The sequence below is a fragment of the Mycetohabitans endofungorum genome (assembly GCF_037477895.1).
Classification (GTDB): domain Bacteria; phylum Pseudomonadota; class Gammaproteobacteria; order Burkholderiales; family Burkholderiaceae; genus Mycetohabitans.
This window is the reverse complement of record NZ_CP132744.1, coordinates 634,388-1,557,133: the sequence shown is the minus strand read 5'-3', so window position 1 is coordinate 1,557,133 and position 922,746 is coordinate 634,388. Positions and strand designations below refer to the sequence as shown.

Sequence of the window (922,746 nt, the reverse complement as noted above, 5' to 3'; positions counted from 1 at the left end):
ATGTCGTCGTGATCGGTGCGGGCCCCGGTGGCTACATTGCGGCAATCCGCGCCGCACAGCTCGGCAAGAGCGTTGCTTGTATCGAGAAGTGGAAGAACCCGGCCGGCGAACTCAAGCTCGGCGGCACCTGCCTGAATGTCGGCTGTATCCCGTCGAAGGCGCTGCTGGCCTCGTCCGAGGCGTTCGAGAATGCCTCGCATCACCTCGACGATCATGGCATTTCGGTATCGGACGTGAAGATCGATATCGCGAGGATGCATGCGCGCAAGGACGCGATCGTCAACAAGATGACCAAGGGCATCGAGTTTCTATTCCGCAAGAACAAGATTACGTGGCTCAAGGGACACGGCAAGTTCACCGGCAAGACCGACGCCGGTTATCAGATCGATGTCGTCGGTGAAGGCAGCACGGAGTCGGTGATCGCGCGCAACGTGATCATTGCAACTGGCTCGAAGGCGCGCCACCTGCCGTTTGCGAAAGTAGATAACCGGATTGTCGCGGACAACGAAGGGGCGCTGGCATTCGATTCGGTGCCTAAGAAGTTGGCGGTGATTGGCGCGGGCGTCATCGGGCTCGAACTGGGTTCGGTGTGGCGGCGCCTCGGTGCCGAGGTGACAGTACTCGAGGCGTTGCCGTCGTTCCTCGGCGCCGCCGATCAGGGATTGGCGAAGGAAGCCGCGAAGCAGTTCGCGAAGCAGGGATTGAACATTCACCTGGGCGTGCAGATCAGCGAGGTGAATGCGACCGATAACGGCGTAACGATCTCGTACGCGGACAAGGACGGTCACGCGCAGAAGCTCGAGGCTGACCGCTTGATTGTGTCCGTGGGCCGCGTGCCGAATACCGACGACCTCGGTCTCGAGGCGATTGGGCTGACGGTCAACGAGCGCGGATTCATCGACGTTGACGACCATTGCCGTACCAAACTGCCCGGTGTCTATGCGATCGGCGATGTGGTGCGCGGTCCGATGCTCGCGCACAAGGCCGAGGACGAAGGTGTACTGGTCGCCGAGGTGATTGACGGGCAAAAGCCGCACATCGATTACAACTGCATCCCGTGGGTCATCTACACGGAGCCGGAGATTGCGTGGGTCGGCAAGACCGAAGAGCAATTGAAGGCGGAAGGCCGACAGGTCAAGACCGGACAGTTCCCGTTCATGGCCAACGGACGTGCGTTGGGCCTCAATCGCGCCGATGGTTTCGTGAAGATGATTGCCGACGCGAATACCGATGAACTGCTCGGCGTGCATATCATCGCGGCGAATGCGTCCGATTTGATCGCCGAGGCGGTCGTCGCGATGGAGTTCAAAGCTGCATCGGAGGACATCGGGCGGATTTGCCATCCGCATCCGTCGCTTTCCGAAGTGATGCGAGAGGCGGCACTCGCCGTCGACAAGCGCGCGTTGAACATGTAACGCGAAGCCGGGTCCGCCTCGCGCCGAGGTGGATGCCGGGGCTGCCGGCCGGGCTGGCGTGAGCCCGCCATGCGACAGGCGGCGAAATGGGGCGGGTAACACCCGCCCATTTTCTTGCACCGATGAACGTCACCGAATACTACGAGAAGGAACTGGCTGAACGCGGCTATCAGGCCGATGTGGCGCAACAACGCGCGATCAGCCGACTGCAACGCTGCTATGACGACTGGGTAGCCTACAAGGCGCGGCGTTCCAATGCGCTTAGGCGGTGGATCATTCGACCGGAGCCGCCATGCGGAGTCTACATGTGGGGCGGCGTTGGGCGCGGCAAGAGCTTCCTGATGGATAGTTTCTATGCTGTCGTGCCGGTGCAACGCAAGACGCGGCTGCATTTTCACGAATTCATGCGCGAGGTGCACCGTGAGCTTGAGGTGCTTAAGGGTCGCGCCGATCCGCTGGACGAACTGGCACGATTGGTCGCGAAGCGTTATCGATTGATTTGCTTCGACGAGTTCCATGTTTCGGACATCGCTGATGCGATGATCCTTTATCGGTTGTTGTTGAAGTTGTTCGACAACGGCGTGCAGTTCGTGATGACGTCCAATTACGAACCCAGTACGCTATACCCCGAGGGGTTGCATCGCGACCGGCTGCTGCCTGCGATCGACTTAATCAACGAAAGGCTCGACGTGTTGAACGTGGATGCGGGCACTGACTACCGCCAGCGCACGCTGGCACAGGTGCAGACTTACCATACGCCGCTGGGCGCCCATGCCGACAGGGCATTGCGTGAGGCGTTCGCGCGGTTGGCTGGGGTACCAGACGAGAACCCGGTGCTGCATATCGAAAAACGCGAGATCAAGGCGCTGCGCCGCGCCGATGGTGTCGTCTGGTTCGATTTTGCGACGCTATGCGGTGGACCACGGTCGCAAAACGACTACCTGGAGTTGGCGACACGCTTTCACACGATCATTTTGTCGGACGTGCCGCAGATGGCGCCGCGTATGGCGTCTGAGGCGCGTCGCTACACGTGGTTGATCGACGTACTCTACGATTATAAGGTCAAGCTGTTGATGTCGGCCGCCGTGCCGGCCGAGCAGCTGTACGTGGAAGGGCCGATGGCCAATGAATTCGCGCGGACCGTGTCGCGCATTGTCGAGATGCAATCGAAGGAATATCTCGAAGCGCCGCGGCGCATCGTCGATACGTCATTGACGTGACAGTGCGCGGCCCCGTGGCCGTGCGTGGCGCGCCGTCGGCGTGCCGCAGTTCGATGGGCGCGTACCACGCGTGACTGCTGGCTGGCGGGGACATACTACGCGTGACTGCTGATTGACGAGGCGTGCAACGCGTTACTGCTGACGGTTCCATGTCTGTGAACGGCCGATCAGCGACACGCCGATATAACCGCGCACGACCAGCTTCTGGCCGTTGTCCTCGACGTGCATCTTGCACTTGTAGACCTTGCCGTTTTCCGGATCAAGGATATGGCCACCCTTCCAGCTGTCTCCGTCCTGCTTCATGCCGTCGATGATCGTCATGCCGAGCATCAACTGGTCTTTGCGCGCGTCCGTGCATGCGGTGCAGCGGCGATCGGGTTGGTCGTTTGTGGCCAGCCCCTTGACGATTTTGCCTGCCAGCGTGCTGTCGGCTTCCTGCGCGATCTGGACCAATGCCTTCGGTTGTCCTGTGTGGTCGTCGATTGTTTGCCAAACGCCAATCGGCGATGCGTTGTCGGCGGCGAGGGCGCTGGCATCCGATATGGGCAACGTAATCGCGACTAGCACGCCGCAGACCGCGCGGAGATTGAGCAACGCTTGTATCACGTCTTCCTCCTGATACGGGGCGTTATCGTCACGGGCCATGGTGGACCCGGTGCGATGGCGGTGTGCCGCGTCGCATGATGCAGGCGCGCGAACCGGCACATACTGACAGTGCGGTATGGCACGGCGTTGACGGTGCCACCGATCACGAAAAGCATACGGCAAAGCGGCGCTGCCGTTTGGTAGAACGACTTCTAAGCACACATGCGATCGCTGACATTGGCTCGTCGCGCCCAACCCGTGCCGGCCGATAGCATCCCCGAAGTGTTGGTCGATCGTAGTCAGTGGAATATGGCGGAATGCTCGCGAATTATTGCGGCGTTGTCATCAAAGCTGGAAGTGGCACGACACCGCGCAGCATCTGGGCTTTAGCCGCGCGGTACTATGGGAAAAGATGCATCAATACTAGATCTTGGACGAGGAACCCGAAACCCACGAATTTAAGTAATATTGACCCCACGAAAAAGCGCACACTCGGAAAACAAATGAATCAATTACCACGAGCAAGGGGTAGGGTGCTGACGGCGGTTGCCGCGGCCATCGTCAGTCAAGCAGCGACCGCGTGGGCCGGTGCGCCGTCACAGGAGACGGCCAGTAACGTCGCTATCACGCAGGAACCGGCTGCCAACGTTGTGTTGCCCGGCGCGGTGGCGCCCAGCGCCCCAACGGCTGACGAGGCGCACAATTCAACCGGCGGCAATGTCGCGGAATTGCAACGGTTGATCCACGCTTCGGCGTTGACCGAATTCCGCACGGCCTATAACGGCAGCTACGGTGCGAGCCTGCTGTTCTACGGCAAGGAGATGACCTATTACATTGCATTGTTCCAACAAAAAAACTTTTGGCGTGTGATCAAGACGCAGGACTCGGTCCGAGCCGAAGCCATCTATGCGGATTTAGTACGGCAGACCGTGCAACTGTCCGATATCGAAATTCGTCGTGCGCGGCTGGAGGCGCAGAAGGCATTCACCGACCGCATGATCGCGCTGTCGCGTGATCGAGCTGTGCGGCTGCAGGCAGACCTGAACGTGGCACGCGCGCAGGAGGCGGAAGTCACGACTCGCCAGAAACAGACCGCGGCGCAGGCGCAGGCACTGGGCGAGCAGAAAGCTGCTGCGCAAACGCAGCTGCGCGAGTTGCAGCGGCATATCCGTGACTTGCAACGTCAGACCGAAGCCGGCTTGCCGCGCTCGAAGCCCCGCTGAGCGGCGTGCCTGCCGCTACGTGACTGAGCTTCGCGCAGGCGATCGAGCGCACGGCGCTCGACACCGCGGGCAGCGGCAGTTGAACGCCGCGTATACGCATCGCTGGACAAGTCCTTGTGCCGCGGTGTCCGACGCCGCCGCCGCGCGCCGTTGCGCGGCGGCGGCGTCGCGCCATCGACAGCGGAGGGCGGATGGGTCTCGTCGCGCGCAATGAGCACTGAAATGTCCCAACACGCGATGAACAGCGCGGCAATCAATGGGCCGATGACAAAGCCGTTGATGCCGAACGTGGCCATGCCACCGACCGTGGAGATCAGCACGACCCAGTCAGGCAGCTTGGTGTCCTTGCCCACCAGGATGGGGCGCAGGAGGTTGTCCACGCCACCGATCACCAGTGAGCAGAACAAAACGAGCACGATCGCCTTCCACAACGGACCGGCCAGCAGGAAATAGATCGCCGCCGGTCCCCAGACCAGCGCCGAGCCGATCGCCGGCAGCAGTGACAGGAACGCTATCAACGTGCCCCACAGTAGCGAGCCGCTGATGCCGAGGATGAAGAAAATCAGGCCGCCGAGCAGGCCCTGCACCGCGGCCACCGCGATATTGCCCTTGACCGTCGCGCGCACCACGGTAGTGAACTTGCTGAGCAGCTTTTGCTTGTGCGAGTCGGCCAGCGGCACCGCTTCACGGATACGCAACGAGATGGCGCCGCCGTCGCGTAGCAGGAAAAACACCATATACAGCATGATGCCAAAGCCAACGGCGAACTGCAGCGTATTTTGGCCGATTTCGACCGCCTGCGCGGCCACGAATTGACTGATGCGGGCGGCCCCTTCGGTCAGCCTGGCTTGCAGGCTTTGCATGTCGGCCAAGCCGACGTCGTTCAGCCAGTGCTGCGCAAACGCGGGCAGCGCGCCGACCGCCTTTTGGAAATACAGCGTGATGTTCCACTGGCCGGTTTTAATTTGCTCGTAGGCGAATGAGACTTCCTGCACGAGCGTGCCAATCATCAGGCTCACAGGCAGGATCACGACCAGCACGCACAGGCTTAACGTCGCCAGGGCTGCGAGATTTGGGCGGTTGCCCAGCCGCATCGTCAGCGTGCGCTGTAACGGCTGGAATAGGATGGCCAAAATCGTGCCCCAAAAAATTGCGCCGAAGAACGGCAGCAGGATCCAGATGAGCGCGAACGATACCGCGAACAGTAGGATTTGAAAGCCTCTTTGATTCCGTGTGTCTTTGTTCATCATCCTGATCGGCCGTACCAGACGGGCCGCGCGTAGAGAGTAATGACGCTTGTCAAGCGCTTGTGCAGCGCAATCTTGACATGGTGCGTGCGGCGCGTCACGCGATTGCGCGACGCGGACGCGAAGACTAGCGTGGCGCTTGTCGCGCCGCTATGTTGATCGGCACATGCGGCCTAATGGCGTTCGGCGTTCCGTGCAATTGGCTCCTGAGCCGCCGTTATAGGACGTTTAGAACCACGTACTGAACGTGCCCAAACTTCGGATGCGCGGCATGGAATGGGGCACGGCGTCTGCTACTGTTGTATGCACACATTGCACGGAGAGCATTATGAACAGCACATTAGATCCCGACAACCATTTGCGGCAACCTCACGTGCCCGGCCATGATATCGAGGCGCTCGGCCCGGGCGATTCTTCGGACACCGGCAGCGACACGGTTGGCGCAAAGCGGTACGACTTCGATCGCGACACGGAGTTGGATAACCATGCGCTTGAAATGGGCATGGTGGAGCAACGCAGCGATACGGATCGGGCTGGCACAGGCGAGCGCGCCGCTGCCGATGGCGATGAGACGATAGAGCCGGATGCAGACGTGCTGCCGGATCGTATTGAGCACGTGCCTTCAAAGGATTCGGCTGACGTTGAAGTGAACGAATCTGCAGACGTCGGTGTACGCGTTCGTTGACATGGCGGCCGCGAGGCCGCGGGTGGCTGCCACGCTGCGCAATAACCCGTGAGCGTCTCAAATGAGGTGCGTGCTGTTGCAGTGGCTTTAGGTGTTGTTGCGGCACGGCACTTGCTACTGTCGTAGCCGAGCCGCGGTGGGGCTACGGCCAGGCTCACTCATGCCACTTTAATTGGAGAATCCATAATGAAGTTAACTACACTCGCTTGTATTGGTGCGCTGGTGCTTACTCCGGTGGTTCATGCTCAAACGCAGGCTGCGTCAACGACGGCCGCGAACCCGCTGTCAAGCGCGGACCGTGACTTCATACAGGCGGCCACGATGTCATCGTCAACCGAGATCGATGCGGGGAAGATGGCGCATAAGAATACGAGTAACCCAGACGTTAGATCCTTTGCGCGCCACATGATCGCCGATCATATGAGGCTGACGGTGCAGCTGAAAGCGGTGGCACCTCATGGTGTGGAAGTGCCTAAGGACAACTCCGACATTGCGCTACTCGAGTCACTTAAGCCGTTGACGGGCTCGGACTTCGACCATGCGTACGTGCGTAAAGTGGGTCTGGAGGCGCACCGCCAAGCCATCGCCGCATTTGAGAAAGAGGCCAAGGAGGGGGAAAATCCGTCGTTGAAAGAAGCAGCGCTAAAAGCTCTGCCCACCCTCAGAGAGCATTACTTGATGTCGCAGAAGCTTGCACAAAAGTTGGGGGTTGCCGAGTAAGCTGCGACGCAGGCCAGCCTGTGCCCGTACGGTAACGGGCGCAGGCCCGGCGCGACAGACTCGGTGTGTGTAGCGGCGGCTGCCGAGCCGTTACCGCCGGTTATTGCATGGTTATTGCGCGCCGCTGCAAGCGCGCATCGGCTTATCTGGCGAGATCGAGATGTTAGGAGACCGCGTCGTTAGAACTGGTAGTTAATCGACACGTCGCAGACGCCGTTGAGCCGAGATCGTGTGAGCGGACTGTCCACTGTGCTTCCCAGCATACGCTTGAAGGCGCCGTCGGCGCTGACGAACCAATGTTTATTTACGAAGTAAACCATCGTGATGCCGAAGCCCGCCGACTTCAGTCCGGCGCTTGCGTCATAGCGGCGATATCCGGAGCGCACGGCCTGATCGGCAGTCACGCCGAACCAACTGTTCATGTACTTCGAGTCTGCAAATGTCGCGGACGGACCCGCGAACCAATAGAACTTTTCTGAACTCCCCGGTAGGGGCATGTAGGTGCCCAGATCGAACGTCCAACCGTTCGAGCCGCCAAAGCTGCGTGTGGCTACGCCCCGGAGCGTCAGCGGAAACGCTTTTGAGACCACGTACTCGGCGGCGATTTTCATTTCTGGTGCCGGGTTGATGTTATCCAGACCAGCCAGCCGCGATGGGTCGTCGTGCGCGCGCCGGCCAAGATCGTATGCTGCCGCGACGCTCACGCGCCAATTCGGACCGTGCAGCACATTGACGCCGATGCCTTCGCCGGTCGATAAGAACGCAAGGTCGCGGTAGCGCACGTCCACGCTGGGGCCGACTAACGGGCGATACCGATTCTCACCCTCATAGCGCGGCGCGAATGTCGAGCCAATGCCGATCCTCGCTTGCCACTCTGGAATGGAGGACATGTACAGTTTTTGTAGTGGAACACCAGCCGAATACTGCCATTCGCCCAGCGGCGACGGGGTTTGCGCCTGCGTCGGCGCAGTGTAAATCGTCAATGCCATTGCGGCTGCGGCAAACAGGATGGCATCCCGTCGCAGTGAGCCGCGAACGCAACGCATTGAGCAGGGTCGTTGCTTCGCATTGCAGATGTCGAGCGCCATTGAATCTCCGATTGTTAAGCGGACGAGCGAGGTGAGCACATACTGTGCCAGCTGGACGCAGGGCCGTCCCGTCCCTGTATTGCGTTGCAGCCTCGCTGGGGTACCGCCATGTGCAGTTTGCGGCGAAGACTGGATGCGGCAACGACAGCGCAGTGTAGTGAAAAATTTGCCGTCATGGGGCGTTGTCTCGCGCCAGGCCACACGCCCGCTTACCTGGCTTCTCGGGCCGGCACTGGTTGATTGCGCACCGTACTATTGCCAGAACAAGTCGATCGCGATGAGCGGCCTGTATCGGATGCCACGCAGAGGCCACCGCGTCCTGCCGGGTATGACGGTTGCGCACACCGATGTGCCGCGCATGTCGCGCGGCGCGCTATACGGTGCGGTACCGGCGAGGAAAACATGATGACGAGCCCACGCGAACATATGATTGATTGGTTGAAGGATGCCTATGCGATGGAGCAGCATGCGGAGTCGATGCTCAAGGCGCAAGCGTCGAGGCTAGAACATTATCCCAAGCTCAAACAGCGCATCGAGCAGCACATTGACGAGACGCTGTCCCAGCAAAAGCTGCTCGAACAGTGCTTGGACCGGCTGGGCAGCAGCCCATCGACGATCAAGAACCTTGCCGCCCGGGCTGCCGCGTTTGGGCAGGCGCTCGGTGGGATGACCGTCACCGATGAGGTAGTCAAGGGCAGCATGGCCAGTTATGTGTTCGAGCACATTGAAATTGCCGCGTACACGGCATTGATTGCGGCCGCCCGCGTGGCCGGAGACGCGGAGACGCAACGTTGCTGCGAGCAAATCCTGCCGCAGGAGGTCGAGATGGCACGCTGGCTGCATGACAACTTACCGGACGTCGTGACCGCCTACCTGGCTCGTTCCGCGGGCGAGCGCGACGACGCCAAGCGTTGACGCTTGCTACGGGCACCCAAGGAACCCACTCATGGACAGGGCCAGCAGCTCGCCGAGCCGGCGCGGCTTCATTCGGATGCTCGCCTCCTATGGCGCACCAGCCGCCGCCGGCGCGCTGGCGACAGCGGCGGGCCGCACGCTCGGCGCAGCGCCGCAACACGGCGGCGTGCTGTGTTGCACCACGGGCACTAGCGGGTACGGTACGCAGTGGTCCTCGACGGCGTTGACGCCGGGGATGTTCTGCGCGGCGACGCGCATCGCCCTGATTTCGTCATCGCGCCATTGCTAGCCCCACAGGTGAACGATCCCGTTGCACATGAGGGTATTGTGCTTTGCAAACGTCCACTTGCGGTCCGCCAACTCACCCCTCAACCTCGCGCGCAATTTCGCGTCGCTTGCCGATGCGCCCGGTGGCGACGTATCTTTCGATGCTGTTCATCCGGGCGTAGTTCGCTGCGATGCCATTAATCCGCCTCGCTGAGTATGCCGACCAGCACGCCCGCGTCGTCAACCACCGGCACGCCGCCGATAGGGTGCTCAACTAACATCTTGGCGGCATCGCGCACCGTCATGGCAGGCGTCACGGTAATGACGCCCCTAGTCATCATGTCGATGGCTTTCATGGTCGTGTTCTCTCAAAGGTCGTGTCCTCTCAAAAAAGAACCAAATTGCAAAAGAATCAGATTGCCACGGATAGCTTGTCAGTTGGCGCGGGCGGTTGAGTTGATCGAAATCAAGCCTCGCCTTGAGGCGGCGTGTCGGTGTGCGACGTGTGATTGATTTCAGTCAAGGGCCCGGGCGCGGATTGAGGCGATCATTGATACGCGGAACGAATACTTGTGTTTGCGTCGTGTGCTCGGATGGCTGGTTACCGCAATGCTTATTGATTTGCATCATGGCGCACCGGCACGCGATACGCGGTGCTGCGCTTGTCGAGGTTGCGGCTTTGTACGACGGGCATCCGGCGAGCCAGCCTGCCGGGCGGCGAACCAGTTCACGAGGCGTATGCCAGAGGGAAAAATGAGTTATTTGACGTGGATGATCGGTGTGGGTGCGGCGCTGTGCGCGGGCTTTGCCAGTGCGATGTGGTTCGAGACGAATCGGGGTTCGATGCGCACCCCCTGTCCCGGGCGAATTGCGCCGACGGAGGAGTCGAAAAGGAGAACAGGATCTTGAAGGGGCGCACGAGCGACGCGATGCTTGGTGAGGCGGACCCGCACGCACTACGCCGTTACGCGACTTATCCGGAACGCGGGTGGTTCGTCGGCGCGTTCGACGAAGTGGCGCTGGCGGCCTGCTACGCCAGTGTGTCGCCCATCAGCGGCACTGGCTTGATCGACGGGGCGGGGACGGACAAGGCGCATATCGCGCTGTCGGTTGTCATACCGGCGCTTGCCCCCGGTAATGCCGCCTATCTGGCGTTTGCGCGCCGCATCGACGACGACATCGCGTTTCACCGGCAATGGGACCCGGCGCGATCCGGCGTCGCGGAGTTGCACTGGAGCGGCGAACTCGGCTTGCTCGGGGCAAGCGGCACCGCGCGGCTCGTTGCGTTGCTGCGGCAGCGGTTCACGTTCGCGCGCGATGCCCGCTGGTCGGTCTCGCTCGATTGGCGTGCCGCACACGACGAGACGTTACTCGACACGTTGATATTGAGCGGCTTCGCGCATCTCGAACTGCGCGGCGGCGCAGCGCCGATGCAGCGGCTTGACGGCATTGGTGGGGGCATGCGGTCGTCGGCGCTATCCCCGAACGTGGGCGAGCAGGGGCCAATGGACGCCGAGCAGTGGCGTTTGCCCGAGCTCGTCGCGCTGGCCCGCACACACGGTTTTGCATCCGTAGGAGCGGTGCTCGAGTACGGTGCAGGTCCATGCGGCCCGCGCGGCATCGCGCCGGGCGCGCCGCAATCGCCGGGCACGCTCCAGACGCTCGATGCATTGATCGCCGCGCGTGCCACGCGGATCCGTCTGCAAACGCGTTGCACACGCGCCGATGTGCTCGCCGAGCGAGTGGCGCTGGTCGAGCGGCTGCATGCGTGCGGCTACGTGCAATTGGGTATCGACGACTACGCGCAGCGCGACGATCCGTTGGTGTCGGCGCAGCGGTTTGGCCGTCTCGTATGCAAGCCGTTCGGTTTGTCCTCGCGTGCGACGCAATGTGTTGTGCCGCTCGGGCCGGGGGCGATCGGCGCCACCGCCGACGCCTATTTTCAGCACCTGGAGGAAGTCCCGTCCGTCCCCGTGCGTTCTATCGCAGGGCGCAAAGTCTACGCGCCCGGCTTGCGCGGATGGCGCTTGTCGGCCGACGACGCGATCCGTCGCACGGTCATCCAGTCGCTGGCCACCAATTTTTTTATTGACCGGCAGGCGATCGAACTGGCACACAACATTGAGTTTTCCGACTATTTCGCTAACGAGATCCGCGTGCTGTGCCGCTGCGCGAATGCCGGCCTGCTGTCATTAGAGGACAATTTCATCGAGACGACCGAGGCAGGGCGCGTGCGTTTGGGCAATTTATGCGGCATTTTTGACCGTTATCAACACCTGCACCATACGTGGCTGCGTTCACTGGCCGGCACGGCCCGCACGCTTGAGCCATTGCTTGCAGTGCGTTGAGTGCAGCATCTCATGTCGGGGAGGGGGGCTGGACGCGACGCGCGCTGGTTTCAGTGCGGAGATGCACGGGCTATCCGCTCGGTTGGCGTCGGCGCATCCACTTCGACGCTGAGCCAGCGAAATGCGTCGCGGGCGCGCACTGGCTTCGCGCGTTCGTCGATGCCAGCAGTGAAGACCAATGCGTCGAGTCCGCCTAGCGCTGCGTACAGTGAGCCGGTCTCTCGCACGATCTGATAGATGAATAGGTCGATCGCATGGGTAGCCCGCAGATCGAGGCTGACTTGCAGTGGCCCGTATGCCGCTGGACATGCCCGATACGCCCACAGCCCGGAGCGGGCGTATGTGCGATCAACGGCAATCCTATCTTGCTGCGGCCATTGGCCGAGAAATGGCTGCGGCCGGCGTGGGCCGCGCGGCCCGCGTCACCCGTTTCGCTCGGCGTCCACGCGAATGACCCGATCACTGACGCGTGGCTCCATACAACACCCAAAAACCGGACACACTACGTGCTATAGACTCGGACAATTCATGCGCTCACGACAATTTTTTATGTAATTGTTGACACTATGGAGACAGATCAGCATAATAGCGTTCTTCGCTGATTACGCAGCAAAGCCGCCCAGGTGGCGGAATTGGTAGACGCACTAGTTTCAGGTACTAGCGGGTAACTCCGTGGAGGTTCGAGTCCTCTCCTGGGCACCAACGGTTGCGCTGTCGTGATACGACGAAGTGGTACGAGAAACCCCGTAAGATAAAGGTCTTACGGGGTTTTTTGTCTTTTCAGCCGGCCAGCGGTAAGCCGGTGGTTCACCGGTGTCAACGTGCGCGCTGTCCGCCGCGCCGGCGCACCAAGCGCATCAGCCCTGCATTGGCCAAACCCGGTGTTAGAATCATTCTCCAGTGAGTTGGCCGGCGCCACTGTGCATCGGTCGGGCAGTGACGATGCGTGACACGCCAATCCGTGCGTCGCGCGCATTCACGATAACCATTCATCGACAAGGCTTTGAGCAAATACCCGTATCCGATTCCTAGCCGCGAAGAAATTCTCGGCGTATTGCGCACGACCGAACAGCCGCTTGCCGGCAATGACATTGCCGAAGCACTCGCGATCAAGCGCCAGGAGCGCGAAGGGTTTTTCAAGCGCCTCGGCGCGATGGAGCGCGATGGCCAGATCAAGCTCGACAAGCGTGGCTATTACCAGCTCACGCATCCGTCGAACTTTGTCGCCGGACGCGTTCAGGGCCATCGCGACGGCTACGGCTTCCTGATTCGCGATGACGCCGGTGTCGACCTATTCCTGTCCAATGCAGAGATGCAGAAGGTCATGCACAACGACCGGGTGCTTGCGCGCGTGACGGGTTATGACCGGCGCGGCCGTCCGGAGGCCCACATTGTTGAAGTCACCGAGCGGGCGAACAAGCGAATCATCGGCCGGTTGCTGAACGAGAACGGTGCATGGATCGTTGCGCCGGAGGACAAGCGGATCGGCCATGACATCCTTGTGACGCAGACGGGCAAGGTCAAGCCCAAGTCCGGCCAGGTCGTCTCGATCGAGTTAACGGATTTCCCGAGTCGTCATTCGCAGCCGGTCGGTAAGATCGTCGAGGTGCTGGGCGACATCGACGATCCCGGCATGGAAATCGAGATCGCTGTGCGCAAGTATGGCGTGCCGCACCGGTTCTCGGACGCGGCGCTGGCTCAGGCGGCCAAGCTGCCCGACGAGGTGCGCACAGCGGATCTGCGCCAGCGCGTGGACTTGCGTGATGTGCCGCTCGTGACGATCGACGGCGAGGACGCGCGCGATTTCGACGACGCGGTCTATTGCGAGCCAATCCGGATTGGCCGGCAGAACGGCTTTCGCTTGCTGGTCGCGATCGCCGATGTGTCCCACTACGTCACCGATGGCGATGGCCTCGATCATGACGCGCTTGAGCGTAGCACGTCGGTGTATTTCCCGCGCCGCGTGATCCCGATGCTGCCCGAGAAACTGTCAAATGGGCTGTGTTCGCTGAACCCGGACGTGGACCGTTGCACGCTTGTCTGCGACATGGTGATCAATTCGCGTGGCGACATCAAGGCATACCAGTTCTATCCGGCTGTGATGCATTCGGCCGCACGGCTCACGTACACTGAGGTGGCGGCCATCTTGTCGAACACGAAGGGGCCCGAGGCGGCGCAGCGCGGCGCGTTGCTGCCGCACCTGCAGCACTTGCACGGCGTGTTCAAGACGTTACTGCAGGCGCGCGAGAAGCGCGGCGCGATCGAGTTCGATACAACCGAGACCTATATCGTGTGCAACGCCCAGGGCAAGATCGAGCAGATCCTGCCGCGGCAGCGCAACGACGCGCACAAGCTGATTGAAGAGTGCATGCTGGCCGCCAATGTGTGCGCGGCCGATTTTCTCAAGCGCAACAAGCATCCGGGGCTGTATCGGATCCATGCGGGGCCGACCGAGGAGAAGCTGGCGAACCTTCGGACCTTCCTGCGCGGTTTCGGGCTGACGTTGGGCGGCGGCGATAAGCCACATGCAAGTGACTACGCGGCCTTGATGAAGCAGGTGCGGGAGCGTCCGGACGCATCGATGCTGCAAACGATGCTGTTGCGCTCGATGCAACAGGCGGTCTACAGTCCCGACAATATCGGGCACTTCGGCCTCGCCTATGACGCTTATGCGCATTTCACCAGTCCGATCCGTCGCTATCCGGATCTACTTACGCACCGGGCGATTCGTGCGATCCTGGCCGGCAAGAAATATCAGCCGCAACTTTGCGGCGACGTCGTGCTCAGCACTTCGCTGGCGCCTCAAGCACGTGCGTTGCAGCGAGAGGGCGAGCGCATGCATACAGGGGGCCGTTCGCACGATGCTATCTGGGAGGAACTCGGCCTGCATTGTTCGGCCAACGAGCGGCGCGCGGATGAGGCCTCGCGCGATGTCGAAGCGTGGCTCAAATGCTATTTCATGCGAGACAAGCTGGGCGAGGAATACGGCGGGATGATCAGCAGCGTGACGCCGTTTGGTATTTTCGTGCAATTGGATTCGCTGTTCATCGAAGGTTTGGTCCATGTCACCGAACTGGGCGCTGACTACTTCCAATACGACGAAATCAAGAATGAGTTGCGTGGCGAGCGCACCGGGATCCGCTTCCGTCTGTCCGAGCGTGTGCGTGTGCAAGTGAGCCGTGTCGATCTGGACGCGCGCAAGATCGACTTTCGGCTGGTGCGGGAGGTGTCGGTCAAGCCGGGGGCGCGTGCCGGCGCACGCGGCATACCGGCGACCGGTGGCGCTGCGGTCAACGTTAACGGGCAGGAGCCGCGCGTGCGCTCGCTCGTGGCATCCGATGGCGGTTCGCATGTGAAGCAGGCGGCGTCTGCGCCAAGTCCCCACGTCAAAGAGGCGCGCGCCGCCCGCGCCGCGGCGAAGAAACGTTCATCGGCCGGCACGGCCGCCAATGGCCGCACGCGCAGCAAGAAGCGATAGATAGATCGGGACGCAAGGCCGTCACAATACGGCGAATCGATGAAGGCACCGTAGTCGGCGCGTTGGCCACGCGCTCGGCTCCGAGGCGCGATGCTGTGGACTGGCATCGCGTGCGCCGCACTTTTTTTGAAAGCAGCGTTTATGGCACGTTTAAAGGTTCTATACGGATTCCATGCGGTTACGGCGCGCTTGCGTCATGATTCGTCCAGTATCGAAGAGATCTTGTACGATTCGACGCGGCGCGATCGCCGCATGCAGGATTTCCTGCAACTGGTGCAATCATCTGGGGTTCGATTGATTGCCGTCGAGGATGCACGGTTGCATGGCTTGGCCGGTACGCATCGGCACCAGGGTGTCGTCGCGCGCGCGACGGATCTACCGCTTGCGCAAAACTTGGCCGAGCTGCTCGACGCGCTGCCCGGGCCCGCGCTGTTGCTGGTGCTCGACGGAGTCACCGATCCGCATAATCTTGGCGCATGCCTGCGCGTGGCCGATGCGGCCGGCGCGCATGCGGTGATCGCGCCGCGAGATCGCGCGGTTGGACTGAATTCGACCGCTGCGAAGGTAGCCAGCGGCGCGGCCGAGACCGTGCCGTACATCACGGTAACCAACCTTGCCCGTACGCTGCGCGAGTTGAAGGACGCCGGCGTCTGGGTGATCGGCACGGCTGGCGACGCTCCGCGCAGCCTGTACGAGACCGCGCTTGATGGTCCAGTCGCACTGGTCATGGGCGCCGAAGGGGAGGGCATGCGCAGGTTAACGCGCGAGACGTGTGACGACTTGGTGTACATCCCGATGATGGGTAGTGTCGACAGCCTAAATGTATCGGTTGCCAGCGGCATTGGCTTGTTCGAGGCGGTCAGGCAGCGTAATCCCATCAAAAATCGATGATTTGCAGTGTGTATTGCGGCTTTGATTAGAGGTTGCAAATGCGTGCGCATGGGCACTATCTGTTTGCCGTGTTACGCTTATGTACGCTATTGGGTAATGTCGATTTCCTAATTGACACAACATCATCCTTCGCTCGCTTCTGGGAGACTCGCTGACAGTGTCGCAAGCCGCGTCTGCGTGCCGCACGCCTGGCGCGAGTGAAGCAAAAGAGACGGGGCCAGTCATAACGGCGGACACTAGGGGGCGAAGGGCAAAGTATTTCTGCGCTGTGTCGCTTATGCCGAGTTCCCTATCCTTCTTTTTCTAAAGATCTCCTATTTTACGTCAATCAGACTGCTTCTGCCGATTACCACAATGTAAAGACGGATGTAGCCATTTGGGCAAACTGCGAACGATGTTAAGCTTATTGAGGGCCGGATGTAACTCGGTACCTGTCCTTTCAATCAGGCTATGAAGTGTGCTATGAAAGGGGATTTACGCAGTATGGACAACGGAGATAATCATTAACCAAGTGCAATAAATCACTTGCTATTGCTGCTTTAACTGTGGCTTTTACGCAATACGGTTGTGGAGGGGGAGTGGTAAAATATCCAGTCCTGTAACGGACGTGCAGGGGTTATACGAGGGTGTAACCGACAAGGATCAGAAACTATCCGCTTTGATTCTTGATGATGGTTCATTTTTTGCATTTTACTGGAGCGAGGGCGGCTTGGAGCCCGGCGGGCTACTCATGGGCAATGTGAAAGCCTCGGGCGGCACGTTGTCATCGTCGGATGTGATTGACTATGACCTGACGCGTTCAAAAACACAGAAAGTTGCTATTTCTGCAACCTACGCGCCAAAGGATTGGTTGAATGGTACATCGGTCTATCCGGATGCGGGCGACGCAAGCTTTACCTTTACTACCCGATATAATGCGGACTATGAGCGGACGCCCACACTTACCACGATAGCAGGCGCTTACACAGGCACGACCCAAGGGTTACATGCGAGTAGTGCTACTGAGGTTTCCGTTGAGACTGACGGTTCTATAGCGTTTAATAGCGGCGCGTGCAGGGCGAAAGGGAAGATCGCGCCTCGTACTTCTTGGGACGTGTATTCTCTGACATTGAATTTTGACGAGTCTCCGTCTTGCTCATACTCTAGCCAAACGCTAACAGGTATTGCTACGGCGCTGGGTGACGAGGGGATACTCATAGTCGCTCGTGCAGCGGATACGTCACATCCGCTGCTGTTTGAGGGAAAAGCACCTAGCAGCGCCCAAGGCTAAAACTCGAAATCGGACTTAACCGACGGGCGGCGTCACACTTGCCGCCCGACTACATCATGCGGCCGATGACAGCGGATCCCGCTGATTGGGCGCGTCTTCCATTGGCGCTGCATAACGCGGATAGTTCACGTTCGTGGAAACGACCCAGCGGCCAGTTCGGTGCTGCCGACGCACCGTGTGCTGTGCGGGTGCTAAACGCGCTTCGGGCCATCGAACTATGCTGCGGTGATGCCGATGCGCAAAGCGAGGCGACTGTGTGCGCGCCGCTCGATAACTATCGCGTGATGATCCCGGCCATGACGCTGCCGGCGGCCGGCGACGATATGCATTGAATCGCGCCGCGGCCGCTCGGTTACACTGTTGCGTTCCTTGTATTTTTTCTGCCGTATTTTCTAGATGACTCAAGACGAACTCAAACGGCTCGTCGGCCAGGCGGCCGCTGACTATGTGAACGAGCAAGTGCCCGAGGGCGCGGTGATCGGCGTCGGGACCGGCTCGACCGCGAATTGCTTCATCGATGCATTGGCCGGCAGTCGCGAACGGTATCGCGGCGCAGTATCGAGTTCCGTTGCCACGACGAACCGGCTGCTATCGCACGGGTTTCGTGTATTCGAGTTGGGCGAGGTCGAATCGCTGCCGGTGTACGTCGACGGTGCAGACGAAATCGACCCGCATGGCGCGATGATCAAGGGCGGCGGCGGTGCGTTGACACGCGAAAAGATCGTCGCGTCGGTCGCCGACGTATTCGTTTGCATCGCGGACGGCAGCAAGCTGGTGCCCACGCTCGGGACGTTCCCGCTGCCGATCGAAGTGGTGCCGATGGCGCGTGTGGCGATCGGCCGCCGGATCGCGCAGGCGACCGGCGGCATGCCGGTGTTGCGGGTGAAACAGGATGGCACGCCGTATATCACCGACAATGGCAATGAGATCATTGACGTCAAGGGGCTCGCCATCGACGGCCCGGTGGCGCTCGAGCGCGACGTGAACCAATGGCCCGGCGTCGTGACCGTTGGGCTGTTTGCCGCGCGCGGCGCCGACCTGTGTTTGATTGGCACCGAGCGGGGGGTGCAGCGCATCGACTACGCGCGGCGTTGAACTGGGTTGCGCACCGGTGACGCGGTGCGCCATGCGGGGCGGTAGCGCGATGCGAGAGCGGGCACGCGGCGCACGACAGGCGACAACGCGCCGATTGCGCAATGTCGCGTTCAGCCGATTTGCTCCAGCGCCTCGTTCAGTTCAAGCCATTCGGCCTCGAGCGTGGCAATCTGGTCCGCGACTTCGGCCTGGCGTTTCAATGCGTCGGTCAGCTTCGCCTTTTGCGACGGCTCGTAGCTGGTCGGCGCCGCGATGAGCGCGTCGAGCGACGCCTTCTCGGCGTTTAACGCGTCCATCCGGTGCTCGATCTTGCCGATCTGGTTCTGCAGCGGTTTGCGTAGCTGTGCGCTCTTTTGGCGGGCTTGGGCATCCGCTCGGCGTTGCTCCTTGCGATTGATCAACGTGTCGGCACCGGCAAGGCCGGCCGTGTCGTCGCGCCGCGCCGTGCTGGGGTCGGCGGTTCGCGCATTGGCCTGCGAGCTGGCCCGCTTGACCGCTTCGCGCTGCTCGGCCGCGTGCTGCAGCAGCCAGTCACGATAATCGTCCAGGTCGCCGTCGAAGGATTGGATTCGATGCTGGGCGACCAGCATGAACTGGTCGGTGGTTGCTCGCAGCAGGTGCCGGTCGTGTGATACTAGGATCAGCGTACCTTCGAATTGGGCCAGCGCCATCGTCAACGCATGGCGTGTCTCAAGGTCCAGATGGTTGGTGGGCTCGTCCAGCAACAGCAGATTCGGGCGCTGCCAGACAATCAACGCAAGGGCAAGACGGGCTTTTTCGCCGCCCGAGAACGGGCGGATCGACGTGGTGGCCATTTCACCGCCGAAGTTGAAGCTGCCCAAAAAGTCGCGCAACTCCTGCTCGCGCGTGTCCGGGGCAAGCCGTGCCAGATGCTGCAGGGGGGTGTCGTCCTCTCGCAACGTCTCGAGCTGGTGCTGTGCGAAGTACCCGATCGTCAATCCTTTTGCGTTGCGTACGACACCCCCGATCGGCGCTAGGGTGCCAGCCAGCGTTTTGATCAATGTCGACTTGCCTTGGCCGTTTGCACCGAGCAAACCAATGCGCTGGCCACTCTGAATCGATATGTTGACGTCGTCGACGATCACAGCCGGCGTGCCGCCGCTGTCCGACGGATAACCGCAGCGAACCTGCTCCATCACGAGCATCGGGTTCGGTGCGGATGCGGGCTCGCGAAACTCGAACGTGAGCGGTGACGACGCGTGCGCCGGCGCGATGCGCTCCATTTTTTCGAGTGCCTTCATCCGGCTTTGTGCTTGCCGAGCTTTCGTGGCCTTGGCTTTGAATCGGTCGATGAAGCTATGCAGATGCGTGATCGTGCGCTGCTGCTTTTCGTATGCGCTTTGTTGTAACGCGAGCTGTTGTGCCCGCTGGACTTCGAATTGACTATAGTTCCCCCCGTAACGCTTGATCTGGCGTTGTTCCAGGTGCAGCGTGACATTGCATACCGAGTCGAGAAATTCCCGGTCGTGCGAAATGACGATCAGCGTGCCCGCATAGCGATGTAGCCAGTCTTCAAGCCATACGATGGCGTCCAGGTCCAGGTGGTTCGTGGGCTCGTCCAGCAGCAGCAGGTCGGAGCGCGACATCAGCGCCTGCGCGAGGTTCAGCCGCATGCGCCAGCCGCCGGAGAAACTGGCGACCGACGCCAGCGTCTGTTCGAGCGTGAAGCCCAGGCCGAGCAATAGCGCTTGCGCGCGCGCTGGGGCCGAATAGCCGTCGACATCCGCCAGTGCCGCATGCGCGAGCGCTTGCTCGGCGCCATTGTCGTCGGCGCACGCCGCGGCGATACGTGCCTCGATGTCGCGCAATTGCGTGTCACCGTCCAACGTGTAGTCGAGCGCGCTGCGCTCGACCGCGGGCGTTTCCTGTGCCACATGCGCGATGCGCCATGAAGGCGGTAGCGCGAGTTCGCCGGCATCCGGCTGCAGTTGACCGCGTAAAAGGGCGAACAGCGTTGACTTGCCCGCGCCATTTGCGCCGATCAGGCCGGCTTTTTCGCCCGGATTCAGCGTGAAGGTTGCTCCTTCGAAAAGCGACTTCGTGCCGCGCGACAGACTGAGTTGGTTGAAGCGGATCACGGCAGGACTATTATGGGGATGCGTGGAAAGTCATTATTGTAGATCGGCCCGGCATCGGACAGTCGTGCATCCGGCCGATGCCGGGCAGTCCGAAGTTGCTCTACACTGCGAGTGTTATCTCGTGTTCGTACAAGGAATCCAGATGAGCCAGCTCTATTCATTTTCCGCGCGCTCGCTGCAGGGCGACGACATTTCCCTGGAGCGCTACCGCGGCAAGGTTCTGCTGATCGTCAATACCGCCAGCGAATGCGGGTTCACGCCCCAATACGCAGGGTTGCAGGCCTTATATGAGCGATATGCGGCGCGCGGCCTGGAGATACTGGGCTTTCCGTGCAACCAGTTTGGCAAGCAGGAGCCGGGCGACGCGCAGCAGATCGGCGCATTTTGCGAGAAAAACTACCAGGTCAAGTTCCCGATGTTTGACAAGATCGATGTGAACGGCGCCCATGCGCATCCGCTGTATCGCTATCTGACCGAGGAAGCGCCCGGCGTGCTCGGGACCGAGGCGATCAAGTGGAACTTCACCAAGTTCTTAATCGATCGCGAAGGCAGGCCAATCAAGCGCTATGCGCCTGTCACTAAACCTGACGCGATCGAGCCGGATATCGAGAAGTTGCTTTGACGCGGCTGAACTTGTCAGCCTACGTGTTGGTGCGCCTTCTTGCATTTGTCGGCCGACGCACGTGATGGTGACGACGACCGAAGGCTTCTGCCCACTGACTAGCGGATGGCGAGACCATCGGTTGACCGCGTAACGCAGCTTTCTGCGCGGCTGCGTGTCCGTGCGGACACGCAGCCATGTGGGCGCCGCTGCTGCCATTAACGAACAGCTATCAGCGCTTCGAAAAAGCTGTCAGCGCTTTGATGAAGACCGTGACAACTTAGAACCGGTGCACGATCCCCGCGGCGGCGGCAAACTGACTCTGCGATGACGAGGGTGCAGCGTTCATCGCATCGCCGATCGACGCGGTGGCCTTGACTACGCCCGTGGTGCCGTCCGGTGCAACGCTAAACGTATTGCCGCTTGCGCGTTGGTAAGCCTGCACCATGTAGATACCGGTACGCTTTGACAGGCTATAGTACTGTGACAAATTGAACTGATTATACCGTGCTGCGTGCTCGATTCCGTTGGCCTTACTTGCGCGCGCATGGTTGTAGCCGGCAGCGAGATCCCACACCGGGCTCGGCTTCCAGTGCAGCACTACACCCGCCGCATTGAAGGTGGCCTGGTTACGGAAATGCGACAGAATACCGGGCACGTACTGTGTGTTCGCATAAGATAGCGAAACATCAAAGTCAGGCGTAAATTTCCACCCGCCTGTCACGCCGACGCGTTGTTGTGCCTGCGCGGTTTGATACCCATAGTTGATCGCCGACACGGGGGGCTTGCCGTTGGAGTTGGTTGCCGATTGCGCATCCCACTCGCCGCCGCCGACAGCGGCGTTATTGACGCGTTGGAATCCCGCAGCGATACCGAACGGTCCGTTGATATATTGCACGCCCGCACTCCACGTCGAACCACGGTACGCACTGCCGGGCACGCCCGCGAATGCATACGATCCTCCGAACTTCAGTCCATTGAGGTTGGGGGACATATAGACAATCGAACTGTTCGTGCGGTACGCTAGATTAAGGGAGCTGATGTCACCCGGGTGCGAGCCGTACGCTGTGAGCCACGTCGTTGGGCTATATGGCGCGAGCAAGGTGTAATAGGCCGTGTACTGGCGGCCCGCTGTCACGGTCCCGAACTCAGGATGTGCCATACCCACGAATGCTTGCCGACCGAACTGAGCGTTTTTTTCGAATAGGGCGTCACCGTTTGCGCCGTTGAAACCGGCTTCCAGCGTGAATAAGGCCTTCAGCCCGCCGCCAAGATCTTCGTCGCCCTTAAAGCCAATGCGGTTGCCTAACCAGACGCCGTGGGCCATTTTGATGGCCGACCGTCCGCCATTGACAGAGCCCGGCGCTGTCTGGCTAGTTTGATAGCCAATTCCGTTGTCCACGGCCCCATATAACGTGACGTTGCTCTGTGCCCAAGCGGCATTCGCGGCAAGGCCACTAAAGGCCACAATGGTCATCGCTCGCTTTTTCATTGGTTCTCCTTTCCTGTGCAGCTGACGCTGGTGGCGCGCTGTGTGTGGCGGTTCGGTTTGGACGGATCAAAGCCGTCAAAACGCAAGCTCGGCGGCAGCCTGTTCCGGACCCGATCACCCGGCAGGGCTGCACGCTACTCTATGTCCGGTCATTCGACGGACCGGGCAACCTTAATGGTAAGTGGCAAAAAGTACGGTGTTTCGCGTGGATGGCTTGTACAAAGCGGAATCTGGCGGACAGTGTACAGCTATTAGGAAAAGATTGCGGTTTGGCAAACACTTTGTGGCCTGACACTAAAGTCATCCGGGACCACGCCGTCAAAGGACGGTAACGTCGGCATTTCGAAGATAGATCCGATGGGTCGATTTGTACGAGCAATGCGATCAAATCCGTAGGCGTTACCATTAATTTGGAGCAGTGAGCATGACGAAGCTAGCATTGAAATTGCCCTTGGCCGCCACGTTTCTACTGTTGATGTTCAGCAGCGCCGTGCATGGATCGGCTCGTTGAACCAGTCGATCCATGCATATGACACGGTGTTGGAGCGCGATGTGCTCAACGAGCGAGAGGTGTCGAACACTTGTTTTATATAAAGGTCCAGGTGCCGAAATAAAAGGATGCGTTGCAGTGCAGCAAGACTCTTTAGGCATTGGGCCGGCACTAGTGCGTGTTTGAAGCAGCGGGACATGTCGTCGCCGAGCAATGTGCGGCGTCGTTGCGTACTTTGCCGGATGGCGATGCGCGCGATGATCAAGCGGTTCACGGCTGCGCATGCGACGATGGGTCAGGGTCACCATAAAGGCCTGGAGGCGTTCAAATCAGCACACGATGGTTCCGCCATGAGCGATCGTGTGGTGGCTGGCTTCGATTGCGTACCGGTTACCCGGTCATCGCATCGAGCCCGCGCCGCTATAGAATCGGCGCGAACAGCCGCGCGACGTGCATCGCCATGCGCCGCCACGCCGGCGTGCGCGCGTGTTCGCTGGCTTGGACCGGATCAGACAACGCGAAATCGGCCTCGAGCATGGCCGCGACCTCGGCGGCAAACGTGGAATCGACAGTCAATAGCATGATCTCGAAGTTCAGGCGAAATGACCGATTATCGAGGTTTGCGCTGCCGATCGCGGCGGCGACACAATCGATTAGCACGACCTTTTGGTGAAGGAAGCCGGGGCGATAGCGGAAGACCTGGATGCCCGCCTGCACCATGTCATGGGCGTAAAGCCGGGAGGCTTCGAAAACGACGATATGATCGCGACGCGACGGAATCAGCACGCGCACGTCGACGCCGCGCATCACGGCGAGCCTGAGGGCGGCGAATACGGCCTCATCGGGTATCAAGTAAGGGCTGGTGATCCAGATGCGCTCACGTGCCGCATGGATCGCTGCGACGAAGAACAGCGAGCAGGTTTCCTGGTGGTCGGCCGGACCGCTGGCGATGACTTGACAATGCATGTTGCCACCGCACGGGCGGACGGGTGGCGTGGTACGGGGCAGCCGCTGCGTGGCCCAGAACCAATCCTCGACGAACACGAATTCGATTTGCTTCACCACGGGCCCGCGCACTTCAATGTGCGTATCACGCCACGGCGATAACGGTGGTTTGCCGCCCAGGTATTCGATACCGACGTTGTGACCGCCAACGAAGGCGCGTTCGCCATCGACGACGACGATTTTGCGGTGATTGCGGAAATTGAGCTGGAAGCGGTTGACGAAGCGGCGGTTGGTGGCGAACGCATGCACCTGCACGCCACCGGCACGCAGCGCGCTGACGTAGGCCACCGGCAGGTCGATACTGCCGATGCTGTCATACAGCAAATGCACCTGCACCCCTTGCGCCGCCTTAGCCAGCAGCGCATCGCGCAGCATGTCGCCGACTGTATCGGCCCGAATGATGAAGAACTGGACAAGCACGTAGTGACGTGCTGCGTCGATTGCGTCGAGGATCGCCGCAAACGTCGCCTTGCCGTTGACCAGCGTGCGCACGTGGTTGCCGGCCAAAAACGGCATGCGCGCGAGCGACGACAGTGCGGTGATCGTCTGTACGCCCAGCCGATCGACCGGCACGCTGTCCAGCGCGTCGGATTGCGTGCCGATGTCGCCGACCAGGTCCGAACGTCGCTCCCGGATCGCTTCGTACTCGACGCGTCGCGCGTCGACATAACCCTCGAAACGGCTACGCCCCAGGAAAAGGTACGGAACCAGCGTCAGGTAGGGCACCGCGATGAGCGAAACCGCCCATGCGATCGCACCTTGCGACGTACGCGTGTGGAGAATCGCATGGCAGGCGGCGATGACGCCGAGCATATGCGCACAAGCGACCCATGTACCGAGATGGAGCCAATCTAATTGCATGCGGGAAAGCGAGCCGCTGACGGCTCGCGCAGTGCGGCATGCGTTGCATCTTACCTGTCATGGCTTTTTTTCGGCAGTGCCGATGTGGTGTGCATGCCGCAACGGCGCGTGTCTCGGGGCGATGTGGCGCCGCAGCGTGCGGTTGCGTCTTTTGTTCAGCGGTGCTGTATCATGACAGGGCTGTCTTGCATCATGATTTGCGATGCGGCAGGTCTGCCGTACGCAGCAAGAAGACGCTGTCGTCGCCGGCGTGGGTCGGCAGCCACGTCAGCGGCAGGCTGCCGAACGCGGCTTCGACGTGGTGCCGCTCGTTGCCGATCTCGACGACCAACAGGCCGTCGTCGGTCAGCCAGTCGCGCGCAGCGCCGATGATCCGGCGCACGATGTCCATGCCATCGGAGCCTCCCGCCAGCGCCATGGCCGGTTCATGGCGATATTCGGCGGGCAATGCTTGCATCGACCTCTCGTTGACATAAGGTGGGTTGGCTAAAATCAAATCGTATCGGCGTGGCGGCAGCGGCGCGAACAGGTCGCCTTCGAATAGCGTGATCCGCTCATTCAAGTCGTAGTCATCGACGTTGCGCTGCGCGACCTGCAGCGCGTGTGCTGACAGGTCGACCGCGTCGATCTCGGCGTAGGGGAACGCGTCGGCCGCCATGATCGCAAGGCAGCCAGAGCCGGTGCACAACTCGAGCACCGCGCCTAGTTCGTCAGGCGTGTCGATCCACGGCGACAGCCGCTCGAGTAGCAATTCACCGATGAGCGAACGCGGCACGATCACGCGCTCGTCGACATGGAAGCGATAGCCGTGCAGCCAAGCTTCGTGTGTCAGATAGGCGGCTGGTAACCGCTGCGTGACGCGCCGCTCGATGATGTCGAGTACCACGCCGATTTCGTCGTCCAGCAGACGTGCATCAAGAAATGGGTCCAGCGTGTCGAGCGGCAGGTGCAGCGTATGGAGCACCAGATACGCGGCTTCATCATAAGCGTTTGCGTTGCCGTGGCCGAAGGCCAATTGAGCCTGGTTGAAGCGGGTGACCGCGTAGCGCAGCAAGTCGCGGACGGTCGAAAATGAATGATTCATGGTAAGCGACGGCATGAGCGCCGGGTTGGGCGTTGGCGGGTAGGAAGGGGCGCGGCGGCGTCGGGCCGGGTTGGGGCTGGCGCCGCCACGGCAGCGCCAACCGCCCCGTACGTCATGCGACGAGACGCTCCAATACACCCCGATACACGTTTTTCAGCGGCTCAATGTGGGCCAACTCGATATGTTCATCGACTTTGTGAATCGACGCGTTACACGGGCCAAACTCGATGACTTGCTTGCAAATCCGTGCAATGAAGCGGCCATCGGAGGTACCACCGGTGGTTGAGAGCACGGGGCGTATGCCGGTCTCGGCCTCGATCGCCTGCTCGAGCGCGTTAGACAGCTCGCCGCGCGGTGTCAGGAACGGCATGCCGCTCAGGTTCCACGTTAATTCGTAGTCCAGCCCGTGGCCGTCGAGGATCGCGTGCACGCGCGCTTTCAACTCGTCGGGCGTCGTCGCGGTCGAGAAGCGGAAGTTGAAGTCGACGTTCGCGCTGCCCGGGATGATATTGGTCGCACCCGTTCCGGCATGCAGGTTCGATATCTGCCACGTGGTCGGTGGGAAGTATTCGTTGCCCTGGTCCCATGCCACGCGCACAAGGTCAGCCAGCGCGGGCGCGAGCAGATGCACCGGATTCTTGGCGAGGTGCGGGTACGCGATATGCCCCTGTATGCCACGCACGGTTAACTTGCCGGACAGTGAGCCGCGTCGCCCGTTCTTCACCGTGTCGCCGAAGCGCTCGCTGGAGGTCGGCTCGCCGACCACGCAGTAGTCCAGGCGTTCGCCGCGCGCTTCAAGCCGCTCGACTACTTTGACCGTGCCATAGCGTGCCGGTCCTTCCTCATCGCTGGTGATCAGCAGGCCGATCGAGCCGCGGTGCTGTGGATGGGCGGCGACAAATTCCTCAGCCGCGACGACAAAGGCGGCCAGCGACGCCTTCATGTCCGCCGCGCCGCGTCCGTATAGTCGGCCGTCGCGTTGCACCGGAACGAATGGATCGCTGCTCCATTGCTCGAGCGGCCCGGTCGGCACTACGTCGGTGTGGCCGGCGAACGCCAGCAGCTTGCCCGCCGGGCCGTCAGCGCCGCGCTTGAGCGCCCACAGGTTGGTGACATCGCCCTGGGCGATGGTTTCGCAGGTGAAGCCGAGCGCCACGAGGCGCTCGGCCATCAATGCCTGGCAGCCTTCATCCTCAGGCGTGACGGACGCTCGGCCGATTAGGGCCTCGGTCAGGGCAAGCGTGCGGCTCATGGGCAGGAAAGGTCAGAACAGCGTTTGATACTGGTCGGCCGAGAAGCCGACCGCCTTGATGCCGTCGTCGGCCACGAGCACGGGACGCTTGATGACCGACGGCTTGTCGATCATCAATGCGATGGCGCCGTCGGTTGTGCCGGCCGCCGCCTTTTGCTCGTCGCTGAGCGCGCGCCATGTCGTGCCGCGCCGGTTCACGAGTGTGTCCAGTGGCACTTGGGCGAGCCAGCCGCGCAACAATGCGGCGTTGACGCCGGCCTTCTTGACGTCGTGGAACGCGTACGCGACACCGTGCGTGTCGAGCCAGTCACGCGCCTTCTTCACGGTGTCGCAGTTCGGGATCCCGTAGACGGTCAGCGCGTTGCCGCGCGACTTGCTGGTAGCCATTTAATCGCCCCGCAGCAGTTCGTTGATGCCGACCTTTGAACGGGTTTTGGCATCGACTTTCTTGACGATCACCGCGCAGTACAGGCTGTATTTGCCGCCAGCTGACGGCAGGTTGCCGGCCACGACGACGGAGCCCGGCGGCACGCGGCCGTACATGACTTCGCCGGTCTCGCGATCATAGATCTTCGTGCTCTGGCCGAGATAGACGCCCATCGAGATAACCGAGTTCTCCCCGACGATCACGCCCTCGACGACTTCGGAGCGCGCGCCAATGAAGCAGTTGTCCTCGATGATCACCGGATTGGCCTGCAGCGGCTCGAGCACGCCGCCAATGCCGACCCCTCCGGACAGGTGAACGTTTTTGCCGATCTGCGCGCACGAGCCAACGGTGGCCCACGTGTCGACCATCGTGCCCTCATCGACGTAGGCACCGATGTTAGTGTACGACGGCATCAGCACGACGTTCTTCGCGATATACGAGCCGCGGCGCGCGATCGCTGGTGGCACGACACGAAAGCCGCCGGCGGCGAAGTCCTCGGGCGTGTAGTTTGCGAACTTGGACGGCACTTTGTCGTAGAACTGCGAGTAGCCGCCGGCAGCCATCGGTACGTTATCCTCAAGTCGGAACGATAGCAGTACCGCCTTTTTCAGCCATTGGTTGACGACCCAGTCGCCGTCTTTCTTCTCGGCCACGCGAAGCGTGCCGCGGTCCAGCTCGCCGATCACGTGCGCGACAGCCTCGCGGATATCGGTGGGGGCGGACTTCGGTGACAGCTCAGCGCGGTTTTCCCACGCGGTGTCGATGATCTGCTGCAAGGGTTGCGACATGGCTTGATAACTCGAGTGTGGTTGATATCGGTGCAATGCGTGCGCGCCGCGCGGCGGGCGTCGGCGCGACGCGCTACAGGCTTTGGCAGAATTGGACGATGCGCCGCGCGCCTTCGACGCATTCGGCGGTGTCTGCGACCAGCGCAATGCGCACGTAATCGCGTCCCGGGTTAGCGCCGTGCGCGGTGCGCGCGAGATAGGAACCCGGCAGGACGGTGACATTATAGTCGGCGTACAAGCGCCGCGCGAATGTGCAATCGTCCAATCCGGTGCGCGAAACCCGCGCCCACAGGTAAAATCCCGCGTCGGGCATCGCGACATCCAGCACGTCGGCCAGCATTGGGGTGACGGTGCCGAATTTCTTGACGTACTCTCGGCGGTTGTCGCGCACGTGCTGCTCGTCGCCCCACGCGGCGATGCTTGCGGCTTGGTAGACAGGGCTCAATGCCGAACCGTGATAAGTGCGAAACAATAGGAAGCGCTTCAGGATCGAGGCGTCGCCTGCCACGAATCCAGAGCGCATTCCCGGCACGTTCGAGCGCTTAGACAGGCTGGAGAACATCACGATGCGCTCGAAGCCTCGACCCAGTGCGTGGGCAGCCTGTAGCGCGCCGAGTGGTGGGTTGCATTCGTCGAAGTAGATTTCGGAGTAGCACTCGTCGGACGCGATGGTGAAGCCGAAGCGCTCGGACAGGGCGAAAATCTCCCGCCAGTCGTCCAGGCCCAACACGGCCCCGGTCGGATTACTTGGCGAGCACACGTACAGCAGCTGCGTGCGTGCCCACACATCATGCGGCACCGTGCCATAATCGCATGCGTAGCGGCGGGCCGGATCGCTGTTCACGTAGTAGGGTTGCGCACCGGCGAGCAGCGCTGCCCCTTCGTAAATCTGATAGAACGGATTCGGGCACAGCACGACTGGCGGCTGGCCCGCATCGCTTGTACGACTAGAGTCGATGACCGTTTGTGCGAACGCGAACAGCGCCTCGCGTGAGCCGACCACTGGCAGCACGTCGGTGGCGGGGTCCACCGCCGGTAATCCATAGCGGCGTTGCAGCCACGCCGCGATCGCGTGCCGCAACGGCGGCGTGCCGGCGGTCGCGGGGTACGAAGCCAATCCATCGAGCGACGCGCGGACGGCCTCGTGAATCAGCGACGGCGTCGGATGCTTCGGCTCACCGATGCCAAAACGAATCGGCGCATGGGCTGGCGAAGGGGTTACGCCGTCGAACAGCGCGCGCAGCTTTTCAAATGGATACGGTTGCAGCAGGTCGAGACGCGGATTCACTAGCAGGCCTTTGTGGCGGCGTCGGGCACGGCGTCGAGCTGCCATGTCGGCAGAAGGGACAGGTGCCGCCGCGTCGGTGCACGCGGCCGCCGCATTGAACGCGGGTTGATTCGCAAACGTATCATTATAACGTGCCTGCGCGCGCGGACGTGCCGTCGGCACGACATGCCGCGTGACGAACGGCCCGAGCCGGTTTGGGCCGCCAAGCGGCGATGGTATGATTGGCTCCGAACGTCCGGGCGCCGCATATAGGTGCCGCGTGGACTCCATGCAATCTCTCTAGAACAGCGAATATCGCCGTGCGTCTGACCTCGATCAAGCTCGCTGGCTTCAAGTCCTTCGTCGATCTGACTCATTTCCAGGTGCCCGGCCAGCTCGTTGGCGTCGTCGGCCCCAATGGCTGTGGCAAGTCGAACATCATCGACGCGGTGCGCTGGGTGCTCGGCGAATCACGCGCGTCCGAGTTGCGCGGCGAATCGATGCAGGACGTGATCTTCAACGGTTCGACCGCGCGCAAGCCGGCCAGTCGCGCCAGCGTCGAGTTGGTGTTCGACAATGGCGACGGGCGGGCGGCGGGCCAATGGAGCCAATACGCGGAAATCGCGGTCAAGCGCGTGCTCACGCGTGACGGCACGTCCAGCTACTACATCAATAACCTGCCGGCGCGTCGGCGCGACATCCAGGACATCTTTCTGGGCACAGGCCTGGGTCCGCGCGCGTACGCGATCATCGGCCAAGGGATGATCGCGCGGATTATCGAGGCTAAGCCCGAGGAGTTGCGCGTCTTCCTGGAAGAGGCGGCCGGCGTGTCTAAGTATAAGGAGCGGCGCCGAGAGACGGCGAATCGCCTCAATGACACGCGCGAAAACCTGACTCGCGTCGAGGATATCGTGCGCGAACTTGGCACGAACCTGGACAAGCTCGAAGGACAGGCCATGATCGCGCAGCAGTTCAAAGCGTTGCAGGCCGAGGGCGAAGAAAAGCAGCGCCTGCTGTGGCTGCTGCGCAAGAACGAGGCGCAGGCTGAGCAGGAGCGCCAGCAGCGGGCGATCGGCGCCGCGCAGGTCGAGCTCGAGGCACAGATGGCGAGGCTGCGCGAAGTCGAGGCGCAACTGGAGACGATGCGCGTCGCGCACTACGCGGCCAGCGATGCGATGCAGGGCACGCAAGGGGCGCTGTACGAGGCCAATGCTGAGGTCAGCCGGCTGGAAGCGGAAATCAAATTCATCGTCGAGTCGCGTAATCGTGCGCAGAACCAGATCGCGGCGCTCACCGCGCAGCGGGATCAGTGGCAGCGGCAGGCCGAGAAGGCACGCGACGAACTGGCCGATGCACACGCGTTGCTAGCCGAAGCCGAGGAGCGAGCGGCGCGCACGCAGGACGACGCAGCTGCGCAAAACGATGCACTGCCGGCGTTGGAAGCGCGGTGGCGCGATGCGCAGGCCAAGCTCAATGACGAGCGGGGCGCGATCGCGCAAGCGGAACAAGCGTTGAAGCTGGAGGCGGCGCATCAGCGCAACGCTGACCAGCAGCTGCAGCAGTTGCAGGTGCGGTTGGAGCGCCTGAGGAGCGAGCGGCAGGGGTTAGGTGCGCCGGACGAGGCGCAACTCGAAGAACTGCGCATGCAGTTGGCTGAGCACGAGCAGATTCTGGATGATGCGCAGCAACGGCTCGCCGACGCGCAACAGCAGGCGCCGCAGCTAGACGAGGCGCGCCGCGCCGCGCAGGAGCGCGTGCAACAGGAAAACGCACGGATCCACCAGCTCGATGCACGCTTGGCCGCGCTCAAGCAGTTGCAGCAAAACGTGCAGACGCAGGGCAAGCTCCAGCCGTGGCTGGATAAGCACGAACTGGCCGCGCTGCCGCGCCTGTGGAAGAAGTTGCACATCGAGCCTGGCTGGGAAATGGCGCTGGAATCGGTCTTGCGCGAGCGACTGGCCGCGCTCGAGATTTCGAATCTGGACTGGGTCAACGCGTTCGCAACCGACGCGCCGCCGGCCAAACTCGCGTTCTATGCGCCCCCGCCGGCCGGCAAGCCGCTGCAGACGCCGGCTGGACTGCGGCCGTTGCTGGCGCTACTGCGCATCGATGACCCGGGACTGCGCGCGGTGCTTGGCGACTGGCTCGCCAATGCGTTTGTGGCTGACGATCTCAGCCAGGCACTGGCCGTGCGCGCCCAGCTGCCAGAGGGCGGATGCTTCGTCGTCCAGGCCGGCCATCTGGTTACCCGTGTTGGCGTGCAACTGTATGCAGCTGATTCTGAGCAGGCCGGCATGCTTGCACGGCAACAAGAAATCGACAACCTCGGACGCGAGGTCCGCGCTCAGGCGCTATTGGCGGATGAAGCGCGCGGCGCCGCGGTGCGCGCTGAGGCCGCGCATACGCAGGCGACGCAGGCGCTGGCCGACGCACGGGCACAGGTCGAACGTGCGACGCAGCGGGTGCATGCATTGCAATTGGACGTGCTCAAGCTGACCCAGGCGCACGAGCGCTACACGCAACGCAGCGTGCAGATCGGCGAGGAACTCGATGAGATTGCCGCGCAGATCGACGAGCAGCAGGCCTTGCGCAGCGAGTCTGAGAGCAATTTCGAGCGTTTCGACACCGAGCTGGCTGAACTGCAGGCGCGCTTCGAAGAAGAGCAGTTGGCGTTCGAGGCGCTCGACGAAACCCTGGCAGACGCACGCCAGAGGGCGCGGGAATTGGAGCGCGCAGCTCAAGAGGCGGTCTATGCACAGCGCGATGTCGCGGCCCGCATCGAGGCGCTCACGCGCAGTATCCAAGTCGCGCTGGAGCAGGACGAGCGCGTCGCTGGTGCGCTGCAAGAGGCGCGCGCGGAACTCGAAACGATCAACGAACAAACGGCCCATACCGGGCTGCAACAAGCGCTGGCTTTGCGCAGCGAGCGTGAACACGCGCTGCAGGCCGCGCGTGCCGAACTCGATGCGCTGAGCGGCCAATTGCGGCAGGCCGACGAGCAGCGCCTGGCCGCGGAGCGCTCGCTGCAGCCGCTGCGCGACAAGATTACCGAGTTGCAACTCAAGGAGCAGGCCGCACGACTCAATCGCGAGCAGTTCGTCGAGCAACTGGAGGCAGCCGGCGTCGACGAGACGGCGCTGCAAGCTAAGCTTGGCGCGGACATGAAGCCATCGTACTTACAGGGTGAGGTGACGCGGATCAATAACGCCATCACCGCGCTTGGCCCGGTGAACATGGCGGCGTTGGACGAACTGAGCGCAGCCCGCGAACGCAAGCAGTTCCTGGATGCACAGTCGGCCGACCTGCAGCACGCGATCGAGACGCTCGAGGACGCTATCCGCAAGATCGATGAGGAGACGCGGGCGCTGTTGCAGGGCACCTTCGACGAGGTTAACCGGCATTTTGGCGAACTGTTTCCGCGGTTGTTCGGCGGTGGGCAGGCCAAACTGATCATGACGGGCGCGGAGATCCTCGATGCCGGCGTACAGGTGATGGCGCAGCCGCCGGGCAAAAAGAATTCGACAATCCACCTGCTGTCCGGCGGCGAGAAGGCGCTGACCGCGACGGCGTTGGTGTTTGCGATGTTCCAGCTCAATCCAGCGCCGTTTTGCTTGCTGGATGAGGTCGATGCGCCGCTGGACGACGCCAATACCGAACGCTTCGCAAATTTGGTGCGGGCGATGTCGGACAAGACGCAGTTCCTGTTTATCTCGCACAATAAGATCGCGATGGAAATGGCCCAGCAGTTGATCGGCGTGACGATGCAGGAACAAGGCGTGTCGCGGATCGTCGCGGTCGATATGGAAACGGCCGCGGGCTTCGCGCAGAACGCCGGGTAATGGGCAGCAACACGAACAAGCATTGCTGATGGAGTCTGCATGGATGAATTGACGCTCGGATTGATAGGTGCGGGCGCAGCGGTGGTGACCGGCGTGGTCGCGTACAACGCGTGGCAGGCAGCCAAGGTACGGCGCAGAATGCCCCGGCCGATGCCGGACGATGCGGCGGCGGAGCTAGCGCGCGCACCCGACGCAAACGAGGAGCGGCCGTTCATCGAGCCAGCGGCCCCGGGCGCGCGCCGCGAGCCCGGTTTTGGCGCGGATCAGGCCGAGGCACGCCGCGAACCGAGTTTCGGACCGTCGGCGGCGCCCGATACGCCGGTCGATCTGCAGGCGGAAGGTGGCGGCGATGGGGTTGGCGCTGCGCAGGCCAAGCCGTGCGCAGCGGACGATGGGCAGCCGGAACCGATCATACCGGCTGCGACGACGATCAGCGCCGCACCGCCGGCGCTCGTGGATCGGCGTATCGACTGCGTCGTGCCGATCCGCATCGCAGCGCCGGTCGCCGCAGAGAAGGTGCTGCCGCTCGCGCAACGGTTGCGGCGTGCCGGTGGCAAGCCGGTGTTCATCGAGGGCAAGGCCGAAGGCGGCGAGCACTGGGCGTTGCTGCAGCCGGGCGGTCGATACCACGAATTGCGTGCGGCGGTGCAACTGGCCAACCGCAACGGGCCGCTGAACGAGTTGGAATTTTCGGAGTTCGTGTCCGGCGTGCAGGCTTTCGCCGATGCGCTGGATGGCGCGCCCGAGTTTCCGGATATGATGGAAACGGTGTCGATGGCACGCGAACTGGACGGGTTCGCCGCGCAATGCGATGCTCAACTGTCGGTCAACGTGCTGTCTGACGGCGCGCCGTGGTCGGCCAACTATGTGCAGGCCGTCGCATCGCAGGACGGATTGTTGCTGTCGCGTGACGGCACGCGGTTCGTCAAGCTCGATGCCAAGCAAAATCCGGTATTCATGTTGCAGTTCGGCGACACCAATTTCCTGCGTGACGACCTGACATACAAGGGCGGCACGATGATCACGTTGCTGTTGGACGTGCCGGTGGCCGACGAAGACATCTTGCCGTTCCGGTTGATGTGCGACTACGCGAAGTCGCTCGCGCAGCGCATCGGCGCTCGGGTCGTCGACGACCAGCGCCGGCCGCTGCCCGAGACGGCACTGGCGGCGATCGATACGCAACTGATGACGCTGTACGCGAAGCTGGAGCAGGCGGGTATTCCCGCCGGCTCGCCGGCGACCCGACGGCTGTTCAGTAATTGACCCGCTCGGCGCGCCGGCGGCGGTGGGCGTCCGCCAGTCGGTGAGGAGATGCTCGGCGTGGCACTTGCGCGAGCCCGGTGCATAGCGCCGGGTTTTTTATTGGTGCCGTCGTGTTCCTGTAATAGCGCTTCCGGCGGATGCCGCCGCGTGTGGCTTCCTGCGATAATTTCACCATGAACAACCGATTTTGATGTCACGCATGATGTTTCCGCCATCCGCCGACCGTCCGGCCGAGCGCGCTGCCTGGCTGCGCACAGAGATTGATCGCGCCAATCACGCGTATTACGTGCTCGACCGACCGGAGATCCCGGATGCCGAGTATGACAAATTGTTCAATGAGCTCGAGCAGATCGAGGCGGACCATCCGGATCTGATCACGCCCGACTCGCCTACGCAACGTGTCGGTGGCGCGGTCGCCGAAGGTTTTGCGCCTATCGTTCACGACGTGCCGATGCTGTCGCTGAACAATGGGTTCGAGGACAGCGACGTTGACGCGTTCGACAAGCGCGTCAGTGATGGGTTGCAGCACGGTGACGTCGAATACGCGTGCGAGCTAAAGTTCGATGGCTTAGCGATCTCGCTGCGTTACGAGAACGGCCGTTTCGTGCAGGCGTCCACGCGTGGCGATGGCACGACCGGCGAGGACGTGACCGCGAACGTGCGGACCATTCGGTCACTGCCATTGACGCTCAACGGCGACGCAGTGCCGAAAGTCATCGATGTGCGCGGCGAAGTGCTGATGTTCAAGCGCGATTTTGAGCGACTCAACAAGCGGCAGCGCGAGGCGGGCCAGCGTGAATTCGCGAACCCGCGCAATGCGGCGGCTGGCAGTCTCCGGCAGCTTGATTCGAGGATCACCGCGAAGCGTCCATTGTCGTTTTTCGCGTACGGTATCGGCGTGCTCGACGGCGTGCCGATGCCGGACACGCATTCGGCGCTGCTCGATTGGTACGTCAGCATGGGTTTGCCGGTGAATCAAGAGCGAGCGGTGGTTCGTGGCGCGGCGGGCCTGCTCGCGTTTTTCCGCGATGTGGGCGCTCGCCGCGCGTCGCTGCCGTATGACATCGACGGCGTCGTCTACAAGGTCAACCGGCGTGATGAGCAGGACCGGCTCGGTTTCGTCTCCCGTGCGCCGCGCTTTGCGCTGGCGCATAAATTTCCGGCAGAGGAAGCGTTGACCCGATTGCTGGCAATCGAGGTACAGGTCGGCCGTACCGGCGCGATCACGCCCGTTGCACGGCTCGAGCCGGTTTTCGTCGGCGGCGCTACGGTGACCAATGCGACGCTGCACAATGAGGACGAGATACGTCGCAAGGATATCCTGATCGGAGACACTGTCATCGTGCGCCGCGCCGGTGACGTGATTCCGGAAGTGGTGGGCGCCATCAAGGAGCGCCGGCCGGCCGATGCGCGGCCTTTCGCGATGCCAACCCACTGCCCGGTTTGTGGCTCCGCAATTGAGCGGTTGCCGGATGAGGCAATCGCGCGATGTGCGGGCGGATTGGTCTGCGCTGCGCAGCGCAAGCAGGCGTTGTGGCATTTCGCACAGCGGCGCGCACTCGATATCGATGGGCTCGGCGAGAAGATCATTGATCAGTTGGTCGAGCAAGGCCTGACCCGTACGCCCGCGGACCTGTTTAACCTCGGCTTTGCGACGGTGGCGCAACTGGACCGTTTCGCGGACAAGTCCGCGCAGAACCTGATCGACTCGTTGGAGCGCGCGCGACATACGACGTTGCCGCGGTTCATCTATGCGCTGGGCATTCGACACGTGGGCGAGGCAACCGCAAAGGACCTGGCCCGGCATTTCGGCTCACTCGATGCGTTGATGGACGCTAGCGAGGAGGCGTTGCTCGAGGTCAACGACGTCGGCCCCGTGGTCGCGGAGGCGATCCGCCATTTCTTCTCAGAGCCGCATAACCGGATGGTGATCGAGCAACTGCGTGCAGCCGGCGTGCAGTGGTCCGAGGGGCCGCCGGCTCCCCGCAAACCGGCCGGGCCGCTCGCCGGCATGACGGTGGTGCTGACCGGCACGTTGCCGACCCTGTCTCGCGAGGCAGCGAAGGAGATGCTGGAGGCCGCCGGCGCGAAGGTCGCGGGATCGGTGTCGAAGAAGACGAATTACGTGGTGGCCGGAACCGACGCGGGCAACAAGCTGACGAAGGCCGAAGAGTTGGGCATTTCGATCGTGGACGAAGAAGGGATGCGTAGGCTTTTAGGGGGTGAACAGCAATGATCCGCGAAATTCTCAAAATGGGCGACCCGCGTCTGTTGCGCATTGCGAAACCGGTGGACAAGTTCGATACGCCGCAATTGCATCAACTGATTCAAGACATGTTCGAAACGATGCGCGCGGCCAACGGCGCGGGATTGGCCGCGCCGCAGATCGGCGCGGATCTGCAGGTCGTAATCTTTGGCTTCAGGCAGAACGCGCGCTATCCGGATGCGCCGGCTGTACCGGAGACCGTGCTGATCAACCCGATGATCACCCCCGTTTCGCTAGACATGGAAGAGGGATGGGAAGGCTGCCTGTCGGTGCCGGGGCTGCGGGGCATTGTCAGCCGCCTGTCGATGATCCGGTATGAAGGTCATGACCAGTACGGCCAGCCGATCGACCGTGTCGCCGAGGGGTTTCATGCGCGGGTAGTCCAACATGAATGCGATCATCTGATCGGCAAGCTGTATCCGATGCGGATTACCGATTTTTCGAACTTTGGTTTTACCAAAGTACTGTTCCCGGACTTGGATCCTTTGTCCGACGATTGACACAGGCCCACATCGCCGACGGCACCAGCTGCCTCAGAAGTGCTCGTCCGCGCGCAAGTAGCGCCATTTACCGGGCGGCAGCGCGCCAAGCACCAATTGGCCTATTCTGACGCGTTTCAGACCGACGACCTCCAGGCCGACTAAGTCGCACATACGGCGGATCTGGCGTTTGCGGCCCTCGTGCAGCACGAAGCGTAACTGTTCGCCGTTCTGCCAATCGACCTGCGCCGGCTTGAGCCGCACGCCGTCCAGCGACAACCCTTCGCGCAGCTGCGCCAGCTTATCGGTGGGGAAATAGCGATCCACCTGTTGCGTGTGCGTGCCGTAGCGCACGCGCACCAAGTATTCCTTTTCAACCTCGGACTGTTCGCCAATCAACTGCTTGGCGATACGGCCGTCCTGCGTCAGCACCAGTAAGCCGGTTGAATCGATGTCGAGCCGGCCGGCAGGCGCGAGTGAGCGCAGATGGGTGGCGGAAAAGCGCGTGGGTGCGGGATCCTCGCTCCAGCGATTTGCCGGTGTGACGAGCGCGACGGCGGGAAGATAGTCGTCTTCTGGCTGGCCGGAGACGTATCCGACCGGCTTGTGCAGCACGATCGTGACTTGCCGGGCTTGGGCCGCGCGTGCGTTGGGTAGGACGTCAATGCGCTGCGTGGCGGTGACCTTTGCGCCGAGCGTGTCGACAATCTGTCCGTCGACGCGGACCCAGCCCTTCTCGATCCATTCGTCGGCTTCACGGCGCGAGCATAGGCCTAGTTCAGACATCCGCTTTGACAACCGCATCTGGCCGGACACATCGGCCTCGATTCCGCGGCGGAGGTCGCGGCGCGGTACGCCCGTGCCGGCGCGCGGACGCGACGGACGCGTTTGGTCCGTTGGCGCGCGCTCGGCCTGTCGTGCACCGCCGCCTTGCTCGCGGGCACCGCGTGCAGGGCCTTGCTCGGCAGTGTCCCGCGCGCCGATGCGCTCGGCTAGCACCTGGGCCGGTGACTGGCGCGGTTTGTGACCAAGATGGCCGGGCTTGTCGCGGCGTGCCAGCGCTTGCGTGCGCGTACGCTTGCCGGCTCCCGCGCCACGCGCGCGGCCACCGTGATCTGTGCCGTGGGACTGCTCACCGATGGCCACCTCGCGTTGCCGCTTGGCGCCGTGAGGCGCTTTCGTCGGCGCGGTGTCAAGACGGCGCGCCGATGTGCGTTGTCCCGAGTCCGCGCGGGCAGGCGCCTCGGCCGCTGTTCGACGCGGCGCGGTGGCGTTGCCCGGCTGGTCGGCGTGCACGCTCCCGTGCCGCTTGCCGGCTGTAGGGGTGTTACCGCCGACGGGCGTGGCCGGGCGCGCGGCGGGGCGACGTCCAGCCGGCGCACGCGGGTCAGTGTCGCGGCCTTCTAACGATGCCTGCACAGCGGTGCGCCGAGTTGCGTCGCGCTTCGCGCCGGGTCGTACCGGCTGTCGCGATGGCGAGTCCGGTCGCGGATGTTTCGCGGTAAGTTTTACGCGCATAAGATTTAAACTGCGATCGCGCGCAGTAGTTCGGTTTCAAGTTGGATCTGCTTGCGGCTGTCAGCCAAGTCATTGCCATCAAGCAGGAAAACGTCCTCGACCCGCTCGCCGAGCGTGTTGATCCGGGCGGCCCGCACGCCGACGCGATGGTCGGCCAGCACGCGCGCGATCCCATACAGCAGCCCGAGCCGGTCGTTGGCAGAGATCGATAACAAATAGTACTGATCCCGTTCGTCGGCGCGAAGATCGACGCGCGGCGTGATCGGGAAAGTGCGCGACAGGCGTGACAGGCGGCCCTTGGCCGGCTCGGGCAACAGGTCGGGCGAGGTGAGCCGTGCTGCAAGTTGTTGCTCGACAAGGTTGGCGATGTCGCGGTAGTGCACGCCTTGGTCAGTGCTGACCACCAGGAAGTTGTCCAGCGCGTAGCCATGCCGCGTGGTGCTCACCCGCGCATCGAGCACGGACAGGCCGCTGCGCTCGAAATACGCGCAGATGCCGGCGAACAGGTCGGGCCGGTCATGCAAGTAGACGAGTACCTGTAATCCGTCGCCGATCGGCGATGGGCGCGCCCGCACAATCGGGTTAGCGCAGTGGACGTATTGGTAAAGGACGCGGGTCTGCCATGCAATGTCGGCCGCGTCATGGCGCAGAAAGTAGCCGACGTCGAGTTGGTCCCACAGCGCTTGGGGCGCGTCGTCCGGCACCGTTTGCAGCCGCAGCAGCGCGCGCGCTTCGTCCTTGCGCGTGCGCTGCTCGGCGTGCTGGTCCGGCTGGGCCCCCCCCAGCACGTTTAGCGTGATCCGGTACAAGTCTTCGAGCAGCTTGCCTTTCCATGCGTTCCAGACCTTCGGACTGGTGCCGCGGATGTCTGCCACGGTCAGCAAGTAGAGTGCGGTGAGCCGGCGTTCGTCACGCACGAGGGCGGCGAAACGGCCGATCACGGCCGGGTCAGACGTGTCCTGCTTTTGGGCGACCTGGCTCATTGTCAGGTGATGTTCGACGAGCCACACGACCAGCGCGGCATCCTGAGGGTTGACGCCGTGCTCGCGGCAAAAGCGTTGGGCGTCGGCCATGCCCAGCTTCGAATGATCGCCGCCGCGACCTTTCGCGATGTCATGGAACAGCGCGGCAATATACAGCACCCACGGTCGGTCGAAATTGGCGAACAGCTGGCTACAGAATGGGTACTCGTGCGCATGCTCTGCGATCGCAAAGCGCCGGAGATTGCGCAGCACCATCAGGATATGCTGGTCGACCGTGTACACATGGTACAGATCATGCTGCATCTGGCCGACAATGCGGCGGAAATTGAGCAGGTAGCACCCCAGTACGCTCGTCTGGTTCATCAGCCGCAATGCGTGCGTGATACCTTCCGGCTGCTTCAGGATCTCCATGAACAAGCGGCGGTTTTGCGGGTCACGGCGCCAGTTCCGGTCCATGATCTCCCGCGCGTTGTACAGCGCGCGCAGTGTCCGGGCAGACAAACCTCTGATGCCTCGCACCTGCTCGTACAGTAGGAATGCCTCCAAAATCGCGTTGGGCACGCGCTGGAACACCTCGTCGTCGACGATTTCCAGCATGCCCTGTTTCTCGACAAAGTGCTCGGACAACTGGCGTGTGACGCCACTGGTACGTGGGAAAAGCTGCGCCTCGATGTTCTGAATCAGGACCGTGGCCAGCTGCGTGACCGCCTTGGCGGCCCAGTAGTAGCGCCGCATCAATTGCTCGCTGGCGCGCTTCTCGCGCGTGCACCGGTAGCCGAATGCCTCGGCCAGCGCGGTCTGCAAGTCGAATACGAGAAGGTCCTGGCGTCGTCCGGCGAGCACATGTAGCCGGGCGCGCAGCATTTTCAGAAATTGCTCGTTGCGCCGCAGCTCGCGGCTTTCGCGCACGGTGATTAGCCCGCGCGCCTCGAGCTCCTGCCAGCTGTTACCAAAGCCAGCGGCGCACGTAATCCATAGGATTAACTGCAAATCACGCAATCCCCCGGGACTTTCCTTGCAGTTCGGCTCGAGGCTGTAGGGTGAATCTTGGAATTTCGCGTGCCGCTGGCGCATCTCGAGTATCTTTGCGGTAAAGAACGCACGTGGATCGAGCGTGTCGTCAAAGCGCGCGAGGAACACCTGCTGCAGCGTGATGTTGCCAACGATCCGACGAGCTTCGAGCAGCGACGTCTGCACGCTGACGTCCTGACGCGCGTCGTCGATGCACTGCTCGACGGTGCGCACGCTGCTGCCTAGTTCAAGCCCCAGGTCCCACGCCAGTCCAATAAAGCGCTCGATACTGGCCCGCAAGTTTTCGTCGGGCTCGTCATTGAGCAGTACCAGAATGTCGATGTCGGAATGCGGCGCGAGCTCGCCGCGCCCGTAGCCGCCCACAGCAAGCAGCGTCAATGCTGGCGGCATTGCGCACGCCTGCCACGCATCGACGAGCGTGCCATCGACCAGCCGCGCGAGCGAGCGCATTAGCGTGTCGACCTTGCCGGCATGCGCGAACCGTTTAAGCAATTGGGCCTTGGCTGCCTTAAATGCGGTTTTCAGCGACGAGGGGGGCACGGTGGCCATAGCGGCGGTGCTCATGGGCAAGCCTGTTTTATCGAATACGGGCACGGCGTGCGGGTGGCTCTGCGCGTGGCCGGCGTGCCAACGCCACATGAGCGTGCCAACGCCATATGATGACGTGAGGCAGGTGGCGTGTGACGGTGCATCGGTGTGGCAGCCGGTGCAGGTCGGCACGCTAAACTTACGCGGTGCCGGCAATCGTCGGCTTGGCTGGCGTGCCGGCCGACACGGTTAGCACTTCGTAGCCGGTTTGCGTGACTAGCACCGTGTGTTCCCATTGCGCGGACAAGCTACGATCGCGTGTCTTGACGGTCCACTTGTCCGGCATCGTGCGAATGTCGCGGCGCCCCGCGTTGATCATCGGCTCGACCGTAAAGATCATGCCCGGCTGGATTTGCACGCCCGTGCCGGGGCGACCGTAGTGCAGGATTTGCGGGTCCTCGTGGAACACAGTGCCGATGCCATGGCCGCAATATTCGCGCACGACACTGTAGCCGTGTGCTTCGGCGTGACGCTGGATCGCGTGCCCGATGTCGCCCAGATGCGCGCCGGGCTGCACCTGCTCGATGCCGAGCCACATGCATTCGTACGTGACCTGCACGAGCCGCTTGGCCAGGATCGATCCTTCGCCGACAATGAACATTCGGCTCGTGTCGCCAAAGTAACCGTCCTTGATCACCGTGATGTCGATGTTCAGCGTGTCGCCGTTCTTTAATTGCTTGTCGCCGGGGATACCGTGGCAAATCACATCGTTGACAGAGATGCAGGTTGCTTTCGGATACGGCGGATAGCCGGTCGGCTGGTAATTCAGCGGCGCGGGCACTGTGTGCTGTTCATCGACCATGTACTCGTGGCAGAGCCGGTCTAGCTCGCCGGTGGTGATGCCAGGTTTGATGAAAGGCGTGATGTAGTCCAGCACCTCGCTCGCAAGGCGGCAGGCGACGCGCATCTTTGCGATGTCGTGTTCGGTTTTAATCGTGACGGTCATAGGGGACACGCTGGGTAAAAGGCATAAAATTGTGTCACATTATCGCATCTTCGCTGTACGCAGACAGGTGCTTGCACGCACGGGGAAGCGTGGACATCGGCAAAGTGGGGCGGGATGTCGAGCCATGCTGCAGCGCTAAGACCGGCCAATGGATGGGCTAACGTATGCGTGATGTCTTGGTGATGACTAGGGCGTGGGCCTACAGCGTCTTGATAGCCCCGCCCACGCCCGTCCTCGATGCATAACCGAATGAGCTTGCCAATGGATTACGATTCAAACTCCACGATTAACAGCGTTCAAACTGCTTTATATGCAACGGAAAGCCAGCAAGCCGGTCGTCCCGCCGCTGCCGCGCCGCCTCGTCCTCCTGGCCTGACGGTACCTGCGAGCGCAGGCGAGCGGCCAAGCTCGATGACAGGTGCAGCGGCTGGCTCGGCAAGCCGTCCGATGATGCATTGGGCGACGAACCGGACAAGCCGTCCGACGACGTACCACGACCTGCCGCTCGAAATCATTCAGCAGCTGGCTGACCACGTGCCTTTCGACAATATTGGCAACCTGTCGACTGTGGACAGACGGACATATCGCGCATTGCAAGAAAGACGGCTGAGTTGGCTTTGCTGTCGACGGGCTAATTCTGCTCGTGACATGGATCTGGCGTCAATGCAACAATTGTTTGCCGAAATCGAGCGTATTCACGCGGAGCCGACGTTGCGCGCTGAGCCGCTTGACGCACTGTGGCCGCGGTTATCGGATCTGCCCGAAGAGCAGCAGCTAGCGGCGTTCCAACGATTTTTCGAGGCCGCAGGCCGTGTGCCGCGGCAAGGCTTGCAAATACAAAAAGATATGGTCCAGTCCATACTTAACTTTTCTGATCGGCTGCAGCGTCCTTTATATGAATTTGCGTATGCAGACGCCGAACGACGCAGCCGTGAACAAGGAAGCACCTGGGCCGCTGTGGCATCGCTGCTCAGATGTCGGTCAATTAGTGGGTCGCGGTACGAAAATGAATATCAAGCTTTTCTGGGCCGGCTTCCCGCGTTGGACGCGGCTGGTCAGGCCGATCTGCTCGTGGAATTGACAAAGCTACTGCCTGGTCTCCGCCGCGAAGCACAGGCGGAGACGAAAACCATCGAGTATTACCGGATATTGCAGCAATGGGTGCAACGCTTACCCGCGTCACACCAAGGTGCAGTGATCGGCATGCTGGCCAACATGATATGGGTGTTGCCCGCTGAGCACAGAGTCATGCACTATGCCGATCTGCGGCAATTAACGCTATTGTTGCCGGATCATCAATTGGGCGAGGCACTGCGCTACCTGCCGACTGCGCTCGCGGTATTGCCGATAGAACAACACGAGCATGAATTATTGCTACTCGAGCCTGCGATTCGACGCGCGTTGCCCGAGCATCGCATCTGGGTGGCGCTCGGGTTGCTTGAGAGTACGACGAAGCTGAATGAAGCGCTGTCAAGTCAGTTATGGCAGCGTGCACTGCGTCTGCTTGACGGCGGTGATGAAACGGACGTGCTGCTTGTACTCGAGGAAATGGATGATCGGTTTATCCCGTTCTTGCCGGCGCAGCAATGGGAAAACGCAAAAAACGAGATCCGGGCATTCGTTGAACGCAATCCGCTCAGCGAGGACGCGCGCGACGAGTTGCTGGAATATCTGGAGGAATGACATCGGTATGCGGAGCGGGCTACGGCAAAGCCCGCACATGAATTGATCCGAATGCGCTGATTACCGTGCTCGTGCAACTGGCGCGCTTGAGGGGCGTCGTGTACACGTGCTACAATATTGGGCTAGTCGGCTTATAACCGATTAATCACAAACCGGTGCGTCCAAGGGTGTTCGTGCCATACAGGCGCGGATGCGGCAACCGGTTTCAGACTCAACCCTTCGTGGAGAATTTCATGGCAGTTACGATGCGTCAGATGCTGGAAGCGGGTGTGCACTTCGGTCACCAGACTCGCTTCTGGAACCCGAAGATGGCGCCATTCATCTTCGGTCACCGCAACAAGATTCACATCATCAACCTCGAAAAGACGCTGCCGATGTATAACGACGCGCTGAAGTACGCGCGTCAACTCGCAGCTAACCGGGGCACGATTCTATTCGTCGGCACGAAGCGTCAGTCGCGCGACACGATCGCAGAGGAAGCGACGCGCGCTGGCATGCCGTACGTGAACAACCGCTGGCTCGGCGGGATGCTGACGAACTTCAAGACGCTGAAAACGTCGATCAAGAAGCTCAAAGACATGGAAGCGGCGATCGAATCCGGCGAAGTCGAGAAGATGAGCAAGAAGGAAGCGCTGATGTTCGAGCGCGAGATGGCAAAGCTGCAAAAATCGATTGGCGGCGTGAAGGACATGGGGGGCATCCCGGACGCGATCTTCGTGATTGACGTCGGCTACCACAAGATCGCCGTCACTGAAGCAAAGAAGCTCGGTGTGCCGATCATTGCGGTCGTCGACACGAATCACTCGCCAGAAGGCGTCGACTACGTGATTCCGGGCAACGACGATGCGAGCAAAGCCGTTGCACTGTATGCGCAAGGTGTCGCGGACGCGATTCTCGAAGGTCGCGCAAACGCGTTGAACGACGTCGTGCAGGCAGCCCGCGGCGACGATGAGTTCGTCGAGGTCAACGAGCAGGCGTAACCCTGCGCCAGCGTCCGGCCAGACAATGGGGCTTCACTGAGCCCCTTTTTTTTAGCTGGCGCGGCGGCTCCCAGCCCAGGTGCCGTCGCGGCGCGCGGCGCGCGTGGGCGACTAGCGGGACAACAGATTGTGGCCGCGCGCGGTGTCCGCGCGGCGTGTGGACAACCGGAATAGTCCGACAGATTGACAGGAGCGAACAATGGCGGCAATTACCGCAAGCATGGTGGCAGAACTGCGCGCGAAGACCGATGCGCCGATGATGGAATGCAAGAAGGCGTTGACCGAGGCCGATGGCGACATGGCCCGCGCCGAGGAGCTGCTGCGTGTGAAGCTCGGCAACAAGGCGAGCAAGGCGGCAGCGCGCGTGACCGCGGAAGGCGTGATCGTGTCATTCATCGGCGGCGGCGCCGGCGCGTTGGTCGAATTGAACTGCGAAACGGACTTCGTCGCAAAGAACGAGGATTTTATCGCTTTCTCAAAAAAGGTCGCGGAACTGGTTGCCACGCAGAATCCGGCCGACGTCGCCGCGCTGTCCACGCTGTCGCTGGACGGCTCGACGGTAGATGCAGTGCGGGCTGCGCTGGTCGGCAAAATCGGTGAGAACATGACGATTCGCCGCTTTTCGCGCTTTGAAACCACGCGCAAGCTGGCGTCGTACCTGCACGGCACGCGCATCGGTGTGCTGGTCGAATACGACGGCGCCGATGAGCAGGTCGGCAAGGACGTTGCAATGCACATCGCCGCGATGAAGCCGGTGTCGCTGTCGTCGGCCGATGTGCCGGCTGAGCTGATCGCCCAAGAGCGCAGCATCGCTGAGCAGAAGGCGGCCGAGTCGGGCAAGCCGGCCGAGATCGTCGCGAAGATGGTCGAAGGCAGCGTGCAAAAGTACCTGAAGGAGGTGTCGCTGCTGAACCAGCCGTTCGTGAAGAACGATAAGCAGACCGTCGAGCAGATGCTCAAGGCTGCGAATACGACGGTGCAACGCTTTGTGCTGTTCGTCGTCGGCGAGGGCATCGAGAAGCGCCAGGACGATTTCGCGGCCGAAGTGGCTGCGCAGGTCGCTGCAGCGCAGAAGCAGTAGGCCGTTGCGGCAGCGGCAGCGCCCATCCAGGCGTGGCGCCGCTCTCGCAGCGAGGCCGTGTTGCCGGGGCTCCGCCCACGTGGACGTCCTCCGGCTGGCTAGACGATCCGCTGCCGCGCCGGCACGTCGCATGCGTCTGGGTGAGCGTCGGGCAGCGCGATGCGTTTTTGCAGTGCTTGATCCGCAACGCATTTCCCCCCTACAGTTCTGAAGTCCTTTTCGGCGCGAACGGATATCTTCCATGTCAACTGTCTACAAACGCCTGTTGCTCAAACTCTCCGGCGAAGCCCTGATGGGCGACGATGCATTCGGCATCAATCGCACGATGATCGAGCGAATCGTCGCGGATATCGTCGACGTGGTGAACCTGGGCGCGCAGCTTGCCATCGTGATTGGCGGCGGCAATATCTTTCGTGGCGTAGCGGGCGGCGCGGCGGGCATGGATCGCGCGACGGCGGACTACATGGGGATGCTCGCGACGATGATGAATGCCTTGGCGCTGCAGGATGCGATGCGCCACGCAGGCATCGAGGCGCGCGTGCAGTCTGCGTTGCGGATGGACCAAGTGGTCGAGCCCTATATTCGGCCGCGCGCAATCCGGCAGCTAGAGGAAGGGCGCGTCGTCATTTTCGCGGCCGGCACCGGCAATCCGTTTTTCACCACGGACACCGCCGCTGCGCTGCGCGGCTCGGAGATCGGCGCGGAAGTCGTGCTCAAAGCCACCAAGGTCGATGGCGTCTACTCCGCCGACCCGAAGAAGGACCCGACGGCCACGCGTTATGCGACGATCAGCTTCGATGAGGCGATCAGCCGCAATCTGCAGGTCATGGATGCGACGGCGTTCGCGTTGTGCCGCGACCAGAAGTTGCCGATCCGGGTATTCTCGATCAATAAGCCCGGCGCCCTAAAGCGCATCGTGCAAGGCGATGACGAGGGTACGCTGGTACACGTGTAAACTCGCAGGATGGGACGAATGCCTGGCGTGGCCCATTCTCACGCGGCCGGCCGGCATCCGACTACATCGTTTCGGAGGTTTGAATGACTGTCGCAGACATCAAGAAGGGCGCGGAGCAGAAGATGCAGCGCTCGTTGGAAGCGTTTAAGAGCGATCTGGCGAAGATCCGCACGGGGCGCGCCCATACAGGCTTGCTCGACCATATCCAGGTCGACTACTACGGCTCAAACGTACCGATCTCGCAGGTCGCGAACCTGACGCTGGTCGACGCTCGCACGATTGGCGTGCAGCCGTGGGAGAAGAAGATGGTCGCGGTCGTTGAGAAAGCGATTCGTGAGTCGGATCTCGGTCTGAACCCAGCGACGCAAGGTGACTTGATCCGCGTGCCGATGCCAGCGCTGACCGAAGAGCGTCGCCGCGAGTTGAGCAAGGTCGTGAAGTCGGAAGGCGAAAGCGCAAAGGTGGCAGTGCGCAACCTGCGCCGCGACGCGAACGAGCAGTTGAAAAAGTTGCTGAAGGACAAGGACATCTCTGAGGATGATGAACGCCGGGCACAAGACGAAGTTCAGAAGCTGACCGACAAGTTCGTCTCCGAGATCGAGAAGTTGGTTCAGACTAAGGAAACGGAAATCATGACGGTGTGACGCAACGGCGGCGCCTTGGGCGCCGCCGCTTGCTTTGCATCGTCGCTGGCCGAGGCGGAACGACGAGACAATGACCTATACCAGTTCCACTGTGTGCACCCCGACCGTCACGGACGTGCCGCGGCACATCGCGATCATCATGGATGGCAATGGCCGCTGGGCGCAGCGCAGGCGGCTGCCGCGTGTTGCGGGTCATACGAAGGGGCTCGATGCGGTGCGCACAATCGTCGAGGCGTGTGTGGCGCGTGGCGTCGAATTCCTGACGCTGTTTGCGTTCAGTTCCGAGAACTGGCGGCGGCCGGTTGACGAGGTCTCGTTCTTGATGCGGCTGTTCATCAGCGCGCTCGAGCGTGAAATCGCGCGCCTACATACGAATGGCATCCGGCTGCGCGTGGTCGGCGACTTGTCGATGTTCGAGCCCCGGATCCAGGAGCTTGTGCGCCGCGCGCAAGCTAAGACGGCAGCCAATACCAGATTGACGCTGACCATCGCGGCGAATTATGGCGGCCGTTGGGATATTTTGCAGGCCACGCGCAAGATTGCGCAGCAATGCGTGGATGCCGGCGCGATGCAGAATGTGGATGAAGCGAGCTTCGCGCAACACTTGGCGATGGCGTATGCGCCGGAGCCGGACTTGTTCATTCGCACTGGCGGGGAGCAGCGCGTCAGCAATTTTCTGCTGTGGCAGCTGGCTTATACCGAATTTTATTTCACCGACGTGTTCTGGCCGGACTTTAATGATGCGCAATTGAGTAAGGCGATCGCTTCGTACCGCGAGCGCGAACGGCGCTTCGGGCGCACCAGCGCGCAACTCATCCGGCAGTCGCAAAACGTCGATTCGCTTTCATGCTAAGAACCCGTGTCGTTACGGCGATTGCCCTGCTGGCCGTTTTACTGCCAGTTACGCTGTTTGCCCCGTTGGGTGGTTTCGGTGCGCTGATCGGCTTTGTGCTGGTGTTTGCCGCGTGGGAATGGGCCAAGTTATTGAAGCTGCCGGGCGTCTGGCCGTTCGTCTATGCGGCGCTAGCCGGCGTGGTGCTGGTCGCCTACGTATTCGCGGGCGCGCCGCGCGGTGAAGCGGTATCGCGGGCGGCCGTGGTGTTCTGGATTGCCGCGGCGCCATTCGCGCTGCTGCGCAAGCCGACGTTGGCCGTTGGCGCGTGGCGTGGTTTCCTGCTGGTGGCCGGCCTGGTGTTGTTCGTCGCGTGCTGGCATGCGTTGGTGGCTGCGCGCGCGACTGGCGTCATATTCGTACTATCACTGTTATTGATCGTCTGGCTTGCCGATATCGGCGCATACTTTGCGGGCAGGCGCTTTGGCCGGCACAAGCTGGCGCCGGCGATCAGTCCGGGTAAGACGTGGGAAGGAGTGATCGGCGGATGGCTATCGGTCGTCGTGGTCGCGGCGCTTGCGCTTGCCGCGCATCCGGGCGTGCTGAGCGTGGCCGGCGCGCTGGTCGAGCGTCTCGGCGTCGTGGTCGCGGTGTTCGCGCTGAGCGTGCTGGTCGCCTTCAGCGTCGTCGGCGACCTGTTCGAGTCGCTGTTGAAGCGCCAGGCCGGCGTGAAGGATTCGAGTCAGTTGCTGCCTGGCCATGGCGGTGTGCTGGACCGGATTGACGCGCTGCTGCCCGTGCTGCCGCTGGCGATGCTGCTTTTGAGCTGAAATCATTGATGATGCAACATTGTGTGACCCTGCTGGGCTCGACGGGCTCGATCGGTGATAGCACGCTGGACGTGATCGCCCGGCATCCGGATCGATTTTCGATCCACGCGTTGACCGCGCACCGCAACTGGGAAAAACTCGCTGAGCAATGCTTGCGCTTCGCGCCACACGTCGCGGTGGTCGGCGATGCGCAAACAGCCACGCAGTTGCAGGCGAGGCTGCGCGAGGCGGACTGTGCGACGCGCGTGGACTACGGCCGCGACGCGCTGGCCGCCGCCGCGTCGGACGCCGCTTGCAATACGGTGGTTGCTGCCATTGTCGGTGCGGCTGGACTGGAGCCGACGCTGGCGGCGGCGCGTGCCGGCAAGCGGATCTTGCTCGCGAACAAGGAGGCGCTGGTGATGTCCGGCGCATTGTTCATGGATGCGGTCTATGCCAGTGGCGCCGCGCTGCTGCCCGTTGACAGTGAGCACAATGCAGTTTTCCAGTGCTTTCCGCGCGAGCCTAGTTTGCACGGCGCCGTGACCCGCATCCAGCTCACCGCGTCCGGCGGTCCATTCCGGTTGCGAGAACCGGCTACGCTGGTCGACGTAACGCCGGAGCAGGCGTGCAAGCATCCGAACTGGGTCATGGGGCGCAAGATCTCGGTCGATTCAGCCACGATGATGAACAAGGGCCTCGAGGTGATTGAGGCGCGCTGGCTGTTCGATCTGCGGCCCGAGCAGATTGACGTGTTGATCCATCCGCAAAGCGTGATCCATTCGCTGGTGTCATATGCGGACGGCTCGACACTCGCGCAACTGGGCAATCCCGATATGCGCACGCCGATCGCTCATGCGCTGGCGTTTCCGACGCGAATCGTGTCAGGCGTTGAACAGCTTGATCTGGCGCAGGTGGCGACGCTGACATTCGAGCCGCCTGACTATAAGCGCTTTCCGTGTCTGGCGCTCGCGATGCAGGCATTGCGCGACGGCGGCTCGGCGAGCACGGTATTGAACGCGGCGAACGAGGTCGCGGTCGAAGCGTTTCTTGCGCGACACATCGGATTTACCGCGATCGCGGCAGTCGTTGGCGACGTGCTCGAACAAGTCCAGGCCGATGTCGCCACGACGCTGGACGCAGTGCTTGACGTCGATGCGCAGGCGCGCCGTGCGGCGCAAAAGGCGCTGGCTCGCTACCGTACGCATGGCCAGGCTGGCGTGCGCGGCGTTGCGGTGGCCAGCCAGCTTGGCTGACACGCGTGTTCATTCGGTAGGCCGTGACGTGTGGCATATTGCAGCGAGGATCGCATGAGTTTGCTGATTCAACTGGTTTCGTTCATGGTGGCGATCGGCATTCTGGTCGTCGTACATGAATTTGGCCATTACCTGATCGCGCGCGCCGCCGGCGTCAAAGTGTTGCGCTTTTCCGTCGGCTTCGGCCGGCCGCTGCTGCGCCGGACCAGCCCGGTCACCGGCACCGAGTGGACGCTTTGTGCGCTGCCGCTCGGTGGCTATGTGAAGATGCTCGACGAGCGCGATACCGATACGCCCATCGCTGCGCAGGATCTGCCACACGCATTCAACCGCAAGCCCGTCGGCTGGCGCTTTGCCATCGTCGCCGGCGGACCGCTCGCCAATTTCCTGCTGGCTATCGTACTGCTGGCGGGCGTCTACGCGGGTGGCGTCGATGAGCCGGTGGCCATGCTGGCGGCACCCACTGCCGGTTCGGTCGCGCAACGAGCCGGCTTCGTTGGCGGCGAGACTGTGGTGGCGGTGCGGGCGCCGGACGGGACCACCGAGTCGGTGCGCTCCTGGAGCGATTTACGCTGGAAGCTGCTCGATGCGCAGTTCGACCAGCGCAACATCGTGCTATTGGCCAAGGTGGGTAACGATACGCTCGATTACTCAGTCGATTTATCGCGGGCAGCGCGCCCGGAGCAGGACGAGGATGTTATCGAGCGCCTAGGCTTCGAGCCGGGCGGTAAATTGCGGGTGGCTAGTGTGGAGCCGGGCAGTGCGGCGCAGCGCGCGGGGCTGGCTACGGGCGATGTGGTCGTCGCGCTCGACGGTAAAGCTGTGCAGGGCGCTCATGCGTTCATTGCGACGATCCAGGCCCACGCGCTCAAGCATTTGACGATCACGGTCGAGCGCGACGGCGCGCGCCGCGACATCGACATTGTGCCCGACAAACGGCTTGATGCGGCGGGCGGCAATACGGTCGGCCGCATCGGTGCGGCGATGGCTACGCAGGTGCAGACCGTGGACGTGGAATACGGCTTAACGGAAAGCCTGCAGCTGGGGGCGCGGCGCACGTGGGATATCTCGACCTATTCAGTGCGCATGTTCTGGCGAATGCTTAGCGGCCAAGCTTCGCTGAAGAACTTATCCGGACCGGTCACGATCGCTGATTACGCGAGCAAGAGCGCGCAACTGGGCGCGGCCTCGTTTGCGTCGTTTCTGGCACTGGTCAGCATCAGCCTCGGCGTGCTGAATCTGTTGCCAATTCCGGTATTGGACGGGGGGCATCTGTTATATTATTTGGTTGAAGCCGTGACGGGCAAGGCTGTTTCGGAGCGCTGGCAACTCATTTTACAAAGGGCAGGTCTCGTGTGCATCGTTGCATTGTCTGCGATCGCGCTGTTTAACGATTTGTCACGTCTGATTCATTTCTAAGTCGATGCCATGTACGCGCGGGTGGCGCGGTATGCATTGCAACAGCAAAAACATTGGGGAAGCAAGTTGTTCAAACATCACCGCTTTGTTCCTAAGACGGTTGCAGCTGCGTTGTTCGCGGCATACGGGATAGTTGCGCATGCTACGGTGCCGTTTGTCGTCAAGGACATCCGCCTCGAAGGACTGCAGCGGGTAGAGCCGGGCACCGTGTTTGCCTACTTGCCGGTCAAGCAAGGCGATACGTTCACCGACGACAAGGGTTCGGAAGCCATTCGTGCATTGTATGCGACCGGCTTCTTCAGTGACGTCAAGGTTTTGGCGCAAAACGACGTCGTGGTGGTCAACGTGCAGGAGCGTCCGGCCATCGGCTCGGTCGACTTCGCCGGCATCCACGAGTTTGACAAGGAAAACCTGACTAAGGCGCTGCGCGCGGTCGGCCTGTCCAATGGGCGCTACTACGACAAGGCGCTGGTTGACAAAGCCGAGCAGGAACTGAAACGGCAATACCTGACGCGCGGCTACTACGCAGCGGAGGTGAAGACGACGGTCACGCCGATCGACCGCAATCGCGTGTCGATCCTGCTCTCGGTTGTCGAGGGGCCAAGCGCGAAGATCCGCCAGATCAATTTCATCGGCAACAAGGCGTTCTCGACCAGCACATTGCGTGACGAGATGCAGTTGTCCACACCGAACTGGTTTTCGTGGTACACGAAGGCCGACTTGTATTCGAAAGAAAAGTTGACCGGTGACCTGGAGAACATCCGCTCGTACTACCTGAACCGCGGTTATCTCGAGTTCAATATCGACTCGACGCAGGTATCGATCTCGCCGGACAAAAAAGATATGTATCTGACGGTCACGCTGCATGAGGGCGAGCCGTACAAGGTATCGAGCATCAAGCTCGCTGGCAACTTGCTCGACAAGGAGGCCGAACTCGCGAAGCTTGTGCAGTTGAAGCCGGGCGAGCGATTCTCCGCAGAAAAGCTGCAGGCGTCCACCAAGGCAATCGTCGACAAGCTCGGTGAGTATGGCTACGCGTTCGCCAGTGTGAACGCGCAGCCCGACATCGATCAGGAGCACCATACCGTCAACTTGATTTTGCAGGTCGATCCGAGCCGGCGCGTTTACGTGCGCCGCGTGAACATCACGGGCAACAATAAGACGCGCGACGAAGTGATCCGCCGCGAGATGCGGCAATTCGAGAGTTCGTGGTTCGACAGCCACCGACTTGCGCTGTCGAAGGATCGGGTCAACCGGCTGGGCTACTTCACTGATGTGGACGTGACGACGGCGCCGGTGGAGGGCACGAACGACCAGGTCGATGTCGACGTGAAGGTGACCGAGAAGCCGACCGGCGCGATCACGCTTGGCGCAGGCTTCTCGTCAACCGACAAGGTCGTGCTATCGGCCGGCGTGTCGCAGGACAACGTGTTCGGCTCCGGCACGAGCCTGTCGGTGAACGTCAACACCGCTCGTACGTACCGCACGCTGGCCGTCACGCAGGTCGATCCGTACTTCACGATCGACGGCATCAAGCGGATCACCGACGTCTACTATCGCACGTACCAGCCGCTGTATTACTCGACCAATTCGAGTTTCCGGATCATCACCGCGGGCGGCGACCTGAAGTTCGGCATTCCGTTCTCGGAAGCCGACACCGTGTATTTCGGTGCCGGTGTCGAGCAGAACCGTCTAGACATCGACTCGGCGACGCCGCGGAGCTACATCGATTACGTGAACCAGTTCGGTCGCGTGTCAAATAACGTGCCCGTCACCATCGGTTGGTCGCGCGACGCGCGCGACAGCGCGCTGGTGCCCAGCCGCGGCTACTACACACAGGCGAACGCCGAATACGGCACGCCGATCGGCAAGGCGCAGTACTATAAGGCTGATCTGCAGGCGCAATACTATTATTCGTTTGCCCGCGGCTTCGTGCTGGGCCTGAACCTGCAAGGTGGCTATGGCAACGGGCTCGGCGGCAAGCCGTACCCGATTTTCAAGAACTACTTCGCCGGCGGTATCGGGTCAGTACGTGGCTACGAGCCGAGTTCGCTGGGTCCGCGCGACAAGGCGACAAACGATCCGATCGGCGGCTCGAAAATGATCGTGGGCAACGTCGAGTTGACGTTCCCGCTGCCCGGGACGGGCTATGATCGAACCTTGCGCGTGTTCACGTTCCTCGACGGCGGTAACGTATGGGGGACAGAAGGCAACAGTATCGGCGCGAACGGCTTGCGCTATGGCTACGGCTTGGGCTTGGCGTGGATCTCGCCGATTGGTCCATTGAAGCTGAGCTTGGGCTTCCCGCTGGCTAAGCATGACGGCGATCAATACCAGAAATTCCAGTTCCAGATCGGTACTGCATTCTGACAAACATCCATCGGCTTAAGAGGTGACTTTGCTGACCAGACGATTTTCCCGCTATATCGCAATGGGCGTGCTTGCGATGTCCGCCGGTGGCGCCGCAGTGGCCGCCTACGCGCAAGAGGCACGCATCGCGGCGGTCGATTCGGACCGCATCCTGCGCGAGTCGGCGCCGGCCAAGTCCGCGCAGTCTAAGCTTGAGCAGGAGTTCTCCAAGCGAGACCGCGGCCTGCAGGAGATGGCGCAAAAGCTCAAAGCGATGTCCGACAACCTGGATAAAAATGGTGCGTCGATGTCCCCGTCCGAGCGGCAGCAGCGGCAACGCGACCTCGCCCAGCTCGATACGGACTTCCAACGCAAGCAGCGCGAGTTTCGCGAGGACCTGAACCAGCGTCGCAACGAGGAGCTGGCTGGCGTGCTGGACCGGGCCAACAAGGCGATCCGGCAGATCGCCGAGCAGCAGCGCTATGATCTGGTGGTGCAGGAGGCGGTCTACGTGAGTCCGCGCATCAACATCACAGACCAGGTGCTGAAGGCGCTCGCCAACGGCACGTCGAATTGACTGGGGTATCGTCGCGCATGTCGATGACGCTAACCCAGTTGACGCAACGCTACGGCGGCACAGTCGTGGGCGACGCGGGCCGCATGATCGCGGGTCTCGCGCCGTTGGACAGCGCGGGCCCCGGCCAGCTTGCCTTCGTTGCCAATCCGAAGTATTTGTCGCAGGCCGGCTCGACGCGTGCGGCGGCGGTATTGATCAGCCAGCCGGACCTGGACAAGCTGCAAGCCGAGCATGACGTGACCGGCGCCGCGCCTGGGCCAGCCTTCGTCGTGACACCGAACCCATACGCTTATTTTGCGCGCGTTGCACAACAGTTTGCAGCGGCGGCGCTGCCGGCCGCGCCGGCCGGCATTCATCCCGGCGCGGTGGTGGACCCCGCTGCGAAGGTGGCGGCCAGCGCGACAATCGGCCCCCATGTGACGATCGAGGCAGGCGCGGTAATCGGCGAGCGCGTGCGCATCGACGCGCATGCTTTTGTCGGCCATGGTGCGGTGATCGGCGACGATTCGCGTCTGTATCCGAACGTGACCGTGTACCATGGCTGTCAGCTCGGCGAGCGCGTGATCGTGCATTCAGGTGCGGTGATCGGCGCGGACGGCTTCGGCTTTGCGCCGGACTTCGTCGGCGAAGGTGACGAGCAGACCGGCGAATGGGTGAAGATACCGCAGGTCGGCGCGGTGACGGTCGGCCCGGACGTGGAAATCGGCGCGAACACGACCATTGATCGTGGCGCGATGGCCGATACGGTCATCGAACAGGGCGTGAAAATTGACAACTTGGTGCAGATCGGGCACAACTGCCGGATCGGCGCCTACACGGTAATCGCCGGTTGCGCGGGTATCGCTGGCAGCACGACGATCGGTCAGCACTGCATGATCGGCGGCGCGGTCGGCATTGCCGGCCACGTCACGCTCGCCGATCGTGTGATCGTGACCGCGAAATCCGGGGTGTCCAAATCGCTACTCAAGCCGGGCATCTATACGAGCGCGTTTCCCGCCGTGCCCCACGGCGATTGGAACAGGAGCGCGGCGCTGCTGCGCAACATCGACAAGCTGCGCGAGCGGATCAAGACGCTCGAAGCCGCGCTTGACGCGGGCCATGCGCCGCGCGGCGACGCCGGCGAGTAGCCGTAATACACTGCACGCAATGCGCGACTTAGTCGCGCCGAAACACCATGAGCACTGAAGCAATAAACCTGGACATCCACAAGATTCTCACGCTGCTGCCGCATCGCTATCCGATCCTGCTCGTTGACCGTGTGCTGGAACTCGAACCGCACAAGCGCATTAAGGCACTGAAGAACGTGACGGTCAACGAACCGTATTTCACCGGTCATTTTCCGACGCGGCCGGTGATGCCCGGCGTGCTGATCCTCGAGGCGCTGGCGCAGGCAGCGGCGCTGCTCACGTTTGCCGAGGAGCCGCACGATTCGGACAATACACTGTATTACTTCGTCGGCATCGATGGCGCGCGCTTCAAGCGTGTCGTGGAGCCAGGCGACCAGCTGATACTGAACGTGTCGTTCGAACGGTACATGCGGGGTATCTGGAAATTCAAGGCGCGCGCCGAGGTCGAAGGGACGTTGGCGGCCGAGGCTGATCTGATGTGCACGGTCAAGCAGACGGAATCCGCCGCCTGAGTGCTGGCGTTCTCGTAACGCAAAACGAAGCAAGGGCGAAGGTATGACTTGTATTCATCCCACCGCGATCATCGAAGCGGGTGCGAGCCTGGACGACGCCGTCCAGATCGGCCCGTACGCGGTTATCGGCGCACACGTGCGCATCGGTGCGCGCACGATGGTCGGTTCACACACGGTCATCGAAGGCCATACGACAATCGGCGAAGACAACCGGATCGGCCATTTTGCGGCGCTCGGCGGTGCGCCGCAGGACATGAAGTACGCCGGCGAGCCGACGCGGCTCGAGATAGGCGATCGCAACACGATTCGCGAATTCACGACGATTCACACCGGTACCGCGCAGGACAACGGCGTCACCCGTATCGGCGACGATAACTGGATCATGGCGTACGTGCATATTGCTCACGACTGTCGGGTCGGCAACCATACGGTATTTTCGAGCAATGCGCAAATTGCCGGGCACGTCGACGTCGGTGATTGGGCGATCCTTGGCGGCATGTCCGGTGTGCATCAGTTCGTGCGCATCGGCGAACACGCGTTTCTCGGTGGTGCATCGGCGTTAGTGCAAGACTTGCCGCCCTATGTGATTGCGGCGGGTGAAAAGGCCCAGCCGCACGGCATCAACATCGAGGGGCTGCGCCGTCGCGGCTTCACCGCCGATGCGATTTCTGCGTTGCGGGCCGCGTACCGCACCCTTTATAAAAACGGCTTATCGTTAGACGAGGCGAAAGTGCAGTTGCGTGAGTTGGCGGGGCAGGGCGGCGACGGCGATGAGCCGGTCACGACGTTCCTGCGCTTTATCGAGACCGCCAAGCGCGGCATCATTCGCTGATGCATCGACGATGACGTTACATTCGAGTCCTGTCAAGCTCGCGATGGTGGCGGGTGAGCCGTCCGGCGACCTGTTGGCGGCGTCGTTGCTCGACGGGCTCGCCGCGCGTCTTCCGGCAGGCACCCAATACTATGGGATTGGTGGCCCGCGGATGGCCGCGCACGGATTCGACGCGCACTGGCCGATGGACAAGTTGTCGGTGCGCGGGTATGTCGAGGCACTGCGCCATATCCCGGAAATCCTGCGCATCCGCGGTGAATTGAAGCGGCAGCTGTTGGCCGAGCCGCCAAGCGCGTTCATCGGCGTCGATGCGCCGGATTTCAACTTCTCGCTTGAGGAGGCGCTACGGCATGCGGGTATTCCGACGATCCACTTTGTTTGCCCGTCAATCTGGGCGTGGCGGGGCGGGCGCATCAAGAAAATCGTCAAGGCGGTCGACCACATGCTGTGCGTGTTTCCGTTTGAAACGGCGATTTTGGACAAGGCCGGCGTGGCGTCCACGTATGTCGGTCATCCGCTGGCTGACGCGATTCCGCTGCAGCCGGACCGCCTGAGCGCGCGGCGCGCGAGTGGCTTGCCCCACGAGGGACCTGTCGTCGCGGTGCTGCCGGGCAGCCGCCGTTCCGAGATCGAGTTGATCGGCCCGACGTTTTTTGCGACGATGGACCTGATGCACAAGCGCGAGCCATCGTTGCGCTTTATCGTGCCCGCGCCGAACGCGTCCATCCGCGCGCTGCTGCAGCCGCTCGCGGACCACTACCCGACATTGCCGCTGACGCTGACTGAAGGCAACGCCCAGTTGGCGATGACGGCGGCCGACGCGGTGCTGGTCAAGAGCGGCACCGTGACGCTGGAAGCCGCATTGCTGAAAAAGCCGATGGTGATCTCTTACAAGGTGCCATGGTTAACCGGGCAGATTATGCAGCGGCAAGGCTATCTGCCGTACGTCGGTTTGCCGAACATCCTGGCCGGCCGGTTCGTTGTGCCCGAGATCCTGCAGCATTTCGCGACGCCGGAGGCGCTTGCCGATGCGACGCTGCTGCAACTGAACGATGAGGCGAACCGTCGCACGCTGGTTGAACTGTTCACCGAGATGCACGAACGATTGCGCTGCAACACCGCCGAGCGTGCCGCGGAAGTGGTCGTTGACGTCATCGACTCGGGCCTGTCGGGCAGGAGGCCTCGATGACCGGACGCCGTATGCGTGCGCCTGGCTGCGGTGGCGCGCCTGCTGTTGCGCAGCGCGGGCTGGACTTCGACGATCCGGCCGACCTCGTTTGCGGCGTCGATGAAGCGGGGCGCGGGCCGTTGGCGGGTCCGGTGGTGGCCGCTGCGGTGATTCTCAATCCCGCCGCACCTCGCATTCGCGGGCTCGATGACTCCAAGGCGCTGAGTCCGGCGACGCGCGAAAAGCTGTTCGACCGAATTATTGAACGCTCACTGGCCTATTGCGTCGCGTCGGCAAGCGTCGACGAAATCGATACGCTCAATATCCTGCACGCGACGATGCTGGCGATGCAGCGTGCGGTGCAGGGCCTTGCGCTCACGCCTGCGCTGGTCAAGGTCGATGGCAACCGCTGCCCGGTGCTGTCAGTGCGATCTGAGGCGGTGATTGGTGGCGATGCACTGGTGCCGTCGATCTCTGCCGCGTCGATTCTGGCGAAGGTCACGCGGGACCGGATGATGCATGCGTTGCATGACGAGTTTCCACATTATGGATTTGACGCGCATGTGGGCTATGGCACGCCGCGGCACCTAGCTGCGCTGCGTACCCATGGGCCGTGTGTGCACCACCGGCGCTCGTTTGCGCCGGTGCGCAACGCCTATCTGAGCCTCGGGTTGGGTGCGATGCCTGCGAGCGTGGTGGACGTGCCACCGGTGCGCGCCAGCGCCAGCGACGCTGCAGCGGATACGAGCGCGCAGCCAGCCGCGTGGGACAATGGGCGGCGCGACGACAGTCGTTTGGCTGACGACGCGCCGCCATGCTGAGCTGTGCGACGCTGCCCGCCGGCTGAACCGATGAAAACCATCACATCGCGGGACAATCCGCTGTTCAAGCACCTAAAGGCGCTGACAATCCTTGCACAACAGAAAAAGCGCGGTCAGGCACTGCTCGAAGGCCTGCACTTGGCCGAAGCTTATCTCGATGCGCTCGGCCAGCCGGCGCATTGCGTGCTGACCGAGGCGGCGCTGGCGCAGGTGCAGACCGCGCAGATCGTCGCGCGGCTCGATCCATCGCGGGTCGTGCTGTTTAGCGACGCGCTGTTCTCGCAGTTGTCGACGCTCGTGAACGGGATTGGCATTGCATTCGTGGTAGACGTGCGGCCACGGCCGCTGCCCGAACGCGTCGAGGCCACTTGCGTGGTGCTCGACGGCGTGCAGGACGCCGGCAATGTCGGCTCGATCCTGCGCAGCGCCGCTGCGGCCGGGATCGGCGATGTGTTTTGCTCGCCTGGCACGGCGCACGCGTGGTCGCCCAAGGTATTACGCGCTGGCATGGGCGCGCAATTCCTGCTGCGCGTGCACGAGCAGGTGGGGGCCGCTGACTTGCTGGCACGGCTCGCGGTGCCGGTGTTTGTCACCGATTCGCATGGCGCACAGCTGCTGTACGATGTCGACCTGAGCGGGCCGCTTGCGTGGGTGTTCGGCAACGAGGGCGCCGGTGTGTCGGCCGAGTGGCGCGCCGCGGTGAACCGGCGTGTGACCATTCCGCAGCCCGGCGGCATGGAGTCGTTGAACGTCGCCGCCGCTGCTGCCGTGTGCTTTTTCGAGCAATGCCGGCAACGGCGCGTCGCGTAGCAGCGCGCGCTCAGTACGATTGCCGCTCGAGCTTGATTTCCTGCAGGATCGTCGTCGCGATTTCCTCGATTGATTTGTGCGTCGACGACAGCCATTTAATGCCTTCGCGACGCATCAGCGCCTCGGCTTCATTGACCTCGTAGCGGCAGTTCTCCGGCGCAGCATACTTGCTGCCTGGGCGGCGTTCGTTGCGGATCTCGGCGAGTCGCTGCGGATCGATCGACAGCCCGAAGATCTTGTTGCGATGGGCATACAACGGTGTCGGCAGCTTGCCGCGCTCGAAGTCTTCCGGGATCAACGGGTAATTGGCCGCCTTCACACCGTACTGCATCGCTAGATAGAGGCTGGTGGGCGTTTTGCCGCTGCGCGACACGCCGACCAGAATCACATCCGCATCCTGCAGGTTGCGGTTGCTCTGGCCATCGTCATGCGCAAGCGAGAAATTGATCGCCTCGATCCGGTTCTTGTACTCCTCGGTATCGGCGGCTTGGTGGCCACGGCCGATCGCGTGGGTCGATTGCGTTTGCAATTCCTGTTCTAGCGGCTCGATGAAGGTCTGGAACATATCCATGACCAGCGCGTTCGAGCGTTTGACGATCTCGTTTGAATGGCTATCGACGAGCGTCGTAAAGACGACCGGGCGGCGGCCGTCCAGCGTGGCCGCCTCATTGATTTTCTGGACCGTTGCGTAAGCCTTCTCCGACGAGTCAATGAATGGCACGCGCACAAGGCGGAATTTTTGGTCGAACTGGGACAGGATCGAGTGCGCGAAGGTTTCCGCGGTGATGCCGGTGCCATCGGAGACGATGAATACAGTCGGTGCAGGCATGATGCTTGTCAAGTAGAGCGCCGCGAGGCAGGCCCGGATTTCCGTTGGTCAAAGGGCCTGAGCGGGGATTCTGGGGTTTTTTGCAGAGTAGCACGGTAGAATAGCGGCAACCTGTTTGACAAGCAATTGCAGGCGGTGTCCGCGAAACCGGCGGCAAGCTTTGTTCCATAAGGCCTTGCAGACCGCCGGCGGATGGACGAGGTGTCGCGCGGTGGGCGCAGGGTCCCCCGGCACAGGACGAAGCGATCCTCGCGGCACTCGCGATGGCTTGTCAAACAGGTTGCGCGAGGTGCGTGGCGACTTCCAGTGGAGCTGCGCGCACGGGGCCCACTCGCGCATGCCGGAAATTTTTTACCACTTAGGGGCTTTCATGTCTAACACCGCACATAACGGAGCATACGTCTTACCGTTCGAAGCACTACGAATGACAGATGTCGACTCGGTCGGCGGAAAAAATGCATCGCTGGGCGAGATGATCAGCCAACTGGCTGCGGCAGGCGTTCGCGTACCGACCGGTTTCGCGACGACTGCGCACGCGTTCCGCGAATTCCTTGCTTACAATGATTTGACCGAACGGATCGCCAAGCGCCTTGAGACGCTCGATGTCGACGACGTGAAGGCGCTGGCCGAGGCCGGCAAGGAAATCCGCCAGTGGATCGTCGACGCGCCGCTGCAACCGCGCCTGGATGCGGAGATCCGCGAGCAGTTCGACAAGCTGCAGGCGTCCTCGCCCCAGGAACTATCGTTTGCGGTGCGCTCGTCGGCCACGGCCGAGGACTTGCCTGATGCGTCGTTTGCCGGCCAGCAGGAGTCGTATCTGAACGTCGTGGGCATCGACGACGTGCTGGATCGCATCAAGCACGTGTTTGCGTCGCTGTATAACGACCGCGCGATTTCGTATCGCGTGCACAAGGGTTTCACACACGCCGAGGTGGCGTTGTCCGCCGGCGTGCAGCGAATGGTGCGCTCGGACGTTGGCGCGGCCGGCGTGATGTTCACGCTGGACACCGAATCGGGCTTTCGCGACGCTGTGTTCATCACCGCTAGCTACGGACTGGGCGAGACCGTGGTGCAGGGCGCGGTGAACCCGGACGAGTTCTACGTATTCAAGACGACGCTCGCGCAGGGACGGTATCCGATCATCCGTCGCTCGATTGGCTCCAAGCTGATCAAGATGGAGTTCACGCAGCCGGGCGAGCCGGGCCGCGTGAAGACGGTTGACGTGCCGGCGGAGCAGCGCAACCGCTATTCGATCACCGACGAGGATGTGATCCAGCTCGCCAAGTATGCGGTGATTATCGAGAACCATTACCAGCGTCCGATGGACATCGAGTGGGGTAAGGACGGTCGCGATGGCACGTTGTTCATCCTGCAGGCGCGCCCTGAGACGGTGAAGAGCCAGGCGGCCGGCAAGATCGAGCAGCGCTTCAAGCTGAAGGGCCAGTCGCAGGTGCTCGCGACCGGCCGGGCGATCGGTCAGAAGATTGGCGCCGGTCCGGTGCGCGTGATCCACGATCCTTCCGAGATGGAGCGCGTGCAGCCGGGTGACGTGCTGGTGGCGGACATGACCGATCCGAACTGGGAGCCGGTGATGAAACGCGCGTCGGCGATCGTCACGAACCGGGGGGGGCGTACCTGCCACGCGGCGATCATCGCACGCGAACTCGGCGTGCCGGCCGTGGTCGGCTGCGGTGACGCGACTGATGTGCTGAAGGACGGTGCACTGGTGACGGTATCGTGCGCGGAAGGCGACGAGGGCAAGATCTACGACGGCCTGCTTGAGACAGAGGTGACCGAAGTGCAGCGCGGCGAGTTGCCGAAGATCCCGGTCAAGATCATGATGAACGTGGGCAACCCGCAACTCGCGTTTGACTTCGCGCAGTTGCCGAACGCCGGCGTCGGGCTGGCGCGGCTCGAATTCATCATCAACAACAATATCGGCGTGCATCCGAAGGCGATCCTCGAATATCCGAATGTCGCCCAGGATTTGAAGAAAGCCGTTGAGAGCGTAGCGCGCGGTCACGCGTCGCCACGTGCGTTCTATGTTGACAAGCTGACCGAGGGCGTGGCGACGATCGCCGCGGCGTTCTATCCGAAGCCGGTGATCGTGCGGCTGTCGGACTTCAAGTCGAACGAGTACAAGAAGCTGATCGGCGGTTCGCGCTATGAGCCGGACGAGGAAAACCCGATGCTCGGCTTTCGGGGCGCGTCGCGCTACATCGCCGACGATTTCGCGGCCGCGTTCGAAATGGAGTGCCGTGCGCTCAAGCGCGTGCGCGACGAGATGGGCCTGACCAACGTCGAAATCATGGTGCCGTTCGTGCGCACGCTGGGACAGGCCCAGCGGGTAGTCGAGCTGCTCGCCCAATTCGGGCTCAAGCGCGGCGACAACGGCCTGCGGCTGATCATGATGTGCGAGGTGCCGTCCAATGCGATCCTGGCCGAGCAGTTCCTCGCGTATTTCGACGGCTTCTCAATTGGCTCGAACGACTTGACGCAGCTGACGCTCGGCTTGGACCGGGACTCGGGCATGGAATTGCTCGCCCATGATTTCGACGAGCGCGATCCAGCCGTGCGCTTCATGCTGTCGCGCGCGATCGAAACCTGTCTGCGGTTGGGCAAGTATGTTGGCATTTGCGGCCAGGGCCCGTCGGACCATCCGGATTTTGCTGCGTGGTTGACGAAGGAAGGTATTGCTTCGATCTCGTTGAATCCGGATACGGTGATTGAGACGTGGCAGGCGCTCGCGCAGGCGAACGACGCGCAGACGGACGACGCGAAGGCGGCATGACGCCGCGTCTGCCGGCGGGCCGGACGATACGCCGGCCGCCAGAAACCGCGCGCTGACGCGCGATCGGCTCGCAGCGCGAGCCAGCTTCGTGCTATAAGACACCTCGGTGACGGCACCGGGGTGTTTTTTTATTCAGGGGATCGCGATGGCGGGTTCGGGACTTATCTGGTGGATCGCGACCGGTGCGTTATTGGTGGTCGAGCTGACGACCGGCACGTTCTATCTATTGATGATTGCGCTGGGTTGCGCGGCGGGCGGTGTCGCGCATGGACTCGGCATGCCGGTGGCTGCGCAGCTTGCGCTGGCCGCCCTGGTCGCGCTGGCCGCCGTGACGGCGCTGCGGCGTTCCCGCTATGGTCGTCGGCAGCGCCGCGACGTGCGGGACGCCACGCGGGACGCCGATGTGCTGCTAGACATTGGTCAGACGGTGCGCGTCGAACATTGGGATAACGGCCGGGCACGCATCAACTATCGCGGTGCACAGTGGGATGTCGAGCTTCAGCCCGGCGAGAGCGAGCATGCGCACTGGTATTTGATTCGCCAGGTGCGCGACAACCGGCTCATCGTCGCCGCTCGCCCGGCCGCTCGCTCTTCTTCCACAGTCTGAAGGGATACTACGTCATGGAACTTTCGATTGTCGCACTGGTTTTGTTCGTTGTCGTGGTGGTGATCGCGACGCAATGCGTGAAGATCACACCTCAGCAGCATGCGTGGGTGCTCGAGAGGCTCGGCCGCTATCATGCGACGCTGACGCCGGGCCTAAACATCGTGCTGCCATTCGTCGATCGCGTCGCGTACAAGCATTCGCTGAAGGAGATCCCGCTCGACGTGCCGTCGCAGGTCTGCATCACGCGCGACAACACGCAACTGCAGGTCGATGGCGTACTGTACTTTCAGGTTACCGATCCGATGAAGGCCTCGTACGGTTCGGCGAACTACGTGATGGCGATCACGCAGCTTGCGCAGACGACGTTGCGCTCGGTCATTGGCAAGATGGAACTGGACAAGACGTTCGAGGAACGCGATTTGATCAACCACAGCATCGTGTCCGCGCTCGACGATGCGGCAGCGAACTGGGGCGTGAAGGTGCTGCGCTACGAAATCAAGGATCTGACGCCACCCAATGAAATCCTGCGTGCGATGCAGGCGCAGATTACGGCCGAGCGCGAGAAGCGAGCGCTGATCGCAGCGTCCGAAGGCCGCAAGCAGGAGCAGATCAACTTGGCGTCTGGCGCGCGCGAGGCGGCGATCCAGCAATCCGAAGGAGAGAAACAGGCCGCGATCAACCAAGCCCAGGGACAGGCTGCCGCCATTCTCGCGGTGGCCGAGGCCAATGCGCAGGCGATCCAGAAAATCGCCGACGCCATTCAGTCACGTGGCGGCATGGACGCGGTGAACCTGAAAGTTGCCGAACAGTATGTCAGTGCATTTGGCAACCTGGCCAAGCAAGGCAATACACTGATTGTCCCGGCCAATCTGGCTGATATGAGCACAATGATCGCGTCCGCGCTGAGCATCGTGAAAGCCAAGCGTGACGTGTAACCGAAGCGAGGTGTCGGACAAGCCGTCAGGCGCACGTGCCATATTGTCACACGTGGTGTGCCCCTATGTTGTTTTTCGTCAAACATTAGAGGCTGACTTAGTTGGTAAAAGTTGCCATTGTGTAGCCCGGCGAATAGGACGTCGCAGCGACGTTCTGCCAGAGCGATGAGTGCTGTACGGCGCTGTGCGTTTTTGTGCGAACTATGGTTGGCGAGAAGTGATCTAGAGATTACGTTATTCCACGCCCAACATCCGCTCAACTGAGGTATTTGACGCTTTCACGGTACTGCGTGTTCTCTTCCTGAAGCAGGTATCGGCTCGTAGTGGTCTGCGACATCTGACCCAGATTGTCGCGTACCGTGCGCAGATCGAGGCCGCCGTCGGCTGGCGTGACCTGGTGGTATGCGTCAGCCAGTGCGCCGACGCACGGTCCAATTCATCGGCGCGGTCGGTGAACTCGAGCCGCGCACACAGCCACGTCGCGGTACGGCTAAATATATCCTTGATCGCGTCTTGGAGGGCCGAGCGCGATAGACAGCGACGTTGGTCTTTAAAAGGCATGATTAGCGGCGTGGTTTCGGTCCGGTCGGTCAGCGGGGGCCGGCCACACGCTTGACGATAGCGAGCCAGCTCGGCGGTCAACTCCGGCGACGCCGGCACAATCCGCGCGCGTTTTCCTTTGCCGACGATCTCGAGCCACCATTGGTCGTGCCCCTGCACGCTCAGACGCCGCGAGAAGTTGCCCATTGCTGCGCCAGCGACCGCGGATGCGCAGGCCTTGTAGAAAAGCGTCGTCAGCCAGCAGCAGCGCGCATAGTACGTTTGCTGTGCCCCCGTCTGTTGAGGCAGTTGCTCAATGAAGCGTTTAACTTCCTCTTATAGCGAGAGCTGCAGGTAGCATGTGATGCGTGGTGCCAGCCGTCGGCCGCGTTGACGCAGTTCACGGACAGCTGTACGACGTGCCGCGATTCGTACCGTCGCGCCCGTTTAGGTGGGGCGGCACCATAAGCAATTTGATAGATGGCACGGGGCGCGCTCGGCATAAGCATAAAGATGCTCGCTAGCCATCAGCGCACTGACCTCACGGTGGAGCTTCTTTGTGGCTACCGCTTGCGATGTATGTCAATGGCACGGCGGGATTGTGCTTTTCGGGGAGGGCAGCTTCCGCCAGCCTCTATTTCTGTACAGCAGAAGTTGCTTCGTTATGGCGTTTGCTCGCTCAGGCCATGATATGCCGGCTAAAAATGGGCGTGACTTTGTTAAAGCGCTGTCTGACAGAAACAAGATTAAGTTCATTTCAAGGGTTAGACAATAAATTTAGTTGGAGAGGATTATTTATATCGGTGCAAAATATATTTCTTTAAGCCATATATTGAGCCAAATTGGGGGTGAATTGTTTCGGCTGGTCTTCGTTGATAAATTAATGATCTTAAATGCCAATAGTATTATTCGGCAACGTGCACAGCCCTCTTTATCGCATATAAAGCTGTGGGCCATTGGCAGGCATAGCCATTGCTGAAATAGGTGTACTGGTTTGCTGTGGTGTTCTGAAGGCGATAACGCTGCGGTTTATTGGTAAAAAGAGCGGCGTATCTGTGTAATTAAATTAAGGGCTCGGGTATAAATTAAGGGTAGTGAAGTGATTCCCGCCGTTTTTCAACTCAATGCCCAGCAAAAAGCGGTACGAGTGGCAGGTATGATGCCTGCCCAGCATCATTTTGGAAGTATTGGTCCACTTAGGGCTCGATCTGCTTTCTACCTGGCAAGTTAGCCATCGCCGTCGTGCGTCGTCAGCCCCGGGCCAGCCTTGTGTCTGGATAGGAGAATACAGATGTCTGCTTGCGTGATGGCAGTGACTGATCCGCTCAGTGCGGCTCAAACCGATCAGGGAATTGACCAACGGTTGCCCTTGGCAAGTCCAGTGTATTGTGTAGCGCGCTACACGATGATTGAAGATGCCATTGACATCGCGCAGTTTGAAGCCGCCTTACGTCAGGTAGTGGACGAAGTGGACCATCTGCGGTTGCAATTTGTCGAAAGTGAGGACCGTCTTCGACAATATATTGGTTCACCACAGTGGCCATTGCCGCTGATTGATTTCAGTGGGGAAGCCAATCCTCAGGCGGCAGCCGACGCATGGATGCATGCCGATTGTGAACAGCCGTTCAATGTTTTACACAAACCGCTCTTTCGTTATGCGCTGTTGCATACGGCACCGGATCGGGTGCTGTGGTATCAGCGCTACCACGCGCTCTTGATCGATGTGCACGGCGCTCATCTTATTGCGCAGCGCGTCGCGCACGTGTATCGCATGCTGTATGCGGGCATGTCACCTCCTTTCGAGCAATGGGCGCCCGCATTAGCGTGCGACGCGCAGTCCCCCGCTTCAGCCCTAGGGGCCTGTGATGACGCGTATCGGTTCGAGCGGGATGCGCATTGGCCGGAGCCGGCCACCCTGGCAAGCCGATGTGCGCCGGCGCTGCAGCCGGCACTGCGTCATACCATGGCGTTGCCGTCCCACGCGTTAGGCGATCATGCGGGCGATACCGCGCAATTGACCTTGTTGATAACAGCCGCGATGGCCGCGTATCTGTCTCGGCTGATCGGCGCGCACGACGTGGTGTTGGGCTGCTCCGCCTGGGGGGCGGCTGAGCCTTCTCCGCTCGGTAGTGGCGCCATGATGCCGCTTCGATTGACGGTGCAATTGGGCATGAGCCTGATATCGTTGATGCAGCAGGCTGAGCACGAGATCCAACGCGGGCGGCGGGGCTTATGTGACTCGAGTGACGCGTTGCTGCGCTCAACTAGACTGGCGTCCGGCCAGCCTCTGTTTAGAATCGCTGTTCATGTCATGCCGCTTGACGACGCCCTGACCTTTGGTGAGCTGACCTCGACGACGCATCCTTTGCTCAATGGTCCGGTTGACGATCTGAGGGTCACGGTCTGTCCGCGAGCAGACGACGGTTCGTTACGGATCGACTTTGACGCGAATCCGGCTTGTTATACCGCAGATGAGCTGGTTGCGCATCAACACCGGTTTGTTCGGTTCCTGCAAACGCTGGCCGCGGCTCCAACACAGCCGTTGGGCGACATCGATCTGCTCGATGCGAGCGAGCGGCAGCGACTGCTGCGCGACTGGAACGCAACGGCGGCATCATATCCCGATAACCTAAGCGTGGATCAATTGTTCGAAGCGCAGGTCGAGCGCACGCCGCAGGCGGAGGCTGTCGTGTTGGGCGCGCAGTCAATCACGTACGCTGAACTAGAGCGTCGGGCCAATCAACTGGCGTGGCATTTGCGCACACTGGGCGTCGGACCCGACGTCGTCGTGGGGTTATGCGTGGAGCGCTCGATCGAGATGGTGGTCGGCGTACTGGGCATCTTAAAGGCTGGAGGCGCGTATTTACCGCTGGATCCGAGCTATCCGCGCGAGCGCCTCGCGTACATGATGCAGCAGGCGCGCGCGCCGGTCCTGGTCACACAGTCGTCCCTGCAGCAAGCGTTGCCGCGCACCGCTGTACAGTGCGTGCGCCTGGATACCGACTGGGCGCAGATCGAGGCTGGGCCCGACACGCGTGCGGCCAGCGGTGTTTTGTCTGAGCATCTCGCATACGTGACCTATACGTCAGGCTCAACGGGCCAGCCTAAAGGGGTGATGACCCGGCATCGCGGTGCAGCCAATTACCTGAACTTTTTGGTTCGCCATTATCGTGTCACCGAAAAAGATGTAGTGCTCAATGTCGCGAGTCTGGCCTTTGACGCGTCGGTGCGTGACCTAATCGGCCCACTTATTGCCGGTGCACGCGTCGTGCTGATCCCGACCGCGCACGCTAAGGAGCCGCACCGCTATGTGGATGCGCTCCATGAGCAGCGTGTCACGGCATTGCTCAGTATGACGCCCAGCTTGCTGCGTAGTATCTGTCAGGCGGCTGAACATCGGGGCGTGGGTAGGGCACTGCGCACGATCTTGGTGAGTGGCGAAGCGCTGGACGCGCAGCTTGTCACGCGCGTGCATCAAACGCTCGGCGCGCAGGTGCAGGTGTTCAATCAGTACGGCCCGACCGAATGCACGATGACATCGACCTGGTTTGCGGCCGTACCCGACACACAGGGCGCGGTGCCGATCGGCCAGCCGTTGTCGAATGTGCGCGTGTATGTATTGGATCGACAGCTTAAGCCGTTGCCACCGGGTGTGACCGGCGAGCTATATATCGCGGGCGTGGGCTTGGCACGCGGTTACTTCAATCAGCCCGTGTTAAGCGCTGAGCGCTTTATCGCCAACCCGTTCGGGCACGGCGAGCGGCTGTACCGAACGGGCGACTTGGCCAGATGGCGGGTGGATGGTCAACTTGACTATGTTGGCCGCATCGACGATCAGATTAAGCTGCGCGGCCAACGAGTCGAGCCGGGCGAGATTGAGGCATGCTTGGCCCAGCACCCGCAGGTGCGCGATGCGGTGATGCTTGCGCGCGGCGACGGCGAGGACACGCGACTTGTCGCCTATGTCATTGCTGAATCCGATGCGCCCCTGGCCAGCACGCTGCATGCGCATGTGGCCGCTCGGTTGCCCGATTATATGGTGCCGGCCGCGTTTGTGCGGCTCGATGCATTTCCGTTGACGCCCAATGGCAAGCTCGACCGGCGTGCGCTGCCGGAGCCTGATATCGATGCGCTCGTGCACCAAGCGTATGAAGCGCCGCAAGGCGAGCTTGAGACGACGCTGGCTGAGATCTGGGCGGAGCTATTGGGTGTGAAGCAGGTCGGTCGGCACGACAGCTTCTTTGCGCTCGGCGGTCATTCTTTGTTGGCGGTGCGTTTGATGAACCGGGTGAGTGCACTCGGTGCCGATGTGCCACTGGCGACGCTGTTCGCATCACCGACGCTCGCTGCATTCGCTACCGCGGTTGAGGCGCAATGGCATCACGGCACCGATACGCTGCCTGAGATCACGCCGGTGTCGCGAGAAGGCCATTTACCGCTGTCGTTTGCGCAGCAACGGCTATGGTTTCTCGCGCAACTCGACGGTGTGAGTCGCACCTATCACATGCCGCTCGCGTGGCGTGTGCACGGGCCGCTGAATCGAGCCGCATGGCAGCAAGCGCTGGATGCGCTCCTTGCGCGTCATGACGCGCTGCGCTCGGTGTTCGTCAGCGTCGAGGGCCAGCCGCAAGTTCAGCTGCTGCCCGCCGACACAGGCGTGCCGATGAGCTGGCATGACTTGCGTGATGTGCCCGATGCGCAGGCTCAACTGGTGCGACTGAGCGCCGAGGCTGCACAAGCGCTGTTCGATCTGGCGCACGGGCCGTTGCTGCGCGCGTGCGGGATTCAGTTGTCGGATGACGAGCACGTGCTGGTGCTGACGCAACATCACATCGTGTCAGACGGCTGGTCGATCGGGGTGCTGGTGCGGGAATTGAATGCGCTATACACGGCCGCCTGTAGAGGCCAACCGGATCCGTTGCCGCCATTGGCAGTTCAGTATCCGGATTATGCAGCGTGGCAGCGACAGTGGCTCATGGGCGAGCGGCTGCAGGCGCAAAGCGACTATTGGCGTGCGACGCTGGCCGACGCACCGGTGCTGCTGGGGCTACCGACCGATCGGCCGCGTCCGGCGCAACAGTCGTTTGCCGGCGCACAGGTGCCGGTGCGCATTGATGCGGCCACCACGCAAGCGCTCAAGCGCTTAAGCGCGGAGCATGGCACGACGCTATTTATGACGATGATTGCCGCATGGAGTGCGGTACTCGCGCGCCTGTCGGGCCAGCACGACGTGGTTATCGGCACGCCCAGCGCTAATCGTAACCACCGCCAGATCGAGCCGTTGATTGGTTTTTTTGTCAATACGCTGGCGTTGCGCGTGGATTTGTCGGGCGAGCCCGATACCGCCCAGTTGCTCGCGCGCGTGCGGCGCGCGACGCTGGACGCGCAAGCGCATCAGGACCTGCCGTTCGAGCAAGTGGTGGAGATTGCGCAACCGCCGCGTCGAATGAATCATACACCGCTGTTCCAGGTGATGTTGGCGTGGCAGAGCAATGAGCCAGACGAGTGGTGCCTACCCGGGCTCACGGTCACGCCGGCTGAGCTGGAGTATGACGTCGTGAAGTTCGATCTCGAGCTGAACTTATCTGAGGCAGGTGAGGAGATCATCGGCAGCTTAGGGTATGCGACGGCGTTGTTCGATCAATCCACGATCGAGCGGCACGTCGGGTATCTACAGACGATGTTGCAAACAATGGTGGCTCGCCCACAGCAGCCGGTGGCCACGCTTGAGCTGCTGTCACCGGCCGAGCGCCAATTGCTGCTGCAGACATGGAATGCGACGCAGCAGGCGTATCCGTCGCACTGGTGCGTGCACCAGCTATTCGAAGCGCAGGTCGAGCGTACGCCCGAAACACCGGCGCTGGTGTATGAGGAACAAACGTTCAGCTATGCGCAGCTGAACGCACAGGCCAATCGCCTCGCACACCAGCTGATTGAGTGGGGTGTCAGGCCAGAGACCCGGGTGGCGATCTGTGTCGAGCGCTCGTCGGCGCTGGTCGTGGGGTCGTTGGCGATTCTGAAAGCGGGCGGGGCGTATGTGCCGCTCGATCCAGCCTATCCGGGCGAGCGGCTCACGCATATGTTGCAGGATGCGGCACCCAAGATCGTGCTGGCCGATGCGGCGGGCCGCGCCGCGCTGGGTGAGGCGGCCTTGGCTCATCGCACGGTGCTCGATCCAAACACGTTACCCCATCAGGCTGAGACAAATCCGTCAGTGCCAGGCCTGAAGTCCCGACATCTGGCGTACGTAATCTATACATCTGGCTCCACCGGCACGCCGAAGGGTGTGATGGTTGAGCATCGCAATCTTATTAATCTTTGTACATGGCATGGTCGTACGTTCAACGTGCAGAAGGGTTGTCGAAGCGCACTTACTGCAGGTGTGGCGTTTGACGCGAGCGTGTGGGAGCTTTGGTCAGGCCTAATTGGTGGGTATGAGTTTGTAATTCCACCTCGCACTATATCTAAGGACGTTTCAGCTTTGTTGCAATGGTGGCAACAACAGAATTTAAATGCGTCTTTCCTGGTCACGCCGCTAGCTGTTATGGCATTGGCTGATCAGAGAATGCCAAACAGTTTGCGTTATTTATTCACGGGAGGTGAACGTTTCCCTCATTTAAGACAAGTACTGCCTGCTGGGCTTACGTTGGTGGATCTCTATGGTCCGGCCGAAACAACGGTTGTAGTGGCTTGTGGGCAGTTGAGTACAGCAGATAGTCGGTCTTATATTGGTGGCCGCCCTATCGCGAACACACGGATTTATTTGCTGGATTGCTACGGGCAGCCGGTGCCACTGGGTGCGGTCGGCGAGTTGTATATTGGTGGCGCAGGCGTCGCACGCGGTTACCTGAAACGCCCAGAGTTAACCGCCGAGCGCTTTGTGCCGGATCCGTTTTCAGATGACGCGGGTGCGCGGCTGTATAAGACCGGGGATGTAGCGCGTTATTTACCGGACGGCAATCTAGAGTTCTTGGGGCGCAACGATGACCAAGTCAAGATACGCGGCTTTCGCATTGAGCCGGGTGAGGTTGCGGCGTGCCTCGTGCAACACCCGCAAGTGCGCGACGCGGTGGTGGTAACAACAGGTGAGGGCGTGGATAAGCGGCTGGTTGCGTATGTGCAGGCCGAAGCGGACGAGCAACTGGCGAGCACGCTGCGCGCACAGGTGGCGGCGAGGCTGCCCGAGTATATGGTGCCCAGTGCGTTTGTGCGGCTCGATGCGTTTCCGCTAACACCCAACGGCAAGCTTGATCGGCGTGCACTGCCGGCACCGGATGACGCCGCGCTGGCGCATCAAGCATATGAAGCGCCGCAAGGCGAGCTCGAGACGACGCTGGCTGAGATCTGGGCGGAGCTATTGGGTGTCGAACGTGTGGGTCGGCACGATAGCTTCTTTGCGCTCGGCGGTCATTCTTTGTTGGCGGTGCGTTTGATGAACCGGGTGAGTGCACTCGGTGCCGACGTGCCACTGGCGACGCTGTTCGCATCACCGACGCTCGCTGCATTCGCTACCGCGGTGGATGCGCAATGGCATCACGGCACCGATACGCTGCCTGAGATCACGCCGGTGTCGCGAGAAGGCCATTTGCCGCTGTCGTTTGCGCAGCAACGGCTATGGTTTCTCGCGCAACTCGACGGTGTGAGTCGCACCTATCACATGCCGCTCGCGTGGCGTGTGCATGGGCCGCTGAACCGAGCCGCATGGCAGCAAGCGCTGGATGCGCTCCTTGCGCGTCATGACGCGCTGCGCTCGGTGTTCGTCAGCGTCGAAGGCCAGCCGCAAGTTCAGCTGCTGTCCGCCGACACAGGCGTGCCGATGAGCTGGCATGACTTGCGTGATGTGCCCGATGCGCAGGCTCAACTGGTGCGACTGAGCGCCGAGGCTGCACAAGCGCCGTTCGATCTGGCGCACGGGCCGCTGCTGCGCGCGTGCGGGATTCAGTTGTCGGATGACGAGCACGTGCTGGTGCTGACGCAACATCACATCGTGTCAGACGGCTGGTCGGTCGGTGTGCTGGTGAGGGAATTGAATGCGCTATACACGGCCGCCTGTAGAGACCAACCGGATCCGTTGCCGCCATTGGCGGTTCAGTATTCGGATTATGCGGCGTGGCAACGGCAGTGGCTCTCGGGTGAGCGGCTGCGGGCGCAAAGCGACTATTGGCGTGCGACGCTGGCCGACGCACCGGTGCTGCTGGAGCTACCGACCGATCGGCCGCGTCCGGCGCAACAGTCGTTTGCCGGCGCACAGGTGCCGGTGCGCATTGATGCGGCCACCACGCAAGCGCTCAAGCGCTTAAGCGCGGAGCACGGTACGACGCTATTTATGACGGTGCTCGCCGCATGGAGCGCGGTACTGTCACGGTTATCGGGCCAAGACGACATAGTCATTGGCACGCCCAGCGCCAATCGCGGACATGCTGCGATCGAGCCGTTGATTGGCTTTTTTGTCAATACGTTAGCGTTGCGTGCCAACTTATCCGGCGATCCCAATACGAGCGAACTGCTCGCGCGCGTGCGGCGCGCGACATTGGACGCACAGGCGCATCAGGATCTGCCGTTTGAGCAAGTGGTCGAGATCGTGCAGCCGCCGCGTCGAATGAATCATACGCCGCTGTTCCAGGTGATGTTGGCGTGGCAGAACAATGAGCCAAACGAGTGGCGTCTACCTGGGCTCACGGCCACGCCGGCTGAGCTGGAGTATGACGTCGTGAAGTTCGATCTCGAGCTGAACGTGTCTGAGGCAGGTGACGAGATCATCGGCCGCTTAGCGTATGCGACGGCGCTGTTCGAGCGATCCACGATTGAGCGGCACGTCAGATATCTAGAGACGATGTTACGCGCCATGGTGGCTAGCCCACAGCAGCCGGTCGCAACGCTTCAGATACTGGGGCCGGACGAGCGTCAGTTGCTACTGCAGACACGGAATGCGACGCAGCAGGCGTATCCGGCACATCGGTGCGTGCACCAGCTATTCGAAGAGCAGGTCGAGCGCACGCCTGAGGCGACGGCGCTGGTGTTTGAGGACCAAACGTTCAGTTATGCGCAGCTGAACGCACAAGCCAATCGCTTGGCACACCAGCTGATTGAGTGGGGTGTCAAGCCAGACACCCGGGTGGCGATTTGTGTCGAGCGCTCGCCGGCACTGGTCGCGGGGCTGTTGGCGATTTTAAAAGCGGGTGGCGCCTATGTGCCGCTCGATCCGAGCTATCCGAGTGAGCGCTTGGCGCATATCCTCGCTGATGCGGCACCGAAGATTGTACTCGCGGATGCCGCTGGGCGTGCTGCATTGGGCGAGGCGGTGCTCGCCGAATGCACGGTGCTCGATCCGGCCACCCTGCCAGCGTTGCCGGACACGAATCCGTCGATCGCCGCGCTGACGGCCCGGCATCTGGCGTATGTGATCTATACGTCGGGCTCGACCGGCACGCCCAAGGGCGTGATGGTCGAACATGCGCAAGTGGTGCGGCTGTTCGAGGCGACGCAACCGTGGTATGGCTTTAACGAGCATGATACTTGGTGCCTGTTTCACTCGTTTGCGTTCGATTTCTCGGTCTGGGAGCTGTGGGGTGCACTGCGTTATGGTGGCAAGCTTGTCATCGTGCCCCATTCGATTGCCCGCTCTGCCGACGCTTTTTACCAGTTGATCTGTGAGCAGGGTGTCACCGTATTAAATCAGACCCCCAGTGCATTTAAGGCATTGATGGCTAGCCAAGCACATAGCGCTTTATCGGATCAATTGCGCTATGTGATCTTAGGCGGGGAGGCGCTGGAGCCGACGCTCTTACAGGCGTGGTATGCGACGCACGATGAGCATCATCCGCAATTGGTCAACATGTATGGGATTACCGAAGCGACCGTGCATGTGACGTATCGGCCGCTTCGGCAGCAAGACAGCGAACAAGCGGGCAGTCCGGTGGGCATACGGATTCCGGACCTGACGATCTATCTGCTGGACGCGCATGGGCAGCCGGTGCCGCTGGGTGCGGTCGGCGAGCTGTATATTGGTGGCGCAGGCGTCGCACGGGGCTATCTAAACCGTCCAGCGCTGAGCGCTGAGCGCTTTGTGCCGGATCCATTCTCAGATGAAGCGGGTGCACGGCTGTATAAGACCGGGGATGTGGCGCGGTATTTACCGGACGGCAACCTAGAATTCTTGGGGCGCAACGATGAGCAAGTGAAGATCCGCGGCTTTCGGATTGAACCGGGAGAGATTGCGGCGTGCCTCATACAACACCCGCAGGTGCGTGATGCGGTGGTGCTGGCAACCGGTGAAGGCTCGGATAAGCGGCTCGTGGCGTATGTGCAAGCCGAAGCGGATGAGCAATTGGCGAGCACACTGCGCGCACAGATGGCGGCGAGGCTGCCCGAGTATATGGTGCCCAGTGCGTTTGTGCGACTCGATGCGTTTCCGCTGACGCCCAACGGCAAGCTCGATCGGCGCGCACTGCCCGCACCGGATGACGCCGCGCTGGCGCATCAAGCGTATGAAGCGCCGCAAGGCGAGCTGGAGACGACGCTGGCTGAGATTTGGACCGAGCTATTGGGTGTCAAGCAGGTGGGCCGGCACGACAGCTTCTTTGCGCTCGGGGGCCACTCGCTGCTGGCGGTGCAGCTCATTGAGCGTCTGCGGCGTCAGGGCTTGAGTGTGTCGGTGCGGGCGCTATTTGAGGCACCGACGCTCAGCGCGCTGGCGCAGACGTTGGGTCAGCGTCGTGACGTGGTGGCGCCGCCCAACGCGATCACACCCGACACCACTGCGATTACGCCGTCGATGCTGCCGCTCATTGAGCTGACGCAAGCGGACATCGACAAAATTGTCAAGCAGGTGCCCGGTGGCGTAGCCAATATCCAGGACATTTATGCGCTGTCGCCGCCGCAAGACGGGCTGTTGTTTCACCATCTACTCGCGCGCGACGGCGATCCTTATTTGCTGATGCTGCAACTGGCCTTTGACACGCGAGCGCGGCTTGACCAGTATCTGCACGCGCTGCAGCAGGTGATCGATCGCCACGATATGTTGCGTACCGCGTTCGTGTGGGAGGGGCTGTCCACGCCCGCGCAAGTGGTGTGGCGCCACGCGCGGTTGCCGGTCACCGAGCTGACGTTAGACGTAGGTGACGGGCCGATCGCGGAGCAAATGGCGCGGCGCTTTGATCCGCGTCACACGCGCTTGGATCTGACGCAAGCGCCGCTGCTGCACTGTGCGATCGCCCAGGATAATGAGGGGCGCTGGCTGCTCATGCAGCGGTTGCATCATTTGATTGATGACAATACAACTCTCAAAATGGTACAGAATGAGGTGCGGGTCGTCCTTGAAGGTCGAGGTGACACCTTGCTGCCGGCGCAGCCGTTCCGCAATTTGGTCGCGCAAGCCAGGCTAGGGGTGAGTGAAGAAGCGCATGCGCGCTTCTTCACCGAGCTGCTCGCGGACGTGGAGCCGACCTTGCCGTTTGGGCTCGCGCAGGTCCGGCGCGACGGCAGTGAAGTGAGCGAGTCACACTGGAGGTTGCCACCGGCATTGAACGATCGGCTGCGTGCGCATGCGCGACACTTGAGCGTGAGCTTAGCATGCCTGTGCCATCTGGCGTGGGCGCAGGTGCTCGCCCGCGCGAGCGGCCAACAACGCGTGGTGTTTGGCACCGTGCTGTTTGGGCGGATGCAAGCCGGTAGCGGAGCCGATCGTGCGATGGGGCTCTTTATCAATACGCTGCCGCTGCGCGTGGATTTGGACGGCAGTGTACAGGCCGCCGTGCACGCGACGCATGCGCGGCTGGCGGCGTTGCTCGAGCATGAGCATGCGTCGCTGGCGCTCGTACAGCGCTGTAGCGGCGTGCCGGTCGATATGCCGCTCTTTAGTGCGCTGCTCAATTACCGGCACAATGCGATGGACTCAGGCGAGCGCAGCGGGCTACCAGGGGTGGAGCTGCTCGGCGCGCAGGAGCGTACCAATTACCCGCTGACACTGTCGGTGGACGATGATGGGCAGTCGTTGGGGCTGACCGCCCAGAGCGTGCCGTCGCTGGAGCCTGAGCGAGTATGCGCATATATGCAGCAGGCGCTGCACAGCTTGGCCGACGCGCTCGAGGCGACGCCCGACATTTCAGTACAGCAGCTGCAGGTGCTGCCTGAGGCGGAGCGCCAGTTGCTGCTTGAGACATGGAATGCGACGCAGCAGGCGTATCCAAAACATCGGTGTGTGCACCAGCTATTCGAAGCGCAGGTCGAGCGCACGCCCGAGGCACCAGCGCTGGTGTTTGAAGACCAAACGTTGAGCTATGCGCAACTGAATGCCCGGGCCAATCGCCTTGCGCACCAACTGATCGAGTTGGGCGTCAAGCCCGATGCGCGCGTGGCCATCTGCGTGCAGCGCAGTCCCGCGCTGGTCGTAGGATTGTTGGCAATTTTAAAGGCCGGTGGGGCCTATGTGCCGCTTGATCCGAGCTATCCGAGCGAGCGCTTGGCGCACATCCTCGCCGATGCGGCACCGAACATGGTGCTGGCGGATGCGGCCGGGCGTGCCGCGTTGGGCGAGGCGGCGCTCGCCGAGTGCACGGTGCTTGATCCGGCTACCCTGCCGGCGTTGCTGGACACGAATCCATCGGTAGCCGAGTTGACGGCCCGGCATCTGGCGTATGTGATCTATACGTCCGGCTCGACTGGCACCCCGAAGGGCGTGATGGTCGAACATGCCCAAGCCGTCAATTTTTTGTGCTGGGCGGTGCAAACCTTTACGCCCTTGGAGACGCAACATACGCTATTTGCCACCTCAATCAGTTTTGATTTGTCCGTCTACGAGTGTTTTGTGCCGCTCGCGCAAGGCTCGACCGTTCACTTGGTCAAGGACGCATTGGCGCTAATGCATCAGACGCAGCCTGTGTCACTGATTAATACGGTGCCTTCTGCGCTACAGTCCCTGCTGGCGCATCGGGCTAACTTATCTTCGGTCACCACGATGAACCTGGCGGGTGAGTCGCTGACAGCGCGCTTCATTGAGCAAATCTTTGAGCAAACGCCCATCCAGCGTCTCTGTAACCTTTATGGACCTTCGGAGAGCACCACCTATTCGACGTGGCGGCCGATGCAGCGTGGTGAGGCATGGATTGAGAGCATCGGCCGGCCGATTGCGAACACGCGCGTTTATCTGCTCGATGCGCACGGCCAGCCGGTGCCCCTGGGTGCGGTCGGTGAGTTGTATATTGGTGGTGCCGGGGTGGCCCGTGGCTATCTGAACCGCCCGGCGTTGACCGCTGAGCGCTTTGTGCCGGATCCGTTCTCCGATGAAGCGGGGGCACGGCTGTATAAGACCGGAGATCTGGCGCGTTATTTACCGGACGGCAATTTGGAGTATTTGGGGCGCAACGATGAGCAAGTGAAGATCCGCGGCTTTCGGATTGAACCGGAAGAGATCGAAGCGTGCTTAACGGCGCACCCGCGGGTGCGTGATGCGGTGGTGTTGGCAACAGGCGAAGGTCAGGATAAACGTCTGGTCGCATATGTGGTGGCCCAGCCCGATGAAGCCTTAGTCAGTACCTTGCGGGCACATGTCTCGGCTCGCCTGCCTGAGTATATGATACCCAGTGCGTTTGTGCGGCTCGATGCGTTTCCGCTGACACCCAGCGGCAAGCTGGATCGGCGCGCACTGCCGGCACCGGATGACGACGCGCTGGCGCATCAAGCGTATGAAGCGCCGCAAGGCGAGCTCGAGACGACGCTCGCGGCGATTTGGGCCGAGCTATTGGGTATCGAACGTGTCGGCCGGCACGACAGCTTCTTTGCGCTCGGCGGGCACTCGCTACTGGCGATGCGCCTGATGAGCCGTGTTCGTGATGTGCTAGGGGTGGAACTTGCCATTCGCACACTGTTCGAGGCTCCCACCCTCGCAGGCTTGGCACAACGTTTAGTCGAGCAGCCGGGAAGCCAGAAAAGCCAGGAAAGCTCATTTAGTGTGCTGCTTGCGCTCAAGCCCCAAGGTAGTCGTCCTCCTCTTTTTTGCATCCATCCGGGCATGGGATTGAGTTGGAGCTATATGAGTTTATCCCCTCACCTAGATAACGATCAGCCCCTCTATGGCCTGCAAGCCCGCGGATTCGACGGGGCACGACCGCTTGCTCCCACGATTGAGGCAATGGCCTCAGACTACCTTGAGCAGATTCGTCGCATTCAGCCTCAAGGACCGTACCACCTATTAGGGTGGAGCCTGGGAGGCATCGTGGCTCACAGCATGGCGGCGCAACTGGAGCAGCACAAAGAGTCAGTGGCGCTATTGGCGTTGTTGGATAGCCATCCCCGCCCTGGCTTATTGGATGATGTGCCCGAATTCGATGAAGCGACCCATTATGCTGCGCTGGTTGCTCAGTACGGTGAAAAATTAATTTCGGCCATGGACGAACCGTTACGCAGGAATGCCTGGGAAATCGCAAAAAATCATTGCCGTATTTTGAAAAACTTTTCTCCGCCCATCTATGGTGGCAACGCACTTTTTTTACATGCAACCCTCGTGGAAAATCAGTCCCACACGCCCGTACCTCGCGATGCATGGAAACCTTATGTGGGCGGGAATATAGAGATTTACGATATACATTGCGTCCATAGAAAGCTGCTCGAGCCGGAACCAGCCGCTGCGATCGGTCGTGTGATAGCGGGTAAGCTGAATAAATTGGCAGATCAACGGCGCGAATTGGCGTAACCTGCGACACAAGCTTGATGCCTGGCACAAGTGTCTATCTCCGGAAAGTGAAGAGGCTTTCGTATGAGTGACGTATTGGAGGATTCAAATGGGCTATTCGTAGTGCTCGTGAATGCCGAGTATCAACATGCGCTGTGAATCGCGCTTGGCAGTCCGTGGCAAAAACGGGTTCGTCGAAAGCTTCAACGGCAATCTGCGCGACGCATTGCTGGACCGCAAAGGGTTTCGCAGTCGTGCCGGGGCCAAGGTACTTATCGAACGCTGGCGGCAGTTTTACAAGGAGCGCCAGCCCCATAGCGCGCATCGCTACCAACCTCCGGCCATGGTCCGCCGAGCCTAGCTGAATTCCAATAATATCGACGTGAGACTCACTGCCTGATTGGTTACAAGTTCCGCCGTAGACCAGACTCATCCGCAGGTTGTGGCCGGTGCTGCACAGCACCGCGTGTATTGCATCGCCCAGCGCACCCTTAAGGTTCCCTGTCAGTGTCCCCCATAGACCGCTATGAGCGGGTAGTGCCGATGGGGATGCGGATCGGCCGGCAGACGTTGATGAGGACGGGAAGCTATACTAACTTGCCAAGCAGAGACACAGCAAGCTCATTGGCCGTCTATCTTCGGACGGATGGCTCTTCAAAATTTAGCTACCTTACGCGGTTCTGGATAGCTGCAGCCAACGCTCCGAAGGTCCGTCAATCCGTTACGCGCTCACGATCCTGACATTGTTGGCGCAACCAAAAGTAGAAGGGGCGGGCAGCGTCGCGGCGCACGCCGCTAGCGCGTCGTGTTTTTCAGCAGTTGTGCCTTTTCGCGTTGCCAGTCGCGCTTCTTTTCGGTCTCGCGCTTATCGTGCAGCTTCTTACCCCGGGCCAGGCCGATTTCACATTTCACCCGTCCATTCTTGTAGTGGAAGTTCAGTGGCACCAGCGTATAGCCGCGCTGCTCGACCTTGCCGATTAGCTTACGGATCTCATCGGCGTTGAGCAGCAGCTTGCGCGTGCGGACCGGATCCGCGTGCACGTGCGTCGAGGCGGTCTGCAACGGGCTGATGTGCGTGCCAATCAGGAATAGTTCGCCGTTGCGGATCACGACGTAGCCTTCCTTAATCTGGCCGCGCCCGGCGCGCAGCGCTTTAACCTCCCAGCCCTCCAGCACGAGCCCCGCCTCGTAGCGTTCCTCGATGAAGTAGTCGAAGAATGCTTTCTTGTTGTCGATGATGCTCATGAATGGGTTTGACCAACTCGGATAAAATTACGATTTTAGCAAAGCGACCCGGCGCCGAAGGCCGCGTCGCGTCCGCGCGTGCTCCGGGCTCGCCGCGACGCACGTGGCATCACGCGCCTCCTCGGTGCCCTTTTATGGCAGACGTCCAGAAAACTGTGTTGATTCGTTATTCCGCCGAACGCATGTTCGACCTCGTGACTGACGTCGCCGACTACCCGAACTTTCTGCCTTGGTGCGGCGGCGTCGAGATCCGTCATCAGGACGAAACAAGTATGGAAGCACGGATCGACATCCGCTTCAAGGGGATTCATCAGCATTTCGCTACGCATAACACGCAACGCCGCCCGGAACGGATCGATATGGAGTTCACCGAAGGGCCTTTCAAGCGGTTCACTGGCTATTGGAATTTCATCCCGCTGCGAGACGATGCGTGCAAGGTCGAGTTCGCGTTGCACTATGAGTTTTCCAGCATCATTTTGGAGAAATTGATCGGACCGGTGTTCAATCACATCGCAAACACGTTCGTCGAATCGTTCGTCAAGCGGGCCGGAGAACGCTATGGCAAGCGTTGATCCGCGGCTGCCGGGCGGCGATGGCGGCGCCATGCTCGAGGTGCAAGTGTGTTATGCGCTCCCTGACACCCAAACGCTCGTCGATGTGCGGTTGCCGCCCGGCGCGACGCTGCGTGAAGCCATCGACGCTAGCGGGATCGTCACGATGCATCCGCAGATCGACCTGGCTCAGCAGCGCGTTGGTGTGTTCGGACGCATCCGCGCGCTGGACTCGGCACTCGAGAATGGTGATCGCGTCGAGATCTATCGGCCGTTGACCGTCGATCCGAAGCTCGCACGGCAGCGCCGCGTCGATAAGGCTCGCCACAGCGGCTCGCTTGAAGGACGCAAATGGCGCGCAAAAGACGCGCGCTGAAGCGCGCCGCGTTTGATGCGTCCTCGTCAGCGGCGGTCGACACGTTAGTGCGCCGAGACTGGCGCGTCCTCTTCGATCGCATGCCGCGACTAGCCCGGGCGCGACGGCTGACGCGCGTGCTGGCGGACTGACCAGCTCACGCCCGCAACCAGCAGCACGATCGCGCCCCATTCGAGCGCGCGCGGCCAACGCTGCGCGTAGATGAATCCGTACACGAGCGCGAACAGCGTCTCGAACACAATCAACTGGCCCGACAGTGTCAAGGGCAGGCGTTTTGCCGCAGCGTTCCACAACGCATTGCCCCACCATGAACAGCCGATGGCGATGGCTAGGTTAAGCGCCCAGAATAGTTGCCAGCGCCCGGCATCGAGCGCCGGCTCCCCGACTGCGCTACCCGGCCCCAGCAGCAGCCCGGCCCATAGCAGCGCGCCGAGCACGCCGGTGATAAGGCCCGAGGCAATCGACCATTCGTTGCTGTCGAAATGTCCTGCCTTGCGCAGATAGCGCGCATTGGCGACGGCAAACCAGGTCCACGCCGCCAGGGCGCCCGCGGCGCACAACACACCGGCGATCCGGCTCGCGATCGTGCCGTGCGTGGCGGCCGGTGCGGTGAAGACGTCGATGTTGATGCAGGCGATGCCGGCGGTGATCATTAGCAGTGCAAGCGCAAGCCGCCGCAGTGGAACTGCATCGTGATCGGTGCGTCCGGCCAGTGTGACGGTCAACGGCAGCACGCCAACGATCAGCGACGATGGCGCAACGCCGACCAGTTGTACCGCTGCGGCGACCAGGATGTAATAGACAACGTTGCCTGTAAGCGCGAGCCTGATGAGCGCCATGAGATCCGCGCGCGTGAGCTTGGATAGCAGCCGGCGCGCGTTGGGCAGCGCGACCGCGACCGACACCAGGCCGTACAATAGATAGCGTCCGGCGGCCAGCAGCAATGGCGAGAAGTCCGGCAACAGGCTCGGGCCGAGAAATACGAAGCCCCACATCGCGCCCGCTAGCAGGCCGTATATCACCCCACGTTGCATTGCTGGCCCCTTGTCATCGTTGGCTGCGCCGCGCCCCGGTTGCGTGCGCCCGTCTTCTATGCTGCATATGCGGCTGCGCCGTTTTTCGTGTCGCATCCCGGTGGTGTGCGAGCGAAGCGGCGGGCGTGGGCAAACACTGAAGGCGCGCAGCATAACATGCGGCGCCGTTTGGCCCACTTGCCAAATCCTCCAGTCGGCGCGATGCGCACGGCGGCTCGGGCTTAAAAAGGGGACGCGTGCGTAACTGGCTGTTCGGACAGTGAAAATCCAGGAAACTATCGGTATAATCCGATTTTGCGCCTATAGGATTTGCCATGCGTCTGATCCAAAAAGCACTCACATTCGATGACGTGCTCCTCGTGCCGGCGTACTCGAACGTACTGCCGCGTGACACCAGTCTCAAAACCCGCGTGACTCGCAATATCTCCCTGAACATGCCGCTGATTTCCGCGGCGATGGACACGGTGACCGAAGGACGGCTTGCAATTGCAATGGCGCAGCAGGGCGGAATCGGCATCGTGCACAAGAACCTGACACCGGCCGAACAGGCGCGTGAAGTTGCGAAAGTCAAGCGGTTCGAGTCCGGCGTGTTGCGAGATCCGATCACCGTGCCGCCCGATATGAAGGTGCATGACGTGATTGCGCTGTCGCGCCAGCATGGCATTTCCGGCTTCCCGGTCGTCGACGGCGCGAAACTTATCGGCATCGTGACGAACCGCGACCTGCGCTTCGAGGAGCGACTGGACGAGCCGGTGCGCGCGATCATGACGCCGCGCGAGCGGCTGGTCACTGTCAGCGAAGGAACGTCGCTTGCGCAAGCCAAGGCGCTCATGCACCGCCACCGCCTGGAGCGTGTGCTGGTCGTCAACGAGGCGTTTGAGTTGCGCGGATTGATGACGGTCAAGGACATCACGAAGGCGACCGAGCACCCGGACGCCTGCAAGGACGAGCACGGCAAGCTGCGGGTTGGTGCTGCTGTCGGCGTCGGTCCGGAGAACGTGGCGCGCGTCGAGGCGCTGGCGGCGGCGGGTGTCGATGTGATCGTCGTTGACACTGCGCACGGGCACAGTCAGGGCGTGCTAGAACGGGTGCGCTGGGTCAAGCAGCATTTTCCGCATATCGATGTGATCGGCGGCAACATTGCGACTGCCGAAGCGGCCAGGGCGCTGGTCGAGCACGGCGCCGACGGCGTAAAGGTTGGCATCGGCCCGGGTTCGATCTGCACCACGCGGATCGTCGCGGGCGTCGGCGTGCCACAGATCACCGCGATTGCGAACGTGGCTGACGCGCTGCGGGGCAGCGGCGTGCCAGTGATCGCCGACGGTGGCGTACGCTACTCCGGGGATGTATCGAAGGCGTTGGCCGCGGGCGCCGACGCGGTGATGATGGGCAGCATGCTGGCCGGCACCGAGGAATCGCCCGGCGACGTATTCCTGTTCCAGGGACGCCAATACAAATCGTATCGCGGCATGGGTTCGGTTGGCGCCATGAAAGATGGCGCGGCGGACCGCTACTTCCAGGAAGACAATTCGGCCAACGTCGACAAGCTGGTGCCGGAAGGGATTGAAGGCCGCGTCGCGTATAAAGGCGGTGTCAACGCGATCCTGTTCCAATTGATCGGTGGGGTGCGCGCGAGCATGGGCTACTGTGGCTGCCGCACGATCGAGGAGTTGCACGAGAAAGCCGCGTTCGTCGAGATTACGGCGGCCGGCGTGCGCGAATCGCACGTGCATGACGTGCAGATCACGAAGGAAGCGCCGAACTACCACGTCGAGTGAGCGAACGCATGAAAGCCCTGTTGCGCGCGGTACTGATTGTTGATGCGCTGGTGACGGCGGCATTCGGTCTGTTGATGTTCGCGACCCCGTGGCGGTTGCTGTACGACACACTGCAGTTGGTGCAAGTGTCGCCAGCGATGGTGGGACAGTTATTCGGCATCGTGCTGTTAGCGCTGGCCGGATTGCAATTGCGCGCAGCGATTCATGGCGCGCTGACCGCGCCGGTTGCCGGCGCTAGTGGCCACGCGCTGTGGGTCTGTGGCGTGCTGATGCTCGTCTGGCTGGTCGCGGTGCGTTCACCGTCGCTGGCCGGCCTCGGTCTTTGGATCGGACCACTGGTAGGTGTTGCGTTGCTGCTGTATGGGCTGATCAACGTCCGGCTGGCCGCCTCGGTACGGCGGCGCGACCGGGCGGCCGCGCAGGGCGCAGCCTCCGCGGAGCGTGCGCGCAAACGTGCCGCCGCGACGGCGACGATGACACCGGCGCAGGCCGCAGACGTGCCGACCAGTCCAGCGAAATCAGCTGACCGGACGCCGGTGGCGCCGACGACGACGCGGTCCAGTGCATCGCCACCCAACGCATCGCCAACCACCGCGTCGATACCCGCGGGTAGTCCCAGGGCCGACGAACGTCGCGAGCCGCTCGTGCGCGGCGACAATGACGCAGATCGCGGCTGAACGGCGCCTAAAATTGCGGCTGAACGGCGTTCCGATACCCGCCTGGAACGTGCCTCCCGCTGTATTGCGCGCCGTGCTGTCGTCGGCTCCGTGCACAGCGCAGCTCGTCCCATTTTCACCCTATTGAGATTCACCCATTGCCATGCATGACAAGATCCTGATCCTCGACTTTGGCTCCCAGGTCACACAGTTGATCGCGCGCCGTGTGCGCGAGGCGCATGTCTACTCCGAGGTTCATCCCTACGATGTTGATGACGCATTCGTGCGCGAATTCAAGCCAAAAGGGGTGATTTTGTCCGGCGGTCCAAATTCGGTCACCGACACGGATGCGCCCCGCGTGCCGCAGGCTGTGTTTGATCTAGGCGTGCCGGTATTGGGCATTTGTTACGGCATGCAGGCGATGGCGTTGCAACTCGGCGGCAAGGTCGAACTCGGTCACGTGCGCGAGTTCGGCTACGCTGAGGTACGTGCGCGCAACCATACGAAGCTGCTGGAGGCGATCGAGGATTTTACGACACCGGAAGGCCATGGCATGCTGAAGGTCTGGATGAGCCACGGTGACAAGGTGATCGAGATGCCGCCCGGCTTCAAGCTCATGGCCTCGACCGAATCATGTCCGATTGCGGCGATGGCCGATGAGGATCGCCGGTTCTACGGATTGCAGTGGCATCCGGAAGTCACGCATACGCTCAAGGGCCGCGACATGTTGAACCGGTTCGTGCTCGAGTTGTGCGGCGCGAAGCCGGATTGGGAAATGGGGCACTACATCGCCGAGGCGGTAGAGCAGATCCGTGCGCAGGTCGGTAATGAGCGAGTGATTCTCGGATTGTCTGGCGGCGTGGATTCATCGGTTGCGGCGGCATTGCTACACCGCGCGATCGGCGATCAGTTGACGTGCGTATTCGTCGACCACGGCTTGTTGCGTCTCAACGAAGCAGAGCAAGTCATGGAGACGTTCGGACGGCACCTCGGGGTAAAGGTGATTCACGTCGACGCCAGCGACGCATTCATGAATAAGCTGGCCGGCGTGACGGATCCGGAGCACAAGCGCAAGATCATCGGTGCGGAATTCGTCGAGGTGTTCCAGAACGAGGCCCGCAAGCTGACCGACGCGAAATGGCTTGCGCAAGGCACGATCTATCCGGATGTGATCGAATCGGCGGGCAAAGGCAAGAAGGGCGCACACACGATCAAGAGCCACCACAACGTGGGTGGATTACCGGAGACGCTGAATCTGAAACTGCTCGAGCCGCTGCGCGAGTTGTTCAAAGACGAGGTGCGCGAGCTTGGCGTCAAGCTCGGCTTGCCGCCGTCGATGGTGTATCGGCATCCCTTCCCCGGGCCGGGGCTGGGCGTGCGGATCCTGGGCGAGGTCAAACGCGAGTTCGCCGATCTGCTGCGCAAAGCCGATGCGATCTTTATCGAAACGTTGCGCACGACGATGGATCCGGATAGCGGCAAGTCGTGGTATGAGTTGACCAGCCAAGCGTTTGCAGTCTTTCTGCCGGTGCGCAGCGTCGGCGTGATGGGCGATGGCCGCACGTATGACTATGTCGTCGCGTTGCGCGCGGTGCAGACGCACGATTTCATGACCGCGCATTGGGCACATTTGCCGCATGAATTGCTTGGGCGTGTGTCGAATCGCATCATTAATGAGGTGCAGGGCATCAATCGTGTGGTGTACGATATTTCGGGTAAGCCGCCGGCGACGATTGAGTGGGAGTGATCCCGCGTCCGGCATAGAACGACACCAAATAGCACGAAACCACTTCTAAGCCCGCGTAAATGCGGGCTTGAGGATGGAGACATACGAGGTAGATGCTGCCCGCAAACGTCGCCGGCATTTGCGGGTGTCGGTGTTCCCGAACGAAACGCAAGCCATTGAAGAGAATGCGAAGCGCGCAGGCATGAGCGTCGCCCGCTATCTGCGTGAAGTCGGCCAGGGCTACAAGATCATTGACGTCGTGGACTATGAGCACGTCCGCGAGCTGGCCCGCATCAACGGCGATCTTAGCCGCCTGGGCGGCCTGCTAAAACTCTGGCTTACTGATGACCCGCGTACAGCGCGGCTCGGTGACGCGACGGTCCAGTGGCGATCCGCTTGCCCAGTACGGCCCGGAACTGCATCCATGCAGGAGCGTCGTTGTTTTCGGTGCTCATTGGTCTAGCTCCTTCACTAGTTCGCTGTACCGTTTCGCGGCTATGTCCAGTTCGGCGCGCAGGGCCTTGTACCTGATACGCCCGGGCCGGTGGGGCGGCTGAGGCCGGTAAGGATATTATTCTTACCGTATTTGAGCGTTTGAGTTGATGAGTAAATTTAGCCGCTAAAAACGGCAGCGCTGAAATTGTCTTGAAAGCTCATTAATGAAAAACCAACCGCTGTCAGGTTTAGTCTAGTTCACTGGAGCTAATCATCCGCCCGAATGTGGGCTGAATAAGCTTCAGTACGCTTTACTAATCCAGCGATGGAGTGCTGCGATACGGCGGAGCAAAGGAGAGGGGGAAGGCCTTTCAGGTCGAGTTGTCCGGTAGCTTGGGAGTTCTGTTGGGCGCTATTCGATGGCGGTGGTCTTTTGGCCGATTTTTTATCCGCCAATCTCTAGATTGCACGATCCCAAAGGCGCAGCAGCGCCACCCAGCGAGCCTGCCGCCAGGCTGAGCGCAGGCCGATCCGTGGCTTCGCGGCTTTGAGATTCAGGGCTCTTTGGAGTAGACAGGATGGTAAACTTGGCCAAGCTGGGCGGCACCTGGCGGTTTCGCCGCACTGAGTTGGATCGTTGGATTGCCGCGCAGATAGCCGAGAAAAAGCAGGATAAGACATGAGCGCTCAGCAAAACCACAGCATCTCAGCGGCCTCGCCAAGAGAGGGAGCTGCACGCCCATGAACGCTGTAGAAATTGAACAAGCGATCACAGACCTTGCGGAGCAGCCTTTCGACCCCGCAGAGTTCCCCTATGCCTTTCTTGAGGCCTTCGGCAACAAGGCGACGACCATCAAGCGCCTTCGCGCTGGAGCGTCGAACAAGTCCGACTTGGGCGGCGTCCTCCAGACTAGCAACATCCACATCCTGACCTGCGATGCTGGGCGGGTGACGCAGACGTTGGCCGATCTCAAGGCCAGTCCGGCGACGTCCAAGGCTAAGGCGAAGTTCATCCTCGCCACTGACGGCGCGGACTTCGAGGCCGAAGATCTGACCAGTGGCGAGACCATCGCCTGTGCCTTCAAGGACTTTCCCGATCACTTCGGCTTCTTCCTGCCGCTGGCGGGCATCAGCACCGTCCGCCAGATTAGTGAAAACGCCTTCGACATCCGGGCTACCAGCCGTCTGAATCGCCTGTACGTCGAGCTGCTGAAAGACAACCCCGCATGGGGCACGGCGGAACGCCGCCATGACATGAACAACCTCATGGCGCGGCTCATCTTCTGCTTCTTCGCTGAGGACACCGATATTTTCGTCGGCAGGGGCCGATTCACCGAAACCGTCGCGCAGATGAGTGCCAAGGACTCGTCGAACACGCACGAAGTCATCGCCACGCTGTTCCGCGCCATGAATACCAAGCGCGAGGACCGGGCAGCCGCCAAAATTCCCCGGTGGGCCGAAGACTTTCCTTACGTCAATGGGCAGTTGTTCTCCGGCGGCGATGAGGTGCCGCGATTCAGCAAGATTGCCCGGTCCTACCTGCTGCACGTCGGCGGTCTGGACTGGACCAAGATCAATCCTGACATCTTCGGCTCGATGATCCAGGCCGTTGCTGAGGACCAGGAGCGCGGCGAGTTGGGGATGCACTACACCAGCGTTCCCAACATCCTGAAGGTGCTGAATCCGCTGTTCCTCGACGACCTGCGGGCGAAGCTAGAGGAAGCGGGCGACAACGCTCGCGTGTTGCTCAATCTACGCAAGCGCATTGCCAAGATCAGGGTCTTCGACCCGGCTTGCGGTTCGGGCAACTTTCTGGTCATCGCCTACAAGGAAATGCGCGCCATCGAGGCCGAGATCAACCGACGGCGCGGCGAGTCGAATCGTGCATCGGAAATCCCGCTCACCAACTTTCGCGGGATCGAGCTGCGCGACTTTCCGGCGGAGATCGCCCGCCTTGCGCTGGTCATCGCCGAGTATCAGTGCGACGTACTATACCGGGGTCAGAAGCTAGCCTTGGCCGAGTTCCTGCCCCTGCGCAACGAAAACTGGATCACCTGCGGCAACGCTCTGCGGCTCGATTGGTTGAGCATCTGCCCGCCGACTGGGACCGGCGTAAAGGTGCAGGCAGATGACCTTTTCCAGACGCCGCTTAATCAGGCAGAGATCGATTTCGAGAACGAAGGCGGCGAGACGTACATTTGCGGCAATCCGCCCTATGTCGGTAGCTCAAAGCAGTCGAAGCCTCAAAAGGCCGACATCCAGCGACTCTTCGAGTCTAGCGAGATCAAATACAAGAACCTCGACTACATAGCAGGCTGGTTTTGGCTTGCGTCGAAATTCTGTAAGGCTGTACGTGGTGGGGCAGCGTTTGTGACAACCAACTCCATCTGTCAGGGCGAGCAGGTCTATTTGCTATGGCCGACGTTGCTTGCGCATGGAGTGGAAATATACTTTGCGCAGACTTCGTTCAAGTGGAGCAATCTCGCAACGAACAACGCCGGAGTCACCTGCGTCATTGTCGGCATTCGTGCAATCCAGTCCGGTCGTAAGTTCATTTACTTCGACGGAACAAGAAAAGACGTAGCGCGAATTAATCCATATCTTTTGGAGTTTGCCGACGTATTTATTCCTAGACATGGGGAATCCATATCATGTCTACCCCGGATGCTAAAAGGAAACCAGCCTACAGATGGTGGAAACTTAATCCTCGCTCCTTGGGAGAAGCGTGACTTACTCCGAATCAGCCCAGAGGCGGCGGGCTTCGTTCGAAAGCTGTATGGCTCTAAAGAACTTATAGATGGCGCTGATAGGTATTGCATCTGGATTGAGGACTATCAACTAGGCGCTGCGAAGAGTATTCCACAGATCGCCCGCCGTTTAGCTGGTGTTACTCAAGCGCGCCTCCAAAGCCCGGCCGAGTCAACGCGCAAACGCGCAGACGACGCACACCGCTTCATCCAAATCCAAGACTACGGAAAGCGTGCCATCGTCGTACCCGAAGTGTCGTCTGAGAAGCGGGAATACATTCCCTGCGGGATTATTGACGCAGAATGTATTGCCACAAATAAGCTGTTTACAATCTACGAACCCGATATTTATGTATTTGCTCTTTGCTCGTCCCGACTTCATCGAGTTTGGGCAGAGACAGTGTGCGGAAAGTTAGAAGAACGCATTAGTTACTCCAACGTGCTCGGCTACAACACGTTTCCGGTGCCGACTCTAACCGAGAAGAACAAGGCGGACCTTAGGCGCTGCGCCGAGGATATCTTGCTGGCGCGAGAGCGTCACTTCCCGGCGACCATCGCCGACCTCTACGACCCCGACAAGATGCCTGCCGAACTCCGGGCGGTGCATGAGCGCAACGACGAGGTGCTAGAGCGCATCTACATCGGTCGCCGCTTCAAGAACGATACCGAGCGGCTGGAAAAGCTGTTTGACCTCTACACCAAGATGACCGCTGCGGCTGCGCCGGCCAAGGGCAAGAAGAGCAAAGCGGGAGCCAACGCATGAGCGACAAAATCAAGTCCGTACCGTCCGTTTCCGTCACTTACGCCCGCAATGGCGCATCGACCAAGGCCAATGCCTTTGGCATGCGACCCATGCAAGAGCGAGCCTACGAGAAGCGCGGCGAGCAATATCTGCTCATCAAGTCGCCACCGGCTTCGGGCAAGAGCCGTGCGCTGATGTTCGTGGCGCTCGACAAGCTTAAGAACCAGGGCCTCAAGCAGGCCATCATCGTTGTGCCCGAGAAGTCCATCGGCGCCAGCTTCAACGACGAGCCGCTGGCAAAGTACGGCTTCTGGTCCGACTGGCATGTTGAACCCAAGTGGAACCTGTGCAACGCGCCGGGCAACGACAACGGCGGCAAGGTCAAGTCCCTGGGTGTGTTCCTCGAAGGCGAGGACAAGGTACTGGTTTGCACTCACGCCACCTTCCGCTTCGCGGTCGATGCCTATGGCGTGGAGGCTTTCGACGACCGCCTGATCGCAGTCGATGAATTTCACCACGTTTCGGCCAACCCCGACAACAAGTTGGGCACGCATCTGGGCCAGTTCATCGCGCGGGGTAAGACGCACATCGTCGCCATGACCGGCTCCTACTTCCGGGGTGATGCCGAGGCCGTGCTCGCCCCGTCGGATGAGTCGAAGTTCGATACCGTCACCTACACCTACTACGAACAGCTCAACGGCTACGAGTACCTCAAGCAACTTGATATCGGCTACTTCTTCTACAGCGGGTCTTACGTCGATAACATCCTCAACGTCCTCGACCCGGCCGAGAAGACCATCATCCATATTCCCAACATCAATTCGCGCGAGAGCACGAAGGATAAGATGCGCGAGGTGGAACACATCATCGAGGCGCTGGGGGAGTGGCAGGGCATCGACGCCGCCACCGGCTTCCAGCTCGTCAAGCGCCCCGATGGCCGTATGCTGCGCATTGCCGATCTGGTCGATGACAATGCCACGAAGCGTGACCGGGTTTCCGCCGCGCTGAAAGACCTTGCGCAAAAGGACAACCGGAACCATGTGGACATCATCATCGCGCTGGGCATGGCGAAGGAGGGCTTCGACTGGATTTGGTGCGAACATGCGCTGACCGTCGGCTATCGTGCCAGCCTGACCGAGATCGTGCAGATCATCGGCCGTGCTACCCGCGATGCGCCGGGCAAGACTCGCGCAAGGTTCACCAACCTGATCGCCGAGCCGGATGCAACCGAGGCAGCCGTTACCGAGGCCGTCAACGATACGTTAAAGGCCATCGCGGCAAGCCTGCTGATGGAGCAGGTTCTTGCTCCGCGCTTCGAGTTTCAGCCCAAAAACTCCGACAGCGGCCCGACGCCGGGCTTTAACTATGGCGAGGGTGGCTACGACCCGGACCGCTGCAATATCGGTGTCAATGAGCAGACAGGGACTTACCAGATCGAGATCAAGGGCCTCGCAGAGTCCAAGAGCAAAGAGGCAGCGCGCATCTGCCAGGAAGACTTGAACGAAGTCATCGCAGCTTTCGTGCAGGACAAGCCCACCATCGAACGTGGTCTGTTCGACGAAGAGTTGGTGCCCGAGGAGCTGACGCAGGTTCGCCTGGGCAAGATCATCAAGGACAAGTATCCCGAGCTTGACGCTGAGGATCAGGAGGCCGTGCGCCAGCACGCCATCGCCGCCCTCAACCTCACGCAACAGGCCAAGCGGCTTGTCACCGAAGGCGAGGGTGAAGGATCGCCCAACACCGCCCTGCTCGACGGCGTGCGTCGCTTCGCGATGGACGTGCGCGAGCTGGACATCGACCTTATCGACCGCATCAACCCCTTTGGCGAAGCCTATGCCATCCTCGCCAAGACCATGAGCGAGGACAGCTTGAAGCAGGTCACGGCGGCCATCTCGGCCAAGCGCACCTCAATCACGTCTGAAGATGCCAAAGTGATCGCCAAGCGCGCTGTTGCGTTCAAACGCGAGCGTGGGCGGGCTCCATCGGTGACCTCGCAGGACGCCTGGGAAAAGCATCTTGCCGAAGGCGCGGCCGCCTTCATGCGTTTCAGGGCGGAGGGGCGCTATGAGTAACTCTGATCTTGACGACCTGGCGGCAGAGCTGGCCGAGTTCGCAACGCCTGAGAAGAAAAATGGACGCCCAGCCAGCGAGGAGCGTGTCATCGCTGGCTTCGAGGAAATCCAACGCTTCACCGAGCAGCATGGGCGGGCGCCGCAGCATGGTGAAGACCGCGACATATTCGAGCGCCTATACGCCGTGCGGCTCGACCGTCTACGCGCGCTCCCGGATTGCCGCGCCTTGCTTGAGCCGCTAGACCATCAGGGCTTGCTTGCCGGGGCGCCGACCGTTGCCGCTTCGGCGGACGAAACCATCGACATCGACGACCTGGCTGCCGAGCTGGCGGATGTTGCCGACGCGAACGATATCACGGTTTTACGCCATGTCCGCACCAGCGCCGAAAAGCGCGCTGCCGACGAGATTGCGGATCGCAAGCCCTGCGAGGACTTCGAGACTTTCCGACCCTTGTTCGAGCGCGTGCAAGGGGAAGTCAAAACCGGTATGCGCCAGTTCCAGCCCATAGAAGCGGGCCGCCGTGCGATTGAAGCCGGGGACTTTTTCGTTCTCGATGGCCTTACGCTCTACGTCTCTGAGGTCGGCGAGCCGCTGAAGACGACCGCCGGGGAGGTGGACCGCCGCCTGCGCCTCATCTTTGCCAACGGCACCGAGAGCAATTTGCTGCTGCGCTCGCTCCAGCGTGCGTTCTACAACGACCCGGCCGCGCGGCGGCTGGCTTCACCTGAGAGCGGGCAACTTTCCTTCGGCGGCGAGCTTGAAGCCGATGATGTCGAAAGCGGCACGATCTACGTCCTGTGCTCCCTATCCGATCATCCCTATGTCGCACAGCACCGCGACATCATTCACAAGATGGGCGTGACCGGTGGCAGAGTGGAGACGCGCATCGCTAACGCCGAACACGACTCCACCTACCTGCTGGCGAAGGTCGAAGTGGTGGCGACTTACAAGCTCGCGGGCATTAACCGCACACGGATGGAGAACCTGTTCCACAAGCTGTTTGCGCCCGCGAGGTTGAATATCACAATTAATGACCGCTTTGGTCATCCCGTGCAGCCGGAGGAGTGGTTTCTCGTTCCGCTGTTCGTCATTGATGAGGCCGTCGCGCGCATCAAGGATGGCAGCATCACCGGCTACATCTACGATCCCAGTGCCGCGAAGCTGGTGAAGGCATAGGACCGACAACCCGGCGGTCCCGCTGGAAGCAGGACATCTTCGCGGCCCGTACCGCGATCAGGGGGAAGGGAGGTGCGGCAGTTGGTCAGAGACCGTCGCCGCAGCGCTGGATGAGAAGTGCACCGCGCTCTGTGCCTGCGAGCCGCCGTGCATGGCCGCAGCACAGAGGCGGAGGTCCGCGAGATTCTTGAAAATGCGGTGAAGTCGGAAAAGCGTGTCCGCATGGGCGACGCGCTGGCGGAGCTTGGCCGCCGCGTGGGGTTAACGAACGATGATTTCGCACTGTTAGACCAGGTACGCGACAAGATGCCGGCGGAGCCGGTGGGGTTTGAATGATCGTCTTGGACACGAATGTCGTCTCCGAGGCGATGAAACCCGAACCCGATCCGGCCGTGCGGGCCTGGTTGAATGAGCAGGTGGCGGAAACCCTTTACCTTTCCAGTGTGACGTTGGCCGAGTTGCTGTTTGGCATCGGTGTGCTTCCGGACGGGAGGCGCAAGAAGGGCCCGGGCGTAGCCTTGGACGGCTTGCTCGAGCTGTTTGGCGAGCGCGTGTTGACATTCGATACCGAAGCGGCTCGCCACTATGCCGAGCTGGCGGTGAAGGCCCGTACGGCCGAAAAGGGTTTTCCGACGCCAGACGGATATATTGGTGCTATTGCGGTCTCCAAAGGATTTATCGTAGCAACACGCGATACCAGTCCCTTCGAGGCGGCCGGGCTTACTGTTATCAACCCTTGGGATTACCAGTCAATCCAGTGAATACCTGACACCGTGATTTCCTAGAGCGTGTTATGCACTTTGCAAGATGGGCGCGGCATGAACGCGCATGAGCATGGCAAAGACGGCGAAATGCAAGCCGACGAGCGTTTCAGGCAAACGCTCGTCGTCGCGAGCGAGTCTTCAAAAGCGATTGAGCCATCCGAGACTGCGCTCGACGACCCATCGGCGCGGCAGCAGGATAAAGCCCTTCTTTGCCTCTGACCACGCTCTAGTGCGAAGGGGGGAAATGAGCATAGTCGGTCCAGATATCAGAGTTGATCGATGCGCGCTAGCGACCCACTGCTGCTGCTAGCAAAGGATTCGCAAATGTCACAATGCTGGCTCAAAATAAGCACCCGTCAACAGGCCGAATTGGCAAGATTGTCCGGTTCCAGCGTGGGAGCGCTTGAGGTACCTCCAGACCGATTTATCAAGATGCCATCGACCTTTGTTCGCGCCCTGGTCCGTAAATAGGCGTTCCCGTCAATTAGGCGCTGCAAAAACGTCGAGTTGGGTTGCGGGCGACAGTGCGAACGAAGCTCGCATATCCCGCGCTTCCTCGACGGGCGAGCGTCCAAAAAACCGCTTGAACTCCCGACTGAACTGAGATGGGCTCTCGTAGCCCGCGCGCGCCGACGCGGACGCAGCCGTCAAGCCGTCGCGGATCATCATCAGCCGAGCCTGATGCAAACGTGTCGATTTGATATATTGGATCGGCGAGGTGAGCGTGACGGCGCGAAAGTTGGCATGAAAAGCTGGCACGCTCATCCCAGCTTCGTTTGCGAGAGAGCTGACATCCAATGGCTGGGCATAGTCGGCGTGGATCCGGCGCAGCGCCTTCGCCACTCTTCCAAATCGCCCCTGATGGGCGAGTGCTGTCCTCAGCGCTCCGCCTTGCTGCCCGACCAGCACCCGATAGCAAATTTCACGAACGATCGTGGGCCCTAATACCTGTGCATCAAGGGGTGACGTCAATGCCCGAAGCAGGCGGAAGGTGGCATCGGCCAAATCGCCGTCCAACGGCGTCGATAAGATTCCAAGCGGCGCTTCTTGCTGATGGCAACCTGACTGATCGATCATCAGAATGAGGTCGGCCAACTCGGTCAAGTCGAGCCGCAGCGATACGGCCAGCATTGGTTCCGACTCGCTCGCCTCAGTTTCCGTGGAGAACGGCAATGGCACCGACAAGACAAGGTAGTGCTGTGCATCGTAAACATAGACTTGATCGCCAAGGAACCCCAGCTTGCGGCCCTGGCAGACGATCACAATACTCGGCTCATATAACACGGGCGTGCGCCCTAACGGCCGGTTAGAGCGCATGAACCGCACGCTTTCCAGGGCGGACTGCGTGTATCCCTCGTTCGGCGCCAGCCGCTCGAGCAGGTTCACCATCTTTACGGAAATCGGATCGTCGGTAGCTGTCACGAGGGTCTTTCCTGGCGGCTGAGGCGAAGAAAATTGTAACCGCTCTAATCGATGGGCACGCCTCTATTTTGATAGGAATAGGCAATACCGTCATCGTCACGTGTATTCGCGCTCGCGCCCGCGGTTTTTAAGATGGGTCATCGGCTGCACGGTTCAGCTTAGGTGCCGGAAGACGCCGCAACCGCTACCTCGTCCGTTCATGGAAAGGGCACACGGCTTCTTCATCAAGCGAACCTCCACAGCTTATGAAATGGGGCACACAGCATGACGCATCGCGCTGACACCCGACGCGATAGCGCGTGCCGTGGCCTATGCGATTGAGCAGCCGGCTGACGTTGACGTCAGCGAGATCGTGGTGCGCCCGACCGCAAGCCCCTATTGAAATTTTTATCCCCTCAGGAGCATTCTCATGACTTCACAAACTTCCGCCATGCAGTCTTTCGACGGCAAGATCGCTATCGTCACCGGCGCCGCCAGCGGCATTGGGCTCGCCACCACGGAACTGCTGCATGCTCAAGGCGCCAGCGTGATCGCCGTTGACCGGTGCGCCGATGTCCAAGCGTTGACCAGGCCGGGAATTATCCCGCTCATTGCCGACGTCGCGCACGAGGAAAGTGCGGTACGCGCGGTGGCTACCGCAATGCAGCAGTTTGGTAAGCTCGACATTCTAGTCAACAACGCCGCGATCATCATCAACAAACTAGTCGTTGACATGACGCTCGAGGACTGGAATCGCGTGCAGGCCGTGAATGCCACGGGCGCATTCCTGTTCTCGCGTGAGGCCATGCGCGCGATGATGCCGGCGCGCACAGGCGCCATCGTCAACGTGGGTTCATACGCTTGCTACCAGGCGTTCCCGCTTATCGCTGCATACGCAGCGTCCAAAGGCGCGCTAGCCCAGTTGACGCGTGCCATGTCGCTTGAGGCGATCGATCATGGCATTCGCGTCAATGCGGTAGGGTCCGGCGACGCGGTAACGAATATCACGAACCACATTCACAAGGATGGTCCCGCATTCCTCGCCGAGCATGGCAAGAATGCGCCGATCAGACGCGCGGCGCAGCCGCGCGAAATTGCCGAAGTGATCGCCTTTCTGGCGTCCGACAAAGCCAGCTATATCGTCGGCGCAGTCGTGATGGCAGATGGTGGAATGAGCGTGGCGCTCAAGTAACGCTAGGCCTAGCACTCCATTTCATGGTTGCTTGAATGTCATTCAATTCAGGGCATTTGAGCTCACGGCGATGCCGTCTTGACGTGTGGATCCCATCGACCAAGCAATGCATCGCAAAACTCGAGTGCGCGGTTGCCGATTAGTCGATGGGCGATCAGAATCCGATGTTCCATTTCCTCAAGAACCTTGCAATGTCCGGAGACCTTCTTCAGGAACGCGCTACTACTCAAGGAGTTGCAATGGCTAAGGTCCCGATCCTCTATTACTCTTCGTATGGCCACATCGAAGCGATGGCCCGCCACATGCTCGTAGTGGGTGGGGCATGACCATCGGCAGCTTCGAGATTTAATCAACTTTTGACCCAGGAAATACCATGAGCACCGCCGCTGAATTGCTACAGCAGCACCTCCATTTGCTTGTTGACGACAATGCTGCGTGGCAGAAGCTGATTGCCGACGACATAGTGTGGGAATTGCCCTACGCAGTTGGTATCGGACATCCAACCCGGCTTAACGGCCGGGAAGAGGTTTTTAGCCACGCCTCCTGGTTCGTTGGCGCGGTCGCTGATTTCCGTTTCTTTGATCTGCGTATTGTCGCTGGGGCGAAGCCCCAGCACGCAGTTGCGCAGGTATGCGCCGAAGGCTTGATCAAACCGACCGGCCGAGTGTATCGGCAGGAGTACGTGGTGTTTTTGGATGCGCGGGCAGGCAAGATCGTGCATCTGCGCGAATATTTTGATCCGATACAGGCCGCGAAGGCGCTCGACGCTGCCATTGTCGGCCTTGACTGAACAGCGGTATTGACCACCTATGGAAAAGCTCGTGAAAGCTATCCGTGTTGCAGCCTACGGCGGTCCCGAATTGCTCGTGCTGCAGAGCGTTGAAGAGCCGCGTGCCGACGATGGAGGTGCTGATCGACATGGCTAGCACCGCAGTCAACTCGGTCGACTAAAGGATAGCCACGGGCATGATGAAGGCGTTCATTCCCCTGCCGTTGCCTTTTACCCCGGGCGTAGACGCGGCAGGAACGGTCATTGCGCATGGACGCAACGTGCTTGAAGCAGGCGGTATTCTCACTACGGTCCTGACCGCGTGGCAGGCACTGCATGACCACGGCAATCTGCGCGCCGGACAGAAAGTCCTGATTCACGGCGCGGTGGGCAGCGTGGGCGGTGCCGCTGTGCAAGTCGCGAAGATTGCCGGGGCGGGAGTCGTTGCTATGGCATTGGCACGCAACCTTGAATACGTCAAATCTGGGTGCATCGACGGTTATCGACTATGCCGCGGATGATTTCGAGCGAACGGTGCGTGGCGTCGATATCGTGCTCCATCTCGTGGGAGGCGATACGCAATCGTGAAGTAAGGCTCGCCGTGCGGCACCGTTGCCGGCGCCACGGCTGTACGGGAACCTTAGCAAACATCCACATCGCTTCCCACTCAGACATTGATGAGAGGCGTGTGTCACATTTTGTATGCGATAGGTTTGCCATGCTATTCGTCGTGCCTGCAATCCCCCGAAGGCCTGCACGCATTGCAATACGCGAGCTGCGACTGCCGTTCGGCGCCGGGGATGGCGAGTATGGTCTGTCGATGGCGATTGTGTCCAGCGATGTCGGGCGCGCCTTCAAGCTGGGCGAGCGCCTGCGCGCGGGCTTGCTGCACATCAACGATCAGACCATCAACGACGAGGTGGTCACTCCGTTTGACGGCGTCGGCGCATCGGGCAACGGCCGCAGTATCGGCGGCCCGGCAAACTAGGAGGAGTTCACTCAAGGGCAGTGGCTGACCGTTAAGGGACAGGCATCTGCCTGCCTACTCTGAAGAGGACTAGACCATGAATGCGTCGACAGGTTTGCACAATATCACGGTGGCGGTGGCACGTGCTCCGCAACAGCCTTTCACCATCGAACCGGCGCGCATCCGGGGGCCACAGGGGGACGAAGTTCTGGTGCGTGTGGTTGCCACTGGCCTGTGCCACACTGACCTAATCATGCGTGACCAGCACTACCCTGTACCGCTGCCGGCGGTACTCGGCCATGAAGGCGCGGGGATCGTCGAGCAGGTCGGCCCGACCGTCAAGAACTTGAAGGCCGGTGACCATGTGGTGCTGACCTACGGCGCCTGCGGTCATTGCAACCCTTGCGCCAGCGGCCACAAAGCTTACTGCAAGGATTTCTATCCGCTTAACTTCGGGAGCAGCGATGCCCATGGCCATACCGCGCTGCAGACACCCGAGGGCGAACCGCTACACGATCATTTCTTCGCCCAGTCCTCTTTTGCCACCTACGCGCTCGCGCGCGAGCACAACGCCATCAAGGTGCCCACTGATGCCCCGCTGGAGTTGCTCGGTCCCCTGGGATGTGGCATCCAGACCGGCGCAGGCGCGGTGATCAATTCGATGAAGGTGCGCCTGGGTAGCAGCTTTGCCGCCTATGGCGCCGGTGCGGTGGGGTTAAGCGCGGTGATGGCCGCACGCGTGGTAGGTGTGACCACCATCATTGCTATTGATGTCGTGTCTTCGCGGCTGGAACTGGCGAGAGAACTGGGGGCCACCCATACGGTGAACAGCCGAGAGGCTAATATTGTCGAGGCAGTACGTGAGATAACCGGCAGCGGCGCCGATTTCGCACTCGAATCCACTGGAAGGCCGGAAGTGCTCGAAGCTGGCATCGAGGCGCTGAGTGGCTTAGGCACCATCGGTATTGTCGGTGCGCCAAAGCTTGGCACCCGGGCCACCTTCGACGTCAACAATCTGCTGCTGGGCGGGCGTAGCATCCGTGGCATCGTCGAGGGCGACAGCGTACCTTCGGTGTTCATCCCTCAGTTAGTCAAGCTCTATCAGCAGGGCCGGTTCCCATTCGACCGCCTGGTCAAGTTCTATTCTCTAGAACAGATCAATCAGGCCGCTGAAGACAGTACCAAGGGGGTCACCCTAAAGCCCATCCTGCGCATGGCCGCGAACTGAGCGGTGCACGTCGATGTGTCCGGGAGAACAGGAAGAGGTCGGTGATAGTTGCCGTACTCGTAGAGCGTCTTGGACTTGAGCTTGTCCCTCTGTGAGTAACATAGCTGGATGAGCTTCTCGACCGAGATGCCGCCTTTTGCATTTTCTTCGAGAGCTTAATGGCTGCGGCATGCGCAAACACCGGCTCCTCGGTGTTCAAACACACGCGCCGCTCCTTGCGGCGACCGTGCTCGGTTTTAGTGCATGGGGAAATCGTAGACACCGTGCCGGCGTCTTGCAACGCGGGAGGAACTTCCATAGTGCGGATATCCCCAATCAGGGAGACTATGGCGAGAGCCGATTGAAAAACGTCCTGGGCTCAATCGATTAGGTGTCGGTGGCGGAGAGAGGGGGATTCGAACCCCCGATAGGCTATTAACCTATACACGCTTTCCAGGCGTGCGACTTAAACCACTCATCCATCTCTCCGAGAACAAGCGATTTTACCAGCATCGAAAATGCTAAACAAGGAGGCGGTGTTAGATTTGTCAGCGCAACGTGAGAATGTTCGGTCCGTGCAAAGTAAGCATGCATGCGCGGCGCAGCCGGGCCTCTAACTGGGCGCTGGGTTCCGGCGATGTCCGTCGGCAACGAAATGTAAACCAGCATGCCGCCCCCGCATCGCTAACTAAACGTTATACGAACTATTTCGTCCAGCGTGGTCGCTAGGTACATGGACCGGCAGTCGTTTGTCGTAGGGTTTAGCCGAACTGGGATGCGAAAGGACGTTCTCGTGGGACAACATATCCGGCTAAAATCGCCGCCCATGAAAGTACTGATCCATTGTCTCGTGGCCCTCGCGTGCGCCACAACCCTTACCGAAGCGGCGCCCCTGCGCATTCAGAACGCGACGGTCGATACGTATTTCTCACCGGATGGCGGAGCGGGCGCCGCCGCGGCGGCGCTGATCGACGGTGCCAAGCGCCGGGTCTGGCTGGCTGGCTATGCATTCACGTCACCCGACATCGCAAAGGCCTTGCGCAACGCCCGTGTGCGCGGTGTCCAGGTGCGCGTGGTATTGGACAAATCTAACGAGACCGGCAAATATAGTGGGGCAACCTATCTGGCTAATGCCGGCATCGACGTGCGGATCGACTCGCGCTATCCCATCATGCACCACAAGTTCATCGTGGTGGACGATGTGGTAGCGTTTGGTTCGATGAACTTTACCCGGGCGGGTGACCGCAAGAACGCGGAGAATTTCAACGTGTTTCGTGGTGCGCCGGCGCTGGCCAGCGCCTACGCCGCAGAGTTTGATCGACTGTATGCCGAATCCGCCCCATACCGCCGCTAAAGCGGGCGCACGCGTGGCGGATTGCCGTCAGCGGCTGGCCGCATCATGCGCCCGATCGAGTAATGCGAGGGCGGCAGCGGGATTCGTCCATGAGATTGCATCGCAGCTCCGTGTCAATGGAGCTGCGATGCAGTCCGCCTAGCGACGCAACAGCCGGAGCCCGTTGCCCACGACCAACAGGCTTGCACCGACATCGGCGAATACGGCCATCCACATCGTACCGTAGCCGGCCAGCGTGAGCGCCAGAAATGCGCCCTTGAGCCCCAGCGCGACAACGATGTTCTGCGTTAGGATGCGACGCGTGGCCTTCGATAGCCGGATGAATACGGCAACCTTGCGCAGATCATCGTCCATCAGTGCGACGTCGGCGGTCTCGATCGCGGCGCCAGCGCCTAATGCGCCCATGGCAAAGCCGATATCGGCGCGCGCGAGCGCAGGCGCGTCGTTGATGCCATCACCCACCATACCCACCGCATGGCGCGTTCCGGTCAGTGACTCAATCGCGCGGCGCTTGTCGTCTGGCAATTGGTTGCCGCGAACCTCGTCGATGCCGGCCTGGGCCGCGATGGTCTGCGCGGTATGCGGATTATCGCCACTCAGGATGAGCGTGCGCACGCCGAGTCGATGCAACTGTGCAACAGCCTCGCGACTGGTGGGCTTCAGGGTGTCGGCAAGCGCGAATAAGGCGAGAACGCGGCGTTCGTCCATGAGCATCACGACCGTCTTACCTTGCCGCTCCAAGCTGTCCAGCTTCGCATCGAGCTTCGCATAGCGGCATCCGAGCGTTTCAGCCAGGCGGCGGTTGCCGAGCCAGTAGCGCACGCCGTCGATAGTGCCGTGCACGCCGCGTCCGGGCAGCGCGCCAAAGTCGTCGACGACCAAGTGTTGCGGGCCGGCGGCACCGGCGGCGGCGATCGCGGCGGAGACAGGATGGTCTGAGCGGGCGGCAAGACTCGTCGCCAACTGGCGACAGCGCGCGGCATCCACTGTCGCACATGGCTCAAAATCGGTTTGCTGCGGACGCCCCACGGTTAGGGTACCGGTCTTGTCCAGTGCGAGCCATGCCAGGCGGTGCCCTTGTTCCAGGTAGCGGCCGCCTTTGACTAGGATGCCGTGGCGGGCGGCGACCGCCAGCGCGCTGACAATCGTGACAGGGGTGGAGATGACTAGCGCGCATGGGCAGGCGATGACCAGTAGCACCAGTGCTTTGTAGACCGACGCCGTCCACGCGGCATGGCCAAGCAGCGGCGGCACGGCCGCGACCAGCAGTGCCAATGCCAACACGACCGGCGTGTACACGCTCGCAAAGCGGTCGACAAAACGTTGAATCGGCGCCTTGGACGCCTGTGCTTGCTCGACCGCTTGCACAATGCGGGCCAGCGTGCTTTGCGTGGCGGGGAAGGTGACGCGATAGTCGAAAGAACCCGATGTATTGAGCGTCCCAGCATACACCGCGTCGCCGACCTGCTTGTCCACCGGCAGGCTCTCGCCGGTGATCGAGGCTTGATCGACCGCTGAGCGGCCCGACACGATACAGCCATCAAGCGCAATCCGCTCGCCTGGCTTCACGCGCACCCGTGCACCGGTTGGCACGGTGCGCGCGTCTACGACGCGCCAACTGCCGTCGGCTTGTTGCACGCTCGCCTTATCGGGCGCGAGCGCAACCAGACGCTCGATCGCACGTCGTGCGCGCTCCAGCGAAGCAGCCTCGATGCGTTCGGCGATCGTAAACAACACCATCACCATAGCGGCTTCCGGCCATTGACCCAGCGCGAAGGCGCCGGTCACCGCGACGCTCATCAACGCGTTGATGTTCAGGTTACCGTGACGAATCGCGATCCAGCCTTTGTGGTAGGTGCGCAGGCCAGCACCGAGCACGGCGAGCGCCGCGAGCGCCGCCGTAGTCCAGTCGGGTGCACCCAGCCAGGTCAACGCCTCAGCCGACAGCGCGGCAATGCCGGCCGCCACGAGCGGCCAGCGCCGTGCTGTATGCGTATGCGCCGGCGGCGGCACGGTGCGCGTATCGTCATGCGGTTGTATTTCGGGGGTGAAGCCGAGTGAAGCGAGCGCGGCGACGATGTCGTCCAACGCGTCGCGCGGGTGCTCAACGGTCAATACACGTTGCAACAGGTTGAACTCGAGACTTTCGGCGGGAACGATCGTGTGCAGCTTCGAACGGATCAACGTTTCCTCAGTCGGGCAGTCCATTTGCCGAATAAGGATGCGCGTGCGTACCGTGTCGGTAGCGGCCATCTCGTCGCCGTCGCGCGCGCGTGCCGCCGAAGACGAATCTGCACCTGGGCTGTAGGCTGCCTGCGTAACGGCATCGGCATGGCAAATATCGGCGTGCGACCGGTTGCCGGTGTGCGGGCTGGCACAGCATGTGTCGTGCTCCCGGGTGGTGGCATGGGCATGGCACGGCGCTTGCGAGCGGCGCTCATGCTCGATATCGACTGATGTCGCTTGTGGGCTTCTGGCGAAGTGGCGATCGACCATGCTGGATTCCTCAGGTGATTTATGCTGTAGTACACACCTTGAAGCCGCTTTAAGGTCAAGCGGATCTATGCGGGACAATGATGAAAATTGGTGAATTGGCAAAGCGGGCCGGGTGCACGCCCGAAACAGTCCGCTTCTACGAGAAAGAAGGGTTGCTGCCGGTGGCGGCGCGCACAGGCGCCAATTACCGCGCATACGGCGAAGCGCATTTGGACCGTTTGCGCTTCGTGCGCAATTGCCGAGCACTGGACATGACGCATGACGAGATTCGTGTGTTGCTGCAGGCCGCGGACGCTCCGGCGCGCGATTGTGGCGCGATCGATGCGCTCGTCGATGAGCATTTGCGGCACGTCAGCATGCGAATCGACGAACTGCAGCAGCTGCGCGCACAATTGAGCGCGCTCCGCGAGCGGTGTCACGGCGCGCGGTCCGTTCAGGATTGTGGCATCATGCGCGGTTTGGCAGCCATGGACGGTCCTACTCATGTATCGAGGCAGACTCATCTGGGATGAACGCGCGATGCAAGAGTTGAGCCAATCAGCCCTGTCCCTGATGAGCGGTTTTTCCCGACGCGCTTGCCGTCCGAATCATCCCGTTCTGGTTCTACGTTGTCTATGCTTGTTGAGCATGCTGCTGGCGCTCGTCGCTTGTAGCACGTTCGATCAGCAGAGCCCGGCACCGATCGTCGAAGGCATGGCGCAGGCAGTGCCCCTGCCTGAAGCGGTGCCGCCGGAACCGGCTGCGCCGCCGGTGCAACCTGAGCTCGAGCTGCGTGAGGCAAAGACGGATAGTGACCGTGCGGCACCGAAAAAGCCGCACCGATCACCGCAACGCGCTACGGCGACCGTGTTTTCGCCGCCGCCGGTGCAGCCAATGCCGGCGCCGCTGATTGCATCGCGGCTGCTGTATCCGGGCCAGGTCAAGGGCCTGCTCGATACCGAGGTGCAACGGCCGGATGGCAAGGCCATCGGCCATGCCGTGGACTTGGTGGTCGATGCCAACGGGATGCTGCGCGAGATCGTCGTCAACCTGACAGGGTTCATGGGAGTCGGGGATCGCAAGGTCGATTTCCCGGTTGGCGCGCTGCGGGTCAAGCCAGTGGGGCCGCGTGTGGCCGGGGCGTTGGAATGGGTGCCATCGCGCACGCCGCCGATCGATCCGGCCAAGCCGTCGCAAGCCGGCAGCCTGACATCGGGCGCTGTGCCGCTAATGGATACCACCGTGCAGCGCACCAACGGTTCGAAGGTGGGGCGCGTCGTTGACGTGCTGATCGATGCGGGGCTGCGGCCGCAGGCTGCGGTGCTCGAGCTGGGTAACCTGATTAGCGCAGACCGGCGGCGGATCGCCGCCGATTGGACAGCGCTGCGCTTCGTGGCTCGGGACAAGGCCATTCAACTGCTGTTGGACCTATCGGATCAGCAGCTTGATGCTTCGCCGTCCTATATGGCCGACCAGCCGATCCGTGCGGTATCGCCTGCGCCTATCGCCGCGCGCGGCACGCCGGCCGTAGCACGACAGCCGACGGCCCCGGCAGGGCGGGCATCCCGATGAGCAAGACTGTCATGCCGAATGCACGGAGCCTGCGTGCGCTGGATGGCCTGAACTTCTTCCTTGCAAACGTCCAGACGGGGTTCGGCCCGTTCATCGCCTCGTACCTGGCCACGCACAAATGGACCCAAGGAGAAATCGGCATCGCGCTGTCGGTCGGTACGATCACGGCAATGGTCAGCCAAGTGCCGGCCGGTGCGTTGATCGACGCGACGCAGAACAAGCGTGCCGCGGCGATGGCTGCGATCGTTGCGATTGCGATCTGTGCACTGCTGCTGGCTGGCAGCCCGACCACGATCCCCGTGCTCGCTGCGGAGGTGTTCCACGGCTTTGCCAGTTGCATGTTGACGCCGGCCCTCGCGGCGTTGTCGCTTGCGCTGGTCGGCCGCCACGCGTTGGGCGACCGGCTGGGCCGAAATGCGCGGTTTGCCTCGATCGGCAGCGCGGTGGCCGCCGGGTTAATGGGATTGTGCGGCGAATATGTATCAGTGCGCTCGGTGTTCTGGTTGACGGCTGCATTGACGCTGCCAGCCATTATTGCGTTATACATGATCGATCCCCTTCATCTGGGTCCGGCGCGCGCCGCGCGTGAACTGCCACAGCGGCCTGTGCCGGCGCCGCCGCGCGAGAGCATTGGCGAGCTGTTGCGGGATCGGCGCATGTTGACGTTTGCCGCATGCATCGTGTTGTTTCACTTATCCAATGCGGCCATGTTGAATCTGGCGGCCGGCGAAGTCACCGCGCATATGGGCGACAACGTGCAACTGGTGATTGCCGCTTGCATCATCGTGCCGCAGTTCATCGTGGCATGGCTCTCGCCGTGGGTCGGGCGCTCGGCGCAGCGATGGGGACGCCGGCCGATTCTGTTACTGGGCTTTGCCGCGTTACCGGTGCGGGCGCTGCTGTTTGCTGGCGTTACCACACCGAGCCTGCTGGTGCCGGTGCAAATCTTCGACGGGCTGAGCGCCGCGGTATTCGGCGTGATGCTGCCGTTGATCGCAGCCGATGTGGCCGGCGACAAGGGGCGCTATAACCTGTGCATTGGCGTATTCGGCCTGGCCGCCGGCATCGGCGCGACGCTGAGCACCGCGCTCGCCGGACTGGTCGCGGACCATTTTGGCAACGGCGTAAGCTTCATCGGCTTGGCGGCGGCCGGCGCGCTGGCCGTGCTGATAGTGTGGCTGGCGATGCCCGAAACGCGCGAGGCCGACGTCACGGACGCTGACACGACGCCCGCTGCTCGCGCGTGACGTGTGAAGGCATGGCGTGTGAAGACGCGAAACTCAATGGCATAATACGGTTTGTACCCATTGCGCAGCGCTTCGTCTTGGGTGACGGGCGGTGCGCGGTGGGTTCCCGGCCCGCCTTGCCTGTTTATCCATCCCCTCTTTGTACTGATGCAGCCATCGACTGCTCGTTTGGCCGAGCTCGACTTTTTTCGTGGCCTCGTATTACTGATCATCGTCGTCGATCACATCGGCGGCAGCATGTTGTCACGTGTGACGTTGCACACCTATGCGCTGTGCGATGCTGCCGAGGTATTCGTGTTCCTGGGCGGCTACGCTACCGCCATCGCGTGGACCACGCTCGCCGCGCGTCGTGATGAGGCCGCCGCGCGTCGACGTTTCATCCGCCGTGCGTGGGAAATCTACCGTGCTTTTCTCGTTACCGCTGGTTTGATGTTGCTCGTCAGCGCGATTCTGCGCGCGTTCAGCATCGACGCGCCCAATATGGCGTCGGCTGACCTGGACGGGTTGATTGACTCGCCTGCAGTGGTGCTGCGCGACATCTTATTGTTCCGGCGGCAGCCCTATCTGGCGTCTGTGTTGCCGATGTATGCGTTCTTTGCGCTGGCGGTACCGGTGATTATCCCGCTTGCACGCGGCTGGCCCTGGTTGCTGGCGGTGTGCTCGTTCGCGCTGTGGTGCCTGGCCGGTGACGCATACTGGCTGCTGCCGGCTGCACCGGGGAACCGGTGGGATTTCAATCCGTTCGCCTGGCAAGCGATGTTCACGCTCGGCGCGCTGGCGCGCTGCCAGCCGATCTACGCTGGCCTGCGTCGTTCGCGCGCAGGCTGGATCATTAGCGTCGTCGCGCTGCTCACGGTGCTCATCTGCGCGTACTGTAAATTGTCCATCAATGGGGCGTCGGACAGTGTCATGAAGCGCGACTTGCAGTGGCCTCGCGTGGTCAATTTTATCGCGCTCGCCTGGCTGGTGGCGAACATGGTGCAATATGGCTGGATGCGTCGGCTGGCCGGATCGGTGCCGTGGATCGGCGCCGTTGGCCGCAAGGGCTTGTTATGCTTCGTGGCGGGTACGGTGATTTCGCTCGGTGTCGATTCGGTACTCTATTGGTGGACCGACGGGTTGCTCGATGTGCCGCTCGGGTTCGTCGCCGACGCGGTGGCGATCGCCTCGTTGCTGCTCGTGGCTGGCTGTGCGGATCCGCTCACGCGGTGGTTCGGTGCAGCCGCTGCACGCCGCACGGCCGGCGCTGCTTGAGCGCGCGCGTATCATAGGGAGGAGGGCAGGCTCGATGCGCATCTTGCTGGAGTGGCTGACAGCGGTGCTCGGTTTGATGGCTGGGGCGCCTGCGATCGCCAGCACCGTGCTGATTCGCTCGTTTCATTCGGAAACCCTGAACCGGGACTGGTCGTACACAATCTACCTGCCGACCGGCTATGATCACGACGGCCCACGATTACCGGTTGTCTATCTGCTGCACGGAAACAATGACAATGCGAACGACTGGATCTCACAAGGGCGCGTGCAGGCTACCGTCGACGCGCTGATCGAGCGCAAAGATATCGCACCGATCGTCATTGTGATGCCGCAGGGTGGTACGCAATGGTACGTGGACCGGAAGGAGGCGATCGAAACCGCGTTCTTCTCCGAGCTGATGCCGGAAATTGACGCGCGTTTCAGGGTTTCCCAGCAGCGTGACGAGCGGGTAATCGGCGGTGTATCGATGGGGGGATTCGGCGCGCTGCGCTATGCAATGACCCGGCCGGACTTGTTCGGCTCGGCGATCCTGCTCAGTCCCGCCATCTACGCGAACGAACCGCCGCCGAGTTCGGCGGCGCGCTGGGTCGGGGTATTCGGCGCGGCGCAATTCGACCCGCAGGTCTGGCGCGCGTTGAACTATCCAGCGCAGTGGCGTGCTTACCTGCGGCAACCGTTGCGTGTGTCCATGTTCGTCGCGTCCGGCGACGACGATCTTGCGATCCAGGCCGAGGTGTGCAAACTGTACGCGAACTTACGTGCGTGCGGCAATCCAGCAGCGCTGCGCATCGTCGACGGCGGCCATACATGGGCCGTATGGCGCAACCTGCTCGGAGACGCTTTGCGCTATGCACTGGCCCGGCCACGAAGCCGTTAGTAGCGTGTCGTGCGCGTCATGTCTGACTGGTGCCTACGCGTTGCGGTTCAGCGCACGCGCCAGCCATTCCAATTGTTGCTTGATCGCTAGCACCGCCAAGCGGACAAGCGAGCGCACAAGCAATGTTGCCTGGCACAGAGTGGGATTGCTGCTTCAGTGCTCGTCCGTGAGCCGTTACGGCAACGATGACTTGGCGTTCGTCATGCGAGTCACGATGATCCGTGCCGGTCACAGGTATGCGCGCGCGACGTTGATCAACTGCACCCGGTTGCGCACGTTGAACAATGTACGCAATCGTCGCATGTGATAGTCGACGTTGTGTGGCGACAGGCCAAGGAAATAGGCAATTTCCTTGTCGCGACGACCTTGCACGACGGCTTGCAGGATCGATTGCTGCAACTCGGACAGCGCGATCCCTTCACGTTGTGGTGCCGGCGCCAGGCCAATCGCGCCTTGCGCGTGCGTCCAAATGAACTCATGAATGGCATGCGCAAACATCAATGTCTGGGCAACGAGCGTATCGCTGAGCCAGCGGATGTCATCCATCGATGAATTGAAACACAGGCAGGCCGTCGTATCGACGCGCGGCAGCGGGAAGCGGATCACCAGTCCGCTACGCCGCTTGTCTTCCTCCAGTAGCTCGATCAGTTGTCTGATGCGTTGGCTGCGCGATGGTGCGCGAGGCAAATTCACGCGCAGTTGCGCGGCGCTCCACGGCGACGGCAGGCCAGTGGACGATGCGCAATGGATCCTCGGGTCAAAATCGAAATAGCGCTCGCGGAAGTAGCGTGACAACCAACTGCGCGACTCGTAGTCCGTCAGCACGAACATTGACTTGTGATCGCTGCTTTTGCGCGGCACGATATAGCTGAATGAGTCGAACCCCAATTGCGCAAGCTTGCCCCGCATGAATTCCACACGATCTTGCACACTGGTATAGCGCAGCAGGGGGCTGGTCGTAAGAGGCTGGCGGGGATCAGCCTTCGGGGCGCCGATGTCTTGCTCTGTAAACAGCGTAAGGAAGCCGCCGGGTGGCAGCGCTACATGAGCCGTCGCAGCCACTGCGCCGTCAGACGGGTTTGGCTGTTCGCCGGATGCTGGCCGGGTAAGCCAGTACGGCAGCGTTTCGCATTCTTGCTCCATGGAACGGTGGCTCCAGCGTCGGTCGTGATGATGGGACTGCAACATCTAACGATCTTTTTTCGATTTATACGGGTGCAGCAAGCGAATCACACACGCTTGGCGGCACGCGCCGACGCGGGGAGCAGCGTTCGGCGGGCGGGCCTGAGCGTCGTCAAACTTCGGGTAGCGAGCAACGCGCTGCGACCGTATAGTGAACCAACATGGCGAAGTTTGCAGGTACCGGTCTGCGGTCCGTCATGGCGGTGCGCCCGGCGGCGCATCTATCCTTGTAGCGCCGTACCAGGCTTGGTGTCGTCAACCGCGTCTGCCCGGCTGGCGCCATCGGAGTCGGCGTGCGTGGCGCCGGAAACACAACTTATGAGTATTCCAGAAGTGTCGTGAACCGGTACATACGAGGTTTCGTAGTGGCGCGGCATCGGAAGGGCCACCGCGTTCGAGCCGCTCTCGTGACGAAAGATTTGCGACTGAGGCCGTCAGGCTGCGGTGGCGGACAGCGCGGGGCTCGCACGGTAGCGCAGTGTAGGCGCAACGGCATAAGCACTGGCAAGGCGGAACGCGTCAGTTCGTTGACCGCTGGGCGCATATTGCGTCAGACGCGAGACACGGCGCTGCACCGTGCACGAGCAGGGTGGGCACGATCAATGCTTAATTTTTTTGTAGCCTGTCGGTTGAGTCATATAGATTACGCAAAAAGAAACCATCTTGTTCAGCAATAGAGGCGTCCGTTTGCTGGCGTCCGTCGACGCGCCAGGCGAACACTATCAGAATTTTTATTGCTTTAAGCATGACCACGCGCGAAAACGTTTGACTGTATGCATCATCTCGCGTATCTTTGCTGACTGAAGTTTTCAAGATGTCCGATTGCTGTTCATCATCTGTCCGCGACCCACGCGGTACGCTCGTTGTCCTCTCCCTCTTGATCGCTTCCGTACTGCCGCACTAAGCGGGAAACATTTATTTTTTCTTTTGAGGGATTCGTCCATGGATACCGGTATCGTTAAGTGGTTCAACGACAGCAAGGGTTTTGGTTTCATCACGCCGGACGCGGGTGGTGAAGACCTGTTCGCGCATTTCTCCGAAATTACCGGAGAGGGATTTAAGACGCTGGTGGAGAACCAGCGCGTCAGCTATCAGGTCAAGCGTGGCCCGAAGGGTCTGCAGGCCGCGAACATCAAGCCGCTGTAAGCTTCATACGTGTAAGCTCAATACGTCCGGATATGTCCGGACGACAGGCTGCCTCGCGTCCGCGGGGCAGTAGTATTGCCCGCCAGTCTTCCGCGCCGTGCCGTCTTTTCGACCGCGCGGCCGTCGGTCCAGCGCTTCGCGCTCCCCTCTGAATGCGCTCGTCCACCCTGGGTGTTGCCCATTCGTGGCCACTGGCCGGCTGTGTCACATCATAAAGATAAAGACAATGCACAATCAAACTATTCGGATGTACCGCGGTTATGCGGTGCAGCCTTCCGCGCATCGATTACCCGATGGCTGTTTTTCTTCTAACGTCACGCTGGAACGGGCAAATTCGCCCATGTCCTCGCCATTGACGGCGGCGAAGACCGCAGCAACGTTATATTGTTTTTACTCGCTCGATTATTTTAGTTCTGAACAAGAGGCGGTTCACTATTCGAATCGCTGGGCCCAGCATTGGATCGATATGCGCGGTTGAGCACCGTTGCCCACGGTTGCCCCGAATACTGCGTATCGGCTGATCGAGGAGTGGCGGGTTTCAGGCGTCCAGCAGGGCCATGATGCGATCGGTTTCCCGGTCCGATTCGAAAGGCCCCTATGCCATGTTGCCGCAGCAGCGCCCGGACGGCATAAAACATTAGAAAACGGTTCATATCGACTTCGTGACGGCGGCCGACGAACAACTTGTCCAACACAACGCTGCGCCGTTTGGCAGATACTACTCGACGATGACTGATCCATTGTGGCGAATCCATTTCAGCAAGTCGTTCCTGCTCATCTCGACTCCTGGCGAGGCCATGCCCGACCCCGGTGCCGACCATCGGGCAGGCGCAACGGATCATGACGGCGGTGAGGTGGCGGTGCGATACAGCATGCACCGACGCGGTGCTGTCTGTGGCGAAGGCACAAAGCCGCAACCCCGTGGTCGCCGCTTAGCAGGTGTTGGTTCATGCTAAACTGCCGCGTATGTCCGTCTGGCGCAGAGCTTCTATCGTCTTACTGCTGATGCTGGGTTTGCTGATCCGGCTCGCGGTGGCATCCGTGAATTGCGATCTGTCGCAGTTCACGCCGCCGGTCACGCATGCACATTCCGCACATGTCAAGACCGCCGTATGCGACATCGATCCGCATGCGGTGTTGGACACCCGGGCGGTATCCTCGGACGCTTCATACGTGGCCGCGTCCGCGGGCGCGCGTGCCGGCCAGCGAGGCCATGGCGACCACGTATCACATCATGGCGCGGGCCAGTGCAGTGGTGGCGCAAACTGCTGCGTCGGCGCGCCGCTGCCGTGTGTCGGCACGATTGCCGACATTCGTGTATTTGTCAACCTCCGTTTGTTGCCTCAGCCATCCGTTGGCGCAATCCGCTTCCTGACTGGCGGTATTGAGCGACCTCCGAGCGCGTATCCCGTCTAAGTTCATTGTCCACTCGCCAGTGCTGGCGAAGCGGTGACTTGTCGGCCGGCCGTCACGCTGGCCCTTGGACCTGTTCGAGATCATCATGCGCAAGCTGTTCGCAGCGCTCGCGTGCGCCGTGGCTCATGTGCCGCAGCTCGTCCACGCCGAGCCTGCCTTTCCCGGGCCGGCCGACGCCAGTGCGTCGGTTCCGGCTGTCACTGTGCCACCGGCCTTTGCCGGATATCATCAGTACAACGATAGCGACGCCGTCGAGTGGATTCGGTTGAATCGTGCGCTCGCGCCGGGCCGCGGCGAGTTGGCCGGGCCGAGCCGTTCCACCCCGCAGGGGCGGGCCGCGGCGCATGACCACGCCGACCACGTTGACCGTGCCGGCCACGACGGCCAGACTACCCACACCGGCCGTATCAGCCATGCTGGCTACACAGATTCTGTGGGTCGTGCTAATCATACAGATCGCACGGATCACACAAATCACACCGGTCATCAGGAGCATACGCAATGAGGTCCCGGCGCGCTCGATGCAGAGCCGTATTGACTGTGGCGCTGGCCACGACGATGCTGGCGGGCTGCGCGGTACCGCCAGCCGATGGAGGCTTTGGCGCGATCGCTGACGCCGCGTCCAAGCGGCTTGGCAAGCAAGCTGTCTGGGTGCGTACCGACGAAGATCGGCAAGCGGCGGCGCAACGTACCCGCGAGCTACTTTTACGGCCGCTGTCGATCGATGATGCCGTCCAGGTGGCGTTGCTCAATCATCCCGGCTTGCAGGCCACCTATGCCGATCTGGGCATTGCACAGGCGGACTTGGCGCAGGCCAGTCGCCTGCCAAACCCCGGATTTCGCTTTAGCCGGACGCATTCGAACAACGACTTGAGCATCGAGCGTACATTCTCGCTCGGCCTGTTCAGCGCGCTGACGATGCCGGCGGTGATACGTATCGAGGGGGCGCGCGTGGAGCAAACCAATTTAGCTCTCGCCGACGCGATGCTGGCCGTCGCAGCCGACACGCGCCGGGCCTACATCGAGGCAGTGGCGGCACGGCAAGCACTGCAATATGCGCAACAGGTGGTGGACTCGGCGCAAGCAGGGGCAGAGTTGGCGCGCAGACTGCACAAGGCAGGCAATTGGAGCAAGCTGGATTATGCGCGGCAGCAGGCATTCTATGCGCAAGCGGCCGCGATGCTAGCCAAGGCGCAGCTACAAGTGTCAACCGAGCGCGAGAAGCTGACCCGCGTAATGGGACTGTGGGGCGAGGCGATCGACTACGCGTTACCCGACCGCCTGCCGGCGCTGCCCGCTGAGCGCGTGGCGCTTGTCGACTTGGAACCGTGGGCGATCGATCAGCGTCTGGACGTGCAGGCTGCACGACTGCAGGCGCGCCGCGTCGCCGCGTCGCTTGGCCTGACGCGCGCCACGAAGATGGTCAATGCCTTGGATCTCGGCTACATGGACAACAACGAGACGGACAAAGGTCACGAGCATGGCTACGAGATCAGTGTCGAGGTGCCGCTATTCGATTGGGGCGGCGCAAAGGTAGCACGTGCCGAGGCGACGTACAGGCAGGCGGTTGAGCGGCTCGCACAGGTGGCGCTGCAGGCACGCTCGCAGGTTCGGCAATCTTATGCCGCGTACGTCACGAGCTATGACGTCGCACGGCACTATCGCGACGAGGTACTTCCTGTGCGCAAGGCGATTTCCAACGAGATGTTGCTGCGCTACAACGGCATGCTCGCCAGCGTGTTCGATCTGCTGGCTGATGCCCGCGACCAGGCTGACGCGGTGAGCGCATCTATCGACGCACTGAAAGACTTTTGGCTCGCCGAAACGGAGCTGGAGCGTGCGCTCGGCGGCCGTCTGCCGACGGCGGTAGCGCAGCACGCCGGGGCGGTGGCGGCGGCAAGCGTTCCTGTAGCAAGTCAACCAACGACACACGAGCCGGCTGCTGCTCACCCGCGGGAGGGGCACTGAGATGGTCACGCGCCGACAATTCTTGAACGGCTCCGGCGCCGCATTGCTGGGCGCGGCGCTGGTTAGCAAAGCCGGCGCGGCGGCTTTGCCGGAGGCACCATCCAGTGCCAGTGTTGCGACCCAGCCGCCGTTGGCTCCGCGCGATGGCCGGCCGTACAAACCGGTCGTCACGCTCAACGGCTGGTCGCTGCCTTGGCGCATGCGCAATGGCTGGAAGGAATTCCATCTGGTAGCTGAGCCGGTGGTGCGCGAGATCGCACCGGGGATGCAAGCGCACCTGTGGGGCTATAACGGACAGGCGCCGGGCCCGACGATCGAAGCGGTTGAAGGCGACAAGGTGCGCATCTTCGTGACGAACCGCTTGCCCGAGCGCACCACCGTGCATTGGCATGGGATGCCGCTGCCGTGCGGGATGGATGGCGTGGGCGGTCTGACACAGCCGCATATCCCGCCCGGCAAAACGTTTGTCTACGAGTTCCAGCTCGAGCGGCACGGCACCTTCATGTATCACCCGCATGCCGACGAAATGGTGCAAATGGCGATGGGCATGATGGGCCTGTTTATTGTCCACCCGAAAGCGCGTGGCGTGATGCCAGTCGATCGGGATTTCGTATTCTTGATGTCCGCGTATGACATCGATCCTGGCAGCTTCACGCCGCGGGTGAACGAGATGACGGATTTCAACGTCTGGAGTTGGAATGCACGGGTGTTTCCTGGTATCGACCCGCTGCCGGTGCGCCGCGGCGATCGTGTGCGGATTCGCTTTGGCAACCTGACGATGACCAATCATCCTATCCATCTGCACGGGTACGCCTTCGAGGTGACGGGAACCGATGGGGGCTGGATCGCGCCGGCAGCGCGATGGCCGGAAGTGACCGTGGATGTCGGCGTTGGCCAGATGCGGGTGATCGAGTTTGAGGCATCGCGCCCGGGAGATTGGGCGTTCCATTGTCACAAGTCGCACCATACGATGAATGCGATGGGCCACCAGGTGCCGAACATGATCGGCGTGCCGCAACAGGACTTGGTCAAGCGTATCAACAAGCTGGTGCCCGACTATATGGCAATGGGCAGCACCGGCGGATCGATGGGTGAGATGCAGATGCCATTGCCAAATAACACGCTGCCGATGATGACCGGGCAGGGACCGTTCGGTGCGCTCGAAATGGGCGGGATGTTCACCATCGTGAAGGTCCGCGAGGGCCTGGGCCGCGACGACTACCGGGATCCGGGCTGGTACCGGCACCCCAGGGGAACGGTCGCGTACGAATACGCGCAGGACTCGGCCGCCGCGCGCGTAAAGTAATTACCATTGCTTGCCTACACAAGGAAAAAAACCGATAGTTCTCTTTCTCGGTCAATACAATTAGACAACAGCATTTTCTGCATCAACTAACAAAAGGAAAGCTAATGCGTTACTGTCGCTCCCGTCGCGCGCTGCTGCGTGCCTGTGCAATGCTCCCATGGATGCCGACGCTGGCAGCGTGCGCGGCGCAAGAACCGAGCGCCTCAGCGCCGGGGCCATCTAGGTTGCGAGGGCCGGCCACATTGCAAAGACCAGCCGCGTTGCAACTCGAAGCGCTTGCGGTACTGGAGGCGCGCATGGGCGGGCGCCTCGGGGTTTGCGCGATCGACACGGGTAGCGGTGCGCGGCTCGTGCACCGTGCAGAGGAGCGTTTTCCGTTCTGCAGTACGTTCAAGGCGGTGCTTGCGGCAGCCGTACTGGCCCGCAGCGGTGATACGCCCGACTGGTTGTCGCAGCGCGTTCGGTATGGCTCGGCTGATGTGGTCAGTTATTCGCCGATCAGCGGGCAACATGTCGGCGCCGGAATGCGCATTGACGAAATGTGCGCGGCAACGCTGCAGTACAGTGATAATACGGCAGCGAATCAGTTGATGAAGGTGCTTGGCGGAATTGATGCGGTAACAGCATTTGCCCGTTCAGTGGGCGATGCTACCTTCCGGCTGGATCGCTGGGAGCCGGAGTTGAACACAGCGATACCAGGGGACGTGCGCGACACGTCGACGCCGGCGGCGATGGCAGACACGCTGCGCGCGGTGATGCTGGGCAATGTGTTGCGTCCGTGGCAGCAGCAGCGATTGCAGCAATGGATGCTGGGCAATCGCACAGGCGACAAGCGAATCCGTGCCGGCGTGGCCGCGCAGTGGCGCGTTGCCGACAAGACGGGTACCGGGGAGTACGGCACTACCAACGACATCGGGGTCCTTTGGCCGCCCGAGCGGGCGCCGATTGTGCTGTCCATCTATTTCACCCAGCCGCAGCAGGATGCGCCGGCGCGCGACGAGGCGATCGAGCAAGCCACGCGTATCGTGGTTGACGCGCTGAGTTGAAGGCGTCCCCCGGCGAGTCGCCATTCGGATCGCTCGTGAACGAGACTTTGTCGGATATGCCATCAGGCGCCCAATTGGGCAGCCAGCTCAGGCGTTGGCGGGCGCTGCATCGCATTAAGCAGGCGCATGCTGCCGAGCTGTTCGGTGTCAGCCAGTCGACGATTTCTCGCTGGGAGGCGGGCTTACAACCCATGGAGTTGGCCGAGCGGCGGCGCGTGGCGCATACATTGTCGGCGCGGCTCGATTCGGCGGCTGATCATGCGCTTGCGCGACTGGTCCGCGGCAACCCGTTGCCGGTACACTTGATTTGCGATTTGACGCACCAGTTGTTGGCGTGCTCCGCGGCACGTGCTGCCCAGTTCTCCGTGCCTGTCAGCGAACTGCTCGGGCGTGCCTTGTGGCGTTACTCGACGTCGCAGATCGCACACCAGGAGGCGCAACTAGACACACTGGGCTGGCGCGATGCGGTGGCGCCACCGTCACTGGCTGTGCGACGAATACGAGCGCGCGCAGTCGGCGGAGGCGTTGGCGGTGAAGGCGCTGGACAAGCTTGAGACGATCCTGCAGCATAACCAGGGACGCAATCCGCCTGATTTCGACTATCAGTTCAATCTGGCGTATGGACGCCGGTACACGAGCACCCATCCACTCTTCGCCGAGATACGGCAAGTGCTTGATAGCGAGACGCTCGCACGGATCGCGCAACAGCGGTGAACCATTGTTGTGCCCCGCGTCTGCTGCGCTAGAGCGTGTGTTCCGCGCCGGCGTGCTGTTGCGGCGGTGTGTGGGTGGCCTTCAGCCGGCTCGCTGCGGCTAGCAGCGACTGGCCGGTTGGCGTCAGCATCGGGCGGCGATGGCCTTCGGTGAGCTCTTCCAACTCGATGAGTTGCCGCTCGAGCAGCGTGTCCAGTTCAGCGCGGTTCATGTCGATCTGCTCCGGTGCGTTGCGGATCAGCATCAACGTGGCGAATTCGTGTGGGCTCAGCATCTTCGTCTCCAAATCGTTCATGAGGCTGCGATCCTATCGCCTAGGATCACAAGATAAAGCGGCGAGATGACAGGCCGATAGCAGCGGCCGCCCAGCGCCCCGGCGAGATTACGCATCGGGGCGCGGGCTGTCGAGCGGACGCCGGTCCGCGCGATGACTGACGGCGTTCAGCCGATGCTGACGTCGATCCGGCGGGGCTTGGCCTCGTCGCGGCGTGGGATGGCCAGCTTCAGCACGCCGTCGCGCAACTGCGCGTCGATACGTGACGCATCCAGATCCGCACCCAGCGCGAACGTGCGGGCGAAATGCGGATCGCGCAATTCGGCGTGCTGGACCCGCAAGCCGGTGGGCGTCGGCACGACGGCCTCGGCTTCAAGTGACAGTGTGCTGTCCTGCACGCTCACGCTCAGCTTGTCGCGTGGCACGCCGGGCAGGTCGACCAGTAGCGTGACGCCGTTGCGATCCTCGAAAATATCCACGGCCGGCGCCACTGTCGTGCGGCGTGGTTGCGACGCCGTTGCGCTTTGTGCGGCGACGCTGGCGTTCTGTTGGGTGGGACGTTCGACCAGTTCGGTGGTGTTGCTCATGGTGTGCTCCTGGTTTGCGTCAATGCGGGTCAATAGGTCATTGCACTGTGATCGATCGCGGCTTAGATGCCTCGAGCTTGCCGATGGTCACGCTCAAGCAGCCGTTCACATAGCGCGCTTGGACCTTGTCTGGATCGGCCTGGTGCGGCAATTCGATGATGCGGCGGAATGTGCCGCTGAAACGCTCTTGCAGATAGGTCCGCGTGTCGTCGGGACGCTCCGTTTGCACGCGTTTGCGCTCGCCGCTGAGGATCAACAAGCCGTTGTCGATCGACACATCGATCTGCGCCGGATCGAGTCCGGGGGCAAATGCGACAATCTCGATCGACTCGTCCGTGCTGCCGATGTTGACCGCCGGGAATGCCCCGACGCGCGACGCGCGCAGGCTAGTCGGCATGTTGGCGAACAGGTTCGCGACCTGCCGTTGTAGACGATCGATGTCGTTGAAGACGTCTGTGCTAAAAAACAAATCACTCATGGTTTGCTCCTTCGATCCTTCGTCGAAGGGCCGAACCGGGCTACGCGCTCCAGTCCGCCCGTCAACACTGGATCCGTCGACAAACAAATCGAAACACGCAGTGCGTAATACGCGACTGCCCAAGTGATTCATAACATAGTTCTGCCACACGAAATTTCAAGAGGAGGCGCTCGACGCAGGTGCAGGTCGGCGGTGGATCAGCGGCAAGTTGGCGGTAAGCAAATTGGCGGTAAGTCAGTGGTCAATCGGCGGGACCGGTGACAAGGCGTGCCCCTGGTACATGCAGCATCCGAGCCGACGTGCGATTGCCGCCTATTTTGGTACGATTCAGTCTTTCATCGAACGGTAGCCGACTGTGAGACGCACGGACATTGCCCCGCTGCGCGCGGGTTGCGCCGCCCTGCTGGCCCGCATGGGGCCGCTCGCTACGAGATTCTGGCGGCGTGCGCGGCATCCGGGCCGGCGCGACCTGGCCTGGGTGGCCGCGGTGGTGCCGGCTTACGTGCTGATCCTGGTGCCGTTCACGCCCGGCATCGGCGATATCCGCAAGGCAAAGGTCGAGCAACCGGCGCAGGTGTTGTCCGCGGACGGCAAGTTACTGGCTCAGTTCAAGCCGTCCAATCGTGAATGGGTCGCTTTGTCCGACATCTCGCCGCACGTACTCGATGCGTTGGTTGCGACGGAGGACCATCGGTTCTATCAGCATCATGGCTTGGATTGGCGACGCACGGCAGCGGCGGCCGCACAGACGTTTTCCGGCGACCGGCAAGGCGGCTCGACCCTCACGCAGCAGCTGGCCCGCAACCTGTACCCAGATGAAATCGGGCGGGCGCCCACGCTCACGCGCAAAATCAAGGAGGCGATTACCGCCTTGAAGATCGAGGCCGTGTACACAAAAGCCGAGATCTTGGAAACCTATCTGAACACCGTCCCGTTCCTATACAACGCGTATGGGATCGAGATGGCGGCCCGCACCTATTTCGACAAGCCAGCCAGTGAATTGGATGTGTTGCAAAGTGCGACGCTGGTCGGCATGCTCAAGGGCAACAGCTACTACAACCCGGTCATCAACCCGGAGCGCGCGTTGCAGCGGCGTAACACGGTGCTCGCGCAGATGGCCAAGTACGGCAAGTTGGCGCCGCAGGCGTACGAATCGCTTGCGCGCCGGCCGTTGCGGCTGGATTTTGAGCGGCAGGTCGAGCCGCCTGGCCCCGCCCCCCATTTTGCGCAGCAATTACGCAAATGGCTGATCGCGTGGGCGGATCGCCACGACTACAATATCTACTCCGACGGCTTGGTCGTGCGCACAACCATCGATTCGCGGCTGCAGGCGATAGCCATGCAATCCGTCGTGCTGCACGGCAATCAATTACAAGCCATTGCCAACGCTGCTTGGTCGACCGCTTCGGCGTGCGTGGGCAGTCACGATTTCGTACAGACTTTCGTGCGCGACACACCGGATTACCGGGCGGCGCTCGACGCGGGGTTGACGAGCCCGCAGGCGCTGAAGCGGCTGCGGGCCGATCGCGGTTTCATGCAGGCGCTGTGTGACGAGAAAACACGTGTACAGGCGGACTTTGTCGCACTCGATCCGCGCGATGGCGCAATCAAAGCATGGGTGGGCAGCCGCGATTTCAACAAGGATCCATTCGACCACGTGCAACAGGCGCGGCGGCAACCCGGCTCAACGTTTAAGCCGTTCGTCTATGCCGCCGCGTTCGAGCAGGGCGCCCGTGCCGACGATACGATTGTCGACCAGCCAGTGTCGATTGCGCTGGAGGGAGGCGAAATCTGGCGTCCCGCCGACGACGTCCCGCCCAGTGGACAGCCCATGACGCTGCGCGACGCGCTGGCGTACTCGCGCAATCGTATCACCGCTCAATTGATGCAATCGGTCGGGCCCGCGAAGGTGGCCAAGCTTGCCCAGGCGATGGGCGTGCGAGACAGCATGCTGAACCCTGTGCCGTCGCTGGCACTCGGCACGAGTCCCGTCACGCTCAAGGAAATGGTGTCCGCATACAGTACCATCGCCGATGGCGGTCGCTATGTGCGGCCGATGATGGTCACTCGTATCGAGGACCGGGATGGCAACGTGCTGGCGCAATTCGCGCCGGATGCAGGCAAGCAGGTGCTGCCTGCCGACGTTGCATGGACGTTGCTCGATGTGATGCGGGGCGTGATCGATCAGGGTACCGGTACCGCGATCCGCACCCGCTTCGGCATTCGCGCGGACGTAGCCGGCAAGACGGGCACGACGCAAGACAACGCGGATGGCTGGTTCATCTTGATGCACCCGCAGTTGGTCGCCGGCGCGTGGGTTGGCTTCAATGACAGCCGTGTAACGCTGCGCAGCGATGACTGGGGACAGGGCGCGCACAGTGCGCTGCCGATCGTTGGCGATTTTTATCGACGTGCGCTGCGCGCGCGGCTGATCGATCCGCGCCTGCGGTTCGCGAGCGAGCCGCCGCCCGGTATCTTGCAGCGCACGCTCGCGCAGATTCGTGCCTGGCTCGCGCAAGTGTTTCCTGCGACGCACCAGGCCGAGCCCCCAGCGCCGCCGCGCCGGGCGCCGCGACGGATAGAGCCGTCAGCGGGTGAGATTGTCGTGCCGACGCCGGCGAGTGGCGTCGCCGTGGACGGTGCGAACATGGGGCTGCCGGCGGGCGCGCCGGTATCATCGGCGGTATCCGTCGCGTCGGCCTCGTCGGCCGTGTCGGCCAGCGTGCCGCCGACATCGACGCCGGGTTCGACATCCGAGGTACCCGTCGCGACTGCTGCGTCGCCGGCGGCGGCCTCTGGGGCGCCGGGTGCAGCGGCGTCGGTCGGCTCTGGCGGCGCAGCCGGCAGGCCGGCCACGTCGCCCGGCCCGTCGTCGCCGGAACCGGCTGCTTCGCGCGGCGTACCCCCCGTTCGGCAATGAGGTACCGTGGGCGCCGACGCCAAGCCCTGATGCAATGGATTCGGATGCCGTCGGCCCACGCGCCGGCGAGTAAAGCGCCTGCGCCGCCGAGCATCGACGTGCCGATGTCGGGCAGGGAGCATCGAACGGCGAGCGCCGGCGCATTGCGATAAAAAGCGCAGGCATCAACCAGAAGAACATAAACATCCAGACGCTATAGTCCGCGGCGTCGCCGGCGAGCCGCACGCCGATGGCGTCAATCACGGTGTAGACAGCGATCATTGCGAAGCCACTCGTGTAGCGGGTCATCGATGTCTCGGCTCGATCATATCGAAGCACGGATTCTCGATACAGGAGGATGTCTGTAAGTATGCCGATGGCGTTGACTACGTCGCTGCGTGCCAACGCGGTATGCGATCGGTAACTTGATGGAAATGCAATGAGGTGCCATTTACGATCTTCTCGGGCGCGGCGTGGTCGCCGCCCGATTTCACCTTAGTCGATACGACGGATCTGTTTTGGCGAGGGTTGCATCTTGCATTTTCATTGGGTCGCCGGCGGCTGAGGCCGTATGCTACGAACATGCCCTTCCGGCGTCCGTGCTGCCGGACGCACCGATCTGGCCAGGTATTGGCACGATCCGCCACCAGGAGACCACCATGAACCCTTTGCCTTCTTCACCAAACACCGGCGATGCTCGAAGCCGTGCGGCCGCGTTCTGTAGCCAATTTGGACTGTCGGCGCCGATCCTGCTGGCGCCAATGGCCGGCGCGTGCCCGCCGGCATTGTCGATTGCCGTGGCCAATGCAGGCGGCATGGGTGCCATGGGGGCACTGCTGACGCCACCGGAAGGTATTGTGCAATGGGCCGACGCGTTTCGCCGCGGCAGCACCGGGCGCTTCCAATTGAATCTATGGATTCCCGATCCGCCGCCTGAACGCGACCGGCACAACGAGCAGCGCGTGCGCGCATTCCTGGCGCAGTGGGGGCCTGGCGTGCCCGAGTCAGCAGGCGAGGCGGTGCCATTGGATTTCGCCGCGCAATGCGACGCGCTGATCGAGGCGCGGCCGGATGTCGTCACCTCGATTATGGGGGTATTTCCGCCCGCGTACGTGAAGCGCTTGAAGGACCACGGCATTGCCTGGTTCGCGACGGTCACGACGCTGGACGAAGCCCGCGAGGCACAGGCAGCGGGAGCCGATGCGATCATTGCGCAAGGCTTCGAGGCGGGTGGTCACCGTGGCGCGTTCGATGCGGCCCGGGCGGAACGGCAGGCCGTTGGCCTGTTTGCGCTGTTGCCTCGCCTGGCTGACCATATTCGCGTACCGTTGATCGCCGCCGGCGGTATCGGCGATGGCCGCACGTTGGCGGCCGCGCTGATTCTCGGCGCGAGCGCGGTGCAAATCGGTACTGCCTTCCTGCGTTGCCCGGAGGCGGCGCTGAACTCCGCATGGGCGGACGCGCTGGACGGATTGGAGCCGGAGGACACCGTACCGACGCGCGTGTTTACCGGCCGCCTCGGCCGTTCGGTGGCGACCGATTACGTGCTTGCAGCGGCGGCGCCGGATGCTCCGCATCCGGCACCGTATCCGGTACAGCGCGCGCTTACCGCATCGATGAAAAAGGCCGGCGCAGTGGCGCGCGACTATCACCGAATGCAGGTGTGGGCGGGGCAGGCTGCTGCAATGGCGCGAGCGGTCCCCGCGGCCGACGTGGTGCGCGGCGTGTGGGCTGGCGCACAGCGCTATTTATAAAAATATAAAAAGCGCGCTCGTTTGGTAAGGCGCTGCACGGTCCGAACCTGCTGACGCAGTCGGACTATACGCGCTATGTGAACTTTGGCGTCGTGCGTGATATTGGCGGGATGCTGTTCGGCAACCTGCTGTTCAGGTTGCGCTTGACGCCTGTTGCATCGAGCCTGCGCTTCTTGAGCGCGCAGCCGGTTCAAGCGGCGCTTGTTGCGGTCGTGGGAGCGGCCGTCTTCTATCAGAACGGCCGCGCATTTCTCCGGGAGCGCCAGGCACACCTTCCGCTCCTGAAGATATGCCATTAAGTATGGCGTCCGCACCAGCGCCTAATCCATAACCGGTTACTGGGCTAGCTGCTGTCCAGAATCCAATACTCATAGCAGACATGCCACCCCAACGTCCGAACCTACCTCGCCCACGACGTCCAACTCGGACGACGACGTGGTGTCGAGCACGTGTTCCAATTGACTGCTGGGGAGCGGGAAGTCCCGGTAGACCGCTTCAGTTGCAGGTGACGGCGCGACAGCGCGGGCGTCAGAGGTCTGCCGCATGACTGTTCGTTCTCGTGCCTTCGCCAGGTGCGATGCCGACTCGCGCCTGCGATGCATCAATGCCCACTTTCGCTCATGATCTGGCAACGTTCGTGGACGGCGCGACGCAACGGTCTGCTTCGGCCCGCCGCAGTGGCGCAATAACGTGTCGACTCCCGAACCTGATCTTCAGCTTTGTTCTAAACGCCACGAGAATCAATTCGTACGTTGTTCATAGCGACTATCACGAACAGACAGATCTGTATTGTCGAGTGTTAATAGCGATGCAGCCAGCGTGCCTGTGGTGATCACCGTTCTTTTCATCGATCAGGAGAAACAATGAAAAAGCACCTGTTGAAAGCGATAGCCCTGTCAGCCATGAGCGTTGGTCTCTGCGGGCAGGCGTTCGGCGAAGGCGTGTATGCGCCTTATGTCGACATGACGGCATGGCCCACGCCCTCGCTGGACGAGATCGGCGTGCAGCAAGGGATCCAGCAGTTCACGATGGCGTTCGTGTTGTCCGGCGGCAACCAATGCGTGCCGTCGTGGGGCGGCGTGCAGCCGATTGGACGCGGCCAGACGTCAGATTTGCTGACTTCCATCGCTAAGTCAATCAACAATTATCGAGCCAAGGGCGGTGAGGTGTCGATTTCGTTCGGCGGCCAAGCTGGCATGCCGTTGATGCAGGCATGTAGCAGCGCATCAGCATTGGTCGCGGCATATCAGACGGTGATCGATACGTATTCGTTGACGCATATCGATTTCGATATCGAAGGCGCGGCGCAAACGGACAGCGCGGCGCTGACGCGCAATTTCCGGGCGGTACGGCAACTGCAGCACACGATGCACACCAACGGCAAGACACTGCATGTGACGTTGACACTCCCGGTGATGCCATCGGGGCTTACCGCCGATGGCTTGCGCGTACTCAACGCAGCGCTGGACAATGGTGTGACGCTGGACACGGTCAACATCATGGCAATGGATTATGGCAATGGCACAACTGACATGGGCGCGGCGGCGAAGCGGGCTGCCACGTCGGTCTACGCGCAGTTAGATGCGGCGTACAAGGCGGCGGGCAGCCCGAAGACCGACGCCCAATTGTGGCAAATGATCGGCGTGACGCCGATGATCGGCAAGAACGACGTGCAAGGCGAGACGTTCTCGCTGGCAGACGCAAAGGCGCTGCTCGACAAGGCTCGCTCGGAGGGTATCGGACTGCTCAGCAACTGGTCGATCGGCCGGGATAAGGCTTGCGCGAGTAATGGCGGTGGCGCATCACCCAGTTGTTCCGGCGTCTCGCAGCCACCGTATGCATTCACGCAGGTGTTCCGGCAATTGAAGGGGCACTGGGGCACTGGCGTGACGCAGGATCCGTCATATGGTGGTGGCTCAAATGGTGGTAAACCGGCGCCAAGTGCGCAATGGTCCAGCTCGCAGATCTATACAACCGGCATGACCGTCAAGTACCACGGCGTGACGTATCGCGCAAAGTGGTGGACGCAAGGCGACGTGCCGGGTCAGTCGGAGGTGTGGGCGAAGGTCTGAGCATGCCGCTGTTGCGGCCCGCGCAACCGAGCCATCGTATACGCTCGATCTCGGTGCGCACAGCAGGAGACGGCGACGGGCCGGCGCGCAACGTAACCACGGAGGATTGGGATGCAATCAATGCGCGCCTCACGCCATTGCCAGCGTGGTGCCGTCCGCCGCTTTAATCGTCGTGCTCGCATAGGTTGTCAGCGGCATGTACGACACCGACACGGTCAATGACCAGTGCGCGTAGTTCAACCCGAGGCTGAAGATCAGTGTGAGCGACGACGATGCATTCACGCTGACCGAAGCGGGTCCCGGCTTGCCGGCACCGACGGCCAGTGCGCTGCCTAGGAAGCGTATACGCTCCCGTTGTATAACTGTATAAATATACAGGTATACTATCGCCGTTTAGCATCGCACAGCTGCCGTTCCAATTACCATGGTTCCGACGCGCCGGATCGCCCATCTCGACATGGATGCCTTTTACGCATCCGTCGAGTTGTTGCGCTATCCCGAGCTGCGCGGTAAGGCGGTGGTGATCGGTGGTGGCCGGAAGGCGGCGCCGCAGACGCTGCCGGACGGCACGCGCCGGTTTGCCCGCTTGCGCGATTACGCTGGACGTGGTGTGGTCACCACGTCCACGTATGAGGCGCGCGCGCTCGGCGTGTTTTCCGCAATGGGCATGATGAAGGCCGCGCAGCTCGCGCCCGACGCCATCTTGCTGCCCACTGACTTCGACTTGTATCGCCATTATTCACGGCTGTTCAAGGCCGCAGTGGCGACTTTCACTGACCAAATCCAGGATCGCGGGATCGATGAGATCTACATTGATTTGACCGCGTTGCCCGGCGACACGCGAGCGCTGGCGATGCGCATCAAGCAGGCGGTGTGCGACGCGACCGGTCTCACGTGCTCGATCTGCGTTGCGCCGAACAAGCTGCTCGCAAAGATCGGCTCGGAGTTGGACAAGCCGGACGGCATGACAATTCTGTCCATCGCGGACCTGCCGACGCGGATCTGGCCACTGCCGGTGCGCAAGATCAACGGTATCGGCCCGAAGGCGGGCGAGAAACTTGTTTCGCTGGGCATCGCCACGGTCGGCGATTTAGCGAAGGCCGATCCCGGACTGCTGCAAGCGCATTTCGGCCACAGTTATGCCGCCTGGCTGGCCGACGTCGCCCACGGCATCGATGAGCGGCCGGTGCAAGTCACGTCGGAGCCGAAATCGATGAGCCGCGAAACCACGTTCGAGCGTGATATGCACGTGCGCCACGACCGCGCCGCGCTCTCGGCGATCTTCACGGACCTGTGCGTGCGCGTGACGCAAGACTTGACGCGCAAGGGCTATGTCGGACGCACGGTCGGGCTGAAGCTGCGCTATGCGGATTTCTGCACCGTTACGCGCGATGTCAGCTTACCGGAGCCCACCGCGGATGCGGCCGTGATTCGGCGCGCCGCCACCGAATGTCTGAAGCGCGTGCCACTGGACAAGCGGCTTAGGCTGCTCGGTGTGCGGGTCAGTGCGCTGCGACCGGCGCACGCGCAGCGCTTGGCGCGCGCGCCGGTGCAACACGAACTGCCATTTGCCGAAGCGGGGACCCAGAAGTGAACTACCCCCGTGCTCCGTTTGTGGCGGACAGGCAGGCCGCACCGCGCTGCAAAGCGCGAACCGGCGCGCTATTATGCGGCGCACGAGGCTCGCGCGTATCCTGGTCAGTGCATGCCTGCTATACGGTCGGTCAGCGCGTTCAACTCGTAGATGAGCCGCGACAGTGCTAGTTTCAGTGCCAAGTTGATCTCGCTGAGCTCCCATTGCGCGACGCAAGCCGTCGGTGATCAACAGTCATGGTCGGTGGCGCGACGGATATCACCGCGCTAACTGACCGGAAATCCGACGCGCTCCATGGTGCTGATGTGGCGTGACAGTAATTGAGCGGCGCGCTCGAGATCATGGCCTTTCAACGCGTCGATGATCAGTTGATGATCGTGGTTCGAGCGCGATTGCCAGCCGCGCGCCCGGCCGACGGCGAGTACGAAGCGCGAACTGGTCAATTGCAGCACGTCCAGTGTCGCCAGCAGGCGGGGCATCGCGCAATGGCGCACCAGCGCATGGTGGAACGCACGGTTGGCTGCATCCCACGACGCAAGCGAATTGGCGGCGTCGCACGCGGCGTGGGCACTTTCAAGCGCCTCGAAATGTTCGGCGCGCAAGTGTGGCATGGCGTGGCGCAGCGCAAGCGGCTCGAGCACCGCCCGCATGTCAACGGCTTCCTTGATGGCGGCACGATCCAATGCGGTGACGCGCACGCCGCGTCTGTGCAGAATCGTTACCAGTCCGATTGCCTGCAGCCGTTGAAACGCTTCGCGCACAGGTACATGGCTCGCCCCAAATTCCTTGGCGATGTGGTCCTGTCGAAGCGCGGTACCGCCGGCTAACTCCCCGCTGACAATACGCTCGCGCAACCGGTCGACAATATGCTCGACCAAGCTCGGCGTGCGGGTATCGCTTAGGCGCCCAATGTCCATTTCATAGATTATCTATTTTCATGAGTAGGTAAACTGACGCCAATTTCGTTATAACATCCAGGACGCAATCGGCGTGAGCTTGGGAAGTCGGTAGATTATCTATTAAATAAGCTGAGTGGTCGAGACCACTGCGGCCGTGGCGCGCCAGCGGCGCGTGTCACATCTACCCGTAGCCGCCGGGTCGTTTGGATCCCATCCGCATAGGAGTATCTGCATATGTCGATTAGGCCAACAGAATCGTCGGCTCATTCCTCCAGTTTGTCCGGCGACGACGCAGCGCCAATCCGGCACGACTGGACGCGCGAGCAAATTACGGCGTTGTTCGATTTGCCATTCGATGACCTGCTATATCGCGCGCATACCGTGCAGCGACGTTATCATGCCGGCCGCGGCCTGCAAATTTCGCAATTGTTGTCCATCAAGACGGGTGGATGCCCGGAGGACTGCGGCTACTGTAGTCAATCGGTCCACGCCGAGACCGACCTGAAAGCGACCGCATTGATGAGCGTGGACGCGGTGTTGCAGGCCGCTGCGCAGGCCAAGGCCGCCGGCGTGCAGCGCTTTTGCATGGGGGCCGCATGGCGCAGCCCGCGCGAGCGCGACCTGGAGCGGGTCTGCGCAATGGTGGAGGGCGTGAAGGCGCTGGGGCTGGAAACCTGCGTGACGCTCGGCATGCTGACCGACGCACAAGCGCAGCGCCTAGCCGACTCCGGCCTGGACTACTACAACCACAACATTGACACGAGTCCCGAATACTATCCATCCGTGATCACCACGCGTACGTTGCAGGAGCGGTTTGACACACTTGAGCACGTGCGCAACGCGGGCCTGAAGGTTTGCTGCGGCGGCATTGTCGGCATGGGGGAGTCGCGCGAGGATCGAGTCGGCATGTTGCAGACATTGGCCAATTTGCCAGCACACCCGGAGTCGGTGCCGGTCAATTCCCTAATGCGGATCGAAGGCACGCGGCTCGCGCACGAGCGCGACGTCGACGGGTTGGAGTTCGTGCGCACGATCGCGGTGGCCCGCATCGTGATGCCGGCGTCCGTGATACGGCTCTCGGCCGGGCGTGAGCACATGAGCGACGAGCTTCAGGCGCTGTGTCTGTTTGCTGGCGCCGGCTCAGTGTTCATCGGCGAGAAACTGTTGACCACGCCCAATCCGGCTCCCCATCAGGACCGCGAGCTGATCGACCGGCTTGGCGCGACGAGCCAGGAATCGGCCCCGATCCAATGGATCGCCAAATCACGGCAATGATCTCCAGAAACACTCGCATGAAGCTGCTCGAATCGCTTGGGCGCGGCTTGTCGGCGCTCGATGCAAACCACTTGCGCTGGCATCGGCGCATTGCCGACAGTGCGTGCAGCGCGCGGATGAGCGTGGACGGGCGACGCATCGTGGGTTTTGCGAGTAACGACTACCTGGGACTTGCTGCGCATCCAGCGTTGATCTAGGTGTTGGGCGACGGCGCACGACGCTATGGTGCCGGCAGCGGGGGGCTCACCTGCTGGGTGGTTATTCGCGCGCGCATGCGCAAGCCGAGCAGGACCTGGCCGCGTTCTGTGGCGGCTTTGTCGACGATGCCCGTGCATTGTATTTTTGCACCGGCTACATGGCGAACCTGGCCGTGCTGACCGCGCTGGCCGGTCGCGATGCGGCGATCTTCTCCGATGCGCTGAACCAACCATGCTTCGCTGATCGACGGCACGCGGCTATCCCGCGCGTGCGTGCAGATCTATCCGCATTGTGATACCGAGACCCTGGATGCGATGGTAGGCGCGAGTGACGCGGCGACGTTGGACGACGCGGGTCTGTGGGTGCCGGCCATCCGGCCGCCGACGGTTCCGCCTGGCACGTCCCGGTTGCGGATCTCGTTGTCGGCTGCGCACACGGACGAAGACCTGGACCGGCTGGAGACGGTGCTGGCTGGTGTGGCGGTAACATCCTGATCGATACCGACGTCGGTGGCACTGGACCCAGCGGCGACGCAGGGGAAGCGAGTCGCGCCACCGATGCAACAGTCCGGCGGCGGTGCCGACCAAGCTCGTCAAAGTGCTGACGTAACGTTGGCAAGGTCAGTGTTAGGTGGGGTGGGGCACGGCATCGCACAGGCCGAACGGCTGCGGCATGGCACCATGCGCCTCGGGCCACGGTGTGAGTACCTCCGCGCCGGTCTCCGTCACCACGACCATATGTTCCCACTGCGCGGACCACGAGCCATCCTGCGTCACGACTGTCCAGCCGTCCGCCAGTTGCCGCGTGCCAGCCGACCCGGCGTTGAACATTGGCTCGATCGTAAAAATCATGCCGGGCTTCAGTTCGAGGCCGGTTCTCGGGCGTCCATAGTGGAGCACCTGCGGCTCGTCGTGATAGACGCGTCCGATCCCGTGGCCGCAATACTCACGTACGATACCGAAGCCTTCGCGTTGCCCGACGCGCTGGATCGCATGGCCGACATCGCCGAGCGTGGCGTCCGGACGCACAGCGGCAATGCCCGCCATCATCGCTTCGTACGCAGTGCACACTAGTCGCCGTGCCGCATCGTCTGGCTCGCCGACAAAGTACATGCGGCTCGTATCGCCATACCAGCCGTCCTTGATCACGGCGACGTCGATGTTCAGAATGTCGCCGTCCTGCAACGGGCGCGATGATGGAATGCCGTGGCACACCACGTGGTTCACCGACGCGCAGATCGTCTTCGGATAACTGTGATAGCCAACGTTGGCCGGCGTCGCTCGTTGCACGTTGACGATATAGTCATGGCACAGCCGGTCGAGTTCGTCGGTGCTCACGCCGGGCTTGACGTAAGGGCCGATCATCTGCAAGACGTCCGCGGCCAGCATGCCGGCACGACGGGCCATCGCAATTTCGGCGCGCGAACGGAGCGGGACTCGGGCAGCGCGCCGCATCATGCTGCCTTGCTGACGTCGTTGTCCAAGCCGGCAGTATGCCAAGGCGTGCCCGCCGCCTCGGCCTGCATTAACAGCCGGCATAGTCCGGTGTAGTCGAGCGTTGGGTTCAATTCCGCGAGCATCCCGATGCGCAGCCAATGTTCGGCCTGCGCGTTGATTGAGCGGCTCAGCGCGCCGCTTGCATAGCGCAGCGACTTGTGCATCTGTTCGGAGATTTTGACGATGCCCATCGGTGACCTGTTTGAATATATGTTTTGTATATGGTTCGTATAATACTGCACTGTCGAAACAAGTTAACCCCCCCGTAGCGGTAGCGGCGATGGCCCCGGATAGCAGGTGCGTCCGTGCTAAGGCTTGAGCTTAGCTTAGCCTCAGTCGTAGCGAACGCGCCAGTGAGACAGGCCTCGTACTCCCTGCTGCACGATTCCTTCGATCAATGCCCACTTGCATCAGCGGGGCTGACAGGTAGATGCCCGCCGGCACCCACGCAGACCGATGGATGTGTCGGAAAGGCTCGCCCAATCTAGGGGCCGGTGCACAAAAAATAATGAAAATTCAAGGCCGTTATAGTCCAAACGGTAATATCAGCCGATGGGTCGGATCGACGGCACATACTGCGGGAAGGCTCACGCTGTACGTCGATGATTGGGATCGTGCATTTCTGCGTTACGCTACGGGATCCGGACAAGGGCCGTGCCCTCACTTGGGCCGATATATGGAGGATCGACGGGACTTCACGATGAATGAAAACGTACGCCAACCCTTACCGCGCACCCATAAGCTCACGCACGTTTCACTGTCGCGCAAGCTCAAGTTGCAGCAGTTGATCCTGATTGCCAAGGTCATCGACAGTGGGTCACTGCTGCGCGCTGCCAATGAGTTGAGCATGACGCAGCCGGCGTTGACCAAGTCCATCCAGGAGTTGGAGGCATTCTTTGGCGAGGCCCTGTTCGAGCGCACGAACCGCGGCGTCGTGCCGACGGAACTGGGTCGGCTGCTAGGCCGTCGCGCTAAATCGATGATCACCGAACTGCGCTACCTAACCGATGAGGTCAATACGCTGCAAAGCGGTACAGCCGGGCACGTGATCGTCGGCACGCTGATATCAGCGTCGGCCCGGCTGCTGCCGGTGGCGATCTGCAAATTGAAGGAGCAGGCGCCGGACATGCTGGTCACGGTGCGCGAGGGGGCAACTGCGCAGTTGTTCCCGGCGCTGGCGACCGGCGACCTGGATATCGTGGTCGGCCGCCTGCCCGAGCGCGAGCTGCCGCTTGCCAATGCATTCCCGCTGCAACACGAGGTCCTGTTCGAGGAATCGATGTGCGTGGTGGTCGGTGCCAAGCATGCGGCAGGCCTGTCCGCACAACCGAGCCTTGCTGACTTAATGCACTTGCCGTGGATCGTGCCACTTGGCGATTCTCCAGTCCGCTTGCGAGCTGAACGGCTGTTCTATGACGCCGGCTTGCCGATGCCGGCTGATCGCGTCGAGTCGCTGTCAATGCTGACCAATCTCGGCCTGTTGCTCGAGCGCCCCTGCGCGGCGCTAATGCCGCGCGCCGCCGCGCGTCAGTTCGTCGATGCGGGTTTGTTGGCGGTTGTCAAGATCACCGAGGCGGCGGACTTTGGCGCCGTGGGGTTTTCGGTCCGGGCAAACAAGAAAATTAGCCCTGCATGCATGCGCTTCATCGCTTGCCTTCGTGAAAGTGCGGCCCTGGTTCATGGCGTGCTCGACGGCGGATAGATTGGTATAACGGTAGGGAATAGCGCATCCTGAAAAGGTTATTATTGTTTATGCTCAACGCCGCTTAGACTGGCTGCACTGATCTGATTCGTAGACCTGACGCGCGGCTCGGGCAGGTCGCCGCGGTGATGCGGCGCATACTGGGAGCGGGCCGCCGTGCCGTCTGCTGAATCAATATAACAGCCTTGTCAGGAGAGCCACGCATGACCGACCGAGTCGATCACTCCGCGCCGTGGTACCGCGGCGCCCGCATGCTGATTGCGCTAGCCGCTGCCGTACTGCACCCAATGCCGGTGCAAGCGGCCGAGCCGGGGCCGCTGAAAATCGGTTTCCTCGCGACATTGTCGGGCCCAGCCGGCGCGCTCGGCCAGGACCAATACGATGCATTCATGCTGGCTGTCGAGCAAAAAGGCGGCAAGCTGGGCGGTGTACCGGTCCAAGTGCTGCGCAAGGACGACCAGCTCAAACCGGATGTCGCGCTCCAGGAAGCACGACAACTGATCAATCGTGATGGGGTGAAAATCATCACCGGCGTGACGTTCTCCAACGTGATGATGGCAATCCACAAACCGGTGACCAGCGCCGGCGTGTTCCTGATCGGTTCCAATGCCGGCCCCACGCAGCTTGCTGGGCCGGGGTGCTCGCCGCTGTTTTTCTCCACCTCGTGGAACAACGACGAACTGCATGAGGCAGGGGGGCAATTGGTGCAGGACTTGGGCTATAAGCGCGTCTATGTGATGGCCCCGAATTACCAGGCGGGACGTGACGCGATCACGGGCTTCAAACGCGATTACCGCGGCACAATCGTCAATGAGGTGTACACGCAGGTTAACCAGCCTGATTACTCGGCCGAATTGGCTCAGTTGCAGGCTGCGCGTCCGGACGCCGTCTATGTGTTCTATCCGGGGGGCATGGGCGTGAACTTTGTCAAGCAGTATCGGCAGGCCGGTTTGCTGGGCAAGATCCCGTTGGTTTCGGTCTCGACGATCGATGGCACGACATTGCCGGCGCTCAAAGAAGTCGCAGTCGGCGCGATTACCGCTGCACCGTATGCGCCTGATCTGAAGAACGCCCAGAACGCGCAATTTGCCTCGTCATTCGAGTCCAAGTACGGGCGCAAGCCATCCATGTACGCGGCGCAGTCATATGATGCGGCAAACCTACTCGATGCAGCGCTGTCGGCCGTCAAGGGTAACGTGGCGGATCGCGATGCGCTACGTGCCGCACTGCGTACCGCGCGGTTTCAATCGGTGCGGGGCGCCTTCAGCCTGGAATCCAATCAATTCCCTCGTGCCGGCTTTTATCGCGTCGACGTCGTGCGCACTGCCACCGGTGCCGCGTTTGAGAGCAAGAACCCGATCGTGCCGAAGTCCCGCACGCCGATCTTGCAGCAGTGCAAAATGAACTGAACGGATGCTACGATGAACCTGACGTTGGCGATCATGCAGTGCCTCAATGGCCTGCAGCTCGGCATCCTATTGTTCCTGATGGCGGCCGGCCTCACGCTTGTGTTCGGTATTGCAAACTTTGTCAACCTGGCGCACGGCTCGCTTTACATGATAGGCGCTTTTGTCGGCGCGCTGGTGTACAACCTGACAAGTTCGTTCATGTTGGCGACGCTGGCTGTCGTTCCCGCCATGATGGTCGTGGGCATCACGCTGGAAGCGGGAATATTCCGCCGCCTCTATGCACGCAACCACCTCGATCAGGTGCTTGCCACGTTCGGGCTGATCTTGTTCTTCAATGAGCTGGCCCGCACTTTGTGGGGTCCTTCTCCCTACTATATGGAAGTGCCGCCCTCGCTGTCCGGCGCCATCGACGTATTCGGCATCAACTACCCTGCCTATCGGCTGCTCATCGTGGCCGCCGGTATTGGCATTGCCCTAGGCTGCTACGTCGTCATTCATCGCACCCGCATAGGCATGCTGATTCGTGCGGGCGCGACACATCGTGACATCGTTGCCGCACTAGGCGTCAACATGGGATTACTCAATGCGTTGTTGTTCGGCGTTGCCGCTGCGTTAGCGGGCGTTGCAGGGTTGCTTGCCGGCCCGATCTTGTCCGTGCAGTCTGGCATGGGCGAGCCCGTTCTGATCCTGACGATGGTGGTCATCGTCATCGGCGGGATCGGATCGATCCGCGGTGCTTTCTATGCGGCACTGATCGTCGGTGTGGTGGACACGCTCGGCCGTACGCTGCTGCCGGTAGCGCTGCGCGAGCTGCTGGAGCGCAGCGCCGCCGACAGCGCCGGGCCTGCGCTCGCATCGATGCTGATCTATATCCTGATGGCGGCCGTGCTCGCGTGGCGTCCACAAGGGCTTTTTCCGGTCAAATATTGAACAGGCGGATGATTATGTCGATCCCATTAGCCGCGCGCCGTACGGCGCGTTCAACATTGAGCAGCCACGAGCCAGCCGCGCGCGCGACGCTCGCCGGCAAGATGTCATGGTTGGTCATGGCCGTGCTGATCACGGTGCCGCTCTACGCACAGGCAACCCAGCAGCCGTTCTTATTGACGTTGGTCACGCGCATCGCGATTCTCGCCATCGCCGCCATGTCGCTGGATCTGATATTGGGCGTCGGCGGTCTTGTGAGTTTTGGACACGCGCTGTTCTTTGGGCTGGGCGCTTATGCCACCGGGATGCTCGTGCAACACGGCGTGAGCAGCGGTTGGCTGCATTTGCTTTGCGCGATCGCGGTCAGTGCACTGGTGGCTGTGGTGACTGGTGCCATCGCGTTGCGCACCCGCGGTATCGCATTCATCATGATTACGCTGGCATTTGCGCAGATGTTTTACTTTCTTGCGGTCGGTCTTCGCGAGTATGGGGGCGATGACGGCTTCGCGCTGGCTGCCGGCAGTCAGTTCGGCGCCGTGCAGCTGACTGATCCGCTCACGCTGTACGTCGTATCTGCATGCCTGCTGCTGGCGCTGCTCGCGTTCGGCAGACACTTCTTACACACTGCCATGGGCCTGACACTGGGTGGTATCCGGATCAATGAGTGCCGGATGCAGGCGCTTGGCATACCCACTACGCAATGCAAACGGGCTGTCTATGTCGTGGCTGCGGCATTGTCGAGCATCGCTGGCATGCTATACGCGAACCTGACCCAATTCGTGGCTCCGTCGTATCTGTCCTGGACGATGTCCGGTGACCTGATCGTGATGGTAGTGATCGGCGGCGCTGGCACGTTCATCGGCGCAGTGCTCGGCACGTTTGCGATCGTGTTGGCAGAAGAAGGGCTCAAGGCAGTGACGGAACACTGGATGCTCGTCATGGGGCCGTTGATCGTGGTGGCGGTACTCGTCAATCGCCATGGGCTGGCAGGGCTGCTCGAGTCGTTCGGCGCACGCATGGACCGCAGCCCCCGTGCGGCGGGAGAGCAGGTATGAGTTTGTTGCAAGTGACGGGATTGACCAAGCGTTATGGCGGCTTTGTCGCGACCGATCATTTCAGCATGACGATCGAGCCGGGCGAGATTCATGCAGTCATTGGGCCGAATGGAGCAGGCAAGAGCACGCTGATCGCGCAACTGGCCGGCGAGTTGCGCCCGGACGCGGGCACGATCAAGTTTGACGGCCGCGATGTGACATCGGCAAGCATCAGTCAACGGGCGCGGCTCGGCTTAACACGCTCATACCAGATCACGTCTGTGCTCCCGGACTATACCGCACTGCAGAATGTCATGCTCGCAGTCAATGCGCTCGGGCCGCGGCGCTTCAGCTGCTCTGGCGCGCTCGCGCGCCAGAGCCGCGTGCGCGAGCCCGCATTGGAGCTGCTCGAGCGTGTCGGGTTGGCGCAGCGCGCGCACGTGAGCGCGGCGCAGATGGCGCATGGTGAGCACCGCCAGTTGGAGCTAGCGATGGCGCTCGCCGGCCGGCCCAAGCTGCTGTTGCTCGATGAGCCCATGGCAGGCATGAGCCAGGCCGAGTCAGAGAACATGACGGCACAGCTGCACGAACTCAAAGGTCGTCATGCGATGTTGCTGGTGGAACACGATATGGACGCGGTCTTTGCACTGGCCGACAGGATCACTGTATTGGTCTATGGCAAGCCGATCGCTACGGGGCGTGCTGACGAGATCCGCATTGATCCCCGCGTACGCGAAGCTTACCTCGGTGATGACACGGCACCGCAAGGCAAAAGGGAACACGTATGACGGGCCAATTACTCGAAGTCGAATCGCTGGTAGCGTTTTATGGCCGTAGCCAAGCGTTGTTCGGCGTTGATCTGAGGGTCAACGATGGCCAATTCGTGACACTACTGGGTCGTAACGGGATGGGCAAGTCCACCACAGTCAAGTCGATCACCGGTTTGCTGCACAATTGCACGGGTGTCGTCCGGCTTGGTGGCAAGCCGGTGCATTCAAGTGCGTCCTATCGGATCGCGCGGGCCGGCATCGGTCTTGTGCCTGAGGGCCGACACGTCTTCCCGACCTTGACGGTGCACGAGAATCTTGTCGCGACAGCACGCGCCGGCCATCCGTGGCAAGGGGGGCCGTGGACGCTGGAGCGTGTTTACCAGCTGTTTCCAAGGCTCAAGGAACGCGAGCGTCATCTCGCTTCAAACCTGTCCGGCGGGGAGCAACAGATGCTTGCCATCGGCCGTGCGTTGCTCACCAATCCGCGCCTGCTGATCCTGGACGAAGCGACAGAAGGGCTGGCGCCGTTGGTCCGCGAGGAAATCTGGCGATGCCTTGCTGAACTGAAGCGGACCGGATTAGCGATCCTTTGCATCGACAAGAACCTCGCGTCGCAACTGGCGATTGCAGACCATCACTACCTGATGTCCAAAGGGCGCGTGGTCTGGCACGGCGACTCAGCACAGCTGCGGGCGCAGGCGGACAAGTTGAGCGCGCACCTAAGCATCTAGCGACGCGGCAGCCGGTGCAGCGTATCATGCGTTTCGAACTGACAGCGGGAATATCATGCCGTTTGACTTGACGTTTTCCGACCTCGCCGAGCGCGCTGTTCAGTACAATGCTCGCGCGTCCGTGGCCGACTTCGATGCGCAAATGCGCCTATACGCGCAGCTAGCCGAACGGTCACGGCAAGCCTGCCCGGCGATACTCGACCAACGCTATGGCATGGGGCAGGCCGAGCGCATCGATATCTTTCCGGCCGTCGCGGCCAGCCAGCCCGCGCCGCTCTTCGTCTACGTCCACGGTGGATACTGGCGTTCACAGCGCAAGGAAGACGCATGTTCGATGGCGCAAGCGCTGACGAACCACGGCGTGGCAGTGGCGATGGTTGAATACACACTGTTGCCTGAAGCGACGCTTGCCGAAGTCGTTCGCGAAGTGCGCAGCGCGGTCGCATGGTTGTATCGCCATGGCGGAATATATGGCATCGATGTTCAGCGGATCATCGTCTGCGGTAGCTCGGCGGGAGCGCATCTGGCCGGCATGCTGTATGGTGACGACTGGCAACGTGCGTTCGAGGTTCCGTCCGACGTCATCAAGGGGATCGTCGGCCTGAGCGGACTCTACGATATCCGGCCGTTATGCGACATCGACGTCAATGAATGGCTACGGCTCCATCCGGAGCAAGCGGCGTTGCTTAGCCCGGCGTTGCGGTTGCCGCACGACGGACCGCCGGTGGTATTGGCGGTCGGAGGCCTGGAGACAGCCGGCTTCAAGCACCAGACCTATCATTTTCATGAGCTGCTGGTCGCAAAAGGATTGCCAGTACGACTAGTACAGCAGCCGGATCGCAATCATTTTAACCTTGTCAACGAGCTTGCCGATCCGTTCAGCGAACTGTTCCGCGCTACGCTAGCGCTGCTGCAGTAGAGCGGGGCGGTTGCCGCCGATGATGCGTCATGCCGCGCCGGCAGAACGCGACATGACGCAACCGGATACCGCGTCTACCAGCTGTCCTGTTCTTACAACCGACGCAGTTGCTCCGAGAAAAACGAGCGGGTACGTTCGGCGATGACTTCTTTGTCAAAGTCGATGGTCGCGACGTGGAAAGAATTTTGAAGCACTAACAGCCGTCGGTCCGTCGAACTAATGCCATTCAGGATGATCTGCCCGTTCGCTGGCGGTACGACATGATCTTCCGGGGAAACCATGACCAGAGTCGGACAGACGATTTTTGGCAGCAGATCTCGTGTCACGTTCATCAAGCCGTAGATTTCCTTGATCGTGGATACCGGGATTTCGTGGTATGCCACCTCAGTAACATTCGGATCCTTGACGTCATTGCCTACACCGACAAGGTAGTCCGGCGCATCTTTTTTGTATGCCAGCTCAGCCAGCGTGTGGGTTCCGAAATAAAGGCACGCGTTGATCGGCACGGCGGCCTTGATTTGCTGAGCGTACTGTGCGGCCATGTACAAGGTGAGGCAACCGCCCATTGACAGTCCCGCCATGAAAATCGTCGTACACCGCTTGGAGAGCAGCTGCAGCCCGTCTTCCAGCGAGCGGATCCAGTCGGTCGCCGTGGTTTCAGCCATCGCGGCAGGCGAGTCGCCATGCCCTTTGAGCCGGGGCGCGTGGACCGTCCAGCCTTCCTTGTTGTGCAGATACTCGCCCAGATACCGCATTCCCGACGTCGTGCCGGTGTAGCCGTGTGACAGCAGCACACCCACTTCATTTCCTTCCAGTAGGAAGGGCTGCCCGTTTTCTCGATAGATTTCCGGCGTCATGATTTTCGTGCTCCTGTATTGATTGTGTTACTTATTTTTAAGGCCATAAACGATGGCGGCAAAGGCGATGGTTACCCTCTGAACAATGAGTTTACCGGGCTCCTCGACACCCATTACGGTGAGCTGCGGAAAGAGCAGGGCAAGCGCCATTGTCAGCAGCACGTTGAAAATGGCTCTTCCACACTTTGTGTGAACCTGCAGGTGACAATGACGATCAAGCCAGTATTGCATCACTCGGATAATCGGCGTGAATTTTTCTTTCCTTCAACGCCTGTTGCCCGCTTCCGGCATGCGCATTGTCGGGTGGGAGATGATCGGCCATCGGCTCATCATTGCACTAAGAGTCGCTAACGCAACCTGGACGTCAGGCCGTAAGGCGCGTATTCTAAGGTCATGGCAAGACGCAAAATCAGCAATGAATTATGGGCGGTGCTGGAGCCGTTGATTCCAGCGTTCACGCCCTCACCCAAAGGCGGGCGTCGGCGCACTGTTGACGACCGGGCGGCATTGAACGGTATTCTGTATGTCCTGCATACAGGCGTTCCATGGGAAGACTTGCCGCAGGAGCTTGGCTTTGGCAGCGGCATGACATGCTGGCGCCGATTGCGCGACTGGCAGGCCGCAGGCGTGTGGAGCAGGCTGCATCTGGCCATGCTTTGCCGGTTGCGTGAACATGACCAGATTGATTGGGAGCGAGCGAGCCTGGATGCGGCCAGCGTTGCCAGCCCCCGGGGGGCCAGGAAACCGGCCCCAACCCGACGAACCGTGGCAAACTCGGGAGCAAACGGCATCTGGTCGTAGATGCCCGAGGCGTTCCCTTGGCGATCACAGTCACGGGTGCCAACCGGCATGATTCGATGGCCTTCGAGCGCACCCTCGATACCCTCCCAGCCGTGCCGGGCTTGAGCGGTTTGCCGCGCAAACGCCCGGGCACACTGCATGCGGACAAGGGCTACGACTTTGCCCGCTGCCGACGCTATCTGAAGCAACGCGCAATCACTGCACGCATCGCCCGTCGAGGCGTAGAAAAGCGCGAGCGGCTCGGACGGCATCGCTGGGTAGTTGAGCGCACGCACGCCTGGTTTGCCGGTTTTGGTAAGCTGCGCATCCGCTTTGAGCGGCGTCTGGACATTCATATCGCCTTGCTCCGCTTGGCTGCTGCCGTTATCTGTTCGCGCTTCGTGGACGACTTGTGTTAGCGACTCTAAAACATCAAGGGCTCGTTGCGCACTGCACGGCGTGTGGAGCGACCAGTTCCCGGATACACGGAGGGTACCGGCGACGCGTTGAAGACCTGCCGTGTAGCGGCCATCGCGTCACGCTGGAAATCCAGGTGCGGCGCTTTCGTTGCGATAACACAATGTGCCGCCGGCAAACATTCGCCCAATGCCCAGCGCAATTCGGCCCACGTCAGCAGCGTCGCACAGCCCGAGCACAGACGGCGCTGTGGCATGTGGGCTTGGCGCTCAGTGGCGCCGCAGGCGCGCGCCTGGCGCAGCGGCTGGGCATCTCGATCAGCGGAGAAACGATGCTTCGTTTGCTCAAACGCAACGGCCAAAAGCACGTCGCGACGACATCCAACCCTGCCATAGTTGGCGTCGATGACTGGGCATTCAAGCGCGGTCATCGCTATGGCACCCTACTGGTCGACATCGAGCAACGGCGCCCATTGGACCGGTTGCCCGATCGTGATGCGACATCGGTGGCGAACTGGCCGTCAAAAGGGGCGAGGCCTGCGGCATTACGGTAGGGGGCAACTCGCTGCGCGAGCACTTCGAGGCCACGAACCATCGCGACGCTATTCTCTACGTTGAGGAGATCGTCGCGAGGAACGAGGCGCTGTCCGAATGGCAGATCCGTAACATTCACAGCCTCGTGCTGAAAGGGATCGATGACAAAGAGGCCGGTCGGTATCGCCATGAGAACGTGGTGATCGCGGGCGCTAGCACAACGCCGCTGGACATTCTGCATCTGCCGACCGGATTGCTGTTGAACTTCGAGTTGCTGAAGTCTGGCTATCCAACTGCCGTTATCCGTAAGGAGGATCGCCTTGCCAGGGTGCTCTCGACGCATACCTCGATGTGCTCGGTCTGCGTGAGGGTCAACGGCCCGACGAATTGCACCAATGAAGAAGGGGAAGCTGGGGTGAACTGAATGGTCGGCTACGACCTGGAAATTGTTCAAGTTGTAGCCTGACCACCCCACGGAAAATGCACGGAGTGGCGCCGCAGCATCGGCATGCGGCGTGCTGTAGCCGTTGGGAGCGCGCTGGTTTCGCGAAGCTGGCGGCATGTTCGGCATAATTAATGCGGCAGGACCTTAATGGTCATTTTGGCGCCATGAAGGCCCCGTGTAGCCCATTTAAGCCAAACTGAACCCCCATACAGACCAGCATGAAACCCATTACTCGGGAAATAGCATCGGTGCCAGACCTTCCCAACAAATGAAGCACCCGTGATGCGCTGCGCAAAGTCATCCACAGAATCAACGTAAGCGCAATATCGACGGTTAGCACGACGAGATGATCGATCAGACTATAACCACCCGTTCGGTGGATTGCTGAAGCATCGCTAACAATCATCGCGATTGCGCCTGGGCCAACGGTCACGGGCAAGGTGAGTGGAATAAAAGCCACATTTGCTGGAGGCGTTGATGCTATTTTCTTTTGTGTTTCAATCTCGTGATACTTTGGGAAGAGCATTCCAAAACCAATATAGGTAACAATCATCCCTCCCGCGACACGCATTCCCGGAACTGAAATGCCAAACGCATTCATAATGGCACTGCCTGCGTAAAAACAAGCTAGTAGAGATATCAGTACATAAAATGCGGTCAAATTAATCTGTTGATTGCGCTGCGTAGGGCTCATGTGAGCACTCAATCCGAGAAATACGCTAGCGCTGGTAATTGGGTTGATGATTGGTAAAAGCGTTATCAATCCAATTCCAACATAATTCAGATAGTCACTCATAATGTTGAACTCCTTTTCCGTGCGTAGCTCATGCCATTGGTTCCAGGTTGTGGACCGCCTAACAGTTTCCTCGCATATTCCGCGCCTGCTTTCAGAAGCATTGGCTGTGCCACCGGCAATAGTGTCAGCTATGCTGCTCAGTCTGTGTCATATCGCAGCACGCCAAATCCTTTACAGGAACGGCCGCTACGCTATGCAAATGGTGATTCAGCCACCAAGATGAATGCTGTGATGCAGCTTACAAGGCACTAGTTTAGCGTAGGGCAGTACATGCGTAGAGCTGGTAAGGACAACAGTGCGACGTGACTATTTTAAACTACTTAGTATGATAAGCACCAGTCGTGAACAATGGTGCATGCGGTTCAAGTTGCGTCCCGATGAAGTTCGACCGTTGCTTTGGAGTGCGCTAGGTCTTTTCTGGTTATCGTTAGCCTATTACCTAATCCGGCCTATCCGTGACACGATGGGTGCCGTGAGCGGCGTGCAAAAACTGACGTGGTTATTCAGCGCTACATTGTTGTGCATGCTGCTTATTTCATTTTTATTTTCAAAATTATTAAACAAAGTTCCTTTGCAGCGTGCAGTTTCGATCAGTTATCGAGTTTGCGTCGCGATCCTTGTAATTTTTGCAATTATAATGCGATCTTCTGTGCCAGAACAGGCATTTTGGATGGAGGATGTGTTTTTCATTTGGGTTTCTGCCTATAGCGTTTTTGCGATGACCCTGTATTGGATGATGACTATCGACAAGTTCAGCAAAGAGCAAGGCGGACGACTTTTTGGAATGGTGTCAGCCGGCGCGAATTTGGGTGCGCTGGCAGGCTCAGGTGTGAGTACTGCGCTGTCAGGCCTGCTTGGTCCAGGGTGGACATTGGCAATTGCAGCAATTTTACTCGAATTAGCGGCTCGCAGTACACTGCATCTTACATCAACGTCAACGGAACTAGATAAGAAACGTAGGAGGATAGTTTATCTGGGTAAGAGGAAGCATGCCGGCAGCATGACGAGCGGAGTCCAACAGGATGATAATAAAAATATAAACAGCCTTACAAAAATACTTCGCATTGTTCCAGCCCTACGGTCTTCCCACGTTGCGGGCCTATGCGTCTATGTTGTCCTCTTGTCGCTAACGTCAACAGCATTGTATTTTCATCAAGCTATAATAATACAAGGTCTAGATATTGATAATAAAGAACGTATTAAATTATTTTCATCGATTGACCTTGCCGTCAACGCTGTCACAATAATAATCCAATTGTTTTTAACTGGTCGCGTAATTCGTTCTTTGGGGATTTCCATTGCCCTTGCAATGGCGCCAGCAACAAGCGCCATAGGCTTTGGCATGCTTGCCTGGAAGCAGACAGTCGCAACCCTCATTGCATTTAGAGTAATTTCTCGTATCATAAATTTTTCAATTACCAAACCCGTTCAGGAAACACTATTTGCAGCTATAGACGAAAAAATAAGATATAAGATCAAGAGTTTTATTGATACAGTAGCTTATCGCTCAGGCGACCAATTGGGTGCTTGGGCCTATGCCGGTATGGGGATGCTAGGCTTATCCATAAGCGCAATTTCTTTTGTGATGGTACCATTGTCAATATTTTGGCTGCTTAACGGGGTTAGGTTAGGGCACCAATACGCGAGACTGGCAGCGGCACAACCGGATTCGGATTCTTCATAATGGCGTTTAGCGCCACGGCTTGAATTTGCCGTCCACTACATTCCACGTACACCAACAACGTGCGTTGCGGCGCCCGGTCCTCAACTCCTTGGCCAGCCGAATGCCGTAGCATTCCCACAGCTTCTCGCAGGCCAGCGTTGACCTGCCCCCTGCAAGCAGGGCCAGCCAGAACCTAGTAAAGTTCGTTTTCGGAGAAGAAGACGAACATGAAGAAGCGCTTTACGGAAGAACAGATCATCGGGTTTCTGAAGGAAGCCGAGGCCGGCAGGCCGGTCAAAGAGTTGTGCAGGCAGCACGGGTTCAGTGACGCGTCGTTCTACACGTGGCGCGCGAAGTTTGGCGGCATGCAGGTGTCGGAAGCACGCCGGCTCAAGGAACTGGAAACCGAGAACGCGCGGCTGAAGAAGCTGCTGGCCGAGGCGATGCTCGATATGCAAGCGTTGAAGGTTGTCGTCAAGGGAAAGCCCTGAGCCCGCAAGCCAAGCGCGAAGCAGTGGCGGCGATTCGGGAGAAGGTAAACATCTCGGAGCGCCGCGCCTGCCGGCTTGTCGGGCTTTCTCGCAGCGTGTTGCATTACGAGGCGAAGCTGGACCACGACAATGATGCGCTGAAGGCGCGTCTGGTGGAACTGGCGCACGAGCGTCGGCGGGTTTGCGGCGAAACACCGGGCAACAGCGGATGCTCCTGCCGCTTTCCAGGAGCTGGTATAAAAGGACTTTGCTAGAAGCCCGTTGGCCCTACTGAAGGGGGCAGGTCAGCGTCGGCCCAAAATCGGCATAGCGCTCGCGGATGATCGAGCGCGTGCGCTCGGCTGTTCCGGCATCCAGCCGGTTGTTGCTCGGTTTCGACCGCCGTCGCGACACGAGACCTTGCGGTCCGTGTTCGCGTAGTCGTTCGACCAGACGACGAATCTGTCGGCTCGTCAACATCTGAACTTAGCCAAAAGCGGACATTACAACTTAGCCGCTACATCCCTAAGATGCGATAATTCACGTTATGTAAAATATGGCATTATGTTGTTTAGCCTGGCCTCTGACGGTTGTCATGGACTAACTGGACCAGCAAAGCAAACAGCTGTTCGTAAATCCCTCCAACACTTCGTTTTTCTGCGCTTGGTTATCAAAAAGTGCGTATCGTCAACGTTATACGTTATACAGGCCTGCCCTTGGGAGGAAAAATGCGTATCAGTGACTTGCTGAATTCGGGGAGTGTCCCACCATGCGCTCACGAAGAAAAACAGAAAGGCGCCGACGTACAGCCTAGCAACTTACAGTCCCATGCGCGGCTAGACACGCTTGGAGGTCAAGACGGCCGCGTTACCAAAAGAAAGAAAAGCGCTGACTCCACTCGGTCCGCCATTAAGCAGTCGGGTCGATTTGCGCTGAAATCGTCGAGTCAGAACGGCGCGTTGGTGCTATCAAACAAAATCAGTGGTTTCGGCGTGGCTGCCCAGGAAACGCGTACCGGCTCGAATTCAGGGAACGTTGGTACCGGCACGAGCGCAACAAGCGTTAGTACTGGCACGACCGAACGAACCACTAAGCGCGCGTCCGATAAGAATCACACTGAAGACCCGACCATGTGGCTGGCCGCTAAAATTGCGACTGCAGAAGTCAGTACGGGAGGGCCCACTTTTTCGATGCTGGACTTCAGGCCGAAGCAGCCTCTCACAAGGTCTAAAGAATTGATCGGTACATTTCTTCAGCTTTGTTCCGACCCCAAGGCAGCGAAGTACGCAAGCCACTTGCGCCATTTTGTGAAATGGGCTGCAGAAGAGCCAGGCCGAGGAACGCTGGATGATGTAATAAATTCCGAGTTGACGCCGAAGAATCAGCCTACTATCAACGCTTGGCGGAAGGATCCACACAACCCTTACGCCCGCGAAGGTTACGCCGCATTTAATGCCTTACGGGCAACGTACGGTAAAACGGTCGACCCACACAATAAGCCGTTACCACGCTATGATACGTTGATGAACCTTAATGACGCTTAGAAAGCGACTTCCCTGCCGGGGATTTGTTGCTAGCCGTTGAAACTGCTGCAGCCGCACGCCGATTCGCGCAGCGATGCCGCCCGACCCTAGACCCGCACCGCTGGCGCGACGTAAGGACATTCGTAGCGCCGGCGCACCGTGCCGTTCTCGTCGACACTTTCCAGGTGCACGTTAAACTGCCACAGCCGCGCCATGTGTTTGAGCACCTCTTCGGTGTCGCTGCCCAGATGTCGATGGTCGGTCATGAAGTGACGCAGCGTGAGACTGCGATCACCTCGTGTATTCACTGACCATACTTGGATATTTGGCTCACGGTGATGGATATCATACTGGCGCGACAGCGCCTGCCGGACGTATTGGTAGCCGCTTTCGTCATGGATCGCGGAGACTTCCAGAGCCTCTTTCGAATCGTCGTCTAGGATCGAGAACAGCCGCATGTCCCGGATCAATGACGGCGACAAATATTGGGCAACGAAGCTTTCATCTTTGAAGTTGCGCATCGCATAGTCGAGTGCCTCGAGCCACGAGCTGCCCGCCAAGTCGGGAAACCAGCGCCGGTCTTCGTCGGTTGGCTGCTCACAGATGCGGCGAATGTCCGTCATCATCGAAAACCCCAGCGCATACGGGTTGATCCCGCTGTAATACGGTTTGGTCACCGGTGGCTGGTAGACGACATTGCTGTGCGAATGCAGAAATTCGAGCATGAAGCCGTCAGCCAGCTTGCCTTCGTTGTACAGCGTATTGAGCAGTGTGTAGTGCCAGAAGCAGGCCCACCCTTCATTCATCACCTGGGTTTGCCGTTGCGGATAGAAGTACTGCCCGATCTTGCGCACGATTCGTATGACTTCGCGTTCCCATGGCTCCAATAGCGGGGCATTCTTTTCGGCGAAATACAACAGGTTTTCCTGCGGCTCGGGCGGATAGCGGGTTTCATCCGCGTCGTCCACGGTTTCGGGCTTGGAGCGCGCTGGCAGTGTGCGCCATAATTCGTTGACTTGCGTCTGCAAATACGCCTCGCGCTCGCGTTGCCGCTCCAGTTCCCGCTGTAGCGACAACTTTTGAGGACGCTTATAGCGGTCCACGCCGTAGTTCATCAGCGCATGGCATGAATCGAGCAACTCCTCGACGCGGTCCAGGCCGTAGCGCTCCTCGCATTCGGCAATGTAGTGCTTGGCATAGACCAGGTAGTCGATGATCGCGTGAGCGTCGGTCCACAGCCGAAATAGATAATTGCCTTTAAAAAACGAGTTGTGGCCGTAGGCCGCATGCGCGATCACCAGTGCTTGCATCGTCATCGTGTTTTCTTCCATCAGATAGGCGATGCAGGGATTCGAATTGATGACGATTTCGTATGCTAGTCCCATCTGGCCGCGCCGGTAGCTTTTCTCGGTCGCAAGAAAGTGCTTGCCGAAAGACCAGTGCCGGTAATTGACCGGCATGCCGACCGACGCATACGCGTCCATCATCTGCTCGGCGCTGATCAATTCCAGCTGGATCGGATAGGTGTCAAGTTTATAGTGCTCTGCCACGCGCGCAATTTCAGCGTCATAGCGTTCAATTAGCTCGAAGGTCCAGTCCGACGGACTCGGCAATGGCCGGCGACCATTGCCATGGTCGCTCGGTCGTATGCGGGTATCCCCGCTAGCATCGTCACCGAGCATCGCGACACGTTCCTCGCTCGGCTGGCGAGATTTTGGGTTGGAGTTCATGCGGCCACCTGTTTTTCGAACAATTCGCGAAACACTGGATAGATGTCCGCCGCGTCATCGACCTTTTTCATCGTGAAATGAGGTACTGCGTCAGCCAGCTGGCTGTATTCGAACCATAGGTTCTGCACTTCCTGGGCTACCTGGATATACGCAAAGTACCGCGTTTTTGGCAGGATGTCGTTTTCCAGCAGCTTACGGCATTTTGGCGAATCGTCCGTCCAATTGTCGCCATCGGATGCCTGTGCGCCATAAATATTCCATTCTGTCGGCGAATAGCGCTCGTCAATGATCTTCTTCATTAGCTCCAACGCACTGGAGACCACGGTGCCACCGCTTTCGGTCGAGTGAAAAAAAGTATCCTCGTTGACCTCTTCCGCACGCGTGTGGTGCCGGATGAACACCACCTCGATCTTTTCATAGTTACGCGTCAGAAACAGGTATAGCAGGATGAAGAAGCGCTTGGCCAAGTCCTTGCGCTGTTCGTCCATCGAACCGGAAACGTCCATCAAGCAAAACATGACTGCCTGGCTGGATGGAGTGGGTTGCTTGACGCGATTCACGTAGCGCAGGTCGAATGGGTCAATGAACGGTATCCGCCAGATGCGTCCCTTCAGGTGATGGATTTCATCCTCGAGCCGTTTGATCTCGGCCCGGCGATCGCCCGGGTCGTCCTTCAACTCGTCCAGTTGCGCCTCGAGTTCGCGCAGCTGGTTGACCAACGGCGCACCAAGCGCGATGCGCCGACTCAGCGCACTGCGCAATGAGCGCACGACGTCGATGTTGTTCGGCGTGCCTTCGGCCGCCCAGCCGGCACGCTGGTTCTTCCAACTTGGCACCGCCATCAGGTGTGTCTTAACCAATCGTGGCAGTTCCAGGTCGTCGAAGAAATACTGCATGAATTCCTCGCGAGACAACTCGAACACGAAGTCGTCCTGCCCCTCGCCTTCGTTGCTCGCCTGTCCTCCGCTCCCACTCCCCCCACCGCCGGGCGGGCGCGGAATTTTGTCGCCTTTCACGTAGTCCGCGTTGCCTGGATGGACGATTTCGCGCCGCCCGCCCGGTGCATGATGGAACATCGGCTCGCCGATATCCTTCTTCGGAATCGTGATGCTCTTCGTACTCTGGATGTCCTTGATGCTGCGGTCGCGCACGGCCTCGGACACCGCTTCGCGGATATAGTGCTTGACCCGTCGCAAGAAGCGTTCGCGATTCGCAATACTCTTATTCTTGCCGGCAAGTCTGCGGTCGATGATCTGATGAAGCACGTTGCCGTCCCCCGCTGTCGTGAAAGGCGCGACCCGCGCACGCGGCGCGGCGACGCGCGCGGTGATGTTCGCCGCCGCGCCGGCACCGCCCCGGTACACAAGACGCCGCGTTGCTTATGGCGCCAATACGCTATGCACGCTTGCTGTTAGGAAGACTTGCGCACGCGTAGATACCAGTCGCACAGCAGGCGGACCTGCTTAGGCGTGTAACCCTTGGCGACCATCCGGTTGACGAAGTCCTCATGCTTGCGTTGCTCCTCGGCGGAGCCCTTCGCGTTGAATGAAATAACCGGCAGAAGTTCCTCCGTGTTGGAGAACATTTTCTTCTCGATCACAACACGCAGCTTTTCGTAGCTGATCCACGCCGGATTCTTGCCACCATTAGCTGCACGCGCACGCAGGACAAAGTTGACAATCTCGTTGCGGAAATCTTTTGGATTACTGATTCCCGCCGGCTTTTCGATTTTCTCCAATTCCGCGTTCAACGCCGCGCGATCGAAGCTCTCGCCGGTGTCGTGATCCCGGAACTCTTGATCCTGGATCCAGAAGTCAGCATAAGTCACATAGCGGTCGAAAATGTTTTGGCCGTATTCGGAATACGATTCCAGATAGGCAGTCTGGATCTCTTTGCCGATGAACTCCGCGTAGCGCGACGCCAGAAGCTCCTTGACGAACGATAAGTACTTTTGTTCAACTTCCGGTGGGAACTGCTCGCGCTCGATCTGCTGCTCGAGCACGTACATCAGGTGTACCGGGTTGGCGGCAACCTCAGCCGTGTCGAAATTGAACACCCGCGACAGGATCTTGAACGCGAAGCGTGTCGAGATGCCTGTCATGCCTTCGTCAACGCCAGCGTAGTCGCGATACTCTTGGTACGACTTCGCCTTCGGGTCGGTGTCCTTCAGGTTTTCGCCGTCATAGACCAGCATCTTAGAAAACAGACTGGAGTTTTCCGGCTCCTGCAAGCGAGTTAGCACGGCGAACTGCGCCATCATCTTCAGCGTGCCCGGTGCACAAACAGCGGAACCGAGCGACGAGTTCCGGATCAACTTGTCATAAATCTTGATCTCTTCCGAGTAGCGTAGGCAGTACGGCACCTTGATCACGAAAATCCGATCGAGCAGCGCCTCGTTATTCTTGTTGTTCCGGAATGCTTTCCATTCCGATTCGTTCGAGTGCGCAAGGATAATACCGTCGAACGGAATCGCGCCAAAGCCCTCCGTACCCTTGAAGTTGCCTTCCTGCGTGGCGGTCAGTAACGGGTGCAGCACCTTAATCGGAGCCTTGAACATTTCGACGAACTCGAGCAGGCCCTGGTTGGCCAGGCACAGTCCCCCCGAGTAGCTGTACGCGTCGGCATCGTCCTGCGCATACTGCTCCAGCTTGCGGATATCGACCTTGCCGACCAGCGATGAGATGTCCTGGTTGTTCTCGTCACCCGGCTCGGTCTTCGCAATTCCAATCTGACGCAGCACCGATGGATAGCGCTTGACCACGCGGAACCGGCGGATATCGCCGTTGTACTCGTGTAGGCGCTTGACGGCCCACGGAGACAGGATACTTTTCAGGTAGCGGCGAGGTATTCCATACTGCTCTTCGAGGATCGGGCCATCCTCGTCGTAGTCGAACAAGCCGAGCGGTGATTCGTTGACCGGCGAGCCTTTAATCGAGTAGAACGGCACTCGCTCCATTAATTGCTTCAAACGCTCCGCGATCGACGATTTACCGCCGCCGACCGGCCCAAGTAGATACAGGATCTGTTTCTTTTCCTCGAGCCCCTGTGCAGAATGGCGGAAATAGGCGACGACCTGCTCGATTACCTCTTCCATGCCATAGAACTCACGGAATGCCGGGTAAATCTTGATGACTTTGTTGGCAAAAACACGCGACAACCTCGGATCATTGCGGGTATCGACGTGTTCCGGCTCCCCGATCGCCATCAACATGCGTTCGCCAGCCGTGGCGTACGCGGCAGGATTGTTCTTGCACAGTTCGAGATACTCTTCTAACGAGAACTCTTCCTCTCTCGTCTTTTCGAAGCGGGTCGCGAAACTGTTGTAAATATCCATACCACCTCCTCGCCGATATTCAACGAGAGCTGCCGGTCAAGCGCCGCGGTGCACGCGTCGTATCACGCGCTCGGGCCGGTCGACCGGCATGCCCTTAGACTCATCCTAATCCTATTTCGGGAGAATTTCACCAACCGCACGTAGTGTTTGCTAAGATAATTTAACCGCTGGCGCGCCATACACCGAAGCCCTACAATATTGATCCCGCACCGTTCGCTGTGCAACGTTATCATGACATCGGTATTGGCTTGCTTTCAACCCTGGCCAGTCGCAGCGGTGGGCTGAGCTGACCCGCCGAACAATCGATGCCTTCGGCCCAAAGCGCGTTGACCAACGACCCACTGTTGGGATCATCGCCGACGCGGCCGATCATCGACGCCTGTGCCCCAAGCCGAGTGGCGACGACGGTCTGGTTAGCGCCCTTGCCGCCCGAAATCAACGCGAAGTTGTGTCCACTCAGCGTTTCGCCAGAAACGGAAGACGCGGTGCGCACCGCCAGGTCCACGTTTAAGCTGCCGACCGCGGTAACACGGCCGGTGCACGTATGTGGCCGTTGTACGCTCGTCATAGGGCCGCCGCAGTGGACTCGCGCACCGCCAACTGTGGCGTGACGACGCGCCGTTGTGGACCCCCTTGCACATTGCCGCTGATACGCTCGAACAAGGTCTGCGCCGCCGCCTCGCCAAGCTGCAAAATCGACTGGCCTACGGTGGACAGCGCCGGGTAAACATAGCGGGATAACTCGATATCGTCGAATCCGATAATCGACAACTCCTCCGGCACCTGGATCTTGCGCTTGGCCGCCGCTCGCAATGCGCCCATGCCCATTATGTCGTTGCTGGCAAAGATGGCGCTGGGCTTCACGCGGTCGAGCAGCCGGCTTGCGGCCACATAGCCGCCTGGGATCGTGAAATCGCCCTCGACGATGCCGTCCTTGACAATCTCAATGCCACGCTCGGCCATCGCGCGTAGAAAGCCCTGGACGCGCATCGCGCTGACCGCCATCTGCACCGGCCCGGTGATGCAACCGATGCGTACGTGGCCGAGTTCCAGCAGGTGGCAGGTGGCTAGATACGCGCCGCGCTCATGGTCGATCTGCACCAGATCGGCGCTCGGGCCCTCGATTTCCCGGTCCACCACTACGATCGGTACGCCAGCGGACGCCAGCACGCTGTCCGCGCCGGCCGACGCGACAATCAGCCCATCGATGCGCTTTTCCTGTAACACTCGCAGATAATTGCGTTGCTTGGTCGGATCGTCATCCGAATTGCATAAAAAGACACAATATCCGGTTCTTTCGCAGTGGTCTTCGATGCCGCGCGCCAACTCGGCAAAGTACGGATTCGTGCCGTTTGGAATGACCAGCCCGATCGTCGCCGTGGAACGCGCCTTCAGTGAACGGGCAACCGCCGACGGCACATAATTCAGTTGCCTGATCGCATGCTCGACCTTTGCCCGCACATCGGCACTGACCGGACGGGAATTATTCACCACATGCGAAACGGTGGTAAACGACACGCCTGCAAGTGCCGCCACGTCCTTGATCGTCGTCATTGCCAGTTACTCTTGAGGTTTGAAAGCGCCGATACCTAACATACGGTGCCCTCGTCCGCCAGCGCGTCGTCAAAGCCGCGGGTCGATGTGTCAACGTCGACATGTCGTTGCCGAGGAAACAGTGTTGCGCAAAGCGACGTTATTTCGAGCTGTGATGGTATGGAGGGGAGCCGGCGCGTCGCCCGGGCATATTCATCCTAGCTCGGTTCCGCCACCGCTCATTGACGACCGGAGCGCTGCGACGCGTGGGTAGCGAAGTGGTGATCGATCAGCGACAGCAGCGTATCGACGTCCACCGGCTTGACCTGATGGTGGTTGAAACCGGCCGCGCGGCTGCGAGCGATGTCGTCGAACTCGCTCAGCCCCGTCAACGCGATGATCAGCGCGTCACGTGTCGACGGATGCTCGCGCAGCCGGCGCGCGACGTCGTAACCACTCATGCGCGGCATCGCCAAGTCGAGCAGCACGATATGTGGGGCGAAATGCGTGGCGCATTCCACTGCGGTGGGACCGTCGAGCGTCGCCTCGACCTGGAAACCCTCGATTTGCAGCAGCAATGCCAGCCCCTCGCACGCGTCTTCGGCGTCGTCGACCACGAGCACGCGCAAACCATGTCGGGCAAGGGCCCCACCGGCCGCGGCCGTGGCGGATGACACGGAACTAGAGGGCTGGACAGGCTGCGATGCCATTGTGAAATCGGACGTTAGACAAATGTACAGTAGGAATGCTGCACTACAGAGTGCCATGCAGCACGGCGGTCGTTAAGGAAGCAAACGCTGTTCCAACGTGAAGGCAATTGCCGCAATCTGTGTTGGGGCATTCGCCTGCCATCGCGCTGCGTGTACCAATGACGACTTACGCGCCGCGCCGGGATGCCCCTGTGGTCGTCGGCCGAGGCGCGCGATAGGGCACCTTTACACCGGCTTTGCAGAACTTACCGGTCGAACTTTTGCAATATTGACCGGCACAGACTGGTACAACGCGCCATTGTTGCACATAAAGCATGCCACGCACCGCCGGCTCGCCGCGCAAGGTCCCCACGAAAGGTTGCCTAGATGCCAAGCCGACAGCTGACGCACGCCGCCTCAGGATCGCATCGCGGTTGATGCGGCCGCTCGTGGTGCGGTGCACCGTGTGCAGCGCCGTCAAATTCTCTATGATCGGGATACGGCGGCCTGTTTAAGCCGAATGGCCAGCTGATCGCTGCAGACGCCGTTGTTTCGTGACCACACACCAATGGCGGACGGAGGCGCGTGATGGCATGGAGACCGAACCGCTGGATCAGGCGTTGGCTGATCGCCACGTTCGTATGGGCGGTGCCCGTCGCGCTGATTACAATTCACGAGATCCAGGTCGAGATGGCCTACAACCGCACCGATCTGCAACGCACGCTCGGCAATTGGAAACTCAGCGCGCCCGAGCGTGCCATGGACGCGGCTGGCCGTTGCGCCGGGACCGCGGAGCAGGCCCGGGCGGCCGGATGCCCGGCCGTGGTTGTGTCGGCGCATGCGTCGGCATTGCAGGCAGCGCAGGACGACTATGCGAGACGTCGGCGCACGCTGCTGTCGTACCTGAGCCAGGCCATCTTCGGCTATTGGGTCGTGCCCTCGTCGTTTGTCTTCGCTGTCGGCCTAGTTGTCGTATTCGTGCGCTTGGCGTTGCGACGCCCCTCGCCTAAGCGGCCGAGGCGCACACCGACGGCCTCATCCGAGTTGTCTGGCGCACCGGCGCCTGCCCCGGGCTGTGCCGGACCCGACGCCAACACCAGACCCGATGGAATCGACAGTTGAGACACACCCGCATTGAGGGTCCTGTATCGCGCAATTGGGCGACCGTCCGGGTTATTTGGGGAACCATTACGCAGTTGGCCCGTTCCATGCTTCAGTGTCGTGGCAGTTCCCCGAAAGCAACCTAGGAGAATGAGATGGAAAGAAGAAAGTTCATAGTGACGACCTCCGCCCTACTCGCATCAGGCGGCCTCGCGCTCACCGGTTGCACGACGACCACCCAGACTTCTGCGTCGAGGGCATCCGGCAACGCAGCCAAGCGCCAGAGCATCAATACTTCGGTCAATGAAACGTTGGCACGCCTCTATACCACCGCCAACGGTTCGCGGGAGCTGGTCGCGAAGTCCCGTGGCGTGCTGGTGTTCCCGTCCGTCGTGTCCGCAGCCTTCATTGTCGGGGGCCAGTATGGCGAAGGTGCGCTGCGTGTCGGTGAAGAGACGGCTGGCTATTACAGTACCGCAACGGGCTCGTTCGGCTTGCAGGCCGGTGCGCAATCCAAGGCGCTGGTTTTTTTGTTCATGACGCAGGACTCACTGGACAAGTTCCGCAACAGCGAAGGCTGGGCCGTGGGCGCCGATGCGACCGTCGCGGTGCTGAAAGTCGGCGTGAACGGCAAAATCGATACCACCACGGCCACCGCGCCGGTGCAGGCGTTCGTGCTGACGAATGCGGGCCTGATGGCCGGCGTGTCGTTGGAAGGCACGAAGGTGACGAAACTGAAGCTCTAAGCCGCGCGCGCTCATGAGCCTGACCGTGACAGCGGGCCCGGTGGTGGCGCTGGTCGCCGACATTCTGATCCTGTTGATACCGCGACTATTGAATATCATTATCGCGTTGTATCTGATCATTATCGGCCTGTTTGGCTTGTTCGGTGACAAGCTGCATTGACACGGACGGTAGCTCAACGCATGGCCCCTGGTGGGGCCAGGTTGCCCGCGCGGGGCCGGCGGCTCGTCACGCAAAGCGACGTGGCGGCGTCAGCTTGCCGCGTCCACCGGGATGTGTAGTTTGGGCGGCGCTGCGCGATCGATAACTTTGAAGCGCGCGCGCCGCTGCGCGCGTACGACCATATGGTAGGCTTCTAGATACTGCTGCGCCATGCGGCGCGACGTGAAGCGTCGCTCGAAGCACGCTCTCACGCGTTCACGCGACAACGTGCCAACGCGGTTGACCGCCGCAACCGCACTGATTTCGTCCTCTACGATGAAGCCAGACTGCGCTTCGTCGATCACCTCTGACACCGAACCCCGGTTGAACGCGATGACCGGTGTGCCGCAGGCCATCGCCTCGATCATCACCAGACCGAACGGCTCGGGCCAGTCGATCGGAAACAGTAGTGCGTGTGCGCCAGACAGGAAGTGCGCTTTTTGCTCGTCAGCGATTTCACCAATGAACTCGACGTGCGGCAACGCCAACAATGGCCGTATGTCGCGCTCGAAATACTGCTGGTCGGCGGCGTCGACTTTGGCGGCGATGCGGATCTTCATGCCGCAGAGTCCGGCGATCCGGATCGCGATATCGACACGTTTTTCCGGCGATATCCGGCCAAGGAACGCTAGGTACTGTGGCTGCACGGGCTGTGGCGTGTACAGCATCTCGGGCAGGCCGTGGTAGACGGTCGTCAGCCACTTCGCCTGCGGCAGCGGCTCGCGCTGTGCGTCCGAGATCGATACGACCGCTGCGTTCGAGAAAGTGTCGAAGATCGGCTGTTGTTCCGGCAGGTCCAGCCGCCCATGCAGCGTAGTGATAAAGGGCGTGTCCTGGCGGCCGAACAGCGAAAACGAGTAGTAGTCCAGGTGAAAATGCAGCACGTCGAATTCTCTCGCTTGCTGCCGCACCCGTTCCATCAACAGCATATGCGGAGCGATCCGATCGCGAATAGCGGGATCGAGCCGCAGCGCCCGCGGCCAGACCGGCACAAGCTTGGCCCGAGTGTCCGAGTCTGCGCTGGCGAACAGCGTCACATCGTGGCCGAGATCGACCAGCGCTTCGGTGATATACGAGACGACGCGCTCCGTGCCACCATACAGCTTAGGCGGCACCGACTCGGTAAGTGGCGCGATCTGGGCAATCCTCATGCTTGTCTCCGATTTAGAAATTCCCGCGGTGATGCGGTCATCGGGCCTGCAACCGGGCGTGCCAGTATGACACACTGCACGTGCACGTTTGCACCCTGTTTCACCACGCAGCTGCCGCAGCACGGGCGCCTGCCGTGGAAACATCAGCGCGGTGGCCGGTCAATGCTGCCCCGGCACCGCGCGTGCGTGCCCGCGCAAATCGGCGATGAAGGTGTCGCGCCAGACGCCCAGGTCATTATCGCGCAGATGTTGCATGTTGGTCTGGTAGCGCTCTTGTCGCTCCACCAGTGGCATCGCCAACGCATGCTCAAGGGCCTCGGACATACCGATAATATCGTACGGGTTGGTGATCAGTGCCCCGGGCAGCTCCAGCGCCGCGCCGGCAAAGCGCGATAGGACCAGCACGCCAGGATCGTCCGGATTTTGGGCGGCAACATACTCCTTGGCCACCAGGTTCATTCCGTCACGCAGTGGCGTGACCAGGCCGATTTGTGACTCGCGAAATAGCGACATCAGCTTCCAACGGTCATAGCGCTGGTTTAAATATCGGATCGGCGTGTAGTCCAGGCCGGAAAACCGGCCGTTGATCCGGCCGGCCTCATATTCGAGGCTCTGCCTAATTTCCTGATACGACTGAACGTCCGAGCGCGTGGGCGGGGCCACCTGAACGAGCGTGACATTGCCGCGCCAGTGCGGCGCACGCTCTAGCAATTGCTCGAATGCCCGGAAGCGCTCGACAAGCCCCTTCGAGTAATCGAGCCGGTCCACGCTCATAATCAGCTTGCGCCCTTCCAAGCTTTGCTTTAGTTCCAGCACGTGTTGCCGGCTCTCGTGGCGACGCGCTTGCTCAGCGATGTCATCGGGGAAAACACCGATCGGGTAGGCAGCGCCGTGCAATACGCGCCCGTATGCCTCGATCCGGCCGTTGTCCCACACTTTGCCCTGCGCGTGTCGCTCGACATAATCGGCGAAGGCGCGCAGATCGACCGCGGTTTGGAAACCCACCACGTCATAGCTGCACAGCACGCGCACCAGTTCGTCGTGCGGCGGGATGTTCAGCAGAATCTGCGGCGATGGAAACGGGATATGCAGAAAAAAGCCGATCCGGTTCTGCACCCCAAGCTGGCGCAGCGCATCGCCGAATGGGATCAAGTGATAATCGTGGACCCAGATCACATCGTCAGGCCGCAGCAAAGGCAGTAGCTTCTGCGCAAGCCACCGGTTCACGCGCAGGTACCCTGCATAATCTGCGCGGTCGTAGACGGCCAGGTCATTGCGATAGTGGAAAACAGGCCACAGCGTCGCATTCGAAAAACCGCGATAGTATTGATCGTAGTCTTTGCGCGTCAGCCCGACGGTTGCGAACGTGACCTTGCCGTCCTCTACGAGCGTCGGCGTAGCGTTTGCGACCGTTTCGCCGACTACGTCGCCACTCCAGCCGAACCAGACCCCTCCCGTATCCTTCAGCGCGCCGAACACGCCGACGGCGAGTCCACCGGCGGATCCCTTGCTCTCAGTGGGGGTTGCGACGCGATTCGACACTACGACCAGTCGGCTCATTCGCTTATTCTCCGTCAGTTGCTGAATGGGACATGTCGGTTATGACCGATAGCGCGCCGCTGCGGTTCACTCAATGCGCGTCAATCGTCCCGGCGCATCGCCACCGGGTCGGCCTCCGTATGGGCAGCGGTCTTGGACGCTTCCGGTGGCGTGGCCTCGTGCATCGGCTGCGGTTCGGCCTGCAGTGCACGTTCACGTTCAGTGGACAGATCCGCCCGCATCTTCGGCAGGCACTCTGGATAATAGCGCTGGATGAAGGCAATCAATCCTTCTCGTACGCGGCAACGCAAATCCCAATTCAGGCCCGAATCGCTCGAGCTGACCAGTACCCGCAATTGCATCGCGCGATCGGTCGCGTCGGTAACTTGCAATACTTGGACACGCCCATCCCATTCCGGGGCATTGCTGACGATACGTGACAGTTCCTCGCGCAACGGCGGCAACGGCATCTTGTAGTCGACAAACAGGAATACCGTGCCGATGATCTGCGAACTGCTGCGGGTCCAGTTCGTGAACGGATTTTCTATCAACCATTGCAGTGGCACGATCAGCCGCCGCTGATCCCAAATTCGAACGGCGACATAGGTACCCGTGATTTCCTCAATCCGTCCCCACTCGCCTTGGATCACCACCACGTCGTCAAGTCGGATCGGCTGGGACAGCGCAATCTGCAACCCAGCGATCATATTGCCCAGCACTGGGCGCGCCGCGATACCGGCGACCAGACCGGCGACGCCCGCCGACGCGAGCAGGCTCGTGCCGACCTGCCGCACGTTGGGAAACATCATCAACATCGACGCGATGCCGAGCATCACGATCAGCGTCATCACCGACCGAGCAAGCACGCGCGTCTGCGTGTGGATGCGTCGCGCATGCAGGTTGTCGGCCGTGTCCAACGGGTTCGCGGCGACGATTGCATTGCCTACGCCGGCAACCGAACGTACGGCCAACAGCGTCAGCATGCCGATCAACGTCAGGCCACCAACATCGCGCGCGACGCGGATCAACGCCAACTCGTCCGGCGCCTCGTGCAGCACCAGTTCGATAGCCAGCATCGCCAGCGCGTAAAGCGATGGCCACTCGATCGCCCCCGTCACGACAGCCAAGATCGGATAGGGCCGCGTCACGCGACGCATGATCCGGGCGCCGACCCAGTGCCCGGCGCGCACGCACACCACCGCGATCACGGCAACGACGATCAGGCCGGTCCACGAATGCAGCGGCGAAGCAGCAATGTTGCTGATCGGTTCAAGCCAGCTCACCAGCGCTCCATCACTTGCCTGTTGAGCATGGATAGCTCTTGCCCAACCCCAGTGCGACGACCGTACTGGCGTTGTAGTCCTTTGCGTTTGGCGTATTTGCCAAATACTTGCGCACCGCGTCAGTCAACTCCGCCGCTTTCACGTTATCGGGCAAGCAAAAGTACTGCCCTACACGCGGCCCTGTCGTACCGCCGATGGCTTCGATCGTATTGAACACACCATCCGCTGCACCTTCGATGTAGGCTTCGCACGACACGCGCGATTTCACATCAGTGCGCTGGCACAGACGGTCCAGGTCTGCGCCGGTGAACGCGTAAGCGTTCATCGGCACACTGATCGCAAACATTGCGATGGCGCGGAGCAATGTCCGTAGCATGGTGTTCCTTATGTTGTAGTCAAGATCCGGCACGGCGTACCGCCGTGCCGGGCCGGGTTATTTTGTACTGCCTGCGTTACCTGCACTGCCACCGGCCGTGGCAGGCGGGCGTGAATCCTTTTGTCTTTGTTGCACCTGTATTTTCTCCAGTCGCGCGGCTAGGCTGTCCGCGATGTCTTTCTGGTTGTATTGTTTCGCAAAATCGATCGCGGTCAATTCCAACTGGTTCTTCAACGTCAGGTCGGCGCCCTCGTCAAGCAGCAGCTTCACGGTCGTGATATGGCCGCCGCGCGCGGCCATCATCAGCGGCGTGGTGCCGTTCGGCGATGCGGCATCAATGTATGCGGAATGATCGATCAGCAGCTTGACGACCTCATCCTGGCCGGTCGTCGCTGCGTAATGCAGCGGTGTCCAGCCCGACTTGTTGACTTCGGCCCCCTTCTCGATCAGCTGCTTGACCAGCTCAGTCTCGCCGTTGAGCGCGGCCAACATCATCGCGTTCTCGCCAGCACGATCCAGCTTCCCCAGGTCAGTCTTCGGTTGGTCCGCCAACAGCGCGGCGACCTTTTCGGACTTTTCTCGCGCGGCGAGTACCAGCATCGGCATGCCGCCAGCATCGACCAGGTTCGGATCGATACCGGCGGCGAGCAGCTTGCGCACCGCGTCGACATCGTCGAACTTCACTGCCTTGATCATCGCGTCGGCCGGGCTCGCTTGCGCTGTTGACGGGATCGCGGCCCCTATCCCCATCGTCAATGCGCACGTGAGCCATGCCCCGGCCAGCCAGCGCGCTGAGCAACGGTGCAATACCCGGGCGGCGGTAAACGATGAGCGAATGACATCGGAAAACCCAGCGAAATTATTCATACATGACATGAGTTATTTGTCTAATTTATCAATTATAGAAAATTAGATCTCAACATTTTGCGCTGCGGAACAGCCGAAAAAAGTTGGCCGACGTCGCCGCGCCAAGTTGCTCCACGTCGATGCCACGCAGCTGCGCGACGAAACGTCCGACATGGCTGACATACGCAGGTTCATTGGGCTTGCCCCGGTACGGCACAGGCGCCAGGTAAGGCGAGTCTGTTTCGATCAACAAGCGTTCGAGCGGCACTTTGCGAGCGACCTCCTGGATTTGCGTCGCGTTCTTGAATGTCACAATGCCCGACAGCGAAATAAAAAAATTTTGCTCGAGCGCCGCCTGCGCAACATCCCACGTTTCGGTGAAACAATGCATCACGCCGCCGACTGCGGCTGCGCCCTCTTCCTGCATGATCCGCAGCGTATCCTGTGCGGCGGCACGCGTGTGGACGATCAATGGCTTGTCGGCAGCGCGCGCAGCTTGGATATGTGTGCGGAACCGTTGCCGCTGCCATGCCATGTCGTCCAGTGTGCGGCCTTCGAGCCGATAGTAATCCAATCCGGTTTCACCAATCGCAACAACCTTCGAGTCCTGCGCGAGCGAGACCAATTCGGCAACGTCCGGCTCGCGCGCGTGCTCGTGATCCGGATGCACGCCCACTGACGCGAAGATATGTGAATGCGCATGGGCAATCGCCAGCACGGACGGGAACGTCTCGAGATCGACGCTGACGCACAGCGCATGAGTCACCGCACTGACGCGCATCTGCTCGAGCACGTCCGGCAGGCGCTCGGCCATTCCGTCGAAGTTGATGTGGCAGTGTGAATCGATAAACATCGGTACCCCGCGGCGCCGCCGCGCTATTGAAACTGACTTTACGCGCCAGCGGTGAGCCGGCGCCCGACAATGACCACGTCGCGCTCGATGCCATCCAGTGTCGCGATCCGCGGCAACCGGCCCCAATCATCGAAGCCGTAACGGCGGAACAAACGCAGGCTGGGCTCGTTGTGGCCAAAGAGGAAACCGAGCACCGTGTGCACGCCCAACGAGGGCACATGCTCGAGCGCCGCAGACAGCAATGTGATCCAAGCCCTTGCCCGCGTACCGACGCGTGCAGGTAGAGGCTCACTTCGGCCGTGTGGCGGTAGGCTGGACGGCCATAGAAGTCAGAAAAGCTCACCCATACGACTACCCTGCCGTCGCGCTCCACGACCCACAGCGAGCGCCTATCTGGAGCATATGCATCGAACCAGTCGTGCCGGCTATCGACACTGACAGGCTTCAGGTCCGCAGTCACTTGCCTGGGGGAAACCGTCGAATTATAAATCGCGATGACCGTCGGCAGATCGGCGCGTGTAGCGACGCGATAGGGCATGTGCGTCATGGGTTGCTCCCGAACATGCTCCGATAATGGATAAACAGCTCTTCGAAAACCAGTCGGCCATTCAGCGGATGCTGCTCGACGGCCCGTTGTTGCGTGATCCGCTTCAGGCACTGGGCGACCTGCAAAGACGTGGCACTTTGTGCAACATACTCGAGCGCGTTGCGGTGCGCTGGGAAGTAGCGTGGCTCGCCGCTCATCTGCATGGCTAGCACGTCATAGAGCCATCGTTGCAGCCAGCCGAGTACCGACGGCCCCGGCGCCTTTTGCAGGGCTTCGCCGCAGGCGAATGGGTCGCACGCCGGGCCGGCCGCAAGTTGCTCAAGCGTGAAGCGCTTGAGCGGCGCGTGCTCGTCGCGGGCAACGGCCAGCGCGGCCAATGGCGCGCCGCCGGCTTCTGCGAGTACCCCCGCCGGATCGTCAATGGACTGGCTACGGAGCCAATCCGAGGCACTCGCCGCGTCGGGCATCGCCAGCGGCCATTGTCTGCAGCGGCTCACGATGGTCGGCAGCAAACGCTCCACGTTCGCGCTCACGAGCAGGAACACCACGCCGGACGGCGGCTCCTCCAGCGTCTTGAGCAGTGCGTTGGCTGCCGCCACGTTCAGCGCCTCGGCCGGGAACAGTACCACCACGCGCCGACCGCCGCGGTGCGAGCCAATGCTGCAGAAATCGAGTAGCGCCCTGACCTGCTCGATTCTGATCTCCTTGCTCGGCGCCTTGGATTTCTTGCCGCCTGCGCCAGCACTTGCGCCATCGTCGTCGCCCGTGCGCTCACCGTTGGCATTCTTGCCGATATCGCTGCTCGCTTGCAGCGGCGTGGCCTCGGCGGCGACGGCCTCGGGGCAGACGAGCCTGAAATCCGGATGATTGCGTTGCAGGAACCAGGTGCATGCGGCGCACTGCCCGCACGCGCGTGCGTCATCACGAGGCTGCTCGCACAACAAGCTCTGCGCAAGCTCGCAAGCGAAATCCACCTTGCCGATGCCGGCCTGCCCGTACAGCAACAACGCGTGAGGCCAATGTTCACGCAGTGCCTGGATACGCGTCCAGTCGTCGTATTGCCATGGATACGGCATTTTCTATCGATCAAAGAGTGAGGAGAATAGCTTCGAGCTGTTCGCGCACTTCGGCGATCGAACATGTCGCATCGACGATCGCAAACCGCGCTGGTGCCTGCGCGGCGCGGCGCAGGTATTCGGCACGGGTGTGCGCGAAGAATTCGTTCGACTCGCTCTCGAACTTATCGGGTGCGCGAGCCCCGCCACGCCTTGCACTGGCGGTATCGGTCGGCACGTCGAACAGCACGGTGCGATCCGGTTGCAGCCCGGCCTGCACCCAGTGCTCGAGCACCTGCAGCTTGTCGATCGACAAGCCGCGCCCGCCGCCCTGGTAGGCAAATGTCGCATCCGTGAAGCGATCGGACAGCACCCAGTCGCCACGGGCGAGCGTCGGCTCGATCACCGCGGCGATATGCTCGCGACGCGCCGCAAACATCAGTAATGTCTCCGTTTCCAAATGCATCGGTTGGCGCAACAGGATTTCCCGCAGCGTCTCGCCCAGCGGCGTGCCACCCGGCTCGCGTGTGACGATGACACTGGCACCCTGCCGCGCGGCGCGCTCGGACAGCCGGTCGCAAAACCACGTCAGATGAGTCGTCTTGCCAGCGCCATCGATCCCTTCAAACGTAATGAATTTGCCGCGCGGCCGGGGCCCGTCGTGGCGGCTGGTCGTGATATCCATCATGTCACTGGCCCCTGATGTACTTGTCGACGGCCTTGTTGTGATCGCCGAGATTGTCGGAAAAATGACTGCTGCCGTCGCCGCGCGCGACAAAATACAACGCGCTGCTGGCAGCCGGGTGCAGCGCGGCTTCCAGCGACGCGTTGCCGGGTAGCGCGATCGGCGTGGGCGGAAGCCCGCCGCGCATATAGGTATTGTACGGGGTGTCAGTCTGCAAGTCCTGCTTGCGCAACCGGCCAGCGTACGATGTGCCAAGCCCGTAGATTACAGTCGGATCGGTTTGCAATGGCATCGACAGACGCAATCGGTTGACAAGTACCGCAGCCACCAGCGGCCGGTCTTGCGCGCGGCCGGTCTCCTTCTCGACAATCGAGGCCATTTTCAGCGCATCGTAGGGCGTCGCATAGGGCAGCCCCAGCGCGCGGCCCTCCCATGCCTGCTGCACCCGCAGATGCATCAACTGGTATGCACGGCGGTAAATGTCTAGGTCGCTGGTGTTCTTGTCGAACAGGTACGTATCTGGGAAGAACAGGCCCTCGGGTTCCTGCGCAGGCGCGCCTCGCAGCGCCGGCATGCGGCGTGCGGGCGGCGATGCCGGCGACGTGCCCGCCGCGCGTGGGTCGGTGGGTGCAATGTCGGCCAGAATCGCGCGCATCAATTGCGCGTCGCTGAGCGCGGCGGAATCATGGCGCAACGCCGGGTGCGCGTTGATCTCGTCGCGCATGCGGCGAAACGTCCAACCCTCGATGATCGTAACGACGTATTGGTTGACGTCGCCGCGCGCCACCTTCTGCAACACGCCGTATGGCGTGACCCCGGTCGAGAACGCGTAATTGCCGGATTTCAATTGCGAGGACAGGCCCAGCACGCGGGCCATTAGCACGAACAAGCGCGGCTCGACCGGCACGCCGCCGCGGCGCAATTGGACGGCGACGCTGCGCAGGCTGCTGCGCGGCTTGATCGTGACATCAAGTGGCGAAGGCGTGATCTGAAGGGGCGTGCGAGCCCAATACCAAACGGCGCCACACGCCGCGACGACGGCGACTGTCGCGACCGCCGCCGTGGCGAACAGCACTTTCTTGAACAGGGACATGCGAAACAGGGTTGAGCAAGACTCAATATAATACAGTTGCTAAATTTGGCGGTCTCCCGCCACAGTAGGCGAATCCAGCCGTTATACCTGTACCTTTGGCGCGTTTACGATGAGCGTGTAAGTCATTGATTTGTATACAGCAGATTTTTGCCTATGGCACAGGGTTTCAGCATAATCCGAGGCAGTAGCGAGTGTAGCTCAATGGTAGAGCAGGAAGCCTCCAAGCTTACGGCCGGAAAGTGCGCTGGAAGCGTCAAGGTAGCGGGAAGAGCGGCGGTGTCCGCGTCATCTACTACAACCGGCTTGCGAACGGCGAAATCTGGTTGCTCACGATCTACGCCAAGAGTGCACGGGAGAACATTCCCGGCCACACGCTCAAGGCAATCAAGGATGCCTAAGACCGAAAAAGAACTCATCGCGCGTGACGCGACGCGCGACATCGGGGCGGAGCTGCTGCTAGCAGTGAAGCATCGGATGTCGAATTGCCTTGATACGGAGTGAAAGATGGACAAAATCAAGACCCGGCCATGGGATTCGGCCGAGCACCTGAAGACCGAAGAAGATATCGCCGAATATTTTGAGGCATGCCTTCTAGAAGGCGGCGATGATCCGACATGCACTGCACAAGCACTTGGCGTGATTGCCCGCGCGCGCGGTATGACACAAGTTGCCCGCGATGCAGGCCTGACACGGGAGGGCCTATAAGGCGTTGTCAAGTGAGGGTGATCCGAGCTTCGGGACGATTTTAAAGGTCATCAAAGCGCTCGGGCTGCAATTGCACGCAACGGCGCATGCTTGATGCCGAAAAAGCTTTCGATTACTACCCAGCGGACTGAACCGACATCGTACTTGGATTGCATCCCGCCGTCTTTGGCCGCACCGCACACATGTAGGGCTGGAGCGCTCGAAGCTTGTCTATCTGTCGCTGGTCGGCGGCGGCAGGGAAAACGTGTTGCACCGGAGTCGGATTGCGGCCCGCAAACCCTTGCTCCCGCTTAGGTGCTTTTTGCGTTGCGAAACGGAAGCGGAGCTTCAGTGAGCAAGCGGGTGCTCGGCCAAGTACTGGCGCAGGGCCGCATTTACGCGAGTTTGCCAGCCTTTCCCGGTAGCCTTGAACGCCTCCACTAGGTCAGCGTCCAGGCGTATGGCTGTAAATACCTTGGTCTCTTCCGCCTTCGGGCGACCGCGAGGGCGCTTGGCGACCAGTGCGGCATATACTTTAGACGGTAAGACCTCACTTGCGGGTTTCGCCTGGGCAAAATCCTCATCGGTCCACTCACGGGTCTCCGGGTCAGCCGCGATGCCCGTGTTGATGGCAGCGTCTTCTTCCGGGGTGGGGCTAATGTGCCCGACTTTAAGTTTCGGCATATCGCTTTTCCTCACGCTTGTTGGCCTTGCGCAGACTGATAACACGGATGACATCACCGCGAAAGCAGTAGATCAGCACATGCAAGCGGTCACCGATGTAGCCCGTTGCTTCGAATCGTTGCTCGGCGTACTCCTTGCGTGTGTCCCCACGAACTACGGCCGTTTCCCACTCAAAGAACTCGGCATCAGCGAGCGACAACCCATGCTTATCAAGATTGCTGTCATCTTTGGTTGGGTCGAATTCGTAGTTCATGGAAGTTATTGTATAAACAGAAAACAAGGGAGTCAAGTGTTTTCTGTTTATACAATAAAGTGTCGCCTACAAGCGAGGTTCACTGACAGCTCGCTGTCTCGGGTCTCACCGCACACACGTAGCCTTGGAGTGCGTGAAGCTCCTCTATCTCTCGCTGGTCGTCGGCCGCGACGGCGAAAACACACTGCACCGGCATTGGATCATGGCCCGTAAACCCTTGCCCTACTTAGGGTGACTTTAGCGTTGCGGAACAAAATTCGGGGCATCAACCGGGCTTTCCAATCAGTGCTTCAGCAGGAATGTGTAGCCCGTGATGCAAGCGCCTAATCATGTTCAGACTAAGGTTGCGAGTACGGTTTAGCACTTCATACACTCGACTTGTACTACCCAAGTAAGGTTGCATGTCGGCCACTGACAAATTGCCTTGTTCCATGCGAAATTTGATCGCCTCAATCGGATCCGGCAATTCCAGCGGAAAGTGCTTGGCCTCGTAGTTCTCGACCAAGGTCGATAAAATTTCCAACTGGTCGCCTTCCGGGGTGTTGGGCGCCGGATCAGCATCCACCAGCGCGGCAATAGCTTTCAGCGCTTCGCTATAATCCTGCTCAGTGTGAATCGGACGAATTTCCATTTTGTTACTCCAGTTCCACCGCTAAGGCATCGATTTTGTCGTATTCGGCGTGAGTACCGACAAATTTGATGTAAACCACGCCTAGGCGGTAGGCGACGGCCACAATCAGACGATAAGCGTTTCCTTTGATGTTGAACACAACCCGGTTACGTCCAACGAAGCTGACTGACGCGTAACGTTCCTTGGTATCTTGCGTCGATGTCCATATGGTGCTACGGGCCTCTTCATGCCATGCCAACAATGCTTTCATGCATGCGCCATGGCAAGTTCCACCATCGAACACTGTCTAGGATGCGTGCACGGGCCGCCTCAGAGAAACGATTGGCCTCCATAAACTCGATGACCTGAGCCTTGGCGGATAATAATTTTCGATCGTTAATGGTCACGAACACAGAATATGTCTGAAGCCCGGTGAGCAAACGCAATAACGCCGCTTCGCCCCTGCCATTGATTAGATCCAACCCTTGCGGCCATACTCGCTGCGACAGCGCCTCATCCAGATAACGAATACTAGACAGCAATCCGAGCGCCGCCCCCTCACGCTGCGCCGCTGGCACACGCGCCAAATGGCGCTCGAACAAGGCCAACTCTTGTGCATGTTGGTCAGGTGGCAACGCCTCGATTCCCGCCACAGGCAAATGGCGCAATGCGATTCCCCACTGCTCGTCTGGCAGCGATAAAGCTAAGTCGCGCATTTGCGCGTAACGCACGGGCTGCTCCGTTTTTGGCAAGACCCATATGCTCTCCGCCAACGCACCAACTGCCACACCCTGATAAGCGGGTGGAAGGCGTAGAGCCTGTTCGCACAAAATCGCGTATTGCGCGGTTAGGCTCGGGTGTGTCATATCCGAATGCAAATGCCCCAGTAGCCCGGACAAGGCCGAAATCAGCTCCGCTTGCTGGGACACGTTCAACGACGGCAGCCGCGCCAAGATCGCCTGATAACGCTCGATGAACTCCGGTGAGCCGATGTTGAAATCGATCAATCCAATCGCCAGTGCCGGCCAGACATTGTCCTGCTCAGGCTCGCGCTGTGCCACTAAGGCGTGAGCGAAGTCAAATACTTCAAGACGCTGATACCATGGCAAATAACGAAATCTCAGCATCAGCGCCTTTTGTATTGGTAACCCATGCTTCGGAATGCGCTGCGCGGCTGCGAACAATCGCTTGAACGCTTCGCCTTGCTCGGCCTCCGGCAATGCTTGCAGACGCTGGCGCAACGCGTCAATCGGCTCGACGTGCTGCGCCGGATCGGCGAGCGTGCCATCCATCTCATTGAGCAGTTGATTGATTGACGCGAGACTTACGGCTTGGTTGGCTCGTTGCCAGTAGCGGTAGACTAACTGCCTGGTTTGCATCGCATGATACGTGCGACGATTGACTACTGAAAAATTTTTCACGTCTTGAACGGGCACGTAGTCACCGATCCGCTCAATCAGTTCGGGCGGCAGGTCATGATATGTCGTGGGCCGGCTGGCCGACGTGTTAGCTAAAGCGCTGCTTAGTGGCTGCCGTGGCGGTGGCACCGACGCGGCGGGTTGCGGGCACGACTCCAACGCGCGGATGTAGGCACTATAGTCGTTTAAAGCAGCATTCAGATCAAAGTCCATTCACAAACTCAGCAAGAGGTCCGACACACGCAGTGCGAAGCGCTGCTGCGCAGCAGGCTAGCGGAAAGCAGACGGATTAGCACAGCAATGAACAGCGAAAGCTAGACTTCTGGCGGATAAAGTAAGGTCAACAAATGGGACTGCTATATCGCACATTGACAATGTAGGCGAGCTAACCGAACGACATACGGCTCCAATAAGTGATGGCGCGGGCTTAGCTACATCCTGCCGTCGCTGGTCGCACCGTACACACGTAGCGCTGTAGCGCACGAAGCTTGTCTATCTCTCGCTGGTCGTCGGGCGCGACGGCGAAAACGCGCTGCACCGGGAGTGGATCACGGCCCGCAAACCCTTGTCCTACTTAGGGTGGCTTTAGCGTTGCGGAACAAAATTCGGGGCATCAACCGGGCTTTCCAATCAGTGCTTCAGCAGGAATGTGCAGCCCATGATGCAAGCGCCTAATCATGTTCAGGCTAAGGCTGCGAGTACGGTTGCGGCTTGGTTCCACCGGGCACAGCCCTCCGCCTGAGGCTGAGGCAAACTACTAGCACAAACTCGCCAGCCAGACCGCTGAAACGGTCTCAACTTAAACCAACTGGCCCCCGTGAAGCCGAGGCGGTTCAATGATTTCGGCTACGCTACGTAATCGTTGCGTATCCGCAATAAATGCTCGAGTACCGTTACACGTGTCTGCTCAGTGAAATGGTTACGGTCCATAAAAGCCGTAATTTCGTTGACTGCATCTTGCCCTTTTGAAGTTCTCAGCACATAGCTTACCTCGCTAAGTACCTTCAACAGTTCTGCTGTGCTGTTGCCGTCAAGCAGGCTCAACGCGCGCTGCCACACTTGCTTTGAGAGCGCATCGTCCAGCTTATAGGTACACCCGAGCAGGCTGATTGCGACCTGCACGCGCTGCGCCGGCAGCACACGCAGCAACGCCGGCTCCAGTAACTGAAGTTCGTGCGCGTGTTGCTCGCGCGGCAACTCAGCCAACCCGACTGGAAGATAGCGCAGTGCAGCTCCCAGCTGCTCGTCCGAAAGCGATAGTGCCAGCTGTCTCATTTCTGTGTACAGTACTGCACGCGCTGCTTCGGGCAATTCTTGTATAGCGGCGGCCAGCGCGCCGATCGATGCGCCTTGCTGTGACGGAGGCAGAGATAAAATTTGTTGCTGTAGTATTGCATAGGTTGAGAGAGCCTTGCTCCCGTCAGGGTCAATCCGATGGTCGGATCGCAGTCGTCTAGCCAATACAGGAATTAGCTCAGCTTTTTGAGACATATTCAGGTATGGTAGCCGGCAGAGCAACATTTCATATTTTTCAAAGTACCGAGACGGCGTCCATATAAAAACAAGCGCGTTGGCCAACTCAGGCCAAAAATTTTCTTGATCGGGTTGACGCCGTGCAGCTATTTCATAAGCAAAATTAAATACTTTGGACCGCTCGCTAGCCATGATGTAAATCAATGAAGCAAGCATCTTTTTTTGTAAAATAAGGCCCTGTTTTGGAAGGCGGTCGGCCGCCGCAAACAGTTGCTTAAACGCCTCGGTTTTTTGCACTCTGGATAGCCCCAATGATTGCGATCGTTGCCAAAGTGCTGCGATAGGCTCGGCCCGTAGATATGGTTCAGCTTGAATACGCTCGATGTCATTGATTAACTGCTGTAGCGACGCGAGATCGTAGACGTGAGCCGCTTGCTGGTAGCAGCGCCAAGCCCACCGCCGCTCTTCCATTAAATAATAAGTGCGCTTATTTACCAGTGAAAAGGCGGGGATATCGTCGAGCGATAAGTGGTCAGCAATCTGTAAAACGACTTCGGTCGGCAGCGCGGGGTAAGCTTCAAGCCTTTTTGCCGGTGTGTCGGGTGTGATGCTTACCGATCGTTTAATGCCTATAGATGGCGCAGCTGGAGCCTGCTGGTTGGCGTGCTTGTCCATTGCATAAATGGCCACTTGAGTGTTGTTTAAAGTGGAGTTTAAATCAAAGTCCATCGGCAAGCTCGGTAAGGAGTGAAACGCGCGCAACGCGAAGCGATGCTGTATAGCAGGTTAGCCAGAAACAGGGAAATTAGCATAGCGATAAGCAGCGATCGCTATTTTTGACGCATAACGCAATGCCGACGAGCAAGGGCCGCTACATCGTATGCTGGCAATGCTAAGATAATCTACCTTACTCGGCAAACTACAAGACGTTTGGCTCGAATATCAGTGACGCAGATTTCACTTGCATCCAGCCGTCTCCGATCGCACCGCACACACGTAACGCTGGAGCGCGCGAAGCTTGTCTATTTCTCGCTGGTCGTCGGCCGCGACGGCGAAAACGCGCTCTGCAACCGCTGCGTCGAGGTCTGCGTAGGCGGTGGCTCCATCGCCCACGCTGGCGGTGCCGGCAGTTCCGGACAGATCGTCGCCACGGGTTGGATAGTTTGCGACGGCGACACGCAGCCGCTCAGCACCAACGGCAAGAGCAGCACGGTAACGATGGCTGTCGGTTTCATGGGCTTGGCGTTCCTTTGTCAGTTGGGCATCCAGGGCTTCGATCCTTTGTGCTGCGGCTTGGCGGTTCTCCGCTGCCTTGCGCTCAGCGGCCAATGTAGCATCGGAAATGGCTTTTAAGTCAAGGGCGTGTCGCTCGCGAACAGCTGCGGCTTCGGCATGCGCGTGCGCGAGGCGAACACGGTAGTAAATTGACACACCGACACCCGAGAGCATGGCAGCGATGACAGCCGCAACAAGCGAGCAGGAAGGTTTGATCAGCATGGCAATGAAAACGCAACTGTCATGTTCAGTTTCATTTAAATGGGTTCCGATTCCGAAACGTTTCGCTTTGAGCATCTCGATAGCTGACGGGTAAAATGTAACTTTCGCCGCCCACTTTAGGATATGCATCGTGAAACACAAACTCATCGAGGGCTTCAGTGCAGAACAGATCGAAGAGGCGCGACTCCGTTACGCACAGATGCCCAAAAAACCCATTGTGGATATGACCCAGGTCATGTCCACACCTGAAGGCCGCCAGAGGGTTCAGGAAGGCCTGGATTACGTGCTCAGGGAGCATGCCCTTGCCTTCAAAATCCTCAAGGACCACTGACCCATGCTCAGCGCCGAATATGTGATTGCCGCTCACGACAATGTCTTGCGCGCCGAGGGCGGCCTGTCCGGATTCTCTGGCGGCGGCCCCGGTGCTGTGGATGCCGCATTGGCTCGCATTGACAACCGCCTCCATTACGAAAACGAAGAGATGGACGATGCGTTCGCGATCGCTGCAATGTATGCGGTCGCCATTGCGCGAGCCCATGCCTTTAATGACGGCAACAAGCGCACCGCTCTAATCTGCACGCTAGAATTTCTCAGGGAGAATGGCTATGTTATTCCCGCCGCCTCCGAGCAGAGCGAAATCCATCTGGCTGAGCTCATGGTGGGCGCAGCCGAAGGCGCGATTGACCACTCGCTGCTGCGCGACTACCTCGTCGCGCTCTACCTGTTCCCGTAGATAGGGGATCAGGTCTTGTAGCCCGTTGCCGCTGGTGATTGCACGCATGACCGCACCCTGTACGCCGGCCAAATACTGATCGGCAATCGACTTGATGAGGCCCACGTTTTCGGCTACCGAACTGGCAAGGATTTCCTTTGCGGTCGATGGCAGGGCTGTGGTTTTGAGAGACAGTCCACCGGACAGGTCACGTAGGCTGCTGTGCAAACTGGCACTGCTTGCCTTATCTGCACCCGCGACCATGCGCTTCACGATTGCCTTTGCCTTGAGCGCGAAACGCTTGCGTACACGCCGGGTCAGCGCGTTTGTCACGATGCGTGTCTGGCTCGATAGGCTGGCGTCCTGCGCAAAGAAGGTTTGCGCTGACGGGCTATCGAACAGCGCGACAATTTCTTTGTGACTGGCAGCCGTCATCTCGGCGACAAGCCGCTCCAGGTCCTGCTGATAGCGTGCCTGTAAGCCAGCACTCACGCGCAGCGGCTTGCCGCGTAGCACGGCTGGTTTGAACTGATCCGCCCACGCTGCCTTTTTGCGGGCCAGTAGCTTACGTGCCATCGTCATCCTCAGGCAATTCATCACCCGCCTTATCAGGCGGGTCAGCCGGCATGGCTTCCTCTATGCCGGTGTAGCCACTGGTGGGGTCCTGGGTGATTCGGCGGCGTTCATCGATGCCGTCGATGGCCCCGCACTGCACCAGAATGGCACCGGTTTCCGCTTCCATCTTGTTGACTTCGGCGCGCTCCTTTGCCGTCATCGAATCCAGCGGGTTCCATGCCACCGTCGTCTCAAATGGCACGACGCCAAACCTCGGCGCAATCTCCGAGCGGATGACCAGCAAGTGATGACGATCCAGCAGAGGCGTCAGGTCATGCGCCTGAATGCTTTCCAGTTCTTCGTGGTAACTCGCTTCTTCGAACTCGCCCGTTGCGTTAAAACCCTTGGGCGATGTGCCAAGCAGCTTGGTGGCCGGCACGTTCGCCGCCGCCGCGACAAGCTGATACTGCGTCATGATGACCGCATCGAAGTCCGCTAGCGCGGTGTCGAACTGCTCGATTTGCTCTTCCGTGCCAACAACCTTGATGCCGTGGTTGTCGCGATAGTGAGCCCAGGTCGCCATCCGCTGCTCAAACTTTGCCTGATTGGCGACAGCACTTTCCACGTCCATGTGAATGACCGTACTGCGCTTGGACATCGCGAGCAACGGAGCCTCGTTGGCCGTGCGCTCGGAAGCATAGACGCGCTCGAAAATCTTCTGCGGCACCGGCACGCCACCGTAGTAGTAAGTCGGTTTCAATACATCCGGAACTTCGCCAGTGCGCAAGATAATCAGATGCGAATGATGGATCGGCTTGCCATTGATGCGCCAGTAAGTCGGCTCGTAAAAGTGCAGGCTTGTCGGGTCGGTTATAGCCGTCGAGTTCAATTCTGGCACCACCCAGTATGGGTCGATTTGCCGGATGCCCTTATAGCTGCCTGGTGTCACGCCGTCTGGATTAAGAGTCGCTAACACAAGTCGTCCACGAAGCGCGAACAGATAACGGCAGCAGCCAAGCGGAGCAAGGCGATATGAATGTCCAAACGCCGCTCAAAGCGGATGCGCAGCTTACCAAAACCGGCAAACCAGGCGTGCGTGCGCTCGACTACCCAGCGATGCCGTCCGAGCCGCTCACGCTTTTCTACGCCGCGACGGGCGATGCGTGCAGTGATTGCGCGTTGCTTCAGATAGCGTCGGCAGCGGGCAAAGTCGTAGCCCTTGTCCGCATGCAGTTTGCTCGGACGCTTGCGCGGCGAACCGCTCAAGCCCGGCACGGCTGGGAGAGTATCGAGGGTGCGCTCGAACGCCATCGAATCATGTCGGTTGGCACCTGTGACTGTGATCGCCAAGGGAACGCCTCGGGCATCTACGACCAGATGCCGTTTGCTCCCGAGTTTGCCCCGGTTCGTCGGGTTGGGGCCGGTTTCCTGGCCCCCCGGGGGCTGGCAACGCTGGCCGCATCTAGGCTCGCTCGCTCCCAATCAATTTGGTCATGTTCACGCAACCGGCAAAGCATGGCCAGATGCAACCTGCTCCACACGCCGGCGGCCTGCCAGTCGCGCAATCGTCGCCAACATGTCATGCCGCTGCCGAAGCCGAGCTCCTGGGGCAAGTCTTCCCATGCAATGCCTGTATGCAGGACATACACGATGCCGTTCAATGCCGCCCGGTCGCCAACAGTGCGCCGACGCCCGCCTTTGGGTGAGGGCGCGAACGCTGGAATCAACGGCTCCAGCACCGCCCACAATTCATTGCTGATTTTGCGCCTTGCCATGACCCCAGGATACGCGCCTTACGGCCTGACGTCCAGGTTGCGTTAGCGACTCTAAATGGCTTGGCATAATATTCAGGGTCGGTTGACTGGACCACGAACATGGCGATGCGAATGCCGAATACACGCCCCATGCGCACGAACTCGCGCATGTGGTGGTTGATTCGGAAACGCTTATCCTCCCTGCGGATTGCGTCGATGACCCCCGCATCCACTCCTGTACCGTCGTTGACCGTAACCGTATAGCCATTGCGGATCGCATCCTTACCCGGCATCGTGCATGCCTTGTCAACCAGCCAATGCTGTGCAATCAGCGCGCAGAGTTGGTAGCCGATAAAGCTCTGTGACGCATACCAACCGACCTGCGCGGCTGGCATGTTTTCCTGTCGGAGCGTTGCAACGCGCTTGACGCTGTTTTCAAGTTCGTTCGCGTCCATGCCGACGTCGGCGGCGCAAAAATCATCGGCCACCGAGCGTTGAAACGTTGATGCCTGCAAATGTGCCCACGCCTCAGTCTGGCCGACACGCAGATCGTGCTTGGTCGTGAAAAAGCCCCCGGACTTTGGGGTCTCGGGGGCTTGGGGCGGCTCATCCTTGCGTCGTAACCAGTTGAACATGTCGGTTTTAATCCAGATCAAAGAAGCCGCGCTTGTGCACCATGATTTCGGCAAACGCGCGTGAGCACGCATCGACCTGGTCATCATGCGTTCCATTGGGGAACAGTCGCATTTCGTTAAGCAAGGCGTCGTTCCACGGACCGCGCAGCATGAGCACATTACCGACGTTGATCTGCGCGGCCAGCGGTTCGGCCCGTGTCGCCTTGTCGCCGGATTCTGGCGAGGTGGTGACCGCGTAGCCCGCCAGCTTGCGGGTCAGATATAGCGCCTGAGTCTTGCCGGCCTGACCTGGGTCTTGGGGCAGACTAATGCGCACCGATTTGCCATCGCGAGCGGCTGTGTTCGTCAGTGCCGCGTCCCGCTCGTCGGGACCGCAGCGCAACCTCACCACGTCAGCAATGACAAAGCGGCCATCCTCCAGCTTGCCCAGCTTCGCGCCTGCCGTATAGTCGCCGTCGATGGTCGCGGCCAAATCCCAACCGCGCACCCATTTGATCGTGCCCACAGGTAGCGCGTCGATTGTCGTGATTGCGTCCGGCTTGATGAGGCCACCATCCGGTGGAGATGGGCGTTGCAGGTATTGCCCTGCAAACACATAGGGAGCCGCCTGCTCCATCCGCCTCAGATCATCAATGGTGTGTTTCTCTGGCCATAGCGCCGTGCCATCGGCTTGAATTGCAGGCAAACAAACGTGCTCCCACGATTCTCCGTTGCCACCATCGAGCAACCAACCTGCCAAATCGTGCTCATGCAGGCGCTGCATGATCAGGATGATCGGCGTGTCCTTGCTGTTCTTGCGGCTCTCCAGCGTGTTCTGAAACCAATCGATGACGCCCTGTCGGATGACATCGCTCTTGGCTTCGTCGGGCTTGTGCGGATCGTCAATGATGATTGCGCCGCCAAAGCCCTCGCGGTGCTTACCCGCACCAAAGCCAGTAATCGTACCCCCGGCACCAGCGGCGTACATCACGCCGCCCTCGGTGGTGCTCCAGTGGCTTTTCGAATCCGAGGCTAAGCGGCAGGCTGGGAAAACCTGCTGGTAAGCCTCGTGCTGCACGAGCGAGCGCACGTTGGCGCTGTTATTTGCGGCCAGCGGTGCAGCGTAGCTCGCGTGGATGAACTCGGCATCGGGTACCTGTCCGAGTGTCCAAGCGATAAAGTTGACTACCGCGAGTTCAGTTTTTGAATATCGGGGCGGTACGTTGATGATTAGCCGGTTGGCCTTACCGAAGAAGACACGCATTAGCGCATCGCAGATTGCTTTGTGGTGCGGGCCGCGCAGCCATTTGTACCGGCGGCGCTGATAGAACATCCAGCGCGAGAAGAAGTACAAATCCGCTTGTGCCATCTTTGCAGCCGCGAAGTGTTCGTCCGGGCTGAATGGATGCATAGTCAAATCTCATCGGCGATGGTCTTGGCGATCTCCCAGAATTTATCTGGAGGCATGTTTATGCTTTGAATCGGCCCGCCGCCCGTGCCCCCTAGTTCCACGCCCTGTACCGGCTTGCCATAACCCCGCTCGATGATCGCCAGCGCAGCCGACAACCGGTTGCGCTCGTTCTTGCCACCCAACATGATCGATTCGATCGCCTCAAGCGCGTCGGGCGTTTTGGCTTTGCACGCGGCGATCAGGTCCAATTCTTCCTGCGTGCGTTTAGGACGGCCTTTGGGGTTGCCTGTTTGTCCCTTCTCGAACGGCTTGCCCCGCTGTTTTTTTGCTGTTCTTGCGCTGTTAAAAGTCATATTGGCTTCAAGTAAGCCTGTCGCTGGGTTCACAATCCGGGTGGTTTATGGATGACCGGCCGGAGTTGTGCGCCAGCGCACAATGTGTATAATTACACACATGAATAGCACCCACCTTATTCGGCTTCTGAAAGCCGATGGCTGGTTCCTTGCGAGCACGGTCGGATCGCATCACCAGTTCAAGCATGCAAGCAAAGCCGGTAAGGTTACAGTGCCACACCCGAAGAAGGACCTTCCGATGGGCACGGTGCGCAGTATCCTGAAACAGGCTGGCTTGAAGTGACCGGCGGTTTTTGAGAGGAAAACAATGCTCTATCCACTCTATGTCCATGTGGGCGACGCCAAGCATGCCCACGGTGTCACATTCCCGGATTTTCCAGGCTGCTTCGCTGCGGCCGACAACTGGGCCGACCTGCCGGCTGCCGTTCAAGAGGCAGTCGAAGCGCATTTTGACAGCGAGGAAGGGCCAATTCCGGAACCGTCACCACTCGAAGAACTGACACACCATCCTGAATACGAGGGCGGCGTTTGGATGTTATTCGACATCGATCTTTCCAAAATCAACGCAAAGGCGGTGCGGCTTAACATCAGCTTGCCCGAACGCTTGGTGCAGAAAATTGATTCCGCTGCACAAGAACGGAAGCTGTCGCGCTCCGCTTTCCTTGCGCTTGCGGCAGAGCATGAGATGCAGGATGGCGAGCGTCGATCCATGCGCCGATAGTACGCTTCGGGCGGCCTTTGGGAATGCCTGTTTGTCCCTTCTCGAACGGCTTGCCCCGCTGTTTTTTTGTTGTTCTTGCGCTGTTAAGGGCCATAACTGCTTAAAACTTGGAGTTTTATCGACTCAACCATGAAACTACAATGGGTACGTCAAGGAACTTGGCGGAAAAATATAACAAGCCAAGCAGCCAGATCGCCCAAAATCTTTGCGCTGGCATTTCTTTCAACATCATCCGCAACTACCACCAGCGAATCGCCCAAATCAGCGCCGCGCTACCGAACCCGGCTGCCAAAATTAACGCTGCATTAGCCAGTCGGCGTCCCACGATTCCAGCATCGGTCGAATTCATCTTTCCGTCCACCTTCACCTGATATTTCGGCGTATACTTGAACAACGTTCTTCCTCTTGGTGCTGCAAGGGGTGGAAACAAGAAAGCCCCGACCGCTACCAACGGTTCGGGGCTTTCGCTTTTACGGCGACTTTTCGGTGATTACTAAATGTTCATACCCTTCACGCCGGGTCAGCGGTGCGTCCTTGCCAGTAGGAGATAAGCTTGACGCACTGCCGGGGTTGTTGAGGACACTCGCCGGCTTGTCCTGGCCGGTGACCTGGCGGTCTGGATGGCCGATGAGTCGGTCAATGAAAAAAGCCCTGGCCGATTGACCCGGCTCAGGGCTTAAAAATCACGCCTTTCAACGCGTTGTTTCGTCTGGACGTTAAAATCCAGCCTTTCAAAAATGATACAAAAAACTGGGGAAAATGTAAACTTTTATTAAGTAAACTAAAAAGTTACTTAAGTGTTACGCTTCGGGCGGCCTTTGGGGTTGCCTGTTTGCCCTTTGACAAACGGCTTGCCACGCTGGTTTGTTGCTATGCTTGCGCTGTAAGGGCCAGTTACTCAGGGTAAAGCCTTCGGCTGCGCGCGCCGCCCGAGACTTGTCTTGTAGTCCATTTGTGACTACAATCGGATTGGTACACTGTTTAAGGAGCGTGACCATGAGTACCGCTGATACCTACGTCCGTGCTCGCATCGACACCCACACCAAGGAACGCGCCGCGAGCGCGCTTGAAGCGATGGGGCTATCGATTTCCGATGCCATCCGTCTGCTGATGCTGCGCATCGCTGATGAACACCGCCTGCCGTTTGAGGTGAAGGTACCCAACGCCACCACACGCAAAGCGATTGCTGAACTGGAAGCGGGCAAGGGCAAGAAGTTCACCAGTGTTGATAGTCTGATGGCGGATCTGCATGCGGACGATTGACCGATCGTCTGCGTTCAAACGCGATTACAAGCGGGAAGCCAAGGGGCAACACCGTGCCACACTGGATGATGCGCTCAAGCTGGTGCTACTCGCTCTCGCGACTGACCGGCCGTTAGCTGCACGCTACCGTGACCACGACCTTTCCGGCGATTGGGCAGGCTATCGCGAGTGCCACATCAAGCCCGACCTGCTGTTAATTTACCGAAAGTCGGATTCCGACACGCTCAGATTGGCGCGGCTTGGTTCACACAGCGAACTTTTTGGTTAAACAGGAGTAAAGCCTCGACGCACTGCCGGGATTGTTACGAACACTCGCCGGCTTGTCCTGGCCTGCGAGCGGTCTGGATGGCCGAGGAGTCAATCACGAAAGAAGCCCGCCGGTTTTCGCTCAGCCGCTCTGCCCGCTATTCGAATACCTGCGCATAAACAGGATTGCAGAAACCATGAGGGAACGGAATCGGCATGTTCCGCCTCTCTTTCACCACCAGCGAATCGCGTGTACGATGTAGCTAATACCGAAACCAAACCCAAAGCAAAAGGCCCCGGCTGCTAGGATCAATGCGGCATTAGCCAGTCGGCGTCCCACGATTCCAGCATCGGTCGAATTCATCTTTCCGTCCACCTTCACCTGATATTTCGGCGTATACTTGAACAACGTTCTTCCTCTTGGTGCTGCAAGGGGTGGAAACAAGAAAGCCCCGACCGCTACCAACGGTTCGGGGCTTTCGCTTTTACGGCGACTTTTCGGTGATTACTAAATGTTCATACCCTTCACGCCGGGTCAGCGGTGCGTCCTTGCCAGTAGGAGATAAGCTTGACGCACTGCCGGGGTTGTTGAGGACACTCGCCGGCTTGTCCTGGCCGGTGACCTGGCGGTCTGGATGGCCGATGAGTCGGTCAATGAAAAAAGCCCTGGCCGATTGACCCGGCTCAGGGCTTAAAAATCACGCCTTTCAACGCGTTGTTTCGTCTGGACGTTAAAATCCAGCCTTTCAAAAATGATACAAAAAACTGGGGAAAATGTAAACTTTTATTAAGTAAACTAAAAAGTTTACATTTTTTCATTCGGTTACATTCCGTTCTTTACCGGAACCAACTATCCGCATACGCTTGATGCGGGAAGCAAGGCAAAGGCATAGCTCACCACGATCGTCATGCGGCATCTGCAAATGCACCGTTTTCTGGACAAAGGGGCTTGCGCTTCGCCCAGCCTTGTACGATACTTGTATCACACTATCCAAGGAGCATAGCGCTATGGCCCTTTCAATTCGACTGCCTAGCGATGTGGAAGCCCGGTTGAAGAACCTGGCCGAACTGACTGGGCGCACCAAAAGCTTTTACATCACTGAGGCGATTTGCGAACACCTCGACGATCTTGAGGATTTGTACTTGGCCGAGCGTGAACTTGAAGCGATCCGCGCGGGAAAATCCGAAACCGCACCGCTCGAAGAAGTGATGAAACACTATGGCATGGAAGGTTGAACTATCGAGCCTGGCACGCAAGAACCTCAAGGAACTTGATCCGCAATGTGCCCGCCGTATCCTGGCCTTCCTACATGAGCGTGTCTCCGTACTGGACGACCCTCGCAGCATTGGCGAAGCCCTCAAAGGTTCGCGCTTGAGGGCTTTCTGGAAATACCGTGTCGGGGATTGCAGAATTATTGCCAGTATCGAGGACGGCGCTTTGCGCATTCTCGTTGTGCGAATCGGAAACCGTCGCGAGGTGTACCGATGAGCAGCAAAACGGATCAAAGAATTAGACCTGCTCCCGATCCTGCATCAAGCGGCGTGAGACCGCATACACGTTCTCCCGCACCCGGCGCACGGCTTTGAAAAAACCCATGCGCGAATAACCCAGTTCATAGGCTGCTCGCTTAACCGGGCGGACCCGACCCAGATAGAACGCCATGAATGTTTGTTTGGATCGTCCTTCCGGGTATGCTATCAACGCCACGTTGAATAAATTTAGCGCCGCATCCAGTTCCGCATCACGCTCATCGCCCAGCCCTGCCGGTTCTCTAAGCCGTAGCAAAATATTTTTTGGCCGCAATGGTGCATAAAGCCGCCGTGTCCTGCTCCACTCAACCCAACGCAAGCAAAACTCATGTAGCGCCTGGTTATCTCCGTTCATGCTTTCCCACTTCCGTTACCCTTACTGCCTGCAATATGGGATGCACGGGCCGGTACAGTTCCCTGTTGCCGCTCATGCTTTCGCTCCACAGACGCGGGCGATAATCTTCTTTATTTCGCCGAGGTTATCCAGCGCAGCAGCCCGGTTCGCTGGCGATTGTGCCTCAAGCAACGGGGCTGCATTTCCGGTCAGCAGGAACTGGCTCATCGGTCCGTCTACGGGCCCGGGCAGTAGCGCCTTGGCGTGCTCGGGCGTTAAACGGCCCGTCTCAACTGCACGTGTGATAACCGCCTGTTGTTCTTCCTTGTCGTACCCCAGCGAGGCGAACCACCTGACAGGCTTGGCTGCGTGGCGCGCGTCCGTTACCAGCCTCGTGTACGCCTCCAGGAACGCCATACGAGCCGCCACCCATTCCCCTTCGCTCAGAAGGCTGCGCACCAGGCCCCAAGCCTGCGCCATCTCATCGGTGATCACCACCGTCGCGTTGAGGTCACGCGGCAACATCGCCCACGCCTCCTGTGGCCCCGGACGGCCATCATCAATCCGTGAAAGGATCTCCGCGAGTGTGAGCCGACCTCTTAACTCACGCCGGCATTTCGATAGCGCGACAATCACTGCTTGCTCATCAAACGCGGCCAGATCGGCCACCAGCATCTTGGCCGCCGCCTCGCTTAGACTCGTGCCGCACAACTCGGCCGTGGCCGCCACCGCCTGAATCAAGTCAGCTGCCGCCATTAACCACCTCCGCATCCCGTAGGATTCGCGCCCACATATCGCCCGTCGCCTGCAACCGATCCGCCTCGCGTGCCTGTGTCTCGGTCACCCTGCGATTTGTCACCCACTCCGTTCTCAAAGCTTCGGCATCGGCCAGCAGGCAGTCCACCGGGTGCATCTTTTGCACGTAGTAACGCTTGTTGCTGTCCACGTACCAAGCGGCAACGCCTGGCGCTTCGTCCTTGCCAAGGCGCTGCAACAGCTGCGATAGCTGGCCGTTGACCTTTGCGTTGCGCACTGGCAACGCGCCGTACCTGCGCTGGTAGGCAGTCGCGTACGCGCGCCAGATCTCGGTTGTCGGCACAAGCGGCTTTTCCGCTTTAAGCTTTTTTGAGGGCGCCTCCGACGCAGTCGGGGGCAAAAGGATTTTGCTAGGGATCAGACAATCAGTCAATCCGTCAATCAGAGAATCAGAGATACAAGGGCCAAGTGCTTGCTGCTTGGGTTTGCAGCCCTTCTCCTCAAGGTCACAAGGACTTTCTACCTTGGTAGCAAGTTCTTGGCTCCAAGGTGGTATCTCACTCGGCGTTTCGTTCGAGTGTGGCTTCTGGTGCTTCAAAAACGACAGAATTTGAATGTATCCGACGCCAGAGACGGTGTATCGCACAATGAAACCCTTGGACTGCAAACTATTAAGCAGTGCATCCGCGTCCACATTGTCATACGGTAACGCTTTTACTTTTATTTTCTTGGGGCGGTCTTCAAGACGGCCTTCGCGGTCCGCCAGCATCCACAGATAAATGAAAAGGAGTCGGGCAAACGGGTCCAACTCGGCTAAATCCTCGTTTTCCATAATGCCGGGCTTGATGTTTCGTGCACGGGCCATGCTTAGCTCCATTCAACCGTCTATGATGTACGACGCTTATGCCGTCAGTTCCGCCTGTTTAAACATGGTGCCGTGTGTGCGCTTGGACTGCGCTTGCAACGGGCACCAGCCGGAGAGGTTGACCACGCAAGCGACGGTAAACGCTTGCGATACAATCAGTGTGCGATAGGCCTTTTTCACTCCGCCCTCCCCGTCAGCAGCTTCTTGAGCAGCATGTTTTCACGCTCGAGTTCGTCGGTTTTTTCGCGCTCCAGGCGCAACCGACGTTCCATCTCCGTTTCAAGCGGCGTGAGTTCGTAGCCCCGCGACCGTGCTAACCAGATCAGCGGTGCCTCGTTGTGGCACAAATCCATGAAGGCGTTTAGCTTGTCCTGGGGGAAATAATGTTGACCGCTTCTGGTGATGCGTGACCACTGCGCCACGTCGGCAACAATGCCCTGCTTTCCGACGATCTTTTTGTCGTCCAAGCCGGAGAGTTGCTGACACAAGCGGATGGCCGCTGTCATTGACGGCTGCGCATCGATGCAGCGTATGTCCACGCGCTGCATTTCCGACTTTAAGTTGAGTTCTCGCTGCATCAAAGCATCTCGCGGCAAATTGTTTGTCTCGTGTTGTGTCGTTGCTTCAACTAAAATTCTTGGTATGACACGAACGGTATCGACTTGCTCATGGAAAAGGACGCGAGCCACCGTATGAAAAATTGAAGCTTCTAATTTCTTCCATCCATACACAACGAGGCTCGCATGGACGTAAATTCCGTACTTGGCTACTTCAACGGCAAACCAAACGTGCTCGTTGCGAGCTTCGATAAATCGTGCCCGGCGGGGATGTCTTTGCTACGCCTTGAAGCCGGCGGCCGAACTGACAGAGCGCGAGTTGGAGCCGCCGCACCTCTTCTGTCCGCGTTGCTTTGACAAAAGAAGTGTCAAGTCCTCCAAGTTCGGACCGAGTTGGATCATCTGCTCTTCTGATGTTCCATACGCTCAACGCTGCTCGACGCTGAAAAACCGCTGCAAGCGGTTGGAGCTTCATGTTCATCCCGTAGAGAGAGCCGGCGACAAATCTGATGCTGTTGCTGCAATGTTAGGGGCAAGCCTCGGGGCACAATACGTCGAGTGGAGTTCGTGAATACGCACCCAATGCGACATACTGGTGTCATTTGACTGGCCGTTTTCGATCCGGCTGATAGTTGCTTGCGAGAGTTTTGTGCTTTGCGCAATACGGCTTTGGCTTAAGCCAGCAGCACGTAACTCGACGATCAAATCCTTGGCACTTTTCATTCAACTGCTCCTCTTGGCCGACCCACAATCTATACCCAAATGGATAATTCTGTCAATCCATTGATGGATAGCTATTTGGCTGCCAGTTATGCGCCAACGTATATTTCGTACATGGAACTTGCCGATCGATTAAAAGAGGTGATGCGAGAGCGACGTGTGAAGAGCCAATCAGCTCTAGGACGCATGTCTGGCGTGCCTCAGCCGACTATCAACAGACTTCTGCGCGGACATACCGAAAACCCGGATTCGGACACGATTGCCAAGCTCGCGATTGCCCTATCGATACATGCGGAATGGCTGCTCACAGGGCGTGGAGAGAAGGAGTTGCTTCATGCGACCCATCCTGGGACACGGATACGGGGCACTTGGCCATTCGCTTTTTCGCAACATCGCTTTGATGCCCTTCCTAGGGAACACAAAGATAGAATTGAGACGTATGCGCTTGCCACCGTAGAGATGTGGGAGGCATCACAACCTAAAAGGAATACGGGAACCCATTAAACGAGAGAATGCAAAAATATTTCGCTTCCCTACGGGAGAATTGTTGAATTTTGCAAAAAAATGATGGATAGAGAAAAAAATTCAATGATTTTTTGAATTTATAGAATTCTATTCATTCATTGATATTATTTTTGTTCTGTGCTATGTGCTGGTCAAACCCTGCCTTAGATCAATAAAGTAGAGCAACAAACTATAGCGTTCACTGGCCTTGCTGCATGATGAGACTTGTACAGTGGGCCACTATCGTGGCTATTGAATAAACTGTTCTCCCATCTGCCGTTCTCTAGATAAGCCCCAAGATCAAATCGAATCTTCGTCCGTGTGATCGGGTCAGCGAGCGCTGCTGGACCCTGAATGATTTACCTCGCGCGTTCGCGTGTCCGTAATACATGCCTTTCAGCCTGATAGATAGCCGCGCGCACCACAGTGTGCGCACGCGTGGTTGACAACGACACGCAAATTTATTCATCTACGTATTGACTGTATATATTCATTGACGTATAGTTGCTTCTATGGCGTTACCTGACGCGCACCGAGTGAGGCAGCTATGACTCTCTACACAAATGTGGATCAACTCCGGGACTACCACTACGCCCGCGAAAAGGCAGAAATGGATGACCGCGCAGACGCCGAGACGGAGCGTGACGAACTCATTGCGTCCATCGCCAAAGAGAGGTTCGCACGTAAGGTCAGCAGGCTGACGTATGACGATATTGTTGGCGGTATGCACAGCGCAATGCAGTCGAAGCACGGCGAAGCGCTGCGCGCCACATGGTTAGTGAGCGACGCTCAATTTGGCGCGATGGTCAAAAACATCGTGTTGGACGCGATGCGCGAGGATGCAGAAACAGAAGCTATCTGCGACGTCGGAAAATTAGAAACGGAGCGCTGAGATGCACAAGACCAGGACTTGCACCGAAAACAAGCGCCTTACCGGCCTAAACGATGCCAAGGACATCACCCCGCCGCTGTGGGATCGGATTCTTCTTCGGTCCGGAATGTCGGATAGAGCCGTCGCGCTCGCATGCTTTGCAATCACGCTAGGCGTATTGATTGTTGTGAATCTCGACAGGTAACAGCGTGCGCCTCATGCCGTTTGAGCAAAAAGGTTACTTCTTCAGAAGAACGATCTGATTAGGAGAGACGTCGTGCTAGCAACCGTCACACCGAGCATCCATTTAAGGAGCAACGCTTCGCCTTTGGCTTCCGCAAACCTTTTATCAAGTTCGCCCCTGACTTCCGCGAATCTTTTATCAAGTTCGCCCCTGAATTCCGCAAATCTTTTATCAATCTCGCCCCTGACTTCCGCGAATCCCTTGTCCACCTTGGCATCCAAGCGCATTTCGAGTTCACGCAGATCAGCCTTGGTCGCCAACGCGTCGAAATTGGCTTCAAAGATATCCGCAAACACCTCGGCCTCCGCTTCAGCCTGCGCGGGTGGCACACCGGCGGTCTTGAGCCGGTTGGCAAATTTCAGTGTGTCGAAGGCGATGGCGGCCATGGCGAAATGTCAGGAAACTGAGCCAGATACCACACAGCATAGCACAAATCTGTCCCCTTCCTTGTGGCGTCCGGAGACGCACGGGCATCCCGAACCCTGTCGTCTTTGACATGAGAAACACATGATCACTGATCACGGCCCCGACTACCGGCAGCAACAAGAGTTACAAGAATTTCTTCAATGGCACGAATCGCAAGGAGTCAAAGATGAGCATCGCAACGCTGATTCTCGGTCAGAGCGGAACCGGAAAGTCCACCTCCCTCTGCAAGATGGACCCGGCACACACCCTCTTGATCCAGACTATCCGTAAGCCGCTGCCTTTTCGTGCAGCAGGATGGGCTTATCACACGAAGGACAAGGCGGGCAACATCCTCGTATCGGATCAATCCCAAAAGATTATCACGATCATGCAGCATACCAGACGCAAGGTCATTGTGCTGGACGACTTCCAGTACATGCTTGCCAACGAATTCATGCGCCGCAGCGACGAACGGGGATTTGACAAGTTCACCGAGATTGGCCGCCACGCATGGGATGTACTCTGCGCTGCCGGCATGCTGCCCGATGACGTGCGCGTTTATGTGCTCAGCCATACCGAAGAAGATCAGTCAGGCACCACGAAGATCAAGACGATCGGAAAGATGTTGGACGAGAAGATTACGATCGAAGGGATGTTCACAATCGTTCTACGCACCGACGTGACCGATAGCGAATACACCTTCACCACACGTAACAACGGACGCGACACCGTTAAAAGTCCGATGGGTTTGTTCGGATCAGAGCGCATTCCGAATGACCTGTCAGCGGTTGATCACGCCATTACCGCCTTCTACGAACTGAACGAAACCGCCTGAACGGAAACACATCATGTATGCACTAGACACAAACGTAGCACGTCAAGCCGATGAACGCATCGTACGTATCACTGACATTGGAAAGTATGTTGGGATATTCACCCGCGCAGAAGATGTAACGAGCGCCAAAGGCACCTGTGGCATCGACTTTGCATTCGAGACACCAGAACGCTTGAGCGCAAATTTCACGCTTTGGACCATGAAAGCACAAGGCGAACCACTGTTCGGCTTCAAGCAGTTACAAGCGCTGATGGCGTGCTTGCATATCAAAAGCATCACTCCCTCTCACGCCACCGTGAAGAAGTGGGGCCGGGAAACGAACAGCGTTCAGGAGTTTGACACCGAGGTGTTCAAGGATCTCATGAACAAGCAAGTAGGCATTTTGTTTGAAACTGAGGACTATCTAAAAAAGGACGGAAGCATCGGAACCAAAGTCGTGCCCGCCGCCTTTTTTGAGGCCTCAAGCGGATTGATGGCTGGAGAAATCCTCGACAAAAAGGTTGAGCCGACGCAACTCTCGAAGATGATCCAGGCGCTTCGCCATCGTCCGTTGAAGCGCGTTGTGGGGCAAGCTTCTCAGCCGGGCGGCCCTATACCTGACGCTAACAGTTCGTCGGGCATAGATGACGACATTCCCTTTTGAGGAGTTGGTGTGAGTGACCTGACCTTATACCAAATTGCCAGTGAGTACCGACAAGCGGCCGATAGACTGGTGGAACTCGATATCGATGAGCAAACCGTAGCAGACACGCTTGAATCGATTAGCGGAGATTTAATCACCAAAGCTCAAAACGTTGCGTTCGTGATTCGCAACCTCGAAGCGTCGGCGGAGCAGATTCAAATCGCGATTGAACAAATGCAGACGCGTGCGCAAACCTATGCGAAACTTGCAGAGCGAATCAGAGCATATCTGCTGCAAAACATGCTAATGAGCGGCGTGCAAAAGCTCGAATGCCCGTACTTCAAGCTTGCCGTGCGTGAGAACCCTGCCAAGGTCGTCATCGATGACGAGCGCCAGGTTCCAATGGCGTACATGACAGATCCGCCACCTCCACCGCCAAAGCCAGACAAGAAGTTGATCGCACGAGCAATCAAAGATGGGGGCGACGTGCCGGGCTGTCGGATCGAATACAGCCAGCGCCTCGAAATCAAGCCTTAACGCAGATGTCTCATGCTTTGGTGAAACAACCGTCCGTCTACCCAAGGAGAATTGGCACCATGAACAACCCAAACGGTGAAGGCATGACCATTATCAAGAAATTCAAACTTATCGATGATCAATTTATTGAAGAGTTTGGTGTAAGGCTCTTCCGCATCCGCGCACTTGTCTCGTTCGCAGGCGTCAGCGCTGGTGATATCGGCGGTTACGTGGAGAAAGAAGAGAACCTTTCGCAAGCAAACAACGCGTGGGTGTTTGGCAATGCACGGGTATACGGCAACGCGCAGGTATCCGGCGACGCGCGGGTGTTCGACAACGCACAGGTATTCGGCTACACACGGGTGTCCGGCAACGCGCAGGTATTCGACAACGCACGGGTATTCGACTACGCGCGGGTGTCTGGCAACGCATGGGTGTCTGGCAACGCGCGGGTGTCCGGTGACGCTCTAGTGTCCGGCGACGCGCGGGTGTTCGACTACGCACGGGTATCCGGCTACGTGTGGGTGTCCAGCAACGCTTGAGTATCCGACTACGTACAAATGTGCGGCAACGTGCAGGTGTCCGGCGACGCACGCGTGTCCGGCAACGCGCGAGTGCACTGACTCTCCAAGAAGAATCGATACCGTGAACAACCCGAACGGTGAAGGCATGACCATTGTCAAGAAATTCGAACTTATCAATGATCAATTTATTGAAGAGCCTGGCGTGAAACTCTTGCGCATTCGTGTGCTTATCTCGTTCGCATGTGTCTGCGGGCGCTATCTGACAAACCACTTCTCGCCCGGCTGGAGGAAACAAAAAAAGGCAGTGGGCGATAAAAAACCTGGCATGGGTTGGAGAAAAAGCGTGATATGAAAAACAGCAATGCCATCCACATCCCCCAAACCCTGCCAAGACCCATGTTTCTCACACAGGACGAACTGGTCGAATTGACCGGTCGCAGCAAGCGTTCCGCACAGGAAACAACCCTGCGCATGATGGGCATCGAACACAAGGTTCGAGCAGACGGACGCCTCATCGTGTCGCGCCTTCACGTCGAACAAATCCTCGGCGTCGCATGTGTCACGCTCCGCGACGACCGTGATATTGATGCGAACTGGAGCGCTGCGTAATGCCTAAACCAAGGAACAAAGAAAACAAGGGACTTCCAAAGCGCTGGCGATTTTTGCACGGTGCATATTATTACCGTGTACCCACGGGGCACGAAGCTGCTTGGGATGGTAAGCAGTCTTTCCAGCTTGGCAAGACATTACCCGAAGCCTATCGTACATGGGCGGAACGCATCAAGCACATTGACGATGCCAGAACGATCGGCGATCTGCTTGAGCGCTACGCGCTCCAAGTCGTGCCTACAAAAAAGGTCACCACGCAGACAAACAATGCTGTCGCGCTGAAGCGGCTACGCGCGGTGTTGGGCAACGTGCCCCTCGCATCGCTGAAACCAAGGCACGTCTATCAATACCTCGATAAGCGGATAGCAAAAGTCGCTGCCCGGCGCGAAGTCGCAGTGCTGTCGCACGCGTACACGAAAGCCGTTGAGTGGGGCTATCTTGATCGGCACCCGTTCAAGGGCGAAGTGCGTCTCAAAGGCGAAAAGCCACGTGACCGGTACATTGAAGACTGGGAAATCATCGAGTGCCTGTCGCTGCCTGCGCGCCGGAAATCAGGAAGCGTTCGTGCGATCCAGGCGTATATCCGAATCAAGCTTCTTACCGGCCTGCGACGCGGCGACCTGTTGCGTATTACGGAATCCAGTCTCAAGGAAGATGGCATTCATGTGACACCCGGCAAGACCAAAAGCTCCACCGGAAAGCAGCTAATCATTGAGTGGTCCGATGAGCTACGTGCTGCGGTTGCCGCAGCCAAGGCCGCGCGTCCGGTCCATGTTGCACCGTGGCTCTTCTGCACAGGCCGGGGCGCGTGCTATTACAACGAAGAAAACGGACTCGCCAGGGGATGGGACGGGATGTGGCACAACTTTATGAACAAGGTCCTCAGGGTCACAAAAATCAAAGAGCGATTCACTGAACATGACCTGCGCGCGAAGTGCGCCAGTGATGCACAGACGTTAGAGCACGCCCGCCGCTTGTTAGCACACGCTGACGGCAAGGTTACAGAACGGATTTATCGCCGCAAACCTGAGCGCGTCAGACCGCTACGATAATCAATCTATGGCACACGGCCTATTCTATGGCACAAGGCATCTAATCCGGAATGGCTGAAAGCCTTGCCGGGTGTGCCATTGGCGGATATCGCCAATATAGCCAGAAAGCATATAATACTTGCTTGCCTAAGCCAAAGTCAGAATTGACAACGCAGCTTGAACATGAATACATTCTCTAAAGCCATCGGGCCAGGCGATGCGGGGCGTGACACCGACGCGTTCGACGCGCTTCACGCTGAACGGGGTGCTTATATAGTGCTCGACCAGTTCGGCGTGATCGATGTGCACGGCGACGACGCAGCGGGCTTCCTGCATGGTCAATTGACCAATGATATTCAAACGCTCGAAGCAGGCAGCGTGCGGCTGGCCGGCTTTTGTTCACCCAAGGGGCGACTGCTTGCCACGTTGCTGGTTTGGCGTGCCGGCGATGCGGTGCGCATGCTGGTTTCCGCGGATCTGGTCGCGCCGCTTCAGAAGCGATTGTCGATGTTCGTGCTACGTGCGAAAGCGCGGCTGATCAACGCCACCGACGGCCTTGCCGTGGTCGGCTTTGCCGGCGATGTCCGTGCCGCGCTATCGCAGTGTTTCGACGCGTTGCCCGACGGCGTGCACGTGAAGATTGACGCGGCCTGCGGGGAATTGATCCGCATGCCGGATGCGAACAGCATGCCCCGTTTCTTGTGGGTCGGGCCGAAGGCCGCAGTTGAGGCGAAGCTTGCCGCACTGGATGCGACGCATCGCGCGCGACGGGCCGATCCCGCACTGTGGGACTGGCTTGACATCCGCGCGGGCGAGCCGCGTGTGAATGCCGCGACGAGCGAGCAGTTCGTGCCGCAGATGATAAATTTCGAACTAGTCGGTGGCGTCAACTTCCGCAAGGGCTGCTATCCGGGGCAGGAAGTGGTCGCCCGTTCTCAGTATCGCGGCACGATCAAGCGCCGCACGGTGCTGGCACACGCCGCGCAGGCGCACGCCGGCGTCGAGGTGTTTCATTCGGAGGACCCTAGCCAGCCGTGCGGGATGGTAGTCAATGCCGCTGCGGCTCCCGAAGGCGGTGTCGATTGCCTGGTCCAGCTTAAGCTTGGCGCACTCGATACCGGCTCGATCCACGTCGGCTCTCCGCACGGCCCAACGCTGGCGTTTTTACCGCTGCCGTACCCGCTGCCGACGCAAGCGCCTTGAGCGGTCCGACGCAGAGGCAAACGGACTGCGATCCGCGTCAGGCGCCAATGAGACGCCAACTGCGTGCGCGCCCACGCCGTATCCGTGCCTGGCGCGCGCTTAGACCAGCTTAACCAGCTGCTTGCCAAAATTGCGGCCTTTGAATAAGCCGATGAAGGCATCCACCGCACTGTCCAGGCCTTCTGCGATGCTTTCGCGATAGTGTAAGCATTGGGCGGCCACCCATTCGCCAAGTTCGCGCAGCGCCTGCGGCCATACGTCGAGGTGCTCCGAGACGATGAAGTCCTGCACGCACAGCCGCTGCGTGACGATCAGCGCCGGATGCTTGAGCGGCGCGGACTCGCCGTTGTAGCCCGCGATCATCCCGCATAGCGCGATGCGGCCGAATGGATTCATCCGCGTAAGCGTTGCGTCGAACACCACGCCGCCAACGTTTTCAAAGCAGCCATCGACACCATCCGGCGTCGCGCGTTGCAAGTCCTGGTACCAATCGGCTGCCTTATAGTCAATGCACGCATCGAAGCCGAGCGTCTCGACGACGTAGCGGCACTTGTCTGCGCCTCCTGCGATGCCGACCGCGCGCGCCGCTCAGCTTGGCCAACTGGCCGACGACACTGCCGACCGCAACACTGGCCGCGCTGACCACTACTGTGCTGCCCGGCCGGGGCGCAATGATCCGGTTCAGCCCGTACCAGGCGGTGACGCCCGGCATGCCGACCGGGCCGAGATAGGCGGACAAAGGCACGCGCGTGTCGTCGATCTTTTCCATGTCAGTGCCATCTGACGTGCCATATTCCTGCCAGCCAAACTTCGCCAGCCCCTTGTCATCGACGTGCCATTGCGGAGGGGTCGATTCCACGACCTCACCGACCGTGCCGCCGAGCATGACTTGCTCCAACGGCTGCGGCGGCGCATACGATTTCGCGTCGCTCCTGCGGCCGCGCATGTACGGATCGAGGGACGGGTAATGATTGCGGACGCGAACCTGGCCAGGCGCGAGTGGCTCCAGCGGCATTTGCACGAGCCGGAAATTGTCGTGCGACGGCTCTGCGGCCGGACGCGACACTAGCCAAATCTGGTGATTCACTGCTGCTTGATTCGATGCACTCATATCTCCGTCCTGGGGGTGAACGTCAGTCGTGCGTCGGCGCCGGGTCGGCGTCCGGCACAGCCGGTTGCGGTACCACCCGCTGGTGGGTGATCTCGCGACCTACGGCTAATGCGCTCAGGTACTTGAACGTGCCCAGCGCCTTGGCGACGAAGCGTCCGTCGCTATCATGCACCTCACCCTCACAATAAGCCATTGTCGCGGAGCGGTGCAGCACCCGCGCCCGGGCCCGAAGTTCGCCGCGTCCGGGTTGCATGAAGTTGGTCTTCATCTCGACGGTGACCACGCCCGCGCCGCTACTCAACGAGCGCGCGGCCAGTGCCAGGCCCACGTCGAGCAGCGTCATCGTCACGCCGCCGTGCGCGACGTCCCATGTATTCAGGTGCAACGCCGTGAGTGGCAGCACCACCTCGCTGTGCCCGTGCGCCGCCTGGACGAGCCGTACGCCCAGATGGTCGACGAATGGACTGCTCAGCGCTTGCACTGCGGCCGGCGGTGTATCGTTCGCCACGGGCGCGGTATTAGGCTTCATAGTCGATGCACTGCCGCGCGTCGCGTACACTCGCAACAAACGCCTTGATTTTCTCGTGCTCGGGATGGACTGCATAGGCCTCAAGCGCGGCCTTGTCATCGAACTCGGACACGAGCACCACGTCATAGGTCGCCTCGAGCCCCGGCGTCGCGATGCCGACCTCGAAGCGGCGCATGCCGGACACGATGTTTCGACAGCCTTCAAGCATCGCTTTCAGTCGGACTGCGTTCGTTGCGCGATCCGCACCTTCGGCTTGCTCCTTCAATTTCCACATGACAATATGTTTCAGCACATCTGCCTCCTTGGCCGCTGATCCGACAATTTGAACTTGCATTGCATCGCGACGCGGCGATCATCGCGTCGCGGGGTGAACCAGCAAGCCCGCCATTTTGCCTCTGATCGGCGATTCTGTCGCATGCCGCCATGCGGCGGCCGCGTGGCAGCCATCGTGCATGGGCGCCCCGTCGATGCGTTGGAACACAATCTTGACATCGCTGAAATGCCGCACTGCATGCGCGATCAACGACGAGACCCACAACGAATTATCCGCTACCTGAACTAACTACCCTTCATCTAGCGAGTAAAGGTGCGCATCGTGTCGTCTTATGATGCATTTCGGTCCATCAGTACAATCGTGGGCTACGGCATTGCCATGCTCACACGGCTCGCTAAGGATCGGCAAGCCAACGACAGACGATTTACAATAGAAGCTGATACGACACCGGAGCGCTCATGGCGTTTTCCCAAAGCGACACCGTTGTTCACAAACAGCCGGCATTCGCGGGCGCAATCGATCCGAATCGGCCCGGCGCGTTCTCCCAGCTTGGCACGCAGTTCCTCACGCGGCAAAGCGCCGCGCCGTTGCCCGATCCGTATGTGGTCGCTGTTTCCACCGACCTCGCGCATGAACTCGGCCTGAGTGCCGCAGCACTGACCGACCCCGCATTCGCTGACTACTTCTGCGGTAATCTGACGCGATACCTGGAGCACGCGGCGTTGCCCTTCGCCAGCGTGTATTCCGGCCACCAGTTCGGCGTCTGGGCCGGCCAACTCGGCGACGGACGCGCGTTGACGCTCGGCGAGACCGAGCATCGCGGACAGCCCCAGGAAATACAGATTAAGGGCGGTGGCCGGACCCCCTACTCACGCATGGGCGATGGTCGGGCGGTGCTGCGCTCTTCGATCCGCGAATTCCTGTGCTCGGAGGCGATGCACTTTCTCGGCGTTCCGACCACGCGCGCGTTGTGTGTGATCGGCTCAGACGCACCAGTCTATCGCGAGACGGTGGAAACGGCGGCAGTCACGACGCGTGTCGCGCCCACATTCATTCGGTTTGGCCATTTCGAGCACTTCTATTCGACTGGGCAAGTGGAAGCGTTGCGTCGGCTCGCAGACCATGTGATCGAGCATGCATTCCCGTTCTGCCGCGATGTGCAGGATCCCTACCTCGCATTGCTGGCGGCCGTCTGCGAGCGCACGGCCGCGTTGATAGCGCATTGGCAAGCCGTGGGTTTCTGCCATGGCGTAATGAATACGGACAACATGTCGATCATTGGACTAACGATTGACTATGGGCCGTTCGGCTTCATCGACGGCTTCGACGCAAACCATATCTGCAACCACTCCGACACGTCTGGGCGATATGCGTACCAGCAACAGCCGCACGTGGGCCGCTGGAATTTGATGTGTCTGGCGCAGGCGCTCTTGCCACTGATCGGCGCGCACCGGGGCACGGCCGGGGATGAGCGTGCGATCGTGGATGCACGCGATGCGCTGCAGGAATACCAAGCCCACTTCGGCCCAGCACTGGAGGCACGTTTCCGTGCCAAACTTGGACTGACCACGGCCGAACCGGACGATGTCGCATTGATTAATCGTCTGTTGGCGCTTATGCACGCGAATCACGCCGACTTCACATTGACCTTTCGGCGCATGGCCGGTGTGCGCCGGCACGATGCTTCCGGTGACGCACCCGTGCGGGACTTGTTCGTCGATCGTGCTGCGTTCGATGCATGGGCAGCCGCTTATCGACAGCGGCTGAAAACCGAGCCCGCAGACGATGCGACGCGTCGCGCGGCGATGAACCGCGTCAATCCGAAATACGTTCTACGCAACCATTTGGCTGAACAGGCGGTCCGCGCAGCGAACGAAAAGGATTTCACCGAAATTGCGCGGCTATTGCAGGTCTTGTCGCACCCGTTCGACGAGCAACTCGAGTATGAAGCCTACGCGGCCCTGCCGCCGGATTGGGCCGCGTCGCTTTCGGTGAGTTGTTCGTCCTGAGCGGCTGCCGTGTGATGCACACGACCATCGCTACGGCAGCCGCACGGGTGACGGCGGCACGATTCGCATGGTCGTCGCCAACAAGTGTGTCCACACTCGTTCATTAGCAGGAGGCATTCCATCATGGCTGATATCCGCAACCCTTCCGGCCTGACAGACCCGGCGCACCCGGTCTCGTGTAGCGCGGCGGCAGGCGAGCCGCTCGCGGCGGCGGCACAACATACGGTGCGCAAGTCCGATGCCGAGTGGCGCGAGCAACTCGCGCCGATGGCTTTCGAGGTCACCCGCCGCGCGGCGACCGAGCGCCCGTTTACCGGCGCGTACTGGGATCACTGGGAACGCGGCGTCTATCATTGCGTTTGCTGTGGCACGCCGCTGTTCGAATCGTCGACGAAGTTCGATGCAGGCTGCGGCTGGCCCAGCTACTTCAAGCCAATCCATGGCGAGGTCATTATCGAGAAGACGGACCGCTCGCATGGCATGCTGCGCATCGAGGTGCGCTGCAACGTGTGCGACGCGCACCTCGGGCACGTGTTCAACGATGGCCCCGCGCCGACCGGGTTGCGCTATTGCATCAACTCGGCTGCGTTACAATTCGATCCCAGCTAAACCGATGCCCGTTTGCCAGATCCCGCCACCATGAAACTCCTGTTTGACCTGCTGCCCATCGCGCTTTTTTTCGTTGCATTCAAAGTTTGGAACATCTATGTCGCAACCGGCGTGGCGATCGCCGCCGTGCTAGTGCAGGTCACGTGGTCGGCGTTTCGCCATCGGCGCGTCGATCCGATGCTGTGGGTGAGCCTGGCGATCGTTGTCGTATTTGGCGGCGCGACCCTGGTGCTGCATAACGACACGTTTATCAAGTGGAAACCGACCGTGCTGTACTGGGCATTTTCGCTGGCGATGCTGTTTTCGCAATTTGTGCTGCGCAAGAATCTGATTCAGAAAGCAGTGAGCGCGCAAATCAAACTGCCCTCGCCGATCTGGGACCAACTCAACGTCGCCTGGGCGCTGTTCTTCGCGGCACTGGGCACCGCCAACTTGTTTGTCGCGTACCGGTTCTCGACCGATACCTGGGTCGACTTCAAGCTGTTTGGCACGACTGGCGCGATGCTCGTGTTCATCGTCGCGCAGAGTCTGTGGCTCGCCCGGCACATGAAGGAAGAATAAGCTGATGACCGATGTATTCTTGACCGCCTCGGCCGAGCAGCGCATCGCGCTGATCCGCGCGCGCCTAGGCGCCGCCCTGTCGCCGCTTACACTGGAGATCCGCGACGACAGCGCACAACATGCCGGACACGCCGGCGCGGTTGCCGGCGGTCACTATACAGTGACCGTCGTTTCGGCCGCGTTCGACGGCCATACCCGGGTGGCGCGGCACCGGCTAGTGTATGATGCGCTCTCTGATGCGATGCAGCGCGGTATCCACGCGCTGTCGATCAATGCATACACGCCAGAAGAATTCCATTCGTCTCCCCGTTAGGACGTTCTGATGATCTTGAGAAAAGCCCGCTTGTGGGCAGCGCTCGCAGGTTGCGTAGCGGCACCCGCATTTGCCCAGAACATTGCCGTAGTTAATGGCACACCAATACCGAAGGCGCACGCCGACGCGCTGGTCAAGGAGCTGACGCGCCAAGGGCAACAGGACTCGCCGCAGCTGCAGGTGATGGTCCGCGAGGAACTGGTCAATCGCGAGTTGCTGATGAAGGAAGCGCTGCGGCGCGGCATCGCGAACCGGCCCGACGTGAAGGCGCAGATTGCGCTGGCCGACCAGAGCGTCGTGATCCGCGCGCTGATTGAGGATTTCCTGAAGAACAACAAGCCGAGCGACGACGAAATCAAGGCGCGCTATGAGCAGTTGATCAAGCAGGCCGGTGGTAACGAGCTGCACTTGCATCACATCCTGGTGCCGGACGAGCAGCAGGCGAAGGATCTAATCGCCAAAATCAAGGCGGGTGCAAGCTTCGAGGAGCTTGCGAAGCAATATTCGAAGGATCCGGGCTCGGCCAAGAACGGTGGAGATTTAGACTGGGCGAACCCGCAAAGCTATGTTCCCGAGTTCGCGGACGCAGCGGGTAAGCTGAAAAAGGGCGAAGTGACGCCGGCCCCCGTCCATACGCAGTTTGGCTGGCATATTATCCGGCTCGACGACTCGCGGGCGATCCAGCCGCCCCCGCTGGACCAGGTCAAGACGCAAGTGGCGCAGCAACTGACACAGGAAAAGCTGCAGCAATTCAACGCCGAACTCCGCCAGCACGCGAAGATTCAGTAGTATGAGTGAGGTTGCCGCCACCCTCATACTGGGTGGTGGCGCGTCCCAGCTTACCAATGGCCGCCCAGCAGGCGGCCATTGGCTTATCCAACGATTGGCTTATCCAACGCCGCGATAAAGGTGGCCGGCACGATGCGCGTCCAATCAACCGATCCAGCGCCGCGCATTACGGTACAGCCGCAGCCACGGGCTTGCCTCGCCCCACTCTTGCGGATGCCAGCTCATTTGCACGGTTCGGTGTACGCGCTCGGTGTGCGGCATGAGGACGGTAAAACGACCGTCCGGCGTAGTCACCGACGTAATGCCTTGCGGCGAGCCGTTCGGGTTGAACGGGTAACGCTCGGTTATCACGCCGTGATGGTCAATATAGCGCATCGCGACCTGTACGCTCGACAGATCTCCTTGTTGCGAAAAGTCCGCATAGCCTTCGCCGTGCGCCACAGCGACAGGCAGGCGGGAGCCCTCGAGCCCGGCGAAGAAAATCGAAGGCGATTTTTCGATTTGCACAAACGAAAAGCGTGCCTCGAACTTCTCGGAGCGGTTGCGCACGAAACGCGGCCATGCTTGCGCGCCAGGAATCATCGACGCGAGGCTGCTCATCATCTGGCAGCCATTGCAGATGCCGAGCGCAAACGTATCGGGACGCGCAAAGAACGCGGCAAACATGTCCGACAAGCGTGCATTGAAGCGAATCGTCTTCGCCCAGCCCTCGCCGGCGCCCAGTACGTCGCCGTATGAGAACCCGCCGCACGCTACCGCACCGGCAAATTGCGCCAGATCGGCGCGCCCCTCGATCAGATCGCTCATATGCACGTCGTGCGCGTCGAAGCCGGCGCGGTGGAACGCGTAAGCAGTTTCCAGATGCGAGTTCACCCCTTGTTCGCGCAAGATGGCCACGCGTGGCCGCTTGCCACTCGAGATGAACGGCGCCGCGACGTCCTCTTGCGGGTCGAACGTCAGGTGCGGCACGATGCCCGGATCCGACGCATCGCTCAACGCCTCATACTCGGCGTCCGCGCACGCGGGATTGTCGCGCAGCCGCGAAATGCGCCAACTGACTTCGCTCCAGATTCGGTGCAGTTCGGTACGGGGCGCCTCGTAGATCTTCTTCGCGTCGCGATAGATCTCAATCACGTCGCGCTCGTTCAACTTGCCAATCACGTGGCTCGCGCCCGATAGACCGAATTCGCGCAGCGTCGCCAGCACGCCATCGCGCTCGACGGCGCGCACCTGCAGCACCGCGCCTAGCTCTTCGCAGAACAACGCGCGCAGCGTCAGGTCGTCGCGGCGTCCGGCTGTCTGGCGCGCCCAGTCCTTTGCATCACCATAGTCGAACTCGTGTCCCTGCTCGAGCGTGAGCATATCCACGTTCAATGACACGCCGACATGACCAGCAAAAGCCATCTCCGCCACCGTCGCAAATAGGCCGCCATCGGAGCGGTCGTGATACGCGAGCAGCCGGCCGTCGCGGTTGAGCAACTGAATCGCGTCGAAGAAGCGCTTTAAGTCCGGTGCATCGTCCACGTCCGGCACACTGTCGCCGACCTGCTGCGTGACCTGTGCGAGGATGCTGCCGCCGAGACGGTTGCGCCCGCGACCCAGATCAATCAGGATTAGCACCGAGTCGCCGACATCGGCCACGTTGCGCAACTGCGGCGTCAGATGGCTGCGTACGTCCTCCACGGGCGCGAATGCGGAAACGATCAGCGACACCGGCGCGACGACCTCCTTGTCGACGCCGTCCTCGCGCCACTGCGTGCGCATTGACAACGAGTCCTTGCCGACCGGAATGTCGATGCCCAGCGCCGGGCACAACTCCATGCCAATCGCCTTGACGGTGTCGAACAACGCGGCGTCCTCGCCGGCACTGCCGCATGCGGCCATCCAGTTCGCCGACAGTTTTAGACGATCCAGCGACGCAATTGGCGCGGCAGCAATGTTCGTGATCGCTTCGCCGACAGCCATACGTCCCGAGGCCGGTGCATCGATCACCGCGAGCGGCGTGCGCTCTGCCATGGTCATCGCTTCGCCACGGAACCCGGCATAGTCCATCGCGGTAATCGCACAGTCGGCCACCGGCACCTGCCAAGGGCCGACCATCTGGTCGCGCACGGACAGGCCGCCAACCGTGCGGTCGCCGATCGTGATCAGAAAGGACTTGCTGGCGACAGTCGGATGCCTCAGTACCTGCGCGGCCACGTCCGACAGGCTCAAGCCGGTGACCTCCACCGGCGCAAACGTGCGATGCACGCGCGTGACGTCGCGATGCATCCGCGGCGCCTTGCCGAGCAGCACGTCCATTGGCATGTCAACCGGCATGCGCGCCGGGTCGGCGGCATCGGCCACAGCATCGTCGATCAATTGCAACTGACGTTCGTCGGTCGCAACACCGACCACCGCCATCGGGCAGCGTTCGCGCCGGCAGATCGCCTCGAACGCGGGCAGACCATCGGCCGCGATCGCGAGCACGTACCGCTCCTGCGCCTCGTTCGACCAGATCTCGCGCGGCGACAACCCGCTCTCCTCGAGCGGCACGCGTCGCAATTCGAAGCGAGCTCCCTTGCCGGCACCGTCGACGATTTCCGGAAACGCATTGGACAAGCCGCCCGCGCCGACGTCGTGAATCGACAGGATCGGATTGTCGTCCCCGCGTTGCCAGCACGCGTTAATGACTTCCTGCGCGCGGCGCTGGATCTCCGGGTTGCCTCGCTGCACCGAATCGAAATCGAGTTCGGCGGTGTTGGCCCCGGTGGCCATTGAACTGGCTGCGCCACCGCCCATGCCGATGCGCATGCCGGGACCGCCGATCTGCACCAGCAGCGCGCCGGCCGGTACGTCGTGCTTGTGCGTATGCGCGTGCGAGATATTGCCGATGCCGCCAGCGATCATGATCGGCTTGTGATAGCCGCGTACGCGCCCGCCGATGTTCTGCTCGTAGACGCGGAAATAACCGCCCAGATTGGGTCGGCCGAACTCATTGTTGAACGCGGCGCCGCCGATCGGCCCATCGATCATGATCTGCAGCGGCGACGCAATGCGCTCGGGCCGGCCATAGCGGCCGGCGGCGTCATCGGGACAACGCTCGGCGAGCGGCTGCGCGGCGTCGCGCGCGTTTTCCCATGTCTCGATGGCGTCCGGCAACTCCAGATTGGACACCGAGAAGCCGGTCAGCCCGGCCTTGGGCCGCGCGCCGCGTCCGGTCGCACCCTCGTCGCGAATCTCGCCGCCGGCGCCCGTCGCCGCCCCCGGGAACGGCGAAATCGCCGTCGGGTGGTTATGCGTCTCGACTTTCATCAGCGTGTGCGTCAGCGCCTCCATTGGCGCATAGCGCTGCGTGTCGCCGCTGGCGAACCAGCGCTGTGCGAGGCCACCCTCCATCACCGCAGCGTTGTCCGAATACGCGACGATCGTGCGTTGGCCGCTGAGCCGGTGCGTATTCTTGATCATCTGGAATAGCGACATGTCCTGCGATTGGCCGTCGATCGTCCACTGCGCGTTGAAGATCTTGTGCCGGCAATGCTCGCTGTTGGCCTGCGCGAACATCATCAGTTCCACGTCCGTTGGGTTGCGCGCGAGCTTCGTGAACGCGTCGACTAGATAGTCAATCTCGTCGTTGGCAAGCGCGAGTCCGAGTTCGGCATTGGCCGCCGCCAGCGCGGCCCGTCCCTGACCGATCACGTCCACCGACTGCAGCGGCTTGCCGGGCAGCATGTCGAACAGCTGGCACGCCTCGTCACGGGTGGCCACCACGCTTTCGGTCATCCGATCATGCAGCACCGCTGCGACCTGGGCCCACGCCGCGCCGCTCAACGTCTTTTTCGTGCCGAGCAGCCCGGACAGGCCGCTCTTGAGCGTCACCGCGTACTCAATGCCGCGCTCGATGCGGTGCACGTTGTCCAGCCCGCAGTGCCGGGCGATATCGGTGGCCTTCGACGCCCATGGCGAAATCGTGCCAAGCCGCGGAATCACCAAGAAGGTTTCGCCGCCATCATCAGCCGGCGCCGGCTCGCCGTACTCGAGCAACGCGGCGAGCCGCGCCGTGTCGGCATCGCCGAGCCCAGCAGACGCATAAACGAAATGAACGTAGCGCGCACGCACGCCGACCACGGCCGGTTCGATGGCCTGCAGTGTTTGCAAGAGGCGGTTCTGACGGAAATCGGACAGTGCCGAAGCGCCGGGGAAGCACGAGAAGTGAGCCATGGGGCGTTGCATCGAAGGTTGCTGATCGTCTTGTCGACCAAAGCACGCTGCGCGGTATGCCGGGCGGCATGGCGCCACGCGCTGGGGGAAACCGCAATTATACCGCGCTGCGCCCGCCGACCGCGACAGCGCTCGCGGCCGGCAGCGCCAATGCTATGATTGCGCGCCTTCGCGCGGTGCGCCGGCCCCGCCAGCGCACGGATCCACGCGCTGACTGCGCCGATTGCATACCCGGAATTCGCGCCCCAGTCTCGGTCATCGACGTAACGCGCCAGATCACGATCATGCGACTCGGCGAGCGCGTGCGGATCGCCGGTGCGCTGCTGCTGCGCAGCGGGCGCCACGCAGACGCAATGCCACCCGCGGCCTTCACGGAATAGGCGATCTCACTGCTCGAACAGGGCCGCGCATCGGTGGATCCCAAGCGCCGCGCGCATTTGCGCGGCGCTGAACTGGAGCGATATGGTGCTGCTGTCGCCCGACGGACTGCTGCTGGTCGGCGCGACGGCCCACCCGCGAGTGTTCGTCGATTGCGCGCACAGCCCTGTCGCCTCGCTCTGTTACAGTGATAGCAGACCTGGTGTCGGGGGAATCGCCGGCTTTGCCGGTTGCGTCGCTGGCGGCGCCCTCGCCTGGGCGCCTCGCCGGCTAGCACCATCGACGGCCGGCTCGTGCGCCCGTGCGTCGGCGCCTGGCCCCTTCGTTGCTCATTGAAGGCCTCGCATGACTGATCCTGTTCTATCCGCCGCCGGGCACAGCGTGCGCGCTGCATCGTTAATCGATGCGCGTGAGCGCGCGGTGCCGCTGTACGACGTGGCTTCACTGCGCCTAATCGAGGCGCAGGCTACCCGTTCTCTGCCCACCCACACGTTGATGGCGCGTGCTGGCCATGCAGCCGCGTCCGTGCTGCTCTACGACGAAGTGCCGGTGCGCGCCGCGTGGATTGCAGTGGGGCCCGGCAACAACGGCGGCGATGCATTGGTCACCGCGTGCGAGTTGCATCGCGCCGGCGTGCGCGTGCAGGTATGCATGCCGTGCGAGGTGGTCCCGGACGACGCGCGCTGGGCGTTGCAACGCGCGCGCGAAGCTGGTGTGCCGATCAGTACGACGATTCCGGATACGCTGCAGGGGTTTGATTGGGCGCTCGACGGGTTGTTCGGCATCGGCCTGGGCCGGCCGTTAGAGGGCGATTTCGCGCGCATCGCCGCGTTGCTGTCCGAGCATGCGCGCCAACGTGTGCGCGTGCTAGCGCTCGATGTGCCGAGCGGGTTGGACAGCGATACCGGCAACGTGGCCCATGGCGGCACTGCGGTGCGCGCCACCGACACCTTAACGTTCATTGGCGCCAAACCAGGGTTGTACACCGCACACGGGCCAGATCTGGCGGGACGCGTGCGTATTGCACCACTGGAGTTGACCGCCGCGCTCACGATACCAGCAGGCATGCCGCCGTCAGGCGTATCGATGCTCAACGCACCGGCGCTGTTCGCGTCGCGGCTGCCCGAGCGCGCGTTGGCGTCGCACAAGGGCACGTTCGGCACGCTGGCCGTGATCGGCGGCGCAACAGGCATGTGCGGCGCCCCCATCCTGGCCGCGCGGGCTGCCCTGTATTGTGGTGCCGGCAAGATCCATGTCGGCTTGCTGGGTGATGGCGTACCGTCCTATGATCCCGTCCATCCGGAACTGATGCTCAGCCCCATCCACACGCTGGCTTTGGATGCGGCGAGCGCACTGGCCGTCGGGCCAGGGATGGGGCGGGACGAACGCGCGGCGCGCGTGCTCGCCGACGTCCTGTCATTGAACGTGCCGATCGTCGTGGACGCCGACGCACTGAATCTGCTCGCCCACGACGCTAGCCTGGCGGCCCGGCTCGCACAGCGGCAGGCGGCGGCGATCATCACACCGCATCCGCTGGAGGCAGCGCGACTGCTCAATGTGGAGGCAGCGAGCGTGCAGCGTGACCGGTTCGGCGCGGCTCGGCGCTTGGCCGAGCGGCTGAACGCGGTGGTGGTCCTGAAGGGAAACGGCACCGTAATTGCCGACGCGTGGAGTCCGGGCCGTCGGCCGCTGGCGATCAACCCGACCGGCAATGCTGCGCTGGCGACCGGGGGCACCGGTGACGTGCTGTGCGGGATGATCAGCGCATTTGCCGCGCAACGCATGCCGCCGTACGAAGCCGCACTCACGGCGGTTTACTTGCACGGCGCGGCGGCCGAATCACTGTGCGCGGACGGCGATGGGCCGGCCGGGTGCACCGCTAGCGAGCTTGCACCGCGGGTACGACGGCTGCTCAATACCCGCTTCTACACACATTGAACGCGGCCGAACGGACGACTCCAAGATGTCGTCGTGCATCGTTATACTTGGTGCCAACGCGTCAGATCCACAAGCGCCCGCGCCGGCACGCGCCACCATGCGCACCGGCGGCGGCTTTCCTTTCGTCACAGAGACAAGCAACGTCTATGAGCCTGAATTCGCTTCCCGCCTGGTCCGCCCTTGCCGCCCACTATGAATCGATTCGCGATGCTCATATGCGCGACTGGTTCGCCCCCGCGAACGATCCGGCGCCCACGCGGGCGGAGCGCTTTACCGTCAGCGGCGGCGGGCTGACGCTGGATTTCTCGAAGAACCGCGTGACCGACGAGACGATCGCGTTGCTCGTCCAGCTCGCTCGCGAAACGGGTGTGCAGGCGCGACGCGACGCGATGTTCGCCGGCGAGATCGTGAACCCGACCGAGCGCCGCGCCGCATTGCACACGGCTTTGCGGACCTCGGACGCGAATGCGCCGTACGCCGCGCAGATCAAGGCAGAGCGCACGAAAATGGCGGCTTTTGCTGAGCGGGTGCGCAACGGCCAATGGGTGGGCCACACCGGCAAGCCGATTCGACACGTCGTCAATATCGGCATCGGAGGCTCGGATCTGGGTCCGAAGATGGTTGCGCACGCATTGCATCACCTCGCAACACCGAAAATCCGCACACATTACGTGTCCAATGTCGACGGTGTTGACCTGCAGCGCGTGCTGGAACAGATCGATCCCGAACAGACATTGGCGATTGTCGTATCGAAGACATTCACAACGTTGGAGACGATGACCAACGCGCGCTCACTGCGCGACTGGTTCCTGCGTAGCGGCTGTGCACCGGACCAGTTGGCTCGGCATTTTATCGGCGTGTCGGCGAACCCGCAGGAAGTGGTGCGTTTTGGCATTGCACCCGACAACGTGTTCGAGATGTGGGACTGGGTCGGCGGACGTTATTCGCTGTGGTCGGCAGTCGGATTGTCAGTGATGATCGCGATCGGCCCCGAACACTTCGATCGATTGCTCGCGGGCGCTCATCTAATGGATGAGCATTTTCGCCACGCGCCATTGGAGCGCAACCTGCCGGTGTTGCTCGGGCTGCTCGGCGTCTGGTACCGCAATTTCTTCGGCTCACAAAGCTACGTTGTCGCGCCCTATTCGGAGGCGCTGCACTTCCTGCCGGCGTACCTGCAGCAATTGGAGATGGAGAGCAACGGCAAGTCCGTGACGCTGGATGGGCATTTCGTCGATTACCCGACTTCGGCGGTGACCTGGGGCGAACCTGGCACGAACGGCCAGCACGCGTTCTTCCAAATGTTGCACCAAGGGCCAACGATCGTGCCCATCGACTTCATTGTATCGCTCACGCCCGAGCATCCCCTGCCCGGTCATCACGAAAAACTGCTGGCGAATTGTTTTGCGCAAGGCGAAGCGCTGATGCTGGGGCGCACGCAGTCGGAGGCGGAACGCATCGCCGGGCCTGATCAGACAGCACTCGTGCCGCACATCGTTTTCCCGGGCAATCGGCCGACAAACACAATCTTGCTCGACGAGTTGAATCCGCAATCGCTCGGGGCCCTGATCGCGCTGTACGAGCACAAGACACTCGTGCAGGCCACCGTGTGGAACATTAACCCGTTCGACCAATGGGGCGTTGAACTGGGCAAGATGCTCGGCAAGGTCGTCGAGGCGGACCTGGTCTCCGCGTCGTCGGTCGATCCGCGCAAGCACGACTCGTCCACCAGCGCGTTGATTGCCCGCGCACGTGCGAAGCTCCGATCCTGAAAAAGCGTCATCGTATGCCGGTGCGCTGGTGCGGCATCCAGGCTTTTCGACCCAAAGTCTTATTAATCAGCGTCGCTGCTGGGCGATCCGACTATCATTAACACACCCCACAGCTTCGTTTAGGGACCAATCGCGTCGGCTGGTCCCCGCGATGCAGGCGGGCGTTGCATACCATCAACGCAATGGACTTAAAAGGAGCGGGCTGATAGACCACTGGCGTATTTCAGGCAAGTTACTTTGGAGCACTGAAATGGCGGCTAACGTTGCCACGGAACCGGCCCAGCCACGGTCAGCGAAACTGGTTGCACCCGCTGCCACCGGCATAGCCAGCAGCCCGTTCGCGAAACTGGCAAATCGTCACGTGCCGTCCATTGGATTGTCCGGCGCAGGCGGGAAGCGTCAAGCCATCGCGACCGTGATCAACGATGTCAAGCCTCGTGTGCCGCCGTTACGCCGAAATGGCCTGTCGGCAACCGATAGGGCTGAGTGAAGGCGCGGACGCGTGTTCGACGCCGATTTCAACGCGCATCAACACGCTGGAAACGACGCTCTTCCCAACCTGGATACCCTCCAGAAACATCCCCTACCCTATCGTTTCACTCTCCGTCAACGAGTAGGTTCGGCCGGGGCATGCTTGACGTGCAGCTTGCCACTGTTATGACGCGCCTGCCAGAGGTCATAGGCGGCCTGTCCGGCCAGCCACACATCGGCGCGGCCGCCGCGCTCGACGCCGAGCCATGCCTCGATACGCAGCGCCATTTCGGGCGAGATCGCAGCGTGCTCGTTGAGCACACGCGAGAGCGCGGAACGCGTGACGCCGAGCTGCTGCGCAGCCTGTGTGACCGTCAGGCCAAGCGCCGGCAGCACGTCCTCGCGCAGCGTGTCGCCGGGGTATGGCGGATTGAACATACGGCTCATGAAAACAACTCCTAATGATAGTCCTGGTAATCAACCAGCACGGCATTGGCACCTTCGAAGCGAAACGTCATCCGCCAGTTGCCATTGACCCATACCGAAAAATGTCCTTCAAGGTCACCATGCAGCGGATGCAACTTTCAGCCCGGCACGTTCATGTCGTCAGGTCCGGCTGCATCGTCGAGCTGGCGTAGCTGACGGGCGAGCCGTGCAGCGTGGTGCGGCTGGATGCCGGCTTTGCTGCCTTTCTCAAAGAAGTCGCGCAACCCTTTGTGCAAAAACGATTTGTTGGACGCCTCGAAGGCCCGCGTGCCGCACTCAGCTCGCAATTTGCGGCGGTGCGAGTGCGAGCCTCGCACCGCGATTACTGGCGTGCTACCCCGCGCAACAGTAAGTCTAGACGAGCCACCCTGCTTCGAGTGCCAAGATTGCGTCACAGCGCTGCGCAAGCTCCGTATCGTGTGTCACGAGCACCAGCGTTGCGCCGCTTGCGCGATTCAGCTCGAACAGCAGGTCGATTACCGCACGCCCGTTGGCCGCGTCGAGGCTGCCGGTAGGCTCATCGGCGAACAGGATGTCCGGTTCGATCACGAACGCGCGCCAGCGCGACGCGCTGCTGCTCCCCGCCCGACAGGTGCTTCGGATAATGGTGGACCCGCGCCGCAAGGCCAACATGCTCGAATAGCGAATGCGCGCGCCGCGCCACATCACGAGGTTGCGCGGCGCCGGTCAACTCCAGCGGCAACATCATGTTCTCCGACGCGCTCAGGTGCGGCATCAACTGGAACGACTGGAACACAAATCCGGCATGCCCTCTGCGCAGTGCGGTACACGCGTCTCATCAAGCTGACTGTCAGCCAGTGCGGGCATGCGGATTGCGATAGCACCGCGGGACGGTGACTTCATGCCGGCTGGGAAGCATGGCTCATCGATCGGACGGGATGACTGCTCAGCCGTTCAATCCGATGCCACCGTCCTCGAATGGTCCGACGCTGAGCGCTTTTATAAGGAGTAAACATGAAACACTTGCCGATTCTCGCCGTGTCGGTCGCCGTTGCCGCTTGCGCGGCTCAACCGCCGGCGGGCGTGCAACCGGTTGGCAAGAGTGCCCGCTCGCCTCAACAAGTCGCGCAATGCGTGTCGCAGAAATGGGCCGATCAGTCGCAGCAGCCCGTTACGCTACAGAACAGGCTCGCGGACGATCAGGCGTTCGACGTGCTGCTGCCGGGGGAACGTCCTGGAGGCGCCGCGGTGGTCATCCAACCCGACCCGTCCGGCAAGGGGTCGTGGGTCGGCATCCGCGGCATCGGTTATCCGGGCGCAACGGCTGACGTGAACGGCTGCCTGTAGCGGCGCGCCATGCAGCAGCAGCCGCTGGTGCAGCGGTCGCTGCTGCGCGGCGTCACTGATTCGCCGCGACCGGCGTGCCGCACAGCTTCACCCGCGAGCGGGCGCGCAGCGCATCGACATAGCTGGTCCATTCGGCGTCGCCGAGCACTTGGCCGATTTGCAGCTGCGCGCCGCTTAAGCGTTGCGGGTCGATGCTGGACGGCATATTCACCGTGTTCACGCGGTAAATCGCGTAGCCGGCATCACCCAGATCAACGCCGACGTAAGCGGGCAGCTTTTGCGGATCGACTTTAAATATCGCGGCAACCGCTTGCGGCGGTACTCCTTGGGTATCGGCCCGCGTCACTTTGGTGACTGCCGAGAATCCGGCCGTGGATGCCGATTTCCGAACTTCGGCCAGTTTCGCTTCACCTTGCTCGCGAGCCTTGTCTGCCGACAGCTGCGCGACCACCTTTTGCCGCACCTGCGCAGCGACCGTGTCGTACGGCTGAACGGAGGCTGGCTGGTAGTCCACCACGCGCGCCGATACGAGCGTATTGTTGCCGACGTCGATCGCCGGTGTGTTGTGCTTGGCCTTGACGGAGTCGTCAGCGAACACGGCGGCGAGCAGCTTTGGATTGTTTAGCGGGCTAGTCGGTGGCAATGCAGGATTGCCTTCCCGCGTTAATGTCGCGGTCTGGATCGTCAGCTTGAATTTGTCCGCAGCCGGCTTCAGGCTGTTAGCTTGCTCGTAGACGATGTTCGTGAACGCATCGGCTTGTTCCGCATAGGCCTTGGTGGCCTGTTCGGTCTTCAACTCGGCCGCAATTGTCGCGTTGACTTCGCCAAACGGCTTGATCTGTTCCGGCTTAATGTCCGTCACCTTGATGATGTGATAGCCAAAATCGCTTTGCACGATGCCGCTGACCTGATCCTTTTTCAGCTTGAAGGCGGCGTCGGAGAACGGTTTGACCATCATGCCCGGCCCAAAAAAGCCGAGGTCGCCGCCCTTGTCCTTGGAACCGGGGTCGTCCGAATTCTGTTGCGCCAGCTTGGCAAACTGCTCCGGATGCGCGGTAACCTGAGCGAGAATCGACTCGGCCTTCTGCCGCGCCTTGTCACGCTCCCCCTTGCTTGCACTGGCGGCGACTGCGATCAGGATGTGGCTGGCGCGCACTTCGCCGGGCGTCTTGAACTTTGTCGCGTTGTCGTCGTAGTACTTCTTCAGGTCCGCCTCGCTCGGCTGCGCGCGCTGCGCAAGCGCATCGGCCGACAGCGTCAAATACTCAACGGTCGCGCGCTCTGGCGTCGCGAACGCATCGTGGTGCGCATCGTAGTATTGCTTGAGCTGGACGTCGCTCGGTTGCACCTTGCCTGCATAGTCGGTCGCATGCAGTGCCAGGCCTTGCACCTCACGGCTCTGTTCCGACAGGCTGGCCAGCTGCTGCGCGAGGGCCTTGGGCGCGAACGCGCTTGCTTGGATGCCGTCCGGCAACTGGCGGCTCGCCAATTGGTAGCGTACACGCTCGTCGAACGATTCCGGCGTCATGCCCTGCATCGCCAGCAATTGCTTGTACTGGTCTACGTCATATGTGCCGTCGGGCTTGCGCAACGAGGCAATCGCCGGGATGCTCTGCTCCGCGCGCAGCACTGCTTGGTCAGACGCGCTCAGATGCAGATCCTCGGTCGCTTTGGCCAGCACGCGCTGCTGCACCAGACTGTCGAGGATCGCACGGCGTATTTCCGGTGTATCGATTGCCTTGGCATCGAAGCTTGCGCCCAGTACCTGGCGCGCGCGATCGAGCTGCTCGCGCATGGCGCCCTCGTATTCGGCCCGGGTAATCTTGCGGCCGGCGACGCTCGCGACGTCCGCGCTGTCGTCAAAGAAGTTACGAAAGCCCTGAACGCCGACGAAGCCGAGCCCTGGCACAATGAGGATCACCAGCAGGAACATCATCAGGCGCTTGTGGTTACGAAAGAAGTCGAGCATGAGATCGGTTGAGTACGTTACGCAGCCGGCAAGGCCGACAATCAATAAACGCTCGATATTACCTTACCGCGGCGAGCGGGCAAATCGCGTGGGCGGCAAAGCACCTGACTCCGTCCGTTGAAATGGGCGCGGCAGTACGGCACAACCCACGCGGGGCAATGCTCGATGACAGTGACAGTGTGAAGCTTGAGAGGAACTACGTGAGCCGTCACGCATTGCACCAGATTCCGCTACCGTGCCGGCAGATACAACACTAGCAGCAACAGATACGAAAACAAAAACCCGCAGAACCATAGCCATGCGGGTTTCAGGACGACAGCAGACTTCCTCGGACTGAGTTGGACGGCTTTGCGAAACGGAATGGTGGGTGCTGAGGGGTTCGAACCCCCGACCTACGCCTTGTAAGGGCGCCGCTCTACCAACTGAGCTAAGCACCCGTTCGACGTCGCGTCCAACAAAGTACGCTAGTTTAACGCATCTTTCAGCGCTTTACCAGCGTTTAAGGGGGGCTACGGATACGGCGATTCCTTGTATCCTGTTCTGCACGACGCTCTCATCCATCTTGCGCTTACGTCGCCGCAGGACGGCATTACGTTATTCGGGCGGACGCCAGGTACTTGTGAAGCAGCTGCAACGCTTGCACGGCCCTTATCGTCGGGTCATCTGCGCGAACGCGGACTACCCGCCGTATGAGGTGCCGATAGAGAACGCGAATGATCAGTGGAAGTTCGCTGTCATTGGGCGCGTGGCGTGGTTCGGGCGGCAGGTGTAGGGGCCACGTCAGGCCTGTAATGGACCGCTGGAAGCCGGCGGAAACACCTTCCCCTGAACAGCAGCGGATGTGCCGTGTCCGCCGCATGAGCGTACGTTAACGCAGTTGCACCAAGCGCGCACTTATCTATTACAGTTAATCAGGATAGGACGACACGGACAGCACCTGATCCATCGACCACGGGCAGGCGTCAGGGAACACATCCAAGCCGGTCTCCTCAACGGCCTTGGAAACCGCATCAGCCCACGTCCGAGTAATCCAGTTGTGATTGGACAAAGTTTAAGGCTAGGAGTGCGGCGTCCAATGCCCGCCGTTGCTCCTTGATTGTGCGTTGCCAGCTTGAACCCCGTCGGCCCGACTGATACTGCCACTTGAGCAGGTGAGCCAGGCCTTCGGTCGCTGGCGTCCACCGTTGTCACTGACCCTCGTTGCCTTGCTCGCTCCAAAAGTGCGGCACAGATAAGTGACTTGCAACAACGTCAGGAAGCTTTCTGGCAGCGAGCAATGGATGATGTGCTGTGTCGATCAAGTTTCTTATCTCTCAGCCTGCCATAGGGCCTTTAATGAGTCCAAGCACGCATGCGGCGGCGCAGAAAGCTCGCGGACTAGCGAAGCAGAATTGGAGCCCATGTCCGCTAGACTCTTGCGAGGAAGAAAAAATCACGGTCAATTGCATCTTTCAGCGCTTTCCCTGGCCGAAATTTGGGCATTTTGGTCGCCTTGATGTTGATAACGGCACCGGTGCGAGGATTGCGTCCCGTGCGAGCGGTGTGCTTGCCCACTGCAAACGCGTCGAAGCCAGCGAGTGTAACGCTGCCGCCCTTCTTTAGAGCGTGTTATGCACTTTGCAGGATAGGTGCGGCATGAACGAGCATGAGCATGGCAAAGACGACGAAATGCAGGCCGACGAGCGTTTCGGGCAAACGCTCGTCGTCGCGAGCGAGCCTTCGAAAGCGATTGAGCCATTCGAAACTGCGCTCGACGACCCATCGGCGCGGTAGCAAGATAAAGCCCTTCTTTGCCTGCAATTCGATGCCTTCATCCTGCGCGGCTTGCGCAGGCTCTTCTCCTATATAACCTTGGTCGGCAAAGGTAAGCTTCACGCTCTGCCCGCTCACAAGTTGCCCCTCTTGTGCTAACACCGGAACCTGCGCGCGCTTGCTCATTGACCGGCGTGACATGAATCGCCAGCCAATGCCCGAGCGTATCGACGGCCATATGCACGTTGCTTGCCCGTTTGCGCTTGTAACCATCGTAGCCTGCGCGTGGGCCACGCTCGCAGCTCGACTGCAACATACGCCCGTCCAGGACCACCGCACTGGGCTGACCTTGGCGACCCTGCGCAACACGCAGCACCGAACGCAAATCCTGAACTATCGCTTCGAAGCAGCCCGTTCGCAGCCAGCGTTGAGTTTGCTGATACACCGCTTCCCATGGCGGAAAGTTCGTCGGCAGCATACGCCACGCAGCGCCCGCACGAGCTAGCCAACGCAGCGCGTTGAACAACTCGCGCAATTCATACCGTCTTTGCGGTGCATCTGGCCCCATCAACGTTAAATACGCAGCAGCGAAGCGCCATTCTTCGTCCGTCACGTCGTTAGGATAGGCTCTACGTTTCTCCATCTCGATTCCACTCTGAGACTTGCTGAAAGTGCATAACACGCTCTAGGATGGAACCAATAATGGCCGTTGACTCTGGCTTAAGCATTTCTCCGTGGCGACAGTGAACATTATGAACCTCTATCTCCCCGAGCACATACGGTTTCCACGCATCAGGCGTGACGAGCGTTTCACCTCCCGCCTCTGCTACCGTGGCTCGAAACAATAGCGCATCCCCACCGTACCGCGATGGAGAATAATCTCTTACGATACGCCCATTATTCTTTCCAATTTTCTCGGTGTTTTCCAATAAATGCTTATCCATCGCCGAAACTAATTCGTTGCCATAGTGGGCGGCAAACACCTCTCTCACCATCGCCTGGTCAAATTGATTTCCTTGCTCTTCGAAAGCTTTTCCCGCAAAAGGGGTACTATCCAGTAACGCCAGCAACGCTACTTCTTCGCCTTGGTGTTCAAGTCGAACAGCCATGCTATGCGCCACATTGCCGCCGAAGCTCCATCCTAATAAGCAGTAAGGCCCTTTGGGTTGAACACGGCGCATTTGTTCAAGATAGTCTGACACCATCTCATCAAGGGTCGATGCAAGCGGGCTTGTTCCATCTAACCCACGAGCCTGCAAGCCATAAAGGGGCTGATCCGGGGGAAGGTAACTGGACAGACCCATATAGCTCCAGCTCAAACCAAATCCGGGATGAATGCAGAAAAGAGCAGGACGGCTGCCTGTGGGCTTAAGAGGAAGTAGAACGGAAAACGAGTCTCCTTGCATCCCGTCATGCTTAACTAAATGGCGTGCTAAGCCTGCGAGGGTGGATGCCTCAAACAGCGTGCGAATGGCAAGATCAACTCCTAACGCTGTGCGTACGCGATTGATCAGGCGCATGGCCAGCAGCGAGTGGCCCCCGAGTGCAAAGAAGCTGTCGTGCCGGCCCACACGTTCGACACCCAATAGCTCGGCCCAGATCACCGCGAGCGTCATCTCCAGCTCGCCTTGCGGCGCTTCATACGCTTGATGCGCCAGCGCGTCAGCGTCCGGTGCGGGCAGCGCACGCCGATCCAGCTTGCCGTTGGGCGTCAAGGGCCACGCATCGAGCCGCACAAACGCACTGGGTACCATATACTCAGGCAGGCTCGCCGCCACCTGTGCACGCAGCGTGCTCGCAAGGTGCTCATCCGCTTCGGCCTGCACATACGCCACCAGTCGCTTAGCCGAGCCCTCGCCTGTTGCCAGCACCACCGCATCACGCACCTGCGGGTGCGCCGTTAAGCACGCTTCGATCTCACCCGGTTCAATCCGAAAGCCGCGGATCTTCACTTGCTCATCGTTGCGCCCCACAAACTCCAGATTGCCGTCCGGTAAATAACGCGCTAAATCCCCAGTCTTATACAGCCGTGCACCCGCTTCATCGGAGAACGGATCCGGCACAAAGCGCTCGGCCGTCAGCTCTGGGCGGTTCAGGTAGCCCCGTGCGACACCGGCGCCACCAAGATACAGCTCGCCAACCGCACCTAGTGGCACCGGCTGGCTCTGCGCATCGAGCAGATAAACGCGCGTGTTCGCAATCGGCCGGCCAATCGGGGCTTCACCGCTGAAGTCACGTGCACCACGCCATACGGTGGCGCAAACGGTTGCTTCTGTCGGGCCATACGCATTGAAGACGGCGTAGTATTGGCTTAAATGCTGTACTAATGCCGCATCAGGAGCTTCACCCGCGAGAATCAGCGTCAAGGGCGTACTTAAGATAGGCAGTGCCTTGCCCTGTTGAAGCATCGCGGGTGGCAACGTCACGTGCGTGATCGCGTGGCTTGCCAAATAAGTCCAAAGCTCGCGCTGATCCCAACGGGCTGTATTGGGCGGCAAATACAATGTCGCACCGCTGCCAGACGCCATCAGAATCTCGGAGATACTCGCATCGAAACTGAGTGAGGCAAACTGCAATACGCGGCTGGTCGCGCGCACATCGAAGCGGGCAATCTGCGCGTGCACAAGGTTCATCACGCCGCGATGTTCAACCATTACGCCCTTCGGAGCGCCGGTGGAGCCGGAGGTGTAGAGCACATACGCAAGATGACGGGACGTCAGCTCCGGCACCAAAGGATTCGTGTCTGCCTGTTCCGCCAATGAGTTCGGGTCAAGCACCGTGCGGGACGCGAGCGCTGCGTCACCCAGAGCGGCCCGGCCCGCCGCATCAGCTAGCACGATTTCTGGTACCACATCGTATAGGATATGCGCGAGCCGCTCGCTCGGATAGGCTGGATCTAGTGGCACATACGCGCCGCCCGCTTTTAGGACCGCCAGCAGCCCCACCACCATTGCGGGACTCCGTGCCACACAGATCGCCACCCTCGCATCGGGCCTCACACCTAACTCAATGAGTTGGTGCGCCAGGCGGTTAGCCCGTGCATTAAGCTGCGTATAACTTAGCATCTGGCCTTCATAGACCAGCGCCGTCGCCTCTGGCGTACGCTTTACCTGTACTTCAAACAGTTGGTGAACGCACTGGTGAGCTGGGTACGCTTGCTGTGTCGCGTTCCATGTCCGAAGCAATTGTTCGCGCTCGGTGTTAGGCAGCCACTTTAACTGCTGAGCGGGCTGATTGGGCATGCAATCCAGTGCCTCGGCCAAGCTCTCGAGTACCTGCTGCATGTAACCGCAAACTCGATCAGGATTGCCAGGTTGTACGATCTGCACGGTCAGTCCGAGCGCGGTACCGTAATCTTCCACCGACAATATCAGTGGATAGTTGCTTCGCTCTTGTGCCCTCAAAAATTGGACGCCAGCCAATATTTCGCTGCTATCTGTCGAGAGAGTATTGTGACGGTAATTTAACAACGCACTAAAGAGTGGCGAGCCGGCGGGCACGCCACTACAACGCAGCGCGCGCACCAGTGGCGTATGTTCATGTTCGAGCAATGCCGCCAGTTGAGCGTGCGTGGCATATACACTCGACTCCACGCTACCATCCAGGTCCACGCGCAGCGGTAGGACATTCAAGAATAACCCCAGCGCCCGATCTGCGCCGTCGCCCGCTTGCATGCGCCCGAACAGCACGGTGCCAAATACCACGCGTTGTTGGCCGCTCGCGCGGGCGAGCACCTGTGCCCACGCCAGATGGCACAGACTCGCTAAACTCACGCCTAGGCGCCGCGCATGCGCACGCAGCCGATCGTTCAAAGCCGACGGCAGCATCCGGTGTGACTCGCTCACTTCACTGCCGTCGCCCTGTACCTGCGCGAGCCCAAACGGCAGGGTCGGCTCCACGTCCGCGAGCAGCTCGGTAAAAAAGCGCGTATACTCGGCTTCACTCACGCCTAGCCTGGCTTGCGCGACTAGATGGCGGAACGGCCACGCCGGCGGCAGCGTGTCGCCTTGCCCCCCGATAAACGCCTGCACCTCCGCGTGCATCACTTCCAGCGTCGAGTGATCGCTAATCAAATGGTGCAGCCGCTGCGTGAGCAGCCAGCGACCCTCGGTATCTTGCGCGATTGCACAGTGCAGCAGCGGCGCTTGCGTCAGATCCAAGCGCGTGTGACGCGGATTAAAGCGCCGCGCCAATTGTTCTTCGATCGGCCCATCAGCGGCGTCCAACGTCAGCTCAGTGACCGGCAACCGCGCGTGGCGCCATACCACTTGCGCGGGCGTGGACACACCTTCCCACACGAACGCGGTGCGCAGCATATCGTGGCGATCGATCACCTGCTGCAGCGCGTGCAGATACTGGTCAAGCCGCTCGCGCGTGTCAAAGGCCAGCTGCTCGATCAGCAGATACGGATCGCCGTCGCGCGCGAGTAAATGGTGAAACAGCAGCCCGTCTTGCAGTGGCGACAGCGCATAAATGTCTTGGATATTGGCTACGCCACCGGGCACCTGCTCGACAATCTGGTCTATGTCCGCTTGCGTCAGCTCAATGAGCGGCAGCATCGACGGCGTAATCGCCGTCGTGTCGGGCGTAATTGCGTTCGCAGGCACCGCCACGTCACGGTGCTGGCCCAACGTCTGCGCCAATGCGCTGAGAGTCGGCGTGTCGAATAGCGCGCGCACGGATAACCCGACTCCCCGACGCCGCAGGCGCTCAATGAGTTGCACCGCCAGCAGCGAGTGGCCCCCGAGCACAAAGAAGCTGTCGTGCCGACCCACACGCTCTACCCCGAGTAGCTCCGTCCAAATCGCCGCGAGCGTGGTCTCCAATTCGCCTTGTGGCGCTTCATACGCTTGATGCGCGAGCGCCTCGTCATCCGGTGCCGGCAGCGCACGCCGATCAAGCTTGCCGTTGGGCGTCAAGGGGAATGCGTCGAGCCGTACAAATGCATTGGGCACCATATACTCGGGCAGGCTCGCCGCCACCTGCGCGCGCAGTGTGCTCGCCAGTTGCTCATCCGCTTCAGCCTGCACATACGCCACCAGCCGCTTAGCCGAGCCCTCACCGGTTGCCAGCACCACCGCATCACGCACCTGTGGGTGCGCCGTTAAGCATGCTTCGATCTCCCCTGGTTCAATGCGAAAGCCGCGGATCTTGACTTGCTCATCATTGCGCCCCAAAAACTCCAGATTGCCGTCCGGTAAATACCGCGCCACATCCCCGGTCTTATACAGCCGTGCACCCGCTTCATCGGAGAACGGATCCGGCACAAAGCGCTCGGCGGTCAACGCCGGGCGGTTCAGATAGCCACGTGCCACCCCGGCGCCACCAATATACAACTCGCCGACCGTACCCAGTGGCACCGGCTGACCATGCGCGTCCAACAGATAAACGCGCGTGTTCGCAATCGGCCGGCCAATCGAGACCGCGCCGCTGAACTCACGTGTACCACGCCATGCTGTGGCACAAACGGTCGTCTCCGTGGGACCGTAGGCATTCAAGACCGTGCCTTGGTCGACCAAGTCTCGAACCAGCGTTACACTGGGCGCTTCACCTGCCAGAATCAGCGTCAAAGACGGACCGAGGCTGGGCAAATCTGCGCCATGTTGAAGCAGGGCAGGCGGTAAAGTCGCGTGCGTAATCGCATGGCTTGCCAAATAGTCCCACAGAGCCTGCCGATCCTGCCGAGCTATCTCGGGTGACAGATACAATGCTGCACCGCTGCCAAAGGCCATCAAGATTTCAAATGCACTCGCATCAAAGCTGAACGACGCAAACTGCACAATGCGGCTGGTTGGCTGCACTCCAAAACAGGCGATCTGCGCCAGAGCAAGGTTCACCACGCTCCGATGCTCGACCATCACGCCCTTCGGGGTACCGGTGGAGCCCGACGTATAGATCACATACGCCAGATGCCGGGCCGTTAGGCCCGCCACCGACGGATTCGTATCCGGCAACGCCGGCAGGATGGTGGGATCGAGCACCGTACATTCGGCCAGCGCCGCGTCGCCCAACGCAGCGCGCCCGGCCGCATCGGCGAGCACAATCGCCGGTGCTGCATCGGCGAGGATGTGCGCCAAGCGCTCACTCGGATAGCTCGGGTCTAGCGGCACATACGCACCCCCGGCTTTCAAAATCGCTAGCAGCCCCACGACCAGCGCGGCACTGCGCTCAACGCAGATCGCTATCCGCGCATCGGGCTTGACACCCAGCTCGATCAACTGATGCGCGAGGCGATTGGCTTGTGCGTTCAGCTGCGCATAGCTCAACGTTTGGTCTTCAAACACCAGCGCCGTCGCCTCGGGCGTGCGCTCGACCTGCGCTTCGAATAGCTGGTGCACGCACCAGTGCGCCGGATACGCCTGCTGCGTCGCATTCCATGTCTGCAGCAGCAACTGACGCTCATCCGGTGACAGCAACTCAAACGTTGACACCGGTTGCCGCGTATGGGTGGCCATCGCCTGCAACATCGTCTGCAGATACCCAACGTGCCGCTCAATCGTGGATCGGTCGAACAACGCCGTCGCATACCCTAAGCTGCCGATGATCTCCTCGTCTGCCTCAGATAAGTTCAGTTCGAGATCAAACCTCACTGCGTCATACTCCAGCTCAGCCGGCATGGCCGTGAGCCCAGGTAGGCGCCACTCGCCTGGCTCATTGTTCTGCCACGCCAACATCACCTGGAACAACGGCGTATGATCGAGCCGACGCGGCGGCTGCACGATCTCGACGACTTGCTCGAATGGCAAATCCTGGTGTGCTTGCGCGTCCAGCGTCGTGCGCCGCACGCGCTCGAGCAGTTGTGCCGTCGTCGGCTCGCCCTCCAAATTCACACGCAACGCCAGCGTATTGACAAAAAAACCAATCAACGGCTCGATCTGGCGATGGTTACGATTAGCGCTGGGCGTGCCGATGACCACATCACATTGACCCGACAGGCGCGCGAGTACCGCACTCCATGCGGCAAGCACCGTCATAAATAGCGTCGTGCCATGCTCCGCGCTTAAGCGCTTGAGCGCTTGCGTCGTGGCCGCCTCAATGTGCACTGGCACCTGCGCACCGGCAAACAACTGTTGTGCCGGGCGCGGCCGGTCGGTCGGGAGTGTTAGCAGCACAGGTGCGTCGGCCAGCGTCGCGCGCCAGTAGTCGCTTTGCGCCTGCAGCCGCTCGCCCGTGAGCCACTGTCGTTGCCACGCCGCATAGTCCGGATACTGAACCGCCAGCGGCGGCAGCGGATCGGCTTGCGCCCCAACGCTCGCCGCATACAGCGCGTTTAACTCGCGCGTGAGCACCCCGACCGACCAGCCATCCGACACAATATGGTGCTGGGTGAGCAGCACCACATGTTCGTCGTCGGCCAATTGAATGCCGCACGCGTGAATCAACGGGCCGCGCGCCAGATCGAACGGCGCGTGCGCGGCTTCGTGACGCAAGCGGGCCAGTTTCGCCGGCGCGTTTGGTACGCTGCGCAGGTCATGCCAGCGCAGCGGCACGCCCGTGTCTGCCGGCAGCAGCCGCACCTGCGGCTGACCGTCAACGCTCACAAACGTTGAGCGCAGCGCTTCATGACGGGCAAACAGCGCATCTAATGCCTGTTGCCATGCGGCCCGATCAAGCGGCCCGCGCACATGCAGCGCCAGCGGAATATGATATGTGTCACTAACCCCATCGAGCTGCGCGAGGAACCACAGCCGCTGCTGCGCGAACGACAGCGGCAAACCGCCTTCACGCGACACCGGCATGATCTCGGGCAGCGCATCGGTGCCTTGCTGCAAGTGGGCTTCGAGCGCCGCGGCAAACGCGGCCAACGTGGGCGTCGCGAACAACGTCGCCAGCGGCACGTCAGCGCCCAGCGCTCTGACCCGGTTCATCAACCGCACCGCGAGTAGCGAGTGGCCCCCGAGCGCAAAGAAACTGTCGTGCCGCCCCACGCGTTCGACACCCAATAGTTCGGCCCAGATCGCCGCGAGCGTCGTCTCGAGTTCGCCTTGTGGCGCTTCATACGCTTGATGCGCGAGCGCCGCATCATCCGGTGCGGGCAACGCTCGGCGATCCAGCTTGCCGTTCGGTGTCAGCGGAAACGCATCGAGCCGCACAAAAGCATTGGGCACCATATACTCGGGCAGGCTCGCCGCCACCTGCGCGCGCAGTGTGCTCGCGAGTTGCTTGTCCGCTTCGGCTTGCACATAGGCAATGAGCCGCTTATCCGCGCCCTCACCGGTTGCCAGCACCACCGCATCACGCACCTGCGGGTGTGCCGTTAAGCACGCTTCGGTCTCACCCGGTTCAATCCGAAAGCCGCGAATCTTCACTTGCTCATCGTTGCGCCCCACAAACTCCAGATTACCGTTCGGTAAATAACGCGCTACATCGCCAGTTTTGTACATGCGGGCGTTTTCAACGTCGCAAAACGGGTCTGTGACGAAGCGCTCGGCGGTCAACTCCGGGCGGTTTAGATAACCGCGTGCTACCCCTACGCCACCAATATATAACTCACCGACTGCACCCAGTGGTACCGGCTGACCGTGTGCATCCAGTAGATAAATTCGCGTGTTGTCTAATGGCCGGCCAATCGGAACCACTTCGCCATTGAAATCTTGTGAGCCACGCCAAACAGTGGAGCAGATAGTCGTTTCGGTTGGGCCGTATGCATTGAAAACCACCGCGCCTTGACGGACCAAATTTCGAAGTAGCGTCGTACTGGGAGCTTCACCGCCTAAAATTAGCGTCAGAGGGGTGTTTAAATGAGGTAAATCGTCGCCTGCCTGCAGCAGTGCGGGGGGAATGTCCGCGTATGTGATCGCGTGCTTTTCCAAATAACGCCACAGTTCAGTGCGATCATGGCGCGCTGTATCGGGCGGTAAATATAAGCTTGCCCCACGATTTAATGCGATGAATGTCTCGGAAACATTGACATCAAAACCGAGCGAAGCAAACTGCAAGATCCGGCTGAAGGGGCCAATATCGAAATAACCGATCACAGCTTGAACAAGGTTCACGACACTTCGATGCTCCACCATTACGCCCTTGGGTGTGCCAGTCGAGCCGGACGTATAGATCACATACGCCAGATGCCGGGCCGTCAGGTCCACCACCGACGGATTCGTGTCCGGCAACGCTGGCAGGGTGGCCGGATCGAGCACCGTGCACTCGGCCAGCGCCGCCTCGTCCAACGCAGCGCGCCCGGCTGCATCGGCGAGCACAATGCTCGGGGCCGCATCGGCCAGAATATGCGCCAAGCGCTCACTCGGATAGTTTGGATCGAGCGGCACATACGCACCGCCGGCCTTTAAAATCGCCAACAGCCCCACGACCATCGCCGGCGAGCGCTCAACACAGAGCGCCACTCGAGCATCCGGCTTGACGCCCAATTCAATGAGCCGATGCGCGAGGCGATTGGCCCGGGCGTTCAGTTGCGCATAGCTAAACGTCTGATCTTCAAACACCAACGCCGACGCTTCGGGGGTGCGCTCAACCTGCGCTTCGAATAGCTGATGCACGCACCAGTGTGCCGGATAGTCCTGCTGCGTCGCATTCCATGTATCAAGCAGCAGCTCGCGCTCCGCCTTGGGCAGCACCTGCAACTGCTGCACTGCGGTGTCAGGTGTCGCCTTGAGCGCGTCGGCCAAGCTTTGCAGCGCCTGCTGCATATACGCACACAGTCGGGCAGGTTCCTGTGGCTCAACGATTTGTGCCGTCAGCCCCAACGACTGCCCATCGTCCTCCACCGACAGCCCGATCGGATAATTGTCACGCTCTTCGGTGTACAGCAGCTCCACACCGGGGAGGATGCCACGCTCGCTTGAACCCGGCGCGTTGTGCCGATAATTTAGCAGCGCGCTAAACAGTGGCGTGCCGGCTGGCACACCACTGCAGTGCTGTGCCAGTGCCAGCGACGCATGCTCATGCTCAAGCAACGCAGCGAGCCGCGCATGCGTGGCGCGCACCGCCGCCTCCACACTATCGGCCAAGTCCACCCGCAGCGGCAGTGTATTGATAAACAAGCCCATCGCACTGTCGGCACCGTCTCCCGCTTGCATCCGCCCAAACAGCACGGTGCCAAACACCACGCGTGGTTGGCCACTGGCGCGCGCGAGCACCTGCGCCCACGCCAGATGGCACAGGCTCGCCAGACTCACGCCCAGCCGCTTAGCCTGCTTCCGTAGTCGGTCGTTTAGCGCTTGCGGCAACATCCGGTGCGTTTCGGCAACCTGTGCGCCGTCTCGATGCACGTCCGTTAGGCCAAACGGAAACGTCGGCTCGTCGATGTCCGCGAGCTGCTCAGTAAAGAAACGCTCATGCTCAGCCTGACTGACACCCAGGCGTGCCTGCGCGACCAGCTGGCGGAACGGCTGCGCCGGCGGCAGGGTGTCGCCTCGACCCTCGATGAACGCCTGCACCTCCGCGTGCATCACTTTCAGCGTTGAATGATCGCCAATCAAATGGTGCAGCCGCTGCGTGAGCAACCAGCAACCTTCACTATCCTGGGCGATCGCACCGTGCAGCAGCGGCGCTTGCGTCAGATCCAAGCGTGTGTGACGCGGATCAAAGCGCCGCGCCAATTGCTCGGCGATCGGCCCGTCCGCGGCGTCCAACGTCAGCTCGGTGACCGGCAGCCGTGCGTGGCGCCATACCACTTGCGAGGGCATGGACAGCCCTTCCCAGACAAACGCGGTACGCAAAATATCGTGCCGATCGATTACCTGCTGCAGCGCGTGCAGATACTGGTCAAGCCGCTCGCGCGTGTCAAACGCCAGCTGCACGATCAACAAATACGGATCACCCTCGGTGGCCAACAGATGGTGAAACAGCAGCCCGTCTTGCAGTGGCGACAGTGCATAAATGTCCTGGATATTGGCCACACCACCGGGCACCTGCTCGACAATCTTATCAATGTCCGCTTGCGTCAGCTCAATGAGTGGCAGCATCGACGGCGTAATCGCCGTGGTGTCGGGCGTGATCGCGTTCGCAGGCACCACCACGTCACGGCGCTGACCCAACGTCTGCGCCAGCGCGCTAAGCACCGGCGTGTCGAACAGCGCGCGCACGGATAACCCAACTCCCTGACGCCGCAGGCGCTCAATCAACCGCACCGCCAGCAGCGAGTGGCCCCCGAGCGCAAAGAAACTGTCGTGCCGCCCCACGCGTTCGACACCCAATAGTTCGGCCCAGATCGCCGCGAGCGTCGTCTCGAGCTCGCCTTGTGGCGCTTCATACGCTTGATGCGCGAGCGCCGCATCATCCGGTGCGGGCAACGCTCGGCGATCCAGCTTGCCGTTCGGTGTCAGCGGAAACGCATCGAGCCGCACAAATGCACTGGGCACCATATATTCGGGCAATGCTGCCGCCACCTGCGCGCGCAGCGTGCTCGCTAGCGCGTCATCCGGATCAGCCACCACATACGCGACCAGACGTTTATCCGAGCCCTCACCGGTTGCCAGCACCACCGCGTCGCGCACCTGCGGATGCACCGTTAAGCACGCTGCAATCTCGCCCGGCTCAATGCGAAAGCCGCGGATCTTCACTTGCTCATCGTTGCGCCCCACAAACTCCAGATTGCCGTCCGGTAAATAACGCGCTAAATCCCCGGTCTTATACAGCCGTGCACCCGCGTCATTGGAGAACGGATCCGGCACAAAACGCTCGGCGGTCAACTCCGGGCGATTCAAATAACCGCGCGCGACCCCCGCACCACCAATATACAACTCACCGACTGCACCCAGTGGCGCCGGCTGGCCGTGCGCATCGAGCAGATAAACGCGCGTGTTCGCAATCGGCCGGCCAATCGGTAAACGTTCAGATCGATCGCCAAGCTCAGTGACCTCATAAGTCGTTGAAAAAGTCGTATTCTCGGTCGGCCCGTAGCAGTGGATCAAATGCTTCGGCCCGTCATGCTTTAGCAGCTGCGCGAAGCGCTCAGGGTTCTCTTGTTCTCCACCACAGAGCAAATATTTCAATCGCGCCAAAGCCGGGGCCATCAAAGGAACCAGCTGATTGAATAACACCGTTGTCAGAAAAAGTGTGGTCACCCTGTATCGTGTCAGTGTCTCCTCTAGACGTTGGGGATTCAGCACCGCATCCCGATCGAATAGGACGACAGTGGCGCCATTTAACAGCGGTGCCCACACTTCAAACGTGCTCGCGTCGAAGGCCGGGTTCGCTGCGAACGCCACATGATCATCGGTGCGGATGTCAACATAGCCATTGTTGATAACCAGCCGCGCAATCGCACGATGCGGCACCATTACCCCCTTAGGTATACCGGTCGAGCCCGACGTATAAATCACATACGCCAGATGCTGGGCGGTGAGCTCGGCTACCGATGGATTGGTGTCCGGCAATGCTGGCGAGGTGGCCGGATCGAGCACCGTGCAGGACGCGAGCGCCGCCTCACCCAATGCAGCGCGCCCAGCTGCATCGGCGAGCACAATGCGAGGTGCCGCATCGGCGAGGATGTGCGCCAAGCGCTCGCCCGGGTAGCTCGGATCGAGCGGCACATACGCACCGCCGGCTTTCAAAATCGCCAACAGCCCCACGACCAGCGCGGCACTACGCTGCATGCAGATCGCCACGCGCGTGTCCGGCTTGACGCCTAACTCGATCAGCTGGTGCGCGAGGCGATTGGCCTGTGCGTTCAGCTGCGCATAGCTCAACGTTTGATCTTCATACACCAGTGCCACTGCCTCGGGCGTGCGCTCGACCTGCGCTTCGAATAACTGGTGGATGCATAAGTACGACGGGTAGTCCCGCTGCGTCGCATTCCACTCGACCAGCAGCCGATACCGCTCGTCGGCGTCGAGCAGATCGATCTCGCTAATCGGTTGCATGGCATCGGCAGCGAGCACTTGCATGAACCGGATAAACCGGCGCTGATGCGTGTCGAGCATCTCCGCGGTGTAGCAAGCAGGATTGGCATCAAAGTCGATCCGTAATTGACGGCTATTGGGTGTCCAATAAACACCGATCATCAGATCCTCAACCGGACCCGCGAGCAGATTATGGCTCGTCGATGAATGCCCGCCAAACGACAGCGCGTAGTCAAACGGCATCACGTTGACCTTGATGCCCAATAGTGACTGCCCCGGCGCCAGACCAAGTTGACGCTGCAGCGCTTCGCTCGGGTAGCGTTGATATTGCAGTGCGCTTTGGATTTCTTTCGCCGCCTGCCGCATCAACGACACTAAGTTGATCTCCGGCTCGAATCTGAACCGCAATGGAACCGTATTGGCGACCATGCCAGGAATGTGCCAGTCTGCCCCCAAGCGGGCAGTCACTGGAAAACCGAACACCACGTCCTGCGCGCCGGTCATGCGATGCAGATACGCGGCCAGTGCAGCGCTCAAGAACTGCGCCAGCCGACCCGCATCCAACACATAGTCGTCTACCCATTGGGTGGCCAGGTCAGCCGTCTGACGCAGTCGTTGCTGTAAAGCCGGGGCTGCGCGACTTGCTAGCGTCGCAGGCTCAGGCCAATGGGCGCAGTGCTTGAACCAATACGCTTCGTCCTTCTCCCGCTGCGCGGAGGTCTGATACTGTGCATCGCTTTCTAACAGCGTCAGCACCGAGCCCAACGTACAGGACGCGGGCTCATTCCCAGCACACAGCGCGCTATACACATGTGCAACGCGTTGCGCGATCAGGTACTGGCCATATCCATCCATCATGATATGGTGATAGCGCTGATACCAAAACCACTGCTCGGGCGCGACTTTCAACAATGCATACTGAAAAAGCGACCCCTGCAGTAGATCCACCGACTGTTCATAATCGGTGCGCATCCACGCCTGGGCTGCTGCCTGAGGATCAGCTTCTGACGTGAGGTCCAGCACCGGCATTGACCATGCGGGTGCACCGATCCTCTGCCGCAGCCCGTCATTGCTATCGACAAATTGCAAGCGCAGGGTGTCGGCCTCATCGATGACTTGGCGCAATGCCGCTTCAAAGACGGTCGCATCAATCAAGCCATCGATCACCGTGTACTGCGCAATGTTGTAAACAGGGCTGTCTGGATGTAGTTGCTGCGCGAGCCAAACTTCGGTTTGCGCACTGGATAACGGCTGGGTAACGGGCGTGATGCAAGCATCCATAAAAAAGCTCCGATTCAGGCGACTAAGCAGCCTGTTAATTAATAGGTGTACCAATTAATATAACGACGCAATCGGAATCTATTGTTGTTCTTCGGGAACCGCTCCGGCTTTTATCACACGTCGCGTGCAATTTTTAACCACTCACTGCGGCAGTCAGGGTCATTCATCGGCACGCGTCAGCGCACCGCACAGGCACCGGGTTCAGGACTGGAGGACTTCTTCATTTACTCCTCCAGACATAACTTTTATTGAGCCATACGGCAACGCACCCGTCCGCTGACCCATCAGTTCGACGTTAAGTGCTTCAGAATCCGCAAGCACTATGCCCAGCTATCAAGAGCCGCCAGAAAGGTTCAGGTAATCGCAACGCTTAACGCCGCGTTAAAAGACTGTAAAGCGTCTGCCATCATTTTCTGGCGTTGACAGTGATTCACGCCCTTGAGCGAGCGGCACCCACAGGCAAGAAGCGCATTAAAGGGAAGCGAGTCATCCATTTGCCTGCCGCTCTTCGCAAGCAGACTGTCCATGGAGCAGCCCCGTGAATCACCGGACACAGTCAGCTACTTAAACTAGCGGGTAGGCTTAAGACGGTTTTGAGTTCCGTTGCGACAATGGCGAGGCGCTGCGCGTGACGTTCGCGCTGGATTGCTGCGAACGCGAAGCGATAAGCTGGGTGGCGACGACGGCTGGCTATAGCGGCGACGTGGTGCGTGATGTGATGCTGGCGGCCGACGAAACGCGCCGCTTCGCAACTGAAATCGGCCTGAAGTCGCAGACGACGCCGGTGTGCAGTCCACAGAGTAACGGCATGGCTGAGAGCTTCGTGAAGACGATGAAGCGCGATTACGTGGCCTTTATGCCAAAATCGGATGCGGCGACGGCCGTGCCCAATCTCGCCATTGCGTTTGAGCATTACAACGAGAAGCATCCCCATAGCGCGCTGAAATATCGCTCACCGCGCGAGTTTCGACGCACCGTGGATTCATCAACCGTAGCGTGAGGTCGTGTCCGGGGCTACGGGGTCAACTCCAGTCAAAAAATTCACCTGGGTATGCCTTGCGATAGAAAATTGGCATGAGTTGGGCATGGGTTGCAGGCGCATTGGGTGTACGCCCGAGGTGATGCGCCGGCCGCAAGCCGCGCGGAGCCATTAAAAGCATCCCAAACTGTCGCGTCAAGGCGATCGCAGGCGTATCCGGAACATCCCTGAATCCAAAGAAAACACCCCGCGGCTTATGCATGCGGGGTGTTCGGTAGCACGACTGAGCCACGGCAAGCGGCTCGCTGCAAGTTCTTTGCGCTGTGTCGCACTCCGGTGCGCCCAGCGCACGGCGCTACCCGGGTTTCAGTGCTTGACGACTTCGCTACTCGCTTCCTTCTTTGCCTCCGCAACCGGTGCAGGCTTGGTGTCCTCTTCCGGCAGCGCATCCGGCATCCGCTCGAGCGCCAGTTCCAACACCTTGTCGATCCAACGCACCGGCACGATTTCGATGCTGTTCTTCACCGTATCCGGAATCTCGGCGAGATCCTTCACGTTCTCTTCCGGAACCAGCACGAGTTTGATGCCGCCGCGGTGCGCAGCCAGCAATTTCTCCTTCAGTCCACCGATCGGCAGTACTTCACCACGCAGCGTGATCTCGCCGGTCATCGCGACGTCAGCGCGCACCGGGATGCCGGTCAACACCGACACCAGCGCGGTCGTCATCGCAATGCCCGCGGAAGGACCGTCCTTCGGCGTCGCGCCTTCCGGCACGTGGATGTGGATGTCCCTCTTCTCGAACCCCTCATCCGTGATGCCCAGCCGACGCGAGCGCGAACGCACGACCGAGCGGGCGGCCTCGACGGACTCCTTCATCACATCGCCGAGCGAGCCGGTACGTATCACGTTGCCCTTGCCGGGCATCAGCGCCGCCTCAATCGTCAGCAAGTCGCCGCCGACTTCCGTCCATGCGAGCCCAGTGACCTGGCCAATCTGGTTTTCCTTCGCCGCCAGCCCGAAGTCGAACTTGCGCACGCCCAGGAACGTATCTAGGTTGCCGCCATCGACCGTGATCGCGCCATCCGCCTTCTTCAGCAGCAGCATCTTCACGACCTTGCGGCAGATCTTCGATACTTCGCGCTCAAGCGAGCGCACCCCCGCCTCGCGCGTGTAGTAACGGATAATGTCGCGAATCGCCGCTTCGGTCACATCGATCTCGCCTTCCTTCAGCCCATTGTTGCGCTTTTGTTTAGGCAGCAGGTAGCGCTGCGCGATGTTGACCTTTTCGTCTTCGGTGTAGCCGGACAGCCGGATCACTTCCATCCGGTCAAGCAATGGCGCCGGAATATTCAGCGAATTCGACGTCGCCACGAACATCACGTCCGACAGATCGAAATCGACCTCGACGTAGTGATCTGCGAACGTGTGGTTCTGTTCCGGATCCAGCACCTCGAGCAACGCGGACGATGGGTCGCCGCGATAATCCATCCCCATCTTATCGACTTCGTCGAGCAGAAACAGCGGATTGCGTACGCCCACCTTCGTCAGACTCTGCAGGATTTTGCCCGGCATCGATCCGATGTAAGTGCGACGGTGACCGCGAATCTCGCTCTCGTCATGCACGCCACCGAGCGCCATGCGCACGAACTTGCGGTTCGTTGCGCGCGCAATCGACTGCCCAAGCGAGGTCTTACCCACGCCGGGAGGCCCGACCAGGCACAGGATCGGTGCCTTCACTTTGTCCACGCGTTGCTGAACCGCCAAATACTCGAGGATGCGCTCCTTCACCTTTTCGAGACCGAAATGGTCTTCGTCCAACACACGTTCGGCATTCGCCAAGTCGTTGTTGACCTTGCTCTTCTTGCGCCACGGCAGGCCGATTAACGTCTCGATGTAGTTGCGCACCACCGTGGCTTCGGCGGACATCGGCGACATCAGCTTCAGCTTCTTGAGTTCAGCATCCGCCTTTTTCTTCGCCTCCTTCGGCATACGCGCAGCCGTGATCCGCTTCTCGAGTTCCTCAATGTCGGCGCCATCCTCGCCCTCGCCGAGCTCCTTCTGGATCGCCTTGACCTGCTCGTTCAGATAATACTCGCGCTGGCTCTTTTCCATCTGACGCTTCACGCGCCCACGGATGCGCTTCTCGACCTGCAGGATGTCGATTTCGGCTTCGAGTTGCGCAAGCAAGTGCTCCAGGCGCTCAACAACAGGAAACATCTCCAGGATGTTTTGCTTCTGGTCCAGCTTCAGCGGCAGATGCGCGGCGATCGTATCGGCCAAGCGCCCAGCCTCGTCGATGCCGGACAGTGACGTCAGAATCTCGGGGGGGATCTTCTTGTTAAGCTTCACATACTGGTCGAATTGCGACACGATTGCGCGTCGCAGCGCCTCGGTCTCCGCGCTGTCGGCACGGTCCGGCTCCAGCGGCATCAATTCGCACGAGAACATCGTCTCCTGCTCTTCGATCGACAATGTCTTGGCTCGCTGCAGCCCCTCGACCAGCACCTTCACAGTGCCGTCCGGCAGCTTCAGCATTTGCAGGATATTGGCGACGCATCCGACCTCATAAAGGTCCTTTTCAGTTGGTTCGTCCTTCGCAGCAGCCTTTTGCGCGACCAGCATAATATGCTTGCCGCCTTCCATTGCTGCTTCGAGGGCCTTAATCGATTTCGGGCGGCCAACAAACAGCGGTATCACCATGTGCGGGAACACGACCACATCTCGCAGCGGAAGCAGTGGCAAAGTGGTGCGTTCAGTCGGGAGAAGTTGGCTTCCTGACATTTCTATCCCCAGTGTGGAATCAGTTCGTTCGAAAGTTGAGGCAATAACGCCGTATTGCAAGCTTCGGGGCGCGGACAGATGCAGAAACTTCCAATCCGAGTCGCAGGATGCGCAAAAGTTTGGGACCGCTCCACTTTAAACGAAAAAAGCCGTCCACGTCGCCATGAACGGCCCTCGCCACGCAGGCGCGTCGCCGATCAATTGCTCCCAGCTACCTTTGGCGTGTCTTCATAGATCAGCAATGGCTTGCCATCACCGTCGATGACGTTCTCATCGATAATAATCTTGCTGACCCCTTTAAGCGTTGGCAGCTCGTACATCACATCTAGCAATGCCTGTTCCAAGATCGAGCGCAAGCCACGCGCGCCGGTCTTGCGGCGAATCGCCTTTTTTGCGACCGCCTGCAGCGCCGTGGGCCGAATCTCGAGCTCCACCCGCTCCATGTTGAACAGCTTATGATACTGCTTGACCAACGCGTTCTTCGGCTCAACTAGGATTTTCATCAGCGCGGCCTCGTCGAGCTTGCCCAGCGTCGCGACAACCGGCAGGCGGCCGATGAGTTCGGGAATCAAGCCGAATTTAATCAAATCTTCCGGCTCGACATCCCGCAGCACCTCGCCTGCGTCGCGGTCCTGCTTACTCTTCACACTGGCCCCAAAACCAATACCGGTCTTCTCGGTACGGTTCGTGATCACTTTTTCGAGGCCATCGAACGCTCCCCCGCAAATGAACAGGATGTTGGTCGTATCGACCTGGATAAAGTCCTGGTTCGGATGCTTGCGGCCACCTTGCGGTGGCACCGACGCCATCGTGCCCTCGATCAGCTTGAGCAGCGCCTGCTGCACACCTTCACCCGATACGTCACGGGTAATCGACGGGTTGTCCGATTTGCGGCTGATCTTGTCGATCTCATCGATGTAAACGATGCCGCGCTGCGCCTTTTCGACCTCGTAGTTACAATTTTGCAGCAGCTTCTGAATAATGTTCTCGACGTCCTCGCCGACGTACCCCGCCTCCGTTAGCGTGGTCGCGTCCGCGATCACGAACGGCACGTTCAGCAGTCTTGCAAGCGTTTGTGCGAGCAGCGTCTTGCCTGACCCAGTCGGCCCAATCAACAGAATATTGCTCTTGGACAACTCGACGTCGTCCTTCTTGTCGAGATGCTTCAGACGCTTGTAGTGGTTGTACACCGCCACCGCGAGAATCTTCTTCGCGCGCTCCTGCCCGATCACGTATTGATCGAGAATCTCCCGTATTTCCAGCGGGCTGGGCAGATCCGACCGGGTGATCCCCGCATCGCCGGACGCGCCGGCTGCCTCGTCACGGATGATTTCGTTGCACAAGTCAATGCATTCATCACAAATAAAGACCGACGGTCCCGCAATGAGTTTCTTGACCTCGTGCTGACTCTTTCCGCAAAACGAGCAGTACAGCAGCTTCTCGCTATTCGAACCTTTCTTGTCCGCCATAAATATATAAGCCTCCGGACACTTCTTTCATATCATACGCCGATTGACCACCCCCAGCAGTGCGAAACCGGTCATCAGTCCATTGTCGGCGGTTTTCTGGCGGCACCTATCGGTGAAATCCCGCCCAACACAACAGCGGGCCCCTGTAACAAGTGCCGCATCACGGACGCTTATGCAACACCTGGTCGATTAGCCCATAGGCCTGCGCGTCCTCAGCTGACATGAAATTGTCGCGATCGGTATCCCGCTGGATCCGCTCGATCGGTTGCCCAGTATGCTGCGCGAGTAGGTTGTTCAGGCGCTCCTTCAAAAACAGGATCTCGCGCGCCTGGATTTCGATATCGGACGCCTGGCCGCGCGCGCCGCCCAGCGGCTGGTGAATCATCACGCGCGCATTAGGCAGCGCAATGCGCTTGCCTTTCCCGCCAGCGGCGAGCAGGAACGCGCCCATGCTGGCCGCCAGACCCATGCACAGCGTGGTCACATCCGGCTTGATGAACTGCATCGTATCGTAGATCGCCATGCCGGCCGACACCGAGCCGCCCGGGCTGTTAATGTACAGGTTGATGTCCTTGTCCGGATTTTCGCTTTCGAGAAACAGCAATTGAGCAACGACCAAATTCGCGCTCTGGTCGTTCACTTCACCCACCAGAAAGACCAGCCGCTCCTTGAGCAGGCGCGAATAGATATCGTAGGCACGCTCACCCCGGCCGCTCGTCTCGACGACCATCGGCACAAGGCCCAGGGCCTGGGCCTCAAAATCCCGAGGCGCGTGCGTGGCGAGTTGATTCAGCAAATCTGCGCGGAACGTCATGCGTCTGTCCTTCTGTTTGGAGTGGTTCGATGCTTCGGTGATACAACGATAACCGGAATGCCAAAACTGCGCACAAATGGTAAGCGGCGTACGAAACCGTCTATTCGACCGTTTCGCCCGCCGCCCTGTTGCGCCGCCGTTACGCCTGAGCCGCCTGCGAGGCGTTCGCCAGTTCCTCGAAGTCGACTTCCTTATCGGTCACCTTCGCCTTGCTCAGCACAAAGTCAACGACGTTGCTCTCGACCACGTACGCTTCCATCTCGGCAAGGCGCTGCTGGTTCGAATAATACCAGCGCACGACTTCCTTCGGGTCCTCGTAGCTCTTCGCGAATTCGTCCACCTCGGCCCGGATCTGCTCGGGTTTCGCCTCCAGCTTATGCTCCTTGACCAACTCGGCCAGGATCAACCCGAGCTTTACGCGGCGCTCGGCCTGCTCCTTAAACATCTCGGCCGGGATCGGGGCTTTCGCCGCATCGGGCACGCCGCGTTGCGCCAAATCCTGACGGGCCATTTCGACCAGGCGCTGCTGGTCCTGCTCAATCAGCGCATTCGGCGCATCCAACTCAGCGAGCTTCAACAGCGCATCCATTACCTGATTCTTCAGGATGGCCTGCGTGCGGCGCTTCGCCTCGCGTTCCAAATTATCTTTGATCTCCGCCCGCATCTTCGCCAAATCGCCATCCGCGATACCGAGCGACTTCGCAAATTCCGTGTCGATTTCGGGCTGATGGGGCCATTCGACCTTCTTGGCGGTGATCGTAAAACGCGCGGTCTTACCCGCCACTTCTTTGCCATGATAATCGTCGGGGAACTTCAGGTCGAATTCTCGCGACTCGCCCGTCTTCATGCCCAGCGCCGCCTGCTCGAACTCCGGCAGCATCCGGCCTTCGCCGAGCACGAACGCGAAGTCCTCGGCACTGCCGCCGGCAAACGCCTCGCCGTCAATCTTGCCTACGAAGTCGACTGTCACGCGATCGCCGTTCTGCGCGCTGACCTCGTCGCCGCCTGTGCCATGCTCGCCCACCTCGCCGCGGGGGTGGAAATGCACCCGCTGCTTACGCAGAATTTCGAGGGTACGGTCGATCTCTGCGTCGCTGATCGTCGTCGTCTTGCGTTCGATTTCCGCGCTCGAGATGTCGCCAAGCTTCACTTCTGGATAGACCTCGAACGTCGCATCAAACGCATACGCGTCGTCCGGCGCCGGTTCCTGCTTCGCCGCGAAGCTTGGCTGTCCCGCCACACGCAGGTTCTCCGCGCGGCTAATGTCGAAGAACTCCTTGCCAATCTTGTCGCTGAGCACTTCCGCCTCAACCTGGCCGGCGTACTGCTGCGTGACCATCTTCAGCGGCACTTTGCCCGGACGGAAACCAGGCATGCGGACATTCTTCGCCAGCTTGCGGATACGCGCGTCGATTTCCTTTTGAACGACCTCCTTCGGCAGCGAAATCGTCACGCGCCGTTCGAGTTTGCCGAGGTTTTCTACAACGTTAGCCATGAATTCAATCCGTCCTAAAGTGTTCGAGCGTCTGGTTCTCCGTGCGCCAGGCGACCGGCGGCCCGATACCAGGGAACGCGCGCGGTGGCACAGCCAGTCGGGTCTGGAAAGCCAGATAGTTTAGCAAACTATTGACTCGTGACGTCGGAAATCGCGGTTTTACTCCGTCTGGCGCGCGATTTCGCCCATGCACCGCGCGCCGTCGTGCCTACTCTTACGGATGGCAGCGCGCGCCGCGTTTGGTAAGCTCTCGGTTCACCCCGTTGTCGAGCGGCCAACCCCAAGACACTAGGAGACGGGTTGTTCCGATGCCTGCTTCTTCATCTCATCGCACCGATGCTCGCCCGGCTGCCGCCACGGCTGTGCGGCCATCCCATGCCGGGACCCGCACCCGGCATGGCGCACCCGTTATGCCACGCTGCTGGAAGCTGCACGCGGACATGCCGGCCACGTTGCTGTCCGGCGCACTCGATTCCGACGCGCTGGCGCGGCTAAGCGAGCATTTCGCCCGCTGCTTTTCGCCGGTGCCGGGCCCCATGTCGCTGGATTCGGCCATTCGCAACGCACCGACGCTGCTCAACGATACCGCGGAGCAGCGTCGGTGCGTCAAATTCCCCTCTCTACGCTAGACTCTTCAACAGGAGCGACATGACTTCTGCCGACCAATCCGGCCTGACCCAGTTCCTCACCTACCGCATACACGTGCTCAACAAGCTGTCCGAGCGCGGCATCAGCGAGCTTTATCAGCGCAAAATCGGCATATCGATCGCCGAGGCGCGCGTGATCGCAGCCGTCGGCGCATTCGGGCCGTTCTCGGTCATGGAACTGGCCCGGCACGCCAATCTCGACAAGAGCCAGGCAAGCCGCGCCGCGGAAGCCTTGATGCGGCGCGCGCTACTGCAGCGCCAAGCAAGCCGCGACGATGGACGTATCGTCGTCGTGTCGCTGACCCCGGCCGGGCGTGCGCTGTATCGCAAAATCATGCCGATCGCGCGGCGCTGGAACGACGACATGTTCGCTGTGCTTGGCGAGCGCGAGCATGCCCAACTGAGCCGGCTGCTCGATAAGGTGATTGCCGCAGCGCGCCACGCGAAGGTATTGACGGCACAGAAAACGATTAAACCGCGCGCCAAACGCGCGAGCGCGTCGTCACGCTAGCCGCGCTCGCGGCCGGCGCCGCGCGCATCGGGCGCAAGCCGGGCGGCCGCCTTGACGCCGGCGTCAAGCGCATACTCAGCGGCGGCATTCTGATTGTCGAATATCGCGTCGATCATCTGCCGCATGACCCACCCCTCGCGCAGCTTCGCGTCAAGCCGAGAAATGAAGTAAGTGGACGTCCATTCGCCTGGCCGCGTCGAACTCTGCATCGTGCGAACGATAAAATTGCCGACGATCCTTTCGGCCATCTGATTATCCTGCAAAGGGGTAGCGGGTTGCCGACGATGACGGCACGATCGGCACGACTGGCACGCGGGCGTAGCTCGGCCCGGCACACGGCCCGCTGCTCGCGCACGGCCCTCGCCGGCGCCCTAATAGCGGCCAGCGAGGTACGCTGGCGGTCAGTGGTGCGAGGAAGGGGACTCGAACCCCTACACCCTTGCGGGCGTCAGGACCTAAACCTGGTGCGTCTACCAATTTCGCCATCCTCGCATCCAGGGGCGCATTGCACGCCACCCGGTTGTGCTGTTCTGCGTCGCCGAAGGTCGATCAGCCTGACCCGAGCGCTGCAAGGACAAGATTCTAACCGATTCGCCGCGCGTTGTCTGCACCGCGTGTACGGGCAATGTTAAACTTTGGTGCTTTGCGCGTGGTACACGCCGCGCGCGCTCTTGCACGTTTCGCTTCGCGTGAATATCGACGATTATTGCCAGCAAAAGGCGGCCCCGGCCGGATCCAGCACGTATTATGCGCTGCGGCGGGCGCCGCTGACCGCGCAGCCGTTGTTGACCGCGCTGTACGCATTGCATCGGGAGCTGGCTGAAAGCGTCAGCGAGGTGAGTGACCCCGCCGTCGGGCGCGCCAAACTCGCCTGGTGGCAGAGCGAATTCGGCGCCCTCGCACAGGATGCGCCGACCCATCCGGTGACGCAGGCGATCGCCCGCCAGTACGCTAGCACGGCGCCGGTCGGAACGTTCATGACGTGGCTGTCCGGTTACCAAATGGACTTGGACCAGGCACGCTATCTCGATTTCGCGGGACTGCACCGTTACGTGGAGCAGGTGGGCGCTGCATTGGCAAATACTGTGGCCGGGGTCACCGCGCGCGAGCCGGCCAGCCTAGCGTCATGGGCCCCGGCGCTCGGGCGGGCGTTGCTGCTTGCCGATATCGTCGAGCGCACCGGCGAGGACGCGCGACGCGGCCGTATCTACATCCCGATTGATGAAATGCAGCGATTCGGCGTGACAGCCGCCGACATCCTGCATCGTCGCTACGGCGAAGGCTTCACGCAATTGATGTCGTTCCAGGTCGAGCGTGCGCGTCGCGCGCTCACCGAGGCGCTCGGCGCGATGCCGGCCGCCGAGCACCGGACGCAGCGCGTGCTCCGCGCGCAAGCCGCCATGTCGCTGGCGCTGCTGCACGAACTCGAGGCAGAAGACTATCGCGTGCTGCATCAGCGCATCGCGCTAACGCCGCTGCGCAAGTTGTGGATTGCCTGGTGCACGCGCTGACGCACTTTTGCCCGCAACGGCACCCATCCCCGGGCGCCCGTCATCTCCGGGCGCCTGCTCAGCGCAACAACCCCGGCAACCTATCAAACCGTGCACCAAGCACGGGGGCGGCCTCGATACCCCACCCCTGCTGCAGCACCGTCGCATAAAGCGAGCGGAAATCGATACCGAGAGGCAGATAGCCGTCACCATCGAGCTGGCTCAGTTGCGGCGCGACACCATAGAATCCGCCCCGCACGCGTCCACCGGCAACGAAGTGTGCGGCAACGGTACCGTGTTCGGTGCCGCCATCGGCGTTTTCGTCGGCACGGCGGCCGAATTCCGCATATGTCATGACCAGCGCTGACTCCCAACAGCCGAGTTCTGTCAACGCGCCGCGCAGCGCGACCATGCCATCGGCCAACTGTGCGAGCAACGCGGCATGCCGTGCCGGCTGATTATGGTGGGTGTCGAAACCGCTCAACGTAAGCCGAATCACGGGTGGGGCATGCGTCGGATCGTGGCGCGCGAGAGCAAGCCGCTGCATAGCGTGACTGATTGCCGTGCCGAACGCGTCACGGGCAAAGCGGGTCGCAAACTGATCGCCGAGATCCCCATATTCGGGCGATGGCCCCCGCCTGGGTAATCGCCCCTGCTCTCGCGAAGGTCCGGGCCCAGGCAATTCCTCTCCTGGCAACGGTAGCTGCACTGACAATGGCGACTGCCCTGGCGACGGCGGTTGCCCCGCCGATGGTGCGAAGGCTCGGGCCAGCCAGCCGTCATGCCAGTATTCGTGCGATGCCGATGCGGTTTCCCAGATTTCCCGTGAACGGTAGTGAGACAGGTTCGGCCGCGGGTAGCCCACGCCTTGCACGATGGCGAGCGACGCGTCGTCCCACCACGGCTTCAGCGCGGCCAACGACGGATGCAGGCCGGTGCCCCCGTTAAGCGGAATCACTTGTTCGCGCGCGATCCCAATCGTCGGCCTTAGCTGCCGATAGCGCGGATCCTCATACGGAATGACTGTATTCAACGCATCGTTGCCGCCACTAAGCTCGATCAGGATCAACGTCATCCGGTGGGCCGGCGCTTCACGGCCACGCGCGGCAACCATTGCATGTGGCGCCCGCGCCGCAAGTAGCCCCGGCGAGCCGGGTACGCACAGTGCGCACAGCGCGGCGCCACCAACAGTAAGAAATTGTCTCCGATGCACGGTCTGGCAAGGTTAGCTGGCGTTCAAAACGCTTGATGAGAATCCGTCAGCGCCGCAGCATCATGATCGCGCGGCGGCCAAGCTTATCGCTTGTACAATTCGCGCACGGCATCTTCGATATGCTGGCGCAGCAAACGCCGCTCTTCCGGTGTCATGCGTCCATCGCGTCTGCGCTGCTGGTCGAACTCGGTGGGCACGGCGGAGCGATTCGCCGCCTCGCTGGTAGGCGGCTGGGCCGGCTTGGGCGGCGTGTACCGGTGTAGCCCCTTGGGAGGCGACGGCCGCTCGCGGTTATCTTGCGCAAACGCCGGACTCGTGTGGACGATTGGGCCGGTTACGGCACCGCCCAGGGCAAGCCCGAGCGCGCCTGCCCTGACGTATCGCACCCACTCCGTCATGTCGTTCCCTTCGTTGCTTGCGACAATATCTTGCTCTTCGTTGCGACCATAGGACCCTTGCTTATAACGAAGTCTACGCGTGGCCGGTTTACCACATGCGTCGGCATGGGTAAATTTTGTAACCTTGTGTAACCCTATAATGAAGCCCACCTCGTGTTCGGTCCTAACGCGCTAAGATTCCGCCATGGAAACCAAAAGCCCATCAAAAATTCTCGTGGTCGATGACGATCCTCGTTTGCGCGACCTGTTGCGTCGCTATCTAGGCGAACAGGGCTTCAACGTATATGTGGCGGAAAACGCGCCTTCGATGAACAAGCTGTGGGTCCGCGAGCGCTTCGACCTGCTCGTGCTCGACCTGATGCTGCCTGGTGAGGACGGCCTGTCGATCTGCCGCCGCTTACGCGGCAGCAACGACCGCACGCCGATCATCATGCTTACCGCAAAGGGAGAGGATGTGGATCGCATCGTTGGCCTCGAAATGGGAGCGGACGATTATCTCCCGAAACCGTTCAATCCTCGCGAGCTTGTTGCGCGCATTCATGCGGTATTGCGTCGCCAAGCGCCATCGGAGTTGCCCGGCGCGCCATCAGAGACAGCGGAAGTGTTCGAGTTCGGCGAGTTCGCGCTGAACCTGGCCACCCGTACGCTGACCAAGAATGGGCAGGAGATCCCGCTGACCACCGGCGAGTTTTCGGTGCTAAAGGTGTTTGCGCGCCATCCGCGCCAGCCGCTGTCGCGAGAAAAGCTGATGGAGCTGGCGCGCGGCCGCGAATATGAGGTATTCGACCGCAGCCTCGACGTGCAGATCTCGCGACTACGCAAGCTAATCGAGCCCGATCCGGGCAGCCCGCGCTTCATCCAGACCGTGTGGGGCTTGGGCTACGTGTTCATTCCCAATGGCGCTGCCTGAACATGCACCGCGCGATACACGTCCCGGCTTGACGGCTCATTACACTAACGCCCTCCTACGATGCGCATCGACCGTCGGTTACTAACGCTCGCGTTCGGCGGTTTATTCTGGCGCACCTTCCTGCTGATTGCTTTATTGATCGCAGTGAGTTTAGCCTCATGGTTCCAGAGTTTCCGGGTGATCGAGCGTGAGCCGCGCGCCGAGCGCGTCGCGATGCAACTGGTGGCGATCGTCAAGCTTACGCGCACTGCGCTGCTGTACTCTGACCCGGATCTGCGGCGCGCGCTGCTGCAGGACCTGGAAAGCAACGAGGGCGTCCGGGTCTACCCGCGCGAGCCCACCGATGTGTACGCGCTACAGCCGGACGAATTATTGACGCGGCTGATCGAGAAGAATATTCGCGCACGGCTCGGCGAGGATACTATCGTCGCCCAGTCGGTCAATGACATACCGGGCGTGTGGATCAGCTTCAAAATCGATGACGACGACTACTGGGTCGCGCTGGACCGGGAGCAGCTCGACACCGTCACCGGCCTACAATGGTTCGGCTGGGGCACGTTTGCGCTGGCACTGTCGCTGTTCGGGGCGGCATTTATCACGAGTCTGGTGAATCGGCCGTTCTCGCGGCTGGCGATGGCGGCACGCCGCGTCGGCCAGGGACAAACGCCGGAGCCGCTGCCCGAGCGTGGGCTCGGCGTCGCAGCCGAAACAAACCGCAGTTTTAACCAGATGGTTCGCGATCTGCAGCAACTCGAGGCGGACCGCGCGCTGATGCTTGCCGGCATCTCGCACGATTTGCGCACGCCGCTGGCCCGCCTGCGGCTCGAAACCGAAATGAGTCCGTCGGACGACACGACGAAAGCCGCGATGATCGATGATATCGAGCAGATGGACAGGATTATCGGTCGTTTCCTCGACTATGCGCGTCCGGTGCAGCGAGCGCCAGAGCGCGTCGATTTGTCCATGATCGCTAGCGAAGCAGTCACGCGTATGGCATCGGAAGATGGCGTGCGCATCACCACGCGGCTGTCGCAAGGCGCACTGGTCGACGCAGACACAACAGATCTGCGCCGCGTGGTCGGCAACTTGCTCGAAAACGCCCGCAAGTACGGGCGCAGCGCGGAAGATGGCATCCCGCACATCACGATCGAGACGCAGCTCGTGCATGCACGCGTTGAGCTATCGGTGCTGGACGAGGGCCCGGGCATCCCGGATGACCAACTCAGCCTGGTGACCCGCCCGTTCTACCGTGTAGACACGGCCCGCAGCCAGGCCGATGGCACCGGGCTGGGCATGGCGATTGTGCAGCGACTCGTCAGCCGCTACCGCGGCTCGCTGCGGCTGCGCAATCGCGTGCCCGGCCCGGGGCTGGAGGTCACGATCGATTTTCCGCTCAGCCGCAATGGCCTTCCGGAGTCGGTCTGATACGCGCATCGGCGCATGAAGGCCACCCTCGGCGCAACGCCAACACGCAGCCGATTGCACCTTCGGGCGGATGCCGGCGGACGGCAGCGCCCGACGCCACACCCTTGCTTGCCGCAGCAGCGGCGTCTCAGTAGCTGGCGAGCAGCACCACGGCCTGTGCCTCAATGGCCTCGCCGCGACCGAGATAGCCTAGCTTTTCGTTAGTCTTCGCCTTGACGTTGACCGCGTCGCCGCCCAGGCTAAGATCCGCCGCAATGTTCTCGCGCATCGCCGGAATATGTTTGGCCAGCTTGGGTTGCTGCGCAATCACCGTGCTATCCACGTTGACGATGCGATAGCCCGCTTGCGCCACCCGCTGCGCCGCCTCGCGCAGCAGCACCCGGCTGTCGGCGCCGGCAAAGTGCGGATCGGTATCGGGGAAATGACGGCCGATGTCACCCAGCGCCGCAGCGCCGAGCAGCGCATCAGTGATCGCGTGCAGCAGCGCATCGGCGTCCGAATGGCCGAGCAGCCCGCATTCGTAGGGCACCGTCACGCCGCCGAGTATCAGCGGCCGCCCCGGCACGAGCGCATGCACGTCGTAGCCCTGGCCAATTCGCAAATTCATTTGTCGCTCTCCTGCTGGGTTGAGTGGACTGCGCGCCGCGGCAAGCTGAGCGTGGCGCGACGGGCGTAGCAGTGTTCAGCGCGCCGCATCATGCGTGAGGAACGCTTCGGCTAGCGCGAAATCTTCCGGATACGTCACCTTGAAGTTGCGCAGGCTGCCCTGCACGACCCGAGGGGCGTAACCGAGCGATTCGAGCGCACAAGCCTCGTCGGTCACTGCATGGCCACGCGCCTGTGCCTGCACGAGCGCCTCGCGCAGCATGCCGATGCGGAACATTTGCGGCGTCTGCGCCTGCCACAGATGGTCGCGCGGCTCGGTGGCGCCGATACGCGGTGTCGCCGGGTCGTCGCTGCCCGCAGCACACTGCGACAGATTGACCCGCTTGAGTGTGTCGGCCACCGGCATCGCCACGATGCCGCCAACCGGGTCGTCCCGCACAGCGGTTACCAGCGCGCGGATCAGCCCCGGTGTAATACCCGGTCGGGCCGCATCGTGGACCAGGACCCAGTCATCGTCTCGCGCGCCGAATTCGGCCAGCGCGAGCAGCCCGTTGTGCACCGATGCGTGCCGAGTTTCGCCGCCGCAGCGCTTGACCGCGTAGCGCAACGCGCCGAAGCGCCGCGGATCGAAATAGCCATCGTCGGGCGCGAGCACCACTAGGGTTTGGGTAAACTCCGAGCATGCATCGAACGCCGCCAGCGAGTAGTACAACAGGTTGCGTCCGGCAATCGTCCGGTACTGCTTTGGGATTGGCGAACCCGCGCGCGAGCCGGTGCCGGCGCAAGGAATCAGGGCAAACAGGCGGGAGATCACGAAAGTCGCACAATCTGTGCAGAGTCAAAATGAAAGACGGATTTTATAATAGACGGTTCAAGTTGCCGCCCGCAGCCCTCATTGCCTGCTCATGCCAGATTATTCCGCTACCCCGCCCGACTCACCATCCGCCCCGTTCTCCTGCCCCGTTCCATTCATCAAGGAAGGCCATCGCTATGCGTTCGATGGCGCATCGGGGTCTGCCGATGCACTGGCGATTGCGCGCTACCATTTGGCGTATCGCGACCGCATGCCGATGCTCACGCTGATCTGCGCGAGCGCGGTCGATGCGCAGCGCCTGCAGCAGGAAATCGGTTGCTTTGCGCCCGGTGTGCGCGTGCGGCTTCTACCAGACTGGGAAACCCTGCCATACGATACCTTCTCGCCGCACCAGGATCTGATTTCGGAACGGCTCGCCACGCTGCACGACCTGGGCGAAGGACGCTGCGACATACTCGTCGTGCCGGCCACGACCGCGTTGTATCGGATGCCGCCGGCCACGTTCATGGCCGCGTACACTTTCGAGTTCAAGCAAGGCCAGCGGTTAGACGAAGCCAAGCTCAAGTCGCGGCTCACGCTGGCCGGCTACGAGCACGTGAGCCAGGTCGTGCGTCCGGGCGAATATTGCGTGCGCGGCTCGCTGATCGATTTGTTCCCGATGGGCTCATCGCTGCCGTACCGGATCGACCTGTTCGACGACCAGGTTGATTCGATTCGCGCATTCGATCCCGATACGCAGCGCAGTCTTTACTCGGTGCGCGACGTACGCCTGCTGCCGGGACGCGAGTTCCCGTTCGACGAGGCCGCACGCACTGCGTTTCGCAGTCGATGGCGTGCCGAATTCGAAGGTGATCCGTCCCGCGCGCCGATCTACAAGGACATCGGCAATGGCGTGCCGTCGGCAGGTATCGAATACTACCTGCCCCTGTTCTTCGACGACACCGCGACGCTGTTCCACTACCTGCCCGAGCACACGCATTTGGTGCTGGTCGGCGATATCGAGGCGTCGATCCGGCAGTTCAGCGACGAGACGAAGCAGCGGCACGCGTTTTTGTCGCATGATCGCGAGCGCCCGATCCTGGCGCCCGCGCGACTATTTCTATCCGAGCAGGACTTCTTCACATTGGCCAAGCCGTTTGCGCGGCTCTCGCTGGGTGCGAAGCCCTCGGACGACGCCAAGCGCTGGTCGATGCCGCTGCCGTCGCTGGCAATCGACCGGCACGCGCACGATCCGCTCGACGCGCTGCGCCGCTATCTCGACACGACGGGTCAGCGGGTTCTGCTCGTCGCGGAGTCAGCTGGACGCCGCGAAACCATCGCCCAATTGCTCGCCGAGCACCATCTGCGAGCGTCGCTGTTCGATTCGTTCGACGCGTTCGTACAAGGCGACGCGCCGTTCGGGCTGGCCGTTGCGCCTCTTGCATCCGGCTTCGTGCTACCGGCCGAACATATTGCGCTGGTCACCGAAACCGAGCTATACGGGCCGCTCGCGCGCCGCGCCAGCCGTCGGCGCCAGGAACAGGCTAGCGACGTCGATTCGATGGTGCGCGATCTGTCTGAACTGAAGGTCGGCGACCCTGTCGTTCATAGCCAGCACGGAATCGGACGGTACATGGGCCTGGTGACGATGGATCTGGGCGAAGGCGATACCGAGTTTCTGCACTTGGCGTATCAGGGCGACAGCAAGCTGTACGTGCCGGTGTCGCAGTTGCACGTGATCTCTCGCTACGGCGGCGCCGATCCGGACAGTGCACCGTTGCACTCGCTCGGCTCGGGCCAATGGGAGAAAGCCAAGCGGCGCGCCGCCCAGCAGATCCGAGATACCGCAGCGGAGCTGCTGAACCTGTATGCGCGCCGCGCAGCGCGCCAGGGCCACGCGTTCGAGCTGGACCCGCGCGATTACGTGCGCTTTGCAGAAAGCTTCGGTTTCGACGAGACGCCGGACCAGGCCGCCGCCATCGCCGCAGTGATCGGCGATATGACCAGTGGCAAGCCGATGGACCGGCTGGTGTGCGGCGACGTCGGGTTCGGCAAAACCGAAGTGGCGCTACGTGCGGCCTTCATCGCGGTGCTCGGCGGCAAGCAGGTGGCGTTGTTGTCGCCAACGACGCTGCTGGCCGAGCAGCACATGCAAACCTTCACCGACCGTTTTGCCGACTGGCCGGTGCGCATCGCCGAGTTATCGCGGTTCAAGTCCGCCAAGGAGGTCAGTGCTTCGATCCAGGCGATCAACGACGGCAACGTCGACATTGTGATCGGCACCCACAAGCTACTATCCGCAGAGGTGCGCTTCAAGCGCCTGGGACTCGTGATCATCGACGAGGAGCACCGCTTCGGCGTGCGGCAAAAGGAGGCCCTCAAGGCGCTGCGCGCGGAAGTCGACGTGCTGACATTGACCGCTACGCCAATCCCTCGCACGCTGGGCATGGCGCTGGAAGGGTTGCGGGACTTCTCGGTGATTGCCACCGCGCCGCAAAAACGCCTGGCCATCAAAACCTTCGTGCGACGCGAGGAAGACAGTGTGATCCGCGAAGCGATGTTGCGCGAGCTGAAGCGCGGTGGCCAAGTCTACTTTCTGCATAATGAGGTTGAGTCGATCGACAGCCGCCGCGCGGCACTCGAAGCGCTGGTGCCCGAAGCCCGCATTGCGGTCGCGCATGGCCAGATGCATGAGCGTGAGCTTGAGCGCGTGATGCGCGACTTCGTGGCGCAACGGGCCAATGTGCTGCTGTGCACGACGATCATCGAAACGGGGATCGACGTGCCGAGCGCCAACACAATCCTGATTCATCGCGCCGATAAATTCGGCTTGGCCCAACTGCACCAGTTGCGGGGCCGTGTCGGTCGCTCCCATCACCAAGCGTACGCCTACTTGCTGGTCAACGACCCGCAGTCGCTGAGTCGGCAGGCGCAGCGCCGCCTCGAAGCGATCCAGCAAATGGAGGAACTGGGGGCCGGCTTCTATCTCGCGATGCATGATCTGGAGATCCGCGGCACTGGGGAGGTGCTGGGCGACAAGCAGTCCGGTGACATCCAGGAAATTGGCTTCCAACTCTATACCGATATGCTCAACGACGCCGTGCGCGCGTTGAAGGATGGCCGCGAGCCGGACTTAAACGCGCCGCTGGCCGCTACCACCGAGATCAACCTGCATGTGCCGGCCATCCTGCCGGCCGAGTATTGCAGCGACGTGCAGGAGCGCCTGTCACTGTACAAGCGACTGGCCAATTGCGAGGCTGACGAGGCTATCGACGCCATCCATGAAGAGCTGATCGACCGCTTCGGCAAGCTGCCAGCACAGGCGCAGGCGCTGATTGAAACGCATCGACTGCGGCTGGCCGCCAAGCCGCTGGGCATCATCAAGATCGACGCAGCGGAAAGCGCAATCGGGCTGCAATTCGTGCCGAATCCGCCGATCGACGCGATACGCATCATCGAAATGGTGCAAAAACACCGGCACATCAAGCTGGCGGGGCAAGACAAGTTGCGGATCGAGCTGCACAGTCCTGACCTGGCGAGCCGGGTCGCGACAGTCAAGGAAACGCTGCGGGCGCTGGGCGCACCGGGCAAGCAGCGAGCCAACGCGTGAGTGGCGCCACGCTGTACCGCTCACGCATGTCGTGCAACCGTTTGAGTCAAATGCCGTGTGCACGACACTAGGGAATTTACGTCCCGCAGCTTTGGAACGAATTCGTTTTTGGGTATGATCGACTCGTGATCAATGGGAGCCACACTATGTCTGCATCCGCGACATCGGCACCGGCCGGTCCATCGGCGGCACCGCCGGGTACTCCGCCCTCGTCCGACCTGCCCGCCAGCGCCGCCGCCATTACGTGGACCGAGAAGCTGATTAGCTTCGATACCACGAGCCGCCTGCCCAACCTCGGATTGATTGAAACAGTACGCGACTACCTGCGCTCAGTCGGTCTCGACGCGACGCTGACGTACGACGAAACAGGGCAATGGGCCAATCTGTTCGCCACCGTGCCGGCTCATGACGGCACCACGCACGGCGGCATCGTGCTATCCGGCCACACTGATGTGGTACCAGTCGACGGACAGCAATGGGACAGCGATCCGTTCGTTGCCCGCATCGACGACGGTAAGCTCTACGGGCGCGGCAGCTGCGATATGAAAGGGTTCATTGGCACCGCGCTCGCGCTGCTGCCGCACATGCAGTCGGCCAAGCTCGCCAAGCCGATTCATTTCGCGCTGTCATTTGACGAGGAAGTGGGTTGCGCCGGCGCGCCCCTGCTGCTCGCGGATCTGCAAAAGCGCGGCCTGCGACCCGAAGGGTGCATCGTCGGCGAGCCGACCAGCATGCGCCCGATCATTGCCCACAAGGGGATCAATGCATACCGCTGCTGCGTGCGCGGGCACGCGGCCCACTCATCGCTGACGCCACAGGGACTCAATGCAATTGAGTATGCGGCGCGGCTGATTTGCCACATACGCGACGTCGCGCAGCGCTACCGCTCGCAGGGGCCGTTCGACACGCTCTACGACGTGCCGTTTACGACTGCCCAGACCAGTACGATCATGGGTGGCAATGCGATCAATACGGTCCCAGCGCACTGCGAATTCCAGTTCGAATTCCGCAACCTGCCGACGATGGATCCGCAAGCCATCTTGGCGCAAATCGAGACGTATGCGCGTGATACGCTGCTGCCGCAGATGCGCCGCGAGCATCCGGACGCAGCCATCGAGATCTCAGAGATCGCCGCTGCCCCGGGGCTGGATGCCAGCGAGCAGGCGGCGATCACGCAACTGGTACGGGCGCTGACCGCCGACCAGGACAAGCGCAAGGTCGCCTACGGCACCGAGGCCGGCCTGTTCCAGCGTGCCGGGATCCCGACCGTCGTCTGCGGTCCGGGCAATATCGAGCAAGCCCATAAGCCAAACGAATTTGTTTCGCTCGAGCAACTTGGCGCGAGCGAGTCGTTCATTCGCAAACTGATCACCAGTCTCGAGGTTCATGCACATGTCTGACTGGGCCGCGCCGCCGCCTGTTTCAAAGCCGTTGCCCGCGTCCGCGGCGAACCTATCGACAACGCCCGCGTCGATCGACGGCCAACGCGTACCGACGCTGGATGATATCGCCGCGCAGCACCTAGCGCTCGCCCCTTGGGTGATTCGCACGCCAACCTTCGATCGCAGCGATTTTCCGTCCCTCGAAGGCACAACGATCAACTTCAAGTTCGAGTTATTCCAGGCCGCAGGCTCCTTCAAAGTGCGCGGCGCGTTCTCCAACCTACTGGCGCTGAACGACGCGCAGCGTAGCGCTGGCGTCACGTGCGTGAGTGCCGGCAATCACGCGGCCGCCGTCGCGCACGCCGCGATGCGTCTGGGTATCAGCGCTAAGGTGGTGATGCTTAAGACAGCCAGCCCGACGCGCATCGAGTTGTGTCGGCAGTACGGCGCCGAAGTGGTGTTCGCCGACGACGGCGCGCAGGCGTTCGACAAGGTCCGACGCATCGGGGCAGACGAGCGGCGCTGCTTCATCCATCCGTTCAATGGGTATCGCACCGTGCTCGGCACAGCGACGCTCGGCTACGAATGGGCCACGCAGACGCCGGCACTGGACGCGGTGATCGTGCCGGTCGGCGGCGGCGGGCTCGGTGCGGGTGTCGCCACCGCGTTGCGCCTGGTGGACCCGTGCATTCATGTCTATGGCGTCGAGCCGGAAGGGGCCGACGCGATGAGCAAAAGCTTTGCGGCAAACCATACGGTGAAGATGGGCCCGATGCGCAGTGTCGCCGATTCGCTGATGGCGCCGCACACCGAGGCGTACAGCTACGAGTTGTGCCGCCGGCACATCGACCGGATGGTCACCGTGTCCGATGACCAGCTGCGCGTGGCTATGCTGCGCTTGTTCGAGCAACTGAAACTGGCTGTCGAGCCTGCGTGCGCGGCGGCGCTCGCCGCACTGCTTGGGCCGCTGCGCGATGTGCTCGAAGGCAAGCGCGTCGGCGTGCTACTGTGCGGCACTAACACTGACGCCGATACGCTGTACCAGCACCTGACCTACGCCCGCAAGCTGTCGAGCTAGCGTGCCCGCCGCCCCCAATTTTTGCCTCTTTCCGTCCTTCACGATTTCACCGATGAGTTCCCCCCTTCACTCGCAGCCGGACAGCCCTTGCATCGGCGTATGCTCCACCTTGTTTGACGAAGTCTGCAAAGGCTGTGGTCGGACAGCGGCGGAGGTATCGAACTGGGTATTGATGACCGACGATGAAAAACGCGCGGTCTGGGAGCGCATCACGCGCGATGGAACTGCGATGCGTTTCACGCACGCCCCCGATTGAACCGCAGGTCGATGCGGCGCCGATGAACGCGCGCCGCGGACTCGTTGGCAGTCGCACGGGGGGCGGCCCGCATACGCACTAACCAAACGGCTCAGAGCAGCGCTGCCGAGCAACGAAACTGCGCTTGCTCGTTGACGAAGAAAGTTTGCAAGCCTTCACCGTAGCATCGGATTTATCGAATCGGTTAACCGCCACCAACGGCACACTTGTTGCGTGTCAACCGATCGTCGGGGGCCCATCCGGCCGCCGCGTTTTCGGGAGATCGGTATGGCTACTTTATCCAAAGGCGACAAAGTCCAATGGCAAACTTCGCGGGGACGCACGGATGGCGTCGTCACCCGTAAGGTGACCGGTACCGCTAAGGCGGGCCGCCACGTTGTCAAGGCGTCTGCCCGCGACCCTCAGTACGAAGTCAAAAGCGCACGTACCGGCAAAACTGCAATCCACAAAGCGGATGCGCTGAAGAAGGTGAGCTAGCGGCTCATGGCTACAGTGTCGCGTAGCCCGACTGTGTGGTGACGCCTAAGTTGCGGTCAACGTGCAATTGCGTATAATACTGTATATGCATACAGTATTACCGGCGCGATGGAATTGCTGAAGAAGCTCGAAATTTTGGCAGATGCGGCGAAATACGACGCATCATGTGCCAGCAGCGGCGCGCCTGAACGAGATGCGCGAGCGCGTGCCGGGCTTGGTGCGAACGTGGGCGCCGGAATTTGTCATAGCTATACGCCAGATGGCCGGTGTGTGTCGTTGCTAAAGATCTTGCTGACCAATTTTTGCCAGTACGATTGCCAGTATTGCGTGAACCGGCGCTCCAGCAATGTCCCGCGCGCGCGTTTTTTGCCGCAAGAGGTCGTCAATCTGACAATGGACTTCTACCGGCGCAATTATATCGACGGCCTATTCCTCAGTTCCGGCGTGATCCGCAGCGCCGACTACACGATGGAGCAGTTGGTCCACGTGGCACGGTCACTGCGTGAAGAGCACCAATTTCGCGGTTATATCCATTTGAAGACGATCCCGGACGCCGATCCGCGGCTCATCTCAGAGGCCGGCCGATATGCCGACCGGCTTAGCGTGAACATCGAACTGCCGACCGACCGCGGCCTGCAACGGCTGGCGCCCGAGAAAAACGCGTCAACGATCAAGCGTGCCATGGGAACCATCCGTCTGGCTCGGGAACAAGCGCAAAGCGAGAAGCATGCGTCACTGAACGCGCCGGCCGGGCAAAGCACACAAATGATCGTGGGCGCTGATGATGCCGATGACCGCACCATTTTACGCACCGCGCAAACGCTGTACGGTGCATACCAATTGAAGCGCGTGTATTACTCCGCTTTCAGCCCGATCCCGGATAGCCCGTCCGCGCTCCCTTCGCAAGCTCCGCCGCTTCTACGCGAGCATCGGCTGTATCAGGCGGACTTCCTGTTACGCGGTTATGGTTTTCGTGCCGAAGAACTGTTTCAAAACGACGGCGACCTGCCGCTGGATATCAACCCTAAGCTGGCATGGGCGTTGGCACACCGTGAATCGTTTCCGGTCGATTTGAATCGCGCGCCATCATGGCTAATCGCACGCGTACCGGGCATCGGTGTACGCAATGCAAAGCGGCTGGCGCAGCTGCGTCGCGTGCGCGCTATCCGCTATCACGATTTGATTCACCTGCGTTGCGTGATGGATCAGGTCAAATCGTTTATTGTGGCGCAAGACTACAGGCCCGCACGAGTCGATATGCCATCGGAACAGCTGCGGCATGCACTGTCGCGCGCCCCCGTCCAATTGGCGTTGTTATGAACGGCGCGTGCCCGTCCACGTTGCTGATCGACGGTGGCTACGCCAGCTGGCGCTCGCAGGCGTTGCGCGCGCTCGCGGCGGGTTGGCCGCCAGAGGCCGTGACATGGGTCGAGCACGGTTCGGTAACAAGCGTCACCACGGCACAAATGCCGCTGGACTACCCGACAGCCACACCGGTCGTGTACGACGATCGGACGCAGGGATCCGGTGCGCACAGCGACAGCGCCAGCTTGCGCGTGAGCGTCTCGAGCGCGTTGGCGTCCCTGCTGCAGGACGCCGCGCTGTATCGTTCGCCGCAACGTTGGGCGCTTTTGTATCGGGTCCTGTGGCGATGGTGGCATGGCGATCGAGCGGTGGCGTCGGCGGCCGACGAAGACGGCGCGCGATTGCACGCGATGGCCAGGTCCGTGCGGCGTGCCAAGCACGACATGATCGCGTATGTGCGTTTTCATCGACGTGGCGGCGCCGGGATACCGGAATACCTGGCCTGGTACGAGCCCGAGCATGAGGTGTTGGCGTACGCCGCAGAGCACTTTGCACACCGCATGGGACCGTCGTCCTGGTGGATCGGCACGCCACAGGGCGCAGCGCTGTGGGATGGCGCGACGCTGCAGTTGTCGGCCGTATCTGGCGATGCGGCGACAATACGGGCCAGTGCCGCTGTTGACGAAGTCAAGTCGCTGTGGCTCGCCTACTACAAAAGCACTTTCAATCCGGCACGGCTAAACGAAACGGCGCTGCACCAGCATATGCCGGTGCGCTTTTGGAAGCATTTACCCGAGGGATCGTTGATACCAGCAATGATCGCCGACGCGCGAAGTGGCGCGCGTCGTGTGGCGCAAGCCAGCGCAGTGCGCGCGATGACAGGCAAGCAAGTCGCCGTGGACGCGCAGCGCGCGCAGCCGTCACGGCCGATCCCGTCTTCGCTGGACGAATGCCGTCGCTGCGAATTGTGGCGCAATGCCACGCAGGCGGTGCCAGGCTACGGTCCGGAAACCGCTCGGATGATGGTGATCGGCGAACAACCGGGCGATCATGAGGACTTGACTGGCCGCGCATTCGTGGGCCCTGCCGGTCAAGTACTGGACGAGGCGTTGCGCCGCGCCGGTGTGCCGCGCGACGCGGTCTTCCTGACCAATGCGGTCAAGCACTTCAAATGGATTGCGCGCGGCAAGCGGCGTTTGCACAAAACGCCAGCACAACGCGAGGTCCACGCTTGTGCTCATTGGTTAGAGCAAGAACTGGCGCGTGTGCGGCCGGCCGTCATCGTCACACTGGGCGCCACGGCACTCGGTGCGGTCCTGCGTCGCAACGTCAACCTGCACGACTATCTGCACGCTCCTGTGCGGCTCGGTGACGCGTGGTTGATCGCCACGTGGCACCCGTCCTATGCGCTGCGGGTAGACGGTGCTGCGGCGCGGGAAGCAATCGTTGCAGCAATGGGAAAAGCCGTTGCGTGCGGGCGGCAGTTGGCCACGGCGGCTGTTGACGCGCATTGACGCGGGATGCGCGCGAGGCATGCCGAACGTGTCATTAGCCCGGCTCACATGCCGCACTTTTTGTTATCGAGTAGGCTACTCAAAGCCTATATCCGCCAGGCATGATTGACGAGAACGCAGCCGGCGCAAGACGCGATACGAATTTTGTACTACATCCCTTATGATATATGATGTATATATCATTTAATGGAGCCGTTATGAGTCGTATCCTCGTTGACTTACCGGATTCGCAGGTCGAGGCGTTGGCGGTTATCGTGGAGGCCGAGCATCGTCCACGCGCTGCCATCATTCGTGACGCGATCGAGGCGTATATCTCCCAGCGCAAGCGCACACTCGGGGCAGACGTCTTCGGATTGTGGAAGAGCAAGAAGGTCGACGGTCTTACTTACCAGCAGGAGCTTCGCTCCGAATGGTAAAGGCACTCTTCGACACGAACATCCTGATCGACTATCTAAGCGGGATCAGCGCTGCAAGGAAGGAGCTGGAGCGCTATGAATATCGTGCGATCAGCACGATTACCTGGATGGAGATTCTTGTTGGTGCCGCCACAGAGGAAGAATCCGTAATTCGAGCATGGCTCGGCTCATTCGATGTAGTCGCCCTCGATAATGCGATTGCGAACCGGGCAGTGGAGATTCGGAAGACCAAGCGGGTTCGGTTGCCCGATGCCATTGTGTGGGCGACGGCACAGGTGCACTCGCTGCTGCTTGTTTCACGAAATACGAAAGATTTCCCTGCGGACGAACCAGGCGTGCGCGTCCCATACAAAATCTAGGATCACGTCACCTCTGCGCGTTCGATCTCCCGCAACAGTTCATCCAGCCGAGCCGGCTTGACCAAATGCAGATTGAACCCGGCATCGGATGCGGCCCGCTTGTCGCTCTGCTGCCCATAACCAGTCAATGCGATCAGCAGCGCGCGTGCGGTCCGTGGTTGCGCACGCAGCGCTTTGGCCACCTGGTAGCCGTTTGCATGCGGCAACCCAATATCCAGTATCGCCACTTGGGGTTCGAACGTTTGCGCCATTTCGATTGCCGACACGCCGTCGTGCGCGACACGCACAATATGGCCTGACAACTCCAGCAACACCTGCAAAGACATCGCCGCATCGGTATTGTCGTCGGCGATCAGCACCCGTCGTTGGTTTGCAGCAGCGCAAGCGGTGGGCTCACGCGACGCCTTGTCGGCGCGCTCACGCTGCGCCACGTCGGCCAGCGGCAATCGAATTACGAATCTAGAGCCCCGTCCGGGCCCGTCCGAATACGCAGTCGCCGATCCGCCGTGCAACTCCGCAAGCTCGCGCACCAACGCTAGTCCGATGCCCAGGCCCCCGCCAGCCTGTTCCATCGATTTGCTCGACTGCATAAACGGGTCGAACACAGACGGTAGTTCTTCCGACGATATGCCGATGCCGTTGTCCTGCACACAAACGGCAACATCGGTGTCGCCAATCTCAAGCCGAAGCTCGATCCGGCCGCCATCGGGCGTATACTTTGCCGCGTTCGACAGCAGGTTGCCGATGATTTGTGCGATGCGGATGCTGTCACCGACGACCGGGCACGCTGTAGTTGGCACGGTCACCGACAACGTGTGTCCCTTGCTGTCGAGCAACGGCTTACTCGTTTCGACCGCCGTCTCGACGACTGCCTTCAAGTCCAGCGCAGCGATTTGCAGCACGATCTTTCCGTACGAAATGCGGGACACGTCCAGCAAATCGTCGACCAGCCGCCCCAAATGCGCCAGCTGGCGACTGGCGATAAGTCGGGCGTCCGCGCGCATTGCCTCGGTTGCTCCGTACTTGGGATCGAGCAATTCAATTGCATTGCGAAGCGGTGCGAGAGGATTGCGTAATTCGTGTGCAAGCGTCGCGAGGAACCGGTTCTTACGCCGATCCGCCTCCCGCAGCGCTTTCTCGGCCGCATGCAGCCGCAGCAATGCCCGCACGTTGGCGACCAGCTCGGCTGCATCGACCGGTTCGGTCAAGTAGCTGTCCGCACCGCCGTCTAGCGCGAGAATCTTGTCGTGCGATTGCACAGCAGCCGCTGACGTTTGTAGCACAAGCGTCGAACTCGTTGCCGCGTCCTGCTTGATCAGTTTGCACACCTCGATGCCGCTGATGTCCGGTAGTCTCACATCGAGCAACACAAGCGCCGGCTCGCGCTCACGCACAACCTGCAACGCGTCATATCCGGTCGACGCGTCGATCACCGCAAACCCCGCATGGCTCAGGATGCGCGACTTCACATAGCGGGCACCCTCATTGTCATCGACATTGACGATCAGTGTCGCTGCAGTGCTCATGCTGCCTGCCCTCCGCTGCATCCACGCATGTGTATCGTCCCGGCCGTCGCATGCGGCGCTTCCCCGGCTTGTACCAGACATACTGGCACGGTGACGTAAAACGTGGAGCCCGCCCCCAGTTCGCTGCATACGCGAACGTCGCCACCCAGCAGCATGGCCAGCTTACGACACAGCGGCAAACCGAGCCCCGTTCCCTTTGTACGTTGTTGGAGACGATTCTGCACCTGGCTAAACTCTTCAAAGATGATCTGGTGATGCTCCGGCGCAATACCAATGCCGGTATCTGAAACGAAGAACGTAACGCGGGTGCCGTCCGGCTCCATTCGCGCGCCGACCTCGATGCGGCCATGCTCCGTATATTTGAGCGCGTTCGATACAAAATTCCGCAGGATTTGCGTGAGTTTAGGCTCATCGGTATACAGCTTGGGCAAGCCCGCCACCGATGCAAATTCGAGCTGCACGTGTGGTGTATTGAGCAGCGGCGCCAACATCGCGCGAAGCGCCGCAAACAGGCCAGCGGCGTCGAACCATACGGGTACGACATCGGTCTTGCCAGCTTCAATCTTGGCTAGATCGAGCAAATCGTCGACCATCTCGGCAAGATGCTCCGCCGCACTGAGGATCAAGGTGACTTGTCGCTCCTGTTCGCCCGTCAAGTCGCCATCAAGCCGGTTCAGCAGCAACTTCGCCAACGCTCGAATTGAACTGAGCGGCGTGCGAAGCTCATGGCTCATGTTCGACAAAAACCGTGTTTTCATCGCGTCTGCACGGCGCAGTTCCTCTGCCCGCTCGTCCAGTTCCCCATAAAGCGCGACAACGCCGCGGTTGGTCGCTTCCAACTCCTGAGTTAAGCGCAGCAGGTCCTCCTGGCGTTGCCGAAACTCGGCAAGCGTGGACACCAGCTCGCGGTTCAGTTGTCGCAGTTCATCAAAGGCCTCGGTTTGCGCAACCGCTGGGGCAAGCTCGTGCGCGAGCCGGCTCACGGCATCGACGGATACGGCAGCGCGATCAGCGGGCAGCGAATCGGCCATGGTCACGAGTGTGCCGTCGCCGTCGCGCGACTGAATCGAAAAATGGCCGATCAGGCGTCGCGCACCGGCAACGCCAGTGCGCATGTCCGCCTGCTCGCCGCCGTCTTCCAGCACGGCTTGCAGGTCGCGGATGCCCGGCCCCCAGTCGCGCACCTCAATTCTCAGCGCGTGCGGATGCGTCGTATCGTCGATGACAAACGTGACTTCCCCACCGCCGGCATACTCGAGTGCATTGCAGGCGATCTCCAGGACTGCGCTTGCTATGCGAGCCTGATCCAATGGCGACACGCCCAGCGCCGCCGCCAGTTCGCGTGCGCGTCGGCGTGCGACGATGGCATCTTGCTCACACTCGAGCCGGATCTGTAGCAAACGCATCGTCATGACTCAACTGGGCTCCCGTTCGGGCCTTCACGACCACGACCGTCGCGTCGTCGCGCCGACGCGAAAAATCACGATAAAGCACCGCGGCAATGATCGCTGCCGGTTGCCGGGCGAGTCCCGGATAATCGGACAAATCCCACCGCGTCCCCACGCCGTCCGAATGCAATACGAGCATTGCGTCGGCGTTCCACGCCATTTCGAACTCCTGCGCGCCACGCATCGTATGCCCAACGATGCCGTTGCGCGATATCAATTGGTAACGGTCGCGCGGCGCACCAGCACGGTCGCCGGCATTGCTCCGAGGATGCCCAGTGCCGTGCGCAACCGCCGAGATGTTTCCCGTGCCGCAAAATGTCATGCACGCCTTCACCCAATCCAGGCGTACGAGTGCGATTGCGGCACCACGTGTACCTCGCAGCGCCGCGTCGGCCTGCGCCATCAGCCTGGCCGGCGAAATACCGGCGCCGCGCTGCACCACGTCCACGATCCCGTACGCCGCTATGTGCGCGTCAGCGCCATGCCCTAGGCCATCGGCCAACGCGAGCGTCATGCCGCGCGGATCGGATTGTGCATACCAGGCGTCGCCACACACCTGTTGTCCGGGACAGGGTACGCAAATGCCGCCGAGCTGCGGCCCAGACAGCGTGGCATGTGCAAGTCGCTTGCGGGTCTCGTACAGCAACGCTCGCACCACCGTACCCGCGCCCGGTTGCGAGTATAAAGCGAATTGATCAGCAAGCCGACGGATCGCACCCAGGCCAGTGCCGGCCGTGCCAGCCGTGGAATGACCATCAGTAAGTGCGGCACGCACGTCGTGCATTCCTGGGCCACGGTCCATCGCAATTAACTCGACCGCCCCGTCTAGTGGCCGCATCAGCACTTCGCCGTGCCGTGCGTGTTTCAAGATGTTCGTCGCAGCCTCGGTGGTCACGATCGCCAAGCGGCCGGCATCCACCTCTCCGAAGCCGGCCTTACGCGCCGCTTCAGCGGATGTGCGGCGCGCAAATGCGACTGCGCTCGCATCCGCGATCTCCAGCGAACAGTGAGCGCCACCGCTCGGCAACGCCGCACCTAGCGTGTTTTCCATTTTGTGATGATCACCTTCGTACCGTTCCCGAGCTGCGATTCGATCGTGAATTCGTCACATAGGCGGCGCGAGCCCCCCAGCCCCAGACCGAGCCCGGTCCCGGTACTGAAGCCATCCCCCAGCGCCTGATCGACGTCCGCGATACCGGGACCGGCGTCGGTGAACGTCAAACGCAGGCCGACACGTGCGCCATTGACCACCACGTGCAGCTGAGCCGTACCGCCGCCGCCATGCTGTAGCGTGTTACGGGCCAGTTCACTGGCTGCGGTCACGAACTTGGTCTGGTCGATCAACGAGAAACCGCGCGCGATGGCCTGATCGCGCACCACCTGCCGCAGCCGGACGATTTCCTCGTCCGAGCGCAGGCTTAATTCGGCTACCAGCCGCGGTGCCACCTCGTTGGCGCCGATCATCGATACGTCTGGCATGTCAACGCCGACGCTGCTGGAGCAGCGCCATGCCCTTTTCGATGTTCAGCGCCGTACACACACCATTGAGTGTGAGCCCCAACTCGACCAGCGTAATCGCGACTGACGGCTGCATGCCCACTACGACCGTCTGCGCATCGAGCACGGTCGCCATCGCCGCGGTATTGCTGATCATCCGGCCAATAAAAGAGTCCACGACATCAAGGGCAGAGATGTCGATTAACACACCTTTAGCACCGTCCTTGACGATGCGGTCGGTCAAATCGTCCTGCAGCGACATAGCGAGACGATCGTGCATATCGACCTGAATAGTGACAATCAGGTAATCGCCCAAGCGCAGAATCGGAATCCGGTCCATGATCTGACCTTACGCGGCGGGACGACCCGGTATCACCGTCGCATCGGTGCGCTGCAACGCCACCACAAAAGCATCCGCGAGCGTTGATTTGGTCGTCACATTGGTCAAGTCGACGCCAAGATGGACAATCGTCTGTGCAATCTGCGGACGGATGCCGCTGATAATGCAATCCGCGCCCATCAATCGCGCTGCCGCCACGGTCTTGAGCAGATGCTGAGCCACCAGCGTATCGACGGTTGGCACGCCCGTGATGTCGATGATTGCTAGGCTCGCGCCGGTTTCAACAATTTTCTGCAGCAAGCTTTCCATTACCACTTGGGTGCGACCGGAGTCGAGCGTACCGATCAATGGCAACGCCAGAATTCCATGCCACAATTGCACGACGGGAGTCGACAACTCCAGCAGTTCCTCCTGCTGCCGAGAGATAATCGCCTCGCGGCTGCGCTGATAGATTTCAGTCGTATAAAGACCCAACGCGTCAAGCAATTCGTTCACTGCCCACCCGGTATCGGCGAGCATGGCGGGATTGTCAGCGAATTGGGCGCTCAGTCGCGCGTACAGCGGCCGCTTCAACGAGAACACAAAAGTCGCCGTCTCGACCGGCGTGAACCCAAGCTTAGCGCAGTGCCCGGACATTTCGGCAAGGAATGCACGCACCGGCTCCCACTGTGCATCGCTTGCGTCCAACGACGACGTGCACTCAAGCGTATCGAGAAACACATCGAGAAATCCACGGAATTGATCCCGAGCCTCGGCTTCCGTGGCCAACCCTCGACGCAATGCAACCGGCAAATGCTGATCGATCCATTCGGATAACAGCACAGCGCGATGTTGACGAAGTATGTCAGCGAGGCCCGCTCCGCTGGCAGTATTCATGCGATCTCCGCTTAACAGATAGTCAATGATGCGGTTAGAAATAGAAGGGCAGCACCTTACTATAGTTCGTCACGGCAATAAACGTTGCAGCCACAAATGTCCGGATCTGCATCATGGGTGACGGGTGTACACCCGGTCACCGGGTAATCCGCCCCAAAATTTGGTGGAATTGCATGCCGCGCGGCCGAATGCCTTGAACACCGAAGCGCTGGAACGCATCGGCGCGTTGTACAAGGTCAAGGCAGAGATCCGCGACAAGCCGGTCAACCGGATCGATGAGCTGCGCCCTGGCGCCTGGCACAGGACCTGGCTTAGTCGTCGTACGCGATCGGTGCTTCGGCGCAATCCAGGACAATCGAGTGCATACGGATCTCGCACCACTCCTTGAACATCTTTAGCGTACGAGCTTGCGGCCATAGACACTCGTCGACATACCAATCCTCGAGCATGCGTTCGAAGATGACCTGCCAGTGCTTGTGCAACCAACGCTTGACAGCGGCCTCGGGATCGTTACCGGCTGCAGGAACCAGGAAGGCGTTTGCATTCTCGCTAGCTTGCGCCAGCGTCAATGCCATGCCCGCAGCAGAATCGACGCTGTTGATCCAGGTAACGAACGCAGCCTTCGGCGTCGCTATGGCGACAACTCGGTTCGCTACCAAACGTGGCTCCACTGGCATCTTGGCAATCTCGGTACAAAGGCCGCCATGCTAAAGCAAGACGGTGTCGGCGCCACGTCTTACAGCCAATGTCACGCATCGGTTGCAGCAGTGGCGCTTCATGACGGGTTGAACCTGACGGGCACTAGCCGTGGAAGAATGCTACAACGCTGAGCATCGTGCGATAGATGCCCCACATGAGTGGTAACCCAACCGCGACCCAAGCAAGCACGACCAGCGCACCACTGCCGAACGCCCGCATAGCGGGCGCTTCAGCAGCAAGTTCGCACACGGGTGGCGTAGGGTGCGCAACGCGTTTTTCCTCCGCAAGTTCCTGCTCGCTCATGAAATATTTCGGGTGCACTGGCTTTATCAGAAGATTGCACACTAGGCCCACTAACAGCATGCCAACTAAGATATACATTGACTGGTTGTAAACTTGCTCACGCGGCAGGCCGCGAGCCAGCTGGTAGTCACGCATATAGTTCACTACGACCGGCCCAAGGACGCCGGCGGTTGCCCAAGCTGTGAGCAGCCGGCCATGAATGGCCCCGACAAACTGAGTGCCAAACAAGTCGGCCAAATAAGCAGGAGCCGTGGAAAACCCTCCGCCGTACAGACTGACGATGACACAGACAGCAGCAACAAAGAGTATTAAATATCCGGCGGTAATACTCGACGGAATGCTGGCGTATAGAAGCCCGCCCAGCACGAAGAAAATGGTGTAGGTCCGTTTGCGCCCGAGCTTATCGGAAAGACTGGCCCAGACAAATCGGCCGCCGATATTGAACAAACTCAGCAGCGCGGTAAAACCGGCTGCCACAGAGGCGATTGACATCAATTGTTCTTTGCCAAGTTCGGAGAATGGTACAGCTTGGCCAATCAGGTGTCCGCCGAATACTTCTTGCAACATCGGACTGGCCATGCCGATAACGCCGATTCCGGCCGAGACATTCATGCAGAGCACCATCCAAACGAGCCAGAACTGCGGGATACCCCACACTTTCTTCACATGGACATGGTGCTGAGTCACCATGGTATCGTCTGCCTGCTCCTTAGCAGACTTCCAGCCAGCAGGTGCCCACCCAGACGGCGGTATGCGATAGGCCAGTGCGCCACTCATCATAAAAACGAAGTACAGTGCAGCCATAGCGACAAAAGTTTGCGTCACGCCGCCCCCTTCGTATGCAGCAAAGGCCGCCATAAGTTCCGTGGCTAGCGGCGAGCCAATCATCGCACCGCCACCAAATCCCATGATAGCCATGCCGGTGGCCATGCCCCGTCGATCAGGGAACCATTTGATTAGTGTACTGACTGGCGAGATGTACCCGAGACCCAGACCAATACCGCCAATCACGCCGGAGCCCAGCAGCATCAGCCAGAACTGGTGTAAGTGGATGCCAAGTGCGGAAAGCAGCATACCGCCGCACCAGCATAGCGCACTGACCACGCCAGCCTTGCGCGGACCTGCTCGTTCAAGCCAGCCTCCCCAGATGGCGGCAGAACTGCCAAGCAGCACAAAGAACAATGTGTACATCCATCCCAGCGTGGAAATCTTCCAGTCGCAGTGAGTCACGAACAACTCTTGCAAAAAGCCAATCTCGGGACCGCAGGACATAGGGTGGGTGATGCCGATGGCCTGCGACAACGGTAGCCAGAAGACCGAGAAGCCATAAGCCATGCCTATGCACAAGTGAATCGCCAAGGCGGCCGGGGGCACCAGCCAGCGGTTGAAGCCTGGCTTCGCGACAATGCGCTCCTTGGAGAGAAAGGGCACGGCCGCGGCTTGCTCGGCAGCGCCTGCACTTAGGCTTGACGTCATGTTGTCTTTCCCAATAATGGACCGGCCACAGACGCACCTCTGTCTTTAGGCATGAAGGCCGCCGGTCGGTTAAGCGAATAAGCAGACAATTTATCAACTACAAAACCAGACAGTCCTATTTTTTGCGGTACTGTCACGATACCGCCGACGACCGAGTTGTATACGACATCGCCGGCGGTATCTGCGCCTATACAAAGTGGTCCGTCTGCCTAGTGAGGCAGCGATCTGACCATTTTATCCAGCGCGCAGGCGTCAAAAGCAACCGTTTACGTCAAGACAGTTTTGACGCTGGGCTTCCCCTTCGCCCACTCTTTCGCATACAGCGACACGCAGAATGCTGCGACCACGTCAAACACTTTGGGTTCAGTCAACAATGTCATATGGCTGGACGAGTCCACGTCAATCATCTCAAAGCTTGGCAATTGCCGTTGCCACTCTTGCCAATAGTTGGTGTGATTGAAGGCCGCGAATTCTCGGCTGTCAGTGGAGAAATAGGGCTCCAAATCCCCCATCCACAAACCACTGGCATTCCGGAAATAATAACAAGCGACTTCCTCGGCCTTCGGCAACGGCAGAATCCGATACTGCTCCACTTGGTAGGATTGCTGAATCCGAGCCACTTGCTCCATCATGTGCTGCAAACGGTCATCACTTATCTTCAAACCTCGCTGCCGCGCCAACGTCATCAATTGCTGCCGATAGGCTGGATGCGACAACGACAAATCAACCTCGTCCCGGTGGATTAATACTTCGGCAAAACGTTCAGGCGTGTCACTGATCGTCATCTGCAAAGACATATTGACTACCTGTAGCAGTCTGGTCTTATCGGCCAACTTAGCGGTGCGCTCACCGGTGACATCCGGCGAGTCCAGCATCACCAGGGTCGTTACCGTTTCCCCCGATGCCTGCAGTTGCCGGGTCACCTCATAAGCCAGCATGCCACCGAGCGAGTAACCGCCGAGATCGTAGGGACCATGGGGCTGCACCGATTGAATCGCTTGAACATAATAGGCCGCCATCGCCTCGATTCCCTGGAGCGGCTCGCGCTCGGTCATCCATCCTTTGGCTTGAAGTCCAAAAAACGGCCGGTCGATGTGATGGGCCAGTTCTTGGTATATCTCACTGCCGCCCAGCGCACCGTGGAACCAGAAGATGGGCTGGCCATCGTCCACCGTATTGAGTCGCTGCAACTCCAAAAAGCGTGTCGTCGGACGGGTAAAAAGCTCACTGATCTTGACTGGCAGCCCTGGCCCTTTTGCGCTTGCCCGCTCATCACGTTCGGCCAGCAAATCTAGCAAGTCTTGAATCGTAACGCACTGCTGGATTTTGGCTAACGCTAACTCAGGATCCATTTCCGCTTGTAACTGCATCGCCAGCTGGGCCATGACGATGGAGTCAGCCCCATAGACACTGAGAGGCTTGGCCGGCGACAATTCTTCCGGCTGCATACCCAGCAAATCAGCCAACACGCGTAGCCCACGTTCAGCGGCAGTCTCCGTGTGGCTGGCATGATCATCGGTTACGTTCACTGGCGTACTAGTTGAGGCCTGCTGCGTAACGCTGGCCGCTATGGCGTTGCCCTGCAACGTTGTTGGCGTGTTGGACTGCTCTAGCCAATAGCGTTTTTTATCAAATGCATAAGTCGGCAATGGGACGATTTTTACGCCATAGCCAGCGGAGGTATTTTCCGCCAGCTTGTCCCAGGGAACCTCACCACCCTGCGTCCAGAATAGCGCCAGCTGTTGTCGCTCATCGGCGGCAATCAAGCTGTGGCTTAACGCGTCTGCGCCAGGACCGCACAACAGGCTAGCCGTCGTCGCCGGCACCTCGTCAATATTGCCAGAAAACAACGGCAAATTGAGCTTTGCTAACGCGGCTATGCCATCACTTTGGTTCAACACCTGCCCAATCTCGCATAGTGCCGCACGTAACTCGTCCATGCTTTTCACTAGCAACGCCAACCGCCACTGCATCGCCTCACGGCCAGTTTGCAGGGTGTAGGCAACGTCGTTGAGCCGTAAATTCGGATGCATATCGAGATGACGTGCTAACCTCATCACCCCCTGGTGCAACGAGCGGACGCTTTTCGCCGACATCGGCACGATATAAAGAGCGCCGTTCTCGACCTGCGCTACACCGTCCCCCAGATGTCCTGGGTTCTCCTGATACTTTTGATATTCTTCGAGCACCAGGTGGGCATTGGAACCGCCAGCACCAAAGGCGCTGAGTGCCGCCCGGCGCGGATATTGTCGCCTCATCCCGTCCATGTCGACCACGGGCTGAGGCCAATGGCCCAACTCACGTTGCAATACAAAAGGCGAATTCTCGAAGTCCAGCTTAGGATTAAGCGGGCCGAGCAATAGAGACGGCACCAGTTGCTGGTGTTGCAGTTGTAAGACTAGCTTGCTGAGTTGGGACATGCCCGAAGCCGCCTCGGCGTGGCCGATATTCGACTTGACCGAGCCAATTGCACAGGATTGGTTGGCAACGCCGGCTTGGCCAAAGACTCGGTTCAACGCACTAAGCTCGATAGCATCGCCCATTGCCGATCCATTAGCCGCTGACTCCACATAACTGATCGTGCGCGGGTCAACCCCTGCCCGCTTGAAATTGCTGTCGATCAGCGCCGCCTGCGCCTTGGCACTTGGCATCGAAAAACCATGGGTATGGCCGCCATGATTGACGGCGGTCGACTTGATTACCGCAAGGATTCGATCGCCATCGCGTTCGGCGTCGGCCAGTGTCTTAAGCAAGACTGCGCCGACCCCTTCCGCCGGCAAATAACCATCGCCGTCGGCGAAACTACGGCTGCTGGCGTGGCTGCCAAGCACCTTACCGATACTCAGGCCGATGTATTTTTTCGGATGCAGCGTTAGGTTAACGCCGCCGGCAATTGCCAATCTGCAATCGCCGTTGCGCAGGGCCTCACCAGCGGCATGGATTGCGGAGATCGACGATGAGCACATCGTGTCGATCGCCAAACTCGGCCCCTGAAAATCAAAGAAATAAGATACCCGGTTCGCAATCGCGCTGTATGAAGTCACGGATACCAACGACTCTTTGACGAAGTCCGCTTCAAACGCTTGGTACTGTTGATACATTACGCCGACAAACACGCCAACCTGCTGCTGATACTGCTGTTTTAACCGTTGTCGAGTCAGCCCGGCGCTTTCCAGTAAGTTCCAGCAAGTTTCGATGAACAGCCGGTCATTGGGGTTAATGATTTCCGCCTCGCGAGGCGACAGGTTGAAAAACAACGGGTCAAAATCTTCAACTCCATCGAGAAAACCGCCCCATTTACAATAGGTCTTGTCAAACCGGTCGCGCTGTTCAGCAAAATAAGCCTGATGGTCCCAGCGCTGCGTGGGCACTTCACTGATGAGATCTTCGCCGCCTGCCAGCTTGTGCCAAAACGTCTCCAAATCTTCAGCGCCAGGGTAACGCCCACTTATACCGACGATCGCCAGTTCACGGCTTGAATTGGCCATAGACGGTGTATCCTGCTGCGCGGTTCGGCGACGGCGCTTGCGCGCGGGCAGCTGCGTAGCAATTGCTATTGGCTCTACCCTCTCTGCCTGCGCTACCTTTGGTCCGTGCTTAGCGGTCGTGTGCCGATTAACCGGCTCGCCCAACACCCGCTGCTGCAACGCATCGCGATGATGGTGAATAAAGTACTCGCTCAGTTCACGCACCGTTTGATATTCGTATAACAAAGTATTCGGTAGCGAGCCAAAACTTTGTTCCAGCTTAGTGGTCAACTCGGTGAGGATGATCGAGTCAACGCCGTAGCGTTCGAACGAGCCATCGCTATCAATTTTTTCTACAGGCCGCTTCAGCGTCGTCGAGAGCAATTGCTTGAAATAACGGATCGCCGGCTCGGTCAAATCCCGATGCACTGGTTCGTCATTGACGTTGGCTGTCGGCGACGGCTCGTCAACTAGAACTTGTGTCGTCGGCGCAGCAGACTGTTCGGCCGCGCCTGGCTCATCAAACATAGCCGCCACCGGCTCATGCCACTGAGCCGCAATAAATGCTTTAATTTTGGCGGTATTGCCTTCCAAAACCATCAACCGCTCGGGTGCGTTGGCATCGGCAAGCGCCCGACGCAGCAACTCCAGGCCACCGTGGTCACTCAACGGTTCGATGCCAGTGTGCTCAACCATGAGTTGCTCGCGTTGAGGATCAATCTGCATCCCGCCATTGCGCCATAACGGCCAGTTAACCGCGAGCGTGCGGCCATGGCGGTGACCGGCAGCTGTCTGGCGGTTACGCCAACCGGTAAACTCGTCCAAAAAGGCGTTGGCCAGCGCATAGTCACCTTGGCCGACATTACCAATCACCGCGGAAACCGACGAAAACAGGACAAAACAATCTAGCGCAAGGTGAGCACTAGCCCGGTCCAGATTCAGCGCCCCCGCCACCTTAGGCAACAGCACCGCCGCCCAATCGGCCTCGCTCTTATTGCTAAGCAAGCTGTCTCGGGTAAGACCGGCACAATGAAAAATGCCATGAATACCGCCAAACTCCCGCTCACACTTCACGATTAGCTCGTCAACCGCGATCCGATCAGCCACGTCCAGCGCCTCGAGCTGCACTTGAGCGCCTAACTTTTTGATATGGGCGATCCGCTCGGCGGTTTTAGACGACAATTGGTCAGCGGAGCGGCTAGCCAGGATCAGCTTGGCGCCATGCGCTTCCCGGGCAATCGCTTCGGCCAGCAACAGCCCCAATCCACCTACGCCGCCGGTCAGCAAGTAGACGCCGCCGGCGCGCCACGGCGCGGTTTCGGTAGCGGCCAATGCCGTTTCCTGCCAAGACGCCACTTGGCGCTGATACCGAGTCTCAACGCTATGCTGATAACGGACCCGCTCGTCCTCCTGGTAGCTATTCTCAATCAATAACCGCGCCAGCAACTCAGGCGAATGCCTTCCAGACACCTCGATGGACTGGGCGGCAGCGATCAGTCCTTCGTTTTTGGCGGTCTTGAGCAGCGCTTGCAGTGAAGCGAAGACTGAGGTGCTGAGCCGTGGGCCATGATCACTGTCAAGCAGAACCAACTGCACCAAGCTATCCGATCGGTTTTCTTTTAAATAACCAAGCAAAACGCTAGCCAACGATTGCAACGCGCAAGCGGGATCCTCAGCAGCGGCAGGCAATCGCTCAACGTTGATCTGCCGGCCCGATATCCGTTCCTGGCAGCAGTCTGCCAGTTTGTCCAATACAATGGGTTGGCTACCTGCCAATAAAATCAATTGCCGGTTATAGTGCTGTTCACCGTCCTGGCGTGGCGCTTTATCCCGCCAGACCGGCGCCATTACCAGTGGCTTAGCTTGGCCGCTATCTAATCTTTTCGACGAGAAGCCAAGCAGACGAAGCGCCACCCGGCCCTGCGGGTCACACAGATCCACGTCCAATTTGTTAATCCGTCCCGGATGGTGATTAACGGCATAACGTACCCATGCATAGCAACCATTGCCAAGCAGGTTCAGATCACCCAAAATCACGCCATCCAGCGCAAAGGGCACCAGTGGCTGACGGCGAGCGTCCGACTGAGCCGGATCCACCAACGCCAGTCCTAACGCTGCCTGCAACGCGGAATCGAGCAGGCCGGGAGGCAAACGTAGCGACTCGTCGCACTCCCCGGCTTCTGAGAACTCGCAAGGCAACGCCAATTTAGCCAGCACTTGACCATTGCCCGCCTGTAATTCGCTGATTCCGCGGAAGTGTTCTCCATAGTCCAGCCCCATCTCGCCAAAGATTTGGTAGCACTGCTGTGGCTCCAGTCGCTGCTGCTCGGTAGCAGCGGCGATTGCGAGCAAGTTCAGCGGCGGTAAGGCTTGAGTAGCGCCGACCAACGCCACGCCGCGGCAGTAGCTTGGACCATCAACGTTAGCGCCGACAATCTCGAACAGAATCTCGCCATTGTCTTGCTCTGACAGCTCGATGTCGATGGCCAGCTCACCACCGTCATGGCGCATCGGGTGCTGCCACGCGATATGCTTGAACTGGACCAGCGCGTCATCGTCGGCAAGCGACAGCTCGACCGCAGCCCTGGCCATTTCTAAGTAAGCGACCCCTGGCAGGATTTTGACGCCATTGACCCGATGCTCGTCAAAGAAGAATTCGTTGCCATTAAATCGGCTACTAAAACGCTGCCCCGCCAGATCCGAGGTATTACGCTGCACTAAAGGATGGAGGATCGGCTCGCCCGAGTGCTCAACCACCGGAGCCTCGCTGATCCAGTAAATTTCACGGTTAAACGGGTAGGTCGGCAGCGGGATTCGACGCGCCCGACCATCTGGATAAAGCTGACGCCAGTCGACGGTTGCCCCCCGGCACCATAACGCGAGCAACGTGTCGCGATCCTGTTGTTGCAGCGCTCGGAGCACCTCACCCGTCGCAACGTCGCCGGCAGGTTCGTCACGCTGGTCGTAGCCGTTGGCAAGATAGTGCCCGAGTTGGTCCAGAAGACTGTCTCGACTGTCTGCCACTATTGCCAGCCGGCATTCCATCGCCTCACGGCCCAACTGCAAACTGGCGGCCAAATCCGGTAACGCAAGCTGAGGCCGTTGCGCTATAAAGTCAATCAACTGCTTGATTCGCGACTTGAGCGCTTCGGGCGTCCTGGCCGATATTGGAAAGATCGTCGCCGCACTGCCTTGTGCCGTTACGCCGACGGGGGACTCAACCGCCTCCAGTACGATGTGCGCATTGGTACCGCCAAAACCGAATGAACTGACACCCGCACGACGGGGCGTGTCGGACTGTGGCCACTCCCGCGCTTGCTGCAACACTTCAAAAGGGCTGCCGGCCAAGTCGATATAGGGATTGAGTTGCTCGCTATGCAAACTCTTGGGTAGGTAACCGTGCTTGAGAACCAGCAACGTCTTGATCAATCCGGCGATACCAGCAGCAGATTCGAGGTGGCCAATATTGGTTTTTACCGATCCGAGGTAACAACGCCGCGCGCTGCTACGGCCCAGCTCGGCAAATGCCTGCTTGAGCCCGCTGATCTCAATGGGATCTCCGAGACGGGTGCCTGTACCATGGACCTCGATATAGCCTATGCTGTCAATATCAACGTTTCGACAGGCTTGTTTGATCAGATTGGCCTGCGCCGTGGAGTTAGGCGCAGTCAGCGAATTGGCATGGCCGCCATGGTTTCTCGCCGAGCCAATAATAGTAGCCACGATGTTGTCACCATCGGCCAGTGCTTGTTGATAATCCTTGAGAATCAACACGCCAACGCCTTCGCCCCGAACATAACCATCGGCATCGGCGGCAAAGGTTTTGCAACGGCCGTTAGGGCTTAGCATGCCTGCCTTCGCAGCGCCAATGAACACCATGGGCTCAAAACAGAGGTTGACCCCACCGGCGACCGCTACCATGCAGTCACCGTTAAGAATCGCTTGTGCCGCCTTGTACACCGCCACCAATGAACTGGAGCAGGCCGTATCGACCGGCGCGCTGGGGCCGTGAAAATCGAACAAGTAAGAGATACGGTTGGCAATGATCGAGTGGGCGTTACCGGTAGCATCATGGGCGCCTGCCGCCGTGCGGGCCAATAAGCCGTTATAGTCGGCTGACGATACGCCGATATAAACCCCAGTATCGCTACCGCGCAGGCTTTGCGGGGGAATCCCCGCATCTTCGAAAGCCGCCCAGGTTTGCTCCAGCACGATGCGGTGCTGAGGATCCATCGCTTCGGCTTCACGCGCGGAGATCTTAAAGAAATCGGCGTCAAACGCCATCGGGTCTTTGATGAAGCCGCCCGGGCATGCAAATTCTTTCCGCAGGTGGCGACGTTCGGCGATGCCTGGCAGGTTCCAATAAGGAAACTCGCCGATTGCCGAGCGCCCCTGCACCAGTAAATGCCAAAACTCCTCAGTATTGTCCGCGCCGGGGAAACGCCCGGCAAAACCAACAATCGCCACTTTGCTAGCGTTCGGATCCGATTGGGCACCGCTGTCTACGCTAGCACCGATTTGCCGTCGGGTCTGCTGCTGTACGGTTTGCCGTTGTCCGGCACGCCGCTGGGTGGGCAGGCTGATGTCACTTAGATCGTTTGCAATTGTCTTTTCCATGGCTCCAAATGCCCTTCCCGTTCGGGTGTGCCCGGCAACATTGCTTACCGGGCCGATGCGTCAGATGCAGTCAATCGACTTAGGCAGCTTCCAGCCTTGCCACCAACTCGCCGAGCTGCTGCTTTTCATAAAATAAATCAGGCATCAGTTTTGTACCGAAGCGCTTGTTCACGCTATCGGTCAGCTGCACAACCATAATCGAATCCAGCCCTAGGTCATGCACTTGAGTTGACTCGCCGATGTCTTGCGCCGCAAAGCCCAGCTTGTCCTGTAACTCCTGTTGGATAAAAGCCAGAATTGCTTCACCCAAGCCCGCTTCGCCCTCATCGGCCTGTGGCTTCGCATCCTGCTTTCCCACCCTAGCTGCGGTAAGCTGTCCCGCCGGCTCAAGCAGTGGCCGGGCGAGAACAGCGGCCGGCATATTGGCCGTTTCGACTGTCCCAGTCAGTAAGTCGTGGTTTTTATTAACACTTGATAATTCTTGTTTGCCAAGATACAGGCTGACTTTGTCTACCTTGACGCAAATTTGCTCCCGCTCATCCAGTACAAGTAAGCTAAGCGATAGTTCGTTATCGTGCAGCCCGATTCCCGATAGCACCACGGAAAAGCCGGCTGCCGGCGTGTTGTAGCAGCAAAGCCGTTCGATATTACGCACAATGACCCGGCCTTGCGGCAACCCTAGCTCATCCAGCAACAAGTAAAATGCTTTGTCAATGGTCGTCGCCAAGTAAGGCGATAGCTGAACATTGTCAGCATAATGGTTGTGACGGTTAACCGGCGGCCGGCCCTTCAGCAACAAGCCGCTGCGGCCAATCGCTAATTCGCCGTCATGGTCCAGATAAGGGGCGAAATCATAACCAGCTTGTGCCAGTCGCCGACTGACTTCGGCGGCACTGAACTGGCGGCCCGCCTGCAGCGCCTGGCGATTGAGCAGCTCGCGGGCATCGTCCAACCACTGTTGCGGTAGGGGCGGCTCGTCGCCGGTCAGTGGATTGATCACGGCAAAGCCTAGGTTGGCGGACTGTTCACCACTGCGACGGAAATCGAACTCCAGCTCCAGTTGCTCGCTGTCAATCTCGAATAGCCGGTACTCCAGCCCGGTTACCGTTGCCCAGTCGGCGATATAGTGTTCAAAAGCACAAGACACCGACAGCGTGCGGCCGTCAAACCGAGATGCCAATGCCGGCATCGCCAGCGCGACATCGGCAAAGTTGAAAGCGCTAAAGCGCCGGCCGCCCCGTCCACTGTAGACGTAATCCAGCAGTTCGTCTTCGACGAAATCGGTGCGGAATATCGCGCCTGGCTGCAGAGTCGAGCAGTTTTCTGCTACCAGTGGATGCAGCTTGTTTTTAAACATCAGAGGATTGACGATCGACGACTCGTAACCTTCGTCGGTGTACCAGCAGCGCGTTTTCTCGAAACGGTAGGCCGGCAAGCTGATCCGCACCGGCAGTTGGGCATAGAGACTGGCCCAATCGACTTGGCTATCGCCGTTCAGCCACTGGGTCAACAGCGGTGTCAACGGATCGTCTAAGTCGTGCTCCAGCAGCTGCACCGCGTCGCTTTCCTGGAAGCGATAGAAAATCTTGCTGTCCGCACTGGATTGATAATGCCCGTCAATACAGGCGTTAAGCGCACGGGACAGCGCCTGGCGGGTGCGACAGCGAATCGCCAACCGGTTGCGTAGGTTGTTTTTGCCCACCTGTAGCGTATAGGCGATTTGCGCCAGCGGTGCCTCACTGCTCGCCAGCCAATCTCTAAAGCTTGTCAGGTTCTCCGCCAACAACGCCAGCTTGTGCACCGAGAAGACAAACACCAGCTGATCTTCTGAGATTTGTCCAGCGCTATCCGCTGGCTCTGGATATTCCTCGACGATCATATGAGCATTCATGCCGCCAGCGGCAATCGAGGTGAGCCCCGCCCGACGCGGGAATACCTGCTTGCGGCCATTGATGATGCGCTCCGGCTGGCGCCATTCGATTAACTGCTGTGGCACGATAAACGGCGTATCGGCAAAATCGATATCCTGGTTGAGCTGGCTCGAATGGATCGACGGCGCGATCTGCTTATGTTTGAGTTGCAGCAAGGTTTTAGTCAAACCGGCAATGCCCGACGCCGCCAGCAGGTGACCGATATTTGATTTGACCGAACCCAGATAGCAAAACTGCTTGTCGTCAGTCGCCCAGCGAAACGCATTATTCAGCCCTAACACCTCGATCGGGTCCCCTAGCTTAGTGCCAGAGCCATGGCCCTCGATATAGGAGATCGAGCACGGGTGCACTTTGGCCTGTTCCATCGCTTGGCGAATTGCCAGGGTTTGCAAATCCGGGTTAGGCACGTTGAAGCCGTTACGCTCACCGGCGTTAGTCATCGCTGAGCCTTTGATTACGCCATAGATTTGATCCCGATCGGCAATGGCCCGATCCAAACGCTTCAGGAGTACCGCACCGACTCCTTCGCCAATCACCGTACCATCAGCACCCACCCCGTAGCTGTTGACCGACTCCGAGGTGATCGATGTGAAATTGCCTTGGGAGGTATTCACCGTGGTGTATGGGTGATACATCAAATTGAGGCCACCCGCCAGCACCATCTTGGTCTCGTCATGCTTAAGCATCTGGCAAGCGGTGTGGATACAGGTCGAGGACGACGAGCACATGGTATCGATAAACAGGCTCGGACCCGTAAGGCCGTAGAAATAAGACACCGTCATCGGAATGGTCGCCATGCCCGACCCGGAAGCCATCGAGCCGCGGAACACGTTGCTCTCGAAGCCGTAGTAGTGGTAATCATTGGTCATGGTACCCAACAGCACGCCGACATCGCCGTTATAACGGCTCAACAGCGTTTCTTTCGAGTAACCGGCGTCTTCAAAGGTATGCACCGCCACCTGCAGGAACAGTCTGACCTCCGGCGACATATGGTCGGCATAGACCTTGGGCATTTTGAAATAGCTGTAGTCGAACTTGTCAACGTCCTTGATGAAGGAGCCATTTATGCAGGTGGTCTTGCCTAGCACCTTGCGGTTCTTGTAATAGATTTTGCTGTGGTCCCACCGGTCTACAGGGAAGTCGCTCATGCAGTCAACGCCATTGGCTAAGTTTTGCCAAAGCTCATCGATGCTGTCCGCCCCGGGGTAATAACCGCCAAGGCCGATCACTGCGATATAGTTTTCTAACTCGTTGTCCTCGACGCGTTCACCAGAGGCAGCCGGCGCAACGGGCGTGACGGTCGCAACGGGCGTGACGCTTGGCGTTGTTGGACTGTTGGCGTTGGAATGGGCAGCAGCGAAACGATTCATTGGTAACGACTGCGCTGACGCAGGCTCGGCGGCACTTTGTTCAATGGTTGGCAGTTGAGCGCCATGCGGCGTCTCCAGCTGATCTTCGCTACCGCTGAACATCGCGACAAAATGGTCACGGTACTTCACCGCGAAATGGTCAACCATGCCGGCAATATTGACATGCTCGAACAACAGAGTTTTGGGTAACGAGCCGAGATGTTTTTCCAGCTCATTGGTTACGCCCACTGCCATGATGGAATCGAAGCCATAGACCTCGAATTTTTCCGACGGATGGATTTTCGCCGTATCGATCTGAACTACGTCGGCGATAATCCGGGTGACAAAGGCTTCGATTCTTTTTCTCAGTTCGTGATCGCTGAGACTCGTCGTTCCAGCAGCCCGTCCCGGTGCCGGCTTGGCCAGGGCCTGCGGTTTGGCGTCCGCCGGCTGACCAATGCCCGCTAGCCGCGATAACTCGCCATAAATTACCCAGCCTTGAGCACTGACCGGGTTATTCAACAGTTGCCACAGGCTGTTGACGCCCTCCTCCACCGGCATCGGCACAATGCCAAACCGTTGCCGCATCTGCTGCTCGATCACCGGAGCCAGCTTCATGCCGCCGTCGCGCCACAACGGCCAGTTAATGCTCAGTGAACGCCCCTTGCGCTTGCCGTCGCCAGCCAAATTTTGGCGGTACTGCATAAAGGCGTCCATATAGGCGTTGGCGGCGGCATAGTCCACCTGCCCAAGATTGCCCATCGCCGCCTGAGACGAACAGACTACAAAGAAGTCCAGCGCACGTTGATTGATCGCCTGATCAAGCGCCTCAATACCGGCCACCTTTGCCGTGAGCACCTGCTCAAACTCGCTAGCAGACTTATTGATGATCATGCTATCGCGGATGACTCCCGCGCTGTGTATCACCCCATGTAACGAACTTTCTTTGGCATAGATGTCGTCAATCCACTGCTTAACCGCCGCTGCGTTGCCGACGTCTAGTGCCTGGTAGTGAACTTGGGCGCCCAGTGCTCGCAACCGATCGGCTTTTTGTTGCAACGGCTGGCTAACAGTTGAGCGTCCTGCCAAGTAAAGCACCGGGTTGCGACAGCTGCTAACGATATGTTCAGCGAAAATTAAGCCCAGCCCACCCGCGCCACCGGTGATCGCATAAATACCGCCGTCGCGCAACGGCGTCTGCTCATTGTGCTGCGCTGGTGCTAGCTCACGCCACTGCCTGCTATACAGGCTGCCGTTAGCGAAGACTCGCACCAGTTCGTTGCTGTGATAACGGCTCTGCTCGACGATCACTTTGACCATCGCGTCGTTGCCCATTTCAAGATCGAGCGCGACCAAGCGAGCTTTCAACGCGCTGTTTTCGATCATCGCCGTTTTCAACATCGCATCCAGTGCGGTCAAGCGCAGATCGTCTTGGCCCTGCCCCACAAAGAGCTGCAAATAGCCGCCGGCATGACCGTCGAGCAACCGCTGTAACCACTCGAGCAGCGCCAGCGCTGCCGCTTGGTAGGCCGCGGCGTCATTTTCGCCTGGCATACCCGGCAGTACGCTCACCTGATTGCCAAACTGCCGGCGTATCTCGCTAACCGTCGCCTCCGGCAGTCCAAGCAGCAGCAATTGCGACTTGGCATCAGCCGGCAGCCATTCACCGAGGCTTTCGACGGGCTTCCAAAACGGCGTCCGAATCAAGCGACCAAGAGCCTCGTCGCTGTCTACGATGGCTTGCGCCTGGGCCGGTTGTGGTTCAACACCCGTCTTGCGTGAGCTAAAACCATCTAGCTGAACCAGACATTGGCCTGCGTTATTGCAGATTTGCAGATCAATTTTCTCGACCGCGCCGCCACCTTGAGCTTCACTGTAAGCAGCGGTAACCGTCAGTGGCCCGGCTCTCAGCGCCTGTTCCACTGAACCGTACAGTCGCAGGCTCTCCAGCGCAAAGGGCAGCATCGGCTCAGCAGCGCCTTGCTGGCGGCGCTCCAATGAGGCTGCGATATGAAGTGCACTGTCGAGTACGCCCGGCGGCAACAGAACACCGTCTAATTGGGGATCCAGCGCGTCATGGGTCAACTGGCCGATCACCCGGTCACGGCCGATGCGGATTTGGCCGGCAGCGCGGAATGTCACGCCGTAATGGACTCCCATCGTGTCGAAATCATGGTACAGCAAGTCATGGCTTCGCTCACTGGCATTGCATTGAGCAGCCCATTGCGCCAGGTCGACCGGTTGCGGCAACGGTGCGGCGACGGCCGCTAACTGTGCGTCACCCTGGGCGTGCAGTTGCTGCGTCCCGCCGTCCACGCTGTAAATTTTGAATGACACGCTGTCGTTGCCGTTTACGGCCAGCTCGCAGTACAGTTCGACCTCACGGTCGCTGCCACCGACCGCAAAAGCCAGCGGCCGCAGCCATACCACGTTCTGTAGCGTGACTTGCTGCGGCGGCAGTTCGCTAGCCCTGACGATCGCCTCACGCGCCAGCTCGAGGTACGCGGCACCAGGGAAGATCAGCTGGTCGCCGATACGGTGATCGGCCAGGAACGTCTCGCGACCGCTAAAGCGGCTGACAAACCGCTGCGTCGCCAACGTCGAAATGTTGTGATGCACCAGCGGGTGCAGCCGATCCATAGGCTGGTTCGCCACGAGCGTGGGCTGTTGTTGGCGCTGACGGACTTCGGGCCAATAGTGCTCGCGTGCGAACGGATAGCCCGGCAGTGGCAAACGCGGCGGCATGCTATAAGCACCGTTTTGTGCCTCGCCAAACAGTCGCCGGCCATCGATGTCGTAACCCTGGCGATAGAAGTCCGCGAGGCCAAACAATAACTCCCTGGTCTCGTCTTCGCTGGCATTGCGACTGTCGTCCAGCAGCTGATTAATATAGCGCGCAATCGTCTTCTGCGCAGTAAATTCGCGCTCCACCTCGCCGACAAATAGGTTGGGACGCTTTTCACCCGCCCGATATTGCTCAAGGGTGTAAAGCACTTCTTCCAAATCCGCCGCCACTAGCGCCAGGCGATGGCGAAAATGGTGCCGCCCTTCCAGCAAGGTATAGCTAATCGACGGCAACTGATGATCGCGGTATCCACCATGCTGCAAGGCCGCGCTCAGTTGTTCGATTTTTTCTTTCAGTGCCTCAGTGGTTTTGGCTGATAGTACAAGCAAGTAACAGGGCCGGCGCAGCGGTGAGGCGTCACGCTCGCGGCTGTAGCTTTCCAATACCACGTGGGCATTCGTGCCGCTCATGCCGAATGCGCTGACCGCGCCCAACCGCTCGCTGTCGCGGCCTGCCGCCGGCCAGGCCTTGTTCGTTTTGTTCACGTAAAACGGACTTTGCTGCCAGTGGATATAGTCGTTTTCCTGCTCGCAGTGTAGGCTGGCCGGAATGGTTTCGTGGCGGAACGCCTGCAACAGACTAATCACGCTAACCAAGCCCGACGCGGCAAAAGTATGGCCGAGATTGGTTTTGGTGGAGGTCAGTGCGCAGTGGCCTGGCTTGTTGCCTCGGAACGCATCGTTGAGCGCGTTAATCTCTACCGGATCCCCCAGTTGCGTGCCGGTACCGTGGGTCACAATATATTCCACCGCTTCGGTATTCATCCCCGCGCGCCGGTAAACTTCTTCCAATAAGCGCTGCTGAGAAGCGCCGCTTGGCGCAGTAATACCGTTAGTCTTGCCGTCGTAGTTGATGCCACTGCCTCGCAGTACGCCGTAGATCGGGTCGCCGTCGGCTTCGGCTCGGCTCAAAGGCTTGAGCACGACGCAGCACACCGCCTCGCCCGGCACCATGCCATTGGCCCGGCGGTCAAAGGCAAAACATTTACCGTCCGGTGACAGCATCCCTGCCTGAGTCATGCCAATAAAAGCGTCCGGCGAGAAAATGAGGTTGACTCCGGCGACAACCGCGATCTCGCATTCGTTGTTACGCAGGCTCAACGCTGCTTGGTGCAGCGCCACCAACGCTGACGAGCAGGCGGTGTTAATCGCCATCGTCGGCCCGGTCAAGTTGAGAAAATAGGCGAGCCGCGACGCCAAGATACCATTATGGCCCGAGGTTAGGCTTTCTTCGCTCGCTAATCGCTGGAAGTCGCCCTCCTCAACGCCAACGAACATGCCAACCCGTTGCGCTTCAAGGTGACGCGGGCCGACGCCAGCGTCTTCCAGCGCGTTCCAGGACTCCTGCAACAACAGCCGCTGCCTGGGATCCAATGTTTTCGCCTCGCGGGGCGAAATCTCGAAAAACAGGGGGTCAAATTCACTGACTCCTGGCACGCTGCCCATCCAAATACAGCGCGTCTTGCCGGGATCCTCGCGATGATCGCCGTAATAATCGCGCCAGTCGTAGCGATCAGTCGGGATCTCGCCCACCATGTCACGTCCTTCGGCCAGCACGCGCCACAGTTCATCGGCATTGCGAGCGCCAGGGAAGCGGCCACTGATCCCGATAATGGCGATCGTGTCGGCGTTCGACGTTGACGCGACGACAGGAGCCGGTATCGGCAACGGCTCCGTTGCGCTGATCACCTCACCGCGATAACAAGCTTCGACCGCCTGCCGGTGGTGTGTTAGTAAATAGGCGGCGATTTTCGCAAGGGTAGAATGGCTAAAAAACAGCTCTGGTGTCAACTTGAGGCTCAGGTGGCGACTCAACAGGCCGGCGTACTCCGCCAAGCTAATGGAATCAAAGCCGAAGTCCGCCAAGTTGGTGTCTTCGCCAAGCTTATGTCGCTCGGCATTGAGAGGCCGGCTCGCCAAATCCCGCAAATCCCATAACAGAGACTGCTCCACGCTCAACCCTTTGAGTTCGGGACGGCTTCGCGTCCGCTCGATCATGGGTTTGGCCGCCGTTGCTTGAACAATTGGGCGAGCCGTTGTTTGGCGTGCCGGGGAGTTGATCCCGTCTACTAATTGCTGCAACCTCGCCGGCTCACCCGCCAACACCAGCATGTGATCGGCATCGCTGGCGATAATCTGCTGCAACAACGTCAGGCCTTCAGCGCTTTCCAGCATTCGCTGACCACTGGACTTCAAATAAAACTCGGTCGATGCCTGATCGCCCACTGCCATACCGCCATTGCGCCACAGCGGCCAATTAATTGCCACGACACGCCGAGCGCGTCCGGCTTGCGCATAACGCGCATAGGCCTGCTGGAATCGATTAGCCATCGCGTAACTGCACGCGCCCATATCGCCGAGCACCGCCGAGCTGGACGAGAAATAACAGATCAACGCCAGCGGTTGCGCCGCTAGCACTTCATCCAGCACAAGTGTGGCCTTGACCTTGGCATGTAATACCGCGTCGAAATCCGCTTGGGCACTATCAAACAGGCTGCCCGGCGCCTTCAGGCCAGCAGCGTGGATCAACCCATCGATCGGTCCGCTGTGCGGCAGCACCTCGGCCAGCGCAGCGGCCATCGCCTGACGATCAGCACAATCCGCCTGCAAATAGAAAATGTTGCACTTGTCATGACGCAGGCTATCCAGCCGCGCCTGCTGAGCCACCGACAGCGATGAACGTCCGTTTAGGATTAGATTGAGTTGACCGTCGCTGCGACGCCTCGCTCGGCTCGAAAGCTCGCCAGCTAATAGCGACCCCAATCCACCCAGCCCTCCGGTGATCAACAGCGTGTGGATTTGCTCCAGTGCCAGCGGCTCGACGGCTGCGGTTGCGCGGGTCGGCGCCAGCCTCAGCTGGAAAGTGCACCCGTTTTGGTATAGCCTGCTGCCCGCCGCGTCGCCGCTAAGCTGCAGCCACAGGCGACGCAACCAGCGACCGTCGTCGCCGGTATTGTCCGGCAAATCAATCGCCACCTCGACTGGACAATGGACCATCACCGCACCGAGCGAACGCTCGATGCCGATCCAAGATTCAAGATAACAGCGCTCGAGCGCGTCGCCAGCCCGACCAGCCAGCACTAATCGGTCAATTGGCGCCGCCGTAGCCGCCATCGCCTTGAGCAGTGCGACAATCGCGCTGTTGTCGTTCATCCAGCGACGATCGTCCATACTCCATAAATAGAGCACTCGGCTAGCGCCGTGAGCCGACAACACGTGTTGCAGACCTTCTTGTAACTGCTGCGGATCGTCGACTGCTACACGATAATGGCCATCCTCATCGCGTCCATTTTTATTACCGGCCGCAATAAATATCAACTCGGTTTGCGCACTGAGCGCACTGATTTGTCGGACTAGCTGCTGCCGTAGCCCAGGCTCACCCAGCAAGCAAATCAATCGTTTGATCGGCGCACCCGGTCCCGGTTCATCGGCCTCCTGCCACTGCTCCGTGTAGGTTGCCACGATTGTTTCGGTAGCCGCGCTTTCTCTTTGTTTAGCAGTTACCGCCGGCGCATCCAGCCAGTACCGTTCCTTGGCGAATGCATAGCCCGGCAGAGCGATTCGGGCGGGACGCGGCCCGTCGCCATAAAGACACGTCCAGTCAAATGCTTCTGCCTCTTCAGCGCCAGCGAGCCATCGCGCCGCCAACTGTCGCAGGTCGCCAGCGGCCACGGCCTCTTCGGCCGTCATGCTGGCTACGCCAAAGTCAACGCCCGGCTCGCCGGCAATCCACGCTTGCAGTTGTCGCCGTAACTGTTTCAAGCTATCGACGATGAAAATGGTCCGTGTTGCCATCGCCTCCCGGCCGGTTTGTAGCGTATAAGCCAACGCGGCAAGATCGGGCGTGTGCTGCGCAACGTGTGCCAATAACTGCGCAGCCTGCTCTTTCAAGCGTGGCGCATTGCGCGCCGATAGCGGAACCAGCACCATTTCGCCCCGGTGCGCGGCGAACTCACGCTGCTCGCAATACTCCTGCAGTACAACATGGGCGTTTGTGCCGGAGAAACCAAAGGAGCTGACGCCAGCGCGCCGCGGTGCACTTTGCTCCGGCCAGTCGCATCCTTCTCTATCAATGACCAGTGGCGAGTCATCGAGCTTGATGTGGGGATTCTGTTGTTTGAAGTGGCCCAACGCCGGCAACTTATGGTGCTTCATCTGCTGCAGCACCTTAATGACGCCCGCGATGCCTGCCGCCCCCTCGGTATGACCAATATTGGCCTTCACCGAGCCAATATGGCAAAAACCCCGGTCGTTGGTATAACGTGCAAAGGCTCGCTTGAGCGCATTGATCTCGATCGGATCGCCCAGCTTGGTGCCGGTGCCATGGGCCTCGATATAACTGAGGCTACGAGGATCAATGCCGGCATCTTGCCACGCATGCACTATCACGTTTTCCTCTCCGGCCACGCTCGGTGCAGTCAGTGAAGGCGTGTAGCCGCCGTGCAATGCCGCCGAACCTTTGATGATGCCATGAATCGGATCGCCATCAGCCAACGCTTTCGACAGCGGCTTGAGCAGCAGCATCGCCACGCATTCGCCTGGCACGTAACCATCCGCTTGTGCATCAAAGGTGTGACAGCGCCCCGTCGGCGACAGCGCGCGGATCGCCGAAAAATACCGGTAGTGCCAGGATGACAGCAGTAAGTTGCTACCGCCCACAAAAGCCATTTCGCATTCGCCGTTGCGCAATGAAACACAGGCGGCATGCAACGCCACCAGCGACGACGAGCACGCCGTATTGAACATCAGGCTCGGCCCTTTGAAGTCGAACCAGAATGAAATTCGGTTAGCGGCGATTACCCCACTGCCCGTGGCGATATAGGGGTCCATCGGCAGTCCCAACTCGGTGATCTTGTCAACGTATTCGTTGAAACAGGAACCGATGAATACGCCGGTACGACTGCCACGTAACTGCGTGATGACGCCAGCGTTCTCGGCGGCAGCGTACGTACTCTGCAGTAACAGCCGCACCTGAGGGTCCATCCATTGGGCTTCGCGGCGGGACATGTGAAAGAAGTCGGCGTCGAACTTATCGACGTCGTCGATAAAACTGCCCCACTTGGAATAGGTCTTGTCATGCGCTTCAGGATCCGCGTCAAACCAAGGCGCAACGTCCCAGTGGTCTGCCGGCACTTCCTTGATCAGTTCACGGTCCTGCCAGATATTTTGCCAAAATTGGTCCAGGTCGCGGGCTTCACCAAACTGTCCCTGCATACCGATGATGGCGATATCCTGCTGACGGTCACTACCACCGACAGCCCTAGGCGAATCATTGGCGACACACTCGTGCGCGGTACAAGTTTCGACAATCGGCGCAACATGATTTGCCTTTACCGGCGCAACGTCAGTCGTCTCGCCACGCTCGGTCAACAAGGGCGTAAAAGCTGCTTCGTACTCCTGCCATAAAAACGTCGCCAGTTCAGCAACACTGGGATATTCAAAAAATATTGTGGGCTCCAGTTCGATCGCCGCAGCACTTTCAAGGCGACTCGCCAAGTTGACTAGCTGCAGCGACTCCAGTCCCAATTCCATCAAGTTGCGGTGACGCTGCTTTTTACCGATTTGCTTTGCCCCGAGGGCTTGCAGCTGGGTCAACAGGTAGTCTTCGATCGCTTCGCGGCTGCAGCCACTGTCACTGTCGCGCCACGCTGTATCGTCGACCAAGTGGCTGCCTCGCAGCCGCTTCAGCGAGCAACCGCTGAATTCGGCCACCAGCACACCCTCGTCGTCGTACAACTGTGCGTCGAACAACACCAGCTCGCCGGAATTTTTAATTAACTTGGTGTGAATCCAGCCCGTTGTCGGTGCTTGGCTGCGATGGAGAACCAGCGATTTAACGCCAAACGGAATAAAATTGCTGTCCAGTTGTTCGCTGGCCAGCAGCGGGATAACAGTCAAAAAGGCGCTGTTGATCAACAACGGATGCAAGCTGTAGTGGCGAGAATCCGCGTTCTCAGCGACGGTCAGCGTAATTTGGGACAGCGCTTCGCCGTCATCCTGCCGCTGGTAAAGCGCCTTGAGGGTCCGATAGCTATCGCCGATGTGGATCTGCTCACTAATTTGGTAAATTGATGCCAGCGGCTCCACCGCTGTCATACCAGCCATCAGCTCGGCTGGATCCACCTGCCACTGCTGGGCAGCCACGGCCGACAATTCACCGCTAGCCCTAGGCTGCCAAGGCGCCGACGGCGAATGTCGGCATACTGCCTCGAAGACCCGTCCGTCACGCTGGGTTGCGCGGATCGCCACTTCAAGCCGCTCGCCTTCGGCCAGCGCGACTGGCGCAGCAAACGTCAGCTTTTTCAACCGCAGCGCCTCACCGTCGGCCAGCTGGCCCAAGCCGTACTCCAGCGCCAGACTGGCATAGGTCAGCCCCAACAGGATCCGCTGCTGATTGAACTGGTGATCCTTCAGATAGCGCTCATCGTAGTGGTAAACAGCGGCTGCAATTGGGTTCTCGATCGCCGGTGGCGCCTGAATCACCCGCTCCGCCTGGTCACGGCGATAGCTGGCCCGAATCTTTTCAAACTCTCTGGCTGCTTCTTCGACACTGATTTCTTCCCGCTGTATTTTCCGGTGTAGAACCCTAATTTGACTGTCCACTGTTCTCTTCGCTCTCAAATGCGGATAGGGTAGGCGGCGTCTAAGCGACTTTGCCGCCCGTGTCCGGTTAGCGACCGGTCAGGTCGAGAAATGCCTTGTTTGAAGGCCGCAAAAACGGCAGGTAGGTTGGCGGTGGCAACTTGCCCACCAGGCGGGGCGAGATCCCCTTTGGCCCCATCTCTCGAGCCAACATCGCGATAAACAGCGTGATCTCCAACGCGGCGACATGGCGGCCGAGGCAGGTGTGAGGACCGCCACCAAACTGGCAGGTTTCCACCTGGTTCGGTGCCCGATCCATGCCCAGCCAGCGCTCCGGCTTCCAGCTATCCGGATCCGGGTAACGTTCGGGATTACGAGAAACATGCAGCAGGCTGACGCCCACCATCGTGCCGACAGGGACCGTATGACCCATCATTTCAAACTCGGTATGCACCTTGCGCATTTCAAACGGCGCCGGTGGATAGAGCCGCAAAGTTTCTCGGAATATCGCTTCAGCCAGCGGCACTTGCTTGACCAGCTCCTCATGGGTATAAGGCACGCTGTCTAGGCCGGCGACCTGTTGACACAACTGTTGCCAGACGTGTGGATGCTGCGACAGCATTAACGCCGACCACGCCATCACCGCGGCAGTTGTTTCTGAGCCGGCAAAACCCAGGCCCAGGATGTTGTGCACCAGCTCGACCTCAGACATGCCGTTGCCATCATCGTCGCGGCCGAAGATCATCGCCCCGACCAGACTATCGCGGTCGTTGTTCGCGCGTACCGTGGCAACGATCTGTGACACCCGCTGTTCCAGCCAGCCGCGCGCCTTGCGGCAGCGCCAAGCAGGGAAGCCCGGCAAGTTGATTTTCAGCGGTATCATGCCGAGAAAAAACTCCTCGTACTGGTGACGCCACTGCTCAAGCTCGTGGGTTTCAATACCCATAATCCGGAACACCACCTCCAGCGCAATATCCTTGGTCTGCGGGAAAATCGCCAGTTTGCGCTCGCTGGTCCAACGTTTAAGCCGTTGCTCGATGGTTTCCACCACGAACTGTCCAACGCGCGCGCGGGTCAGCCCTTTCGGGGTAAAAGCATCCATGCTAGCGCGGCGCGCATTGCGATGACGTTGGCCGTCAAAGGCGTTCATCGCCTCACCCGTGATGACCGGCATCTGCTCGCGCAAATAGGAGTTGTCGGTGTACTTATTTTGAAGGATCGCCAGGCCGTCCTCACTCATAATCTGCAACACCGGTAGCTTAGCGCCGAAATAAGTCCAGAACATCGGCCCGCAAACCGCCTCGGCCTGGCGCAGCTCACTGAGCGCATCCTGACCGATCTTATGGACATGGCCCAGCAATGGCATCTTGCCTGGCATGACTGGAAACCCGTCTTTCATCTTCAAGTTCTCGGCGACCGGGCGCGCCACGTTGGCCGGCTGATCATGGCGCTCCATGTTGAGTTCGTTTGCCACCACCTGGCTATGTTGCGCTTCTGTGCCCGCATCTGCCTGCGCCAAGGCAAGCGTATCTGGTTTATGGTTCATTTTATTCCCCGTTATGCATTCGTTAGACTGCTGTAATCAGTTGTTCAAATTGCTCGGCGTCCAGCTCGCCGCTGCTAATGCGGCGATAGAGCATGCTATTGAACAACGGTTGCGGCGTTGCGACGGCCTGCGACGATTGCGCCATAGCGTGTTCAAACTCGTATCCCGGCAACGCGACGCGATTGCCGCCTTCCGGGTAAAGCGCGCATGTGTCCAACTGCGCGCCGCGACAATAGGCTGCCGCCATCTGCGCGAGTGTGCCTGACGCGGTCCCCGTCTCTCCTTCTTCAATACCTTCGAGCGGCGAAATCCAGCAGCAGCCCTGCACTGACAACTCGTCAGTCAGCAATGACTGCAGCCGCGCCACCACCTGTTCGATGGTGTCGGCCACTACCGCCGCACGGTGCGTCAATTGGTGCTCACGCTGCGCTAAGCTGTAGGCCAAATCCTGCAGTTCGAGACTGGGATGAGCGATGGTAAATGCTTTGAACGTTTTCAAGTAGGCTAACAAGCTGTGGCGGCTCGCCGCCGCGAAAACCAACAACTGCGTCTGCCCCTGGCGATGTTTGCGCGGCACTCGATGCTCCAGGTGCTCCTCGACCACCAGGCTGGCATAACTGCCGCCAGCGCCAAAGGAATTGATCAAGCAACGGCGCGGCTCACGCACTCCGTCTGCGCTCACCGGTGCCGGCCACGGCGACACCTGCTGTTGCAGATAAAAAGCGCTGCCATCGAGTCGTATATGAGGGTTAGGCGGGTCGGCATTGATCGACGGCGCCAATTGCCCGTGCTGTAACTGCAGTAACACCTTGGTGAGCTGGGAGATGCCCGACGCCGCCTCGAGGTGGCCGATATTTGACTTGACTGTGCCAAGCGCGCAACTGGCGGGCTGCGTATCACCAAACACTTTTTTAAGCGCTGCCACCTCGATTGGATCGCCCAACTCGGAGCCATTGGCCGCCGCTTCGACGTAGTTGATCTGCGCCGGTTCCAGGCCGGCCCGCTGGATGGTCTGCGCAATGAGTCGGGATTGCTGTTGAGTATCCGGAGCCGAATACATCAGCCTGCCACCGCCATGATTGACGCTGGAGCTTTTGATCACCCCGTAGATTCGGTCGCCGTCGGCCATGGCTGCGGCCAAAGGTTTGAGCAGCACGGCGCCGGCACCCTCGCCTGGGATCATCCCATCACCTTGACCGAAGCCTCGGCTAAGATCGCTACTCCCCAAGTAATGAGCCAGTTTGAGCGTCTGGTACTTGGACGGATCAAGGATCAGATTGACGCCGCCGGCGATCGCCATTGCACAGTCATTCTGCAATAGGCTCTGGCAGGCCAAGTGGATGGCGGTCATCGAGCTGGAGCACGCCGAATTCACCGCTAGGCTTGGGCCCTTCAAATCAAAATAATGGGAAATCCGGTTGGGTATCTGCCAGTCAGTGACATTTGACTTGATCGCTGCCCGCTCCAGGCTGCTCTCGGTCCACGGCGATTGGTGATACATCGAGCCTATGAAGACCCCGACTCCTGCCGCGTCGCGCTGCTGGATCCGCGCAATAGCATCGCTGTTGTAACCCGCGTCCTCAAAGGTACGCCAAGTCACTTCAAGCATCTGTCGCAACTCTGGCGACAGGTTGCTTACCTCATCGTGAGGAACGCCGAACAACTTGTGATCAAAATCCTCGACTTGTTCAAGAAAACCGCCATAGTACCGTCCAGTCGCCCACGACTGCGTTCCGGTCAGAGACTGGGCCCAACGCGAACTCGGTGCCTCACTCACACAGTTACGTCCATTGCGTAGATTATCCCAGAAACACGCCAAATCAGCGGCCATAGGATAACGACCACTGACACCAATAATCGCAATATCTCGACACGTCGCGGGCTGTTCAGCGACCGTCGCGGACTGTTCGGCGACCATCGTGGGCTGCTCGACGACGCTTGGCTGCTTGGTCGTCGACATAAGCCGAGCGCTATTGGCCTGGTTGTCGATTGTATTGGCCTGGTTGTCGATTGGCTGGACATGACGGGGAGCATGACGCGGCGCACGCTCGTGACTGACCGCCACCGCGGTCACTGGCTGCGTCGCAACCGGGCGCCGGCCCTCCTGGGAAGCCGCAAAATGCTGGGTCAGCGCAGCGCGATGCTCACTCAGAAGGTAGTCCGTTAGCTGATTGATCGTGTTGTATTCAAACAGTATCGTGCGCGATAGCTCACCGGTCGCCTTTTCCAACGCCTGAATCAGGCTGATCTGCAAAATTGAATCGACGCCGTAGCGATCGAAGGCGACATCCCGCTGCAGCCGCTCAGGCGCAATATTGACCAGCTTCGACAATACGTCAGTAATCAGCTGGCGGCACTGCTTGGCTAAGACGGCTTCGTCGACCTCGCCCGTAGCTATCCTCTGCGTCACCACGGGTGCGATGGCTTCGACGGGCGCATCCATCGCCACGTCGGTGACGTCGGCGGCAGGCATGACCTGTTGCTGCGCCGGCAGACGCACCACGCCATCACTCACGGCAACGATAATCTGTTGGCCCAGGCAATGACTGCCCGCGACCGGGAAGGCAATGTCGCTAAAGCCCTGCGACTGCAGCAACCGTTGCCAGCTCTCGGGAGACAGACCGGGACAGCCATCAATTCTTAGCGCCTCGTCATCATAGAGCCACCAGCCTTCGAGTAGACCGAAGGTCAGGTGAGTAAACATCGAACGCTCACTGATTTCGTTCAGCAGCAACAAACCGCCATGGCACAACGTAGCTTTGGCATTTTGCAGCGTACAACGCAAGTCTGGCGTAGCGTGCAACACATTGGTGGCAATCACCAAATCGTAGTGATTCGTGTTAATGCCCTGCTCAAAGCAGGCTTTGCTGACGTCAAAAATGGCGGTGCGCAAGTAAGGCGCCTCGGGCGCAAAATGCTGTTCGGCGTGGCGCAGGAAAGCCTGCGACAAATCTGTGTAGCAATATTCAGCGATCTGATGCCGCCACGGCCGCAGTTTGCTGATCAGTCCAGCGGTTGTGCCGCCGGTGCCCGCGCCGATCTCCAAAATCCGCAGCGGCCGGTTGTCTTCAGCATACCGTCGGGCGATATCCACCACGACCTCACCAAGCGCCTCGTTGAAATAATCGGAAATCTTGTTGTTTTTATAGATACCCTCTACCAACGACATGGAGCCGCCAGGGAAGATCACCTCGGTGGCTTGCTTCTCACCGCGCAAGATAGCCGGCAACGCCCGAGAACACGCTTCCACTAGCTGCAACTGAGCATGCAAATCACCATCCCGGCGCCATTCATCGCTAGCCTGACGCCACTGCGACCACAGTGATGCGGCGGCAGGGATGGCCGTCAATAACCGTCCTTGATCGTCAATAGCGCCTGTTTGCGTCAACAACCGCAGGCTTTCCCGCAGCCACCGACGATAAAAAGGATAGGCGTCAAGGTTCGCCGCCACCGCCGGATGGGCGGCAATCTGTTGTTCAGTCAGCGGGCCGTCGCCGGCTAGCTCGCCAATGCAGGCGAAGGTCAGGGCCAGCAACAGTCGGTCCATCTCAGCCGCCGCGCGGTGATGTTGCGGCGGCGGGCCTAGCCTTTGCGCCACGTTTGTCCACACATAAGACGCTGGAGGCTTCTCCAACGGATAACAATGAAGCTGTGTGCCACTGTCGATACCGGCAATGGTCATCGGCTCAAGCAGTTTGATTAAGCCCAACTGTGGCAGCGCACCCGCTAGCAACTGATCAAGTGCCGCCATGCCTTCGTCCGGCTCGATGGAGCCGAGCCCCTGTTCAGCCATCCGTGCTCGATAGCCGGCATTGGCTACCACGCCAACGCTGCCCCAATAGCCCCAGTTGATTACTTTGACTGGGCAACGCCAGTGTTGATTGAGCTGAGCGGCAAAAGCGTCAGCGAACGTGCAGCCGGCGGCGTAATTGCTCTGACCAGCAGCCCTGCTAAAGGCAATCATCGACGAGAAAAACAACACAAAATCCAACGTCGGATTGTCGGCTGGCGTAAAGACCTGGGCCATCCGTACACTGGTCGCCATCTTGGCGTCGAGACAGGCAGTAAACTGCGCTTCGTCCATCTGCTCCAAGCGAGCGTCATCCAGCACTAGCGCTGAGTGCACCACGCCATGGATCGCGCCAAACGATTCGACCACCTGCCGCCTGGCCTGCGCCAACTGCTCAACATCAGCCGCGTCAGCCTGGATATACAACGGCGCCGGAGCGTTGCATGCTTGACTCATTTGCGTCAGCGCCGCCAGCTTGCGATTGATTTCATCACCAGCAGTGCGGCGACCCAGCCAAATCACTCTGGCACGGTAATGACGGATCACGTGACGCGTCCACACTTCACCAATGCCGCCGGCCCCCCCTATCACGACGTAGACGCCGCCTTCGCGGTAGCTCACGCCGTCATCTGTTTGAGCCCGCTGCGCCAGCGGCAATAGCCGTTGGCAAAACCATTCACCATCACGCCAGGCCAAGCATTCGCCGGGCAGCCTCTGCGCAGGCGTTGCGACCGGCAACCCCTGAGCGTCAGCCGGCAGATCGATCAGTTCAACCCGCCAATGTTCATATTCCTTTGCTAGTGACCCCGCCAAGCCATGGCAGGCCGCCTGCTCCGGCGCCAACGGCTCACCGGTACGCACCGCGACGCTGGCTGTCAAGATCAATTGCAGTTCCAACGCTCGCTGCTGATAACCTAGTTGCAGCAGGGCCTTGATCAACCTGAACAACGCCAGCACGCTTGGTTCGTGGCTGTCGATCAACCGCTGATTCGCAAAATCGGTCGACGGTTGCGGCGCCAGCCAAATCAACCGTTGAAACGGCGTGCAAGCAGCCAACTGAGCGGCAATCCCATCAATCGTTGTCGCCAGCGACGGTAAGAATTCGATCTGCGGATGTTGCCCGGCCAGCCAGTTGCGCCGTTCCCCAACCGCGCCAATCGCCAAAGTGGGCAACACTTGCCGGGTTGTGGATGCCTTGTCGGCAACACGCCATTGTGGCGCCAGCAGGCTCAGCCCTGCGGGCAATCGACTGTCAGCGGTGAGCGGCGTCACGCGGGCGCGCGTGCCGTTCAATGGCCGGGAACTGAAACCGCGGAAACTGGCGGCGATGTGCCCTCGCTCATCACACAGCTCGATATCGATCCGCTGCACTGCGCTGCTTTGACCACGACGGTCAACGCTGATCAACGCCCACATGACGGGTCGGCAACGATCATAGACATTCAATTGTTCCAACGCGAAAGGCAGCAGAGTCTCGTTTGGGCCCTCCGTTTGTTGCAGCAATAGTCCGATCGATGCCTGCACCGCTGAGTCCAGCATACCGGGATACATCACCCAGTCGCTGCCCAGCCATTGCGGATCCAGCTCAAGCCTAGCCAGCAGTCTGCCGTCGCCGAGCCACAGCTGCTTGACACCGCGGTGGCTGGGGCCATAGACAATATTAATTGGGTCAAACAGCGAGTACAGCTGCGCAGCATCAACGCTACGCTGCCACGGGCCCGCTGCGAGGGCTTCAAGATCCAGTGGCTCCACGGCCCCGGCAGGGATGACTTGTGCGCTGCCTTTGCAATGCTCGACTGCATCGCCCTGGGCCTGTGAGTAGATCCTGAAATTGATTTTTTGCTGCTCTAGCGCCAGCTCAATATGCAACTCGTTGTGCTGCGACGCCAGCGTATACGGAGCCAACCAGACAATGTTTTTGAATTGCAGCCAACCGTCGGCCAATGGCTGCGGATCCCATGATTGGGCGATCGCCGCCCGAGCCATTTCCAGATAGCCAACGCCTGGCATCGTTGGATGGCCATTGACTTGATGGTCGGCAAACCAACACTCTTGGCCTCGCCAGCGGCTACTGAATCGCTGGCGGTAAAAATCCGATGTATTACGTTCGAGCATCGGGTGCAACCAGCCGTCGCCTGGCACGGGATCAGTGACGGGTACGGTCGCCAAATCCGTCACCCAGTAACGCTCTTGGGCAAACGGATAGCCTGGCAGGCTGAGACGTTGCATCGAGCGTTCATCGCGATAGAACTGTCGCCAGTCGATCGCCAGCCCCTGCGTCCACAATTCCAGTAATTTGTGATACTTGCGCTTGTCAATCCATGCCGCAAGCGCCGCAGCCATGTCCTCATCCTGACGAAACAGCGCCAGCGCCTGGTTATCACCATCACTACGACCGCGATAGACCGCCTTGCCGCTGGCAGCGAAATCGGCAAGCTGGCGCTGTAGATCAGTTAAAGAGTCACTCAGCAGCGCCAGCCGCTCTGGCATCGGATCACGGCCAACCTGCAGCGTGTAAGCCAGATCATCGAGGTAATGCTCTGGGTTGAGCTTCGCCTCAGCAGGCTCCGCGGCAATAAACTCGGCGAGGCGACGTGCATATTCACGCAATTGCTCTGGCGTTTTGGCCGAGAGCAGAATTGGTCGTGCACCGGACGTCACATCGTGCCGAGGGCGCTGCGGCGGTTGGTATTCCTCCAGCAGGATATGCGCGTTAGCACCGCCAAAGCCGAAGGAGCTCACCCCCGCCCGCCGCGGCAACGCATGGCCGTTACTGTCCTTGGCAGCCAGCCAGGGCCGGCTTTGCTGCACGATATAAAACGGACTGTTGTCCAGTTCGATATAGGGATTGAGCGCTTCGCAATGCAGGCTCTTAAACAGCACCTTGTGCTTCAATTGCAGCAATACCTTGATCACCCCGGCAATACCGGCCGCCAATTCAAGGTGCCCGACGTTCGATTTCACGGAACCCACGCCGCAATAGCCTGGCTGCAGTGGGCCAATGCCCAACTCTTCACTCAGCTCGCGAAACGCCATTTTCAGGCCGTTGATTTCGATCGGATCACCCAGTTCGGTACCGGTGCCATGCGCTTCAATATAGCCGATGCTGCGTGGATCGACACCGGCTTGGCGATAAGCCGCTTTTAGCAGCTCCGCTTGGGCTCGCGGGTTTGGCGCAGTCAACGAATTCGCCTTGCCGCCATGGTTTTCCGCGGTGCTGCGGATCAGCGCGTAGATGTGATCGCCGTCGGCCTCAGCCTGCGAACGCTTCTTCAGCACAATCATCCCGACCCCTTCGCCCCGGGCGTAGCCGTTAGCCTGAGCCGAGAAGGTTTTACTGCGCCCATCCAGCGCCAGCATGCCCGCTTTATTGAAGCTGATTTGTGCTTCGGGCGCAATGAGGGTATTCACGCCGCCGACGATCGCCATTTGGCAATCTCCGTTGCGCATCGCCTGAACCGCACGGTGGATCGCCACCAACGACGAAGAGCAGGCCGTTTCGACTGGCTCGCTGGGACCATGCAGGTCAAGCAGAAAGCTCATTCGATTGGGGCCGACCGACGGTACCATCGCCGTGGCACTGTAACCCTCAATCGGCACGCCGGTTTTAGCGATCAGGCTGCTGTAGCCCGTCATTCCAGTGCCCACAAAAATCCCGGTACTGCTGCCCGCCAGATCAGCAGTGGCATAGCCCGCGTCTTCAATTGCCAGCCAGACATACGTCATCAGCAGGCGTTGCTGGGGATCCATCAGCTGAGCTTCCCGCGGCGAAATACCGAAGAACAACGGATCAAAGTGGTCCACGCCGTGGATAAAGCCACCCCATTTGACGTTGGTCTTGTTGGCCTGCTGATGCGGATCACCATAATATTCACGCCAGTCCCAGCGATCGGCGGGAATCTCGCTGATACAGTCCCGGCCGTCCGTCAGATTGCGCAAGAACTGCTCAACATCGTCGGCCATTGGGAAGCGGCCGCTGACGCCGATCACAGCAATCTCATCCTCCTCTGCAGGTTTGCTCGGAACAGAAGAGGCAGCCGTATGAACGGAAGATTGCGCGACTGTCAGTGGGCGCCGCTTGAGCACCGATCTTGGCGCCGGGGCACTATGCTGCTGCGGCGTTGAAGGCGATGGCTTGAACTGCTGTTGTGGCGCTGTGGATTGCGGCGATAGCTTGGCCGCGAGCACGCTACCGTGCTCGCGTTCCAGGTAAGCAGCAAAACGGTCAATCGTGGCATGTTCAAAAAAGATTGTCGGCACCAGGTTCAGTCGCCATTGCTGCTTCAAAGTGCTCGCCAGCGCGGTGAGGCTGATGGAGTCGAAGCCGTATTGGCTGAACTCGGCATCGATACGAATCTCTGCGGCAGGAATTTTCATCTGCTGGGACACGAGGTCGATCAGCGCGCGGCGCAGTGGCTCTGCCCATGACACCCCAGCGTCGGTTGACGACGGCGGCGCTACGTCTTGGTGTTGCGGCTCGTTGTCGTGCGCGAGCGCCATATCGGCATCGTCGCGGCCGGTCACCAGTGCGCTCATCTGCTCCCGTCGACCATTCATCACGAGCAACTGCGGCTTATCCCATGCAAAGCATTGGCACAGCGCATGAATTCCGGCATTGGTGGGCATCGCCACCATGCCGGTGCTTTCTGCCATTTGCTGCGCAATCGTCTCGTCTACCTTCATGCCGCCTTCTTTCCACAGCGGCCAATTGATCGACAGGCTACGGCCGCTTCGCCGTCCCTGCTCGACCAGCCGGCTGCGGTACGCAGCGTAACGGTCGACAAAGGCGTTCGCTGCCGCATAGTCGGCCTGGCCGGTATTGCCGATCACGCCGGTACCCGACGAAAAGAAGATCATGAAATCCAATGGCAGCTCGGCAGTGGCTAAATCCAGGTTGCGAGCGCCGGCCACCTTGGCTGCCATCACTTGTTTCAGTTCATCATCCCGCTTATTGATCAGCAGGCTGTCTCGGATCACGCCGGCGCTATGCAACACGCCATTAAGGCGGCCATATTTGTCACCAATCCATGCAACCAATCGCTGCACCGCGTCGCGGTCGCTGACATCCAGCTGCCGGTATGCAATCGTGTTTCGGCCCGCGTCGATCTCAGCCACGCGCTGCGGGTCTACCGCAGAGCGGCCTGTCAAAATCAATGTGGCATCGCTGACGTTAGCCGCCATCGCGCGGGCAAAAATCTGTCCGAGGCCACCAAGACCGCCGGTAATCAAATAGACGCCGTGATCTTTCCATGGCGTGCCGACCGCTAAATCCATCGTCGGACAAGGGTGCCAGCGTTGCACTTGGCGCTGCCCTGCCTGGTAACGGATTTCGACGTCGCCGGTGGCAGCATTTTCCTTGAGCCGCTGCGCCAACGATTGCGGCTCGTCCAACTCAATCAATTGACCAGCCAAGTTCGGCGCTTCGAGTTGCAGGCTGCGCAGCATGGCCGCTAGGCCGCCGATCATCCGATCGCCTTTGGGGTTGTAGAGCGCCAGCTGGATCAGTGAACGTCCACTGGTGCCCCGACCGAGTAACGTCCGAATCTGCTGCAACAGCGCCAGCGCTGCCTGTTGGTAATCATCGGCTGGATCCTGCTGCGGCACGGCCAGTAACTCGCAGCGGCAATCAGTACCCTGCGTGACTAACTGGCGTTGCACGTCGGCAATACATTGCTCATCAAAGCCGCTGAGCAACACAAATTGCTCGTTAAAGTCGACCGTTTTACGGTGACTGGCCGCCTCGTCGATCCACTGCGGCTGGAACAGCAGCGTTTCTGTCAGCGGTTCATCGGTCGCGGCCTGATCACTGTGGTCGCCGAGCACCCGGGAGGTAAACCCTTGCATCAGCACGCAAAGCTTGCCCTGCTGATCAAAGAGCTCGATATTGAGTCGTTGCAAGCTGGTGTCGGGCTGCTGATCATCGCGCCGCTCGGCATAGGCCACCCTGGCCCACATCCGCTCGCTGCAGCGGTCCCATATCTGCAAGCGTTCAAGCGCAAAGGGCAGCGCCGGCCGCGTCGCCGGCGGCAAATTGCCTCTATCGCCTTCGGGAAGCACGACGTCGGCGCCGAGACTCAGCGCGATCGCCGCTTGGAGCGCCGAATCCATCAGTGACGGATGCAGCAGATAGTCATTCAGACTGTCCTGTTGACAGGACGGCAACGCAAGTTCCGCCAATACCTCTGAGCGCCCCAGCGCAATCGACTGCAAGCCTTGGTAAGCCGGGCCATGCTCAAATGTCATCTCCCGATAGGCTTGGTAGCATTGTTCAGCGCTCAACCGGCCACCTTCCATCCTAGCCTTCAAAGCCGTCAGATCAACTTGGCGCTGCGCAGAAGGCTCAGGAAAACTTGTCAAGCCTTGGCTGTGCAACACGGGTTCACCCAACCCAAGGCCTGACAGCGGATCATAATCACGGCTAGTGATCTCGAAGCGGATCTGATTGTCCTCTTCCAGCGTTAACTCAATGTCAATTTGCCGCGCTTGGCCGTCGATGATTAACGGCCGCAACCAGACGATATCGCTCAATACCGGCTGCCGTGCTGTCCCCGCCAAGCCGTTGGCAGCCATCGCCACCGCGGCTCTGGCCATTTCTAAATGACCGACGCCGGGGAAGATCTGCCTTCCACCCACCACATGCTGCTTGAGGAAAAATTCTTCGCCCTCAAACACGGTGGTAAAGCGCTGGTTTAGCAGATCTGAAGTATTTCGCGTCAGGAACGGATGCAGACGGCCCACGCTAAGACTAGGTGCCGCGCCGACATCGCCTCCCGCCGTACCCCGACGTGCAGGCGGTATCCAGAAATCCTGCCGAGCAAAAGGATAAACCGGAGCGTGAATACGTCGGGCGTCGGCATCATAGCGACGGTTAAACGCGTTCCAATCGACATGACCGCCCGCCACCCAGGCTTTGGCCAGACGTTGTAAGTCAGCATGATCGTCGGTAGACGGCAGTTCGACAGCCGAATGCTCGCCTGTGCCGATCTGCCCGTGCCAGGCGTGCTCAGATGCACGGCCGTCCAGCCAATCATCGAGCTGCTGTGTCAGTTGGGCTTTGTCGATGCACAGAAACATTAACCGATGATCCTGCGCCAGCCGGCCCGTTTGCAGCGTATAGGCGAGATCCGCAAGCCGAATCGCCGGATCGGCCAACGCTTCGCGCACTCGGCGAGCATAGTGCTTGAGGCTATCGGCAGTGCGTGCCGATAGCGGCAAGAGCCGCGGCCGTGACACCTCGGCGCAGGTCGCAGCGGCCACTTCGACTGCCTCGCGAACCACGATATGCACATTGGTCCCGCTGTGACCAAAGGAATTGAGCGCCGCCATTCGCAGCCCCGTGTCACCGACCGGCCAGTCTTTCAGCTCGCGATGGATATTAAACGCCGAGTCCGCCAATGCTATCCGGGGGTTCAGTTGCTCAAAGTTCAATAAGCCTGGCAACTGCCGGTATTTCATTGACAGTAGGATTTTGATTAAGCTGACCACACCAGCGGCCGCTGAAGTGTGGCCGATATGGGCCTTGGCGCTGCCCAACGCACAGTAGCCGGTATCCGCGGTGAACCGCCGAAAGGCCCGGGCCAGTGCATTGACCTCCACCGGATCGCCAAGCGGCGTGCCGGTGCCATGGGCCTCGACATAACTAATCTGCCGCGGATCAATGCCAAAACGTCGATACAGTTCGCTGATCAGCCGCTCCTGAGCCTGGCCGCTTGGTGCAGTAATGCCGTTACTGGCACCGTCCTGGTTCATGCCCGAAGCACAGATCACCCCATAGATCGGGTCACCGTCAGCTATCGCTTCCGGTAAGCGTTTGAGGGTCACCATGCCGACCGCTTCCGACAATACGATGCCATCACTACGACTATCGAAGGTGTGGCAGCGCCCAGTGGGCGACAGCATATCCATCTGCGACAAGCTAACCAGGCTTGGCTCGCCGAGCGTAGCAAAAACCCCGCCGGCCAATGCCAGATCCGTCTCACGGTTGCGCAGGCTTTCACAGGCCAGGTGGATGGCCACAGCCGATGATGAGCAACCCGTATTGACGACCAGCGCCGGTCCTTTGAAGTCGAGAAAATAGGACAGTCGTGACGCGATAATCGCATCGGAGGCGCCGATAAACGTTTCGTGGAAGTAACCCGTCGGCTCGGCGCCGACAAAGATTCCCACCGGCTGGTTCCGGAAACTTTTGGGGTTGTAGCCTGCATCTTCCAACGCCTTCCAGCTTTCCTGCAGGATCAGCCTTTGATGCGGATTCATCGATTCCGCGTCACGGGGCGAAATATTGAAGAACAGCGGATCAAAGTCATCCCGCTGCTCGAGCACGCCCCCCCATTTGCAATAGGTCTTGCCGGGCTGGCGCTGCGGTGAGTAGCTGCGCCGGGCGTCCAGATAGCGCTCGCCCAATTCAACGATGCCATCAACGCCAGTGCTGAGGTTACGCCAGAAGCGCTCAACGTTGTCAGCCGCGGGAAACTGTCCCGCCATGCCGATGACTGCGATTTCGATAGGCGCCTGCGCCCGCTCAATGCCGGGCACCGGTTTATCCGCTGCTCCGGTCCGCTCTGTCCCTAGTGTAGTGGGCGCGGCTTGCAGTCGTTGCAGCCGCTGTTTGGCCTCGGCCACGGTGATCTGGCGATTTTGAAGTCCGGCAATGATGGATTGGAATTCTTGGCTGCTCATTATGTCGTTTCCCGGCAAGTCCCTACGCTGTACAACGGTTTGCAACAGCGTCACGTTCTACGGTACCAATACTTACTAAACTAAGCAAAGAATCGATGGATAATTCACCGGATAGAAATTGCTCTTCGAGTTCACTGGGGAACGGATGCGGTGGCTCAAACTGACGGTGCTGGGGAGCACCATTCGCTGCCGAGCCGGCTCGATTGATGCCGTTTAGCCAAGTAACCACCTCTGCGCGATGATTTTCAACAAGGTACGTGGATAACGTCGCCACAGTGGGATAGTCGAACAGTATCGCCGCGCTCAGCTCGACGCCAAGGGCTTCATTCAGCTGGTCAACCAAGCTCGCGCCGAGAATTGAGTCAAGGCCGTAATCAGAAAACGGCTGCTCGCTATCGATCTGCGCCGCGTCGAGTTGCAACGCGCTAGCCAGCCCTTGCGCCACCAGCGCGGCGACGGCTTCTTGGGAGGCACCATTTACCTGAGTAGTCACCACCGGATCAAGCGTGTGCGCTGACCCCAGGCCATTCGCAGACTCAACATCGCCACGCTGCCCGCCGGCCAGCCGGGCGCTTTCCGCTGGGTATTGGCCAAGCAGGTAGTCAACCAGAGTGTCCAGCGTCGGGTAATCGAAGAGCAATGCGGTATTGAGCTCTATCCCTAGCGCTTCACCTAAATCGCCGACAAAGCTGACGCCAAGAATGGAGTCGATGCCATAATCGGCAAACGGTTGATCGGCCATGATCCGCTCTGGCTCTAGCTGCAGCGTCTTGGCCAAGCCATTAAGCGCCACTACGGTCAGTGCCTCACGGCTGTTGCCGTTTCCGGCCCCGCCGACGCTGCGCTGCTGACCGGAGCGAGTCTGAAGTTCAGGACTGCTGTGCTCCTGCGCTGGGCGATTCGCTGAGGCCGCACACGCGTGACCATCGCTTTGAGCGACGATAATTTGCTGGCCGAGGCAATGGGCGCACTGCGCCGGAAAAGCAACGTCGCAGAACCCGGTTTCGCCCAGCACGCTGGCCCAGCTTTTTGGATAAAGCGCCGGCGTGCCAGGAATTCTCAACTCAGGGTCTTCGTACAGCCACCAGCCCTTGAGCAAACCAAAAGTGAGATGGGAGAACAGCGATATGTCGCTGATCTCGTTCATCACTAGGATCCCGCCGCGGCGCAATACCGCGTTGGCGTGACTTAGGGTACGGCGAATTCTGCCAGTGGCATGCAACACGTTGGCCGCGATCACAATATCGTAGTGACCTGGCGTCAGTCCCTGACCTTCCGGCGACTGCTCGACATTCCACAGTTGGTAAGTGAGGAAAGGATGGGCCGGACCATACGTTTTTTTGGCATACATCAAAAATGCCTTGGACATATCGGTGTAGCAGTATTCGGCGATATGCTCACGCCAGGGCTGTAGCGCCGGTAACACGATTGACGTGGTGCCCCCGGTGCCAGCGCCAATCTCAAGGATGCGAATTCGGCATTGGGGATCCTTGGCCAGTAGCGCTTCGATGTGCTGTTGAACCACGCCAGCCACCACCTGATTGAAGTAGTCAGACAACGCATTGTTGCGATAGACCCCTTCGACCTTCTCCATCGATGACTTGGGGAAAATGACATCGGTTGCCTGGACCCGGCCACTGAGTATCGCCGGAAGCTGTTGCAAGCAAGCGTCAACCAGCTCAACCTGCGCCTTGCGCTGAGCAGAAGCCCTCAACTCGCCGCTGAGTTGACGCCAGCGTTCAGCCAGTTGTTGTTGCTGAGAAAACGCGCTGTCATTGGCGCAAATCTGCGCGCCACGGCGCAACACCAGACCATGCTGTTGCAGCAGATCGATACAGGTTGACCACCAGCGACTATAGTTGTCGCCAATGCCAGCCTGACGGCGCATCACTTCACTATCTTCGAAGCATCCCGGCTGTCCAAACAGTCCCATACGGCACAGCTGAACGAACGTCATGCCGGCCATCGCCTCGTCGAAAGGCATGGGGTCATGGGCAGCTAGCAACGGTGCGGCGGCAACGCGGTAGCGCTCAAAGCCATCAAGCGGCCCGTGATCACCGCCGTCTGCGAGCACGATGGGCTCCGGTTGCAACTGCATTAATTGCTGCACAGGTGCGGAAGCCGCCATGCAGATAACGTGATCGAGCTGGCCCCGACTCAGTGCCTGAACAAAGCGGGCGAAACATTCAAAGCCGTCGCGATCCTCCAATGCACCGGCATGGCGGCTCATCGGTTGCGCCGACGGGTCAACCGCCTGTTGCTCCGTGAGCGACGAAAGCCAAAATCCCCAGTTGATTGCCCCTACCGGAAAAGCAGCATGGTGCCGCAGGCTGCGTACCAGGCTGTCGCAGAACGTGATCCCGGCAGCATAAGCGCCCAATTTAGCTGCACCGGAGAAGGCAAAGCTCTGCCCCGACGAAAAGTAGCACATGAAATCTAATGGCTCATTGGCAAACGCCCGATAGAACTCAATGCCACCACGGCTTTTCACGTCCAAGATCTCGTGGAACTGCGCCTCTGGCATCCGGGTAAGGGCATCTTCATGATTGAAGACCACACCAGAGAAAATGGCTCCGTTGATTACGCTGTGGCGCTGCTTGATCTGCGCTACAGCGCGCTGCAACGATGCCAGATCGTTGGCGTCAGCCTGGAGGTACGCCAACTGCGCTGGATCGACCGCACGACCGACACGGCTCAAGCAGCGATCCAGTCGCCGTCGCACTTTGGGATCATCCGCCCCACTGCGCCCCAGCCAAATGACATTGGCTTGGTAGTCGGCAAGCAGGTAGCGACTGATGATCCCGCCCACTGTACCGCTACCGCCGAGGATCACGTAAACGCCACCGCGCTTGAGCGCCGGGGTGACAAACTCTGTGTTGGCTCGCATTGGCTGCTGGGCCTGCCAGGCCAAGCTGAAGATGCGGCGGCGATAGCGCTGGCCTGCGCGCAGGCACAACGCGTCACCACGCGCCAGCCCGCGCTCACTTTGCAACTGACGCACCCATTGCGACAGACACCGGCTATCGGCCAGCTCACGATGGTCAACATCGATATGACGCACCCGGAATCGATGCTCGCCCTGAGCAATGGCATAAGCCATGCCAGTCAGACCGCCGCCAAAGGCGTTGACGGGCTCACCGGCAACGTCAAAGTTATTCTGGCTAATGATATAGCTGTCAATCGCTTGGCGACCGCCATGCTGCTTAAGCCACTTGATCAACCGGAGCAACAAGACCTCGTTATAGCGCGGGCTGTCGAGCAGCGTTTGCCAATCGGTTGGCTCGCCTGAGCCACCGATAAAATAAAAACAATCGATCGCTGGATAGCCGCCGAGACAACAATCCAGTGCTTGCGGATCCGCCACATCCAACAACCAGTGATCAGTGGCCACCAAACGGTTGAGCTGTCCCGGCTCCACTCGGATGACCCTGCCGCCGCCGTCAACGAAATCCGCGTTGGCAAGGTACTGGCTCGCGATCGCTTCGGCAGCGACCGCGGCCGACGCACAGGCAACAATCAAGACGCAACGGTGCTCGCTGATCAGTGGCTGATCGTGTCGCCCATCGGCCTGCCAGCGCGATACATAGCTCAGTCGATCACAGACGGTTGACGCCGCCGACGCAGCCGCCGTCTCCATCGTGTTTGCGGTCTGGGCCGGGACTTGGGTTATCTCGGCCACTTCGCGCTCGTCACTGGCGAGACGCGCACGGGCAGGAGGCTCACTATTGGGCAACCAGAAGGTCTCACGAGCAAACGGGTAGACCGGCAAGCTAATCCGGTATGGCCGCGGGCCCGGGCGTTCAGCATGCAGCAGCGACCAGTCGATCGCCTCGCCGTCCACCCATAATTGCAGCAGTTTATCGAACTTACCGTTAGCCGCCCAGTGACGGATAACCGGTGCCCAATCCTCATCGGCTTGAGTAACCATCCGTTCGCGCTTGACGTCGCCCACATAGATGCCGTCACCCGCCTGGCCGCCGCTGTCGATAAACTGCCGCAGCTTCATCGCTAGCGCGACGGGCGTCTCAGCCACCAGGCCAAGCCGCGTCGCCATCTTCTCCCGGCCGGTTTGCAGCGTATAAGCCAAGTTGGTCAAGTCAGCACCCGACATAGACGGCCGGGCTTCAACATAAGCCAGCAGCGCCTTGGCATAGTCGCGCAGACGCTCGCTGTCCCGGGCCGACAATAGAATCACCTCAGCGCCACGATGGTTTGGCAGCTCACGGTATTCGTTGTGCTCCTGCAGCAACACATGCGCATTCGCGCCGCCAGCGCCAAAGGACGAGACGCCGGCGATGCGCGGTCCTTCCGCTGCGGGCTGCCAGTCGCCCAACGCCTGTTGCAAATAAAACGGCGTGGCGTCCAATGTCAAGTTGGGATTCAGTTTGGCGGCATGCAGGCTCGGCGCAATCTGCTTGTGCTTGAGCTGAAGAATCACCTTGCTGACGCCGGCGATGCCAGCCGCGCCTTCTAAATGACCAATATTCGATTTCACCGAGCCCAGCGCGCAACGGCCCAGATCGACGCCGTCCATCGCAAAAGCTTGGCTCAGCCCGCTCACCTCGATCGGGTCGCCTAGCTCCGTGCCAGTGCCATGGGCCTCGATATAGCTAATCTGGCTTGCGTGCAGCCCAGCTTGCTCGATCGCCAGGCGAATCACTTTGGCTTGCGCTTGGGGATTGGGCACGGTGTAACCGTTGGTCTTACCACCATGGTTGACCGCCGTGGCACGGATGACAGCATGGATGTTGTCTCTATCCGCTAACGCCTGCGACAGGGGCTTCAACAACAGAGCGCCGACACCCTCGCCGGGTACGAAACCGTTACCGTCTGCTCCAAAGCTGCGACAGCGACCGTCTTTCGACAGCATTTGGCCGGCACATAACTCGACATAGTTGGACGGGTGCAAATAAAGGTTGACGCCGCCGACGAACGCCATTCGACACTCACCGCGACGCAGGCTTTCGCAGGCCCGGTGCAGCGCAGTCAAAGACGATGAACACATGGTATCCACCGGTTCGCTCGGCCCGTTTAAGCCCAGGACATAGGAAACCCGATTGGCCGTCGAGCTAAACGAGGTGCGCGGGAATATCAGATGACCTTGTTCGCGCAACGCCGGCCCATAGAGGCCGTATCCAGTTTTGGTGATCCCAGCGAAGACACCGACATTGCCTTGGTAATGTTCGACCAGATCCGCCTTGGTGATGCCAGCGTCTTCTAACGCATGCCAGCAGGATTGCAAGAACAACCGTTCTTGCGGGTCCATGTTGACCGCCTCACGAGGCGAGATATTGAAAAACAGCGGATCAAAATCGGCAAAGCCCTCAACAAAGCCGCCCCACTTACTGTAACTACGGCCTTGCTTCAGCGCTTGCTGCACTGAGTCAACATAAAAATCCTGCAGCGACCAACGATTGGCTGGAATTTCGCTGATGCAGTCGCGTCCCTCCTTGAGGTTGCGCCAATACTCGTCGAGGTCAGCGGCTTGCGGATAGCGACCACTCATACCGATCACCGCGATGGGCTCAACCGCAGCAGCCACCCGCAGCTCCGCAGCCGTTACCCTCCGTTCCGCCACCGTTGTTTCCGGCTTGGCGGTCGCTGGCTCGCATGGGCTCGAAGCTTGACGCTGAACTTGCCCGCCGCTTTGCTCTTCGACCAAGCCGCTCCACAACAGGCAAGCGCGATGATGCCGCTCCACCAGGTAGCCGGTCAACTTGTCCAGACTGTGGTATTCAAAAAACAGCGTTTTCGACAGTTGACGTTCCGCCGGCTGCAGCGACGTCATCCGGGAGAACGCATCTTCCAGCGCCTTGTTGAGCCGGGTGATCATAATCGAGTCGATACCGTACTGTTCCAGCGGCGCATCAGACTCGACACGCGCGGGCGGCAGCTTGGTGACCTCACAAAACACGGCCTTAAGTCGCTCAAGCGTAGCGGCGGCCAGCCGCTCACGATCCACAGTAGCATCGGCCAATGTCACCGAGTCTTGCGCGCCGCTGCCAGCCGCAGCCAGCACCGCGGCCAACTCTTCAGCGCCTGACGCAGCGGTGAAATGACCGCGGATCTGCGACAGATCGCCTTCGATGATTAATAGCCGTTCCAGTGCGGCATTGAGTCCCAGCTGTAGTGCGTTGACGCCATGGACAGACTGCATCGGTGCCATCCCGGTCTTGCGGCGAATGTCTGCCCGATCGGCCGCGCTGATCTGCATGCCACCGTCCCGCCACAGCGGGTAATTGATTGACATCGTATGGCCAAATCGCTGACCCTGCTCCACCCACCTGTTGCGCAAGCTGGCAAAGTGGTCCATGAACGCATTGGCCGCGGCATAGTCAGCCTGCCCCACACTGCCCAGCACAGCCGAGCACGAAGAAAACAAGACAAAAAAGTCCAGGTAAAGCCGACGGCAAGCTCGATCCAGCAGTTCGGTGCCGATGACCTTGGCGGCAAACACCTCGGCAATGTCCTGGGGAGACTTGCGTGCGAGTAGCCGATCCCTATTGACACCTGCGCTATGCAGCACGCCGTTCAAGCCGCCATGTTTGGCACAGATTTCATTGATCAACTGCTCAAGCGCTTCGGCATCGGTCAGATCAACCCGATAGTAGCTGACTTGGGCGCCGGCGTCGCGCACTTGCTGCAGACGCGCCTGCTGCTGGTGGTCGAGAGTCGAGCGGCCGATCAAGATCAAAGTCGTCTCGCGGCACTGCGAAGCGATCGCGTTAGCGAAGATCAGCCCCAGGCCCCCCGCGCCACCGGTAATCAGGTAGACGCCCCGATCTTTCCAGCCTGCCGTCGCGCCATGCCTGTTTATCGGTTGGCCCGCCGCAACATCATCAGCTAGCTCCTGCCATTGCAGCTCCAGACGGCCACCGTCAGCACTGCTTCGTTGCAATACCGAACTGCCGCTACGGTGCGTTTCAGAGAGCATCGCCGTGAGCTCACTGATCTGTGATGCTGGCAATGGCTTGTCCGCTTCAACCTCGACCAACAGGCAACGCGCGCTGAGTGTGGGCTGTTCCAAGCAAGCCGTTTTCAGTAAGCCATCGAGGCCCGCGTAAAGCAAACTGTCCGGCGCGTGCTCGGCAATAGCCAGTTCAATGTGCACCCGGCCACTCAGCTTTTGTAGACGCAGTAACAGTGCAATCGCCAGCTCCTGGTAACGCGCTGCCGGCGTGCTCTTGGTAGAAGCCAGGACTTCACAGCTGAGCGCACTTGCTGCAGCGGTAGACAAGGATTGCCATTGCGCCACCTGTTCACTGCTGAACCCGACCAAAAACAGCAAGCCCTGGACAGCCCCATCATCAACGTTTTCGCCGACCGGCTCTTGCCAAACAGGCCGTGCAACGAACAAACCCGTAGCAGACTGCGGCAGGTCCTCACCCATTGATTCACTCATTGCATTCGGCGCTTCAATAACGCTCTGCGCAGCGATGACCGACCGCGCAGTTTGATCGACCCAGTAACGCTCCTTAGCAAACTGGTAACTCGGCAGGTTCAGACGCATTGCCGATCCGGCCGGCCACCGCGTTGCCCAGTCGATCTCGGCTCCGCCGACCCATTCGGTGGCCAGTTGCCCAGCTTCGTCGGCCAACGCTACTGGCAAATCGCCGTTGGCCAGCCGTGCCAGTTGGGCTTGCAGCTGCGGAACATTGTCGGCCACCACCGCCGCCCGCACTCGCATAGGCTCTCTAGCAGTCTGTAAGGTAAAGGCCATATTGACCAACAGCCCTTGCTGCGACGATGCGCTTTTGTCCAGCCAACGCGCCAGCGCCCGGGCATTGTCTTGCAAGCTTTCAGCAGTTTTGGCTGACAATGGAAAAATCCGGCTCACTGTCGGTGGCGCCGGACACCGGTCAACGGCTTGCCTCGGTGGGTAGTCACCGATGACCAGGTGGGCGTTGGTGCCACTATGGCCAAAAGCATTCAGCGCCGACAGCAGCCGTTCGCCGCCCATTGGCTGCCAGTCGATCGCTTGGCGGTTGATATAAAACGGCGAGCCCTCCAGTTCAATCAACGGGTTGAGCCGTTCGAAGCCGGGCATCGCCGGCAGCTTGCGATGCCGCATCGACAGTAGAATCTTGATTAAGCCGATTACCCCGGCACCCGCGGCCGCGTGGCCGAGGTTAGCTTTGGCGCTGCCCAACACACAATATTGTTGGGCAGCGGTGAACTGACGGAACGCGCGAATCAATGCGTTGGCTTCGACCGGATCACCGAGTCGGGTGCCGGTGCCATGGGCCTCAACATAGCTGATCTGCGATGGGTCGATCGCGAACTTACGATAGGTGTCGCGGATCAACTGCTCCTGGGCGTCACCGTTTGGCGCGGTAATGCCGTTGCTGGCCCCGTCCTGGTTCACCGCCGACGCTTCAATGACACCATAGATGGGATCGCCGTCGGCCTCAGCATCCTCCAGCCTTTTCAACACCACCATGCCGACACCTTCGGAGATCACCGTGCCGTCGGCTGCCGCGTCAAATGCGTGACATTGGCCGCTGGGACTGAGCATGTCAATCGCCGACAGGCTGATCAATCCCCGCTGATCCAGCAGCGCGTACACCCCGCCGGCTAGCGCCATATTGCTTTCTGCGTGACGCAAGCTTTCGCAAGCCTGGTGGATCGCCACAGCAGACGAAGAGCAACCGGTGTTGACGACCATCGCCGGCCCTTTCAGGTCGAGGAAATAAGACAGTCGGGAAGCCACAATCGCCTCGGAGCCACCGGTAAAGGAGTCGTGGTGGTAACCGCCAGGCTCCGCGCCAACGTAGACGCTAATTGCACGACCCGCCAGCGTCATCGGGTTATAACCCGCGTCTTCGAGCGCCTTCCAGCTTTCCTGCATCACCAACCGCTGGTGCGGCGTCATCGACTCCGCTTCGTGAGGCGTGAGGTTGAAAAACAGGGGATCGAAGCAGTCACGGTTTTTCAGTATCCCTGCCCATTTGCAGTAACTCTTGCCTGGCTGCTTATCGGCACTGTAGGCACGGGGATCGAGATAATGCGCCGGCAGCTCTTGCACGCTATTGTGCCCGGCCAGCAAGTTATCCCACAGCTCATCGACATGATCAGCGCCAGGAAACTGTCCGGACATGCCGATCACCGCAATCCGTCCACTAGCGGCCGTGCTCGCCGACGAATGGACGCTCGGGGCTACGTCGATAGTCGTTGGCCGATCCGCGCCGCCTAGCGCAACGGCCATGACTGGGCTCATCGTCGCTGCCGCGGCAGCGACTGCCGGCGGCTGTATCTTCGAGGTGCCGTTAGCTACGGCCACGGCAGAATGAGCCTCAATCGGTTCAGCCAGCGTCCGTTTGATTGGCTCGCCATACGTGTTTAACAAATAGTCCCGCAGCTTAGCCACCGTGGACTGTTCAAACAAGACCGCACTATTGAGCTTGATTCCCAGTTGATGACTCAAATGCTTGACAAAGCCCACCCCAAGGATCGAATCCACGCCATAGTCGGAAAACGGCGTGCGTAGCGCGATGCTCTGTGCGTCAGCCTTAAGCGTATTGGCCAAAGCATCGATGATCAATTGCTGCAGTTTACCGGCTATATCTTCGCATTGTCCGGCCTGGCTTGCATGGTGCTCGTTTAACATGGAGTCGTTGTTTTCCGGTTGGCGCGCCGACGTGGCTGGGGCGGGTTGTCCAATGTCTTGCAGGACTAATCCGTCACTATGGGCGGTGATGATTTGTTGGCCTAGCGTGACCCCGTGGTTGATCCGCAGACTGACCTGCGTGAAGCCCTCGCTGCACAGCAGCTCAGTCCAGCTGTCATCGGCCAATAACGGCGAGCCGGGGATCCGCAGTGGTTCATCTTCGTACAGCCACCAGCCGTCGAGAAGGCCGAAGGTCACAGTCGCTGCTGTGGTTTTGCGGTTCAGCTCGTTTAACGCCAGCAGACCACCACCGCGTAGCATCGCCTTGGCGTGGGCTAGCGTGCGGCGCATATTGGCTGTCGCATGCAGCACATTAGTGGCAATGACGATATCGTAACCGACAGAGGCAGGGTTGCTATCGTCAACAGCTTGGCTGATATCCAGAATTCGGGTCGTGAAGTAAGGATGGTCAGCCGCGAAACAGCGCTCGCCATGCTGCAAGAACGCGCGGGAAATATCGGTATAGCAATACTCACCGATGTGCCCAGCCAACGGCTGCAGCGCGGGCAGCAGCTTTGCAGTGGATCCCCCCGTGCCAGCGCCGATTTCAAGGATACGCACCGGCCGCTGGGGATCCGCCTCGATCCGGCGGCGCACATCATCGGTCACCGCCGCCGCTAGTTGATCGTTGAAAAAATCTGACAGCGTATTTTGTTTGTAGATTCCTTCGACCTTGGCCATCGAACCGTCGGGGAATAGCAGATCCGTGGGCTGAATCTGCCCAATCAGAATGTGCGGTAGCTGTTGCAGGCAATCGTCGATCAAAGCCACCTGAGCGCGACGATCACGGTCTTCCAGGTAGCGATCACGCTGCTCCCGCCAAGCCGCCCAGATCGCTGCGCGGCGCTCTTGGGCAATATGTACTGCCAGGCCGAAGGTCTCGCCCTGCTGCTGTAGATAGCCATGCTCTACCAAGATCGCCAAGCATTCGTGCCACCAGCGACGATACCTGTCGCTGATCCCTGCCTGCCGTCGCCACGCTTCAGCGCTTTGCTGGCCTGATGCGGTGAAAATTCCGAGCGTCTGCAATTGAATCAACAGCAATACAGCGATCGACTGATCAAGCGTCCGAGGATCAAAGATGTGCTGCAGCCTGGCAAGCTCGGCGGGCTCCAGCTCGACGCACTGCGCGGGTTTCGCTGGCACGGCAAGTGGGTTCAGCTTGTACTGCCGCCCCTGCGGCACAGCCATCAACTGACGCACTGCCGTCGAAGCCTTGATACACAACAACCGGGGCAGCGAGCCGCCGGCCAAGTTAGCGACAAAGCGGCTGAAGCAGGCAAACCCTTCGTCATCGCCAAGCGCATCCATGTGTTGGCTGATCGCCTGCGGTTTCAGCGACGCGCGCCAGAACCCCCAGTTGATCACGCCGACCGGGAAAGCCGCCGCTGGGCGAATCGCGTCGGCAAAGGCATCGGCAAAAGTGATGCCGCACGCATAAGCTGACAATTTAGCCGCACCGGAGAACGCAAAACCCTGGCCGGAAGAGAAATAACAGAGGAAATCGAGTGGCTGCTCGGCAAACGCCTGATAAAAATGGATGCTGCCGCGGCTCTTAATTTCGAGAATTTGCCTAAATTGCGCTTCCGACGTCTGTTGGATGCTGTTTTCAAAGTCAAAGACCATGCCGGAGAACACGGCGCCATTGATCCGCCCATAGCGTTGTTTGATCTGCGCCACGGCCTGCTGCAACTGCGACAGATCCGTCGCGTCGGCCTGGATATAGTCAACCCGGCCATGGAAAGGGGCCGCCGTCACACTTTGCTGTACCTCGCGGCTGTCAGCGGCCTTGCGCCCCAGCCAGACCACGCGCGCCTGATAATGCTCGATCAGCTGGCGACTCACCACCTGACCGATGACACCGCTGCCGCCCAGGATGACATAGACTCCTTGACGCTTTAGCGCTGATCGGCTGTCACCGCTCACTGGCAGAGCCAATGGCGTCAACTGTTGAACAAAACGCTCGCCTCGGCTGAGCTTGATCAGTTCTCCCCGCTCTGAAGCGGGTTCAGCCAAGATTTGCGCCAGCAACCGCTGCCGACTGTCTCGCGTGTCTAGTTCCACAGAGCGAATATCCAGGTTGCGAAGTTGCACCCGGTGATCACTCTGGGCCATCGCATAACCCAATCCGGCCATGCCCGCCCCCAGCGGATTGCCCCCTCGTTGCTCACCGGCAAAAGCGTAACGGTCCAGCGACAACAAGAAACAATCTACCCACGCGTCGGCGGCTATATGGTGCTGCAATGCCTTAAACAAGCTGAGCAGTGGCAATTCGTTGTGTTGCACACTGTCGGCTAGCATCAGCGGCGTGACGTCGCTCTTCGCTTGTGCGCCGATCACGATAATCTGCGCCACCTTGCCGACCGCCGCGAGGATCTGCGCAAAACCTTGCGGATCCTCGTAGCCACAACGCCAACGTCCCACCGCTAACTCGGCAGTCGCTCCCGTACCGCAGTCGATCTGCACCACCGTGCGGCTATCGCGATAATGATCAACCAGTGTCTCCAACAGCAGCCCGGTTGCCGCGCCGCGTGGCTCCACCGCCACGAGCACAATCGCCCCAGGACCTGCCAACGTGGCCCGCTCGGCCGCCGCTTGCGGCTGCCAGCGCGGCAAATAACAGCAATCGGATAAATCGCTGTCGGCAAGTACTTCACCATCGAGCAACGGCAATGAATCTGCCCGCTGGACCTCACTCCCGCCGTGACACGGGGCGGGGTGCGCCAGAGCGGGCATCCAATAACTGTTTTTGGCGAACGGATAACCTGGTAAGTTCACCCGCATCGGCGGCCGACAAGCGCGATCAACATAGAGCCGATTCCAGTCGATTGCACCGCCACGCACCCACAACGCCGCCAATTCGGCCAACTCACGTTGTTCCAACCAACGGTCGATTTGCTTTTGCGACTCAGCGTCGGACCACTGCGCGTCGAGCGCCTCGTCAAACAGATCGACATGGCCGTGGAACACATCGTCGATAGGCTCGCCAGTGAGCCACCGTCCCAGACGGCGTTGCAGATCTGGAAGGGCATCAACGATGAGCGCTAGCCGCACGTTCATCGCTTCTCGCCCCACTTGTAGCGTATAGGCCAGATCGGCTATCTGAACCTGGTGACCGTCTTCACTGTCAAGGTAAGCCTGTAATCGGGACACCGACTCAGCTAGGCGCTGTTGATCGCGAGCCGATAACAGGATCAACCAGGGGCCGGCTGCGGCGGGTCGTTGGTCTACCGCACCACTATATTCCTCGACAATCAGTGACGCGTTAGCACCGCCAGCCCCAAAAGAGGAAATCGCCGCGATCCGCGTGTCACCGTTGGCTGTCCACGGCGTCAACTGTCGCTGCACGCGAAATGGCGTACCTTCAAAATGGATTTTGGGGTTGAGCTGCTCGGCGTGCAACGACGGCACCAGTTGGCGATGCTTGAATTGCAGCAGCACCTTGCTTAATCCGGCGATACCCGCTGCGCTTTCACAATGGCCGATATTGCTCTTGACTGAACCAATGGCACACCCCTGACTAGCCACGCCGTTGCGGTTGTCAAAAGCTCGACTCAAGCCGCTGATCTCAATCGGATCGCCCAGTGCGGTGCCGGTGCCATGGGCCTCGATATAACTAATTCGGCTCGCGTCGATTGCTGAGCGCGACAGCGCTTTTTCTAATACACGCTGTTGGGCGCCGGCGCTGGGCACGGTATAGCCATTGGTCTTGCCACCGGCGTTAATTGCGCTGCCACGAATCACCCCGTAGATCGGGTCGCCATCGGCAATCGCCTTGTCTAGCGGCTTGAGCACCACCGCGCCCACCCCTTCACTATCCACGAAGCCGTCGGCGTCACCGCCAAAGGCACTGCATCGTTCGCCTGGCGATAACATCATCATCTCGCACAGATTGATGTAGTGGTGCGGATTGACGATCAAGTTGACACCGCCTGCAATCGCCATCTCACAACTGCCGTTAGCCAGGCTTTCAAGCGCCAAATGAATCGCTGTCAGTGATGACGAACAGGCGCTATCGACGACAAAACTCGGTCCCTGTAGATTCAGTTGATAGGACACCCGATTGGCAATCGACCAATAGTTGCTCATCGGGTTATAGCTGCCGTTCATGACCCCGACAAACACCCCAACCTCACCCTGTTGGTACAACGTTGCCGGGTTGTAGCCCGCGTCTTCGATACTGTGGTAGGCCACTTCAAGGAAAAGTCGCTCTTGCGGATCCATCCGCTCAGCTTCGCGGCGGGAGATTCGGAAAAACGCCGAGTCAAACTGATCAATGCCCTTCAGGAAGCCACCCCAGCGAGTGTAGATGTGGTCGGCCTTTCCCTTCTCCGGATCAAAATAACGGCGCCAGTCCCAACGATCAGCCGGAATTTCGTCGATCGCGCAATGGCCACCGGCCAGGTTACGCCAAAATGCAGTCATCGACTCTGCGCCGGGATAACGACCATCGAGACCGATAATAGCGATCTTGTTTTTGCCGTCCTGCGCGGCCAATTCGACCGTCGCCGGGGCGTGATCACTCTCTGGCGTGCCATTGGTCTCCAACGCCGCCTGGGCATGGGTCTGCGGCACGAGCTGTACAACGGCTGCGGCTCCCTTGTTCGGTTCAACGCTGGACTGCCCCAACAAGGCTTTCAACTCGTCTTCTCGATGCTGAATAAAGTACTCAGTCAGCGCCGCCAAGGTCGGCATTTCAAAGAACAACGCACTGTCTATCGCTTCGAATTGCTCATTAAATGCATTGGTTAACCTAACCACCAGAATCGAGTCTAGCCCGTAGTCCTCCAGCGGACGAGACAAACTCATTTTGTCTGCCGGAATCTTCAGCGTTGACGCCACCAACTCCCGAAGGTAGTCGCTCACCCGCCGCCGCCAACTACCCGATGCGATGCGATCCTGCGCCGGGTTGGAATCGTCATCACACTGGCTGGCGATGGACGGCCGCGCGCTCGGTCGCGCCGTCTTTGCGATAGGTTGGCGCACAATACCGTCACTCTGGGCAACGATAATTTGCTGGCCTAGGCCGTGAGCCTGTTTGGCGGGAAACAAAACCGGGCTAAGCCCCTCCTGCTCCAGCACCGCCTGCCAGCCAGCCGGCGACAATCCAGGACACCCAGGAATACGCAATGCGCGATCCTGGTAGAGCCACCAACCTTCTAGCAAGCCGAAGCTCAAGTGGGTAAACAACGACGCTTCACTAATTTCGTTGAGCAACAACAATCCACCTTTGCGCAAAGCAGCCTTGGCGTTGCGCAAAGTCTGGCGGATCTCCGGCGTGGCATGCAGCACATTGGTCGCCACCACCAAATGATAACGATCTGTAGCGATCCCCTGCTCCAAGCAAGAACGGGAGACGTCGAACAGCCGGGTCTGTAAAAACGGGTTATCCCGGCCAAACTCATGAGCACCATGCTGTAGGAACGCATGGGACAGATCGGTATAGCAATATTCGTCGATATGCGCCCGCCATGGCGCCAGCGCAGCCAGCAACCCTGCCGTGGTACCGCCGGTGCCTGCACCAATCTCGAGGATCCGCAACGGCTCAGCATCTTTAGGACGACTTTCGATATAGGCTAACGCCGCTTCGATCAGGACTCGATTGAAGTAATCGGAGATCCTGTTGTGTTTGTATACCCCTTCCACCAGCGCCATCGAGCCATCAGGAAAAAGGACGCTAGTCGCCGACTTTTCACCAGTCAATACAGATGGCAGATCCTTCAGACAAGCGTCAAGCAACTGCGCCCTGGCTGCCAAGTCACTATCCTGACGCCAATTCGCTAGCCGCTCGTGCCATTGCTGCCATAACGAGTCAGGGTCGCCGACGTCAACACCCGCCACATACTTTAGGCTTTCGGCTAGCCAGAGGTCAAAGTAATCTGGCGTGGCGTTACCGTGCCGCGGCGCAAGGCGTTGCAAATCCTCGCTGCGATGTAGCCCCAACCTGTGCAACTGGGTCGCCAGTAGGCGGCACGCCAGCGCTTCGAGTTCACCGGCTAGCGTTGCTGTAGTCTGATTTACGTCTGTTAGCATGCTTCAATCCTGTGGTAACGCGTCTGCCGTCTCTTCATAGTTGCGATATCAAGGTCGGCGTCATACGCACTCGAGCGCGCCGGGAACACCGGAGATGGGTTGGCTTGCATCCAACGGCGGCGTCAACGCTGCCAGCCTGTCCGCCAGCCGATTCTGCATCACTGCCATACTGCCGTGATGATCGGGATAAAGCTTGATTTGCTCATCGCTGAGCAGTCCAGCCAAGCTGTCGAGGCCATCGATCTCTTCACTTTGAAGGGTTTTCAGCAACGCCAATTGATTCATCCTGCTGTCCAGCAATTGCTCCAATACCAGCATGCCTTCCTCCGGCTCGATAGAGCCTAATCCCAGCGCGCGCATCCGGTCACGGTAACGGACGTCACTCACTGAGCCGACACTCCCCCAATAGCCCCAATTCATGACTTTGACCGGGCAAGGCCAATCGGCTCTGAGCCGATCGGCAAAAGCGTCGGCAAACGTGCAGCCGGCAGCATAGTTGCTTTGACCAGCGGCCGTGCTAAAGGACATCATTGACGAGAAAAACAGGACAAAATCCAGCGAAGCGGCGCTTGGCTCGAACGCCCGAGCCAGTGCAACACTGGTTGCGACCTTAGCGTTCAGCACACGGGTAAAGGTTTGCTCATCCATATTGGCCAGGCTTTGGTCCTTAAGCACGATTGCCGAGTGCACCACACCGTTGATCTCACCAAAGCGCTCGATAATGTGTCGCCGTACCTCGACCAGTTGCTGCTCGTCTGCGGCATCGGCCTGGAAATAAACAGGCGCCGGAGCATTATGGCGCAGACTAACGGCAGTCAGTTCATCGAGCTTGGCTTTAAGCGGTTGATCCGGCGATCGACGACCGATCCAAATCACCCGAGCGCGATGGCGGCTGATGACATAGCGGCTCCAAACTGCACCGATCCCGCCCGCGCCGCCGATCACCAAGTAGACACCGCCGTCGCGATAGGCGGGCTGCTGCGTTGCGGGCGGCGCATCGACCGTCACCCGTGCCAGCCTGCGGAACCACCACTGATCGTGGCGCAGCGCCAGCAATTCACCTGAAGCAACGTGATCGAATGGCGCATTGGCCAGCGAGGTTAACTGTTCGCTCGGCAAATCTGCGAGTTGCACTCGCCAGTGCGGATATTCCTTGGCTAAAGAGCCGGCCAATCCGTGCACTGCAGCATGGGCAGGCCGGCAGGCCTCGCCCGGCAGCGGGTTAATCGTCTGCCCGGTGACCAACGTCAAGCGTAGAGGCTGGCGACCGTAACCTAGGCTCAGCAGCACCTTGATCAGTCTGAACAGCGCCAGTACGCCATGCTGTTGTGCGGCAACCAGTTCCGACGCGCTGGCACAGTGGTCGTCGCTTGACGGCGCTAACCAAATCACGTCGACAAGTTTCGGTTGGGTGTTCAGTGCGGCCAAGTAGCCGGCCTCCGAGTCGTCTGCGTTCAGCGCCAACACAGCGCCGGGATAAAGCTCGGCCAACGCCGGGCGCTGCGCCGGGGTTGCGCCGAAGATCAGCGTCGCGCCCTCCTGTTGACGTCGCTCAACGACCGCACCGTTGACCACCGACCAAATCGGCGCCAGCACATGTCGCTCTTCGCGCTGTTGCTGGGGGACGAGTGAATCAACCCGCCCGAGCGCCGCGTTTGGCGGTCTTGAATCTGCAGGCAGGCGCCTTGAGCTTAAGCCCAAGAATCGTACGCAGATTTGCCCTTGGTCGTCGCAAAGATCAATATCCATTTTGCCGGCCGCGTTATTTACGTCGTCTCTGTGAAGCAGCGCCCACATCCGCTGACGACAAGGCGCGAGGATTTCCAGCCGGTCCAGCGCAAAGGGCATAAAAGGCGACGCCCAGTTCGCCACACTGCCGTCGAGCGGCAACAACATGCCGATTGCCGCCTGCAGTGCGCTGTCCGTGATCCCCAGGTTCAGCCACCAGTCATCGGCTGTGCCGGGCAATGCCTCGTTCAGTTCCAACTCCGCCAGCACATCACGCCGACCGCCCCGCTGCGCCACCCTCAACTGGCGAATCCCGCGATGGCTGTCGCCGTAATCGATGCCCATTTCACTAAAGAGACGGTAAACTTCGTCGCTGTCAAGCCGCAGTCGCCAGTTCAAGCCCTGCCAGTACGCCAGATCCAATGGATCTTCCTGAAGCGACAGGCCGGTGATCGCTGTGGCCTGGCCATGCAGCACGGAGGAACTGCCTTCGTTGGTGACCAATTTGACACCGATCCGTTCGTCCACGCGCGCCAGGTTAATCTGCATCCGGCGCGGATTGGACTCAACCGTCAACGGCGCTAACCAGTGCAGCTGCTCAATCACCATCGCGTTTGCTTGACCGTGGGCCAACGAATGCGTCACCGCTACCCGAATCATTTCCAAATACGCCACGCCAGGCAGGGTCTTGCGCCCGCTCACCCTGTGATCTTTCAGCCAAGGTTCGTTCCCGCTGAATTCAGTCACAAATTGCTGTTGATCAAATCGTGAGCTGTTTTGATGCACTAACGGGTGCAACTGCATAGGCGTTGATGACGATAGTGCTCTAGCTTCCGTGGGCGCCCAGTAACGGCGGGTGGCAAACGGATAACTCGGCAAGCTGATTCGCTGGCGTTGTTCACCGCTGGCAGCCCATAGTGCTGTCCAGTCAACGGGCAGGCCTTCGCTCCACAACTGCAGCAACGACTGCTGTTCACCGTCCGTAAAGAGCTTGACCAGCTGCTCGCGCCACTGCGCCTGAAAACGGCCTTTAAACTGTTCAACCCGCTCGCTGGTCGTGGTCGCGTCGCCGCAAACCCAGCCGCGACTGTCGCCGTCTGACAGGCGCCGTAATGCGTCGAGCAAGCTTGTCATTGTGCTGGTGATGAACGCTGCGCGATGCTCCATTGCTTCCCGGCCCACTTGCAGCGTATAAGCAATGGCCGCCAAGCTATCCGTGGCTTGCGAGCGCTCGAGTCTGGCCAGCAAGCGGCTGGCGATCTGCCGCAGCTGCTCGGGCTCTCGGGCCGACAACAAAATCATTTCGGGCTTGCCACTATCGTCAAGCACAGGCTTGGCTTGACTGTACTCCGCGACGATTAAATGGCCGTTGGAGCCGCCGGCACCAAACGAGGAAATGCCGGCGATCCGCGGTACGGCCTGACCATTCAGCAACGGCTGCGGCCACGCTCGCAGTTGCTGGTTGACCTCGAAGGGCGTTGCCGTAAAGTCAATAAAGGGATTGAGTTTTTGGGAGTGCAGCGACGGCACAATTTGCCGGTGTTTCAATTGCAGCAGCACCTTGGTCAACCCAGCAATGCCAGCCGCCGCTTCACAGTGACCGATATTCGACTTGACCGAACCTAACCAGCAAGTCTGCTCAGGCTTGCGTGTTCCCAACGCGTTGGCCAAACCAGCGATCTCAATCGGATCGCCCAGCTTGGTGCCCGTACCATGCGCCTCAATATAGTTGACGGTCGCCGGATCGACGCCGGCGTCCTGTAGCGCGCCGCTGATTGCTGCCTGCTGCGCCCGTGGGTTGGGCACGCTGTAACCGGTGCTTTTGCCACCGTGATTAAGGTAACTGCCTTTGATCACCCCATAAATGTGATCGCCGTCGCGCTGCGCATCGGTCAGTCGTTTTAGGATGACTGCACCCACGCCCTCGCCCGGCACATAGCCATCACCGCCTTCGCCGAAGCTAGCGCAATGGCCCTGGTTCGAGATGAATTGACCGCTGCTCAGCATCAAATATTTGTTGGGGTGAATCGTCAGGTTGACGCCTCCGGCAATAGCCATCGAGGTGCGGCCATTGCGCAAATCCTGACAGGCTAGATGAATGGCAGTCAGCGAGCTGGAGCACATCGAGTCGACTGTCATGCTCGGGCCCTGCAGATTGAGGCAGAAGGATGTCCGGTTGGCAATGCTGGCGGTGCAGCCAGCAAAGCCCATGCGCTGGCCCCGCAAGCTGGCTTCAGCACCGAATAGCTGGTATTCGCCATACATGACGCCGACGTAGACGCCAACTTGCGCGCTATCCTCGGTCTGCTCGCCACCGATGCGGCGACTGTAACCTGCATCTTCCATCGCCGACCAGGCAGTCTGCAGAAATAGCCGCTCCTGCGGATCGATAAGTTCAGCTTCCAGCGGCGAAATATTGAAAAACAGTGGATCAAATTGATCGACGCCATCGATAAACCCGCCCCACTTACTGTTGTGCACCCCGCTTTCGCTGCGATTTTCACTGTAGTAGTCGCGCCAGTTCCAGCGCTCGGCCGGAATTTCGCTGATGCTGTTTTTGCCTTCGCGTAGGTTCTGCCAAAAAACCTCCAGATTGTCAGCCGCGGGATAGCGCCCCGCCACGCCGATGATAGCGATATCGTCCCTGGGCTGAGGGCCTGGCTGGCTACCTTGCAAACTTTGCTGGACACGAGGGCTTGTCGTATTCACCACGCTGTCGAACAGCCGGCGGCGCGGACTGCCTTTGCTCCCGGATTCTGGCGTCGTCAGCGGCTTTTGTTCGCCAGTCGGAACCACCGCCGTCGTACCTTGCGGCTCGAGTGGCCGGTTTGCCAAATAGTGCGCCAGTTGCTGCAAGCTGGAGTATTCAAATAACAGCGTACGCGGTAAAGCGCCAAAACGTTTTTCGAGCACGCTGGTCATCTCCATGATCATCAGCGAGTCAAGGCCATATTGCTCGAAGCACTGTGCATCATCGATCTGTTCCAGCGCGATCCCCAGGGTGCTCGCCAGCATTGCTCGCAGTTGCGCGATTAACGAGTCGCTGGCAGCAGGCGGGACTTGGCTGACAGCGGGCCTTTGCGGCAGTCGCGCGACTAGATGATCCGCCAAGCTTTGCAAGCTGGGATATTCAAAGAACAACGTCTTTGGCAGCGGCCCAAAGCGTTTTTCCAGCGCCGCCGTCATATCCATGACCATCAGTGAGTCAATGCCGTATTTTTCAAACGGCTCGTCGTTGTCAAGCCGCGACTCAGCGATCTTGATCGTGTCAGCGAATAACCGGCGCAATCCAGTTAATACATCTTCGCCTTCAACCGCTGTGATGGCTGGGCTAGCCGGCGCCGGTTCACGGCTCAGCAGCGCGACTAGCCTGTCTCTGTCGCCTGCCAGTACCATCAGCTGATCTTCATCGCTTTGCAGCGCCTGGTATAGCGCCCGAATGCCCGTTGTCCCGGTCATCGCCTTGATGCCAGTGCGTTGCGCCAGCGCGCGCCGGGCGGCATCGTCCATTTGCATGCCGCCTTCAAGCCACAGCGGCCAGTTGATTGCCACGGTGCGGCCATGGCGCTGTCCCGCCGCGACCCGTTGATTGCGCAAACCGGCAAAAGCATCAAGATAGCCGTTAGCTGCAGCGTAATCACTCTGCCCGGCGTTGCCCAGTACGCTGGCAATGGATGAACAAAGCACAAAGAAGTCCAGTGCCACTGCAGCGCTGCACTGGTCGAGATGGCGCACGCCAGCCACCTTAGCAGCGAACACGTCTTCAAAGTCCTGCTGCGTTTTATGTGACAACAGCGTGTCACGAGTGAGCCCAGCGCAATGGATAATGCCATGTAATCCGCCGCGCTCCATCATGATTCCAGCGATCAAGCGCTCAACCTGACCTGCCTCTGCAAGATCCACAGCGCGGTAGTGACATCGTGCGCCCAGTTGCGCCAGCTTGTCGGTGACCGACGGCGCGTTAGCCTCGGTACGGCCGCATAGCACCACGCTCGCACCCGGTGCAGCGTCCAGGATCGCCCGCGCGAAGATCATGCCAACGCCGCCCAGGCCTCCGGTAATCAGATAGACGCCGTCCGACCGCCAGGGCGCAGGGCTATGATTCAATGGTTGGTGGAGCCAAGTTAGCGCTTGGCGCTGTAACTTGCCGGCCTCAGACAGATAACGCAGTTGACGCTCATCAGGCGCAGTCCCTTCGACCGCCAGTTGCCACGCCAATTGCGACGCATCGAGCCCTGGCGACACTTCTATCAACTGACCAGTCAGCGCCGGCTGCTCCCGGCTGGCACTGTACAACAGGCCGCCAAGGCCGCGATAACCTTGCGGATCGTTTGCCGGGACGACCAGCTGAACCAGGCAACGGTGCTCAGTGCGAAGCAGTGGTTTGAGTTGTCCGGCCAGCGCCAGCGCCGCCTGTCGATAATCGTCACTGTGCATCGCCAGGACGGAAATGTGTTGATGCGCTTGCAACTGCTCCGGCAAGTTGGCAAAGGCGGGATGGTGGCCCAGCGTCAGCACCAGATGGGACACTACCGGCGCATCCGTGGCCGAAGCAAGCTCAGCGTCACGCCATTGCCGATGGCAAAGTAGCGCTTCGCTGTCAACGTCGTTGTCAGCGGACAACGTTTTGAACGACAACTGGCGCAGGGTCGCACAGCACCGGCCATTTTTGTCAAACAGAGCCAGATCAAAGCGATAGCCACCGGGTGTGCGTGCAGTGCTGCGAATCTGTACTTGCAATGTTGCCGGACAGTCGGCGAATAGCACACATTCGGCCAGTCCGTCGGGCAACAGCAACGGTGGCCGCTCTCCCAGCTCATCAAACAACAATGCCATGACCGCTTGCATCGCGGCATCCAGCAGCCCAGGATGAATAGCGTAACCTTCGTTCGCAGCAGCGTCTTCCAGTGCAACCCACGCCAGTGCTTGGTCCCCCTGGCGCAGCAGCGACTGGATTCTGCGATGGCTTATGCCATATTCGATGCCCATGGCGGTGAAACGCTGGTAGCAAGCATCGACATCCATCGGGCGAGCGTCGGCGGCCATGAAGTCAAGATTCGCCGGTTGCGCCACGGCGGTCCCAGCCACCGCTCGGCAATGCAGTTGCAGCTGTCCGGCGGAATCATACGAGCAAATCCCAATTGGGTAGTCGCCATCCGGCTGCGCCGCCAGTTCAACGAATAGCTCACCATGGTTGACCGCGTCCACGCTGAACGGCTGATACCAGGACAAATCACGGATAATTCGTGCCGCGCCGGCAGGTCGTTCACCGCCCAATGCGTGCGTTAGCGCCGCATCGATCATTCCGATCATCGCCGCACCCGGCAAAACGCCGCGACCGTTGATTCGATGGTCGGACAAGAAGCTTTCTTGACCACTGAACTGACTGAGGTAACGCAAACCGCATAAGTCAGAGACATTGCGGTGCAAAAGTGGGTGAAGTCGCTTCTCGCTCGTCGTTAGCGCTTGTGCCGGTTCATCCTTGTGCCAGTAACGCTCACGGGCAAACGGATAACCCGGCAAGCTGAGGGGCGTCGGCGTGCCCTGTCGATACATCAAGCGCCAATCCAGCGTTAAACCGTTGACCCAGGCCTGGAGCAATTTTTCATGCTGGCCGTGATCCATCCAGTTAGCCATGGCGCTTTGTATGTCTGCACCCGCCAGCAGTGACAGCGCCTTGTCGTGATCTTTGATCCGGCCGCTATAGCAAGCGGCTGTAGACGGGTGATCAATACAATTTTGCAGTTGGGTCTTCAAATGGGCGATTGAATGAGCCAGCACGCCTAGCCGATACTCCATCGCCTCCCGCCCGACCTGCAGCGTATAGGCCAGTGCCGGCAAATCAGCGTCGCCCAGCTCGCCCTGCTCCAGCGCGTGCAGCAACAAGCTAACCTGCTGCAATAGCTGAGCCTGCGTCTTGGCCGATAACGGAATGATCGCCGGCTGCTGCTCGTTGACGACAATCACCGGCCGCGGTCGATGATCTTCGTACTCTTCGATCACTACGTGCGCGTTGGCGCCACCCGCGCCAAAGGACGACACCGTAGCAATTCGCTTGAATTCCTGACGGTTGCCATCGATCATGACCTCGGGTCGATGCCAATCGGCCAGCGACTGCTGCACCACGAACGGACTGTTGGCAAAATCAATCTCAGGGTTGAGTTCACCGGCGTGCAGCGACGGAACCAATTGGCGGTGCTTTAGCTGCAGCAGCACTTTGGTGATGCCCGCGATGCCAGCAGCACTTTCACAATGACCGATATTGGACTTAATTGAGCCAATAGCACAGTACTGCTTAGCCGCCGTCTCGGCGCCGCTATTGAATGCTCTGGTCAAACCAGCAATCTCAATCGGATCCCCCAGCGACGTGCCGGTGCCGTGGGCTTCAACATAGCTTACCGCCCTAGCATCAACGCCAGCCCTGGCCAGCGAGTCGGCCACCAGTCGGCTCTGGGCCAATGGGTTAGGCACAGTATAGCCGTTGGTCTTGCCGCCGGCATTGATCATGCTCCCTTTGATCACGCCGTAAATTCGATCGCCGTCCGCCTCAGCTTGAGCCAACGGCTTAAGCAGCAGCGCACCCACACCCTCGCCGGCGACAAAGCCGTCGGCGTCCGTCCCAAACGCCTTGCACTGCTTGCCTGACGATAGCATTTTCATCTCGGTCAGACGCATGTAGTGCACGGGATCGATCACCAGATTGACCCCACCGACCAGTACGCAGTCGCTCACGCCGCTATGCAAGCTCTCCAGCGCCAGATGGATCGCGGTGATCGACGACGAACAGGCGGTATCCACCGCCATACTCGGTCCTTGGAAATTGAACTGATAAGACACCCGGTTGGCAACCGACCAATAGCTGGACTGATGGGTGTAGGTTCCGTTCATCACACCGACAAACACGCCGACTCGATGCCGTTCAGCCAAACGACCCGGCGTATAGCCGGCATCGCTGATGCAATGATAGGCCTCTTCCAAGAAGAGCCGCTCTTGGGGATCCATCTTCTGCGCCTCATGGGGCGAGATATGGAAAAACAACGGATCAAATTTGTCGATTTCCCGAATGAAACCGCCCCAGCGGGTATAAATGCCACCTTTTTTGCCCGGCGTTTGATCGAAGTATTGACGCCAATCCCAGCGATCCGCCGGCACTTCATCGATACAGTTCTCGCCATTTTTTAGACACTGCCACAGCGCTTGGACGTTATCGGAATGCGCGTAGCGTCCCGCTAGGCCGATGATCGCGACTTCAGTGCCACGCTGGCCTTTTGGTGCGCTGTCGGGCGTCTTGGCGGCAAAGCGGTGTCCAGCGGCTAGCTTGACTAACGTATTAACCGCAGGAGCCGACGCGGTATCAATCGACCCCGGCTGTTCGGCCACCGACGCCTTGTCCAGCCCCAGCAAGGCCCTAAGCTGATCTTTTTGTGACGCCACAAAATGATCCGCAAGCGCGTCGATCGTCTGGTATTCAAAGAATAGCGTGCTGCTGATTCCCGACAGCTTGTCACGCAGCAGATTGGTCAACTGCACCACCAGGATCGAATCAATGCCATACGTCTGGAGCGGCTCCCCAGCATCGATCTGCTCCGGCCGGATTTTGAACAGTTCGCCGATCATCTGCTTGAGATAGCGCACCGTCTGATCTTTTAGCGCCTGGGGCGTCACCTCGCCCACCGACACGGTTTGGGCGATCCGCTGCGGTGGCCGCGAAGCGGGGGCCGCCCGCACCGTCAAGCCCTTGGACGCAACCTTGGTCGGTTCCACATCGCTGTGCCGATCCTGCCAAATGACTCCGTTGCTCTCGGCGATCACGATTTGCTGACCAAGGTCGTGATCAGCCAGCGCCGGATAATAGATCTGCCTGTAGCCTTCACTCTCCAGCAGCTGCTTCCACTGTTTGGGTGCAAGCGCGGGTCCACCGGGCAATCGCAACTCCTGATCGTCGAATAACCACCATCCCTTGAGCAAGCCGAAGGTCAAGTGGGTAAACAAGCCGTTGCGACAAATCTCGTTGATCATCACCAGGCCGTTGTGCTTCAACGCTGCCTTGGCGTTTTTCATCGTCCGCCGTAGATCCTGCGTCGCGTGCAGGACATTGGTGGCCATGACCAGATCGTAATGGCCAATCTTGATACCTTGCCCAGCCAAAGGCTTGTCAACATCAAAGAGCTGATAGCTAAGGTACGGATTGTCCGGCCCATACGTTTGCCGCGCATGCATGAGGAATGCCTGCGATACATCGGTGTAGCAGTATTCCGCGATTTGCCGCTGATAAGGCCGGAGTTTTTCAAACGCCCGTGCACTGGTGCCGCCGGTGCCGGCGCCAATCTCCAGAATACGGATCGGCGTCTGCGGCGCCTGTTCCAGCCGTCCCCTGACAAACTCAACCATCGCGTTGAGCATCACGTCGTTGAAAAAATCGGACACTGGATTATGCTTGTATATTCCCTCAACCATGACCATCGATGAGTCAGGGAACATGATGTCCGTGGCCATGATCCGACCGCTGAGGATCGCTGGCAGCACCCGCAGAGTGGCCTCAGCAAGATTCACTTCGGCGCTCAGACTCGCGTGTTCTAGCCAATCCGGCTTTTGCGCATCCCATTCTTTCCATAGGGATTCAACTGCCAGCGGGTGACGATGGACCACGCGATAGGCTGCCGGACAATGCCCGTCCTCCATGGACAGGTAGCCGCGCTGCGCCAGCTCGTCAAGACTCTTATCGATCCAGCGGCCATACATCGGCAGCAGACCGCTGCGTTGCTTCATCTGCTCGATGATTTCGCGCTCGCCACTAAACCAGCCCAGTTGCTGCAGCTGGGCGTACAGCAAGCGAGCTTGCAACTCGTCGATGGCCGCCTTCCGGGCCTGCATTTGCTGCGTCACCGCCCGAATCTCGTGGTTGTCTACAACCAGTTGTTTTTTTATCCGGGCAATCAGCGACGGGTAGGCTTGCGTCAGCCTCTGACCATACTCACCAAAAGGCCCAGCCGGATGCGTAGGCAGCGCCAGCCGGCTGAACGTATCGCTGAGCCGCTGTGAGGTTCGCAAGAACGTAAGCTGGGAAAATGGCCCGGCCAACAGAATATCCAGCGCAGTCATCGCCTGCTCGCCCTCGATCGAACCGAGACCGACGTCAGCCATCCTTCGGCGATAGTCTTCGCTAGCCACCGAGCCGACATGCCCCCAGTAACCCCAGTTGATCACTTTGACCGGGTAGGAACACTGCTGCGCAAGGTAATGGCCAAAGGCGTTTTTGAAGGTACAACCGGCAGCGTAGTTGCTCTGCCCAGCTGACTTGGTAAAGCTTTGCAACGACGAAAAAAACAACATGAAGTCCAGCGGCTGATGCGCAAACATCTCGGCCAGACGGACACAGATATCCACCTTAGCGGTCAAACCGGTGGTAAATCTTTGCTCATCCATTCGCGCCAGACTTTGATCCTGAAGCTGAATGGCGGCATGGATCACGCCATGAATCCTGCCATACTCGGTGCAGATCTGCGCTACCGCCTGTCGTAGTGCGGCATGATTGCTGGCATCGGCGCGGATATAGCGCGGCGCAGGTCCAAGCTTGGCAAGCTCGGCGATCGCCTGATCAATGTCGTTGTTTTGCTCGCGACGCCCCAGCCAGATGATTTGCGCCCGTCGAGTGCGGATCAGATATTCACTCCACAACCGGCCGATACCACCGGCGCCGCCGATCACCAGGTATACGCCCCCATCGCGATAGAGGCTGCCTACCTCGCCTAGCTGCGCGGCCACATCCGTTGTGCCCCATTCCGACAGCGGGAGGTAAGGCGCAAGATATTGGCGGTACCAGACATCGTTGCGGCAGGCCAGCGCGTCGCCACGAGGATGCGTGGGCAACGATAGCGGGTCCACAGTGGGCCAACTGTCGTCTGCCGGCAGATCCACCAGCCGCACCCGCCAGTGGCTGTATTCCTTGGCCATGACGCCGATCAATCCGTGCACACTGGCATGCGCCGGCGCCACCGGCCCGGTCACGGTTTGGTGAGTACTGTCAGCCTCGTCGAATAAGGTCAACACCCCTCGAGTGATCACCGTCCAGGTCAGTGGCTGCTGATCCAGCGCCAACGCCAGCAGCGCCTTAATCAAACGGAAGCAGCCCAGCACGCCACGCTGCTGGGCGCAGATCATGCCGTCGAGACTTTCGTCCTGCGCCAACGTTGTCGGCGCCAGCCATACCAGATGTTCAATAGGTCCGGCTTCGCGCAGCCGTTCAGTGAGCTGCTCAATAGACTCACTACCCTCCAACAACCATGAAACAGCTTGCGGATAACGGACGCTCAACTGTTTGTGGCCCTGGGGATCATTGCCAACCAGCAGCAGCCGGCCATTAGACGGAATCAGGTCTTGGGGGCAAAAACGCTGCCACTTTTCCACCAGATAACAGTCGCTACGTGGCCGATCTTCAAGCATCACTTCCAGCGGTGACGGCTTTTTCATAACCCGTAGAGCAAATTCACGCAGCGCGGCGCAATGTTGGCCTCGTTGATTATAAATATCGATATTAAACGTCGATTGTCCCGCTTCAGATGGCTCGGCGCAAGGACGCACCCAAGCCCAAATCTGCTCACCTAGCTCAGCGCCACTCAACTGTAGTTGCGCCAACGCAAAAGGTACCCAGGTATGCTTCAGTTGCGGCGTCAAACCTTGGTCGAGCTGATCCGCGACGAGCAAGCCGACGCTCGACTGCAAAGCGCCATCCATCAAGCTGGGATGTAAAACAAGTCGCTTATGATCCGAGGTCAGCGCTTGCGGTAGCTCAATTCGCGCCAGCACTTGGCCGCCGTCGATCCGCAGCGATTTCACCGATCGGTGCCACGGGCCATAGTAGATCTGCATGCTGTCGAACAGCGGGTACAACGCATCAGCGTCAAGCATATGGCCGCCGATCGCCGCTTGCAACGAAGTCAACGACTCTGCTGGTTCATCGGCATCCTGAACAAAAGCTGCTTCGCCTTGGCAGCACACCACCTGCTGCTTGCGCTCGAGAATGTCGAAGGTCAGTCGATGTTCGTCAAGACTGTCGATACGGATCTCTACTTCAACTGAGTCGTCGCTTTGGTTACTGAGCATGACCGGCTGCAACCACACCAGATTACGCAAGCTCAGCACGCCAGTTGGCACCTGCTCCCCCAGCGAGCGGAGGATTGCCTCGCGCGCCATTTCAAGGTAGGCGACGCCCGGCAAAACTTTGTTGTCACGGACCCGGTGATCCCGCAGGAAGAACTCTCTGCCGTTGAATATTGAGATAAATTTCTGCTGCGACAGATCCGATACGTTGGTGTGCAGCAAAGGATGCAACCGTCCCTCACCGTTTTGCTGTCCTAGCGACGAGAAGTGGGATTCGCCAGAGACCCAGATCCGTTCGCGAGCAAAGGGGTAGCTCGGGAGGCTGATCCGCCTAGCCGACTCTTTCGGCTGCCCAAATAGCGTCCAGTCAAGCGCCAGCCCTTTGACCCATAGCTCTAGCAGCTTGTCATATTTGCCTTTATTGGCCCAGGCGGTCAAGGTCGCCGCCATATCCTCATCATGGGCGAGCACCGCTATTGCCGCCTTATGATCTTTGACCCGGCCAATATGAATGCCATCAAAGAAGCCGAACGGTTCAGGCTGGTTCGCCAGTAGCTCGGCGCTTTGCGCTAGTCTGTCCTGTAACTGGTCGATCGACTCGGCGATAAAAGCCAGACGATAGTCCATCGGCTCCCTGCCCTGCTGCAGCGTAAAGGCCAGATCTGCCAGCCGCGGCCGCGTATGCTCGGCACCGGTCCGATGTAGGAACTGTTGCAGTTGCTCGACTTGCTGCCGTAATTGAGTCGGTGTCCTTGCGGACAAAGGAATCATCGTTGTCTGCCCGCCGACGTCATCGTCCCGAGTCGGGGCAATATACTCGGCAATGATCACGTGTCCGTTTGAACCACCCGATCCGAAAGACGATACTGAAGCCGCACGTGGATACTCTCGCTCCCGACCATCGAGGTTCAACACTGGCCGCCGCCATTCCTGCAACTGTTGAGGGACATAAAACGGCGAATCGGCAAAGGGGATGTTGGGATTCAGACGCTTTGAATGCAACGAGGGCGCCAACTGGCGATGCTTAAGCTGCAATAGCACCTTTGCGATTCCGGCAATGCCCGCGGCTGACTCCAAGTGCCCAATATTCGATTTGACTGAGCCAACCGCGCAGTGTTGTGCCGGCACCATTTCGCTACCCAGCGTGGCGCTGCGCCGGGTAAAGCCCGATTGCAGGCCCGTGATTTCTATCGGATCTCCCAGTGCTGTACCCGTGCCGTGAGCCTCGACATAACTCAGCTCTCGTGGATCCATGCCGGCCTTGTCGAGCGAATCGGCGATCATGGCGCCCTGAGCATGGGGACTGGGCACGGTGTAGCCATGGGTCTTACCGTTATGGTTAATTGACGTCGCCCGGATCACCGCATAGATGTTGTCGCCGTCGGCTTCGGCTCGGGACAGCGGCTTGAGCAACACCGCTCCCACCCCCTCGCCGGGCACAAAACCGTCCCCCCCGTCGCCAAAGCTGCGACAGCGTCCGTCAGAAGACGACATCGTCAGCTGGGACTGAATGAAATATTTGTTCGGATGCAATGATAGGTTGACGCCACCGGCCAGGGCCAATTGGCACTCGCCGCGCCTTAGGCTCTCGACCGCCAAATGCAGCGCAGTCAACGACGATGAGCAGATGGTGTCGACCGCCATACTCGGACCGTTGCAGTCGAAGACGTAAGACACGCGATTGGCGATCGAACCAAACGATGAATCGACCGCATCATCGGTACAGTCCGCGGCGCTCGAGCGGGTATAAAGCAAGTATTCGCCGTGCATCACACCGACAAATACCCCCATTTCACCCTGGTAATGACGTCGCAGCCCAGCTCGATCGTAGCCGGCGTCTTCGAGCGTGCGCCAGGCGGTTTCGAGAAAGATCCGCTCTTGAGGATCCATCCGCTCGGCATCCCGCGGCGAAATATTGAAAAAGAGCGGATCAAAACGATCGATGTCGTCGATAAAGCCGCCCCACTTGGTGTGGATCTTGCCTTTTAAACTGCGGTCGCGGCTGTAATATTTGCTGTGCTCCCAACGCTCGGTGGGTATCTCGCTGATACTATCGACACCGTTTTTGAGGTTGTTCCAAAAACTGTCGATATCCGCCGCGCCCGGGAACCGACCGGCCAAGCCAATGATGGCGATCGGCTCATTTCGTTCACTACGATCATAGCGTCGCCATGCTGTTACGCGTGTCTGCTGTTGCGCTCTGGCGGCTAGGATGGGCTGCGTCGCCTGAATCCCGAGTAATTGCCTGCTGCGCACCGGATGCTCAGCCACAAAATAGCCCGCCAGCGCAGCGATGCTTTGGTACTCGAAGAATAGAGTCGCCGATAGCTCGCCAAACTCCTGGGCCAAGCGTTGGTTGAGCGTGGTGATCATGAGCGACGTCAAGCCGTAACGATCGAAGGTGTCGTCACAATCGAGGCTACTCTCAGGAATCGCCGATACCTGTGAGAAATGGCGCTTGATATGGCTTTCCAGCGCCCGTCGCAGCGCCTTATCTTGTTCTAGCTGCGACGCCTCGTTTTCTGGCTGCAACGCCTCGTTGCGCAACATCTCGGCGCAAGCGCTGTTTGCCGACGCAGCGATATGGCAATCGATAGCCGCAAACGGATAAGCCGTCAACGCCACCCGACGATGGTGATGCCGAGCAATCTGCGCTAAGCTGCTCTGTCCAGCGACCCATTGGCCGGCAATCGCTGTCAACGCCTGGCGGTCCAATCCCCGAAGATCCTTTTCAATACGGCTAGACTGCGGCTCTTTTTTGAGACTGCCGCGCAGCGGCATCTCCGAATGTTGACCTTTCAGTCGCTCCACCAACTCGTCTCGGCTATCGGCTACGACCGCCAGGCGATGGTTGAGCGCGACTCGGCCGACACATAAGGTATAGCTGATATCCCCCAGGCTGGCGTCGCCAAACCGGCCAGCTTGCATATCGTCAGCAAACGCTGAAACCAATTGATCAAGCTGCTCGTCACTCGCAGCGGCAAACGGGAACAGCCAGGGCCCGTCGCTTTGCCGCACAGCGGCCTGTTGTGGCGGCGCCTCGAGAATCAGATGGCCACCCGATCCGCTAGCGCCAAAAGCATTAATTAGCGCGCGCTGCGGTCCCTGCCAGTCGCTCAGCTGATCGGCGATGGCAAGATGATTGTCGTTCAAACAAATCATCGGACTGAGCGGATTACAACCGAGCGTCGGCGCGATCTGCCGGTGTTTCAACTGCATCAGCACTTTGGTGATCTGCGACAGTGCCGACGCTGATTCGAGGTGGCCGATATTGGCTTTGATTGATCCTACCAATAGCGGCGCATCGCTACGACGAGCACCGAACACGTTGCTGATCGCCGCAAACTCCGCCCCATCCGCCAGGCTGGCGCCGGGGGCCGCGGCTTCGACATAACCGATCTCGTCAGCAGACAATCCCGCCTGTTGTAGCACTCGACGCATCGACAGAGCGTGGCTATCGGCATTGGGCGCTCCGTAACGGAAAGTCTTACCGCTATGGCTGATCGCCGTTGCACGGATAACGCCGAAAATGGAATCGCCATCCCGCGTGGCGTCCTCGAGTGGCCTAATCAACAGCGCGCCGACACCTTCGCCAGCCACCCATCCGTTGGCATGGCGGCCAAACGGATAAGATTGGCTATCGTCGGATAACAGCTTCAGTGAAGTCAGCAGCTCGAGATGCGATGGATGGCTGATCAAGTTGACGCCACCGACAATCGCTGCGTGGCACTCGCCTTGGCGAATACTGTTGCAAGCGAAATGCAACGCAGTCATCGCCGACGAGCATGACGTATCGAAAGCGACGCTGGGACCATTAAAATCGTTGAAGAAAGACACACGGTTGGCGATCGCCGACAGGAACGAGGTGGCCCGCTCGCCTTGTTCAGTCGGCCGATGATGCTCGTAATCGCCCCACATTGCGCCGACAAACACGCCAATGCGCTCGGCCTGCCGCCGCAGGCTCGCAGCGGTATAGCCGCTACTTTCCAGACAGTGCCAAACCGCTTGCAAGAACAAACGCTCCTGAGGATCGAGCGTTTTCGCCTCAGCCGGCGTAATTTTGAACAGCAATGGATCAAACAACTGCTTGCCCGCCAGTGCGCCCACTGCCCACTGTGGCGAATCGCTCGCCTCGTCGCTGCCGTCAATTAACGCTTCGCGACTCAATGTGGCGATGCTCGCGCGGCCAGCGCTCAAGTTTTGCCATAGCTCATCCGGGTTCGCGGCGCCGGGATAGCGGCCGCTGATCCCGACGATCGCCATCGCATCGCCATTGCAGCGCCCATCGACCGCTCGGGTCGACAAGTGCCCGTTGCTCCCATGCGTCGACGCGTGAGCGACTTGAGCGGATTCGCCGATGCCGTGAATTTCCAGCCGCGGCCAGTCAGCGGGCAGTGATTGCGTCACCGCACCGCCCACAAAGCTGTGCACCAACTCATCGTCGTCATTCAAATCGAACGCATCACGGATCTTGTTGAAATACATCGATCCGATCGGGCACAGGCCAATGCCGAACTCACCTTGTTTTTCCAGCAGTAGCTGACCGATTCTGCCCGCTTGAAGCAAATTAAAATAACGGCTTTCATCACCGTAGGCCGTAGCGCGACCGGCGACGATAAAAATGCGCAGCCGTGCCTGATGAGCGTGCTTACGGTTAAACGGCGTATAGCAACTGCTGATTGCCGATAGATCGCCGTCGCTAACCCGCGCTAAGCTATGGCTGTCGCCATCGTAGCGGTATATCCCGGCGGGCAGACATGGTCCCTGGCAGCCTTGCTGTACGCTTTGTTCAGCAACGTGCAAATAAATTTTCAGCGCTAACCTGGCATCGGTGTGGTACAACCGCCCGTTGTCCTGATCGGCCCGCAACAGGTTCAACAGCCGGCTCAGCTGGCCTAAATTCAGCGGCCCATCACAGTATTGCCGCTTGGCGGCCCGCAGCCGCAAGGCGTCAGCACTGATCGGCTCTGCGCACAGCTCGATAACGCCGTCACCCTGCTCCGGCAAGTCATGGCGGATCTGGCGCTGTTCTTCGTGCAGTTGAGCCAATTCCTCCCGGGTGGGTAACGCAAAACCGTTATTTTTCTCACTGAGAAAATCAGCAAACAGAGGACCAGACTGACGCCAATGATCATTCAGTGCTTGCCCCTCCTCAGCCAGGGCGGCCGGCGCCACGCCCTCAATCAGGCAATGCAGGAACCGGTGGCTCGGCCGTAACTTAAACAACCCGGCAATCGCCGCAAAATCTACGCCGTAGGCCGGGGTCAACGCGATGTTAAAGTCGCGCTGGCGGGACAACAATAGCTGCTCAATATAACCCGCCTCGAGCACCAGCAAGAAGGGTGATGCTTTATTGTAGATTGGCGCGATCGCGTCATTTTCGGCGATCAAAAATAGTGCAAAGCCAGCCTCGGCCAGCTGCGCGCGTTGCCCTATTGGCAACGTCTGTGGATCCAGCTTGGCCGGTACGCTAACAGGCAGCAGGCGATTAAGCTGCGGTTGGTAATAGTAGACGCCGCCAGCCAAGCCGTCGATCCGCTCCTCGGCCACATACAGATAGCACTGGACCGCATTCAAGCCACCCGCTGACGAATAGAGGTACTTGCCGTGGCCGTCTAGCGGCACCTCTCGTAGCAGCGACAGCAGGCGTCCAAGCCGTTCAAGATTCGCAGATGCCCCCCTAGTCGGTCGCCAGTATGCCTGAGGATCAAAGCTGACTTTTTCTAACGAGATGGAACCATTGACCGTTGATTGGCAAGCCGGTGCAGCGCTCAGCGGCTCTGGCTCTGGCTCCACCTCGTCAGCCGTTATGCCTTTAGCATCAAGAATATAAGCGCTCACCGCAGCGATGGTCGGATGCTCCAGAAACACATCGACTGGCAGCGTCACCTGATGCTGCTGCTGGATGCTATGGACTGCTTGCACCAACGTAAAGGAGGTTGCGCCTTGATCGAAAAGATCGTCATCGACCGCCAGTTCGTCGACGCCGAGCGCCTCGATAAAATACTGCTGCAGCCAGGCGGTCAGCGCCTGCGGATTAATCACTTGCCTGTGCGGTTGGGCCGTCGCCTCCACGTCACCCGTGAGCAGCGCCTTGCGATCCGCTTTGCCGTGGACGGTCACGGGAACCTGGTCAATAAAGCTGACCAGATTGGGCACCATGTACTCCGGCAAGCGAGTTTTAACGAAGTCCCGTACCGCTTTCTTGTCTAACCCCTGCGCTACCACAAAAGCCACTAGTTTGGGATCTGCTGAACTCGGGTCCTTGACCAGCACCGCCGCATCATCGATCGCTGGATGGCTTTTCAGTGCGCTTTCGATCTCGCCCAGCTCAATGCGAAAGCCTCGCAACTTGACCTGCGAATCGAAACGGCCAAGCAGCTCGATCTCACCATTACTGAGGAAACGGGCTTTATCACCTGTACGGTATAGCCTGGCGCCGGCCTCACTAGAGAACGGATCGCGGATAAACTTTTCAGCCGTCAACTCAGGCCGATTGAGATAGCCTCGAGCCAGGCCGACACCACCGATACACAGCTCGCCAGTTTCACCGGCCGCTACCGGCTTTGCTTCGCTATCCAGAATATATATCTGGATATTATCGATAGCCCGACCGATTGGCACGATCTGGTCTTCTCGCGGCTCACCACGCCAATAGGTCACGTCCACCGCCGCTTCGGTCGGACCATATAAGTTATGTAATTCGGCGCTCAGCAGTTGGCGAAACTGGAGTAGCAAGTCGTGAGTCAGCGCCTCGCCGCTAACGAATACTTTCTGCAGCGATACGCATTCGGAGACTGCTGGATGCTTGAGGAAAAAGCGCAGCATCGAAGGCACAAAATGGCAGATCGTAATCTGCTCCGCTTGAATGACCTCCACCAGGTAATGCGCGTCCTTGTGGCCTTCCGGCTTGGCTATGACTAAGCAAGCACCGCTGAGCAGCGGCAAAAACAGTTCCCAGACTGAGACATCAAAAGTAAAGGGTGTTTTTTGTAAGATCCGATCGGCTGAGCCAACATCATAATGGCGCTGCATCCACAGCAGACGATTACAAATCGCCTTATGCGGCAGCATGCAGCCTTTAGGCCGGCCGGTAGAGCCCGACGTGTAGATGATATAGGCTAAATCATCGGGGCCATTGATTGGCACAGGATTAGTCTCATTGCCAGACAGCGCTTGTTGATTAGCCTCGTCCAAGCAAAGCACTTCGCCATCATATCCCGCCAGCCGTTCACGAAAACGCTGCTGCGTCAGCAGCACTGTCACCGCAGCGTCTTCAATGATCAACGCCAATCGCTCATCGGGATAGCCGGGATCCAGCGGCAAATAAGCGCCACCGGCCTTCATAATCGCCAGCAGCGCAATGATCAGCTCTACTGAGCGCTCCATCTGAACGCCCACCAGACTATCTGGCCCGATTCCCAGCTCCCGCAGGTAGTGAGCTAGCCGATTAGCTTGCCGGTTTAACTCGCGATAGCTTAAGGTCTGACCTTCAAAACGAACCGCCACCGCGTCCGGACTGCGTTCGACCTGCGCTTCGATCAACTGCTGCAAGCACTTGTCCAGTGGGTATGCGTTGTGAGTATCGTTCCGACCGGAAAGGGCCTTACTGTCTTGTTTGTTCACGAATTACTATCCTGGTCATTGTGCACAGCAATCATGTCCGGGCAATGCCGCTGGTTGCTCTGCTAGCTGTCATTCGTCAAGCCGTGTCTGTCACTTCACGCCCTTGCAGCCAAACTAGGGCAACTTCCGCTGCGACTTGAGTCCGTGTCTAAATGTAGAGTGGCGGTGCGATTCAAATCATGACTGGTTGTTCACCTGCGGCTAGCGTTGTCGCCAGTTGAGGCTCCTGTACCGTCCACAGGCTATCGTCATCGGCCAACGCCGCGAGCAACCGGCAGTAGTCAGCAAACATCGCCTCGACCTTTGCTGGCGCTAAGCAGTCGGCCGCGAGATCCCAGTGGATCAACAACACGTCTTGATGCTCAATGCTGAGATTGTCCAACGCCACCCCATGCGTGCGACTCGCGCTCTTGGCCAACCTCGTTCCGGCTGGTAGCTCCAATGGCCCTTGCGGATTGAGCCGGGTAAAAACTACCGGAAAATTCAGCTTCCGCGGTCGGTGCTTATCCGTTGCCACCTTACGCAGCGCCTGCAAGCCGCTGATTGCGCCGTGGCGTTGATCTTCAGTGAAGATCCGTTCACAACGCCGAACCCGCTCAATGAAAGTCATCGGTTCGTCGTTAAAGTCGATCCAACTCAAAGTCGTGAAGTCACCGACCAGCGCGTTGATCTCAGCGTGTACCGCAGGCCTGTGCCAGCCTGGCGCCACCAAAGTAAAAGCCTGCTTGCTGCTATGCTCGGCAATACTCCATGCATAGGCAGAAATCAGTAGCGCGTCCGCTGAAATGCCGGCCTGCGCGATGCGGTGACGTAGCGCCGGCCAGCAATCAAGGCGGTGCTCGTAGCCTAGATACCGACCCTGGGCATGCTTGTCGTTCACCACCGGCCCCTGCGGCAGCAGACGGAATTTTTCTTGCCAATACGCAGCGGCGTTTTGCGCTGCTGGCGAACGCCTGTATTGTCCAAGCGCTTTAATATAACCACCAAAATTAATTGACAACGGTGCCGGCGGACGACCGTAGTAGAGGTCCAGCAACTGGCGAATCAACAGATCCCGACTGGGAAGGTCGGCAATCAGCAGGTCCACCGATAAATGCACCAGGCTGCACCGCCCGTCCAGCGGGCTGACTCGCAATTCGGCGTAGGGCCAATCCCCCAGCGCTGTTACCCGACCGAGCATCTCATCGGCGATCTGAGCCACATCAACGCCTTGCTCGCTCAGTTCGAGTTGCAGTGGTGGCGCCGCTTCCATGAACTGCTGGGTTCCGCTGGACAGAATCCGGGCGCGCAGCATCGGATGGTGAACTACCAATTGCCGCCAAGCCTGCTCCAACCGACTGATTTCAATATCCTCTATAGCCACTGCCATATAGAGGTGCGAGCTGCTTTGCTTGGGATAAAGCGAGCGGCTAAACGCATACGCCTGCTGTTGATCAGTCAACGCAAACGGCGTTTTCGGCGGCTCGCCCGACGCCAAAATAAAGGGCCCCGTATGCCCGGTGGTAGGAACAGGTAAAGGGTGCTCAGCGACCGCTAGTCGCCCCACCAACTCACCCGTTTTTACAGCTTGCCAGTCGACATCGTCGTCTGCCAACTTGTGCAGCAAATGGCAGTAGTCAGAAAACAGCTGGTCAATCATGCCGTCCGGATAGCAGTCGATGGCGACGTCCCAGCTGAAACTCAGCGCACCACCACGCTCTCGCAGTTGATGATCGAGGTTGATCTGCGGCGTTTGCGTGACACAGTAGTGCTGTGCGTCACCAAAACTGTCCGCGCTTCCAATCACTGGGTTGTTGAGCATCGACGTAAATACCACTTCACCGCCGCTAAAATGCAGCTGTTTGCCACTGCGGCGCCGGGCTTCCCGCAACGCGGCAACACCGCTAACGCTGATATGGTCAATGTCCTCGAGCAATTGGCGCTGAACCCGCTGCGCCAATTCAGCCAGGGTTTCTTCCGCCGCGCCGGCAAAGGCAAAAAAATGGGTCGAGATGAACGGTCCAACCAAATAATCCACCGCTGGATGTATAGGGAACCGGTTATAGAATGTGGAGATCAACGAAAATGCGTTGCCCGCATTGGCCTGCCTAAGCGTTAAGCCGAACAAGGTCAGCAGCAATGCTGTACCTGAGATTTGCAAAGCATCGCTTTGCTGTTTCAATCGCAGCCAGCGGCTTGGCTCCAGCGTCGAGGCCAGTCGTCGTCGCTGACGGCCAGCTGGCCGCTGTGCCTTGGGCAAGCACAAGCCTGGCGGCATCTGCGCCAGCTTGTCAACCCAGTATTGCAAATCACGCTGGTAGCGTGGAGACTGTTTGAAAGCTTCCAGCGACAACTGGTAGTCCCGGAACGACAAGCCGTGATCTGGCAGCTGCGCAGCGGGGTCCCGATAAAGCATCAACCACTGTTGCAACAGTAAGTCCAAAGAAGTGGCGTCCACCACTAACTCGTCGATACTCAAGTGTACCCGGCTGCGCTGTTGATCCAGCAGCGAAACGCGGATCTCAAAAAGCGGCTCCTGCCCCGGTAGGTAGACGTTGTGAGACATCGACGCACGAATGGCTGCCAACGCCAACTCGCGGCCGGCCGTGTCGATTCGTCGCAAATCCCGTGCTTTGATGCGATAAGAAGCCGATTCGCGGATTTGCTGGCGACCATCATCGAGCAGCTTGACTCGCAACATTTCATGTCGGCTCATCAAGCGATTCCAAGCCTGGTTGAGCCTGTAGACTTCGAGATCCGGCCAGTCGAATTCCAAATAGATATGGCAGCCTACCCGCTCAGTCTCGGCCAGTAGCTTGCGCCCTGACAGAAAAGATTGTTGGATATCGTTGAGTGCAAAAGGCTGCCACTGATCGGTGGGTGCCGTTTGCAACTGAGGCACCGGATGATTGTCACCCTGTCCCGCTAGTGCTGCCAGATGGGTTTCCACCTCACCAAGGCTTAGATAGGGGCTCAATTGCGCTAACGATACCGATAGCTGCAATTGCTGCTCCAGTTTGGCTTTAAGACCGACTGCGGCCAGCGAGTTGAGGCCAAGGCTGGCCAGGCTACGCGATTCACCGCCTTCAAGCGCGGCTGGCTCGCATCCGAGTAGCTCAGCCAGTATTTGCCGAAAGCCTTGCGGTTGCGCCACACCTTCGCTTTTCTGACAAGCTGCAACAGCCTGCCGCGGCGGCAACCAATGACGCACCTTGGCAAAGACATAGCCGGGCAGACGGATGCGCCGCACCTCACCGGGACGCGACAACTTGAGCCAGTCTAGCTCAACGCCTTGCCGCCAGTAACCGGCCAGCACTTGCAAATCGCAACGGGCCAAGGCTCGGTCCACCTCGTCGCCGATTCCAGCTTGCAACGGATCGATCGCCACCGTGTCCGCATCGAGCATCGTGATTGCATTCATCGGCGCACGATTGAGTGCGTCGAGCTGCTGTTGTAGCGACGCAATGCTGTCAACCACGCACGTCCAGCGGCATGCCATCGCGGTGCGACCCACTTGCAATGTATAAGCGATGTCAGCCAAGCACAGATTGGGCCGTTGGACAATATAGCGGCTTAGCCGCGCCGCCTGCTCGGCCAACTGCGCCGCATCACGTGACGACAACAGGATTAACTGAGGCCCGACGTCATCCTGTATCGTACGCTGCGGTGCAATGTACTCCTCCACGACTAAGTGGGCATTGACGCCGCCGAAGCCGTAACCATTGATACTCGCTCGCCGCGGCAACGCCACGCCGTTCGCGTCCTTTAGCGCTGGCCATGGGTGGCTGTCGGCCTGCAGCCGCAATTGGCACGGATCCAGCGTGATCGCGGGATTCAGTTGTGTATATCCCGGAATCCCTGGTAACTGCCGCTGCGCCACAGCATCGATCACTTTGAACAACGCCGCCATGCCAAAAGCCAGTTCACAATGACCGATCACCGGCTTCAAAGTACTCACTGTCCAAGGAACATCGTGGTCGTCGTCGCTCAACTCCGCCCGGGCTGCCTGGATAGCGGCGATCTCTATTGCATCGCCGAGCAACGAGCCGACGCCGTGCGCTTCCACGTAACTGACGCTGTTCGGCTCCACGTTGGCTCTGCGATAGGCGGCAACGATTGCCGCTTTCATGCTGTCTTGATTGGGCGCGGTCAGCGAAGCCCCTCTCCCGCCGTGGCAAACGCCGCTACCCTTGAGCTTTAAATAGATGTGATCGCCATCCCGCTCAGCGTCTGCCAATGGCTTGAGCAACAGTACGCCAACGCCTTCAGAACGCACATAGCCATCGGCTCCCGCTTGGAATGAGCGCGTTTGACCATGCGCGCTGAGGAAATCCATCAACCGATACCCTGCCGTTTCGTCAGGCGACAACAATAGGTTGACTGCGCCAATCAGCGCTTGCCGACACTCGCCGGCCCTGATCGCCTGCATCGCTCGATGTAACGCCACCAATGCCGATGAACAGGCCGTGTTGCAATATTCGCTCGGTCCGCATAGATCTAGGAGGTAAGAAACCCGGTTCGCATACATGCACGCAGACGAAGACGTCAGCAGGAACGGGCTATCTTTGGGGATTTCAACGACGCCGCGATATTCACTCGGTGCGGCAGCAATAAATACACCGGTGGCGCTACGGGCTAGCTGCGCCGCTGGAATGCCGGCATCTTCAAGCGCCAGCCAAGCATGTTGCAATAGCAGCCGCTGCTGGGGGTCCATTAGCGCCGCTTCCGCCGCCGACACGCCAAAAAATGAGTGATCAAAGCAATCAATATCGTCGATATAGCCGCCTAGAGAGCCTGCATTGGCGCGCCCGGCCGGCGCCTCACGTATCTGACTGACGCCGCTGCGTACCGCCGCCCAAAAATCCTCCAGTTCCCCGCCGGGGAAACAACCGCTGATGCCGATGATCGCAAAGTCATCGTGGTCTTCGATTGACGTGGATGGCGTTTTTTGCGGTGACGTGTTGGTGGGTTTGGGGTGGAGTACGTTGCTGCCACTCGATGACGGCGCCGGCCCTTCCAAACGCTCTTTTAGTGCCGCAACTATCTTGTCGATGCTGTTATGGCGGAAGAAAAATGTCGGCTCCAGCGTGAGCCCAAACATCGGTCCCAGTTGTTCACCCAGCGCGAGAAGATCAGCTGAGTCGAGTCCCAGCTCCATCAAGCTGTGGCGCGGCGACAGCCGACTGTCTTCCGGTTGACCCAAGCACCGGTTGACGCCGTGACGCACGGCGTCATCGATGGATACCGTCGGCAACGCCGCCGGCGCTGTGGTCAGCTGTAGCGCTTGACGCTGGCGGCTAGCCAGATCGTAATGCACCAGCACGCCGTAACCCGAGTTGTCGTGATCAGCCGGACGATAACCTGCCACCAGCCGCTCGATCCGTGCGCCGTGAAGCTCGTGAAAACGCAGTACCGGATCGAGCAGGACGCCTCGCTCGTCACGACTGTGAATATAGTCACCCAAAGGAATGGGCCGATGCTTCGGATAGTCCTTGCAGCGGGTCACACCCACCACGGTATCCACACCGTTGAGCACAGTGCAGTATTGCAGCATGAACTCCAGCAACTGATCGCCGTATCCGCTGTACTGATGGGCTGGCAAGATGTTCAGGCTTTGGATCTGGACTATGCTGCCTTCGGTATGAAAAAGCTGATCGACGGTCGCGAAATTGACCCCAAAAAGGCCATCGATTTTCGTGATCCGCTGTGAATAAATCACACCAACGACCTCGCCATCGAGCTCCAGCGCTAACTGTCCAGCGGACCACTGACTCAGCCGGCGACGCAGGATCGGCTCGTCAACCCTTGCGCCTTCCGGCCAACAAGCCTTTTCCAGCCTCAACAGTGCAGGCAGGTCATCGACGGTCGCATAGCGAATACGATATTCTCTGGTCTGATAGCAACCCAGGGTCGCATCGCAGTCGGCCCGATCCCGAGGCAACTTGTGCAACATTCCTGGATTCGCAAACAACCCGGCACCAGCCAACGCCATCAAGTAGTGGGCCGCTTCAACACCGTAATGGTAAGCAAAGCGATCGGCCAGGGCACCACCAGGGCGCCAGTGGCTTTCACTAAGGACTACCAAATGGCTGCTCGCTAAAGCAGCCAGACAGTCAAATTGGGCTTGCAGGCCGCCCATCACGCTGGCGCCATCCGCCGCCAAGCCGTTGGAGCGAATGTAAAAGCGTTGTGGCACCCGTTGCGATGGCGGCACCGGCGTAGTCCCCGGTTCTTCGAGATTTTGCTGGCCAACACCTAGCCACAGCACTCGCTCACTCGCCCCGACTCCAGCGTCTTCAAGGCGTCGTCTAAGCGCAGCCAGATCGCCCCACACGGCGTCATCCAGCACTAGCAACCGTAGTGGCAAGCTATCCAGCACCTTGCCTCGGGCAGTATGCTGGCGAATCCATTGCCACACATCATCCAGTGAGCAATTGGAACGGCGGCCAAATTCAACGATCCAGTCTGGTTGCGTAGCCAACGGCTGCTCATCGAAGATCGTGCTCAACAGCTGTTCAAGCGCTGGCGGGTCGCCGCGCCAAATTTGCCGCTCACCCGCCTCCTTTAGCCACCGCGATGCTGCCACCCATCGCTCCCCCTTGCCAAACAAGACATCATCGAGAGTCGAAGGTAAGCTAGCGCAGTAAGCAAGAAACGGCTCACTCAACCACTCAGACAGTCGCTGCCGCCGCGTTGGGTTGAGCGTCAGCCCCTGCTCACCGCCGCTTTGAATCCATTGTCGGGTGAGCATGAAATCGGTCAGCTGACGCACCAACTTTGGGCTGATTCGGCCGCTGTCAATATGCTGTGGTGCCACCCGTCCGGTGCTGTGATCAATCGCGTCGCTCAATGCCATCCGACGCAATAGCGCCAACGCCAACAAATCGTCGAGGCTGCGAATCAGTGCAGGGCACTGCAAATTCCAGTCCAACGCCGACAGCGACAGCCAGCACGACAGCTGCGATAAATCTTCTTTGACGGGTTCACGCTCAGGCGCTAGCCACGCAAAAAGTTCATCGATCCGGTCCGGCAGGGCTTGGGCAGCATACGCCCGATTGAGAAAAAAATACTCGTCGTCGCTTGACTGGCTCAGCCAGCCAAACGCCTTGAGGCCATCAAACGCAACCCGTAATGGGCCAACATTGACGGACGTCGTCGGAACAAATTGTTCAAATTCAAACGGTTGGCCGATCCCACGACGGGAGACCAGCCGACGACTTTCGAGACTAAGGACGATAGAAAGAAAAAACAGATGATCGGTAAAAGTGACCATCATCAAAATTTCCATAGCAAGGGTTTATTTGTTAGCGAAAACATAGCCGAAAAGCCATATTGGTTCAATGGTTTTTTGAAAGAACAACGATACGCCGTTGACACGCCCAGGTAATTCAATACTTAAATAAATTGTCGTTTAGAAAAAGGTTGATCGAACTTCGATAGAAGTTTTGCTCATTTACGGTAAATAGTGTATAAGCCCGACCACATCACACCCGACTTCGAAGTCGTAAGCGCTGCGTATGCGCGGCACTGACTATGTCGGCAAAGTCAAGCGACAACACCTGTTCCAGCAGTGCGTGAACTCGTTCCCCATCGCCGGCTACGATTTCCCGTATGTAGCACCATCGCATTTCGGCAACGCTCGTACTAGCGCTTTACATAACATCGTTTTCGGTCGCACGGCATGAACGATCGTATCGCCACGATAACCACATCGGTATACTTAGATACCCCGATACGGTTTGCACGCCAATAGCGCGGCACTGTGACACGCGTTGTCAACAATCGTGTGCATCGCAGAAGGCCACCGTTTTCTTGGAAACATCGCGCGTTGCGCCAAGTGAGTGCCGAGCGCGAGCTGGCGAAACACAAAGCTTAACGTGTAGGCCGGCAATGGTTTGCAGCGACGAATGTACACACGGCATGCAAATTGTGCAGGACCGCAAAATGAGTTTTGGCTAGAATATCGTTCTCTGCACCCTCCACATCCTAGGACAAATATATGCCGTACCTCTGCGAAGGACAGAAAACTTCCGTTGTTTTTATGTTTCCAGGCCAAGGTTGCCAGTTCTACCAGATGGGACGGGAGCTCTATCAAAACAATTTGGTGTTCCACCGCTGGATGAACGAACTTGATGCGCTCATTCGCGTCGAGCTCGGGCATTCATTAATTGCCGAAATTTACGATGCTAATAACGCACGTTCTAAGACGTTCGATGATCTTCGCATTAGCCATCCAGCCATCTTCATGGTGGAGTACGCACTTGGCAAAACGCTGATCGAGCAGCAGATCAAGCCTGACTACCTACTGGGCACCAGTCTCGGAGAACTGGCCGCCGCCGCCCTCGCCGATGCACTGCCATTGTCCGACGCGATTCGTTTCGTGACCCGCCAGGGCCAGCTATTTCACCGTCGTCAAACTTCGGCCACTGAAGGTGCGATGCTGGCGATTCTCTGCGATGAGTCGCTCTACCATCAAACGCCGCTACTTCATGATCATTGCGATATTGCAGCCTATAACGCTAAATCGCTGATCGTCATCGCCGGTCAATCCGCGCGGATTGCAGACGCTGAACGCTACCTCAGCAGTCAAGATATCGTGTTCCAACGCCTGCCAGTCAAACAGGCTTTCCATTCCCGCCATATCGATTTCCTTAAGCCGGAGGTCGATGCGCTAGCCAGTGAACTGCGCTTACGGCGCACGCAGATCCCGGTGATCTCCTGCCACAACACCGAGACCTTGGATCAACTCACGACCGATCACTTTTGGCAGACCATCCGAGAACCGATTCACTTTTCTCAAACACTGGCGCGGATCGAGCGAGAAGCCGCCGAGCGCGGTGAGTCAATGATCTACTTGGATCTCGGCCCCAGTGGCACGCTAGCCAATCTAATCAAACAAAATATCCGTGACCGTCAGGCGCCACAGACTTTTGCTGTGCTCAGCCCGTTCGGCCGTGACCTTGAAAAGTTTGATGAAACGCTGGCGCTCGGGCGCACGCTACAACCGCTACCAGCAAGTGCGACTGCACCAGCACCACAAACGCCCCAACAAATGCAGCCATTTGCGCGGCCTGCGTCGCAGCAAGTTCAGCAACCAGCCCACGTGGCACAGCAGCCGTCGACGCGGCCAGCGACTAGCCCGAAGCGCGTCTACGTCTTTCCTGGCCAGGGATCGCAACGCGTCGGCATGGGAGCGGAACTGTTCGAGCAGTTTCCCGATCACGTTGCCCAGGCCGATGAAATCCTTGGCTATTCGCTAAGAACGCTTTGTTTGGAAGACCCAGATCGCCAGCTGTCCCATACTCAATATACGCAGCCAGCGCTTTACACTGTCAACGCCCTAGCGTTCCTAAGCAAGCAGCAACAACATCCTCGTCAACCAGATTACCTTGCCGGCCATAGCTTAGGCGAGTACTGCGCATTATTTGCCGCTGGGGCCTTCTCGTTCGAAACTGGCCTGAAACTGGTCAAGAAACGTGGCGAATTGATGGCGCGCGCCACCGGCGGGAGCATGGCCGCGGTCATCGGTCCCTCTCCAACAGAAATCAATTCGCTACTATCTCAGCATGGTTTGAATGCTCTGGATGTGGCCAACTACAACTCGCCGACCCAAGTTGTCCTTGCCGGCCCCGTTGAAGCCCTTAGCCAAGCGAAAGAGATCTTCCAGGCGTTGAAAATTACAGTTATTCCGTTGTCAGTCAGCGCTCCGTTTCATTCCCGTTATATGCAAGGCGCGATGGAGGAGTTTAGCGAATATCTGAAGCAGTTTAGCTATTCGTCGCTGCAAATACCCGTGATATCCAATATTCATGCCGCTCCCTACCGAGATAACGAACTGATTGACAATCTTACCCGACAGATCTGCGGATCCGTGCGGTGGGTTGATACTGTTCAGTATTTGATTCGCCAAGGGGAGTGCGAGTTCGAAGAACTCGGGCCAGGGAATGTGTTGACTAAATTAATCAACAGTATCCGAGCCGCGGAGACTACTGTTTAAAACAAAGCTGCTGGTTGCACACGCCGCTTTAATCGCGGCGTGTCCCTACGGTTGTCTTTTTACAGTGAGGAGAACAATAATGGCGCTGCGCAATTATTTGAACCGCGCCATCACAAGCATGGTGAATCATGTGGGCTGAAATCTACAGGGCCAGCGCACACTCAATGCCGTAAGAATTGTCTAAGCTCAGGCTTAAAACATTACGCAGCTTTTTTAAGACGCCAAAATTTGTACGCTAGGTGACCATTTTTATAAGCCTTCAGGCCACTATCGTCAAAGAAGTGAAACATAGTGCCGAATGCATGATACACATCGGGCGGTAGAAGATCATGCTGCTGCTTCTTTTCACTCACCAATGCCTTGAGTACGTGCTTTAGGTGACCTTTCTCGCTTTCAAAAGCCCTGGCCACTCCTTCAGAAATATCAATATGGCCTTCTACAACGAATTGGGCGTTGGCAATCATTGCCTGATGCTGCCCCAACACGTTATTGAAAAAATCAACGCCGATTTTATCCTGCTCGGACAACACATCATGATTGTCGCCCTTCATGGTATCGGCATAAAAAAACAAGCCTTCTTTTTTCAGCACCCGTCGCACTTCTTCACCGAACCTATTCATGTCTGGATAACAGTGAGACGACTCGATGTTGACTACCACGTCGAATTCTTCATCGGCAAAGGGTAAGTTCGTCGCATCACCGCCAATAAAGGACAACCCGTCTAGACGATGCACCTGATTGCAGAACTCGATATGCGCTGGGCAGAAGTCCAGCCCGGTTACTGATGCGGCGCCAGCATATCTGGCAAGGTAAGAACAATTTCCTCCTCTTCCAGAACCCACTTCAAGGACCTTTTTACCACGCAAATCAGCATCGCCTAAAATGGTTCGGATTAAGTTAGCCGAACATTTCTGCTCAAGGTCCTCCTCTTTGATCCAGTCAAAGTTGCTGCGATCGTCCAAATAACCGTAGTTCAGAAAAGTTAGGCGGTCATCGGGAAACATCCGAGTCATCATGTCATACCATTGGCTGATCGGCGATACGTCTTTTTCTAATGAAGCTTCCATTTTTTACCTCGTTTTTGACATAACTATTGAAATTTTGCTCATCATAACCCAATGAGCAAAAACGTTCCAGCTAGATTATTTGGCTTGCGCAGCCAGTTGCTCACGGCAACAAGCGTGTGTGGCGCGCTTGGACTGCAGACGTTTGCATAGGCGCTCAATAGCCCGCCTGCTCTGTGCCGAACTTGCCCAGCAGTCCGATCTCGCCCACGCCGACCGCCTATGTGAGTGTGGCCGATTTGTTGTGGACGATCCAACTCCCGTACAGCGTGCTCGCACGTTCCATGCGGCGTTAACGCAAAATCATTTCAAAGATACGGCGTTAGTTTGCATCATCAGCTTGCGCATGCCAAAGGCCGAAACAAAGAAGTGGATATGCGCGAGATCGCATCCATGCCTGCCGAGCTGTCCCAGCCGGTTTTCGATCAGGCTGCCCGGCGGCACAACTTATCCGTTCAGCACGACACTACGGAAGCTGTAGCGGCCATTGGCACCGGTTACGATCGAACGCCGCCGAGTTGGATACCGATTGCAACTTGTCGAATGATGAGCTGTTGCACCAATGATTGGCATACCATATTTTTAAGACCACATTGGGCACCTGCCGACCGTCAACGACGACGCGTCCGTGCATCACGATGCGGGTCACTTGGCTCGGACACTGCCCCTCAAAAAACTGGGCCATGCAGAAGCATAAAAATCTGGCATGATGCAACCCTGACGAGAAGAAGGTTACGCCGTAAAGAAGAGCCAGTACACCAAGGTCAGGTTACGTTCGCGTTGCGGCAAGCGCAGTCGGGCACGCCGGTGACAGAAGTGCGCCGCAAGAGGAGCGTCAGCGATGCGATGTTCTACAACTGGCGACAGGAGTACGGGGCCTCGGAGCATCGAAATTGCGCCGCCTGAAGCAACTTGAAGAACAGAGTGCGAAGCTTAAGCTGTGCGATTCACGGACATCGTTTCAACTAAAATGAGGCGATGGACCGAGAGATCGCCGCGCGATTACGTTGGGTGCACATGTATCACGAGGTCGGCAATGCTGGCCTCGTGTGTATGCGGTGTGGCATCTCCCAACCGACACTTCGCAAATGGCTACGCCGATATCAGAAAGCCGGCGAAGCAGGTCTGCCATCCCAAAGCCGCCGTCCACACCGAAGTCCAAGCCAGAAGGTTTCTGAGAACGATCGAGCAACGATCCTCCGACTGCGTGCCGAGCACAAAGGCGCGCAGCGGATCCAGAATGGGTTGCGATTGCACGAGCCAAGAGAACGATCCCTCGCGCCCGTTCGCAAGATCTTGTGCGAGGCGCGTGTGAAATCATCGATTCGGCCCGGGTGACCAGCGCAGCCGAAACGTTATAGCCGTCCGGTTCCGAGGGATTGCGTCCAGATGGACACGATGAAGATTGCGCGGGACGTCTATCAGTACACCGCCGGCGACGATTGTCCTCGTTTGCGTGTACTAGCCGTCTATTCGCGTGGAAATGCACGTAATACGTCGGACCTGCATAAGGTAGCCGAGGCAAGGGCAGCAAGATGCTGGAGGGAGATCATGATTGATCGAACTCCCAGAATCACTATTGATCTAATTGGTTTTCTGGGAGTTTGCGAGCCACGCTGATGAGCACGCCCGACTTTTCCGCAGCCGTCTGGACACGAAGATCGATCTTCGTCATCCACTGGCGGTGTTGGCCACGCGCATGCCGTGGGGATCCATCGAAGCGACGCTGGCGCCTATATTTGAGCGCCGTGCTCGTGAAGGTCGTGTTCTGGAAGGCGCGGATCTGTTCGGCACGACGACGGTACTGGCTGGTAGTGGAGTGGCCCGAGCGCGGCGGGCCGCCCTCGATTGCCTATCCGTTTGATGGTGGGGCTGCTGTATCTGAAGCACGCGTACAATGAAAGTGACGAGTCGGTGTGCGAGCGCTGGGCGCAAGACGTGTACTTCCAGTTCTTCTGTGGCGAGGAGTACTTTCATGCGTACATGCCCTGCGATCCGACCCATCTCGTGCGCTTTCGGCAAGCCTTGGGCGAGGCCGGTGTCGAGGAGTTGCTTGCGACAACGATGACCGCGGCAACGCAAATGAAGGCGATCACGCCGGCCGAATTCGAGCGCGTTTTCGTCGATAGCACGGTTCAGGAGAAGGCGATCGCCTATCCGAGCGAGAGCCGGTTGCTCAAGGGTGGCACGGACCAAGCTGGTGCAATTGGCGCGGCGCGCGGGCCTGACGCTCAAGCAAACCTATGAACGTGAAGGTAAGCGGCTGCGCCGCCGCGCCGGTGGTTACGCGCACGCCAAGCAGTTCAAACGTCTGCGTCGCGTGCTCAAGCGTCAGCGCACCGTGCTGGGCCGAGTGCTGCGCGACATCGAACGCAAGATGTCCGAGCGGTCGCACGAGCGGCAAACGTCGTTGCGGATTTGGCTGGAGCGGGCGTGGCGAATCTGCCGCCAACGTGCCAAGGACAAGAACAAACTCTACGCGTTGCACGCGCCGCGGGTCGAATGCATCGGCAAGGGCAAAGCACGCCAGCCCTATGAGTTTGGCGTCAAGGTCAGCTTGGCAATCACCGTGCGGCATGGCTTGATCGTCGGCGCACGGGCGTTCCCAGGCAACCGTATGAGGGCCACGTGCTGGCCGAGCAATTGGAACAGACTTCGATCCTGCTGCAAGAGGTGCAAGGTACACCGAGGGTGAAGACGATACTGACCGATTTGGGCTATCGCGGCGCCGACGCCGATATTGCACCGGTGCAACTAGTCCATCGCGGCAAGAGCAAGACACTTTCAAACAAGCAGCGGCGCTGGCTTAAACGCCGGCAGGCCATCGAACCGATCATCGGGCACTTGAAACATGATCACAGCATGCGCCGCTGCCGGCCCAAGGGACAAACGGACGACGCCGTGCATGCCGTGCTATGCGCGGCCGGCTACAACCTGCGTTGGTGCTGCGCGCCGTTGCCCGTCTGGGCCTGAAGGCCTTTTATGCGCTCGCCGCTTTGCTCGCCGCCGGCAACGCCCTCGGCCAATCACAGGCCCCTCGCATCCGCTTCGCCCTATGGACCCAGCGCTGGCGTCAAATTCCCCTTTGCTAGTCGAATTGAATTTTGCAGGTCCGACTAGCTGCGTTTAGGTCGTCCTGTACATCAGGCATTAGATTAGATCACTCACATTAAAGTCGTTGCTATTGCTTGCTATTTTTTCTGAAACTCCCGCCTCTCCCTCCTCTTGCTTTAGCGCCAGCAGTTCTTTGATGAATTGATATGTAATACTTCCAAATATAGTTATATAGACCGGAAAACCGACCATAACTGGCTTCCACCCACCACCTTGTGCAAACGAGAATATAATTACAACCATCGGAATGCCAATGGCACACATATATGCGACGGCCGCGCGCTTGAATATATTTTTTCTCTTCTTGCTCAAATCAGCAAACATATTGCCTCTATTTTTCTTTATTTTTATTCGGCTCAAGCACTGCTTGAGCAGTACCAGATAAGACTTGGACTAACTGATTTATAAACGCCCCCGCAGGTCCTGACATTGTTGCATCTATTCATTGACTCAATACTGCTCCAGTCAAACCGATACCCGCAGAGAGGTCCGGGTTGCCTGACTGCGTGATTGCCGTGCCCGCAAACGCCCGTTCCCGCCAGCACACTGTTATAACCGCCGACCACAATTTTTCCCGCGGTACTCCCACCCAACGTGCTCAACGGCAAGAAAAACGGCGCCGCTACTCCAGCAACACTACCCACAACCAGCGACTTCCCTACACTCGGTTCACCATTCGACAACCCCATTGCTCGGCTAATCACATCGCCTGCGTAGTCATACCCCGTACCCAGCCCCGCTGCCACAGCAACCTTCGGTGCCAACACAATCGCTCCTGCGCCAGCCGCCGCACCCAGCGTCTGTTTCGCAATCATCTCTCGACTGGTTGCATCATGATTGACCGACGCATTCATCGCTTCTGATGTGGGCTGGTTAAGCCCCAAGCCGCTCGGATAGTGCTCCGCATACATGCTCGGATCAGCCTTTTGAGCTGGCGTCGCATAGAACATTTACCCTGGCTCGCTGTCACCGTCTGCCGTCAGCATCCCATGCGCCTGCTTCAGAATTTTATGGGCTCACTGATTCCATTCGCCTGGCGAGCCGTTCTACACTTGCCACTCCGCCTACGTTGCCAGCTCCTCACACACCTGCACTTCAGTCAAACCGTACCGCTTCGCATACGCCACTTCTCTTTGGCTAAACCACTTTTTCTCTTCCGGATGCAACGGCCAATTGAAGCGTAGATACTTTATATCGACTCACGCTTTTGAGCACCATTTTTTTGCAATTATTCCGCGCTTCGAGATATGTTATGTCATGTTGAATCTCTCGGAATTTTTCGAGCTTATCATTCAGTGAAGCATAAAAACCCACTGCGACCTCATCCAATTCAGTAATGCAGAGAACAAAAAACCAAGAATAGCAGAAAGTAAAAATTTCAATGTAGGTTCTTTGTATACCAGCCAGGCAGTCAGCAACACACCAAGAAATAGCGTCGATTTTAACCAGTAAACAAACTTTTCTTGCTTCAACTCCAGATCGCCTCTACCAAACATCAACCAAGTGATCGTAAGTGAGGCAAGTGAGATAACTATGATTCCTACCTCTATAATCACTGATCGCCTCCTTGAATTTATTAATCCGCCCAGCCCCATCAAACTTCCAGAAGGAATTTCAATCCCCTTCCCTGCAAAGGCTGGCGTAGCCTTTTTTATTCCAAGAACCGCCTTTCCAATCCACGAATTCACCCCTCTAGCCCAAGCATTTAAAATGGCGATTTTTCTTTAATTTTTTAGCATTATTAATAACCATCATACCTTTATATCCAACCCCTAACAACAAGATACTTTGCATCGTACCAACCAACAAAGGCAATTTAGTAAATGGATTTAAATTCTGATTATTGAAGCACCGCACAGTTACGTCAAATATAAAATCCAGACGATTCATCCCGTCATATGCCAACATATTAAAAATAACTTAAGCCTGTAATCTTTCAATAGCAAGGAGGAGATTTTCGCCATCGTATGCAGCGTAACCCTATATTGAATTTTTTAGGACCCTCACTTGAACCACGGACCGAATTTCTCCGGATCTTCACTCAACATACCCGCCTTGCGCAGCGGCTTTGGTAAGTGTTTTGCAAACAGGATAAACTGGACCACAAATACAGGAAACCCAATACCAAAGACGGAAACGCCATCACTCCAGCCAAGCAATTTCCTAAATATCCCGATTACCACGACCGTATTACAGCCAGCAGAAGCTAACGAAGTCAGACCAACCATAATCCAGATTTGAAGCATGGCATATAATCTGCACCAGTTCATTTTTTGTCTTTGACTATCTGCCGCACATCTTTAACCACTGCCATCCCTTTCGCGCCTACCCCAAGCAGTAACGCACCTGCGTCGTACCATATGGCCAAGGCTGTTTAGTAAGCGGAAGTACATTCACATTATCGATATGTGGAACCGTCACGCCAAACATGGAAATAGGGCGATTCAATCCATCGGCCACTCCCACATTGAGCGGAACCGGAAGGTATAGCGAGAAACGCTCCCAATAGTCTCATTTCTTGATAGTAACCACTAACACAGCATAGATTATTAAATTCTCATAATTCAAATCAAGACCATCCCTACGATGAAAAAAATGAAGAGAGCCAGCACGAGTAGCAAACACCTGTCATTCTTCTTCCCGAGTTGCAACTTCATCTACTGGCAGGCCTAGTTTAGCATCACCTCACCTATTATCATTCTTAAACCATGGGCCAAATTTCTTAGGCTCATCGCTCAATATTCCTCCCTTGCGCAGATGCTTTGGCAGAACTCGAATAAACCAAATGCTCATTACTATAAATAGTGGCAGCCCAATCAGTAGCATCGCCTTGTTATCATCTAACTGGAAAGCTATTCGGCATAATCCCGCAACTATAAATGACCAGAATCCAGCGCCAACAAACGAAAATAAACTGACCGTCCCACATACCTCCAAAATTGCGTAAAGTCGTCGCCAGTTCATTTTCCCTCTCCAGCATGACGAATGTCATTGACTACTGCTCCACCCTTTGAACCTACCCCAAATAGCAGAGTTCCCTGGGTCACTCCATACGGTAAAGGCATATGGGTGAACGGATTCAATATCGGGTTATTAATCCTCGGAACTGTCACATTAAACATAGAGCTCGGACGATTCAACCCATCCGCCACGCCAATTCTGAGCGGAACAGAAGCCCGTAGAGCCAAAGCGGCTGTCCCGAAATTAAGTGCGTCATACACGGTATTGCCCCATATCGGACTGATTTGAGTAAATCCCCACCGCAATGGATTTATACCCTGGGCATCGGTACCATTGTATCGATTGTATAGCCCTACTCCGCCTTCTACCATATCGCTTATACCAAAGCTAATCATGCTAACTCCTGCAACACACCCAACACCAGTCGTCGCACAAATTGTAGCCCCTGTCTTGGCAGTGACGCCACCCGCCACCACCTTCGCCACATCCTTTACCACCCCCACCGGATCGCTCTTCACCGCATCACCAATCTTCTGGCCTGACGTATACTCGAACAGCCCCGCCTCTTTCTGTTGATTCACCCAATCGATCTCTGGTTGAAGCTGTGAAGCCTCAAGCTGGCTCACATAGCGCTTCGTGTACTCCTCGCTTCCCGGCTTGTACTCCGCCCAGCATTTCACCGCGTAGCACGCCGCTTTGACTAGCCGCTCTTGCTCCGCCTTATTGCTGTCCGCCTTTTCCGCGATCGCCCTCTTTTCGTTGTCGTTAATCTGCCGATTAAACCGCCCCTTCGTCACCGCAGCCGTCGTCGCAGTCGGTGTGTCTTGGCCCGCCATCCCCGCCACCGCTGCCACCAATGAACTCACCAGGTTCGTTTGCGCTTCTTTCTGACGCTGCGTCAACCCCTGCGTCGGCCCGAGTAACGAGCCCAGCATCGAACTGGCCGCCGCCCCCATCGCGCCCGCTCCGCAATCCTGGCGGCTAGCCGCCGCGCCCGCGCATCCCACCAGCGCATGCAGCGCCGCGCGCGCTTCCTCGCTTCGTAAGCCATCCGCCACGCGTTTCACTTCGCTGGCCGCCAAACCCTGCACGTAATTGACGGTCGCCGACAGGGCAAACTGCCCCGCGCCTGCCGTCACATTGCCACCCGCTGCGGCGCCCAGCGCCGACAGCGCGCGTCGATAAGTGCCACCCGGGCCCCATTGCGCCTTTAGCTGTGCCGCTTGCTGTTGCGCTTGCGCCCTGGCCTGCGCACTCAGATTCGGGTCCTGGGCCGCTTGTTGTGCTTCATCCAGTTGCGCTTGACGATGGCCCACAAACGTGCCGATTTGATGCGTCAACTGATTCGCAATCTCGAACCCCGCCTGAATCTTCTCCTTGTCGAAGATTGGCTTAAGCGCGTTATCGCCATCCTGTCCACTCCGCACTTGCTGGTTCAGCCCGGCCAGGCTTTGCGCAACGTCTCGCCCCGTCAAAGCTTTCTGTTGCGCCTCATCCGTAATGCGAATCGTACCCGTGCTGATCCCGCTCAGCGTCGTGCTGCTGGCCTTGCCCGAAGCGGCCATCACGCTCGGCGGCGCAACGCTGAATCCGCCCGGAGTCGACGGCAGCTTGCTACCCGGTACTTGCTCCGCGCCCGTCGCCGCCTGTCCAGACTGGTTCGTGCCAACCCCTTCCAGATCTTCGCCACCACCACTGCCGCCCACACTGTAACCTCCGCTCAGGCCCACGCTACTGGCGTTGTATTCGGCGTAGTTGACGATATCCTCGGTACTTAACGTGCGCGTCGTCAAACTATTCGCTCCGTCATGCACCGCCTGCTGCGTACTGGCGATCGCCGCGCCCTTCAGGCTCGTGTGATCCTTGACGTTAATCTGGAAACCACCGTCGCCCGCTTGGATGCCACTGCGCTCGGTCACGCTCGCCCAATCGCTTGCAATCTTTTGCTGGCTGAAGCTGACACTACCCGACACCCCCAAACCCGCCGTCACGCTGCCGCCGAGCGACATGTCCCGGCTGCGCTCGCTACTGCGCTCTTGCAGGCTTTCGAGGTGCAGATCCCCGCCCACTTCGCCGATCACTTGCCGGCCACTGAGCACCGCGCCCTTAAGCGTAGTGTCGCCGCCCGACTCCAGCACCAGTCGGTTGCCCGCGCTCAGGTGGGTGGGTGTCCAGTTCACGTCAGTGCCTTCGCCCCAGCCGCGTGCGCCACTGACGTTCGCTGTCACACCAGCTGTCTTGCCTTGGGAGTTTAGGTTCACCGCCACGCCTGCGCCCCCGCTGAGGCTGCTGTGGGTCAGGTGCGACTCGCGAGCGTTTTGCGCGGCCAGCAGGTTGATTTTGCCGTCGGCCTTCAGTTGGACATCACCGCCACCCTGGATCTCGCTACCTTGTACAGTCAACGTGGAATCTTGGCCGGGACCGATAGCTTGAACCCTCACGTTGCCGCCAGCGGCAATGCTCGAACCCGATGCGGTGGCACGGTTGTAAGTGGCCTGGCTCCCGCTCTGCGCGCCGCCCACAGTGACTGAAATGTTAACCCCGCCACCCGATTTTGGATCCTGAGCGATGGCGTCGGCAGTGTTCTTGACGGCCAAGCCAGTCGTCACGCCCGCCAACGCTTGCATACGGGGATCGGATGTCTGTCCGACCGACCGCTCCATCTGCTGCGCGGTCTGAACCGCCGCCATCGCTGGCGCCGTCACCGCCACGGTCAAACCCGATTGCTTGAATTGAGTTTGCTGCGTACCCTGACTCTGCTCACGGGCTTCCGTAATAATGACTTCGCCCGCCTGAATATCCACATCGCCCCGCGGCGTGAGGATATGACTGCCTTCTTGCCGATAGAGCTGTTTGGCAGCTAAGGTCACGTTACCATTGGTCGAGCCCACGGTGGAAGCCATGGCACGAGTGCCGGCCTCTTGCTGGTCAGCGCTGTGCGCCTGACTGCCAATTGTCACCGACATCGCGCCGTTATGTAGTAAACCACGCTTCTTGGTCTCCTTAAAGTGGCTTTCGCTGTAGGTCTGCGTCGCAGCCTGGATAGTCAGGTCGTTTTGCGCCTCAATAAACGTGCCCTTATCTGACACGACGTTGCTGCCGGTCAAGGTCACGTTGCGGCCTTGCACCGCCACCGTGTGGCCGCTGAAGATGCTGGCCTGCGCAGTCGTGTCCACCAGGCTGTCGCGAGTGGTGGTTTGACTGGAGCCGAACAGATTACGACTTTTATACTGCCGGCCTTCGCTCCAGTGACGACTTGTTTGCCCGCCCACGATGTTGACATCCCCATCAGCCAGCGCCACCAATGTGCCTTGGTCGCTGTTGACGCGGGCCGCACGGGCATTCAGGTCGCCGCCAGCCTGCATGCGTACGTCACCCCGCGCATGCACGGTGGTCCCGACCTCTTGCTCAATGCCTTGCTTGAGGTAGTTGCTGGCGTCGATGACGTTGCGTTCTTGCTCCGCGACTTTGACCGTGACCAGACTCAGATTACGGCCGGCGATTAGGGCGGTCTGGCCGTTCTGCCCATTGTTGGCGATCTGCGCGGCAATTAGATTGACGTCGCGCCCGGCGCTGGCCGCTAGGGGGCCGCCAAGGGGGTAGTTAACGCTCAGACCGGCTATACGGTCCAGATGGGTACGGCTAAAGTCACTCTGGCCAGCTTGCTTGGCATCGCTGCGGGTTGTAGTGACCATATTCAGGTCGCGGCCAGCCTGAACGAATAAGGCTTGGTCAGCGTCAATGCTGCCACCGATTATGTCAATGTCGCCAAGCGCCTGAGCAGATACTGTCTTGCCAGTGATCCGGCCGCCAACGTTACGCAAATTTTCGGCATTCAGCTGCACGGCAGTGTGTCCCGCGAGGGTGCCTGTGTTGACGAGCTCGTCCTTGAGTCGCATGTCGATCGATTCCGCGGCGAGCAGTGTGCCGTTACCGTCAAGGTCACCCGGCTTGACTCGGGCGTAGACTTGCGGCACTAGCGCGCGAGTGACAGTACCATCGGGTAGGTGCACGTCCTGCTCAACCAGCCAGACGATATCGCGAGTCAACTGCGCCATTTGCTGCGCGCTCAGCGCCACGCCAGGACGCAGGTTCCATGCTTTCGCATAAGCGCTGCCGGCCTCGAGCAACGCTTGATATTGCGCCTCATCGCTGGCATAGCCTTTCAAAAAACGCCGACCTGTCAGTTGCGCGACTTGCTCACGCACCAGCATTTGTTCGTAAAATCCGTCGCCCAGGCGCTTGTGTGTGGCGGCCGGATTGTGCTTTCCTTGTGACAGTAGGGTAGCAGCGCTTTGCCAGGTGCGATAGTCGGTAAAGCGCGGATCGGTCTCGATCAGATAGCTGCCATTGTTGGGCTGAACACGAAATAAGCTGTTAGCCGGTACCTGGGCGCTCGGCTGGACAGTACGGATAACCATAGGGGCATCGCCGTGCGTATCAAGCCCACCTTGCTCATTTTGGCCGCTCGTTGGTTCTTGACCGCTTATCACCGGATTCTGACCCGCTATCACCGGCCCCTGACCGCTTATCGCCGGATCCGGACCGCTTATCGCGACATCGATCTGGCCCAGTTCAGGAGCGCGCACACTGGGCACGGCCGACACTTCGACAATCTCGCTTGCTTTCAGCGCGTCATCTGCCTGGCTAAGCTGTTGCTGTTCGATCGCATAGCCACGCACGCCGCTGGCGGTATGCTGCTCGACCTTGGAGACGGGCAGCTCAATCGTGTGCACGATGTCGGCTGGCGTGTAAGCAATCCGTGCCTCCCAGTGGCGGTCATGCCGGCGTTTCAAGCCGCCACGCCATTCATTCCAAGTGTACTGGCTAGTGCCTACCTCGCGGGTGATATGCTGGCCAAACACAGCCTCATTTTTCAGGTTACCCAAATCGCCCTGTAAAGTGCCGCCGACGAAAATATGGCTTTTGTCATTGGTGAAGTTTTCACCGTGCAGCACAAGATTACCGCCCGAGCGAATGAGCGCCGGTGCGCTTTGTGTAACCCGGGTCTCGTATTCGGTGCGCGTTATATCGTACTGAGTCCAATTGCTGATTTCGGCGCCCGTGCCGTTGTGAAAATAACAGCCGGATTTGTGCCCTCCCGCCCAATGATAGTCGTTGATATCGTGTTTATTGGGATCACCGGCTGGCTGGAGCGCTATGCTCTGGGTGGGCCCGCTAACCTGCACCAGTTCAGTGGCAAAGTGTGCGTTGCGATTGAGCAGATGCTGGGTATTGAAACTTAGGCCGCCCAGCGATTCAATCGTGGCGCTGTCGTTGAGTACGTGAGCGGCACGATCCACGGCCTGGCCCTGCTCATTCAGCGCGCCGGCAATGTTTAGCGCCGTACTATCATGGCCAGCACTAAAGATCAGCGCCTGCTCGTGGTTGTTGACGACGTTTGCACCGATATCCAGCTGTGTCCTCGCAGCAATGACTGCGGCCCGGCCATGCTCCTGTCGATTGTCAATGGTGTTGGCCTGCAACGCAAGGTGATCACCGTAGAAACGCCCCGTGCCAACATTGTCTACGGCATCGGCCTCAACACGCGTCTGCACGCCATCGATTAGGCCACGGTTAGACAGCTTGCCATCGGTGGCCACCCACACGCGGTTGCCATTGATCCGGCCATCGACGGTGTTGTCGATCTGCGCGCCCCGAACTTCGAGCTCGCCTGCTTGAAAAACACCGCGGTTGGTCAGTTGTCCCCCCGTGCGGATGACGGCATGGCCGTTGGCAATCACTTCGTGATCGTTGTCAAAGTCTTGCTGCAGCGCCAAGTTTAAATCGCCGTTGGACAGCAAACGGCCCGCTCCGCTTAGCTTACTCGCACCGATATCCAGCCGGGCCCGTGCGGCGATGACCGCCGCCTGGCCATCCTCCTGTCGATTGTCAACGGTGTTGGCCTGCAGCGTAAGGTGATCACCGTAGAGGCGGCCCGTGCCGACATTGTCCACCGCACTGGCCCCAATGCGCGTCTGCACGCCGTCAATCAGGCCACGGTTAGACAGCTTGCCACCGGTGGCCACCCACACGCGGTTCCCGTTGATCCGGCCACCGACGGTGTTGTCGATCTGCGCGCCGTGTACTTCGAGTTCGCCTGCTTGAAGAACACCGCGGTTGGTCAGTTGTCCCTCCGTGCGGACGACGGCATGGCCGTTGGCCATCACTTCGTTCTCGTTGTCAAAGTCCTGCTGCAACGCCAAGTTTAAATCGCCGTCGGACAGCAAACGGCCCGCTCCGCTCAGCCTGCTTGCATCGATATCCAGCCGTGTCCGTGCGGCGATGACTGCAGCTTGGCCGTCCTCCTGTCGATTGTCAACGGTGTTGGCTTGCAGCGTAAGGTGATCACCGTAGAGGCGCCCCGTGCCGATATTGTCCACCACGCCGGCCTCGATGCGCGTCTGCGCGCCATCGATTAGACCATGGTTAGATAACTTGCCATCGGTGGCCACCCCCACGCGGTTTCCGTTGATCCGGCCACCGACGGTGTTGTCGATCTGCGCGCCCCGTACTTCAAGCTCGTCTGCCTCGAAAGTACCGCGGTTAACCAGCCGGCCCGGGGTGCGAATGACGGCATGGCCGTTGGCAGTCACTTCGTTCTCGTTGTCAAAGTCCTGCTGCAACGCTAAGTTCAGATTGCCCTTAGACAGTAAATGGCCTGCTCCGCGCAGACTCTCAGCCTCGACACGGAGGTCAGTGCCGGACAATAGCGTGCCAGCCGGGTTATACACATGATCGGCAAAAACCTGAATGCTACCGGCCGAGGAGACGTTGCCCTGCGTGTTGTCCAGCACGCTATCAGTGCCCGCGCCGGTGATCTCCACGCGGCGATTGGCGGTGATGGTCCCGGCATGGTTGTCGATATGCTTGGCCGTCAACGCAACGGCGTCGCCTCGCAAACCTAACGGCGTACCCGGGTCCGTGCTACGGGTGTCACGGTTATAAATCCGCTTAGCGTTCAGCGATAACTCGCCACTCGCGGCTATCAGGCCACCATCGTTATCAGTGACATCAGCCACGCCCATCTGCAGCGCCTGTCCAGCCTGTATCACGCCACCCCTATTGCGCAGACTGTCAGCCTTGAGCCCGACTTCGGCGCTGCCGCCAAACTGGCCTTGAGTATTGTTCAACGCACCAACGTGCGCGGTGAGTTGGCCTTGACTATGCACCACGCCGGCGCGATTGTGCAGTTCGCCACTATTTAAGTCCAACTCCCCGCCGCTAAAGATGCCGCCCGTTTTGCCGGAATCGATGTTACGCACCGTTTGACCGTGTGTTTGCACGCGCATCGCGCCGCACGATTGCACTAACCCGCCGGTGTTATCCAGTGCGCCACTGCTCACGTCGAGGCGACCGGCGGTGCTCATCAGTGTGCCGCCAGTGTTATTTAGTGTCGCCTGCCGAGTATCGAGTTTGACCTGACTGCCCCGGATCGCGCCGTCGGTATTGTCCAAACCTGTGCTGTCCAACGTCAGCTCGCCGGCGGCCTGGAGCGTGCCGCCCGCGTTATGGGTATGGCCTTGACTGTCCACCTTCAAGTGGCCTTCGGTTGCGCTCACCAAACCGTCTTCGCGATTATCCAGCGTGGTGGACGTGACGCGCAGTCCGTGGGCACCGATCAGCTTACCCCGGCGATTGTCCACTGTAGATGCGGTTACACTCAAATCACCGTCGGCGGCGAGCGTACCTTGCGCACGGTTGTCGAGCGTGCCGCCAACGCTCACGTTCAAGTTGGATTGACCTTTGGTTCTGATCATGCCACCCTGGTTACGTAAATCGCGCGCCTGCACCGTCGCGTTGCCGGCAGCAACAAGCTGGCCATTGATATTGTTGAGTTGATCAGCGATGTCAACCTGCGTGTCGTGTGTGCCGGCCGCGCTAATCCTACCTCGTTCGTTGGTCAGCTGTTGCGCCTGCAACGTCAACGCGCCATTACCGCGAATGGCGCCGTGGGTGTTGTCCAACACGTCGCGCACCTTCAACTCGAGCATGCCGGCGCCACTGCTGCGCAGCACGCCTTCGGCGGTAATCAGCGTGTCTGTGTCAACATGAATCTGCTTGGCTTGAGTCAAGCCGCCGCGCAAGTCAGCCCTATGACTTGTCAGGGTCAAAACGCCATCGCTTGTCAGCGTGCCACCGACGCCTTCAAACTGTGGCACCTCGATCTGCAAACGGCCACCGCCAGCGTGCTGCACGCGACCTTGTGCGTTCTTGAGCGTGCTGGCACGGATATGCAGCGCACCGTCGCTGACAATCTGCCCGCCTCGGCTATTATCAAGCTCATCCATCACCTCCAGACGATTATCGCCGCCGGCTACCACCAGCTGACCCGCGCGGTTATCGAACGATTGGGCGTTCAGCGTTAGCGGCCCGGCTAGTTGCATCTGCCCCTTCTCGTTTTGCAGTGCGCCGAGTTGGAGTTGATGGCTGCCTGTTACGTATAGTTCACCCAGACGGTTGACCAGATCGCCGTCCTTTACGTTTAAATCGCGCACGCCTAAATGCCCGCCCTCATTGTCCAGGCCCGCGCGGGCGGTCAGATCAATGGCACTTTTGGCCATGATGCGGCCGCCGTCGTTATCCAGTATGTGGGTAACGTTGAGCGCACCCGCCGCGAGCGGCGCGGCGTCGCTGTCACCCGAGATGTTTATGCCCGACGTGCCGTCATGCCCGGGCATCGTGGCGGCATCGGCATCCGCCCCAGCCTGTCCGATGCGGCCGTCCTCCCGGTTACGAACCTGCGCGGCATGTACAACCAGGTCCTGGGCGCCGGTTTGCTCAATGGTGCCACCTCGGTTTGTAACGGAATCCGCGTTTACTTCCAGGCGCATAGCATTCAAGGTGCCGCCCCGGTTGTCCAGATCTTTTGGGGTGTAGAGCACGAGTTCGCGTCCAGCGCTGATCGTACCGCTGTTGGCCACGCCACCGCCGACGTCCAAACGCGTATTGGTCCTAGCCTGCAGGGCGCCGCTGTTTTCCAAGCGGCCGTCGGCGGTCACCACCAGTTCGCCGGCTGATGCGCCGATTTGGCCAGCGTTGCGCATACCCACGCCGTGCTCGGTACCGAGCAGGACGATTTTCTGCGCGTACATGCCGCCGAGTTGGCTCACGTCCAGAGCGAAAGCCGGCACATTGCTGTCTGTGGTAATTGGATCCACCACGCTCTGGCTGGCACTGACCTGATTGACGCCGGTTGTCACGCGTAGCTGCTGAGCCCAGAGGCCAGCATTGATCTGGACGGAGCGCGCGATAATGTCGGTATAATCGGCGCGGCTCGCATCGAGCCCGCCGCCGGCAATGGTAACGGCGCCTTGCTGCACGCGGTAGCCGTCGAGGTTGCCGCCATTCATGATCGGGGCGCCGGTGGTCAGCGTGACGCGATTGGCATTGATGAAGCCACAGCCGTCGCAACTGATCCCCGCCGGATTGGCAACCACGACTTGCGCACGCTCGCCGGCCACTTCCATGTAGCCGCGCAACTGGCTTGGATGACTGGCGTTGATCTCATTGAGAATCACACGTGCGGTGCCGTTGACTAGCCACGGATTACCTTGCACCCAGCCGCCGAGCTGCGTCTGCGCGTGGGTACTAGCATTGTTGAGAATCACGCCCCGATGGTCGACGTCAAATTGCCTATAGGTATTGCGCGACACACCGCTTGCGCTGGGGGCTTGAATGTTGATCAATGGCACGCCATTGGCGGCGTTTAGCACGGTTGGCTGCTGGTCGCGAGGCGCGCCAGGATCAGCCACGATCTGCGCTTGTGCAAGATCAACGACCATTCCGAGCGACACCAGAATCGAAAAATCCAGTGCCCGCATCGTCGCCAGCAGGCTGCACGCCGAGCGGGCGGCCCGAACGCCGCGCTGCTTGCGTTGACTGGCGACATGCTCCGCCACGGCCATCTGTAAACCGCGAGCCCGATTGAAGATGACTCGATATAAATGTGAATTCATGACGGGTACTCAGGAAAGGTAGCAGTCCTAACGTCGATACCTAGTATGACCAGTTGACGTTAAAGCCGGCGTTGAAGCGACGGGTCTGAAAACCCGCCGGCTTGCTAAGCGGCGTACCGACAAAAACGTCCCAGAGCAGCCCCTTGGCCCCGCCGCGCAGGCCAATCACAGCACCGGCTAAGTGCTGCCCAATCAAGAAGTGGGCGGATGACCCGCCCACTTCTGCATAATCAGCACCCAAATAAAGCGTCTGACCGGTGCGATTCAGCGACCAGCTTAGGTCATTGCGCACCAGCCAGCCTCGGTCGCCGATCAAGGCGCTTTCGCCATCAAAACCGCGCACGGTATAGCGCCCGCCGATGGACAAGCGTTCCGGCAACGCGAGCGGCGTGCGGCTCCATTGTCCGCGCCATGCCGTGGTGTAGCGTAGTCGCTGTGCAGCAATGGTCAATGGGATGGTCAGTTGAGCGTCTGCAGTAATCAGCGATGGGCGCGACGTCCCCTCGCCAAAAAATTCCTCCGGCGCCGGCTGAGCCCCTAACATACCCGTACCTTTGCGATACGCCACGCCGCCCTCCAGCGTGGCGGAACCGATGAATTCGCGGTGACTTAAACCGATTTCCCAGCCCGCCGTGTGGCGGCGCTGTACCTCGATCTCGGTGTCATCGATGAAGCTGTGCGCATGGCGTAGCCACCCGCGCACATGAGCGTAGGTCTTGCGCACGGCATCGCGATAAAGCAGGCGCGAGAGGCGCACTTCAGTAAGATCGCCATCACCACCGTAGCGGTAGGTTTGGTAGGCGCCCACGACCGGCTGGTGATAATCATAGCCACTGGTGGTGAAACCCAGGAGCCAGTAACGATACGGCACCTCATAGTGAACGGTGTAGCCACGCGTGCCTTTGGGGCCGCTATGCCCGCCGCCAAGGTCGTGGTTGAAGCTGGCGTAAAACAGATCATTAAGCGTCCACCAGTTGTCGTACGAAACGGTCACGCTACCCTGGTACCGACCCGTGTACCGGCTGCCTGCATCGTCGATAGAGACGTTTAAACGCACCGGATGCGCCTGTGTCCACGCAATCACCAGGTCGCTTTCGCCAGGCTGGGCGTCGGGCCCTTCAGCCGGTGTGATTTGGATGTCAGCGTCGGCCGTCGGCACGCGCTTGAAGTTTTCCAGCGCCTGCTCGAGGTCACGCAGGTTGAGCAAATCGCCTGATGTAATCGGCACGGCGTTCCACCGCGTCGCGCGCGGACTGCTATCGTCGGTGAAACGGATCGCGCGGATCCTCCCCGGAATAAGCGTGAGCGCCAACGTGCCAGCCTTCAAATCCTGCGGGGCCGCCAGCACACGCGTGGTCACGTAGCCACGCGCGACAATCGCATTTTGCACCCGCTTCATCGTCAGGTTGATGCCTGCCGTGCCCAGGCAGCGGCCAATGGCCGGGTCGTCCGGTGGATTGGCCGCCGCTAACGCCCATTGGAAGTGCGTGGCCGTGTCGCCGTCGAGTGTTATGCGCTCGATGCGAAAACAGGGCGACTCTTGCGCGGGAAGACGCGCTTGCTCAGGCGCTAACGGGCGTGTCAACCGCACGTCCGGCGTGGCCTCACGCTGCTGCCGAAGTACGCGCTCGCGTTCCTGCTCGCGCAGCGGCTGCTGTTCGGCACCATCGAGCGGTAGCGCTTGCGCCAACATCATCGGCGCTAGACCCACGCAAAACCCTACCCCTTTTCCGCCCCACTGGCGATGACCAACCGCCTGCTTCCCCTTTTTCCTTATCATAATAATCACTTTTTGCCTAGCGCTAGCAGCTAAATAACGCATGCTAGGGCCAATCCTAGCAGAACTCGCGCGCTCCACACTCGAGCAGCCGCCGCAGTCCTCCGTTATAGGCTGGCCGCGAGCGTAAAGGCATGAAGAAGCGATCGGCCCGGCACCACCATGTTGATCGGGGTACATGCTGTTTCCAGCCGAAACACCGTAAGGACCCGGTGAAGGCCCCCCAGACGAAATTTCCATCGATTAGGCCGCGGCGAGCGACCAATGATGTGCCATTCACCGGTGAGTGGGTCATCCAGCCACGCTGCAGGCAGCGGACCAGCATTGGCAACAAGCAGTGAACCGCAGCTGGTTTGGTGCAGACTCCAATGCTTAAGAGTGATTCATCGGGCTTTACCCGACCTCGAAGGATGAAGCAAACCTCTAATGCCGCCAGATCCGCCACAGGATAGTATGCGTAGGCAGCGGTGGTCGAAGTCAGCTCATTATCGGATGCGCCGAACTCATTTGACAGTTGGACCCACAGCCAAACGCTGGAATTTCAGAACGACCCTGATTCTGGAGCAACCTCAGCCCCTTGGCCGCCTCGATGGTCTCGGCCAGCGAAGAGGTATCAGGAACCTTGTGTGCTAAGGCTGGTTAAAAGATCTCAGTTCATGGCGCTGGTGAACCACTCGCCGGACAGAATAGCGAACTGATTGATGGCTTGCCGCCAAGGGATAAGCGGCATCTACCCATTCTTTTCGATATTGCGCAAGGCTACATACATCAGCTTGTTGTCGGCTTCGTCGCTTGGGAAGCGACCGCGATTTTTCACGGCCTTACGCAACTACATGTGCATGCTTTCAATGGCGTTGGTAACTGGCATGATACGAACCGGTACCCCGCGTATTCCCGCCGCGAAGTTTTCGGCGTAGGTTACGACTATCCGAGACAGGAGCACCGGGTATCACCGGCTCCCATTGGCGTTGCCACCTCGCTGCGCGGGTATGTCAGGCGAGCCAGTTCGATCCATCCGCCAAGAACCCAGAAATAGCCGCGTCGCATCCTGCTAGCCGATGCCATCGTCATGACGCTCAGGTAACATGTTGATCGGACATCTTCTTGCCTCCAATCAAAGTTCAACCGCGCGCACGCGACTTGGCGCCACATCGGTGAAGCGCGGTACGTCAGCCATCACTTCAGGCACTTCCGGCGAACTAAACGCGGCCTTCACTGCTGCTTCGTCGCGGAAAATGCATTCGCAGATGGCGATGGTGCCGACCTGCCCTGCAGCAGGAAAAAACGCAGTAGCGCTAAGCAAGCCGTACTGTTGCCAAGCCTTCATCACCAGCGGTAGGTGATGGGTAACGTAATAGGTTCGGTCAAACCGGGTTTGCGGTGTGCCTTGATAGGTCACATACACGACCACCGGCGTGTTACTTGTGCTCATAGAAGTGCCTCTATCTACCGGATCTGATACCAGAAAATTATCAATAGCGAACGATGGGGCTGCGGCGAGCAGGACGAAAGTGCAGCATACAATTTGCATGAAGCGTTGAAACATGGCAGTGTTCCCTCAGTAAAAAGTGGGGCAATTCGATCTGTTATGGCTCGGAAGCCATCATTAATATACCAATCAATACCTATCTTACGGACGCTACCTCGCCTGCGCACAACCCGCCATTGGCAAGCACAAGCGACCACGCTACGTACGCGGACGGTCAGAGCTTTTTCGGTCCTGTTCGCTTCCGACCGAACACTAACGTAAGCAAGTGGCATTGCTTTGATTTATGTATCGATTGGTACATTAATGGGCACCTACGAGATTGTCAACGGTTTACGTATCTTTAGTATATTCACCATGGAGCAATTCTGGAGCTTGAGATGGCGACAATGGGACGCCCGCGAACCTTCAATCGAGAGCAAGCGGTCGAGGAAGCAATGCATCTTTTCTGGGAGAACGGCTACGAGTCGACGTCGTTGAGCCAATTAAAGGCCTGCATCGGCGGAGGCATCTCCGCGCCAAGCTTTTATGCAGCCTTCGGCTCTAAGGAGGCACTATTTCATGAATGCGTGCAGCGCTATCTGGCCACCTACGCTCGGGTGGTGGAGTGCCTGTGGGACACCGGTCTGTCCCCGCGCGATGCCATCGAAACGGCATTACGCCGTTCGGCCAAGATGCAGTGCGAGCGCGGGCATCCGAAGGGATGTATGGTCGGCTTAGGCGTACTGAGCGCCCCTTCCGAGAAGCACTCGGCAGTTACCGCACCGCTGACGCGTTCACGTGCACAGACCCGAGCCGGCATTGTTGCATGCATTGAGCGGGGCATCGCCAGCGGCGAACTGCGCGCCAATGTCAATGTCCGCGCCTTGTCTACGGTATTCGACAGTTTCCTGCTAGGGCTGTCCACCTTAGCTCGAGACGGCGTTCGCCACACCGTCATAGATGCCGCTATCACCCATGTCATGTCGGTTTGGGATGCATCGCGAGCAGTCACGGACAGTGAATCCCCATCAGCGGAACGCCGCTAAGCCAAGCAAGACTGGGCTGCCAAAGCTACGCTGATAGGATGCAGCTAAGGCCGCAAATAAGGCCGCGCAGAGGCGGCTACATGGTGCAGGGCCTGCGTTTGTCGGATGAAACTGGGCGCCAGTTCCGGTCACACGCTTGAACACGTCGGCGTGTCCGACCTTCAGCGGCGTGTCTGGCCATCAACGTTTTCGAACGCTGGCGCAGCGCGTCAAAGCGCCCGGCGTGCTGCGTTGGATCGGCGAGCGACCGTCCATTTCATTGAACAACGGGTTGACTGACCGCATGGCGCTAAGACCAATGAAACGTCCAATCTAATTTTTTAAGTGCGACGGCTGGCGGCGCTATGCGTTGTGTTGCTCCAAACCAAACCTATTATTGCTGCATCGCCAGCTTCAGTCCAAGCAGGACGAAGATGATGCCAATCATTTTTTTCTCCCAGCGGCGCAGCCAGTGTAAACGCGACATGATGCGGCCAAGCGAGCGTATCGAAAAGATTACAGCCGTCAAGTACAACATGCCTATGGCGACAAAGATCAGCCCGAGCACGACGAACTGCCAAAACGTCGCACCGCGCTCCGGCTGCGCAAACTGTGGCAGGAATGCAAGAAAGAACAACGCGACTTCTGGATTGAGCACCTCGATCAGCATCGCTTGAACAAAGGCCTTCCTAGGTGAAACCGCAGCCGGCTTCGGCGTGAGCGCATACCCAAGTGTCGGTTTCTCGAGCAACACCTGCACCCCAAGATAGAGTAGATACGCGGCGCCAGCCAACTTAACGATATTGAATGCCAGCGCTGAGGTCATCAGCAACGCGGATAAGCCCACTGCTGCACAAAGCGTGTGGATAAGATCTCCAGCCGCCACACCGAGCCCGGTGAATACGCCGATTGTGCGGCCGCCTTGTACTGTGCGCGTGAGCACCAGCAACACAGCTGGCCCGGGAATCAGCAACAGTCCGAGCACGACCACGACAAAGGTGCCCAAAGTCGAAAAGTCCAGCATCGAAAGCTCCTATCGCCGTTCATCGATCACCTCAAGCCACGTCCATGCTTGCCGCCATTAAGGCTGACACATGCGCAATATCAGCCCATAGCCATTCTCGTGAGCCTGAGCGCGATTGCTGCGCGTGTGTAGCATGCGATTTTCGCGCGGGCAACGTCTAGACAACCACAGCGTGTTTTGCAAGTCAGTGAATAATGCTTCGAAGCTCTCGCTTCGTTTGGCAACATGGAAGCATTCCCAGCGCGAGAAGGCCAGCACGAAATGATACAGCCAGTGATCGAATGGCGAGCCGGCGATCGTCACGCGTAGCCCAGCCATGTCGGTAAAATCCGACAGGTCTTGTGCACCACACTCGTGCTGCTGCGGGAAAACTTCTCTTGGTAGGCCGGAACTTGCCCGCCAGCACCGCACGCGTCGTTCCAGAGTGCAGTGTGTGCTGTCCGGATACCGCCTAGCATGTGCTGTATCTGGATACTGCCCGGGGGTGATCAGGCTGGAACTTGCGCAGGACCGTGATGTCTTTGCGCAATAGATGCTCGCCAATTCGTACAATTGACTCTGCCTGCAAATCGTGTTAAGTCGTCGGGCGCACTGGCGCTGGCATCCACAGCAGCAGACAACTTCAGTTGCGGCGGTATTGCACAGCAGGTGACGGACAAGCTGCCAATGTGCCCATGTTCGAACTGATTGAGCCAAGACACGGAAGTCGATGTGAAATGAACAGGGAAGCGCCGATAATGAGCGGACCAGCTATTGATCGAAGGCGTGTTGTGTGTACCGTGGTTGCCCATCACCAGATGCCCGTCCATTTCGACGGGCACGCTGGCGATCGTGCGCGCATTACGGCCTGCTGTCGCCAAACAGGTTCATGATCTGCTGGCGCTCTGCCGAATTCACATCAGGCGGCGGCGCCGGCGGTTGCATGCCACCTGGCCCCACCGTGCCAAACTGTGCGTTCGAATCGCTTGCGCCGGCCGGCGCGTTCGCGTCGAGCCCGATCGACGCGACAAAGCCGTTACCCGGCGTCTTATCCGCGTAGAACAGTTCGCCATCGATCATCGTCAACCCCTCGGGTACCGGCGCTTGGTACTGCGGCACGCCACGCAGCGCGCGCCCCATGTACTGGACCCAGATTGGCAGCGCCAGTTGCGCGCCAAATTCTCGACTGCCGAGCGATTTGGGCTGGTCGTAACCCATCCACGCGACCGCGACCAGGGTGTGCTGATAGCCGGCGAACCAGCCGTCCTTGGCGTCGTTGGTCGTCCCAGTCTTGCCAGCCAGGTCGCCGCGATGCAACGCGTTGGTTCCCGAGCCCGTGCCTACCGACGCGACCGAATGCAGCAGGCTGTTCATCACATACGCATTGCGCGGCGCAATCACCTGCGGTGCATCCTGGCCGGCCACCAGCGGCTGGGCCTGCAGCAGCGGCTCGCCGTGCGCATCGTCGACCTGCGCGATCAAATACGGATTGACCCGATAGCCACCGTTCGCGAAGATTGAATAGGCTGCCGCCGACTGCAACGGCGTCACCAGCCCCGCGCCCAGTGCCATCGGTAGGTAGGGTGGCGTTTTGTCAGGGTCGAAGCCGAACCGCTCGGTCACGTATTGCTGCGCGTACTGCGTGCCGATATACGACAGAATCCGGATCGATACCAGGTTCTTAGACTTCTGCAACGCCACGCGCATCGGCATCGGGCCCTCAGGTTGGTCATCGTCCTTCGGTTCCCACGCCTGCCCACCCGGTGTCGTCGGCGGAAAATACAACGGCGCGTCGTTAATGATGGTCGCCGGGCCCAACCCTTTTTCCAACGCGGCCGAATAAACGAACGGCTTAAAGCTCGAGCCCGGTTGCCGCCACGCCTGTGTGACGTGGTTGAATTTGTTCTTATTGAAATCGAAGCCGCCGACCAGCGCGCGGATCGCACCATTCTGCGGCACGACCGACACAAGCGCACCCTCGACCTGCGGCAGCTGCATAATCGAGGCCCGACCGTTCGCATCGCGCACGATGCGGATGACCGAGCCTGCTCGGATCCGCACTGCTGCCGACGCACGGGGCGACAGTGCGCCTGCGGCAAAGCGCAGCCCGTCGCCTCTGATCTGCACGACGGTGCCGTCGGACAACTGCGCATCGACCTGCCGCGGGCTCGCATCAATGACCACGGCGGCAAGCAAATCACCATTGTCCGGATGGTCAACGAGCACGTCCTCGATCGCCTGATCGCGCTTGCCCCCGGCGGGCGGCAGCTCGATGCCCGCCTCCGGTCCGCGATAGCCATGGCGGCGCTCGTAGTCGAGCACGCCTTTGCGTACCGCATCGTAGGCGGCGGCCTGATCCGCCGAGTCGATCGTCGTCGTGACCGTCAGCCCGCGCGTATAGGCTTCGTCACGATATTGCGCGTACATCGCCTGGCGCACCATTTCGGCGACGTATTCCGCGTGCACACTGTATTCGTTGCCCGCCGTGCGCACGTGCAAGTCTTCATGGATCGCTTGGTCGTATTGGTCTTGCGTAATGTAGCGCAGCTCGAGCATGCGTTTCAGGATGTATTCTTGCCGCACCTTCGCACGCCTGGGATTAACGATCGGGTTGTAGGCGGACGGCGCCTTCGGCAATCCCGCCAGCATGGCGGCCTGCGCTAGCGTGATGTCCTTCAGGTCCTTGCCAAAGTACACGCGGGCCGCCGCGGCAAATCCGTACGCGCGCTGACCGAGATAGATCTGATTCATGTACAACTCGAGAATCTGATCCTTAGACAGCGCCGCCTCAATCTTATAGGCGAGCAACATCTCGTAGATCTTGCGCGTATAGGTTTTTTCGCTGGACAGGAAGAAGTTGCGCGCTACCTGCATCGTAATTGTGCTCGCGCCCTGCGCACGCCCGCCGTGCACTAGGTCCGTGATGCCCGAGCGCAGGATACCGATGAAGTCCACACCACCGTGCTCGTAGAACCGATAGTCTTCGATCGCCAGCACGGCCTTCTTCATCATGTCGGGCGCGTCCTGGATTTGCACAAGGCTGCGGCGCTCCTCGCCGAATTCGCCGATCAACACGTGGTCGGCCGTGTAGACGCGCAATGGAACCTTAGGGCGATAGTCAATCAACACGTCCAGCGATGGCAGCTTTGGTCGCATCACAACCAGCGCGTAGCCCAGCACCAGTGCGCCGATCATTGCGGTGGCCGCCACCAGGCAGGCAAAGCCCAGCATAAACGAGGCAGCCCGCGAGCGCGACCCGCTCCGCTGGCGTGCCGCGGCACGCTGCCGCGTCGGTGGTGCACGACGCTCGCCGCGTTGAGGATCGGACGGATCGGGTCGTTTTACGGTAGGCATGTCAGGATAGCGCCGCGGTCTTGTCGACGCGCGTGATGTTACCGCCCCGTGCGGATTGCGGCGTCGCGACAAAACGCGCATTTTAATGCGTGCACGCGGCACTCTCCCCGACTTTTTTGTAAGCAATTGCTGATGCGCGCTACCGTGCCGCGTCGGCGCGGCGTTGTGTATGATCCTCACGTCAGACAGCGCGGCGGCGCAACGAATCCGCCATCAACCCGTCAAAGCGCAGGCATAGCTGCGCGCGCCGGCCAACGGCGCGACAAGTGCGGCCCTTGCAACCGCCCGCCCGGTCCTACTATTCGCGGCGGCCGATGCTCGGGCGCGGCCCAATCAACGGAGGAATTCATGTCACTACTGAACACCATCTCGCGTACGCTCAAGGGCCTGTTGAACGACGCAGCCGAATCGGTCCAGGATCCCGCGCGCGACGCGCGGCAGATCGTACGCGAACTCGACGACAGCATCGCGAAAGCGGAGAACTCGCTGATCGAGATCGAGGCGCAGGTCGCGATGCAGCGCAGCAAGCGCGACGTCGCCGATGACAAGGTGAAGAAGTACGAAGACGGAGCGAAACGCGCGCTGCAAGCCGGCGATGAGGCACTGGCTCGCGAAGCACTCAGTGCCCAGGCGAATGCGCAGGCCGAACGCGACGCGATTGCAAAGGAACTGGCGGCACTGGAGCCGTCGGTGGAACAGCTCAAGCAGCAAATCAACGAGATGCGCGAACGTCGCAACGACCTGAATGCGCGCTCGAACATCTTGCAAGCCAAGCAGCAGATTGCGCAAGCGAAGGACACGGCGGCCACCGCGCTAGGCGGCATCGGCGGGCAAAACCTTGCAGAGGACTTTCAGAAACTCGAGGACAAAGTCGCGCTGCAGAACGCGCGCTCCGACTCGCGGCTGAACTCGGCCGACGAGCGTAGCGGCAAAGCGCTGGATGACAAGCTGGCCGCGCTATCCAAGGGGCCCTCTGTGGACGATCGTCTCGAGGCGCTGAAGAAGCAGCTCAGTACGACTGCCCAGTCGTAAACCGCGTGCGCCGCGCTCCGGCGCACGCCTCTGTATGGGCCGATGCATGGCCCGATCAAACGATGAAGAAACTACTGGCGATCATCCTGGCCGGCGCCGCCATCGCAGCGTCGGCTGCAGCCTTTGCGGTGCCCAGCACACGCGAAGTCAACAACGCAATTGCACGAGGCAACTGGCAGCAGGCGCACAGCCAGCTCGTCGAAGTGTTGCGCGCGCATCCGAACAGCGCCCATGCACACTACCTGTACGGCCAGGTACTCGCCCAGGAAGGCCGAGTCCCGGACGCACTGGCCGAACTTCAGAAAGCGCGGGCGCTCGACCCTGAACTGCGCTTTGCCTCCAGCGCCGCGCAGTTCAACGCCATCGAGGCGCGCGTGCAGCAACAGGCCGAACATGCGGTGTCGCGCAGTAGGCCGTTGCCGTCTGCGCCCGCGATACTGCCCGGCACCGCCGGCACGGCGGTGGCGCCCATCGCGCCGCCTTTGCAGGCGTCACGCCACAGCCCGTCGATCGGCAGGTGGATCGGCTTTGTTATCGTGCTCGCGTTGGTCGTACTGCTGGTGCGACGTACCGTGTTGCGCGCACGTTCGAATGATGATAGTCGCGCGAAGGAGCAGCGTCGCGCGCAACTCAAGCATGCAACCGAACTGCTGAACGCGACGCGCTCGCTCAAGCTCGATGTGCGCCTCTCGACGGTGCCGGGACATGAAGCACTACTTGGCGAAGTCGACGCGATCGAAACCGCGTTGCGCGAGTTGACCGACAAACTTGCGAACCACGGTAGTCCGGTGCCAGACTACGCACTCGAGGATCTCAAACGTCGTCTGGACAGCGCCCGGGCCCGCACTGAAGGACGAGCCGAGCCGAATGCGGCCGCGGGCAACGCCGGCACCGGTACCGGTAAGTCGTCAAGCAGCGGGAACCCGTCCGTGTATGCCCAGGAAGCCGAACGGTTCGGCCATGCACAAGGCGGCGCGGCGCCGCCGACGCAACCGCAACCGCAACCGCAACCGACCGTGATCGTGCAGCACCCAGGCGGCGGTGGGAGTAGCATGGGCGGGCTGTTGACCGGCGTGCTGCTCGGTCAAATGCTCGGGGGCAGCCGCGAGCAGGTGATCGAGCGCGATGTGATCGTCGATGACGAGCGCCGGTGCGACCATCCGGGCACACAGCTTGACCCAGGATTCGATGTCGGCCGCGGCAACGACGATTGGGGCGACAACACGAGCGGTAACATCGACGTCGGCGACAACGACGACTCGAACTGGACCTAAACAGCCCACGCATTGCGCGCCGCCGATGGGACGTCTACTGCAACTGCAATCGCAACTACGGCTACGGCTACGGCTACGGCTACGGCTACGACTACGACTACGACTACGACTACGACTACGACTACGACTACGACTACGACTACGACTACGACTGCAGCATAGATTTGCCGGCGGACAATCGCCCGATGAAACGCTGCGCCGCATCCAGCAACGCATCGCGGCTCGCCGGCGCATTGATATCGTCTTGCGATAATTCCTCGGTGGTCATCACGCGTAGGATCGTTCGAATGCGGCGGCCAGCCTGACGGCAACGTCGTCGGCCCGTTCCGGCAGCACGTTGGTAAAACTCATCAACAGCGCCTCACGTCGCCGCTGATGCAAATACCACGGCGACAGCGCATCGGGCGCGAGGCCGCTGCGCACCGCTGCCCGGGCCAGCAATACGTCGTTCGCCAACGAGCCGTCGCGTGGCGCGGAAGACTCACGCAGCCAGCCAATCAGATGCATGCCGCCAACGCTGGGCGAAATATCCAATACGCCGCCGACGCGACGGTGCAACGCCGCGGCAAGTGCGTCGCGCCGCGCCGCATACGCGGCACGCATCCGGCGGATGTGCCGGCTGAAATGTCCGGCTTCGATAAAGGCCGCGATGCTTTCCTGCAGCGTCAGGGCCGGGGGCGGCGCTAGCAACGCGGCCACCTTGGCCAAGTGCCCGGCGAGCGCAGGCGGCGCGACGATATAGCCGAGCCGCAGGCCGGGCGCGAGCGCCTTGCTGAAGGAGCCGACGTAGAGCACCCGCTCGCCGCCATCCAGGCTTGCCAGCGCGGGCAACGGCCGGCTTGAGTAGCGGAATTCCCCATCATAGTCGTCCTCGACGACCCACGCGTTGGCGCGCGCCGCCCAGTCCAGCAACGCAAGCCGCCGCGGCAATGACAGCGATACCCCCAGCGGCGCTTGGTGCGAAGGCGTGACCAGCGCCATGTAGGCCCGTGGTGCCTTCGCCACGCCAGCATCGACATCCAGTCCTTCGTCGTCCACCGGCACGCCAACCAATTGCGCGCCGGTCAGCTTCAACGCGTCGCGTGCCCGCCAGTAGCCAGGATCCTCGAACCAGATCAGGCGCGACGCCGTCGCCGGCAATAACGCCGTCATCAACAGTCCAAGTGCGCCATGATACCCGTTCGTAATAATGATCCTGGCAGGGTCGCAGTCTATTCCGCGTGCTATCGCAAGATGGCCGGCAATCGCATAACGTAAGCGGAACTGACCTTGCGCATCACCGTAACTGAACGCCTCCGTGGCCAACGCGCGCCCTTCGTGACTAGCCACCCGGGCCCACAGCTTGCGCGGGAACAAGTCCAATGCAGGCAGTCCCATTTGCAATGGCGCCACGGCTATCGCGGCACTCACCGGTGCACTATTGGCCGACGGTGCAGGTGCAAGCTTCGCCGGTCCATGCTGTGGTGAGAGTCGTGCGTTGACCCGGGTGCCAGCTGCGCCGCGCGTCTCGATGAATCCTTCCGCCGCGAGCAACTCGTAGGCGAGTTCAACCGTGCCACGGGCGGTATTGAGTTGTGTAGCGAGCGCGCGCGTGGATGGCAGCCGCATGCCGGGGGGCAACCGACCGTCCAGAATACCCTCGCGAAGCCGGGTGACCAGTTGCCGATACATTGGCTCACCACGCCGGCGATCTAGCGCTAGCGTGCAGGCCCAATCGGCCGCCGGCATCGTGCTGGGCCGGCCTTCGCGCGCCACGGCCCGCTTGCCGCCGTGCTCCGCTGTCATCGCCCTGCTCCAGCTTGCATCATGGCCTAATCATTTAAACCGTTTTTGGCCTTTTACGATAACCCATTCGCCGCCTACGATAAAGGCTCATAGTCCATTGACGCGAAAGGAAACCATGATGAGCCAACCCCGCCTGCCTTACCGTGAACTGTCCAAGGATGCCTATCTTGCATTGGCGTCAGTCAACGCCGCGCTGGGACGCTCCACGCTCGGCCAGAAGTTGTGTGACCTTGTGTTCCTACGTGTATCACAAATCAACGGATGCGCGTTTTGCGTCGACATGCATTCACACGACCTGGTTCAGCAAGGCGAAGACGTGCAGCGCCTGCTCAGCGTGCCGACCTGGCGCGAGACCAAGCTGTTCGATGCGCGGGAGAGCGCCGCGCTGAACTGGGCCGAGCGCCTGACCACACTACCTGGCGGTCATCCAGCCGATGCCGATTTTGAGGCACTGAAGGCTCACTTCAGCGACACGGAGATTGCCGACCTGACTTTCGCGGTCGCGGTGATCAATGCCTGGAACCGACTCGGCGTCGGCATGCAACTGCCGGTTACACGCCGTACCGATAGCGCCGCTTGAGCCGCTGGGCCGGAAACCCCATTCACGAGAGCGCAAAAATAGCTGCTTGCTCGCAGCGTCAAGCGGTGGGCGTGGACAACGCGTCATCGCTGCCCTTGGCTATCGCGATCTGTTCGATCAGGCCTTCGAGCAGTGTGAAGTTGACTGGCTTGGTCAGATGCGACATAAAGCCGGCCTCCAGACAGCGGCGCACGTCATCATCCGAGCCATAGCCGGTCAGCGCCACCGCCGGCACGCGTGCGCCAGTCTCCATGCCCCGCAACGCCGTGATCAGGTCCAGCCCCGTACCATCGGGCAAGCCAATATCGCTGACCACGAGATCGAAGCGCCGCTGTCGTGCAGCCTGCAGCGCCGAGGCCACGGTCCCGGTCGCGATCACGTTGTGGCCAAAGCCCTCGATGAGCTGAGCCATCACGTCGGCTGTGTCCTGGTGGTCCTCGACCAGCAGGATGTCCAGCGTGGCACGCTGCGGCGCCGCCGCGATCGTGCCGCGCTCCATCACCGGCCCGGGTGCCTCGACACTAGGCAGCACGATTGTAAAGGTGGCGCCGCGCCCTAATCCCTCACTGGCGGCGTGCACCGTCCCGCCATGCACGTCGGTCAGCGCCTTGGTGATTGCCAGGCCCAGGCCCAGGCCACCGTACTGCTGGGTGGTGCGCCGTCCCCCCTGCTCGAATGCGTTGAAGAGTCGCCCCAGTTGCTCTGGCGCGATGCCGATACCGCTATCCTGCACGTCAATCCGGATCTGTGGTGCACCCGCTTCGGATGGCGCCTCGGCATCGCGCGTGCGCAGCACGATGCGGCCACGCTCGGGCGTAAACTTGGCTGCGTTCTTGATCAAGTTCCACAACATCTGTTGCAACCGCGCACGGTCACCACGCACGAAGCGATGCTGTGCAGCGCAATCCAGTTCCACACGCAATTGCTTGACCTGGATGTCGCTGCGAAAAATCTCCAGCACCGCATCGATGAGTTCATGCACGTCCACCGTCTCCAACGCCAGCAGCAGCTTACCGTTGGCCACCCGCGTCAAATCCAGTAAATCGTCGATCAGGCGGGCCTCCAACTCGATGTTGCGTCGAATGATCTTCATGGCAGAGCGCACCGGATCGGGAACGTCACGAGCGCGCTCGAGCATTCGCGCACTGGCCAACACCGGCGTAAGTGGCGTGCGCAATTCGTGCGACAACATCGCGAGAAAACGGTCCTTCGCACGATTGGCCTCTTCGGCCGCCTGCCGCGCCGCCTGCTCGGACTGGAGCAGCCGCTCGCGCTCGTCGCTCGCCTCGCGCTGATCTTGAATGTCCGTACACGTGCCGAACCACTTCACAATGCGCCCGTCTGCTTCGTGCAATGCCGTGCCTCGCACACAAAACCAGCGATACACGCCGTCATGACGCCGCAGCCTTACCTCACGGATGAAGCTGTCCGTGCCCCGCCCGATGGTCTGTCGCCATGCATCACGCAGTGCGGGAAGATCATCGACATGTACCGCGTCGAACCACCCGGCACCGAGTCCCGCGCTAGCCGGCATTCCGGTGTAATCCGACCATTGCCTGGACAGAAAATCGCATTCGCCGCTCGGCGTGCAAGTCCAGACCAGATGCGGCAGCGCTTCAGCAATGGTCCGATAGTGCCGCTCGCGATCGCGCGTGCGCTCAGACTCCGCCACAACACGCCGCATCCGCGCTTCGTTCAACGCACGTTCGACGGCCTCGGGCAGGTAATCGAGGTAATCGGCCGCTTTCGGCACCACATCGGACACACCGGCACGCAACGCCTCAATGATCCGCGACTCGTCCGAAAAGCCTGTCGCCAGGATGGCCGGCAGTTTGATCCCGCGCGCAACCAGTCCGCGGAAAAAATCCAGTCCGGTTTGTGGCGTACCGAGCCGGTAGTCGAGCACGAGCAGATCGGGCAACGGCTCGCCAATGCAATCAAGCGCCTGCTGCACCGTCGAACATGCGCTGACACGATAGCCGGCCCGCCGCAACGCACGCGCCGCAAGCAGTAGGATGCCCTCGTCATCGTCGAGCACCAGCACGTGAGCATCGCTGGACATGATCACTCCGGGACGCGGTCAGCGTGCGCTCGGCCGCACGCTGCACGGCAGCTTCACGACCTGAAGGAAGAAGCCCAACCGCCTGACCGCTTCGATGAATGCATCGTATTCGACCGGCTTGGTGATATAGACATTGCAGCCGAGTTCGTAGCACCGCTCGATTTCGCGCGGATCGTCGGTGGTCGTGAGCACGATGACCGGCAGCGACGCAGTTTGCGGCGATTCCTTCAGACGACGCAGCACCTCGACCCCGTCCACGCGCGGCATTTTCAAATCCAGCAGCACCACGCAGTTGCGCAGATCGCCGAGCGGCGCGGGCCCGAAGAAATAGTCCAGCGCCTGGTGACCGTCGGATAGCCGCTTGAAGCCATTGGTCAGGCCTGCGCGACGCAGGTTGCGCTCGACCAGCGTCGCATGGCCATCGTCGTCCTCGATTAGGATGATGCTAACCGTCTCCCCAATTGTCATGATTTTTCCCAAGAAGTATTGTATGCACCGGCATACGGGCCGGAACCGGCGTCCTCGACCCGGTGCGCGGTCAGTACATGGAGAGCGGCCATGCCCGCATCGCGCTGTGCCCAGTAAGGCAAACGTTTGCCACGCTCCTGATTTTTTACCTCCAGTGCGTGGCCGATCGCGACACCTCCCGGGTATGCTATGCCCATCGGCGCGTGCGCGGGTAACGCGACGTAAAACGTCGATCCCGCGCCTTCGGCCGACTCGACCCAGACACGTCCACGATGTCGCTCCACCATCCGCTTGACCAGCGCAAGCCCGACCCCATCGCCAGGACCCGCATCCGTATGCAGCCGCTGGAACGCACTGAATACCTTCGGCAACGACGCCGCCGGAATGCCGCGCCCGTTGTCCCTTACATAATAGACACGATGGCGCTCGCCCGTGCCGGTCAGCCGCGTCGTTGCGATGCGACCGTCCGCCCCAGGTTGTGCGACGTGTGTCGTGGGCGCGTCGGCCTGTGGCGAGTCGCCATCACTGCCCGGATTGATCCAACCCACCTCGATCACGCCGCAGCGGGACGGATCCAGGTAGGCAAATGCATTACCGACCAACTGGCCAAAAATCTGCTCGATCGCGCTAGCATCGCCCCATGCCGACGGCAACGGCTGAATCAGCAGGCGTGCGCCGTTCGCCGACGTTTGGTCCTTCAGCGCCCCGATCACCCGCTGCAATACGGCGTTCACGTCCACCAGCGCCCACTGGTACTCGATCCGGCCCGCGCGCGACAACCGCAGTAATGCTTCAATGATGCCGCCCGCGCGCGTGACCGCGTTTTGCAGAAAACCAATCGACTCCTGGATCTCGCCGTCGACGATGCGCTGCAGCCGTTCACGCTCGGCCACGGGCAGATCCAGCTCGCCAATCGTTTCGCGCAATTCGCTGGCCGAGACCTTCAACTCGCGCGAGAACCCTTGCAGGTTCACCAACGGTGAGCGCAGATCGTGCGACACACTGTAAATAAACATCTCATTGTCTTGCGTCTGTTGACGCAATTCCTCATTGACCTGCGCAAGCTCACCGGTACGTCGTTGCAGGTCGGCCTTCAGCAGTGCATGCTCGCGTTCCGCCCGCACCAGCTTGCGGCTCGTATCATGCAGCACCTCGTCAAGCTCCGCGATTTCATCGCGGCCGCCCAATGGGGCGCCCAGAGGCTCGCCCGTGCCTAGGCGCAGCGCGTTCGTCGTCAAAACCTCGATCCGCTGGCCGATGTGTCGCGCAAACGCAAGCGCTGTGATCACCGCGATTAGCAGCGACGCACTCACCGCAAACCAGAGCATGAACTGTTGCGTCTTCAGCGAGCCTTGCAACTGTGCATTACGATCCGCCTGCAGCTTGTTCTCTGCATCGACGAAGTCGCTCAACTCGCTGCGAAATTCATTGATCTCGCGCGGCATTTCCTCACCGCGGTATGTCTCGATGACGCGCTGGCGCTCACCCTCGCGTAATTGCTCGGCCACGCGCTGCGTTAGCATGCGATACCGGTCGATCGTCTCGCGCATACGCGCAGTGCGACCCGTTTGCTCGGGATTGTCGGCTACTGTCGCTTCAAGTGCATTAAGCCGGTCGGCCAGCTCGATCCATGTCGCGCGCTTGTCCGCGAACGACGGGTCACCGACGATAATTCCCGCCCGCAATTGCGACGCCTGGCGCAGCAACGGACCAAGCAGCGCCTCGGCCTGATTGATCACCTTTTTAGATTGCAACGCCCATCGTTCGGCGTCGGCCACTTGCCGTTCCACGCCGAACAACGCGACCAACAGCGCCAGCTCGCACACTATCGGCACCGCGACGAGCAATAGTCCCTTGGTAAAGAGCCTCATGTGCCAACCGGCATCCGCTCGAACGTCAATGCATGTCCCCTTATCGAACGCCGGCGTCACGTTACGGGTCCAGTGCCGGCCAGCAAACGATTATCGGCCTTGCACGCCGATATTTCAATCGCGAAGCAGGCTCGCGGCGACGTGATCCAGATTCATTTTTTCGAATCGGCCAATATGCTATAAAGATCGGAACGCCTGCACGACGACGGCTGCTGCGTTTGCCGAGGCCGCCGTCTTTTCATTCCATCCGAGCCGTTTCGAGGCGAATACCATGTCCACTTCAAAAAAGCACAGACGCGCCTGCAGCGACGAGTCCTTTTTGGCCCAACTCGCTGGCTGCGAGCCGTTCGCGCAGCTCGACACCAAGATCGCGCGCGCCCGCGCCCAGGACGAACCCGTACTGTATGCGCATGCGCTGCCGGGCTTGGACGTGCTGATCTGCACGGTGCGCGGCGCGCAGCCGCCCTACCCGCGTGCGGCTGAGCTGCGCCGGCGCTGCATCGAATCGGTAGCCCATGCGTTGGAGCAGCCGCTGGACGGGCTCGAGTGCGGCGGCTATTGGTATGAGGCCAACGGCGTCGGCTTCCTGGTGTTCGCCAGCCGGGTGCGCACCGCGATCCTGCCTCAATTCTGCTCGATCGCAAACCGGCGCTCACACGGCGCCGAACGTGACACGCGACGCCCGCTGCGCACACGGCAAACATAATCCACAGCGTGCCGCCGGGCAGCCGCATGTCGTTCATCGGTGCGTTCGCGCCGTCAGGCGGCTTCGCGCAACTGGCCGGACACCTCGGCCTCGGTCAAGTGGGGCGCGAACATCTCGATCAACCGGTATGCATAGGCGCGTAAGAACGCGCCCTTGCGCAGTCCGACGCGGGTCGTGCTCGGCTCGAACAAGTGCTGTGTGTCCAGTGCCACCAACTCACTGTCTCGCTTCGGATCGTACGCCATCGCAGCGACAATGCCTACGCCCAGTCCCAATTCGACATACGTCTTAATCACGTCCGCGTCGATCGCCGTCAGCACCACGTCCGGTGCAACACCGGCCCGCACGAACGCCTGATCCACGTGCGAGCGTCCCGTGAAATCCTGGTCGTACGTGATGATCGGGTAGTCGGCAATATCCTCCAGCGTCACTGCGGGCCGGGTCGCGAGCGGATGCTCGCTTCGCACCACGACGGTGTGGTGCCATGAGTAGCCTGGGAACGTCACGATCTCGCCGTAGCGGTCCAGGCCCTCGGTCGCGATGCCGATATCCGCGTCGCCGTTGATCACCATCTGCGCGATCTGGTGCGGGCTACCCTGGCGCAGCGCGAGATGGACCTTCGGATACATCGCCTTAAAACGATGCACAACCTTGGGCAGTGAGTAGCGCGCTTGCGTGTGCGTGGTGGCGACCACCAGATGGCCGGTGTCCTGATCGGCATACTGCCGCGCGACGCGGCGCAGGTTTTCCGCATCGAGCAACATGCGCTCAATCAGCGTGTGCACGGCCTTGCCGGGCTCCGTCAAGCCAGTGAGCCGCTTGCCCCGGCGGATGAAGATATCGACACCAAGCTCGTCCTCGAGATCCTTGATTTGCTTGGATACCCCCGATTGCGACGTGTACAGCACATTCGCCACTTCGGTCAGATTCATGTTTTGGCGCACGGCCTCGCGCACGAAGCGCAGTTGTTGGAAGTTCATTTTGTTTTCTCAATTTCTCATCGTTGCGCGGGAAACACCCGCACGGCGCGCGGCACTGCGGTCACGCCGTCGCCGACGTCCAGCCCCAGCGCGCGCCATGCGTCACGATCGAGTTCCGCTTCCAGCGTCTGGCCAGCCTGAGCCTGAAGCTCGACGCGCACCGAGCCGCCCAGCGGCACGATCCGCCGCACGTCCACGCGGATACCGTCCTGCGCGGTGCCCGCCTGCGGCAACAGTCGTAGATCGTGCGGCCGCACGAAGGCGAGCGCTGGTCCGCTGAAGTCACCCCGCGCGGCGATCCGTACGCCTTCGCCGTGCGTCACGAAGCCCTGTTCGCTCAGCGTGCCGGACAGCCGATTCGCCGCGCCGAGAAATTCATAGACGAACGCACTGCCCGGATGATCATAGACGTCCTGCGGGCTACCGATCTGCTCGACACGGCCGTGATTGAGCACCACGATCCGGTCTGCCACCTCCAGTGCCTCCTCTTGGTCGTGCGTGACAAAGATGGTCGAGATATGCAAGTCGTCATGCAGACGCCGCAACCAACTGCGTAGCTCCTTACGCACCTTGGCATCGAGCGCGCCGAACGGCTCGTCGAGCAACAATACCTTGGGCTCGACCGCAAGCGCACGCGCCAGCGCAATGCGTTGGCGCTGTCCGCCCGACAGCTCAGATGGATAGCGTTGCGCAAGCCAATCCAGTTGTACAAGCTTGAGCAGCTCGTAGACCTTTTCCCGGATTTGCGCCTCTGAGGGTCGTTCGCGACGCGGCTTCACACGCAGCCCGAACGCGACGTTCTCGAACACCGTCATATGACGGAACAGCGCATAGTGCTGGAACACGAAACCGACCTGACGCTCGCGCGCGCCGACGTCGTTCACGTCCTGCCCGTACAGCACGACCTGACCCGCGTCCGCATACTCCAAACCTGCAATCACGCGCAGCAGCGTGGTCTTGCCGCAGCCGGACGGCCCGAGTAGCGCGACCAGTTCGCCGGACGGGAATTCCAGCGACACGTTGTCGAGCGCGGCGAAATCGCCAAAGTGCTTTTGCAAGTTGCGAACGATAATGCCCATATCAATTTCTGCCTAGATGACTAGCTGGCTGCCGGCTCGCTCGACGTCTGGGTGAGCCGTCGTTGCGCGATCAACTTCAGCGCGAGCGTCACCAGCGCAAGCAACGCCAGTAGCGACGCGACCGCGAACGCGGCGACGAAGTTGTATTCGTTGTAGAGAATTTCCACATGCAGGGGCATCGTGTTGGTCTGCCCGCGAATGTGGCCAGAAACCACCGAGACGGCACCAAACTCACCCATGGCGCGGGCGTTGCACAAGATCACACCATACAATAGGCCCCACTTGACGTTGGGCAACGTCACGCGCCGAAAGATCTGCCAGCCGGAGGCCCCCAGCACGCGGGCCGCTTCCTCCTCGTCGGCGCCCTGCGCCTGCATCAGCGGGATCAACTCGCGCGCAACAAACGGAAACGTGACGAACACCGTCGCCAGCACGATGCCCGGCACCGCGAAGATGATCTGCACGTTGCGATCCTGTAGCCACGGGCCGAACCAACCTTGCGCGCCGAACATCAACACGTAGATTAGCCCGGAGATCACCGGCGATACCGAAAATGGCAAGTCGATCAGCGTGGTCAGCAGACTCTTGCCGCGGAACTCGAACTTTGCAATTGCCCATGACGCGCACAAGCCGAATACGACGTTCAGCGGCACGGCAATTACCGCCGTGATCAATGTTAGCTTGATTGCCGACAGCGCATCCGGGTCGGTCAGGGCGCTCAGATAGGCCCCCACGCCCTTGGCTAGCGCCTGATAGAACACCGCGACCAGCGGCAGCACTAGGAACAGGCCGAGAAAAAGCAGCGCGATCGCAGTCAGCGCCCAACGTACCGCACGTAGCTCGGTCGTCGCGCCCACGCGCGGTGCCCGCCTCGACTGCACGCTAGTGCCGATCGCGACCGCCGATTGAGTGGCTTGCTGGCTCATTGCGCCCCTCCAGCCACGACCACGGACGGTGCAACGCCAGACGGCATCGCGCGGCGCGTACTGGATGTGCGCCGCTGCAGCACCCATTGCAGCGTGTTGATCGCCAATAGCAGCAGGAACGATACGAGCAACATCACGACTGCCAGTGCCGTCGCACCCGCATAGTCGTACTGTTCCAGCTTCGTGATGATCAACAATGATGTGATTTCAGACTTCATTGGCACATTGCCCGCAATGAAAATCACCGAGCCATATTCGCCAAGTGCGCGCGCAAACGCGAGCGCAAAACCCGTCAGCAACGCGGGCAGCAACGAAGGCAGGACCACACGGCGAAAGGCCAGCCAGCGCGTCGCACCGAGGCAGGCAGCGGCCTTCTCCTGCTCTCGCTCGAAGTCCTCCAGCACCGGCTGCACGGTGCGTACCACGAACGGCATGCCAATGAAAGTCAGCGCGACCAGCATCCCGAGCGGCGTGAACGCCACCTTGATGTCGAGCGGGGCGAGCAGCGAGCCCACCCAGCCGTTACCCGAATAGACGGCGGCCAGCGCAATGCCAGCGACCGCAGTGGGCAAAGCGAACGGCAAATCGACCACCGCATCGACGAGCCGCTTGAACGGAAACTCGTACCGCACCAGCACCCATGCTACGAGAAGGCCGAACACTGCATTGAGCAGCGCGGCGCCCAGCGACGCGCAGAACGTAAGCCGGTACGAGGCCAGCACGCGCGGCGATGCGACGGCACGTGCAAACTCGGGCCACGTCAATGTCGCCGTCTTCAAGAAGGTCGCGGCGAGCGGAATCAGCACCACTAGGCCCAAATACGCCACCGTGATACCGAGCGTGACACCGAACCCGGGCAACGCACTGGGCTTGCGAAAAGAAAAACGACTCATGCCTGCTACTCGCCTCCAAGCACCACTCGTGCCGGGCCCAGAGGAACCGGGCTCAGCGCACGCTGGCAGCCATCTCAGGCCGCGGGCCGCCGCCTGGCGGCCGTCGTCGGTTTACTGTGGCTGATAAATCGAATCGAATACTCCACCGTCAGCAAAATGCACTTTTTGAGCATTCGCCCATCCGCCGAATGTATCGTCGACCGTATACAGCTTGAGCTTTGGGAACGGCCGGGTCAGCGCCTCGGGCACCTTACTCGAGCGCGGCCGATAGAAGTGCTTCGCCGCAATCTGCTGGCCCTGCTCGGTGTACAGGAAGTTCAGGTAAGCTTGCGCGAGCTTGCGCGTGCCGTGTCGGTCCACCACCTTATCGACCAACGCGACCGGCGGTTCAGCCAGGATGCTGACCGATGGCACCACGATCTCAAATGTATCGGGCCCGAATTCCTTGAGCGATAGAAATGCCTCGTTTTCCCAGGCGAGCAGCACGTCGCCGATGCCGCGCTGCACGAAGCTGGTGGTCGCTCCCCGCGCGCCGGAATCGAGCACTCCGACATTCTTGTACAGCTTTGCGACAAACTCGCGCGCCTTTTGCTCATTACCGCCCGGCTGGTGCAACGCGTACGCCCATGCAGCCAAGTAGTTCCAACGTGCGCCACCGGAGGTCTTCGGGTTCGGTGTAATAATGGACACGCCCGGCTTGACCAGATCGTCCCAGTCCTTAATACGTTTCGGATTGCCTTTGCGCACGACGAACACGATCGTCGACGTGTACGGCGACGCATTGTCCGGCAAGCGTTTTTGCCAATCCGCATCCATCAGTCCCTTCTTGGCGATCGCGTCGATATCGTAGGCCAGCGCCAACGTGACGACGTCCGCCTGCAAGCCATCGATGACCGAGCGCGCCTGCGCGCCTGAGCCGCCGTGCGACTGCTTGAACAAAACGCTCTCACCGGTCTTGGCCTTCCATTCCTTTGCGAACGCCTGATTCACATCCTGGTACAGCTCCCGCGTCGGGTCGTACGATACATTGAGTAGTGTGCTGCCCGCGACGGACGTGCCGCTGACCACGACGCCGCCCGTCAGCACCCATGCCGCGGCCAGGCGCCGCCACGCCGATGCGCTGTCGCACTGCCGCGCCCGCCCCGTTACCTGTTCACTCATTGGTATGCCCGTGGATGTCGTGAGGGACCGGCCAAGTCTAACGAACGCATTTCATTATCAAAAATAATCGTTCCTTATGCTTTTATATTCAAAAGTCGTAAGCCACGGAGCGACACGCCCTTCTATTCCTGAGCGGGGAACGGCGACTTCAAATAGCACTTGAAATACCGTTGATACTGTATAAAAATACAGGTGTCTGTTCATCCATACAGTAACCATGACTAAACTCACCGTCCGTCAGCAGCAGGTCTACGACTTGATCCGCCGCGCGATCGAGCGCACCGGCTTTCCGCCGACGCGCGCCGAGATTGCTGCAGAACTCGGCTTCAGCTCGGCCAATTCGGCCGAAGAGCACTTACGCGCGCTGGCGCGCAAAGGGGTGATCGAACTGGCGGCGGGTGCGTCACGCGGGATCCGGTTGCTGTCGACGGACGACGGACCGCGCCACTACACGCTACCGCATCCGGCGCTCATGCAGTTGTCGCTGCCGCTAGTCGGTCGCGTCGCGGCCGGCAGTCCGATCCTGGCTCAGGAGCATATCGCGCAGCGTTACGCGTGCGACCCAGCGTTGTTTGCGAGCCGGCCCGACTATCTTCTGAAAGTGCGCGGGATGTCGATGCGCGATGCGGGAATCTTCGACGGAGACCTGCTGGCCGTACAGAAACAGCACGACGCGAAAGAAGGCCAGATCGTGGTGGCGCGGCTGGGCGACGATGTAACGGTCAAGCGCTTCCATCGACTGGCGAATGGTATCGAACTGATCGCGGAAAATCCGGATTACGAGAACATCGTCGTAAGCCCAGGACAGGAAGATTTCGAACTGGAAGGCGTTGCGGTCGGCTTGATCCGTCCCAACGCATTCTAAATACCGACACAGAGAAACCGATGAAACGACTTGCCCACCTGTTTCCATTACGCGCGTTCGGGCGCCTGCGTTATCTGCGAGGCCTCGTGCCATGTGGTGCATCGTCGCGCCCCGCCACTTTGTTCGGTCCGGTGATGGGCGACGCGACGCCGGCACAGCACCCGACCGCACTGGTGGACAACGACGTGGCACACGTCATGCAGACACACATAATATTGCCATCCGGGTTGCCAGCTTTCGCGCGCTCGCCGCTGCGCCACGGCGTGCCTCAGGCCGAACCGACCCGTCGTCGCCCATTGCGGAAGGACGATCCGGTGCGCGTCTACCGCAGTGCGTCACGTGTGGTGCTCGTGGGCCATATCGATGCGGTTTGCAGTATGATCGACCAGTATATCGCGGCAGAAGAGACTGGGGTTGCCCCCAGCTTGCTGGATTAATTTGCTCCCGCTACAACTGCGCATATGACATCGGCCTCATTCAAGCGTCTTTTCGCCGCAGGGGTGGCACTAGCTAGCGTGCTGGCAGGCGTGCTCAGTTACGCGTCGCCTTATATCGTCCTGAGCCGCCTGGAGCATGCAGCCGATGCACGCGACGCCGAGGCGGTCAATCGATACGTCGACTACCCTGCATTGCGTACCAGTCTGAAACAGGAACTCAATGCACAAATCGCGCGCGCGGTCGGCACGCATGCGGATGATTCGCCGCTGGCGCAGGCAGTCGCGAGTGTCGGCACGATGGTCGGCTCCGCATTGATCGCACCTATTGTCGAGATTTATGCGACGCCAGACGGCGTAGCTGCGTTGCTAGCCGGCATGCCCCCGCACGATGTGGCGAGCGACACGGCACCACCGGGCCCGGTGCGGGCTCCGCAAGCCGATGCGACACGCGGCGCAGCCGTTTCGGGCGCCTCGGCTTCAACCGGTTCCAGTACGCCAGGCGGCCGGCAGCCCGTGGCCGGCACGTCCAGAAGTGGCGGCGCTCAAGTGAGCGCCGGCTATCGCGGCATCAACGAGTTCGTGGTCCGATATCGCGCTGAGCCGAAGGAGCCGCCATATACAACGATTTTTCATCGCACCGGCGTCTTCAGTTGGCAACTTGTCGGCGTCAAACTCAACGGTTCATGATGCGGGCCGTTGCGACACGCGGCACACTCATGCAAGCCCGCACCGCAGTGCGCCGATCAAGCCCTTTCGGCGGCTGCGGTGGTGGATAACGGCGCCCAAAAAGCCTATGCAAATAAGACGGCCGTCGACGCCCTGTCATTTACCGCCAAACAGGCGGTGCTACGGGTTACTGGATCTAAACGGCGCCGGCAAGACGACCACGCTACGTATGGTGTTGGCGAAGATTGACATCCGTAGCACTTTTTGGCTTTTTTTGAGTTAATCGTAGCTGTTTGACAAGTTTTGTGTGCCCTTCACCAAGCGAAGCCGCACTCGTGCGTGCGTGACCCGTGCGTGCTTGTCGACTTATGAAAATTGCTTGCGAAAGTAATATACCTAGGCTACAGTAAGTTCCGAAGCAAGTCGCAACCTTACTATAATATTTAGCGAAGTGATTCTATGGAGTTGCTTCGGTGCGTAGCCGTCTAGAAGAAAAACGGGTTACTGGCTGAAAAATCGCAAAGCGCCATGAGACTGATAGCGAGCGCGAAAAAATGGGTTACACGGAGAAGCGCGACTGGAACAACGTATCGAGTGGCCTGTATCACTCAGCGTGTTTAATTCAGCTTGCGTGGATCCGTGGGCAAACGAGCAAGAAGTAGATCGGCGTATCCGGTAGGTATGTCGGTTGGCTGTTGCAATGGTGTTAGGCATCGTAGTGATCGGCCTAACTATTTGGGAGCGGGTGCGGTACAAGCTAAATTTTTATCTCAAGGAGAAAGCGATGAAAAAGATGAGAAGAAATTTGGGGCGTTCTAGCCTGGGCTGGCGTGCGACTTGGCTATGGTTAGCGGGGATAGTAGGCATAAGCGGCGTGGTGCAGGAAGTGAGCGCGCATGGCGCAGTAGGCTTTCCGATCGCCCGACAGTATCAATGCAATTTGGACGGAGGCTATTGGGGGGCACCCAACGGCTCCGATATTCCGAACGCTGATTGCCGGGCCGCCTATCGCGCAGGCGACAACAGTCCTTACCCGTTTGTGCAGTGGAATGAGGTTTCTGCCAATCCAAGGGATCCCGAGGATTTTAGCGAAATCATAAAGGCCGTGCCCGACGGGCTACTGTGCGCGGGAGGTGACCCGCGTAAGCAGGGACTGGACCGTACACCCACGACCCTTTGGCGTAAAACCAAAATTACCCCCAAAAATGGTGCTATAGAGCTGGTCTGGGAAAACACGACGGCACATAATCCTTCACGCATGCGTGTGTTTATCTCCAAGCCCTCATACGATCCGACTCGACCACTAACCTGGTCTGATCTTGACCTAATTTACGATGCACCCGCTCCGGCCCCGGTGCCCGCTAATGGCGAAGGCCATTTGCCGAATGTACGGTCATTTTATAAACTCAACGTTTCTATTCCGGAAGATCGTAAAGGCGATGCGGTTCTTTATAGCTACTGGCAACGTATAGATGCAGGCAACGAGGGGTTTTTTAATTGCAGTGATGTAACGATCGTGCGTGAGTGAGCAAGCACGCACACCCGTGTTGAAATAGGTTGAGCTGGCGCTCTCCGAGCGTCCAGCTCCGCGCTTAAGGCCGGTAAGCAGGCACACCTTCGTATGATGGGCGAAAGCCCTTCAACTCGTCCCCCCTCACGCTTAGTAGCGTTGAACGCACGCATGAAGCGACTTCACCGCAGTTGGGAACAGCGGCGGCGTCAATATTTGCTTGGCACTCTTGCTGCTCTCAGTTCAGTCCGTTCAAGAAATTCATAACATTCTGCGGCGTGATCCGATAATTGCAGTTCGATTGAATTGTTAATCTCACGGTTATTGAATGATTATGCAAATCCCGGATTATTTTTCTCCATGCTTGAGTTATGGCGTCAGGTAATTGCATAGAATCGAGAAGTCACGTCAGAGCCGCGCGGCAATGGTTGGGCTGCCAATTGTTACGCAGGTAACCATGGCGACAACCCGCTCAGGCGATCGCCATTGGCTTGGCTATTCGATGAATGACCGATCGTCTGCATTCAAGCGTGACGACAAGCGAGAGGCCAAGGGCGACATCGCGCCACACTGAATGATGCGGTCAAGCCGGTACTACGCGCTCTAACGATCAACCAGCCGTTGGTCGCTCGCTACCGTGCCCACGACCTTTCCGGCGGTTGGGTAGGCTACCGCGATTGCCACATTAAACCCGAACTACTACTGACTGACCTACCGAAAGTCGAATTCCGACATTCATTAACGCCGCTTGGTTCACACAGTGAAATATTCGGGTGTTAACGTTCACAGTGCATTCTAATTAGTGAACGCTGGCTTTTTTCTCAGCAAACTTGTTCACACGCCTGGCATGATTTATAACAAATATGGCGGATTATTCGGTATCCTTCATCGATGTGTTACGTTGCCATGTTAGTTGGGCTTCTCATACTAGCCATCTGGAAAAACGCATGTTACGCTTGGTGAGCGTGAGGATAAGTAACGGCTTGCTAGTGACGCACTCACACATGAGAAATTTTTATTGCGCCATCTGACAAGCTTGTTATAAGTGCATTTACGTCCGCATTGTGTCACGTCTCTTAATTTATTCATCAAAGGAGAGGCAGAATGAATAATAAATTTTTTATCTCTTTAATTTGCATGGCATTCTTCACAACAAAAAATGCATTTGCAATGGATGGCGGGTTTTGTTTTCCCGCAAAACAAGCGGAAAGAGGGAAAACCATTATAGCCAGCACAGAAATTGGAATTAATATGAAATGGATATGCGATGACGAAATTATGGAAAGGTTTTTTTATAGACCAGCAGCAACCACATCACAACTTTATAGCATGGGTTTCCGTATTATTGGAGTTTACACAATAGGCCCCTCTATGAGCAAACATTTACAAGAAGGCACCCCCTATATTCTTATCGAAAGGTACCGCTAAAACATGCAAAAATCAACAACAAACAAATAGCCGCTAATAAAGCTTAGTCAAAATTTTTCCTCTTATATGACAACCACCACAAATAAAAACTATAAATCTTATCGTCTTATTGCGCCTGTGCTTCGGGCGCCCGCCTTACCGGAAAAACTTTTATTAAGCTGCAAGGTGGGCAAAACAATGATGTAGAAAAATTTTTCTCTTCCTAACCTTTAATTTCTCTGACTTTTAACTAGTTTCTTGTCGCAGTACGTTCAGGTCAGTGCGTCCCCATGCTGTACATAGATGCAGCGCATCGTTGCCGGTAATGACAAAAGCTTGACGCAATGCCGAAATTGCCGTGGACACTTGCCGGCTTGTCCTGGACTGCAATTTGACGGTCTAAATGGCCGATGAGTCGGTAAACGCAAAAAACCCGCTGGCTTTCGTTTAGCAGGCTTGGACGTACATTTGACATGTATCAAATATCGCAGATTATTGTGCATGGTTTGCGCTATGTCAAACCGACGTTGCAAGTTGCCGGATCGCAGCGATTTTCTCGGCACCGATCCGCTCCTTCGTCATTTCCGTATCGTAGTGCGTCTGGAGGCTCATCCAGCTTTGCGGATCAACACCAAAGAAAGCGCCCAACCGCACAGCTGTATCAGCCGTGATGGCACGACCGTGTTTAATGATCTCGTTGATACGACGCGGTGGCACCTCGATCGCTTTCGCCAGAGCATATTGCGAAATGCCCATTGGCTCAAGCCATTCGCGTGCCAGAATTTCACCAGGCGTCGCCAGCGGAACTTCCCGTGCCATAAGTTCATCTCCCGATAATAGTTTAATGGTAGTTGACAATTTCCACATCCGTCGCATTGCCATTTGCGAACTTGAAACATACGTGCCATTGGTTATTAACGCGGATGCTTTACTGGCTGATTCGATCTCGCTTCACGGCCTCCAGCTGATTTCCCGGCGGAATCTTCAAAAAATCCAGAGCAACGGCAGCGTGCAGTTGCTGCAATTTCCGTATGGCGACCGCCTCGATAGTGGCGAAGCGGGCAACGCGCTTGTTGTTAAAAAGCGTTTCCGTGCCCTGTTGTGAAGTGCGGCGCAACGAGGAGCATCCGCGCACCGAGGCAGCGGAACTGGAAGGCTTCCTGGCGTTCACGTCTTAGATCGCATCGCTCGGCGGCCAAAGGACCATCGTCGGAATGGCCGCGGCATACGCCACGTTGGCGGGCAATCGGAGGCTCAAACTTCTCGACTTGCCGCGGCTGCAGATAGGCTATCGAGTCTGTCCTGAACAATACGCTTTGCTCTGCGGCGAATTCATGCTGCTGACACCATGTGAGCCTCACGATTGAGCAGAGCAAGCCAGATCAGGGCGCAAAAAAGCCGCAGCTTGCGCAGGATCATGCGCAGGTTGTGGCCGGCGCCGCACAGCACCGCATGAATCGCATCGCCCAGCGTACCCTTGAGCCAATTTCGATCGAGCTTGCCGTCTGACTTCATGTGTCCGATGGCCGGCTCGATTGCACTGCGACGCCGAATCATTGCTCGCAGGCCGCGCGTGATGCCGCGTCGCAAGCCGGGATGATAGAGCTTCACGCCATCGACCGCGACGCCCTTGTAGCCGCGGTCCACGACAGCCATCTGCGGCTGAACGTCGCTTAGGATCGCCGCCTGTTCCAACGCTTCGGCTAGCGTGTGTCCATCGTAGGGATTGCCGGGCATCGAACGAGCTCCGATTACCAGACCCTCCTTGTGCGTCGTCGTGATCGACACCTTCACGCCGAATTCGTACGGCTTGCGTGGTTTGCCTTTCGCCAAGCACTCGACTTCCGGCGCATGCAGCGCATACAGCTTGTTTTTGTCCTTGTGCTTTTGCGTGAGAATTCGCTTCGTGCGGCCAAGCAGCGCTTCCAACGCCGCGCGACTTTGCTCAGCGACGCCGTCCAGCTGCCTCTGGACATCACGCATCACGCGTCCTACTCGAGAACGCAAAGTGCGCAGCGCTTTGTTCATCCGCTTGTACTGCTTCGCATGCGCATAGCGGCCTACCTGGCTTGCCAGACGCGGCGCCTCGCGATTGTAATTTTGCCGCAGCTTCAGCCTGTGCCGGGCGGCCGCTTTGACCAGATGTTCCCGGCAACGCTCGAGCAGACGCGAGTCGGTAGGATGCGCAATCGCCTTTTCCATCACCGTCGTATCGACGATCACCCGCTTCAGGCTCGAAGTCTTGATGACGTTCGCGCGTTTGGCCGCTTCGATCGTCTCGGCCAACAGTTCTTCAACGCCGGCTTCGCCTAGCCGCTTGCGCCAGCGCGTCAGGCTCGACGGATCAATCGGCGGCTTCGTCTGCAAGTACGTCTGGCCGGTGAACACCTGCCAATATGGGTTCTCCAGCCATTGCCAGACCACGTCCTCATCCGACAAGTCGAACGCATGCTGCAAGTACAGCAGCCCCGCGATCAAACGCGGCGACGTTGCCGGCCGGCCGCGCTGCGACACGAAGCTCGCGCTCATCGCCGTGCTCAATCGGTCACAATCAATCAGATCGGCCAGACGAACCAATGGATGCTTTAAGTTGATCTGCTCGCGCAGCGGCTGGCGGAACAAATCTCCCTCTGGCGCCGGCGTCTTCGGACCCATTCAACCCTCGTCGAAATTTGCAGGAAATTCACGCCAATATGCCTGTCTCTTGCAATTCCCACAATACCTTTTCAGCTTCCCAGCCTTGCTGCATAAGCCTGGACGGATTGTTCAGGTCCGACTATCGAGATCACGCTGGCCATTTCAAAGTTGCTGTCTACGATCGCACAAAGATCGTGAAGCGGCGAGGTATGTAATGCCCAAATTGGGAATGGCAAAGCAAAAACGGCACTGGGTAACACCTCAGCGCCGTTTTCTAAATGCTTGATTCTTATAAATTCTTTGGGGTGGCCGATGGGACTCGAACCCACGACAACAGGAATCACAATCCTGGACTCTACCAACTGAGCTACGGCCACCACTGCAGGAACCGATATATCGAGGAACGCTGCACGCCGGTAAGAACGATCACCAGCGAAGACCGAAATTATACGCAGGGATTTCCCATTTTGCTAGCGGTAGAACGCAAAAAATTCTGACCCAGATACTGGCTTCACTCGGCATGCGCTTTCGCCATGCGATCGTACCCGAGCGGGCGGGCGTTGAGCATGGCGCGCGCCTCGTCGAATATGCGCGGATCGCCAGTGGCCAGCTTTCGATGATCCGACAACACGCGACGCCACCCTCTCGCGCCAGGCTGGTCGCGATAAAGCCCGAGCATATGCCGCGTGACGGCGCCGATGTAGGTGCCCCGAGCTTGTTCGGCCCGAAGGTACTCGATCATCGCCTGCTCGATCTCGCCGCGCGTGCGCACCAGCGCCGACGGCTCGTAGAAGCGCCTATCGACGTCTGCCAGCAGAAAGGGGTTGTGATAGGCTTCGCGCCCGATCATCACGCCGTCGACGTGATGCAGGTGTTCATGCGCCTCATCGAGCGTCTTGATGCCGCCATTGATGACGATCTCGAACTCAGGGAAGTCGTGCTTGAGTCGGTACGCGTAGTCATACTTCAACGGTGGAATCTCGCGGTTCTCTTTCGGCGACAGGCCCTTCAGTATCGCGTTGCGCGCGTGAACGATAAATACGCGACATCCACCTTGCGCCACCGTGCCCACGAAGTCGCGCACGAACTCATAGTCGTCGATCGCGTCTACGCCGATCCGATGCTTGACCGTCACGGGCATTGCGACCGCATCGCACATTGCCTTCACACAATCGGCGACCAACGTTGCCTCCTTCATGAGGCACGCACCGAACGCGCCGCGCTGCACCCGCTCGGACGGACAGCCGCAATTCAGGTTGACTTCATCGTAGCCCCACCGCTCTGCCAGTTTCGCGCAGCGGGCGAGCTCGTCCGGCTCGCTGCCGCCGAGCTGTAATGCAATCGGGGCCTCCTGTGGCATGAACGACAGGTGTCGTGCGACGTCGCCAAACAACAGCGCGCCAGTCGTCACCATTTCCGTGTATAGGTAGACGTGGCGGGATAACTGCCGGTGGAAATAGCGGCAATGGCGGTCGGTCCAATCCATCATCGGCGCGACGCAGATGCGTCGGGCGCGATGGGCGTCGAAATGGGTCATTGGAGCAGCAGTCGCAGAATGCGCAGTATGAAGGATAAGATAATATTTTATCGTCTCTGCGGCAGCTTCGCGCCCGCGCGTGTCTTTGCGCAAAAAACCCAGCCTGCGACGGCTGAAGAAATTGCTAATTCAAAAATACATTCCCTCAAAACTTGAACTCATCGCAGCAGCCCGGAGCCGTTAAGCGTTATCGCTCGCTGCAGACCGTCTCGCTATGTTCGACGGCGCCAAGCGCGAGCCATACGCCGACGCCATCGGCCGGATGGTATGCGTCGTCCTCAATTATTTCGACCATGCTGCCGAAACGAACATGCCGGTGCCACCCAAACCGGAAGAAATCCCACAGACGCCGGGCATGTGACTCGAAGTGAGCAACAAGCGCTATTAGCAGCACAGCAGCAGGCAAACCACGATCTTCGCTGTGACGACGCTCGTGTCATATATCAGCCCGTTCATCAATCTTCAGCTTTGGGTTGCCACTTCAACAGATACACCGCCGGGTGTCGACACGGGCTCTCAAAACAGCGCCGTGTGCTCTACACGTCCAGAGGATACGGCTTCGCCTCCTGCTCCATCGCCCACCAGGCGCCATGCTCGAGCCTCCCTCATTCATTTTGGCGGATCAGTGCGCGCCCAGGCGAACAGAGGGGGCCGGGTATGCCCTTTACGATCATCGCTGGACCACACTCGGTCCATTGGAAAGTCTTCAGCCGCAGCACGCGCTGCGGCTTTTTTTCTACTTCGCCTTCTCCGCGAAGTTAGTTACCGCCCCGCCGCCCGTGGAGATACCTTGCCCTGCGCCAGACACCGTGTTGCATCCGGCCAGCATGAGTATTGTAGCGATCATACGCGTCATTAACTCATCATTGCGCGGCGCCGGCCTTCCGTGCGTTCGAGCACCGATTCATCGGGCAATATGTCGTGCTGGCCGGCAATGCCCGCCGGCGCCACGGTGCGGTCCCGGCCAGCATAATCCCGCCGGCATGGCCAGCGCCTGCAACAGCGCACAGTCCCCCGCAGTGCGATTTATGCTTCAATGAAAGATAGAATCGAGTTCGCGCAGGCGCCGGCCGCTGTGGCGTGACAAAAGGAGAAAGCGATGAGGCAAATGACATGGCTAACGAAGTACAGCGTCGTAGTGGTGGCCACCTCCGCAGTCGCTGCGCCCTACGCCAGCCGCGCGGCAAGCCAGCTCGCGCCGTGCTCCGGTTGGACGATTCCGGCAGGCACGGCGGCGTCGCCCACTGTAGCAAGCGCCTCTGGCGCGAGATCTGCCGCTGTGGGCGCTGGGTCGTCCGCGCCAGTCCCAGGCAGCGGCGCAGGTGGTATGTCGAAACGTCCTGAAGACGCTGGCAAGGCCAATAACCCGGACAACATGCCGATCAAGCGCCCGGATTCGAAGACCAATGACCGCATCCTGCGAGATCACCTGCCAAGCGATGCGATCGCCCGGTAGCACGGCGCGACATGTAGCAACTGAACGGCGGCGAGGATCGCGCTACAGACGCGCGATCGACACTTCTGTGGATTTAGCCAGCACCACCACTTCAGCACCAACCTTTAAGTTTAGTCCGCCGATCAAGCGCGTCGTGATGGCCAACGTCAAGATGCCAACACGATGTCAAATGGTGTTTCTACATCGACAGGGCCAGGCGCACCCTGAACTGCGAGCCTAATGACCTAGTTGCACCAACCAAGCAACTTTTTTCAGCTTGAGTTGTGCCGATTCGTAATATGCGCGAATCCTCACCTGAGGTCACTATAATGAATATCCTAAGCGTGCAAACACGCGCCTGCCGTCTGTCAATCCCATCATGCAAAGTGTCATTTTGCCGTTCATTGCCGGCTTTCTCGCCGTGCTGTTTTTTCACGAGGCGGCGATCGCGTTGCTGCACGCGGCCGCATTGACCGACCAACTGCCGTTCTCGATCAAGCCGTTCGCCCCCCTCGGCGTCCCCGAGTTCCTGCTCACCGCACTGCTCGGCGCGCTATGGGGCATCGTGCTGGCGTGGCTGCTGCGCGTCGATCCACAACGGCCTGCGCCATGGCTCGGCTCATTCGTGTTTGGCGGCGTCGTGCTGACCGCAACAACGGTGTTCGTGCTTGACCCGATCCGCGGTATCTGGCCTAGCGGCAACATGCTGCCGCGCCTCGCGTTCGGTTTCGTCGTCAATGCGATGTGGGGATTCGGCGCGCTGGTGTTCATGCGCGCGTTCATGAAGGACAGTGGCGAGCCGTCATGAACCGCCTGCGGCGCGCAAGCCAGGCCGAAACGCCGTCGCGCCCGCGCAGCACAACGATGCGACGGGCCGCGACAGCGACGCGGCGGATCATCCGGAGCCGGCAGGGCCACCGTGCGGTCCCACGGCCTGGCGGTTCGCGCCGGTCACTCCCGTAACGCGTCGCCAGGAGGGAAATGACCGCTCTTGAGCAGCACCGGGTGTCCGTCGCAGCGCTTCAGATGCTCGCGCGCTGTTTCGAGGATGCGCGCGCGGCCCCGGTCGAACGCGCGGATCCAGCCGTCGCGGTCGTTCGATACAACACCGAAATGATCCTCCAGGGCTTCAACGGAGATGGCGCAACGTACCCGCTCACCATTGACAATGGCATCGAACTCCACGGTCAGGTTGCTATCGCGGTACGCTCCGGCTTCAGCGGGAAAATCAATCTGCATGCCAGCCTCAGGAATCGGACGTGGATTCCCATTCTAGCGAGCCGCAACATGGCCCGCCAAGTCGGTCGATCGCTAGACGCCGATTCAGTCGTGCGGCAACGCCAATCCGCTGTAATCGTGCCCGAGCAAAGCACAGAGCGCTTCGACCACCAGTTCATGGTCTTGGCGTTGCGCAAGGCCCGACACGGTAACCGAACCGATTACGCCCGCGCCATGCACGGTCAATGGAAACGCGCCGCCGTACGAGGCGTAGTCGGCGTCTGACAGGCCGTACTTGTCGGCCAGCGTGGCGCCGGACTGTGCAAGGCGCAGCCCCACCGCGTAAGAACTACGCCGGAAATGCTCCACCGTATTGCTCTTGCGGCGCACCCACCGCGCATTATCCGGTGTCGCGCCCTGCAGCGCGCAGTAAAACACCGGATGGCCAAACGTGCGCACGTCGATCGCGACGGCATGCGCCCTCGCCTTGGCAAGCTCATGCAAGTGTGCGCCGAGCTGCCATCCAAAATCCGCGTCAAAGCGTGGCGCAACGAGCGCCTTTTCCTGAAGGGCAATGTGCTGCAGGTCTCGAATGATGTCCATGGGCAATAGTTCCGGCCGGCAACGCCGCCGGTGAATAAGAAGCCGGCAAGGCCGGCCAAGATGAAGCCAATGAAGTCGCAGACTCTCGCATCAGCCAACATTTTACCGGCATGGCGGCGCTGCGCAGTGCATCCGCGAACCAAGCAGTTTCACGTTGCGCTAACATTCCGCGTTGCACATCGTTGCACCGCAGAACAGATCTGTGTATAATTTAATTCTTCGACGGACGCGGGGTGGAGCAGTCTGGCAGCTCGTCGGGCTCATAACCCGAAGGTCGTAGGTTCAAATCCTACCCCCGCAACCAAATTCAGAAAACCTCGGGTGTCGTACGAAACCCGAGGTTTTTGTTTTCCGGCAAGGCAATGTTGCATCTGGAGTGGTATCGGGGGCAGTCATGCTGGAGTTCACGCTGTAGCGTCGACGCCAAGACCGGATAAGATTGCCGCTACCCGAAGCGCCCTCCCTTTACCCCAACGAGCCAGCACGGCTCAATCTGAACACGGCGCAGCCTCAACATTGGTCTACGCCGGGCCCACGACGGTTACGCTGACGAGCTTGTTCGGGCCTGCGGCAGCTTCTGCTCTGCGCATCGCCCACGCAATCCCACTTTAAATACATCACGCGTGAGTACGCTAAGTGAACTAACTCCAATGCCGTCGTATTGGCTAGAATGCGCAATCCGCCGTCCGTTGCGCTCTGACGAAAGACCCATTTAAGGTCCAATGATGATGTTCGAGGATTGCCTGCGCCGATCATACTGGCGTCTCATCGTGGTATGGACATCAGCGATGAATATCGGCGGAAATCCCATAAGGGGGACGCGGCACCTCGTATCGATGCAATTTCAGTTGTCATCCCAGCAAAGACACACTCGCCAACGCTGAGTCCAGCAAACCATTGCGCCAATCCGATGCCGTAAAAGCAGTTCGGGCGCATGCTATCCAAGACCGTATCCGTTCCCGCGTTGACGTAAGGTGTTTCGCACCATAGTGCCTATCGACGATCAGCAGGGAACGGGGAATGGAATGCGATAGTATTGAGGTTCTCGCGATTGCATTGCGTCTCTCCTAGAATGTCGGCCACGCGCCCGATGTTAAACTGCGCACCATTGTCCCACCGACCCTCGATCGATGAAATTTTGTTCTGTCTGCGGCCACGTGGTGAGTCTGCGCGTGCCTCCCGGCGACAACCGCGAGCGCTTCGTGTGTGACAACTGCAATACAATCCACTATCTGAATCCACGTAACGTGGTCGGAACGGTCCCGGTCTGGGACAATAAGGTGCTACTGTGCCGCCGCGCGATCGAACCGCGCTATGGCTACTGGACATTGCCGGCTGGCTTCATGGAAATCGGCGAGACAACCGCGGAGGGCGCCGCACGTGAGACGCTGGAAGAAGCGGGCGCGCGCGTCGAGGTTCAGACGCTGTTCACGCTGCTTAATGTGCCGCATGTGCACCAGGTGCACCTGTTCTACCTCGCGCGGCTGCTCGACATCGACGTGCAGGCCGGCGAGGAAAGCTTGGAGGTGCGGCTATTCGATGAAGCCGATATCCCTTGGGACGAAATCGCGTTCCCGACCGTTGGGCAAACGCTGCGCTTTTTCTTCGCCGATCGCGTCGCGGGCGGCTTCGGCCTACACACCGGCGACATCTTCCGCTCACTGCATGAGAGCTAATCCCGCGCGCGGGTCACGCGCCGCGCGGCGTCGCGGCGCAACGCGCGTGCCGGCACGCCGATCTCACTATGATTCCCTGGCTCAGCCCCGACGATCCGTTCCCGCCGCTTGAGCGCGCGCTGGACGAAGCCAGCGGCGCACCCGGCCTGCTTGCCGCGAGCGCCGAGCTGGATCCGCGACGACTGCTCGATGCGTACCAGCACGGTATCTTCCCATGGTATTCGAAGGGCCAGCCTGTGCTGTGGTGGAGTCCCGATCCGCGCATGGTCCTGGTGCCCAGTGAATTCAAGGTGTCGATGTCGCTGCGCAAGACTCTGAAAAAAGTCCTGCGCGAGCCTTCATGGGAAATCCGTGTGGACGCTGGCTTTGTCGACGTAATGCACGCGTGCGCGAACGCGAACCGGAACGGGCAGCATGGCACGTGGATCACGCCCGCAGTGATCGCCGCCTATGAGGCGTTGCACCGCGCCGGCCTGGCCCATAGCGTCGAAACCTGGGTCGAGGGCCGACGCGTCGGCGGACTGTACGGCGTGAGCTTGGGTCACATGTTCTACGGCGAATCGATGTTTGCACACCGTACGGACGCGTCGAAAATCGCCCTCGCCGCGCTCATCGCGCATTTGCGCGAGCACCGGGTCGATATGGTCGATTGCCAACAAAACACCGCTCACCTTGCCTCGCTGGGCGCGCGTGAAGTATCGCGTCGCGCGTTTATCGCCCACATGCGCGCTGCGATACGGCACTCGCCCATCCCGTGGCAATTCGACAAGCAAGTGCTGCATCGTTACTGGAACAACAGTCACGACTAGCTCGCCCGGACTGCGCGGCGGGGTCCTGCCGCTGGGGTCGAAAGCAATTTGCAAGCTGCGTGTCCGACGCAATGCAGTGCGCGAGCCCACGCTGTCCGATAAGCTTATCGAAGTGGCGGCCCTATAAGGGACACCCTGCTGCTTGGCAAGAGCTCTCGTACCGTGGAAACCTTCGACTATGCTGCTCGGCAGACCTGCGCCACAACCTGCCGTCATTTCGTGATACCGTTGATACAGCCTCGTGTGCTGGCTTGACTTGGCCGCCGCAAACATGCCATCGGCACCGAAGCGATCTGATGTCGCCACATATTGGGCAAATGATTGCTGTGTGAAGGGCTGACGTGACCTACCTGAACGAACTGCCGATATCGCCGCTGTCGGCGCTGCAATTCTATGCGACAGCGCCTTACCCCTGCAGCTACCTGGAAGGACGCATTGCGCGTTCACAGGTCGCCACGCCAAGTCATCTGATCAACTCAGATGTCTATACCGAATTGGTCAAGGCAGGCTTCCGTCGCTCCGGGGTCTTCACTTACCGACCCTATTGCGACGGCTGTCGCGCCTGCGTGTCGGTGCGCGTGCCGGTCGAGCGCTTCGATGCAAGCCGGACCCAGCGCAAGGTGTGGCGCCGCCATCACGAGTTGGTCGCGACGGTCTCGCCGCTGCAATACGACGAGGAACACTACGCATTGTACATACGCTACCAAGCCGCACGGCATGCCGGCGGCGGAATGGATCGTGACAGTCGCGATCAGTACGAGCAGTTTCTATTGCAAAGCCGCATCAACTCGCGGCTGGTCGAGTTCCGCGAGCCGTACGAGCCACGCGGCACGGCGCGCTCGCGCGCGGTGCGCGAAGGCGCGAGCCCCCGCAAGGGCAAACTGCGCATGGTCAGCATGATTGATATCCTCGGCGATGGCTTGTCTTCGGTCTATACGTTCTACGAGCCTGATGTTGAGCGCTCGAGCTTCGGTACCTACAACATCCTGTGGCAGATCGAGCAGGCACGCAGTCTGAAGTTGCCGTACGTGTACTTGGGCTACTGGATTCGCGAAAGCAGCAAGATGGCGTACAAGGCGAATTTCAAGCCGCTCGAGGGACTAGTCGAGGGTCAATGGCGCGATCTGGAGCCTGAACAGGCCGACGTGCCACCGCTCGATACCGCCATCGAACAGCTTGCGCGCCCGGTAAAATAACGGGCTTTCGACTCAGGGCCGTCGGCCCAGCCTACTTCCGTGCTCAGTTCCCTTTATCCGCTCGCACGGGCGCCCCTGTTCCGCATGGATGCGGAGGACGCCCATCACTTGACGCTGCGCCTGCTGGGCGCGGCCGCCCGCGCCGGCATCGCGCGTTGTCTCGCCCCGCACGCGTCCGATGCGCCGCGCACCGTGATGGGCTTGACCTTTCGCAACCCGGTGGGGCTTGCCGCCGGCCTGGACAAGGACGGCGCTTGCATCGACGGATTGGCGGCGCTCGGCTTTGGCTTTATCGAGGTCGGCACGGTGACACCGCGCCCGCAACCGGGCAATCCGCGCCCGCGACTATTCCGACTGCCACAGGCCGATGCGTTGATCAACCGGATGGGCTTCAACAATCATGGCGTGGATGCCTTCGTCGCCAACGTGCGAGCCGCACGCTATCGTGGCGTGTTGGGGCTGAACATTGGCAAGAATGCCGATACGCCGATCGAGCGCGCGGTCGACGACTACCTGTACTGCCTAGAGCGCGTCTATCCGTTCGCCAGCTATGTGGCGGTCAATATCTCATCGCCGAATACAAAGAACCTGCGCCAGTTGCAAGCCGCCGGCGAACTGGATGCGCTACTAGGCGCGCTCAAGGACAAGCAACAGCGACTGGCGGATCTGCACGGCAAGCAGGTGCCACTGGCGCTGAAAATTGCGCCGGACCTTGACGACGAACAGATCAAGTCGATTGCGGACACGCTGCTGCGGCACCGTATCGATGGCGTGATCGCGACCAATACCACGCTGTCGCGCACCGCGGTGCAGGACCTGCGCCATGGCGACGAGGCCGGCGGCCTGTCCGGGCGGCCGGTGTTCGATTCGTCCAACCGGGTGATCCAGCAATTGCACACGCAATTGGGCGACACGGTGCCAATCATCGGCGTAGGCGGGATTTTCAGCGGCGAGGACGCGAATGCAAAGCTTGCAGCCGGTGCATCGTTGGTACAGCTTTATACCGGCCTGATCTACCGCGGCCCGACGCTGGTGGCCGAATGCGTGCGTGCCACTGCTGACCATCGCAATTCGCGCATAGTATAGGGAACACAAATGATATTTAAGCTTTGATTGCAGCTTCGTTATGTTGGCCGCCATTTGTCACTACCCGCCAAGAGGGAAAACGATGAAACTTTCGCTGCTCAAGAAATGGATCGCCGCGACACTGGTTGGCGTCGCGCTCGGCGTGGCCGCTGTGGCTGCACCAGCCGCCGACCTGCTCGATCAGGTCAAGGAGCGCGGCACGCTGCGCATCGGCCTCGAAGGGACTTATCCGCCATTTAACGCTCGCGACGCCCATGGCGAACTCGTCGGCTACGACGTGGACGTGGCCAAGGCGATCGCGCTGCGGCTCGGCGTGAAGCCCGAGTTCGTCACCACGGAATGGAGCGGCATCATCGCCGGACTGCAAGCCGGCAAATTCGACGTGGTCGTGAACCAGGTCGGTATCACGCCCGTGCGGCAGCAGACGCTCGACTTTTCGCAGCCCTATACTTACTCGGTCGCGCAACTCATCCAGCGCAAGAACGATTCACGCCAGTTCAAATCGCTCGGCGACCTGAAGGGCAAGAAGCTCGGCGTGAGCCTGGGTTCGAACTACAACGACATGGCTAAGTCGGTGCCCGGCATCGAGGTGAAGACCTACCCGGGTGCACCCGAGTATCTGCGCGACCTGGCAGCGGGCCGCATCGACGCGGCGCTCAACGACCGGCTGATGCTCGCGTACCTAATTAAGACTACCGCGCTGCCATTGCGTCCGAGTAGCACGCTGGGCCAGCAGGAACGGGTCGGTATCCCCTTCAAGAAAGGCGACCCGAAGTTTGCCAAGGCCATTGACGACGCCATTGCACAACTAAAGGCCGATGGCACGCTGCCGAAGATCTCCGTCAAGTGGTTCGGCATCGACGTGACCCGACCGCTGAAGTAAGCCGCCACCTCGATGTCACCGTTGATGTTGTTGCTGCAGTCCGCGCCCGCGCTCGCCGCGGGTGCGTTGCTGACGATCAAGTTCGCGCTGCTATCCATGGCGTTTGGGCTAGCCGGCGGCCTGCTCATCGCGCTGATGGGCGTCAGCGAACGGCGTTGGCCGGTGGGCGTCGCTCGCGCATACGTCAGCGTCATGCGCGGCACGCCGCTGCTGGTGCAGATCTTCGTTGTTTACTACGGCCTGCCGAGCGTGGGAATCGAGTTGGATCCAACGCCGGCCGGCGTGCTGGCGTTGTCCGCGAACGTCGCCGCGTACCTGTCCGAGAGCATGCGCGGCGCAATCTTGGGCATCGCACGCGGCCAATGGCTCGCCGCGTACAGCTTGGGCCTATCGCGCCAGCAGACGCTGCGCTATGTGGTGGGGCCGCAAGCGCTGCGCATCGCGGTGCCGAGTCTGTCTAACAGCCTGATCAGTCTGATCAAGGACACCTCGCTGGTATCGGTGATCACGGTGACCGAACTGCTGCGCAGCGCGCAGGAAGTGATCGCGGCCACCTACCAGCCGCTGCCGCTTTATGTCGGCGCAGCAGGCGTGTACTGGGTGCTGTGCCACCTGCTCGAGGGACTCCAGCACCGGCTCGAACGCTACCTCGCACTGCCCACGCGGCACTGAGCGGCCATGCGCTCAGTGCGCGCCGACGTCGATTTCCCGGCGGAACCAGCGCACCGCGGGGTGACTCCAGGACAGCTGCCGCGGCGGCGCGCGTGCCTTACGCATCGTTGTGCCTGGTGCGCATCATTGTGCGCCCCCGTACATAGATAACGCCGAGTGCTGCGGATAATGGCCCGAATGGCCATGCGCAGAGCGCACGCGGCGTCGACACCGCGTTGGCCGCGAGGCCGCAACCCCATCCGAGAGGGCCCACGCTTGAAGGTAGCGATTGTTCACGACTGGCTGGTCGTCCATGGCGGCGCCGAACGGGTGCTCGCCCAAATGATCGACTGTTTCCCGCAAGCGGACATCTTCAGCCTGGTCGACTTCCTGGAAGACCGCTCGTGCCTGCGCGGCAAGCCGGTCCACACGTCGTTTATCCAGAAGTTGCCAATGGCCCGGCGCAAGTACCGCGGCTACCTGCCGCTGTTTCCGCTGGCCATTGAGCAATTCGATCTGTCCGGCTACGACGTGATCCTGTCCAGCTCGTACGCCGTAGCCAAGGGCGTGCTGAACGGGCCAGACCAGTTACACGTGAGCTATGTGCATTCGCCGGTGCGCTACGCATGGGATCTGCAGCACCAATACCTGAGCGAGGCGGGGCTCACGCGCGGCGTGAAGTCCGTGCTCGCGCGCGCGCTGCTGCATTACATCCGCAACTGGGACGCGCGTTCAGCCAACGGCGTGGACCTGATCGCAGCAAACTCGCGTTTTGTCGCGCGGCGCATCCGTAAGGTCTATCGTCGTGATTCGACGGTCATTTATCCGCCGGTGGATGTCGAGCACTTGCGATTGAATACTGCCAAAGAGGACTTCTATCTGACCGCGTCCAGGATGGTGCCCTACAAGCGCATTGACCTCGTCGTGGACGCCTTTTCTCGGATGCCACAGCGTAAGCTAGTCGTCATTGGCGACGGCCCGGAGATAACCAAGATCCGCGCGCTGGCAGGCCCGAACGTGACGCTGCTCGGCTATCAATCCTTCGACGTGTTGCATTCGCACCTGCAACGTGCCAAGGCATTCGTGTTCGCCGCCGAGGAGGACTTCGGCATCTCACCGGTCGAAGCGCAAGCGTGCGGCACGCCCGTCATCGCCTACGGTAAGGGCGGTGCGCTCGAGTCGGTGCGCGCCCATACCGACGCACAACCCACTGGCCTATTCTTCGATGCGCAAACCACGCCCGCGTTGATCGATGCCGTTGAGCGGTTCGAGGCGCTGCCCTGCGGCACGTTCACGCCGCTCGCATGCCGCGCCAACGCGCAACGCTTTTCTGCGGATCGCTTCCGTGCCGCGTTTTCCAGCCTGGTCATGGAAGGCTACCAGCGGCTGCAGGCCGAACTGGCGACGCCAGTCAACGATCCGGCGCGCAACGACATGCCGTCGTATGCGATCATGCCAGACCAGCCGGCTGTCGCCACCACGCTGGCGTGCGCGCCGTCCAGTCGCGTAAGCTGCTGCGCACCGCGCCCGATACGCATCCCCAGTTTGTGATCTCAAAGGCACGGAGGACAGCTTCGCGCATTCCGAAGGATGCCTGACTGATACATCGCCATCTTGACTATGCCGCAATCCCGCTCGATATGGAACACGTGGACACCACCGCGCTGCTCGATGTCGCGAAACGTGACGCGGCGAGCATACAGCGAATGCCAACGATGATGGCCCTCGACTTCCTGCCGGATATAGGCGCAATGAACAAGAACGGGCGAACGGCCTGATTGCATCTCGCTCACGTCGCTCGAGATCACCACGCGCTGGACTTAATGTAACGATTAAATTTTTGTCGTTAATTTTATAGATATTACAGTGCTATCCCAAAGCGCTTTTCGGCTACATCGTGCGTAACTGGCGCAAGTACCGTCTCTCAATTGGCTCGATGATCAAACGCGTTATTAACGACATCAACCAAATTGGCTTCCCCGGTCTCAAGCGCAGCATTTAGCGCTATGTCAAACCGCCAATATGCTTAGGATTTAAGCACATGGCCTTTGCAATGTACTATTCTCTTACTATACTGAATTCAGCCACGTCGTTCATGAATGACATCGGCCTCGGAGCCACCCATAATGTTGGTGGTGTTTTTAAGCTATGAAAAAGGAGATTCTTATGGATCAGTCCCAAAGCATGAATTATCAAGCATTGGATTTACCGCTGGATGACGAATCACTGATGGAACTGTGCGCTTCCGAGTCGACGCTGGGTGGCTCAGGGAACTATAGGGAGGCTGGCGTTGGCCGCTTCCTATAATCATTAATTTGGTATAAAACCTTACGCTAAGCAATACGCCGAGCACTGTCTACATGGATGTATATGCGTGGCAGGCGTTGTGAGGGATTGCTTAGCGTATTTTAACCTAATAATATTAAATTATATACGTCACTCAGCGAGCATAAAACGGGAGTACCCGCCAGCGGGGTTTCGCGTGTGCAAGTCAGTAAGGCGCAGTTCTTCGTCGCGACGCTGTGCTGGTCGCGCCATCAATACGCCGAACTCGTGTTTGGTCTCCCTCCGTTCCCGCTATAGCATCGCCTCCTCAGACGGCAGCGTCGGCGTAGCTGCCGGCACATGTGCGTGCGCGTAGGACGCACGGGCAAGTTCGGCGTGCAACGATAGGCAAGCCTGCCGCTCATCGAGCACGTCGGCAAAAAGTTCCGTGAGGAACGCCTCGCATAATGCCGCTACCCGCTCGCGTGCTGCCGGATTCAGCACCTCATGGTCCATGTTGGGTATCACGCGAGCATGCGCACCGCCGATCCGTGCGAGCCATTGGCCGCCATGACCGAAATGAACCTCGAGTTCGTCCAGACCATGGTCCAGCGGACTAAATAGCAACTGCACGCGAACCCCGCGCGCGGCCAGCTCTTTCATCTGGCGACGCACCCGCTGGCTGCTGCCCGGCGTATCCCGCATGTCTTGCGTCCAGGCGGCCGCAAGGCCCCGCGTGCGCGCCACTGCATAGCGGCACAGCGTGCCGATGACCGGCCACAGGCTGACCTCGCCGCGCAACACCTGGGCCCACTTCTGCGCGCGCCACATCGAGCGGAAATGCGCGCGGGTCGATCCGGCACCCACCCGACCAGCGTCATGCATCGTGAACCCATCGGGAAACGAAAAACCGAACAAGTTCACCAGTATCAAGCCCCGAATCGCCGCATTGTCGAGCGCGGCACGCAAGCCCAGGTACGCACCGGAGCAAATACCGAACACCGCAATGCCCGGATGGCCACGCGAGCACGCCCAATCGACCGCATCGGACGTGTCGGCGGCCAGCGCGTCGAAGCTCAACGAGCCCGGGTCGGTCTGCGTGGCCGCCGCTGCGCTGTCGCCCAGCCCGCTCGCATCAAGCCGCAGCGAAGCAAACCCCGCACGCGCGAGCTGGCGCGCCAACTCCACGTTGAAGCGTCCGTCCCCGACATGGTGCGTGGCGGCCGTGTTGGGGATCACAACCAGCGGCGCACGGCCCAATCTGTCCGCCGGTTCGCAGAGGATGCCGAACAACCGACCTTGATCCAATTTGACCGGCTGCTCTACCATCCAGTCAGTCTGAAGCGGCGCACCGGCACACACCAGCATCGGCGATGCGGGACACGATGCGCCCGCCGGGGCGGTCTGAGGCGTCACCTCTTCGTTCACCAGCCACCGCGTGACGACGTCGAGTGTGGCCTGCGGCACTTCGGCGAGCCAGGATGGCTGCATCGCGCCCGGGTATTCGGCGAACAAACCAGCGTCCACACGTGCGCCTTGAGACCGGTACACATCGGCGAGCGCATGGCTCGGATCGTGCGGGTCGACATGCATGATCAGCACCGACGCCGCGGGCGGCGCCTGGACACGGCGTAAGTCGTGCTTTGCTACCTGCTCCATCGCGGCCAGGTCGAACCGATGCCCGAGCACATCGAATGCGCCAGCCGGTGGCGCGTCTGTCTGCACGTGCGAGCCCGTCTTCTCTCGCCACGTTTGCTGCAGCACCTTGAGTTCGCGAACGAACTGCCGGCCCGAGACGACGGGCGCCATCAATACGACGCGCTGCGCGCCAACCTGGGGCGCGGCCTGCGCGGCCACCATTGCGCCGTAGCGCGCCCCGACCAGCGCAATGCGTTGCACCCCCGTCATGCGCCGCAGATGTTCGACGGCGCTCACCGCTTCGCCCGTCCATTGGGTCGGCTCGACCAGCGCGTCACGATCCAGCGAATCGCCGGTACCTGCATAGTCAAAGCGCAACACCGGAATGCGCCGCGACGCCAACCGCTCGGCTAGTTGCCGCATCGTCTGGTGCAACCATAATGCTTCATGCCCGAGCGAGTTGCACAGCACCACGCCCCAACCCGCGTCGCCCGGATCACCAGCCTGCGCGCTATGAAGCCAGCCGAAATGCCCATCAAACGAGACAGGCCGCATCGTCGTGTCCATTCTCTAACCCTCGTTGTTCTTTCACCCGGCGCCTGCGTGTTGTGGCGCACGGGCCACCCGGCCGTGCCCCTCCATGACGACGCGTCCACAGCACGGATGCGCCGGTTAGTAGGCGACATCCGTAGAAGTGGGGTCGGTGCGCTGACGCACCCAATCGGGCCATGCTCGTCGCCGTGCGCGTGCCGCCTTCGCGTTGCTCCCCGCGCCCAAGGCGGGTATCGGGTTTAATCACGACCCTCAAGTTTCGCGCAGTGCTGCCGATATGCAGCAACGATGGCCAACAGTGCAACGGCGCACACCTTGCCGAATCTCGCGCTGTCGGGCGGGGGGACACGCCGAACGAGGCGGCGCGCTTGAAGGGAAAGGACCATGAATAACATGCTACATATCGTCATCATCGGGCTCGCGATCCAAGCCGTCGCACTCTTTGTTGCCATGGCGTTCGGGCGCGCAGCCAAGAGCGGGGATCGTTTCGAAGAACTAGACGAATTCGACGACGCGCGCACCATCGAGGGGACGTTGCTCGCACGCTTTGTCGCGCGGCTATTGGCCGCATGGCAACTTCCATAGGTTCTGCCGCACTCGCTGCGGCCAGGCGGCGATATCGAAACCATGCAATTTGAATAGCGAGAGCGCAATCCGTTCAAGCCCAAAGCCGCAACACCCAGTATGCGCGATTTCGCCGGTTTCGGTACGGATGTCCCACGTCTTGCCGAAGTTGTCCATATGGTAGTTGAAGCTGCCACACGCGGTCGGCTTGTTCGGATTGAGCACGGTCACCGCCGCTTCGAACTTGAGCTGCAGCGCACGTTGGCTGTTTGCCACGACGCGCCCGCCACGGCCGAAAAACGGATCGTTGGCCAGCTCCAGCGACATCGGCAGTTCCAGCGCGTCGAACATCCAGCGCGCATGGTCCATCCAGTCCTGTCGGAAGGCGAGCACTTGCTCGGGCGTGCCCATCCTGACAAACTCACGTTGCCGAAACAGCTGCATCCGCTCCGGCTCCAGTGACGGCTCCTGACGGAAAACATACGAAAAAATATCAATCAGGTGGCCTTGTGCCGGCACCGGACCGCGCTTGGCCATCACCGAGTAGACGGGATAGCAGGCCACTGGCGTCATCATGATGCGTGTAGGCTTTTGCTCGGCGGTCCAGTCCTCACCTTTATCCAGGCACGCGAGCAAGCGGGGATGGCTAAAATCATTGCCGCAAAAGCTAAAGACCGTGCCAGCCAACTGCGGAAAGTTCCTTAGATAACCGCTCTGCTCAAGCAACGTGCGGCTCATCGCCGGCGGAAACCGCATCACGTCAGCGCCGCGCTCCACCCCCCATGCACCGATCAAGTCGCTGATGCGCTCAACGACGTCCTCGAATACGGCGCCACGGCCGTACAGCCCGTCGACATCGCTTGGAATTAGCAAGCCGCGCTCGAATAACTGTTCGAGAAAACTGGCGGCGCCCGCTGCGTCGTTCAGCTCGCGAGCGGCCGCCGCGCGATCGTGCTCGTTCGGCACGGTTCCAGGACCGGACCGCTTGGACTCTAGATTGGCACTACTCATGTTCGGTTCCTTTGGTGAGGATTCGTGTCGCATGATCGATGCTGTGCTTTGCGGATTCCGGGCGGATGAAAACAGCGCGGCAGACGCTATCCGGAAACGCCACCGTGCAGCACCGTAAGCGCACGTTGTACGCGAAAACCCGCACGGGCATCGGTTCGCTGCCGAACAGTGGGTCAGCGCACGTTGATCATGCAATGCACAACGCCGGCGTCGCGACCTCACGACCCCGCGGGAATCCATGCCAAATAGTGCGCTTGCGAACAGAGCCCGCACGCACTCGCCAGTACCTTCGTTCCATAGGGTGCGGACGCTTTTGGCGTTGCAACATTGCGGTGCCGGCTGCACACGGTGCTATCCGGCCACGCTTGACGTTTTCCGCGCTGGCTGAACGAGGAACCCATCATGGACTGGAAATGCTGCGAATTCAGGCAACTGAGTTCGGACGAGCTATATCTGATCCTGCGCGCGCGCAATGCCGTACTAGTTGTCGAGGACGCTCACGTGCACTTGGACATCGACGGCAAAGACGAGCACGCGTTGCACGTTTTCGCGATCGATACACGCGCGCAGCAGCGATCGGTGGGAGGCTACGCGCGCCTGCTGCCGGGCGATGACATCGACCCGGAAACGATGATCGACAAATTCCTGACGAGCGCCGCGCGGCGCGACGACGACACCGCCGAGCGACTGCTCAGGCGGGCGCTGGGCCATGCGCGCGAGCGTTGGCCAGGTGCGCCGGTGCGGATCCACTCGCCGATCTACCGCGAAGCGTTTTATAGCCGGTTTGGTTTTCGCAAGGTCGATGGACCGTTCCTCGAACACGGCATGCCGTACATCGGCATGATCCACTCAATGCGCGACGCGACTTTGCCCAGCCGCGGCCTACTACGCGGCGTGCGCGGCCTCGTCGAGCCGGTGGCCGGCGCGCTAGGCAGCATCGCCCAGCCGGCCCGCGCGGCGCGCGCCGATGCGCGCACCGAACCGGACGCTTACCCATTCTCACCTCGCCTTCCCGCAGATTCCGGAGTAAATCGATGACCGGCACCGAGTCTACATTCACGTCTTCCGTCCCGGCCGACGCGCCGCCGCACCTGCTGCCGGTGATCCTGGCCGGCGGTTCCGGCACGCGGCTGTGGCCGCTGTCGCGCGAGCACCACCCAAAGCAATTGATTGGCCTGATCGCCGATGAATCGCTGCTGACGGCAACTGCCCGTCGCTTGGACGGCATCAGCAGCGCGACGCTAGATGACGAACTGCTGCTCGTGTGCGGCGAGCGCCACCGTTTCATGAGTGCCGCGCAGGCGCGCGCCAGTGGCAAGTCCGCCCGCATCCTGTTGGAGCCGGTAGCACGCAACACCGCGCCAGCGCTCACGCTTGCTGCGCTGGACGCGCAGGCGCGTCACGGCGACCCGGTGCTGGTGGTGATGCCCGCCGACCATGCGGTCACTGATCCGAAGGCGTTTCAGGACGCCATCGCGCTGGCCGCCTGCTACGCGCAAGCCGGCGCCATCGCCACGCTTGGCGTGCTGCCCCGGCACGCAGAGACCGGCTATGGATACATCCGAATCGGCGCACCGGTGCAGCATACCAATGGCACACTGGGCGGCCACGCAATCGAGCGCTTCGTCGAGAAGCCGCACCAGGAACTGGCCCGCCAATACCTGCAGTCCGGCGAATATTGGTGGAACAGCGGCATCTTCGTGGTACGCGCGTCAACCTGGCTCGCGGCAATCGCCGCGCTGAACCCGCCTATGCATGCCGCCTGCGAAGCAGCTTGGCGAAGCGGCGCAGAGCAAGCCGGTGGCTTTTTCAAGGCAGACGCGGTCGCCTTCGACGCATGCCCGTCCGATTCGATCGACTACGCCGTGATGGAACGGCTCGCCGATCCAGCGGGTCCGGGTATCCAAGGCGTCGTTGTGCCCCTGGCGGCCGGCTGGTCCGACGTCGGCTCCTGGGACGCCATCTGGGAAATCCTGCCGAAGGACGCAGCCGGCAACGTATCGCGCGGCCGCGTGATCTTCGAAGGCACGGAGGACAGCTTCGCGCATTCCGAAGGACGCCTGATCGCCTGCGTTGGCTTGAAGGACATCGTGGTGATCGAGACCGCCGATGCAGTGCTGGTCGCTAACAAGCATGATGTACAGCAAGTCAAGGCCGTGGTGGCACGGCTCAAGTCCGAGCAATACGTCGAAGCCGAAGATCATCGCAAGGTCCATCGCCCCTGGGGCTATTACGACTCCATCGACCACGGCGAGCGTTTCCAGGTCAAGCGCATCGTTGTCGAGCCGGGCAAGCAATTGTCGCTGCAGATGCACTACCATCGCGCGGAGCACTGGACCGTGGTGCGCGGCACCGCGCGCGTGACGTGCGGCGACAACACGTTCCTGCTGAGCGAAAACGAATCGACGTATATCCCGCTGGGCACGGTGCACCGGCTTGAGAATCCGGGCAAGACGCCGCTGGAGATCATTGAGGTGCAATCCGGACACTACCTGGGCGAGGACGATATCGTGCGGCTGGACGACCAGTACGGCCGAGCCTCTCAGCCGGCGGCGGGCGCACCGGGCGCATCCGGCGCATCCGGCAAACATGGCGCACCCAGCGCACCCGGCGTGTCCAGCACGTCCGGTGCCACACCCGTCGCAACCGCTCATGCGGCGGGAGTCGCCGATGCTGTGCAAGCCGTTTCAGACACGGCTGTCTCCCGCGCTGAGGGAACGCCGAGCGCCACGGCCGCGCCGCGCGGCGGCGTGAGCGCATGGCGGGCCGGCCGTTGACCGTGCGCGCCAAGGGACCCACCGTCGCCGAGCGCGAGATGAAGGTGCTGGTCATCAACGATTTCGTGCGCAAAGGCGGGGCGGAGGAAGTGTACCGGACCTCGGTGGACGTACTGCGGGAGTTGCCCGGCGTGGACGCCGAGGGCTTCGACGAACGATCAGTGCCCCCCGCGCATGGCATGGCGCGGCGCGCGTGGAATCCTGCCGCGGCGCGCGCGCTGGCCGCCACGATCGAACGCGTGCAGCCCCAACGCGTGTTGGTGCACAACTATCACAGTCTGCTGTCGCCATCGATTCTGCCAGTCATACAACGATACAAGCGCAAGCTCGGTTACCGGACCTTCCTGACCTGCCATGACTACCACCTGGTGTTCTACAACCCGAATCTGTTGATCTATCCGCAACCGGGCGTGTCCAAGCCTCTGCCGCTGGAGGCGCTGAGCGACAGCCGGCGGCTGCTCACATGCGCCAGTGCGCGCGGCATGCTGCACGATGCGGTGAAAAAGCTGCATTGGCACGTGGTTGATACGTTGTTGAATCCGTCTGCTGTCTTTGACCAGTTCCTGTGCCCAAGCCCTTACATGCGCGATGCGCTGGCACGGCGCGGCATTACGCGCTCAGCAATCCTGCCCAATCCGGTCAATACCCGCATCGTCCAGGCGCCGCCCCGCACCGTCGACAAGGACCGCTTCGACCTGGCGTTCGTTGGACGCATCGAGCCCGAAAAAGGACTGGATCCGTTTCTCGAACTGGCCAGCCACACGCAATGGCATCGGCTCAGCAGCGTGACCGTCTACGGCGACGGCTCGCAACGCGATGCCCTGCACGCGAAGTACAAGGCGCTGGTCGATAACGGCCGATTGCGCTTTGCAGGTCGGCTCGACCACGCGCAGTTGTTTGAGGCGTTGCGCGCGCACGATGCGGTCCTGCTGCCGTCGATCTGGGCTGAAAACGCACCGTTGGTGATCGTCGAGGCGGCGATGATGGGTCTGCCAGTGCTCGTGCACGATCTGGGCAGCCTGGCCAGTTTTGGCGATGAAATCGGCAACAAGATCAAGTACCAGCGCACACCTGCCAGCCTGGTCGCCGCGCTCGATGCACTGGGCATGCATTTGCGCAACACGCGGCGCCGCTACGATTGGTCCCAGTATACGCGCGAGCACTATGCGACACGGTTGAGCGCCCTACTCGATTTACATGCCGGAACAGAACCCGATACCGTACGCAAATGGGCATGATCGATCAGCGTGACACCCGCGTGAAGCTGCGGTGCACGACCTGTGCCGGTTCATTTTCTCCAGTCCGGAGCGGGACATGTCGTCCGTAAAGAAAAACTTTCTGTTGTTGATGACGCTGCAGGTCTCGACCTACGTCGTACCGCTGCTTACGCTGCCGTTGCTCACCCGCGTTCTTGGCCCTGAGGGCTACGGCCAGCTTGCGTTCGCGCTGGCTGTCATCACCTATTTCATCAATTTCACCAATTACAGCTTCGATCTAACCGCCACGCCGCGCATCGCGCTCGCACGCGGAAATCGCGCCGAGCGCTCGCGCGTGTTCTGGGCCACTTTTCTCGCGCAGGTGGCGATCACCGTGGCCGGATTCGTCATCCTGCTCGCGTTGACCTTCATCGTCGATCGCTTCGCCTTCGACCGCACGCTGCTGATCATCGGCTTCGGCATGACCATCGGGGCCGCGCTCACACCGAGTTGGTACTTTCAGGGCGTGGAGAACCTGCGCACGATGAGCCTGCTGCTATTCGCCAGCCGCGCGCTCAGCGTCCCCGCGATGTTCCTGCTCGTGCGCGAGCGTTCCGACGTCACGCTCGCGATGGTCGTCAACGCCGCCGTGCCGCTTGGCTCGGGCATCGCGATCTTCGTCTACATGTTCATCCGACGTGAGGTTGAATTTGTTCGAGTAAGCATCGCGGATATCGTCGATGCACTAGCCGGCGGCTGGCAAGTATTCCTCGCGTCGACGTCGGTCGCGTTCTATGCATCGACCAATACCGTGCTGCTTGGCTTTGTCTCAGGCAACGTCGCCGCCGGCTATTTCGCCGCGGGCGACAAGCTGATTCGCGCCGCGATCAGCATGTTGCAGCCGATGAAAGCCGCTGCGTACCCGCACATCAGCTACCTGATGCACCATGCGCGTGAAGATGCGATGACCTTCCTGCGCAAGTTGTTCGTAGTTCAGGGCGCGATGGTGTTGGCGATCTCGCTATGCATCTTTTTCTGCGCGCCGCTTGCGGTGCGCATTCTGTACGGCGCGAACTACGAGCCGACGATCGGCGTGCTGCGCTGGATGGCGTTCATTCCATTTATGGCGGGGATGACGGATCTGTTCGGCGTACAAACGATGCTGCCGCTGGGTATGAAGACCGCGTTCAGCCGCGTGCTGATCTCCTCCGGCTTCCTCAACGTTGCTCTGCTGCCGTTGCTCGCGAAGTGGTTCGCCGAACAAGGCGCGGCCGCCGCGGTGTTGGTCGCGGAGAGTGCAGTGGCGGCCGCGCTGGCTTACATTCTTTATGTGCAAGGCGTGTCGCTGATTGGGCGGGCGGCGCCGCGGCAATAGCGATTGCGAAAAAAATGCGCTATCGTTTCCAACCGTTTGGGTCAATTTTTTTGGCGTACTGCTTGAATTTTAATGGATGTGCGGTGACACACCGAAGCGCCTCGTGTTCGACTGTAATGTAAAGAACTTTGCATACACGTACCCACCCGCATGATTGGATGCCGCAGCCACGGGGTAGGGTCACGAAGACAATGCTGCAATCGATGCGGATCGTCCATATCCTATGGACTTCCTCGATAACCAGATCCAGGGCCACTGAATGACAAACCCTCCAGCAAATGGCCGTTTAGACCACATCGACGCGATGCGCGCTATCGCGGTATTGTTCGTTATCTGGACGCACTATGCCGAACTGCTCGCCCCTCTGGCCGGATCTCAACATGGATTGGATGCACTGCAGCGTTCAGTTAACTTCGGGCGCGTCGGTGTCGTGATTTTTTTTGGAATCAGCGGAATGCTGATTCCAAACAGCCTGCGGGGCAGCATCGCCGATGGTACGCGTAAATTTCTGATACGCCGTTTCATGCGGCTGTATCCCGCATTCTGGTTTTCGATACCGCTTGGATATTTTGCGTACTGGACGCTGTTCCAACAAAAGATGAGTAGCATCGGCATTCTTGTCAACCTGACGATGATTCCGACGGCATTCGGCTTCGACACAATCATGGGCCACTACTGGACATTGGAAACCGAATTGTATTTCTATATTCTATGTCTAGTTTTGTTCTGGGGTGGCTTGCTGCATCAAATGCGCGCACTCGTTACCGCCAGCGCGGGACTATGCATACTGTTCGTCTTGACCACTGCATTGCATGTCATTCCTAGTCATGCATTGGGACAGTACAAAGGAATGCTGTATCATTTGTCCATCATGTTCTGGGGTGCAGTATTCCGCAAAGCGTACGACGAACCCAGCGCAATCTTGTTTATCTGGCCGCGCAGGGGCTCTACCCCTACCTTGTCGATGACCTACCGTGGCGTATTGATCGCGTTGACCGCACTGATCGCTTTAACTGCGGTGGCAATAACTCTCTACAATCTTCGACGCCATGATTATGCGCACGTTTCGTCGTCGATCGGCTACCTCGTCGGCATCACGTTGTTTGTCAGCTTCGCAACCACATTCAAGGTTCATCGCCGGTCATTTGCTTGGTTAGGCAGACTCAGCTACTCCGTGTACCTACTGCATGGCATACCGCTATATCTCGTGTTCTGGCTGTGTAGGCACTATCAATGGACTGGTGCGCCGCTTGGTGTCTATATGCTTGCCCCGTTGGTGCCGGCAATCGCACTGTCCTGGCTGAGCTTCAAGTTTTGCGAAGCGCCTAGCATCCGCGCGGGACATGCGCTGACCTGCGCGCGCCAGACCCACTTGACGGAGCGGGCCCGGCCCGCTGTAGCATGTTCGCAGCGCTCCTGAAACGCAGGCGCCAATTCCGCGCTAACCCCATGCGTCGGCAACGCTCATTGCACGAGCGTCGAGTCGTAGTACTCCGTCGCTACGCCTTGCTGCTGGCAATGCTTTCTTTTACGGCGCTATAGGCTGGCTTTTTCGTGACACCATCCGACTCGATCAGGCCATAGCCATCGTCAGCCGACATGTCGAATAGTTCATACAGCTGGATCGACTGCAACAAACTGTACTGCGACTTGAGCTTCACGAACTGCCGCGTTTGAGTGGCCAGATAACTCGCTTGTGCATTAAGCAGCGTGTTGCCGGACTGACCATACGGTCGATAACCATACTCGGAAATCCAGATCGGTCGCCGGAAGCGCCGCGTCAACTCATGAAGCACGTCGATACCGTTTGCATTCGTGATGTCCCCCATATCGCTATACCAGTGCCAGGAGGTGACATCCCAATTGACGCGTGGTCCACTCGTTCCACCTTGTGGATCCGTGCCGTCGGCCAACATTTGCAGAATACCGAAGTGCAACCACCCGGCGGTAACGGCCACTGCCGCGCGGGGATCTGCGGCGCGTACACCATCGATCATGCCGCGTATCATCCCGCGATAAATAAAGTACGGCGTCGCTCGGTAGTCGGTGCGAAAGTTGCCGCCACGGGAGACGAAACCGATTTCCATTTCGTTACCGCACTCATACAACAGCACCTTGCCCTTTAGAATACTTGCGATGGAGTACGCGAGCTGAAAGCTATTGCTGTACGCAGAGGCTTCATCGGTATTGGATAGCTTTGGGGTAATCACCACTGAAACGCTAATGCCAGTCCCCCTCAATGTGTCAACGAAAGATGCAATGCTCTTTGCCCCAATCGTATCCCAGACGTCTTGGCGAACATTCGAAATGCCAAGGTCGCGCATGTAGGCTATCTGTGTGGCAAACGCCGTGCCATACGCATTACCCGAATTAATGTGTCCGTTAATCCCGAAGAACCCAGACGACACGGCATTGTAGCTGTTCGACGACATGGAACTGGATGTTGCCGCGACACTGGATGTCGTCACACTGACGGGTGTAGTACTAGCAGCACTCGAAGCCGATGCTGCTGAACCTGACGAAGCTGCGCCACTGCTGGGCCAGCGGCGCGCGCGGCCGAGACTAGCAGCCCCTACCTCGCTGCTTGCACACACCGCCAGCGCCATCGTTCCGGCAGTAGCAACCAGTGTGCGAAGGAATTCACGTCGCACGCATAGCGCGCCTTTCGCACCGCCTTGGGAATCCAAATCGACGTTTGAGGCGCAATGGTAAGCGCTTTTAGATGAATTTCTCTTCTTCGAAATCATGAATTTGAATGTATAGTCATACAAAGGTCGATCATCGAAACGCACTTGCCTTCGCCAAATATTTGACGAAAGCACTTCGTGCCCGTGCCACATTGGACGCGACGAAGAACCGCACCTCTGGAACACCGGGCGTCGTCTTGCACTTCGTAGGAATGGAACTTCTTCGTGACGAAACGGTGGATTGAAGCCGGACGCACAGTGACACAGGGTGCGGATAGCAATCGACAGCCGAATCGACAAACCCGAAGCTAGCCAGCGAGCAAATTATTTGCACGCACAGCTAAGAGAACTAGGATGACGCTTCATGCGTCAAAAGAACGAGAGTACATTTTACTTGGTTTGGGCACTTGAAAAGATTGATGTTTCGCTGCACACACGCTGACGACGCATAACGTAGCCCATTACCGTGCTCGATCCAATGTACCGGCAATATGATGTACCCGGTATGGCTGTCGCCAACAGCAAGCACCCTATCCATGCGCCCGCCGCCGGCACGTCTTTAATTCGAAATGGTACGTCAACGCACTGATACGCGTTGGATCGTACGCGATGCTATGCCCAATAACCAAAGCGTATACGCCCCTCCCGGCTCAAGTGCGTCACAAGATGCAACGGTAATGGCCCGATGCCATGACGGCAATAGCCAGCGGTTGCTTCAGTGATTGATTGCGGAACACCCTGTGAGATGAACGACACGAATTCGAACCATCGCGGCCGCACTCTGTCTGCCGCACCAGCGCGTCCCGGCGATGGGCAGCACGTCGTCGGTCCATCATGGAACGAGAGGTTTGGCTCCGGTACGGCACGTGGTGCCTTTAAGGCAGTGGATCGTTATTATCTGGTGTGGGCATTTTTTGTGCCGATCACGTCCGTGCTGGTGTTTCCCAGTGTGCAAGGCACCACGCCGGGTTATTTGATGTGCTTCTTATCACTGGCAATCGCCATGCTGTATGGAGGCGGCGAGCGTACCCGCTATTTGCGTATCCTTTTAACCGCGATTTTTGTCTGGGTATTGCTGTTCACACTGACGCAGCTAGCCGACCTGACCGACGGTTATACGCCTGACCTCGACACGTTATCGCTGGTCAATCCGTATGACCATTCGTTTGTCATGCGCTCTTCGCTTTTCACGCAATCTCTCTATGTCGTCGCGGTGGTTCTCTATGGCACCTACCTGTACGTCTACTACGATGACGCATGGGATCGCATCATCGTTGCCTCCGGCGTACTGTTTGCCGTGTACGGACTTTATGAGTGCGCCTACTATTTTGTAACCGGCCAGTCGGGCGACTTTCTGTCCAATCGTCAGTTCACCAACACACTGGCCCGGCCGCTGCCTAAGGACATCGTCACGGGCAGCGACTTTCAGACAATGGGCGTCGGCGGTATTTCGATGCAGCGCCTGAAGTCGCTGACGGGTGAACCGTCGATGTATGCGCTGTCGATGTTCCCGTTCTGGGTCTATGCGCGCACCGTGCAACGGTCGCGCTGGCCCGCGATCATGATTGGCGCGTCGCTCGTGATGACGGCCTCCACGACGGCGATGGTCGGCTACCTGTGCTACCTCGGCATCCGGATGATGCACACGCGGATCAATATCATCAAGCTGGTGCTTGCGGCGCTTGCCATCATCGCGATCGTCATCGTGTTTAACGAGCAAGTCGTGCAATTGGCGGATGACGTGGTGATCAAGAAACTCACCGGCGCCAATTCATCGGGCCAGGAGCGCTCGGCCGGGTTCATGGCTGCTATCGACTTCTGGCTCAATGCGCCCGTTTCGAACAAGCTGGTGGGAATCGGCTTCGGCTACATCCGCACCACCGACATGTTTTCAACGCTGCTAGTCAACAGTGGCCTGCTGGGCATCGCCCTGTTCAGTGGGCTATTGCTGTATCCAGCATTCAAGCTCGATTGGGCGCCGAAGGCAATCGCACTACGGCAGTGCTGCGTCGCGACCTATATGATGATGATGGTATCGGTGCCGGAGTTCTCATATCTTGCACCGTGGACCTTCGTTGCATTCGCCTATTGCCGGCTGTATCACCGCAATCGCGCACGACAGGTCGCGGACCGGCATGAAGTGGAGCTGACCGCGCGCACCTCACACATGCGCGAGGCTTGACGCGCGAGACAGCGCTTCTTGGTTCCCGGCGCCTCGCTACAATCCAGCGTCGGATAGCCCCGCTGCCACAGGTAGTATTACTCCGCCAGGGTCGGATGGCCGCTAATTGTCAGCGTAAAGCCGTCGGCGCCGGCTTTCAACCGCGCGGGCACGCCCACGGGCAGCGTCACAGTATCCGCGCCGTGGCCAAAACGCAGCCCGGTGATCACCGGAATACCGGTCAGCGCGCGGATCTGCTCGACCATCGCGTCAAAATCATAGCCATTGTCATAGTCCGACAACCGCACCCCGGTGAAATCGCCGAGCACCAGCGCCTGTTGGCGCGGTAGGATGCCGGCCAGATGCAATTGGTACAGCATCCGCTCGACGCGGAATGGATGTTCGTTGGCGTCCTCAACAAACAAGATGCCCTCATCGATGTCCGGCAAGTATCGCGTACCGGCCAGCGCAGCGATCGTCGCGAGATTGCCGCCCCACAGCGTGCCGTGCAGGTCGACGTCGTCAGGCTGCGGCGTCGGCTCGCCAATCGTGAATTCCGGTTTGCTAATCGCCGTCCAGAAATGCTCGACTGTGAATTCGCTCAGTCTCGGCGCGCCAAAGTTGCTGCTCAGCATCGGGCCGCCGAACGTAATGAGGCCGCTGTGCGCGAACAGCGCCATCTGGATCGCGGTGAAGTCACTATGGCCGCAGATCGCGATCGGTTCACCAGCCAGCCGGCGTTGCAATCCCGCGTAGTCCAGTCCATGCAGCAACCGAATCGCGCCGTAGCCGCCGCGCACAGCCAGCACGATGTCCGGCAGCGCCCGCGCAGGGTCTGCAAGCCGATTCAGATCCGCGGCCCGTTGTGTATCCGTGCCCGCGAAGCGCTGGAAGCGCCGCTCGCTCGTATCAATGCCCCGAATGTGATGGCCAGCATCGACCCAGCGCGCCAGCGCCCGGGCAACGGTTTGTGGATCCTGCGGGTAGCCGCAAGGGGCAATCAGTTCGATCGTGCGGGGCTTCATGACACTCCTGTGCGGGGAAAGACGGTGCGCGGCGCGTACTGCGACCCGTGCCAGCACGGCGCGACGTCAATTGGGATCACACGGCACGACGTCGACCGGGATCAATTTGCATCGCCGAGTGTGCGCGACGCGCGCAGCTGCCGGCGGCGCTCGACGAAGAACTGGCTTAGCTCGTGCGAGCATTCATCGGCCAGTACGCCGCCAACGACGCTTGCATGATGATTCAACCGCGGCTGCGCGAACACGTCAACGACACTGCCACACGCGCCAGTCTTCGGATCATGCGCGCCGAACACCACTCGAGCGATGCGCGCATGCATGATCGCGCCCGCGCACATTAGGCACGGCTCGAGCGTTACATATAATTCGCAGCCCGGCATCCGGTAATTAGACAACGCCTGTGCAGCCGCTCGCAGCGCGACCATCTCCGCATGCGCAGACGGGTCGTGAGTGCTGATCGGCTGGTTGAAGCCCTGCGCAATCACTTCATCGCCCCGCACGATCACGGCGCCCACCGGCACTTCGCCAATCGCATAAGCGTGGCGCGCGGCGGCGCGCGCCAACGCCATGAAACGCAGATCCCGGGCCAACGGGCCCGCGTCAGACAAACCGCTGTTGTGCATGCAAGCTCCGCGTCGAAGGGTCGTTCAGTCGATCACTGCTGGCGCGACGGCGCCGCCACAGCCAGCTAGGCGTTCAGCGACACGGCGGCAATACTCGTGCGGCACCACCATCGGCCCGCCACGCAGCGATTCGAGCGCCATGGTCAGCGCCAGCCACTTCGCCCGCAGGCGATGCTGCTCCGCGCGGCCGCGGCGGCGATGCGCTGTTCAACCAGCACGTCGAGCAGTTTCATAGACGGACAAGATTCGAAATGCGCGTCAAGAATACCAAACTCTAACGCGGTTCAACCGCCGTCGCGCGAAGTGCAATGGAGCCGGCACTCTATTGCAGCGATCAACCGCTCCAGCCATGCGCGCAGCAGCGTATCGGACCCGACGAGCAGGATCGAGGTGACGATAACGCCGTACACCTGCTGGCGTCGAACCTTGACGCTCGCCTCCGGCACCAACCAGTTCGCGCTGTCGACCAGCAACAGCAGCGTTTTCAGGCCGATGACGATCGGCCACAGGCATGCCAGCCTCAGGCGCGGCGCCGAACGGCGGATCGCCAGCGTATAGTCGATTGCGTCGCGGAACTGGTCCAGCGCATGGCGCACGAGTTCTAACATCACCGGGCGCGCACGGCCAGCCGCCTCGGCAGTCAACAGATCCTGCGGCGTCAAGCCGTACCGCTCGAGCATCGTGGACGGCAAGTAGCAGCGGCCGGTCCGCAGGTCCTTGGCGCAATCGCGCAGCACGTTAGTCAGCTGCAGTGCCCTACCAAAACGCACACCGCGCTCCGACATCGCCACGGGGTCGCCGTGCAGCGCGCGTGGCAGATGCGTATAGGTCATCTCGGTCCAGAACGCGCCGACGCAGCCGGCGACCATGTAGGTGTACTGATCCAGCTCGTGCCATGCACGTAACGCCACGATCTGCCCGGAGCGCTCGTGCGCAAACGTGATCAAATCGAATTCCATGCCGCGTGTGAGTGTCGACACAATGTCACGGACCGCCTCGCGATCGCGCTCGTCCAACTGCTGCAGGATCGCCAGTGCCGGCTCGAGCGATTCCAGCAGCAGCCGCTCGTCGGACTGTTGTTGCGCAGCCAACTGCCCGGCAATCTCGCGCAGTGGCCCGCAATCGTGTTCGTCGCCATTCACGTGCGCACGCAGTGTCAATAGCATTTTCAGCCGCAACGCGGGCTCGATCAGCGGTGTGTCTGCGATCGTGTCGGCGGCGCGCGCCAGCAGATACGCCAGGCCCACCGGGTCCCGCATGCCGGCGGGTAACACGCGCAGCGTCAAGTAGAATGAGCGGGACACTCCCTTGAGCAGCGGACCGAGCAGGAAATCTCGCGCCGGATCACGCATGGATTGGTCAGCAGCGGTCACGGAGGCGGGCGGTTGCGAGCCGGCCACCGGCCCGGCGGCACACCGCGCGTGCGCTGCAGCGCAACCGGAGCGAGAGTCGAACGATGAATCGGACATCGCGCAGCCATGAATTAACAGTCACAGCCAGCATTGTACCGGTTCACGGATTGGCGTCGACGCGCGTCACGTTGAACAGCATGCCGCCCTTGCACGACGTTTGCATTATCGCGCGAAGCCGGTCTCTCTTTTCCTGTTTAATGTAGAAAGCTACGCCGCGAACCATCAAGTTTTGGTAGGAACACATCATGTTGTCTGCGAACCCAATCTCGATATCGTAGGCATTGCCCCACTCACGAGGAACGATCTTGCCGGCAAACGAGCAATATCCCTCTGTTCCTTTGATCCTGCCCTGGTAATCGATCGTCATTTCAAGTATGCCCGGCATATTGTCAAGTATGCTCGGCATATTGGTCTCGTTGACATGGTAGTCACGTTTGCTGGACATGCCTTTGTATGTCCCGGCTACTTTGCTCACAGCCGGCGTGGTATGTAACACTGTGCTGATACTGCCATTGAAGTCGAGCGGCGGCAGTCCCTCGGCGGATGCGACGAGGTGAATCGATCGCCGATTGAGGTACGCGTCGTTGACCTCTTCGGCAGTATTCTGATAACTGAAACGCCGCTTGGACGCGGTTGAGACTAGGTTGGACGCGGTTGAGACTAGTGTGGAACCGACGATGGAAGTCAGCGAACGGCCGGAAGCGGGCAACGCCGTTAATGTGACCTTGATTGCAGGCTGCTCCTTTCGATAGAGGATTCCCTTCCCGAGATTGCCGAGATCGCCAACAACGGCATCACCTATGTCGTCGGCCTCACCTATGTCTTTGCCATCAGTATATATCGCATAAAACCTGCCCGCCGGGGTGACCAACGCGGTGAAACCGTAGATGTCTCTTACGCGGCCGACGTATTGGCCTTGTGCTTCGTGCATCTCCATGAGTCCGGTCTGTACATCGGCGTCTGCGACTTGAGCGGCGGGCTCGGGTTCGGTCTGTACGCCAACGTCCGCGACTTGGGCGGCAGGCTCGGGTTCGGTCTGTACGCCGAGGTCCGCGACTTGGGCAACGGGCTCGGAGTCGGTCTGTACGCCAACGTCCGCGACTTGGGCGGCAGGCTCGGAATCGGTCTGTACGCCGAGGTCCGCGACTCGGGCAACGGGCTCGGAGTCGGTCTGTACGCCAACGTCCGCGACTTGGGCGGCAGGCTCAGGTTTGGTCTGTACGCCAACGTCCGCGACTTGGGCGGCGGGCTCAGAGTCGGTCTGTACGCCGAGGTCCGCGACTTGGGCAACGGGCTCGGAGTCGGTCTGTACGCCAACGTCCGCGACTTGGGCGGTGGGCTCAGGTTTGGTCTGTACGCCGACGTCCGCGACTTGGACGGCGGGCTCAGGTTCGGTCTGTACGCCGACGTCCGAGATCCGCGCTTCGTACTCGCCCCCGCCCACATTCAAGTCATTCACCACAGCTTCGCTTACGCTGTGGCCTGTCCGCCAAGTACTACGCCTCTTCCTGCCTTTGTCGTGATTCAGACTACCAATCTCGACCTTTCCATCCGTCGCATAAAATCGGCCTACATTTGTAATGTTGATGATATTCGTCGTATGGGCCGAATTTATCGTAGGGGCTGGAGAACCGGCCGTGGTACCGGTGTGCTGGCCTTGTACGGGATCCATTGGCGACCGGGTCCGCTCTCGTTCCCCGTCCGCCTCTTTGACGACTACGCGTTGGACCCTGTCATCATCAGACTTGTCGCCGCCGCCCCCACATGCCCCCGCAGCACCCATAAGCATCACAGCGACAAACCGGATTATTCTGTAACGTAATGCCCTGATAAGCCAACCGGATGCGGCTAAATCCTTCAAGGCCGCGTTGGCGTGCACCGATTCACTCGCGGTTCGAGCGTCTTTTAACGCCGCCCTATTCCGCTTCCTTTGCTCGAAAACTAGATTAAACGGCACCGCTTTTTTACTCAATTGCTCAATCCGTGTAAAGCTGTCTTTTGCTCAACTCGAAACCGTGTGATCGATTCCCGATGCCATGCGTGATGCACTCGATTCCGAGAAATCAACACGACTGAAAAAGACCCGCGAGATATTGGCCACCCATAGCCTGTCTATTGCCGCCGGCCACTTTTCTTTTGTGCTTGGCGAAACGCGCCGGGCCACTCAATCATCTTGCTTGAAACAAGCTACCTCGGCGCAACATCGAACAACATAGGAATACCCGCGGCCGACGGGCGTTCAAAACATCGATGACAACGCCACACGGCAGAGTAGTGTCAGTGGCGTGACATTCTACAACCGGGAAACGGGATGCGGCAGTCTATCGTCACGGGAGCTGGCATATACAGGCGGCGAGACGCCCAAGATGTAATCAAGTCGGACAAGGATTTGCCATCGGGTCGGGCAAATATTCGCCGGCGACCAGATTGTTGCAGATCTTGGCCATCTGCCCCATGCCCGGTTCACCGCAACGAACGACGTTCTTTCCCATGCTCAGCAACACCAGTTGAATGCGCTCGAACAACTGCATGTCGGCGCCGACCATGAAAGTGAGCGTACCGGCCTGCGCGCGCCGCCGCTGCCCGCCGAAACAGGCGCGTCAGCAAACAGATTGCGCTGCCAGCCGACTGCCGCCGCAACGGCTTGCTCCGTCGCTGGATCGATCTTGTTTGAATCGACTTCGCGACACCATCCACGATTGCGCCGACCGACGCGCGAGCCGGATGGCGCAACAGCGATAATCGATATCCGACATATGACGGGCGCTCGCTTCGCTGCCGCGCTCGTCCAGCTATTTCTGGAACACCACATGTCAGACAACGGTCCTTACCTCACCACACCGCCACGACTGGGACCCATTGAAACAACAACGCCCACGCCCGTGAGTTCAGGCGCGCGTCCGGCACCTGCGCCTTCCCAGATACCGTCGTGGGGGCCGGTCGCTGCTCTGCGCAATCTTCTCTGGACTGCAAATGGACCCTTCGCCAATACCATGCCGCAGTTCCTGAACCAATCGCAGGCGTACTTTTTCCCTTATAACTCATTCCCCCCCGCTGCCCTAATAGCACCGCCTTCGCCTGCCGAGCCGCAGTCCTGCGCACCGCAACCTTCCGCGCCGCCGCTAGATAACAGCGTGGAACAGGCTGAATACGAACGTGTCGGGGCAGCCGTCAGAGGCGCGTTGACCCCACTGCAACGAGACCTGCATGACAGAATGTGCGACCCGACACGGCCTCCGGTTACGACTCAAGAAATCGAGGAAGCCAACGACCATGCGCTGATCGAGGCAATACACGCGAGCTTGCAGAAGAGTCCGTAACACGAGCCAGCACAAGGATGCGGACTTCACCGCTGACCGCACGCAAGTCTTCGCTGCCCGACACCTCCCGCTAGTTACCCCGCCCGCCTGTAGCCTGCAGGAAACGATGCGACGCTGTTGATAAATTCCAACAGTCATCCGCGCGGGAACCCGTATTATGAAGATTATGTTGGCTACCCGCTTCGCGACTTCCCAATGCCGCCGTCTGCGCCGCCCTACTCGCTACCGCCCGTCGTCGTGTGGTTTCGCGACGATCAACGCCTAGCCGACAATCCCGCGCTCGAATACGCCATTGCCACGGGTCACCCTGTCGTGTGCGTGTATGTTCACGACCCGGCGCCACGAAATACGCGCCCGCCGGGCGCAGCTGGGCGCTGGTGGCTCCATGAATCTCTACACGCACTCAATGCTGCGCTCATCGCGTTGGGCGGCGAATTGACTGTCCTTCACGGCTCCGAGTCGCAGACCATTGAAGCGTTCGCCGTGGCAATCGGCGCGATCAAGGTGTGCTGGAATCGCAGGTATTCGGCGTCGCAACGCGAAACCGACATCGCGATCAAGACGGCGCTCAAAGAACGCGGCATTGCGACTTTCACCTTCAACGGACACCTGCTGCGAGAGCCGTGGACCGTCGCCACGCGAGATGGCCGTCCGTTTCAGGTCTTCGGCGCGTACTGGCGCGCCGCGCGCCACGAGTATTCCCCTGAAGCGCCACGGCCCGGACCTCAGCGAATCGACTTCTTTCCGGTGCCGGAAAACGTCGCCGTGGCGGCACGCGTAAAAAATCTGTCTGCATTGGCGCTCCAGCCTCGCACCCTCGACTGGGCCGGTGGACTGCGCGAAACGTGGCAATGCGGCGAGCGAGCAGGATGGACGCAGCTAGACGATTTTCTCGCGAACGCGCTGACCCGCTACGCAAGTGGCCGCGACGTGCCCGCGATGCAGGCAACCAGTCGACTGTCTCCGTATCTTCGCTTTGGCAATCTCTCGGCACGGCAGGTATGGCATGCCGTACTGTCTGCGGCACGCGCCGCGCACCGCTGCGGCAATGGGCGCAGCACGTCCACCGCGAGCGGCAGCGTGGATAAGTTTCTTGACGAGCTTGGCTGGCGCGAGTTCTCATACTATCTGCTCTACCATTGTGCGCCGTTGCATCAAGTCAATTTCAAACGGCAATTCGACACCATGCCGTGGCGTGTCGATGCCACAGATCTGCGCGCGTGGCAGCGCGGCCGCACCGGCTATCCGCTTGTGGACGCCGGCATGCGCGAACTGTGGCATACCGGTTGGATGCACAATCGCGTGCGGATGGTGACGGCATCGTTCCTGGTCAAGCATCTGCTCATCGACTGGCGTGAAGGAGAGACCTGGTTTTGGGACACGCTCGTCGATGCCGACGGCGCTAGCAACCCTGCGAATTGGCAATGGGTAGCCGGCAGTGGCGCCGATGCGGCACCGTACTTTCGCATCTTCAACCCGGTGCTACAGGGGCAGAAATTTGACCCGCAGGGCGACTATGTGCGGCGCTGGGTGCCCGAACTCGCGCGCTTATCGGCCGGATGCATCCATGCGCCGTGGCACGCACAACCCGCACAACTGGCTTCTGCGTCGGTTCGGCTCGGGCAGGACTATCCACTGCCGGTGGTGCCTCACCAACAGGCGCGCGAACGAGCGCTAAAGGCGATGGGGTGTATGCGTGGACCGTGAATCAGGCAGCTGCGGCCCGTCGTCATGGCCGAGCTGAGACCGCAGCGCAGCTTGTCTTGCATGGCTGATTCGGTTCTTCCGTTGCCGTTTCGGCACCGGTGCAGCCTATTGTCGCGCTTGCTCCGACAATCGCGGTTTTCAGAGGCTACCGAATGCCACATCCTCTCTCCTTGAGCGTCACATCGCGTGCCAGTCAAGGCACGCAGACATTTGAACCGGTCCCCCCAGCGGCTTACGCGGCCGATGCAGGCGGGTGCCAAACCACCGCGCAACGACATTATGGGGCGCATCGACTCGACGGGCTGGTTGACAAGCAACCGTCCAACAGCCCGCAGGCCGCCACTGGTCTGAACGAGATGCCAACGGAGATTCTCGCCAACATATTCCGCGGCCTTCCGCTCAGCGATATGGCGCAGTTGTCCGAGGTCAACCGCAAGTTCCGGCAGATACTGCTGCCCCGACGGCATTGCTTTCTCGTAAACAAGAAACTCCAGGCCGTTCGCCAGCTGGCCCCCGGCCCCAAGCAGCACGATCAAGCAAGAACGCTATGGACGGCGTCGTTGGAACGGCTCGAGCACAGCCGTGCCGAACTGGATTGGGTCATTCAGTCTTTTAAACTTGAATGGCTGGCGCCGCGGGACAGGAAGGACGTGCTGGATCAGATGATCGATCACGTGATGCGCTCCAATAACGGCGCGTCGCCCGCGGCGCACCGCAACGAGCGGGACAGCAGCTTGCCGTCGGGTGATAACGCGTCGGCACGCGAACTGCAGCATCGCACCCTGCTACACCACCTGAAGTCGCAAATTGAAGCGCTGCCGGAACGCGAACGCGCACCGGCACTGACACGAATCATCGGATTGCAAGGCAAGGAAGCGATGACGATCGAACGATTGTTTCCGAGAATCCAAGACGGAAATGTCGAGATATCAAACCGCAACTACGCCATTCATTTGCTGAACTACGGCTTTTCCGAGAGCGAGGCCGCCATGCTCGCCGGCGAGCGCGATCAGCACGCGTTGGAGAATCCCGACATCGAAATTTGCACTGCCGTTTTCGCATGGCGGCCTAAAGACCTGCCGCTGCACAAGTTCGTCAGCTTGCTCGAACAGGCGATAGGCGAAGCCCGCCGACACGGCGACAAGCACAGCGTCGATGCCAACGACGCGATAGCAGGCGAGGAACGGTCCCGGCTTGTGCAGCGGCTGAGAAACCTGAGCGGCAACGCGGCACCCAACGCACACCCTCTATCGCGGCCAACACTGAACCGTATCGTGTCGCGATCAACACTGGACCATATCGAACGCCTTCGTACGGGAGCCTGACCGAACGCTCGTCGATCTGGCGCTCACGGATGCCGGATACGGTCGACTAGCGCACGCGTATCGGCATCTGGCTTCCGCTTCAGTAGCTGACGGCGAGCATCGCTCAGCGGGCCTCGTTCAACTGCTCGAGGATCGCCGGGTTCTCCAGCGTGGATACATCCTGCGTAATCGTCTCGCCCTTGGCAAGCGAGCGCAGCAACCGCCGCATGATCTTGCCGGAGCGGGTCTTGGGCAAGTTCTCCCCAAACCGGATATCCTTCGGCTTGGCGATCGGCCCAATTTCGTTGGCCACCCATGCACGCAATGCGTTCGCTACTTGCACCGCCTCGTCGCCCTGTGGGCGGGCGCGCTTGAGCACGACGAAAGCGACCACCGCTTCACCGGTCGTATCATCGGGCCGCCCGACGACCGCCGCTTCGGCGACCATCGGATTGGCGACCAGCGCCGATTCGATCTCCATCGTGCCGAGGCGGTGGCCGGAGACGTTTAGCACATCATCGATGCGGCCCATGATTGTGAAATAGCCGGTGTCCTTGTCCCGCACGCTGCCGTCCCCTGCGAGGTACAGCCTGCCACCCAACTCTTCCGGGAAGTAGCTCTTGCTGAAGCGCTCAGGATTGCCCCAGATCGTGCGGATCATTGATGGCCACGGACGCTTGACCACCAGAATCCCACCCTGCCCGTTCGGCACGTCTTGGCCAGTCTCGTCGACGATCGTCGCCATGATGCCCGGCAACGGCAGTGTGCAGGAGCCAGGCACCAGCGGCGTGGCCCCGGGTAGCGGCGTGATCATGTGGCCGCCGGTCTCAGTCTGCCACCACGTGTCGATCACCGGGCAGCGCTTGCCGCCGACCTGCTCGTAATACCAGACCCACGCCTGCGGATTGATCGGCTCGCCAACCGTGCCGATGATACGCAGCGAGGACAGATCATACGCGCTCGGGTGGCACTTCGGGTCCGCGTCGGATGCCTTGATCAGCGAGCGGATCGCTGTGGGCGCGGTGTAAAACACGCTCACGTTGTGGCGTGCAATCATGTCCCAGAAACGGCCCGCATTCGGATAGGTCGGCACACCCTCGAACACCACCTGGGTCGCACCGCACGCAAGCGGTCCGTACGCGATATACGTATGGCCGGTGATCCAGCCGATGTCGGCGGTACACCAGAACACGTCGTCCGGTTTGATATCAAACGCCCATTTCATCGTCAACGCGGCCCACAGCAAATAGCCGCCGGTGCTGTGCTGCACGCCCTTTGGCTTGCCGGTAGAACCCGACGTGTACAGAATAAACAGCGGATGTTCGGCGCCGACCCATTCCGGCTCGCATTGCTCAGACTGTTGGGCCACCAGTTCATGCAGCCAATGGTCGCGCCCTTCGTGCCAGGTGACCTTGCCACCGGTGCGCCGGTAGACGATGACATCCTTCACCGCGTCGCATCCGCCCATCGCCAGTGCCTCGTCGGCAATACGCTTGAGCGGCAGCGCCTTACCGCCGCGCATCTGCTCGTCGGCCGTGACCAGCGCCACGGCGCCGACATCGATCAGCCGCTCATTGAGCGATTTCGACGAAAACCCGCCAAACACAACTGAATGTGTCGCGCCGATTCGGGCACAAGCCTGCATCGCGACGACGCCTTCGACCGACATCGGCATGTAAATCACCACGCGATCGCCCTTGCGCACGCCGCGCGACTTCAGTGCATTGGCAAACTGGCACACGCGCCGGTGCAGCTCACTATACGAAACAGGCGTGAGCGTGCCATCGTCAGCCTCGAACACGATTGCGTTCTTTTGCGCGTGGCCCGCGGCGATCTGCCGGTCCAGGCAATTGTATGAAGCGTTGAGCTGACCGTCCTCGAACCACGTGTAGAACGGTGCATTGGATTCGTCCAGCACTTTCGTGAACGGCTTATGCCACGCCAAGTGCTCGCGCGCCAGGCGGGCCCAGAATCCCTCGTAGTCGCGCTCGGCCTCGGCGACCAGCGCCCGATAGGCATCCATGCCAGCGATGGCGGCCGCGGCCGTGGTCTGCGCGCAGGGAGGAAACACGCGCTGCTCTTGCAGGACCGATTCAATGGCAGACATCAAACTATCTCCTGATAATGGAATGAACAAAATCGTTGTCGTGTGCCGCCGTATCGCATCGCTGTCGCAGCGCACAGGGCAAACTGCCGCGCGCCGCCGCATTGCTACCCATCGGCGTGAGTATCTCCGCCCCCGCTTATGACCGGCGGCCGGGCGGCGCAATATCGCGCCACCCGGCCTGCAAAGTGATACGCACTTTACGATAAGCATATCGCCTGACTCACAACTGACGCTGTTGCGGTGCAGCAAAGACGATCGCTGCACCGCATCGGCTCACGTGCTGGCTGGCGCTTACCCAGAACTCTACAATGAACCCTACAATGCCTGCTCAATTAAGAAAAAGCTAAACGGCATCGGATTCGCCGTGTCCCCGCAGTGAACCGCTACGTCCTCTTGCCCCTCTGCGCGATGCTGCTCGTCGGCACCAACGCTGGCATTGGCAAAAGCATCATCGTATGCGTGCCAGTGCCGGTCTTCGCGCTATTCGCGTTACTGCGGTTCATAAGCGCGATCGGCATGCTCTGGCCGCTGCATACGAGATCGTCATTCTTGGCGAACGTCTGAGCGCAGTGCACGGGGACACGCTGGCATGCGTGGTCGCCGGGCATTGCGTGGGCCAGCATGTGGCCGGCTAGTGTCCCGTCGGTCGCATCGTGACCCGACATCCGCGCGTGACTCATCACCCACGCGTGAGCCGAGCGTGCCGCGCCAATCGGCTGAGCGGGGCGCGCCGCGGCAATTCTACTGCGACGCGGTACAATAACCGCGTTTTGATCCCACCCTGGCGTTCGCCCCTGCCCGCGCGCGTGCACGGGCAGTGCGACACCGTTTATTCAGCTGCACGATGCCTTCCAGTCACCCGCCATTTCCGCCGTCTGGGCCGCGCCGTATGCGCGCGCTGCCATCGCTGATCTTCTTCAGTCGCTGGCTGCAACTCCCCCTGTATTTGGGCCTGATCCTCGCACAAGCCATTTATGTGTTCCTATTCCTCAAGGAGCTTTGGCACCTGGTATCGCACGCGGCGTCGCTGACCGAGACCAATGTAATGCTGGTGGTCCTCGGGCTGATCGACGTCGTGATGATCTCGAATTTGCTGATCATGGTGATTATCGGCGGCTACGAGACGTTCGTGTCGCGACTGGGTCTGGAGGGCCACCCGGACGAACCAGAGTGGCTCGACCACGTCAATGCCGGCGTGTTGAAGGTCAAGCTATCGATGGCGCTGATCAGCATCTCGTCAATCCACTTGCTCAAGACCTTCATCGATCCCGACCAGCATTCGTCGCAGGCGGTGATGTGGCAAGTGCTGATCCACGCCGCGTTCCTGCTATCGGCGCTCGTGATGGCCTGGGTGGACCGGCTCACATCGCACGCGCCGCATGCGCCTGTTTCAGTCGCCGCTTCGAACCACGATTGAGCGTTGATTCCGCTGCCAACCGACGCAGCACCCCCACGAGAAAAGCACCATGACAGTCATCAAGCAGGAAGACCTGATCCAAAGCATCGCCGATGCGCTGCAATACATCAGCTACTACCATCCGCTGGACTATATCCAGGCGTTGGGCCGCGCCTACGAGCGCGAGCAAAGCCCGGCTGCGAAGGACGCGATCGCGCAGATCCTCACCAACAGCCGGATGTGCGCCGAGGGGCGCCGCCCGATCTGTCAGGACACTGGCATTGTCACGGTGTTCGTCAAGGTCGGCATGGACGTGCGCTGGGATGGCGCGACGATGAGCGTGACGGATATGATCAACGAAGGCGTGCGGCGCGGCTACACGCACCCAGATAACGTGCTGCGCGCTTCGATCGTCAATCCGCCCGAAGGTGCGCGCAAGAACACCCGGGACAACACGCCGGCAGTGATCCACTATGAGATCGTTCCGGGCGACAAACTTGACGTGCAGGTGGCAGCCAAGGGTGGCGGCTCGGAAAACAAGTCCAAGTTCGCGATGCTGAACCCGTCCGATTCGATCGTTGACTGGGTGCTCAAGACTGTGCCGACGATGGGTGCCGGCTGGTGCCCACCGGGCATGCTCGGCATCGGCATTGGCGGCACCGCCGAGAAGGCGGTGTTGATGGCGAAGGAATCGCTGATGGATCCGATCGACATCCAAGATGTGATCGCCCGCGGGCCGCGCGACTGGATTGAAGCGCTGCGCATTGAGTTGCACGAAAAGGTCAACGCGCTGGGCATCGGCGCACAAGGGCTGGGTGGTCTGTCGACTGTGCTGGACGTGAAGATCATGGCGGCGCCCACGCACGCGGCCAGCAAGCCGATTGCGATCATTCCGAACTGCGCGGCGACCCGCCATGTGCACTTCACGCTCGACGGCTCCGGCGTCGAGCGGCTGGATCCGCCGCCGCTGGAGGCGTGGCCCAATGTGCATTGGCAACCGAACACTGAGACCAGCCAACGCGTGGACCTCGATACGCTGACGCGCGAGCAAGTCGCCAGCTGGAAGCCGGGCCAGACGCTGTTGCTCTCGGGCAAAATGCTAACCGGACGCGATGCCGCGCATAAGCGCATTGCGGACATGCTGGCCAACGGCCAGCCGCTGCCAGTCGACTTCACAAACCGCGTGATTTATTATGTCGGCCCAGTCGATCCGGTGCGCGACGAAGTCGTCGGTCCCGCCGGCCCGACGACCGCGACGCGGATGGATAAGTTCACCGAGATGATGCTCGCGCAAACCGGCCTCATTTCGATGATTGGCAAGGCCGAGCGCGGCCCGGTCGCGATCGATGCGATCAAGCAGCACAAGGCTGCCTACCTGATGGCGGTCGGCGGCGCCGCGTATCTTGTGTCCAAGGCAATCCGCGGCTCGCGCGTGGTCGCGTTCGAAGATCTTGGGATGGAAGCCATTTACGAGTTTGAGGTCAAGGACATGCCGGTCACCGTGGCAGTCGATGCCAACGGCACGTCGGTCCATCAGACTGGCCCAAAGCAATGGCAGGCCAGGATCGGCAAGGTTTCGATTGCGGCCGCGTAGTGAATCGGCGGGCCGCGCAGCTGCGCGGCTTCCCATTTAGCGGGCAACGGACTGCTCTATTCGAACAATGACTTGCACACCATCCGTGCCTGTCCCCAACAAGGAACCGATCATGCAAGGCGACAAAAAAGTCATCGAATATTTGAACGCTCAGTTGAAAAACGAACTGACAGCGATCAACCAGTACTTTCTGCATGCGCGGATGTACCGACACTGGGGGTTGGACAAGCTGGGCAAGCACGAATACGACGAGTCAATCGGTGAAATGAAGCACGCCGACTGGCTGATTGAGCGCATATTCATGCTCGACGGTTTGCCGAATCTGCAGGATCTGCACAAGCTACTGGTCGGCGAGACCACGCAGGAAATCCTTGAATGTGACCTGAAGCTCGAACTGGCATCGCAAACGACCTGTAAGGAAGCGATTGCGTATTGCGAGTCCGTGCGGGACTACGTGTCACGCGAAATCTTCCGCCGCATCTTGGACGACACGGAAGAGCATATCGATTGGCTCGAGACACAACTCGAATTGATCAACAAGGTGGGCATCCAGAATTACCAGCAGTCCGTGATGACGGCCGTCCAATCGTAAGCGACGGCAGCCACCAGTACGGTGATAATGACGATGCGCAACACGGCGCCGGTCGGCGTGTTCGACTCCGGAGTCGGGGGTCTATCGGTGCTGCACGCGATCCGTGCGGCATTACCCGATGAGGCGCTGCTGTATTGCGCCGATTCCCGCTACGCGCCGTATGGCGAGCGCGACGACACGTTCATCGCGGCGCGCACGCTGGGCATCGGCCGGTGGCTCGCGGCGCAACATGTGAAGGCAATTGTAGTGGCCTGCAACACCGCCACCGCGCATACCGTATCGATGCTGCGCGAGCGGCTACAGCTGCCGATCATCGGCGTCGAGCCGGGCATCAAGCCTGCCGCGTTGCAGTCGCGCACCCGCGTGGCCGGCGTACTGGCGACCGCCAGCACGCTCAAGAGCGCGCGCTTCAACGCGCTGCTCGCCCAGTACGGCGGCGATTGCCGATTCGTGTGCCAGGCAGGCCATGGCCTGGTCGACGCCATCGAGGCAGGCGACATCGATTCGCCGGTCGTCATACAGCTTCTGTCCGCATGCCTGCAGCCAATCCTGGACGCCAGCGCCGACACATTGGTGCTGGGCTGTACCCACTATCCGTTTCTGCTAAATGCGGTACGCACCATTACCGCCGACCAGCTTCACATCATCGACACCGGCGAAGCCATCGCACGTCAACTGGTGCGACGGCTGACCGACCAGCAGTTACTGGCCGACACGAGCCCGGCCGCCGCCGCACACACCGAACCAACACCCGTGCCAACACCGTTGCGGCTCGTCACCACAGGCGACGCCCGGCAATTGACTCGTATCGCTTGGCAACTGCTCGGCGTCAACGTAGCTGCCGAACACGTCGAAATAGCGTCGGAACCGCTTTATCTCAACGTGCCGGCCTGACGCGAGGTTAGCCGCCCCGCTGTTACAAAAAATCATCAATCTCGCTTGCGCACGTCGCCACAAAGAATGATAATAATTCGCATTAACTTTAGCTGTCAGCGCATCATGATCGTCTGCGTGTGCAAGTCTGTTTCTGACCGTACTATCCGTGCATGGCTGGAGTCCGGTGCATCGACGTTCGACGAATTGCAATTTGAGTTGGGCGTGGCAACGTGCTGCGGCAAGTGCGAGGAAACCGTGCGTGATCTGGTCGCCGCCTGCGGCGCGTGCCCTAGCCTGTGCGGCCCCGGCGCCAACCCGGCGCGTCATGTGGCACCGGCGCCGGTTACGTTCTACGAACGCAAGGCGGCCTGACGCCGATTGATACCGGGCTGCAGCCCGATGCCGCGTCGGTTCTGCCTAGATCCGTCTTTCTCCGTGCCAGCCAGCGCGACGCGCGAGCCAGCCACGCTACCTCGCCTCGCTCTCGGAGGACTTCATGGAACTGCTGCTTGGATTCGCGACAACGCTATGCATCTCTTTTCTGATTTTTCGACGTTGAGTTGGGCACACGCCGGTTCGCATCGAAGCAAGGTCGGCCATTGTCCGCGTCGCGCCCCCCGTGCATCTGCCGTTGGCCAACGCTAATATGCAGGTTTCTCCCAGTTTGGCTGGAGCACTGCGCTCCAGTGCAGCCTCGCCGATGAAATCGCGCCCCGTCGCGCATTACACGACCACGCTCGCCGTAGTGGCACTGCTGCATGCCGGCGTGATCGCATGGCTGGTTTATGGGCGTGCCGACACCGTCCCGACCGTGACGGTCGAGTCCCGGCCAATCATGGCCGAACTGCTGGCCCCGCCGGCGCCGGTCGCCGTGCAGTCCACGCCGACGCCGGCGCCGGCGCCCAAACCCAAGCCCAAGTCTGTGGTCACGCCGCGGCCCAGTCCCAAGCCCGTTGTCAAAAATCCTACGCCGGTGCCTACACCACCGATGCCGGTACGTGATACCCCATCGCAATCGGCGCCCACGCTGCCGGCGCCCCCAGCAGCGCCCGCGCCGGCACCGGCCGCCGAGCCCGCGTCACCCGCGCCGAGCCCTCGCCCGGCCGTCGCGCAGGGCGTACCCAAGGGCGTCGCCAAACTCGACTGCCAGATCATGCGGCCCGATTATCCCGCCCTGTCCAGACGACGCGAGGAAACGGGCACGGTGATCATCAATCTGGTCATCGGTCCGGAGGGCAAGGTGGAACGGGCCACGGTCAAGAAAAGCAGCGGTTATGATCGATTGGACGCCGCCGCACGCAATGCCGCGCTAGCTAGCACGTGCCGGCCGTACATTGAAAATGGGCAACCGATCCGGGTTACGGCCGACCAGCCGTATGTGTTCAATCTGAGCGACTGAGCAGCGCCGCGCTGATACCGCGCCGCCGATGCGCCCATTGCCGAGCCCACCGCTCAACAGCGTCACCGATAACGAGGATCCGAAGGAAACACCATGCAGAACTACGGTATGGCCCACGTATGGGCGCAAGGGGATTTCGTCACACGCGGCATCGCGATCACACTATTGATCATGTCAGTGCTGTCGTGGAGCGTGATCCTAATGAAAGGATGGAACGTGCTACGGTTGCGGCGCCTGACGCGTAACACCGAGCAGCAGTTCTGGCATTCCGACGATTTCACCGAAGGTCTCGTGAAGCTTGGCTCGACCGGCTCCAGCGCCACCGATAACCCGTTTGTCGCACTCGCGCTGTCCGGCAAGGAAGCCGCCGATCATCATCACAAGAGCCAGCCCCACCTGCATGACCGGATGGACATTTCGGACTGGATAACGCGCTGCCTGAAGGACACCATGGACGACTGCGTCGCCCGGATGCAGAGTGGGCTGGCGATCCTAGCATCGATCGGCAGCACCGCACCGTTCGTCGGCCTATTCGGCACCGTATGGGGCATCTATCATGCGCTGCTGACGATCGGAGCAACCGGCGACACGTCAATCGATAAGGTTGCGGGACCGGTGGGCGAATCGCTGATCATGACGGCATTCGGCCTATTCGTCGCGATTCCCGCGGTACTCGGCTACAACGCGCTAACCCGCTCGAACAAGGCCGTGGTGACCAAGCTGAATCGCTTCGCGCATGGACTGCACGCGTACTTCGTAACAGGCGAACGATTGTCTTCGACGCTCCAGCGCGGCGAAGGCCCGCGACTGGCCACAGCCGGCAAATGAGCGGGGTACGACAATGGCCATGCCCCCCTTTGCGGACGACGATGACGACGGGCTGATGAACGAGATTAACATGACGCCGCTGGTCGACGTGATGCTCGTGCTACTAATCATCTTCATCGTGACGATTCCGGCGATCCAACACGCAGTCAAGCTTGACCTGCCGCACGCAAGCAGCCAGCGGCAAGACGTGCGGCCCGCGCACGTCACGGTGTCGGTCAATGCCGATGGCACCGTGTTCTGGGATAACGTCAAAGTGTCCGACGCTGAGTTGCAGCGCAAGATCGCCGCCGTCGCGCAGACCCACCCGCAGCCGGAACTGCATTTGCGAGCCGATCGCAAGGTCGCGTACGAGCGCGTAGCCGACGTGATGTCCTATGCGCAATCGGGCGGGTTGGCCAAAATCGGGTTCGTGACCGAGCCTAAGGCGCACTGAGTGCGGCGGCCGAGCCGACCGACCGGGGTGACCAGCTGGCAGGAACTTAAGGTTGTCCAAGAACACGGCGCGTCATGCCGCCTTTCACCATGACGGCATAACGCGCACGTCCTGAGCCCGAGCAACCCTGTCCCCGGCCAACGGCTAGGGGCTACTTTGCCGCCTATCGGACGCTGGGCTGCGGCTTGACCGGACCCAGCAAGCGCGGCACGCGGCGCTCAACGCTCGGCTGCGCAAAGCCCGCCGTGTCACGGCGCAGCATACGCAGCTGTGCCGCCGGCGCTGGTCCAATCGAATCGATGCTGGTTGGGCGCGAAGCATCAGCCAGCCCTGCTTCCACGAGCAACTTGGCTTCCAGCTTCAGGTTAGTCAGGCGCGCCGGAAATCGGCCAATTAGGACTGCAACGCGCCGCGCAGCACCTGCTCACCCAGATAGCCCTCGATCCTTGAGCACCTGGCCGCACTTATCGTAGACAAACGTGCCCGCACTCAGCACGAAGTCATTGGACGCGTACGTGTTGAAGTTGGGCTGAGCCGGGAATACCGATGATTTCAGTTCCGCCGCGATCACACGATACTGGTTCTTCACCTCGTCGGCCCAATTGAAGCGGTCCGGGAAGAAGCGGATCTTGGTCTTGTCCTCAAAGAACGTCGCAAACGACTCGTTCAGCCACACGTCGTCCCACCAATCCAGCGTGAGCAGATTCAAGCGATTGAACTGGTGCCGAGGTTAGGAAACGTAATCCAATAGGTCGTCACCCTATTGGTTATTCCGGTGGCTATGCGCCGCATACCTGAGACAAACCCGCCCTCGGGCAGGGCGTGATACCCTCCGTAAGCAGCCCCGCCCGCTGCAGTGGCAAATGTTATCGCACCGGTGCTCGCTGGGAGTGCACCGATTCCCACCGCACCTAAAACGGCGCCTCCAATCGCGTACCCTGCCGCCGCCCTGATCCGGTTCCCCAACAACCAGCCTGCCACGCGCCACCCGAATTGAGCAGCCCGTCCCCCCCATGAGCGCCCTCCAGTCAGCCCCATAGAATGGGCGACATCTCGAACCAACGAAACCCCGGTGTCGAATATAGATTCGCCCAAACTCCGGGTGTACGCATTGATGGCATCGAATCCCAGCCAAAGCCGGGCCCGCGTTTGGCGTGCCATCGCCCCAGCCGCCTGACCTACTTCTGTGGCTCCTTCAAGTTGGCCGTGTAGATAACCCATTGCACCACCGCCCAATGCCGTCCCAACAAGCGCCGGTATATCCGCCGCCGTTTCAACGCCAACGGCTCGTGAAATACTTTCATATTCCCCCACCGCCACGCCGCCCGCATGGGCACCAGCTACGCTCGCTTCAGCATTTTGTTCCGCCCACCCTAAAACTGAAATCGGCGCGGTACCGGCCATTGCCACCGCGGCTCCAGTGTGCGAGGCGCCATGCATCTCGGCTGATACAAACGTAGTGGCCGCAGAACGAGCGCCGTAACTTAGGATTCCTCCACCCTCCCGTTGGATCTGGTGAGCCTGATGAGCGGCATGCCTTCGTGCAAGCCGTGAGGCGGCCGACACCGCAAATACCGCACCGCCAATGGCCGCCGCAATACCCACGCCCGCGACAACAAACGGCGCTGCGCCGACGGCTGCGGCAATGCCCCCCGCCACCGCGGCGGCCGCTCCTCCCCAGCGCAATGCCCTACCGACTTTGCTCAAGAAACTCAGTTGCTTGGGGGACGCCGTCGCAATGACAGATTCCTGGTGACGCCGGGTCGCATCCCCTGCGTCGCCGCGTCTGAATCGCTGGAAAGCTTTATAACCTTGGTAGCCCGAGTAAATGAGCCCTGCAGTCGCCGCTACCGCGCCGATGACCACAGCCGGCGCGCCCAACGCTATGGCGCCCGCCGCTACGATCGGCGCTACCCATGGCACCACCTTCGGGCCGTGCTTTTTTGCCATGGTTTTAAATAGCTGCCAATTCGATGCCTTTAACCCATTCGGATCCGCGTGGTTGATGGGATTATTTCTCACCATCGCGTAAAGATTCAGACCATCAACCGGTCCTGCTGGATCGGCACTTGCCCAGCGCCCCAACCACGGCTGGTAATAGCGATGGCCGTAGTAATACAAGCCCGTCGCATCACGCTCCTTACCTGCATACCGGACAAACTTATATTTCACTTCACAATCGTTGCCGCCCCACACCGCGGTGCCGCCGTACGGGTAGTATTCTTCGCGCGTCAGAATGCGGGCGTCACTGTCCAGCTCCAGGTTCACCGAGCCGATCAGATTACTCACGCTCCAGCGATATTGGTCGTTCGGTATCTGTGTGGGCTGCCCGGCATGCCAATGCAACACGCGCACCGCGCCGTCTGCAGCAGAAACCACGTCCAGTGCCTCTTCGACGTTCTCGCCCACGCGTGTCGTGCGAAGCTCCAAACCCGGCAGGTAGATCACCTCTTCGGTGCGCCACGTGCTGCCGGTCTTCGTGCGGCGCTGTTTCCACACCCGCATCCCGCTGCCATCGTAGCCGTACGTTTCCCGGTCATTGTCATCATCATTGCCGCGATCGACGATCGTCACCTGCCTTAACTGGTTGCGCTCATTCCAACCAACGGGCTGGCCGGGCTGCAATTGCAAACTGTTGCCATTACAATCAAAAAAACCGCCGCCGTCGATGTCTTCCGGGCGCAGATTGCCTTGTTCAGTCTGCGCGACACCGTAGTTGCTTCGGGTCGCAATCACGATATCGTTGCGATAAGCGTTGTCCCCCTGGCCTTGATGGCGAATCGCGGTGAGGTTGCCCCCCCGATCGTACGTATAGCTGCGGGTGTAGTTGGTCAAATTGATCGGATCGCGCTGCGGTGTCGGCAGGCCCAGCCCCTGACGGCCAGCCGGGGCGTTCTCTCGTCCGCTGGCCTCCAGCAATTGGTACAGCGCGTCGTAGCGGTATGTGTGCAGCGGTGCCACTCGCTGGTTGCGAAAGTGGCGGGTTGGCTGTGTGGCGTCGCCCACGGTCAGGATGTTGCCAACCGGATCATACGTATATTCCTGCGCTTGCAGCGGCGTGCCATCGTCGCGGCGCGTGTTCGTGCACAGCAGGCGTTGCGTTTGGGCTTCATAGTCGTAGGTCGTGACCATGCCGTTGCCGGCTGTCTGGCTCAGCCGCTGACCGGCGGCGGTGTACTGGATGTCGCCAACGATAATCTGCTCGTCACTCGCGTTGGCTAGTTTTAGCCAACTCATCTGTAGCCGACCCGCCACGTCGACACGAAGGCGCTGCCGGTTACCTTTCGCATCCGTTTGCCAGACCGTTTCGCCCAGCGCATCGTATTGCCGCTCGGTGGTCCACGCATCGGCCGACAGTTGAGCCGCCCACGCTGCTTCGTCTTCGCCCGCCCAATTAGCCGGGGCATCCCGGTTGACCAGCAACTGTCTAGTATCCTGCAATGACTTCCCGCTTAGGGTGTATCCTGCCGTACGCACCTGGCCCGCCGAATCGTAATAGCGCGCCACCTGGCCTCTCAGATTATGCGCCGACGCCTGGGGCACTTGTTCGCCATAGAGGATGCGCTCGTGGCACCGCTCGACCTCTTGTGAAGCCTGAACGTAGGTGGCAACGGCACGCCCCAACGCGTCGCAGACCTGCCGCCATTGGGTGCCACGACCATCCTGGTTCCAGGCCATATGCCCTTCCACATCGAACAGCGCGACGCTCAAGCCCGCGTCCACGCTGTCACGGCGCAGCGCGCGACCGCTCAATGAGCTGACGCAATGCACATTGGGTGCCACCGTAGGATCCTGCTGCTGCGCGTCAAACAGGCGCGCATCGGTCATCGACAGCAGATGTCCCAATTCCGTGTATTGCGCCACACTCACGCGCTCGTCCAACGCCGACGTGCTACTGTCGCGATTGTAGTGAAGCGTGCGAATGCCCAACCCGCGGTTGTCCATCACGTGTATTACCGGCGTGCCTTGACAGACGTTTTCCCAGTTGGTTTCGTTCATCGCATACCTTTCGTGTTAGTCCACCCTGCGTTGGCAGGATTAGCCAGCCGTATCGTTTTCATCTTCATTGACGACAAACCACGGATAAACACTCGTCCTGCGCTCATACCCTTTCGCGGTCACGACTCGCACCGCCCGCCCGATCGGGTCGTAGTAGGTGGTCTCCGCATAACCACAGCTGCGCATCGCGCGATCCACGACATACGCCCAGTCATTCATGAAGTAGGGTTGGTAGTGGCGCACCGGCTGACCCTTGTTGTCGTATTCGATCCGCCCCGACACGGCCCAGCGTGGTGCTGAACCGGTATCCACTTCCTTTGGCTTGCCATCGACATCGACGACAATCTCGCCGTCGGCAGTACGCTGCCACGCCAACCCGCTGGGCACCTTGGCACAGCCCTGCAGCGTGCGGCCAAAGCCGTCCGTATACGCAACATCCACCCGAACCTGCTGCTCTGTGTCATTCGGATAGCGGTCAGCGGTCAGCGTCACGGCGTTCACCGGGTTCCGTGTAGCGCGGGCGAGCGCTTGGCGCACAGGTTCGGAAAGGCGCTTCAGCACGCCGCCACGCAGCCCGTCACGCGCGCTTGCGCGAATGTAACCCTGGGGCGTGATGAACCGTTCAGCGATCAGTTGCTGCCAACATGCATCCACTTCTCCTGGCGACAGTTCTGAGCGGGACACCTGACCCATCCACGCAAACAGATCCGTCGCATGAACGCTCGCCACCCGCTGCGTCGAGGCCCCGGCTTGCTCAATCGCCTGCTCCACCGTCAGACTCGTTGGTACCGGGGCAACCGTGATGGGATCAAATCCCACGTCGCGCGCCTGCTCCGTGCCGTAGAATGTGCTGGCCACTACGCGGCCCATCGCATCGAACTGCACTTCATGGTGGTTGTCGTTGACATCCGTCATGCGCCACGGCTGCAGAAATCGGTAGTCGTATTGCGCCGACGTGGTGTTGCCCAGCGCGTCCTGTACCTGCGTGACCGCACAACAATACGGATCGAACGAGAGCTGCGTGGCACCGGTGAGTTTAGTCTTTTGCACTTCGCTCGGCACATAAAAGCTGTCTGGCCCACGGTAAGTGCGATAGCCGCTGGCGATCACCCACACCGGCGCTTCCACTGTATTGGGCACGGCCAGTACGGTGGGTGAAGCCTGATAGCCGGCGTCCACGAGCTTTGCGGTCAGCGTCGGCTCATCGAATAAGCCGCCGTAGGCGGCCAGGCTCGATTGATCCAACTCCGCGACTTCCTGGTGATCGACCAGCGCCAGGAAATTGGGGGCGCCCTGGGTGTCCGTGTCCCGGTACACCACCACGCTTTGACCGCCGAATACGCGCACCTGGTCATCACCCAACAAACCATCCGCCTGGCTTAGATTTTCAAAATTCAGTCCCCCGGCCGGCACGCGCGCCGCGTCGTAGGTCAACGCGTTGCTGCGTTGCTGCCACGGCAAACCCAGCCGCCACTGCTGGGGATGCGTCAGATGCCAAACGCTCGCGCGCTGCTCAGTGAGCCGCAGGCGCTGCTGCTGTGGGTCGTACGAACTGTGCCAGGCAGTATCTGGTAACGTATCCGGGTAAGGCGACGTCGCCGGTTTGGCGCGCCGGGGATAGTGAACCGTCACGCTATGCAGCGGCACACCATAGGCATCGATGCGCAAAGTCACCGTCTGGCTGACCTGTGGATCGCCCTCGATGCGCTCGTACGCATAGTCCAGCTGCTCCAGCGGCAACGGCATAGCGACCGGGGCGTAATCGCGACCCGCCGCCTGGACCTCGCGCACCTGATAACGGGCTACCGTCACGCGATAGGGCACCTGCTGGTGGGGCGCACCGTCCAAACCATAGATTTCGCTGCGCAATACACTGCCGTTTAACGCGCGGTATAGCCACCATCGGCGCTTTGCATCCGGATCGTCGAGCAACACATCCTGGCTTGTCTCTGCATCCCATCGGGTCAAACGGCTCGGGTGGCAAGCGAACGCTTTGGAGTCCTGCCAGGGCTCGCCGTACAGCGCCGTTTCGTCATCCTGCCGACCCATGTGGTACCAGGTTCGAGTCAACCGCGGCGGTGCCTCGCTGACATTGCGCCCCGCGGGCTTCGCATCCTCGCCCGTATCTTGTGTCTCGATGAAGCCAAACCCACGAAATTCCCGCTCCTGCCCGTCGTAGACACCTTGACGATACCGGTATTGCTGGACCCGCTGATTGCCGGAAATTTCATCGAGTTGGATTTGCCGTGACACCACGTGCACCGGAAACGGCAGACCACTGGCTGAGCACGTGCCTTGCTGCTTTTCATCGAGCCATTCCTGAGCCGAGCTGCGGTAGACGATCCGGTGCGCCATCCCCATGTTGTTGTTAATGACATTCATCAAATAGGGCTTAGCACGGGCGAAATCGTAGCGCCAATGCTTCGGGCTCGGATGGGGCACCGATAGCACGACGCTGGCCATGCCCTGCCCTTGGATATCCGCCACGCTGAGCGCACAGAGCCGGTCAAAGCGCACGCCCGGCGGCAAGGCCAGATCGACGGGCGGTGCAAACCCGTTGCCCGATTGATTAAAGAAAATACGGATGTGGTCGCTTTGCGCATATAACAGATCGGCCGCGCCCGATCCATCCAAATCCGCCAGGTACACGCAAGCAGGATCAAATTGCTGCGCATTGAAGGGCAATGGCGCAAAACTGAACGGCTGCCCAAAGCGGCCCCGCCCAAGGTTTGGCCAGACCGTCACCTCATCGCAGCGAATGCGGATCAGGTGTTGCTGGCCAGAGCCCAGCAGGTCGCAAAACGCCACCACCTCTCGTGCATCGCGCCCGGCAATGGGAAGTGTCGATGCCTGCTCCACGTTGATGCCGGCCGCAAAGCCGTGCCGCTTGTTTGCGTACAAGCGCACGCTCTTGGGACCAATGAGCGCGAGGTCGGACAGCCCCGCGCCCATCAAATCGGCCAGCGTCGCCTGCTGGTTGAAAAACTCGACGGGCAGCGCCGAGAACGGCGTAAAAGTCGACCAAGTGCCGTCGGGCGCCAAGCTAAAGTAGCCAGCCAGACCAGGCTGCGTAACAAGCCAGTCCAGCCTGCCATCGCCGTTGATATCCGTCAGCGCCATCGCCGATGACTGTAGTGACGGGATCTCGGACAGTGGCCGCCACGCGTCGTAGGTCACCGCATCGCCGCCGCCGCTAGCCCGCATCGGCGCCCGGTAATACCAGAGGGAGCCAACTCGATACAAGAGGCCGGCGATGCCTTCGCCGTGCAAATCCACTAGTTGGTACGGATGCGCGTTATTCAATCCGGGAAAAAGTTCACATGGCTGCCACTGGCCCGATGACACCGAAGCGTCGAACGGCGTGTAGTCCAGCTCCAGCGGCGGCAGTGATTGCAGCGTGCCGTCTGGCTCATAAGCGAGCCGTTGCACGCCAACGAGCCGGGTAAGCACCGGATTCTCGTCATACTCGAGCAGCAGCCTGGCGACTAGCGTGGCGGGCTCGCCCAGTTCTTCCGGAAAGTGATGAAACATCAGCGCCTGACGACATAAACGGTGACAACGCACTTCGAACCCGTAGTCGTAGCGTGAAAACGCATCGCGCCTAACCGGCCAATGCTCAGTCGCCAACCATGATGGCCGGGTTTGCGGGTCGGTACCACGCTCGCCGTAATCGAACACTAGCGAGAACAACCATGACTGGTCATCTAGCTTCGATGAAGTGAACAGATACAGTGCGTCGGCTGCCAACACGTTGCCGTACTTCACTTGGGCCAGGTAGCGATTGGCGGCATGGTCACGCCTCGCTTCACTGCCTTGCAGGTCGACACCGGCATCATCCTCCGGCTTGTACCCATACCCAATGTGTTGCCCGTTGGGCGAGACCGATTCTTCGAGCAACCACACCGCGATATGCGACGGTTGCGCTGGATCGGCAATGCGGGCTGCGGTTGTTTTGCCAAAGCAATGCAGATCACCGCTCGCGTCATGAACGAGCCAGAAGTCACCGCCGTTGGCTTTGCCAATCCAATGCTCAATGCGCGCAAAACCGCGCTCGATGCGCGGAAAGTAACACGCCACCTGATAGGTGTCGTCCAATGCCAGGCCGTTATAGGTACTGACCTCAGCAGGTGGCACCACAGCGCCATCGGCATCGCGCTCCGGCTCGAGTACGTCGCCGCCTGGACCGACGAATGCGTCGCCGTCGCCGTATTGCGGCGTGCCGCGAGCGGTGTGTCGCCCAATGCTGGCTAGCCCGATGTTCCACCCGACGCCAAACGGGCCATTACCCCTGCCGCTCGCATAGCGCAATGCCAGTTGCGGCGCGTAGCCACGGCCGGCCGACACGGGCAGCGGCAGCGTCATCGTCGCGACGCCCGACGAGTCAACCGGCCCGAACGCCTCGCCCAGCCCACGCATGGCTCCGCCGCCTTTGGGTAGCGTCGGCTCGGATAGGGCGACATCGGAAGCTGACTGCGCTGACATAGTGACTCCTGAGGAATGCTGAAGTACTTTTTATCCTCCAGGCACTCGCCCAACGAGTGCCTGCGAGCAAATGTGAAGCAGGAACTACGCGTCTCGAATAATGTAATGTAGGTGCACGATGATGTCGTTTAAGTTCGCCACCACATCTCGTTGTGCGTTATCGTCCGTGCCCGCATGGAAAATATTGAGCGACAACGTGCCCTGAGTGACATCCATGCCCTCAAACGGCAAGAAACGGCTGTCGTTAAAATCGGTGACAAACCGACCGCTATCGTTCAGGCCGTGCGAGAGCGTCGCCGTCTCCGTCCCTGATGTCAGCGTCGCCTCGATGTCTTGATAGGGCCCCAGCAGCGTCGGCAGCGTTACCGCAACGCTCTTGATGCGACGTACCTTTTCTTTCATGTTGTAGGATTTGTCCAGCTCTAACACGCTCAAGTCCAGCGTGGCTTGGAAAACATTGTCCTGCAGCGACAGGCTCACGCCCCCGGACGGTGACACGGATTTGCCATCCAACACATCTTGAATGATTTTCCTAAAGGTACCGGCACCAAATAATGTATTCAATGATACCGTACGTGTTGCCTCCAATCCATCAGCACCACGTGCCAGCCACACGCTTTCAAGCTTTTGCAGCTCCACACTTAACCCTTCGCCCGCCAGCAGACCCTGCCACAAGTTGTCCCATACCGGTACCCGGAACACACCATCGGTGTCTTGGGTGCCCAGTTCTTTCACAAGCGCCGCTTTTGCCTGCAGGCATACCGGCAGCGTAACATCGTACAGTTGGTAATAGAGCGCGGACAGGCGCGCAGCCAGCCAGTTATATAAAGCTTGTCCGGTAAAACGGGTGGTCTGAAACTCGTACAGCGCCTGGGCATGCGCTTGCTCGGTCTCAGCCAATGCGATTTGTTTTTGGGCCATCGCAATTTGTTCGGTCAGGCTCTTGATTTGTGCATCCAGCTGAGTCACTTCATTTTTAGCAATATCATGCTGCAGTTGCCACTCTTGCTGACGGCGCTGATAGCTGGCCGTCACCTCCGAAATGCCCGCACTTTGATCCTGCGCGCTCGCCGCAGCCTGTGTGGCATGCGCTGCACCTAGCACAGGCGCACCCCATTGAGACCCACCGTTGGCCAGACCAAATGTATTCGGTGCCGCATTCGCGATGCCACCGGCAATCAGTAACCCCGTCGCCGCCAGATTGGTCGTCATCGCGGTGCTGCGCAGCGTCAAGCCAGCGATTTCCGCCTCGGACAAGTTACCGTCAATCAAGTTACGAAAGTGAGTTTGGCGCAATGTTGCGCCGTCACGGCTGGCTTGCAGCGCGCTCAAGCTATGTTGCAGCCCTTTCAGGTTACTTTGCTGCAAGTCTGCCTGCTGTTTCAGCACCACCTGCTGCTGCGTCTGTAGCAACAGCGTCATCTTTTCATTGTCCTGACGCTCAAGCGCTATCTGCAGGCTGCTGCCAAATTGCGTCAACAAACCCACCGCGTTGCGCGCACGATCTGCCAACAGCGGGTAACGCCAGCCCTGCACATGGCTCTGGCCGTCCATCGCACCGCTGCTGGCGCCGTCGCCTCCGGCTTGCTGGCGCTGTAGTTCAGCCGGGTCCACCGGCGTCGCATAGAGCGGCAAATTCAACGGTTGACCATCAAGACTCAAGTTATGACGCAGGTTATACAAGCGCAGTTCAAGTTTGTCCCAGTAGCCCAGCAACACATCGTTGTACGGCGGCAGGAAATGGCCGTCACCCATGTCGGCCGTGTCACCCGTGCGCAGCCAGCTCGCGAAGGTGAGTGAGTCGGATGGACGGCTGCGGGTCGGCTCGACAATCGCCCCCGCCTCGGCGCTCAATGTCGGATTGGGCCACGTGTTCGTGATGCGGATATCCGGGCGCGGTCCGAGCAGTTGCTGCGCCTGAATGTAATACATTTTGGCTTCGACTAGTGTGTCGCGCTCCAGCATCCGATACGCGTGATCGCCCCGTGCGATCAGCAAGTCCAGCGCATGCAGAAAGATCGCTAGCTTGTAGTGCATTGGGTCGGCCACCGCGATGACGTCTGGGTCCGTGGTCGCCGGCTGGCTCGTGTCCCAGGCAGTGTCAAGCTGCAGCGGCATCACATTCCAATAGCGTGGATTGCCGCTGTCATCGTGAAGCGGATTACCATCGTCATCGCGATAGCCGCTGCTATTAAAGATACGCTTAAACCAAGTGTTTGCTTCGTCATACCGTTGTTCGGTTTGCATCCGTACGGCCACCAGGAACGGGATATGGAAGAAAATTTCCCAAATGTACATTCCGTAAGGGCCGCTAAACGCGGTTAGACCGCCTAAATCCTTTTGCAAGCTGTAATTAAACAGCGCATCCTGCCGATCAGAAAAAAGCTTAGCCAAATCGACATTTTTTGGCAGCTTCAGTATAATTTCTTCACCACTTGGCAACTTAAAATTTTCAGATTCAACAAATTCCCCGTAGCTATCGTAATTTATAAAATTTTTTAATTTTTCAATTTTTTTTAAATTATCGAAATTTGTATTGCATGCAAATTTTAAATAATTAGAGCTAGAATCGCCCACCCCATGAGCAATTTTCAAAATCTTTTTTTGAGAAAAATCATTATTATTTAATATATACCTCCCCACATCCTTTAATTCTTTAAATACATTTCCAAATTCATCTACCAGCGTAACTCCAAAGCTTGGTCTTGCACCCGTATCAGAATTGATAAAAACGAAATAATCTCCAGAAAATATAAATTCTGCATCAGAAGTATATTGCGTTTTTACATGTTGATCTTCAACGGTGCCAGTTACACCTTTTCTCTCAATCTCCTCAAAGTGACATGCAAACATTTTTCCCTTTGAGCCCCAACTAAAATTATTATCCATACCCCAAATATTTTTGGCGTAACTAAATCCCTCACTGCCCTTATCTATTTTGTTATACCAGCAAACATTCAATCTATTTTTATCCCAAAAGAGCTTGACCAAACCCTTATACGGATCCCCGATTCCAGCAGTTATTTCCCGCCACTCAGTCCACTGGTCTGGCACCAACTTACCATTCGCTCTAGTGACTAGCGTTAGCTTTCTCCAATAAAATTTGTAAGGCTGACTTTGAGTTCGTGCTGCAAAAAATACAGCCTTTTCATCCTCGCCTTTGGCCGCATTAATATACTCAAGGTTGGCAAGAGTATTATACTCAGTTAGATACTCACCTAACTTTTTCTGAACCAGCGAGTCACTTAATTTCCCTTGCGATATCCCTTGCTCTAGGGTCCGAAATAGCTGGGTCTTATTCAACCGCAGCGTGGGATCGATATAATTTCCCGCATAGAACCTAAGCCGCTCCTTACCAGCCCACGTGCTGTAACGTCGATTAAAAGCGTCCCAGTTGTACAGGAACTTATCCTGTGCAAAGTAAGGCTTCGCGGTGCTCGCCAACTCGCCGTCATAGCCTTCCATCGCCCGATGGATAAACAGCTGCAGGCTGCTAATCGCTTCGGCCAGTGGTGACGTGCTCACACGATCGCTGATTTGGGTGTCCAGCAGCAGATACTCGTACAAATCATTGGCGGTATGGATGCTGTCCTTCAAACCCGTCGGCACCTGCGTCGCAATATAGCGATCGACCAGCGCGTCGCGTCGCGCTTCCTTTAAAGTTTGGGAAAATAGCGAAGCTGACATAACTGATTTCCTTTGAATTCGATTATTGATGGGCGCTGATCCCTGCACTTAGATTCTGAGCCACGGCCGCTAATAAGGTACGGTCTTCAGCGGACGGGTCGGCCCGCATCATCGTCTGAAGTTGCTCCAACGTGGTGGTCCCAACGTTCAGCGCTTGCCCCACACGCAACCACGTTAGCAATTGCCACAGCACATCAAAGCTTTTCGGCCATGTGTTTTTTCCCAATAATGAGGCATTCATTTGCGCGACGGTCTTCGTGTCCAGTTTATGCAGCGACGCGATCAGCGCGGCGGCCGCGTCAAACGTCATCTCCTGAGCATTGAGCTGATCAAAACAGCGCATCGCCTCATCACGGGAAACCACAACCTGCGTTTGCCACTGCTTGAAGCGCGACAGCGTCAATAGCAATGTCATATCCGGTGCAGGAACAGTGATGGCTCCGGCCACCAGGCGGTCCGGGTAACTTGTGAGCAACTGCAAGTCTTGTTCGGTCAACGTCAGCCATTGCGCAATCAGCACCAGCTGACTGAGGCGCTGCGTCGCCAGTACAAGCGCCGTATCCTTTTGCAAGTCGTCCAAACTCACGTTGGCTTGACTGAACCGTGTTTGAATGGCATGCCAGTAGTTAGCCAGCGTATATGCATTCTCTGTATCCACTGTGAGTTTCTCTAGCCACGTGGTCACTCCACCCATTACATTGCTTTTGAGATTGAAGCCCGCACCCAACGCACGCAATACTTTTTGCTGCAATCCTTCGTCCAGCGCGTCCTGCCGAGTGGCAGCGGTGCTTGAGGGATTGACGCTATCACAGACGTTTTTCAGAAAATTAAACATCTCCGCGGTAGCCGTGCCGCTCCAAACAGTACTCACCATTCCCTGCAGCTGGAGCAGGTTTAGTCCCACTGAAGCCATCCAGTCCAGGATCTTTTCCGTGCGGCTCAAAATCGCCAAGGGCGCCAGCGACTGCGGCTGCCCTAGCTGTTCCAACAGTGTGTCCTGCCCACCGGCCATCAAGCGCCACAACACTTCGGTTTGTGTGAATGTCAGCCCTAGCAAACGCGGAATTGCACCAAAGCGATACAGCTGACCTGCGGTGTGTTCGTCCAATGTAAATTTGCCTGCGTCCCCGAAACACCAACGGCCAATCCGCTCGAACTCGTCGCTGGTCACACTCAGCGCCTTGCAACAGATAGCGGACAGCGCATCCTGCTGATCTCGTGCATAGTTCACCGTTGTGCCCAACGCAATCGTGTCACCACCGTCGGCCGGGCGGAACGCGGACGCGTAAAAGCTAGGCACTTGACCCGGCGCATACGGATTTGCGGCACCGATAAAAGTCACAAACGTGTTGACGTCCAAACCGTAACGCTGTTTCAGCCGCACATATTCGGCCAAGGCTTCCAGCACGGGTTTGTCCAGTACCGGCTTATTGTGATGTTCCGGTACGCAGCGACTCGCATTGACGATCACCCAATCCAGCGCCTCAAACGATAAGCTGGTTAAGTTGGACAGGCGCACCAGTTTTTCTGCACGGCCTGCCAACTCGACCACCGTCTCATCCGTCAAGTTCAAGTTTTTGCCATCTTTCTGTACCCACAAATAGCGGGCTGGGTCCGTCTCAGTGTCGTCCAATGCACCATTCAAATAGGCTGCACCGTACTCGTTCACTCGAACAGGCTCTTGCTTGCCAAACTGTAAAAAGCGACTGCGCGCGCCGCTTTCCTTGCCGTTTTTATCGTAAGCGTACTGCGCGGTCAGCTCCAGCAATTGGTTAAAGCGCAGGCGGGTTTTTTCACAGAAGATGGCAATTGAATTGAGCGTCGTCGCTAACGAGCCCGCACTGCGCAAACTGGCGTCCTCCATACCGTAATGGTCGACGATATCCGTTTCGCTCAACTCAGTGTTGGTCATCAGCTGATAGCTGACCGGCGTCAGCGACAACGTCTCACGCGCCGGTGGCGAGGGCTGCTCAAATACGACTTCGGGAAACGGCGTTGAGCCGTCTTCGATCGGATTGCCTTCGGCATCTTTGCACATCGTCACCAACAGCGCCTTATCCCGTGGAGCCGTTACGGTTAGTGCGTCTTTCCAGTTGGACTGACCGGAAGTGTCTACCCCAACATACCCTTTTTCGGTCTTCAAATAGTATTGATTTTTTTGCCTGCCGGGTATCAGCGTGATCGGCAAATGAAAACTGGGTCGAGGTTGAGTGCCACCCGATCGGCTTGCCATCTGCGCAAAATCCCCGTCCTTATCGGGATTGGTATTGTGATTGCCTCTTAGAAAGCAGCCATTTAACACGTTGGCGGAGCTACCTGCCATCTGTGTCCCGTCCGGGACACCCAAGTAATAGCAATGTTGTTCAACTGACCAGCTCAACACCAGAGGGGCTACGATGGCTGCGGCTGCATGATCAGCATTGCCCGCGACCAGTTGCGCGCCAATGATCCCACTGCCGTTTGTATAATGTGACAGATACACCATGGGCTCTGTGTCGCCGTCTAGCGCTTGCAGATAAAATACATTGCCCGTCAGGTAATCACCGTCTGCCCGCGCACTCCCGGCGCGACGGGCAGGACCGAACGCAGAGACTTGCTGCGAAACGGCCTGAGCGGTGGCATCGGTCAGCGTGTCCCACAGGCCATTTAACGTTCTCGCCTGAGCCGACAACGCGGCATTGATTTGCGCCAAATTGTCGTCGTAGGGCAGCGTCATCGGAAAATATCGATCAGACAATGCGTCGATATGCTCACCGCCCGATTGCAGCACCTGCAGCAAAAGATCGAGCGACGTGATCTGTTGCTGCATCGTGGTTTCGCTCAACACCAAGTTTTTTAGATCCGGCCGACGTTGATCAATATGCAAACTGCTGGAATTTGCATCGTGCAGTGCACTCGCCACGCGGTACAGCGCGGCAGCATAACGGCCTGGTGAAAACAGCGATTGAATGGAGGCAGCGTCCGCATAGGCGCTGGCTCGCTCCATCAAATCAGAGAAGTCGCCATCACCGCCAATATTGCGAACCAGCGCCTCTTTTAAGGCGGGCGCGTCAGGCTGGGTGTTGAGCTTCGCGAGTCTTTGGATCACCGGCTCCTGGCGCAGTTGCCAGGCGCGATAAAGGGCCTTCAAATTGGCCGCGCGCTCACGCGCCTGACAGTACACTGCGCGAGCATCTTGCGCAGTTAGAGATGGCACGGATTCGATAAAGGCGGCACGACTGATCGTCGCGATGTCGAACACATTGCGATAGCCGGCATCAAGCAGCCGTTGGTCTGGATTGCCCGACTGAAAGGTGAGTAGGTCTGCCATCTTTTTTAGAACGCTAAACAATAAGGGAATAAGTTGGGAAAGGTGGGTACGTGCCTTAGAACAACCACGCCACTTTCCAGTTCGAATGCTGCAGCGCAAGCGATTTTGGCCTCATGAACCGTTGTAAAATCGACGCAAACAACATAGCAAAACGCATTTTTTACGTTGTACTCATCATTTTACATAAAAAGGGTACCACGCTTGGTTAGGTCAGTGTTACACCCGCGGCCATCTAATCGAGCCTGCCATACGAGAGATTGATTGCCTCAAACGACGGCGCTCAACACCTACCTATCTTGAATGCAAAACGTCGTGATGACGCACAACGCGCTCACAGCAAAGCTGTCCCGCTGTACGTTAAGCGGACAAAGTTTGGGAACGAAATAAAACAGGAAAAGTAGACTTGCCACGCAGGCGCGAGTCTATGATGCTCAAGCTGGGGTACTTCTTCATTTTCTTCCCTCCAGACGTCGTTTGTATTCAGCCGAAACGGTTACTGCGATGCGCCTGTTCGCTGGCAAATCACCTCATCATTTGACTGCGACTCACCACGTATCCAAGCGTCGTGCTCAACTGCCATATGCCGCTTCGACACCTAAGGCAGCAACCACTATAAAGCACTAGCCGGAAAGCATTCAAGCAAATTCCCTTTGTTCAATGCGACAAATTGTCGTGGGCACCATCAGACGTTGGCCTGAAAAGGCTGCACCGCCTCGCAGAAATTAAGGTCACTGAAGACAGGAAGTGAATTTGCCCCCGTACTTCCGGATACCTTCTCACACTAAGGTTGATGAATCGGTCCTGCGCCGGAACTCGCGCGGCGAGTGGTCTTTCAGCGGGCTATGCGGGTACCTTTCGTTGTCGTGCTCAAAGGCGACGAGACGCTCGTGTAGCTTCTTAGCCGTGATGCCGGGCTTGGTTTCAAGCCATTGCTGTATTGTCGGCCACGTATGCTCGCATGGATCTTCCCGGCTGCGCCAAGTGTGGGCAACGCGCGCCTTCGGTGATGCGTCGCTCTTACCTCGCCATCCTGCCACGCTGTGCCAAGACTGGCCAGGAAATCTGCCAGGGGAGCGCGAGCAGGGGTTGTTGCCTGCGGCAGCGCTTGTTTCGGCGACGCCTCGCCCACAGGCGTGCTCGCGCTCGATTGGCAGGCGCGCCGCACCTCAGCGACACTACGCTCACCCGCCAGGCTCTCTAATTGCGTTTCAAGCCGCGCGATCTGCCGGTCCAGCTGCTCACACTTGCGTCCGAATTGCATGCGCTTGAGTTTGTCGATCTGCGCCTTGAGCTGCGCAGTCTCCAGATCGTGCTCAGCAAGCTGAGCACGGGCCTCGATCAGATTGGCTATTAGCAGCGTCACCCGAATCGTCGGCTCGGCGCGGTTCATTATGAAGATTACGTCATGTAACGCTGCTTCGTCGGGGCATTTTCGCATAAGTCTCCTCCGATTGACGACCAGTTTTCGCAGGCCGCTTCACTATGCAGTGGGAGCCGCTTTTCTGCCGAGCGATGCCCGATATGCACGCCAAATAGTTTGATGTGGCACCGCTAGGTCACCGACCTGTGCTTCCAACTTACGAGCCAAAATCTGGCTGCTTTTGGCCTCTTGCGCCGCAGCGTAAGCTGCATCAGCCGTCGTTCGGCCGGTCGTCACGTGCACAAGACTCAATAGGGCATCGCAGTTGAAACACGCGGGAAAATCATCTCCCGCCTTACCTAGCTTATTGCCTACGAGCCTTTTGGTGAAGATGACAATATCCGTCATGCTAGTGCCATTTTGCAATGCATGATTAAACGCCTGGACTTCTGCATGGAGCGCTGGCACGCCTGGAAAGGTTGAAAGCGTCCCTTGCCTGCTCCGCTCCGTATGCTGTATGTGCAAGCTCGTTAAGTGCGCAATGCCCGTGTGCAGCGGGTTGATTCTCTTTGGATCGCCGCGTTTACTCTGGTTTAAGTCATCGTCGCGCTTATAAAGCCAGCTACCCTCTTCATATTTGGATTCTATTGCTGACATAAATGCTTTTTTATCATTAATTCTATAGCTTGTATCTTGTAGCGCGATTCCGTTAAATGTGTCTTTTTTTCCTAAACTTGCTGGCAGATTGACAAACCCACCTTCATATTCTTGCGTACCAATCTTATATACGGCAGCATACGCGTTGAAGTCACCTAGCTCTTTACTGCGAGGACGATATGTGTCGCTATCCCCTTGTTTATTTTTTTGCGCAGGTTTCAATTTATTGAACTGTTCAGTTTTCTGTTGAACCTCTGCCAAAAAATTTTCCGCTTGTTGTGAAAAGACTTCGTAGGCTGCCTGAACACCTGGAAGAGCCAAGACAGCTCTCGTCACACGAGACGGATCGGGCGCGCTTGGCAAGTCGAGCCAGTCGACGGTTCCGTACAACCCCCGTGCATCAAATCGTGTTATCGGATTATTTCCGACCATTTGGTAAAGGTTAAAACCATCAACTGTTCCCGCTGGATCGGGATTCAGCCATCGTCCAAGCCATGGCACGTAATACCGGAAGCCATAGTCATAGAGCCCGGTTGCATCGCGCTCTTTGCCCGAGTAACGTACAGTCTTGTACTTGGCTTCAAGCTCGCTTTTCGCCGCCCACAGTGCGGTGCCACCATACGGGTAATATTCTTCGTAGGTCAGCAACTGCGCCTCGCCATCGAGCTCTAGTGTGCTGGAACCCAGGTGGTTACCCAAGCTATAGCGCGCTTGATCGTTATCGATTGAATCCGGTTTGCCCACCTCCCAATGCAGGACCCGCAGCGCGATGCCGCCCGCCTCCACCACAATGATTTGCAGACGCTCATTGACGGTTGACTGGTTGGCCTCATCCGTGGCGGCCTGCCGATGTTCGCGCTGCTCAAGTCCCGGCAAATAGCGCACGTCTTCCGTATGCTGCTGGGAACCCGCAAGCCAGCGGCGCTGCTTGCGCGCGCGTTGGCCTTGATCGCTGTAAGCATAGCGCTCGTCATCATCGTCACCCGTGTCGCGTTTGACCTGCACGGTGCGGCTGAGCTGATCGCATGCGTTCCAGTCCACGGGCTGGCCAGGCTGCAATTGTGTCAAATTGCCGTTTTCGTCGAAATATCGATGCACTTGATCGGATTGCTCGGTCCACTCGCAGGGCACCGCGCGGTTCGAGCGGGTCGACACGGTCATGCGTAGCGTATAGTCTTGCGCCCCGGTATGCTGGATGCAATGTAAATTGCCGCTCGCATCATACGTGTAGTCGCGCGTGTAGTTCACGCGTTGCGTGTCGTCCAAGCCTTGCCATGGCGGCAACGCGGCACTTTGTTGCCCGGCCCGCGCGCTTTCCCGCCCGGTGGCGTGGACCAATTGATACAGCGCGTCGTAGCGATAGAGGCTTGTCGCTGTCACACGCTGGTTGCGCGTATAGCGCACCGGCTGCGCCGCATCATCGATTTGCGTGATATTGCCCACCGGATCATACGTGTAGTTCAGATCCTGCAACAGCGCTTTATCGTGCTCACGCTGCACACGCAGCTGCGTCAAGCGTTGCGTGGCTGGCTCATAAGTATAGGTACGCACCACGCCATTGCCCGCGCACACCTGCAGCGGCTGGCCAGCCGCGTTATAGAGGAAATCCGACGCGACGCAGCACTCGTCTTGGCCGTGCTGACCGGCTAAGCGTAGCCAAACCGTTTTGAGCTGGCCAGCCATATCGGATTCAAAGCGCCGGCAATGCCCGCCCGCATCGGTGTGCGTGAGCGTTTCGCCCAGCGCGTTATAGGTCCAACAGGTTGTATAGCGCTCGGGCTCGAGCAGCTTAGTCTGCGCCGTTTCCGCTTCCGGCCAATCGGGCGCGTCCAGCGTCGCTAAAAAGCCGCGCGTGGCGCTCAACGCTTGACCACTCAAGCTATAGCCACCGATTTCGGTCACGCCCGCTGGATCCGCATGGCGAATCAGCTGACCACGATCATTGCGGCGCGCGTCGCTGTCCGGCGCCCCATAGTTAAACCGTTCACGGCACGCTTCTGCGGCGCCGGCGGGTTGCTCAAACCGTGCGCTCTGACGGCCGAGCACATCATAGGTCCAACGCTGACGATGCCCATTGCCGGTCGCTGTCCACATGATCAGCCCACGCGCATCACGTAGCTGCAGCTGCGCGCCCGCATCGACGCTGTCGGTACGCAGCAGCTGCCCTGAGAGCGTGCGCTGGTAGCGGAAATTGACTGAGTCCTTCGCGATGTGCCGCGGATCAGCACTGCTCACCAGCGCACCACTCGCATCGAATTCATGGCGAGTCACAAGGACTTGTCGCTCGGGAACTTCGGGTGTGCGATTGCGCCCCGAAATATCGGGCGTGCGGTTGTAGCGCACTTCGCGCACCGCTAAACCCTGATTGTCGCGTACCTCGACCATCGGCGTGTCGCGATACAGCGGATCGTCGCTCGTGTCATTTTCGTCTTCGTGCGCGTCAAACCAGACATCAAAGCGACTACGCCGCTGAGATCCTGCCGCGGTGTACACCCGCGTATTGCGGCCCAACGGATCATAGTAGAACGTGTCGTGCGGCACGAACTGCCGCAGCGATGCATCGTTCACATAGCGGGGCGTGTCCACAAAATACGGTTGGTACACACGCACCGCTAAACCTTTATTGTTGTATTCGACGCGACCTGAGACCGCCCAACGCGTCGGCGTATCGTGGCTCACCAGCTGTCCTGCTTCGAGTGCCAGGTTGCCCTGCGTATCGGTTGCCCACGCGGGACCGGGGGCAACACGCTGCTTGGCTTGCAGTGCACGGCCGAAGCCGTCGGTGAATGCCACCGTGCAGCGGATCTGCCGATGCGTGTCGTCCGGATAGCCATCATGCACCAAACTCGCCGTATGCACCGGCGTACGGGCAGCGTCATCGAGCAGCGCTCGAATCTGTGCCCAGCGCTCGGCTGATAGGCCGGGGGGCGCGGCGCTCAGCCACCGCCACCGCGCGCGGAGCTGACCGCTGGACGTGAGCAGCCCCTGTTGACACAGCATGGCTTGTTCAACGTCGCTCAGTACGCCATCCTCGAGCTGACCCATCCAACTAAGTGGCGCATCATAGGAAACGCTAGCCGCGTGCTGGATCGCGCCGATGGGGTCGGCCAGTGCCGCGTCGAGCGTCGTGACGGCGGTTCGATAAATTTCGACCGGTGCGAAACCGATTTCGCGATCGTCTTGCGTACCGTAAAAGCTGGTGACACGTATCCGGCCTAGCGGATCGTACGCCGCTTCATGCCGGTTCTCATTCGCATCGATCACGCGCGTCGGTTGCAGCCATCGATAGTCATACTCGGCTTGCGTCACATAGCCCAATGCGTCGGTCACGCGCGTCACACAGTAGCCGGACGCATCGTATTCGATGCGCGTTTGAGCGCCGAACGCATCGGTTTGATGGCTGAGCCGATAGAAGTCGCTCAAGCCCAGATAATGCGCGCGCGGCGATTCCACCCAGTAATAGTCGTTGCCGTCTTCGTCAAACTTTTGATACTTTGCTTGCGCCATCCATTGATCGAGGTCGCCAGGCGACGGCAAGTCTTTGCAGGCTTGCTCCAGCTGATCCCGCGTCACCTCGGCCTGCCGTGTGCAGGCCAGCAGCCCCTCAAGCGTTGCCTGACCGAATGGCAATTTGGTACCTTCCGTATCGACATAGTTCAGGCGTTGCCAACCAATCAACTCACGCGGTGCGGTATCCAGTCGACCGTCGGTCAACTGTTCGTAACCAAGACTCTCTGCTGTACTGGCCTGCGGCTGCAAGGCTGCCGTTTGTGTTTCGCACGGCAGCCCCAGCCGCCAGTGTGCGGGCCCCTGATCCAGGTGAATCCACCGATGCCGTGTGCACCTCACGCGCAACGTTTGCTGTTGCGGATCGTTATACTCGACGGGTGTAGCGGGATTGATTCGCCGTGGATAGTGCACGGTGGCCGCCTCGGTCGGATAGCCATAGGCGTCCGCGTGCAGCAGCACGTCATGCGTGATCATTGGATCGTCGGGCGCACGCTCATAATGCACGCTCAATTGCTCCAATTGCTGCGGCAATAGCACGCGTGCGCCGGGCGCATCGTGCACCACGCGCACCTGATAGCGGTATGCGCTTACCGTGTACGGGTGCGCGGCCGCCGGCGTGTCATCAACGCCGTACACCTCCTCGCGCAGCACGTGCCCGCGTAGCGCACGACGCATTTGACGCAATAGGTCGGCGTCGGGCTGCGCGATCGGCTCACCTTGGTCATCGACCCAGCGCGTGGCGCCCAGCGACGGCGCTTTCTCATCGCCCGCGTAATAGTCGGCATCGGGCGCGTCGTCTTGCTCGGTGCCGACGCGATACCACGTTTTAGTCAGCACTGGTGCGCTGAGTGTATCGTCATCCGGTTGCGTGAGCGCCTCGCGCTCAGTGTCCATATGCGCGACATAGCCAAAGCCACGAAACTCGCGCTCGTGTCCGTCATAAAAGCCGTGGCGATACGTATAGTGTTGCGTCAGTGTATTACCGGTAATCTCATCGGTCTGGATCTGTTGCGCCACGAGCGGCACCGGAAACGGCAGTCGGCTCACCGCGTCGGGCGTCTCGCGCTTTTCGTCAAGCCACGCTTGCGCGGAGCTGCGATACACAAGCTGCGTGTCCAGTCCCCGGTTGTTATTGACTCGCTCAAGCAAGTATGGTTTGCTACCCGCGACAAAGTCCACGATCCAGTGGCGCGGGCTGGGATGCGGCACGGTCAATACCAGCGCCGCGCAGCCGGTGCCGTGCACGTCCGCGAAGCTGACTTGACACGTGTCGTCATAGCGCACGCCGTCGGGCCACGCGAGCGTCACCGGCTGCGCAAACCCATTGCCGCCCTGGTTCAGGAAAATGAGCAATCGGTCACTTTCTAGATAGATCAAGTCAGCCGCGCCTGAGCCGTCCAAGTCCGCGAGCCGCACGCGTGCCGGATCAAACGTGCGGGGCTCGAACGGCAGCGGCGCGAATGGAATCGCCGCCCCGAACTGGCCGCGGCCCAGATTCGGCCAGCACACCAATGCGTCGTGACGCACGCGCACCAAGTGGGACTGTCCCGAGCCGAGTACGTCGCTGACCGCGACCAGTTCACTCGACGCGCCGCGACCGCTGGGCAGCCGATCCGGCGCATGCTCGACGTCTTCGGGCGCGCCAAAGCCGGCCTCGCGCCGGTTTGCGTACAGCCGCACGCTTTTGGGGCCAATCAGTGCCAAATCTGGCAGGCCGGCACCGATCAGATCGATAAGCTGTGCGTCCGGATGCAAGAATTCGGTTGGAAACGCACTAAACGGCACAAACGCTTGCCAGTGCTTATCCGGCCCCAACGAGAAAAAGCCGGCCATGCCAGGCTGTGCCACGACCCAATCGAGCTGCCCGTCGCCGGTCAAATCCATCAGCGCGTGCCGCGTGTCGGGCCCCAAGCCGCCAACTGGCACCTGCGGCAGCGGCTGCCACGCATCGTACGCAATCGCGTCGTTGTCTAACGTCGCACGAATCGGCGCACGATACCAATAACTACTGCCATCGCGGTACAACACGCCCGGTAGGCCTTCACCATATAGATCGACCATTTGATAAAGCGCACCATCATTGAGCCCCTTCAGTGGTTCAAACGGCGTGAACTGACCCTGATCCAGCGTAAAAGCACCAAAGCCGAATTCGAGTGGCGGCAAGCTAACTGCGGCTGCTTCGCCGCTGGCGGGATCGGGTCCGTAGCCAGTGACCCACGCGGCGCGCAGCCGCGTAAGGACCGGGTTTTCGTCATACTCGAGGTACAGCCGCCGCACCAGCACCGGGTCGGCGCCGAGCGCGTCGAAGCGGTGAAACAGCAGCACCTGCTGACACAGCCGATGCGTGCGCACTTCAAACCCCGCCGCATACTCGGAGAATGGATCGGCCCGCGCGAGCCATGCATGCGTCGGCGCATAGGTAGGCAACGCCTCGGGAGTTTGCGCATGCTCGCCATAGTCCAATACCAGCTCGACATGCCAATCGGTAGGCACCGGCGTGTCATTCGTTAAGTACAAGTCGGCGCACGCTTGGCGGTTGCCGTAGCACACACGCTTTAGATACCGCTGCGCGCGCCGCTCGCGTGGCTGCTCAATGTCGGAGCTGATATCGATGCCGCTGTCATCTTCACCCTGATAAGCATAATACACATGCTCACCGTGTGGCGTGACAGTTTCTTCGAGCCACCAGCGTGCGATGCGCTCGGGCATGGCCGGGTCGGCCAAGCGCGCGGCTGCCGTATAGCCAAACAGATGCTGCGCACCGTCTGCGGCTCGCACACGCCAAAAGGCGAGCGTGGCGTCGTCTTGCGCTTGCCAGTATTCAAGCCGATCAAAACCGCCCTCGACGCGCGGCGCGAACAGTGTGACGTGAAACGCGCGACCGTTCAGCGTCTGAGTTGGTGCGTCGCCGACGCGCACCAGTACTGTGCCGCTCGCATCGACCCATTCGTCCGTCTCTGTGTAACGTGGCACGCCTTTCGCGGTGCGCCGGCCAATGCTGGGCACACTCAGCGCCATGCCTAGCCCGAATGGGCTATTGCCCGCGCCACTGCTGTAGGTGAGCGCTAGCGCCGGCGTGGCACTGCCTACTTCGGTGAGCGGCAATGGCAGGCTCAAAGATGCGGTGCCGCTGACGCCACCGGCACTGAGCGTCTCGCCCAGCCCCTGAATGGCGCCACCGCCTTTGGGCAGTGACAGCGACGGCACACTGACGTTAGGCGCAGTTATTTCAGCTGGATGAGTCGTATTCATGGTTTGTACTCGAGAAACAGGCTACTGAATATAGAAAAACGCCGTTCGGTGTCCTCTCGCATCTATGCGCTAGCCGACCGGCCATACCATCCCGAGTTTGACCAAGTGCTTAACGTGGCTGTCCGAGCACGACTTGGCAAGCACAACGCCCCTGCAGGCCAAACCGGCGCTTTAACTCGGGATCAACGTTTGCTTGACCTCATTGGTGAAGCTGACTCCGCCATCCAAGGCGGTGTACTGCACTTGAATAAGTACATCATTAAGCGCGTCCAACGACGCTTTTTGTGCAGGATCAGCGGGCAATTTTTTACCATCAATCGTTTCCTCCACCGCACGCGGGAAAGTCAGCATCCAACTGGACACCGCGCCGGTCCCCTCAAACGGCAAATAGCGCCCATCCTGCACAAGCAGCGCAAACGTGCCGCTGTCATCCAAGCCCGAGGACAGCGCAATCTGTTGGCTTGGCCGCAAGTTATTCACGACATGTGTGCCACTGCCACTTGCGTTATCGTTTAAATATTTGACACCGTCGATATCCGGTTGTAACAGCGTTTGGCTGCGCGTTTGGGTCAGCAATGCCCGTACATCTTGATAAGGGCCGGTCAGCGTAGGCAGCGTGACACTAACCTGTTGTAAGCAACGCGCATAATGGCCCGGATAATGGGTGTCAAAGTCCTGTTCCGACAACGTGAACTCAAACTTACCTTGCGCTTTTTGCGTGTCAAATTTATCGTCTAGCAGCGTCTTAAGCGAAAAGGTCCGGGTGATATTGAGCCGACGATCATTGCGCGCCAAATAGGCAGACTCCATTCGATGCAGGCTGAGCGACAACGTCTCGCCGACCAGCAACCCACGGTAACTATCGTTCCACGCGTTAGTCGGAACCCAATATGTGCTGAAATCCCCCAATTCATATTGCCAGCACGCCTGCACGTTCATGCACAGTGACAGTACCGCATCGTACGCTTGGTAATATAGTGCTGAGAGTTGACTGGTCAACCACTGATACAGGCTTGCTTGCGTAAAGCGAGAACTCATAAAATCGAGCATCGCCTGTTGTTGAGCCTGCTGCGTATGGGCTTGGTCAATCACCGTTTGAGCGGCTTTTTGCCGTATTGCGAGCGCCTGCAGTTGTTTGTCGATCACCTGGGATTCTAACTGCGCTTGTTCATACTGAAGTCGCCAGTCGTCGCGCCGTCGCCGGTACGCTTCGCTTTGCGCGAGACGGGCGGCTTTCCCTTCCATCGCGGTGCGTGCCACACTCATGCCAAGCGAGACGGCCTGCGTCGCCGCGCCCCAACGGGAACCGCCATTGGCCAGACCAAAAACGTTCGGCGCCATATCGAGGCCGCCAGCAACCGCATACATTGCTGCTTCGCTCACGGACATATCACTGACGGCATTTTGCAGATCCATCGATTCTTGCTCGGCGCGACTGATATTGTCGTTATAGCTATCCAAATAGTATTGGTAGCGCTGATCCGCCAGCGTCTTTTGGGCCTGTAGCGTGTCGACATCGGCTTTGAGCGCATCCAGCTCTTGCTGCTGCAAGCTGATCGTGAAGTTGGACAGGTCTACCAAGTGTTGTTGGCTCAGTTCCAGCTGATGGGCATTTTCACCACGCTCCAGCACGCTGAGCAGCGTATTGCCAAACTGGCTGAGCATATCGACCGCGCGGTACGCCGTCGGCAGCAGCGATTGAAAACGATATGGCAGAATAATTTGACTAGCGCCATTGGCGCTGTTACCCAGCGAGCCCGCTTGGGCACGCTGCGTCAACAGCGCCAATGGATCAGCAGGCGTCGCAAACAGTGGCAGGCTGAGCGGCTTGCCATCCAGGGTTAAGCTATGACGCAGGTTGTACAGCCGTGCCTCGAGCATTTGCCAATACGTGAGCAATTGCGTATTGAGCGGCGGGCGAAAGTTCGGGTTGTCTAATATACTGAGCAGACTCAGATTTCGCGCCGGCAGTGCCAACCAGCGAACGTCCGATTCGTGCTCCAATTCACGCACCGCCGCGTGTTTTTGGTTCGCGAGGGCCTGCAACGTATTGGGCGTCCAACGGCTGCTCATCGAGACCGTGGGCGACGGTCCCATCAGCTCCCGTGCCTGATCATAAAATACGCGGGCGGCCGTCAGTCCATCGGGCGTGAGCAGCCGATACGCATTGTCACCCGTCGCAATGAGCGTGCGCACATAGGCCATAAATACCGCTTTTTGATAAATAACCGGATCGGCATACGCTTGCGCATCCGGATTGAGTGCATCGCGCATCAAAAAGCTGGCCGTCGATACATCTGCATCCTCAGGTGGACACAGCGGATAGACGTTCCAATAGTCGGGTGCCGTGATACCGGTAACCGCATCGGTGTTTTTATCTTTGGCCGCCGGATCGAAGATATAGTGCAGCCAGTGCTGCGCGTCGGTGTTTTGATTCTCGCTACTAAAGCGCGTGGCGACCAAGTACGGCACATGGAAAAACAGCTCCCAAAAATACAGGCCGTTGGCACTTGTAAAATCCATCGGCTGCAGATGGCCGTTGGGTGCACTACTGTCGACACGTAATTGCGGTTCTTGCGGCATTGCTTGAGTCGTATAGTGCAGCAGCGTGCCCAAACTAACATTGGCCCGGCGAATCAATTCGCGCACAAAAGTCGTATTGAGCCGGGTGTCGGGCAGGGGGAAACCGCCATCCTCCGCCTTATTACCGTTAAACGTAATGAATTGGACGTTACCTTGCTGGCTGTCATAACGCGTGCACAGCTGAGGAACCTGATCCGGTGTGTTCACCGACACCAGTTCAACTTGCACTGACCATGTTTGATAGGCACTACCGACACTGCCAGAAGACGGGGTGCGCACCAGTTCATTGCGCAGATGGTAAGTGATATTTCCTTGCTCCGGGAAGTCCTCGCTGCTGATCGAATGCGTGGCGGCACAGTTGTCTGTCGGTTGCAACACGTAGCGTTGCATAGTGGTGTTGCTCGCCACCACACTCTTTTCCGTACCACCTTGAACCGTATAGATAGATAATTTATGCTGGAAGCGATATGTGACACTGACTTTATTGGCATTTCTGTTGATACCATAGGTTAAGTGATACGAATCCCAATAACCATTCTCCGGACCAATAGAAAAAAATATTTCAGTGGCAGGTTTGTCATAAAATGAAATCTGCTTTCCATGCAGATCCAATGTTTTTGAGGTGGGCGTACTCCCTTTGAAGGCGATGTTGTGTGAACTATCGGCCACCAATCTCCAACTATACCACCAACCCATGTAAGTTGGAAGAGTGGCAGTACTATATTTATAAACACCAGCCGGAATATCCACATTCCCATAAGTATCATCGTATTTAATTTTTGTATCATAAAAACGGTAAGACGACCCGTCAAAGCTAAATTTGATCGACCGACTCGCGTCGCCCGCTGTCAAATGATAACGCATTCGATTACTTGTGCTTCCGGTTGGCGTCTGGTCACCACTAGGAAACACATACAGGCTTTTCCATACGCCTCCATCGCGCGTTTCATCGGGGCATCGACCTAGTTCAGCACCAACTTGCAGCGTCAGTCCGTCACTCGCAATTGACAACGAAGGTGTGGCCAAAGCCCCCGGCCAGTTGCTAGGAATACCTGAATCGTAATGCGAGGTTTTCTTTTGGATTGACCCAGCGACAATTTGGTATTTTTTACCCTGCAAATTATATTGCAACGACTGATAGCGAATACCATCTTTGACAGCACCCTGCTGATAGATCAAAAAATCTGATTTAACGTTATCGCCGGTTGTTTTTATACTGATAAAGGATGTATCACAGAACAAAAACGCCGATTGATCAGGAATTTTATTCTGCTCACCTTCATACACAAACAAGCCAATAAACAGGTTGCCTTCTGGACGCGTGCTGCCGGTCACGCCGCGGCTAAAATCCACGATCGCCACAGTATCAACCTTAGTTAATTCAAAATCGGTACCTTCCTTAATCTCCAGCACACCGCCTGTCAAAACAAAAGAATTTCCCCTGTCGTCGAACCCTTGCAGCTCAGCTATATTCGGCGCGGACCAGGTGCCGTCATAACGCAAATATCCGTAATGCACGCGGTAGGCATGCACTTCCGGCGTGACGTCGGTGCCGTCGCTCTTCTTCTTCGGCGTGGGGTCCCGTTCAACCCAGCTAACGTACAACCGGTTATTGAAGAATACCGGCCGCACAGTCCAACTGAGCACATTGCTGCTATTCAGTGGTAAGGTGATCGCTCGCCAATCATTCCAACAATTTGGCGTAATCTGCGGATGCTCGGCCGTGCCGCCGTTTTTACTCAAATCCATGCTGCGCCAGTAATAGCTATGCGGCTCCGCAGCGGTTCGACCGATAAAGTAATAAGTCCCTTTGCCAAAATCGGTTTGGCTGCAACAGCCGTTGATCACCAACAGATTGCTGACCGCCTCGAACTCGTTCAAGTAGCTGAGCACCGCGTCCTGCACGCGGTCAGCGTTGAGTCGATTTTGGTTTAGGGAATTTTCCAGCTCTTCAAAGAAGTGACTTTTGTCCTGACGCGTGGACGGTAAAATATAGTTTTCCGGATAGTCACTAACCTGCTGACTAGCTGACCAGCGCGCATACTGGCTATCGATCTCCCGCCATGATGCGATATCGTCTTGCGACATTGGGTTAAAGCCTAGCTCCTGATTCAACGCAATGCGGTATAGGTACTGCTGCAGGCTCGCGATTGCCTGCGCGACACGGCTAGTTTCGACCTCTTCGCTCACTGCGGTATCAATGAGCAAATATTGATACAGATCGTCTTGGGTCACCGCTTGATCGCCTACACCCGGCAGCGTCGGCGCAACATAACCCCGATAATAGGCTTGTAGCGCATCGCGTCGGGATTCATTGAGCCGTTTGGCAAGCGCATTTTGCATGATGGTGATCCTTTGCTTAAGATAAAGCGGTCTTGATGCACACAGGTTCAGTGCCAGCTGGTGTGATTGGGGAATCGGTCAGTCGCTCTCACTTGGCTAATGCATGGCCGTCGTGACCTGTTCACTGGCGGCGGCTACTGCCTGTCCTAGTCGCTGCCAGCTCGCGTAGTCACTGTTGGTACGAATGCTGATCGTTGAAGTCAATGACGCAACCGCCAAGCCCGTTTGCTGCGACAAGCGGTATAAGCGTAAGATCGTTGCAATTTGCGGTATGGTGCGCGCTGGCGTATCGGCATCACCCATCACATAGGCCGCTGCAGCTTGCACTTCACTGGCCTGCCAACCCAGTAAAGTTGCCAGCAGCGGGGCGGCATCTTGCGCCGACGGTGGCGCGTCGCTGTTGACCCGCCCCAGATATGCAAGCAGATCGTTCTCGGTGTGCGACGTGTGATGCAACCAGTCGCGATAACAACCGAGGTGATACAGTGTCGCAAAGCTTAGCGTCGTGAGGTTCGGTTCGCACTCGCCAAACCAGCCAGGCTGCGCCAAGTAGCTGTTTAACATCGCCGCACTCAGCTCAAAACAGGCGGCTAGCTGTGCGCCGCGCGATAGCATCGCGAGTAGCTTCAGGTAAGTATCGGTAATTTGCTGTGGGCAGGTCACCGACTTTTGAGCCAAGGTTTGATTTAAAAACTCACAGGGCGTACTGCCAGCCCATTGCACAAGCGGCCGCACCAGCGCTTGCGGCACCGCCAGCAATTGGGCCAATGTGCTCGCCAGGATACCGTGCTGCGACTGCTGCGCGTTATAAAGTAATGCACTCAGTGCGGTCGTGGCCTGCGCCTGACTGTCCTTATTCAGTGCTTGCGCCATGACAACGGTCTGCACGGCTGCTGTGATACTGTCTTGCGAAACCGTGTCCGCATTGTCTTGTACTAGCCCCTGTGCATCAACCAAATTGGCTTGTTGCATCAGCGTTGCCCAATCCAGCGCCACGCCCTCAGTATCCGTTGTTGGCGCACCCGATTGAGCATAACGGGTGGGTGTCACGACACTGTGACTGATACCTTGGCTCAGCTGCTGAATCAAGTCTAACTGACGTTGATTACCCATTTGCGGCGGCACAGGCAACAGCCATGCAGCGCATTGTGCCACGCTCACCTCCTGCGCGTGCAACCAGTCAGTCGCGATGGACAGCAGCATCAGCCCATCGAGTATGTCATTAGCTTGCGGTCGGCCGTTATTATCCAATACCGCAATCGCGGGTACACCTGCCAACTGCGCAAGCAACGAGCAGTCATCGCCTAACCACTTGGCCTGATCTAGTAAGCGAATGAACGCCAAACCACTTGCAATGGTCAGCCCCAACCAACGCGGAATGCTAGCCAGCCGGTACAGCGCGGAGACGGCATTTAAGCTATTGGGAAAGGTATGATTAGCTTGATTGCCTTGATACTGAGCAACAAGGTCCACCAGCAGCAAAAACTCCGCATCGGTGAGCTTTAAACCCGCTGCCAATTGCTTGACAATACGTGCGTCCCGCTCCTTATCCACAGTGGTGGCCGTCGCCGTATAATCTACGTTTTCCCAGTCCAGCGTGTACGATTGGTCAAATAGCTGTTTGCTGTTAAATAAGCGGTCCAACATGGGCACATTGGGAGTAATCGCATACGGTGTGATTTGATGCACGACGGCGGCGAACTGTTCGGCCGTAACGCCGTAACGCTGCTGGTAATGACGAAAGACCCCAAGCAGCCGCAACGTATTTGTGTTTGTGTACAGTCCCAAATTGCCATCCGCTTGAAGCGGATCGACACCTTCGGCACGCATGCCGGCTGAGATAAAATAATCCAGTTGGTCAAATGGCAAGTCCAATGCACGCTGCATGCGAATCAGACGGTTCAATCGATCCAGACGGTCATCGGTCAAACCAGTGAGTGTAAGATTACCATCTTTATCCTCTACCATTTCAATCGCTGGTCTTTTACCCGCATGTAGGTAGACGGCACCATAATGGTAAGGCATATGAGGGGTTTGATCGGTCTTTCCGTTAGTGAAGATTGCATTACGAACCACAATATGGGGCGACACTATCACAGTATCGCCACCGACTCGCGTGCACAGCGCGCGTTCTAGATCCGCCACGCTTAAGCCCGTGTGACAGGTCAGCTGGTTGACGTTGCTGAGATAGGTTGCATGATTGTGATGGATCGGTGTTGGGTTGACCCCAAAGTGATTCTGGTAAAAATCAACTTGATCCGATGTGTAGAAAACAGGATTATCGTTGCCATCTAATATCAACGTGAAACTGATCTCGGCATAATATTTTCTAGGCGACCATGTCTGCATACGGATAAAGAAATCGGCACGCAGCGGGTTAGCCTTCAGATCTAATTCCGCATTGTCTTCATCGCGGTACTGCAATATAGGGTAGCGCTTATATGGAGCAGCTTGAGTAGACACTGCATTATTAATAGCCCAATAGTAATATTCTTTATTTTGCCCAGTCAGCACAACGTGACGATCGCTTATAGCCTTTAATTTTAATGTTGCAAAATCATTAAATTCGTTATTCCAAATTAAAGTATCCGGTCCATCAAGCACAGCACCTTGCAATGGCGTGACATAAGCATGGTTATTAAGATTTGACCACGGATCAATCTCTGCCGTGGAGTAAAGATCACTTCCCCATTTAGCAGCAAGTTGTGCCAACGTCAGCATATGAGTACTAAAATAAGGTGCAGCAGTGATCAACGTTTGTAATGGCGGCGCTAATGGACTCGCAAGTCGCATCGCCTCCATTCTTGCTGTGGTGTCGGCAGGCGCGACAGGGGCGATAAAGTAAGGCCACGCAGTATCGACCCGCTGCATCACCTCCGTGAGCGACATGCCGCTCACGGCGAATCCTTCGATGGTTTGCTGATGCGCAAAATGGTATGGCAGCTGGTTCGGATAGTAAGTCTCTGCCAACGTTTCATCGACCGTTTTTCCGTCCGGCACCGTGTCCTCAATCGCACGGCTCAACACCGTATTGACCAGTGTCAGTTCGGGTAACCGCTGGTTCAAACTGTCGTTATCCACGATCAGCTCTGGAATATCGGGGCGGCGCTTTGCCAGTGAGTTGATCGCGTCGGGCTGAGGCGCGTTTCGTTCTTGATTCATCGCCAAGTGATACAGCGACACGAGATAGGCTGCCGGTGACGTATTCGCTTCGATGGCGTCTACCGCACTCATCTGCCCCCAGTCTAAGCGGAACTGCTCGTCATAGCTGGGACCGGGACCAGAAAACGGCCCAAAGGTTTGCTGCACCAGGCGCGTCAAGCGCCGCTGACGAAACCGGAACGCCACTTGCTGCGCATAGCCGACTGTTTGGTCATAACAGGCACGGGCGGCCTTAGGGCCGAGCTGCTCGCGATGTTCACGGACAAACTGCTCCCGCGTCACACGCGCCACATCAAAGACAGACTGGTAGCCCAGTTCAGCAAGTCGCCCCGCCGTCTTGTAGCGTGCTTCAAGCACATTGATTAGCGGGCTGATTTTTTGATTCATATCCACTCCTGACATGGGTCAAAGATTGTGTCACGGCCTTCTGGTTTGGAAAACTAATCATTTTCCTTGGAACCATGCCAATTTCCAATTCGGATGCTACACGTGAGCGATTTCGACATCCTAATGCCATCGCAAAATCGACGCAGACAGCGTAGCAAATCTTATTTGCCATGTTGTCCTTATCACTTCGCTATCAATGGATCGCTACTCTTGAATAGGACCGCATTACATTCTCCGCCGTCCAATAGAGCGCGCTACGCCAGGCCTCAAACGGCGGCACTCAACCCATGCTGCCGCTGGATGCAAGACCGTGCCCTGACGCGCCACGTGCTCAAAGCGACACTGTCTTGCCGTACGCTAAGTGGGCAAAGTCGGAAACAGAATAAAATAGAAAAAGTAGACGTGGCACGCAGACGCGAGGCCATTGTGTTTAAGCTGGGGTACTTCTTCATTTTCCCTCCAGACATCATTTGTATTCAGCAAAAACAGCTAATGCGATGCACCCGTTCGCTGACAGATCACTTCATCGTTTGCTGCTGCTCACAACGCGTTCAAGCGTTGTGCTCCACTGCCATATGCCGCTTCGGCACTTAAGGTAACGACAACTATAAAGCACTAACCCGAAAGCATCCAAGCACATTCCCTTTATTCAATGCGACAAATTGCCGTGAGTACCGCCAAGCGTTGACCTGCAGAGGCCGGGCTACCTCACAGAAAAACACGGCTGCGCGTCAGGGGCCCCTCGCACAATCGCATGATATGAAACGGCTCGATTGTCTCGCCCATCATTGAATCGCCATTGCTCTACGCCACGATAATTCAGCAGCAGCGCTGAATCCGACCGCCGCACAGTAACGATCACCGCACCATGCACAATCAGGCAGTCGTCGCTTTGCTGCTCAGTACCGGCGTTACCTTCGTCGAGTCGCGCGGTGCGCGCAGCGTCACAATCTCACCAGCTAACGTGCCCGTGCTCGCCCGATGACGCTTTTGACTGACGCGAGCCACATAAATAACCCAGCGCGCACCATCTCGAGCTAACGCCTCGTTTAGCTCATCGGGCATTCTGGTACGGGAGCGCAGGCCTGCCCGCCGCGTCGATGATGCACGACATGGCCATCACCGTGAGCCGAATCGTGTCTCGCTACGGTGGCTAAATAGCTGGATCGAGATCGCGCCGTGCTTTATCTAGCATGTGGTCAACGCCGATGATGTCCACGCGTGGACAACCGTGCTGGTGATGATGACAGGCAGGAACCGGATGCGGACCACGTGTCCCACAGACGTGTAAACTGCTGTCTTTTTGACTCTGGTGGTATGGTGCAAGTCCCCCGGCCAACGGCGTCCGGCGCCCCGACGCTCGTTCGTCTGCTTGCGCGGCTCGCGCAACTCGATGTAGCCGAATCTGGACAATCGTTGCCGGACCAATTGAGCCAATGGCTCGGCTGGACCGACGCCATTGCGTTGTCAACCGCGCTCAACGCCAATGCGCATGGCGCCGCATCGGACGCGGCCGGCGTGGCGGACGTGGGCAATGACGCGTCGGCGCATACTGCCACCGTGCGCACGTCGTTGATCCGCCGCATCGATGCAGCTTGCGGCTTCGCCACTGGAGCGCGCCACGCAGCCAAGCCCGCAGCGCTGCGCGGGGCGAGCAGCGACGCCGTGCCCGACTACGCCGATTTTCGTCACCGCTACGTCGGCGTGCAGCACGCGATGGCAACAGATATCGGTGCGCTGCGGGGGCGGCTACGCACAATGCTGGCGACGCGCGCGCCGGATATGGCGCGGCTGTGCGCCGTCGATACCGTCATGGAGCAGGCACTAGCAACACGCGAGCATCACCTGCTGGCCAACGTGCCCGCGTTGCTCGGCGCGCATTTTGCCCGCTTGCGCGACGCCGCGTCTCTCCCCGCGCCGCCGGCACAGACGCACGTGCCACAGCAAGCGTGCACGCAAGTTCCACTTCAAACTGACGCACCGACGCCTGCGGGTGCGCCTGGCAGCTGGCTGGACGTATTTCGCAACGACATGCGCAGCGTGCTGATCGCCGAACTCGACGTCCGGTTCCAACCGGTGCAGGGACTGCTGTCGGCCTACCGTACCTGCTAACCAACCTGCTATGACCCGCTTTCACCTTAACGTTGTTGTCTTCCTGGCCGGCCTGGCCATCGTATGCTGGATCGGCGCCGGCTACTTCGGCGCCAACCCGCTGGCCTTGGCCGTCACGCTGCTGATCGGTGGCGGTTATCTTGCAGGCGCTTTGGAATTGCGCCGCTACCAACAGGCCAGTGCCACGTTGATGCGCGCCGTAGCCGGCCTATCCGCCCCCCCGCCGACGCTGGAGGTCTGGCTGGCACAGTTGCATCCCGACTTGCGCAGTGCGGTGCGACTGCGGCTGGACGGTCAGCGGGTCGCGTTGCCGGCTCCGGTGCTGACACCCTACCTGGTGGGATTGCTGGTGCTGCTCGGCATGCTGGGTACCCTGCTAGGCATGGTAACGACGCTGCGTGGCACCGGCGCCGCACTGCAAAGCGCGACCGATTTGGGCGCCATCCGGGCGTCGCTTGCCGCGCCGGTCAGCGGACTGGGCTTTGCGTTCGGCACATCGATCGCAGGCGTGGCGGCATCCGCCATGCTGGGCCTGCTTTCCGCTCTGTGCCGACGCGAGCGCGTCAACGCCGCGCAGCAACTCGATACGGCCATCGCGACGACATTGCGGGCCCATTCGAGCGCTCACCAGCGTGAGACGACTTTTCAGATCTTGCAGCGGCAAGCCGATGCGATGCCTGCACTGGTCGACCGGCTGCAAACAATGATCACGCACATCGAGCGGCAGACACGAACGTTGAGCGAGCAACAACTCGCCGGGCAGCAAGCGTTCCTCGACCGGGTCGAGCACGCGCACGCGCGCCTGACCTCATCCGTGACGCAATCGCTGACAGAATGCGTGGCCGACAGCGCCCGCGCCGCGGGCACGGCGCTGCAGCCGGTCGTCCAGGCGACGATGGCTAGCCTGGCGCGCGATACGGCGTCGCTGCACGATACCGTCGCCGGCGCCGTGCAGCAGCAGTTGCATGCGCTATCCGCGAGCCTGGACGCGACCACGCGCGATGTAGCGACGGTCTGGAGTGAGGCGTTGGCCGACCATCGGCAGTCCAATGACGCGCTGCTCAAGCACCTTCGCGTCTCGGCGGACCAATTCGCAAAGGCGGCCGAACAACGCGCCGCGACCCTGTTGCAGACGCTGTCGGCACGCCTGGAAGCCAACGTGGCGACGCTTGCCCAGACTTGTCAGCAGACGCTAACCCGGCAGGAGCAGGCCGCGGAGCAACGCGCCGCGGACCATCAACGCGCGCTCGAAGCGGCCGTTGCGACGCTCGCGCAGCGCTCAATGGCGTCGCTGGATGCAATGGAACAATCGCAGGCGCGGCTGCGCGCCGAACTGCAATCGCAGGACGAACACCGACTGGACACCTGGACCACGACACTGACGTCGATGGCCGCCACGTTGCGCCACCAATGGGAGGAAGCCGGCACGCACGCCGCCGCGCAGCAGCAACACATCTGCGACACGCTGGCGCGTACAGCGCAACAGATCTCGGCGCAAGCCAACGAGCAGGCCAATAAGACGATCGCAGAGATCGGCAAGCTCGTGCAAGCCGCGTCGCAGGCGCCGCTGGCCGCAGCGCAGGTGATCGCCGAGCTGCGCCAGCAACTGTCCGATAGCCTCGAGCGCGACACAGCGGTTCTGCAGGAACGCGGCCGAGTACTCGAAACGCTGGCGACGCTACTCGACGCGGTCAACCATGCGTCCAATGAGCAGCGCTCGGCCATCGACGCACTGGTCTCGACATCGGCAAGCTTGCTGGAGCGCGTCGGCAACCGGTTCACCGACGAGGTCCGGGCCAGCACGCAGCAGGTGGAGGCCGCCGCGACGCAACTCACCAGCAGCGCGGTCGAGGTGGCCAGCTTGGGCGAGGCGTTCGGCGCAGCGGCCCAGTCCTTTGGCGCGTCCAACGATACGCTGGTTGAGCATCTACAGCGCATCGAAGCGGCGCTGGACAAGTCGCTCGCGCGCAGTGACGAGCAACTCGCCTACTACGTCGCGCAGGCGCGGGAAGTCATTGACTTAAGCATGATGTCGCAGAAACAGATTATCGAGGAGTTGCAACAACTCGCCATGCAGCGGGCGCGTGCTGGAGCCGAAGCGCCATGAACGACAACATCGACGGCGACGTGGAAGCGGCGGCGCCCATCTGGGCCGCGTTTGCCGACTTGATGTCGGTATTGCTGGGGGCGTTCGTGCTGATCCTGGTCGGCGTCATCGGCATGCAACTGCAACTGTCGTCCAAGCTCGAGAACGAAGTTCGACAGCGGCAAATGGAAACACAGCGCCGCAAGACGCTGGAACAGGCATTGGCCGGGCCACTGGCCGCCGGACGCGTGACGCTGGTGAATGGCCGTATCGGCATCAGCGGCAGCGTACTATTCGCACTGAATTCGGATCAGTTGCAGCCCGAAGGCCGCGAGCTGTTGAAAAGTCTCGCCAATCCGCTTCGCTCGTACCTTAGCGCCCGTGACGAGATCCTAATGGTGAGCGGTTTCGCCGATGACCAGCAGGTCCGCGCGGGCAATCGTCGCTTCGCCGATAACTGGGACCTGTCGGCACAGCGCGCGTTGACGGTGACGCGCGCCTTCATCTCGGAAGGCGTGCCGGCCTCATCAGTGTTCGCCGCCGCGTTCGGCTCTGAACAACCGGTGAGCTCGAATGCTGACGACGCTGGACGGGCCCGCAACCGGCGCGTGGAGATCGCCGCGGTGCCGAGGCTGCCCGCCATCAACGGTGAACGCCGTGAACCATAGCGAAACGCATGCGCGGGCCCGGCTTGACGCATGGCGAGCATCCGGCGCCGATCGGCTGGACCCGGTACGCTTCCGCTTTATCGACGCACTGGAGCGGCGCACGGCCGGGCATGTCGGCGCGGTGCGACACCGCCTGGAGCGCCGGCTTGGCGAGTTACTGGATGCGTATGCCGCTGATCTCGAGCGGGCGGATCCCTGCTGCGGCAACGCAGCTGCCAAAACGGCATCACGCGAGCCCGGGGGCCCTACGCTCGCGGCGTTGCTCGACTACATCGCCGCGCGCAAACACGCGCACGGCGATGCCGGCGCCACTGCCGCTGCGCCGCACCCCGTGTCCGATCCGGAGCCGGCAACGCTGGAGTATTTCAGAAAGACCTGGGCCAGGGTCCGCATTGAAAAGCAGCTTCGGCAATCGCTAAACCAAGTGCCGAGAAATGCCGGTCCGCTCAATTCCAGCAGTCTCGTGCATCGGTCGCTTTTGTTGATGCGCGAATTGTCGCCCGGGTATCTACAGCAGTTCCTCGCGTACGCAGACACATTATCGTGGATGGAGCAATGGAATAGCGGAAGCCCGGCATCGGTCAAGGACACCGCGCGTGCCGCCGTTGCCCGCAAGAGTGCCAGAAGCAAATCGCGCTGAAGCGGCGTGCCGTTTCGCGCCTTGTGGGGCGCCGCGCGCCGTCCATCGACAGACGCGAGTCGCACCAGTACACGCGTCGTTTGCTGCCCATCAGCCGCCCCGAGTTCGCCCCGCCCGCCGACATTATCCTCGCGCAGGTTACGACTGCGCTCCTGCGCGCGCCAGCCTCGTTCCGCCAGTTCGTCGATGGTCAGCAGTGCATCGTCGCGCGGCGGGCACGGGTATTGCACTCGGCCAGGCACGCAACAAAAACGGCGGCGGGCGCGGCTTGGTAGCGCGCCACCCGACCTCGGACATCGTCCCCGACTCAACGACTCATGACGGAACACATCGACCCACAACGCAACCCGCGCCGACGCAGCGGTCCAACCTCCTCATCACGATCCCGACAAGCGCCGATCAAGTTTGCGCAAGCCATCCATGCGCTGGCGCGGCACGGCGATCCCGCGGTGGGTAACGTGACGTTCGTGCTCGGCGCCGGGTTCTCCCACGCATGGGACACTCGCTATCCGACCGGCGCCGATTTATTCGACTTTACCGATGACGACTGGACGAGCGAGTCTCCATTCTTGGAAGACTTTCTGCGTATGACGCAGATCGATCGCACTGTCGGGCTAAACCGATCCGCGTTTCTCGACATCGTCTATCAGGTAGGCATGTTGAAAAAGTATCCGCTGATCCGCAACCGATACGTCGATGAGTTTTATCTGGAACTGGTCGAGCGAGAATTGCGCTATGCGGTGCTTCGCAAGTTCCACCAGCACACCACGCCTCCCACCCTAGTCGGCGACATGCTTTCGTTCGGCCAGCCGCTCAGCGACGCACAGACAGCGATCAGTTCGCTGTTTGCCGCGCTGCAGGAGCACGCGGGCGCGGCGTCGACTGGCGAGCGGCCCGCACCCCGCATCGGCGTGAATTTCCTGACGACGAACTACGACTTTGTCATTGAGGCGATGGTAGACACAGCGCTCCGACGTGCCCATTCGCGCGAGTTGTATCGAGGCTTCACGCCGTCCGCGTGGTGCGGTGAGATGGACAGGCGTGCGGTAGCGGTGCCCTTTGCAGGCGGTCATCTGCTGAAACTCAATGGGGGGTTTGAGATCTATCGGCATGACGGTCATTTTGAAGTCGACTATCGTCGCCGCGACACGCAGATACTGCGCAGCAACCCGCCGGATATCATGCTGCCCTCGCGCGCCCAGGACTACGACCAACCCTATTTCCAGGCGTTGTTCCCGAAGGCCGTGCGGCTGCTGCGCGAGTCCCGGATCGTCGTGCTGGTCGGCTACAGTTTCCCCGATGAGGACGCACTGGTGCGACTGCTGCTGCGTCAATTCGCCGAGGCGCCCACCGATGGACGCCAGCGTGCGCTGTACTACATCGATCTCAATGACGTTCAGACACAGCTTGATCATGCAAGAAGCGTCTTTCCCCATGCCAGCGTGTCCGGAGGCCTCGCGGTATTGCCGTGGCGGGGCAGTTTCAGCGAATGGTGCAGTATTGCCGTTCGCTCACTATGATAAAGCCGACGTGCCCCGCACCCGGCGCGCGAGACCCGCTGCCGTCCGGCAGTATCGCACGGCCTGCAGCTGCGAAGCGTGCCCGCCGAAGCGGCACCGTCTGAGCCCTACCATACGTCAACGACCACACGGCGCCGGCGCGTGGCACGGTTCTATTAGGCTTGGCTAGCCTGCGGATTGCCGACCTTCTCGGCAAACTGCGTCAGCTTCTGATCGGTCGCCTTCTCCTCTTCAAGCGTCGCCTTGAGCAACGGCACCGCGTCGTCCTTACCGAGCTGTTTCGCGAGCGCGCACAGCGTGCCGTAAGACGCAATCTCATAGTGCTCTACTTTCTGGGCTGCACCGATCAGCCCCGCATCGAGCACGGGCCCCTTCCCGATTTCGTCCAGCAGTTCCGTGCCTTCCTCGATTAGCCCCTCCATTGCTACGCATTTGATCCGTTTCAGCTTGATGCCGCATTTCTCGACCACCTGATCGATGCGCTCGACCTGCTCATGCGTTTCCTGCAAATGCGTCTCGAAGGCCTGTGCAAGTTCAGGATTCGTGCTGGCGCGCGCTAGCTTGCCAAGTGCGCGTGTCAATTGCTTCTCTGCACTGTAGATCTCAGATAACGAATGGATAAACAGGTCTTCCAAGGTCTTGCGTGCCATCGTGAACCTCCTTCGTCGAAGTTTAAAAAACGACGCCGGACGGGTGTGGTTGCGCCGGCCTCGCTTGCCGCGCAACGCCCGTGCCCGGCCATTGGCTGTACAGCTTCGACAAGGCCGCCGCCGCAACGCCAGCGCCCGCTCACCGCGTTAGGCAGACGCAGTCGGGCACAGCAAATGCATCACGCATGACGCTTTGTGACCAGGAGAGGTTATGGTTTTATCCTCGCTTGCGGCGCTGCCCGTTACCGCTGCGATCCGCGCCGACCACACCCACGTGCTGGCGGCCTTCCATCGCTATCGCCCTGACTCGCCCTGGTGGCGCAAGCGCGCGATCGTTAGCGTCGCATGTACTGCGCTGGAGATCCACACACAGCTTGAAGAGGAAATTCTTTACCCGGCACTCGCACGCGTTGATCCGGATGATGACGTACTGAAAAAAAGCAAGCCCGAGCATGACGCGATACGGCAAACGATGGAACAACTGCGCGGCATGGGACCGGACAATGCGGCTTACGACAGTCTTTTCATGCAACTGATGCGTACCGTGATCCATCACGTCGCCGACGAAGAAACCGTGCTGCTACCGCGTGCCGAACGCGCGCTCGAAGCCGAGTTGGCGAGCCTGGGCGCGGCGATGACACGCCGGCGCGTCCAACTACTCGGAGTGCGCCGGCCGGCGCGCATCGCGCTCGATATGGCTGGCACCTTCCCGGTGGCCACGGCGCTGCTGGGCACGCTGACCGGCATCGCCGTATTGCGCTGCTTTGCACTCCATCGCCCCCGCGGTGCATAGCGAGGTCGATCATGCCAGACGCACCGAACGCCCCGAAATCCAAACGCGCAGCTTACCGCTATGCATCGGGCGGCTGGGGCTCGCTGAAGGCAGTCGCCGAAATGCTTACGAAGGAAAAAGTCGCGCTCAAGGATAGCGGCCTGCTGATCCATCAGAACAAGCCCGATGGCTACATGTGCGTGGGCTGCGCATGGGCAAAGCCAGCGCGGCCGCACTTGGCCGAGTTTTGTGAAAATGGGGCGAAAGCCACCGCGTGGGATATCACGAAAAAGCGCGTGACGCCGGACTTTTTTGACGTTCACACGATAAGCGAGCTGGCCACCTGGCATGACCGCGATTTGGAGGCAGCGGGTCGCCTCACCGCGCCGCTGCGCTACGATCGCGCGCAGGACAAGTACGTCGAAGTGAGCTGGCAGCACGCGTTCAATGAAATCGGCCGCGAATTGCGCGCGCTAAATCCCGCGCGGGTGGTGTTCTACACGTCAGGGCGCGCGTCGCTCGAAACAGCTTACATGCTGCAACTATTCGCGCGTCTTTTCGGCACCAACAATCTGCCGGACAGCTCCAACATGTGTCATGAAAGCAGCAGCGTCGGCCTGAAGGAAGCCATCGGCGTGGGCGTCGGCACCATCACGCTCGAGGACTTTGAAAAGACCGATTTGATGTTCTTCTTCGGACAAAACGTCGGGACCAACAGCCCGCGTATGCTGCATCCGCTGCAGCACGCGCGCAAACGCGGCGTGCCGATCATCACGTTCAACCCACTGCGCGAACCGGGACTGATCCGCTTCGCCAATCCGCAGTCGCCCGTGCAGATGCTCACGCCGGCCAGCACGCCAATCAGCACGCAGTACCATCAGGTCAGAAACGGTGGTGACAGCGCCGCGATCATCGGCATCTGCAAGGCCGTGATCGACGCCGATGATTGGGCACGGCAAAATGGTGCACCGCGGGCGATCGATGTGTCATTTATCGAACAGCATACGACCGGCTACGACGCGTTCGCCGATTACCTGCGCAACACAGCATGGACCGACATTGAGACGGCCAGCGGGTTAACGCGTGACGCGTTGCAGGCAGCGGCCGCCGAGTACATGAAGGCCAACGCGGTGATCGCCCACTACGGAATGGGCCTCACACAACACCGGCTGGGTGTGCAAAACGTGCGTCTGCTATGCAATTTGTTGTTCCTGCGTGGCAACATCGGCAAGCCGGGCGCGGGGCCCTCGCCGGTGCGTGGACACTCGAATGTGCAGGGGCAGCGCACGGTCGGCATCACCGAGAAGCCAGAGCTAGCACCGCTGGACCGGCTCGCCGAGCAGTTCTCGTTCGAGCCACCTCGCGAAAAAGGGCTGAACACCGTCGAAACATTCGAAGCCATGCTCGCCGGCAAAATCGACGCAGTGCTGAACCTCGGCGGCAACCTGGTCCGCTCCGTCCCAGACCGCTCGCGCATCGAGCCGGCCTGGCGCAAACTGCGGCTCACTGTCAACGTCGCCACCAAATTGAACCGCTCCCACCTATTGCCGGGCGAGATGTCCTATGTACTGCCCTGCCTGAGCCGCATCGAAATCGATCGACAGGCAAGCGGCGAACAAGCCGTGTCGATAGAGGACAGCACTGCGTGCATTCATGGCTCCCGTGGCTATGCGCAGCCGGCCAGCGACAAGCTGCGCTCGGAGCCTTACATCGTCGCCGGGATAGCGAAGGCCACGCTGGACCCGTGTGCGGGGCCCGACTGGGACGCGTGGCGCGACAACTATGCGCTGGTGCGCAGCGAGATCGCTAAAACTTATCCGAACATGTTCGAGAACTTCGAGCGGCGCATGGGGCAACCAGGTGGGTTCCCGCGCCCGCTGCCGGCACGCGAGCGGCGCTTTGCCACGGTATCGGGCAAGGCCGAATTCCTCGTACCTGCGGCGCTCGGCGAGGACCTGGATATACCGCAGCGCGAGCCGGATGCGCTGCGGCTCATGACACTGCGCAGCGACAATCAGTTCAACACGACGATTTACGCTCATGACGACCGCTTCCGCGGCATCCAGGACTCACGAATGGTCATCCTAATGAACCCGGAGGACATCCGCCGTCGCAGCCTGCACGAGAACGACATGATTACGCTGCAAACCGTCGCGTACGATGGCATCGAGCGGCGCCTTAGCGGTCTGCGCGTGCACGCCTACGATGTGCCACTCGGCTGCATTGCCGGATACTATCCCGAGTGCAATGTATTGCTGCCGCTGTGGCATCATGCCGAGCACAGCAAGGTGCCGGCCGCGAAGTCGATTCCGGTCAGGATACTGCGCGACGACGGCCACCGCGACATCAATCCATCGGACGACGGCGCGTCGTCTCCTGCATAGCTGGCCGGCAGCAGGGAAACCCGCTCCCTGTTTACACGCGCGCAATGAAAGTGCCGCGCATGGTCAACAACGCCGGTTCAAGCGCCAAACGGGACGACATCGAGATCATCGAAACGGCTCTCGCCGCGCGAGATCGAATCATGCCGCATGGTCGCGCGCGACAGGGTGGACTTCCCATAGCCGGACTCGCCGACGAGGCCAACGGATTCATCTTGTCCAATGGCAAAGGCTACGCCATCGACTGCACGCCAGAACCATGCCGGCGACGGTGCTACTTCGCGCGTTGCGTCATCTCGGACACGGATGACGACATCAACGCAGCAAATAACAGCGTTAGTCTGCTGGCCGTTCACGCCCGGCGGAAGGCCGAGGCCTACCTCCGCGTCATTCCGACTCAGTTCTGGTCCGTGACAAGGGCGAGATAATGAGGCTTTGCGTCGTCACAATCGAACGCTCGGAGAAAACGCATGGCTAAGGTATTTCCGCTGCACCCGCTGCATCCGGAGCGGATCTGCTGGGGCTGTGACCACTACTGTCCAGCCAGCGACATGCGCTGCGGCAACGGGCAGAGCCGCACCCAGCATCCGGCCGAATTGCTCGGGGACGACTGGTACGACCACGGTGACTGGGGTTTTGAGGTCAGCCCGGGCGACAAATGCGTCAGGCCCAACAGCGCCAGCGTCGCCCAGTCATCGCAGCCAGTTTCTTGAAAGCACCCTATTTATTAGGGACCCTTATTGGTAATTATTGAAATCCTTACTGGCGGTTAGGGAAAATCTTTTGCTATTGACACTAAGGTCAGGAATTCATTCCGTGAGAAAGCCCGCATTCGCGAGCTTTCTCATGACGATTGACTCTAGAAACCCACCTTGAAATAAGAGTCCTCGCCTCGTACCTCATGAAAATAATTCATATCGCCCTGGCACCGCCCATATTCCTTTGGGGCATAGAGCGAGCCGGCCCGCCCATCGGAGCCATAAGGGGGTGAAAAGAGTATTTCAGCCAGCGGAATACTCGCGCAGGAGCTTACTTTTGCATAGTATTCAATAAATCCGCCTTGGCTAGAAAACAGTGAGCCCCATGTCGCTGGTACTTTATAGGCGCCAAGCACGACTTGCTGATGCGTTACAGAGTCGGTAATGCTGCCTCGCCATACGCGTGGGTCAGCTGAATCCCGAGTAATGGTGAGAAGATACTTCCGGCCATGAACCAACTCGTGCTCGGCCGAGCAACTAACGCCTGCTCCGCCATCTGCGCCACCTGTGCAACGAGCGGTATCGACGACTTCTGTTCCACTGCCGAACACCGAGAAAGCCGCAAGCGACTTTCCACCCGGACGCGGGCGCACACCCATGTAACCTACGCTGCCGCCCGAAAAACCATACTGCTGGGCAAAGTAGTAGCCAGCCGCATCGGGAGCACGGACCACAGTGATGGGAAAGGTGATTTGGGTGATCGGCGGGGCAGTGGGAATGTGGTAAGAGAGCGATGCCATTCCACCCGGTGTCACAGGCGGGGGAAACATAGCGAATTGCCACTGTCTCATAGAGGTGTAATCACTGGACCCGCCTTGCGCATTGCACGCGCCAATCTGTATCTCTGCGTTGCTGCCGGCATAGACACGGGCACAATTATGGCTTGGCTGCACGCTTTCCTTGTAGAGATTTTTTGCGAGTCGAAAGGTACCGCCTTCCAATTTCCACTGCTTTGTCGATAATGGAACAGATGTATCACCGTTACAGCTTCCCACAATCAGGTCTGTCGACTGTGGCAGAGCTTGTAGGCAGCTGCCAGCCCCCAAATCGTTGCGATACTTATTTTGGATTAAATAAGTGCCATCTTCCTGTTCCACGAGCCGCCATTGCCTCATGGAAGTGTAATCACTTGGTCCTCCCTGAGCCTCGCAGACGCCGATCCGCACGGATGTGCTGTTCTCGAATGTGCGCATGCAACTGGCCTGCTTTGCCTCCTGTTTGTACTTGCTTTCTATCAGCCCATAGGCGGATTCCCTTGTCTCAAAGGCCGATACGCATGTTACGCAACCTAAAGTGGCAGCAAACGTCATCGTTACGATGGTTACTCGATGCATAATGCTTATCCTTTCAAGTTTTAAAGCGGAGAGGTTAATTTTTATTTTTATAATTCTTAATTAAAAACTCAACATAAACGGCCGGCCAGAGTGTGTCAAGAAGTAGCGCGCTTGTTTAGGTAATCGCCTGAGGCCTTCAAACGCAGTATCTGGGTATCACACTGCCAGCTGGCTTATGAATATGTATGGTCTTGCGTAATCCTTTGGAACCACAATTCTTCTTCATTTTTACGCTCGCACTGTAAATTCTACATATCGCAAATTGCACTTTATTGCGTCCGTTCTCACAAGACGGGCACTTCATCGTTTATTACACGCTTACTACGATAACCAGCGGCTACTACAATGCATCCGTTCACTGTCAAAGCACCTATTGTGCGATCCACTCACACCATGTCTAAGCATGATGCGTAGCTACCGTGCGCCGCTTCGTTGAATAAGGCTATTTTGACTATAGGCGCCCGGTACGACAAACGCAAGCTTATCATCTTTGATTAAACCGACAAATTTTAAAAAGCAGTACCTGTTCCTCCTACATAACCTCATTCGCACGTTTGTTGATCGCATGAACACAGTGTTTATTTACACCTCTCACGCAAAATCATACTGTCTTACCCTGGATGAAACCGGTCTCGTTTGCAAAAAAACGCGGCGGGGACAGCATCGCCTTACAGCTGCCCGACGTTCAAGTGTGCCGCCATTTGCAGCTTCGCTCCGCCTAAGATCATTGATGCAGAATGCGCTTATGCACAGCCAAGTCACCATTGAACGACTCATTCTTCGTGTTATCGGTTAGCTTGCCGGGGTGGGAATCGATACCCCAAGCCCCTATACTTCACCGCCAGTTGTAAAACGTCGCATCGCGGGTACCCAGCTTGCAGTACACCTCAGCTACCAGCGTGCCCAGCGCTGCCTGTTTCAACGCCAATGCAATCTGTTCTTCAGCGTATCGGCTCTTCTTCACGACATGACCTTCTGCTTGTCAAGGTTGCATCATGCCGGATTTTTCTACTTTTAAATGGCCCAGTTTTTTGGTCAGCCTCATATGCACTCGCTTGTACTGGCATAATGGCCTCCTCAGCAGGAGCGCCCTGGTTGCCATGGCAGGCATCATGACATCGCTTCGCCCTCTCCGTCCTCGTGCCTGTCGTCACCACGCGCCCCGCCCTGGATTTTGGCGAGGCAAGCCTTGAACAACACGAACGACGAACCTCTGCGCGTGCTGCGGTTTTGGCGCGACCTGGAAATCTTTAATATTCCAACCGCTCCGACGGCAAAGGAGAATACGGCACAAATCAAAGTCAGCACGCTGCGGCGCCGTGGCCCTCAGGCTACGCTTCCCTGGCATCGCAAGGAATTCGCGCCCACCAAACAGTACGCGTTCCTGCACGCCGTCTACGTAGGTGTTGCTGATGTGGAAGACCTAGCCCGCCTCATGTTGCGCGGCATCGTGCCGACTGACGATCTCAGCGAACGTGAAGTGCAACGCATGAGGGGGCAGGGATGGCTGGCCGCTTTCGTCGCCGACGAGCGCGGCGTACCGCTGCCCAACAGCTACCTGGCCGCGAGCTTCGCGCACGGCGTCGATGCGTTTCGCGAGACCGGTACGCTGAACAACATCAACGCACGGTTACAGCGCGCGCAAGAAGAATTCGCGCAACGCTGCCATCGTCTTGCGCCAGCGAAGGGGAGCAACGAAAGCACAGCGTTCTCATCGAGCACACCGTTGCGATGGGAAGACTTGGAGACCGAGCGGGACGTGGTCTGTGCGCTGCTCGGCGAGGGTGCCAAACAAGCCACGCTGGACTGGCGCGTCGTCGTACGCACCAGCCGGATCAAGCGCAGCAAGCTCAAAGACAATCAGGAAGCGGCTACCGAGTTCTTCAACTCATTCTACCTGGACGACCTTGACCGGCTGATCGATCAAGCCAAAAAACAGCAACCGTTCGGCGCCGCGCTCACGCGCTACCTGGGCGCAGCCATCAAGCCCGAAGAACGGGTGGACATCCTCACCGAACACGCTACGATGGCGCAACTGGTCAGCGCCGCGCGCCTGCCATCTGCACGTTGGCCGGCACCTTCCAAGTACCCACTGGTGCTCGCGCAGCAGGCCGCCGTCGCGCAGGTGCTGCACACGCTGAGCACTGACAGCGGCATCCTCGGCGTGAACGGCCCGCCCGGCACCGGCAAGACCACCCTGCTGTGCGACGTGATCGCCGACATCGTCACGGCGCGCGCCCGGCAGATCGCCGTACTCGACAAACCCACGACCTTGTTCGACAAACCGGTGCAGATAGCCGGCATGAAGTTTTCGCCGCTCAAGCGCACCGTGATCAACGGCACGTCCATCGTCGTCACGAGCAACAACAACAACGCCGTCCAGAACATCACGCAGGTATTGCCAGCCCATGACAAAATCGGCCAAGAATTCGAACCCGCCGCCTACTTCGACGAGGTGATCCGCGAAATCTTCCGCGCGCAAAAAGTCTTCGACGACGAAGGACAGCCAATCGACGGTTGGGGTGTCATTGCCGCCGCGCTGGGCAATGCCGGCAATCGGCGATCGTTTGCCGCAGGCTTCTTCCGGGACGAGCGTAAGGTCAAGCGGCCGACATCCACTGCTGACACGGCAACCCATGTGCCGGACAACGACGGCGACGATGACGACGCAAGAGAAACGACGATGACGGACGCTGCAACCCAGCATGACGCCCTCCTCGACGATCGTCCGTCAACAATGAAGCAGATTTTGGAAGCAGCCGCCCAGGATTACTCGCGCTATCAGGCCGAATGGAAAACTGCGAAACGCGCGTTTCTCGATACGCACGCCGAGGTCGAAAAGCAGCGCGCCGTGCTGGTGGCCGCGGAGCAGGCCGCGCGAGAACTGGATCGCAGCCGAGTGCAATGGGAAACGCTCGAAGCCGCCCTTCAAAGCGCGACGGATACACTCGCCGCGAGTGAACGAGCCCTGGCCGCGTCGCGCGAGCAACAGACCGACCTGCGCGCCCTCATGCACAGTCATCAAGCCGTTCTCGCGCAATGCGAGGCGACCTATCTACCTTCGCTCTGGGATCGCCTGATGCGATGGCTCGGCCGCGAAACGCCCCGCATGATCGCGCGAGGCCACGCGCTCGAAGCCCCCACCCGGGCGCTGAGCGAAGCCAGCACGGCACTCAGTGCGCTCAGCCGCGACATCGCGCAGTGCGAGGCCGCCGTTCAACGCGAGCGTGAACGGCATCAGGCGATATCGCGCGAACTAGCCGCTCTGAGGCGGCAGCGCCAAGTTCACCAGCAGGCCCTCGATGCGGGCTATGCGATCGGTGCCAAGCACTTTCCGGATGACGCGTTCTGGTCCTTGCCCTCCGACACCCGTCATCGCGCCAGCATTGCAGTCAGTCCCGTACTCGATCATCTACGTGCACGGTTATTCCTGTGCGCCATCGACCTGCATCGCGCGACCATTCTCGCCAACGCCGGCAAATTCATTGGCAATCTGCGCGTGGTGCACGGCATGCTAACCAACACGCTGCAGGACAAGCTGCTCGCCAATCAACGGCCACTGCTGTGGGATGTGCTGTTTTTCGTGGTACCTGTCGTATCCACGACCCTCGCCTCGTTCGATCGCCTGTTCATTGGCATGGGCCAGGACAGTCTCGGATGGCTGTTAATCGACGAAGCGGGCCAGGCCACCCCGCAATCGGCCGCTGGTGCGATCTGGCGCAGCCGCCGTGCGGTCATCGTCGGTGATCCGTTGCAAGTTGAACCGATCTTCACCGTGCCGTTGCACGTCACAGAAGCGTTGCGTCGCCGCCATCAAGTCGATCCAGCCTGGTCGCCCGCCGATGAGTCGGTGCAAACGCTCGCCGATCGCATCACGCCGTTCGGCTCCTGGATTAGCACGTCGGCCCAATACACAGACGGCAAGACGCGCACCTGGACCGGCATGCCGTTGCGCACGCATCGGCGCTGTAACGATCCAATGTTCTCGGTCGCCAACCGTATCGCGTACGCCGGCCAGATGGTGCAGGGGCGTGTCGATGACGCGGGACAGCCGCTGTCCACGCCTTTTTCTTGTGTCCTCGGCGACAGCGCCTGGTTCGACGTGGCCTCCACACGCGTGCACCATCCGGTGTCGGACGACGAGCTGGACGTGCTGCGCCAGTGCCTGACCACGTTGCGGCGCGAGCCGGCGCGTGGTGACGATAACAAACCGGCCCGTATTTACGTCATCTCACCGTTGCGCAAAGTGGCCAACGCCTGCGGCGATCTTGTGCGACGTGGTAAATTCGACGGCATCGAGGTCGGCACCGTCCACACATTTCAAGGCAAGGAAGCCGCCATCGTCTTCCTCGTACTGGGCACGGCGCCCGGCCAGCAAGGCGCGCGCGCCCGCGCGTGGGCAACCGATACGCCGAACCTGTTCAACGTCGCTATCACCCGCGCCAAATGCCGTCTGTACGTGATCGGTGACGCACAACAGTGGGGTGGTCTGGACTATGCCAGCGAACTATACACCGCGCTGGCCGTCGTGCGCATGCCGTCCAGCACGCAACCGTGCGGGCCGGCGCAAGATACGCCTTTTCTCTTCGACGCGCAGTGCACACATCAAATACCAGCACGATAGCCACAAAAAGATTACGCAACGACAAACTATCCTCGACGATCATTCCTTCGCCTTTGCGCCGAGCATCCGGAAGATCATCTACACGACGGATGCAATTGAGTCGCTGCATATGCAACTGCACAAGATCATCAAGGCGCGCGGCTACTTCCCGATCAACGAAGCCGCGCTTAAGTTGACATGGCAACGTAGGTGTCCCGTGAGTCGGCGGCGGCAACGCGAGAGGTACAGGCCAACCGCCGACCTTGATCTATCTGTACGTCAACTTCCGATCAGTTTGCGCCCGTAAGATTAGAATTTGTCGTAAAATTCACTCATGGAGCGAATTCCTCGACATCAACTAATCAAACGCCTGCAGACTAACCTGCCCCGCGGAGCGCCGTTCGACGTCGCCACACTGAACCAGCTTGGTGTGTCGTCCCAGCTCGCCGCCCGCTACGTGAGCAGCGGTTGGCTGGTCCGGCTGGCATCGGGCGTATATGCCTTTCCCAACGATGATTTCAATCTCCACGCCACGCTCCGGTTCCTGCAGCAGCGCGTCCCCGGTCTGCACGTCGGCGGCAAAACCGCCCTTGCCTGGCAGGGCGTGCGACACCAGGTCGGCCGGCGCGAGCCCTTGGTGCTGTGGGGCGATACGCGCTTTGCGCTGCCGTCTTGGTTCACCAGCCGCTTTCCCGCGCGTTATATGTATGCCCGATTGTTCGACTGGCCCGATTCCCCCTTCGCCATCCAGACGCTTATCGCACCACCCGATGTACCGGCTGGTGTTCAGGTCGCGGTCCCCGAACGCGCCGTACTTGAACTCCTGTACGACGTCGGCGTCCGTGAAGGATTGGACGACGCCCATGCGGTCTTCGAAGGCCTGCGCAGCCCACGCAAGAAATTGCTCGGTCAGTTGCTCGCCTGCTGTACCAGCGTGAAAACCGTTCGCCTGTGCCTGACCTGGGCGCGCGAGACCAACCTGCTCGATGTCGATGCGCTGCTCGCGCAATTCTCGCTTCCCACCGGTAGCGGCCGGCGCTGGATAAGCCAGCTTCCCGATGGCACACTCCTCGTACTGAGACCACATGGATAAATTCTTCGCCGACACCGTCCGATCACTGCTGCGCATCGCGCCGGATGTCTTTGCCAACGATCTCTTTGCGATGAAGGGTGGCACGGCCATCAACCTGTTTGTGCAGAACATGCCGCGTCTGTCGGTCGACATCGACGTCGTCTATATACCCCGGCAGACACCGCGTGAGGAAGCGCTCTCCACCATTCAACAGGAACTGGCTGCCGTCGAAGAACGGCTGACTCCGCAAGGAGTACGCACCCGCCTCATCGGCAGCAAGGGTCTCAGCGATACCAAGCTTCTTGTCGAAGATGAAACCAGTCAGGTCAAAATTGAAGTCAATACCGTCTTTCACGGCACGGCCCTGCCCATCGAACGGCGCGCGTTGTGTGCGCGAACGACGGAACAATTCACTGCGGAACTGGAACTTCCCGTGCTCGCGCTCGACGAACTCTATGGCGGCAAACTCGTGGCGGCCCTCGATCGCCAGCACCCGCGCGATCTGTTCGACGTCTGGCAGCTTTATCAATCGGGCCGACTGACGCATGGCATGATCGAGTGCTTCGTCGTGTATCTCGCCGGCCATAATCGCCCCATCCATGAGGTGCTGTTTGGCCGCGACAAGAATATTACGCGGAACTACGACAGCAGCTTTGTCGGCATGACCGAAGTGCCTTGCAGTCTGGACACGCTGCTCAATACCCGCCAGCGATTACGGCAGGAACTGCCAGCGCACCTGACTCTCGCGCATCGACACTTCCTGCTCGGCCTGGCGCGTGGCACGCCGGACTGGTCACTCCTCGCCATTCCCCACGCTGCCGAGCTGCCGGCACTACGCTGGAAGCTCGCGAACCTTGAGACCTTCCGCCAAAGACGTCCGGCGGTTTTCGCAAAGCATATCGAGGAACTCGAAACGGCCTTCGCTCGCTACTGAGTCGGACTTGAACAATCTGCCCGGCTCATGCAGCAACGCTATGAAGCTGAAACGGTATTGTGGAATTGAAAGAGGCAGCATATTAGCGTGACTTTTCTGCAAATTTCGACGAGGGTTAAATGGATCCGAAGACGCCGATGCCAAAGGGAGATTTTTTCCGCCAGCCGCTACGCGAGCAGATTACACTGACCATGGCTTAGGTAGTGGTCAACAGCCGCCTTCTTCTGTTCGAGCAAGTACTTCGGCCTCGAACGCACATAACCCGATCGCAAATCATGACATTGTTCGTATTCGCGATGCCAGGATTTGAGCGAGTTCTTTGTCGGATACCCCAGCTGACCAATGGTAGCTGCGATGCGCTTTCCTAGTTTTACGTAGCACCGAACCGCTCGAATGCGCTCTTCATACGAGTACATGAACTACCTCCAAGTAGTCCAAGTTTTCTTTCGCGCCTCCCTCTCAAAAAGCCATTTTTGACCATACAATCCAACAGTTAATAGACTATTGAACCGCCCCGGGAATCGTGGAGGCAGGTTGGTTTAAGTTAAGGCGGGCACACCAGCAGTATTTCTGAGTTGCCTGTAGTAGTTTGCCTCAGCTTCGGCGGGTGGAATATAGCCGAGCGGTTCCATCAACCGATGATGGTTATACCAGGCGAGCCATTCCAGCGTTGCTAATTCGACGGATTCCCTTGTTTTCCAAGGGGTACGCCGATGAATCAGTTCTGCCTTGTACAGGCCGTTGATCGTTTCAGCCAACGCGTTATCGTAGCTGTCGCCACGGCTGCCTACCGATGGCTCGATGCCTGCTTCGGTCAGTCGTTCGCTATACCGAATGCTGACGTATTGCGACCCTCTGTCCGAATGATGGACCAGTGTTCCGTCGTTGCCCGGCTGGCGGGCGTACAGCGCCTGTTCAAGTGCATCCAGAACGAATTCCGTGGTCATCGACGAACTGACGCGCCAGCCAACGATGCGACGGGCGAACACGTCGATCACAAACGCCACGTACAACCAGCCCTGCCATGTCGAAACATAGGTGAAGTCCGACACCCAGAGCTGATTCGGTCGGTCAGCTTTGAACTGGCGGTTGACCCGATCCAGCGGGCGCGGCGCGCTCATATCGGCAATCGTTGTACGCACACGCTTGCCGCGGAGCGCGCCACGCAAGCCCTGCCGCCTCATCAGTCGTTCGACCGTGCAGCGTGCCACCACAATGCCTTCGCGCTTCATCTGTCTCCAGACCTTTGGCACGCCATAGACCTGCATGTTGACCTGCCAAACACGCTTGATCTCGGGTTGCAGAATCTCATCGCGTTTCGCACGGGCGCAGCGTTTGGACGGGTCACGAAGCAGCGCCGTATGGCGTCGGTAGCCCGACGGGGCAATCCGCAAGACCTTGCAGATCGGCTCGACCCCGAAGGTGTCGCGATGCTGATCGACGAAGGCCTTCAGGACTTGAATCGGTTCTCGAGCTGCGCCTGCGCGAAAAACGCACTCGCCAGCTTGAGAATCTCGTTGGTACGGCGCAGTTCCTTGACCTCGCGCTCCAAGACCTTGATTCGCTCGCGCTCGGCGGTGCTCACGCCATCGCGCTCACCGCGATCGACCTGCTCACGCTTGACCCAATCCAACAACGTTTGCGGCGTGCAGCCGATCATCGGTGCAATCGATTCGACTACCGCCCACATCGACGGGTGCTCACTACGCTGCTCGCGTACCAAGCGCACTGCGCGCTCTCGCACTTCCGGGGAAAACTTGCTTGGCTTCTTGTTCATGGCTCCATTTTCTCAAGAGTTGGAGCCTCCACCAAACCCGGTGCGGTTCATAACTGACTACCACATGCACCTCTTGGGGCAGCGACCATTTTTGCTTGTACCGCTCAATCACCTCCAATAGGGCTTGCACTCGCATGGCCGCTTGCGCTCCCCTTACCGTGTGTACCGCTGGACTCTGTCTGCGTCCATCATGCAGCGCAATTTTCCATTGGGCCCCCGCCAGTTCGAGTGACGTTGCCAGTATTACGTTCTCAGCATCGACTCCGGCTAAGTGATCTGTACGCATGATAGCCTCCATTGCGTTCGCCTTGATTCACTTAAGCTTACGACTTAAGCTTCGGTTGGTCTCTCGCTACATAGGATCTAGTTACAGTCCGAGTTGCTAACCCTCGGTGCATCGATGACGCGCCGCCGCATCGAACTGCTGTGCAAACGCCCAATGCAAGTAGTCACCCACACCGTACTCACATTCCCGCTTGCGAGTGCAGGGGTTGCTGGCGTGGCCGCCTGCGCAATGGGTCATCTGCTATGCGGCGGTCGCGTAAGCGATTGCGCACCCGGTGCAGCGGGCCGTCGATGACGGCCCGCTGCATACTCGTTCAATGCCGCGCCGAGTGACGGTCCGGTCGCTGTGCTGACGGTGCTCGACGGTATCCCGGCCCACCAGCTTGCTGAACAGGCTGTCGGGTTCATACAACAACGCCAGCGAGCGCTTTTCGAACTCGTCGAAAAACTCGTCCCACGATATCTCGACCAACGCTTGATGCTCGGAATACGGCGCATCGGGAAACATGATGCGCACGATCCCAACGTCGCCGTCCTGGTGCGTGCTTTCGACCGCGGCTGGCTTGCCGCCGTGCTGCCGCGTCACGTGCGCCCGCGAGCAGGTCTGTCATATCGTCCGCGTGTCTTCCTCAGCTGTGAGAGTTTCTTCGCATAGGCTACGCATGATCATCATTCTGAGCTTAAGATAAAAATTTCGAAATTATATCGTTTACAAAAATCTATTATTTCAAAAAAATCAAACAAAGTGCCGAAAATTTATTTTTTTGGTTACAGAATTTATAGCAAAAAGAAAAATTTCCATCGAAAGAAAATTTATCGCCACAAATATATGGATCTAAGGCCTTGCTAATTTTCGATCTTTGTTCTACTTTAGAATTGCCTGACTGGCAAAGAGCTGGCAGGTATTCCATGACAACTTTAACGAGGTGTTACTATGAACCAAGCACAGCAAGTGAAAGTACGTCCGGTAAGCCCTGAAGAGCGTCGCATCGCACAAAACTACTACTGGTAAGCGGGTGCAGTAGCATAATGGCTGGAGAGTCAGCTTCAGCTCGCTCTCCAGCCAATTTATTATACAGTAATAATAGGATGATATTATGCATGCTGTCGATTATTTTCAGGCGCTCGCTGCGCGTAGTGTACCGGTTGTGACTGATACGACGATTGGCTCAAAAATTGCAAAGAAACATGGCTTTACCACGGTCGACTTTGATAATTTCGATTTCTCGTCGCCTTCCAACACTGCGCTCCTGCTAATCACCACTTACGAAACTCATACGAAACTACGAGATTTATGGGATACGGCAAAAGCCACCCTGGCACATTTGGCATTGGCCAAATTTGATTGCTCGGCGGAAACAATCGATTATTCAATAGCTAAACTTCTGACCGCACCTTTTTCGGACACACTCAACGTGCGCAAGAAGGCATACACGGATATGCTGTGCGCAAACTGCATCGAATTTGATTCGAAAGGTCAAAAATTGATATGCAGATTTAGTGATGACGTATTGATCGCCAATAATAAAGACAAAATGGAGCCCGGTTGGATGTATTCAGTCGCCGAGTTCTTTGAAGCATCAATTGTTAATATTGCGGGAAAGGAAACAAGTTTTGTTATCGATGGCGAATTCCGTTTCGACGGCATGATTTACCTTTGCAATAATGCAGAATTGAAGCAAAAATTTGGAAATGTGCTAACCCAATTAATGAAAAATTGTGCCATCGGAAATAACACAATTTATTTTAAAAATAGCGCTGCTGAAAAAATTTTAATCGGCGGAGTGGATGTTACGGAACAGTTCGTCAGCATGTTCAGCAAGCTTGAGCAAGGCGTAACGGCAATGGAGATCGCGCTTGGATGCGTCGACTATCCAGAGCCTGTAGACTGGAACCGGAATTCCGTGATTAATGAAGGCACGTTAGGATTGCATGTTGGTATTGGGATGGGTTTGGAAATGCCGCATATCGATTTCATTTCTTCGCGAGCACGGGTTGTGGGGGCAGTCGAAACCTAAACAATCACTATCGCTCTTTACTCGTTGTAACTTATCCTATAACGTAGAGCAGCAGTGAGTGCATTTGAAATTCGATGACGACAGTAAATAACGGCTCGCAATTCGCCGGAAAATTGCTGGAATGTGTGGATTTATAACGGCTTGACTTTATTTGCTCGAGCAATTCGATTAAAAATGCATACATATAAAATTTTAAAGAGCCCTTTTAGAACAAATGCTCAGACGGATACAGCGGTTGATATTGAGCAAGCTTATTTTTAAACCAAATTGAAAATATGGTCATGACTGGTACCCAAGTCAGGTCACCACACCTTTCGTGCAGAAATTCCAGCTTGCACACACCTTCTACACATCTTGCAGTTGAATTAAAATCCTTAGTATATAATGTCAATATAAGTCACAACGAGAATGTCAAGTTTTATAAACTTCATACTCAATCTCATGATCAGCAGAAATTGACGAATAGTATAAATAAATGGAAGCCGAACATTATTTTCATAAATTAATTACACGTCGCATACCGATTGTTACGGACACAATTGCAAGTGCAAAGATTGCAAAAAAACATGGTTTTGCGGCAGTAAGTTTTGATGATTTTGATTTTTTAAATCCTAAAAATGCCGGCCTTCTTTTAATTACCACTTATTCAAAATATAAGAGGTTAAAAAATTTATGGGATATTTGCAAAGCTACAGTGACTCATCTTTCAATAGTTAAGTCAGACTGCTCACCGCAAACAATTGACTATGCCCTCTCCAAACTTTTATCGCTGCGCTTTACTGATACACTGAAAAGGCGTTCGGATGCATATGCAGATATGCTTTCAACACAGTGCGTTGAATTTGGATCGCAAGGCGAAAAAATTTCTTGTCGATTTGGTGAAGAAATTTTGGTTGTAAATAACTCAAAAGCAATGGAAGCCGGTTTCCTCTATTCTGTAACCGAGTTCCTTGAGGCATCACTAATAAATCTTATCAACAAAAAACCAAGCTTTATCTTAGATGGAGTATTCTGTTTTGATGGCATTATATTTCTATGTAATAACGCCAAGCAAAAAGAAAATTTCGGCAATCAGATTAAGCATTTTATGAAACGCTGCTCCGCAGGAAATAATCGACTAATCATCAAAAACAATATTGCCGAAAAAATTATAATCGGCGGCATAGATGTGACAAATGAGTATTTGAGTCTATTTGGGAATCTCAAGCACAGTTCGATTGCCATGGAGTTTGCAATTGGCTGTGCAGATTACACCAATACCGTAGATTGGTCAAAAAATTCATTATTAAATGAAAGTACAGCTGGCGCTTATATTGGTATCGGGATGGGGTTACAAATGCCCCATATTGATTTTATTTCCTCTAAAGCAAAGATCGTAAATAAGTCTCCTCACCTGGAGGTAGGACAATAGATGAAGACCTTCCTAGTTAAGACCAGCCAATCAAGACATCAGCAAATTGATGAGCAGATAAAGCAAAAGGGACGCGGAATAAATATCGAATCGCCTCTCAAAACGAATGCGCAAATTATCCAAGTTGGCAAACTACGCACGTGCTCTGCGGTATTTTTACAGTCGATTCACGCAGTGATGCCACGCTGTTTCAGATAGCGTCGGCTTGAACACTGTCACATTTTGACAGCTGACGCCCTTAATCATAATTTTCAGGTAGCTCTTCGATATTTGCTTAATTTTCAAAAAATTTATTAATTTAAAGTTTTTACTACTTTATGAAAAACAAATTTACCCATATAAATTCATCAATTTACCCATTAACATCACTGCAGCTTGGCATTTGGCAGATCCAGAAATCTTTTCCAGACAGCCCTCAGTTTAATATAGCGCAATTTACAGAAATCAATGGCGCAATTGATCCCATTTTATTTGAGAAATCTTTACAGCAGGTAGTGATGGAAGCGGAAGTGCTTCGTCTTCAATTCATCGAAAAAAACGAAAACGTTCAGCAGCATGTCGGCCTCCCTGTTTGGTCCATGCCAGTCATCGATGTCAGTACTGAAGTCGACCCGCACGCCAGCGCTATGGCTTGGATGAAAAAGGAATGTCAACAAGCGTTCAACCTTTTGCATAGCCCGTTATTTTATTTTGCCTTGATTAAGGTCACAGCAAATCGATTTTTTTGGTACCATCGGTATCATCACATTGCGATTGACGGTTTCGGGTGCTCCCTAATTACGAAGCGCGTAGCGCAAATTTATAGCATGCTGACCCAAGGCGTAGTAATAAATACGCGTCCCTTTGGCCCAATTTCAAGGCTATTGGAAAATGATGCTGCATATAGAATTTCTTCACAATACACAGAAGACGAGGCCTATTGGGTAAAATATTGCACTAATTTACCTGAGCCAGTAAGCTTTACAAGTCTACGAGCTCCAATCTCTAAGGACTATTTAAATCAAACAGCTTATGTAGATAGGCCCGACATAAAAGGCCTTCCCGCCCGCAATCTTGTCGTACTTATCACGGCTGCAATGGCCGCCTATCTTCATCAATTCACCCACTCTCAAGACCTGATATTAGGCGTAATGTTTAAATCTCGCTTTGGCGAAGATCGGTACATCCCTGGATTAGTATGCAATAAATTACCGCTTCGACTGACTGTACAGCCTGGTATGAGCCTAGCAGTATTAAAAGAGCAAACTGCCAAAACAATTCGAGAAATATTGTCACATCAACGTTATCGAACTCAGGCTCTACGCCGTGCACTTAAATTAACAAAAAATCAGCGACTATACGGCCCATCAATTAATTTTATGCCACCTGACTATAACCCAGACTTTGGAGTACATCCATCAAAAACTTATGCCGTATCAACTGGTCAATCCGAAGATATTTGGATTACCTTATATAATCAATCTCATAAATCTCCATTACAAATTAACCTTAACGCAAACCCTGCACTTTACACAATAGATGATCTGACTATGCATCATAATCAGCTCCTGAAACTCATGTATGCATTTGTTGACACGCCTCATCGCTTGGTCGGCGACGTCGATCTAGGTTTTGTCAAGTCGGATTTGTAAAACGAGGTAGGACTTGCAGTCACATTGCCCTCGCCTATCACCTGGCCCTTGACGGACATCTCGACCGTCTTCTTCTGCGATGGAAGTCGTAAGTCCTGTTCGATGCGATAGGCCGTAGCACGCTAAATCCAGCGCATGCGGCTACCGTGGACGGGCTTGCATGCCTCGCCAGCATTCTCCTCCTAATTGACGCACTGTTCTCAGTTCGATTGACGCGCGGCAATTCAAATCGGAGTCCATTTGCAAACTCAGTAAAAGGTCAGACGCACGCACCACGAAGTGATGAGTAGCACTGTGCGATGCGGCGTTCGGATCAAAGTCCATGACAAGCTCGATAAGGGATAAGGCATGAGGCAAGCGCAACGCGAAGCGATGCTGCACAGTAGGCTAGCCCAAAGCGGTTGGATCAGCGCAGTGGCGAACAAAAATGATGAGATTGATGGCGGATCATGCCATTAATTACCTGACACCCGAACCATTCGCCCGAGTAACCTACCCGCAGCTTTGCTAATCGATTTTCCAATCTTAGGACTTTGGCCTGTTTCTCCGCCGCCACGAGGTCCGCCCCACAGTGCTCACAGGGATCGCCACCGAAGCCGTCGATTAGGTTTTGGGGAATGCTGCGGCACAGATAGTAAACGCCGCCGCGCCGCGTCAGGTGTGTTGCCACCCGACTCTCCACTAGCTCACGTGTAACACGCACGTAATTTGCGTAGCAATCGGAACAGGCGACAAATAAAGAAAACCCCGGTTCTCCGTGAAGAACCGGGGTTTCCACCGCCCTATACCGAAGTACTGGCGGAGACGGAGGGATTCGAACCCTCGATCCAGGTTTTGGCCCAGATGCTCCCTTAGCAGGGGAGTGCCTTCGACCTCTCGGCCACGTCTCCCGAAACTTCGCTCGCGTAGGGAGTCCACGCGACGAAGGCAAGATCATAGCGGCTCTACGCGATCACGTCAATTCATAAGACGCTACAACGGGCGCGCCACGATCGGCAGCCGCCAATGCGACAGCCACCGCTCAATCCGCCTGGTCGAGTTCGAACGCTTTATGAAGCGCGCGCACGGCAAGCTCCATGTACTTTTCGTCGATCAACACCGAGATCTTGATTTCGGACGTCGAGATCATCTGGATGTTGATGCCCTCCTCCGACAACGTGCGGAACATCTTGCTAGCGACGCCCACGTGCGAGCGCATACCGACGCCGACGACCGATACCTTCGACACCTTTGGATCGCCCAGCACCGTCTGCGCGTTCCCATGTCCGTCGGACTGGTTGAGGATGTCCATCGCGCGCTGGTAGTCGCCACGGCCAACGGTAAACGTGAAGTCGGTCTTGCCGTCCACACTGGTGTTCTGGATGATCATGTCGACGTCGATGTTGGCGTCGGCGACCGGCCCGAGGATCTGGTAGGCAATGCCTGGCTTGTCGGGCACGCCCATGACCGCAATGCGCGCTTCGTCACGCTGAAAGGCGATACCGGAGATAACGGCTTGTTCCATTTTCTCGTCTTCTTCAAAGGTAATCAGGGTGCCCGAACGCATTTCGTCGTCCAGCGGCATCAGCGGATCAGTCAGGCTCGACAACACGCGCGTCTTAACCCGGTATTTGCCGGCAAATTCGACCGATCGAATCTGCAGCACTTTGGAGCCGAGGCTGGCCATCTCTAGCATCTCCTCGAACGTGACCCGATCAAGCCGGCGTGCCTCTTCGACAACGCGCGGGTCGGTCGTGTACACGCCGTCTACGTCAGTGTAGATCAAGCATTCGTCAGCGCGCATCGCGGCCGCGATCGCGACTGCCGACGTATCGGAGCCCCCCCGGCCCAACGTGGTGATGTGGCCGTCAGGATCCACGCCCTGAAAACCCGTGATGACGACGACCTTGCCGGCATCCAGGTCGGCCAGCACGCGTTTATCATCAATCTCGCTAATGCGAGCCTTCGTGAACGCGCTATCGGTCTTGACCGCAACCTGCCAGCCTGCATAGCTGACCGCGTTGACGCCTTCTTCCTGCAGTGCAATCGACAACAGGCCAACGCTGACCTGCTCGCCCGTCGAAGCGATCATGTCGAGTTCACGCGGACTAGGCTGCGCCGAAATTTCCTTCGCAAGCGCGAGCAAGCGGTTGGTTTCACCGGACATCGCGGACGGCACGACGACCAACCGGTGACCCGCCTTGTGCCACTTCGCGACGCGCCTCGCGACATTCCTGATGCGCTCGACCGAGCCCATCGAGGTGCCGCCGTATTTATGGACGATGAGTGCCATTGTCGTTATGAGCTAGAGGGGAAACCACGCCGGCGCGCACGCGGGGTCGTTCGACAAAAAGGGACACAAACGAGAAGCGGCGCCGTCAGCGCGTGCACGCCTGCCCAATCGAGAAAAATCGGGGAAAGCCAGACGAGCAAACCGGTAACCCTACCGTATGCCGGTGCACTTGACAAGCGAAAATGCGTGCCACGCCGCCGCGCGCCCGCGGCCGGGGATCATGCAAGCAATATGTCCGGGCGCCATTCGATCCGCACCCGACCTCTGCCCGCGACGTTGGGATCGACGCCCAGCCCAGGCACCCATAGCAACATGTCGCCGACGAACAACAACGGGACATCGCGTCGCCAGGCCGGCACCGCCGCCTCTTGGAAAAGGTTCTTCAACGTGCGAAGCGGGCCACCGGCGCGCAAGCGCATGCGCTCGCCGCCGCGCCGGCCGCGCACCGTGAGCGGCGCGCATTCGAGGACGCTGCGCTGCACCCCCTGCTCATCATCGGCATCACACAGCACGAAAACAATCGCCCCTCGCCACGCCGGCAGCCGCCAGACCGACTGGCCCGACCATCGCAACTCGGCGCTCGGCGGCATCGCGTCATGGCTGGCCGCCCCGTCATCCTGGCGTTCCCACCAGACTCGGTTGCGATACAAGCGCAAGCAATGTTCGTTGTGCTCGATCCGCAGCGCTGCGTCGTCACCAGCCTCACGCAATTGGCGCAGTATTTCATCGACGCGCGCTGCGGATGCCGTCGCCAGCCCCGCCTTGCGCATCCAGAAGCGCAACAGATTGACCGCGCGCTCGTCACTGAGTTCAACCAGCGCACGCCGCGATAACGTTGGACCCACGGGCACCGATGCATCGGATCGCTTCAAGGTCACGACGGCAGCACGCCGGCTGGCAAACGTGCATGCACGCAGATCGATCATGGCCAAATCTTCGAGCAGACGCTGCGCGGCGGCGGCATGCCGGGCCGTTCGCGCTAGCGCGTCGCGATACCCTGGAAAATGGACGGCCAGCGTCGGCGTCACATGCCGCCGCACCGCATTGCGCGCATACCGAGGGTCTGCATTGGATTCATCCTCGATCCAGCGCAGTGCATGCTGACGCGCATACGCGTCGAGAGAAGCCCGCAGTACCGACAATAAAGGCCGCACGTGGATGAGCCCGTTCGGCAGCACGCGATGCAACGGCATCGCGGCGAGTCCGGGCAGCCCCGCGCCACGCAGTAATTGCAGCAGCACGGTCTCGGCTTGGTCGTCCGCGTGATGGCCGAGCCACAGCATGCGCACGCGATGGGCCGCGCACATCTGTTCGAGCGCTGCATAGCGGGCGTCACGCGCCAGCGCTTCGACGCTGTGCTGTGGCGTGCGCGCGATCGCAACGGCGCGGCAATCGAAAACGACGCCGAGCCGGCACGCCACGTCGGCGCAATGGCTGCGCCAGGCATCGGCATGAGGACTGAGCCCGTGATGAACGTGCAACGCGACACACCGGCGCGCGCCGAGCACGCGAGTCGCCGCATGCAGTAGCACCGTGGAGTCGAGGCCCCCACTGAAAGCGATCGCAACGGACTCATCGCCATGCAGCGCGGCGACCTGTGCTGCCACCGCACCGAGAACCAGACGCTCGACCGATGATTCGTCCGCAGTCGTCATCCGCTTACCCGTATGGATGTCACCCGGCGCGTGCCGCGTTACGCTGTTAGTTGCCGAACGGGCCGACCTTGTATTTACCGTAGTTCATCAGCCGTTCGAAGCGACGGGCACACAGATCGTTTGAACTCATGCCCTGGAATTGTCGCAGCGAGTCGGCCAGCGCGCGGCGCAGCATCGCGGCCATGCCTTTTGGATCCCGGTGTGCACCGCCCAGCGGCTCGTTGACGATCTTGTCGATCAGGCCGAGTGCCTTGAGCCGGTGCGCGGTCAAGCCCAGCGCCTCCGCTGCCTCGGGCGCCTTCGCCGCACTCTTCCATAGGATCGACGCACACCCTTCCGGCGAAATCACCGAATAGGTCGAGAACTGCAACATCAACACGCTGTCGACGACGGCAATGGCCAATGCGCCGCCGGAGCCGCCCTCGCCAATGATCGTCGCGATCGTCGGCACTTTCAACTCGGCCATCACATAGAGATTGCGACCAATGGCCTCGGACTGACCTCGCTCCTCGGCGCCCACGCCCGGATACGCACCCGGCGTGTCGATGAACGTGAAAATCGGCAAGTTAAATTTCTCAGCCACCCGCATCAGCCGCTCAGCCTTGCGATAGCCTTCCGGACGCGACATACCGAAGTTGCGCAACGCGCGCTCCTTCGTGTCGCGTCCCTTCTGCTGACCAATCACCATGCACGGATGACCATTGAAGCGCGCCAGGCCACCGATGATCGACAGATCATCGGCAAATGACCGGTCACCGTGCAATTCGTGGAAATCCGTGAACAACTCGTTCACATAGTCGAGTGTATAGGGGCGCTGCGGATGCCGCGCGATCTGTGACACCTGCCAAGGCGACAGGTGCGCATACAGGTCCTTCGTCAGTTGCTGACTTTTCTTGGACAGCCGCTCGATCTCTTCCGAAATATCGACGGCCGAATCATCCTGCACGAAGCGCAATTCTTCGATCTTTGCTTCGAGCTCCGCGATCGGCTGCTCGAAATCCAGAAAGGTGGTCTTCATTTGTTCGAATCCTTGAACTATCCGGCAGCGCGTATTCTAACCGCGTGTCGCCTTACCGGAACCGGCTCTGAACTATCGCATCGGCGTTCTGATAGTTACCGATGCGATGCTGGCAGCGGACATTGCGTCACCATGTCCAACCTGCACCCGATGGCGCGGGCTAAGCCTGCGCGCTCAGCGGTTCCAGACTGCGCCACATGTACCACGTCGCGACAGTACGCCACGGCTCCCAATTCGCCGCGACCTCCCTGGCTTCACTGCGCGTGACCGGCTCGCCGCTGAAATAATTGACACTGATCGCACGGATCAGCCCGAGGTCATCCAGCGGCAGCACGTTCGGGCGCATCAGGTTGAAAATTAGAAACATTTCGGCGGTCCAGCGGCCAATTCCGCGTATCTGCGTAAGCTCGCCAATGACCGCCTCGTCATCCATCGACGCCCATGATGCGATATGCAGCGCACCGGACGTAAAATGCTGCGCAAGGTCCAGGATGTACTCCGACTTGCGCTTGGACAATCCGCACTCGAGCAATCGCGGCTGCCCAAGCTTCACGATGCGCGCCGGCGCAATCGACGGGCATGCGGCCGCGAGCCGCGCCCATATCGCCTGCGCAGCGCTGACCGAGATCTGCTGCCCCACGATGGAACGGGCAAGCGTCATAAACGGATCGCCGCGCACCATCAAGTGAACGGGCCCGAACTGCGGAATCAACTTTTTCAGGATACGATCGCGACGAACCAGGTCTGCGCACGCACGGTCCCAATATTCGGGTCGAGACGCGGCGGACATCCGCTCCTGCAATGCGGCCGGCACCGATGCCTCGGACGCCGGTGCGGCAGCTTTGCGCGCCAGCCCAACGTCTGACTCCGGCGAACGCGCCTGGCGCACTGGCTCAGCCCCCGACACCGACGCGCGCGCGCTGCGTGCCGGCTCCGCGTTCGAGGCTGCACGAGGCGCGCGTCGTGGCGCGGCGTCTTCGTCAAGCCCATTGGTGTGCGTCACACGCGTACGGGCCGTGCCGCGCTTTGCCGCCGCTGTCGTCGCCTCCGGCGGCGCCTTCGCCTCAGTGCTGCGCGCCGCCTTCTTGGCCGTTGCCATCTCGCCTCCTGACTGCGGACTCATGCCAACGCCGCCGCGCTTCACACGCGTCGCCATTCGGTCTTTCCACCCGGTTTGTCTTCGAGCACGACACCGGCATCGAGCAATGCCGCTCGGATCCGGTCTGCTTCGGCATAGTTCTTCGCGCGCTTGGCCTGCGCGCGGGCTTCGATTTGTTCGTCGATCTGCGCAGCATCGAGCAGCGCAAGCCCCTGCGCAGCGGGCGCGCTTGCCTGTAGATATTCGCGCGGATCGCGCCCGAGCATGCCCAGTACGCCGGCCAATCCCTTGAGCTGGCGCGCCAACGCGGGATCGCCAGTACGGTTCAAGTCCGTGACCAGGTCGAACAACGTTGCGAACGCAACCGGTGTGTTGAAATCGTCGTTCATCGCGGCGCGGAATGCCGCCGCATGACGCTCGCTCCAGTCCAGCGCATGACCGTCCGGCGTGACATCCTTGAGCGCGGTATAAAGCCGCGTGAGCGCCGCGCGCGCGTCATCCAGGTGCGGATCACTATAATTCAGCGGCGAGCGATAATGCGCGCGCAGAATCAGCATTCGGATCACTTCGCCGTCATAGCGCTGCAACACGTCACGCAGCGTGAAGAAGTTGCCAAGTGATTTGGACATCTTCTCATTGTCAACGTTGACGAACCCGTTGTGCAACCAGTAGTTGACGAAAGGCTGGCCAGTCGCGCCCTCGCTCTGCGCGATCTCATTCTCATGGTGAGGAAATTGCAGGTCCTGGCCGCCGCCGTGGATGTCGAACCGCTCGCCGAGCAACGCGCAACTCATGGCCGAGCACTCAATGTGCCAGCCCGGTCGCCCGCGCCCCCATTTCGAATCCCAGCCGGTGTCGGGCGGCTCGCCGCCCTTTGAGCGCTTCCATAGCACGAAATCGAGCGGATCCTCCTTGGCGTCGTTCTGCGCCACGCGCTCGCCCGCGCGCAGATCCTCGAGCGACTTGCCGGACAACTGGCCGTATGCGGCAAACTTGCGCACCGCATAATTGACGTCGCCATCACGGCCCTGGTACGCATAGCCGTTGCGCTCAAGCGCGTCGATCATGCCCAGCATCTGCGCAATGAATTGCGTGGCGCGCGGCTCATGGTCCGGGCGTTGGATGTTCAACGCCGCCTCGTCCTCGTGCATCGCCTCAATGAAGCGCTCGGTCAGCGCGCGAATCGGCTCGCCGTTGTCCACCGCGCGACGAATGATTTTGTCGTCGATGTCGGTGATATTGCGCACATACGTGACACGATAGCCAAGCGTGCGCAGCCAGCGCTGGATCATGTCGAACACGACCATCAGCCGACCATGACCGACGTGGCAATAGTCATAGACGGTCATACCGCATACGTACATGCGTACTTCGCCATCGTGCAAGGGAACGAAGGTCTCTTTGTTGCGACTGAGCGTGTTATATAGACGGAGCTGATCCATAGAAAAACGTTGCGTGCGCCGAGCGCTGTCAAACGCAGCCGGCCGCGACACTCACGCGATACGCCACCCGCTTCGCGCGAGGGTGTCGCACGGCCACACGGCCGCCGACGTGATCCGTTCGGGGAGACGACTGGGTCGGATGCGGCCACGAGTGGCGCGAAGACCGTTGACTGTTCTTCTTTTCGGGAACAGCCGGACGTTTGTTAGAATGGGCTGAAGTATAACACCGTGAAAAGAGCCTATGAACATGACCCGCGGTCGCATCGCGCTTGCGGCAATGAGCTTCTTGGTCGCCGCCGGCACAGCGCAAGCGCAGGTTTCGCCCGCCGTCGCCGACGGCACGCCCGAAATCGACGCCGCGATCGCGCAGCACGACTGGGCCGGCGCGCTCACGCGGCTCGACGCGCGCGTGCGCTCGCACCCGCGCGATGCGCAGGCGCGCTTCAAGCGCGCTAATGTGCTCGCGCAATTGGGCCGCGACGACGACGCGATAACCGCGTACACGGCGCTCACGCAAACCTATCCAGAACTGCCCGAGCCGTACAATAACTTGGCCGCGCTGTATGCGAAGCGCGGCAAGTTGGATGAAGCCCGCGTGGCGCTCGAGACGGCGCTGCGCGCCAGTCCAGGCTATGCGCTCGCGCAAGCCAACTTGGGCGACCTCTACCTGCGGCTGGCGGCGGAGTCGTTCAAGCGCGCCAGCGCGCTCGATTCACGTGACGCGTATTCGGCGCGGCGCAGCCGGCAGCTCACGCAACTGATGAGCCCGCTGGCGCGCGCCGATGCACGGCCTAGCGCCACCGATGCACCGCATGGCGCCACCGACGCACAACCCGGCGGCGCCGGCGCACCGCAGGGCGACGGCGAGGCACCGGCCGGCCGCGCGGTGGCGGTGCCGACCACACCGCCACCACAGAACGCGACGCCAAACTTCCCGACAATCGTCCCGGGCACCAGCGCGGCGCCTGCGCTCGCCCCCTATATGGCGCCGCAGACGACACAACCTTGATCCGTCCGCCCCGGCCTGCGCCGTCGCGGGCGTGTTGCGCTGCACGCGGCGCACGAGGTGTTTTTTCAACCGATGCCCTTAACACAGGAGCCGAAACATGAAACTGCTGCTGTCCACCCTGCTTGGCACGGCGTTCATCGCGTCAGCGCCGGTGCATGCCCAATCCAATGCCGGAACTCGCCAGGCGGGCGCAAGCCATCCGAATGTGCTGTTCAACACGTCGATGGGCGAGGTTCGCGTCGAACTGTATCCGGAGAAAGCGCCACGCACAGTCGATAATTTCATCCAGTATGTGGCATCAGGCCAATACAACAACACGATTTTTCATCGCGTCATTCGCGGCTTCATGATTCAAGGCGGCGGTTTCACACCGGAGATGGAGCAAAAGCCCACACGGGCGCCGATCCCACTGGAAAGCCGCAACGGGCTGAAGAATACGGCCGGTTCGATCGCAATGGCACGCACCAGTGATCCGAACTCGGCAAGCGCTCAATTCTTCATCAATACGGTGGACAATCCGAATCTCGATTACCCGAATCCTGACGGCCACGGCTATGCAGTATTCGGCAAAGTCATCGCTGGCTTGGACGTCGTCAAGAAGATTGAGGCGACGCCCACCACCCTGCGCGGCAGCTTTTCAGACGTGCCGCAAAAGCCCATCGTGATCCAATCGGCCACGGTGGTGTCCAAGTAAGAACGCCGTTGCAGCGCAACCGAGCGTAACCCTCATTCAACCGACACGGACAAGGAACGAACATGGTCGAACTACACACGAATTACGGCGTCATCAAGCTGGAATTGAACGCCGAAAAGGCGCCCAAGACGGTCGATAACTTCTTGAACTATGTGAAGAAGGGCCACTATGACAACACGGTGTTTCACCGCGTGATCAACGGCTTCATGATCCAGGGGGGCGGGTTCGAACCCGGCATGAAGCAAAAGCCAACCGATGCGCCGATCGACAACGAGGCGAACAACGGACTGAAGAACGAGGTCGGCACGATTGCGATGGCCCGCACCAACGATCCGCATTCAGCGAGCGCCCAGTTCTTCATCAACGTCAACGACAACGACTTCTTAAATCACAGCGCGCCGACGCCGCAAGGCTGGGGCTACACCGTGTTCGGCAAGGTGGTCGAAGGCATGGACGTGGTCAACAAAATCAAGGCGGTGCGCACCGGCAGTAGCGGCTTTCACCAGGACGTGCCGCTGGAAGACGTCGTGATCGAGAAGGCCGTCGTCGTCTGAGACCGGAACGCGCGCGTTGAGCCCCGCTGATAACGGCGCCGCGTCGCGCGCGCTGCTGCTGATCTCCGACCTGCATCTGAGCGAGGCGCTGCCGCGCACCGTCGATGCGTTCGCGCATTTCATCCGCGTCACTGCGCGCGACGCCGATTCGGTATTCATTCTCGGCGACCTGTTCGAGTATTGGATCGGCGACGAGATGCTCGCGTCGCCGTTTGCACGACATATTGCCGAGCTGATGCATACGCTGTCCGAACACGGCATCGCGTTGTACGTGATGCCTGGCAACCGCGATTTCTTGCTCGGCCGCCGCTTCATGGCGGCTGCGGGCGCCATGCCGCTGCCCGATCCATTCGTCATCACTGCCTTTGGCGAGCGCATCGTACTCACGCATGGCGACGCGCTGTGCACGGCCGATGTCGGCTACCAACGATTTCGCCGCGTCGCGCGCACTGCACTCGCGCAAAGCCTATTTCTCGCGCTGCCGTTGCGCTGGCGTGAAAGGGTCGGCGAGAGCATGCGACGCAAGAGCCTCGCCCGACCGGCGCAACCGTCGCCGCGATATGACGCGACACCCGACGCGCTCGCGCATCTGTTCGCCACGACCCATACCCGCACAATGATCCATGGCCACACGCATTTACCCGCTTGCCATCACCAGCATGGCACCACACGCTGGGTGCTGCCAGACTGGGAGCTGGACCACGGTGTACCGCGTGGCGGCTACCTGAGAATCGACGCAGACGGCATCCACGCACTGCCGCTCGATGTCTGCGGCGGCCCGACGCAGGCTACTTGTTCTGAATAACCTCGCCGAGCTTACGTAGGTCTGCGATACTAGACTGGCAGCCGCCGAGTTGCTCCAGACGCGCGCCCAGGCGCTCGAGCGCTGCCACCAACTCGTCAATCCGACCCGACTGCTGCGCGGCATGATCGATCAGTCCGTGAATGACTAGCGACATCGGATCGTGGGCGTTCGGCGTCAGGCCATACGCAGCAAAGGGCTGTTTCAGCGGCATGCCTTCATGCTTGCCACTCACCCCGTTGATTAGCGTGGCGCCGGGCGATGGCACGTTGGGCACAATCACGCGCGCCGGATTGCCGACGACGGTCGCCCCAGCGGGCACCGGCTTCACCACCACGGCATTGGAGCCGATCTTCGCGCCCTCGCCAACCGTGAAACCACCGAGCACTTGTGCGTTCGCACCGACGATCACGCCGGCTTGCAGCGTCGGATGCCGCTTGGCGCCGCGCGACAACGACGTGCCCCCCAGCGTGACGCCTTGATAAATCGTGCAATCGTCCCCCACTTCGGCCGTTTCGCCAATCACCACGCCCATCCCATGATCGATAAAGACCCGACGGCCGATGGTCGCGCCCGGATGAATCTCGATCCCGGTAAAAAACCGCCCCAGGTGCGACACGAAGCGCCCGAGCCAGCGCCACCCCGCCCGCCAGCAACGGTGCGCGAGCCGGTGGAACATCAGCGCGTGCAACCCAGGGTAACAGGTCAGGACCTCCCACGTGCCGCGTGCAGCTGGGTCCTTCTGGCGGATGGCAACAATGTCTTCGCAAAGTCTGTCAAACATGGCGACTCACAGCGCATAGGCGGGTCATTGTATTGAGATCGCGCACCGGCAGCGCGCCCGATTCGACACGCGGCAACTACCGATCGCCGCTACGCAAGCCCTGCGATTTCAGCAGGATATGCTTGGCGATACCCCGCACGATATTGACTTCCTCGCGCTCCAGGCCGGCCCGCGCAAACAACCGGCGCAGCCGCGGCATCAGCTTCTTCGGACTGGCGGGATCGAGGAAATCCAGCGCGATCAGCGCACTCTCCAGATGCACGAACATGCGTTCGATTTCGTCGTGGGACGCCAGCGACGAGGCCACGCCGGCGGGCGGCGTCTGCTGTGCGGTGTCCAATAGCGCCAGCCGCAACTCGTAAGCGAGCACTTGGACCGCCTGTGCGAGGTTCAGCGAGCTGTAAGCGGGATTGGCTGGGATATGCGCCAGCGCGTTGCAGCGCTCGACATCGGCATTGGACAGCCCCGTGCGCTCGTTGCCAAACACCAATGCGATATCATCGCCGGCCGCCGTCAAGCCGCCGGCACGCAACGCGAGCGCACGGGGCGCCAGCGTTGGCGGCCCCCACTCGCGCTCGCGAGCAGTCAGCGCCACGGACCACTGAACACCAGCCAACGCATCGGCCAGCGTAGGCACGATATGCGCGGCCGCCAACACGTCGCCTGCGCCGCTAGCCATTGCTTGCGCGTCGGGATCGGTGCGTACCGCCTCGAGCCGCGGGGCGACCAGCACAAGCCGGGAGAAACCCATCGTCTTCAACGCGCGGGCCGCTGCGCCGACATTGCCGGGATGGCTTGGCTCGACGAGCACGAAGCGCACCGACGTAAAGCCGCCCGCCAAAGACGTCGAGTCGCCGCGCATGCGCGAAGGCGTGCCGGCCGAGCGCGAGCCTGCTGGAGACGAGCCTGCTGGGGATGAGCCTGCCGAGGACGGGCCTATCGAAGACGGGCCTGCCGGGAACGAGCCGAGTGGAGTGACACTGTGATTCACGGTTCAGATTCGATAACCAAGGACTGCAATGGTATCGCGAGTGCAGCGGCGCGGAACATGCGCCAACGCGCAGTGGCGCTTACTGATAAAATTATTCATTCATTATGTCGCCGCACGACCGACGTGCTGGTGCGCATCGTTCTTAATCAATTCGTTAGCTCTGGCCGCACGGTATCGCGCCGCGGCAGTTGCCTCGTGCCCAAGGAAAAAGCTCATGCATCCGATGCTCAACACCGCTGTCAAGGCCGCACGCCGTGCCGGACAAATCATCAACCGCGCGTCGCTGGACGTCGACCTGCTACAAGTGACCCAGAAGCAGCACAACGATTTCGTCACCGAGGTCGATAAGGCAGCCGAGGCGGCAATCATTGAGATATTGCACACTGCGTATCCCGACCATGGGCTCCTCGCGGAGGAGTCTGGGGCCAGCGCCAGCGAGTCCGAGTATCTGTGGATCATCGATCCGCTGGACGGCACGACGAACTTCATCCACGGCTTCCCGCAATACTGCGTGTCGATCGCGCTTGCCCATCGCGGCGTCGTCACGCAGGCAGTGGTCTACGACCCGACACGCAATGACTTGTTCACCGCATCACGTGGCCGTGGTGCGTTCCTCAACGACCGGCGCATTCGCGTGTCACGGCGCGACCGCCTGGCCGACGGGCTGATCGGCACCGGTTTTCCGTTTCGCGATCAGAGCGGCCTGGACGAGTACCTGAAGCTGTTCAGCGAAATGACGCGTGCGTGCGCCGGCCTGCGCCGACCAGGCGCAGCCGCGCTAGATCTCGCATATGTGGCCGCCGGCCGCTATGACGGCTTCTTCGAGCAAGGCATTCAACCGTGGGACGTCGCGGCCGGCAGCCTGCTCGTCACCGAAGCGGGGGGCTTGATCGGCAACTACACAGGGGATTCGAACTTCCTGTACCAGCATGAGATCGTCGCCGGCAATCCGAAGCAGTATGCGCAGATGGTGCAGATCTTGAAGCCGTACAGCCGGGTGGGAACGGCGGCCTGAACCGTATCAAGGGAACAGTCGCGGGTGCGCGTACACGCCGCGACTTCCGGCGTTCTGCCCTCGGCGCGTTGCGCCGGATCGAAAAAATCCCCGTTCGCGACCCGGCCAACCACTTCGGATATCGACTGCGCGAAGAGCATCTATGCTACATCCTTTAATGCTTCCGTATCTCGACGTCGTGCCGCACGCGCCGCAGCCCCTAAACCATGACGATTCGCCGACACTCACTTGCCGACGCAACGCAGTCCACTAGTCCTCCACCCTGCGTCGCTCAATCCTCAAACCAGACACCGGGTTCCTCAACCCAGACGCCGGGCCGCATCACGGCTAATCGCGCGCCCATGCCCAATCCGGCGCTTCGCGATATCGGCTCGATACCGCCCGCTTCGTCCCGCGTGGCGAACACCGCCAGCTGCCCTAAGCCAAACATGCTGGATGATGCAGCAAAAAAACTGGCGAGCGAGCTGTTGCCATGCTTAACTGTGCTGCGAGACATAGAAATGTTACGCAAAAAACAGCGAGATGCCGCACGCGTGTTCCTGAGCGCCCACTCGCCGACAAACGATCTTTTTGCCATGAAGGCAGAGATCAGCCGCGTTGAAGAGTCGATACACACGTTCACCAAGCTTTGCGCCGACCCGTCCACCACGAAAGCGCTAAAAGCGCTGCAGCTGAAGGATATTACCAACGCCGCGCATGCCTACCTGACGCTGACCCAGGCCGCGATAGCATCGCTTCAGGACGAAGTCGGGATCTCGCGCCCAAGTTTGGAAAGGCATTTGCCCATGAGCGGTCTATTTCCCGCTCAGGAAATCCCGGCCGCAGGCGAAAACCTAAAGGCGCAGATCAGCGCGCTGCGGGCACGAAGACAAAACCTGATTGAAGCGCAACGTCTACTGGGCGAACTGCCGCCAACATTTTGGAAAACAATGGTTGGTCAAGCCATGGCAAGCGCCGACCCGTCTCGCCCTCCCTTCGCGGCAACATCGTTGTACATGGGCAAAGACGAGATGATCCGCCGCGCAGCGGAGGAAATCGACCAGACATCAATTCAAATTTGGACAAAATCGTTTTCCCTTAGTTCGTCCACACCACCTCGGGCGCTCGATGGTCATTGGCAACTGCCCAGTTTTTCGCTTTCCGAAACGTCGCATACCGAACCCAAACCCGCCGCCTCTGCAGAAGGACAACCGCCCTACAGCAACATCCGGTTGCCAATGCCCTTACGGTCTAAGCTACAAATATGGCTCGCCGACAACTCAGCGTGCGTGAAGGAGCTGACACTTGCATTGGACGAAATAGCTCAATCTGCACTGCCTCAGCGCACGAGCCAACGCTCCCCGTTAAGGATGCAGCGCGGGCAAGCCAATCGTGAACCATTAATGGGACGCTATCGCAATGCTCGCCTTGGCACGATACGGCACAACGCGCTGATGGTGACCCAGTACTGGCACGCCTATCATCTCGGCGCGCGAGATGACGCACATAGGGCATCAAACGGATATGACGGACTTTCGCTCGAGACATGGAGCGCCGGCTACGCGGCGCTACTCTGTTCGATCATGAACTCGTTATGGGAAAACCCGCTGCGCCCGTCCCTGTCGGATCCTGCAGCCGAACAGCAGTTCGCCCTGCGACTGATCGAGGAAACCAAGGTGGCGTCGGCGCTATTGGAGCACGTCGCTGCCAACCGGGATAAAAAGAACGACAAGCCGAACCAGGATACCGAATTCTGCACGGCAATACTCGACGGCATCACCAGCCACACGCATGCCGCCAGCCAAAAGTTGCAAGCATGGATAGAAGAACAACCAGTATTCTCGCGGCCCGGCCAGTCGGCGCGCCGTGTCAGCACAGCCCGGAACAGCGTCGGCAAACGCGACGAGGAAGCCGAAACCGCATTGCTCAGGCAATGGCTGCAGCCTTTCAAGAATGCGTACTTTGCTGATCGCTCCGTACAGGCTATCGAAGCCGGGATCCAGACGATACTGAAAACCATCGTGTACGCGCACGATGTCGGATCGGCCGATCACGACTGGCTGGAGCATAGCCAACTGGAGCAAAGCAAGCAGTCCGTGCAACCGTCCAGATCCAAAGGCAAGAAGAAAAAAGCACGTAAAGCCAAGCCCACGCGCATGGACAATGCCGCTACGACGCCCACCCCGGCTGAGCGGCAACGCGCCGAATTCGACGCATTCAAAAAACAGCTTCCCGATGACATTCCGGCCGACGCGCGGAAACAAATTGACCAACATCGCGAAGGAATGGAGGGCTTGATAGATGAAATGGGTCACGCCTTTGCGACAATAACGGCTGCTGATACGGCCCTTGACTCACGCGATACGCCTGCCAAGTACATTGCACAGCTTCGCCTGGCCCAACAGCAATGCACTGGCATGGTCACAGTGGCTCGCGCACGCCGGCAGGACTTCGAGCAGAAAGAAGCCGAACTCGAATCGCTGGACCTGGACGACAAGTCCAAGCAAATGTTGCGTCACCGGCTCAGTCATCTGCTCACGGTCACGGATACCGATATTCGGCATCTGGAGCGCATCAGCAACGAGATCGACTCACTGTTCAAGCAAGCGCACGCTATCGAATGCCTACTCGCACCTTCGTTCAGTGCATTCAAGGGTCTTTGGGACACAGGCGGGATAACGGTGGCGGGCGGGCACAATTGGACAAAAGTCGCGAAGAACACCGTGCACGAAAACTATATGTTGGAATATGAGCTCAGCCTGTCGCCGGAATGGGTCAGCGAGTTGGATCAACGGCTTGGCTCACTCACAAAGACGCCGAAATGGGTGCTTCATCTGCACTCACCGACGCCAAACAAAGCTGCAGTGCGCGTCGGTCATTTTAAGACCTGGCAAGAACGCACTGACGGCAATCCCGAACACCGCGGCATTGTCCCGCCCGACATGCTGCACGCGCTCATGGCCCAATTGGACACAATAGTCGATAGAGCGGGCCGGAACGAACCCGACCGGGCCGCTCAACGCCATGCCGCTGCGCAGCCGTCCTCCGATCGTGCACGCCGGCGGCATCATCGTGCAGCGGTGAGCCGGCGCGGCTAGAAAATCACCACGCTGTGCGTTGCGTCGCCAGCGGTGGACGCGAGATGGCGGACCGATGTTTCCAACGGAATCTATCCGCCCTATCCGCGGGAGCAACGCGAGGCCAGTATGCGCGGCCACGCGTATGCCGCCTATCCAGTCTCACCTCGTTCACGGCTATCGTCGGTATTACGATCGAGAACGCGTCGATCTCAAAGATTTTGGGCGGGAACCGCCCAGCGGCCATCGCACTGACACACGCACATTGCCCAAACAGATTAGGACTTCGTCGTCCGTCACTGGCGGAATACACGTAAACTAGCGTCTTCAAGGTCGCGTCGACACGGCAGAGAACCGCCGCACGGTCGATATTCTAAAATTTGACAGACTGCTTGCATGACTGATGGAAAACGTGCCCGTTGGTGAACACACGCGGAACCACCCCGAATCGCCCGGGGGCCAATCCAACATGGCCAACATGGACTTGAGTAAGGGCCAAACGCCGAAACCGGCCGCCCTCGCGGAAATCGGCAACCACACGCCGATGATGCGTCAATACCTCAGCATCAAGGCCGAGCACCCCGGCACGCTCGTGCTGTACCGAATGGGCGACTTCTACGAGTTGTTCTATGAGGACGCGGAAAAAGCGGCACGATTGCTCGATTTGACGCTCACGCAGCGCGGCGCGTCGGCAGGCAACCCGATCAAGATGGCCGGGGTGCCACACCACTCGCTCGAGCAGTACCTGGCCAAGCTCGTGAAGCTCGGCGAATCCGTAGCCATCTGCGAGCAGATCGGCGATCCGGCCGCCTCCAAGGGCCCGGTCGAGCGCAAAGTCGTACGCATCGTCACACCCGGCACGCTGACCGACGCGGCGCTGCTCGCCGATAAAAGTGACGCGTACCTGCTCGCACTCGCGCCCGCGCGCAACCGTCGCGGCACGTTAACTGGCGTCGGGCTCGCGTGGTTGAATCTGGCAAGTGGCGCGCTGCGGCTGACCGAGGTCGGCGCAGACCAGGTGGCGGCCGCGATCGAGCGCATCCGGCCAGCCGAGACGCTAGTGAGCGACAGCGCCGCGCAAGCGCTCACACTGCCCGCAAGCGTGGGCACGCTGACACGGGTCCCTGAATGGCATTTCGACCCCGCTTCCGGCGCGCAACGCCTATGTGAACAGTTGGCGGTCGCCACTCTCGACGGATTCGGCGCGCAAACGCTGAGCGCCGCATGTGGCGCGGCCGGCGCGTTGCTGCTGTATGCGGCACAGACACAAGGGCAACAGCTGCGGCACATCCGCTCGCTGAAGATCGAGCAGGAGTCCGAGTACATCGGGCTCGATCCGGCAACGCGGCGCAACCTCGAGTTGACCGAAACGCTGCGCGGCACGGATTCCCCAACGCTGTTCTCGCTGCTTGACACATGCTGCACGTCGATGGGCAGCCGCCTGCTGCGCCACTGGCTGCATCATGCGCCGCGCAATCCGGCTCTCGCACGTGCCCGCCAGCAAGCAATTGGCGCGTTGCTCGACGGCCCACCAGGCAACGATCTGGACGCGCTTCGCCACGCGTTGCGACAGATCGCCGACGTCGAGCGCATCACGGGCCGACTCGCGTTGCTCAGTGCACGGCCTCGCGATCTGGCTAGCCTACGCGACACATTCCGCAAGCTGCCTGAGTTACGCGAGCGAATCGCGCCGGTCATCGCGCACTCAAGCTCGTTGCAGCAGATCGATGCATCGCTGCATGCTCCGCCTGAATGCACCGATCTGCTGCAGCGGGCGATCGCGGCCGAGCCCGCCGCGATGGTGCGTGACGGCGGCGTCATTGCCCGCGGCTACGATACGGAATTGGATGAGTTGCGTGACATCTCGGAGAACTGCGGACAGTTCCTCGTCGATCTCGAAAACCGCGAACGCACCCGCACCGGCATCGCGAATTTACGTGTCGAATACAACAAGGTCCATGGCTTCTATATTGAGGTCACGCGCGGGCAGACCGACAAAGTGCCGGACGACTACCGACGGCGCCAGACATTGAAGAACGCGGAGCGCTATATCACGCCGGAGCTCAAGGCGTTCGAGGACAAGGCACTATCGGCACAAGAACGCGCGCTCGCGCGCGAACGTGCGCTGTACGACGCATTGTTGCAGGCGTTGTTACCCCACATCGGCGATTGTCAGCGCGTGGCGTGCGCGCTGGCCGAGCTCGACGTACTCGCCTCACTCGCCGACCGCGCACGTGCGCTGGAGTGGGTCGCGCCATCGTTCGACGCACAGGCCGGTATCGAGATCGAGCAAGGACGGCATCCGGTCGTCCAAGCCCAGGTCGAACAGTTTATCGCAAACGATTGCCGGCTCGGCGCGGAACGCAAGCTGCTGTTGATCACCGGACCGAATATGGGCGGCAAGTCGACGTTCATGCGGCAAACGGCGCTGATCACGCTGATGGCGTATATCGGCAGCTATGTGCCGGCAAAGCGGGCCTGCTTCGGTCCTGTGGACCGGATCTTCACGCGGATCGGCGCTGCCGACGACCTCGCGGGCGGCCGCTCGACATTCATGGTCGAGATGACCGAAGCCGCCGCCATTCTGAACGATGCGACGCCACACAGCCTTGTGTTGATGGACGAAATCGGTCGAGGCACATCGACCTTCGACGGGCTCGCGCTCGCGTGGGCCATCGCGCGCCACTTAATCTCGCACAACCAGAGCTATACGCTTTTCGCCACGCACTACTTCGAACTCACGCAATTGCCGACGCAATGCCCGACGGCGGCAAACGTGCACCTGTCCGCGGTCGAACATGACCATGGGATCGTGTTCCTGCACGCGGTCAACGAAGGTCCGGCGAACCAAAGTTACGGATTACAGGTCGCGCAACTGGCCGGCGTCCCGCAACCGGTGATTCGCGCAGCCCGCCGTCACCTGGCGTTGCTCGAACAACAAACGGCCGGCCAGCCGGCGCCGCAACTCGATTTGTTTACTTCAGCAGCGCTTACGGTCGAGGAAGCGACCGAGCCGCGCTGCGAGCAACCGACAGGCGCTTCGGACCTCGCCACGCCGCAGGCGCGCCCCGAAGCGCCCCACGCCGCAGTCGAGCGGTTACGCGGCCTTGACCTAGATGCGCTGCGCCCACGTGATGCACTCGAATTGCTGTATGAACTGCGCGAGCTTGTCGAGCGCGCGGATTGTGAGTCCCGCTGAGCGGTCACCGCGCATGCCCCCCCATCACGCGCGAAAGCGCTGCACGGCGGTGGCGATGTGCACGCTCGCGTCCGCGTTAGTTGTGCTGCTTGCTGTGCGCGGGCCGGGCGCACAGGCGGCTCCTCGTGGTGCGCCCGCGGTCGATGGCGTGCGCTTCGCCGTGATCGCAGGCCTGCCGCCGTCGCCGTCGAGCGATACGGCCACACGGGCGCTACTCGACATGCTGCGGCGCACCCCGAAGCTGCAATTCGCGGTATGGGACGGCGCGCTGCGCCGGCCGGGCGAGCCGTGCGACGACGCGCTGTTCGCCGCGCGCCGCACGCTGCTCGACACGTCCGCAGTGCCCCTCGTCGTCATACCGGGCCGCCACGACTGGGAAGACTGCGACAGCAAGTTTGCCGGGGGCTTTGATTCGGTCGAGCGACTCGACTTTGTGCGTCAAACGTTCTTCGACCAGCCGTACTCGCTCGGCAGCAGGGCGATGCACGTGGTACGGCAAAGCGACCTGCCGCGCTTCCGACAGTATCGCGAGAATCTACGCTGGGAAACCGGTGGTATCGCCTTCGTGACACTGAACGTGCCAGACGGCAACAATCATTATTCGAGTGCCGGCGGACGCAACGGCGAATTCGAGGATCGGGCGGTCGCCAATGCGTTCTGGCTGCGGCACGCTGGGGAATATGCAAAGCGCCGCAAGCTCAAGGCGATCGGCGTATTGATCGACGCCGATCCCAACTTTGAGCGCTATGAGCAACGCGAGCGCTTTACTTGGCTGAGATGGGGTCGCCGCTTGCCGCGCGACGGATACGTTGAGTTTAAACGGACGCTGGTCGAGCTGTCGCGCAGCTTCAGCGGCACGGTCATACTGATTCACGGCGCGAGCCGTGACACGTTGCCGCGCGTGCGAATCGACCAGCCATTGCACGATGACCGTGGCGAGCGTGTCAAGAACTTCACCCGAATCGCGATCGCGCGAACTGACCGTGATCCACGGTGGCTCGATATCCGGGTCGAACCGACGCCTTGGCCGGTGTTCCACGTCAACGAACGTGCATGGCCCGATGCAGCTCGGTTCGCGTCAATACCGTCCGCATCCAGCCCGCCGGGCACGGCATTGTCACCCAGCGACGTTGGCGCCACCGCGGCGGCGCAGCCGTCGGGCGCTGTAACCGCCACGCCCGAGCGAAGACCGGATACCGCGCCGGCCAACGGACTATGGCTGCCGGGCGGAACCACGACGCCGCCCATCGGACTCTGGCCAGCACCTGCGCAGCGCGCACCGACGCCGCGTGATCCGCCGACCGTGCCAACATCCGGTGCGGCGCCAGCTGACTCATCAAATGACGACATGCCGGCCGATACGCGCGTTGTCCGGCCCCACACCGAGCCGTCAGGACACACGTCAGCCGGCGCGCCGCAATTCGATCCCGCCTCCCTCCGCCCTTAGGCGTGTCAGGGCGCTGGCCGGCTGACGGCCCGCCTCGCACCGAGGCAAACGCTCGACAGTCAATGCAGCGTCGGCGACTTGCCGGCCGCCGGAGACGCGCCGTCAACGTCCTGGCCGTCGTCCTCGTCCACATCGATGACTTCGAGCCCATCGGCGCCATGCGCGTGCTCGTGCTCGACCTCATCGGCAGTGGCCTCGCGCACGTCCCTGACCGTCAACGAAAAGCGCAAAGCCATACCGGCCAACGGATGATTGCCATCGAGCACAACCTTGTCCTCGGCGAGATCCGTCACCGTGTAGATCAGCGTATCGACCTCGTCGTCCCCGCCTTCGGGCGTCCCCTCGAACTGCATGCCGACTTCGAGCGGCTCAGGAAAGCGGTCTCGAGGCTCGATCTTGACCAGTTCAGGATCGTAGTCGCCGAACGCGTCGACGGGCTCGAGCTGGATCTGCGTCGAAAATCCCGCCTCTTGGCCTTCTAGCACTTCCTCGATCTTCGGGAACGTGCCATCATAGCCGCCGTGCAGATAGACCATCGGTTCGTCGCTTTCCTCGATCAGGTTGCCCTGTGCATCCGACAGCTTGTAGGCGACAGAAACGACGGTGTTCTTCGCGATTTTCATTCGACTCTCCAGAATACAAGCTCCATTATACGATGCCTGTGCGGCCTTCCCCACCGGCGCCGCGGATGTTGTCGCGCGCCGTTTCGACGCGTATATCGGCGACCTCGTCCGCATTTGTCGCCCCGCCCCACCCCGACGTGCCAACCCCACTGCTGGACGGCCTGACACCGGCACAGTTCATGCGCCGCTACTGGCAGAAAAAGCCATTGCTGGTTCGACAGGCGCTGCTCGACATCCATTCCCCGGTCACCCGGCAGTGCCTATTTGACCTCGCGCAACGTGACGATGTCGAGTCGCGCGTGATCCGGCAGCGTGCGTTGCGCGGCGAGATGCGCTGGCAGCTCGAACATGGGCCATTCGAACGCTTGCCGTCCACGCGTCAGCGTCACTGGACGCTGCTCGTGCAGGGCGTGAACCTGCACGTGCCGGCCGCGCACGCGCTGATGAGCCAGTTTCGCTTCCTGCCGGATGCGCGGCTGGACGATGTGATGATTTCGTATGCGACCGATGGCGGTGGCGTAGGACCGCATTTCGACTCGTACGACGTGTTCTTGCTTCAGCTGCACGGCCGGCGCCGCTGGCGTATCGGCGCGCAGCGGGACCTTTCGCTGCGCCCGGGCTTGCCGCTGAAAGTGCTGCAGCATTTTGAGCCAAGCGAGGACTGGATTCTTGAGCCGGGTGACATGCTTTATCTGCCGCCGCACATCGCGCACGATGGCATCGCGCTGGGCGAGTGCATGACCTGTTCAATCGGCTTTCGCGCGCCACTTGACGGCGAGCTATCTGAGCAATTCCTGTATCATGCGGCTGAACGCGCGGCGCAGGCACGTGGCGCATCGCGCCGCTATGCGGATCCGAATCAGCCGCCCGTGAGCGAGCATCCGGCCGCGCTGCCCCCGGCGCTGGTCGACCACGTCGTGGAACTGGTCGAGCGGATGCGTTGGTCGCGTGCGGACATCGCGGAATTTGTCGGCAGCTACCTGAGTGACCCGAAGTCGAGTGTTTTTTTTGATCCACCTGTGCGCGCACTGTCGCGTCATGCGTTTGTTTCGCGCATCATCGAAAACGGCATCGAGCTCGATCCGAAAACGATTTTGCTGTACGACGATACGCGCTATTACTTGAACGGGGAATCAGCAACGCTGATACGAAGCTTGCGCCGAACCATTACCACGTTAGCCGATCAGCGAGCTCTTCCGGGGAAAAAATTTGTAACACTCTCTCACCATTCGTCCATGACACAGCTGTTGTACGAATGGTATCGTGCGGGCTGGATACGGATTGGCGAGCCATAGGCGGCTGACCTTCGGTATTCCGCGATGTGAGATTTTGTCTGGAAAAGACAACGAACCGGCCCTAGATTTATCGACGGTCGATATGAAAGTGCCTATAATTCCTGCCCAAGCCGTAGGTGAGAGGGATGCGACAAGCATGCGACCCACCAGCGGCCATAGGTGGGTGTTGAAGCACACAATACCGGTATTATTCGCGCTGTTGCTTACCTGTAACCATAAAAGGACGTGATCATGAAGAAATCCCTCCTCGTAGCATCTCTGTTGGCAGTGATGGCTCTGGCGGCTTGCGGCAAGAAGGACGAAAGCGCAGGCCCGGCTGCTGCGAGCGACGCTGCTGCCGCATCGGCTCCGGCTGCTGCTTCGGCTGCTTCGGACGCGGCCGCTGCCGCTTCGGGCGCTGCGGCTGCGGCCGTCGACGCTGCTTCGGGCGCTGCGGCTGCTGCGATCGACGCGGCTTCGGCTGCTGCCGCGGCTTCGGGCGCAAGCCAGTAATTGCCGTCAGCGAAAAAAACCGGCCTGCGGGCCGGTTTTTTTTGTCTTAACGCCGCGTCGCCACACAACAGCGGCACACGCGCCGCACTCAAAGCGCTTGCCAGCCGAATCCGTCATCTTGTGTCGCGACAATCACCTCAGCCGAGGACGCACCAAGGACCGCGGCCAGTGCATCGCGCGCCAGCTCGGGTAGATTGTTCTGCTGTGACAGGTGGGCCGCGACAATGCAGCGTAGCTTCGAGCGGTCGATTGCCGCCAGGATCGCCGCCGCCTCGTCATTGTTCAAGTGTCCGTGCGTGCCGCCGACTCGGGCTTTCAGCGAGGGTGGATAGCGGCTTTGCGCGAGCATGCGCACGTCGTGGTTACATTCCAGTACCAAGCCGTCGCAGCCATCCAGCGTCTGGATAATATGCGGCGTTGACGTGCCCACGTCAGTGAGCACGCCAACGCGGTGCTGACCATCGCCGAACACGAACTGCAGCGGCTCGCGCGCGTCATGCGGCACAGTATACGGCAGCCATTCCAGGTCGCCGATGCCAACCGTCTCCCCGGCCCACAACACTCGCCATTCGACACCCCGCGCATCGTCTGCGCCGACCGCCAGCGCCGTGCCCCAGCTCATGTAGAGCGGAATCGACGCCCGCCGGGCAACGGTCAGCGCACTGCCGATGTGGTCGGCGTGCTCGTGCGTGATGACGATCGCGTGCAACGCATCAAGCGTGACGTCTAAGCGGGCGAGCCGCCGCTCGAGTTCGCGCGCGGAAAACCCGCAATCGAGCAGCACGCGAGTCGTCGTGGTGCCGTCTTGCGCCTCGACGAGCAACGAATTGCCGTCGCTACCGCTGCCTAAGCTCGCAAAACGCACAGTATCACACGATCAGTAGGTTGCAATCCGGACGGGCTCAATTGAGCTGCTGATGCAAGGCCGCCAGCAGCCGCTGCGCATCGCTGGACGTATCGAGCTGGCCGCTCGAGTCAATCACCACGACCTGCGTGGCGCCGTCGCCCTTCGGGCGCACGTTAACCCGGTACACCTTGCCGATGGCATTCGGTTTGCCGCCATAGATCAGCTTGCCAAGCAGTCCCTCCCGCTTAATCTCCTGCACAGGATCATTGAAACGGACGTAATAGAGGCCGCGCTCACGATCGCGGTTATCGACGGCAAAGTTCGTGCGATCGAGCGCCAGGCCGACGCGCCACCACGCACGGTCGAACGACTCGGCCAAGTCGATCGTCGATGCGCCTGCGCTGCCAATCGCCACCTCCACCTTCGGGCCGGTGTACCGCGCGCCGTCAATCAACTGCTGGGCTTGCTTGTCGGTCAGCCCAAACTTCTGCATCAGTTGCGCATAGATCGCCGCCTCCAGCTTCGGATCACGCGGCCGCTCGACCCAGCGCGACGACGTCTGGTCCCGTCCGGTTAGCACTTCCTCCCTAGCGGTGTGCGATATTGTGATCACAGTAGCGTTGCTGTTCGCATTGCGCTCGACCAGCATACGGAAACGATCGCGTGTGCCCGACGAGTACACGAAGTCCAACAGTTTGCCCACCGAGTTGCGGAACCAGTCGCCTGGGATCTTTGCGCGGTTTTCGGCCCAGTCTGTCTCGATGATTCCCGTTGCCGGCGAATCCGTCTTCAACACGAAGCCGCTCTGCTTCCAGAACGCCTTGAGCTGAGGCCACAACTCGTCCGGCGTGCGCCCGTTGACTACCAACCAGCGGCGTGTGCCGTCCTGCTCCACGTGCATCCCATAGGGATCCTGCGCGGTGGGCACGCCCTCGGTCGTATTGCCGGCCGGCGTCGTGGCCCGCATCGGCTGCCCGCCCAGACCCGCAGTCGTGGACGGAGCAACATAACGCTGGTCCAGCGGCGCAGCCTTCAAATCCGCCGGCACCTCGAGCCGCGGCGCGGAAGTCGCGTTCTGGTAGTCGACGCGATCCGGAGCAAGCGCGTCATTGAGCGTGTCACAACCTGCCAGCGACAACACAGCGACCGCCCATACCGTCACGCGCAACCCGCGCGCGGAGAAATCAAAACGTTCCATGAAATCCTTCGTGATGCGAATGAAACCTGCTGGTCCGGCCGTGCCGTCGTCCCGGCAGGGCACGCTTAATCGGTCAACCCCGCGTCGCGCAGCGCGGCGCGTACCGTTTCATGATGTTGATCGGCCAGCGGTGTCAGCGGCAGGCGAATGCCGCCGCGGATTTTGCCCATCTGCTGCAATGCCCACTTGACCGGGATCGGGTTTGACTCAGCAAACAGGTGCTTGTGTAAAGACAACAGCTTCAGATGGATGGCCCGCGCGGTCTTTGCATCACCGGCGATCGCGGCGCGGCATAGCTCACTCATCGCGCGCGGCGCCACGTTGGCCGTCACCGAAATATTGCCGTGTCCGCCCAGCAGCATCAATGCGATCGCGGTCGGATCGTCACCGCTGAAAATCGAGAAATCGGCCGGTGCTGCGTTGATCAAATGCGCCGCACGATCGATATTGCCGGTCGCATCCTTCACACCCGCAATGCCCGGCACTTGAGCGAGCCGCAGGATCGTCTCGTTGCTCATATCGGCGACGGTACGGCCTGGCACATTGTACAAGATCACCGGCAGGTCTACCGCCTCAGCGATCGACCTGAAATGCCGGTACATCCCTTCCTGCGTCGGCTTGTTGTAGTACGGCACAACCTGTAGCGACGCGTCGGCGCCGACCTCCTTGGCCGCCCGGGTCAACTCGATCGCTTCGGCAGTCGAGTTGCCGCCCGCGCCGGCGATAATCGGGATGCGGCGCGCCGCATGCTCGACCGCCGTCTTGACCAGCAACACATGCTCCTCGACCGATACCGTCGCCGACTCGCCGCTTGTGCCGACCACAACCAGCGCATCGCTGCCCTCTTCGATATGCCAGTCGATCAGCGCGCGCAGCGCCGGAAGATCCAGCGCCCCGTCCTCCAGCATCGGCGTGACAATCGCCGGGATGCTGCCGCCAATGGGTGTGGCTTGCATTGCTTGGCTCATGAAACTGTCTGAAAAATCAATCGTTAAACTGGGATTGTAGCGGATTGACCGGGCAAATCGTATCTCGTTGGCCCGTCATAGGACCCCGTTTCGCGGTCACGCACGTCACTGCCGCTTTCTCGAGCGGCGCACAGCCGCTGCACGAACGCGGGCTTGGGCCCGGCAACAAAGCCGTCCTCAAACGCAACGACGCGCAACGCGGCGTGCCGCGCCACTTCCAGCAGCTCGCCCGAGCGTAATAGGAAGCGCGGGTTCGAGGGCCGCCCCAGCGTTTCGTGGCCCTGCGCGAACGTCTCGTACAGCAGCACGCCACCCGGCGCCAGCGCCTCGGTCAAATTATCGAACAGCGGGCGGTGCAGGTACTGCGTGACGACGACAGCCGCGAAGCGCTGGTGCGCCTCGAAGGGCCATGCCGCGCTATCCTCATTCGGCTCCAGGTCGGCATGCACGATGCGCACTGTCGGCAATTCGGCCAGCGCGGCCAACGCCTGCGCATCGCGATCCAGCGCGACGACCGGATGGCCGCGCTGGGCAAACCAGCGCACATGCCGGCCACTGCCGCACGCCACGTCGAGCACAGTGCCATCACGCGGCACCAGATGGGCCCATCGGCGGATCCACTCGGAGGCAGCGCAGATCGCCATCAACTGTACGACAGCCCCATTGCCTCGCGCACGTCGCGCATCGTCTCATGAGCCAATTTGCGCGCCTTGTCGCAGCCGTCCGCGACGATCGCGCGCAGCAGTGACGGATCGTCCATATACTTCTGTGCCCGCTCGAGCATCGGCTGCTGCTCGCGCAGAATGCCCTCGATCACCGGCTGCTTACACTCTAAGCAGCCGATCCCGGCGCTGCGGCAACCGCGCTGCACCCATTCGTGCGTCGGTTGATCCGTATAGACCTGGTGCAACTGCCATACCGGGCATTTGTCCGGATCGCCCGGATCGCTGCGGCGCACGCGCGCCGGGTCGGTCGGCATCGTGCGGACCTTTTTCTCGATCGACACCTTGTCTTCCCGCAGCCCGATCGTATTGCCGTACGACTTGGACATCTTCTGTCCATCGAGCCCCGGCATCCGCGATGCCTCGGTCAGCAGTACCTGTGGCTCAACCAGAATGATCTTGCGCGAGCCTTCAAGATAGCCAAACAGCCGCTCACGGTCACTCATCGACAGGCTTTGCGACTCCTGCAGCAGCGCGCGCGCCTGCTCCAGCGCCTCTTCGTCGCCCTCCTGCTGATAAGCATTGCGCAACTCATGGTACAGCTTGGAGCGCTTGCCGCCGAGTTTGCGCGCTGCCTCGTTGGCCTTGTCCTCAAAGCCCGGTTCGCGCCCATATAGGTAGTTGAAGCGGCGTGCGATCTCACGCGTCATTTCCACGTGCGGCACCTGGTCCTCGCCCACCGGCACCAGCGACGCGCGGTACAGCAGGATATCCGCGGCCATCAGCACCGGATAGCCGAGAAAACCGTACGTGCCCAAATCCTTGTCGCGCAGCTTCTCGATCTGCTCTTTGTAGGTGGGCACTCGCTCGAGCCAGCCAAGCGGCGTGCTCATGCCCAGCAGCAGTGACAACTCCGCGTGCTCCTGCACGCGGCTCTGAATGAACAGCGTGGCCTGCGCCGGGTCAATGCCGGACGCAAGCCAGTCGATTAGCACTTCCCACACATTGTTCTCGATCACATCCGGTGTTTCATAGTGCGTCGTCAGTGCATGCAGGTCGACCACGCAGAAAAAGCACGGATACTCGGATTGCAGCTTGATCCAGTTCTTCAGCACACCGTGGTAATGGCCAAGGTGCAGTGAGCCGGTCGGGCGCATGCCGGAGAAGATACGGTCGGGGAACATGGTATCGAGAGGTCGAATGTGAGGAAATCGTTGGAGTCTGGCCAATGCCCGCTCAGACGTGGCTGAACAAAGAAACGATCGGACGCAATAGGCCGAACACAACATCGTAGCCCACGTTCACCAGCGGACGCAGCCACAATGTATCGAGTACACGCGTCATCACCAGCGCCATCACGATGAAAAAGCCGTAAGGCTCGATCTTCGCGAAGCGGTACGCGGCGCGCACCGGCAACAGCGCGGCGAGCACACGGCCCCCATCGAGCGGCAACAGCGGAAACAGGTTCAGCGCGCATAGCACCAGGTTCACCGCGACGCCGGCTGACGCCATGCGCACAAAAAACGGCTCCTCGACGCCGAAGCCGCGCAGTCCGATCGCAATACAGGCCCACGCGAGCGCTTGCAGCAGGTTGCATGCGGGACCCGCGAGCGCGACCCAAAGGCTATCCCAGCGAGGATTACGCAAGCGACCAAAATCGACTGGCACCGGTTTCGCATAGCCGAAGATGAACGCACCGCTGGTCGCAAACAACATCATCAGCGGGATCAAGATCGTACCCATCGGATCGATGTGACGCATCGGATTGAGTGAGATACGCCCCATGAGGTACGCGGTATTGTCACCGAAGCGGCGGGCAACAATACCATGCGCCGCTTCATGCAACGTGATCGCGAAGAGCAGCGGCAACGCGCTGACCAAGATTGTCTGTACGAGAGAGTCCATCGCGCTATTGTAACAAGGCGCCGATAGCCAGCTGCGCGCACGCGAGGTGCCGCACGCCGTACCGGCCAGGGCTCACCGGACAAGCCCGAAAGGCTCCAACGGGCCGCAGCCAACCCGCACGAGCATTGGCTCATCCCCGCTCAAGTCGATTACGGTCGACGGCTCGGCCGCGCACGCCCCCCCGTCGATCACGAGATCGAGTTGTTTTTCCAGCCGCGCGCGGATCGCTTCGGGTTCGTTCTGCGGCTCATCGTCGCCGGGCAAGGTCAACGTTGACGCGATCACCGGCTGCCCAAGCGCCTCGAGCAGCGCCAGTGTGATCGCGTGATCCGGCATGCGCAGCCCGATGGTCTTACGCGACGGATGTGACAGGCGCCGCGGCACTTCTTTGGTCGCCTGCAAGATGAACACATAGGGGCCCGGCGTGACGGACTTGATCAGACGATACTGCCGGTTGTCTACCATCGCGAACGTCGCCAATTCGGACAGGTCGCGTACCATCAGCGACAAATGCCGGCGCTCGTCAAGACCGCGGATGCGTCGCAACTGCTCGACGGCAGCCTTGTCGTCGAGATGGCAGGCAAGCGCATAGCTCGAATCGGTCGGCAGCGCGACAACGCCGCCGCCGTCGATGATCTGCGCGGCCTGTTTGATCAGCCTTGGTTGCGGGTTGTCCGGGTGGATGCGGAAGTATTGGGACATTGATCGGTTAGAGCCAGCGGGTCCACACCGGCGTCAGGTCCGACGGCAAGGGCGGCAGAGTGCCGAGCTCGGTTGCGCCGTCGCTAGGCGCATGGAAATCGGAACCGCGCGAGGCCTGCAAGCCGAAGCGCCGTGCCACTTGCGCATATTCGCGGTACTGGTCCGGCGTATGGCTGCCGGTCACCACCTCGATCGCCTCGCCACCGAGTTGCTTGAACGTCGAGAGCAATGTGTCAAATTCTAACGGCGTGTACTGGTAGCGCCCCGGATGCGCGAGCACTGCCACGCCGCCCGCCCCGAGAATCCATCCCATTGCATCCTCGAGCGTGGCCCAGCGATGTGGCACATACCCCGGCTTGCTCTCAGCAAGGTAACGGGTGAATACGTCGGCGGTGGACACCGCATAGCCCGCGTCGACGAGAAAGCGCGCAAAGTGTGTGCGCGAGATCAAGTCCGGATTCGATACATAGCGCAGCGCGCCTTCGTACGCGTGATCGATGCCGACCTCAGCGAGCCGCCGGCCGATCTCGACCGCCCTTGCCTGCCGGCCACTGCGCGTCACCGCCAGCCCATCGACCAGCGCGCGGTTGCCTTCATCGATGCCCAGCCCCACCACGTGGATAGTACGCGACGCCCACGTCACCGAAATCTCGACACCCGTCACATAGCGCATTTGCAGCGCCGCGGCGGCCGCGCGCGCCTGCGCGATGCCGCGCACCTCGTCGTGGTCAGTCAGCGCCCACAACTGCACGCCGCCGTCAGCCGCGCGGCGCGCAACGTCGGCGGGCGACAGGCGTCCGTCAGAAAGGGTCGAGTGGCAATGTAGATCAGCATTCATGGTTGTTCACGGCAGGTCCGACCATTCTACTGCAAGCGCGGCGCAGCGGTCCGTGCCACCGCGCGCCATGGTGCAGCGCCGTGACGGATCAGGCGCAAAACGCGTCGATCAACGCCGCCACCCGCTCCGGCTGGTCATGATGCAGCATATGCCCCGCGTCCGCGATCGTCTTCTGCTGCCAATGCGTGAATGCCCGGAACCGCGCCTTGAACACCGAGATCGGCACATCGCCGGCCAACGCGTGCAATGTCGGCGAATCGACAGCCTCGACATGCAACACCTTCGCGCTCACGCGCGCCCACACCGCCATCACCTCGTCGAGGCGGTACGGCAGCGGCCCCCGCAGCTTGTGCGCGGGATCCGCCAGCAACTCGAAGCGCCCATCCGTGCGCTGGCGCGACCAGTGTATCGCCAGGAATGCGGCACGCGACGGCGCCAGGCGCGGGTTAGTCTTGGTCAGCCGTGCCGCCACCTCAGCCAATGACGCATAGGTCTTCAGTGTGGGCGGCTGACGCAATTCATCGAGCCAGTGCTCGATACGCGCGCCAGCATGGGCGGGATTGGACGCCGGCAGGCCGAACCCCTCCAGGTCCACGACGCGACGCACCCGGTGCGGCCGCACGCCGGCGTACAGGCAAGCCAGATTCGCCCCCATGCTATGGCCGACCAGGTTCACCGGCCTTTCAGAAGCGTACCAATCCAGCAACGCGTCAAGATCCGCCAGGTAGTCATGGAACCCATAATGTCCGCCGCCGTGCTGCTGCACGGGCCAGTCCGACAATCCGAATCCCCGTGCGTCGGGTGCAATCACGCGCCAGTTCCCGCTTAGCGCGTCGACGACAAACTGGAACGATGCCGATACGTCCATCCAGCCGTGCAGCATGAACAACACCGGCGCATCATCCGGGCCCCAGCAACGCACATGCAGATTCACGCCGCGCACTGTGAAGAACTCGGAGGTTGAAGCATTCATCTGACCGCCTCGAAAAAGAATGGTCGTTCGATTATAGCGACGCCTACACTGCGGCGCATCATGATACTGACTCACGTGGCGTCATGCTGTCCCGCTCCGTCACGCGTCGGCTCGGCTCATGTCACAAAAGCGCGTCGGGATGGTTCAGCGCGGCAAGCTCCGCGTCGTCAAAGCCCGCCGCGCGACGTGCATCGACATTGAATGGGCCCTTCAGCCGCGGCGCGCGATACTCGCGCGCAAGCCGGGCGTAGGTGGACAGCGGCGCGATGCCGGCGCGCTCGCACAACCAGCGGAACCAATGGTTGCCGATCCGCACATGCCCAATCTCGTCTCGCAGAATGATGTCGAGGATGCGCGCGGCGGCAAGGTCGCCAGCCTGCTCGAGCTTGCGGCGAATCGGCGGCGACGCATCGAGTCCGCGTGCCTCCAGCGTGCGCGGCACCAGCGCGATACGCGCGAGCACGTCCGCACGCGTGCGCTCGGCCATCTCCCACAGTCCGTCGTGCGCCGGAAAGTCCCCGTACACATACCCGAGCGTGCCCAGATGATCAGACAACAGCGTAAAGTGATACGCTTCCTCTTCGGCCACGGTCAACCAGTCGCGATAGAACGCCTCGGGCAACGCCGGAAATCGCCAGACCGCATCAAGTGCGAGATTGATCGCGTTGAATTCGATATGCGCCAGCGCGTGCAGCAGCGCCGCTCGTCCTTGCTCCGTATGCATGCTGCGCCGCTCTAGGCGCTCGGGCGCGACGCGCTGCGGACGCGCCGGGCGGCCCGGTACGCCCGGCGGCTCGCCGAGCGTGCGATTCGCATCGATGACAACCCCGCCCGAGCGCCAATGCGCGCCGAGCGCAGTCACTGCATCGACCTTGCGGCGCGGATCGGTGAGCAGGAGCGTCTCCAGTGCACGCTGGCGCAAGCATGGCTGAATGAGCGACTCGACCATATTGATGTTTCCTCATGCTGGCGGCGCTCAGATGGCAACCGCGGTAACGGGCCACGCACAGCCCGGACGCCGCCGCTGACGCGCCGGTACAATATCGCTTTGGGCAATGTCCCGTAGCATGCATTTTACCGGCGCGCTCGCGCGTCACGGATTGTCTGGCCGGCGGGGCCGGACTTCGACAAGGAGGCAGTGTGGCGATCTACAAGCTCGGCGAGGACGCGCCGACGATCCATGAATCTGCATTCGTCGCCGACAGCGCAACGGTGATTGGCCAGGTCGTGCTCGCCGAAAACACCAGCGTATGGTTTTCGGCGGTGCTGCGTGGCGACAACGAACCGTTGACGATCGGCGCCGGCAGCAACGTGCAGGACGGCGTGGTAATGCATACGGATCCGGGCTTTGCGCTGACCATCGGCACGAACGTATCGATTGGGCACCAGGCGATGTTGCACGGATGCACGGTCCATGACAACACGTTGATCGGCATTCAGGCCGTGGTGATGAACGGCGCGGTGATTGGCCGCCACTGCCTGGTGGGCGCTGGCGCGGTGGTCACCGAGGGCAAAACGTTTGCGGACAATTCGCTGATCCTCGGAGCACCGGCGCGCGTGGTGCGTCAGCTCGACGATGACGAGATCCAAGCTCTGCACAAAAACGCGCGCAGTTACATCGAGCGGCGCCAGCTGTTCAAGGAAAACCTGGTGCGCATCGGCTGATCCGGACCATCAGGCAAGCCCGACGCCGCGCCGTTATCCATTTATCGTAGTCGAGGAAAGTCAGTCGTGACAGACCAGTTGCAAAAGTTCATGTTCGAGGCCGCGCCGGTGCGTGGCGAAGTCGTCACGCTGGAAAAGACGTGGCAGGAAGTCCTCGTGCGTCGTGACTATCCGGTACCGGTGCGCACGTTGCTTGGCGAAATGTTGGCCGCCGCTGCGCTGCTGTCGGCCAACATCAAGTTCGATGGCACGCTGGTCGTGCAGATACTGGGCGACGGGCCGGTCAAGATGCTGGTTGTGCAGTGCCGCTCCGACTTGTCGATGCGGGCCACGGCCAAGCTGGGTAGCGAATGTGACACATTGAGCGACACCGCGTCGCTGACCGAGTTGGTCAACGCGAACGGTCGTGGGCGCTGTGTCATCACGCTGGATCCGCACGAAAAGCTTCCCGGCCAGCAGCCGTACCAGGGCATCGTCCCCCTGACCAACGCGCACGATGGCCCGCTGGACAGCGTCGCGCAGGTGCTCGAGCACTATATGCGCCACTCGGAGCAGCTCGACACGCGGTTGTGGCTAGCGGCCGACGAACGACGCGCGGTCGGGATGCTGTTGCAGAAATTGCCCGGCGACGGCGGGATCGTGCCACGCGCAGTACAGACCGACGCCGACACGTGGGACCGGGTCTGCCACCTCGGCTCGACGCTGAAGACCGACGAGATGCTCGCAGCCGACCCGGATACGCTGATGCGGCGATTGTTCTGGCAAGAGAACGTCAGCCGCTTCGACCCCGCGCCGACGCGTTTCAACTGTACCTGCTCGCGCGAAAAGGTCGGCGGGATGCTGCAAATGCTCGGACGTGACGAGATCGACAGCATCCTGGTCGAGCAAGGCCATGTAGAAGTGCATTGCGAGTTCTGCAACCAGCGCTATGCATTCGACGCGGTCGACGCCACGCAACTTTTCCACGGCAATGAACGCTCATTGAACGTCGCGGCCACGCCAAGCCAGCAGCGACATTGAACGGCGGATCAGCGCAGGAAACACGGCCGGCGCGCCATCGCGCACGGCGAGCACGGCGAGCACGGCATGACGCTGCCGATGGAGATCGACATGAACAGGTATTCCCCTCACGCCACCGTGGCGGCGTTTGGCGCTCTGGCCGCCGCGTCGGCATTGCTGCTCGGCGGCTGCGCCGTCAGTTACCCGCCCACTCCGCAAACCGTGCTGAGCCAATTGCCGGAGTCGCCCCACCACGTACCGACGCCGTTGACCCCGGCAGAAAAACGGCGCTATGACGAAATCGGTCGCCAGGTGTTGCGCGAGCAGGACGCGGCCATGCAGGCCGACGCGCGCGCGTGGTCCTGGTATCCGTACGCGGTCACGCCGATGTATGGTGGATACGACAGCGGACGCTGGAGACCCGGCTGGGGTGTCGGCAGCGGATGGGGCTATCCAGGGTACTATCCGGGCTGGTGATGCTGCGCACTGGACCTGCCGCGACCGGTGCCAACGCACTAGCGATGTCCGGCGTTACCGCCGGATCCCGAGCAACGCCGGCTACCGACGTCACCGCCGGATCCCAGTATCACCGCCGGATCAATAACCAGGATTATGCCGTCCCGCTGCGCTGTCGGCACGTCGCACAGCCGTGTCCTTCGCGACCCGGCTGGCCTTCATCTTCATGCGTGGCTCGGGGTTCGGCACCACGCGCATCGGTTGGGCCGACACCTGAGCGCGCGTGGACAGGATTGACGGCGTAGCCGTCGCGGACACGGTTGAGGCGTTCGGCGACACAAACTGCACGAACACCTCGCTGTCCTTGATCATCCCCATCTCGTAGCGCGCCCGCTCCTCGACCGCGGCAGTCCCGGCTTGCAGGTCCTGCACTTCGCCGGCGATCCGCTCATTGCGCAGCTTCAAGTCATTGTTTTTCTTCTGTTGCGCCGCGAGTTGCTGCTGCAGCTCGTGCACGTGCAGCCAGCCGCCGTGGCCCCACCACAACGGAAACTGGATCAGCACGATTAATCCGATCAAGACAACGGTAACGAGCCGCATAACGAGCTGCCGCCGAGCAGGCGTGGGTTGCACAAAGCCGCCGCCCCGGAATCGGGAGCGGCGGCCACACGTGTCACAAGACCCCTATCGGGTCACCGGCCGCGTCGCCACGCGTCCAGCACGTTGCATCAGCGCAGGTTATAGAACGCGGAGCGTCCAGGATAGCTCGCGATGTCGCCCAAATCCTCTTCGATGCGCAGCAGCTGATTGTACTTGGCGATCCGGTCGCTGCGCGACAGCGAGCCGGTCTTGATCTGGCCAGCGTTCAGACCAACGGCGATGTCGGCGATCGTCGAATCCTCGGTTTCGCCGGAGCGGTGCGACACGACAGCGGTATAGCTGGCCCGCTTGGCCATTTCAATCGCCGCAAACGTCTCGGTCAGCGTCCCGATCTGATTGATCTTGATCAGGATCGAGTTCGCGATGCCCTTCTCGATGCCTTCCTTCAGAATCCGCGTATTAGTCACGAACAGATCGTCGCCGACCAGTTGGACTTTCTTACCGAGCCGATCAGTCAGCAGCTTCCAACCGTCCCAATCGCTCTCATGCATGCCGTCCTCAATCGACACGATCGGGAACTTGTCAGCCAACGTCGCAAGATAGTCCGTGAACTCGGACGACGACAACTGCAGGCCCTCGCCGGCCAGTTGGTACTTACCGTCGTGGTAGAACTCGCTGGCCGCGCAGTCCAGCGCAAGTAGCACGTCTTCGCCGGCGCGATAACCGGCCTTCTCGATCGCCTGAAGGATCGTCGACAGGCATTCGTCGTTGCTGCCAAAGTTCGGCGCAAAGCCGCCTTCGTCGCCGACCGCGGTGCTCATACCGCGGTCCGACAAAATCTTCTTCAACGCATGGAACACCTCGGCGCCGCAACGCAGCGCCTCGCGGAAGGTTGGCTGGCTCGCCGGCACGATCATAAATTCCTGGATGTCCAGGCTGTTATTCGCGTGCGCCCCGCCATTCACGATATTCATCATCGGCACCGGCAATTGCATCGCGCCGGAACCCCCGAAGTAGCGGTACAGCGGCAGACCCGCCTCCTCGGCGGCGGCCTTCGCGACCGCCATCGATACGGCAAGCATCGCGTTCGCGCCGATCCGCGACTTGTTGTCGGTGCCGTCCAGCTCCAGCAGCGTCTTGTCCAGAAACGCCTGCTCGGACGCGTCCAGGCCCATGATCGCCTCGGAGATGTCGGTGTTCACGTGCTCAACCGCCTTGAGCACCCCCTTGCCGCTGTAGCGGCCCGCTTCACCGTCGCGCAGTTCGATCGCCTCGCGCGACCCCGTCGATGCACCGGACGGCACCGCTGCGCGACCCATCGTGCCCGATTCGAGCAATACGTCGCATTCGACGGTCGGATTGCCGCGCGAATCGAGAATCTCGCGCCCGATGATGTCTACGATAGCACTCATGATGTCCTCAAAGGATGGATGAATCGGTTTCGACTACGCTGTGTCAACGGGGCAGCGGTCTGCGCCGATCGGCGTCGCCGCCCGATGCCGCCCGCCAGCATGCCACGCGCCGTGCGCCGGCAGTGCAGACTTGCCGCAGACTTGCCGATCAGACGCGCCGAACCGTGACAAGGTTCATTCGCGACACCACCGGCCTGTCACACTGCGCGTGGCTCAGCTGAAATCGTTCTCGAGCAGCGGCGTGGATTTCACCGCGCGATCGAGCGTCACCAGCGTTTCCAGCAATGCATGCATCCGCTGCAACGGTACCGCATTCGGGCCGTCGGACTTTGCCTGCGCGGGATCCGGATGCGTCTCCATGAACAGCCCCGCCACGCCGACCGCAACCGCGGCACGCGCCAGCACCGGCACGAACTCGCGCTGCCCGCCAGACTGGGTGCCTTGGCCACCAGGCAACTGCACCGAATGGGTCGCGTCGAACACCACCGGGGCGCCAGTCTCGCGCATGATCGCAAGCGAACGCATGTCGGAGACCAGATTGTTGTAGCCGAACGAAGCGCCGCGCTCACAAGCAAGGAAGCGGTCCACCGACAGCCCGGCTTCCCTGGCTGCCGAACGCGCCTTGTCGATCACGTTCTTCATGTCGTGCGGCGCCAGAAATTGCCCTTTCTTGATATTGACGGGCTTGCCCGAACGGGCGCACGCGTGAATGAAATCGGTCTGCCGGCACAGGAATGCGGGCGTCTGTAGCACATCAACGACCGATGCGACCGCGTCGATCTCATCCTCCGCGTGCACGTCGGTTAATACCGGCACGCCGATCTGGCGACGCACCTCGCCGAGGATACGCAGGCCCTCGTCCATGCCGACTCCGCGGAACGATTTATCCGAACTGCGGTTGGCCTTATCGTACGATGACTTATAAATGAACGGAATGCGCAGCGCAGCGCAGATCTCGTTGAGCCGGCCGGCGGTATCGAGCGCCATCTGCTCGGACTCGACCACACAGGGGCCAGCAATCAGGAAGAACGGCTTGTCCAGGCCGACCTCGAAATCGCATAGTTTCATGTTGACTCCCGGCCTGCGTTAATGGGCGCGCAGCGCAGCCGCCACCTTCTCGCCATGCTCGCGTTGTTGGCGACGCGCGAGTGCGGCCTCCACGTAGGCTTTGAACAGCGGATGGCCATTGCGCGGCGTCGAGGTGAACTCGGGATGGAACTGGCAGCCGACGAACCACGGATGCAGGTCTCCGCGCAACTCCATCATCTCCGGCAAGTCCTCGGTCGGCGTGCGCGCGCTAATGATCATCCCGCCGGCTTCGAGCGCCGGCACGAAATGATTGTTGACCTCGTAGCGATGCCGATGCCGCTCGTTGACATCATTGCCGTAAATCTGCTCAGCGCGCGTACCCGGCTTAACCGGACAGCGTTGTGCGCCCAGCCGCATCGTGCCACCCAGATCCGACGATTCACTGCGCTTTTCGACGGTGCCATCGCGGTCGTACCATTCGGTAATCAGCGCGACGACCGGATTCGGCGTCGACGGATCGAACTCAGTGCTGTTGGCCCGCTGCAGGTTCGCGACATGACGCGCAAATTCAATCACCGCCAGTTGCATGCCCAGGCAGATTCCCAGATACGGCACCTTTGCCTCACGCGCGTAGCGGATCGCCTTGATCTTGCCTTCCGTGCCACGCCGGCCGAAACCGCCCGGCACCAAGATCGCGTCCAAGTGCGCGAGGCTGTTGACGCCCTCTGTCTCGATCTGCTCCGAGTCGATGTACTCGATGTTCACACGCGTGAGCGTATGCAAAGACGCATGGCGCAGCGCCTCGATCAACGATTTGTATGATTCGGTGAGTTCGACATACTTGCCGACCATGCCGATCGTGACCTCGTGCTCTGGGTGCTCGAGCCGGTATACCAGGTCCGACCACAGCGTCAAATCGGCCGGATTCGGCGCGAACTTCAGCTCGTCGCAGATGATCTCGTCCAGGCCCTGGTCGTACAACATCTGCGGGATCTTGTAAATGCTGTCCACATCCCACACGGAGATCACCGCATCCTGCGGCACGTTTGAGAACATCGAGATCTTAGCGCGCTCGTCATCCGGGATCCGGCGATCGGCGCGGCACAGCAGTACGTGCGGTGAAATACCGATTTCCCGCAACTTCTGCACGCTGTGCTGCGTCGGCTTGGTTTTCAGTTCGCCGGCCGTCGCAATAAACGGCACCAACGTCAGATGCACGAAGCACGCGCTGTGGCGCCCGAGCCGCAAGCTCATCTGCCGGGCTGCCTCTAGGAACGGCAGCGATTCGATGTCGCCGACCGTGCCGCCGATCTCGACGATCGCGACATCCGGCTCGCCGCATGTCGCCGACGCGGCACCGCGCTCGATGAACGCCTGGATCTCGTTCGTGATATGCGGAATGACCTGGACCGTCTTGCCAAGGTACTCGCCGCGGCGCTCCTTGCGAATCACCGACTCGTAGATCTGGCCCGTCGTGAAGTTGTTGGCACGGCGCATCTTCGTGCTGATGAAGCGCTCGTAGTGGCCCAAGTCCAGATCCGTCTCGGCGCCGTCCTCGGTCACGAACACTTCACCGTGCTGAAACGGGCTCATCGTGCCGGGATCGACGTTAATGTAGGGATCAAGCTTCAGTAAAGTGACTTTGAGACCGCGCGACTCGAGGATCGCGGCGAGGGAGGCGGCGGCAATGCCCTTGCCCAAGGAGGAAACTACGCCGCCGGTGACAAATACATATTTGGTCATCGCTGGATGCTCGCGGGAAAGCCGGATTATACTCGAAAGCCCGGCTTTCTCTAAGCGCCCCGCTCCAAGTCACGCAGCAGGCGCCGGATCGCGCGAGCGGTATCGAACGGCCGCTCCATGGGAAACAAATGCGAGCCGTCAATCCAGTCAAAATGGGGACCGACGATGCGCCGTGTCGCATCGAGCCCGACCTGCCGCACCTCTCGGGAATGCGTGCCGGCCACGAATCCGACCGGCACGGGCGCGCCATGGGCGAGGTGCGCACCCAGCGTACAAGGTAGCGTGCGGTAGATCCGATATTCAATATCCCGGTCGAACGCCAGTGCACGGGTGCCGCCGAGACCAAGGGGCGGAATCCCATGATCAATGTAGTCTGCGAACATGCGCTTGTCCCAGCGCGCGAAAGCCTGCTTGCGCTTGAAATGCCGCCATGCTTCGTCGCGACTGGGCCAATGCGTGCGGCGCTTGCGGGTGAGCACCGCCGGCGAAAGCCGCTCGTCCAGGCCGGCCCACTGCGTGACGCCCAGCAGCCGGCTGCGCCAACCGGCGATCAGCAGCGAGTCGAGCATCACCACACCCTTGACCCAATGAGGTTTCTTCAGCGCGGCCATCACCGACAAATAACCGCCCAACGAATGACCGACCAGCCACACCGGCTGCTCCAGTCGTGCCGCCACATCGTCGAGCAACTGGTCGACCAAATGCGGCCAGTCGTGCGTGACCGGATAGCGCGGATCATGTCCGTACCGCTCGATGAACCGCACGTCGTAGTCGTCGGCCAACTCGGCAAAGATCGTTCGGTATGTCGAGGCGGGGAACCCGTTCGCATGCGAGAAGTGAATCACGCTTTTCAACGACAGTCTCTCCTGTTTCTCTTGTTATAGGCGTTATAGGCGCCGCCGCGTTGCGCAACGCCGTGGCGCAGCCGACCAATGCGGCGCGCGACAAGGCGGCGACCGGCCGCGGTCAAATGGCCGGGCCAATGGCGATAGGCTACTTGAAATAGCGCGATGTGCGAACGTGTGGAATTGAGAAAAGCCTCGGTCGGACCACGCCGTGCCGCCGTACCACTGTGATGCCGGCACCCAATGGCGTAGAGCGACACCCAATGGCGTAGACGAGAGTTGGACAATAGACTGCGTCGCGGACGCACTTGCGAACGGCCGGCGCGTTTGAATGTTGACCCTCATCGACACGTGGAATCGGGAGTGCCCGCACATCGGCGTCGGCTTCTCGCTGCCAGGTGCCCGTATGGCACGTGTACTCGAGCAGTTGCGCCAACGAGGACGACGCCTCAACCTGATTCAGGTCGATAACGGTCCGGAGTTCGTCAACAAGGCGCTCGACGCGGTCAAAATAACTTGTACAACCAGTCATTTTCGCCATGACATGATATAATGCCTATGGTCATGTGACTATAGAGACACCAATGGAAATCAACCAAGTTTCGAAGTCTGAATTCAAGGCGAAGGCGCTTGAATTTTTTCGCCAGGTCGAAGCGTCTGGCGAGAGCGTCGTCGTGACCGATCACGGTAAACCGACGCTGGAGGTTCGACCGTACCGCAATCATGAGCGGAGTCCCCTCGACGTTTTGCGTGGCTCCATTATCCGTTACGACGACCCGACCGAACCGGTTGACGTTGAGTGGGATGCCGCCCAGTGATTGTCCTCGATACGCACGCGCTGGTCTGGTGGGCAAACGGTGACGACGCCCTGAGTAAAAAGGCCAAAACGACTATAGAGCGGGAGTTGAATGATGGGCAGATTGTGGTGTCTGCAATCTCCGCCTGGGAAATTGCAATGCTCGTTGAGCGCGAAAAGTTAGTTCTGTCGATGGACGTCGCAAGCTGGCTCACGACCGTCTCCGCGATCGACGCCGTTCGCTTTGTGCCTGTAGATGTTGAAATTGGCCTAAAGTCGGTAGATCTACCGGGCAAGTTTCATCAGGACCCGGCCGATCGCATGATCGTAGCGACCGCGCGAAAGCTGGCTGTACCATTGGTGACTCGAGATGAGAAGATTCGCGCCTACAAGCACGTCAAGACCGTCTGGTAACAGGACTGGAAACATGATCGAAGCACGTGATTTTGACACCTGGGCTTCAAAGGTAGCACGAGAGCCGGTAGCGCTCGGCACGCCGCAAATCGAGGCGCATCATGTCCCATACAACGAAGATGGGATGGGTTTCGGCGTGAGTCTTAGACTGATCGCTAGGCTGATCGGCGATTCCGTAGCACCCGCGTCGGCAGCAACGGTCCAATGAGTGACCACAATTCGTCGGTAGCGACCATCAAGCCGCTGCCGTCAAGTAGCACATTGCCGGCAGCGGTCCGGGCGGTCAATCCGGTGATATTTTGCCATCCTATCAGTTTCATGGTCGCGCTGGCGGACGTTGGCGAATCAACGGGTGTTATCGGCATCAACGGCGGTGCAGTCGCCGCACTGTCGATGCCGCCACCACAGACAACCGTGAGCCGCCGGCGGCCTTCGATGCCATGTCCCAGATACTTTTACCCCGATGTTTCTACCCAAACAATATCTGATCACGCCGGATCCCTATGATGCCGACCATCCCGTGCTATTTCTCGAACAGTTGAAGCGGACGCTGGACTCGGGAATCGAATTGGTCCAGCTTCGCTCAAAGAAGTTGAATGCCATCGATTACATGCGCTTGGCCGAGCAAGCGATGCCCCTGTGCCAACAGCATCACGCCCTTCTACTGTTGAACGCCCACGCCCCGCGCCGCGCACACCGGCACGTCGACGGACTGCACTTGGACAGTCAAAGCCTGATGGCATGCGAGGAACGCCCGCTGCCAGCAGGAAAACTGGTGGCAGCGTCGTGCCACACGATCGCGGAACTGCAAAAGGCTCAGTCCATCGGTGTGGATTTCGTCACGCTCTCGCCCGTGCTGCCGACCGCTAGCCATCCCGACACCGAACCGCTGGGATGGAATGGCTTTCTCGCGCTGGCCTCGCAGACTCTGCTGCCCGTCTATGCACTGGGCGGCCTATCAACGGATGCATTACCCCGGGCCGAACAACACGGAGCGTACGGCATCGCAGGCATTCGTTGCTTTTGGAAGCCTTGATCGCCCGCCATTGGACGCATTGATGACCGACGAGACGCGTTGACGACCGACGGGTCTAGTGCAACGCCGATCGGCACGCGTTGCGCCGCGGCCATGCCCTGATCAGCGCCCGGTCCAATAGCGCCTGCGTGAGCGGCGATATGCATCGACCACCCAGCCAGACACCCCGCTGTCGATACGCACCGCGCCATCGTTATCGCTGCGCAGCATATCGACGCCGCGCACACGATAACGCGCGGCGACCAGCGGGTGTGGATGACCAAAGCGATTGCGGTAACCTACCTGAAATACCGCCATACGCGGCCGTACCGAATCGAGAAACGCATCCGTCGATGACGTCTTGCTGCCATGGTGCGGCACGATCAGCACGTCACTGCTCAATGCCGGCCCATGCCGTTCAACCAGCGCCCGCTCGGCGGCCCGTTCGATATCTGATGCGATCAACACTGCGCCAAGCGCATTCGAGACGCGCAGCACGCATGCTGTTGCATTCGGCTTGCGTGGATCTGCCGCACCCGTCGGCCACAGGAATTCGAACGTCACGCCGTCCCATCGCCATCGCTCCCCGGCACAGCACGCCCGCGTGATTGCGCCGCACGCGGTGGCACGCGCCCACAACGGATGAGCGGGCGGCAACGAGGCCTGCATCTGCGCGATCGGCATGTCGGTCAACACCGCAGGCACGCCGCCCGCGTGGTCGACATCACGATGACTGACAACCAGCATGTCCAATGCGTTCACATCATGCGCGCGCAGGAACGGCACGACGATACGCTGCCCCGCATTGCCCGCCTCCGGGCCCGGACCGGCATCGAACAGCAGTCGTCGCCGCGCGGTCTCGACCAGCACGGCGGTGCCCTGCCCAATATCGAGCGCTGTGACGCGAAAACCGTCAGCGAGTGGCGCCCGCGGTGCCGGCCACAGCAATGGCAGCCACAGGATGGGCGCGGCCGCGCGCAATGGCCAACCCCGTGGCCCTAGCATCCAAGCCGCGCCGACGAGCGCGAGCAGCAGCGCGGCCGGCTCGGGCGCCGGCAAGTGCCACACGCCCCACGTGGGCGAAGCCAGCGCATCCAGTATGGCAAACAGCCACTGCACCAGGCGGTGCGCCAATTGCAATAGCAGCGCGTCCCATGGCGCCGGGATCGCAATGGCGAGCAGCACGGCTGGCACGACCAGCGTACTGACCCACGGAATCGCGATAGCATTGGCCACCGGACCGAGTGCCGGAATCTGCGAGAACCAGACGACCGTCAACGGCGCAAGACCGAGCGTCACCGCCCATTGCACGCGCATGGCCGACGCCAGCCGTGCTGGTACCCCACGCACCGCGGCGCGCGTGCGAGCCGCGAGCACGCCTAAGGCCTTAGCCGGATGTGGGCCAGGCATAACAGCAGGCCGCTCGCCCGGCCTGCCCGTGCTGGCCTGCGGCAACGTATCGGCCGGATCGAGTGACGGCCAGTCCGGTTCGTCGTCTCGCTGCGGCGGATGGCAGCCCGCGCAGCGCAACGCCACCACGATGGCCGCGACCGCACCGAACGATAGCGCCGTGCTCGCCGACAACGTTGCCCACGGATCGACCAACACCACGATCACGAGCGCCCACGCGAGGACCAGCAACGGGTCAACGCGCCGCCCGCTCGCATAGGCAAGCGTCGCGATCGACAGCATGGCAACCGTGCGCTGAGCGGGAATGCCCAGCCCGGCGAGGGCGGCATAACCGGCACCGGCGAGCATCGCACCAACACAACATGCGATAGGAACCGGCACGTGCAGCGGCAACGCCGGCACAACGCCGAAACCGCGGCGCCAGGCCAGGGCAATGATCGTGGCAGCCAACGCCGCAACCGAGCCGATATGCAAGCCCGATATGGCCATCAGATGATTAGTGCCGGTACGGCGCAGTCGCTCCCAGTCCGGCTCCGTAATCGCATCCTGTACGCCGATCGCCAGCGCAATCACGATCCCGGCATGTGAACCCGCGGGCTCGCCGCTGCCGCTGCCCGTCCCCGTTTGGGCAGACTCGGACAAGACCTGCTCGATCCGCGCGCGAATGGACGCACGCCGACGATCCACAGCGTTGAGCATCGCCCGGATACCGGGGCCCCGCTCAATATCAGGCGTGTGTGGCGAGCCGGGAGACGCCACCGATTGCCAGTGCGAATCGGTCCGCAGGTGGCGCACGTAGCCCAGCGCACGCACGCCGCGCGCCAGTTGCCGCACATCGGTGTCTGGCAATCCGAAATTGCCATTGCCATGCACCCGCTTGAGTCTCGCAACGAGCGTATGGCGCCCGCCCGGCACAAGCGTCGCCGACGGTTGCCGGCCGAACGCGGCAAGCCAGCTCAACTGGACGGTGCGGGGAAACCGCTCGATCCGGGGCGAGGTTGACTCAACGTCAAACAAAAAGCGAAGCCCGCGCGCATCGCGCGACGGCAAGCCACGCACCGTGCCGGTCAGGGTCACATCGCGCCCCTCCCACTGCGGCGGCAAAGCATCTGACAGCGCGCTATGCGCGCGCCACGCCGCGTAGCCAAAGCCGAGCAGTGCCGCGCACCCGATGCTCGCCGCCCGCATCAGCCACGACTTGTGACAACTGGCACGCCCCGCTGCCCGCGCACGATACGTGATACATGCTACCCCGGCGACGGCGAGCACTGCCGCACCCCAGGCGAACCAACCGGCAACGTCCGGCAAACTGGGCTGCCACTGCAACACACCAGTGCCCACGACGAACGCGCATAATCGTGCAAGCATCATCCCCCTCGGCCGGGCGTTCGTGCGCGACGGATTGCGTAGCGACAACCATCCGGAACGCCTGAATACAGCCTGAATGCAAAATTCGATTATCGCTGTGCGAGGGCGAGCCGCGGCAACGCGGCATGCGCGTTGGCCGTTGTACAGAGGGCCAGTTGCGGCAACGTCAGTGAACGCATGGCCGCAATCACCGCCGCAATGCGTGGCACTTGGTCGGGCGTGTTGCGCCTCTTGTTAATCCACTCCGGCGCAATATCTGGCGCGTCGGTCTCCATGACCAGCGCATCGAGCGGCAATTGCGCCGCGAGCTGGCGGATGCGTCGGGCACGCTCAAACGTCACGTTGCCGCCAAAACCGAGCTTGAAGCCTTGTGCGATATACGCATCGGCCTGCTGAAAGCTGCCATTGAATGCGTGCGCGATACCCCGCACGACGTTGAAGCGTCGCAACTCGGCGATCACCGAGTCCTGCGACTTGCGCACGTGGCAGATCACCGGCAAGTCGAAGTCGCGCGCCATCTTCAACTGTGCCGTATAGATCTCGCGCTGACGGACCGCATCCAGCCCCGGCACGAAGAAATCCAGACCGATTTCGCCGATGCCAACAAAGCGCGGATCATCTAGGCTGGCGTGGATCTCACTGCGCAGCACCGCAAGATCTTCGTCCTGCGTGGCCGGCGCGTACAGGGGGTGGATGCCCAGTGCATAGGCGCCCCCGTTCACGCAATGGGCTAACTCGCGCACCGCCGAGAAGTTGAAACGGGCGATCGCTGGAATCACAATGCGCGACACTTGCGCATCGCGCGCTGCTGACGCCACGGCAGCCCGGTCCGCATCGAATTCGGATGCATCCAAATGACAATGGGTATCGATCCACATCAGGGTTCCTCGCTGCCCACGCCGGTGCGACACTGCACAAACCGAGCCGTCGTCAGACTATCGTCTTGGCAAGCGCGGCGCGCGCCACCGTTGTTTCATCGTGCAGCACACCATCTCGCAGGCGCAACACCCGGTCGCAGCGCGCGGCCAGCTCGATGTCGTGCGTGACGATCACGAAGCTCGTCTCGAACGTCTGTGACAATTCCAACATCAGCTGAAACACCGTTTCCGCAGTATGGCCATCGAGGTTGCCGGTCGGCTCGTCCGCCAGTACGCAGGCGGGCCGCGTCACCAGCGCGCGCGCGATCGCCACGCGCTGCCGCTCGCCCCCGGAAAGCTCTGCTGGCCGGTGTTTCGCGCGATGCGCGACGCCGACGCGCTCCAGCGTGGCCAACGCCTCGCGACGCGCGCCCTCGATCGGCATCCGGCGGATCTGCAGCGGCATCGCGACGTTGTCCAGCGCGGTAAATTCGGGCAGCAGATGGTGGAACTGATAGACGAAACCCAGGGCGCAATTGCGCAAATCGTTGCGCTCACGCTCCGCCAAGTGCGAGAACGGTCGGCCCAATAGCGCGACATGCCCCGCACTGGGCTCGTCGAGCCCCCCCAACAGATGCAGCAATGTACTCTTGCCGGACCCAGACGCGCCGACAATGGCCAGCTTCTCGCCACGATACACGTGCAGTTGCGCGTCGGCCAGCACCGGCACCGGCTGGCCGCCCTGCACAAAGGTCTTCGATAGGCCAGTCGCGGCCAGCACGATTTGCTGCTCGTTCATTGTTTTACTCATAGCGCAATGCCTCAGCCGGACGCACGCGCGCCCCCCGCCAGCTCGGATACAGTGTCGCAAGCGCAGACAGCGCGAACGCAATCGCGCCAATCTTCACCACGTCAGCCGCGATCAAGTCGCTGGGCAGTTCGCTGATGAAGTAGATCGACGGCGGCAGGAATTGGAAGCCCAACACACGCTCGATCAACGGTACCAGCCACGGGATACTGACGGCGAGGGCGCAGCCGAGCGCAATGCCGAGGCCGGTGCCCACGAAGCCGATGGTCACGCCCTGAATCACAAAAATCTTCATGATCGAGCGCGGCTGCGCGCCAAGCGTGCGCAGGATCGCGATATCGGCCTGTTTGTCAGTGACCGTCATCACCAGCGAGGAGACGAGGTTGAAGGCAGCGACCGCAATGATCAGCGTCAGGATGATGAACATCATCCGTTTCTCGATCTGTACCGCCGAAAACCATGTCTTGTTCTGCTGCGTCCAGTCGCGGATATACAGGTCACCGGACAATGATTGTGCGAGTTGTCGCGCAACTTCCGACGCGCGTTGCATGTCCTTGATCCGGAGCCGCACGCCGCTGGGCGCGCTCAACCGGAACAGCGCCTGCGCATCGGCGATCGATACCATCGCCAGCGTGCTGTCGAACTCGTAATGACCGGACTCGAACACGCCGACGACCGTGAACTGTTTGAGCCTCGGCAGCATGCCGGCCGGCGTGATGGTGCCCTCCGGAGCCACCAACGTGACCTTGTCGCCAACGCTCACGCCCATCGCACTTGCCAGATCAACGCCGAGCACAATGCCGAACGATCCCGGCTGCAGATCGGCTAGCCGGCCCGCCTTCATCTCAGCACCGATGTCGGATACCTGCGGCTCCAGCGCCGGGTCGATGCCGCGCAACGCGACGCCGTTGACCGCACTTTGCCGTGTGAGCAGCGCCTGCGCGTCGACGTACGGGGCCGCGCCGACCACCGCCGGATTTTCGCGCGCCTCGTCGGCAGTCAATTGCCAGTTTGGCATCGAGCCGGTTGGCGAGAAGATCTCGATGTGCGCCAGCACCGACAGCATCCGGTCACGCACTTCCTTCTGAAAGCCGTTCATCACCGACAGCACGACAATCAGCGCCGCGACGCCGAGCGCGATGCCCGACATTGAAATCAGCGAAATGAACGAAATAAACCCGTTGCCGGAAGAACGTTTGCCAGTACGCGTATAGCGCAAGCCGATTTGCCATTCGTAAGGGAGCTTCAAATCAATCCTTTGTATCCACGCTGACTGATCCCGCTGCTGGACACCGCCGCAGGTAACAGTGAAGTTTGCCACACAACGGTGCCCTTTGGCCGCTACATGCGCAATAGCCGGATCCGATGGCCACCTGCTGGCCTGACGCACCCAGGACACGCGCGATCGTGTTGATTCGCGCATGCTGAGCACCCGCCATCGCTTCCGGCTCATGTCCATCTCGCGGCCCAAGCCATCACACGCGCGGCTTCAAACTGGAGCACGGCGCCTGCCTTCAGGCGACACGAGCTGTTGCTTCAGCAGGCCGACGAAATTCCAGTTTTTTTGGCCTAATACCTGACCTGAAGTTTTGCGCAACGGGATCGCCCCAGGGCCATTATTCATTTGACTCTCCCATTGCCAATGGTTAACGGTTCAAACTATTTTTAGCCGCCATACCCCTTTTTTATTCCGCACGAATAGTTCGGCTCGATTGCATTCCCCGGTATTGCCGCGTACATTTTCCCGAATTTTCATTTTTTGACTCAATGCCAACCAAAGGTTTAAAATGACCGCATTTGATTATTCGCGACAAATCACGGGCTATACCACTCCACTCTACCGACGCTCGGACTTCGTTATTCCAAAAATATCCAGAAAATTATCTGCATTCAGCGTAGTTTTAGCCCTGTCATTTATCAATGACGCCACTGCATCCAACCAAAGCTATGAAGAATTAGCCCTAGAAAGCATCATAACAGATATCACAAAAAGCAAACTAGCGCCCTTTGAATCGGCGCTAATTAGATTAGACGTTGACCATTCAAAAACGAAAGAAAAATTGGATAAACTAAAGATAGACACCCATAGCGCTTATTTAAAATTTACAAATCAGATCGCCACAGAAAATACAGCAATAAATCAAAAAATAGATCGTATCAGCTTAACAACGGAAGATCAATTAAATAATATTAATCACAAAATCGGCAACCTTAGTCAAAAGTTAACTAGAAATTCTAATGAACAAGCGAATTTAAAAATATCTCTAAACCAAAATATATCCGAACTTAATAGCGCCGTGAAGCAGATAGCACACAACAATAAATCACTTATCAATAAGCTAAATAATGCAAACACAACAACTCAGGATCAAATAAAAGATATCCGAGATCAATCATATAGGCATTACGGAAAAATTACAGAGACCATAAACGAACTCGCATTGACGACAAAAAACCAATTGACGGAGCACAAGGAAACAATAAAAAATGAGTTAGCAATACTGGGAAACAGGGTAGATCAACTAGAAGGACAAACAAAAAAAAACAGAAGCGCAAAGGACAACTCGGGCAATCGGTACAAAAACTCAAAAGACACGGTCGTTACAGAATCATCCACCACGGTATCGCTGCAAGCAGAGTTGGCTAACGCGAATGACGGTGGGTCTTTGCAGCCCATGCTGGCGGACAATGAAGTGCGTCCGGGGCCCCAGCTGACGAACACCGACAGCCAACCGGCGCTTGTGCTGGCAGACAAAAGCCGCCATACTGAACCTGCGCCGGCAGACGAAGGCCGGCATGCCGAAGTTGCGCTGGTGAACCAAGACGGGCCCTTCGAGCGTACTCCCGCGGACCCAGGCGGCCATGCCAAAGTTGTGTCAGCGGACCCAGGCGGCCGAGCCGAAGTTGCGTCAGCGGACCCACGCGGGGTCGTCGAACCGATGACCGCCGACGATCTCCGTGCCGCTTGGCGGGCGCTCCGGCATAGCAGCGGCCATGCCGGGCCTATGCTAGCAGACAATGTGGCGTCGGCTCACGATGATACCCTCTCCTGCGACCAACCCGGCGAATGCGGGCACGGCGCCGCACAAGGGCGGCTGCGCGAATTTATTGGGGCTGACCTACCCTCGCTTCTGGCCGAACAACTGGATATCCACGTCGACGACACCCGCGTCTCGGTCGGCGAGCCCGGCCATGAACGCAGGATTACGGACGTCGCACGCGGCACGCAGCCCACCGACGCAGTGAACAAGGCGCAAATGGATGAGGCGCTAGCCCAGGTGGACCGTAACGCATCGGCGGGCACCGCAGCAGCGATGGCGGTAGCGGGGCTGCCACAGCCAACCTTGCCCGGCAAGAGCCTGATGACGTTCGCCGGTGCGACTTATCGCGGCCAGTACGGTGTGGCGCTTGGCATATCGCACGTGACGCCGAATAACCGCTGGGTATTGAAAGTTGCCGCAAACGCGAACGGCCGTGGCTACGTTGGAATGGTCGCAGCAGGCGGTTTTCAATGGTGAGGGTGAGGCGCAAAGCGTGCGCTCGCGCGACAGATGACGCGCGATAGGCGAGCGAGGTCGATATGACCGGTGGATTGCCCTACAATGCGCTCCATCATGCATGTCACACACCCCGTTTCCCGCCTCCACCTACTGCTGCCCTTTGCGTTGCCCACCGCGGCCAACGCGCAGCCTGCGCTACAGAACCTGGATAAGCCGGCACTAGACAGGTTGCTCGAACGCGCGACGCTTGTCGAACGCGTGATCGGGGACGATTTCCAGCGCACATTGCCACACGAGCGATGGGTCGCCCGCTGTTTCGGCGTCGGCCATGCCGCCGCATCGACTGCGCCGCGCCAGCAAGCAGACGATGCAGCATCGAACGGGCGGACAGACCCGTTCGATGCTGACGATGATGCGCCGCTCGCCCCGTACATGCTGCTTGCGGACGGCGGCGAACCGCGTGATGCGGTCTGGGCATGCGTCGAGCCCGTTCATGTGCAGGTCGCGCATGATCATCTGGTGCTGGTCGATCCCAAGACGCTGCAGCTTTCGACAGATGACGCGGCCGCGCTACTCACCGTCGCGCGGCCCCTCATTGAGGAACTCGGCGTAGAACTGGCTGCCCCGACGCCGCTGCGCTGGTACTTGTCGAGTGAGCAACTCGGCTCGTTGGCCAGCGCGGCACCACTGCGCGCCGCCGGACGCAACATCGAAATCTGGCTGCCACACGAAGCCCATACCGGCCACCGGCCGCGCACGTGGATGAAGCTGCAAAACGAGGTCCAGATGGCTTGGTTCGAGCATCCGGTCAACCAAGCTCGAGAGGCACGCGGGTTGCCCGCCGCCAACTCGATCTGGCTTTACGCGCAAGGGCGCATGACGCCAGTGTCGCGGCCCTTCGAGCGCGTGCTATCGCAGGCAACCGCTACGCGTGGGCTAGCGCTCGCGTCCGGCGCGGCGTTGGAGATGCCGCCCGCCACTTTCGACACGCTGCGGCAACAAACCAGCGGTCAGGCCGCGGCCCGCGCCGCGGGTCGTGGCACAACCGGTGTGACGCTGGTCGAACTCGATCCACTGAGCGCACCATTTGTGCAGCAGGACTGGCCGCGCTTTCGCGCCGCGTTCGCGGTGCTGGAGCGCGACTGGTTCGCGCCAGCGCTCGCAGCGTTAGAGCGCCGCGAACTCGCGGAACTCACGTTGACGCTGTGCGGCGACACCGGCATGACGACGCTCGTCGTGCGCCCCATCGACATGAAAAAATTCTGGCGACGCCGGTCATTTGCGTCGCTGTTGCCGTGAGCCCGCGCCCATGACCCGAATCGTCACCCGAACCTGCCCACCCGCCGACGCGCATGCCCTTGCGCGGCATGGCATCCATCCGGTGCTCGCGCGGCTGTATGCATCGCGCGGCATCGGTACGCCCGCCGACGTGGAAACCGTGCTGGCGCGACTCCTGCCACCAACGCAGCTCTCAGGCGTCGACGCTGCGGCCGCGCTGCTGGCCAATGCGATTGACGCGCGACGGCAAATCCTGGTGGTAGCCGACTATGATTGCGATGGCGCAACGGCATGCGCGGTGGCCGTGCGTGGCCTGCGCCTGTTCGGTGCGCACATCGACTACCTGGTGCCCAACCGGTTCGAATACGGTTACGGATTGACGCCGGATATCGTCGAACTGGCCGCCCGCCGCTCTGGCGCACGCCCCGACCTGCTGGTCACTGTCGACAACGGGATCGCCAGCGTAGACGGCGTGGCGGCTGCCAACGCGCTCGGCATCGATGTGCTGATTACCGATCACCACCTGCCCGGTGACACGCTGCCCGCGGCACGCGCGATCGTCAACCCGAACCAACCAAGCTGCGCATTTCCGAGCAAGCACCTGGCCGGCGTCGGCGTAATGTTCTACGTGCTACTGGCGCTGCGCGCGCTATTGCGCGAGCGCGGCACCTTCGATGGCCGCCCCGAGCCGCGGCTGGACGGTCTGCTCGACCTGGTCGCGCTGGGCACGGTGGCCGACGTCGTACGGCTAGATGCGAACAATCGCGTGCTGGTTGCACAGGGTCTTCAGCGCATCCGTAACGGCAAGATGCAACCGGGCGTGGCCGCGCTTTTCCGGGTGGCCGCGCGCGATGCGCGCAACGCATCCGCATTCGACCTAGGGTTTGCATTGGGGCCGCGACTGAATGCGGCCGGTCGGCTCTCCGACATGTCGCTTGGCATCGAATGCCTGGTCACCGACGATGCACAGCGCGCCGATGCGCTGGCACAGCAACTCGATGCAATGAACCGCGAACGGCGTGAAATCGAGGCGGGAATGCAGGAGCAAGCGCTGGCCGAGCTCGCCCAGCTCGATCCGCGCGACGCGGCCACGATCACGCTATTCAACCCGGCGTGGCACCAGGGCGTGATCGGCATCGTCGCCGGCCGGCTCAAGGAGCGCTTCCACCGGCCAGCGATCACGTTCGCGCCGGCCGACGAGTCGGGCGAGCGCGTGAAAGGCTCGGGACGCTCGATCCCAGGCTTTCACTTGCGCGACGCGCTGGATCTAGTCTCCAAGCGGGAGCCCGGACTGATCGAGCGCTTTGGCGGCCACGCGATGGCCGCCGGCCTCACGCTGCGCACCGACAACGTGCCGCGTTTCGCGGCGGCATTCGAGGCGCTAGCGCGCGAATGGCTGAACGAGGACGCACTCGCGCGACAGATCGAGACCGACGGCGAGCTAGAGGACGCGTATCACACGCCATCGTTCGTCGAACTGATCGACAACGCGGTGTGGGGCCAAGGTTTCCCGGCGCCGGTTTTTTCGGGGGAATTCGATGTGCTGTCTCAGTCACTCGTCAAGGAACGGCATTTGAAATTGCAGCTTGCCCGCGGGCGCCAGCGCTTTGCGGCAATTTGGTTCAATCACATCGACACGCTTCCGGCGCGAGCGCTGTTCGCCTACCGGCTCGTGCGCGATACCTGGAATGGTGTGTCGCGTGTGCAGTTGGTCGTCGAGCATGCGGCGTCCTGATGTCGATCCGTTATAATTTACCCTTTTTGCAAGGCCCCGATCGACATGGAAGCAGAACGTCTGAACGCGATCGAAGCGACCCTCGCCGACCTGCGCAAGCGCGCGGCAGAGCTACGGGGGTATCTTTGACTTCGATGCGAAACAAACCCGCCTAACGGAAGTCAACACCGCGCTCGAGGACCCGAACGTCTGGAGCGACGCGAAGCAAGCGCAGGCGCTCGGTCGCGAGAAGAAGCTACTCGACGCGGTCGTGCAGATGCTCTCGGCGCTGAGCGGCGACCTGACGGATACGCAAGAGCTGTTCGAGCTGGCCAACGAGGAACAAGACGATGACACGCTACTGGCCTGCGAGCGCGACGTGCAGGCCCTGGAGCGCCGCGTGGCTGATATCGAGTTTCGCCGGATGTTCAACAATCCGGCCGACCCGAACAACTGCTTCGTCGACATCCAAGCTGGCGCCGGCGGCACCGAGGCACAGGACTGGGCGTCGATGCTATTGCGCCAGTATCTGCGCTACTGCGAGCGCAAGGGCTTCAAGGCCGAAGTGCTCGAGCAGTCCGATGGCGAAGTGGCGGGCATCAAGAATGCGACGATCAAGGTCGAAGGCGAGTATGCCTATGGCTACCTGCGCACCGAGACCGGCATCCACCGCCTGGTGCGTAAGTCGCCGTTCGATTCATCTGGCGGCCGCCATACGTCGTTCTCGTCGGTGTTCGTGTATCCGGAAGTGGATGAATCGATCGACATCGACGTCAACCCGGCCGACCTGCGCATCGACACGTTTCGCGCATCCGGGGCCGGCGGCCAACACATCAACAAGACCGACTCGGCGGTGCGCATCACGCATTTGCCGTCAGGCATCGTCGTGCAGTGCCAGAACGACCGCTCACAGCATCGAAACCGCGCCGAGGCGATGGCGATGCTCAAATCGAGGCTGTACGAGGTGGAGATGCGCAAACGCCAAGCTGAACAGGACAAGCTCGAATCGAGCAAGACCGACGTGGGCTGGGGCCACCAGATCCGCTCGTACGTGCTTGACCAGAGCCGCGTGAAAGACTTGCGCACAAACGTCGAAATGAGCAACACACGTGCGGTGCTCGACGGAGACCTTGACGATTTCATCAGCGCGAGCCTCAAGCAAGGCGTATAACTGCGAGCGCAATTGACCATGACCGACAAGAATCCCCATGCCACGCAGGCCGGCATCGACAGCGACGACAACGCGATCATCGCGGAGCGCCGCGACAAGCTGCGGGCGCTGCGCGAGCAAGGTATCGCGTATCCGAACGACTTCCGTCCGGAAAACAGCGCGGCGAATTTACACGCTCGCTTTGCCGACACTGACAAGGACGCCCTCGAGACGCATGCGCTCAACGTATCGATTGCCGGCCGGATGATGCTCAAGCGCATGATGGGCAAGGCAAGCTTCGCGACCGTGCAAGACGGCACCGGTCAAATCCAGTTCTTCATCACGCCGGCTGACGTCGGTGCCGATGTCTACGAGGCATTCAAGAAATGGGACCTGGGCGACATCATCGCGGCGCGCGGCGTGCTGTTCCGGACCAATAAGGGCGAGCTATCGGTACGCTGCACCGAGCTGCGGCTGCTGTCCAAAGCCATCCGACCGCTACCGGACAAGTTTCATGGGTTGTCCGATCAGGAAACGCGCTACCGGCAGCGCTACGTGGATCTGATCGTCACGCCCGAAGCACGCCAGACGTTCCAGGCGCGTACGCGCGCGATCGCATCGATCCGCCAGTTCATGACGAATGCGGGTTTTATGGAAGTGGAGACGCCGATGCTGCACCCGATCCCGGGCGGCGCGGCGGCCAAGCCGTTCATCACGCACCACAATGCGCTGGACATGCAGATGTTCCTGCGCATCGCGCCGGAGCTGTACCTGAAACGGCTGATCGTCGGCGGATTGGACCGCGTATTCGAAATCAACCGGAATTTCCGCAACGAAGGGATCTCGCCGCGGCACAATCCGGAATTCACGATGATGGAGTTCTACGCCGCGTACACCGACTACCGCTGGCTGATGGACTTCACTGAGCAGTTGATCCGGCAAGCGGCGCTGGACGCGCGGGGGACGACGACGATCCACTATCAAGGGCGCGAACTGGACTTGAGTCAGCCCTTTCACCGCTTAACGATCACCGGCGCGATCCAGAAGTATGCGCCGCAATACAGCGACGCACAGCTTGCTGACAGCGACTGGCTGCGTGCCGAATTGCGCCGGCTCGGCGTCGATACCCACAATGCGCCGTTGCGCAACGCCGGCGTGGGTGCGCTGCAGCTTGCGCTGTTCGAGGAAACCGCTGAAGCGCAGTTGTGGGAGCCGACCTATATCGTCGACTATCCGGTGGAAGTGTCGCCGCTCGCGCGGGCGTCGGACATGGTTCCCGGCATTACCGAGCGCTTCGAGTTGTTCATTACCGGACGCGAGATGGCAAACGGCTTCTCGGAACTGAACGATCCGGAGGACCAAGCGGCGCGCTTTCGCAAACAGGTCGAGCAGAAAGATGCCGGCGACGAGGAAGCGATGTACTACGACGCCGACTACATCCGCGCGCTCGAATACGGCATGCCGCCGACCGGTGGATGCGGTATCGGCATCGACCGGCTCGTGATGTTGCTGACCGACAGCCCGAGCATCCGTGACGTGATTCTATTCCCGCACCTGCGGCGCGAGGATTGACACGACAATACGCGCGTACGGTCAGCCGCGAGCGGGTCCGTGCGCCAACGTCGCCCTGCGGGCCGGCAATTGCCGGCCCTAATTATTTGTAACAAACGGTAAAGCGGCACAGGTGCGACGGCCGATACGCCGCAATTGGTTACAACTTGAAACCGACAACAGGCGGGGCATCGCGGAGACTAGGCGCAATCGAAAAGCGCCCCTTTCGTGAAGGTCAAAAAATGGAAAGCCCACGCAAACTTCACCCGTTGGTCGCGGCCGCCGCGGTCGGGGTCATCATTGCCAGCCTGGCCGCGACCGCGGCCGTCACGGAGTGGCTGCCCAATGCATCCAGCAGCAGTAGCGCGCGCAGCGATGCCGCGTCTATTACCCAAACCGCACAGCAACTGGTCATGGATGCCGCCGCATCGACTGCTGCGGTGCAATCGAGCGCTACGCCGCCCCAGGCGCCATCATCCGCACAACAAGCGGCGTCTGTCGCATCGTATGCGCCACGTGCGCGGCAATCGAGCGGTGCAGCCATGCCCGCGCCGCCCGCCGGCTACGCGCAACATGGCGCTGGGCCCCGCACCGAGCCACAATATGCACCGCCCCGTGCGGCAGCGTGCGCATCATGTGGCACCGTGGAGTCGGTCGTTCCCGTTCGGCGCGAAGGCCATAGCACAGGACTCGGCGCGGTCGGCGGTGCGGTAGCAGGCGGCGTGATTGGCAATCAGTTCGGCGGCGGCGGTGGACGTACCGCGATGACGCTGCTCGGCGCACTCGGCGGTGGACTGGCCGGCAACTCGGTCGAGAAACATATGCGCAGCGAAACGGACTATCGGGTCCACGTACGGATGCAGAACGGCAAGCTGCGCTACTTCACGTACCGGCAGCCCCCCTCCTTCCAGCCCGGCGAGCGCGTACAAATTGAAAACGGCGCGCTAACGCACGCCGGTTGACACGCTACAGACTGGGGCGCCAGCGACGCAGATAAGGGACGTGCGCGAGGTTTAGTAGTCGGCGTCTTCGATCCACGCAGTCTGGATCGCCTCGAGAATCTTTTCACTCGAGCGCTCCGGGTCGTCGTCAAAGCCGTCCAGTTCCGTCACCCATCGATGCAGGTCGGTGAAACGCACGTATTGAGGGTCAACGTCGGGATGGGCATCGGTCAGTGCCATCGCGATGTCGTTCGTGTCGGTCCATTTCATCGCTGCCGCCCTCCTTGGACTTAGTGGTTTTCCTTCGCATGATTGATCGAGTATTTTGGAATCTCGATCACCAAATCCGCATTTTGCGGCACCTTGGCCTGACACGACAACCGGGAAGTCGGCTCCAAGCCCCAAGCCTTGTCCAACAGGTCGTCCTCATCCTCCTCGGACGGTGCCAGCGCATCGAATCCTTCGCGCACGATCACATGGCAAGTGGTGCATGCGCACGACTTCTCGCACGCATGCTCGATCTCGATTCCGGCATCCAGCAACGCATCGCAGACGCTCTTGCCAGGCTCGGCTTCAAGCACCGCTCCCTCGGGGCACAATTCGACATGGGGCAAAACAACAATTTGAGGCATGGGAAAACAGTCCTGTAAAGCGACAGTAGCGACAACGATCAGCCAATTTCGTCAAGCTTACGGCCAGCGAGCGCGCCACGAATACTCTTGTCCATGCGCCGCGCAGCGAACTCGTCGGTCGCGGCCGCCAGGGCTTTCGTCGCCTCGTCAATGCGGTCCGCGTCATCGCCGTCGACCACGGCGCGCAGCGCGTTCAATTTGGCATCAACGTCGGCACGCTCAGCAGCGTCAAGCAATTCCCCATCGACCGCCAGCGCCGCGTCGGTTGCGTCCACCAGACGCCGCGCGTCGATTTGTGCTTCGCGCAACGCCCTCGCATGCATGTCGCGCTCCGCGCTGCTAAAACTATCCTCGAGCATCCGCGCGATATCATTGTCACCCAGCCCGTACGACGGCTTGACGACCACTGCGGCCTGCGTGCCCGACTGCATTTCGCGAGCGGACACGGACAACAGCCCGTCCGCATCGACCTGGAAGGTGACGCGGATCCGAGCGGCGCCAGCAGCCATCGGCGGAATGCCGCGCAACTCGAAACGCGCGAGTGAGCGACAGTCGGACACCAATTCACGCTCGCCTTGCACCACGTGAATGGCCATCGCGCTCTGGCCATCCTTGAACGTCGTGAATTCCTGCGCCCGTGCCACAGGAATCGTCGAGTTCCGCGCAATGATCTTCTCCACCAGCCCGCCCATCGTCTCCAATCCGAGCGACAACGGTATCACGTCGAGCAGCAACCAGTCGTCACCCTCGCGCCGGTTGCCGGCCAACACGTCGGCCTGGATCGCGGCGCCCAGTGCGACGACTTGGTCCGGATCCAAGTCGGTCAACGGCGCCTTGCCGAAATACTGTTCGACAGCACGCCGCACGCCACGCATACGCGTCGAGCCGCCCACCAACACGATGCCGTCGAAGTCCTGCGGCCCCGCCTTCGCATCGCGCAACGCCTTGCGCGTGAGCGCCAGCGTACGTTCAACCAGCGGCTGGGTCATCGTCGCGAATTCGGCTTCCGTGAGCGTCAGCACGACGCGCCGGCCGCAGGATAACGTGACATCGAGCACGGTCTCGTCCTGATCCGACAGCGTTTCCTTCGCGACACGCACCGCATCCAGCAGCGCTCGCACGTCCTGCGGCGGCAGCGTGCCGAGCGCCGCGCGGTTCAGCACATGCCGATACAGCGCCTGATCGAAATCATCGCCGCCCAGCGCCGAATCGCCGCCCGTGGACAGCACCTCAAACACCCCGCGCGTGAGCTTGAGCACCGACAAGTCAAATGTGCCGCCACCCAAGTCATACACCGCGTATAGCCCTTGCGCACCGCTGTCCAGCCCATAGGCGATGGCCGCGGCGGTCGGCTCGTTCAACAAGCGCAACACATTCAAGCCGGCAAGCTGAGCAGCATCTTTCGTGGCTTGCCGCTGTGCGTCGTCAAAATACGCGGGAACTGTGATGACGGCTCCGACTATATCGTCACCGAGCGTATCCTCGGCGCGCTGCCGCAATGTCGCGAGAATCTCCGCGGAGACTTCGACCGGACTGCGCACGCCGTCCACGGTCTGCAGCTGGAGCATGCCCGGCGCATCGATGAACGCGTAAGGTGCATTGTCCAGATCCTGCACGTCGGCCTTGCCGCGCCCCATAAAGCGCTTGACCGAGACAATCGTGTTGCGCGGATCCAGCGCCGCGTCTTCCTTCGCCGGATAACCGATTTTGCGTCCACCGCTAGGCAGGTAGCGAACGACGGACGGCAGCAACGCCCGCCCTTCGTCGTCAGGCAGCACCTCCGGGATGCTGTTGCGCACCGCAGCCACCAGCGAGTGGGTTGTCCCAAGGTCGATACCGATGGCGATTCGGCGCTGATGCGGCGCCGGCGCCATGCCAGGTTCGGAGATTTGCAGTAAGGCCATCTTTATCCATGTGGAGTACGGTGCCGGGCGCGTGACGGCCGCGCCTCGCATCGGGCGGCAAGCTTCACGCCGCCTCCAATTTGTCGATCTGTGCGTCGATTTCGTGTGCGACTCGTTCGATAAACATCAACTGGCGCACCGCTTCGGCCGCCGGCTGGTCCGCACCGGAATCGAGCCATTCGCCGAGCCGCACGAGCCGTGCTGATTCCTCGTCCCGCAACTCGCGTAGCAGCGCCTGCAGCGCATCGACATTGCGCGCCGCAGCCGCATCCTCGGTCCGCTCGCGCCATTCCATTTGCTGCATCAGGAACGCCGGTTCCATCGCGGTATTGTTTTCCGCGCCGACGTCGATGCCACGTAGGTGCAACAGGTAGGTGGCGCGTCGCAGCGGCGACTTCAGTGTCTGATACGCCTCGTTCGCGCGCGTTGCCCATTGCATCGCGATGCGCTTTTGCGCGTCGCCGGCTGAAGCGAAACGATCCGGATGCACCTGCGCCTGCACGGCGCGATAGGCATCATCGAGCGCGCGCGCATCCAACCCGAAACGCTCGGGCAACTGGAACAATTCAAAGTGGTTTTGAGTCAGCGAAGGCATGGTCGGAAATCACAACTGGCGCCCTGCTGTTCGGTGGCACCGAGGAAATACGCCAATGGCGCCAAAGGCAGCATGCGACGATTCAGACGCGGAACGACTCGCCGCACCCGCATTCATCCTTCACGTTCGGGTTGTTAAACCGGAACCCCTCGTTCAGCCCCTCGCGAGCGAAATCCAGTTCTGTGCCGTCGATGTACGCCAGGCTCTTCGGATCGACGATGACCTTGATCCCATGGCTCTCGAACACCCTGTCGCCGCAGTCCAGTTCATCGACGTATTCGAGCTTGTACGCTAGACCCGAGCAGCCGGTCGTGCGCACTCCGAGCCGCAGCCCGATGCCTTTGCCGCGGCGCGTCAGGTACTTTTGCACGTGCTGTGCTGCTTTTTCCGTCAAAGTGATCGCCATCGTCGTTCGCCGGTCCGGCCGGCCATCATTCATCGGTTCGCCCACTGCCGCGCTTGACCGGCCGGTCAAGCGACTCCCCACGTCAAGCCGCCGCTTCGCCCGCCTGGACAGCAGGTTCGTCGGCCACCGCCACACGCCGCTTCTTGTAATCAGCCACCGCCGCCTTGATCGCGTCTTCCGCCAAAATCGAGCAGTGGATCTTCACCGGTGGCAGCGCCAACTCCTCGGCGATCTGGGTATTCTTGATCGATAGTGCCTGGTCCAGCGTCTTGCCTTTGACCCATTCCGTCACCAACGAACTGGACGCGATCGCGGAGCCGCAGCCATAGGTCTTGAACTTCGCGTCCTCGATGGTCCCATCCGCGCCGACCCGGATTTGCAGCTTCATCACGTCACCGCACGCCGGCGCACCGACCATACCGGTGCCAACCGCGTCATCGTCCTTCGCAAACGACCCGACATTGCGCGGGTTTTCATAGTGGTCCAGAACCTTGTCGCTATAAGCCATTGCAGTACTCCTTGCTGTATCGGTAGAGGTTCACGCCGTCGCGCTCAATGCGCAGCCCATTGGATCGACGACAGGTCGATCCCTTCCTGATGCATTTCCCACAACGGCGAAAGCTCGCGCAGCTTCGCGATCTTGTTGTTCAACAACTCGATCACGTAGTCCACTTCCTGCTCGGTCGTGAAGCGTCCCACCGTGAAGCGGATCGAGCTATGCGCCAGCTCGTCGTTACGGCCCAGCGCGCGCAATACGTACGACGGCTCCAGCGACGCGGACGTACAGGCAGAACCAGACGATACCGCGACATCCTTGACCGCCATGATCAGAGACTCGCCCTCAACAAAATTGAAGCTCACGTTCAGGTTGTGCGGCACGCGCGCATGCATGTCGCCGTTCACGTACACCTCGTCGATCCGCAGTAGCCCGTTGAGCAAGCGATCGCGCAGCATCCGCACCCGCTCGTTCTCGGTGGCCATTTCCTCGCGGGCCAGCCGGAACGCCTCGCCCATGCCCACAATCTGATGGGGGGCGAGCGTGCCGGAGCGCATGCCCCGCTCATGGCCGCCGCCGTGCATCTGCGCCTCGATCCGCACGCGCGGCTTGCGCCGCACATACAGCGCACCGATCCCCTTCGGCCCATATGTCTTGTGCGCGGAAAACGACATCAAGTCGACCTTCAACTTCTGTAGGTCGATTTCGACCTTGCCGGTCGCCTGCGCGGCATCGACGTGGAATACGATCCCTTTTTGCCGGCAGATCTCGCCGATCGCCGCAATATCCTGGATCACGCCAATCTCGTTGTTTACATGCATCACCGACACGAGAATGGTGTCCGGTCGCAACGCCGCGCTGAATGCCTCCAGGTCGAGCAAGCCATCGTCACGCACGTCCAGGTACGTCACCTCGAAGCCCTGTCGCTCCAGTTCGCGCGTGGTGTCGAGCACGGCCTTGTGCTCGGTCTTCACCGTGACGATGTGCTTGCCCTTACTGCGATAAAAATTCGCCGCGCCCTTCAGCGCCAGGTTGTCCGACTCGGTCGCACCCGACGTCCAGATGATCTCGCGCGGATCGGCATTGACCAACGCGGCCACCTGCTCGCGCGCCTGTTCGACCGCGCGCTCAGCTTCCCAGCCATATGCATGGCTACGCGAGGCCGGGTTACCGAATTGCTCGCGCAGGTACGGGATCATCTTATCCGCCACGCGCGGGTCAATGGGCGTCGTCGCGCTGTAGTCCATGTAAATGGGCAGGTGGAACGGGGGATTTTTCATATGGGGCTCCGCAAGTCTGTGTCTGCTGCCAATACGTGTGTCGCGTCGTCGTCCGCTCAGGACTGCGCGATGTTGAACACGGAATTCGGTCCTTTCGGCCCGACGCGGACCGCGTCCGGCGCTACCGGCTCGCCTCGCCGATCGAGCCGCACCGGCGCTGCACTCTCGCGCGAGCGCTGTTGCTCGACTAAGTCCTGCAGCGACACGGAATCGAGGTACTCGACCATCTTCTGGTTCAGCGTCGACCACAATTCATGCGTCATGCAATGGCCGTCTGGCTGTTTGGTGCCCTCGCACGTGCCCTTGCCACCGCACTGCGTCGCGTCCAGCGGCTCGTCAACCGCGATAATGATGTCGGCCACGGTCACCTCGTCGGGGCGGCGCGCGAGATGGTAGCCGCCGCCCGGTCCGCGCACCGACTCGACGATCTCGTGCCGGCGCAGCTTGCCAAACAGCTGCTCCAAATAAGACAGCGAGATCCGCTGCCGCTGACTAATACCTGCGAGCGTCACAGGGCCCTTCTCTTGGCGTAACGCCAAGTCGATCATCGCGGTAACGGCGAAGCGACCTTTTGTAGTGAGTCTCATGGTGTGGGGCACCCGTAATTCTCGACAATTTTTATCAAGTATAAATATCCTAGCATTTTAGTCAAGTACCCCTACCGCGTTCAGGGACAGACTAGTGCACCGCTCCATGCGGCAACGTGCGCTGCCGTCGGCTCGCGCGCTGCGTGCCGCTTAGATTGCGTAGCGCTGCCGCAACTGCGCAAGCAAGCCGTCGCAGGCGTCCTCGACTTCATCAAGCACGCGCTCAAAGCCTTCGTGGCCACCGAAATAAGGATCGTCAACGATGTCGGTATCGTAACGGCGCGCGAACTCCATTAGCAGCCGGATCTTATGCCCATGCTCGGACGGGCAGCGGCGGCGCAGCTCGACGACGTTGTCATGATCCATCGCGAGCAGCAGATCGAACCGCGCAAAATCGCCGGCGCTGACCTGCCGGGCACGCAACGCGTCCAATGCGTAACCGCGCGACATCGCGGCGCGGCACGCACGGGGGTCGGGTGCGGCACCTACATGCCAGTCTCCCGTGCCGGCCGAGTCTAAGTGGATCGTGTCAGCCAGCCCGGCCTCGTGTACCTTGGCGCGCATCACCGCTTCGGCGGTGGGGGAACGGCAAATATTGCCAAGGCAGACGAAAAGCAGCGCGACAGTTTTCATGGGTTTGAATGTTCGGAGCGCCGCAATTCTACGCCGGAATCCATGCTCGTGCTGCACGCTTGTACTAATAGGCACGATTGCCACATCGCGCACTGGCCGCCCGGCACACCCGGGCATGGGCTCGCCATCGATAAGCCCGTATGACACAGTGCACGCTAACTCCGCATTGAACCGCGCTTGACTGAGCAGATCGAGCCAGCGCGACGCGCCGGCCGACGCACCCATTGCAGACCCCATCGTGCCGCCAGCGGCACCACGCCGCGCCCCGCCACCAACCCGATAACTTGTCGTTTTTCATTGCCGCCGGCGTGCGGCAATACCCAGGGCCGCAACATGAGAGACGACAATGGCAGCTCCGCAGCCAGCCCCATATGGAAGGGCCTGCAAGACGGACACACACTGGCACTAAGCAGGCGCCGCGGCGTGCGCGAGGCGTGTGAGTTGAACGGCTCAGCCGTGCAGGTCGGCCAGCGGATGCGCGTCGGCGCGCCACGGCGAGCGCAGCATCGCGGCCACATGCTCTTCGCGGACCTCGGCCAGCGTGGCCGGCGCCCAGCGCGGCCGCTTGTCCTTGTCGATCAGGTGCGCCCGCACCCCTTCGCAGAAGTCGCCGTGGTCGATCGCCTGTGTGGCGATCGCCAGTTCCATCCGCAGACATTCAGCCAGCGTCATATGGCGTCCCCGCAGCAACGCCTGCCGCGTCACGTTGAGCATGGTGGGAGAATAGGCGCTCAGCGCATCGAGGGTCGCGCTGAGCCATTCGCGCTCGGCCTCGCGGGGACCGGCCGACAAATGGCCGTGTAGCGACGCAACGATCTGCTCAACCGAGTGGCGAGGATTGAAATGACGCATGGCTAGCGCGCGCCAATCGTCCACGGTACTGCGTACCGGCTTGGAATCGGAGCCGCCGAATGCCTGCTTCAGCGCACGATCAATGTCCGTGGTGTCCGCTTCACACAGTCGCACGTCGAAATCGCGCAACGCATCGGCGTCAACCAGCAGATCGGCCAATCCGAGCCGCTGCGCATCGGCCCCGCTGAGCGTCACGCCGGTCAATCCAACATACAGTTCCAACTCCACCGGCAGCACGGCCAAGAATCGCGTGGCCCCCACATCTGGCACGAAACCGATTCGTGTTTCCGGCATCGCGATCCGGCTACGTTGGGTGGCAATCCGCAGCGAGGCACCCTGTGCCAACCCCATCCCACCGCCCATCGTAATGCCGTCCATCAGCGCTACCACGGGCTTAGGGAAATAATGCAGCGCGAAATCGAGCCGATATTCGTCAATGAAGAACGCTTGCCACGAGCGCTCGCCGGCGCTCGCCAGCCGGTACAGCGCCCGCACATCGCCCCCTGCGCAAAAACCCTTGTCGCCGGCACCGCACAGCACTAGTGCCAAAATTTGGTCGTCCGTCCGGCATTGCTCGACCCATTGCGCCAGCGTGCGCACCATCGAATGCGACAGCGCGTTCAGCGCATCGGGACGATTCAGCGTCACGACCGCCACCCGATTGATCACCTGATAACTCAAATGTTCGGCTGTCACCGGTGCGGCGGCCGGAACATCACGCCGCGCTCCGGCGGCGGCCTCAACCACGCCCACTGCGGGCGACCCTGTCGTCATAACCCTCCCTCGCATCACGCTGACCAGCACGGCGCGCGTGCTAGACCTGCCGTGCCATCACCATCCGCTGTATCTCGCTTGTTCCTTCGTAAAGCTGCATAATGCGCGCATCACGGTAGTGTCGCTCGACGGCATAGCCCTCAAGATAGCCGTATCCGCTATGCACCTGGATCGCGCTGGAGCACACCCGCTCGGCCATCTCCGACGTGTAAAGCTTGGCCTCGGACAGGCACGGCTTGCCAGCGGTGCGCAAGCGCGCCGCGTGATGCGCGAGCAAGCACGCCGCGTTCAGTTGCGTGGCCATGTCCGCCAGCACCTTGGCACGCTCTGGTGCTCGCGCAGCGGCATCATACCGTTCGCATCTTTCACCATACGAGATACAATCGGGTTTCTACTGCAGCACAGCGGTATCCATGATGAGCGACCTGAACGCAGAAGCCAAGACCTCGATCCAGGTAATCAACCGGATGATGCGGCTGCTCGACGCGCTCGCCGCGCATAGCGATCCTGTCAGCCTCAAGGAACTCGCGCAACGCACCGAGCTTCATCCCTCGACCGCCCATCGAATCCTGAACGACATGGTAACGTGCCGGCTCGTCGATCGTTCGGATCCGGGCACGTACCGCCTGGGCATGCGTCTGCTCGAGTTAGGCAATCTGGTCAAAGCCCGGTTGTCGGTGCGCGACGCCGCGCTCGGCCCAATGCGCGAACTGCACCGGCTCACTGGGCAAACGGTGAACCTATCTGTTAGGCAGGGTGACGAAATCGTCTATATCGAACGCGCCTATTCGGAGCGCTCCGGCATGCAGGTGGTCCGCGCGATCGGTGGCCGCGCGCCGCTGCATCTGACGTCCGTCGGCAAGCTGTTCCTGGCCGCGGACGAAGCATCGCGCGTGCGCGCCTACGCAACGCGCACCGGGCTAGCCGGCCATACGCAGAACAGCATCACGGATCTAGCAAAGCTAGAGCGCGAACTGGCACACGTGCGCCAGCAAGCGTGTGCACGTGACAATGAGGAACTGGAACTAGGCGTGCGATGCATCGCGGCTGGCATCTATGACGACAGCTCGAAACTGGTGGCGGGCCTGTCACTGTCCGCGCCGGCGGACCGCTTGCAAAACGCATGGCTCGCGCAGCTCACCCATACCGCGCTGGAAATTTCACAGGCGCTCGGGTACCAGCCGCCGGCGAACACCACCACGGCTGCTGCTGCCGCGTGAAATGAACGGTTCCACCGTCCGCCAGGTATCGCCGGCGAACGATAGACCCGCGAACGCGCGCCGGCCCGGCCAACGCCAATGCGCAGATTGACCGCACACCGGCACACGGGTGCAGTTCAGGTGCCAGCGCCGTTGGTCTGTGCGCTCGTCACACGTTGCACTCCGCCAGTGTCCATCCAATTGCGCAACCGTTGTGCATCGGCAAAGCGCGAATACTTGCCAAACGAGTCCAGCAGCACCATGATCACGGGCCGGCCATGGATCGTCGCCTGCATGACCAGGCATTCGCCGGCCTCGTTGATAAAGCCGGTTTTCTGCAACCCGATATCCCACGAAGCGTTGCGCACCAGCGCGTTCGTGCTGTTATAGGCGAGCATGCGCTTGCCGGTGAACACATCGTAGCTGCGGTCAGTGGAGAACTGGCGGATCAGCGGATACCGATATGCCGCATTGACCATCTTCGCGAGGTCGCGCGCGCTGGACACGTTCTGCGAGGTTAGGCCGGTCGCGTTCTGGAAATGGGTTTGGGCCATACCCAATTCGACGGCCTTGCGGTTCATCGCTGCGATGAACCCGGGTCGGCCGCCGGGATAGTAGCGCGACAGCGCCGCGGCGGCGCGATTCTCCGAGGCCATCAGCGCGATGTGCAGCATATCCTCACGCGACAACGTCGAGCCGATCAACAATCGGGAACCGGTGCCCTTCTCGTAGTCGCGGTCCTCGTCGGTCACCGTCAGCCTCTCATTGAGCGGTGCCTTCGAATCCAGCACGACCATCGCGGTCATCAGCTTCGTGATCGACGCGATCGGCACGACTGACGCCGAGTTCTTGTCGTACAGTACCTCACCGGTGTTCTGATCGACCATGAAGCCCACCGTCGAGCGCAACGCCACGCTGCCGTCGGACTGCAGCGTGAACGCGCCTACTGCGGGCCTGGGCTGGTACGCGACCCGGCGCACGGCCGCATGGTGCGTACGGCCCTTCAGCCGCGCCGACACGCGCCGTTTCGACGGCTGCGCGGCGGCCTGCCGCACCACCTTGCTCGAGCGCGCGGCGCGGGCTTGCCGGGTCCTGGACGGGTGCTTCGCAGTCCATGCCTTGCCACCTTTGCCGGCGGTAGCATGGCGCGCACGGGATTCGCGTGCTTCCTTCGCGGCGGTGACGGCATACGCGTTGGCCGGCGCGACCAGCGCAGCCATCAGCATGGCTGAGCCGGCGATGGACAACGCCGTGCCAAAGGCAGCGACACAGATGCCTTTCAACGACGAAAACAAGGTGCTTTTCATTCGTGTTATGACCGGATTTCCGAAAGTGTAGCCAAGCCCGGAATGACTAACCTATTAGGCACTTATCGCCAATACTTCATCCAAGACCTGTCAGGCGTTCAGGGCAGACAATCGAGCCTTGCAGTGTAATTGAAATCAGTAATCAGGCGCGTACGGTAGTTCGCTACACCGTCGCTTAACGGTGCCTACCTCCGACTTAACGGTTTGGTGCCACCGATGTTGAACCAGGTTTGCCTCGAGACAGCACAAAGATGCCTTTCTCGTCGCGCGCCGCGCTACAACAAATCAATGACTCAAACGTTCTCGAAATTGACACACAACGGTGCGTGTACATCCCGACCAGGCGAAGCGCGGTGTGCTGAGACGCTGCGTTGAGCGAGCCGCGCTGGCTGCGGCCCCATCGGCTTACGCCGCTAAACACTTGTTTATTAAGCTGAAGCCTGATTTGTGCACTGCACAAAAAAACTTGACACGCGCGCAAACACACCTAAAATGCGTATTCTGCTGCACTGCACAACAGCGCGGCGGCCTTTCTCCCCACCAGCGGCCCCGCCAGGGTCGGTCAGGAGCGCAAGCATGAATCTGTTGACCCCCGAGCAAATCGCTGCCGCCCAGAAGGTGAATTTGGAAACGTGGTTTGGTTTGGCGAACAAAGCGTTCGAAGGCGCCGAAAAACTCGTTGAGCTAAACCTAAAAGCGGCGAAGGCGACACTGGCCGAATCTCAAGAAAACGCGCACCGCATGCTGTCGGTGAAGGATGCGCAGGAGCTGTTGTCGCTGCAAACCAGCCTGGGGCAGCCTGCCGCGGAGAAAGTCCTGTCGTACGGCCATCACCTGTACGAGATCGCGTCGGCCACGCAAGCCGAATTCGTCCGCGTTGCCGAAGCGCAGTACGAGGAACAAAACCGCAACGTGCAGGCGTTGGTCGACAATGTTGCGAAAACCGCGCCGGCTGGCTCGGAAACCGTCGTCTCGGTGTTGAAATCAGCGATCACCGCCGCGAACACAACCTACGAAACGGTGCAAAAGGCCACAAAGCAGGCAGTTGAGATCGCTGAAAGCAACTTCAACGCCGCCGCCACTGCTGCGTCGAAAGCTGCTCAGCAAGCTGCCGCACAGGCATCGCGCACCGCCAAGAAGTAACGGCTACCCGCTCGGCGTCATGGAGCTAGCAGCGCCCAAGGCAACGGTGTGGTGCATGAGCCCATGCCGGTGCAAGGCTGAACAGCACGATGGTATCCGTTCCACGCGCTGGCGCCCTGCGCCATGCACTTTTGCCGGTGCGCCAGCAAAGCGCGACTCGATGTCTCACGCAATGCGCCGTTGAATGAGCCGACACCTCGACGAGGCATAGAGCAGGCCATTTGATAAGGCGAAGGCTATCTGAACGCGCCCCAACGGTCTTGCACGTATTCGCGACGAACCGGCACAGCCCGCGTTAACGGCCCATGTTACTTTTTGCGCTGTGGCGGCAGATCGGTGCAGACGCCTTCGTACAATTCCGCGGCCATCCCAACCGACTCCCCGAGCGTCGGGTGCGGATGAATCGTCTTGCCGATATCCGTCGCGTCCGCGCCCATTTCCACGGCCAGGCAAATCTCGCTGATCAGATCGCCCGCATTGAGTCCGACGATACCGCCGCCGATCACGCGATGGGTCTGTTCATCGAACAGCAACTTCGTAAAGCCCTCGTCCCGGCCGTTCGCAATCGCGCGCCCGGAGGCAGCCCACGGAAACACAGCCTTGCCGTACTGGATGCCTTCGGCCTTCAGTTGCGCCTCTGTCTTGCCGGCCCATGCGACCTCGGGGTCGGTGTACGCCACCGAAGGAATCTGCAGCGCATCAAAGTAAGATTTTTCGCCGGCGGCGGCCTGCGCTGCCACATGCCCTTCATGGACCGCCTTGTGAGCGAGCATCGGCTGACCCACGATATCGCCGATCGCATAGATATGCGACACGTTGGTACGCATCTGCTGATCGACCTCGATGAAACCGCGCTCGGTCACTGCAACGCCGGCACGCTCGGCGCCAATGCGCTTGCCGTTCGGACTGCGCCCGACTGCAACGAGCACCAAGTCGTAGCGCTGCGGATCCGTTGGCGCATGCTCGCCTTCGAAACTCACATAGATGCCGTCCGGCTTAGCTTCAGCAGCCGTGGTCTTGGTCTGCAGCATCACGTTTGCAAAGCGCTTTGCGTTGAACTTCTCCCATACTTTGACGAGGTCCCGGTCCGCGCCCTGCATCAAGCCGTCGAGCATCTCAACCACGTCAATGCTCGCGCCGAGCGTTGAATACACGGTGGCCATCTCGAGCCCGATGATCCCGCCACCGATCACTAGCATCCGCTGCGGGATTTGCGGCAGCGCCAACGCGCCAGTGGAATCGATAACGCGTGCGTCGTCAGGTAGAAACGGCAGTTTCACGGCTTGCGAGCCGGCCGCGATAATCGCCTGCTTGAACCGCACGATCTGCTTGCCGCCGTCGGTCCGCACCTCGAGATGATAAGGGTCGACGAATGCCCCAACGCCGGTCACCACCTGCACCTTGCGCGCCTTGGCCATGCCAGCGAGCCCGGTCGTCAGCTTACGCACCACGCCGCTCTTGAACTCGCGCAGCTTACCCAAATCGATCTGCGGCTTGCCGAGCGTGATCCCATGCGCTGCCAGCGCCGCCGCCTCGTCAACGATGGCGGCGGTGTGCAGCAACGCCTTCGACGGAATGCACCCGACGTTCAGGCAGACGCCGCCCAGTGTCGGATAGCGCTCGACGAGCACAGTTTTCAGGCCGAGGTCAGCGGCGCGGAACGCGGCCGAGTACCCGCCTGGGCCGGCACCGAGCACCAACACGTCACATTCGATATCGGCGCTGCCACGATAGGCCGCAACCGGCGCACCGGCTGCAGGCAGCGCTGCCGACGTCGGCAGCGACGCGCTCGCCAGCCGCGCGCCTGACGCGGCCGGCGATGTCGGCGCCGACGCGGGGGCCGGGGCGGACGCGGTGGCCGCAGCCGGCGACTGTGCCGCGGTACGGCTATCATCAGCACGCTCCGCCTGGTCGGCAACCTCCATGATCGCAATCACGGTGCCCTCGGACACATTATCACCGGCCTTGACCTTGACCTCCTTCACGGTGCCGGCGTAGTCGCTCGGCACCTCCATCGAAGCCTTGTCGCTTTCTAGCGTCAACAGCGACTGTTCCTTGTGGATCGTATCGCCAGGCTGGACCAATACCTCAATCACGCTGACGTCCTTGAAATCGCCGATGTCAGGCACTTTCACTTCAACGAGACTCATCCACGTCCCCTTCTTGTTCGCGCAACGGGTTGATATCGTCTAATCACAGCATCACGCGGCGGAAATCCGCGAGGATCTGGACCAGATACGCGTTGAAGCGCGCGGCCTGCGCGCCATCGATCACGCGATGGTCGTACGACAGTGACAGCGGCAGCATCAACCGCGGGACAAACTGCTTGCCGTCCCAGACCGGCTTGTAAGCGCTCTTGGACAAGCCGAGGATCGCTACTTCCGGTGCATTGATAATCGGCGTGAAATGCGTGCCGCCGATGCCACCAAGCGACGAAATCGAAATCGAGCCGCCCTGCATCTGGTCTGGCTTCAGCTTGCCTTCACGAGCCAGCCTCGCCAGTTCCGCGGTTTCCTTCGCAATGTCGAGCACACCCTTGTGGTCAGCCTCCTTGAGCACCGGCACGACGAGCCCGTTCGGCGTATCGGCCGCAAAGCCAATGTTGAAATATTGTTTGAACACCAGGTTCTCGCTGTCCAGGCTGGTGTTGAAGGTTGGGAATTTTTTCAACGCAGCGACAACCGCCTTGATCACGAACGCGAGCATTGTCACCTTGATGCCCGCCTTCTCGTTTTCCTTGTTTAGTTGCACGCGCAACATCTCAAGCTCGGTAATATCGGCTTCGTCGTTGTTCGTCACGTGGGGGATCATGACCCAGTTGCGATGCAGGTTCGCCCCAGAGATCTTCTTGATCCTTGACAGCGGCTTGGCCTGCACCGGGCCGAACTTCGCAAAGTCGACCTTCGGCCAGGGCAGCAGGTCCAGTCCCGCGCCGCCCGACGCAGCGGTTGCGCCCGCCGGCACGCCGCGCTGTCCGGTCATCACGCCCTTCACATAGGCGGTCACATCCTCGCGCGTGATCCGGCCCTTCGGGCCCGTGCCCGGCACGCGCGCGACCTCGACACCCAACTCGCGCGCGAACTTGCGCACCGACGGGCTCGCGTGACTGGCGCGGTGTGCGCCGGCAATCGGGATCACCGGCGCCTGCGCAAGCGCAGACGGCTCGCGAGCGCCACTGGCCGGCGTTGACGCAACCGGCAGATCCAAAGGCGGCTTGACCGGCTTGGACGCAGTAGCCGGCTGCGCGGCCGGCGCAGGCTGCGCTTGCTCGGAGGCCGCACCACCGATGCTCTCCAGCACGACGATCAGTGTGCCTTCTGAGACCATGTCGCCGACGTTGACTTTCAGCGCCTTCACCGTACCGGCGGCCGGGCTCGGCACGTCCATCGTTGCCTTGTCCGATTCCAGCGTGAGCAGCGACTGCTCCGGTTCGACGACGTCGCCTACCTTCACGTGCACTTCAATCACCGGCACGTCCTTATAGTCACCGATATCGGGAACTTTGACCTCGCGCACGCCGCCGGCCCCATCCGACGCAGCCTGGGGTGAGGACGCAGTGGGCGCGGCCGGCGATACAGGCCGAGCTGAGGACGCAGCCGCAGCGGCCGGCGGCGCAGGTGTGGCAGCGGACGCTGAGCTTGCGGCGGACGCCTGGCCCGCGGCCGGCGCAGCGGCTGCGGCGGATTGCGCCGCACTGTGACCGTTAGACGCCGGCGCACTGCTCGCGCGATCGAGGATCACGATTAGCGACCCTTCGGAGACCGTATCGCCCTGCTTAATCTTGACTTCCTTGACGACACCGGCGCTCGGGCTCGGCACGTCCATCGTCGCCTTGTCCGACTCGAGCGTGACCAGCGATTGCTCCGGCTCGACGGCATCGCCCGGCTTGACCAGCACCTCGATCACCGGCACGTCCTTGTAGTCGCCGATGTCCGGCACCTTCACTTCGATCGCTTCACTCATTGATTTTGTCTCCATCAGCCACGCGTGTGCGACAGCCGGCCACGGCTGTCGCACACGGAGCAGCGCATTCGCGCGATGCGGGAAAATGGCGTTAGACTGTCACCGGATTCGGCTTGGCCGGATCGAGCTGGTATTGCTGCAGCGCTTGCGCCACCCGCTTGCGGTCAATCGTGCCTTCGTCGGCCAACGCGTGCAGCGCGGCCACCGTGACCCAATAGCGGTCGACTTCGAAGAAGTGACGCAGCTGCTCGCGTGTATCAGAACGACCAAAGCCATCGGTGCCAAGCACCACATAGCGACGCGGCACGAATGCGCGGATCTGCTCGGCCAGCGAGCGTACATAGTCAGTCGACGCGATCACCGGCCCCTGCGTGTCCTTCAGCAAGGTCTGCACGTGCGACAGCTTGGGCTCGGCGAGCGGGTTAAGCAGATTCTGGCGCTGTACTGCGTGCCCTTCGCGGGCCAGTTCGATGAAGCTCGGCACGCTCCAAAGGTCGGCGGCCACGCCCCAATCGTTTTTCAGTAACTCGGCTGCGGCAATCACTTCGTTCAGAATCGTGCCAGCGCCGAGCAATTGCACGCGCGGAGCGTCCTTGTCCGCTTCAGCCTTGCGCAATGAATACATGCCCTTGACGATGTGCTGCGCGACATGCTCGCCCTCGGGCATCGCCGGATGCTCGTAGTTTTCGTTCATTACCGTCAGGTAATAGAACACGTCCTGCTGCTCCTGCACCATGCGGCGCAAGCCATCCTGGATGATCACCGCAAGCTCGTAGCCAAATGTCGGATCGTAGCTGACGCAATTGGGGATCGACGACGCCCACAACAGCGAATGCCCGTCCTCATGCTGTAACCCTTCGCCATTGAGCGTTGTGCGTCCCGCGGTGCCGCCGAGCAGGAAGCCGCGCGAGCGCATGTCGCCGGCGGCCCAGGCCAGATCGCCGACGCGCTGGAAGCCAAACATCGAGTAGAAGATGTAGAACGGCACCATGATCTCGTTGTGCGTCGAGTACGATGTCGCCGCCGCGATCCAGTCGCAGATGCCGCCCGCCTCGTTGATGCCTTCCTGCAGGATCTGCCCGGTCGTCGATTCCTTGTAGAACATCAGCTGGTCGGAATCTTCCGGCACGTACTTCTGCCCTTCCTGGTTCCAGATGCCGATCTGGCGGAACAGCCCCTCCATGCCGAACGTGCGCGACTCGTCCGGCACGATCGGCACAATCCGCTTGCCGAGCGCCTTGTCCTTGAGCAGGATGTTCAAGATCCGCACGAACGCCATCGTCGTGGAAATCTCGCGTCCCTCACCGGTGCCCTTGAGCACCGGTTCGAACGCGCAGAGCGGCGGCACGTCCAGGGACGTATCGGCCTTCATCCGTCGCTGCGGTAGATAGCCGCCGAGCGCCAGCCGGTGCTGACGCATGTACTCAAGCTCCTTTGAACCCTCGTCGAACTTCAGATAAGGCACATCGGCGATCTCGTCGTCCGAAATAGGCAGCCGGAACTGGTCACGGAACTTCTTCAGTTGGTCCACCTGCATTTTCTTCTGCTGGTGGGTAATGTTCATCGCCTGCCCGGCCTCGCCCATCCCGTAACCCTTGATGGTCTTCGCCAGAATCACGGTCGGCTGGCCAACATTATGCTGCGCCGCATGAAATGCCGCGTAGATCTTATGCGGATCGTGGCCGCCTCGGTTCAAATTCCAGATGTCATCGTCGGACCAGTCCGCCACCAGCGCCTTGAGTTCCGGCGTGTTGAAGAAATGCTCGCGCACGTAGGCGCCGGACTCCGACTTGTACGTCTGGTATTCGCCATCGACGACTTCCATCATCCGGCGCATCAACGCGCCCGTCTTGTCGCGCGCGAACAGCGAATCCCAGCGGCTGCCCCAGATCACCTTGATCACGTTCCAGCCCGCACCGCGGAATTCGGACTCCAACTCTTGGATAATCTTGCCGTTGCCTCGCACCGGCCCGTCCAGCCGCTGCAGGTTACAGTTGATCACGAACACGAGATTGTCCAGCTTCTCACGTCCGGCCATGCCGATCGCACCGAGCGATTCCGGCTCGTCGGTTTCGCCGTCACCGAGGAAAGCCCAAACCTTGCGCCCGGCGGTCTTCGCAATGCCGCGCGCCTCCAGGTAGCGCATGAAACGCGCCTGGTAGATCGCCATGATCGGGCCTAGGCCCATCGACACCGTCGGGAACTGCCAGAAATCTGGCATCAGCCACGGGTGCGGATACGATGAGATGCCCTTGCCCCCGACCTCCTGCCGGAAGTTGTCCAGTTGTTCCTCGGTTAGTCGGCCTAACAGGAACGCGCGCGAATAAATGCCGGGCGACGAGTGGCCCTGCACGAACACCAGGTCGCCGCCATGTTCGGCGCTCGGCGCGTGCCAGAAATGGTTGTACCCGACGTCATAGAGCGTGGCGGCCGACGCAAACGAGGCAATGTGTCCACCGACGTTCGTGTGCTTGCCGGCGCGCAGCACCATCGCCAGCGCATTCCAGCGCGTGTACGAGCGGATCCGGTGTTCGATGTCCTGATCGCCGGGGTTCTTAGCCTGCGCGGACACGGGGATCGTATTGATGTACGGTGTGTTTGCGGAGAACGGCAGATGCTCGCCATGGACCCGCGCAAATTCGATCTGCTTCTCGATCAGGTAATGTGCGCGCTCAGGGCCTACGGCCGACAGCACGCCATCCAACGCCTCGAGCCATTCGGCGGTTTCTTGCGGGTCGTTGTCTTTTTCGGCGGTGACATACTTCATCACTTCCTCGGGTACGGCGGACATGAGCGTCTCCTGGTCCTGGTATGGGGAACGTGCAGCACAAAGTGACCAGCTACCGCGCGCGGGTCCGCCTGCGGGATCGCGCGGCCGGAAGCGGCATCCTGGCCGGGTGGCCACCGAATTGTAAAGACCCGGTCTGAGCCTGCGCAACAAAATTTTCAAATGACGAGATGATTTCTCGCCATATGAAAAATTGCTGCGATGCAACCCGAAAATCTGGCATCCGTCTGGATTCTATCGCTGCATTGCCGCGAACTGCTCGCTTTGTGCTTTTAACCCTGCGCTACAATCTCCTCTATGTTGACCGAACGGCTCCTCGCTCGTGCAGCGCGGCCCGGGCCGACGCCGCCGCCCAACCGCTGGCACCACGGCCCGTGGTGGTCCAACTCTTACTTGCTCACGCCGCTCGTGTCGATCGTGGTGTTCCTGATCGTAATGAGCCTGATTCTGTGGAGCCTGAACCGGCGCGAGCAACAGCAGCAGGAAGACACGCTATATCGCAACGTCGCGTGGGCCCAGCAACAGATCCGTCTGTCAATGACGAGCGCGCAGGAACACATTGCCGCCCTCGCGCGCGACATTGCCGCCGGTCACGGTGACGCGCGGACCTTCCAGACAGCCGCCAGCGCTGTGATGCAAAGCCATCCGGAAATCATCTACATGAACTGGCTCGACGGCTCGCAGACGCCGCATTGGGCCAGCACCCCGGAGCCGCACGTCGGCTCTCGGCTGGCCAAGCCAAACAATGCGCAATTGTACGATGCGATCCGCGCTTCGTTCACTGAAGCACGTGCCTCGCGCCGGCAGATCTACTCGGCGCTGCTCTACGACGACTTGCGCAACGGCTACGTAACGCTGCAAACGCCGATCTTCCATGAGCGCGAGTTCCTCGGCACGGTGGCCGCCGTGTTCTCGGTTCAAGGTATGCTCAAGCACGACATTCCGGCCGAGCTGTCCGCGAAGTACAAGATTTCGATCATCGATCCGAGCCACCGCGAGCTATCCACCACGTCCACCCGCCCGCGGCTGCCGCGCGATGCGTATTACGATCTACCGCTCGATCCGCCGGGCCATAGCCTGGCGGTGCGCGTGTACTCGTATCCGCAACTAACCAATTTCACGAACAACACGCTGGTGTGGCTAGTGGCCGGCCTGTCGTGCTTCGTGTTATGGAGCCTGTGGAGCTTATGGAAGCACACGCGGCAGCGCTTCGAGGCGCAACAGGCGCTGTACGCGGAAGCGTTCTTCCGACGCGCGATGGAAAACTCGGTGCTGATCGGCATGCGCGTGCTCGATATGCAAGGACGCATCACGCACGTGAACCCGGCCTTTTGCCGGATGACCGGCTGGGACGAAAGCGACCTGGTGGGCAAAACCGCTCCGTTCCCGTACTGGCCGCGCGAAGCCTGCCCGGAAATGCACCGGCAGCTCGACATGACGCTGCGCGGCAAAGCACCCTCGTCGGGGTTCGAGTTGCGGGTGCGCCGCAAGGATGGCTCGATCTTTTACGCGCGGCTGTATGTATCGCCGCTGATCGACAGCTCTGGGCGCCAGACCGGCTGGATGTCGTCGATGACCGACATCACCGAGCCCAAGCGCGCGCGCGAGGAGTTGGCCGCCGCCCATGAGCGCTTCACCACCGTACTCGAATCGCTGGACGCAGCAGTCTCGGTGCTGGCGGCAGACCAGGCCGAACTGCTGTTTGCCAACCGCTATTACCGGCATCTATTCGGTATCCGCCCGGACGGACACCTGGAATTGGCAGGCTCCGGCCTTGACACGGCAACCCAGGCGTCGAACGACTCGATCGACCTGGTTGACACCTACGCCGGCCTGCCGGCCGCCGCGCTGACTGAAAGCACGTCGGACGCGTGCGAAATCTACGTACAAAGCATCCAAAAGTGGTTTGAGGTGCGTCGGCAATACATCCAGTGGGTCGACGGCCATCTTGCGCAGATGCAAATCGCCACGGACATCACGCAGCGCAAGCAAGCCCAGGAACTGGCGCAGCAACAGGACGAAAAGCTGCAGTTCACCAGCCGCTTGATGACGATGGGCGAAATGGCTTCGTCACTAGCGCACGAGTTAAACCAACCGCTGGCGGCGATCAACAACTACGCATCGGGCACCGTTGCCCTGGTGAAGTCCGGCCGTGCGTCGCCAGAAAACCTTTTACCGGTGCTCGAGAAAACGTCGCAGCAAGCGGTGCGCGCCGGCATGATCATCAAGCGCATCCGCGCATTCGTCAAACGCAGCGAGCCGAAGCGTCAACGCACGAAGATCAGCGACATCATCGCGGATGCGGTCGGCCTGGCCGAGATCGAGACGCGCAAGCGGCACATCCGCATCGTCACCGACATGCGCGCGCGGCTACCGGTCATCAATGTCGACCCGGTACTGATCGAGCAGGTACTCGTGAACCTGCTGAAAAACGCCGCCGAGGCGATGGCTGATGCCCGTCCCAACGCAATCGATCCCGTGATCCGCGTCGAAGTGCGCATCGTCGCCGATGACCAGTGCGTGCGCATCAGCGTGGTGGACCAGGGACCGGGCGTGGACGAAGCCACCGCCGAGCATCTGTTCGAGCCGTTCTACAGCACCAAGTCGGATGGCATGGGCATGGGGCTGAACATCTGCCGCTCGATTATCGAGTCTCACCGGGGACGTCTGTGGGTCGTCAACAATATTGAGCCCGATGGCCTCGTGACCGGCTGTACCTTTCATTTCACGTTGCCATTTGGCGAAACCGAAGAACCCACGCAGCATGGGTCCGCAGCGGCCGCGCCGCAAACTGTTACGGGAGAACTATGAGCAGCCCAGTCACCACACAACAAGAAACCGTCTTCGTTGTCGACGATGACGAGGCAGTCCGCGACTCGCTACGCTGGCTGCTCGAGGCCAATGGCTACCGTGTCCAGTGCTTCTCCAGCGCCGAACAGTTTCTCGATGCTTACCAGCCATCGCAGCTCGGCTGCCTGATCCTGGACGTGCGCATGTCCGGCATGAGCGGGCTCGAGTTGCAGGAAAAGTTGATTGCCGAGCATGCCATGCTGCCGATCATTTTCGTCACTGGCCACGGCGACGTGCCGATGGCCGTGTCGACGATGAAGAAAGGCGCGATGGATTTCATCGAAAAGCCGTTCGACGAAGCCGAGTTGCGCAAGCTGGTCGAGCGCATGCTCGAGCGTGCCCGCACCGAAAACTCGACCGCGCAGCAGCAGCGGGCGACCGCCGAGCGCCTGTCCAAACTGACCGCGCGCGAGCACCAGGTACTCGAGCGCATCACCGCCGGGCGGCTGAACAAGCAAATTGCTGACGATCTCGGCATCTCGATCAAGACGGTCGAGGCGCACCGCGCGAACATCATGGAAAAGCTCAACGTGAACACGGTGGCCGACCTGCTGCGCCTTGCCTTGTCAAAAAAGCAGTAGGAGCCGCGTCAAACAACGGATGCGCGAACGAAGCCGGTCGCCCAGGGCGGCCAAGCCACTCGCCCGTGGCGGTATAATCAGCCCTTTCAGGCCGTGTGCAGCCACTTGCCATGCAAGCGCAGTGTAGCATGCACCGCCCACCGCTTTGCGCTTCGATAAACCGACCTACCCCCTGCCATGACAGCCAGAATCATCGACGGCACCCTCCTTTCCAAACAGCTGCGCGCCGAAGTGGCGCAACGTGCCGCCGCGCTTGCCGCACGCGGTCACCGGCCCGGTCTAGCCGTGGTGCTAGTCGGCGACAACGCGGCCAGCCAGGTCTACGTGCGCAACAAGGTCAAGGCGTGCGAGGATAACGGCTTGTATTCGGTCTACGACCGCTATCCGGCTGAACTCAGCGAAGCCGACCTGCTCGCCCACATCGACGCGCTGAACCGCGATCCACAGATCCATGGGATCCTCGTGCAACTACCGTTGCCGCCGCATATCGATGCGCACAAGGTCATCGAGGCGATCGCACCGGAAAAGGACGTCGATGGCTTTCATGTCGCCAACGCGGGCGCGTTGATGACTGGCAAGCCGCTGTTTCGCCCTTGCACGCCGTACGGCGTGATGAAAATGTTCGAATCGGAGCGCATCCCGCTGGCTGGCGCCAACGCGGTGGTGATCGGCCGCTCGAACATTGTCGGCAAGCCGATGGCGATGCTACTGGTCGAGGCCGGTGCAACCGTGACGATTTGCAACAGCAAGACGCGTGATCTCGCGGCCCATACGCGCAGCGCGGACATCATCGTCGCGGCGACCGGCAAGCGCAATTTGGTGACGGCCGACATGGTCAAGCCCGGTGCGACTGTCATCGACGTCGGCATGAACCGCGACGACGAGGGCAAGCTGTGCGGCGACGTGGATTTCGCCGGCGTTCGCGAGGTTGCCGGCTACATTACGCCGGTACCCGGCGGTGTCGGTCCGATGACGATCACGATGCTGCTGGTCAACACCATCGAAGCGGCCGAGCGCGCGGCCGGGTGACGGTGCGGTTGTGCCGGATTGGGCATAATTGACTGGAAACTGTCGCACGCGTCCCCAGATCATAGTGACAAGTTGCGCGCAGCGCTGCAGCTCGGTGCATCGCACCGGGCCGTCACTCTTTCAAGATATGACAGGAACATCATGGGTCAAACCGTTACTCCCAATCCATTGCTCGATTTCACCGACCTGCCCCGCTTTGCATCGATCCAGCCCGAGCATGTCACCCCAGCGCTCGATGTGCTGCTCGAAGCCGCGAACGATGCGGTACGACATGCCAGTGCGCCGCAGACGCCGGCCACCTGGGAAGCGGTGGTCGAACCGGTCGAGGCGGCCACCGAGCCGCTGTCACGCGCGTGGAGCGTGATTGGCCATCTGAATGCCGTTGCCGACACGCCGGCACTGCGTGCGGCACACGCGCAGAACCTGCCGCGCGTGACCGAATTCTGGTCCAATGTCGGCCAAAACCTTGCGCTGTACGAAAAATACAAGGCTATTGCGGCCAGCAACGCGTATGCGCAGTTGAGCGACGCGCGCAAGAAGATTCTTGACAACGCGTTGCGCGATTTCCGCCTGTCCGGCGCCGAACTGCCCGAGCACAGCAAGCCGCGCTTTGCGCAATTGCAGGAGCAGCAGGCCACGCTGTCCAAGGCGTTCTCCGACCATGTGCTCGACGCGACGAACGCGTACGCGTACTTCGTGACGGACGACGCACAGCTCGCGGGCCTGCCTGCGGACGCGATCGACGCGGCGCGCCACGCCGCCGAAAAAGACGGCAAGCCGGGCTGGAAATTTACGCTGCACTTCCCGTCGTACTTTCCGGTGCTGCAATACGCGGAACACCGCCCAATGCGCGAGGCGATGTACCGCGCATACGCGACCCGCGCGTCGGAACTCGGGCCCGACTACGGCAGCGGCAAGCCACAGTGGGATAACACCGCGAACATGACCGAGCAGCTGAAGCTGCGCGCGGAAGAAGCGTCGATGCTGGGCTACCGAAATTTTGCGCAAGTGTCGCTCGAGCCGAAGATGGCCGACTCCCCGGAGCAGGTCATTGCATTTCTCGATGACCTGGCGCGGCGCGCGCGGCCGTATGCAGAAAAAGACTGGGCACAACTGCAAACATTTGCGGCCGATGAGCTAGGGCTTGCACGCCTCGAACCGTGGGATGTCACGTACGCGTCCGAAAAGCTGCGACAAAAGCGCTACGCGTTCTCCGAAAACGAAGTCAAGCAATATTTCCCGGAAGGCACTGTGCTGCAGGGCCTATTTCGTGTCACCGAGGCCTTGTTCGGCGTACTCATCAAGCCGGATGCGGCCGAAACCTGGCATCCGGACGTGCGGTTTTTCCGCGTCGAAAATCACGACGGCACACTGCTCGCCCAGTTCTATCTAGATCTGTATGCCCGCGAGGGCAAGCGTGGTGGCGCGTGGATGGACGACGCGCGCTCACGCCACCGACGCGCCGACGGCACACTGCAAACGCCGGTCGCCTATCTGACATGCAACTTCTCGGCGCCGGTCGGTGGCAAACCAGCCTGCTTCACGCATGATGAAGTCATCACATTGTTCCATGAGTTCGGCCATGGATTGCACCATATGCTGACGCGAATCGATGAGCTGGGGGTGTCCGGCATCAACGGTGTCGAATGGGATGCGGTCGAGTTGCCGTCGCAGTTCATGGAGAACTTCTGCTGGGAGTGGGATGTGCTGACTGGCATGACGTCGCACGTGGACACCGGTGCGCCGCTACCGCGCGAGCTGTTCGATAAGATGCTGGCGGCACGCAACTTCCAAAGCGGGCTCGCGACACTGCGGCAAATCGTCTTCTCAAAGTTCGACATGCTGCTGCACACGACGTACGATCCCGACGGCGAGATGAGCGTCAACGCACTGGCCCGCCAAGTCAACGATAGCTGCCATGTTGTGCCACAAGCACCGTTTTCACGATGGCCAAACACGTTCAGCCACGTGTTCGCGGGCGGCTATGCGGCAGGCTACTACAGCTACAAATGGGCTGAAGTTCTGTCGGCCGACGCCTATGCCGCGTTCGAGGAAGCGGCCAGCATCGGCGGCAGCGTGCTCAATCGCGAAACCGGAGCGCGCTACCGCGCGCAGATACTCGAGGTCGGCGGCAGCCGTTCCGCGATGGCGTCATTCAAGGCTTTTCGCGGCCGCGAACCGAGTATCGATGCGCTGCTGCGGCACAATGGCATGACCGCGCAAGCCGACGCGGCCTGACGCAGATGATGCGCGTCACCGACACAGCTTGAAGTCGACCGAGGTGGGGCGGCCGGGTAACGCCAGCGTCGCCTGCGCTGCGGGTTGCCGGCTGACCACCTGGCCGCGCCGAATCACCGCGAGCCGTGCAGCCCTCAGGCGGATCGCCTCGATAGGATCGCGTGCGTCGAGCCATACCAGGTCGGCATGGCAGCCGGGCGCAACGCCATATCCTTCAAGGCCCAGGATCCGTGCTGGCGTCTGCGTAATTACGGTAAAGCAAGCACGGCTTGCATCAACGCCGGCCATCTGGGCGACGTGCAGCGCCATATGGGCGACTTCCAGCATGTCGCCCGAACCGAGCCCATACCACGGGTCCATCACGCAATCGTGACCGAACGCAACATCGATGCCGGCAGCCAGCATCTCCGGCACACGCGTCATGCCACGCCGTTTCGGATAAGTGTCCACACGCCCCTGCAACGTGATGTTGACTAGCGGGTTAGCAATCACGGCCACGCCGGCTTCGCGGATCAAGGGCAGCAATTTGCTCACGTAGTCGTTGTTCATCGAGTGCATCGACGTCAGATGTGAGCCGGCAACACGGCCTTGCAACCCAAGCCGGTGCGTTTCGGCGGCCAGCGTCTCGATATGGCGCGACATTGGGTCGTCTGATTCGTCGCAATGCATATCCACTCGCAAACCTTTTTGCGCCGCAAACTCGCACAATAGTCGAATTGACTCGGCACCATCGGCCATGGTCCGCTCGAAATGCGGGATACCGCCCACGACATCCACGCCTAGCGCGATCGCGCGCTTTAAGTTGTCGAAAGCGCCGGGACTGCGCAACAGGCCATCCTGCGGAAATGCGACTAATTGAAGATCGAGATACGGCGCGACGCGGCGCTTAACTTCGACGAGGGCTTCAACGGCCAGTAGCCTCGGATCGCAAACGTCCACGTGCGAGCGGATCGCCAGCAATCCACGCGCGACGGCCCAATCGCAATATTGCAGCGCGCGCTCGAGCACTGCGTGTTGCGTGAGTGTCGGCTTCAGTTCACCCCATAGCGCGATACCCTCGAGCAGCGTGCCTGACGCGTTGACCCGTGGCAACCCATACGACAGTGTCGCGTCCATATGAAAATGCGCGTCAACAAACGGTGGCGTGACCAGCTTGCACTGCGCATCGATTTCTTGTGATGCGCTCGCCGCCAGCGCCGGCTCTACCGCGACGATACGCGTGCCGCTTATGCCGATGTCGATTTGCGTACGCCCGTCGGGCAACGATGCGTTACGGAGAATCAGATCCATCAGAAGCTCCTTCGTGTTAGGGCGTTCCGACGTTGCATGTTGGTCGCATGCTGGGACTAGGCGTGCAAAATTGTCATATCAAGTTGGATATGCCGATCGCGCATTCGCAATCTCCATCAATCAGTGGTATTCGTTTATGCTATTGTGCAGCGACTTTCTCGCCGTACCACACTTCGTCTCGCGCAGGCGGTGCGACGGACACTGCGCGTCGCGCTGCAAGATGCGCATGGGATTTAACGCGCCACTTCTCAAGCCGACATAGCGCGAATGACGCATTGCCCTGCTATTGCTTCTCCCTGAGCACGAATAGTACGCGGTGATTTTAAAACTTACTGTTATCGTCCCAGACATGCCTTGTAGAAGGACAGCTCGGGAGGGCCGCACGTGGCGAGGACCGACAGTTTACCGAATCGAGCTTCGCTTCAGAAACGGACTCCCTGCTTCAGCCTTGCGGCAAGTAAACGGAAAGGTCTGCCGCGGAAAGGTACGCAGCACGTTGACACCCCCTAGCGGATTGCATGAAGCGCGCGGACGGCCGTATCCAATTTTTTCTCAAGCAGGAATTGGTATAGTCACACCGATCCGCCCGCGCGGCTCGCGTATAACGGATACGATAATCAACCATTATTTATTGGCGTAACCGCATGTATGGTCAATGCGCTCGGTCGTCGGACGCTGTAACCTTGGCCGCAATACAAGCTCTAACCAAACAGTAAATCCCTGATAACCCCACTAGCACGTAAATAATACGAGCCACAACCGATCCAACGCCGAACATCACCGCGACGAGATCAAACTGAAACAGTCCGACCAGTCCCCAGTTAAGAGCACCAATGATGACAAGCGCGCCGACAATCCAGTCGAGTAGGTTGGAACGTGCGCCACAAGCGGTCACAATAGTCATAGCAATCTCCTAAAAAATGTAACGACACGGGGTGAACTAACTGCCTGCGATTACCGCAAACAGCGTGCCTGCACGGGTTCCTATAGTCGAATGGCTGTGGCGCAGCACCAAGTATGAGCAAGTCTATTTGAAAGCGTACGAGTCGGTCTCAGCCTGGTTGTTGACGGCGGATTTGTCACGGCGATTTTGCAGCAGCGCATCCAGTTGCCACGCTCATCGGCGGCGCGCCACAGTGCATACGGCCTGCCCACCGGATGGGTTATAATAGCGGCGCACTAACTCATACGTCACCTTCACATCGCGCTTAAGCAGTAGTCTTTTACGGTATCCTCGGTGCCCTGTCTCGTATCCCTTCTAAAAGTTCATGCCTAATCCGTGGCATAACGCCTTTTCTACCAGCTGCGTCTTCGTGAATGACGTATCCATTTTTAGCACAATCAATCAACTCTTTTGCAAAAACACTGCTTCGATGTTGCCAGTTTCCCGCTGCATTGCTCAACATTTCTTTATATTGGTTGATGTTTTCTTCAGTCGGATTTTGAGCGGCATTGTTATGTGCAGCGACAAGATGGTCAGGCACGTCCGTTAATAAGCGGAACATATGGCCTCTATCAAACGCTCCCTGTATCCAACCTTGATTGATTGATCCAGACCAATCTGAGAACGGGTTGATATTAAGGAATTCGCCTTCCGTTGGCTCTCGACTTGCTGACCTATTCCGATTTAGCCAGTTATTTACACCGCTTATCCTATCCCCTCCGTTCTCGCCCCCCAAGCGTCCCAATACGCGCACCGGCACATGTTGCCGTCGATCACTCGTTACCCACTCCTCAATAGCGGCAGCGCGCTTGTCGATTTCGCGCATCGCCGGGCTTGGACGAGCGGTTGCGCCGAAACGCGACGCAACGGTGTTGAGTATTGCTTGTAGCTCACCGTAATACCGCTGCATCCGCGCAAACGAACTGAGTTCTCCCTCATGCTCATGTAAAATTCTTGCAACTTTAGCTCTTTGTTGCGCTTTTACTTTCATCGCTCGCGTTCTCATTGCCAACCTCCATTGTTTCCGTGGTCAGTGATCATCACGCGCCCATAGCAGGACTAGCCTCATAGGCTAACGCTTTCATAATTCACCAGCCTTGTCAATGCTGTAATTCGCGTCTTGCCTTAAGCGTACAAGAGGACTTATTGGTCCAAGGGCCACGTAATTTTTCTGGAATCGTTGACATCGGCAAACGCGTTTATTTTTGCGTGTCGAACACATTGGCCCAACCATAGCAGGGCCGCCATCACCGTAAGTGCTCCACCAATCCGGGTAGCAAGTTGCATAAACGGCATCAGTGGCAGACGTTGGCCGCGGTGCCCAACGCCCAACGAGAAAACCGGTTGCCATCAGTACCCGCACCGTGACAAGTGCTGTGGCAAGGCGCACACACCCGCTCCTGCGCCATTTGCACAAGCTGGGGACCGAAGCACGGCATCGTGATCCTATGCCAGGAGCATTACGATGACTGGCTCACGTGCCGAAAGCCAAAGTTGCCCAGACGTTCTTAAATTTGCTGTCGCCTGACGAATTTGTCGCAGGACCAGCGCCGTTGCCACCCAAGAGCCACGAGGGTCAAGCAGCGGACTAACGCTATCATAAGCGGCCCCATCGTTTTCTCTACCACCTCCAAGGTGGGTAGCTAGATGGGTAGCCAGATAGCCCACTACCATTGAAACATAGCCGCAAAGCCGATCCTGTCGCGGCACTCACTCAAACATGAAAATCGCCACGTGGAACATCAATTCATTAAAAGTCCGCTTGCAACACGTCATCGACTGGCTCGCCATGAGCCGTGTCGACGTATTGTGCTTGCAGGAACTGAAGCTGCCCGACGACAAGTATCCGCGCGCGGCACTTGAAGCGGCCGGCTACCGCAGCTGGTTTTCCGGACAAAAAACCTATAACGGCGTCGCAATCCTCGTACGCGACGGTTTGCCGGTCGACGAAGCGGTCGTCATACGGAACATTCCCGGCTTTGACGACCTGCAGCAACGCTTGATTGCCGCGACCATCGACGGCGTGCGCGTGGTCAGCGCTTACTTTCCCAATGGGCAGGCGCCGGGCTCCGACAAATTCGCGTACAAGCTGTCATGGCTGGCCGCGCTGCGTGAATGGGTCGCCGCCGAAATGCGTGCACACCCGCAGTTCGCGCTAACGGGCGATTATAATATCGCGCCGGAAGATCGCGACGTGCACGACCCGCAAGCGTGGGAAGGACAGAACCTCGTGTCACCCGAGGAGCGCCATGCCTTCCGGTCGCTCGTCGAACTCGGGCTCGTCGATGCCTTTCGCTGCTTCGAGCAGCCTGACAAGTCGTTCTCGTGGTGGGACTACCGGATGCTGGCCTTTCGCCGCAACGCAGGTTTACGCATCGATCACATCCTGCTGTCACCGTCGCTCGCGCAGTGCTGCAGCGCGTGCGAGATCGACAAGACTCCGCGTCGCTGGAACCAGCCATCGGACCATGCGCCGGTAATCGCGACGCTGGAGCGCTAAGCGGGCAGCGCCCCGATCGCGCCGTCATGATTCCAGTTGCAGCTCCTGGATCTTGCGGGTGATCGTATTGCGTCCGATGCCAAGCCGCTCGGCGGCTTCGACCTTGCGGCCGCGCGTGAAATCTAGCGCCTCGCGGATCACCGCGGCTTCGAAGCGGCGCGCCAGCCCGTCCATCACCTCGGGCGAGTTCTCGCGCAGCAGTCGCGCCACTTCGGTGCGCAAGCCGACCTCCCATGCACTGACCTGGGGCAATACCGGCGCGCACGCGCCACTGCCGGGACCGGCCAGCAGCGTCACGCCGCTGTGCGCCAGTGCTGTGGCACGGGCATCGCCGGACGGGGACGCCGCTGCTGCGCCGGCGGCGCCGACAGCCTTGCCGATCAGCAGCCCTTCATTGGCCACGGCGTGCGTCGACGATTGTCGCTCTGTGACCAGTTCCGGTGGCAAATCCTTGATCTCGATGGTCTGCGCGGGCGGCATCACGGTCAGCCAGTTGCACAGATTCTCCAGTTGGCGCACGTTGCCAGGAAACGGCAGCGACGCCAGGTACGCCAGCGTTGCATCAGTGACGCGCTTGGGCTCGACACCCAGCTCGCGCGCGCTCTTTTGCAGGAAATGTCGCGTGAGCAGCAAAATGTCCTCGCTGCGTTCCCGCAACGGCGGCAGCCGCAGCCGGATCACGTTGAGCCGGTGATAGAGATCCTCACGGAACAATCCCTGCCGCACCCGCGTGTCCAGATTCTGATGCGTCGCCGCGATCACCCGCACGTTCGCCCGCAAAGGACTGTGGCCGCCGACGCGGTAGAACTGCCCGTCCGAGAGCACACGCAACAGTCGCGTCTGCAGATCGAACGGCATATCCCCGATTTCGTCCAAGAACAGTGTGCCGTTCTCGGCTTGCTCGAAGCGACCCTGCCGCATCGCCTGCGCGCCAGTAAACGCCCCACGCTCGTGCCCGAATAGCTCTGATTCAAGCAGATCTTTGGGAATCGCCGCCATGTTCAATGCGATGAACGGTCCATTAGCGCGCGGGCTGTGCCGATGCAGCGCACGAGCCACCAGTTCCTTGCCGGTCCCGGACTCGCCAGTAATCAGCACTGTCGCCACGGAATGGGACAACCGGCCGATCGCGCGGAACAGGTCCTGCATCGCCGGGGCCTGCCCGAGCATCTCCGGTGCCTCGGCGAGCCGGTCATCGTAGCCTTGTTCGCCGCGCATGCTCTCATCAACGGCGCGGCGGATCAACTCGACCGCCTTATCGACGTCGAACGGCTTGGCCAGATACTCGAACGCCCCGCCCTGGAAGGCTGCGACGGCGCTGTCCAAGTCCGAGAATGCTGTCATGATGATCACCGGCACCTCCGGCCACTGCTCGCGCACCGCATTGAGCAGTTCGAGCCCCGAGCCGCCCGGCATTCGGATATCCGATACCAGCACTTGTGGCTGGTCCTGCGCAAATGCGGCCAGCGCGTCGCGCATACTGGTAAAGCTACGGGTGGCGAAGTTCTCGCGCGCCAGTGCCTTCTCGAGCACCCAGCGTATCGACTGATCGTCGTCAACTATCCAAATTGGCTTCATAAATTTATTGGGCGTTTTTCTTCAATATCTGCGTGCGCGCACCTGTCGCCTGCGCGCCGATCATCGAGTCAGCGGCAATAGGATCTGAAATTCGGTATGACCGGGACGGCTTTCCACTTCGATCAACCCTTCGTGCTGCTGCACAAAGGTCTGCGCAAGCGTGAGCCCGAGCCCGCTGCCCTCTTCCCGTCCCGACACCAGCGGATAGAAGATTCGGTCACGGATCTCCTCCGGTATGCCGGGGCCATTGTCGATTACACGCAAGTCCAATGCCAGCTTGCATAACCGCTTGGCGATCGTCACCTTGCGCGCGACGCGCGTACGCAACTCGATATGCGCGTCACCTTGCGAGATGCGCTCCTTGAGCGCCTGCGTCGCATTGCGTACGATATTCAGCAACGTCTGGATCAGTTGCTCCTTGTCGCCGCGAAACTCCGGCACACTCACATCATAGTCGCGCTCGATCGTCAGCCCTCGGGGAAACTCGGCCAGGATCACTGTGCGTACCCGTTCGCAGACCTCGTGGATGTTCACGTCGCCGACGATGTGCGGATGGCGGTGCGGTTCGAGCAGCCGGTCTACCAGCGTCTGCAACCGGTCGGACTCCTTGATGATGACCTGCGTGTATTCGTGCAGGTCGTAGCGCACCTCGCGCTCGCCCAACTCGAACTCAAGCAACTGCGCCGCGCCGCGAATGCCGCCAAGCGGATTCTTGATCTCGTGCGCCAGATTGCGAATCAACTGCTTGTTGACCGACGTCAGGTCATGGATGCGCTTCTCTCGATCGCTGCGCAATTGCTGGTCGTTGGCGAACAGCTCTAGCAATACGTAATCCGATGCTGCCTCGAGGTAGCCCACGATCACGTGCACACGCAACGGCTCGCGCAGCTGGCGCTCCAGTGTGGCATCCAGGTGCGTCGCCTGGAACCGGTTGTCGGCAATCGCTGCGATGGTCGTCACCAACTCGTCGCCATTGGAGAACAGATCCGGCCACGTGGTGTGCTCCAGTTGCCGGCGCGACATCTCGAGCATCGACTCGGCCGATGGATTCGCATACGCCACGCGCAGTGTCCGCTTGTCCAGCACCAGCACGACCGTCGGCAGCGCGTCGAGCCCGGGCAGTAGCCCAGAGCAGCACAGCGCTGAATCGTCCAGCGTATCGAATTGGTTTTGTTTCAATTTGGTTAGGTTCTTCAATACCATCGAGCCGGTCCAACTGAGTAGGGTTAACCCCGTCGCTGTCTCACACCACCGTACGTGCGGTTCCGCATACGGCGGCTCACGAATAACGCTGGAGGCACTGTTGGGTATCCGTCACAGTTCTTTTATCCACGCCGTCAGCCGTTTGACGCTGTCGGGCGCAACACGCAGCCGCGCCTGACGATGCACTGTCAAGCACGCGCCGCGGCACGCCGTCACGCCTAATAGTGGCAACGCCAGGAGAGGATGCTGAGCTGGACATCGTCCGCCTCGTACACCAGGCGATGAGTGTCGTCGATGCGGCAGGACCCAAAGCCCGAGAGGTTCGCCTTCAGCGGTTCGGGCTTGCCGATGCCGTTGAAAGGCGTGCCCTGCGCCTCGCGAATGAGCTGGTTGATGCGCTTGAAGGCTTGGCGATCTTGCCCCTGCCAGTAGATGTAATCGTCCCATATATCGAGCGTAAAAAGCACGCGGCGCACGCTCATTCAGCGTCTTCGACCAGTTTGCCTTCTTTTGCCATGCCCTTACGCCACTGTGCAATCGAACGCTCGAGGTAAGCGACGTTGGCTGGCGAACGCAACAGATAAACCGTCTCCATCAGGCTGTCGTCATAGTCCTGCGACATAATAACGGCGTTTGGCGCGTCGCGGCGCGTGGTGAGTGAAGCCCCGGGCCAACGTCCAGCCAACTCGGACAAACAGCTTTGCCTACGTCGTACCCTGCTTGCTAACGAGCAGGTACGACGCTCATGGAAACTCTCAATCACCTATTCGAACGCCGCTCCTTCAAACCCGTTCGGACTTCCGACATGGATTATGCCGCGCGACTGCCGGAGCGCTGAAATGGGGATAACCGTGGCCCACTCGACGATTGGGTTCAGAGGTGTCCAGCGCCGAGTAACAGGTTATCCATGCGTCAACGAACAATACCCAGTTATTTATAAGGCTTTATGAACAGTTGGGCGAGCAGCGACAATCCGAGCTTAGGCCTCTTCTTAAAGGTGATGACGGCACTCGTCTTGCATCGCGCCAATTGAAAACACCCGCAGGTGATTTGTTGCATTTCTGCGCCGCGCCGCCGGCGAAAACCATAAACTACTCATTTTTAATCCAGTGGTCGGCTCGGCCGTCGGCGCATTAAGGTACAATAGAGGATCTTGTAGGGCCGCCGGTCGTCGTAAAGAACAGCTGGCATTATTTATGCGCATACGCAGGGTAAGAAGGCCAAAAAGCAAAGCGGTATTTGATCATCGAACGTGATAACTATCGTGGCCCAAGCGGTTAGTCTGCAATCAGCCTTTTACATAGAGGCCATGCCAGCGCTTCGTCAGTCTGAGACGTTGGCACAGGCATACAAGTGAGTTGAACCAGTTCGCATCCGTCCAGGATATTTTTAACTTAACATAGGGAATGAACATGTCCACATACCAAGAGTTGCGCGCTCAAATTGAAAAGCTTGAAGCGGAAGCAGAAGCCTTACGGGCGCAGGAATTGGAAACGGTGGTTGCACAGATGCGTGAGAAGATCACCGAATTGGGGATCACGGCCGAAGATTTATTTGGACGTAGGCGTCAAGCTCGCGGCGCTGCACGCGCGACGCAGCCGGAGCCGAAATACCAAAATCCCAAAACGGGTGAGACCTGGAGCGGTAGAGGTCGGGCACCGTCATGGATTGGAAAGAATCGCGAGCGCTTTTTGATCCAAAAATAAGGCGGAACGGCATGTTGGTGAAGGAGGCGAATATGCCACTGTGTGCCGCATTATCTTTTGTTGCACCGGCAAATTAGTGCCAAAAAACAAGTGCGTGGGAGCATCGGCTTAGCAAGGCGGTGGATCAATTCGCCAAACGTGCCCGCTTCGCAGATGGCTCCGGCGTCAGCCGCATCGTGCTTGTTCGTCTTCACGTATGGTTTCACGAATTGGGGAGCCATCAGCTTGACGGTGTGCCCAAGCGCCTGGAGCTTGCGAGTCCAATAGTGGGCGCGGGCGGTAACGCGCAATGGGCGCACCGCACCGCCTACCGGACAGCGCGCCCCATCGCTCAGAGCGAGTAGTACATCTCGAACTCGATCGGGTGCGTGGTTTGACGGAAGCGTTGCAGCTCCTGCGTCTTGAGTTCGATGTACGCATCCAGCATCGAATCCGTGAACACGCCGCCGCGCGTGAGGAACTCGCGATCGGCATCGAGCGCGTCCAGCGCCGTGTCCAAATTCTCGCAGACGGTCGGGATCTTTGCGTCCTCTTCCGGCGGTAGATCGTACAGGTTCTTGTCCGCGGCCTCGCCCGGGTGGATCTTGTTTTGCACGCCATCCAGACCGGCCATCAGCAGCGCCGAGAAGCACAGATACGGGTTGGCCATCGGATCCGGGAAACGCGTCTCGATCCGGCGCGCCTTCGGGTTCGACACGTGTGGAATCCGAATCGACGCGGAACGGTTACGCGCCGAATAGGCGAGCTTGACAGGCGCTTCGAAGTGCGGCACCAGCCGCTTATACGAGTTCGTGGTCGGGTTCGTGATCGCGTTCAACGCACGGGCGTGCCTAATGATGCCACCGATGTAAAACAGCGCGAACTCGGACAGGCCCGCATAGCCGTTGCCTGCGAACAGGTTTTGACCATCCTTCCAGATCGATTGGTGCACGTGCATGCCGGAACCGTTGTCGCCCACTACCGGCTTAGGCATGAACGTCGCACTCTTGCCGTACGTATGGGCCACGTTCTGCACGACGTACTTTAAAATCTGCGTCCAGTCAGCGCGTTGCACTAGTGTCGAGAATTTCGTGCCGATTTCGTTCTGGCCGGAACCGGCGACCTCGTGGTGATGCACTTCGACCGGCACGCCCAGTTGCTCGAGCAACAGGCACATCTCCGAGCGCATGTCCTGAAACGAATCGACCGGGGCAACCGGGAAATAGCCGCCCTTGACGCCCGGACGGTGACCGCTGTTGCCGTGTTCGAACTCCCTGCCCGACGACCAGGCGGCCTCTTCGGAACCAATCTTGACGAAGCAGCCCGACATATCGATGTTCCACTGCACCGAATCAAAAATGAAGAACTCGGGCTCCGGGCCAAAAAACGCGGTGTCCCCCAAGCCCGTGCTCTTCAGGTACGCCTCGGCGCGCTTGGCGAGCGAACGCGGGTCGCGCTCATAGCCTTTGCCGTCCGATGGCTCGATCACGTCGCAGGTGAGGACCAACGTCGGTTCCTCGTAGAACGGGTCGATATACGCAGTGTTCGGATCCGGCAGCAGCAGCATATCCGACGTTTCGATTCCCTTCCAGCCGGCAATTGAGGAACCATCGAACGCGTGGCCGGCTTCAAACTTGTCCTCGTCGAACGCCGACACCGGCACCGTCACGTGTTGCTCCTTGCCGCGGGTGTCGGTGAAACGAAAATCGACGAACTTGACGTCCTCGTCCTCGACGAGTTTGGTGACGTCGGCCACGGTTTTAGTCATTCCTTTCTCCTGGTGAACAATGGGGACGATACCGCCCCCGATTCCGACCTCCCGGTCATGCAACGGGATCGGGCCTGATTAGAGCACACTTCATGCCAATTTATAACGCAAGGACACCGGACACACCCAATTACGGTGCTTACGCACTATCGCGACCTACGATCAGTGTATTGCCCGCCCTCGTCGCAGCGCATCGCGCACAAATTTGGTGCAATTTCGATGGGTAGCGATGAACATGCCCCTATTAGGGGCAAAATGACGATAACGCATCAACGTCGCGCACCCTGTCGCTGCCTAGGCGGGTCATTCTACGACGACGCTAAAATAAAGGTATTGCACTTTGGACACCGTGATGACTTCCCAGGACGCAATTTACGCAGCAGCCGAGCAGCGTCGCACGCAACACCAGTTGCAGTATGCCGGCGCGCTGGCGCCAGGTGAGGCATTCGAGCTGTTAGCGCTGGAGCCGGGGGCCCGGTTGATTGACATACGCACTCGCGCGGAACTGGACTGGGTCGGCCGCCCGGTCGTCGGGAACGGCCAGTACATACACATCGAGTGGACGCGATACCCAGGCGGCGTCCCCAACACCGAGTTCGTCGAGCAGCTGTCCCAAGTCGCGATGCCGCACACGCCGATCCTGCTGCTGTGCCGCAGCGCCGCGCGCTCGAAGCTGGCTGCAGTGGCAGCGGCGAACGCAGGCTTCATGCGCGCCTACGATATTCTGGAAGGTTTTGAGGGCGACAAAGACGCTCAAGGACACCGCAAGACGGTCGGCGGCTGGTGTTTCCGCGGCTTGCCCTGGGTGGGCGCCTAGACTCGGGGACACCGCGCCATGGTGCGTCAACCAGCACCGTGGCCGCGCCGCCCACACCGCAGTACCCAAGTCGGGTATCTTCCTAACTTAGGCTAGCTGAGTCAAAGCTGGCTAAGCCAAGCCAATTCCCCTGAGAGCAGGCGCCCAGCCACTGCGTTCGCGCCCATCGCCCCGGCGCGACCTCGGATGCGGCAGCCCAACATGCCGCCTCGCTGCAACGCCGCACGCCCGTCGCGGTTGCCGCAGGCGACGACGGGTGTGGTGTAACGTTCCGAAAAAAAGGGCACTGGACTGACACGGTTGACGCACGTAGGATTTCGTGCAGTTTCAAATCCTTGACATGATACGGTCAGCAAGCGCTGCACAATACAGCCTGCTGCCTGGGCACACGCGTACAGCTCGCTCACTCAACCGCACGATGATGTACTGATAAACCAGGCACGGACCACGTCGGCTCGTCGTCGCAGCCCTTCCCCGCCATCACATCCCAACGATTTGCTCGACCATGCAGAAAGACGAACAACAACAAGCTCGATCATCCGATGCGCCGCGCGCCGTGGCGCGCCGCACCCGCACGCGCGCGTTGCAGCTGGCTACGGGGCTCGTCGCGGTCGTCGTCGTGCTGCTTTGGTGGCATCCGTGGCAACGTGATGCCATGCGCGGCACGCCAGGCGCCCACGCCAGCGGCGCAGCCACGGGCAGTGCCGGCAGGCCGCCTGGCGCGCAGCGCGGCGGCGGCGCGTTCGCGAACATGCCACAGCCGGTCAAAGTCGCGACCGTGATCCATGGCCAGATGCCGATCGTGATCAATGCGCTGGGCACCGTGACACCGCTCGCGACGGTGACCGTGCGCACGCAGTTGAACGGCACGCTGATGTCGGTTAATTTCCAGGAAGGCCAACTCGTCAAGCGCGGCGATGTACTAGCACAAATCGATCCACGCCCCTACGAGATTTCACTGCGCAACGCCGAAGGGCAACTGGCGAAAGACCAGGCGCTGCTACGACAGGCGGTGTCGGACCTGAACGCGTACCAGGCGTTGCTCAAGCAGGATTCGATCTCGCGCCAGCAGGTCAACACGCAGGCCTCGCTCGTCGAGCAGTACCGCGGCCAAGTGAAGTCGGACCAGGCGACGATCGATACGTACAAGCTGGACCTGACCTACGCGCGGATTACCGCACCGGTGACAGGCCGAGTAGGACTGCGTCAGGTGGATCCGGGCAACTACGTGACCACCAGCGATACAAACGGCATTGTCGTGATCACGCAGATGCAGCCCATGAGCGTCGTGTTCACCACGTCCGAGGACAACCTACAAGCCATTCTTAAGCAATGGACCGCGGGTGCCAAGATGTCCGCGACCGTCTACGACCGCACCAACAGCCGGCCGTTGGAAACCGGCGAGTTGCACACCATCGACAACCAGATCGATACGACCACCGGCACCGTGAAACTGCGCGCGGTATTCCAGAACGCGAGGCAGGCATTGTTCCCGAATCAGTTCGTCAACGTGCGGCTACTCGTCGACACGATCCGCAACGCGACCCTCGTACCGACTTCCGCGGTACTCAATGGCTCGATGGGAACATTTGTCTACGTGGTCAAAGCCGACAACACCGTCACCGTGCGCCCAGTGAAAACGGGTGCGGTCGATGGCGAGCGCACCAGCATCGTCTCCGGCCTGGCGGTGGGAGAGCGTGTCGTCATCGAGGGCTCAGACCGGTTACGGGAAGGCGCCAAAATCACGATTCCGGCCGCGACCGCCAGTGGCAGCTCGGCCGCGTCGGCCGCGCACGGCCACACGCGCTAACCGCAGCCTTGATTCCGGCTGGGGTCTGCCCCGGCACCGCGCTCCCGGACCATTCGACGCATGAATCCATCTCGCCTCTTTATTCTCCGCCCAGTCGGCACAGCACTGCTGATGGCCGCCATCATGTTGGTCGGCCTCGTGTCGCTGCGGTTTCTGCCGCTATCCGCGCTGCCGGAAGTCGACTATCCAACGATTCAAGTGCAGACCTTCTATCCGGGTGCCAGCCCCGAGGTGATGACCTCGTCGGTGACCGCGCCGCTGGAGCGCCAGTTCGGTCAGATGCCGGGGCTAAACCAGATGTCGTCGCAAAGCTCGGCGGGCGCATCGGTGATCACACTGCAGTTTTCGCTGGACTTGCCGTTGGACATCGCGGAGCAGGAAGTGCAAGCGGCCATCAACGCAGCAGGCAACCTGCTGCCGTCCGACCTGCCAGCGCCGCCGATCTACGCCAAGGTCAATCCAGCCGACGCCCCCATTCTCACGCTGGCGATCACCTCCGAGACGCTACCGTTGACCGACGTGCAGGACCTGGTCGATACCCGGCTCGCGCAGAAAATCTCGCAAGTGGGCGGCGTGGGGCTGGTGAGCCTGAGCGGTGGGCAGCGGCCCGCGATCCGCATCCAAGCCAATCCGCGCGCACTCGCAGCGTACGGCCTGAATCTGGACGATCTGCGCACCACGATTTCGAACCTGAACGTCAACACGCCAAAAGGCAATTTTGATGGTCCGACGCGGGCATACACAATTAATGCGAACGACCAATTGACCGATGCCAATGCGTATCACAGTGCGGTAATCGCCTACAAGAACGGCCGCCCGGTGAGGCTAACCGACGTCGCACAGATCGTCTCCGGCCCGGAAAACACGAAACTGGGCGCGTGGGTCGATACCGAACCGGCGATCATCCTCAATGTGCAGCGGCAGCCGGGCGCCAACGTCATCCAGGTGGTTGACAACATCAAGGCGCTGCTGCCGCAGTTGCAGCAAAGCCTGCCCGCTTCGGTCGAGACCCGCGTGTTGACCGATCGCACCACGACGATCCGCGCGTCGGTGCGCGACGTGCAGTTCGAGCTGGCAGCGGCGGTCGTGCTGGTGGTGCTGGTGATATACCTATTCCTCGGCAGTTGGCAGGCGACCGTGATTCCCAGCCTGTCCGTGCCGCTGTCGCTGATTGGCACGCTGGCGGTGATGTACCTGTACGGATTTTCGCTAAACAATCTGTCCTTGATGGCGCTGACCATCGCCACCGGCTTCGTCGTCGACGACGCGATCGTGATGATCGAGAACATTGCGCGCTATGTCGAGGACGGCGACACGCCGTTGCAAGCCGCGCTCAAGGGCTCCAAGCAAATCGGTTTCACCATCATCTCGCTGACTGTGTCGTTGATCGCGGTGCTGATCCCGCTGCTGTTCATGAGTGACGTCGTCGGCCGGCTGTTCCACGAGTTTGCGATCACACTTGCCGTGACGATCGTGTTCTCGGCGGTGGTATCGCTCACGCTCGTGCCGATGATGTGCGCCAAGCTGCTCCGACACAGTCCGCCGAAGGAAAGCGGCCGCTTCGAGGCCAGGGCCCGTGCGTTCTTCGACGCGGTGATCGCCGCCTACGGAAAAATGCTCTCGCGGGTGCTCGAGCACCAGCCGCTCACGCTGCTCGTCGCGCTGCTCACGCTAGTGCTCACGATTGTGCTTTACATCGTGACGCCGAAGGGCTTTTTCCCGACGCAGGACACCGGCATCATCCAGGGCATCACACAGGCCTCGCAAAGTGTGTCGTACGCGGCCATGGCCGAGCACCAGCAAGCGCTCGCTACCGAAATCCTGAAGGACCCGGACGTCCAGAGCCTGTCGTCGTTCATCGGCGTGGACGGCACCAATATCACGCTAAATAGCGGCCGTCTGTTGATCAATTTGAAGCCGTTCGACGAACGCAGCCGCGACGCGCAGCAGATCATCCGCTCATTGCAGCAGCGCGTCGCGCAGGTACCCAGCATCTCGCTGTACATGCAGCCGGTGCAGGACCTGACGATTGACTCGACGGTCAGCGCGACGCAATACCAATTCATGCTGACCGACGCGAATGCTCAAGCGTTCGCCGACTGGGTGCCGAAGCTCGTCGCGCGGCTCAAGCAGGCGCCGGAGTTGGTCGATGTCACCAGCGACTTACAGCAAAATGGGCTCTCGACGTATATCGAGATCGATCGCAGTACCGCCGCCCGCTTCGGCATCACGCCGGCGACGGTCAACAACGCGCTGTATGACGCGTTTGGGCAGCGCATCATCTCGACCATCTTCACCCAATCGAACCAGTATCGCGTGATCCTGGAAGCAGACCCGAAGTTGCACGAGTCCCCGGCGGACGCGCTGGGCGCGATCTATTTGCCGTCGGCCACCGCGGCTGGCGCCCAGGTCCCGCTGTCGTCCATCGCGACCTTCCATCAGCAAAACGCGCCGCTGCTGATCTCGCACTTGGGCCAGTTCCCGTCCACCACCATCTCGTTCAACCTCGCGCCAGGCGAATCGCTCGGCGCGGCGGTGAAGGCCATCGAACAAGCGAAGGACGACATCGGCCTGCCGCCCTCATTCCAGATCCGCTACCAGGGCGCGGCACTGGCGTTCCAAGCATCGCTGTCCAACCAGGTATTCCTGATCCTGGCCGCGATCGTCACGATGTACATCGTCCTTGGCGTGCTATATGAGAGCTTTGTTCATCCGATCACGATCTTATCGACGCTGCCTTCCGCTGGCGTCGGCGCACTGCTCGCATTGATCATCACCGGACATGACCTGGATATCATCGGCATCATCGGCATTGTGCTGCTCATCGGCATCGTCAAGAAGAACGCGATTATGATGATTGACTTCGCGCTCGAAGCGCAGCGGGAGCAAGGCAAGTCCCCTCGCGACGCGATCTACCAGGCCTGCCTGCTGCGCTTGCGGCCGATCCTGATGACAACGATGGCGGCGCTGCTCGGTGCGTTGCCGCTGATGCTGGGCACGGGCTCCGGTCACGAACTGCGCCATCCGCTAGGCATCGCGATCGCCGGTGGACTAGTCGTCAGCCAGCTGCTGACGCTGTTCACGACGCCGGTGATTTACCTTGGCTTCGACCGGCTCGCTTCGGCGCTGCGCGAACGCTTGTCGCACGATGCCAGCGGCGAAGGCAGCAGACAATGAACCTTTCCCGCCCTTTCATCGCGCGCCCCGTCGCCACCACGTTGCTGGCCGTCGGCATCGCACTGGCCGGGCTGTTCGCTTTCGTGAAGCTGCCGGTGTCGCCATTGCCGCAGGTGGACTTTCCGACTATCTCGGTGCTGGCAACGCTGCCTGGCGCCAGCCCGGAGACCGTCGCCACCAGCGTGGCCAGCCCGCTCGAGCGACACCTGGGCGCCATTGCGGACGTCACCGAGATGACGTCGATGAGCGGCATCGGCAATACGCGGATCGTGCTGCAATTTGGGTTGAACCGCGACATTGACGGGGCGGCTCGCGACGTGCAGGCCGCGATCAACGCCGCGCGGGCGGACTTGCCGGCCAACCTGCGACAAAATCCAACCTACCACAAGGTCAACCCGGCCGACGCGCCGATCCTCGTCCTCGCGCTGACGTCGAAAACGATGACGGCCGGACAGATGTATGACGCGGCATCGACCGTGCTGCAACAGGCGCTGTCGCAAATCGACGGAGTCGGCGAAGTCAACGTCAGTGGCGCGGCCAATCCGGCCGTGCGCGTCGAGGTCAATCCGACCGTGCTGTTCCACTACGGGATCGGACTGGAAAACATCCGCGCCGCGCTCGCGTCGGCCAATGCAAACAGCCCGAAAGGTGCGATCGAGGCCGGCCACCGACACTTGCAGCTGTACACGAACGACCAGGCGCGGCGCGCTGATCAATACCGTGACCTGGTGATTGCTTACCGCAACGGCTCCGCGGTGCGGCTTTCCGACGTCGCGCAGGTCGTCGATTCGGTCGAAGACCTGCGCACCATGGGCATGATGAACGGCGAACGCGCGGTGCTCGTGATCCTGTACCGGCAGCCTGGCGCCAATATCATCGAGACAGTCGACCGCGTCAAAGCGAGGCTGCCCCAGCTACGCGCGGCGCTGCCCGCGGCGATCGATGTGACGCCGACCGCCGACCGCACGATGACGATCCGTGCTTCACTGCGGGACACCGAGCGCACGTTGTTGATCGCGGTGATCCTGGTGGTGATGGTCGTGTTCCTGTTCTTGCGCAACTGGCGTGCGACGCTGATTCCCAGCGTTGCGGTGCCCGTGTCGATCATCGGTACGTTTGCCGGCATGTACCTGCTCGACTATTCGATCGACAACTTGTCGCTGATGGCGCTGACGATAGCCACCGGCTTCGTCGTCGACGATGCGATCGTCGTGCTCGAGAACGTCTCGCGGCACATCGAGGCCGGCATGCCGCGCATGCGCGCAGCCATCGTGGGCGCGCGCGAAGTCGGCTTCACGGTATTGTCGATCAGCGTATCGCTGGTCGCGGTGTTCCTGCCGATCTTGTTGATGGGCGGCATCGTCGGTCGTCTGTTTCGTGAGTTTGCTGTCACGCTGTCGCTGGCGATCTTCGTGTCGCTGCTCGTGTCGCTGACGCTCACGCCGATGATGTGCTCCAAACTACTCGCGCCAACCACCCGCCCCCGCGGCGAAGGCCGGCTCGCACGCTGGCTCGAAGCCGGCTTCGCGCGCCTGCAGCGCGGCTACGAGTGCTCGCTCGGCTGGGCGCTGGATCATGCGTTGCTGGTGCTGGCCGTGCTGGTCGCCACCATTGGCTTGAACGTGTACCTGTACACGATTGTGCCGAAGGGCTTCTTTCCGCAACAGGACACCGGCCGACTCGTCGGCGGAATCCAGGCGGACCAGAGCACGTCGTTCCAGTCGATGCAGGTGAAGTTCTCGCAGATGATGGACATCGTCAAGCGCAACCCGGCTGTGGACTCCACCGTCGGCTTTACCGGCGGACGTCAGACCAACGCGGGTTTCATGTTCATCTCGCTGAAGCCGCTCGCCGAGCGCGGCGTGTCCGCGGACCAGGTCATCGAGCAACTGCGCGCGCCGCTGGCCGAGGTCGCGGGCGCTAGAACGTTCCTGCAAGCGGTGCAGGATATCCACGTGGGCGGAAGACAATCGAACGCGCAGTATCAATTCACGCTGCTCGGCGATTCGACCGCGGAACTGTACAAATGGGCGGCGATCCTAACCGAGGCGCTGCAAAAGCGGCCCGAGCTTGCCGATGTGAATTCGAACCAGCAGCAAGGCGGCCTGGAGGCAAATGTGATCATCGATCGGCCGAGCGCTGCACGCTACGGCATCACGCCTTCGCAGATTGACAATACGCTGTATGACGCCTTCGGCCAGCGGCAGGTGTCGACGATCTACAATGCGCTGAACCAGTATCACGTCGTGATGGAAGTAGCGCCCCGCTATTGGCAGAGCCCCGAGATCCTGAAGGACATCTTTATTAGCCAATCTGCCGGCAGCGCATCGGGCACCGCGAGCACCAACGCGACGGCCGGGACCGTTACCAGCGCGTTGGACGCGACGAAGACGGCCGGCACGACGGCGGCCAATGCCGCCAGCCGTGCAGCGAGCGTCGCGCTCGATTCAGCGCGCAATCAGGCGATTAATTCGATCGCCTCCAGCGGCAAGTCCAGCTCATCGTCCGGCGCCGCGGTATCCACCGCCAAGGAAACGATGATCCCGTTGTCAGCCATCGCGCGCTTCGGCCCAGGCAATACGCCGCTAGCGGTCAGCCACCAGAACCAATTCGTTGCGACGACGATCTCATTCAATCTGCCGGTGGGAAAATCACTGTCGGATGCGACCGCCGCAATCTACCAGACCATGGCCGACATCGGCATGCCCGGCACCCTTCACGGCAGTTTCTCTGGCACGGCGCAGGCGTTCCAGCAAGCGTTGTCGAACCAGTTGCTATTGATTCTCGCGGCGCTCGCCGCGGTCTACATCGTGCTGGGCATTCTGTACGAGAGCTATATCCATCCGCTGACGATCCTGTCCACGTTGCCGTCGGCCGGCGTCGGCGCGCTACTGGCGTTGCTGCTGTTCGATACCGAGTTCAGCCTCATTGCGCTGATCGGCGTGATCCTGCTAATTGGCATCGTCAAGAAGAATGCAATCATGATGGTGGACTTCGCGATTGACGCCGCGCGCACCGGCCTGGGCTCGCGCGAGGCGATCCGCCAAGCCTGCCTGCTGCGCTTTAGGCCGATCATGATGACCACCTGCGCCGCGCTACTCGGCGCGTTGCCGCTTGCCTTCGGCCACGGCGAAGGACACGAGATGCGCGCGCCGCTGGGCATCTCGATCGTCGGCGGATTGATTGTCAGTCAGTTGCTGACGCTTTATACCACGCCGGTGGTTTACCTCTACATGGACCGGCTTCGTACCTGGTGGGCAGCGCGACATGGCGGCGAGCATGTCCCGCCGCACCACGCGTTCGGCAAGGGCGAGTAACGCAGGTAGAATACGGCCCCCGCCTCGAGTGCGATCCCGCGCCAGTCCAGCTTGCGCCTCGCCCGATGCATGCATTCTCCCTGCTTCAAACTGCATATCTTCATGGCCAAACTCTTGACAGACCAGGAATTCCATCGCTTCACCGAATTGCAACAAAAACAAACGGCATTCACAATTTCGAGCGACGAGGCCGATGAACTGCGCGATATTGTCGCGCGCGCGCAACAGCGTCGCGACGATCGTGCGCAAGCCATGCAGACGATCGAGAGCCACATCCGCACATTCGGCATCACGCCCGACGAACTCTTCTCCCCGCAGCAGATCGCCGAAGCGGCGCGCGCCTTCGGCCTGATCCCGTTGGCCAAAAAGCCGCGCAAGGGTACAGATGCCAAGCCGGCCGAGCCCAAGGCAAGCGCCGTGGCACCGGCGAGTTCTATCGCGGCACCGACGGGTCCTGTGGCGGCGCCGGCGGGTTCTGTCGCGACGTCAGCAGGCTCCGTGGTGACGCCGGCGGGTTCTGTCGCAACGCCAGCAGGCTGCGTCTCGGCGCCGGCGGGCTCCGTCTCGGCGCCGGCGCTCGCGGTCGATACCTCGCGCAAAGCGAAGCTGCCTGGCGCCGGCATGGACACGCACACGGCCGCCGACCATGCGGATAGCGATCCGGCGCCTGCGCCGGGCGCGGAGACCGCATCCCCGGCTGCTGTGCAAGCCGGGACCGGAGCACGAGCCAGCGCTGAAACGGGGACCGAAGTTCGGACCGAGCCTGTATGAGCCCGTCCGCGCCAACCTGCGATGACGCGCCGTTCAATGCACCCCTCCCGCACGCGTAACGTCTAATGAACACAGCGCGCGTCGCACCGGCGCGCGCCTGCCAACTGACCTGCCCGGCCCCCGCCCCACCGGGGACGCCGCTCGAATCGCCCCGTCCGGTTTATCGGCGACAGAATATTTCCATCATTTTCTCTACACCTGGTTAGCGAATGCCGTGGTGAGTGGCCACCGTCCGTCTCTTCGTCCCGACGAGAATCATCGGCCACGCCCGACCCGGTTCGGGCCATCGGGTTCGCTTGTGGCACCTCGTGTTCGCGTCCAGCTTATCCAACCAGCCAAATACCTATGAAATAACGATACATCTGTTCATTTCGGACGAGGCCTTGCATGACAACCACGATCACGATTATCCAAACCGATTCGCCGTCTTCCAACTGGCCCCAATGGCCCGGGCTTTACGACAACGACACGTCGGGAATCCATCACAAACGAGCAGGAGACGGGCAAACCTCGACGTCATCGGACAGGCAGTGGTCGAACACCGACGATTTGCTCAATCAACTGATCCAGTTATTGATGCAGTTTAACGGCAACGGTAACGAGGGCAATACCGGCGATGGCCCGGACTCGGGTGGCGCCATTGGCCGGCATCACGGCGGCGGCGGATGTCACCATCACCATTGCGACGCGCCGGAGGACGGCACGAGCGGCTCATCCGGCAAGACCCACGGCACTTCATCCGACAGCGACGCTACCGACTCGACCCAAGCGAGCAGCCGGTCCGGCAAGGACCAGCCAGCGCTGGACGGTCCGACAATGCCAGGCAAGGCCTATACGCCAGGGAAGAATCCGAAGATCGACCGGTGGGAAAATGACATCAACCTGGCCGCGCGGCTGACGGGGCTAGATGGCAACCTGATCGGTGGGCAGATGTGGGCCGAATCGCGCGGTAATCCGAAGGAATGGTCGAAAAACAGCGACGGTACGCCGGATCTGAGCCTGATGCAGATCGGCCAGCGGCGCTGGGAAAAGGACGTGTTGCCGACGCTGACGCAGCAGGACAAAGAGAACATTAAAAAGTTGACTGGCAAGGACGCGAAGGACCTGGATATGAGCAACCCGCACGACAACGTAATCGCGGGAGCCTTCGAACTCAAGTCCCACATCATCGAAAGCGGCGGTGATCGCAACAATCCGATGGCCAACGAAAAGGCACTGAAGAAGGGGCTCGAAGAATACGTTGGAGTGGGCGATGAAGCGAAATACGCAAGACACGTTATGACTAACTACAACGTATTAAACCAGCATAAAGAACTGGACGACAGCCAATAATGCGCTGTGCGATTCACAGACATCGTTTCAACTAAAATGAGGCGATGGACCGAGAGATTGCCGCGCGATTACGTTGGGTGCACATGTATCACGAGGCCGGCAACGCCGGCCTCGTGTGCGCGCGGTGCGGCATCTCTCGACCGACACTTCGCAAATGGCTACGCCGCTATCAGCAAGCCGGCGAAGCAGGTCTCCAATCCCAAAGCCGCCGCCCACACCGAAGTCCAAACCAGAAGGTTTCTGAGACCGATCGAGCAACGATCCTCCGACTGCGTGCCGAGCACAAAGGCGCGCGGCGGATCCAGAATGAGCTGCGATTGCATGAGCAAAGAGAACTATCCCTCGCGACCCTTCATAAGATCTTGTGCCAGGCGCATGTGACGCCATTGGTTCGACCCAGGCGACCAGCGCAGCCCAAACGTTATAGCCGTCCAGTTCCGGGAGATTGCGTCCAGATGGACACGATGAAGATTGCGCGGGGCCTCTATCAGTACACAGCCGTCGACGATTGTTCTCGCTTTCGCGTACTAGCCGTCTATTCGCGCATAAATGCACGTAATACGTTGCTTTTTCTTGATCGCGTCATCGAGGAAATGCCGTTTCCGATTCAACGTATCCAGACAGATCGGGGCAGCGAGTTCTTCGCCGAGTCAGTGCAGCGGTGCCTGATGAGTGAGTGCATCAAATTCCGACCGATCCCACCACGCTCGCCACACCTCAATGGCAAGGTCGAGCGTTCGCAACTCACTGACTTGAACGAATTCTGGCCCCGTCATGGCCTGAGCGAAGGCATGATCGAGGAGCAAATTGAACAGTGGCAGTTCGACTATAACTGGCGCCGCCCGCACGGATCACTCGGTGGCAAGACGCCCGTCGATCGCATAGCAGAACTGGGCGAACTGACACCTCTCTCGGAAGAGGTAGCCGGTGCCTACGACGAACTGAAAGAGCGCGTCCAACACCGCGAATGGCGACTCGACAAGACCCTTGCTAAACATCATTGGCGCGTGTTGGAACTCGTGGCTCCGATAGCAGAGGCAAGTTCCAACACGCCACGAAAACGGCCCTCTAAAAAGTGAAACGATGTCTGTGAATCGCACAGTGTCCGGCGAACGGCACGTCATCGGACGACTCCGATTTCTTGCAAAAACTCATCGAACAATTGCTGGCCCTGCTGCAGAATTCGCATAGCGACGACGACAATTCGTTCGATGACGACGACACAACATGCGGGCATCGCTCCCCGGCCCCGTCAACGGATGGCGACTGCGAATGTCCATGCTCACCGCATCATGGGCACTCGGCTGCGGATCATTCCCAGCACGATGGCAAAGCGCCGGTCACTAGCGGCGGCTCGGGTACGATCACCAATCCCGTGACCAGTGGCGGCTGGGGCACGATCACCCCTCCGGTCACTAGCGGTGGCTCGGGCACGATCAACAGTCCGGCGTCCAACGACAACTCCAGCACGGTCACCCATCCAGGGAGCAGCAACAGCAAGGACGCGTCGACGAACTCCACCGAGTCCGCAGACCCCTTCCATGCGTCCGGCAATAGCGGCTTTGACCCTTCGGGTGTCAGTCAGCCGTCTACCGGCAATCAGTTTTACCAATAGTCGTCATATAGCTGAGCCACGCCATTGTGGCGTGGCTCAGCCGCTACCGGCGTGTCGCACACGACATGCAGATACGCATAGCGCTGCGCTGGCAGCATGAAGTGCTCGCTGGCGTCGCCGTCGAACAAGCCGGCATATAGCCGTCCATCCTGGCGGATTTGCAGCGCCCCGTCCTGTCCGTGCGGGGACAAGACCAGCCGCAACTTGCTGGGCGCACCGGCTGGGAATTGCGGATCGCCGGCGTGCAACGCACAGTCGAGATTCAAGGCGCGCTGGTGCGCCAACAGGGGGACGTCGTCCGCGATGCGGCCGTTGCCGGGCTCGACATCGCGCCGCTACCCCGCTTCATCGTGGCGCCGGCGTTGGGCCATGGTCAGCTCGTCACCATGCCGGAGCCGTTTGCGCAAGATCCATTGCCGCTGAACGTCGTCTATCCACCACATTGGCAGCGGCAGGTGCTCGCCACCTGTTGGGCACTTGTCAGGTTTCTCGAAAAGCGATTACGCACGCGCCTTCCCCAATGATCAAAGCCGCGACTACATTGCTTGCAGCCACGTCAATACTGTATTTCGGGAACTTCCCGCAGTGTACGCCCCTGGCAACGGGGCTTCGCGCGCGTTCATGGTAACGCGTTGCAAAGCGTCCTAGAGTGACAACGTCAGCACTACCAGAGAGTACCCGATATGATGTTGAGCTCGTCACTTCATCCACGCAATCATGATGTAGACCTAACAATGGATTTCGGTGAACGCCTGGCGCAACTGGTCGGCGCCCCACCGCGGCTGCAGCCGGCGCCGTCCAGCCATGTGTATCACCACGGCCAGATTGAAGGTCTGCCTCACGCATGGAAAAAACAGGTTGAGGCACGCAGCCGCGCAATGGCTCAATTGGAAAGCCTGCCCCATGACGGGAACGTGCGTTCAGTGCCTGTGTCAGCGGTGGACAGACCTTCAGCGCAAACCCCGCCCACGCCCGATAGCACCTCATCCGCGCTGAGCTTGGCCGAGATACACGACCTTGCTTGGCATTGCAGGAACCTGATCGCCCGCATCACGCGGTCCCCGTCAGAACGGCGGACCGTTTCGTCGGAAAGATCCGTTGCAGATGCGTCGCAACGCGAGGTCCGCCTGCCACGCGCCATCACGCGGGTGGGCTTAGGTACCGCCATGCGCGGCGTATATGCCACGATGGCTACCCCGATTCAACTCTTTAAAGGTTACACGCAGACCACTTCCGACGGTCTTGATCAGTCTTCCGAATTAATTGAAGCGGATCCACTGGACACCATCAAGCGAGCCGGCATTTCCGAGGAAATTTTCAGCCGGAACGAGAAAATCGCTGCCGACGGCACGTTGGCCTTGCTGGCGATCATGGAGATCAAGTCAGGCATTCAAGAAATGGCGCATGCCGCCAAGCACCACAAAGAACTAAAACGCTCGATCCAGCAACTCGAACAAGAGGTCGCCTGTCTTGAGCGGCTCGCCGGCATTGCCGGCTCAACGCGAGATCGCAACCATCCCACACAAGCGGCTTCGGTCCGACTGTTCACCGATGCGCAATCGATGATGACATGCTTGCGCGCCGTTATGGAAGTCAAGCGCCAGGTGATGACATTCACGCGGCAGCAAAACCGTGCCGATGCCGCATTAGGGGCATGCTCGATCGCTTCCGGTAGCACCGTGCTGGCCAAGGCCTCAGTCGGCATTGCCGCCAAGGCTGCGCTGTGCGCATCAGACAGTCCTGCCGCGGCGGCGTTGGATCACGTCGCAGGCCTCGCGACGCTGGGCCTGGAGCCGCTTGTCGGCGCCACGGCGCTCGCCAGTGGCGCATACAAGGTTCATCGTTCGCGCCAGCAGCTCAATGCGTTCCGCGCCGCCAAGGCCGCCACCGACACGCGATTGAAAGACGCACATATCGATGCCCTGATCGATCAATTGCGCCAAAACGGGCACCACCTGAGTCCTGAAGACGCCGAATTGCTGCACCGCTACGCGCGATTTCAATCACTGAAGTTGGAACAGCGGGATCAGTTCTTTACAAGCTATGCGCGATGGAACAACAGTTTCCTCGCTGGCAGCGCTGTCTACGCCGCGAGCACGTTGGCTAAGGCCGGTGTGGCGGGCGCCATCGCCGCCGGTACGGCAGGCGCTGCGGTAGCCCATCCCGCCGTCGCCGGGGGCCTCTTGGCCGTGACAATAAGCGGGCTGCTCATGATGAGCGCATCATCGCAGCGCGCGCTCTTTGACTACCGCAAGCAACGGCGCTACCAAACCTACTACACCGACGATGACCCAGAATTGAATCGTACGTTCCTGGAATCCATGGACGTGCTCAATTGGGGCAGCAGCACTGCAACGCCGTTGGACGGCTTGCTGCTGCAATCAGCATTCTACAAACAGATATACCAGCGCGAAGACCAACGTCAAACATTTCTGAGCCAGGTCGCAGACCAGCTCGGCAAACGCTACGACGACAAATATGTTTACACCGGCGATTCTGATGCGCGTGGCGCCAAACCGTCCACCCAGCAATTTATTGCGAACACGGCCCGACGTGCAGCGCAAGACTCATTGGGACGGCTGAAGGCAGCGTCATCATTCCTGGCTCACAGCGCCAAGCTGAACTCACCGCACAGCGCGACGCGCGCCGCCAAGCAAGCTTGGAACGACTCACGCCAGTATCTGACCCGAAGCAGCTTGAAAACATGGCTCGCCCAACCGACACGAGAAGCACAAACAACCCAAATTGAGTTGCTTGAAGACATGCTGGACACCCAGGCCGCTTATCTGCGTAGAAAGCTGGAGGCCAAAATACAGACCTATCAGCACGTGGTCAACAAGTTGAGCGGCACGCCTGCCCCAACTTCGGACGGGCACGCCATTGAGGACGTCAGGCTCAGCACCGTGGACGCCGACGACAACACGTCGCGCGAACACAAATTCAAGGCAATATTCGCCCCGCTGGATGCGACCGTCACACACGTCGAGGATATTCGCGTCGAAAACCATCCGGCCGACATGCCGCGCAGCCTCGCGCTGAAGGAAATCCTGGTTGGATTGGACAAGGATCTGGAATATGATCAGCGCCTGTATCGCGACGCATTGGCCGTACGGGCGCAATGCCGAAAGCTGAAGCGCCAACTGCCGTTGACGAACGCACACGAGCGGCAACTGGCCGTTGCAATCGACCAGTTCATCTCGGTGCAAAAGGGTGAACTCGTCGACCCACATGCGCCCCGCGCCGACTTGGCATCAAGCCACGACAAGTTGGCCACTTATCTGATGAAAAGCGCACCGAAACGCTACCGCGACCTGCGCGGCAAGCTAATTGAAACGCTGATGCAGGCGACGCGGCAGATCGACCTGTGTCGTGCATGGCACGATGGCGAAGTGGCCGGGACGCGAGAACCCAACGCGCCGGATGCGGCGCCGCGCCAGCCACGACGCGCATTCCCAAACTTAAGGCTGCGTCACACGGTTTTCTGAAACGGTGCGCGTTTGGCCGCAGCATCGCTCGACATCGTTTCGCGCACGCAACGCACAAATCCCTGCGCGGGCGGGCGCGCTGGAACCGTGCGTCGCTGCGTCACGCGGTAGCAAGCTCAGTTTCGGCTTTGGCAACAACGACTTAGCTTGCGTATCCAAAGGTTGTCCACATTGTTGCAAACAAAATATGTGAATAAGCGCCATATCAAGCTTGCGCGCGTGTTTAAGATCAATCAAGCGCGCTCGCGCGCCTGTAGCCGGGATTCCCGATCCAAGCGCTGGTACGCTGACGCTAAACAGCATCAAGTCATCGTCGCCATTGCAGATGCGAGCCTAGCCACGGACGCGGCGTGACAACATCGGGCAAGCCGGTAGCGTGAGTCACGCCTGCAAACATGCGCCGATGCATCATATCGTTAGGCTTTTCTCACTACACTTACCTGTTACACTACATTGACCCTCTCTGCGGATTACATCCGGCGAAAGTTGCCAAAATACCCAAGCCGAGGCTGCGGTAACCAACCCGATGCAAATAAAAGTGGCACGAAAGATAGGCAGTAAGTCCGTGCCCATATCGGTCGTAAACAGCGATTGGAAAAAGGCCAATAAAACACTTGCGACAGTCACACTTAAGCTCATAGCCAGCATTTGAGCAGTCGAAAACAGCGCATTACCACTGCTCGCACCAGGCCCGGCAAGGTCCTTTAGCGTCAGCGCGTTCATTGCAGTGGTTTGTATTGAATACAATGCGCCAAAAGCAAGCAGTTGAATCACTCGTAACCCAGCTGGTTGCGCTGTCGAAACCAAAGAAAAGCTGGCTATTATTGCGCCTACTAACAGGCTGTTGCTCGCCAAGATACGACGATAGCCGTAGCGAGTCACGAGAGGGGCAATAAATCGTTTTGCTCCCATGGCCGCCGCTGCGACGGGTAACATCATCATCCCTGCTTCATACGGCGAATAACCGAGGCCGATTTGTAATAGCAACGGGATTAAATAAGGCATCGCATCACCCCCAATGCGCGTGACCAAATTCCCCACTAGGCCCACACGGTATGTGCGTACATGGAATAAACTCAGTGGAAAAAGCGGATAATCCATGCGTACTGCATGCAATCCATAGGCAGCGAACGTCGCCAAGCTGACACCGATTAACGTCAATAGGATGGTGCTGGACAGTTTATAATCGGTTAACCCATTGAGCGACAACGAAATTGCCAACACGCATGTTGCAAACAGAAAATAACCTTTTAGATCAAAACGTTGCACCGGCAATTTTATATTACTCATAACAAGCCGGCTTGTCATCAAAATCGCTATACCAATCGGCACATTCATCACAAAGATCCAGCGCCAGGAGGTAACCGATACGATCCAGCCCCCAAGCGTTGGCCCCAAGACCGCCCCAACGAGTCCGGGTATTGCCACGAAGCCCAACGCTTGTACATACTGGCTGGGGGGAAACGTTCGCATAATGGCTAGCCGCCCCGCCGGCAATAACACACCGCCGCCCAGCCCTTGCACCACCCGCGCAATCACCAGCTCGTTCAACGAGCGCGATGTTGCACAACCGATGGAACCTATTGTGAATAATGCAATGGCCGCCAAAAATACGGACCGTGTTCCAAAGCGATCTGCTAACCAGCCAGAGGCTGGAATCAGCATCACCACCGTCAATGAGTAGGCAAGCACAATCGACTGCATTTGCAGTGGATTTTTATTGAAATTGCTGGCCATCGTTGGCAACGCGGTATTTAGGATCGTGGCGTCAAGTGTTTGCATAAAGAAACCAATGCCGACAACCCATAGTAGCCCGGATAAAGCTCCTTGTTTTTGCATTTCTTTTTTGTCTAGTAATAGGAAAGAGTAACGGGAAGAAGCAGGCGAACAGCACAGCCTAACTGGCCATCAAACAATGAAAAAATTTCAATTTTACAGCTTTATGACAGTGGGTGCATGCAACATGGTGTTTGAGCGTCTTGACCAATGCTTGCCGCGCTAGTAGAAGCGGACGCTGATGGACATCGAGCGCGAGCGAGCGGCCAGCACGCTGGGTCCAGGGCGCGCAAAAAGAAAGCTCGCCGAGGCCATCAACCTTCGATCCCATATCGCGGCGGAAGCACGTGCCAAGACCACTTACGATCGATTGGTCAGCGTGACTGGCGACCCTGGCGTGCGCGAGGCGCTAAGCTTTCTAATGATCCACGGTGTCACACCAAAAGTCTTTTGAAAAAGCGCTGTACACGGTCACGTCGGACTTCCCGCCGAGTAAAGTTGCACGCATTCCCGAGTATGCGAGTGGTTATTTCAAGATGTCGGAGGACGACGCGTGTCGGTGCGCAGGCCATGGAATGAAAGCAGTGACCTGACGTTGGCGGAGAACCCAACAGCGCCAGTCGACGGTGGCGACGGAAGCGACACACCGGAGCGGAACTTGGGATGAAAAATAACGCGCGAGACGGCACATAAACGCCGGTTTGATAGGCCACTGTGCCCTCGTGGAACACGAGTTGCTAAGAAGTCATAGCACTACACCTGCTCAAGCAAGGAGGACTGAATGACAAACCGCTCCAATTCCCCCGAACAGCAACAAACATCGGGCGAAAACGACTCCGATACGTTTACCACCGACGTATCCGAAACCGACGATCAAGGCACAACTGTGCGCGAAGCTGAAGTGCGCAAGGACGACCTTTCTGAGGTTGTCCCCGGTAAGCCGGCCGACGAACAGTAGCATACCCTATTGCCTCACCGGCGGCCTGCCGGTTGAGGCGCGGTGGGGGAGCAATAGCATACAGGCTACAGCAACCCCACCGTGCCATCAGACCAGCGGCACGCCATTGCCTACCCACGCCACTCCGGTCCGTTTTTGCTTAATTATGAAACAGGTTCAATAGCTCGCGAAGCGAGGTATTAATGGGCGTGTCCGCATGGATGACGAGATCGCTTGAGCCGGTCCAGTCGGCCAAAGTTGCTTTATTGTCCTGTTTTGTTATCGCGATCAATGAACCGGCATCTATCCCACGTGCCGATATCAAGAGGGGGTTTAGAGGAGTATCCACATGAATGTCCAGTTTTTCCGGCATGAGGCCAGCAGCTATCGACACGTCGCGTTGCAACGTCAACGCGCCCTTCAGCCATAGCTGTTCCGACCCGTCGCTGCCGAGTGCTCGACGCGTCACGCTGACGTCTTGCAAACCGATTGTGCTTTTATTGCCATCTGACGACGTCTGCGAAACGGTAAAGCCGGGTTGCGTATTAAGAAAGCGAATCGGGGGAACGCTGTTTAAGCTGTTAGTCTGCCTGATTGAGACACCACCGTGGATGGCCATCGACGTATGCATGTCACTTACGCACAGTGCGCCACCGTTTCCTCCCATGGTGGCGACAGCGCTCTGGAGCGTAGCCTTCTCCTTCACGGAAATCGATGCTTCGCCGGTCAACTCGACTTCGGTACCCAATGTGAAATCGCTTACTCGGCACTGCACGTAAGCCGCATGTATCGTCACCGCGCGTTCCGGCCCGGCCGCTTCCCTGCGAGTTAGGTGCATCGAGCCGCCGTACGGGCAAGCCTCCCATTTGGAGACGCCATCCGACGGCGGCGGTGAAGATGCGCTTGCGCGCTGCGGCGGCTCATCGAAAGCACCTTGCAGCATATCCGACAGCACCCCACTTATCCAAAGCGCTCTCAGCCCATAAAAGGTCGTGCCATAAATGGCCTTCCAATAAGCGTGGTCTTTTACCACGTCTATTGGATCTTGTCTCAGGTGGCTCTCGTCCCCATCGGTCAGCCCCTCACCGCCCAGCCGCTGTGGTAATTTCAGCGCCGTATGGTGGGGACCGCGCATGAGCAGATGGGCATGCCCAGGCTCATGGTCGATCTGCTCATATGTTTTGGTGGAGGAATCACGTATAACGGAATCATCGCCGCCGCATGCGGATAACACGAGCGTGCATGCCAGCGCTGTGCGCGAAATAGGCATCTTTATAAACTTCACTAGTAAGAAAATTAAAATAACAATACTCCGCCACAGCAAAATGGGCGGTGCCTTTAAGCAGGGTACTTCGCCGTGCAAGTGTTAACCTACTGGCGTCGATTGTAATGGCAACTTCGGCAACAACGATTGCCTTGCGCGATGCGCGTCACGCAAGGCCTAGCGTTGTGCGGCGAGTACAGCGGGTGCGACCACCTACGTTGCAGAGCACGCCCCAGCTAACAAGCGCAGCGCATAGACCGTATAGATTCAGACCACTGCGATACCTGAACTATTTTTATCGCTGCCGGTCATCCTCGGCGTACGCACCACGATCGGCGAAGAAGCGCTCGACAACGAGGATTGGCGTGCGTTGGAACTCGTGTAGCGAGCGATATTTCAACGCGCTATGCGGATGCTTTTCGTTATAGTGCTCGAAGGCAATGGCGAGATTGCGTGCAGCCGTGGCAGACAACAGCGCCACGGACGTACCGTAGCAGGATCCGTTCAGCGCTTCATCGAGTAGTCGTTCACGTTTTCCGTTATTCCGCGGGCCACGTCGCGTCCCACAGCGCAATAGGCTGAACTGTCGCTGCCGTTTAAATATTGGATTTTATTGGCCCGCCCTGCAGGATTCGAACCTGCGGCCTACGGCTTAGAAGGCCGTTGCTCTATCCAACTGAGCTAAGGGCGGTCAAGTGGTTCATGATTGTACTGCGCATCCCCCGTTCGCGGCTCCATCGGGACTCGACCATCGGCTTAGAAGACCGATGTGCTAATCCAACTGAGCGATCGACAAACAGGCGTTCCATTATAACTGAACAACGGAGCCGGCTCCGCTTGCCGGCTCACAATACGCGACAGCGTAACGCTTACGCCACCGACTGGGGATTGAAGAAGAACCAGGCAAGACACGCCAAGCCGGCGATCATGCAATAGAGTCCAAATGAAGCCAACCGCCCGCGGCCTTCAAAATAACGCATCAGAAAACGCACGCTCAGATACGCGGCGATGCCGGTCAGCACGCCGCCTAGCATTGCGTCCGCCAGTTGCGCCGGCGCGTGAAACAGTTTAGGCACCTCGAGCAGGCCCGCTCCAAAAATAATCGGCGTACCGAGCAGGAACGCGAACTCCGCCGACTTTTCCGCGGGCATGCCAGCACCCACACCGGCGATCATTGTCAAGCCGCTGCGCGAAAAACCCGGAATCAGCGCACCGATCTGCGCGATGCCAACCAGCGCGGCCTGCTTGAACGTTAGATCCTCGGGTGCACGCGCCGCGCGCGCGCGCTGCAACCGGTCGCCGATCCACAGCAAAATACCATTGATCACCAGCGCCAATGCCACGATACGCAAGTCGTGAAAGACCTGTTCGATCCGCTTTTCCAGCAGAACACCGACGACGCCTGCCGGAATTGTGCCGATCAGCAACGCCCAGGCCAAATGTCCGTCCTCGGTACGGCGGCCGCCCAGCGAGCTGAGCAAGCCTTGGATGATCGCGATCCACCGCCTGCGAAAATACCACAGCAGCGCAAAGGCAGTGCCCAAATGCAGCGCTACCAAAAAGGGCAATAGCTGCGGCGCATGCTTGTCGATGTGCATGTCGAACAGTGCCGGCACAAGCAGCGTATGCCCGAGGCTGCTGACCGGGAACAACTCGGTCACACCCTGCAAAACACTCAGAAGGATCAGAAACACAAGGCTCACGAAAGAAAGTCCTCCATGTAATGACAGCATCAGCGCGGATCGCGCAATGAACGGGCGAAGTGAAGCCCACCCGGGGGGCATCCAGCCAAGTTTTCGGGCTGCCGATGGCAAGTGTCCGACAGCCTGGTCGAACGCGCGCCGGGAATGGCGAGCGCCACCATGCACGCATACGGCCACGGTGCCGCGCAATGGATTTGACGTCGACAGGGGGCGCCACAGTCGGAGCCGCCTAGCACGCTGGCCGGCGCGCGGGCTCTTTTTTGGCATGACGGCATAGGCTTGTCCGTTCGGCAGGTCGCACACCCTGGCCACCGACCTCGCACAACACGCCTGTGCTGTAGTGGCGCGATGTGATTTCAGACAGTGCTATGACGATAGCGCTACTGCCATTGGCTAGCGTGTCGGCACAGGATTGGGGCCAACTGGCGTCGGTGTTCGCGAGCCAGCAGGCGGCTCAGGAACACGCGAACGCATCACAGCGCAATGGCGCGCTGACGGTCGCCATCGTCGCGGTCTTGCTACTGAGCGTGGCTGTTCGCGTATTGGCGCGCGCGCAAAAGCCGCTCGGAAAAGGCCCCGGCCGGCTTTAACAATGCCGGCCGAGCCCAACTTGCCGCGGCACGGACCGCGACAGTGGCAACACAAAGGCAGCAGACCAGTTATTTGGCCAGCTTATAGAAAAAGAGGAGCGTGCCGCCGGTAAACATGCCAAAAAGCGCACATCCCATCGCCGTTGCCAAGTCCATGGTCGTCTCCTCTCCGATACGGTATTGTCTGAGTCATTATTGACAGCGATTTGCCGCCGAGCAACCCGAGAGAACCCGCATAGCCGACATCCGGCGGCACACCGATGTCATGGAAAACTCGCCCGTCGGCAGGAGGGCGCCCCACTTTTCTATTTCGATCACAAGATGCATTTCCAGAACCAGGATGTCATTGAACTCAAACGCGAGTGCGCCAGCTTGCTGGTCGCGCCGCAATCAGGCGCTCGTCTGTTGCGCTGGCGCGTGGGTCACCACGACGTCATTGGATGGCCGGACAACGCGAATTGGAACGAGCCCGCCCGAGTGCGCGGCGGCAATCCGCTGCTGTTCCCCTTCCTCGGCCGGCATCGCGTCGAGGGCACGATCGGTCGATGGCGCGATAGCGCCGGCGTTGTACGGGCATTGCCGATGCACGGATTCGCCCGATATCTGCCGTTCGAGTCGACAATCGACGTGGCTAACGCCCGCATCGATATGACGCTGACGGACAGCGATGCCACCCACACCGGCTATCCATTCAGCTTTCGGTTCGATGCGATCTATCATCTCGTCGACGGCCACACCCTTGACGCGACCCTCACGACGACAAACATCGGCGACACGCCGCTGCCGTACTATGCAGGCCATCACTTCTATTTCTCGCTGCCTCACACGCTGCGGGGCGAATCCCGGCTCACGTTGCCGCCGACGCAGATGCTGTACCAACGCGATGATGGTGCAATTGCCCAGGCGGCTGACGCGGCACACGCGTATCGTCTCGACGACACGCGTATCGTTGACCGTTTCCATGCGCTGGCCCCGCTGTCAAGTGGAGCGCAGGTCAAGCTGCACACGCCGTCACTGGGCCGCACGATCACGCTAGCGCTCGAGCGCCCCGGCTCGATCCCGTGGTATGCCGTCACAACGTGGACCGAAAAACCTGTTTCCGATTTTTATTGCATCGAACCCTGGCTCGGTTTGCCAGATGCCATTCACAACGGACTTGGGTTGCGCTGGCTTGCACCCGGGGCAAATGAAAGCGCGGTGGTGCGAATCCACGTAGCGCTTGACGAATGACGTAAAATGAATCGTTTTATGCTCCGCCCGCATGGCCCGGCCAACGCCTTGCGGGCGCCGCGAGTTTCGATGCAGAAAATAAAAAGTGGTTTTGCCGATGGTTGCAGCGCGATGTTCAAACGCGTGCGCGCCCTCGGTTCGGTGCAGTACGTGACGGTATGCTGCGGTATTGCATTGTTGCTGTCCGCGTGCGGTTCCGCCCCGGTCGGTTCTGGCTTTTATCGCGTCGTACGGGGTGACACGCTTTCGCGGATCGCCCAACGTCACGGCCAAAGCGTCGCTGCGATCGCGCGGTGGAATAATCTACCTAATCCGAACGTGATCGCAGTCGGCCAGGTCCTGCGCGTCGCGCCGCCGACTCGTCCAGCACCATCACGCGGCGTGGCGGCCGCGCCGAACACCACTGCTGCGGCTAAGGTCAAGCCTTCGTTGACACCCGCTACGACAATCAACTTGATCTGGCCCGCCCGAGGCGACGTGGTACGCCGTTTCAACGGCGTAGATTCCAAAGGCGTTGACATCGCGAATGCGCCCGGCACGCCCGTGGTCGCCGCCGCAACCGGAACCGTCGTCTATGCCGGCAATGGTCTGCGCGGTTACGGCAACTTGCTGATCGTCAAGCACAATGCCAATTTCCTGACCGCTTATGCACACAACCGCGCACTGCTAGTCAAAGAAGGCCAGAACGTCACGCAAGGACAGACCATTGCCGAAATGGGTGACAGCGACAGCAACCGGGTCGCACTACACTTTGAGCTGCGATATGATGGCAAGTCGATCGACCCGGCCCGCTATTTGCCACCGCAATAGCGGCAAGCGCAGGCGCCGCGTCGTACGGCGCTGACTGGCAGGCCGTGCTGCATGCGGTATCAAGCATCCAACGTTGGGCTCAGCGCAGGTGCCCGGTCTTCGGATCCACCCGCATCGCAAAGGCGATCAATACGCCGACCGCAACGGGCGCAACGAGACAAAATGCAAACAGCATGTTTCCCCCGGTATCGACAACCTGTTGACGTCAATCATACGCACTCGGTCAAAACCGTGCAGACATCAAGCGCCACCTAGCCAATAGTCCTGGTAAATTGTCCGCTATAAACAAGCAGACACGGCGGTACTGTCAGTTCGGGATGTTGCCGTCTCCCGAACGTCGGCCATCATGCTTGCCACCGCGGCCCCGCCTTAATTCCGCGAATTAGCTCTGTTTAATTTCGCCCAGGAAGTGGCGCCCGTAGCGCTTGTTGATATCGGCGAAACGAAACAGCGTGAGGAAATCCGCGACGTTGAAATCCGGATCCCATGCGGGTGCGCCGCAGATCCTCGCGCCCAGGCGTAAATAACCTTTGATCAGCGGCGGCGGGGATACCGTAGAACCAGTGGCAAGTTCGTCCGTCGGTAGCGGGGTATGGGGGAAGGCCCGATATTCCGGCGCGGTCATCGATGCCTTGCACAGCGACATGAACAAGTTGGCCGCGTAATGCCCGCCGTCCACCATCGGGACGCTCGCACAGCCAAGCATCGTCTCATAGCCGTTTTGCAGCATGTATTCAGCCAGCCCCGCCCATAGCGACATGATGACTGAACCGCTACGATAGTCCGAGTGCACGCACGAGCGCCCGACTTCGACCATCTTGGCGCGCAGATGCGTGAGGCGCGAAATGTCGAATTCACTTTCTGCATACAACTTGCCAATGCGTGCCGCCTGATAGGGTGGCAGCACACGATAGGTTCCGACGACCTGCAGCGTGCCCAGGTCGCGCACCAACAGGTGGTCGCAGTACGCGTCGAATTCGTCGACGTCCTGGCCTTTGGAGCCTTTGAGTTGCGCTCCCATTTCTTCTGCGAAGACGCGGTAACGCAGCCGTTGTGCCTCGCGAAGCTCTTCTTCCGTCCGTGCCCAGGCCACGCCGAGATGATGTTGTCCAGCAACCGTTTCTTGCGACCGAGGAAGACTCCTGCGTGAATCGAGGGGAATGGACGCAAGCGGCAAGGTAGGATTCGGCAACTCTCGCATTGGCGTGTCCTGTCAAAATTACAGAAAGGTTGCGTGCAATGTAGAACCAGCGGTGACGTGTGGATGGCAAACAGAATGATTTGGTGACAACATACGCAATCGGCACGAATCACACAAGGTCCGGATTCACGACGGCATGCAGCACGGCCTGCGCTTGTTCGTCACGGCGGCGGTTGGCCAATCACCAGGTCCAGCTTTTTTGATGCGCCAGTTCGCTTCCTTACCGGATATCAGCAGTGCGGCAACGTCCACACCGGGCGCGAGTTCGCGTAGTATGCGAAAACGGTCGGTCAATGACTGTGCCGTTTGCACCGTTCGATTGGCTGGGCTGCTGAGCACGGCAGCCTCGCCGGGTAGCCAGGAAACCAGTCCACTTGGCGATTTACTCGGCTTGCTTGCGTCCGCGGACGGTCAATCGGCGCGCCCAAGTCACTGGGCGCCCGGCCAGTTTCGCGTTCAGAAAGGTTTTAGGCATCGGCGTGACGCCAGAGAATTAAGTTCATTGTCGCTACTATGGTCCGTGCACAGAATCGACTGTTGCACCGAATTCAGCCGCGAAGGCGGCTCCGAGTGCAGTTCGACAGGATGCACGGCGACGACGACGCGCGCATGTCCGGCGTACTAACGCATCCGCTACGTGCGTGGGTACGGGTGCAGGGGTGGGTGCAGTACACCGTATATCGACCCGGGGCACTCAAAAATTGACGCCGCATCAACCATTCGACTATAATCATCAATTCGGCGGAGCGTAGCGCAGCCTGGTAGCGCATCTGATTTGGGATCAGAGGGTCGTAGGTTCGAATCCTATCGCTCCGACCAATAGAATCAAGCACTGATAGAACAAAATTTACAACAAAAGTGGCTGGCTGCGTATTGGTCGCGGACGGCTTATACGCTATCTCTAGCAGCATACGGCTTCACATCCCTACCCTGCAAGTCATTCTGACGCTCGACCAGCCAAGGCTCTGGTTCCGCAAAGCTTAGCCGCTTCAACTGAACTGGGGACGACTTGAACTGCGGCTGTTGACTGACAGGATCGCGGGCATAGGTAGTGTGCTGATTGGCCGCCTGATGGCCTTTACCGAAATGGAAAGGGATAAACAACTCCCCGGGCCGCACCGTGTCGACAACCATCGCCGGCCCTTCCCATCGCCCGCGCATCGACGATACCTCCACCCAGTCTCCAAGACGAACACCCAGCCGTTGCGCATCGTCGGGATGGATTTCAACATAGGCATTTGGCACACGCCGATGCAGCGCTTCCGAGCGTCCTGTCTTGGTTCGCGTGTGGAAATGGTAGACGACACGCCCGGTCGATAGGACGAAGGGGTATGCCTCGCTTGGCGGATTGGGCGGCCGGCGCCACTGTGCTGGCCGCAGAAAGGCGCGGCCTTTGGGATCGATGGCCTCGTATTCCGCGCGTGTGTGTTTGTTGCCAGTCAGGAAATCGGCGCCGTAGCTTTCGCATTCGTCGATCCCAGTCCAGAAATGCAGATCTTCGTATAGTCGCTCACTGCCCTCCGGGTGTTGCTCGTTGCAGGGCCAGCGTACGCCCCCCTTTTTCAGCAGCAGCTCGTAGGTCATTCCTGAATAGTCACACGGCCGACCCTTTGACACGCGTCGCCACTCGTCAAACGCCTCTGGTGGTTCCCGGTAGCGGATTAGCGGTTCACCGTCCCGGTCCTTGAACCCAAGGCGGCGCGCGACCTCGACAAAAATCTCGAGGTCGGTGCGTGCCTGTCCCGGCGGTTCGACGGCCTTGCATAGCAGATTGACGGTACGGTCAGCATTTGTCACGCATCCGGTCTTTTCGCCCCACATGGCCACAGGAAAATAAATGTCGGCCAAAGCAACCGTTTCAGCGTCAACAAAAGGGTCTTGCACAACCACGAACAACTGCTCCAGAATGCGCCGCGTACGGTTCTGGTCGGGCAGGCTGACGACCGGGTTGGTGCCGATCACCCACAGGAATTCGATTTCCCCACGCTCGGCGGTTTCGAGCATCGTGATGATGTCTTTCGGTACCTCAGGTTGGAACGTAGCGGGGTCGATATTCCAGAGTTCGGCCAACTCCCGCATATGGGTAAGGTTGTGGGGATTGCGATAGCCAGGGTAGGAGCCGTCCGCCCCAGCTTCCCGATTCGACATGGCCGAGGGTTGTCCCGCCATTAACAAGGGGCCCGCGCCGCGCTTGCCGATGGCGCCGCGCAGCAGATGCACGCTATTGACCAATGAAGAGGACGCGGTCGCCTCCACAGCCTGATAAAACCCCTGCAGCACGGTAGAAACCATGCGATCGGTACTACCTATCCATTGCGCCGCCGTCTCGAGCGCGGCGATCTCGATACCGCAGATGTCGGCCACGCGTTCCGGCGGATAGTCGGCCACGACCGACTGCATCAGCTCGAAACCGACCGTGTGCTCGCGCACGAACTCGAGATCGACCGCGGCGTTCCGAATCAGCAGATGAATTAGCCCGTTCATCAGCGCCACGTTAGTGCCAATTCGGATTTGCAAATGCAGGTCTGCTCCCTGGCGTACAGTCGGATTTTTGCGCGGGTCCACCACAATAATACGGCCCTGGTTGCGTTGTTTTGCCGCTAACATCCGCTCCCACAGCACCGTCTGTGCCTCGGCAACATTGTGCCCATAGAGGCATAAAAGTTCTGCATCGTCGATGTCGACATAGGATGCAACGGGACCATCAGAGCCGAAATTAGCCATCAGCCCGGTAGCCGAAGTCGCTGTGCACAGCCGCGTGTTGCCATCGATGTTCGACGACTGCAGGCCACCTCGCCAAAGCTTGCCCAGGGTATAGAATTCCTCGAGAGTCAGTTGTCCGGAGTTGTAGCAGGCAAGATTACCGTGACCCTGTTTCCATGCGTCCTGAAACTTTTGCACAAAGAAGTCTAAAGCTTCGTCCCAACCCACCGGTTCCAGAGGCGCCTCTTTGACGCGCCGGATCATCGGTTGACGTCCGCGTCGGGGACTTTCATTTGCCACCCAGGCATTCTCACCCTTAGGACCAAGATGTCCGAAATTCACCGGATGGTCTAGCCTCCCGCGAACGCCTACGATGCGCTCGTCCTTGACAGCGATTTCTAGACCGCAGCCGTTAGAACAAAGTATGCAGGCGGAATGGACCCACCGATCGGGATTACCGAGGCACTTGAGATTTTGATCCTGACGCGGTTCCATGATCCCTCCCGAAGCACGTTCTCTGAGAAACGCAAACAACATTCCCACGCAGCGCGACAGCGCGGTCAGTACCAAAATCGTTGCCTCTGCCTCAATCCCGCCGGAGCGCTCTGCCCTCGGCGAACAGGGCTGGTCGAGGTCAAGTAAAATCCGTTTTCAACGAGGAAGACGAACATGAAAAAGCGCCTTACGAAAGGCACCTCGTCAGGTTGCTGAAGGCAGCCGAGGCCGGTATGCCGGTCAAAGCGCTGTGCAGGAAAGCACAGGTTCAGTGACGAACCGCTCTACACGTGGGGCGCGAAGTTCGGCAGCATGGAGGTGCCGGGAGCGCGCTGGCGTATGCCAGGGACACGAAGAAGCGGCGATGAGCGAAAGATCAAAAGCGGAACTCGTGTTGCGCAAAGCGGAGCACGAGCAACTCACGGCGCTGACGATGCGCCGCAAGATGTGGCGTAGGCGGTGACATTGCGAGCGCGGATCGTGCTGGCCTGCGTCGATGATATCGACAACAAGACGGTGACGTGTCATCGAAGTCTTCTGTCCCCACCGGTCGGCCTTCATGGTGCGCCCTATGATTAATATAAGATCCGCCAGGGGAATATGCCCGTCGTCTTAACAAGGTTTCGAGATTTAGCCCACCCGTCTAAAAAGCAGGGCCGTCATTTCGCAAAGGAGGCATCGACTTGCCAGTGGGTTAGCAGGACGCCGCATTCAAGGCGGGGCCGCATTTAAGCAGGTCATCGACATGCCGCCTTGAGCGTCCTGCTACTGTGCCAAGCAGGTTTGCGGAAGCGCACAATACCTTTAAGTGTGCGCCTCCTTATAGAAGCATATTTGCACCATGACTGACTGTGCAAATATGCACACACTCTTTTTAATTAAGTTCCGGCGACGTACGTACTGGCATCCTTACTTTAAAAACCTTACCATCGGAAAGAAAGAAAATAACCTTAGCATTGTCGCCCGGCGTAATTAAGTGAGTGGGTTTTTCAAACATTAAATGATATTTACCAGGAACGAGAGCAAATTCGCCTTTTGCTGGGATGGTAAATTTATCCAATTTAACCATTTTACTAGATTCTGAATCTACCACTGTTTGATAGATTGTAATTTTTTGGTAATCTGGACTTTTAATTTTGGTGACATCAAGTGGCTGATCGGAACTGTTTTTCAATGTGATATAACCAGCAGCAGGCAGTGCGTTGGGTAACCAGCGCACCCATACTGAGTTTTCCGCCGATGTGATGTCAGTCGATACAGGGGTTTTGGCAATTGCTGAGATAGGGGAAAGCCAAGTCAATACACCAGTTAACAGCAGAGCAAGCAGTCTCATGATTTTTCCTCTTTATTTAGATGACTAACTAAAAGTCCCGCTTAGATCGAAAACTCCATTTTATCGATTGAATTTGATCTTTAATCTATTCTGTGTACCTCCTTGATAGGTTGCAACATGCAAGCACTAAAACGACCAGACAGCGCATAACAGCATATCCATCGAAATTAGGTTGTACAAACAGACAATTCGCTGGTGTGGTTCTTAGCCAACACTTCCAGCTTGATCAAGTGGCGACGAGCCACTATAAAGGGCGCTCGTGTTACAGTCTTCGACTCAGATGGGTGTACTTTAACGCGATCCGCATATTTCTTTCGATCATCAGCCGCAGCCTGAACTTTATTCTCCCTTCTGCACAACCCGCACCCACATCGTCCCATTCAACGGCATCCGAGCTCGATCGCTGTCTACTAAATTTTCAGCCGTTCTCAACCCAGTAAGATTCGGTGCGCACGTTGTAATTTGTCATAATGTATCGCTTGACAATCAGATCAACCCGAACGAAGCAAGCGGCGTCTTTCTAGTGGTGATCTGCACATTGACTGACCTTGAAGGTGCCAAAGTTCTGCGCTCGACTATCGCCGATGTTAATGATGGGGTAATCTCCCGTCTTCCCCGGGGTGCGGAAGCAAAAACTAAGCGACCATAGCCAACTGCTGTACTGGTGCCACCCAGGGTCATGTTCGGGTGGTCGTGATGGTCCGTCCACCTCCAGTCGGTCGCGAAACGCTGTACTCGGTCTAGGCCTTTCCAGTGGTACGGCGACAGCCATTCGTACCGCATGCTCCGGTGCCCCTAGGTAGCCGGGCCCGTTGTCACGCCGAATCGCCTCCGGACTGCCGTGCTTAGTAGATGATCTGCCGCAGCGCACGCCTCACCCGCTCCGACGGCAACGAATCAATCTCGATGTCGAGCGCTTCGCGGTTGAAGTTGGTGTGCGCAAGGAAGCGCCTGCGGCACAGGCGGCAGTCGAAAACCCCGCTTGATTCGTTACCGACACTGGCGGGTCCGAATCCTGCTTCCCTCTAAAGTGCGGCCACGCGTCCAGCGTCCGATGTGCACCGTAATTCGACGGATTCAGGTGGTCGTGCGCGCTATGCAATGCGGCAGAAATTAATCTTTTGTCCGACATTGACATAGGCCGGACGGCTTAGTATGGTGGGCAGGTCCTTCCCTTCCTGACAAGGGCGACCAGTACGCTCGCCATGGCTACACAGTTCCGTTACGATACGGGTGATGACAAGTTTGTCGCGGGAGCAGTCATGACGGAAGTTAACAAGGAGAATTTAATGTCGGATATCAAAACCGTCCTGTCGGACGCCGAAGACCTGCTCAAGCAAGCAGCGAGCACGACCGGCGAACGTGCGACCGAATTGCGCGAAAAAGCGCTTGCGCGTCTGAAGCAAGCAAAGGAAAAAGCAGCCGATGTCCAAGTTGTGGTCGTCGAAAAAGGCAAGAAGGCGGCTCGTGCCACGGATGATTATGTCCACGACCATCCATGGACGTCGATCGGCATCGCCGCCGGTGTCGGTGTATTGGTCGGGCTGCTGATCAACCGTAAGTAGTGCCTGGTGCGACGACGCGTTCGCGTTGTACCTGCCAGCACTGGGTGTTACCGCGTCTCGCGTGCGCGCGACGCGGTGGCTGATTGAACGTTCCGCCTGCCGCGCCCTGCGCGATCTGCTGATGAGCAACGACACTCAACCGCCACCGCCGATTCATGGCCCGCTGCGGCGCCTAATCGGATCAGTCTTTTCCCTGCTTCAAACGCGCCTAGAGTTGATCGGTATCGAACTCGCGGAAGAAAAGGAGCGGCTGCTCGGCGTATTGTTCGCTGGGCTCGCAGCCATGATGTTCGCGACAATGGGGCTAATCACGCTGACCGTCCTAATCGCCGCGGCGTTCTGGGAAACGTATCGATGGCAGGCGTTAGCTATACTGACCGTGCTGTACGTTATCGCGGCCTTCGCCTGCGTACAGAAGGCACGTTCGGGCGTGCGTCGCGCGCCTTTGATCTTCGAGGAAACGCTGGCCGAATTCGACAAGGATCGCGCTATTTTCCGTAAGCCATCGCCATGAACAATCGCCATTCTAACGGCCGTCTCGCCCAGCCGGCTTCTGTGCGCGGGTCGAGTGACCCCAAGGTGCGGGCGATCCGCAAGGAGCTATTGCTGGCGCGCGCCAATCTCGACCGGCTAGACATCGCTGGAGCCGGTCAGGAACTGCGCCAAGGCGCCGCAAAGCTCAGTTGGATCAGGTGGCTAATGCCCGGCATTAGTCGGTTCCGCTCATTGCACCGGCTTCCAGTCATCGGTGCATTGCTGAACCAGCATCCGGTTCTCGGTTCGATCGCGTCGGCCGCGTTCGCCGGCCCTGTGCGTCGCGTGGTAGTACGCAACGCCAAACCGTTGCTGAAATGGACCGTGTTGGGTGCCGCCGCGTGGCAGGGCTACAAGCTATGGAAGGCGGTACGTCCGCAACGCCGCACGACGGCCGCCGTAGCGAAGGATATCAGCCCGGCCACACGCCCGCGCGACGCCCACAGGAGCACTTAGGGTGTTCGCACCACGCGCGACTGCCGCTCGTTGACGCACTGGAACGTGGTAGCGACACCTTGCGCCGGCGCAGTATGCACCTCATCGGGTCCAGCAACGCGCATGCTCGTACCACTGCGGGAGAATACGTGCTGGGTCCAGCGGACTGGCGGGTCTACCCGCGGCCCCGACTACGCCGGAATTGCTCCGCTCTTCCGTGGCGTCGAGCCTGAATGTAGCGTACAGGTGATCGTCGGCCATCAGGCCGTCGTGCAGCAGCTCGGCCACCACGGAGTAACCGCCATTGACCCGCGTCGCGCGGGTGATGTCGCTTAGGCGTTGCGTGCGTGTCCAGCGCACCAGCGCATGCTTTTGCGCCACCGTCATCTCAAGCACATCCCGTTGCTTAATCGCGTCGGCCGACATGCCAGTATAGGTGTGCTTCCATCAATACAGCGTCACGCGGCTGATGCCGTACGCCTCGCCCCCTCCAAAAGGGGCGCCCTACACGCCACGCGCTAAGCACGGCTACGCGCTGGCGTGCAGACTATTTGTGTCGTCTCACTCGACCATCCTGATTCAGTCTGGCTGCGCGCTTAGCGAAACAAATGGCGGCACAGCCTGGTTATTATTTACTACGTTATGCCATGCTATTTAATTCAATTCGTACTTGACAGTGCGCAAAAAAACGCAATGGAAACCGCTCTAACAATTCAACCTTTGAGCTACGACTGCCACAAAAATCGTCGTCTAAGAGCGCATTGAACCACTCTACGTAATAATGGCTTTATCGGAGCAAGGCTTTGTATAACTTAGAGTCGCTAACACAAGTCGTCCACGAAGCGCGAACAGATAATGGCGGCGGCCAAGCGGAGCAAGGCGATATGAATGTCCAGACGCCGCTCGAAGCGGATGCGCAGCTTACCAAAACCGGCAAACCAGGCGTGCGTGCGCTCGACTACCCAGCGATGCCGTCCAAGCCGCTCGTGCTTTTCTACGCCGCGCCGGGCGATACGTGCAGTGATTGCGCGTTGTTTCAAATAGCGTCGGCAGCGGACAAAGTCGTAGCCCTTGTCCGCATGCAGTTTGCCCGGGCGTTTGCGCGGCGAACCGCTCAAGCCCGGCACGGCTGGGAGGGTATCGAGGGTGCGCTCGAAGGCCATCGAATCATGCCGGTTGGCACCCGTGACTGTGATCGCCAAGGGAACGCCCCGGGCATCTACGACCAGATGCCTTTTGCTCCCGAGTTTGCCCCGGTCCGTCGGGTTGGGGCCGGTTTCCTGGCCCCCCGGGGGCTGGCAACGCTGGTCGCATCCAGGCTCGCTCGCTCCCAATCAATCTGGTCATGTTCACGCAACCGGCAAAGCATCGCCAGATGCAGCCTGCTCCACACGCCTGCGGCCTGCCAGTCGCGCAATCGGCGCCAGCATGTCATGCCGCTGCCAAAGCCGAGCTCCTGCGGCAAGTCTTCCCATGGAACGCCTGTATGCAGGACATACAGGATACCGTTCAATGCCGCCCGGTCGTCAACAGTGCGCCGACGCCCGCCTTTAGGTGAGGGCGTGAACGCTGGAATCAACGGCTCCAGCACCGCCCATAATTCATTGCTGATTTTGCGTCTTGCCATGACTCCAGGATACGAGCCTTACAGCCTGACGTCCAGGTTGCGTTAGCGACTCTTAACTAAAATTGATCCGAAGAATTAACTTCTCATGCGGCCTGCGCCGGTACGGGGGAGGTCAATCCAAACGCCCCGAATCTTGACAACTTCAGGTTTTTTACTTCATCGTGCCTTGATCACCTATTGTAGCGCACGCTCGCAAACGTGGTGGAGCACAACCTTTGCCTGTGCTGCTTCCATGTTGGCGCCTGAAGCGACCAATAAAACCTTGGGTGAACGCCGCTCCCTGTTCTATAGTAATGTGACGCTTGTATAGAAACTTGCCAGCGTAACAATTGCATCACATGATGCGATGCTAGCCGAAGATTGGCGGCCAGACGCCAGCTTAGTACTACAGCCGTAACTATAATGGATTAAAATTACGAAGGGATTGTATGTGGCGCACGATTGATGAAGACACTGGTGCAAGGATGGGAGCGTGAGCTAGTGGCGTTGCACGAAAGGATTGCATGCCAGTTCAGTCGTTCGGAATCGCGCCAGCGCTCACTGGCCTATTTGAAGGCTCTGTTGGGTGGGGTGGAGCGCAAGAATGGCTGGCAGCTAGCAGAATGGATGGGTGAATCGACACCAGACAGCGTACAGTATCTGCTTGATCGGGCCAGGTGGGATGTCCACGCCGTGCGTGACGTGCTGCGCCAGTATGTGGTCGAACAGCTGGGAGCCACGGATGCCGTGCTGATTGTGGATGAAACAGGATTCGTCAAGAAAGGCGAGCACTCGGTCGGCGTGCAACGTCAGTATAGTGGCACCGCGGGGCGCATCGAGAACAGCCAGATTGGGGTGTTTCTCTGTTATGCCGGCAAGAAGGGCAGTGCCTTCATTGATCGGGAGCTTTATCTGCCCAAAGCCTGGACAGATGAGCCGTCGCGTTGCGCGGCGGCGGGCGTTCCTGAGACGGTCAAGTTTGCCACCAAGCCTCAATTGGCTCGACAGATGCTTGAGCGCGCCCTGGAGGCGGGCGTGCCCTGCGGGTGGGTGACGGGCGATGAGGTGTACGGGGGCGATCGCAGGTTGAGGCTATGGTTGGAATCGCGCCAGCAGCCGTTTGTGATGGCGGTGGCAAAGAATGAACCGCTATGGTGGCAGGGGCCGACGTATGTTCGTGCGCAGCGCATTGCACAGAGCGTGCCTGCCCGGGCATGGCAACGTTTGTCGGCAGGCGCTGGAGCGAAAGGCGAGCGCCTCTACGACTGGGCACTCATTGAGCTGTGGCGCTTGCAAACTAGCGCTGAGGAGCGCCGCTTCGGACACTATTTGCTGGTACGGCGCAGCCTCGATGAGAAACGGGAGCATGCCTATTACCTCGTCTATGCGCCACGCAGCAAGGCCTCGAAGCAGGCACTGGTTAAGGTGGCGGGGCGCAGATGGCAAATTGAGACCAGCTTTGAGGCAGCCAAGGGCGAATGCGGTTTGGATCAGTACGAGGTGCGCCGATGGCAGGGCTGGTATCGCCATATCACCCTCACGCTGCTAGCCCATGCTGTTCTGGTTACGCTGAGCGCGCGCAGTAAAAAAAACGCCTGAAGGCAGGGTGCCGCTGAGCGTGCAGGAGATTCGCCGATTACTATGCCGTCTTTTATGGAGGGGATTGAGCTCGATTAACACTGTTCTGCGATGGTCAATCTGGCGTCGCACCCATCAATGGCGAGCGCAGCAGGCTCATTATCGCGCTCGTGGTTGCGCGCCACCGTGAATAGTTACGGCTGTAGTATTAGGGCCGGCGTTATGGGGCTGGTCGATGAGCGACGATAGGCCACGGTGCCACGGCGCGCTGTTAATGCTGCAAACGAGTTGCGTAGCGATCTAGATGGAGATTTGCCGCAATGGCGCACCACGCGGTTAAAGCGGTATCAGTTGGCGATGGCCATGAATTACCCAGGCCGCGCAACAGAATTGGCAATTTATTTGGGCGGGCTTTAGGCCGGCATGCTTAACCTATATGCAGCTTTTAAATAGGAGGTAGAATGCTGAGGACAATAGCAACTCAAGCAGCTAAATATGGCGGCGGTTTCGTGGGAGGCGTGCTCATCGACCGTCTATCCAAAAGGGACAACAATGCTAACGAAACAGAGACAGTTCAAACGACAAATTCACCGAAAGTCCCTAATTCTATCTTGCAAACCGGTAACCAACGCCTTGGTGATATAAGCCGACGCATCGCGCCAGCAGAAGGAGCAAATCCTATCGTCGAAGGTATTACTCATCAATATGATAAGCGTGTGGGTTTGGTGGACAAATGTCGGACTTTGATCACGCAACCCTCTCAGTCAGTGCAGAATGCGCAAACAGCATTCCAGGATCTAGCCGATGATGCTAGGACGGTGCAAGGCGCCGTCAATATTACGCGCGGAAATGCCTCGATTACACCGCAAGAGGCGACTCAAATTACTGGCGCTGTGATAGCAGATACGGCTCAAGGCGCGTACAAGACAGCGCGGGGCGCCGCCAGTGCGGCACTCGCAAGCGTCACCACAACACCAGAAGGTATCCAGCAAGTCGCAGAAGCGATTAAAGGTCGTGCTACGCATGATGCGGCTGCAGCCGCAGCCGGTTTAACGGCGACAACCGCTGTGGCAACGGCCCTCGGCATGGTTCCCCATCCCGCCGCCAAAGCTGCCTCTATTGTTCTTAAAGTAGGTGGACCGGCCGCAGCGGGTGCGGATCTTTCCGAAAAGGCGCGCAAAGCATCGGGTAAGACAAGTGGCAGCGCGGCAAAAAAGGTGATTGGGGAAGTGCTGCGCGAGAAGGCGACCAATAAGGCGCCCAATGATACGGCACCAGCACCCTCTACTTCGTTGACTGCAGCGGCTAAATCTACCCCAATTAATCCTTTTCATGCGATGCAATTAGCGTCAAAGGGGCGCCAGAATCCACAGATGAACCTGACGCAGTGTGTGGAAAAATGGATGGATAAAAATTGGGCACCAACGGCCAAAGAAAGCTCTAGCAAAGATCTGTTTTTACGGCAAGACTCTGCCTCGATGGAAAAAGGCGTGGCACTTGATGAGGAAGAAGTTGAGACAGAAAATGACGAGAATACAGCGGAACCGTCCCCAGCAGCGAGCGCGCAAGACATTGAATCTGTCGCGCTGCGCGCTCCGCTAGCAATCGATCGCACGTGATTTAAATGCAATTATGGTGCGCATTAAGAAAGGATGCGAACACGCGTGCACTACGGCTGCCGCCGGGTGCACGTGATGGTTCGACGGCACGCGCCGGCGCGGCGCGCGCATCATCGAGTCCAGCAATACGTCTGCTCGTGCCATCGCGGGAGGATACGCGCCGGGTCCGACGGACTAGCGGATCCGCCCGCAGCCCCAGCTGCGCCGGAATTGCTTCGCTGTCCCGTGGCGTCGAGCTTGAACGCACCGCACAGGTGATCGTCGGCCATCGGGCCGTCGTGCAGCGGCTCGGCCACCACGGAGTACCCGCCATTGACCCGCGTCGCACCGGTAACCCGTAGTGCATAGGCGGCGCGCGCACCCGGCGGTACGCGCCCGAACTCTGCCGGAAGTACAATGGGATCCGTGACGATGCCAGTTCCACCGAGCGCCTGCGTACGCTGTACGAGTTGGATCTCGACATAGTGAGCAGCGCGATAAACGGCGCTGACGGCGGCTACTCGCATACTGCGGCGCATTTGCTCACGATACGTTGGCAACGCATAGGTTGCGAGGATAGCAACGAGCGCCAATGCCATCGCCAGTTCGACCAGCGTCATGCCCCGGCACCGTACCGCGCTCAAAACGGCCTGCGGGCCACGAACCGCCATCCGGTACGCACCGTCCGCTGCGTGTCGCCAACCCACATGATCGCCTGCAACCATATTTCTCTCTCCTCCTCGACCGCGAAGCCGCGCGCGGTCAGCAGATAAGCGGTCGCGCCAGCCTCTGAGACATTCACCCCCTCGATCAGGCACTGCGGCGCCCGCCCGCCGGCACGCCAGCGACGCACCGGCTGTATCGCGCTACCGGCTTCCCCATTGAATAACGCACGCTGATGCCATGCGGGCATGGCCTGTGGGCTCGGTGTGACACCATGAACCGGTGCACCGATGTCGAACGCATGCGTCACGTAACGTTCGCACCATCGCAGCGCCGAATCCGCCGCATGAAATGCTTCGATATGCGCAATGAGTCCACGCTCCATGCGCGCCGTTGAGCGCACCGCGTCCAATGATGATTCGAGCAGCGCGGTCAACGCGACAGCGAATATCAACACGAACGGCAGCGCGCTGCCACGCTGCCTGAGCAACGCGCGCATCATCACGCGCCGCCCGCAACGGTGTTGCGAATCGCCACGCGGCGCATCCAGGCGGTACGGATCCGTCGATCGGCCGGCATCACCCGTTTGCCGTCGCAATCAAGGTAGGTCGTCGGACGCGTCGCCACCGGTCCGCGCGACACGACGCAGACATCGATGGCTACGATACGACGCCAGTCCGGCTCGGATAACGACGACGCGCGAACCGCGGCGTGGGCGCCGGCGAGCCAATAGGACAAACGCAGCTGCTCGATGCCATCGACCAACGGCTGTGCCGTCATGTCGTGGCCATTGCCCCGGCAATAAAGCTCCGGTTGGTCGGGTGTACGCTCCTGAACGTAGAAACGCACCGCAATCGTGTCGCCTGTCACGTTCTGGCCCAGGCAATCGGTGGGCCAGTTGTCTTTCGATGGCCAGGTCGCCACCGGGTCGGCCGCATACCGAAAAACCACGCCATCCGAGTCGTGCATGACCGCGCGGCATCGCCCAGCTTGCTCGCGTTCGGGTATGCCGCGCTCACAACCGAAGATCGGCGGGTCTCGCGTCGTCTCATCCGCAGCGAGCGAATCGGGGGCTTCAGCCGCCCGCGTCGACGTTGGGGCCGTTGAGGCGCGCGATGTCTGTGGGAAAGCCTGCGGCATTCCGGCAAGTCTTGCATGCGCCGCAATGATCTCCAGCGCCTGTTGAGCGGCGGCTACGGCCCGGCGGGTTTCGTCAACCCGACCGGCCGTCCCGCTAAGCGTGCCATACGACCCGGCCAGCAAGAGCGTGAGCATCAAACCAATGGTCGATGAAAGGAGCCATTCCACCAGCGTATGCCCCCCAGCACGCCTGCGTGGCACGCTGATCATGCGAGGAAGCCCAGCGATAGGCAGCGGCGCACATATCCGTCGGGCGGCACGATCGTCCCGCGGCACGCCGCTGCCCGCTGCGACGCGCCGGCGGCCGGTTCCGACCATTCGAGTATCAGCAGGTCGGCCCCGTCCGGATCGCGTTCCACCGTCACGGTACCGTCGAGCAGTTGGCGTGACGCATCCCGACTCGCGTGCGCGAGCGCCACGGATTGCGGGTGTCCGGCGCGCATCAACTCGAGCGCGGCGTCCGCGATTAACGCCGCTCGCATACGATTCGACAAAGCTTGATCCGAACGCACCATCGCCTGCCACGCCGCGCCCGCGCCAACGATGGCCACCGCGGCCAATGCAGTGGCTATCGCGGCTTCGATCATCGTGGCCCCCGCTACGCCCGGCCGCGACACACGTAACGCGCGCCATGGCGCCCGGACCGTGGGCGGGACCACACCGATCGTGCGCAGCCGGCTCGACAAGCCACGCGCGAAACTCATCTGCGATACGCATCAGCATGGATCAACGCACGGCCACCGGCCGCAAGACGAACATGCAACGCCGCAATACGCGGTGACGCGCGCGCTGCGCGCACCGCAAAGCCGCGAAAGCTGCCAGCGGATAAGCCGGCGGGCGGCAAAAATCTCATTTCCGTCGTACTGCCGGTGATCGTCACATCGCTCACAGCCGGTTGTGTGTGTAGCAGGATCGGCCACGCGCCGACGCCAGGCTGCCGGGTCTGCATCAGCCAGCCGCAGGACCAGTCCAGCGCGCCCGTGGCGCACGGTCGGCCAGGTAAGATGCACTGACCCGCACCATCCGAGCGGCAGACCGTCACCGGTGCCTGACGCGCCACGGCCTCGCTACGGGCCAACGACAACGTGCGCGCCAGTGCACGCGCCGCCGCCCGAATCTGCTCTCGCGAATGCCATTCGTGGAGCGACGGAATCACCCATGCTGCCAACGCCAATGAAATTGCCATGACTGTACAGATCTCGGCCAGCATGAATCCGCGCCGCCGCGCGGCTCGATATCGTTCCACCGTCACGCCTCCTGGATGCCCGTGACACACAACGCTCGATGCGTTGCCATTGACGAACACTGTAGGACGGCGCGCGGCGCGCAACAATTGACCGAATGGCCAGCGGCGCCGGGCCAGGCGCTTGCGCCCGCTTCGCGTCGCGGATCTTTAGCCGCAGCACGTCGAACTACACGCCATGCGGCTTAATGGTGGAACAGCGATATAGGATGGGAAACGCGATGACGCCGTCAGAGGCGCCTATGACTGCCGCTTGCGCGACGCGGAGCCGGACGTGCCGGCTGCGGATCGACCGAACTCATCGATCAGATTCTTGAACTCGGACACGTCCTCAAAACGCTTGTACACCGATGCGAAACGCACATAGGCGATCTTGTCGAGCTTGCGCAACTCGTCCATCACCAGTTCGCCGAGCCGTTCGCTGCGCACCTCGCGCTCGCCGGATGCCAGTAACTGGTACTCGACACGCGCCACCGCCTCGTCGATCGCCTCGGCGGCCACGGGCCGCTTGCGCAACGCAAGTTGCATGCTGGACAGAATCTTGCGGCGGTCGAATTCGACTCGCGTGCCATCCTTCTTGACGACCGTCGGCAGCGCGAGTTCGACCCGCTCATATGTCGTGAAGCGCTTGTCGCAAGCCGGGCAGCGGCGGCGGCGGCGGATCGCTGCGCCGTCCTCCGACACGCGCGAATCCACCACCTGGGTGTCGTCGTGCCGGCAAAACGGGCAGCGCATGGCGATTCGTCCCGCAGCTTACTTGTACACCGGGAACCGGCGCGTGAGTTCGGCGACTTGGCCACGCACCCGCTCAATGGTTGCCGCATCTTCTGGATTGTCCAGCACATCGGCAATCAGGTTGCCGACCTGCTCGGCCTGCTCGGGACCGAAACCACGCGTGGTCATCGCCGGCGAGCCGAGCCGGATGCCGCTAGTCACGAACGGCTTTTCCGGATCATTCGGGATCGCATTCTTGTTCACGGTGATGTGCGCGGCGCCCAACGCGGCCTCCGCAGCCTTGCCCGTGATCTGTTTCGCACGCAGATCGACCAACATCACATGGCTCTCGGTGCGGCCGGATACGATCCGCAAGCCGCGCCTGACCAGCGTTTCGGCGAGCGCGCGCGCGTTGTCCACGACCTGCTGCTGGTAGGACTTGAACTCCGGCGCCAGCGCTTCCTTGAACGCGACGGCCTTCGCCGCGATCACGTGCATCAACGGACCGCCCTGAATGCCCGGAAAAATCGCTGAATTGACCGCCTTTTCGTGCTCGGCCTTCATCAGAATCACGCCGCCACGCGGACCACGCAAGCTCTTGTGCGTGGTTGTCGTCACAAAATCAGCATGCGGCACAGGGTTCGGATAGACGCCGGCGGCAATCAACCCCGCATAGTGCGCCATGTCCACCATGAAATAGGCACCGACCGACTTCGCGATCCGTGCCAGGCGCTCGAAGTCGATGCGCAGCGAGAACGCCGACGCGCCCGCGACCAGCAGCTTCGGCTTGTGCTGCTGCGCGAGCTGCTCGGCTGCATCGTAGTCGATGTCCTCGTTCTCGTTCAGCCCGTAGCTGACGACATTGAACCACTTGCCGGACAGGTTGACCGGCGAGCCGTGCGTCAGGTGGCCGCCATGCGCGAGGCTCATGCCCATGATCGTATCGCCCGGCTTGAGGACCGCGAAGAACACCCCCTGATTGGCCTGCGAACCCGAATTGGGTTGTACATTCGCCGCCTCCGCGCCAAACAGCTGCTTGACCCGCTCGATCGCCAACTGCTCGACCACATCGACATATTCGCAGCCGCCGTAGTACCGCTTGCCGGGATACCCTTCGGCGTACTTGTTGGTCAGTTGGGAGCCTTGGGCCGCCATCACCGCCGGGCTCGTATAGTTTTCCGACGCGATCAACTCGATATGGTCTTCTTGCCGGCGGTTCTCGTTCTGAATCGCCTGCCAGACTTGCGGATCGACGTTCGCAATGGTTTGCTCGGCTTTGTCAAACATGCGTCAGTTCCCTTCAATGTTCAAACGGTTGACCGAATCGGTGCACTGTCGCGCCCACGGCAGGAATACGGTCCTGGAACGGCTTAGCGGAAGGAGACTTCCGATGACGCAAGGACAGGACAGCCCGGGTGACGCAACGACTGCGACCGGATCACGGCTGCCCAGGCGAACGGCAAGAATGCACCCCGCGCTTCACGGTGGTTGCTCCACCTCCGACTTAAAAGTCGCTATCGCCAGTTACGCAGGGTTAGGCGCGTTAGTGTATTGGAAGGGGGCTGAATAGGCAACTGAGCGTGGCATTAAAAACGCCCGTTCATTTTTTTCCGTCATTGCGACGTCGCGGCTGCTTATACGCAGCGCGACACCGTTCATCGTTCGGGACTGTCACACGCGTTCCGGTAGAATCCCGCGGATGAATAGGATCTCGCCTGAACCGGCAGCCCGGCCCGGCTTTATATGGCCGGTACGCGTATATTTTGAAGACACCGACGCCGGCGGCATTGTCTTCTACGCCAATTACCTCAAGTTCTTCGAACGGGCCCGCACCGAGTGGCTGCGTGCATGTGGCGTCGACCAGCGGCAGCTGGCCGACGCCCAGCAGGTCATGTTCGTCGTGCGCAGCACTGCCGTCGACTACCGGGCCCCGGCGCGCCTGGACGACGTGCTAATTATCGAGAGTCGTATCGAGCGGCTCGGCCCCGCCTCGGTTGATTTTTACCAACAGGCAAGTTGCGACGGCAAAGTGCTATCCACCGGCACGATCCGCGTGGCCTGCGTCCAACGCACGACAATCCGGCCCGTGCCATTGCCTGACACCGTACGCCAAGCGTTGCTGAGCGGCCCGCGCGATGCGCAGCTGTCAACGCTCGCACGCTGACATACGTTGACACTGCACAGAACGTGAGCCGATCCGCTCCACCCAGTGAATCACCATGAATAACGCACAAGACCTTTCGATCATTTCGCTCGTATTGAACGCAAGCCTGCTGGCGCAAGCCGTCATGGCACTGCTGCTGTTGCTGTCGCTGATGTCCTGGACTTTCATCTTCCGCAAATGGTTCTCGATCCGTCGCGCCCGCGCGCAGACTGAATGGTTCGAGCGCGATTTCTGGTCGGGTGGCGACCTACAGACGCTGTACCAGAGCGCGGCGACCAATCGTCATACGATTGGCGCCCTCGAGCGGATCTTCGAGTCAGGCATGCGTGAGTTCCTGAAAGCCAAGGAAAAACGCGTTGCCGAACCCGGTGCGATTCTGGATGGTGCGCGTCGCGCGATGCGCGCCGCGTTCCAGCGCGAAATGGACGCGCTCGAGGCCAACCTAGCGTTTCTTGCGTCGGTCGGCTCGGTGAGCCCGTACATCGGCCTGTTCGGCACTGTCTGGGGCATCATGAACGCGTTTCGCGGGCTTGCGAACGTGCAGCAGGCGACGCTGGCTAGCGTCGCGCCTGGCATCGCGGAGGCGTTGGTCGCCACCGCCATCGGCCTGTTTGCGGCCATCCCGGCGGTGGTCGCCTATAATCGCTACGCACACGACATCGACCGCCTGTCGATCCGCTTCGAGACCTTCATCGAAGAATTTTCGAACATCCTGCAACGGCAGGCTCACTGACGGGGAACCCGATGGCCGGCACTCCGATCCGCTCCAGTCTGCGCGGTGGCCGTTCGCGCCGCGCGATGTCCGACATCAACGTCGTTCCGTACATCGACGTGATGCTCGTGCTACTCGTCATTTTCATGGTGACCGCTCCGCTTGTCGCGCCGTCGATCATCAACTTGCCCACGGTCGGCAATGCTGCTCCGCAGGAACAGACGCCACCCGTTATCGTCAATATCAAGCCTGACGGCGCCATGAGTGTTAAATACAAGAACGACGCGTCGGGCACCACGCAGGAATTGCCGATGACGCTGGCAGACCTGGACCACTTTGTCGCCGACCGGGCGCAGGCCCACCCCGACCAGCCGGTCGTGATCGGCGCGGACAAAGCGGTCAAGTACGAGATCGTGATGAACGTCATGTCGCAGCTGAAAGCAAACGGCGTGAAACGCGTCGGGCTGCTCGTCAAGCCGAAATGAAGCCGAAAACAGGATATCCGTTTGACCCGCCGCGGGAACGTGGCACGCTGCGCGCACTCGCGCTCGCCGCGTTGATGCACGTGCTGCTCGCACTCTTTCTGTACCACGGGATGAAATGGCAAAACAGCCCCCCTGCCGGCGCTGAAGCAGAAATCTGGACGCAGGTGCCGAGCACGCCGGCCTCGCCCCCCCCTGCCCCTGCCCCTGCCCCTGCCCCTGCCCCTGCCCCTGCCCCTGCCCCTGCCCCTGCGCCGACGCCAGCGCAGCTCGCGCCACCGCCAGCACAGCGCGAGGAGGCGGACATCGCGTTGCAACAGGAGAAGCGGCGCAAGCAACAAGAGGCGGAGCGCCAGGCGCAAGTGGCCGAACAGGAGCGCGTGCACAGGCAAGCCGAGGCGCGCCGCCAGCAACTCGCCGCGCAAAAAGCAGCGGCCGAGAAACTGAAGCAGCAAGAAGCAGAAAAATTGCGCGAGCAGCAGCTCGCGGCGCAGCAACGGCAAGAGGCGCTGAAAAAGCAAGAAGCGTTGAAGGCGCAGCAGGAAAAGGAGCAGCAGGAAAAGCTTGCCCAGGCGAAAAAACAGCAGGAGCAACAAGCGGCCAAGGCCAAGCAGGCGGCCGAGCAGGTCGCGCGCCAGAAGCTCGACCAAGCGCGCCGGGCAAGGCTGGCGCAGTTGCAGGGCCTGGCCGGTGATGCGCCCGGGGGTAACGGACTGGCCAAGAGCGGCACAGGCACGGGAAGCGGCGGAACCGCAACGTCAGCTGGCTATGCGGACAAGGTGCAGCGCCGTGTGCGGCCCAATGTCATCTGGTCCGGGCCCACTGAAGGGCTAGACACGCTGATTGCCGTACGCTGCGCACCCGACGGTGCGCTGCTCGACGCGCGCATCGCACGCAGCAGTGGTAACGCGCAGTGGGACGACGCGGCGCTGCGTGCGGTCCAACGCTCCGATCCGATGCCGCTGGATACCCATGGCAAGGCACCGGCAAGCTTCAATATTCGGATGCGGCCTGCCGGCGGATGATTAGTCGTTGACCGAGGCACATCTCCATGCACGCTCGTAAAGCACCGCGGTGCGATTGCGCCAAGGGAACGATCGCCCCGTTTCACGGTCTGTTCTGGGTTGCAAAATCGCCAACAATGTAGTCAGGGAAAGTAGGAAAAGCCATGAGTTTGATTAAAAAACTGGGGCTGAAAACGCTAGTTGCGTCATTGCTCGTCACCGCCGGCACATCGGCGCGCGCCGACCTGACGGTGCTCGTCACAGGTGTCGGTTCGACCCAGTTCCCGATTGCGGTGGCAAATTTTGAAAACGGGGCCAATTCACCGCAGCAGGTCGCGGCGATCGTGCGGGCCGACCTGGCCCGCAGCGGCAAGTTCAGCAACATCGACGCGGGTAGCGCGCCGGTGTCCGAATCCGACTCAGTCGATCTCGGCGGTTGGAAGGCCAAGGGGGCAAACGCGTTCGTCGGCGGCAGCGTCACGCGGCTCGCGAACGGCCAGTACGAAGTACGATTCCGTCTGTACGACACGGTCAAGCAACAAAGCCTGGGCGGGCTCTCACTTGTAAGCCCGGAAAGCGGGCTGCGTATGAGCGCGCACAAGGCCGCCGACTACATCTATCAAAAGCTACTTGGCTCGCACGGGATGTTCGCCACGCGGCTGTCATATGTGACGCGTCACGGCGGACGTTATCAACTCAAGATCTCCGACTCGGACGGCCAGAACGAGCATATCGCGCTGACGAGTCCGGAGCCGATCATCTCTCCAACGTGGTCTCCGGACGGCACGAAGCTCGCCTACGTATCCTTCGAAAGAAAGAAACCGATCGTGTACATTCACGACTTGCCAACCGGCCGGCGCATGATGGTATCTGACCAAAAGGGCAACAACAGTGCACCGGCGTGGTCGCCGGACGGCACGAAGCTCGCGGTAGCGCTGTCGCTGACCGGCAATACGCAGATCTTTATTGTCAACGCCGATGGCTCCGGCTTGCGCCGCCTTACCCGCGGCAACTCGATCGATACCGAGCCGGCCTTCTCACCGGATGGGCAGTCAATCTACTTCACCAGCGACCGCAGCGGCCCGCCTCAAATCTACAAGATGCCCGTACAAGGCGAATCGGTGAGCGCCGCGCAGCGTGTGACGTTCAACGGCAGCTACAACACCAGTGCGCGCGTCTCGCCGAACGGCAAAGAACTTGCGTATATTTCGCGCGTTGGCGGTGCATTCAAGCTGTATCTGCAGGACCTGTCGACAGGATCCGCGACGGCGCTCACCGACACGACGCACGACGAATCACCGAGTTTCGCGGCGAACGGCCAATACCTGCTCTACGCGACGCATGTCAATGGCCGCCAAGTGCTGGCCGCGGTTTCGACCGACGGCAGCATACGGCAGGTGTTGTCGATCCCGGGCGGCGGCGTGCGTGAGCCGTCCTGGGGCCCTTTCATGCAATAACCATAAGGAGAGCTTCAAATGATGTCCAAATTGCGTATCGTTTTTGCAGCGCTGATGGTGGGCGCATTGGCGGCATGCCACTCCGGTGTCAAGCTTGATGAAGGCGCCAACGCCAAGGCAGGCGCCGTGGGCACGCAACCGCAGTCGACCGACGTGCAGCAAGTCAATGTTGACGAGCTTAACAACCCGAACAGCCCGCTTGCCAAACGCAGCATCTACTTCGATTTCGACAGCTACGCCGTCAACAATGAATATCAGCCACTGCTGCAAGCCCACGCGCAATACCTGAAGGGCCATCCGCAACGCCACGTGCTGATCCAAGGCAACACCGACGAGCGCGGTACCAGCGAATATAACCTGGCATTGGGCCAAAAGCGTGCCGAGTCGGTACGCCGCGCGCTGGCACTGCTCGGGGTAAACGACAGTCAGATGGAAGCAGTGAGCCTGGGTAAGGAAAAACCGGCTGCGACGGGCCACGACGAAGCCTCGTGGGCGCAGAATCGCCGCGCCGATCTCGTCTATCAATAACCAGTGGTGACTGACGCATGAAAGTCCGTTTCAGTAGGCTGCGCGTTGCTGCAGCTGTGGCTGCGACAGGCGCCGCGCTTGCCGCGCCGCCTGCGCACGCCGGTCTGTTCGACGATAACGAGGCACGGCAGGCGGTGCTGGACCTGCGCGCGAAAGCCGACTCGTTGGCAAACCAGATGAGCGCGGCGCAGCGCACGATACTCGATCAATCGAACCGCCTTGACCAGCTGAACCAGCAGGTAGCAACGTTGCGCGGACAGAACGAGGACTTGGCCAATCAAGTCGCCGCGCTGCAAAAGCAACAGCGTGACTACTACACCGACCTGGATGCCCGACTGAAGAAGTTCGAACCTCAGCAACAGACGATCGATGGCGTCCAGGGCGAGGTACAGCCAGGCGAAACGGACGCGTTCAATGCAGCGCTGCAACTGTTCAAGAACGGTGACTTCAAGGGCGCAACGTCGGGATTTAAGGCGTTCGTGTCGAAGTATCTAAACAGCCCCTATCAGCCGACGGCACAATACTGGCTCGGCAATGCGTTGTACGCACAGCGAGACTACAAGGCGTCGACGACAGTGTTGCAGGGTGTCGTGACAAAGTACCCCACGCACCCGCGCGCGCCAGAGGCATTGCTCGCTATCGCGAACAACCAATTGGAGCAAGGGCAGAAGGCAGCCGCGAAGCGAACACTGGGACAAGTGCTTGCGCGATACAGCGGATCGAATGCCGCGCAGGCGGCACAAAGCCGGTTGGCGCAGATCCGATAAGGAGAGTACCGGTCGGCGGCTCGCCGTGAATCGTTCGCTTGACCAAGCGGTTTTTTGTCGATATAATCTTTGGCTCTTTGGGTCGTTAGCTCAGCTGGTAGAGCAGCGGACTTTTAATCCGTTGGTCACTGGTTCGAATCCAGTACGGCCTACCAAGGAAATCAAGGGCTCGCACGTGAGTGTGGGCCCTTTTCCATTGGGCGATGAGTCTATTATTAGACAGCGTCTCATATCGAGCGGCCACGTGTTCATTGCTGCGTGCAATGAATCGATACCCTCGCGTTGGGCCTGTTTAGCTGCCATATCAACGCTTTCTAGTACACGTCAACCATGACGTCGTCCGGCGTAATATCCGCCATCTGAATCCGCCCAACCAATAGGTCGCCGACCTTCTCCGGCTTGATTACTCAGAGTGTCAGCATCGACAGGAAGCCTAAGTGAAGTGCAACCTTTTGCATTCCGCGTAGACGCTCATTAAGTTCAAAGCGAAACGCAGCTTCAGGAGATTGGCCGAAATCGATTGGTCTTCTGCGGACCGAATTGTGCATTTTATTGTCCAGTGGCGAGCAACCATAGAAAAAATTTGATAAAGCTCCCGCCGTTGACGTCGCACCTGCTGCCTGGCCGCCTGTTCATCAACCTAAGCCAAGCCCGCAGGCGAGGAAGGGAGTGCGCTTTCTGAGCGAACGTTATGACTATTCGACACAAAACTAGTCGATGGCCGCTCGCGGTCGCGGTTAGGCATTCATTCTTTGCTAGCCTGCTGCCTAGCAGGCAGTGAATCATCGTATGATCCGCCCTCGTTCGTTCCACGGCGGCCCATTTGTGCCCCGCTACACCCTACGCTTATCCTAGCCTCAGCGTCCGGGGCCCTCTCGCCCTGATCACCCGCTTCATGGCCCATATCTGATTCCCGGCGTTGTCGATGGACTTTAACGACGCATTGGATACTACCCCCATCGCTATTTATACGATGAACGAACAAGCCCACCAAGGGTCGCCCGCTGCACCGCCTACGGGCGTGAAACGATCAGCGGACACCACACTCGACACACACCCCAAAAAGCCCAGAATCTACGACACTTTGCCAGGCGAAGTGATTCTGGAGGTCGCACGCTACCTACCGTTGGATCATATTCCCGAGTTTTCACGTGTTAATCGCAACACCTATACCCTGATGGAGGAAAGACGATGGGCGTGGCGCTGTTACCAGCAAGCGGCCAGCGTCTCCGATCTCGCGTCACTGCAACAACTGATAGGTGAAATTGAGCAAATACAGGCCGAACCGGATCTGCGGGCCGAACCGCTCACCGCTTTGTGGAAACAATCTCAATCAATGGGACTATCTAAGAAACACAAAATCGAGGCCTTTAAATTGTTATTTGCAGCAGCCGACCGCCTCCCGGAACAAGGCCTTCCCTTACAAAAAACAATGCTTGCATCACTGGGGGGGATTTCGAAAAGCATGCGACTTCGAATGTTCGATTTCGCTTGTGCGCTGGCTGAACGGCGTCGCCCCGATCAAGCGAATTTTTGGCCTGAACTAGCCAAAGCGCTTGTCAATGTATGGACGCCGTCTCGGCGGTACATTCAACGTTATCAAGCATTGCTCAACCAACTGCCATACCTGGACGCGCCCCAGAAGGCCGAACTGATTCCGCTATTGGCTCCGAAACTGAGCTTCTCTCCTCTGGAGGATCCCGACAGCAGCAAAACGCTTTCGGCCCATGCGACCTTGCGGCAGCAAGCACGATCGCTGCCGCCCTCGCTACAAGGTGCGCCGGTCGGCATGGTAGCTGCCGCTATAGAAAGGCTACCGAGAGAAGCGCGAGCAGCGCACTATGCAGAGCTGCGACAGCTAGCACTATCGCTTCCGGACGAGCAGCTGGGCGCTGCGCTGCGTAAACTGCCACGCGGGTTGGTTATGTTGCCGCGCGAGCACCACGCGCACGAACTCCAATTACTGGAGCCAGTCTTGCTGCGCGTGTTGCCCGAGCAGCGCGTACAGGTCGCACAGGGTTTGCTGGAATGGACCTTCCTGCTAGACGACGCGCTCTCGAAGCACGTGTGGCAGCGTGCGTTGCAGTTACTTGACGGCAGCAGCGCAACAGCATTGCTGGAGGTACTGAGCAAGGTGGGGGCCATGCTAAGAACCCCAAAATGGCAAGATGCGGTCAACGAGGTCACCGCTTTTATGGACCGCAACCACTTCACGGAGCAAGAGCGGGCGACGATAGACACCCGTATGCTGCTGCTACGCCACCCCGAGTCCGACGCAAGCCATCGCCGTCCCTAGCTCAATGCAAACGCCCATGACGCTAGGCCCCGCCTTACTGCCCGGAATTAGCACTGTACGCGATTCCGAAGCAATTGCCACAGGCATGGAAGAAGTGCTTAAAAGGCTCCAATCCGATCCACAAACAGACCAGCTTCGCTTGTTGGGCACTAGGGAGGTGGATTATTTTAATAGTGTGGGCTCCTAGGCTGATGCCGCGCCGATAGCTGGCGCGTCATCGCTTGCGGTAGGCCTATCAAGCGTCGCACAGCCCGAGTGCAGACGGTGCTGTGACATGTGGGCTTGGCGCTTAGTGGCACCGCGGGTGCGCGCCTGGCCGCTAGGCGACAGGGCGAAAGACTCACAGCCATCTGAATCCTCGTGCATGGCGTTCACCACTGCTTCCGTCGCCCCAGCAAACGGTAGTCTGCGACGCGTGAGCGGGTCCCGGACGCTTTATCGTGCTGCACCTATCGCAGCCCCCTGCGCAGGCCATACCGTGGCGACGCTATTCGATGTCCTTGTGGTATTGAATGAAGCCGGCATACGTCGCGAGGTTGTCATACAATGCGCGGGCGGTCGTGTTGCCTCATGGGTGAGCCAGTACACGCGGCTTGCCCCCGCATCGCGTGCATGCTCGTACACGGCTTCGATCAACGCCCGGCCCACGCCTTGGCCGCGGGCGTCGGGCAACGAAAACAAATCCTGCAGGTAACAGTAAGGACCCGTCGTCCAGCACGAGCAATGATAAATGGCGTGCACGATGCCCAGCAGACGCTCCTGCGCGTCAAAAGCGCTTAGGGCGGACATCGGCTCGTTTAGGTCCATCAACCGAGCCCACGTCGTCGCGCATACAGCCTCGCTTAGCGCGATGTGATAGAACACCTAATAGGCACGCCATAGCGGCCGCCACGCCGCCTCGTGCAGTGCGTCAAGCGGCCGGACGGTCACCGGCACGCCGAGCCGCCGCCTGCTGCGTGCGAATCGCCGTGAGGCAAAGGCGCTGCGCGCATTGCGCATCAAAGTTCTGTGGCGACAGCCATGCGTCGAACGCCGCGGCAAGCGCGCTCCATTCGCTATCGATGATCGAAAACCACGCTGTGTCGCGAGAGCGCCCCTTATAGACGACGGCTTGCCGGAACGTGCCCTCGTAGCGAAAGCCGAGTCGGACGGCCGCCTTGCGTGATGGCTCGTTCAGGCTGTCGCACTTCCACTCGTAGCGACGGTATCCTAGCGTGTCGAACACGTACTTCATTAGCAGGTACTGTGCTTCAGTCGATGCCGGTGTGCGCTGCAGCTCCGGCGAGAATGCCACCGAGCCCACCTCGATTACACCGTTGGCCGGATCGATGCGCATCAAGGCGAGCGTGCCAACCGCCCGGCCGCTTGTTAGATTGATCACCGCAAAATGCAACGGATCCGTGCTCGCCGCGGCACTTTCGGCGTAGCGCCGATAACTGACCTCGTCATCGAACGGTCCGACCGCCAGATACGTCCAGTCCCGGCCGTCGGTCGCCTTTGCGTACGCGGCGTGCAGCATTGACGCATGCCGGTCAGGCTGCAACGGTTCAAGCCGGCAATAGCGTCCATGCAGTGTGACGCGCCGCGGGTAAGCGCGCGCAGACCAATCGGCAAGAGGCCGCCCAACCGGCTGGCCGAACGTGTTCGTCGGGGTGGACAAGGTCATTCTCTCATCGATGACGGCCGGCGTGATGCCGGTGGGGTTTGACGCACATCTTAGTCATCCAGCGGTACCGTGAGAAGCGCTAGGGCTAGTGATTTTCATCGTGCCAGCCGCAGTGGATGGCGCAACAGGCGCACCCGGCGTGCGAGGAAATCGACGGCAACGCTGCCCTTCAGATCCTCGCGATCCGTTGCCGCGTCATTGAGATAGTTGCGCGAACACGGGTTTTCACCGATGGCCGGTACGCTGGGCCGGCCCGTCACATCTGTTTGATAGGCCCCGCATCGGCACGACTGGCCGGCAGCACGTCGCCGTGCCCCGGCCAACGTCTCGCGCAGTTTGCGATACACGAACGGGCCGCATAATTGGGCCCGTGTGCCCGGGCGAACTGGCGTGGAACGACGTAACGGCAGCGCTGACACGATGAACGGACAAGGTCAGCCGTCCGCGTGCGACCATGCAGAACCCGAGCTTGCCAAACACATCATGCAACGCCGTGCAAACGCAACCACGTCAAGCACTCATCCCATGCATGTGCAGCGTCGGCGGGTTGGTAGCTCGCCCGATAGTCGGCAAAAAACGCATGTCCGGCGTGCGGATAGACATCAATACGCGATGACCTGGCGGCGGGACTCCCCTGCTCAAGTCCGGCGCGCATCGCGCTCAGATGCGCCGCCGGCACGATCGGGTCCTGTCCGCCATACAGGCCCAGCACGGGCGCGTACAGCCGGGACGCTACGCTAACCGGATGGGCGGGCGTGCTGCCCGTCACATCGCCATCGAGCCGACCGTACCATGCCACGCCCGCCTTGACGCTCACGTTATGCGCCGCGTAGAGCCATGTGATGCGGCCACCCCAGCAAAAACCCGTGACGCCGAGCCGGCCGACGTCCCCACCCAGCACACCGGCATGCGCTGCGACTGCGTCGAGGTCGGCGATCACCTGTGTATCGGCAGTCCGGGACACCACCTCGCGCATCAATTCAGGCAGTGTCTGGTACGCTGAAGCATCGCCACGGCGCGCAAACAGGTCCGGTGCGAGCGCCAGATAGCCCAGCTTAGCAAAGCGCCGGCATACGTCCGCGATGTGCGCATGCACGCCGAATACTTCGGACACAACCAGCAGCACCGGGTGCGAGCCGCCGCCCGAACCGGGCTTTGCAAAATAGACCGGAACCTCAAAGCCGGCCGACGAAACGCTCGTTTCACCCACCACCAATCCTTGCGCGTCGGTATGGATCGTAGTGCCTTGCACCGGCGAGGCCGCCGCTGATACGCGCTCGTGCGCGCCCATCGCGGTGCGCGCACTGTTCGACTTGAGCTTCGGGTCGTCCATTCGACTGTCCCTCATGCTCAGCGCGGACCAAATCCGCGATACGGCAGTAGCGGTACTAGATGCTCGAGTTCTAGCATCCCGGCCTTAACCAACGGCAACGACTCGATCATCGCGCGGGCCGCTGGCTCAGAATCGGCTTCGAGAATCGAGCAGGCCCCACGCTTGTCGCCGCGGTACCAGATCTGGCGCACTGAGCCCTCGATGTACAGCGTGCGGGCACGCTGGGCCTCGTCCTCGAGCAACGGTGCAAAGTCCTCATCCGAATAACGATCCGTGCGCAAGCGCGACAGAGCAAGAAATTGCATCATGCGACTCCACGATTCAGGATACGTTGAGTGTAGCGGCACGGCGATGTACCACCAATGCACGCGATACCCGCATGTCGTTGACTTCAGGGCAACGCTTGCATGGGTGACCGAGATGCGCGGCATGACCTCCTGGTCGTCGTATCAACATCATGCCGGAACTATCCCGTTTGAAAGGAAACGGTTGTGGGCCAGGGTCAACGCTCGTAAATAGTGGGCGGAGCGCCAGGTCGACGGTGTCGTCGAAAAACAAATATAAGTGGTTACCGTCGTTAAAAGTGCGCAGCGCTTACATTTTGAGTCATGGTGCTTGCCGTTTTCACGTCTATCAAAGATAATCGGGCAACGCGCATTCTAGCATTTCATGCACGTTTAAGCATCGCATGCAAGTTGTGTGCGCAACAACCAGAAGAATCAATTGATCGCACATTAGCCCTCGAATGCAGCGCTCTCGCATGTCATCACTGTTTGATGAGCAGCGATTATTTACAATAATGAATATAAATAACATTTATTTCAGCATTACATCAAATAAATTGCAACTTTGCGCATATCAGTTCGAAATTTGTCGGTTTTAATTAGGTCTGCGCGCTTGGCTTTTTCGAATAGCTCCTCTATAGTTGAATCACTTTATGACGGTGGTACTGGGTATCGTTAAACCTTGTACATATCGGCTGTTTATGAAGCCATGAGGTGATTCGCTGGCAGGACAAGTGCATCTCAACAAAAGGTTTGGTTTCACGAAAGTAAAGTCTGGAGTGAATGGAAATGACGAAGTACCTCCTGCTACACCTATCCATCCTGCCTGCGCTCCTCCTCCCCCTTCGGCGCTGGATTTAATTTAGATATTGCGAGGCGTTTACGCTGCACGTAGCTTCCAAGTCACTGTTACGTTGACGTTTTACATGCAAGCTTGATCCGTATTCGTCAGTTTCGCTACGGTAACTATTTACGAATTCATATTGAGGCAGGTATCCGTCGCCCTCCTCAGGTGTAGTTACGTGCGTTTGCCGTATGCTGTAAAGCCGAATGTTTTAACATCTGAGTGTTTTGAGCGTGTATGCAATGCAGTCAGAATTCATTTTCCTTCTTTTTAGGCACTGTCACCTTATCAACCGGCGGAAGTAAAGGAGTTCATGTATGACTAATCCCTTTGATGACCAAAATGGAAGCTTCGTGGTGCTGGTTAACTCTGAGAATCAGCACTCATTGTGGCCGAATTTTTCTGAGGTGCCTGCGGGCTGGCAAGTGGTGCACGGACCCGATACACGCCAAGCTTGTCTTGACTATGTCAACACGCATTGGACCGACATGCGCCCCAAAAGCCTAATTGAGAAAGATGACTGAGCCAAAGCACCGGCGCGGCTGATCTGCTTACGTGATAAGCGAAGTTATTTTTTGTCACTCCTTGACTGAACAATATTGATATGAAAATCCTTGGCATCAACTCCGCCTATCATGAATCCTCCGCTTCGATTGTCATCGACGGTAAAATCGTAGCGGCGGCCGAAGAAGAGCGATTCACACGGATCAAGCATGCGAAAGAAGCTTGTGTCAGTGGCCCAGCTGAGCTACCAAAAAACAGCATACAGTTTTGCCTTTCCCATGCAGGATTGAAAGCCACTGATTTGGATGGGGTCGCCTACTCGTTTGATCCCGCCCTCAGAAAGCGCGAGTTCAAGCTCGATTCGCTCAGCCTACCAGGTGATTGGGGAAGTGCGGAAGGAGAGGAAATTTTTCTTGCCAAGCTCAAACAAGTTCCTGGTGCAATTGATGCGCTTTTAGATCGTCAATTTGGCAGCAAGTTAGCCTTTGTTCCACATCATATCGCTCATGCCGCTTCTACTTTCTATCCGTCTGGCTTCGATCAAGCTGCCATCCTTGTCGTCGACGGGATCGGCGAGTCGGGCTGTACTTTGCTGGCTCGTGGGGAAGGCAATAAGATAACGACACTGGATCAGGTTGCCTATCCGCACTCACTCGGGTTCCTGTGGGAAAAACTGAGCAAATATTTGGGCTTTTCTGAATATGATGCCTGCAAGCTGATGGGGCTGGCCGCTTATGGTGATCCAGCTGTCTTCCGAGATAGATTCAAGAAACTGCTTAATTCAGAAGAAAGACGATATACGATCGATCCGGAAGTAGCCCATTTCCGTCTGCCCGACTTCGAGCAGATCGAGGCATTGTTTGGCCCGGCACGAGTCGATAAGGAACCGATCCTCGACCATCATCGCCACGTTGCCGCCGCCCTTCAAGAAGCCACGGACCACGCGCTTATGGGATTGGTGCGTGAGCTGCGTGAGCACGCCGCCTCCGATAAATTGTGCTACGCAGGCGGTGTCGCGTTAAATTGCGTCAGCAATTCCGTCATCAAGGAAAGCGGCTTATTTTCTCAAATGTATGTCCCCACCGCTCCGCACGATGCAGGCACGGCGGTTGGCGCCGCGCTACATCTTTATTATTCGCTTTCCGGCCAACGTCCAGCGCAGGCGGATACTAACCCGTATTTGGGCCCGGCGTTTTCCGATGCCGCTATCGATGCCGCATTCCGTGACGCAGGTCTATCACCCCAACACAGCGCTGATCCCGCGCGCGATGCGGCAACGCTGATCGCCAACGGCAAGATCGTAGCCTGGTTTCAAGACCGCATGGAATTTGGTCCACGCGCGCTGGGTAACCGTTCACTATTGGCCGATCCTCGCAGCGCGTCGATGCGCGAGGTGCTCAATGTGAAGGTTAAGCACCGTGAGGAATTTCGTCCTCTCGCACCGAGCGTACTGGCTGAAGAAGCCGCCAACTGGTTCGAACTCGGCCAAGCATCGATGAGCCACCAATTGATGCTGTTCGCCTGCCCGGCAAAGCAAGATCGCCAAGCATCGATTCCAGCGGTCCTTCATAAGGATCATTCCGCTCGTGTGCAGATGGTCAGTCGAGAGAGCAACCCTAAATTCCACGCACTGATTAAGCATTTTTTCGATAAGACCGGTGTACCGGTTGTACTCAATACCTCATTCAACGATAGCGAACCTATTGTCTGCACGCCATCGGATGCAATCAAGACGTTCCAAGGAACGGCCATTGATGCTTTGTTTATTGGCGATCGGTTTGTCGTCAGATAAGTCAGTGCTCGATTGCAATACCGATAACCAGATAATACGAGAAATATAGCTATGCACCACACAAACGAAGAAAAATGTATTTTTTTCATCACGAAAAACAATGATCAGGCGACAAGCTCTCATCAGATAGCCAACTGCTTGCCTCTAGCCCAGTGGAATTCAATGCATCACGACCTGAATGGTAAAAACGACGAAAAAAATGATTTATTGTCGTCGCCCTATCCAATCAAGATCGTGACGGATGCCTTTCACTATCAAGATGCTGATCAAGTTCTTCCAATACAGCCGGAACAGTTATTCTTCATGGACTATACGTCCCCAGAGGATATAGAACAGGCGAGCGTTCTAGACATTGGCGTTGGTTCAGGCGTATTGAGCATTTTTTGCCTACTCAACGGAGCCACATCTTGTGTTGGATTAGATGTCAATCCAAGAGCAAAAATATTGGCCGGACATAACGCCATCATCAACCACATCGATAAGAATTTCGATATTCGTGACGGCAGCATTTCGAACATTTTTGAATCTGTCAAGGATAAGCAATTCGATTTTATTTGTTCCAATCCTCCGTTCGAGCCTACTCCACCCGGAATCGAGTACTACCTTAACTCCGCAGCAGGCGTTTATGGAATGGACTTTGTCGAAAAGATACTGTCCAATATCGACCAGCACTTGTCAAGCGACGGTACGCTTCAAATGGTCACGATGGCTCCGGGAGATGAGAAGAAGCCATTCAAGCTATATGAAGTCCTAGAGAATCATTTACCAGGCCTGGCAGCGGAGATTATTCTGGATCGGCAGCCCATTCTTTATGATGATTTTGTCGGCAGGTTCAACACTATTTTTGGTTACAGCGATGACGTCATTGCTCAGATGAAAAGAACTGCTCGCAACGACGGCGTCACGCACCTTCATATGCTGATATTGAAATATAAAAAGGGGCGCCGTGGCAGTATCACGGAAAAAATTGCCTGTAAAACTTATGAAAATTGGACGACCCCACTTGGGGCGCAAGATCACTGTTATATGTGACAAATACACTAACCGTGACCACGGGTAGGCTATCGAAGGCAGACGCACTCGGAGGTCTGCCATGCAAGATTCGTAGCGGAGCAACGCCGCCTGCGAAAAAGGAAGATATTGATGTTGATGGTTCAATACCTGAAGCGGTATTTCCGGCCCTTACTTGCCACAGCGATCCTTTCGTCTGCCGGCGCAATGCTGACGATCGGCCTGCTCGCCTATATCAATCGATTGGCAACGCAAGGGTTATCGCAACCCAATTGGGTTTGCCTTGTGACGGCGCTGGGATGGTTCGGTGCGCTGTGTCTAGCCAATGGTGCTTCACAAATCGTTCTGGCAAAGCTCAGCAGTGAATTGGTGGGTCAGTTGCGTAAAGACTTATCCAAACAATTTATTGACGTTGACTATTACAAATTGATTAACCATAAATCGACTGTATTTGGCGTCTTGATTGAGGATATCACCCGTATTAGCCCGCTGATCATGCTTGCGCCCCATCTCGCTTATAACGTTATTTTGGTGCTAGTGTGTTCAATCTATTTAATCACACTGTCGTTTCAGCTTTTTCTTGTCTTATTAGTAGGATTGGGTATTCCGCTTGCGATCTCAGCATTCTTGCTGAAATCCACTCGCAAGCCACTTGACGCAATGCGGCGCAGTGAAGAGGCACTGTTTGAACATTTCCACGCGATTGCAGATGGCAAAAAGGAAATGTTGTTAAGTCGAGCACGTGCCAAACATTTTTACGACATGCTATTGCTGCCTGCGATTGGGCAAGCACAAAGGTTGATGAGACGGGTTCATCTGCGCTGGAACCTCAATGAGGCATGGTCGTCCGGTGCGGCTTACGGTACCGTGTTTGTGGTGGTCTACCTGGGCTATGCAGCATTTGCGCTTCCCTCCGATGTGATTGTGCGCTTTGTCATCGGAGCGCTGTTTATCGTAGGGCCTTTGAATTTTTTAATTCATTCTGGCCAGCCTGTCAGCACCGGTTTGAGCAGCTTGCGTCATCTTGAGCGCGTCGGGCTGGATCTGCGCTCACAGCATGCCACAGCTGATGAGGATACGACGTCGCACACTGATACGAAATGGCAGTCCATCCATGCACAAGATCTTTGCTATCGTTACCCTGAAAGCAAGGTAGGTGAAGGCATTGGACCATTCAATTTGAGTATTCGCCGCGGTGAAATGGTATTTATTGTTGGCGATAACGGCAGTGGCAAATCCACATTGATACACTTGCTGTGTGGCCTGCTGCCGCCCAGCTCGGGACGACTTTGCTTGGACGAGCAACCCGTTCCATATGGATCGAGCGCATATAGGGAACGTTTTTCCAGTGTTTTTGGTGATTTCTTCCTGTTCTCCGATGTACTTGACGCAAAAGGTAATGCGCTGCCTGATGCACAAATACGTACGCTGTTGCGTGATTTGGAATTAGACGAACAACTCTCGGTAGATCAAGGAAAGCTTTCAAAGACCAGTCTCTCTACGGGGCAACGAAAACGGTTGGCATTGCTGCAATGCTATGCTGAAGATCGGGAAGTCTGCCTGTTTGACGAATGGGCTGCAGATCAAGATCCTCGTTTTCGACAACATTTTTATTTAACATTGCTGCCACAACTCAAGCAGCAAGGCAAGACGTTGATCGTCATTAGCCATGATGACCGTTTTTTTCATTTGGCGGACCGACTCATTGTGCTTAAAGGCGGACGCGTAGTGTCAGATTCAGCCACCGACACACTGGCAAATGGCGTTGATACACACCTAGCTAGCCTCTCCATTGCCAGCAGTATGGCTGCCGATTCGGCAGCATGACTTGCTTTTCAATCGGCTATTGAATGCCGAAGAAAGCGGCAGGTTCTCTGTTTACCCTTATTCTTCCCTTTGCACGTAGAGCATCGATATGAACGATCAAACGGCTAAACTCGACCCTTTTATCGAGAACGACGCGCATCATCCATCTCTGCTCGACGATCAAAGTAACACTGGGGGGACGCCGGACATTCGCAAGGCGCTCGCATCCAGTGAATCGTTCTGGCAGGAGCGACTAGCTCGCCTGCAGCCTTTGCCACTGCCCTTTGAACAAGGTGAGAGTGCGCTTGAGCCCCAATGGGCAATCAGCGCATGGCGTCCGCCATTGCTGGAAAAAAGCGAACCAAAGCAGTCACTGACGGTGTTGCTGAGCGTGCTGGCGGTCTATCTAGCCCGTTTGACCGAGCAAGCGCAGTATCAGATCGGTTGGCGTGTCAGCGGCGAAAGTAACGACAAGCCAGAAACGCTTGCCGATCTATCACCTGTTGTGCCGATGGAAATCGCGGTGGACCTAGATCAGCCCTTTGCCTCGATTTGTCATGCCATCGAAGCAGAATACCTGCGGCTTGAGCAGCACCACACATTCTTGCGCGATTTGGTTGTCCGACATCCTACTCTGCGTAGTCTATCCGCGCTGCGCGCCGCATACCCTTGGCAGGTAGCGGTGTCCGTGCTCTCCGATGAAGCATCATCACAGCTTGCCGCTGACACGCAGGCCAGTGGCGCCTTACTGACACTTCAGGTCAAAGGCGATGGCGCTTTTCGCTGGATCTATGATGCCCATCGCATGGATGCACGCCGAGTTCAATGCATCAGTGAACATTTACAAGCATTATGCGATGCCGCCTCGAACAACGTCGAGACGCCCGTTTGCAAGTTGAATCTGTTGCCACCAGCCGAGCGCGAAACGTTAATTAACACCTGGAACGCAACAGCAGCACCGTATCCGGCACACCAATGTCTTCACCAAGTTTTTGAGGAGCAAGTCAGACGGACACCCGATGCTATTGCGCTAGTTTATGAAGATCAGGCACTCTCCTACACTAAGCTGAATGCGCACGCCAACCGTCTTGCACACCGGCTGATTGAATTGGGCGTTCAGCCGGACACGCGCGTAGCCTTGTGCGTGGCACGCTCGCCGGCGATGGTCGTGGGGCTGCTTGCGATTTTGAAAGCAGGCGGCGCCTATGTGCCACTGGATCCGGCGTATCCCTCTGAGCGCCTGACGCATATCTTGACCGATTCGGCGCCAGAACTTGTGCTGGCCGATACAGCAGGTCAGGCCGCATTGGGTCAAGCGGCGCTCGCATCACGGACCGTACTCGATCCTAATGTATTGCCAGAACGGGCAACGACCAATCCGCATGTGCCCGAACTTCTTTCCAGTCATCTAGCTTACGTCATCTATACGTCCGGCTCGACCGGCACACCCAAGGGCGTGATGGTGGAGCATCGAAGTGTCGTGAACCTTGTTCAGGCTCAGATCAGCTGTTTCGATATTGGCCCCTTTAGTCGGATCTTGCAGTTTGCTTCACTCGGTTTCGACGTCAATGCTTCCGAGACATTCATCGCATTGAATAGTGGGGCAAGCTTATATTTGCCGCCCGATACCGCGCGCCATGATCGCACTGAACTGTGGTGTTATTTGGAAAAGCACGCGATCACATACGCGGACATTCCCCCCGCACTGCTGCAGGCAGGCGACGATTTACCTCATTTAAACACCCCTTTGACACTGATTTTAGGCGGCGAAGCCCCCAGTGCGACGCTACTTCGAAATTTGGTCCGTCAAGGCGCGGTGGTCTTCAATGCATACGGCCCGACTGAGACGACTATCTGCTCCACTGTTTGGCGTGGCTCACAAGATTTTAATGGCGAAGTGGTTCCGATTGGCCGGCCATTAGACAACACGCGAATTTATCTACTGGATGCGCACGGTCAACCGGTACCACTGGGTGCAGTCGGTGAGTTATATATTGGTGGCGTAGGGGTAGCACGCGGTTATCTAAACCGCCCGGAGTTGACCGCCGAGCGCTTCGTCACAGACCCGTTTTGCGGCGTTGAAAACGCCCGCATGTACAAAACCGGCGATCTGGCTCGCTATTTGCCCGATGGCAATCTGGTGTTCCTTGGGCGCAATGACCACCAGATCAAGATCCGCGGCTTTCGAATTGAGCCGGGTGAAATCGAGGCGCGCCTGCGTGAACATCCGCAGGTACGTGATGCCGCCGTGCTGACTTCAGGCGACGGTGGCGCCAAGCGGCTCATTGCTTATGTCGTAGCTGAGTGTGATGAACAACTTGCCAACACATTGCGCGCACATCTGCTGACCAGCTTACCCGAGTACATGGTGCCCGCTGCATTTGTACGGCTAGATGCGTTCCCGCTGACGCCAAGCGGCAAGCTCGATCGCCGCGCGTTGCCTGCGCCACACGCCAATGCCTTTGCACGTCAAGCGTATGAAGCCCCGCAGGGCGAAGCTGAAACGGCGCTGGCAGCGATTTGGGCTGAATTATTGGGTTTAACGCATATCGGCCGGCATGACAGCTTCTTTGCACTGGGTGGAAATTCGCTGCTCGCCGTGCAGATGATCGACCGCTTGCGCCGCGTTGGCCTGATGCTCTCTGTACGCGCGCTATTTGAAACCCCTACACTCAGCGTATTGGCGCAGTCCCTGGGCCAGCATCGGGAAGTGGTCGTACCACCCAATCGCATCACGCCCGACACCATAATGCTGACACCGGATCAGCTGCCGCTCATCGAGCTCACTCAGGCTGACATCGACCGGATCGTCACACAAGTGCCGGGAGGCATCGCAAATATCCAAGATATCTATGCATTGTCTCCATTGCAGGATGGCATTCTATTTCACCATTTGCTTGCGGCTGACCGTGATCCATATCTGCTGACTGCCCAAATGGCTTTTGCCAATCGGCAAGTGCTGGATCGCTATCTGGAGGCCGTCCAGCAAGTGGTCAATCGCCACGATATTCTGCGCACCGCTTTCGCCTGGGAAGGATTGTCCGTCCCTGCGCAGGTGGTTTGGCGTCATGCATCGCTGGTCGTTACCGAACTTAAGTTGAATCCGGACGATGGGCCCGTCATCGAGCAACTGCTACGGCGCTTCGATCCTAGCCAATATCGGATCGATTTAACTCAAGCGCCCCTACTCCACTTCGCCATCGCTCAGGATCGTGATGGCCGCTGGCTGCTGCTCGAGTTGCTACATCACCTCATCGGTGATCATGCCACGCAGGAGATCATGCAAACCGAAGTGCAGGCTTTCCTCGAAGGACGAGGCGACGCGTTGCCACCTGCACGACCTTTTCGCAATCTCGTCGCACAAGCGCGTCTGGGCATCAGCGAAAGTGAGCATGCGCGTTTCTTTACCGAGATGCTTGCCGATGTGGATGAGCCCACGTTGCCGTTCGGGTTGGCTGATGTGCATCGTGACGGCACGCATGTTACCGAATCGCATCGGATGCTGCCGCAGGACTTGAATGATCGGCTACGCACACAGGCCAAGCAGCTGGGCGTGAGCTTGGCTAGCTTATGCCATCTGGCTTGGGCGCAGGTACTGGCGCGAGTCACGGGTCAGCAGCAAGTGGTATTTGGCACCGTGTTGTTCGGTCGCATGCAAGCAGGCGACGGCGCTGACAGCGCCATGGGATTGTTCATCAATACGCTACCGCTTCGCGTGGACCTGAATAACAGCGTTCAAGACGGTGTGCGTCACACACATGCTCGTCTAGCCACCCTGCTTGAACATGAACATGCGTCGCTGGGGCTCGCGCAACGTTGTAGTGGCGTACCCGCCGGTACACCGCTGTTCAGCGCGCTGCTGAACTATGTGCACGAAGGGGTGTCGCCCAGTGAGATCCAAACTACGCCCGGCATCGAATTTTTGGGCGCCCAAGAGCGTGACAATTACCCACTCGGACTGTCGGTGGAAGACCGCGGCCACGCGCTGGGGCTAACTGCCCAGGCCGTGCAGCCGCTCGATCCTGATCGGATAGGCGGCTATATGCAGCAGGCGTTGGGAAGCTTGGCGGCGGCACTCGAGCACACACCCAATCTGCCCGTCCACCAGCTGAACGTGCTGTCAGCTGACGAGCGCGCACTATTGCTCGAGACGTGGAACGCGACAACCTCGTCTCCGGCACACGATGGCGCTATCAGCGATGTGCAAGCTCAAATGCTGCACCAGTTATTTGAGACACAGGCTGATAAAACGCCACACGCCGTGGCGATTGTTTTCGAGCAACAGCAGTGTAGCTATCACGAACTCAACACCCGTGCGAACCAGTTGGCGCACTATCTACGTACACTGGGCGTCGGCCCCGAAGTGGTCGTCGGCGTGTACATTGAGCGCTCTATCGACATGCTGGTCGGCGTGTTAGGTATATTGAAGGCGGGCGGGGCCTATTTGCCCCTCGATCCGAATTATCCTGCCGAGCGGATCGCCTATATGCTGGACAATGCGAACGTCCCGGTACTCATCACACAATCGCATCTTGAAGCGCAACTGCCCGACATGCAAGCGCAGCGGGTACGTATAGATACTGACTGGGCGGGCATTGCCGCCCAACCACAACACGCGCCGCAAAGCGGTGTCCGCCCCCATCATCTAGCATACGTGGTCTACACGTCCGGCTCCACTGGTCGGCCCAAAGGGGTCATGGTCGATCATCACGCTGTGTCGAGCCGTCTGCATGCCGGGCAACAGCTACTGTCATTGCGATCGGACGATCACTGCTTGCAGCAGATCTCGCTAAGCTTTGACGCGTCCATAGAAGAAATATTTATTCCGTTGATGTCTGGCGCCACCCTGGTCATGGCCGATCCGACCATACAGATGGACGCAAGCCGTCTTGCCACTTTAATGGCACGGCAACGTATTAGCGTGATTGACATCGCTCCAGCCATGCTCGAGCAGCTTTGCGCCACTGAAGGCGTGGCCGACTGTCGACATCTGCGGCTGATTCTATGCGGCGCTGAAGCGCTATCCAGTGCCGTGTTGCACGCATGCCAGACAACCTTCCCGAACGCCACGCTTTACAACTTATATGGCCCGACTGAAGGGGTCATTAATGCACTGGCGTGGCGCGCGACGCAGCTAGCCGAGTCCGAGACGCCGCCGCTGGGTGGACCGATCGCCAATACGCGCGTCTATGTGCTCGATCATGCATTACAGCCGGTACCCATTAGCGTCACCGGCGAACTCTATATTGGCGGACCGGCATTGGCGCGTGCTTACTTAGGCCGGCCTGATCTGACGGCAGAGCGCTTCATTGCTAACCCATTTGAACAGGGGACTCGACTTTACCGAACGGGCGACCTCGTGCGTTGGCGCGCGGATGGTCAATTGGAATATCTTGGTCGTGCTGATCATCAAATCAAGCTCAGAGGTTTTCGTATTGAGCTCAGTGAGATCGAATCCGTACTGGCCAGGTATCCGGGTATCGCCCAAGCCACGATCAGCTTGCGCGAAGACCGTCCGGGGAATAAACAGCTCGTCGCCTATTGGGTCACGGCAGCCGGCCACACGGTCACGCCCGTCGAACTGAAATCCCATCTTGGCCAAATACTGCCCAGCTATATGATGCCGGCCGCCTTCATCGAACTCGATGCGCTGCCGCTGACGGCGAACGGCAAAATCGATCGCCAGGCGCTACCGGCTCCCGACTTCAGCTCGAGCAGCGCTCAAGCGCCACGCACCGCGGCAGAAACGCTGTTGGCTAACCTGTTCGCTGAGGTATTGGACTTAGAGACCGTCGGTATCGACGATAACTTCTTTGACCTGGGCGGGCATTCGCTATTGGCGATGCGTTTGATTAGCCGCATTCGCGCTGCGTTGGACATTGACGTCGCGATTCGCACGTTGTTTGAAGCCCCCACGGTCGCCGACTTGGCGCAGCGCCTCACGCCTAACGCGTTCGCCCGGCCGCCTCTGCGTCCACAGCCACGCCCCGCCACCCTACCGTTGTCCTTCGCGCAGCGCCGCTTATGGTTTACTCACCAGTTCGAAGGGCCCAGCGCCACCTATAACATGCCGTTGCCGTTACGCCTGTTTGGCACGGTGGACACCCACGCTTTGCAGGCCGCGTTGAACGACCTGCTAGCCCGCCATGAGAGCTTGCGCACTGTCTTCAAGGACATCAACGGTGTCGCCACGCAACAGATCATCGCTGTCGAAGCTGCCTCGCTCACCCTGGAGACAATCCAGGTGACAGCAGAAACGCTGTCACAAAGGTTGGCTCAAGCGGCAATTCACCATTTCGACCTGTCCCGCGAAATCCCGCTGCGCGCGTGGCTGTTTCGGCTCGACGCACAAGAGCACGTGCTATTGCTGCTGTTACACCATATCGCTGGCGATGGCTGGTCAATGGCGCCACTGGCCCACGACTTGGGCCGCGCCTATGCAGCCCGGCTCGAAGGTCAGGCGCCAACCTGGGCGCCGTTGCCTGTGCAATATGCCGACTATACGCTGTGGCAACAGGCGTTATTTGGTAATGAGCATGATCCGCACAGCATGATTGGCCGTCAGTTCGCGTACTGGGAGCGAACCTTGGCCGGTCTGCCCGAACGGTTGGAGCTACCGTTTGACCGGGCGCGACCGCCCGTGGCCAGTTATCACGGCGACTATGTGGCCATGCGAATCGATGCCACGCTGCACGGCAAGCTACAGGCACTTGCTCGTGCCCACGAAGCCAGCCTGTTCATGGTGTTGCAAGCGGCATTGGCGACGTTGCTGACCCGTCTGGGCGCCGGCAACGACATTCCAATCGGCACCGCCATTGCTGGACGTACCGACGAAGCGCTGGACGAGCTGATCGGCTTTTTTGTCAATACCTTGGTTCTGCGCACCAACACATCAGGTAACCCGAGCTTCAATGCACTGCTGAAACGAGTGCGTGAGACTTGTCTGGCTGCTTATGCCCATCAGGATGCACCGTTTGAACAGCTCGTTGAACGGCTTAATCCAACCCGCTCAACCGCACATCACCCCCTCTTTCAAGTTTCATTGGTATTACAAAACACGGCTGTGCAGCCATTTGACCTGCCTGGCCTGCGTTTAATACCCGAACCTATTGATACTTTTACCGCCAAATTTGACTTATTCTTCAGCTTTGATGAAGTACTGAGTACAGATGGCAGTGCGCAGGGGCTGGAAGGATTGATCGAATATGCGACTGACCTGTTCGATCGTGACACGGTAGACAGATTGGCCCGCCGCTTCATCCGCTTGTTGGAAGCCATCGCCGACGCGCCTGCGCAACCGATCGGTCACATCGATCTTCTGGAGACGGCTGAACGGCAGCAATTGCTCAACGGTTGGAACGATACGGCGCAGCCGATCTGCGAAGCAACGCTGCCCGCACTATTCGAGGCGCAGGTGGCCAAAGCGCCTGATGCCATCGCACTAATCTTCGAAGATCAACACGTCAGCTATGCTGAATTGAATGCCCAAGCCAATCGCCTTGCGCATTATTTGATTGCCGAGGGCATTGGCCCGGAGGATATCGTCGCCCTAGCGCTACCGCGCTCGCCGCAGATGATCAGCGCATTGCTGGGTATTTTGAAAGCGGGCGCGGCCTATCTGCCGCTCGACCCGGACTATCCGTGCGAACGACTGGCTTTCATGCTAAAGGATGCGCAGCCCAAGCGCATCCTCACCAATGCATCGAGCGCAAAGCGCTTACCCTACGAGTACACCGCGGTTCTTCATTTGGATGATCCGGCTGTCTACGCCGCGCTAACGCAGCTATCCGAATTTAATCCGAGCGACATCCATCGTTGCCGGCCACTCGCTCCTCGGCATCCCGCCTATGTCATCTACACTTCCGGCTCGACCGGAAAACCGAAGGGCGTTGTGGTCACGCATGCCGGCAGCCATAATTTAACAGCTGCCCAAATCAAGCGCTTTTCGCTGAACCCGAACAGCCGTGTCCTGCAGTTTGCCTCATTGAGCTTTGATGCCGCTTTCTGGGAACTGTGCATGTCGCTGCTGTCAGGCGCAACGTTGGTCCTCGGGCGCTCAGAGCAGTTGTTGCCGGGAGACGCGCTGGCAAAGCTTGCATCAGAACAAGCGATTACCCACGCCACATTGCCGCCCAGCGCGTTGGCAGCCCTGCCCGCCGACAGCCTGTCCAGCTGCTCGCATTTGATCGTTGCCGGCGAATCCTGCCCTCCGCACCTCGTCGAACAGTGGTCGCAGTCGCAGCGCATGACAAATGCGTACGGGCCCACCGAGGCAACAGTATGTGTGGCGATGCGGCGGTTTTTACCTGACGAGGCGGCTACCGAAGTAGCCTCATCAATTGGCCGGCCGATTGACAACACCCAGTTGTACGTCTTAGACGAGCATCTACAGCCGGTGCCAGTCGGCGTGTCGGGCGAGCTTTATATTGGTGGCATCGGGCTCGCACGCGGTTATCTCAAGCGCCCTGCTTTGACGGCGGAACGCTTCGTTGCCGCGCCGTTTGGCCCAGCAGGCGCGCGCTTGTACCGCACCGGCGATCTAGCTCGCTGGCGAGCGGACGGGACACTCGATTTCCTCGGCCGTGCCGATCATCAAGTCAAGTTGCGCGGCTTCCGGATCGAGCCAGGCGAAATCGAGGCCGTGCTGTGTCGCCACCCGGCCGTCGCCCAGGCAGCGGTGATTGCCCGCGAAGACCGCCCAGGCCACACACAGCTGGTTGGCTATGTCACGCTCGATAAAACGACTGCTGAGCGTAATGCGGCCACTGAAGAGCGCCAGGTCGGCGAATGGCAAACGATCTACGATACCCACTACGGCAGCCACCAATCCAGTGCCTTTGGCGAGAATTTCGTCGGCTGGGACAGCAGTTATGATGGGCGCCCGATCCCACTGCCAGCCATGCAGGCATGGCGTGCAGCCACAGTCGCACGGATTCAAGCACTCCAACCCCGACGACTATTGGAAATCGGTGTGGGCAGCGGCCTGCTGCTCGCCCATCTAGCACCGCATTGCGAAGCCTATTGGGGCACAGACTTCTCGATGCCCACCATCGAGGCACTCCAGGCGCAACTGACGCACTATCCAGAATTGGCCTCGCGCGTGGAATTACGCACGCAGGCGGCCCATGTTACCGAAGGACTGCCGTCAGGCTATTTCGACACCATCGTGATCAACTCGGTGGCACAGTACTTTCCCAATGTCAGCTATTTACAAGATGTACTGCGCCAAGCGATGGCACTGCTTGCACCCGGTGGTGTGCTTTTTGTCGGCGACGTGCGCAACTTCAGCCTACTGAATTGCTTTGTCAGCGCCGTGCAGCTGCATCAAGCCAATCCTGCCGTTGATGACGTATCCACCGTACGCCGACGTATCGAGCAAGCATTACTCGCGGAAAAAGAACTGCTACTCGCGCCGGCGTTCTTCAGTACGCTACCGCGTACGATTGACACCATCGCCACGGTCGATATTCAACTCAAGCGGGGTCCATATGAAAATGAGCTAAGCCGCTACCGCTACGATGTGGTGCTGCATAAACAGTCAACAGCGCCTATTCAAACGCTTTCGCTAGCTCAAGTGCCACAGTGGTACTGGGGTCAGCAGCTCGCTGATCTCGACACGTTGAAAGCTCATCTGAACACGCAACGTCCCACACACCTGCGTATCGTAGGCGTGCCCAACGCACGCCTGGAACGGGAAATCGAGGCCATGCAAGCGCTCGAGCGCGGCTGCGATATTGCGACCGTCCAGCATCGACTCAAAGCAGGTAGCACGCAGGCAGAAGGGTTAACGCCCGACGACTTCCATGCACTGGGCCAGGCGTGCGGCTATTGGGTTGCCGCGACTTGGTCAGGCGACGCGCAAGCGTGCATGGATATCTTGCTCGTTCAGGCTAGCGAAGCGGCTAACGCCACGTTCACTGACCTGTACTTACCCTCGCCCGCGCTGGCTAATCAGGCGCCTGGCGCCCATGCGAATAACCCCGCTAAGCTTGATCAGCTTGCGGACATTCGTCGCTACGCGGCCTCTGCGCTGCCGGCCTACATGGTGCCGGCCGCCATGGTGCTGCTGGAGAACTTGCCCCTCACGCCCAACGGCAAACTCGACCGCAAAGCGCTACCGGCGCCGGATTTTGTCTCTGAACACTACCGAGCTGCGCGCTCGCCACAAGAACAGACGCTGGCCGAGCTATTTGCAGAAGTGCTCGGCCTGCCGCGTGTCGGCATTGACGACCGATTCTTCGACTTGGGCGGGCATTCACTGCTGGCGACCCGCCTGATCAGCCGCATCCGAGCCACGTTAGGCGTTGAGGTCCCTATTCGCACGTTGTTCGAGGCCGCAAGCGTGGCGGAGCTGGCTCCCCGCATCACAGCAATGCAACAAAACAATGAACTGTCCATCCCCGCGCTGACAGTTCAGCCCAGGCCCGACGCACTACCGTTGTCTTTCGCGCAAGAACGTCTGTGGTTCTTAGACCAGTTAGGGCAAGGCGACGCTTATCAGATACCGATGGCTACCCGATTGACGGGGCAACTAGACGTGTCAGCATTAAACGCCGCGCTCAGCGAAATCGTTCGGCGCCATGAGGCTTTGCGTACCCGATTCGAGGCGCGCGATGGCACCGGCGTACAAGTAATCGATCCGCCATGGACGGTCACGCTCAAACCGCGTGAGCTTGATGAATGCGAGCTTGTCAATTATCTGCAAGCCGGCGCTGAACAACCGTTCAATTTGGCTACGGGCCCGCTGGTGCGCTTTGAATTACTACGGCTTGCTTCCAATGTTCATGTGCTGAGTATTGTGTTGCACCACATCATCTCTGATGGCTGGTCAATCGGCGTACTCACGCGCGAACTGAACGAACTGTACAGCGCGTTTGTTCAGGGTCAGCCCTCGCCCCTGCCCGAGCTACCAGTCCAATATGCCGATTATGCGCTTTGGCAGCGCGCATGGCTCAAGGACGAAGCGCTAGAACGGGAGCTAAATTACTGGCGCAAGCAATTGGCGGGAGCGCCTGCTGCGTTGGAGTTGCCAACCGACCGACCGCGGCCCGCCGTGCCAAGCGGCCGTGGGCATGGCCTCGCGGTGCACGTGCCGGCGGCGCTTGCCGCGCAACTCAAAGCGCTAGCGCAACGTGAAGGCGCAACGTTATACATGACGTTGCTCACGGCGTTCCAAATTGTACTCAGCCGCTGGAGCGGGCAAGATGATATCGTGGTTGGCTCTCCGATTGCGGGGCGCACGCAGGCACAAACGGAAGGACTGTTAGGCTTCTTCCTCAATACCTTGGCGCTGCGTACCGACTTGTCGGGTAATCCCCGCTTCAACGAATTGTTGGCGCAGGTGCGGGAGACCGCGTTAGAGGCCTATGCGTATCAGGCGGTGCCATTTGAGAAGCTGGTAGAAGTGTTACAGCGCGTTCGGGACCTGTCGCGTGCACCGATTGTGCAAGTCATGGTCAATGGACTCAACCTGTCGACATCGAACCTGGCTTTGCCAGGGCTCATCGCCGAACCGGTCCAATTCGATACGTTTGGCACGAAGTTTGATCTCACGCTGTACTTTGGTGAGACATCGGACGGCATCGACGGCTGGCTACAATATGCGACGGACTTGTTCGATGCTGACACGATCGAGCGACTCGGCCAGCATTGGGTCAATGTGCTCGAGGCAGTGGCCGCCAATCCAGCGCAGCGCCTGTCTGAACTGCCGCTGCTCAGCGCCGCAGAGCAACATCAATTGCTCACGACGTGGAACGACACCGCAGCCGATTATCCGGACACACAAACCCTGCATCAGCTTTTCGAGACGCAAGCGCAGCGTGCGCCGCACGCGGTAGCTGCCGTGTGCGAAGCGCAACAGATGACCTATGCTGAGCTGAACACGCGCGCTAACCAGCTTGCCCATCACCTTCGCGCTTTGGGCGTCGGCCCTGAAGTCATCGTAGGGCTATGCGTCGAGCGCTCAATCGAGATGCTGGTCGGCATATTAGGCATTTTGAAGGCCGGTGGCGCTTACGCGCCGCTGGACCCTAGCTACCCGCCCGAGCGCCTCGCTTATATGCTGGAAGAAGCCAGCGCCCCCGTACTGGTCACGCAAGCTCACCTCGAAACGCAATTGCCCGCCACCGACGCCCGACGTGTGCGCTTGGATGCCGACTGGCACGACATCGCGACCCAGCCGCACCATACGCCGCACAGCGGGGTGACGCCTGCGCATCTCGCTTACGTCATCTATACGTCGGGTTCGACCGGGCGGCCCAAAGGGGTCATGATCCGACATTGTGGCGTCGCCAATTATCTGGCCTTCCTGACTCGTCATTATCAGCTCACCGCAGCGGACGTCGTGCTGAATGTGTCAGGCTTGGCCTTCGACCCGTCGGTGCGTGACCTGTTCGGTCCGCTGACCTCGGGGGGGCGAGCCGTATTGGTGCCTACCGCGCAGGCCAAGGAGCCGCACAAGTATTTGTCCGTGATCCACGAGCAGGGCGTCACCAAAATCCTCAGCATCACGCCCAGCTTCCTGCGCAGCCTGTGCGAGGCGGCTCAAGACCGCCCCTTGCCCCAACTGGCACTGCAGGCAATCTTGACCTGCGGCGAGCCGCTGGAAGCGGCCTTGTGCGATCGGCTTCGCCAAGTGTTCGGCGCGCAAGTTGCCGTGATCAACCAGTACGGCCCGACCGAGTGCACGCTCAGCTCAACCTGGTTCGCGGCCGTGCCTCAGCCAAGCGGCATCGTGCCGATCGGCCGCGCAATCTCGAACGCACGCGTCTACGTACTGGATCGACATCTGCAACTGGTTCCACCGGGCGTGGTCGGCGAGTTGTACATCGCCAGTGTCGGGTTGGCGCGCGGCTATTTCAAGCGGCCTGCGTTGAGCGCCGAGCGCTTTATCGCAAACCCGTTCGGGCACGGCGAGCGGCTATATCGAACCGGCGACTTGGCCAAATGGCGAGCCGATGGCCAACTTCAGTATCTGGGCCGCACCGACCATCAAGTCAAGATCCGAGGCATTCGCGTCGAACTCGGCGAGATTGAAACGCAACTACTGGCCTATCCGTCCATCCATCAAGCTGTAGTCGTAGCGCGGGAGGACGAGCCAGGCGAAAAACGATTGGTAGCCTATTTCGTCAGCGATGACACTATCGACACCACTGCGCTGCGCGATCAGCTCAAAGGCAGCTTGCCAGACTATATGGTGCCATCGGCGTTCGTCAGGCTCGACACCATGCCGCTGACGCCGAATAACAAAGTGGACCGTCAAGCACTGCCAGCACCGAATTTTATTTCGGAACGCTACCGCGCCCCGCGTTCGCCTCAGGAGCAAACGCTGACTGAGTTGGCCGCCGAAGTACTTGGTCTGCCACGCGTGGGTATTGACGACAACTTCTTTGAACTTGGAGGACACTCGTTACTAGCGATGCGCTTTGCAGCCCGAGTCCAGCAAGCGTTGGGGGCCGAACTGCCGGTGCGCGCGCTGTTTGAAGCGCCTACTATTGCCGAACTGACACCTCGTCTGGACGCATTGCGGCAAAGTCGTGACCTCGACATTCCAGCGTTGACCACGCAAACGCGTCCCACCATTTTGCCTTTGTCGTTCGCGCAAGAACGTCTGTGGTTCTTGGAACAATTAGGGCAAGGCGCAGCGTACCAAATACCGATTGCCATGCGCTTGACGGGTAAATTGGATGTCGCTGCACTGGCTGCCGCATTAAGTGAAATCGTCCAGCGTCATGAAACATTACGCACCCGGTTTGAAACCCATGAGGGTGACGGTGTGCAAGTGGTCAATCCGCCCTGGACGGTTGAACTGATACCGCATGAAGTGGCTGAGCATGACGTCATGCATTTTCTGCTAGCCGCCGCTCAACAGCCGTTCGATCTGACTGCAGGGCCGCTGGTGCGCTTTGCACTGCTACGTCTCGCGCCTGATACTCATGTGTTAAGCGTGATATTGCATCACATTATTTCGGATGGCTGGTCTCTAGGTGTGCTGACACGGGAAATCCAAGCGTTATATACGGCCTTTAGTCAAAAGCAAGGCTCACCATTACCCGAACTACCGATCCAATATGCCGATTATGCGCTTTGGCAGCGCGCATGGCTCAAGGACGAAGCGCTAGAACGGGAGCTAAATTACTGGCGCAAGCAATTGGCGGGAGCGCCTGCTGCGTTGGAGTTGCCAACTGACCGGCCGCGGCCTGCCGTGCCAAGCGGCCGTGGGCATGGCCTCGCGGTGCACGTGCCGGCGGCGCTTGCCGCGCAACTCAAAGCGCTGGCACAGCGCGAAGGTGCAACGTTATACATGACGTTGCTCGCCGCATTCCAGGTCGTGCTCAGTCGCTGGAGCGGGCAAGACGATATCGTCGTGGGCTCACCGATCGCAGGACGCACGCAAGTGCAAACTGAAGCGCTCATCGGATTTTTTATCAATACTTTGGCGTTGCGTACCAACTTGTCGGGTAATCCCCGCTTCAACGAATTGTTGGCGCAGGTGCGCGAAACCACACTGGGCGCCTATGCGCACCAGGCGGTGCCTTTCGAAAAATTGGTGGAAGTACTACAACCCGTACGCGACCTGTCTCGTCAACCGATTTTTCAGGTCATGATCAATGGGTTCAATGTGCCCATGTCGGATTTTGTCCTACCGGGACTGACCGTTGAGAAGATCGATCTGGAACGCCTTAGTACCAAATTCGACTTAACACTGCACTTTGGTGAAATGTCGGACGGCATTGAAGGCTGGCTGCAATATACGACTGACCTGTTTGACGCCGAGACAATCAAGCGGCTGGGGCAGCATTGGATTAACGTGCTTGAGGCGGTGGTTGCCGACCCGACGCAGCGCCTGTCAGACCTGCCGCTGCTCAGCATCACGGAACGGCATCAACTGCTCACAGCGTGGAATGATACGGCAGCTGACTTTTCATCTGCGCCAACCTTGCACCAGCTATTTGAAGAGCAGGTGCAACGCACGCCGAACGCAATCGCTGCGGTATTTGAAACGCAGCAGATGACTTACGCCGAGTTGGACCAACGGGCCAACCAGCTTGCGCATCATCTCCGTGCCATGGGCGTAGGAACCGAAGTCATCGTGGCCCTATGTGCCGAACGCTCGCTGCAAATGCTTGTGGGCTTATTGGGTATCTTGAAAGCAGGGGGCGCCTACTTGCCCCTGGATCCAAGCTATCCGGCTGAGCGCATCGCTTATATGCTGGAGGATGCACAAGTCGCAGCATTGGTGCTACAGCCTCACCTTGAGCCGCTGTTGCCCGCCATCCAGGCTCAGACCGTGACGCTGGATACGCACTGGACTCAGATCGCCACGCAGCCCTCAACACGGCCTACCAGCGTCGTGAGACCACACAATCTTGCCTATATCACCTATACGTCAGGCTCAACGGGCAAGCCTAAAGGCGTGATGACCCAGCACAGCAGTGCGGCCAATTACTTGAACTTCCTAGTGCGCCAATACCGTCTCACTGAGGCCGATGCCGTGCTCAACGTAGCCAGCCTGGCCTTTGATGCGTCTGTGCGCGATCTACTTGGTCCACTCGTGGCAGGCGCGCGGACAGTGCTGATCCCAACAACGCAAGCCAAAGAGCCGCATCAGTACGTGCGCGCAATCAACGAGCACGGCATCACGAAGTTGCTTAGCATCACGCCCAGCTTGCTGCGCAGCGTCTGCCAAGTGGCTGACGGCCCGCAAACAACCCCTACGCTGCGCACGATCTTGACAAGCGGCGAGGCACTTGAGGCGGACTTATGTACTCAAGTGCACCAGACGCTGGGCGAGCAGATTAATGTGGTTAATCAGTATGGTCCGACCGAATGCACGATGACCTCCACGTGGTTTGCAGTCGTGCCTCAGGCAAGCGGTATCGTGCCAATCGGTCGGCCCTTGTCCAACGCGCGCGTTTATCTGCTTGATCGGTATTTGCATCCGGTGCCCTGTGGCGTGGCCGGCGAGCTGTATATTGCGGGCGCGGGTCTGACACGGGGCTATGTCAATCAACCCGCGCTGAGCGCTGAGCGCTTTATCGCCAATCCCTTTGGCCAAGGCGAGCGGCTATATCGAACCGGGGATTGGGCCAAATGGCGAGCAGACGGCCAACTCGAGTATCTCGGCCGCACCGACCATCAAGTCAAAATCCGCGGCTTTCGCGTCGAGTTGGAAGAAATTAGTGCGGCGCTAGCCAGCCACCCCAATGTTGCACAAGCGACGGTCATCACACGGGAGGATGACCGGTCAGCAGACAAACGCTTAGTGGCCTATTTGGTGGCAACAGCAAACTGTACGGTTACGCCCGCTACACTGAGACAATACCTAAGTCAGAACCTGCCGGACTATATGATCCCGGCCGTATTCGTCGTGCTTGATGCATTGCCGCTTACACCAAACGGTAAGGTCGATCGCAAAGCACTGCCAGAGCCGGAAATGACGGTGACGGCAACAGCACGCATGCCGCGCACCGCTGAAGAACAGGTGCTTTGCGAACTATTTGCCGAGGTGCTGGGCGTCGCCCACGTTGGTATCGACGACAATTTTTTTGAGTTAGGGGGCCATTCGTTGCTGGCTGCACGGTTGATCAACCGTGTCCGCACCACACTCGGCTTGGAGCTGTCCATTCGAAACTTGTTTGAAACGCCTACCGTAGCGGGTCTTAGCCAGCAGCCAGACCAGCCGACCGAGCTTGACTCATTATTCCAAGTCGTATTGCCGCTCAGATCCCACGGAGATCGCCCCCCGGTGTTCTGCATCCATCCGGCGGGAGAACTGGGTTGGTGCTATGCCGGACTCCTGCGATATATCGATCGCCAGCATCCTCTTTATAGTTTGCAGGCGCGCTGTCTTTCGGACCCGGGGCCTCTTCCGGAAACGATTGAAGAAATGGCCTTGGATTACGTTGAGCAAATCCGCCGTATTCAACCTAGCGGTCCTTATCAACTGGTAGGCTGGTCTTTGGGTGGGCTCATTGCCTTTGAAATGGCTTGCATTCTTCAAAAGAAAGGCGAACACGTTGCCTTACTTGCCCTTTTGGATAGCTACGTTAGGACGAAAAACAAGCCCATGCGACGGGTTGCCAGACAGGACATGATTGCCGATCTGCTGGCAGAGGCCGGATACGATTCAGCCAGTTCAGAAAAACTGCCCCTCGATTTCGAAGAGCGTCGGGAAATGCTTCGCAAAGGAGGCAGCCTATATGCCGCATTAGATGAGCGTCAATTTGACAGCATTTTGGATTTCTTTGAAAAAACACCTCAAATGATCGAGCGTTATGTTCCTCGCTCTTCGTTCGAAGGGGATGTGCTGCATATCAAAGCAGCATTAGAAAAGCCAGGCTATCGGCCAGAGCCGGAAACATGGCGAGCTTACGTAAAAGGCCATGTTGAGATGCATTCCATTGACTGTGAACATGGCGCAATGATGCAATTGGAACCGTTAGCCCAAATTGGCCCCATCATTGCGCGGAAGCTAAGCACGGTGAGTTAAACGCTTACCCGTACGCGTGCGAGGTGGTACCGGAGCGAAGCGCTACAGCTTTCCAAGGTTGGGCTCCGGTACGCCGAGCACGAGTGCTCTTTGCGAGAAGTTTGGGGACGTCAGAATAAAGACTGTCATCAAGCGTCACAGCGTCGACATTTAAGGATGGGTAGATGAGAACGAATGCTTCGTTTGGAAAAGACCGCCTTGGCATCTTAGGAGGTATGGGCAGCGAGGCCACCGCATACTTCTTGCGGCTACTGGCTCAACGTGCGGGCGCGCGGGTCGATCAGGACCATGTCCCCTTTCTACTGCTTTCCTGCCCAGAGATTCCGGACCGCTCCACTGCAATCGAGAACGGTGACACGATTGTCCCGACAATGATCCATGCGCGGCTTGCGCAATTAGCGCAAGCCGGATGCGGCGCCGTCGCCATTGCGTGCAACACCGCTCACTACTGGCGCGATGAATTCGCAGCGGCTTTGCGGATTCCGTTCATTGATATGATCTCCGCGACCGCGCGGCAGACTGCGCTCTCAGGAGCAGGGAGCGCAATCGTGCTAGGTACACGCTCCACTACCCGTTATCGATTGTACGATCACGCATTGACTGATGCCGGCGTGCGTCTCATCGAACCTGAAGATGAAATCATCGAGCTAACGAGTACCGCCATCTCGCTCAGCAAAGCAGGCGATCTTCCTGGTGCGTCGGCTCAACTGGCCCGTTCACTTGCGGCATGCGAGGCGTTGCACGCCGACGCTGTGATTTTGGGCTGCACCGAGTTGCCAATGGTGGTGCCTGAGGGGATCCGTGGCATCCATTTGATCGATTCGGTATCCTGTCTAGCTGAAGCTTGCGTACAGTGGTGGCGGGCTAAATCGATGCCTGATCAGGGTATGGAGGTACGCCTTAGGCCACTAGTCAAGGTGGGTTGATCTGACGTGTCATCGAGCAGCCGCCAACAAGCTCACCGCCAATAGGCATATTGATCTGCCAACTTGCCATTATCAATTCACCTTAGCGTTACCAGTCCAAATTTGGCTACTTGGACAGCCTCATGCCGGCTGTTTTGGCCGATTTTGCGCGAAAGGTTGCGGTATATTGGTAATATGTTAGCGCCGAAGTAATACTGGTTCTTGCCTACTTTATGTGAAGTTTGCGCAGCGAATTAGCACCGATTCAACACACGAGTGCGAAGTAGCTGGAAGCCGTGTCTGGCGGCTGAACTGTTGAGGTTGCGGCCGTCGCTATCATGCGGCTCCTTGCGGAGCCAGCATGAAAAAAGACGGAGAAATCAAATTGTTGCGGAAAGAACGGCGCAAAGGAGCGAGCCAGAAGCTGGCGGCAGCGCGAACAGGTATGAGTGAGCGCACGCTCCGTAAGTACGAGCGTGCTGGCACGTTACCGAGTCAAATGAAGAAGCCGCGCATGCATCGCACGCGGGACAATCCGTTTAACGTCGATTGGCCATGGGTTGAGGAGCATCTCAAGCGAGATCCGGCATTGCAGGCCAAGACCTTATTCACACTGCTGTGCCAGGCGTTTCCGGGGCGATATCAAGAAGGCCAGCTGCGCACGTTGCAGCGGCACATCCAAGCGTGGCGAGTTCGTCACGGCCCGGAACAAGAAGTCATGTTTGCACAGGAGCATGTGCCCGGGCGCATGGCTCAATCCGATTTCACTTCAATAAATAGGCTCAGAGTAACGATCTCGGGCACGGCATTCCCGCATCTGCTCTACCACCTGGTGCTGACGTACTCGAACGTGGAGGCCGTGCGCATTTGCTTCTCCGAGAGCTTTGAGGCGCTGGCTGAGGGGCTTGAAGCGTGCCTGTGGCAGATCGGCGGTGTTCCACAATGGCATCGCACCGATAATCTGAGTGCGGCCGTACGCGAGCTCGATCGCGAAGGCATGCATGAGTTCACGCAGAACTATCGTGCATTGCTTGCTCATTACGGCATGCAGCCATCAGCGAACACGGCCGGATGCGCGAACCAAAACGGCGACGTCGAGCAATCGCACTTTCGCCTCAAAGAGGCCGTGGACCAGGCGCTACGGGTTCGCAGCACGCGAGAGTTCGCAACGCGCAGCGACTACGAACACTTCCTTGGCGAACTTGTTCGGCAGCGCAATCTTACGCGCTCGCAACGATTCGAGGCGGAGCGAGCCGCGCTTAGAGCGCTGCCCGCAGCGCCGCTGGAGTTCACGCGCGAGGTCACGGTGCGCGTTTCTCGTTTTAGTTTGGTTCGGGTTCTCAACAATCACTACTCGGTGCCATCACGATTGATCGGCGCCACGCTGAAGGCGCGCATCCGCTCGGAGAACTTGGATCTTTACCACGGCACGGCACATGTTCTGACTCTGCCGCGCCTAAGCGGGCGCAATCAGCGGCGAATCGACTATCGGCATCTGATCTGGTCACTGGTGAGAAAGCCCGGCGCGTTCGCGGCTTACTGCTACAGAGACGAGCTGTTTCCAACGACCACGTTTCGCCGGGCCTACGACGCACTGCTTGCCACAATGCCGACAAAGGCGGACCAGCAATACCTTCGCCTGTTGCATTTAGCTGCGAGCACATCCGAGTCGGAAGTCGACGAAGCAATCGGCCGCTTGTTGCATGACGAGCGCATACCGACGCTCGATGTCGTGCGCGAACTCGTCGCAAGCCCTACGCTGACGCCGGTGCCGAAAATCGGCAAGGCCGCCATCAACTTGCGCGACTACGACGCCCTAATCCCGTCGCGGAGCACTCATGCATAACGCCCGTGAAGAATTGCTGGTGTCGCTTCGTGCGCTTAATCTCGGTGCCATGGCGGCAGCTGTGCAAGACACAGCACTGCGAGCGGAAAAGGAAGGACTGACTCATGAGGCATTTCTTCTCGAGCTGGCTCGTATCGAACGTGCCGCGAAAGCGTCGCGCCGAATCGAGCGACTACTGAGGCAATCCGAACTGCTGCCCGAGAAGAACTTGCGCACGTTAAAACTGGAAAGATTCGATCCGGCCACTCGCCTGCAGATCGAGCGGCTGCGCAGCGGCAGCTTCCTCAAGGATGCCACCAATGTGATCGCGCTCGGCCGACCTGGTGCCGGAAAAAGCCATCTTGCCTGCGCATTGGGGCACGCGCTCGTCGAGCAAGGGTTCCCGGTCCTGTTCACACCCACGGGAGCCTTGGTGCAGCGGCTACTGGCAGCAAAGCGCGATCTGCGTTTGCCGCAGCAACTAGCAAAGCTGGATCGCTTCGAGTGCCTCATTCTGGACGACATCGGCTACGTCCAGCATAACCGAGATGAAATGGAAGTGCTGTTCACATTGCTCGCTGAGCGCTACGAGCGCAAGAGCATCATCATCACGACAAACCTCGTGTTCTCGGAGTGGGAGCGCATCTTTAAGGATCCGATGACCACGCTCGCGGTCATCGACCGCGTCGTTCATCACAGTGTCATTCTTGACTTGATGAGTGTTGAAAGCTATCGGGCAAAAGCTGCCGGTAACAAGCCGACGGCATCAGCCCCGGTAGCAGCATAGGGCGGCAATTTTAGTTGTCGTCGGCGGCTTTTTTAGTTGACGCCAGACAAAGGCCCATACTGGCAGTAGCCGATCTCAGCCCAATTCACACACTGACTCGGCCGGCAAGTCCAAGGCGGCAGTGTTGATCATGCCGCTTGTAGCGCATTCAGCTTCTGGCGCAAAATGCGACCAATCTGTGCAGTAGGCGCGGGCAACTCCATGTCGTAATGTTGGCAGGTGATGTCGTGAACCTCAATATTACCCATTACATAAGGCTGCCATACCTTTGGTGAGATGGGTTGAGTCCATGCATCTCGTGCCATTGTCGCCCTGAAAAACAACATATCGCCACTGTAAACACGTGGCGAAAAACGGTGAACAAGCTGCACATTATTTTGAAGCACTGCACGGGTTTTCTCCCACAAATAATGGCCGGTTTCCGACAGACTGCCTGCAGCGTGACGTACAAACAGATGATAAAAATCGTCTTCGGTGACCTTTGACTTGTTATCCCGTTGCACATAATCCGGCGTCGCATCGAGCACCGCTAGCAACGCGACCCGCTCACCCTGTTGTTCAAGCTGCGTTGCCATGCTATGGACCACTTTTCCGCCAAATGACCAACCTAGCAGATAGTAAGGCCCGCGTGGTTGAATACGGCGGATCTGCTGAATATAGTCTACCGCCATCGCTTCGATCGTGACGGCGGGCAACGAGCCACCGTCGAGTCCACGAGCTTGTAGACCATAGACCGGTTGATCTGCCTCTAAATGGCTCACCAGGCCTCGATAGTGCCAACTTAGCCCAGTCACAGGATGGACACAGAAAAGCGCAGGTCGAGCGCCATGAGGTTGAATCGGCAGTAGCACAGCAAAGGACTCGTCCTGCACGTTGTCTTGTGACGATACACGTTGCGCTAGCGCGGCAAGGATCGGTGCTTCAAACAGGATGGGCATCGGAATGGAGATACCCAAAGCGGTGCGGCTCCGACTGATCATCTGCACCGCGAGCAGCGAATGGCCACCGAGCGCAAAGAAGTTATCGTGTCGGCTGATCCTCTCCACACCCAGCAGCTCGGACCAGATCTCGGCCAACGTGGTCTCGAACTCACCCTGCGGTGCCTCATACGCTTGATGCGCGAACGCCTCGGCGCTGGGCGCCGGCAGCGCACGCCGGTCCAGCTTGCCGTTCGGCGTCAAGGGGAATGCGTCAAGCTGCACGAACGCACTGGGCACCATGTAATCAGGCAACGCTGCCGCCACATGTGTGCGCAAGATACCCGCTAACGCGTCATCGGGATCGGCCACCACATACGCGACGAGCCGTTTATCTTGGCCTTCGCCCATGGCTAGCACCACCGCCTCGCGCACCTGCGCATGCTGGTTCAGGCACGCCTCGATCTCGCCCAATTCAATCCGAAAGCCGCGAATCTTGACTTGATGATCGTTGCGGCCCAGAAACTCTAAGTTCCCATCGGGCAAGTAGCGCGCCAAATCCCCCGTCTTGTACATCCGCGCATCGGCCTCGCCCACGAATGAGTCGTGCACGAAGCGTTCAGCGGTCAGCTCCGGGCGATTCAGGTAGCCGCGCGCCACCCCCACACCACCGATATACAGCTCACCCACCGCGCCCAGCGGTACCGGCTGACCGTAGCTATCGAGCAGGTAAATCCGGGTGTTTGCGATCGGACGACCGATGCAACACCCGTGATCACTATCATCTACTACTTCATATATCGTAACGATAACCGTCGTTTCAGTCGGACCATAAGTATTCAATAAGCGCGCCCGATGGCCTCCAGCTAACCATGCACGTTGTGTCGATGCGCTTAATGTGTCTCCGCCAATGAGAATCGCACGTACGCTGCTTGCAACAGCAGCTTTTTCCTGAATTAATTGTGCCCAGAACTGAGTGGGTAAATCTACCAAGCTTATGCGGTTTGCTTCGCAAAGATCCCAAAATTGCTTGGCGTCTGCCAGCCAAGCATCCGTTCTCAAAACTAACGTTGCGCCATAGCATAAAGTGCAAAAAATTTCTTCGACTGAGGCGTCAAAAGAGAACGAAGAAAATTGCAAAAGGCGATCTCGCGAACTCAGTCCAAGTCGCTGCGCCATTACTATTCCATGGTTGACTACACTACTGTGCTGAACCAAAACGCCTTTTGGTATGCCGGTGGAACCGGATGTATAGATCACGTACGCTAGATGTCGGGACGTCAGTGACGGCACCGACGGATTCGTCTCCCGCTGCGCCAGCAGCGTGTTCGGGTCCAGCACCGTAAGATGGGCCAAGGCCACCTCACCCAGCGCCGCCTGGCCCACTGCATCGGCCAACACAATGTCCGGCGCCGCATCCGCGAGAATATGCGCGAGCCGCGCGCCTGGATACGCTGGATCGAGTGGTACATACGCCCCACCCGCCTTCAGAATCGCCAGCAGCCCCACCACCATCGCCGGGCTGCGCTGCACACAGATCGCCACCCGCGCATCGGGCTTCACACCTAATGCGATTAACTGATGCGCGAGGCGATTCGCCCGGGCATTCAACTGAGCGTAGCTGAGCGTCTGGCCCTCATAGACCAGTGCTGCCGACTCGGGCGTGCGCTCCACTTGCGCTTCAAACAGCTGGTGAATGCATTGGTGCGCCGGGTAGTCCTGCTGCGTCGCGTTCCACGTCTGCAGCAACAACGTGCGCTCGGCCGGCGACAGCAATTCGACGCGCGTGACAGGAGGCGATGCGTCAGCGGCCATCGCCTGCAACATCGTCTGCAAATACCCGACATGCCGCTCAATCGTCGCACGATCGAACAGCGCCGTCGCATAATTCAGCCCGCCGACAATCTCCCCACCTGCTTCATATAGGTGCAGGTCTAAATCGAACTTGGCTACGTCATAAGCCAAGTCCGCTGGCGTGACTTCTAACGCCGGCAGATCCCACACGGCACGCTCGTTGTTCTGCCACGCGAACATCACCTGGAACAGCGGCGTATGCTCCAGCCGCCTCGGCGGCTGCACGATCTCCACCACCTGCTCAAACGGCACATCCTGATGCGCTTGCGCCTCCAGCGTCGTGCGCCGCACCCGCTCGAGCAGCTGCACCGCGCTCGGCTCGCCGGACACATCCACACGCAACGCCAGCGTGTTCACAAAGAAGCCAATCAATGGCTCAATCTGAGGATGGTGACGACTAGCGCTCGGCGTGCCAATGACCAGATCCTCCTGCCCCGACAGCCGCGCGAGCACCGCGCTCCACGCGGCCAGCACCGTCATGAATAGCGTCGCGCCTTGCGCTTGGCTCCAACGCTTGAGCGCTTGCGTGGTTTGCGCATCGATCTGAATCGGCACGTAGGCCCCTTCGAACGATTGCTGCGCCGGACGCGGCCGGTCAGTCGGCAGCGCCAGCAGCACCGGGGCACCGGCCAGCTGCGTGCGCCAGTACTCACTTTGCGCCTTGAGCCGCTCACCCGAGAGCCACTGACGCTGCCACGCCGCATAATCCGGATATTGGATCGTCAGCGACGGCAGCGGATCGGCCGGCTCACCGCAGGCCGCGCGATACAACGTATTCAATTCGCGCACCAGCACCCCCATGGACCAGCCATCCGACACGATATGGTGCTGCACGAGCAGCATCACGTACTCGTCCTCGGCCACTTGAATGCCGCACGCGCGCATCAGCGGGCCACAGGCCAGGTCGAACGGCGCTTGGGCGGCCTCGGCGCTGAGTTGGGCGAGCTGAGTAACCGCGTCAGACACGCCGCGCAGGTCATGCCAGGTCATCGGCATCCCTGCCTCGGCGGGCAACAGCTGCACCTGCGGCTGACCGTCAACGCTGACGAACACCGAGCGCAGCGCTTCGTGACGTGCCCATAGCGCATCCAGTGCTTGTTGCCACGCGATAGGATTCAATGTCCCGCGCAGGCGCAATGCCATCGGCATATGATACGTATCGCTCGCACTATCGAGCTGCGCGAGGAACCACAGCCGTTGCTGTGCGAACGACAGCGGCAGTGCACCGTCACGCGAGACCGGTGTGATCGTCGGTGGCGCCGCACCGTCTGACGTACGCTGCATGTTCAGCGCAGCGGCCAGGCCGGCCAGCGTCGGGGCAGCAAACAGGGTCGTCAGCGGCAATGTGATGCCCAACGCAGCCACCCGATTCATCAAGCGCACCGCGAGCAGCGAATGACCCCCCAGTGCGAAGAAATTGTCGTGCCGACCGACTCGTTTGACACCCAGCAACTCGCTCCAGATCGCCGCTAGCGTGGTCTCGAGCTCGCCCTGTGGCGCTTCATACACTTGCAGCGCAAAAGCCGCGCCATCCGGCGCCGGCAGCGCACGCTGGTTTAGCTTGCCACTCAGCGTCAAAGGCAGCGTGTCAAGCTGCACGAACGCGACCGGCACCATGTAATCCGGCAGCGTTTGGCTAAGATAGGCTTTGAGTTCGACCGGTGTCATCACCTCACCGTCAGCCGCGACCCAATAGGCCACCAAACGTCTGTCACCCGGATAATCCTCGCGTGACACCACCACTGACTGCGCGATGCTCGGATGCTTGACCAATGCCGCTTCGATTTCCCCAGGTTCGATGCGAAAGCCCCGAATCTTGATCTGCTGATCCACGCGGCCGATATATTCCAACTGTCCATCCAAGCGCCATCTTGCCAAGTCACCTGTTCGGTATAGCCGTTCGCCGGGTTCCAATGGGCTCGGTATAAAGCGTTCGGCACTCAGTTCGGGTTGATTGATATAGCCACGCGCCACCCCTGCGCCCGCAATATACAACTCGCCCGTCACACCTATCGGCAAGGGCTCCAAATGCTGCCCCAGCACATAGACTCGCACATTGGGCACCGGTTGACCGATCGGCACCCTTCCTTCCTGTTGGACGTCGGCCTTGAACCACGTTGACGCCATCGTGCATTCGCTTGGCCCGTATTGATTGACCACCGTTACTTGGCGGCCAAACGCCTTGTGTACCTGTTCACATACACTTGCCTCCAGCGGCTCACCAGAGGTCAAGATAGTATTCAACGACGATGTGATGGGGCCCACCGGTACGGTTTCACAAAGACCACGCAAAAAGCTTGGTGTGATACTCAGCAGTTTCGTCACCGACCTTTCGCGAATCGCTGATAGATAGCGGCCTGGCTCTTTCGCCTGCTCATTGGGCACGATGATCACGCGCGCGCCTGCTGCCAACGGACCAAACAAGTCGCGCACACAGGGGTCAAAGGCAAGACCCGTAATATTTAAAATAGTATCCGCACCCGTGATGGCGTAATGGCGAGTCAGAAAACTTAAATAATTGACAACGCCACGATGCGAATGCATCACGCCTTTAGGCTGCCCTGTCGAACCTGAGGTATAAATAATGTAAGCAAGATGCTCGGCGGTGACTCCACTGTCCAGTTGTGTCTTGGGACACGCGGCAATCTTGGCCCCATCCGTATCCAAATCAATACGTCGTGCCTGGATTTCAGGCAGCCTCGCTTCAAGGTGAGATTGCGTCACCAACACCGCGACGCCCGCCTGGCGCAACATAGACGCTAAGCGCTCGGCCGGATGGCTGGGATCCAGCGGCAAATAAGCGCCGCCCGCCTTCAGAATGCCTAATAGGCCAATGATTGCCTCCAGCGAGCGCTCGGCGCACAGCCCCACCACGACTTCCGGACCCACATCTAAGGTACGGAGGTAATGCGCCAGTTGGTTTGCCTTATCGTTTAATTGCGCATAGCTCAGCGTCTGATCCTCATAGACCAATGCCGTTGCATCCGGCGTGCGCTCCACCTGCGCTTCAAACAATTGGTGAATACACCAATGCGATGGATAATCCTGTTGCGTCGCGTTCCACGTCTGCAGCAACAACGTGCGCTCGGCCGGCGACAGCAATTCGACGCGCGTCACAGGCCGTTGAGCGTCAGCGGCCATCGCCTGCAACATCGTTTTCAAGTAGCCGACGTGTCGCTCGATCGTCGCGCGATCGAACAGCGCCGTCGCATAGTGCAGAACGCCGATCATCTCTGCACCGGCTTCAGACAAGTGCAGATTCAGATCGAATTTGGCCACATCGTAAGCCCAATCCGCTGGCGTGACCTCTACCTCCGGCAGATCCCACACGGCACGCTCGTTGTTCTGCCACACGAACATCACTTGAAACAGCGGCGTATGCTCGAGCCGCCTCGGTGGCTGCACAATCTCCACCACTTGCTCGAACGGCACATCCTGATGCGCTTGCGCCTCCAGCGTCGTGCGCCGCACCCGCTCAAGCAGCTGTGTGGCGCTCGGTTCGCCCGACACATCCAGGCGCAACGCCAACGTATTCACAAAAAAGCCAATCAACGGCTCAATCTGAGGATGGTGACGATTGGCACTGGCCGTGCCAATGACCAGATCGTCTTGCCCCGACAACCGCGCGAGCACCGCGCTCCACGCGGCCAGCACCGTCATGAATAGCGTCGCGCCTTGCGCTTGGCTCCAACGCTTGAGCGCTTGCGTGATGGACGCATCGATCCGAATCGGCACGTAGGCACCGGCAAACGATTGCTGCGCCGGACGCGGTCGGTCAATCGGCAACGTCAGCAGCACCGGGGCATCGGCCAGCTGCGTGCGCCAGTACTCACTTTGCGCCTTGAGCCGCTCACCCGAGAGCCACTGACGCTGCCACGCCGCATAATCCGGATATTGGATCGTCAGCGCCGGCAGCGGATCGGCCGGCTCCCCGCAGGCTGCGCGATACAACGTATTCAGTTCGCGCACCAGCACGCCGACCGACCAGCCATCCGACACGATATGGTGCTGCACGAGTAGCATCATGTACTCGTCCTCGGCCACTTGAATGCCGCACGCGCGCATCAACGGGCCACAGGCCAGGTCGAACGGCGCTTGGGCCGCCTCGGCGCTAAGTTGGGCGAGCTGAGTAGCCGCGTCAGCCACGCCGCGCAGGTCATGCCAGGTCATCGGCATCCCCGCCTCGGCGGGCAACAGCTGCACCTGTGGCTGACCGTCAACGCTGACGAACACCGAGCGCAGCGCTTCGTGACGCGCAAACAGCGCATCCAGTGCTTGTTGCCACGCCACCCGGTTCAAGGTACCGCGCAGGCGCAATGCCATCGGCATATGATACGTATCGCTCGCACCATCGAGCTGCGCAAAGAACCACAGCCGTTGCTGCGCGAACGACAGCGGCAGTGCACCGTCACGCGAGACCGGCGTGATCGCGGGTAGCGCCGCACCGTCTGACGCGCGTTGCGCCTCGAGTACCGCAGCCAAGCCGGCCAATGTGGGCGCAGCAAACAACGTCGCCAGCGGCAATGCGATGCCCAGTGCAGCCACCCGATTCATCAAACGCACCGCGAGCAGCGAATGACCACCCAACGCAAAGAAATTGTCGTGCCGACCGACCGGCTCCACACCGAGCAATTCGGTCCAAATCTGAGCCAGCGTGGTCTCGAGCTCGCCTTGTGGTGCTTCATACGCTTGATGCGCAAACGCGTCAGCGCTGGGTGCTGGCAATGCTCGCCGGTCCAGCTTGCCGTTCGGTGTCAGCGGCAATGCATCGAGTCGCACGAATGCACTGGGCACCATGTACTCGGGCAACGCGGCCGCCACATGCGTGCGCAACGTGCCCGCTAACGCGTCATCGGGATCGGCCACCACATACGCGACGAGCCGTTTATCTTGGCCTTCGCCTGTTGCCAATACCACCGCGTCGCGCACCTGCGTATGCTGAGCCACGCACGCCTCGATCTCACCGAGCTCAATGCGAAAGCCCCGGATCTTGACTTGATGATCGTTGCGGCCCAGGAATTCCAAGTTACCGTCCGGTAAATACCGCGCCAGGTCCCCCGTCTTGTACATCCGCGCATCGGGCTCAGAGGCGAACGGATCGCGCACAAAACGCTCGGCCGTCAACTCCGGGCGGTTTAGATAACCGCGTGCCACCCCGGCGCCACCGATATACAGCTCTCCCACCGCGCCCAGCGGCACCGGCTGCTTATATGCGTCTAGCAAATAAATTTTTAAATCAGGGATCCGCACGCCAATCGGACTGCCCATTTGAGTACTATCCTCAGGCCAGAGCGGTCGATAAGTTACATGCACGGTCGTTTCAGTAATCCCATACATGTTCACCAACTGCGGACCCTGCCCTGCGCGTGCGGCATACCACGCTTGCAAAATGGATGGCTCCAGCGCTTCTCCACCAAAAATCACATAGCGCAGTTGGTCCCTTAATGTACTTTGCGCTTGACTGGCAATAAATGTCTTGAACGCACTTGGGGTTTGATTCAATACCGTGACGCCCTGTTCACAGACTAATCGGTGGAAGTCTTGCGGTGAACGGGCAATAGGATAGGGAACTATGACGAGCTTGCCACCATAGCGCAATGCTCCCCAGAGCTCCCACACGGAAAAGTCAAACGCAAAGGAGTGAAACAGACACCAAGTATCGTTCTCGTCAAAGTGATACCAGGATTGTGTCGCATCGAATAGCCGCACCACCTGCGCGTGCTCGACCATCACCCCTTTGGGCGTGCCGGTCGAGCCCGACGTATAGATCACATACGCTAGATGTCGGGACGTCAGTGACGGCACCGACGGATTCGTCTCCCGCTGCGCCAGCAGCGTGTTCGGGTCCAGCACCGTAAGATGGGCCAAGGCCACCTCACCCAGCGCCGCCTGGCCCACTGCATCGGCCAACACAATGTCCGGCGCCGCATCCGCGAGAATATGCGCGAGCCGCGCGCCTGGATACGCTGGATCGAGTGGTACATACGCCCCACCCGCCTTCAGAATCGCCAACAGCCCCACCACCATCGCCGGGCTGCGCTGCACACAGATCGCCACCCGCGCATCGGGCTTCACACCTAATGCGATTAACTGATGCGCGAGGCGATTCGCCCGGGCATTCAACTGAGCGTAGCTGAGCGTCTGGCCCTCATAGACCAGTGCTGCCGACTCGGGCGTGCGCTCCACTTGCGCTTCAAACAGCTGGTGAATGCATTGGTGCGCCGGGTAGTCCTGCTGCGTCGCGTTCCACGTCTGCAGCAACAACGTGCGCTCGGCCGGCGACAGCAATTCGACGCGCGTGACAGGAGGCGATGCGTCAGCAGCCATCGCTTGCAACATCGTCTGCAAATACCCGACGTGCCGCTCAATCGTCGCGCGATCGAACAGCGCCGTCGCATAATTCAGCCCGCCGACAATCTCCCCACCTGCTTCATATAGGTGCAGGTCTAAATCGAACTTGGCTACGTCATAAGCCAAGTCCGCTGGCGTGACCTCTACCTCCGGCAAATCCCACACGGCACGCTCGTTGCTCTGCCACGCAAACATCACCTGAAACAGCGGCGTATGCTCGAGCCGACGCGGCGGCTGCACAATCTCCACCACTTGCTCGAACGGCACATCCTGATGCGCTTGCGCTTCCAGCGTCGTGCGCCGCACCCGCTCGAGCAGCTGCGCCGCGCTCGGCTCGCCGAACACATCCACACGCAACGCCAGCGTGTTCACAAAAAAGCCAATCAATGGCTCAATCTGAGGATGGTGACGATTGGCGCTGGCCGTGCCAATGATCAGATCCTCTTGCCCCGACAGCCGCGCGAGCACCGCGCTCCACGCGGCCAGCACCGTCATGAATAGCGTCGCGCCTTGCGCTTGGCTCCAACGCTTGAGCGCTTGCGTGGTTTGCGCATCGATCTGAATCGGCACGTAGGCCCCTTCGAACGATTGCTGCGCCGGACGCGGCCGGTCAGTCGGCAACGTCAGCAGCACCGGTGCATCAGCCAGCGCCGTGCGCCAGTATTCGCTTTGCGCTTGCAGCCGCTCGCCCGAGAGCCACTGACGCTGCCACGCCGCATAATCCGGATATTGGATCGTCAGCGCCGGCAATGGATCGGCCGACTCACCACAGGCCGCGCGATACAACGTATTCAATTCGCGCACCAGCACGCCGATTGACCAGCCATCCGACACGATATGGTGCTGCACGAGCAGCATCACGTACTCGTCATCGGCCACTTGAATGCCGCACGCGCGCATCAACGGGCCACAGGCCAGGTCGAACGGCGCTTGGGCGGCCTCGGCGCTGAGTTGGGCGAGCTGAGCCGCCGCGTCAGCCACGCCGCGCAGGTCATGCCAGGTCATCGGCATCCCTGCCTCAGCGGGCAACAGCTGTACCTGCGGCTGACCCTCGACGCTGATGAACACCGAGCGCAGCGCTTCGTGACGCGCCCACAGCGCATCCAGTGCCAGCTGCCACGCGGTGATGTTAAGCGTGCCGCGCAGCCGCAGTGCCAGCGAGATATGATACGAGTCGCTCGCGCCGTTGAGGTGTGCAAGGAACCACAGCCTCTGCTGTGCGAACGACGACGGCAACGCACCGTCACGCGACACCGGCGTGATCACGGGCAGCACGGCGCGGTCCGTGCGGTGCGCATTCAATGCCGCGGCTAACCCGGCCAGCGTCGGCGCAGCAAACAACGTGGCCAGCGGCAATACGATGCCCAGCATGGCCACCCGGTTCATCAAGCGCACTGCCAGCAGCGAATGGCCACCCAACGCGAAGAAGCTGTCGTGTCGGCTGATTCTCTCCACGCCCAACAGCTCGGACCAGATTGCTGCTAACGTGGTCTCCAATTCACCCTGCGGCGCCTCGTACGCTTGATGCGCGAACGCTTGTGCATCGGGCGCCGGCAATGCCCGCCGATCCAGCTTGCCGTTCGGTGTCAGAGGGAATGCGTCAAGCTGAACGAACGCACTGGGCACCATGTAATCAGGCAACGCTGCCGCCACATGCGTGCGCAAGATACCTGCTAACGCGTCATCGGGATTGGCCACCACATACGCGACCAGCCGTTTATCCTGGCCTTCGCCCATGGCCAGCACCGCCGCCTCACGCACCTGCGTATGCTGAGCCAAGCATGCCTCGATCTCACCGGGCTCAATGCGAAAGCCGCGGATCTTGACTTGATGATCGTTGCGACCGAGGAATTCCAAGTTACCATCGGGCAAATACCGCGCCAAATCCCCGGTCTTGTACATCCGTGCATTGGGCTCGGCCGAGAACGGGTCGCACACAAAGCGCTCGGCCGTCAGCTCGGGACGATTCAGATAGCCACGCGCGACCCCCGCGCCGCCAATATACAGCTCACCCACTGCGCCCAGTGGCAACGGCTGACCGTAGCGGTCGAGCAGGTAAATGCGCGTGTTCGCAATCGGTCGGCCAATTGGGATACTGACGATGTCTTCCCGAATAGCGTTAATTCTATACGTCGTTGCAAACGTCGTACTTTCGGTCGGGCCATACCCGTTAATCAGTTGCCGCGGTGGCGTACCCTTTAGCACTTGCGCCACCACGCTGGCATCCAGTGTATCTCCTCCCACAATCAATGCCTTGAGTTGAGGGAAAATCGACCCTAGCTCTATAAACAACTGATTAAACAGTCCAACGGTGAGCCACAAAATGCTAATGCGCTGTTTCTGCAAGGTTTGAGCAAAAGCAGCGGGATTGAGCACCGTATCGCGATTGATAACGACAGCCGTGGCACCGTTGAGTAGCGGAGCCCAGACTTCAAAAGTACTCGCGTCAAATGCTGGGTTGGCTGCAAGCGCCACACGATCATCGGCCCCGACATCGAGATAACCATTGTTGATGACCAGTCGGGCAATGGAGCGATGCTCGACCATCACGCCCTTGGGCATACCCGTGGAACCGGACGTATAGATCACATACGCGAGATGGCGGGACGTCAGTGCTAGCACCGATGGATTGGTGTCCGCCCGCGCCGGCAATACATTCGGATCGAGCACCGTGCGTGACGCGAGCGTCGCCTCACCGAGAGCGGCCCGACCCACCGCATCGGCCAACACAATGTCCGGCGCCGCATCCGCGAGAATATGCGCGAGCCGCTCACCCGGATAGCTTGGGTCGAGCGGCACATACGCCCCACCCGCCTTCAGAATCGCCAACAGCCCCACCACCATCGCCGGGCTGCGCTCGACACAGATCGCCACGCGCGCATCGGGCTTAACACCCAACTCGATCAACTGATGCGCCAAGCGATTCGCCTGTGCATTGAGCTGCGCGTAGCTCAGCGTCCGCTCTTCAACCACCAACGCCGGCGCCTGGGGCGTGCGCTCGACCTGCGCTTCGAACAATTGGTGAATGCATTGATGCGCCGGATAGTCCTGCTGCGTCGCGTTCCACGTCTCAAACAGTAAGGTGCGCTCCTCTTTAGGTAGCACCTCTAACTGCTCGACCGGCCACTCGGGTGTCGTCTCCAGTGCCTCAGCCAGGCTCTCTAGCACCTGCTGCATATACCCGCACACCTGATCCGGGTCCAGCGACGTCACCACCTGCGCCGTCAGTCCCAGCGCTTGACCGAAATCTTCGACCGACAGTGTCAATGGGTAATTGGTGCGCTCCTGCGCGCTCAAGAGTTCAACGCCCGGCAGCCTGCCGCTCTCACCGATGCTAACCGCATTGTGCCGATAATTGAGCAGCGCACTGAACAGGGGCGTGCCCGCCGGCACCCCGCTACAGCGCTGTGCCAGCGCCAATGACGCATGCTCATGCTCGAGCAGCGCCGCCAGCCGCGCATGCGTCGCACGCACCGCTGCCTCCACACTGCTATCCAGGTCTACCCGCAGCGGCAGCGTATTGATAAACAAGCCCATCGCGCTGTCGGCGCCTTCCCCCGCTTGCATCCGCCCGAATAGCACCGTGCCGAACACCACGCGCTGTTGGCCACTGGCGCGTGCAAGCACCTGCGCCCACGCCAGATGGCACAGGCTGGCCAAACTTACGCTTAACCGCTTGGCGTGCGCGCGCAGCCGATCGTTCAGTGCTTGGGGCAGCATCCAGTGTGCTTCGGCAACCTGTACGCCGTCTCGATGTACGTCCGTGAGCCCAAATGGCAGCGTCGGCTCCTCAATATCCGCAAGTTGCTCGGTGAAAAAACGCTCATGCCCAGTTTGACTGACACCCAGGCGCGCCTGCGCCACCAGGTTACGGAACGGTTGTGCTGCTGGCAGCGTTTCGCCTTCACCTTCGATAAACGCACGCACCTCCGCGTGCATCACCTCCAGCGTCGAGTGATCGCCAATTAAGTGATGCAGCAGCTGGACCGCTAACCACCGGCCATCGGTATCTTGTGCAATCGCAAAACGCAGCAGCGGCGCTTGCGTCAGGTCCAGCTGCGTATGACGCGGATCGAAGCGTCGCGCCAACTGCTCGGCAATCGGCCCCTCCTTCGCCTCCAGCGCAAGTTTGGTCACCGACAGCGGCGCCTGCCGCCACACCACTTGCACGGGCGTGGACAGCCCTTCCCACACAAACGCAGTGCGCAGAATGTCGTGCCGGTTGATGACCTGCTGAACGGCAGCCAGATACTGATCAAGCCGCTCGCGCGTGTCAAAGGCCAGCTGCGCAATCGCCAGGTACGGATCCTCGTCAGTGGCCAACAGATGGTGAAACAGGATGCCGTCTTGCAATGGTGACAACGCATAGATATCCTGGATGTTCGCGACACCATCGGGCACCTGTTGAACGATCCGGTCAATCTCGGCCTGCGTCAGCTCGATCAGCGGCAGCAAGTCTGGTGTGAGCGCCGTCGTCTCACGCGTGATGCGATTCGCTGACACCGCCACGTCGCGATGCTGACCTAACGACTGGGCCAGAACGCTGAGCACCGGTGTATCGAACAACGTGCGCACCGATAACTCCAAATCAACACGCCGCAAGCGCTCGATTAACCGTATTGCGAGCAATGAATGCCCACCGAGCGCGAAGAAATTATCGTGCCGACCGACTCGTTTGACACCCAGCAACTCGCTCCAGATCGCCGCTAGCGTGGTCTCGAGCTCGCCCTGTGGCGCTTCATATACTTGCAACGCAAAAGCCGCGCCATCTGGCGCCGGCAGCGCACGCTGGTTCAGCTTGCCGCTCAGCGTCAAAGGCAGCGTGTCAAGCTGCACGAACGCGGCCGGCACCATGTAATCCGGCAGCGTTTGGCTAAGATAGGCTTTGAGCTCAACCGGTGTCATCACCCCACCGTCAGCCGCGACCCAATAAGCCACCAAACGTCTGTCACCCGGACAATCCTCGCGCGACACCACCACTGACTGCGCGATGCTCGGATGCTTGGCCAATGCCGCTTCGATTTCCCCAGGTTCGATGCGAAAGCCCCGAATCTTGATCTGCTGATCCACGCGGCCGATATATTCCAACTGTCCATCCGAGCGCCATCTCGCCAAGTCACCTGTCCGGTATAGCCGTTCGCCGGGTTCCAATGGGCTCGGTATAAAGCGTTCGGCGCTCAACTCAGGTTGGTGGATATAGCCACGCGCCACCCCTGCGCCCGCAATATACAACTCGCCCGTCACACCTATCGGCATAAGCTCCAAATGCTGCCCCAGCACATAGACTCGCACATTGGGCACCGGCCGACCGATCGGCACCCTTCCTTCCTGCTGGGCGTCGGCCTTGAACCACGTTGACGCCATCGTGCATTCGCTGGGACCGTATTGATTGACCACCGTTACTTGACGGCCAAACGCCTTGTGTACCTGTTCACATACACTTGCCTCCAGCGGCTCACCAGAGGTCAAGATAGTATTCAACGACGATGTGATGGGACCCGCCGGTACGGTTTCACAAAGACCACGCAAAAAGCTCGGTGTGATACTCAGCAGTTTCGTCACCGACCTTTCGCGAATCGCTGATAGATAGCGGCCTGGCTCTTTCGCCTGCTCATTGGGCACGATGATCACGCGCGCGCCTGCTGCCAACGGACCAAACAAGTCGCGCACACAGGGGTCAAAGGCAAGACCCGTAATATTTAAAATAGTATCCGCACACGTGATGGCGTAATGGCGAGTCAGAAAACTTAAATAATTGACAACGCCACGATGCGAATGCATCACGCCTTTAGGCTGCCCTGTCGAACCCGAGGTATAAATAATGTAAGCAAGATGCTCGGCGGTGACTCCACTGTCCAGTCGTGTCTTGGGACACGCGGCAATCTTGGCCCAGTCCGTATCCAAATCAATACGGCATGCCTGGATTTCAGGCAGCCTCGCTTCAAGGTGGGATTGCGTCACCAACACCGCGACGCTCGCCTGGCGCAACATAGATGCTAAGCGCTCGGCCGGATGGCTGGGATCCAGCGGCAAATACGCGCCGCCAGCCTTCAGAATGCCTAATAGGCCAATGATTGCCTCAAGCGAGCGCTCGGCGCACAGCCCCACCACGACTTCCGGACCCACATCTAAGGTACGGAGGTAATGCGCCAGTTGGTTTGCCTTATCGTTTAATTGCGCGTAGCTCAGCGTCTGGTTCTCATAGACCAATGCCGTTGCATCCGGCGTGCGCTCGACCTGCGCTTCGAACAATTGGTGAATACACCGGTGCGATGGATAATCCTGTTGTGTCGCGTTCCACTCCATCAGCAGCCGATGCCGCTCTTCAGCATCGAGCAGATCGATCCGGCCAATCGGTTGCGTTGCATTCGCAGCCAGCGCGTGCACGAACCGAACGAACCGACGCTGATGCGCGTCGAGCTCTTTCATCGTATAGCATGCGGGATTCGCGTTAAAGTCGATCCGTAATTGACTACTGTCCGGGGCCCAATAGACATCGAGCACCAGATCGTCAACCGGACCATTGAGCAGATTATGGTTCGTCGACGGGTAACCATCGAACGATAGATCATAGTCGAACGGCATCACGTTAACCGTGGCACCGAATAGCGCTTGTCCTGGAGGCAGCCCCAATCGGCACCGTAGCGCCTCGCTCGGGTAGCGTTGATATCGGAAGCCGCGCTGGATCTGCTGCGCGGCTTGCTGCAGCAATGACGACAAGTTCATTCCCGACTGGATTGTGAACTGCAGCGGAATATCATGCGCCAGCGTGCCGGGGATGTACCGATCCCCGCCCAAGCGAGCCGTCACTGGCAAGCCCAGCACCACGTCCTGCACGCCGGTCATCCGATGCAAATACACGGCCAGCGCAACTGTAAGAATTTGGGCTAACCGACCTGTATCCGACATAAAGTCCCCCAGCGCCTGAGTCGGCAGGTAAGCTGTCTGGCGCAGCCGGTGCTGCGAGAGTGGTGCGGCACGACTCACCAGCATCGTGGGCTCGGTCCAATCGGCGCATTGCTTGAGCCAATACGCTTCGTCTCGTTCTCGCTGAGCGGCCGCCTGCTGCGCATCGCTGTCCAACGGCTGCAGAACCGAGCCAAACGCACACGGCTCAGGCTTCTTGCCTACGCGCATTGCGCTGTACACTTGCGCGACGCGTTGAGCGATGAGCACAGCGCCATAGCCATCTATGATGATATGGCAGTAACGCTGATACCAAATCCATTGTTCAGAAGCGACTTTCAGTAACGCATAGCAAAAGAGCGGGCCTTGCACGAGATCCACCGGCTGCTCATAATCGGCGCGCATCCAGGCTTGCGCGCTTGTGTAAGGATTAGCCTCTGTATTAAAATCCAACACCGGCATCGACCATGCGGGTGAGCCAATTGCCTGCCGCAGCCCCTCGCTACTATCGACAAATTGCAAACGCAGGTTGTCCACCTCACCGATGACTTGGCACAATGCGGCTTCAAACACAGCCGGATCAATCGCGCCTTTGATCACTGTGTATTGGGCAATGTTGTCGGCTGGAATGTCCGGATGAAGCTGCTGCGCGAGCCAGATTTCCTTTCGCTCAGAAGAAGGCGAATACGTCGCAAGAGGTGTCGCGCTAACAGCCATCAATTTATCTCCAATTTAGGTCAAAAATTTATTTGATTTAAGATACGTGGTTCGCCCCTCCCCCACGTATTGAGGTACCGTCAAGTTTCGGGGGCATATTGTACGTCAGCGGCCTGTAATGTAACCTTTACCCGGCTTACCTTGGCGCAAAATTGCTTATCAGGTGCAATTTCGACCAGGGCTGCATCTTTTAGCTGCTTAATTCGATTAATTGTGCACTGCAGCTATCTTAATGCAATGGACTCCACCCACCCGAACCGCAGCGACATAATCCGTCTAGCCGGGTAGCGAGCGGCGTCAAACCAATGAGGCAAGGAATCCTTATGAATTGCGTAGCTACCGTGATCGGTCTAGGTATTTCGAAGGATGTGCTCACCATCTCAAACGCCGCACGGCGGCTGGTCTCGTCAGCGGCGATCTCGCCGTTGTACAAGTCCAGCACCGGCGAAAGGTCAAGCTTGTGCCCGCCCACATTGAATTCGGTGACGTCGGTCGCCCACTTTTCGTTTGGACGCTGAGCATGGAACTGACGCTGCATCAGACGCTGAACGGTCTTGTGGTTGATGACTTGCTCAAGGTTGCGCAGCGCGAGCGTGATAAGCCGATAGCCATAGCGGCCCTTGTGCTGCTCAAACAGTGTAAGGATTTTGGTCTTCAACTCAGCATACTTGTCGGCGGTGCTCAGCGCCTTTTGCTGGTAATAAAACGTGCTGCGCACCAAGCCGGCGAGTTTCAGCAAGCCTTCCAGAGGGTACTGCTGCCTTAGCCCGAGCACGATTTGCGCTTTTTGCGTTGAGCTGCTTGTTGCTGCGCTTGAGCCAAAGCTTCGAGCTTTTTTAGATACGCGTTCTCCATGCGCAAGTCATTCAACTCCTCGAGTAGCGCCTAACGAGTGCGTGTGTCGCCATCGGGCGAAGGGGGCGCTGTGGTCGGCTGTTCTGGCACCTTTTGGAGCGTGCTGGCGGGCGTTGCGACAATGCATCTACGCCCCCTCATCATACTGACGTTTCCTCAGGCCGCTGACGGCACGGTTGCGAATATCGAACCGCGCAGCCGCTTCGCGATCTGCTAGGCCTTCGCTACGGATTTGCTGCAGAACAAGCAGCTTGAGCTCTCGGCTATAGCGCTCGTACTTGCGCTTGACGCTGACGGCGCCATGCACCCGGTACCCCGTGTACCCACTTGCGTATCGTCGCTTCATCTACGCCATGCCGACGAGCCATGTCGCGCAGCCCTGCTTGGCCAGATTCATACTCCTCGATGATCGATAACTTGAACTGCTCCGTGTACTTCGCCATGGAAAACACCCCAAAGGTTGGATTGGCGTCCAACTTTTGAGGTGCAGTTCACATCAAGTACTGGCTTTTTCGCAAGGGTGAGGCAGGCTGAGGTGTTAAGCTGTTCAGCGCCGCGACAACGCATGCGCCTCGTGCAACACATCGGAAATTTGCGCGTCAAACTGAAATCCGAAATGACTAAACATCCATTCCCAGGCTTGGCTCGGCGTGACGTTGTGCAACGTCGGGCCGTCGGTATTCGGGTGCACGGCCTAGCGAAGATCGAGCGCGACGTCGACGATCATGTCTTCCTGGCCGCCCACCATCTTGCGACGGCCAAGTTCGACCAGGATGTCAACGGTCTTCAGGCCGTACTTCTGCGCGGCCACCTCAGCATGACGCAGAAAACTCGAATACACGCCAGCATAACCCAGCGCAAGCGTCTCGCGATCGACGCGCACCGGGCGGTCTTGCAACGGCCGCACCAGGTCATCGGCTGCGTCCATCAGCTGATACAGGTCACAACCGTGATTCCAGCCCTGCTTGTCAGCAGCCGCGATGAATACCTCGAGCGGCGCATTGCCCGCCCCGGCACCCATTCCGGCTAGGCTCGCATCGATGCGGTCACATCCTTCTTCGACCGCAACCAGCGAATTGGCCACACCAAGGCTCAGGTTATGGTGCGCGTGGATGCCGGTCTGCGTATCGGCGCGCAGCACCTCCTTCAGCGCGCGGAACCTATCACGCACGTCGCTCATGCCGAGCGCACCACCGGAGTCGACCACATAGATACAGCGCGCGCCATAGCTTTCCATCAGCCGCGCTTGCTCGGCCAGCTTTTGCGGCGTGGTCATGTGGCTCATCATCAGGAAACCGACCGGGTCCATGCCCAGTTCTCGGGCGTACTCCAAGTGTTGTCGCGAGACGTCAGCCTCGGTACAGTGCGTCGCCACGCGCACGACACGGGCGCCGGCATCGTACGCATTGCGCAGGTCGTGGATCGTGCCAATGCCGGGCAACAGCAGCGTGGCGATTTTAGCCCTCGTCACGCTTTGCACGGCGGCCTCGATCCATTCAACGTCACTGTGCGCACCGAATCCATAGTTGAAGCTAGAGCCCTGCAGCCCGTCGCCATGCGCGACCTCAATGCTGTCCACGCCGGCGCGGTCCAACGCTGCTGCAATCACGCGCACGTTCTCCACGCTGTACTGGTGTCGTATGGCGTGACTGCCGTCGCGCAACGTCACGTCGGAGATATACAGTTTCTTGCCGGTGTGGCTCATTGTGCAGTCTCCCGATGGCCGCGCGCCATGCCCGTGTCGAGGCGGCGGCGCGCGATCAAGTCGCCGCATGCAAGCGCGGCCGATGTCATGATGTCTAGATTGCCAGCATACGACGGCAGATAGTGCGCCGCGCCTTCGACCTCCAGAAACACGGACGTCTTCAGGCCGTGTGCGGGCCCGATGCCTGGCACGTTCAGTGGACGCTGCGGCACGATCTCGTCGAATTGGACCTTCTGTTTGAGCCGGTATCCCGGCACGTAGGCCTGTACGCTTTGCACCATTTGCTCGATGCTTTGCTCGACCAGCCGTGTATCGACGTGCTCGGACAGCACAAACACCGTATCCCGCATGATCAGCGGCGGCTCCGCCGGATTGAGGACAATGATTGCCTTGCCGCGCGTGGCGCCGCCCAACGACTCGATCGCGCAGCGCGTGGTCTCGGTGAATTCGTCAATGTTCGCGCGCGTGCCGGGTCCCGCGGACCGACTGGCGATCGACGCGACGATTTCCGCATAGTGAACCTTGGCCACGCGCGATACTGCCGCCACGATCGGTATTGTCGCCTGGCCGCCGCACGTGACCATATTGATGTTCGACGCAGTCTCAGCATGCAGGTTAATCGCCGGAATCACGAACGGCCCAATCGCGGCTGGCGTCAGGTCGATCACCTGCACGCCATGGGCCTGCAGGATCTCATTGTGCCACGCATGCGCGGCGGCAGACGTCGCGTCGAACACGATGTCGACGTCGTCAAACACGTCCAGCTCGAGCAATCCATCGATGCCCTGCGCAGTGGTCGCTACACCGAGCCGCGCAGCCCGCGCCAATCCATCGGACTGAGGATCGACGCCCACCATCACACCCATCTGCAGGTGCTTGCCGTTGCGCATCACCTTGATCATCAGGTCGGTGCCGATATTGCCCGAGCCGATAATGGCGACCTTCACCTTTTGCGTCATGCTTGTGCTCCAATCGTACGGTTTCTTGCTAAGTAGCGCGCGCTGCGAAGCATGCGCCACTTAGTCGGCCACGTGGAATCCGGCACTACCCAGCCGCTCGATGTCGATCGACACATACTGACCCGGCGCAATGTACTCGGCCGAAGTCACGCCACCCGCCATCACGATCCAACCAGCTTGCAGCGGCTCGCCGGCCTGCGCGGACAAGCGCGCGGCCGCCACCAGCGAACGCAGCGGGTGGCCGAGCAATGCCGCGCTCGAGCCGACTTGCTTCACTCGTCCGTCGATGTTCAGTGTCAAGCCCAGATTCGAGAAGTCGATGTGCGGATCACACCACGCGCCAATCACAAAGCCACTGGACGAGGCGTTGTCAGCGATCACCTCGGGCAACGTGAACTTGAAATTCTTGTAGCGCGAATCGATAACCTCGATCGCCGGCGCGATCGCCTCCACGGCGGCCAACGCCGCAGGGGCCGTCACCTCTGCGGCCAGCGGCCGCTTGAGCAAAAATGCGATTTCCGGCTCCACGCGCGGATGCACGAAGCGCCCGAACGACACCGATGCGCCTTCCTCGAGCTGCATAGCGCAGGTCAGCCTGCCCCAGATCACATCGGACAATCCCATCTGAAGCATCTTTGCGCGACTCGTGAAACCCATCTTCACGCCCACCCTGCGCTCGCCGCGCTCGAGCCGCCGCGCAATTGACGCGGCCTGGATCGCGTAGGCGTCCTCCAATGACAGACGAGCGTCGAGATCGAACTGCTCCACCTCGTGCGCGTCGCGCGCCGCCGTATCGAGCAGTGTGGCGTATTCAGTAATGAAGCTCATCCATGGGCCTCGTTCGAATCACGTTCAAAAACTGCTCGCACGGAACCCACACCATTGATGCGAGCTTGGACAACGTCGCCGGGCACGATCGGGACCATCGGCCCGAGCGCACCGGACAACACTAGGTCGCCGGCCCTGAGCGGCGTGCCCAAAGCCGCCATCGTGCGGGCGAGCCACACGAGTGCGTTGACGGGGCTGCCCAGGCATGCGGCGCCCGCGCCGACCGACACCGGCTCGCCGCGGCGCTCCATCACCATGCCGCACAACCGCATATCGAACGCGGCAACGCTTACCGGCGTATTGCCTAGCACAAAAGCCCCCGACGACGCGTTGTCGGCAATCGTATCGGTGATCCGGATATTCCAATTCGCGATGCGGCTGCCGACGATCTCGATCGCCGGCAACGCATAGTCGATGGCGCGCAGCACGTCCACATGACTGGGGCGAACCGCCTCGATATCCTTACCGATGATGAATGCGATTTCGGCCTCGGCCTTCGGTTGCGCGAGCACCGACGTGGGAATCGGCTCGCCGTCGCCAAAAGCCATGTCATCGAACAGCATGCCGAAGTCGGGCTGGTCCACGCCTAGTTGCTGCTGCACCGCGACCGACGTGAGGCCGATCTTGCAGCCGATCACACGCTGCCCGCGCGCGATACGCCACTCAGTGTTCTCACGTTGGATTGCATAGGCTGAATCGATCGACAACGACGGCCAGGTGTCGCGAAGTGGTGCAATGTACTCGCCGCTGCTGGCCGCCGTGCGCAGCGCCGCGGCCGCCTGCTGGATCTGTTGTGGCGTCATGTCAGGCCCTCCGCTCCAGCTGCGCAGCCGCTTCGTCCTTCGTGTGCGCACCGATCGCCCAGTGCACGGCCGGCACTTGGGTTGCATACACACGAATGCTCTGCAGCGGTGCGCCAAGCGTCTCGTGCACCGTGACGGCGACCGCCTTGACGCAAGCCTTGACCGCTGCTTCACTGCGGCCCTCGACCAGCGAGATATGTACGATTGGCATCGAACTTCCCTTGAAATACTGAGTCCGCCAGGCGCGGACGCGCCAACACGGTAACGATCTTGCCCACCTCCGAACATACCGTCCAATACTATTTTTTTAGGTTACGATACTAAAATGGTATGGCATAACGGGATGCGAACGATGGATCTGAAGCAAATGCGGTACTTCCTCGCAGTCGCACAGGAACGCAATTTCGGACGCGCCGCCCAGCGTCTGCATATTGCGCAGCCACCATTGACGCGACATATCCATGCCATGGAGGCGCAGCTGGGCGTCACGCTGTTCGTGCGCAGTGCGCGCGGCGCGCAGTTGACTGAGGCGGGACGCACGCTGCTCGCCGAAGTGCCCAACATCCTGGCGCTTGCCCAAAGAGCTACCGAGCAGACACAACTCGCCGGCCAGGGGCTGATCGGACGACTGGACGTGGGCATCTTCAGCTCCGGCGTCCTGCAGGTGATTCCGCAGTTGCTCGCCACCTTTCATACCGAACGGCCACGGATTAAGATAGGACTGCACAATCTGACCAAGGCCCAACAGCTCGATGCGCTGCGCGAGCGCCGGATCACGATCGGCTTCAACCGGCTGGTGCCGTACGATGACGACATCGCCGTCGAGAAAGTTCTCGAGGAGCCGTACCTCGTCGCGCTGTACGATGGTCATCCGCTATGCAGGAAGGAGCGAATACGACTGCGCGACCTGGATAGCGAGCCGATGATCCTGTATCCGAACGCGCCCGTGCATGGGCTCGCCCAAGAAATCGCGGCCGCCTTTGAGCAAGAACGTGTAACGTTGCGGGTGGAACAGGAGGTGGAGGATGTGGTGACCTGCATCGCACTGGTGGCCAGCCGGTTCGGCGTCTGCATCACCACGGCTTCCGCCGCCAACCTGCGCTTGCCGGGCGTCACCTACCGGCCGTTGCAGTCGCGACGCATGCGCCACATCGAGCTCAGTTGCCTGTATCGGCGCGACGACGATACGCCGATTCTGCATGCATTCTTGGACGTGATCCGGCGACGCCGCCATGCCGGCAAGCACTAGGGGTCGTTAACACACAATAAATGTGTTTCCATTTTGATTCTCAAGGGGAATCGGGATAGTGCGCAGACTGATGAGTGACACGCAATAGGCGAAGATCGACTATCTGTTCGCTTTCGACTATTTTATGGTGCAGCATCGCTTCGCGTTGTATGTATCCGACCTCTTACCGAGCTTGCCAATGGACTTTGATCTAAACGCCGCTTTAAACAACCAGCAGACCTATCTGTGCGCGTTGGCAGCCTGCCCGGCACCCGCCGGCTCGACGCCACCGCCATTGACGCCGTCAAGCGGTGCCCTGACAGGCAGGTCGGCCACCGGGCCCACCACCTATCAGGACCTACCGCCCGAAGTGATTCAGCGGATCGGTGACTACGTGCCCATTCGAGACATCGGACATTTCTCGGCAATCGATCGCCATACGTATCGTTCAATGCATGACCGGCGGCTTGTCTGGCACTATTGGCAACGTGCTAACCAAGCCACGAACTTGGCGTCAGTCAACCAGCTGCTCGATGAGATGGAGCGCACGCTCCACCAGCCAACGCAGCGGGTCGAGCCCATTGAGTCGCTGCGCCGGCGTCTGCACACGCTGCCGCAGGCCGAGCGCCTCGACGCGTTTAAGCGAGTGTTCTCGGCCGCGGACCGCCTTCCAAAATACGGCGTGCGGATACAAAGGGTAATGCTGTTCACGTTACGTCATCTTTTCGATAACCGTGCATTGTCTGGGCAGGAGTTTCAGGAGGTGTTCGACTTTGTTCACGCAATGGCAGCGCAGCGCGGGCCCGAACAAGAAAATGTCTGGCCGGAACTGGCATACGCATTAGCAACTAGCTGGACTTGCCCGTTCGATGCGTTTCTTGAGTATTATCAGGCGCTTTTATCTCGGTTGCCATCGTTAAGCATGCCTGAGCAAGCGGCATTGATTCCGGTATTGTGCAAAGCATTATTTTATTTTAAACCTAGAGAATGGCGCGTGAACATTCCTGAACTGCATGCGGCCTTACGCGAACGGGCCCGGCAGCTGCCACCGTCTCATCAGGGCGCATCAGTCGGCGCGTTGGCGAGTAAAGTTTGGAGATTGCCGCCAGCGGAGCAATTCACGATCTACGCAGAGCTGCGCGATTGGGCCTTATCGTTGCCCGACGATCAGTGGGGAGCCGCCCTATCGCTGCCAGGTGAGGAGTGGGGACCCCCGCAGTGTTTTCTAAAAGGACTCTATAGGTTGCCGCCCGAACTACGTGCGCAGGAGTTCGCGCTAATTGAGCCCCAGCTGGCGCGCGTACCCGCGGCACAGCGTGAGCAGGTGGCGCTTGGATTGCTTTTCGATATTCATCTCCATAATCTGGATAATGCGCTGGCGCAGCGGGTATGGCAGCAGGCGTTAAGTCTGCTCAATGGCGTGGATGCGGCAACGTTCTCGCGCTTTCTTTGCAAGCTTCGGGAGAACGGTCCAATAGCTCCGCACTTTCACCAATGGCCATTGGTTAAGGCTGAGATTATCCGCTTTATACAAATCAATCAATTTTCTGAGGCGGCGCTGACACAAATCGGGAACAGTATGCCATGGCTCAAAAGTGAGTTGCCTTAACAGCAGCTTCGGCACGCACAACTTGGCCGGCTGCAACGCCAGTCTGACGCTAGGCTAGCCCTCATTGACATCACCACGATACTGTGATTCTATTGCTCATATGAACCGCGCACCGATCCGTCTATCGCTACGACTACTAGCCTGCTTGTTCGGGCTAGGTCTGTTTGCGCGCGCTTCATGGCAGCTTCATTAACGAAGCACCCCTGAATCCCCTAATCTGACTACCTGGCCCCGGTAACCGACCGGCGGTCTTGTTCGTCCATGCCTTCCGGTCGCAAATGCCGGCCCGATGTTTTTCAACCCTTGGCGAGACGAACCATGCTGAAAGACCCTTCGATCAAATACCGTCCTTTTACGCCGATCGAGCTGCCGGATCGTGTGTGGCCCGCACGCACGATCACTCGCGCGCCGATCTGGATGAGCACCGATTTGCGCGACGGCAACCAGGCGCTGTTCGAGCCGATGGACGCCAAGCGTAAGATGCGCCTGTTCAAGACGCTGGTCGCCATTGGGTTTAAAGAGATCGAAGTCGCATTCCCCTCCGCCTCCGAAACGGATTTCAACTTCGTGCGGGAGTTGATTGAAGGCGGCCACATCCCCGACGACGTGACAATCGAAGTGCTCACACAGGCGCGCGAAGACTTGATCGAGCGTACGTTCGCGTCGCTACACGGTGCCCAGCGTGCGATCGTCCACTTGTACAATGCCACGGCGCCGGCATTTCGCCGCATCGTATTCGGCACTGACCGCAATGGCGTACGACAACTGACGGAGCGGGCCGCCCGCTTGATCAAGCAACTCGCGGACGCGGCGCCCCAAACGCGGTTCACGCTGCAATACAGTCCGGAGACTTTTACCGCGACCGAGTTAGACTTCGCCAAGGAAGTCTGCGATGCGGTGTTCGACATCTGGCAGCCAAGCCCCGAGCACAAAGCCATCGTCAACCTGCCCGCTACTGTCGAGATTGGGACACCGAATTTCTACGCGGACCAGATCGAATGGATGCACCGTCACCTGGCGCGGCGGGACTCGCTGATCCTGTCCGTGCATCCGCATAACGACCGCGGCACGGCCGTCGCCGCAGCAGAGCTCGCGGTCATGGCTGGCGCGGACCGGATTGAAGGATGCCTGTTCGGCAACGGCGAGCGCACGGGTAACGTCGATCTCGTGACACTCGCGCTGAATCTGTACACACAGGGCGTCGACCCAGGCCTGGACTTCTCGCAGATCAACGAGATCGCGCGCACCGCCGAAGCATGTACCCAACTGCCTGTACATCCGCGCCACCCGTACGCCGGTGACCTGGTGTTCACCGCGTTCTCGGGCTCTCACCAAGATGCCATCAAGAAAGGCTTCGCCACGCAGCAGGTCAATGCCTTCTGGGAGGTCCCTTACCTGCCAATCGATCCGAGCGACCTGGGCCGTACCTATGACTCAATCATCCGCGTCAACAGTCAATCCGGCAAGGGCGGTATCGCATACCTGCTCGAACAGGGCTATGGCATCGCGCTGCCACGGCGGCTGCAGGTCGATTTCAGCGCCGCGGTACAGCAACACACTGACGACAGCGGCCAGGAGGCCAGCGCCGCACAAATCTGGGCGTTGTTCCAACAGGAATATGCGCGCAACGATGCACCGCTGCGCTACATCGGCCACGACTTGTCCAAGCACGAGGGTAGCGAATCCATCGCGGTCACCGTTCAGATCCATGGCCGCCAGCAGGTTCTGACCGGCACGGGCAACGGTCCCCTCGATGCGCTGATGCACGCGCTGCACACGCCGCTGCGCATCCAGCACTACGAGGAGCGCGCGTTGGCCCAGGGCGCCGACGCGCAGGCCATCGCCATCGCTGAACTGGCCGGCCCCGCCGTATGCGGCAGCGCGTTCGGCGTCGGCATTGATGCGAATTTGACGACTGCGTCGATCCGCGCGGTCGTGAATGGCGTGAACCGGGCGTATGCGCGCTGTGACGCCACAAGGCAACGCACGTTCTTCGATGCCGTACAGCAGGCATCGACCAACGCCGGCGTCAGCCGGGCTGCGTAACGCCCCGGTTCAACGCATGCCCAGGCGCGCGGCGACAATACACTGGGTTTCGTGTGCACTTGCGCCTGGGTTTCGGTTTGAGGGCCGAGCAGCGCAAGAACCTGGCACGAGCCCTCCCACCGCCGATTTCGAGCAGCCCGACATCGCTTACCCATAACCGTAAACTCGTGCGCGAACTCGGCGTCGCGCGCCGCACACCTATCGTCCGACGCGGCGCGATGCCGCAATGAACGGAAACAATCATCACGGAACAGCACGCGGTACCCGTGGTCCAACCCCGGTCATTCGACATCGCCGCCCGGCGGCATCCCCCTTGCCGGCGGCCAGCATTGTAAAAACCTTGCAGATACCCAGCGCATGAACGCCGATATCGTCAATACGCCGTCACCGCGCAAGCCGTTGTTGCGCCGCCTATTGAGCCACCATGAAATAGCCACGCTGCTACTGTTGCTGCACGCGCCAGCCGGCGCCCTCGCGGCCAAGCCGGATGTCGCCGCGCTAGCGGAGGTCGGCCTAGTACGTATCGTCGATTCGTCGGAGAGCGGATCGCACGTCGAGTTGACTCCCGAAGGCGATGCAGTGCTGCGCACGTTGACCGCGTCGCGCTGAGCAGCCAAACAGAGCGACAAATGGATTACGCGGGGGCACCGTCCGGCGTGTCGCGAGTACCAGGACACCGACAGGACGGCCGATCCACTCGCGCACGCCGCCATACACGCCCGTCTAGACGGAACGTTCGTTTACCGATGTATGTGCGTTATCACACCCATAGCGCGGCGTGGCAAGCATCACACATCCGAAGATATCGGGCCACTACGAATAGTCGAATGGCACACCGCGCAGTTCAATGCATGCATCGACTCTGACAAGCACTTAATCGGGATGGCGATCCAATGCGCGAAAAGCGGCAAATCCTGCTCGATACGGCGGCGCGTCTGTTCGCGCAATACGGTTTTCATGCGGTTGGTATCGATCGGATCATTGCCGAATCCGGCATCCCCAAAATGACGATGTATCAGCACTTTGCGTCCAAGATGTCAGTTGGTGCTGGACGTGCTGCGCACGCACGCGGTGCAGCGAGCCGAGTCAGTGGCGGCGTTGGTGGACAAGCAGCGGGCAACGCGGGCGCGGCAACGCGAGCCTATCGTGGCGACGGTCAGCCGTTCAGGCCGCGCGCCAGGTCGCGCTTCAGGTCATCGACCCCTTCAAGACCAACCGACATCCGGATTAAGCCTTCGGTGATACCGGCAGCCGCTCGGGCCTGCTCCGTGATCCGCGCATGTGTGGTAGTCGCCGGATGGGTCAGCGTGGTGCGCGTGTCGCCAAGGTTGCCCGTGATCGAGCAGATTCTCGTGCCGTCGATCACGCGCCACGCGTTGGCGCGCATCTGCTCGGGCGAGTCGCCGTTGAGCTCGAACGATACGATCGCGCCGCCGGCACGCTGCTGGCGCTGGGCGAGCGTGTACTGCGGATGCGACTGGAGCCCCGGATAAAAGACCCGGTTCACCGCCGGATGGTTTTCAAGCCAACGCGCCAGCTCGAGTGCGTTGGCTGACTGCCGCTCAAGCCGCACGTGCAGCGTCTCCATGCCCTTAAGCAGCACCCATGCGTTGAACGCGGACAGCGTCGGGCCAGCGCTGCGCACGAACGGGAACACCTTCTCCATCAACAACTGCCGCTCCCCCACCAGCGCGCCGCCGAGCACGCGACCTTGGCCGTCCAGATACTTGGTGGCCGAATGCATCACCACGTCTGCCCCAAGCTTCAGCGGCTGCTGCAACGCCGGGCTACAGAAGCAGTTGTCGACGACGAACAACGCCCCTGCCTGCTTCGCGATCTGGCTCACCGCTTCGATGTCCGACACCTCGGTGAGCGGATTCGACGGCGTCTCCAGAAAGAACATCCGGGTGGTGGGCGTCACCGCGCGACGCCAGGCATGCAGGTCGGACGGATCGACGAACGTTGTCGTGATGCCCAGCCGCGGCAGCATCTGCGCGAACATGCCGAGCGTCGAGCCGAACAGGCTTCGGGAACTGACAATGTGTTCACCAGCCTGCAGTACCGACAATACGATCGACAGGATAGCGCTCATGCCGGAAGCAGTCGCGATACAAGCCTCGCCGCCCTCGAGCGCCGCCAGACGGTCCTGGAACATCGATACCGTCGGATTCGTGAAGCGCGAATAAGTGAAGCTGTTTTCGGCGTCGGCAAAGCGCTCGGCGGCCTGCGCCGCGCTGTCGAAACAGAAGCTCGAAGTCAGCAGCAGCGCTTCGGAGTGCTCGTTGAACAGCGTGCGCCGCGTACCGGCACGCACCGCCAGCGTATCGCTGGACAATCCTGGCAGGTCCCCATCGTGCGGGTGGAGAAAATCGTTCATGGGATGACATTCGCCGATGGATTGCTTGCTTATTCAACCGCCAAATGCAAGTGCAGTTGTGAGCGATCGTTGCCTTCGCCGGCCACATCACGGTCCGACTGTGACGCCCGATCGAGCCGCACCCGTTCAAGCTTGCTTAGATACTCGGCCGTCACGTCGCCGGTGATGTAGTGGCCATCGAAGCACGATGCCTCGAAATTCTGCAGCTGCGGGTTCGTGTCACGCACCGCCTGCTTCATGTCCTCGACGTCCTGGTAGACGAGCGCATCGGCGCCGATGATCTGCGCCACTTCTTGGTCGGTCCGGCCGTGCGCCACCAATTCACCGCGGATCGGCATATCGATGCCATACACATTCGGGAACCGTACTGGCGGTGCCGCCGACGCAAAGATCACCTTGTTCGCGCCGGCGTCGCGCGCCATCTGCACGATCTCTTGTGACGTAGTGCCGCGCACGATCGAGTCGTCGACGATCAGCACGTTGCGGCCCTTGAATTCGACTGCCATCGCGTTGAGCTTCTGGCGCACCGACTTCTTACGCACTGCCTGACCAGGCATGATGAAGGTGCGGCCAACATAGCGGTTTTTGAAGAACCCTTCGCGATACTCGATATTGAGCTTCTTGGCCACCTGCATCGCCGCCGGCCGCGACGAATCAGGAATCGGCATCACGACATCGATCTGCATGCCGGGCAGCGTGCGCTTAATCTTCTCGGCCAAGTAGTCACCCATGCGCAGCCGCGCGTCATAGACGGGCACGCCATCGAGTACCGAGTCGGGCCGCGCCAGGTAGACCAGCTCGAAGATACACGGGTTCAGGCTAGGATGCTGCGCGCATTGCTTTGCGTGTAGCGCGCCGTCCATGCCGATGAACACGGCTTCGCCAGGCGCCACGTCTCGTACGAACTCGAAACCGATGCCCTCGAGCGCGACCGATTCGGATGCGATCATCCATTCGGTGCCCTGCGCAGTGTCGTGCTTGCCGATGGCCAGCGGCCGGATACCATGCGGATCGCGAAACGCCAGCAACCCGTATCCGGCAATCAACGCGACGATCGCATAAGAGCCCTTCACACGCCGGTGCACCCCGGACACCGCCTTGAAGATCGCATCAGGCTCCAGCGAGAACCCGGTCGTGGCCAACTGCAGCTCGTGTGCGAACACGTTGAGCAACACCTCGGAATCGGAACTCGTGTTGATGTGCCGACGGTCGATGCGGAACATTTCGTCCTTAAGCTGTTCCCAGTTCGTCACGTTGCCGTTGTGCGCGAGGATGATACCGAACGGTGCATTCACGTAGAACGGTTGGGCCTCCTCTGCACTGCTGGCCGAGCCGGCGGTCGGGTAGCGGACCTGGCCGATCCCGCAGTTGCCGGGCAGCGAACGCATGTTGCGCGTGCGGAACACGTCACGCACCATGCCGTTTGCCTTGTACATGTGGAACGTACTGCCGTTGACCGTTGCAATACCGGCCGCGTCCTGGCCGCGATGCTGCAGCAGTAGCAAGCTGTCATAGATCAGCTGATTGATGGGAGACTGGGAAATTACGCCTACGATGCCGCACATGGCATGTCCTTCAAAGAAATTGAATCCGGGTGCCGCTCAGAAATGCACGTACGCTGCAATCGCGGCCGGCAGGAACGGTTTCAGTTCGCGCACGCCGTATTCGGCATAAGGCCTGAACATCGCGTTGCGCCAAAAATTCTGTCGCGGCAGCTCGGTCAACCCGGCGACCGCCACCAATACGAGTACCAGCAGGACGCCTCGTATCAGCCCAAATAGTATGCCCAACGTGCGATCGACACCGCGCAGCCCGCCGGCTTCGGCAAGCCGCGTGATCAGCGCACCGACCACGCCAGAGACAACCAGTACAGTTGCCGCCAAGCCGAAAAACGCGACTAGGTACTGCGTCAGCACACCGCCGGGCCAGTTCGCCGGTACATAGCGTACCAGCGCTGGCGCATAGACCGCGGCGACAATCAACGCGACGACCCACCCAATCAGGCCGAATACCTCCGCCAGCAGCCCCCGCCACATCCCGCGTAGCGCCGACAGGCCGATGACCACGATCACGGCGTAGTCGAAAGCGGTCAACGTCGCGTCTGTCACTTCGTCAGCCGTTCTCTACTGCGTGCGCTTGCTGTCACCGCCCGAGGTCAGGCCGGCCTCGCGCACCTTCGCCACCGCGGCAGCGGCCGCCGAACGATCGGCGAAAGGTCCGGCGCGCAATAGGATGCGCTCGCTGCCGTCGGACTGGCGCCGGCGCTCGACATAGGCCGGCACGCCAAGCGCCTTCAACCGGCCCACCCAATCCCGCGCGGCGGCATCGCTGTTCAGCGCGCCCAGTTGCACCACGTAGCGATTGCCGGCTGGTGCATTCGGCGTACCGCCGGGGCTCGACGCGTCAAATGACGCATTCGCACCGCTTTGTGCTCGAGCGCGCCCGGTTTCCATCGCAGTCTTGCCGCGCGGCGGCGGCGCGGTGGCCGGCATCACCTCATCGCCATGCGCATGCGACGATGCCGGCGCCGATTCGAGCTGCGCCGGAATGTGGATGGCGATGTCGTCGGTAAAGGGCTTTGGTTGGGAGTCGAGAATCATCGGCAGCGCGACCACGGCCGCCACGACCAGCGCGATCGCACCGACCAGGCGCCGACGCGCGCGCTGTTTCTCAGGCAGCGTCGGATCGAGCAGCATCGCGTCCGGATCGGGGCGGCGCTCGGCACGCTGCTCGCGGCGGCTCGTGCGGCCGGCACGGCTCCCCGCGGTGGTCCGAGACGGGCCCGCGTTGTCTTTGCTGCCGAAGGAGAACAATCCCATATATGGCTCGTGGCGGCGCCGGCAGGCCGGTTTGCCCGGCTCGCGCGCCGCGCGGATCAATGATGCTGCATCTTACGATAGGCCATCACGCCGGCTACCGTATAGAAACTACCAAAGACCACGATTCTATCATTTTCGCCCGCCCGACTGAGTGCATCCTGATAGGCAAGCTGTGGATTCGCGAACCGCCGAATCGACGCGTCCGAGGATGCGTCGGGATCGCCGCGCGACACACCCAGCGCCACCAATGTCTGTTCGATGTCGACCGCACTGGCCGCACGCGACGTGGGCAACTCGGTTACACACCAATGGTCGACCTCGCCTTTCAAGCGTGCGAGCACACCGGCGATATCCTTGTCGGCCATCGCGCCGAACACTGCATAGGTGTAGGGGAAATAGCCCATGTTGCCCAGATTCTGTGCCAACACCGCGGCCGCGTGAGGGTTGTGCGCAACATCCAGCACGATCGCCGGTTTGCCGGGCAGCACCTGGAAGCGCCCGGGCAGCTCGACATTGGCCAGCCCGAGCCGAATATCCTGCGCGCTGACTGGCAGACGCTCGCGCAGCGCCTCGAGCGCGGCGAGCGCCGCCGCGGTATTGAGTAACTGGTTTGCGCCGCGCAGCGCCGGATAGGCCAGCGCCGCGCGTTTGAGCGTGCGGCCGCGGTAGCTCCATTGCTGCCGCTCGCTGCCGGCATGACCCTCGTAGTGGAAATCGCGGTTGAACAACCACAGGTCGGCGCCGATCGACTCGGCATGCTCGACCACGCTGGACGGCGGCAGCGGATCGCCAACGATCGCCGGCTTGCCGGGACGGAAGATCCCCGCCTTCTCGCGGCCGATCTGTTCCCGCGTGTCGCCAAGGTAATGCTGGTGGTCCAGATCGACGCTGGTGATGACCGCACAATCGGCATCGATGATATTCACCGCGTCGAGCCGGCCGCCCAGGCCGACCTCTAAAATCACCGCATCGAGCTGGCGGGATGCGAACAAGCGCATAATCGCCAGCGTCGTGAACTCGAAGTAAGTCAACGACACCGGCTCGGGCAACGACAACCGTGCAGCCTCGATCGCTTCAAAATGCGGCAGTAGTTCGTCATCAGTCGCATTGCGGCCATCCACACGCGCGCGTTCGTTGAACTCGAGCAAGTGGGGCGACGTGTGGCACCCGACGTGATAGCCGGCACGCAGCAGAATCGCTTCCAGAATCGCGCACGTCGATCCCTTGCCGTTGGTGCCGCCCACGGTGATCACCGGACAGTCGAACTGCAGGCCAAGCGCCGCTTTGACGCACCCAATGCGTGCCAGCCCCATGTCGATACCGACCGGATGGGCGGTTTCCAAATGCGTGAGCCAATCCTGAAGCGTGGCGAAAACAGTCATGACAGCCCCATTGCTAAACGCCGCCGTTTCACGCGACCGCGTCCGCCGGCTGGTGCGTCAACAGCGCGATCAGCCGGGCAATTTCCTCGCGCATCTTGCGCCGATCCACGATCATGTCAATCGCACCTTTTTGCAGCAGAAATTCCGAACGCTGAAAGCCCTCTGGCAGTTTCTCACGCACCGTCTGCTCGATCACACGCGGGCCGGCGAAGCCGATCAGCGCGCGGGGCTCGGCAATCACGACATCGCCCAGGAACGCGAAGCTGGCCGACACGCCGCCCATCGTTGGGTCGGTCAGCACCGAGATGAACGGCAGCTTGGCCTCGGAGAGCTTGGTGAGCATCGCTGTGGTCTTGGCCATCTGCATCAGCGATAGCACGCTTTCCTGCATCCGCGCGCCGCCCGATGCGGCAAAGCAAATAAACGGGACCTGCTGCTCGAGCGCGTTCTTCGCCCCGCGCACGAAGCGCTCGCCAACGACCGAGCCCATCGAGCCACCCATGAACGCAAACTCAAAGCAGGCGACCACTACCGGCAACGTGTGGATCGCACCGCCCATCACGACCATCGCGTCGGTCTCGCCGGTCTCGTCCATCGCGTCCTTGAGCCGATCCGGATATTTACGGCTGTCCTTGAACTTCAGCGCGTCGACCGGCACGATCTCCTGGCCGATCTCATAGCGACCCTCCGGATCGAGCAACACGTCCAACCGCTCGCGTGCCCCCATCCGCATGTGGTGATCGCACTTCGGACACACGTGCAGGTTGGCCTGCACATCATTGCGGTAAAGCACCGCTTCGCAGTTCGGGCACTTGACCCACAGTCCTTCCGGGATGCTCTTGCGGCTGCGCGGATCCGTTTGCTTGATCTTCGGCGGCAGCAGTTTATCCAGCCAACTCATGAAAGCTCCTCGATGCGTAGTTTCGTCGCGGCATACCGCCGGGTTCAGGCTGCGTGGTCCAGCGCGTGCCGCACCTCGGCGACAAACGCCTTGAGTACGTGCGCAGCGTCCTGCCCGGGTGTCTGCTCGAGCAGTTGGACAATGCGGCTACCGATCACGACCGCGTCGCTAACCTCGGCGACCGCACGGGCCATGGCGGCATCGCGAATGCCGAAACCGACTCCGATCGGCAAAGGCACCCGCGCCTTGATGGTCGGCATTTTACCTGCGATGCTGGAAACGTCGAGATTTGCCGCACCGGTCACGCCCTTGAGCGACACATAATAGACATAGCCGCTCGCCACGCGCCCCACCGCGGCAATGCGCTCTTCAGTGGACGTCGGCGCGAGCAGGAAGATCGGATCGATGCCGTAGCCGCGCATCGCGTCGGCGAATTCGGCAGCTTCCTCGGGCGGATAGTCGACCACCAGCACGCCATCGACGCCGGCCTCACGCGCCGCGGCGCCGAACGCCTCGCGCCCCATCCGCTCAATCGGATTCGCGTATCCCATCAGCACCACGGGTGTGTCACGGTCGCGCTCGCGAAACACGCGCACGTCGTCGAGCACGCGCCGCAGCGTGATACCGCGCGCCAGCGCCCGCTCGGACGAGCGCTGGATCACGGGTCCGTCGGCCATCGGGTCCGAGAACGGCACACCAAGCTCGATCACGTCGGCGCCACCAGCAGCCAGCGCGTGCATGAACTCGACGGTGCGCGCCGGATCCGGATCGCCCGCGGTCATGAATGGAATCAGACCCTTGCGTCGAGCGCGGGTCAACGCCGCAAACTTCGTTTCAATTCGGGACATGGGATGAAGTCTCGTCTAAGATCGCGCGGTCTGCCTCCAGCGCAGCCAATCGCCGGCGAGCAAGCGCGCAGTATTCAGGATTGATCTCGTAGCCGACAAAGCGGCGCTGGTGCCGCGCGCAGGCCACCGCGGTGGTGCCACTGCCCATGAACGGATCGAGCACCAAACCGCCCGGCGGGCAGCTGGACAGCACCATTCGCTCGATAATCTCCAGCGGCTTTTGCGTCGGATGCGCGACGCGCTCGCCATGCTGGCGATGCAGGCGCGACACCGACCAGACGTCCTTCGGGTTATAGCCGAGTTCGAGCCATTTGCTGCCTTCGAAAAGGCGCCGCGAGCGGGCCTTCTTCGTGACAGGATCGTACGGGATACGCACCGAGTCTAGGTCGAAGTAATAGTCCTTCGACGCCGCGAAAAAGCCGATGTTGTCGTGCACCGACGTGAACCGGCGCGTCGTGCCGCCCATGCTCGGCACGCGCCGGTCCCAGATAATCTCGTTGATCATCGTGAGCCGGCGCTTCAAGAAGCAGAAGATTTCCGGCGCGTATTGCCACGTGCAGAATACATACAGTGAGCCGCTCGGCTTAAGCTTCGGAATGGCCAGCTCGAGCCAGCGGCAGGTCCACGCGATGAAATCCTGGCCGTTGCGTTTGTCCGAATCGTTGCCATAGTCCTTGCCCAGCCCGTATGGCGGGTCGGCCAGAATCAGGTCGATCGACTGGTCAGCTAGGCTCCCCACGTCGGCAACGAAATCGCGATTGCATAACGCAATCCCCGGCGGGATGGCGCGCGGATGCAGTGCATCGAGCGCCAGCGCGAAGTCACACCCGCCGTCGGCCGGCTCGCCGCGATCGTCGTCCGGTCCGGCTCGTTCGCTCAGTTTGTCGCCGTGCATCGTGATCGGTGTCGTATCGCGCGGCACGCTCAAAACGCAATGCCGGCGCGCTCAGCCACCGTATGCATGTCCTTGTCGCCACGTCCCGACAGGTTCACCAGCAGCAGCTTGTCGCACGCCAAGCTCGGTGCAAGCTTCGCTGCATACGCAAGCGCGTGGCTGGACTCGAGCGCGGGAATGATGCCCTCGATGCGGCAGCAGTCGTGAAACGCCTGCAGCGCCTCATCATCGGTGATCCCGACGTACTGTGCACGGCCGGTATCGTGCAGCCACGCATGTTCCGGCCCGACACCCGGATAGTCCAGCCCCGCGGAGACCGAATGCGTATCGATGATCTGCCCGTTTTCGTCCTGCAACAGATAGGTGCGGTTGCCATGCAGCACGCCGGGCGTGCCGCCGATCAGCGACGCCGCGTGCCGGCCGCTGCCCAGTCCATCGCCGGCCGCCTCCACGCCGATCAATTGCACCGCCGTGTCGTCGATGTAGGGATAGAAAATGCCCATCGCATTCGAGCCGCCCCCCACACACGCGATCACCGCGTCCGGCTGGCGACCGACCAGTTCGGGCATCTGCACGCGGCACTCGTCGCCGATTACGCGCTGAAAGTCACGCACCATCATCGGATACGGATGGGGGCCGGCCACGGTGCCGATGATGTAAAACGTATTCTCGACATTCGTGACCCAGTCGCGCATCGCCTCGTTCAGCGCGTCCTTCAGCGTGCGCGAGCCCGAGTCAACCGGCACGACGGTCGCGCCAAGCAGCTTCATCCGGTAAACGTTCGCCGCCTGCCGGCGCACATCCTCGACGCCCATGTACACCACGCATTCCATGCCAAGGCGCGCGGCGATCGTCGCCGTGGCCACGCCGTGCTGGCCGGCGCCCGTCTCCGCGATGACGCGCGGTTTGCCCATACGGCGCGCCAGCAACGCCTGGCCGATCACGTTGTTGACCTTATGCGCGCCAGTGTGATTCAAGTCCTCGCGCTTCAAGTAAATCTGCGCACCGCCGAGCAGCTCGCTCCAACGCTGTGCGTGATAGATCGGCGACGGACGGCCGACGAAATGCTTTAACTCGCGCGCATATTCGTTGACAAACTCGGAATCCTGCCGGTATTGGTCGTACGCGTCGCGCAGTTCAGCGAGCGCATGAACCAAGGTTTCGGCGACGAACACGCCACCATAAGGGCCGAAGTGGCCACGTTCATCAGGCAAGTTGTACATTGCGTCACTCTCGTCAGACAGGGCCCGCGCATCACGCGAGCCCACTGTTCACCGGGCGCCCATCGCCGCCGCTGCCACATCTGCGGCCCGCACGGCATCGACGAACGCCGCCATTCGGGCATGATCCTTCACGCCCTTTGCACCCGGCACTTCGATGCCACTGGACACATCCACGGCATACGGGCGCACCCGGTGGATGGCGTCAGTTACGTTTTGCGCGTTCAACCCACCACTCAAAACGGCCTGACGCGCGATATCTGCTGGAATAAGTGACCAATCGAAAACCTTTCCGCCTCCGCCATAGCCGGCGACCAGCGTATCGAGCAGCAAGCCCGTCGCGCAAGCATAGTTGACCGATAATTCTACCAAATCAGCCGGCTGGGTAGCCGGTCCGACACGTAGGGCGCGCAGCCAGCGCAGGCCCGCGCGCCCCGCCAATGCAGCGCAACGCTGCGGCGTCTCGTCGCCGTGAAATTGCACCATGCCAAGCGGCACCGCGTCGAGCACCTGTTCGAACAGCGCGTCGTCGGCATTAACGAACAGCCCCACCACGGTCATGAATGCCGGGACTCGGCGCGCCAGCGCGGCGGCAATCTCGATGCTCACACAACGCGGGCTGGGCGGATAGAAGACCAGTCCAATCGCATCGGCACCCAGTGCGACCGCGCAATCGACGTCTTGCGCGGTGGACAGGCCACACAGCTTCACGCGCGTGCGCCGCGCACGGCAGGCCGGCGCGGCGGCCCTGGTGGTGGCGGGCTCAGTCACGATGCCATACCTCGCTGAACGGCAAACTGGCAAGATTGGGCGGCGGCACGCCGAAGTCGTCAGGATACCCCACCTGCGTCAGATACAGGCCATCCGGCATGAACGTCGGCGCCGCGTGCTTGCGCTCGCGAGCGGCTAGCACTTCGGCCATCCAATGGGCCGGATGCCTGCGCCGTCCCACCGACACCAGGCAGCCCATAATGTTGCGCACCATGTGGTGCAGAAACGCATTCGCGCGAAAGCGCAAATGCACGAACGGCCCATGCTCGACGATATCAATCGCATACAGGTGCTTGACGGGCGTCTTCGCCTGGCAATCGGACGAGCGAAACGACGAAAAATCGTGCTCACCAATCAAATAACTGGCGGCCTCGCGCATCATCTCGACATCCAGCGCCGTATGAACCCACCCGGCGCGCCCCGCGAGCATCGGCGAGCGCACGGGATGCACATACAGCACATAGAAATACGTGCGCTCGAACGCCGCAAAGCGCGCATGAAAAGTCGGCGGCATCGGCTTGGCCCACTGCACCGAGACACTGGGCGGCAAGAACGCGTTGACTCCACGAACCCACGAAAATTCTGCTCGGTCGAGCTGTGTATCAAAATGCACGACTTGACCGAGCGCATGCACACCCGTGTCGGTACGGCCGGCGACAACCGTGGGCAGCGGCACTTGCGCGAACTGCTCCAGTGCACGCTCGAGCACGTTCTGCACCGTATTGCCGTGCGGCTGCGCCTGCCAGCCGCAAAATGCGGCGCCGTCATACTGAAGTCCCAGCGCGATGCGCATCGCCACCCCACTCAAAGCGGCGTAAGCACGGCGTGCAGCTTCCGCGCCTCGTCCAGCGTCGTCGACTCGTTCGACGCGATGACTTCACTGACCAATGCGCGCGCGCCCGCCGCATCGCCCAACTCCATGTATTCGACGGCCAGATCGAGCTTGTTACGGGCGATCGCGGCGAGTTCGTCCGGCGTCGACACGACGCACGGTTGTTCGGCCAGCGGCGGCAAATTGAGATCAAAATCGAGGTTCAGTGCGCCGAAAGGGGCGGCACCGACGCCGGGCGGCGGCGCAACGGAGGGTGGCGAGGCCATCGGTGCGTCGCGCTCAACGGCAGCAATTGCCGCATCGTTCGCGCTCGACGGCGTGGACGACAGCGGCGGCAGCGACAGCTCCAGCGATGCCAGCGCGGCAGCGGCGTGTGCCGGAAAGTCGGGCGCTAGCGGCGTTTGCCGCTCCCCGGCGTGCGTTGCTGTGACAGTCAGCGATTCGGCTGCTGAGGCGGCTAAAACAACACTCGATGACGGCGGCGCAGCGTTCGGACCGTGCTCGACCGTGTCACCGCGAGACAACGCGTCGTGCGCTCCGGCGGCGGAAACGGCCCTAGGCAGCAGGCCGGCCTGACCAGCGTCACTGGTCGGGCTTTCGCACGCCGTGTCAGCGGCATGGGCTGCCGCGCCGTCAGACGGCTCAGATCCGGTCCGTATCGCCAAGACGCGATGCGGCAAGCCATCATCCGGCGCACGCGCCGCACCCGCTCGAGTCTCTTCGCGTGGGCCAACGCCTTGTGCACCGCCCATGTCGCCGTTAGCTGCCGTGCGCCGCCGTCGTCGCACCAGTGCACTCAGCAACCCCACCAACAGGACCGCCAGCACAGCAGCACCCGCCGCGATCGCCGACGACAGACGTAGTGAGGCACCCGTGCGGGCCGACGCGTGGTCCGTACCCTGGCTCGCCGCCACGGTAGGTGTCGAAACCGCCCGCGCCGCAGATGAGGACGCGGCGCCACCCGGCGCGGCCGTGCCCGACGCCGCGGGCGGCAGTGCATTGCCGGCGCCCGACGCGGCCATCGCCGACGCCCCGGTCGTCACCGTCGCCGCCGCGTCGTCTGGTACGCGGATCACCGCGCCGATCTTCAAGCGGTTCGGATCGCGCCCCATGAACGCGCTGGGATTGGCCTCGAACAGCAGTGCCACCATCCTGTCACGCATCGCCCGGTCGTTGGACTGGACCACAGCACTGGCTATGTCGTTCAGCGATTGGCCGGGCTTGACGACAAAACGATTGGGGCCTGCGCTCTCGGCAACCGACGCGCCGCCCGTGCCGTCCGCGCTGGTATTCGTTCCGGCTGCCGCCGCGCCCGGCGGCAACACCGCAACCATTGCCGCCACCACCACAGCGCACGCGCGCGCCCCCCCTGCTCGAACAGTCATTGATACTCCTGCAGCGCCACAATGCGTGCTAACCTGAGCCGCCGTTGGCCTGTGCCACACGCCGACGCCGATCCCAGTCGGCTTTCGATCACAAAACGGCTTTTGATCACAAAAGCAGAATCTTAAAACGAAAAAGGCGCCACGCAGCGCGTAACGCCCTTGTCTTTCGCGCGCACGGGCACGCGCGTTGTTCGCTGGCGGATCAACGCTCGAGCAAAATGCGCAACATCCGGCGCAGCGGTTCGGCAGCGCCCCACAGCAACTGGTCGCCGACCGTGAATGCCGATAAGTATTCGCCGCCCATCGCAAGCTTGCGCAGCCGGCCGACCGGCACCGACAACGTGCCGGTCACGTTGGCCGGCGACAGCCCGTGCATCGACGCGTCGCGCTCGTTCGGCACGACCTTCACCCAATCGTTCGCCGTCGCCAGCATCTGATCAATCTCGTCAAGCGGCACGTCCTTCTTCAGCTTGATCGTCAATGCCTGCGAGTGGCAACGCATCGCACCGATGCGTACGCACAATCCGTCGACCGGGATCGACCCCGGCTCGCCGACGGCTGGACGGCCGAGGATCTTGTTCGTCTCGGCGCCGCCCTTCCATTCTTCCTTTGACATGCCATTGCCCAGGTCCTTGTCGATCCATGGAATCAGCGAACCGGCCAGCGGCACGCCGAAATGCTGCGTCGGCATCGCATCACTGTTCATCGCGGACGACACGCGGCGGTCGATGTCCAGGATGACCGACGCGGGATCGGCCAGTTGCGGCTCCACCGCGCCATGCAGCGTCCCCATCTGCGCCAAAAGCTCGCGCATGTTTTGTGCGCCGGCCCCGGACGCGGCCTGATACGTCATCGCGGTCAGCCAGTCGACCAGGTCGTGCTGGAACAATCCGCCCAGCGCCATCAGCATCAAGCTTACGGTGCAATTCCCACCAATAAAATCGCGTCCGCCACGCACCAGCGAATCACGGATCACGTCGAGATTAACCGGATCCAGGATGATCACCGCATCGTCCTTCATCCGCAGCGCGGATGCCGCGTCGATCCAGTAGCCCTTCCAGCCGGCTGCGCGCAGCTTCGGATAAATGTCGTTCGTATAGTCACCACCCTGGCACGTGATGATCGCGTCGCAGCGCTTTAGTTCGTCGATATCGGACGCGTCCTTGAGCTTCGTGTTCGTGTTCGCGAATGCCGGCGCCGCACCGCCCGCATTGCTGGTACTGAAGAAGACCGGCTCTATCAGGTCGAAATCACGCTCCTGTTGCATACGCTGCATCAGGACACTGCCGACCATGCCGCGCCAACCAACGAAACCTACGTTCATGACTTACCTTTGGGATCGATTCTTCCCCGCATCTGTCCCCAGTGTGGCCGCGCGGGGAAGATGGGGCGGACACGACTGGACACGATCAAGCTTTGATCGTTTTGCGGGTACGAATAATCGTCGTGCCAATAAGCGTGCGATGCGCCGCGCGAACACGCACGGCCGCTAATTTCCGCTCGCGCGAACGCACACCGCGATCGTCACCAATGATCGCGGCAACTAGGTTCGTGGAGCACGATGCTGGCATCATGGTGCGCAGTGTACACGAAATCGTGACGCGATGGCGCCAAACCGGTTCAAAAAGCGAACCGATTCAGCAACTTGCACCGCCTCGGACAAATCGCCTGGGCGGTGTATCAGCGCGCCAGCGCCGCGATGACCGCATCGCCCATTTCGCGCGTGCCGACTTGCTTGCAACCCGGCGTGACGATGTCCGCCGTGCGATAACCTTGCGCGAGCACACGCTTAACCGCGTCCTCGATCCGGCCGGCCTGTTCGGCGCGCCCCAGCGAGTAGCGCAACATCATCGCAGCCGACAGGATCGTTGCGAGCGGATTGGCCACGCCCTTGCCCGCGATATCCGGCGCCGATCCGTGCGACGGCTCATATAGGCCCTTGTTGTTCGCGTCAAGCGACGCGGAGGGCAGCATCCCGATCGAGCCGGTCAACATCGCGGCTTCGTCGGACAGGATATCGCCAAACATGTTGCCCGTCACAACCACATCGAACGCCTTGGGCGCCTTCACCAGTTGCATCGCCGCGTTGTCGACATACATATGCGAGAGTTCGACATCCGGATAGTCGCGCGCCACGTCGATTATGACGTCCTTCCACAGTTGCGATGTCTCCAGCACGTTGGCTTTGTCGACCGAGGTCAACCGCTTCGCGCGCTTTTGCGCGGCCTGGAAGGCCACGTGCGCAATCCGTCGCACCTCCGGCTCCGCATAGCGCATCGTGTCGAAACCCTCGCGGCTACCGTGGAACGGGCCGTCCGGCGCGTCGCGCAGGCCGCGCGGCTGGCCGAAGTAGATATCGCCGTTCAGTTCGCGCACGATCAGGATGTCCAGTCCAGACACGATCTCCGGCTTCAGCGATGACGCACCGGTCAGCTCCGGATAGCAAATCGCCGGACGAAAGTTTGCAAACAACTGCAAGTGCTTGCGCAAGCCAAGAATTGCCTGCTCCGGGCGCAACGCACGCTCGAGCTGGTCGTATTTCCAATCGCCGACCGCGCCGAACAGGATCGCGTCCGCGTGCCTGGCCAGCGCCAACGTGGCGTCCGGCAACGGGTGCCCGCTTGCCTCGTAGCCAGCGCCGCCGACCGGTGCCTGCTCTAGCTCAAATCGCTCGTCGAGTGCGTTCAGGACTTTTACCGCCTCGGTAACGATTTCCGGGCCAATCCCATCGCCCGGCAACACGGCAATCTTCATACATTCCATTCCAAAGACATTGAATCGAAAGGCGCGATGTGCGGCGACGCGTGCCGCCTCAACCAACGAGACGATTGTTCAGCCACGGTTGACGGGCCAGCCGCTCGGCCTCGAACTGACGAATCCGGTCAGCATGACGCAGCGTAAGACCGATGTCGTCGAACCCGTTGAGCAAACAGTACTTGCGAAACGGTGCGATATCGAACTCGAACACGTGGGCACCGTCCACGGTGCGCACCTGCTGCTGTTCCAGGTCAATCGTTAGCTGGAAACCGTTGAATGCGGCCGTGTCGTTGAACAGCCGGTGTACATCGGAGTCGCGCAACACGATCGGCAGCAAGCCGTTCTTGAAACAGTTGTTGAAGAAGATGTCTGCAAAGCTGGGCGCGATGATCGCCCGGAAGCCATACTGCTGCAATGCCCACGGCGCATGCTCGCGTGAGCTGCCGCAGCCGAAGTTCTGGCGTGCAAGCAGGATCGAGGCGCCCCGGTAGCGCGGCTGATTCAACACGAAATCCGGGTTCAGCGGCCGCTTCGAGCAATCCTGGCCCGGCTCTCCATGGTCCAGGTAGCGCCACTCGTCAAACAGATTGGGACCAAAGCCCGTACGCTTGATCGACTTCAGGAACTGCTTCGGAATGATGGCATCGGTGTCGACATTCTCGCGATCGAGCGGTGCGACGATACCAGTGTGAACGACAAATTTTTTCATGACTTCCTCGAACGTGATCGAGTCCTGATCGGACCAGGTCAGGCCCGCCGTCGCGGGCCCTGCGCGTGACCCGTGACCTGCGGCGCGACCCGCATTACTCCGCGGCCTTCTTGATCGCCGCGCCGGCCTCGCGCATGTCCTGCCCGAAACCCGACACGGTGTTGCATCCCGCGATCGCGGCACAGCCCAGCACCGCCGCGGCCACTGCGAACCACCCGATGAATACGCGCTTCATTCTGGTGCTCTCCCCGTCGCGTCAGGCCAGCTGACGCACGTCGACAAAATGACCTTCGATGGTCGCCGCGGCTGCCATCGCCGGGCTGACCAGGTGCGTGCGTCCGCCGTTGCCCTGGCGCCCCTCGAAATTGCGATTCGACGTCGATGCGCAGCGCTCGCCTGGCTCGAGCCGGTCCGCGTTCATCGCCAGGCACATCGAGCAACCCGGCTCGCGCCATTCGAACCCGGCGTCCTTAAATACTTTGTCGAGCCCCTCGCGCTCGGCCTGCGCCTTCACGAGCCCGGAGCCCGGCACGACCAGCGCCTGTCGGATGCTCGGTGCAATGCGCCGCCCGAGCTTGCGCACCACGTGCGCGGCCGCGCGCAGATCCTCGATCCGCGCATTCGTGCAAGAGCCAATGAAGATCTTGTCGGGCTTAATCGCCTCGATCGGTGTATCGGGCTCCAACGCCATGTACTGGAGCGCGCGCTCCATCGCATCGCGCTTGACCGGATCGTTCTCGCGCTCCGGGTCCGGCACCCGTGCGTCGATCGAGGTGACCATCTCCGGTGACGTGCCCCACGTCACTTGCGGCACAATCTGCGCGGCATCCAGCTCGACGACGCGATCAAAGTACGCGCCTTCATCGGAGCGGAACGTGCGCCAATACTGCGCGGCCTGCTCAAACTCGGCGCCCTTCGGCGAGAACGGCCGCTCGCGCAAATAGTCGATTGTCGTGTCATCGACCGCCACCATCCCGGCGCGCGCGCCGGCCTCGATGGCCATGTTGCACACGGTCATGCGACCTTCCATCGACAGCGCACGGATCGTCGAGCCACCGAATTCAATCGCGTAGCCGGTGCCGCCCGCCGTGCCGATGCGCCCGATGATCGCGAGCACGATGTCCTTGGCCGTGCATCCACGCGGCAACACGCCATCAACTTTGATCAGCATGTTCTTGCTTTTTTTCTGCAGCAACGTTTGCGTGGCGAGCACGTGTTCGACCTCGGACGTGCCGATGCCGTGCGCGAGCGCGCCGAACGCGCCGTGCGTCGACGTGTGGGAATCGCCGCACACGATTGTCATGCCGGGCAACGTCGCGCCCTGCTCCGGCCCAATGATGTGAACGATGCCCTGCCGCTGGTCGTTCATCTTGAATTGCGTGATGCCATAAGCGTCACAGTTGGCGTCCAGCGTATCGACCTGCAGCTTGGACACCGGATCGGCAATGCCGTGGCTGCGGTCGGTAGTCGGCACGTTGTGGTCCGACACTGCCAGGTTCGCGCTGATGCGCCACACCGGTCGCTGCGCGAGCTTCAGGCCTTCAAATGCCTGTGGCGAAGTCACCTCGTGCAACAGGTGCCGGTCGATATAGAGCAGCGTGGTGCCGTCTTCCTCGGTATGGACGACGTGCGAATCCCACAATTTGTCATACAGGGTCTGGGGCATGGCGTTCAGTCTCGGGTCAGTGCTGGACCGGGGTATTGAAGGGACAGCGTAGGTCGATGCTGCGTGGGTCCACGCACCGATTATGCCAGCAGCACTGGCCGATTCGCTAGCCCTTTGATAAAAAAACCCAATAAAAACAAAAAGTTACGGTGGTATTCGCAATACCTGGATAAATACTGCCAGCTTGACTGATGCACGCTGGACAGCGATGTCCCGGCGCAGCGCCGATGTGCCCGCCGCCCCGCATGCGGATCCTCCGCACAGCTCGTTTGCCCCGTCACGAGGCTCCCTTGTCAGATCGAGCCAAGTGTGGATCTCGCGTTTGCGACGCAGGGCACGCTGCAGCCCTACGGCGTTCGACTGCTGCCGGTCTCGACTGCTGCCAGTCATTACCGGCAATCCCAACGCATACGCATCGGAGAGGGCTGCAGACGGCGGCCCAGCCTACAACCATCCCGGCGCGGAAAAAGCGCACGGGCCAGAGGCGCCTGTCCAGCACCTCTGGCCCGCTCTGTCCTCGGCCTAATCAACCTTGACGGCCGGTTCACGCAGACTGCCCGTTCACACAGGCTACCGGTTACGAGCCGCCGAATACCGACAGCCGCAACACGCCGGTCCGCTCTTACCGCTTGTCGATCGGCTTCACCTCGCGCGACGTATGGCCGATGAACAATTGACGCGGACGACCGATCTTTTGCTCCGGCTCCGAAATCATCTCGCTCCACTGCGCGATCCAGCCTACCGTACGAGCCATCGCGAAAATACACGTGAACATCGACGTTGGAATACCGAGCGCGCGCTGCACGATGCCGGAATAGAAGTCCACGTTCGGATACAGCTTGCGCGACACGAAGTACTCGTCCTCGAGCGCGATCTTCTCCAGCTCCATCGCCAATTTGAACAGCGGATCATCGTGCAAGCCAAGCTCGTTGAGCACTTCGTGGCACGTCTCGCGCATCAACTTCGCGCGCGGATCGTAGTTCTTGTACACGCGGTGGCCAAAACCCATCAGCTTGACACCGGAGTTCTTGTCCTTGACCTGCTTGATGAACTCGGGAATTTTGTCCGGCGAGCCGATTTCCTCGAGCATATTCAGCGCCGCCTCGTTGGCACCGCCATGCGCCGGCCCCCACAGACACGCGATCCCCGCGGCGATACACGCAAACGGATTCGCGCCGGACGAGCCGGCCAGCCGTACGGTCGACGTCGATGCGTTTTGCTCGTGATCCGCGTGCAGGATCAAGATACGATCAAGCGCGCGCACCAGCACGTCGTTGATCACATATTCCTCGCACGGGTTCGCGAACATCATGCGCATGAAGTTTGCGCTGTACGATAGATCGTTACGCGGATAGACGAACGGCTGGCCAATGCTGTATTTGTAGGCCATCGCGACGAGCGTCGGCAGCTTCGCAATCATCCGGATCGCCGATACCTCACGATGACGCGGATCGTTGATGTTCAGCGAATCGTGGTAGAACGCCGACAGCGCACCCACCGCCGCCGTCAGGATCGCCATCGGATGCGCATCGCGGCGAAAGCCCCGGAAGAAGAACTGCATCTGCTCGTGGACCATCGTATGCTTGGCCACGGTATCGACGAATTCCTTCTTCTGCTGTTGATTCGGCAGATCGCCCTTGAGCAGCGCATAACACGTCTCGAGAAAGTCCGCATTCTGCGCCAGCTCGTCGATCGGGTAACCGCGGTACAGCAGCTCGCCCTTGTCGCCATCGATATAAGTGATCGAGGAGTTGCACGACGCGGTGGACATGAACCCCGGGTCATACGTGAATTTGCCGGTCTGGCCGTACAGCTTGCGGATGTCGATCACATCGGGGCCCATCGTGCCCTTGTAGATCGGCAGTTCGACACTCGGCGAATTGTCGCTGAACGATAGCGTGGCTTTAACGTCTGACGGGGTCATGGCAGATCCTCAATCGTGGTATGGGAAACAGTTTGCGATATGACGCATGAATCACACCGTACGCAGCCAGCCGAGTACGCGCGCCACGTCGGGCGTCGCGAGCGCGCCATCGGGTTCGCTGCGCGACAGCAGCAGGTCCATCAGCTCGTTGTCGGACAGCTCCAGCAATTGCGTGAACGCGCCAACGTCCGCGTCGCTGAGTGCATGTTCATATCGGCTGAAAAAACGCTCAAAAATCAGATCGTTTTCCAGCAGGCCGCGTCGCGCGCGCCAGCGAAGCCGCGCGCGACGCGTAGGGTCGGACTGATGAGACGAAGACACGTCAGCCTCAAACCGCCCGGCGCACCATCAGTTCCTTGATCTTGCCGATCGCCTTTGTCGGATTGAGCCCCTTCGGGCACACGTCGACGCAGTTCATGATCGTGTGGCAACGGAACAGACGATACGGGTCTTCCAGGTTGTCCAGCCGCTCGCCGGTTGCCTGGTCGCGACTGTCGGCGATGAATCGGTACGCTTGCAACAAACCCGCCGGGCCGACGAACTTGTCCGGGTTCCACCAAAAGCTGGGGCACGACGTCGAGCAGCTCGCGCACAGGATGCACTCATACAGGCCGTCGAGTTCGTCGCGCTCCTCGGGCGACTGCAACCGCTCCTTCTCCGGTGGCGGCGTGTCGTTGATCAGGTATGGCTTGATCGAGTGATACTGGTTGAAGAACTGCGTGAAGTCGCAAATCAGGTCGCGCACGACCGGCAGTCCCGGCAACGGACGCAGCACGATTTTGTGCGGCAGCTCGTTCAGGTTCGTCAGGCACGCCAGCCCGTTCTTGCCGTTGATGTTCATCGCATCCGAACCGCACACGCCTTCGCGGCACGAGCGGCGGAACGAGATCGTCTCATCGATTGACTTGAGCTTGACCAGCGCGTCGAGCAGCATCCGGTCATGCGAGTCGAGCTCGATCTCGTACGTCTGCATGCGCGGCGCGGCGTCCTTGTCCGGATCGTAGCGGTAAATTTCAAAAATACGTTTTGCCATGTTCGTTTCCTTTGACTTGCTGCGCGTCGCTCAGAAGGTCCGCGGCTTCGGCGGGACCGAATCGACCGTCAACGGCTTCATGTGGACCGGCTTGTAGTCCAGACGGTCGCCTTCGCTGAACCACAGCGTATGGCGCAGCCAGTTTTCATCGTCGCGGTGCTCATAGTCGCTCTGCGCGTGCGCGCCCCGACTCTCCTTGCGCGCCTCGGCCGACACCATCGTCGCACGAGCGACTTCGGTCAGGTTGGCTAGCTCGAGCGCCTCGACGCGCGCAGTATTGAACACTTTCGACTTGTCCTTCAGATGCACGTCGCCAGCGCGCGCGCACACTTCGCGGATCTTCACGACACCTTCGGCAAGCAGCTTCGACGTGCGGAACACGCCCGCATGCGCCTGCATCGTCTTGCGGATGTCCGCCGCCACCGCCTGCGTGTACTCGCCCGACGTGGACGCATCGAGTTTGGCCAGCCGCGCCAACGCAAAATCGGCCGCATCGGCCGGCAACGGCTTGTGCTCCTTCACGTCCTTCACGTGCTTGATGATGTGATTGCCGGCCGCGCGGCCGAACACCACAAGGTCCAGCAACGAGTTCGTGCCAAGACGGTTCGCGCCGTGGACCGATACGCACGAGCATTCGCCGACCGCGTAGAAGCCGTTGACCGGCTCCTCATGGCCCTTCGGCGTGCCGACGACCTGGCCATGGATATTCGTTGGGATGCCGCCCATTTGGTAATGGATCGTCGGCACCACCGGAATCGGCTCCTTGATCGCATCGACGTTCGCAAACTTCAGCGCGATCTCGCGAATCGACGGCAAGCGCTTCATGATCGTTTCCGCGCCGATGTGCGACAGGTCCAGCAGCACGTAGTCCTTGTTCGGACCACAGCCGCGCCCTTCCTTGATTTCCTGATCCATCGAGCGCGACACAAAATCGCGGGGCGCCAAGTCCTTCAGCGTCGGCGCGTAGCGCTCCATGAAGCGCTCTCCGTTCGCGTTACGCAGAATGCCGCCCTCGCCGCGCACCCCTTCGGTAATCAGCACGCCCGCGCCCGCAACACCGGTCGGGTGGAACTGCCAGAATTCCATGTCCTGCAACGCGATGCCAGCGCGCGCGGCCATCCCGAGACCGTCGCCGGTATTGATGAACGCGTTCGTCGACGCATTGAAGATGCGCCCCGCCCCGCCGGTCGCGAACAGCGTGCACTTGCCCTCGAGAATGTAGACGTCACCGGTTTCCATCTCGAGCGCGGTTACACCGAGCACGTCGCCTTCGGCGTCACGGATCAGGTCCAGCGCCATCCATTCGACGAAGAAATGCGTTTTGGCCTGCACATTCTGCTGGTACAACGTATGCAGCAGCGCGTGGCCGGTGCGGTCCGCGGCCGCGCAAGCGCGCTGCACCGGCTTCTCGCCATAGTTCGCGGTATGGCCGCCGAACGGGCGCTGATAGATCGTGCCGTCTGGATTGCGGTCGAACGGCATGCCGAAGTGCTCAAGCTCGTAGACCGCGTTCGTCGCCTCGCGGCACATGAACTCGATCGCGTCCTGGTCGCCAAGCCAGTCTGAGCCCTTGATCGTGTCATAAAAATGGTAGTGCCAGTTATCCTCGCTCATGTTGCCGAGCGATGCGCCGATGCCGCCTTGTGCAGCCACCGTGTGCGAGCGGGTCGGGAACACCTTGGAGAGCACGGCGACCGACAAGCCAGCCTTCGCCAGTTGCAGCGACGCGCGCATCCCAGAGCCGCCCGCGCCGACGATCACCACGTCGAACTTGCGACGCGGCAGCGAATTCTTAATTGCAACCATGCTTTAAACTCTCCAGAGAATCTGTGCGGCGTAGCCCGCGCACGCGATGAGCCAGACAATCGTCAGCACCTGCAGCACGAGCCGCACGCCGACCGGCTTCACGTAATCCATCCAGATGTCGCGCACGCCGACCCAGGCGTGGTAGAAAAGCGCGAGCAGCGTGACGAACGTCGCGAGCTTCATCCATTGGATCGAAAAGATCGCCGCCCAGCCGTCATACGAAAAGTTACCGGCCGAGAAGAACCAGACGAGCAGGATGACCGTGTAGATTGCCATGATCGCCGCGGTCGCGCGCTGCGCAATCCAGTCGCGCAGCCCATAGTGAGCGCCGACGACCAGACGCTTCGGACCAATGCGGTGATTCGCTGCCATTTAAAAGACTCCGAACAGTTTGAGCGCGACGGCGATCGTAAGCACCGACGACACCACGAATACGACGATCGACGTTTGCTTGCCGCCCTGCTTCGTGACCGCACGGTGCGTGTCTAGCAGCAAGTGGCGCAGTCCGGCGCAGAAGTGGAACAGGTACGCCCACGACAGCACGAGCACGATGAGTTTGACTAAGGGATAGGAAAAGAAAGCTTTCAGGGACGCAAAGCTGAGCTCCGAAGTCAGGCTCTGCTCAAGCAGGTACAGCGAGAAAGGCAGCAGCAGGAACAGCAGCGCACCGCTGACGCGATGCAGGATGGACACACGGCCCGCGAGCGGTAGTCGGTATGTCAGTATCTGGCCGATACTGATGTTCCGGTACTCCGGTCTTGGTTTTTTTACGGCTTCAGCCATTGCTAGACCCCAAGTTGAGACACCAACCCGTAATTTTAACGCCTTTTCTTTTCGCAATGCATCGCAACAATGTTGCGCCGGCGTTCTTTCGGGCGCCAGTGTTGCAAGATTGCTTTGCCTTATACGCAACAATAGGGGTTGCACAACGCGCGCGGCGCGCGCCAGACTGGACTGCCGCGCGTCGGTGCCATCGTCTTTTTCTATCAGCTCAAATCGTTTTGGTAATGGTATCCGGCCGTCACGTACCAGCCGCGCCGCACTTCGACCGGTCGATCACCGTACGTGTACGATACGCGATCGACCGACAGCAGCGGATAACCGGGTGCGACACCCAACAGCGCGGCCACCGCCGCGTCGGCGGCCACCGCGCGGATCTTCTCGGACGCGCGGATCATTCGCGTACCGAACTCCGTCTCGAACATCGCATACAGCGGCCCCTTATACTCGGACAGCCGCTCCAGCGTGAGCCCGCGAAACAGCGCACCGGGCAGCCAGATTTCGTCGAGCACCGTCGGCTTGGCCTCGAACTCAAGCACGCGCTTGACCAGCACCGCGGGGTCCGCGGGCTTGAGTTCCAGCTGCCGTGCGATCTCCGCCGGTGCGCGCAAGCGCCGTACCTCCAACAGGCGGCTCTCGTGCGGCTGCAGCTCGCCCTGGTCGGGCAACAGCCGCAGGAAACGGAACTGCACGCGGTCCTCGTGGTGGGTCGCCACGAACGTGCCCTTACCCTGGCGGCGCACAAGGAGATTGCCGGCGGCCAACTCGTCGATCGCCTTGCGCACAGTGCCCTGGCTGACTTTGTAGCGTGCAGCTAATTCCACCTCGCTCGGGATCATCTCGCCCGGCTTCCACTCGCCCGACTCCAGGCTTTGCGTGATCAGCGCCTTGATCTGTTGATAAAGCGGGCTGAATGTGGGCGACGGCGCGCCCGCGGCCAGGCCGCGCTCGGTGCCGTCCGTCGTGTTGCCCGGGCTCGCGTGGATCGAATTCATGGCGCTATTTCATCATGAAGGTCGCCACACCGTCCATCTTTTTTCGCCCTACTCATCTGTCTTATATAAGATATAAGATACGGTTGACTTTACCCCCTTTGGCTCCTAAACTTCGTTGCTATGCAATGCTTTACGGCGTATCGTGCCGGATCGGTGCGCGATACACCGCGCAATACGGAAAGACCGAAATTTACCGGCACGCCCCGTTTAGCCGCGTGCGCGAGCACCGCATCCCAGCAGGTGGTTCGCCCATGCGGCAAACGAGACCGCGCTTCACCAACGCGCGACGAACGTCAGCCCGGGCATGCTGCAAAGAGCCACGCGGCGCGCTTAAAATGGCGTTCTTTGTTGCGTTCAACGTCTCGTCCTGGAGATTTATCAATGGCTAAGCCCGCTCAGCGCGTTGCCGTCACTGGCGCCGCAGGTCAAATTGGTTACTCGCTGCTATTTCGCATCGCTAATGGCGACCTACTTGGCAAAGACCAACCCGTCATTCTGCAACTGCTCGATTTGCCGCAGGCGCAAGCCGCCGTCAAGGGCGTGGTGATGGAGCTCGAGGACTGCGCCTTCCCGCTGCTGTCCGACGTGGTCGTCACCGACGATCCGAAAGTTGCATTCAAGGATGCCGACGTTGCGCTGCTGGTCGGCGCCCGCCCCCGTTCCAAGGGTATGGAACGCAAGGACTTGCTGTCGGCCAACGCCGAGATCTTTACGGTGCAGGGTCGCGCGCTCAATGAGGTCGCTAGCCGCGATGTGAAGGTGCTGGTGGTGGGCAACCCGGCCAACACCAACGCCTATATTGCGATGAAGTCGGCACCGGACCTATCCAAGAAGAACTTTACCGCGATGCTGCGCCTGGACCACAACCGCGCGCTGTCGCAATTGGCCGCTAAGGCGGGCAAGCCGGTCGCCTCAATCGAGAAGCTCGTGGTATGGGGTAACCACTCGCCGACGATGTACCCGGATTTCCGCTTCGCAACGGTTGAGGGCCAGTCACTGACTCAACTGATCAACGACGACGAATGGAACCGCAACGTGTTCATCCCGACGGTGGGCAAGCGCGGCGCGGCGATCATCGAGGCCCGTGGACTGTCGTCGGCCGCGTCCGCAGCCAATGCGGCAATCGACCATGTGCGCGACTGGGTGCTCGGCTCCAACGGCAAGTGGGTCACGATGGGCGTGCCGTCCGACGGCTCGTACGGCATCCCGGAAGACATCGTCTATGGCGTGCCAGTGATCACCGAGAACGGCGAGTACAAGCGCGTCGAGGGTCTGGAGATCGATGCGTTCTCGCGCGAGAAGATGGACGCCACGCTCAGCGAGCTGCTCGAGGAGCGTGACGGCGTGCAACACCTGCTCGGCTGAGCCGGCACGCGCTTCACGCCGACAATGCGCGCCTTGACGCCTGCCGATGTCCTGTTCGATGGCGAAGTGCCGCCCGCGCTGCTGCCCGCGTGCGATCATTACGCGGGCAGTGAGAAGCTGATGCGCAAGTCGCTCGAGCTGCAGCAGCGGCTCGGACCGGTGTTCGACATCACGCTCGATTGCGAAGACGGCGCGCAGGTCGGACGTGAGACCGAGCACGCGGCGCTGGTCGCCTCGCTATTGCACGGCGAGGCCAATCACTTTGGACGCGTCGGCGTGCGCATCCACGCGTACGATCATCCGCATTGGCGCGACGACGTGCGCATCGTGCTACATGCACCACGGCGCCCGCCCGCGTACATCATGTTGCCGAAGGTGCGTGGGCTACACGAGGCGGCCGAGCAGTGCGCATTCATCGACGCGGTGCGCCGCGAGACGGGTCTGCCCGCCCCCATCCCGGTTCATTTGCTCATCGAGACGCATGCCGCGCTCGACGCGGTATTTTCACTGGCCGCGCTGCCAGCCGTGCAATCGCTGTCGTTCGGCCTGATGGATTTCGTCTCCGCGCATCACGGCGCAGTTCCTGACGCCGCGATGCGCTCGCCGGGGCAATTCGACCATCCGCTGGTGCGCCGCGCCAAGCTCGAAATTGCTGCGGCCTGTCATGCGCACGGCAAGGTGCCATCGCACAATGTGACGACCGATGTTCGCGACGCGCAACGCGTCGCGCAGGATGCCGCGCGAGCCCGCGACGAATTCGGTTACACGCGGATGTGGAGCATCCATCCGGCGCAAATCGAGCCAATCGTCGCCGCCTTCGCGCCGCGCGACGACGAATTGGCGCTTGCCACCGACATCCTGCGTGCCGCACAGCAGGCGCAATGGGGACCCATTCGCCACCGCGACACGCTGCACGACCGCGCGAGCTACCGCTACTACTGGTGCGTGCTGCGCCGTGCGCAAGCGTCCGGTCGGCCGCTTGCGAGCGACGTTGCAGCCTGGTTCACGCCTGCTGGGGGCACCGTGTCGGATGCCGCCGCGGCGAATCGCGCTGCAACGGCAAACCCAATATCTGCCCCCTTGTTAAGTAGGCGAGAATAACGTCCGGCCAACAGCGCGCGCCGCCCGCGCGCCCGGTTGACGCCCATTTTTCGAGGTATGGATACAGATGAAGACACTCGCTATCGCCACCGCCATCGGCGTGCTCTGCGCCACGCTGTTCGTCACTGCCGACGCGTGCGCCGCCACGGCCGCCGTAACCGGCGCCAGTTCCGCGTCCGTCAAATCCGGCGCAAAGAAACCCGAGCCAAGCCATCGATTGTTCAAGAAGCGCGTCGCCAAAAAGGGCGCCGCGAAAACGATCGCCGATCCGGTGCCGGAAGGCGCGACAAAATGGGGCTGCGCGGAAAACAGCGAGTTTTTCGTGAGTGGCGACATGAAGCGCGACCAGATTGTCACCGTGCATTGGGCAGGCAAGAATTACAAGCTGCCGCGCGAGCAGACGACCACCGGCGCCGATCGCTTCCACGACGCAGCGACAGGACTGGATCTAATCGTGATTCCGACCAAGGCGATGCTGTTCTCCGACAAGAATAGCTCTCGACTGGCCGACGAATGTAAGACGCCCGCAATGGTCGCCGGTGCGCCGGCGCCGATCCAGACCGAGGCGCTCAAGCAGCGTCCGGGTCTGTTGCAAGGTAACTGAGCGACACCCGGCCGTATACCAGGGCCCCCGCCATGTCTGCACCGACCTCGAACGTGCGCCCCGAACCGGATTCCGTGCTGGTCGACAGCATCGACTACGTGCAGCACTGCCGCGTCGACAGTGCGCTCGCGCTAGAGACGGTGTGCTACTGCCTGCTCGACACGCTTGGTTGTGGGCTACAGGCGCTGTCCTACCCGGCCTGCACGAAGCTGCCCGGCCGGCTTGAGGCGGCTGACTATGAGGACGAAGTCGCACGCGACGCGCGCATCGACGCGCTAACCGTCGAATTGGACGACGGCACGAAATTCGACGAGGTGGTGGTTGAGTACCCGATCGGGCACCCGCGCCGCCGCGCCGACGGCATCTCGTTGCTGGTTGATAAGTTCCGCGCGAATCTTGCGCGTCGCTTCGTCGACAAGCAGCGCAACGCCATTGTTGACGTCTCGCTGGAGCCGGCCCGCCTCGAGGGGCGATGCCCGTCAACGAGTATGTCGATTTGTACGTGATTTGACTGAACCCACGCGTATCAACCCAAGGGAAACACCATGGCCCACAATCTCCACAAAACGCTTAAGGAATTCGACAGCGGCTCAGGCAAGGGTAAATACTACTCGTTGCCGCAGCTCGGCAAAGCCCTCGGCATTCAGATCGACCGCCTGCCCGTGTCGATTCGTATCGTGCTCGAATCCGTGCTGCGCAATTACGATGGCAAGAAGATCAGCGAGGAGCACGTCGAGCAGTTGGCGAAGTGGCAGCCCAACGCCGCGCGCACCGACGAGATCCCGTTTGTTGTGTCGCGCGTCGTGTTGCAAGACTTCACTGGCGTGCCGCTACTGGCCGACATCGCGGCAATGCGCGGCGTCGCGCAGCGCGCCGGCAAGAATCCGAAGCGCATCGAGCCGTTGGTGCCGGTCGACCTGGTCGTGGACCACTCGGTGCAGATTGACTACTTTCGGCAGAAGGATGCGCTGGACCTGAATATGAAGCTGGAGTTCGAGCGCAATAAGGAGCGCTACCAGTTCATGAAATGGGGCATGCAGGCATTCGACACGTTCAAGGTCGTGCCACCGGGCGTAGGCATCGTGCACCAGGTGAATCTGGAATACTTGGCGCGTGGCGTGCACAAAAAGAGCGTGGACGGCGGCATGGTCTACTACCCCGACACGTTGGTGGGCACCGACAGCCATACGACGATGATCAACGGCATTGGCGTGGTCGGCTGGGGCGTGGGTGGCATCGAGGCGGAGGCGGGCATGCTCGGCCAGCCGGTGTATTTCCTGACGCCTGACGTGATCGGCGTCGAACTCAAGGGCCGGCTGCGCGAAGGCGTGACCGCGACGGACCTGGTGCTGACAATCACCGAGATGCTGCGCAAGGAGAAGGTGGTCGGCAAGTTCGTCGAATTCTTTGGCGAAGGTACCGCATCGCTGACGTTGCCGGACCGTGCCACGATCGGCAACATGGCGCCAGAATATGGCGCGACGATGGGCTTCTTCCCGGTTGATGACAAGACGATCGACTACTTCAAGGGCACGGGCCGCACGAAGGAAGAAATCGCCGCGTTCGAGAACTACTTCAAGGCGCAGGGCCTGTATGGCATCCCGGGTACCGGCCAGATCGACTACACGAAGACGCTGACGCTAGATCTGAGCACGGTCGCGCCGTCGCTTGCCGGTCCGAAGCGCCCACAGGACCGGATTGAGATCGGTAACGTGAAAAGCACGTTCGCTGACTTGTTCTCGCTGCCGGTCACGCAAAACGGCTTCGCAAAGAAAGCCGACGACCTGGGCAAGGTATACAAGACCACCGATGGCGTCGAGTTGAAAAACGGCGACGTGCTGATCGCCGCGATCACTTCGTGCACGAACACATCAAACCCGAGCGTGCTGATCGCCGCTGGCCTACTCGCGAAGAAGGCCGTTGACGCGGGCCTCACGGTGGCCCCGCACATCAAGACGTCGCTCGCGCCGGGATCGCGGATCGTCACAGCGTACCTGAGCGCCACCGGCCTGCTGCCGTACCTGGAGAAGCTCGGCTTCACGGTCGCAGCGTACGGCTGCACGACCTGTATCGGCAACGCCGGTGACCTAACTCCGCCGCTCAATGATGCAATCGTCAAGCATGACGTAGTCGCCGCCGCGGTGCTATCGGGCAACCGTAACTTCGAGGCGCGGATCCATCCAAACATCCGCGCAAACTTCCTCGCGTCGCCGCCGCTGGTGGTCGCGTACGCGATCGCTGGCACGATCACACGCGACTTGATGACCGAGCCGGTCGGCAAAGGCAAGGGCGGCCGCGACATCTACCTGGGCGACATCTGGCCGTCCAGTGATGAAGTCAACCAGCTACTCAAGTACGCGTTGGACGCGAAAAAGTTCAAGGAGAACTACTCGCAGTTGACCCAGCAAGGCGACTTGTGGAGCCAGATTGAGGGCGCCGAGGGTCAGGTCTATGACTGGCCGAAGTCGACCTATATCGCCGAGCCACCGTTCTTCGGCGAGCATTTCTCGATGCAGTCGGCCAAGTCGATCACGCCGGTCAAGAACGCCCGGGCACTGGGCATCTTCGGCGACTCGGTGACGACCGACCACATTAGCCCGGCCGGATCAATCAAGGAAGACTCGCCGGCCGGCCGCTGGTTGAAGGAGAACGGCGTGCAGAAGGCCGACTTTAACAGCTACGGCTCGCGGCGCGGCAACCACGACGTGATGATGCGCGGCACGTTCGCCAACGTGCGGATCAAGAACCTGATGATTCCCACCAAGCCGGACGGCTCGCGGGTGGAAGGCGGCCTGACCATTCACCAGCCGAGCGGCGAACAGATGTCGATCTATGACGCCGCGATGAAGTACATCGCCGAAGGCACGCCAACCATCGTATTTGCCGGCGAAGAGTACGGCACCGGCTCATCGCGTGACTGGGCGGCCAAGGGCACGTACCTACTCGGCGTGAAGGCGGTCGTGGCGCGCAGCTTCGAGCGCATCCACCGCTCGAACCTGGTGGGCATGGGCGTGCTACCGCTGCAGTTCATCAATGAGGACAGCGTGCAGTCGCTCGGCATCACCGGCGAGGAGACCTACGACATTGAGGGCCTGACGGATGAGTTCAAGCCACAACAGGAAGTCACGCTGGTCGTCCGCGGCAAAAACGGCGTGAAGAAGGTGCCGGTGCTGCTGCGCATCGACACGCCGATCGAGGTCGACTACTACAAGCACGGCGGTATTCTGCCGTTCGTGCTGCGCCAGTTGCTGACCGCATAACGCACGCCGTTGCAGACACCGCACCGGATCTGCTGTACCGGTGCAGCAATGGAAAAGCCCTACGCCACTGCACCCCAAAGGTTGGATCGGCGTCCAACTTTTGGGGTGCAGTTCAACGGCGTCGGGCTTTTTTGACTTCGCGCGCGTCAGGCTTGACTTCGCGCACGTCAGGCGGCGACCGGCGACACGATGATTTTGACGTTCGCATCCTTATTGTTGACCAACTCCTCGAATCCTTTGCTCACGATGTCAGACAGCGCGATGCGACCGGTAATCAGCGGCTGCACGTCGATGCGCCCATCCGCAACATAGCGGATCACATCGGCGAATTCACCATTGTAGGCTAGCGAGCCGATGACTTCCTTCTCGGTCGAGACGAGCTCAAAGAAATTGAACTCGCTCGACTCTTCAAAGATACCGACCATCACGCACTTGCCGGCCTTGCGGATCAAGTCGATCGCCAGCTTGGCCGTGGTGCGATGGCCGATGCACTCGAACGACACGTCCGCGCCATAGCCACCGGTCAACGCGCGCACCTGTTCGATCGCGTCACCCTGGGTCGGGTCGATCACCGTCGTAGCGCCGACCTCCAGCGCCTTCTTCTTACGCGCGGCGGACATTTCGAGCGCGATGATACGGCCAGCGCCAGCGGCCTTGGCGGACATGATCGTGCACAACCCGATGGTACCGGCACCTACCACCACCACGGTCTGCCCCACGATGCTACCCGCCTTCTTCACCGCGTGTAGCCCAACGGCGAGCGGCTCAATTAGCGCACCAGCCTCGGTCGGAAAATCATCCGGCAGTTTGTAAAGCAGCTCCGCCGGCACATTCACGTACTCGGCGAACGCCCCATTGTTCATCAGGCCGGTGAACGCTAGGTTTTCACAAATGTTATACAGGCCATGCTTGCAGTAATAGCACGTGCCGCAGTGCTGGCATGCATCCGCTGTGATCCGCTCGCCGACGCGAAAACCGCTTACGCCAGCGCCGATGTCGGCGATCTCGCCACTGAATTCATGCCCGAGGATGCACTGGCCTTTCAGCCCAGTAAGCGGGTGAGGACGCTCGACCGGGATGAACACTGGTCCCGCCACATATTCATGCAGGTCAGAGCCGCAGATACCGCACCAGTGCACCCGGATCTTGACCCACCCTGGCGGAGGGGCATCGGGAACCCGCACCTGCTCGACGCGAATGTCCTTGCGGCCGCGCCAAACGGCGGCTTTCATGCTGGGTTGCTGTAAGGGAGTTGTGACGTTCACGATTGTGCCTCCATCCTAGTTGTTCGATGCCAAATCAACGAATGGGCCAGCCGGGCACCACGCGTGCCTGCGGCTTGCGTGCCTGTATGCCTGTGTGTCCGTGTGCTATATGCTTTATGCCTGCGTACCGAGGGCTTGGCTCGCCGCGTCCGCTATACCTGCATGCTTGTGCGGGAGCCGTTTTGCACGGCGGCCGTTACTTACGCGACCGTCGTTACTTGCGCGCTGGTATGCCCATGCAGGAACGGTGCCAGCCGGCGGACCTGCGGCAGGTTCGTTCACGGGCGGCACGATGTAGCAGCGCAACAGGCTCGTAAAATCCACTACATCGATGCGCTCCTGAATTCGCGAGGGCTGTAGCGCTGCACTGCACAACGCAACCCGGCCGGACGCGGACTGGTCGCCGGTGACCTGCGCCGAGACGCGGCGTCACAGCGCACGTGAGACCGTCGTCTCTGCTGTCTTTCCGTGCTTGTTTGGCCTTCCTGGCGACCAAAGCCCGCGGCAGCATACCCGTGAGACGCGTGTATCACGCAAGTGCATCGCAACTTCGACACGACGCAGTCCTGCTGCGGCAGCAAACGTGCCATTGCACGAAAGCCCGCCTCCATGGACGACGGAAAATGTACCGTCAGCCTCGATCCGGACTAAAATGTAAGGTTCTCTGCACCTGAATTGGCACACCATGCGCTCGCGTATCGCTAAACGTCTCCCACCCGACGCCGACAAGCTGGTCGGTCTGTCGCTCGCGCTTTTCGCGTCCGGCAGCCGCATCGAAGACCGCTTCTGGGAAGCAAAGCTCGATGCGCTCATCGAAAAAGTGATCCGCAATGGCAACCAGACGACACTGGATGCCGCTTTAGACCATCTGCAGCAAAAACATACGGACGCCTATGGCGCCCTCGCCGACATGGCCGAGACCCATAGCGAATCGTTCCGCATCGAGCACGAGGGTCAACCGTACGACGTACTGCTGATCGCGGCACCAGTGCTCGCATGGACGCGTTACATGATCCCGTCCGGCCCGCTGAAAGGCGACATCGTCGATGCGCTGCGTGCGCAGTTGCAAGCGCACATCTTCGCGGCACGGGCGCTCGTCGCGTTAGCGCCGTATCTGTACAGCATCGACCAGTTACCACGCCATCACGTCGAGACGTTCCGGCTCGCGCAGCAACTTGGCCAAGCGGCGCTGGTCGGCGGCACGATCAAGCTAAATCTCGGCGATCTTCCTGAAACATCACCGATCCTCGCCGATCCACGCTTTCTGCTGTCTGTGGTCGCCGTGCCGGCCGGCGAGCCGCTGTTTCGCTGGCAGGAGGAGGAGAACGGCGCACGCGTTGAGCGCGGACAGTGCCTGGAACAATGGCGTGCGCAGGGCGGCGCGAACTTGTCGGGTGTGCTGCCCGGCTGCGAATTCGACTGCCTGCTGCCAGACGCGTATTACTCGGCCTGCCGCGACGCGGATGAGCAAATCCGCCCGCATACCGTGCGCACTGCAGTCAGGTATCTGGGCGACACGATCGGTGCCAAACCGGATGGACTACGTGCGGTTGTCGCCGGTTTCGGCGAACGGCGCGTAGATGAATATCGGATCGCCTTCACCCGGCGCGGCAGCAACGACGTGATCTACGGCGTGGTATGGCCGCTGTACGGCCGCGAGAACGGCGATCTCGGCCCAGATGACGACGTGCCGCCCGACGAAGATCAGGCCGGTGGCATGCTCGACGATGTCATCGGACTGCTCAAGGAAATTGGTGTCACTGATATCCGTCGTCACGCGGCACGATTCGAACCGGAGTACTGCGACGACTGTGGCGTGCCACTGTATGCTGACCCACTCGGTGAGATCGTGCATGCCGAAATGCCTGAGGATGCCGAACCAGCGCAACCTCACTTCCACTAAGACCCGCGCTTTTCCCACCCGCCACGTGCGTCGCGTCATCGGCCGAAGAGCCGTCAAGACGCGGCCCGACTGGCCTTTCGGCTAATGCCGGCCCACTGCTTGTTCTTGCCATCATTGATCTCTGATGTCCGCCGCGCTGGCCAACGCGGCGGCGCGGTTGTGTGGACTCAGTCAGGGAGAAGTGGTCATGAAAGTCTGCTTGCTGAATGAGCAAGCCGAGAGGCGCGAAGGGCTAAAAACATTGCTGCGCCAGATTAATCGACATGCATCATTCTACGATGCGCGTGACTGGCGACAAGCGCAGCGCGTCCTGCAACATGCCTGCCCAGACATGCTCGTCATCGACTGGCAGGACGGGATGAGTGTGCAGGATATCTTCGATCTCCGGCGCCATTATCCCAACCTGCCGATTGCGGCGTTGGTCGATGATGCCAGCCCAACGCGGGTCAAGTCGCTGGTCGACGCCGGCGTGCTCGGCGTTGTGCCGCGGCACCTCAATCCGCGTCTTATCGTTCGCGCGTTCGAGATCGTGCTGCTCGGCGGGCACTACGTGCCGCCCAGTGGACTGAATCTGCACACGCCCACCGTCGTGCCGATCAACGCGTACGGGGACAGTTCGCTGAACCGAGCAGCCTGCCGGCGCCAAAGTGCGTCGTCTGGCCTACTGTCGCCGCGCCAAGAGCAAATCCTGCGGCTTGTGCACATGGGTGCGACCAACAAAAGCATCGCACGCGCGCTGGGCATCAGTGAAGGAACGGTCAAGATCCATCTCGGCGCGATCTTCGAGAAGCTTGGCGCGACCAATCGCGCGGCCGCGGTGGCGATTTACAATGGTTGGCAGACTGGCGCACTGGAAGTGCTACGCGATGCGACCCAGCAGGCACGGCAACCGGTCTATGGTGAGGCTGGGCCGACGCCGCTGCGTGCGGCCACCCGCGAGCACCGACGGCGCGACGCAGCCAATGGGCGCGACCAAGCGATACTGCAAGCCGCGGAGCCAGACGGCGTGCCATACAAGGTCGTTCCACGCAAGCGTCGTTGAATCGCAACGCCGTGCGCGGGCGTGCGATTTGCTTCCACCACCGGGAGCCGCGCAGCGAGTAATATGTGTGATATGGGATTCCTCTACACGTCGTTACCATGGTGGTTGGCGATAGGTGGCAACCTTGCCGCCGTGGCTCTGCTTGTGCTCGCGGCGTGGAAGAAGCCCTTCGCGCGGTTGCGCGACGATACGCTGCAGCACCTGTGGCTTGGCATGACCGTGGCGATCGCGGTCATGTGGGCCACCAACGCATGGCTGAACGATGGCCCGGTGATGCATCTGCTTGGCGCGACATTGATGGTCACGCTGTTCGGCTGGTCGCTCGCGTTGGTGTCGATGGCAGTCATATGCGCGCTGGTGGCCGCGATCTTCAGCGTACCGTGGGATGGCGTGGGTCTGACCTTTGTCATATTTGGGGCAGTGCCGGTCTTTGTCTCGACGCTGCTACAGCGGGTTATTGCCGCATGGTTACCGCGAAACTTGTTGATGTTCATCTTCGGCCACGGCTTCGTGACCGCCGCGCTAGCGCTGGTTGCCGCCTGTGCCGGTGCACTAGGCTTATACCTGGTGCTGGCCCACGGCGATACGGCCGTGATCCCGCCCGGCTACGGGATGGCCGTCGGCATGCTCGCCTCCGGCGAAGCGTGGTTCTGTGGCATGCTAACCGCGCTGTTCGCCGTCTATCGCCCGGCGTGGGTCACCACGTACGATGTACGCCGCTACCGGTTCGATCGCCGCCACATGGACCGGGGCCCGCGCGCCTGACCCAGCAGCCTGGCGGTCCACTATGTCGTGTGCAACAGTTGCCGCGCGCTACGCCGGCCGGCCGCAGTACCTCCTCTGTTTTGCGTTAAGATAGAACGCTAGCTCAACCGCGGGCCTCTGAGTGTATCCAAGTCCGGACTCGACATCGCGTGCGAATCCACTTGCGCACATCCTCTCACTTCGACCGCGGCTTTTTTCACGGCACCTAGCAACAGGATTAGATGGATCGTCATTCTACGTCGCGCCCGATGCAACGACTGATCGGCGCCATGGCCTCATGCGCGCTCGTGGCCATGGCAATCGCCATTCCCACGATGGCCTGCGCCGACCAAGTCGAACACCACAACGAGCTAGTCTACCAATTCATCACGCAAATGAGAGCCAATCCGCTAGTCGCGGACTGCGCGGCGCACGCCGACTTTATCGTCGGCACATCGAGCGCGTTTGACCACGTCGAATTTCCACACAGCTCGTTCGATCCCGCGCACGCCGAAGTCAAGCCATGGAAAGGCTCGTTCGACCAGGGCAAGCAACGGATCAAGGTCGATTCGATCGTCACCGTCCAAGGGGTCGGCATGCGCAAGGATGGTTCAACGAAGCCCGACGCGCTGAAATTCCGCTGCGGCTACGTCGACGCGAAAATGCTCGCCTTTAGTTGGAATGATCCGGTCGCGCCGTTTAAGCGCGCTGCGCCGAGTCGCCAGGCCGGCAAGGCCAAAAAGGCGTTGCGCGGCTCGGGCCGCAAGAGTCCAGCGAAGGCGGCAGGCAAAGGCACCGGCAAGAAAGGCCGGCGGCGCTGAGCCCACCATGCACGCGCCTGCGTGTGACAAACGCTGCGCACACAATGCCGCAGTGCGTCACATCGCGTCGAGTTGCCAACCGATGGCCTGCAGCATCGCCGCACCCAGCGACGCACTGCGCGCGCCGTTCCAGCCGACGTGCGGGTCAGGCAAGTTCGCATCGTCCTTAAATGGCATTTCAAGCGTGAGCGACAGGCACTTAAAGGTGTGGCCGATATACTTGGAGGCGAGCTGGAGCGCATCCTGCTGGTAACGCCCGGACTCGTATCCGTGCTCATCCTGGAAGTGCGCGCTGGCGCGCTTGAAATGGCGGATGAATTCGTCTTGCACACGGCGTTGCGCGTGAGAGAAATCGGGCAGCATTTCCGAGCCGGCGACGAAGACGTATGGCAGCGTTTCATCGCCATGGATATCGAAGAACATGTCGCAACCGCTCGCATGGATAGCGTCGCGTACGGCCAGCACTTCGGGGCTGCGATGCAGGTCCGGCTGCAACCATTCCCGGTTCAGGTTCGCGCCAGCGGCATTGGTGCGCAAGTTACCCAGCGCGCTGCCATCCGGGTTCATGTTCGGTACCACGTGAAAGACCGCACGTTCGAGCACGATGCGGCCCAGCGGGTCGCCCCGCCAATCGCCAAGGCCGCACAAGCGCCTGAGCAGACCCTCGACGAACCACTGCGCCATCGTCTCGCCCGGATGCTGCCTTGCGATGATCCAGATGTTGCGCTTGTGCGGCGCCGGTTCGCCAACGGTCAACAGATCCAGCGCACGCGCCTGCACGGTACGGGTCAGTTCGGTCAGGCGCACGCCAGGCTGCTGGACCAGCGTGTCGACCCACTGTGCATGTCGCGCATACGGATACGGTTCGAAATACGCGTAATAGATCCGGTCGTGCGCCGGCCGATGACAGATGCGCAGCACCTGACCGTCATACGTGGTGGGCACCCGGAACCAGTCGATGCCATCATAACTCGCGGCAGCCTGATAACCGTGCCATCCATCCGGAAAAGCACTGTGCGACGCGTTCTCGAACGTGATCGTGCAGCCCACGTCTTTCGCACCGCTCAGCGAGAAATAGAACCACTGCGCAAACGCCGCTCGGGTGTCGGCGCGCAACCGCAATCGAATGTCGTCCGCGCGCTCGCACGATACGATATCAATTGCCCCTGAATCGAATTGACTACTGATGTGAATGCTCATGGGTCGGATCCGCAACGAATGGAGTCAGGTGGCCTGCTTGCGACGAAATACATAGGTCGAATCGTTCGACGCCTTCGCATCGAACCGGTAGCCGTCGGCGTCGAACGCGATGAGCCTAGCCGGCTCGTCGATCCGGTTCACGACTGCAAAGCGGGCGAACGCGCCACGCGCACGCTTGGCGTAGAAGCTGATGATTTTGTATTGACCGTTTTTCCAGTCCTCGAACACTGGGGTGATCACCGGTGCGTCAAGCTGGCGCGGCCTGACCGAACGGAAATACTCGTCCGACGCGCAATTGATCAATACCCGCGCGCCACCTGCGCGCTTGAGCTGTGCGCTCAGCGCAGCGGTAATCTTGTCGCCCCAGAATGCGTACAGATCCTTGCCGCGCGGGTTGACAAGCCGCGTACCCATTTCGAGCCGGTACGGCAGCATTAGATCAAGCGGACGCAGCACCCCATATAAGCCGGAGAGCACGCGTATATGGCGTTGCGCATAATCCAGATCGGCGGCAGACAAGGACCGCGCGTCGAACCCATCGTAGACATCGCCATTGAACGCGAGCATCGCCTGCTTGGCATGCGGTGGCGCGAACCGCGCGGCAGACCAGTCGCCGTACCGCGTATAGTTCAAGCGCGCGAGCGGATCGGAAAGACGCATCAATGTGCCGATTTGCTGCGGCGAGAACGTGCGCAACTGCGTAATCAACTCGGCCGAGTCGTCAAGGAACGCCGGTAGCGTATGCTTGCGTACATGGGGCGGTGTGTCATAGTCCAGTGACTTGGCGGGCGATAAAACGATTATCATGGAAGGCTGACTGAAAAAAGGCATCGCGCGGCGTGATTGGCCGCAAGCGTTGCCATTGTATCGACAATGACGCCCTCCCGTTCCGCCCCGCCGCTGCCGGCCGACCCTGTCGCACCATCGAGCGCCCCTGCGGCTGCCTTCGTCCGTCCCCGGGTGGTACTCGACACGAACGTGTGGATCGACATCCTGGTATTCGACGATCCCGCGACCCGCCTGATTGCAATAGCGCTGCAGGACGGCAGCCTCGACGCGGTGCAGAACGACCGCTGCCTCAACGAGCTGCAGCGCGTGCTCGACTACCCGCAGTTCGTGCGCTACGCAATCGATAAGCCGGCGGCACTCGCGCGGCTCGCCCGGCTGTGTGTGCGCGTAGCACCGGCGCTGCGCACGAAGGGCGGCACTGCAATGTCTGTACCGGAGGCAGGCGCGAATGCGAGCGCAAGTGCGCGCGCAGCCGGCGCCGCACCGCGCGCACTACCGCTGTGCCGAGACCGCGACGACCAAAAGTTCCTCGAATTAGCGTATGACGCAGCCGCACAGTGGTTGGTCACCAAGGACAAGGCGCTGTTAAAGATGGCGCGCCGGATGGCGCGCGAGTTCAACTTGCGCATTGCGCAGCCGGCCCAGTTCGTCGCGGCCGCAGGCCTTGCCCAGTCGGCGGCGGGCGACGCAACGCACGAGCCTACCGTACAATAGGCCTGCTGGCATCGATCATCCGGTCGCACGGCTCCCCCTATCGACACAACGCTTATGCCATGAACGCCTCGCATCGCCCGCCCGATACGTCGCCCCGCGTGCCCTCCTTCCCATCGCGGTTGCCGCAAGTCGGCACGACGATCTTTACGGTGATGAGCGCGCTCGCGTCCGAGGCCAACGCCGTCAACCTGGGTCAGGGGTTTCCGGATTTCGACTGCGACCCGACAATTATCGATGCGGTCGCGCAGGCGATGCGTGACGGCTTCAACCAGTACCCGCCGATGGCCGGTCTTGCGTCGCTGCGCAATGCGATTGCCGCAAAGATCGAGCAGCTGTACGGCCATCGTTACGATGCGGCCAGCGAAATCACCATCACCGCGGGCGCAACGCAAGCGTTGCTCACTGCCGTGCTGTGCTGTGTGCAGCCGGGCGACGAGGTCATCGTGATCGAGCCTTACTACGACAGCTACTTGCCGGCAATTGAGCTGGCGGGTGGCAAACCCGTGTTCGTGACGCTGGACGCACCCGATTATCGGATTGCGTTCGACCAACTCGCCGCGGCGATCACGCCGAAGACCCGGCTGATCATCGTGAACACGCCGCACAACCCAACCGGCACGATCTGGCGCGACAGCGACATGCGGGCGCTGCAGGACATCGTGCGCGGCACGGACATCCTAGTGCTGTCTGACGAGGTCTATGAGCATATGGTGTTTGACGGCGCCCGCCACGAGAGTGTTGCGCGCTATCCGGACCTCGCGGCGCATAGTTTCGTCGTATCAAGCTTCGGCAAAACCTATCACGTGACCGGCTGGAAGCTCGGCTACGTCGCCGCGCCGCGCGAATTGAGCGCCGAGTTCCGCAAGGTCCACCAGTTCAACGTGTTCACGGTGAATTCGGCCACCCAGGCAGGCGTCGCCGCGTACATGGCCGACCCAGCGCCCTACCTGACGTTGCCGGCGTTCTACCAGGCCAAGCGCGACTTCTTTCGTGCCGGCCTGGAACGCACGCGTTTTAAGCTATTGCCATGTGAAGGTACGTATTTTCAGTGCGTCGATTATTCGGCAATCTCGGCACTGCCAGAGGCGGAGTTTGCCAGGTGGTTAACCGTCGAGATCGGTGTTGCGGCGATTCCCGTGTCCGCGTTCTATCATCGGGCGCACGACGCCGGCGTCGTGCGCTTTTGCTTTGCCAAACGCGAAACAACGCTGGCAAGCGCGCTCGAGCGCCTTGCCGCGCTGTAGCGTGTGGCGCGCGCCCATCTGCGCCCCACTGAACGATCCGCACTACCGGCCGTCGCCATGGCTGGCGCGCCGCGCACAACTGGGCCTGTCGCTGCTGCCTGTCGAGAGCGACGCCCCCCAACATGAAGGAATCCACCGATGACCGCCGAATTGCTCGCCACCCGCCGGGATGCGACGCTCGTGCTCACGCTGTCCAACCCGGGCGCACGCAACGCGTTGCACCCTGACATGTACGCCGCCGGCATCGAGGCGCTCGATTCATCCGAGCGCGACCCGGAGATCCGGGTCATCGTGCTGACCGGCGCCGACGATTTCTTCTGCGCGGGCGGCAACCTGCACCGGCTGTTGGAGAATCGGGCGAAGGGTCCATCGGTGCAGGCCGACAGCATCGACCTGCTCGGCGCGTGGATCAGCGCGATCCGCGCCTCACGCAAACCGGTGATCGCCGCGGTCGAAGGGGCAGCGGCCGGCGCAGGTTTCTCGCTCGCGCTCGCCTGCGACCTGCTGGTGGCAGCGGATAACGCAAAATTCGTGATGTCGTATGCGCGTGTCGGACTCACGCCCGATGGCGGCGGCTCGTGGTTCCTGTCCCGGGCACTGCCGCGCGCGCTAGCCACCGAAATCATCCTGGAAGGCAAGCCGGTGCCGGCGCCGCGCCTGGCGGCGCTGGGCGTAGTCAACCGGCTCAGCGCAGCAGGCGCAGCGTTGGAGAGCGCACTCGCATGGGCTGACGAGCTGGCGCGGCTGTCGCCAAACGCGGTGGCCCGGATTAAGGCGCTCGTCGACGATGCTCCCAGGCAACCGTTGGCCGAGCAGCTGGTCGCCGAACGGGACCATTTCGTCGCGTCGCTGCATCATCGCGATGGTCTCGAAGGGATCAGCGCGTTCCTGGAAAATCGCGAAGCGCGCTATAAATGACCGCGGGCCTACGCGTACACGTCGGCGCGTACGCTGCGACAGGCCAACGGACCGAATGAAGTCCATCGCAGCAATCGTCCGACTGGAGCTGGCATCGTATCTGAAAGACAGAAACGGCGTCCCGCGTGTGAGCCTGGCCCGTGACGCTGCGATCCAGCCGGTTCTATGCTTAAATAGCATGCACCTCGCAGCCAACGGCGCTCGATGCGCTGCAGGCATCGTGTAAACATTCAACTTTCTACAGGATGGGGCGCCGAAAACGCGCGCGGGCCGGATCCGCGCACCGGGGACGCGCCTCGATAAGCGGATATGATCGATATTTACAGCTGGGCCACGCCGAACGGCCACAAGGTCCATATCATGCTTGAAGAGCTAGCGCTGCCCTACACCGTCCATGCGGTCGACATCGGCGCAGGCGACCAGTTCAAGCCCGAGTTCCTGGCGATCAGCCCAAACAACAAGATCCCGGCGATCGTCGATCACGAGGGTCCCGGTGGCCAGCCGATCGCGCTGTTCGAATCGGGCGCGATCCTGATCTACCTCGCGGAGAAGACCGGAAAATTTCTGCCAGCCGATCCGGCCCAACGTTATGCGACATTGCAGTGGCTGATGTTTCAGATGGGTGGACTTGGCCCGATGCTCGGACAGGCGCACCACTTTCGGATCTATGCGCCGGAGCAAATCGAATATGCGGTCAATCGCTACACGAACGAAGCGCGACGGCTGTATGGCGTGATGGAGAAACAGCTCGGTAAGCATCCCTATCTGGCCGGTGATGACTACACGATCGCGGACATCGCGGCATTCCCGTGGACGCGCTCGTGGAAGAATCAGGGAATCGATCTCGACAGTTTCCCGAACGTGAGCGCATGGCAGCAACGCATCAATGCGCGGCCCGCGGTGCAGCGGGGCGTCGAAGTGCTGGTATCCGCGCGCAAGGCGCTGACCGACGACAAGGCGCGCGAAGTCCTGTTCGGCGCCACGCAGTACGCGCAACGCTAAAGAAACCGAGTCGGCAGGGCGGGTACTGAAATCCATGCGCTCGTTTTCTTGCCGCACGCTGTTACGCGCAGCTGAAGCGCCGCCCAGATCATTGGAGCGGCTCTTTCAGCAACGCTGGCAATGGCAACGGCATCACGTCGATGCCCTCGTCCAACAGAGCCCGCGCGTCGTCAAGCGTCGTGACCCCGCGGATGCTGCGGGCCGGCGCCTCGTCATAGTGGATCCGCCGCGCTTCCTCAACGAACTGCTCGCCTACGTCTTCGGTGTGCTCGATCACCTGCCGCATCATCTGCAGCCAACGCGCCTGCAATTCGCCCGCATTCAGCGACTGCCCGCCGACGCCCGGCGCGCCATCGCATTGCGCCGGCGCGGCCGCACCCGACAGGTTCAACCGGGGCGCCGACGGCACGCGCTGCACCGTCTTCGAACCACATATCGGACACTCGACGAAGTGCCTCTCCAGTTGCGACTTGAAGTCCTCAGCCGACTGAAACCAGCCTTCGAACCGGTGCGCGTGCTCGCAGGTTAAATCGAGAACTTTCATACCCATGAAATGTACGATCCAGTGTAGCGCAATCCGCGCGATTTGTGCATGATCGTTCTAAATTATCAGACCGTGGCCGACCATTCTAGCGCGTTTGCGCGTGGCGCAACCCGCCCACTCACCGCCCGCCTTGTCCTCCTCATCATCTCGGCGGTGACGAAGCTTTTACGTCGTTGTGGCGTTCTGGCCGTAGTACACGCAGTGCTCGGCCGATACGCAGACACGCGGATAGTTCAAATCGCAAAGCGTCGCAGCACTGGATGTAAAGCGCTGCACGCCAACGCCGCGGCGTCACCCTCCCTTCCCTCGGTAATGCATTTTCAGAACGCTTGCTTCGTCTCCAACTGATTGACGCTTGGTCTGCCAGGCGATGACATCATTGGCCGTCCCGTTTGCCTCGAGGCCCAACCCCGTGGTCGTCCCCTATAACACCGCTAATTCGAAGTTGTTGCAACAACCGGTCGAACCTGCTGACGTGCTACCGTGCCGGATGAAACAACAGAGCAACAATTACGGCAATCTGCCATCAAATAATGCTTTATTATCTACAACGAAATTCACGCACGCATCACTTGCCGCCCGTATAGCGCACGTTCCCGCAAAGGGCTATACCACATGCAATTTTTCTATTGCCATTTCCATACAAGTATGCAATCCTGCTCGACGACATAGCTTAAAAACATCATTGCACACTGCGCTGTTAGGGTATTCAACATTACATAGCGATCGTTAAGCACATAGGTCCATTTGGCATGTTGGGTGTGCTTGCTCAGTGAGCAATGCTGAATAAAGATTAAGTTTTGTCTGATACAGAAAATTTTGTGTATTGCAGCAGTACCACTTCAGCCTCCCGGGGTGATCCGATGCTACTACAATGCCATGATAGAAGCAGCGAATACGTGACGCATGTTGGCAAAGCGGCACTACCAACTCGTTACGGAAATTTTGTTGCCCACGCATTTCGTTCGAAAAGCGATGACAATGAGTATCTCGCGCTAGTAATGGGCGATGTTTGCCAGCGTGAATCAGTACTGACACGACTGCACTCTGAGTGCCTTACGGGTGATGTACTAGGATCACTGCGTTGCGATTGTGGTGAACAATTGGACGCTGCACTACGCCATATCGCATCCGAGGGTGTTGGCGCGCTATTGTATCTGCGAGGCCATGAAGGACGCGGCATTGGCTTGTGCAACAAAATTCTTGCATACGGACTCCAAGAACAAGGACGTGACACTGTCGATGCCAATCGCGACCTGGGTTTGCCAGACGACGCGCGCGAGTATGACTGCGCGGCGAGCATCGTGCGCCAACTTGGCATCCTGTCGGTACGGCTGATGAGCAACAACCCGGATAAATTTGAGGCGCTGCAGCGCCATGGCATTCCGGTATGTGAGCGCGTTGACCTCGCGGTTGCATTACGAGAGGAAAATGAGCGTTATATCTGGACCAAGCGTAATCGTTTCGGGCATTATTTTGACGAGAATGAACTTCAGTGCCCGTTGTCATTATAGCCGTTGTCATTATATTTAACTCGGCGCTCACTACAATATATCCACTGCTTTACGTGGTGAGCGCTGATCAAAGCAATCGTTTCTATTTACATGCTTTTATTCAGGCTGCTTATGCTGCAATGCCCACATTTGCGCATATAGGCCGCCTGCATTCAGCAATGTTCTATGGGTGCCGCGCTCAACGATACGGCCTTGATCCATGACAAGGATCTGTTGCGCATGCGTAATTGTCGATAGACGATGCGCAATGATCAGCGTTGTACGATGACGCGCAAGCTGTTTCAACTCGCGCTGAATCGCACGCTCAGCACGTGAATCGAGTGCTGAAGTCGCTTCATCAAAAATTAGAATAGGCGGCTTTTTCAGCAATGTGCGGGCGATTGCGATGCGCTGCTTTTCGCCGCCAGATAATTTCAAACCACGCTCACCCACGATGGTGGCATAGCCAGCAGGCAAGCTTTCAATAAAAGCATGAATATGGGCGGCGCGCGCAGCCGCAATCACCTCTTCTGGCGAAGCAGACAACCGACCATACGCAATATTGTAATAGATTGTGTCACGGAAAAGCACCGTATCTTGCGGCACAATGCCAATGGCCGCGCGCAGCGAATCTTGCGTCACAGCTCGAATATCTTGGCCACCGATCAGAATACGCCCAGCGCCATGGTCCACATCATAAAAGCGGAGCAACAGTCGTGCGAGTGTTGACTTACCTGAGCCGCTATGTCCAACAATTGCGGTCGTCGTGCCCGCCGCAATCGTAAACGTTATATCTCGTAAAATTTGCCGTTGCGGCTCATATGAAAAGCTAACATGCTCGAAGCATACTTCAGCGCTCCGGACAGCAAGCGGAAACGCACCTTGAATGTCGTCAACTTCACGCTTGAGATTTAGCAGCGAAAACATCTGATCCATATCGGTCAGACTTTGCTTCAAAGTTCGATACATATTCCCCAAAAAACTCAGTGGAATATATATCTGCAGCATAAACGTATTGATTAACACAAAGTCGCCCAATGTCAACTGCTTATCCACAACCTGTTGCGTCGCCCTCCATAAAACGGCGATCATGCAGATCGCAATAATCGACTGCTGACCCAAATTCATAAAAGAAAGCGATCTTTGGGACCGAACCGCCGCATCATGATAAAGCATCATGCCTTCATCATAGCGCCGAATTTCGTGTTGCTCGTTACCAAAGCACTTGACTGTCTCGTAATTAATAAGCGAATCGACCATTAGCGTATTGGAGCGCGAATCAAGCTTATTCATCTCCTGCCTTAAGCGCGTACGCCATTCCGTCACCATCACGGTAAACGTAATGTAAGCCGCAAGCACGAACAGTGTAACAATCGTATAATAGATATCGTAGCGAATAGCAAAGAAAATGAGTACCAACACGACTTCAACACATATTGGTAGAATATTGTAGAGTGAATACGAAACAAGCGTCTTGACGCCACGCGTCCCTCGCTCGATATCGCGTGATAGGCCACCCGTTTGCCGCTCAAGGTGAAAGCACAATGACAGCGTGTGCAAATGCCGAAATACTGCGAGTGCCACTTGTCGCGCCGCGTTGTAAGCCACTTTTCCAAAGATAATTTCACGCAGCTCCGCAAAAAACGAGCTGGATAAGCGCACGACCGCATAAGCGACAATAAGAAAACCAACGCCGTGGAACAATGAAAACGACGACTCCTGAACTGCCAACCGGTCAATTTCAGATAGCTGGTCGACAATCGCTTTCATCACAACCGGAACGCCCAGATTGGCGAGTTTTGCGCCAACCAGGCAGGCGAGTGCAAATGCGACGCGCCCTTTATAAACCATCAAATAAGGAAATAGCGCAGCGATTGTCTGCCAGTCACCACGCCGATTCAAAGATACCAAAGGAGAAACAAAAGCCCAAAGGCGGCGCATGCGTAATGGATAGTACATTCTTCGTGATTGGTTCAGCAAGCGTTTGCCGTACTGCATGCCCTTAATCATTTTTTTATTTCTTTATAGCAATCAATCTACTTCGCAAGAAATCGTGGTCAATGTGATTCATGCGGCGCGCTGCTATGCAGCATGGGTCGCCTGTCGATTGTTTCGATAGTGTTCAACGCAAGCCAGCACATGTCGCGCAAGCGCGATACGCTCATCAGGCGTTTTCATGAGCGTCTTGACTTTATCGACTGCCATAAGGTCTGTGCGCAAGAGGTCATGATCGCGTTCATCCGACGGATCAATCACCAAGATATCGAGGAAATCGGCATAAAGAGAAGCAATCGCGCCAACCGAAGCCTTCATTCCCAGTTCATGCATCATCTTAGTCAATGGGCCTTTGACTGCTTCGCCGCCGACGAGCGGTGCAACAGCTAAAACAGGCACATTGCAGGCACGCAGCCTGTCACGCACGCCTGGTAATGCCAGAATCGGTCCAATGCTGACGAAAGGATTAGAAGGACATAAGATCACGCCAGCCAGGTCGGGCGCACTCAGCGCTGCTTCAAATGGCGACGATAATCGTGCCGACGAAGCACCTTCAAAGCGAAACCCCGACACGCGCGGCTCACATCGCCGTTTAACAAAATACGTCTGAAAAGGCAAATCGCCTTCTTCTGTCTCAACGACAGTTCTAACCGGATCGTCAGACATCGGGACGATCGAATGCTTGACACCGAATGCGCTAGCAATGGTCGCAGTTAAATCACATAAGCTGGCACCGCCGTCAAGCAAGCTGCGCCGATAGAGATGAAGCGCAAGATCCTTGTCACCCAACTGAAACCAGACCGGCCCGCCCAAACGAGCCAGCGCTTCTTGCGAAGACCAGCTCTCGTTCGCCCGCCCCCACCCTTTCTTTGCATCCGCCACATCGGCCAGCGTATAGACAACCGTGTCCAGATCGGGACAGACGAGCAAGCCAAGATGCTCAAAATCGTCACCCGTGTTGACAACGATCGTCAACTCGTCCGCAGAAAGCACATGCGCTAGACCATAAGCCAACTTAGCGCCGCCCACCCCGCCGCACAACGCAACATACTTTGCCATTTCCTTCCTATGTAAAGGTCAAGCATTTTTGACTTAAACAGATCACCCTTCCGATCCTGTCAGGCCGAATAGTGTCTGTCTACTTTGATATAGACGTTTGAGCATCTTAGTGAATCCATGATGTGAAGCACTGCGTGAGCGCCATCACAACATCGATTTAGGCAGTCTGCAGGCAAGCCACACCATGAACCCACTGATACAGGCCCGATTATTGTTACGCTTCGTTCAAGACCTGATGGCCGTGCCCACGCACCAAACGTCCGGCCTTCATGAACCGCACAGGTGCCAGCGCAGGAGCAGCATACGAAGCCTGCTGCCGCTCAGTACTGACGTCACGGTAAAGAGGGGTACGCTGCATCGCACGGCGCCCGAGTCTGGCGGCCAGTGCTTCCATGGCAGCAGGCGGCATTTCCTGCCCGTGGGCTGCACCGGCTGCGCGGCTGATCGACTCGTTCATTAGGGTACCACCCAAATCGTTGGCCCCCGCCTGCAAGCAAAGCTGCGCGCCCTGCTCACCCATTTTCACCCAAGACGTTTGAATATTGTCAATCAGGCCATGAAACGCCAGACGCCCGACTGCATGCATCAAAACGGCTTCTCGCAAAGTCGGCCCCTGGCGCGCGCCTTTCTTTTTAAATAACGGCGCTTCTTCATGGACAAAGGGCAATGGAACAAACTCAGTCAGACCGCCTGTATCGCGTTGCAGCTCCGCAAGCCTGAGGATATGTCGCGCCCAGTGCTTATAAGATTCGACATGGCCGAACATGATCGTGCAAGTGGTTCGCAATCCCAACTCGTGTGCCGATCGCACGACTGTCAGCCATTCTTGCGTATTCAGCTTGTCCGGACAGATTTGTCGCCGCACTTCATCGTCCAGGATCTCGGCTGCGGTCCCAGGCAAAGTACTTAACCCGGCATTTTTCAAATCAGACAAAAAAGCGCTGATGGATTTCCCCAGGCTAGTTGCGCCATGCATCACCTCAAGGGGCGAGAAGGCGTGAATGTGCATGTCTGGACATTCTGTTTTAGCCGCTTCGCAGATATCAACGTAAGTGCGTCCCGTATAGTCGGGATGAATGCCTCCTTGCAGGCAAACCTCCGTCGCACCGCGATCCCACGCTTCTTTCACGCGGCGACGGATTTCGTCGAGGTCAACGATATAGGGCTTTTCGCGCAGGTCTTCTTGTATCGGCCCTCGCGAAAAAGCGCAAAAATTGCAATGGTATTGGCAGACGTTTGTGTAGTTGATGTTCCGATTGACGACGTAAGTGATCGTGTCACCCTTCGTTTGCCTACGCAAACGGTCCGCCGTGTGCGTCAAGTACGTAAAATCGTGGCCGCGGGCGTTGAATAAATGGACAAGCTCGGCTTCTTCGAGGCGCTCGCCCGCCACGCATTTATCCACGATATCGATCGTCTGCGAACAAACACGGTCAGCATGAGAAGCCGTGGTAGTCACTGCCAGGCGAGCAATATCCCCCATCGTCTTGGAGCCTGCTTTCCATAGATCGCTTGTTGCCAAACCACTGCAATCTGAATGGCGCAGCACATCAGCATGCAAGCCCGGGTCGATCCAACGATCACGTTCCTCGATATAGGCAGGATAGACGGTTATCCGCTCGGTCAACGTCTTCCCCCCCCTGTCGGTGACCTCACTTAAGCGGTCAATTTGCGGCCACGGCGCTTCTGGGTTAACGTGATCAGGCGTGACCGGTGAGACGCCTCCCCAATCATTGATTCCCGCGCGTATCAAGTCGGTCAGGTCACCATCGAAAAGATTAGGCGGCACCTGAATGCTCATTGCGGAACCCAGAACCAACCGGGCGACCGCTGTTGTCCAACACAATTCGTCCATTGACGGCTCAGGCGCGTTGACCATTTTGGTGCCGGGTTTCGCGCGAAAGTTCTGAATAATGACTTCCTGCAGATGGCCATAGCGATCATGCAAATCCCGCAGCGCAAAGAGCGATTCAAGCCGCTCGCGGCGTGTCTCCCCGATACCAATCAATATGCCTGAGGTGATCGGTATATGCGCTTCGCCGGCAAAGCGAAGCGTTTCAAGCCGCACTGCCGGGTGCTTATCGGGAGAACCGTAATGCGGCCCGCCACGCTCGGAAAGACGTTCAGAAGCCGTCTCTAGCATCACCCCGAAGGAAGGGGCATGGGGCCGTAGCATCTGGTATTCTGCCGCGCTTAACACGCCCATATTAAAGTGCGGTAGCAGCCCGGTTTCAGCTCGTACACGTTGCGCAACCTCAGCGACATAGTCGGCCGTCGTAGCATGACCCAGTTGCTGCAGCGCTTCGCGTGCAGCGGCATAACGCGCTTCGGGCCGATCACCGAGCGTAAACAAAGCCTCACGGCAGCCTACTGCAGCGCCCGCCCGTGCAATGTCCAGCGCTTGGTCCACGGTAAGAAATGCTTGGCCAATGACCCGTGGCGCTTTGGCAAAGGTACAGTAATGGCAGACATCTCGACAAAGATGGGTGAGCGGAATAAAGACCTTGCGTGAATAGGTGATGACATTACCCCATCCAATGTCTCGCCATGCCGATGCCAGACCGGCCAACTCACGCCAATCTTGCACCGCTTCAAGCTCATATGCCAAAGCCTTGTCATCTAGCCTTGGCTGGTTGCCCTTAGCGGAACGTTCGGCCTCTTGAATCACCCTATAAACAGGATCGTTTACTAATTTTGACATAGCACCCTCCTCTTGGCGTCTCTGACGGAAGACTCGAATTCCTCAAGGTCGGCAGGCAAGTCAACATCCAGCGCCCACTCCCTTGAACGGACAACCCAAACATCAATTCCGGCGCGTCGAGCGGCGTTTTGATGAGCGGAAAAGCTTGGCCCGCTGAAAAACAACGGAATGGCGCCAGGTCGGCAAATCAATCCATTCGTGCCATGACCGTCCCGGTTCGGCGCCATGCCAATTGCATCGACCGGTGCACAGCTCAACATGTCGATGGCTGCCTCATCCAGCAGCGGCAAATCACCAGGGACAAACATCACACGCTCCCCGCCTGCCGCTGCAATGTGGGCCATCGCTCGTGAACAGGCATTCGCCATGCCTTCATCCGGCGGCCCCCACAAGATTTCAGCACCCGCTGCCCGAGCCATCTCCGCCGTACTTTCCGACGGCGTCACCACCAATAGAGAAGCAATTCGAGGCGATGCGCGCAACGTGCCAATGACATGACTCGCCATGGAAAAAAACAACGCTTGGCGCGCAGCATGACTCAAAACGCCAGCCAACCGGGTTTTGGCACACTCAGGCGCTTTCAACGGCACGACCGCCCAGATGCCGGTATTACGCTGGGCGACAGAAACAGGAGACATCCCATTGCATCCCATATTGTTTCACTTCCCGGAAAATCAGGACAACTGTGTCGCGCTCAAAGCAACCGAAACAATTACCTGGCTTAGGTACCTATTGCACAACAAATTGGTACGTCTGCTTCCATCGTGAACCGCTAACTTGCGTACAAGCACTGCATTACCATAGTTCGACGACATGCTGGCATAGTAGCAAGCAAATTGTCTAGTCACTTGTTATTGACTGAGCCTATTTTTTCTGAGAATCTTTCTACCACTAAAGGGAAGATTAAGGAGCTAAGAGGATGAGCCACGCTACACGAACAGAAAGAAGCATGACTGTATCCGCCATCGGTGGCATCCCTCTTATACAAACAGGGGATGATCTTGGCCAGATTATTACGGAAGCGATCCAAAAAAATGGTATCGCTCTAGAAAATGGCGATGTGTTAGTACTTGCACAAAAGATCGTTTCAAAGTCCGAAGGGCGATGGGTTGCGCTATCTTCTGTCACGCCCGGCAAGCAAGCTATCGATTTGGCGCAGAAAGTGGATAAGGATCCACGGCTCGTTGAACTTATCCTATCGGAGTCGGCAGAAATCGTTGCGCACAGGCAGGATGGTGTACTGATCACCGCTCACCGTCTCGGATGCGTGATGGCGAATGCCGGTATCGATCATTCCAATGTAGGCGATGAAGACAGTGTGCTTCTACTTCCGAAAGACCCGGATCACAGTGCCCGTGAATTAAAAAAACAGTTTCATCACTTGTGCGGCGTCGATGTCCACATTATCATTAACGATAGTTTTGGCAGAGTGTGGCGCCATGGCACGGCAGGGTGCGCAATCGGTGTAGCAGGCTTTTCCCCGCTTAAAAATTATATTGGAAAGCCAGATTTGTTTGGGCAGCTCTTACGAACAACCCAGGTGGCAGTGGCCGATGAACTCGCCGCAGCAGCGTCTTTCCTAATGGGACAAGCCGATGAAGGATCACCTGTTGTGCTGATCCGCGGCGCGAATTTACCTGCTGCTGATGGAACGGTCGAACAGCTTATTCGCCCCAAAGAAGAAGATTTATTTCGTGAAACCTCCTCTACATTGGCAGTAGAAATGGCCTGAGCATAAAATGAAAGGTGGCCGTGCAAAGCCAGTTCACGGCGAACGCGTTCACTGATGCCGTGTTGGGCTGAGACCTCGGACTGTCGATGGGCGGCAAAGGAAGCTGGCGTGATAACGTGTTCGTTGAACGCATGCGGCGCAGCGTCAAGTATAAAGAGGTCTACCTAAAGGCGTACGAGTCGGTCAGTAGGCGAGGTCAATAAACGCGGAAGGTGGCATGTGGGCAGCCAAATTGGGAAAAGCAGCGGTTAAAGTGGGAGCGGTCTTGTGGGCGATGCAATGATCGGCCGCCCGTCCAAAACTAATGAAAATTCCAGCGAAGCACAGAAGGTTCAGGCGCCACGTCCTGCGCTGTCCATTGGCCAGCCTTACAACCGTGTCGCTTGGGTTATCGCGGTGAGCAGCCCTAAAACGGCTTTCGAATGGAGTTCGCTATGGGTGGCGTCCGCCACATGAAGTTCGGTATTGGCCAACGGATTGCTTATCTTAGCCTTATTGAATCCCATTTTTTGGGAAAAATTGTCTTTAAATGGCGTGACAAAATCTAGGCCGCCTTTAGGGGCAATGGTATCTTTGCCACCTGAAATATGAATATAATGTTCTACCGTTTCTCTAAGCTTCTTTGTCGGCGGTAAATGATCACCTCGGATGGGTGTGCCTAAGGTGACCAGTTGTTCAATATTACCTTGTGTCAGCTTAATCGCTTCAAAAGCGACATTGCCACCATGACTATGGGCAATGACATTCGTGATGATACCGGCCCGTGTGTTTTCATCGATCTTTTTCGCAAGGGTTTGCGCCGCCTCAATACGGGCAAGTCGATGATTTTTTCCACTCCATTGTAAAGCACTCACTTTCCCGCCAAATTTTTCCCGGACAATATCGGCGTATTTCCCATTCGGGCTGGTCCACCCTACTTCGGCTGCGGTGGCGTTGAACGTGCCATGCACTAAAATGGTTTCAATGCCATTGTTTGATTGCTCGGACGGCCCGATAAAATTGGGTGGGCGATTAAGATAGGGCATTTTGTGCAAGAAATTCAATAAGCCATAGGTCATTTGCTCCTGTGTGGCTTTCGAGACGGCTTCTTTTTTGTCTTTGGGAATACTTTTATCGTGGCCTATCTCAAGATTGGTGGTATGAATCTCTTGCGATCCATTGTACAAGCGTCTCGAAATGGCTTCCACTCCCTTGAATGGCCTCTCTGGATCGATATCCAGCCGGCTGACCAGCCTGACAGATGAATCTTGGTCGGGTACAACCTGCGCTCGCCCTGCCTTCCTCTGTTGGTCGGACTGGACCTCGTAAGCCCTCTTTCCCATCATCCACCTCGTCAATGCAATGATTTTGCGCTAGGTTGACGTAGCAATACATCCATAACAGCTGTATATCATCGGTTCGAATCTGACACAATACCGATTTGCCGTGCACGAGATCGCTTCAAGTCCGTGCGCATCTAGTGGTAGGGTGTCGGGAGCAAGTGCAGCTGCGTGTCCACTTCATCGACGATCAGTGCGTAGCCGGCAAGCGTCGCGCTTGATGTCCAGCGCTGTAGGATCTCTCGGATGCAAATATTGTCGTCTACCGTCACCACGCCCGAGAGCGTCACCCGCACAAATGCTGAACAGTCGTGGAGACGTCTGTGTCGGGGCCCTCAACGGGCTGGCAGCTCAATTCAACCTTATCTAATGGGGCGCGATCCGCTGCGAGCGCAGCGCTTGGATCGGCCACGCCGGCATCAAACTACCTGCGCGGTATTTTCCGGCCAAGCGCCAGACAAAATTTTTTCAAGCCAAAACGCACCAATGATCGTCTTGACATCGCTAACGTCCCCGCACCGAATCCACTCGTGCAATATGGCCGGTTCGACGACAATCGTTTCCAAAAACTCACCGTCGTCCAGCGCGCGCTCACCTTCAGTCAGCCCACGCGCCAAGTACAGGTCGATAAACTCGGTCGAATACGAAATGACCGGGTGGATGCGGGTCAAGTAGACGAACTCGTTCGCACGATAGCCGGTTTCCTCGCGCAGTTCGCGTTGAGCACATGCGAGCGCCCCTTCCTGCGGATCGAGCTTGCCGGCCGGGAACTCAACCATCACACGGCCAAGTGGATAACGATACTGGCGCTCCATCAGCACGCGACCGTCATCCAACAGCGGCAATACCATCACCGCACCGGGATGCTCGACGAACTCACGCGTGGCCGTCTTGCCGTCCGGCAACCGCACGATGTCACGCTTGAGCGTCAGGAAATGGCCGTCATATAGCGTCTGGCCGTCGAGACGGGTCTCGACTAGATGAGCGTCGTCTGTCGGAATGCGTGTCATGTCGCCCCTTTTTGAGCGGTCGCCGATTCACGCGGCGCGCCGCTTGACGAGATACTGGAAAACGAAGCCGGGAAACGCAAGCACGACAAACAGGCTGAACGTAATCGCGTAAAACTGCCACTCTTGCTCGAAGCGATTGCCGGCCCGTGCCTCGAGCGCGAAGCCGAGCAGTCCCGTGACAAAGTAAAGCACAATCAATTCAGCGATCCGCCACCAGGCGCTCTTGCGTGCGCCCGGCGCGGCGCCGGGTACTGGCAGTATCGCCAGCAACCGCTGGTTGACGAACGGCAGGTTCGCGCCGAGCAGCGCGACCAGGACAATGAACCAGCCAGAGGGCGACATCGTGGCAACCGCCGTTACAGCGACAGTGTCTGGCGCACCGCCTGCAAGCAACTCGACATCAGCGGTCCGGGAACGATGCCAAGCAACAGCACCGCGAGACCGTTGAGCGCGAGCAGTGCGCGATTGCCACCGTAGGCGGTGATCGGCGTCGCGTCAACTGGCTCGTCAAAGTACATCAGCTTGACGATGCGCAGGTAGTAGAACGCGCCGAACAGCGACGTGACGACCGCGAGCACCGCCAGCCACGTCAAATTCGCATTCACGGCGGCCTCGAGCACCGCGAATTTCGCATAGAAGCCAACCGTCGGCGGGATGCCCGCCAACGAGAACATCATCAACAACATCACGAACGCGAACACTGGACTGCGCTTGTTCAAACCCTTGAAGTCGTCCAGCGTGTCGGCCTCGAAATCGCGGCGCGCAAGCAGCATCACGATACCAAACGAGCCTAGCGTCGTCAGTAGATACGTGATGCTGTAAAACACTGCGGATCCGTACGCGTTCGCCGCACCGCTTGCCTTGCCATCGACGACGCCGGACAGCAGGCCGAGCAGCACAAAACCCATATTCGAGATCGCCGAGTAGGCGAGCATCCGTTTCACGTTGCGTTGCACGATACCGGTGATGTTGCCCACGATCAACGACAGCGCGGCCAGAATCACCAGCATCGTCTGCCAATCGACCGCCAGCGGCAGTAGCCCCATCACCAGGAAGCGCAGCCCCCACGCGAAGGCCGCGACCTTCGGGCCGCCGCCAGTGAGCAACGTCATCGCGGTCGGCGCGCCATGATAGACGTCGGGTACCCACATGTGGAACGGCACAGCTCCCATCTTGAACGCGATGCCGGCAACGATGAAGATCACACCGAACAGCAGCACGGCATAGTTGATGCGACCCGACGCGACCGCAGTGAACACGTCATGCAGGTCGAGCGAGCCAGTCGCACCGTACATCATCGAGATGCCGTACAGCAGGAAGCCGGACGCCAGCGCCCCGAGCACGTAGTACTTCATTGCCGCTTCGTTAGATTGCGGCACGTCACGACGCAGCGCGATGATCGCGTACAACGATAGCGACATCAGTTCCAGTCCCAGGTACAGCGTCAGGAAATTGTTGCCCGACACCATCACCAGCTGCCCAAGCAGCGAGAACAGCGCCAGCAGGTAGAAGTCGCCGCGGAACAGGTCACGTTCTTCGAGATACTTGCGCGAATAGATCAGCGACACCGCAAAGCCAAGCGAGATGAACGACTTCATCAGGCTCGCGAACGGGTCGACTACATACATGTTCGAGAAGTAGTAGTGCGGATGCGGATCGGTCGCGATCACCGCATACCAGAGCGCGGCGATCAAGCCGGACGCGACCGCGATCACATAAGTCAGGCCGCGGCCCTTCTTGCCGGTGATGATGTCGTTCAGCCATGCGACGACGGTCACGATCATCAGGAATGCATCGGGCAATAGGGCGTTGAGAGGAGCGTTTTGCATAGTGTTTTCAATCCTCCCTTACTGCGGCGTCGCCGGCAGCTTCGACTGCGCGACATGGGAGAGCAGGTTAATCACCGATTCGTGCATCACATCCGTGAACGGCTTCGGGAAGATGCCCATGTACAGCACGAGCAGCGCCAGCGCCATCAACATCCAGAACTCGCGGCAACTCAGGTCGACGAGCTTCGCGACATGGTCGTTCGCGACCGCGCCGAAATAGACGCGCTTGACCATCCACAGCGTGTACGCAGCGCCCAGAATCAGCGTAATCGCCGCGAGCAATCCGATCCAGAAATTGAATTTCACGGCCGACAGGATCACCATGAACTCGCCGACGAACCCGGACGTGCCCGGCAACCCGCAGTTGGCCATCGAGAACAGCACCGCGAACGCCGCGAACTTGGGCATCGTGTTCACGACACCGCCGTAGTCGGCGATTTGGCGTGAGTGCACGCGGTCATACAGCACGCCGATGCACAGAAACATCGCACCCGACACGAAACCGTGCGAGATCATCTGCACGATGGCCCCTTCGACGCCGAGCTGACTGAACAGAAAGAAGCCGAGCGTGACAAAGCCCATATGCGCGATCGACGAATACGCGACCAGCTTCTTCATATCGGCCTGCACCAGAGCGACGAAGCCGATATAGATTACGGCAACGAGCGACAGCGTGATCACAACCGGCGCCAGCACGTGGCTCGCATCCGGCGCGATCGGCAGCGAGAAGCGCAGGAAGCCGTACGCGCCCAGTTTCAGCATGATCGCCGCCAGCACGACCGAGCCGCCGGTTGGCGCCTCAACGTGCGCGTCGGGCAACCACGTGTGCACCGGCCACATCGGCACCTTCACTGCGAACGCGAGGAAGAACGCGACGAACAACAGCACCTGCGGCGTCATGCCGAGCGGCAGCGCATGCCAAGCTGACAACTCGAACGATTGCGACTGCGTGTACAGGTAGATCAATGCGACCAACATCAGCAACGAGCCGGCCAGCGTGTACAGGAAAAACTTGAACGCCGCATACACGCGGTTTGGGCCGCCCCAGACGCCGATGATCAGGTACATCGGGATCAGCGTCGCCTCGAAGAACACATAGAACAGCATCCCGTCGGCCGCCGAGAACACGCCCACCATCAGACCTGACAGGATCAGGAAGGCGGCCATGTACTGCGCCACGCGGTCTGTGATCACCTCCCATCCGGCGATCACGACGATGACCGTGATGAATGCAGTCAGCACAACGAACCACATCGACAGCCCGTCGACGCCGAGGTGGTACGTGATGTTGAAACGTTCGATCCACGGCGCGACTTCAACGAACTGCAGCGCTGACGTACTTGCGTCGAAGCCGCTGATCAACGGCAGTGTGACGATGAAGCTGATCACCGAGCCGATCAGCGCAGTCCAGCGCGCGACACCCGGTGTCTTGTCTGAGCCGACCGCAAGAACGGCGATACCGAACGCGATCGGCAGCCAGATCGCGAAAGTCAAAACGGGGAAATGAGCGTGCATACCTGTCCTCGCGTTATTTATTCAACGTAACGAACAGGGTCAGCAACCCCAACATGCCGATAATCATGGCGAACGCGTAGTGGTAGATGTAACCGGTTTGCAGAAAGCGGACCACGCCGGCAAACTTCGCGACCGCGCGCGCGCTGCCGTTGACTAGACCGTCGATCACGACGACATCGCCCTCCTTCCAGAGCCCTTTGCCGAATGTCACCGCACCCTTGGCGAACACAACGTCGTTGATCTTGTCCATGTAGTACTTGTTGTCCAGCAGCGTATAAATGCCCGAGAAACGCTGACGAATCGCCGCCGGGATGTCAGGCCGCTTCAGGTACAGGAACCAGGCGACGATGACACCGGCCAGCGCGAGCCAAATCGGCAAGCCCGAGACCGAATGCAACCCCATCGCCATCCAGCCATGGAACGCCTCGGCCATCTCACACAGCGCCTCGTGATGCTCGCTGACGTAAACAACCTTGTCGAACACGACGCCGTGCGAGAAGAAGTTGCCGAAAATCATCGGGCCAACCGCGATCGCACCGATCACGACGGACGGGATCGCAAGCAGCACCAGCGGCAGCGTAACCACCCACGACGTCTCGTGCGGCTCGTGCGCGCCATGCCCATGATGCGCACCGTGGCCGTGCCCATCGTCATCGTGATGCACGTTGCGGAAGCGCTCCGGACCGTGGAACACCATGAAAACCATCCGGAACGAGTACAACGCGGTCACGAATACACTGGCGGTCACCGCAAAATACGCGAATCCCGAACCCGGCAAGTGCGACAACTTGACCGCCTCGATGATCGAGTCCTTCGAATAGAAGCCGGAGAAGAACGGCGTGCCGATCAGCGCAAGCGAGCCAACCAGCGACGTGATCCACGTGATCGGCATGTACTTGCGCAGCCCACCCATGTTGCGCATGTCCTGGTCGTGATGCATGCCGATGATCACCGAACCGGCGCCCAAGAACAGCAGCGCCTTAAAGAACGCGTGCGTCATCAGGTGGAATACCGCGACCGAGTAAGCGGAGGCGCCGAGCGCCACGGTCATATAGCCGAGCTGAGACAGCGTCGAGTAAGCGACGACCCGCTTGATATCGTTCTGTACGATGCCGAGAAAGCCCATGAACAGCGCGGTAATCGCGCCGATCACCATCACGAACGACAGCGCAGCGTCGGACAACTCGAATAACGGCGACATCCGCGTGACCATGAAGATGCCCGCGGTCACCATCGTGGCGGCGTGGATCAGCGCGGAAATCGGCGTTGGACCTTCCATCGAGTCAGGCAGCCACACGTGCAGCGGGAACTGCGCGGACTTACCCATCGCGCCGATGAACAGGCAGATGCAAGTCACCGTGATCAGCTGCCACTGCGTGCCCGGCAGCACACCTGCGCTGGTCAGCGCGTCGCGATGCGCGAATACGTCGCCATAGTTCAACGAGCCGACATACGCGAGCACCAGGCCGATGCCGAGCAGAAAGCCAAAGTCGCCGACGCGGTTCACGAGGAACGCCTTCAGGTTTGCGTAGATCGCCGTCGGACGCGTGTACCAGAAGCCGATCAGCAGGTAGGACACCAGCCCGACCGCTTCCCATCCGAAAAATAGTTGCAGGAAGTTGTTGCTCATCACGAGCATCAACATCGAGAACGTGAACAGCGAAATGTACGAGAAGAAGCGCTGATAGCCCGGGTCCTCCACCATGTAGCCGATCGTGTAGATGTGCACCATCAGCGACACGAAGGTGACCACACACATCATCATCGCGGTCAGCGAATCGACCAGGAAACCAATTTCGAGCTTCAAGCTGCCCTGTCCCGGTACGAGACTTGGCAGCGTCGCCCATTCGTAAATCGTGCCATTGAAGCTGGCGCCATCGAGCACGTCGAGGAACACCAGCGCAGAGATCACGAATGCGATCGCCACGCCGAGGATCGTCACGCGATGCGCGTTGTGGCGGCCGATGGTCTTGCCGAACAGGCCGGCGATCAGCGAGCCGGCCAGGGGCGCCAGCGGGACCGCCAGCAGCAGGTTGGGATTGAGTGTCGTTGCCATAACAGTCAGGGCCTTTTTTCTTAACCCTTGAGCCGGTCGAGATCCTCGACGTTGATCGTGTCGAGGCTGCGGAACAATGTGACCAGGATCGCAAGGCCGATTGCCGCTTCAGCCGCGGCCACGGTCAGCACAAAGAACACAAAGATCTGGCCATGCGCGTCGCCGAGATAGTGCGAGAACGCAACGAAATTGGTGTTCACCGCGAGCAGCATCAACTCGATCGCCATCAGGATGATGATCACGTTGCGGCGGTTCAGGAAGATCCCAACGATCGAGATCGCAAACAGGATCGCGCCAAGCACGAGGTAATGGGCGAGGCTCAACATGGTTCTTTTCTCCTTGTCCCGGTCAGCGGGTGTTGCCGACCGCGCCAGCACCGGTGTTGCCCGGCGTCGCCGGTTGCGTCGATGCGTCCGGCGCCTGCGTTTCGGCAGCCATTCGTACCAGCCGCACGCGCTCCTCGCGCCGCACCCGCACCTGCTCACTGACGCGCTGGCGCTTCACGTCCTTGCCGTCGCGGATCGTCAGTGCAATCGCCGCGACGATCGCGACTAGCAGCACGAGGCCCGCGACCTCGAACGCGAAGATGTAGTCGCTGTAGATGATCCGGCCAATCAGGCGGGTGTTCGACAGCGCGCCCCCGGCTCCAGCTGCTTGCATCGTCTGCGCAGTGTCATGCACCGGCGAAACGGTCGCGCCGTAACCGTGCCAGAGGATCAGCGCGGTCTCGATTACGATGATCGCGCCGACAATCGTCGCCATCGGCACGAAGCGGCGGAAGTCGCGCCGCAACACGTCGAGGTTGATGTCCAGCATCATCACGACGAACAGGAACAGCACCATCACCGCGCCGACGTAGACGAGCACCAACAGGATCGCGAGGAACTCGGCCTCGAGCAGCATCCAAATCGCCGCGGCGTTGAAGAACGCGAGCACCAAAAACAGCGCCGAGCTCACCGGGTTGCGCGCGGTGATCACCTTGAGCCCTGACACGGTCATGAGCAGCGCGAAGAGGTAGAAGAGGACGGTCGTGAATTCCATGTTTACCGGATCATCGTTAGGCGTGTCGTTGTCGTATCATGCGTCGGGGCAACCAGCCCCATGACGCTCACCGGTACGGTGCGTCGGCCGCCTTTGCCGCCGCAATCTGGGCTTCGTAGCGATCGCCGACCGCCAGCAGCATGTCCTTCGTGAAATACAGGTCGCCGCGCTTCTCGCCGTGATACTCGAGGATCTGCGTCTCGACGATCGAATCGACTGGGCAGCTCTCTTCGCAGAAGCCGCAGAAGATGCACTTGGTGAGGTCGATGTCGTAACGCGTCGTGCGGCGCGTGTTGTCGGCGCGCACTTCCGATTCGATCGTGATCGCCAACGCCGGACAGACCGCCTCGCACAGCTTACACGCGATGCAGCGCTCTTCGCCGTTCTCATAGCGGCGCAGCGCATGCAGCCCGCGAAAGCGCGGCGAAACCGGCGTCTTTTCCTCGGGGAACTGCACCGTGATCTTGCGCTGGAACGCATACCGTCCAGTCAGCGCGAGCCCCTTGAGCAGCTCGGTCAGAAAGAATGTTTTGAAAAAATTCTGAATTGCGTTCATGGCAACACCTTATTTCCAGATGTTCAGCGGCGACATGATCCAGAAACCGACCACGACCAGCCACACGACACATACTGGAATGAAGATCTTCCAGCCCAGGCGCATGATCTGGTCGTAGCGGTAACGCGGGAACGTCGCACGGGCCCAGATGAACACCGACAGCAGGAAAAACACTTTGAGCACCAGCCAGACGATGCCCGGGATGAACGACAGGAACTCGAACGGCGCGCTCCAGCCACCGAGGAACAGCGTCGCGGCGAGCGCCGAGATCACGATCATATTGATGTACTCGGCGAGGAAGAACAGCGCGAACGCCATCCCCGAGTAGTCGATCATGTGCCCAGCAACGATTTCCGACTCCCCTTCGACGACGTCGAACGGGTGCCGGTTGGTTTCGGCGATGCCGGAGATGAAGTAGACGACGAACATCGGCAGCAGCGGCAGCCAGTTCCACGACAGGAAGTTCAGGCCGAGCCCGGCGAACAACCCGCGCTGTTGCGAGTGCACGATATCGGAGAGGTTCAGGCTGCCCGACGTCATCAGCACGACGACCAGCGCGAAGCCCATCGCGATTTCATACGACACCATCTGCGCGGCCGCGCGCATCGCGCCAAGGAACGCGTACTTCGAATTCGATGCCCAGCCGGCGAGGATCACGCCGTACACGCCGAGCGAGGAAATCGCCATCGCATACAGCAAACCAGCGTTGATGTCGCCGAGCACCGCCTCAGCCTGAAATGGAATCACCGCCCAGACGCCAAACGCCGGCACTACGACCATGATCGGCGCAACGAGGTAGATCCACTTGGTCGCCTGCGCCGGCTGAATCACTTCCTTGAGCAACAGCTTGACCACGTCGGCGATCGGCTGCAACAGCCCCTTCGGCCCGACGCGGTTCGGTCCGAGCCGCACGTGCATCCAACCAATCAGCTTGCGCTCCCACAGAATCAGATAGGCGACGCACAGCAGGATCACGACCGACACGACGAGTATACGCACTAACGCCCATACGGTCGGCCACGCGACGCCCAGCAGTTGGCTACCGGTTGCATTGATCGTTTCGAACACGCCCATTTAAGCCTTCTCCACCAGCAGATCACCAAACAGGCTGCCAAGTTCAGCGGCGGCGGACGTCGCCGCCGGCACGCGCACCACCGCGTCATGCAGCTTCGCATCGCGCAGCGCCGGCAGCGTCACCGATGCCTCGCCCTGTCGCACGCGTACCGCGTCCCCTTCCTTCAGTCCAAGTTGGTCAAACAGCGCGGCGGGCAACGACACGCGCAGCGCCGCCTTCGCGGCCCCGGTCAGATGCAGTGACGGTGCACGGCGAACCAGCGGGTCGGCATCGTAGATCGGCACGTCGGCAATCCGCTCGAATGCGCCGGCCGCGCGCGTCGAGGCACCGCGCGCCAGCGGCGCATGCGTCGCGTTCGATAGACGGGCCTGCACGTCCACGCCTTCCAACGCCGCAGTGGCCACTTCCTCGGCACTCGTGTAATCGAAATTCGGCAGCCCAAGTAGGTTACCCAACACGCGCAACACCTTCCAGCCCGGTCGGGACTCACCCAGCGGGCGTATGACACCCGTGAACGGTTGCACCGTGCCCTGCGCGTTGACAAACGTACCAGCCGTCTCGGTGAACGGTGCAATCGGTAGCAGCACGTCCGCGTAGTCGGCGCCGGTCTTGAACGACGACAGCGCGACGACCATGTCGGCCTGCGCGAGCGCCGCGCGGGCCTGCCGCGGATTCGCGACGTCGAACTCCGGCTCGACGTTGAACAGCACATACGCGCGGCGCGGCGACGCAAATGCCTGCGCAGCGTCAGCACCGCCTTCGCCGGGCAGCGCGCCAACCAGATGCGCGCCGACGGTGTTGGCCGCCTCCGGCAGCAAGCCGAGCGTCGCGCCACTCGTCTGCGCGATCCACTGTGCCATCGCATGCAGCTTCGCGAATTCGGGATGGTTCACCGCGCTCGTGCCCAGCAGAATCACGCGCTGCTCGCCGTTCGACAGCGACGCGGCGATGTCCTTCGCAGCAACGTCCGGCTGCACACCGCCGAGCTCGGCCGGCAACGCTGCGCCACGGATCTCGGCCACTGCGGCAGCCACGCCGGCCAGCGCGTCGACCCAAGCCGACGGTGCCGCGACGATTTTGTGCGCGACATTGATTAGCGAATCATCGGCGCTCGCATGCAACAAGCTCACCTTGGCACCACTGCTGGCGGCCTGGCGCAGCCGTGCCGCCAGCAGCGGATGATCGCGGCGCAGGAACGAGCCGATCACAAACGCGGAATCGACGCTGGACAGCGTCGCGATCGGCATGCCGAGCCACGGTGCGCCCTGCAGCGGCGCGGAAAAATCGCTTTGGCGCAGCCGGAAATCCAAATTCGCGCTACCCAGCGCACGCGTCAGCGTCTTGAGCAGAAACAATTCTTCGAGCGTGCTATGCGGGCTAGCGAGCGTAGCGATTGCGTTCGCGCCATGCTCGGCCTTGATGTTCTTCAAGCCGTTCGCGACGTAGTTCAGTGCGGTTTCCCAGTCAACCTCGCACCACTTGCCGTCCTGCTTTAGCATCGGCTGCGTCAGCCGCTCCGCGCTATTCAGCGCCTCGTATGAAAAGCGATCCTTGTCCGAAATCCAGCACTCATTGATCGCCTCGTTTTCCAGCGGCAGCACACGCATCACCCGATTGTTCTTCACCTGCACGATCAGGTTCGCACCGACCGAGTCGTGCGGGCTGACCGAGCGGCGACGCGACAATTCCCACGTCCGCGCGCTGTAACGGAATGGCTTGCTGGTCAGCGCACCCACCGGACATAGGTCGATCATGTTGCCCGACAACTCGGAGTCAACCGTGTTGCCGACGAACGTCGTGATCTCCGAGTGCTCGCCGCGGCCCAGCATGCCGAGCTCCATGATCCCGGCCACTTCCTGGCCGAAGCGCACGCAGCGCGTGCAGTGGATGCAGCGCGTCATTTCTTCCATCGAGATCAGCGGCCCGACGTTCTTGTGGAACACGACGCGCTTCTCTTCTGAATACCGCGACGCGGACTTGCCGTAGCCGACCGCCAGATCTTGCAGCTGGCATTCGCCGCCCTGGTCGCAGATCGGACAATCCAGCGGGTGGTTAATCAGCAGGAACTCCATCACCGACTGCTGCGCCTTCACCGCCTTGTCCGACGTCGTGCGCACGACCATGCCGGCGGACACCGGCGTCGCGCATGCCGGCACGGCCTTCGGCATCTTCTCAACCTCGACCAGGCACATCCGGCAGTTCGCCGCGATCGACAGCTTCTTGTGATAGCAGAAGTGAGGAATGTACGTATCGACCTTGTGCGCAGCCTGGATCACCATGCTGCCTTCCGGCACCTCGACCTTCTTGCCGTCTATTTCAAGTTCAACCATGATGGTGAAGGGTCCCTAACCTAATCCTGTGCACCCGCTCACGGCGGGCCGTGGCGACTTGCGGCGCCCGCTCACGCGGTCGCGGCGAGCGCTGTATCGCGTGGTATGCCGCCTTGCGTCGGAACGAGACAATGCTTGTGCTCGACGTGATATTCGAATTCGTTCCAGAAATGCTTCAACATGCCGCGCACCGGCATCGCCGCTGCGTCGCCCAACGCGCAGATCGTGCGGCCCATGATGTTCTGCGCAACCGAGTTCAGCAGGTCCAGGTCTTCCTGGCGCCCCTGGCCATGTTCGATCCGGTGCACGACCCGATACAGCCAGCCGGTGCCCTCGCGGCACGGCGTGCACTGCCCGCACGACTCCTCGTAGTAGAAGTACGACAGACGCAGCAGCGAGCGCACCATGCAGCGCGTATCGTTCATCACAATCACCGCGCCGGAACCGAGCATCGAGCCGGCCTTCGCGATCGAGTCGTAGTCCAAGTCGGTCTGCATCATCTGTTCGCCTGGCACCACCGGCGCCGATGAGCCGCCCGGGATCACCGCCTTGATCTTGCCGCGCACGCCGCCGGCCAGCTCCATCAGCTTTGCGAACGGCGTGCCGAGCGGCACTTCATAATTGCCCGGCAGGTTCACGTCGCCGGACACCGAGAAGATCTTCGTGCCGCCGTTGTTCGGCTTACCCAACTCTAGGTACTGCTGCGGACCGATCGCCAGCAAGAACGGCACCGCCGCGAACGTCTCGGTGTTGTTGATCGTCGTCGGCTTGCCGAACGCGCCATAGCTGGCCGGGAACGGCGGCTTGAAGCGCGGCTGTCCCTTCTTGCCCTCGAGCGACTCGAGCAGCGCGGTTTCCTCGCCGCAAATATAGGCGCCATAGCCGTGGTGCGCATGCAACTCGAACGAGAACCCACTGCCCAGGATGTTATGACCGAGATAGCCGGCAGCACGCGCCTCGTCCAGCGCCTGCTCGAAGCGCTCATAGACTTCCCAGATCTCGCCGTGAATGTAGTTGTAGCCGACGGTAATACCCATCGCGTACGCGCCGATCGCCATGCCCTCGATCAATGCGTGCGGATTCCAGCGCAGGATGTCGCGGTCCTTGAATGTGCCGGGCTCGCCCTCGTCGGAGTTGCACACCAGGTACTTCTGCCCGGGGAACTGACGTGGCATAAAACTCCACTTGAGTCCCGTCGGGAACCCTGCGCCGCCACGGCCACGCAGGCCAGACGCCTTCACGTCCGCGATCACCTGCTCCGGCGCAATCTTCTGCTCGAGAATGCGACGCAGTTGCTGGTAGCCCCCACGCGCGACGTAGTCCTGCAAATGCCAGTTCTCGCCGTTTAGGCCCGCGAGAATCAGCGGATTAATATGCCGATCGTGCAAAGACGTCATTTGGACAGCTCCTCGAGCAACTGGTCGATCTTCTCGCGGCTCATGAAGCTGCACATCCGATGGTTGTTCAGCAACACCACCGGCGCATCGCCACAGGCGCCGAAGCACTCGCCTTCTTTCAGCGTGAACTTGCCGTCCGGCGTCGTCTCGCCAAAATCGATTCCCAGCTTCTGCTTCAGATATTCTGCGGTCTCTTCTGCACCGCCCAGTTGGCACGGCAGGTTCGTGCACAGCGTGATCTTATGTTGACCGACTGGCGCAGTCTCATACATGGTGTAAAACGTCGCGACTTCCTGCACCGCGATGGCCGGCATCTTTAGATAGTCGGCGACGAATTGCATCAGCTCCGGCGACAGCCAGCCCTGCTCTCGCTGCGCAATCGCAAGCGCCGCCATCACGGCGGACTGCTGGTGACCGGCGGGGTACTTCGCCACCGCGCGATCGATTTCCTTGAGGCCTTCAGCTGAGATCATTTCCAGACACGACTCATTCAATGCTTACCGAACGAAAACCTGCCGGCGAACCGCTACCGGCAGACCTGACGCTCCTTGATACGACAGCATCGCGCCACGCGCGATGCGCCAAGCGGTGACACTATCGGTCAACCTCGCCGAACACGATGTCCTGTGTCCCGATGATCGTGACCGCGTCGGCGATCATGTGACCACGCGCCATCTCGTCGAGCGCGGACAAATGCGCGTAGCCGGGCGCGCGGATCTTCAGCCGGTACGGCTTGTTCGCGCCGTCCGACACCAGATAGATACCAAACTCGCCCTTCGGGTGCTCGACGGCGACGTATGCTTCGCCCTCGGGAACATGCATGCCTTCTGTGAAGAGCTTGAAATGGTGGATCAGCTCTTCCATGTTCGACTTCATGTTTAGCCGCGACGGCGGCGCGACCTTGTGATTGTCGACCATCACCGGGCCCGGATTCTTACGCAGCCATGCAATACACTGTTTAATGATCCGGTTCGACTGGCGCATCTCCTCGATGCGCACGAGATATCGGTCATAGCAGTCGCCGCCCGCGCCGACCGGAATGTCGAAATCAAGCTGGTCATACACTTCGTACGGCTGCTTTTTGCGCAAGTCCCATTCAACACCCGAACCGCGCAGCATCGGTCCAGTCATGCCCAGTTGCAGCGCACGCTCCGGCGTGACGACACCGATGCCGACCAACCGCTGCTTCCAGATCCGATTGTCGGTCAGTAGCGTCTCGTACTCATCGACGCAGCCAGGGAAGCGATTCGTGAAGTCTTCGATGAAATCGAGCAGCGAACCCTGGCGGTTCTCGTTGAGCCGAGCGAGCGCCTTTTCGTTGCGAATCTTCGAGGCCTTGTATTGCGGCATCGCGTCTGGCAGATCGCGGTAGACGCCACCTGGCCGATAGTATGCCGCGTGCATGCGCGCGCCGGACACCGCCTCGTAGACGTCCATCAAATCCTCGCGCTCGCGGAACGCGTACAGGAACACCGCCATCGCGCCGACGTCCAGTGCGTGGGCGCCGATCCACATCAAGTGATTCAGGATCCGCGTGATCTCGTCAAACATCACGCGGATGTACTGGGCCCGGACCGGCACGTCAATACCGACGAGCTTCTCGATCGCCATCACGTACGCGTGCTCGTTGGCCATCATCGACACGTAGTCGAGGCGGTCCATGTACGGCACCGACTGGAGGAACGTCTTGTGCTCGGCGAGCTTTTCGGTCGCGCGATGCAGCAAACCGATGTGCGGATCGGCACGCTGGATCACCTCGCCGTCCAACTCGAGCACGAGGCGCAGCACGCCGTGCGCTGCCGGATGCTGGGGACCGAAGTTCAGCGTGTAGTTCTTGATGTCAGCCATGTTCGCGGGCTTGCTAGAAATTCAATGACTCGCACGGACCGCATGCGCTCGCGCAAACGGTCCGCAGCCGGCCAGGCTGGCGCTCAGTGCTTGAGGCCGCCATAGCGTTCTTCGCGAATCACGCGCGGCGTGATCTCGCGCGGCTCGATCGTGACAGGTTGGTAGACAACGCGCTTTTCTTGCGCGTCGTAGCGCATCTCGACATAGCCGGACAGCGGGAAATCCTTGCGGAACGGGTGGCCGATGAAACCGTAGTCGGTCAGGATCCGACGCAAATCGGGATGACCTTCGAACACGATCCCGTACAGATCAAACGCCTCGCGCTCGTACCAGTTCACCGAATTCCACACGTCGATCAGCGACGGCAGAATCGGCACATCGTCGTCCGGCGCGAAGACCCGCAAACGCAGTCGCCAGTTGTGGCGGATCGACAGCAGGTGCGACACCGCGGCAAAGCGAGGACCGTCGTATCCGCCATCGCCATACGTCGAATAATCGACGCCGCACAAGTCGCTCAATTGCTCGAAGCCAAGCGCCGGGTCATCGCGCAGCCGCGTCGCGACGTCGATCAGATCGCTAGCGGCGACGACGATCGTCAATTGCCCGAGTGACTCCGTCGCGCTTTTCAGCTTGTCGCCGAGCGCCTTATTGAGGTTCGCCCTCAGGATCTCGAGTTTGCTTGCCATGTGGGGAACTCCGCGTTACGACCGGGCGATGGTGTTAGTACGACGAATCTTCGCCTGCAACTGGATCACGCCGTAGACCAGCGCCTCGGCGGTCGGCGGGCAGCCGGGCACGTACACGTCGACCGGCACGATCCGGTCACATCCGCGCACGACTGAGTACGAGTAGTGATAGTAGCCGCCACCATTCGCGCATGAGCCCATCGAGATCACCCAGCGCGGCTCGGCCATCTGATCATAGACCTTGCGCAGCGCAGGCGCCATCTTGTTGCACAGCGTACCGGCCACGATCATGACATCGGACTGACGCGGACTCGGTCGGAACACAACACCGAAACGGTCCAGGTCATAGCGTGCGGCGCCGGCATGCATCATCTCAACCGCGCAGCAGGCGAGCCCGAACGTCATCGGCCACAGCGAACCGGTCCGCGTCCAGTTGATCAGCTTGTCAGCCGTCGTGGTGACAAAGCCTTCCTTCAAGACCCCTTCGATACTCATTGCTTTTGACTCCAGACGGGCGGCAAGCCTTGCACCCGACATTCAAGCGTGATTGGCGTTCATTCCCAGTTCAGGCCACCCCGTTTCCAGATATAGGCGAAGCCCAGCAGGAACTCGAGCAGGAAGATCATCATCGCGATGAAGCCCGGCCAACCGATGTCGCGCAACGCAACGCCCCAAGGGAACAGAAAGGCCGTTTCCAAATCAAAAATGATGAAGAGAATGGCAACCAGGTAGTAGCGCACGTCGAACTTCATGCGCGCGTCTTCGAACGCCTCGAAACCACACTCGTACGGGGAATTCTTGTCGCTGTCCGGCTTGTTCGGACCCAAGAGCTTGCCGATACCGACTAAAGCAATCCCCAAACCGAGGCCTACGAGAAGAAACAGCAGGACGGGGAAATAGGCAGCGAGGTTCAAAACTATCCTCTATCGGTTGGTTCAAGGTGCCGGCCGGCCCGACCGCTCCGACCAGGATACTGCGCGGATGCGTCACTTCGAAGCCGCAGCACCGTGACGGAAACAGCGCTTAAAAAAATAAATGCCAGCCGAAGCGTAAATGCAAGCGGCTGGCATTGGATAACGTTGGTGCCGACGATGAGACTCGAACTCATACGGCTTGCGCCACTACCCCCTCAAGATAGCGTGTCTACCAATTTCACCACGTCGGCACTGTTTGCAATCCGGGAGGCCACTCGGAGCGTTAACCCTTCGTTACCACTGTTACCGCGAATCGCTTCAAGATTTGAATTGTAACTTGGTTAGGTCGTTTGTTCAACGCACAAAACACGTTTTTCTGCATACCGCAGGAAACATAGTTTTGCCAACTTTCGCGTTATTTCGGCACATCTTGCCCCGGCGTGGACGCAGCCGCAGACGACGCTGCGCTGCCCGGCGCTGCAATACCGGAAGCCGGTCCCGAACCCGCTGCCGGCGCGCTCGCTGCCAGTGGCACCGCACCGCCCAACAAGCCGCCGCCAGTCTTCGGACGGTAGCTACCCAGCGCGGTCAGCGCGAGCGTGCTAACGAAGAACACGGTGGCGAGGACCGCCGTGGTACGCGACAGGAAATTGGCCGAACCGCTGGCGCCGAACAGGCTGCCCGACGCTCCGCTGCCGAATGCCGCGCCCATGTCGGCACCCTTGCCATGCTGCAGTAAAACGAGCCCGATCACGCCGAGCGCCGACAGCACCTGCACCACGATAATCAACGTCTTCAAGAACAACATTTGCATCACCTAGAATGAGCCGGATCCCCGGCAAGTGCCGCGGCTGCCGCCGCGCCGATCGCAAGGAAATCGGTCGCCGACAACGATGCGCCACCAATCAGGCCGCCGTCGATATCCGCCTGCGAAAACAATTCCTGTGCATTGCCCGGCTTCACGCTGCCGCCATACAGCAGCGGTACCTGCCCTCCCCCTTTGGCCGTGAGCTGCGCCCGCAACGCGGCATGGACCTGCTGCGCCTGCTGCGCCGTCGCGCTCTGACCGGTACCAATGGCCCAAACCGGCTCGTATGCCACAACCAGTCGCGCCACGTCGGCCTCGTCCAGCACGTCGAGTACCGCTGCAAGCTGCGCACACACCACGCTGTCGGTCTGCCCGGCCTGCCGCTCATCCAGCGTTTCGCCGACGCAAACGATCGGCGTGATACCGGCCTCGAGTGCGCGCTGCGTCTTAGCCGCTACCCACTCCGACGATTCCGCATGCAACGCGCGGCGCTCCGAGTGACCGACGATCGCCAATGTCGCGCCAAACTCGGCGACCATCGGAGCGGCGACCTCACCCGTATACGCGCCCTGCGTGTGCGCGGACACATCCTGCGCGCCATACGCGATTGGCGTGCCGGCAAGACGCGCCTGGACCTGCGCGAGATACGGATGCGGCACACACACGCCGAGTCGCACTTGCGGCCCGAGTGTCGCCACGCGTTGCACAAGCGCGTGCAGCAGCGCATCGTTGTCGGCGACGCGGCCGTGCATCTTCCAGTTTCCGACTACCAGCTTCGATCGTTGTTGCTTCGACATGGGTCTCGTGGATCTGTGACGCGCAGGCGTCAGTCAATAAGCAAAAGCCGTGCACAAACGTGCAATTCTACTGTGCAGCACGAGTCGCGGTCAAACCGGCATGGCTCACCAGGTCAGCACGATTTTCCCGATGTGCTCCCCCCTCTCCATCATCGCGTGCGCCGCGGCCGCCTGCTCGGCCGGAAACACCTGGTAGATCACCGGCTTGATCGCGCCCTGCTCGATTAGCGGCCACACCCGCTCGTGCAATTGTGCGGCGATGGCGGCTTTGAACGCCACCGGCCGCGGCCGCAGCATCGAGCCGGTTAACGTCAAGCGCCGGCGCAATACCTCGCCCAAGTTAATCTGCGCGTTGGCGCCGCCGAGCAATGCGATCAGCACGATGCGGCCACCTTCGGCCAGCGCACTCAATTCGCGGCCTACATAGGAGCCGCCCACCATATCCAAGATCACGTCGACACCGCGGTCATAGGTCAGCGACTTGACGACGGCGACAAAGTCCTCGGTCTTGTAGTTGATCGCGCGCTCGGCGCCCAGCGCTTCGCACGCGGCGCACTTCTGTGCGTTGCCAGCCGTGGCGAACACCCGATGACCAAGCGCATGCGCGAGCTGGATCGCGGTCACGCCGATACCACTGGAGCCGCCCTGTACCAGCAGCGTCTCGTCGGGACCGCGCTCGCCTGCACCCAGCCGAGCGCGATCGAACACATTGCTCCAGACGGTAAAAAACGTCTCGGGCAACGACGCGGCCTGCACGTCCGATAAGCCCGCTGGCACGGGCAGGCACTGCGCGAGCGGTGCGCTTGCATACTCGGCGTATCCACCGCCTTGCACCAGCGCGCACACGCGTTGCCCGCGCGTCAGGCCAAACGGATTATTCGCACCGCCGAGCTCGCCATCGACGATTTCGCCAGCGATTTCCAGGCCGGGAATGTCCGACGCGCCCGGCGGCACGGGATAATTGCCGGTGCGCTGGAAAACGTCCGGGCGGTTCACTCCGGCTGCCGCAACCTTGATCAGCACTTCGCCGGGCTTGAGTTCCGGCATCGGGCGCTCACCAGGTTTCAATACGTCGGGGGCGCCGTATTCGGTAATCTCGATCGCTTTCATGCGGAACTTTGCGTGGTCGTCAGGTTGACGACGATGATAAAGAAAAACGGCCGGCAGTGCGCGAAGCACTCCGGCCGTGCGAATCGGATGCGGCGCGGCGCCGCGCGCGATCTTGTCAGACCCGCGTGGTGACCGCCGTCCTGGGCGCGTTATTCCTGCTCCGCCGGCGGCGTCGCAGGCGGCATCACTGGCGTTGCAGGCGGTGTTATGGGCGGCGTGGCCGGCACCTCGTTGAGCAGCGCCTTCGCAGACAACCGTACTCGACCCTTCTCGTCGGTCTGGATCACCTTGACCTTCACCTGCTGGCCTTCCTTCAGGTAGTCGTTGATGTCCTTGATCCGCTCGTTTGCGATCTCAGAAATATGCAACAGGCCATCGCGCCCCGGCAAGATGTTCACGATCGCGCCGAAATCCAGCAGCTTCAGTATCGCGCCCTCATAGATCTGGCCGACCTCCACTTCCGCCGTGATGTTCTCGATGCGCTTCTTCGCCTCGGCCATGCCCTCGGAGCTTGTGCTCGCGATGGTCACGATACCGTCGTCGGAGATGTCGATCGTCGTGCTGGTTTCCTCCGTCAGCGCCCGGATCACCGAGCCCCCCTTGCCGATCACATCGCGAATCTTTTCCGGATTGATCTTCATCGTGATCATCCGCGGCGCGAACTGCGACAGCTGCGTGTTCGTCGACGGCACGGCCGAGGTCATCTTATCCAGGATGTGCAAGCGGCCTTCCTTCGCTTGCGCGAGGGCAACCTGCATGATTTCCTTCGTGATGCCCTGGATTTTGATATCCATCTGCAGTGCGGTCACGCCCTGCGCGGTACCCGCCACCTTGAAGTCCATGTCGCCCAGGTGGTCCTCGTCGCCTAGGATGTCGGTCAGCACCGCGAACTTGTTGCCTTCCAGGATCAGCCCCATCGCGATGCCCGCCACGTGCGCCTTCATCGGCACACCCGCGTCCATCAGCGCCAGACAGCCGCCGCACACGGACGCCATTGACGATGAGCCGTTCGACTCGGTAATCTCAGATACCACACGAATCGTGTAGCCGAACTCATCATCACCCGGCAGGCACGCGACGAGCGAGCGCTTGGCGAGCCGGCCGTGACCGATCTCGCGGCGCTTCGGCGAGCCGACACGACCCGTTTCGCCGGTCGCGAACGGCGGCATGTTGTAGTGCAGCATGAAACGCTCGCGATATTCGCCTTCGATCGCGTCAATGATCTGCTCGTCGCCCTTCGTGCCAAGCGTGGCCACCACCAGCGCCTGCGTCTCGCCCCGGGTGAACAGCGCCGAGCCGTGCGCGCGCGGCAACACGCCGGTTCGGATTTCGATCGGACGCACGGTGCGCGTGTCGCGCCCGTCGATACGCGGCTCGCCGTTCAGGATCTGACTGCGCACGATCTTCGCCTCGAGATCGAACAGGATATTGCCAACCGTCGCGGCATCGACGATGGCCGCCCCGGCTGCCACGGCTTGTTCGGCCAGCTTGGCCGTGACCGCCGCATACACCTCCTTCAGCTTGGCCGAGCGCTGCTGTTTCTGCCGGATCTGGTATGCCGCCTGCAACTCGGCGAGCGCCAACTCTGTCACGCGCGCAATCAACGCTTCGTCCTTCGGCGCCGGCTGCCAATCCCATTCAGGCTTGCCGCCTTCCTTAACGAGGTCGTGGATCGCGTCGATCGCCACCTGCATCTGCTCATGACCGAACACGACCGCGCCAAGCATCACCTCCTCCGGCAACTGGTCTGCTTCGGACTCGACCATCAGCACCGCGCGCTCGGTACCGGCGACCACCAGGTCCAACTTCGATGCCTTGGACTGCGAGCGGGTCGGATTGAGCACGAATTGATTGTCGATATAGGCGACGCGCGCTGCGCCGATCGGCCCATTGAACGGAATACCGGAGATCGCCAACGCTGCCGATGCACCGATCATCGACGGGATGTCCGCCGGAATGTCCGGGTTGATTGACAGCACATGGATCACGACCTGCACTTCGTTGTAGAAGCCTTCCGGAAACAGCGGACGCAGTGGGCGGTCGATCAGCCGCGAGATCAATGTCTCGCCCTCGGAAGGACGGCCTTCGCGACGGAAGAAGCCGCCCGGGATCTTGCCGGCCGCATACGTCTTCTCGATGTAGTCGACGGTCAGCGGGAAAAAGTCCTGGCCCGGCTTAGCCGCCTTGGCCGCCACCACCGTTGCCAGCACGACGGTGTCCTCGACATCGACAATCACCGCACCGCTTGCCTGACGAGCAATCTCGCCCGTTTCGAGCCGCACGTTGTGCTGACCCCATTTAAATTCTTTGACGATTTTATTGAACATTTTCACTCCTTCGAGACGCCGCGCCTATGCGCGGCCGGTCCATCGACCGTTCCTCAACCGTTGCCAGCCGCTCGAAACAGGGAAGTGTTATGCCATTCCAGCGCGACAGCAGTACTGCTGCCGCGCTGGAATGACACAAAACCCCGCCTCGTTTGCCGGACGGTCGCACGCGCACGTGCGGAACGCATCACACCGGAAACGCTAAAAATAAAATACCTGCATCAGCATGCTGACGCAGGCATCTTTTGCATGTAGCAGGCAGAAGTCTGCCATCGAGCCGCTTACTTGCGCAGACCCAGCTTCTGGATCAACGCACGATAGCGGTCAGCATCCTTGGCCTTCAGGTAGTCGAGCAGCTTGCGGCGGCGGCTCACCATGCGCAGCAGACCACGACGGCTGTGGTGATCCTTCATGTGAGCCTTGAAGTGCACCGTCAACTCGTTGATACGGCTCGTGAGCAACGCGACCTGCACTTCCGGGGAACCGGTGTCATTCGTACCGCGCGCGAATTGCGCGACGACTTCCGATTTGTTGATATTCGCTACAGACATGATTTCCTTTATTGATCAACAGGCGGTCACGGAAGAAAGGCCGTGCCGTGGGTTTACAACTAAACTTAATTGTAGCATAGCCGAGGCAAGCTAGGATCAGCGCACACGGCGCATCCGGCACGTGCTGGCCGGGATCGTCTGCTCAGGCGTGAGCGTCAGCAGCGTGCGAAAACCATAGCCGGAACCTTCATTGTCAAAGCGCACGTGTGCGGTACCCGCCTTCTCCATCTGCATGACGTAAAGGGGCTGGATTAGCTGGTGATCGTTGGCACGCATCCACGACGGATGGAAACCACTGCCGTAGTCGGCGCGCGCGCCTTCCAGCGCGGTTGCCACCGCCAGTGCGTCGTCCGAACCGGCGTGCGTGAGCGCGCGAGCCAGCATGTCGATCATCACGCTGATTCTCAGCAACGGATAATCGTCCAACGGCGCAGGATACCGCGCCCGGAATGCCGTGTAGAACGCGTCGGACGCCGCCCCGCCCACATTCGGATGCCAGTCCGCCACCGCGATCACACGGCCCACGCCGGCATCGCCGAGCGCCGCCGGCGCGCCGAGGCTGTTGCCGTAGAAGGTGTAGAACCGCAGCTTCAGGTTCTGCTCGCGCGCCGCGCGCACCAGCAGCGTCAGATCGTTGCCCCAATTGCCGGTCAGCACCGCGTCAGCGCCGCTCGCCCGGATCTTTGCCAGATACGGCGCAAAGTCCTTGACCCGACCCACCGGCACAAACTCGTCACCCACGATCGCCACGTCGGGCCGCTGCGCAGCAAGCGACGAACGGGCCAGTGAACTCACCTGGCGGCCAAAGCTGTAATCTTGGTTAAGTAAATAAACCTTCTTGAGCGACGAATCGCGGCGCATCACCTCGGTCAACGCGTTGATCCGCATGCCCGCGTGCGCGTCAAAGCGGAAATGCCAAAAGCTGCAGTCGTCCTCGGTCAGCGCCGGATCATCGGCCGAGTAGTTCAGCAACAGCATGCGACGGTTGGGTTCGCGCACATTGTGCTTGTTGATCGCGGCGATCAGCGCCGCGGCCACCGCGGAGCTATTGCCTTGCAGCACGAAAGCAATCCGCGCGTCGGCGGCGGCGCGCAACTGCACCAGCGCCTCATCCGTGGCCCCTCGGCTGTCCAGCACAACCAACTGCAGCGGATGCGCGCCGTCTCGCAACATCACCCCGCCGCGGGCGTTGACCCGCTCGATCGCAAAGCGCAGATTGCGCTCGACTGCCGCGCCCGCATTCGCAAATGCACCGGACATCCCTTCGATCAGCGCGAGCCGCACCGGCGCGCCGGCGGGCAGCGCGCGCTGCGCCGAACCCGGGCCGGGCACAGCCGTCGCGGCCGCGGCGCTTGCCTGCGCGTGCGCCGCGCAGGCAAGCGTCATCGACATCGGCAACACTGCGGCCACGCCGCGCAAGCGCCGCCATCCAGCACACACGGACTGCGCGATGCGCCTATGCGCACGGCGCGCCACAGCTAGAGGCCCGCCCGCCGGCAAGTCTCCTACACGTCCATTCATTCGATCCTGTCCGCATTGCTCGCTGCCCATCCAGTCCTCGCCGTTCACATCAAAGCGCGGATCATAGGCTAGCGTGCCCTCGCGCGGCAAGACCGGTGCGATCTTTTGCGTCAATGCATGGCAAAATTGCTGCAATGGAAGAAGGAGTTCGGACCATGTCATTATCGGATTCGCCCGCGTGGTCGGCCTGGGCCGCGCCCGCTCGAGCACGAGCCGCCGCCGGTCTTGCCCTGCTGGCGCTGTGCGGTTGCGTACAGCCCTGGCAACGCTTCAAGCCCGGTGACGATGCGTCGATGCTGATCGCGCGGCTCGGCGCACCCCGTGAAGTGTATGACCTGCCAAAAGGGGGCAAGCGGTTGATGTGGCCAACCCAGCCGATGGGCGAAACGACAACGGCGGCCGATGTCGACGGCACGGGCAAGGTCGTTGACGTGCAACAGGTGTTGCAAAACAGCGAATTCTATCAAGCACAGGTCGGCAAATGGACGAAGAACGATGTGCTGATCCGCTTCGGCAAGCCGGAGGAAACCGCCTATTTCCCAAGGATGAAGCGGGAAGTGTGGAGTTATCGCTACATGGATGACGGCGTCTGGTACCAGTTGTACCACTTCTATTTTGACGACGCCGGTGTGTTGCGGCTCACGCAGAAGACGCCTGACCCGCTGCACGATCCAGAGCGCCGGCGCTTCCTATTTTAGCGGCGCCGCGCCAGAGCGGACGGCGACCACGCCGGTGTCGGCGGCAGGGCAGCGCCGTCACGACCAAGCGTGGGCGAACCGACGAGCAGCGCCGCGTGACACGGATGGCGGCGCGCGCCGTACGGCACAGCACAGCACAGCACAGCACAGCACGGCACAGCACGGCACAGCATGGCATGGCATGGCATGGCATGGCATGGCACGGCACGGCACGGCACGGCACGGCACGGATGGTGACATGCAACGTGCGGCACGAATGGCAGCGTGCGACGTGCGGCCGCACCGCTACGAGCGCTGCGGATTGAGCTTTTCGGCGCTCGGATCAAGCTTGTTCAACGCCGCAATATAAGCCTTTGCCGACGCGGCGACGATGTCCAGGTCGGTGCCGACGCCATTGACGATACGCCCCGCCTTCGACAGCCGCACGGTCACCTCGCCTTGCGCCTGCGTGCCAGCCGTGATCGCGTTGACCGAATACAGTATCAATTCCGCACCACTATTGACCCGTGACTCGATCGCATGCAACGTCGCATCGACCGGGCCGTTGCCGTGCGCCTGGCCGGTCGTCTCGCTACCGTCGACGGTGAACACCACCTTCGCGTGCGGCCGCTCGCCCGTTTCCGAATGCTGCGACAACGACACGAACCGATAGGTCTCGTGATCGTGCGCGGCATTGGCCTCCTGGCTGACGATCGACAAGATATCCTCGTCGAAGATCTCCGCCTTGCGATCGGCCAGTTCCTTGAAGCGCGCGAATGCGGCGTTCAGTTCCGCCTCGCTGTCCAGCGCCACCCCCAATTCCTGCAGCCGCTGCTTGAACGCGCTGCGGCCCGACAGTTTGCCGAGCACAATCTTGTTCGCGCTCCAGCCCACGTCTTCCGCACGCATGATCTCGTACGTGTCCCGCGCTTTGAGCACCCCGTCCTGATGAATTCCCGACGCGTGCGCAAACGCATTGGCCCCCACCACCGCCTTGTTCGGCTGCACCACAAAGCCCGTCGTCTGCGACACCAGCTTCGAGACCGGCACGATCTGCGTCGTGTCGATGCCCACCTCTAGCCCGAAGTAGTCACGGCGCGTCTTCACCGCCATCACCACTTCCTCCAGCGACGTATTCCCGGCCCGCTCGCCAAGCCCGTTCACCGTGCACTCAATCTGCCGCGCGCCGCCCAGCTTCACCGCCGCCAGCGAGTTAGCCACCGCCATACCCAAATCATTGTGGCAGTGCACTGAGAATACCGCCTTGTCGGAGTTCGGCACCCGTTCGCGGATCTGCCGGATCAGCGCCGCATAGCCGTCCGGCACCGCATAGCCGACGGTATCCGGAATGTTGATCGTGGTGGCGCCCTCCGCGATCACCGCCTCCAGCACCCGGCACAGGAAATCCATGTCCGAGCGGCTACCGTCCTCTGGCGAAAACTCAATGTCGTCCGTGAACTGCCGAGCAAAACGCACTGCCAGCCGCGCCTGCTCGTACACCTGCTCCGGCGTCATGCGCAGCTTCTTCTCCATATGCAGCGCCGAGGTCGCGATGAATGTATGGATCCTGAACCGCCCCGCCGGCTTAAGCGCCTCGGCCGCACGCGCAATATCCTTGTCATTGGCGCGCGCCAGCGAGCAGATCACGCTGTCCTTGACCTGCGAGGCGATCGCCTGGATCGCGTCAAAATCTCCGTCCGAACTGGCCGCGAAGCCCGCCTCGATCACATCCACCTTCATGCGCTCGAGCTGTCGTGCGATGCGGATCTTCTCCTCCTTCGTCATCGACGCGCCCGGCGATTGCTCGCCATCACGCAACGTCGTGTCGAATATGATCAACTTGTCTGCCATGTCAGTCTCCGGACTCGAATCAGTGGGGTAAGCGGCAACCTCCTCTATCGGCACACCGCAGGTGACGCCGGTGCGAACAGGCGAGACGAAGCGGAGGCAGAATCGATTCAGCGCGATAGACACGCCGACGTCGGCGCGCGAGATAACGCGCCGACCGGTAGAGATAGTAGAAGCCGTGCAGCCATATTGATTCGGACGACTATAGCGTCAATTAGGTCAACGTGCAACGCAACCTAACCGTGCCATTGGCCAATAGTCGATGACTATGGCCGCTTGTCCGCGCGGCACTCGTTGTCCAACGCCTTGTTTGCGATGTGCTCCTGGGTGGCAGATCTTTCCACCGCGCGTACCCTGTCCGACGCCTTATCCGTGATGGGCTCGTGGGCGGCCGGCTTGACAGCACCCAACGCGACCGGATTGGGCTTGCGCGATATCGCGCGCCACATCCACAGCACATAGCCGGACAAACCATACAATACAAACAGGCCGAACAGCATCAGCGGCGGATCAGACGACACAAGTACGAAGGCGACTACGACCAGCAGGATCGCCGCAAACGGCACCCGATGCCGGACGTCGAGCGCCTTGCCGCTGTAGAACGGCGCATTGGAGACCATGGTAACGCCCGCATAGATCGTCAGGCCAAATGCGACCCACGGCAGCCAGCCGAGCTTGAGCGGCACCCGATTATCGGTCGCCAGCCACACGAAGCCGGCCACCAGCGCGGCAGCGGCCGGACTCGGCAGGCCCTGAAAATAGCGCTTGTCGACCACGCCGATGTTCGTATTGAAGCGTGCCAGGCGCAGCGCGGCGCCAGCGCAATAGACGAACGCGGCAAGCCACCCCCAGCGACCTAGATCCTTGAGCACCCACTCGTACATCACCAGCGCTGGCGCAACACCAAACGACACCATGTCCGACAGGCTGTCGAACTGCTCGCCGAACGCACTTTGTGTATGCGTCATGCGTGCCACGCGGCCGTCCATGCCATCCAGCACCATCGCGACGAAGATGGCGATCGCGGCGATCTCAAAACGCACGTTCATCGCCTGTACCACGGCGAAGAAACCGCAGAACAATGCAGCGGTTGTGAACGCATTGGGCAGCAGGTAGACGCTGCGTTTGCGTAGCAATTGTTGGCGCGCGGCCCGCAGGCTGCGCCGCGCGATCTGCTCTTGCACCGTGCGGTTGCGCCGGAACGGCCGCGCCAGGCGCGGCCCGCCCGCACGCGGGCGTCGCGGTTTGAAATCAGCCATCAAGCCCTCCTTGCGCCGCTCAAAGCTCGGCCAGGATCGTCGCCGACGCCTGTACCTTCTCGCCGATCGACACCCGCGGCTTGCTGCCCAACGGCAGATAGACGTCCACGCGCGAGCCAAAGCGGATGAAGCCATAGCGCTGGCCGCGGGCGAGCGGCTCGCCGGTGCGCACGTAGCACAGGATGCGCCGAGCGATCAATCCGGCCACCTGCACCGAGGTGACAATGTGATTGTCCGCGGTCTGCAGCACGATCGCGTTGCGCTCGTTCTCCAGCGACGCCTTGTCGATTGCTGCATTCAGGTAGGCGCCGGGAAAATATTCGACCTGGGTCACCGCACCGTCAACCGGCGAGCGTTGTGAATGAACGTTGAACACGTTCATGAACACGCTGATCTTCAGCGCGTCGCGGTTCACGTACGGATCGTGCGCAGTCTCGACCGCGACGATCCGTCCGTCAGCCGGGCACAACACGGCATTCGGCTGCTGCGGCACCGGCCGCTGCGGATCGCGAAAGAACTGCACGACAAATAGTGTCAGCAGCCAGAAAGGCCACGCCCAGCCGAAGCCCACGAATGCATGGATCAGCAGCGTCACGACGAACGCGGCAGCGATGAAAGGCCAACCTTCGCGGGCAATGATCGGGTGAGGATAAGTCATATAGGCAACGCCAGTTCCAAGAAAATAGAAGGATAGCAAACCCCGGCCGCCTGTCACGCCCGCGGCCTGTGGGCGAATAAAGAAAAGCCGCCCGGGCATGACGCCCCAGGCGGCTCGAACGCGCGATGGCGCGTGCGTGGTGCGAGCGCGTGATCAGTTCTTCGACTGATCGACCAGCTTGTTTTTCGCGATCCACGGCATCATCGCACGCAGCTTCGCGCCAACCGTCTCGATCTGGTGTTCGGCCGTCAGGCGCCGCCGCGATTGCAGCGTCGGCGCGCCGGCGCGGTTCTCAAGGATGAAGCTTTTCGCGTACTCGCCGGTCTGGATGTCACGCAACACATGCTTCATCACCTGCTTCGTCTCGTCGGTGATCACGCGCGGGCCGGTCACGTACTCCCCGTACTCGGCGTTGTTCGAGATCGAGTAGTTCATGTTCGCAATGCCGCCTTCATAGATCAGGTCGACGATCAGCTTCAACTCATGCAGGCATTCGAAGTACGCCATCTCAGGCGCGTAGCCTGCCTCAACCAGCGTCTCGAAGCCGGCCTTGATCAGCTCGACCGTGCCGCCGCACAGCACGGCCTGCTCGCCGAACAAATCGGTCTCGGTTTCCTCGCGGAAGTTCGTCTCGATGATGCCCGCACGGCCACCGCCGTTGGCTACCGCATACGACAGTGCGATGTCACGCGCCGCGCCCGACTTGTCCTGTGCGACCGCGACCAAGTGCGGCACCCCGCCACCCTGTGTGTAGGTGCCGCGCACCGTATGGCCCGGCGCCTTGGGTGCGATCATGATCACGTCCAGGTCGGCACGCGGTACCACTTGGCCATAGTGCACATTGAAGCCATGCGCGAACGCGAGCGCCGCGCCTTGCTTGATATGCTCATGCACGTCGCGCTTGTAGACGTCGGCGATCTGCTCGTCCGGCAGCAGGATCATCACAATGTCGGCACCCTTCACCGCTTCGGCTACTTCCTTCACGCTCAGGCCGGCGGTCTCGGCCTTCGCCCACGACGCGCCGCCGCGACGCAGTCCCACCGTCACGTTCACACCGCTGTCGCGCAAGTTCAGCGCGTGCGCGTGGCCTTGCGAGCCGTAGCCGATGATCGTGACTTGCTTGTCCTTGATCAGCGAGAGATCGGCGTCCTTATCGTAATAAACTTTCATGTGATTTCCTTCGTGTAGTGTCACTTCGATTCAGTGTTCATTGCCCCCGATGCCGCGCTGCCCGCCGCGGCACCAGAACAGGTCAAACCTTCAAGATCCGCTCGCCGCGACCGATGCCCGAGCCGCCAGTGCGCACCGTCTCCAGGATCGCCGTGGCGTCGATCCCGTCGATGAATGCGTCGAGCTTGCCACTGGCCCCGGTCAACTCGATCGTGTAGGTCTTCTCGGTGACGTCGATGATGCGGCCGCGGAAAATATCCGACATCCTCTTCATCTCCTCCCTTTCCTTGCCGACCGCCCGCACCTTGATCAACATCAGTTCGCGCTCGATGTGGGCGCCCTCGGTCAGGTCGACCACCTTCACCACCTCGATCAGGCGGTTCAAATGCTTCGTGATCTGTTCAACCACGTCGTTCGAGCCAATCGTCACGATCGTCATGCGCGACAGCGAGCGGTCCTCGGTCGGCGCGACGGTCAGGGTCTCAATGTTGTAGCCACGCGCCGAGAACAGGCCGACCACGCGCGATAACGCACCGGGTTCATTCTCCAGCAGCACGGAAATAATGTGTCGCATCTTGTTTCTCTTTCCAGTTTCGATGTCCCTGCGCCCGGCGCTGCCCGCGGCACGCCGCGTGTCGCGGGCAGCGCCGCCTTCGCGCGCGCCGACGCGCGCTTCGTCAGAGGTCCTCTGCGCCGAGCAGCATCTCAGTGATGCCCTTACCGGCCTGAACCATCGGCCAGACGTTCTCGGTCGGGTCGGTCTGGAAATCGAGAAACACGGTACGATCCTTGAGCCGCAACGCCTCCTTCAACGCCGGCTCGACGTCCGCCCTGCGCTCGATACGCAGGCCAACATGGCCATACGCTTGAGCAAGCTTTACGAAGTCCGGCAGCGCGTCCATGTACGAATGCGAATAGCGCTTGTTATACTCGAGTTGTTGCCACTGACGGACCATGCCCAGGTAGCGGTTGTTCAACGACACGATCTTGACCGGCGTCTCATACTGCTTGCATGTGGACAGCTCTTGGATGCACATCTGGATCGAGCCCTCACCGGTGATGCACACTACGTCGGCGTCCGGATGCGCCATCTTCACGCCCATCGCAGCCGGCAGACCGAAGCCCATCGTCCCGAGTCCCCCGGAATTGATCCAGCGGCGCGGCTTGTCGAAGCGGTAGAATTGCGCAGCCCACATTTGATGTTGACCGACGTCCGAGCACACGAACGCGTTGCCGCCGGTCAACTCGTGGAGCGTCTCGATGACGTACTGCGGCTTGATGATCTCGCTGTCGCGGTCGTACTTCAAGCAATCGCGGGCACGCCACTGCTCGATCTGCTGCCACCACGCGTCCAATGCGGCATCGTCCGGGCCGTGCGGCGCGGTCTGCAACTGCTCGATCAATTCCTTGAGCACTTCCTTCACGTCGCCCACAATCGGGATGTCGACCTTCACTCGCTTGGAAATCGATGAGGGGTCGATGTCGATATGGATGATCTTGCGCGGCGTACTCGCGAAATGCGTGGGGTCGCCAATGACGCGGTCGTCGAAGCGGGCACCGATCGCAATCAGCACGTCGCAGTGCTGCATCGCCATGTTGGCCTCGTACGTGCCATGCATGCCGAGCATGCCAAGGAACTTGCGATCCGTCGCGCGATAGCCACCCAGGCCCATCAGCGTGTTGGTGACCGGGTAGCCGAGCAGGTCCGCGAACTGGTTCAACTCGCGCGAAGCCTCGGCCAAGATGATCCCCCCGCCAGTATAGATGTACGGGCGCTTCGCAGACAGCAGCAGTGCGACCGCCTTGCGGATCTGGCCTGAATGACCCTTCGTGACCGGATTGTACGAGCGCAGCGCAATATGCTTGATCGGCTCGTAGTGGCACGGCGCCTTCGACACATCCTTCGGGATGTCGATCAGCACCGGCCCGGGGCGGCCGCTCTGGGCAATGTGGAACGCCTTCTTCACTGTCGCGGCGAGTTCGTGCACGTCCTTCACGAGGAAGTTGTGCTTCACGCACGGCCGCGTAATCCCGACCGTGTCACATTCCTGGAACGCGTCCTGGCCAATCGCCGCCGTCGGCACCTGGCCGCTGATGATCACCAGCGGAATCGAGTCCATGTATGCGGTGGCGATGCCGGTCACCGCGTTCGTCACACCGGGCCCGGAGGTTACCAGGCACACGCCGACGTTGCCGGTGGAGCGCGCGTAGGCGTCCGCGGCGTGCACCGCGGCTTGCTCGTGGCGCACCAGCACGTGCTGGATCTTGTCCTGCTTGTACAGTTCGTCGTAGATGTAGAGTACCGAGCCGCCCGGATATCCCCAAATGAATTCGACGTTTTCGTCAGCGAGCGCGCGCATCAGCACGGTCGCGCCGATCGAGCCGGTTTCGGTTTCAGCAGGGGGGGAGAGATCCGACGTGGAGCATTCCGCGCTTGGCATATTCATCGTTCACCTTTCGAATTTTCGGCAAAAAATTGATCGGGGGCTCTCCACCGGGCTTGTGGCTCGGGTTCAAGCGGCGCGTCTTAGAGAGAATGCGAGCTTTGTGAGCGTCGCCTCAATGAGACAATCACAGCGTCTTGCGAATCTATTACCATATCGAGTCGCGCAACAAGGGTCAAGCAAAAAATGCCGGCTTCCCACAGGGCCTTTTTTTTTGCTAGCATCCGCGGGTTTTCACGTTTTTGTTGGGTTGGCGCGCCCCGATGGCGCGAGCTAGCCGGCAATTCACTTTCCGCGCGTCACGCGTCACCTGTCGCGCCGAATTCCACAAGGATGGCATCAGACAAGGAACTCGCCGATTTCCTGGCGGGCGTCGAAAGGCGCGCATTTAAGCATGTCGCGTATGCGGTGCGCGATGACGACGCCGCGCTGGACGTCGTCCAGGACGCGATGATCAAGCTCGCCGAGAAATACGGCGAGCGGCCTGCGGCCGAGCTACCGCTGCTGTTCCAGCGCATTTTGCAGAACGCGACCCACGATTTCTTTCGCCGCCAGAAGGTGCGCAACACGTGGGTCAGCCTGTTTTCGTCGCTGGGCAACGGCGATGACGACGAGTTCGACATGCTGGAAACCTACGAATCCTCGGACAATTCGACCGCGGTCGAGAACAGCGCCGACCGGCTCGAGCGGGAGCAAGTGCTCGCGCTGATCGACGAGGAGATCCAAAAACTGCCCGCGCGTCAACGTGAAGCGTTTCTGATGCGTTATTGGGAAGATATGGATGTCGCCGAAACCGCTGCCGCGATGGGCTGCTCGCAGGGCAGCGTCAAGACCCATTGCTCGCGGGCCACGCATGCGCTGGCTGTCGCGCTGAAGGCGAAAGGAATCACACTATGAGCGGTACACTTGAGACAAAAGAAATCGAATTTGCACTGAAAGTACGCCGAGCGCTCGACGAGGGCGCAGCGCGCCTGCCACGCGCGACGACTGACCGGCTGGCGGCCGCGCGACAGGCCGCGCTTGCGAGAAAGAAACCCGATACTCGCACGCGGCCGGTTTACCTGCCGGCGCTGGCCGGCGCCGGCAACGTGCCAACGAGCACCAGCGGCGCACGCAAGCGCGCCCGCTGGAGCCGCCTAGCCCTAGTCTGGCCGCTACTGGCGCTGGTGTGCGGTCTCGCCGCGATCCGCGACTGGGAAAACCAGCAGCGCCTAGCCGACATCGCCGCCATCGACGCAGCCATGCTCAGCGACGAGCTGCCGCTGTCCGCCTACTTGGACCACGGCTTTCACGCCTACCTGTCGCACGGGCACTGATACGCTAACTAGGAGCAATGTCGGTGAGTAACAAGCGCGGTTTGGCTATGGTCTATGCGGGTGTGATGGCTGCATTTGTCGCGTTCATGGCAACCTATCCGCGCTTTCACCCAGCATCGTCGTCTCGCGCGTTGCCGTCTGACGCCGCGCCAGCGCCGGTCGGCAGCGGGGTAGCAGCAGTGGCAAGCCACGCCGCCGTTGCCGACATGGCAGCCGATGCGGCCAACCCACTGTCCTGGGCCCGCCTTACCGCGGCGCAGCGCGACGCGCTAGCGCCGCTGGCCCCCCAATGGGATCATTTCAGCGCCGAGCGCAAGCGGAAATGGCTGAAAATTGCAGCCAGATATCCAAAAATGCGCACAGAAGAGCAACAGCGACTGCATCAACGAATGGCCGAATGGATCCGCATGACGCCACAGCAGCGGCGCGTCGCGCGTGAGAACTACCAGTTGTCCAAGGAACTCTCCGTACAGGCACGCGAAAAGGCGTGGAGCGCCTATCAGCAATTGCCCGACGAATTAAAGCGCAAGCTGGCGGCCACCGAGAAAGCACGACGCCCGACCGTAGTCAGCGCGCCGCCAAGCGGTAAGCCTGAAATCAAGGACCTAGGCAAGCTCGAGCGCTCGCGCGAGCGCGCCGATGCCGCCGCGGCTGCACCACGCGCCGGCACCTCGGCCAGTACGGCGCCAGTTGGCCCGGGCACGCCGCCCGGCACCCACCCGGCACCGTCGGCGTCGGCCGCTGCGTTGACATCTCCCCCGGCCGCCGGCTCACAAACCGAGCCGGAAAAGCCGGCGCAGTCGGTGCCGTGGTTCTTCAACGATCACGCGCAGTGAAACCACCGCGTGAACACGTGCCTCGTGGCCGCGCCCCATCCCTGTGGCGCCGCCTGCTGTGCGCGCTCTACGAAGGCATCATTTTGTTCGGCGTCGTCTTTATTGCCGGCTACCTATTCAGCGCGCTGACCCAGCAACGCGATGGATTAACGCATCACAATCTGTTGGCTGGCTGGATCACCCTCGTCGTCGGCGCGTATTTCGTCTGGTTTTGGACCCATGGCGGCCAAACATTGCCGATGAAAACTTGGCGACTGCGGCTCGTTGACCACGCGCTCGCACCGGTCGGGTTGGGGCGCGCAATGCTGCGCTACGTGCTTGCCTGGCTATGGTTCCTGCCGCCGCTGGCGCTCCATTCGGTGCTCGGAGGGTCGGTGCCGCACACGCTGCTCGCGCTGTCCGCGTGGATAACGCTATGGGCCAGTACGCAATGGCTGGATCCGGATCGGCAATGGTTGCATGACCGGCTGGCCGGTACCCGCATTGTTGCTGCCCCGTAATAAGAACGTCTTGTAACTGTCGCGCCAGTTTCACGCCGGCCAGTTTCACGCCGGCATCGTGCAATGCGGGCCATTACACTGCGCGAGCGTGGACCAAAGTGTCCAACCTACCCCCGTAGCCCCTGAAGCACACCGGCGCAAAGAGCAAGCCGGCGCATACGGCGGTCCCCTGCGTGACCTCCAGCCGGCCGGCACGCCGACGGCCTCTTCGCGCCCCCGTCCGCGTCGAACGCGCCGCCTGTTGCCAACGTCGATGACGACTCCGGCATGCATCGATACCGCTCTCTGGTGCGCGATATTAAACGCTCCCAGCCCGGCGCGCCGCTGCCGGACGCCACCGAAGCGGACCGATCATGGAACGCCGAGCCGCCGCTCGCACCTCTGCATGCTTCCACTGAATCTATTACATAGGTCTGCTAAGCCGATCAGTCTGTCCGATACAACAAAGCCTGCGCCTCAGTGCGAAAACGGCAGTTTATAATCCGGCGATCTCGCCCGTGCGAGCCCACCAGCCGGAGTTTCCGGCGCACAGAGCCGACGCCATGGAATCGAAACCGCCCCGTCGCACCCGCGACCGAATCCTCGAACTGTCGTTGCGACTCTTCAATGAGATCGGCGAGCCGAACGTCACAACGACGACGATCGCCGAGGAAATGGAAATCAGTCCAGGAAACCTGTACTACCATTTCCGCAACAAGGACGACATCATCAACAGCATCTTCGCTCAGTTCGAGCAAGAGATCGGCAAGCGATTGCGCTTTCCCGATGACCATCGTCCAACAATCGACGAGATGTGGGCCTATCTGGCCTACATGGCAGATTTTCTGTGGACGTACCGGTTCCTCTATCGGGACCTGAACGATTTGCTGGCGCGCAACCGCACACTGGAGACGCACTTCAAGCAGATCATCACGCATAAAGTCAATTTCGCGCGCCAGTTGTGCGAGCAATTGATTGCCGACGGCGAGATGGAAGCGACGCCCCAGGAGGTCGGCGTGATCTCGACCAACATCGGCGTGATCTCGACCTATTGGCTGTCGTACCAGTTCGTGATGAACCCACGCAAGTACAACGAGCAGGAAGCGATCCGGGCCGAATTGCATCAGGCGAGCCTACACATCGTATCGCTGATGGCCCCTTATCTGCGCGGACGTTCGCGCCAATTGTTCGACGATCTGGTTTCCGGCCGGTTGCCGATGCGCGAATTCGCCGACTACCTGCCGCCGCGCGACGGCAGGGGCGAGACACGGTCCGAGGCAGGCAAGGCCGAGACGCAACGCCCGAAGGGGGCGCGATGATTAATTCGGTGTGCGTATATTGTGGCTCCGCTGTCGGCCGTCGGGACGAATACCGGCAGGGGGCGCAGGCGTTTGGTCGCGCGCTCGCGCACGCGGGTCTCACACTGGTCTATGGCGGAGGCCACGTCGGCTTGATGGGCGAGATTGCGGATGCCGTGCTGCAAGCGCAAGGCCATGCGATCGGCGTGATCCCGCAGCTGTTGATCGACAAGGAAGTCGGTCATCGCGGCTTGACCGAGTTACACGTCGTCGCAAACATGCACGAGCGCAAGAAAATGATGGCTGACCTGAGCGACGCGTTCGTCGCGCTGCCTGGCGGCGCCGGCACGTTCGAAGAGTTGTTCGAAGTCTACACGTGGGCGCAACTCGGCTATCACCAAAAGCCGGTCGGTCTGCTCAACATCGCCGGCTATTACGATCCGCTGCTGGCAATGCTGCGCCACACCGCCAATGAGGGCTTCATGCGGCACGACTACGTCGGACTGCTCCAAGTGGAGTCGGACGTCGACGCGTTGCTTGACGGGCTGCAACGCTACGTGCCGCCGGCCGGCGACAAGTGGTCGGAGAAGCGCGAAGCGGTCTAGTCGCATCGTGGCGCCGTCGTTGCCGCTAGCCGATATGGATGTCGAGCGGCTGCGGCGGATGTTCAAAACCAACGCGCTCGGCACTGATCTCTGCGCGCGAAGCGGCTCACCGCATGAGGACGGATCGCGGCAAGCGCGGCGGCGCGATCATCGACTTGTCTCCGGCTGCCGGTTAGGATCGCCAAGCGAGTATGTGGACTATGCCGGTTCCAAAGAAGGGATCGTCGCGGTATCGGCCGTGGCGAGGCCAAGCGAGCGAGCATGCAACGCGAATAGCGGCTCAACGGGATGATCTGCCCGCACGACGAAATCGGCGCCGATCATTTGCCGCGCGGCACGCGCGCCGCCAACGGCGAGAGCTGACGGCGCACCGGCACCATGTCCGTCGCCATGCCGCGAAAACCGAGCTGCACGCCGTGCCACAACGGCGGCAACGCATACGCGGCAAGCGCCAGGAACACCAGCATGCCCAGCAGGAACAGCCCCGGCATGAACAACGCGAGCAACAACCCAAGGACGGCGATCGTGTCCTCCACAAACGACACGACCCAGGGCGACGGCGGCTGCTGCGCGAGATTAATTAACGCGCGGGCGCCAGCCTTGACCAGGTGCGCAGTGCCGGCGATCGCCGCGCCGGCCAACGCCGCCGCCGCCAAAACGCGCGGATCAGCATGGCCGGCCGCGCCATAGGCGAGCATCGCGCCGGCCGGGATGCGAATCAGCGTGTGCAGCGCGTCCCACAGCGAGTCGACGGCGGGCACCTTGTCGGCCAGAAATTCGGCAATCGCCAACAGCGCTGCGGCACCGATGATCCACGGTGAACCTAGCAGCGACAACGCATCGGGAAGACGCACGACGTCGAACGACGCGAGCAGGCCGGTCAACAGAACCGTCAGGTACAAGCGCAGCCCGCTTGCCCACGCAAGCCCGGTTGCCAGAGAAAGGGCGTAGAGCATTAACGCCTCCTTGCGCGCCCCCGCGCGCACCGGCAAGGGCCAGTGCAGCGCGCGCCGCAAGCGTCAGTGTTGGATAAACCCGAAACCATTATAGCGACAGTCGCCGCGCGAGCGCCGCCTCGCTCAATGGCCGGACGTGAGCTTCAAGCCGATCAGCCCGGCCAGGATCAGGACTGCACTGCCCGCCCGGGCCGGCGTCAGCGCCTCGCCCATCATCACGATGCCGAACACGAATGCGCCCAGCGCGCCGATGCCGGTCCACACCGCATACGCGGTGCCCAGCGGTAACTGTTTCATCGCCAGTGCCAACAAACCGAAGCTGATCAGCGCCGTCACCAGTGTGAAGATCGACCAGCCAGGCCGGGAAAAGCCTTCCGAGCTTTTCAGGCCGGCAGCCCATGCCACTTCAAGCAGGCCCGCCATCACCAGAAAGATCCATGCCATCGGCTACAACCTTGACGAAATGGGGTCGTCCCCGATACGAACCGTAGCGCGCGGGCCGTCCCGCACAACGGGTTGCATCGATTCTATCAAAGTGCCGGGTGCGCTGCCGAGCGTGGCCGTGCCGCGACCCAGCGCCACACCCGGTGAAGCTGCTACTGCACGCCGGCGAGCCGGTATCCGACACCCGTCTCGGTCACGATATGCTCGGGCTGCGCAGGATCGCGCTCCAGCTTCTGTCGTAAATGCCCCATGTAGATGCGCAAGTAATGATGGCTCTCCACATGGGAAGGCCCCCAGACGTCGCGCAGCAATTGGCGGTGCGTCAACACGCGGCCGGCATGACGCACCAGCGTGACCAGGAGCCGGTATTCGATCGGCGTCAGATGCACCACCTCGCCATCCCGGGTCACGCGGCGTGCGGTCAGGTCCACGACGATGCCGCCGAACTGTACTTGTGGCGTGTCGTCTTGGCCCCCGCGATTGCGCCGGCGCAACTGCGCGCGGATCCGCGCCAGCAGCTCCGACACGCCGAACGGCTTGGTCAGGTAGTCGTCCGCCCCCGCATCCAGCGCGGCCACTTTCTGCTCCTCCTGACTGCGAGCGGATAACACGATGATCGGCAGATCGGTCCATCCGCGCAATTCGCGGATCACGTCCAGGCCGTCGGTATCGGGCAGGCCCAGATCCACGATCACCAGATCCGCCCGGCGCGTGGCAGCCTCGACCAGCCCCTGCCGACCCGTGTCCGCGTCGAATACCGCCATGCCCTGCGCTTGCAGCGAGGTGCCCACGAAACGGCGGATTTGCTTTTCGTCCTCGATCAGGACAATTGTCACGTTCGGCTCGCTCATGATTTCGGTGTGATCTCGTCAACCGCATGCCCGCTGCGCGCTGCGTCGGCATCCTGTTCCAGCGCTTCGCCGCCGCCCGGAGGTACCTCATCGGCCGGCAACATGAACCAGAAGCGCGCCCCCAGCACGCGGCCTTGCGCATCAACGCGGTTTTCCGCGCCGATTCGACCGCCGTGAGCGTCGACGATGGCCCGGCAGATCGCCAACCCGAGGCCGATGCCGGGCTTGGCCGATTCCTTTTCGCCACGCGTAAACTTGTCGAACACGCGCGCTTCCATGCCCGGCGGCAGACCGGGGCCGCTGTCCTCGACCGCCACTTTGACATAGCGGCGCGCGCCGTCCTCGACCACACCCGCATTAATCGACAATGGCGCGCCGGCCGGCGTGTACTTCGCGGCATTCTCGAACAGGTTGGCGAACAAATGCTCTATCAGCACCGGATCGAGCCGCAGCAGCGGCAGCTCGGCCGGCACGCGCGCGTGCACCGGATGGGCGGCCAAGCTCCGGTGGCATGCGGCGAGCGCGGCGCCCACCATTTCCTCGAGCATCAACCACTGGCGGTTGAGCCGGACCGCGCCGGCCTGCAACCGGGCCATATCCAACAAGTTGGTCACCAAACGCGTCATGCGCAGCGCTTCCTCGTGGATTGCCTCGATCAGGTCGCGCTCGGCCTGCGGCCGAGGCGGCGCACCACCGCCCTGCTGCTCGGCGAGCATCGACGCAAAGCCGACGATGGCCGTCAGCGGCGTGCGCAGGTCGTGCGAAATGGCCGACAACAGCGAGTTGCGCATCCGCTCGGACTCCATGCTGACCAGCGCGTCCTGCGCGATCTCGACGTAGTGCACGCGCTCCAGCGCTAGGGCGATCTGCGCGGCGAATGTATCAATCATACGACGCTGCTCGGGCACCGCCAGGTCCTCAAAGCGCGCCGCCACCAATGCCAACACGCCGCGCGTGCGCATCGGCGCCTTTAGCGGCAGATAGAGTGCGTCGGCGGCCGGCAACGTGTCGGTGCCGTGCCCAGCTGGCTTTTGCTGGTCGTAAACCCATTGCGCGATATCAGTATCGAGTGCCGGTGGCTGCAGCATGATCGCCGGATCCGGCTCCTCGACCTTCTGCCTGACTTTGTCGTTGCTGTCCGGCAATAAGATTGACACGTGCGCCTGAAACACTTCCGCGACATGCCGCATGCCGATTTCGATGATCTGGCCGGTGGCAAGCGCCGCACCCAACTCTCGCGTCATCGCGTACATCGCGCTGGTGCGCCGCTCGCGCAGCGTCGCGATACGCGCCTGCCGGCGCAGACTCGACGTCAGATGACTAATCGTCAGCGACGTGAGCAGCATCACGGCGAACGTCAACAGGTATTGCGTGTCAGACACCGACAGCGATATACGCGGTGGCACGAAGAAAAAGTCGAACGACGCGACGCTGAGAAACGACATCAGCACACCCGGACCGCGCCCCAGCCTTGCGGCGGCAAAGATCACACCAAGCAGGTACAGCATCGCTAGATTCGCCAGATCGATCCGGTGCAGCAGTTCGGTCGCCACCACCGTGATGCCGGCACTGATCGCCGCCGCATACGTGTAGTGACGCAACGTCGAGCGGCGCTCGTCACCCAGCGACGACGCGAAGCTGCGCACGTCGCCGCGTGCACCACGCCGCTCATGCGCGCGGCCAGCGCCCACCAGCGTCACGTCGATGTCGGACGCTGATTGCAGCAACCGCTCACCGACTGACGGAGCAAGCCAGCGTCGCGTGCGCGGCATGCCGGCGACGAGCCTAGACACGTTGCGCATCCTCGCATAAGCCAGCAGCGTGCGGGCCGCGTCGGACCCATCCAGTGTCACCGTTTCGGCGCCGAGTTCGGCGGCCAATTTCAACGCATCGAGTGTGCGCTTTCGGACGGTGTCCGGCAGCCGTTGCAGCTTCGGCGTCTCGACATAGACCGCCAGCCAATCCGCCTTTAAGGTCGCCGCGAGCCGCGCAGCCGCGCGCACCAACGTCGCGCTTTCCGAGCCCGGGCCGACACACACGATAATCCGCTCGCGCGCGTGCCAGACACGCTCGATCGACTGGTCCGCGCGATACTCGCGCATCTGCGCATCCACCCGATCCGCGGTGCGTCGTAACGCCAGTTCCCGCAACGCAATCAGGTTGCCCTTACGAAAGAAATGGCGTACCGCGTGCTCTGCCTGCTGTGGCAGATAGACCTTGCCATCGCGCAGGCGCGCGAGCAGTTCGTCCGCGGGCAGATCCACCAGCGTGACCTCGTCCGCCAGATCGAATATTCGGTCCGGAACCGTTTCCCATACACGAATGCCAGTGATCTGGCCAACCACATCGTTCAGGCTTTCGAGATGCTGGACGTTGAGCGTCGTGTAGACGTCGATCCCAGCATCCAGCAGTTCCTGCACATCCTGCCAACGCTTCAGGTGGCGCGCGCCGGACACGTTCGAATGCGCAAGCTCATCGACCAGGATCAACTGCGGCCTGCGTGCCAGCGCCGCGTTCAGATCGAATTCCGGCAACACCTTGCCGCGATACGGATAACGGGCAACAGGAATCGACGGCATTCCATCGAGCAGCGCCACGGTTTCCCTGCGTCCGTGGGTTTCCGCCACGCCGACCACGACGTCGACGCCTTCGTCGCGGCATCGCCGTGCCGCCTGCAGCATCGCGAACGTCTTGCCCACGCCCGCCGATGCACCGAAAAAAATTTTCAGCTTGCCGCGCTGTTTTTTTTCCTCCTCGCGTTGCAGCTTATCGAGCAATTCGTCAGGGTCGGGGCGTTCCATTCGCGTATTGAAAGTCCAAAGCAGGCCGCGCCTGCGCGCGGGCTCCAGTATGCCCGAGCCCGAGAACCGGAGACGATCTTTCACGCAAAGCCGGCCCGGCACAAGCGTGGTTGCATAACGCACGCGTGCCCAAAAACGCATCAAAGGTGAAGCAGGCGGCGCAAAATCATGTCAGTGTACGCTCACATATGACTGATATGCTCATCTCATCCGCCAAGTCCTGTCTGCTTATCAACGGCCACAGACACACACGGCGGCCGTTGCGGTTGAATCAAGGCTCACCGTTTATAGACGGCCCCCGCGAGCCCATCGCGACTGCCCGGTACTAGGAGAGATAAATGGACACCGATGCAAACGTTTCGGTTGCAGCCCTTGAAGCCGCTTTATCCGTGACACGAGAGGAACGACAGCATCAACCGATGCACGAACCCGGGCCGGCGTCACTGATTCATGCACACTTGCAGCCCCGCGTGGGTGTAGCAGGTACGCGAGCCGCCACCTATTGCGACTTGCCCGACGAGTTGATCATCCAAATCGGCCGGTATCTGGACACCCGCGACCTTTGCCACCTGTCGATGGTCGAGCGGCGCACCCATGCCGTATTGCGCGAGCAGGCCCTATCCAAGCGCCATGCCGACCAAGCCAAAACCGTAGTCAGCGCCGCTGACGTACAAGCGCTAGTGGCACAGCTCGAGCATGATATCGTCGAGCGACCTGGGCTGCGCGTCACCCCAATTTTGACACTGTTGGCGCAACTGCTGCGCCAAAGGTTTCCCAAGCGCGAGCAAGCAGCAGCCTTCGAATCGGTATTCACCGCTGCCGCGGGACTGCCTACCGCAAGTTATGCGGTCGTCAGTAGGGCCGTGGTTACCACGTTGAAATACCTCGATCCAAGCGTTCGCGCCAACGCGTACGAATTCTGTCACGCGCATGTGTGGCAGCGCCATCCGAGACCGTCGCACTATGGGTCCGCCCTCGCATCACAATTGCACGTACTGCCGCGCGAACGGTTCATCCAGCGATACGATGAACTCGTTGCATGGATCCCGCAGCTTGACACGGCCGAGCGGACGACGCTGATCAGTGCGCTCGCGGTCCAGTTGCCGGCATTCGTGTACGGATTCAATGTACGCGATGCAGCGACGCTACATCAAGCCACGCAATGGTACCGCACGTTGCGGCAAGCGCTGTTGGACCTTCCACCGTCCGACCAGGGCAAGGCGGTGGCGGCACTGTGTGTCGCCCTGCCTGCGTTGGGCCGTCAGACAAGTATCACGGAATATGGGCAGATTCGACAGATCGCGATGTCGCTACCGCAACCGGCGATGGCCGAAGCGTGGCTCGGGCTGCTCCGGGCATTGCCGATGTTTCCGGCGGAACTGCAGCCGGCACAGTTGTACTCCCTGTACGCGATGATCGAGCGCTGGCCGTCGCAGTACTCTGCTTTCGCCGCGCAGACGCTGCTGGAAAGCGTCCCGGCGTTGCACGTCGACACGCGAGCGGCGGCCTGGCACAAGGCAATCATGCTGCTACCGCTCAACACGAGCGAGCGAGAGGAGGATGTCATCCAGCATGCGCTCGACCAGATTGCGTTCCTGCGCGCCGATGAACGCAGTGCGGCACACGCCGCGATCGCACGCCTCATCGACGCCGGTGACAATGCCGATATGGCGCTAGGGCAGCAAGATTGATGAGCCGGTCGTGCGCCGGCCCTCCAGATCCCGATGTGCATCGGCCGCGTCGCACAACGCGCCGAAGCAGGTACTGCGCCGTCATGCCTTGCAGCATCATGGCGGCCCCTTGCTCGTACGAGATCGACTGCGGCAGCTTGACCACGCTGGAGGCGGCGATCACACGCTCCTGCGCATAGGCGCCAGGCGGGCGCGCCGCATAGGCGATACGTTCACCCGGCGCGAAATCGGTGACGCCGGGGCCGACGTCGACCACTTCACCAGCGGCCTCCATGCCCAGGCCCGCGGGCAGCGGCTGCGGGTACAGGCCGGTGCGAAAATATACATCGATGAAGTTCAGGCCGACTGCGTGGTGGCGCACGCGGATCTCGCCCACGCCGGGTACCGGCACGTCGACGTCAACCCACTGCAGCACCTGCGGTCCGCCGGTGCGCTCAAAACGAATGGCTTTAGTCATCGTGGCTCCTGGTGGCAAATCGATTCAGGCCGGCGCATCCAGCCGCTGCACGAGCCGCTCAAGGATCATCCGCGCCGTGGACATGTTTGTCGCGCACGGCACGTTGTGCACGTCGCATGCGCGCACGAGCGCGTTGATATCCGGCTCATGCGGCTGCGGCGTCATCGGGTCGCGCAGGAAAATCACCATGTCGATGCGACCTTCGGCCAGCTCCGCGCCGATCTGCAGGTCGCCCCCATGCGGGCCCGACAGCTTGCACTGCACCGGCAAGCCATGCCGGTGCGCGATGCGTGAGCCGGTCGTGCCCGTTGCCACAAGCTCGCAGCGACTGAGCACGTGCACATATTCGCCGCACAGCGTGACGATGTCGTCTTTCTTGTGATCGTGCGCGATCAACGCGATACGGGTGGTCATGGGCGCTGTCCTCCGGTGGATGCTTCGAACGGGATCGGCGATGCGTACGCGTTAGAACGTGCCAGGGTACGCGCCGCCGTCGATTAGCAGGTTCTGGCCGGTGATATACGACGCGTGCGCGCCGCATAGAAAGGCGCAGGCCGCGCTGAACTCCGCGCTGTCGCCGAAGCGGCCGGTCGGTATCGCCCTCTCCCACTGGCTCCGGAATGCGGCCGGGTCGATGCCCTGCGCGTCGAGCGTATGCCAAGCGCTGATTGTATTGGAATCGGCTGTATCGCGTTGACACGCACCACCGCATTGACAATCACCTTGGGATTGGCGCCAATATTTGGGTAAACTGAATCGGTATGATGCTTCGCCGCCGTCCGCGCCACGCCACCCTCCCGCCGCCATGAAACAAGACAGCCGATTCCCGAACCTCTTCATCCTCAATCACCCGCTAATTCAGCACAAGCTCTCGCACATGCGCGACCGGGATACCTCCACGCGCACCTTCCGCGAGCTGCTGCGGGAAATCACGCTGCTGATGGGCTATGAGATCACCCGCGATCTGCCGCTGACCACGCGCCGCATCGCCACGCCGCTGGTCGAAATCGACGCACCGGTGATCGCCGGGCGCAAGCTGGCGATCGTGCCGGTGCTGCGCGCCGGCGTGGGCATGTCCGATGGGCTGCTGGAGTTGATTCCGTCGGCACGCGTTGGCCATATCGGCGTATACCGAGCAGACGATCATCGTCCGGTCGAATACCTGGTGCGGCTGCCCGACCTGGAGGAGCGCACGTTCATCCTGTGCGACCCAATGGTGGCGACCGGCTATTCGGCGGTGTACGCGGTCGACGTGCTGAAGCGCCGTGGCGTGCGGGGCGCCAATATCCTGTTCCTCTCCCTCGTTGCGGCTCCTGAAGGAGTGCAGGTATTCACGCACGTGCACCCCGACGTGAAATTGTATGTCGCAGCGCTGGACTCACACTTGGACGAGCACGCGTACATCGTGCCGGGCCTAGGCGACGCGGGCGACCGGCTGTTCGGCACCAAGAATTAGGGACCGGCACCGCACGGCCTAGGCCGGAGAGGGCCGAGGAGCGGGCGGGGAAGCAGATCACGGCATGGGGTCGGAAGCCACATTGCGGCCGCACGGCTTGTAGGCGTAGCCGGCATGCTAAAATTGCGCCTTTCCGTCGAACGCCCTTGCCGCGTCGCCCTTTGCGCGCGAACGCGACGCGCGCACGGCGGACAGCAGGGCGCGCGACGTACGCTGTCGTCCCGATGGCGCCGCGCGCCAGGGACTTCGCCACGACACATCGATATTGGAATGAATGATGCGCGCGTTGCGTGCGCGGTCGGAGAAACCATCATGGCTGGTCACTCGAAATGGGCCAACATCAAGCATAAGAAAGCCGCGGCAGATGCCAAGCGCGGCAAGGTCTGGACGCGGTTGATTAAGGAAATCACCGTGGCGGCGCGACTGGGCGGCAGCGATGCCGGATCGAACCCGCGCCTGCGGCTGGCGATCGACAAGGCAACGGACGCCAACATGCCAAAGGACAATGTTAATCGCGCGATCCAGCGCGGCGTAGGTGGCGTCGAAGGCGCGAATTACGAGGAAATCCGCTACGAGGGGTACGGCATCGGCGGTGCAGCGATCATCGTCGACACGATGACCGACAACCGCACGCGCACCGTCGCCGAAGTGCGCCACGCGTTCTCCAAGCACGGCGGCAATCTAGGCACCGACGGCTCAGTCGCATTCCTGTTCGCCCATGTCGGTCAGTTCCTGTTCGCGCCTGGCACGCCAGAGGACAAACTGATGGAGGCGGCGCTTGAGGCCGGCGCCGACGACGTGACGACCAATGACGACGGCAGCATCGAGGTAGTGTGCTCGCCGAACGATTTCGCACAGGTCAAAGCCGCGCTCGAGGCCGCAGGCTTCAAGGCAGAACTCGCCGAGGTCACGATGAAACCACAAACCGAGGTGGAGTTCACGGGCGACGATGCAGTCAAGATGCAAAAGCTGCTCGATGCGCTGGAAAACCTCGACGATGTGCAGGAGGTTTACACGAACGCGGTCATCGCCGACTAGTCACGGCTCGCGCAGAAGATTTTTTGGCTTTTTCGAGGATATCCATGAAGGTATTGGTCGTCGGCTCCGGCGGTCGCGAACACGCACTCGGGTGGAAGCTCGCCCAATCGCCGCGCGTCACCGCGGTCTACGTGGCGCCGGGCAATGGTGGCACGGCGCTGCAGGAGCGCCTGCACAACGTCGATATCACCGACCTGCACGCATTGGCCGACTTCGCCGAGCGCGAGCAGGTCGCATTCACCGTGGTCGGGCCCGAAGCACCACTCGCGGCAGGCATCGTCAACCTGTTCCGCTCGCGCGGCCTGAAGATCTTCGGGCCGACTCGCGAGGCGGCGCAGCTTGAAAGCTCGAAGGATTTCGCTAAGGCGTTCATGAAGCGCCACGGCATTCCGACCGCCGAATACGAGACGTTCTCCGACGCGGCGGCGGCGCACGCGTACGCCGAGGCAAAGGGCGCACCAATCGTGATCAAGGCGGATGGACTCGCGGCCGGTAAAGGCGTAGTGGTGGCGCAAACGCTGGATGAAGCGCACCGCGCGATCGAGATGATGCTCGCCGACAACAAACTCGGCGACGCGGGCGCGCGCGTGGTCATCGAGGAATACCTGCAAGGCGAAGAAGCCAGCTTCATCGTGATGGTCGACGGCAAGCACGTGCTCGCGCTGGCGTCGAGCCAGGACCACAAGCGGTTGCTCGACGGTGACCAAGGTCCAAACACCGGCGGCATGGGAGCCTACTCACCGGCACCGATCGTCACGCCGCAATTGCATGCGCGCGTGATGCGCGAGATCATCCTGCCAACCGTGCGCGGCATGGAGCACGAGGGCCTGCGCTATACCGGCTTCCTGTATGCTGGGTTAATGATCGACGCACAGGGTAACCCGAAGACACTCGAGTTCAATTGCCGGATGGGCGACCCGGAGACGCAGCCGATCATGGCGCGGCTCAAGGGCGACTTCGCCCGTGTCGTCGAGCATGCGCTCGCCGGCATGCTCGACACGGTCGAACTCGAATGGGATCGGCGCACGGCGCTGGGTGTCGTGCTCGCAGCGCACCAGTATCCTGACGCGACGCGCAAAGGGGACCGCATCGATGGCATTCCGGCGCAGACCGAAACGGCCGTCACATTCCACGCGGGCACCGCGCTAGTCGACGGCAAGCTGGTCACCTCGGGCGGACGCGTGCTGTGCGTGGTTGGGTTGGCCGACTCGGTGCGCGAGGCACAGTCGATCGCCTATGAGACAATCCATCATATTCAATTCGATGGCATGCAGTATCGCCGCGACATTGGTCACCGCGCCCTGAACCGCAAGCACTGATCCGCAATGAGCCGTCCGTTCGACCCAGCCACCCCGTCCTCCGTTCCGGCTTCGGCCAGCGCGCCAGCGCGCGGCACAGCCGCCGGGCTCGGCGATCTGGCACCGGTGCGCAACTATTTGCTCGCGCTGCAGCGCCATATCGCCGATACGTTGGGCCAACTCGACGGCAAGCCATTCGACACGCATACGTGGCGCCGTGAACCGAGTGACAAGCTCCAAGGAGACGGCTGCTCGCGCGTGATCGAGGACGGCGAATGCTTCGAGCGCGGCGTGGTCGGTTTCTCGCACGTAAGCGGCGCCGCATTGCCTCCGTCGGCCAGTGCCGCCCGCCCGCAACTGGCCGGGCGCAGCTTCGAGGCGATGGGGGTGTCGCTGGTGCTCCATCCGCGCAATCCCTATTGCCCGACCGTGCACATGAATGTGCGGCTGTTCGTCACGACCCACCCGGACGAAGCGCCGGTGTTCTGGTACGGTGGCGGCATGGACCTGACGCCGTACTACGGGTTCGAGGAGGACGCGCGGCATTTCCATTTGACGTGCCGCGACGCACTGGCTCCGTTCGGCGACGAGTGGTATCCGCGCTTCAAGCGGTGGTGCGACGAGTATTTCTACTTGAAGCACCGTGGAGAGCCACGCGGCATTGGCGGCATTTTTTACGATGACATAGCGGAGTTAGGCTTTGCGCGCGGCTTCGAGATGACGCGCAACGTCGGAGACGGCCTGCTCGCCGCCTATCTGCCGATCATCGAGCGGCGGCGCGTGATGCCTTATGGTGAGCGCGAACGGGATTTCCAGGCCTACCGGCGCGGCCGCTACGTCGAGTTCAATCTCGTCTTCGACCGCGGCACGCTGTTCGGCCTGCAAAGTGGCGGGCGGACCGAGTCCATTATGATGTCGATGCCCCCGGTAGCGAAATGGCGCTACGATTGGCATCCGGACGCCGGCTCGCCTGAGGCCCAGCTGTATCGCGATTTCCTGGTCGTGCGCGACTGGATCTGAAGCGCGGCGGCCGCCACCCGATCGCATTGCTTAAGGACGCAGACCTGAGTTCGCCGAACCCATCATCGCCGGACGCCATTGACACGCCCGCCGCGCCCCTTCTGCCTACACGGATCGGCATCCTGGGCGGCACGTTCGACCCGATCCACGTCGGCCACCTAGCGCTCGCGCGCCGGTTTGCCGAATCGCTTGGGTTGAGCGAACTCGTGCTGCTGCCAGCGGGGCAACCGTGGCAAAAAAGCGACGTATCGTGCGCGCGGCATCGGCTCGCGATGACTCGCCTGGCGGCGGCGTCGCTGATGCTACCCGCCACGCGGGTGAGCGTCGCGACCGATGAAATCGATCATCCCGGCCCGACGTACACGACTGAGACGCTGGCCGCATGGCGTGCGCGCCACGGCGCGGCGGCGTCGTTGACGCTATTGATCGGGGCCGACCAACTGGTCCGCCTGCATACGTGGAAAAACTGGCGCCGATTATTCGAATTCGCCCATGTCGGTGTCGCGACGCGTCCCGGATTCGACCTATCGCAGGCGGATGCCACGGTGCTTGACGAAATCGAGCGCCGCAGCGCGTCGGCCGACACACTGCGTGCGACGACCCACGGCCATGTCCTGCTCGATACCACGCTGTCGCTGGACGTCTCGGCCACGAACGTGCGGCGGTTGCTACGTGAACGAGCGTGTGGCCGCCTTGAGGCAGTCGCCAGCGTGCCGGACGCGGTCTGGCAGTACATCCGTCAACATCATCTGTATCAGACATAAACATGGATATCCGCAAATTGCAACGCGTTATCATCGACGCACTCGAGGACGTCAAGGCGCAGGACATCCGCGTCTTTAACACCAGTCACCTGACCGAACTATTCGACCGCGTGGTCGTTGCAAGCGGCACCTCGAACCGGCAAACCAAGGCATTGGCCAACAGTGTGCGCGAAAAGGTCAAAGCGAGCGGCGGTGACATCGTCAGCACCGAAGGCGAGGACACCGGCGAATGGGTGCTGGTCGACTGCGGCGACGCGGTCGTGCACATTATGCAGCCCGCGCTGCGTCAATACTATCGACTCGAGGAAATCTGGGGAGACAAGCCGGTGCGCGTGAAGCTCGGCGGCCAGGCCGGCACGCAAGACAGCGGCCCAGTCGCGCCGGGCCTGGCGACGTGACATGTATGGCGGCGGCAGCCGCGCCCAAGCCATTGGCATGAAGCTCCATATTGTCGCAGTCGGACACCGAATGCCGGACTGGGTTGCGCGCGGCTTTGACGAATACGCGAAGCGCATGCCGCCCGAACTGCGCATTGAATTGCGCGAGATCAAGCCGGAACAACGGGCATCGGCACGCGCCGCAGCAAGCGCGATGGCGGCCGAGCGTACGCGCATCGAGGCGGCGCTGCCCAAGGGCGCGCGACTCATTGCGTTGGACGAACATGGCCTTGACTGGACCACGATGCAGCTGGCACAGCAACTGCCGCGTTGGCAGCAGGACGGCCGCGATGTGGCCTTCGTCATCGGCGGCGCGGACGGGTTGGATCCGGCTATCAAGGCACAGGCCGATCTACTGCTGCGACTCTCCAGCCTGACGCTGCCCCACGCCATGGTCCGCGTGCTGCTGGCGGAGCAGCTTTACCGCGCGTGGAGCATCACGCAAAATCATCCTTATCATCGGACGTAGCGGTAACGTCTGACGTGTCCGCTTGCCAACCACCCGGGCCGCCGGCGAGCGGCACGGCCCTTCTCGTCCAGGTAACCATGTCCACTCCATCATCGCTCGATCCGGCGGCGTCCAGCCCGTTGACACACAAGGCATCCGGCGCAAACAGTGCCTGCCCTGTCACGCCGCGCCATTCGTTTATTTATCTTGCGTCGCAAAGCCCCCGTCGTCGGGCGCTGCTGGAGCAGATCGGCGTGCGCTTCGAATTGCTGCTCGCACAAGAGCACGAAGATGCCGAGGCACTGGAAGCCGAACGGCCGGGCGAATCTCCCCAGGACTACGTTGTACGCGTGACGCTGGCCAAGGCAACGGCCGCTGGTGCACGCCGGAACCGACTGCTGGCCCGACAACGCGATGCAACGCCGGCGCCGATTCTCGTGGCCGACACCACTGTGGCGCTCGATGACGAAATCCTCGGCAAGCCGAGCGACGTCGATCACGCGTTGCAGATGCTCAAGCGCTTAGCCGGCCGCGAACATCGGGTATTGACCGCCGTCGCACTGGTCGGCGCTGATGCCACTGTCACCAGCGCACTGTCCGTGTCACGCGTGTGGTTTGCCGCGGTGGGCGACGCATCGCTGGCGCGCTACGCGCGTAGCGGCGAGCCCCTCGGCAAGGCAGGCGCCTACGGTATCCAAGGCCGCGCGGCCGAGTTCGTCGAGCGGATCGACGGGTCCTATTCAGGTATCATGGGCTTGCCCCTTTTCGAGACTGCCGCGCTACTACGCGCGGCCCGTGTGGCGTTCCAATAAATCATGAACGAAGAAATCCTGATCAACGTCACCCCACAGGAAACCCGCGTCGCGATCGTCCAGCAAGGCGCGGTACAGGAGCTTCATGTCGAGAGAACGTTGTCGCGCGGTCGCGTCGGCAATATCTATCTCGGCAAGGTCGTGCGCGTGCTGCCCGGCATGCAATCGGCATTCATCGACATCGGGCTCGAGCGCGCCGCGTTCTTGCACGTGGCCGACATCTGGCACCCCCGGCTCGCGTCGGATGCGGCGGTCAGTGCGCCGCAGCAACCGATCGAGAAAATCGTCTTCGAAGGGCAAACGTTGATGGTCCAGGTGGTCAAGGACCCGATCGGCACCAAGGGCGCACGCCTGTCCACGCAGATCAGCATTGCCGGGCGAACGCTTGTCTATTTGCCACAGGAGCCGCACATTGGCATCTCGCAGAAGATCGAAAGCGAGGCGGAACGCGAAGCGGTCCGTGCCCGGCTAACGTCGGTGCTGCCGGCCGACGAAAAAGGCGGTTATATTGTGCGCACGATCGCCGAGGATGCGTCCAGTGAGGCGCTGTCCAACGACGTTGCTTACCTGCGCAAGACATGGGCCACGATCCAAGCGCAGGCGACGCGGATGCCGCCGACGACACTGCTGTACCAGGACCTGAACCTAGCGCAGCGCGTATTGCGCGACTTCGTCAACGACGAGACGACACGGATCCAGGTCGATTCCCGCGAGACATCGCAGATGCTCGTCGAATTCGCCAATGAATTCACGCCGGCTGTCGCCGCTAAGCTGCATCACTATACCGGTGAGCGCCCGTTATTCGATCTGTACAACATCGAAACCGAGATCCTGCGCGCGTTGTCCCGCCGCGTCGACTTGAAGTCCGGTGGCTACCTGATGATCGACCAGACCGAAGCGATGACGACAATCGACGTCAACACGGGGGGCTACGTCGGCGCGCGTAACTTCGACGACACGATCTTCAAGACCAATCTCGAGGCCGCCCATACAATTGCTCGGCAATTGCGGCTGCGCAATCTCGGCGGCATCATTATCATCGACTTCATTGACATGGAGAATGGCGAGCATCGCGATGCGGTGCTTGGCGAGTTGAAAAAGGCACTCAGCCGAGACCGCACACGCGTCACCGTCAACGGCTTCTCGCAGCTCGGTCTGGTCGAGATGACCCGCAAGCGCACGCGCGAATCGCTTGCGCATCTGCTGTGCGAACCCTGCCCGGTATGCCAAGGCAAGGGACAAGTCAAGACGGCGCGCACGGTATGCTACGACATCCTTCGGGAAATCCTGCGCGAGTCCAGGCAGTTCAATCCCCGCGAGTTTCGCGTCGTTGCCGCGCAGCAGGTGATCGACCTATTCCTCGAAGAAGAATCGCAGCATCTGGCGATGCTGTGCGACTTCATCGGCAAACCCGTGTCGCTGCAGGTCGAGTCCAATCTGAGCCAGGAACAGTACGACATCGTGTTGATGTAGGGTGACCCGTCGGCGCGAATGCGCCTTCTACTCCGGCGGGACGGTCTTGGCGTCGGAACCATTCAATTCATTGACCTGATCGCCCTTACCCAGTTGCCCAGCGTTCGCTCCGAGACGGCCAGTCTGCGGGCTATCACGCTTACGCTTTGCCTGCCCTCGAATCGCCGCGCGACCGGCGCCAGGGACTCCTCCGCACACATCTGCCTAGGCAATCTGAAGATTGCTTCTTCCTTTAGGGCGGCTTCATACGCGAACTGCTGCAAGCCAAGTTTCGGCAGCAGCGCATAATAACGACATAGCTCGCACGGCTGCAATGCAGTGCCATTCGTTATGGAAATAAGTCATCCTGCTTATCTCCCATTGATAAAGTATATTTTACTGTCGAAAGCAACCATTAATCAACATCCTCGCACGCCCTCCATTTGATGAGTTATGCATATTTTCCATAGCATTTATAGAGATCGTCCGCGTGGCAAGAACATTACTATGTACCAAAAAAAGCAAATCATGTAGACTATTTGTTCACCCTGAGAGTACGCTTGATAAACAACCGGTCCTGCATACCTTCTCCTGCCATGCAGCATAAACCACAGGATAGAGACAATAGGGATAGAGCGGCCTCGTGTTTTTAAAACCTTGTTGCACAATAAAACCGCATGCAAAGTGAAAAAGCATTGACTGTACTACTGTGGATTGTGGGAATCGGGTTCTTTATGCAGACCCTTGATTCTACTGTGCTGAATACTGCCCTTCCGGAGATAGCGAACAATCTTGGCAGACATCCATTGCATATGCAACCGGTCGTACTCGCTTACTCGTTGGCGATGGTTATGGTCATCCCAGCTTCCGGCTGGCTGGCGGATCGTCTAGGTACACGGTGTATATTTCTCATAGCTGTTGCCCTTTTTACAGTAGGCTCAATCGGTTGTGCCATCTCACGCACCTTGGACGAATTGGTGATGGCACGGGTCGTTCAAGGCTTGGGCGGCGGCATATTGCTGCCCGCTGGACGACTGGCCATTCTAAGAACGCATCCTCCAAGCCAGTACTTGCATGCATTGGGCTTTGTGGCGATACCCGGGCTTCTTGGTTCAGCTCTGGGACCAGCGTTCGGTGGCTGGATCGTATCACTTGCTTCCTGGCGATGGATTTTCTGGGTTAATGTGCCGATTGGCATGACGGTCCTCATAGCCGCTCAGATAGCCATCCCAAATAACAAGCTACCGGCACAGCGCTTTGACCTAAATGGCTATATGCTGTTTGCAGCATGCGTGCTGACGTTTTCATTAGCGCTCAATGGCTTGGCGAACCACCATCTGTCCTTTGCCGTCGTTTTGGTATTGCTGGGAATCAGCTCGGTGACATTGATTGCCTATGGTCGACATGCGGCGCATACGGATCATCCGCTTTTTTCTTTTAGCCTGTTCACGGTACGCACCTACCGCATAGGTCTGCTCGGCAACGGGCTGACACGTATGGGCGGAGATGCGCTACCTTATATGATTCCGTTGCTGTTACAACTAGGCCTTGGTTACGCCCCTTATGAGGCCGGCTTGATGATGCTGTCTATGGCTTTGGCTGCCATGGGAGCCAAGCGGTTTGTTAACCCGCTCATCAAAAACTATGGTTATCGTCGTATCCTGGTTGGTAATAGCTTGCTGATAGCCAGCATAATCGCGAGTTTTTCATTGGTTTCGCCAGAGCAACCGGTTTGGCTTCGTGTAGTCCAGTTGGCTGCTTTTGGTGGGTTTTATTCAATACAGGCGACCGCAATGAGTGCGGCCACACTTAAGGACTTAGTTGGCAGAGGCGCCAGCAGTGGAAATGGTCTATTTGCGACCGTTCAAATGCTCGCGATGAGCCTAGGTGTAACTGTCGCGAGTATTTTATTGGACCTTTTTCAGTCACTGCTCACCATGCAGGAAAACGATAGCTTATTGCCCGTCTTTAAGGTTACTTTTATTTGCTTCGGACTTATCACCGCAGGTTCAGCCTACATATTTTGGCGGCTTAGGCCTAATAGAACAGTCAATGCGGCGCCGTGTTGCTCAAAGAATAAAAGGGCGCCTTAAAAAACGGATACCAAGCGCCACAAACTTTTCTCCTTCAGTCCTTCAGGAAAGGCATCGTCCAACGTCACGACGCGTCATTCTTCGAACGGCTCATCGCCCCGATGCTCCGGCACCTCTGCCCACTCCTCAGGCTGGCGCAGGGCAAGCATACCGGCGACGCTCTAAAGAGCGAAGCTTGGATCATTGCTGAGGAGATCAAGAGGCAACACGGCCGGTTGGACAGGATAGACGCCCGCGCGAACCCGTCCAGCCGGGCGCGGACTGCATAGGAACAGCCAAGGGCACAAACATTAAAACAGCAGCATGAGACGTTGATCGCTATAACTATTTTACTGGTCGGCGGCCCCCGTTGTAATTTTTATTTATAGAAGCTGGGTGGGGCAGTTTGGCAGCTCGTCGGACTCGTAATCTAAAGATCGTAGTTTTAAATCCTACTTCGGCGACCAAGAGCCGCAAAAAGCCCAGTTCCGCACCGAACCTGTATTTTAATAGCCTTGACCCTATTTAAAGAATGTTAGAGCTGAAGAAGTGATGCAGCTGCACGTTGCTGAGCCGCGAACCCATTCTTCCCGGATGTCATGGGACTGACGTAACTGCGCATCGAGTGTAGTCGATGCGCGTTGTTAAAGTGGGAGCAGTGGGTCACTTCTTCATTGCAGCACGCCGCGTCGCGAAGTGCCGGCCATGTACGCGTGTGACCTTCAGCGAACTGCAAAAACTTTCGGTTGCGCATTATCTCAGCAATCGCCTCGCCGGCTCAGCGACGAACATATACCATATGCCTTTAACTGCTCCTTGAGCAAGTCGCGCTCGACCTTCGTCACACACAGCTCGCCGCACAACGCGTCGTGCTCGGCAATGAGTGGGGCAAGCTCTTCGGCGGTAATCGATGCGAGTACCCATACCGACCTTTGTGCTGGTCGAAAATCAAGCCAATCCTGGCCTTCTTCAAGCTCGCATATTTATCCGCCATCTGCAGCGCCTTGCGCTGATAATAGAAGGTGCTGCGAGCAAGACCCGTGGCCTTGAGTAAGCCAGCGAGCGGATATTGTTGCCTTAGTTCAAGCACGATTCGGGTTTTTCCCTTGCGCTGACGGATTGCCGTGGTCAACTAACTTCAGACAGTCAGATAGTTTCTTTCTTTGCCAATTTCGCCTCGAAGGCAGCGGGTGACAGATAGTCCAATGTTGAATGCCACCGCGCGCAGTTGTAGAAGCTGACGATGTACTGGCTGATGTCACGCAGTGCCTCGTCGTGGTTAGCATACTGGCGTTGCCAGAAGCGTTCCATAATCGAATTGTCCCAACAGTTGCCCTTGCAACTCATGCTGCAGACGATGCGATGACGCGCCAGCAACGCGTGATACTCGGCGCTGACGTACTGTACTGACTTGCGCGGTCCAAACACAGTATTGTCAGCAGCACGTTGAAAATGGTTCTTCTACACTTTGTGTGAAGTTTGTACTGTGGATCAGCATCGATTCAACACGCGAGTATGAAGCAGCGGAAAGCCGGCGCAGCCATACATTTGGCACTTGAGGAATTTGAGCCGATTGATATGGCCTTCGACGATGCCGTTACTCTAGGGCGTTAGCAGTGCTGCATGTACTGCGTCGTAGTCTTGGCCGATAACTGCCGAGAATCGCCGCGTTTCCGGTACACCGCTAGCCTGCATCTGGCGCAGCCAGCTTGCCAACGCATCATGTGTGCGGCGCTTAACCATGTCGGTGAACTCGAGCGACAGCAGCCGGACCGCTACAATCTGGGGATTTCGCTCGCCGAGTTGTTGAACAAAGCGCTCGATGTGCTGCTTGTCGTCGTCGGTGAGCGACACCGTGTCTCGGCCCAGTAACCAACAGCCTACGCGGCGAGAGGAAAGCACCGCTCGCGGCACATATGTGCGTTGCTGCTGCGTGGACGCACAGACTTGTCACCAAGGCTGAAGGGCTTGGCGCACGATGCCGCAACCGCCGAATCCCTGAGCCGCGATCTCCGGATATAACCTTACCGCATTTTGACAGCCTTCACGCCAGGGCTGAGCAAGATAGGCTCGATAGAGACCAGCGTGCTGGTCGCTGGCGGGCGCTGCGTCCGTTCGGGAAACTCGCCGGCATGAATCCAGTAGCGGACCGTGCGCCGATCCAATGCCGTGACGCGTGCAATCGCGCGTATTGCTATCCCGCTTCGATGATGGTGCATAACCGATTCGTAGTGCGCAAGCCTCGCTTACCGACGCCTGTACTGCTGTTGTTTCGCTCGTGACGTTGTTGCCGCGTGCAGCGTATTCGATTCGATCGCCGTAGTATTGCCAGTCGCTTCAAGCACAACGTGATCGTCAGCTCTAAGCTGGGCAGCAAATCTCTCGCGTTCATCGCGGCGCGGTCCGGCACGGCCGCCGGCACGCACGACGCCGTCTTCCAAATACGCGATCCCGGCGACCGATCGCGACACGTCTAAACCAATGAAGCACATAAACGTTCTCCATGGAAAACACATCTGGAGCCGGTGGGACAGCACGACAACTACGGATTCGCGCTCATAGCGCAACCGGACGGGTCGCAGGAGCGGCTAATGACTAACACGAGCTCGCGGCTCATCGCATACGAGCGGCCTGCCCACCCGAAGTGCTCCCCGAGGCTCCTGTCCCGAATGGTCGTACCATACGCCTAAAACTGCGCGGTGGGAACACGCAGGGTATCGGTTCATATCACGCCAGTTACCAACGCCATCGAAATCATGCACATGCAGCTGCGCAAGATCGTAAAGAACCGCGGCCACTTCTCAAGCGACGAAGCCGCCAGCAAACTACTGTATTTGGCCTTGCGCAACATCGAAAAGAATTGGAAGATACCACTTATCACTTGGCGGCAAACCGCCATCAGTTCGCCATTGTGTTCGACGAGCGGTTCACCAGCGCCATGACCTAAGATTTTTTAACCGACTTCAGCACACAAAGTTCCTGACACCTCCGTGTCAGGCCGGATCGTATAGAATCCCATCTCTAAAAATTTGATAGCAGGCAGCTTGAACAAGGGCATCGTGGAAACTGTCACCGTACAGTGCGTATATAGTGCTGCGCACGTAGAACACATCGAAGAGTGTTTAATTCCGTCTCTGTCGCGGTCAACGTCACTTCATGTTAAGTTAATGACGATTAATTATGATCCGCAGAGCACGCGTCGCGTCGCATCAGGGAAGCGGTTTGGCATAGACGTTGTAGACATCCGGAACAACTCAACGGAGAAGACTGGTTTTTCGGAGAATCATAACACTTTATTCCGTGCAAATGATTTGCAGGATCACTTCGTCATCGTTAATCCAGACTGCATAGTCAATGCAGGAAGCATCGATCTGCTTATCTGGCGCAAGGCCTGTGCCCCTCGGATTGGCATCGTCGAAGGACGGCAATGGCCATTCGAGCATCCCAAGGAATACGACCCGCTGTCGCTTGAGACGCCATGGGCAAGTGGCGCATTCTCACTTATCGACGCGGGCTTCTACCGGTCAGTCGGCGGATTGGACGAAACCTACTTCTTGTACATGGAAGATGTCGACATTTCATGGCAGGCGTGGCTGAACGGATATTCTGTTCTCTATGAGCCCGCTTCAACGGTGGCCCACTTCTCGGGTGGCCGGTTCTATCGCGGCGACATCATTTCGCCGGAGCACTATCTAAGCCTTCGCAACTTCATCATTCTGATGAAGAAGTTTTTCGGCAACGATGGAGAAAAACGGGCCATTGGCATGCTCAAGAACTTTGGCGATCGCGAGCTTGCCTCCCTAGCAATTCACGAATACGAAACGCGCTTCCAGTCCGTTGTTAAACCAACCTACGCGGGTCGAAAGCACAAACACGTCAAGGTGCTTGGACTGAATCAATTCCATCGCTTGAGGCCGATATGATCCACGTCGTTGCCAGATCAGAAAAGGCTGGCGCCACATTTACCGCAAGCCATACGAGCTTCCAGAGCGCGATTATAGTCGAGACCGGCCAACGGTCGTACTTTGAACTTCTGAATCGCATTATCTCGGAATCCATCGAAGACTTCGTGTGCGTCGTTCACGACGACGTATATCTGTGCTCAGACTTCGATCAAAAAGTCCGTAACCTAGTTATCCAACTCGATAGCGAATGGCCAAACTGGGGACTTGCAGGCAACGCCGGACTGCTTCCTACAAAAGTGGGATATACAGCCAATGACGTGGTGCGTTACATTGCAGATCCGCATGGTGGCCCGAATTTGACCGGACATATCCTTCCGGCGATGAATATCGACGGGAATGTCATGTTGCTCAACATCAAAAAGATGCGCGAGCGCGGCGTCAAAGTTCCATCGTTCGACGGCTTTCAGCTTTACGACATCATCCTGAGCATTGAGACTATCAGCGCCGGACTAGCCGTTCTCGTTGCACCTCAACTTACCTGTTGGCACGGTAGCAAAGGCAACAAGCAAGAATTTGATCGTGCGAAAGATGCGCAGGCATTCCACGCATACCTCACAGGACGAATTCGAAACCGCCAACTTAAGACGTTGAATGGCAACATTCGAGTCGGCTTGTCAAGTCCGCTATTCCAATTTTCTTCCGGCATCGACGTCGAACTAGACAGCCTGCGTAACGCTGCTTCGGGGCACACATCGAAGAAAGTTGCGATCGTTACTCGTACGCAGTTCCAAAGGCAGGCATTACTCGAGCGGTGTCTGGACACCATTAACTCTTTTATCGCTGCGGCCGGCGATGCGACGGAATTTAAAAGTTATCTCGTAACGGATACAAATGGGGATGTGCCATCGTTCGTCCGCAATTCTACCGTTGTGCGCACCCGATATGAGGATGCCGGGGACACAAGGTACAAGCTCGTTAAGTTCGTCGCCGACAACATTGATGCAGATCTGTTCTGGTTTATTGACGACGATGATTGGGTACTGCCGAACGAAGCTGAACGACTCGCGCTCACAATCAATGTGATGCCGAAACGAAGCATCCTATTCATCGATTGCGAACATTTTAATGAACGCGCATTCCCTGCCGGAACGATCGATGATGTACCACGCTTTGCTTCCAGCCCCGGGAGATACTTCGATGGGTCGCGCTTCGTTGCTTCGTTATCCGGTCAAAACCACACACCATTTTGCGGCGTGTTATTCACGCGCGAAGCGTTGGAGCGCATCCCCTCGCAGGTATATCACACTGTTACCTACTACGAAGACTACATGACGATCCTCTACACACTGTTGAGCAAGGATTATCTTCCCGTCGTATGCAACAAACTCTTCGTGGGTATATCGATACGGGAATCCGGGCAGACAATCACACTCGAAGATCGTAGTAACTGGGATCGTTCAATGTCGGAAATGGTGTCGCACATCACCAACGCGCACGAACCAACGCCGCTTATATCCCTCGCGACACAGGCCATGCAGATCACGAATCAAAACTACTCGGCTGATGCGGATACTTTGCGCAATGAAGTAGAGCATCTTCGCAACTATCTTGAGTCAGTAAGGCGATCAACTTCATGGAGGATTACTAGGCCCATGCGTGCCGCTGTTCGCCTCGTGCGTGGCAAGTGGTCCATCAAAGATGTGATGGACCGCCTTCGCCAGAATTCTGCGTAGAAATCACTTCATGTCGCTGGGGCTTAAAAGGAGGTCCCATCAAACGAATATTCAACGTCTCAAAACACATCGGATGGGATCTCGATAGCAATAGCTCCTTGGGGCGGCTGCCATACCGACGCCCCCGGCACCACCGACAACAGCGGATGCAGACACACCCGTAACACCGCCAGAGCCTGCCGCACCTTTGCCTCTATCAACGTTTCCCGCACTGTTCCCAGTAGTGTTACCATCACCACCGAAGCCCCGAAGACCGAGCCCACCCTGGCCTGACGAAATCGTTCCCGAAACCAACTAACCGATAAGACTCAGTTGACGTTGCGATGCAATAATATTTGTAAGCGTTCATTGCCAGCCCTTTAGCAACGCCCTATTTGAGAACCACGCCAACCGGGTAAGGCCGCCGGCCTTCGTCCCATCGAGCTAGACGCGACAAACCATTACGCCATCTGTCTAAACGGCGTCACATTCCATTTCTCGTCGTGCATCCGGAGACGCGGGTAGATGGCCCACAACTCAAGCACCGCGCTCGTCATAATAGTTGTACTGGTCATAGATTGGAGCAGCCCCGTGAATCACCGGACACGGTTAGCCACTTAAACTAGCGGATAGGCATAAGACTGTGTTTGTGACTAACACCAGGCAGGAAGTGATGGAAGTGTTGAGGGGCCCTGAGCGGCGGCGACGCTGGTCGGCACAGCAGAAGCTGACAATGGTGCAGGAGAGCTTCGAGCCAGGGAAATCGGTCTCGATGGTCGCGCGCCAACACGGCGTGAATCCGAACCTGCTATTTCACTGGCGCAAACTGTATCAGGACGGGAGCCTGTCGGCGGTCAAGGCTGGCGAGGAAGTTGTACCGGCGTCGGAACTGGCCGACGCACTTAAGCAGGTTCGGGAACTGCAACGACTGCTGGGCAAGAAGACCATGGAGAACGAGATTGTGCGCGAGGCAGTTGAATACGGGCGAGCAAAAAAGTGGATTGCGCGCTCGCCCTGGCTGCCGGAGGACGACCAGTGAAGCAGGTCTGCGAAGTTCTCGGCGTGGCGCGCTTCAATGTGGTGACGAAACTGTCTCGTCCGGCACAGTGGCGGGATGGACGCCGGTGGCGACGGATGGACGATGGTGCTTTGGTCGAGAAAATCCGGCTGGTGGTGGCCGAGTTGCCCAGCTATGGCTACCGGCACGTCTGGGGCGTCCTGCGCCGTGAATGCAGTGGAGCCGGCCTGGCACCGGTCAACGCCAAGCGCGTGTACCGAGTCATGCGTACGCACGCATTGCTGATGCAACGAAGGCCGCAGCCACCTCGAGTGCAACGTCGCCACGATGGCAAGGTCGCAGTCGAACGCAGCAACCAACGCTGGTGTTCAGACGGCTTTGAGTTCCGTTGCGACAATGGCGAGGCGCTGCGCGTGACGTTCACGCTGGATTGCTGCGAGCGCGAAGCGATAAGCTGGGTGGCGACGACGGCTGGCTATAGTGGCGACGCGGTGCGTGATGTGATGCTGGCGGCCGTCGAAAACCGCTTTGACAATGCGCTACAAGCACCCTCGGAAATCGAGTGGCTGAGCGATAACGGCTCCGGTTATACGGCCGACGAAACGCGCCGCTTCGCAACCGAAATCGGTCTGAAGCCGCAGACGACGCCGGTGTGCAGTCCACAGAGTAACGGCATGGCTGAGAGCTTCGTGAAGACGATGAAGCGCGATTACGTAGCCTTTATGCCAAAATCGGATGCGGCGACGACCGTGCTCAATCTCGCCATGGCCTTTGAGCATTACAACGAGAAGCATCCCCATAACGCGCTGAAATATCGCTCAGCGCGCGAGTTTCGACGCACCGTGGATTCATCAACCGTAGTGTGAGGTCGTGTCCGGGACTACGGGGTCAACTCCACCCGCGAACTGCTTGAACGGCTCCAGGCCAAGTGTCAATGAAATGAATGGTGGGAAATGGGACAACGGTGCTCGTACTGCGGCAAAGCATTTGATTGCGGGGCGGACAATCCCAGCCGCCCCTGCTGGTGCGCAAGCTTGCCGCCGTTGCCTGCCCGCGCGCTGGATCCCGAGCAGGGCTGCCTGTGCTCCAGCTGCTTGGTGAACAAGCTCGCACGCATGCCGGTCGACGCCACCGCGCCGGACGAAGCGGACCATGTGAACCCGATCTGCCCCAACCAAGACTGCACCGGCTCAGAGGCTTCCTGAGGCGGCCACGCGCTCGTCCTGCTACGGTCACTGGCTTAAGCGTCGTCATGGTGGCATGCGCGTTGGTCACCGTAATCATTTGACCTACTCGTTAGACCCCGCTATAATCTTTTTCTTTCCAGACGCGGGGTGGAGCAGTCTGGCAGCTCGTCGGGCTCATAACCCGAAGGTCGTAGGTTCAAATCCTACCCCCGCAACCAAAGTTCGCAAAAAGGCCGGTTCCGCACCGAATCTGCGCCTTCTTAACCTTACTCATCTGTTTGACGAATCCGTTAGCTGAGAGAATGATGCGGCTGCACCTTGTTGAGCTGCGAACCTACTCTTCCCGAACATCGGGGCTGACGTAACCGCGCGTCAAGTGTAGTCGATGCGCGCGTTGTTAAAGTGGACCCAATACCACTTCATCCATTGCGGCACGCCGCGTCGCGAGGTGCCGGCCGGCACGCGTGCGACCTTTTCAGCGAACTGAAAATATTTTCGATTAGCGCCTTATTCCAGCATCGCCTCACCGGCTCGGCGACGTTGCGCTCGAGATAGCTGCGGCCTTTGTTGCATCAGCAATGCGTGCGTACGCATGACTCGGTACACACGCTTGGCGTTGACCGGTGCCAGGCCGGCGCCACAGCGTTCACGCCGCAGGATGCCCCAGACGCGCCGGTAGCCATAGCTGGGCAATTCGGCCACCACCAGCCGGATTTCTTCAACCAAAGCACTATCGTCCATCCGTCGCCACCGGCGTCCATTCCGCCACTGGGCCGGACGCGACAGTTTCGCCACCACATTGGAGCGCGCCACGCCGAGAACTTCACAGACTTGCTTCACTGGTCGTCCTCCGGCAGCCAGGGCGAGCGCGCAATCCACTTTTTTGCTCGCCCGTATTCAACTGCCTCGCGCAGAATCTCGTTCTCCATGGTCTTCTTGCCCAGCAGTCGTTGCAGTTCCCGAACCTGCTTGAGTGCGTCGGCCAGTTCCGACGCCGGTATAACCTCCTCACCAGCCTTGACCGCCGACAGGCTCCCGTCCTGATACAGTTTGCGCCAGTGAAATAGCTGGTTCGGATTCATGCCGTGTTGGCGCGCGACCATCGAGACCGATTTCCCTGGCTCGAAACTCTCCCGCACCATTGTCAGCTTCTGCTCCGCCCCTTCCCGATGCGGGACTTTCCCCTAGTACGACAGAGTATAATGTTGACTAGAAGGTGTCCAATGGAGTGGATCATGCCTACTGACAGACTTGGCCGTTATATGGCCAGCGATGTGTTTTTGGCACGCGCCAACGCGGCGGTGAAAAAGGCCGCCCATAACCTTGAAAAAAAGGGCATCCAGCCCGTTTACGTCGTGCGCGATCCAAAAGAGGCGGCTACGCAGGTGTCGGGCGATGTCGTCAAGGTGAGCGTTGGAGCGTCCAGCGTAAAGCGCAAGACCTTTAAAGTCGCATGACCATCACGACCGCAGAAAAACAAGGCATTCCAGCAGTCATCATCTTCGCCGGGCCGAACGGCTCGAGGAAATCCACCATTACAGAGGCAGTCGTCGGCGACCCGGAGCAGTTCTCGGGAGAGTACATCAACGCCGACGACATTGCCCGCAGTCTTCAGGATCAGATCTCCGATTATCGCGAGCGTAACCTTAGGGCTGCTCGGATTGCGGAGCAGCGTCGTCTCCAGGCGCTGCTCGAGGGGCGCAACTTTGCCTTCGAAACGGTCATGTCCACACCTGAGAAGGTCGCGTTCATGACGCAGGCGAAGGCGCTTGGCTACCGCGTCTCTCTATTCTTCGTCACGACGGAAAGTCCTGAAATCAACGTGCTCCGCGTTGCTAACCGCGTGGCGGATGGTGGTCATGCCGTCGAGCCGGACGCGATTCGCCGTCGCTACGCTGCGACGATGGATTTGCTGCCAGCCGCATTCGAGCACGCCGACCAAGCGATTGTGCTCGATAACTCGGAAGCGCCCGGTAACTTGCGGATCGTCGCCACGAAGGCAGACGAAGATGTGGAGTTCCCAGTGGAGGATACCATCCTGCCGTGGGTCGCTGGGAAGCTGACCGATCCGTATATGCGGCGGCTCGCTTCGCGCAAACTGCTCTCGGCCATGCTATCTGATAGCCGGCCTGTTCGGGCCGCCGAGGCTGTGCACGGCAAGGATTACACCGGCATAGTGGTACGTGTTACCGAGCATCACGCGCTGCAAGACGTTTCAGGGGAATTGTTGTTACACGACCGACAACTCGCCGCGACGACGGTGTATGTCGTCGGCCAAAAGCAGACCGTGAGCTATCGGTATGAGCACGGCAAGATCGTGCCCATCGACGTGGTTTCGCCAGTAGCTCAGCATCGGGCACCAAAGCAAGGTTAGGATTGGATCGGGCGGCCTGCCACGAATCCAACCTTCCAGTCTCGCTTAGAGACGGTTTCATCAAGGCTACTGCGCTCGCTAAATGATGTTCCAGCAGATCAAGCAGCAGCCGAGTTTGAGAAACGCTTCCTGAATGTTAGCGCGACGTTCAAAGCGAATCCTGTTGGCTAACACGATATGGATATTTTAGGCATCACGATAGGAATAAGCAAAAAATTTATTGCTTAGGTCTGCCCTTCGGACAGAAGAAAACTCGAATTCAGCCTTAGCCGGTGCGGCATCGATTTCAAACACCGCTTAGTGTCATGAATTAAGAATTTATTGAATAATTGCCACCTGTAGTACCGTGTAGTGCATGCCACGGATACAAAGAGGCGGCGATGAGCGCAAGACCCAAGGCGGAACTCGTGTTGAGCGAAGCGGGACACGAGCAACTCACGGCGCTGACAATGCGCCGCAAGACGGCGCAGGCGTTAGCATGGCGAGCACGTCGTGCTGGCCTGCGCCAACAGCATCGATCGATACTAGGGGGTCACGGCGAAACTGCGGGTCGCCAGATCGCAAGAACGTGGCTAGACGAGCGTATAACTCGCATCGTTGGCCTTAGTGTCGACTACAAAGAAGAGGGCAAGCGACCGCAGTGAACCGAGCCGACGACGGCGTCGCTCCTTGACGTTCGAGTTAGCAAGGAAACGATTGTAGTATCGAACCCGGGTTTCGCTTCGACCATCAGTTCGTCACGGCTTGTCCGAAACCACCTGCCGATACCAAGGTTGCCTCATCGCAATCTCAGTGCGGCAAGTTTCGTCGCACCCCTTTCCCGATGTGCATCGGCCAACCAGCACCGAGTTGCCGACATTAGCGGAGCGTGAACATTGTTATTTTGCCCTTCATAGCCGGCTTGCCATGCCTGTGCCACTGAACACATACTGCCCATAAATGTTCAGTTTCTGTAAATCATAGAATGCTTGTTCGAGCACTGATCGCGGCCATGGACCGGTGGGACAAGGCAGGGATTTGGGTGTATTCGTTAAACACGCTCCGTCTCCTATTCCCCGAGAACGAACGCGCTATGCTCAAGGCGCTCGCACGCCACGAGCGTGCCGGACTGATTACGCATGTCGCACGCGGCCTCTATGTGAACCTCGTGCGAGGTCAATGCCACCCGATGCCGGCACGTCCAACGTCGCAGCCACTGCCGCAATACGCTGACCGGCTTTAACCAACCGCACCGCCTCCAGCTTGAATTCGAGCGTGTAGCGCGCCCGCGCCGTCTTGCTCGTCTTCTTGACGCTTCTTGCTTGAGTTTAAATGCTCAACAAGGGATTCGTTTTTCGGGGGCAACCTCACGGCGTAGCGTACACCGCTACGCCGTCCCTTGCTGATACTGAATCCGATGCAGGTTCGCATACAGACCGTCGCGACACAATAGCTCCGCGTGCGTCCCCTCCTCAACGATCCGACCGCCATCGAGCACGAGGATGCGATCGGCGCGCTCAATCGTCGACAGTCGGTGCGCGATCACCAGCGTGGTCCGTCCACGCATCAACACCTCGAGCGCCGCTTGCACATGGCGTTCCGACTCCGAATCGAGTGCCGACGTCGCCTCATCGAGGATCAAAATCGGCGCATCCTTGTAGATTGCGCGGGCAATCGCGAGCCGTTGCCGCTGTCCGCCGGACAGTCGCATGCCATTGTCGCCAACCAGCGTATCGATCCCCGCCGGCATCAACGCAACCGCCTCCGTGAGACTGGCTGCGCGTAGCGCGGCATCGACGCGCTCGCGCTCTACAGGCTGCCCATAGGCGACGTTAGCCGCAATCGTATCGTTGAACAGCACGACATCCTGACTAACGAATGCGATCTGTTTGCGCAGGTCCGGCAATCGATACTCGGGCAACGGCACGCCGTCGATCAACACGCGCCCGGCGGTCGGATCAAAGAAGCGGGGCAACAGGTTCACCAGCGTAGTCTTGCCGCTGCCGGATGGCCCGGCCAGCGCCACCATCTCACCCGGCGCAATCTTCAACGAGATGTCGTCGAGCGTCGGCCGCTGCGCTGCCCCATAGTCGAAACTCACCTGTTCGAATTCGACACTGCCGGTCGCACGATCAAGTTTCCGTTCGCCGCCGGCATCCTCCACCGGCTCGTCAATCAGGCCAAAAATCAGCTCGGCGGCCGTCATGCCGCGTGTCAACGGCTGGTTGACGTCGATCAAGTGCTTCAACGGCGAAATCACGAGCAACATCGACGTGACGAACGCGACAAATCCACCGACCGTCGTCTGGTCGTTCGCCGATTGGATCACGGCAATCGTAATCACCACAGCCAAAGCGATCGATGCGAGAAACTGCGTCAGCGGCTGAGCCAGGCCGCCGGAAATCGCCACCCGCATTGCATAGCCACGCAGGCGCCGGCTCACATGCATGAAGCGGCCCATTTCGTACGGTTCGCCGTTGTGCACCTTGACGACCTTGTAGCCGCCAACCGTCTCCTCGACGACGTACGATAGCTGGTTGGTCAGCATTTGCTGCTCACGATTGAGCCGGCGCAAACGCCGGTTAATCTTGCTGACCAGCCAGCCGATCGCCGGCAGGATCACCGCAACGATTAGCGTCAACCGCCAATTGAGGTAGAACAGATAGCCGAGCAGGAACACCACCGTCAACGAATCGCGCACGAGCGTGACTAGTACGTTCGTCAACACGTTGAGCACCTGGTTCACCTCGAACACGATCGCATTGATGATCGTGCTGGCCGTCTCACGTTGGAAAAAAGCGGCCGGTGCGCGCAGCATCGTCTGGAACATCTGCAACCGCAGGTCCAACAAAGCGCGGTTCAGCACGTAGGACAATAGGTAGCCGGACGCGTACTGTGCAAGCCCACGAGCTAGCGCGAGCCCGATGATCGCCACCGGAACATACCAGTGAACCGACGAACTCGGGTCCTTCGTACCGAAACCTTTGTCGATCAACGGTTTGAGCAACGCCGGAATGCCCGCCTCGGCCGCCGCCACCAGCCCCATCGATACGATCGCGAGCACGACAGCCCACCAGTACGGCCGCACGATCCGGCCGATGCGGGCCAGTACATCGACGTGCGCGACGGGCTTGGCCACGCTACTGGCCCCGCTGTTCTCAGGTGTAGTCAAATCAATCCTTTCGGTGGTGTCAGCGCTGCGGATACTGGATCTCGACAGCGCCCGCGCTGAATTCGGCACGCAGCAGGTTGAGAAGGTCATCGCTGGGCCTCACGCGCCACGCGTCGCCCAGCGTCGAGTCGCATTGCGCGCCAATGCCCTGGTAGCGGATTCTGACCCGCAAGCCGCCCGGCTCCGGGCCGCCACGCGCGTCGCCGTTGCGACGCCCGTTGCCGCCATCGCCCGCCGGGCCGCGCGGCGGGCCACCGGCATGACGCGCCCGGCCCGACGTGCCGGCGACCACCGGCATCTGTTCGGACTGCGGGGTTGCCGCCAGCCGGTGCGGTTCGAGCAAATCACGCAACCGCCTCGGATCCGCATTGCCATTGATCGACAACAGCAGCGAGTCCGCATAGCGGCGGCGGGCGCGCTCCAGATCCATGACGATGTCGACGGTGAAGCGAATGCCACCGGTAAAGCTGTCGTTGCGCGCTTGTCCCTGCACGACCAGCAGTTCGTCTTCCTTGAAGATCGCGCGATTTGCGTCGTAGATCTCGTTGAAGACCGTGACCTCGCACTGGCCAGTGCCGTCATCGAGCACTGCGACCAGCATCTTGCCGCGTTGCGTCATCTGCGTGCGCATCGCCGTGATCACGCCGGCGATCACCTTGTCGCGCCCTTCCTTCAACTCCCCGATTTTCTGGCGCACGAAGCGTCGCACTTCATCCTTGTATGCGTCGAACAAGTGCCCGGAAATATAGAAGCCAAGCGCCGCTTTCTCCTCCTGCAGCTTGCGCTTCTCCGTCCACGCCGGCTCGTCGACCAACTCATGCTGATGGCCGCTCGAGCCATCGGGCATGTCGAACAGGCCGCCCTGCAGCGCATTGGCGCTCGCCTGCTCGGCCGCCTCCATCGCCAGCGGCACCGACGCGAGCAGTTGCGCCCGGTTCTCGTGCAGCGAATCAAATGCGCCGGCCCGGATCAGCGCCTCGATCGTGCGGCGATTCACAATGCGGCGATCGACGCGCTCGCAGAAGTCAAACAGGTCGCTGAACGGCTGCGACTCGCGGGCCCGCAAGATCTCCTCGATCGCGTTCTGCCCACTACCTTTGATCGCACCCAGGCCGTAGCGGATCATCTTCGAGCGCTTGCCCGGCGCATCGGCCACCGGCTCGAAGCGGTAGGCCGACTGATTAATGTCCGGCGGCAGCACCGCCAGATGGTTCGCGATGCAGTCCTCGAAAAGGATCTTCACCTTGTCGGTGTCATCCATCGCAAGCGACATATTGGCCGCCATGAATTCGGCCGGATGATGCACCTTGAGCCACGCGGTGTAATACGCGAGCAGCGCATATGCCGCCGCGTGCGACTTATTAAAGCCGTAGCCGGCGAACTTCTCCATTAAGTCGAAGATCTCATCAGCCTTTTCCGCGCTCAAGCCATTCTTGGCTGCTCCTTCACGGAACAACTCGCGATGCTTGGCCATCTCCTCAGGCTTTTTCTTGCCCATCGCGCGACGCAGCAAGTCCGCGCCGCCGAGTGAATAGCCGCCGATGATCTGCGCCATCTGCATCACCTGCTCCTGATAGACCATGATGCCATAGGTCTCTTTCAGGATAGGCTCGACGCGGGGATCCGGATATTCGACCGTTTCTCGCCCATGCTTGCGCGCGCAAAAGCTTGGAATCAGATCCATCGGGCCCGGCCGGTACAGCGCGACCAGCGCGATGATGTCCTCAAAGCGGTCGGGCTGCGCATCCTTGAGCATGCCTTGCATGCCGCGGCTTTCCAACTGGAACACCGCCACCGTATTGGCGTTCTTCAGGATCGTGAACGACGCGGGGTCGTCCAGCGGCACCTGCGCGAGCGACCAATCCTGCTTGGACGGGTCCAGTCGCCGGATGTAGCGCTCGGCCCAATCGAGGATCGTGAGCGTGGTCAATCCGAGAAAGTCGAACTTGACGAGCCCGACGGCCTCGACGTCATCCTTATCGTACTGGCTGACGACACCACCGTCGTCACCCTGCGTGTACAGCGGACAAAAATCAGTCAGCTTGCCTGGCGCGATCAACACACCCCCGGCGTGCATGCCGACGTTGCGCGTCAACCCTTCGACGCGTTGCGCGAGTTCGAGCAACTGGCGCACCTCGTCCTCGTTGTCGAATCGCTCCTGCAGCTGCGGCTCCTCCTTCATCGCGTCGGCAATCGTCACATGCTTGCCGGGCTTAAACGGAATCAGCTTCGCGACACCATCGGTGAAGTTGTAGCCCAAGTCCAGCACGCGGCCGATGTCGCGCACCGCAGCCTTTGCTGCCATCGTGCCAAATGTGGCGATCTGCGACACCGCATCGGCGCCATACTTGCTCTTCACATATTGGATCACGCGATCGCGGCCATCCTGGCAGAAGTCGATGTCGAAGTCCGGCATCGAGACACGCTCGGGATTGAGGAACCGCTCGAACAGCAGGTTGTAGCGCAATGGATCCAAATCCGTGATCCCGAGCGCGAACGCCACCAGCGAACCGGCGCCCGATCCCCGTCCCGGCCCCACCGGCACCCCATTGTTCTTGGCCCAGTTGATGAAGTCCGCGACGATCAGGAAGTAACCCGGAAAACCCATCTTGATGATGGTGTCACACTCGAACGCCAGCCGTTCTTGATACGTCTGGCGCTGCGCGTTACGTTGCGTCGCATCCGGAAACAACTGCTCGAGGCGCTGCTCGAGTCCACTATTGGACAACTGAACGAGGTAATCGTCCAGCGACATCCCGTCCGGTGTCGGGAACAACGGCAGCTTGGGCTTGCCCAGTTCAAGCGTCAGGTTGCAGCGCTTGGCGATTTCCACCGTGTTGGCCAGCGCCGACGGGATATCGGCAAACAGCTCGCACATCTGCTGCTGCGTGAAGAAGTACTGGTCCGTCGAAAACCGCTTCGCGCGTCTCGGGTTGGCAAGTATGTCGCCTTCGGAGATACATACACGCGCTTCGTGCGCGGTGAAGTCCTCCGGCGTCATAAACTGCACCGGATGCGTCGCCACTACGGGCAGCCTCAACTGCGCAGCAAGCTCCACCGCCTGCTGTACATAAGCTTCGACACCCGGTTGCCGCATTCGCTGCAACTCGATGTAGAACGCATTCGGGAAGATCGCCGACCAGCGCTGCGCATGGCGTGCGGCCGCCTGCACGTTGCCCGCGGCCAGCGCGATACCGATGTCGCCGTGTTGCGCACCGGATAACGCCAGCAGGCCTTCGGCAAGGCCCGTTTCGAACCACTGGCAGTCAACCTCGGCCCGACCGCGGTACTGGTTCGTCAACCACGCGCGGCTGAGCAACTCGCACAGGTTTAGATAGCCACGCCGGTCCTTGACGAGCAACAACAGCCGTGCCGGCTTGTCGCGATCGTCGGGGTTCGAGACCCAGACGTCGGCACCGACGATCGGCTTGACGCCGTGCGCACGAGCCGCCTTGTAAAAACGCACCAGGCCGAACGCGTTGGCGAGATCGGTCAGTGCAAGCGCACCTTGCCCGTCTTCCGCTGCCCGCTCGACCGCGTCGTCAAGACGCACGATGCCGTCGGCAATGGAAAACTCGGAGTGAACGCGCAGATGGACGAAGCGTGGATCAGACATAGAGGTATTTTACCTTGCGGGGAGCGACACCGACCGTCATGCTGCCGCGCCGGCCCTCACGACAGCATACCGGTCTGCGCCAGGCGGCCCAGTCGGCGAGACGAACTATGTGAGCGAGACGAACTATGTGAGCGAGACGAACTATGTGAGCGAGACGGCCTATGTGAATAAGCGCGACCGCTCGCTGACCAACTGGCCGATGCGGTCTGGGCGACGGATCGGCGATAATACAACCCTATGACGCCGGCGCCATCCCGGTCGATGGGCGGACCAAGCGCCCTCCTGCCCACAGTCGCCGCACGGCCATGCCTATGGTCGCCGCACGGCCACATTGATTTCTGTTTTCGCCAAGAGCAGCACACCATGAGTATCGTCAACCTTGCCGCCTACAAATTCATTTCGCTGGACGCGATCGACACGTGGCGTCCGGTGCTGCGACAGCGATGTGACGCGCTGGCGCTACGCGGCACGATTTTGCTAGCGCCCGAGGGCATCAACCTGTTCATCGCCGGCAGCCGCGAGGCAACTGACGCGTTCATCGACTACCTGCGCACCGACCCGATGTTTGGTGGTAAGTTCGCGGATTTGCCATTCAAGCAAAGCCTGTCGGACAAGCAACCGTTCCGACGCATGCTAGTCAGGCTCAAGCGTGAGATCATCACGATGAAGTCACCGGCGATACGGCCCGAAGCCGGCCGCGCGCCGGCGATCGATGCGCGCACCCTGAAGCAATGGCTCGATCGCGGGCACGATGACGCCGGCCGTCCCGTGGTGATGCTCGACACGCGCAATGCGTTCGAAGTCGACGTGGGCACATTCGACAACGCAATCGACTATCGGCTGACAAAGTTCAGCGAGTTTCCGGATGCTGTCGCTTCACATCGAGACACGCTGGCAGGCAAGACCGTCGTGTCGTTTTGCACCGGCGGCATCCGCTGCGAGAAAGCCGCAATCCATATGCACAACATCGGCATCGACAGCGTGTACCAGCTCGATGGCGGCATCTTGAAGTACTTCGAAGAGGTGGGCGGCGCTCACTACCATGGCGACTGCTTTGTGTTCGATCATCGAACGGCGCTCAACCCGCAGCTCGAACCGACCGGCACTGTGCAGTGCTTCGCGTGCCGCGCGGTCGTCACCCCGACCGAACAACAATCGCCGCTTTATGTCGCCGGCGAACAGTGCCCGCACTGCGCGAACGATACGTGCCTATCATCCGAGCCATCGGCACAGATCGCCACATGATGCGCGCCCTGCCGGGTCGCGATAGGCACGGCTTGCCCACTGGTCATGACGTAAAAAACGCTTTGCGATGCAGAGGATAACCGGGAGCGCGTCGCCGCGCCGCTATCGCGGCCGTTTTGCGCCGTCCCCGAGCGGCCCGCTGCATCAAGGCTCGCTGGTCAGCGCGCTAGCGAGCTACCTGGACGCGCGTGCGCATGACGGCATGTGGCTGGTCAGGATAGAGGACATCGATATACCGCGCACAGTGCCCGGCGCAGCAGAACACATCTTGAAGACGCTACATCGGCTCGGCATGCACTGCGATGAAACGCCGGTATGGCAAAGCACTCGTACCGCGCTGTACCAGCAAGCGCTCACGCAATTGGATACAGCGGGCCTGATTTATCCATGCGGATGCACACGCAAGGAAATCGCTGATTCGCTGCGGCGCACGCACGTTCGACACACGACACTCGCTTACCCAGGAACGTGCCGAAGCGGATTGCACGGCAAGCCAGCGCGTGCGTGGCGCATTCGGGTGCCGGATGGGGAAAACGCAGTGATCGTCTTCGATGACCGCTGGCAGCATGCGCAGCAGCAGAATCTCGCCACCGAGGTCGGCGACTTCGTGATGAAGCGCGCAGATGGACTTTGGGCCTACCAGCTCGCAGTGGTCGTCGACGACGCGCAGCAACAGATTACCGACGTCGTGCGCGGCGCAGACCTGCTCGATTCCACCGCGCGGCAAATCTACTTGCAGCGCTGCCTCGGCTACCCAACGCCCGCTTATCTGCACGTGCCCGTCGTCATCAATGCGCAGGGCGAGAAATTGAGCAAGCAAACCGGCGCACCGCCGATCGACATCGACCGGCCGCTCAAGGCGCTACTGGCTGCGGCGTCGCATCTCGGGCTCGCGTTGGCGCCCCAGCGATGCACGACGCTGGAGGCCTTCTATCGCGAGGCGGTGCCCGCTTGGGGCGCGCGCCTGGCGACGCGCGCGTGACACGGTCACGAATTCCGGCGCGGCATGCCGAAGCCGCCCAGCAGCGCGGCCAGCGGTCGCTTCGGCCCCTTCTTGTCGGTCGATGGGCTCGATTCCGCGCGTTCCGATGTCTGGCGGGCCGAAGGCGACGGCTCATACGGCTTCGTGAAGAAATCATCAGCCGGCTGGGCGTCACGCATTGACGCGCGCACCCGGTCAGCGACGTGTGCATGACGATCGCGACGGCGGTCATCGCGATCGTCGTGATAACGCGAACGGCCTTGACGTGCCGGCCGGTCCAGTTCGAGCGGCTCGATGGTCAACGCTCGCTTGATCAGTTTTTCGATGTCCGCCAGTTGTTTCCGCTCGTTGCCACTGAACAACGACAGCGCATCACCGGATGCCCCGGCACGACCCGTGCGCCCGATCCGGTGCACATAGTCTTCCGCATTGAACGGCAAGTCGAAATTAATCACCGCCGGCAACTCCGCGATATCCAGGCCGCGCGCAGCCACGTCGGTCGCAACCAAGGCCTCGATCTGGCCGCGCTTGAACGCATCCAACGCCTGCATCCGCTCGCTTTGCGAACGGTCACCATGGATTGCGGTGGCGACCACGCCATCGCGCTCAAGTTGCCTTGCAAGCCGGCTCGCACCGATCTTGCTGTTGCAGAAAACGATCACCTGCTTCAATCCGCGCTGGCGAATCAACTGCACGACCGCCGCCGGCTTGTCCGGCTCGGCCACCTCGAAGACGATTTGTCGCACGTTCGATGCCGTCGAATTACTGCGAGCCACCTCAATCGTGACCGGATTACGCAAGTAGGTCGACGCGAGCTTCTTGATTTCGGCAGAGAACGTCGCGGAAAACAGCAACGTTTGCCTTTGGTTCGGCAACAGGTTCAGGATTCGCTGCAAGTCGGGCAGGAAGCCCATGTCGAGCATCCGGTCGGCTTCGTCGAGCACGAGCATCTGCACCTGCGCCAGTGACGTGCTCTTTTGTTGCACATGATCGAGCAGCCGGCCGGGCGTCGCGATCAGGATCTCGACCCCGCGGCGCAATTCAGCCGTTTGTGGATTCATATCGACGCCGCCGAACACGACCGCACTGCGTAGCGGGGTATGCTTGGCGTACGCATGCACATTGGCCGCCACCTGGTCCGCAAGTTCGCGCGTAGGCGTCAGAATTAACGCCCGCACTGGGTGACGTGCGGGAGACGCACTGGTACTGGCGAGCGGCAACAAGCGCTGGATGATCGGTAGCGAGAAGCTGGCCGTCTTGCCGGTACCGGTCTGCGCCGCGCCCATAACATCGCGTCCGGCCAGCACGATGGGAATCGCCTGCGCCTGGATCGGCGTCGGTTTCGTGTAGCCCTGTTCGCCTATCGCCTGAAGGATCGGCGCAGCAAAGCCGAACCCGTCGAATGACAACGGAGCGGCGGCTGGCGCGGAATTGGAGGCGGCGGCGCTTGCCGTAGCACCGCAAGCCCCCGCGTCAGTCGGGACGGAACGTGAGGTAATGGCTGAATCTGACATGTATGGGCGTTCGCTCAAGCGGCCGCGTGCGCGGCTGCCCCTAATGAAATACGGAAAATAGCTTTAAATTGTAGCACTTTACGCAGCCAAGGCCGGATCCGGCGCGAGGGACGCATGCATTGCGCATCACCTGTACAATTCACGGACATCGTTTCAACTAAAATGAGGCGATGGACACGAAGTCCCCTCGCCTCATTCTGTCCAGCCATTCACATCCGCCACAGTCTCATCGACAAATTGCTGCATATCCGGGTTGGCCATGTCCGCCTGGGCGACAAGCTGAGACTGGCGACGGCATTCTTGCGCAAAGTCGGGGCGACGTGTATCTGGCGCCCAGATTTGTATCGGGTGAAGTCCTGCCTTACGCAGTGCGTCACGGTGTTTTTGAACGCGTGAGTTTACATGAACCATACTGATCTCTTTTTGTTACATGTAACTTTTATGATTGTTATCCGTCACATGCAACCTCACTTATGCCGGCGAGTGTGGCAGCTACAACCTGACGGGTGACGCAATGCGGCCCGAGCGCCTGTGTTCAGCCGACTGAGGTTCAGCGCCTTACTCACGCGCACGGCAACGGGCAACCATGCGGCCACCGTGGCACCACCAGCACGCCCTGCACCTTGTCACTGGCCTTCAATGCTGGTAACGCCGTCTCTGTTGCCGCCTAGCAAAGAGGCCACCATCTTTCGTATTCGACCAGCTCCTCCTCGGCGCGCGGCCACATGTACGATCTCCTCGTTGGAACGTCCTGCCTGCGTCAGCACCGGCCCATATTTGAGCACCGCTTTCAACGCCTGGGCGCCGCCATTGCTCGCAATCTCCACGATATCGATTAGACTCAAGTCACGTTGCCGCAGCGTCGGCCCATGCTCAAGCACTGCCTTCAATGCTTGAGCGCCGCCGATATTGCCCGCCATTTTGACGATATCGGTCAGAGTAAAGCCGCGCTGTTGCAGTGTTGGCCCATGCTCGAGCACTGCCTTCAGCGCCTGAGCCCCGCCATTATTGCCCGCCATTTTGACGATATCGGTCAGAGTAAAGCCGCGCTCATCCAGTGTTGACCCATGCTCGAGCACTGCCTTCAGCGCCTGAGCCCCGCCATTATTGCCCGCCATTTCGACGATATCGGTCAGAGTAAAGCCGCGCTCGCCCAGTGTTGGCCCATGCTTGAGCACCGCTTGTAGTGCTTGCGCCCCACCGCCATTGGCCGCGATTTTGACGATATCCGCTCGACTGAAACCGCGCTGTCGTAGTGTTGGGCCAAGCTTGATCACTGCGTTCAGCGCCTGGGCGCTGCCACCGTTGCTCGCAATTTTGACGATGTCAGCCTGACGGAAGTCACGCTCGCGAAGCGTCGGCTCAAGCTCAAGCACCACCTGCAGTGCCTGTGCCCCGCCGCTATTGCTCGCCATTTTGACAATATCGGGTTGGCTAAAACCGCGCTCGCGAAGCGCTGGCTCAAGCTCAAGCACCGCTTGCAGTGCCTGTGCCCCGCCGTTATTGCCTGCGATTTTGACCATATCGGTCGGATTGAAGCCGCGCTCGCGAAACGCTGGCTCAAGCTCAAGCCCTGCCTGCAATGCCTGCGCCCCGCCGTTATTGCCCGCCATTTTGACAATATCGGGTTGGCTAAAACCGCGCTCGCGAAACGCTGGCTCAAGCTCAAGCACCGCCTGCAGTGCCTGCGCGCCACCGTCATTGCCTGCCATTCTGACAATATCGGTTGGATTAAAGCCGCGCTTGCGAAGCGTCGGCTCAAGTTCAAGCACTGTATGCAGTGCCTGCGCGCCACCGCCCGCGATTTTAACGATATCAACCTGGCTGAAACCACGTTTGCCTAGCGTCGGCCCAGCGTCACGCACTGAATACAGCGCCTGTGCCCCACCGCCATTGCCCGCAATTCTGACGATATCCGCTCGGTTGAAGCTGCGCTCGCGAAGCGTCGGCTCAAGCTCAAGCACTGCTTGCAGCGCCTGTGCCCCACCGCCATTGCCTGCGATTCTGAGGATATCCGCTCGGCTGAAGCCGCGCTCGCGAAGCGTTGGCTCAAGCTCAAGCACTGCCTGCAGTGCCTGCGCCCCACCGATATTGCCCGCGATCTTAACGGTATCACCCCGACAAAAACCGTGTTCGCTAAGCGCCGACTCAACGTCAAGTACCGTATGCAATGCCTGCGCCCCACCGTTGTTGCCCGCGATTTTGACAATATCCGCTCGGCTGAAGCCGCGCTCGCGAAACGTCGGCTCAACGTCAAGCACCGAATACAGCGCCTGCGCCCCACCGTCATTGCTCGCGATTTTGACGATATCCACTTGGCTGAAGCCGCGCTCGCGAAGCGTCGGCTCAAGCTCAAGCACCGCCTGCAGTGCCTGTGCCCCACCGATATTGCCTGCGATTTTGACGATATCCGCTCGGCTGAAACCGCGTTCGCGAAGCGGCGGCTCAACATCAAGCACCGAATACAGCGCCTGTGCCCCACCGTCATTGCCCGCGATTTTGACGATATCGCCCCGGCTGAAACCGCGTTTGCCAAGCATCGGCCCACAGTCGAGCACCGCTTGCAACGCTTGGGCTGCGCAATCATAGCTTGCAATTTTTAAGATATCAGTCCGACTTAGTACTTGAGCAAGCTCATCGTGCTGATTTGAGATAAACGCCAAGGTGGCCGCACCGCCATAATGTTTCTCAATCTTCGAGCGTTCGAGCGGGCTGAGGTTAAGCCCGTTAGCCGATTGCTTGTCTTCTTGATGCATAAACGTCGCCGGCATGAGTCAAACCGACGCTGAACCATCGGCACACCGGCCCTTTCGCACGAGCGAGCGCGCACTGGTTTGCGTGACCTCGTCCGCATCAAGATCGACAAAAGATTGGGCATGGTTGGTAAGCTGAGCCCAAACACCTGGCCACCTATCCATTTCAAACACTCCGTGCCATTGACAGATACGTACTTTGAATGGCAAGGCAAACGCGTTGCGCTCAACAGCGAACACTTCACCTACTGGGCGAAGCAGAGCGTACTACCCGACAATGAGCGTGAGCACTCAACATGGCGAAGAGGGGCAAGTTATTTGAGCCGCAACCAACCAATGGCTGGCTCGAAATCTTGACGGCGTGGGCACGCTTGGCTGCTTCGAGCGTCTCGGCAAGCAATTCTTCAACGCTGGCTTTGCACAGTCGCTTGCATCAGCGCGTCAGGCTCGACAGATCGTTGTGCCGCAGTCGTCTAGGCAATGCCCTTGTGGGCGTTTAGGCGTTAGATGGTAGGTTGGTCGTATTCGACGATGCTGCTTGTTTTGTCGCCCTGGATATGTGCGCACCGCTTGGCGTTAGCGCTGAGCCTATCCGATTTCTTGTGTGTGAGGCATAAACTATTGGCAAAGGAGCCAACATGCCTCGCAAGCGAAAAGAAGAATCGACGATTAAGCCCGGTCGCGGGCTGAACCTAGACCCGGAGCTGATCAAGCAACTGGTGCCCGGCACGCTGGAGCGAACAACGATCAACGAGCAGTTTGCCGCGCTCAAGAAAGCGATCTTCGAACGGGCCCTGGGCGCAGAGCTGACGCATCACCTGGGCTACGAGAAAGGCCAAGCCAAGCTTGAGGAAAGCGAAAACCATCGCAACGGCAGTAGCCGCAAGCGGATCACGACCGACGATGACCTGCTGGAATTGAATATTGCACGCGATCGCAACGGGACATTCGACCCGGTGCTCATCGCCAAAGGCGAGCGGCGCTTTACTGGATTTGACGACAAGATCATCGCGATGTATGCACGCGGTATGACTGTGCGCGAAATCCAGGGTTTTTTGCAGCAGATGTACGGCATCGAAGTCTCGCCTGACTTTGTCAGCACGGTCACGGACGCCGTAATCGACGAGGTACGCGAGTGGCAGCAACGGCCCCTTGAAGCGATGTATCCAGTCGTGTTCTTTGATGCTCTGCGCGTGAAGGTGCGCGACGAAGGGACGGTGAAGAATAAGGCGATTTATCTCGCACTTGGCGTGCGCCGCGACGGCACACGCGATGTGCTCGGGCTTTGGATCGAGCACACTGAGGGCGCCAAGTTCTGGCTGCGCGTGGTCAACGAGCTGAAGCTGCGCGGTGTGCAGGACATCCTGATCGCCGTGGTTGACGGCCTGAAGGGCTTTCCCGAGGCGATTAACACGGTGTTCCCCGAGACGACAGCGCAAACCTGCATCGTTCATTTGATTCGCAATTCGCTGGACTTTGCGAGTTGGAAAGAGCACAAGCAAGTCGCCGCCGACCTCAAAGAAGTGTATCGGGCGCCGTCGGCCGAAGCCGCGGCGCTGGCGCTCCAAGCGTTCGACGAGGGCCCGTGGGGGTGCAAATATCCGCCGATCGCCGCCCTGTGGCGGCGTGCGTGGGAGCAGGTCACTCCCTTCTTTGCCTTTGCGCCAGACATTCGCAAGATCATCTACACAACGAATTCGATTGAGTCGTTGCACATGCAGCTGCGCAAGATCATCAAGGCACGCGGCCACTTCCCCAGCGACGAAGCCGCGCTCAAGCTGGTCTGGCTGGCGCTGCGCAATGTCATTGCCAAATGGACCGGTTCCCGACATGATTGGAAAAGCGCGATGACGCAGTTCGCGCTGCTCTACCCCGAGCGCTTCAACATCGGACTGTGAGTTTCAACCCGCCTCACACACAGAATTACGGATACGTCCTTAGCGCGCTTGCTGCACGGCCAAGCAGGCAAGCCGTTTTTGCTCCCCACACAGTCGCGCCTACCAGACCTTGACGGTCTTTAATTTTATCCTAGTGTGTTGATGCGACAAAGCCATTGAAAACGACTTTGTACATACCTGATCAGCAATGGTTCGGAAAACCGTTCATCCACGCGTTATATAGTCGACGCACCCCTATTCGCATCCGCCCAGGTGGCAGTGCACCCTTACGCTTTCTTTCATTCTCGATACGCCCAGTATGGATTTCAATACCACGCCACCGCCGAACGCTCACAACGCCGCCATCTATGCGTCCATCGATTCGCACAAGAGCGGTGCTGGCAATCCGCCCTCAAGCGGTTTCTTCAGCGCCGGGGACTCCAATACGGCTCAGCGGCAGGCGCCAGTCCATTCTTCTGGCATCGCGCCTATGGAGCGCGTTCACGCGTTCTTAAAGACGTTGCGTGAAAAGGACGTCGAAAGGGAGGTCCGCATAGGAGCGTTGCGTGAGCTGTTGGATGGGCTGAATAGAGACGTTGCGGATCCGAATATCTTATTGGCAGCACTAGACAAGCTGGCTATGTCCGGTATCAGTGGCCTTCCATTGAATGCACAAACTGAAGCATTTGCTCACATCTTTGCTGAGGTGCTAAAAGTCCCGGAGAGTAAGGCGCTGCAAGACAAGATGGTCTACCATTTTGAAGGAGACTACCGCCGTCTGAGCACATGGGGGCTGGGTTCCTATCATGTTGTGCCTGCTGAGTCAATGATCGCAGTGTTCGATGAAATCCTCAGCCGCACGATCGAGAGCCCCTTGGAGCAGCGGCGCGAGATACTACCCCTCCTCGCGGTGCAACTAGATTCTTCTCATTGGACCGGGGAGCAAAGTTGGGCGGCCGTTCGCGGCAGACCCTATAGTCCAAGGCCCGAGTTAGCGACGCGATTCGATCGGTTGCTGAGCGAAATGGCGCGGCTGGACGACCTCGGACGGGCGACTTTAAGCACGGACCTCGCCAACCAGTTATTCCTACTTCATTGTTTGGATCGTACCCTGGTGTTGGAGCGGTATCAGCGCTTACTCAGTTACGTCGAAGCGCTTCCCGAGAAGCTTCAATCGACGCCCCGCAAGGCGCTGGGTCGTGCGATTCGATGGCTGCCTGAACACGCACGCCTCGCTACCTACGAATCCATGCTCGGAGTAGCCAAGCGGTTGTCAATAGGCAAAGGCGAGGCGCTGTCAGGGTTGCCCGAAGCGCTGGCCGGCTTGACCGCCGCCGAACAAAGCCGGAGGTTGCAGCAATGGAAGTATGAAATACTGCCGATGTTGGCCCTAAAAGATCAAGAACCGATCGTTGCAGGACTCCTAGAAGCCTTCGGCAATTTAGCCGAGGGAAACAACCCCGACTTTGCGCTGGCGCTGGCGCTCGATACCTTTGACAGAACGTCCGGCGGCCAGAGCATGGATAAAGACCGGTTCAACGACATCGTTTTAGGGATTCGCGGCAACCGAAAGCATACGTACTCTCCCGAGACGCTGGAACGTGTCCTCGATCTGAGTAGCGGTATTCCATCGCCCACACGAGAAAGACTTCTTCTCGACCTTGAAGCGTGGTTAGATTGGAAATTTTTTAACAAGGAGTTGGGCAAACAGGAACAGCTATTTTTGCCGATACAGGCTCGCATCCGCGACGAACGCGCCAAATTGACGCCTGAACCACGACTTAACCTTGACCCTGACCCATTGCCGGTGACATGGTGGGAAGATCCCGACCGACGGAAGACAGCCGGTCATGCAGACGGCGAGCGTCGCCGCCGGCCCATCGTTGATTGGATAAAAACGCGGCTGGGTCGGCGTTAAAATAACATGCCAGACTGGCGAGAAGCATGAGAAGAACCCGCACAGCTTTATCATGCGACTCGCCAATTAATACTTCGCGACATGACGAAAAAGCATTACAATTGAGTCAAATCGTCAAGTCTGTTTTTTGCCAATTTCAGACCAGATTGAAAATCGCGCTTGATACCGTCAAAATCTTTTATTATCTCATCATATTGTATTTTTGATAACCCTATTTTACTTGATGATGCATTATGCTGGTGCAACAAATTACCTGTTTGCAAAAGCCTCTGAATTTTCCATCTCGTTGATTTTATATTTTTTGCAATAATATCATATATTTCTTCTGCCTCACATTGTTGCTCTGTTCGCACACCTCGACTATGATTGTTCAGTTTTCTAAGGGTAGCATTGACTGATCTATCAGCGACACTCTCCACATGATCTAATCGCCTTAAAAAATCATTGGCTTTCTCGATAAGAGCGTCACGCTTTTGGTCAGACACATTATTGGATTTCTGCCAAAAAGCACTGACTATTTTCTTGTCACCAAAAGGATTTTTCCGCTGCGCATCGGCACCATTCATTGACATCTGACTGACACGAAAACCAGAATAAGCATCTTTTTTAGGGCCACGTAAGTGCTGCAGACTCTGAATAAGAGGGCTCCGCAAATTTTGTGATATAGTTTTACTATTGATTTGCCTTGGCAAATCTTTGATGGATGAAATCGCAGCAATAACCCTACTGTGGCTCAGTATCTTCATTTTAAAAAAAATTGGTTCAGTCATAAAAAAAATTACAACGACTACGACCAAGTAGCTTTGTCAAATCGGAAGGACCGACCTGAGAAACGAAAAGTGGTTGACCTTGGCACCTTCCTACTGCCTCGCTAAGGTTCGCCGATCTAGGAAATGGTAGGATGCCTACTGCCGCATCGGGTTGCTAACGCGGCCCGCCCGCCTCGGTAGGTCATCAGGTGACGACCGGTAACCATACTGCGATCGCGGCGCTGTGACCGCATATCGGATTGTCGCGTGCCTTCAATGTTGGCTGACCGCTGCACCTATTGCCGCTTCGACAACTGTGCAGCCATCTTTCGTATCTGGCCGGCCGCGCCTATGCGCGCAGCCATATCCACAATGTCCTCGTTCGAACGCCCTGCTTGCGTGAACGCTGGTCCGTGTTCGAACACCGCTTTGAGCGCCTGGGCGCCGCCGTTGTTATCGGTAATCTTTACAATATCGGTCCGGCTGTAGCCACGCTCGCAAAGCGTTGGCCCGTGCATAACAACCGCCTCGATCGCCCGAGCACCGCCGCCGTTGCCGGCAATCTTCACGATGTTAGCCCCACTGTAGCCGCGCTCGTTAAGCGTCGAGCCATGTACGATGACTGCCTTCAGCGCCTGTGCCCCACCGTCATTCCCCGTAATTTTTATAATATCGACCCGAGCAAAACCACGCTGACGGAACACCTGTTCATAGTCGAGCACCGCCTGCAACGCGTGGGCTGCGTAGTCATGGTCGGCGATTTTCAGGATATCAGCCGACTCAGTACCTGGGTAAGCGCATCGTATTTATTTGAGATAAACGCCAGGGTGTCAGCACCACCAGAATGTTTCTCAATCTTTAAACATTCGAACGGGCTGAGATTAAGCCGAGCACCAAACGTTTTATCTTTCTGATACACAGACGTCACCGGCATAGTCCCACTGACGTTAGGTCATTCGTACACCGACTCTCGCGCATAAGTGAACCCGCACCGGTTTGCGCAGTATTGCCCGCCTCAAGTTCGTTCAAATAGCAAATGGGGCTATCCCAAGCCACTGGCGACATAGCGTATTGCGCGTGATCGAAAATCAGTACCTTGAACAACATTCGCTGCGCGTTGTACGCGAGTGCGAACGCGCCGCCGATCCGGCGAAGCACGGCATACTAGATAAAGAGTGAGGCGGCCCCAAACATGGCTGGTATGCGCGCTTGGTACGCGTGCCGATTGATATTCCGATGCAGCCCGTGCGGGTTGACTGACGCAACGCTGCTTATGTTTGGCCACGGTAAAGCCTTTAACTAAGATGGGATGTCAACAAAAATTGCGGCTCGTTGTCGTCAGCGAACCGAGTAAATGCGACAGATCCACCAGGCGCTGAGCGACTAAATGAGTCACCTCGCCTTGCCGTTGCCAGATGCCATACACGGCCAGTAGCGACGCACCGAGCACTTCCTTGCACTGACGCTCCAACAGCGACGGCCAGATAATCACGTTTGTGTGGCCGGTTTCGTCTTCGAGCGTCACAAACAGCACGCCGTTGGCGGTGCCCGGGCGCTGGCGCACCGTCACCAGGCCGCACGCGCGCGCCAGTTGTCCATCGCGATAGCCCTGCAGCGTCGCCGCCGGCAGTAAGCGACGCCGAAGTAGCTGCGCGCGCAGCAGCGCGAGCGGATGGCGCCCAAGCGTCAGGCCGAGCGCGCGATAGTCGTGCGCGATCGCTTGCCCCTCCGTGAGCGGCGCGAATGCCGGCGTCGCGTCGTCGGTGCCAGCCGCACGCAGCAGATCCTTGTCAGGCACTGCAGCGAGCGCGTGCCACAGCGCCGCGCGGCGATTGCCCGCGAGGCTCGCCAATGCGTTGGCGCCGGCCAACGCCTGCAGATCACGCCGCGTGAGCTGCGCGCGCCGCGCCAGATCCGTCACATCTGCAAAGGGCCGCACCGCCCGCGCCAGTTCAATGCGCGCGGCCGCTTCCTCGGCTAAGCCGCGAACCAGTGACAAGCCCAGCCGCATCGGCGCCTCCAGGTCTTGCCCTTGCAGCGTGCTGTCCCAGTCGCTCACGGTCACGTCCGCTGGCAGCACCTTCGCCATGCCGACGCGCATTCTGCACCAGCTGTGACGGCGTATAAAAGCCCATCGGTTGGCTGTTGAGTAGCGCGCACAGAAACGCAGCCGGCGCATGGCATTTAAGCCACGCACTCGCGTACACGAGCAGCGCGAAGCTGGCCGCATGGCTTTCCGGGAATTCCATGTCTCCCGATATATAGTAAAGTGATAGCGTGCACAATAATAAAAATCGAACCAAGTTCAGCGCCAGCTCGCGCTGGCCACCACCGGAGCGAAAACGATGCGGCCCGAACTGATGAACGAGAGCCATTGACGGAGATTTCACCATGGCAACCGAGACCATTGACCAAAAGACCCTCACCCAACTCGTGGAAGCCGGCGCCGTGCGTGCGGCGCATGTCGTCGGCCATGGCAACGGCTGGACCATCGCGGCCAAGTACGGCCTGACCGAGCGTTTCCTGGCGGCCAAGCGCGGCGACGTGCGCGTGTTTCGCAAGCTCGAAACGCTGGTGGCCTTCCTGCGCGAACTGGGCATCAGCCGCTTCGACGTGGACGCAGCCGGCTTCGATCCGGCGTCGGCTGAGCGCACCACACGGCCCGACCGGTCGGCCGCGCTCAAGGAAGCGCACGCCGCACGGGCCTATGACAAGTGGTTCCGCGACCAGGTGCAGCAGGCGCTTGATGACCCGCGCCCTTCCCTTCCCCACGCCGAAGTCAAGGCCGAGTTTGCCGAGCGCCGCGCGGCGCTGCAGCAGCGGATCGCGAAGCGCGGGGGTAACGCTTGACCTTGGCGCTGCACTGGAACCCGAGGGCGCGCGAGGATCGCGCCGCAATCATGGACTACATCGCCGAGGACAATCCGGTGGCCGCGCTTGAGCTGGACGAGCTGATCGAGCAGAAGGCCGAGGCCTTGCCGGCGAATCCGACGCTGTACCGACCGGGGCGCGTGCGCGGCACGCGCGAGGCCGTGGTGACGGAAAACTACTTGATGGTCTACCGCGTGACAGACAAGCGCGTGGAGATCCTGCGCGTGCTGCATGCGCGCCAGCAGTGGCCAGCAAAAGGATAAGCCCCATGTCGAATTTGAAGCCACTGTGCCTGACTCTCTACAACCCGTCGACTTGCATGTACCACCTCTACCGCGTCGGCAAGGACGGGCTGGTGCGGTTTCAGTCCTTTGGACCGGCTGAGCCCCGGCCGAGGTGATGCGGTGCGGACCGTGGCTACAAGGGCGGGGCCATTGATGGCGTGAAAATCTATCACCCGGGTTTGCGTCGCGGCATCACACGCGGCTTGCGGGCCATGATCCGGCGGCGCAGTGCAATCGAGCTCATACGCCGCCACTGACCGGTTTGATACGGCTAGCTGCCGTGCGTGCGCGCTCGCGGGCTTCGTCGACGCTCGATGCCACCGCCAACGCCACACCCATGCGGCGCTTGACGAAGCTCTGCGGCTTACCGAATAGCCGCAGGTCCGCGCCCGGCACCGCCAGCGCATCGGCAACACCGTCGAAGCCAATGCCTTTCTCGTCGCGACCGCCGTAGATCACCGCCGACGCCCCGGGCGAGCGCAACGCGGGATCCACCGGCAAACCCAGGATCGCGCGTGCATGCAGTTCGAATTCGGAAAAGCGCTGCGTGGCCAGCGTCACGAGCCCGGTATCGTGTGGACGCGGGCTGACCTCGGAAAACCAGACCTGATCGCCGCGGACGAATAGCTCGACCCCAAATAGCCCACGCCCACCTAGTGCGGCCGTCATCCGCTGAGCGACCTCACGCGCCCGCTCGAGCGCCAGCGGGCTCATAGGCTGCGGTTGCCATGATTCGACGTAGTCCCCGTCTACTTGCAGATGGCCCACCGGCTCGCAGAAATACGTCGCGATCCCACCGCTTGCTGGATCAGTGGCTCGCACGGTGAGCAGCGTGATCTCATAATCGAACTGCACAAAGCCCTCGACGATCACCCGGCCGTGATGCACACGCCCGCCCGATATCGCGCAATGCCAGGCCCGCTCAATGTCCGCAGCGCTCCTGAGCACGGACTGGCCTTTGCCGGAGGATGACATGACGGGCTTGACCACGCACGGGTAGCCGATACCGTCGTCGATCGCGGCTTGCAGCGCGTCGAGCGAGTCCGCAAACGCGTAGGGCGAGGTCGGCAATTGCAGTTGCTCGGCGGCCAGGCGGCGAATGCCTTCGCGGTTCATCGTCAATTGCGCCGCGCGTGCCGTGGGGATTACCTCGGCCAGTCCTTGGGCTTCAATTGCGGCAAGCTCGTCGGTGGCGATCGCCTCGATTTCGGGCACGATCAGATGCGGGCGCTCCTGCTCGACCAGTGCGCGAAGCGCGCAGCCATCGGTCATGTCTATCACGTATGCACGGTGTGCGACCTGGTGGCCGGGGGCATCGGCATAACGATCGACCGCGATCACCTCGACGCCGAGCCGCTGCAACGCGATGACCACCTCTTTGCCCAACTCGCCGGCTCCGAGCAGCATCACACGGGTCGCGCCCGGCGACAATGGCGTGCCGAAACGCCGGTGATGAAACGAACTGACGGACATGAATTCCCCTTTGATGTAGCCAAGACTGATAGTGCGGCATGGCCGGCGATGTTAACATGCTGCCCCTTCGCGGGGCTGCTCGCCGCACACGCAGGTTGCATCGGCCATCGATATGCGCTCAGCACCGGTGGTCGCCACGGCATTCACATCGAGCAGTTAAACTTGCTCCTTGGTCCGCGATCGTCGTCCGGCAGTGCGGCACCTGCTTTCTCTGACTGATTCTATTCAAGCATGCTCAGCGTGGTTCTCGGCGGATTCGGATTTTCCACAGCCTGGCTCATCGTCTTCGCGTGGCGGCTCGCGCGTGCGCTGTGGCCGGGCAGCGCCGGCCTGCAGGGGCCCGGGACGATCCGCCTGTGGCTTGGCACCGTCGTCGTCTTGGTCGCCAGCAGCGCACTGGAGGCGCAGCTCGCCACGCATGCCGCGTACGACGCGATCGGCCGTGCAAGCGCCGCGGGCCTGGCCGCGCTGCTGGGCACACCCGCGTCGATCGTCGTGTTCACACTGTTGTGGATCGCCGCACTGCCGTGGCTATTTGGCGCCCAATGGCCGTCATGCCTCGCGTACCTGGACCGTACTTTCGGCCTAGGCATCGGTATCGGCACACGCCGTCCGTCGCGCGACGAACAACACGAACGCCCGACACGTCGCCCCACCGGCGGCGGCGCAACGCAGAGTCCGCGCAAAAGTTATTTTTGCGCGCTCGGTAACGGCGGTTTTGGCCCGAACGATACGCGAGGCAAACGCGCGTCTGCCCCCCGCTGGCCCGACGCGCGCCGCGTGCCGAAGCACCTGGGCATGACACGCGGTTTTACGGCCCCATCGCCGGACGCCCGGTTCGAGTCGGCGGGTCCATCGGCGAGCCTTCATGATCACGGCCGCGGGCCGGCGACCGCGCTGTCCGCCGCCACGTCGCCGCCTGCGGTGTCGCCAGGGGCCACCCCGGCGCCGTGCACCGCCCCGGCGCCCAACACCGCGAAGGTTCTTTCGCGCGGCAGAAACGAACCGCTGAAGACGGCGGGAACCCTGCGCGTGACAAGGCCGGCCTCCCTGGTGCGGCCGGCCGCGCCCCCGTACGCGGTCCATTCGCGCGCTATCCCGCGCACAGCCGTGCCCGACGGTGACGAAGCGCGCCGCATGATGCCGCGTGGCGACGCCCCTGCCGCGCCCGCTCCCCGGCTAGTGCCGTCGCGCACGCCGCCGCGCCCGTATCGGCCGAGCGACAACTACCTAGAGCGCGCTGCGGCACAGCGCGCCAGCCCCGCGAGTGGACCAGCACAACTGGACGGCGTGTTCGCTGCACCGCCTGCACCGCCAGCGCCGCCAAGCATCGTGGCGGCACTGCGCGCGATCGAGCAACAAGCAGCGCAATGGACCGCGCTCGCCGGAGCAAGCCTTGACCGACGAGCGGGTCGCCACGGCAACGCGGCCACCGCGCTGCCAGAAGCGCCCGCGCCCGCTGCGTCACCGCTGGCTCAACCCTCGTCAGAATCTGTGGCAATACTTCACGATCCGGCCCTGGCGACGCTTGCTCCAACGTCCCCTGTTACGTCTTCGTCGGCGTGTGCAGCGCCGCGATTGGATCCGGACCAGCCAAGACCCGCTGCAACACCGCCTGACGCAGCCACACCGGAATGGGCTCTCACGCCGCCGCCCCGATTGTCGTCGGAATCCGACTCGCCACCATTGGCCCCTCTCCCGCCAGCGCGTGCCGAGACGCCTTTGGACACCCTTCGCTCGCCTGAGCTGCGCGTGGATGCACCGCCAGACCTGTCCCCCGCCGCCCCCCACCTGTCGTCCCGCCGACTGCCCGGGTCGCGGCAGCAACAGCTGCCACTGCCGTCTCCGCACCGGCACCCTTGCCAGTGTCAGCACCAACATCTACACCCGAGCCAATGTCCATGCTCGAACCGATATCCACGCCCGTGCCGATGCCCATCCCTGGGCCGATGTCCACGCCCGGGCTGATGCCCGATCCCGACGGCGCGCCGGTTTCCGCCACGGTGCATCCTGCATCCGACGAAACCGTACCGGCGGCAAGCCCCGCCTCGAAGCGCAACACGTTCCCATTCCAGGCGAGCGCCGCCTCGCCTATCGAATTGCCGGCCCTGACGCTGCTCGCAAGCGGCTCCGACATTATCGAACCGGTATCCGAGGCGACGCTCGCCGCGACCGGCCAATTAATTGAGCAACGGCTCAAGGAGTTCAAGGTACCGGTGTCCGTCATCGGCGCTTCGGCCGGCCCGGTCATCACGCGCTTCGAGGTCGAGCCGGCACTGGGGGTACGCGGCAGCCAGATCGTAGGCTTGATGAAAGACTTGTCACGCGGCCTCGGATTGACGTCAATCCGCGTGGTCGAGACAATCCCGGGCAAGACCTGCATGGGACTCGAACTGCCCAACGCTCGGCGGCAAGTGATCCGGTTGGCGGACATTCTCGCGTCGCGGGAATACACGGGTTCGGCATCGCAACTCACGCTCGCGCTGGGCAAGGACATCACGGGTGAACCGGTCGTGACCGACTTGGCGCGCGCGCCGCACATGCTCGTGGCCGGCACCACCGGCTCGGGCAAGTCGGTGGCGATCAACGCGATGATCGTGTCCTTGCTGTACAAGGCAACGCCACAGGACGTCCGGCTGATCATGATTGACCCGAAGATGCTGGAACTGTCGGTCTACGAGGGCATCCCGCACCTGCTTGCGCCGGTCGTGACCGACATGAAGCTCGCCGCGAACGCACTGACGTGGTGCGTCGCGGAAATGGAAAAGCGCTACCGGCTGATGTCCGCGCTCGGTGTGCGCAACCTCGCCGGCTTCAACCAGAAAATCGTCGATGCGGAGCACGCCGGACGCAAGGTCGGCAATCCGTTCTCGCTGACGCCGGACGCACCGGAACCGCTTGCGCCCCTGCCCATGATCGTGGTGGTCATCGACGAGCTAGCGGACCTGATGATGGTGTCCGGCAAGAAGATCGAGGAGTTGATCGCGCGGCTCGCACAAAAGGCCCGGGCTGCGGGGATCCACTTGATTCTGGCCACACAACGGCCGTCAGTCGACGTGATTACGGGTCTGATCAAGGCGAACATTCCGACGCGAGTGGCTTTCCAAGTTTCATCCAAGGTGGACTCGCGCACCATCCTCGATCAGATGGGCGCGGAATCGCTGCTCGGCCAAGGGGACATGCTGTTCCTGCCCCCCGGCACCGGCTACCCGCAACGGGTCCATGGTGCCTTCGTCGCAGACGACGAAGTACATCGCGTCGTCGAACATCTGAAACAGTTCGGTGAACCGGAATACGAGGAAGGCATCCTAGCTGGCGTGCCCGGGGACAGTGCGGCCACGGACTTATTCGGCGAGGCGCCCGATGCAGAGGCCGATCCACTGTATGACGAGGCCGTGGCATTCGTGTTGCGCAGCCGCCGCGCGTCGATCTCATCGGTGCAACGGCAGTTGCGCATCGGCTACAACCGCGCTGCCCGTTTGGTCGAGCAAATGGAAGCGGCCTCACTGGTGTCGTCGATGGGAGTCAATGGCAGCCGCGAAGTGCTCGCGCCGGCGCCCACAGACTGAGGCACCGCACCCGCACCGCGCGCCCTACGCGATGTGCTGCCCAGGCTCGACTGGCGGCCCACGAGGCTCAGGCGGCCGTTGTCGGCATCGACCGAATAGATCACGATCTCGTTAGCATCACCACGGTTGGTCGCATACAGGACGCGGCCGTCCGGCGACAGATGAATCGCGCCGCCGCCCACCTTGCCGCGAAAGCCCGGCGCGCTCAACGGCACGGTGTGCCCGCGAGTCAACGGCAAACGTTCCCGTGCCGGCCCGCTCAGCTGTTTGCCAAAAGGCCGGCAACACGCGGGCTGCGCTCAATTGCCTTATGATCGGGAACCATGCGCAGCTGCTGCTCCGACTCCACCCATGCCCCTTGCAATCGAAGACTATGCGTTGATCGGCGATAGTCACACCATGGCGCTGGTCGGCCGCGACGGTTCAATCGACTGGCTATGCTGGCCGCGGTTTGATTCCGGCGCCTGCTTTGCGGCATTGCTCGGCACGCCCGAGCATGGCCGCTGGCCGCAGTAAGCGACACGCTCGCCAGCGGGATTTGCTGCATTGCACCAGCCCGCGATTGTCCGATATGATCGGATATCAGGATTGGACGCGTCATCCTGCGCCCGGCCGCCCGCTTATCTCGCGCGGGCAGCGAGGAGCGCCCGGCTTTGACCGGCGCCGTACCGATAGCGGCGGGAATCAACCCACATGCCGTAACACGGAGCAAGCATGCTCTATCAATTTCACGAATTCCAGCGCGCGCTGCTGAGCCCGCTGACTGCCTGGGCGCAATCCGCGTCGAAATCGTTCGCGAATCCGGCCAGTCCGCTCGCCTACGTCCCTGGCGCATCGCGCTGGGCCGCCGCCTACGAGTTGCTATACCGGCTCGGCAAGGACTATGAACGCCCCGAATTTAACATTAAGCAAATCGAGAAGGACGGCCGCAGCATTCCGGTCGTCGAACAGACGATCCTGGAAAAACCGTTTTGCCGGCTGCTGCGCTTCAAGCGGTATTCCGACGACAGCGACGCCGTATCGCAACTGAAGCATGAACCCGTCGTGCTGGTCTGTGCACCGCTGTCCGGACATCACTCGACGCTGTTGCGCGACACGGTGCGCACGCTGCTGCAGGACCACAAAGTCTACATCACCGACTGGATCGATGCACGGATGGTGCCGCTCGAGGCCGGCGCGTTCCATCTGGACGACTACGTCGAGTACATCCAGGACTTTATCCGACACATCGGCGCAAAGAACCTGCACGTGATCTCGGTATGCCAGCCGACGGTACCGGTGCTCGCGGCGATCTCGCTGATGGCCAGCCGCGGCGAGGACACACCACGTACGATGACGATGATGGGTGGGCCGATCGATGCCCGTAAGAGCCCAACGTCGGTGAACTCGCTGGCAACGCAGCATTCGTACGAGTGGTTTGAGAACAACGTAATCTATACGGTGCCGTCGAACTATCCGGGCGTGGGCCGCAAAGTTTATCCGGGTTTTCTGCAGCACGCCGGGTTCGTTGCGATGAACCCGGAGCGGCATCTGCAATCGCATTGGGAATTCTTTGAAAACCTAGTGCGCGGCGACGAAGACGATGCCGAAGCGCATCGCCGCTTCTACGACGAATACAACGCCGTGCTGGACATGGCGGCGGAATATTACTTGGAAACGATCCGTACCGTGTTTCAAGAATTCCGGCTCGCGCAAGGCACTTGGATCGTCAACGGCGAGCCGGTGCGCCCACAAGACATCACCGATACCGCGCTCTTTACGATCGAGGGCGAGCTGGATGACATCTCCGGCTGTGGACAGACGCGTGCCGCCCACACACTGTGCACCGGCATTGTGTCAGCGTCACGCCGGCATTTCACCGCGAAGCAATGCGGTCACTACGGGATCTTCTCGGGACGGCGCTGGCGCACGATCATCTATGCGCAGATCCGCGAGTTCATTCATGAGCATGATCATGAGGCTGCGGTGCAGACGTAGCGCCGGTGCGGTTGGCTCTCCAACACGGGCAACCGCGATCACAGTGGGCACGTCGCCAAGGATTAGCTTGACTGACCTCTAAAACAGTTCGTGCAATCCTGTCACGGATCTGAATGCTGTGCTTGTTGCAGTGCAGCTTAACGTGGGCCTCACACCGGGCGCACCGCATCTGGGTTTGCCGGACATATCAGCGGCACTGGCGTTCACGCAACGCAAAACTGAGCCGTTACTTTTAATGGGGGGATTCGGATTCCTCCGATGCGTTGTTCTCTATGTTATCCAGAGCGAGCAAGGGCTTGTAAAACGCCCGGGGCGCTTGATCGAGGGGAATGTACGATGATCTGAGTCGCTTGGTTGCTCTATCGTTCTCCGATTCCATTGGCTGGCGCTTTATGCCTGCGGGAGTCCGCAAGGGCGCGCTATCCGTGGCCGCACTTCGAGACTCATCCAAAGCCTGCGTCGCATCTGCGCGCGAGCCGTCCGAAGCTGCGTGTTGGATCAAGCTTAGCCTGATGCCTTCGGCGAACGCCTCATCGTTGGCATCTTGTAATTCCTTTTTGGACGGCTTTTTCTTCGCGTCCAACTGTTCAAAAACCTCTTTCTGTTTCTCGCTCAAATAGGCATTAAGATTTTGGGGGCTAACGGTATTTCGCCGCTGCGACGACAGCGGAACGACTCGTCTGGGTGGCCGCCGTGGCGGAACAACCTCATTATTCGGCTGTGGCGGCGCATCCTCAAGGGTTGGAGGCGTAGCGTATCTTGGGGAAGGAGGTTGCGGCATTGGCATACTGGGATGAACGCCCGGCTCTTGAAACCTCTGCTGCGGCACACCGTGATTGGCGAACGCCGACATCGCGTACTCGGCGCCGCTAGGTTCATGCCAGCCCACAGCCATCGGAACGCTACCGTGGCCGGGCCAGGAAGGCGCCGGCGCGCTGCCACTGCCAGAGCCGTATGGACCGTACGACAGCATGATCGCACTACTTGGTACCGCCGTCATTGGTACGTCGCCTAACAACCGTGAAATGGCAGACATAATCGATGACTGCTGCGGCGGCAGGACGACGACCACGTGGTTTAAAGGTTGAGAAGGCATCGACATAACCAATGGGCTATTGCCCCCCATCGGGGTCAACTGTGATGGCGTCCCACTCTCAAGTGGCGACCCGAATCGCGGCACTGTAGAAAAGCCTATTGCATTGCCGTGCCCCCAAACATGAGGTGGGCGGGCGCCTTGCATCGCGCCGCCCGTACTTGGGGAGGATATATTCCACTGCGCTCGTTCAGACGGTAGCGCGGCAGCACGCAGACGCGAGCCATACTTTTTCAACCCGCTTAACAGTGCCGAAACCCCGGCACTTCCTGGGGTGACGCCCGGCTTGTCATCAGAAGCCGAACGTATAACTTGCAACTGTGGCAAAGCCCATCCAGATACATTCAGTTTTAGCCTGTCAATCATACATGCTCCAATGATCGCGTCCTATTCGAATTGTGCGCCGCTGCCTGGCGCCATGCACGGCTTGCGCCTCCAGTGCCTCGGCGTGATTTCGCAATGGCACTCCATCGGCGGCCGTCATCGACACTCGCGTAGCATGCCGGCAGGGTACGCATTCCCAGTTGGTTTGGGCTTCAAATTAATCTGTCTCTTGGTCTGCCGAGAATATACTTGGCGCCAACTGCGGCTGATAGACGTTCCTACGGGTTTCGGTCAGCGGTTTATGCGCCGGTACGCTCCTCTCCTGGAGAGGTAATATACGGCTCTTCCACTGCTGCTTCGATACATCATCAAGGAGACTAGCTTGTAACGGACTCGCGGACTTTGAGCGCTGTCCCGATGGCTTTTTAACAGGTGGTATGTATTTCAGCGTCGAAGATGGCGGAGCCGGTGGCGTTCTCGCGAAGACGGCTCCCCCCTGCTGGGGACGTAATATACTTATCTTCCACTGCTCCTTCGATGCATCAAAGGGGATACGAGCTTGTAGTGAATCCACCTCCTCCGAGCGCGGCTTCGGCGGCCGAAATGGACTGCACAATAGCATCTTCGCGGGATCCGGTTGCTGCAGCGAAGGAAACGGCTCGTCTTCGTCTAAATAGGCGGTGTCACTTTTCCACCTAGGAACACCGAACGGCTGGAATGGGTCATTAGGCCCGTCGGCACGTCCGTCTTTTGGAAACGGTGCAACGCCACCTTGTGCTGGCGCGTTTATGGGTGACGTCGCTTGCCCTTCCCAAGCCGAAGCGGCTTTGGGAATGAACAAGCCGCGGAACATTCGTGCTACAGCCGCCGCGATTGCCTTGCAACGGGCCCACGGCACGGTGGAGAAGGATGTGCTCGCCTGACGCAGCATTTGTGGGAATGAAGGCATCCAGCGAGTGCTGGGGGGCTCCCCGGCGCCCAGCGCGGATTGGCGAAGCGTCGGCTGCGGACCATATACGCGGGACGCAGCAGGAAACGTTGGATTGCCTTCGACAAGAGAGCCGTGCAGACCGAACGCCGCAGGCCTTCTTGCAGGCGGTTGACCGCGCATGTTCTTAGGTCGGGCCAACATTTTCAAAGCCGCCAGCGGCCCGTTAGACGCGGAGGGCCTCGAAGGACACGGCGTGCTCGCCAAGGAACGCTCATTGAGCCATTGCGGCAACAGCGCTGCTGAGCCGGGAGGTATCGCGACGCGGTGGTTGTACAAGTCTGACTCCTGACGCGGCGGTAAATAGGACACCACGCCCCGTCAGCTTAAACGCGGCACGGCACAACATCAGGCCGCATCCGAACGGCGACGCCGGCAAGCGAATCGACGAACCCCTGTCTCGACGCACCGGGTAGAACCTCACAACCGTGACGGGCTTAAGCTTGACGCTGACCTTCGTCACGACAGGGTCGCGCTGCGCACTGCCTGCTGTGTCGCGCAGCGCGGCACGACGGTCACCGATGCAGTAAGATCACCGATACAGTAAGTAAGCCAGCAACATATCCGTATTGAGTCGAACCATCTCGGCGTGCTCGTCGCCTTGTCCGAAATCCCGACCGAGCGTCGCCTTCAGCGTATGCCGATTGGACACAATGTAATAGCCTAACCCGGAGATCGTCACATAGAGGCGCAGCGGATCGATGCCAGCCCGGAACAGCCCAGCGCGGTGCCCACGTTCCAGGATGCCGGAAAGCGTCGCGAGCATCGGTGAAACGGTTTCACGAATCCGCGTCGACTGTTGCAGATACCGCGCCTCATGCAGGTTTTCGTTGTTCAGCAAGCGCAGCAGGTCAGGATGCTGATGATAGAACGCCCATATGAAGTGGGCAAGCCGCGTCATGGCCTCCACGGGCGCCAGTCCGTTCAGGTCCAGCGTGCGTTCCGCTTCGGCAAATCCCGTCAGCGCCTGCTCCAGCACCGCAGTGAACAACTGCTCCTTGCTGCCGAAGTAGTAGTACAGCATCCGTTCGTTGGTCCCGGCACGACAGGCGATCTGGTCCACGCGCGCGCCGGACAATCCGCCGTTCGCGAATGCTTCGGCAGCGGCGGCGAGAATGCGGCGCCTCGTGCCTTCGGGGTCCCTTTTGATTCTCGGCTGGTTCATGTTCAAATCATGATGCAGTAGCCGCGTTGACCGATCGCGTCACCACCGGATAGGCCCACGGCGGCAGGAAATGGTGCGCCGCGCTCAGTTATCGCCCTAAGACTGACACGGAAAGCAGTTGGATTATGGCACGCGGGTCCAACGCCGCTATCGGAATAGGCGATAATTGCGTATTGATAAAATATGCGTCACGCTTCTCGACGCGTCCAGGTTCCGACACTGTGACTGCTTCTCCGTCGCTCGCGGATCGGATCGACGATCTGCTTCCCCAAACCCAATGCACCAAATGCGGCTATAGCGGCTGCCGCCCCTATGCGCAAGCCGTTGCCGACGGCACGGCGAGCTACAACCAGTGTCCGCCCGGAGGACAGCAAGGCATCGCCCGGCTGGCGTCATTGCTCGACAAGCCGATCATCGCGCTCAATCCGACCAACGGCGTCGAGCGTGCACGGGCGCGTGCGGTAATCGATGAGACCGTGTGCATCGGCTGCACGTTATGCATGCAAGCATGCCCGGTCGATGCCATTGTCGGCGCCCCAAAGCAGCTGCATACGGTGCTGGCAGATTGGTGCACCGGCTGCGATCTGTGCGTCGCACCGTGCCCCGTCGATTGTATCGAGATGGTCCCCGTGACCGGCACTGCCACCGGATGGGACGCATGGTCACCGCAGCAGGCCGATGCGGCCCGACGCCGGCACGCGCAGCGCAATGCACGGCTCGCGAAAGAGCGTGACGTGGCGCAGCAGCGTGCCGCCGCTCGTCGCGCGACGATGAATCCGGATGCCACACCGATGCCGTCAGCATCGGGATGGGCGTCGCCCGGCACGGTGCGAGAGCGCACAAGTGCCGAGCCCGGTCACCCGCCCGGCGCGACGCCCGCCGCTGCCGCCGTGACCGGCATGCCAGGGGCCGGGCCAATGGCGTCGTCGCAGGACCCTGCCGCCGCACGAAAGCAAGCAATCATCCAGGCGGCGCTCGAGCGTGCCCGTAAGAAAAAAGAGGAACTGGCCGCCCAGGGTCTGGGGCCGCGCAACACATCGGACGTCAGTCCAGCCGTGCAAGCGCAAATCGACGCGGCTGAAGCACGTCGGAGGCGCTTGGGATGGGACACGGACGAACACGGCTGCGCTGCATCGGAGCCGCCCCCGCCGCCTGATGCGCGCAGAGACGGCTCCGACCTCGATGCATGATGCGCCGTCTGCGTCCAACTGTTCCCTAAAGCGACGAATCTTCATGAACGCCCAAAAGCGCCGCGCAATTTACGAAACGCTGCAAAGCCTGAATCCCCATCCGACGACGGAGCTAGAGTACACGACACCGTTCGAACTGCTGATTGCCGTGATGCTGTCGGCACAGGCGACCGACATCTCGGTCAACAAGGCGATGCGCCAGATGTTCCCAGTCGCCAACACGCCGAAAGCCATCCTGGCGCTCGGCGAAGACGGTGTGGCGCAGTACATCAAGACGATTGGACTGTACCGGACCAAGGCCAAAAACGTCATCGCGACCTGCAGGATCCTGCTCGACAAGCACCACGGCGAAGTGCCGGCTGATCGCGAAGCGCTCGAGGCCCTACCCGGGGTGGGCCGCAAGACGGCGAACGTCGTGCTAAACACCGCATTCGGGCACCCGACGATCGCCGTCGACACGCATATCTTCCGCGTCGCGAACCGCACCGGGCTGGCACCCGGCAAGGACGTGCGGGCGGTGGAGGTGGCGCTGGAGAAGCTCACGCCGGCCGAATTCCGGCATGACGCACACCACTGGCTGATCCTGCACGGCCGCTACGTATGCCGTGCGCGGCTGCCTGAGTGCTGGCATTGTGCGATCGAGCCGCTGTGCGAATTCAAGAGCAAGACGCCCGCTCCCACCCAATGACATAATGATTGCCGCAAAAGCACTGCGGATGCACTGATACGAAGCTTGCGTCGTGACTATGCAGCGATGGGCACCTCGGTGTGGCGGTGCGGCGCCACGACAACGCTCGGCGTACAATGAGGGATTGCGCGGCTGCGCGTGCCAAGCGGTTTCAGTGCCTGATGTTCAATCCGAGTCGTGACGAAGTCCGTCGTTTTTTTACCGAGACGTGGCGCAAGCAACGCGCCGGTGAAATCTTGACCCCGCTGCAGAGCATAGCGGCGGACTGGATCGTCCAGCACCCAGAGTACCAAGCTGTCCTGGACTGCGCCGACGCAAGCGAGCAGGACTACTCGCCCGAGCGCGGCCAGACGAACCCGTTCCTGCACTTGTCGATGCACCTGGCAATCAGCGAGCAGTTGTCGATCGACCAACCGCGCGGTATCCGCGCCGCACACGAGCGCCTGGCTGCACGCCTGGGCTCGGACCACGACGCACACCACGCGATCATGGAATGTCTTGGCCAAGTAATCTGGGAAGCACAACGCAACAATGTCCCGCCGGATACCGACGCGTATCTGGCGCTGATTGAACAGCGCGCGTCCCGGGATTGATGGCACAGGGCCGGCCGACGCAGCGACACCGCCGCGCGTGTGCGCCGGCGGCGTGAGACCGGTTACTTCTTCAGCACAAGATCGCCCTTCAGCGACTCGATATACGCCGCAATGTCTTTCAAATCGCTTTCGGACAGGCTCTGCACCTGCGCAGCCATGATCGCATGGTCGCGACCAAAGGACGGATTGCCACCGCCCATCTGGTATTGACGCAATGCCCAATAGGTGTAGTCGGCATGCTGCCCCGCGAGCTTCGGATAATCCGGAGTCACCGGCTTGTCCAGCCCCGCTCCGTGGCACGCGGCGCAGTTGGTGCGCTCGACGATTGCGCGCCCGTTACCGATGTCCGCAGCTTGCGTGGCCCCGATCGATACCACGGCCGCACACGCGGCGATCATTGCCTTGGCGACGCCCGACGCTTCAATGATGCGCTTTTTCATGAGTTCTCCTGTTGCTCGTCTACCGTTCGCCACGTTCCGGTCACCGCTCCGGATTGGGCCGGCTTGCCGGCGTCTGAGCCGCGTAGTACGCAGCCAGGTCGGCAATGTCCTGGTCCGTCAGCGACTGGGCGATCGCTTGCATCGGCGCGAACTTGCGTGAACCCTTCTTGTATTCCTGCAATGCGTTTTCCAGATACTTCGCGTTCTGACCGCCGAGCATCGGCACTTTGTAGACCTGTGGGAACGCGGCGCGATAGCCGGGAATGCCGTGGCAGCCAATGCACATGGCGACCTTCCCTTGCGCGGCGCGCGCGTTGCCGACCACGTCCGCCGCCGCGGTGCCGGCTGACCCGGCGAGCACCGCAATGGCAGCCATCACGACGAATCTGTTCATAAGCATCTAACCTGGCTGTAGGGGAATATCGGGGCGCTGAAACCGCGCAGGCCTGCACCGCCCTGCTCTGCGCGAATCCGCTGGCGTTGAGCAGCCGGCCAAAAAAACGGCGTATTGTAACCCCCGACGCTAGGAGCGTCCACTTGAGAGCCGGCGCGCGACTGCGCGCCGCGCACCGCGTAGTCAACCGTGCTGCAGGCAGCAGGCCGCCCTCACCCTGCGTCAATTGGCCGCAGTGAAATGCAGCATTTGGGCACTTCGGCTGCCCGCGCCGGCATCGGTCGGCGCGCCGATGGCATGCACACGCCCCAGGGGCAGCGAGTCGGCCACACAGCCGGCGGCGATGCGGCGCCTGTCCTATACTGGCGTTTTCGTGTCCCCGTGCCGATCATGCCGCCCGAGCGTTTCGAAGGTTCTTCACAGTATGCCGCGACCGATGACCTCAAACTGGCGGTCAACGCCGCGATCACGCCAAGTAACCCTTCTCATCCATGACTGCGTCCTCACCACCCGACCCAGCCGCACCGCCCACACTACGCGCGCCGCTGCGTCCGATCGGTGACACCTCGCTGTCGGCACTGGTCGCCGGTTTTGTGGCCGCGATGACGGGCTACACCAGCTCGATCGCATTGATATTCCAGGCCGGCCGCGCCGCGCACCTGAGCGACGCCCAGATCTCATCGTGGATCTGGGCGCTGTCGATCGGCATGGCGGTCACGGCCATCGGGCTGTCGCTACGCTTTCGCGCGCCGATCGTCGTCGCCTGGTCCACGCCCGGCGCTGCGCTGCTCATCACCAGCCTGCCCGGGGTGCCCTACGCCGAGGCAATCGGCGCTTTCGTCGTGTGTGCGGCGCTGCTAACCCTGGTTGGCGTCACTGGCTGCTTCGATTCATTGATGGCGAGGATCCCATCGGGTATCGCCGCCGCCCTACTGGCCGGCATTTTGTTCGAGATCGGCAGCGCGATCTTTGTTCAGGCGGGCCAACAACGCGCGCTGGTGCTCACGATGCTCGTCGCCTACCTCGTGACCAAGCGCGTTTGCCCCCGCTATGCGATCGCCCTTACGCTGGTGGTCGGCACGGTGCTGGCCGGCGCGCTCGGCTTGATCGATTTTAGTCATTTCAGCATCGCGCTCGCGCATCCCGTGTTCACCCGCCCGTCATTCTCCCTCGCCGCGTTGATCAGCATCGGCGTGCCGCTGTTCATTGTCGCGATGGCTTCGCAGAACATGCCAGGCGTGGCGGTGTTGCGCGCGCACGGCTATAGCACGCCATCGGCGCCACTGATCGCCACGACCGGGACCGCATCGCTGCTGCTGGCGCCATTTGGCTCGCACGGGATCAACCTCGCGGCCATCACCGCAGCGATCTGCACCAGTCGTGACGCACACGAGGATCCGGCAAAGCGCTACACTGCCGCCGTATGGTGCGGCGTGTTCTACTTGCTGGCCGGCATCTTCGGCGCGACGATTGCGGCGCTGTTCGCCAGCCTGCCCAAGGCACTGGTTGTGTCGGTCGCCGCGCTGGCGCTGTTCAGCTCGATCATGACCGGCCTGACCCACGCGATGCAGGATGCCCGACAACGCGAAGCGGCACTCGTTACCTTCATGGTGACCGCCTCCGGGTTCACGCTGCTGTCGATTGGCTCGGCCTTCTGGGGCCTAGTGGCCGGCCTCGTCGCGAACACCATCCTGAACTGGCGCCGCTAAATGCGCCGGCAAGCCGGCGGCGCGGCGTCCGACGTCCGGCTGCCGGCACCCCGACGAACTGGGGGAGCACCGACTGGTCGGACAACTATCGGACGCCGCACGGCTGCGAGACAATAACAGAAATCAGCGCGGCATTTCGCGATACGATCTACAAGGAACCTAGCCATGACGACTGCACTAGACCAGTTGAAGCAGTACACGACCGTCGTCGCCGACACCGGCGATTTCCAGCAACTCGCGCGTTACAAACCACAGGATGCGACGACCAACCCGTCGCTAATCCTGAAGGCGGTGCAGAAGGACAACTACCGCCCGCTGCTCGAGAAAACAGTACGCGATCATGCGAGCCTGCCCGTCGACGACATCATTGACCGATTGTTGGTCGCGTTTGGCGTCGAGATCCTGAAGATCGTCCCGGGGCGGGTATCGACAGAAGTGGACGCGCGGCTGTCGTTCGACGTCCAAAGAAGCATCGAGAAGGCACATCAGCTGGTCGCACTCTACGAGGCCGCGGGCATCGACCGCGAGCGCGTGCTGATCAAGCTCGCATCGACGTGGGAAGGCGTGCGCGCCGCCGAGGTGTTGCAGCAGGAAGGGATCCATTGCAACATGACGTTGCTGTTCTCGCTCGCCCAAGCGGTCGCCTGCGCGCAAGCCCGGGCCAAGCTGATTTCGCCATTCGTCGGCCGCATCTACGACTGGTACAAGAAAAATGCCGGCGCGAATTGGGATGAGGCCCGCGATGGCGGCGCCAACGATCCCGGCGTGCAATCGGTCAAGCGTATCTACGCATACTACAAAAAATTTGGCTACTCGACCGAAGTGATGGGGGCAAGCTTTCGCACAACGAGCCAGGTCGTCGAGCTTGCCGGCTGCGACCTGCTGACGATCAGCCCAGACTTGCTACAGAAGCTGCATGAGAGCAACGAGCCCGTGCAGCGCAAGCTCTGCCCGCAGCAGGCGGCCAGTGTGCCGATCGAGCCCGTCGCGCACGATGAGCCGACGTTCCGCTACCTGCTAAATGACGACGCCATGGCCACCGAGAAGTTGGCTGAAGGCATTCGCCTGTTCGCGGCGGATGCGGTCAAGCTTGAACAGTTGATTACGCCATTGCGCTAAGTGGCTCCGACACGCGCTCGACTACAATACATGGTCAACACACCGCATCAAGGATAATCCAAACCGTCGATGACACACCCTTCTGTTTCTGCTTCGGCGATGCCAGCCGGGCCATCGGTCGTGCCGGCACCGACAGTGGACCTCTCGCGGCGCTGCCATTGGTGCGGCACCGGCGCCGAGTATTGCGCTTATCATGATAAGGAGTGGGGGTTTCCGGTCGATGACGACCGCCGGCTGTTCGAGAAACTGTGCCTTGAGGGGTTCCAGGCCGGACTCAGCTGGCTGACGATCCTGCGCAAGCGGGAAGCCTTTCGCGCTGCATTCGCCAACTTTGACATCGAGAAGGTGGCCCGGTTTACCGACTGCGACGTGCAGCGGTTGCTCGGCGACACCGGCATCATCCGGCACCGGGGCAAGATCGAGGCTGCCATCCATAACGCACGCCGCGCGCTGGCGCTGCTCGATAGCGAGCGCTCGCTGGCCGCCTACCTGTGGCGCTTCGAGCCGGACCCGCGGAGCCGGCCACGCAAGCTGACCCGGGAGGTGCTCGGCACGATGACGACGTCCCCCGAGTCGATTGCGTTGTCGAAAGACTTAAAGCGGCGCGGTTGGAAATTCGTCGGGCCGACGACAATGTACGCGATGATGCAGGCGATGGGCCTAGTCAACGATCATCAGCACGATTGCAGCGTGCGGGCCGACGTCGATCGGGCACGTGCCGCCTTTCAGGTGCCGCGCTGATCAGTCGTCCTGCACCGCCAGGTCTGAGAGCGTCAATTTACCCAGCATGCCGGTGCGCGCCCGTAGGTTCAAGGCGGCACTCGCGCTGCCGCACGCTCCGGACCACGGGCGCATCACGTCTCGCTCTCGACGACGTCCAAGTAGTCTTCGGGCCGTGTCCTGTCTTCGGAGCGCGACATGCCGAGCACGCGCACGATCATGCTGACCACGATCGCCACCCCAATGTTCACGAGCAATGCCCACACCGCCGCCGCATAGCCCGGCATCGTGTATCCGCCGATATGCAACAGATAAATCGAGCCCGCAAGCTTCAGCGATGCGGCCATCCACGTGCCGGTCAGGATGCCCGCGGCCCAGCCGAGCAACAAGCCGCGATGGTCGCATACACGGGTGTACAAGCCAGTACGATCGCGGGCAACATCTGGATAATCCAGATACCACCAAGCAAGTCGGGAAAACGATGGGATGGTGGGGAGGAACTCAGATTATGAAATGCCCGCCGACGGCGATGTCGCGCGCGTCGCGGCGTGGCGCGCCGGACGCCTCGCGTAGGGCGGCGACCCACTGACGGGCGTTCAACCCACACGCCTTCTCGATGACCTTCGCGCGGTCGGTCAGTACGTTCCAGTCGATCGACAACGCGGGTCCGGAGAAAGCCAGCACGACGCGGTTGCCCTCATGCACCTCGGGCAACGCGATGACCCGCGCATCGAACGCCGCGCGCAAATGGCGCATGTTGCGCACAAAGCTCGGATGGTCGCCGAACAAGTTGACCGTCACCACTGCGGCGCCGCCGAGGCAAGCACGGCACGCGCGATAAAACGCGACGGAATCGAGCACCGGACCGCGTGCGGTCGCGTCATACAGGTCAATCTGCATCGCGCCGACCGTACCGTGGTTCGCGGGGTCATGAACAAAATCCCATGCATCGATCTGGAGCACACTCAAGCGCCGGTCGTCGCGCGGCAACTCAAACATGCTGCGCGCGGCTATGATCACTGCCGGGTTCAATTCCACCGCCTCCACATGCGAGCGCAGAAAATGCCGATGACAGAACTTGGTCAAGGCTGCCGCCCCCAAGCCCAATTGCACAATACGCTGGGGCGGCGCGAGAAAGAGCAGCCACGCCATCATTTGCTGCGCGTATTCGAGTTCAATATCGAACGGCTTTTTCAGGCGCATCGCGCCCTGTATCCATTCAGTGCCGAAATGCAGGTAGCGCACGCCCCCTTCTTCGGAAAATGTCACCGGCGCAAAACGGGCTTTGCGCGGCGCTTCGAGGGTGGGTGCGGCCTCGTGCTGCGCGGCGCTCTTGTGTTTGTCGCGTCCCGTGCGGCGGGTGGCGCCGCGCGACGGTTGCGCAGCCCGCTCACCGCGCTGGAATGCGCGCGCTTGCGCCGACGCGCGCTTGATCAAGGATGTCATGTAACGAAGTCTTGCGTGTTGCACAGTTTTTGTTTGTCCCAAGCATAGCATCCGGGGCCGCGCATCGGGTTAAGCAACCCGTAATCGAGTTGGGGTGACCTGCAGCTATCCACGGGTCGCGCGACGCTGGCGCTGGAAGTCGCCCATTTCGGAGCGTTGGATGCTCTCCATCGACTCTACCGAACGGCTGGCTTGTATCAACATAGCCATCAGCGGATAATGCATCGCAACTGTGATGCTTCGACAGATATCATGAAATCCGCCACCTTCCCCTCCATTCGGGTCGAACCGGAACTGCGTGACGCTGCCGAAAGCGTCCTTGGCGAAGGAGAAACGCTGTTGAGTTTCGTCGAGCACTCGATCCACGAGGGCATCGAACGCCGTCGCAATCAAAGCGAATTCATTGCCCGCGGCATCGCGTCGCGCGAAGCGGCCCGACGCACCGGCGACTATCTGCCTGCGTCCGAAGTACTGGAGAAACTAGAGCGGCGGCTCGACGCCCTTCGCGATACAAGGCGCAGGCCTCGATGACGTACGCGGTCCGGTTCACGCGTGCAGCGTCAGATGATCTGGACTGTCTTTATGGCTTCATTGTCGATCGCGACAACGCCGACGTCGAGATCGCTACTCGTGCACTTGCGGCCATCGCCGCCGGGATTGCTACATTGGAATCGTCGCCGTTCACATACCGCAAAGCCCATCCATCGATGCCGTTTCTGCGCGAATTGATCATTCCGTTCGGCGTCTCGGGATATGCTGCGTTATTCGAGATCGACGACAATCGGACGGTGGCGATCCTTGCGGTGCATCATCAGCGGGAAAGCGATTACCACTGAACCAAAACGGATTCGACGTTCGGTCATGCAGGCTGTGGGTTGGCCCCATGCCACGCAACATTGCGTCACCAGCGATCGGATGGCGTCAGAAAAGAATCTCCCGCCAACACGAAAGCTTTTGTTCGAACGACAGCATCGCATGGGCCGGACTCGACGAAGGCAGTACGAGCGTCTCATAGCCCGCGGCACCGATCACATCGGCAAACCGCCCCGCCGTCTTGCCGTTGAAGCACACCTTCTTCAGCAACGGTGCATGCGATTTCAACGACACGAAGTCGTTCGGCTTCGCATGGCGAATCGCCGAATCGAGACTGCCCTCGCGATGACACGCGGCGAGCACGTCCCATATCCCGATTCCGTGCTTCAACACGCGTTCGAGCCGCGCGTCATACGCAAGCTCCTGCAACTCAGGCTCGTTAAGCACCGCGCCCAATAACCGCCAGAACTGATTGCGAGGATGCGCATAGTACTGCCCTGCCCCGAGCGATGCCTCACCGGGAAAGCTGCCCAGCACCAGAATCGTCGTATCGGGCCGGATTACCGGCGGAAAACCTTGCAACATCAGCAGTTTAAAGGGTTGTCATGGTCCACATGGCCGGCAAGAAGCATTCGGTCACCATCAGCGGTAGCCGATGGCGGGTAAACACCGAGCGCCGCGCGACGCATGCATGCGGCCGATCCGGGCCTAACTGTGCGACAGCGAGCCGGTACAGCGGATGGGCGCCATCGACGCGCCGGCTGACGATCGGCGAGCGTGTCACCGTCATGTCCGCATACAGCAGCTCGGCCAACGCTCGCGTACGCAGCCGTCGTACGGCTTGCCATACGCCCCAGCTCGCGCGCAGCGGCGTGACACTGTGCGCAGCCACCACGGCCACGCCATCCACTGCGAGCACTGCCTCGCGAATCCACACCGGCGCGCGGCGTGCGAGGCGCAACACGCGCGCCTCGTCGCGCCACGCGACGCCAACCTTCTCACAGGTGACCCGCACGGTCACCCGACCGAGCGTGCCCAAATGGCACGTGAGCGAGCCCGCGCGTGTTACCCAGTCCTTCTGTGCGGCGCTAAAGACAGCACGCGGTTGCACCCGCCAACCGTCGCCGTGCGCACAAAACTGGCCGCCCGAGCGCCGCTCAAGCGTGTCGTTCAATGCGTGCCCGACAGCAACAACGTGTTGGTGCGCTTGACAAAGCTCGCTGGATCATCGAGCGCGCCCCCCTCGGCGAGCAGCGCCTGATCGAACAGCAAATGGCACCAGTCGGCAAAGTCCGCTGCGTCCGGCGACAGCCGCTTGATCAGCGCATGTTCCGGGTTTACTTCGAGGATCGGATGGAAATCGGGCGCTTTCTGGCCAGCCGCCTTCAACATTCGCTGCAAGTAGCCACTCATCTCTCCCTCGTCGGCCACCAGGCAGCTTGGCGAGTCGGTCAGGCGGAACGTGAGACGCACGTCCTTGGCCTTTTCCTTGAGCACGTCCTTCATTCGCTCGACCAGCGGCTTCAGGTCCTCACCGACCTTTTCCTGAGCCTTTTTCTCCTCGTCGTTCAACGCACCCAGATCCAGATCGCCACGGGCGACGCTGGCCAACGGCTTGCCGTCAAACTCATGCAGGAACGACAGCATCCATTCGTCGACGCGATCGGTCAGCAGCAGCACCTCGACACCCTTCTTGCGGAATACTTCAAGATGCGGACTGTTGCGCGCAGCCTGCCAACTGTCGGCGGTCACATAGTAAATCTTCGTCTGCTCCGGCTTCATCCGCGCGACGTAGTCAGCCAGCGACACATTCTGCTCGGCGCTGTCGGTTTGCGTCGACGCGAAGCGCAGCAGCTTGGCGATGCGCTCCCGGTTCGCGAAGTCCTCGCCCAGGCCCTCCTTGAGCACCTGGCCGAATTCGCGCCAGAACGTCGCGTACTTCTGCTTGCCGGCGTCGTCGTCGGCGCCAGCCAGTTCCTCGAGCATCGACAGCACTCGCTTGGTGACGCCGTCGCGGATCGCCTTCACGTCGCGGCTCTCCTGCAGAATCTCACGCGACACATTCAACGGCAGGTCGTTTGAATCGACCACGCCCTTGATGAAGCGCAGGTAATTGGGCAACAACTGCTCGGCCTCATCCATGATGAACACGCGCTTCACATACAGCTTCAGCCCGCCGCGATGGTCGCGATTCCACATATCGAACGGGGCACGACCAGGCACGTACAGCAACTGGATATATTCGCTGCGTCCCTCGACGCGGTTGTGGGTCCAGGCAAGCGGCGCCTCGTGATCGTGCGACAAATGCTCGTAGAAGTGCTTGTACTGCTCGTCGCTGATCTCGCTCTTGGCACGCGTCCACAGTGCGCTAGCCTGGTTGATGGTCTCGTCCTCGTCTTTGACGACCATCTCGTTCTTTTCAGCGTCCCACTCCTCCTTCTTCATTAGAATCGGCAGGCCAATATGATCCGAGTACTTCTGGATGATCGACTTGAGTCGGTAGGAGGACAGCAGCTCGTCTTCGCCCTCGCGCAGATGCAGCGTGATCGATGTGCCGCGCTGCGCACGTTGGATCGTCTCGACGCTGAATTCGCCATCGCCAGTGCTTTCCCAGCGCACCCCCTGGTCGGCGGGCAAGCCAGCGCGGCGCGATTCCACAGTGATCCGGTCCGCGACGATGAAGCCGGAATAGAAGCCGACGCCGAACTGGCCGATCAGTGCCGCGTCCTTTTGCTGATCGCCGGACAGTTTGGCAAAGAACTCCTTGGTCCCTGAACGCGCGATCGTGCCCAGGTGCGAGACCGCGTCGTCACGGCTCATGCCAATCCCGTTGTCGTCAACCGTGATCGTGCGTGCAGCCTTGTCGTACGCGATCCGGATACGCAGGTTTGGGTCGTCTTCATACAACCCGGCATCGGCGATCGCCTCGAAACGCAATTTGTCCGCCGCGTCGGACGCATTCGAAATCAGCTCACGCAGGAAAATTTCCTTGTTGCTGTACAGCGAGTGAATCATCAGTTGCAGAAGCTGCTTGACTTCCGCCTGGAAGCTCATGGTTTCTTGCGCCATAGTCTAGGTCCTTTCAGCGAGTTGACGTCAACGGCACGAGGCCAGGTTTGTCCGTGTCCGCGCAAATGGGGACGGCCCGCGCCAAATTCAAGACTTGCCCAGAGACCGCGACAGAAACGCAGACAGCCCCGGGTCGCCGCAGTTCGCGACGTTAAAGCGCCGCCTGGCGTATGCCGTCCAGCATCACGGCCCCCGCCGACGTGCGCCCGGGCAACGCTGTCCTGCGTTACATTGTCGATGATGGCGGGTGCTGCGGCGCGCCGGTATGCAGTTTTCTGATCCGGCCCGGCCGGTCTCACCCTTGTATTTTCCTCACCCTTTGGAGTCCCCATGTCGAATGTGTACGATCAACTGAAGACGCTCGGCATCGAGCTACCGACTGCCGGCGCACCGGCGGCCGCTTACGTGATGAGTGCGCAGGCAGGCAAGACCGTGTTCCTGTCCGGCCATATCGCCAAAAGGAACGGACAAGTCTGGACCGGCAAGCTCGGTGACACAATTGGCACGGAAGAAGGACAACAGGCGGCGCGCAGCATTGCCATCGATCTGATTGCGACGCTGCACGCGCACGTGGGCGATCTGAACCACGTCAAGCGCATTGTCAAGATGATGAGCCTGGTCAATTCGACGCCGGACTTCACCGAGCAGCACTTGGTGACGAACGGGGCGTCGGAGCTGTTTGTGACGGTGTTCGGGGAACGCGGCAAGCATGCCCGCTCGGCGTTCGGCGTCGCGCAGATTCCGCTGGGTGCTTGCGTGGAAATCGAACTGATCGCCGAAGTCGAATAACGGCATCTGTGCCCCGCCCCGCGGCGCGCCGTTTCCTTGCCGGTGCTTGGAACTGCCCACGACAACGCAACGATTCGAGTAGATCGATCATGAGACGAGGCAACGCGAGGTTCTGGGGTGCAATGGCGAGGCGCGTCAACGACACGAAGCGCGAACCGTGGATCGACAGCAATACGGTAACGGCCATAGATGGAACGTTCCAGGCACGATTCAGCCGACTTCGGACAGATTTCTTATATATCCCGAGTAGACAGCGTAGGCGCGCCGCCATTCTTCCCGCATAATCTGCTGGCGTCACAGGCAGCATCCAGGCGTTACACGGTACCCTAACAAGGTGGGGGCGTTTTACGCGTGGCGCTGTTTTAATTACCATTGTTTGAGCGCCCGCGCGGCACGGCCTTTGGCGGTTCTGCATCACGCCCCGTCATCGCATTGGACACGCCGCCGCACGGGGATATTCACCCCCTATCACGGCCTGGCTCCATGACTCTTCCGCTGACTCCCTCGGCACGCGAAGCGCGTTTGCGCCGTGACGCGGCGGTGTCCAGGCAGCGATCTCTGTGGGTCATCCCAGCTCTCGGGTTATTGGTGCTGATCCTGCTGTGGGCAGTAATCTATACGCGGCTGCAAGTGGAGCGGGACAATGCCCAGCGCGAAGCCACAGCTTCGGCCGCGCTGCTGTCCGCGGCTTTCGAACAACATACGGTCAAGGCCATTCACCAGGTCGACCAGATCACCCGCTTCGTCAAATACGAATTCGAGAAGTCGCCGCAGCGCTTTAAATTAGCCAGCACGATCGAGAAGGGCGTGATCCAGAGCGACACACTGATTCAGGTGTCGCTGGTTGACGAGCATGGCTATCTAATCGCGAATACAGAGGATTCGCGGCCTAAGCCGCTGAATTTGTCCGACCGCGAGCATTTTCAGGTCCATAAGCACGAGACGTTCGACCAGCTGTATATTAGCAAGCCGGTACTAGGCCGAGTATCGCACCAATGGACGTTGCAACTCACGCGCCGACTCAACTATCCCGACGGCTCGTTCGCGGGTGTGGTCGTGGTGTCGGAAGACCCGAGCTATTTCACCAATGACTTCTATAACAGCGCGGCAATTGGCCGCGACGGCGTGATATCGGTAATCGCCGACACCGGCGCGGTGCTGGCGCGCCGCACTGGCAACACACTGAACGCACCCGGCGCGTTTTCTGCGACCGGCAGCTATCCGCTGTCTGAACATGTGTCCGGCACGTACCGCGACCCGATCGATGGCGTGATGCGCATCGTGTCGTATCGCCACATCGACGGCTACCCGCTCGGCGTCATGGTGGGCCTATCGCAAAAGGAAGAATTTGCCGATTATGAACACACTCGCAATATCTACCTGTTGATGGCCGGGTGCATTTCGATCGCGATCCTCGGCTTCTTCGGCGTGGCCACAGGCTTGATCCGCAAGCTGCTCGGCCGTGAACGCGAGATGACGCACCTCGTCGAGTATGACTTGCTGACCGGCTTGCCGAACCGCTACCAGACGCTGCAGATTTTGCGCACCGAAGTCTCGCAGCCGGCAAACGTCGGCCGGCTCGCATTGCTGTTCATCGACCTGGACAATTTCAAGACGGTCAACGATACGCTCGGCCACAACGCCGGAGACATTGTGCTGCAAATGACATCGGCACGGCTCGCACAGACGGTCGATGGCAACGGTATCCTCTCGCGCATCGGCGGCGACGAGTTCGTTGTGATCGTCAAGGAGGATCACGTTGAACCGAAGGTGGTCCAATTGGCCGAGGCGATTGCCGGCAGTTTCCTGAGGCCATTCGACGTGCGCGGCAGCTCATTCGTGCTGCACGCAAGCATCGGCATCGCGCTGCTCTCCAGTACTAGCGAAAGCGAGATCGATTTGCTGAAAAAGGCCGACCTGGCGATGTACAGCGCCAAGGATGCCGGCCGCGGATGCTATCAGTTCTATTCGCCGCAGCTCGCGCACCGCGCCGACCATTTGATGAAATGGGAGCAGCAACTGCGCGTCGCACTTGCCGAAGGGCAGTTGTTTCTCGCCTACCAGCCCAAGATCGACTTGGCGCGCCGCTGCATCACCGGCTTCGAGGCACTGCTCCGCTGGAACCACCCGCAGCATGGCGAGATTACCGCAAGCGAGTTCATCACGATTGCCGAGTCCACCGGTTTGGTCGTGCCGATTGGCGACTATGTGATCGACAGCGCATGCCAACAGCTTGCGCAATGGACCTCGCTCGGCTACGACACACTGTCGCTGGCCATCAACATCTCGGCCGTGCAGTTCTGGCGCGGCGATGTGTTCGGGGCCGTGGAGCAGGCGCTGGACCGCTATAAATTGTCTGCACGGCGCATCGAACTCGAGATCACGGAAACGGCGATGATGGAGTATCCCGAAATCGTGTCGGAGAAGGTCGCCGCGCTCAAGCGGCTTGGCGTGCGCATTGCACTGGATGACTTCGGCACCGGTTATTCGTCGCTGTCCTACTTGAATCGTTTTGCCGTCGACACACTGAAGATCGACCGCTCGTTCGTCCAGGCCATTCCCGCGGACCGCAATGTCTGCGTTATGGTGTCGGCAATCGTCAATCTGGCCCGCTCGCTAGGGTTGACCGTGGTCGTTGAAGGCACGGAAACCGAAGAGCAGATTGCATGGCTGTCGGGACTGGGCAACATCGAGGCACAAGGCTTCCTGTTCTCGCGCCCGGTGCCGCCCGACGGGGTGCTTGCGCTGCTCGAGCACTTCGGGGTTTGTCCATATTCTGAACCAGGAGGCGTCGCAGCAACGCACGCCGTGCAACCACGTGTGTCCGCTTGAATCTCGTGCCGTGCCGCATAATCGATCTCACCTTCCATCCGTTGCCTCCTCACCAGCCGCGCCGGCGCCCTCGTCTGCCACCGGCGTCGATGGTGGACCGCTTCAGCCGCAGACAACGCAGGATGTGCCATCCCGCCAAGAGCCATTGTGGTCGCTGCTGCTGGTCATCGCTGGGCTATCATCCGTTTCATGGGGTGGGCTGTCGCTGATCGCACAACTGGAGCGTCACTATGTTGAGCGCAAGCAACTGTTCAACCGGCTCGACTACCTGAACCTGGTCGCGCTGGCCTGGCTGATTCCCGGGCCGGTCGGCTGCAATGTCGCGATCCAGATCGGCGCCGCACTGCGGGGCTGGCGGGGCGCGTGGATGGCCGGTCTTGGCAGCGTGGTGCCCTTCGCGATCGTGATGACCGTGCTGGCGATGTTCTATCGCACGCCGACCGTGGCGTCGCTCGCATCGCAATCGCTGGTCACGCACTTCAGCGTCGTACTGGCATCGTTAATCGGCACGACCTGGATCAAGCAGGTGCGCACCTTGATACAACGCCCGATCGACTGGGCCACGGCCATCGTGGCCAGCGTCACGCTGCTGCTCCTAAATAGCCCGGCCATCTATGTCGCGCTGCTTGGCACCGCGTTCACATTGGGTTGGTTCACGAGTCCGGCGTCTGAGCAGCAGACGAAATCAGCATTCGTGCTGTGCCGCACCGACTCACTGCTGCTGGCCTTGCTCGCCGTACTACTCGGACTGTACGCATTGCCATTGCCGCTGCCATCGAGCAACGCCATGCTGTTGCTGTGGCCCCGGCTGGCCGGTGCGGGCCTGACACTATTCGGCGGCGGATTCTCGGCGCTGCCGGTATTGAAGACGTTGTTCGTGCCGCCGATCCTGGACATTTCCGACAGCGAATTCACTTTCGTTTTCGCGCTGTCGCCAGTCTCGCCCGGTCCGTTGTTGAACGTGGTGCCGTTCTTCGGGTATCTGGTCGGACACATCCCCGGCGCGCTGTTCGCCACCTTTTCGGTATTCGTGCCATCGGCAACGCTGGTGGTGATCGCGCAGCGCAACTTAAAGGTGCTCGAATCGCACCCGCGTTTCAAGTCCGCAATGCGAGTGTTGCGCGTGGCGACAACGGCTTTTCTCATATCGGCCGTCGCCAAGATCGCCTGGCAAGTACCCATGGAGCCAATCTACGCGGTCACCGCCACGTTCGCGCTGACGTGCTTCTGGCGCGCCAAGGTGCCGGTCTATGCGGTGTACGGGACCGTGGCGCTCACCTACGGGCTGGTCCTCTGGCAAACCGCGTAGCGGCCACGGTCAGAAACGCCCGATCACGCCCAGCGCAGTGGCTACCGCACCGAGCGCGAGGTTGAGCGCCACCAGCCGGCGCAGGCCCGTGACGACACGGGCGCCGTCTGGCCAGTTCTGCGCTTGGACCGCGCGCTGCAGCCGCGGGTATAACGCGAAGCGGATGTGGCCGAACAGTAGCATCATGAGTACACCGATCGCGGCCATCGCATGCATCGGCCAGTTCGCCTGCGCGCCGCCCAGCGTCACCAACATGAATATGCCAGTGGCCAGGATCACGACGATCGCCACCGCGACCAGCCAGAAGAACCGGCCGAATACCGAATCCAGCAACGGCAGGCGCAATTGCGGCGACACGTCGGACAACGCTGGACGCAGGCAAAATTGCACGAACGTCATGCCGCCGACCCATATCACGACCGCGGCGATGTGCAAGAACATCGCCGCCTCCAGCACTTTCAACATGCTCGTTTCTCCGTAATCGTCATGCCGGCTGCCCGAGCAATACCGGGCGCATGCCCGACACCTTGAACTTGACCGCCGGCGCCTTGCCACGCCGCGCACGCTTGCCGACGTAGGGCGCGAGTGCAGCACCAACCAGTGTCTCCTGCTGCGGCTTGCCACCCCGCCCGGCGCCACTGAGCAACAACCCGCCCTGGCCGATCGCCAGCGCCTGGAGCAACTGCTCGTTGCCGTCCAGGCCAATCAATGTCACGCCACGTCCGCCGCTGGACAATGTCTTCATCTCGTCCAGCCCAAACACCAGCAGGCGTGTCTCGTCCTTCGCGCCGAGTGCCAGACATGCAACCTGCGACGCATCCGGCCACATGGGCATCGGCGCGAGCGGCTGCGCGCCAGCATCAATCGTCATGAACGACTTGCCGGCCTTCACGCGGCTGATCATGTCACCGATCCGCGCGATGAAACCGAAGCCGTTGCTTGAGGCGAGTAGCAACGGCTGTTCCAGCGACGCAGCGAAATAGTGCATCAGATGGGTGCCAGCCTCCAATTCGATCAACGACGTGACCGGCACGCCATCACCGCGCCCGCCCGGCAGCGCCGCGACCGGCACCGAATACACGCGACCATTGCTGCCCCACGCCACCAGCGTATCGGGCGTGCGGCACTGGAACGCGGCATACAAGCTATCGCCAGCCTTGAACGTGAAGCCTGACGCATCTAGCCCGTGTCCTTTCAGCGTACGGGCCCAGCCGCGCTGCGAGACGACGACCGTCACCGGCTCGTCGACGACCCGCGCCTCGAACGTCGCGCGCTTGTCTTGCTGGATCAGCGTGCGGCGCGCATCGCCGAACTGCTTCGCATCGGCTTCGATTTCCTTGATAATCAGCCGCTTCATCGCCACGTCGCTATCCAGCAACTGCTCGAGCCGGGTCTTTTCGTCGCGCAGCTCGCCCAGCTCCTTCTCGATCTTGATCTTTTCCAGTCGCGCCAATTGGCGCAAACGGATTTCGAGAATGTCGTCCGCCTGCCGCTGCGATAACCCAAAAGCCGCGATGAGCGCCGCCTTCGGTTCATCAGACTCGCGAATGATCCGGATCACTTCGTCCAGGCTCAGGAAAACGATCATCCGGCCTTCTAGGATATGGATCCGGTCCTGCACCTTGGACAGTCTGAACCGCGTTCGCCGCGTCACGGTCGCGAAGCGGTAGCCAATCCATTCGCGCAGGATCTCGCCCAGCCCCTTTTGCCGCGGCCGACCATCGGCGCCGATCATCACCAGGTTGATCGGCGCACTGGATTCCAGGCTCGTGTACGCAAGCAACGTATTGATGAACTCGGTCTGGTCGATGCGGCTGGACTTCGGTTCGAACACGAGCCGTACCGGCGAGTCCTTGCCAGACTCGTCGCGCACCGCGTCGAGCAGCGCGAGCAGGTTTTGCTTGGTCTGCAGTTGCTCGGGCGTCAACGTCTTCTTACCAAGCTTGACCTTCGGATTGGTCAACTCCTCGATTTCCTCCAGCACCTTCTGCGACGATGTGCTGGGCGGCAGCTCCGTGATCACCAGTTGCCACTGCCCGCGCGCCAACTCCTCAATCTTCCAGCGCGCGCGTACCTTCAGGCTACCGCGACCGCTTTCGTATGCCGCGGAAATCTCCGCTGGACTCGAAATGATCTGGCCTCCGCCCGGGAAGTCCGGGCCCGGTATCCGCTCCATCAGTGCTGCGTGATCCAGGTTCGGATTGCGGATCAGTTCGATGGCCGCCTGCGCGACCTCACGCAGGTTGTGCGGCGGAACCTCAGTAGCCATGCCGACCGCAATGCCGGATGCGCCGTTGAGCAACACGAACGGCAGGCGCACCGGCAACGACCTGGGCTCCTCGAACGAGCCATCGTAGTTCGCAATGAAGTCGACGGTGCCCTGCTCGATCTCATCGAGCAGCAGCCGCGCGATCGGCGTGAGCCTCGCTTCGGTATAGCGCATCGCTGCGGCGCCATCGCCATCGCGCGAGCCGAAATTGCCCTGCCCGTCGATCAGCGGGTAGCGCATCGAGAAATCCTGCGCCAGCCGTACCAGCGCCTCGTACGCGGACGAATCACCATGCGGATGGTACTTGCCCAGCACGTCGCCGACCACGCGCGCTGACTTGACCGGCTTCGCGTCGGCCGCCAGCCCCATCTCGTGCATCGCATACAGGATGCGACGTTGCACCGGCTTCTGACCATCGGTCACATCGGGCAGCGCACGACTCTTGACCACCGATACCGCATAGTCGAGGTAAGCGCGCTCAGCATAGTCGCCCAGCGTCAGGTACTCGCCGTCAGAGGGCGGCGAAAAATCCAATTCCAGTTCTTCACTCATTGGGTGACAGCCTCAAATTCAAGTCCACCGGGCATCGTGCGCAGCGGCGCCTAGCGGCATCGCGCACACCCTGCGTCAGATGTCCGCCTGCGCCTCGTTGCCCTTTTCTTCGAGCCACGCGCGACGGGCAGCGGCTTCGCCCTTGCCCATCAGCATCGTCATGCGCCCGATGGTCGCATCGAAATCTAGGTCGCCCAGTTGCACGGGCATCAGCCGCCGGGTATCCGGGTTCATCGTCGTGTCCCACAACTGCTCGGCGTTCATCTCGCCCAGTCCCTTAAAGCGTGAAATCGTCCACGCAGACTCGCGCACGCCGTCTTTGCGCAGCTTGTCCACTATCGCCTCAAGCTCGCCTTCGTCCAGCGCGTAGAGTTTCTGCGCCGGCTTCTTACCCCGAGCCGGCGCGTCCACGCGAAACAGCGGCGGGCGCGCCACATACACGTGGCCGCGCTCGATGAGTTGGGGAAAGTGGCGAAAGAACAGCGTGAGCAGCAGCACTTGGATATGCGAGCCGTCCACGTCCGCATCCGACAAGATGCAGATCTTGCCGTAACGCAGATTCGACAGGTCGATCGCATCGTCGCTCACGTGCGGATCGACGCCGATCGCCACCGCGATGTCGTGCACTTCATTGTTCGCGAACAGCCGGTCGCGCTCCGTCTCCCACGTGTTGAGGACCTTGCCGCGCAGCGGCAGAATCGCCTGAAACTCCTTATCGCGACCCATCTTCGCCGAGCCGCCCGCGGAATCGCCCTCGACCAGGAACAACTCATTGCGCGCTACGTCCGTCGACTCGCAATCGACCAGCTTACCGGGCAACACCGCCACGCCGGAACTCTTACGCTTCTCGACCTTCTGGCCGGCACGGGTGCGCGCCTGCGCCTGCTTGATCACCAATTCGGCCAGCTTGCGTCCATGCTCGACATGCTGGTTGAGCCACAACTCCAGGCTTGGTCGCACGAACGAAGAGACCAGCCGGACTGCATCCCGGCTGTTGAGTCGCTCCTTGATCTGACCTTGGAATTGCGGATCGAGCACCTTCGCAGAGAGCACGAACGAGACCCGTGCAAACACGTCCTCGGCGAGCAACTTGACGCCCTTGGGCTGCAGGTTATGCAGCTCGACAAAGCTCTTGACCGCCTGGAACAAGCCGTCGCGCAGCCCGGACTCGTGGGTGCCACCCGCCGGCGTCGGAATCAGGTTCACATACGACTCGCGCAGCAGCGAGCCCTCCTCGGACCATGCGACGACCCATGATGCGCCCTCGCCCTCGGCGAACGTGTCGTCGGTCGTGCGTGACGACCCGGCGTATCGCTCGCCCTCAAACAGCGGGATCAATGTATCGTAGCCCGCCAGACCCTCGAGCAGATAACCACGTAGCCCATCATCGTATTTCCATGACTGCCGCTCGCCGGTTTTCTCGATGATCAACACCACCTCGACGCCGGGCAGCAGCACCGCCTTGGAGCGCAACAAACGCTGCAGTTCGGACTGCGGCAGGTTGGCCGAGTCAAAGTATCGCGGGTCGGGCCATGCCGTGACGCGGGTGCCGGATTTCTTGTCCATGCGGCCCTTAGCCGCGCGTACGGTGAGCGGGCGCACCACGTCGCCGTGCGAGAAGCCAATGTCGGCTACCTTGCCGTCCCGCCACACCGTGACATCGAGTCGCTGCGACAATGCATTGGTCACCGACACGCCCACGCCATGCAAGCCGCCGGAGAACGTATACGCGCCACCGGCAGCCTTGTCGAACTTGCCGCCCGCATGCAACCGGGTGAAGACGATCTCCACCACTGGCACCCCTTCTTCAGGGTGCAGGCCGAACGGAATACCCCGCCCGTCATCTTCGACGCTGACCGAACCGTCGGTATGCAGCGTCACGACGATTTGCGCGCCAAATCCGCCCAGTGCCTCGTCCGACGCATTGTCGATGACTTCCTGCACGATATGCAGCGGATTCTCCGTGCGCGTGTACATGCCCGGCCGTTGTTTCACCGGCTCGAGCCCCTTGAGCACCTTGATCGACGCTTCGCTGTATGCGGGACCGGATTTCTTTGTAGCCATGTTCCGATAAATTCCGCCGTTGTCCACAGTTGTTGTGGACAAACGCGTAGACAATTCGTTGAGTTCTTGAAAAAGCCCTGCCGAAACAACTCGCTCGTCACGATGCCCGCGAATCGTGCGCGCTGCCGGCGGCCGGGGTGGGAACGGGCGCTATTTTACCGGCTTGCGCTTGGCCTCCAGCCTCTCCCAGCGCTCGAGCGCGGCCAACAGCTCGTCGTCGATCGCCGCATAGCGCTCGGTGAGCCGCGTGCCTTCGGCCGGATCCGTCACGAAGATCGACCCGTCTTCCAGCCGCGCACTGATGGACTGCTGCTCCGCCTCGAGCTGTGCAATCCGCTCCGGCAACGCATCCAGCTCGCGCTGCTCGTTGAACGTCAGCTTGATGCTGCGCTTCTCATTGCGCGCTGAGGCGGCGCTGGGGGCGTCATGCAACGCACTGTCGCCGTTCGGTGCGGCCGGGAGGTGTGCGGCGGCCTTCGCCGGCAGCCCTGCACCGGCCTGCGCCAGCACATCGGCGCGCGCCTTCTGCATCTGCCAATCCGAGAAACCGCCGACGTACTCGCGCCACTGGCCGTTTCCTTCCGCCGCGATCACCGATGTGACAACGTTGTCCAGGAAAGTGCGGTCATGGCTCACGAGCAGCACCGTGCCGTCATAGTCGGTCAACAGCTCCTCGAGCAGTTCGAGCGTCGGAATGTCCAGGTCGTTGGTCGGCTCGTCCAAGACCAGCACATTCGCGGGCCGTGCGAACAGTCGCGCCAGCAATAGCCGATTGCGCTCACCGCCGGACAATGATTTGACTGGCGAGCGGGCGCGTTCCGGCGAAAACAGGAAATCGCCCAGGTAGCTCATCACATGCTTGCGGGCACCGTTGATCTCCACCCAGTCGCTGCCCGGACTGATTGTGTCCGCGAGGCTGCGCTCAGGGTCCAACTGCGCGCGCATCTGATCGAAGTATGCAATTTGCAGATTCGTGCCGGTGCGCACCCAGCCTTCGTCCGGTGCGATCTCGCCGAGCATCAGCTTAAGCAGCGTGGTCTTGCCCGCGCCGTTCGGGCCGACGAAGCCAATTTTGTCGCCGCGCATCACAGTGGTCGAAAAACACGCGACGACCGTCTGCCCACCGTAGCGCTTAGTCACATCGGTGAGTTCGGCGACGATCTTGCCGGACTTGTCGGCCTGGCTTACGTCAAGGCGCACGTTGCCCTGCACGTTACGCCGCTGCGCGCGCTCGTTGCGCATCTGCACAAGGCGTGCGATGCGCCCGATACTGCGCGTGCGACGCGCCTCGACGCCCTTGCGGATCCAGATCTCCTCCTGGGCGAGCAACTTGTCAAACTTCGCATTCTCGACCGCCTCCACTTCGAGCTGCTGCGCCTTGCGTGTCTGATAGGCCGAGAAGTTACCCGGGTATGACAACAGACGCCCGCGATCGAGTTCGACGATGCGGGTCGCGACGCGGTCGAGGAACGCGCGATCGTGCGTGATGAACAACACGCTGCCGCGCAGCGACAACAACAGCGCCTCGAGCCAGCGTATCGAATCAAAATCGAGATGGTTGGTCGGCTCGTCCAGCAATAGCACATCGGGCTGCGTCACTAGCGCGCGGGCCAGCGCAACGCGTTTGAGCAGACCACCAGAGAGCTGATCCACCCGCGCGTCGCCCTCCAGGCCCAATTGCGCGAGCGTGGTCGCGACCCGGGTGCGCCATGCCCATCCGTCATGCGCGTCCAGCGCGCCCTGCAGCACATTCATGCGCGCCAACAACGCGTCATGCGACGGGCCTTCGGGCGTATCGGCCAGCGCGTGCGCAACGCGGTCGTACTCGTTGAGCAGCGCACGGGTGTGCTCGAGCCCCGCGGCCACCGCGTCGAACACGCGCATGTCAGGGTCGAAGACCGGCTCTTGCGGCACATAGACAGTCGTGAGTGCCTGCGCACGGGTGATCAAGCCGTCGTCGGGCTTGGCCAGGCCGGCGACGATCTTCAGCAACGATGACTTGCCCGCACCGTTGCGGCCGATCAGGCCCACCCGCTCGCCCGGCTCGATCGAGAAGTCCGCGTGGTCAAGCAGTGCGACATGGCCGAACGCGAGTTGCGCGCCGGTGATGGAAAACAGCGACATCGGCTCAAGAAAAGGGCAGAAAACACCCATTGTACCGGCCGGACACAAGCCACTGTGCGTGAATCCGTATCGGGCGATTGGCCGATGTAGGCCGCGCCTTGCGTTACGCTAAGATACCGGCTTTCCAAGCAGGCCAAAAAGGCCCAAGGTTGCAGCCGTGTCTGACGTGATTGAATACAAGAGCTGGGTCTGCCTAATTTGCGGGTGGATCTATAACGAGGCAGACGGGCTGCCGGACGAAGGGATTGCTCCCGGCACGCGCTTTGCCGATATCCCAGCGCAATGGCGTTGTCCGTTGTGCGACGTCAGCAAAGCCGACTTCGCCGTGGTGGAATTCTGAGCGCCGCGCCGATGCGCGTCGGGATCGTGCTCGTGGTATCCTTACGACCCCGTGATCCTGACCACTCCCGATCGCACGGCATGCTACCGGTACGCGGCTTCGGACAGGTCACCGGGTCGCATGTCGTCGATGATGACGCCCTCTCGCCGTAGCACAATGGATAGTGCACGCGCCTCCTAAGCGTGAGATTCAGGTTCGATTCCTGACGGCGGGACCATATTGGCTGACGGCCCGTATACTCATGATCCGCCGGCGCTTCGCATAGGGCACCGCGTCGCGATGATGTGGTGCACCGCACATAAATGCTATCCATCGGACGGTAAGGTGTGGCAAACCCACTGCGATGCGCGGGTGCGAGCGCACCGCGCGGTTCCTGCATGTCCCGGACCGGGCAGTGCGACGCGAACCGCTTTCTCACGCCAGATATGACTCTTTCCGGACGTGTATCCACGAGCACGCTGCTGACCGTTGTTGTGCCCGTCTACAATCTCGAAGACTGCATCGCGAATGCATTGCAGTCGATACTCAAGCAACGCCATCTCGACGAGATCACGACACTGGTGATCGACGACGGCTCGACTGACCGCTCCCGCGAGCGCATCGACGCGATCGTGCGAGCCAATCCGCACGCTGATATCCGGATGATCACGCAGCCCAACGGCGGATGCAGCGCGGCCCGTAATACCGGCATCGCACAAGCGCAGTCGCCGTACCTGGCCTTTCTGGATGGCGACGACACGTGGGAACCGGACTTCTCCGACAAGATCATTCCGATCCTGCGGATAGGGCGCGCCGACGTGATCGATTACAACATCTGGATCGTAGGGCGCAACGGCAAGCAATCGGACGAGCTGACGATGATCGGCGCCGAGTGGGCTGGCGAGCATCAGGTGGACGATCGGCTGCTACTGGATGTCGCAGCCACCTACGAGATGTTCGCGTGGGCCCGTATTTACCGGCGCTCGCTGTGGCATGGCATCGCGTTCCCGCCTGCCCAACTGTACGAGGACGCCGCGGTCACGCCGCACCTGTATTTGCGTGCCCGCACAGTGCACCGGCTCAGCGAGCGCCTGTACAACTACTATCGACGCTCGGGCAGCATCACGCAAGTCATGAACATGCGCAGCGTGCAGGACCTGGCCAAGAATGTCGAGCGAGCGCTATCGCAATGCGCTGACCCGGCGCACCGGAATTACTGGATGACGCTCACTGCGATGGGATTCGCACACGCGCGTCGGGAAGCGGCCCGCGTCGATGGCCATGCGCTGGGCGACGCGCTGCGCATCATCGACACGCTGGCCCAGCATTGCCGTACCGTCACGCAGGCCTACCCAGAACTGGCCAAACACGCGTCATTTGACCGCTATCGCGGTGCAATGTATCGGGAGCGTGCAGTGTTTCTAGCCAAGCGCGCGATCAAGCGCCTGATCGGTCGGGAGCGGCGCCTGGGAGCACCGCCTGCCGCGGGTAAAAAGACCTCGGCCGCGGTACCCGCGCTGCAAGACGAGCACTGAACAAAACGCTGCGGCACATTCGCTGAATGCCGCGCATGAAACACGCCCACGTGATGCCGCACCAGCCAGCGCGCCGGCCGCGACGCGAACAGAAGGCCCGTGGCGACGTGCTCCACCAACGCCATGTCGCCAGCACCAGGCCGTTGAACAGATACATGTTGGCCGATGGTGTTGGCACATTGAATTGTCACGAAGCTGTGGTATGTGCAGCCACGCCCTTGGTCAGGCAATCGCCGACGTACGGGCCGCCGCGGCCAGATCCATTAATATTGCCGGTTTCGCCGTTACCTTCCCCTCATATTGTCATGACCGTGCATCGCGAACCGCTCAGTGTGATCATCATCACGCTCAATGAGGCCCACGACATCGAAGCCTGTCTGGCGTCCGTGCGCGACCTGGCTGATGAGATCGTCGTGGTCGACGCCGGTAGCACCGATGCGACGGTGCAGATCTGCGAGCGCTTCGGCGCACAGGTCGTCACAGCAGACTGGCCGGGGTTCGGCCCTCAGAAGAATCGGGCGCTCGCGCTCGCCACCCGGCCGTGGGTGCTGTCGCTGGATGCCGACGAGCGCGTGACGCCACAGTTGAGGGAATCGATCGAAGCGGTGCTGGCCGGGCGCGGGCCATCCGGCTATATAGGGTATGCGATGTCCCGCCGCTCGCAATTTTGCGGCCGCTGGGTCAATCACTCGGGCTGGTCGCCGGATTGGGTGGTCCGGTTGTTCCGCCGCGAAGCGGCCAAATTCTCGGACGATGCCGTGCACGAGCGGCTAATCGTCGAAGGCCCCACCGGGCGCCTTGACGGCCGGTTACTGCACTACAGTTATCGCTCTGGCGAAGAGGTGGCGAACAAGACACTGGCCTATGCTCGCGCCGGCGCCCGGATGTTGCGCGCGCGCGAGCGCCGCATCAGCGCATTGGCCCCCCTCGCACACGGCGGCTTTGCTTTCGTGCGCACGTTCATGTTGCGAGCTGGATTCCTCGACGGGCTGACGGGCCTGGGCATCGCGCGGATGAATGCGCGGGCGACGTTCCTAAAATACCATTATGCGCGGCGCGCAGACCGGTCAGCGCGCGGCGACAGCGGCACCGGCAGCACCTGGCGGGGGCTGCGCATTGGATTGTCGTGCCAGGCGCTGCGCCACGCCGGCGGCTTCGAGCGCTACGCGCGCGACATCATTGGCGCAATGGCCGCGCGGGGCGTCCGCCCCATCGTCTTCGCCCGCAAATTCGATAAAACGCTGCCCGAGTACAGACTCGTCGACGCGCAAGCCATCCGGGTCAACTGGCTGCCGCGCGCGCTGCGCGACGCGGCGTTCTCCTGGCGGCTGCGCGCGCGCCGTACACGCAGCCAAGCGGACATCGTGATCGCGTGCAATCGGGTCGACTCAGCCGACATCGTCGTATGCGGCGGCACGCATCCGGGCGCATTGCGCCATGGTCGCAACAAGCCAAAGTGGAATGACGGCTGGCAAACCGCGCTGGAGCGCCACACCTATCGCAACGCGGGCGTGGTCGTCGCCCACTCCAAGATGATGGCACAAGAAGTCCAGCAGTATTTCGGCATCGCGCCGGACAAGATCCGTGTCATCTATCCCCCGGTGCGCAGCGACTGCTTCGCGCCGATGGCGCCGGCACAGCGCGATGCGATGCGGGCACAGCTCGGCATCCCCGACGGACACGCCGCGTTTGTGTTCGTAGCCAACACCGGCAAGGGATTCGAACTGCTACGCGCGTACTTCGAGGCGAGCGCCGAGCCGGTCTGCCTGTTGGTCACGGGCCGCCCAGTCGCCAGCTCATCGCCGCGGATCCGCTCGCTCGGCTATCGTACAGACATGCAATGCGTGTTCGGCGCAGCCGACTTCACGATCGTACCTGCGCCCTATGAACCGTTCGGGCTAGTGGGCATCGAATCGATCCTGTGCGGCACGCCGGTGCTCACCGCCGCTAACGTCGGCTGCGCCGAAGTCATCCGCGACGACGCGCAATGGCGCTTCTCGCACCTGGACGCGGGCAGTTTCGCCGCGGCGGTCGAGCAGGCGCTCACGCGCTGGCGCGCCGGCACCGCGCGGCTCACCCGGCCCGACGAGCATCTGCTGTACAACTACGATGTGGCGTCCCACACCGCGCACTTGCTAGCGCTGGCCTCGGAACTCGCCGGCCGTCGCGCGTAGCGCTGCATTTCGTCGCCCCGTGCGGCGCCCACCCCTGTCGCGCCGCGCGTAATGCTACACTCGTTCGTCTGGCACGAACGCTGCGTCACGCGCGCCGCACGGCAATGCCATACGGCCGCCGTCATGTCGCGGCACCGCGTGCCGTCAATCTACCGGAGCAATGTCCATGGCTGAATTTCGCATTTGGTCCGATCGGTTCTCGCACAATGGATTCATGCCTAAGCAGCAGGAATTCGATGACCGCTCGTTTGGCGTCGACGGCGGCAACGTGTCGCCCGCGCTGCAATGGGCCGACCCGCCCGCCGATACCAAAAGCTTCGCGCTGACCGTGTACGACCCGGACGCGCCGACCGGCAGCGGTTTCTGGCACTGGGTTCTCGTCAATATCCCGGCACACATGCGCTCGCTGCCGGATGGCGCCGGCAAGGCCGACGGCAGCCTGCTGCCAACCGGTGCGCTGCAGCTACGCAACGACTATGGCACGGTAGGCTTTGGCGGTGCAGCGCCGCCACGCGGCGACAAGCCTCATCGGTACGTGTTTCGCATCCACGCGCTAAAGATTGACGCGCTGCCACTTGGTACGGACGCGACCAACGCGGTGGCACGCTTCATGATCCACTTAAATGAAATCGACTCGGCCACCTATACAGGTCTGTACGAGCTGAAGTAATTGGGCACATGCGGGACTAGCGAGGGCTTGTCGCCGGCCTCGCGCTGCTGGCCACGCTTGGCGCGCACCCGTGCACGATCGATACCACGTCGCGCATGGCGCTGCGCAGCTGCAGCTTCGGCCTGTTCCAGTCGCCCAACAAATGCACCCTTCTCGCCTCGGCGCCACGCGAGCGCAGCGTTGGCGCGAGTGGCATGTTCGGCACGGCCCAACTGACTGGTCAAGCTGTCGAGGCAGCCATCCCTGCACTGATTTTCAACGTCACCGGCAACTAGGGGACCTTCTCCATGCTGGCGGTGGCGGCTATTTTTTCAACGCTGGCGGCATGGATAAGTTTTGCGCGGCGTCGATCCGTTGCGTCGCCGCTGATTGGCTACAGGCATGCTGCTTGCTATAAAGAGGGGCATGAACGTACCACCTAAAACATCATCGCCTATTCATTTCGAGGACGCGCCACCTTCCTTCGACGGCGCACGGATGATGCTTGACTTCACCGCGTCCGTCGATGGGCGCCTAGTGCGGTGCTCGGTGAGTGCCGAAGCCCTTGAGGACCACTTTGGTGCCGCGTCCGCGCTCGAGAGCGAATTGCTGCAAGCGTTCGAGCGCGGTCGCAGCCGCATTCATCGAGTCGCTCGGCTCGCACTGGCAGACAGCGACGGCCAACCCGTCGTGCTGCACAGTGGCCTATTCCGGATCTCGGCAACCTAACGCCGCCAGGCAACCTGCCCACTCATCCTGCAAAGGAGGCTTTATGTCACTGATCGTTGCGGGACGCTTCACCTCGTTCCCTCAAGCCGAACGCGCGTCGCAGGCGCTGTTCGAGCATGGTTTTGTCCAAGAGGACGTCACCCTATTCTTCGTCAACCCACCCGGCCAGCACGCGCGCTTTTCGATCGGCGGCGACGTATCGACCGACCCCGGCGCACGCGAAGCGCCGAAGGGCGCGGCCAAGGGTGTCGCGCTGGGTGCTGTCGTGGGCGCAGTCGTTGGCGTCGCGGTTTTTGTGCTCGCGGGCGCGCCGATGCTCGTATCGATCATCTCCGCTGGGGTCGGCGCTTACGTCGGCTCGATGATCGGTGCGATGAGCCATACCCGGCGCACGCTCGAACAGCATCATGGACGCGAGCGCTTCGTCGACCGCGAGGCGCGTGACGCCGGCGTGCTGGTTGCCGTGCACGTGGACGCGGCCACGCAGGAGAATGCATCACGTGTGCTGCGCGACGCAGGTGCGCTGGATATCGAGCGCGCCTCCGGACGCTGGCGCGACGGACGCTGGGCTGACTTCGATCCGACCCGAGCGCCGCACGTGGAGCGCGACAGCCAGCCCGATCTCAACGAGCGGCACACTTAGTCTCGCCGCATTGCAGGGTGGCAACCGAGCCAGGGGTAGCCGGACGGACAGGCCGCCGGTAGCCAATCAGGTGGGATGACCACCCGCATACCGGATCTGCGCGGTGCGCAGTTTCCGATCAACCACAACCAACGGAGGTACACGATGGCAAATCATATTGTTTCCGTTCTAAATGACCTGATCGAAACGTCCAAAGACGGCGAAGCCGGCTTCCGCAAAGCGGCAGAGGATGCGTCGAATCCGGAATTGAAGACGCTGTTCGCCAGTTGTGCCCAATCGTGCTCGCAAGCGGTCAGCGAGCTGCAAGCCGCCGTCCATTCACTCGGCGGTAAGGCCGAAGATCACGGATCCGCGTCCGGGGCGCTGCATCGTGGCTGGATGGACCTGAAGTCAGCCATCAAAGGTCGCAGTGACCACGAGATCCTAGCGGACTGCGAAAAAGGCGAAGACGTAGCCAAGAAACATTACCGACAGGCGCTGGATGAAGCGTTGCCTGCGGACATTCGGATGCTCGTCGAGCGGCAATACGAAGGCGTACTCAAGCATCATGATCGCGTACGCGAATTGCGCGACGCTACGGCACGATAATCTGCCTGCGCTGGATGCGGCGATGCACGCCGCATCCAGCAGGGGCGTGGAAGCTGGCCTAACAAGCCGCTTCGCCGCGGCCCTGGCAGTCACCATGCGGTATCTGACTGCATGTCACAATAGCCTTAATTCGCGATGTGCAAGTCGTTGTGCACGTGGGTCACACCGTCAACCGTTCTAGCCGCATCGGCAGCAGCTTCCTTCACCTCACGGCTGGGTACTGTCCCGGTCAAGCGCACCGCGCCAGCCGTGGTCTTCACGTGGATATTTTGAAAGCCTTTCACGCCCTTCGCGTTCAGCAATGCAGCCTTGACCTTCGTGGTAATAGCGCCATCACTGATTTTCTCGCTGAGCGTTTCGGAACCCGACAATGGCGCGGCCCTATTGCTGCCCGCGCTTTGGGCGGCCAGCCCGACCACATGAGCTGCACAGATTATGCCAATGGCAACGCGGATCCATCGTGTCGTTTGCATCGTCTTCTCCTGGATTGAAGTGGCAAGGGGGGGTTGCAAGGATCGTACCCACGATTAATGCGCGTCATTGCGTCGGCGCGCGGCGGTCGCGCTCACCTCCGCGCCGAGCAGGAACACCGACGACGAGAAATACAGCCACATCAGCAGCACGGCGAGGGAGCCCGCAGCGCCAAACGTATTGGCGGTGCCCGCATGTGCCAAGTAGAACGCGAAGATATTCTTGCCGCTGGAGAACAGCAGTGCCGCCGCCAAGCCGCCCGCGAACGCATCGCGCCATTGGATCGACGCATCGGGGACGAACTTCAGCATCGCGGAGAATGCCAGCCATAGCGAACCGAGTGTGGCCACGTGCTGCACTGCATTCGCTATCCGGTACGAAGCGCTTTGCGGTCCCCAGAACCATTGCCCAATCACGCTGATCGTGGTGTCTAAAATCAGCAGCACAACGATCAAGAATGCCACGCCAAGCACCAAGCCAAACGAGATCAAGCGCACCCGCACCAGGCTGAGCAGGCTGGCGCGCGTATCGGGTTCCGGCACCGGCCAGATCGCGTTCAACGCGCTGTTCAGCGTCGAGAACGTAGCGGATGCGCCGATCACGATACCCAGAATCGACACCGTAGTCGTACGCGTTGCCATATCGGCGTGCCACGCGTTCGCCACGATGGCCTGCACGCCTTGTGCGGCTTCGTCGCCAACCACGCCGCGTATTTCGCCGAACAACCGGCCTTGCACCGCATCCTGTCCGAAAAAAAACCCGGCCACCACGATGACAATGACTAGCGTCGGTGCGAGCGAGAATGCCGTATAGAAAGCGATCGATGCCGCCATCGTCGGACAGCGGTCCTTGATCCAGTGCGTGACCGGATCCGATACCCAAGCCAGCAGATCCATCGCGCGCGAGCGCATCGTCAAGACAACGTGCTGACAGGCAACCGCACCGGCACACCGGGTCGGGCGAACGTCGCCTGCTGCGCCATCACGCGCAAAGTCAACGCGTCGTCGCGGTCCACCACTTCACGCAGATCGCGCATGAATGAATCACGCCATACAGACAGGTCGTTCTGCCGCAATACTGCCATCATCGCTTGGTGCCGCTGTTGCCGGTCCACCAAAGGCATCGACAACGCGCGGCGCATCGCGTCGGCGACTTGCACTAGGTCGAACGGATTGACTATCAATGCACCCGGCAATTGGTCCGCAGCACCGGCAAACTGCGACAACACAAGCACGCCAGGATCGGCGGGGTCTTGTGCTGCGACGTATTCCTTGGCCACCAAGTTCATGCCGTCGCGCAGCGGCGTCACGCATCCGACCTGGGCCGCGCGGAACAGCGACATCAGCAGGTTGCGCTCATAGTTACGGTTCAAGTACAGGATCGGGGTCCAGTCCAGTTGTGCAAAACGACCGTTGATCCGGCCCGCCTCCGCCTCCAGGTGTTTGCGAATCGACTGGTAGTTTTGCACGTCGGTACGCGTAGGCGGTGCGATCTGCATCAGTGACACGTGCCCAGCCAGGCTTGGCGAATCCAGCAACAGCCGTTCGAATGCCTGAAACCGCTCGGCAAGCCCCTTCGAGTAGTCGAGCCGGTCTACACTGATGATCAGCTTGCGCTCACGCATGTTGTCGCGCAGCCCGACCACCTGCTTGCGGCTGGCGTTTTGCTGCGCGGCTTTCGCAATGGCATCCGGGTACACGCCGATCGGATACGCAGCGACCTTGAACCGGTGGTCGAACGCGTGGACCATCCCGTTGCCGAGCAACTGTCCGCCGCATTCGCGCTGCACGATGTCGGTAAAAGACTGCAAGTCGCTGCTCGTCTGGAAGCCGACCACGTCGTAACTGCACAGCGCCTTGAGCAGCGTGGCGTATGGCGGGATCGTATGCAGTACCTCGGGTGCCGGAAATGGAATATGCAGGAAAAACCCAATCGGATTGCGCATGCCGATTTCGCGGCATGCCTTGCCGAACGGGATCAAGTGGTAGTCGTGCACCCAAATGAGGTCGTTCGGCCGAACCAGCTTCTGCAATTGCCGGGCGAGCATCCCGTTAACGCGCATGTAGCCTTCGTAGTCGGCGCGGTCGAACCGCGTCAGATCGTTCCGATAATGAAAAGCGGGCCACAACGTCGCGTTTGAAAAACCGCGATAGTACTGATCATAGTCGCGCCGACTGAGGCCGACCGTTGCGTAGGTCACGTTGCCCCGGGTCTCGATTGTTGGCTTACCCGCTTCACCGCCGATCTCGCCATTCCAGCCAAACCATACGCCGCCGGCCTCCTTCAGCGCATCATAGACGCCGATTGCCAGACCTCCGGCCGCGGGACGGCCCTCCTGTGCCGGGGCGACCCGATTGGATACCACGATCAATCTGCTCATAGGGATTGCCACCTGCTGTTTGTTTAAATGAAATCATCGACACCAGCATGCAAATTTTGTGCCTAATGTTGCAATGCACAAAAAGGCCGAGCACGGCCCGCGCCCCTAAAGGCGCAATGGGTAGGTTTCCAGCAGGATGACCGCGATCGTGTTACGCGTCCTGCTCTGTCCCTATTTCTCGATGATAGTCCAAGCCGGCACGGCGGGCGCCGCCCTGGTTGGCGACGCCATCTGCCGGCGCGTCAGGTGCAGGCCGGTTCTGCCCGGCCGATATGTTGTCTTCGTGGTCGCCCGCGTTACCCGTGCCGGTGGACGGCAACCGGTCCGGCCATTGGCCGGCTTGCGTGTTTGGTCGGCTCATTGCGCCTCCAACTTGCACTGCATGGTCCCTGATTGTACCCACCCCTGCGGCTGAGCTTTCGCGCCGCCTTCGCGTGGTGGGGTAAACGTTACGCCCCGGGTTGTAATCCTTACAGCAACAGGTGCGCAGAGCGGTCTTATGGGCGCCGCGGCCGGGGTCGGCGGCGCCCATCCCCCTGGTCAATGTGTGCGTCAGCCATTGAGCCACGCGGGCCGCCCGCACAGGTGACGTTGACCAGACGCGTGGAACGCCGATGCTTGCACGTGCGGCATATCCGGGCCTTGCGGCGGTGGATCGCCGATCGGCGGCATATCGGGCCCGGGTGGATCACGCGTCGGATCAGGCGGCGCTTCGTCCGGTGGCATGTCCGGCGGTGGCACCTCGGGCGGATGCGGCGGCGTGGGCGTAAGCGGATCGGGCTGCGGCGCATGGGCGCGCCATTTGAGCGTTGACATAAATCGCTTCCTTGAAGGAGACGATAAGGGAACCAGCAACCCGTATGCCGGCTACCCCTGCCAAAGAACCCGCCGATCAGTCCCGCTCACGCCCAGGCGCCTGTTCATCGATCGGCTAAGCCTATTCGTCAGTTACCGGTGTACTTCGCCCCGACGTTCTCCGGCGCCTCATCGCTGTCGCCGGCATCCTCGCCTGATGCGTGGCGCGCGTCATCGCCATATTCGACCAAGCGGTTGTACAGCGTCTTCAAACTGATGCCGAGGATCTCTGCAGCCCGCGTCTTCACGCCACCGCATTGCTCCAACGTGGCCAGAATCAGTTGACGGTCCGCGTCGGCCAGCGATGTGCCGAACGGGATGGTCACCGCAGTGCCGGCGGACGGCTTAGACAGCGAGATCTGCAGCGGTACCGATGCGGTCGCAGACGAATCAGCCGGCGCCATGATGTAAGCGCGCTGCACGTAGTTCTTAAGCTCACGCACATTGCCAGGCCACGTGTACGACAGCATGGTTTCCTTGACCGAAGGCGGAAAGTGCTTGTCCGTGCCGTAGCGCTGGTTGAGCTCGTCCAAAAAGCTCTGCGCAAGCAACTCGACATCTTTGCCGCGCTCGCGCAGCGGCGGCAGGCTGATCGGAAATACGTTCAGCCGATGATAGAGATCCAGCCGCAGCTTGCCCTCGAGTACCGCCTGCTCGGGATCGCGATTGGTCGCCGCGATCAGCCGCACGTCGGTCTCGATTTCCTTAGTGGTGCCGACCCGCATGAATACGCCCGTCTCGAGCACGCGCAGCAGCTTAACCTGCAACTCGATCGGCATCTCGGTGATCTCGTCCAGAAATAACGTACCACCGCTGGCCCGCTCGAAATAGCCTTTGTGCTGTCGGTCCGCACCAGTGAACGCGCCCCGCTCATGACCGAACATTTCCGACTCGATCAGCGTCGGCGACACCGCGCCGCAATTGACAGCCAGAAACGCCTGCTTGCGCCGCAAGCTCAACTCGTGCACGGTCTGCGCGGCCACTTCTTTGCCGGTGCCGGATTCACCGACCAGCAGCACCGAAGCGGATGTCGGCGCCACCCGGTTGATTTGGTCATAAACCTGTTGCATCGCCGCCGAATTGCCTAGCATCAGGCCAAAGCGCCCAAAGCGGCGCAGTTCGCCACGCAGCGTGCCGATCTCGGCGCGCAGGTCGCCGGTACGCGGGATCCTGGCGAGGATCGCCTTGACCCGTTGCACATTGATCGGCTTGACGAGGTAATCCGTTGCGCCCATTTTCAGCGCACTGACCGCGGACTCCACGGTGGCGTGCCCAGTAATGACCACGATTTCTACGCCGGAGCGCAGATCCAGATCGTTGAACAAGTCCACGCCGCTGCCATCCGGCAGCTTCAAGTCGGTAAAGACAACGTCTGGCACCTGCCTGACGATCTGGATACGCGCCTCACGCACGTCGCCGGCCATCGCAATGGTCAGACCATCGCCCGTGATGATCTCCGCCAATGCGTTGCGGGAATTGGGGTCGTCATCGACTATCAGTATATGCGGCATGAGAAAGGAATCGTGTCCGGAAAATAAGCGGCAAGTCGGCAGCCCCACGGACGTTGCGCGTCAACGCGCATGCGACGTGCCGCCTGCCAATTTGAAAAAATTGCGCGCCTCATCCAAGACTATTACGCCAACCGCGTAATAATGCTATTTAGAAGTCTTATTCGGTGCGTAAAGTTGATTACAAAGAATAATCGACACGCTCGGGGCCCCCAGTGTAACCGCTTCCGGTCGAGCGCTCAAAACACAATTCGTTTACGCCAAAACGGCTGACGCTTCAGCATAAGCAATTGCCGCTGAGTTGGCGCAGGTGGTTAAATAGGTTCTTTGCACCAGAAAGCCCTACACCATGTCGTTAAGCGAGGCGGACGCGCCAGTAGCGTCCGATGAACAGTACTCACGCACCATCCCGCACCCGAAGGTGCCGGGCCTGAAGTCGTTCGGCCTGCTGTATGGCTCGTCCGACGCAATGCTGGGTCTATACGAGCAAATCGAGCGGGTCGCGGCCACCGACGCGACCGCGTTGATCGTCGGCGAGTCTGGAACCGGCAAAGAGTTGATCGCACGCACGATCCATGACGCCAGCCACCGCAAGAATGGCCCGTTCGTCGCGGTCAATTGCGGCGCCATCCCGGACAACCTGATCGAGGCCGAGTTGTTCGGCCATGAAAAGGGCAGCTTTACGGGCGCCGTGCAAGGCCGCATCGGCTACTTCGAACATGCGCACGGCGGCACGCTGTTTCTGGACGAGGTCACCGAGATGTCGCCGGTGCGTCAGGTCAAGCTGCTGCGTGCGTTGGAGACCGGCACGTTCTATCGGGTCGGCGGCAACGAGTTGATCAGCGCCAACGTGCGCGTGATCGCCGCGACCAATCGCGACCCGGCCACCGCGGTCAAGGAAAACGGGCTGCGCGAAGACCTGATGTACCGGCTTGCGGTTTTCCCGTTACGCGCGCCGCCGCTGCGCGAACGCAACGGCGATCGCGAATTGCTCGCGCAGTATTTTTTGGCCGAGTTAAACACCCAGGAAAATACCAGCAAGACATTCAGCAAGCGCGCGCTTGACACGGTGCGCACTTATTCGTGGCCGGGTAACGTGCGCGAATTGAAAAATGCAGTTTATCGTGCGTTCATTCTGGCGGAGAAAACCGTCGAGATTCAGCATCCGCACCTGGCGTCGCGGGTCAAGAAGCCAGTGCTGCAAGGCGATGCGATGAGCGTCTGGATCGGCACGCCGCTTGCCGATGCGCAAAAGCAAATCATCCTGGCGACGCTGAAGCACTGCGGCGGTGACAAGCGGCGCGCGTCCCAAACGCTTGGCATCAGCTTGAAGACGCTATACAACCGTCTGGGCGCGTATGAGGCGCAGGCGTGCGCGGACTCGCCCGAGAGCAACGAAGGCTGAGCAGTTTATCCTGCTTACCACTGTTCCCATTGTTTGCCGCGCGTACCCGACGAGCGGGTCGCGCCTACCGTTGCAGCGTCTGAAACCAATCCGCCGCGCGCGGGGCGCGGCGGCCCTGCCCAATGCCCGCTGCCATAGCCGCCGCAATCAGGATTCGACGTCCTCCAGGCTGAAGATCTCCGTCTGGTCATTGTATGAAAAGATCTCACCGTAGCGGCCCCAATTGATGACCGCGTCGAGCGTTTCCTCCGCGGCACTGTCCGACAAGTAGTCCTCGAGTTCCTGTTCGAAACGCACCCGCGGCGCCCGATGGCCAGGCCGTTCATTGAGAACCCGCTTGATCCGCGCCGCCAGCGGCACGTGGCGCAGCAGATGATCGGCGAACATCATCTTGCGCTCCTGCGTGCCGCATTCGGCAAATACACGGGCCGGCGGTGTCAGGAAGATATCGCCCTCACGCACGTCGGCAAAGCCGAGCCATTGCAGCACTTCGGCAATCGGGAACAGATCGTCGACCTCCAGATGCAGCGTGCGAGCAATCTCGGGCATGTCCGCTCGGCCGTGGTAAGGTGCGGCCGCCAGCGTCTCGATCAGGCCAGCCATCAAGTTGGTCGACACGTGTGGCAACCAGCTATGCAGCTCCAGGCCCTTGCGCGGCGCGCCAGCGCTCGGACGCGCCGTCATCTTCGCGTAGATGTCATCGACTAGACGGCGGAACGCCGGATCGAGCCGGTTGCGCGGATGCTTGAACGGCACCTGGATCTCGGCTAGCACGCGCCCCGGATTGGACGACAGCACCAGGATCCGGTCGCACATGAACACCGCCTCTTCGATATTGTGCGTGACGATCAGCACGGCCTTGATCGGCATGCGGCCTTGCGTCCACAAATCGAGCATGTCGGTGCGTAACGTCTCGGCGGTGAGCACGTCCAGCGCCGAGAACGGTTCGTCCATCAGCAGCAGCGTCGGATCCACCACCAGCGCACGGGCAAAGCCCACGCGCTGTCGCATCCCGCCGGACAGCTCGCGCGGGTACGCGTTCTCGAACCCGTCCAGCCCGATCAGATCGATTGCGGCCAGCGCGCGCTCACGCCGGATGCGCGCGGGTACGCCCTGGGCCTCTAGGCCCGCTTCGACGTTCTGCAGCACGGTGAGCCACGGGAACAGCGCAAAGGTTTGGAAAACCATCGCGACGCCTTCCGCTGGGCCCCGCAGCGGCTGGCCGCGATAGGTCACCTCGCCCCCGGACGGCGAAATCAGCCCCGCAATGATGCGCAGCAGCGTGGACTTGCCCGAGCCGGAGCGCCCGAGCAAGCCGACGATCTCGCCCTCGCGGATCGACAGGTTGACATCGTCGAGCACCAGCAGCTCGCCCTGGGTCTTCTCGAACCCACGCCGCACGTGGTCAACGGACAAAAGGACAGCGTCGGGCGCAGGCGCGCGAATGGCGGGCGCTGCCGTTACCGGCGCAGCGGCATTCGTAGGATTTTGCATAGCAACCACCGTATCGATCAATCCAGGCGCAGTTTGTTCTCGGCGTAGGCGTACATCGGGCGCCACAACAAGCGATTGAAAAGTGTGACAAACAACGACATCACCGCGATGCCGAGAATGATCTTGCGATAATCACCGTCCACGGTCATTTGCGCAATGTAGGCACCGAGCCCATGCGCGACCACGTGTGTATCGCCCCATTGCACCGCTTCGGACACGATGCTCGCATTCCACGCGCCGCCGGAGGCCGTGATCGCGCCCGTCACATAGTACGGGAAAATACCCGGCAGCATCGCCTGACGCCACCATTGCCAGCCGCGAATGCGAAAGTTGGTCGCAGCCTCTTTAAAATCGTTCGGATACGCGCTCGCGCCGGCAATCACATTGAACAAGATGTACCACTGCGTGCCCAGCACGATCAGCGGGGACAGCCAGATGTCCGGGTTCAGCCCGAAACGCACGATCACGATCACGAATACCGGGAACAGCAGATTGGCCGGAAACGCCGCCAGAAACTGCGCGAGCGGCTGAAGCTTCTCGGCCAGCGCTGGGCGCAAGCCGATCAGCACGCCCAGTGGGACCCACACGATCGAGGCAATCGCGATCAGCACCAGCACGCGCACCAGCGTAATGCATCCCATCGCGAGCACATGCCCAACCTCATCCCACGTCACGCCGGTGCTGACATAGTCGATGACGCGCCACAACAGGTACGCGGTGCCAGCCAGCACCAAAGCGCCCCAGGCGAGATCGCCAAGCCGTGAGGGCTGGCGATGCGGCCTCACCGCGGGCCCGACCAGCGGCAGCTTGCGCCAACGCAGCGGCAATCGCGCCATGCGCGCGAACAGCCATCCGGCCGGCACCAGTAACTGGTGAATCAACCGAGTGCGGCGCACCAGGTCGAGCAGCCAAGATTGGGGCGCGCTCGCCGACGCAGTGTTCTCCATGCGGAACTTGTCCGCCCACGCGACCAGCGGCCGGAACAGCAACTGGTCGTAGGCGAGAATCACAAGCGTCATCGTCAAGATCACCCAACCAATCGCCGGCAGGTTGCGCTCGGTGATCGCCTGCGCCAAGTACGCACCCACGCCGGGCAGCGTAATCGTGTTGTTGCCAACGGTAATCGCCTCGGACGCGACGACGAAGAACCAGCCGCCGGACATCGACATCATCATGTTCCAGATCAGGCCCGGCATCGAGAACGGCACCTCGAGCTTCCAAAAGCGCTGCCAGCCCGTCAGGTGAAAGCCGCGCGACACTTCGTCCAGGTCGCGTGGCACCGTGCGCAGCGACTGGTAGAAGCTGAACGTCATGTTCCAGGCCTGGCTGGTGAAGATCGCGAAGATCGCTGCACACTCCGCCCCGGCAACCCGCGTCGGGAACAGCGCAATGAAGAAGGTGACCGTAAACGAGATATAGCCGAGCACCGGCACCGATTGGAGGATATCCAGCATCGGCACCAGCACTTTCTCCGCCCGCCGGCTTTTTGCGGCAAGCGTGCCGTAGGCGAGCGTGAACACGAACGCGGCGAGCATCGCGGCGAGCATCCGCAACGTGGTGCGCAGCGCATATTCCGGCAAATACATCGGACTTAGCGAGATCGCCTGAGCCTTCAGCGTCGAGATCGGCGCCATTGTCTGCTCGAAGCCGATCGCGGCCATCGCGATCAGGCCGATAATCAGCGGAAAGGCCACGAAATCCCACCGATTGGGCAACAAGCGCCACGCGGACGCCGCGGCGTCACGCTTCGGATCGAAGCGAAAACCGAAATTGAAACCGAAATCCATCAGACAAACTCCCCGGCGCTCTGGGCATGCGGATGGACCGCGCCGCCGCACCACAGCGCGATGGCAAACGCTGCCCATTTCAAGACCGCCCCGACACTACACCAAGCACCATGACCGTTACAACCTTTTAACGTATTTGACTTGTTCCACCGTGGCGCGAATGCGGCACGCGCGCCACGCAGCCCAGGTGGCCCAGCTGCACCACTTACCTTCCGCACTGCACACGCAGCGCGGCGCGGCGGCCATTAACGGTTATCATGATGGGTCACTGAATGAATGCAGGAGGCCGCATGAAAGGAAATCTCGTCATCATCTGCCGTGACCAAGACGCCCACGAGTTCGACGCGCTGATGACCGAATACGGCGCCTTCCAGACGAGATTATCGTCGACCGCGTGGTATCTGAAGTTCGACGCGGCGCCCGACGTGATCCAGGAGGAGATTCTGTCACGGCTGGGCAAGTACACCACGCACTATATCTTTGAGGCTAACAGCGTCACGTACAACACAATCGACAGCGAAGCTGCTGCGGCATTGAATACCCTGTTCGGTAATTGACGCAGTTACGCCGTCCCCATGTGCGGGGATGCACGTCGCGGGGGAGCAGACCTGCGCGGCGCCCGACTGAGCCGGAAACTCCAGTTCGACGCGCAGGCCGCTGCGCTCGTGATTGCCGATCCGGCATTCGCCGCCCAGCCGGTTCGTGAGTCGCTCGACGATAGCCAGCCCCAGCCCGCTATGACCGTTGCCGCCGCGCGCCGGGTCCAGGCGCACGAAGGGACGGCTTGCATTGACCAGATCCTGGGGCGAAATGCCGCCACCTTGGTCGCTGACCGTCAACGTAAAGCCTCGCGTCGTGCGGGCGGTTTTGATCACCATGGGCGGCGCGCCATAGGCCTGTACATTGTCCAGCAGGTTGGACAGCACGCGCTCCAGTGTCGCAGCCGGCAGCATGAAGTGCGGCCCCGCACGCAGGTCGGCGCGAACCGCGTCCGCCGACGGCCACACCGCGCGATAGGTCCGCGCGATACGGTCGCATTCGTCGAGCATCTCGGCGCGCAGCCGCAACCGCGCCAACGGCGTGCGCAAATCGTGCGCAACGCCAGCAAGCATCACATTGCGGTCGTTGTCGGTCTGCGCGAGATTGCTGACCATTGTATTGAAGCCGCGCGAACGAACGCCATTTCCCGTGTCTGGCACCTAGCCGGCCCGGCGCTTCCGTTCTCGTCAGAAGCCCAAATGAAATTGTTAAGCCATCCCAACACGATGACCTCGCGCTCACATGGCATGCTGCGCCGCCAATCCCATCCGCTCCACGCCCCACCGGTGCGCATTCGATCCAGCACTGCGGCGGCGTCGAGCGCAAACTCGCCGCGCTACGCGTCAAGCTGCATCTGAGCGCCGAACAGAACAGACTGTGGCAAAGTGCAATGGCGGTCATGAAGTACAACCGCGACGAACAACGCCGGTTGCACCAGCAAATGACGCAACAAATCCATGCTGCCTTGCAATAAAGCATCATCAATCTGAACGCGCTGCACGCGGTGCAGCAGCGCCTCGCCGCACAGCGCGAACAACTACATGAGCAAACCGTAGCCGCGTGACTGAACGTCTACACTGCGCTAAACGATCAGTAAAAAAACGACCGTCAGCGTCATACTAAAAACGCACTGGGCACGAATGGCGCAGAGGCGGGCGAAGATGCGCGAGCGGCTGGGGCACGCACGACGCGCATGGCTCGCCCCAGATGCCGTGCCGGCCGCCACTAAGGCGCAGCCCGAGTCATCGCCCCTGCCTAGCCGGCGCAGCGCTGCCAGGCCCGCCCCGCTGCCTGGCGGCCCTCGTGCGCCATTGAGTTAGAATACCGCCCTTCGCGTACCGAGCATCACGCAGACATCCTGCGTACCGGCATCGCGTTGCGCGCATTGTTGGCCGCCTAACATAGGCGGGCGTCCCAAATTGCGCCGAATATTCGACCCATCATTAGACTACTGACTTCACCATGTTCCTGCAAGGGTATGGCCCGGTCATCGCAGCGGGCACGTGGCAAACCATCAAGTTGTCGCTGCTATCGCTCGCGGTCGCCTTCGTAATCGGACTGCTTGGCGCCGCGGCCAAGCTCTCGCGCAGCCATGTGCCGCGCGTGGTCAGCACAGTCTATACCACGCTGATCCGCGGCGTGCCCGACCTGGTGCTGATGCTACTGGTGTTCTTCAGCATGCAAATCTGGCTGAATCACCTGACCGACCTGATGCAGATCGACCAGATCGACATCGACCCATTCACCGCCGGCGTACTCACGCTGGGTTTCATCTACGGCGCATACTTCACCGAGACATTCCGCGGCGCATTCTTGTCAGTGCCGCGCGGCCAGATGGAGGCGGCGGCGGCGTACGGCATGACAGGCTGGCAAGCGTTTTCGCGGGTGATGTTCCCGCAGATGATGCGCTTTGCGTTACCCGGCATCGGCAATAACTGGCAGGTGCTCGTCAAGTCGACCGCGCTGGTATCGATCATCGGCCTTGCCGACGTGGTCAAGGCGTCGCAGGACGCCGGCAAGGGCACGATGCGCTTTTTCTTTTTCACGATCGTCGCCGGCGTGATCTATTTGGCGATCACGACGCTTTCCAACGTCGTGTTGCTGTACCTGGAGCGCCGCTATTCAACCGGCGTTCGCCGTGCGGATCTTTGATACCCGGTCGCGACAATGATCGAACTGCTACATACCTACTGGAAAGCCTATCTGTTCACCGATGGCTACAATATCACCGGCGTGGCCATCACATTGTGGCTGCTGGTCGTGTCGATTGGCATCGGTTTCTGCCTGTCGATTCCGCTTGCGGTCGCGCGCGTATCTCGACACAGGTGGATCAGCGTCCCGGTCTGGCTGTATACCTATATATTCCGCGGCACCCCGCTCTACGTGCAGTTGCTGCTGTGCTACACCGGCATCTACAGTCTGGAGCTTGTGCGTTCGCACGACTTTCTCAATGCGTTCTTCCGGCAGGGAATGTACTGCACCCTGCTGGCGTTCACGCTGAACACTTGTGCTTATACCACCGAGATTTTCGCCGGCGCGATCCGCGCGACGCCGTACGGTGAGATGGAGGCCGCGCGCGCGTACGGCATGTCCGGCTTCGCGCTCTACCGGCGCGTGATCCTGCCCTCGGCGCTGCGCCGGGCGCTGCCGTACTACAGCAACGAAGTGATCCTGATGCTGCACGCCACCACGGTCGCCTTCACCGCGACGGTGCCGGACATCTTGAAGATCGCACGCGACGTCAACTCGGCCACGTATCAATCGTTCGAGGCGTTCGGCATTGCCGCGCTGCTCTATTTGGGCATTTCGTTCACACTGGTGGGTCTATTTCGGCGCGCCGAGCAGCGCTGGCTGGCCTACCTACGACCGCAAGGTCAATAAGTTCAATCCGTGAAAGGCTCAACACGCGATGAATTCGCCCATGTCTAAGTTGTTCGTTGATGATCTGCACAAACGCTATGGCAGCCAGGAGGTACTCAAAGGTATTTCGCTCGAGGCCAAGGCCGGCGATGTGATCAGCATCATCGGTTCGTCGGGCTCCGGCAAAAGCACGTTCCTGCGATGCGTGAACTTTCTGGAGCAGCCCAATGCGGGCCGGATCTATGTGGACGGCATCGAGGTCAAGACCGCACCGGATCGCGCCGGCAACCTGAAAGTCGCCGACGCCAAGCAGTTGCAGCGCGTGCGCACCCAGCTGGCGATGGTATTCCAGCACTTCAACCTGTGGTCACACATGACGGTACTGGAAAACCTCACCGAGGCACCCGTGCACGTGTTGGGCCTGTCGCGCGCGCAGGCGCAGGAGCGGGCGCGCGAGTACCTGGACAAGGTTGGACTCGGCGCATCGGTCGAGAAGAAATACCCGTCGCACCTGTCCGGTGGGCAGCAGCAGCGAGTGGCCATCGCCCGCGCGCTGGCAATGCACCCGGATGTGATGCTGTTTGACGAGCCGACCTCGGCGTTGGACCCTGAGTTGGTCGGCGAAGTGCTGAAGGTGATGCAAACGCTAGCCGAAGAAGGCCGCACGATGATCGTCGTAACGCATGAAATGGCGTTTGCGCGCAACGTGTCAAGCCATGTGATGTTCCTGCATCAAGGCCGCGTCGAGGAACAAGGGCCGCCGGATGAGGTATTCGGCCGCACAAAGAGCGAGCGGCTCAAGCAATTCCTGTCCGGCAGCCTGAAGTAGCCATCGGTTGGCTCGTCCCCAGCAACCGGTTGGGTGTCGATCGATCTGCAAGTGCGGTGACCAACAACGCTCCGCGGTTGGGCCGGCGTCTACGCGGACATTCAGCACGTGTTCTGACCGGCTGGCACGACAACGACAGATGGAGCCGCCGCCACGCCGGCGTGGCGAACGCGGAACGGCACTAGGGTTTCTCGCGGCGGCCAGAGGCGCGTATCGGTGCTGATTCGTATGGACCGCACCGTTTTTATTGCGTATCACGCCGCTCCAATGCCGCGCCGTGACTGAGCCAGTCCAGCACCGCCGCGGCGTCTTCGTCGGTATGCCCGCGCACCGCCTCGACCACCTGCTGCATGCCCACGTCAGGTAACGCGCGCCGGATCGCGACGCCGACCGCCAAGACGTCGATCACCAGCAGGTGCAACACGCGCGAGATCATCGACACCTGCGAGTCGCGGATCTCGATAGGGTCCGTTTCCAGCACGACGCTCGCACGCTTGGCCAACGGCGTGTTGCTCGACGTGATCGCAATGACTTGCGCGCCAGCCTGCATTGCCACCTCCAGCACGCGCAGCAACTCCGGCGCCTTGCCGGACTTAGAGACGGCGACGATCACATCGCCCTTGCCCAGCAACGCGGCAGACGCGGCCTGCATGTACAGGTCGCCGTATGCAATGGTCGGGATGCCAAAGCGGAAAAACTTGTAGTGCGCATCCTGAGCGACGATGTTCGAATTGCCCAGGCCGTAGAATTCAATGCGCCGCGCGCTGTGCAGCATGTCGATCGCGCGCTCGACGTTGTCGAAGTTCATATGCTCGCGCAGCTGCAGGATCGCCGACACGGTGTTGTCGAGCACCTTCACGCCAAAGTCGGTCGCCGAGTCGCCCAGGTGGACCTGGCTGTGGCTAACCGAGTTCGTGCCAGTCAGGCCAGTGGCCAGCTTCAGCTTGAAGTCGGACAGTCCCTGGCAGCCAAACGAGCGACAGAAGCGGATCACGGTCGGCTGGCTCACATCGGCCTTGCGCGCGATGTCGATGATCGGATCGTTGACGATCGAGCGCGGGTGGTCCAACGCCAAGTCAGCTACGCGCCGCTCGGCCGGCGTGAGCACGTCGCGCATCTGCCGGATGCGCTCGAACACGGCTGATCCGCCGCCGGCACGATGCCCGAGTTGCTCGGCCAGGATCGCAGACACGCCGAGGAAGGCCGGATATTGCGCGGTGATCACGAAGGTCGGGATGTTCGCCAGGTACGCCTGGAAACGGCCCTTCGCCTCGAACCGTGCACGAAACGGCGAAGTCGAAAACAACTCGCCCAGATGTGGGATGACACCGCCGCCGATATAAATGCCACCCAGCGCGCCGAGTGTGACTGCGAGATTGCCGGCAAATGTGCCAAGCACTGCGCAGAAGCACTCCACTGCCTCCAGCGCGAGCGGCTCGGCCGCCTGCGCGCGCCGCACCACGTCAGCCGGCTCGAGTTGCGGGCCAAACCGTTTGTTCTCGCATGCGGCAAGCGCGCGGTAGATCAGTGCCAGCCCCGGTCCTGCGCAAACTCGCTCGAACGACACATGCGACCACTTCTTGCGCGCATAATGCAACACCCGATCCTCGCGCTCGTCCTGCGGCGAGAAGGTGGCATGTCCGCCCTCACTGCCCAGCGCGATCCAGCGGTCGTTTGCGGGAATCAAGCCTGACACGCCCAAACCCGTGCCCGGCCCGAGCAGCCCGATCACACTGTTGTGCCGGCGTACGCCGCCGCCAATCTGCGCGCGTTGTGCATCGGATAGACCCGGCAGCGCCATCGCCAACGCGGTAAAGTCGTTGACCACCAACAGCGTATCAAAGCCTAATGCGCGACGCGTGGCCTCGATCGAAAAACTCCAGTTACGGTTGGTCATCTGCACCTGATCGCCATCGACGGGATTAGCGATCGCAATGGCCGCGTGGTTCACGCGACCGATCTTACTGTCCTTCAGGAACTTGCGGATCGCAGCGGCGATGCCCGGATAATCCGCACAAGGGTATACACGAATATCGTCAATCTGCCCCGGTCCGAATTCCAGTGCGAAGCGCGCATTGGTGCCGCCTACGTCGGCAAGCAGCCGCGGGCCATCCGGATGTGGACTCTCACGCGCGAGCACTGCCTTAGGCGCACCAGTAGGCATCGACGTTGACTCCCGTATCGTTGGCCAGCTTGGAGATGGCGTTGTGTTGTGGATGCTCGATCGCGGCGCGCAGCACGTCCAGCTTGCGCTGCCCGGAGACTAACAGAAACAGCCGGCCGATTTGCCTGAGTGCCGACAGCGACAAGCTGACCCGCAGATGCGGCGCCTGCCGCGGCTGGACCAGTACATAGCGCTCGTGGGTCCGTGTAGCCAGATCCCACTGTGGCGCATCGGCGAAGATCGACGCCGTGTGGCCATCCTCGCCCATGCCGAGCACGGCCACGTCGGGCAGTGCGCGCGAGGCATCCGCGTTCAGTGCCGCGACGTGGGCGGCAGGCGCCTGGTCGACGTCTACCAGCGGCTGGAACACTGCTTCGCGCGCCGCGTGCTGCAGCAACGTGTCGCGCACGAGTCGCGCGTTGCTGTCGGCATGCATTGGCGGGACCCAACGATCGTCGACCAGGGTGACGTCGATGCGCGTCCAGTCGAGCGCGCGCCGCGACAAAGCGTGCAAGAACGGCCGTGGGCTCGTGCCGCCCGACACCGCGAGCGTGGCACGAGCCGCGCCGATACGCGCGGCCAGCGACGACTGCAACGCATCGCCGACCGCCTGCGACAGCGCGTCCTGCTGGGCGCGCGCATCGTCAAAAGCGTGAAGCTCGATCACTTCTCCTCCGTACTCCCTTCGACCGCCCACCGACATTGCGGGCGGGCCGGTCCCTGCGATTCAAACAAGCGTGGCGTGCCTGCTAGTTCTCTTCTTCGAGCCAGCATGTACCATGCTGGGCGAGCATCGCGCTCGCTGCAGCCGGTCCCCACGTCCCCGCCGCGTACGGCTTGGGCGACGTGCCGGGACGAGCCCATTCGTCCAAGATCGGCTCGACCCACTTCCATGCCGCCTCCTGCTCGTCCCGATGCACGAACAACGCCAGCCGGCCGTTGATCACGTCCAACAACAGGCGCTGGTAGGCTTCCATGCGATCTTCCTTGAAGAACTGGTCGAACGCCAGATCCAAGTGCACGCTTTGCAAATTCATCCCCTCACCGGGCTGCTTGGCCTGGCAATATAACCGGATCGATTCGTTGGGCTGCAGCCGGATCACCAGACGATTGGCGCCATTGCGCAGCGCCGTTGGACCGAGCGCCGAGTGCGGGACTGCGCGGAAGTTGACGACGATTTCCGCAACGCGCTCGGCAAGCCGCTTGCCGGTGCGCAGGAAAAACGGCACGCCGGCCCAGCGCCAGTTCTCGATTTCGACCTTCAACGCGACGAAGGTCTCGGTCGTGCTTGATGCGCTCACGCCATGCTCGGTCACATAAGCCGGCACCGCGGCACCCTTGACCACGCCCGCCTGATACTGGCCGCGTACCGCAACGCGACTGATGTCGCGGGGCTCGACGGGCTTGAGCGCGCGCAGCACGCGCAGTTTTTCATCGCGCACCGCGTCGGCCCCCATCGAGTGAGGCGGCTCCATCGCCACGATCGACAGCAGCTGCAACAGGTGGTTCTGCACCATGTCGCGCAACGCGCCGGTATTGTCGTAGAAGTCGCCCCGTCCCTCGACGCCCAATTCTTCGGCGATTGTGATTTGGATGCTCTCGACCCACTCTCGGCGCCACAGCGGCTCGAACAGTGCGTTGCCGAAACGCAGCGCGAGCAGGTTCTGAACAGGCTCCTTGCCCAGGTAGTGATCGATCCGGTAGATCTGGCCTTCCGCGAAGATCTCGCCGACCGCGTCATTGATCGCGTTGGACGACTCCAGGTCATAGCCAAGCGGCTTCTCCAGCACGATGCGCGCGCCATCGCTCAAGCCCACAGTCGCCAGTGCACGGCAGATCGACACGAATAGCGACGGCCCGGTAGCCAAATAGAACACCCGAATGCCAGGCAGCGGCGAAATCGCATCGCGTAGCAACGCATAATCCTCCGGCTGTCCGAGATCGATCTGCACGAATAGTATTCGCTCGAGAAAGCTGTTCCACGAAGCATCGTCGCCGGCCGGCTTCACGTGCTGGCGCACATGCGTGTGCATCCATTGCACGTACGCGTTGCGGTCGCCGATGCCACGCGCGACCGCAACGATTCTGCCTGCCGCAAGCAGCATGCCGCCGCGGTGCGCCTGGTACAACGCCGGCAAGATCTTGCGCATCGACAAATCGCCGGTGCCGCCGAAAAGGACGAACGTAAAGCCTGGATCAACTTGCATTGTGTGTTGACGGTGACGTTGGAAATTTGGCTCGGGTAGGCCGTCGCGCAAGGCGCGCAATCGGCCGTAGCCCGATAAAAATATTTTCGACGATAAATTGTAGTTTAGCTACAATTTTGAGCAAACGGTACATTTAGTGCAACGAAAACTTCGTTATATCAATCCGTTGCCGTGCGATCTGGCGGTCCGACAGGAGCAAGCGAATGGTCACTCGACACCGTTTGTCACGAAGCGTAGCAGTCGCCGCGCAGGCACACCGTCATGTTAAAGGACATTGTGCGCGCACAATTCACCTTCCTATTTGACGAACTGCTGTCCAACCTCGATGCGAAGTTGCACATCGAGAAGCGCTCGGAGATCAAGCTGATGCACCGGTGTGATGCACCAGCGCCTGGGCACGACGATCGTCTGCTGGTCTTCTCGCCGGTCAACGGCAAGCGGGTGGTGTCCCGCGTGCATCCGGCCTCCGATCCGCGGCCGCAGCAGTCCATGTCGCTACTGTTCAACCTCTCCAAGGCGGTGTTGTTCGACTCAAAGACCGAGCAGCGCATTGCATGACGGCTGGCGCACGACCATTGTTTTGTCATCCCACACAAATAAGCATCACCTGCCCGCATTGCTGCGCCGCGCGGCGCCCGGTGATGCGTCAGCTGCATTGCTGTTATCCCGATCGGCATGATTGTCGGCAAGATCAGACACCGCGCGTGAGCACCGCATCGTGGAACGTATAATAAGCCGCTTCGCTACACGCCTGACTCCACACGACGATGACCGGTGAATTCGACCATCGCAACCTTGCGATGCTCCTACTCCAGGCCCGCGAAAGCGTCATGAGCATGTTCCGCCCGATGCTCAAGCAATTCTCGCTGACCGAGCAACAGTGGCGAATCATACGCGCGCTGAACGACCATCCGCGTCAGGAAATGGAAGCTGGACAGCTCGCGAAAATTTGCTGCATTCTCAGTCCGAGCCTGACCGGGGTGCTTGAACGGATGGATCGGGACGGACTGATCCGTCGTTCGCGCGTCGCGTCCGACCAGCGCAAAGTGATCGTGAGCCTAACGCCGCAAAGCCAGGCCCTCGTCAAGCGGATTAGCCCGCTGGTTGACGAACAATACCGGTCATTGGAGAACAAGATCGGCGTGCAGACACTCGCCGAGGCCTACCGCCTGCTGGACACGTTGATCGAGACGCTGCCCGGCGATGCCCCCCCTGACAGTGGTGGCGATGCGTCGCGTTGGGCCAAGCGCCCAATGAGCGATACAGCTGACTAAAACCCGCCTGGCCGCGCTGTCGCCGGCCCCTTTCGCCGCTGCGCCCCTGTGCTCTGCGCTCCCGCTGCCGCGCCGCTGGTCGGCACGCGACCGCTAGCCGGCACTCAACCCATCGCCGGTAACCGGTGCGAGCGGGCCACAAGCTGATATCCGACATAGGTCAACACGCCGCAGACGCCGATCACGATCCCCATGGCGCGTGGCGAGCCATCCTGCAACGCACCGACCGCTAGGCTCGACAACGCGCCGAGCGCCAGTTGCATCGCGCCGAACACCGCCGCCGCTGCACCGGCGTTGCGCGGATAACGGTGCATCAGATCAGTTGTGCAGTTCGCGCCGAGCACACCGACCACGCTAACCACAAAAAATAGCGTCGCGACGATCGAGCGCAGGCCGCCCCAGCCGGTGGTGCAGGCCATGAACACTCCGAGCGAGGCGAGCAAGCACACCAGCGACGAGGCCGAGATCATGCGCAGCGCGCCGAGTGCGCCGACCAGCCGTACATTGAGGACATTTCCCGCCATGATGCCGACGATGTTCAGCGCAAAAAACAACCCATAGGCCTGCGCCGACACATGGAAGTAATCGATGTAGACGAACGGCGTGGCCGTGATGTACGCGAACATGCCGGCGAACGCCATGCCACCGCAGAGCATGTGGCCCCATGCCACCGGGTCGGTCAGCAAGCGCCCGTACACGGCGAATGACGCGCTGAGCGCGTTCTCATGCCGCTTGTGCGACGGCCACGTTTCCGGAATCTTGCGCACCGCCGTGATGGCGCAGGCTGCGCCGAACAGCGCCAGCGACACAAACACCGCGCGCCAGCCGCCGAGCAGTAGCAACTGCCCGCCCACCAGCGGCGCGAGCAACGGCCCGATTGACGTAACGATGGCCAGCATCGACAGCACGCGGGCCGCATCGGTGGGGCCATGCGCATCTCGCGCAATCGCGCGCGCGAGCACCGACGCAGCGCCGGCGCCCAGCGCCTGCAGGAAGCGTACTGCGATCAGCCAGCCGATCGACGGCGCTAGCGCACAGGCAATGCTGGCCAGTCCATACAGCACGATACCGCCGATCAAGATCGGGCGCCTACCATAGGCGTCGGACAATGGGCCATACAGTAGCATGCCAATCGAGAAGCCGAACATGAAGCTGGTCAGCGTCACTTGTGCGGCCGACGCACTGATGTCGAACGCCACTGCCAGCGACGGCAGGCTCGGCAAGTACATGTCGATCGAGATCGGGCCACACGCGGCGAGCCCGCCAAGCAAGAGAATCAAGCGCCAATCGGGCCAGCGGCGAGCAGTCGGAAAATCGGGCATGGAGAGACTGCGGGAGGCCGCGCACACGGCCTTTCATCAATTAAGGACCTCATTGTACGCGACGGCGCCGCGCGCGCCGCTCCGGTACAATGCACGGATGTCATTGCTGCAACGCGGGATGGATTCGATGTCCAAGAGCCAACTTCTTTTCGAACGGGCCCAACGCATGATTCCGGGCGGCGTCAACTCGCCGGTGCGCGCTTTCCGCTCGGTCGGCGGCACGCCGCGCTTTATCGCACGCGCGCACGGCCCCTATTTATGGGACGCAGACGGGCAACGCTACATCGACTACATCGGTTCGTGGGGCCCGATGATCCTTGGGCATCTGAATCCAGGCGTACTGGCCGCGGTACAGCGCGCGCTCGCCTCGGGCTTCTCATTCGGCGCGCCGACTGAGGCGGAGGTCGAAATCGCCGAGGAGATCTGCCGCCTAATGCCATCAATCGAGCAGATCCGCATGGTCTCGAGCGGCACCGAGGCCACGATGAGCGCGTTGCGACTCGCCCGCGGGTTTACCGGGCGCAGCCGCATTGTCAAGTTCGAAGGTTGCTATCACGGCCATGCCGACAGCCTGCTCGTGAAGGCCGGGTCCGGACTGCTGACGTTTGGCAACCCCACCTCGGCCGGTGTGCCGCCCGACATCGCGCATCACACCACCGTGCTTGAGTACAACAACGTTGAGCAGTTGAACGAAGCATTCAGCGCATTCGGCACGCAGATCGCAGCGGTCATTGTCGAGCCGGTCGCGGGCAACATGAATCTCGTGCGGGCGTCGGCCGAATTCCTCGCCGCGTTGCGCAAGCAGTGCACCGAGTACGGCAGCGTGCTGATCTTTGACGAGGTCATGTGCGGTTTTCGCGTCGCGCTCGGCGGTGCGCAGCAGCTGTTCAATATCGTGCCGGACCTGACCTGCCTGGGCAAGGTGATCGGCGGCGGGATGCCGATTGCTGCGTTCGGTGGCCGGCGCGACATCATGGCGCACCTGGCGCCGCTGGGCGGCGTCTACCAGGCCGGCACCCTGTCAGGCAACCCACTTGCGGTCGCCGCCGGCCTCGAAACGCTGCGCCAGATTCAGGCGCCCGGCTTTTATGACCGCCTGTCCCAGCAAAGCGCGCGGCTCGCCGGTGGGCTGCAGGCCGCCGCGCGCGACGCGGGCGTGCCGTTCAGCGCGGACTCGCTGGGCGGCATGTTCGGCCTGTATTTCGCCTCGCAAGTGCCGCACAGCTTTGCCGAGGTGATGCGTTGCGACGTGCCCCGCTTCAACGCGTTCTTCCACGCAATGCTCGATGCCGGCGTGCATTTCGCCCCATCGGCGTACGAGGCTGGCTTCGTGTCGATCACGCACGACGACGCGGTCATCGACGAAACGCTGTCAATCGCCCGCACCGTGTTCGCTGCGCTGCAACGCTGAGCACCGGCCCCTGCCATGTTCTCAGACTTTGATCGCCTGCAGATGCAACGCGCGCTCGTGCTCGCCGAGCGCGGGTTATACACGACGTCGCCGAACCCGCGCGTGGGATGCGTGCTCGTCAAGGACGGTGAAGTCATTGGCGAAGGCTTCACGCAGCCGGCCGGACAGGACCACGCGGAAATCCGCGCGCTGAAAGACGCCCGCTCGCGCGGCTACACTCCCGCCGGCGCCACTGCCTATGTGACGCTAGAGCCTTGCAGCCATTTCGGTCGCACGCCACCTTGCGCGAACACGCTGGTCGAAGCCGGCATGGCGCGGATAATCGTCGCGATGGAGGATCCGAACCCGCAGGTCAGCGGCCGTGGCCTGGCCATCCTGCGCGATGCGGGCATAGACGTGCGCTGCGGACTGCTTGCGCACGAGGCGCAAGAGTTAAACATCGGCTTCGTGTCACGCATGACGCGTGGCGTTCCGTGGGTGCGACTCAAGCTCGCCGCGACGTTAGACGGTCGCACCGCGTTGCCGAACGGTCAAAGCCAGTGGATCACGTCGAACGCCGCGCGCACGGACGGACACACATGGCGCGCCCGCGCGTGCGCGACCCTCACCGGCATCGGCACGGTACGCGAAGACGATCCGCAGATGACCGTGCGCGCGGTGCCCACGCCTCGCCAACCGCTGCGCGTGCTGGTGGACAGCCGTCTGGACGTGCCACTGAATGCAAGGATTTTAGCCGGCGCGCCACCGCTGGTCATCTGCGCGCGCGACGACGGAGAATTCGCCCCGCGTGCGCATGCGTTGCGCGCGGCCGGCGCCGAAGTGATTGCGTTGCCGAACCGGTCCGGCAAGGTTGACCTGCCGGCTGCGCTACGGCTGCTCGCTGCACGTGGCGTCAACGAATTGCATGTCGAGGCGGGCTACAAGCTCAACGGCTCATTGTTGCGCGAAGGCTGCGTCGACGAGCTGCTGCTTTACATCGCTCCGGCCCTGCTCGGCAACGCGACCGGCATGTTCAACCTCGAGCCGCCGCCGGCGCTCGATCGGCGGGTGCGGCTCCGATATCATTCGATCGAGCGGATCGGCGACGATCTACGGGTCCTCGCCAGGCTTGTGTCGGCCGAATCTGACAACGCACCGCAAACGGGCGATCCGCGCTCACAATGAAGGGATTCTCTCGTATGTTCACAGGCATCGTCGCGGCGATCGGCCGCATTGAATCGGTCACCCCGCTGGGCACGTCCATCAAGGACGGCGTGCGCCTGTCGATCGCCGCCGGCACGCTCGATCTGTCCGATGTCGGGTTGGGCGACAGCATCGCAGTGCAAGGCGCATGCTTGACGGTCGTGGACAAGACATCGACGCAGTTCGAAGTCGATGTGTCACGGGAAACGCTGAACTGCACCGCCGGGCTCGCACAACCCGGCGAAGTGAACCTCGAAAAAGCGCTGCATGCGCATGAACGCCTGGGCGGCCACCTGGTCAGCGGACATGTCGATGGGCTTGGCCAGGTCAGCCGCTTCGATCCGGTAGGCGAATCGCACGAATTGTGCATCGTCGCGCCATCGTCGCTTGCGAAGTACTTTGCGCACAAGGGGTCGATCACGGTCAATGGTGTCAGCCTAACAGTCAATGCCGTGCAAGATCTGGACGATGGGTGCAAATTCTCGATTAACGTGATCCCGCACACGATACAAATGACCACGCTGCGATACCTGCGCGTTGGCGACGCGGTCAATCTCGAAGTCGATATGATTGCGCGCTATGTGGAGCGGATGCTCAATGCGTCTCAGGACGGCTATAAATCATTGAAGTAATCCAATTTTTCAAGAGTTTATTGTTTGCCGGCGTCGCGCCTAAACCGGCTGTGGGAGGGAATCGAACCGCTCAATAGCCCCGCGGCGCACTTCTCAAAAGCAGTATTGACGATCATCGCGACGACGGCAAACGCGCAATCTAAGTCGCCGCTCTGCTGCACGCGCCGAAACGCCGGTTTAAAGTCACTTGCCGCCATAGCGACGGTGGTTAGAATCACCGGCCTGCTCAATAGTATCGCTAATTTACCAGGTCGGACCACGGCTTAACGACCAAATCACTTTGTCAGGCACGCGAGAAGGGGCAAAATTCGCCGTCACGATGCAAAATTCGAGCTTGATTTTGATGATAGGCGACGCGCCCCTCGATCATAAGAGGATCCGGGCACTTTCTGCGTATCCGCAAGACCTTCCATGCTTCGCAACACTTGGTTATGTGTTTTACATAAATATGTGTTACGATGACTATAACTCAATGGAGGTAACATGGCTGAAACCGTTAACTTCACGGGCGCGGTTGACCGCGACCTGCTCAAGCGCGCTAAAGTTCTTGCGGCGAAATCGGACACGTCCGTCAATGCGCTTTTTAACACCGAACTTCGCTATCTAGTGGAGACGTTCGAAGCGGCCGAAGCCCGCGGCAACCAAAATTTCCGCACCTTGCTCGACTTCTCGCTCGGTCGCATTGACGACCGCCAGGCGATGCAAGCACTCGGTATCGAGAGCGACGAGGATTTGTTTCTGCTGATGGCTCAGGCACATCTGCCAATGCCGCGCCTGCCGGAGGCGAGTACGCGCCGCATGGTGGATGACCTCAACGCCTTGCTCAGTTAGTCCATGGCGAGCAACACGACCGTCACCCTGCTTCCTGATGCCGGCCCCCTGATTACGCTCGCCTATGCCGATGCACTCCATTTGCTTCTGAAGCCAGGCTGGTTGGTCGCACTGGTCGATATGGTGCAGCATGAGGTCACGCGCAGCGAGACGCCGACCAGCACACGGATTGTTACATGGGCGCGCAATAACAGCATCCCGGTTCTCGAGACGAACCTCTATCACCGATATATGCAAGCGAATATGGCTTCGCCTGTCCGAAAAGCCAATCTCGGAGAACTTGCCATACAGGAAGCGATGAGTGGTTTCGGCCTTGCTGCCGAACAAACCGGCATCTTTCTGTTTGAAGATCACAAGATCGCGCGCGCCAGTTTCCTGCTACCGGATAACTGCCGCAAAGTCTCTACTCGCGCATTCCTGCTGTTTCTTGAGCAACAAAATTTGATTGACTCGGCTGTCGAGGTCGAGCGTCGCGCGGTTCTCGCGGGGAGGCAATTCTCCCAAATTCGGTTTCCGCCAGAATGACCAGCGACCAAAGAAACACGCGAAACATCTACCAGGCGTCCCACCACCCGGTGACGCGATCAACCGTCGCGAAGCGCTGCGCTCCCCATACCGACACACAAGCGGCCTAGAACCCGCGCGGAACCGGCATAGAAATCGGCTCTTGACGCGGTGCTGACGTAAAATAGTGGTTTTCCTATCGCGCCACCATCGTCCACCATGACACTCGCTTCCACGCAAGAGATCATTGCCGAACTCAAGGCCGGCAGAATGGTCATCCTCGTCGACGAAGAAGATCGCGAGAACGAGGGCGACTTGGTGCTAGCCGCTGATTTCGTCACACCGGAAGCGATCAACTTCATGGCTCGCTATGGCCGCGGGCTGATCTGCCTGACGCTGACGCAGGAGCGCTGCCGCACATTGAATCTGCCGCTGATGACGCAGCGCAACGGCACGCAATACGGCACGGCGTTCACGGTCAGCATCGAGGCCGCGCAAGGCGTGACCACCGGCATCTCCGCTGCCGACCGTGCACGCACCATCCAGGCGGCCGTCGCACGCGACGCTCGAGCCGAGGATATCGTGCAACCTGGACACGTGTTTCCAATCATGGCGCAGCCCGGTGGCGTGCTGGTGCGCGCCGGCCATACCGAGGCCGGTTGTGACCTGACGGCGCTGGCCGGGCTTACGCCGGCATCGGTGATCTGCGAGGTGATCAAGGACGATGGCACGATGGCCCGCTTGCCCGACCTCGTCGAGTTCGCCGCGCAGCACGGTTTGAAGGTCGGCACGATCGCGGACTTGATCCAGTACCGCAGTCGCACCGAATCGATCATCGAACGCGTGGCGCAGCGCACGATGCATACCGTGCATGGACCGTTTAATGCGGTACTGTTTCACGACAAGCCGAGCGGCGCACCGCACCTGGCGCTGGTACGCGGGCAACCCTCACCTGAGGTCGAGACCCTGGTACGGGTACACGAGCCGCTGTCGATCCTCGACTTGATCGAAACGGGTGTCAGTACACACTCCTGGACATTGGATGCAGCGCTGCGCGAGATTGCCCAGCGGGAAACCGGCGTCGTGGTGTTGCTGAACGTGCACGAGTCCGGCGAGCGGCTGCTGGACGTATTTGAGGCATTCGAGCGGCAGGACAAGGCAGCCGCACTCAAGCGCCGTCCGGTCGATTTCAAGACGTACGGCGTCGGCGCGCAGATCCTGCATGATTTGCATGTCGGCAAAATGCGGGTCTTGTCGAATCCGCGCAGGATGGGCAGCATGTCGGGGTACGGCCTCGAGGTCACCGGTTTTGAACTCATGCCGGCAGCAGCAAACGGATTCGCGGGCAGCGGCCCGCGTTCGCACGAATAGGGCGACGCGCGCGTTATCTGCCTATTTTGGATCATGGCCCGGCGGCGGCGTCCCGCCTCGCCCAACACATCAACGGAACACTCATGGAAATCGGACAATATCAACCGAATCACGATGGTGACGGATTGCGTATCGGCATCGTCCAATCCCGCTTCAACGAGCCGGTCTGCAACGGGCTAGTCGACGCCTGTGTCGAGGAACTCGAGCGCCTTGGCATCGCGGGCGAAGACGTGCTGCTCGTCACGGTGCCCGGCGCACTGGAGATTCCGCTCGCGCTGCAAAAGCTCGCTGAAAGCGGCCAGTTCGACGCGCTGATCGCGCTCGGCGCGGTGATTCGCGGCGAGACCTATCATTTCGAATTGGTGTCCAACGAGAGCGGCGCGGGCATCAGCCGGATTGCGCTGGACTTTGGCGTGCCGATCGCCAACGCGGTGTTGACCACCGAAAACGACGAGCAGGCGATCGCGAGAATGACCGAGAAAGGCCGCGATGCGGCACGCGTTGCGGTGGAAATGGCAAACCTATCGTCCGCGCTCGACCAACTCGATCAAGATGACGACGAGGACGAAGAAGACGAAGCGGCAGACGAGGATCGGGCATGACAACGAGAAGTGCTCGCCGTCGCTCGCGCGAGTTGGCCACACAAGGGTTGTATCAGTGGCTGCTGTCGGGTGCAGCGCCAGGCGAGATCGACGCGGCCATGCGTGAGCAGCCCGGCTTCGACAAAGCGGACCGCGACCATTTTGATGCGCTGCTACATGGCGTAATCAAGCAGTCGGCGACGCTGACTGAAGCGCTCATGCCATTTCTGGATCGCCCGATCGACCAATTGTCGCCAGTCGAACGGGCGGTGCTGCTGATCGCGGCATACGAATTCCAGCATCATGTCGAGATCCCGTACCGGGTTGTGATCAACGAGGCCGTCGAGTTGGCTAAGACATTTGGCGGTGCCGACGGCTACAAGTATGTGAACGGCGTCCTCGACAAGCTTGCGGTGACCATGCGCGCCGACGAAGTCAAGACGCGCGGTTGAATGCGTGCTGCCGCATCCGCTAGGAATTCTGCATGACCGACACTGATTCGATGCCCAACCCGCTCGACACCGCCCGGGCCGGTCGGCTCGCTTCACGCATCGACCAGATCGCGCCATTTCATGTGATGGAATTCGTCAAGCAAGCCAACCGCCTCGAGCAGGCAGGCCATGACGTGATCCACATGAGCATCGGCGAGCCCGATTTCACGGCGCCACCGGCCGTCGTCGAAGCGGCGGCTTCGGCCCTACGCCGAGGCCTCACGCAGTACACGCCGGCGCTGGGTATCACGCCGTTGCGCGAAGCCATTGCAATGCATTACCGGCGTATATATGGCATCGATGTCGAGCCGGCCCGCATCATCGTGACGGCCGGTGCCTCTGCGGCGTTGTTGCTCGCTTGCGCAGCGCTCGTGGATCGCGACGACGAGGTGCTGATGCCGGATCCGACCTATCCGTGCAACCGTCACTTCGTCACCGCCTTCGAGGGCCGGGCGGTTCTAGTGCCGAGCGACGCGGCGCAACGCTTCCAGTTGAGCACGGCGCACGTACAGCAACATTGGGGCGCAAACACACGCGGCGTGCTACTCGCATCGCCGTCGAACCCCACCGGCACATCGATCGACGCGGGCGAACTGCAACGCATTGTCGATACGGTCCGTGCCTACGACGGTTTCGCAATCATCGACGAAATCTATCAGGGATTGACCTATGATGCGCCGCCCGTCTCGGCACTGTCACTGCGCGGCGCACACGATCATGTCGTGACCGTAAACAGTTTTTCGAAGTACTTCAGCATGACGGGCTGGCGCCTGGGCTGGCTCGTGGTGCCGCCGCACTGGGTACCGGCCTTCGAGAAGCTCGCGCAGAACCTGTTCATCTGCGCGTCCGCGCTCGCGCAGCACGCGGCGCTCGCATGCTTCGAGCCCGCGTCACTTGAGATCTACGAGCAACGGCGGCTCGAGTTCAAGCGACGGCGCGACTTCCTGGTACCGGCGTTGCGCAAATTGGGTTTCGGCATACCGGTCCTGCCGGATGGCGCGTTCTACGTCTATGCGAACTGCCGCGGCATCGCGCACCGGGCTGCGTCGGACAGCGCGGCGCTCGCATCCGTGATGCTTCAAGAAGCGAAGGTCAGCATGGTGCCGGGCCTGGACTTCGGCATGCATGCGCCGCACGATTACCTGCGAATTTCATACGCGACGTCGTACGAGCGGCTGCAACAGGCTATCGCACGGTTGCACATCCTATTTGACGCGTCTTAAGCGAGCGCCGCCGCCGCCTCTTCCCCGCCGGCCGAGCGGCGCCTGCCACCGATCAAGCGCCGATGTCGGCCAACTGCTCGGTATGTTTCGATACGGTACTGGCGCCGGCGTCGTCCTGCGCATGCGTATCGGCGCCGGCAAGCGCTTTTTGTGTGGCCACCGGGCGCTCAGTGCCCAGCTTGACTTGCACCCGTTGCGTCGATGCATTGGTCTGCGGCGGCGTCGATACGAGCATTGGCGCCGGCGATTGCGGTGCGTTAACCGGCACCCTACGTCCGCGCGCGACATCCCGCAGCCGCGCGCGCTCGGCCAGCACCTTCGCGCCATAGCCACCGTCGTTCGGCGATGTCGAGCCGACGTAACGCCGCAAGCCACCTGCTACAGAGCCGCCACGGGCAATGCAGTCCTTGAGCACCAGGGCGCCGACCTTGATGTTGGCCAGCGGCTGCAGCGCAGCGTTCTGCCCCCCGAAATAATCAAACTTGTCGGAATGAATGCTAGACATCACCTGCATCAGGCCCTTGGCGCCGACGCCACTTTCCGCATACGGGTTGAATCCCGATTCGATCGCCATCACCGCCAGCAATAGCAGCGGGTCGAGCCCAACCTCGCGGCCAGTGTTGAACGCCGCCTTAACCAACTGGCGGACCGGCTCCTGCGCGACGCGATAGCGCCGTGCAAGGTAAGCGGCAACCAGCGCTTGCTCATGCGTCGACACCAGCACGCGATCGTCTCGCGCATCGGAGGCAATACGCTCGGATGGGATGAGCCGGGCCAGCGAGCCGACCGACGGTAGTGCGCGCGGATCGAGCCCATTGAGCGTAACCGGATCCAGGCCGGCCCCACCGGGCAGGTCGTCATATCCCAGCTCGAACGTCGCCGCGAGGAACCTTTTGCCGCTGGGCGTAGCGGATAAGGGCGTTATCCTCAGCGGGGCGGCGTCGCCTTCCATTCTGGCGTGCGGCGCGAACGGCGGCAACGGTTGGCCGGACAGCAATCGCGCCGGGCCATTATGCACCGCATCCACGATCAACGGCATCACCTTCGCGGCCAAGGTGCCGCGCAGCGCCGGCTGCCACCACAACGTCAGGCTCGTGAGCACCGCCAGCGCGCCGACGAGGCTCAACAGCGTGGAAGAAAGCCGCGTGCCGCGGCGTAGCAGTTCGCGTACCGTTTGCACGACATCGCTCTTCGGTCGCCAGCCTAACCAAGTATTCATACTTCACAAGCTCCCATGGTTCATGGCCGGTCGCGCCGTGCTTTGCAGCGACGACGACATCCGTGCGAGCACGCAAGCGCAGTCGCAGCCGATGTGCACGACAGGCCAAGGCGTCGCCTACGTTGGTTAGCCGCGGGACGATGCCGGGAAGAGATGGCGAGCGCCATCTACGAGGACGGGGGCGTCAGGATTCGTGACACACGCTGCGCGCGCGTCAATCAAGCCGCGCGGGCCACCCGCACTAAAAAGCCGGCGTATTGCGGCCGGCCGATGTCAGTTTGCGCCGCCCTTAGCGGGAAGGATCAGCGTGACGCGAAGCGCCAAACAGAATGGCGGACCACAAGGCGGTCCCGCCACTGACGAGGTCGGATTCTAACAGGGTTTTATAGATCGTCAAAACTAAGGATCCGAAAAATCAATACCTTTAGTTATAAAGAAAACGGTCAATCAATGGGTCTGAAGCAAGCCGCGTGCCCTGGCCGACAGGTGGTCCGGTTTGCAACCAATGTGTCGCGCACGCGCACAAGCTAAAATGTACCCCTTGTGCCCGGCACGGCCGGCGACGTCCGTATAGTGTGATGAAATACAAAGACCTGCGTGATTTTGCGAGCCGCCTCGAAGCATTGGGAGAACTGCGAAGGGTGCGTGCTGCCATCTCGCCAGTGCTCGAAATGACCGAGCTATGCGACCGCGTGCTCAATGCGGGCGGCCCCGCGCTGCTGTTCGAGAACCCGACTGGGCATACAATGCCCGTGCTCGGCAACCTGTTTGGCACGACACGTCGCGTCGCGCTCGGCATGGGCGTTGATGCCGATGGCGACGACGCGGCCCTAACGTCGCTGCGCGATATCGGTCACCTATTGTCGTCGCTGAAGGAGCCGGAGCCGCCGAAGGGCCTGAAGGATGCGACACGGCTGCTTTCGCTAGCCAAAGCCGTCTGGGACATGGCGCCCCGTACGGTCAGCGCACCACCTTGCCAGGAAATCGTGATCGAAGGTGACGATGTCGACCTGGCGCGGCTGCCAGTCCAAACCTGCTGGCCGCACGATGCGGCGCCGCTGATCACCTGGGGCCTCACCGTCACGCGAGGTCCGAACAAGCCGCGTCAAAACCTGGGCATCTATCGGCAACAAGTGATCGGGCGCAACAAGCTGATCATGCGCTGGCTCGCTCATCGCGGCGGCGCACTGGATTTTCGCGAATTTGCGCTGGCCCATCCTGGCCAGCCCTATCCGGTCGCCGTCGCGCTCGGCGCCGATCCGGCAACGATTCTCGGCGCCGTCACGCCGGTACCCGACACATTGTCCGAATATCAGTTCGCCGGGTTGCTGCGTGGCGGCAAAACCGAACTGGCCCGCTGCTTGACGCCCGGATTGGCGCATCTGCAGGTGCCAGCCCGCGCGGAAATCATCCTGGAGGGGTTCATCCAGCCCGATGGAGGCGAAGCGCAAGACATCTCGGCACAGCCGGGACCTCTGTCGCCGCGCGCTCGCGTGGCCGGCCCGGCCGGCCGCTACGAACATGCGCTGGAGGGCCCCTATGGCGATCACACTGGCTATTACAACGAGCAAGAGTGGTTTCCAGTGTTCACCGTCGAGCGCATCACGATGCGGCGCGACGCGATCTACCATTCGACGTACACGGGCAAACCACCGGACGAACCGGCCGTGCTCGGCGTCGCGCTGAACGAGGTATTTGTGCCGCTGCTGCAAAAGCAGTTTCCGGAGATCACCGACTTCTACCTGCCGCCGGAAGGATGCAGCTACCGGATGGCCATCGTGCAGATGAAGAAAAGCTACGCCGGCCACGCCAAGCGCGTGATGTTCGGCGTGTGGAGCTTCTTGCGGCAATTCATGTATACAAAGTTCATCGTCGTGGTGGACGACGACGTGAATGTGCGCGACTGGAAAGAGGTGATCTGGGCCCTGACGACACGCGTGGATCCGAGCCGCGACACGGTGCTGGTTGACAATACGCCGATCGACTATCTCGACTTTGCGTCGCCGGTGGCCGGGCTCGGCTCCAAGATGGGCATCGACGCAACGAACAAGTGGCCCGGCGAGACCTCCCGCGAATGGGGCCAGCCGATCGTGATGGACGCAGCCGTCAAGCGGCGCGTCGATGCACTATGGACGGAGATCGGCCTGGGATAGCAATGGCGCCAGCGGGCGTGTATGCGGCAACCTATCATCACCACGACGGCGCAGTCACCACGACGGCTCAGGCTTGCCGTCCGCTACCAGCGCCGATAATAACCGCCGTGCCAATGAGGATGCGGATACCACGGCCGGTAATAGCCACCGTAGCCACCCACAACGACCGCGGGCGGCGGTGTGTAGACCACCGGCGGCGGAGGCGCGTAGACTACCGAAGGTGGAGGCGGCGCATAGACGACTGGCGGCGGCGTATAGATCGGAGTGGCATATACCGGACCGGGAATCCCGATCCCCACGCCGATCGATATATGCGCTTGCGCGGCGCCCGCCCCTGCCAACAGGGTGACGGCGCCGACTAGGATCGGGATGATCTTTTTCACTACTCTCTCCTGAACACAATGCCGCCTATTACGGCACCACCCTTGCAATGTACCGAAAATGCGCGCGGACGGCCGGGCCCAATTGTTGCAAAATGCAATGGGGCGCTGGCGCGACAGGGACCGCATGACAGGGACCGCATTCGTCTTGCCGCAAGTCTCGCCGTCATCGAAGACCGGACGCGAGCGCCGGCCAGCACGTGAGGGGACAGTGCGGGACCGACACGCCGCGTTCGCTGCGCAACATTTGTTGGTCTGATATCGTGCGTCGGTAAAGATTATTTACAAAGTCACTAAACCGTGCCGGACTCGCACGTCACCGCGTGGCGGCGCCGCGTCGCATTCATTGTGTTATCACGGCAGCACAGCCCGGCTCCGTAACGGGACGACCGGCGTCAGTGGCAGTGGCAATGGTTTGACGCACCCGCATAGAGTATGGTCCGAGCGCGGTGGCGTGGGCCGGGTTTCCCCTAAGAAATTGGAAACTCGGAGAAAATCTGACAAAGAACAGACAATGCAAGCACCAGGATCACAGCGTCGACAAACGCCACAGGGCTGGGCCGACTACAAGCGCTATGGTAGCTGCTCAGCGCATTGACCATTACGCTGCGCCACTTCAGTAAGGTACCGCACCGTCAACCCACCTTCACATACGCGAACTCGCGACTCACGTTCGGCGGCACGTACAGACCGCTGATCCGCACGCGCGGTGTCAAGCGCATCCTTTGCTCCCACCACAAGCGGCGCTGAGCCGCATTGAGGAATCGCAGGTGTTTCCGATACGAAAAGAAGCTCATGGCGCAAATCTCCTGGTCAGGTATTTTTTGATTGAGTTGTGGCCGATAACGGACCGCGACGCTACTCACCTGCCGCCGCCCGCCACCTGCGGCACACGACTCGCCCCTTGACAAACGCCTTGCATCGCAATATTCAACGCGCAACCGACGACAGAGGACGCAACAAGTGCGTCGCTACGACGCTTGACACGAAGCAATACATAGTTGGTCTATCATGGACCCCGTCCTCTTTACCTAAGCATGAATCATGCCTTTTCCGCTTCATCCGAGCATTGGCTTCATCGGCGCCGGACGGCTCGCCCAAACCCTTGCAGCAGCGTGGCACCGACGCGGCTACCAGATTGCCGCGGTCACGAGCCGCTCAAAAGAATCGTCCAGGCAACTTGCCGAGCGGGCAGGACAGTGTCAAATCGTCTCAGATCTGCAACATGTTATCGAGGCTGCGACGCTGGTCTTCGTGACGGTGCCAGATGATGCGATCGGCGCGGTGGCCGCCCAGCTGTGCTATTCCCCTGAGCGGGCCGGCTCGTGCGCGCTCGTGCACTGTAGCGGCGCATCCAGTGTCGACTTACTCGAGCCGGCCAGAGCCCAGGGCGTCTTGACGGGCGGCTTCCATCCGCTATATCTGTTCACCGGACAGGCAACCGACGTGGACCGGCTGGCGGGCTGCTCCATCACAATCGAAGCTCCGGCGCCGCTGAACGCCGCGCTGCGTACGCTCGTCGGCGCCCTGGACTGCGTGCCACTGTCGATCCCGTCTGGTGCGCGAATGCTCTATCACGGCGCGGCGAGCTACGCGGCAAGCTTCGCGGTGGCGTCGCTGTACGAAAACGTCACACTTTGGAAACATATTGGGTTGGACGAGGACGCCGCACTGGCCGCATTGCTGCCCATGCTCGAGCGCACCCTACAATCGGTGCGCGACAAAGGTCTGTCCGGCGCGATCGCTGGGCCCGTGTCGCGCGGCGACGTTTCAGTAATCCGCAGCCAGCTCGACACCTTGGCCGCATTGGGCGAAGATCACATGGCGCTCTATGCAATGCTCACGCGCAGAGTGGCCGCGCTGGCGCGCCGACGCTCGCCGGCGCCGAGCGGGCTCGATGCGATCGAAGCCACTGTCAAAGCAGCGCTGCAGCGTGGCACGGACGCACCGGCGCCCAACGATAGCGCGGCGCATCGATCCGGCCGCGTGCCACCGCGCCCTTGACACGTCGCGTCCGGTACCTTACAACTCGTCGGCTGCGCCACTCGAAGGGAAAACAAGATGTTCGGGGATATTGCCCGCTTTCTGCTCAATACGATTTTCACGTTGTTCGGTGCCGCGCTGCTACTGCGCGCGTGGTTGCATGTGGTCAGGCTCACGCCGTACAACCCGGTCTCGCAGGGCATCTTCCAGGCAACCAACTGGCTCGTGCTGCCGTTGCGCCGGGTCATTCCGGCCGCGCGTGGCATCGACTGGACGAGTCTGTTCGCCGCCTGGCTCACCGCGATCGTGTTCATCATCCTGATGGTGGCCATCTCCGGTGGCGACCCGGCCTCGCTGTTGCCCGCTGGATTCGTCATCGCGCTGTTGACGATAATCAAGTGGGCGTTGAACCTGACGATCTGGCTAACGCTGATCATGGCGCTGCTCTCGTGGGTCAACCCGCGCTCCCCGGCGATGGCGATCCTGCTGCAATTGACCGCGCCGTTGCTGAGCCCGCTGCGCCGCGTAGTGCCCACGCTCGGCGGCATCGACCTGTCGCCGTTGGTGCTGCTTGTGATCGTCGAGGTATTATTGATGATCGTCACACGCATCACCGTGTCGGTGACGATGTTCGGATTTTGAGCATGATGGCGCCCGTATTCTGAAAACGAATCGGGCGTGTAGAAAATCTGTATGCAATTGTTCGCGCAGCCAGTGCAAGGCTCGCGCGTGTCGTCGTGCTCGCGCCGGTACCAGTTAAGTTCAGCCGCTTGTCGATCAGCTCTTGCAGGCCGTCGGCCTTGTAGCGCCCAATCTGCCGCCAAAACGTGCGCTCAACGCCCAACCGCCGCGCCGCTTCCGCTGCGTGAGCCGCTTGTCCTGCCGGTCGCTGTAGACTGCTTCGCATCTCATTTTCTGGGTTTCCTGTCACCAACGTGCCCGGCTGATAAGTGGAAGTGGCTCCATACCATAGCCATGAAAGCGGACACATGACGTGCTGCGGACTTGAATAATTCATGTGCTCACGACACCGCTACAACGCTTTGCTCCCCAAGCCGAAAGAAACACTGTAGAATAATGCGCTTCGCGGGCGTCGTATAATGGCTATTACCCCAGCTTCCCAAGCTGGAGACGTGGGTTCGATTCCCATCGCCCGCTCCAGTATGGTTCAACCCTTGCCACATAAGACTCTCGGGGTTCTCCAACAGTCGCCGTACTGACAACCTGCTACTCACACCTGAACTTGAATTTGGGCTCGGAGCGTTCCATCGTGCCGGTCAAAACACCCAGGTTGCTCCGAGACAAGAAGTTCGGCGTCTACTCTCCCACTACAAGATCCCTTGATTTAATCTTTTTCTACGCACGTTTGGAATGCCGTTTCGGAATGAAAAAGGTCGCCAGGCGCACGCATCACGCCCGCCGGTGTCACGGACAAATAGAAATAGAACTGTCTGGTTGACGGGATAGCCAAACCAAGCCACAATCTCCGCTCTTCGTGGAAGTTGTACTTCCGCCGGAATGCCCGGGACCATGCGTTCATGCCGCATCGCCCACTCGAAGACACTGAAAGCCGTTCAATATACGAACGGCTTTTTGCTTATCAGCCGCATGCCGACCCGACAACGCACGTGCCGCGCTGGACGGCCTGCCGCAAACGCTGCACGATGACTCACGACCCTTCCGATCGCCACAACGACGCGGCCGCGCACAAGCGTGCCGAGAATGAAGCCCAGGAGAACAGCAGCCACGGCGCGACACCCGCCAACGCTGCCCCCCCGCCGCTGCGCCGCATCCGCAGCTTCGTGACTCGAGCGGGACGTTTATCCAACGCCCAGCGACGGGCGCTGGATGAACTGGGCCCGCGATTCAAGCTGCCCTATACCGGCGCGCCGCTCGACTGGGAGGCAACCTTTGGTCGCGATGCGCCGCGCGTGCTCGAGATCGGCTTTGGCATGGGCACGACAACCGCTGATATCGCCGTACAACGGCCAGGCGACGACTTTCTCGGCATCGAGGTTCACGAGCCGGGCGTAGGGGCACTGCTGAAGCTGATCGGGGAAAGGCAACTGGACAATATCCGCGTGATTCAGCACGACGCGGTCGAGGTCATCGAGCATATGTTGGCCGAGGACAGCGTGGATGGCGTACACATCTTCTTCCCCGACCCGTGGCATAAGGCGCGCCACCACAAGCGTCGGCTCATCCAGCCACCGTTCGTCAAGCTGCTTGCATCGCGGCTGCGCACCGGCGGCTACTTGCATCTGGCGACGGACTGGCAGAACTATGCGGAGCAGATGCTCGACGTACTGCGCGCGGAATCGGCTCTCGCCAATGCGTCGGACGAGGCGAGCGGCTATGCACCGCGCCCCGATTATCGTCCGATGACAAAATTCGAGCGCCGCGGGCTGCGACTTGGCCACGGCGTATGGGATCTGCTGTTCACGAAGCGTTGAACACCCCAGGTCAGTGGTCGAACGTGACACCCGCCAGATAGCTAGCGACCAGCACCAGCAGTCCAAAGCCAATCCGGTACCACGCAAACACAGTGAAATCATGTGTCGCGATGTAGCGCAACAGCCAGCGCACGCACGCGAATGCGCTGACGAACGCAGTCACGAAGCCGACCGTGAACGGGCCAATATCCGATACGCTCAGCGCGTCACGCGCCTTGACCAGTTCATACACGGTGGCGCCGAAAATCAACGGGATGGCGAGGAAAAACGAGAACTCAGTCGCAACACGTCGCTCTAGGCCGGTGAGGAGTCCTCCCACGATCGTCGCCCCCGAGCGTGACGTGCCGGGGATCAGTGCGAAGCATTGCGCGAGCCCGACTTTCAGAGCATCGACAACGGTCAGTTCATCGATCGACTGCACACGGGCAACATACACGGCGCCGCCATCGCGACGGCGATGCGCCGCCTCCACCCACAGCAGGATGATGCCGCCGACGATCAGCGCAATCGCCACCGGCACCGGCGAAAACAGCAGCGCCTTGATAGGCTTCTCGAACAGCAGTCCCATCACGACTGCGGGAAGACAGGCAACGATCACATTGAGCGCGAAACGCCGGGCTGGCGGCTCGGTGGCCAGGCCCCGCACCACTTGGCCAATACGCTCGCGATATTCCCAGCATACCGCAAGGATGGCGCCGAACTGGATCGCAACATCGAAGACCTTGCTGCCGTCGCCGGTAAAATCGATCAATTCACCGACAAGGATCAAATGTCCTGTACTGGATACAGGGAGAAATTCCGTCAAGCCTTCCACCAGGCCAAGCACCAGCGCCTTGAGCAACAGCAGCAGATCCATCCCATCGTCCTTTGAAGAAGCAACCTGAGCCGGGGCGGCAGCGCGCGACGCCGCTACTTCTCGACGATCTGCACGCGTATGCCATCTGAAAGGATTGTAATTGTACCGGGTTCATATTGCTGTCCGGCAAATCGCAATTGTTCAGACTTGAACGTGTGGACTGGGTAGTCAGCCAGCAACTGAGCCACGGCAATCGATGCGGCAGCATGGATCTGTTGCGCGTACGGCGCCGCGTCGCCGCCGACGTCGATCCGCTCAATACTCGGGTTGCGCAGCACGACCGAGCGGCTAGGCGCATCGTACGCCAGTTCGCTGGACAAGCTCACGACACTGTCCACTGGACGCCCTAGCAACGGACTGGCCAAGTGCGCGTCGACCGTAACCACGACGCGGTTGACATCTGCGCGCAACGCGACAACAGGATTGGCCAGCGCCAGGTCCAGCAATGGGCCAACGCTGCGCTGATACGGAAACTTGCGTTCGATCGCACGCTGCACCTGCCGCTGCGAGAACGTGTAATGATCCGGCACGAACGGGAAAATTCCGGCGTGCGCGACACCGGGCGCCACGGCCATCGTCACCACCACGCCAAGCCCCGCAATCAACGACAGCGCGACCGCTGCCCGCACTAATGTGCGGACCACCGTTTCAATCATGCAATGCTCCTCTTTTGGCTCGCACGCAGCAGGCCAGCGAAACAGGCCGTCACGGCCACCATACCAACCTCCGAACAGGTGCCGCTGCACGAAGACGGGTAGCACGCCGGTCACCGTCCACGTCACAGTGGCGGCCAGCGAGCAGACCGAGCCGCGTGAAAGGCTGCACACGCCGTGGCCACCGAGGGGACGGTCAGTTGCTCGAGCTGCGTCAGCCAATGCAGCGCATGAGCGCGGGAGCGTCCGCACATTTCCTCAGACGCCTGCAGGCCGCTGCAGCACCGCGGCCTGTCAGGCGCACCAAAAATCCGACAACGCATATCCGCATCCAGTTGAACACACGCCACGCCCGCGGGCTTACCGCCCGGCATGCCGGGAATCGAACCGGAAATGGAAGGCGCGATGCAACAGGCACCGCAGTTGGGACGACAGTTCATGAGATCCGGCAATGGACGATCGGCGACGCCGCCGGCGCGCTGGAGCGGTACCGCACGCGCGGCCTACAGCACCAATTTGCCACAGAGACCGGCAAGACCAAGCCTGCGACAGGGGAACCGGCAACGTCATCAGAGGGTCGAGTATAATTACAACGCTTATCTTCGTCGATTCGAACCGTCAAGACACCATGAACATCGAGCAAGCACGCTTTAACATGATCGAACAGCAAATCCGCCCATGGGAGGTGCTGGACCAGGACGTGTTAAACCTGCTGGCGATCGTCAAGCGCGAGCATTTCGTACCTGCTGCTTATCGCAACATTGCGTTCGCCGATTTTGAGGTGCCGCTGCCGGCGGGCCAGCACATGCTGTTGCCGAAGATCGAGGCGCGAGTGCTGCAGGAACTAGCCGTGAAAAAGCACGAGGTGGTGCTGGAAATCGGTGCCGGCTCCGGCTACATGGCGGCGCTGCTCGCGCATCGCGCGCGCTCGGTGCTGACATTGGACATTGTCCCGGAGCTAGCGGAGTTGGCCCGGGCCAACCTGGCGGCGAACGGCGTGGCCCATGCACAAGTCGAAACCGGCGACGGCTCACGCGGCTGGCCCGCACAAGGGCCGTATGACGTCATCTGCGTATCGGGCGGGCTGCCGATGCTGCCGCAAGAAATGCTGGAGCAATTGAAGATCGGTGGCCGGCTCGCGGCATTCGTCGGCGTGGCACCGGTCATGCGCGCCCAGATCATCACCCGTGTCGATGACAAGCAATACCGGATCGCCGACATCTTCGAGACGTTCGTCACGCCCCTCACCAACGCGGTCGAGCCGCCTCAATTCAAGTTCTAAACAATGCAGAACCTCACTGCCTCCGATCTCGCCGCCTGGCTTGCCGACTCGTCTCGGGCCGCACCCGTGTTGCTCGACGTGCGCGAGCCCTGGGAGGTATCGACAGCCCGGCTCGACGGTATCGTGCATATCCCGATGAAGGACATTCCGGCGCGCAGCGAAGAACTCGATGACGACGCGCAGATTGTCTGCATCTGTCATCACGGCGCCCGCAGCGCGAGCGTGGGCATGTTCCTCGAGGCGCGCGGCTTCAAGCACATCTATAACCTGCAAGGCGGTATCGATGCGTGGTCGCGGCAAGTCGATCCGTCGGTGCCGACTTATTGAACGGCACCGCGCCACCCACTAAAAAGCGGCGCCGTCGATGCACGCGGAGGGGTGCCGATGCGCGGCGGAGCGCCAGCCATGCATGTCGCACCCGCTGACATACCGTGACATCCTGTCGCGCACCGATACCAGTACGGCGCGCTCCTCGTCGCCCCGAATCTGCACCGATTCGGCGCATCCTTCGCTGATTCGCCCCCGTTCACTGATTTAATGTTCTCTCGCTGAGGCTGCGCGCATCGTCGTGGCCTGTGCTTGTCCGCCTGCATCCTCATCGATGGTGCATGGTGCCTATCGAGCGGGCCTCTCCATCGATCGGCGTGCTGCCGGGCGACCAGGCGTGCAGCCCTGGATCGCCTGCGACCTCGGAATACACGCTCAGACGTCTAGTGGATCGGGAAGACGGTACGGCTAGTAGCGTAGTACTACGAGCTTGCAAAGGAACTCACCAGCCAGTACAGGATAACGAGCCGCATCAAAAACGTCGACTAGGGCACAGGTAGCGAATCGAAGGCAAAAGGCATACGACAGGATTGCGCACTAAGCGGCCGGCGACGGGCGGCACGCCGGCCAGCGGCGTCGCACTATTTTGGATCTTCCTAAGCGCTCGTGGAACGGATTAATTGGATCATTTCCGGACCAAGGGGCTGTCTCAGCAGGTACTGCTTCAGCTCTTCGGCGTAGGCCCGGTCATCGTCGGTCAGCGTGATGCGCGATGCGAAGGATTCCGAACGTGGCTGCACAATCCTTTTTTGGGTCGATGACGATGAAGCCGACACCCGGTCGTTGACTGGCGCACGGGATGTCCCCGATTGCTGCGCCTGGACCGCTCTCACTTCTAACATACGCTTTTCCAGCGTCATCAAATACTGATTGTATTGGTTCTTGTAACCCTTCCAGTAGCGATCGGACTCCAAGTCTTTCTCCATGTTTTGGACGTCCGTTCTGAATTTCTTCAGTTTTATGTAGTGCGTCCATTCAGGATCGGCTTGCATGTCTTTTGCAAAATCCCTAATGGTCGCTCGGAACGATCCCTCGTAGCCCCGCCACTCTAGATCGGACTGCAGAGCATTGTCAAACGTTTTGACGCCTGCCAGCAATTTTTCCAGTTCACTGTAGCTACCCCACTTGGAATCGAATTGCAGCGCGCTTTCAAAATTCTTGACCGATTCCATGAGATCGTCCAGCTTACTGAAATCCTTCCTGTCTAGATCGGATTGGGCACACTTCTCGAAATGCTTGACGGCCGCTTTGAACTCATCCAGCCTCTCATAGTAGGCTTGCCACTTAGGATTAGGCTGGAGCGTACTTTCAAAATCCTGGATGATCGCCACAAATTCATTCAGCTTCGTGGAACCCTTCCACTCGACATTGGACCGCATATTTTCTTCGAATTCTTTGGCAGCCTTTAAAAATTTCTCTAACTCCTTATAATAGTCTTTCCATTCTGAACCAGACTGCAGGTCGCGCTCAAACTCTTTGATGGCCCGCAACGCCTGCAATTTTTCGGCGTCGTTGCGTTCCGCGTCTGACTGCGAAATATTTTTAAAGTCCGCGATAGCCTTCTTGAACTGCTTCAGCCTCCAGTCTCGGACGCTCCATTTATCGGCCGGTTGCAAATGTTTGCCATAGACCGACTTACAGGCGGTGGAGAAAACGGTAAGCAGCGGCGCACGAGGGTCGAGCATATTATCGCTCCCCCTAATCTCCTTCACGATCAGCGGCTCGAGGCCGTTAATCGTCTGGACCAAATCTATAGGAGCAGAAAAATTGCAGCCGAGGTATTGTTGGTGAAGTACGTCGATTTGACCGTCAGATTCCGCAGTCCCACTCGAGCTGCCAAGCGACATGCTAATAAAACGGCCAACCTTTTTTAGTCGCTGCGTCATCGGTTGCGAATTCGCACGACGCACGTTAACGGGCCGAGATTCACTAGCATACAGTTGTGCTTCCGGCATGGATCCGAAGCGCCGATGCGCCTTCTTCGATGGCGGAGCGTTGCCGATGTTGTCATGTCGCGGCTCGTGAGCATCACGGTTCAGCGGCGGCGGGCTGGCACGACGCGATGGCGCCTTAGGAGACAGTCCGTCCAAACCGAAACGCTCGCCTGGAGGCGTCGCCACGTACCGCTGATTCGTACGCTCGTAGCCTCCTTCGTGCTTTGAGAGTGCGCGGAACAGCTTAAAAAAAGGAGAAAAACATCCGATGGTCTTCATAAGCGCCCTCGTCAAGATGCAGGATGCCCGCCTGCGGCAACGTCAACGAATTCATACTCGAAGGCAACGGCGCGGCAAGCCAGCTCGGACTGTCGGATAGTAGAAGCTATACCGGTGCGCCGTGCGACATAGCACGAAACGTCAGTATGACCAGCGCACCCACCAAACGCATGTGATACACACCTTTTTTATATCCGCCAATAAAATTGTCGAGTCAGTAGCGCCACTGCTGTGGTGTGCATAGCATTGACATCGTTCCATCCCACTGCGGACTGCTATCTAGCCATGCCCTTGCCGAACGTGCTCCGTGTCGTGTCGTTTCACTTCGCGTCACCACGGCTGCGCAATATGTTGACGTCCGTCACGCGGGCATCGTCCGGCGCGCGCACGAGGCAAGGCGGCAAACCTTTCGTGATGATCCGCCTTAAAACACGAAGCGGCTAAACAAACGTCGTACGCTTTATCGAGAAGAACCAACCGCTCGCGGCTTAACGGGCGGCAACAGCGCCTCCAGCGCATCGATCGTGCGACGGGTTGCGCCACGGTGACGGGCCGCGAACGCGGCCCCGGCGGCGCCCATCGTCACACGGCGCGCGCGATCGGTCAGCAATGTGCGCACGGCCTGCGCCAACGCGGCCGGATCCTGCACCCGCAGTGCAGCACCGGCCGCGATCGCGTCGGCGCTCGCCTGGGCAAAATTGAACGTATGTGGGCCGATCACGACCGGCACGCCGACGGCGCAGGCCTCGATCAGGTTCTGGCCACCGAGCGGCAGCAAGCTTCCGCCAATGAAGGCCACGTCCGCCGCCGCGTAATAAGCGCGCATCTCGCCCAGCGAATCGCCGAGCAGCACTTGTACGTCAGCCGGCAGCGGCGCGATAGCGGCCACCTCGTGTGAGCCGCTCGCCGCCGATGCACCGGCCCACTGCGAACGGCGCGCCAGCTTGAGTCCGGCGCGCTCGACCAGCGCCGCGACCTCGGCAAAGCGCTGCGGATGGCGAGGCACCAGCACCAGCAGCACATCGGCGACGCCGAGCCGGCGGTATGCGTCCAACACGAGCGCCTCCTCGCCGTCGCGCGTGCTGCCCGCCACCCACACCGGCCGCGAGCCGATCGCCGCATGCCAGGCGCGGCCGCGCTCAGCCAACTCCGCCGGGGCCGCCATATCGAACTTCAGGTTGCCGAGCACCGCGACATCACGGGCGCCAAGCGCGCTCAGGCGCTGCGCGTCGGCCGGGCTCTGCGCCAGCACGCGCGTAAAGCCGCCGAATACTTGCCGCACCGCCGCGCCAAAACGCGACGCGCGCCGGTATGAGCGCTCCGACATGCGCGCGTTGGTGAGCACCAGCGGCACGCCCGCATGGCGGCACTCGTCGATCAGCGTCGGCCACGCCTCGGTTTCCATCACGATGCCCAACGTGGGACGCCATGCGCGCAGAAACCGCCGTACCGGGCCGGGCATGTCATAGGGCAGATAGCAGCGCAACACGCGCGAGCCAAATAGCTGCTCGCCGGTCGCCCGTCCGCTCGGCGTCATGTGCGTGAGCAGCACCCGCGCGTCGGGACGCTCGTCGAGCAACGCCTGCACCAGCGGTTGGGCGGCACGCGTCTCACCGAGCGACACGGCATGGATCCAAACCAGCGGGGCATCGTCGTGCGCCGCGCGACCCGCCGCATGGCCGAACCGCTCGCCAATATGCTCGATGTAGCCGCGCTCGCGCCGTGAGCGCACCACCAGGCGCACAACGGCCAACGGTGCGACGAGGTACCAGAGCACACGATACAGAACCCTTAGCATCGATCGTCGGTCCACCGGTCAGACAAGCGCGTGGCCCGCGAGACGCTCCAGAATGCCTAGCGGCGCGCGCTGCGGCTGCACCATTGAGCGCACCGGCAAGAAAAAGGTCTGCTCGAGCATGAATTGGCCGGACATCACGGCATGCGACGCCTGGTCCGAAAAGCAGACCCAGACGCTGCCCGGCGGAAACGGCATCGTCTGCTGCGGCGCGTTGCGCTGGTAATCCAGGTCGGCCTTCATCGCGTCATGCAGGTGCAACATCAGATGGTCGTACTCGCTGCGCCGCGTCTTGGTCACGTGGAGCAGCTTCAATAGCCATGCGGCGCCGGGCACCGGTTTAGGCAGTTGAGGCAGGAACCGGCGCGCCACGTCCTCGAACGGCTCGCCGACCCGCCACACGCGCGGCTCGCCGTGTGGGTTGACGTTCGTGAACACGCGCAGGATTCGCTCGCCGCCGTTCGGCCGCGACGGAAATGCGTCCACGTGCAGCCGACTGTCGTCCTTGCGCCATGACGTCTTGCGCGCTTCGACGCGATGCAAGCGCAGGCTGGTGGGCGCAACGCGAAGCTGACCCGTATATTCCGGGAACAG

The 922,746-nt window shown here is 60.1% G+C and carries 680 protein-coding genes, 14 tRNA genes, 71 pseudogenes, 1 riboswitch and 1 other annotated feature (2 of these 767 only partly in view); of the genes and pseudogenes, 379 read left to right on the top strand and 386 right to left on the bottom strand.

All coding sequences use genetic code 11. The features are described 5' to 3' along the window. Positions 1-1,415, top strand: partial view of a dihydrolipoyl dehydrogenase gene (lpdA, locus tag RA167_RS06705; RefSeq protein ID WP_076784961.1) — the 3' portion only. The gene continues 16 nt to the left of window position 1, outside the view; only the last 1,415 of its 1,431 coding nucleotides appear in the window; its start codon lies off the left edge, out of view; its stop codon occupies positions 1,413-1,415. A gap of 122 nt (positions 1,416-1,537) precedes the next feature. Beyond that, positions 1,538-2,635 carry a cell division protein ZapE gene (gene zapE, locus RA167_RS06700; RefSeq protein WP_076784960.1) on the top strand — a complete coding sequence of 366 codons (1,098 nt, stop codon included), beginning with the start codon at positions 1,538-1,540 and terminating at the stop codon, positions 2,633-2,635. Positions 2,636-2,767: 132 nt separating this feature from the next. Here zapE and RA167_RS06695 read toward each other — a convergent pair whose 3' ends face one another. Further along, positions 2,768-3,241 carry a DUF2147 domain-containing protein gene (locus tag RA167_RS06695; protein WP_076787152.1) on the bottom strand — a complete coding sequence of 158 codons (474 nt, stop codon included), beginning with the start codon at positions 3,239-3,241 and terminating at the stop codon, positions 2,768-2,770. Positions 3,242-3,469: 228 nt separating this feature from the next. Here RA167_RS06695 and RA167_RS06690 point away from each other — a divergent pair. Both RA167_RS06690 and RA167_RS06685 read left to right on the top strand, forming a co-directional pair. Then, positions 3,470-3,647 (top strand): annotated as a pseudogene (locus tag RA167_RS06690) (helix-turn-helix domain-containing protein); the annotation flags it as partial. A gap of 76 nt (positions 3,648-3,723) precedes the next feature. Continuing rightward, complete coding sequence (locus tag RA167_RS06685) at positions 3,724-4,443, top strand: DUF2968 domain-containing protein (protein ID WP_076784959.1); 720 nt, start codon at positions 3,724-3,726, stop codon at positions 4,441-4,443. A 221-nt stretch (positions 4,444-4,664) separates the two neighbouring features. On the opposite strand, the pseudogene RA167_RS06680 reads toward RA167_RS06685, so the two are convergent. Continuing rightward, positions 4,665-5,690, bottom strand: a pseudogene (locus tag RA167_RS06680) (AI-2E family transporter); the annotation flags it as partial. A 328-nt stretch (positions 5,691-6,018) separates the two neighbouring features. Between RA167_RS06680 and RA167_RS06675 the strand changes: the two are divergent. Both RA167_RS06675 and RA167_RS06670 read left to right on the top strand, forming a co-directional pair. Then, complete coding sequence (locus tag RA167_RS06675) at positions 6,019-6,375, top strand: chemotaxis protein (protein ID WP_076784958.1); 357 nt, start codon at positions 6,019-6,021, stop codon at positions 6,373-6,375. A 183-nt stretch (positions 6,376-6,558) separates the two neighbouring features. Beyond that, positions 6,559-7,095, top strand: a complete 537-nt coding sequence (locus RA167_RS06670; RefSeq protein WP_076784957.1) for a DUF4142 domain-containing protein — start codon at positions 6,559-6,561, stop codon at positions 7,093-7,095. Between the two features lie 179 nt (positions 7,096-7,274). On the opposite strand, the gene RA167_RS06665 is transcribed toward RA167_RS06670, so the two are convergent. Beyond that, entirely contained in the window at positions 7,275-8,084 is an 810-nt protein-coding gene (locus RA167_RS06665) for a MipA/OmpV family protein (RefSeq protein WP_237574263.1), read from the bottom strand. A 501-nt stretch (positions 8,085-8,585) separates the two neighbouring features. Here RA167_RS06665 and RA167_RS06660 point away from each other — a divergent pair. Then, positions 8,586-9,098, top strand: a complete 513-nt coding sequence (locus tag RA167_RS06660; RefSeq protein WP_338876554.1) for a ferritin-like domain-containing protein — start codon at positions 8,586-8,588, stop codon at positions 9,096-9,098. A 31-nt stretch (positions 9,099-9,129) separates the two neighbouring features. Further along, positions 9,130-9,387 (top strand): hypothetical protein, encoded by a 258-nt coding sequence (locus tag RA167_RS06655; protein ID WP_076784954.1) that lies wholly within the window; start codon positions 9,130-9,132, stop codon positions 9,385-9,387. 175 nt (positions 9,388-9,562) lie between these two features. Here the strand turns inward: RA167_RS06655 and RA167_RS06650 are convergent, their stop codons facing one another. Beyond that, entirely contained in the window at positions 9,563-9,721 is a 159-nt protein-coding gene (locus tag RA167_RS06650) for a CBS domain-containing protein (RefSeq protein ID WP_083705947.1), read from the bottom strand. Between the two features lie 549 nt (positions 9,722-10,270). On the opposite strand from RA167_RS06650, the gene RA167_RS06645 reads away from it, so the two are divergent. Next, positions 10,271-11,713 carry a hypothetical protein gene (locus RA167_RS06645; RefSeq protein WP_076784953.1) on the top strand — a complete coding sequence of 481 codons (1,443 nt, stop codon included), beginning with the start codon at positions 10,271-10,273 and terminating at the stop codon, positions 11,711-11,713. 50 nt (positions 11,714-11,763) lie between these two features. Here the strand turns inward: RA167_RS06645 and RA167_RS06640 are convergent, their stop codons facing one another. Then, the gene (locus RA167_RS06640) at positions 11,764-11,982 is read right to left on the bottom strand and encodes a hypothetical protein (protein WP_422393162.1); all 219 of its coding nucleotides are present in this window, start codon (positions 11,980-11,982) and stop codon (positions 11,764-11,766) included. A gap of 348 nt (positions 11,983-12,330) precedes the next feature. Here RA167_RS06640 and RA167_RS06635 point away from each other — a divergent pair. The 6 genes from RA167_RS06635 to rpiA all read left to right on the top strand — a co-directional run bounded on the left by RA167_RS06635 (position 12,331) and on the right by rpiA (position 18,447). Then, positions 12,331-12,415, top strand: a tRNA-Leu gene (locus tag RA167_RS06635). Positions 12,416-12,716: 301 nt separating this feature from the next. After that, a complete protein-coding gene (gene rnr, locus RA167_RS06630; protein ID WP_076784952.1) occupies positions 12,717-15,191 on the top strand; it encodes a ribonuclease R in 2,475 nt (824 codons plus the stop codon). Between the two features lie 141 nt (positions 15,192-15,332). After that, positions 15,333-16,082 carry a 23S rRNA (guanosine(2251)-2'-O)-methyltransferase RlmB gene (gene rlmB / locus RA167_RS06625; protein ID WP_076784951.1) on the top strand — a complete coding sequence of 250 codons (750 nt, stop codon included), beginning with the start codon at positions 15,333-15,335 and terminating at the stop codon, positions 16,080-16,082. Between the two features lie 658 nt (positions 16,083-16,740). Further along, on the top strand, positions 16,741-17,352 hold the full coding sequence (locus RA167_RS06620) for a hypothetical protein (RefSeq protein WP_338876549.1): 612 nt from the start codon (positions 16,741-16,743) through the stop codon (positions 17,350-17,352). Positions 17,353-17,408: 56 nt separating this feature from the next. Continuing rightward, positions 17,409-17,684, top strand: a complete 276-nt coding sequence (locus RA167_RS06615; RefSeq protein ID WP_076784949.1) for a hypothetical protein — start codon at positions 17,409-17,411, stop codon at positions 17,682-17,684. A gap of 64 nt (positions 17,685-17,748) precedes the next feature. Continuing rightward, a complete protein-coding gene (gene rpiA / locus RA167_RS06610; protein ID WP_076784948.1) occupies positions 17,749-18,447 on the top strand; it encodes a ribose-5-phosphate isomerase RpiA in 699 nt (232 codons plus the stop codon). A gap of 110 nt (positions 18,448-18,557) precedes the next feature. Here the strand turns inward: rpiA and RA167_RS06605 are convergent, their stop codons facing one another. Then, complete coding sequence (locus RA167_RS06605) at positions 18,558-20,546, bottom strand: ATP-binding cassette domain-containing protein (protein WP_076784947.1); 1,989 nt, start codon at positions 20,544-20,546, stop codon at positions 18,558-18,560. 142 nt (positions 20,547-20,688) lie between these two features. Between RA167_RS06605 and RA167_RS06600 the strand changes: the two genes are divergently transcribed. Then, complete coding sequence (locus RA167_RS06600; protein WP_076784946.1) at positions 20,689-21,168, top strand: glutathione peroxidase; 480 nt, start codon at positions 20,689-20,691, stop codon at positions 21,166-21,168. A gap of 259 nt (positions 21,169-21,427) precedes the next feature. On the opposite strand, the gene RA167_RS06595 is transcribed toward RA167_RS06600, so the two are convergent. The 8 genes from RA167_RS06595 to dapC form a co-directional block, all read right to left on the bottom strand. Further along, entirely contained in the window at positions 21,428-22,639 is a 1,212-nt protein-coding gene (locus tag RA167_RS06595; RefSeq protein WP_076784945.1) for a porin, read from the bottom strand. A 479-nt stretch (positions 22,640-23,118) separates the two neighbouring features. Continuing rightward, the gene (locus RA167_RS06590) at positions 23,119-23,403 is read right to left on the bottom strand and encodes a hypothetical protein (RefSeq protein WP_076784944.1); all 285 of its coding nucleotides are present in this window, start codon (positions 23,401-23,403) and stop codon (positions 23,119-23,121) included. A gap of 146 nt (positions 23,404-23,549) precedes the next feature. After that, a complete protein-coding gene (gene cls / locus RA167_RS06585) occupies positions 23,550-24,995 on the bottom strand; it encodes a cardiolipin synthase (protein ID WP_076784943.1) in 1,446 nt (481 codons plus the stop codon). 190 nt (positions 24,996-25,185) lie between these two features. Beyond that, positions 25,186-26,079: a 50S ribosomal protein L3 N(5)-glutamine methyltransferase gene (gene prmB, locus RA167_RS06580; RefSeq protein ID WP_076787148.1), complete on the bottom strand. Its 894-nt coding sequence runs from the start codon at positions 26,077-26,079 to the stop codon at positions 25,186-25,188. A gap of 112 nt (positions 26,080-26,191) precedes the next feature. Beyond that, positions 26,192-27,331 (bottom strand): succinyl-diaminopimelate desuccinylase, encoded by a 1,140-nt coding sequence (gene dapE / locus RA167_RS06575; protein WP_076784942.1) that lies wholly within the window; start codon positions 27,329-27,331, stop codon positions 26,192-26,194. A 12-nt stretch (positions 27,332-27,343) separates the two neighbouring features. Continuing rightward, positions 27,344-27,718 (bottom strand): ArsC family reductase, encoded by a 375-nt coding sequence (locus tag RA167_RS06570; RefSeq protein WP_076784941.1) that lies wholly within the window; start codon positions 27,716-27,718, stop codon positions 27,344-27,346. After that, positions 27,719-28,546, bottom strand: coding sequence for a 2,3,4,5-tetrahydropyridine-2,6-dicarboxylate N-succinyltransferase (gene dapD / locus RA167_RS06565; protein WP_076784940.1), 828 nt, complete (start codon positions 28,544-28,546; stop codon positions 27,719-27,721). Between the two features lie 73 nt (positions 28,547-28,619). After that, positions 28,620-29,879 (bottom strand): succinyldiaminopimelate transaminase, encoded by a 1,260-nt coding sequence (dapC, locus tag RA167_RS06560; RefSeq protein WP_076787146.1) that lies wholly within the window; start codon positions 29,877-29,879, stop codon positions 28,620-28,622. A gap of 254 nt (positions 29,880-30,133) precedes the next feature. Here dapC and smc point away from each other — a divergent pair, with 254 nt between their 5' ends. From smc to def, 4 genes are all read left to right on the top strand, one after another. Then, on the top strand, positions 30,134-33,652 hold the full coding sequence (gene smc, locus RA167_RS06555) for a chromosome segregation protein SMC (protein WP_076784939.1): 3,519 nt from the start codon (positions 30,134-30,136) through the stop codon (positions 33,650-33,652). A 39-nt stretch (positions 33,653-33,691) separates the two neighbouring features. Beyond that, a complete protein-coding gene (locus RA167_RS06550) occupies positions 33,692-34,915 on the top strand; it encodes a cell division protein ZipA C-terminal FtsZ-binding domain-containing protein (protein WP_076784938.1) in 1,224 nt (407 codons plus the stop codon). A gap of 190 nt (positions 34,916-35,105) precedes the next feature. Continuing rightward, positions 35,106-37,151: an NAD-dependent DNA ligase LigA gene (gene ligA, locus RA167_RS06545; protein WP_076784937.1), complete on the top strand. Its 2,046-nt coding sequence runs from the start codon at positions 35,106-35,108 to the stop codon at positions 37,149-37,151. Continuing rightward, positions 37,148-37,681, top strand: a complete 534-nt coding sequence (gene def, locus RA167_RS06540) for a peptide deformylase (protein WP_076784936.1) — start codon at positions 37,148-37,150, stop codon at positions 37,679-37,681. The genes ligA and def overlap by 4 nt, the downstream gene beginning before the upstream one ends. Before the next feature lie 33 nt (positions 37,682-37,714). Here def and RA167_RS06535 read toward each other — a convergent pair whose 3' ends face one another. The 3 genes from RA167_RS06535 to map (RA167_RS06525) all read right to left on the bottom strand — a co-directional run bounded on the left by RA167_RS06535 (position 37,715) and on the right by map (RA167_RS06525) (position 42,727). Then, the gene (locus tag RA167_RS06535; RefSeq protein WP_338876540.1) at positions 37,715-39,079 is read right to left on the bottom strand and encodes a pseudouridine synthase; all 1,365 of its coding nucleotides are present in this window, start codon (positions 39,077-39,079) and stop codon (positions 37,715-37,717) included. A gap of 104 nt (positions 39,080-39,183) precedes the next feature. Next, positions 39,184-41,757 carry a [protein-PII] uridylyltransferase gene (locus RA167_RS06530; RefSeq protein WP_076787144.1) on the bottom strand — a complete coding sequence of 858 codons (2,574 nt, stop codon included), beginning with the start codon at positions 41,755-41,757 and terminating at the stop codon, positions 39,184-39,186. Between the two features lie 163 nt (positions 41,758-41,920). After that, on the bottom strand, positions 41,921-42,727 hold the full coding sequence (gene map / locus RA167_RS06525) for a type I methionyl aminopeptidase (protein WP_076784934.1): 807 nt from the start codon (positions 42,725-42,727) through the stop codon (positions 41,921-41,923). Between the two features lie 663 nt (positions 42,728-43,390). Here map (RA167_RS06525) and RA167_RS06520 point away from each other — a divergent pair. The 17 genes from RA167_RS06520 (at position 43,391) to RA167_RS06440 (ending at position 60,582) form a co-directional block, all read left to right on the top strand. Beyond that, entirely contained in the window at positions 43,391-44,410 is a 1,020-nt protein-coding gene (locus tag RA167_RS06520; protein WP_237574265.1) for a hypothetical protein, read from the top strand. A gap of 233 nt (positions 44,411-44,643) precedes the next feature. Next, on the top strand, positions 44,644-45,390 hold the full coding sequence (gene rpsB, locus RA167_RS06515) for a 30S ribosomal protein S2 (protein ID WP_076784932.1): 747 nt from the start codon (positions 44,644-44,646) through the stop codon (positions 45,388-45,390). A gap of 199 nt (positions 45,391-45,589) precedes the next feature. Next, positions 45,590-46,471, top strand: coding sequence for a translation elongation factor Ts (gene tsf, locus RA167_RS06510; protein WP_076784931.1), 882 nt, complete (start codon positions 45,590-45,592; stop codon positions 46,469-46,471). 241 nt (positions 46,472-46,712) lie between these two features. After that, entirely contained in the window at positions 46,713-47,426 is a 714-nt protein-coding gene (gene pyrH, locus RA167_RS06505) for a UMP kinase (RefSeq protein ID WP_076784930.1), read from the top strand. Positions 47,427-47,509: 83 nt separating this feature from the next. Continuing rightward, positions 47,510-48,070 carry a ribosome recycling factor gene (gene frr, locus RA167_RS06500; RefSeq protein WP_076784929.1) on the top strand — a complete coding sequence of 187 codons (561 nt, stop codon included), beginning with the start codon at positions 47,510-47,512 and terminating at the stop codon, positions 48,068-48,070. 70 nt (positions 48,071-48,140) lie between these two features. Then, positions 48,141-48,923, top strand: a complete 783-nt coding sequence (locus tag RA167_RS06495; protein ID WP_076784928.1) for an isoprenyl transferase — start codon at positions 48,141-48,143, stop codon at positions 48,921-48,923. Beyond that, a complete protein-coding gene (locus tag RA167_RS06490) occupies positions 48,917-49,732 on the top strand; it encodes a phosphatidate cytidylyltransferase (RefSeq protein ID WP_076784927.1) in 816 nt (271 codons plus the stop codon). The genes RA167_RS06495 and RA167_RS06490 overlap by 7 nt, the downstream gene beginning before the upstream one ends. Before the next feature lie 11 nt (positions 49,733-49,743). Next, a complete protein-coding gene (locus tag RA167_RS06485) occupies positions 49,744-50,967 on the top strand; it encodes a 1-deoxy-D-xylulose-5-phosphate reductoisomerase (protein WP_076784926.1) in 1,224 nt (407 codons plus the stop codon). A gap of 54 nt (positions 50,968-51,021) precedes the next feature. After that, positions 51,022-52,386, top strand: coding sequence for an RIP metalloprotease RseP (gene rseP / locus RA167_RS06480; protein ID WP_076784925.1), 1,365 nt, complete (start codon positions 51,022-51,024; stop codon positions 52,384-52,386). 66 nt (positions 52,387-52,452) lie between these two features. Next, on the top strand, positions 52,453-54,756 hold the full coding sequence (bamA, locus tag RA167_RS06475) for an outer membrane protein assembly factor BamA (protein WP_076787142.1): 2,304 nt from the start codon (positions 52,453-52,455) through the stop codon (positions 54,754-54,756). Positions 54,757-54,784: 28 nt separating this feature from the next. Beyond that, positions 54,785-55,312: an OmpH family outer membrane protein gene (locus RA167_RS06470; RefSeq protein ID WP_170872388.1), complete on the top strand. Its 528-nt coding sequence runs from the start codon at positions 54,785-54,787 to the stop codon at positions 55,310-55,312. Between the two features lie 17 nt (positions 55,313-55,329). After that, positions 55,330-56,439 (top strand): UDP-3-O-(3-hydroxymyristoyl)glucosamine N-acyltransferase, encoded by a 1,110-nt coding sequence (gene lpxD / locus RA167_RS06465; protein WP_076784923.1) that lies wholly within the window; start codon positions 55,330-55,332, stop codon positions 56,437-56,439. A 47-nt stretch (positions 56,440-56,486) separates the two neighbouring features. Continuing rightward, entirely contained in the window at positions 56,487-56,951 is a 465-nt protein-coding gene (gene fabZ, locus RA167_RS06460; protein ID WP_076784922.1) for a 3-hydroxyacyl-ACP dehydratase FabZ, read from the top strand. Positions 56,952-56,994: 43 nt separating this feature from the next. After that, a complete protein-coding gene (gene lpxA, locus RA167_RS06455; protein ID WP_076784921.1) occupies positions 56,995-57,783 on the top strand; it encodes an acyl-ACP--UDP-N-acetylglucosamine O-acyltransferase in 789 nt (262 codons plus the stop codon). Positions 57,784-57,793: 10 nt separating this feature from the next. After that, positions 57,794-58,972, top strand: coding sequence for a lipid-A-disaccharide synthase (gene lpxB / locus RA167_RS06450; protein ID WP_076784920.1), 1,179 nt, complete (start codon positions 57,794-57,796; stop codon positions 58,970-58,972). Next, the gene (gene rnhB / locus RA167_RS06445; RefSeq protein ID WP_235090363.1) at positions 58,969-59,772 is read left to right on the top strand and encodes a ribonuclease HII; all 804 of its coding nucleotides are present in this window, start codon (positions 58,969-58,971) and stop codon (positions 59,770-59,772) included. Before lpxB ends, rnhB begins: the two co-directional genes overlap by 4 nt. 30 nt (positions 59,773-59,802) lie before the next feature. Next, on the top strand, positions 59,803-60,582 hold the full coding sequence (locus tag RA167_RS06440; RefSeq protein WP_076784919.1) for a TrmH family RNA methyltransferase: 780 nt from the start codon (positions 59,803-59,805) through the stop codon (positions 60,580-60,582). 10 nt (positions 60,583-60,592) lie between these two features. On the opposite strand, the gene ppsR is transcribed toward RA167_RS06440, so the two are convergent. Next, positions 60,593-61,411 carry a posphoenolpyruvate synthetase regulatory kinase/phosphorylase PpsR gene (gene ppsR, locus RA167_RS06435; protein ID WP_076784918.1) on the bottom strand — a complete coding sequence of 273 codons (819 nt, stop codon included), beginning with the start codon at positions 61,409-61,411 and terminating at the stop codon, positions 60,593-60,595. Between the two features lie 370 nt (positions 61,412-61,781). On the opposite strand from ppsR, the gene ppsA reads away from it, so the two are divergent. From ppsA to RA167_RS06420, 3 genes are all read left to right on the top strand, one after another. Further along, positions 61,782-64,202: a phosphoenolpyruvate synthase gene (ppsA, locus tag RA167_RS06430; protein WP_076784917.1), complete on the top strand. Its 2,421-nt coding sequence runs from the start codon at positions 61,782-61,784 to the stop codon at positions 64,200-64,202. A 145-nt stretch (positions 64,203-64,347) separates the two neighbouring features. Next, positions 64,348-64,809 carry an NfeD family protein gene (locus tag RA167_RS06425; protein WP_076784916.1) on the top strand — a complete coding sequence of 154 codons (462 nt, stop codon included), beginning with the start codon at positions 64,348-64,350 and terminating at the stop codon, positions 64,807-64,809. A 14-nt stretch (positions 64,810-64,823) separates the two neighbouring features. Then, positions 64,824-65,744 carry an SPFH domain-containing protein gene (locus RA167_RS06420; RefSeq protein WP_076784915.1) on the top strand — a complete coding sequence of 307 codons (921 nt, stop codon included), beginning with the start codon at positions 64,824-64,826 and terminating at the stop codon, positions 65,742-65,744. A 234-nt stretch (positions 65,745-65,978) separates the two neighbouring features. Here the strand turns inward: RA167_RS06420 and RA167_RS06415 are convergent, their stop codons facing one another. Continuing rightward, positions 65,979-66,491: a hypothetical protein gene (locus RA167_RS06415; protein ID WP_076784914.1), complete on the bottom strand. Its 513-nt coding sequence runs from the start codon at positions 66,489-66,491 to the stop codon at positions 65,979-65,981. A 1,084-nt stretch (positions 66,492-67,575) separates the two neighbouring features. Here RA167_RS06415 and RA167_RS06410 point away from each other — a divergent pair. Continuing rightward, positions 67,576-80,973: a non-ribosomal peptide synthetase gene (locus tag RA167_RS06410; RefSeq protein ID WP_076784913.1), complete on the top strand. Its 13,398-nt coding sequence runs from the start codon at positions 67,576-67,578 to the stop codon at positions 80,971-80,973. 138 nt (positions 80,974-81,111) lie between these two features. Then, positions 81,112-81,313: pseudogene (locus tag RA167_RS06405) on the top strand (integrase core domain-containing protein); the annotation flags it as partial. 63 nt (positions 81,314-81,376) lie between these two features. On the opposite strand, the pseudogene RA167_RS15650 reads toward RA167_RS06405, so the two are convergent. Together RA167_RS15650 and smpB are read right to left on the bottom strand one after the other, a co-directional pair. Continuing rightward, positions 81,377-81,511, bottom strand: a pseudogene (locus RA167_RS15650) (IS5/IS1182 family transposase); the annotation flags it as partial. A 236-nt stretch (positions 81,512-81,747) separates the two neighbouring features. Then, complete coding sequence (gene smpB / locus RA167_RS06400; protein ID WP_013435278.1) at positions 81,748-82,197, bottom strand: SsrA-binding protein SmpB; 450 nt, start codon at positions 82,195-82,197, stop codon at positions 81,748-81,750. 134 nt (positions 82,198-82,331) lie between these two features. On the opposite strand from smpB, the gene RA167_RS06395 reads away from it, so the two are divergent. After that, positions 82,332-82,769: a type II toxin-antitoxin system RatA family toxin gene (locus RA167_RS06395; RefSeq protein ID WP_041753499.1), complete on the top strand. Its 438-nt coding sequence runs from the start codon at positions 82,332-82,334 to the stop codon at positions 82,767-82,769. 31 nt (positions 82,770-82,800) lie between these two features. Further along, positions 82,801-83,124 carry an RnfH family protein gene (locus tag RA167_RS06390; protein WP_076787140.1) on the top strand — a complete coding sequence of 108 codons (324 nt, stop codon included), beginning with the start codon at positions 82,801-82,803 and terminating at the stop codon, positions 83,122-83,124. Between the two features lie 89 nt (positions 83,125-83,213). Here the strand turns inward: RA167_RS06390 and RA167_RS06385 are convergent, their stop codons facing one another. Then, a complete protein-coding gene (locus tag RA167_RS06385; protein WP_076784912.1) occupies positions 83,214-84,158 on the bottom strand; it encodes a DMT family transporter in 945 nt (314 codons plus the stop codon). 314 nt (positions 84,159-84,472) lie between these two features. On the opposite strand from RA167_RS06385, the gene guaB reads away from it, so the two are divergent. The 10 genes and pseudogenes from guaB to RA167_RS06335 all read left to right on the top strand — a co-directional run bounded on the left by guaB (position 84,473) and on the right by RA167_RS06335 (position 96,252). After that, positions 84,473-85,936 (top strand): IMP dehydrogenase, encoded by a 1,464-nt coding sequence (gene guaB, locus RA167_RS06380; RefSeq protein WP_076784910.1) that lies wholly within the window; start codon positions 84,473-84,475, stop codon positions 85,934-85,936. Positions 85,937-85,944: 8 nt separating this feature from the next. Further along, positions 85,945-86,613, top strand: a complete 669-nt coding sequence (locus RA167_RS06375; protein WP_076784909.1) for a hypothetical protein — start codon at positions 85,945-85,947, stop codon at positions 86,611-86,613. Positions 86,614-86,755: 142 nt separating this feature from the next. Beyond that, positions 86,756-88,339, top strand: coding sequence for a glutamine-hydrolyzing GMP synthase (gene guaA / locus RA167_RS06370; protein WP_076784908.1), 1,584 nt, complete (start codon positions 86,756-86,758; stop codon positions 88,337-88,339). 73 nt (positions 88,340-88,412) lie between these two features. Beyond that, entirely contained in the window at positions 88,413-88,781 is a 369-nt protein-coding gene (gene traJ / locus RA167_RS06365) for a conjugal transfer transcriptional regulator TraJ (protein WP_217697083.1), read from the top strand. Positions 88,782-89,346: 565 nt separating this feature from the next. Continuing rightward, positions 89,347-89,436: pseudogene (locus tag RA167_RS06360) on the top strand (DNA-binding protein); the annotation flags it as partial. 58 nt (positions 89,437-89,494) lie between these two features. Next, complete coding sequence (locus RA167_RS06355) at positions 89,495-92,263, top strand: class I SAM-dependent DNA methyltransferase (protein WP_076784907.1); 2,769 nt, start codon at positions 89,495-89,497, stop codon at positions 92,261-92,263. Continuing rightward, on the top strand, positions 92,260-94,314 hold the full coding sequence (locus RA167_RS06350; RefSeq protein WP_076784906.1) for a DEAD/DEAH box helicase: 2,055 nt from the start codon (positions 92,260-92,262) through the stop codon (positions 94,312-94,314). Before RA167_RS06355 ends, RA167_RS06350 begins: the two co-directional genes overlap by 4 nt. Then, positions 94,307-95,491 carry a GIY-YIG nuclease family protein gene (locus RA167_RS06345; protein ID WP_076784905.1) on the top strand — a complete coding sequence of 395 codons (1,185 nt, stop codon included), beginning with the start codon at positions 94,307-94,309 and terminating at the stop codon, positions 95,489-95,491. The genes RA167_RS06350 and RA167_RS06345 overlap by 8 nt, the downstream gene beginning before the upstream one ends. Positions 95,492-95,608: 117 nt before the next feature. Next, entirely contained in the window at positions 95,609-95,827 is a 219-nt protein-coding gene (locus RA167_RS06340; protein ID WP_076784904.1) for a FitA-like ribbon-helix-helix domain-containing protein, read from the top strand. Beyond that, positions 95,824-96,252: a type II toxin-antitoxin system VapC family toxin gene (locus RA167_RS06335; RefSeq protein WP_076784903.1), complete on the top strand. Its 429-nt coding sequence runs from the start codon at positions 95,824-95,826 to the stop codon at positions 96,250-96,252. The genes RA167_RS06340 and RA167_RS06335 overlap by 4 nt, the downstream gene beginning before the upstream one ends. A 30-nt stretch (positions 96,253-96,282) precedes the next feature. Here RA167_RS06335 and RA167_RS06330 read toward each other — a convergent pair. Further along, a pseudogene (locus RA167_RS06330) lies at positions 96,283-96,471 on the bottom strand (transposase); the annotation flags it as partial. Positions 96,472-96,735: 264 nt separating this feature from the next. Continuing rightward, on the bottom strand, positions 96,736-97,644 hold the full coding sequence (locus RA167_RS06325; RefSeq protein ID WP_076787138.1) for an AraC family transcriptional regulator: 909 nt from the start codon (positions 97,642-97,644) through the stop codon (positions 96,736-96,738). 301 nt (positions 97,645-97,945) lie between these two features. On the opposite strand from RA167_RS06325, the pseudogene RA167_RS06320 reads away from it, so the two are divergent. Both RA167_RS06320 and RA167_RS06315 read left to right on the top strand, forming a co-directional pair. Further along, positions 97,946-98,059, top strand: a pseudogene (locus RA167_RS06320) (oxidoreductase); the annotation flags it as partial. A gap of 27 nt (positions 98,060-98,086) precedes the next feature. Then, on the top strand, positions 98,087-98,848 hold the full coding sequence (locus tag RA167_RS06315) for an SDR family NAD(P)-dependent oxidoreductase (protein WP_076784902.1): 762 nt from the start codon (positions 98,087-98,089) through the stop codon (positions 98,846-98,848). A 62-nt stretch (positions 98,849-98,910) separates the two neighbouring features. Here the strand turns inward: RA167_RS06315 and RA167_RS06310 are convergent, their stop codons facing one another. Beyond that, entirely contained in the window at positions 98,911-99,078 is a 168-nt protein-coding gene (locus RA167_RS06310) for a hypothetical protein (RefSeq protein WP_175972390.1), read from the bottom strand. A 143-nt stretch (positions 99,079-99,221) separates the two neighbouring features. Here RA167_RS06310 and RA167_RS06305 point away from each other — a divergent pair, with 143 nt between their 5' ends. From RA167_RS06305 to RA167_RS06290, 4 genes and pseudogenes are all read left to right on the top strand, one after another. Then, positions 99,222-99,638 (top strand): nuclear transport factor 2 family protein, encoded by a 417-nt coding sequence (locus tag RA167_RS06305; RefSeq protein WP_076784901.1) that lies wholly within the window; start codon positions 99,222-99,224, stop codon positions 99,636-99,638. A 176-nt stretch (positions 99,639-99,814) separates the two neighbouring features. After that, positions 99,815-100,138, top strand: a complete 324-nt coding sequence (locus tag RA167_RS06300; protein WP_076784900.1) for a hypothetical protein — start codon at positions 99,815-99,817, stop codon at positions 100,136-100,138. A 284-nt stretch (positions 100,139-100,422) separates the two neighbouring features. Beyond that, positions 100,423-100,602: pseudogene (locus RA167_RS06295) on the top strand (aldehyde dehydrogenase family protein); the annotation flags it as partial. 79 nt (positions 100,603-100,681) lie between these two features. Further along, positions 100,682-101,812: an NAD(P)-dependent alcohol dehydrogenase gene (locus tag RA167_RS06290; protein ID WP_076784899.1), complete on the top strand. Its 1,131-nt coding sequence runs from the start codon at positions 100,682-100,684 to the stop codon at positions 101,810-101,812. A gap of 377 nt (positions 101,813-102,189) precedes the next feature. Here the strand turns inward: RA167_RS06290 and RA167_RS06285 are convergent. Further along, a tRNA-Ser gene (locus RA167_RS06285) sits at positions 102,190-102,280 on the bottom strand. A 337-nt stretch (positions 102,281-102,617) separates the two neighbouring features. Between RA167_RS06285 and RA167_RS06280 the strand changes: the two genes are divergently transcribed. Continuing rightward, positions 102,618-103,145: a phospholipase D-like domain-containing protein gene (locus RA167_RS06280; RefSeq protein WP_076784898.1), complete on the top strand. Its 528-nt coding sequence runs from the start codon at positions 102,618-102,620 to the stop codon at positions 103,143-103,145. Positions 103,146-103,283: 138 nt separating this feature from the next. On the opposite strand, the gene RA167_RS06275 is transcribed toward RA167_RS06280, so the two are convergent. Next, entirely contained in the window at positions 103,284-105,641 is a 2,358-nt protein-coding gene (locus tag RA167_RS06275; RefSeq protein ID WP_370642945.1) for a heavy metal translocating P-type ATPase, read from the bottom strand. Positions 105,642-105,721: 80 nt separating this feature from the next. Here RA167_RS06275 and cadR point away from each other — a divergent pair, with 80 nt between their 5' ends. From cadR to RA167_RS06250, 5 genes are all read left to right on the top strand, one after another. Next, entirely contained in the window at positions 105,722-106,153 is a 432-nt protein-coding gene (gene cadR / locus RA167_RS06270) for a Cd(II)/Pb(II)-responsive transcriptional regulator (protein ID WP_076787137.1), read from the top strand. A gap of 106 nt (positions 106,154-106,259) precedes the next feature. After that, a complete protein-coding gene (locus RA167_RS06265; RefSeq protein ID WP_338876518.1) occupies positions 106,260-107,192 on the top strand; it encodes a PRC-barrel domain-containing protein in 933 nt (310 codons plus the stop codon). Continuing rightward, a complete protein-coding gene (locus RA167_RS06260) occupies positions 107,189-108,439 on the top strand; it encodes an MFS transporter (RefSeq protein WP_076784896.1) in 1,251 nt (416 codons plus the stop codon). Before RA167_RS06265 ends, RA167_RS06260 begins: the two co-directional genes overlap by 4 nt. Positions 108,440-108,586: 147 nt before the next feature. After that, positions 108,587-109,693 (top strand): OpgC domain-containing protein, encoded by a 1,107-nt coding sequence (locus tag RA167_RS06255; RefSeq protein ID WP_076784895.1) that lies wholly within the window; start codon positions 108,587-108,589, stop codon positions 109,691-109,693. Positions 109,694-109,727: 34 nt separating this feature from the next. Next, positions 109,728-110,570, top strand: a complete 843-nt coding sequence (locus RA167_RS06250; protein ID WP_076787133.1) for an alpha/beta hydrolase — start codon at positions 109,728-109,730, stop codon at positions 110,568-110,570. 228 nt (positions 110,571-110,798) lie between these two features. Here RA167_RS06250 and RA167_RS06245 read toward each other — a convergent pair whose 3' ends face one another. Then, positions 110,799-111,713: a helix-turn-helix transcriptional regulator gene (locus RA167_RS06245; RefSeq protein ID WP_076784894.1), complete on the bottom strand. Its 915-nt coding sequence runs from the start codon at positions 111,711-111,713 to the stop codon at positions 110,799-110,801. A 981-nt stretch (positions 111,714-112,694) separates the two neighbouring features. On the opposite strand from RA167_RS06245, the gene RA167_RS06240 reads away from it, so the two are divergent. The 3 genes from RA167_RS06240 to RA167_RS06230 all read left to right on the top strand — a co-directional run bounded on the left by RA167_RS06240 (position 112,695) and on the right by RA167_RS06230 (position 114,314). Further along, a complete protein-coding gene (locus tag RA167_RS06240; protein ID WP_076784893.1) occupies positions 112,695-112,898 on the top strand; it encodes a cold-shock protein in 204 nt (67 codons plus the stop codon). A gap of 226 nt (positions 112,899-113,124) precedes the next feature. Further along, a complete protein-coding gene (locus RA167_RS06235) occupies positions 113,125-113,376 on the top strand; it encodes a hypothetical protein (protein WP_076784892.1) in 252 nt (83 codons plus the stop codon). Positions 113,377-113,903: 527 nt separating this feature from the next. Further along, the gene (locus tag RA167_RS06230; RefSeq protein ID WP_076784890.1) at positions 113,904-114,314 is read left to right on the top strand and encodes a hypothetical protein; all 411 of its coding nucleotides are present in this window, start codon (positions 113,904-113,906) and stop codon (positions 114,312-114,314) included. Positions 114,315-114,366: 52 nt separating this feature from the next. Here the strand turns inward: RA167_RS06230 and RA167_RS06225 are convergent, their stop codons facing one another. After that, the gene (locus tag RA167_RS06225) at positions 114,367-114,729 is read right to left on the bottom strand and encodes a hypothetical protein (RefSeq protein WP_139336939.1); all 363 of its coding nucleotides are present in this window, start codon (positions 114,727-114,729) and stop codon (positions 114,367-114,369) included. A gap of 86 nt (positions 114,730-114,815) precedes the next feature. On the opposite strand from RA167_RS06225, the gene RA167_RS06220 reads away from it, so the two are divergent. The 5 genes and pseudogenes from RA167_RS06220 to RA167_RS06200 form a co-directional block, all read left to right on the top strand. Beyond that, a complete protein-coding gene (locus RA167_RS06220; RefSeq protein ID WP_083703657.1) occupies positions 114,816-116,282 on the top strand; it encodes a TolC family protein in 1,467 nt (488 codons plus the stop codon). Position 116,283: 1 nt separating this feature from the next. Continuing rightward, positions 116,284-117,588 (top strand): multicopper oxidase family protein, encoded by a 1,305-nt coding sequence (locus RA167_RS06215; RefSeq protein WP_076784887.1) that lies wholly within the window; start codon positions 116,284-116,286, stop codon positions 117,586-117,588. Positions 117,589-117,692: 104 nt separating this feature from the next. Further along, positions 117,693-118,634 carry a class A beta-lactamase gene (gene bla, locus RA167_RS06210; RefSeq protein ID WP_076784886.1) on the top strand — a complete coding sequence of 314 codons (942 nt, stop codon included), beginning with the start codon at positions 117,693-117,695 and terminating at the stop codon, positions 118,632-118,634. A gap of 56 nt (positions 118,635-118,690) precedes the next feature. After that, positions 118,691-119,188 carry a helix-turn-helix transcriptional regulator gene (locus RA167_RS06205; RefSeq protein WP_083703778.1) on the top strand — a complete coding sequence of 166 codons (498 nt, stop codon included), beginning with the start codon at positions 118,691-118,693 and terminating at the stop codon, positions 119,186-119,188. Next, positions 119,121-119,348 (top strand): annotated as a pseudogene (locus RA167_RS06200) (HD domain-containing protein); the annotation flags it as partial. The gene RA167_RS06205 and the pseudogene RA167_RS06200, both read left to right, overlap by 68 nt. A gap of 28 nt (positions 119,349-119,376) precedes the next feature. On the opposite strand, the gene RA167_RS06195 reads toward RA167_RS06200, so the two are convergent. From RA167_RS06195 to RA167_RS06185, 3 genes are all read right to left on the bottom strand, one after another. Further along, positions 119,377-119,622 (bottom strand): hypothetical protein, encoded by a 246-nt coding sequence (locus RA167_RS06195; protein WP_076787131.1) that lies wholly within the window; start codon positions 119,620-119,622, stop codon positions 119,377-119,379. 167 nt (positions 119,623-119,789) lie between these two features. After that, entirely contained in the window at positions 119,790-120,209 is a 420-nt protein-coding gene (locus RA167_RS06190; RefSeq protein ID WP_076784885.1) for an Hsp20/alpha crystallin family protein, read from the bottom strand. 37 nt (positions 120,210-120,246) lie between these two features. Further along, positions 120,247-120,687 (bottom strand): Hsp20/alpha crystallin family protein, encoded by a 441-nt coding sequence (locus RA167_RS06185; RefSeq protein ID WP_076787129.1) that lies wholly within the window; start codon positions 120,685-120,687, stop codon positions 120,247-120,249. Positions 120,688-121,099: 412 nt separating this feature from the next. Between RA167_RS06185 and RA167_RS06180 the strand changes: the two genes are divergently transcribed. The 3 genes from RA167_RS06180 (at position 121,100) to RA167_RS06165 (ending at position 125,639) form a co-directional block, all read left to right on the top strand. After that, entirely contained in the window at positions 121,100-123,607 is a 2,508-nt protein-coding gene (locus tag RA167_RS06180; protein WP_083706068.1) for a penicillin-binding protein 1A, read from the top strand. Between the two features lie 638 nt (positions 123,608-124,245). After that, on the top strand, positions 124,246-125,340 hold the full coding sequence (locus RA167_RS06170) for an NAD(P)H-dependent flavin oxidoreductase (RefSeq protein ID WP_076787127.1): 1,095 nt from the start codon (positions 124,246-124,248) through the stop codon (positions 125,338-125,340). A gap of 77 nt (positions 125,341-125,417) precedes the next feature. Beyond that, positions 125,418-125,639: a hypothetical protein gene (locus RA167_RS06165; RefSeq protein WP_076784883.1), complete on the top strand. Its 222-nt coding sequence runs from the start codon at positions 125,418-125,420 to the stop codon at positions 125,637-125,639. Positions 125,640-125,708: 69 nt separating this feature from the next. Here RA167_RS06165 and RA167_RS06160 read toward each other — a convergent pair whose 3' ends face one another. Then, positions 125,709-125,885, bottom strand: coding sequence for a hypothetical protein (locus RA167_RS06160; protein WP_237574270.1), 177 nt, complete (start codon positions 125,883-125,885; stop codon positions 125,709-125,711). Between the two features lie 357 nt (positions 125,886-126,242). Here RA167_RS06160 and RA167_RS06155 point away from each other — a divergent pair, with 357 nt between their 5' ends. Next, complete coding sequence (locus tag RA167_RS06155) at positions 126,243-127,412, top strand: chitinase (protein WP_286133121.1); 1,170 nt, start codon at positions 126,243-126,245, stop codon at positions 127,410-127,412. Between the two features lie 138 nt (positions 127,413-127,550). Here RA167_RS06155 and RA167_RS06150 read toward each other — a convergent pair. Beyond that, positions 127,551-127,748 (bottom strand): annotated as a pseudogene (locus RA167_RS06150) (OmpW family protein); the annotation flags it as partial. Positions 127,749-127,836: 88 nt separating this feature from the next. Between RA167_RS06150 and dinB the strand changes: the two are divergent. Further along, a complete protein-coding gene (gene dinB, locus RA167_RS06145) occupies positions 127,837-129,006 on the top strand; it encodes a DNA polymerase IV (protein ID WP_076784881.1) in 1,170 nt (389 codons plus the stop codon). A gap of 266 nt (positions 129,007-129,272) precedes the next feature. Here dinB and RA167_RS06140 read toward each other — a convergent pair whose 3' ends face one another. After that, on the bottom strand, positions 129,273-129,923 hold the full coding sequence (locus RA167_RS06140) for a GntR family transcriptional regulator (protein ID WP_076784880.1): 651 nt from the start codon (positions 129,921-129,923) through the stop codon (positions 129,273-129,275). A gap of 216 nt (positions 129,924-130,139) precedes the next feature. Between RA167_RS06140 and bioB the strand changes: the two genes are divergently transcribed. Further along, the gene (gene bioB / locus RA167_RS06135) at positions 130,140-131,180 is read left to right on the top strand and encodes a biotin synthase BioB (protein WP_083705945.1); all 1,041 of its coding nucleotides are present in this window, start codon (positions 130,140-130,142) and stop codon (positions 131,178-131,180) included. A gap of 17 nt (positions 131,181-131,197) precedes the next feature. Then, positions 131,198-131,719 (top strand): annotated as a pseudogene (locus RA167_RS06130) (aminotransferase class I/II-fold pyridoxal phosphate-dependent enzyme); the annotation flags it as partial. Between the two features lie 285 nt (positions 131,720-132,004). Here RA167_RS06130 and map (RA167_RS06125) read toward each other — a convergent pair. Then, complete coding sequence (gene map / locus RA167_RS06125; RefSeq protein WP_076787123.1) at positions 132,005-132,832, bottom strand: type I methionyl aminopeptidase; 828 nt, start codon at positions 132,830-132,832, stop codon at positions 132,005-132,007. Further along, positions 132,832-133,065, bottom strand: a complete 234-nt coding sequence (locus RA167_RS06120) for a ParD-like family protein (RefSeq protein ID WP_076784879.1) — start codon at positions 133,063-133,065, stop codon at positions 132,832-132,834. Before RA167_RS06120 ends, map (RA167_RS06125) begins: the two co-directional genes overlap by 1 nt. A gap of 509 nt (positions 133,066-133,574) precedes the next feature. Here RA167_RS06120 and RA167_RS06115 point away from each other — a divergent pair. From RA167_RS06115 to RA167_RS06085, 7 genes are all read left to right on the top strand, one after another. Then, entirely contained in the window at positions 133,575-134,576 is a 1,002-nt protein-coding gene (locus RA167_RS06115; protein WP_076787121.1) for a LysR substrate-binding domain-containing protein, read from the top strand. A gap of 203 nt (positions 134,577-134,779) precedes the next feature. Beyond that, the gene (locus RA167_RS06110; protein WP_083705944.1) at positions 134,780-135,985 is read left to right on the top strand and encodes an ABC transporter substrate-binding protein; all 1,206 of its coding nucleotides are present in this window, start codon (positions 134,780-134,782) and stop codon (positions 135,983-135,985) included. A 12-nt stretch (positions 135,986-135,997) separates the two neighbouring features. Continuing rightward, the gene (locus tag RA167_RS06105) at positions 135,998-136,915 is read left to right on the top strand and encodes a branched-chain amino acid ABC transporter permease (protein ID WP_076784878.1); all 918 of its coding nucleotides are present in this window, start codon (positions 135,998-136,000) and stop codon (positions 136,913-136,915) included. 14 nt (positions 136,916-136,929) lie between these two features. Continuing rightward, positions 136,930-137,967 (top strand): branched-chain amino acid ABC transporter permease, encoded by a 1,038-nt coding sequence (locus RA167_RS06100; protein ID WP_237574271.1) that lies wholly within the window; start codon positions 136,930-136,932, stop codon positions 137,965-137,967. Further along, positions 137,964-138,734: an ABC transporter ATP-binding protein gene (locus tag RA167_RS06095; RefSeq protein ID WP_076784877.1), complete on the top strand. Its 771-nt coding sequence runs from the start codon at positions 137,964-137,966 to the stop codon at positions 138,732-138,734. The genes RA167_RS06100 and RA167_RS06095 overlap by 4 nt, the downstream gene beginning before the upstream one ends. Next, the gene (locus tag RA167_RS06090) at positions 138,731-139,447 is read left to right on the top strand and encodes an ABC transporter ATP-binding protein (protein WP_076784876.1); all 717 of its coding nucleotides are present in this window, start codon (positions 138,731-138,733) and stop codon (positions 139,445-139,447) included. The genes RA167_RS06095 and RA167_RS06090 overlap by 4 nt, the downstream gene beginning before the upstream one ends. Before the next feature lie 55 nt (positions 139,448-139,502). Next, positions 139,503-140,366, top strand: a complete 864-nt coding sequence (locus RA167_RS06085) for an alpha/beta hydrolase (protein WP_076784875.1) — start codon at positions 139,503-139,505, stop codon at positions 140,364-140,366. 92 nt (positions 140,367-140,458) lie between these two features. Here RA167_RS06085 and RA167_RS06080 read toward each other — a convergent pair whose 3' ends face one another. Both RA167_RS06080 and RA167_RS06075 read right to left on the bottom strand, forming a co-directional pair. Further along, on the bottom strand, positions 140,459-141,223 hold the full coding sequence (locus tag RA167_RS06080) for an alpha/beta hydrolase (protein WP_076784874.1): 765 nt from the start codon (positions 141,221-141,223) through the stop codon (positions 140,459-140,461). Between the two features lie 27 nt (positions 141,224-141,250). Continuing rightward, the gene (locus RA167_RS06075) at positions 141,251-141,454 is read right to left on the bottom strand and encodes a hypothetical protein (RefSeq protein WP_076784873.1); all 204 of its coding nucleotides are present in this window, start codon (positions 141,452-141,454) and stop codon (positions 141,251-141,253) included. A 162-nt stretch (positions 141,455-141,616) separates the two neighbouring features. Between RA167_RS06075 and RA167_RS06070 the strand changes: the two genes are divergently transcribed. The 4 genes and pseudogenes from RA167_RS06070 to RA167_RS06055 all read left to right on the top strand — a co-directional run bounded on the left by RA167_RS06070 (position 141,617) and on the right by RA167_RS06055 (position 143,377). Continuing rightward, a protein-coding gene (locus RA167_RS06070) for an IS5 family transposase (RefSeq protein WP_139336938.1) occupies positions 141,617-142,422 on the top strand; the annotation gives its coding sequence in 2 pieces (ribosomal slippage) (positions 141,617-141,947 and positions 141,947-142,422; 807 coding nt in all). After that, a pseudogene (locus RA167_RS06065) lies at positions 142,416-142,520 on the top strand (hypothetical protein); the annotation flags it as partial. The gene RA167_RS06070 and the pseudogene RA167_RS06065, both read left to right, overlap by 7 nt. A 231-nt stretch (positions 142,521-142,751) precedes the next feature. Next, complete coding sequence (locus tag RA167_RS06060; RefSeq protein WP_237574275.1) at positions 142,752-142,973, top strand: transposase; 222 nt, start codon at positions 142,752-142,754, stop codon at positions 142,971-142,973. A gap of 125 nt (positions 142,974-143,098) precedes the next feature. Then, positions 143,099-143,377: a hypothetical protein gene (locus RA167_RS06055; protein WP_076784872.1), complete on the top strand. Its 279-nt coding sequence runs from the start codon at positions 143,099-143,101 to the stop codon at positions 143,375-143,377. A 172-nt stretch (positions 143,378-143,549) separates the two neighbouring features. On the opposite strand, the gene RA167_RS06050 is transcribed toward RA167_RS06055, so the two are convergent. Further along, positions 143,550-144,194 carry a MarC family NAAT transporter gene (locus RA167_RS06050; protein ID WP_076784871.1) on the bottom strand — a complete coding sequence of 215 codons (645 nt, stop codon included), beginning with the start codon at positions 144,192-144,194 and terminating at the stop codon, positions 143,550-143,552. Positions 144,195-144,519: 325 nt separating this feature from the next. Here RA167_RS06050 and RA167_RS06045 point away from each other — a divergent pair, with 325 nt between their 5' ends. Together RA167_RS06045 and RA167_RS06040 are read left to right on the top strand one after the other, a co-directional pair. Then, on the top strand, positions 144,520-145,878 hold the full coding sequence (locus tag RA167_RS06045) for an NTP/NDP exchange transporter (protein WP_255710731.1): 1,359 nt from the start codon (positions 144,520-144,522) through the stop codon (positions 145,876-145,878). Between the two features lie 206 nt (positions 145,879-146,084). Further along, positions 146,085-146,527, top strand: a pseudogene (locus RA167_RS06040) (transposase); the annotation flags it as partial. A 100-nt stretch (positions 146,528-146,627) separates the two neighbouring features. Here RA167_RS06040 and RA167_RS06035 read toward each other — a convergent pair. Beyond that, positions 146,628-146,804 (bottom strand): annotated as a pseudogene (locus tag RA167_RS06035) (helix-turn-helix domain-containing protein); the annotation flags it as partial. Positions 146,805-147,055: 251 nt separating this feature from the next. On the opposite strand from RA167_RS06035, the gene RA167_RS06030 reads away from it, so the two are divergent. After that, entirely contained in the window at positions 147,056-147,871 is an 816-nt protein-coding gene (locus tag RA167_RS06030; RefSeq protein WP_076784866.1) for a hypothetical protein, read from the top strand. An 86-nt stretch (positions 147,872-147,957) separates the two neighbouring features. Here RA167_RS06030 and RA167_RS06025 read toward each other — a convergent pair. The 6 genes and pseudogenes from RA167_RS06025 to RA167_RS06000 form a co-directional block, all read right to left on the bottom strand. Beyond that, positions 147,958-149,472 (bottom strand): annotated as a pseudogene (locus RA167_RS06025) (SpoVR family protein); the annotation flags it as partial. A 104-nt stretch (positions 149,473-149,576) separates the two neighbouring features. After that, the gene (locus RA167_RS06020) at positions 149,577-150,845 is read right to left on the bottom strand and encodes a YeaH/YhbH family protein (protein ID WP_076787112.1); all 1,269 of its coding nucleotides are present in this window, start codon (positions 150,843-150,845) and stop codon (positions 149,577-149,579) included. Between the two features lie 146 nt (positions 150,846-150,991). Next, a complete protein-coding gene (locus RA167_RS06015; RefSeq protein ID WP_076784865.1) occupies positions 150,992-152,914 on the bottom strand; it encodes a PrkA family serine protein kinase in 1,923 nt (640 codons plus the stop codon). Between the two features lie 229 nt (positions 152,915-153,143). Further along, positions 153,144-153,482 (bottom strand): PfkB family carbohydrate kinase, encoded by a 339-nt coding sequence (locus RA167_RS06010; RefSeq protein WP_076784864.1) that lies wholly within the window; start codon positions 153,480-153,482, stop codon positions 153,144-153,146. Next, on the bottom strand, positions 153,479-154,468 hold the full coding sequence (locus RA167_RS06005) for a LacI family DNA-binding transcriptional regulator (protein ID WP_076784863.1): 990 nt from the start codon (positions 154,466-154,468) through the stop codon (positions 153,479-153,481). The genes RA167_RS06010 and RA167_RS06005 overlap by 4 nt, the downstream gene beginning before the upstream one ends. A 218-nt stretch (positions 154,469-154,686) precedes the next feature. Continuing rightward, complete coding sequence (locus RA167_RS06000; RefSeq protein WP_170872392.1) at positions 154,687-155,157, bottom strand: response regulator; 471 nt, start codon at positions 155,155-155,157, stop codon at positions 154,687-154,689. 567 nt (positions 155,158-155,724) lie between these two features. Here RA167_RS06000 and RA167_RS05995 point away from each other — a divergent pair. From RA167_RS05995 to RA167_RS05985, 3 genes are all read left to right on the top strand, one after another. Continuing rightward, on the top strand, positions 155,725-156,258 hold the full coding sequence (locus tag RA167_RS05995; RefSeq protein WP_076784861.1) for a hypothetical protein: 534 nt from the start codon (positions 155,725-155,727) through the stop codon (positions 156,256-156,258). Positions 156,259-156,392: 134 nt separating this feature from the next. After that, complete coding sequence (locus RA167_RS05990) at positions 156,393-156,983, top strand: BPSL1445 family SYLF domain-containing lipoprotein (RefSeq protein WP_076784860.1); 591 nt, start codon at positions 156,393-156,395, stop codon at positions 156,981-156,983. Between the two features lie 13 nt (positions 156,984-156,996). Beyond that, positions 156,997-157,143 carry a DUF3096 domain-containing protein gene (locus RA167_RS05985; RefSeq protein WP_076784859.1) on the top strand — a complete coding sequence of 49 codons (147 nt, stop codon included), beginning with the start codon at positions 156,997-156,999 and terminating at the stop codon, positions 157,141-157,143. An 89-nt stretch (positions 157,144-157,232) separates the two neighbouring features. Here RA167_RS05985 and RA167_RS05980 read toward each other — a convergent pair whose 3' ends face one another. From RA167_RS05980 to mltG, 10 genes and pseudogenes are all read right to left on the bottom strand, one after another. Continuing rightward, positions 157,233-158,333 (bottom strand): glycosyltransferase family 4 protein, encoded by a 1,101-nt coding sequence (locus RA167_RS05980; protein ID WP_076784858.1) that lies wholly within the window; start codon positions 158,331-158,333, stop codon positions 157,233-157,235. 159 nt (positions 158,334-158,492) lie between these two features. After that, a complete protein-coding gene (gene otsA / locus RA167_RS05975; protein WP_076784857.1) occupies positions 158,493-159,893 on the bottom strand; it encodes an alpha,alpha-trehalose-phosphate synthase (UDP-forming) in 1,401 nt (466 codons plus the stop codon). A gap of 80 nt (positions 159,894-159,973) precedes the next feature. Further along, a complete protein-coding gene (locus RA167_RS05970) occupies positions 159,974-161,155 on the bottom strand; it encodes a mechanosensitive ion channel family protein (RefSeq protein WP_139336936.1) in 1,182 nt (393 codons plus the stop codon). Positions 161,156-161,165: 10 nt separating this feature from the next. Continuing rightward, positions 161,166-161,519, bottom strand: a complete 354-nt coding sequence (locus RA167_RS05965) for a Rap1a/Tai family immunity protein (RefSeq protein ID WP_370642954.1) — start codon at positions 161,517-161,519, stop codon at positions 161,166-161,168. A gap of 69 nt (positions 161,520-161,588) precedes the next feature. Continuing rightward, entirely contained in the window at positions 161,589-162,398 is an 810-nt protein-coding gene (locus tag RA167_RS05960) for an ankyrin repeat domain-containing protein (RefSeq protein ID WP_370642952.1), read from the bottom strand. A 49-nt stretch (positions 162,399-162,447) separates the two neighbouring features. Next, positions 162,448-163,230, bottom strand: a complete 783-nt coding sequence (locus RA167_RS05955) for a TatD family hydrolase (RefSeq protein WP_076784853.1) — start codon at positions 163,228-163,230, stop codon at positions 162,448-162,450. Between the two features lie 38 nt (positions 163,231-163,268). Beyond that, positions 163,269-163,777, bottom strand: a pseudogene (locus RA167_RS05950) (GNAT family N-acetyltransferase). Further along, a complete protein-coding gene (locus RA167_RS05945; protein ID WP_076784852.1) occupies positions 163,774-164,853 on the bottom strand; it encodes a DNA polymerase III subunit delta' in 1,080 nt (359 codons plus the stop codon). Before RA167_RS05945 ends, RA167_RS05950 begins: the two are co-directional and overlap by 4 nt. Before the next feature lie 10 nt (positions 164,854-164,863). After that, on the bottom strand, positions 164,864-165,520 hold the full coding sequence (gene tmk / locus RA167_RS05940) for a dTMP kinase (RefSeq protein WP_083703665.1): 657 nt from the start codon (positions 165,518-165,520) through the stop codon (positions 164,864-164,866). A 1-nt stretch (position 165,521) separates the two neighbouring features. Further along, positions 165,522-166,610: an endolytic transglycosylase MltG gene (gene mltG / locus RA167_RS05935; RefSeq protein WP_076784851.1), complete on the bottom strand. Its 1,089-nt coding sequence runs from the start codon at positions 166,608-166,610 to the stop codon at positions 165,522-165,524. 504 nt (positions 166,611-167,114) lie between these two features. On the opposite strand from mltG, the pseudogene RA167_RS05930 reads away from it, so the two are divergent. Then, positions 167,115-167,409, top strand: a pseudogene (locus tag RA167_RS05930) (addiction module antidote protein). Between the two features lie 233 nt (positions 167,410-167,642). On the opposite strand, the gene RA167_RS05925 reads toward RA167_RS05930, so the two are convergent. The 9 genes and pseudogenes from RA167_RS05925 to RA167_RS05885 form a co-directional block, all read right to left on the bottom strand. Beyond that, positions 167,643-167,978: a BrnA antitoxin family protein gene (locus RA167_RS05925; RefSeq protein WP_076784849.1), complete on the bottom strand. Its 336-nt coding sequence runs from the start codon at positions 167,976-167,978 to the stop codon at positions 167,643-167,645. Then, positions 167,965-168,231: a BrnT family toxin gene (locus tag RA167_RS05920; protein WP_076784848.1), complete on the bottom strand. Its 267-nt coding sequence runs from the start codon at positions 168,229-168,231 to the stop codon at positions 167,965-167,967. Before RA167_RS05920 ends, RA167_RS05925 begins: the two co-directional genes overlap by 14 nt. 79 nt (positions 168,232-168,310) lie before the next feature. After that, positions 168,311-168,412 (bottom strand): annotated as a pseudogene (locus tag RA167_RS05915) (lysozyme); the annotation flags it as partial. Between the two features lie 84 nt (positions 168,413-168,496). Next, entirely contained in the window at positions 168,497-168,862 is a 366-nt protein-coding gene (locus RA167_RS05910; RefSeq protein WP_076784847.1) for a helix-turn-helix domain-containing protein, read from the bottom strand. A 4-nt stretch (positions 168,863-168,866) separates the two neighbouring features. Then, the gene (locus tag RA167_RS05905) at positions 168,867-169,112 is read right to left on the bottom strand and encodes a type II toxin-antitoxin system HigB family toxin (protein ID WP_076784846.1); all 246 of its coding nucleotides are present in this window, start codon (positions 169,110-169,112) and stop codon (positions 168,867-168,869) included. After that, the gene (locus RA167_RS05900) at positions 169,087-170,472 is read right to left on the bottom strand and encodes a hypothetical protein (RefSeq protein ID WP_076784845.1); all 1,386 of its coding nucleotides are present in this window, start codon (positions 170,470-170,472) and stop codon (positions 169,087-169,089) included. The genes RA167_RS05905 and RA167_RS05900 overlap by 26 nt, the downstream gene beginning before the upstream one ends. Positions 170,473-170,686: 214 nt before the next feature. Beyond that, a pseudogene (locus tag RA167_RS05895) lies at positions 170,687-170,794 on the bottom strand (lysozyme); the annotation flags it as partial. Between the two features lie 311 nt (positions 170,795-171,105). After that, the gene (locus RA167_RS05890; RefSeq protein ID WP_076784844.1) at positions 171,106-172,461 is read right to left on the bottom strand and encodes an F-box protein; all 1,356 of its coding nucleotides are present in this window, start codon (positions 172,459-172,461) and stop codon (positions 171,106-171,108) included. Between the two features lie 228 nt (positions 172,462-172,689). Next, the gene (locus tag RA167_RS05885; RefSeq protein ID WP_370642914.1) at positions 172,690-173,304 is read right to left on the bottom strand and encodes a lysis system i-spanin subunit Rz; all 615 of its coding nucleotides are present in this window, start codon (positions 173,302-173,304) and stop codon (positions 172,690-172,692) included. Between the two features lie 55 nt (positions 173,305-173,359). Here RA167_RS05885 and RA167_RS05880 point away from each other — a divergent pair, with 55 nt between their 5' ends. Beyond that, positions 173,360-173,560: a hypothetical protein gene (locus RA167_RS05880; RefSeq protein WP_076784843.1), complete on the top strand. Its 201-nt coding sequence runs from the start codon at positions 173,360-173,362 to the stop codon at positions 173,558-173,560. Between the two features lie 3 nt (positions 173,561-173,563). Beyond that, on the top strand, positions 173,564-173,962 hold the full coding sequence (locus tag RA167_RS05875; RefSeq protein WP_076784842.1) for a type II toxin-antitoxin system death-on-curing family toxin: 399 nt from the start codon (positions 173,564-173,566) through the stop codon (positions 173,960-173,962). Between the two features lie 544 nt (positions 173,963-174,506). Here RA167_RS05875 and RA167_RS05870 read toward each other — a convergent pair. The 5 genes from RA167_RS05870 to RA167_RS05850 form a co-directional block, all read right to left on the bottom strand. Beyond that, the gene (locus RA167_RS05870; protein WP_286132783.1) at positions 174,507-175,472 is read right to left on the bottom strand and encodes a DUF1073 domain-containing protein; all 966 of its coding nucleotides are present in this window, start codon (positions 175,470-175,472) and stop codon (positions 174,507-174,509) included. Beyond that, positions 175,466-176,271, bottom strand: a protein-coding gene (locus RA167_RS05865; protein ID WP_139337118.1) for an IS5 family transposase whose coding sequence is annotated in 2 segments (ribosomal slippage) — positions 175,466-175,941 and positions 175,941-176,271 — 807 coding nt in all. Because the reading frame shifts where the segments join, the coding sequence is not laid out codon by codon here. The genes RA167_RS05870 and RA167_RS05865 overlap by 7 nt, the downstream gene beginning before the upstream one ends. After that, positions 176,220-176,885 (bottom strand): anti-CBASS protein Acb1 family protein, encoded by a 666-nt coding sequence (locus RA167_RS05860; protein ID WP_076787101.1) that lies wholly within the window; start codon positions 176,883-176,885, stop codon positions 176,220-176,222. Before RA167_RS05860 ends, RA167_RS05865 begins: the two co-directional genes overlap by 52 nt. Positions 176,886-176,892: 7 nt before the next feature. After that, positions 176,893-178,275 carry a phage terminase large subunit gene (gene terL, locus RA167_RS05855; protein WP_076787100.1) on the bottom strand — a complete coding sequence of 461 codons (1,383 nt, stop codon included), beginning with the start codon at positions 178,273-178,275 and terminating at the stop codon, positions 176,893-176,895. 2 nt (positions 178,276-178,277) lie between these two features. Next, a complete protein-coding gene (locus RA167_RS05850) occupies positions 178,278-178,628 on the bottom strand; it encodes a DUF5681 domain-containing protein (RefSeq protein WP_076787098.1) in 351 nt (116 codons plus the stop codon). 100 nt (positions 178,629-178,728) lie between these two features. On the opposite strand from RA167_RS05850, the gene RA167_RS05845 reads away from it, so the two are divergent. The 5 genes from RA167_RS05845 to RA167_RS05825 all read left to right on the top strand — a co-directional run bounded on the left by RA167_RS05845 (position 178,729) and on the right by RA167_RS05825 (position 180,880). Continuing rightward, on the top strand, positions 178,729-178,911 hold the full coding sequence (locus tag RA167_RS05845) for a type II toxin-antitoxin system HicA family toxin (protein WP_076787096.1): 183 nt from the start codon (positions 178,729-178,731) through the stop codon (positions 178,909-178,911). A gap of 24 nt (positions 178,912-178,935) precedes the next feature. Continuing rightward, positions 178,936-179,349 (top strand): type II toxin-antitoxin system HicB family antitoxin, encoded by a 414-nt coding sequence (locus tag RA167_RS05840; RefSeq protein WP_076787094.1) that lies wholly within the window; start codon positions 178,936-178,938, stop codon positions 179,347-179,349. A 140-nt stretch (positions 179,350-179,489) separates the two neighbouring features. Continuing rightward, a complete protein-coding gene (locus tag RA167_RS05835; RefSeq protein WP_217697096.1) occupies positions 179,490-179,720 on the top strand; it encodes a hypothetical protein in 231 nt (76 codons plus the stop codon). Between the two features lie 625 nt (positions 179,721-180,345). Next, entirely contained in the window at positions 180,346-180,612 is a 267-nt protein-coding gene (locus tag RA167_RS05830) for a type II toxin-antitoxin system RelB/DinJ family antitoxin (RefSeq protein ID WP_076787093.1), read from the top strand. Beyond that, on the top strand, positions 180,599-180,880 hold the full coding sequence (locus RA167_RS05825) for a type II toxin-antitoxin system YafQ family toxin (protein ID WP_076787091.1): 282 nt from the start codon (positions 180,599-180,601) through the stop codon (positions 180,878-180,880). Before RA167_RS05830 ends, RA167_RS05825 begins: the two co-directional genes overlap by 14 nt. 210 nt (positions 180,881-181,090) lie before the next feature. On the opposite strand, the gene RA167_RS05820 is transcribed toward RA167_RS05825, so the two are convergent. Next, a complete protein-coding gene (locus RA167_RS05820) occupies positions 181,091-181,267 on the bottom strand; it encodes a hypothetical protein (RefSeq protein ID WP_175972451.1) in 177 nt (58 codons plus the stop codon). 599 nt (positions 181,268-181,866) lie between these two features. Here RA167_RS05820 and relB point away from each other — a divergent pair. Both relB and RA167_RS05810 read left to right on the top strand, forming a co-directional pair. Next, positions 181,867-182,094: a type II toxin-antitoxin system RelB family antitoxin gene (gene relB, locus RA167_RS05815; protein WP_076787089.1), complete on the top strand. Its 228-nt coding sequence runs from the start codon at positions 181,867-181,869 to the stop codon at positions 182,092-182,094. Beyond that, positions 182,078-182,347 carry a type II toxin-antitoxin system RelE family toxin gene (locus tag RA167_RS05810; protein WP_076787087.1) on the top strand — a complete coding sequence of 90 codons (270 nt, stop codon included), beginning with the start codon at positions 182,078-182,080 and terminating at the stop codon, positions 182,345-182,347. The genes relB and RA167_RS05810 overlap by 17 nt, the downstream gene beginning before the upstream one ends. A 21-nt stretch (positions 182,348-182,368) precedes the next feature. On the opposite strand, the gene RA167_RS05805 is transcribed toward RA167_RS05810, so the two are convergent. The 6 genes from RA167_RS05805 to RA167_RS05780 form a co-directional block, all read right to left on the bottom strand. Continuing rightward, on the bottom strand, positions 182,369-182,743 hold the full coding sequence (locus RA167_RS05805; protein WP_076787085.1) for a hypothetical protein: 375 nt from the start codon (positions 182,741-182,743) through the stop codon (positions 182,369-182,371). Positions 182,744-182,815: 72 nt separating this feature from the next. After that, entirely contained in the window at positions 182,816-183,478 is a 663-nt protein-coding gene (locus RA167_RS05800) for a hypothetical protein (RefSeq protein WP_076787083.1), read from the bottom strand. Beyond that, a complete protein-coding gene (locus RA167_RS05795; RefSeq protein ID WP_175972450.1) occupies positions 183,465-184,343 on the bottom strand; it encodes a hypothetical protein in 879 nt (292 codons plus the stop codon). Before RA167_RS05795 ends, RA167_RS05800 begins: the two co-directional genes overlap by 14 nt. Before the next feature lie 36 nt (positions 184,344-184,379). Then, on the bottom strand, positions 184,380-184,523 hold the full coding sequence (locus RA167_RS05790) for a hypothetical protein (protein ID WP_175972449.1): 144 nt from the start codon (positions 184,521-184,523) through the stop codon (positions 184,380-184,382). Then, positions 184,520-185,074: a hypothetical protein gene (locus RA167_RS05785; protein WP_139337116.1), complete on the bottom strand. Its 555-nt coding sequence runs from the start codon at positions 185,072-185,074 to the stop codon at positions 184,520-184,522. The genes RA167_RS05790 and RA167_RS05785 overlap by 4 nt, the downstream gene beginning before the upstream one ends. Before the next feature lie 303 nt (positions 185,075-185,377). After that, positions 185,378-185,623, bottom strand: a complete 246-nt coding sequence (locus tag RA167_RS05780) for a helix-turn-helix domain-containing protein (RefSeq protein WP_076787077.1) — start codon at positions 185,621-185,623, stop codon at positions 185,378-185,380. A gap of 39 nt (positions 185,624-185,662) precedes the next feature. On the opposite strand from RA167_RS05780, the gene RA167_RS05775 reads away from it, so the two are divergent. Both RA167_RS05775 and RA167_RS05770 read left to right on the top strand, forming a co-directional pair. Then, positions 185,663-186,124, top strand: a complete 462-nt coding sequence (locus RA167_RS05775) for a helix-turn-helix domain-containing protein (protein WP_083706066.1) — start codon at positions 185,663-185,665, stop codon at positions 186,122-186,124. Between the two features lie 547 nt (positions 186,125-186,671). Beyond that, on the top strand, positions 186,672-187,016 hold the full coding sequence (locus RA167_RS05770) for a hypothetical protein (protein WP_076787072.1): 345 nt from the start codon (positions 186,672-186,674) through the stop codon (positions 187,014-187,016). Between the two features lie 225 nt (positions 187,017-187,241). Here the strand turns inward: RA167_RS05770 and RA167_RS05765 are convergent, their stop codons facing one another. Next, complete coding sequence (locus RA167_RS05765; protein WP_076787068.1) at positions 187,242-187,625, bottom strand: DUF1640 domain-containing protein; 384 nt, start codon at positions 187,623-187,625, stop codon at positions 187,242-187,244. Positions 187,626-187,831: 206 nt separating this feature from the next. On the opposite strand from RA167_RS05765, the gene RA167_RS05760 reads away from it, so the two are divergent. The 8 genes from RA167_RS05760 to RA167_RS05725 all read left to right on the top strand — a co-directional run bounded on the left by RA167_RS05760 (position 187,832) and on the right by RA167_RS05725 (position 192,984). Further along, on the top strand, positions 187,832-188,479 hold the full coding sequence (locus tag RA167_RS05760; protein ID WP_076787066.1) for an AAA family ATPase: 648 nt from the start codon (positions 187,832-187,834) through the stop codon (positions 188,477-188,479). A 13-nt stretch (positions 188,480-188,492) separates the two neighbouring features. After that, positions 188,493-189,122, top strand: coding sequence for a hypothetical protein (locus RA167_RS05755; RefSeq protein ID WP_076787064.1), 630 nt, complete (start codon positions 188,493-188,495; stop codon positions 189,120-189,122). Between the two features lie 9 nt (positions 189,123-189,131). Beyond that, the gene (locus RA167_RS05750) at positions 189,132-189,638 is read left to right on the top strand and encodes a siphovirus Gp157 family protein (RefSeq protein ID WP_076787062.1); all 507 of its coding nucleotides are present in this window, start codon (positions 189,132-189,134) and stop codon (positions 189,636-189,638) included. Positions 189,639-189,697: 59 nt separating this feature from the next. Further along, positions 189,698-190,159, top strand: a complete 462-nt coding sequence (locus RA167_RS05745) for a hypothetical protein (protein ID WP_076787059.1) — start codon at positions 189,698-189,700, stop codon at positions 190,157-190,159. A gap of 103 nt (positions 190,160-190,262) precedes the next feature. Then, entirely contained in the window at positions 190,263-190,493 is a 231-nt protein-coding gene (locus RA167_RS05740; protein WP_139337115.1) for a hypothetical protein, read from the top strand. Continuing rightward, on the top strand, positions 190,490-190,750 hold the full coding sequence (locus RA167_RS05735; protein ID WP_237573825.1) for a DUF4224 domain-containing protein: 261 nt from the start codon (positions 190,490-190,492) through the stop codon (positions 190,748-190,750). The genes RA167_RS05740 and RA167_RS05735 overlap by 4 nt, the downstream gene beginning before the upstream one ends. Next, on the top strand, positions 190,750-191,802 hold the full coding sequence (locus tag RA167_RS05730) for an integrase (RefSeq protein ID WP_170872402.1): 1,053 nt from the start codon (positions 190,750-190,752) through the stop codon (positions 191,800-191,802). The genes RA167_RS05735 and RA167_RS05730 overlap by 1 nt, the downstream gene beginning before the upstream one ends. Before the next feature lie 162 nt (positions 191,803-191,964). Further along, positions 191,965-192,984 carry a YgfZ/GcvT domain-containing protein gene (locus RA167_RS05725; RefSeq protein WP_083706065.1) on the top strand — a complete coding sequence of 340 codons (1,020 nt, stop codon included), beginning with the start codon at positions 191,965-191,967 and terminating at the stop codon, positions 192,982-192,984. 99 nt (positions 192,985-193,083) lie between these two features. Here the strand turns inward: RA167_RS05725 and RA167_RS05720 are convergent. The 3 genes and pseudogenes from RA167_RS05720 to RA167_RS05710 all read right to left on the bottom strand — a co-directional run bounded on the left by RA167_RS05720 (position 193,084) and on the right by RA167_RS05710 (position 194,916). Further along, positions 193,084-194,095: pseudogene (locus RA167_RS05720) on the bottom strand (NADP-dependent oxidoreductase). Between the two features lie 22 nt (positions 194,096-194,117). Then, positions 194,118-194,624, bottom strand: a complete 507-nt coding sequence (locus tag RA167_RS05715; protein WP_083706064.1) for a PaaI family thioesterase — start codon at positions 194,622-194,624, stop codon at positions 194,118-194,120. Beyond that, positions 194,614-194,916 (bottom strand): Dabb family protein, encoded by a 303-nt coding sequence (locus RA167_RS05710; protein ID WP_076787874.1) that lies wholly within the window; start codon positions 194,914-194,916, stop codon positions 194,614-194,616. Before RA167_RS05710 ends, RA167_RS05715 begins: the two co-directional genes overlap by 11 nt. Before the next feature lie 440 nt (positions 194,917-195,356). Here RA167_RS05710 and RA167_RS05705 point away from each other — a divergent pair, with 440 nt between their 5' ends. The 5 genes from RA167_RS05705 to RA167_RS05685 all read left to right on the top strand — a co-directional run bounded on the left by RA167_RS05705 (position 195,357) and on the right by RA167_RS05685 (position 199,179). After that, positions 195,357-196,907, top strand: a complete 1,551-nt coding sequence (locus RA167_RS05705; protein WP_076787055.1) for a protein adenylyltransferase SelO — start codon at positions 195,357-195,359, stop codon at positions 196,905-196,907. Between the two features lie 267 nt (positions 196,908-197,174). Then, positions 197,175-197,516, top strand: a complete 342-nt coding sequence (msrB, locus tag RA167_RS05700) for a peptide-methionine (R)-S-oxide reductase MsrB (protein ID WP_235090470.1) — start codon at positions 197,175-197,177, stop codon at positions 197,514-197,516. A gap of 30 nt (positions 197,517-197,546) precedes the next feature. Then, positions 197,547-198,077, top strand: coding sequence for a septation protein A (locus tag RA167_RS05695; protein ID WP_076787053.1), 531 nt, complete (start codon positions 197,547-197,549; stop codon positions 198,075-198,077). Positions 198,078-198,081: 4 nt separating this feature from the next. Then, a complete protein-coding gene (locus RA167_RS05690) occupies positions 198,082-198,390 on the top strand; it encodes a BolA family protein (RefSeq protein WP_076787051.1) in 309 nt (102 codons plus the stop codon). Positions 198,391-198,399: 9 nt separating this feature from the next. Further along, on the top strand, positions 198,400-199,179 hold the full coding sequence (locus tag RA167_RS05685) for a peptidylprolyl isomerase (protein ID WP_076787049.1): 780 nt from the start codon (positions 198,400-198,402) through the stop codon (positions 199,177-199,179). Positions 199,180-199,323: 144 nt separating this feature from the next. Here the strand turns inward: RA167_RS05685 and purL are convergent, their stop codons facing one another. After that, positions 199,324-203,379 (bottom strand): phosphoribosylformylglycinamidine synthase, encoded by a 4,056-nt coding sequence (gene purL / locus RA167_RS05680; RefSeq protein ID WP_076787047.1) that lies wholly within the window; start codon positions 203,377-203,379, stop codon positions 199,324-199,326. A gap of 723 nt (positions 203,380-204,102) precedes the next feature. On the opposite strand from purL, the gene RA167_RS05675 reads away from it, so the two are divergent. Together RA167_RS05675 and pgi are read left to right on the top strand one after the other, a co-directional pair. Continuing rightward, positions 204,103-205,695, top strand: a complete 1,593-nt coding sequence (locus tag RA167_RS05675) for an NAD(P)H-hydrate dehydratase (protein WP_076787042.1) — start codon at positions 204,103-204,105, stop codon at positions 205,693-205,695. A 146-nt stretch (positions 205,696-205,841) separates the two neighbouring features. Continuing rightward, positions 205,842-207,467, top strand: coding sequence for a glucose-6-phosphate isomerase (pgi, locus tag RA167_RS05670; RefSeq protein WP_076787040.1), 1,626 nt, complete (start codon positions 205,842-205,844; stop codon positions 207,465-207,467). Between the two features lie 606 nt (positions 207,468-208,073). Here pgi and RA167_RS05665 read toward each other — a convergent pair. The 3 genes and pseudogenes from RA167_RS05665 to RA167_RS05655 all read right to left on the bottom strand — a co-directional run. Further along, positions 208,074-208,385, bottom strand: a complete 312-nt coding sequence (locus RA167_RS05665; RefSeq protein ID WP_076787036.1) for a HigA family addiction module antitoxin — start codon at positions 208,383-208,385, stop codon at positions 208,074-208,076. Between the two features lie 11 nt (positions 208,386-208,396). Next, positions 208,397-208,648 (bottom strand): annotated as a pseudogene (locus RA167_RS05660) (type II toxin-antitoxin system RelE/ParE family toxin). A gap of 130 nt (positions 208,649-208,778) precedes the next feature. After that, a pseudogene (locus tag RA167_RS05655) lies at positions 208,779-209,220 on the bottom strand (ABC transporter ATP-binding protein); the annotation flags it as partial. 179 nt (positions 209,221-209,399) lie between these two features. Between RA167_RS05655 and RA167_RS05650 the strand changes: the two are divergent. Continuing rightward, positions 209,400-209,732 (top strand): hypothetical protein, encoded by a 333-nt coding sequence (locus RA167_RS05650; protein ID WP_076787034.1) that lies wholly within the window; start codon positions 209,400-209,402, stop codon positions 209,730-209,732. A gap of 52 nt (positions 209,733-209,784) precedes the next feature. Here RA167_RS05650 and RA167_RS05645 read toward each other — a convergent pair whose 3' ends face one another. The 7 genes and pseudogenes from RA167_RS05645 to RA167_RS05615 all read right to left on the bottom strand — a co-directional run bounded on the left by RA167_RS05645 (position 209,785) and on the right by RA167_RS05615 (position 227,537). Then, a complete protein-coding gene (locus RA167_RS05645) occupies positions 209,785-211,701 on the bottom strand; it encodes a SurA N-terminal domain-containing protein (protein ID WP_076787866.1) in 1,917 nt (638 codons plus the stop codon). A gap of 361 nt (positions 211,702-212,062) precedes the next feature. Continuing rightward, a tRNA-Val gene (locus RA167_RS05640) sits at positions 212,063-212,138 on the bottom strand. 470 nt (positions 212,139-212,608) lie between these two features. Then, positions 212,609-212,749: a DUF29 family protein gene (locus tag RA167_RS05635; RefSeq protein WP_237573824.1), complete on the bottom strand. Its 141-nt coding sequence runs from the start codon at positions 212,747-212,749 to the stop codon at positions 212,609-212,611. Next, positions 212,712-212,852 carry a DUF29 family protein gene (locus RA167_RS05630; protein ID WP_286133131.1) on the bottom strand — a complete coding sequence of 47 codons (141 nt, stop codon included), beginning with the start codon at positions 212,850-212,852 and terminating at the stop codon, positions 212,712-212,714. Before RA167_RS05630 ends, RA167_RS05635 begins: the two co-directional genes overlap by 38 nt. A 256-nt stretch (positions 212,853-213,108) precedes the next feature. Beyond that, positions 213,109-213,303, bottom strand: a pseudogene (locus tag RA167_RS05625) (HU family DNA-binding protein); the annotation flags it as partial. 6 nt (positions 213,304-213,309) lie between these two features. Continuing rightward, positions 213,310-214,096: pseudogene (locus tag RA167_RS05620) on the bottom strand (IS5 family transposase). Then, positions 214,083-227,537 carry a non-ribosomal peptide synthetase gene (locus tag RA167_RS05615; RefSeq protein ID WP_083706062.1) on the bottom strand — a complete coding sequence of 4,485 codons (13,455 nt, stop codon included), beginning with the start codon at positions 227,535-227,537 and terminating at the stop codon, positions 214,083-214,085. Before RA167_RS05615 ends, RA167_RS05620 begins: the two are co-directional and overlap by 14 nt. A 586-nt stretch (positions 227,538-228,123) precedes the next feature. Between RA167_RS05615 and RA167_RS05610 the strand changes: the two are divergent. Continuing rightward, positions 228,124-228,537, top strand: a pseudogene (locus RA167_RS05610) (integrase core domain-containing protein); the annotation flags it as partial. A 345-nt stretch (positions 228,538-228,882) separates the two neighbouring features. On the opposite strand, the gene lon reads toward RA167_RS05610, so the two are convergent. The 4 genes from lon to tig all read right to left on the bottom strand — a co-directional run bounded on the left by lon (position 228,883) and on the right by tig (position 235,075). After that, complete coding sequence (gene lon, locus RA167_RS05605; protein ID WP_076787032.1) at positions 228,883-231,297, bottom strand: endopeptidase La; 2,415 nt, start codon at positions 231,295-231,297, stop codon at positions 228,883-228,885. A 197-nt stretch (positions 231,298-231,494) separates the two neighbouring features. Beyond that, positions 231,495-232,766 (bottom strand): ATP-dependent Clp protease ATP-binding subunit ClpX, encoded by a 1,272-nt coding sequence (gene clpX / locus RA167_RS05600; protein WP_076787030.1) that lies wholly within the window; start codon positions 232,764-232,766, stop codon positions 231,495-231,497. Between the two features lie 160 nt (positions 232,767-232,926). Beyond that, positions 232,927-233,580 carry an ATP-dependent Clp endopeptidase proteolytic subunit ClpP gene (gene clpP, locus RA167_RS05595; protein ID WP_076787028.1) on the bottom strand — a complete coding sequence of 218 codons (654 nt, stop codon included), beginning with the start codon at positions 233,578-233,580 and terminating at the stop codon, positions 232,927-232,929. Between the two features lie 139 nt (positions 233,581-233,719). Next, entirely contained in the window at positions 233,720-235,075 is a 1,356-nt protein-coding gene (gene tig, locus RA167_RS05590) for a trigger factor (protein WP_076787026.1), read from the bottom strand. A 410-nt stretch (positions 235,076-235,485) separates the two neighbouring features. Here tig and RA167_RS05585 point away from each other — a divergent pair, with 410 nt between their 5' ends. After that, a complete protein-coding gene (locus tag RA167_RS05585; protein ID WP_139337114.1) occupies positions 235,486-235,704 on the top strand; it encodes a glycerate kinase in 219 nt (72 codons plus the stop codon). 19 nt (positions 235,705-235,723) lie between these two features. Further along, positions 235,724-236,233, top strand: coding sequence for a MarR family winged helix-turn-helix transcriptional regulator (locus RA167_RS05580; protein ID WP_076787023.1), 510 nt, complete (start codon positions 235,724-235,726; stop codon positions 236,231-236,233). On the opposite strand, the gene RA167_RS05575 is transcribed toward RA167_RS05580, so the two are convergent. Both RA167_RS05575 and RA167_RS05570 read right to left on the bottom strand, forming a co-directional pair. Further along, positions 236,230-236,481, bottom strand: a complete 252-nt coding sequence (locus RA167_RS05575; protein ID WP_076787020.1) for a hypothetical protein — start codon at positions 236,479-236,481, stop codon at positions 236,230-236,232. The two genes, RA167_RS05580 and RA167_RS05575, sit on opposite strands and share 4 nt — an antisense overlap. 157 nt (positions 236,482-236,638) lie before the next feature. Then, positions 236,639-236,725, bottom strand: a tRNA-Leu gene (locus tag RA167_RS05570). 197 nt (positions 236,726-236,922) lie between these two features. Between RA167_RS05570 and RA167_RS05565 the strand changes: the two genes are divergently transcribed. Then, complete coding sequence (locus tag RA167_RS05565; RefSeq protein WP_076787864.1) at positions 236,923-237,744, top strand: squalene/phytoene synthase family protein; 822 nt, start codon at positions 236,923-236,925, stop codon at positions 237,742-237,744. A 58-nt stretch (positions 237,745-237,802) separates the two neighbouring features. Here the strand turns inward: RA167_RS05565 and RA167_RS05560 are convergent, their stop codons facing one another. Together RA167_RS05560 and RA167_RS05555 are read right to left on the bottom strand one after the other, a co-directional pair. Further along, positions 237,803-238,936, bottom strand: a complete 1,134-nt coding sequence (locus tag RA167_RS05560) for a DUF1501 domain-containing protein (protein ID WP_076787018.1) — start codon at positions 238,934-238,936, stop codon at positions 237,803-237,805. An 83-nt stretch (positions 238,937-239,019) separates the two neighbouring features. Continuing rightward, positions 239,020-239,334 carry a hypothetical protein gene (locus tag RA167_RS05555; protein WP_076787016.1) on the bottom strand — a complete coding sequence of 105 codons (315 nt, stop codon included), beginning with the start codon at positions 239,332-239,334 and terminating at the stop codon, positions 239,020-239,022. A gap of 184 nt (positions 239,335-239,518) precedes the next feature. On the opposite strand from RA167_RS05555, the gene ompR reads away from it, so the two are divergent. Both ompR and RA167_RS05545 read left to right on the top strand, forming a co-directional pair. Further along, on the top strand, positions 239,519-240,244 hold the full coding sequence (gene ompR, locus RA167_RS05550) for a two-component system response regulator OmpR (protein ID WP_076787014.1): 726 nt from the start codon (positions 239,519-239,521) through the stop codon (positions 240,242-240,244). A gap of 60 nt (positions 240,245-240,304) precedes the next feature. After that, positions 240,305-241,669: an ATP-binding protein gene (locus tag RA167_RS05545; RefSeq protein WP_076787012.1), complete on the top strand. Its 1,365-nt coding sequence runs from the start codon at positions 240,305-240,307 to the stop codon at positions 241,667-241,669. Positions 241,670-241,796: 127 nt separating this feature from the next. Here the strand turns inward: RA167_RS05545 and ispF are convergent, their stop codons facing one another. Both ispF and ispD read right to left on the bottom strand, forming a co-directional pair. Continuing rightward, entirely contained in the window at positions 241,797-242,276 is a 480-nt protein-coding gene (gene ispF / locus RA167_RS05540) for a 2-C-methyl-D-erythritol 2,4-cyclodiphosphate synthase (RefSeq protein WP_076787010.1), read from the bottom strand. A gap of 75 nt (positions 242,277-242,351) precedes the next feature. Then, positions 242,352-243,089, bottom strand: coding sequence for a 2-C-methyl-D-erythritol 4-phosphate cytidylyltransferase (ispD, locus tag RA167_RS05535; RefSeq protein ID WP_076787008.1), 738 nt, complete (start codon positions 243,087-243,089; stop codon positions 242,352-242,354). Positions 243,090-243,180: 91 nt separating this feature from the next. Between ispD and mfd the strand changes: the two genes are divergently transcribed. The 9 genes and pseudogenes from mfd (at position 243,181) to RA167_RS05490 (ending at position 253,465) form a co-directional block, all read left to right on the top strand. After that, positions 243,181-246,678, top strand: a complete 3,498-nt coding sequence (gene mfd / locus RA167_RS05530) for a transcription-repair coupling factor (protein WP_076787006.1) — start codon at positions 243,181-243,183, stop codon at positions 246,676-246,678. 146 nt (positions 246,679-246,824) lie between these two features. After that, complete coding sequence (gene argE, locus RA167_RS05525) at positions 246,825-248,078, top strand: acetylornithine deacetylase (protein WP_175972448.1); 1,254 nt, start codon at positions 246,825-246,827, stop codon at positions 248,076-248,078. Further along, entirely contained in the window at positions 248,065-249,138 is a 1,074-nt protein-coding gene (locus RA167_RS05520) for a pyridoxal-phosphate dependent enzyme (RefSeq protein ID WP_237574292.1), read from the top strand. Before argE ends, RA167_RS05520 begins: the two co-directional genes overlap by 14 nt. 52 nt (positions 249,139-249,190) lie before the next feature. Then, positions 249,191-249,394: a DUF1289 domain-containing protein gene (locus RA167_RS05515; protein WP_076787003.1), complete on the top strand. Its 204-nt coding sequence runs from the start codon at positions 249,191-249,193 to the stop codon at positions 249,392-249,394. A 267-nt stretch (positions 249,395-249,661) separates the two neighbouring features. After that, positions 249,662-249,871 carry a DUF2945 domain-containing protein gene (locus tag RA167_RS05510; protein ID WP_076787001.1) on the top strand — a complete coding sequence of 70 codons (210 nt, stop codon included), beginning with the start codon at positions 249,662-249,664 and terminating at the stop codon, positions 249,869-249,871. Between the two features lie 108 nt (positions 249,872-249,979). Beyond that, positions 249,980-251,191: a putative DNA modification/repair radical SAM protein gene (locus RA167_RS05505; protein ID WP_076786999.1), complete on the top strand. Its 1,212-nt coding sequence runs from the start codon at positions 249,980-249,982 to the stop codon at positions 251,189-251,191. After that, positions 251,188-252,799: pseudogene (locus RA167_RS05500) on the top strand (UdgX family uracil-DNA binding protein). Before RA167_RS05505 ends, RA167_RS05500 begins: the two are co-directional and overlap by 4 nt. 88 nt (positions 252,800-252,887) lie before the next feature. Further along, complete coding sequence (locus tag RA167_RS05495; RefSeq protein WP_076786994.1) at positions 252,888-253,106, top strand: ribbon-helix-helix protein, CopG family; 219 nt, start codon at positions 252,888-252,890, stop codon at positions 253,104-253,106. Beyond that, on the top strand, positions 253,100-253,465 hold the full coding sequence (locus tag RA167_RS05490) for a type II toxin-antitoxin system VapC family toxin (RefSeq protein WP_076786992.1): 366 nt from the start codon (positions 253,100-253,102) through the stop codon (positions 253,463-253,465). The genes RA167_RS05495 and RA167_RS05490 overlap by 7 nt, the downstream gene beginning before the upstream one ends. A 2-nt stretch (positions 253,466-253,467) precedes the next feature. Here the strand turns inward: RA167_RS05490 and RA167_RS05485 are convergent, their stop codons facing one another. The 15 genes from RA167_RS05485 to RA167_RS05415 form a co-directional block, all read right to left on the bottom strand. Further along, positions 253,468-254,991 carry a response regulator gene (locus tag RA167_RS05485; RefSeq protein ID WP_076786989.1) on the bottom strand — a complete coding sequence of 508 codons (1,524 nt, stop codon included), beginning with the start codon at positions 254,989-254,991 and terminating at the stop codon, positions 253,468-253,470. After that, positions 254,988-256,403 carry a sensor histidine kinase gene (locus tag RA167_RS05480; RefSeq protein ID WP_076786987.1) on the bottom strand — a complete coding sequence of 472 codons (1,416 nt, stop codon included), beginning with the start codon at positions 256,401-256,403 and terminating at the stop codon, positions 254,988-254,990. Before RA167_RS05480 ends, RA167_RS05485 begins: the two co-directional genes overlap by 4 nt. Next, positions 256,366-257,490 carry an ATP-binding SpoIIE family protein phosphatase gene (locus RA167_RS05475; protein ID WP_076786984.1) on the bottom strand — a complete coding sequence of 375 codons (1,125 nt, stop codon included), beginning with the start codon at positions 257,488-257,490 and terminating at the stop codon, positions 256,366-256,368. Before RA167_RS05475 ends, RA167_RS05480 begins: the two co-directional genes overlap by 38 nt. Further along, positions 257,475-257,918, bottom strand: coding sequence for an ATP-binding protein (locus tag RA167_RS05470; protein WP_370642962.1), 444 nt, complete (start codon positions 257,916-257,918; stop codon positions 257,475-257,477). The genes RA167_RS05475 and RA167_RS05470 overlap by 16 nt, the downstream gene beginning before the upstream one ends. 1 nt (position 257,919) lies before the next feature. Further along, complete coding sequence (locus RA167_RS05465; RefSeq protein WP_076786982.1) at positions 257,920-258,276, bottom strand: STAS domain-containing protein; 357 nt, start codon at positions 258,274-258,276, stop codon at positions 257,920-257,922. Positions 258,277-258,285: 9 nt separating this feature from the next. Beyond that, positions 258,286-259,152: an STAS domain-containing protein gene (locus RA167_RS05460; RefSeq protein WP_076786980.1), complete on the bottom strand. Its 867-nt coding sequence runs from the start codon at positions 259,150-259,152 to the stop codon at positions 258,286-258,288. 311 nt (positions 259,153-259,463) lie between these two features. Continuing rightward, a complete protein-coding gene (locus tag RA167_RS05455) occupies positions 259,464-259,811 on the bottom strand; it encodes a hypothetical protein (RefSeq protein WP_235090485.1) in 348 nt (115 codons plus the stop codon). A 142-nt stretch (positions 259,812-259,953) separates the two neighbouring features. Then, entirely contained in the window at positions 259,954-261,630 is a 1,677-nt protein-coding gene (locus tag RA167_RS05450; RefSeq protein ID WP_076786973.1) for an OFA family MFS transporter, read from the bottom strand. 266 nt (positions 261,631-261,896) lie between these two features. Beyond that, positions 261,897-269,714 (bottom strand): type I polyketide synthase, encoded by a 7,818-nt coding sequence (locus RA167_RS05445; RefSeq protein WP_076786971.1) that lies wholly within the window; start codon positions 269,712-269,714, stop codon positions 261,897-261,899. Positions 269,715-269,793: 79 nt separating this feature from the next. Continuing rightward, entirely contained in the window at positions 269,794-282,441 is a 12,648-nt protein-coding gene (locus RA167_RS05440) for an SDR family NAD(P)-dependent oxidoreductase (RefSeq protein WP_076786969.1), read from the bottom strand. Positions 282,442-282,508: 67 nt separating this feature from the next. Continuing rightward, entirely contained in the window at positions 282,509-283,939 is a 1,431-nt protein-coding gene (locus RA167_RS05435; RefSeq protein ID WP_237574293.1) for a cytochrome P450, read from the bottom strand. A gap of 49 nt (positions 283,940-283,988) precedes the next feature. Next, entirely contained in the window at positions 283,989-296,435 is a 12,447-nt protein-coding gene (locus RA167_RS05430; RefSeq protein ID WP_076786966.1) for an SDR family NAD(P)-dependent oxidoreductase, read from the bottom strand. Between the two features lie 22 nt (positions 296,436-296,457). Beyond that, entirely contained in the window at positions 296,458-312,135 is a 15,678-nt protein-coding gene (locus RA167_RS05425; RefSeq protein WP_076786964.1) for an SDR family NAD(P)-dependent oxidoreductase, read from the bottom strand. 60 nt (positions 312,136-312,195) lie between these two features. Then, positions 312,196-332,589, bottom strand: a complete 20,394-nt coding sequence (locus RA167_RS05420) for an amino acid adenylation domain-containing protein (RefSeq protein WP_076786963.1) — start codon at positions 332,587-332,589, stop codon at positions 312,196-312,198. Between the two features lie 172 nt (positions 332,590-332,761). Then, the gene (locus RA167_RS05415) at positions 332,762-339,844 is read right to left on the bottom strand and encodes a beta-ketoacyl synthase N-terminal-like domain-containing protein (protein ID WP_237574294.1); all 7,083 of its coding nucleotides are present in this window, start codon (positions 339,842-339,844) and stop codon (positions 332,762-332,764) included. A 723-nt stretch (positions 339,845-340,567) separates the two neighbouring features. On the opposite strand from RA167_RS05415, the gene fabD reads away from it, so the two are divergent. Beyond that, positions 340,568-342,565, top strand: coding sequence for an ACP S-malonyltransferase (fabD, locus tag RA167_RS05410; protein WP_076786959.1), 1,998 nt, complete (start codon positions 340,568-340,570; stop codon positions 342,563-342,565). Positions 342,566-342,765: 200 nt separating this feature from the next. Here the strand turns inward: fabD and RA167_RS05405 are convergent, their stop codons facing one another. Together RA167_RS05405 and RA167_RS05400 are read right to left on the bottom strand one after the other, a co-directional pair. After that, entirely contained in the window at positions 342,766-343,632 is an 867-nt protein-coding gene (locus RA167_RS05405; protein WP_076786956.1) for a class I SAM-dependent methyltransferase, read from the bottom strand. A 300-nt stretch (positions 343,633-343,932) separates the two neighbouring features. Further along, positions 343,933-344,073: a hypothetical protein gene (locus RA167_RS05400; protein ID WP_175972447.1), complete on the bottom strand. Its 141-nt coding sequence runs from the start codon at positions 344,071-344,073 to the stop codon at positions 343,933-343,935. A gap of 295 nt (positions 344,074-344,368) precedes the next feature. On the opposite strand from RA167_RS05400, the pseudogene RA167_RS05395 reads away from it, so the two are divergent. The 3 pseudogenes from RA167_RS05395 to RA167_RS05385 form a co-directional block, all read left to right on the top strand. Beyond that, positions 344,369-344,567, top strand: a pseudogene (locus RA167_RS05395) (transposase); the annotation flags it as partial. A 40-nt stretch (positions 344,568-344,607) separates the two neighbouring features. Continuing rightward, positions 344,608-345,126, top strand: a pseudogene (locus RA167_RS05390) (helix-turn-helix domain-containing protein); the annotation flags it as partial. 91 nt (positions 345,127-345,217) lie between these two features. Continuing rightward, positions 345,218-346,721: pseudogene (locus RA167_RS05385) on the top strand (IS5 family transposase). 58 nt (positions 346,722-346,779) lie between these two features. On the opposite strand, the gene RA167_RS05380 reads toward RA167_RS05385, so the two are convergent. From RA167_RS05380 to RA167_RS05340, 9 genes and pseudogenes are all read right to left on the bottom strand, one after another. Then, positions 346,780-347,067, bottom strand: a complete 288-nt coding sequence (locus tag RA167_RS05380) for a hypothetical protein (RefSeq protein WP_076786952.1) — start codon at positions 347,065-347,067, stop codon at positions 346,780-346,782. 32 nt (positions 347,068-347,099) lie between these two features. Further along, positions 347,100-347,693, bottom strand: a complete 594-nt coding sequence (locus tag RA167_RS05375) for a hypothetical protein (RefSeq protein ID WP_175972444.1) — start codon at positions 347,691-347,693, stop codon at positions 347,100-347,102. 342 nt (positions 347,694-348,035) lie between these two features. Beyond that, positions 348,036-348,431 carry a hypothetical protein gene (locus RA167_RS05370; protein ID WP_139337110.1) on the bottom strand — a complete coding sequence of 132 codons (396 nt, stop codon included), beginning with the start codon at positions 348,429-348,431 and terminating at the stop codon, positions 348,036-348,038. A 4-nt stretch (positions 348,432-348,435) separates the two neighbouring features. Next, positions 348,436-348,633 (bottom strand): hypothetical protein, encoded by a 198-nt coding sequence (locus RA167_RS05365; RefSeq protein ID WP_139337109.1) that lies wholly within the window; start codon positions 348,631-348,633, stop codon positions 348,436-348,438. A 113-nt stretch (positions 348,634-348,746) separates the two neighbouring features. After that, positions 348,747-348,989, bottom strand: coding sequence for a hypothetical protein (locus RA167_RS05360; protein WP_076786948.1), 243 nt, complete (start codon positions 348,987-348,989; stop codon positions 348,747-348,749). 714 nt (positions 348,990-349,703) lie between these two features. Next, the gene (locus RA167_RS05355; RefSeq protein WP_083706060.1) at positions 349,704-359,663 is read right to left on the bottom strand and encodes a hemagglutinin repeat-containing protein; all 9,960 of its coding nucleotides are present in this window, start codon (positions 359,661-359,663) and stop codon (positions 349,704-349,706) included. Positions 359,664-359,703: 40 nt separating this feature from the next. Next, on the bottom strand, positions 359,704-361,359 hold the full coding sequence (locus RA167_RS05350) for a ShlB/FhaC/HecB family hemolysin secretion/activation protein (protein ID WP_083706059.1): 1,656 nt from the start codon (positions 361,357-361,359) through the stop codon (positions 359,704-359,706). Positions 361,360-362,089: 730 nt separating this feature from the next. After that, positions 362,090-362,314 (bottom strand): annotated as a pseudogene (locus tag RA167_RS15645) (transposase); the annotation flags it as partial. Between the two features lie 240 nt (positions 362,315-362,554). Further along, positions 362,555-362,986: an EthD family reductase gene (locus tag RA167_RS05340; protein WP_237574295.1), complete on the bottom strand. Its 432-nt coding sequence runs from the start codon at positions 362,984-362,986 to the stop codon at positions 362,555-362,557. Between the two features lie 320 nt (positions 362,987-363,306). Here RA167_RS05340 and RA167_RS05335 point away from each other — a divergent pair, with 320 nt between their 5' ends. After that, the gene (locus tag RA167_RS05335; protein ID WP_076786940.1) at positions 363,307-363,954 is read left to right on the top strand and encodes a TetR/AcrR family transcriptional regulator; all 648 of its coding nucleotides are present in this window, start codon (positions 363,307-363,309) and stop codon (positions 363,952-363,954) included. Positions 363,955-364,327: 373 nt separating this feature from the next. Here RA167_RS05335 and RA167_RS05330 read toward each other — a convergent pair whose 3' ends face one another. Further along, a complete protein-coding gene (locus RA167_RS05330) occupies positions 364,328-364,957 on the bottom strand; it encodes a LysE family translocator (RefSeq protein WP_076786938.1) in 630 nt (209 codons plus the stop codon). Between the two features lie 840 nt (positions 364,958-365,797). Beyond that, positions 365,798-368,290, bottom strand: a complete 2,493-nt coding sequence (locus RA167_RS05325; RefSeq protein ID WP_076787850.1) for a penicillin-binding protein 1A — start codon at positions 368,288-368,290, stop codon at positions 365,798-365,800. Between the two features lie 348 nt (positions 368,291-368,638). Here RA167_RS05325 and RA167_RS05320 point away from each other — a divergent pair, with 348 nt between their 5' ends. Together RA167_RS05320 and RA167_RS05315 are read left to right on the top strand one after the other, a co-directional pair. Beyond that, complete coding sequence (locus RA167_RS05320; protein WP_076787852.1) at positions 368,639-369,322, top strand: PspA/IM30 family protein; 684 nt, start codon at positions 368,639-368,641, stop codon at positions 369,320-369,322. Positions 369,323-369,384: 62 nt separating this feature from the next. After that, on the top strand, positions 369,385-370,596 hold the full coding sequence (locus RA167_RS05315; RefSeq protein ID WP_076786934.1) for a tetratricopeptide repeat protein: 1,212 nt from the start codon (positions 369,385-369,387) through the stop codon (positions 370,594-370,596). Between the two features lie 145 nt (positions 370,597-370,741). Here RA167_RS05315 and RA167_RS05310 read toward each other — a convergent pair whose 3' ends face one another. Together RA167_RS05310 and RA167_RS05305 are read right to left on the bottom strand one after the other, a co-directional pair. Further along, positions 370,742-370,867 carry a hypothetical protein gene (locus RA167_RS05310; protein ID WP_255710744.1) on the bottom strand — a complete coding sequence of 42 codons (126 nt, stop codon included), beginning with the start codon at positions 370,865-370,867 and terminating at the stop codon, positions 370,742-370,744. Continuing rightward, a complete protein-coding gene (locus RA167_RS05305) occupies positions 370,864-372,381 on the bottom strand; it encodes a PLP-dependent aminotransferase family protein (protein WP_237574296.1) in 1,518 nt (505 codons plus the stop codon). Before RA167_RS05305 ends, RA167_RS05310 begins: the two co-directional genes overlap by 4 nt. A gap of 115 nt (positions 372,382-372,496) precedes the next feature. Between RA167_RS05305 and RA167_RS05300 the strand changes: the two genes are divergently transcribed. After that, positions 372,497-372,961, top strand: coding sequence for a carboxymuconolactone decarboxylase family protein (locus RA167_RS05300; RefSeq protein ID WP_370642964.1), 465 nt, complete (start codon positions 372,497-372,499; stop codon positions 372,959-372,961). A 58-nt stretch (positions 372,962-373,019) separates the two neighbouring features. Here RA167_RS05300 and RA167_RS05295 read toward each other — a convergent pair whose 3' ends face one another. The 3 genes from RA167_RS05295 to RA167_RS05285 are packed head-to-tail and all read right to left on the bottom strand — an operon-like array spanning position 373,020 to position 377,362. After that, a complete protein-coding gene (locus RA167_RS05295) occupies positions 373,020-375,023 on the bottom strand; it encodes a response regulator (RefSeq protein ID WP_076786932.1) in 2,004 nt (667 codons plus the stop codon). Positions 375,024-375,041: 18 nt separating this feature from the next. After that, the gene (locus RA167_RS05290; RefSeq protein ID WP_076786930.1) at positions 375,042-375,491 is read right to left on the bottom strand and encodes a response regulator; all 450 of its coding nucleotides are present in this window, start codon (positions 375,489-375,491) and stop codon (positions 375,042-375,044) included. Continuing rightward, positions 375,488-377,362, bottom strand: coding sequence for a sensor histidine kinase (locus RA167_RS05285; RefSeq protein WP_235090505.1), 1,875 nt, complete (start codon positions 377,360-377,362; stop codon positions 375,488-375,490). Before RA167_RS05285 ends, RA167_RS05290 begins: the two co-directional genes overlap by 4 nt. A gap of 271 nt (positions 377,363-377,633) precedes the next feature. Between RA167_RS05285 and RA167_RS05280 the strand changes: the two genes are divergently transcribed. After that, on the top strand, positions 377,634-378,068 hold the full coding sequence (locus RA167_RS05280; RefSeq protein ID WP_076786925.1) for a hypothetical protein: 435 nt from the start codon (positions 377,634-377,636) through the stop codon (positions 378,066-378,068). Positions 378,069-378,121: 53 nt separating this feature from the next. On the opposite strand, the gene RA167_RS05275 is transcribed toward RA167_RS05280, so the two are convergent. The 5 genes from RA167_RS05275 to RA167_RS05255 form a co-directional block, all read right to left on the bottom strand. Beyond that, entirely contained in the window at positions 378,122-379,048 is a 927-nt protein-coding gene (locus RA167_RS05275; RefSeq protein ID WP_076786923.1) for a CysB family HTH-type transcriptional regulator, read from the bottom strand. 17 nt (positions 379,049-379,065) lie between these two features. Continuing rightward, positions 379,066-380,127, bottom strand: a complete 1,062-nt coding sequence (locus RA167_RS05270; protein WP_076786920.1) for a sulfate/molybdate ABC transporter ATP-binding protein — start codon at positions 380,125-380,127, stop codon at positions 379,066-379,068. A gap of 20 nt (positions 380,128-380,147) precedes the next feature. Next, positions 380,148-381,053, bottom strand: coding sequence for a sulfate ABC transporter permease subunit CysW (gene cysW / locus RA167_RS05265; protein ID WP_076786918.1), 906 nt, complete (start codon positions 381,051-381,053; stop codon positions 380,148-380,150). After that, entirely contained in the window at positions 381,050-381,946 is an 897-nt protein-coding gene (gene cysT, locus RA167_RS05260; protein WP_076786916.1) for a sulfate ABC transporter permease subunit CysT, read from the bottom strand. The genes cysW and cysT overlap by 4 nt, the downstream gene beginning before the upstream one ends. A 111-nt stretch (positions 381,947-382,057) precedes the next feature. Further along, complete coding sequence (locus RA167_RS05255; protein WP_076786913.1) at positions 382,058-383,107, bottom strand: sulfate ABC transporter substrate-binding protein; 1,050 nt, start codon at positions 383,105-383,107, stop codon at positions 382,058-382,060. A 217-nt stretch (positions 383,108-383,324) separates the two neighbouring features. Here RA167_RS05255 and lexA point away from each other — a divergent pair, with 217 nt between their 5' ends. The 6 genes and pseudogenes from lexA (at position 383,325) to RA167_RS05225 (ending at position 388,013) form a co-directional block, all read left to right on the top strand. After that, positions 383,325-383,972, top strand: coding sequence for a transcriptional repressor LexA (gene lexA, locus RA167_RS05250; protein WP_076786911.1), 648 nt, complete (start codon positions 383,325-383,327; stop codon positions 383,970-383,972). 20 nt (positions 383,973-383,992) lie between these two features. Beyond that, positions 383,993-384,409: a hypothetical protein gene (locus tag RA167_RS05245; protein WP_076786909.1), complete on the top strand. Its 417-nt coding sequence runs from the start codon at positions 383,993-383,995 to the stop codon at positions 384,407-384,409. Between the two features lie 24 nt (positions 384,410-384,433). Beyond that, the gene (locus RA167_RS05240) at positions 384,434-385,096 is read left to right on the top strand and encodes a DUF2939 domain-containing protein (RefSeq protein WP_076786907.1); all 663 of its coding nucleotides are present in this window, start codon (positions 384,434-384,436) and stop codon (positions 385,094-385,096) included. Between the two features lie 763 nt (positions 385,097-385,859). Next, positions 385,860-386,600 (top strand): annotated as a pseudogene (locus tag RA167_RS05235) (lytic polysaccharide monooxygenase); the annotation flags it as partial. Between the two features lie 606 nt (positions 386,601-387,206). Then, positions 387,207-387,365, top strand: a complete 159-nt coding sequence (locus tag RA167_RS15640) for a type II toxin-antitoxin system mRNA interferase toxin, RelE/StbE family (protein WP_237574297.1) — start codon at positions 387,207-387,209, stop codon at positions 387,363-387,365. Between the two features lie 324 nt (positions 387,366-387,689). After that, positions 387,690-388,013 (top strand): hypothetical protein, encoded by a 324-nt coding sequence (locus RA167_RS05225; protein WP_139337107.1) that lies wholly within the window; start codon positions 387,690-387,692, stop codon positions 388,011-388,013. A 495-nt stretch (positions 388,014-388,508) separates the two neighbouring features. Here RA167_RS05225 and RA167_RS05220 read toward each other — a convergent pair whose 3' ends face one another. Beyond that, positions 388,509-388,811 (bottom strand): HigA family addiction module antitoxin, encoded by a 303-nt coding sequence (locus RA167_RS05220; RefSeq protein ID WP_076786903.1) that lies wholly within the window; start codon positions 388,809-388,811, stop codon positions 388,509-388,511. A 25-nt stretch (positions 388,812-388,836) separates the two neighbouring features. Here RA167_RS05220 and RA167_RS15635 point away from each other — a divergent pair, with 25 nt between their 5' ends. After that, entirely contained in the window at positions 388,837-389,097 is a 261-nt protein-coding gene (locus RA167_RS15635) for a hypothetical protein (protein ID WP_170872408.1), read from the top strand. Positions 389,098-389,324: 227 nt separating this feature from the next. Here RA167_RS15635 and RA167_RS05210 read toward each other — a convergent pair whose 3' ends face one another. The 3 genes from RA167_RS05210 to dusA all read right to left on the bottom strand — a co-directional run bounded on the left by RA167_RS05210 (position 389,325) and on the right by dusA (position 392,166). Then, positions 389,325-390,647, bottom strand: a complete 1,323-nt coding sequence (locus tag RA167_RS05210) for an IS5 family transposase (protein ID WP_076786901.1) — start codon at positions 390,645-390,647, stop codon at positions 389,325-389,327. 283 nt (positions 390,648-390,930) lie between these two features. Further along, positions 390,931-391,006, bottom strand: a tRNA-His gene (locus RA167_RS05205). Positions 391,007-391,140: 134 nt separating this feature from the next. Beyond that, positions 391,141-392,166 carry a tRNA dihydrouridine(20/20a) synthase DusA gene (gene dusA, locus RA167_RS05200; protein WP_076786899.1) on the bottom strand — a complete coding sequence of 342 codons (1,026 nt, stop codon included), beginning with the start codon at positions 392,164-392,166 and terminating at the stop codon, positions 391,141-391,143. 214 nt (positions 392,167-392,380) lie between these two features. Here dusA and RA167_RS05195 point away from each other — a divergent pair, with 214 nt between their 5' ends. Then, positions 392,381-392,527 carry a hypothetical protein gene (locus RA167_RS05195; protein WP_175972443.1) on the top strand — a complete coding sequence of 49 codons (147 nt, stop codon included), beginning with the start codon at positions 392,381-392,383 and terminating at the stop codon, positions 392,525-392,527. Between the two features lie 375 nt (positions 392,528-392,902). On the opposite strand, the gene RA167_RS05190 is transcribed toward RA167_RS05195, so the two are convergent. Then, positions 392,903-393,022, bottom strand: a complete 120-nt coding sequence (locus tag RA167_RS05190; protein ID WP_076786897.1) for an entericidin — start codon at positions 393,020-393,022, stop codon at positions 392,903-392,905. Between the two features lie 471 nt (positions 393,023-393,493). Between RA167_RS05190 and RA167_RS05185 the strand changes: the two genes are divergently transcribed. Both RA167_RS05185 and RA167_RS05180 read left to right on the top strand, forming a co-directional pair. Next, positions 393,494-393,622: a hypothetical protein gene (locus RA167_RS05185; RefSeq protein ID WP_255710750.1), complete on the top strand. Its 129-nt coding sequence runs from the start codon at positions 393,494-393,496 to the stop codon at positions 393,620-393,622. 358 nt (positions 393,623-393,980) lie between these two features. Next, on the top strand, positions 393,981-394,409 hold the full coding sequence (locus tag RA167_RS05180) for a hypothetical protein (RefSeq protein ID WP_076786895.1): 429 nt from the start codon (positions 393,981-393,983) through the stop codon (positions 394,407-394,409). 143 nt (positions 394,410-394,552) lie between these two features. Here RA167_RS05180 and RA167_RS05175 read toward each other — a convergent pair whose 3' ends face one another. After that, complete coding sequence (locus RA167_RS05175; RefSeq protein ID WP_076786893.1) at positions 394,553-394,840, bottom strand: DUF1488 domain-containing protein; 288 nt, start codon at positions 394,838-394,840, stop codon at positions 394,553-394,555. Between the two features lie 84 nt (positions 394,841-394,924). Next, a complete protein-coding gene (locus tag RA167_RS05170; protein ID WP_076786891.1) occupies positions 394,925-395,422 on the bottom strand; it encodes a heme-degrading domain-containing protein in 498 nt (165 codons plus the stop codon). 227 nt (positions 395,423-395,649) lie between these two features. Here RA167_RS05170 and RA167_RS05165 point away from each other — a divergent pair. From RA167_RS05165 to RA167_RS05120, 10 genes are all read left to right on the top strand, one after another. Beyond that, positions 395,650-395,726, top strand: a tRNA-Met gene (locus tag RA167_RS05165). 826 nt (positions 395,727-396,552) lie between these two features. Further along, positions 396,553-397,098: an NUDIX hydrolase gene (locus RA167_RS05160; protein WP_076786888.1), complete on the top strand. Its 546-nt coding sequence runs from the start codon at positions 396,553-396,555 to the stop codon at positions 397,096-397,098. A 68-nt stretch (positions 397,099-397,166) separates the two neighbouring features. Further along, positions 397,167-397,907 carry a leucyl/phenylalanyl-tRNA--protein transferase gene (aat, locus tag RA167_RS05155; RefSeq protein WP_076786886.1) on the top strand — a complete coding sequence of 247 codons (741 nt, stop codon included), beginning with the start codon at positions 397,167-397,169 and terminating at the stop codon, positions 397,905-397,907. 341 nt (positions 397,908-398,248) lie between these two features. Next, on the top strand, positions 398,249-399,103 hold the full coding sequence (locus tag RA167_RS05150; protein ID WP_076786884.1) for an arginyltransferase: 855 nt from the start codon (positions 398,249-398,251) through the stop codon (positions 399,101-399,103). 39 nt (positions 399,104-399,142) lie between these two features. Continuing rightward, a complete protein-coding gene (locus tag RA167_RS05145; protein ID WP_076786882.1) occupies positions 399,143-400,189 on the top strand; it encodes a quinone-dependent dihydroorotate dehydrogenase in 1,047 nt (348 codons plus the stop codon). A gap of 82 nt (positions 400,190-400,271) precedes the next feature. Then, the gene (locus RA167_RS05140) at positions 400,272-401,072 is read left to right on the top strand and encodes a cystine ABC transporter substrate-binding protein (RefSeq protein WP_076786880.1); all 801 of its coding nucleotides are present in this window, start codon (positions 400,272-400,274) and stop codon (positions 401,070-401,072) included. A gap of 12 nt (positions 401,073-401,084) precedes the next feature. Continuing rightward, on the top strand, positions 401,085-401,744 hold the full coding sequence (locus RA167_RS05135) for an amino acid ABC transporter permease (protein WP_076786878.1): 660 nt from the start codon (positions 401,085-401,087) through the stop codon (positions 401,742-401,744). A 255-nt stretch (positions 401,745-401,999) separates the two neighbouring features. Next, a complete protein-coding gene (locus RA167_RS05130; protein ID WP_338877269.1) occupies positions 402,000-403,274 on the top strand; it encodes a glycosyltransferase family 4 protein in 1,275 nt (424 codons plus the stop codon). A gap of 98 nt (positions 403,275-403,372) precedes the next feature. Then, positions 403,373-403,501: a hypothetical protein gene (locus RA167_RS05125; protein ID WP_286133118.1), complete on the top strand. Its 129-nt coding sequence runs from the start codon at positions 403,373-403,375 to the stop codon at positions 403,499-403,501. A 388-nt stretch (positions 403,502-403,889) separates the two neighbouring features. Further along, on the top strand, positions 403,890-404,030 hold the full coding sequence (locus tag RA167_RS05120) for a burhizin family lasso peptide (protein WP_175972442.1): 141 nt from the start codon (positions 403,890-403,892) through the stop codon (positions 404,028-404,030). Between the two features lie 270 nt (positions 404,031-404,300). On the opposite strand, the gene RA167_RS05115 is transcribed toward RA167_RS05120, so the two are convergent. Continuing rightward, positions 404,301-406,193, bottom strand: a complete 1,893-nt coding sequence (locus tag RA167_RS05115; RefSeq protein WP_076786873.1) for an alpha/beta hydrolase — start codon at positions 406,191-406,193, stop codon at positions 404,301-404,303. A gap of 369 nt (positions 406,194-406,562) precedes the next feature. Here RA167_RS05115 and RA167_RS05110 point away from each other — a divergent pair, with 369 nt between their 5' ends. Continuing rightward, positions 406,563-406,763 (top strand): hypothetical protein, encoded by a 201-nt coding sequence (locus tag RA167_RS05110; protein ID WP_076786871.1) that lies wholly within the window; start codon positions 406,563-406,565, stop codon positions 406,761-406,763. On the opposite strand, the gene RA167_RS05105 is transcribed toward RA167_RS05110, so the two are convergent. Further along, positions 406,737-407,753 (bottom strand): amino acid--[acyl-carrier-protein] ligase, encoded by a 1,017-nt coding sequence (locus RA167_RS05105; RefSeq protein WP_083706098.1) that lies wholly within the window; start codon positions 407,751-407,753, stop codon positions 406,737-406,739. The two genes, RA167_RS05110 and RA167_RS05105, sit on opposite strands and share 27 nt — an antisense overlap. Positions 407,754-408,155: 402 nt before the next feature. Between RA167_RS05105 and RA167_RS05100 the strand changes: the two genes are divergently transcribed. The 5 genes from RA167_RS05100 (at position 408,156) to RA167_RS05080 (ending at position 414,521) form a co-directional block, all read left to right on the top strand. Then, positions 408,156-408,791 carry a GNAT family N-acetyltransferase gene (locus RA167_RS05100; RefSeq protein ID WP_076786866.1) on the top strand — a complete coding sequence of 212 codons (636 nt, stop codon included), beginning with the start codon at positions 408,156-408,158 and terminating at the stop codon, positions 408,789-408,791. Then, positions 408,788-410,530, top strand: a complete 1,743-nt coding sequence (locus tag RA167_RS05095; RefSeq protein WP_076786864.1) for a mannose-1-phosphate guanylyltransferase/mannose-6-phosphate isomerase — start codon at positions 408,788-408,790, stop codon at positions 410,528-410,530. Before RA167_RS05100 ends, RA167_RS05095 begins: the two co-directional genes overlap by 4 nt. A gap of 38 nt (positions 410,531-410,568) precedes the next feature. Beyond that, positions 410,569-411,768 (top strand): glycosyltransferase family 4 protein, encoded by a 1,200-nt coding sequence (locus tag RA167_RS05090; RefSeq protein WP_076787840.1) that lies wholly within the window; start codon positions 410,569-410,571, stop codon positions 411,766-411,768. Between the two features lie 76 nt (positions 411,769-411,844). Then, entirely contained in the window at positions 411,845-413,101 is a 1,257-nt protein-coding gene (locus RA167_RS05085; RefSeq protein ID WP_076786861.1) for an oligosaccharide flippase family protein, read from the top strand. A 259-nt stretch (positions 413,102-413,360) separates the two neighbouring features. After that, positions 413,361-414,521, top strand: coding sequence for an acyltransferase family protein (locus RA167_RS05080; protein ID WP_076786859.1), 1,161 nt, complete (start codon positions 413,361-413,363; stop codon positions 414,519-414,521). 79 nt (positions 414,522-414,600) lie between these two features. Here the strand turns inward: RA167_RS05080 and RA167_RS05075 are convergent, their stop codons facing one another. Continuing rightward, positions 414,601-415,872 (bottom strand): hypothetical protein, encoded by a 1,272-nt coding sequence (locus RA167_RS05075; protein WP_139337105.1) that lies wholly within the window; start codon positions 415,870-415,872, stop codon positions 414,601-414,603. A gap of 661 nt (positions 415,873-416,533) precedes the next feature. Here RA167_RS05075 and RA167_RS05070 point away from each other — a divergent pair. Beyond that, positions 416,534-417,970, top strand: a complete 1,437-nt coding sequence (locus RA167_RS05070; protein ID WP_237574311.1) for a hypothetical protein — start codon at positions 416,534-416,536, stop codon at positions 417,968-417,970. Between the two features lie 77 nt (positions 417,971-418,047). Here the strand turns inward: RA167_RS05070 and ldcA are convergent, their stop codons facing one another. From ldcA to RA167_RS05045, 5 genes and pseudogenes are all read right to left on the bottom strand, one after another. Beyond that, positions 418,048-418,974 carry a muramoyltetrapeptide carboxypeptidase gene (gene ldcA / locus RA167_RS05065; RefSeq protein ID WP_076786851.1) on the bottom strand — a complete coding sequence of 309 codons (927 nt, stop codon included), beginning with the start codon at positions 418,972-418,974 and terminating at the stop codon, positions 418,048-418,050. Between the two features lie 101 nt (positions 418,975-419,075). Continuing rightward, a complete protein-coding gene (tadA, locus tag RA167_RS05060; RefSeq protein WP_076786849.1) occupies positions 419,076-419,597 on the bottom strand; it encodes a tRNA adenosine(34) deaminase TadA in 522 nt (173 codons plus the stop codon). Positions 419,598-419,621: 24 nt separating this feature from the next. Next, a pseudogene (locus RA167_RS05055) lies at positions 419,622-419,783 on the bottom strand (DUF1992 domain-containing protein); the annotation flags it as partial. Between the two features lie 98 nt (positions 419,784-419,881). After that, positions 419,882-420,949 carry a phytoene/squalene synthase family protein gene (locus RA167_RS05050; protein ID WP_076787838.1) on the bottom strand — a complete coding sequence of 356 codons (1,068 nt, stop codon included), beginning with the start codon at positions 420,947-420,949 and terminating at the stop codon, positions 419,882-419,884. A 160-nt stretch (positions 420,950-421,109) separates the two neighbouring features. Continuing rightward, positions 421,110-421,946 (bottom strand): hypothetical protein, encoded by an 837-nt coding sequence (locus RA167_RS05045; protein ID WP_139337104.1) that lies wholly within the window; start codon positions 421,944-421,946, stop codon positions 421,110-421,112. Positions 421,947-421,976: 30 nt separating this feature from the next. On the opposite strand from RA167_RS05045, the gene RA167_RS05040 reads away from it, so the two are divergent. Then, a complete protein-coding gene (locus tag RA167_RS05040) occupies positions 421,977-422,831 on the top strand; it encodes a hypothetical protein (RefSeq protein ID WP_139337103.1) in 855 nt (284 codons plus the stop codon). A 550-nt stretch (positions 422,832-423,381) separates the two neighbouring features. Here RA167_RS05040 and RA167_RS15630 read toward each other — a convergent pair. Beyond that, on the bottom strand, positions 423,382-423,555 hold the full coding sequence (locus RA167_RS15630) for a hypothetical protein (protein ID WP_370642976.1): 174 nt from the start codon (positions 423,553-423,555) through the stop codon (positions 423,382-423,384). A 969-nt stretch (positions 423,556-424,524) separates the two neighbouring features. Between RA167_RS15630 and RA167_RS05030 the strand changes: the two genes are divergently transcribed. Together RA167_RS05030 and RA167_RS05025 are read left to right on the top strand one after the other, a co-directional pair. Further along, positions 424,525-426,036, top strand: a complete 1,512-nt coding sequence (locus RA167_RS05030; protein WP_076786846.1) for a cryptochrome/photolyase family protein — start codon at positions 424,525-424,527, stop codon at positions 426,034-426,036. A gap of 152 nt (positions 426,037-426,188) precedes the next feature. Beyond that, positions 426,189-427,361, top strand: coding sequence for an F-box-like domain-containing protein (locus tag RA167_RS05025; protein WP_139337102.1), 1,173 nt, complete (start codon positions 426,189-426,191; stop codon positions 427,359-427,361). A gap of 103 nt (positions 427,362-427,464) precedes the next feature. Here RA167_RS05025 and acs read toward each other — a convergent pair whose 3' ends face one another. Further along, on the bottom strand, positions 427,465-429,447 hold the full coding sequence (gene acs, locus RA167_RS05020; protein WP_076786842.1) for an acetate--CoA ligase: 1,983 nt from the start codon (positions 429,445-429,447) through the stop codon (positions 427,465-427,467). Between the two features lie 375 nt (positions 429,448-429,822). On the opposite strand from acs, the pseudogene RA167_RS05015 reads away from it, so the two are divergent. The 9 genes and pseudogenes from RA167_RS05015 to RA167_RS04975 form a co-directional block, all read left to right on the top strand. Further along, a pseudogene (locus RA167_RS05015) lies at positions 429,823-429,978 on the top strand (EamA/RhaT family transporter); the annotation flags it as partial. A 313-nt stretch (positions 429,979-430,291) separates the two neighbouring features. After that, positions 430,292-430,864 carry a TIGR00645 family protein gene (locus RA167_RS05010; RefSeq protein ID WP_076786840.1) on the top strand — a complete coding sequence of 191 codons (573 nt, stop codon included), beginning with the start codon at positions 430,292-430,294 and terminating at the stop codon, positions 430,862-430,864. Positions 430,865-430,913: 49 nt separating this feature from the next. Continuing rightward, positions 430,914-432,437, top strand: a complete 1,524-nt coding sequence (locus tag RA167_RS05005) for a fumarate hydratase (RefSeq protein ID WP_076786838.1) — start codon at positions 430,914-430,916, stop codon at positions 432,435-432,437. 112 nt (positions 432,438-432,549) lie between these two features. Next, a complete protein-coding gene (gene bfr / locus RA167_RS05000; protein ID WP_076787836.1) occupies positions 432,550-433,029 on the top strand; it encodes a bacterioferritin in 480 nt (159 codons plus the stop codon). Positions 433,030-433,056: 27 nt separating this feature from the next. After that, complete coding sequence (gene murI, locus RA167_RS04995) at positions 433,057-433,923, top strand: glutamate racemase (RefSeq protein ID WP_076786836.1); 867 nt, start codon at positions 433,057-433,059, stop codon at positions 433,921-433,923. A gap of 105 nt (positions 433,924-434,028) precedes the next feature. Continuing rightward, a complete protein-coding gene (locus tag RA167_RS04990) occupies positions 434,029-434,277 on the top strand; it encodes a (2Fe-2S)-binding protein (RefSeq protein WP_076786834.1) in 249 nt (82 codons plus the stop codon). Positions 434,278-434,605: 328 nt separating this feature from the next. After that, positions 434,606-435,304: an energy transducer TonB gene (locus RA167_RS04985; RefSeq protein ID WP_083706097.1), complete on the top strand. Its 699-nt coding sequence runs from the start codon at positions 434,606-434,608 to the stop codon at positions 435,302-435,304. Positions 435,305-435,397: 93 nt separating this feature from the next. Beyond that, positions 435,398-436,132 (top strand): MotA/TolQ/ExbB proton channel family protein, encoded by a 735-nt coding sequence (locus tag RA167_RS04980; protein WP_076786832.1) that lies wholly within the window; start codon positions 435,398-435,400, stop codon positions 436,130-436,132. Positions 436,133-436,145: 13 nt separating this feature from the next. Beyond that, positions 436,146-436,565: an ExbD/TolR family protein gene (locus tag RA167_RS04975; protein ID WP_076786830.1), complete on the top strand. Its 420-nt coding sequence runs from the start codon at positions 436,146-436,148 to the stop codon at positions 436,563-436,565. 163 nt (positions 436,566-436,728) lie between these two features. Here RA167_RS04975 and RA167_RS04970 read toward each other — a convergent pair whose 3' ends face one another. The 10 genes and pseudogenes from RA167_RS04970 to RA167_RS04925 all read right to left on the bottom strand — a co-directional run bounded on the left by RA167_RS04970 (position 436,729) and on the right by RA167_RS04925 (position 469,297). Beyond that, positions 436,729-436,911, bottom strand: coding sequence for a hypothetical protein (locus RA167_RS04970; protein WP_338877268.1), 183 nt, complete (start codon positions 436,909-436,911; stop codon positions 436,729-436,731). 53 nt (positions 436,912-436,964) lie between these two features. Next, positions 436,965-437,271, bottom strand: a pseudogene (locus tag RA167_RS04965) (M1 family aminopeptidase); the annotation flags it as partial. Beyond that, on the bottom strand, positions 437,271-440,564 hold the full coding sequence (locus RA167_RS04960) for an RHS repeat-associated core domain-containing protein (protein ID WP_076786826.1): 3,294 nt from the start codon (positions 440,562-440,564) through the stop codon (positions 437,271-437,273). The gene RA167_RS04960 and the pseudogene RA167_RS04965, both read right to left, overlap by 1 nt. A gap of 39 nt (positions 440,565-440,603) precedes the next feature. Next, positions 440,604-445,046, bottom strand: coding sequence for a SpvB/TcaC N-terminal domain-containing protein (locus RA167_RS04955; protein ID WP_076786824.1), 4,443 nt, complete (start codon positions 445,044-445,046; stop codon positions 440,604-440,606). Between the two features lie 84 nt (positions 445,047-445,130). Further along, positions 445,131-448,733, bottom strand: coding sequence for a neuraminidase-like domain-containing protein (locus RA167_RS04950; RefSeq protein WP_076786822.1), 3,603 nt, complete (start codon positions 448,731-448,733; stop codon positions 445,131-445,133). 22 nt (positions 448,734-448,755) lie between these two features. Beyond that, a complete protein-coding gene (locus RA167_RS04945; protein WP_237574313.1) occupies positions 448,756-452,142 on the bottom strand; it encodes a Tc toxin subunit A in 3,387 nt (1,128 codons plus the stop codon). A gap of 680 nt (positions 452,143-452,822) precedes the next feature. Further along, positions 452,823-453,304: pseudogene (locus tag RA167_RS15625) on the bottom strand (hypothetical protein); the annotation flags it as partial. A gap of 219 nt (positions 453,305-453,523) precedes the next feature. Next, a complete protein-coding gene (locus tag RA167_RS04935; protein ID WP_175972441.1) occupies positions 453,524-460,822 on the bottom strand; it encodes a SpvB/TcaC N-terminal domain-containing protein in 7,299 nt (2,432 codons plus the stop codon). 171 nt (positions 460,823-460,993) lie between these two features. Then, entirely contained in the window at positions 460,994-465,748 is a 4,755-nt protein-coding gene (locus tag RA167_RS04930) for a neuraminidase-like domain-containing protein (RefSeq protein ID WP_237574314.1), read from the bottom strand. 96 nt (positions 465,749-465,844) lie between these two features. Continuing rightward, positions 465,845-469,297, bottom strand: coding sequence for a Tc toxin subunit A (locus RA167_RS04925; protein ID WP_076786818.1), 3,453 nt, complete (start codon positions 469,295-469,297; stop codon positions 465,845-465,847). A gap of 1,317 nt (positions 469,298-470,614) precedes the next feature. Here RA167_RS04925 and RA167_RS04920 point away from each other — a divergent pair. The 5 genes from RA167_RS04920 to RA167_RS04900 all read left to right on the top strand — a co-directional run bounded on the left by RA167_RS04920 (position 470,615) and on the right by RA167_RS04900 (position 476,323). Beyond that, entirely contained in the window at positions 470,615-471,409 is a 795-nt protein-coding gene (locus tag RA167_RS04920) for a DUF3348 domain-containing protein (RefSeq protein WP_076786813.1), read from the top strand. A 10-nt stretch (positions 471,410-471,419) separates the two neighbouring features. Further along, complete coding sequence (locus RA167_RS04915) at positions 471,420-473,516, top strand: DUF802 domain-containing protein (protein ID WP_076786811.1); 2,097 nt, start codon at positions 471,420-471,422, stop codon at positions 473,514-473,516. Further along, a complete protein-coding gene (locus tag RA167_RS04910) occupies positions 473,513-474,163 on the top strand; it encodes an OmpA family protein (RefSeq protein ID WP_076786809.1) in 651 nt (216 codons plus the stop codon). The genes RA167_RS04915 and RA167_RS04910 overlap by 4 nt, the downstream gene beginning before the upstream one ends. After that, positions 474,144-474,803 carry a DUF2894 domain-containing protein gene (locus RA167_RS04905; RefSeq protein ID WP_076786807.1) on the top strand — a complete coding sequence of 220 codons (660 nt, stop codon included), beginning with the start codon at positions 474,144-474,146 and terminating at the stop codon, positions 474,801-474,803. The genes RA167_RS04910 and RA167_RS04905 overlap by 20 nt, the downstream gene beginning before the upstream one ends. 317 nt (positions 474,804-475,120) lie before the next feature. Then, on the top strand, positions 475,121-476,323 hold the full coding sequence (locus tag RA167_RS04900; protein ID WP_083706053.1) for an SIR2 family protein: 1,203 nt from the start codon (positions 475,121-475,123) through the stop codon (positions 476,321-476,323). A 155-nt stretch (positions 476,324-476,478) separates the two neighbouring features. Here the strand turns inward: RA167_RS04900 and RA167_RS04895 are convergent, their stop codons facing one another. Continuing rightward, positions 476,479-476,973, bottom strand: coding sequence for a ferritin-like domain-containing protein (locus RA167_RS04895; protein ID WP_076786803.1), 495 nt, complete (start codon positions 476,971-476,973; stop codon positions 476,479-476,481). A 211-nt stretch (positions 476,974-477,184) separates the two neighbouring features. Here RA167_RS04895 and RA167_RS04890 point away from each other — a divergent pair, with 211 nt between their 5' ends. Together RA167_RS04890 and RA167_RS04885 are read left to right on the top strand one after the other, a co-directional pair. Then, complete coding sequence (locus RA167_RS04890; protein WP_076786801.1) at positions 477,185-477,766, top strand: hemerythrin domain-containing protein; 582 nt, start codon at positions 477,185-477,187, stop codon at positions 477,764-477,766. An 11-nt stretch (positions 477,767-477,777) separates the two neighbouring features. Beyond that, positions 477,778-480,129, top strand: coding sequence for an FdhF/YdeP family oxidoreductase (locus RA167_RS04885; protein WP_076786799.1), 2,352 nt, complete (start codon positions 477,778-477,780; stop codon positions 480,127-480,129). Positions 480,130-480,206: 77 nt separating this feature from the next. Here the strand turns inward: RA167_RS04885 and RA167_RS04880 are convergent, their stop codons facing one another. After that, on the bottom strand, positions 480,207-480,482 hold the full coding sequence (locus tag RA167_RS04880; protein WP_076786797.1) for an ATP-binding cassette domain-containing protein: 276 nt from the start codon (positions 480,480-480,482) through the stop codon (positions 480,207-480,209). Between the two features lie 114 nt (positions 480,483-480,596). Between RA167_RS04880 and RA167_RS04875 the strand changes: the two genes are divergently transcribed. Beyond that, positions 480,597-480,839 carry a DUF3079 domain-containing protein gene (locus tag RA167_RS04875; protein WP_076786795.1) on the top strand — a complete coding sequence of 81 codons (243 nt, stop codon included), beginning with the start codon at positions 480,597-480,599 and terminating at the stop codon, positions 480,837-480,839. A gap of 146 nt (positions 480,840-480,985) precedes the next feature. Here the strand turns inward: RA167_RS04875 and RA167_RS04870 are convergent, their stop codons facing one another. Both RA167_RS04870 and RA167_RS04865 read right to left on the bottom strand, forming a co-directional pair. Continuing rightward, positions 480,986-482,218, bottom strand: a complete 1,233-nt coding sequence (locus RA167_RS04870) for an RICIN domain-containing protein (RefSeq protein WP_139337101.1) — start codon at positions 482,216-482,218, stop codon at positions 480,986-480,988. Between the two features lie 838 nt (positions 482,219-483,056). Then, positions 483,057-483,182: pseudogene (locus tag RA167_RS04865) on the bottom strand (transposase); the annotation flags it as partial. 225 nt (positions 483,183-483,407) lie between these two features. On the opposite strand from RA167_RS04865, the gene RA167_RS04860 reads away from it, so the two are divergent. The 4 genes and pseudogenes from RA167_RS04860 (at position 483,408) to RA167_RS04845 (ending at position 488,827) form a co-directional block, all read left to right on the top strand. After that, the gene (locus RA167_RS04860; protein ID WP_076786792.1) at positions 483,408-486,842 is read left to right on the top strand and encodes a DEAD/DEAH box helicase; all 3,435 of its coding nucleotides are present in this window, start codon (positions 483,408-483,410) and stop codon (positions 486,840-486,842) included. 46 nt (positions 486,843-486,888) lie between these two features. Further along, a pseudogene (locus tag RA167_RS04855) lies at positions 486,889-487,023 on the top strand (transposase); the annotation flags it as partial. A gap of 132 nt (positions 487,024-487,155) precedes the next feature. Beyond that, positions 487,156-487,914, top strand: a complete 759-nt coding sequence (locus RA167_RS04850; protein WP_076786790.1) for a type IV toxin-antitoxin system AbiEi family antitoxin domain-containing protein — start codon at positions 487,156-487,158, stop codon at positions 487,912-487,914. Then, positions 487,907-488,827: a nucleotidyl transferase AbiEii/AbiGii toxin family protein gene (locus tag RA167_RS04845; protein WP_076786788.1), complete on the top strand. Its 921-nt coding sequence runs from the start codon at positions 487,907-487,909 to the stop codon at positions 488,825-488,827. The genes RA167_RS04850 and RA167_RS04845 overlap by 8 nt, the downstream gene beginning before the upstream one ends. Before the next feature lie 182 nt (positions 488,828-489,009). Here the strand turns inward: RA167_RS04845 and RA167_RS04840 are convergent. The 3 genes and pseudogenes from RA167_RS04840 to RA167_RS04830 all read right to left on the bottom strand — a co-directional run. Beyond that, positions 489,010-489,243: pseudogene (locus RA167_RS04840) on the bottom strand (IS3 family transposase); the annotation flags it as partial. 123 nt (positions 489,244-489,366) lie between these two features. Further along, a protein-coding gene (locus RA167_RS04835) for an IS3 family transposase (RefSeq protein ID WP_139337100.1) occupies positions 489,367-490,604 on the bottom strand; the annotation gives its coding sequence in 2 pieces (ribosomal slippage) (positions 489,367-490,313 and positions 490,313-490,604; 1,239 coding nt in all). Beyond that, positions 490,207-490,323, bottom strand: a sequence feature (AL1L pseudoknot). (Overlaps the previous gene by 117 nt.) Before the next feature lie 526 nt (positions 490,605-491,130). Then, entirely contained in the window at positions 491,131-491,475 is a 345-nt protein-coding gene (locus RA167_RS04830) for a hypothetical protein (RefSeq protein ID WP_076786784.1), read from the bottom strand. Between the two features lie 511 nt (positions 491,476-491,986). On the opposite strand from RA167_RS04830, the gene RA167_RS04825 reads away from it, so the two are divergent. The 3 genes from RA167_RS04825 to RA167_RS04815 all read left to right on the top strand — a co-directional run bounded on the left by RA167_RS04825 (position 491,987) and on the right by RA167_RS04815 (position 495,949). Next, positions 491,987-492,907 (top strand): hypothetical protein, encoded by a 921-nt coding sequence (locus RA167_RS04825; RefSeq protein ID WP_076786781.1) that lies wholly within the window; start codon positions 491,987-491,989, stop codon positions 492,905-492,907. Positions 492,908-493,382: 475 nt separating this feature from the next. Beyond that, entirely contained in the window at positions 493,383-494,318 is a 936-nt protein-coding gene (locus RA167_RS04820) for a hypothetical protein (RefSeq protein ID WP_139337099.1), read from the top strand. 317 nt (positions 494,319-494,635) lie between these two features. Continuing rightward, positions 494,636-495,949 carry a condensation domain-containing protein gene (locus RA167_RS04815; RefSeq protein ID WP_076786777.1) on the top strand — a complete coding sequence of 438 codons (1,314 nt, stop codon included), beginning with the start codon at positions 494,636-494,638 and terminating at the stop codon, positions 495,947-495,949. A gap of 406 nt (positions 495,950-496,355) precedes the next feature. Here RA167_RS04815 and RA167_RS04810 read toward each other — a convergent pair whose 3' ends face one another. From RA167_RS04810 to cysS, 7 genes are all read right to left on the bottom strand, one after another. Beyond that, the gene (locus RA167_RS04810) at positions 496,356-496,619 is read right to left on the bottom strand and encodes a hypothetical protein (RefSeq protein ID WP_139337098.1); all 264 of its coding nucleotides are present in this window, start codon (positions 496,617-496,619) and stop codon (positions 496,356-496,358) included. Positions 496,620-496,745: 126 nt separating this feature from the next. After that, positions 496,746-496,839 (bottom strand) — tRNA-Ser (locus RA167_RS04805). Positions 496,840-496,970: 131 nt separating this feature from the next. Beyond that, positions 496,971-498,221: an aspartate kinase gene (locus RA167_RS04800; protein ID WP_076786775.1), complete on the bottom strand. Its 1,251-nt coding sequence runs from the start codon at positions 498,219-498,221 to the stop codon at positions 496,971-496,973. A 218-nt stretch (positions 498,222-498,439) separates the two neighbouring features. After that, positions 498,440-499,876 carry a tRNA lysidine(34) synthetase TilS gene (tilS, locus tag RA167_RS04795; protein WP_076786773.1) on the bottom strand — a complete coding sequence of 479 codons (1,437 nt, stop codon included), beginning with the start codon at positions 499,874-499,876 and terminating at the stop codon, positions 498,440-498,442. 46 nt (positions 499,877-499,922) lie between these two features. Continuing rightward, positions 499,923-500,894: an acetyl-CoA carboxylase carboxyltransferase subunit alpha gene (locus RA167_RS04790; protein WP_076786770.1), complete on the bottom strand. Its 972-nt coding sequence runs from the start codon at positions 500,892-500,894 to the stop codon at positions 499,923-499,925. A 160-nt stretch (positions 500,895-501,054) separates the two neighbouring features. Then, entirely contained in the window at positions 501,055-501,993 is a 939-nt protein-coding gene (locus RA167_RS04785) for a DNA-3-methyladenine glycosylase family protein (RefSeq protein WP_076787828.1), read from the bottom strand. A gap of 41 nt (positions 501,994-502,034) precedes the next feature. Continuing rightward, complete coding sequence (cysS, locus tag RA167_RS04780; RefSeq protein ID WP_076786768.1) at positions 502,035-503,435, bottom strand: cysteine--tRNA ligase; 1,401 nt, start codon at positions 503,433-503,435, stop codon at positions 502,035-502,037. 241 nt (positions 503,436-503,676) lie between these two features. Between cysS and RA167_RS04775 the strand changes: the two genes are divergently transcribed. The 4 genes from RA167_RS04775 (at position 503,677) to RA167_RS04760 (ending at position 506,497) form a co-directional block, all read left to right on the top strand. Further along, entirely contained in the window at positions 503,677-504,444 is a 768-nt protein-coding gene (locus RA167_RS04775; protein ID WP_422393160.1) for a tetratricopeptide repeat protein, read from the top strand. Between the two features lie 97 nt (positions 504,445-504,541). Then, complete coding sequence (locus RA167_RS04770; RefSeq protein ID WP_076786766.1) at positions 504,542-505,138, top strand: peptidylprolyl isomerase; 597 nt, start codon at positions 504,542-504,544, stop codon at positions 505,136-505,138. Between the two features lie 62 nt (positions 505,139-505,200). Beyond that, positions 505,201-505,692: a peptidylprolyl isomerase gene (locus RA167_RS04765; RefSeq protein ID WP_076786763.1), complete on the top strand. Its 492-nt coding sequence runs from the start codon at positions 505,201-505,203 to the stop codon at positions 505,690-505,692. 16 nt (positions 505,693-505,708) lie between these two features. Continuing rightward, entirely contained in the window at positions 505,709-506,497 is a 789-nt protein-coding gene (locus RA167_RS04760; protein ID WP_076786761.1) for a UDP-2,3-diacylglucosamine diphosphatase, read from the top strand. Here RA167_RS04760 and cysE read toward each other — a convergent pair. Both cysE and RA167_RS04750 read right to left on the bottom strand, forming a co-directional pair. Beyond that, positions 506,481-507,278 (bottom strand): serine O-acetyltransferase, encoded by a 798-nt coding sequence (cysE, locus tag RA167_RS04755; protein ID WP_076786759.1) that lies wholly within the window; start codon positions 507,276-507,278, stop codon positions 506,481-506,483. The two genes, RA167_RS04760 and cysE, sit on opposite strands and share 17 nt — an antisense overlap. Before the next feature lie 76 nt (positions 507,279-507,354). Continuing rightward, complete coding sequence (locus RA167_RS04750) at positions 507,355-508,140, bottom strand: RNA methyltransferase (protein WP_076786757.1); 786 nt, start codon at positions 508,138-508,140, stop codon at positions 507,355-507,357. A gap of 343 nt (positions 508,141-508,483) precedes the next feature. Between RA167_RS04750 and RA167_RS04745 the strand changes: the two genes are divergently transcribed. After that, entirely contained in the window at positions 508,484-509,284 is an 801-nt protein-coding gene (locus RA167_RS04745) for an inositol monophosphatase family protein (protein WP_076786755.1), read from the top strand. A gap of 271 nt (positions 509,285-509,555) precedes the next feature. Here the strand turns inward: RA167_RS04745 and RA167_RS04740 are convergent, their stop codons facing one another. Continuing rightward, positions 509,556-509,780 (bottom strand): hypothetical protein, encoded by a 225-nt coding sequence (locus RA167_RS04740; RefSeq protein ID WP_076786753.1) that lies wholly within the window; start codon positions 509,778-509,780, stop codon positions 509,556-509,558. 79 nt (positions 509,781-509,859) lie between these two features. Between RA167_RS04740 and RA167_RS04735 the strand changes: the two genes are divergently transcribed. From RA167_RS04735 to RA167_RS04725, 3 genes are all read left to right on the top strand, one after another. Beyond that, the gene (locus tag RA167_RS04735; protein WP_139337097.1) at positions 509,860-512,361 is read left to right on the top strand and encodes a hypothetical protein; all 2,502 of its coding nucleotides are present in this window, start codon (positions 509,860-509,862) and stop codon (positions 512,359-512,361) included. 382 nt (positions 512,362-512,743) lie between these two features. Further along, a complete protein-coding gene (gene mutS, locus RA167_RS04730; protein WP_422393159.1) occupies positions 512,744-515,539 on the top strand; it encodes a DNA mismatch repair protein MutS in 2,796 nt (931 codons plus the stop codon). Positions 515,540-515,552: 13 nt separating this feature from the next. Further along, positions 515,553-516,986: a hypothetical protein gene (locus RA167_RS04725; protein ID WP_237574315.1), complete on the top strand. Its 1,434-nt coding sequence runs from the start codon at positions 515,553-515,555 to the stop codon at positions 516,984-516,986. 59 nt (positions 516,987-517,045) lie between these two features. Here RA167_RS04725 and RA167_RS04720 read toward each other — a convergent pair whose 3' ends face one another. Then, complete coding sequence (locus RA167_RS04720) at positions 517,046-517,609, bottom strand: FKBP-type peptidyl-prolyl cis-trans isomerase (protein WP_076786747.1); 564 nt, start codon at positions 517,607-517,609, stop codon at positions 517,046-517,048. A gap of 32 nt (positions 517,610-517,641) precedes the next feature. On the opposite strand from RA167_RS04720, the gene RA167_RS04715 reads away from it, so the two are divergent. Together RA167_RS04715 and RA167_RS04710 are read left to right on the top strand one after the other, a co-directional pair. Then, the gene (locus tag RA167_RS04715) at positions 517,642-518,904 is read left to right on the top strand and encodes a cupin domain-containing protein (RefSeq protein ID WP_083706051.1); all 1,263 of its coding nucleotides are present in this window, start codon (positions 517,642-517,644) and stop codon (positions 518,902-518,904) included. A gap of 231 nt (positions 518,905-519,135) precedes the next feature. After that, positions 519,136-519,396: a hypothetical protein gene (locus RA167_RS04710; RefSeq protein ID WP_076786743.1), complete on the top strand. Its 261-nt coding sequence runs from the start codon at positions 519,136-519,138 to the stop codon at positions 519,394-519,396. An 88-nt stretch (positions 519,397-519,484) separates the two neighbouring features. On the opposite strand, the gene RA167_RS04705 is transcribed toward RA167_RS04710, so the two are convergent. The 10 genes from RA167_RS04705 to RA167_RS04660 all read right to left on the bottom strand — a co-directional run bounded on the left by RA167_RS04705 (position 519,485) and on the right by RA167_RS04660 (position 528,438). Further along, positions 519,485-520,261 (bottom strand): MBL fold metallo-hydrolase, encoded by a 777-nt coding sequence (locus RA167_RS04705; protein WP_076786741.1) that lies wholly within the window; start codon positions 520,259-520,261, stop codon positions 519,485-519,487. A gap of 37 nt (positions 520,262-520,298) precedes the next feature. Beyond that, positions 520,299-521,441 (bottom strand): outer membrane protein assembly factor BamC, encoded by a 1,143-nt coding sequence (bamC, locus tag RA167_RS04700; protein WP_076787822.1) that lies wholly within the window; start codon positions 521,439-521,441, stop codon positions 520,299-520,301. Positions 521,442-521,506: 65 nt separating this feature from the next. Beyond that, positions 521,507-522,409 (bottom strand): 4-hydroxy-tetrahydrodipicolinate synthase, encoded by a 903-nt coding sequence (gene dapA, locus RA167_RS04695; RefSeq protein WP_076786739.1) that lies wholly within the window; start codon positions 522,407-522,409, stop codon positions 521,507-521,509. 23 nt (positions 522,410-522,432) lie between these two features. Continuing rightward, entirely contained in the window at positions 522,433-523,053 is a 621-nt protein-coding gene (locus RA167_RS04690; protein WP_076786737.1) for a class I SAM-dependent methyltransferase, read from the bottom strand. Then, positions 523,053-524,255 (bottom strand): tryptophan--tRNA ligase, encoded by a 1,203-nt coding sequence (locus RA167_RS04685; protein ID WP_076786735.1) that lies wholly within the window; start codon positions 524,253-524,255, stop codon positions 523,053-523,055. Before RA167_RS04685 ends, RA167_RS04690 begins: the two co-directional genes overlap by 1 nt. Before the next feature lie 52 nt (positions 524,256-524,307). Then, positions 524,308-524,976 (bottom strand): site-2 protease family protein, encoded by a 669-nt coding sequence (locus RA167_RS04680; protein ID WP_076786733.1) that lies wholly within the window; start codon positions 524,974-524,976, stop codon positions 524,308-524,310. A gap of 72 nt (positions 524,977-525,048) precedes the next feature. Next, positions 525,049-525,678 (bottom strand): L-threonylcarbamoyladenylate synthase, encoded by a 630-nt coding sequence (locus tag RA167_RS04675; RefSeq protein ID WP_076786731.1) that lies wholly within the window; start codon positions 525,676-525,678, stop codon positions 525,049-525,051. Positions 525,679-525,685: 7 nt separating this feature from the next. After that, complete coding sequence (locus RA167_RS04670; RefSeq protein ID WP_076786729.1) at positions 525,686-526,516, bottom strand: 3',5'-nucleoside bisphosphate phosphatase; 831 nt, start codon at positions 526,514-526,516, stop codon at positions 525,686-525,688. A gap of 88 nt (positions 526,517-526,604) precedes the next feature. Beyond that, complete coding sequence (locus tag RA167_RS04665; RefSeq protein WP_076786727.1) at positions 526,605-527,489, bottom strand: alpha/beta fold hydrolase; 885 nt, start codon at positions 527,487-527,489, stop codon at positions 526,605-526,607. Positions 527,490-527,610: 121 nt separating this feature from the next. Then, the gene (locus tag RA167_RS04660) at positions 527,611-528,438 is read right to left on the bottom strand and encodes a ferritin-like domain-containing protein (RefSeq protein WP_076786725.1); all 828 of its coding nucleotides are present in this window, start codon (positions 528,436-528,438) and stop codon (positions 527,611-527,613) included. Between the two features lie 191 nt (positions 528,439-528,629). Here RA167_RS04660 and RA167_RS04655 point away from each other — a divergent pair, with 191 nt between their 5' ends. From RA167_RS04655 to RA167_RS04645, 3 genes are all read left to right on the top strand, one after another. Further along, a complete protein-coding gene (locus RA167_RS04655; protein WP_076786723.1) occupies positions 528,630-529,154 on the top strand; it encodes a gamma carbonic anhydrase family protein in 525 nt (174 codons plus the stop codon). Between the two features lie 66 nt (positions 529,155-529,220). Next, positions 529,221-530,174 carry an Hsp33 family molecular chaperone HslO gene (gene hslO, locus RA167_RS04650; RefSeq protein ID WP_076786720.1) on the top strand — a complete coding sequence of 318 codons (954 nt, stop codon included), beginning with the start codon at positions 529,221-529,223 and terminating at the stop codon, positions 530,172-530,174. A gap of 90 nt (positions 530,175-530,264) precedes the next feature. Then, entirely contained in the window at positions 530,265-530,630 is a 366-nt protein-coding gene (locus tag RA167_RS04645) for a hypothetical protein (protein WP_076797223.1), read from the top strand. A 120-nt stretch (positions 530,631-530,750) separates the two neighbouring features. Here the strand turns inward: RA167_RS04645 and ftsB are convergent, their stop codons facing one another. From ftsB to RA167_RS04620, 5 genes are all read right to left on the bottom strand, one after another. Continuing rightward, positions 530,751-531,209 (bottom strand): cell division protein FtsB, encoded by a 459-nt coding sequence (gene ftsB, locus RA167_RS04640; RefSeq protein WP_076786717.1) that lies wholly within the window; start codon positions 531,207-531,209, stop codon positions 530,751-530,753. Positions 531,210-531,337: 128 nt separating this feature from the next. Next, positions 531,338-532,621: a phosphopyruvate hydratase gene (gene eno / locus RA167_RS04635; protein ID WP_076786715.1), complete on the bottom strand. Its 1,284-nt coding sequence runs from the start codon at positions 532,619-532,621 to the stop codon at positions 531,338-531,340. 213 nt (positions 532,622-532,834) lie between these two features. After that, positions 532,835-533,689 carry a 3-deoxy-8-phosphooctulonate synthase gene (kdsA, locus tag RA167_RS04630; RefSeq protein WP_076786713.1) on the bottom strand — a complete coding sequence of 285 codons (855 nt, stop codon included), beginning with the start codon at positions 533,687-533,689 and terminating at the stop codon, positions 532,835-532,837. Positions 533,690-533,707: 18 nt separating this feature from the next. Beyond that, the gene (locus RA167_RS04625; RefSeq protein ID WP_076786710.1) at positions 533,708-535,393 is read right to left on the bottom strand and encodes a CTP synthase; all 1,686 of its coding nucleotides are present in this window, start codon (positions 535,391-535,393) and stop codon (positions 533,708-533,710) included. Positions 535,394-535,443: 50 nt separating this feature from the next. Continuing rightward, positions 535,444-536,247: an alpha/beta fold hydrolase gene (locus tag RA167_RS04620; protein ID WP_076786708.1), complete on the bottom strand. Its 804-nt coding sequence runs from the start codon at positions 536,245-536,247 to the stop codon at positions 535,444-535,446. A gap of 322 nt (positions 536,248-536,569) precedes the next feature. Between RA167_RS04620 and RA167_RS04615 the strand changes: the two genes are divergently transcribed. From RA167_RS04615 to RA167_RS04595, 5 genes are all read left to right on the top strand, one after another. Further along, positions 536,570-536,791, top strand: coding sequence for a hypothetical protein (locus RA167_RS04615; RefSeq protein ID WP_083706050.1), 222 nt, complete (start codon positions 536,570-536,572; stop codon positions 536,789-536,791). A gap of 31 nt (positions 536,792-536,822) precedes the next feature. Further along, complete coding sequence (locus tag RA167_RS04610; RefSeq protein WP_076786705.1) at positions 536,823-537,056, top strand: type II toxin-antitoxin system Phd/YefM family antitoxin; 234 nt, start codon at positions 536,823-536,825, stop codon at positions 537,054-537,056. After that, the gene (locus tag RA167_RS04605; protein WP_076786703.1) at positions 537,053-537,448 is read left to right on the top strand and encodes a type II toxin-antitoxin system VapC family toxin; all 396 of its coding nucleotides are present in this window, start codon (positions 537,053-537,055) and stop codon (positions 537,446-537,448) included. The genes RA167_RS04610 and RA167_RS04605 overlap by 4 nt, the downstream gene beginning before the upstream one ends. 13 nt (positions 537,449-537,461) lie before the next feature. Next, positions 537,462-537,656, top strand: coding sequence for a hypothetical protein (locus RA167_RS04600; protein ID WP_139337095.1), 195 nt, complete (start codon positions 537,462-537,464; stop codon positions 537,654-537,656). A gap of 255 nt (positions 537,657-537,911) precedes the next feature. Continuing rightward, complete coding sequence (locus RA167_RS04595; RefSeq protein ID WP_076786701.1) at positions 537,912-538,484, top strand: thiamine phosphate synthase; 573 nt, start codon at positions 537,912-537,914, stop codon at positions 538,482-538,484. Positions 538,485-538,586: 102 nt separating this feature from the next. Here RA167_RS04595 and RA167_RS04590 read toward each other — a convergent pair whose 3' ends face one another. The 4 genes from RA167_RS04590 to RA167_RS04575 all read right to left on the bottom strand — a co-directional run bounded on the left by RA167_RS04590 (position 538,587) and on the right by RA167_RS04575 (position 544,155). Further along, positions 538,587-541,244: a ComEC/Rec2 family competence protein gene (locus RA167_RS04590; RefSeq protein ID WP_237574316.1), complete on the bottom strand. Its 2,658-nt coding sequence runs from the start codon at positions 541,242-541,244 to the stop codon at positions 538,587-538,589. Positions 541,245-541,330: 86 nt separating this feature from the next. Further along, positions 541,331-542,119, bottom strand: coding sequence for a TatD family hydrolase (locus RA167_RS04585; RefSeq protein WP_076786699.1), 789 nt, complete (start codon positions 542,117-542,119; stop codon positions 541,331-541,333). 52 nt (positions 542,120-542,171) lie between these two features. After that, complete coding sequence (locus tag RA167_RS04580; RefSeq protein WP_237574317.1) at positions 542,172-542,897, bottom strand: ABC transporter ATP-binding protein; 726 nt, start codon at positions 542,895-542,897, stop codon at positions 542,172-542,174. 4 nt (positions 542,898-542,901) lie between these two features. Further along, positions 542,902-544,155 carry a lipoprotein-releasing ABC transporter permease subunit gene (locus RA167_RS04575; RefSeq protein ID WP_076786695.1) on the bottom strand — a complete coding sequence of 418 codons (1,254 nt, stop codon included), beginning with the start codon at positions 544,153-544,155 and terminating at the stop codon, positions 542,902-542,904. Positions 544,156-544,693: 538 nt separating this feature from the next. On the opposite strand from RA167_RS04575, the gene RA167_RS04570 reads away from it, so the two are divergent. The 6 genes from RA167_RS04570 to RA167_RS04545 all read left to right on the top strand — a co-directional run bounded on the left by RA167_RS04570 (position 544,694) and on the right by RA167_RS04545 (position 553,061). Further along, positions 544,694-546,424 carry a YadA-like family protein gene (locus RA167_RS04570; protein WP_083706049.1) on the top strand — a complete coding sequence of 577 codons (1,731 nt, stop codon included), beginning with the start codon at positions 544,694-544,696 and terminating at the stop codon, positions 546,422-546,424. Between the two features lie 84 nt (positions 546,425-546,508). Beyond that, on the top strand, positions 546,509-547,705 hold the full coding sequence (locus RA167_RS04565) for a regulator (protein ID WP_139337094.1): 1,197 nt from the start codon (positions 546,509-546,511) through the stop codon (positions 547,703-547,705). A 10-nt stretch (positions 547,706-547,715) separates the two neighbouring features. Continuing rightward, positions 547,716-549,419 carry a single-stranded-DNA-specific exonuclease RecJ gene (recJ, locus tag RA167_RS04560; protein ID WP_076786691.1) on the top strand — a complete coding sequence of 568 codons (1,704 nt, stop codon included), beginning with the start codon at positions 547,716-547,718 and terminating at the stop codon, positions 549,417-549,419. A 45-nt stretch (positions 549,420-549,464) separates the two neighbouring features. After that, a protein-coding gene (gene prfB / locus RA167_RS04555; RefSeq protein WP_175972439.1) for a peptide chain release factor 2 occupies positions 549,465-550,569 on the top strand; the annotation gives its coding sequence in 2 pieces (ribosomal slippage) (positions 549,465-549,536 and positions 549,538-550,569; 1,104 coding nt in all). A gap of 18 nt (positions 550,570-550,587) precedes the next feature. Then, on the top strand, positions 550,588-552,120 hold the full coding sequence (lysS, locus tag RA167_RS04550; protein WP_076786689.1) for a lysine--tRNA ligase: 1,533 nt from the start codon (positions 550,588-550,590) through the stop codon (positions 552,118-552,120). A 221-nt stretch (positions 552,121-552,341) separates the two neighbouring features. Then, positions 552,342-553,061, top strand: coding sequence for a glycine zipper 2TM domain-containing protein (locus RA167_RS04545; protein ID WP_076786686.1), 720 nt, complete (start codon positions 552,342-552,344; stop codon positions 553,059-553,061). Between the two features lie 51 nt (positions 553,062-553,112). On the opposite strand, the gene iscX is transcribed toward RA167_RS04545, so the two are convergent. The 11 genes and pseudogenes from iscX to RA167_RS04490 form a co-directional block, all read right to left on the bottom strand. Then, positions 553,113-553,310 carry a Fe-S cluster assembly protein IscX gene (gene iscX, locus RA167_RS04540; RefSeq protein WP_076786684.1) on the bottom strand — a complete coding sequence of 66 codons (198 nt, stop codon included), beginning with the start codon at positions 553,308-553,310 and terminating at the stop codon, positions 553,113-553,115. 20 nt (positions 553,311-553,330) lie between these two features. Beyond that, positions 553,331-553,672 (bottom strand): ISC system 2Fe-2S type ferredoxin, encoded by a 342-nt coding sequence (gene fdx / locus RA167_RS04535; RefSeq protein WP_076786681.1) that lies wholly within the window; start codon positions 553,670-553,672, stop codon positions 553,331-553,333. A 38-nt stretch (positions 553,673-553,710) separates the two neighbouring features. Next, entirely contained in the window at positions 553,711-555,576 is a 1,866-nt protein-coding gene (gene hscA, locus RA167_RS04530) for a Fe-S protein assembly chaperone HscA (protein WP_076787811.1), read from the bottom strand. Positions 555,577-555,640: 64 nt separating this feature from the next. Beyond that, positions 555,641-556,171: a Fe-S protein assembly co-chaperone HscB gene (gene hscB, locus RA167_RS04525; RefSeq protein WP_076786679.1), complete on the bottom strand. Its 531-nt coding sequence runs from the start codon at positions 556,169-556,171 to the stop codon at positions 555,641-555,643. 82 nt (positions 556,172-556,253) lie between these two features. Continuing rightward, the gene (gene iscA / locus RA167_RS04520; protein ID WP_139337092.1) at positions 556,254-556,577 is read right to left on the bottom strand and encodes an iron-sulfur cluster assembly protein IscA; all 324 of its coding nucleotides are present in this window, start codon (positions 556,575-556,577) and stop codon (positions 556,254-556,256) included. A gap of 82 nt (positions 556,578-556,659) precedes the next feature. Continuing rightward, positions 556,660-557,085, bottom strand: coding sequence for a Fe-S cluster assembly scaffold IscU (iscU, locus tag RA167_RS04515; RefSeq protein ID WP_076786677.1), 426 nt, complete (start codon positions 557,083-557,085; stop codon positions 556,660-556,662). Positions 557,086-557,129: 44 nt separating this feature from the next. Next, the gene (locus RA167_RS04510) at positions 557,130-558,353 is read right to left on the bottom strand and encodes an IscS subfamily cysteine desulfurase (protein ID WP_076786675.1); all 1,224 of its coding nucleotides are present in this window, start codon (positions 558,351-558,353) and stop codon (positions 557,130-557,132) included. A gap of 56 nt (positions 558,354-558,409) precedes the next feature. Further along, positions 558,410-558,940: a Fe-S cluster assembly transcriptional regulator IscR gene (gene iscR, locus RA167_RS04505; protein WP_076786673.1), complete on the bottom strand. Its 531-nt coding sequence runs from the start codon at positions 558,938-558,940 to the stop codon at positions 558,410-558,412. A gap of 150 nt (positions 558,941-559,090) precedes the next feature. After that, positions 559,091-559,573: a low molecular weight protein-tyrosine-phosphatase gene (locus RA167_RS04500; RefSeq protein WP_076786671.1), complete on the bottom strand. Its 483-nt coding sequence runs from the start codon at positions 559,571-559,573 to the stop codon at positions 559,091-559,093. A 450-nt stretch (positions 559,574-560,023) separates the two neighbouring features. Next, complete coding sequence (locus RA167_RS04495; RefSeq protein ID WP_237574318.1) at positions 560,024-561,199, bottom strand: enoyl-CoA hydratase/isomerase family protein; 1,176 nt, start codon at positions 561,197-561,199, stop codon at positions 560,024-560,026. A 40-nt stretch (positions 561,200-561,239) separates the two neighbouring features. Further along, positions 561,240-561,541 (bottom strand): annotated as a pseudogene (locus RA167_RS04490) (acyl-CoA dehydrogenase family protein); the annotation flags it as partial. Between the two features lie 74 nt (positions 561,542-561,615). Here RA167_RS04490 and RA167_RS04485 point away from each other — a divergent pair. Continuing rightward, a complete protein-coding gene (locus RA167_RS04485; RefSeq protein WP_076787806.1) occupies positions 561,616-562,419 on the top strand; it encodes an IclR family transcriptional regulator in 804 nt (267 codons plus the stop codon). Between the two features lie 116 nt (positions 562,420-562,535). Here the strand turns inward: RA167_RS04485 and pbpG are convergent, their stop codons facing one another. Further along, positions 562,536-563,705 carry a D-alanyl-D-alanine endopeptidase gene (gene pbpG / locus RA167_RS04480; protein ID WP_076786667.1) on the bottom strand — a complete coding sequence of 390 codons (1,170 nt, stop codon included), beginning with the start codon at positions 563,703-563,705 and terminating at the stop codon, positions 562,536-562,538. A gap of 576 nt (positions 563,706-564,281) precedes the next feature. Between pbpG and RA167_RS04475 the strand changes: the two genes are divergently transcribed. After that, the gene (locus RA167_RS04475) at positions 564,282-564,848 is read left to right on the top strand and encodes a phasin family protein (protein ID WP_076786665.1); all 567 of its coding nucleotides are present in this window, start codon (positions 564,282-564,284) and stop codon (positions 564,846-564,848) included. A gap of 308 nt (positions 564,849-565,156) precedes the next feature. Here RA167_RS04475 and lpdA (RA167_RS04470) read toward each other — a convergent pair whose 3' ends face one another. The 3 genes from lpdA (RA167_RS04470) to aceE all read right to left on the bottom strand — a co-directional run bounded on the left by lpdA (RA167_RS04470) (position 565,157) and on the right by aceE (position 571,602). Next, the gene (lpdA, locus tag RA167_RS04470) at positions 565,157-566,998 is read right to left on the bottom strand and encodes a dihydrolipoyl dehydrogenase (RefSeq protein ID WP_076786663.1); all 1,842 of its coding nucleotides are present in this window, start codon (positions 566,996-566,998) and stop codon (positions 565,157-565,159) included. Positions 566,999-567,041: 43 nt separating this feature from the next. Continuing rightward, positions 567,042-568,811 (bottom strand): dihydrolipoyllysine-residue acetyltransferase, encoded by a 1,770-nt coding sequence (gene aceF / locus RA167_RS04465; RefSeq protein ID WP_076787804.1) that lies wholly within the window; start codon positions 568,809-568,811, stop codon positions 567,042-567,044. A 91-nt stretch (positions 568,812-568,902) separates the two neighbouring features. Then, positions 568,903-571,602 carry a pyruvate dehydrogenase (acetyl-transferring), homodimeric type gene (aceE, locus tag RA167_RS04460; protein ID WP_076786661.1) on the bottom strand — a complete coding sequence of 900 codons (2,700 nt, stop codon included), beginning with the start codon at positions 571,600-571,602 and terminating at the stop codon, positions 568,903-568,905. Between the two features lie 294 nt (positions 571,603-571,896). Here aceE and fixL point away from each other — a divergent pair, with 294 nt between their 5' ends. From fixL to RA167_RS04440, 4 genes are all read left to right on the top strand, one after another. Further along, entirely contained in the window at positions 571,897-574,410 is a 2,514-nt protein-coding gene (gene fixL / locus RA167_RS04455; RefSeq protein WP_076786659.1) for an oxygen sensor histidine kinase FixL, read from the top strand. Continuing rightward, positions 574,407-575,030, top strand: coding sequence for an oxygen response regulator transcription factor FixJ (gene fixJ, locus RA167_RS04450; protein WP_076786657.1), 624 nt, complete (start codon positions 574,407-574,409; stop codon positions 575,028-575,030). The genes fixL and fixJ overlap by 4 nt, the downstream gene beginning before the upstream one ends. A gap of 177 nt (positions 575,031-575,207) precedes the next feature. After that, the gene (gene folD / locus RA167_RS04445; protein ID WP_076786655.1) at positions 575,208-576,059 is read left to right on the top strand and encodes a bifunctional methylenetetrahydrofolate dehydrogenase/methenyltetrahydrofolate cyclohydrolase FolD; all 852 of its coding nucleotides are present in this window, start codon (positions 575,208-575,210) and stop codon (positions 576,057-576,059) included. A 141-nt stretch (positions 576,060-576,200) separates the two neighbouring features. After that, positions 576,201-578,297: a M3 family metallopeptidase gene (locus tag RA167_RS04440; RefSeq protein ID WP_076786653.1), complete on the top strand. Its 2,097-nt coding sequence runs from the start codon at positions 576,201-576,203 to the stop codon at positions 578,295-578,297. Positions 578,298-578,312: 15 nt separating this feature from the next. Here the strand turns inward: RA167_RS04440 and RA167_RS04435 are convergent, their stop codons facing one another. The 4 genes from RA167_RS04435 to RA167_RS04420 form a co-directional block, all read right to left on the bottom strand. Then, positions 578,313-579,587: an amidohydrolase family protein gene (locus RA167_RS04435; protein WP_076786651.1), complete on the bottom strand. Its 1,275-nt coding sequence runs from the start codon at positions 579,585-579,587 to the stop codon at positions 578,313-578,315. A 652-nt stretch (positions 579,588-580,239) separates the two neighbouring features. Beyond that, positions 580,240-580,491, bottom strand: coding sequence for a DUF378 domain-containing protein (locus RA167_RS04430; protein WP_076786649.1), 252 nt, complete (start codon positions 580,489-580,491; stop codon positions 580,240-580,242). 319 nt (positions 580,492-580,810) lie between these two features. Further along, positions 580,811-581,521: a hypothetical protein gene (locus tag RA167_RS04425; protein ID WP_139337091.1), complete on the bottom strand. Its 711-nt coding sequence runs from the start codon at positions 581,519-581,521 to the stop codon at positions 580,811-580,813. Between the two features lie 152 nt (positions 581,522-581,673). Then, entirely contained in the window at positions 581,674-581,817 is a 144-nt protein-coding gene (locus RA167_RS04420; RefSeq protein WP_237574319.1) for a hypothetical protein, read from the bottom strand. A gap of 433 nt (positions 581,818-582,250) precedes the next feature. On the opposite strand from RA167_RS04420, the gene xth reads away from it, so the two are divergent. Then, positions 582,251-583,030: an exodeoxyribonuclease III gene (gene xth, locus RA167_RS04415; protein ID WP_076786647.1), complete on the top strand. Its 780-nt coding sequence runs from the start codon at positions 582,251-582,253 to the stop codon at positions 583,028-583,030. A 24-nt stretch (positions 583,031-583,054) separates the two neighbouring features. Here the strand turns inward: xth and ntrC are convergent, their stop codons facing one another. From ntrC to RA167_RS04395, 4 genes and pseudogenes are all read right to left on the bottom strand, one after another. Beyond that, positions 583,055-584,608 carry a nitrogen regulation protein NR(I) gene (gene ntrC / locus RA167_RS04410; protein ID WP_076786645.1) on the bottom strand — a complete coding sequence of 518 codons (1,554 nt, stop codon included), beginning with the start codon at positions 584,606-584,608 and terminating at the stop codon, positions 583,055-583,057. Between the two features lie 60 nt (positions 584,609-584,668). Continuing rightward, positions 584,669-585,811: a nitrogen regulation protein NR(II) gene (glnL, locus tag RA167_RS04405; RefSeq protein WP_076786643.1), complete on the bottom strand. Its 1,143-nt coding sequence runs from the start codon at positions 585,809-585,811 to the stop codon at positions 584,669-584,671. Between the two features lie 218 nt (positions 585,812-586,029). Beyond that, entirely contained in the window at positions 586,030-586,293 is a 264-nt protein-coding gene (locus RA167_RS04400) for a Txe/YoeB family addiction module toxin (RefSeq protein ID WP_076786640.1), read from the bottom strand. Beyond that, positions 586,290-586,472 (bottom strand): annotated as a pseudogene (locus RA167_RS04395) (type II toxin-antitoxin system Phd/YefM family antitoxin); the annotation flags it as partial. The gene RA167_RS04400 and the pseudogene RA167_RS04395, both read right to left, overlap by 4 nt. A gap of 751 nt (positions 586,473-587,223) precedes the next feature. Between RA167_RS04395 and RA167_RS04390 the strand changes: the two are divergent. After that, complete coding sequence (locus tag RA167_RS04390; protein WP_076787803.1) at positions 587,224-587,517, top strand: H-NS family nucleoid-associated regulatory protein; 294 nt, start codon at positions 587,224-587,226, stop codon at positions 587,515-587,517. A gap of 143 nt (positions 587,518-587,660) precedes the next feature. Here RA167_RS04390 and RA167_RS04385 read toward each other — a convergent pair. Then, positions 587,661-587,789 (bottom strand): annotated as a pseudogene (locus RA167_RS04385) (IS110 family transposase); the annotation flags it as partial. A gap of 59 nt (positions 587,790-587,848) precedes the next feature. After that, positions 587,849-589,264 (bottom strand): type I glutamate--ammonia ligase, encoded by a 1,416-nt coding sequence (gene glnA, locus RA167_RS04380; protein WP_076786634.1) that lies wholly within the window; start codon positions 589,262-589,264, stop codon positions 587,849-587,851. 352 nt (positions 589,265-589,616) lie between these two features. On the opposite strand from glnA, the gene RA167_RS04375 reads away from it, so the two are divergent. From RA167_RS04375 to RA167_RS04345, 7 genes and pseudogenes are all read left to right on the top strand, one after another. Continuing rightward, complete coding sequence (locus RA167_RS04375; protein WP_076786632.1) at positions 589,617-590,081, top strand: sulfurtransferase; 465 nt, start codon at positions 589,617-589,619, stop codon at positions 590,079-590,081. A gap of 505 nt (positions 590,082-590,586) precedes the next feature. Beyond that, a complete protein-coding gene (locus tag RA167_RS04370; protein ID WP_076786630.1) occupies positions 590,587-591,891 on the top strand; it encodes an MdtA/MuxA family multidrug efflux RND transporter periplasmic adaptor subunit in 1,305 nt (434 codons plus the stop codon). Positions 591,892-591,951: 60 nt separating this feature from the next. Further along, positions 591,952-595,068, top strand: a complete 3,117-nt coding sequence (locus tag RA167_RS04365) for an MdtB/MuxB family multidrug efflux RND transporter permease subunit (RefSeq protein ID WP_076786628.1) — start codon at positions 591,952-591,954, stop codon at positions 595,066-595,068. Further along, positions 595,065-598,385 (top strand): efflux RND transporter permease subunit, encoded by a 3,321-nt coding sequence (locus RA167_RS04360; RefSeq protein ID WP_076786626.1) that lies wholly within the window; start codon positions 595,065-595,067, stop codon positions 598,383-598,385. The genes RA167_RS04365 and RA167_RS04360 overlap by 4 nt, the downstream gene beginning before the upstream one ends. Before the next feature lie 102 nt (positions 598,386-598,487). Then, a pseudogene (locus tag RA167_RS04355) lies at positions 598,488-598,760 on the top strand (hypothetical protein); the annotation flags it as partial. A 783-nt stretch (positions 598,761-599,543) separates the two neighbouring features. Continuing rightward, on the top strand, positions 599,544-600,488 hold the full coding sequence (locus RA167_RS04350; protein ID WP_076786624.1) for a lytic transglycosylase domain-containing protein: 945 nt from the start codon (positions 599,544-599,546) through the stop codon (positions 600,486-600,488). Positions 600,489-600,532: 44 nt separating this feature from the next. Then, positions 600,533-601,567, top strand: a complete 1,035-nt coding sequence (locus RA167_RS04345) for an IS481 family transposase (protein WP_076786623.1) — start codon at positions 600,533-600,535, stop codon at positions 601,565-601,567. Positions 601,568-601,799: 232 nt separating this feature from the next. On the opposite strand, the gene RA167_RS04340 is transcribed toward RA167_RS04345, so the two are convergent. Together RA167_RS04340 and RA167_RS04335 are read right to left on the bottom strand one after the other, a co-directional pair. Further along, the gene (locus tag RA167_RS04340) at positions 601,800-601,988 is read right to left on the bottom strand and encodes a hypothetical protein (protein WP_237574320.1); all 189 of its coding nucleotides are present in this window, start codon (positions 601,986-601,988) and stop codon (positions 601,800-601,802) included. Positions 601,989-602,165: 177 nt separating this feature from the next. Next, positions 602,166-602,309: pseudogene (locus tag RA167_RS04335) on the bottom strand (quercetin 2,3-dioxygenase); the annotation flags it as partial. Positions 602,310-602,345: 36 nt separating this feature from the next. Between RA167_RS04335 and RA167_RS04330 the strand changes: the two are divergent. Both RA167_RS04330 and RA167_RS04325 read left to right on the top strand, forming a co-directional pair. Then, the gene (locus RA167_RS04330) at positions 602,346-602,627 is read left to right on the top strand and encodes a hypothetical protein (protein ID WP_235090577.1); all 282 of its coding nucleotides are present in this window, start codon (positions 602,346-602,348) and stop codon (positions 602,625-602,627) included. 663 nt (positions 602,628-603,290) lie between these two features. Beyond that, entirely contained in the window at positions 603,291-605,588 is a 2,298-nt protein-coding gene (locus RA167_RS04325; RefSeq protein WP_139337089.1) for a hypothetical protein, read from the top strand. Between the two features lie 408 nt (positions 605,589-605,996). Here the strand turns inward: RA167_RS04325 and mdtD (RA167_RS04320) are convergent, their stop codons facing one another. Next, positions 605,997-607,427, bottom strand: coding sequence for a multidrug transporter subunit MdtD (gene mdtD, locus RA167_RS04320; protein WP_076786615.1), 1,431 nt, complete (start codon positions 607,425-607,427; stop codon positions 605,997-605,999). A gap of 178 nt (positions 607,428-607,605) precedes the next feature. Here mdtD (RA167_RS04320) and RA167_RS04315 point away from each other — a divergent pair, with 178 nt between their 5' ends. Then, positions 607,606-607,818, top strand: a complete 213-nt coding sequence (locus RA167_RS04315) for a manganese catalase family protein (RefSeq protein ID WP_076786613.1) — start codon at positions 607,606-607,608, stop codon at positions 607,816-607,818. 327 nt (positions 607,819-608,145) lie between these two features. After that, entirely contained in the window at positions 608,146-608,322 is a 177-nt protein-coding gene (locus RA167_RS04310) for a hypothetical protein (protein WP_175972436.1), read from the top strand. Positions 608,323-608,461: 139 nt separating this feature from the next. Here RA167_RS04310 and RA167_RS04305 read toward each other — a convergent pair whose 3' ends face one another. Beyond that, positions 608,462-609,664: a hypothetical protein gene (locus tag RA167_RS04305; protein WP_139337088.1), complete on the bottom strand. Its 1,203-nt coding sequence runs from the start codon at positions 609,662-609,664 to the stop codon at positions 608,462-608,464. A gap of 57 nt (positions 609,665-609,721) precedes the next feature. Here RA167_RS04305 and RA167_RS04300 point away from each other — a divergent pair. Continuing rightward, positions 609,722-609,932: pseudogene (locus RA167_RS04300) on the top strand (MFS transporter); the annotation flags it as partial. Here the strand turns inward: RA167_RS04300 and RA167_RS04295 are convergent. From RA167_RS04295 to RA167_RS04285, 3 genes are all read right to left on the bottom strand, one after another. After that, a complete protein-coding gene (locus RA167_RS04295) occupies positions 609,861-610,139 on the bottom strand; it encodes an integrase core domain-containing protein (protein ID WP_076786609.1) in 279 nt (92 codons plus the stop codon). The pseudogene RA167_RS04300 and the gene RA167_RS04295 overlap by 72 nt on opposite strands. 40 nt (positions 610,140-610,179) lie before the next feature. Beyond that, a tRNA-Arg gene (locus RA167_RS04290) sits at positions 610,180-610,256 on the bottom strand. Between the two features lie 178 nt (positions 610,257-610,434). After that, positions 610,435-611,268: an undecaprenyl-diphosphate phosphatase gene (locus tag RA167_RS04285; protein WP_076787801.1), complete on the bottom strand. Its 834-nt coding sequence runs from the start codon at positions 611,266-611,268 to the stop codon at positions 610,435-610,437. A gap of 368 nt (positions 611,269-611,636) precedes the next feature. On the opposite strand from RA167_RS04285, the gene RA167_RS04280 reads away from it, so the two are divergent. The 3 genes from RA167_RS04280 to RA167_RS04270 all read left to right on the top strand — a co-directional run bounded on the left by RA167_RS04280 (position 611,637) and on the right by RA167_RS04270 (position 613,898). Further along, positions 611,637-611,858 (top strand): hypothetical protein, encoded by a 222-nt coding sequence (locus RA167_RS04280; RefSeq protein WP_076786607.1) that lies wholly within the window; start codon positions 611,637-611,639, stop codon positions 611,856-611,858. Positions 611,859-612,179: 321 nt separating this feature from the next. After that, entirely contained in the window at positions 612,180-613,088 is a 909-nt protein-coding gene (locus RA167_RS04275) for an aldose epimerase (protein WP_076786605.1), read from the top strand. Between the two features lie 111 nt (positions 613,089-613,199). Next, positions 613,200-613,898: a peptidoglycan DD-metalloendopeptidase family protein gene (locus RA167_RS04270; protein WP_076787800.1), complete on the top strand. Its 699-nt coding sequence runs from the start codon at positions 613,200-613,202 to the stop codon at positions 613,896-613,898. A gap of 382 nt (positions 613,899-614,280) precedes the next feature. Here the strand turns inward: RA167_RS04270 and RA167_RS04265 are convergent, their stop codons facing one another. Beyond that, positions 614,281-615,099, bottom strand: coding sequence for a GNAT family N-acetyltransferase (locus RA167_RS04265; RefSeq protein WP_076786602.1), 819 nt, complete (start codon positions 615,097-615,099; stop codon positions 614,281-614,283). Positions 615,100-615,841: 742 nt separating this feature from the next. Between RA167_RS04265 and RA167_RS04255 the strand changes: the two genes are divergently transcribed. Then, positions 615,842-615,918: transfer RNA gene (locus RA167_RS04255), tRNA-Pro, on the top strand. 69 nt (positions 615,919-615,987) lie between these two features. On the opposite strand, the gene RA167_RS04250 is transcribed toward RA167_RS04255, so the two are convergent. The 3 genes and pseudogenes from RA167_RS04250 to RA167_RS04245 form a co-directional block, all read right to left on the bottom strand. Next, on the bottom strand, positions 615,988-618,066 hold the full coding sequence (locus RA167_RS04250; protein ID WP_338877262.1) for a molybdopterin oxidoreductase family protein: 2,079 nt from the start codon (positions 618,064-618,066) through the stop codon (positions 615,988-615,990). A gap of 48 nt (positions 618,067-618,114) precedes the next feature. Continuing rightward, positions 618,115-618,297 (bottom strand): annotated as a pseudogene (locus RA167_RS15620) (hypothetical protein); the annotation flags it as partial. Between the two features lie 874 nt (positions 618,298-619,171). Continuing rightward, complete coding sequence (locus RA167_RS04245) at positions 619,172-619,630, bottom strand: copper chaperone PCu(A)C (protein ID WP_076786598.1); 459 nt, start codon at positions 619,628-619,630, stop codon at positions 619,172-619,174. Positions 619,631-620,892: 1,262 nt separating this feature from the next. Here RA167_RS04245 and RA167_RS04240 point away from each other — a divergent pair. From RA167_RS04240 to RA167_RS04230, 3 genes are all read left to right on the top strand, one after another. After that, positions 620,893-621,195 (top strand): DUF883 family protein, encoded by a 303-nt coding sequence (locus RA167_RS04240; protein ID WP_076787798.1) that lies wholly within the window; start codon positions 620,893-620,895, stop codon positions 621,193-621,195. Between the two features lie 121 nt (positions 621,196-621,316). Beyond that, positions 621,317-621,709, top strand: coding sequence for a phage holin family protein (locus RA167_RS04235; protein ID WP_076787796.1), 393 nt, complete (start codon positions 621,317-621,319; stop codon positions 621,707-621,709). Continuing rightward, positions 621,706-622,185, top strand: a complete 480-nt coding sequence (locus RA167_RS04230; protein ID WP_076786596.1) for a DUF3318 domain-containing protein — start codon at positions 621,706-621,708, stop codon at positions 622,183-622,185. Before RA167_RS04235 ends, RA167_RS04230 begins: the two co-directional genes overlap by 4 nt. A gap of 81 nt (positions 622,186-622,266) precedes the next feature. Here the strand turns inward: RA167_RS04230 and RA167_RS04225 are convergent, their stop codons facing one another. Together RA167_RS04225 and RA167_RS04220 are read right to left on the bottom strand one after the other, a co-directional pair. Then, the gene (locus RA167_RS04225) at positions 622,267-622,590 is read right to left on the bottom strand and encodes a hypothetical protein (protein ID WP_076786594.1); all 324 of its coding nucleotides are present in this window, start codon (positions 622,588-622,590) and stop codon (positions 622,267-622,269) included. A gap of 395 nt (positions 622,591-622,985) precedes the next feature. Continuing rightward, a protein-coding gene (locus tag RA167_RS04220) for an IS5 family transposase (protein ID WP_139337087.1) occupies positions 622,986-623,791 on the bottom strand; the annotation gives its coding sequence in 2 pieces (ribosomal slippage) (positions 622,986-623,461 and positions 623,461-623,791; 807 coding nt in all). Between the two features lie 444 nt (positions 623,792-624,235). Between RA167_RS04220 and RA167_RS04215 the strand changes: the two genes are divergently transcribed. Both RA167_RS04215 and RA167_RS04210 read left to right on the top strand, forming a co-directional pair. Further along, entirely contained in the window at positions 624,236-625,369 is a 1,134-nt protein-coding gene (locus tag RA167_RS04215; protein ID WP_076786592.1) for an IS701 family transposase, read from the top strand. Positions 625,370-625,809: 440 nt separating this feature from the next. After that, positions 625,810-626,967: a hypothetical protein gene (locus tag RA167_RS04210; RefSeq protein ID WP_139337086.1), complete on the top strand. Its 1,158-nt coding sequence runs from the start codon at positions 625,810-625,812 to the stop codon at positions 626,965-626,967. A 110-nt stretch (positions 626,968-627,077) separates the two neighbouring features. On the opposite strand, the gene RA167_RS04205 is transcribed toward RA167_RS04210, so the two are convergent. The 7 genes from RA167_RS04205 to glyA all read right to left on the bottom strand — a co-directional run bounded on the left by RA167_RS04205 (position 627,078) and on the right by glyA (position 631,993). Beyond that, entirely contained in the window at positions 627,078-627,671 is a 594-nt protein-coding gene (locus RA167_RS04205; RefSeq protein WP_237574322.1) for a type IV pilin protein, read from the bottom strand. Further along, positions 627,587-628,114, bottom strand: coding sequence for a hypothetical protein (locus RA167_RS04200; RefSeq protein WP_338877258.1), 528 nt, complete (start codon positions 628,112-628,114; stop codon positions 627,587-627,589). Before RA167_RS04200 ends, RA167_RS04205 begins: the two co-directional genes overlap by 85 nt. Beyond that, positions 628,111-628,884, bottom strand: a complete 774-nt coding sequence (locus tag RA167_RS04195; RefSeq protein WP_237574323.1) for a PilW family protein — start codon at positions 628,882-628,884, stop codon at positions 628,111-628,113. Before RA167_RS04195 ends, RA167_RS04200 begins: the two co-directional genes overlap by 4 nt. Positions 628,885-628,955: 71 nt before the next feature. Then, the gene (locus RA167_RS04190; RefSeq protein WP_076786580.1) at positions 628,956-629,453 is read right to left on the bottom strand and encodes a hypothetical protein; all 498 of its coding nucleotides are present in this window, start codon (positions 629,451-629,453) and stop codon (positions 628,956-628,958) included. Further along, positions 629,450-629,995, bottom strand: a complete 546-nt coding sequence (locus RA167_RS04185) for a GspH/FimT family pseudopilin (protein ID WP_139337084.1) — start codon at positions 629,993-629,995, stop codon at positions 629,450-629,452. Before RA167_RS04185 ends, RA167_RS04190 begins: the two co-directional genes overlap by 4 nt. A 237-nt stretch (positions 629,996-630,232) precedes the next feature. Continuing rightward, on the bottom strand, positions 630,233-630,727 hold the full coding sequence (gene nrdR / locus RA167_RS04180) for a transcriptional regulator NrdR (RefSeq protein ID WP_076786578.1): 495 nt from the start codon (positions 630,725-630,727) through the stop codon (positions 630,233-630,235). A gap of 18 nt (positions 630,728-630,745) precedes the next feature. Then, positions 630,746-631,993, bottom strand: a complete 1,248-nt coding sequence (gene glyA, locus RA167_RS04175) for a serine hydroxymethyltransferase (RefSeq protein WP_076786576.1) — start codon at positions 631,991-631,993, stop codon at positions 630,746-630,748. Positions 631,994-632,145: 152 nt separating this feature from the next. Continuing rightward, positions 632,146-632,244, bottom strand: a riboswitch (ZMP/ZTP riboswitch). Between the two features lie 152 nt (positions 632,245-632,396). Here glyA and ybgC point away from each other — a divergent pair. The 9 genes from ybgC (at position 632,397) to RA167_RS04130 (ending at position 640,116) form a co-directional block, all read left to right on the top strand. Further along, a complete protein-coding gene (gene ybgC, locus RA167_RS04170) occupies positions 632,397-632,870 on the top strand; it encodes a tol-pal system-associated acyl-CoA thioesterase (protein WP_076786575.1) in 474 nt (157 codons plus the stop codon). 55 nt (positions 632,871-632,925) lie between these two features. Continuing rightward, entirely contained in the window at positions 632,926-633,603 is a 678-nt protein-coding gene (tolQ, locus tag RA167_RS04165) for a protein TolQ (protein ID WP_076786573.1), read from the top strand. A gap of 11 nt (positions 633,604-633,614) precedes the next feature. After that, a complete protein-coding gene (gene tolR / locus RA167_RS04160) occupies positions 633,615-634,067 on the top strand; it encodes a protein TolR (RefSeq protein ID WP_076786571.1) in 453 nt (150 codons plus the stop codon). Continuing rightward, positions 634,064-635,089: a cell envelope integrity protein TolA gene (tolA, locus tag RA167_RS04155; RefSeq protein WP_076786569.1), complete on the top strand. Its 1,026-nt coding sequence runs from the start codon at positions 634,064-634,066 to the stop codon at positions 635,087-635,089. Before tolR ends, tolA begins: the two co-directional genes overlap by 4 nt. Before the next feature lie 143 nt (positions 635,090-635,232). After that, complete coding sequence (tolB, locus tag RA167_RS04150) at positions 635,233-636,525, top strand: Tol-Pal system beta propeller repeat protein TolB (RefSeq protein ID WP_076786567.1); 1,293 nt, start codon at positions 635,233-635,235, stop codon at positions 636,523-636,525. An 18-nt stretch (positions 636,526-636,543) separates the two neighbouring features. Beyond that, positions 636,544-637,053, top strand: a complete 510-nt coding sequence (pal, locus tag RA167_RS04145) for a peptidoglycan-associated lipoprotein Pal (protein WP_076786566.1) — start codon at positions 636,544-636,546, stop codon at positions 637,051-637,053. Positions 637,054-637,070: 17 nt separating this feature from the next. Continuing rightward, complete coding sequence (ybgF, locus tag RA167_RS04140) at positions 637,071-637,820, top strand: tol-pal system protein YbgF (RefSeq protein WP_076786564.1); 750 nt, start codon at positions 637,071-637,073, stop codon at positions 637,818-637,820. 79 nt (positions 637,821-637,899) lie between these two features. After that, positions 637,900-637,975 (top strand) — tRNA-Lys (locus RA167_RS04135). 764 nt (positions 637,976-638,739) lie between these two features. Beyond that, positions 638,740-640,116, top strand: coding sequence for a hypothetical protein (locus RA167_RS04130; protein ID WP_076786562.1), 1,377 nt, complete (start codon positions 638,740-638,742; stop codon positions 640,114-640,116). A gap of 487 nt (positions 640,117-640,603) precedes the next feature. Here RA167_RS04130 and RA167_RS04125 read toward each other — a convergent pair. The 4 genes and pseudogenes from RA167_RS04125 to RA167_RS04110 all read right to left on the bottom strand — a co-directional run bounded on the left by RA167_RS04125 (position 640,604) and on the right by RA167_RS04110 (position 643,420). Further along, positions 640,604-641,776 (bottom strand): annotated as a pseudogene (locus RA167_RS04125) (GNAT family N-acetyltransferase). A gap of 101 nt (positions 641,777-641,877) precedes the next feature. Further along, a complete protein-coding gene (locus tag RA167_RS04120) occupies positions 641,878-642,129 on the bottom strand; it encodes a hypothetical protein (protein WP_076786560.1) in 252 nt (83 codons plus the stop codon). Positions 642,130-642,263: 134 nt separating this feature from the next. After that, positions 642,264-643,115, bottom strand: coding sequence for a dienelactone hydrolase family protein (locus RA167_RS04115; protein ID WP_076786558.1), 852 nt, complete (start codon positions 643,113-643,115; stop codon positions 642,264-642,266). 17 nt (positions 643,116-643,132) lie between these two features. Then, the gene (locus RA167_RS04110; protein ID WP_041754371.1) at positions 643,133-643,420 is read right to left on the bottom strand and encodes a muconolactone Delta-isomerase family protein; all 288 of its coding nucleotides are present in this window, start codon (positions 643,418-643,420) and stop codon (positions 643,133-643,135) included. Between the two features lie 1,140 nt (positions 643,421-644,560). Here RA167_RS04110 and RA167_RS04105 point away from each other — a divergent pair. The 8 genes from RA167_RS04105 to istB all read left to right on the top strand — a co-directional run bounded on the left by RA167_RS04105 (position 644,561) and on the right by istB (position 670,364). Then, positions 644,561-644,767: an MbtH family protein gene (locus tag RA167_RS04105; protein ID WP_076786556.1), complete on the top strand. Its 207-nt coding sequence runs from the start codon at positions 644,561-644,563 to the stop codon at positions 644,765-644,767. A gap of 80 nt (positions 644,768-644,847) precedes the next feature. Next, entirely contained in the window at positions 644,848-646,539 is a 1,692-nt protein-coding gene (locus RA167_RS04100; protein WP_076786554.1) for a carbamoyltransferase family protein, read from the top strand. A 51-nt stretch (positions 646,540-646,590) separates the two neighbouring features. After that, positions 646,591-647,571: a methyltransferase gene (locus RA167_RS04095; protein ID WP_076786552.1), complete on the top strand. Its 981-nt coding sequence runs from the start codon at positions 646,591-646,593 to the stop codon at positions 647,569-647,571. Positions 647,572-647,682: 111 nt separating this feature from the next. Beyond that, the gene (locus tag RA167_RS04090) at positions 647,683-649,377 is read left to right on the top strand and encodes a cyclic peptide export ABC transporter (RefSeq protein ID WP_076786550.1); all 1,695 of its coding nucleotides are present in this window, start codon (positions 647,683-647,685) and stop codon (positions 649,375-649,377) included. 88 nt (positions 649,378-649,465) lie between these two features. Beyond that, positions 649,466-666,847: a non-ribosomal peptide synthetase gene (locus tag RA167_RS04085; RefSeq protein ID WP_076786548.1), complete on the top strand. Its 17,382-nt coding sequence runs from the start codon at positions 649,466-649,468 to the stop codon at positions 666,845-666,847. Between the two features lie 164 nt (positions 666,848-667,011). Continuing rightward, entirely contained in the window at positions 667,012-667,773 is a 762-nt protein-coding gene (locus tag RA167_RS04080) for an aspartate/glutamate racemase family protein (protein ID WP_076786545.1), read from the top strand. Positions 667,774-668,113: 340 nt separating this feature from the next. Then, complete coding sequence (gene istA, locus RA167_RS04075; RefSeq protein WP_076786543.1) at positions 668,114-669,598, top strand: IS21 family transposase; 1,485 nt, start codon at positions 668,114-668,116, stop codon at positions 669,596-669,598. Further along, the gene (gene istB, locus RA167_RS04070; protein WP_076786541.1) at positions 669,591-670,364 is read left to right on the top strand and encodes an IS21-like element helper ATPase IstB; all 774 of its coding nucleotides are present in this window, start codon (positions 669,591-669,593) and stop codon (positions 670,362-670,364) included. Before istA ends, istB begins: the two co-directional genes overlap by 8 nt. 128 nt (positions 670,365-670,492) lie before the next feature. On the opposite strand, the gene RA167_RS04065 is transcribed toward istB, so the two are convergent. The 8 genes and pseudogenes from RA167_RS04065 to RA167_RS04030 all read right to left on the bottom strand — a co-directional run bounded on the left by RA167_RS04065 (position 670,493) and on the right by RA167_RS04030 (position 692,470). Beyond that, entirely contained in the window at positions 670,493-687,109 is a 16,617-nt protein-coding gene (locus RA167_RS04065; RefSeq protein WP_083706043.1) for a non-ribosomal peptide synthase/polyketide synthase, read from the bottom strand. A gap of 370 nt (positions 687,110-687,479) precedes the next feature. After that, positions 687,480-688,407, bottom strand: a pseudogene (locus tag RA167_RS04060) (transposase); the annotation flags it as partial. A gap of 104 nt (positions 688,408-688,511) precedes the next feature. Beyond that, positions 688,512-688,655: a hypothetical protein gene (locus RA167_RS04055; protein WP_175972434.1), complete on the bottom strand. Its 144-nt coding sequence runs from the start codon at positions 688,653-688,655 to the stop codon at positions 688,512-688,514. Between the two features lie 3 nt (positions 688,656-688,658). Next, positions 688,659-689,669 (bottom strand): 4-hydroxy-2-oxovalerate aldolase, encoded by a 1,011-nt coding sequence (gene dmpG / locus RA167_RS04050; RefSeq protein ID WP_076786539.1) that lies wholly within the window; start codon positions 689,667-689,669, stop codon positions 688,659-688,661. Further along, the gene (locus RA167_RS04045; protein WP_076787792.1) at positions 689,666-690,628 is read right to left on the bottom strand and encodes an acetaldehyde dehydrogenase (acetylating); all 963 of its coding nucleotides are present in this window, start codon (positions 690,626-690,628) and stop codon (positions 689,666-689,668) included. The genes dmpG and RA167_RS04045 overlap by 4 nt, the downstream gene beginning before the upstream one ends. A 60-nt stretch (positions 690,629-690,688) precedes the next feature. Beyond that, positions 690,689-691,456 (bottom strand): 2-keto-4-pentenoate hydratase, encoded by a 768-nt coding sequence (locus RA167_RS04040; protein ID WP_076786537.1) that lies wholly within the window; start codon positions 691,454-691,456, stop codon positions 690,689-690,691. Beyond that, positions 691,453-692,259, bottom strand: a complete 807-nt coding sequence (locus RA167_RS04035) for a 2-keto-4-pentenoate hydratase (protein WP_076786535.1) — start codon at positions 692,257-692,259, stop codon at positions 691,453-691,455. The genes RA167_RS04040 and RA167_RS04035 overlap by 4 nt, the downstream gene beginning before the upstream one ends. A 1-nt stretch (position 692,260) precedes the next feature. Beyond that, complete coding sequence (locus RA167_RS04030) at positions 692,261-692,470, bottom strand: tautomerase family protein (RefSeq protein WP_076786533.1); 210 nt, start codon at positions 692,468-692,470, stop codon at positions 692,261-692,263. Between the two features lie 141 nt (positions 692,471-692,611). Here RA167_RS04030 and RA167_RS04025 point away from each other — a divergent pair, with 141 nt between their 5' ends. After that, the gene (locus RA167_RS04025) at positions 692,612-693,508 is read left to right on the top strand and encodes a LysR family transcriptional regulator (RefSeq protein ID WP_076787789.1); all 897 of its coding nucleotides are present in this window, start codon (positions 692,612-692,614) and stop codon (positions 693,506-693,508) included. Between the two features lie 493 nt (positions 693,509-694,001). Here RA167_RS04025 and RA167_RS04020 read toward each other — a convergent pair whose 3' ends face one another. Further along, the gene (locus tag RA167_RS04020; RefSeq protein ID WP_338877245.1) at positions 694,002-694,181 is read right to left on the bottom strand and encodes a hypothetical protein; all 180 of its coding nucleotides are present in this window, start codon (positions 694,179-694,181) and stop codon (positions 694,002-694,004) included. Positions 694,182-694,187: 6 nt separating this feature from the next. On the opposite strand from RA167_RS04020, the gene RA167_RS04015 reads away from it, so the two are divergent. From RA167_RS04015 to RA167_RS04005, 3 genes are all read left to right on the top strand, one after another. Continuing rightward, complete coding sequence (locus RA167_RS04015) at positions 694,188-695,096, top strand: hypothetical protein (RefSeq protein WP_338877243.1); 909 nt, start codon at positions 694,188-694,190, stop codon at positions 695,094-695,096. A gap of 318 nt (positions 695,097-695,414) precedes the next feature. Then, entirely contained in the window at positions 695,415-697,142 is a 1,728-nt protein-coding gene (gene leuA, locus RA167_RS04010; RefSeq protein ID WP_076786530.1) for a 2-isopropylmalate synthase, read from the top strand. A gap of 357 nt (positions 697,143-697,499) precedes the next feature. Then, positions 697,500-697,751 (top strand): hypothetical protein, encoded by a 252-nt coding sequence (locus RA167_RS04005; RefSeq protein WP_076786528.1) that lies wholly within the window; start codon positions 697,500-697,502, stop codon positions 697,749-697,751. Between the two features lie 179 nt (positions 697,752-697,930). Here the strand turns inward: RA167_RS04005 and RA167_RS04000 are convergent, their stop codons facing one another. The 25 genes from RA167_RS04000 to RA167_RS03875 all read right to left on the bottom strand — a co-directional run bounded on the left by RA167_RS04000 (position 697,931) and on the right by RA167_RS03875 (position 722,242). Continuing rightward, the gene (locus RA167_RS04000) at positions 697,931-698,101 is read right to left on the bottom strand and encodes a hypothetical protein (protein WP_237573973.1); all 171 of its coding nucleotides are present in this window, start codon (positions 698,099-698,101) and stop codon (positions 697,931-697,933) included. A gap of 197 nt (positions 698,102-698,298) precedes the next feature. Further along, a complete protein-coding gene (locus RA167_RS03990; RefSeq protein ID WP_076786526.1) occupies positions 698,299-699,519 on the bottom strand; it encodes an O-succinylhomoserine sulfhydrylase in 1,221 nt (406 codons plus the stop codon). A 29-nt stretch (positions 699,520-699,548) separates the two neighbouring features. Continuing rightward, positions 699,549-701,084 (bottom strand): amidophosphoribosyltransferase, encoded by a 1,536-nt coding sequence (purF, locus tag RA167_RS03985; RefSeq protein WP_076786524.1) that lies wholly within the window; start codon positions 701,082-701,084, stop codon positions 699,549-699,551. 36 nt (positions 701,085-701,120) lie between these two features. Beyond that, positions 701,121-701,627, bottom strand: coding sequence for a CvpA family protein (locus RA167_RS03980; RefSeq protein ID WP_083703693.1), 507 nt, complete (start codon positions 701,625-701,627; stop codon positions 701,121-701,123). 15 nt (positions 701,628-701,642) lie between these two features. Further along, positions 701,643-702,338, bottom strand: a complete 696-nt coding sequence (locus RA167_RS03975) for an SPOR domain-containing protein (protein ID WP_076787786.1) — start codon at positions 702,336-702,338, stop codon at positions 701,643-701,645. A gap of 56 nt (positions 702,339-702,394) precedes the next feature. Beyond that, positions 702,395-703,720: a bifunctional tetrahydrofolate synthase/dihydrofolate synthase gene (folC, locus tag RA167_RS03970; protein WP_076786522.1), complete on the bottom strand. Its 1,326-nt coding sequence runs from the start codon at positions 703,718-703,720 to the stop codon at positions 702,395-702,397. A 28-nt stretch (positions 703,721-703,748) separates the two neighbouring features. Further along, positions 703,749-704,621 (bottom strand): acetyl-CoA carboxylase, carboxyltransferase subunit beta, encoded by an 873-nt coding sequence (accD, locus tag RA167_RS03965; RefSeq protein WP_076786520.1) that lies wholly within the window; start codon positions 704,619-704,621, stop codon positions 703,749-703,751. A 44-nt stretch (positions 704,622-704,665) separates the two neighbouring features. Further along, a complete protein-coding gene (gene trpA, locus RA167_RS03960; RefSeq protein WP_076786518.1) occupies positions 704,666-705,469 on the bottom strand; it encodes a tryptophan synthase subunit alpha in 804 nt (267 codons plus the stop codon). Next, positions 705,456-706,364 carry a DNA-methyltransferase gene (locus RA167_RS03955; RefSeq protein WP_237574331.1) on the bottom strand — a complete coding sequence of 303 codons (909 nt, stop codon included), beginning with the start codon at positions 706,362-706,364 and terminating at the stop codon, positions 705,456-705,458. The genes trpA and RA167_RS03955 overlap by 14 nt, the downstream gene beginning before the upstream one ends. Before the next feature lie 29 nt (positions 706,365-706,393). Then, complete coding sequence (trpB, locus tag RA167_RS03950; protein ID WP_076786516.1) at positions 706,394-707,587, bottom strand: tryptophan synthase subunit beta; 1,194 nt, start codon at positions 707,585-707,587, stop codon at positions 706,394-706,396. Positions 707,588-707,635: 48 nt separating this feature from the next. Then, positions 707,636-708,355 (bottom strand): phosphoribosylanthranilate isomerase, encoded by a 720-nt coding sequence (locus tag RA167_RS03945; RefSeq protein WP_139337080.1) that lies wholly within the window; start codon positions 708,353-708,355, stop codon positions 707,636-707,638. Further along, the gene (gene truA, locus RA167_RS03940) at positions 708,348-709,148 is read right to left on the bottom strand and encodes a tRNA pseudouridine(38-40) synthase TruA (RefSeq protein WP_076786514.1); all 801 of its coding nucleotides are present in this window, start codon (positions 709,146-709,148) and stop codon (positions 708,348-708,350) included. Before truA ends, RA167_RS03945 begins: the two co-directional genes overlap by 8 nt. 11 nt (positions 709,149-709,159) lie before the next feature. After that, the gene (locus RA167_RS03935) at positions 709,160-710,572 is read right to left on the bottom strand and encodes a FimV/HubP family polar landmark protein (protein ID WP_083706042.1); all 1,413 of its coding nucleotides are present in this window, start codon (positions 710,570-710,572) and stop codon (positions 709,160-709,162) included. Between the two features lie 202 nt (positions 710,573-710,774). After that, positions 710,775-711,896, bottom strand: coding sequence for an aspartate-semialdehyde dehydrogenase (gene asd / locus RA167_RS03930; RefSeq protein ID WP_076786509.1), 1,122 nt, complete (start codon positions 711,894-711,896; stop codon positions 710,775-710,777). A gap of 356 nt (positions 711,897-712,252) precedes the next feature. Further along, complete coding sequence (gene leuB, locus RA167_RS03925) at positions 712,253-713,326, bottom strand: 3-isopropylmalate dehydrogenase (RefSeq protein WP_076786507.1); 1,074 nt, start codon at positions 713,324-713,326, stop codon at positions 712,253-712,255. A 58-nt stretch (positions 713,327-713,384) separates the two neighbouring features. Then, positions 713,385-714,038, bottom strand: coding sequence for a 3-isopropylmalate dehydratase small subunit (gene leuD, locus RA167_RS03920; protein WP_076786505.1), 654 nt, complete (start codon positions 714,036-714,038; stop codon positions 713,385-713,387). Positions 714,039-714,132: 94 nt separating this feature from the next. After that, positions 714,133-714,273: an entericidin A/B family lipoprotein gene (locus RA167_RS03915; RefSeq protein ID WP_083703694.1), complete on the bottom strand. Its 141-nt coding sequence runs from the start codon at positions 714,271-714,273 to the stop codon at positions 714,133-714,135. Positions 714,274-714,294: 21 nt separating this feature from the next. Further along, positions 714,295-715,704, bottom strand: a complete 1,410-nt coding sequence (gene leuC, locus RA167_RS03910; protein WP_076786503.1) for a 3-isopropylmalate dehydratase large subunit — start codon at positions 715,702-715,704, stop codon at positions 714,295-714,297. A 622-nt stretch (positions 715,705-716,326) separates the two neighbouring features. Further along, positions 716,327-717,628, bottom strand: a complete 1,302-nt coding sequence (gene gltA / locus RA167_RS03905; RefSeq protein ID WP_076786501.1) for a citrate synthase — start codon at positions 717,626-717,628, stop codon at positions 716,327-716,329. Between the two features lie 51 nt (positions 717,629-717,679). After that, positions 717,680-717,949, bottom strand: a complete 270-nt coding sequence (locus RA167_RS03900; RefSeq protein WP_076786499.1) for a succinate dehydrogenase assembly factor 2 — start codon at positions 717,947-717,949, stop codon at positions 717,680-717,682. Between the two features lie 7 nt (positions 717,950-717,956). Then, positions 717,957-718,661, bottom strand: a complete 705-nt coding sequence (locus RA167_RS03895) for a succinate dehydrogenase iron-sulfur subunit (RefSeq protein ID WP_076786497.1) — start codon at positions 718,659-718,661, stop codon at positions 717,957-717,959. A gap of 30 nt (positions 718,662-718,691) precedes the next feature. Continuing rightward, positions 718,692-720,467, bottom strand: a complete 1,776-nt coding sequence (sdhA, locus tag RA167_RS03890; RefSeq protein ID WP_076786495.1) for a succinate dehydrogenase flavoprotein subunit — start codon at positions 720,465-720,467, stop codon at positions 718,692-718,694. Positions 720,468-720,470: 3 nt separating this feature from the next. Continuing rightward, on the bottom strand, positions 720,471-720,839 hold the full coding sequence (sdhD, locus tag RA167_RS03885; RefSeq protein WP_076786493.1) for a succinate dehydrogenase, hydrophobic membrane anchor protein: 369 nt from the start codon (positions 720,837-720,839) through the stop codon (positions 720,471-720,473). After that, a complete protein-coding gene (sdhC, locus tag RA167_RS03880; RefSeq protein WP_076786491.1) occupies positions 720,840-721,250 on the bottom strand; it encodes a succinate dehydrogenase, cytochrome b556 subunit in 411 nt (136 codons plus the stop codon). 203 nt (positions 721,251-721,453) lie between these two features. Then, positions 721,454-722,242: a GntR family transcriptional regulator gene (locus RA167_RS03875; protein WP_076786489.1), complete on the bottom strand. Its 789-nt coding sequence runs from the start codon at positions 722,240-722,242 to the stop codon at positions 721,454-721,456. A 381-nt stretch (positions 722,243-722,623) separates the two neighbouring features. Here RA167_RS03875 and RA167_RS03870 point away from each other — a divergent pair, with 381 nt between their 5' ends. The 6 genes and pseudogenes from RA167_RS03870 (at position 722,624) to acnA (ending at position 728,572) form a co-directional block, all read left to right on the top strand. Further along, a complete protein-coding gene (locus RA167_RS03870; RefSeq protein WP_076786487.1) occupies positions 722,624-723,607 on the top strand; it encodes a malate dehydrogenase in 984 nt (327 codons plus the stop codon). 24 nt (positions 723,608-723,631) lie between these two features. Beyond that, positions 723,632-724,708, top strand: a complete 1,077-nt coding sequence (locus tag RA167_RS03865) for an HpcH/HpaI aldolase/citrate lyase family protein (protein ID WP_083706041.1) — start codon at positions 723,632-723,634, stop codon at positions 724,706-724,708. A gap of 67 nt (positions 724,709-724,775) precedes the next feature. Beyond that, entirely contained in the window at positions 724,776-725,312 is a 537-nt protein-coding gene (locus RA167_RS03860; protein WP_076786485.1) for a hypothetical protein, read from the top strand. Positions 725,313-725,344: 32 nt separating this feature from the next. Then, positions 725,345-725,531: pseudogene (prpD, locus tag RA167_RS15615) on the top strand (2-methylcitrate dehydratase); the annotation flags it as partial. Then, a pseudogene (gene prpD / locus RA167_RS03855) lies at positions 725,528-725,823 on the top strand (2-methylcitrate dehydratase); the annotation flags it as partial. The pseudogenes prpD (RA167_RS15615) and prpD (RA167_RS03855), both read left to right, overlap by 4 nt. A 34-nt stretch (positions 725,824-725,857) precedes the next feature. Next, positions 725,858-728,572, top strand: coding sequence for an aconitate hydratase AcnA (gene acnA / locus RA167_RS03850; RefSeq protein ID WP_076786481.1), 2,715 nt, complete (start codon positions 725,858-725,860; stop codon positions 728,570-728,572). Between the two features lie 167 nt (positions 728,573-728,739). On the opposite strand, the gene RA167_RS03845 is transcribed toward acnA, so the two are convergent. Next, entirely contained in the window at positions 728,740-729,804 is a 1,065-nt protein-coding gene (locus tag RA167_RS03845) for a 2,3-butanediol dehydrogenase (protein WP_076786479.1), read from the bottom strand. 718 nt (positions 729,805-730,522) lie between these two features. On the opposite strand from RA167_RS03845, the gene RA167_RS03840 reads away from it, so the two are divergent. The 4 genes from RA167_RS03840 (at position 730,523) to RA167_RS03825 (ending at position 734,347) form a co-directional block, all read left to right on the top strand. Then, a complete protein-coding gene (locus RA167_RS03840) occupies positions 730,523-731,740 on the top strand; it encodes a DUF2863 family protein (RefSeq protein ID WP_076786477.1) in 1,218 nt (405 codons plus the stop codon). A 187-nt stretch (positions 731,741-731,927) separates the two neighbouring features. Beyond that, positions 731,928-732,782, top strand: coding sequence for a response regulator transcription factor (locus tag RA167_RS03835; protein ID WP_076787778.1), 855 nt, complete (start codon positions 731,928-731,930; stop codon positions 732,780-732,782). 72 nt (positions 732,783-732,854) lie between these two features. Then, entirely contained in the window at positions 732,855-733,547 is a 693-nt protein-coding gene (locus RA167_RS03830) for an energy-coupling factor ABC transporter permease (protein WP_076787776.1), read from the top strand. A gap of 269 nt (positions 733,548-733,816) precedes the next feature. Then, positions 733,817-734,347, top strand: a complete 531-nt coding sequence (locus tag RA167_RS03825; protein WP_338877224.1) for a BspC domain-containing protein — start codon at positions 733,817-733,819, stop codon at positions 734,345-734,347. Between the two features lie 57 nt (positions 734,348-734,404). On the opposite strand, the gene RA167_RS03820 is transcribed toward RA167_RS03825, so the two are convergent. Together RA167_RS03820 and yaaA are read right to left on the bottom strand one after the other, a co-directional pair. Next, entirely contained in the window at positions 734,405-735,547 is a 1,143-nt protein-coding gene (locus RA167_RS03820; protein WP_076786473.1) for a M14 family metallopeptidase, read from the bottom strand. A 24-nt stretch (positions 735,548-735,571) separates the two neighbouring features. Further along, a complete protein-coding gene (yaaA, locus tag RA167_RS03815) occupies positions 735,572-736,354 on the bottom strand; it encodes a peroxide stress protein YaaA (protein ID WP_076786471.1) in 783 nt (260 codons plus the stop codon). Between the two features lie 153 nt (positions 736,355-736,507). Between yaaA and RA167_RS03810 the strand changes: the two genes are divergently transcribed. From RA167_RS03810 to RA167_RS03795, 4 genes are all read left to right on the top strand, one after another. Beyond that, positions 736,508-737,050, top strand: a complete 543-nt coding sequence (locus RA167_RS03810; RefSeq protein WP_175972463.1) for a PIN domain-containing protein — start codon at positions 736,508-736,510, stop codon at positions 737,048-737,050. 59 nt (positions 737,051-737,109) lie between these two features. Then, positions 737,110-738,294, top strand: a complete 1,185-nt coding sequence (locus RA167_RS03805; RefSeq protein ID WP_076786469.1) for a pyridoxal phosphate-dependent aminotransferase — start codon at positions 737,110-737,112, stop codon at positions 738,292-738,294. A gap of 138 nt (positions 738,295-738,432) precedes the next feature. Beyond that, a complete protein-coding gene (locus RA167_RS03800) occupies positions 738,433-739,212 on the top strand; it encodes an oxepin-CoA hydrolase, alternative type (protein WP_076786467.1) in 780 nt (259 codons plus the stop codon). 309 nt (positions 739,213-739,521) lie between these two features. Next, positions 739,522-740,214: a glutathione binding-like protein gene (locus RA167_RS03795; RefSeq protein ID WP_076786465.1), complete on the top strand. Its 693-nt coding sequence runs from the start codon at positions 739,522-739,524 to the stop codon at positions 740,212-740,214. 88 nt (positions 740,215-740,302) lie between these two features. Here the strand turns inward: RA167_RS03795 and RA167_RS03790 are convergent, their stop codons facing one another. Beyond that, positions 740,303-740,758, bottom strand: a complete 456-nt coding sequence (locus RA167_RS03790; protein WP_076786463.1) for a DUF1178 family protein — start codon at positions 740,756-740,758, stop codon at positions 740,303-740,305. Positions 740,759-741,621: 863 nt separating this feature from the next. Between RA167_RS03790 and ribA the strand changes: the two genes are divergently transcribed. Then, positions 741,622-742,272 (top strand): GTP cyclohydrolase II, encoded by a 651-nt coding sequence (ribA, locus tag RA167_RS03785; protein ID WP_076786461.1) that lies wholly within the window; start codon positions 741,622-741,624, stop codon positions 742,270-742,272. A gap of 96 nt (positions 742,273-742,368) precedes the next feature. Here the strand turns inward: ribA and RA167_RS03780 are convergent, their stop codons facing one another. The 4 genes from RA167_RS03780 to cofC all read right to left on the bottom strand — a co-directional run bounded on the left by RA167_RS03780 (position 742,369) and on the right by cofC (position 748,644). Next, positions 742,369-744,192, bottom strand: a complete 1,824-nt coding sequence (locus tag RA167_RS03780) for an ABCB family ABC transporter ATP-binding protein/permease (protein ID WP_076787772.1) — start codon at positions 744,190-744,192, stop codon at positions 742,369-742,371. A 141-nt stretch (positions 744,193-744,333) separates the two neighbouring features. Continuing rightward, the gene (gene cofD / locus RA167_RS03775; RefSeq protein ID WP_076786460.1) at positions 744,334-745,305 is read right to left on the bottom strand and encodes a 2-phospho-L-lactate transferase; all 972 of its coding nucleotides are present in this window, start codon (positions 745,303-745,305) and stop codon (positions 744,334-744,336) included. A gap of 214 nt (positions 745,306-745,519) precedes the next feature. Next, the gene (gene cofH, locus RA167_RS03770) at positions 745,520-748,006 is read right to left on the bottom strand and encodes a 5-amino-6-(D-ribitylamino)uracil--L-tyrosine 4-hydroxyphenyl transferase CofH (RefSeq protein WP_076786458.1); all 2,487 of its coding nucleotides are present in this window, start codon (positions 748,004-748,006) and stop codon (positions 745,520-745,522) included. Further along, entirely contained in the window at positions 747,994-748,644 is a 651-nt protein-coding gene (gene cofC, locus RA167_RS03765) for a 2-phospho-L-lactate guanylyltransferase (protein ID WP_076786456.1), read from the bottom strand. The genes cofH and cofC overlap by 13 nt, the downstream gene beginning before the upstream one ends. A 311-nt stretch (positions 748,645-748,955) precedes the next feature. On the opposite strand from cofC, the gene cofE reads away from it, so the two are divergent. Both cofE and RA167_RS03755 read left to right on the top strand, forming a co-directional pair. Continuing rightward, positions 748,956-749,738 carry a coenzyme F420-0:L-glutamate ligase gene (gene cofE / locus RA167_RS03760; RefSeq protein ID WP_237573947.1) on the top strand — a complete coding sequence of 261 codons (783 nt, stop codon included), beginning with the start codon at positions 748,956-748,958 and terminating at the stop codon, positions 749,736-749,738. A gap of 26 nt (positions 749,739-749,764) precedes the next feature. Continuing rightward, a pseudogene (locus RA167_RS03755) lies at positions 749,765-749,926 on the top strand (IS3 family transposase); the annotation flags it as partial. 180 nt (positions 749,927-750,106) lie between these two features. Here the strand turns inward: RA167_RS03755 and RA167_RS03750 are convergent. The 25 genes from RA167_RS03750 to RA167_RS03630 all read right to left on the bottom strand — a co-directional run bounded on the left by RA167_RS03750 (position 750,107) and on the right by RA167_RS03630 (position 774,299). Continuing rightward, positions 750,107-751,060 carry an esterase/lipase family protein gene (locus RA167_RS03750; protein ID WP_237574333.1) on the bottom strand — a complete coding sequence of 318 codons (954 nt, stop codon included), beginning with the start codon at positions 751,058-751,060 and terminating at the stop codon, positions 750,107-750,109. Between the two features lie 134 nt (positions 751,061-751,194). Further along, the gene (locus RA167_RS03745; RefSeq protein WP_175972433.1) at positions 751,195-751,353 is read right to left on the bottom strand and encodes a hypothetical protein; all 159 of its coding nucleotides are present in this window, start codon (positions 751,351-751,353) and stop codon (positions 751,195-751,197) included. 123 nt (positions 751,354-751,476) lie between these two features. Next, a complete protein-coding gene (locus RA167_RS03740; RefSeq protein ID WP_076786450.1) occupies positions 751,477-752,067 on the bottom strand; it encodes an NUDIX domain-containing protein in 591 nt (196 codons plus the stop codon). Between the two features lie 27 nt (positions 752,068-752,094). Further along, positions 752,095-752,409 (bottom strand): DUF2818 family protein, encoded by a 315-nt coding sequence (locus RA167_RS03735; RefSeq protein ID WP_076786448.1) that lies wholly within the window; start codon positions 752,407-752,409, stop codon positions 752,095-752,097. A 14-nt stretch (positions 752,410-752,423) separates the two neighbouring features. After that, entirely contained in the window at positions 752,424-753,896 is a 1,473-nt protein-coding gene (gene nuoN / locus RA167_RS03730) for an NADH-quinone oxidoreductase subunit NuoN (protein ID WP_076786446.1), read from the bottom strand. Positions 753,897-753,914: 18 nt separating this feature from the next. Next, the gene (locus RA167_RS03725; protein WP_076786444.1) at positions 753,915-755,411 is read right to left on the bottom strand and encodes an NADH-quinone oxidoreductase subunit M; all 1,497 of its coding nucleotides are present in this window, start codon (positions 755,409-755,411) and stop codon (positions 753,915-753,917) included. Between the two features lie 13 nt (positions 755,412-755,424). Next, complete coding sequence (nuoL, locus tag RA167_RS03720) at positions 755,425-757,467, bottom strand: NADH-quinone oxidoreductase subunit L (RefSeq protein WP_076786442.1); 2,043 nt, start codon at positions 757,465-757,467, stop codon at positions 755,425-755,427. A 20-nt stretch (positions 757,468-757,487) separates the two neighbouring features. Next, positions 757,488-757,793 (bottom strand): NADH-quinone oxidoreductase subunit NuoK, encoded by a 306-nt coding sequence (nuoK, locus tag RA167_RS03715; RefSeq protein ID WP_041753724.1) that lies wholly within the window; start codon positions 757,791-757,793, stop codon positions 757,488-757,490. Positions 757,794-757,815: 22 nt separating this feature from the next. Beyond that, the gene (locus RA167_RS03710; RefSeq protein ID WP_076786440.1) at positions 757,816-758,508 is read right to left on the bottom strand and encodes an NADH-quinone oxidoreductase subunit J; all 693 of its coding nucleotides are present in this window, start codon (positions 758,506-758,508) and stop codon (positions 757,816-757,818) included. A 67-nt stretch (positions 758,509-758,575) separates the two neighbouring features. Then, positions 758,576-759,064 carry an NADH-quinone oxidoreductase subunit NuoI gene (nuoI, locus tag RA167_RS03705; RefSeq protein ID WP_076786439.1) on the bottom strand — a complete coding sequence of 163 codons (489 nt, stop codon included), beginning with the start codon at positions 759,062-759,064 and terminating at the stop codon, positions 758,576-758,578. 9 nt (positions 759,065-759,073) lie between these two features. Continuing rightward, positions 759,074-760,138 (bottom strand): NADH-quinone oxidoreductase subunit NuoH, encoded by a 1,065-nt coding sequence (nuoH, locus tag RA167_RS03700; RefSeq protein WP_076786437.1) that lies wholly within the window; start codon positions 760,136-760,138, stop codon positions 759,074-759,076. Further along, positions 760,139-762,469 carry an NADH-quinone oxidoreductase subunit NuoG gene (gene nuoG, locus RA167_RS03695; protein ID WP_076786436.1) on the bottom strand — a complete coding sequence of 777 codons (2,331 nt, stop codon included), beginning with the start codon at positions 762,467-762,469 and terminating at the stop codon, positions 760,139-760,141. Between the two features lie 71 nt (positions 762,470-762,540). Further along, positions 762,541-763,866 carry an NADH-quinone oxidoreductase subunit NuoF gene (nuoF, locus tag RA167_RS03690; protein WP_076786434.1) on the bottom strand — a complete coding sequence of 442 codons (1,326 nt, stop codon included), beginning with the start codon at positions 763,864-763,866 and terminating at the stop codon, positions 762,541-762,543. After that, positions 763,863-764,339, bottom strand: coding sequence for an NADH-quinone oxidoreductase subunit NuoE (gene nuoE / locus RA167_RS03685; protein ID WP_076786431.1), 477 nt, complete (start codon positions 764,337-764,339; stop codon positions 763,863-763,865). The genes nuoF and nuoE overlap by 4 nt, the downstream gene beginning before the upstream one ends. Positions 764,340-764,460: 121 nt before the next feature. After that, on the bottom strand, positions 764,461-765,714 hold the full coding sequence (locus RA167_RS03680; RefSeq protein ID WP_076786429.1) for an NADH-quinone oxidoreductase subunit D: 1,254 nt from the start codon (positions 765,712-765,714) through the stop codon (positions 764,461-764,463). An 83-nt stretch (positions 765,715-765,797) separates the two neighbouring features. Next, positions 765,798-766,400 (bottom strand): NADH-quinone oxidoreductase subunit C, encoded by a 603-nt coding sequence (locus RA167_RS03675; protein WP_076786427.1) that lies wholly within the window; start codon positions 766,398-766,400, stop codon positions 765,798-765,800. A gap of 15 nt (positions 766,401-766,415) precedes the next feature. Continuing rightward, complete coding sequence (locus RA167_RS03670) at positions 766,416-766,895, bottom strand: NuoB/complex I 20 kDa subunit family protein (protein WP_076786425.1); 480 nt, start codon at positions 766,893-766,895, stop codon at positions 766,416-766,418. A gap of 59 nt (positions 766,896-766,954) precedes the next feature. Next, positions 766,955-767,314: an NADH-quinone oxidoreductase subunit A gene (locus RA167_RS03665; protein WP_076786423.1), complete on the bottom strand. Its 360-nt coding sequence runs from the start codon at positions 767,312-767,314 to the stop codon at positions 766,955-766,957. A gap of 166 nt (positions 767,315-767,480) precedes the next feature. Beyond that, a tRNA-Leu gene (locus RA167_RS03660) sits at positions 767,481-767,565 on the bottom strand. A 164-nt stretch (positions 767,566-767,729) separates the two neighbouring features. Then, positions 767,730-768,122, bottom strand: coding sequence for a preprotein translocase subunit SecG (gene secG, locus RA167_RS03655; protein WP_076787770.1), 393 nt, complete (start codon positions 768,120-768,122; stop codon positions 767,730-767,732). A 5-nt stretch (positions 768,123-768,127) separates the two neighbouring features. Then, a complete protein-coding gene (tpiA, locus tag RA167_RS03650) occupies positions 768,128-768,919 on the bottom strand; it encodes a triose-phosphate isomerase (protein WP_076786421.1) in 792 nt (263 codons plus the stop codon). Between the two features lie 105 nt (positions 768,920-769,024). Then, positions 769,025-770,029 carry an NAD(P)H-quinone oxidoreductase gene (locus tag RA167_RS03645; RefSeq protein WP_076786419.1) on the bottom strand — a complete coding sequence of 335 codons (1,005 nt, stop codon included), beginning with the start codon at positions 770,027-770,029 and terminating at the stop codon, positions 769,025-769,027. Between the two features lie 149 nt (positions 770,030-770,178). After that, positions 770,179-772,362: a polyribonucleotide nucleotidyltransferase gene (gene pnp / locus RA167_RS03640; protein WP_237574334.1), complete on the bottom strand. Its 2,184-nt coding sequence runs from the start codon at positions 772,360-772,362 to the stop codon at positions 770,179-770,181. Positions 772,363-772,637: 275 nt separating this feature from the next. Further along, positions 772,638-772,907, bottom strand: a complete 270-nt coding sequence (gene rpsO, locus RA167_RS03635) for a 30S ribosomal protein S15 (RefSeq protein ID WP_076786415.1) — start codon at positions 772,905-772,907, stop codon at positions 772,638-772,640. 96 nt (positions 772,908-773,003) lie between these two features. After that, the gene (locus tag RA167_RS03630) at positions 773,004-774,299 is read right to left on the bottom strand and encodes a branched-chain amino acid ABC transporter substrate-binding protein (RefSeq protein WP_139337161.1); all 1,296 of its coding nucleotides are present in this window, start codon (positions 774,297-774,299) and stop codon (positions 773,004-773,006) included. A 284-nt stretch (positions 774,300-774,583) separates the two neighbouring features. On the opposite strand from RA167_RS03630, the gene RA167_RS03625 reads away from it, so the two are divergent. Beyond that, positions 774,584-775,126 carry a hypothetical protein gene (locus RA167_RS03625; RefSeq protein ID WP_076786413.1) on the top strand — a complete coding sequence of 181 codons (543 nt, stop codon included), beginning with the start codon at positions 774,584-774,586 and terminating at the stop codon, positions 775,124-775,126. Between the two features lie 285 nt (positions 775,127-775,411). On the opposite strand, the gene RA167_RS03620 is transcribed toward RA167_RS03625, so the two are convergent. The 6 genes from RA167_RS03620 to RA167_RS03595 form a co-directional block, all read right to left on the bottom strand. Further along, positions 775,412-776,956, bottom strand: a complete 1,545-nt coding sequence (locus RA167_RS03620; RefSeq protein ID WP_076786408.1) for a 2-isopropylmalate synthase — start codon at positions 776,954-776,956, stop codon at positions 775,412-775,414. Between the two features lie 263 nt (positions 776,957-777,219). Then, a complete protein-coding gene (pssA, locus tag RA167_RS03615) occupies positions 777,220-778,212 on the bottom strand; it encodes a CDP-diacylglycerol--serine O-phosphatidyltransferase (protein ID WP_076786406.1) in 993 nt (330 codons plus the stop codon). Positions 778,213-778,231: 19 nt separating this feature from the next. Beyond that, on the bottom strand, positions 778,232-778,870 hold the full coding sequence (locus tag RA167_RS03610; protein ID WP_076786404.1) for a phosphatidylserine decarboxylase: 639 nt from the start codon (positions 778,868-778,870) through the stop codon (positions 778,232-778,234). Between the two features lie 153 nt (positions 778,871-779,023). Beyond that, positions 779,024-780,040 (bottom strand): ketol-acid reductoisomerase, encoded by a 1,017-nt coding sequence (gene ilvC, locus RA167_RS03605; protein WP_076786403.1) that lies wholly within the window; start codon positions 780,038-780,040, stop codon positions 779,024-779,026. Positions 780,041-780,122: 82 nt separating this feature from the next. Next, positions 780,123-780,614 carry an acetolactate synthase small subunit gene (ilvN, locus tag RA167_RS03600; protein WP_076786401.1) on the bottom strand — a complete coding sequence of 164 codons (492 nt, stop codon included), beginning with the start codon at positions 780,612-780,614 and terminating at the stop codon, positions 780,123-780,125. 103 nt (positions 780,615-780,717) lie between these two features. After that, entirely contained in the window at positions 780,718-782,487 is a 1,770-nt protein-coding gene (locus tag RA167_RS03595; protein WP_076786399.1) for an acetolactate synthase 3 catalytic subunit, read from the bottom strand. Between the two features lie 330 nt (positions 782,488-782,817). On the opposite strand from RA167_RS03595, the gene RA167_RS03590 reads away from it, so the two are divergent. The 7 genes and pseudogenes from RA167_RS03590 to RA167_RS03560 all read left to right on the top strand — a co-directional run. Continuing rightward, on the top strand, positions 782,818-783,381 hold the full coding sequence (locus RA167_RS03590) for an RNA polymerase sigma factor (RefSeq protein WP_076786397.1): 564 nt from the start codon (positions 782,818-782,820) through the stop codon (positions 783,379-783,381). Then, complete coding sequence (locus RA167_RS03585) at positions 783,378-783,800, top strand: DUF3619 family protein (RefSeq protein WP_076786395.1); 423 nt, start codon at positions 783,378-783,380, stop codon at positions 783,798-783,800. Before RA167_RS03590 ends, RA167_RS03585 begins: the two co-directional genes overlap by 4 nt. Positions 783,801-783,823: 23 nt before the next feature. After that, positions 783,824-784,636 (top strand): DUF3106 domain-containing protein, encoded by an 813-nt coding sequence (locus RA167_RS03580; RefSeq protein ID WP_076787766.1) that lies wholly within the window; start codon positions 783,824-783,826, stop codon positions 784,634-784,636. Continuing rightward, a complete protein-coding gene (locus tag RA167_RS03575; protein ID WP_083706039.1) occupies positions 784,609-785,136 on the top strand; it encodes an RDD family protein in 528 nt (175 codons plus the stop codon). Before RA167_RS03580 ends, RA167_RS03575 begins: the two co-directional genes overlap by 28 nt. Before the next feature lie 542 nt (positions 785,137-785,678). Further along, positions 785,679-786,434: a TetR/AcrR family transcriptional regulator gene (locus RA167_RS03570; RefSeq protein ID WP_076786391.1), complete on the top strand. Its 756-nt coding sequence runs from the start codon at positions 785,679-785,681 to the stop codon at positions 786,432-786,434. Beyond that, positions 786,434-787,018 carry a TIGR00730 family Rossman fold protein gene (locus RA167_RS03565; RefSeq protein WP_076787764.1) on the top strand — a complete coding sequence of 195 codons (585 nt, stop codon included), beginning with the start codon at positions 786,434-786,436 and terminating at the stop codon, positions 787,016-787,018. The genes RA167_RS03570 and RA167_RS03565 overlap by 1 nt, the downstream gene beginning before the upstream one ends. 4 nt (positions 787,019-787,022) lie before the next feature. Next, a pseudogene (locus RA167_RS03560) lies at positions 787,023-787,241 on the top strand (NAD(P)-dependent oxidoreductase); the annotation flags it as partial. Here the strand turns inward: RA167_RS03560 and RA167_RS03555 are convergent. The 5 genes and pseudogenes from RA167_RS03555 to RA167_RS03535 all read right to left on the bottom strand — a co-directional run. After that, positions 787,229-787,375, bottom strand: a pseudogene (locus RA167_RS03555) (ABC transporter permease); the annotation flags it as partial. The pseudogenes RA167_RS03560 and RA167_RS03555 overlap by 13 nt on opposite strands. Further along, a complete protein-coding gene (locus RA167_RS03550; protein ID WP_076787762.1) occupies positions 787,339-787,974 on the bottom strand; it encodes a DUF4126 domain-containing protein in 636 nt (211 codons plus the stop codon). The pseudogene RA167_RS03555 and the gene RA167_RS03550, both read right to left, overlap by 37 nt. Positions 787,975-788,097: 123 nt before the next feature. Continuing rightward, a complete protein-coding gene (locus RA167_RS03545; protein WP_076786389.1) occupies positions 788,098-788,418 on the bottom strand; it encodes a DMT family transporter in 321 nt (106 codons plus the stop codon). Positions 788,419-788,570: 152 nt separating this feature from the next. Continuing rightward, positions 788,571-789,269 carry a two-component system response regulator KdpE gene (gene kdpE / locus RA167_RS03540; protein ID WP_076786387.1) on the bottom strand — a complete coding sequence of 233 codons (699 nt, stop codon included), beginning with the start codon at positions 789,267-789,269 and terminating at the stop codon, positions 788,571-788,573. Continuing rightward, the gene (locus tag RA167_RS03535; protein WP_076787759.1) at positions 789,266-792,070 is read right to left on the bottom strand and encodes a DUF4118 domain-containing protein; all 2,805 of its coding nucleotides are present in this window, start codon (positions 792,068-792,070) and stop codon (positions 789,266-789,268) included. The genes kdpE and RA167_RS03535 overlap by 4 nt, the downstream gene beginning before the upstream one ends. A gap of 338 nt (positions 792,071-792,408) precedes the next feature. On the opposite strand from RA167_RS03535, the gene RA167_RS03530 reads away from it, so the two are divergent. Beyond that, positions 792,409-793,761 (top strand): F-box protein, encoded by a 1,353-nt coding sequence (locus RA167_RS03530; RefSeq protein ID WP_076786385.1) that lies wholly within the window; start codon positions 792,409-792,411, stop codon positions 793,759-793,761. 58 nt (positions 793,762-793,819) lie between these two features. On the opposite strand, the pseudogene RA167_RS03525 reads toward RA167_RS03530, so the two are convergent. The 3 genes and pseudogenes from RA167_RS03525 to RA167_RS03515 all read right to left on the bottom strand — a co-directional run. Next, positions 793,820-794,218: pseudogene (locus RA167_RS03525) on the bottom strand (alcohol dehydrogenase catalytic domain-containing protein); the annotation flags it as partial. Positions 794,219-794,242: 24 nt separating this feature from the next. Further along, the gene (locus tag RA167_RS03520) at positions 794,243-794,632 is read right to left on the bottom strand and encodes a methylglyoxal synthase (RefSeq protein ID WP_076786383.1); all 390 of its coding nucleotides are present in this window, start codon (positions 794,630-794,632) and stop codon (positions 794,243-794,245) included. A 51-nt stretch (positions 794,633-794,683) separates the two neighbouring features. Further along, positions 794,684-794,872, bottom strand: a pseudogene (locus RA167_RS03515) (SDR family oxidoreductase); the annotation flags it as partial. A 151-nt stretch (positions 794,873-795,023) separates the two neighbouring features. Between RA167_RS03515 and upp the strand changes: the two are divergent. From upp to mdtD (RA167_RS03465), 10 genes are all read left to right on the top strand, one after another. Further along, complete coding sequence (gene upp / locus RA167_RS03510) at positions 795,024-795,674, top strand: uracil phosphoribosyltransferase (RefSeq protein ID WP_076786379.1); 651 nt, start codon at positions 795,024-795,026, stop codon at positions 795,672-795,674. A gap of 312 nt (positions 795,675-795,986) precedes the next feature. Next, a complete protein-coding gene (locus RA167_RS03505) occupies positions 795,987-796,712 on the top strand; it encodes a YebC/PmpR family DNA-binding transcriptional regulator (protein WP_076786374.1) in 726 nt (241 codons plus the stop codon). A 44-nt stretch (positions 796,713-796,756) separates the two neighbouring features. Further along, the gene (gene purD, locus RA167_RS03500) at positions 796,757-798,031 is read left to right on the top strand and encodes a phosphoribosylamine--glycine ligase (protein WP_076786372.1); all 1,275 of its coding nucleotides are present in this window, start codon (positions 796,757-796,759) and stop codon (positions 798,029-798,031) included. Positions 798,032-798,037: 6 nt separating this feature from the next. Continuing rightward, the gene (gene hemF / locus RA167_RS03495) at positions 798,038-799,030 is read left to right on the top strand and encodes an oxygen-dependent coproporphyrinogen oxidase (RefSeq protein WP_237574336.1); all 993 of its coding nucleotides are present in this window, start codon (positions 798,038-798,040) and stop codon (positions 799,028-799,030) included. 44 nt (positions 799,031-799,074) lie between these two features. After that, the gene (locus RA167_RS03490) at positions 799,075-799,794 is read left to right on the top strand and encodes a nicotinate-nucleotide adenylyltransferase (protein WP_076787754.1); all 720 of its coding nucleotides are present in this window, start codon (positions 799,075-799,077) and stop codon (positions 799,792-799,794) included. Positions 799,795-799,796: 2 nt separating this feature from the next. Then, a complete protein-coding gene (rsfS, locus tag RA167_RS03485) occupies positions 799,797-800,192 on the top strand; it encodes a ribosome silencing factor (RefSeq protein WP_076786370.1) in 396 nt (131 codons plus the stop codon). Between the two features lie 37 nt (positions 800,193-800,229). Further along, positions 800,230-800,700, top strand: coding sequence for a 23S rRNA (pseudouridine(1915)-N(3))-methyltransferase RlmH (gene rlmH / locus RA167_RS03480; RefSeq protein WP_076787752.1), 471 nt, complete (start codon positions 800,230-800,232; stop codon positions 800,698-800,700). A 77-nt stretch (positions 800,701-800,777) separates the two neighbouring features. Continuing rightward, positions 800,778-801,491, top strand: a complete 714-nt coding sequence (locus RA167_RS03475; protein ID WP_237574337.1) for a Maf family protein — start codon at positions 800,778-800,780, stop codon at positions 801,489-801,491. A gap of 3 nt (positions 801,492-801,494) precedes the next feature. Continuing rightward, on the top strand, positions 801,495-802,964 hold the full coding sequence (gene rng / locus RA167_RS03470) for a ribonuclease G (RefSeq protein ID WP_076786367.1): 1,470 nt from the start codon (positions 801,495-801,497) through the stop codon (positions 802,962-802,964). A 656-nt stretch (positions 802,965-803,620) separates the two neighbouring features. Continuing rightward, positions 803,621-805,036 carry a multidrug transporter subunit MdtD gene (mdtD, locus tag RA167_RS03465; protein ID WP_076786363.1) on the top strand — a complete coding sequence of 472 codons (1,416 nt, stop codon included), beginning with the start codon at positions 803,621-803,623 and terminating at the stop codon, positions 805,034-805,036. A gap of 514 nt (positions 805,037-805,550) precedes the next feature. Here the strand turns inward: mdtD (RA167_RS03465) and RA167_RS03460 are convergent. The 4 genes and pseudogenes from RA167_RS03460 to RA167_RS03445 form a co-directional block, all read right to left on the bottom strand. Continuing rightward, positions 805,551-805,824 (bottom strand): annotated as a pseudogene (locus tag RA167_RS03460) (IS3 family transposase); the annotation flags it as partial. 107 nt (positions 805,825-805,931) lie between these two features. Next, positions 805,932-806,117: pseudogene (locus RA167_RS03455) on the bottom strand (IS3 family transposase); the annotation flags it as partial. A gap of 44 nt (positions 806,118-806,161) precedes the next feature. Beyond that, a pseudogene (locus RA167_RS03450) lies at positions 806,162-806,419 on the bottom strand (IS3 family transposase); the annotation flags it as partial. Positions 806,420-806,617: 198 nt separating this feature from the next. Beyond that, complete coding sequence (locus tag RA167_RS03445) at positions 806,618-806,869, bottom strand: hypothetical protein (protein ID WP_076786359.1); 252 nt, start codon at positions 806,867-806,869, stop codon at positions 806,618-806,620. Positions 806,870-807,753: 884 nt separating this feature from the next. Here RA167_RS03445 and RA167_RS03440 point away from each other — a divergent pair. The 6 genes and pseudogenes from RA167_RS03440 to RA167_RS03415 all read left to right on the top strand — a co-directional run. Beyond that, positions 807,754-807,962: pseudogene (locus RA167_RS03440) on the top strand (transposase); the annotation flags it as partial. Between the two features lie 97 nt (positions 807,963-808,059). Then, positions 808,060-808,938: a hypothetical protein gene (locus RA167_RS03435; RefSeq protein WP_139337077.1), complete on the top strand. Its 879-nt coding sequence runs from the start codon at positions 808,060-808,062 to the stop codon at positions 808,936-808,938. After that, on the top strand, positions 808,935-810,653 hold the full coding sequence (locus RA167_RS03430; protein WP_076786353.1) for a hypothetical protein: 1,719 nt from the start codon (positions 808,935-808,937) through the stop codon (positions 810,651-810,653). The genes RA167_RS03435 and RA167_RS03430 overlap by 4 nt, the downstream gene beginning before the upstream one ends. 652 nt (positions 810,654-811,305) lie before the next feature. Then, positions 811,306-812,516, top strand: a protein-coding gene (locus RA167_RS03425; RefSeq protein ID WP_139337076.1) for an IS3 family transposase whose coding sequence is annotated in 2 segments (ribosomal slippage) — positions 811,306-811,630 and positions 811,630-812,516 — 1,212 coding nt in all. Because the reading frame shifts where the segments join, the coding sequence is not laid out codon by codon here. A gap of 87 nt (positions 812,517-812,603) precedes the next feature. Further along, positions 812,604-812,855 (top strand): cysteine-rich CWC family protein, encoded by a 252-nt coding sequence (locus RA167_RS03420; protein WP_076786347.1) that lies wholly within the window; start codon positions 812,604-812,606, stop codon positions 812,853-812,855. A 123-nt stretch (positions 812,856-812,978) separates the two neighbouring features. Continuing rightward, a tRNA-Met gene (locus tag RA167_RS03415) sits at positions 812,979-813,055 on the top strand. 292 nt (positions 813,056-813,347) lie between these two features. Here the strand turns inward: RA167_RS03415 and RA167_RS03410 are convergent. Further along, positions 813,348-813,979 (bottom strand): annotated as a pseudogene (locus RA167_RS03410) (transposase); the annotation flags it as partial. A gap of 81 nt (positions 813,980-814,060) precedes the next feature. On the opposite strand from RA167_RS03410, the gene RA167_RS03405 reads away from it, so the two are divergent. The 3 genes and pseudogenes from RA167_RS03405 to RA167_RS03395 all read left to right on the top strand — a co-directional run. Next, on the top strand, positions 814,061-814,294 hold the full coding sequence (locus RA167_RS03405) for a hypothetical protein (protein ID WP_076795910.1): 234 nt from the start codon (positions 814,061-814,063) through the stop codon (positions 814,292-814,294). Continuing rightward, complete coding sequence (locus RA167_RS03400; protein ID WP_076786339.1) at positions 814,291-815,211, top strand: KfrB domain-containing protein; 921 nt, start codon at positions 814,291-814,293, stop codon at positions 815,209-815,211. Before RA167_RS03405 ends, RA167_RS03400 begins: the two co-directional genes overlap by 4 nt. A 380-nt stretch (positions 815,212-815,591) precedes the next feature. Beyond that, positions 815,592-815,730 (top strand): annotated as a pseudogene (locus RA167_RS03395) (IS630 family transposase); the annotation flags it as partial. 655 nt (positions 815,731-816,385) lie between these two features. On the opposite strand, the pseudogene RA167_RS15610 reads toward RA167_RS03395, so the two are convergent. From RA167_RS15610 to dnaE, 3 genes and pseudogenes are all read right to left on the bottom strand, one after another. Then, a pseudogene (locus tag RA167_RS15610) lies at positions 816,386-816,452 on the bottom strand (hypothetical protein); the annotation flags it as partial. 125 nt (positions 816,453-816,577) lie between these two features. Further along, the gene (gene msbA, locus RA167_RS03385) at positions 816,578-818,452 is read right to left on the bottom strand and encodes a lipid A export permease/ATP-binding protein MsbA (RefSeq protein WP_139337075.1); all 1,875 of its coding nucleotides are present in this window, start codon (positions 818,450-818,452) and stop codon (positions 816,578-816,580) included. Continuing rightward, a complete protein-coding gene (gene dnaE, locus RA167_RS03380; RefSeq protein ID WP_076786335.1) occupies positions 818,382-821,978 on the bottom strand; it encodes a DNA polymerase III subunit alpha in 3,597 nt (1,198 codons plus the stop codon). The genes msbA and dnaE overlap by 71 nt, the downstream gene beginning before the upstream one ends. A gap of 363 nt (positions 821,979-822,341) precedes the next feature. Between dnaE and RA167_RS03375 the strand changes: the two genes are divergently transcribed. Together RA167_RS03375 and gluQRS are read left to right on the top strand one after the other, a co-directional pair. Beyond that, complete coding sequence (locus tag RA167_RS03375; protein ID WP_076786333.1) at positions 822,342-823,223, top strand: sulfurtransferase; 882 nt, start codon at positions 822,342-822,344, stop codon at positions 823,221-823,223. 67 nt (positions 823,224-823,290) lie between these two features. Next, positions 823,291-824,205: a tRNA glutamyl-Q(34) synthetase GluQRS gene (gene gluQRS, locus RA167_RS03370; RefSeq protein WP_076786331.1), complete on the top strand. Its 915-nt coding sequence runs from the start codon at positions 823,291-823,293 to the stop codon at positions 824,203-824,205. A 5-nt stretch (positions 824,206-824,210) separates the two neighbouring features. Here the strand turns inward: gluQRS and RA167_RS03365 are convergent, their stop codons facing one another. From RA167_RS03365 to RA167_RS03355, 3 genes are all read right to left on the bottom strand, one after another. Beyond that, positions 824,211-825,719, bottom strand: coding sequence for a DEAD/DEAH box helicase (locus RA167_RS03365; RefSeq protein ID WP_370642997.1), 1,509 nt, complete (start codon positions 825,717-825,719; stop codon positions 824,211-824,213). A gap of 192 nt (positions 825,720-825,911) precedes the next feature. After that, a complete protein-coding gene (locus RA167_RS03360; RefSeq protein WP_076786326.1) occupies positions 825,912-826,130 on the bottom strand; it encodes an antitoxin MazE family protein in 219 nt (72 codons plus the stop codon). Between the two features lie 215 nt (positions 826,131-826,345). Then, positions 826,346-828,475, bottom strand: a complete 2,130-nt coding sequence (locus RA167_RS03355; protein WP_237574338.1) for a TAL effector repeat-containing protein — start codon at positions 828,473-828,475, stop codon at positions 826,346-826,348. Positions 828,476-829,110: 635 nt separating this feature from the next. Here RA167_RS03355 and RA167_RS03350 point away from each other — a divergent pair. Together RA167_RS03350 and RA167_RS03345 are read left to right on the top strand one after the other, a co-directional pair. Beyond that, the gene (locus RA167_RS03350; protein WP_076786320.1) at positions 829,111-830,370 is read left to right on the top strand and encodes an IS256 family transposase; all 1,260 of its coding nucleotides are present in this window, start codon (positions 829,111-829,113) and stop codon (positions 830,368-830,370) included. Positions 830,371-830,668: 298 nt separating this feature from the next. Next, the gene (locus tag RA167_RS03345) at positions 830,669-832,267 is read left to right on the top strand and encodes a hypothetical protein (RefSeq protein ID WP_076786318.1); all 1,599 of its coding nucleotides are present in this window, start codon (positions 830,669-830,671) and stop codon (positions 832,265-832,267) included. 95 nt (positions 832,268-832,362) lie between these two features. Here RA167_RS03345 and RA167_RS03340 read toward each other — a convergent pair whose 3' ends face one another. From RA167_RS03340 to RA167_RS03330, 3 genes and pseudogenes are all read right to left on the bottom strand, one after another. Next, entirely contained in the window at positions 832,363-833,037 is a 675-nt protein-coding gene (locus RA167_RS03340; RefSeq protein ID WP_175972431.1) for a hypothetical protein, read from the bottom strand. 275 nt (positions 833,038-833,312) lie between these two features. Continuing rightward, a complete protein-coding gene (locus RA167_RS03335) occupies positions 833,313-833,747 on the bottom strand; it encodes a TAL effector repeat-containing protein (RefSeq protein ID WP_076786316.1) in 435 nt (144 codons plus the stop codon). A gap of 581 nt (positions 833,748-834,328) precedes the next feature. Continuing rightward, positions 834,329-835,271, bottom strand: a pseudogene (locus RA167_RS03330) (OB-fold nucleic acid binding domain-containing protein); the annotation flags it as partial. Between the two features lie 136 nt (positions 835,272-835,407). Here RA167_RS03330 and RA167_RS03325 point away from each other — a divergent pair. Genes RA167_RS03325 through RA167_RS03315 form a run of 3 tightly spaced genes read left to right on the top strand, consistent with a single transcriptional unit; the run spans position 835,408 to position 836,287 of the window. Beyond that, the gene (locus RA167_RS03325; protein WP_076786312.1) at positions 835,408-835,866 is read left to right on the top strand and encodes a hypothetical protein; all 459 of its coding nucleotides are present in this window, start codon (positions 835,408-835,410) and stop codon (positions 835,864-835,866) included. After that, positions 835,863-836,150, top strand: coding sequence for a type II toxin-antitoxin system mRNA interferase toxin, RelE/StbE family (locus tag RA167_RS03320; protein WP_076786310.1), 288 nt, complete (start codon positions 835,863-835,865; stop codon positions 836,148-836,150). The genes RA167_RS03325 and RA167_RS03320 overlap by 4 nt, the downstream gene beginning before the upstream one ends. Positions 836,151-836,155: 5 nt before the next feature. Then, the gene (locus RA167_RS03315) at positions 836,156-836,287 is read left to right on the top strand and encodes a hypothetical protein (RefSeq protein WP_255710771.1); all 132 of its coding nucleotides are present in this window, start codon (positions 836,156-836,158) and stop codon (positions 836,285-836,287) included. A gap of 124 nt (positions 836,288-836,411) precedes the next feature. Here the strand turns inward: RA167_RS03315 and purT are convergent, their stop codons facing one another. Beyond that, positions 836,412-837,644, bottom strand: coding sequence for a formate-dependent phosphoribosylglycinamide formyltransferase (purT, locus tag RA167_RS03310; protein WP_076786306.1), 1,233 nt, complete (start codon positions 837,642-837,644; stop codon positions 836,412-836,414). A gap of 231 nt (positions 837,645-837,875) precedes the next feature. On the opposite strand from purT, the gene RA167_RS03305 reads away from it, so the two are divergent. Beyond that, positions 837,876-839,612 carry a hypothetical protein gene (locus tag RA167_RS03305; protein ID WP_076786304.1) on the top strand — a complete coding sequence of 579 codons (1,737 nt, stop codon included), beginning with the start codon at positions 837,876-837,878 and terminating at the stop codon, positions 839,610-839,612. Positions 839,613-839,701: 89 nt separating this feature from the next. Continuing rightward, positions 839,702-841,213, top strand: a pseudogene (locus tag RA167_RS03300) (DNA translocase FtsK); the annotation flags it as partial. Between the two features lie 26 nt (positions 841,214-841,239). Here the strand turns inward: RA167_RS03300 and RA167_RS03295 are convergent. Beyond that, a pseudogene (locus tag RA167_RS03295) lies at positions 841,240-841,446 on the bottom strand (beta-propeller fold lactonase family protein); the annotation flags it as partial. A 118-nt stretch (positions 841,447-841,564) separates the two neighbouring features. Here RA167_RS03295 and RA167_RS03290 point away from each other — a divergent pair. Both RA167_RS03290 and RA167_RS03285 read left to right on the top strand, forming a co-directional pair. Then, a pseudogene (locus RA167_RS03290) lies at positions 841,565-841,720 on the top strand (trehalase-like domain-containing protein); the annotation flags it as partial. 207 nt (positions 841,721-841,927) lie between these two features. After that, entirely contained in the window at positions 841,928-843,190 is a 1,263-nt protein-coding gene (locus tag RA167_RS03285) for a polyhydroxyalkanoate depolymerase (protein ID WP_076786302.1), read from the top strand. A 232-nt stretch (positions 843,191-843,422) separates the two neighbouring features. On the opposite strand, the gene RA167_RS03280 is transcribed toward RA167_RS03285, so the two are convergent. Together RA167_RS03280 and RA167_RS03275 are read right to left on the bottom strand one after the other, a co-directional pair. Beyond that, complete coding sequence (locus RA167_RS03280; protein WP_076786300.1) at positions 843,423-843,806, bottom strand: hypothetical protein; 384 nt, start codon at positions 843,804-843,806, stop codon at positions 843,423-843,425. A gap of 2,321 nt (positions 843,807-846,127) precedes the next feature. Continuing rightward, the gene (locus RA167_RS03275; protein ID WP_076786296.1) at positions 846,128-846,760 is read right to left on the bottom strand and encodes a TetR family transcriptional regulator; all 633 of its coding nucleotides are present in this window, start codon (positions 846,758-846,760) and stop codon (positions 846,128-846,130) included. 221 nt (positions 846,761-846,981) lie between these two features. On the opposite strand from RA167_RS03275, the gene rsxB reads away from it, so the two are divergent. The 3 genes from rsxB (at position 846,982) to RA167_RS03260 (ending at position 849,231) form a co-directional block, all read left to right on the top strand. Beyond that, entirely contained in the window at positions 846,982-847,950 is a 969-nt protein-coding gene (gene rsxB / locus RA167_RS03270) for an electron transport complex subunit RsxB (RefSeq protein WP_076786294.1), read from the top strand. 43 nt (positions 847,951-847,993) lie between these two features. Continuing rightward, a complete protein-coding gene (gene nth, locus RA167_RS03265) occupies positions 847,994-848,638 on the top strand; it encodes an endonuclease III (protein ID WP_076786292.1) in 645 nt (214 codons plus the stop codon). A 161-nt stretch (positions 848,639-848,799) separates the two neighbouring features. Further along, the gene (locus tag RA167_RS03260) at positions 848,800-849,231 is read left to right on the top strand and encodes a DUF1841 family protein (RefSeq protein ID WP_076786290.1); all 432 of its coding nucleotides are present in this window, start codon (positions 848,800-848,802) and stop codon (positions 849,229-849,231) included. A gap of 62 nt (positions 849,232-849,293) precedes the next feature. Here the strand turns inward: RA167_RS03260 and RA167_RS03255 are convergent, their stop codons facing one another. Next, positions 849,294-849,671: a c-type cytochrome gene (locus RA167_RS03255; RefSeq protein ID WP_139337070.1), complete on the bottom strand. Its 378-nt coding sequence runs from the start codon at positions 849,669-849,671 to the stop codon at positions 849,294-849,296. 40 nt (positions 849,672-849,711) lie between these two features. Next, on the bottom strand, positions 849,712-850,065 hold the full coding sequence (locus RA167_RS03250; protein WP_076786288.1) for a c-type cytochrome: 354 nt from the start codon (positions 850,063-850,065) through the stop codon (positions 849,712-849,714). Positions 850,066-850,362: 297 nt separating this feature from the next. On the opposite strand from RA167_RS03250, the pseudogene RA167_RS15605 reads away from it, so the two are divergent. The 4 genes and pseudogenes from RA167_RS15605 to RA167_RS03235 all read left to right on the top strand — a co-directional run. Further along, positions 850,363-850,548 (top strand): annotated as a pseudogene (locus tag RA167_RS15605) (hypothetical protein); the annotation flags it as partial. Between the two features lie 8 nt (positions 850,549-850,556). Then, positions 850,557-851,774, top strand: a complete 1,218-nt coding sequence (locus tag RA167_RS03245; protein WP_076786284.1) for a benzoate/H(+) symporter BenE family transporter — start codon at positions 850,557-850,559, stop codon at positions 851,772-851,774. A gap of 165 nt (positions 851,775-851,939) precedes the next feature. Further along, complete coding sequence (gene tal, locus RA167_RS03240) at positions 851,940-852,893, top strand: transaldolase (RefSeq protein ID WP_076786282.1); 954 nt, start codon at positions 851,940-851,942, stop codon at positions 852,891-852,893. Positions 852,894-852,992: 99 nt separating this feature from the next. Next, complete coding sequence (locus RA167_RS03235; RefSeq protein ID WP_076786280.1) at positions 852,993-853,634, top strand: DNA-3-methyladenine glycosylase I; 642 nt, start codon at positions 852,993-852,995, stop codon at positions 853,632-853,634. A gap of 113 nt (positions 853,635-853,747) precedes the next feature. On the opposite strand, the pseudogene RA167_RS03230 reads toward RA167_RS03235, so the two are convergent. Together RA167_RS03230 and RA167_RS03225 are read right to left on the bottom strand one after the other, a co-directional pair. Next, positions 853,748-854,082, bottom strand: a pseudogene (locus tag RA167_RS03230) (sodium:solute symporter); the annotation flags it as partial. Between the two features lie 32 nt (positions 854,083-854,114). Beyond that, complete coding sequence (locus tag RA167_RS03225; protein WP_076786278.1) at positions 854,115-855,059, bottom strand: spermidine synthase; 945 nt, start codon at positions 855,057-855,059, stop codon at positions 854,115-854,117. A gap of 252 nt (positions 855,060-855,311) precedes the next feature. Here RA167_RS03225 and RA167_RS03220 point away from each other — a divergent pair, with 252 nt between their 5' ends. Both RA167_RS03220 and RA167_RS03215 read left to right on the top strand, forming a co-directional pair. Continuing rightward, positions 855,312-855,590 (top strand): YlcI/YnfO family protein, encoded by a 279-nt coding sequence (locus RA167_RS03220; protein WP_076786276.1) that lies wholly within the window; start codon positions 855,312-855,314, stop codon positions 855,588-855,590. Then, entirely contained in the window at positions 855,587-855,895 is a 309-nt protein-coding gene (locus tag RA167_RS03215) for a type II toxin-antitoxin system RelE/ParE family toxin (RefSeq protein WP_076786274.1), read from the top strand. The genes RA167_RS03220 and RA167_RS03215 overlap by 4 nt, the downstream gene beginning before the upstream one ends. An 85-nt stretch (positions 855,896-855,980) precedes the next feature. On the opposite strand, the gene RA167_RS03210 is transcribed toward RA167_RS03215, so the two are convergent. The 3 genes and pseudogenes from RA167_RS03210 to htpG form a co-directional block, all read right to left on the bottom strand. Next, on the bottom strand, positions 855,981-856,457 hold the full coding sequence (locus RA167_RS03210) for a DNA-deoxyinosine glycosylase (protein WP_076786272.1): 477 nt from the start codon (positions 856,455-856,457) through the stop codon (positions 855,981-855,983). A gap of 25 nt (positions 856,458-856,482) precedes the next feature. Continuing rightward, positions 856,483-857,046: pseudogene (locus RA167_RS03205) on the bottom strand (chorismate--pyruvate lyase family protein); the annotation flags it as partial. After that, on the bottom strand, positions 857,043-858,941 hold the full coding sequence (gene htpG, locus RA167_RS03200) for a molecular chaperone HtpG (RefSeq protein WP_076786268.1): 1,899 nt from the start codon (positions 858,939-858,941) through the stop codon (positions 857,043-857,045). The pseudogene RA167_RS03205 and the gene htpG, both read right to left, overlap by 4 nt. 330 nt (positions 858,942-859,271) lie before the next feature. Here htpG and RA167_RS03195 point away from each other — a divergent pair, with 330 nt between their 5' ends. From RA167_RS03195 to RA167_RS03185, 3 genes are all read left to right on the top strand, one after another. Further along, complete coding sequence (locus RA167_RS03195; protein WP_076786266.1) at positions 859,272-859,730, top strand: RidA family protein; 459 nt, start codon at positions 859,272-859,274, stop codon at positions 859,728-859,730. Between the two features lie 483 nt (positions 859,731-860,213). Beyond that, the gene (locus tag RA167_RS03190; RefSeq protein ID WP_076786264.1) at positions 860,214-862,562 is read left to right on the top strand and encodes a bifunctional diguanylate cyclase/phosphodiesterase; all 2,349 of its coding nucleotides are present in this window, start codon (positions 860,214-860,216) and stop codon (positions 862,560-862,562) included. A 124-nt stretch (positions 862,563-862,686) separates the two neighbouring features. Then, the gene (locus RA167_RS03185; RefSeq protein ID WP_076786262.1) at positions 862,687-863,871 is read left to right on the top strand and encodes a chromate transporter; all 1,185 of its coding nucleotides are present in this window, start codon (positions 862,687-862,689) and stop codon (positions 863,869-863,871) included. Between the two features lie 9 nt (positions 863,872-863,880). Here the strand turns inward: RA167_RS03185 and RA167_RS03180 are convergent, their stop codons facing one another. The 4 genes from RA167_RS03180 to RA167_RS03165 form a co-directional block, all read right to left on the bottom strand. Then, entirely contained in the window at positions 863,881-864,336 is a 456-nt protein-coding gene (locus RA167_RS03180) for a DUF4149 domain-containing protein (RefSeq protein WP_076786260.1), read from the bottom strand. A gap of 19 nt (positions 864,337-864,355) precedes the next feature. After that, positions 864,356-866,692 (bottom strand): DNA topoisomerase IV subunit A, encoded by a 2,337-nt coding sequence (gene parC, locus RA167_RS03175; RefSeq protein ID WP_076786258.1) that lies wholly within the window; start codon positions 866,690-866,692, stop codon positions 864,356-864,358. A gap of 75 nt (positions 866,693-866,767) precedes the next feature. Beyond that, on the bottom strand, positions 866,768-868,756 hold the full coding sequence (gene parE, locus RA167_RS03170; protein ID WP_076786255.1) for a DNA topoisomerase IV subunit B: 1,989 nt from the start codon (positions 868,754-868,756) through the stop codon (positions 866,768-866,770). A 150-nt stretch (positions 868,757-868,906) separates the two neighbouring features. After that, positions 868,907-870,880 (bottom strand): ATP-binding cassette domain-containing protein, encoded by a 1,974-nt coding sequence (locus tag RA167_RS03165; protein WP_139337069.1) that lies wholly within the window; start codon positions 870,878-870,880, stop codon positions 868,907-868,909. Positions 870,881-871,037: 157 nt separating this feature from the next. Here RA167_RS03165 and RA167_RS03160 point away from each other — a divergent pair, with 157 nt between their 5' ends. The 10 genes and pseudogenes from RA167_RS03160 to RA167_RS03120 all read left to right on the top strand — a co-directional run bounded on the left by RA167_RS03160 (position 871,038) and on the right by RA167_RS03120 (position 877,517). Then, positions 871,038-871,220, top strand: coding sequence for a rubredoxin (locus tag RA167_RS03160; RefSeq protein ID WP_076786253.1), 183 nt, complete (start codon positions 871,038-871,040; stop codon positions 871,218-871,220). Positions 871,221-871,362: 142 nt separating this feature from the next. Continuing rightward, positions 871,363-871,437: transfer RNA gene (locus RA167_RS03155), tRNA-Arg, on the top strand. 160 nt (positions 871,438-871,597) lie between these two features. After that, positions 871,598-872,734 (top strand): glycosyltransferase family 2 protein, encoded by a 1,137-nt coding sequence (locus RA167_RS03150; protein ID WP_083706031.1) that lies wholly within the window; start codon positions 871,598-871,600, stop codon positions 872,732-872,734. Positions 872,735-873,039: 305 nt separating this feature from the next. After that, a pseudogene (locus RA167_RS15600) lies at positions 873,040-873,789 on the top strand (glycosyltransferase family 2 protein); the annotation flags it as partial. Between the two features lie 66 nt (positions 873,790-873,855). After that, a complete protein-coding gene (locus tag RA167_RS15595; protein WP_255710783.1) occupies positions 873,856-874,908 on the top strand; it encodes a glycosyltransferase family 4 protein in 1,053 nt (350 codons plus the stop codon). Positions 874,909-875,074: 166 nt separating this feature from the next. Next, the gene (locus RA167_RS03140) at positions 875,075-875,578 is read left to right on the top strand and encodes a YbhB/YbcL family Raf kinase inhibitor-like protein (protein WP_076786252.1); all 504 of its coding nucleotides are present in this window, start codon (positions 875,075-875,077) and stop codon (positions 875,576-875,578) included. Between the two features lie 95 nt (positions 875,579-875,673). After that, positions 875,674-875,853 (top strand): hypothetical protein, encoded by a 180-nt coding sequence (locus RA167_RS03135; protein WP_076786251.1) that lies wholly within the window; start codon positions 875,674-875,676, stop codon positions 875,851-875,853. Positions 875,854-875,983: 130 nt separating this feature from the next. Next, positions 875,984-876,286 carry a DUF1488 domain-containing protein gene (locus tag RA167_RS03130; protein WP_076786250.1) on the top strand — a complete coding sequence of 101 codons (303 nt, stop codon included), beginning with the start codon at positions 875,984-875,986 and terminating at the stop codon, positions 876,284-876,286. A 43-nt stretch (positions 876,287-876,329) separates the two neighbouring features. Next, a complete protein-coding gene (locus RA167_RS03125) occupies positions 876,330-876,929 on the top strand; it encodes a hypothetical protein (RefSeq protein ID WP_076786249.1) in 600 nt (199 codons plus the stop codon). 144 nt (positions 876,930-877,073) lie between these two features. After that, positions 877,074-877,517, top strand: a complete 444-nt coding sequence (locus RA167_RS03120) for a PA2169 family four-helix-bundle protein (protein ID WP_076787742.1) — start codon at positions 877,074-877,076, stop codon at positions 877,515-877,517. Between the two features lie 125 nt (positions 877,518-877,642). Here the strand turns inward: RA167_RS03120 and RA167_RS03115 are convergent, their stop codons facing one another. The 6 genes from RA167_RS03115 to RA167_RS03090 all read right to left on the bottom strand — a co-directional run bounded on the left by RA167_RS03115 (position 877,643) and on the right by RA167_RS03090 (position 882,734). Beyond that, positions 877,643-877,990: a BON domain-containing protein gene (locus RA167_RS03115; protein ID WP_076786248.1), complete on the bottom strand. Its 348-nt coding sequence runs from the start codon at positions 877,988-877,990 to the stop codon at positions 877,643-877,645. A gap of 54 nt (positions 877,991-878,044) precedes the next feature. Then, positions 878,045-878,899 carry a YihY/virulence factor BrkB family protein gene (locus tag RA167_RS03110; protein WP_237574347.1) on the bottom strand — a complete coding sequence of 285 codons (855 nt, stop codon included), beginning with the start codon at positions 878,897-878,899 and terminating at the stop codon, positions 878,045-878,047. 2 nt (positions 878,900-878,901) lie between these two features. Then, positions 878,902-880,368, bottom strand: a complete 1,467-nt coding sequence (otsA, locus tag RA167_RS03105; RefSeq protein WP_076786247.1) for an alpha,alpha-trehalose-phosphate synthase (UDP-forming) — start codon at positions 880,366-880,368, stop codon at positions 878,902-878,904. A gap of 151 nt (positions 880,369-880,519) precedes the next feature. Then, entirely contained in the window at positions 880,520-880,729 is a 210-nt protein-coding gene (locus RA167_RS03100; RefSeq protein ID WP_076786246.1) for a hypothetical protein, read from the bottom strand. Positions 880,730-880,920: 191 nt separating this feature from the next. After that, positions 880,921-881,184, bottom strand: coding sequence for a hypothetical protein (locus RA167_RS03095; RefSeq protein ID WP_076786245.1), 264 nt, complete (start codon positions 881,182-881,184; stop codon positions 880,921-880,923). Positions 881,185-881,312: 128 nt separating this feature from the next. Next, positions 881,313-882,734 carry a sigma-54-dependent transcriptional regulator gene (locus RA167_RS03090; RefSeq protein ID WP_076786244.1) on the bottom strand — a complete coding sequence of 474 codons (1,422 nt, stop codon included), beginning with the start codon at positions 882,732-882,734 and terminating at the stop codon, positions 881,313-881,315. Positions 882,735-883,080: 346 nt separating this feature from the next. Between RA167_RS03090 and RA167_RS03085 the strand changes: the two genes are divergently transcribed. Beyond that, positions 883,081-884,136: a sigma-54 interaction domain-containing protein gene (locus RA167_RS03085; RefSeq protein WP_076786243.1), complete on the top strand. Its 1,056-nt coding sequence runs from the start codon at positions 883,081-883,083 to the stop codon at positions 884,134-884,136. 147 nt (positions 884,137-884,283) lie between these two features. Here RA167_RS03085 and RA167_RS03080 read toward each other — a convergent pair whose 3' ends face one another. Beyond that, positions 884,284-885,630, bottom strand: coding sequence for an AAA-associated domain-containing protein (locus RA167_RS03080; RefSeq protein ID WP_076786242.1), 1,347 nt, complete (start codon positions 885,628-885,630; stop codon positions 884,284-884,286). A 17-nt stretch (positions 885,631-885,647) separates the two neighbouring features. Next, positions 885,648-887,417 (bottom strand): ABC transporter permease, encoded by a 1,770-nt coding sequence (locus RA167_RS03075; protein ID WP_076786241.1) that lies wholly within the window; start codon positions 887,415-887,417, stop codon positions 885,648-885,650. Between the two features lie 290 nt (positions 887,418-887,707). On the opposite strand from RA167_RS03075, the gene RA167_RS03070 reads away from it, so the two are divergent. Beyond that, positions 887,708-887,974 carry a hypothetical protein gene (locus RA167_RS03070; protein WP_076787739.1) on the top strand — a complete coding sequence of 89 codons (267 nt, stop codon included), beginning with the start codon at positions 887,708-887,710 and terminating at the stop codon, positions 887,972-887,974. Between the two features lie 75 nt (positions 887,975-888,049). On the opposite strand, the pseudogene RA167_RS03065 reads toward RA167_RS03070, so the two are convergent. After that, positions 888,050-888,589: pseudogene (locus RA167_RS03065) on the bottom strand (ATP-binding protein); the annotation flags it as partial. 829 nt (positions 888,590-889,418) lie between these two features. Between RA167_RS03065 and RA167_RS03060 the strand changes: the two are divergent. From RA167_RS03060 to RA167_RS03050, 3 genes are read left to right on the top strand one after another with little or no spacing between them, the layout of a single operon-like run. Next, positions 889,419-890,108 (top strand): ABC transporter permease, encoded by a 690-nt coding sequence (locus RA167_RS03060; RefSeq protein ID WP_076786239.1) that lies wholly within the window; start codon positions 889,419-889,421, stop codon positions 890,106-890,108. Between the two features lie 15 nt (positions 890,109-890,123). Then, the gene (locus RA167_RS03055) at positions 890,124-890,837 is read left to right on the top strand and encodes an ABC transporter permease (protein ID WP_076786238.1); all 714 of its coding nucleotides are present in this window, start codon (positions 890,124-890,126) and stop codon (positions 890,835-890,837) included. A 28-nt stretch (positions 890,838-890,865) separates the two neighbouring features. Next, a complete protein-coding gene (locus tag RA167_RS03050) occupies positions 890,866-891,645 on the top strand; it encodes an ABC transporter ATP-binding protein (RefSeq protein ID WP_076786237.1) in 780 nt (259 codons plus the stop codon). A 244-nt stretch (positions 891,646-891,889) separates the two neighbouring features. On the opposite strand, the gene RA167_RS03045 is transcribed toward RA167_RS03050, so the two are convergent. The 3 genes from RA167_RS03045 to zwf form a co-directional block, all read right to left on the bottom strand. Then, positions 891,890-893,809 carry a bifunctional transcriptional regulator/glucokinase gene (locus RA167_RS03045; RefSeq protein WP_076786236.1) on the bottom strand — a complete coding sequence of 640 codons (1,920 nt, stop codon included), beginning with the start codon at positions 893,807-893,809 and terminating at the stop codon, positions 891,890-891,892. Continuing rightward, complete coding sequence (gene pgl / locus RA167_RS03040; protein WP_076786235.1) at positions 893,790-894,476, bottom strand: 6-phosphogluconolactonase; 687 nt, start codon at positions 894,474-894,476, stop codon at positions 893,790-893,792. The genes RA167_RS03045 and pgl overlap by 20 nt, the downstream gene beginning before the upstream one ends. Before the next feature lie 82 nt (positions 894,477-894,558). Continuing rightward, complete coding sequence (gene zwf / locus RA167_RS03035; RefSeq protein WP_076786234.1) at positions 894,559-896,016, bottom strand: glucose-6-phosphate dehydrogenase; 1,458 nt, start codon at positions 896,014-896,016, stop codon at positions 894,559-894,561. 411 nt (positions 896,017-896,427) lie between these two features. Between zwf and RA167_RS03030 the strand changes: the two are divergent. After that, positions 896,428-896,574, top strand: a pseudogene (locus tag RA167_RS03030) (sugar ABC transporter ATP-binding protein); the annotation flags it as partial. A 209-nt stretch (positions 896,575-896,783) separates the two neighbouring features. Next, positions 896,784-897,290, top strand: a complete 507-nt coding sequence (gene hpaR, locus RA167_RS03025; protein WP_076786232.1) for a homoprotocatechuate degradation operon regulator HpaR — start codon at positions 896,784-896,786, stop codon at positions 897,288-897,290. A 104-nt stretch (positions 897,291-897,394) separates the two neighbouring features. Here the strand turns inward: hpaR and RA167_RS03020 are convergent, their stop codons facing one another. Continuing rightward, a complete protein-coding gene (locus RA167_RS03020) occupies positions 897,395-898,612 on the bottom strand; it encodes a Bcr/CflA family multidrug efflux MFS transporter (protein WP_076786231.1) in 1,218 nt (405 codons plus the stop codon). 127 nt (positions 898,613-898,739) lie between these two features. On the opposite strand from RA167_RS03020, the gene hemL reads away from it, so the two are divergent. From hemL to RA167_RS02975, 9 genes are all read left to right on the top strand, one after another. After that, positions 898,740-900,023, top strand: a complete 1,284-nt coding sequence (gene hemL / locus RA167_RS03015; RefSeq protein ID WP_076787737.1) for a glutamate-1-semialdehyde 2,1-aminomutase — start codon at positions 898,740-898,742, stop codon at positions 900,021-900,023. 15 nt (positions 900,024-900,038) lie between these two features. Further along, complete coding sequence (gene ribD / locus RA167_RS03010; protein ID WP_076786230.1) at positions 900,039-901,187, top strand: bifunctional diaminohydroxyphosphoribosylaminopyrimidine deaminase/5-amino-6-(5-phosphoribosylamino)uracil reductase RibD; 1,149 nt, start codon at positions 900,039-900,041, stop codon at positions 901,185-901,187. A 14-nt stretch (positions 901,188-901,201) separates the two neighbouring features. Next, complete coding sequence (locus tag RA167_RS03005) at positions 901,202-901,837, top strand: riboflavin synthase (RefSeq protein WP_076786229.1); 636 nt, start codon at positions 901,202-901,204, stop codon at positions 901,835-901,837. 483 nt (positions 901,838-902,320) lie between these two features. Then, on the top strand, positions 902,321-902,668 hold the full coding sequence (locus RA167_RS03000; protein WP_076786227.1) for a hypothetical protein: 348 nt from the start codon (positions 902,321-902,323) through the stop codon (positions 902,666-902,668). A 3-nt stretch (positions 902,669-902,671) separates the two neighbouring features. Next, complete coding sequence (locus RA167_RS02995) at positions 902,672-903,193, top strand: hypothetical protein (protein ID WP_076786226.1); 522 nt, start codon at positions 902,672-902,674, stop codon at positions 903,191-903,193. A 198-nt stretch (positions 903,194-903,391) separates the two neighbouring features. Further along, the gene (gene ribBA, locus RA167_RS02990) at positions 903,392-904,543 is read left to right on the top strand and encodes a bifunctional 3,4-dihydroxy-2-butanone-4-phosphate synthase/GTP cyclohydrolase II (RefSeq protein WP_076786225.1); all 1,152 of its coding nucleotides are present in this window, start codon (positions 903,392-903,394) and stop codon (positions 904,541-904,543) included. Between the two features lie 83 nt (positions 904,544-904,626). Beyond that, positions 904,627-905,145 carry a 6,7-dimethyl-8-ribityllumazine synthase gene (gene ribH, locus RA167_RS02985; protein WP_076786224.1) on the top strand — a complete coding sequence of 173 codons (519 nt, stop codon included), beginning with the start codon at positions 904,627-904,629 and terminating at the stop codon, positions 905,143-905,145. Further along, positions 905,142-905,576, top strand: coding sequence for a transcription antitermination factor NusB (gene nusB, locus RA167_RS02980; protein ID WP_076786223.1), 435 nt, complete (start codon positions 905,142-905,144; stop codon positions 905,574-905,576). Before ribH ends, nusB begins: the two co-directional genes overlap by 4 nt. Before the next feature lie 32 nt (positions 905,577-905,608). After that, positions 905,609-906,838: a pyridoxal phosphate-dependent aminotransferase gene (locus tag RA167_RS02975; RefSeq protein WP_175972430.1), complete on the top strand. Its 1,230-nt coding sequence runs from the start codon at positions 905,609-905,611 to the stop codon at positions 906,836-906,838. Between the two features lie 52 nt (positions 906,839-906,890). On the opposite strand, the gene RA167_RS02970 is transcribed toward RA167_RS02975, so the two are convergent. Next, a complete protein-coding gene (locus tag RA167_RS02970; protein WP_076786222.1) occupies positions 906,891-908,057 on the bottom strand; it encodes a lytic transglycosylase domain-containing protein in 1,167 nt (388 codons plus the stop codon). 578 nt (positions 908,058-908,635) lie between these two features. On the opposite strand from RA167_RS02970, the gene RA167_RS02965 reads away from it, so the two are divergent. Continuing rightward, the gene (locus RA167_RS02965; RefSeq protein ID WP_076786221.1) at positions 908,636-910,210 is read left to right on the top strand and encodes a UbiD family decarboxylase; all 1,575 of its coding nucleotides are present in this window, start codon (positions 908,636-908,638) and stop codon (positions 910,208-910,210) included. Positions 910,211-910,293: 83 nt separating this feature from the next. On the opposite strand, the gene RA167_RS02960 is transcribed toward RA167_RS02965, so the two are convergent. Together RA167_RS02960 and RA167_RS02955 are read right to left on the bottom strand one after the other, a co-directional pair. Then, positions 910,294-910,593: a hypothetical protein gene (locus RA167_RS02960; RefSeq protein ID WP_076786220.1), complete on the bottom strand. Its 300-nt coding sequence runs from the start codon at positions 910,591-910,593 to the stop codon at positions 910,294-910,296. A 632-nt stretch (positions 910,594-911,225) separates the two neighbouring features. Further along, positions 911,226-911,387: a hypothetical protein gene (locus RA167_RS02955; RefSeq protein ID WP_170872422.1), complete on the bottom strand. Its 162-nt coding sequence runs from the start codon at positions 911,385-911,387 to the stop codon at positions 911,226-911,228. A gap of 247 nt (positions 911,388-911,634) precedes the next feature. Between RA167_RS02955 and RA167_RS02950 the strand changes: the two genes are divergently transcribed. From RA167_RS02950 to trmB, 4 genes are all read left to right on the top strand, one after another. Next, on the top strand, positions 911,635-912,594 hold the full coding sequence (locus RA167_RS02950; RefSeq protein WP_076786218.1) for a Rossmann-like and DUF2520 domain-containing protein: 960 nt from the start codon (positions 911,635-911,637) through the stop codon (positions 912,592-912,594). A 57-nt stretch (positions 912,595-912,651) separates the two neighbouring features. Continuing rightward, on the top strand, positions 912,652-913,215 hold the full coding sequence (locus RA167_RS02945) for a YggT family protein (RefSeq protein ID WP_076786217.1): 564 nt from the start codon (positions 912,652-912,654) through the stop codon (positions 913,213-913,215). A 444-nt stretch (positions 913,216-913,659) separates the two neighbouring features. Beyond that, positions 913,660-913,734, top strand: a tRNA-Gly gene (locus tag RA167_RS02940). A gap of 503 nt (positions 913,735-914,237) precedes the next feature. Beyond that, complete coding sequence (gene trmB, locus RA167_RS02935) at positions 914,238-915,026, top strand: tRNA (guanosine(46)-N7)-methyltransferase TrmB (protein WP_076787733.1); 789 nt, start codon at positions 914,238-914,240, stop codon at positions 915,024-915,026. A gap of 10 nt (positions 915,027-915,036) precedes the next feature. Here trmB and RA167_RS02930 read toward each other — a convergent pair whose 3' ends face one another. From RA167_RS02930 to RA167_RS02920, 3 genes are all read right to left on the bottom strand, one after another. Next, positions 915,037-915,882, bottom strand: coding sequence for an undecaprenyl-diphosphate phosphatase (locus RA167_RS02930; protein ID WP_076786215.1), 846 nt, complete (start codon positions 915,880-915,882; stop codon positions 915,037-915,039). Positions 915,883-915,935: 53 nt separating this feature from the next. Continuing rightward, positions 915,936-916,538: a DUF1439 domain-containing protein gene (locus tag RA167_RS02925; protein WP_076787731.1), complete on the bottom strand. Its 603-nt coding sequence runs from the start codon at positions 916,536-916,538 to the stop codon at positions 915,936-915,938. 122 nt (positions 916,539-916,660) lie between these two features. After that, positions 916,661-916,975 (bottom strand): YkgJ family cysteine cluster protein, encoded by a 315-nt coding sequence (locus RA167_RS02920; RefSeq protein ID WP_076786214.1) that lies wholly within the window; start codon positions 916,973-916,975, stop codon positions 916,661-916,663. A gap of 188 nt (positions 916,976-917,163) precedes the next feature. Between RA167_RS02920 and RA167_RS02915 the strand changes: the two genes are divergently transcribed. Together RA167_RS02915 and RA167_RS02910 are read left to right on the top strand one after the other, a co-directional pair. Next, positions 917,164-917,817 (top strand): protein-L-isoaspartate O-methyltransferase family protein, encoded by a 654-nt coding sequence (locus RA167_RS02915; RefSeq protein ID WP_076786213.1) that lies wholly within the window; start codon positions 917,164-917,166, stop codon positions 917,815-917,817. Positions 917,818-917,820: 3 nt separating this feature from the next. Beyond that, the gene (locus tag RA167_RS02910; protein WP_076786212.1) at positions 917,821-918,144 is read left to right on the top strand and encodes a rhodanese-like domain-containing protein; all 324 of its coding nucleotides are present in this window, start codon (positions 917,821-917,823) and stop codon (positions 918,142-918,144) included. 596 nt (positions 918,145-918,740) lie between these two features. On the opposite strand, the gene RA167_RS02905 is transcribed toward RA167_RS02910, so the two are convergent. The 3 genes from RA167_RS02905 to RA167_RS02895 all read right to left on the bottom strand — a co-directional run. Next, the gene (locus RA167_RS02905) at positions 918,741-920,357 is read right to left on the bottom strand and encodes a hypothetical protein (protein ID WP_139337068.1); all 1,617 of its coding nucleotides are present in this window, start codon (positions 920,355-920,357) and stop codon (positions 918,741-918,743) included. Positions 920,358-920,817: 460 nt separating this feature from the next. Further along, on the bottom strand, positions 920,818-922,155 hold the full coding sequence (gene waaA, locus RA167_RS02900) for a lipid IV(A) 3-deoxy-D-manno-octulosonic acid transferase (RefSeq protein WP_076786210.1): 1,338 nt from the start codon (positions 922,153-922,155) through the stop codon (positions 920,818-920,820). 18 nt (positions 922,156-922,173) lie between these two features. Further along, positions 922,174-922,746 carry the 3' portion of a Kdo hydroxylase family protein gene (locus RA167_RS02895; protein ID WP_076786209.1) on the bottom strand. The gene runs 312 nt beyond the window's last position, so the window shows 573 of its 885 coding nt (coding positions 313-885); its start codon lies beyond the right edge, outside the window; it ends in the stop codon at positions 922,174-922,176.

What these genes read in the sequence shown, in the direction of transcription:
- RA167_RS03050 (WP_076786237.1), top strand. Translation starts at nt 890,866, where the DNA reads ATGAATTCGCCCATGTCTAAGTTGTTCGTTGATGATCTGCACAAACGC.
- RA167_RS03990 (WP_076786526.1), bottom strand. Translation starts at nt 699,519, where the DNA reads ATGAACGATTTTCTCCACCCGCACGATGGGGACCTGCCAGGATTGTCC.
- yaaA (WP_076786471.1), bottom strand. Translation starts at nt 736,354, where the DNA reads ATGATAATCGTTTTATCGCCCGCCAAGTCACTGGACTATGACACACCG.
- parC (WP_076786258.1), bottom strand. Translation starts at nt 866,692, where the DNA reads ATGAGTGAAGAACTGGAATTGGATTTTTCGCCGCCCTCTGACGGCGAG.
- RA167_RS03830 (WP_076787776.1), top strand. Translation starts at nt 732,855, where the DNA reads ATGGGATTCCTCTACACGTCGTTACCATGGTGGTTGGCGATAGGTGGC.
- mdtD (WP_076786363.1), top strand. Translation starts at nt 803,621, where the DNA reads ATGCAAAGTGAAAAAGCATTGACTGTACTACTGTGGATTGTGGGAATC.
- ilvC (WP_076786403.1), bottom strand. Translation starts at nt 780,040, where the DNA reads ATGAAAGTTTATTACGATAAGGACGCCGATCTCTCGCTGATCAAGGAC.
- RA167_RS04280 (WP_076786607.1), top strand. Translation starts at nt 611,637, where the DNA reads ATGACGATAGCGCTACTGCCATTGGCTAGCGTGTCGGCACAGGATTGG.
- RA167_RS04920 (WP_076786813.1), top strand. Translation starts at nt 470,615, where the DNA reads ATGGTGCAAGTCCCCCGGCCAACGGCGTCCGGCGCCCCGACGCTCGTT.
- ppsA (WP_076784917.1), top strand. Translation starts at nt 61,782, where the DNA reads ATGTCTAACACCGCACATAACGGAGCATACGTCTTACCGTTCGAAGCA.
- RA167_RS04935 (WP_175972441.1), bottom strand. Translation starts at nt 460,822, where the DNA reads ATGAATACGACTCATCCAGCTGAAATAACTGCGCCTAACGTCAGTGTG.
- RA167_RS03020 (WP_076786231.1), bottom strand. Translation starts at nt 898,612, where the DNA reads ATGCCCGATTTTCCGACTGCTCGCCGCTGGCCCGATTGGCGCTTGATT.
- RA167_RS04845 (WP_076786788.1), top strand. Translation starts at nt 487,907, where the DNA reads ATGGATAAATTCTTCGCCGACACCGTCCGATCACTGCTGCGCATCGCG.
- RA167_RS05805 (WP_076787085.1), bottom strand. Translation starts at nt 182,743, where the DNA reads ATGAACGGAGATAACCAGGCGCTACATGAGTTTTGCTTGCGTTGGGTT.
- RA167_RS04645 (WP_076797223.1), top strand. Translation starts at nt 530,265, where the DNA reads ATGAACAGGTATTCCCCTCACGCCACCGTGGCGGCGTTTGGCGCTCTG.
- RA167_RS04825 (WP_076786781.1), top strand. Translation starts at nt 491,987, where the DNA reads ATGCATGCTGTCGATTATTTTCAGGCGCTCGCTGCGCGTAGTGTACCG.
- RA167_RS03225 (WP_076786278.1), bottom strand. Translation starts at nt 855,059, where the DNA reads ATGACATCCTTGATCAAGCGCGCGTCGGCGCAAGCGCGCGCATTCCAG.
- RA167_RS05755 (WP_076787064.1), top strand. Translation starts at nt 188,493, where the DNA reads ATGTATGCACTAGACACAAACGTAGCACGTCAAGCCGATGAACGCATC.
- RA167_RS05405 (WP_076786956.1), bottom strand. Translation starts at nt 343,632, where the DNA reads ATGGAAGCTTCATTAGAAAAAGACGTATCGCCGATCAGCCAATGGTAT.
- upp (WP_076786379.1), top strand. Translation starts at nt 795,024, where the DNA reads ATGAAACAAGACAGCCGATTCCCGAACCTCTTCATCCTCAATCACCCG.
- RA167_RS05955 (WP_076784853.1), bottom strand. Translation starts at nt 163,230, where the DNA reads ATGTTTATCGATTCACACTGCCACATCAACTTCGACGGAATGGCCGAG.
- sdhC (WP_076786491.1), bottom strand. Translation starts at nt 721,250, where the DNA reads ATGGCTGAAGCCGTAAAAAAACCAAGACCGGAGTACCGGAACATCAGT.
- RA167_RS05705 (WP_076787055.1), top strand. Translation starts at nt 195,357, where the DNA reads ATGGCGTTTTCCCAAAGCGACACCGTTGTTCACAAACAGCCGGCATTC.
- cofE (WP_237573947.1), top strand. Translation starts at nt 748,956, where the DNA reads ATGACTGTATCCGCCATCGGTGGCATCCCTCTTATACAAACAGGGGAT.
- folC (WP_076786522.1), bottom strand. Translation starts at nt 703,720, where the DNA reads ATGACTGTTTTCGCCACGCTTCAGGATTGGCTCACGCATTTGGAAACC.
- RA167_RS05255 (WP_076786913.1), bottom strand. Translation starts at nt 383,107, where the DNA reads ATGAGTGAACAGGTAACGGGGCGGGCGCGGCAGTGCGACAGCGCATCG.
- RA167_RS04610 (WP_076786705.1), top strand. Translation starts at nt 536,823, where the DNA reads ATGGAAATCAACCAAGTTTCGAAGTCTGAATTCAAGGCGAAGGCGCTT.
- RA167_RS04265 (WP_076786602.1), bottom strand. Translation starts at nt 615,099, where the DNA reads ATGCGAGAGTTGCCGAATCCTACCTTGCCGCTTGCGTCCATTCCCCTC.
- rsfS (WP_076786370.1), top strand. Translation starts at nt 799,797, where the DNA reads ATGGATATCCGCAAATTGCAACGCGTTATCATCGACGCACTCGAGGAC.
- RA167_RS04720 (WP_076786747.1), bottom strand. Translation starts at nt 517,609, where the DNA reads ATGAAAATCGCGAAGAACACCGTCGTTTCTGTCGCCTACAAGCTGTCG.
- RA167_RS04435 (WP_076786651.1), bottom strand. Translation starts at nt 579,587, where the DNA reads ATGGATCTGATTCTCCGTAACGCATCGTTGCCCGACGGGCGTACGCAA.
- dapA (WP_076786739.1), bottom strand. Translation starts at nt 522,409, where the DNA reads ATGAGCCAAGCAATGCAAGCCACACCCATTGGCGGCAGCATCCCGGCG.
- parE (WP_076786255.1), bottom strand. Translation starts at nt 868,756, where the DNA reads ATGGCTACAAAGAAATCCGGTCCCGCATACAGCGAAGCGTCGATCAAG.
- RA167_RS03795 (WP_076786465.1), top strand. Translation starts at nt 739,522, where the DNA reads ATGATCGATATTTACAGCTGGGCCACGCCGAACGGCCACAAGGTCCAT.
- asd (WP_076786509.1), bottom strand. Translation starts at nt 711,896, where the DNA reads ATGAACGTAGGTTTCGTTGGTTGGCGCGGCATGGTCGGCAGTGTCCTG.
- RA167_RS04045 (WP_076787792.1), bottom strand. Translation starts at nt 690,628, where the DNA reads ATGACGCAAAAGGTGAAGGTCGCCATTATCGGCTCGGGCAATATCGGC.
- RA167_RS05555 (WP_076787016.1), bottom strand. Translation starts at nt 239,334, where the DNA reads ATGACGGAGTGGGTGCGATACGTCAGGGCAGGCGCGCTCGGGCTTGCC.
- cysS (WP_076786768.1), bottom strand. Translation starts at nt 503,435, where the DNA reads ATGGATCAGCTCCGTCTATATAACACGCTCAGTCGCAACAAAGAGACC.
- RA167_RS06100 (WP_237574271.1), top strand. Translation starts at nt 136,930, where the DNA reads ATGTCGATCCCATTAGCCGCGCGCCGTACGGCGCGTTCAACATTGAGC.
- nuoI (WP_076786439.1), bottom strand. Translation starts at nt 759,064, where the DNA reads ATGAACGCAATTCAGAATTTTTTCAAAACATTCTTTCTGACCGAGCTG.
- RA167_RS05905 (WP_076784846.1), bottom strand. Translation starts at nt 169,112, where the DNA reads ATGAAAGCATTGTTGGCATGGCATGAAGAGGCCCGTAGCACCATATGG.
- RA167_RS03275 (WP_076786296.1), bottom strand. Translation starts at nt 846,760, where the DNA reads ATGAACCAGCCGAGAATCAAAAGGGACCCCGAAGGCACGAGGCGCCGC.
- RA167_RS05320 (WP_076787852.1), top strand. Translation starts at nt 368,639, where the DNA reads ATGTCACTACTGAACACCATCTCGCGTACGCTCAAGGGCCTGTTGAAC.
- RA167_RS03915 (WP_083703694.1), bottom strand. Translation starts at nt 714,273, where the DNA reads ATGAAGCGCGTATTCATCGGGTGGTTCGCAGTGGCCGCGGCGGTGCTG.
- RA167_RS03000 (WP_076786227.1), top strand. Translation starts at nt 902,321, where the DNA reads ATGGCTGAAACCGTTAACTTCACGGGCGCGGTTGACCGCGACCTGCTC.
- dapE (WP_076784942.1), bottom strand. Translation starts at nt 27,331, where the DNA reads ATGAGCCGCACGCTTGCCCTGACCGAGGCCCTAATCGGCCGAGCGTCC.
- RA167_RS05305 (WP_237574296.1), bottom strand. Translation starts at nt 372,381, where the DNA reads ATGACAGCGGAGCACGGCGGCAAGCGGGCCGTGGCGCGCGAAGGCCGG.
- RA167_RS03610 (WP_076786404.1), bottom strand. Translation starts at nt 778,870, where the DNA reads ATGACTTATCCTCACCCGATCATTGCCCGCGAAGGTTGGCCTTTCATC.
- RA167_RS04270 (WP_076787800.1), top strand. Translation starts at nt 613,200, where the DNA reads ATGTTCAAACGCGTGCGCGCCCTCGGTTCGGTGCAGTACGTGACGGTA.
- argE (WP_175972448.1), top strand. Translation starts at nt 246,825, where the DNA reads ATGTCTGCATCCGCGACATCGGCACCGGCCGGTCCATCGGCGGCACCG.
- RA167_RS05890 (WP_076784844.1), bottom strand. Translation starts at nt 172,461, where the DNA reads ATGGACTTTGATTTAAACTCCACTTTAAACAACACTCAAGTGGCCATT.
- RA167_RS04775 (WP_422393160.1), top strand. Translation starts at nt 503,677, where the DNA reads ATGAACATGACCCGCGGTCGCATCGCGCTTGCGGCAATGAGCTTCTTG.
- RA167_RS03100 (WP_076786246.1), bottom strand. Translation starts at nt 880,729, where the DNA reads ATGAGCCGACCAAACACGCAAGCCGGCCAATGGCCGGACCGGTTGCCG.
- RA167_RS03075 (WP_076786241.1), bottom strand. Translation starts at nt 887,417, where the DNA reads ATGGATTTCGGTTTCAATTTCGGTTTTCGCTTCGATCCGAAGCGTGAC.
- RA167_RS05715 (WP_083706064.1), bottom strand. Translation starts at nt 194,624, where the DNA reads ATGAAGCCTAATACCGCGCCCGTGGCGAACGATACACCGCCGGCCGCA.
- ompR (WP_076787014.1), top strand. Translation starts at nt 239,519, where the DNA reads ATGGAAACCAAAAGCCCATCAAAAATTCTCGTGGTCGATGACGATCCT.
- otsA (WP_076784857.1), bottom strand. Translation starts at nt 159,893, where the DNA reads ATGAGCCGACTGGTCGTAGTGTCGAATCGCGTCGCAACCCCCACTGAG.
- RA167_RS03325 (WP_076786312.1), top strand. Translation starts at nt 835,408, where the DNA reads ATGGCAACCGAGACCATTGACCAAAAGACCCTCACCCAACTCGTGGAA.
- RA167_RS06000 (WP_170872392.1), bottom strand. Translation starts at nt 155,157, where the DNA reads ATGGCATCGCAGCCTGTCCAGCCCTCTAGTTCCGTGTCATCCGCCACG.
- iscX (WP_076786684.1), bottom strand. Translation starts at nt 553,310, where the DNA reads ATGAAATGGACCGACACGAACGACATCGCGATGGCACTGACCGATGCC.
- acnA (WP_076786481.1), top strand. Translation starts at nt 725,858, where the DNA reads ATGGCCCACAATCTCCACAAAACGCTTAAGGAATTCGACAGCGGCTCA.
- RA167_RS05875 (WP_076784842.1), top strand. Translation starts at nt 173,564, where the DNA reads ATGCTCAGCGCCGAATATGTGATTGCCGCTCACGACAATGTCTTGCGC.
- sdhD (WP_076786493.1), bottom strand. Translation starts at nt 720,839, where the DNA reads ATGGCAGCGAATCACCGCATTGGTCCGAAGCGTCTGGTCGTCGGCGCT.
- RA167_RS05175 (WP_076786893.1), bottom strand. Translation starts at nt 394,840, where the DNA reads ATGCAGATTGATTTTCCCGCTGAAGCCGGAGCGTACCGCGATAGCAAC.
- RA167_RS03860 (WP_076786485.1), top strand. Translation starts at nt 724,776, where the DNA reads ATGAAGACACTCGCTATCGCCACCGCCATCGGCGTGCTCTGCGCCACG.
- RA167_RS04580 (WP_237574317.1), bottom strand. Translation starts at nt 542,897, where the DNA reads ATGAACGAGCAGCAAATCGTGCTGGCCGCGACTGGCCTATCGAAGACC.
- fixL (WP_076786659.1), top strand. Translation starts at nt 571,897, where the DNA reads ATGTTGACCGAACGGCTCCTCGCTCGTGCAGCGCGGCCCGGGCCGACG.
- RA167_RS04950 (WP_076786822.1), bottom strand. Translation starts at nt 448,733, where the DNA reads ATGTCAGCTTCGCTATTTTCCCAAACTTTAAAGGAAGCGCGACGCGAC.
- RA167_RS03115 (WP_076786248.1), bottom strand. Translation starts at nt 877,990, where the DNA reads ATGCAAACGACACGATGGATCCGCGTTGCCATTGGCATAATCTGTGCA.
- leuA (WP_076786530.1), top strand. Translation starts at nt 695,415, where the DNA reads ATGCTGAAAGACCCTTCGATCAAATACCGTCCTTTTACGCCGATCGAG.
- tmk (WP_083703665.1), bottom strand. Translation starts at nt 165,520, where the DNA reads ATGATGGATATCACGACCAGCCGCCACGACGGGCCCCGGCCGCGCGGC.
- RA167_RS05005 (WP_076786838.1), top strand. Translation starts at nt 430,914, where the DNA reads ATGACAGTCATCAAGCAGGAAGACCTGATCCAAAGCATCGCCGATGCG.
- RA167_RS06110 (WP_083705944.1), top strand. Translation starts at nt 134,780, where the DNA reads ATGACCGACCGAGTCGATCACTCCGCGCCGTGGTACCGCGGCGCCCGC.
- gluQRS (WP_076786331.1), top strand. Translation starts at nt 823,291, where the DNA reads ATGCAGAGGATAACCGGGAGCGCGTCGCCGCGCCGCTATCGCGGCCGT.
- nuoH (WP_076786437.1), bottom strand. Translation starts at nt 760,138, where the DNA reads ATGGGCGTGTTCGAAACGATCAATGCAACCGGTAGCCAACTGCTGGGC.
- iscA (WP_139337092.1), bottom strand. Translation starts at nt 556,577, where the DNA reads ATGGCGATCACTTTGACGGAAAAAGCAGCACAGCACGTGCAAAAGTAC.
- RA167_RS05105 (WP_083706098.1), bottom strand. Translation starts at nt 407,753, where the DNA reads ATGAGTAGTGCCAATCTAGAGTCCAAGCGGTCCGGTCCTGGAACCGTG.
- fixJ (WP_076786657.1), top strand. Translation starts at nt 574,407, where the DNA reads ATGAGCAGCCCAGTCACCACACAACAAGAAACCGTCTTCGTTGTCGAC.
- zwf (WP_076786234.1), bottom strand. Translation starts at nt 896,016, where the DNA reads ATGCAAGTTGATCCAGGCTTTACGTTCGTCCTTTTCGGCGGCACCGGC.
- RA167_RS03535 (WP_076787759.1), bottom strand. Translation starts at nt 792,070, where the DNA reads ATGGAACGCCCCGACCCTGACGAATTGCTCGATAAGCTGCAACGCGAG.
- RA167_RS03550 (WP_076787762.1), bottom strand. Translation starts at nt 787,974, where the DNA reads ATGCTCTACGCCCTTTCTCTGGCAACCGGGCTTGCGTGGGCAAGCGGG.
- RA167_RS05995 (WP_076784861.1), top strand. Translation starts at nt 155,725, where the DNA reads ATGGCATGGAGACCGAACCGCTGGATCAGGCGTTGGCTGATCGCCACG.
- RA167_RS03285 (WP_076786302.1), top strand. Translation starts at nt 841,928, where the DNA reads ATGCTCTATCAATTTCACGAATTCCAGCGCGCGCTGCTGAGCCCGCTG.
- RA167_RS03375 (WP_076786333.1), top strand. Translation starts at nt 822,342, where the DNA reads ATGAGTATCGTCAACCTTGCCGCCTACAAATTCATTTCGCTGGACGCG.
- RA167_RS03135 (WP_076786251.1), top strand. Translation starts at nt 875,674, where the DNA reads ATGGCGCTGCGCAGCTGCAGCTTCGGCCTGTTCCAGTCGCCCAACAAA.
- lysS (WP_076786689.1), top strand. Translation starts at nt 550,588, where the DNA reads ATGACCGACAAGAATCCCCATGCCACGCAGGCCGGCATCGACAGCGAC.
- RA167_RS03975 (WP_076787786.1), bottom strand. Translation starts at nt 702,338, where the DNA reads ATGGGATTGTTCTCCTTCGGCAGCAAAGACAACGCGGGCCCGTCTCGG.
- purF (WP_076786524.1), bottom strand. Translation starts at nt 701,084, where the DNA reads ATGTGCGGCATCGTAGGCGTAATTTCCCAGTCTCCCATCAATCAGCTG.
- RA167_RS06215 (WP_076784887.1), top strand. Translation starts at nt 116,284, where the DNA reads ATGGTCACGCGCCGACAATTCTTGAACGGCTCCGGCGCCGCATTGCTG.
- aat (WP_076786886.1), top strand. Translation starts at nt 397,167, where the DNA reads ATGATTCCCTGGCTCAGCCCCGACGATCCGTTCCCGCCGCTTGAGCGC.
- RA167_RS06335 (WP_076784903.1), top strand. Translation starts at nt 95,824, where the DNA reads ATGATCGTCTTGGACACGAATGTCGTCTCCGAGGCGATGAAACCCGAA.
- RA167_RS04110 (WP_041754371.1), bottom strand. Translation starts at nt 643,420, where the DNA reads ATGCAATTTCTTGCTCTGTCGCGCTTGCGCACGGATCGTTATTCGGAT.
- RA167_RS06520 (WP_237574265.1), top strand. Translation starts at nt 43,391, where the DNA reads ATGCAACAATTGTTTGCCGAAATCGAGCGTATTCACGCGGAGCCGACG.
- RA167_RS04875 (WP_076786795.1), top strand. Translation starts at nt 480,597, where the DNA reads ATGGCTAAGGTATTTCCGCTGCACCCGCTGCATCCGGAGCGGATCTGC.
- RA167_RS06280 (WP_076784898.1), top strand. Translation starts at nt 102,618, where the DNA reads ATGAAAGTACTGATCCATTGTCTCGTGGCCCTCGCGTGCGCCACAACC.
- lpxB (WP_076784920.1), top strand. Translation starts at nt 57,794, where the DNA reads ATGACGTTACATTCGAGTCCTGTCAAGCTCGCGATGGTGGCGGGTGAG.
- RA167_RS05340 (WP_237574295.1), bottom strand. Translation starts at nt 362,986, where the DNA reads ATGTTTCAACGCTTCATGCAAATTGTATGCTGCACTTTCGTCCTGCTC.
- RA167_RS03545 (WP_076786389.1), bottom strand. Translation starts at nt 788,418, where the DNA reads ATGGCATGGATCTTTCTGGTGATGGCGGGCCTGCTTGAAGTGGCATGG.
- RA167_RS05545 (WP_076787012.1), top strand. Translation starts at nt 240,305, where the DNA reads ATGCGCATCGACCGTCGGTTACTAACGCTCGCGTTCGGCGGTTTATTC.
- RA167_RS04850 (WP_076786790.1), top strand. Translation starts at nt 487,156, where the DNA reads ATGGAGCGAATTCCTCGACATCAACTAATCAAACGCCTGCAGACTAAC.
- RA167_RS04230 (WP_076786596.1), top strand. Translation starts at nt 621,706, where the DNA reads ATGAACAATCGCCATTCTAACGGCCGTCTCGCCCAGCCGGCTTCTGTG.
- RA167_RS03430 (WP_076786353.1), top strand. Translation starts at nt 808,935, where the DNA reads ATGATCCACGTCGTTGCCAGATCAGAAAAGGCTGGCGCCACATTTACC.
- RA167_RS05960 (WP_370642952.1), bottom strand. Translation starts at nt 162,398, where the DNA reads ATGAATAATTTCGCTGGGTTTTCCGATGTCATTCGCTCATCGTTTACC.
- RA167_RS06385 (WP_076784912.1), bottom strand. Translation starts at nt 84,158, where the DNA reads ATGCAACGTGGGGTGATATACGGCCTGCTAGCGGGCGCGATGTGGGGC.
- RA167_RS05195 (WP_175972443.1), top strand. Translation starts at nt 392,381, where the DNA reads ATGTTCGACGGCGCCAAGCGCGAGCCATACGCCGACGCCATCGGCCGG.
- RA167_RS05460 (WP_076786980.1), bottom strand. Translation starts at nt 259,152, where the DNA reads ATGAATACTGCCAGCGGAGCGGGCCTCGCTGACATACTTCGTCAACAT.
- RA167_RS04510 (WP_076786675.1), bottom strand. Translation starts at nt 558,353, where the DNA reads ATGAAAAATCCCCCGTTCCACCTGCCCATTTACATGGACTACAGCGCG.
- RA167_RS03680 (WP_076786429.1), bottom strand. Translation starts at nt 765,714, where the DNA reads ATGGCTGACATCAAGAACTACACGCTGAACTTCGGTCCCCAGCATCCG.
- iscR (WP_076786673.1), bottom strand. Translation starts at nt 558,940, where the DNA reads ATGAGACTCACTACAAAAGGTCGCTTCGCCGTTACCGCGATGATCGAC.
- ilvN (WP_076786401.1), bottom strand. Translation starts at nt 780,614, where the DNA reads ATGCGACACATTATTTCCGTGCTGCTGGAGAATGAACCCGGTGCGTTA.
- RA167_RS06115 (WP_076787121.1), top strand. Translation starts at nt 133,575, where the DNA reads ATGAATGAAAACGTACGCCAACCCTTACCGCGCACCCATAAGCTCACG.
- RA167_RS05645 (WP_076787866.1), bottom strand. Translation starts at nt 211,701, where the DNA reads ATGCTCGACTTCTTTCGTAACCACAAGCGCCTGATGATGTTCCTGCTG.
- lpxA (WP_076784921.1), top strand. Translation starts at nt 56,995, where the DNA reads ATGACTTGTATTCATCCCACCGCGATCATCGAAGCGGGTGCGAGCCTG.
- RA167_RS04925 (WP_076786818.1), bottom strand. Translation starts at nt 469,297, where the DNA reads ATGAATCAAAAAATCAGCCCGCTAATCAATGTGCTTGAAGCACGCTAC.
- RA167_RS02905 (WP_139337068.1), bottom strand. Translation starts at nt 920,357, where the DNA reads ATGAAGACCATCGGATGTTTTTCTCCTTTTTTTAAGCTGTTCCGCGCA.
- RA167_RS04820 (WP_139337099.1), top strand. Translation starts at nt 493,383, where the DNA reads ATGGAAGCCGAACATTATTTTCATAAATTAATTACACGTCGCATACCG.
- RA167_RS06325 (WP_076787138.1), bottom strand. Translation starts at nt 97,644, where the DNA reads ATGGTGAACCTGCTCGAGCGGCTGGCGCCGAACGAGGGATACACGCAG.
- RA167_RS04345 (WP_076786623.1), top strand. Translation starts at nt 600,533, where the DNA reads ATGGACCGAGAGATTGCCGCGCGATTACGTTGGGTGCACATGTATCAC.
- RA167_RS05030 (WP_076786846.1), top strand. Translation starts at nt 424,525, where the DNA reads ATGCCGCCGTCTGCGCCGCCCTACTCGCTACCGCCCGTCGTCGTGTGG.
- pssA (WP_076786406.1), bottom strand. Translation starts at nt 778,212, where the DNA reads ATGGCTGATTTCAAACCGCGACGCCCGCGTGCGGGCGGGCCGCGCCTG.
- leuB (WP_076786507.1), bottom strand. Translation starts at nt 713,326, where the DNA reads ATGAAGATTGCCGTGTTGCCGGGCGATGGGATTGGCCCGGAAATCGTT.
- RA167_RS05510 (WP_076787001.1), top strand. Translation starts at nt 249,662, where the DNA reads ATGGCTACTTTATCCAAAGGCGACAAAGTCCAATGGCAAACTTCGCGG.
- RA167_RS05050 (WP_076787838.1), bottom strand. Translation starts at nt 420,949, where the DNA reads ATGCGTGATCCGGCGCGAGATTTCCTGCTCGGTCCGCTGCTCAAGGGA.
- RA167_RS04585 (WP_076786699.1), bottom strand. Translation starts at nt 542,119, where the DNA reads ATGTGGATCGATACCCATTGTCATTTGGATGCATCCGAATTCGATGCG.
- RA167_RS06230 (WP_076784890.1), top strand. Translation starts at nt 113,904, where the DNA reads ATGCTGGGTTTGCTGATCCGGCTCGCGGTGGCATCCGTGAATTGCGAT.
- RA167_RS04710 (WP_076786743.1), top strand. Translation starts at nt 519,136, where the DNA reads ATGAAGAAATCCCTCCTCGTAGCATCTCTGTTGGCAGTGATGGCTCTG.
- RA167_RS04495 (WP_237574318.1), bottom strand. Translation starts at nt 561,199, where the DNA reads ATGACGACAGGGTCGCCCGCAGTGGGCGTGGTTGAGGCCGCCGCCGGA.
- kdpE (WP_076786387.1), bottom strand. Translation starts at nt 789,269, where the DNA reads ATGAGCGAGCCGAACGTGACAATTGTCCTGATCGAGGACGAAAAGCAA.
- RA167_RS04890 (WP_076786801.1), top strand. Translation starts at nt 477,185, where the DNA reads ATGGTTTTATCCTCGCTTGCGGCGCTGCCCGTTACCGCTGCGATCCGC.
- htpG (WP_076786268.1), bottom strand. Translation starts at nt 858,941, where the DNA reads ATGGCGCAAGAAACCATGAGCTTCCAGGCGGAAGTCAAGCAGCTTCTG.
- RA167_RS04000 (WP_237573973.1), bottom strand. Translation starts at nt 698,101, where the DNA reads ATGAAAACCGTATTGCGCGAACAGACGCGCCGCCGTATCGAGCAGGAT.
- RA167_RS04235 (WP_076787796.1), top strand. Translation starts at nt 621,317, where the DNA reads ATGAGCAACGACACTCAACCGCCACCGCCGATTCATGGCCCGCTGCGG.
- RA167_RS05355 (WP_083706060.1), bottom strand. Translation starts at nt 359,663, where the DNA reads ATGAATTCACATTTATATCGAGTCATCTTCAATCGGGCTCGCGGTTTA.
- ispF (WP_076787010.1), bottom strand. Translation starts at nt 242,276, where the DNA reads ATGAATTTGCGAATTGGCCAGGGCTACGACGTGCATGCGCTCGTGCCG.
- RA167_RS04030 (WP_076786533.1), bottom strand. Translation starts at nt 692,470, where the DNA reads ATGCCAATCGTACATATCTCGCTGGTCGAGGGCCGCAGTGAAGCAGCG.
- cofD (WP_076786460.1), bottom strand. Translation starts at nt 745,305, where the DNA reads ATGGCAAAGTATGTTGCGTTGTGCGGCGGGGTGGGCGGCGCTAAGTTG.
- waaA (WP_076786210.1), bottom strand. Translation starts at nt 922,155, where the DNA reads ATGCTAAGGGTTCTGTATCGTGTGCTCTGGTACCTCGTCGCACCGTTG.
- trpB (WP_076786516.1), bottom strand. Translation starts at nt 707,587, where the DNA reads ATGTACAACTTGCCTGATGAACGTGGCCACTTCGGCCCTTATGGTGGC.
- trpA (WP_076786518.1), bottom strand. Translation starts at nt 705,469, where the DNA reads ATGTCCCGAATTGAAACGAAGTTTGCGGCGTTGACCCGCGCTCGACGC.
- RA167_RS06600 (WP_076784946.1), top strand. Translation starts at nt 20,689, where the DNA reads ATGAGCCAGCTCTATTCATTTTCCGCGCGCTCGCTGCAGGGCGACGAC.
- sdhA (WP_076786495.1), bottom strand. Translation starts at nt 720,467, where the DNA reads ATGGTTGCAATTAAGAATTCGCTGCCGCGTCGCAAGTTCGACGTGGTG.
- RA167_RS04065 (WP_083706043.1), bottom strand. Translation starts at nt 687,109, where the DNA reads ATGGCTGTTAGCGCGACACCTCTTGCGACGTATTCGCCTTCTTCTGAG.
- tolA (WP_076786569.1), top strand. Translation starts at nt 634,064, where the DNA reads ATGAAGCCGAAAACAGGATATCCGTTTGACCCGCCGCGGGAACGTGGC.
- terL (WP_076787100.1), bottom strand. Translation starts at nt 178,275, where the DNA reads ATGCATCCATTCAGCCCGGACGAACACTTCGCGGCTGCAAAGATGGCA.
- RA167_RS06275 (WP_370642945.1), bottom strand. Translation starts at nt 105,641, where the DNA reads ATGGTCGATCGCCACTTCGCCAGAAGCCCACAAGCGACATCAGTCGAT.
- RA167_RS04915 (WP_076786811.1), top strand. Translation starts at nt 471,420, where the DNA reads ATGACCCGCTTTCACCTTAACGTTGTTGTCTTCCTGGCCGGCCTGGCC.
- RA167_RS06170 (WP_076787127.1), top strand. Translation starts at nt 124,246, where the DNA reads ATGAACCCTTTGCCTTCTTCACCAAACACCGGCGATGCTCGAAGCCGT.
- dmpG (WP_076786539.1), bottom strand. Translation starts at nt 689,669, where the DNA reads ATGAGCCACACCGGCAAGAAACTGTATATCTCCGACGTGACGTTGCGC.
- hscB (WP_076786679.1), bottom strand. Translation starts at nt 556,171, where the DNA reads ATGCCTTCGCTGACTCAAAACCACTTTGAATTGTTCCAGTTGCCCGAG.
- RA167_RS03585 (WP_076786395.1), top strand. Translation starts at nt 783,378, where the DNA reads ATGAGCGGTACACTTGAGACAAAAGAAATCGAATTTGCACTGAAAGTA.
- truA (WP_076786514.1), bottom strand. Translation starts at nt 709,148, where the DNA reads ATGCGCATCGCGCTGGGACTTCAGTATGACGGCGCCGCATTTTGCGGC.
- RA167_RS06595 (WP_076784945.1), bottom strand. Translation starts at nt 22,639, where the DNA reads ATGAAAAAGCGAGCGATGACCATTGTGGCCTTTAGTGGCCTTGCCGCG.
- RA167_RS06615 (WP_076784949.1), top strand. Translation starts at nt 17,409, where the DNA reads ATGCGGCCGATGACAGCGGATCCCGCTGATTGGGCGCGTCTTCCATTG.
- RA167_RS03820 (WP_076786473.1), bottom strand. Translation starts at nt 735,547, where the DNA reads ATGAGCATTCACATCAGTAGTCAATTCGATTCAGGGGCAATTGATATC.
- RA167_RS03260 (WP_076786290.1), top strand. Translation starts at nt 848,800, where the DNA reads ATGTTCAATCCGAGTCGTGACGAAGTCCGTCGTTTTTTTACCGAGACG.
- RA167_RS05415 (WP_237574294.1), bottom strand. Translation starts at nt 339,844, where the DNA reads ATGATGGTCACTTTTACCGATCATCTGTTTTTTCTTTCTATCGTCCTT.
- RA167_RS05745 (WP_076787059.1), top strand. Translation starts at nt 189,698, where the DNA reads ATGAACAACCCAAACGGTGAAGGCATGACCATTATCAAGAAATTCAAA.
- fabZ (WP_076784922.1), top strand. Translation starts at nt 56,487, where the DNA reads ATGAGCACTGAAGCAATAAACCTGGACATCCACAAGATTCTCACGCTG.
- RA167_RS05450 (WP_076786973.1), bottom strand. Translation starts at nt 261,630, where the DNA reads ATGACGTCAAGCCTAAGTGCAGGCGCTGCCGAGCAAGCCGCGGCCGTG.
- RA167_RS03190 (WP_076786264.1), top strand. Translation starts at nt 860,214, where the DNA reads ATGACTCTTCCGCTGACTCCCTCGGCACGCGAAGCGCGTTTGCGCCGT.
- RA167_RS03675 (WP_076786427.1), bottom strand. Translation starts at nt 766,400, where the DNA reads ATGGCAAGCAAACTCGAGATCCTGAGGGCGAACCTCAATAAGGCGCTC.
- RA167_RS06550 (WP_076784938.1), top strand. Translation starts at nt 33,692, where the DNA reads ATGGATGAATTGACGCTCGGATTGATAGGTGCGGGCGCAGCGGTGGTG.
- RA167_RS05045 (WP_139337104.1), bottom strand. Translation starts at nt 421,946, where the DNA reads ATGGAGATGCACGAAGCACAAGGCCAATACGTCGGCCGCGTAAGAGAC.
- RA167_RS03005 (WP_076786229.1), top strand. Translation starts at nt 901,202, where the DNA reads ATGTTCACAGGCATCGTCGCGGCGATCGGCCGCATTGAATCGGTCACC.
- RA167_RS06095 (WP_076784877.1), top strand. Translation starts at nt 137,964, where the DNA reads ATGAGTTTGTTGCAAGTGACGGGATTGACCAAGCGTTATGGCGGCTTT.
- RA167_RS06030 (WP_076784866.1), top strand. Translation starts at nt 147,056, where the DNA reads ATGCGTATCAGTGACTTGCTGAATTCGGGGAGTGTCCCACCATGCGCT.
- rlmB (WP_076784951.1), top strand. Translation starts at nt 15,333, where the DNA reads ATGGCACGTTTAAAGGTTCTATACGGATTCCATGCGGTTACGGCGCGC.
- RA167_RS03475 (WP_237574337.1), top strand. Translation starts at nt 800,778, where the DNA reads ATGTCCACTCCATCATCGCTCGATCCGGCGGCGTCCAGCCCGTTGACA.
- RA167_RS04595 (WP_076786701.1), top strand. Translation starts at nt 537,912, where the DNA reads ATGTTTCTACCCAAACAATATCTGATCACGCCGGATCCCTATGATGCC.
- pgi (WP_076787040.1), top strand. Translation starts at nt 205,842, where the DNA reads ATGAGCCTGAATTCGCTTCCCGCCTGGTCCGCCCTTGCCGCCCACTAT.
- msbA (WP_139337075.1), bottom strand. Translation starts at nt 818,452, where the DNA reads ATGACCTTCTCAACCTGCTGCGTGCCGAATTCAGCGCGGGCGCTGTCG.
- RA167_RS04420 (WP_237574319.1), bottom strand. Translation starts at nt 581,817, where the DNA reads ATGCAACTTGCTACCCGGATTGGTGGAGCACTTACGGTGATGGCGGCC.
- RA167_RS06440 (WP_076784919.1), top strand. Translation starts at nt 59,803, where the DNA reads ATGAAAACCATCACATCGCGGGACAATCCGCTGTTCAAGCACCTAAAG.
- RA167_RS04095 (WP_076786552.1), top strand. Translation starts at nt 646,591, where the DNA reads ATGCACCACACAAACGAAGAAAAATGTATTTTTTTCATCACGAAAAAC.
- RA167_RS04895 (WP_076786803.1), bottom strand. Translation starts at nt 476,973, where the DNA reads ATGGCACGCAAGACCTTGGAAGACCTGTTTATCCATTCGTTATCTGAG.
- RA167_RS05120 (WP_175972442.1), top strand. Translation starts at nt 403,890, where the DNA reads ATGGATCAGTCCCAAAGCATGAATTATCAAGCATTGGATTTACCGCTG.
- RA167_RS06045 (WP_255710731.1), top strand. Translation starts at nt 144,520, where the DNA reads ATGATAAGCACCAGTCGTGAACAATGGTGCATGCGGTTCAAGTTGCGT.
- RA167_RS04685 (WP_076786735.1), bottom strand. Translation starts at nt 524,255, where the DNA reads ATGTTCCCCGACCGTATCTTCTCCGGCATGCGCCCGACCGGCTCACTG.
- RA167_RS04100 (WP_076786554.1), top strand. Translation starts at nt 644,848, where the DNA reads ATGAAAATCCTTGGCATCAACTCCGCCTATCATGAATCCTCCGCTTCG.
- RA167_RS02995 (WP_076786226.1), top strand. Translation starts at nt 902,672, where the DNA reads ATGGCGAGCAACACGACCGTCACCCTGCTTCCTGATGCCGGCCCCCTG.
- glyA (WP_076786576.1), bottom strand. Translation starts at nt 631,993, where the DNA reads ATGTTTGACAAAGCCGAGCAAACCATTGCGAACGTCGATCCGCAAGTC.
- RA167_RS04660 (WP_076786725.1), bottom strand. Translation starts at nt 528,438, where the DNA reads ATGGTCGAGTCGCTCATTCAGCCATGCTTGCGCCAGCGTGCACTGGAG.
- RA167_RS06260 (WP_076784896.1), top strand. Translation starts at nt 107,189, where the DNA reads ATGAGCAAGACTGTCATGCCGAATGCACGGAGCCTGCGTGCGCTGGAT.
- cysE (WP_076786759.1), bottom strand. Translation starts at nt 507,278, where the DNA reads ATGTTTGACAGACTTTGCGAAGACATTGTTGCCATCCGCCAGAAGGAC.
- tilS (WP_076786773.1), bottom strand. Translation starts at nt 499,876, where the DNA reads ATGACGACTGCGGACGAATCATCGGTCGAGCGTCTGGTTCTCGGTGCG.
- RA167_RS05695 (WP_076787053.1), top strand. Translation starts at nt 197,547, where the DNA reads ATGAAACTCCTGTTTGACCTGCTGCCCATCGCGCTTTTTTTCGTTGCA.
- glnA (WP_076786634.1), bottom strand. Translation starts at nt 589,264, where the DNA reads ATGACTAAAACCGTGGCCGACGTCACCAAACTCGTCGAGGACGAGGAC.
- RA167_RS06650 (WP_083705947.1), bottom strand. Translation starts at nt 9,721, where the DNA reads ATGAAAGCCATCGACATGATGACTAGGGGCGTCATTACCGTGACGCCT.
- frr (WP_076784929.1), top strand. Translation starts at nt 47,510, where the DNA reads ATGACTGTCGCAGACATCAAGAAGGGCGCGGAGCAGAAGATGCAGCGC.
- RA167_RS03845 (WP_076786479.1), bottom strand. Translation starts at nt 729,804, where the DNA reads ATGAAAGCCGCCGTTTGGCGCGGCCGCAAGGACATTCGCGTCGAGCAG.
- cofH (WP_076786458.1), bottom strand. Translation starts at nt 748,006, where the DNA reads ATGTCAAAATTAGTAAACGATCCTGTTTATAGGGTGATTCAAGAGGCC.
- RA167_RS04440 (WP_076786653.1), top strand. Translation starts at nt 576,201, where the DNA reads ATGGGTCAAACCGTTACTCCCAATCCATTGCTCGATTTCACCGACCTG.
- RA167_RS04565 (WP_139337094.1), top strand. Translation starts at nt 546,509, where the DNA reads ATGCGCTCCATCATGCATGTCACACACCCCGTTTCCCGCCTCCACCTA.
- RA167_RS06660 (WP_338876554.1), top strand. Translation starts at nt 8,586, where the DNA reads ATGATGACGAGCCCACGCGAACATATGATTGATTGGTTGAAGGATGCC.
- RA167_RS05375 (WP_175972444.1), bottom strand. Translation starts at nt 347,693, where the DNA reads ATGTTCTATGCGACGCCAGCTCAAAAGGCTGATCCGAGCATGTATGCG.
- RA167_RS03420 (WP_076786347.1), top strand. Translation starts at nt 812,604, where the DNA reads ATGGGACAACGGTGCTCGTACTGCGGCAAAGCATTTGATTGCGGGGCG.
- RA167_RS03110 (WP_237574347.1), bottom strand. Translation starts at nt 878,899, where the DNA reads ATGCGCTCGCGCGCGATGGATCTGCTGGCTTGGGTATCGGATCCGGTC.
- RA167_RS06675 (WP_076784958.1), top strand. Translation starts at nt 6,019, where the DNA reads ATGAACAGCACATTAGATCCCGACAACCATTTGCGGCAACCTCACGTG.
- RA167_RS04785 (WP_076787828.1), bottom strand. Translation starts at nt 501,993, where the DNA reads ATGGCAACGGCCAAGAAGGCGGCGCGCAGCACTGAGGCGAAGGCGCCG.
- RA167_RS06245 (WP_076784894.1), bottom strand. Translation starts at nt 111,713, where the DNA reads ATGGAGCAAGAATGCGAAACGCTGCCGTACTGGCTTACCCGGCCAGCA.
- dapD (WP_076784940.1), bottom strand. Translation starts at nt 28,546, where the DNA reads ATGTCGCAACCCTTGCAGCAGATCATCGACACCGCGTGGGAAAACCGC.
- RA167_RS04090 (WP_076786550.1), top strand. Translation starts at nt 647,683, where the DNA reads ATGTTGATGGTTCAATACCTGAAGCGGTATTTCCGGCCCTTACTTGCC.
- RA167_RS05470 (WP_370642962.1), bottom strand. Translation starts at nt 257,918, where the DNA reads ATGCCAGACGTATCGATGATCGGCGCCAACGAGGTGGCACCGCGGCTG.
- istB (WP_076786541.1), top strand. Translation starts at nt 669,591, where the DNA reads ATGCATAACGCCCGTGAAGAATTGCTGGTGTCGCTTCGTGCGCTTAAT.
- RA167_RS06420 (WP_076784915.1), top strand. Translation starts at nt 64,824, where the DNA reads ATGGAACTTTCGATTGTCGCACTGGTTTTGTTCGTTGTCGTGGTGGTG.
- RA167_RS03070 (WP_076787739.1), top strand. Translation starts at nt 887,708, where the DNA reads ATGAAAGGAAATCTCGTCATCATCTGCCGTGACCAAGACGCCCACGAG.
- RA167_RS05430 (WP_076786966.1), bottom strand. Translation starts at nt 296,435, where the DNA reads ATGAGCAGCCAAGAATTCCAATCCATCATTGCCGGACTTCAAAATCGC.
- acs (WP_076786842.1), bottom strand. Translation starts at nt 429,447, where the DNA reads ATGTCTGCCATTGAATCGGTCCTGCAAGAGCAGCGCGTGTTTCCTCCC.
- RA167_RS05580 (WP_076787023.1), top strand. Translation starts at nt 235,724, where the DNA reads ATGACTTCTGCCGACCAATCCGGCCTGACCCAGTTCCTCACCTACCGC.
- RA167_RS04275 (WP_076786605.1), top strand. Translation starts at nt 612,180, where the DNA reads ATGCATTTCCAGAACCAGGATGTCATTGAACTCAAACGCGAGTGCGCC.
- ribA (WP_076786461.1), top strand. Translation starts at nt 741,622, where the DNA reads ATGCTACTACAATGCCATGATAGAAGCAGCGAATACGTGACGCATGTT.
- RA167_RS05900 (WP_076784845.1), bottom strand. Translation starts at nt 170,472, where the DNA reads ATGGACTTTGATCTGAATGCTGCTTTAAACGACTATAGTGCCTACATC.
- RA167_RS04430 (WP_076786649.1), bottom strand. Translation starts at nt 580,491, where the DNA reads ATGACTATTGTGACCGCTTGTGGCGCACGTTCCAACCTACTCGACTGG.
- RA167_RS06155 (WP_286133121.1), top strand. Translation starts at nt 126,243, where the DNA reads ATGAGCGTTGGTCTCTGCGGGCAGGCGTTCGGCGAAGGCGTGTATGCG.
- pbpG (WP_076786667.1), bottom strand. Translation starts at nt 563,705, where the DNA reads ATGAAAAGCACCTTGTTTTCGTCGTTGAAAGGCATCTGTGTCGCTGCC.
- guaB (WP_076784910.1), top strand. Translation starts at nt 84,473, where the DNA reads ATGCGTCTGATCCAAAAAGCACTCACATTCGATGACGTGCTCCTCGTG.
- RA167_RS04910 (WP_076786809.1), top strand. Translation starts at nt 473,513, where the DNA reads ATGAACGACAACATCGACGGCGACGTGGAAGCGGCGGCGCCCATCTGG.
- RA167_RS04225 (WP_076786594.1), bottom strand. Translation starts at nt 622,590, where the DNA reads ATGTCGGCCGACGCGATTAAGCAACGGGATGTGCTTGAGATGACGGTG.
- RA167_RS04015 (WP_338877243.1), top strand. Translation starts at nt 694,188, where the DNA reads ATGCTGTTCACGTTACGTCATCTTTTCGATAACCGTGCATTGTCTGGG.
- RA167_RS03805 (WP_076786469.1), top strand. Translation starts at nt 737,110, where the DNA reads ATGAACGCCTCGCATCGCCCGCCCGATACGTCGCCCCGCGTGCCCTCC.
- RA167_RS03210 (WP_076786272.1), bottom strand. Translation starts at nt 856,457, where the DNA reads ATGTTGCAAGGTTTTCCGCCGGTAATCCGGCCCGATACGACGATTCTG.
- aceE (WP_076786661.1), bottom strand. Translation starts at nt 571,602, where the DNA reads ATGTCCGCCGTACCCGAGGAAGTGATGAAGTATGTCACCGCCGAAAAA.
- RA167_RS06490 (WP_076784927.1), top strand. Translation starts at nt 48,917, where the DNA reads ATGCTAAGAACCCGTGTCGTTACGGCGATTGCCCTGCTGGCCGTTTTA.
- RA167_RS04425 (WP_139337091.1), bottom strand. Translation starts at nt 581,521, where the DNA reads ATGAAAGTAAAAGCGCAACAAAGAGCTAAAGTTGCAAGAATTTTACAT.
- RA167_RS06190 (WP_076784885.1), bottom strand. Translation starts at nt 120,209, where the DNA reads ATGAGCAACACCACCGAACTGGTCGAACGTCCCACCCAACAGAACGCC.
- RA167_RS04980 (WP_076786832.1), top strand. Translation starts at nt 435,398, where the DNA reads ATGCAGAACTACGGTATGGCCCACGTATGGGCGCAAGGGGATTTCGTC.
- RA167_RS03935 (WP_083706042.1), bottom strand. Translation starts at nt 710,572, where the DNA reads ATGACTGTTCGAGCAGGGGGGGCGCGCGCGTGCGCTGTGGTGGTGGCG.
- trmB (WP_076787733.1), top strand. Translation starts at nt 914,238, where the DNA reads ATGACTCACGACCCTTCCGATCGCCACAACGACGCGGCCGCGCACAAG.
- pal (WP_076786566.1), top strand. Translation starts at nt 636,544, where the DNA reads ATGATGTCCAAATTGCGTATCGTTTTTGCAGCGCTGATGGTGGGCGCA.
- hemL (WP_076787737.1), top strand. Translation starts at nt 898,740, where the DNA reads ATGTCCAAGAGCCAACTTCTTTTCGAACGGGCCCAACGCATGATTCCG.
- RA167_RS04545 (WP_076786686.1), top strand. Translation starts at nt 552,342, where the DNA reads ATGGAAAGCCCACGCAAACTTCACCCGTTGGTCGCGGCCGCCGCGGTC.
- tolR (WP_076786571.1), top strand. Translation starts at nt 633,615, where the DNA reads ATGGCCGGCACTCCGATCCGCTCCAGTCTGCGCGGTGGCCGTTCGCGC.
- folD (WP_076786655.1), top strand. Translation starts at nt 575,208, where the DNA reads ATGACAGCCAGAATCATCGACGGCACCCTCCTTTCCAAACAGCTGCGC.
- RA167_RS03150 (WP_083706031.1), top strand. Translation starts at nt 871,598, where the DNA reads ATGTCCCGGACCGGGCAGTGCGACGCGAACCGCTTTCTCACGCCAGAT.
- RA167_RS03865 (WP_083706041.1), top strand. Translation starts at nt 723,632, where the DNA reads ATGCGCGCCTTGACGCCTGCCGATGTCCTGTTCGATGGCGAAGTGCCG.
- RA167_RS03505 (WP_076786374.1), top strand. Translation starts at nt 795,987, where the DNA reads ATGGCTGGTCACTCGAAATGGGCCAACATCAAGCATAAGAAAGCCGCG.
- RA167_RS05210 (WP_076786901.1), bottom strand. Translation starts at nt 390,647, where the DNA reads ATGGGTCCGAAGACGCCGGCGCCAGAGGGAGATTTGTTCCGCCAGCCG.
- RA167_RS06390 (WP_076787140.1), top strand. Translation starts at nt 82,801, where the DNA reads ATGCTCGAGGTGCAAGTGTGTTATGCGCTCCCTGACACCCAAACGCTC.
- RA167_RS06225 (WP_139336939.1), bottom strand. Translation starts at nt 114,729, where the DNA reads ATGGCTGATACGGCCGGTGTGGGTAGTCTGGCCGTCGTGGCCGGCACG.
- RA167_RS04770 (WP_076786766.1), top strand. Translation starts at nt 504,542, where the DNA reads ATGAAACTGCTGCTGTCCACCCTGCTTGGCACGGCGTTCATCGCGTCA.
- RA167_RS03725 (WP_076786444.1), bottom strand. Translation starts at nt 755,411, where the DNA reads ATGCACGCTCATTTCCCCGTTTTGACTTTCGCGATCTGGCTGCCGATC.
- RA167_RS05270 (WP_076786920.1), bottom strand. Translation starts at nt 380,127, where the DNA reads ATGGGCATTATCGTTCGCAACTTGCAAAAGCACTTTGGCGATTTCGCC.
- map (WP_076787123.1), bottom strand. Translation starts at nt 132,832, where the DNA reads ATGCGGCGCGCTGCCCGAGTCCCGCTCCGTTCGCGCGCCGAAATTGCG.
- purL (WP_076787047.1), bottom strand. Translation starts at nt 203,379, where the DNA reads ATGGCTCACTTCTCGTGCTTCCCCGGCGCTTCGGCACTGTCCGATTTC.
- RA167_RS04105 (WP_076786556.1), top strand. Translation starts at nt 644,561, where the DNA reads ATGACTAATCCCTTTGATGACCAAAATGGAAGCTTCGTGGTGCTGGTT.
- RA167_RS05735 (WP_237573825.1), top strand. Translation starts at nt 190,490, where the DNA reads ATGAAAAACAGCAATGCCATCCACATCCCCCAAACCCTGCCAAGACCC.
- bla (WP_076784886.1), top strand. Translation starts at nt 117,693, where the DNA reads ATGCGTTACTGTCGCTCCCGTCGCGCGCTGCTGCGTGCCTGTGCAATG.
- kdsA (WP_076786713.1), bottom strand. Translation starts at nt 533,689, where the DNA reads ATGAAACTATGCGATTTCGAGGTCGGCCTGGACAAGCCGTTCTTCCTG.
- RA167_RS02930 (WP_076786215.1), bottom strand. Translation starts at nt 915,882, where the DNA reads ATGGATCTGCTGCTGTTGCTCAAGGCGCTGGTGCTTGGCCTGGTGGAA.
- hemF (WP_237574336.1), top strand. Translation starts at nt 798,038, where the DNA reads ATGAGCCGTCCGTTCGACCCAGCCACCCCGTCCTCCGTTCCGGCTTCG.
- RA167_RS05495 (WP_076786994.1), top strand. Translation starts at nt 252,888, where the DNA reads ATGAGTCGTATCCTCGTTGACTTACCGGATTCGCAGGTCGAGGCGTTG.
- RA167_RS02950 (WP_076786218.1), top strand. Translation starts at nt 911,635, where the DNA reads ATGCCTTTTCCGCTTCATCCGAGCATTGGCTTCATCGGCGCCGGACGG.
- RA167_RS05295 (WP_076786932.1), bottom strand. Translation starts at nt 375,023, where the DNA reads ATGTCCAGCGATGCTCACGTGCTGGTGCTCGACGATGACGAGGGCATC.
- RA167_RS04485 (WP_076787806.1), top strand. Translation starts at nt 561,616, where the DNA reads ATGAGCGACCTGAACGCAGAAGCCAAGACCTCGATCCAGGTAATCAAC.
- lon (WP_076787032.1), bottom strand. Translation starts at nt 231,297, where the DNA reads ATGTCAGGAAGCCAACTTCTCCCGACTGAACGCACCACTTTGCCACTG.
- RA167_RS04080 (WP_076786545.1), top strand. Translation starts at nt 667,012, where the DNA reads ATGAGAACGAATGCTTCGTTTGGAAAAGACCGCCTTGGCATCTTAGGA.
- RA167_RS06220 (WP_083703657.1), top strand. Translation starts at nt 114,816, where the DNA reads ATGAGGTCCCGGCGCGCTCGATGCAGAGCCGTATTGACTGTGGCGCTG.
- RA167_RS06105 (WP_076784878.1), top strand. Translation starts at nt 135,998, where the DNA reads ATGAACCTGACGTTGGCGATCATGCAGTGCCTCAATGGCCTGCAGCTC.
- RA167_RS04715 (WP_083706051.1), top strand. Translation starts at nt 517,642, where the DNA reads ATGCCTGTGCGGCCTTCCCCACCGGCGCCGCGGATGTTGTCGCGCGCC.
- guaA (WP_076784908.1), top strand. Translation starts at nt 86,756, where the DNA reads ATGCATGACAAGATCCTGATCCTCGACTTTGGCTCCCAGGTCACACAG.
- RA167_RS05850 (WP_076787098.1), bottom strand. Translation starts at nt 178,628, where the DNA reads ATGACTTTTAACAGCGCAAGAACAGCAAAAAAACAGCGGGGCAAGCCG.
- mdtD (WP_076786615.1), bottom strand. Translation starts at nt 607,427, where the DNA reads ATGCAAAAACAAGGAGCTTTATCCGGGCTACTATGGGTTGTCGGCATT.
- RA167_RS04115 (WP_076786558.1), bottom strand. Translation starts at nt 643,115, where the DNA reads ATGGACGACCCGAAGCTCAAGTCGAACAGTGCGCGCACCGCGATGGGC.
- RA167_RS04815 (WP_076786777.1), top strand. Translation starts at nt 494,636, where the DNA reads ATGAAAAACAAATTTACCCATATAAATTCATCAATTTACCCATTAACA.
- RA167_RS06305 (WP_076784901.1), top strand. Translation starts at nt 99,222, where the DNA reads ATGAGCACCGCCGCTGAATTGCTACAGCAGCACCTCCATTTGCTTGTT.
- iscU (WP_076786677.1), bottom strand. Translation starts at nt 557,085, where the DNA reads ATGGCTTATAGCGACAAGGTTCTGGACCACTATGAAAACCCGCGCAAT.
- RA167_RS06655 (WP_076784954.1), top strand. Translation starts at nt 9,130, where the DNA reads ATGGACAGGGCCAGCAGCTCGCCGAGCCGGCGCGGCTTCATTCGGATG.
- nrdR (WP_076786578.1), bottom strand. Translation starts at nt 630,727, where the DNA reads ATGCGCTGCCCGTTTTGCCGGCACGACGACACCCAGGTGGTGGATTCG.
- RA167_RS05185 (WP_255710750.1), top strand. Translation starts at nt 393,494, where the DNA reads ATGTCGAAACGTCCTGAAGACGCTGGCAAGGCCAATAACCCGGACAAC.
- RA167_RS04360 (WP_076786626.1), top strand. Translation starts at nt 595,065, where the DNA reads ATGAACCTTTCCCGCCCTTTCATCGCGCGCCCCGTCGCCACCACGTTG.
- ntrC (WP_076786645.1), bottom strand. Translation starts at nt 584,608, where the DNA reads ATGAAGCCAATTTGGATAGTTGACGACGATCAGTCGATACGCTGGGTG.
- RA167_RS05090 (WP_076787840.1), top strand. Translation starts at nt 410,569, where the DNA reads ATGAAGGTGCTGGTCATCAACGATTTCGTGCGCAAAGGCGGGGCGGAG.
- RA167_RS03085 (WP_076786243.1), top strand. Translation starts at nt 883,081, where the DNA reads ATGTCGTTAAGCGAGGCGGACGCGCCAGTAGCGTCCGATGAACAGTAC.
- RA167_RS06140 (WP_076784880.1), bottom strand. Translation starts at nt 129,923, where the DNA reads ATGGACATTGGGCGCCTAAGCGATACCCGCACGCCGAGCTTGGTCGAG.
- ybgF (WP_076786564.1), top strand. Translation starts at nt 637,071, where the DNA reads ATGAAAGTCCGTTTCAGTAGGCTGCGCGTTGCTGCAGCTGTGGCTGCG.
- RA167_RS02965 (WP_076786221.1), top strand. Translation starts at nt 908,636, where the DNA reads ATGAAATACAAAGACCTGCGTGATTTTGCGAGCCGCCTCGAAGCATTG.
- RA167_RS03340 (WP_175972431.1), bottom strand. Translation starts at nt 833,037, where the DNA reads ATGACTGAACCAATTTTTTTTAAAATGAAGATACTGAGCCACAGTAGG.
- RA167_RS05765 (WP_076787068.1), bottom strand. Translation starts at nt 187,625, where the DNA reads ATGGCCGCCATCGCCTTCGACACACTGAAATTTGCCAACCGGCTCAAG.
- gltA (WP_076786501.1), bottom strand. Translation starts at nt 717,628, where the DNA reads ATGACCCCGTCAGACGTTAAAGCCACGCTATCGTTCAGCGACAATTCG.
- RA167_RS04955 (WP_076786824.1), bottom strand. Translation starts at nt 445,046, where the DNA reads ATGTCAGCGCAGTCAGCTTCCGATGTCGCCCTATCCGAGCCGACGCTA.
- RA167_RS05180 (WP_076786895.1), top strand. Translation starts at nt 393,981, where the DNA reads ATGCAAAGTGTCATTTTGCCGTTCATTGCCGGCTTTCTCGCCGTGCTG.
- RA167_RS03350 (WP_076786320.1), top strand. Translation starts at nt 829,111, where the DNA reads ATGCCTCGCAAGCGAAAAGAAGAATCGACGATTAAGCCCGGTCGCGGG.
- RA167_RS05315 (WP_076786934.1), top strand. Translation starts at nt 369,385, where the DNA reads ATGAAGAAACTACTGGCGATCATCCTGGCCGGCGCCGCCATCGCAGCG.
- RA167_RS06255 (WP_076784895.1), top strand. Translation starts at nt 108,587, where the DNA reads ATGCAGCCATCGACTGCTCGTTTGGCCGAGCTCGACTTTTTTCGTGGC.
- RA167_RS04500 (WP_076786671.1), bottom strand. Translation starts at nt 559,573, where the DNA reads ATGAAAACTGTCGCGCTGCTTTTCGTCTGCCTTGGCAATATTTGCCGT.
- RA167_RS05245 (WP_076786909.1), top strand. Translation starts at nt 383,993, where the DNA reads ATGAAACGACTTGCCCACCTGTTTCCATTACGCGCGTTCGGGCGCCTG.
- nuoK (WP_041753724.1), bottom strand. Translation starts at nt 757,793, where the DNA reads ATGTTGAGCCTCGCCCATTACCTCGTGCTTGGCGCGATCCTGTTTGCG.
- RA167_RS06120 (WP_076784879.1), bottom strand. Translation starts at nt 133,065, where the DNA reads ATGGGCATCGTCAAAATCTCCGAACAGATGCACAAGTCGCTGCGCTAT.
- RA167_RS05945 (WP_076784852.1), bottom strand. Translation starts at nt 164,853, where the DNA reads ATGCCGTATCCATGGCAATACGACGACTGGACGCGTATCCAGGCACTG.
- RA167_RS04680 (WP_076786733.1), bottom strand. Translation starts at nt 524,976, where the DNA reads ATGGACTCTCTCGTACAGACAATCTTGGTCAGCGCGTTGCCGCTGCTC.
- RA167_RS05780 (WP_076787077.1), bottom strand. Translation starts at nt 185,623, where the DNA reads ATGAAAAGTGCCAAGGATTTGATCGTCGAGTTACGTGCTGCTGGCTTA.
- RA167_RS05925 (WP_076784849.1), bottom strand. Translation starts at nt 167,978, where the DNA reads ATGCCGAAACTTAAAGTCGGGCACATTAGCCCCACCCCGGAAGAAGAC.
- RA167_RS03835 (WP_076787778.1), top strand. Translation starts at nt 731,928, where the DNA reads ATGAAAGTCTGCTTGCTGAATGAGCAAGCCGAGAGGCGCGAAGGGCTA.
- RA167_RS04790 (WP_076786770.1), bottom strand. Translation starts at nt 500,894, where the DNA reads ATGAAGACCACCTTTCTGGATTTCGAGCAGCCGATCGCGGAGCTCGAA.
- RA167_RS04250 (WP_338877262.1), bottom strand. Translation starts at nt 618,066, where the DNA reads ATGATCCGGCGCGTCAAAGAGGCGCCTCTGGAACCGGTGGGTTGGGAC.
- RA167_RS04615 (WP_083706050.1), top strand. Translation starts at nt 536,570, where the DNA reads ATGTTGACCCTCATCGACACGTGGAATCGGGAGTGCCCGCACATCGGC.
- bioB (WP_083705945.1), top strand. Translation starts at nt 130,140, where the DNA reads ATGTCGATTAGGCCAACAGAATCGTCGGCTCATTCCTCCAGTTTGTCC.
- RA167_RS04390 (WP_076787803.1), top strand. Translation starts at nt 587,224, where the DNA reads ATGTCCACATACCAAGAGTTGCGCGCTCAAATTGAAAAGCTTGAAGCG.
- prmB (WP_076787148.1), bottom strand. Translation starts at nt 26,079, where the DNA reads ATGAATCATTCATTTTCGACCGTCCGCGACTTGCTGCGCTACGCGGTC.
- map (WP_076784934.1), bottom strand. Translation starts at nt 42,727, where the DNA reads ATGACCGTCACGATTAAAACCGAACACGACATCGCAAAGATGCGCGTC.
- nuoN (WP_076786446.1), bottom strand. Translation starts at nt 753,896, where the DNA reads ATGCAAAACGCTCCTCTCAACGCCCTATTGCCCGATGCATTCCTGATG.
- RA167_RS05290 (WP_076786930.1), bottom strand. Translation starts at nt 375,491, where the DNA reads ATGACAATTGGGGAGACGGTTAGCATCATCCTAATCGAGGACGACGAT.
- RA167_RS04675 (WP_076786731.1), bottom strand. Translation starts at nt 525,678, where the DNA reads ATGTCCCAATACTTCCGCATCCACCCGGACAACCCGCAACCAAGGCTG.
- RA167_RS05225 (WP_139337107.1), top strand. Translation starts at nt 387,690, where the DNA reads ATGAATAATAAATTTTTTATCTCTTTAATTTGCATGGCATTCTTCACA.
- RA167_RS03670 (WP_076786425.1), bottom strand. Translation starts at nt 766,895, where the DNA reads ATGAGTATCGAAGGGGTCTTGAAGGAAGGCTTTGTCACCACGACGGCT.
- RA167_RS06005 (WP_076784863.1), bottom strand. Translation starts at nt 154,468, where the DNA reads ATGACGACGATCAAGGACGTGGCGGCACTTGCAGGCGTGTCGTTTACC.
- RA167_RS03220 (WP_076786276.1), top strand. Translation starts at nt 855,312, where the DNA reads ATGAAATCCGCCACCTTCCCCTCCATTCGGGTCGAACCGGAACTGCGT.
- RA167_RS03315 (WP_255710771.1), top strand. Translation starts at nt 836,156, where the DNA reads ATGTCGAATTTGAAGCCACTGTGCCTGACTCTCTACAACCCGTCGACT.
- ribH (WP_076786224.1), top strand. Translation starts at nt 904,627, where the DNA reads ATGGAAATCGGACAATATCAACCGAATCACGATGGTGACGGATTGCGT.
- xth (WP_076786647.1), top strand. Translation starts at nt 582,251, where the DNA reads ATGAAAATCGCCACGTGGAACATCAATTCATTAAAAGTCCGCTTGCAA.
- mltG (WP_076784851.1), bottom strand. Translation starts at nt 166,610, where the DNA reads ATGTCCCTGTTCAAGAAAGTGCTGTTCGCCACGGCGGCGGTCGCGACA.
- RA167_RS06410 (WP_076784913.1), top strand. Translation starts at nt 67,576, where the DNA reads ATGTCTGCTTGCGTGATGGCAGTGACTGATCCGCTCAGTGCGGCTCAA.
- RA167_RS03735 (WP_076786448.1), bottom strand. Translation starts at nt 752,409, where the DNA reads ATGTCGCCCTCTGGCTGGTTCATTGTCCTGGTCGCGCTGCTCGGCGCG.
- RA167_RS03060 (WP_076786239.1), top strand. Translation starts at nt 889,419, where the DNA reads ATGTTCCTGCAAGGGTATGGCCCGGTCATCGCAGCGGGCACGTGGCAA.
- RA167_RS03570 (WP_076786391.1), top strand. Translation starts at nt 785,679, where the DNA reads ATGGAATCGAAACCGCCCCGTCGCACCCGCGACCGAATCCTCGAACTG.
- RA167_RS04245 (WP_076786598.1), bottom strand. Translation starts at nt 619,630, where the DNA reads ATGAGACTGCTTGCTCTGCTGTTAACTGGTGTATTGACTTGGCTTTCC.
- cysW (WP_076786918.1), bottom strand. Translation starts at nt 381,053, where the DNA reads ATGAGCCAGCAAGCCACTCAATCGGCGGTCGCGATCGGCACTAGCGTG.
- RA167_RS05330 (WP_076786938.1), bottom strand. Translation starts at nt 364,957, where the DNA reads ATGCTGGACTTTTCGACTTTGGGCACCTTTGTCGTGGTCGTGCTCGGA.
- RA167_RS05685 (WP_076787049.1), top strand. Translation starts at nt 198,400, where the DNA reads ATGATCTTGAGAAAAGCCCGCTTGTGGGCAGCGCTCGCAGGTTGCGTA.
- otsA (WP_076786247.1), bottom strand. Translation starts at nt 880,368, where the DNA reads ATGAGCAGATTGATCGTGGTATCCAATCGGGTCGCCCCGGCACAGGAG.
- rng (WP_076786367.1), top strand. Translation starts at nt 801,495, where the DNA reads ATGAACGAAGAAATCCTGATCAACGTCACCCCACAGGAAACCCGCGTC.
- purT (WP_076786306.1), bottom strand. Translation starts at nt 837,644, where the DNA reads ATGTCCGTCAGTTCGTTTCATCACCGGCGTTTCGGCACGCCATTGTCG.
- RA167_RS03195 (WP_076786266.1), top strand. Translation starts at nt 859,272, where the DNA reads ATGTCGAATGTGTACGATCAACTGAAGACGCTCGGCATCGAGCTACCG.
- RA167_RS05665 (WP_076787036.1), bottom strand. Translation starts at nt 208,385, where the DNA reads ATGAGCCGTATGTTCAATCCGCCATACCCCGGCGACACGCTGCGCGAG.
- RA167_RS02955 (WP_170872422.1), bottom strand. Translation starts at nt 911,387, where the DNA reads ATGAGCTTCTTTTCGTATCGGAAACACCTGCGATTCCTCAATGCGGCT.
- RA167_RS04035 (WP_076786535.1), bottom strand. Translation starts at nt 692,259, where the DNA reads ATGACGCCACAACAGATCCAGCAGGCGGCCGCGGCGCTGCGCACGGCG.
- RA167_RS06300 (WP_076784900.1), top strand. Translation starts at nt 99,815, where the DNA reads ATGATGAAGGCGTTCATTCCCCTGCCGTTGCCTTTTACCCCGGGCGTA.
- RA167_RS03045 (WP_076786236.1), bottom strand. Translation starts at nt 893,809, where the DNA reads ATGCCTACTGGTGCGCCTAAGGCAGTGCTCGCGCGTGAGAGTCCACAT.
- RA167_RS04025 (WP_076787789.1), top strand. Translation starts at nt 692,612, where the DNA reads ATGGATCTGAAGCAAATGCGGTACTTCCTCGCAGTCGCACAGGAACGC.
- nuoF (WP_076786434.1), bottom strand. Translation starts at nt 763,866, where the DNA reads ATGACGTCTTTGCACGATCGGCATATTAATCCGCTGATTCTCGCGGGC.
- istA (WP_076786543.1), top strand. Translation starts at nt 668,114, where the DNA reads ATGAAAAAAGACGGAGAAATCAAATTGTTGCGGAAAGAACGGCGCAAA.
- RA167_RS05480 (WP_076786987.1), bottom strand. Translation starts at nt 256,403, where the DNA reads ATGACGATGCGTTTGCTACAGATCCGGCTCGAGTGTGAGCAAGATGCC.
- RA167_RS05730 (WP_170872402.1), top strand. Translation starts at nt 190,750, where the DNA reads ATGCCTAAACCAAGGAACAAAGAAAACAAGGGACTTCCAAAGCGCTGG.
- RA167_RS06060 (WP_237574275.1), top strand. Translation starts at nt 142,752, where the DNA reads ATGCTTCGTTTGCTCAAACGCAACGGCCAAAAGCACGTCGCGACGACA.
- RA167_RS02915 (WP_076786213.1), top strand. Translation starts at nt 917,164, where the DNA reads ATGAACATCGAGCAAGCACGCTTTAACATGATCGAACAGCAAATCCGC.
- RA167_RS06205 (WP_083703778.1), top strand. Translation starts at nt 118,691, where the DNA reads ATGCCATCAGGCGCCCAATTGGGCAGCCAGCTCAGGCGTTGGCGGGCG.
- RA167_RS04215 (WP_076786592.1), top strand. Translation starts at nt 624,236, where the DNA reads ATGAAGACACTGGTGCAAGGATGGGAGCGTGAGCTAGTGGCGTTGCAC.
- RA167_RS03125 (WP_076786249.1), top strand. Translation starts at nt 876,330, where the DNA reads ATGTCACTGATCGTTGCGGGACGCTTCACCTCGTTCCCTCAAGCCGAA.
- nuoL (WP_076786442.1), bottom strand. Translation starts at nt 757,467, where the DNA reads ATGGCAACGACACTCAATCCCAACCTGCTGCTGGCGGTCCCGCTGGCG.
- RA167_RS05830 (WP_076787093.1), top strand. Translation starts at nt 180,346, where the DNA reads ATGAGTACCGCTGATACCTACGTCCGTGCTCGCATCGACACCCACACC.
- RA167_RS03790 (WP_076786463.1), bottom strand. Translation starts at nt 740,758, where the DNA reads ATGAAAGTTCTCGATTTAACCTGCGAGCACGCGCACCGGTTCGAAGGC.
- RA167_RS04870 (WP_139337101.1), bottom strand. Translation starts at nt 482,218, where the DNA reads ATGCATCGAGTAACCATCGTAACGATGACGTTTGCTGCCACTTTAGGT.
- accD (WP_076786520.1), bottom strand. Translation starts at nt 704,621, where the DNA reads ATGAGTTGGCTGGATAAACTGCTGCCGCCGAAGATCAAGCAAACGGAT.
- lexA (WP_076786911.1), top strand. Translation starts at nt 383,325, where the DNA reads ATGACTAAACTCACCGTCCGTCAGCAGCAGGTCTACGACTTGATCCGC.
- RA167_RS03360 (WP_076786326.1), bottom strand. Translation starts at nt 826,130, where the DNA reads ATGGTTCATGTAAACTCACGCGTTCAAAAACACCGTGACGCACTGCGT.
- RA167_RS04885 (WP_076786799.1), top strand. Translation starts at nt 477,778, where the DNA reads ATGCCAGACGCACCGAACGCCCCGAAATCCAAACGCGCAGCTTACCGC.
- RA167_RS05920 (WP_076784848.1), bottom strand. Translation starts at nt 168,231, where the DNA reads ATGAACTACGAATTCGACCCAACCAAAGATGACAGCAATCTTGATAAG.
- RA167_RS03080 (WP_076786242.1), bottom strand. Translation starts at nt 885,630, where the DNA reads ATGCAAAATCCTACGAATGCCGCTGCGCCGGTAACGGCAGCGCCCGCC.
- RA167_RS03255 (WP_139337070.1), bottom strand. Translation starts at nt 849,671, where the DNA reads ATGAAAAAGCGCATCATTGAAGCGTCGGGCGTCGCCAAGGCAATGATC.
- msrB (WP_235090470.1), top strand. Translation starts at nt 197,175, where the DNA reads ATGGCTTTCGAGGTCACCCGCCGCGCGGCGACCGAGCGCCCGTTTACC.
- RA167_RS04740 (WP_076786753.1), bottom strand. Translation starts at nt 509,780, where the DNA reads ATGTCTCGCAGCACAGTTAAGCATGGCAACAGCTCGCTCGCCAGTTTT.
- RA167_RS06180 (WP_083706068.1), top strand. Translation starts at nt 121,100, where the DNA reads ATGGGGCCGCTCGCTACGAGATTCTGGCGGCGTGCGCGGCATCCGGGC.
- RA167_RS04475 (WP_076786665.1), top strand. Translation starts at nt 564,282, where the DNA reads ATGAATCTGTTGACCCCCGAGCAAATCGCTGCCGCCCAGAAGGTGAAT.
- RA167_RS03405 (WP_076795910.1), top strand. Translation starts at nt 814,061, where the DNA reads ATGGAGTGGATCATGCCTACTGACAGACTTGGCCGTTATATGGCCAGC.
- RA167_RS05080 (WP_076786859.1), top strand. Translation starts at nt 413,361, where the DNA reads ATGACAAACCCTCCAGCAAATGGCCGTTTAGACCACATCGACGCGATG.
- RA167_RS03710 (WP_076786440.1), bottom strand. Translation starts at nt 758,508, where the DNA reads ATGGAATTCACGACCGTCCTCTTCTACCTCTTCGCGCTGCTCATGACC.
- RA167_RS04985 (WP_083706097.1), top strand. Translation starts at nt 434,606, where the DNA reads ATGAAATCGCGCCCCGTCGCGCATTACACGACCACGCTCGCCGTAGTG.
- RA167_RS05100 (WP_076786866.1), top strand. Translation starts at nt 408,156, where the DNA reads ATGGACTGGAAATGCTGCGAATTCAGGCAACTGAGTTCGGACGAGCTA.
- RA167_RS05615 (WP_083706062.1), bottom strand. Translation starts at nt 227,537, where the DNA reads ATGGATGCTTGCATCACGCCCGTTACCCAGCCGTTATCCAGTGCGCAA.
- RA167_RS04930 (WP_237574314.1), bottom strand. Translation starts at nt 465,748, where the DNA reads ATGCAAAATGCGCTTGCCAAACGGCTCAATGAATCCCGACGCGATGCG.
- RA167_RS03750 (WP_237574333.1), bottom strand. Translation starts at nt 751,060, where the DNA reads ATGGGAAAGAGGGCTTACGAGGTCCAGTCCGACCAACAGAGGAAGGCA.
- RA167_RS06240 (WP_076784893.1), top strand. Translation starts at nt 112,695, where the DNA reads ATGGATACCGGTATCGTTAAGTGGTTCAACGACAGCAAGGGTTTTGGT.
- RA167_RS06235 (WP_076784892.1), top strand. Translation starts at nt 113,125, where the DNA reads ATGCACAATCAAACTATTCGGATGTACCGCGGTTATGCGGTGCAGCCT.
- RA167_RS04325 (WP_139337089.1), top strand. Translation starts at nt 603,291, where the DNA reads ATGGCTACCCCGATTCAACTCTTTAAAGGTTACACGCAGACCACTTCC.
- RA167_RS03875 (WP_076786489.1), bottom strand. Translation starts at nt 722,242, where the DNA reads ATGAATTCGATCCACGCGAGCCCGGGCAACACGACGGACGGCACCGAG.
- dusA (WP_076786899.1), bottom strand. Translation starts at nt 392,166, where the DNA reads ATGACCCATTTCGACGCCCATCGCGCCCGACGCATCTGCGTCGCGCCG.
- RA167_RS05835 (WP_217697096.1), top strand. Translation starts at nt 179,490, where the DNA reads ATGGGTACGTCAAGGAACTTGGCGGAAAAATATAACAAGCCAAGCAGC.
- RA167_RS06395 (WP_041753499.1), top strand. Translation starts at nt 82,332, where the DNA reads ATGGCAGACGTCCAGAAAACTGTGTTGATTCGTTATTCCGCCGAACGC.
- tolB (WP_076786567.1), top strand. Translation starts at nt 635,233, where the DNA reads ATGAGTTTGATTAAAAAACTGGGGCTGAAAACGCTAGTTGCGTCATTG.
- leuC (WP_076786503.1), bottom strand. Translation starts at nt 715,704, where the DNA reads ATGCCCCAGACCCTGTATGACAAATTGTGGGATTCGCACGTCGTCCAT.
- tal (WP_076786282.1), top strand. Translation starts at nt 851,940, where the DNA reads ATGACGACTGCACTAGACCAGTTGAAGCAGTACACGACCGTCGTCGCC.
- RA167_RS05520 (WP_237574292.1), top strand. Translation starts at nt 248,065, where the DNA reads ATGCACATGTCTGACTGGGCCGCGCCGCCGCCTGTTTCAAAGCCGTTG.
- RA167_RS04370 (WP_076786630.1), top strand. Translation starts at nt 590,587, where the DNA reads ATGCAGAAAGACGAACAACAACAAGCTCGATCATCCGATGCGCCGCGC.
- RA167_RS06010 (WP_076784864.1), bottom strand. Translation starts at nt 153,482, where the DNA reads ATGACGAGCGTACAACGGCCACATACGTGCACCGGCCGTGTTACCGCG.
- RA167_RS03305 (WP_076786304.1), top strand. Translation starts at nt 837,876, where the DNA reads ATGCTCAGCGTGGTTCTCGGCGGATTCGGATTTTCCACAGCCTGGCTC.
- RA167_RS03120 (WP_076787742.1), top strand. Translation starts at nt 877,074, where the DNA reads ATGGCAAATCATATTGTTTCCGTTCTAAATGACCTGATCGAAACGTCC.
- RA167_RS04315 (WP_076786613.1), top strand. Translation starts at nt 607,606, where the DNA reads ATGGACATCGAGCGCGAGCGAGCGGCCAGCACGCTGGGTCCAGGGCGC.
- RA167_RS04570 (WP_083706049.1), top strand. Translation starts at nt 544,694, where the DNA reads ATGACCGCATTTGATTATTCGCGACAAATCACGGGCTATACCACTCCA.
- RA167_RS05490 (WP_076786992.1), top strand. Translation starts at nt 253,100, where the DNA reads ATGGTAAAGGCACTCTTCGACACGAACATCCTGATCGACTATCTAAGC.
- glnL (WP_076786643.1), bottom strand. Translation starts at nt 585,811, where the DNA reads ATGGTATTGAAGAACCTAACCAAATTGAAACAAAACCAATTCGATACG.
- RA167_RS03955 (WP_237574331.1), bottom strand. Translation starts at nt 706,364, where the DNA reads ATGCACGGCGACAAACTGAGCGAACGAGCCGGACCGGACGACGATCGC.
- tadA (WP_076786849.1), bottom strand. Translation starts at nt 419,597, where the DNA reads ATGCACAACAGCGGTTTGTCTGACGCGGGCCCGTTGGCCCGGGATCTG.
- RA167_RS04765 (WP_076786763.1), top strand. Translation starts at nt 505,201, where the DNA reads ATGGTCGAACTACACACGAATTACGGCGTCATCAAGCTGGAATTGAAC.
- RA167_RS04725 (WP_237574315.1), top strand. Translation starts at nt 515,553, where the DNA reads ATGCCCCCCCATCACGCGCGAAAGCGCTGCACGGCGGTGGCGATGTGC.
- RA167_RS02925 (WP_076787731.1), bottom strand. Translation starts at nt 916,538, where the DNA reads ATGATTGAAACGGTGGTCCGCACATTAGTGCGGGCAGCGGTCGCGCTG.
- RA167_RS05800 (WP_076787083.1), bottom strand. Translation starts at nt 183,478, where the DNA reads ATGGCGGCAGCTGACTTGATTCAGGCGGTGGCGGCCACGGCCGAGTTG.
- RA167_RS05110 (WP_076786871.1), top strand. Translation starts at nt 406,563, where the DNA reads ATGAATAACATGCTACATATCGTCATCATCGGGCTCGCGATCCAAGCC.
- ldcA (WP_076786851.1), bottom strand. Translation starts at nt 418,974, where the DNA reads ATGAAGCCCCGCACGATCGAACTGATTGCCCCTTGCGGCTACCCGCAG.
- tpiA (WP_076786421.1), bottom strand. Translation starts at nt 768,919, where the DNA reads ATGTCGAAGCAACAACGATCGAAGCTGGTAGTCGGAAACTGGAAGATG.
- RA167_RS05380 (WP_076786952.1), bottom strand. Translation starts at nt 347,067, where the DNA reads ATGTTTGCTGATTTGAGCAAGAAGAGAAAAAATATATTCAAGCGCGCG.
- RA167_RS06185 (WP_076787129.1), bottom strand. Translation starts at nt 120,687, where the DNA reads ATGAGTGATTTGTTTTTTAGCACAGACGTCTTCAACGACATCGATCGT.
- RA167_RS05190 (WP_076786897.1), bottom strand. Translation starts at nt 393,022, where the DNA reads ATGACGCGTATGATCGCTACAATACTCATGCTGGCCGGATGCAACACG.
- RA167_RS05285 (WP_235090505.1), bottom strand. Translation starts at nt 377,362, where the DNA reads ATGAGGCTCTTTACCAAGGGACTATTGCTCGTCGCGGTGCCGATAGTG.
- def (WP_076784936.1), top strand. Translation starts at nt 37,148, where the DNA reads ATGATCCGCGAAATTCTCAAAATGGGCGACCCGCGTCTGTTGCGCATT.
- cadR (WP_076787137.1), top strand. Translation starts at nt 105,722, where the DNA reads ATGAAAATTGGTGAATTGGCAAAGCGGGCCGGGTGCACGCCCGAAACA.
- ribBA (WP_076786225.1), top strand. Translation starts at nt 903,392, where the DNA reads ATGACACTCGCTTCCACGCAAGAGATCATTGCCGAACTCAAGGCCGGC.
- traJ (WP_217697083.1), top strand. Translation starts at nt 88,413, where the DNA reads ATGGAGACATACGAGGTAGATGCTGCCCGCAAACGTCGCCGGCATTTG.
- RA167_RS03895 (WP_076786497.1), bottom strand. Translation starts at nt 718,661, where the DNA reads ATGGCAAAACGTATTTTTGAAATTTACCGCTACGATCCGGACAAGGAC.
- RA167_RS04750 (WP_076786757.1), bottom strand. Translation starts at nt 508,140, where the DNA reads ATGCGCGGCGACTCGACGTCTTTGGCGGGCGGCTTTACGTCGGTGCGC.
- RA167_RS04310 (WP_175972436.1), top strand. Translation starts at nt 608,146, where the DNA reads ATGACAAACCGCTCCAATTCCCCCGAACAGCAACAAACATCGGGCGAA.
- nuoE (WP_076786431.1), bottom strand. Translation starts at nt 764,339, where the DNA reads ATGATCTCAGCTGAAGGCCTCAAGGAAATCGATCGCGCGGTGGCGAAG.
- RA167_RS03130 (WP_076786250.1), top strand. Translation starts at nt 875,984, where the DNA reads ATGAACGTACCACCTAAAACATCATCGCCTATTCATTTCGAGGACGCG.
- RA167_RS05840 (WP_076787094.1), top strand. Translation starts at nt 178,936, where the DNA reads ATGCTCTATCCACTCTATGTCCATGTGGGCGACGCCAAGCATGCCCAC.
- nth (WP_076786292.1), top strand. Translation starts at nt 847,994, where the DNA reads ATGAACGCCCAAAAGCGCCGCGCAATTTACGAAACGCTGCAAAGCCTG.
- RA167_RS02945 (WP_076786217.1), top strand. Translation starts at nt 912,652, where the DNA reads ATGTTCGGGGATATTGCCCGCTTTCTGCTCAATACGATTTTCACGTTG.
- RA167_RS05775 (WP_083706066.1), top strand. Translation starts at nt 185,663, where the DNA reads ATGGATAATTCTGTCAATCCATTGATGGATAGCTATTTGGCTGCCAGT.
- dapC (WP_076787146.1), bottom strand. Translation starts at nt 29,879, where the DNA reads ATGGCAGCTCGACGCCGTGCCCGACGCCGCCACAAAGGCCTGCTAGTG.
- RA167_RS03400 (WP_076786339.1), top strand. Translation starts at nt 814,291, where the DNA reads ATGACCATCACGACCGCAGAAAAACAAGGCATTCCAGCAGTCATCATC.
- secG (WP_076787770.1), bottom strand. Translation starts at nt 768,122, where the DNA reads ATGTTGTTCTTGAAGACGTTGATTATCGTGGTGCAGGTGCTGTCGGCG.
- RA167_RS04210 (WP_139337086.1), top strand. Translation starts at nt 625,810, where the DNA reads ATGCTGAGGACAATAGCAACTCAAGCAGCTAAATATGGCGGCGGTTTC.
- RA167_RS04690 (WP_076786737.1), bottom strand. Translation starts at nt 523,053, where the DNA reads ATGGCGATCTGCGCTGCCTCCGAGTGGATCCGCCGATGGGCCCATCTG.
- RA167_RS05650 (WP_076787034.1), top strand. Translation starts at nt 209,400, where the DNA reads ATGAAACACTTGCCGATTCTCGCCGTGTCGGTCGCCGTTGCCGCTTGC.
- RA167_RS03095 (WP_076786245.1), bottom strand. Translation starts at nt 881,184, where the DNA reads ATGTCAACGCTCAAATGGCGCGCCCATGCGCCGCAGCCCGATCCGCTT.
- RA167_RS04190 (WP_076786580.1), bottom strand. Translation starts at nt 629,453, where the DNA reads ATGAGTTTCGCGCGTGGCTTGTCGAGCCGGCTGCGCACGATCGGTGTG.
- RA167_RS05360 (WP_076786948.1), bottom strand. Translation starts at nt 348,989, where the DNA reads ATGCTTCAAATCTGGATTATGGTTGGTCTGACTTCGTTAGCTTCTGCT.
- ligA (WP_076784937.1), top strand. Translation starts at nt 35,106, where the DNA reads ATGTCACGCATGATGTTTCCGCCATCCGCCGACCGTCCGGCCGAGCGC.
- RA167_RS05170 (WP_076786891.1), bottom strand. Translation starts at nt 395,422, where the DNA reads ATGGACATCATTCGAGACCTGCAGCACATTGCCCTTCAGGAAAAGGCG.
- RA167_RS05025 (WP_139337102.1), top strand. Translation starts at nt 426,189, where the DNA reads ATGCCACATCCTCTCTCCTTGAGCGTCACATCGCGTGCCAGTCAAGGC.
- relB (WP_076787089.1), top strand. Translation starts at nt 181,867, where the DNA reads ATGGCCCTTTCAATTCGACTGCCTAGCGATGTGGAAGCCCGGTTGAAG.
- RA167_RS03165 (WP_139337069.1), bottom strand. Translation starts at nt 870,880, where the DNA reads ATGTCGCTGTTTTCCATCACCGGCGCGCAACTCGCGTTCGGCCATGTC.
- murI (WP_076786836.1), top strand. Translation starts at nt 433,057, where the DNA reads ATGACGATGCGCAACACGGCGCCGGTCGGCGTGTTCGACTCCGGAGTC.
- RA167_RS06080 (WP_076784874.1), bottom strand. Translation starts at nt 141,223, where the DNA reads ATGACGCCGGAAATCTATCGAGAAAACGGGCAGCCCTTCCTACTGGAA.
- RA167_RS06085 (WP_076784875.1), top strand. Translation starts at nt 139,503, where the DNA reads ATGCCGTTTGACTTGACGTTTTCCGACCTCGCCGAGCGCGCTGTTCAG.
- RA167_RS05575 (WP_076787020.1), bottom strand. Translation starts at nt 236,481, where the DNA reads ATGGCCGAAAGGATCGTCGGCAATTTTATCGTTCGCACGATGCAGAGT.
- RA167_RS03595 (WP_076786399.1), bottom strand. Translation starts at nt 782,487, where the DNA reads ATGAATATGCCAAGCGCGGAATGCTCCACGTCGGATCTCTCCCCCCCT.
- RA167_RS03590 (WP_076786397.1), top strand. Translation starts at nt 782,818, where the DNA reads ATGGCATCAGACAAGGAACTCGCCGATTTCCTGGCGGGCGTCGAAAGG.
- RA167_RS04900 (WP_083706053.1), top strand. Translation starts at nt 475,121, where the DNA reads ATGACGGAACACATCGACCCACAACGCAACCCGCGCCGACGCAGCGGT.
- lpxD (WP_076784923.1), top strand. Translation starts at nt 55,330, where the DNA reads ATGTCGATGACGCTAACCCAGTTGACGCAACGCTACGGCGGCACAGTC.
- zapE (WP_076784960.1), top strand. Translation starts at nt 1,538, where the DNA reads ATGAACGTCACCGAATACTACGAGAAGGAACTGGCTGAACGCGGCTAT.
- RA167_RS05585 (WP_139337114.1), top strand. Translation starts at nt 235,486, where the DNA reads ATGCCACGCTGCTGGAAGCTGCACGCGGACATGCCGGCCACGTTGCTG.
- RA167_RS05425 (WP_076786964.1), bottom strand. Translation starts at nt 312,135, where the DNA reads ATGCTAACAGACGTAAATCAGACTACAGCAACGCTAGCCGGTGAACTC.
- RA167_RS06160 (WP_237574270.1), bottom strand. Translation starts at nt 125,885, where the DNA reads ATGCGGCAGACCTCTGACGCCCGCGCTGTCGCGCCGTCACCTGCAACT.
- eno (WP_076786715.1), bottom strand. Translation starts at nt 532,621, where the DNA reads ATGAGTGCTATCGTAGACATCATCGGGCGCGAGATTCTCGATTCGCGC.
- RA167_RS04240 (WP_076787798.1), top strand. Translation starts at nt 620,893, where the DNA reads ATGACGGAAGTTAACAAGGAGAATTTAATGTCGGATATCAAAACCGTC.
- RA167_RS06415 (WP_076784914.1), bottom strand. Translation starts at nt 66,491, where the DNA reads ATGGGCAACTTCTCGCGGCGTCTGAGCGTGCAGGGGCACGACCAATGG.
- rpsB (WP_076784932.1), top strand. Translation starts at nt 44,644, where the DNA reads ATGGCAGTTACGATGCGTCAGATGCTGGAAGCGGGTGTGCACTTCGGT.
- ppsR (WP_076784918.1), bottom strand. Translation starts at nt 61,411, where the DNA reads ATGCCTGCACCGACTGTATTCATCGTCTCCGATGGCACCGGCATCACC.
- RA167_RS05475 (WP_076786984.1), bottom strand. Translation starts at nt 257,490, where the DNA reads ATGGAAAACACGCTAGGTGCGGCGTTGCCGAGCGGTGGCGCTCACTGT.
- clpP (WP_076787028.1), bottom strand. Translation starts at nt 233,580, where the DNA reads ATGACGTTCCGCGCAGATTTGCTGAATCAACTCGCCACGCACGCGCCT.
- RA167_RS05300 (WP_370642964.1), top strand. Translation starts at nt 372,497, where the DNA reads ATGATGAGCCAACCCCGCCTGCCTTACCGTGAACTGTCCAAGGATGCC.
- RA167_RS04990 (WP_076786834.1), top strand. Translation starts at nt 434,029, where the DNA reads ATGATCGTCTGCGTGTGCAAGTCTGTTTCTGACCGTACTATCCGTGCA.
- RA167_RS04400 (WP_076786640.1), bottom strand. Translation starts at nt 586,293, where the DNA reads ATGAGCGTGCGCCGCGTGCTTTTTACGCTCGATATATGGGACGATTAC.
- RA167_RS05140 (WP_076786880.1), top strand. Translation starts at nt 400,272, where the DNA reads ATGAAACTTTCGCTGCTCAAGAAATGGATCGCCGCGACACTGGTTGGC.
- RA167_RS15635 (WP_170872408.1), top strand. Translation starts at nt 388,837, where the DNA reads ATGGTAGTTGACAATTTCCACATCCGTCGCATTGCCATTTGCGAACTT.
- RA167_RS04195 (WP_237574323.1), bottom strand. Translation starts at nt 628,884, where the DNA reads ATGCTCACGCTCTTGCTGGCCGGGTCGTATGGCACGCTTAGCGGGACG.
- RA167_RS04085 (WP_076786548.1), top strand. Translation starts at nt 649,466, where the DNA reads ATGAACGATCAAACGGCTAAACTCGACCCTTTTATCGAGAACGACGCG.
- RA167_RS05990 (WP_076784860.1), top strand. Translation starts at nt 156,393, where the DNA reads ATGGAAAGAAGAAAGTTCATAGTGACGACCTCCGCCCTACTCGCATCA.
- RA167_RS03645 (WP_076786419.1), bottom strand. Translation starts at nt 770,029, where the DNA reads ATGAAAGCGATCGAGATTACCGAATACGGCGCCCCCGACGTATTGAAA.
- RA167_RS05860 (WP_076787101.1), bottom strand. Translation starts at nt 176,885, where the DNA reads ATGTTCAACTGGTTACGACGCAAGGATGAGCCGCCCCAAGCCCCCGAG.
- RA167_RS04600 (WP_139337095.1), top strand. Translation starts at nt 537,462, where the DNA reads ATGATCGAAGCACGTGATTTTGACACCTGGGCTTCAAAGGTAGCACGA.
- rseP (WP_076784925.1), top strand. Translation starts at nt 51,022, where the DNA reads ATGAGTTTGCTGATTCAACTGGTTTCGTTCATGGTGGCGATCGGCATT.
- rnhB (WP_235090363.1), top strand. Translation starts at nt 58,969, where the DNA reads ATGACCGGACGCCGTATGCGTGCGCCTGGCTGCGGTGGCGCGCCTGCT.
- fabD (WP_076786959.1), top strand. Translation starts at nt 340,568, where the DNA reads ATGCCGTACCTCTGCGAAGGACAGAAAACTTCCGTTGTTTTTATGTTT.
- lpdA (WP_076786663.1), bottom strand. Translation starts at nt 566,998, where the DNA reads ATGAGTCTCGTTGAAGTGAAAGTGCCTGACATCGGCGATTTCAAGGAC.
- dnaE (WP_076786335.1), bottom strand. Translation starts at nt 821,978, where the DNA reads ATGTCTGATCCACGCTTCGTCCATCTGCGCGTTCACTCCGAGTTTTCC.
- RA167_RS04375 (WP_076786632.1), top strand. Translation starts at nt 589,617, where the DNA reads ATGACTTCCCAGGACGCAATTTACGCAGCAGCCGAGCAGCGTCGCACG.
- cysT (WP_076786916.1), bottom strand. Translation starts at nt 381,946, where the DNA reads ATGAGTCGTTTTTCTTTTCGCAAGCCCAGTGCGTTGCCCGGGTTCGGT.
- RA167_RS05980 (WP_076784858.1), bottom strand. Translation starts at nt 158,333, where the DNA reads ATGAGGATTGCCCAGATCGCGCCACTTACCGAGTCGGTGCCGCCTAAG.
- fdx (WP_076786681.1), bottom strand. Translation starts at nt 553,672, where the DNA reads ATGCCTCAAATTGTTGTTTTGCCCCATGTCGAATTGTGCCCCGAGGGA.
- purD (WP_076786372.1), top strand. Translation starts at nt 796,757, where the DNA reads ATGAAGGTATTGGTCGTCGGCTCCGGCGGTCGCGAACACGCACTCGGG.
- RA167_RS03625 (WP_076786413.1), top strand. Translation starts at nt 774,584, where the DNA reads ATGTCATTATCGGATTCGCCCGCGTGGTCGGCCTGGGCCGCGCCCGCT.
- RA167_RS05675 (WP_076787042.1), top strand. Translation starts at nt 204,103, where the DNA reads ATGACTGATCCTGTTCTATCCGCCGCCGGGCACAGCGTGCGCGCTGCA.
- RA167_RS05825 (WP_076787091.1), top strand. Translation starts at nt 180,599, where the DNA reads ATGCGGACGATTGACCGATCGTCTGCGTTCAAACGCGATTACAAGCGG.
- nusB (WP_076786223.1), top strand. Translation starts at nt 905,142, where the DNA reads ATGACAACGAGAAGTGCTCGCCGTCGCTCGCGCGAGTTGGCCACACAA.
- RA167_RS05365 (WP_139337109.1), bottom strand. Translation starts at nt 348,633, where the DNA reads ATGAATCGTCTGGATTTTATATTTGACGTAACTGTGCGGTGCTTCAAT.
- RA167_RS04040 (WP_076786537.1), bottom strand. Translation starts at nt 691,456, where the DNA reads ATGAGCTTCATTACTGAATACGCCACACTGCTCGATACGGCGGCGCGC.
- RA167_RS02970 (WP_076786222.1), bottom strand. Translation starts at nt 908,057, where the DNA reads ATGAATACTTGGTTAGGCTGGCGACCGAAGAGCGATGTCGTGCAAACG.
- RA167_RS06075 (WP_076784873.1), bottom strand. Translation starts at nt 141,454, where the DNA reads ATGCAATACTGGCTTGATCGTCATTGTCACCTGCAGGTTCACACAAAG.
- RA167_RS02920 (WP_076786214.1), bottom strand. Translation starts at nt 916,975, where the DNA reads ATGAACTGTCGTCCCAACTGCGGTGCCTGTTGCATCGCGCCTTCCATT.
- ribD (WP_076786230.1), top strand. Translation starts at nt 900,039, where the DNA reads ATGTTCTCAGACTTTGATCGCCTGCAGATGCAACGCGCGCTCGTGCTC.
- RA167_RS06015 (WP_076784865.1), bottom strand. Translation starts at nt 152,914, where the DNA reads ATGGATATTTACAACAGTTTCGCGACCCGCTTCGAAAAGACGAGAGAG.
- RA167_RS03630 (WP_139337161.1), bottom strand. Translation starts at nt 774,299, where the DNA reads ATGTCGATGACGCTTGCCTGCGCGGCGCACGCGCAGGCAAGCGCCGCG.
- RA167_RS05985 (WP_076784859.1), top strand. Translation starts at nt 156,997, where the DNA reads ATGAGCCTGACCGTGACAGCGGGCCCGGTGGTGGCGCTGGTCGCCGAC.
- RA167_RS03825 (WP_338877224.1), top strand. Translation starts at nt 733,817, where the DNA reads ATGGCCTCATGCGCGCTCGTGGCCATGGCAATCGCCATTCCCACGATG.
- RA167_RS05160 (WP_076786888.1), top strand. Translation starts at nt 396,553, where the DNA reads ATGAAATTTTGTTCTGTCTGCGGCCACGTGGTGAGTCTGCGCGTGCCT.
- RA167_RS05770 (WP_076787072.1), top strand. Translation starts at nt 186,672, where the DNA reads ATGACTCTCTACACAAATGTGGATCAACTCCGGGACTACCACTACGCC.
- RA167_RS06195 (WP_076787131.1), bottom strand. Translation starts at nt 119,622, where the DNA reads ATGCTGAGCCCACACGAATTCGCCACGTTGATGCTGATCCGCAACGCA.
- RA167_RS03180 (WP_076786260.1), bottom strand. Translation starts at nt 864,336, where the DNA reads ATGTTGAAAGTGCTGGAGGCGGCGATGTTCTTGCACATCGCCGCGGTC.
- aceF (WP_076787804.1), bottom strand. Translation starts at nt 568,811, where the DNA reads ATGAGTGAAGCGATCGAAGTGAAGGTGCCGGACATCGGCGACTACAAG.
- RA167_RS05725 (WP_083706065.1), top strand. Translation starts at nt 191,965, where the DNA reads ATGAATACATTCTCTAAAGCCATCGGGCCAGGCGATGCGGGGCGTGAC.
- RA167_RS03355 (WP_237574338.1), bottom strand. Translation starts at nt 828,475, where the DNA reads ATGCATCAAGAAGACAAGCAATCGGCTAACGGGCTTAACCTCAGCCCG.
- RA167_RS05275 (WP_076786923.1), bottom strand. Translation starts at nt 379,048, where the DNA reads ATGAACTTCCAACAACTGCGCTTCGTGCGCGAGGCCGTGCGCCAAAAC.
- hscA (WP_076787811.1), bottom strand. Translation starts at nt 555,576, where the DNA reads ATGGCCTTACTGCAAATCTCCGAACCTGGCATGGCGCCGGCGCCGCAT.
- RA167_RS03055 (WP_076786238.1), top strand. Translation starts at nt 890,124, where the DNA reads ATGATCGAACTGCTACATACCTACTGGAAAGCCTATCTGTTCACCGAT.
- RA167_RS06685 (WP_076784959.1), top strand. Translation starts at nt 3,724, where the DNA reads ATGAATCAATTACCACGAGCAAGGGGTAGGGTGCTGACGGCGGTTGCC.
- nuoG (WP_076786436.1), bottom strand. Translation starts at nt 762,469, where the DNA reads ATGGTTGAACTTGAAATAGACGGCAAGAAGGTCGAGGTGCCGGAAGGC.
- RA167_RS05220 (WP_076786903.1), bottom strand. Translation starts at nt 388,811, where the DNA reads ATGGCACGGGAAGTTCCGCTGGCGACGCCTGGTGAAATTCTGGCACGC.
- RA167_RS03215 (WP_076786274.1), top strand. Translation starts at nt 855,587, where the DNA reads ATGACGTACGCGGTCCGGTTCACGCGTGCAGCGTCAGATGATCTGGAC.
- RA167_RS05280 (WP_076786925.1), top strand. Translation starts at nt 377,634, where the DNA reads ATGTCCACTTCAAAAAAGCACAGACGCGCCTGCAGCGACGAGTCCTTT.
- leuD (WP_076786505.1), bottom strand. Translation starts at nt 714,038, where the DNA reads ATGAAAAAATTTGTCGTTCACACTGGTATCGTCGCACCGCTCGATCGC.
- tsf (WP_076784931.1), top strand. Translation starts at nt 45,590, where the DNA reads ATGGCGGCAATTACCGCAAGCATGGTGGCAGAACTGCGCGCGAAGACC.
- RA167_RS05010 (WP_076786840.1), top strand. Translation starts at nt 430,292, where the DNA reads ATGCCTTCCAGTCACCCGCCATTTCCGCCGTCTGGGCCGCGCCGTATG.
- RA167_RS04365 (WP_076786628.1), top strand. Translation starts at nt 591,952, where the DNA reads ATGAATCCATCTCGCCTCTTTATTCTCCGCCCAGTCGGCACAGCACTG.
- RA167_RS06530 (WP_076787144.1), bottom strand. Translation starts at nt 41,757, where the DNA reads ATGAGCACCGCCGCTATGGCCACCGTGCCCCCCTCGTCGCTGAAAACC.
- recJ (WP_076786691.1), top strand. Translation starts at nt 547,716, where the DNA reads ATGACCCGAATCGTCACCCGAACCTGCCCACCCGCCGACGCGCATGCC.
- clpX (WP_076787030.1), bottom strand. Translation starts at nt 232,766, where the DNA reads ATGGCGGACAAGAAAGGTTCGAATAGCGAGAAGCTGCTGTACTGCTCG.
- ftsB (WP_076786717.1), bottom strand. Translation starts at nt 531,209, where the DNA reads ATGCGGCTCGTTACCGTTGTCTTGATCGGATTAATCGTGCTGATCCAG.
- mfd (WP_076787006.1), top strand. Translation starts at nt 243,181, where the DNA reads ATGCCAGATTATTCCGCTACCCCGCCCGACTCACCATCCGCCCCGTTC.
- RA167_RS04745 (WP_076786755.1), top strand. Translation starts at nt 508,484, where the DNA reads ATGCATCCGATGCTCAACACCGCTGTCAAGGCCGCACGCCGTGCCGGA.
- RA167_RS05885 (WP_370642914.1), bottom strand. Translation starts at nt 173,304, where the DNA reads ATGCTCAAAGCGAAACGTTTCGGAATCGGAACCCATTTAAATGAAACT.
- RA167_RS03090 (WP_076786244.1), bottom strand. Translation starts at nt 882,734, where the DNA reads ATGCCGCATATACTGATAGTCGATGACGACCCCAATTCCCGCAACGCA.
- RA167_RS03870 (WP_076786487.1), top strand. Translation starts at nt 722,624, where the DNA reads ATGGCTAAGCCCGCTCAGCGCGTTGCCGTCACTGGCGCCGCAGGTCAA.
- RA167_RS03530 (WP_076786385.1), top strand. Translation starts at nt 792,409, where the DNA reads ATGGACACCGATGCAAACGTTTCGGTTGCAGCCCTTGAAGCCGCTTTA.
- RA167_RS04800 (WP_076786775.1), bottom strand. Translation starts at nt 498,221, where the DNA reads ATGGCACTCATCGTCCATAAATACGGCGGCACCTCGATGGGCTCGGTC.
- RA167_RS03245 (WP_076786284.1), top strand. Translation starts at nt 850,557, where the DNA reads ATGACTGCGTCCTCACCACCCGACCCAGCCGCACCGCCCACACTACGC.
- RA167_RS06090 (WP_076784876.1), top strand. Translation starts at nt 138,731, where the DNA reads ATGACGGGCCAATTACTCGAAGTCGAATCGCTGGTAGCGTTTTATGGC.
- pyrH (WP_076784930.1), top strand. Translation starts at nt 46,713, where the DNA reads ATGTCAACTGTCTACAAACGCCTGTTGCTCAAACTCTCCGGCGAAGCC.
- RA167_RS04625 (WP_076786710.1), bottom strand. Translation starts at nt 535,393, where the DNA reads ATGACCAAATATGTATTTGTCACCGGCGGCGTAGTTTCCTCCTTGGGC.
- RA167_RS06485 (WP_076784926.1), top strand. Translation starts at nt 49,744, where the DNA reads ATGCAACATTGTGTGACCCTGCTGGGCTCGACGGGCTCGATCGGTGAT.
- RA167_RS04350 (WP_076786624.1), top strand. Translation starts at nt 599,544, where the DNA reads ATGACAACCACGATCACGATTATCCAAACCGATTCGCCGTCTTCCAAC.
- RA167_RS05350 (WP_083706059.1), bottom strand. Translation starts at nt 361,359, where the DNA reads ATGATGTTGGCGCAAGCGCTACCGCTCGATGGTGCCGAACAGCAGCCG.
- RA167_RS06495 (WP_076784928.1), top strand. Translation starts at nt 48,141, where the DNA reads ATGACCTATACCAGTTCCACTGTGTGCACCCCGACCGTCACGGACGTG.
- RA167_RS05505 (WP_076786999.1), top strand. Translation starts at nt 249,980, where the DNA reads ATGGAATTGCTGAAGAAGCTCGAAATTTTGGCAGATGCGGCGAAATAC.
- RA167_RS05810 (WP_076787087.1), top strand. Translation starts at nt 182,078, where the DNA reads ATGGCATGGAAGGTTGAACTATCGAGCCTGGCACGCAAGAACCTCAAG.
- RA167_RS06665 (WP_237574263.1), bottom strand. Translation starts at nt 8,084, where the DNA reads ATGGCATTGACGATTTACACTGCGCCGACGCAGGCGCAAACCCCGTCG.
- RA167_RS05085 (WP_076786861.1), top strand. Translation starts at nt 411,845, where the DNA reads ATGTCGTCCGTAAAGAAAAACTTTCTGTTGTTGATGACGCTGCAGGTC.
- RA167_RS06315 (WP_076784902.1), top strand. Translation starts at nt 98,087, where the DNA reads ATGACTTCACAAACTTCCGCCATGCAGTCTTTCGACGGCAAGATCGCT.
- RA167_RS06345 (WP_076784905.1), top strand. Translation starts at nt 94,307, where the DNA reads ATGAGTAACTCTGATCTTGACGACCTGGCGGCAGAGCTGGCCGAGTTC.
- RA167_RS03365 (WP_370642997.1), bottom strand. Translation starts at nt 825,719, where the DNA reads ATGTCAGATTCAGCCATTACCTCACGTTCCGTCCCGACTGACGCGGGG.
- RA167_RS05760 (WP_076787066.1), top strand. Translation starts at nt 187,832, where the DNA reads ATGAGCATCGCAACGCTGATTCTCGGTCAGAGCGGAACCGGAAAGTCC.
- RA167_RS05690 (WP_076787051.1), top strand. Translation starts at nt 198,082, where the DNA reads ATGACCGATGTATTCTTGACCGCCTCGGCCGAGCAGCGCATCGCGCTG.
- RA167_RS03235 (WP_076786280.1), top strand. Translation starts at nt 852,993, where the DNA reads ATGCCAGCCGGGCCATCGGTCGTGCCGGCACCGACAGTGGACCTCTCG.
- RA167_RS06425 (WP_076784916.1), top strand. Translation starts at nt 64,348, where the DNA reads ATGGCGGGTTCGGGACTTATCTGGTGGATCGCGACCGGTGCGTTATTG.
- smpB (WP_013435278.1), bottom strand. Translation starts at nt 82,197, where the DNA reads ATGAGCATCATCGACAACAAGAAAGCATTCTTCGACTACTTCATCGAG.
- RA167_RS04960 (WP_076786826.1), bottom strand. Translation starts at nt 440,564, where the DNA reads ATGAACGAAACCAACTGGGAAAACGTCTGTCAAGGCACGCCGGTAATA.
- RA167_RS06570 (WP_076784941.1), bottom strand. Translation starts at nt 27,718, where the DNA reads ATGGCTACCAGCAAGTCGCGCGGCAACGCGCTGACCGTCTACGGGATC.
- RA167_RS05515 (WP_076787003.1), top strand. Translation starts at nt 249,191, where the DNA reads ATGAGTTCCCCCCTTCACTCGCAGCCGGACAGCCCTTGCATCGGCGTA.
- RA167_RS04665 (WP_076786727.1), bottom strand. Translation starts at nt 527,489, where the DNA reads ATGAATGCTTCAACCTCCGAGTTCTTCACAGTGCGCGGCGTGAATCTG.
- RA167_RS03140 (WP_076786252.1), top strand. Translation starts at nt 875,075, where the DNA reads ATGGCTGAATTTCGCATTTGGTCCGATCGGTTCTCGCACAATGGATTC.
- RA167_RS03250 (WP_076786288.1), bottom strand. Translation starts at nt 850,065, where the DNA reads ATGAACAGATTCGTCGTGATGGCTGCCATTGCGGTGCTCGCCGGGTCA.
- RA167_RS04005 (WP_076786528.1), top strand. Translation starts at nt 697,500, where the DNA reads ATGAACGCCGATATCGTCAATACGCCGTCACCGCGCAAGCCGTTGTTG.
- RA167_RS03780 (WP_076787772.1), bottom strand. Translation starts at nt 744,192, where the DNA reads ATGCGCCGCCTTTGGGCTTTTGTTTCTCCTTTGGTATCTTTGAATCGG.
- RA167_RS04735 (WP_139337097.1), top strand. Translation starts at nt 509,860, where the DNA reads ATGAAGGCAGAGATCAGCCGCGTTGAAGAGTCGATACACACGTTCACC.
- RA167_RS06375 (WP_076784909.1), top strand. Translation starts at nt 85,945, where the DNA reads ATGAAAGCCCTGTTGCGCGCGGTACTGATTGTTGATGCGCTGGTGACG.
- RA167_RS05910 (WP_076784847.1), bottom strand. Translation starts at nt 168,862, where the DNA reads ATGGAAATTCGTCCGATTCACACTGAGCAGGATTATAGCGAAGCGCTG.
- RA167_RS03840 (WP_076786477.1), top strand. Translation starts at nt 730,523, where the DNA reads ATGCGCTCGCGTATCGCTAAACGTCTCCCACCCGACGCCGACAAGCTG.
- RA167_RS06355 (WP_076784907.1), top strand. Translation starts at nt 89,495, where the DNA reads ATGAACGCTGTAGAAATTGAACAAGCGATCACAGACCTTGCGGAGCAG.
- RA167_RS04670 (WP_076786729.1), bottom strand. Translation starts at nt 526,516, where the DNA reads ATGAATGCTGATCTACATTGCCACTCGACCCTTTCTGACGGACGCCTG.
- RA167_RS05465 (WP_076786982.1), bottom strand. Translation starts at nt 258,276, where the DNA reads ATGGACCGGATTCCGATTCTGCGCTTGGGCGATTACCTGATTGTCACT.
- RA167_RS05845 (WP_076787096.1), top strand. Translation starts at nt 178,729, where the DNA reads ATGAATAGCACCCACCTTATTCGGCTTCTGAAAGCCGATGGCTGGTTC.
- RA167_RS05240 (WP_076786907.1), top strand. Translation starts at nt 384,434, where the DNA reads ATGACATCGGCCTCATTCAAGCGTCTTTTCGCCGCAGGGGTGGCACTA.
- RA167_RS06290 (WP_076784899.1), top strand. Translation starts at nt 100,682, where the DNA reads ATGAATGCGTCGACAGGTTTGCACAATATCACGGTGGCGGTGGCACGT.
- cls (WP_076784943.1), bottom strand. Translation starts at nt 24,995, where the DNA reads ATGCAATTAGATTGGCTCCATCTCGGTACATGGGTCGCTTGTGCGCAT.
- rpsO (WP_076786415.1), bottom strand. Translation starts at nt 772,907, where the DNA reads ATGTCTGTAGCGAATATCAACAAATCGGAAGTCGTCGCGCAATTCGCG.
- rpiA (WP_076784948.1), top strand. Translation starts at nt 17,749, where the DNA reads ATGACTCAAGACGAACTCAAACGGCTCGTCGGCCAGGCGGCCGCTGAC.
- RA167_RS02910 (WP_076786212.1), top strand. Translation starts at nt 917,821, where the DNA reads ATGCAGAACCTCACTGCCTCCGATCTCGCCGCCTGGCTTGCCGACTCG.
- RA167_RS04205 (WP_237574322.1), bottom strand. Translation starts at nt 627,671, where the DNA reads ATGGTTGCAGGCGATCATGTGGGTTGGCGACACGCAGCGGACGGTGCG.
- RA167_RS05135 (WP_076786878.1), top strand. Translation starts at nt 401,085, where the DNA reads ATGTCACCGTTGATGTTGTTGCTGCAGTCCGCGCCCGCGCTCGCCGCG.
- RA167_RS05485 (WP_076786989.1), bottom strand. Translation starts at nt 254,991, where the DNA reads ATGAGCACTGCAGCGACACTGATCGTCAATGTCGATGACAATGAGGGT.
- RA167_RS04590 (WP_237574316.1), bottom strand. Translation starts at nt 541,244, where the DNA reads ATGATGCTTGCACGATTATGCGCGTTCGTCGTGGGCACTGGTGTGTTG.
- RA167_RS02975 (WP_175972430.1), top strand. Translation starts at nt 905,609, where the DNA reads ATGACCGACACTGATTCGATGCCCAACCCGCTCGACACCGCCCGGGCC.
- RA167_RS06050 (WP_076784871.1), bottom strand. Translation starts at nt 144,194, where the DNA reads ATGAGTGACTATCTGAATTATGTTGGAATTGGATTGATAACGCTTTTA.
- RA167_RS05115 (WP_076786873.1), bottom strand. Translation starts at nt 406,193, where the DNA reads ATGGACACGACGATGCGGCCTGTCTCGTTTGATGGGCATTTCGGCTGG.
- RA167_RS06350 (WP_076784906.1), top strand. Translation starts at nt 92,260, where the DNA reads ATGAGCGACAAAATCAAGTCCGTACCGTCCGTTTCCGTCACTTACGCC.
- tig (WP_076787026.1), bottom strand. Translation starts at nt 235,075, where the DNA reads ATGGCTAACGTTGTAGAAAACCTCGGCAAACTCGAACGGCGCGTGACG.
- cofC (WP_076786456.1), bottom strand. Translation starts at nt 748,644, where the DNA reads ATGTCTCCTGTTTCTGTCGCCCAGCGTAATACCGGCATCTGGGCGGTC.
- tolQ (WP_076786573.1), top strand. Translation starts at nt 632,926, where the DNA reads ATGAATAACGCACAAGACCTTTCGATCATTTCGCTCGTATTGAACGCA.
- RA167_RS05445 (WP_076786971.1), bottom strand. Translation starts at nt 269,714, where the DNA reads ATGGAAAAGACAATTGCAAACGATCTAAGTGACATCAGCCTGCCCACC.
- mutS (WP_422393159.1), top strand. Translation starts at nt 512,744, where the DNA reads ATGGAAAACGTGCCCGTTGGTGAACACACGCGGAACCACCCCGAATCG.
- RA167_RS04975 (WP_076786830.1), top strand. Translation starts at nt 436,146, where the DNA reads ATGGCCATGCCCCCCTTTGCGGACGACGATGACGACGGGCTGATGAAC.
- RA167_RS05095 (WP_076786864.1), top strand. Translation starts at nt 408,788, where the DNA reads ATGACCGGCACCGAGTCTACATTCACGTCTTCCGTCCCGGCCGACGCG.
- RA167_RS03520 (WP_076786383.1), bottom strand. Translation starts at nt 794,632, where the DNA reads ATGACCACCCGTATCGCGTTGATCGCGCACGATCACAAGAAAGACGAC.
- RA167_RS05335 (WP_076786940.1), top strand. Translation starts at nt 363,307, where the DNA reads ATGGCGACAATGGGACGCCCGCGAACCTTCAATCGAGAGCAAGCGGTC.
- RA167_RS03800 (WP_076786467.1), top strand. Translation starts at nt 738,433, where the DNA reads ATGACCGCCGAATTGCTCGCCACCCGCCGGGATGCGACGCTCGTGCTC.
- RA167_RS03620 (WP_076786408.1), bottom strand. Translation starts at nt 776,956, where the DNA reads ATGGCAGACAAGTTGATCATATTCGACACGACGTTGCGTGATGGCGAG.
- bfr (WP_076787836.1), top strand. Translation starts at nt 432,550, where the DNA reads ATGCAAGGCGACAAAAAAGTCATCGAATATTTGAACGCTCAGTTGAAA.
- bamC (WP_076787822.1), bottom strand. Translation starts at nt 521,441, where the DNA reads ATGGAACGTTTTGATTTCTCCGCGCGCGGGTTGCGCGTGACGGTATGG.
- rlmH (WP_076787752.1), top strand. Translation starts at nt 800,230, where the DNA reads ATGAAGCTCCATATTGTCGCAGTCGGACACCGAATGCCGGACTGGGTT.
- dinB (WP_076784881.1), top strand. Translation starts at nt 127,837, where the DNA reads ATGGTTCCGACGCGCCGGATCGCCCATCTCGACATGGATGCCTTTTAC.
- RA167_RS05795 (WP_175972450.1), bottom strand. Translation starts at nt 184,343, where the DNA reads ATGGCCCGTGCACGAAACATCAAGCCCGGCATTATGGAAAACGAGGAT.
- RA167_RS06250 (WP_076787133.1), top strand. Translation starts at nt 109,728, where the DNA reads ATGCGCATCTTGCTGGAGTGGCTGACAGCGGTGCTCGGTTTGATGGCT.
- RA167_RS05325 (WP_076787850.1), bottom strand. Translation starts at nt 368,290, where the DNA reads ATGCCTACCGTAAAACGACCCGATCCGTCCGATCCTCAACGCGGCGAG.
- RA167_RS15630 (WP_370642976.1), bottom strand. Translation starts at nt 423,555, where the DNA reads ATGGTCGGCGCCGACATGCAGTTGTTCGAGCGCATTCAACTGGTGTTG.
- RA167_RS03345 (WP_076786318.1), top strand. Translation starts at nt 830,669, where the DNA reads ATGGATTTCAATACCACGCCACCGCCGAACGCTCACAACGCCGCCATC.
- RA167_RS03740 (WP_076786450.1), bottom strand. Translation starts at nt 752,067, where the DNA reads ATGACACGCATTCCGACAGACGACGCTCATCTAGTCGAGACCCGTCTC.
- RA167_RS05070 (WP_237574311.1), top strand. Translation starts at nt 416,534, where the DNA reads ATGAACGACACGAATTCGAACCATCGCGGCCGCACTCTGTCTGCCGCA.
- hpaR (WP_076786232.1), top strand. Translation starts at nt 896,784, where the DNA reads ATGACCGGTGAATTCGACCATCGCAACCTTGCGATGCTCCTACTCCAG.